This is a genomic window from Psychrobacter pygoscelis, from assembly GCF_004335015.1.
In the GTDB taxonomy this organism is placed as follows: Bacteria; Pseudomonadota; Gammaproteobacteria; order Pseudomonadales; family Moraxellaceae; genus Psychrobacter; species Psychrobacter pygoscelis.
The window spans coordinates 57,672-980,417 of record NZ_RQRU01000001.1 but is presented as its reverse complement, the minus strand read 5'-3'; the positions used below and the strand labels follow the sequence as shown (position 1 = coordinate 980,417).

The window sequence follows — 922,746 nt, the reverse complement described above, 5'->3', positions numbered from 1 at the left end:
TCACGCTGGCGTCTATGCCTTTTTACGCACCTTAGTGACCTTTTTGGTTTTATTGCCCTTTACCATTAGAGGTATCTTTAAAGCGGGCAATCGCAATCGAAACATCGTTACTGGATTTATATTCGGGTTACTTATTTGTTTGCAGATATTGGGGCATAGCCATGCACTCGTGACACTGCCTTCGGCCACAGCAGCATTTATCGTCTCACTTAATGTGGTGTTGGTCGTGGGGCTGTCCTTATTAATCCAAGGCAAACGACCAAACACACTCGATATCACAGCGATTGTCCTTGGGCTGGTCGGCGCTTATTTTATTTTAAACCCCAGTATGCAGCCATTGACCATAGGCTACGCGTGGGCGGGACTGGCGGCGCTAGCGATCGCGCTAATGATACTACTCATCGGTCATATTTCAGCCTTAGGACTAGAGCGCGATAGTCAACACCTGCATCAAGACCAACAGCAAAACCGCCGCCGCGATCAGCAGCAGTTCATATTTTTTCAGTCTTTGTTTTGCATGCTCTTGCTGTCTTATTATCCTCTGAACTTTTCCATCCCCGACTTTACGCAAGTGCAAGTGTGGTTGGCCATCTTGTACATGGGCGTTTTCGCTACGGCTCTAACGACACTGGCTCAGGTGAAATTCCAAAGCGTGGTGGGCAACACCCGAGCCGCACTTATCTTTAATTTAGATGTGGTATTTGCCTCATTATTTGCGCTGTTAAATGGAGAGCATTTCACCCTTTATCAGGCTATAGGCGGGGTGTTAATCTTTGCCGCCTCTATTGTGCACTCCTTATATCAGTTTATCCAAAAAACCAATGCCAAGCGCGCTTTATCTTAAGGTAGGTTTTTACCTAAGCGCTCCTCTTTCCTAAACAGATTATAAGATTATGGCCAATAACTCGAAGCAAAATAGTCCTAACCATCTTGATATCATTGAGGTTATTTCTACCCAACAAGCATTGGCTGAGCATATCGCTAGACTCATCAAAATCGAGCCGCGATTTGCCCCAGTATACGAGCAAATTGGCGTACCTGATCTGCGCCGCAAGCCTGAAGGTTTTGAGCAGTTGATGCGGGCGATGGTCGGTCAGCAGCTGTCTGTCGCCGCGGCGCGCAGTATTTGGAACAAGCTTGTAGCCGCTGATTTGACGACGCCTGAGCGTATTGCAAAAGCAGATGATGAGGCCCTAAAGTCAAACGGGCTATCGAGGCAAAAGATTCGCTACGTGCGCTCGCTCGTCGAGCACAATATCGACTTTAGCGCCCTCGCTACTATGAGTGATGAGGCGGTGATTAAAACGCTAACTGCCGTAACGGGCATTGGGCGCTGGACGGCAGAGATGTATTTATTGTTTTCACTTGGCCGCGCTGATGTGCTGGCCGTCGATGATTTGGCGATTAAAGAGGGGGCAAGGCAGCTTTTAGGACTAGAAGCTCGCCCTACGCCGAAACAGCTCAGAGACTTATCGCAGCCGTGGTCACCGCATCGTAGTGCCGCTAGTCTTTTGCTATGGGCGCACTATGGTTGGCTTAAGGATAAAGAGGCAATGCCCGTGTAGGTTTTGTCTTATAAGATACATCGTAAAAAAGATAAAAAGACTGGCCTTAGCATTGGAGTACTTGTAAAAGGGAATGAGAAACGTTAAAACAAAGCACTGCTTTGTTAGGTTTGCAAGAGTAAATCCTTTAAAGAGGATTTACTGATATGCGCATCAAGGGTAGGCGGTCTTTAATGATTCAGCTCGGTGCTCGTCCCTCGCACTCTTAACTTAATATTGCCCTCACTAGGTTCTTCTAGCCCGTCTGTCAGCATCAAGTATAGACCGTACCATGATTTATACCTCTCAGAATACTCGAAATAGGGAGGGGTTCTACTCATAGACGCCTTATGACTTAAGTCTCGTATAAGTCCTAACTCACTTTGACGGCAAGTCGTATAAAAAGCCCAAATACCCATATACATAGCCTACCCAAAGAACAACCGCTGCGCTGCCCGAAACGTATTGCAGTGCGCCTCAACCACCTGCTCGATATCCTCTGAATAGCCACCGCCCATGACGACAGTAATAGGAATGCCGTTATCGCGAGCTTGAGTCAGCACAAATTCATCACGCGCTTTACAGCCCTCTAAAGTCAGCGCCAACTTACCAAGCTTATCGGTTGCCAGTACATCCACAGCAGACTGATAAAAAATCATATCTGGCGCGACTTCTTTAATCAGCCGAGGCAAGTTTTCAGTGAGTATTGAAAGGTAATTCTCATCACCAGTGTCATTCGGTAGATCAATATCTAGATCTGAGGGCGGCTTGCGAAAGGGATAGTTCTTCTCGCCGTGCATGCTAAAGACAAACACCCTTGGTTCATCCGCCATGATGCTAGCATTGCCATTGCCTTGGTGCACGTCCAAGTCCACAATCAGGATTTTGCTGGCTTCACCTCGGTTAAGTAACAAATTACTCGCAATACAGACATCATTGAACACACAAAAACCTTCACCATGATCGGCAAAGGAGTGGTGCGTACCACCCGCCACATTCATCGCCACCCCAAACTGCTTGGCATATAACGCACACTCATAAGTGGCACTAGCGATATAGCGGCCACGCTCGACCAAGGCAGGGGTCATCTCAAAGCCAATGGCGCGCGCTTCTTTTCGATCCAAAGTTTGTGTGGATAATTTGTGCCAATATTCAGCGGTGTGAGTGGTTAGGATTTCTGCTTCGCTCAGCTTGGTTGGCGCAAAAAAGTTATCTTGACTCACCGTACCCTCACGCAGTAAACGCTCAGGTATTAGCGTGTATTTTTGCATGGGAAAGCGATGCTTTTCAGGCACTTGGTAGCGAAAGACGTCGGAGTAGGCGATTTTTAGCATATAGGTATTTTAGTGTACATATTAGATTTTATAGTAGGATGAAGTTATAGCTGACACATAAGCTTAGCGATAAAGACACTATTGAACTTGGTCTGAGGCCAAAAAGAAAGTTCGGGCATCGACTTGCTCACGGATTTGGTCTAATAATAGGTCAATGTTTTGCGCCGGTTCGGGGTTACCTAGCAAGTCATTAAACAGCTCATAGCTGACCGTGGTCATGGCAATGACACTTTGAATAAGAGAGCCAATAACCTTATCAGTTATACCAGTTGCTTCAATATCTAGCGACGCCTTATAACGGACTTCACCATCACTAAGATCCATCTCGATGTTTCCCAAAATCATGTCATAATTCAGCTGGGTCAGCAGTAGCATAGCGGCGCTACGATGACTTTCCGGAATCGAGAAGGGTAATATGCCGTAGACCGCGACTAGCTGTGTACGCTCCTGAATTCGAAATAAACAGACCCAATTGACATGATCATGCTTCATTCGTAAGGATAAGTGGTGCGTTTGCTGACTGTCCGCTGCTTTAGGTTTGTAGTGGTTAAAATGCCAGTGCTGCGCTTTTAGGTATTGGCTAAAGCGGCTGGTAATAGGGTTGCTGTGCGAGGTATGACTAACTGGAGAGTCATTGGTTAATTGCTTAAAAGACGGTAGCGGCTGAGCTATGCTAGCGCCATTATTCTTTGCTGGAGGCGTCTCAGACTGCAAAGCTGAGTCCTGATGGACGTTATGGACTGTGCTATTAACCTCCCCATGATTGCTCTGCGCGCTTAAATTCATACCAGCATCGTACTGCTTAGATTGCTTATCCAATTCAAGACTAGTGCTTGCCTCAGGCTGCTTTGAGCCGTTACTGCTAGCCTGACTCGTCTTACCCATTGATTGGCTCAAAAACTGCTTAATCTTTTGCCATAAGCTTAACTTGTTTGGATGGCTCATAGCGACTGGTATCCTGTGAGGTGCGTTTGGATATCGGGCTGAGCATAAAATTCTTGGAGCAGTTGACGAAGCTCGTCTTCAAGCCATGGGCTTTGGACAATATCATTAAATAACAAGCCAAGAGTAGGGAGCAGCGCTGTGATTGCGGCGTCATCAATATATAGGCTCGAAGCGACATCAGCGATAGAGTCACCCAAATGCTGCTCAAACCAAGTCTGAACCGCCGAATTGACTAACGTATGAATATAGGGCGACATTCTCAGACGGTTATAACTGGTCTGTAGTCCCGCTTCAAGTTGACTTAAAGTCGAGTTAGTGGAAGCAGGCTCTAAGGCGTTGCTTGTCTTATCGCACTCTAAATTAGCCCCTTCATTAGCTTGGTCACTATCATAAAGGAAGTGCTGAACCGTGCTTACTGGTAAATCCTTTATTCGTGACCAGCCCATCTCAATAAGCCTAGCCACCTCCTCATTACTCAAGTGTGCTTGGGCACTGCTCTCGGCTTTATGCGATAAGTCTCTAATATTGCGGCGTAGGTAGGCTTGAAGCTTGTCATCTAGATTGTTGTTCGTGGCTTTTTCAAAGGAGCTGCGACCGAATTTCATAAGCTTGCCCACGCCGCCCACCTTATCAAGGGTGCTATTCATAAAGTCGTCGATAGCGTGGTAGAGCGTCTGGGTCAGCATATCGGCAAAGGCATCATTGCCAATCAGCGAATGAATAAGAGTATTGCGCTGCGTCTCATGACTGGCAATATATTGCGCCAAGGCCATTACTTGTGCGGTATCTATAAGCTCCGATAGTGCGACATTATCGTTTGCCGGATGAAAGACGATGGTGCGTAAGATAGTCCGAATATCGCGGCGCAGCGTCTCGCTCATTTGCTGCTTTAATAGCCAATGATTGATGACACGGCTAATATCATCTGCGCTTAAATAACGCGTCAAAGGCTGGGTCCCTAGCCACTGCCAGAAGGTCAAGGTTAGCCGCTGCTGTTGCTGCGTATTGCTTAGCCACTGCTGGATAAAACTAATTTGCGCCTCAATAATTGGCACTATCATAGCCTCATATGAAGCATTGGCAGTCACTTGAGCTTTCGATGTTAGCGTATTAGGGGACGCGGTTGGCATAGGCATATCCTGTCTGACGTCCTGCTGAGGACGAGTCATTGGTATAGGGGTGGCATCGTTACGAGGATTAGGCGTCATGATTGAGCATAATTTGTTATACTTTGCGGGTTTACTGGCCGCAGCTTAGTAACAAAATTTAGGTCGAGTAGCAGTCAAAGTTATTGTCTGGTTAAGCGCCTGTTAACAGGGTTATCAATAACGACATATTTGACCCTGATCGCCAATCTTCTAGTCCACTCATTTTAGGTGATAGTGAGTTTTTTATACTACTGCACTATTATTGTACTATACCTATTGGCAGATTACTTTAGCCGCGCTGTAGGGTGGTGAGATGATGATTAAATGGTTTATAACGGTGCAAAGACCTTTGTTAACAGCTGGACAGTGATAGTCATAGCTTCGCCCATACTTTAGAATGATTAACCTTCAATTTCCTATTTTTATCAGCGGTATAGCCAATGAGTAAGCCCATAGTCGTATTGGAGGATGTTACGGTTCAGCGTGGTGACATGCCTTTATGTGAAGCGGTCAATCTAAGCCTACAGCCCGGTCAGATTTGTCACCTTATAGGGGCGAATGGGGCAGGTAAGACCACCTTGCTCATGCAGATAGCGGGGTTGTTGCCTGTTATCGAGGGCAGTATTCGCTATTATGATGATCCTGCAGTGACCTTACAGCCACTTTATGTATCGCATCAGCTTGGTATTCACCCCAGCCTGACTGTCAGGCAAAACTTAACTTTTTTGTTGAATCTATATGGGCTATCGCCTACTGCCAGTGAGATTGATGCTGCGCTTGACTGGGTAGGGCTGCAAGGGTTCGAGAGCCTTAGCTCAAGCCACCTGTCTGCAGGGCAGACTCGGCGAATTGCGCTAGCGCGATTGTACTTAATGCAGCCTGATATTACCCCGTTTTGGCTGCTAGATGAGCCATTTACCGCGCTTGATGTCGATATGGTGGCTTTATTGTCTGATCGTTTTTGCGAATTCACAAGCCAAGGCGGAGCTATATTAATGACCAGTCACCAACCTGTCGAAGTCGCCAATACCGTGTTAGATCTTAGTGAGCATCTTGTCTGAAGTACCGCTATTGATTAACTTAGGTGATTCTAAGGTTACTCGTCATTTGGGCGATGAAAATTCCGATACATTGATATTCGGTACATTGATAATAGTAAGCTCAGCGCATGATAAGAGGAAGTAATGTCCGATAAACCAGTATCAGTTCCTACTATATCTGATCGCGCTGCCCCAAACTCAGCGCCTAAGGAGGCGAGTGCGTGCACTAGTGTGACACCGACAGCTGTACAGCAGCCAGTAAGGCTAGGCATTAGTTTTGCTCAGCTATGGCGGCGCGAATGGTCGGTCAAGCAGCAAGGCGCGGTGCAGTGGCTTTATCCGCTAGTGTTGTTTTTGGTGATTATTACCCTATTTCCTCTGGCCGTAGGTAGTGAGCCGCAGCTGCTGGCACGTCTGGGCGTCTCAGCCGTATGGATTGCTGCGCTATTATCGCTAGTAATGGGGGTAGATACCTTGTTCAAGCCTACTCTGGATAATGGCACACTTGCACAGCTCATGGTATCTGGCGCGCCGCTACCCCTTTGGGTGCTAATACGCTTAGCCATTCATTGGCTATTTAGTAGTGGTATCGTTGCGGTGCTCAGTATCCTTGCGGTGCCGCTATTTGGTCTATCGTGGCTAGAGACTGGGGTATTGATGGCCTCTATTATTGCGGGTAGTCCTATGCTACTTATGCTCTCAGCTATCGCTAGCAGCTTAACGTTATCGCTAAAAAATGGCGCAGTCTTAGTGCCGCTCATAGCCTTGCCTATGCAGCTACCGGTACTGATATTTGCCACAGGCGCTGTTGACCTGTATGCGACTGGGCTTAATGGATTGCCTATTTTAGCGCTATTGTTGGCAGGCAGTATTGTCTCAGTGCTGGTCATGCCGTGGGTCATAGCGATGACATTGAAGATGGCTTGGCTCAATTAAAGAGTAGTTGATTATCAAGCTTATCGTTAAAATCAACCCTAGTCAGTACAGTCAAATATAGCGACGCCCAAATATGGAGCTGAACTAGATTTTTGTTATAATAGTCTTTTATAGACTTAAGCCCAACGCCAAGGTTTATGCCATGCCCAATTTAAAAAACGTCTCGAATCCCTCCCTTTGGCAGCGAATGTGGCAAGGATTTTTGACGACTGTGGGAACCAAGCAGTTCTTTGCGATCTTCTCCCCGTGGGTGAAGTGGCTCAGCATTTTAGCCATAATCTGCCTAACCATTGGCAGTATTTGGGGCTTAGCCTTTGCACCGCCAGACTATTTACAAGGCAATAGTTACCGAATTATCTTTATCCACGTTCCCTCTGCCAGTCTAGCACTCTCTATCTATATGGCCATGGCTGTGCTTGGAGTCATTTATCTGGTGTGGAAGATTAAGACTGCCAATCTAGTGGCTCAGGCACTAGCCCCTTTAGGATTTTTGTTATGTATTATTAGCTTGCTGACAGGATCAATTTGGGCCAAGCCTACGTGGGGCACTTATTGGGTCTGGGATGCTAGACTCACCTCGATGCTAATTCTAGCATTCTTATACGCTGGCGTAATGGCGCTATTTGCCGCCTTTGAGCACACATCCAATCGCGGTAAAGCAGCCGCTATTTTATCTATCGTCGGGGCGGTCAATCTACCGATTATCAAATACTCAGTGAACTGGTGGAATACCCTTCATCAAGGAGCAACTTTCACCCTTACCGAAGCGCCTAAAATGTCTGCAGATATGTGGATGCCTTTACTGCTAATGATGATTGGCAGTTATCTTTTGGCCGCCGCATTGGCCATATACCGTACCAACACGCTAATACTGCAGCGCGATCAGGCCAAAGCTTGGGTCAATGAGTATATTCGCCGTCATAAGGTAGGGTAGTGGCTAGCGCATACCATAAATCATTCTTGACATTAATCCCGTCTCAAAAGGGGAGCCAATAGTGCAGCCATATTTTTATAGCTTTTCTGAGTTTTTAGCCATGGGCAAGCACGGAGTTTTTGTTTGGTCGTGTTGGGCCATTACCGTGGGGATGATATTGGCTTTTATCTGGTATAGTCGCCAGCAACGCCGGTCATTATTAAAACAATTGACTGTGCAGCAAGCGCGTCAAGCCAAGCGGCCCAGTAAAGTCAAGGCCAAAAAACGCACCGCCCCTAACTCAGTCGCCAAGCTTTAACCTTTAGCAGTTAGAGGTCGGACTGAATGACCCACAAATTCCTTTATCAAGCGCCAAATCCCTTTATTAAGTGCATTGATGTTAGCGCATTCTTAATTTTATCCTTGTTATTATCCTAGTATTTAACCACGTCAATAAAGACGAGTGAGAGCCGCCAATGAATGCAGTCCGTCGCAAAAAACTAACATGGGTGCTTGCCACCTTAGCAGGGGCGATAGTCGCTGTCGTGTTAGTACTATATGCCATTGGTCAGCAGACCGATTATTATTTTGACCCTACCGCTATTGAGCAAGGCGAAGCACCGCAAGATAAGCGTATTCGCGCGGGTGGAATGGTAGTAGCAGGCAGTATTCACCGAGATCCTGCTGATCCTACCAATGTTAAGTTTCAAATTACTGACTTTAATGCCACTATTCCGGTACGCTATCAAGGGATACTGCCTGATTTATTTGCAGAGAACTCTGGGGTAGTAGCGACTGGTAAAATGCAAGGTGACACCTTTGTGGCAAGTGAAGTCTTGGCTAAGCACGATGAAAACTATATGCCACCCGAGGTTACCAAATCTCTGAAGAATGACCATGTGGCGCGCGGTGTCTCGCCAGAGTCTGAACAATTAGCGCCTTCAGCGGCATCGACACCAGTACATAAGTCTACTACGTTGGCAGAATAACGTCTCCTAGAGCGTAAAGAGTTATCGAGCGCTTATATTAATCAAAGAAAAAGGGACCGTTGTGACGACGATCCCTTTTTTAGTGGCTTGTTAGAATCAATAAATTATCTAGCGCTAGCGGTTATATCGGCGCATTACCACTCAGCGATTAATTATCCCAATCTGGAGTATAGTCAGGATGCTCAACCAAGCGACCGTCTGGTGATGCTAAGCTATTAAGCTGTGCGATATCTTCACTATCTAGCTGTACATTGATGGCATTGAGGTTGTCTTGTAGATGCTCAGGGGTCGCCGTTTTGGGGATGGCGATACGCTTCTTATCTGTCAATATCCAAGCAAGTGATACTTGGCTGGCAGAGATGCCATGTTTATCAGCGATATTTTTAATAATAGCATTATCAAAGACTTTACCACGCGCTAAGGGTGAGTAAGCTTCTAAAGGAATGTGATGATTGCTCATAAAGGCCTGCAAATTATCTTGCTTTATGAACGGGTGGAATTCGACCTGATTGACCGCGATAGGTAGGTCAGCATGAGCTTTGGCCTCAAGTAGATAGTCTATGGTAAAGTTTGAGACCCCAATATTACGGGTCAAGCCTTGCTTCTGTAGCTCGCATAATGCAGGCATGGTCTCGGACAAAGGAACACGGCTATCTGGCCAGTGTAGTAGTAATAAATCTACGTAGTCCACGCCTAAGTTTTCTAAAGAGCACTCGGCTGCTGCCAGTAGCTTTTCTGGCTTAAATTTTAAATCGTCTGGGAATATTTTGGTGGTTAAAAAGAACTTCTCACGTGCAACACCTGACTGTTTAATACCTTGGCCCACCTCAGCTTCATTGCTATAAGCTTGCGCCGTATCAATATGCTCATAACCCAACTGTAGCGCTTGACTAACGATTTGGCTACACTGTTTTCCCGTTAGCTGCCACGTACCTAGACCAATAACGGGAATGCCCGCTGGACCAACGCTGCGAATATTATAAGATTTATTTAAATTCATAATGATGCTCCTTATTCACTAACTATTATGAAGTATTTAGTAAATTCACAGGGTTATTGGTGTGTAAAGGTTTTTTACTGTCGGGTATCGTACTGAAAATAACATGCTAAAAGATAGTTTGCGAAACAGAATTGGTCTCAAATTTTAGTTTATAAAAGCCACATTGACAGGTGTAACAGCTCAGTCGATAAGGATTTAACTCATTGATAATATAAGTGAAATGGTTAAGGTTTAGTCAATCCATTTTAGATTTGCCACCAAGTCGTTGGGATGAGTTTACATCTGCCTTAGTCATCTTGTGACTTCTAGCCAGTAAATTTATACCAACAACTGTTTTGCGTAGTAGTTTTAAACAGGATTGACTGTGTTTAAATTGAGCAGTTACTGCGATCCGATATATGCTGACTTCTTGACAGACTGATTAAGCGGTATCGACGATAGCTGGTAAGCGATAAGCATCAGTTATAAAGTCTATTCACAAAAAAAGCACCTATAGCGATGGCTATAAGCGCTTTTGAATAGCGATTCGATTGCTAGTTGTTAGCCTTATACGTGACTATAACACAGTAGGCATACAGCTATTAATCAATGCTCGCTTAGCTGGCTATTAATAGACTAGCTATTACTTAGCTTCAGGCTGCTCACCCCAGATTTTAGGGTACTTATAACCTGGGAAAGTGTTATGAGCATATGCCTTAAAGTCATCAGAGTTGTAAGCGTTGGTCACGTCTTTGACCCAAGGCTGGTCTTTGTCAGCAGTCTTGACAGCTGACCAGTTGACATAGGCAAAGCTAGGCTCTTGGAATAGGGCTTCTGTTAGCTTGATACCTGAGTCAGTTGCATAGTTACCATTAATAACGGCAAAGTCAACTTCATCACGGGCGCGAGGAAGCTGAGCGGCTTCTAGCTCAACGATTTTGATATCGTATTTGCTGTTATCAGCGATATCTGATTTAGAAGCTTTAAGAGGATCGATACCTTCTTTTAAGGTAATCCAGCCAAGATCGTTCATCATGACCAACGCACGTGCGAAGTTACTTGGGTCGTTAGGGGCAGAGACGCTCATGCCTTTATAGGCTTCATCAAGGCTGGTCTTTTTGCCTGAATAGATGCCAAGCGGTGCCGTTGGTACTTGGAACACTTCGACTAAGTCTAGGTTGTTCTCTTCTTTAAAAGTATCAAGATATGGCTTATGCTGAAAAACATTGATATCTAGGTCACCATCCGCTAGCGCTAGGTTAGGACGGACATAGTCAGTAAAGGTGACCAGCTCAACTTCATAGCCTTGAGCCTCAAGAGATTGCTTAACTTGGTTACGTACCATATCGGCAAAGTCGCCTTCGGTAGTACCGATAACAATCTTCTCTTTGTTAGGGTCACGACCTTCAGAGTTGATGACTTCCTCAGTGCTGTTAGGGGTAGCTTCTGTTGAGGTTTCGCTGCTAGGTTCTTGAGTATTGGCTTCAGGGGCAGAGGTATTATTACAGCCCACCAATACAAATCCAGACACACCAACAGCAGCAAAAGCTGTGGCGACTTGACGGCTAACGGTTGATAATTTCATACAGTTTCCTTCGATTATTATGGCAGTTATCAGTTTGACAAATACTGCCCTCAATATAAATTAAGAATATTATAAGTGTTACGACTATCAGTATAAATTCAAAGACCAATAAGTATAGAGACTAAGCGGTATTAAGAGGGCCAGTATAATACAAAGTTATCTGGCAAGTTTATGCCAGATGCTTATAGCCTATTGAAATAAGTTATAAGGCCACTTTAAATAATCTAGCGCCAGTGACTGACTGTCTTAACTAACACTACTTAAACTTAATATCTGCTCTTTCACACCTGCAAACACTAATGATCTTAGTATTTAGCGTTTGTCAAGTCGCTGAGCGAGTAGGTTACCACCTGCTTGGATAAGGATAACCATAAGCGATAGTAAGACCACAATAAAGACCATGACCTCAGTCTGGTAGCGGTAATAGCCATAACGAATCGCTAAGTCGCCCAGACCGCCACCACCAATCATACCTGCAGCAGCGGAGAAGGATAGTAGACTAATACAAAGGATAGTCACCGATAAGACCAAGCCTGAGCGCGCCTCATTGACGAGCACTTTGATAATGGTCATCGGCGGCGCGCCCATAGATTCGGTTGCCTCAATGATACCACGTGGTACTTCACGTAGGTTTTGTTCGACCAAGCGAGCAAAATAAAATGAGCCGGCGATGGCTAGAACCAAGGAGGCGGCGATAGGGCCAATACCTGTACCAATAATAGTCTTGGTAAAAGGACTCATGGCAATCATCAGAATAACAAAGGGAAAAGCACGGATAAAGTTGGTGATACCGCCTAATAAAGCATAAAGCGGCTTATTCTGCAAAAACTGCCGATCACTGGTCAAAAATAAGAAAATACCAAAAACACCACCAATAACAATGGCGACCGTGGTAGAGATGCCAAGCATAATAAAGGTGTCAATTAAGGCTTGCCAGATCTCTTTTTTCATAGTCAATAGCTTGGTTATTGATTCTGATAACGCTAAGCTTAAGATCATAGTTAGTCCTCTTGAATCAAGCCTTGGCCGATGGTAGTCGCCGCCTCAATAACACCGTCTCGTATATTTGCCACCTCTAGCAGATCACCTTGGTGCAATAGCGCGACGCGGTGACACAACCTGCGAATGACGCTCATCTCATGAGTGACAATGACGATAGTAACGCCGAGCTTTTCGTTGATGTCGCGAAGGCAAGTCAACAAGCTTCTAGTGGTCGAAGGATCTAAGGCACTGGTTGGCTCATCCGCTAAGATAACCTTAGGGTTTGGCGCAATAGCGCGAGCGATACCGACACGCTGTTTTTGTCCACCAGATAGCTGGGCGGGATAATGCTGAGCGCGGTCAACCAGATCGACAATATCAAGGCAAGCCATAACTCGTGAATGAATCTCTTTGGCAGGATAGCCTGCTACCTTCAGGTTAAAAGCGACGTTGTCATAGACACTGCGATTGGACATCAAGTTGAACTGCTGAAAGATCATACCGATATTATGACGTGCCACGCGCAGCTCTGCTGCTGACAGGGCGGTCAGATCCTCACCATCAATAATAACTTGACCATTATCTGGTCGCTCAAGAAGGTTAATCAAGCGTAATAGAGTGGACTTACCTGCGCCCGAATAACCCATTAGGCCAAATATCTCGCCCTTTTTGATTTGTAATGAGGTCGGCTGAACGGCAGTAAACCAATGCGCTGCCCCATTTTTGCCTTTGACTGAGCGGTCGCTCATAAAGCGCTTGCTCACGTCATTTAGAACAATCATGTCACTCATAAAAGACTCGAAATTATGTGCCCATACTAGCGCACCCAAGGTAAGAATGAATACCAACACTTAGACAGTATTTTACCACTTGATGATACTATTGTTGATAATGCTAAGATTAACCTGGATATTATAAGTGATAGCCATTAATCCAAGGCATTGATCAAAGCCATATAAGCCAGCTGTCATAGTGAGATCACAATCAAAGTAAGGCTCATCACAATAAGTTAATCAATCGCAGCGAATGGCTGTAGTAAAGGCAGCAATGATAAATAAAGCGCAGTAATATAGCATATCTTGCTTATTCTAGATATGGTATTGCAAGATTAAGGCAAGCAAAATTATCATATTATAAGTTTGTGAAGACTGGGTAAAGGCTATCTAAAGTAGATTTATGGAGTCATTATAGTAGATAAGAGAGCTGTGTAATAGGCTAATAGCGCTTAACTCGAAAAAGCTTAATTTTTTATATATGAATAACTAACCAACAATATAATAACGCTACAAAATACCGATTAAGACGAGTGTTCTTCTTCAATATCGATGGCGCTATGAGTGGCATTGACGGGCAGTATGACTAAGAAGCGAGTGTGACCATTGACAGTGTCGGTGGTGATTCGACCTTGATGAGCGGTGACAATTTGAGAGACTAGTGACAATCCTAGCCCCGAACCTTTTTTCTTCTGCTGCAAGCGCACAAAAGGACTAAATATATCTTTACGCTTATCCTCTGGGATACCATGACCTTCGTCAATGACGGCTAATACAGCAAAGTTTGGTGGCGGCGGCGGCTCTTCAGGTTTTACCTTACGTGCGCGCTTTTTAAATAGGCTTTCTTTACGAGCAAGTAGCATCGCTGAGAAGTCCGTAGAGCTATCTTCTTTAGTGGCTTCTATAACTGGATCGTTCCCTACGGCTTTATCTTTGACTCCATTAGGGTTGTCTGAAGCAGTCTTAATGAGGCGCTCAGCAGATGGTGAGTCTTGATTAGCAGTGCTTTGTTGACCAGAGTCATTACGATCTGACGGCTCGGTAGTCTTAACTAAGTCAAGAGCATCCTCGCAGTGCTCTACAGGGGTATGTTGCGTCTGTGCCGTAGAGGCTTGATCGGACTGTTGTTGAGTGTCCTTAGCTGAGCTAGTACGTGAAGATTCAGCTTGAGAGGAGTTAGGTTGTAGAGTAATGGCTAGCGGAGACTCGCTAGTGTCTATTGAGCTTGAGTTATCATCCTCTACAGTGCTAAGCAATAGCGATAGAATAAGGTGCTCTGGAATCTCGCTTGCCTCGGCTACAGACTCGGCACCGTATAGCATTACAGTGACAGGTGGTACACCATGAAGCATAGCATTGTTTAGAAGGTTGCGGATTAGGTGCGTTAGTAACTGCGGCTGACCTTCAATGATAATATGCTCACCGATTAGGCTGGCTTCTGGATAGTGCTGACGCTCTTGATTGACCAGCTCATATAAGTCTAGACGTTCAACCTGCTGTAGCGCGTGACCAGCATCTAAACGGCTCACGAGTAAGATACTTTCGACCAAATCGTTCAAGCCCGTTAAATCACGATTAATGGCTGCCGCACGCTTATCGAATTTCGCTTTCGTCGGCGCTTGAAGCTCAGCGGCGAGCATATCCATCATCTCGATTTGCAGACGAATTCGCGTAATAGGAGTGCGAAGCTCGTGTGAGGCATGAGCAAGTAAGAGGTTGTTAGCATTGACCAGATGCTCAATCTTTTGCGCCGCTTGGTTAAAGCCTTTACCGAGTACCGCTATCTCATCATTACCACGGACGGTCACGCGAGCGCTAAAGTCTCCCTCACCCAATTGCACCATTTGATGACTGAGCTGATTGATACGCCATGTCATAGACCGGGCAATCCACCACAGTACCCCTGCCATAATACATAGCAGCAGCAACGTTCCAGAAAATAGGTTGAGCGCCGCTGAGACGATGGGCTTTTTCGGAGGCAGTCGTGATTCAAACAGCAGGATATAACCCGTGCTACTGTAGACTTGCACCTGCTGAGCAGGGGTCTCAGATAAAAAAGGAAAAACGCGAGTGGTCCAAGAGGGGCGTTTTGGTAGCTCGCTTGGCAGATCACTATTGTTGGTCTGCATAAGCAGATGACCTTCGTGGTCATACAGTCCCATCTTGGCCTGTAGTGACTCATCGAAGATATCGAAGCTTTTTTTGATGACAGCTAGCATAAACCGCGCTTGTAAGCGATTGTTATGGACGACCGCCTGATTTAAATCATCTAAAAATGGGTCAACTTGGCTTAGGATTTGTGTCGCCAATACTTGTGAGCGAATCGTGGCGTCTTTATCGTGCACCAGCTGGGTTAACAACACCATCGCCACGGCAAATAAAGTTAATGCCAGCATGACACTGGCAAATAATTTTACAAATACTGAGCGAAAGCCGCGCTGCTGCATCAATGACACTCTTATCGGACGGTCAACTATGATTATCTAAGCAACTATTATTGCTTATGGACGCTTTAAATAGCAACCTATAACCCTAGCAAATCTACTACTAAAGCCCTGCTACCACCAACTACAAGCGCTTTAGCCTCTTAAGGTCGTATGGTAGCAGTCGTTCTGATTATACTTGGTCAGTCGCGAACTGGTAGCCAACGCCGCGCACGGTAATGATGCGTTTGGGCTGACGTGGGTTATCTTCAATTAGGGCACGGAGCCGTGAGATATGGACGTCAATAGCCCGGTCGATATTATCGGAGCTGTCATCATTGGGCATCGCCTGCCAGAGCTGCTCGCGGTTGAGTACTTTGCCGGCGTGAGTAGCAAAATAGTGTAACAGCTGAAACTGATGGGTCGTGAGGCGCACGGGCTGGTCGTCAATAGTGACTTCATGGCTGTCAGGAAACACGCTTAAACGGCCAAAAGTCAGGCTATCTGAATGACTGTCTGCTTGGTTAGGCTGCTCATGACGGCGTAGGACAGCGCGAATGCGAGCGAGAAGCTCACGAGGCTCAAATGGCTTAGCAATATAGTCATCAGCGCCCATCTCAAGGCCTAATACCCGGTCGGTGGTATCACCTTTAGCAGTGAGCATGATAATAGGTACTTTATTGGTCTGATGGTTTTTACTACCACGTATTTTTTGGCAGACCTGCATACCGTCCATGTCAGGCAGCATCAGATCTAGCACGACCAAGTCAATATCACGCTCTTTGGTATCCAAAGTATTTAAGCCGTCTTGACCAAGCGCTGCATGATGAACTTCATAATAGTTCATCGATAAATAGTCACTAATAAGCTCAGCCAAATCCGGGTCATCTTCAATCAATAAAATTTGCTTACTCATAAAGTGTCCTTTAATTTAATTCACAATTTATTTCGAAAGTTGTTTCAAAAGCTATTTAAAAATTTCTACATCTTCCAATAGCCAAGTGCTAATTTGCGTAACTTAATAATACGCTTGTTAAACTATCGCTTGAGTAGCACTTTTGAAAATAGTCGCTGTTAAACATTATAGTTATTAAGATCAATAGTTATTAACATCAGTAGAATTCGGCTGCAACACTATCTATTCGGCTGCAACATTGTCTAAAACTAACAACGCCTAAGCTTGCAGACTCAGAGGCTATAGACTAAACAGCCTATCAGTAGATCTAATAGACGATCCGTGCTTTCTATACTGGCTTTACACTGACTTCGATAAAGCGTCGGTTATTGGGCCAATTTATAGCTATAGTGCCCAATTGCGCCTTGATCACTCAAGAGGGCATTTGTTACTAATTCTATGAAATGTAACGCTTATCGCATTATGTATTTAAGTTTGTCTAGTCTATGTCTTAAGTTTAAGCCAATAACAGCTGTATTGTTGAGCCACAATGTCTTTATTGAGGGTTAAAGACACAGACTCTAGCCTTAGATAGGCGCAGCTTTGTCTCTTTTTCTCTGCTAAGAGACGGTAATGGATATCCATATTAAGAGATGACATTAAGAGACGACGACTTTTTTGCCGATGGACGCTTTTGGTAATGGCGCTAAGCAAATCAGACTATCATTGCTTATGCCTGCGACTAAATACTGATCTGTAGTGGGATCATATTCAATCACTTCAACAGGTTGCCAGATTAAGCGTTGGTCTTGTCCGATAATCCACACGTGAGCTTTTATGGGCACCTGCGCGCGATAGGGCGGACTGGTTAAAGCCGAAACATCAGCCTCTTGGATACCAGCTTTGGGCACTATGGTTCCGACTTGGATTTGACCATAGTCGATGCGTCCCGCTACCGACATTCCAGGTTTTAGCAGACTTCGGCTGTCATTATTAGCTAGGACGTGAACGTACACCAATAGGTGGGCAGGATTTTGTGCAGGCTTTAATTGGCTGACTTGACCCGTTAGAGTTTTATTGCTGCCTGCTACCGTAAAGGTGACGCTTTGCCCTACTGACAGCTGAGACTTAGTGGTTATGGGTAAGGTGCCAATAAACTGAAGATCGGTAGGATCACTCAGCTTAAGTAGAGGCTGATTTGCATTGACACGTGTACCGGATTTCACATACAGCTGATCGACTTGACCTGCAAAGGGTGCTTTAAATGTCAGGATTTGTCCCACAGAATAAGGTGCGCCTGAGCGACCATTCACTGAATCATGGCTAGGTTGCGGCGGCGTACTAGAGGCAGCGTCTATATCTGTCCCGTCAATCTCAGCTTGAGTAGGCGCTAAGGATTCTTCAGTAGTGCCTTCAGCCTCTTGGGTCAATTTAGTGGTGGTATCTGAGACTGTTTCTGTCACTGAGTCTATGGCAGCGGTGATGGCATTTGTCTTGCTTAGCGCTTGATTTTGATTGGTCTTAGGTGCTGATGTCTCGGATGGTGAAGCAGAGCTATTAGAGATATTCGTGTCTTGAGTGGTTTGTGTATTATTAGTTGCCTTAGCACGGACATTTTCCGGATTATTCACTGCATTTATTTGCGTGGGTTGATTCTTTGCTTGAGCCGTGGTCTCGGTGTCTACGACCAATAAAGTTAGTAGCGGCGACCCTTTAGTGACTGGTTGATCTTGGGTAACAGAAGTACTGCGAATGATAGCGTTGGTAGGGCTGGTCAGCGTTGTTATATTAATGGGAATAATACTCCCAGTAAATCCTAAACTTGGCTGATAACGTTTGGGTTTGATATTGAAGATATGACTGGTCGATAAGTTGACCGTATCGCCATCGATAGTAATAGCAGAGTGTGCTTCGCTATTATCAGTATCAGAGTCTATCTGGTTACTGTCCGTTTGCGGCGTTGGCGGGCTGCAAGCTGACAATCCAGTTAGCATACCGGCGCTAATTATTGCGCTAAACCATAAGCTTTTCTTCAACATAGTATTACCAAGTTATTATTCATTAGAGAGCTATTCAATAAGGATACTATTTTAATAAGAGAGCTACCCATTATTGGTTACGCCTTATTTCCTAGTCTTTTTGGCTGGTTAGCCTTTGCTACTGACTTTGAGCGGACAAACATTTTACCGCTCCTGTATGAAGGTCTGTCTATTTTATGTCAAAATAACTCAGCGCAACATTATGATTATGTCAGCTAGCGAAGGTCGGCTTACAATCTTAAAAATGTTTGGTTTTTCAGTATCATAATTGTCATTTCATAAAGATTAGTGCATGATGATACAGCAATAGGATTAATGTTACGGAAAACAGTAGGGCCAAAGACTGCTCAAAAGCCTATGGCTATTGGTCAAATAATATGCTGGCTTGAACAATATTAAAAGTCATAGTGGGACTGTAAGTAATCAATGACTATATAGACTACTAATTTACTTACAATAATTGTGCTATAGCCATGCCTAATAACCAGTTTTTTGTTACTATATGACGATGATACGTTATTCTAGATTTAATATTGACATAGTGCTTGAGTTGACATAGCTCTCTTGTAAAACTTAAAAGTTATGATAACCACATAACGAACAACTTATATATAATGTCATAGCCATGAGCTGGGTCACTTGCGAGCGTCTCTTCTTATCGTGAAATATCTCATAACTTAATATAAGTATTTATAGGAAAATAGTAATGGAAAATAATTTTGAAGGTTTAAAAGTCATGGTTATTGATGACTCAAAAACCATTCGCCGAACAGCAGAAACTCTTCTACAAAAGGCTGGCTGTGAGGTAATAACCGCCGTTGACGGTTTTGATGCTTTGGCGAAAATTGTGGATAATAATCCTGATATTATTTTCGTTGACATTATGATGCCAAGATTAGATGGCTATCAAACTTGTGCTCTGATTAAAAACAACCCAGAGTATGCTAATAAGCCAGTCATTATGTTGTCTTCAAAAGATGGCCTCTTTGATAAGGCTCGTGGTCGAATAGTAGGCTCTGATGAATACTTGACCAAGCCTTTTAGTAAAGACGAATTATTTAGTGCCATCAATCATTATCGTTAATTGTCTAGATTATTAAAACATTTTGATTTAAACCGGCTAAATACACCAATAAGAATACTATATTGAGGGGACTTTCATGACGACTATTTTAGTCATTGATGACTCGCCATCAGAGATGGCCAGATTTCGCGATATTTTGACTAAAAATAACTTTACTGTGCTTGAAGCCAGTAATGGCGAAGAAGGCTGTGACATCGCTGCTAAACAGCTACCAGATATTATTCTTATGGATATTGTTATGCCAGAGATGAATGGTTTTCAAGCGACGCGGCGATTGACCCGTGACAAGGAAACAGCGCATATCCCTGTAGTAATGGTTAGTACCAAGAGTCAAGAGACAGACCGTGTATGGGCTAAGCGTCAAGGGGCAAAAGAATATCTAACCAAGCCTATCAATGAGCAGGATCTAATGCGGGTAATTCGCTCAGTAATGGAGTAAATCGTGGCGTCTAAAGGCTTTATAGAATTACTTCGGCTCGCTGATCTGGCAAAGGCTCGGCAAAGTGGTCGGCATAGCTTGCAACAAGCGCAATGGCTTGGGGTGGTGTTTGAAGTTGCTGGTCAGCGATTGGTGGCACCTATGGGGGAAGTCTCTGAAGTACTGAGCTTACCCAATCTAACCACCGTGCCGCTAACTCAGCCTTGGATGCTCGGCGTGGCTAATGTCCGTGGTCGGCTGCTGCCGCTCACCGATTTGGCTAAGTTTTTGTCCCTAGCCAGTCAGCAGCGTCGACAAAGTCTTAAAAAGGTGTTGGTGATTGATCAGCCGAGCTTTTTTTCAGGACTGTTGGTAGATTCTGTCTTAGGTATTCAGCAGTTTTCTCAATCCCAATATCAGGCTGAGCCAATGCCGAGCGATTCGCCCTTTGTTCGGTACAATCACGGCAAGTTCGTCAAAGATGGTGAAGACTGGTTTATCTTTATGCCCAGTCTATTGGCGCAAGATCAGCGCTATATTGATGCTGCTCTGTAGTATGCAAATCAACGGCAAAGTATAACCACTTTTATTAATTTTTAAACTTAACCAGTTAACCACATAAGCCATATATTCTTTGACCATAGCTTAGGTAACTGTTTTAGAGGAATTAAGTACAATGATCAGTGACGCGCCCCAAAATACCGACACGAGTGTAATAAAAAAGGCAACCTCAGCTGCGGATAGTGAACAAAACAGTTGGCGAGCGTGGCTTTGGTTGTTTTTCCTTTCAGCTTTAGCAAGCTTAGCTTGGTTGATCTATTCCTTTATTAACGTGAATAACTACCTAAGTAATGTCAACCAGCTAGAGGTCAGCTCGACCAATATCGTGCAAGACATCAATGATGCCACTTTTTCACAAGACTTTAATGTCAGCAATCAAGCTTATGAGAAGCTACAAACTGACGTACAAAACTACCAAGCAGCCCTCACTGCTGCTCAGTCAAAAGCCATAGCAGATAAAGATATCTTTAACGAGTTAGCAGCAGATTGGAGCGCTAATAAAGAGCAGATCGATTATGTGGTTGCTCATATCAATGACGTCAATGCACTGCAAGATGTGCAAGAGTCAGTGTCTGAGGCCAGCAAGAAGTTTCAAAGTCAATACCGTCAAGTCACTCAGCAAGCAGTAGCTGCCGGTTTACCTGCCGCTGCTATCAACGATATTCAAGCTCAAATACTACGGGCAGAACGTATCAATACTGAGATGCAAGCCTTAACGCGTAGTACCGATGGCTCATCAGAAGCGTTTAAAGCACAAGTCACAGCTTTTGCTAATACCTTAGCGGCGCAAAAACGCAATTATGCGAGCGAGCTACCCGCATTACGCAGTATCGAGCAGACCTATCAGCAGACAGTAGCCCCAGTCTCAGAGCAGCTGACCACCTTAAACAATCCTGCGGTAAAAACCAGAGAAAATGCTCGAGCGCTAAGTAACTTAGCTCAAAACACTCAAAATAAGCTCAGTGATATTGACCGCAATCTGCTCACTCGAGGCGGAATTATCCTCCCTATGTTGGCATTCCTGCTCAGCTTACTGGGCCTAATGTACGCTTTTTATCGATTGTTAAATAAACGTGGTAAGGCTCAGCGCCTATTGATCGAAAAAGAAACCATGCGTCAACGTCAAGAAGCGGATGTAGAATCTGAGCGCGCACGTAAAATTCAAGAAGAGAATGAGCGCAACCAGATGGCAATTTTGCGCTTACTTGATGAGCTTGGCGATTTGGCAGAAGGTGATCTAACAGTTAATGCTACGGTATCAGAAGATTTTACGGGTGCCATTGCCGATTCGGTAAACTTCGCTATTGACCAACTACGTCAGCTGGTTATGGCTATTAACACCACAGCAGATCGAGTGGCCAAGTCCTCTGAGCAGACACAGATGAATGCGGTTGAGCTTGCTGAGGCCTCTGAGCATCAAGCCCAAGAGATTGCTGGTGTGTCTGCCGCGATTAATGAGATGGCTATCTCAATCGATCAGGTTTCGGCCAACGCTAGCGAATCAGCGTCAGTTGCCAACCGTTCGGTAGCTATTGCCCATAATGGGGCAGAGGTGGTTCAGCGCTCTATCGAGGGTATGAACGTCATCCGTGATCAGATTCAAGAGACTTCAAAGCGTATTAAGCGTCTTGGTGAGTCATCGCAAGAGATTGGTGATATCGTAAGCTTGATTAATGATATTGCGGATCAGACGAATATTTTGGCCTTGAATGCGGCGATTCAGGCTTCGATGGCAGGTGAGGCCGGTCGCGGTTTTGCGGTTGTTGCCGACGAGGTTCAGCGTCTCGCAGAGCGTTCAGCTAATGCGACCAAACAGATTGAGACTTTGGTTAGAACCATTCAGGCTGATACCAATGAAGCAGTCATGTCTATGGAATCTACGACCTCAGAGGTAGTTCGCGGAGCGCGCTTAGCAAAAGATGCAGGTGAGGCGCTAGAAGAGGTACAAGGGGTATCACACACTCTAGCCGACCTTATTCAGAATATCTCCAACGCTGCTCAGCAGCAGGCCGATTCTGCTGGTCATATCTCAGATACCATGAATATTATCCAAGACATTACCTCTCAGACCTCTTCAGGAACGATGGCGACAGCGCGTTCAGTAGGGCAGCTAAGTGAGATGGCTATTGCCTTACAAGAGTCTGTATCTGGCTTTAAACTCTCAGACGACGACTTAAATGTTGAAGAAGATAGTGATGAGTTTCAGGTGGTTTAGTTAGACGGTTTAATGAGCATTAATGACTGAGATTATTGAGTTACCAAGATGGCAAAGCTATATTGAAGCAGAAATTGGCTTGGTAATGCCGAAACGACAAAATCGCTGGGTTTATAATGCTATCTTAGAGTTGGCAAAGAGCAATCACTTAAGTATTGATGAGCTTTGGCAAGCAGTCCAAACGGACCGCTTGCTACGCCAACAACTATTTGACTCAGTGTTGATTATTGAAAGTCGATTTTTTCGTCATTTACCGTCGCTCAATTATGTGGCAGCGCTAGCAAAAGATTATGCGCAAACGTCGTCCAAACCATCGCACTTAGCTCAATCTTCCCCTCATTTGCCTTTTCGAGTTTGGAGCGTCGGCTGTGCTTCAGGTCAAGAAGTGTGGTCTCTGGCGATGATGCTTGAGGATAGTAAAATAGATAACTACGTTATCCTTGGCTCAGACGTCAGCTTGACGGCCATTAAATGCGCTAAAAAGGCGCATTATAGTGGTAGAGAATTGTCCTTAATACCAGCGCAGTATCATAAGTACATCCAGAATATCGATACTGATGAAGCCAAGGTAGACTCATTCAAGCATTGGAAAATAGCGGATGAACTATACGCTAAAGTAAATTTTGCTCAGCACAATGCCATGACTCGATCTGTACCGACGCCGTTCAAGCAGCAAGTGATTATGTGCCAAAACATGCTGATCTATTTTCGCCGATTCGATCAGCGTGATATTTTGGCCAAACTGGTCGATCAGTGCGTGCTTGGAGGCTATCTTATTCTAGCACCAGGTGAAGCTTTATTTTGGCAACACCCTAAAATGCAGCGTCTTACCCATGATTCGGTAAATGTCTGGCAAAAGATAGCAGAATGAAGCTAAAGCCAGAGAGAATAGCGATTGAACGCTCCTAAACTTAAGCACTCTAATATTCAAGCATTTTAATATTTAAGTAGTTTAATAAGTGAGCAGACTGGTTAATGATTTTGCCAATATATTACCTATAGCCAATCAATCTGGCTAAGTAACGATAACCTAATAATAATATTAATTTGACGTAGTCAGCACCGATATACTGGGTTGATGATGGACAATTTAGGATGATTATATGACTGCCCAGCCTAGCAATTTTGCAACTCTCAACTGGTTAATGCCATTATGTCACTCGCAGTTATTACGCTTAAAGGCGTCGTGGCAAGCATTAGAGCAAGGCGAAGAGGTGAGTGGGGCTCAGATAGACTTTGCCGATATGGCATCGACTTATCATGAGCTTTATGGTGCTTTAGAAATCGCTGAGGTATCTGTACTCGCTAAGTTAGCGGAAGTCTTAAGTCAGGTGTCAGAGCAGATGGCAGCGGACGCGTTGACGCCGATGACAGTCCCTACCGCTGCTTTTGCTCACCAGACTCTGCAAGCAGAGCTAAGTCAATGGGTCACTACAGGAACCCTTCGTCAGCAGCTTGTCCAGCAGTGTCGCCTAGCGCTGACTCGCCTGTTACCGGTGCAGCTTCAAGAGAAGCTGGATACTGTAACCCCAACAGACGCTCAAGATAGCTTGATTGCTTATCAGTTACAAATCCCTGAGCTTAGCGCTAGAACCTCTTTGACTACTGATCAATTCGCCCGCTTATTGTTAGGCTGGCGTCAAGCTGTTAATCAGCTTTTACTCACCAATACAAACTCAAAGGGCACGATTGGCTCTCTTCAGAAGATCAGCAGCTATTTATGGCGTAGTAGCTTTGATGCCGACCTACAAGGGCTATGGTATGTCTGCTCAGTTTGGTTAGACAATCTTAGTAACAATGATCGACCACTACCTGAGCATTATGTGGCGATACTCTCTGCGCTAGATCAAGTCATTGATGCGATGGTTCAAGCAGGCCAAGAGGTAGATATCTCGCTCATCACTAGCAAAATGATCAATGAAAAATTGTGCAGTATTACGGTCAGTAGCGTGATGGCCGATGTCCTTATTGGTGTGGGTATTTTGGCGCATCAAGATACGGAGGCTGAAGCTATATTGGCTAGCCTTAATAAGCAGCCGATAGTTGATCAGGAGTTTTTACCGCGTATCTTAACCCAGCTTGAAGCGTTGATTTTAAACTTACAAAATCCTGCTGAAGCACAATCTTCATTATCGCAGATTAGAGCGCAACTGCTTCAACGAGGCTGGTCTCAGTACGATGCTGCTATTGAGCAGATAAACTGTGATCTTGAAGAGGGCTTGCAATCAGCAGACCTCTTCTCGCAGCTACACTGGCAGATTGAAAGACAGTTACAAGAGCTATATACCTCAATATTATTCGCCCATGAAACCATTACCGATAATATCGGGCAGGCGACTGCCTGGCTATCCGCTCAAGGTGAGGGGGTGACATCAGAATCAGAGTCGCCATCTGTACAGACAGCATCAATAGGGGAAGACTCAGAGCAGCAACCAAAGACTGATGACGTAAGGCAATTAAGAGTAGCTGTTGAAAGCATCAAATCAGACTTTAATAACTATCTAAAACAAAACCATCTTGAGACTCTACCCAGTCCAGATGATTTTAGCGTAGTGATAGAGACCTTTAGTCATCTTGGACTACAAAGTGCCAGTAAGGTTAGTGAAGAGTTAGCCGCACTATTTGCACGATTGAATACGCTAGAGAAAAAGGCGCTGAGCTGGAAGCTGGTCAATGATATTGCAGAAAGCTTAGCGGCATTAGAGCTATTCTTAGACTATCTGGCGCATGGTTCGGTTGATCAAAACATAGTAGAAAAAGTTCAAGAGCATATTGTAGCGGCCAATCGTCAGCTAGAAACCTACATTAATGACCCAGAGGCAACTATTGCTCAAGAGCAAGACTTATATCCAGACAGCTTTGCGTCAGATAATGGTGCTATAGAGGGTTTAAATACCACCGCTTATGGCAATGTCACCCGTTTTGATGACAGCGGTGAGATTGCGGCTATAGATAACGATCAGTCGATTGCTGATGAGCAGCAAAGCGCTGAAGACTCTCTAACCCTAACCCCTCTTGAGCAACATCAAGATGATTCTTCCATCGAGATTGTGCCAGTAACTAGTGAGCTAGCTGCTAACAATGATTCGGCAAGTTCAAGTCATCTAGCTGCAGAAGAGGACAACGATGAAGCAGTTAATCTACAAGCTGTCCACAGCGAAGCTTTAATCGCCGCTAGAGAAAAGCTTAAAGAAGATGACTTCGATGTCGATGAAGAGATTCGAGATATCTTTATTGAAGAGGCAGAAGAGGTATTAGAGCAGCTAGACAGTACGTTACCTGAATGGCAGTCCGCTCCCCAAGACTTAAGTGTACTTACGGATATACGTCGTAGTTATCACACACTTAAGGGTTCAGGACGAATGGTCGGGGCCTTTAGTATCGGCGAGACAGCCTGGGCGATAGAAAATTTACTAAACCGCGTGTTAGATAACAACGTAGCGGTGACTGATGAGCTAGTCAGTTTTGTCAGCGAGAGTACTGTCAAGATTGCAGTGATGGTGGAGGATTTCATTCATCAGCGTGCGCCTTCAGTAGATATTGCCGAGACGGTGTTAAGAGCGGATAACTTGATTAAAGGTCAGCCCATTGATCAAGGGTTAGCAACGCTGAGTCAGTCAGCAGCTAGCTTAGTAGATAATGAAAAAGTTGATGAGCAGTTAGCTACCGACAGCATGGCAGACTATGAAGAGGCCGCTAAGCACTTACAGCAGAGCACTTTGCTGGATGTAGATAGTGCTACCACTGAGCTTCCAGAAGTTCTAATGCCATTTATCGCTGACGCTGACACTATCCCACAAGATGCAGATGATACTGACCCTGAAATCAAAGAGATATTTATAGAAGAAGCACAAGAGGTGCTTGAGACCATTACGCCAATATTTGCCACCTATCAAGCTGACTTAAGTGATGACGCTCTTCTAACGGAAGTCCGCCGCGGCTTTCATACACTCAAAGGTTCAGGTCGAATGGTAGGTGCTCATTATTCTGCTGAGCTTGCTTGGGCGATAGAGAATATGCTGAATCGAGTACTGGAGCATTCAGTAGCACCAACAGCGGCGATGATGCAGTTAGTAGCAGATGTATTGGCATCCTATCCTAAGCTTGTCACTGTTTTCGAATCTGCTACTCAAGACTATCCCGATAACTTGCCTTTGTGGGTAGCTTGCGCCCATGCTTATAGTAAAGGTCTAGGCGATAGCTTTGATTATCGAGACTTAGACAGTCATAACAGCGGCTCAGATCAGGCAGAGTGGGCAGATACCTCAAGTGCTGAGCAACAAACAACGGCAACCGAGACTGTAGCAGAGTCAGCTAATGAAGCGCCTGATTTGGTAGATCAAGAGATAGAGACTCAGGATACAGAGGCGGATAGCGCAGTCTCAGATTTAACCTTACGCTCTATTCACTCAGTGAATGAAAAAATCAGTGAAGCCCCCGAGCTTGCCTTGCCAAAAAGTGAAGAAGAGCAAGAGCTGTTTGACATCTTTATTGAAGAGGCCAAAGAGCAGCTAGAGATTATTGGGCAGTTCGTAGTAACACATGAGCACGATACTGAGGTTGAGATAGAAGATGAAGTCGTTAGAGCTTTTCATACGTTGCGCGGCGCTGCTGGTGCGCAGTCATTAACTACTGTGAGCGAGATTAGTGCGACGATTGAGCATAATCTAGGACAGCTACAGCAGCATGATGGGGTCATAGGCTCGCAGCATCTTCAGGCTTTAGCAAAATCAGTAGAATTAATAGACAGTTATTTGACTACGCCAACTCAAAATGGCGAGGCACTGCTAGGCAGTGACTGTGAACGACAACAATGCTTAGAGTCAATTCACGAGCTTTTAGATGAGCCTGAAAATAAGGAATCCTTGCCGCCATCTCTATCAGTTGCGCAGCTGATAAGTGTGGGTATTGATGACTTATTAGATGCAGAGTGGGAGCTTGAGTCTAAGCTATCGAATCGAGATTTAGATCAAGTTCGCGGCTATGCGCAAACCCTTACCGAACAAATCAATCAACTTATGGCGGCGACAGTAGCATCTAAGCAGTTCCAAGCGCTGCTATGTGCTTTATTGTCTGTTTATGAGCGGTTAACGGCTGAGCCAGAATTAAGTGAGAATAATGAGGTAATCAATACTCTACTATTAGGCCATGCTGAGTTAACGGGATTGTTTGATGCCTTGGCAGGCAGTATGTCTCTAAAGGTCGATAAAGCGGTAATTGAGTCATTGCAGCTGCTCTTTGAGTCAGAACCTAACCCTAATACTGGCGCTGATTATAATCAGCCAACCGATAAGTCTGTTAATACAGACGCTAATGCGGATGTGGACGATGCAGGTGCTGATGAGAATACTGAAGCCAAATTCGAGGTTATCGAGACTGATGAAGAGCTGCTTGAGATTTTCTTAGAAGAAGCCCAAGAGCTTGATGCTGATATCAACAAAGCATTCACGTCTTGGCGCGCCGCGCCCTTAGATAAAGAAGCCCTAAAAGAGCTTCAGCGCCATCTACATACCATTAAAGGCGGCGCTAGAATGGCGGGTATTCAGAGTATCGGTGACCTTACCCATGAAGCTGAAACCGTGTATGAGTATTTTGTCGAAGACAAGCTTGAACCTACGCTTGGCTGGATCAATGTCATGCAAGGTGTTCAAGATACACTGTCTGCACAGATCGACTATGTGCTGACGAACCACCAATCATTTTATGCCGATAGTCTTGTTGAGTCACTGAAGGACTTTATTATCCAAGGTGAGCTTCCTGATGACGCCAAAATCAGTATGCCTATTATTCAGGCACCGGTTGAACATGAGGAAGAGTCGGCCGCAGAGGCGCAGCCAGAGGAAGAGCTATCTAACGAGAGTGACTCAGTGTATACCGCTCAGTATCGGCTAATGCGCTCAGAGTCATGGGATGGCAATAAGCCTGATGCTGATATTTTAAAAGTATTTTTAGAAGAGGCTGAAGCGATACAAGCCAGTAGCCGTCAATATCTACAAGCGTTTTATAGCAATAGTAGTAACATCGCCTCACTGCATGCGCTACAGCAAGCCATGCATACCATCAAAGGCGGTGCCCGGATGATACCGGTCAAGAGTATTGCTGATCTGGCGCACCAGATGGAGTCGGTCTACGAAGCTTTGGCAAGCCGTAAGCGTCCCGCGACCAAGATGGTATCTCAGCTACTTAAAGCTTGTCATGTTTGGCTTGATACTGCGGTAATGGTTCTCTCGCATCGTATTGCGCCGACAATGCCAAACCAGCTAATCACCGCTTTAGAACAGTTTAAGGCGAGTCCTGATAGCTTGCAAAAGGTAACACCTGATTCATTGCAGTCGCAATTGGAGGTTATTGAGGGTTATAAAGCTGAGCAGTTAGCCAATATCAGTCACGATATTAGTAAGATGCCCTCGATGACAGGTGGCTTTGGCGCTGATGAGACGGTCGCTGATGTCGGTAATGAGATGATTCGTATTTCAGCAGGGCTTATCGAGCAGCTGATTAACTTATCAGGTGAGGCAGCGATTAACCGTGCCCGAATTGATATGGGCATGAGTAGCCTGACCAATAGTATCGAAGAGATGGGCATGACGGTCCAGCGTTTAGCAGATCAGCTTAGACGAATGGATATTGAGCTAGAAGCCCAGATACTATCGCAAATTGATGATGACATTATTCTAGATAATGAAGACTTTGATCCCTTGGAGATGGATCAATACTCTGCTCTAAATCAGCTGTCCAAATCATTATCAGAGTCAGCTTCTGACTTATTAGATATTAAGACCACGCTACTTGATAAGACTCGAGACAGTGAAAGCTTATTGTTACAGCTATCTCGAACTCAAACGGAGCTTCAAGAAGGGCTAATGAAGTCGCGGATGGTACCTTTCTCGCAATTGGCACCAAGGCTACAGCGTATCGTTAGACAGACTGCCAATGAGCTTAATAAGTCAGTTGAGCTAAAGATAATTAATGCAGATGACGAGCTAGACAGAACCATTCTAGAGCGTATCACCTCCCCGCTGGAGCATATGCTTAGAAATGCTGTGGATCACGGGGTAGAGCTGCCTAGTCAGCGTCGTTCTGCTGGGAAAGCTGAGTCTGGTCTTATTCAGATTGAAGTCATTCGTGAGGGTAGTGAGGTCGTTATCCACCTGAGTGATGACGGAAGAGGTATTAACGTTGAAGCCGTACGTGAAAAGGCTATCAGTCAAGGTCTTATCGATGCCAATGATGACAGCTTGTCTGACGTTGATGTCATGCAATATATCTTTAATGCAGGATTAACCACGACGCAGAAGGTAACGCAGATCTCAGGTCGCGGCGTGGGTATGGATGTGGTATTAAGCGAGATTCGTCAGCTTGGTGGTGCGGTCTCGGTAGAGTCAGAGAAAGGCAAAGGCTCACGCTTCACTATCCGTCTACCGTTAACAGTAGCAGTCTCTGACGCGCTTATCGTAAGGGCAGCTGATCGTTACTACGCTATCCCTCTGGTGCAGATTGAGCGCGTGGTTAGGGTTAGTCCAGAAGTACTGCACTCTTATTATCAATCTAATGACGCCACCTTAAAGATTGGTGAGACAGATTACCGAGTCCGTTATCTTAATGAGATGCTGACGGGGCATTCGCTCAATGAGCTGGTGGTTCAAACCAATACCAGCTTACCTGTAATTATTATCAAAAGTCAGACAGGTCAGTCGTTGGCCATGCAGGTTGATGAGATATCTGGATCAAGGATTGAGGTGGTAGTTAAGCCATTGGGGCGGCAGCTATCGCATGTTCCGGGAATTTCTGCAGCAACCATTATGGGCGACGGTTCTGTGATGCTCATTTTGGATATGCTAGCCTTGATGCGCAGTATAGCTACGCCGCCTGCGCCTGCGGTAAAAGAGGTCCATATCGAGCAGGTCAAGAAGACCACCAACAGCCGAGCTACTGTATTGGTGGTTGATGACTCGGTCACGGTACGAAAAGTCACCTCGCGACTGCTTGAGCGTCAAGGCTTAGATGCAGTCGTTGCCAAAGACGGGGTAGATGCCATTGAGATTTTACAAGAGCTGACACCAGACCTAATTTTACTTGATATCGAGATGCCACGAATGGATGGCTTTGAAGTAGCCACGCAAGTACGTCATCATAGTCGACTTCGTACCATCCCTATTATTATGATTACGTCACGTACTGGTGAGAAACATCGTGAACGGGCGATGGAGATTGGTGTTAATGACTATATGGGTAAGCCTTTCCAAGAGAACGAGCTGCTTAGTAGAATTCAAGCCCTGCTAGGATCACATATAGGCAGTCAAGATGGCGAATAACCCTGCCGAAAGCTCGGCAGATATAGAAGTTATAGTAGTCTCGGAGTCGTCGCAGCAACGCCTAGCGCTTTGCGATACCGTAAGCAGCTGTGGTTTTACACTTATTGATTGTCTGACATATCAGCAAGTTAAGGATGGCGAGTACCGCTCGGGAGTCAATATTTGGCTGATTGCCAGCGAAGTTGATGAGAGAGTAGTATCGACCATTGAGGCTACCGAGCGAGGAACTGTACTATTAGGGCTTAGTCCTGCGCCTGCTATGAGTGAAACTCAGCGTTATAAAAAGTGGCAGCGGCAACTCAAAAGAAAACTGGCAGGTATGTTAGCTATGCCTGAGCTTATGAGTAGTAAGCGCTTTGAGCCTAGTGGTCGATCTTGGCAATTTATGGTGTTGTTAGGTGCCTCTTTAGGCGGCCCAAATGCCATTAAGGTATTTTTGGATAATATCTCAACTGAGCTACCCATCTGTATCTTATTGGCTCAGCACTTTAATGAGCAAATGATTCATGCTCTGCCTCATATTTTGACCAGACACAACGATTGGGATTGCCGAGTTATCTCGACGACACAGCTATGTCAACCTGGGCAATGTTTGGTAGTCCCAGTTGATAAAAAGATAGTCTGTGATTCTAATGGTCGTATTATATTATGCGAAGAAGGTTGGGAAGGAAAATACAAGCCCACTATTGGTGAGCTGTTAAGGAATACTAGCGAGGTATTCGGTGATGATCTTGTCAGTATCATATTCTCTGGTATGGGTAATGATGGCACGCAGTATTTACAGCAAATTCAAGGCAATAATAGCCAGCTGTGGGTACAGGATCCTGCTGTCAGTCCCTGCGCTAGTCAACCACAAGCCATCATTGATGCTGGATTTTGTCAGTTTACGGGAACACCTGAACAGCTAGCAAGTAAACTCACCGATTATGTCACCGAACGGCTGTCTCATGACTAGCTAGGAGCTATTGAGAATTATGAAGCGAATAACAAAACACTCTTTTGAAGCTGTCAGCTTACTTATAGCGGATAATGGTCAGTTAGACGTCACCATTATCCCTGCAATGAACCAACCTGACTGGATCATTCCTAGTAGAAATATTATAGAAATCGCTGAGCTGGATGAGCGTATTTGGACATACCTGTGGCGCGGTCAAGAGGTTGCTGTCTGTCACTTAATACCGTCTGACGTGACACCAAGTACGCTACTCGTACTAGAGGGTAATACTGATGTGCACCGCATAGGACTACAGACGGTTGGAGAGCTACGCTATAAAAAGGTGCAAATCTCTGATGTTAAAGATATCCCTTTGCCTGAGCAGTATCGCACGTCTCAACAGGCACATACTCCAGAAGAAGAGCAAGCTAATCTAGACTCTAATGAGCGCGTAAATAGCGGCAACGATGTCTCTCAATCGCAGAACGACACAACAAGCTTAGACAGTGACTTAGACCACCCAGAATCCCAAAATTTCAACTTTGAGGATAGATTTGATGAAACAGTTGTTCAATCTTATTTATTTCAATGTGTTGAGGTTGATGGAGAAGCTTTCCTTATTCCAGATTTAGACAAAATCGCCCACCATTTAGTAGATTTAGACAGTTAGATAGGCTGTCTGCTAATAGTAAGTGCTGGACTATGGGCTAACGCATAGCAGGCGCAATTGATTAACGATTCAATCGTGTATATAAGGCCAAAGAATAACCTTATATAGTTAATCCTATTGAAAGCTGGTATATAAAGAGTTGATATAAATTTACTAGCAAGGAGTCATGAGCTGACTGAGACGGGGGTAAATTCACCCCGACGGCTTTGTGGCAAATCTAAACTGGATTGACTCTGCATATTGGAGTGGTTGGCGATTAATGGTTTTGTCAACAAAGCCACTAACTATGCTAACAAAATTGCTCTTATTAGCCTCTTTATTGACATAAAGATTGCGTATTATGTAGCAGCAGGTTTGTTTGAATAGCTGTACAAATGGTGTGATAAACTACGCCAAAATCTTGCAAAATTTAATGTCGGTAATAGGTAAGTATCATAATGACGAACTCAAAATCCTACAGTACTACCAAGCTTATGAAGTGGCCGGTTACTAGTCGTATTTTTCACTGGGGTAGTGCACTACTACTGCTAGTCACTTGGCTGATGATTGTCCTTCACGAGAATGCAGATAATAATCAGTTTATAATATTACATAAAGCCTTTGGGGTTAGCTTATTCTGCTGGATGGTTGCACGAATTATTAATCGCTTTTTAACCCCAACACCGCCAGCCGTTCCAATGCCTAAGTGGCAAACGGCGCTTGCCCATCTTACGCATCTTGCCTTATATCTGTTGCTGTTGGCCATGCCTATTGTTGGGGTACTTATGTCCGTTTATGGTGGCCGTGCGGTGAGTATCTTTGGCTTATTTGAGATCCCCGTCTTTGTGACCCCAGATCGTAGCTTGGCAAGGTTTTTTAACGATGCGCATGTCGATATTATCTGGCCTTTGATTATTGTCTTTACATTAGTTCATATTGGTGCAGCGCTATATCATCAGCTCATCAAAAAAGACAAGCTCATTTCACGCATGAAGTAGCTAAACCAGATAACCCCCTTATATACTAGGCGAGTTGGGCAAACGACCCGCCCAGTGAAAAGCCCTAAGTTATTAAACTTAGGGCTTTTTTATGATTGAAACAGCGTTGATCGAACAAGCATTATCGTCAAGCTTACAAAGCTTGGCGCATTTGCTTACGGCCGGTGGTCTGGCAAGTTGATGTTCATCTCTAATACGTCAAGGCTGTCTTCATGGCGATGATGAATATTGACATCATCAATTTGCACACCATTCACATATTTATTCACGACTTCCAAGATTTCGCGCTTCATTTTTTCAATGCGATCACTGGTCAAGCGAGAGTTAAGACGATTTTCACTAGCGACAATAACTTTCAGACGTTCAGTAGCCGTATTCGCGCTGCCCGATTGCCGGTCATCACCGCCAAATAAACTACTCCAAAATCCTTTTTTCTTACTCATTATTGTCCTCCAAACCAGCGCTGTAGTAAGCTCTTTTTCTTCACATCAATATGACGAAGTGCGCGCTCTTCTCCTAAGAATCTTGCTACGATATCATCATAGCATTGACCTGCAGCCGAGTCGGTATAGTAGATTACTGGCTCACCTTGGTTAGAAGCTTCAAGTACAGTTCGGCTCTCGGGGATAACCCCCAGTAATGGTACTTTTAAGATATCATTAGAGATAGTATCAATGTCCATCATTTCATTGGCCGCAGCGCGCTCTGGATTGTAGCGGCTGATGACCAGATGTTCTCTGACCGACCCTAGATTCTCTTCCACTTTTTTGGTGCGGCTTTGTAAAATTCCAATGATACGATCAGAGTCACGGACTGATGAGATCTCAGGGTTAGTGACAATGATGGCTTCATCAGCATGATACATTGCTAACTGCGCACCGCGTTCGATACCGGCTGGGGAGTCACAGATAATGTAGTCAAACTGTTTAGATAGCTCCGCCATGACATCAGCCACGCCTTCATCAGTCAGGGCGTCTTTGTCACGAGTCTGACTGGCAGGAAGAATAAACAAATTATCCAAACGTTTGTCTTTTACCAATGCTTGAGACAAGCGAGCATTACCGCTAATAACATCCACAAAGTCGTAAACAATTCGATTTTCACAGCCCATAATCAGGTCGAGATTACGCAGGCCCACGTCAAAATCTATAACGACTGTCTTATATCCTCGTAAAGCTAATCCTGCTGCAAAAGATGCACTGGTAGTAGTTTTACCCACTCCGCCTTTACCGGAAGTGATGACGACGATCTTTGCCACAATGGCACACTCCTATAAAAAATAAAACCAAACCCAGATTGACAGGGCTCATTACTCAAATAAACATTTATAAAAATCGAAACAAAAACACAGTTAAAAATAGCTTTAATAAACCATTGCTCAGTTAAAAGTTTATTATCTTGTCAATCATTTAGCACTGGAGTATAGCTTGAAATGAGCTACTAACTATTGGCAAAATAATAAACCTTACTCCATATGACAATACAGTAGATATGAAACCATCAGAATAACTTAATAAGTAAAGTATTAAATAACACCTACCCCTAAGTACTCTTAATCTAAGTATTTAAGATTCAATATGGCTGGTAGCAATCGATTTATACGCTCGATTATACGCATTTACTACTACTGGTTTGAAGGTTTAATGGTCAAATTAAAAAAAGTCACGATCAGTTAATATTGAAGTAAGTTTAAGGCACTTTTAGTCGCTATTTAACCTAACGCTCATCCGCCATAAAAATAAACTAGCTTATGGTCGATGTTATTTCTTCCGTCTAAATATATTGTCTAGCCACGTGGTCTTAGCGTACTAAACTTAATCAGGCAGTAATAGGCAACTGACCCACAGCTACCTATGATGGCTGATGAATATATATCCTTGTAGGGTAACATAACGCTTTAAATTATTACAGTAGTCGAGCAATAATATTAAAACCAGTAGAGCAAATAAATTCCAATACAAGAGATAGTTTATTGATAGTTAATTAAGTTTAAACAATAACTTTAATTAAATCTATGTCTTAATTTAACCTTTAGATAATAACGACGCAATGGCTGGCCGATAGATAAAAGGGAAATAAGAAAAAAAATGAACATGGTTCAATAAAGTAATTATAACTACGTCTTCTACTATAATTACATAATACAAAAGGGTTAAACATTATTCATAAGGGTAAAGACTAAACCTTCACCTTCTTGATAACTGACCTGCACTGGTTTATCGATGATATGTTCAGGGATGTTATCGCGTAGACAATAAGTCCCGGCTACAGAAACTAAAGTGGGGTTGAATGACTGACAGAAAATCCGTGCTTCTGTATCGCCATTAGCGCCAGCTACCAGTCGCCCTTGCGCGCGGCCATAGATGTGTAGACTGTTATCAGTAATCGCCTCAGCACCATTATTGACACTATTGGTCAAAATAAGATCGCCACCCACATGGTTGATACTTTGACCCGAGCGTAGCATCTGGTCATAGATCATACTTGATATATGCTCTGATACGTTTGTCTTAGTAGTCGCTTCACTGACTGGCTCAGTACTGCCTTGGCTAGCTGCGACGCTATGATGAGTCTCTGTAGCGGAGGGGGCAGCAGCAGAGGCTTTGGCAGTCTGATTGGCAGCTGCCTTTCTGGGATGGATTCGCTCGATACGTTTGCCATCAGCAGGGAAGATTGCTAACTGACGCGCTTTGGCTTGCTCGCTTAATAGCCCTGAGACCACGCCAATAGGCTGTAACCCCCATGACCAAAGTAAATCAACCAAAGCATTCAAGTCTTGGTCAACCTCGCTATCAATGACGATAGGAATCTGGCTAGATTTATTACTTAATAAGTTATCTAACTTGGCTTCGATGATCGCTAAATCGGCTGTTTTAAGCTTTAGCTGAGTGAAGGTCAGCATTTTGCCATAAAATATGACACTGTGATCGTCAGTTTGAGCATCTTGGTCATTATTCGAGGTTGCCATTATTTAAGTCCTTAAAACGAATCAATAATTAAAAGAAGACGACTGTACATCTAACTTGATACAGCAATGGATTATATTTTTAGATACTGGTGATGTTTCCATTGTTGAACTTTTACTTGAGCTTCAAGACCACTCAGTGCATCTTCAATCAGAGTCGCGAGTAAGGCCTCGAGTGTAGGGTTGCTAATATCTATTGTAACAATACCATGTGCAACCTCTTGCAATACCTTATCCAACGATGCTGTCGCAAGCAAGCGTTTATTCAATGATAAGGTCACATTTTCACCAACGTGTTGCGCAATATGGGACAGCTGACTCTCAATCAAGTGCCCTGCAATAGGAATTAATTTTAAGTAGCGGTGCAGCTCTGGTGTCTGCGCGAGTCCGTCTTGGATAGCTGCGCCGACCTCAGTGGCTAATAATTGGTTAATGGCTGGGTCTTGCAACTTACCATTATTTGAATCGAGGTAAGGACTCAAAGACTGCTTTAATATCGCTACAATAGCTGCTTCAATCTCAGCTTGATTGCGGCTGATTGTATTACTAATCAAGGCTTTAGAAGCTTGCTTGTCGAGTAGCTGCTGACGAATATTACTGATAGCAGTTAGAATAACGCGATCAGATAACTCCTCTAGTAGCACATCAAAATAGAACCTCCCAGCTGCTAGCCATGATTGGGGCAGTACTTGATAGCCGAGCTGATGTAGACGACGACCGATGACTATCGCTCGCAACAGACGCAGCGCCCGCAGCTGCGGTAGACAGCCCAGCACCTCATACCAGTGAATAAAAGGGAAGAAAAACCAACGATAGTGATGGTTATCCTTGATAGCGATAGCCCAACGCACTAGCAGCTCAACCACTAAAAACACAGTAAAAAACTCTCCTACAGTACGCAGCGGCTGATGGATTGAGTCTCTGTAGGAAATAATCCAACTGCTAAGATTTAACTGTTGGCTAAGATGCATAATTGAGCTACTCATCAAAATAGCATCGAGAGTCATTAGTGCTAGATCGATAATAATGGCGACCAGCATGGCGATATCGTAAGTAAGCTTTAGCTTATTGGGTGCTCGATCAGGCGTCGGCTCGGCGGCCACCTTAGTCGCAGACATATCAAAGTACTCAGGTAGGGTGACTAAAAAATAAATCAGTAATTGGACAAATAAAGAAGGTAGAGAATAGACTGCTAAAAAGTAGTCGATTTAAGATAATGTCACCATCAGCTTATCCAGCCTAGACACTATCAAGCACAGACAGTAGATAGTTATTTAAATATCGTCGTTTAAATATCGTCTTTTAAATACAGTTACTTAAATCTGGACGTACAGATCGTAAGCAATATGGTGGTGCATACCAAATCGATTGCAGCAACTTATTGGCTACTATAGTGAATGGGCAAGCAAAAAAAATCAACCCTGTTAAGTGATTAATAGATAGTCATAATTTAGCGCCTGCGCATGGTTCTCAGGCTGTAGATATTGAGGTGTTATTTTGTGGCCTATATAGTCAATCCTGTTTAAAGCTCGTACGTTCTGAGTCACTAACATAAGCGCTCTAACCAGCAATCATAAGCGGCTTATGGCAAACATAAGCTCATAAGCCTATTTTAGCGACTCTGTACCAATTCCTGACTGGATTAACCATAGCGGCTTAGTCTTTTCGCGAGGTCTCAAAGTCGGCAAGCATAGTATCAATAAGTGCGTCTTTTTGTTGCCAGATGTCATCTAGCCAAGCAAACATTGCCGCCTTAGTTTGGGCATCCTTTTGATAGCCGCCTTCGATAATAGCTGCGAATAAATCATTGGGCATGTCGATATGCCGGACATCAACCCCGAGCCGAGTAATGTCACCTTTCCATAAATCTGTATATTCAGGCTTGCCATCTGGATAGACGATAGTCATGTCTAAAATACCATCAATCTGCGAGCCTAGCGCGCTAATAGCAAGGGACAGTCCACCCGCCTTAGGTCTTAACAGATGCTTGTAAGGAGAGTCTTGCTTGGCTTTTTTTTCAGGGGTGAAGCGCGTGCCTTCTAGGTAATTAAGCAAGGTAAAGGGCTTATCTTTTAATAGCTCACAGGCTCTCTTGGCTTCCAATATATCTTGGTCTTTAAGCGCTGGATTTTTGGCGATGGCTTCCTTTGAATGGCGCTTCATCATGGGGAAGTCTAAGAAATAAAATGCCTGACCGACGACAGGAATATAGATGAGCTCATGCTTGGTAAAAAAGCGAGTTAATGGTAGACGGTCTTGACTGATGTATTGCACGATGCTGGTATCGACCCAAGACTGGTGGTTGCATACTAGCAAATACTGTCCATCTGGGCGAACATCATCAGGAAGGTGAATTCGCCAGTCCTTTTTGGGCAGTAGGTGATCAATCACGGCGTTATTGCTTCGAATCCAGTGGTCTGCGATTCGGATAATGGTCTCATCTGCAATCTTAGCTCCCGTCAGTACCTTAGTCGCACCCATAAGCCATAAGGGTAGTCCACCGCCCAAACTATTGACCGCAATAACACCAGTAGCTGCCCCAAAAGAGACAGCTTTCCCAAGTTTTGGGGTTTGATCATGAAGACGTTGAATGACTGAGGCAGCTCGCATAATATTCCTTACTTAGTTGTCATTTATTAGTATGGGTTCAAGCATTATAAGACTTAGTTCGAGCCTAAGCTTAGAGAAAAAAACTGTAGATATTGGTCGGTTAGGATAACCTACCAAAGCAGAGCTTTGGGATACATTATTTACTAGTGGCTACAATAATAAATTCAATAATAAATGACTAGGGTGATAAATGAATAGAGTGATAAATAACAGCCCCATTCGCGAACTGCTATCATTATATCAGTGAGCGACTGTAATGATAACTGTCTGTCTTCACCTCATTAAATATCTAAACTCATTCAAGATAAACTTAGAGTGTCAAATTTAGGCCTAAGTGTCATGTAGATTCAAAGTAGCTTTAAAAGCTAGCGAAGCTGGTTTATTTGATTTAAATCGATATCTTGAAGCTCAATACTCAGATTGGTCATCAAATGCAGAAACAGTATGGTCAATCCATTTTAGGCAAAGGCGCTAGAATAACTTGCGCCCGTCTCAGTCATCTTATGGTTTCTAGCCAGTAAATTTATAGCAGTTACTCTTTTACGTAGTAGTTTTAAATAGGAGTAACTATACCCAAAACTGACATTGCAGAACCGGTATCCAAAGATAGTGTTTAACTAATTAATGTTCAGTATAGGCGTAATAACTTACTTATTCGCTAATCTCATTACCGAAAAAGTCAACTAGGTGACTATTCATGCACTACTTATACATAGGTGTGACAAAATATTACACACAGATAGGTTGGGGTTGCGATAATAAAAATTAGTTCAACACTGTCATTTACTCAAAAAAAACAAAGCTCAAAAGATAAGCCAAAATCGTCTATAGCGCTCGCTTGAACCGAGTGTGAATTAGATTACTCTTTAGTGAACTATACTGTAATACGAGGAATATAATTATGCGTAACCAACTTATGATCGCTACATTGGCATCGGGTATGATGCTTGCAGGCTGTGCAACTGATCCTGCTACTGGTCAGCAACATATTAATAAAGCAGCTCTTGGCGCACTAGCGGGCGCGGCAGGTGGCGCTGCTATCTCTAAAGCAACAGGTGGCGACAAGACTGGTCGTGATGCGGCAATTGGTGCAGCTGTTGGCGGTGGTATTGGCTATTATATGGACCGTCAAGCCAAGCAGCTTCAGCAGCAAATGTCTGGCACAGGTGTAACCGTTCAGCAAAACCAACAAACGGGTAATATTGATCTTGTTATGCCAGGTAACATTACCTTTGCTTTTGACGATGCACGACTAAACCCATCTTTCATGCCTACGCTGGATCGTCTAGCGTCTACCATGATTGAATATAACCAAACTACAGTTAGTGTAGCAGGTCACACTGACAGCAAAGGTTCTGATGCCTATAACAGACAGCTATCTGGTGACCGTGCCAATGCGGTAGCAAATTATCTAATCTCTCGTGGTGTAGATAGAAGCCGTATCCGTACTGTAGCTTATGGCGAGTCTCAACCTATTGCTAGCAACAACACTGAAGCAGGTCGTCAGCAAAACCGCCGTGTTGAGCTTACAATCAACAGACCACAGAACGTAAACTAATATTAGTTACTTATTTGAAAGCAAAATATAGTGAATTAATAGATTACAGTATCGATTTATTTACTTATTATGCTCCCTTAATAATAGTAAATTTTAATGATTTGTTATTAGTTAAGGATCAATTAAACCACTGTTTTTGATAGTAAATTAAGAGCCAGCTAACTGCTGGCTTTTTTTTATTCAAAATTTAATTTGATAATCATTATCAATAACACTATAATTCCTAATTAATTGTAGATTTAGTTATATTTATTATTACAGAAGTTTTATTGTATAACTTTGATTATAGACAATATTGCTGGTAAAGATAGTCTTATCAGACTTATTAAATTTTATTATAGGATTCTTACGCATATGAACTTTACTATTTCAAAGAAAATTGTAAATAAAAGTCGATCTTTAAATACCTTACCCACGGCCTTAGTAATGGCTTTGGCTGCTACATTGACACTGTCTGGCTGTACAAAAAAATTAGATGAGACACCAGAGGAGACTGATGCTCAAGTGGTTGAGACTGAAGGTTCAGCTGAGCAAGCTGCTGCTGGAGCGACAAACGACGCTCATATCGACCGCTTACTGGTCAGCTATGCGGATATGGCACAGGCAAGTTATGAAGATGCTCTCGAGGGCGCGATAAAACTTGAATCGGCCATTGATACCTTTGTTGAAACGCCGACTGAAGCTAATTTAGAAGCCGCCAAAGCTGCCTATAAAGCCGCGCGTCAACCCTATTCTCAAACAGAAGTCTTCCGCTTTGATGAAGGCTTTGTCACTGCCAATGATAAACGCAACATCGGTAGTGTCGATGGTTGGGAAGGTCAGGTCAATGCTTGGCCACTAGACGAAGCATTAATCGATTATGTCAGTGCTGACTATCAAGGCGAGTATAACGCTAAAGATAATATTATCAATAGTGATAGCATTACTGTCGGTAGCATTCAGCAAGATACTAAAGAGATCACACCTGAGCTATTAGCTGAGATGAATGAAATCGGTGGTAGTGAAGCCAATGTCACCACAGGTTATCATGCTATTGAGTTCTTGCTTTGGGGCCAAGATACTAATGGTACGGGACCTGGCGCTGGTAACCGCCCAGTAAGTGACTATGCTACTGAAGATGGCAAATGTACTAGTGGCGACACTGTCAATAGTGGTACGACTATCTGTGAGCGCCGCGGTGAATATCTAAAAGCGGCTGCTGAGCTTTTGGTTAGCGACCTAAAAGATATGGTAGCTCAGTGGCAGCCTGATAGCAGTGACACGCTTCGTAGTGACTTGATGGCTCGTAAAGACAACAATGCTCTTCGTCAGATTATGTATCAGATGGGCAGCCTGTCATTAGGCGAGCTGGCATCAGAGCGCATGCAGGTGGCCTTCGTAACTGGTTCTACCGAAGATGAGCATGAGTGCTTTAGTGATTTGACGCATTTAAGCTATGCTAACAATGCTCGTGGTATCGACAATATCTTTAATGGTAGCTATAAGACAGTCGCTGGTCAGAGTGTAGGTGGCTACGGTCTTAAGCAGTACCTAATGGATACAGGTCATAAAGAAGCTGCTGATAAATTAGCGGGTGACTTCAAAAAGGTCGATGACAGCTTTAAGGTGATCGTGGATAAAGGCGAGAATGACGGTATTAAAGTGGATCAGATGATCGCTACCGCCGCTCAAGCTAGCAAGCAAAATATCTCAGCAGAAGAACAAAATGTACGCCGTGGTTGGATTGAAGAGGCTATCAATAGCCTAAAAGAAGCGACAGCTGGTATTGAGAATGCAGCTAATGCTGTGGGTATCGACAATCTAGACGCGGACGCTGGCTCACAGTTCTAATACTTATAGTGGTCAGAAGCCATAGTCATAAGCTGTGACTTATGTGGCTGGATAAAGGAGCTTTTAGGGTTACTTGTAGCAGCAAGCAATCTTTAAAGTTGAGCTTACCACAGTGACACTGATAGCAGCGACAAAGATATCAGGGCATTGATGGCAGCGACATTACGCTATCACTGTCTTTGTACTAGCTTCTTGATCCTAAATTATTAATTGAGTTAAATAAGACACACTGTCAGAGGTTACTGGCAGTGTGTCTTATACGTTTAAGTCATGGATAAGTAGAGTATAGGGCTTATATCCATAACCTAAGTAAGCGTATAATATATGTAATGAGTATCATTAATACTTAATATACTTAATTGGCAGCTTGGCTTTTAATAAGTAGCTGAAATTATCAGCTCTAACGTAGTCAGTAAAGTCAAAGTACTAATAAGCCTTTAAAGGAAGTGGTTATGAAGTTTAGTGGTAGATTTATGAAAGAAACTCAAGTAGGGTCAGGTGGGCAACAGTTTTTTTCGCCACTTATCCTAGGGAGTGCCATATTGCTACTTTCTGCCTGTCAGCCAGTCAATGATGATAATGCACCAGCTGCAGGGGATCAGGCCACAACCACTACGGCTGACAAGGGTGCTAAGACAAGCGGTGAAAACGCTCTTAATGCTCGTCAGCAAACCATTGAAGAGCTTGCTGAGGTGCCGTATCAGACACTTATTACCTTTGATCCCCGAGAAGTAAAGCAGGGCGGTGATACTGGCATCAGTATTACCAGTGCGGAGAGCTACTCCAAGCCGTCATCCAATATCTCGGCTTCGCGAAAAGGTAACTTCTTTATTGGTAATGCCTTTTTTAAACAGCCTTGGGTCGTTGCGCCTGCCAGTACCGATAGTCGTGATGGATTAGGACCATTATTCAATGTGGCTGCTTGTCAGTCCTGTCATATTAAAGATGGCCGTGGTCATGCTCCATTAAATGCTGAGGACGATGCAGACAGTCTACTGATCCGTCTAGCGATGCCTGCAACCACCCCTGAACAGCAGCAAAAACTACAAGCCTCCATGATTGAAAAGATTCCGCATGCAGTCTATGGTGGTCAGCTACAAGACCGTGGTATTCAAGGCGTGCCTGCAGAAGCTAAGATCGCGGTAAAGTGGTCTGATGTGCCGGTTACCTTTGCTGATGGTCATGTCGAAACCCTGCGCCGACCTACTTTTAATCTCACCAATCCAGGCTACGGTGAGTTTGATAAGGCGCTTATGGTGTCCCCAAGGGTAGCGCTACCCATGATTGGTCTAGGACTGCTTGAGCAAATCCCAGAACAAGCCATCAAGCGACAAGCAGATGAGACAGATAAAGATAACAATGACGTCTCAGGGAAGTACAACTGGGTATTAGACCCGCAGACGGGAAAGACAGCCTTAGGACGATTTGGCTGGAAAGCAGGGCAGACCAAGCTTATCACTCAAAACCAAAGCGCCTTTAATGAGGATATGGGACTGACGTCACGCATTCGACCTGTGGAGTCATGTACCAAAGCACAATCAGCCTGTCTAGAGGCATCTACAGGCGCGGATGACCAAGGGGATGGAGAGTCACCAGTCGAGGTGAGTAACGACGTCGCTAAATTCGTGGAATTTTATACCCGTAACTTGGCCGTACCTAATCGCCGTAACGCGGATGATCCGCAGGTACTAGCAGGAAAACGGCAGTTTTATGATATGGGCTGTATTCAATGTCATACGCCGCGCTATAAGCTACCGACTACAGATGATGACCGCTTAGAGCAGCATGGTCAGATTATCTATCCTTATACTGATATGCTGCTACACGATATGGGCGATGACTTAGCGGACAGAACGATCGCGGGTGAGCTGCCTCCCAAAGACGCTCAAGTTGAGTTTTTGGCCACCTCTTATGAATGGCGAACCCCTGCACTTTGGGGGATTGGTCTGGCGCAAACTGTAGACCCACAAGCGACCTTCTTGCATGATGGTAGAGCGCGCACCCCTATGGAAGCCGTATTGTGGCATGGTGGTGAGGCTGAGGCGCAAAAGCAAAAGGTACTCAAGCTTGACAAAAAAGGCCGCGAAGCCTTGACGGCATTTTTACAATCTTTGTAACCGTCGCAACCTATAATGCATGAATGACAAGAAGGTAGCGACTGTTCCTGCGTGCGCTCGCTGCCAATTATTCTAATAAGATATAATGCTTTATCTTTTATATTAAATGAGTCATTGTTATCCCTATTATTAAATAATTTTAATTATGAGACACTTATGAAAAAACATCATGCTATTGCCATGGTACTGTCAGCCATTAGTGCAGGCGTACTGATTAGTTGTACTAAGCCTAGTGACGAGCCTAACAGTGCTGACACTGAGCCTACTCAGAGTGAAGCCAGTAGTACTGAGCCCACTACACCTGCTCAATCAGCGACCAATACCGCTGAATCGACCAATACCGCTGCTACGCCTAGTACAAGCGCCACAGGAACGGGCACTGCTGTGACAGTCTCAGCAGAGACACAACAGACTTATCTCACCCACGTAGCAAATGACCTCATCATTCCAGCTTATCATGATGCGATAGTGCAAAGTGATATGCTCAATACCTTGGCTAAGAAGCATTGTGCCGCTGGCTCTGTTCAAGGTACGCCGCTCAAGGAGCTACGAGGGCAGTGGATCAAGTTGGCTCAAGCTTGGGCCAGTGCTGAGATGATCAACTTCGGTCCTGCTACCCAAAGCATGAGTAACCTCTATATTAACTACTATCCTGATGAGCGTGGTCTGGTACATAATGGAGTAGCAGACTTAATTAGTGCCAATCCTAATCTTACATCCGATCAGCTGGCGCAAGAGAGTGCTATTGTCCAAGGGGTACCAGGATTAGAAGAAGCCCTCTTTGCCAATGATAGCTTAAGTGCTAGTCAGTGTGCCTATGTCATTAGTGCTAGCGAAGCTCTGAGTATAAGACTAAAAAATATTGAAACAACATGGAAAGAGAATTCGGTAAGCTTACTGGCTATCGATAAAACCGCCAGCTCAGATCAAGGACTTAATCAGTGGGTAAACTCGCTACTGTCCTTGATAGAGACACTAAAATCAAGCGCTGTGGACCAGCCTCTAGGATTAACTGGTAATCCCAAAGGTCATGTGCCCGCTGCTACTGCTGGTCAAAGTCGCGCTATTATCAATGCCAAGATTGCTACCCTTAATAAAGCGCTGACTGACCCGGTGTTGACGGCTATCTTACAAGGTAACGATACTGGCAATGCCGTCGGAGATAAGCTATCGTCAGCACTGTCTGAGACCTCGACACTGCTAGCACAGATGCCAGACGATATTACTAAAGCAGATAAAGATACTCAGCAAAAGCTATACAACCATCTCACCGAAGTCACTCAAGTTATCAAGCGTGAGCTTATCCCAGCGCTGGGTATTCGCGTTGGCTTCAATAGTACCGATGGTGATTGATCCATGATTGAGCCAATCCGGCAGACGGCAAAGACACTCGCTTGGTCCTTACTAGGAACTACGACCCTTGTCGCTGCCCATCATCAATACAGACGGCAATCACAAAAAGACGCTAAGCTTATGGATTATGCCATAGGGGTAAGAGGCGAGCTGGTAGCATTGACTCAAGCTTGTCAGGCTGGGCTTCAGGCTTTCAAGCAGTCTTATGCGGCGCCGGCAACTAATAGCAGTCCAGAGGCTATCAAAAGTTGCAGCGCTGCGGTATCTTGTCCCTTCGATGGACAAGCTAGCCTTACTTCAGCTGCTCAGACAGGCAATAGTTTGAGTAGCGTTAGCTGGGTCAGTGGGGTTGCTGCCTTAGTCGATGGTGGTTATGGGGTGGTGGGGTTAGATCATGAGCGTAATATCGTCTGGCAGGCCCCCATGTCTGAGCGGGTTCATGATATTGTCGTTCAGCCCAGTATCGCTCCTACCGTGACTATCAATGAAGGCACACCTCATAGAGAGGTGGTGGTTATGGGCCGTAGACCAAGTGAGCATTTTTGGGTCTTAGACACGGCTACTGGTCAGATTCGACATTCGATCAGCGCTCAAGCTGACCGGCACTTTTATGGTCATGCTTGCTACAGCTTAGATGGTAGGCAGTTGTTTGTAACCGAGAATGATACACTGACGCTCGCCGGTAAAATTGGGGTTTATGATGCTCAGCAAAACTACCAAAAGGTCGCGGAGTTTGACTCTCATGGTATTGGGCCACATGAGCTGGTCATGCATCCTGATGGCGAGACGCTAATCATTGCTAATGGTGGTATCAAGACAGAAAAAGCCTCTCGAGAAGAGCTGAATCTTGAAAGTATGCGGCCCTCGCTGGTCTATCTCAACTGTCATGATGGTACGCTATTAGAGCAAATTGAGCCTGAGCATAATCAGATGAGCGTGCGCCACTTGGCGATTCATGACAATGGTATGGTGATGATTGGTATTCAATATCAAGGGCCGAAGCACGATAATGTACCTTTAGTTTTAACCCATAGCCGCGGCGACTCAAGCTTTACTGCTCTACAGGTGCCAAAAGCTCAGTGGCATTGCTTTCACCAATATATCGCTAGTGTCGCCATCGATTCAGCGCATAACCTTTTATGTGCAACCAGTCCTATTGGCGGTTGTGCGGCTGTATTTGACCTGACGACGCGTACCTTGATAGACATTACTGATTTACCTGACTGCGCTGGTGCTGCGGTAATTAATACCGCAGTAAGCACCGATGCAGGATTTATCGTGAGCGATGGTCAAGGTAGCATTACCTCATTACTGGTTAAACCTGAGTCGGCTAACTCAGTCAAAGACACGGCAGCTTGTAGTAAAAATAGTCGCGAGGATCAATCAGCCAATAGCACTTGGCAAGTCTTTATCAAGTCGGTCTATCATAAGATGTCCTTTGATAATCATCTGCAAGCGCTTTAAGCCGCTATATGTCTTGTCCATACGCCTGTACCTATATGCCTAAGCCCATATACCTACAAAAAATATCCTGCCTATGCTAAAACCTCATCATCGTGAAGCGCACCACTCACTAATTTATCAGCCTCTTCACGAGCAATTAGCCGCTGCAGGGATCAGGCTACAAGTTAGACATAAGCGGGTTAAAAATATTAACTTCCGCCTAAAACCCAACCTTTTGGCTGTCTCAGCACCCTCTAAACTAAGCTCGCAAAAAGTAGCAGCCGCTATTACTCAGCGCTTAGAGTGGGTACTGACTCAGCATCCTAAAATAGTGGCGGCGCATCACTCTCGCGATCAATATCAAAGGTCTGAAACTGTCAGGCTTTGGGGCAAAGAGCAGTCCATTACTATGGAAGAGGCGCAGCGCCTTGAGTGGTATCGGCAAGAGCTATCACAAGTTATGCCTTCTTTATTTGCCAAATGGCAGCCTATTGTTGGACAGTGGGCGAGCGAGCAGCGTATTAAAAAGATGAGTACGCGTTGGGGCAGCTGTAATGTCAAGGCACGGCGCGTCTGGTTGTCCGTCTATCTTCCAGCATTCCCCATCGACTGTACCGAATATGTCATTGTCCATGAGCTGTGCCATCTACATCATGCCAACCATAGCCCTGACTTTTGGCAAGCGGTGGCAAAGGTGATGCCCGACTATCGATACTGGCATGATATGCTGGCGGGTAAAGCTACGGCTAGTCAGAGACCAGCCAACATTGATTAATAATTAATACTGAGCATTAAGAATAGAGAGGTCTCATGGATGAGCTAAGCGGTAAAAGTGAACACTTTCACGCAAATGGCGTGATTAAGCGTGACATTAAAATAGACGCTGACTTCTGGCAGCAGCGCTATGCAGCAGGCGAGCTAAAGTGGGATATGGGTCAAGTGTCGCCACCGATAAAAGCCTATATCGATCAGCTTCCAGCGTCTGCCAAGTCACTTGATATTATGGTGGCAGGGGCAGGGAACGCCTATGAGGTCGGCTATTTGCATGAGCTAGACTTTGATCGAGTAACGGTGTTTGATATTGCTGCAGCGCCGCTCAATAATTTTGCCAATAGTCACCCTGATTTTCCTAAAGATCATCTGGTCTGTGCAGATTTCTTTAAGTTATCCTCTGAGCAGTATCAGTTTGATCTGGCTATTGAGCAGACCTTTTTTTGTGCGATTGAGCCGCAATGGCGAGTAGAATACGTTCGGCAGATGCATGCGCTGCTAAAGGCCAATGGTAAGCTGGTCGGGGTATTGTTCGATAGGGAGTTTTCGAGTATGACACCGCCATTTGGCGGCAGTGAAGCAGAGTATCGGGCGTTATTTGCACCGTATTTTGAGATTGAGGTCATGCAGCGCTGTTATAACTCGCATCCTGCACGGCAAGGTAGTGAGCTTTTTGTTATTCTGCGTGCAAAGCTGCTAGCTCTTGATTGATATTACCTCTAGCTTGCTGCTCAAGGCGCTCATAAAAATAGGGCGTCAAATACAGTCTTGGCTTGGCGAGCAGTCCTGCCAATACCGCAGTTCGCCCTGATTGGTAGAGGGCATCAGTCACATGATGATACTCTTGGCGTACCGCTTTAGCGTAGGCGTTATACTTAGACCATGAGGCACCAAGGATGCTCAAGTCCAAATCCAATAAGTAGGCTGCGTCACGGGCACGGTTATCAACCTCATCTAATTGATGAGATTCAGTCATTAATATAAGCGAACTAATTTGTTTAATTTGGTCAGCCGCTAAATAACCCGCAAGCTGGCGCGCAGCATGCTCAGCGCTTCTTAGCTCATTACTGTCCTGCTTGGGTTGAGGCTTTGGCTCGTAGATAACATCGTGATAAAACAATGCCAAAGCCACAATACTGGGCTGCTTAAGATCGTGCGCTACACAATCAAAGTGAGCAAACAAATAGTCTAAGTGCTCCAGCGAATGATAATAACGCTGCGGCTCCGTATAGCGCTGAGCAATGTCATTCCAGAGCCTCTCACTATCCTCGGTATAAATATCGATTGCTAGCGTGGTAAGGTGCGAGATGAACCGTGATCTGAGCGAGATTGGAGACACAGTAAGCGCAGATTGCCACCTATTTTTGTGCCAGATGTCCTCTTGCGACTCTGTCATTTCATCCCCTAGTCGTCGTTGCTTTTACGTCTCGCTAAGACAGATACATCTCACAGCTATGCTAGCTCTCTGGCGTACCTCTATCGCGGTCTCTATCAGCAATTAGTGCGTTCTTAAACACAGATCCTAATAAATTAACGTCGTCTACCCGCGCATAGTTTAAGCGAGTGACAAAGGCAATGCGCCGATGCGGCCCTTCTTCTGCCAAGGGGATGGCCGTAGCATTTTGATTCTGAAGATGCAGCTGATCAAGAGCCATTTCGGGAACTAATGTGGTGCCCATGCCCGCCAGAGCCATTTGAATAAGCGTATTTAGACTGGCGTCTGAGAAGTTAGATTTCATGGCATCTTTGTCAAAGTGACATACTGATAGTGCTTGATCGGTCAAGCAGTGACCTTCGCCTAACAGCATTAAGTTGGCGGTAGTAAGCTCATCGGCATCGATGGTGTCTAGCTTGGCATGAAAGTCATCACTAGGGAAAACGGCAAAGAAGTCTTCAGTCCAAAACTCAAAAGTATGTAGCCCTTCAACAGCATAAGGTAGGGCGATAACGGCGGTATCAATGTGACCGTAGCGGACTTGCTCAAGCAGGCGCTCAGTTTGATTTTCAACGATGGTCAAACGAAAGTCTGGATATTGTTGTTTAACAGCGGGCAATACCTTAGGCAGTAGATACGGTGCAATAGTCGGGATAATTCCCACCGTCATAGGATAGGCGAGCGGTGTCTGATGACTGTGCGCACGCGTGGTCAAATCATTCACTTCGGAGAACACACGCTGTGCTCGGGTCAGAATCTCATCACCGATAGGGGTAATCAGGACTTGTTTATTATTACGCTCAAATATCTGAGTATCGAGCTGTTTTTCAAGCTCGGCAATACCCAGACTTAAGGCAGATTGAGAGATATTACATTCTTCAGCGGCGCGTTTGAAGTGGCGATGTTTAGCCACTGCTAGCGCGAATTCTAATTGACGCAGAGTGATCATATGGGGTCTCTTAAAGGTAGGGCTTTGATGGTAAAGTCATATTATTAGTAGAGTAAACAAATATATAGTCTACTAACAACAAAAGTCTATGGCAAAAATAAGTGACGTTTTGATAACAATTAAAACGCATAACTAACAAAAACATCGATACTTCCTTGTTATATTGATTATCGAAATAAATATTAATTAAAGTGCCTTAATTTAAACGATGAATTTACTGTAAACGGTGGATGGTCGAGCAAGGCATTTACTGTATTGTTAGCAGTGGTGCTAAACGATAAGCTTTAGTTAGAAGCTAAATTTAAAAGCTAGGGCTATCTAAAAATTCAGCTTCATTATAGTCCGTCATAGTTGGTTTACAGCCTGATGACTATCATGGTCTATTTTTATCCTTACAGCGTTTATCAGGCAGATATTTATCAGGCAGTTATCTGGATAAATACAGAAGTGTTCAGACCATCTCTCCAGTTAACAGGTTTTAGAGTTAACAAGATGATCGTAGCTGTCTAATTAGTGACAATTAACTACTGAATATATTGGATAAATGAAGCGCCTTCTTCGCCAAACATAATGTGAATGCTATTTTATCAAGTTTTATAAAATAAATCATCAGATTAAAAACTTTTAATTAGATTAATTATGAGATTAGCGTATAGTGAGTCTTGTAAACCTATTAAGGATAAAACATCGTCATATCGCTGACATAGATGATTGTTAGACTAAGCGCTACAGATGTGATAGTTGATAAGTATATCCTTAACTACAGTTAAAACCCACTAAAAAGGAGCCAATCATGGCAGCTATTATTAATCAAGAAATCCCAGAATTTTCAACTGAAGCCTTTGTTAACGGTGAGTTCAAAACTATCACCTCAGAAGACGTAAAAGGCAGCTGGGCTATCTTTATGTTTTACCCACATGACTTCACGTTTGTTTGCCCAACTGAACTTGAAGACATGGCCAACCATTACGAAGAGCTAAAAGGCCTTGGCGTTGAAGTGTATGCGGTATCTACAGATACGCATTTCGTTCACAAAGCATGGCATGACTCTTCAGAAGCAATCGGTAAAGTAACTTACCCAATGCTTGGTGATGGTACTGGTAAAATCACTCGTGGCTTCAATATCATGATCGAAGAAGACAATGCTGCCCTTCGTGGCACTTTCTTAGTAGATCCAGATGGTCTTATCAAAGTTGCTGAGATTCATGACCTAGGTATTGGCCGTAGCGCTAAAGACATGGTTCGTAAAGTAAAAGCAGCTCAGTACGTTCGTGACAACGACGGCGAAGTTTGCCCAGCAGCTTGGGAACAAGGTAGCGCCACTCTTAAGCCAAGCCTTGACCTAGTAGGTAAAATCTAAGGTCTGCTTAGATTGATGATGAGCTGGCTGTATAATTAGCTAATAAGTTTTACCACTTGTTTTCTTTGTTAACAATCGGCCAATCACCATCGCTTCAAAAAGCCCCTATCAAATTGATAGGGGCTTTTTTGTCTTTCAGGCGTTCTAACTTGAGTAAAGTTAACGAGAAATAGGCTACATCGTGCTACACAACATGAACACATTGAAACTCAGTAAGGGTAACTATTGACCTTTAATATAACTATAAAAATCGATAACAGTAACACGCCACGTTTCATCAAACGTTCTACCAAATCTATCATACAAAAAGCGGATATTGGCTATTAATTATGTCGTAATTAGTGGGCAGTAGATTATAAAAATTATTATCACTAATGAGTGGAGATACCATCATGAGTAACGATGCTAAAAATGACAATACTAATCAAGACCAAGCATTCCCAGAACAAAGCCAAGACTTACCCGGATCGCAGCAAGAGCAAAGCCCCAAGCCTGACTGTCTGCCTAAAGATTATCAAGGCGGCAAGCTTGCCGGAAAGGTCGCGATCGTCACTGGCGCGGACAGTGGTATTGGTCAAGCCGTGGCTATATTGTTTGCCAAAGAAGGCGCGGATGTGGCAGTGGCCTATCTGAGCGAAAATGAAGACGCTAAAGAGACGCAAAAGCATATCGAATCGTATGGTCAGCGCTGCTTGCTCGTACCGTCTGATTTGAGCATTGAGGACAACTGTAAAGCACTGGTACAAAAGACCATCGATGAGTTTGGCAAGCTTGATATTTTGGTGAACAATGCGGGTAGGCAGGTTGAGCAGACTCGAATCGAAGATATCAGCACTGAGCAGCTCGATAAGACCTTTCGTACCAACTTTTATGCTTACTTTTGGCTCGCCAAATATGCCACGCCGCATCTAAAGGCGGGCAGTAGTGTTATCAATACAACATCGATCACGGCTTACCGCGGTAGTGACCATCTGATCGATTACGCGTCTACCAAAGGGGCAATTTTGGCCTTTACCCGATCTTTGGCCAATAACTTTACCAGTGAAGAGCGCGGTGTTCGCGTCAATGCGGTAGCCCCTGGCCCAATTTGGACACCATTAATCGTCGCCTCATTTACAGAAGAAGAAGTGGCAGAGTTTGGTCAAAACAGTCCGATGGGTAGGGCGGGTCAGCCGAATGAAGTGGCGCCTGCGTATGTCTATCTGGCAAGCGAAGATGCCAGCTACGTAACTGGTCAAGTTATCCATGTTAATGGTGGCGAGATAGTGGGCGGCTAGCATTTGTCGAAGCTAAGGCTTTAAGAGAACAATAGAATTTGAGAGTAACAGAAAAACCCCATTTGCTCAGGCTGATGGGGTTTTTGATGAAGGAGGTAATAACTAATAAGGGATAGCCAGATTAGTAGTACTAGGAGGCCTTATGGCTTTCTAAGATTCGATAAATCTCATCTTTTAATTGCAGTTTTCGGCGTTTTTTAACCTCAATTTCTTCATCTCGGCTGGCATGCTTAACCACATCATTTTCTAACTTGTCAATTTCGTTATCGAGTTCATTATGTTCGTCAAATAGCTTGGCAAAGTGGGCGTCGGATTGTTTTAAGTCGCTGATCAGATCACGGTGTTCATGAAACATAGCATAGTCCTTGTGGTTAAAATTAACGAGGGCAGGGCGTAATAGCTTGGCTTCCCTTTTATGATTGTATCTAACTCAGCAGCTTTTCTCCAATAAAATTGATAGGTTAAACAAGATACATACCATTGAGTTATAATATAATCTATCAATAAGAAATCCTATATCTATTTGTTTTATAAATCGTAGTGTTTGACATTCTCAGATTGAAGTTAATCGGTCAAAAACAGATAATAGCGTTATCAAATTCAGACACTTGTAAAAATCAAATAAGGAAAATTCTATGTTGGACCAAGGTTTATTAGACGCGGTAAAGAGCTATAGTGAAAAGATGACTCGTCCTGTCACTTTTGTCATTGGCAGTGGTGAGCACAGCAAACGTGCTGAGCTAGTGGATTTCTTGACTAAGGTCTCAGGTACTAGCGATAAGATTAACTTTAATGACGCTGATGTCGATGCCAGCTTACCTAGCCCAATTAGCTTTAAAGTCATGACCGAAGGCCGTGATACGGGTATCGTCTTTAGTGGCATCCCAGGCGGCCACGAGTTTACCTCGTTTATCTTAGCGATACTGCAAGCAGGTGGTCATACTCTAAAGCTTGATGAAGGCATTCAAAAGCTTGTTAAACGTTTTAATCAGCCCATGCAGTTTCAGACTTATGTATCGCTGTCTTGCCACAGCTGCCCAGACGTCGTGCAAGCGCTTAACCAATTTGCACTATTGAATGACGGCATTAGCAACGAGATGATTGATGGCGCGCTGTTCCAAGAGCAAGTTGAAGCCAATAATATCCAAGGCGTCCCAGCGGTATTCTTAAACGGTAAGCCATTTATCAATGGTAAAGTCGATACTGCACGTATCTTAGACAAGCTACAAGAGCAGTTCCCAGACTTGATGTCGGCACCAAACGAAGACGACGCAGATCAGCTTGAGCGTCAAGATGTGACCATCGTCGGTGGTGGCCCAGCAGGCGTCGCTGCGGCGATTTATACCGCTCGTAAAGGTCTAAAAGTGACCATCGTCGCTGACCGTATCGGTGGTCAGGTCAAAGACACGCAAGACATCGAGAACTTAATCTCTGTACCGCTAACCAATGGTACTGAGTTGTCTGCGAACTTTTACAAACATCTAAAAGAGTATGACATCACGCTAAAAGAGCACGTGAACGTCAGAGAGCTAACAGAAACTGACGACGAAAACTACGCGATTCACTTAAATACTGGTGAGACCTTTGAGAGCCGCAGTATCATCTTGGCGACCGGCGCGCAGTGGCGTAAGCTGAACGTCCCAGGCGAAGAAGAGAACATCGGTAATGGCGTGGCGTACTGCCCACATTGCGACGGTCCATTCTTTAAAGGCAAAGATGTCGCCGTCATCGGTGGGGGTAACTCAGGTATCGAGGCAGCGCTAGACTTAGCTGGCATCGTGAGTCACGTCACCGTCTTTGAGTTCGCTGACACGCTAAAAGCTGACCAAGTCTTGGTCAACAAAGCCAAGTCTAAAGACAACATCGATATCATTACCTCTGCTGCGACCAAAGAGATCAAAGCGACTGATGGTAAAGTAAGCTCAATCGTCTATGAAGATCGCGAGTCAGGCGAGACCAAAGAGCTAGATCTAGCTGCTGTATTCGTGCAGATTGGCCTTGTACCGAACTCTGACTTCATCAAAGGCTTCGTCGATGTCAACCGCTTTGGCGAGATCGAAATTGATGAGCGTTGCCACACCGACCGCAAAGGCATCTTTGCTTGTGGTGATGTAACTACCGTACCGTTCAAGCAGATTAACATTGCTATGGGCGAAGGCTCTAAAGCAGCACTATCAGCTTTTGAATACTTGGTTATGCAGTAAGAATTAAGTTTTAAACTTTAAGTCAATAAAAAAGCCATCTCATTAATTGAGGTGGCTTTTTCTGCTATAGTATTTAGCTATAAAGGATTTTGCAGTGAGTATAAAGATATGGGTAGTTCGAGTCAGCAGTACAGTGTTGAAGATTTAGCTAGGTTTATGAAAGACGCTAAAGATGCTGAGAAGCCCTATGTCTTTTTCACAGGCGCTGGATGTTCCGTCTCAGCAGGTATTCCTTTAGCGAGTAAAATAGTTGAAGAGCTTAATGATAGGTTTAGGCTAGAGCTAAAAGTCTTGGCTGAGGAAGAACGTAAAGATTATGGCAAATGTATGGAGTGTATTGAAGTCTCTAAGCGTCGAGATTACTTAAAAGATTATATTGATAAAGCAAAAATAAACTGGGCGCATATCGCCTTAGCTTGCTTAATGAAAGAAGGTTACATTAGACGTACCTTAACATTTAACTTCGATAATTTATTAGCAAGAAGTTGTGGTTTGCTTGGCTTATACCCTGCTACTTATGATTTTACTGCTTCAAATTTAAACCTGTATAACTTAATAGATGATCCTGCTATTGTTCATTTACATGGTCAAGGACACGGCTTTGTACAGCTGAACTCAGAATCAGAAACGCATGGTCATGCACCTCTACTTGAAGAGTTCGTTCGCCATACTCTAAATGAGTCGCCAACATTATTCATCGGCTATAGCGGTCTTAACGATGCTTTTTTTCCTCAAATTGAAACAGAGTTCGCTGGACAACACCGACTATTTTGGGTCGATATGAATCAAAATGCACCTACCCATTTGCAAAACTCTATTTTAGAGTCAAGGTTAGCGCACTATATCAGCTGTCATGAGGGTGGTTCAGATATTTTTCTTATCGAACTAGCTCAGGCTCTAGACTGTTTTCCGCCTACTATTTTTGCAAATCCTTATGAGCATTTAATTAATGAGTTAGAAGGTATAGCAAATTATCCGTCACGAAATAATGATATGTCTGTGAATGAAAAACACGATATGACTGCTGGACTTGCGAATGATACCCAAGATATTTTGTTAGAGACCAAAAAGCGGTTAAAAGAAGCTCAAAAAAGAGAGCAAGAAAACGATTCGAATATATTGCCTATCTTCTTACGAGGTGACTATGCGAGGGTAGTAGAAGTACTAGAAGCGAAACAAGATTTAGACGATGAGCAAAAATCATGGCTCGCTCGTGCATATTTTAATTTAGCCTTGAGTCAATCTGATAAGCGAGAAAAAATTAAATATTATGATTTAATTATTAATAAATTTGGTAATAGCAATGAGTTGGCATTACAAGAGCTAGTAGCCAAGGTAATGGTTAATAAGGCCGTATCATTAGGTCAGCTTGAAAAGACACAGGAAGCTATAGCCATTTATGATGCCATCATTGATAAATTTGGTAAGAGTAGTGAGTTAGCATTACAAGAGCCAGTAGCCAAAGCAATGGTTAATAAGGCAGTAACATTAGATCAGCTTGAAAAGACACAGGAAGCTACAGCCATTTATGATGCCATCATTAATAAATTCGGTAAGAGTAGTGAATTGGTATTACAAGAGCAAGTAGCCAAAGCAATGGTTAATAAAGCCGTATCATTAGGTGAGCTTGAAAAGACAGAGGAAGCTATAGCTGCCTATGATGCCATCATTGATAAATTTGGTAAGAGTAGTGAGTTAGCATTACAAGAGCGAGTAGCCAAGGTAATGGTTAATAAGGCAGTAACATTAGATCAGCTTGAAAAGACACAGGAAGCTATAGCCATTTATGATGCCATCATTGATAAATTCGGTAAGAGTAGTGAATTGGTATTACAAGAGCCAGTAGCCAAAGCAATGGTTAATAAAGCCGTATCATTAGGTGAGCATGAAAAAATAGAGGAAGAAATAGCCGTTTATGATGCCATCATTGATAAATTCGGTAAGAGTAGTGAGTTAGCATTACAAGAGCAAGTAGCCAAAGCAATGGTTAATAAAGCCGTATCATTAGGTGAGCTTGAAAAGACAGAGGAAGAAATAGCCGTTTATGATGCCATCATTGATAAATTCGGTAAGAGTAGTGAATTGGTATTACAAGAGCCAGTAGCCAAAGCAATGGTTAATAAAGCCGTATCATTAGGTGAGCATGAAAAAATAGAGGAAGCTATAGCTGCCTATGATGCCATCATTGATAAATTCGGTAAGAGTAGTGAGTTAGCATTACAAGAGCGAGTAGCCAAAGCAATGGTTAATAAAGCCGTATCATTAGGTGAGCTTGAAAAGACAGAGGAAGCTATAGCCATTTATGATGCCATCATTGATAAATTCGGTAAGAGTAGTGAGTTAGCATTACAAGAGCAAGTAGCCAAAGCAATGGTTAATAAAGCCGTATCATTAGGTGAGCTTGAAAAGACAGAGGAAGCTATAGCCATTTATGATGCCATCATTGATAAATTTGGTAAGAGTAGTGAGTTAGCATTACAAGAGCGAGTAGCCAAGGTAATGGTTAATAAGGCAGTAACATTAGATCAGCTTGAAAAGACACAGGAAGCTATAGCCATTTATGATGCCATCATTGATAAATTCGGTAAGAGTAGTGAGTTAGCATTACAAGAGCAAGTAGCCAAGGTAATGGTTTATAAAGCCGTATCATTAGGTGAGCTTGAAAAGACAGAGGAAGCTATAGCTGCCTATGATGCCATCATTGATAAATTTGGTAAGAGTAGTGAGTTAGCATTACAAGAACAGGTAGGTTACGCCTTAAATGGTCAGGGATATTATTATTTGTTAGAAGCTAAAAAACATTGGTCAGACCAGAAGTTGGTACAAAACTATTTAAGCCAAGCATATGATGTTTTATCTAAAGGATTAGAGAATATAGCAGATGATAACAAAGCAGTACTCATAGGCAATCTTGCTTATACAGAATTTTTGCAAGGGAAAATTTTCCAATCCGAGGAGCATTTAACTACGGCATTGAAATTAGGAGGTCAGGAACTGTATGATGGAACAATCGAAGACATAGCCCAGTTCCCTGTCCCTAAAGATGCTGACTTTAAAATCTTATTAGACAAGGTTTGGAATTCAATTAATCGCTGATATGATTACTGATGTATGAATTAGCCATCGAAGTTTGATGAAATCAACCCAACGCCCCAACCAAACTCAAAATCTCACCCGCCTCATCTTGCTCAATTCTTCGTACCTCCTGTAACGCCGCCTCACGCCAAGCCTGAACATGCGGATGGTTTAATATCGTCTCGCAGTACTGTTCAGTAGCAGCGGTAGGCAAGCTGGATATCTGAGGCTATAGCTTAGGTTTGCAATAATAAAAACGCCCATTTAAAAAAAATGGGCGTTAGTTTTAATACATTAAGCAACTTCAATTAGTCGTCCAACAAATCCATCTGCTTAGCCGCTTCATAAAGGCCGTTTGAGCGATTGCCGGTGCGGCAGAACATAAGAATTGGCTGCTCGGCTTCGTTAAAGTAGTCGGCAAACTCTTCGACGATAGGTTGAGTTAACGCATTACCGGCAAAAGAGATCTCCTTGTACGCAAGACCCGCTTGCTTGGCAGCGGCTTCAATCTCGCTGCTGGTTGGCTGGTTGGCATCTTCGCCATCTGGACGGTTGTTAATCACTGTCTTAAAGCCGTCATCAGCGATGGTTTGTAGTTGTTCTGGGGTAATTTGACCGGTAAAGCTAACTTGATGGCTCATTTTTTATTCCTTGGTATTAATGTAGAGTTTTAAAGTATATAACGTTTGATGACTACAAGAGACTTTGCATTAAGGCGCTTTGATACAGCAGCTTAGCGCGAGCACCCGTACCACAAAATAGCATGATAGGCTTGGGAAGCGCATGGTAGTGCTGGGCGAAGCTCTCGATGGTTTGCAAACTTAGGCGTTCGCAATCAAAGGGCAGATAGATGTAGTCCAAATCAGCCGCAATCGCCGCACGTTGTAAGGCTTGGCTCTCTGGCTGATTTTCGGTTTCCGCCTCAGGACGAATGTTAATCAGCGAGCGGTAGCCCAACTCAGCAAGCTTAGCGCATTGTGCCGGATAGATTTGCTTATAGATAGTAATGTTGTCGTTCATATAGTGACAATTATTCAGAGTGATTAAAGATAAGTCCTATAATAACGACTATCGCCGCATTTCACCATTGTCGTTATGACTATTTACAATTATTCGATAAATTAAAAGTTTAAGGTATTAAATGGTAATACCAATTCGCCTAGCTGTCTTGCTCTGCGAGTGTCTCCACCGCCGCCATCGTGCTCATAAACACCCGTCCTGATAGCCTTTGAATAATGGCGGTATGCTCAATGATATCCATGACTGGCCCTTTGATAAAGCTAAAATGCAAGCGTTTGTCTTGCGCCATTAGCTCCTCGTTGAGGGTGATGAGCATCTCTTGCGCGGTCAAATCAATATGATTGACTGCTGCCATAATGAGCACTAGCTCAGTGGCATCTGGATAGCGTTCAATCGCCGTCTGAATCTGCCGATGTACCGACTCGCTATTACCAAAAAACAAACTCTCATCGACGCGCATAATCAGTAAATTGTGATAAGTGGTGACGTCATGGCGGTTGATATTGCGAAAGTGACCAGTGTTTGCGAGCTGACCGACCACAGCTATATGCGGCTGGCTCGACTGCCAGATTAGCCCTGCAAATGAAGTAATTAGTCCAATGACCAGCCCAGTATTTAGCCCAAAGGCCAATACACCAATGAAGGCCGCGGCGAAGCTAATGGCGTCTAAGCGGTCGGTGCGCCAAGCCGACTTAAAGGTAGCCACATCGACCAGACTGACGATAGAGGCCATAATCATCGCCCCAAGCAGCGCATAGGGTAGTGGTGCGATGACATCTCCTAGCACTAGCAGCGCAGCGATCATCACGCCGACTGTAACGAGACTAGCAAGCGGCGACTTGGCACCAGAATCGACATTAATAGCAGTGCGTGAAAAGCCACCTGCTACCGGAAAGCTCTGAAAAAAGCCACCGGCTAAGTTGGCCAATCCTAAGCCTCGAAGCTCATCATCAGCATTGAAGCGCTCACCGCGCTGGCGGGCGTAAGTACTGGCGACTGAGCTACTAGAGACAAAAGCAATAAGCGCCATTAAGGCGGCGGTAGGCAGTAATTGCAGCATGTCTTGGACAGAAGGCAGCGGCGAGGGTAGCGGTAATTGAAATGCGGGCAGGCCACTTGGTACATCACCAATAGTGTGAATACCAAGTGTGGTCCAGCTCCCTAGCGTACTGGCGATAATAGCGACTATAACCAGTACTAACGGAAACAAGCGTCCGGCCCAGACCGCAGCTGATTTTGGTAGCCAGCTCTCCCATAGCCAACGGCTGCCATAGCGATTTAACAAAAACAACAGTAGAGAGGCCACGCCCACTAATAAGGTTGGCAGGTTGACCGTTGCTAAATGCTGCTCTAGTGACTCTAGATACTGTAATAGCGTGTTGCCCGAGACCTTGGCTCCTGTCAAATATTTGAGTTGGCTGACAAATATTAATATTGCCGCTCCGCTGACAAAGCCTGCTGAAACGCCGCGACTGATAAACTGCACCACCCAGCCAAGCTTCAGGCGTCCAGCGAGCCACAGCATAGCGCCCACCATAAGTGCAAGCGAGCTAGCCATCAGGGCGTACTTTGCTACACCGTCATCGCTATAACCATGAAGACTACTGGCCGTCATTATGGCGGTGATCGCCACAGGCCCTACGGCTTGAACATTGCTTGAGCCTACCCACGCATATACCAGAACAGGCACTATCGCTGCATAAAGACCATATACTGGCGGTAGACCGGCAAGTACAGCATAGCCCAAGCTCTGTGGAATGACCAGTACGCCAACGACCAGTCCCGCTATAACATCGGCAGGAAGGTTAGAAGGGCTATAAGAGCATACCCATTCTGGGATTAGCTTATTGACTACTGGTTGTCTTGGTGTCGCTTGCTTGGCTGTCACCGTTGCCCCTTAGCGGTTCATGGTCGTCAGACCCAATATTATTTTTACTTCATAAGCTCTATTGGCCCTTTGCGCACGGGCAGAATAAAGACTATGATTCATAAGCGCCTAACAGTTATTAACGAGTGTTTAAAAGATATATCCCGACTGAGTTGAAATTTAACGTTTGGATACAATATACATAATTATATTATATAATTATGTATATTAAATTTTATTTCGAATGATGAGGCAATTATGGATGTTTATTCCTTTTTACACAATGACTCCGAGACTTATACCCACGTCTTAGTAGATGCTAATAGTCGGCAGTGTGCGGTCATTGATCCTGTCCTCGACTTCGATGAAAAAGCTGGTCACACCAGTACGAACAGTATTGATGAGGTTATTGACTTTGTACGTGAGCATGGCTGGCAGACGGTATATATTATAGAGACCCACGCGCATGCTGATCATCTTTCTGCTGCGCCGCATGTTAAAGAGGCGCTTGGCGGTAAGCTGGTTATCGGTAAATACATCACTAAAGTACAAAAGATATTTAAAGCGGTCTTTAACTTTGATACTACCTTTAAAGCTGATGCCAGTCAGTTCGATATCTTGACAGAAGAGGGGACAAACCTGATGCTAGGTGACATTATCATTACCGCAATGCATGTCCCAGGCCATACGCCAGCAGATATGGCTTATGTTGCTCAATCAAGCTCGACTGATTCAGGCGCAAAGACTGCTGTCTTCGTAGGTGACACGCTATTCGCTCCTGATGTGGGGACGGCGCGTTGTGACTTCCCAGGTGGCGATGCGGCGACACTCTATCAGTCTATTCACAAGCTATTGGCACTACCTGATGACACGATGATGTACCTGTGTCATGACTATCCATGCGAGGGACGCAAGCACTGTCCAACCACGACGGTGAAAGCGCAAAAGATGAGCAATATCCATGTCAAAGAAGGCATTACTGAGAGCGAGTTTGTACAGATGCGTGAGCGCCGAGATGCCACGCTCTCGATGCCCAAGCTAATTATCCCTGCGGTTCAGGTCAATATTGATGCAGGCAACTTACCTGCGCCAGAAGCCAATGGCGTGCGCTATCTAAAAGTACCGCTGAACCATTTAACGTAGGACACGCCCTAGGTTGATTTTGAATTTATCTTCTAAATTTATAGTCGGAGTTAATAATGAGCGATACCTCAGTAGAGTCCTTACATCTTGTCTGTTCGCAGTGCCAAGCTACCAATCGAATCCCAGCATCAAGACTGAGTGAGCAGCCCACTTGTGGCAAATGTCGGCAGTCGCTATTAACTGGCGCACCTATTGACCTTACTGCGCAAACTGCTAGCAAGGTTATCCAAAAAAACGAGGTACTGACCATCGTAGATTTTTGGGCCAGCTGGTGTCAGCCGTGCTTGATGATGGCGCCGCAATTTGCGACGGCAGCCAGTCAGCTGCCGCAAGTGGTCTTTGCCAAGCTACAAACGGATAAGTTTGAGCAAGCCGCTGCACCTTTTGACATTCGCAGCTTGCCAACGATGGTGGCCTTTAAAAATGGCAAAGAAATAGCGCGGCAGTCTGGTGCTCTTCGTAGCAGTCAGATAGTGCAGTGGATACAAAGTTTGCCGCGATAGCTTGTGAGTTAACAAGCGCTTATCTTTAGTGAGAACCACAAAAAAAGCTGATCACAATCGTGGGTCAGCTTTTTCGTTCAGCTATTGAATAAATCGTGCATCTATTCACCAAACACTTTTAGCCCATTGGCAAAGCTGCATTGCTTAAGACGTGCAGACTGGATTACCGCATCGCGCTCACCGTAGAGGCGAGACAGCTTAGCATCGCGGGCCTTAGTATTGTTGCTTTTGCCCACGCCAAAGGTAATGTTGGGCGAGATGCCCCAGCGACCCGCTGATACCCCAATGCCGACTCCCGTTGCTGCTAATGTAGATTGCTGCTTTTTGGTCTGCTCGATATAGGTATCAATGCGCTTATATTCCTGCGAAAGGCCTGAGCAGTCGTAGCCTTGGTAATGATTTGGTGGAATATACTGCGGACTTACATTACCCGTGCTAGCACATCCTGCAAATAGCAGGGAGCTTATAGCGAAGGTAAGTATAGTGAATGAGCGAGAGGGGATAGGGCGCATAATGACTCCAAGACAATCAGACAACTTTTATTGACTAACTAACTTTTATTGACTAACTAACTATAACACAGGCCCATAAGGACAGCACGAACGTATCAGCACTGATGCATAAAGAACTGACGTCCAAAGAGCAACTGACCTTTGAGGAGGGATAAATAATGGTCTAAATAAAATTGTCTGGCTTAATGACGGCTAAAGTAATAATGCCGACATAAGCGATAGCCGCGATAAACATACCGGCTTTAGACTGAGCAGGGGTGGCAGTCGCTCGAAAGGCCTTGATACTAGCACTAATGGCGGCAATCAACAGAACAATCTTCGCGAATGCCCACTGCACTGGTGCATTGACAGACATCAGCTGCATTAGCATCCAGCCACCTGTCAGGATGACCAACGCATAGCTAATATGGGTAATAATCTTAACAGGCTTCTTAATAGGCTGGCGTGGCGGCATTACCGTGTAGCACTGGTAGATAAATAAACTGATGATGACTAATACCATCAATAAATGTAAGTGTTTCATTAACAATCCTTAGCTGGCAATCGAAGTAAACACTAAGACGATGCGGGCTGAATGATATCTCACTTGCTCAAATAAATAACCGCAAAGTGATGAGGAAGGTCAGGGTATAGCTCGTCTACATCCTTAGCAACCATGAGTAAGTTATTAATGGCTATTGGTTTTTACCAGCGCATTGCGGGCTATCAGGAGCAGCATCTATAGAAGACCACTCACTTGGCGTATAGGCATGAATGGCTAAGGCGTGAATAGTGCCACCTTGACTGGTGAGTAACGGGGCTGCCGCTGCGTAAACGAGCTGATGGCGCATGACAGGACGCTTACCTGTAAAGGCTTCACTGACAATGGTCAGCTTAAAGTGGCTCTCTTTACCATCAAAGTAGCCAGCATGATTCATAGACTCATTCACTAAATCTAGGTGAGCCGGCTGCAATTCTTGCAAGTATTGGCTTAGCTGATCTGCCGTAGTCATAGTCTCTCCTTATCCCCTTAAATAGGGCTTCTCGAACCCCTTGATACCCAGAACAAAAAACAACCAGTAACCTAAACTAATGGCTTCTGGCTGCTTTTAATAGCAGCGTTCGACAACACTGCTAGCATAGTATAAGAACTATAAAGCCTAGCTTACTTAATGGCGATTTTGTTGATATAGCGGCATTACCCTTGGCATTAAGGCTTGCAGTTTAGCAATACGGTTGCTACTGCTAGGGTGAGTGCTCAGAAATTGCGGTGGCTCGCCTTTGCTGGCTTGTTGCATCTTGTGCCATAGACTAACAGCGGCTTGTGGATTGTAGCCTGCACGCGCCATCAGCTCCAGACCGATCTGATCGGCCTCACTCTCTTGGGTACGGCTGTGCGGACGGCTAAGCCCTAAATCACCGGCGACACCTGCAAGCTGCGCTTGACCTTGAGATAGTCCAAAGACACTAGCGGCAATGCCAATACCTGTCTGCGTAGCGACTTCGCGCGAGAGTCGCTCGCGTGAGTGCTCACGTAGTGCATGCGCCATCTCGTGGCCCATAATAGCGGCAATCTCATCATCGGTAAGATTTAGACGGTCAATAATACCGGTATAAAACATCACTTTACCGCCTGGCATAACAAAGGCGTTCAATGATTTTGATTTAATAGTATGTACTTCCCAGTTCCAGCGCGCAGCGTCAGGACGATACACGCTGACTTGATTAACTAGATTATTGGCGATACGCTTCAGCCTAGCCAACTGGGCGGGATTGGTGTCGAGTAACCTGCGCTGTTTTGCTTCAGCGATGCTTTTATTATAGCTTTGCGCTGACATCTGCTGCACTTGCTCACTGGAGATTAGCAACAGCTGCTGACGGTCCACCCCCACAGCGCCAGCGCTTGTAGTACTAGCACAGCCAGATAATCCAGTAGCGGTCATAGCAGTAATACTTACCGCTAAGACGGTTTTTGAAAGTAATTTATGCATTCAAGACCTCATAATGTGATAAATGTTTAATGACCTCTATATAGCAGATACTGTCGACTGGTTGAGTCCAAGTACTACTGTAAGTTAACTCGCATCATCCGCTCATTTTTAGCTGGTTTCAGTATAGTAATTTTATATCAATAAAACCACTTGAACGCCTGCATGGACACTAAAAATACACGATTACTTGAGGTCGATAGCCCCTTCAACAGCAAAAATATAGATAATTATTAAAAAAATAGAAAAAAAAGATTGACAGGCCGCAAAAAATTGCTAAAATAGCCCACCTAACGACGACAACCACTATTCAGTATTATGAAGTTTTAATAGGTTGTCTGACAACAATGCGGGATTAGCTCAGTGGTAGAGCACAACCTTGCCAAGGTTGGGGTCGAGAGTTCGAATCTCTTATCCCGCTCCAAATTCGCTTTGAAATATAAGCATTAAAAAAGCCTCACTTATTAGTGGGGCTTTTTTTTACTCTAAAATTAGGGGTTTGAAAGAACTTTCATTAATATAAAAAATATTGTGAACAGCAGTTTTGCCTAACATACCGAGCTTGAGCAAAACGTGACAAATTCCAAGCACCCCGACTATGAAAATGACACCAACCTAACTTTGAATAGAGTTTTGCTCTTTACTACTTAATAACCTAACAACTTAACATAGTATTTAGTCACAATTTTCTCCTTTATTAACACTTTCCAACTTTCAATTACTCATCTTAATTCTATACATATCCGAGAGAATTCCTTGCCTATTTTTAAGTTAGATCAGTGCTTTACTCTTTTGAATTCATAGTAATTAATCTACTTATTATCTACAGCTAATTCCTCTATCTCATCATTGAGGGAGGCTAAAGAAACCCTAGAGTAAAACTTGGTAAGCTAATAACTTGATAAGGAGTTTACTATGACAAAGAAACAATCACATTGCACAGCAGAGCTTAAAGCCTAGTAGCATAACTGCCGTCACTGACAGACAAAGTAGGGTAAAGATACCCATCGCCATAAACAGCTGCTTACAGAGGCCAAGGTAAAAGACACCGATAAGCGCGGTTATGACCAAGGTACAGCAGACAGACAGCGGCATCCCTATATCCCATATCGAGGACACTTATAAAGACAGTGGGCCGCAGAGCCAATGGCTTTTTTTATTCACAGGGTTTTGAGGGTTTAGCGCATATTCGGAGAGCCACTGCTCAAGAGAGCGTCTGGTTTTGATGCAGTGCGGATTAGACTAACCTCTTTGTCAGTATTGACTACTATATAGTCGGGCGAAAATAAAAGAGAGAGCACTAAGTTCAAGTGCGATACTGGTACAAATTTTTCTAGCTAATTGTGTCTACGTTGATAGAGGCTAAAAAAATTCATCCCAGTATTACTGTATTCTTTTTATAGTAAATTTACTATCGCTATAGTTAGCCGCTCACTAGAAGCTTGTAAAGCAAAACCAAAGTCACGGCTTTAGTATATGGCCTTAGCCCTGTTAATGTAGCTAAGGGACAGTAGGCGCTGGTTTAAGGTATACGCATTAAAACATTAAGGAGTTTTACCTCAAGCAAGCTTACCTTTGGCCAGTTGCTCACTGCGATGCCATTCATAAAGACCGATAAAAGCATTGATTTGATAGACCATGGTCTGAATGGCGAAGATATAGTTGCCGGTCATTAGATTGACAATTAGCCAGACGAAGTTTACAGCGATCCAAATCCACCAGTTAAACGAATAGCGTAAAATCATGGTGGCTTGTGCGGTAATTGACAACACAAAGGCCAAGACGTTGATCCAATAAAAATCAATCATACCTAGGAACTGACTGCCATCATCTTCGACGACATTATAGCCTTTTTGCGCCAGCCAATCGTTCACGATTGGAAATAGCGCTAAGCCTAAGGCAATAAAGGCTATTGTCAGTATCCAGATCCATTTGCTAGCGGACTTTGGCACCATGTCGCCATCGGGGTCGGTATTCTTCGACCAGTAGAATATACCGTAGACGTGGGTAAAAAAGTTAAATAACGGTGCTAACATAAGGCCCACAGCGCCAGAAGTCGCTTGAACAACGACTTCGCCTGCGGTAGCAGCCATGCCAAGGCCATTGCCCATGACATTCTTGCGAAAAGACAGCGATACTACGCAAATCAAGCCAACTAATGACACCCCTAAATAGAACCAATCTAGAGCCTGGTGCTCGGTAAACTTCCAAAATCCAAGCGATAACGCCAGTACTCCGCAAATAAACCAGCCGATGATCCACTGCATCGACCATTTACCCGTAATGTTATCTAATAATTGAATTCGCATCTGTGCCTCTAAGTTTCGCCAATAGAACTAAACCAACAAAATTAAGTCGATAATAGCAAATTAAAGGACCATTCACGCATATTAATATAGGTGAAGGGCTATTTTGAATAAATATGTTGGTCAATGTAGTGGATAGCCGCCTGATACCTTGCTTCATAGTTAGGGTCGGTAATGCGAAAAGACGTAATGTCATGCCGCGCGAATATCTCAGTGAGTCTGGCCTCAAAGCGATCACGCGAGGATGTACTGCCCAAAGAGCGCATACCATCGGCGACCCAAGGGGTGTTATTGGCCAAAAATAAGGTATGATCAAGGCGAAGCTCATCAATGCAGGCGGCCACAAACGGATGGGTACGGCCCTCATACTCTTCACAAAATGCTTGTGTTGTGACAAAGTCGGTATCGACCAAAGTAAGGGGAGCGGGTGCGCGGTATTTCGCCACACGGATAGCCTCGGCATGGTCGAGGGCGATGGGTGCGTAGTCGCTATATTGCAGGCCGACTTCTGAGCCGCCCAAATCTGTACCGACATATAAGCGGCCCATCTCTAAAGCAAAGCTAGCGCCATAGTAGTTGGCGAGCTTATGCACCAAAGTCGTCTTACCAGAGCTTTCGCCGCCGACGATAGCGACGGTCTTGGTATAACTGCCCCGCGCTTCTGGATGGATGGCTTGCCAGTGGGCGACGGGGTCAAGAGCGATATCCGTTGAGTGATAGTCTGGTTGCTCAGGGGTAGTGACGACGGATAAAGCCAACTGCTCACGCAGTGCTGGTCTCGCCAGTGGGTGGTTATCCGCGACGAATAATAGCGGTAGGTTAGATTTATTATCAGCATCCTCTAAGCTGTGAACCTCTTCAACGATAGCCAGCTGCTTGAGTAGCAGTCGCAATTTGGCATTGGTCTTGTGGATATCAATGGTTGCTGAATCGAAGTTATCATGGATGGGCAGCTTAATCTCATCAGTCGTATGAATGTGAATAAAGGGTAGGCTGGCACAAGCCATCTGTAACCAACGAGCTTTGTCCTGCAAAGTTACCTTATAATTGGGGTTAGGGCTAGGGTGTGTGGTGATAATCACATGTAAGGTACTCACTTGACCTGCCGCATGTAAAATACTGCGCATATGACCTAAGTGCAACGGCTCAAAATGGCCGATCATGACTCCTGAAGCGTTCATAAGATATCCTCAAATTAACTAGCGAAGGTATGGTAAAAGGTATAAGTAGCTGATATTAGACCGACAATTATCTGCTTTGTCTATAAGTCTCTAGCTAAATTTAAACGGCAGCTCAAAATAGCAATTTGCCCCTATCTAACTTTCTAAAAATAATCCAGTAACAATTATTTCTATGAAACATTTTGAAATATTTACGTTAAATCAAGAGCTTATACCTAGAGAGGATAGGTTGATGTAAGCTTCTTTAGCAAATATTCACAAACTAATTCTAAATACCCTACAGTCAAGCTAACTATTAATGTCTATAATACTTAGCTATAAAAGACATGTCATCAATGCTTAGTGATTGGTGCGTTAGGTACTATGGCTAGTGTTGTATCACTCGATTTGACAGTCATTTTTAGTTAGGTTGGTAATGACAACGACTTAATGTTGACCTATATATGCTTTAACTCTTATGAATAATCTTGGTAAAGTTTAGGTTAGTTAAACTTTATAATAGGTTGAGAGTCATGAGTCGAAATATGATGCTAGGTAAACGGCACTAAGATGACAATGAGACTAAGCGTCAATATTAATATTAACTGTGTCAGTAAATGTTAAATTTAATGCTGTTTAATTGAGCTATTTAGGCAATAAATTTAGCTATTTATTAGCTAGTAAATAGCTAGCCTATTCAACTTGTTGTTGAAGTTGGCAAGAAGATAATTTTAATAAGGAGCAGGTAGTGGCTAAGCTGGTTAAGTTACATCGATCTCGTCAGCATCGTATGATTGCTGGAGTGATGGGCGGTATTGCTGAGTATTTAGGCTGGTCTCCTATGCTGACTCGAATCTTATTCGTTATTATCTCCACAGCAAGCGTCGCAGTACCAGGAATACTGGTCTATATTATCCTATGGCTGGTGATGCCTAACGCGACGGCGGCCTCTTACCGCTAGGGGATTGACGCTAGTGTCAGTTGACTGATGACAGTCATACCCCATTCATGATAATACTTCTAAATGTTGTTTTCCTCCTGCCTAGATGGCCTTCCGTCTAGGTATTTTTTTGTCTATCGTGGGTCAAGCTATGGATAAAATCATGGTTTTTTAGTAAGGTGAGCACAGAAATGAGTGCTTACGACAGCACTCGACAATTTTTGCCGTTTTATTCTTAAGACAATTCTACAGTGACGACGTTATGACTTTTCAACAGCTTATTTTAACTTTGCAATCTTATTGGGCAGATAAAGGCTGCGTGGTACTGCAACCTTATGATATGGAGATGGGTGCGGGAACCTTTCACACGGCGACCTTTTTACGCTCATTAGGGCCTGAAATCTGGAATGCCGCCTATGTGCAGCCGTCACGCAGGCCAACTGATGGCCGCTATGGCGATAACCCCAATCGCCTGCAGCATTATTATCAGTTTCAGGTCGTCCTCAAGCCCAATCCGCCTAATATCCAAGAGCTGTACCTTGACTCGTTAAAGGCCATTGGTGTCGATCCACTGACCCATGATGTGCGCTTTGTTGAAGACAACTGGGAGTCGCCAACTCTTGGGGCTTGGGGGCTGGGCTGGGAAGTCTGGCTCAACGGTATGGAAGTCACTCAGTTTACCTATTTTCAGCAAGTCGGTGGTATAGAATGCTTCCCTGTCACTGGCGAGATCACTTATGGTCTAGAGCGCCTAGCCATGTATATCCAAGGCGTCGATAGCGTCTATGATCTGGTCTGGACTGACGGTCCGTTCGGTACGGTAACCTACGGCGATGTGTTCCATCAAAACGAAGTCGAGCAGTCGACTTATAACTTCGAACACGCCGATGTGCCTAAGATGTTTGAGCTGTTTGACTTTTATGAGCAGCAAGCGGACAAATTGGCCGAAGCCGGTCTACCACTGCCAGCCTACGAGATGGTACTCAAGGCCTCACATACTTTTAACTTGCTAGATGCTCGCGGTGCTATCTCGGTGACTGAACGTCAGCGCTTTATTCTGCGTGTGCGGACGCTAGCACGCAAAGTTGCTCAGAAGTATGTCGAAGCGCGCGCGAAGTTAGGCTTCCCACTCGCAGATGACGCCCATAAAGAAGCCGCGTTAAATAAATATTTGCCCAAAGAAGCAGCTGCGGATGAAGCTGATCCTCAGGACAAGTAAGTAATTGAATTGGCTTAAGTTAGTGCTCTGAGTAGTTATTAATAAGGGACGCTCATTGCTAATAATTCAGGGTGCTAATCATCAGGCCAGATCATGGCCAGCTAAAGATAGCCGTTAAGAGAAGCAATATGAATGAAAAAGAAACCATCGCCTTGGTTCATTTGAATGCCAAGCTTCGTCCAGAAGATCAAGGCGAGCTAGAAGACGCTTTTCTTGAAGTGGCCCAAGAGTTGAATATCAATGCTGAGATAATAGGTGGCGGCAGTCTTGTAGATGATAACGGCGAGAGTGTCGAGAGTGTGATTGAGATTGCTTTGGCCGAGTGTAATGATGGCAATATCGATTACCTTACCGACCATATTATTGCCTTCTTTGAAGCGACGCTAGCACCCAAAGGCTCTAGCTTATTTGTGTTTGATCAGGTTGGCAAAGCGGACGCAGCTGGTAAGGATGACGCCCATCAAGGTGACTTAGCTGATATTCAAAGTAATCCGCCTCAAGCTGATGAAAACCTAATAAGCGAAGTAGAAAAAGTAGGTCGTCAAATTCCTTTCGGTCACCAAGAAGGCTTGGCGCTTTACTTAAATGGTAGAGATTTACCGATGAAGACTTATAAAAAGTATAACATCAAACATGTCTTTGATAAGTGTAATAGCTTACTTAAAGGCATAGGTATGGTGAATAGCTATTGGGAAGGCAATTCGGAAACGGCCCTTTATATGTATGGCAATAGCTATGAGCAAATGGTCAAGCGCATTGAGCCATTTGTCAGTACTTATCCGCTGTGTGCTAAGTCGAGAATGGTGAAGATTGCTTAGTTTATTTCATGTCGAACCTCAGCCTAGACTAGAGCTTGTTGGTAATAGCCTGCTTAATGGCCAGTTGATTTTGCTATAATTTATCCTATTTACCTTATTCATTAGTGCCAAAACTTTTAAAACGAATTCATAATCAGAGACAATCATGACCACCATTTTATTTGAACTTGGCTGCGAAGAGCTGCCACCAAAAAGTCTAAAGCCACTCCGTGATTCACTCCAGTCAAGCGTAGAGAGTCAGCTTAAAGAGGCTGATATCGCTTATGACTCGCTAAAAGCCTTTGCTGCGCCGCGCCGCTTGGCAATTCAGATTGAAGGTATTGCGGACAAGCAGCCAGACCGAACTGAGCAAAAGCGTGGCCCTGCTATCAAGGCCGCTTTTGACGCTGACGGTAATCCTACTCGCGCTGCTGAAGGTTTCGCCAAGGGTCTTGGCATTGATGTCAGTGAGCTGACGACTATTAAGACAGATAAAGGCGATTACATCGGTTATGAGCAAACCATTATTGGTCAGCCAGTCACTGAGCTACTGCCTGAAATTTTTCAAAATGCTCTAGACAAGCTGCCGATTGCTAAACGTATGCGCTCAGGCGCTAGCCGCGAAGAGTTTGTTCGTCCTGTTCAGTGGGTCGTACTCATGCAAGATGACCACGTTATTGAGTCTACTATTCAAGGGTTATCAAGCAATAATCAATCACGCGGTCATCGCTTCCACGCTCCTGATTTTATGACGATTGCCCATGCAGCGGATTATGAAAAAACCTTAGAGGAAGCCAAAGTCGTCGCTGATTTTGATAAGCGTCAAGCACTAATTAGCGAGCGAGTAGCGGCGCTAGCTAGTGAGGTGAATGCGACGCCTATTATTCCACAGGACTTACTTGATGAAGTGACAGCTTTGGTTGATCTGCCAGTAGCGCTGCGCGCCAGCTTTGAAGAGCGATTCCTTCAAGTCCCGCAAGAAGCGCTCATCAAGACCATGCAAGCCGACCAGAAATATTTCTGTCTAACAGACGCTGATGGCAAGCTACAGCCGTACTTTATCTTTATCAGTAATATCGAGTCCAAAGATCCACAGCAAGTGATCTATGGTAATGAGAAAGTGGTGCGACCGCGCTTAGCCGATGCTGAGTTTTTCTTCTTACAAGACCAAAAGCAGCCGCTATTTACCTTAACTGAGAATCTCAAAACCCGCGTCTTCCAAGACCAGCTGGGAACAATTTGGGAGAAGTCAGAACGCGTCGCTAAGCTTGCCGCTTATATTGCGGCCTTGATGAAAGAGCAAGGCCAAGATATCGACGTTGCTGAAACCACGCGCGCGGCCATATTGTCCAAAGCTGATCTGGCCAGTACGTTAGTCGGTGAGTTCCCAGAGCTACAGGGTATCGCAGGCACCTATTATGCGCGTCTTAATGGTGAGCCTGAGGCAGTTGCTGCGGCTATCGAAGAGCAGTATCTGCCTAAGTTCAGCGGTGATAAATTACCGAGCACTCCGATTGGTATTTGCTTGGCCTTAGCCGATCGCCTTGATACATTGGTCGGTATCTTCGGTATTGATCAAGCGCCTACTGGCTCAAAAGACCCGTTTAGTTTACGCCGTTCGGCAATCGGGGTATTAAGAATCCTAATCGAAAAAGAGCTACCGATTAATCTTGTCAGCTTAGTTGAGCAAGCAATCCGAAACTACAATACTGACGGTGAGGGTAAGCTGGCTAAGCTTGGCGAGACCTTTACCAAGGTCATCGACTTTATCAACTCGCGCTACCGTGCCATGTATACTGAGCAAGGCGTCAGCGTCGATACCATTCAAGCAGTGCAAGCGATCAATCCGCACATGCCGCTCGACTTTGATCAGCGCATTCGTGCGGTGACAGACTTCCGCACCTTGCCGCAAGCTGCAACTTTGGCGGAGATTAACAAGCGCGTTGCTAATATCCTAGCCAAGTCTGAAGGTGATGTGGCTGAATCAGTAGATGCTGGCTTATTAACAGAAGATGCTGAAAAGGCGCTGCATGAGGCGGTGACTAAAGCTCAAAATACCGTCGCACCAATGCAGGAGCATGCCGATTATAAGGGCATTTTGCAAACGCTCACACAGCTTGAGACGCCATTGACTAACTTCTTTGATCACGTCATGGTCAATAGCGATGATGCCAGCCTCAAGGCCAACCGCTTGGCGCTACTTAAGCAAGTTCGTGAGTTATTCTTACTGGTTGCCGATGTGGGTGAGCTACAGGCCTAAGTTACCGCTTAGGGAGTAAATTAGATTGCTTAGGGCGAGTAGACTCAATGTCTTTTGCGCGTCCTTTAGACTCTTTTAGTCTTTAATTAATATTACTTCCCTTTATTTAGCCTTATCTCCTTCATATTATGAAAAGCGCTTATCTTTGATAGGCGCTTTTTTATTGATAGCTGCTTTTGAATTATTTTCAAGTCACGCTTATTACCTCCATCCATCCCGCCTTGTTAGGTGTCTGCTACTATTTAGCACTCTATTATTAATATCAATTTAACTTATCTAATTTTACTGATAATGGGTATATTCTAGGCTGATAATAGAGATTGGGTAAAAAATATTTATTGGCTTTGAGTAGTAAAGGGTTGACTGGGAAACGAATATTGCTGATTTATAACCTTAAAGTTACAAAGTATTAAAACGGTCATAAATTATTCACTTTAATTTAACAATGCCATGTTAAAACTAAGCTGTTGCCTGAAGTTTATAGATTTCATAATCATAATTAATTAGGATGAGCTTGTGAAAATATTAATCCCCAAAGCGCTATGTTTAGCGATGACATTATGCGCTATCAATGCCGTTGCCTCAGTACTTCCTTCTTATCAAACCTCCGATCAGTGGTTCGTCGATGCCAAAGATGTCGTCGAGCAGCGAAACAATCTAGTCGCAGATACTAACAAAGCTAAGAATGTCATCTTGTTTGTCGGTGATGGTATGGGCGTCTCAACCATGACCGCCGCGCGAATCTTGCAAGGCCAGATGAGAGGCGAGACGGGGGAGGAGAACTTTTTAAGCTTTGAGCGCTTCCCTTATACAGGCCTTGTTAAAACTTATAATACCAACCAGCAAACGCCAGATTCAGCCGGTACTATGACGGCGATGGCGACAGGCATCAAGACCAAAGCGGGCGTGCTAAACATTGCTCCGAATGGCCTACGCGGCGATTGCGATAGTAGCAAAGGTTTTGAGCTGACCACTATTTTTGAATATGCCGAAGCCCAAGGTCTATCCACAGGTGTGGTCTCAACGGCCCGTATTACCCATGCAACGCCAGCGGCGACTTTTGCCAAGACCCCTGAGCGCAACTGGGAGAGCGATGACAAGCTAACCGATGAAGCCAAAGCAGCAGGGTGTACCGATATTGCCACGCAGTTTGTAGAGTTTGGCAAAGGTGATGGTATCGATGTCGCTTTCGGTGGTGGTCGCCGTCATTTCCTTCCTAAAGATGTCACTGATATTGAAGGCAAAGCAGGTAAGCGTACTGACGGCGTGAACCTTACCGAAAAATGGCAAGAGAAGACGCAAGGCACTTACGTCGAAGATAAAGCAGGCTTTGACAGCATTCCTGCTGATGCCACCAAGGTACTGGGGCTGTTTAACGCCTCACACATGCGGTATGAGTCCGACCGCGCCAACGATGTCGCGGGCGAGCCGTCACTCACAGAGATGACTACCAAGGCTATCGATATTCTCAATAAACGCGGCGACAAAGGCTATGTCTTAGTCGTGGAGTCGGGGCGGATTGATCATGCGCACCATGCAGGCAATGCTTATAACGCGCTAAAAGATACACTTGAATATGCCAATGCGATTAATGCAGCCAAAGAGCTGGCAGGTGATGACACCTTAATCATGGTGACAGCGGATCATGGTCACGTGTTTACCATGGCAGGCTATGCAGTACGTGGCAATCCCATTTTAGGTAAAGTGGTGGGAACGGATAGGAGCGGCAACCCCAAATCAGAGCTTACTTTAGCCCGAGACGAGCTTCCCTACACGACATTAGGCTATACCAACGGCCTAGGGTTTAGAAACCTTGGTAGTGAAACCAATGCTGATGCCAGCTACGCTGATGAGCCAATCACAGGCCGTCATGATTTAACTGCTATTGATACGACCCTGCCAGGGTTTCACCAAGAAGCTCTCATCCCATTAGGCTCTGAGACGCACTCAGGAGAGGATATCTCGGTACATGCGGTAGGGCCGGGCGCCGCTTATGTCCAAGGAGTCATCGAGCAAAACTCAATCTTCCACATTATCAATAAAGCCCTCGGACTTAACGCTGAATAATCGGCTATTACGGAGTATATAAAGATGAAAAAGTCAATTTTAGCGTTAAGTATCCTGATCATCGGTTCAACGGCGCTTACTGCTTGTTGGGACGATGATGACAGTAGCGCAAATGATGATCAAGACAACACTGCCTTAGAGGCCAAAGCCAATTTAAAAGGCGAGAGTAAAGCTTGGTTTGAAGCGGGTCAAGTGGCGGTAGCGAATAATAGCGAAGAGCTGGAGAAGATTGTAAAGGAGACCGGCGCTGCTAAGAATATCATTTTGTTTGTTGGTGATGGTATGGGTGTATCGACCGTCACGGCTGCACGTATCTTAGATGGTCAGCAAAAAGGTATGATGGGGGAGGAGAATTTATTGTCTTTTGAAAAGATGCCTTATACTGGTCTGATCAAAACCTATAACACCAACCAACAAGTGCCTGACTCTGCTGGTACTATGACGGCGATGATGACAGGTGTCAAAACCAAAGCTGGGGTTATCAACATTAATGATAACAGCGATCGTGGGACTTGTGGCGGCGCAAAAGGTCAACGAGGCAAAGAGCTGGTGACGGCGCTGGAGCTGGCATCAATGGCAGGCAAGTCTACCGGCATTGTCTCTACTGCAAGACTTACCCATGCCACCCCGGCTGCCACTTATGCTAAGACGTCAGAGCGCGGTTGGGAGAGTAACGATAAACTCAATGACGAGGCACGTAAAAACGGCTGTAAAGATATCGCCACTCAGTTTGTAGAGTCTCCCTATATTGATGTCGCCTTTGCTGGTGGTCGTCGTCACTTTATTCCAAAAACGATGGAAGATTTAGAGGGTAAATCTGGCAAACGTACCGATGGCAAAAATCTGGTAGAGCAGTGGAAGGCAGCCACCAGCGGTGTGTATGTCGAAGATCAGGCTGGATTCAATGCCATTGCTGATGACGCGACCAAGGTTTTGGGATTGTTCAACTCCTCGCACATGGAGTATGAGGTCAATCGTCAAAAGGACAAAGCAGGTGAGCCGTCACTTACGGAGATGACGACCAAATCTATTGATCTGCTAAGCAACAATGATAAGGGTTATTTCCTAATGGTAGAGGCGGGCCGAATAGACCATGGCCATCATGGCGGTAGTGCCTATAAAGCGTTAAATGATACCATTGAGCTGTCCGAAGCCGTGGCCGCGGCAATGGAAAAGACATCAGCTGAAGATACCTTAATCATCGTCACCGCGGATCACAGCCATGTGTTTACCATCGCCGGTTATCCCACTCGAGGCAACCCAATCTTAGGTAAAGTCATCGGTAATAATGCTAATGGTGTAGCAGAATCTACGCCCACACTGGCCAAAGATGATATGCCTTACACGACATTGGGCTATGCCAATGGTCAAGGTGTTGGCATGGGGGATAAAGAGCTTGAGATAAATGATGGTGGCCGTGCAAATCTAGCAAATATCGATACTACTGACCCTGATTTTTATCAAGAAGCATTAGTGCCCACTAGTTCAGAGACGCATGCGGGTGAAGATGTCGGTGTGTATGCTCGTGGTCCTGGCGCACATCTGTTAAAAGGCACGAGCGAGCAAAACGTGATCTTCCATGTGATGAATCACGCGGCTAACTTGGTTGCTCAAGCAGAAGCGGCGAGTAAGTAGCAAAATTTAAATTACATTGGGAATCACCATACTAAAGGTCTGGTTTATCTCAGTTGTTTTATCTAAGACAGCCTTAAAGTAATGTCAACGCCCAAGATTCATGACTGAGTCTTGGGCATTTACTATCTGGCTTATGAAATTATAATAAATAAAGTGTGCTATGATTGACGGCTATCTACTTAACCGCTCTAGTCTGTCTGGGATGACGACAGCTTGTAGGGAAATACTGAACCCCAACAAGGGCACAACTCACCTTGAGGTAGCACCTTTAACTATAGACGTGTTGCCCTTGATACAGCGCTATAAGAATCTTCTACAGCTAGGAGTCTTATGATAGATAGGCCGAGTCACCTCACCTAATTTTTAATATAAAGCGTTAAGGAGTTCATGTTGTTTGCTCTTATCACCACCCTTATCATTATCTGGATAGTGATGTGGTTGTTCTACAAGTTTATGTACCCCAAGCCGCCTACACATTATTACCCTCAAGAAGGTGATGTGTTAACCCCGCGCCAATGTGATTTTTGCGGTCATGATTTGGAGGAGTATCGCGGTGTGTTAGAAAGCAAACCACAAGGTGACGGGGAGTGGTTTTTCTGTAATTATGAGCATCAAGCTGATTTTCATGCTGGCAAGACTTATCAGTCGCCACATTAAGGTCTGTTTATGCCTTTAAATAGGCAGCGGGCAGCGGCTATTTTTAGCCATCTTCTTTATTACTCATTTAGCCGGTTATACTAGACTGAACAAAAAGGCTGTGATTGAAGTACAGCCTTTTGCTATTAATGCGGCTTGCCTGTTACTCAATAAACCATAAGTAATAAATGACAAATACTCAGTATCAACGCTAGTTAGGGCTAGCTGACAATAGACTGTGCCTCTTTGATAATCTTATTCAATAGTGCATCTGCCTCTTGACTCAGCTGGCGCTGACTGTTGCTAGACTCTTGATGGGCATTGATTTGCTCGTATAGGTTCAAACAGCATAAGACCAGTAGGTTTTCTTGATTGAGGTGCGGCGCATCTTGCTTAATACCTAGTACGAAGTTGTTAATGTAGTAGACAGCGCGGCGCAGCTCCTCTTCTTCATTGGCTGGGCAATTGATAGGGTAGTTTTTGCCGGCAATGACAATATTGACCTTTTTCGTAGCTTCAGGTTTGGCTGTCTTAGTTAGCTCAGATGAGGTGGTTGTCTCGTTGAACGAAGATGAGCTAGTGGCTTGATTCTCACTTTCGCCGTGGGTTGTCTCTTTGGTGGCGGTGATATTTTCAGTGGACTGAGAGTCTGACATAAGAAATCCTACAAGTAACGAATATGATGGTTGTGAGTGCGCGTAGATATGGCGTGGTCGAGAAGAGGAGTTGCTGATTAGTGAAGCTTACTCTTCTATCTGGTCAATTTGCGTCAGCCGCTGCATGACGATCTCAGTACGCTCTGCGGCAATACAGTTTTTCTCATGCAGTTGGTCATTTTGATGAGCGAGCTTAGCATTTTGCTCTTTTAACGCTTTATTTTGCGCTTCTAAGGCGTCTAGCTGTTGTTGCAGCTTGTCTTGCTCTTCACCGATAAGATGATGGGCTTCGGCCAGTGACTGATAGCGGCGATCAAGCTCATTTAGGTTGCTTTTTAGCGAGTCACGCTCTTTAGTAGCGGCTGCAAGTTTAGACGTTAATGCATCGATTTGACTGGGGTCTACTTGAGGTTTGTTTTTTAGATTAGCTAGCTCTTCAGTCTTTTGCTGGTACTGCTTACGGATTTGTATAAGGGTACTCTCTAGCGTCTTTAGTTGGTCAATCATAATGAGTTATTTACCTTGTTTTTGATTTTATGCCCTGTCGTTATTATCAGGGCATATGCTTTAATAATGCCACAGGTGCCCGCATAATATCTATACTTATGATAGTAAGACATTAATTCCCTTTTTGCCAACCCCAGCTATCAGACTATAATGTAGGGTAGAACGCCATAATTAGGACAATACTATGAACGATAATATTTCAGGCTGGAATGATTGGAGCGCCGCTTTTGAAAACTGGAGTGACGTCAGTATTAGTGAGCTGCATGGTCTTATGAGCGGTCTTATGACGGCTTGCGAGCCACCTGATGAGGACGGCTGGGCTCAAGTATTGAGCGAGCTTAGCTTTGCACCTTTGGATGAGGCTGCGCTAAGCCTACTTACTGAAGAGGCAGAGGATACCGTATTTCAGCTCAAAGACAAAGATGATGCTTATGCCTATATGCCCTTGGTACCTGATGATGAACATGACTTGTACGAGCGGGTAATAGCGCTGAAACACTGGGCTAATGGCTTTATGACAGGCTTTGGTATTTCCGACTGCCGTTTGAATCCAGAAGAAAATGAGCTACTGAGTACCTTGTCGCAGATCGGCGGTATTCGCATTGAGCCTGACGATGAGTTTGAAGGTGGTGAGGAGTCTTATCTACATTTATATGAGTTCGCCCGTATGGTACCTGTGAGTCTAGCAGTGCGTAAGCGCAAACCCATTAGCGAGCTGGCGCTAATCTCAGGCCTACCTGTGGATGCCAAGACTGCTCAAGAGTTACAAGCAGAAGGTCATACGCCAAAGCCTATGCCACCGGTCATTGACGCAATGAATAAGAACAATCCATCTTAAATTTTGCAGATATTTTGATCATTGTAAAAAGGCTCTTTTAGACCATCTGAAAGGGCTTTTTTTGGACCACTGTAAAGGAATCACTATGATAACGGACCAAGACATGCCACATCTGCGCCGCTGTATTGAATTAGCGAAAGAGGCACTAGATGCGGGCGATGAGCCATTTGGTAGTGTGCTCGTCGATGCCGAAGCTCAAGTCTGCTACGAAGATAGAAATCGTATTAACTCCAAAGAGGCCACTTATCATCCTGAGATTGCTGTAGCGCGCTGGGCCGCGCAAAATATGTCTGCTCAAGCACGGCGCGACGCGACCGTCTATACGTCAGGAGAGCACTGTCCGATGTGCGCGGCCGCTCATGCCTGGGCGGGTCTGGGCCGTATTGTCTATGTCAGCTCATCTGCACAACTGGCACAGTGGCTGAAGGACTGGGGAATAGCAGACTCTCCCGTCACTATGTTACCAATTAATGCCATTGCCCCCGATGTCCCAGTGGAAGGTCTTGTAGCAAAGCTTGATGAGGAAGTTAGGCAGTTGCATGACGCCTTTCATCATGACCTGTAACTGTTTATTCGTAAGCATCTCGCAAGCTCAAACGATGATATGCCATAATGGTAATTAATAGCAGCTAATAGCATAGTCAACGATTATTAAACGCCATCTATTACACGTCAATTTATAACAGCCATTCAATAAGCGCCAAATAGGATCAATATGAGCCCTCAAATAGAGTATGACCCTCGTGAACTATCTTCGTCCTATTCTGTCACTGCCCAGTCTGACGCCATTGAGGATGTCGATTTAAGTCCGACCACTTCCCTAAAGGGTTATCCTACGACCAGTATCGATTGGCTTAAGCGTCTTATTGGCTATGATACGGTGAGCCGGCTCTCAAATTTGGCACTTATTAACGACATTCGGACTTATTGTGAGCAGTTAGGGTTGACACCGTACCTGACCTTTAATGAAGAGCAAAGCAAGGCCAACTTATTTGTGACCGTGCCTGCAGGAGAGGAGCAGGATATGCAATCTGGGGGTATTGTGCTCTCGGGTCATACCGATGTCGTGCCAGTGGATGGTCAAGAGTGGTCATCAGATCCATTTATAGCGCAGATTCGTGGTGACAATCTTTATGGCCGCGGCGCTTGTGATATGAAGGGCTTTATTGCTTGCGCCTTGAGTGCATTGCCTGAAGCCGCTCGTCTCGCAACGGCAGGTCAGCTGGCACAGCCACTACATTTGGCTTTGTCCTTTGACGAAGAGATTGGCTGCCTTGGCGCGCCGCTACTGCTCGCTGATTTAGCGGCGCGTGGCATTAAGCCAGACTACTGTATCGTGGGTGAGCCGACCTTAATGACGATGGTTAGCGCGCATAAGGGAATATCAGTATACCGCTGCCGCGTGCATGGTAAGTCGGTACATTCTTCGCTGACACCGCAGGGAGTCAATGCCATTAGTTATGCCAGTCGCCTGATTGGTTATGTCGATGAGCTAGCCCAGCAGCTAAGCGAACGTGCGGACAGTGATGAGCAGTTTGACGTACCGTATTCTACCTTGTCCGTCGGTACCATCTCAGGAGGTAGCGCGACCAATATCGTGCCCAATCTGTGTGAGTTCACCTTTGATTATCGTAATCTACCGCATATGAAGCATGCGGATATCTTAGCGCCGATTCAGGATTATATTGCTACGCTACAATTACAGATGCAAGCTATCGACCCGAATACAGGTATAGAGCTGATTCAAGAAGAGAATGTTCCAGCGATGACAGATAGTGATAGTGTAGCACTGCGAGAGCTGGTCGAAGGCTTGGTGGTACAAAAAGGCTGTCATAAGGTGGCTTATGCTACGGAAGGTGGACAATTTACCAATGCCGGAATTCCTACTGTGATTTGTGGCCCTGGTAGTATTGAGCAGGCGCATAAAGCCAATGAATACGTGGCGCTTGAGCAGTTGGCACAGTGTGATGCGTTTCTGAGGAAGTTGCTGCAAAGTCTGAGCAAGGGATAAAGCGCTAAAGAACAGGCTAGGAAGCAAAAAGAAGCTATCTATTTGAGGAGTTATCTATTCAGGGTCACCTACTCAAAATACTAAGCACTCAGTATAAATTCAGGTAAGATTAGTATTTAAAAGCCATTTTAAAGGCAATATAGATGAGCTTACCGCAATTTTTACTGTTCTTTTTTAGCACCTTTTTGATATCGGCGACACCTGGCCCTAATATGTTATTGGCTTTTCAGCAAGGTCTGAATTACGGTGTGCGCGCAGCGCTTTGGACACTAGCGGGCCTGAGCGCTGGGTTGTTTTTGCTACTGTTAACAGCGCTTTTAGGTATCGATATTATTAGTCGGCAACTACCTTGGCTACTGACAGCAGTCAAGGGTATCGGCGCGTTTTATCTTGCTTATCTGGGTATTCAATCATGGCGTCATGCCAAGGATAACGCTGAGCTTTTAGTCAAACCTATCACGACTTCCCATAACCGGAATCGTCCTAGCACCGCCCATGCTGCGGCAATTACTACCTTAAAATCGCCTTGGAGGCGCTTCTGCCAAGGTGTTTGGGTGTCGTTATCCAACCCCAAGGCGATCTTATTCTTCGCGGCATTTTTTCCTAAGTTTATCAATTTTAGTGCGCCACTGCTGCCGCAATACGTACTCTTGACGCTAGGCTTTTATATCAGTGAGACCACTTGGCAGATGGCTTATACCATTGGTGGTACCAAGCTGGCTAATTGGCTAGGTAGTGGCTCTCGGCTGTTATGGTTGAACCGCAGCTGTGGGGTTATATTTATCCTGATTGCACTAGCGCTAATGTGGGAAGTGGTGGCGATGGATTTAGCCTTGATCTTTTCCCACTAACATATCTAGCGCTTGGGCTTGATACCTTAATCTTATGGATTTAACAGCGTGCTTAACTTAATACCTCAAGCATCTCACCTTGCACCATATGCGGACTAATATATTCAGTAACGCGCACACTGACGATTTTGCCCATTAGCTCATCCATCTCTGACTCGGGATATGGGAAGATAACCGAGCGAGTATTGTCTGCCGTACCGATAAGATGATCAGGATAGCGATTGGCCACTTGCTCTACTAACACGCGCTGAATAGTACCAACCATATCGCGGGTCTTTTGATGAGTTGACTCTACGATGACTTTCTGAAATTCTGCTAGGCGCTCTTTTTTAGTCTCAAGGCGGACATCATCAGGCAGCTCGGCGGCAGGCGTTCCGGGACGCTTAGAGTAGATAAAGCTATAGGAGTGGTCAAAGTCGAGATCTTTTGCTAGGTTTAGCGTATCGGCAAAGTCCTCATCGCTCTCGCCTGGGAAGCCAATAATAAAATCACTTGATAGGTGAATATCTGGACGTACTGCTTTTAGTTTTTCGATCTGCTTGATGTAGACATCAATGGTGTGGTTGCGCTTCATCGCTGCAAGGATTCGGTTGGAGCCACTTTGTACAGGCAGATGTAGATGTGAGGCTAATTTGGGTAATTTTGCATAAGCATCAATGATGTCATCAGTGAACTCTAGCGGATGACTGGTAGTGAAGCGAATGCGCTCGATACCATCGATGTGGGAGACATAGTGCAGCAGCTCAGCGAAACGGCAGATGCTGCCGTCGTCTTTTTCACCGCGGTAACCATTGACGTTTTGACCCAGTAGATTGATCTCGCGCACACCTTGCTCAGCCAAGCTATCAATCTCCGCCAACACATCATCAAGGGGGCGAGACAGCTCTTCGCCGCGCGTATACGGCACTACGCAAAAAGAGCAGTATTTTGAGCAGCCTTCCATAATTGAGACAAAGGCGCGATAACCCTCTACTTTTGGCTCTGGTAGGAAGTCGAATTTTTCGATACTAGGGAAGGAGACATCGACAATACCGATACGATTTTTGGGAGAGACATGCTGCTGTGTCGTCGATTGGTCATATAGCTCAGGCAGCCGGTGGAGAGTCTGCGGACCAAACACCATATCCACATAAGGGGCACGCTTTTGGATATTATCCCCTTCTTGTGAAGCCACGCAGCCGCCCACGCCAATGACCAGCTCTGGCTTTTTCTCTTTTAGTTTGCGCCAACGACCAAGCTCAGAGAACACTTTTTCTTGTGCTTTTTCGCGGATAGAGCAGGTGTTCATTAGGAGCACATCGGCTTCATCAATATTGGTGGTTACTTCCATATCATGGGAGTCACCCAGCACATCGCCCATCTTTTCTGAATCATAGACATTCATCTGACAGCCTTGGGTGGCGATAAATACCTTTTTGCGCGGCTTCTGCTCAGAGTTCATGCCCATCTCAACATCCGTATTCACAGTCGGCCGAGTCTCATCCATTAATGACTTCTCAAAATGATGCTCGCTATGTGCGGTGTTATCAGCTTTTAAGGCGTCTTTTGGGTTAGGCGTAAATATGGTAACGGTCATGAGCTATCCATTCGTTGCAGCATGTCAAAATGATAAACATGCAATCTGGGGTAATAATATTGACGGCGCGACTTCAAATCGTAACAAGCCGCAAAAGAGTTATCTAACCCTCTATTTTACCATAGTAATGGTGTGCTATTCCATGCGTCTAATGAGTTAAAGAAGGTTGTAAATAAAGCTCACTGCGCGCAGCTCGGCTTAAATAGTGCACTCATTCTAAGTGTTATTTTAGGGATAAATATGGTCAATCCTAAGTAGAGTCACCGTACTACCAGCGCAGCTGGTATAAGTTTCCAAGCTTGCTGTAGGCACGCGGCTAGAGGTCGCCAGAACTTCAATTGAGTACCGCTGTATCGTTTTTATCATAAACTTACTATAGGAAAATAATAAACCTTAATGACAAACTGATACTAAAGTCCGTCATGTGTTTCTCACATCCTGCCAAATATAGACAAATAGTAAGAGAGCTAGTGACGAGTAGCAGGGATATAGTATGATGGGAAGACATACCCCAAAACTCCACACAATAGCGTATGAGCAGTTAATTTAAGGCACTTAATTATTTAAATTTAAGATACTTTATTAGTTAAGGCACTTAACGTGAGGTAAAGCATTTAAGATATTTTACTTAAACTACTTGAATCACGGTAGTTAGATGACTTAGATGACTTAGGTGCTCATAACTGATTATGCGCTGGTCATTATTGATAGTTTAGAATGTCACAGTTGCGGTTTGAGAGGTCTATTAATTAAGTTAGCGGGATATAACTCGCCGATAGAGAACGGCCAATAAAGGACTATTGGTTACGACATAGAGACTGTCACCGTAAAAATAAGTCAAAATGATGTAGAGAATATAGCTGGAATTCTCTTTACACCCTGTCAATTAACGTCATAATAAATTGCTTTATTTACCATTAATATCATATTTATTTTTTATTAAATATTAAACGTTAAACATTAAAAAAGGTTACCTAGTGAGATTAAATTTAAGTAAATTGTCTTTACAAGTGCTCAAAAGTAAGTTGCACCAACGCTATAAGCCGCCTATCTTTGGCAGAATAAAAGCGGTACCAGTGTCAAGCTTTTTTGCTACTGGTCACTGGGTCAATGCTCGCTCACTACGGCTGAGTAGTGTTGGCGTTATTAGTACTTTGGGATCACTAGGTATTGCTCAAGTGGCCTGTGCCGAGCCCGTTAGTTATCAAGCCAGCTCTTATCAAAACGATACCAGTATAAATTACTTTATGGCTGCCGCAGAAGCGGCAAATAGGCAGGATACTGGGGCATTGTATAACTATGAGCAAATGATGAATGGCGGACTATTTGCTATGTATCCGGCATATTGGCGGTTAAATAATGACTTAAGCAGTCAGAGCCCAGCGGCCATTGCTCAGTTTGCGCGCCAATACTCAGGATCAGTAATGGCAGAAAAATTAGCGGCAGACTATGCAGAAGTTAAGGCCGGATCCGGTGATTATGCCGCAGTGCGGCAGGTAGCCAATATGGTGACCAATCCTGATCGCAGTGAGCGTTGTGCATTAGCATTAGGCTTTAACCATGGTGGTGATACGATGCGCGCGCTCACTGAGAAGCCCAATGTATGGCTGACGACTTTAAAGCAGCCTGAGCTGTGTAATCAGCTGGCACTAGAATTAGGCAGTAACCCTCTAATTACTAATAGCGATCGGCAGGCGCGATTAAAGCGGATGCTGCGAGAAGGCAAGACAGGCGATATCATGGCACTGTCAAGTCAGCTTGGGGTACCTATTGATTATTCGGCCTTAAGTGAAATCCAGCTAAATCCTACTGCATTTTTGAATCGCTTTGCCAATCAGCCGTATAGTGACATTAATCAATCTTTGTATTTATACGCTATCGGTAGGCTGGCTAATAAGTCGTACCGAGAAGCGGCTATGCAACTTGACTTCGATATCAAGCAAGACGATTTGCGGCCAAGCCATCTTTTGAGTGATGAGACTCGCCGCTATGCCTATCGTATCCTTGGTGTTCAGCGAATGAATCACAATACTGATGATGGCTTTAATTCTGAAGCGGTGGACTGGTTCCGTAAAAGTCTAGGTGAGCCATTTAACTTTGAAGAGTCAGAAGACTATGCGCAAGCGGCTATTCGCTTTAGCCGTTGGGATGATGTGATTCAGGCAGTCTCTAGTATGGATGCTGAAGTCCAGACCGAAGATATCTGGCAGTATTGGCTGGCCCGTGCTTATGAGCAGGGCAGTGATGCGGGTAAACGTAATCTGGCCAAACAGATATACCAACGCCTAGCGAATAAAAACACTTATTATGGGCTGCTGGCCAAAGACAAAGTGGGTCAACGCTTTGACGCGCGTAGTCTAGGCGGCTCAGCTCTACCACAGGTTAGTAGCTATGATCGTGCTCGCGTGATGCAAGACCCACACTTTGCGCGCGCATTTGCGCTTTATAACTCTCCTGCCAGTAGTGGCTATGCCAACCGCGAGTGGAACTGGGCGGTGAAACAAGCTCGGGACAATCGCGATAATAACTTGATCATTGCTGCCGCGCGCCAAGCTTATGATATGGGCTGGCTGGACCGCGCTATCTATGCGATTGATAACTCGGATAATGCTGTAAGTCTAGGCCTATCACATCCCATGCCGCATCAAGACGCTGTGGTTAGGTACAGCCGTGAGGCTGGAATAGATCCAGCATGGGCCTATGGCATCATGCGTCAAGAGAGCCGCTTTGTCACCTCAGCGCGCTCTAATGTTGGGGCTAGCGGCTTGATGCAGATTATGCCAGATACAGCCAAGTATATTGCTCGTAACCTAGGGGAGTCATATAGCGCCAGTAGAGCCAATAGCGGTGATACTAACATTCGCTATGGCACGTGGTATATGGGTGATATCTTAGCTAAGCTAAACTACCAGCCCGTATTGGCGACAGCAGGCTACAATGCTGGTCCTAATAAAGCCAAACGCTGGCAACCTGTGTATGGTCAGCTTACTGCCGATCAGTATGTCGAGTCGATTGCTTATCCTGAGACTCGAAACTATGTCAAACATGTTATGGAAAATGCGACGATATACAGTAGTTTACTAGGTCAACCACAGCCAATTACTCAGCGCATGGGGACTATTCCAACATCGTTCTAAGTCATGAATATCGGCGTAATAAATACTATTAACTTATTGCCAGTAGGTATTGAGTAGTTAATGAATGGTCGATTGAAGTATCTTGTCTATGAGTAGGTTTTAATAGTGAATAAAAGCGATGCCTAAGGGTATCGCTTTTTTTATGGAAGGTTTATAGGGTCTTATTTTATAGCCTCTATAGGGTTCAAATTTGAGCGATCTTTATCCATCATCGATATCAAGTTTTGGTTGATAGTAAGCTTATTATAAGCCTGTACTATAAAAAGCTTAAACCTATTTATTTAATTTTTTAAATAAAATATTTTGAATTAGTTAACGATAAACTCAATACTCGCAGCTGCTGCGGATAAATTCTCTAAAAAAACAACTTACTTTTACGTGAAATGTACGTATTAACTATGGTATTTAAAATAGAATATCCTAGTATTAGATATTAATATTAGTTAGCGTCTTGTATAGCTTAGTTTCCGTCCTCAGATCATGAGTGCTGACTACTATAGTGCTACTTATAACGGCACAATAATTTACCGAAATAATAAGGTAGGTAATGAAGTCAGCTGTTAAGCGCAAACCCTAGTCCAGCTGCTCGTCTGAGGGTAGAGTTTGTGCTTACTGGACAGTTGAACTGTCTTATTGAACCAGTATATTTATAGGTTTTTGCACAGTTTAGTGCTGTAGCGCATTGAGCAGTTAGCTAATATTGCTAGCTAGTAGCATGTGAGCAGTCTGTTTTGTCAGTGCGGCTCTAAGACAGATTGTCTATTAGATTTTGAATTTATATCATGTTTTAAACAGTATTTTGCGCTTAATTATAATTGACAGCCAGTAAGGTATATCCTGTGTTTGTGAGTGAATTTAATAATAACTCTTTGGTTTCATGCCTTAAGCCTTATTTGACCGCTCCTAAGTCTTTTAAGACTTTATTACTGATGAGAGCTGAGCAATTTCGATTGCTGATTAGCAGCTTAATGTCTCAAACTGCATCTGGCCTACTTTTAATTGCTTCCTTTTTATTTTGTGTTCCCGCTCATTCAGCAGAAGGGGCCAAGGTGGGTCAGCGAATTTTGATGATTGAGATGACCCCAGCGATGTGTGCTATTTATCCCTCACGCGCTCGAATGCGGCAATGCTTAGAAGGGTACTCTCTTACCGTAGCAGGATTGGATTTGGGTTATGGTGATAGCTGTGGTCGCGGTGGAACGCCTAAGCTAACCCCGTTACAGCTACGAGTGGTCAATCGCGTTATGCCTGATGCCACTGTGCGCAATCAAGCTTGGCGTCGTTATGGCGCTTGTAGCCCATTACGATCTAGCTTTTATTTTCGCCAGATTGTGACGCATGCCAGTCAGCTGAAGCTGCCGCGCGAGCTTAATACAGGTAATAGTTATACCGTCTCTAAGTCGCGGTTCTTGCGGCAGCTAACTCGCCTGAATCCAGGTATGCAGGCTTCAGGAGTAGATCTCATCTGTCAGGACGCGAGTCGTAAGCAATCTGTTCTTACCGAGATTCATATCTGTTATGAAGGTAGCAGTTTTGGACGCTGCCCAGCCACTATCGATAATTGTGGTAGCAACTTTATTATTTCAGGTGACAGATAACGGTTTGACAGTGCTTTGGGTGATGTGTCTTTCTTATATCGATGACCATTTATTCTATTCACCCCAATATTTATTCATCTAATGACAGGGATAACCCGCCTAATTGTGCCTAGACGCTTGCGCAAGCGAGGTGGTACACTAGCTGACGAAAAATATACCATCAGCTGAGAGTGTGCAGTCCGCAAGTCTCTTTTTTGCCTCAATACCTGCTTCATAGACTCTCTTGCAAGTTGAGTTATTCAAAGTTTGTACTTCAGCTCAATCAGAGGGCTGCTAGTAGCAAAATTGTCCAATTATGGTATGGTATTTCTATTGCTTAAGGTCGCTACTGTATTTTTACGGCGGCTATAACTTGAATTTAGCATTAATTTAACACCAATTTTGTACCGGCTCATTGCTACCATACTTTGAGTTACCTTTGTTAATGACAGTATAAGTCATCATTATTTATTTCATTTCAACCGGAGAATTATATGAAACAGCCTATTCGTGTTGCCGTTACTGGTGCCGCTGGTAATATTAGTTATGCCATGTTATTTCGTATTGCTGCAGGCGAGATGCTGGGCAATGATCAGCCTGTAATCTTGCAATTACTTGAGATTACTCCAGCCCTAGACGCGCTAAAAGGCGTGGTTATGGAACTTGAAGACTGTGCATTTCCTCTGTTAGCTGGTATCGTTCAGACTGATGATGCAGAAGTTGCTTTTAAAGATGCAGATTATGCATTGCTCGTTGGTGCGCGCCCACGTGGACCAGGCATGGAGCGTAAAGATTTATTAGAAGCTAACGCTGCTATCTTCTCAGCACAAGGTAAAGCTTTGAATGCTGTCGCTAGCCGTGATGTCAAAGTATTGGTCGTCGGTAACCCTGCAAACACCAACGCCTTGATCGCTCAACGCAATGCACCAGATCTAGATCCACGTAACTTCACTGCCATGACGCGCCTTGACCACAACCGAGCTATGGCACAGTTGGCTGAAGAGACCAAAACGACTGTTAACGATGTGAAGAAAATGATCATCTGGGGCAACCACTCATCGACTCAATACCCTGACCTAACAGCTTGTACTGTTGAAGGTAAACCAGCGCTTGATTTGGTTGATCGTGATTGGTACGAAAACAGCTATATCCCAAGCGTACAAAAGCGCGGCGCAGCTATTATTCAAGCTCGCGGTGCATCATCAGCAGCCTCTGCTGCCAATGCAGCTATCGCACACATGCGTACTTGGGCGCTTGGCACTGATGAGAATGATTGGGTCTCTATGGGTGTCTACTCAAACGGTGAGTACGGTATCACTGAAGGCTTAATCTACTCGTACCCTTGCACTTGCAGCAATGGCGACTGGTCAATTGTAGAAGGCATAGATGTCTCATCAGATTTCTCGAAAGAAAAAATGAAGGCCACAGAGCAAGAGCTTACTGAAGAGCGTGATGGCGTGGCTCATCTACTACCATAAGCTTTGCTTAAGCTGGTAAAATTGATTGACTGTTAAAGCTATATAATCCTCTATGCTATGGTATAGAGGATTTTTATTATCATAAGGTTTTATTATAAGTCGTGATACGCATAGCCTACGACCCGTTACGATGAATAACAGCATGTTACGATAAAATGTTACGATAATTTGCTATATTTAATTAGTGATTAATAAGCGTCCCTAAGTCGCCAGTTAGATACGGGATTGGATGATTAAACTGATAACTGGATCAAATAATTAGGGCGATGTAAGCAATCTGTCTAGTTGGACTGGGTTGCTTCTAGTCCGACTATTTATAACCTAAGGTCACCCGTCAGGGGGCTACTTTAGTATCATGGATATTTACTTTTTAGGAGAGACTGCATGTTAGGTGAAAACGAATACACGATGAATAATCTTTTTGCTCAGTTGGGGCTAGACAGCTCAGATGAAGCGATTGAAGAATTTATTAACAACAATCAGTTGGCAAAAGAAGAGAAACTTACTGACGCTCATGTTTGGAATGACAAGCAACGTATGTTTTTACAAGAAGAGTGGAAGCAAGACGCAGCTTGGGTAGAGGTCATTGATGAGCTAAACGTACGCTTACACCCTACTGCTTAGAGCCTGTTAACCGCCTACAGCTTATTAACTAACTGTCTAGAGCGGTATTTAATAGCTTAGAGCTTGTTGAAACCAAAAAAACCTGCTTTTCAAAGCAGGTTTTTTTTGGCTTAAAGCAATAAACAGCAGTTGGTTTATACTAATAAATCAGCAAATGACAAACCAATGATGTCATAAAAACATTTAACTGTTTGCTAAGGACTGCGACTGTCGCCAAGCCAAAAGTTCTTTTACATCTTGATCGATACCGGACTTTAAGGCGTCAAGGTCAGCGTATTTTTTTTCGTCATGAAGATAGTGAATAAAGCGGACATTGAGAGTTTTACCATATAGATCCCCTTTAAACTCTGGGAAATAGATCTCAAGTCGCCAATCAGAGGGTCTGTCAATTGAAGGGCGGATGCCGATATTCGCGGTACCGAATAAGCTGTGCTTACGCAGACCTTTGACACCAGCTGAGGCAGTATCTGCCGCTGCTTGCCAACCATCCTTATCGATATTACCGTCTTTATCTAGTATCACCACATCGACACCATAGATCCCATGTAGAGCTGGCTTTAGTCGGTTTAGGGCAATATTGGCGGTAGGGAAGGCTAGGGTGCGCCCAATTTGGTCACCTCTGACCACCTCTCCTGTAATACTATAGTCACGGCCTAAAAGCTCGCTTGCCGCGCAAAGCTCACCTTTGGCTAGTAGATGTCGAATCCGAGTTGAGCTAATGCGCTCCGCCAATAAAGTATTATCGGTGATGGTATCTAGTGTGGTCACAGGTAAGCCAAATTTACGTAGAAACTCACTATCGCCTGTGCGGTCGTGACCAAAACGAAAGTCATCACCCAATACCAGTGCTTCTACATTGAGGTTCTGCGTGAGAATTTGGGCAAACTCCTTAGCAGATAAGGAGCGAAAAGCCTCATCAAAGCGTGCAATGATTAGAGTCTCGATACCGAAGTCTGCCAATAAAGCTTGCTTTTCACCAAGGCTCGTCAATCTAGCAGGCGCGCTATTTGGCTTTCCTGATAACTTAGCAAAATACTCTCGCGGCTGCGGCTCAAATAGCATCACTGCACTGCTAAGCTGCCGCTCTTGAGCCTGCGATAGCATTTCTTTTAGCATGGCCTGATGACCTCGATGAACCCCATCAAAGTTACCTATGGTTAAGGTACTAGCAGGTAAAGTGCTGGTTGGCAAAGTCCTGGCTGATGGTGAAGGGTCAGAGTGGGTGTGCAAAAGCTCGTCGAGAAAATAGATTTTCATAGGCAAATTAAGCGCATACAATAGTGAGAAAGTAGCCCGCCAGATGGGATGGACGACTGTGTATTAGGCTGCCATTATAAAGTAAATTGCGACTAAGCTTTGCATAAATAGCGTGAAGATTAGCAAACTTAGTATAAAGTCATAAATAAGCCTAAATAGCCAATCACTCACCCAGCCTTGATAGTCGAGTTAAGATAATAATAAAGACACGCTCCTATTAGTGCGCTACTGATTTAGCTGATTCTAGTTTGCTACGCGCACGCTGACAGAGTCTAAGCTATTTTTTGTGAAGCACAATCTGGTAGCCCTGTATTCTGGATCGAGTGAATCTACTATCATCAATCCATTTTAGATTTACTACAAAGTCGTTGGGATGAGTTTACGCTCGCCTCAGTCATCTTATGACGTCTAGCCAGTAGATTTATACCAACGACTATTTACGTACCAGTTTTAAATAGGATTGACTATATATCAGTATAAAACTAAGGAAGCAAAGATAATGGCAGCACTTGCTCAGTTGACTCACTCGCGGCATATCTGTCTTGCTGACAGCGCAGATCTTGAGGCTATCGTCGCCATCTACAATCAGAATATCGAGGCAAAAAAAGCGACTGCAGACTTAAGGCCTGTAGAGGTGCAAGCGCGTCAAGCATGGTTTGACAGTCATCTGACTGACCCCCATCGGCCCATTTATGTTATCAAGAATGCTTTGGGCGAGATGATGGCGTGGGGTAGCTTTAGTAATTTATATGAGCGTCCCGCCTATCATATCAGCAGTGAGATTAGTATCTATGTCAGTAGAGACTTTCAGCGTCAGGGGCTAGCGCGGCAGCTCATTGATTGGATGCTAGCTCAAGCCCCTAAGCTTGGTATCCATAACGTGGTGGCGCTAGTATTTGCTCATAATGAGGCTAGCTTAGCGCTATTTGAGCGCTTAGGGTTTGTACGGTGGGGCGTGATGCCACAAGTTTGCGATATGGATGGATTTACTGCCGATGTGGTAATGTTGGGAAGAGCGATCCTCCCATCACAGTAGCCTAATATTAGCAGGGTCTAACCAAGAATCTTCCACTGCCCATCGATCTTTTGTAGCTCATAGGTTAAGGGCGCTGGGTCTTGTTGATCTTTGAGCATCAGCTCGCCTTCGATGGTCGCTTTGGTTTTATCCGCATTATAGGTGGTGTTGGTTACGGTGACTCCCTCGACGGTTTGCTGAAAGGCAAACTGGGTCTTAGCAAGCTCCTCGCTGAAGTTTTCCATATCTACTTGGTAATAACGCGCGGCTTTTTTGGCATCTCCGTAGTATAGGGTATCAAGAGCCGCTTTTAGTGTGGCTTCAGGGCTGCCAGCTGCGACTGGGTTGGTCATTAGACTTTGCTGCGCTTTATTGTCCGTCGCTGTTGTTAGGCCAGTGTCTTTATTTTCATCGCTTGTACTGGTGTTAGTGGCCGCGTTTGGCTCATCTAGATCTGCTACTGTATCCGCTGCTACTTCTGCGCTAGTGGCTGTATCGCTAGGTTCAGTATTTAAGGGGTCGGTGTCAGTAGCTTCACTCGTAGTCGCTGTATTTTCATTGGTCGTCGCGGCGGTAGTTTGCGTCTCGGTGTCAGTAGGTTCTTGCTTATTGCAACCTGAGATGGCTATGGTCGCTGCTAGGGCGGCAGTTAGCGGTAAAATCTTCGCTGATAATGACATATTTCTTCTCTTGTAGATGAATAAAGTTTTTTTAATGACGGGTACTTTAATAGAAGTGATGACATGACCGGCAATTTTCAATGCTACAGTGTGCTCACGATATTATTTTAAGCGTCAGTCCAGATTGACTGTCGGTCACTGGTCTGATGCGCAGACGGCATGTAGTAAGTTTATTAGTGATACTGGGATGAGTTTTCTGCAGCCTCTGTCAGCGTGCCCGCCGCCAGCCAAAAAAGTATGTACCCGTTGCGCATCATATTACGATGACGCTACTTTATCTAGACTCGACTATAGCTGTAATTAATAGCTATGGGCAGTAGTGAAGACGACTCGTTAAATTATTTGTTTAATTAACCGTGTTTAAGCTGACGCGGTCGAAAGCCCGTTGCCAATAGTACGACACCATAGACCGCAGCGCCAATGGCACTGATGATCAACAGCGCCCCGATGCGCTGCCACTGGGCAGAATGGGTGGGGAAATAGGGTAGCATGGCATAAAGAGCCGCTACCATAACTGCGCACGAAAAACCAAATTGGGCAAACAGCTTCTTCCAATGTGGACCGAAGCGAAATAGGTCGCGCTTGTGTAAGAAATAATAGAGCAGACCCGCGTTTACAAATGAAGCACCAGTCGTCGCGAGTGCCAAGCCGCCATGTAGTGGCAATTTAAAGAAGTAAAACACACCGATAAAAATAACACTGAATACCATGTTGGCAATAACGGCCACGACACCAATCTTCACTGGTGTCTTGGTATCTTGACGTGCAAAAAATGCAGGGGCAAATATTTTAATTAACATAAAGCCTAAGATACCACCCGACATACTACGAAGCGCAAGACCACTCATTTGAGCATCACGAAGCACAAACTCACCGCGCATAAATAGCGACTGCATCAACACATCAGACAAGACGAAGAGCGCCGCAGCGGCAGGGATACCGATTAGGATAATCAGGCGCGAGGCCCAATCTAAAGTCTTCCTAAAAGTAACGTCATCTTTTTTGGCTTCACTAGCCGATAGGCTAGGCAGTATCACTGTACCAATCGCCACACCAATCAGGCCAAGCGGCAATTCGCTTAAGCGCTCAGCGGCATAAAGCCAAGATACAGAGCCGCCCATCATCAAAGAGGCAAATACGGTGTTGAGTAGTAAGTTAATTTGGGTGACCGAAACGCCAAAGATGGCCGGTAGCATTAGCTTGAGAATACGGCGGACCCCTTCATGTTGGAAGTTGACCTTAGGTGCAACCAACAGCTTTTGTTGCCACAGCTGTGGCAGCTGAATCATAAACTGCAATAGACCAGCGATGGCGACCGAGTAGCCAAGTGCCATGATAGGCTTAGAGAACATCGGAGCAAAGATGAGCGCCCCACTAATCATACAGAGGTTAAGCAGCACTGGCGCGAAAGCGGGCGCTGCAAAGCGGCCATAACTTTGCAATATACTACCGGCAAAGGCCGTCATGGAAATAAACAACAGGTAAGGGAAGGTGAGGCGTAGTAGCTCACTGGCAGTGGCGAATTTATCCGGACTGTCGGCAAAGCCAGGGGCAAATAAAGTAATTACCCATGGCGCTGCTAAGATTACCACCACTGTGAGTAGCGACAAAATCATCAGTAAGGCGCCTGAGGTGCGACTGATAAGAATCTGAACTTCTTGGAGGGTAAAGCGCTCTTTGTATTCAGAGAGGACAGGAACAAAGGCTTGGCTAAAAGCACCTTCGGCAAATAGCCTGCGTAAAAAGTTAGGGATCTTAAAGGCGACTAAAAAGGCATCCATCAATCCGCCTGCGCCAAAGACGCTCATTAGCACCATATCACGAACGAGACCTAAAACGCGTGACAGCATCGTCATAGAACTGACGACCATGGTCGAGCGAAACAGTTTACTTTTTGCCATGAACAATCAATGCCTTTAACCCAACGAAATGGAGTGGATTATAGCATTATCTCAAGTCGGTATGATGGATTTGAGATGGAATAAGGTGGTAACTAGATTGAAGCTTCTAAATAGATTAATTGCCCTGCTCACCTTAAAGGTATTTGGTTAGACAGTTAGGATGGAAGTAGTAAATCGCTTACCATTTTACGCAGTCTTGTCCATTCAAAAAATTCACCTGGGTCAGTCTTTCGCCCTGGCGCAATATCGCTATGTCCTGTTAAGTGCCGCCGCGTTTTGGGATAGGCCTGATAAACTGCAGCAATCACTTGCGCCAAGGTCGCGTACTGAGCATCGGCAAAAGACTGAAAGTCAGAGCCTTCAAGCTCAATGCCAATCGTATAGTCATTACACTCTGGCTGGGCCAAATAGCTTGAGCGCCCCGCATGCCATGCGCGATCTGCAAAGTTGACAAACTGAGTCACGTTACCATCGCGCTGAATGAACAAATGCGCTGAGACTTCCATACCTTCAATGGCTTTAAAGTAGGGATGAGCTTCCCAATCTAAGGTATTGGTAAATAGCGCCTCAACGTAATGGATACCACGAGCGTCCGTTTTTTCAAACTCATTAGGCGGCAAGCTAATGTTATGAATGACAATAGCGCTAATTTCAGTGTCATCGGGCCGCGCGTTAAAATTAGGCGAAGGCACCCAATTGGCCGAAGTCAGGCGACCATCAATGATATTAAAAGTGTCAGATATTGGCAGAGTAGGTGTGGGCATAGTTTAGTTTCAAAATAAGAATGGTAAATATTCATGATAGCCTAGGTTAGATATCTCTAGGATGCAAGCACTAGCCTAGTGTTGGACAATAATTTTGCTGCTATGATAGCGATTTATATCGCTAGGCAAATATTTGTCATGGTAATATCATCTTAACTCAACACAATAAAGCAGCGGACTCATCCGCGCCTTGTTTAGTACCACTATTTCGCTTTGAGGTCCTTATGTCACCTATACTAACCCCGACTAAGCATGATGATATCGATGCTCATCTAGTAGCAGTTAATTGCTACAGTGATTGTAGTCGAGTGACGTTACAGCGAGTGGCGACGTTGCTGGCAGGAGTCAGCTTTTTTGTAATGGCTAGTAGCAGTGCGGTAGCAGAGACGACGGCTGATGCCAATAACCTAGACAAGCCCGATGTAGTGACGCTGACGTCGATTACCAACGTTGCAGGACAAACGAATAATATTGATAGCGGCATTGATAGTGATAGCCACAACCAGCACAGCCTTTATCCACAGTTACGTCAACAAGCTTTGCAGAAAAAACTGGCAGAGCATCCGACTTGGCGACGTTTATTATATTACACCGAGCAGACTAACTCGCGTAGCAAAGGCGCAAGTCAAGTAGATAACCCTGAGTTTTTTATTAGCCCAGAGGGCAAGACTAATGCACAGGCTGAGCTAGAGGCCTTGCTTGAGCTGATGTTAGCTCCGACTTCTTCATTAAGTGCTACGGATAAGCGATCTCGCCATACCACCTTGTGCCGCTTCCCTGCGCGTAGATATTGGTTGCAGAGCCAACTTGAGATTCCTAACAAAGTGCTTGATGAGGTTCATTGCCCCGAGTTTGATGCGTGGATGGATAAGCTCGATGCACAGCGACTGTCTGTAGTATTCGCAGGTGAGTACTTGGACAATCCGCTATCGGCCTTCGCCCATACGCTGATGCTTATCGACTCTACTAAGAGCTTGGCTGATCCAGCCAATATTGATGCCGCTCATGCTCTCAACGATACCGTAGCAGGCAGTCCTGACGATAGCTTTGTGGTTTACGCGGGCAAATCCATCATCGGGGCTTATCCCAATGACATAACTATCGACCCTTATCCACAAAAGCTTGCTCATTATCTCAAAAAAGACAATCGTGATGTCTGGAGCTATCCCTTGGCACTTACCCAAGCCGAGGTTCAACAGATCATGCGTCATGTGTGGGAAACCAAGGACTTAGGACTGCCGTATTATTTTACCACGGACAATTGTGCCTCTGAGATACTGCGTTATATCGATATTGTGCGACCAGAGAGTAGCTTGCTGAGCCAGTTACCGTATGTGGTCGTACCATCAGATGTGGTGCGACTGTTGACTAAAGAAGGGCTAATTACCGAGCAAAGCTATCTGCCGGCTGACAATACTCTAAAGCAAGCAAAACGTAATGCCGCAGCGGTCACCGAAAGCGCTGTGGTTAGTACGGCGCGCGCCTTACCTGATAGTGCTATTAGCGAGGATAACAAGCTATTACCCACGGCTATCACGCCCGCTAGTAACAACCCTAACGACGCTCATCCTATTAACAGAGTCAAGGTTGGTATTGGCCAACGAAGCGGTGAGATTGATGGTAAAAATAACAACGATGCTTATCTTAGCTTTGGTTTGCGGGCTGGATTTAACGACTTACTAGACCGACCAGCAGGTTATCCGCAAAACTTTGATTTTGAAGGCTTGTCAGCGAATCTACGCGTTTACGCTAATGATGGTAATAATGACCACCCTTATCAGGACCGTATCCAACTACAAGACTTTACACTCATTCGCGGCCGCTCCTTTAACCCTATCAATAGTGCCAAGTCTGGCAAGACGTGGGGCGCTAATCTTGGGGCAACCCGAGTCAATGATGGTTCCGAAGCCAATGCTGGCGATCGTCTTGTGGCAAACGCCGCTTACGAGCACGGCATCTCCATGGCCTTTGGGACACCAACAGCTGGTTCAGGTGAATTGCCCCCACAGCTTTGTTATGCACTGGGAATGGGGGCTACCCAAGTAGGTAAAGGCATTAATAATGGTTGGCGTGTCGGTATTGGGGCCAATCTAGGCTGTCGTTATCAGCTCAACCCCAAGCTGCGTGCTCACGCTGAATTGCAATTGCCGTATTGGTATCATGGCGATATTAATAAAATCTCAGACAAGAGCGTTGATAGCAATGCCAGCGGCCATTATTGGCAGCCTATTGCTACCTTTGGTGTACAGTATGATATCGATCGTGCCCAAGCAGTAAGATTGCAAGGCAGTCATGATTTTCAACATCGTGTCCGCGATCAAGACGACGTGCAGCTGGCTTACGTGAAGTATTTTTGAAATCGATATTTCAGGTAAGCATTAGGTTTTGATATAGCGAAAACCTTATTTATCAATTAATACTATATTTCTAAAGATATGAAGAAAGAAATTAAGTATTCAATAATTATTATCTTACTATTAAGTATAGCCATTGTAGGCTGGCTGCTTTGGGAAGCTTATACGATTATACTTTGGAGCGTTTAGAATTAGTGCTATCAAATCTCTTGTCATTGTTGGCAGAGACTATTGATAAGGTGGCGTCCATGCCAAATTGGATACTAGAAACCGAGCGGCTTTATCTTAGGCAATGGGTAGAAGATGATTTTGCACGCTTTGCCGAGATGAGTGCCGACCCAAGAGTGATGAAATACTTCCCCAAGCTATTATCAGTAGAGCAGAGCAACCAAATTGCGGCAAAGTGCCAACAGCTTATTGCAGATAGAGGCTGGGGCTTTTGGGCCGTTGGCTTAAAGAAGAGTCACGAAGCTGGCAGATTTATTGGCTTTGTGGGTTTGCATGAGCCACAAGCAGACTTGCCCTTTGCGCCGTGTATTGAGGTCGGTTGGCGACTACATCCTAACTATTGGGGTCAAGGCTACGCGACAGAAGCTGGTCGTGCTGCATTAGAATTCGCCTTTGAAGTGCTCAATGCCAATGAAGTCGTCTCTTTTACTGCAGCGATCAATCAGCCCTCTCGGTTAGTCATGGAGCGTTTGGGCATGACCAATACGCAAAGCGACTTTGAGCATCCTGCTATACCTGAGTCAGATCCGACCCATCCCTTAGCGAGGCATGTTTTATATAAAATCACGCGACGAGAATGGACGGCAAGTAACGGCAGCTAATTATAAGAGGCTCTACCTTGGATACGAAAGACAATGGCTTTTTTAAATATTGTCCTTAGAATGAATGGTCAGCCATTGCTAATTTATATCAAGACAATATTTACGACAATAAGGATGCCATCATGACCCAGCTCTCCCAACCTAATATTCTCATTATCGGCCAGGGTGATATTGGTGCGCCGGTCACTAATAAGCTGACCGAGCAAGGCTACCAGGTGACTGGACTGGCTCGAGGTGAGCGTAGCAGCTACAAGCTGCACGAGTCGGCCAAATTTATTCAAGCTGATGCCTTGACTCTTACCTCTGAGCAGGTGCATGACTTTAGCCACATTGCGATTATTGTCACCCCTGACGAGTACAATGTGGACGCTTATAAAAATACCTATCTTGGCATCGCCCAGCATATAGCTCAGCTGTCAGACAACTTACCAAAACTTGAACGGGTCGTGTTTATCTCTTCAACAGGTGTCTATGGTCAGGATGATGGCGAGTGGATTGATGAGACAATAGCGCCTGCGACGCCCAAACGTGAGTCGTCCGTTTATATTCTCAAGGCAGAGCAAGCTTTGCAGCAAGCCTATGCTGATAAGACGGTTATTATTCGCCCTAGCGGTATTTACGGGGTAGAGCGCCTGATGCGCATTCGTAAAGCTCAGGAGCAAGATAAGACCGCAATGCCAGAGTACGCTTGGTCCAATCGTATCATGGATAGTGACCTAATTACCCTTATTGCTAAAGTGCTAACGTTAGAATCAGCGCCTAAGCCCGTTTATTTAGCGACTGACTATAGACCGGTGACATCGTATGAAATGCTAAAGTGGTTATGCGAGCAGTTGGGTACTACGCCGCCTACGATTGATGAGTCAAAGCCCGTCTCAGGCAAGAGACTACATAGCAATATTCCTAGAGATTGGCTGGAGTTTCCAGATTGGCAGGCAGGCTATCAGTATATATTAGCAAAGTTATAATGGATGATTTTACGTGCCTACCTTGTTAGGTAATTGGCTTTAGAAATCAAGAAAGCAGCCGCAATAATATACCAAGTCAATGACGTATCCATAGCAGGCGTATGCTATCATCTTAGCCGTATTTCTACCGATCGTAGCCATATCAACTTTACGTAGTGCTGCCTCACCACAGGTTTGTATTGATAAGTTGTTGATTCGCCGCCGCCAGATATTTATTGGGAGATGTCATGACTCAGCCCTCCGCCTCTGAATCCTCCGCACAAGACGCCATGATAGTCGCTAAAAGCTCACGAAAAATCGCTACTGCGTCAGATAATAATAAAGCTCAACAACTGTCCCAAGCGCCTGCCATTCGTCACCCAAATTTTGACCCGACTAAGACCCCGATTAATCCGGCTCGACCCTTAACTGATATCCCTGATCCGGCCCCAAATTATAATGGCCAGCTTCGGCGGCTTTATAAGGGCACCAAGTCGCAATATAAGAGCGCTAAGTTGCAACGTTCTCAGACTTTTATGAGAGCAGAAGCGACGCTATCAAAATGGGCGCTTATTGAGTCTGAGGCTCTAGCGGAGCACTTAGCGTTACTGACGGCGGCGGGTCTCATTGAGCTACCAGCGAGTTTTTATACCAATTATAGTGAGCAGCCCTTACTACCATCTTTGAGCCAATTGACGTTATTGGACATGGTAGACATTCATGCTGCGCTCAAGGCGTATCCAGATTTGACACGCTACGGGATCGCTTTGCGCACCAACTCGTACTCAGAGCTTACCCCTGCAGCACAGCACACTGAGCATCGTTACAATTATGATGCTGATGAGCTATTGAACAGTATCTACGCCGATGATTGGGAGGTACTGTTATATCCTGAGCGCTTTGATAGTGGCGAGGGTAGCTTGGTATCAGATATATTGCCTTGTAGTGTTGCTGTCCATGCTTTACGTACTTGTGAGACGCGTAAGACAATTAATTGCCGCTATAGTGCGAAGGATATCTGTCACTATCTGCGCAGCTACCTATTAAGTCAGCTGTCGTTGTTGCCGCAGCATCGGCAACAGTATCGCCAGATTCGTCTATTTGCAGGACATGTCATTGTCGCCGCCTATTATTTAGGCTGGGAGATTCAGCTAGATGCGGATGGCATGTGTTATTTTAACGTGTCTTCACGCTGCGGCTTACTGTCTCGCTATCCTAATGTCAGTGACTATTATGTTAATGGTTGGTTAGGATAAAGAAGAGATTGCTTAAAGCAGTTGTTTTAACTTTGGTTTTAAACAGAAGGTTTAAACAGCCAGTTTGATAGTAAGGTAGTACGACATAAAATGGTTATATTTCCTAGTAATTATTGGTCAATATCCATAAAGTTGCGTACAATATCGCTCAAATAATATCGCTCATTTCCCATTAATTATAGGATACTCCATGCAATCGGCGTCATTTTCATCGCATACCTTTATTAACCTTGCACTCGATAACCAAGTCTTAAAATTCGGTGAGTTTGTTCTTAAGTCTGGGCGCATTAGCCCATACTTTTTTAATGCCGGTTTACTAGCTACTGGAGAGATGCTTTCCGTATTGGCCAGTGGCTATGCTGAGCTTTTGGCTAAGCAAGTTCAATCAACGGCTAATGGTGATGAAGCGCCAGAATTGTTCATTTTCGGTGCGGCATATAAGGGCATTCCATTTGTCGCAGCTACTGCACAGGCATTGTGGCTTAACCATGGTATTAATGCCAAATGGGGCTATAACCGTAAGGAAGTCAAAGACCATGGTGAGGGTGGTCATCTGGTAGGCGCTGATGTGAGTGGCAAAGCCGTTTGGGTTTTGGATGATGTGATCACAGCAGGTACAGCCATGCGTGAAGTCGTAGAGTTATTAACGGCAGCTGGCGCGACTGTTGCTGGGATTATCGTAGCTTTAGATCGCAAAGAAAAAGGTCTAAAAGAGCTATCAGCTATTCAAGAATTAGCAGAACAACTACAAGTCCCTGTTAAAGCCTTGGTCGATATTGATGATATTATTGGCTATATTGAGCGCTGCGGTGAAGCGACCCAGCTGGCTAAGATGCGCCACTACCGCGAGCAATACGGGGTATAACGCTAGAGCCTAGTTAAAAATAAACCGTCAGCGTTTGTCCTCTTGCCGAACATTATTACTTGTTGGTCATAATAATTTTTTTGATTGAAAGGTCACCTCATGAGCTTAGAGCAAAATTCACCGTCTTCTACTAAGAAATCCTTGAATATCTTAGTCATTATGGACCCTATCGAGACGGTAAACTACAAAAAAGATACCACGCTGGCGATGATGTGGGCAGCGGCAGATCGAGGGCATGCGCTTGGCTACTGTCAGGCTCATGACTTATGGTTGGATCAAGGTCAGCTTAAGGTAGATGCTCAAGCAGTAACGGTACGTCGTGATCCTAATGACTTTTACACTTTAGCAGATAAGCTTACCCAGCCCATCACGGACTATGATGTCATCTTGATGCGTAAAGACCCACCATTTAATATGCGCTTTATCTATGCCACCTATATGCTTGACCATGCCAAAGCAGCTGGTGTATTGGTCGTCAATGACCCACAGAGTATTCGCGATTGTAACGAAAAGCTATTTGCCACTTGGTTCAGCGAGTATATGAGTCCCACTATTGTCACCAGTAAGCAGGCACATATTCGCCAGTTTATTGCTGAGCAGCAAGATGTCATCGTCAAGCCACTAGATGGTATGGGCGGTACTGGGATTTTTAGACTAACGGCTGATAGCCCTAATATTGGTGCGACGCTTGAGATGCTCACCGAGCTTGAGAGCTTGCCAATTATGGCGCAGCGTTATTTGCCTGAGATTAGTGAAGGCGACAAGCGCGTGCTTATTGTAGACGGTGAGGTGGTCGAGTACGCTTTAGCGCGCATTCCAAGCAAAGGTGAGACTCGAGGTAACTTAGCAGCTGGTGGCCGCGGAGTTGCTATGCCACTGACTGAGGCAGAGCGTGAAGTAGCGCGCAAAGTAGCGCCAATCGTTAAGGAAAAAGGGCTGCTATTCGTCGGGCTGGATCTTATAGGCGCGCGCATTACTGAGATTAATGTTACAAGTCCCACTTGTGTGCGTGAAATAGATGATCAGTGTGGTACTAGTATCGCAACAGATCTAATCATAGCGATAGAAAGTAAATTAAGCTGTTAATTGGAATAGTGTTAATTCATAATTCCAGCCACTAATAGCCTGAAAGTAGCTATAGTTAACCCTATCTACAACTGATACACAAAAGAGTCGCTAGAATAAATTTACTGGCTAGAAGTCATGAGATGACTCAGGCGGGCGTAAATTTGTTCTAGCGATTCTATATTAAATCTAAAGCGGATTGACTCTATAACTAAGCCAATTTTAATTTACAAGGTACTATTAAGTTTGACTAAGGGTTAATAACCTCGGACCGTGCTAGTTATAGATTATCTGTTAGCTATTTTATAAGTAATTAACTTAAATAGGACAAATACCATAATAAGCCGCTGACAGGTGCTACTGTTCTTTGAGGTTTAAAGGTAAATCCTAACAGTCCCAATAATGGCGGTAGCGGCATTGCACCTAAACGGGCACTATCTTCTCTGGTAAAGCTATGTTAACTGGCAATACCTTGAAGTTACGCGGCTATCAGAGTATTAGTTTATTGTTTCTAGATTGGTGGTACTATGTTCTTCAATCTATTTAGCTATTGAGTTTTAATAATGGATATTGTGGTTTAGTTATTTATTAAGATAAATAAAAAACCAAGTCGTAATATTACGGCTTGGTTTTTACTTATTTATAATTGCTTAGATATTGTTAGTGTTTTTTAGTGGGTTTAACTGGTTATGGAATCATATGGCTTCCTCTTTAATGAGTAGCTTCCTTAATAAAAAACCACTGTTTAAAATTTACTTACTTGCGCTAAAGCTAATTTATATTATTTTATTTTGAACTAACTATAGTTTATATAGTCAATCCGATTTAAAATTGGAAGGTAAAAAAGTAGCTGGTATAGATTTATTGGCTAGAAGTTATGAGATGGCTAAGGCAGGCGTAAATTTATCCTAGCGACTCTATATCAAACCTAAAACGGATTGACTGTAGACGTGGGTTAATTTTAACTGTTACTTGATTTTTAGTATTAATGTCAGTGTGTATAGACTAATCATACTGTTACTCTGTTAATTATTTTGTCTTTTCGACCAGTCTCTTTTATCGCTTTATTGACGCTAAACATACTATCTAGCGTCGCCTATCCACTTGAATTATGCTATGATTTTGCGAAGTTAAACCCCTCTGTTATTGCGTTAAATCTAGGAGATATTCCTTTGCCAGCTTCCTCAACCACCAGCCAAAATCATAACCGCGTGCAGCAAGTAAATGCACCGCGAATTCTCGTTATGGCAGCAGGTACTGGTGGTCACGTCTTTCCTGCATTGGCCGTTGCTGAGGAGTTGGTCAATCACGGCGCTGTTATCCATTGGCTGGGTACGCCAAGTGGTATGGAAAATGACTTGGTAAAGCCATCCGGCTATCCTATGCATGCCATTCATATGCAGGGGCTTCGTGGTAAAGGTATTGGAAGGCTATTAAAACTACCTGGCACCTTGTTGTCTGCGACCCTAGCTGCGGTAAAGATTATCCGTAGTAATCAGATTGACTTGGTGATTGGCTTTGGTGGTTATGTGACGGCGCCAGGCGGCTTAGCAGCTCGCATGACAGGAACGCCACTGGTGATTCATGAGCAAAATGCGATAGCGGGTATGAGTAATCGTTATTTAGCGAAGATGGCCAGTAAAGTACTTCAAGCTTTTGAGCATACCTTTAGTGACAGTAGCAAGTCGGCCAAGCTTGAGACAGTAGGTAACCCAATTCGTAACGCCATCTCAGGGGTCGCAGTACCTAATCAACGTTATGACTTGACCAGTCAGCAGCCATTAAAGCTACTGATCGTTGGTGGATCACTTGGCGCGCAGGTCCTAAATGAGACCGTGCCTCAGACCCTAGCATTGATGCAACAGCCGCTACAAGTCCGCCATCAGTGTGGGCGCAATAATGAAGCAGCGACTCAGACTGCATACGCGAGCGTAGATACCAGTCGTCATCAGGTAGAGGTGAGTCCTTTTATAGAAGACATGGCGGCTGCATACAACTGGGCAGACATTATCGTATGCCGCGCTGGGGCTTTGACAGTGACAGAAATTCAGAACGTCGGTATCGCCGCGATATTTGTGCCTTTGCCGCATGCGGTAGATGACCATCAGACAGCCAATGCGAAAACTCTGACAGATATTGATGCTGCCATACTACTGCCGCAAAGGGAGTTGACAGCGCCAAGGCTCGCAGAGCTATTATCATCTCTTGATCGTAGCCAATGTCTGGCGATGGCAGAGCGAGGTTATGCTCAGGCACAGCGCGGCGCTAGTCAACGTGTTGCTGATATTGTTTTGCAGATGCTAGCCACAGCGTAGCACTTCTGACAGTGAGCTGGTTTTAGTCTGTCTTAAGGTACTTTATATCGCGACTACGCCCAACGCTTTTCACGATTATATTTATATTGATTAACTTTGAGAGTCCATTATGCTCCTAGAAACTGGTAGCGATACGGGTACTAAATCAGTACCAACCACACCGAAAGCTTTACCAAAACGCCTGATAGAAATCCCTGAAATGCGCCGAATCCAACATATCCACTTTGTGGGCATTGGCGGTTCTGGTATGTGTGGTATTGCAGAAGTAATGCATAACCAAGGCTATGGGGTAAGCGGCTCGGATATTAAGGACAGTCCTGTTACTGAGCGTCTGCGTGACGCAGGAATTGAAGTCTATATCGGCCATGACTCCAAAAATATCGCTAATACTGATGTGCTGGTAGTGTCTACCGCCATTGATCGTAACAACCCTGAGATTCAAGCCGCCTTAAAAGCTCGTCTACCTGTAGTACGCCGTGCTGATATGCTAGGCGAGCTTATGCGCTATCGTCATAGCATCGCTGTGGCAGGCGCTCATGGCAAGACCACGACGACAAGCCTGCTGACCACTATGCTTGATGAAGCAGGGCTAGATCCTACTTATGTCATAGGTGGTAAATTAAATGCTTCGGGTAAGAATGCAGCGCTCGGTGGCAGTCGCTACCTAGTCGCCGAAGCGGATGAGTCAGATGCCTCATTTTTATCTTTGCATCCTATGGCGGCAATTGTCACCAATATCGATCAAGATCATATGGAGACGTATGAGAATAGCTTTGATAAGCTCAAAGCGGCTTATGTTCAGTTTTTACAAAACATGCCTTTCTATGGTCTAGCTGCTGTTTGCGGTGATGACAGCGAATTGTATGCCATGATTGATGATATTGGTCGTCCGGTATTGACTTTTGGCCTTGAGCCACACAATGATGTTCAGGCAGTAGATGTCAAAAGTGAGGGTACGAGGACACATTTTACGGTATTGCGAAAGGATCGAGAGCCTTTAGCACTGACCCTAAACATCCCAGGCGAGCATAATGTTTATAACGCCTTGGCCGCTATCACCATGGCGACAGATGAAGGTGTTGACGATGAGGCCATCAAGCGTGCCCTGCAGAAATTTGCGGGCGTAGGTCGTCGATTCGAGCAGCAAGCTTGCGTTGCTGTAACCAACGATGATGGCAGCTCAGAAGGCGATATACTATTAGTCGATGACTATGGTCACCATCCAAAAGAAGTTGAAGCCACTATCAAAGCCGCGCGCCAGAGCTATCCTGATCGCCGTTTAGTCATGCTGTTTCAGCCGCATCGCTATAGCCGGACCCGTGACTGCTACGATGATTTCGTAGAGGTGCTATCGAGTGTGGATGAGCTATTGATGTTAGATGTCTATTCAGCAGGAGAAGCACCTATCACTGGCGCTGATACCAAGTCATTGGCGCGTAGTATCCGGTTACGTGGTGAGGTAGAACCAAACTTGGTCGATAAAGACAATCTGGCGCCGGTGATGCAGCGTTTACTCAAAGCTGGGGATTTATTGATCACCCAAGGCGCGGGTAATGTGGGTCAGATTGCTCTTGATCTTGCCGCCAATGACCTGTATCTAACGGCTGATAAGTAGAGCATTATTCTCTATTAAAATTATCAAAATAGCTTAAAATTAACTGTATTTCTCGAGAAAATTATTATGGTTGCTGTCAACTCTAACCCTACGAATAATGTGCCTGATCAAGCCCAAGTTAACAATGTTAATGCCACTACTGCATCTCAAAGCCCATCTGTAATCAGCAAAAGTCACAATGATGCTGACCCAAGTGTCTTCGGTAAGGTTGCGGTAGTCTGCGGGGGACATAGCAATGAGCGCGAAGTCTCATTAAATAGTGGTATGGCCGTCTTGACAGCACTGCAGGCGCAAGGTGTGGATGCGGAGCAATTTGATCCGAAGCATCAAGATATTACTGAGCTTAGACAATACGATCGCGTGTTTAATGTATTGCATGGTCGCGGCGGCGAAGATGGTCAATTGCAAGGTCTACTGGAGTGGCTACAGATTCCGCAAACAGGTTCTGGCATCTTAGCATCGGCGCTAGGTATGGATAAAGTGCGAACCAAGCAGCTTTGGCAGGGCTGTGGTATTGCTACCGCACCTTTTGCCATATTGACCGAGCAGACGGATTGGCAGCAAATTGTAAATACTTTAGGATTGCCGCTGATTATTAAGCCGGTTCATGAAGGCTCTAGTATCGGTATGAGTAAAGTCAATCAATTAGATGAGCTACCCGATGCTTTTAAGCGAGCCGTCGAATGTGGTGATGTAGTCATGGCTGAGAAGTGGATTACTGGCCGCGAGTTTACCATTGTGATTATCGATGATGAAGCGTATCCTGTCATTCGTCTAGAGCCTGCTGATATTACCAATTTCTACGATTATGAAGCAAAATACAATCGTAATGATACGTCATATTTCATTCCTTGTGGGCTGTCGGCAGACGATGAAAAATACCTACAATCCTTAAGTCTGGCTGCCTTCCGCGCTGTAGATGCAAAAGGTTGGGGGCGTATCGATGCCATGCAGGATGAGGCGGGTAACTTCTGGCTACTAGAGATTAATACAGTACCTGGAATGACGGATCATAGCTTGGTTCCGATGGCGGCTAAGGCTAAGGGCTTGGATTTTGAATCCTTATGTTGGCACATTCTAGCCCAGACTTTATAGTCCCTTAATGCGCCGTGGTAATTAGGGCGTTGAAGCTTTTATGGCTACTAAAGTTGCTTGACTATAAGTTAACGCCATAGTTAGGGTGGTAATAGTTAATCAATACCACACTATAACCGCTATTGTTAATAGCTTACACAATCGTAAATTAACAAGTTATCTTGTGTAAAAGCTAGAGATTAGCAAAGGATTTGACTATTGTTTGACTTAATAATGCGTTACTATAGTACTATTTAGGTAAGCTTCTGCTTTTTAAAATAGGTTGAATTTTATCTTAAAACAATTTAATTATCTGACGTGCGAAGCAGAAGCTTAGTAACTAAATGAGGGTCGCAAGCTTTGGCTGGTTTCTAATTAGTGGTTCATAAAATGGTAGCATCTAAAGATTATCGCCCTTGAACTCTAAATCAAGCTTGACTATAGAGCATAGTTTTACCAAACCTAAGTCTATTATTTTGGTGCGTGCCTTGTTTGATTATTTTGTATTCTCCTATAAGTTAACAAATCGCTTGGATAAAAAACGAAGTGTAACTGCTTCGTTGTTATAGATGGCTTAAAGGTTGGTTATAGAGTCAGCCGAACAGATAGATTGGATTACTGGTCTCTTGTAGATACCAAGTCTGGCATTATACTTATTAACACTAGTCCACTAGTTGATAGGGTTAATATCTGGCTTTAATTTCTAGTTTGAACCGCTTTAGAGCAAAAGCATAATTACCACATAATTAACTGTAAAAATACTTGGTGTAATAACATTCAATGTTAGATGGCTCGACATTACAATCAGACGCTAATGAGTCCAGCTCAGAAGATCATGCTTCCCGAGCCTCTTTTGCTATGCCTAAGTGGTCTCGATATTTAGTCTATATTCTATTGGCTATTATCATTGCTGCTGTCGTCTCTTTTGCGATTCGTAGTTACCAAGATGCGCCACCAGCGGCTATATACATTAGTCCTACCGGCTTATCGTCCGCACAATACCACACCTTAAAAGCGACAATGGGCGAGCAGGCTGCAGGTAGCTACTTTAGTGCAGACTTACAGTCTATGCGCAATATTGCATTAGGATTGTCTTGGGTAGATGAGGTCAGCGTAGTCAGAGACTGGCAGCGCGGTATTGTGGTGACTGCTCTACCAAAGCAGGCCGTCGCAAAGTTCGGTACTGAGCGCTTGGTCGATGCAAAAGGTCAAGTATTTGTCCCAGCAGATGCGGCAGCGACAAAGATAAGTTCAGAGCAATTGGTCACCCTGCAGGGTAGCAAAAATCAAGCGCCTGTCATTATGCAGCAAATGCAGCAAATTAATGATTGGTACGACCCCCTTGGTATTAAAGTAGTCGACATTATCCTAACCCCGAGAATGACTTGGATTGTGCGCTTTGATGATGGGTTTCGCGTAATTGTTGATAACGAAAATACCGCGCAAAAGTTATTAAACCTTAGCCAGTTATTAGGCAATCAGCTAAAAAGTCGTCGATCTGATATTCAAGCCGTTGATCTACGCTATAAAAATGGTTTTGCCATTACTTGGAAATCTGACAATGGACTTTTAAAATCAGCACCAAAGCCTGTGGTGACTGAGGATCTAGCTCAAGATTCTGACGTACAATACGATTAAAAAGCGCTTAATCGTCCCTGCCTGTGTCAGCTTCAAATGGTATAAGCTGTAGTGATATCGGCTCTAGTGGTTTCGGCTTAGGCGGTTTAAATTAAGTATAAGTAGCAGTGTAAATTTGCATTTTAGTACCGCTACTAGCTACAGTAATCTTGTAGTAGTAACCTTTAGATTTAAGTGTTTAGACTGGCGTGATGGTTTTTAGATTGGCATCCGATGAGCGTTTTTACGCCTAGATGCTAAATATCAAAGGCTAAATGCGAGATACTAAAGTTTTATTGAAAAAGCCATGCTTTAAGCACAGCAGTAAAAAAGAAAAGATAAGGATTCGTGATTCTCTAGCCGTACATTTGTAGTGAGTGCGCGATAACGATTATGTTCTTATTATCTCAGGTGCTAGGGTAGTGCAGTGTTTAGTTCTAATGTCTTAAAGTTGTTTTTGAATATTAAAAACGTCTTTTGCTTCCTCTAATTGTAATAGTTTGCTTGCCAACATGAAAAAAACTGAAAATCTGGTCGTCATTCACTTAAGTGCCTCTGCTGTCTATGCAGTGATAGGTCAAGTTGTGTCTGCATCAGACATTCGAATCATGGGTGTGGGTCAGATAGCAAATAATGACTTCTTTCAAGGGCAAATAAAGCATTGGGAGCGCTTAAAAAGCGCCATTCGACAAGCCATTCAAGATGCTGAAGATATGGCTAATTGCCGAGTGCATAGTGTTTGGTTAACCTTATCCACCCCTGAGCTTGTGAGTAAAAACAGTGCTGGGAATGTGGTGATAGAAGAAGAGCGAGTGCAAACTAAAGACATCGTCCGCGCTCTGAGCTTGGCTAAGTCTAAAGACATGCCCAATAATTACTACCTTATGCATCATTGCCAGCAAGGTATCTATGTCGATGACCAAGAGAACATGGTTGACGATGTTATAGGTATGTATGCCAACAATATATCGGTTATGTATCATCTAATGATGATGCCAGTAGCCAGTCGACAAAATATTCAAAAGCTCCTCCAAGAGTGTGATGTCAGTATCGATCATATGCTCTTTGATGCCGTCTCCAGTGCTGAGTATAGCTTGATGAGAGAAGAGCGTGAGCAAGGCGTTTGCCTTATCGATATTGGCGCTAGTACTACTAGTGTCTGTGTCTATAAAGAAAACAAGCTGATCTTTACGGGCTGCGTGCCGCAAGGCAGCTTGATGGTTACTATGGACATCTCAGCAGATATGAATATCTCGATGATTGAGGCAGAGAAGCTCAAAAAACGCCACGGTACTGTCGATGTCAATAGCATTGATCCTAGCCAGTTCGTCCTAGTGAAGCCGCAGGGCAGTACGGATGAGATTACGGTTAATATGCATAACCTAGCTGAGATTATTGCGGCGCGTTATATTGAGATATTTAAAGCGGTATTCGGTCAAGTCGTTGACGCTGGTCTATTTGATTATCTAGATCGGGGTGTGGTGCTAAGTGGCGGCGGCAGTACTATTAAAGGTATTATTCCTTTTGCAAAAAAACTGCTAAATATGCCAGTATTTTTGACCAATCCGCATACTGCCATTACTGCTTATCATCACGGTGAAGATGATGAGGCTTTTAAGCGTTTGAGTAGTCAGGTGAACGCGCGGGTATTCCAGACTGCGTTTGGAGCACTGTTATATAGTCAAAGTGAGCAATTCCGTTATAGTGAAAAAAGCTCACCTGATGCGTTGGCACAGAATAAAGTAACAGGGCTTATGCAGCGCTTAAACCAAGTCTTAAAGCGTCTGCTGTAGCCATTGTGCTGGCACTGATTCAACGGTAGGATGCTAATAATTCTTATGGCAGGCTATTAATCATTACTGATGAGCTTAAGCGCCGCGCTTTAGTATTGTATGATACGCACTATTTTATTATGCTATTAGCATTTATAGACTTGTGGCGAGTTTATGTACTCATCCTATAGTGCAGCTATATTGCAATTTGGCATTGTCTAGCTATTGAGTACCAACAGATTTAGAATTGAGTATCAACGAACTTAAATAAGTTAGTGACTGCTTAATGTTAAATATTATTAGTCGCTATAGCGCTACATAGTAGATGATATGGTCACTTAAGTGGCATTGGGCTGAACGATAAAATGGATCAGCAGTTTGTCCTAGTAGCCGCCAATTTAAATGTTATTCGAGAGTTCGTATTATTTAAGTAGTACAGTTGATCGTAGTAGCCTTGCTTTATTATGAGCAGCTGCCGACAGCTTAGCTAATCTTGATGATCTTCGAAATGACGAATGATCAAACCCTTATATTATCCTTATCGATCAAATTGAATGTTGATGGTGCAATAATTCAGTGAAACAAGTCGGGAATGACTTAAGCTGTAATGACCATCACCAACTGGAGAATGAAACTTATGTCAAAGTACACCATGTCAGATGACAATCAACCTCATCATAACGGCCAAGCTCGTTTTACTGTATTCGGGGTCGGCGGCGGCGGCGGTAATGCTGTCGAGCACATGGTGCAACAAGGCATCAAAGGCGTGACATTCGTCTGTGCCAATACCGATAGACAAGCACTCGACCGATTGACCGCACCCAATAAGTTGCAGCTTGGGGCGAAGACCAACCGTGGACTGGGTGCCGGAGCTAATCCTGAAGTAGGTCGTGAGGCCGCTGAAAGTGAAGAAGAGGCAATCCGTCAATTATTAGAAAACTCTGACATGGTATTTATCACCGCAGGTATGGGCGGCGGTACAGGTACAGGCGCCGCGCCTGTAGTGGCTAGAATTGCCAAGGAGATGGAAGTATTGACGGTTGCCGTAGTCACCACGCCATTTAAGTTTGAAGGTGGTAAGCGTATTAAGGCAGCCAAAGCTGGTATCGAGCAGCTGACCAACTTCGTAGACTCTATCATTACTATCCCTAATGATAAGCTAATGAGTGTCTATGGTAATATTTCTATGAAAGACGCGTTCAAAAAAGCCGATGACGTCTTACTGCACGCGGTCCAAGGTATTGCTGAGACCATCGCGCGCTCAGGGTTGGTCAATATTGACTTTAACGATATTCGCACGGCGATGACCGCTAAAGGTCATGCCATGATGGGTATTGGCCGTGCCAGTGGTGATGACCGCGCTCGTCAGGCAACAGAAAAAGCGATTAAATCACCACTACTTGATGATTTACGCTTAGAAAATGCCAAAGGTCTACTGGTAAACGTTGTCTCTTCTGAGACGTTATCACTAGATGAATTTAGCAAAATTAGTGAGATTGTTGAAGGTATTACGGATACCGACGATGCCAATATCTTCTATGGCTCTGTGGTAGATGAAGAGATGGGCGATGATTTGCATGTCACCGTTATCGCTACAGGTCTGACTCTTGATGATCAAAAAGATGTGACACCGATTCCTTCTGTGAACAGCACCAAATCTGTTGACCCAAGCTTACACACTAGTGCTTTGAACAATCAAAAGAAATCGCAAACGCAAATGTTTCAGGACAGCATTACTGGCTCAGTAACTCAAGGGGGAGCGTCGACTCACTCTCCACAGACACCGCCGACCAAGACCAATAGTATTCAGGACTATCTAAAGCGTCAACAAAATAAGTAACTGATACACTTAGATTCTGTTTAGAAGACCAGCGCCATTCGCTGGTCTTTTTATATGCCTAATATTTGTACTCTTAATGCTAATAGTGCCTTGAACTGGCAAGTCAGAAGAGAAGATATAGGTGATAATTATTAGATAGATAACAACGCTTCAGAAAAATAAATCACAGTTATTGTTTTAATGAGTCTAATATAGAATGGCATTACCCTACCGGCAAATGGTACACTTACTGCAAATGTAACAAAAGATGTAGGCGGTCAGATAATGAGACAGCGAACGATCAGTAAGTCGATTAGCACTAAGGGCATTGGTCTACACAGTGGCAAAACGGTTGCGCTTTCTTTTCAGCCGCTACCGCCAGACCACGGTATTATATTTGAGCGCTCAGACTTACCGGGTACTCCTAGGATTCCCGCTCAGGCAACACTGGTAAGAGACACCATGATGTCGTCCAATCTTGTTAAAGACGAGGTGCGGATCGGTACTGTAGAGCATCTATTAAGCGCAGTTGCCGGCTTAGGTATCGATAACTTACTTATTCAAGTTTCTGCTGCTGAAGTGCCAATTATGGACGGTAGTGCCTTGCCATTTGTGAACTTACTACTAGAGGCAGGACTGGTTGAGCAGTCTGAGCTTAAGAAGTTTTTACAAATTGTTGAACCCGTTAAGGTTACTGCAGAAGATAAATGGGCGCAGCTAACGCCTTTTACAGGGTTTGAGTTAAACTTTGAAATTGACTTTAGTCATCCTGCCTTTAATAAAGATTATCAGCACGCTACTTTGGCGTTCTCAAGCGAGAATTTTATCTCTCAGCTAAGCCGAGCTAGAACGTTTGGATTTTTAAAAGACATCGAACAGCTGCGTCGGCACAATTTAGCGTTAGGGGGGAGTATGGATAATGCTATTGTACTCGACGACAAAAAGATTATTAATGCTGAGGGTCTCAGGTTTAGTGATGAGTTCGTTCGTCATAAGATATTAGATGCTATTGGTGATTTATACTTAATTGGTTACCCACTATTGGCAAAATTTAGTGCTTATAAGTCGGGTCACGCGCTAAATAACCAACTTATTAAGCAAGTATTGTCTTCACCAGATAGTTTTGAAATTGTAACTTTTGATGACAATGTAAAATGTCCGGTCGATTATTTTAAAATAAATAACAAGGTATCAATATAAAATTTCACTTTATGAGGGGCAGTGGCGTTACATTGTCGAAATATTTTAACTTGTAAATATAATCAGTTTAATGTCGCTGCTAATCACCTCGGTAAATCTCCCGCTTATCCCTGTTAAGCCCCAAAATCTATAATATCTATAATTCAGTAGTGGGTTAAGGTTATCGCTCTTCAAAGAGAGTAAGCCAAACTTAAGGAAATAATATTTTCTTAAAAATCGGTCAAAACCAGCAATTAAATTACATAAGTTTACATTGTAAATAGGTTGTTAGTCCTCTTTTGCCAGTCTGAGTAGTGATTTTTGCAGCGCCTCATCCTTAATGACATGTTTTGCCGCGTGTGCTATAGTCTGCCTAGTCGTTTCGCTGAGGCCTTTTACATTATGGCTCGAAGCAGAGTTAGGCTTGATCAATGGCTCTGTTTTAGTCGGTGTAACGATAATGCGAATTTCACGAATTTGTGAAAATTGAATAGACTGTTCTCTGAGTAGCCGAACGTAATCAGATTGTAAATATCTAATATGATTGGCGGCAGTTTGTGAGTGTACACTTAGGGTAAGTTGATCTTCAGTAAGCCCGACTACTTGACAAGTTTTGACGATTTCCTCTGGTAGACAATCTACCAGTATTTTTTTGATATCGTCGGTGGCCTGTGTGAGTCGCTTTAAAGTATTCGCTAATGTATTGGGTAGAGCACTTTTAGCGGCAGATTGATGATCTATAAGAGCAGCAAGGTGGTTGGGCTTCTTAGACATAAAGTAGACCTATTAGCTAACTACTGAGTGGTGATGATATGTCAGTTTATCATGATTCATTACCATTAGGCGTCTGCGACGACATTCGATAAATAGTCGGGCAGGCGCTAGTATTTTTTAGGAATTTTTTCTTACGTCATGGATGACGTAAATTATTGAATGATGCATAGGCAGGAATTTTATGAGAAAGGCATTACTAATCTTGGCCACATTGGGGCTAGGTATGGCGCAGACCAGCGGCGCTGTTGAGACCACTTTTCAACCAAATTATACCTTGAGTCAATCTACCGCCAATTTTGGTTCTTCTAATAACACTTATAATAGCTATTCTTATCGCGGCGCATCAGCCTCTCAAGTTGCCAGTGATGATGAAATTTCACAAGCCATTCAAAGTTTAAGTGCGCAAGCCAAGCAAAAAGAAGACCGCCTAGCAAATTTAGCCGAAAAGCTTACCCAGCAGCAAGCGCAAGCAAATGTCAGTGTTCTAAGTCGTAATTCTGCTCCAGCCATCGCGGCAGCAAGAGCTGCCCAAGCGGCTCATTCTAGTAGTACTGGTCGCTGTGCTCGTTATGTCAGAAAAGCCCTGCAAGCTGCAGGCTATGAATTCACACCAAACCCTTCTGCCTATCAATACGCTTCGCGCGGTACTTTAGCCAATGCAGGCTTCGTCAAGATTAGCAACAACACTACTCCTCAAGTTGGCGATGTGGTCGTCTTTAATCGCTCAGCTAAGCATCGACATGGTCATATCCAAATCTTTGATGGCTCCAATTGGGTTTCGGACTTTCGTCAAGATGACATCAATCCATATAGTGGCTCTTATTCTTATACCACATGGCGAGATGGCCGTTATTTAGACGATGCTTCTAATAAAGGCATTTACTTAGCAATGGCAGATGATTAAATAACTCAGCTTTGATAGCTGATATTCTTTATCGGTGAGTCAAGCTACTATTAGCTCAGCAATAAGTTGCCCTTTTTGCTGAGTTTTTTGTGGGCGGAGAATTCGTACATTTCTAATGACTCTAAAATGACCATTATTACAGCTCTTATTAGCATTTATTTAATATACCAGCCATATTCTTGGTTTGGGTAGAGTGATAGCTTACTACGATAAGTTTAAGCATAATTTATTGCTTTTTTTAGAGCAAGATTATCAATGGAGTAAGTATGCAAACGTGGTTAAAAATATCTTTATTGGGCATGATGACAGTGTCAGCGCTACCACTGGTAAATGCCAGTACTGAGACGCCTCAATATGCTGCCGATGATGTTCCTGCGTTGCCGCAAATACGTCCTGCTGATAAGGGACAATCGGCGCTGAGTTTTACTCAGGCGAATAATGATGAGATTAGTGAAGCGATAGATGCCTTGAGCCGTCAGGCACAGGTCAAAGAAGATGCTTTAGCGCAGCTAGCAGCTCAGCTTGAAGAGAAACATGATGAATACGAGCAGACTCAAGAAGCACTCGCTTTAAGTCGCCGTGGTATTTTGGCGGCGTTGCCCGTTGATGGTTACCGAGTCAGCTCTAATTATGGGCATCGAACGATCTTTGGTAAAAGTCAGTTCCATAAAGGTATAGACTTAGCAGCACCTGCAGGCTCTCCAGTCTATGCGACAGGTCCAGGTGTGGTCACGCGCGCAGGCTGGGTGAGGGGGTATGGTCAGTTTGTAGAGATTGATCATGGCGCAGGCTTAATATCACGCTATGGTCATAACTCTAAGCTGCATGTCCGTGTTGGTGATCGGGTGTCGATGCGCCAGCGAATTGCTGATGTTGGCTGTACTGGTCGTTGTACCGGCCCCCATGTACACTATGAGGTGTTAAAAAATGGTCAGCACTCAGACCCTAATATACATCTGGCAATGGCTTCAAGATAGCCTCTTACATTCTTGAGCTTTGTACTGTTCATTCCTATATTTATCAGGGTATCTTCTCAAGAACGCTTAAACGGTTAGAAAAATTACTGCCTGCCAATAGTATGCCAATAGTGCCGATTGTGGAAGTCGGGGGTAGGGGCATGTTGCGGAGCATAATAAAATGCGATACCGTCTAAGTTTAAGATAACACAGGGGTGTAGGTCGGTAAGAGGCAATAGAGACTTAGGCAGCTGCTTGAGATCAATAGTTAAGTGCCGTTGTAATAAAGTAGGATAGGCTGGGCAGAATTCGGAAGACTGGATAGCAGTAGGATTAATAGTGTAAGTGCTAGGACAAAAATCGCTTACTGGAGACACGCCATATTTTGTGAAGGCAGAGTTGCTATCGTTATTATCCTGCCAACTAATATAGGCGCGCTGACGACTTGCTGTTGTCGGCTTATCTTGGGAGAGGTATAAAGGCGGGGGCGGCATATCGTTCGGCTGCCGATAATCTTGAAAATGATAGAGCGCATATTGCCCTGTCGGACTGGCATTGACTTCGACATACTCAGTACCAAACCCACCAATAAAACATTCTAAGCAAGTCCCTTCCCATAGATAGTCGCTAAACATCACCTCCTGCGCGCACCGTGGTAGCCAACCTGAGGACTCAATAAAGGTATTGAGGCGCTCTTGGTCAGCCAGCTCCTTAGGTAGATGAATAAAATAACTCAACCATAGGCGTGGGGTGGAGTCTGTTAACTCAGCTCGCCTATAGGTTTGTGCAAAGGTATTGTGGTTTTGCTCAGTATCAGTACTCTTGTCAGCAGCAGGGTAAGAGATAGCCCTACTATTATTTATTAAGGTACTGTGGGGCAAGGTTTTAAAGGACAAGGCACTAGCGCGTGGATATTGAGCCACGACGGTGACCTCAATTTGAGTCAAGTTATGCTTATTTATTCCCAAGTGCTGTTCAAGATGCGCGAGCTGCGCTATCGTCAATTGAGGGTCTGCCAATACCAGCCTAAACTGGCGTGTCTGATAATCTTCAATCGTCATGGATTACGCAATCTTACATCTTGAATTAGGGGTTAGCTAAAGAGTTTATTCTGCATAGCGACTAAGATTAGATAGCTTAGGATTAGCATTTGGGTTGTGTCTTAGTAGTAGTGCCATGCGCCCAATAGAATGAATCATGGTAGAGTCGGTCTCTTGCGCCAGCTCAGCAGCTAGCTCCTCACGCTCGTCTTTACTACCAGCGGATAACCTGACTTTAATAAGCTCGTGATCGTTTAATGCACGATTAATCTCTTCAATAATTGCAGGTGTCACGCCGTTATTGCCTATCATAACGATAGGCTTTAACTCATGACCAATACCTTTTAGGCGTTTTAGTGTAGCATTATCAAGTTGCATAGATGTCCTAATAGATTAACAAAGCTGCATGAATCAGCTCGTAGAATTAAATCTCATAAAATGAATGGATTGCGATTGCTCAATGCATCAGTATAAAAATAGCCAATTGCTCAATCGATAAAGGGCATTATAAATAAACTTGGCTTGCTGTGCAGGGTTTTACTGTCAAATTCAGCGATTTCGGGTAATGAAAATGTTACACTAGAGGCGGCATAACTGTTTACAGGGTTAGATGGATGCTTGCCTTACCGCTATAATTCCCTTATTGCTACTGATTAAGCTTTGGTTTATATCGATATTCTTCTTAAATAGCTAGTACACCCAGCAATTTCACCTTATTTTACTCCTCTATAGAGCAGTCATTAACGGCTGATTTGCTGATTCAAAGTCGACGGAGAAGCCTTAAATTATTCTGTATTGATTTTGAACTAATTTTAGTCAGACGTTATTTAGTCTGAGAAGATTGAAGTTATATAGGCAGAAGCTTGAGCTATGTCGTAGCCACCAATACTGTTATTGATAATATTATTGAAGATATGGGGGTTTGTTGCAGATTAATTGTGACTGATTGTTCTCTATTCTTTCGTAAATAACTGATTTTTCGTAAATAATTGAGTTAACTAACGCTAGGAGATGGTGTGGCCACCCGAATAAAAAATAAAACGCTATCAAAGAGCAGCCGAGCTTGGATGAAGGAGCATCTTGATGATTATTACGTTAAGCAAGCTCAACAAGAGGGATATCGAGCTAGAGCCGCGTATAAACTACTCGAAATAAATGATAAAACCAAGCTTATTCGTTCTGGTATGACGGTAGTGGATTTAGGCAGTGCCCCAGGTAGCTGGTCGCAAGTAGCTGGTAAGCTTGTTGGTCACAATGGCACCTTGATAGCTTCTGACATATTGCCTATGGATACGCTCGAAAATGTTACCTTTATTCAAGGTGATTTTCGCGAGCAAGAGGTCTTTGATCAGATTATGAAAGAAGTGGGTGACCGAGAAGTTGATGTGGTGTTATCAGATATGGCACCTAATACTACCGGTGCGTCTGCTGTGGATCAGCCAAGAATGATATATTTGTGTGAGCTGGCCGTCGAATTTGCCTTAGAAGTACTGCCTAGCGGTGGTGCACTGATTATGAAAGTATTTCAAGGCGCGGGCACACAGGAGCTGCGCCAACAAATGCAGCAGCAGTTTAGTAAGGTTCGTAGTATCAAGCCAGCAGCATCTCGGCCACGCTCGAAAGAGATGTTTTGGGTGGCGATTAGATAATTAAGATAGCGCTAAAATGGTAGCTGGGTCGATAGGGCGGTCAGAAACTTAAGCTCAATGCGTATGAAAACTGTGTAACTTTAGCTGATTCGGTCAATATCGCTTGAATTTGGCAGGGCGAAACCGCATATCATGATATATTAGCTTATTAAACTTATTTAATGATCTGATAGCAAAGCTAAAGTTGACAGCGCTCATATTGGGTAAGGTTACAGTGGGGTGTTGTACCACAATGCCAAGATTAACCAAAGGTTAATTGCTCAATTTTAAATAGGTTTAGCGTTGCCTGCTTGAGTATCAGTGTGGTCATTGCCCGTATAGTAAGTGCCAAGATAGATAGCAGAGTAGTAAGCGTTACTATATTATTTAAGCATTACTATATTATTATAGCCAAGTAGGCAAGTAAGTTGTGAGTCCAAGTCAGCATGACGGTAGGCGTCATATGGGTGGTAAACTCTCCAATTAGTAAGGGATGGGAAAACTAGTGAGCGACATGGTAAAAAATACCTTATTGTGGCTGGTAGTCATCGGCGTATTAGTGCTGGTGTTTAGCGGCTTTGATCAAACTACAGAACCGGATAATCTAAATTATTCTGAGTTTGTGACAGCCGTATCTGAAAATCAGATAGCCAAAGTTGAGATTGACGGAGAGCAGATCAAAGGTGAGAAGAAAAATGGCTCGCCTTTTGAGACCATCCGTCCAGCTGTGACTGACAACGAACTGATGCCGATGCTGCGCGAGCATAATGTCAATGTTCAAGGTGCGGCTCCTGAGCGTCAAAGCATTCTGATGCAGTTATTGATTGCCAGTTTCCCAGTGTTACTAATTATTGGTCTGTTTTTGTTCTTCATGCGTAATATGCAAGGTGGTGCAGGTGGCCGCGGTGCAGGACCGATGAGCTTTGGTAAATCAAAAGCCAAGATGCTCACTGAAGATCAAATCAAAGTCAATTTTGATGACGTAGCAGGCTGTGAAGAGGCTAAGCACGAAGTTGTCGAAGTCGTCGAATTCTTAAGAGATCCAGATAAGTTTACAAAACTTGGTGCGACTATTCCGCGCGGTATCTTGATGGTAGGGCCGCCAGGAACAGGTAAGACCTTACTGGCAAAAGCAATCGCCGGTGAGGCCAAAGTACCTTTCTTCTCAATCTCTGGTTCTGATTTTGTTGAGATGTTTGTGGGTGTTGGTGCATCACGTGTTCGTGATATGTTCGAGCAGGCCAAAAAGAATGCCCCTTGTATTATCTTTATTGATGAGATTGATGCGGTTGGTCGCCATCGCGGTGCTGGTATGGGCGGTGGTAATGATGAGCGTGAACAGACCCTAAACCAACTGCTAGTAGAAATGGATGGTTTTGAAGGTAATGATGGGGTTATCGTCATTGCCGCGACTAACCGCGCTGATGTGCTTGATAAAGCACTACTGCGTCCAGGTCGTTTTGACCGTCAGGTACAAGTAGGCTTGCCTGATATTAAAGGCCGTGAGCAGATATTACATGTGCATCTGAAAAAGCTACCAAACACGGTAGGCGTAGATCCGCATTCATTAGCGCGTGGTACGCCAGGGTTTAGTGGCGCGCAGTTGGCCAACCTTGTGAATGAAGCTGCCTTATTTGCAGCGCGTCGTAATAAGAAAAGCGTCGATATGAATGACTTTGAAGACGCTAAAGATAAGCTATATATGGGCCCTGAGCGTAAGTCGATGGTACTGCGTGAAGAGGAGCGCCGCGCCACTGCCTACCATGAAGCCGGTCATGCTCTAGTAGCAGAGCTATTGCCTGGTACAGATCCAGTACACAAAGTGACCATCATGCCTCGTGGCTTTGCTCTTGGGGTCACATGGCAGCTGCCTGAGCATGATCAAACCAGTCAAAATAAATCAAAGCTGCTTAATGATATTGCGATTTTATTCGGTGGCCGTATTGCTGAAGAGGTATTTATCAATCAGCAGTCTACTGGCGCATCTAATGACTTTGAGCGAGCTACCAAAATGGCGCGGGCTATGGTTACCAAATATGGTATGTCAGATGCCTTAGGTATCATGGTTTATGAAGATGATGATAGCTCGCAAGGCTATTTTGGCGGCGGCAGTCGCACCATCTCTGAAGCAACTCAGCAAAAAGTCGATGAAGAAGTCCGCCGCATGTTAGAGGAGCAATATGATATTGCTCGTGAGCTGATCGAGGCCAATCAAGATAAGATGCATGCCATGGTCGATGCGTTAATGAAGTGGGAAACGATTGATCGTGATCAGCTTCAAGATATCCTAGCTGGGCTAGAGCCGCGTCCGCCTAAAGTCTATCAGCCAGTAGATGTTACGCCTTCTAAAACGGATCTAACTAAGCCTGCTACTACGCCGCCGCCACTGCCTGCGATGTAGAGGAATAGGTCGAAGTATCGATTAGGTTGAAGAAAGTATTGATGTTGAAATATCAAATCTTGCTCTGTAAAATGATAAAGCCCTTTTAATAAGGGCTTTTTTGTGTCGGTAGGTTTTTAAGTTTGTTATCATATTCATAATAGTCTATACATAATAAACAATACTAGAGTCACTATGTCTTTATATACGTCGCTACCTCAATTTGATATTCACCAAGGGGATAAGAGTCTTAACTTATCTAAGCCTCATGTCATGGGTATCCTTAACGTTACACCTGACTCATTTTCGGACGGTGGACGCTTTAACAGTGTCGATGCAGCTTTAGAGCGTTGCGAGCAGATGATTCATGAGGGTGCGGCGATTATCGATATTGGTGGCGAATCTACTCGGCCTAATGCGCCAGCAGTCAGTAGCGATGAAGAGCTGCACCGAGTGATTCCAGTCGTTGAAGCTATTCGCAGCCGGCTTGGTGACAGTATTTGGTTATCAATAGATACCAGTAGCCCGGAGGTAATACGGGAGGCTCATGCTGCTGGGGCTGATATCTGGAATGACGTGCGCGCGCTAAAGCGGGAGGGCGCAGTTGAGATGGCAGCGCAGCTTAAGCTACCGGTTATGCTCATGCATATGCGCGGTGAGCCTGATACGATGGGCAGTATGACGAGCTATCAAAATGTTATTACTGATGTCTTAGCTGAACTTAAGCAGAGTATTGAGATAGCTGTCGCAGGTGGTGTGGCGCGTGAGCAGCTTATCATCGATCCAGGCTTCGGCTTCGCCAAAGATTATGAGCATCACTGCCAGTTATTGACCCATTTGGCGGCGTTCCAAGCGCTCAATTTACCTTTGATGTTTGGCATCTCAAGAAAGCGCTTTTTGGGTGAGGTGTTGACCCGCAGTGCTATTCCAGCTTGGTTAGACCATAAAAAGGTAGATCGTGACGCTATTGGTAGCGCAGCCGCGCTCCTAGCTGTGCAGCAAGGGGCTAGTATTATACGTACCCACAATGTCGCAATGACGGGTCAAATGTTAGCCTTATGGTCGCAATTAACTGAGTATAATCAAGCTTAGCCTAGCCAAGCATCTTCTATATTTTAAAGTACAAAGACAATAAGTGAGACTGTATGAACAATCCTGAACCAACGAATGAGCAGCGCCGTGTTATCTATCAAGCTCGGCGCGGTCTAAAAGAGCTAGACTTCTATATCGACCCTTATGTCAAAACGCAATATCTGACGGCTGACGCAGATGAGCAAGCGACTTTTGCCAAGCTGCTAACCTATGAAGATCCTGATTTACTTAATTACTTTACCAACCAGGACCGTCCAGAAGATGACGCTGTTATGGGGCTGGTCAATAAAATAAAGTCTTGGCGTCATGCCCTCTAAAAGAACACACTTAATTGCTGCCCTTGGTGACTATTCGACTGGCCTAGGACTGATATGACACCCTTAGAACAAAGGCTTGCAGCAGATGGTAGGGTGAGTACAGCGAGTTTGCGTTTAGACGCTAAAATTGCTACTCGTAGCTCGTATCGTCTCTTCATTTATGCCATTATCGCTGTTTGGATTGCGCTAATGGCTTATCTTGCCGACCTCAACTATTGGCAATTAGCCCTTCTGCTTTTCAGTGCTATTGTTAGCATCGTCGGCGCTTGGCTGACCCAATTACCTGTCGTCCATATCTCCCAACCTGCACTCACGCAGTCTTTATTCAAAGACTGGCAATTGATGATGTCTACCAGCAGAGGCGAAGCCTTATGGCGCGCGGATTTATTGTCAATTCAAGACTATGGGCCAACGGTTGTATTGAAGTTTGCTGTTAGCCATCCACAACGGCGCTCAATCAGCCATGCTTTGTTTCGCGATCAAATGACAGCGCAGTCTTGGCATCAGCTAAAGGTAATAGCGCAGCTGATAAAATAAAGAGCCCTGACATATAGATACAAGAGTAAATAACAAAATTAATAACCTATCATCCTGTAAATCAATACCGTCTAACAAATCTACCATTAGCGCCATAGGTTGGCTTTGCTATAGTAGGCGCTATCATCTTGCAGTATGATTTTTATATAGTAGATTCACTATAAAAAGATTGCCAAGACGTTGATATTTGATGGATGCTACTCTTAATAAAGATTCTGCGTTCCTTGTCGGCGTTGGCAAAGTAAGTCAGAAGACACGCTGAAAGACAAGTTAGAAAAGAAGATTTGATACGCACCGCGCGCTAATGATGACGTGACACTTTTATTGTGAATTGACTATACCAACAACTATTTATAAAGGATAGCAATATGAGCTTATTAGGAAATTTGATTACCCAAGTTGCCAAGTCTGCTATGGACCCAGAAGACAGTCAACGAAACCCTATTAATCAGCGCTTAAATCCGCGCCGAACAGGGGGCTTAGGAGACGTGCTTGGTAGTGTGCTTGGCGGCTCTAATCAAGGCTATAACCCACAACAGTATAATCGTGTCGATCCAAACCAGCTCGGGCTTGATGACTTGCTCGGAGGTCTAATGGGCGGTGGTGGTCTTGGCAGTGTACTAGGCGGCGGGTCACAAGGCTCACGTGGCTTAGGCGGTATGGGTACTGGCGGCTTAGGATCTATCCTCGGTAGCGTGCTTGGTGGTCAACATCGCCGCTCTGGTTTTGGCGGTAAAGGTATGTTGGTCGCAGCTTTAATGCCCTTGGTGTTGTCTTGGATTCAGCGAAATGGTGGCCTATCAGGAGCACTGGGTAAGCTGAGCAGTTTGGGCTTTGGTAATCAGACTCAGTCTTGGATGAGCACCCAAGATGCAAATGATAATGTCGATCCCAATGAGATCGATAAAATCTTTGATCATCATGAAATTATGCAAATAGCTCAAAAGACTGGTGCTGATGAGACAGAAGTGCGTCAAGGTTTAGCCGAGCTATTGCCAGAGGTGGTCAATCAGTTGACGCCCAATGGTGACTTAGCTACTGAGCAAGAAGCCAATGAAGAGATTGAGCAAATTATGGGTCAATTATCAGGTACGCTTAAAGACTTTTAATCGTAGACCCTGATCAAGTGCTTGATAGAATAATTAGCGCTTTTTTAATAGCGGTATTTGATACTTGATCATCAAATACCGTTTTTTATTGGTATTTATAATTAAAAGTCTATGCTGTGCTACACAAGCGTTGAGAATAAACTATGCCGCCTTTATTCAGATAGCTAATCCGTACCTCTGTACCAACCTTCTGCACAATATTTTAGTTATATAGTGGGGCACTGTATATCGATATCGTCAAGCAATACCATGTATTACATTTAATAAACTATTCACTTAATTGATGATACCGTTAATTTAATCGTTTAAATAAATGACTATTTTAATACATCTGCCATAACTATAATTTATACTTATAATAAGAAAGAGTTAGCTTATAAAGGCTGATAAGTAATCTCAATGGTTTTTATCGCTCAACAAAAGCTCAGTATAATTAACAATTAAAACCATATTATGGTTATCATGTTGTTGAAGGAAAATCTCTATTAACTGATGAGTTATTTAAATCATAGATTATTGCTCGATATTTCTCAACTGTAGAGTAAGCTAGTAAACAGCAAGACCAGTAGCTTTAGTAAGCGATTCTAAATCCTTTAAGTAAAGCCATCACTGTCTATTTAGATTCACTAGTTTAAGTCGTTGCTGTCTAAGCAGTCCCAGACTAAAGCTCTTTATTAAGCTCGTCACTATAAGGCTGGTTATAGCCTTAAAAATCTCGTGAGGCCATTATGCCGTTCAAACCCATTCCTGCTGCCATCTCCGTAATCATCGGTCTTATCATTTGGTTTGTCATTCCTGTGCCGACCGGAGTCAGTCCGGAAGCTTGGCATTTACTTGCTCTATTCGTAGCGACGATAGCGGCAATTATCGGCAAAGTGCTGCCTATTGGCGCTATCGCTGTTATCGCCATCACCTTAGTGGCCGTAACAGGGGTCACTAATGACTCCCCAAAAGGAGCGATTCAGGATGCCTTGTCCAGCTTCTCTAGTCCTCTAATCTGGCTGATCGGTATTGCGGTGATGATATCTCGTGGTCTCATCAAGACAGGCTTAGGATCACGCATTGCTTATTATTTTATTTCTGTTTTCGGCAAAAAAACCTTAGGGATAGCCTATTCTTTGGCCGCTGCTGAGCTGATGATTGCGCCTATTACCCCGTCTAACACTGCTCGTGGTGGTGGGATTATTCATCCGATTATGAAGTCTATTGCCCACAGTTTTCATTCTACGCCAGAAGAGGGGACGCAAAATAAAATTGGCCGCTATTTGGCAATGGTTAATTTTCATGCCAACCCCATTACCTCAGGGATGTTTATCACTGCCACAGCGCCTAATCCATTGGTTGTAGATCTGGTCAATAAAGCTACAGGTAGTGAGCTGCAGTTGTCTTGGACCACTTGGGCCATCGCGATGTTTGTCCCAGGGTTACTATGCTTGCTGCTTATGCCGCTGGTTATTTATCTCATCTACCCTCCTGAGATCAAAGAGACCCCTGATGCCAAGGGCTTTGCTCAAGAAAACCTAAAGCAGCTAGGACGGGTAGCTACACATGAGAAAATTATGCTCGGGGTATTTGCCCTGATGTTGATATTGTGGGCCAATATTCCAGCGATGATATTTGGCGAAGGGTTGGCAGTGGATGCCACTACTACCGCATTTCTTGGCTTGTCACTGCTCATTTTGACTGGTGTACTTACTTGGCAAGATGTCTTAAAAGAAAAGTCGGCTTGGGATACTATCGTATGGTTCAGTGCGCTCATTATGATGGCCTCATTCTTAAATAAGCTCGGCCTAGTAGACTGGTTTTCTACTAATATTGAATCCGCTATTGGCTTGACCGGTTTTGGCTGGGTAGGTGCCGTAGTGATACTGTCGCTGGTCTATCTTTACATTCACTACTTCTTTGCCAGTACCACGGCTCATATTACAGCGATGTTTGCCGCCTTCTATGCTGTCGGTTTAAGCCTTGGTGCGCCGCCCATGCTTTATGCCCTTATTTTGGCCGCTGTTGGTAATATTATGATGGGCATCACTCATTATGCCACTGGTACGGCACCAGTTATCTTTAACTCAGGCTACACCACGCTGGGTGAATGGTGGAAGATCGGTGCCGTTATGAGTGTGGTCAATACCGTAGTTTGGATAGGGGCTGGCTTGGTCTGGTGGAAGCTTCTAGGTTATTACTAAGTCTAAGCTATTACAAAATAGCGGTACTTTACCGTTAAATAGCTAGAAATTGACCTAAAAGATGAGGAGCTGGTAGAAAGTTACTGGCTAGAAGGCAAAGAGTGACTGTGGCCGTTGGATTTATTGTCAGTCACTCTAGAGCAGGTTTAAAGCAAATGTTAACTAGGTTAGTGGTAGAAAAAGAGGGTAGAAGGGGTTATGTATCACGCTCTTCTAATGACTCTTCATCGTATTTGAGTGCTTCAAAACAAATATCAGATTTAAAGCCCCGATACTGCAAAAATCGCAGTTGACGGGCTTTTTCTTTAGGCGACTCTGGTAAATCTGCACCATATTTTTTTACTCGTGCCTCCACTGCCAGTTTTAGCCAATCGACACCCTGCTCAGGCGCGTCACTATCTATAAAGTCAGCGAATTCATCTGACTCAGTGCTCGCCATATCGATAAGCTCATCAATATTGCTGGGTATGTCTAGCTTACGCTTATAGAAGTCTTGCTTGATACGCTGACGACCGCGTCCTTTTCGGATACCTTCACGGATGAGCATTAACGCAGTTCGCCAGTCGCTTTGATAGCCTTTTTCGGCAAATTCATCGAGCAAGGCTTCAATCTTATCAGGGTCTTGATCTTTATCTAATAGCTTTTGCTTGAGTTCACCACGCGCATACTCTCGGCGTGACAAATAATAAAAGGCTAACCAGCGTAGGCGACTTTCAGCTTTAATCGCTTCTTTTTTGGCATGGCGCTGCTCAGGCGTTAACAGGTAGACCTTGAGCGCACTGGGAATATGCGATAAGTCATCGCTATCTGCGTCTGCAACAGTCTCGGTACTCGGCGCCGCTGATAAAGGCGCTGCATTTTGATCAGTACTTTGCTCCCGTAAAGCACTGGCAGGTTTTAAGTCTGCCAATATCGACTTAATCGACGGCTCTTTAGAGGTATTTGTGGCATCTGAGGTGGGGCTAGCATTGGAAGTGGTAGCAATCTCAATAACGGACTCAATAGGATTTCCAGCCAAATCTTTAGGGATATAGACCGAGGCTGGATGAAAGCCCTTTTTGCGTTGGCCTTTTTTGCGGGCAGTGTTTTTATGGAGCGCTGGTGAAGACGTTGTTAAGGCGGGTATGGTCTGATTGTTATTAACTGAGCACTCTGAAAAGGAAGGGCTAGCAGCGGATTGTACAGTGGCTAGTGAGTTCGCCATTTTAGAGATTTGACGAGCATTTTTTTTGTGTTTTTGCGTATAAGAGTTAGCCAATGCTTTATTATTTTTATTGGGTTTAGCCGAAGCATGACTTTGATATCTAGAGGAGGCAGGGTCTGTTGTGTTTTGGGTTTGGCTGGGTTTTTTCTTTGCTACCAGCGAGCTTGCCGAGTCATTGTCTGACTCGGCAAGGATTTGGGCTAATGTTTTGATTTCCATAATAATCTTATGAAACTAGTTTATTTAAAAGTGTTTATCTAAACCGCTAAGCTGCGAATCGCCTAGCAGTAGTAAGGCTTGATTAACACCCAGAGTAGTTTATTCACTAACTGCTTGGTCATCCGCTAGCGGCGCTTCTTCAGTATCTTTTGGGGTAGGTTCTCCTGTACTTAGCTTTTCTGCTCGAACCTTAGCTTCGATCTCTTCTGCAATAGCAGGATTCTCTTTTAAGTATTGCACTGAGTTGGCTTTACCTTGACCGATTTTGTCATTGCCATAGCTGTACCATGCGCCAGCTTTGCCTACCACACCGATATCAACGCCTAAGTCGATAACTTCGGCTAAGTGATTGGTACCTTCACCATAAGTAATCTCGAATTCTGCCTGACGAAACGGTGGCGCCATCTTATTTTTGATGACTTTGACACGGGTTTGGTTACCGACGATTTCATCACCATCTTTGACAGCACCAATGCGGCGGATATCCATACGTACAGAGGCATAGAACTTCAAGGCATTACCACCAGTAGTGGTCTCTGGGCTACCAAACATCACACCGATTTTCATACGGATCTGGTTAATGAAGATTACCATACAGTTAGAGCGCTTGGCGTTACCTGTGATTTTACGTAGTGCCTGACTCATTAGGCGCGCTTGTAAGCCCATATGTGAGTCGCCCATCTCGCCTTCAATCTCAGCACGAGGGGTTAAGGCGGCGACCGAATCTATGACGATCATATCGATAGCCCCTGAGCGGACTAACATATCGGTAATCTCAAGCGCTTGCTCACCATTATCAGGCTGCGAGACCAACAGATCATCGGTATTGACGCCAAGCTTACGTGCATAAATAGGGTCAAGCGCATGCTCTGCATCGATAAAGGCACAGGTTCCACCTTGCTTTTGACATTGAGCAATCGCTTGAAGGGTCAAGGTGGTTTTACCTGAGCTTTCAGGACCATAAATCTCAATGATTCGACCTTTGGGTAGACCACCGATGCCAAGAGCGATATCGAGGCCTAGAGAGCCTGTAGAGACCACATCAACATCTAAAGTAGCAGAGTCATCACCAAGATGCATGATGGTATTCTTACCAAACTGCTTTTCAATCTGACCGAGGGCCGCTTTGAGTGCTTTTGCTTTATTTTCGTCCATAGTGACGTCCTTATAGAGATTGAGTAACTAAATAAAATAGATAACTAACAAATAGAAGTAAATGAAGGTTAGGTAGATGGTGGATGAGCTAATATTAACGGATTAAGTTTTCAATACTGTCGTAAAAGGCTGCTATGAAAGTGATAAATGCCATTAGAGTTATTATTAATATTTAAAGTCAGTTGCCATTGGCCGAGTTAGCTAGATTACAGTAAGTTGTGTGCTTGATAGAAGCATTGAAAATCAAATTATTGATTGGTTGTTAATAGTTAGCTCTTATCGCTTAACTGGAGCATATTATAGCAAATTTAAGGGTGATGATGACCTGTTAGCGCAGACAATACGACATCAGATGTCGCGCAACTATCGAACGAGTGTTCAGCTATGCTGCTGGTAAGACATGATAGGAGGTTGTAAGAATAAATAACAACCGGCAATATATTAACAAGGTATCAAGAATGCATCAGCTCAGTCACCAGCACATTTAAATCGGGCTATAAGTAAATCATTACTAGCAAGATTAACAGATAGGGATTAATTAGAGGTTAAAAACAACCCAAAAATCTAGCTGATTGCCTTGTTCACAGCTATCTTAGTCTTACGCTAATGTTAGTTGTTAACACCGTTAATAAAAAATCGTAAAAAATGACATAAATTAGCATAAAAATTTTCAGTAAATTTTGGCGCGCTGATTTAAAGTAAATGTCAATAAAAAAATGAGTTATCCACAGTGCAGATTAAAAACTATATGTCAGTTTTGTGAAACATAAAAAATTCAAATAATGGGATAAAAAATATTAAATAAATCTGCGATAAACTATATTGCAAAATAAGTTATTGATTTTAAATAATAAAATAACTGTATAAAAATTAACCAATTTTACCAAAAGCCATATGTTTTAAAGGTCGTGCGCTGTCAAGAGTCAAGTTATCCACATAGTTATCCACAGATAATGGGGAAAACTTTTCTAGCCCTTATAAATCCTACGTTTGCGCCAAGGCCTTAATTGATTGGTCCAAAAAAAACACCGCTACAAGTAGCGGTGAATGACATTAAATATAACGGCTATAGGTGGTTTTTCTGTATTGTGACAAATATGTTTCACAATAATAGGGGCTGACTGAATCGTAAAATAGCAATAAGGGTAGTCATCATAACCTGCTTGGGTGCAGATAATTACCAACTTGTCGGTACTAATGATAACCACCCTATAAGATTAGCAGCAAAGTCCAACTGATGATGATTGGCTTAACGCTAATGGCGTGTATCATCAGTTTTTAGTATAGATTAGGTCCCAGACACCGTGACCACGATTAATACCGCGACGTTCAAACTTGGTCATGGGTCGGAAGTCAGGACGCGGGGTGAAATTACCCTTGCCTGAATAGTTACTCAAGCTGTCGATGTTATCCAACACTTCCAACATCCAGAATGCATAATGCTCCCAATCGGTAGCGGTATGGAACCAGCCCCCTGATTTCAGGCAGCGGGTAACTATCGCCATTCGTTCGGTACTGACGAAGCGGCGCTTATAGTGGCGCTTTTTTTGCCAAGGATCAGGGAAGTAAAGCTGCACACGGTCAAGATGGTCAGCAGGCAGCTGCTGCATGAGCTTAATGGCATCGCCATTAATAATCCTAATATTGGTTAATCCATGTTCACCTGCCATATACGCACACTTACCAATACCAGGCTCATGCACCTCGATACCCACAAAATTACGACCTTTATCAGCCGCAGCCATCTCAATGAGTGAGTCACCAAGACCAAAGCCAATCTCTAGCGTCAAAGGTGCATCAGCGCCATTTGGCGTAGCTTCGGTATCAGCAAATAATGCTCTTAAGTCGGTAATACCCGTTAAGTCGCCATCGCCGCTGGCATTATTGACAATAAAGTGGGCCAATTCAGGATCATTAAGCGCTTGTTCGGCATTTTTGTTCATGTGCGTCCGGCGCTTCATGAAGGTTTTTACGCCGCGTAGATGCTGCTGGGATTCGGGGAGCTGCTGTGATTTTTTGACATCACTTTTAGCGTCACTTTGGGCATTACTGATAGTAGCATTCGCAGCAGTATCAAGATTGTCTACCGCTTTATTGGTAGGGGTCTGTGAGGTTTCATCAATAGAGCCACTAACAGGGCTATTGGTTGGGGTAGTGTGCGGGGATTGTTGACTCATAAGATTACGATTATCAATTTAAATGGGTTAGAATTGCGCCTATTATAAGGCATCTACTATCACTACGTCGTCACTTTCTTAATGAGGATTATTTATGCCTCAGTAAGTCAATACTAGCTCTATAGCGAAGTAGCCAGTCAAAGGAATTAAGGTGTTAAGCGTATCACGATTTATTGATGACCTTACTGCTCAAGCAAAGTAGCAGATAGAGAGGTGGTAGCTTCTAAAGTCATCCAACTTCAATATAGCCCATCTAAAAAAGAGCGGCAAATAAGTTCAAGTGCGATACTGATATCAATTTTTCTAGCTTGCTGTGGCCACGCTGATAGCAGCTACAAAAAATTTATCCTAGTATCAAGGTATTGTTTTTAGATTGAAGTCACTCTAGATTGAAGTCAAGTCAACCTAATATCAATATATCAACCACTCTATCTACTCTCTTGGCGCGCTTCATCAAAGCAGCTGTAGCATTACTACCAGCTTATTAGAGCTAAGACAGCTTGCTGGAGTAATAGATAGAGTCGAGGTGGTATAGTGGTGAAAGTATTTACGCTGTTGTAATTGTCAAAAGAGCTTGCCGCTATGTTATTTATTGAGACGGATTCACCGCCGCCATTTTATCAGCCTGATCTTAGCTCATCTCGGCGTCAACAGCTGGATCAGTGGTATATCGGTCATCGCTCACAAACTTACTATTTGAAGCGTTTTGCTGAATTTGATCAGCAAGGCTATTTGTCGCCCAAATGGCACTGGGCTGCTTTTTTTATGACCTTCCCGTGGCTACTGTACCGCAAGCGCTATATGGATGCACTGGTTTATAGTGTGGCGGGGTGGTCCTTTATTCAGCTCAATATCACCATCATTTTGGTGGCATTTGAAACGCTGGCAATGCCCTTTATTAATGATGTGTATCAGATGCCTATTAGGATTGCGCTAGCCGCTCTGGTTTGGCTATTTTGGTCAGCAATGGTGGCGCGCTGGTCTGATGCCTATTACTACCGAATGGCGCGCCGCGAGATTGCGGATGCGCTAGAAAAGTACCCCAACAATGTTGATGCTCAGAAATCTTACCTAAGGCTTCATGGTGGGGTGAGCATGGTCGGTTTAGGACTGGGCTTTGGTTTTTATGCCTTTGCTCTATTGGTTATTCAGGTGCAATTTTTGCCACTTTATGCCAAGCAAAAAGAAAAAGAAGTGGTGTTTGAGGCCTATGAGATTACATATAATGCGCAAAGACGGGTCGATCTTATCTATCAGCAGCAAGGCAAGTGTCCCATTACCTTACCGTTAAGCACTGCGCAGCAACGGGTGACGCTTAAAGTGGCCACCAGTGCGGCAGGCGTGCCCAATAATAGCGACTGTGTGGTTATAGCTACGGTACAAGGGGTCGGTTATCCCAATCGTTATCTGAACAATCAGACTCTAGTGATGTACCGGCAGCCGACTGGTAATTGGGGCTGTATGAGCTCACTTAATAAGAAGCAAGCCCCTAAAGGCTGCCTATAAACCAGTACAAGGCTCAACCTGTCTAAGTAAGGACAGCTGGCTCTTAAGAACCCTCATTGACCAAAATTGATTTTAATATCGGGTTAGGTAAATGAGGGCACGCCCTAAATGATGGCTTATTTATTTACATCTATAGCGGCCTTTATCTCATCCAAATCGATCTTTTTGGCTTCGTTGTGATCAGAGTCGAATAAGCTTTCAAGCTCAGCGATAGCCGACTGGGCTGACTCAATCATGCTGGCTTCATCATCATAAATGGCTTGCTGCCGATCAATCAGCTCATCATCATAGTCACGGAAAGTGCGAATGGTTTCGCGCGCTTTTTCAGGACTGATACCCAATAGCTCAAGCGACTCGCGTGAGATATCAAGCGCAGTAAGATAAGTCTCGCGCCAAATATAGCGAACGCCAACCTCTCGCAGCCGGTAATAGTGCTGACGGTCACGGGCGCGGGCAAGAATAATCAAATCTGGATAATTATGGTGCAGATATTGCGCTGTGGTAATAGAGCGCTCTAAATCATCGACCGCTAGAATAAATACCCGCGCTTTACTGATACCAGCCGCACGCAAAATCTCAGGGTTTTTGGGATCGCCGTAATAGACTTGGTTACCAAACTTACGCACAAAGTCCACTCGATTGGCAGAGCGCTCAATGGCGGTAAACTCTATATTATGCATGCGCAGGACGCGGCCAATAATCTGACCAACACGGCCAAAGCCTGCGATAATTACCGGATGCTCGTGGTCAGGGATGGTATCGTACTCACGAGTCGGCTTGCGCTTGGCAAAGATAGGCTCGCCTACCTTTTCTAGTAGCAAGAATGCAAGCGGTGTCAAGGCCATCGAGATGGTGACCACTAGCGTCAACATATTGGCCAGCTCTGGGTTTAAAAGATGCTGAGCGCTGGCAGCACTGAATAGCACAAAGGCAAATTCACCACCTTGCGCCAAGGTTACACCCAGACGGATGCTGGTCGGCAAGCGGTTACCTGATAATCGAGCAATCAGCGTAATCACTGAAAACTTGATAAACATTAGCAGCATCGCGGCGCCAATAATTAACATAGGATTGGCTAAAATAAGCTTCACATTAGTCAGCATACCGACTGACATAAAGAATAAGCCTAGCAGCAGCCCTTTAAACGGCTCAATACTGGCCTCTAACTCGTGGCGGTATTCAGAGTCGGCTAATAGTACGCCTGTTAAGAATGCACCTAGCGCCATCGATAAGCCAATCTGACCCATCAATATAGACACACCCATAACAATAAACAAGGCGACGGCAGTCAGCAGCTCTGTGGCACCACTAGAGGCGACGAATTTAAAAAATGGCCGTACCACGTATCGGCTAGCAATAATCAGTCCGGCAAAAACCGCCACAACTTTGGCAAAGTACAATAAGTCGTAGGTCTGATCACGAACGCCAGATAAGAAGGGAATGACGGCTAATAAGGGGATAACCGCGATATCTTGAAACAGGAGGATGGTAAAGGCTTCACGGCCATGAGTACTAGATAACTGCTGCTTTTCAGTCAATATCTGTAATACAAAGGCGGTAGACGACAGCGCCAATCCAAAGCCAACGATAAAAGCCGTATCAAGCTTTATACCAACAAAATGATACAGCAGCCCCATGAGTAGTAGACCGGTCAAGCCAACCTGCAATCCTCCTAAGACAAAAATAGAACGGCGCAGCGCCCAAAGTCTTGATGGCTGCAGCTCCAAGCCAATAATAAATAATAGCAGCACCACCCCAAACTCAGAAAAATGCAGTAGGGTCTCAGCATCACCGGCCACATCTAAAAAACTAGGCCCAAGGATCAACCCAGTAATCAAATAGCCAAGAACAGTGGCAATGCCAAAGCGTTTGCCCAGCGGTACTAGCAATAAAGCGGCCCCCAAAAATATGGTGACCTGCAACATAAGGTTAGGAGAGCCGGCGGCGGCTGCAATCATGAATACTCCTTGATAAAGCTGACATGGTAGTCTTACTCATATTTGGTCAATCTAGCGCTCACCAATACAATATTGATAGAGGCAGAGTAACTGGGGCAGTCGAGGCAGTGATTAACGAGGCTGGAGTCATCTTATGACCTCCAGGGAATAATTTTACCAGCTATTCCTTAATCTTCTTTATCCCACTTCAATCCCTGTTAACTGACCATTAGTGACTCAGTTCTGTATAGGATTGATGCTGACTGAATTAAGCAATACCTCTTCACTAACGTCACCCAAATACTTGAGTAATCGACTAAGAATATAGTTTAAGTTTAATTGGTCGAGGTATGTAAATTATGTTGAATAGTAAAGGCTTTCATTGAACGCTACGTCATTTCTTTTTATAAACCTTCCAAATGCCGTTATCTGCAAGTGGATTTTGATAAGCGTCATTGCGGCGTTTGCGAGGTTTTTGACGACTGTCTACCACCTTAAAGCCAGGAAGAGCGTGCACAATAAGCCCCGTTCGATAGAAACGTAATCGCTCAGGATCTAGCATCTCACCTTTGCTATCGCGGCAAAATACATAAGCGCGCAGGTCAATAAACTCTCGATGGGCCACTAATCTAGCCTCATCGTCACGCTCAAGTACGCGCGTGAGCCTTGTTTCTTCCTCCAAGTTGAACTCGCCGCACTTATCTATTAACGCCCCAACCGAGCCAAAGCTCTTGGATTCTTTAGCTCGAGTCTTGGTGAGATGGAGCTTTTGAACATGATAGACAAACTGCGGAATCTCAAGACTCGCAGGTAGCGGGAGATAATCTGGTGGTAAGTAGGCGGCTGGATAAAATCCCATAGCGCGGTCGATCAGCGGCTTCCAGCGCTCATGGTAGGCTTGTACTTCATCAAGATTGCCATGATAGATAGGCATGTCACGAACTTGACTTAAGATATCGGGAGGGAATTGGTCATGACGGTATGCAGCGATATCTGTTTGTAATGCAGATAACAGTTCTTTCGCCTGCTTTTTACCTTCCTTTGAGGTAGGCGCATCGATATTATCAGGAGCAACAAAAGGGGCGGAGCGTCTAGGCATAGCAGATTATCATTAGTTAGTTGACAGGTGGTCAGTAAAGAAATAAAAAATAGTCCAAGAATTAAAGGCTTGAGGGATATATCCCCATAACGAACCATTTATTATCGGTAATTTTATATGCTATCATAACCGCACAAACCATCGTGGGTTTAATTTGTTTGTAATTCTTCTCTGATTCTTCTGCCTGCCTCAAAAGGAGTTAAAGAAGGCAAGGTATCAGAAGATATGGCTACTGTCTTCAACAGCTATAAAACACAAACATTGCAACTTCCAGCACGATGTAAAACAATTCTGGTAAAGCGCACAAGCCTGCCACTCCGACAAGGTCCCCTGTGCCTTATTTTGACTACGAGCTTCTAGTTTAATTGTCGTCGGAGTATCAGGAGTCTGATATGTCACTGTTTACCCAGCGTTTAACCCCTCGCCATGCCCTTGGCAAACTAGCTATTGCTCAAATCGAGCAATTGGCGCTAAGGCCGCAAGACATTATTACTGCAATGGGCTATCAGCCTAACAATGCTATTCAGGCCTGCGACCGACTGCGGCATGTGTTAAGTAGTCCTACCCTCGGTCTTGATAATAGTTACTACGACTTTCGCTTTAGCTCGGTTGAGTTCCTGCGGGTATTATTTGAGGTGCTCAAGATCGATCCTTTGGACCATCAACCTGACCTTGAACAGATACAGTATGAGCTACGAAACCAGAAAAAAGTAACGACTGATACGTTACAAGCCAATAGAGATCTTGAACTTTCATGACGCGCTGAAAAATGGCGAACTAGAAAGAGAAAGGCCAGTAGAATAAGGCAAGTAGAATAAGACAGGATGATTCAATTGCGAATCCAAGCGCATTACCAAAAGTATCATGTCAGCTTGCCATGTCTTGAGGTAATTACTGGTTATGAGTAGGTCGTTGGGCGCAGTAAGGAGCGCGAGGTATCAGAGTTTGAATTGCCTAAAACTCAATCCTCCCCATAAAACTCGCCACCATCAATCCAAATTATTGGGTCTTCGAATAAGTCATTGATGGCCTCCCAAATCTCAACCTCACGGGCGATTCACTGATGACCGCCCGCAAAAGACTGCACCTCCCAGCTGTTTGGCAAGTTGACCAATGTCTTTTGGGCAGTGGCAAGGTTTAAGCACTCATCAGCCACCTCTACCATGACCCGCGTCATCTCGGGATTACTCGTTGGAAATGGTAAGTCCATCTCACCTGCGATAGAGATTCGGTCTGTTAGCACTTCACTTGGATTGATACACGGCGCGATAAGCAGTGCCCGCAGACCGTACTTGTGCGCCAAGTGATTGGCAAACCAACTGCCCAGTGAATGTCCTGCCTACCACACGCGGGTATTCGCGCAGCGTCTCCTCAATCAAATCCTCGTATATACCAAAGATTGCTTTAAAATTCTCCCGATAATTCACTGTCTAGCAAAATTTCGGCTCACGCTCAATACAGGTATATTTACTGGTTTGATGACTTGAATCCAAACCATGAAAGAACAGTAAAAATGTCTTGTTATTTTCGGTAGGTAACATTGTTATTTTTATTCTTATTATGCATTTATTGTTTAATTAGGGGTAATATTGGCAGTGGGCGTAATAGCTAAAGTCTAGGAGACTGATAGTCTGCATTGCGCAACACTTACGAAACATTAAATCAGCTAAGCCAGTTAAACCAGCGACTATCATTTGTGGTCTCTTTCGAGCGCATCGCAACTGTTTGTCAGGTCATTTTTTTAAGTTGAAAGGGCTATTTAGTGTGATAAAAAGTTCGAGGTTAGTAGGGAGGGGATCATGCTAAACATTGACTGAGAATTTATACAGCCTCAGTCATATCGTGACTTTTAACAAGTCAGTTTTTTAGCAAGTCAATTTTTGTCAGGCACTCATTTAATGTGTTGGTATTACCGTAGCTTTACTATCACGGCAGTATGATGAGAATCTTGATTTCATAAGTGAGACAATCAATGAATACATCCAATCAAGGGTTAGCTCGTATTTTAAAGGGATTGCTTCATCTAACCCTTGTCGGTATAGGACTATCGGTAGGATTTTGGCTAGTTCTTAGCTCTAGCATGGGAGCCACTTACTTGCCAGAAGTCTGGACAGGCCAGTTAGATTTTTGGATTAGAATGGCAATGCTAGTTATCGGCGGGATGACTATAGTCGTATCGCTGGCTTATTTATTATCGCCATTAGGCAAAAGGTTATGGCGGTTAGATTGGCTAGAGAGAGAAGCTGATGACAGTAAAACTGATAGCGTAATAAAAATAATGGTTCGGGTAGTAATGGCCGGGGTTATTATTGTCTTAGGTTACGTTTTTGCATTCGCCGCAACGATGGGCCCGGCTATTACAGAAAGCATGGCTGGGGGCGTTGATTGGGGTATCAGAATTAGCCTCATCGGTATAGGGTTCAGTAGTATTATTTTTGCCCTTATTTGGCTGGTTTGGCCGCTGATTCGTTATAGCTGGCGGAAGCTGCGGGCGTTAAAACGCACCTAACTTACGCAGCCTCAGTCATATCTATCATAACTTTTAGTTAATTTATTGTACCAGTGAGCCGTCAACGTAGCCGTTTTAATTGGGATTGACGATAGCAAAGGGCATCATAGTTAAAATAAATTAAGGCGCGCTAGTGGTGTTCGTTTCGGCTAATGGCTTTAGTATCCGCTAATGGCTATGTCCAAGATGACCGACGTTATCCTGACCATGCTCGGACAAGTCACAAACCAGTCCATCGCCGTGCATGCTCGGGCAACTACGACTCTCAACTTGCATAGTGGCGTGGCTAATACCCAACCCTTGCAAGCGTAGCTCAAGCTCATGGATAAGGCTACTTGCGGCATGGATGCTCATATCGCCATCGACGACGACATGGCAGGATAAGGCGTGAAGGCCACTGGTAATGGTCCAAATGTGTAGGTCATGGACTTTAATCACTGCCGTGTGCGCCTCCAAAGTGGTCACTACCTTGTCTAATGACACCTCTTTTGGCGTGCCTTCCATCAAGATATGTACCGATTGCTTGACCACTCGATAACCACTAAATAGTATCAATATCGCGACAATAACCGAGGCTACAGGATCAGCCCACCACCAACCAAACCACATCATAGTGAGGGCAGCAATAATAGCGGCTACCGAGCCTAATAAATCCCCCAACACGTGCAGATAGGCGCTATGCATATTGAGGTTTTTTGAGGTTTTGCTGTCTTTGATTTGTTTTTTAGTAGCGTGATCGTGCTCATCATGGTCGTGGTGTACATGGTCGTGGTGTACATTGTCGTGAGAATAATCACTAGAGTGGCTGTGGCTATGATTGTGATTGTGGCCTAAATGGTCGTGACCAGCATGACTGTGAGCCGCGCCGCCGCGATGTAGCAGCCAAGCTACCAGAATATTTACCAGCATACCGACAGTGGCAATAATCAGCATACCTCTGGTGGCAATATCAGGAGGTGAGTTAATTCTGCCAATGGCTTCATAAATAATCATTAGAGAGATAATAACCAGCGTAGCACCATTAGCGCCAGCGACCAGAATCTCAAAGCGCTTATACCCAAAGGTCTTCTTCTCGGTAGCGGCTTTTTCACCTATTTTGAAGGCTAAAAGTGTAGCACCGAGCGCCGCTGCATCGCTAAGCATGTGACCTGCATCTGAGAGTAACGCTAGGCTATTGGTGAGCCAGCCGCCTAATGCTTCTACCAGCATAAAGCCTGTAATAATTGTAAAGCTAATGAGCAAGATTCTTTGTTGCTTCGCAGTCTCTGGTTTACTCGATTGACTGGCTGACTGGCGGTGCTTATCAGGGTGTGAATGATCGCCATGCTGATGACTGTGCTGCACGCTTGCTTGATTATTATTATGGTTAGGCGAAGAGGATGACATAAGAACCCCTAATTTATAATTATTATTTGTGATGTCGATGGTGTGGTTACCATCCGACTGGGTCAACATCTAAGGTCAGCTTTAGGTATTTCGCTGAAGGTAACTCTAACACTTGTGGCCACCAGTAATTGAGTACTTGATGTAAATGAGAGCGCTCTTTACTCAATAGTAGCAGCTGCGAATGAAAGCGGCTATTTTTCTTTTTCATCGGTGCATCAATAGGACCAAGGATTGCTAATTGATTGGGCTTGGGCAGGATTGCGGTAGCGTCTTTTAAGGCTTGGGTAGTGCGCTCTAGTGTCTTACCCTCACAGCGAATGAGTGCAGCGTAGGTAAACGGCGGCAGCCCCATTACTCTGCGCTCATTTAATAGCTCAAGCGCGAACTCATGATAGCCATCGCGAACCAGCTTAAGCAGTAGTGGATTATCTGGTTGTAGCGTCTGGATAAGGACTTTACCGGCTTTATCGCCGCGGCCAGCACGGCCAGCGACTTGGATCATAAGTTGGGCTGTGTGCTCAGGAGAGCGAAAGTCGGGCGATAAGAATCCGCGGTCTGCGTTAGGTAGGCAGACTAGCGTCACTTTTGGAAAATGATGGCCTTTGGCGACCATTTGCGTACCGACCAATATCGCTGGGTTGCCAGAATTTATGCGCTGATAGATGGTCTCCCAGCTGTCTTTACACCGCGTAGTATCACGGTCGATCTGAATAATGGGATAGGTAGTCTTACTGGTTTGTGGGTTAGAAAATAGCGCATGCAGGCTTTCGGTAAGCCGCGTTGTGCCCATGCCAACGGCATCGAGGTTGACGCTACCACAATCAGGGCAGGCGGTAGGAATAGCCGCTTGCCAATCACAGTGATGACATTTTAGATAACTGGGCTGCCGACTGTTCAGCTGACTGTGGTGAATGGTCAGGTGCGCCTCACAGCGTGGACAATCTGCCTGCCAACCACAAGCCGCGCACAATAAGACGGGCGCATAACCACGACGATTCAAAAATACTAAGACTTGCTCGCCTGCCTCTAACGTCTGGCGAATCGCGTCGATAGTATCATCAGTAAGCCCTGTATTCTGTGGGTTCTTAATATTTGCTATCAGTGGCTTTTGCTGGGGGCTGTCTACTGGCTGCTCACTAAATTGGGTGGGTTTATCTCTAGCATCAACCAGATATAGGGCAGCAGCAGTAGCGTGTCCGGCGCGCTCAGTTAATCTAAGCTCGGTCAGTTTGCCATCTGCTACCAGTTTAAATTGCTCAAGTGCAGGAGTGGCTGTACCGAGTACCACTGGGATATTGGCTTGGTAACCCCGATATAGAGCGACGTCGGCTGCATGATAGCGAAGGGTATCTTGCTGCTTATAAGATAAGTCATGAGCCTCGTCGACGATGATAAGGCCGAGATTAGCAAAAGGATAAAGAATAGAGGAGCGAGTACCGATAATGATTTGTGCATGACCTTGCCGACAGTCTTGCCACCCTTGCATCCGCTGAGTATTGTTCAGCCCTGAATGTAGTAACAAAATCTGTGCCGCAAAGCGCCGAGCGAATCGAGCTTTGGTCTGCGGAGTTAAGCCAATCTCAGGAACGAGGACGAGGACTTGTTTGCCAGCCTCCAATACAGGCTGCATCGCTTGCAGATAGACCTCAGTCTTGCCACTACCAGTGACGCCGTTAAGCAAAAATCCTTGATATTTTGCTTGCTCGAATGACTGCACAATAGCCTCGACGGCGACGCTTTGCTGCTCATTTAAGTCTAATGGCAGCTTGGCGAGTGTTGGTAGGGCAGGGGGCGACTTGGGCTCAAGGTAATGCTCCACCAGTCCCTTTTCCTCAAGCTTATTAAGAAAGGGTCGCTCCATACCCTCTAAAAGCAATACATCTTCACTAGCGCCATGACTGCCATGCAATTTGAGCATTTCAAACTGCTGTTTTTGTTTTTTGGCTTGGGCAGGTAGGTCAGCATCACTGGCATTAGGCAGGATACGCCAATGGGTAATAAGCAGGTCTAGTGGCTTGCCTTGGCGGATTAAGCTTGGCAGCATGACAGACAGCACATCACCAAAAGGATAATGATAATAGCTCGCTAACCAGCGAGCTAGACTGAGCATATCAGTATCAATGAGCGCTTCATCGTCTAAAACGCGCTTGATAGGCTTAAGCTTACTAGTCGGAATAGTACTATCAGCCTTATTAACATGTGCGACGACGATACCAATGAGAGTTTGCCGACCAAAGGAGACCTCTACGCGCGCGCCGATAACAGGCAGCTGCTGTACTTGTAGTAACTCGGGCTTACTATTGGCAAACAAGTCATTGCTAACGTGGTCATTCGCTAGGCTGGCATCTGGGATGGGCTTTTGGCTATTGCCACTGTTTTGGGATTTCAGCGTCGCTGCCTGCAGCTCAGGGACAAGATAGTCAAATACCCGGTAAAGCGGGACAGGCAAGGCGACACTTACAAGCATAATCATGAATCCAACAAAACAGTGTAATAGCCAAGATAATCTAGCCAGCTATCGTGTAGCTACATCACTATAGACTGACCAGCTGCACGATATGGCTAAAAAATAATAAGATTAGTCTTCAATGAATAAGATCGTCTCAATCTCTACCACAGCATCTTTAGGGAGAGCAGCAACTTGAACAGCAGAGCGGGCAGGGTATGGCTTGGGGAGTCGGGCGACAAACAGCTCATTTAGAGCGGCAAAGTCGTTTAAATCAGTCAGGAACACGTTGAATTTCACCACATCAGCCAGCGTACCACCTGCAGCTTTAACCACAGCTTCAATATTGTCCATGACCTGCACGGCCTGAGCGGCAAAGCCTTCTCTCATCACCATAGTTTTAGGGTCAAGACCAATCTGACCGGACATGTAGACCGTACTACCAGCGTCGGTAGAGACTTTTACAGCCTGTGAATAAGTGCCTACAGCGGCTGGAGCATTGTCGGTATGGATAATTTGGCGTGGCATACATGAGATCCTATATAAGTGTCAATAAAGTATATGAGCAAGGTTAAAAACTTAACTATGCCCATATGAGAAGAAAAAGTATAGTGTAGCAGAATCTTGTCTGATTCATAGTGGCTACAGTTGAGTTTAGCGTTGAGTTTGGATGCCGTTAAGGGAAGTTTAGGTTGTAGCAAGACTGGGGAGGGCTACAGTATCTAAAAGTTAGAGTATTTAAATAGGATGTCTAAAAGTTCTGATAGCTCAACCGCTTGGATAAAACAGCCATTCTTAGTCATAACAAGGTTCTTGAACCCTCATTGCAGTGGCTATCCTCATTGGTAAAGTGCGAATGAGACCATGCTACTTGAGTGCTGCTTAATAGCAATGTTTAGTAGCACTCATGGCCGCGCAACAGTCGAATTGGCGCTTGACGATAATAGCAAAAGGCCAGATTAGCTACCTAGCTTATAGTTGATATAGGCGTCTGATATTAGGAAAGTCAAGCAAGGCGCGTAGGGTGGTGATAGCCTGAGCCAGATGCTTACGGCTCAAGACCAGTAGATGAATATCAGTATCACTGGCGCGAACATCGATCTTTTCGATGCCGATATCCAGCTCACGTAAGTGGTAGATAACTTCGCTGACTTGCTCATCAGTGAGCACGGTGGAGAGCTTTAGGTAGGCAAGATAATAAGTTTTGTCGCCGGGAGCATTGTCTGAATCGTCTTGATCACGCCAGCTGAGCTGAATAATCTGATAAGGGTGGTCTTTCCGAATGGCGTCAAGGGAGAAGCACTTGTGGCGATGGACGACCAAACCATGGCGCGACTGATGCCCGAGGATGGGGTCGCCGTATATGGGGTGGCAGCAGTTGGCCAGCGCCAGCTCAACTCCTGCGGCAGTAGCGACTTCATGTTGTGATTGCCGCTTACCAATGGCTTCGTCTTCAGCTTGCTTGTCAGCGACTGCTTCGCTAAAGAGCCTTGAGACTACCAGCTGCGGCAGGAGCTTTCCTTGGCTAATTTGCTCAAAAAGCTCAGCTTTTGAGCTGATACCACGCCAAGCAAATAAATTGTCCCAATCAGCTTCGTTAAGGTCTTTAAGCCCTTTTTGATAGGTGCTTAGGGCGCGATCAAGCGCTTGTTCACCGTGGTGTTGCTTTTCTACTGCAGACAAATCCTTGAACCAGCGTAGCACCTGTTCGCGAGCTTTGTTGGTGACAATAAATCCTAGCCACTCTGCTTTAGGTGCTGACTCGCTATCGATTTCGATTTGAACTTTTTGACCATCTTGTAGGACCGTGCCTAGCTTGGCTGGCGCATCATCAATAAGTGCGCCCACGGCGATATTACCGACAAACGGACCTACCGCATAGGCAAAGTCTAGCGCTGTGGCACCGCGCGGCAGCTCGTAAGCTCGGCCTTGCGGACTGTAGCAGAGGATTTTGCTTGAGTGTAGGTAGTTCATCAAGGCATCAATAGTAGCTACTGCCGACTGAAAGTCGATGTCAGCCTCGTATTCTGAGCCGCTGATACTATCGCTGACCAAATCTTTTAAATTACGCAGTGAGGCTTGAATGACAGCCTGACTGGCTTCAGAAGCTGAATTAGCACCGATAGCACCGAGCTTGGCGGCTTTTTGCATCTGCTTGGTCATGATAGTGACTTTGATGGTGTCATTGACCCGCTCATAGGTAAGGGTCAGCGACTGATTACCGCCTGGTAAAGGTCTGCGAATATTGTCTTGAATGTTGGCATCACTGATTTTGTACTTGGTGATGAGATAGTAGGCAAGCTTGTCGCAAGCTTCGACACTGTTTAACACAATCTCGAACGCATAATGCCGCAGTAAATCGCTTAACTCACCACGGTTTCGGAAAAATCGTCGATACATGGCCACGCGGTTATCCAGTACCTTGACATGACCATGTAGCCCAAGATTATCAAGTACATAGGTCAAGTAATGATGGATTCCCTCTTTGGTAAAGTTGCGACCGAGACCATGCTGCAAGATCTTGTCAGACAGCTTGGTATACATGACGTGATCAAGATTACGATAACACAGCACTTCGATATAGTCGGCAATATCGTTGAGACCCATAAGCCGGGCAAACGGAATATAAAAGTCAAGCGTCTCCCGCGCCGTAGCGCGCTGCTTTTCTGGCCTAACCGCATCTAGCGTTGACATGTTGTGTAGTCGGTCAGCAAGCTTGATAATCAGGACGCGGGGGTCATCAAGGGTGGCGGTCAGTATCTTATGAAAGGTTGCGGCTTTATTTTGTAGCTTGTCATGTTTGGAGGACTTAAGCTTCGTTACCCCATCGACCAGTCGAGCGACCGTATCACCGTATCGCTCAGTAATCTGCTCGTGTGTCACTTCCGTATCTTCAACGGTGTCATGCAAGATAGCAGCGATAATAGTGTCGCGATCTAAGCGAAATCCAGCTAAGATCTCTGCGACCGCTATTGGGTGGGTGATATAAGGCTCGCCTGATTTTCTCTTGTCTTTGATATGAGCCACATCACCAAAGTGGCAGGCATCTAGGATATCAGCGCGCTCGTCTGCTGTGAGATAGCCCACAGCGCGCATCAGGTTGTATTGGGCATCATCTACCAAATGATGGCTGAGTTTGGGTAGGGTTTGGCTCATGGTAGAGGGTTCCTGATTTACGCTTGATGAATATCTAACAGTAGTGAGAGTCTAACGACAACCATCCCATTTTATATTTTTTACTTTACGCTATAAGCACTAACCCAAAAAGTGAGCTGAGCGCTGTGCTATTGACTGACGAATTAGATAAGTCGCCCCCAAAGGGATAGAATAATAACAATTGTCAAGTCTTAGAAGCGAAAAATTATACCGATAAAAAAAGCCGCTGTTACCAGTGACCAAGAGGGAGCGAGACGTAAGCGACTAAATTCAATCCTAAGTTCTAATTAAGCTTAATTAGGCTTAAATGTCAACATATAATGCGCAAAAACATATGAGATATCGTCACTTAATAAAAGTAATCTTAGTAAGAAAAATAGCACGTAAAAAAAACCACAGCAATAGACTGTGGTTGATATTTTTAAACATTCATCATTAGGATTATATATAAATGCGAATCTAATGCCTCAGATTTTGCTTATTTTGATTCATCCTAATCGTTGTATGGACTTTTTGTGGTCCATAGTTAGAGCTACAGTAGATATTAAAAGGCGCAGCTTGACGATTAAAAGCCGTGATTGCCAGATAGAGCAAGATCTAAAGAGCTGGTGGCAAAGTTATGCTCAGGCTGTGTCAGGATGTCGCGAGTGATTTTGCCAGCCGCTATTTCACGTAGCGCTAGTACCGTGGGCTTATCATTGTCGACAGTGACCATTGGCTCTGAGATACCTTTAGCGAGTTGGCGCGCACGCTTACTGGCCACCAAAATGAGTTCAAATCGGTTGTCAACGTTGTCTAAACAATCTTCAATAGTTACGCGTGCCATGTCTACCTCGGTGTCTGTATTCTGTGGGAAAAACTCTATGAGAAAAGGACTAATAAATACTTATTTGACAAAGTATTACTAGTGAATGAAGAATTGATAACCCAACATTATAACAAAAATTCATCAGCAGCACAGCAAAATCGCTTTAGACCGCTGTATATTAGTCTATACCAATAACTATAATGATGAGCTAGCAATGTCTCAGACAAGGTCACATGAAGCTCAATAATGCTAGCCAACCTTGCCGCTGCCGCTTCAAAGTCCGGGTGGCTATTTAGAGTAACTCTCATCAGCCATTAGTGCCTCAATGGTACTCTGATAGCGCTGCTGCTGCCGATCAAGGGTCTGACGTTTGGCGACAATAATCGCCTTGAGCTCATAAAGTGCTGATTCAAAATGATCATTAATAACGACGTAATCAAAATTGACATATTGACGCATCTCATCGACAGCACCCGCTAAACGCGTATTGATGACTTCAAGCGTATCTTGACCACGTCCCGCTAAGCGCTGACGCAACGTCGCCAGGCTTGGTGGTAAGATGAATATCATAGTGACATCGTCAAAAAGCTTTTTGACTTGCAGCGCACCTTGCCAGTCGATCTCTAAAATGACATCGACACCCGCTTCAAGCTGCGCGGTGACACTGGCGTGCGAGGTACCATAATAGTTGCCAAATACTTCGGCATGCTCTAAAAACTGCCCAGCTTTTATCCCCGCTACGAATGACTCAGTATCGGTAAAGTGATAATGGATACCATCGGTCTCACCCGGCCGTGGATCACGGGTTGTGTGCGAGATGCTAACCGCTAAATCATTGGTGGTCGCCAGCAGCTGCTTTACAAGGGAGGTTTTTCCAGTACCAGAAGCGGCGGTAATGATAAAAAGGGAGCCTGTCATAGGATGTGTCTCTTTGCTGAGTGATCGTCGTTTAAAAGTATGGTTAGCTGTCAAACTGCTATAGGGCAACAGGGTAGTGCCGATTTAATACTTATAATGTCAAAAAAGCTACAGTTTTGCGTAACTTTTAGGCCAGACATTATATTACAAGGGCGTTTTTATTATGAAGTTTTTGTCTAAAGCGCGAAGTCTAAAAGCTCGGCGATGGTCTTAGGAAGACGGGCCGCAGCTTGGTAGGGTACACTCTTTATAGCTTCTAATACGATGACCGTTTACTTCATTGATTAACCATAAATTGCTGCTGACAGATAGATGATGAATTGGTTATGAAATCATTATTTCATTCAAGAAATAGCCCTGAGATATGCTAAAGTATAGGCAAATTATCTTATAAAATTGGTATCAATGGAGGCCAAAGCCTATGCTAGGCCGCACTCATTGAGGGCATAGCCGAAACATTGAGCTATTAATCTATTAACAGCTTGTGCATCACTATGTTGACTTGCCGCTCAATTGTTTGTTGATGATGTACTGAAGCGCCCTCATACATTGACTATCAGAATTATCCATTGCTAAGGTCTATTATGCAAATTTATCTTGCCAACCCTCGTGGCTTTTGCGCTGGCGTTGATCGAGCCATTGCTATTGTCAATGAGGCTTTAGCCCGCTTTGAGCCACCCATTTATGTGCGTCATGAAGTCGTCCACAATAAATTTGTGGTGTCTGACTTGGCCAATCGTGGCGCGGTCTTCGTCGAAGAGCTTGATGAAGTGCCCGATGGTGCTATTGTTATTTTCTCCGCGCATGGGGTGTCAAAAGCGGTCGAAGAAGAGGCCGAGCGCCGTGACCTTACCGTATTTGACGCCACCTGCCCGCTAGTGACCAAGGTACATATTGAAGTATCGAAATTTGCTCGAGAAGGCATGGATGCAGTGCTCATCGGTCATGCAGGCCATCCGGAAGTTGAAGGAACTATGGGACGCTTCAATCGTCAGCATGGTGGGCGAATCCACTTAGTAGAAGATGAGGCAGATGTCGCCAAACTTGAAGTACGCAATCCCAGTAAGCTGGCCTTTGTGACACAAACGACCCTGTCTATGGACGATACAGCGGTGGTTATTGATGCTCTAAGGAGCAAATTTCCCGAGATTCAAGGACCGCGTAAAGATGATATTTGCTATGCCACGCAGAACCGGCAGGATGCGGTCAAAGACTTAGCCAGCCGCTGCGAGGTGGTGCTGGTCGTCGGCTCGCCTAATTCATCAAACTCTAATCGTCTGCGTGAACTGGCAGAGAGAATGGCCTGCCGGGCGTATCTAATCGATAATGCAGGCGAGATGGATCAAGCTTGGTTTGACGGTGTCAAAAGCGTCGGCGTCACGGCTGGTGCTTCTGCGCCTGAGGTACTTATTCAAGACGTGCTTAGTCAAATCCAAGCTTGGGGCGGTCAGCTACCCAATGAGCTTGATGGTATCGAGGAAAACGTAACTTTTAGCTTGCCTAAAGCTCTGAGAATCCCTGTCGAGCAAGTTAGCTCTTAATCGCTTAGTATTGCTCGTCTTAGCCATGTTTTTGAATATTTAGTCAATGGTGCCACTAGGCTAGTAGCGTTTTTTAATGATCAATCGCTTTATTTTTATAGTCGTCTAATAGTTCGTAGCGGCATATAAAAATTATTAAAGACAAAATGCAGCTTGAAAATTGAGTGCTTAGCCCCTATTAGTGGAACTAAGGCTGTAATGATTACAGTCCATTCAATCGAATATTAATAATGGTTAAGAGGATATTATGAGCGACAATAATCAAGCTAAGGCGCAATCTGATCAGCAACCGCAGCAGCACGTCTTTGAGGCTGAAGTGGCGCAGCTTTTGCACCTAGTGACCCATTCATTATATTCTAACGCTGATATCTTTGTTCGTGAGCTAGTGTCTAATGCTTCTGACGCTTGCGATAAGCTACGTTTTGAGGCGACTGGTGATGACAGCCTCTATGAAAACGACGGTGAGCTGCGTATTCGCATTGATGTGGATGAAGCCGCTAAGACCGTCAGCTTCATCGACAACGGTATTGGTATGAATGAAGCAGACGCCATTGAAAATCTAGGTACGATTGCTAAGTCAGGAACTAAGGCTTTCTTAGAAAAGCTCTCTGACTCACAAAAACAAGATGGCAATCTTATTGGTCAGTTCGGCGTGGGCTTTTATTCAGGTTTTATCGTGGCGGATAAGATCACGGTTGAATCGCGTAAAGCTGGTGATCCTGCTGATCAAGGCGTTCGCTGGGTGTCTGATGGTACGGGTAAGTTTACCACCGAGACCATTAGTAAGGCAGAGCGTGGTACGAGTATCACCCTTCATCTAAAAGAAGAGTACACTGAGGGCGAAGACAACTACCTTGATCGTAGTAAGATAAAACGCCTCGTGAATAAGTACTCTGACCATATCAGCTTGCCGATCCAGATGCGAAAAGAAGTCTGGCAAGAAGATGTCAAGGATGAAGACAGTGACGACAATAGCGCCCCTGCTGGTGAGATGGTGCTGACGGATGAGTGGGAGACGATCAACAAAGCTAGCGCTTTATGGACCCGCTCAAGCTCTGAGATTGATGATGATGAATACGTCGACTTCTATAAGAACATCACTTATGACTTCGATGAGCCACTAGCGTGGACCCATAACCGCGTTGAAGGCCGCGTTCAGTATACCCAGCTGTTGTACATTCCTAAAAAAGCCCCATTTGACCTCTATGCTCGTGAGCAGCAGCATGGCCTTAAGCTGTATGTGAAGCGTGTGTTTATCATGGATGACGCAGAGCAGCTGTTACCCATGTATCTGCGTTTTGTAAAAGGGGTAATTGACTCTGCTGATCTACCACTCAACGTCAGCCGTGAGCTATTACAAGAATCGCGCGATGTTAAATCTATCCGTGATGGTAACGCGCGTCGTGTCTTGACTTTGCTAGCTAGCCTAGCCAATAGCGAAGATAGCGACAAGCAAGAGAAGTTCAAGCAATTCTACACTGAGTTTGGCGATGTGATCAAAGAAGGCTTGGGCGAAGACATGGGTAATCAAGAGCGTATCGCTAAGCTGCTGCGCTATGCGACCAGCACGCATGATGGTCTTGAGACCAGCTTTGCCGATTATAAAGAGCGTATGAAAGATGGTCAGAAAGCCATCTATTATCTGACTGCTGATAGCCTTGCTGCTGCCAAAAACAGCCCACAACTTGAGCTGTTTAAGAAAAAAGGTATTGAGGTTATCCTCATGACCAGCCGCGTCGATGAGTGGGCAATGAACTTCTTAACGGAATTTGACGGTACACCATTACAGAACATCGCCAAAGGTGCGGTAGATCTAGGTGACCTGCAAGACGAAGAAGAAAAGGCAGAGGCTGAAAAAGCGCAAGAGAGCTTAAAGCCAGTAGTAGATAAGCTGAAGACGGTATTAGGTGATCGCGCTAAAGACGTTAAAGTCTCTAATCGTCTCGTCGATAGCCCAGCGTGTTTGGTCGTCGGCGATGGTGAATTAACGCCGCAAATGGTACAGATGCTCAAGCAGATGGGCCAAGAGGTCCCTGATATCAAGCCAACGCTTGAAGTTAACCCTAACCATCCGCTAATTCAGAAGCTAGAGGGTAGTGGGCAGTTTGATGATCTGGCGCAAGTGATCTTTGATCAAGCACTTCTGGCCGATGGTGGTCAGCTTGAGGACCCAGCAGCCTATCTAAAACGCGTCAACGAGCTGCTACTTAAATAAGCCCCCTAGCACTCACTCATATATGAGTTTATCGGCTAGCTATAATAAAAAAGGATACCCTTGGGTGTCCTTTTTTATGGCTTAGTATTTGATGGCTTAATTTGATGGCCGAAGGAGCGCTCGAAGGCGGTCTTATATTTATTTTAGACAGTTTTTATTTTAGACCATCTTCATTATAGCTGCCGTACCTTTTATAATACGACTTTAACCCTTGTGTTGGTCTCGTTACAATTCCGTGTTACTCAGTACGGGTGCAATCTATTACAATATCAGCTCTCATTTAGCAGATATATCATTTAGATATCAGTCATGGCATTATGCTTATTGATCTGTCTTATTGATGACCGATAGAGGCTCTATTCTTTGTCACTTGCGTCGTTAAAAACCATCTCACTCCAGCGATTTTCGCTCAATTTCGCCGCCAATATTTTCGCCGCTCTATGGATGTTAGCGGGGTCTACCCGTGCCTTTGGCTGGGTCAAGCCGACATTCTTGCAATTTTTATTATTTGCTATATTAGCGCTGGCTAGCAATGTCTTGTTTTCTTGGCTTGCTGCCGAAAGTGGCAGTGTGTTTAATAGTCAGGGGCTGATTAGCTATTTAATCTGGCCGACTATTATCGTCCTAGCGGGCATTATCTTGGCTCGTCGTTCTGGCAACTATGCGCTAGTTTTTGTTCCAGCTGTGCTATGGTTAAGTGCTGATACCATGCTAGCCCTGCTGCAAAGTATCGTGCAGTTTTTAGGTAGTCGAGGTTGGTTACCAGAGTGGAGCTATTCATTATTACCAGGATTATTTCTACTGCTGTTTTTATGGCAGACCGTATCGTTATTGTGGATTTTTTCTAGACGCTTACGCACGCCTTGGTGGGAGCGGGTATTGGTACTAATAGGGGCGGCGGCATTATTGACCATTTGGCAAAAAAACGTCGCTGATCAGCCTATATTTAAGCTCATTCCTGTGCAGCCAGTACTTGAAGAGACGGCGCTATACCGTCAGCCGCTATTGCTCAAAGACGCCTTAAAGGCGGTAGAACCTAATATCCCAGGCAAGACCGATTGGTACTTTTTGGGGGTAGCAGGCTATGCGGATCAAGATGTTTTTCGCTCTGAGATTAACCAAGTTCGCCAACTGTTTGACGTTCGTTTTGGTACCAGTGGCCGCTCGATGGTGCTGATCAATAATAAATATAGTTGGTCAGATGAGCCAATCGCTACTAAGACGAGTATCTATCAAGCGCTCAGGCGTATTGGTCAGCAGATGAATGCGGATGAAGACGTGCTGTTTTTGACGCTATCTTCGCATGGTGACCGTGATATTCTAGTGTTAGAGAACCAACCTATCGATATGGATAATTTAGATCCGACATGGCTTCGAGAGACGCTAGATAAGGTAGGGATTCGTTGGCGCGTTATCGTGGTGTCAGCGTGTTATTCAGGGTCGTTTATTGATGAGTTGGCCTCGCCGACCACCGTGATTATTACCGCCGCCAGTAGCGATAAGATGTCTTTTGGCTGTACCAATTCAGCAGAGATGACTTATTTTGGTGAAGCCTTCTTTGCTGAGAGCCTGCGCGATAATACTAGCTTTGCCGCTGCCTTCAAAGCGGCAAGCGCGCGAGTTCATGAGCGTGAGAGTATGATGGGCTTTGAGCCATCTGAGCCGCAGATGGTGGTGGGTAAGCTGATGCAGACTGCATTGCCGGCCTTCGAGCAGGCGTTATTTATTCAAGGTCAAGCTCCGAGCGAGCAAAACTTGCAGCCACTGTCACAAAGCCAGCCTTTAACGCTCTCAACCGACGACGCTCCGGTATTAGTGATTCAAAAGCCTTAACTGGGCTAATTAGCTTAGACACTGGTAGATTTGTGCTACTAATGCCGATGCCTTGTATGATATTTAAATCTATTCAATAGCTTTTATCTAATATTTATTGTCCAATACATTTAAATCTAACATCCAGTCACCTAATATTCACTAATCTCATTATCAGTAAAATATAAATTCACTTTAATAATAAGGATATCTTATGAAAACTACTGCTGCTATTGCTTGGGAAGCCAACAAGCCTTTTAGCCTTCATGAAGTAGATTTAGAAGGTCCAAAAGATAACGAAGTACTTATTGAGCTAAAAGCGACCGGAATTTGTCACACCGACTATTACACTTGGTCGGGCATGGACCCTGAAGGATTGTTTCCAGCTATATTGGGTCATGAAGGGGCTGGGGTCGTCGTTGAAGTCGGTAAAGATGTCAAAAGTCTCAAAGTTGGCGATCACGTCATTCCCCTCTACACGCCTGAGTGCCGTGAGTGTAAATTCTGTCTACATCCAGCGACCAACTTATGCCAAGCGATTCGTGAGACCCAAGGTAAAGGCGTCATGCCCGATGGTACTTCACGCTTTAGTCTAGATGGTGAGCCAATTTACCATTATATGGGGACTTCTACGTTTGCTCGTCATACGGTATTGCCAGAGATTGCAGTGGCCAAAATTCGCGAAGACGCGCCGTTTGATAAGGTGTGCTATATTGGCTGCGGCGTGACTACAGGCGTTGGGGCTGTCGTTTATACCGCACAAATGGAAGCTGGTGCTACAGTCGCGGTGTTCGGTTTAGGTGGTATTGGTCTAAACGTCATTCAAGGCGCTAAAATGGTCGGTGCTAGCCGAATTATTGGTGTTGATCTAGACCCTAGCCGCGAAGCTTGGGGTCGCCGCTTTGGTATGACTGACTTTGTTAATGCTAGCGAAGTGGAGAATGTGGTCGATCATATCGTTCAGATGACGGATGGCGGCGTGGATTATTCTTTTGAGTGTATCGGTAATGTCGAGGTTATGCGTCAAGCCTTAGAATGTGCTCATAAAGGCTGGGGCCGTAGTATCATCATAGGGGTCGCTGGTGCGGGCGAAGAGATTAGCACCCGTCCATTTCAGCTAGTGACGGGCCGCAACTGGGAAGGCTCAGCCTTTGGCGGTGCACGCGGTCGCACTGATGTACCTACCATCGTAGATTGGTATATGGAAGGTAAGATTGATGTAGACTCGCTTATCACCCATACACTACGTCATGATGAGATTAATAAAGGCTTTGAGCTACTTAAAGATCCTGACTGTATCCGTAGTGTGATCAAATACTAAGTGATATTAAGCTTAAGACGCGGGCTACTGCGAAAGACTTAGCCCGTGTTCCCTCATTCATAGTCATTAATAAACGTTAATAAAAGGACTACTATGACGACGCTAACTCTACAAAGTGACAATCGCTGTTTTGATGGTCAGCAGCGCTACTACTCACATGATTCTAAAATGACCAACACTGAGATGACCTTTAGCATTTATCTACCTGATAAGGCACTAGCGGGCGATTACTGTCCCGCTATCTTATATTTATCTGGACTGACCTGTAGTCCTGATAATGTTACGCAAAAAGCCCATTTTCAGCAGCTATGCAGTGAGCTTGGCATCATCTTTATTGCCCCCGATACCTCACCAAAAGGTGATGATGTGCCTGATGATGAGCGCATGTATGTGGGTCAAGCAGCCAGCTACTATGTCGATGCTAAGCTTGAGCCATGGGCCAAGCAATACAATATGCAGAGCTATATTGTTGATGAATTTTACGATCTGATCCGTAATCAATTTCCAGTCAGTAGTATCGGTATAATGGGGCACTCAATGGGCGGTCATGGAGCGCTTATGTTAGGCTTTACCTTCCCGAGTAAGTTTGTCAGTGTCTCGGCTATTGCTCCTGTTTGTACTGCTAGTGAATCTGAGTGGGGTAAGGCGGCTTATAAAGCCTACTTTGGCGAAGATCAAAGCCTTTGGGCGCAGTATGATGCTACTACGGCTATTAAAAAGGCCGGTAAAAAATATCCCCTAATTTTAGTTGATCAAGGCGGCGCCGATGAGCATTACGCTGCTGGTAACTTAAATCCAGAGCAGTTAAGAGAAGTTTGTGCTGATGTGGGTCAGCCGTTGACCTTACGCTATCATGCTGGCTTTGATCACAGTTACTACTTTATCCAGACGGTCATCTCAGAGCATATTTTGCATCATGATAAAGCCGCTTTGATCCACGGTTAATACAGTTGGTTGTTTATTACTTTTATTCTACTGTCATCTGTTTATACCCTATAATAGTTGGCAGTCCATTAATCTTCAAAAGAGAACAGAGTTATGCCGATAGCTGAGCACGCTACGAGTACGTCTAATGCGGCACTATCCGCCCAAAACAGCGGGTATCTGATCGCCCCTTCTATCTTATCTGCTGACTTTGCCCGATTGGGTGACGAGGTGGCTGCGGTGCTGAAGGCAGGTGCAGATGTGGTACATTTTGATGTCATGGACAATCATTATGTGCCTAACCTAACTTTTGGTAGTATGATCTGCAAGGCACTGCGTGATTTTGGTATTGATGCACCGATTGATGTCCACCTTATGGTGTCTCCAGTGGATGGTATGATTGAGCAGTTTTTGGAAGCTGGGGCGAGTATTATTACCTTTCATCCTGAGGCGACGCATCATATTGACCGCTCATTACAGCTTATCAAAGACGGCGGCGCTGAGTGCGGTTTAGTCCTTAACCCTGCCACACCGCTGCATTATTTAGATTGTGTAATGGATAAGGTCGATCAGATATTACTCATGAGCGTCAATCCAGGCTTCGGTGGTCAGTCCTTTATTGAGGGCACGCTGGACAAGATCCGTGAGGTTCGTCAGCGTATTGATGCCAGTGGTCGCAATATTCGCTTAGAGGTCGATGGGGGTATCAAGGCTAACAACATTCGCGCGGTGGCAGAAGCGGGCGCGGATATGTTTGTCGCGGGTTCTGCGATATTTAATCAGTCAGATTACCAGAGCGCTATTGATGCCATGCGTCGTGAGTTAGCACTGGTTGGTAGTCAGCAAGTATAGCTTTAGACAGTACTTCTGCCTTCTCATCCAGACCATATGAATTAACTTTATGCAAAAGTAGGAACTTTATGACCTCCAGGCCTAACCAGTCCAGACCAGAGTATCGTAGTGCGCAACAAAGCCCTGTCTCTGCTCAAGCGAATTCTGTGGTGTCAGAGCCAGTTTCTAGAGATAAGGGCAGTTTAGTGCCAATGGGGATTACCATTGGCTTAGCCTTGTTTGCGTTAGTACTTAGCCTAGCAGGGTATGGGGTTAGATTGGCGCTTGGTGAGGATAGCGCTGTAGTGCTTAAGCATGCGGCGGTATTGGTTCCTGCCTTCGTTATTGGCATACCGCTACTATTTTGGCTAGGCTCGTTACTAATGAATAAACTAACAGGGTCAAATGTCCAGCGCCGTAACGCATGGACGCTAGGCTGGTTAACCGCTTGTGTCGCCATGCTATGGCTGATGGGTACTAACAGTTAGCTGTGAAGATAATTAACGTGGCTATTTTATTAAGCTGGCTCTTTTAAACCTTTACTTAGCTGCTTTATACTGTATTCATGTATTTCTTATAAAAGTATCTCTGATACTGATTCAACTAATGGAGAACGTCTGTGTCACTATTTTCGTCCGACTCTCCTTATGACCCATTTCCTAAAGATATTCCGCGAGGTCTGGTCATCGCTTTAATCGTTGCCTGTCTACTTATGGGATTGGCATCTTTACGTCATGGTACAGACTTACAAGGGTGGCTTAATGTCATCGAAAATTGGTTATTGATGCTGGTGGTTTTTCCTACCGCTACCGCTGTCGTAGCGCTGCCCTTTAAATATCGCGACCCCACCTTTGAGCTAAAACTGGCTTATTATTTAGGAATGTTTGTCGCATTGTTATTTACCTTAGCCAAACTACGCTATTGGCGTTGAGATACTGGTTAATAAATACTTACCAAGTGGATGCAAATACTATCAAGCGGACAATCAGACTTGAAATTTATACCCAAAGCGTCCATTGTAAGAGGGTAATAAATTCACTTTTGCCGCAGCTGTGTAGCGCTTTTATAGCTTGCATTAGTATAAGCAAAAGCTACCGAGGATAAGATTATGCCTTTTAAGAGCGACGAGATTTATAGCGAGCATGATCTAGACAGTGAGTCTAGAGACAAGTTCAATAGTTTTGCTAAAGAAACCATGCTAGAGCTGGTTGAAGCGGATGATGGTCGTCTAATGCTGCGTGATATGGAAGGCGAACACGATGCGTTAGTAACCATCGCCTTCTCCGATAAGATTAAAGATATCTTAGGTAGTGACACGCAAGTGATTGGCCAACACATGATTCATGCGGCTATTCAAATTATTATGCAAAAGCAAATCAGCCAATGGCATGCTAATGTCTATGATGAAGAGCCTACGCATTACAGCTAATGATCAGTTTTATTTGATTATCGAGGCTATTGTGCTCAGTGCTGCCTCTTTAGATTAGCTAAGATAATTTTTGACATAAAAAAAGGTCTATCATTACGATAGACCTTTTTTATTTACCACGCTATTAATAATAAGATTACAAATAGCGCGTCAGTTAGAATAACTTATTTAATTTTAGCTTCTTTAAAAACAACGTGCTGACGGACTTTAGGATCAAACTTTTTGATTTCCATTTTGCCGGGCATAGTACGTTTGTTTTTAGTCGTGGTATAAAAATACCCAGTACCTGCAGTAGATACTAATTTAATTTTATCTCTCATGACGTCTGTCCTTCAAAAGATGGGGTGGGTGGGCAAAGTCTTAAGGATTAAACCTTTTGACCTTCTGCGCGCATATCAGCTAAGACTTTATCAATACCTAGCTTATCAATGATACGCATACCTTTAGTAGACACACGTAGGCGAATAAAGCGGTTTTCTGACTCTACCCAAAAACGATGGTGATGAAGGTTGGGTTGAAAGCGACGACGGGTTTTGTTGTTTGCGTGCGAAACATTATTACCCACCATAGGGCGCTTTCCAGTCACTTGGCATACTCGAGACATGGCGAACTCCTGATCTATGAGGCATGAGAGAATCTCATACCTGTCTGGGCAAGCTGTACTGACTACCTGTAGCTAGATAGTAGACCCTTTGCACCAAACAATACTATTATGGAAATGAGTTGATCGCTAAGGACGCTTTAAGTAAGACGACTTACGGCTTAATTAAAGGCTTAACCAATCAGAAAATTTTAAAGGCGACATTTATACCATAATGAAGGGCATATTTCAACCGAAAGGTTAACTATCTTATCAAAGCGCACGATAAAAGGATAGAGGGTAAATAATTAAAATTACATGACAAAGGCGCTGTTAATTAAGCAAAGATTGTGCATTTTTGGTTGTAAGTCGAGCAAAAAATAAGTAAAGTTACTGTTAGGTAATTCACAAAAAATTAAGAAAGCAGTGATAAAGATACATTTAATCACCAAAACTTTATATTGACCTTTTAATTCTAAGTAATTCGGCGCTTACTAGCGCTTATGCGGAGCATCAATCATGGCCTTTTCTTCATTTGTAGGCACTTCTAAGTATTTCAAATTCACCTCGCTGACGATGGCACTGGCTTTAGCAGGGTGTGGTGGCGGAGATGGTGGTACGGTTGACGCGATTGCTCCAGCGCCAGACCTAGGTGTAAAGGGTAATAGTGGTAACGGTAATAACGGTAATACAAACTCTAATAATGGTGGCAATACCGCTGGCGAAGGTGGAGAGACCACCGGCCAAACTGAACCTGACTTCTTTATCCAAAAAATCACAGCAGAGCCTGGCACGATTCAACTTGATAAGGAACCCAAGCAGTTTACTATTGTCGTTAAAGCCGTGCAAAAAGCTACAGGCGGCGCAGTTGCTAATAAAGAGGTGACCGTTTCTGTTGCTGACTCTGAGTCATCAGGGGTAACTATTAATGGATCAAGTACGCAGGTTACAGATGGTCAAGGTAATGCCACTTATCAATTGACGCTGAATCCAAATGCGGTAGCAGATCGACAACAGCTGCTAGCCAACGGTATCAAGATCAGTGCCACTGCAACAGCCGCTGATGGTAGTGAAAGGTCTCAACTGCTCAATGTAGGAGTGAGTGTCGCTGGTGATGAAGACTCTGTGATCAAAAGCGATATCGAACTAAATACCGCGCTTAACTCTACTAGCTTATCAAAGTCTGCGGTTAATCCCTTTGGTGATAGCGTTGCCATCAGGGTTCAGGCAAAAAGACCTAATGGTGCTACCGCCTCAGGTGTAGATATCAGCTTAGGTATCAATAATATTGATGGAGTGACCATAGTAGGTGGTAATAACAAGAAGACCGATGATAAAGGTCAAGCGACTTTCAATATAGTGGTGGCTGATAGCCTTACCGCAGAGCAGCGAAAGGTTCTAATCAGCTCGGGTATCGCTTATAACGTTAGAGTAACCGAAGCTAATGGCGCGACCATCTCAGAAGCAGGGACATGGTCAGTTGTTAATCCTACCTCAGATTACAACGTAGCGGTAACAGGTAATGCAGCACCCTTAAGTGCATTTGGTGCTAAGCAAACTCTTCAAATCATGGCTACTGCTAAGTCTAGCCGCGTACCCACCACTATTGGAGGCTCAGTTGTCAAGATAGCACTAAACAATGCCCCTAAAGGTGTACGATTAAGTCAAAACCAACTTAAGCTAGATGAAAATGGTCGCGGTAGTGTCGATGTAATCGTTGCTGAGAACCTAACCCAAGCTCAAAAAGATCAACTGGTCAAAACAGGCATCAGCTATACCGTGACGCTGATGGAACCTAATAAGGCAAATACCGTTAAGACGGCAAAAAGCAGTGTCTATATTCCAGAGGCGGCGCTACAACTAAGCTTTGATAACAGTGACAAAAAACAACTATCAAGCTCTGGTGGAACCGCGACGATTACCTTTAGGGTTAATGATAAAAATGGTGGTCCTGTAGCTGGTCAGACCGTAGTAGCAAGTCTGCCATCTGTCTTGAAGAGCTCAAGCCTCGTCACTTTAGATACAGAAGCCACTCAGCAAACAGATGCTAGAGGGATGGTGAGCTATACAGTCCGCGTTCCAGCAGGACTAACAGAGACACAAAAAGCCCAACTTGAGAAGGTCAAAAGCTTTAGTCTAGGCGTTAGTCTAAAAGAAGAGAGCGGCGTGGTCAGCACAAAGACAAGCCAACCTATCTCTATCAGCCCCGCCGTTGGTAAAAGTGATATTGAGCTGTCAGCGAAGTCTAGTGTAGATAGTGTTAATGTATCAGGTGATAGCTTTAAAGTTCTAGTCACTGCCGTTAATAAGAGTGGCGGAGCCGCACCTAACCAAGAAGTAAAACTTATCATCAGTGGTACAAGTGGCGTAAGCATAGCAGGTGGAAATACTCAGACTACTAATACAAATGGTGTGGCTGAGTTTACAGTTAATTTGAGTGATAGCTTAAGTGCAGGGCAGCGGCAAAAACTAATTAATGAAGGTATTAATTATCTGGCTATCTTGACAGCAGCTGATGGCACTCAATCTAAAGTCTCTAGCAGTGTTGCGGTAGCCCAGCCAACCCCAGCGATTAATATCAGCTCTATCAACTCGACTGCTGTAAATGAGCTGGGCGGTAGCTCTGAGGTCGTAGTACAGTTGGTGGACAGTAAAAATGCTAAGAAGCCAATCAAAAATAAAGCAGTTAGTATTGCACTGACCAATGCTGCCAAGCTAAAAGGCGTGACAGTAGCGCAGAATACAGCAACCACTGATATCGAGGGCAAAGCAATCTTTGTCATCAATTTACCTGCTAATTTGACCCCATCAGAGCGAGCCAGTCTCAAGGCAAGCGGTATCACCTATCAAGTGTCTTATGAGAGCAATGGTCAGACTTATCAGTCAGGTATAAAAAGTATAAACATCACAGCTGCCGATGTGAGCTTAACGGTACTAAATCCGGAGACAGTGTCTCAGGGTAAAGGACAGTATGAATTAAGCAATACCGGTGATATAGCCGTGGTCAAATCACAGCTTATCAATAGCGCTAGTGATAAACCATTGGCCAATCAAGCCGTAGAACTAGTACTGAATAACCCCCAAATTGCTAAACTGCTGACCGTGAATGGTCAAGTAGGCTCTTCAAAGGTTACCGCTACCACGGATGACAACGGAGTAGTTAGCTTTGATATCGTAGTACCAAACAACCTTACTGAAGCTCAGCGTAATACGTTAAAGCGTCAAGCCTTAACAGCAACAATGACCGAGTCTTTAACCGGTAAGAAGACTAGCGTTGGTGTCACTATTAAGTCTATAGAGACGGAAGTGAAGCTAATTGCTGCAACGCCTCAAGCGCTAAACCTAAATGGCGGTGAGACGATAGTAAGAGTGGTAGCGCAAGACCTAAAAGGCAATGTGGTGGCCAACCAAAGAGTTTCATTGGCGCTACCATCTGCTATTGCTCAGCAAGGGATTACTATTGCTTCAAGCCCTAATCAAGCGACCAATGCCTCAGGTGTGGCAACCTTTACGATAGCAGCGCCAAGTGGCCTAACCGCTCAGCAAAAAGCGGCCATTAGCGATGCCTTTGTCGTGGGTATAGGTGCGACTGATGCTAACGGCAATACTGAAGCAAAAACGGTAACTGTTCGAACAGAACAACCAGCAGCGACAAAAGAGCAGCTGACCTTAGGCGCGAATAAGGTTGTTAATACCGACGGTGATAACTTTAAAGTCTTTGCGCGAATCACCGATGAACAAGGCAATGGTATCTCAGGAACACCAGTGCAGTTAGCGGTGGCAGAGCCGGTGAAAACTGGGGTGTCAATAACAGGTAGCAACACAGTAACGACAAATGGCGATGGGGTAGCAGAGTTTAACCTAACCTTACAGCCTGGTGCCAATGTCAATAAGGCATTGCTAGAGGAAGGTATTAAATTAAGAGCGAGTGCCAAATCATCAGAAGGCGTTGCACTTAAGCAAGACTATATCGTTAATGTCGATACCAGTACTATAGACAGCTATGTCATTATGACAGCAGCGGACAAAACTACCTTAAATACTGGTGGAGATCAGACTGAGGTCACCTTCCGAATCGTCGATAATCAAGGCGGTGTCCTTGCTGGAGTGCCAGTTCAACTAAGTATCGACAATCCTAAGCAAAGTGGAGCAGCACTGACCACGACCAGTATCGTGACCAGCGATGAGCAAGGACTAATTACTGCTGGTGTAGTGCTGGGAGCTAGCTCTGTCAACGCTCGCCTGAATCATAATGTGACTGTCAAAGCAAAAGTTGTCACTGCAGAGTATGATGAGGATGGTAGTCCGCTACTAAACACTCGCGCTGAAGAACAAATCATCCTTCAGGCGGTAGGAACCTCCCTAAATATCGAAGCGACTAAGACCAACCTGCAAGCGGGTGAGCAAACAACCATCACTAGTACATTAGTCGATGCGGCAGGCATTGCGATCTCCAATGCAGATGTTGAACTGGTAGATATCGAAGGTAATAAGATTGTAGGAACGTCGACTGTCCGCACCAATGATGCAGGGGTTGCCACATTCTCGCTTGATGAGTCGAAATTGAACTTTGATGAGAATGGTAATCTACGCGTACGGGCTAAAGCTATTGGTGAGCAAGGTCTAGTAACTCAGACCAGTAGTCAGAGTGTCAGCTTAGTTCAGGTCTCACAAGCAGGAATTAGCTTTAGTGAAATTAAATCTGTCTATAATGTCAATGAGAGCAATAACCTTAAGATTCAGATCCGTAGTGATGACCCACAAGCCTTAGTAGGCGAACAGGTCGAAGTTCAGACCACGCTAGGTGAATTTGCTAATGGCGAAGTGATTACGAGTAAAGCCATCACTGATGATATGATCGATGGTAATAGTATCGTTGTACCGATTGAATTAACTTCAGAGCTAGCAGGTACGGCCGTATTGACAGCGAGAGTAGTGGGACAAACCAATGGTGCTGGTCAGGCACTAACGACGACTGTCGATACACGCTTTAGAGCGACAACCCCTGCTAAGATGCTGTTGCAATCTGTGAAGTCTGTCATTACTCCAGGCGGTAGTACAGAGGTTGTGGCATTAGTTAAAGATGCTAACGATGTTCCCGTAGAAGGAGTTACCGTAGTCTTTAGCCGCTCATCAGACTCCTCTGCCGGTCGATTGTCTGCGGCTACAGCGGTGACAAACGCTCAAGGTGAAGCTCGAGTAACTTATCAGGCTAATGCCGGCTCTCCGATTAATGGCGTGGTAATTAATGCTGAGCTGTTGGCAGACGACTTTGGTATCGGTCAGAAGCAGACATCAATCACTGTCTCGGATCAAGCGGTATATACCACCTTAGCCTTTAGTGATACGCTAGATGTCAGTTCTGATAATATTTATTATATTAAGAATGGCTCCATTGCTGTGATGGACGGCTCAGGAAGACCTATTGCCAATCAGCAAGTGTCACTCAAGTCGTATGCCACTCAATTCTCACAAGGTTTGGTATGTCTAGCAGAGCGCAATGTTAGCTATCAACCGGCCTCTAAGGAAGATGCAGAAGGTAACAAGGTTATCCCTGAAGTTCAAACGAGCTCTAAACAAGTTATTGAGTTTTCTGATTCTAATTCTAACTGGTTAACGACAGAAGATCCTGAGTTTAACTATATCTTAGATCAAGGTGATGACCTTAATAGCAATGGTCAATTAGACCCGATTAATCCAGTAACCATCCTTGGTGGTACGCTGGCAGATGATGAGTATACTTTCGTCACAGATAGTGAGGGTAAAGTTGACTTCCAGATTCGTTATCCGAAGATGTACTCACATTGGACAACAGTACGCTTTGATGCCACGACGTTAGTTAATGGCAGCGAAAATATGCAGAGCTTTAACGTTCAATTATCAAGGTTGGATGGAGATGTAGCAATAAGTAATAACTCCTTAATCACCCCTTATGTCAATAATGCGAGTCCGTTTGGTATAGGTGATGCCGTCTGTATTAATAGACTTTCCATAGCGGTTGATGATGAGAATGGTGAGAGTAAAGTCACAGGTAGTGTAAGAGGCCTCTCAAGCACACTAGGTTATTCTATATCTTTAGATAATAAGCCGCTAGGCGCTAATGGTAATATACAGCCTGCGAATCCGACGTTTGCTTATAGCTTCCAGCAAGCTTTTGAGAAAGGCTCGCTAGTCACAGTCAACGTAGGCAGTAGTAGTACAAGTTATGTCATCAGTACAGAAGATGAATAATGACTGCTGATTACTCCTAATAAGGATTATCTATAATAGATAACCAAAGACCCCAACCCAGTGTTGGGGTCTTCTATTTAATAACTCACAAATAATCGAACAAATTATTCGCCACAATTCCACTAAAACAATTAAAATACCCTCTCAATCTCTACAAATTAGCTCAAATAAGATGTCCCTAATGAATCAAAAACTATCCCCTATATCCGCCCAATCTGAGCAGCCTACTGCGACTCTCCTTATTCAATGCCAAGACCAAGCCGGTATCGTTCAGGCGGTCTCTGGTTTTATGTATGAGTTCGGTGCTAATATTATTACCCTTGATCAGTACTCTACCGCCCACGAGGGCGGCAAGTACTTTATGCGACTTGAGTTCGCTTTAGATGGTCTATCTGATGTGGTTAGTGAGCTTCGAAGTCGCTTTGAGCGTGAAGTGGCCCAGCGTTATTCGATGCAGTGGCAACTGCATGATAATTCGACTAAGTACAAGGTCGGTATTCTAGTATCAAAGTTTGACCATGCATTGTTAGATTTATTATGGCGGCAGCAACGCGGCTTGCTCGATTGTGAGATTACTTGTGTGGTCAGCAATCATAATGACTTACGTCAAGCAGTAGAGAACTTCGGTATCGACTTTCATCACGTTCCCGTTTCAAAAGATACTAAAGTCGAGGCAGAGGCCAAGATTCATGAGCTGGTGGCGCACAACGACTTGCTGGTATTGGCGCGTTATATGCAGATTCTGTCAGCAGACTTCGTGGCGCGCTGGCCGATGCAAATCATTAATATTCACCATTCGTTCTTACCCGCTTTCGTTGGTGCAGATCCCTACCGTCAAGCCTTTGAAAAAGGCGTGAAGCTCATTGGAGCGACGGCACATTATGTGACCGCAGATTTGGACCAAGGGCCGATTATTGAGCAAGATGTGCACCGCGTCACCCACCGTCTGAACGTCCCTGCACTACGGGCTATTGGCCGCGATGTCGAACGAAATGTCTTAGCACGGGCGGTAAACTGGCATGTGCAAAACCGCGTCATTGTTACCGGTAATAAGACCGTCGTGTTTAGTGAGCAGTAAACCACCGACATGCCATAGTGATACTGTTGCGACAGACACTACTGCCGTTCCTGACGCTAAAGCACCGGTTTAACATGTAATGTCTGCCAAAGGTCAGTCCAAACTCACCCACAATTCAACAAATAGCCAGCCGATGCCGTATCGGTTGCTGGCCGTGTTGCTGACCCTGTATTTCGCTCAAGGGTTGCCATCAGGGTTTATTACTCAAGCCCTTCCGGCAATTTTGCGCAGCTATGATGTGTCGCTAGAGATGATTGGTTGGTCAGGGTTACTGCTCGCCCCGTGGGCATTGAAGTTTCTGTGGGCGCCAGTTGTTGATAGATACTTTTCGCCCAAATTAGGGCGCGCCCGCAGTTGGATATTACCGCTTCAGCTAGTATCTGCCATGATTGTGATGGCGGTAGGCTTATTTGACCCAACATTGCTGGCTCAGCCTACGATGGTTTGGTCGCTATACGCATTGTTATTGCTATTGAGTCTAGTAGGCGCTACGCATGATGTGGCTGCAGATGGCTTAGCGACGCGCTCCTTAACCACCCAGCATTTGCCTCGAGCGACTACGGGTATTGATGACGATATTAGCGAGGCGATGCAAAACCCGCATCAAGGAATGGGCAATGCCGTTCAGGTCATTGGTTACCGTTTAGGGCTAATACTGGGTGGCGGCGTATTTTTGATGGTCATTGGCATCTGGTCATGGCAGTTGAGCTTTTTTGCGATGGCAGGATTAATTTTACTGAACACGCTACCCATCTGGCGCTACCCTGAGGCAGATGTGGCTACTGAGCACGAGCAAAACTATAGGCAGCGAAGCTCCAAAGTTATCGAAGATAGCAGCTCACAAGAGACCTTGACGGACCCTAGGACCAAATCCAGTCCTGCGGAATCTTTGTCTATTACTAAGCTGTTACGTTATCTGCGCCAGCAGTATGGTTACTTCTGGCGAGACAAGCAGATGCGTGCGTGGCTGGGCGTGCTACTGACGTTTAAAATTGTCGATGGCATCTCCAGCGGCATGGTCAAGCCGATGATGGTCGATATGGGCATCCCGACCGCCAGTATTGGGCTTTGGGCGAGCGTATTGGGATCGGCGGCGTCGCTAGTGGGGGCTGCTATCGCGGCGTGGGTGCTCAAACGCGCAGCACATCATAAAGCGCTACTGTGGTTCAATATACTGCAAGTAGCGGCAACAGGGTTATACGCACTGGTGGCGCTAGCCTTTGAGCTGGGTTGGTTCATTCGGGCAGGAGAGAAGACTCCTTTTTGGTGGGTGTTCGCTGCCAATGCCATTGAGCATATGGTAGCGGCTATGGCCTTGGTAGCGATGCTGACGATGGTGATGCACTATGCCCGGCACGACAAAGCGGGTAGCGACTTTACGACGCAGGTGTGCTTGCTGACAGTGTTTAGTGGCAGTACCCATTTGATTAGTGGCTATATCGCCGAATGGCTTGGCTATTCAGGGCATTTTGTATTGAGCGTCGGGGTAGGGATGCTGTGTGTACTGCCGCTGCTATATTGGCGCAAGGTGTTTACTGCCCAGTCAAAGAATGAGCCGATAAACCACTAACGAACAGACAAGCAAAAGACTGGCCTTAATATCGGGGGTCTTTAAACAGGGAGAAATATGCTTATCACAGGTAGGCTATCTTTCATGACTATGGCCGCGCCTCGTCCCTCGGCAAGCCCTTTATAGTGCAAGCAATATATTAATTTTACTATAAAAACGCTACAGCGGTACTGGGAGGAACTGTTCGCAGCCTCTATCGGTGCACCCACCCACCGCAAGCTATCAGAATGTATACCAGCTGCGCGTCACATTATAGTGACTCTATTTTATTTAGCGACTATAGTCTCAAGACAGCAGTCTCAAGACAGCCATGATTTACTGCCTTCGTCGTCACCACTTATAAGGAGGTAAAGGCCAAGCTATAAGGTGCCGTGCTTCATTAAGCAGCGGCAGCGAGGCGAGCAGCAAAGCATTTTTTAACACAGAAGCCTGTCGTTATAACACCAGCTCTAAGACAAACTTGCTACCGACAAAGCCAATAGCCAATAGGATAAACGCATAGATAGTAGTGTTTGCCGCGCGTTTGCCGCGCCATCCTGAGTGCCAATGGCCAAATAGTAACGCGCCAAATAATAGCCATGATAAGACGCTAAAGACGGTCTTATGCGCCAAATGCTGCGCCATTAAGTCGCGAACGTAGATAAAGCCTAGACCTAAAGCGACACTTAACAGCACAAAACCGACCAATATCATGTCGAACAGTAGTGACTCCATGCTTTGTAGCGGAGGTAGCTTGTCCACCCAAAGGCGGTGAATGGTGCGATGTTTAAGCTCGCGAATTTGCAGACGTAGAAATATCGCCTGAAGCGCTGCCATAAAGAGTACGCAATAGGCTGCGATAGAGAGTAGGATATGCAGCTCTAAGCCAAAGCTCAAGTCGCTGATGGGCTTATAGGGTGCGCGGCCAAAGTAGCCTGCACTAAGACCGATAAAGGCAGTAGGAGCAGCGAGGATGCCCAAGCTTAAAATAGGGCGGTAGAGGCAGAATAGACTATAAAATAGTAAAAAGAATAAGCTGGTAAGGCTCAGAATATTATAAAGATTGAAGTTAAGGCCGTATAGGGTGATGACTTGTGGGTATAATACGGCACTGTGGGCCAGCATACCGATAAATAGAGCAGATAAAGTCGTACCCTTAGCAATCGGCTTGTGTTTAAGCAGCGCCCAGCAAAGATGAATACTTATAATTAGATAAGCAATACTAGCAATTACATACGCAACTAGCACAAGCGACCTCATAAACGATAACAGCTCTATCAAGCAGGTTTTGGTGGGTGAGAATCCTCTGGACAGTTAATGCCCAGTTGAATGAGTGTGAGTTTTGTCACTAATGATTAGAATAATCTGTCAATTTATCATAAAATGAAGGGTAATTGAGCGTCAAATGCTCCCCAATTATGAAATTTGTGTGACTGTGCTAGTAGTTTTGGGCTGCCTTGCGATAATCGCAGGTCAGTCAAGATTGCACCACCAACCGAGAGAGTCCTATGTTTGATACGTTAACCGAACGCTTATCGTCAAGTCTGCGCAATATCGCAGGCTCTGGTCAATTGACCGAAGACAATATTAAAGACACGCTCCGTGAAGTACGCATGGCACTGCTTGAGGCTGATGTCGCATTGCCAGTGACTCGTGATTTCGTCAAGCGTGTCAAAGAAAAGGCACTTGGAGAAGAAGTGCTTAAAGAGCTGGCGCCTGGTCAGGCCTTCGTTAAGATTGTCCATGACGAGTTGACGGAGATGATGGGCAGTGCCAATCAGCAGCTAGAGATGACGGGCAAACCGCCGGTAGTGTACTTGTTAGCCGGTCTGCAAGGGGCGGGTAAGACCACTACCGCTGGTAAGCTTGCCAAGTATTTACAAGAGCGGCAAAAGAAAAAGGTCATGCTAGTCTCAGCCGATGTCTATCGCCCTGCCGCCATCAAGCAGCTTGAGCAAGTCGCCGGCCAAGTAAACGCAAAATTTGTACAGTCGCACAACGAAGAAAACCCCATTGATATTGCGCATCGTGCTATTGAAGAGGCCAAGCTGCAGTATCAAGATATTCTGATTATCGATACCGCTGGTCGATTGCATATCGATGAGACGATGATGGATGAGATTAAGGCGCTGACAGCAGCGGTAAATCCATCTGAGACCTTGTTTGTCGTTGATGCGATGACTGGTCAAGATGCTGCTAATACTGCTAAAGCATTCAATGATGCGCTACCACTAACGGGTGTGATCTTAACCAAGACCGATGGTGATGCGCGTGGCGGGGCAGCGTTGTCTGTCCGCGCGATCACCGGTAAGCCGATTAAATTCTTGGGCCGTGGTGAGAAGCTTGATGCCCTTGAGGCGTTCCATCCTGAGCGTATCGCCCAGCGTATCCTTGGTATGGGTGATGTCTTAAGTCTCGTCGAAGAAGTCGAGCAGAAGATTGACCGCGACAAAGCCGAGAAAATGGCGAAGAAGATGCAGAAGGGTGGCGAGTTTGACCTTGAAGACTTGCTCACGCAGTTTCAGCAAATGAAAAACATGGGCGGTATGGCTGGATTCTTGGACAAGATGCCGGGCATGGGTGGCTCTGATATCCAAAAAGCAGTCGAAGAGGCCAAGCCTGAAGAAAAGGTCAAGGAGATGGAAGCCCTTATTAACTCTATGACCCCTTTTGAGCGTCAGAACCCTGATAAAATTAACCCCAGCCGTAAACGCCGTATTGCTGCTGGGTCGGGCAAACAAATTCAAGACGTCAATCGCCTACTCAAGCAGCATAAGCAGATGGCAAAAATGATGAAAATGATGTCTAAGCCTGAAGGCCTATCAAAAATGATGAAAGCAGTCCAAGGCTTGGCAGGTGGTATGAGCGGCGGCGGTGGTCCGTTATTTGGCGGCGGTAAGTCGTCAGGGGCCAATGCTGGTAATAATTCTAGTGCTAATGCCGATCCGGCTCAGCTTGCTAAGCAGATGGGGCTTGATCCAAATAATATGCCGAGCAGTGAAGAGATACAAAAGAAAATGAAAGAGGTCGAAAGCAGCTTACCGCCGCAATTTAAAACACGCTTTTAAGCTATAAAATGACGCGGTTAAGCAATATAGCAGCTTAGCGAGAAGTTTGGCACAATAAAAACCAGCGATGGTGTCGCTGGTTTTTTATGGGCTGCAATTTAATTGAAGTCTTTTATAAGTCTTAGTACGTTAACTTTTTCAGTTGCCCATGAAGCGAAGCCGTCTGCTTTATAGTGCTGCCTAGTTGTCTGGAGCACTTTAGTTTAGGGTTAAATGCTCAAGCTAAGTTTTTGTCAGTATCCGGTAAGAGGTTATGCCACTGATAATGCCGAGCTTCCATAAGGTCGACACCGCAAGGCAAGTGACTTATCCAATCCAAAAACTCGTGGAATTTCTCTTTGCCATCGAGCCTGCGACCGTGCTGCGGCACCATCATAGACACATCAAGATCACGTACTGACTCCGCCCAAAGCCGAGATACCTTTTGGCTGTTCATATAGCGGCGATGGAAGCCTTCCATATTATTAATATGGGCGCTGAAGTTATCGACAGCTTCGCTAGAGTCGCCCACCAGTGAGGCGCCCATATCACCTGAGAACAGTATCTTACTGATCGGGTCATAAAACTGAAAATTACCTACGGAATGTAGAAAGTGGGCAGGAATAGCCATGATGCCGCTTTGCCCCAGCGGATAGTAGCCGCCACTGTCTGGGATCGTAATGAGTCGCTCTGATAGGCTTTGTTTTAACCGGCCTTTGGTAAAGGCTGAGTTATAATGCGGCAAGAAGCGCTCCCACAGTTTGGGAATCAGTAGATTAGCGTGTTCGACGTGGATAAGCCAACGCGGCATAGAGGCAATAATATCAGGGTCTTGATGTGAGCCAATGACATAACGGATATTATGCATATTGGTATGTTTTACAATACCCATTGTCAGCGGCGTGAAGGTTAGATCACCGCCTGGATCGATGACTGCAGCTTCTGAACCGTCAATAATTAAAAACTGATTGGATGGCACACTTTCATCTTCAAAGGGCATTGAGAAGGCCACACATTTGTGATGTCCGTCGTCATAGAGAGTATAGCTTTTCATTAATCTGCTTCCGAATATGAATGAAGAGTAAGTCGAAACCTAGTTCTATATTATTATCTGTTTTAAAAGATTTAGACTAGTAATTTAGAAGAATTAAAATTAAACCACTGTTATTAAAGTGGAATTGGCGACGAATATCAATATAAAAGGATAAACGATATAGTGTCCTTATTTTACAATTGCATAAAATTACTGAGGGAATTACGCACGAAAAGATATCAAGATACGCAAGTTGCCTGAATTATTGAGGGTGATTAGCAGTAAAAAAAGGATAGTTCCGGATGAGCGTACCTTTATCAATTTGTCAGTGCTATGATAAGCCCTGCAATTTAACAGTGATTGCGTTATAGCTTGCGGTGCTAAGTGTTAGCAAGCTATTAAATAATATCGACATTTTGGATTATCGATTTTTGAATAATAGTGAGACCGGTTATGTTTCTTGCGCTTGATACAGTGTTTGGTCAATGTTCGGTGGCGGTTGTTTCGTCATCAGGTGATATTTTATTTAATGACACGCAGCTTGGGAAACGCGAGCAAACCCAGCAAATCTTGCCGATGGTGCAGTCAGCGCTCAAGGACACTGATCTCACCTTAGATGAGCTTAGCGCTCTAGTATTCAATCGCGGTCCTGGGGCATTTAGTGGTATTCGAATTAATACCGCCGTTGTTCAAGCGCTATCAGTCGCCCATGACTTGCCTTGTGTCGGTATCTCCAGCCTGCAAGTTATGGCGCAAGCAGCAAATGAGCAGTATCAGCTAGACAGATGCTATGCGGCACATGATGCGCGTATGAAGCAGGTCTATCTGGGAGCTTTTGCCGTTAATAACGGTATTATACAGCCCCTACCATCGGCTATCGAGGCGCAGGGACATGAGTGTCTATTGGATTATGACGCTAAGACGCTGCTTAACCTTGCTCTGGTCGGTGATGGTGCACCGCTACTAACTTTACAAGGCGATCAGTCTATATTCGCGGATATTCAGACCGATGCTGCTATTTTAGGTCGTCTTGGTGCGGCTCACTTTGCTATTAATGGCGGCGTAGCTGCTGAGCAAGCACTGCCAGTTTACTTGCGCAATCATGCTTGGAAGACGCTTAAAGAGCAGGGCAAGGCATAATTCATAGCTAATTGAGCAAGTCTAGCTGGCTTTAGTGGCTTATTTTTTATATGTCTTTTTATAATTTTTCATAGTGAGTCGATTACTCTTCTCCATTTCTATATATTTAGGATGTCAGCTTTGGATCTTTTATTACTACTACAAGCCATTATCATGGGCATTGTTGAGGGTATCACTGAGTTTTTACCCATCTCTAGTACTGGCTATTTGATTTTATCAGCCGATTTAATGCATTTCTGGACCAAAGAAAAAGCGGATCTGTTTGTCGTTGTCATCCAGCTAGGTGCTATCTTGGCAGTAATTTATGACTATTGGGCTAGGCTGTGGCATGCTTTTATGGGGCTGGTTACCGGTAAAGCCGAAGGTCTGGCTAATCCGCGGCAGCTAGGATTGAGCCTTATTGTGGCAACCATTCCGGTCATGCTGGTGGGCTTCACCTTCGCCGATCAGATTAAGATGTATCTGTTCAATCCTTATACTGTCGCCATTATGCTTATTATTGGTGGCTTGCTTATCTTCTATGTTGAGAGTCGACCGAAAACAGTTATTGCTGCCGAGGCCGAAGACATTAGCCTTAAGACAGCGCTTCTTATTGGCTTATTCCAGTGTCTGGCGTTGATTCCGGGCACTTCGCGCTCTGGCTCTACTATTATTGGCGCACTTTGGCTTGGTGTCTCGCGCAAAGCAGCGGCAGAGTTTTCCTTCTTTTTGGGGATTCCGGTCATTGTAGGCGCAGGCTTGCTTGATCTACTCAAACACAAAGATGCCTTGAGCACGGGTGAGGATTGGGCAGTACTGGGGGTCGGCGTTGCGGTCTCTTTTATTATTGCATTGCTTTGTATTCGCTGGCTTGTCGCTTGGGTCAGTCGCCGCGACTTTACCATCTTCGCTTGGCTGCGTATTATCACTGGGGTGTTGGTCTTGGTAGCGGCTTGGGGTTTTGGTTATCAGATTGCTGGCTAAGTAATCTGCAAGCATTAATAGTGAACGTCAGTGCAGAGCACGATGGATAACGAGGTAGGCTCTATGAATCAACAGAAGCGAGATGACAGTCAGGCGTTGTCAGGGTCAGCGCCAGTGCCGTTAGTTTATGCGGCCACATTGTCTACTCCTTCTAATCATTCAGCACTGTCTAGTATTGACGCTATCTCAACACTGATAGAGCAGAATCAGTTACCGATACATCTAACTCCTAAAGCAAGTGACCAAAAGCTGACACAAAAGTACCGCCAACAGTTGAGTGAGGAGTACCAATCCCCTGTTCTCATTATCGATGATAAGGGCGAATTAAGCTTACTCATTGAGGGTATCAGTGTCGCGCCAAATTGGGCCAAGCTGCAGCGCCGCGTGGTCAGTGCTGGGCGTAAGTCTGAGCTATTGCTGCAGGCGGCTAAGTTGAGTGCTGGGCAAAGTGCATTAGATGCTACCGCAGGATTCGGTCATGACAGTCTGATCCTAGCCAGTACAGGCGCGCAGGTCACTATGCTCGAGCAGCAACCGCTACTTGCCTTGTTGCTACTGGTAGAGCAGCAAAAGATGGTGCAAGAACCGAATTGGCAAAAGCTCATGGCGCGGCTTGATATTGTTCATTGTACTGCCGAAAGTTATCTTGCCCACGCTTTGCCGCAACGTATGGCATTTGACGTGGTTTACCTCGATCCTATGTTTCCGGGTGATAGCTATGAAAATAGCAAGACAGGTAAAGGGGCTAAGGTCGGTAAGCATATGCAAGCGCTGCATGGTTTGGTTGCGCCGCCAAGTAAGGAGGCTGAGGTATCATTGTTTGATTTGGCGAAAAACGCTATAGCTGACTCTCAAGATGCTCAAGGTCAGAATCAAGACCGTTTAGAAGCTACGGGCAGACGCCTTATTATCAAACGGCCCATTAGTGCACCTCACTTAGCAGGGCAAACGCCTGATGAAGTCTGGCAAAATGATGTGGTTAGATTTGATGGGTATTTTGCGTAGGTAACTTGTTAACTCACTTCGATTGTGATTAAAGAAAGCTAATGGTTATTAACGTTGATTAGATTTACCCAATAGAGTGTGATTACTGTGTCGTCATTCATGGTATGGGTTATTGGCTTAAGTTTACTGACAGTCAGTATTGCGCAGTATATGAGAATCCGTCAACTTGAGGCATGGTTAAGACAGTTAAGCAGCTACGAGGACCAGTTGGCATATTTACGCGAACAGTTGCCAAATAAAGATAACATTGCTGCTATTAAAGCGCTATGGGCGCAATATCCTGAACTGCCCTTAATCGAAGCGCTACAACTGTGGGAACAAAAATAGAGACCGCTTTATGAAGATAGCTAACAGTCGACCCATCCGCCTAAAAGACAAGGTTACCGCCTACATGCAGCTGACCCGCTTTGATAAGCCGGTAGGTATTGAGCTACTCTTATGGCCCACGCTTTGGGGCGTGTTTCTAGGGAGTTTTGGTACGGGTAACGCTCAGAGTGGCGCATTACCAAGCCTAAAAATTGTAGTGATTTTTGCGTTAGGGGCGATTCTGATGCGCGCCGCTGGCTGCGCGATTAATGACTTTGCTGACCGTAAGGTTGATGGCCATGTTAGCCGCACCAAAGGACGGCCTTTGGCGGATGGTCGCCTTTCTAGCAAGGAGGCGGTTGGGACTTTTCTTATACTGTCACTCATCAGTGCCAGTCTATTGTTATTTCTTCCCCTGCGCGTATTTTACTGGTCGCTAGGTGCGGTGGCTCTAGCTTTTATTTACCCCTTTATGAAGCGCTACACTCATTTGCCGCAAGTATTTTTGGCCGCCGCTTTTGGCTGGGCGATTCCTATGGCTTATGTCGCAGTGCAAGGCGCGCCGGATATCTGGTGTTGGCTGTTGTTTATCGCCTATATGTGCTGGACGGTAGCTTATGATACCCAGTATGCGATGGCAGATAGAGAGGATGACCTTAAGATTGGGGTTAAGTCTACGGCGATATTATTCGGTCGTTACGATGTGCTCATAGTTTCAATATTACAGACCGCCTTTTTGGGGCTAATGGGTGTGATCTTGTGGCACTATTTTGTTGCCACTACCCTCGGTTTTATTCCGCTGTTTGCGTTAGGGCTAGTGGCGATGATGTTTGCCAAACAAAATGCCGCCTGTGCGACTCGTGACCCTTTGGCCTGCTTTCAAGCTTTTTTGGCCAATGTTTGGGTTGGGCGCTATGTGTTTGCCGTGATTGCTATCAGCTGTGCTTGGGTGAGTTTACAAGGGTAGTTTTTTATTATCATTTAGTAGGAGTAGCGAGTGGATAGTAAACGTAGACGCTTTAAAAAGTCCTCGCCAAACATTTTTGAGCATAGTAACGGCAACAATGTACGGACTGACTTTACCGCTAACCTCGCCGAGCAAGGTCTTACTCGTGAGCAGGTCATTGCCACCGAGCGCAAGCTGGCGAAATTTGCCAATACCATGGACTCAATGGTGCGCATTCCATTTACCAAGCAAGGCATCGGTGCAGATGCAGCGCTATCGACTGTCCCTATCGCCGGGGATGTGGCTGGGCTTATATTGACAGGCTATGCGTTTATCTTAGGTCGTCAGCTTGGTGTTCCTATTCATAAGATGATGCCAGCGGTGAAACTGGCATTAATTGACATGGTCGTGGGCGTTATTCCTGCACTTGGGACCGTGCTCGATATCTTTATTCGTCCTAGTCGCCGAACGCTAAATATTGTGCATCAGCATATTCAAGAAGAATACGGTATCGATGACACCATGCATTTGCAGCGGCCATTTTTACATGAATCCTTAGAATACAAGCAGCAGCGCTCTAAGCTGTGGCGCAATCCGCTATTGGCTTGGCTATACCTGCATATTCCCGATATTCTAGGGTTAATGGTTATCATTTTGCTAGGTTGGTTACTATGGACTGCCGGTAGCTGGCTGCTTAGCCTGTTTCAGCAAAGCACTGGGTTTTAAGCCCTTACTACCCAAGTTATTATCAAGCTGTTAACTCATCAATCCTTCATGTTCTATTAGATAGTGCCTATTTTTGATAGCTGCTCGCATCTATAATTTTGCGCCTACTGCCTTCGACATAATACTCATGCCTACCTTCACTTCGAAGCATAAAATCCCAACCGCCATTTGCTATTAATAATTGTTCAAACAGCTGCTGGCGAGAATTTGCTATTTTACTGTTGTGCTCATTCGTTAGTATTGGCGCGTCCAAGACGTTAAAAATGACAAAAGTATCTGCTGCTCGCTTTTCGAGTTTATATAATTTTAGGCCAAATTTTTCTAGTATCAATTTTGTTGGGTGCTGAAATTGGGCTAGATTGGAGATGACAGTAGGGGTTCCATTAAATTGAAACTGCAAGTCAAGTGTATTATCGATATCGCTTTGTTTAAATACTCGCCCATAGCGGTCGATTAAATAGCTTGCTCGTCGATGAAAGGTATCAGGGTCGCCGCCACATTGGGTATTGTGTTTTTCATAGATGGTGACTGCGAATGTCTTAGGAAGCGAAGGGTTAGCGTGATTTTCTAGCCTTGCAACAAAACAATGCTGATAGTTTTGCATTAACAGGCCAAGGCTACGCTGCTGAACTTGATTCATTGACGCTACAGAGTTGGTTTGGACAGGTTTTGTCGTTATAGCGGTTTTACTAGAGTCAGCCTTACCGGTAGTATTTATTGCTAAAGACATTGATGGCAGCGCAGTCAATAACAAAGCACTTGAAAGCCCGATTGCGATAGTTATAACTCGTTTTGAGTGCATAATTTCTCTCGGTCTTATAAATTGTTTTGTAGCCTTTTTTACCACTATAGCATTAAGTCCCAAAAAATAAGGCTGAGCCAAATTAGGTGACTCAGCCTTATTTCTTTTTATTTTTGCTCATTCTTACTTATTCATGGCAGCTAAATTTACTTGCTAGTCACGACCTCAGCATCGACGCTGGCGGCGTCATAACTGGTCAACTTACCATTTTGCAGTAAATCAATTGATCCGCCACCACCATGACTTACTAACTCTATAGTACCATCGGTAGAGCGATAGGTCGGGTTATTACCTTGACCTTCAGGCGCTGTTAGCATCACACGTTTACCAGATGGTAGCAGTACATTAGCTTGCAGCTCATTAATGGCTGAGGTCTGAAAAGTCACTTTCAGCTGCTCTCCTGCGGCACTTCGATAATCGACATCAGTGATCTGTGCTTCTTTAGCGTAGTCGTTGATCTCAGGCGTGGCCGTAGTGGCTAAGTCCTCGTTACTGATCACTTGAGTGTCTGAAGGCGCTGTCTGCACTTGCGTAGTGTCGCTCTCCACCTGATTAGCCGCCTCATCATTGCTGACTGACGCATCAGGCTCAGACTGATCTATCTGAGCCGTCTCATCTACAGGCGTTGTCTCTACTGATGTCGTTTCTACAGGAACTGTCTCCGTCTGGGCATCTACTTCGTTATCTTGAGGCTTCTGACAGGCTGATAGTGCCAAGACACTACATAGAGCAGCAGGTAAAATAGGGAATAATAGAGAATGAGCGGGCTTGATTGAAGGCTTCATAATTTATGGACAACCTTAATGAATATATGGCCTGAGAAGTAGGCATTATTTTAACTATAGTGAGTATTAAAAGGACTGTTATTTAAAAGAAACGCTATTTAAAAGACTGTTATTTAAAGCAGATATCTTAAAATCCTAGCTATTTAAGCATAAAACGGGCTGTGGAACAATTCTGAGTATTAACCGCTTACCGTAATGATTAGCTTGTGACTGCCAGCATGGCTGCGATGCTCACACAAGTAAATACCTTGCCTGAGACGGGATTAAAAAGTGTCTGGGAGACACTTTTCCCGTCGTAACTGGTGAACGACAAGACTCATCGTGGCAATGGTATTAACAGCTTACCGTAATGACTAGCTTTCGACTGCCAGCGTGGTTTCGATGCTCACACAAGTAAATACCTTGCCAAGTCCCCAATCCTAAACCTCCATTTACCAAAGGAGCGGTAAGACTCACGCCAAGCATCATACTTTTAAAATGCGCTGGCAGGTCGTCAGAGCCTTCTAAGGTATGACGGTATCCCGGCTGGTCCGCTGGCGCTACTTTATTCAGCCAGTCTTCTGTATCCAATCTCACATCAGGGTCAGCGTTCTCATTAATGGCGAGACTCGCTGAGGTGTGCTGCAAAAAAAGATGCACCAAACCTGTATGAGCTGAAGTAGGTAAGAGCCTATCGATAGCAGCATCAATTTGCGAGGTAATTATATGAATGCCGCGAGGGTAAGGTGGTAATGTCAAAGTGGTTTGATAATAGGGCATAGGAAACAATTACTCTTTTGAGAAATGTATAAGGCACGACCTAAGAAGGCTAGTTGCGCCTTTAGATATGGCTCGGCAAGCCATCGTCTTAATAGACTCAAGCTAGATTTATGGTAATGAACCCCCAGTTATCTCTTTAACGCCGACTGCAACCGCGCGCGACTTGGCGATAGTCGCTTAACAAGCGCCTGTGAAAAAGGTGCAAATGACCCCGTTATCATGTCTGCGAGCGCCTCGGCACAGATAGGGGCAAAGGCGTAACCTTTAGAGCCCATGCCGCTAAGTGTCCAGATTCTAACTGGTTTATTGCTCTGCATTACCGACTCCTTGTCCTCACAGGCTGTCACCTTGCCTACTAGTGGGTGATAGTCGGGTGTCTGCGCCCTAATACCAGCACGGGCCTGCCAGTTAACCACATCTTTTGGGATTACCTCATCTAATTCTGCAATAGCATTAACCAACTTATCACGATTGAGCTGATGCTCTGAGTCGCGAATATCCGTATCGGTGTCATTGCGCACAAAACTGGCGCCCAATAAAAAATGCGGCTGGCCCTCGGTGACTGGGTTTAGATTGCTATCGCCTGCTTGCGGGACAAAAGGGGCACAGTAGCCACCGAACTTTAGTGGCAGTTTGGGTAATTTGCTAAGTTGCTCGGGGGTAAACCAAGACAGCTGACCACGAATCTTACGAAAGTCAAAAATTCGCGGGTCTAAGAGACAGCTGGCATGGGCAGCGGCTATGATCACACTATCGGCTTCTAATTGTGATGCATCTGTGCCATATAGTCTCACCTTATTATTATCGGCTTCTATCTTTACAATATCGCGCTGCTCAAAGCGAATAAGGGGGTGCGCTAAGACAGTCGTAGCTAAGGCTTGCGGATTAACTAAGCCTGCCTGTGGTAGATATAAGTTATCATCAAGGTCTTGCTCAGCAAGATTTGAGCGCAGCTTGGCTTCAGAGGCACTGAGTGTCGTTGCCATCTCATCTGGATAATCTGCAATCTGCTCGGTATCAATATTGGCTTTGGTGAGTAAGTCTAGCGCGCCCGTCGCCTCAAAAATAGGAGCACGGCCATGAGTATTATTTGCCCTATCTAGCGCCTGATAAAGACGAGCGCTATACAGATAACCAATACTATGCAAGTGCTCAGCCACATGATGAATTGGCGTCATCTTTGGGGCCAGCAGTGCGCGCGGATTGCCTGATGCGCCTGATAGCGGTGCGGACTGGTCGAGTAGTAAGACGTCTGTGCCTCGCTGCGCTAATGACCAAGCGCTCATGAGTCCTGAGATACCTGCGCCAATGATAGTGATTCGGTTGACTGTAGCAGGAATCAGAGCGTTTTGCTCAGTCGTAGTTATTGCAGACAGAGAGTCTGTGTCTTTATCTAGGGTTGATGGCGGCGGCAGGGTAGCGGTTAGCATCTCACGCTTGCGGCCAAAGCCCTTAACCTTTTGGATATCAAAGCCGGCTGACTTTAGACCGCGCTTCACTACACCAGCACAGCTAAAGGTTGCTACAGTGGTTCCCGGCTTTGACAGGCGCTGAAGTTGCTCGAATATCTGCTGTGCCCAAAGCGCCTCATTGCATGACGGTGCAAAGCCATCTAAAAACCAAGCGTCTACACAAGCACCATAGCTGTTATCTAGCTGACTAAGGCTGTCTGCCGCATCGCCTAACCACAAGTCTAGGGTCACATCGTCGGCTAGATGCAGACGGTGACAACCGGGTACTAATACCGGATATAAAGCTATTAACTGCTTGATAAGTGGCGCTAGCGTTGGCTCAGCAGTTTGCCAACTTTTAAGACTGCGCGTGAGGTCAGCTTTAGTTAACGGAAACTTCTCCGTACTGATAAAATGCAGTCGAGGGATGTTTCGGTCTACTGTGTACGCGGCAGTATCGTTATTAGCATAGTGCGCCTTGACCTCTTGCCATAGCTGCCAAGTGGCCAGTAAATTTAGCCCAGTACCAAAGCCCAGCTCAGTAATTGTAAAAGTTTTTGTAGTACTCGTAGCCGGAGACTGCAAAGTTTCTGAAAATAGCCAATTGAAGCGCTCTGAAAGATAGTTTTGCTCGACAAAGACGTATCGCGATTCTGCTAAGCCATCTACCATAGAGTAATAGACGTCACCGAAAGCTTGAGAGATAGGTACAGTGTGGCCTTGATCGTCAGTTTGCCAGTCTAGCTGAGCAGGGACAATGTGTGGTATGGGCTGATTAGGCTGAAAAGAGTTAGGCATAGTGGGCTTAAAGCTAAGTGAGGGCAGTTTAAAATAAATTCTACACACCGGTAATCGCACCGCTAAGGAGCAATTTGGGAGCGCACAAAATCCTAAAGGCAATAAAGTAAAGTCAGCAAAATTGTCTCGGACTTGGCAATGACGCCGAGACTGACTTAAGCCGATATGTGATTGTGAGCGTGATTCCACTAGTAGTCATTAATCAGCAGGCAATTGCAAACTATCAACCAGCTGCCAATGTCAGCTACCAACGCTGACGGCGGACGAATACCAACCATGAGATAAAAATGCCCACCAATAGACTAATGAGCACTGTGAACGCCCCATACAAAAACAGCTGACCCTGACTCTCATAGAGCAACACGTTAACTTGAGTCTGCAAATCATTGACTTGCCGTTGCAGCTTAGCATTACGGCTAAGAAGCTCCTGATTGGCCGCTGACAGCTCACTATCGGTCGGTTGTAGCTGCGCTGCAAGACTATTTGGCTCTACCACACTGGTCGCCGCTGGGTCTGAGCTATTGGCGGTCAGTGATGGCGAGTCAGTGGCTGAATCTTGTACGATAGGCTGACCACTCTCAGGGTCTGTCACGGTGACCATGGGCGCTGCTAGAGCGCTACTGACACCTAAAGTGACACTCATCGTGATTAACAGGGCTAAGCTGAGTGAAGGTTTGGCTACAGAATGTCTCATGAAGCGACTACTTGCGGGAGGGCTTGAATAAATGGTTTGATCTCTACATGGCTATAGACGCCAGCGGTGAAATAGGGGTCATTATTTGCCCAGTCTTGGGCAGTTTGAAGCGAGTCAAAGGCAGCAATGATAATACTACCGCTCATCTCAGAAGCCTCATGGTTAACAGGATTTGGGCCAGCGATCACCAGCCGTCCCTCTGATTCGAGCTCTTTTAGTCTAGCAATATGAGCAGGGCGTGTGGCTTGACGTAACTCAGTACTTTCAGCGACGTCATGGCCAATTATAACAAATAATGACATTGAAGATCCTTAATTAGCAAAAGCAGTGCTGTTCGTTATAATAGGTATGACAGCACTTATTTATTCGTTGTCTTGTCGGTGAGCTCTGGGTTAATGTGGTTTTTTAATACAGCAAACTGGGCAATAATAAAGACCAGCATAATGGGAATCCAGCCATAGGTCTTAAAGTTAATCCAAGCGGCATCAGACATGGTAAAGGCAGTGATATAATGCAGAACTCCCATAAACGCAAAGAATAACCCCCAAGCGATGGTGAGCTTTTTCCAGCCGCTAAGTGACAAGCGAAACACATCTTTCATAGCCAGCTGCATGAGTGGCTTATTCATCAAGGCACTACCAATCAGTGTCAAGGCGAATACGCCGTTGATAATTGGCGATTTCCAGCGCAGATAGATATCGTCGCGTAATAGTAGCGTACCGCTGCAGAATAGTATGGTTAACAATAACACCACCCACTGCTGCTTTTCTAACTTACCTTTTTGTCTAATCAGATGAATCACATAGACGATGAGCGTGGCCACCAGTAAAGCGCCAGCAGCGGCCAATATACCACTATGTCTGGCGGCAATGAAAAAGGCAATTAAGGGAATGAAGTCTAATAAGGCTTTCATAGCGTGTGAGTTGGCTCAATTAAAACGTAGTGCGTAGTTTACACTGCGCGGTAGCGAAAAAAAAGCAATCAAACATCAGCTAGGTGGTCACGCTACAATGTCCTTATACGATTAAGATACAATCGAGTAGTAACAATCAACCAATTTAGAGGCGTTGTTACTTGTTTTTTGCTTAATGAGTTACCTCAAAGCCACATTTTATAGCCATAAATTACCTACAAATTAGGACTTTAGATGAAGATAGATTTACATTGTCATAGCACTCGCTCAGATGGTAGCGACTCACCGACTGAATTGGTCACGCGGGCCGCTAATGCAGGTATTGAGGTTCTCGCGCTTACCGATCATGACACTATACTCGGGATAGAAGAAGCAAGAGACTGTGCCACAAAGTGCGGTATCAAGCTTATCAATGGCGTCGAGATAAGCTGCGAGCATACCTTGACCGGTGGTTATGGTAAAAACAAGGCGAAAGATAAAATCATCCATGTCCTAGGGTTGGACTTTAGCGATATTCAGACCATGCAGTCAGCATTAGAAAAGCTACAAGATAGCCGCGCCAACAGAGGTCAGCGTATCGTAGAGAAACTCAGTGAGATATTAAAACTTGAAGATGAGCAGCGCCAAGCATTGTGGCAAGCAGTACTCGATAAAGCCGGTGGTAATCCACAAGCAGTAGGCCGCGCGCACATCGGTCAGGTACTCTATGACCGTGGTGACGTAAAGACCGTTCAGCAAGCTTTTGATAAATACTTAGCAGACAATAAGCCGGCATACGTTGCTATTGAAGCGCTCAGCATGGAAGAAGCAATTCAACTCATTCATGACTGCGGTGGTCAGGCGGTGCTTGCACACCCTACCCGTTACAGGCTATCCGCTACGCGGGTTCGAAAGTTAATCGGAGAGTTTGCACAGATGGGCGGTGATGCGACCGAGCTGCCCAGTACAGACGAGCCTGTTAGTACGCGAAAAATGGTCGATCGCAGCGTCTCTGAGCATGAGCTGAGTGTGTCAATAGGCAGCGACTATCATGGCACCAGTATGCCGTGGCGGCGACTCGGTGATACACCAAAACCAACACCAGAGCAGCAAGGTATCTGGCAGAAATTTAACCTATCTGGGTAATTTTAAACAATTTAATTTTTAGTATTTCAATGTAAAAAAACTATTTTTACTCAAAAATTATTTAATTGGCTCGGCTCTTGCAGTGAAATGCTAGAGGTTAGAAAATACCTTAGATGGTTTAAGATGGTGCAAGTAACTAAATTTATTTCATATAAAATAATCTTGATTAAACGCTAACTAAATGTTTTAAATCAAAAGTCTTAATTAACGAGCTGATATTTTGTAAATCATATAAATATCAGCAACTTGCTTTATTTTAATATTAAAAATTAGTAAAAATAGCATAAATTGTAAGAATTAGAATAACAATGTCAAGCCGCTATAAATAATTCATAGTCAATCTATTTTAGATTCGATACAAAGCAGCTAGAATGAATTTACACTCGCCTCAAGCATATCATGACTTCTAGCCAGTAAATTTATTCCAGCCACTCCTTTGTGTATCGTTTTGAATAGGATTAACTATATAAAAGTCGTTGCTATCTATTATTTAATACGATAACTAGTCAAGCTTACCTTTAATCAGGTTTATTCAGTAATAAGTTGCTTTATGATAGGGATATCCCTTAAATTAAAAGCAGCAAACATATCTATCTTATAATAGGCAACTTTAAATAGGCGTTGTCTGACTGTTCTTGCACCTGATATTTTGGTATTTATTATTAATTTTAGCCGCTTTATTTTAAAAATATCGTTGAACAACAATAAGTATTGGTCTAAGCCGAGCCACTAAATAAGAAATGGATCGCTTTGTGATGCTATTAAAAAATTATAGGACCTTTCTGTTAATAAGATTATCATTTTATCGGCGAGTCTATAAAAAGCTGTCTCAAATTGTTTTTGAGTGGCGCAGTGCTGATCGTGCTTCATTATTAGCATTTTTTATTTTAATAGAGGTCTTGCTACAGTGGGCTTGGTGTTTGATGGTCTGGCTTAACAGCCGTAATATTGAGGACTATATTGATATTGAGTTGACCAAAATACTTTGGTTGTGCTCTACCATAGTAGCAATCTTTTATTGTTGGTTAATTTTTTACTTAAACCAGCTTAGGGCCTCCAAAAAAACTCTAAAGTTCTGGCAGTGGTTGCTCACGCTGATTTATAGCTGCTATATCTCTATGATTACTTTGTTAATGGGGTATAGTAGTTTAATCGCTGGTGCCTCTTTAGTGGGCGGTACGATGCTTGCTATGTTACTAATGGATAGACGTATTGTTTGGTATGGTTTTATGTCTTATATCAGCTTTATCGTGATATTTGCGCTATTTCCATATTTTGGTATTAATTCTCCAAGCTTACGAAAACTACCTATTCGTATTGAACATAGCACCTTAACTACCTTTCCTAGCTTCTATAAGGCGTCTATAAATGTCAATGCTATCCATGAGCAGCTAGTACAAATGTCGCCAGATTTTGACAATGCTGGCGACATTAGAGTTATCGGTATTAAGAACCAATACAACCCAAGTGCAGAGCTTGATAGCTCTGTGGTCTTACAGCGTGATAATATTTTATTTTGGCGGCTAACTTATATCTATTTTGCATTACCAAAAGCTATTATCATTGTGTTTTTATTTCGAATATTGCTGTCTATTATTGAGCATAATAAGCGTGAAATTCAATACAATGCAGATCACGATGCGCTAACAGGTATCAAGAATCGCCGCGGTATTTTAAGTTGGATTCATCAGGCGCTGTTTAATAGCAGTTACCGACAAGAAGAGAGACAGGATTTTAGCGTTATATTGTTAGATTTAGATTATTTTAAAGCGGTAAATGATACCTATGGTCATTATGTTGGTGACCAAGTTCTTCAGCATATCGCGGAGTTATTAAGTAAAGCCCTAGTGCGTCGTCACGTGGTTAGCAGGTACGGGGGGGAAGAGTTCTTATTGGCCTTACCACAAACCACTCACACTGCCGCTTTGCTTATAGCAGAAGCGCTTAGAAAAGAGATAGAAGCGCATATGATCTATCTAGATGAGGTTGCCTCATTGCAAGTCACAGCAAGCTTTGGCGTCGCTACCTTGCCGCGGCGTGAAGTTGTAGCTTTGCAAGCGACTTATCGAGAAACACTAGTCGCGGACAAGATTAAAACTCTAAAAAGCGCCCAATTAACAGAAAAGCTTATCTATAGTTTAATCGATTTGGCGGATGCGGCTCTTTATAAGGCCAAGCATAAAGGGCGTAATTGTGTGGCAAGTGCAGATCAACTTATCACGACTAATCAAATTGAAAAGCCAGATTTTGAACTGGCTTAGTGTCGTAAGATTACTGAGAGGTCAGTCATCCAAGCAACCAAAAGCTTCATAGCTCTCAGAGGAAAGATTAGATTTAGCTTGAGTGGATGTCATTGACCACGCTGGCAAGGACGCTAGTGGCATAGCTGCCGGTGGTCAAGCTAAATTGCAGCTCAAGACTTTGAGGGGTTAGCCAGCGCCATGATAATGCTTGAGGCATGAGTCGCAATGCACGTCTTTGTGCCTTGATACCGTGAGTCTCTAACCCCTGTGCTAACTGCGACAAAATCAAGTCTTCCTTGACGATACTACGTTCTAGATGCAGGGCAGCGCCAGTCACTTGATCATTACCTGTACCCCAGAGTGGCGCTGTTGGATGAATGTCTTTGATGCGCAGTCGCTGGATAAGCTCGCCGCTTAGGGTATCGCTGGTAAATATTGACCCAGTCCCAGCAAGATTATAAACCTCTCCGAGCAAGCCACTGTTCCAAGTCTTATTTTTTACTCGCGCGTCTAATATCTTGTTAAATATCAGACTCCGTGCTGCTGATAATAACATGGACTGCTGCTCACGTTGACGCTTACTGATACGCCGCTTGTGATGGCTCTTTCGAGTAGATCGGGATTTACTATCACTGCCTTTTTGCTCTGCATTCGCGTTACCGCTACTGTCTTGAAGCGAGCTTAACCACTTTAACGCCTCGCTGATATTGTTACCATAGTGACCGAAACGCTGCGCGCCAAAGTAATTGGGTACGCCTTCTTCACTGATGTGCTGCAAGCCGTGGTCAACAGCTTTTATATCCTCATACTGAACGTCGGTTAAGGTAATAATAAATTGATTAGACTTGTGAGTACCGCGGTTGAGTTTCTTGTTGTGCCAGTGCTGGTCTAAGATTTCAACCTGCTCATGCTCAGGAAGATTATTTGGCGCAAATACAGTCTCTGGGAGGGTGCGATTGGGGATCCTTAGACTAAACCACTGCGTCGTCACCGCTTGCCTATCTTTGAGTCCTGAATAGCCAATATCGCGAACAGGAATACTGGCCCAATCTGCTAGCAGCTGTGCGGTATGCGCGGTGTTCATCCCAGTTTTTTTAATCAATAGCCATAAATGCTCACCTTCCTCGGTAAAGTCGATATTGAGCTGTTCATTAACGATGAAGTGCTCTGGGCAGGACTTAAAGGTGGCGCGCTCTATAGGCGGTGCGACTGGTTGAGCCAGTTGGTTTGGATCGCTAAACACTGCAAAATCTGTATCGCTTAGTAACTTACTCAAGGCATCAGAGCTTACTAAAGGTGCTACATGGTGTGAGGTTTCATCGGGAGAGTCGTCATTAAGGGTAGAGTCGTCATTAAGGGTAGAGCCATTGAGAGTGGGATCATTATAAGTAGAATGGTTAGCAGTCGAAGCGGGGTGATCAGACATAGTGGATAAGCCGTGTAGTTAAGAATAATAGATTGTGTCTATACTATCATCCAAGTGAGCAGATACAATATCCATTATGATAAAGCTCAGGGTACAGTAAACAAAGATAAGAGGCTAAGATGAAAAATGGTGCGCATAACTATAATGATATTAATGGTGAGGTATTTTTAAGGACAGCCACTGCAGATGATGCCCCAGCCATAGAGTCGCTATTGAATCGCTGCTACCGAAATGATGAGGGCTGGACCAACGAAGCGCACTTAGTCGGCGGTATTCGAACCACGCAACAAGAGCTGCAAAAGGTTATCAATGACCCGGCTCAATATCTGTTCGTCTATCCAAAGACCGATAATGGTCAGCGAGAGGGTAAGGATACAGGCGAGATTCTAGCCTGTATTTCGGTGCAAGGACAGTCAGACACGGCTGAAGAGACCGAAGGCCATAATAAAGCTTATATAGGCATGTTTGCTGTACATCCAGAGCTTCAAGGGCAGGGTATTGGCAATGTGATATTTAGCGCTGCGGAGTCGTTCGCTTGTAGACATTTTGGCAGTGAAGAGCAGCCGTGCCGCCTAACCATGAGTATCTTAAACCATCGCCCTGAACTACTGGCTTATTATCAACGCCGCGGCTATCAGCTTACGGGTAGGAGTATGCCATTTCCTACTGATGGTAATAATGGCGAGCCACTACGCGAGGACTTACGGCTGTTGGAGCTGGAGAAGGTGAGTGGCTAACTCACGGCGCAAAATTAGCCTTAAAATACTACTGGAGTAATAGTAATTCTACCTTTGTCTTTATTGACATCAGCATTAACCTCAGTATGCGATTTTACTGTTACTTTCCTTGCTGCAAAGCCTTGCGTTAACGTCTGCTGAATCTTCGCCAGCGTCTCCTTGCGATCATCGCGATAAAATAGATTGAAACTCTCAAACGGTATCATCGTACCATCGGGCTGAGCAAAGTGGATGCAAGACTTCTTGAGCGCGCGGATATCAAGATTTTGCGCATCCATAAATTGTACGATCATTACTCGGAATACATTGTCATAGCTCAGATGCGGTGCATCGATCTTAGGCAAGCAGCATAGTAGCTCAGACAAACAGTTGGCTTGCGACTCTGGGGAGTGGTTGGTGCTGAGTACTTTAAACAACTGCTCTTTTGCCTTGGTCTGAACCTCAGGGTTCTGCTCGAACAATATCGTATTGCCGCCGCCATTCATAATGACATCAGGGGTTAGATAGCGAGTAAGCGGCGCTACCTGTGTCATATTATTGATCGTATTATTCTGCGTATTAATTTCATCAGCGGTTGAGTGGGTTTTTAACGCATAGCCCATGGCTAAAGTATCAGGATTGCAGGGCACTGGCACGATATCGTCTAAGGTAAACACCTCTGACTGCTCAGCGATTTGGCGACGCATCTCAGATATAGTAAGACGCTGCTTGCTTGAATCGAGCAAAGCCTCATCGATGCCCACGCGGCCTGACTCAGACAGTGGTTGAAAGCTGACGCCGCGAACACAGCGATAGGTAAGCGCATGCTCAATAATTTTGCCCATCTCACCGTCATTAAGACCTTTTTTAATCGTCGCTACTAGCGTCGTTGATAAGTTGTGCGACTCTAAATGAGCCAAGGCTTTCTCATGGATACGAGCAAGTTTAGCACCACGCAGCACGGTTATGTGCTCATCATCAAGCGAGTCGAATTGCAGGTAAATCTCTAATCCTTGAACCTTCTTGGAGTTTTCAGCGGCGCTGTTTTGTTTTTTATTACTGAAGCGATAGGCATAGTCCGCTAATTTAGCGACAAATTCAGGCTCTTTTGCCAAGCGAATACCATTAGTGTTAATCATCACATGGCGAATGGGCAAGGTTTGGATATAGTCTAGAATTTCAAACAGCTGCGGGTGCATCGTCGGCTCGCCGCCAGAGAGCTGCACCACATCTGGCTCACCCTCAGAGGCAACCACCGTATCGAGCATGGCTTTCACGGTTTCCAAAGGTTTATGCTTATACGATAGATGCGGCAGATTGGTCTCACGGCTCATGCCAGAGTCGGCAAAACAGACAGGACAGTCAAGGTTGCAGACATCGGTAATCTCGACGATGGTAAGACAGGAGTGCTGCATGTGGTCAGGGCAGAGGCCACAATCATAGGGACAGCCGTATTGCATCGGCGTGGCAAAAGTCTCGGGCATCTCAGGACGCTTGACGTAGACTTCGCGGCAGCTACGATAATAGGCCACATCGTCCATCATTAGGACGCGCTCGACGCCATGGACTGGACACCATTTATCCATATAGACATGGTTGTTTTTAAAAATAATTTTGGCCTCGACAGGATACAGGCAGGTACTACAAACAGAGCTGGTAGTGTCGTAAAACTCGTAAGGGCGATTTTTATGAGACATGGGTGATGACCTAATCTAAGTTGAGAACAATAAGTAAGGTAAACGCATTTATTCACCGTCTAATTATCTGTGTTTACCTATTTGTAACTAGTAGTCTGGCTTTACCTGCTTAATGATTGTCTAAACTGACAGCGTCCATAGGGATCTGATTACCAAAGGTCGTTTTATAAGCGGTCAATAAGGAGTTGCGTTCTTTAATAAAATCATCCTGAGCATCTGCTGGCGCGCGGCGATTAATTAGATAGACAATATCAGGCTTATCCAGAAGCTCTGCTAATACTGATAAATAGACAAGCCGATGAGTTGGTGTGAATGTATCGTCATCCATTAAGAACTTAATTAACTGATGCTCGACATCCCATCTGTCCTCACAATAGATTTGCTGTCTTAACTCAGCAATATCCATGAGATTCTGCAATTTAGCATAGGGCTTAATCACTGATGGTGAAAAGTTATTAAAATCGAGTGGAATCGTTGTTTTATAGCTGTTAAGGACATACTCTAAATCGTCAGAATTATCCTCATTATCAAGAGAGTAATAAGTCGTACAATGCGATTTTAGTACATCGACAATTTGCTGGACACCGCGCTCGACGGACTCAGGATCTTTGAGCTGCACCGCGGCATCATCGCTATCTGTTGTCACACTATCGGCATTATTGATGGTTATTCCCGAATTGATGAGCGAGTATGCGTTTTTAACGAGCGCCGCAGGTAAGCCTGCTTTTAGTGCTTGCTGGTAGTAATTGTCAGACGTTATTTGCGCTTGCGCTTCACTTATCTCCAGCTTGAGCATTTCACGCGCTTCGGGATGCAGTATAGCCAAGCTTAATAGCCATGACGCTTTAGGATCAGGCTTGGATTGGTTAGCATCTTTATAGAGTTGTTGTAATTGGTTGGTTTGTTCTTCAGCAAGCTGAGATTTATAGTTGCTTGAGCTTGAACCTATAGGGCTAAGCATCAATAGACACGAACCAAAGCCCACCATCACGGTCAATAGTACCCCTATAAGTATGCCGCCAGCAGCGCCCATTCCCTCTGAGTCTTTTTTATGGTCTGTCATAGTAATTCATTACTTTGATTAATTTATAATGTTGACGCCTTTGACGTCTCCGCTGTCTTCTTAGTTTGGCTTGGTAAACGCTTAAAATCTCTCATCACGAATGGCGCATAAATAACCAGAGCTATCAGACAAGCCCATTGAATACCCGACAGTCCTAACCAGTACTCATAAGGTATCGGTTTAATACCATCTACCATCAGCCGCCAACCCATATAGCCCATAAACAGCAGCTTAAAGCTCAATCCGCTAACCGCCTTTAGCTTAGGGTAAGCAAAATAAAAGAAAGCTAACATCGCTACTGCCCAAAGCATGTCATAGATTTGCGTTGGATGCCGGGCAATACCATCACCGAAGTCCATGCCCCAAGGTAGAGTAGTTGCGACACCAAAAGTACCGTCATTTAGCCCGGCTAAATAGCAGCCAATACGCCCGACGATTAACCCCACACAGAACGGTACAATGAATAAATCACCTGTGGAGTAGCGAATGCCCGAGAGTTTCTTAGCGATCTCGATACCGATAAGCGCGCCAATCATACCACCGACGATGGTCTGACCCATTGCCAGTGACATCGCGCCGAACTGTCCCCAAGCTTGCGGCGTTTCAATGAGAAACAACAGCTTATTACCGATGCCTGCACCTAAGATACAACCGACGGCCACGGCAAAGCTGCCTTTCGACAGTAGTCCTGCTTGCTGGGGAGTAGTGGGGTTGTGCTGAACATAACGTTTCTTCAGGATTCGGTAAGTCTGAACGCCGACAAGTAGCGCCAACCATTCAAAAATAAAATGGACAATGTGGGCAGTTTGCGGGGAGAGGGGGTAATAAATCATTTAATAAATTGGCATGGTGGGGTATCAACCACTAAGTCCAACAACTCCTATAGTGAGGCTTATTAGCCGAATACGCTATGAGTGGCTGATTTACTTTACAGTCGTCCACGGACCCAATTATAAGGTGAATAGGACGAACGACTGGCCACACTAAAATAATAAAAATATTGACGGTCCAAAATAATGTGCTCAAGTCACTCATTAATTAATAACTGCTTTTATTAAAAGGTCACAAAAGACCCTTATTCTTTTAGCACTAGTTTGTAATTATTCATAAAGAATTATTAAAAATTTATTATAAATAATTTTAAGATTTCAGGTCACTAAAATATAACTACATATCCCAAAGCCAACACAAAAGCTAATGATACAGACCAATAAGGAGGCATTAAGCAATCTTTCAAGCGGCTGTCTTTTATCAGCATCTTTGATAAAAATTAGATAGATGAGTAATAGTATCGCCAATACTCCTGATAAACCGCAAAGCCCAAGTAAGGCCATAAACAGCGGTTCTATAATATCTGTCACACAATTCACTCCATGAGTCTATTTGCTTTACAGTATAAATATACTAGCCAGAACCACTACAAAAGACAGTTATAAAAGTCAGTAAGTTGGTTTTAATTTCATGCAGATACTTGGGTCATGCTAAAAGTACAGAGCCTAAAAACCATACAAAAGCAGGCAATACTAATTAAAGTCGCTACCTTTAGGATATGATTAAGAGGCTGCATCTTCTCTGGCTCTTTGGTAAATAGTAAAATAATAATTAGAGTAAATATAGACGTTAAAGCGAGTGCACTTGTTCCGAAGAGGGGCATAACATAACCCCCATTACCAATTAATCGATCATTATTTCACCCTAAAATAAATTATTTATTTTGTCTATTTTAAAAGTAGTTATTAGAGCAGGTGTCATTAGTAAGGTATTTATAGAAAATGTCGACTTGTAAAAAACAACCCCACGCTCAGTAACAAAAATGCAAGTAACAGCAGTCGTGTAAACCATGGCCATAGCTTGCGCTTGGTTGCGCTATCATCACTGGTCAGATAGCCAATCAAACATATTAGGCTACCTACTAGCGTCATCATGCCAAAGCCAACTGGCAGGATAGCGATGTATAGAGTCCACTGCATACGATCTCGTTATCCTTTTAACTTCCTGTTGAGACCAGTACAAGGCAGCTACCTAGACCCACGACAAACATCAGAGCGTAAATGAGCAGCAGTTTGGCCGCCTTAGTATAATAACGCTGCTTAGCTAATGCTTCCTTGCCAAAATAACCGAGTAGTGCAAATATTACCGCAACCAATAATATAATCTGGCTAATAACGGAAATACCGATAAAAAGCGGTATTAAAACGTCTTCCATCATAATTAAACTCAACAATAAATGGCTAAAGCCTATAAAGCTCACTATAGCAAAAAACGCCACTTTTGGGTGACGTTTGAAACACCACCTGAGGGATATCTAAGTATCAGAAAGCCTTACTTAATTTCTAGCGAGCACTAAAAATACGCAGAAACTAACAATACCTAGAAGGACTAAAACAAAAGCCATTACATCTGCTCTTTCTTTGAGTGAGGGCTTGAGAAAAAGCTTAGCAATGAGTAACACCGGTATCATAAGCCAAAATAAAAAGCTAAGACCGACAGGGATAAGAAGAGGGTTCATTAGGGGTGACCAAGGTGAGAGGGTGACTTTATCGAAGGATACCGCACTATCATTAAACGGGTAAATGCTGGCGCTTATAATAGGGTTGGTCGATTATTGGGCTATTATACGCTGACTGTGAAAGCTAATTCCGCTTTTTGCTCAAATCTGCTCAAGTAGACGAGGCGGTGAGTATAGGTTGAGTAGTCGTATTCAACGTACCGTCAAAAGAGAACTTTACTGTTAATAACCTACCCTTTACTGACTGGAAGAGTTGGCGAAGTTTCTTATCTCAAAAAAGCATATAATGAAATCAGATTTTATGACTAAGGTTTTACTTTAAAAGATAGACCATAAAGTAGCCCGTGTAGAAGGTAAGGCTTATAACAGCTGATTTTATTATTTTGTTTTATTCCTAAACTCCTAATAAGGAAGCTTCCAAATGTCTAATCGTATTAATGTATGTTTTAAACCAGTCTTATTGTCATTAATGATGACCATACCACCCGTTGTCCTAACGAGTTGTACGACTTTATTGCCATCTTCAAGTTATGAGAACCTTGTTAAATTGACTGAGTCGCAAAACATTTTTGCGGTCAATGCCAAATCTATGGATAGAAAAGGATTATTAGCAGAAGGCCCCGCAACTCAAAGGGTCACGCTGAATGTATCGAAAAAGAAGATTGATAAAAGTAAAGATATTACAAGTGATAATCTAAAATGGGGGCTTATTTTAATTGAACTTCCTAGTTATTATGGCGGCACACCGTTTGTTAGGATTGAAGATAAAAAAGAGCTTTCCCAGTTCCATCAAAGTATAGATAAATTCGTTTCTTGGTCCAAACTTCCTTATTCACAGCGCGAGAGCAGTAAAGACTCGATTAACAGCTATCTAAAGACATATGGTATGGGAGACAGTGAAAGGAAGTCATATTCGAAAGAAAACTTCTGGTACGTTATGAATGACACTGAGACCCAAGAGCCACTCCTAATTCTTCATAAGGACTATAAACGTTCGGTTCTACCGTCTAATACAATTGGCTTTAAAGCAGACGATCTCAAAGTTATCTTAAACAAAGTAGACACCTTATTTAATGAATTTGACGCTTTAAACGACCAACTTTAAATGGCTGAAAATGTGTGGAGTGTGGAGATATATTGAGAGGTTATAAGTCTGCAAAGCTGAATAGCATAAGGGTTTTATTTTCCTGTAGCGGTGTTTTAATGTTATTTCGATGTTAGGTGCGGTTTTACACACTATTTGTTTTAAAGTAAAACCCAAAACTCAACCAACAAAAAAGGCCACTCTCTAAAGAATGGCCTTTTTTCACTATTGAAAGATAACTAACCGACAATTAATGTATAGCTAAGCAGATTTCTTTTTCTCAAGCATCGGCTTCAAAAACTGACCGGTATAAGACGCTTTAGTGTCTGCAACCTCTTCCGGCGTACCCTCAGCGATAATCATACCACCGCCCTTACCGCCTTCAGGGCCTAAGTCAACAATCCAGTCTGCGGTCTTGATAACGTCTAAATTATGCTCGATGACGATGATGGTGTTGCCCTTATCGCGCAAGGTATGCAAGATATGGAGCAGCTTGGCGATATCATGGAAGTGTAGACCAGTAGTCGGCTCATCCAAAATATATAGCGTCTGACCAGTATCACGCTTGGCCAGCTCACGAGCCAGCTTGACGCGCTGAGCTTCCCCACCAGACAGCGTTGGCGCAGATTGACCCAGGCGAATATAGCTCAGCCCTACATCCATCAGAGCCTCAAGTCGACGATGAATGGGCGGAATAGCAGAGAAGAACTCCGTCGCATCTTCGACCGTCATATCTAATACTTCGGCGATATTTTTACCTTTATAGTGAATCTCAAGCGTTTCACGGTTATAGCGTTGACCATGACAGCTATCACAAGGCACATACATATCTGGTAAGAAATGCATCTCCACCTTGATTAGACCATCGCCTTGGCAAGTCTCACAGCGGCCACCTTTCACGTTGAAACTAAAGCGGCCTGCTTTATAACCTCGTGCTTTGGCTTCCTGCGTTTGTGAGAACAAATCACGAATCGGCGTAAAGACACCCGTATAGGTCGCCGGATTAGAGCGCGGTGTGCGGCCAATTGGGCTTTGGTCAATATCCACCATCTTATCCAGATATTCAAGACCTGTAATGCTCTCGTGCTTGTCCGCGATCAGCGTTGAGGCATTGTTTAGCTGAGTGGCGGCCAGTGGCATTAAGGTACGGTTAATGAGTGTTGATTTTCCTGAGCCAGATACCCCAGTAATACAAGTAAACACGCCAACCGGAATCGTCAAATCGACATCTTTAAGGTTGTTGCCCGAAGCGCCTTTTAGCTCAATCTGCATGGGCACGATATTCTTAGGTTTTTCTTTCTTGTTGGCAGCAGCCTTTTTGGCAGCGGCAGCTTTTGCCTTGCCCATTGGCATGATATTGACACGAGGCGGCGGATTATTTAGGTCGATCGTTTTGGCTTTATGGCGCACTTTTGGTATCGCAATCTCTTTTTCGCCTGATAGATACTGACCCGTGAGTGAGCCTTTGGTATTTTTGATATCCTCAGCAGTGCCCTGTGCGATAACGCGGCCACCATGCACCCCTGCACCGACGCCAATATCGATAATATGATCTGCTTGACGGATAGCATCTTCATCATGTTCGACCACCAGTACGGTATTACCAAGGTCGCGCAGGCGCACCAAGGTTTGCAGTAGGCGATCATTGTCACGCTGATGCAGACCGATAGATGGCTCATCCAGTACGTACATGACGCCCATGAGGCCCGCGCCAATCTGGCTGGCGAGTCGAATACGCTGTGCTTCACCGCCCGATAGGGTCTCAGCTGAGCGTGCCAGATTGAGATAGTCTAGACCGACACTTACCAAGAAATTAAGACGCTCATTGATTTCTTTAAAGATCTTCTCAGCCACTTCACCTTTAGCGCCGCTCATATTTAGGTTGGCATAGTATTCAGCAGCGTCACCTATAGACAGCTGCACAATCTCGGCGATATCACGACCGTCCACGCGCACATTGCGAGCGATTTCGTTAAGCCGTGCGCCATCACAGACATTACAAGTGGTATCTGCCAGATATTTAGCCAGCTCATCACGCACCAAGTTGCTCTGCGTTTTGGCATAGCGGCGCTCGAGGTAGGGTAGAACGCCCTCAAATGGGGTGGTCTTTTTGGTCTTGCGGCCACGCTCATCGGTGAAGTTAAAGAGGATTTTTTCCTTACCAGAGCCTTTTAAGATAATATCTCTTTGCGCTTTTGGTAAGCTGCTCCAAGGGGCATCCATATCGATATCAAAGTGCTTACAGACGGTGGTAAGTAAGCCAAAGTAGTAGGCATGACGCTTGTCCCAACCATTAACCGCGCCTTGATTGAGCGACTTATCTGGATGGGTAATTAACTTCTCTGCTGAAAAGTACTGGCGTTTGCCAAGGCCGTCACAAGCGGGGCACGCACCGTAAGGGTTGTTAAAACTAAATAGCTTTGGCTCAAGCTCAGAGACAGCGCGGTCGCACACCGGGCAGCTGTGCTTGGCTGATAATATCTGATCGTCGCTATCAGTATTCGACGCCTCTGGGTTAGGGTTGCCATCCATATAATGCAGCACGGCTACGTCGCCACCAAGTCTGAGGGCGGTCTCTAAGCTCTCTGCGACACGATTGCCAAGGTCATCACGCACTTTGAAGCGATCGACCACGACTTCAATCGTGTGTTTTTTATTCTTCTCAAGGGGCGGTAGCTCGTCCATATCATAGACATTGCCATCGACGCGCACACGCACAAAACCTTGGCCGACCAGCTGCTCAAGTAGTACCACATGCTCGCCTTTACGGTCACGGACCACGGGGGCAAGAATCATGAGTTTGGTATCTTCAGGTAGCGCCATGATGTCATCAACCATTTCGGTGATGGTTTGCGCGACCATTGGCTCATTGTGAACCGGACAAAATGGCGTGCCTACGCGGGCATAAAGCAGGCGCAAGTAGTCATAGATTTCAGTAATGGTGCCCACGGTCGAGCGCGGGTTGTGGTTGGTCGATTTCTGCTCGATAGCAATGGCGGGTGACAACCCTTCGATACTATCAACTTCAGGCTTGTCCATTTGTGACAAAAACTGACGGGCATACGCCGATAAGCTCTCGACGTAGCGGCGCTGACCTTCGGCATAAAGCGTATCAAAAGCCAATGAAGACTTTCCAGATCCTGATAAACCTGTGATAACCACAAACTTATCTCTAGGAATATCAAGATCAATGTCTTTTAGATTATGAGTCCGAGCGCCGCGAATTTTGATACTTTCATGTGCCATAGAATGCCTTTTATTCATTTATAAAGTAGTGAGCTATAAAGGATATAGTTACGTCATTGATTTGCTAGTTATTGGTTGTCTATACGGTTGATGAAGCGTGCTAGAGTAGCTAAATTGGTCAAAATATTAACTTGTGTCGATCAGCAAACTTGATCCAATTGATTTATTTGTGATTAATAGGGACGACTCTACCTATAGGTGGCGAATATTACGCTCATCTTACTTAACAGTTGACCAGACAATAGCCGTTTAGTTAAGGTTTTAACTTGACTAATATATCGCTTGCTAAGAGCTGGCATGTATCAATTCTTTTATCAATTAACTACATTGAAAGCTTAACGCTTTTTATTATAGCTTTGACTAGGGGATTGGCTACTGGGTTTATGATAAATAACCCTATAAAAACTATTAATATCAGTGTCAATAAGAACGATTCTTATTACCTATAACTGCCTGCAAATCTATGGTAGATTCATTATAAAAACAATACAGCAAAACGGTTATATAGATATTGGGATGAGTTTTTACAGTGTCTGTCGGTATGTGCGTAGCTTGTCAGAAAAATTTATATCAGTGCGATAGCATAATACAGCCACTCTATTTTACTTAGAATTGACTCTATAAAGCGACTCTGCAAAGTAGCTATCTTACTTATTAATACCGCTCGTAGATCAATACTGCATTCTAGATGTCGTTTATATTAATCATTAACTATTAATACAGACAATGATTGATAAGCATTATTTAATAAATGATGAAACGAAAACAAATATAATTAAAAGCGTGAAAAGCTATTAATAAGTGAATCGTATATTTACCCGTTACGGTCGATAAGTGTTAAGAATTTCTAACGAACAATAAATTAAAGACAAACTGAACATTAGAAAATCTATTGTATTGAACGATAGTCACTTTTTCTAAGGTGGTTTTTTATTACCAAAGTATACTGCTCTACACCAGATATCAAAACCAGTTACCAAAACCAGGTCTCAAATTGAGTCATCAAATAAATGTCAAGTTAAGGGGTACAAGAGTACTGCACTTTAGCGCGCCAATACTGACTTGAACTTGATATTAATGGTTACGATTGCTGCTAAATTCAAGTCTAGGAACGCAATCTGCTAAGACATATTTGTGAAATAAAACTCTTAAGTCAACGAGGCATACATAGCCTTTGATAATCACTTATAATGAGACATTTTTGAGTGATTAAGAGAGCGCTATCATGAATAGTATTGAAAAACGAGCCATTGCAGGCGTGGGCGGTATTTTTGCTCTACGAATGATTGGACTGTTTATGATCGTGCCAGTATTTTCTGTATACGGCAGTGATTATGCCCAAGCGACGCCATTTCTTATTGGTCTAGCAGTGGGGATTTATGGGTTAGGGCAAGCTATCTTTCAGATCCCTATGAGTCTGGCGGCAGACCGGTTTCCGCGAAAGCCAATGATCTTGTTCGGGCTTATACTATTTGCTTTAGGGGGTATTTTAGCAGCGACTGCAGACAATATTTATCAAGTGATTATTGGTCGCGCCTTAGCGGGCAGCGGCGCTGTATCGGCGGTCTTGATGGCGTTGTTAGCAGACCTTACCCGGGAGCAGGTTCGTACCAAAGCAATGGCGACTATGGGCCTGACTATTGCGACCTCAATCATGCTGGCCTTTGCGATTGGGCCGATGCTGGTGGCGAGTCTTGGTATTGCTGGATTATTTTGGCTAACTGCCGCCTTTGCGGTCTGTGCCATGCTACTACTGGCATTTATTCCTACGCCGCTTCGTGTTTTAACCCATAATTTGGCGGATAAATCCATCGTTCAACAGCTAAAAGAGGTATTGGCTATTGGCGATCTTAATCGGTTGCATTTGGGCATTTTTGCTTTGCACCTGACGATGACTGCCATATTCGTCATCGTGCCCAAGCAATTGTCAGACGTATTGGGGCTAAGCGTGCGTCAGCAAGGGTATGTGTACATGCCGCTGTTAATTGTTGGCTTTGCTATTGCGCTACCGTTTATTATCATCGCGGAAAAACGGCAAAAAATGCGTCAGGTCTTTTTAGCGGCGATAGCTCTCATGGCTGCTGCTCTTGGTCTTTTGGCCTTCGATAGCCAGCTTGGGGTAGGGTTAATTATTGGTCTTGGGCTATACTTTATTGGCTTTAATTTACTAGAAGCGACTATCCCGTCGTGGATATCTAAAAAAGCCCCTGTTGCCAATAAAGCCACTGCAATGGGTCTCAACTCTTCAAGTCAATTCTTTGGGGCTTTTGTGGGTGGCGCTATGGGCGGATTATTATTGACCCAAAGCACACTACTGGCATGGGGTGCTTTGGCGTTAGTAATGGCGATAGCACTGGCATTGATCTTCCCGATTCGTCAGCCACCTTATTTAAGCAGTACCACACTCAAAATTCCAAATAATACAGATATTCAGTCATGGTCAAAGCGAATCATGAATATCGATGGTGTCGATGACATTGTGGTCATGGCATCAGAGCAAGTTGCTTATTTAAAACTTGATAAACAAAGGCTGACGGACACTTCACGTCAACAGTTGTCGCAACTCACTGACACAGTGCTAGATATTTGATAATAAATTGGGTAAAGTAGAATTCAAATCTATTTTAATAAGGATTCAATATGCGCGGCGTAAATAAAGTTATTATTGTTGGTCACTTAGGTAATGATCCAGAGACGCGTCAATTCAGCAACGGGGGCAGCGTCACTAACATCTCAGTAGCAACCTCTGAGCAGTGGACGGATAAGCAGTCTGGTGAAAAGCGTGAAGCGACTGAATGGCACCGTGTAGCACTATTTAATCGTCTCGGTGAGATTGCCGCTCAATATCTACGCAAAGGTAGCCAAGTCTATATTGAGGGTAGTCTGCGCACACGTAAATGGCAAGATCAAAACGGCCAAGACCGTTATACTACCGAAATTCGCGCAGAAAACATGCAAATGTTAGGCAGCCCTAGTGGCGGTGGACAAGGAGGCTATCAAAGCCCTCAATCTGCGCCGCAGAATCACTTCGGTGGTAATGGTGGCAATCAAGGTCAAGTCGGCTTTCAGAATAACTCTCAATCTTATAATAATCAGGGCGGCCAAGGCAGCCAAAATAGCTTCAGTAGCAACACTGCACCGCAGCCAGGTCAAGGTAATGCAAGCAAGCCTAGTAATGCGATGCCAATGTCAGACGCTCCTGTAGATGATGATATTCCATTTTAAATCTGCGACTTCTACACCCCATAAGGGCTACTCGCTTGACTGAGCTTTTTTGGTTTGTTGTTATTTTAAAAACCCCCTTCGTTAAGGGGGTTTTGTTGTGTCAGGCCGTGATGTATAAAGAATAATAAACTATAGAAATCATTGACCACGCATGGCAAAGATTGCATCTTTAGCAGCTAAAGATGATGACTAGATTGTTGTGTATTGCGTAATGAGATGGGGTTGTAGCCGATCCTAAATACAATAGAGTCGCTATATTAGGATACAGCACTGGTCTAAATTTTTTGGTTGGTTGTTGGTGCACTGACAGAGGCTGCAAAAAATTCATGCCAGTATAGCGGTATTATTTTTATAATAAACTTACCATAGTGGAATAAAGCTCAGTAGTATTGAGACAGCACGAGCAACAAAGCTACAAATATATATGAGATATAGCCTAGCTAAAACGAGACTATCACCTTTAATACTGTATCAGCCTAACCACCTATAATGAATAGTTTTGCTTTAAGCAAGGAAATACAAAATCTACAAAATTTCTTCAACATTAGCTTAATATTGTTTGCAGAGTTTTGCTATCTAAACCAAAACAAAACTAAAGTAATGTAATACAAAGTTATTAACTATAGATTTTTATTGATAAATAAAATCTATCTTAATTTATAGTATAGATAAATACTAAAATTCCAAAGACGGATAACGATATTACACCTGCTATGATTAAAATTAAAGTAATACTGCCTTTTAAATGATATCGTTTAAAACTATTAAATTTCTTTTTATTAATATTATGTGTTACGATTCGCTATGTCTAAAAGTAATCGATGAAGCTGGTTGCGAATTCTCGTATCATTTTGTAGCATTCTGTAATCTTTATATCACCCAAACTATTCTTTTGGGTGATCTGTTGCTAGAGTGGCAAGCTTTTTATGCTAGCATTATAAAATGATTGGCTTATTCATTATCTTTTTCCCCATACTATAGTCAGTTTTTTATTAAATATCGCTCTTTTTATGAAGATTTTTCATAAAATAGCGGCTTGGTTATTTTTCTTATTAGTAAGACAATAGTCAGATTCTAGTAGAAGGTAGGTTATTCCTTTCCATTTATATATTTTATTACCGAGGTTATTATGTCTAAGAAGAGTCCAGTAGATTTAGAAGCGTTGGATGTTGATGAGTTAATGGCCATCACCAAAAATGCGCAGCAACTTATCGTTGAAAAGCAACATCAGCGTCTATATGATGCGTTTGAAAAGTTTGAAGAGATTGCAGAGTCTTGCAACACCAGTATTGATGAAATCTTGAAAGCCGGTGAGCAGCTTGAGAAAAAACGCAGCATTAAATACCGCAATCCAAAAAATAGTGAAGAGACTTGGACAGGCCGTGGCCGTAAACCAACTTGGCTAGTCAATGCGCTTGATCAAGGTCAATCGCTAGAAGATTTTGCCATTTAGCCAATATTTACGTAACGGTAAGGTTGCTCTTAACCAAACTTGCTCTTAATTAAGGTTGCCCCTCATCCCATGTCGCTATTTGGTTGTAGGATGCATACTGAGTCTACCTTAGTCAGTGCCATAATAGAGCAAGCTGGAAAATAACAAGCCATGCCTTATGCTACTGACAGTGGTTTGAGGTGGCGGTTTTAAAGCAATCTAACCATCAGTCTATTTGAGGCTTTATTGAGCTGACACCTTTTATTTAAAGGTGTCAGCTTTTTTTTGTCACCTTTGGCTCATTGTTTGTTATGATAATGGCGTTTTATTGATGTATTTAGAAGTAGCGACTGACATTCTTTTAGCGCTTTCTTTTTGGTGTTAATGCTTCCTTCATAAATTCACTATCGTGTCACATCTTATTGATAATCAGCGCATATCATTGATTCACTGCTGATTAAGATGCTATTGCTAAAAGTGAAGCGCGCAAAGATGAGGAGCATAATCGGATGATTGTCCTAGATTGTTGTAAAACTAAGAATGTTTCATGCTATATTTTCAAGCTATAGTCCATCCATTTTAGATTTGCCACAAAGTCGTTGGGATGAGTTTACACTTGCCTTAGTCATCTTATGACTTCTAGCCAGTAAATTTATACCAAATACTGTTTTACGTACCAGTTTTAAATAGGGCTGACGATAGTTACCTGAATAATGATAAAGAATGGTGTGTGACCTTGATAAGTAGAGTAATTATATTGTGATTGCGGCTTCCTCCCCGTCTCAAAAGCGTCCTCGAAAGCTATGGTGGCTTATCGGTGCTGTATTATTGGTCGGCTGCGTTTTGGTACAAATGCCTGCGGCGTGGATCGTGCAGAAATATGCGCCAGATTCACCTTATTTACAGCACGTGTCTGGCAATCTTTGGCAGGGTTCAGCGATCTGGCAAGTGCCTCAAGCACAGTCCGCTTTGAGTGGAGCTGTTGACTGGACTTGGCAGCCTTGGAAGCTATTGATAGGTCGTCTTGGTGCTGAGGTTACTGTGACCTCAGGCAAGAGTACTCGCTTAAACGGAGATGTTAATATCGGTCGCAGCGGCTGGTCGGTCGCAGATATGTCTGGCAAGATCAGTCCCGATACCTTAGCAGCGGTGGTTGACTGGCAGCTGCCTGATGCGCCTATTCAGGTAAATGCTCTGAGCTTAGATAGTGAACAGCAGCGCGGCTTCGTTCAGGCAGATGGTCAGCTAACATGGGTAGGTGGTGAGCTTGGTTACCCAAGTGGTAATAAGACCTATCAGATTACACTGCCGGCAATGCGAGCAGAGCTAAGCGCTGAACAAAAAGGTGAGAAGTCTCTATTGCATGCCAGTTTATTGAATAATCAAGACAAGCGTCTAGGTGACTTCTATTTAGATACGGATAATATGTTAGATGTTAATCTTACCCAGCGTTTATTAGAAAATATGCCAGAGTATAAAGGCGAAGCACCACAGGATACTCCTGTAGTTAGTGTACGTCAGCCATTATTATCTGGTCTATCTTCAGCGCAAGGGGTGAGCAAATGACTATTGCGATAGCGCCTCGATTAAAGCCGATAGTGGGCTGGTTAAACCGCCTATCAGGTTGGTTATTGCTACTGACAATAGGCTGGCTGTGCTGGGCAATAGCGCGGTTATTATGGCTGTTATTAGCACCGCCGCAAGCGCCAATACTGCCTATTGCGCCATTACAAGCAACCAGCAGTCCGGTCGACTATGCCAGTAGTTTTATGATATTTGAACAGCCTGCTCCTGTCGCCCCTGTCGCTAAACCGCCACCGAACGTTTCACTAAAAGGGGTGATGCTCGCTAGTCCAGAAAGCAACTCAGCGGCTATGCTAGACGTCAATGGTTCGGTAAAAAACTATCGGATAGGCAGCATGCTTGATGACAGCGACTATAAGCTTATTGCGGTATCGTGGAATGAGGTGATACTAGAAGATTCTTCAGCGCAGCAGGTAGTGATTACCTTAACAGAGCCATTGGCTTTGGACCAAGGACAAGTAGCTGCTAAAACGCCGGCAGGTCAGATTAGTAATCAGCGACTGAGTATTGATGACGAGCCTTTAATGTCTCAGCCATTAGAGGAGGCTCAACCATCAGAGACTCTCGAGTCCGCTCAACCAATAGCCGAAGGTAATTCAGAAAACGCTAATCCGCAATCTGCTATCACTGAGGCTGTAGAAGCGCTACAACAAAATCCAGCCAGCTATTTGAGCCGGATGGGCGTGATGGCAACGGGTGAGGGTTATCAAGTTACTGATGCTATGCCTGCTAACATAAAAAACAGACTGGGTCTTGAACCTGGCGATAAAGTCTTGTCAGTCAATGGTCAGAGCGTAGGTAGTAACCCTGGTCAAGATGCGGCACTTCTTAATCAAATCAAGCAATCTGGTGAGGCGCAAATTGCTGTGCAGCGCGGCGATCAAGTGATTACGATTCGTCAGCAGTTTTAGCGTCCTATCATCAATGATATTAAATATACTGTGATATTCGATTACGTCTCTCTCTACTTGGCAGTCATTAGCACAAGGTTAAGGCGGATAAACATAAATAATGGGTCATAATTACCATGCTAAGTTTGCATAAAATTTTACAGTGTTCTACTGATACGTCGGGGCATTATATGCGTCATCGGTTGTTACAAGGCAGTGTGTGGGCAGTTAGCCTAACGCTACGATGGTCGCGACCAGTGTTAATGGCGATACCAATTTGGCTGGTTTCGCAAAGCGCGGTACACGCTGAGAGCTGGAAAGTAAACTTGCAAGATGCTGATATCAAGGCTTTTATTAATGAAGTCGCCACCATTACGGATGAAAACTTTGTTTTAGACCCAAGGATTAATGGCAATGTCACTGTCATATCTAATCGCGCCTTGTCCAAAGCCGAAATCTATCAGCTTTTTTTGAGTGTCATGCAGGTCAATGGTATCGCTGCTATTGATACTGGCAGTACCATTAAGTTGGTGCCGGATAATGTCGCTAAGCAGTCGGGCGTTGCGGTAGATTTGACAGGCGAGAGTAGTGGTGAGGCACTGACCACGCGAGTGCTCTATCTGACCAATACGCAAGCTGCTGAAATACTAACGGTAATCCGGCCGCTGATGCCGCAATCGGCACATGCAGCCGCTGTTCCTAGCATCAATGCCCTCGTACTATCTGATCGCGCTGATAGTCTCAATGAGTTGACCACGCTAATTCGTGATCTAGACAGTAACAATAACGACACTATGAGCGTAATTCCGCTACGTCATGTCGATGCAGAGCGAATGATGGATCTGATTAGTGCCCTCACGGGCATGACCAATGCTGCTAATAATCAAGGCATCAATCAGCTCAAGATAATTGCTGACCCCTCAGGTGACAGGTTGCTGGTCAAAGGTAGCCCAGAGATGATTGCCAAAGTTGAGAGCATGGTCAATCAGCTAGACACAATGCCATCTAAGCGGCTCAGTGGTCTAAGGGTCTTCCGGCTTAAGTATGCTAGTGCAGGACATATTGCGGATATGCTCAGGGGACTACTGTCCAATCAGTCGTTAAATAGCACTGGCGCAGTCTCTACATTGGAGTCTGCATCGCTAACGGATGGCAGCGCCAACTCTGCTGCCTTGACCACTAACGTGGGCAATGAGGTGGTCAACTCAGGCTCGGCGGGTCCGGCCAGCTCACAAGGTGTTGGTACGACGGGTAGTGGACAGAAGCCATTTAGTATTATTGCTGATGAGACACAAAATGCTGTGATAGTTAATGCGCCACCAGAGCTGATGATTGAGATAGAAGAGGCCGTCAATCAGCTCGATACCCGCCGCGCACAAGTGCTGATTCAAGCTGCTATCGTAGAAGTCTCAGGCGACGATGCCAAGCAGCTTGGCGTTCAATGGGCGCTGGGTAATGCCAACAGCGGCTATGGCGTTGTCAACTTTAATAACGCCGGTGCCAGTGCCACAGCGTTAGCCGCCGCCGCACTTAGCGGTACGACATCAGGGATTAGTAGTGCTGCAGGGTCTATCGCAGGTGCATTGCTGGGTATAGGTGACAGCAGTCACGACAGTAATGGCAATACCCGGTTCTATGGGGCGATACTGCAAGCATTAGACTCTACTACCAGCGCTAACTTGCTATCGATGCCTTCTATCCTGACCCTTGATAACGAAAAAGCCAGTATCCTCGTGGGACAAAATGTACCATTTGTTACCGGCTCTTATACCACCAGTGGTAACTCATCGACCAATCCCTTTCAGACGATTGATCGCCAAGATGTCGGTATTAACCTTAATGTCATCCCGCATATCGGTGAAAATGGTACTGTGCGCTTAGAGGTCTCTCAAGAGGTATCGTCTGTGGTCAATGGCTCGACGGGCAATAGTACTGGCCTTGTCACCAATAAAAGCCTAATCAACACCACTATTTTGGCCGATGATCAGCAAACCATCGCCTTGGGCGGACTGATGCGTGACAACACCACCAATGGCAATCAAAAAGTCCCCGGACTAGGTGATATTCCTGTCGTGGGTCGATTGTTCCGCTCAGACAGTACTAAGACTGATAAAAGCAACTTAATTATATTTTTGCAGCCCACTATATTACGTGATGGCGGCGCGGTAGCTAGCGTGACAGAGCGCCGCTATAATCAGATGCGCACCATGCAGCTGATCATCGATAAAAACGGCACGATCAAGCAGCTGCCCCTGTCAGGGGTTCAAGGCTGGGGTGACCAAGTTAATCCTAATTACACACTCATGCCACTTAACCCACTGGTACCAAAGGCTGACCAAACCCCAAAAAATCTACCACAGGGCTTTACACAGGTTACGCAGTAGTGCGGTAAGCTTTGCAGCATCATTGTTAGTATAGTTGAGTCTGAATAAAACAGAGTCATCGTAATCTGATGCGCAACTGGTATAAATTTTTCTGGCTTGCTGCGGGCATGAAGATAGAGGCTGCGACAAATTCATCGCAGTACCGCTGTATTGTTTTTATAATGAAGCTGCAATATAAATAGTGAACAGATGAAGAGTGACCAGCCGTCAGTGGGGCTTATTTGCATGACGTCTTTTCTGATAGGCGCTAGCTTTCTAGTAAGGAGAATGGCATGGTTAAAAAGCGTTGGTTAAAGCTTGGATTAGTCGCTGCGGCTTTATTATTGATCCCAAGACGCAGCAGCAAGCAGTCGCAAGACATTGAGTCAGCAAAGTCTAAACAGCCAAAATCTGCTGAGGACAAATCAGCGTCCTAGTGCGCTAACAAGTAGAATAAGTCTAGTAAGCTTATTGCTACCTATATTGAACTTGCGCTTGCCTTATTAAACTTGCGCTTGCCTTATTAATAGGATAGCGGCGGCTATATGGGTTTGAAATTAAAGGTGATATTGGGGAGCATGTGGTTGGTTGACGTATTATCAAAACTCTTTTAAGGTAGTTATTTAACGGTTTTTTTAATAATATTTTGTGTATGATTCTCGCTTAGCGTTGAGGCTGATTAAATAGGCCTTAATCATCATACTTTGGTAGCATAATTGCTATTATTACTTTATTCTTCGCTCACTATCGATACTTAGCTTGCCAATCACTTTGAATATTTACATGATTTACGCATTTAAGATATCTTAGTCTTAAATTCTCACCTATCTGCTTATCCATAATCACTATGATTAATAATGACTGCTAACCGAATTGTCTCTCCACCTTATGAGGGGTGCTATCCGCTCATCGATACCCATACGCATTTTGATGACCCTGTATTTTTGCCTGATAGAATAGTGCAGATGGCGCAGGCACAGTCAGTCGGTGTGCGTCATCTATTATTGATTGGGTATGTTCGGCAGTATTTTTCACGGCTGTATGATGTGCAGGCAGAGATTAACTCAAAAGGCACGGCAAAGGTCGCAGTAGCTGATCTGCGCAACAATACTCAAGATAGTTGTTTACAATATACTCAATACGACTTTCAATACGATCCTCAACATGACCTTCAAAGCCAACCTCAAGACAGGCTACAAGCGCATATTGCTCTAGGGTTACATCCGTTTTATATCGAATCGCATGATGAAGACGATTTGCAGTATCTAGCGACTACGCTTAGCCAGCGTTCAGATATTATAGCGATTGGAGAGATTGGGTTGGATACCTATACCGCGCAGATGAAGCAGCCTAGTGTGTATGAGAAGCAAAAACGCTATTTTATATCACAGTTAGATATGGCGGTAGCACATGGTTTACCAGTGTTATTGCATATTCGAAAAGCGCATGCAGACTGTCTAAAAATTCTTAAAAATCATGCTTACGATGCCCATAAACTCGGTGGCATTGCTCATAGCTTTAGTGGTGGTGAGCAAGAAGCCAAGGCCTTTGTAAAGCTAGGATTCAAGTTGGGGGTCACCGGTCAAGTCACTAATCCAAATGCTAAAAAACTACGGCGGGCCATTAGCGCTGCTGTCGATAGCTATGGGTTGTCGTGTCTGGTCATCGAGACAGATTGCCCAGATATGCTTCCCCTTATCGATCAGAGTGATGAGCAGTCGCGAAGCACTAATGAGAACGTCTTGAGTAATGAGAGCGACGGGGCTAACAGCTTAAATACGGTAGCTCACCCTCAGCGTAATACTCCCGCGCACTTAACATATGTTTTAGCCACTTTGAGTGAGCTGCTTGCTGTCCCTTTAGATACTCTAGCACAGCAACTATGGCAAAATAGCTGTGAGGCTTTAAAAGTAGCGTGGCATTATCCACTGGATTAACCATAGCGATGACTTAAGCTGCTCTACGGACCAAAGCGTATATTAGCCTCGACTTTGATTGAATAGATTATAAATTAACCTATCTTTAGTGGTCAGTAAAAGGTAGCGATAACAGGATTAGAACTTCGCATGTCAGTAATTGCCGATAACACATCGACAGAAGATAACACTCAGTACCAGCGCCGCTTTCAAGGTACGCAAAGTCTATATGGCGCTGAGGGGCTAACGGCGTTTGAGCGCGCTCACGTAGTGGTAATAGGCGTCGGCGGCGTGGGCTCTTGGGCCGCAGAGGGTCTGGCTCGGACAGGCGTTGGTCATATTACCCTCATTGATTTAGATATCCTCGTCGCCTCTAATGTCAATCGGCAGCTGCCAGCATTGGACAGCACCTTTGGACAAAGTAAGATTGAAGCAATGGCGCAGAGAATTCGCGAGATTAACCCCCATGTCACACTAAATTTAGTGGATGACTTTTTGACCCCTGATAATGTCGCTACCTTATTGCCCAGTCGGCACAGTGCTAAACAAGCGCGTGACAATGGTCAGCAGCTCGTCATACTTGACTGCGTTGATGATATGGCTGCTAAGCTCGCTATTGCCCTCCATTGCCGCTTTCATAAGTTAAAGTTAATCTGCGCTGGTGGGGCGGGAGGAAAGACCGACCCGCTACAAGTCACGGTTAGCGACTTAAAAGATACTTTTCAAGACCCTCTGCTGGCACGGCTACGTAGTAAGCTGCGTCATGAAAAGGGTATCAATACTGAGCTAAAAGATAAGTTTGGTATTCGCTGTGTCTACTCGATCCAGCCACCGATTACTCTTAAGGCAAAGAGCGAATGTCCAGTCGGTGGCCTTCACTGTGGTGGCTATGGCTCAGCAGTGGCGGTCACCTCGGTAGTGGCTATGATTATGGTTAGTGAAGCACTGAAGATTATTAGTAAGTAAAGTCAGTAACTTAGTTCAGTAAGTTAGGTTGCTGGTTTCTGTATCGTTACTTTTGTATTGATGAGCCTTGTTAAATATCAGATGTGCGATGTATTGTTTGCGCCATTTATGAGGTTGTAAGATTAATTTAGGAGGTCCCTTTGGGCACACTCACTTATCCTGTCGCCAATAATGAAGCTGAGCGCATTGCCAAACTTCACGAGTATCAAGTCTTAAATAATAATGACGATCCAGCTTTTGAGCGTCTAACTGAGCTGGTGAAGTTATTCTTTGACATGCCCATGGTGACAATCACCTTTATGGATGAGAACACCCAGTATCTCAAATCACCGCATGGTCTAGGGGATACATGTACGACCACCCGTGAAGCCGCTATTTGCAACTACACCGTGCTATCAGACGATGTATTCATGGTTTATGATCTAAGTCAAGATGAGCGCTTTGCTAATAATCCGCTGGTGAAGGGCGCGCCTTTTTTGCGCTTTTATGCGGGCGCACCTATTTTATTGTTTGAAGATAACCAAACCTTTCGTCTAGGCTCCTTGTGTCTGCTCGATACCCAACCTCGCTATGACTTTGGTCATAAAAAAGCCGCGCAGTTGGCCAAATTCGCGGTTATTGCAAGTGATGCCCTGCGCCTACAAAAGAATCAACGTTTGGCTAAGCAAGCCAATATCATGAAGTCGAAATTCCTAGCCAATATGAGTCATGAGATTCGTACTCCTATGAATGGCATCATTGGGATGGTTGACATGCTTAATGAAACGCCATTGACGGCTGAGCAGCAAGACTATGTTTGTCACCTTCAGGAATCGACGACGCACCTATTGGCTATTATCAATGATATCTTGGATTTATCTAAGGTTGAGTCAGGAAAGATGACGGTAGACGCTGTGCCAATGAACTTAGCTGACTTATGTGAGGAAGTTATTAGGCTCTTTAAGAGTAAAGCACATAAGCGCAATCTACAGTTGAGCTACCGTTATTCAGAGACGCTAACACCCTTTGTAAAGGGCGATCCTGTACGGTTGAAGCAGATATTGGCCAATCTGGTCAATAATGCTATCAAATTTACAGATGATGGTGGTGAAGTTTATATCTCTGTCACTCCGATATCAGAGCAGCCCGAACAGCGGTTTTTTAAAGAAGGTGTGGTAGCCGATAGCATAAATCAGGATGAGATGACCTTATGCTTACAAGTGAATGATACTGGGGTGGGCATTGAAGCTGAGTCACTAGCCGCCATATTTGATGCGTATAATCAAGCGGATCAATCGACACATCGCTTATATGGCGGTACTGGATTAGGACTGTCAGTGTGTAAAGCGCTGGTTAGTCATATGGGCGGTCACATTTGGGTAGACAGTCAGGTTGGAGAAGGTTCAACATTCACTATCTTGCTGCCATTACCATTATTAACGGCTGCTGAGTTTCAGGCAGACGCACCAGACCCGCGTGCAAACGATAAGCCGATACTGAAAGATTTAGCTGATGATTCAAGCACTAGTAGTGGCGCGAATACAGGTACAACCGCTAATAATAGCTTGCCAGAGACAGCGAATGATGCTCCTAAGCATACTGGTCATGTCTTGTTGGTAGAAGACGATACCGTCAATGCCATGATTGCCAAAAAAGCCTTGGAGTTTGGTGGTCACCGTGTGACCCATGTCACAGATGGTAAGAAAGCCATTGAGACTTTTGCGGCTAATCCAGATAGCTATGATATTATCTTGATGGATCATCATATGCCAATATTAGATGGGGTAGAGGCGACTCAGCAGCTTTATACGCAATATAGTCAGGATAGGCTACCGCCAATTATTGCCCTGACGGCTAATGCGATGGATGGTGAGCGTGACAAATACTTGGCAGCGGGGATGCAGGACTACTGTACTAAACCCTTTAATAAAGAGCAGCTTAACGCATTGATTCAGTACTGGCTTACTGTCGGGCGAAAGCAAAAAGAAGCGCAAGATAGCAATGTCTCTTAAATTCAACGTCTGCTCAATTTAACGTCTTCTAAACTTCAGATTATAAAAGACAAGCCATAAAAGCTATCATAAAGCATAAAATGCGCATAAAAAAACTGGTAATGATTGTCATATCAACAATTATTACCAGTCAGAACTATCAATCAAAAAGTAAGACAGCCTAGGTTCAGTGGCTGCTTAGTTTACCCGAGTTTGATAATCACCAGTTCGCGTATCTACTCGTACCACTTCTCCTTGCTGTACAAAAAGAGGAACTCGTACTACAGCGCCGGTCTCTAGAGTAGCAGGTTTGCCGCCACCACCAGAGGTATCACCGCGCACGCCAGGATCAGTCTCAGTAATTTCTAATTCAACGAAGTTTGGTGCAGTGACAGATAATGGCACACCGTTAAATAGCGTAATCGTACATAATTCATTGCTATTTTCTTTTAACCATTGCGGTGTATCACCCATGGCGGTGGCATCAGCTTGCAACTGCTCAAAAGTTTCTGGGTGCATAAAGTGCCAAAACTCGCCATCGTTATAGAGATAATTCATCTCGGTGTCTAAGACATCGGCTGCCTCTAAGCTATCCCCTGATTTAAAAGTCTGCTCTAGTACTTTGCCTGTGCGAAGATTACGTAGCTTAACGCGGTTAAACGCTTGCCCTTTACCTGGCTTTACAAACTCGTTTTCGATGATAGAGCAGGGGTTGCCATCGAGCATTACTTTGAGGCCTGCTTTAAATTCATTGGTAGAAAAAGTTGCCACACTACACTCCTAATTTTCAATTTTGAGAGGCGCCGGTCATCCAATATAACCCTGCGCCATCGTCATCGTTACTGCGTGATAGCGACGCTTCACGCATCTTCCTAACCTTAGTATTGTCACGTCGATATTGAGGTCAACGGTAAACCTTTTATAAGCCGCTAGTCTCTACCTTAATTTATAGGTTGGTAACGATATTAAGCTTAAGTACCTCAAATGCCGCTAGATTAGCTCAGTATCTACAAGTCAGAGTAATGCTAGGTTCACTATCGCATGACTGGTCTATATAATGACGATTTTTAAACGCATTTAGGCTGCCATGATAAACCATTTAATCACACAAAAAAACTGGCAAACGCAATTATCCACTGCCATTACCTCAGTAGATGAATTATTAAGCCTACTTAAGTTAGAGCGCTCTGAGCTATCAGTCATCGTGCCAGATAACTTTGGTCTTAGAGTACCGCGAGCGTTCGTCAACAAGATGCAGGCTGGTGATGCCAATGATCCTTTACTACGCCAAGTACTGCCCACAGCGGAGGAGCAAATCAGTGTCAGTGGCTATACTCAAGACCCTTTGGCTGAGAATGCGCACAACCCAATCAAGGGACTACTGCACAAATACCAATCGCGGGTGCTCCTGACCATTACCGGGGCCTGTGCAATCCATTGTCGGTATTGCTTTCGCCAACATTTTGATTATGGTGCTAATCTACCAACGAGTAAAGAGCAAGAGGCTATCGTAGATTATATCAGCGATAACCCTGATATTAATGAGGTTATACTCAGTGGTGGCGACCCACTGAGCATCAGTAACCGGCGACTATTTGCTTGGCTAGATTGTCTTGAAGCTATACCTCAGCTGACGACCATCCGCTTACATACACGGCTACCTTTGGTGATACCAGAGCGTATTGATGCAGAGTTATTGCAGCGATTGGCCCAAAGCCGTTGCCAACTGGTGATGGTCATTCACTGTAACCATGCTAATGAGATTGACGATAATACGGCTCAGTATTTACAGCGACTCAAACAAATCGGCGTTACCTTATTAAATCAAACAGTCTTGCTGGCAGGTATCAATGATCAGGTGGAGACGCAAGTGGCATTAAGCCATCGCCTATTTGCTGCTGGGGTATTGCCGTATTATCTGCATGTTTTGGATAAAGTAGCGGGTGCTGCGCATTTTGACTGTGATGAGCAGCAAGCCATTACTCTTTATTGGCAGCTATTAAGTAAGTTACCGGGATATCTAGTGCCTAAGTTGGTCCGTGAGCTGCCAAACTTCGCCTTTAAAACCCCCATTGATATTTACCAAGCGGATTAATATTGTCGAATTATTGTCAATCATTGTCGCTATAGTCAATCCGATTTAACAGCCGCTAGCCAGTGATCGGTACATATTGACTGGCTAGGGGGTATTTTTAGTGGTCTTTAAGGCATGGCTACCCATAGCAGTGACTATGATAAGCCGTCGTATTAACAGATTTAAGGTATTGCTTATAAATCAGAGGCTCGGTAGGGTAGTAGTATTTAAAATGGCGATTCTACAGCCTCAATTAGCTATTCACCGATTGATTGGCTTTTAGGATAGCCACTACTCTAAAATGGATACCAAGAGTCCCTATGATAGCGCCGTCTACATTTACAAAATATCTGGCAGAACCTCCTAAGCTTCAAGCTCTTTCATTCCGTCATATTGGTCAAAATGGCAAGTATATTGATGAGTGGATCAATAACTTGAGTGCGTACGATGTATTAGAACAATGCGTGCAAATAAAGACAACTTTGGGCGAGTTGGTAGTGGCACAAATAAAAGATAGCCAACGCCTTAAGCTTATGACTAATTTATTCATAGTCATAGAGCGTGTGGCGGCGCAGTTACGCAATACATATCAATATGAAATAGGTCCATTAAATCCGGATCAGCTGCAAACATCAGAGCAAGTCAGGTCTTTATATTATTTGAGCGCTTTGGTATTTAATGGGGTGGTAGAGCGGCTTCAAGAGTCCACTGAGCCTGTAGAGACCAATCGTAAAGCCTCTTGGCGACAGCTGCTAGCTCGGCCTAAGGTACCATCGAATCATCTGGCAATTGCCATCTATGGAGAAATATTAAGCTACCAAAAGCTGTTGTTAGAATTCGCTTTTGCTTACCAAAAGCCGATAGCTATAGTGTGGCGGCAGCTTAATCAATTATATTTACTGGCAGTAAAAGGCGATATAGCCAATGTTGACTTGAGTCGTCACAGCTTATCCAAGCAGGCGTCTAGCATTCATAAGTTATATTGCCAAGTCTGTCTGGCGGCGCTATTAAACCTTGCGACTTACAGACGCCAAGATATTATTGCCATTAATCGCATCTTGCCAAAGTGGTCCAGCTATATTTCAGCCAGTCTCCTGCCACAATCAAAGACTCGGTTCTTTGTCAATCTCGGTAGTGATGCCGGTCCTGAATATTTGAATCCGACGACTGCTATCAACCCTTATGATGACCAATATCAATGTCTATTTATTGAATTGATACCGCTAATGGACTATTTAAAGCAGCAGAGTCAGATAGTGCCGAATGATCAAAGAGAGGTGCTACTTGAGCTGCGATTAAGTGAAAAGGCACTATTATCTTTACAGCACCAATATTTCAGTTCTCAGCGTCGAACGGAGCCAAGAAGCAAAATAAGTCACGCTACTACCTTGTTCACTGGTTTTCATCAAATTCACTACCATATCGCAGGTGGACGCTCGCTTGGCGATTTGATTCATCAAAAAGAGCTGCCGACTAACTGTCAGCCTAAAGGTTATGTCCAAACCGATCGAGCATCCTCGGAGATCATTGTCGAGGTGAGTCTGCTTGATCAAAGTGTCTCGGGCTATCGCTTTCGTACCAAGCAAGTTTCTAGCGTTGACATGGACCATCAAGCAAGAGGAAAAGAGACGGCTGATATTTTGCAGCTAAGAGATGGTTCAGAAGCCAATTGGCTGTTTTCAGACTCAGACTTTAGCAAAAAAGCACTGGATCTTAATCGCGAAGCAGTACCAATCTTACAAGTCATGAGCCTTTTTGCCATTCAAAGCCAGACGCCAAGTGAAACCCAGTCAAGTGATGGAGCGCCATCCCCTATCAGGTGGGAGCTTGGCATCGTTCGTTGGATTGATACCAGTCAAGGGCAGTTAGAAGCAGGGGGCAAGGTGCTGGGAGTGAACGTCACTGCTTGCGGTATTCGCTTAGAGAGCAACGATGGACGACGGCAAAATTTTGTGGCGGGGTTATTGCTCGCAGGCGATCTTGATCTCAACACCAAGCCCAGTCTCATTATGGCGCGATATTCTTTCAAGGAAGGTGATCAGGTTGTCTTGCGAATTGGTAGCCATCAGAACCGGCTCGTATTACAAAAGAATATTCTTCGAACCGATGATATAGATCAGTATGAAATTGCTAGGGCCGCTCACCCCTCAGTCTGACAATAGTGCTGCAGTCGTGCTTTATTGTAGTGACGGTATCTCATTAACAAGTGAACACACCTCTTGAGTGTGCATTTTACTAAAATAGCCTAGGGCTATGGCGACCGTCAATATTTAGATGATTGATCTAGATTAATAAAGTTGTTTCAGATAACCAGCCCTTAATTTGATATTAAAGGTATAATCGGCACTCATTTTTTAAATTTGTTTGGTAACATATCACTTTATCTTAGGATAATTTTGGTCAATACTTATTAAAATATATAACTCAGCAATATAGCTAATTAAGGCAAACTATGGCAACTAACACGACACTAAATCTCTTGGTTATCGATAGTGACCAGCTTTACGCTGAACATCTGGTCTCCTTACTGTCTACTTATTATAGTGATATTAACCTAGGGTTCTTAGATGCAAAGAGTGAACTGTTAAGAAGTTTGCGCCATCAATGGGATGTCTTATTGTTTGGTCGCGCTTACGATATGACATTTACGGACGTTGTGGGTATTGTCCAAGAGCAAAATATTGATCTACCGCTGATCTGTCTTGACATGGATGCATCAAGTTCAGCTGGGCAAAATAGCGAGGGACTACCTGTCGTCCTTGATAATAATATGATCAAAGCGTTACCTGCTGAGGATGAAGTAAAAGTCGTGATAGCGACTCGGATATTACACGAAAGCTTAAAGACTCGCAGGCAGATTGCCGGTCTACAAAATATATTGTCTGAGGCAGAGCAACGAGCAAATATATTAATTAAAAACTCCAAAAGTGCTGTGGCTTATCTTGATCAAGGTATTCACATATTTGCTAATGACCCTTATCTGGCGATGTTTGGTTTTGACTCTCCTGAAGAGATTATCGGTGTGCCCGTCATTGATTTGATCGCAGGTGGGGATAACGTCAAAGCCTTCAAAAAGTTTTTAAGTCGATTTGATAAGGGCAACCGCGATCAAGTAGAGTTTAACTTTGAGAGTCGGCGTAAAGATGACACGACGTTTGAGGCAAAATTACAGCTGGCGGCTGCCACTCTTGAGGGGGAGCCTGTTACCCAAATTATCATTCAGCAAAATAACGCTAATGCTGCCGAGCTTGCCAAGCAGTTAGCAGCAGCGCAGCGTAAAGACAACCTGACCGGACTGGCAAATAGGCAAGGCTTTGAAACTCATTTTGCTGCACTTTATGAGCAAATTAAGGCTGAAGATAAGCAGGCTGCGTTACTGTATGTGCGAATAGATAATATCGGCAAGATCAATTCAAGCTTAGGCCTTCAGGGGACGGATGAGGTCGTCAAACAAGTGGCTTATACACTAGATGAGTATTTTGAATTAGGCTTTGTCAGCCGCTTTAGTGATAGTAAGTTTACGGTATTATTAGAGGCGATAGGGGAGGCGGAGCTTAAGCAGCGCGCGGATACCATTCGCGAAAAAATCAGTGACTTAATCATTGAGGTAGGCAAGCGTACAACCAGTACCACGGTAAGTATCGGTATGGCAATGGTCGACAAACACAGCCCAAGCAAAGAGGCGGTGATTGAACGCGCGATGGATGCCCTAGATCAGGTGATGATAGAGACCAAAAATGTTGGTAATAGCATTCAATTGTATGATCCTAGCCAACATGTGAATAGTGATGATGAGGCGTTAGCAGAATATCTAGTGAATGCGATTAGTCATAATCGCTTTGAGCTACTGTACCAGCCTATCTATGATATTAATGCCGACCGCAGCGACTTCTTTGGAGTATATCTAAGATTGCCTTTGTCTGATGGTAGTCAAATGCTGCCAAAGGACTTTATGAGTGTGGCAAAGAGTCATCAACTACTTGAAAAGATAGACCGCTGGGTATTAATTAATGCTTGTAAGCAGCTGAGTGAAGTGCGTAAGCAGCATCCAGAGAGTAGGCTGCTAGTATCGCTTAGTAGTGCTTCATTAGCAGACAGTCGTCTTGCTAGCTTGGTCAGCCAGCTTATAAAAGCCGTAGGTGGACCAGCAGGTGCTTTGACCATTCAGTTCAATGAGCAAGACGTCGTTGACTATTTAGCGGTTGCCAAAAAGCAGTTTTCGGCGTTAAGTAATGTCGACTGTCAGCTTAGTATTCATAACTTTGGCGTGACCAGCAAATCTATTGAAACCGCTGAATATGTTAATCCTGATATGGTGTATTTGGCAAAAGGCTATGTGGACGAGATGAGTAACGATAGCGGTATCGAGACTGTCAAGTCTTTGGTTACTAAAGCGAATGAGCGTGGGCTAAATGTCCTGATTCCGTATATCGAAGATGCAGCGACCATGACCACTGCTTGGACCATGGGCGCTCGCTATCTGCAAGGGTACTATTTGCAAGAGCCGGCAAAGACAATGATACTAGCGCAAGAGTCATAAATTTATGAATGATGCATTACAAGAAGGTCGCAGCGCAGTGAAAGACGTCGTAAAGTGTAGTCTGACTAAAATCAGTGGTAGTGGCACTAAAAAACTCGCTAAATCAAATTATCAATGGTCAGACCATGGTCAAAGACATTTATCTAACTTCACTATTAACCGTACCGCAGTGAGCCGCAGCTTATGGCTGGGTTTGTTGTCATTGGCGATGAGCGCTTGTCAGCAGCCGCCTCCTGACTACAGACCAGAAGCGACCCTACCAGCTTACACTCAGGGTGATGCAGATAATGGCAAACTGTTATTTAAGGACTATTGCTCTCAGTGTCACCAGCTGACGCCTGGCTTGAATAAAAAAGGGCCACAGCTGATGAATATATATGGCGCACCGGCAGCACTATTAAAAGACTATCAATATAGTCAGGCATTGCAGTCAAAGGATTGGGTCTGGGATGTCAAAACCCTTGATGCTTATATTGCCGATCCAGCAAAGGTACTGCCAGAGACAAAAATGCTCTCAGACCCTATCCCGGACGCCGAAGAGCGCGCTGATATTATCGCCTATTTATCGACACTAAAAGCACCCGTACCAGCGCCCGTAGAAGAGAATAAGTAGAAGAGGCTGACCAAACCATCATAACCAGCCGTGCCTCAATGCTAGTGAATATCCCAGCTATATTTATATATCTAAAAACGGTGGTTAAGTTATACTCTTGTTTGTTATCATTGGCTTATATGGTAGCAGTAACTGTGACAAAGTTAGTATTACTGCTGCTTTTAATATGTCTTTTTGGCAGTTGTGAGTGCGCTATAAAGCATCAATTTATTGTGTATTTTAGTCGATCCCTGTCATTTATTTAGTCCCTCTTTAGCTTTAGCCCCTCCCTCAAAGTTGTCTAACATTACCATGAATCCAAACTCTATTCGCTCAAATTCATCTACCGTAAACTCTCATTCTACCGACTCTATAAGCTCAAATATGGGGTTTGTGAATAGGGCTAAGTTGTCGCAGTTATTAGAGCGCCTCAATCAAGTGATACTTGATAAGCCGCAAGTGATCAAATTGGCTGTGGTCTGTCTGTTGGCAGAAGGCCATCTGTTGCTGCAAGACTTGCCGGGTATGGGTAAGACCACATTGTCACATGCGCTTGCTAAACTTCTAGGCCTTGACTTTAACCGGGTACAATTTACCAATGATATGTTGCCCGCTGATATTTTGGGTATGAATATCTATAATCAGAGCAATATGCAGTTTGACTTTCGTAAAGGGCCAATCTTTACTCAGATTTTGCTAGCTGATGAGATTAATCGCTCTAGTCCTAAGACGCAAAGTGCCCTACTAGAGGCCATGGAAGAGCACCAAGTTACCCAAGACAGTCATAGTTATGCCTTGCCTGAGCCATTCTTTGTCATCGCGACACAAAATCCAGCTCAGCAAGTAGGGGTCTATCCACTCCCTGAGTCACAGCTTGATCGGTTTTTGATGTGTTTGTCGCTCGGTTATCCCTCTGCTGCTGCTGAACGCGCTTTATTAAAAGGCGAAGATAGACGACGCTATCTGGCAAGTCTTGACCATGTTATGAGCGCAGAGGAGCTAAGAGAGATTCAGGCAAGTGTTCGCCAGGTCTATGTGGCTGATGTGGTTATCGATTATCTTCAGCGGTTGGTCGCCAAAACTCGTAGCAGTCAAGATTATCATGGGTTATCACCACGTGGCGTATTGTCGCTTCAGCGGGCAGCTCAAGCACATGCCTTTATCAGTGACCATGATGAGGTGACACCAGAGGACATCCAAGCTGTATTTGCTGCGGTAGCCGATCACCGTTTAGGGCAGCGTTTTATACCCTTTCATCATCTCGGCGGCCAGAGCCAAAGTACGATTGCACAGCGAATCTTAGCTGATGTGCCGGTCATGGTATAGCTTAGAGACGTTTTTTACATTGTGTAGGCCACTTTTTTTAATCTTCTATCTTTTCATATCTTGATAAACTCGCTGATAGTGTTGCTAGCTAGCTTTGCCGCAAGCGCCACATTGATTTATGACTGTGGTCTTCATTTTTTATATCCAGTCAAAAATTGAAGAGATAAAAAGAAGTTTAAGCGTGATACTGGTATAAACTTTTCTAGCATGCTGTAAGTATGCTAAAAGAAGCTGCAAAAAATTCATTCCAGTATTGCTGTACTCTTTTTAGATTGAATTCACTATCTGCTTTATCACTCAACATAACGGAGACTTATAAAATCTGCTTTGGCGCTGACCAGCCAATATGATGATATGCTCATGAATATAGCTTCGCAACCTTCTCCCTCTCAATATCGCACTCGTATAGTGGATGATAAGAAGTCGTCTAGACTCGATCGTTGGTTTGCTAAGCGCGCGCCAAGGCAAGATTCAGCCACACTCAGTCTGCGCAATGTCTATATATTCTTTAGCCGTGAAGGGGCGCTGTTCGCTTTGCTGCTGATAATTACCTTTATTGCAGGTATTAATTATGCCAATAACTTGATATTGGGCTTATGTTTTTATCTCGCTAGCGTCTGGGTTATTAGCTTTCATCTAACCTTTGCTCATGTGATAGGACTAAAAATACAGCTGCTTGAAGTCTCAATGGCAGAAGCAGGCTCGCCTGCTTGGGTAACTTTAAAAGTGACCAGCACCAGTACTAAGCCCAGACGGCAGCTTAGCTTTACCTTTGAGCAGCAGTTAGCCAATAACAATCAGGCAAAAGAAAGTAGCCAAATACAAGAGAGTAGTCAGATGGCGGTACATGAAGGTGAAGCCTCCAGTAGTGTTCCTGCCTATACTTATAGTCATATCGTTCCAAGCATTTCTGGCGAACACATCATCAAGCTACCGGTAATGACTCATCAGCGCGGCCGAATGATACTGCCTCGGTTGAAGATTAGTAGTGTCTATCCCCTAGGCATTATGCGTGCTTGGTCTTATGTGTATTTTGCGACGCCGGCATGGGTTACGCCAAAACCACTAGCCTTTGATTGGCAGGCGCAGTATATAATTGCCAGTGACGAGGCAGCTGTGCAAAGTCATCATGTTATGCAAGGTCAACATGACTTTGATCGATTGGATGATTATACGCCCGGCCAGTCCCTTGCACGCGTCTCTTGGCCCCATGTCGCTCGAGGTCAGGGTATGTTGACCAAACACTTTGCCGATCCTGTGGGACAAGAGCTGCGTTTGGACTATGCTGATATGCCCGCAGCGCACCATGAACAGAAGCTGTCACAGCTTGCTTATGCCCTGCAGAAGATGCCGACAAGCGGTGCTGCCTTTCAGGTCATCTTACCTAACGATCTTGCTGAGGGGGTCGGTGGAGCAGGCATGATCGGTCAAGGGGATGCTTTTGTTCAGGCGTCCATGCTGCGTTTAGCTAAGGTAAGATAATCGTTATGGCTCTATTATTTCGCCGACAGTCCTCTACTGCTACGACAACCCGCATAGCTATAGCTAATCATCCTGATCTTGATGCCAGCTTTATCCAATTGGCTCAGGGGCGGCAACCTAAACAACGGGCCAGTAGTAAGTCTAAGTTAGGGTGGTTAAAAAGACTGATTGGCCTACCTGCTTATTATTGGGTATTAATCACCCAGTTGTTTGTTATTTTGCCTCATGTTTCTCATTTACCAATTTGGCTCATCATCTTTGGGATACTGAGTATCGCTGCGCAATTGCCTAGAATAAAGGCCCGCTTCAAAACCGTAAAGCAGCTTAAGCGCATTTATCAAGGCATTCAGATGGCTGGGTTTTTGACGGGTATAGCGGGGTTATGGCTGACTTATCAGTCGGCATTTGGCCTCGATATGGGCGTTGCTTTTTTGCTGCTGTGTTTGATTAGTAAGCTGTGGGAGCTGTATCAGCGCCGCGATGCCTATGTGGTGCTCAACTTATCGTTATTTGTATTGGCGTCGCTATTTTTGATGGATCAAGGCCTGTTTACGAGCCTTACCGTAGCATTTGGGGCAGTCATGGTACTACTGGCCTTTATTGCGTTAAATGATGTCGGCAATGATAGCGGTGAGGGGCGAGTTCGTACTCTGGGCTTGCTTGGTGTTTCGGCTTTGCCACTGTTGGTAGTGTTGTTTTTATTTTTTCCTCGTTTGCCGCCCTTATGGTCTGTCCAATTATCAGGTCAGCAGGCAGTGACAGGCGTATCGGATAGTATGTCAGCAGGTGACTTTGCCAATCTTAGCCAATCTACAGAGCTGGCTTTTCGAGTATCGTTCCCAGCTGAGCAACCAGCGCAAAGTGAGATGTACTGGCGTGGTTTGGTCTTTAGTAATTTTGATGGAGTAACATGGTCGCCTAGTGCCAGTGTTCAGAGATCATGGTGGGGCGGCGCTGTACCAGATTGGCTGGCTCAAGCCATCGATAGTGTGCCTGATGCGCAAAAGCAGCAGCCCTTGGCTTATCAAGTCATTTTGGAGCCTACGCAACAAAACTGGCTGTTTGGGCTGGATTACCCCTATAGCCAGTTAAGGGGTATTGGTATTACCCCGCAGTTTACCTTACGAAGGTCGCGGCCAGTGACCCAGCAGCTGCGTTATGATGTCACGCGTTTTGCTCAGATGCGTCTCGATTCGACATTAGGTGAACAAGAACGTCAGATCAATCTTGCGCTGCCCTCTGAAGGCAACCAAAAATCGCGTGCGCTAGCCAAGCAGTTGTTTAAGGAGGCAGATAATGATCCTGAACGCTACATTAACGCCATTCAGGCTTGGGTTAATCAAACTCAATTTCGCTATACGCTATCACCGCCGCCATTGACCGATGAGCGGATTGATAGTTTTTTGTTTGAGACCAAAGCAGGGTTTTGTGAGCATTACGCTTCAAGCTTTACCTTTATGATGCGCGCTGCTGGCATCCCTGCTCGTGTGGTGGCGGGTTATCAAGGTGGTGAGATGAGCCGTGGTGGCGATGTCTGGGAAGTACGGCAAATGGATGCTCATGCGTGGAGTGAGGTATGGCTTGACGGTCGAGGCTGGGTACGAGTTGATCCCACAGCTTTTGTTGCTCCTAGCCGTGTCGAGCGGGGGATGCAGTCACTAACGCAGGAGCAAGGTGCGGCTATGTTTGGCTCAGGAACGCGTGCGCAGCTGAGCTATCAGCAGTTTAGAATGCTGCAAACCCTTCGTCGTCTATCTGACCAAGCCAGCTACTATTGGCAAAAAGATGTCGTCGGCTATGATCAAGATAAGCAGTCAAATGCCCTGCTAAAGTGGCTGAATATAACCTCCATTATGCAGCAAATTATCTGGATGATGGCCCTAGCCGTGACGTTATTGGCTACGGTTGGGCTGCTGATTTGGTTACGGCGTCGGCGTCGCTGGCACCCTGTCGATATACCACTGGTACAGTTGTCACGGCGGATTGGTCGCTCGGATGCTACGCTGGCTTATGATGATAATGAAGGGTTGCTGATTTGGCTTGAGCGGCTACAGTCTCAGACGCAGGATGCTGATATTAAAAAAGATTTAGAGCGGATAAAGGACGACTATCGCCGCCTTCGTTATGGCCGCTTGAGCGAAGCGCCGCCTGATGATCCAGACTACCAGAGCACGTTAAAAGCGCTAAAAACGCTTGCGAGTAAAATAAAATAAATGAGTATACGAGCGAATAGATGGCGTAATATTCTTTTTAACTAATAATACCAAGCCCTAATCCACATCGTTGGACTAGGGCTTTTTGCTTTAAGACAACTTTATAAAGTTAGATTTTGCTTTGGTCGCCCCTATTTTTTAGGAGCTGGCTGAATATCCAGTTTATATACCCATTTAGTGGCAGCAAGCACATTAGGATTAGCGTAGACGATCTCATCTAAGCGAATCCGAGCATAGCTATTGCCTTCAGCCGAGCGTACAAGCGCGCCTTTCGCCGTATCGATAGGTTTGGCAGTTAATATATGGTTGTTACCATTATAGGTATACCAGCCATAATCAAGCATAGGGAAGTTACCCGAATAGCCAGGGTTTAGATTAGAGCTTTTTTGATCGACAATCCAAGGTACGCCATCGGCTGATACCTGATAATTCGCTGTATCAGTCAGATCACTTAAGGTTGACGCTGAATTATCAGTGATAAATTTGCTAGTAATTGGTGCGCCGCTCTCATCACAGAATCCCGCTGGGGTCTTAGCAACATAACCACCAACCTTACCACTGCCCGAGTCGCCGCTATTTAGGATCAGATTGTTGCGACGAAGTCCAACCTGCCAGTCGCCATCTTTGCTAGTCGTCTCGCCAGATGCAAGATTGATATACACCCAACTATCAGATGAAGAAGCGTCAAAGGTCTTAGTCTGGACCTGTGTTGGCAGTGCGGTATTTATCCACCGCAGCGTCGGGAAGCCTGAGGTAGCGACATCATTATAGTAGTTAATGACTTGTAGCGCATAGACAGGGCGATTGACGGTACTGACAGTGCTAGCATCACTGTTATCGGTGGTGACAAGATAAACGCGGTTATTGGGATAGAGAAGATGGCGGTCTTGAAGGTTGTACTCATACCATGGCTTATCCTTAAAGACACCAGCGCTTTTATCCATACGATAGTGCGAGCTGATATCACGACCAGAGTCTGGGTCTATGGTTGCATTGGTATATTTTTTGAGTGCTGACCAGTCCATTAGGCCGAATACGCCGCCTTTACCATCGCCACTGACACCGCTATTTGACCAAAGGTTTACCGAGCGAGCTTGGTTATCAAACTTTAAATCCCATACGGCGCTATCACAGCTAACTTCACTTTGAGCATCAAAATCATAGCAGCTAGTACCTGGTGTTGTACTGTCAATAGACCATGTGGCCGTCTCACTAAAGCTCATTTGTGCTGGCGTACCGCCATCTTTATTGGTGTCTGCATTACCGCCTGTAGCGCTACTGCCACCATCACCGCCACAACCAATAAGGCTTAAAGATAATAGGCTCGTAGATATGGCAAACGCTAATCGATGTGCGCTAAAGATGGTAGTGACCGGCTTAGTGGTTAAAGTTGAAGTTTGTGAGGTCATTGGGGTTTCCTTATAAGTGTTGACTTTGTGTTATGTTTTAAGAGAATGTAAGCGGTAAATCTCGAATTCTGTGCTTAATCTTGCGGGCTGCAAACCAGATATAGGGTACTAATAAGCTACCAGTGATAGCTGGCACCGAGTAGCCATTCACGGTTATCTATAGGACGGTAGTCACTGCTATCAGCGGGGTCGCGTTGTACATCAAATACATTATTAACCCCTGCATAGATATTGATATGCTTATCAACTTGATAATTAAGCTTACTATCGAGTGACCACCAAGCAGGCGAGTAGCTCTGGTTTGCACTATTGACGAGCTGCTTGCCCTCATAGTTCACTTGCTCAACCAGCTGAATTTTAGGAGTAAGCTGGTAGTCTAATGACACTTGCGCTTTGTGCTCGGGGCGTAAGGTCAGATCACTACCTGTAGCATCATTTTTAGTCTTGGTATAAGTATAGGCGGCCTTAAGTACTGCCTCAGGGGTTATGCGCCAATCTATGCCAATATCTACGCCATGGGTCTTAGCACTATCGACATTCATATAGTGATAGACGGCGATATTCCCTTCATAGGTTACTTGGTTTGCGTCTGTCTGAATTAAGTCGTCAATCTCGTTATAAAAGCCGTTGATATTGAGGTTCAGGGAGTCCGTTAGTTGTCCCGAGTAGCCGATTTGGTAGCTGGTTGATGTCTCAGGCTGCAAGTCTGGATTACCCATAACCTTATAGCCTAGGTTGCTGTGGTCAAAGACATAGTAGCGCTCTTTTAGATTGGGTACTCGGTAGCCATTACCCACGCTAGCGCGCAAAATATGATCATGACCTTGCTCATCCACATGATTATACTTTACCGACACTTTAGGAGCGGCATGACCACCAAAGTCAGTGTCGTCTTGATAGCGAACCCCAGCCAAGACCTCCCATGAATCGCCGATAAACCAGTCATCTTGCAGATAGACTTCACCGACATCACGACTGACTTCATCCTTGATAAGCTCACTAACTTCATTTTTAGTTTGACTTAGCGTATCTTGTTGATATTGAGCGCCAATTTGCACGAGATGAGTATGGTCTTTGAAAGGACTGCTTGAGGGACTCCACATTGGCAGATCAAGCTGAGCCTGAGCAAGGGCGGTAGTGATATCAGCATCTCGAGCGCTAGTGATAATTCCTTTAGAGCTAGTATCAGACTCGCTCTGATAGTTCTCGAAAAGCGCAGAAGCCGAGAGCTGATAAACCGTATCAGCATTACCAGTCGGTGTGATATTGGTGCGTCCACCTGCGCTATAACGCTGCTTGGTAATGTGCTCATCCTTTTGCTGCGGAAGATACCGTGGTGCAGCGTAATAGTTATAGCGCCGCGAGTCGTCCTCTGTGTATAGGCTTGCCTCAGCCCAAAGCTGAGTGTTGTTAAACAGTTGGCTGGAAGTGCCTTTATCGGTCTGAAGGCTACTACCTATCGAAGGGTCGGCGCTATAGGAGAGCCTAGTAGTGATTTGCGACTGCTCACTGGCGTCTTTTAATCGTGGCCAAGCACCTGTATCTAGTGTCAATCCGCCATCATCGAGGTAAGAGCCTGATAGCCGTGCGCGAATATGGCCAGCTGAATCTAATGCACCTTCCATACTGGCTTCAATATATTGACGATTGGCATCTAGTGACTTCTCAGATGGATTTTGTCGACCATTACTACCTATCTCGGCGCTAATATGAGCGCTACTATTGGCGATAGGCTTGGTGATGACATTGATAACCCCGCCCATGGCTGAGCTGCCATATTGTGCCGATGCTGCCCCTTGAATGACTTCAATCTGAGCAATATCAACATTTAAATACTGGTTGAGATTGACTGTCGAGCCAGTACTGGCAGTTACGGGCAAGCCATCGATAAGTACCAACACCTGATCTCCTGATAACCCTTGCATCAGTACCTCGTAGCCAGTCTTACCGTGAATCTCGCGCAGATAGACATTGGGCAGTAGGGCGATGGCTTGTTTTAAGGTATGGGCATGATGCTTTTGTAGATCATCTTGGCTTAGAACTTGAACAGGAACAGGCGCATCACTGAGCGCTCGATTGGAGCGAGTGGCAGTGACCACGATGGGGTCAAGATTAACTTGTGCTAGGTCACTACTAAAGGCACTCTGGTTGTCAGCGGCTAAAGTAGCGCTACTCCATGCTGCACTAAAGATGACAAGCGCTACACGAGTGGTGTTGAATAAGGAGGGGGCGACGGTAGGTATTGAAACTATGGGTAATGAGAACATAGGCTTGCACAACATAGGTGAATAGCTACTGTCTAATAAGCGCGGCCCTTTGCTAACAGGATTAAGTAAAGACAATAGAGTGAGACGCATAATAGTATTCGACCAAAATGAATAACAATAAGGGTTAATTAGTAACGGATTAATGGCTAGCAGTAAGTCAAAGTGCGGCACTAATGGGCTGATAGCGAGACACCTTGCCGTTAGTTAATTCAACACCGCTAACAAGCACTCTTAATACCGCAGCAGGAATACTACTGGAATACTATACTTATGTTATTACTATTGAGAATGGTTATCAATACGTAATTATAATTATTATCGTTTACAAGTTAATATTGTTTGGTCATAATAAGACCCTGAGGCTTATTCTTAAGAAGGACCGAGTTAAGAAGGACTGAGTTAAGAAGGACCGAGTTAAGAAGGACCGAGCGTGGACTCAGTTAGCCTTACTTCCCAAAGTCGGTCCGCTAAATCGGTTCCCTAAATCGCTTTTGTTATTTGGAATACTTTTGATGGTGTGACTAGGGTGTGTCCTCACTTGCCAAAACTAACGTTTAATGCACCTAAAATAGCTATATTTCCGTCAATCGTTGCAAACATTGCAGACAATATTTTCATATTCTCTATAAATATTTTTATATTATAAAAGTTACTTTGATTGACAAAAACCTATCTCATTTTAAGCCTTATGAGCTAATTGAGGACATGCCCTAGACCCTTGCGATCTAATTGTTAGTCCAATAAAAAGGGGTGTGCTAAGTGAAGCAAATGAATAATTAGCTTGGTCTAACGCCAGTAACTAGTACCCGACAGAGCAGTATAGACTTGAGGAGATTTTATGACGACGATTTCGCTGACCACCAAAAATAGTGACCTTTGGCAACACTATCAGGATAAAAAAGCACAAGATCGGATGTTATTCCCGACTGAGGGGGCGCGGGCTTTAGGCGTAAGTGAGCTTGAGCTGATGCTAGCAGCGCCTTTTAGTGACTATATGGGTAGCGATTGTAAGGTCGTCCTTAAGCAGTTCGAGTCATTTGGCCGACTTGAGAGTATTGTCAGAAATGATCTAGCGGTACATGAAAAGCTTGGAGAGTATAAGAACCTCAAGCTCGGTGACAAGGTGGGGATAGCGCTCAATGTCGGTGGTCTCGACCTGCGCTTTTTCATGAGCCAGTGGCATCATATGTTAGCAGTCAGTGACACGAGCAATCCAGACAAACCCAGCTATAGCATTCAGTTTTATGATGGTAGTGGCAATTCGATTAATAAGGTGTATCTAAGGGATATTACTGAGGAGCGTCTGGCGCGGTGGAACACTGTTATTGAACAACAAAAACAGGCATGGCAGAAGTCTCAAAATCGGCAGTCCTCTGAAGTGCAGTCTGTTGCCTCTACCGCAAATACGATTGAGTTAAAACCGTTAATTGAGAAAAAGTCTTGGCAATATAAAGCCCTAAACGATGAAGATCTGAACACTTTACAGAGTGAATGGCAGAATATTACCGATGTGCATCAATTCCATTTTTTATTAGAAAAGCTAGACATTGATCGGGCAAGTAGCTTTCGACAAGCCCCTGAGGGGATGGCTTGTGAATTAGAAGTGAGTGCGGTGGAGACTTTGTTAGAGCAAGTTCGAGATAATGGTTGCCCAATTATGATCTTTGTAGGTAATACGGGTGTCGTGCAGATTCAGACGGGTCAGGTCTTTAAATTAAAGCGCATGGGCGACTGGATTAATATTCTTGACAAAGAAGATACTGATTTTACCCTTCATCTAAAAGACCGCGAGCTTGCGCAAGTATGGTGTGTCAAGCGCCCCACTAAAGATGGCGTAGTGACCTGCATCGAAGGTTTTGATGCGTCTGGTACTAGTGTCTTGACCATATTTGGTCAGCGTCTAGAAGGTCAGCCTGAGCTTAGGGAATGGCAAGTCACGACCGATGAGCTGATGCAGACCTGTAAGTATGCTGCTTAACATTTATCGGTAATGCCTAATCAGTATTGAGCACGGTACCATTCTCATAGCAGCATTCTCACAGCACATGGTCATATCATCGTGGCCACTATAATCACTATTAACGCTAGGCTATAAGGATCCATCATGGCGCAGACCTTATTCATTGCAAAATCACTCTTTCGCTCGGTATCAGTAGCGGCCTTACTGGGTATGGCTAGCCTATCTGCACAAGCCTATGAGCGCATCGTCGTCATGAGTCCTGATGTCGCTGATATTGTCGTCGCATTAGGTGAGGCTGATAAGGTAGTGGGAAAAAATGCTCTAAATAGCAACCCTGCGCTTAAAAGAGCCAAAGCGGTGGGTATGCACCGCAATATTACCGCCGAGTCCGTATTATCGGTAAAGCCTGACTTGGTACTTGGTAGCTATATGGTGCAGCCCGCCAGTATTTATCAGCGTCTTAATGGTCTAAAAGTCAAGGCTGTGAACGTCGCCCCCAAAGAGGATGTTGCTACTTTTGCTAAGAGTATTAAGACTGTTGGCAGCTACGTCGGTGCCTCGCAAAAGGCCGATCAGTTAGCGCGTCGTTGGCAGCAGGGAATGAGCCCAATGGCAAAGACTGGTAAGCGCTATCTACTTAGCTATGATGGTCGTATCGTCGCAGGTAAAGGCACCGTTGGTGATGAGTTAATTCGCCGTGCAGGCGGTATCAATGCTGCCAACTTATCAGGGTTAAAACCGCTATCAAGAGAGGGCTGGCTCGCGGCCAAGCCTGACGTCATCATTATCGCTGACCATAACAAACCCATCATCGGTAGTTTGGCAAAATTCCGTCAGCGACCAGAGGTTGCTATTAGCCCGGCTGGTAAAAAAGGCCATGTCTATTTTTGGCCCGCCAATGATTTCTTGCGCTATGGTCTCGACTCGCCGCAGGTGGTCAAAAAACTCAATAGTCTAGCTAAGTAAAGCTCTTGAATAAGAGTCGCAAGATGTGGCGTTTATTTGGCTGCTTAAGTAGCCCATTAAATAAAATAAAAATATTAAATAGAGCGGATTAGTAGCCCATTGATAAACCTTTGAGATGACATGTTTTAATCAATATAAGTCACCATTATGTCCCTATCCCCAACGATTTCAGTAAAAGTAGCGCCGGCATCGAACGTTTATCGTCAGATGGGCAGATATCTATTAGCAGCTATCGCTTCGCTGATGCTCATTTGGCTAGCATTGGGCGTAGGCTTTGGTGAGTGGGCCAATCCCATGTCTTTGGATGAGACCATCTGGCAGTTGCGCTATCCAAGGATTGCCACGGCACTACTTGTCGGAATGGCCTTGTCGGTTAGCGGGGCTGCGCTGCAAGCACTGTTTGAAAATCCGCTTGCTGACCCAAGTCTGATAGGCACTTCAGGCGGCGCAGCGCTAGGTGTCGTTTTAGTATTAGCCCTCGGTATCTCTGGGGTAGGAGTACCGCTCGCTGCTTTTACTGGTAGCGTCGTTGTCTGCTTGTTTATTTTAGCCATTCACCGCTTTTTAGGGGGCGGGCAGATGGGGTTATTGATATTAGGCTTCGTCATTAGTGCCTTTTGTGCGGCTATAGTCAGTTTGGTGCTATTTATGTCTGATGATATGGTACTGCGCAGCGCGACCAATTGGCTATCTGGCAGTATGGCTGAAGCTGGCTTTGTGCCGCTACGTTACGCGGTGATATCGATGCTGGCAGGACTTGTTATCTTATTGCCTTTAGGGCGTCAGCTCGATGGGCTTATGCTGGGTGAGACGACAGCGATGTCGCTAGGTATTCGTGTGGGCATGGCTCGAGCCTTAGTGGTCATAGCTTCAGCGCTGCTTACCGGTGCGGCAGTGTCACTGGCAGGTGTTATTGGCTTTGTGGGGATGATGATTCCTAACCTACTAGCGATTATCTTTGGCGGCGGCCGCATGCGGCTGATGATTTGGTCAGGCTGGCTTGGGGCGATATTTTTACTGGTCGTCGATAGCTTAGCACGGCATGTGGCGTATCCGGTTGATGTTCCCGTCGGTATTGTGTTGGCCTTAATCGGCGGGCCATTTTTTATTTGGCTATTTATTCGCGGTAGTAAGTTTTAATGGCTAACCTAACTGGTCTGCTATGGGCTTATTTAATTCACCTGTTCTCTAGGAGTTCCACTACCCTCTATTATGTCCAAGTTAACCAATAGACCTGCGGATAGAGAAATGCCTGCGTGCAGTATTGTCGGTAAGAATACTGTAAGTGAGGATAAGACCTTATTTGCTCTCAATGATGTTCGCATTGCCACGACCAGTAAAATCTTGGTTCAGGTTGAGCAGCTGATGATACCAAGCCAGAGTCTGGTGGCTTTTATTGGTCCTAATGGGGCAGGTAAAAGTACGCTACTGCACGCCATTCTTAATCAACATATCGGTTCTGGGCTAACGGTAGCAGGAACAATAACAGCTGCGATGCCAGTGCAGATAGAGAACGGTGACCCCAACGCTCTACATAACTCTCAATGGGTCAGCTCAGAGCAGCTGATTCGCCGTGGTAAGATAGCTTGGGTCGGGCAGCACGAGCGCTTTGAGCTACCGCTTACAGCACTTGAGTATGCTCTGCTCGGGGTTTCGCCAGTACTGTCATGGTATCAGCGGCCAAACCAATACCACCTTGAAAAAGCGCAAAATTTACTTCATGATTTTGAGTTAACGGCTTTAAGTACTGCTCGAGTACAAACACTGTCAGGCGGTGAAAAGCAGCGCTTAGCTATCGTAAGAGCACTAATGCAAGATACGGAAATTCTGATGTTTGACGAGCCGACCAACCATCTAGATATCCGTCATCAGCGATTTTTACTGCGTTATTTAAAGCGACTGGTTGAAGAGTCTGGTAAAAGTATTGTCGTTGTGCTGCATGACTTAACCCACGCTTATCGCTATAGTGATGAGGTGGTTTTGATTGATCAAGGTCAAATTGTAGCGCAAGGCAGTCCTAGCATGGTGATGACCCATCAGCAATTAAGTAAGGTCTATCAGACAGATATTAATGCTTATGATACTGAAGGTGGCCGGGTGTTTATGTAGCTTTCAGATACTATTCCAGACAGCAACCTAGAAACCAGATTTTGCTAGAGCTAAGTGATTACGAGGCTATAGTGCGATTACAAATAGGTAGTATAGAAGTCAGCTAAGGTCGTTATCTGATTTTTTGCTTTGAATGTTGTTTATAGACTTTCTTGTTCATTTTCTTAGGCGTTTTTTAATAATTTAGGCAGTAGTTAGCACTTTTTAGGTCAATATTAAGCATTAATTCGCTGAATAGAACGAATAGTTTAATTATTTATTGATAATAATTCTCGTTTGTATTATTATTCGTTAATCTTATTGTAAATCCTTAACTGCTTTATTAAGGCTTTGTAACTTTAGCCAGCTAACACTAGAAAGCTCCTATGTCTGAGCGGGTAAAAATCACTCATAATTCATATAGCACAATAGCTATCGATTTTTATCTTTAACTTGTTTAGTTAGTAGCCTCAAGCTGAGTTAGTGGGCACTGAAAATATTTAAATACCAACCGTTTTAGGAAATACCATGGACTTTGCATCTTATTGGCAATATACCGACATCGTAACCAAATCTTTATTTTTTATCTTATTTGCGCTGTCTATTGCCTCTTGGATTACTGGCATTATTCGAATTATCCATAGTATTAAGCTCTCCAAAACTGTCTCAACCGATTTGACCCAAGTTATTAATGCTCAGGGCAGTCGGACACCTATCGGTATAGAGCAGCGAAAGATATTGACTGAGCAGACCTTGATGCAGCATATTGGCCGCTACCGCTATCAAGGTGAAAAAGGTCTACCTATCCTAGGAACAACTGCTGCTATCGCGCCATTTATCGGGCTATTTGGTACAGTTTGGGGTATCTTTCATGCACTGCATAACATTGGTCAGAGCGGTCAAGCGGGCCTTGGTCAAGTCGCCGGACCCGTTGGTGAAGCACTAATTATGACAGGGCTTGGTCTGGCCGTCGCTATTCCTGCAGTTATCTTTTATAACATTGCCATGCGTTTAAACCGTAAAACCCTCTATATCGCCCATGATACAGCTCATGGTCTACTTGGTAAGTCCATTCAAAGCGAGGTTGATACTGTTAAGTCAAGTTCGACTAACGCCCAGCCAGTACTTAATAATGCTAAGCAGTCAGATAATTTAAAAGTGAAATCGCCAAATACCGAAAGCCCTTTATCTGCTTCTACTCACTCGTAAAGAATTTAATCACGCAGGGTGTAGTCGAGTTAGGGTTTTTTATAATAGTAGATTTTGGAGAAGGTTATGGCGTTTCATTTAGGCAATGATGATATGCAAGACATGAGTGAGATGAATCTCATTCCCTTGATTGATATCATGCTGGTACTGATGATTATTTTTATGGTAACAGCGACAGTATTGAACCCTTCTGTACCGTTAGACTTACCACAGACTAGTGCTGAGGTTAATGAGTTACCACCCCAAACCATTCAGATTAGTATTGACGAAGATGCAGGCTTGTATTGGGATGATCAGCCAATCACTATACAAGAGCTAGAATCACGACTAATGGAGCAAGGTGGAAGTGCAGAGCAGCCAACAATTCAGCTTCGAGCGGATAAGGACAGTCGCTACGATACGGTAGCTCAAGTGTTGGCTCTGGCTAGTGCTGCACAGCTAAGCAAAATCGCTTTTGTGAATGAATGAGGAGGCAGTGGGACTTAAGGCGAAACTACAAAAATTATAATAGGAAAGAAGCCTAATTGCTGTTGCTACTAACCATAGAAGAAATAGCCGGATAATAAAAATAATTAACAACAATAATAAAGGTACTCTCCACCCCTGCTAAGTCTGGATGATTAGCAGGGTTTATTTTTGTCTAAAACCTTTAAATCGCTACCAAGTCTTGAATGTCTTTGTCCGCCATCTCATGGCCGGGCCCTTGCGCAATAACTTTACCCCGTGACATCACGGTATAGTTGTCTGCCAGCTCTTCAGCAAAGTCGTAAAATTGCTCAACGAGGACAATAGACATCTCACCCGCGCTGACCAACTGCTCAATGACCTTACCAATATCTTTGATAATAGACGGCTGAATGCCTTCGGTTGGTTCATCTAAAATAAGTACTCGTGGCTTTGATGCCAGTGCTCGGGCAATTGCAAGTTGCTGCTGCTGACCGCCGGACAGATCACCACCACGGCGCTGTTTCATCTCTTCTAGTACCGGAAATATCTCATACAGATGCGTCGGCACGTGACGGGCCTTACTGCCTGAGAACTTCGCCATGCCAATGAGAATATTTTCCTCTACCGTCAAGGTCGAAAAGATATCACGACCTTGCGGGACGTAGGCTAGGCCGCGGTGCACTCGTTGCTCGGGTGACAGCTTAGTGATGTCATCACCATCAAGTAGTATTTGGCCGGACTTGATGGGCAAGATGCCCATTAAGCATTTGAGAAGCGTGGTTTTGCCCACGCCATTGCGGCCAAGGACCACAGAGCACTCGCCAACTGGCGCTTGCAAGGTGACATCACGCAGAATATGACTGCCACCGTAAAATTGATTGATTTGTTTAACTTCTAGCATGTTGATTTCCTAATTATTCTTTTAGCGACCAAGATAAGTCTCAATGACGTCATCATTGGCCTGAACTTCGGCAAGCGTGCCTTCCGCCAAAATAGCGCCGTTTGCCAGTACCGTGACTTTCTCACTAATCTCATCAATAAACGTCATGTCATGCTCGACCACGACCAGCGTGTGGTTCTTTTTCAACTCTAGACACAGCTCGGCGGTGTGCTCAGTTTCAGCATCCGTCATTCCGGCGACTGGCTCATCAAGCAAGATTAGTTTGGGCTGTTGCATGAGTAACATGCCAATCTCAAGCCACTGCTTTTGCCCATGAGAGAGTAGTCCGGCAGGTTTATTCACCATATCGCGCAGTCGAATCTGCTCAATTGTAGACTCCAAAGTATTTTTGGCATCGGCAGACAAGCGGCTAAAGAGACTGTTTGACACGCGTTTATTGCTGGGCGCGGCCAGCAATAGATTGTCCATCACCGTAAAGTTTTCAAAGACGGTTGGCTTTTGAAACTTGCGGCCGATGCCTGCTTCTGCAATCTCTTCGGTGCTCATATTGGCTAAGTTGTGACTTTGCCCAAAGAAGACGCTGCCTTCAGTGGGTCGCGTCTTGCCGGTGATGACATCCATCAACGTAGTTTTACCTGCGCCGTTTGGGCCGATAATACAGCGTAACTCACCGGTCTCAATGTAGAGCGATAAGTCATTGAGTGCTTGAAAGGCATCAAACCAAACGCTGACGTTCTCTAAATAGAGCGCTATGCCATGAGTAAAATCAGCGCCGCGCGGCTTAGACCGTAAATAGCCACTAGCGGTTGGGTCATCCACTGAAAAAGAATCCGGGTCTAGCGTTGGGTTGGCTTTTTGACTATATTTAGGGTGCTGCTTTTGTCGCAGGTTGTGTTTGTGGTCAGAATCAAGCTTAGTCATGGTTGCTCTCCTTATTGGCCTGCGTGTCTGCGTCTTTTTTGAAGCGGTCAAAAATACCGATGATGCCGCTGGGAAGGAAAATCGTGACGACGACGAACAGGCCGCCTAAGATTAGCAGCCAAACTTCAGGATAAGCCACGGTGAAGTAAGTCTTTACAGCATTGATTACGCCAGCGCCCAAGATAGCGCCAATGAGCGTACCGCGGCCACCAGCAGCGACCCAAACGGCCATTTCAATAGAATTAACTGGGTTCATCTCGCTCGGATTGATGATGCCCACTTGCGGCACATAAAGCGCGCCCGCGATACCTGCGATGACCGCAGAGAGTGTCCAAGCCGATAGCTTGTACCAAAGGGTGCGGTAGCCGAGATACTGCAAGCGGTTTTCGCTGTCACGAATAGCCCCAAGCACGCGGCCATAAGGTTTGTTCATCAAATAGCGCAGTCCCACGTAGCTAAGCAGCAATGTCAAAGCAGTGACAAAACATAGCGCGGATCGAGTGGGCGCTGAGGTGATATCGAACCCTAGCAGCGTCTTAAAGCCCGTAAAGCCATTATTACCGCCAAAGCCGGTCTCGTTACGGAAAAAGAGCAATGCTGCGGCGTAAGTCATGGCTTGGGTAATGATAGAGAAGTACACGCCTTTAATCTTAGAGCGAAAAGCAAAGTAGCCAAAAATAAAGGCCACCAGCCCCGGCGCTAAGACGACCAATGCCATTGCCCAAGCAAAGTGGTCGGTGCCGACCCAGTACCAAGGCACTTCGGTCCAGCTTAAAAAGCGCATAAAGTCAGGCAGGCCATCGCCCGATGCTTGGCGCATCAAATACATGCCCATCGCATAACCACCAAGCGCAAAGTACAGTCCATGACCGAGGCTTAAGATGCCCGCATAGCCCCAGACCAAATCAAGCGCGAGAGCGACCAGCGCCAGACACATGATTTTACCGATTAGGGTAACCCAGTAGGCGGATAAGTGAAAAGGCGCATCCGCAGGCAGTAAGTGCAGCCAAGGTAGTAATAACATGACGGCAAAGCAGAGGCCGATAAGAATAGCGTTACGCGGTTTGTCGGATAATAAATTTAAAGATGCTGATAGAACTTTCATGATGTTTCTCACTCCACAAATCGGCCTTTAAGGGCAAATAAACCTTGTGGACGCTTCTGAATAAACAGAATCACAAGAACCAATAAGATAATCTTGGCAAGGACTGCGCCCATGCCAATCTCGAGCACCGTGCCGCTGATACCAAGACCTAAGGAGGCAAGGACCGCGCCCCAAACTTGACCAACACCGCCGACGACCACCACTAAGAAGGCATCGATGATATACGTCTGGCCCAAATCAGGACCGACGTTGCCCACTTGCGCAAGGGCACAACCGGCGAGACCCGCAAGACCAGAGCCGAGACCAAAGGCCATCATGTCGATTCGCGCTGAGCGAATACCAACGGCGCGGGCCATTTGCCGATTCTGTGTGACTGCGCGGATAAAGAGACCAAAGCGGGTTTTGTTTAACAGATATAGCAGCAGCATAAGGACTACAGCAGTAAAGCCGATAATAGCAATGCGGTTAAAGGGTAGAGATAGGCTAGGGGTCAGCTGGTAAGCGCCGCTTAACCAAACGATGTTGGTCACTTCGACGTTTTGCGCGCCGAATATCATGCGCACCAGCTGCATTAAGATAAGACTGACGCCAAAGGTGGCCAGTAGGGTTTCCAGCTCACGACCATAGAGGGGCCGAATGACGATACGCTCGATAATCATGCCGATGACAGCGCTGACCAAAAAGGCAGCGGGAATGGCAGCAATAAGATACCAGTCGAGCAAGCCGCTTAAGTGCGTCTTAAACAGGCTCTGCACCACATAGGTGGTATACGCCCCAATCATAATCAGCTCGCCATGCGCCATATTAATGACGCCGAGCAAGCCAAAGGTGATGGCAAGACCAAGGGCGGCCAGCAGTAAAATACTGGCGGTACTCATACCAGTAAAGATATGACCGCTCCATTCGCTCATTTTAAGGCGCCAAGCGATACTGTCCTGCGCTTCCAACAGCGCCGCCTCTAGGGCGGGATCAAGATCGGGTGCTTGCAGCGTGGTCTCAATATCGACCATGACGTCAGGGCTGCTGCTGTCTTTAAGGATCTCAAGCGCAGCAAGCTTAGCAGCTGTACTGCTAGCGTTATCTATGCCGTCAGCACTGCCACCATCATTGCCACTACCTAGAAACTCTAGTCGCGCGTTAAGCTGAATCAAGGCCGTCTTGACCTTGTCATTGCTCTCATTGGCAAGCGCAGTCGTGATAACTGAAGGGTCCACTTGATTGAGGTGGGAATTTAAGATTTGAACCGCTTCTAGTCGCTGAGAGGGTTTATCAGAGTCCAGCTTTACTTTGGCCTGACCAAAGATAAGGGCTGAGCGTAGCGCATTGGTCAGCGTCACTTGCTTTAAGTCATTGGGCCACTTTTCTAGTAGGGTTTTGTCCGGATAGGACAGTAAAGACTCGTCACCGTCAGCGCTGGTCTCAAGAATATAAGCCGTCCCTGAGTTGTCTTGATACAGCGCGTCTGACTCAATCAGCTCGACTAAACTATCTAGTGCTTCTACGCTGCCAGGCCACGCATTAAGCATGGCTTGCCGACCGGCAAAGTCCTTGGACACAAATTGCTGGATCGCGTCGCCGCTAGTGGCAATGGTGGTTTGATCAGTGTTTACTTCAGGGGTTATTAAAGAGGTCTCGCTGACGGCAGGCAGGCCAGTTTCAGTATTAGTTGCAGGATTTGCCTGAGGTTCCGCGCGAGGCTTTGCTGTGGTAGTTTCTTCTGAACTGGCTGATGCTTCTGAATTGGGGAATGCTGCTAAGGCTTCTTGTGCGCATGCAGTCGTTGCTGGAATAATCAGCAACTGCATGCACACAAAAAAACTGGCAAGCCATTGGTAGGTCAGTTTATTGGTTATGATTGAATCAAAATTGGAGCGTAATCGAGAGCGCGGCATGGGCGACTCCTTATCCGTTTATCAATACTGGCAAGAAATTAAGGACAGCCTTTACCAGCTGATTAAAGCCTTTATTAAAGGGTGTCCTTTCGGGGTTTATTTACACTGGTTTGAGATTGATATTAGACGCCCTTTATTTAGGGATATAGCTGCTCCAAGGTTCTGCCCGAATCACATCATCGGTCTTATAGACCACATCAAACTGACCGTCGCTACGAATTTGACCAATCATGACCGGCTTCCATAAGTGATGGTTCTCTTCATCCATCTTCAAGGTATAGCCAGACGGCGCATCAAAGGTCTGACCGCCCATTGCGATGCGAACCTTATCTACATCCGTCGTACCTGCTTTTTCGACTGCTTGCTTCCACATATTGATGCCCACATAGGTGGCTTCCATCGGGTCATTGGTGACGACTTTATCCGCGTTAGGTAGTTTTTGATCTACGGCGTATTTTTTGTAGGCCTTGGTAAAGTCACTGTTGGTAGGATTCTTCACCGACATGAAATAGTTCCATGCGGCCAGATGACCTTGAAGTAAGTTGGTGTCGATACCGCGCAGTTCTTCTTCACCGACTGAGAAGGCCATGACCGGAATGTCGGACGCTTCAATACCTTGGTTGGTCAGCTCGCGGTAAAACGGCACGTTAGAGTCGCCATTAATCGTTGAGATTACCGCGGTCTTTTTACCGGTTGAGAATTTCTTAATATTAGAGACGATGGTCTGGTAGTTGCTAAAACCAAAGGGCGTGTACTCTTCCATGATGTCTTCATCTGCTACGCCTTGATCTTTTAAGAAGGCGCGCAAAATCTGGTTGGTGGTGCGCGGGTAGACATAGTCAGTACCCAATAGGACAAAGCGCTCAGCACTGCCGCCCTCAGGGCTCATCAAGTACTCTACCGCAGGAATGGCCTGCTGGTTGGGCGCCGCGCCGGTATAGAAGATATTCTCAGATTGCTCTTGGCCTTCGTACTGAACCGGATAGAACATCAAACCGTTCAGCTCTTCGACTACAGGAAGCACCGACTTGCGCGAGACTGAGGTCCAACCACCAAAGATAACGTCGACTTTATCTTGGGTTAGTAGCTGACGGGCTTTTTCAGCGAATAGGGGCCAGTCAGAGGCGGGATCTACCACCACAGGCTCTAACTGCTTGCCCAGAACGCCGCCATTGGCATTAATCTCATCAATGGTCATCAGCGCCGTGTCTTTTAGCGAGGTTTCAGAGATAGCCATCGTGCCCGATAGCGAGTGCAAGATGCCGACTTTAATAGTGTCACCATCGGCAGCAGTAGTCGTGGTTTCAGTGGCCGCCTCTTCCTCTGAGCTTGCCGTCTCACTTGAATTTGAGCAACCGGCTAACAAGGCGCTGCCCATAATTGCTGCCGCTAATAGTGTTAGAGGTGTTGATAGCTTTTTGCTGTTTGGTAAGTTGTTCGAAGGTGATGTTTTGAGCGCCGAGTGCAAAATGGTCATGAAGGTCTCCAAAGTAGAAAAAGTCTAAACAGTTAAAGCAGATGGCTAATACCTGCCGACATAAATAATGTCTTATAGCTACCATAGAGAGTTCAAGTTCTGTGCCAAAAATAATATTTGTATAAAAATCAATAATTTATTCTTAGTTAAGAAAAAAGACAAACAGTATTAATAAAAATAGCTTAGCTATTAAGAAATTAATGTTGAGTTTTGGTGCATTTTTATAGGACGCACTAAATAAACGCACTAATTTGGGGATAAGCCCTGAAAAGGTTCGCAGTTAATGAGTTAAATACTGTCGGCATAGATTGTGCAAAAGCTGGTCAAGGGTTTTTGTTCTTATCATAAGCCAGCGATGTACTAGCGAGTAAAGCCCCATTTTAGGGCGCAGACACGCTGATGCAGGGCAGGGGGATAGACAAAGTCAGCTACCAATCAGCAGATGGCAAGCAATGACATTAATACAAATGACAATACAAAGGACGGTTATCTTATGAACGACATGCCCAACCCTCGCGGCAACACCGATGACTTAATTTATGAGTTAGATGACAAGCCAAGCTTTTGGCCCGCGAGCTTTGCTGCCTTGCAGCACGTCCTAGCCAGTCTCGTAGGCGTTATTACTCCCACGCTGATTGTCGCTGGCACTTTGGGGCTGGTGGACTATATTCCTTATTTAATTAGCTGCGCGCTGATTGCCTCAGGCATCGGCACCTTTATACAAAGTAAAAAAATAGGGCCAATTGGGGCGGGCATGCTTTGTGTTCAAGGTACTAGCTTTGGGTTTTTGACTGCCATTATTGCCGCAGGACTGATTGTAAAGACGCGTGGTGGCTCGCCTGAAGATATTCTTGCCACTATCTTTGGGGTGAGTTTTTGCGCCGCTTTTGTCGAAGTTGTCCTAAGCCGATTCGTTCATAAATTGCAAAGGATATTTACCCCCGTGGTGACCGGGACCATTATTATTCTAATCGGTATTCCGCTCATCAAGGTCTCAATGACCGATATAGGCGGCGGTTTTGGGGCGGAGAATTTTGGTAGTCTGCAGAATCTATTGTTAGGCTGCATTGTTTTAGTATCAGTTATCATCTTAAACCGAGCCAAAAACCCTATGTTAAGGCTATCGTCGGTCATTATTGCGCTCATCTTGGGAATGGTTGCGGCGTTCTTTATGGGACGCTTAGACTTCTCATCACTTAGCAATGTGGGGCTTATTGCCATTCCAATTCCGTTTAAATATGGCTTTAACTTTGATTTGGCTGCCTTTATTCCTTTAACAATCTTGTTTTGTGTGACGGCGCTTGAGACCACAGGTGATTTGACCGCCAACTCCGCGATTTCTAAACAGCCCGTTACTGGCCCTGTTTATCTTGAGCGCATTCGCGGTGGCGTATTGGCAGATGGGGTGAACTCCATTATTGCTGGGACCCTGAACAGCATGCCCTCGACGACCTTTAGCCAGAATAACGGGGTCATTGCTTTGACGGGCGTTGCCAGTCGTCATGTTGGAATATATATCGCTGCTATTTTAGTCATCATGGGTATGTTTCCCATCTTTGGGGCAGTGCTGCAAATGATGCCCAAGCCGGTGCTTGGCGGTGCAACTTTAGTGATGTTTGGTACAGTAGCGGTCGCGGGTATACGTGTTTTGTCCAGTGCTCGGTTAGATCGCCGCGATATGATGATCATTGCCATCTCTATCGGCATGGGTCTTGGGGTGTCGATGGTGCCCGATGTGCTGTCACAGCTGCCGGAGTTGGTTCGTAACGTGCTGATGTCACCAGTGGCAATGGGTGCTATCATGGCAATCTTGCTCAGTCTTTTCCTTCCCGAAGAAAAAGTGAGCGCAGTGAAACCTAACCCAAATAAAGCTGGAGAGTTAGTGAGTCACTGATAGCATCACTAGGTATGATATGACTGAAGCCGCTTAGATAAGCTTTAGTCTGATGAAAATAGTTTGAGACTAGTAGAACGATAGCGGCAAAATAGACCTTGGCTGGTATGTTAAGACACTAAATTCAAAGCCTATCTTGCAATTATCTTAACTTCATCGTATTCTCATGATTATTGACAGGGTCAGCTCACACTAAATCTGCCGCAGATAAGTCTTAAGCTAACCCTAGTTTAATAGCACAGTAATACCCTCTATTCGACGTCATACCCACGCACTTTCTGCCTTAGGGCAGCGTCTACAATAGAAGCACCATTAGCATAAATCTACCCATCGAGGTCAATGCTGACTGACGATCTAAGGGTGTGATAAGCCGAATATTTGCCTTATCCAATTATGCTAGCCGAGTGTTGCTATGATTCGATTTTATCTTAATGGTAAGCCGCATGAGCTGACCGACCTCAATCCCAATACTACGGTTCTTGAGTATTTGCGCAGTCATGTCCGCCAGATGGATACCAAAGAAGGTTGCGGCAGCGGTGATTGCGGCGCTTGTACGGTAATGGTGCAGAGATTGCCCAGTCATTCGCTAAATCAAACGACTGAGCCACTAGGCAAAAAAGCGCTTAGCGAAATACCGCCGTTCTATACCGTCAACTCCTGTATCACCTTGCTGTCCTTGATGGATGGTCATCACTTGATGACGGCCTCTTATCTTGCAGACAATCCTGAGCATCATCCCGACAAAGCGGTCCTGCATCCGGCGCAGCAAGCGATGGTTAATTGTCACGGCTCGCAGTGCGGTTTTTGTACGCCAGGCTTTGTGATGTCGCTCGCGTGCGTTTATGAAAATAAGCGCTTGTTGAAAAGCGCAGCGCAAAATCCTGATACTGCAGATTTAAGCTATGATGAAGTAGTGGCGTCTATTTCTGGCAATTTATGCCGCTGCACCGGTTATCGGCCTATTATAGAAGCTGGGCTATCGATGCAGAAAATTGGCGCTGAAGGTGAGGCTAAGTCCACAGCCAAAGACTTGTCTATTGATGTGATGGCAAAAGTCTCGCCGCACGCCGCACCTCCTGCGCAAACCGATGACTTGGCAAATTCACTAACGCCAGCTCTACATAACGATTCAAAGCGGCTGTTTATCCCGCAAAATATCGAGACGCTAAATCAATTATTAATGACCTATCCAAAGGCGACCCTGTGGGCGGGCGGCACTGATTTGGGACTTAGTATCACTCAGCATCTGGTCGATCATGAGATTATCATTCAGCTATCGGCAATCGATGCGCTAAAGGCTTGGTCGCTGCAACCTGTAGTAAAGAGTGATAGCACTGGTTCGACAGACTCTCAAGAGCTGGTACTTGGCGCAGGTATGAGCTATCAGCAAATGCTACCTATCTTGGAGCAGTATTTCCCCACGTTCGCAGCAGTGTTTGAGCGCATCGCCTCCCCGCAGATTCGTAATATGGGCACGATAGGCGGCAACATTGCCAATGCCTCACCGATTGGCGACTTGCCACCAATCCTACTGGCATTAGACGCTCGAATTCATCTGCGTCATTGCTGTTCTGATAAATCCGAAGCCATTGATGAGACTCAAGCCATAGATGAAATCATGCCTTTATCTCAATTCTTTATCGATTATAAAAAGACCCAATTGCGCGCAGGCAGTTATGTGGTGGCAGTTCATATTCCACTAATGACCGATGCCCAGCACTTATTCATCCATAAAATTAGCAAGCGTTATGAAGATGATATCTCTGCTTGCTTGCTCGCCATGCGCATTGATTTGTCTGAGGACGGTGAACGTATTGATAACGTCAAAATTGGTTTGGGCGGTATGGCGGCAGTGCCGATGTTGGCCGAGCAATGTCAGCAAGCGCTAATCGGTCAGGCCCGCGAGCTGACAAGCTTTGAGCAAGCGGCGAAAGTGTTGAGCCAAGATGTCTCGCCGCTTACGGACGTTAGAGCCAGCCGTGAATATCGCTTGCATGTGGTGCAGCGGCTCATTGTGAAATGTGGCAAGCAGCTGTTAGCCGCGCCGCAGCCGATAACTGCTTAGCCCGGTTAACTTATATTATTTGCTTAGGTTTGAATTATTAAATCCCTCCCCAATCCTTCTTTTGGAAAAGGGAGGGGTATTCTTCTTACTGTAAAAAGAAAAAGAGAGTCCACCATGAGCCATGAAACCTCGTTATTTGACAGCTATAAGGTGCGCCGAGTACGGCCACCTAAGAACAAAATAGGCACCTCAGCCAAGCACGATAGCGCGATTAGTCATGTCATGGGCACAGCGACTTATGTGGATGATATCTTAAAACCGCAAAGTACCTTACATCTGGCCGTGGGTAAAAGCAATCATGCGCATGCCAGAGTACTGAGCATGGATTTGAGTGCGGTGCAAGCAAGCGCGGGTGTGGTCGAAGTGCTGACCTTTGCAGACTTGCCTGCGCAGACGGATATCGGGGCGGTGTTCGATGGTGAGCCGCTCATGGTCGATACAGCTAATGCGGTCACGGAATATGTGGGCCAGACGTTATTTGTTGTCGCTGCGACCAGCCACCGCGCCGCCAAGCAAGCAGTGCTTAGGGCCATTGTAGAATATGAGCCGCTGCCTGCGGTGCTTAGTATTGATGCGGCGCTTGACCAGCAGTTGTTTGTGCGGCCTAGCCATTTTATGAAGTCTGGTAATGCCGCTGCCGCTATCGAGTCGGCCGCAATTCGGCTGCAAGGTCATATCCATATGCGCGGCCAAGAGCACTTCTATTTAGAGAGTCAGGTAGCGTATGTTGTGCCCTGTGATGATGGCGGTCTTGAGGTGTATACCTCCTCCCAGCACCCGAGCGAAGTGCAGCAGCTCGTCGCTGAAGTCACTGACCTGCCGTTTCATGCGGTCAATACTATCGTTCGCCGAATGGGTGGCGGCTTTGGCGGTAAAGAGACTCAAGCTGCGGCGTGGGCGTGTCTCTGCGGAATCGTCGCCAAGCGGCGCAATGTACCCGTTAGCATGCGCCTTGACCGTCAAGACGACATGGTAGTGACGGGCAAGCGCCACGAGTTTGCCAATCGTTATGAGGTCGGTATTGATGACACCGGCCGCGTGCTCGGCGTCGATATGCAGCTGGCCGGACTGTGCGGCTATGCGCCAGATTTATCCGATGCTATTGTCGATAGGGCAATGTTTCACTGTGACAATGGCTACTATTATCCGGCAGCGCACATTGCGGGGCACCGCTGCAAGACCCATACGGTATCGAACACCGCGTATCGCGGTTTTGGTGGTCCGCAGGGACTCATGACCGCCGAGTATATGATGGACCACATCGCCTATACCTTAGGTCAAGACCCGCTGCAAGTGCGCCTCAATAACCTGTATCAAAATGGGCAAAGTACCCATTACGGTCAGCCGATTGAGCATTTCGATTTAGCAACGATTATGACGACGCTAGCGGAGGACTGCGATTATGACCAGCGTCGCCAAGCTATCATCGAGGCCAATCAGCAAGCGGCAGCGACAGGTAATGATAAGCGTCGCGGCATTGCGCTAACCCCCGTCAAATTTGGTATCTCCTTTACGGTGCAAACCCTAAACCAAGCCGGGGCACTGGTGCATATTTATACCGATGGCAGTATCCATCTGAACCATGGTGGCACTGAAATGGGGCAGGGGCTGCATGTCAAAATCGCCCAAATCGTCGCCAATGAGTTTGATGTTGACCTAGAGACAGTGAAAATATCGGCCACGCGCACCGATAAAGTGCCCAATACCTCGCCAACGGCCGCCTCTTCAGGCACCGATATCAATGGTAAAGCGGCGCAAAATGCTTGTCTCACCATTAAAGCGCGCTTGCTTGAATTTGCTACTGATCATTTTGACGTAGCTGAAGAGGACATTCGCTTTGAGCGCAATCACGTCTACATCGGTGATAAAGAGGTCCTCACCTTTGCGGAATTCGTGCAATTGGCTTATCAGCACCGCATTAGCCTATCGTCTACGGGCTACTATAAAACCCCTAAGATATTCTATGATCGCTCTAAAGCTTGGGGACGACCGTTCTTTTACTTTGCCCTAGGGGCGGCATGTGCTGAGGTCGAGATTGATACGCTAACCGGTGAGTACCAAGTGCTGCGCTGCGATATCCTGCATGACGTCGGTCAGTCGATCAACCCGGCGATTGATATTGGTCAAATCGAGGGCGGCTTCGTTCAAGGGATGGGCTGGCTGACCGCCGAAGAGCTTATTTGGGACAATGCAGGCAAGCTTGCGTCCAATAGCCCTGCCAATTATAAAATTCCTACCGCGCACGACTTACCTAAGCAGTGGCAGGTCAAACTGTTCGAGCGCAAAAACAGCGAGCAGACCATTTATAACTCTAAAGCCGTTGGTGAGCCGCCCTTTATGCTGGCGGCCAGTGTCTGGTGCGCCATTAATAATGCGGTGGCAAGCTTAGGTAGCTATAAAAAGAACCCTGAACTGACTATGCCAGCTACCCCCGAAGCCGTCCTAAAAGCGGTAATGCGCATGCAAGGCGAGGCATGGGAGATAGATGAAAACAGTGACTACAAACCAGAGTCCACAGCTACTAACAAAATGCCAGAGCAAGTCCGTCATGCACAAGATATTGACCCGCCAGAGGTGGTCGGCAAGCTGACCGATGACCAGCCTGAAGCTGTTGATGAGCCTAACGTCGCGGGCGCGCGAGGCCCTGCTCATAGTGAATAACTCGTTAGTAGTCCCACAACCCACTGCCCCCAAGCGCCCAACACGTTGGTATGAGGGGCTAGCCCAGTATCAGCAGCGCGGCGTCGCTCACGTGCTCGCAACTATTGTTGCGGTCAATGGGTCGGCCCCGCGAGCGCTACAAGCAAAGATGGTTATTACAGAAAATGCTATTTGCGACACCTTAGGTGGCGGCGGGCTTGAGCATGATGTCATTGCAACCGCGAGGCAGTTGCTATCAGGTGAGTTGGTGGCAATAGCCGCTAAAAATACGCCAGTTAAAAGATCGCCAGTGCAAAAAGAGAGCGCCCAAGCTGAATCTGTGCGCCGCGAGACCGTATATAGCAAGCATTATCCACTAGGCGCAAAGCTTGGGCAGTGCTGTGGCGGTAGCGTCACCGTAATGTTTGAGTGCTTTAATATCACGCCGCCGATGTCCCTTTTGGTATTTGGCGCAGGCCATGTGGCAGGGGCGCTAATGACCATACTTAGCGAGCTACCTTGTCAGGTTGATTGGGTGGACTCACGGTCAGAGATGTTTGACCGCTATAGACTTTCTAAAAATAGCCTACTCCAACATGGATTGCCTGAAAATAGCCTAAGTAGCAATGACTCTGATAACCAAGAGTCTACTCTTAACCAAGAGCCATCTTTAATTGATGCGAAAACGGTTGCAGCAACGGCTTCGCAATTGAATTCGGAATCCGCTGACGAACAGGGCTATTGCCTACCTGCGCATATCCGCCCGCATGTCAGCGATGAACCGATAGATTTTGTTCACTCGCACAGTCAGGGCCGCTACGTCTTGATTATGACACACGACCACAGTCTCGACTTTGATTTGGTTCGCGCGGCTATCGATATTAATAGGGCCGACAAAAAGCAGGGTGACAACCTGTCAACGGCCATTCCTTATATTGGCTGTATCGGGTCAGCGACCAAGGCCAAACGTTTTCAAGAGCGTTTGCTCAAGCGCGGCTATAGTGGCAACGAGTTACAGCCGTTAGTTATGCCCGTTGGTCTCGAGATTGGCGGTAAAGAACCGATGGCAGTTGCTGTCTCCATCGCCGCACAGATTTTGCAGTATTATCACCAAAACTGATTTCCTTTTATAACTAATACCTAACAGCTACTCCCATCCTAGATAGCTATTGATAATAATAACGAGACTAAAGTATGACCCTGCACATTTACCAAGCCCAACTTTTGCATTATTTGACCCAAGCAGAATTTGATAGTCGCTCTAATTTAGAGACCCAGCAATCTCATGCCAAGACAGCAGTTATTGATACAAGCGTCACTTTATTGCCAATCACTGCTGGGCTACAGATTTATCCTGAATATATCGCCGATGGAGCCTTAGTCGTTGATGATACTAGCGGTAAAGTGGTGGCTTACGGTACTAGCGAGGTTATATTAACGCGCTATGCCAAAGCTAGAGACCCCGTTGAACCGGTGCAAGTTCATGATTATAAAGATAAGCTCATCATGCCAGGCTTTATTGATACCCACGTGCACTATCCGCAAATCGATATGATTGCCGCGTATGGCGAGCAGCTGCTTGATTGGCTCAATAACTATACCTTTGTCACCGAAGCCAATTTTGGCGACCCTGAAGTGGCACACGATACGGCGCGGTTCTTTTTAAATCAGCTGCTTGCCAATGGCACCACCAGTGCCATGGTCTTCTCAACCAGTCATCCACAGTCGGCTGAAGCGTTCTTTTCCGAGAGCGAGCGCTTAAATACCCGAATGATTACCGGTAACGTACTGATGGATAAAAATGCCCCTGAGCACCTGTGCGTCGCAGCTGAGCAAGGTATTCGTGATACCCAAGATTTAATTGACACTTGGCATGGGCGTGGTCGTCAGCATGTGGTCATCACCCCGCGCTTTGCGATTACCTCGACACCTGAGCAGCTGCGCCTCGCCGGTGAGCTGTATCAAAGTTATGATAGCGTCTATGTGCAAACGCATTTGGCAGAAAACCGCGATGAGGTCGCCTTCGTTCATAAGCTGTACCCCAACCATAAAGGCTATCTCGATGTCTATGATGACATGGGACTGCTCGGCCGCCGAACCACCTTGGCGCACGGTATCTATCTGGAAACTTCAGAGTACGAGCGACTGCGCGAGACGGGCACGCAAATTGCCCATTGCCCCACGTCTAATCTATTCTTAGGCAGTGGATTGTTTGATTTGCCCAAGACCTTAAGCTACACCGGCGTGAGTATCGCTACCGATGTCGGCGCGGGCACAAGCCTGTCGATGCTGACTACCTTGTCTGAGGCTTATAAAGTCCAGCATTTGCAGGGCAATACTTTGTCAGCACATCAAGGGCTATATCAAATTACTTTGGGTAACGCGCAATCGCTATTATTGGACGATAAACTGGGCAACTTTACGCCGGGTAAAGAGGCGGACTTCGTGATTATCGATACGGCAGCGACGCCGTTGTTAGAGCGGCGCATGAATCATACGAAGACATTAGAGGAGCGCTTGTTTGTGCTGATGATGCTCGGCGATGATAGAGTGATTGAACAGACGGTGATTGCGGGGGTGAGTCGGTATCAGAGGTAAGTATTTCATGTCACTTGCTCCTTCATATAGGAAGGGAAGTTATTAGCTCGAGAGAGGGTTAGCGCGATAGGGAAGCTCATTATATTTATAATATTTATATGATATAAAAAGAATTTATTTATCGTCGTTAAAAGTTATATCTTGGCTTTATTTACTTGATATAGTTAGTATATTAATCAAAAATAACATAAGACAGGTTATCAGATGAGTGCTAATGGATTGACTAAACTCTTAGATAATATTCATAATAATACACCAATTAATCTACCTCGTTTTATCAAGCTTATTGAACAACTTGACCTGAACCATCGTTTTAACGTTACGGATATTTCAGCGACTAAGGTAAAGGGTGACCGCTATTTAGTGACGCATATTCAAGCTGAGTTAGTCCGAGAGCTTAAGCGCTATACTAGCCAATCTGGTCATGACCGTATCAGTGCCGCTCGGCAAAATCTAAGCCATCAGCACAAGGTAATGGGCTCTTATCTATTAGTCATTCGCGCTATTGAGGGACCGTTACCTAACTCCGCTAGCTTCCAAAACACCTCGACCCAAAACACCTCGTCTAAAAAGACTTCATTGCAAAACACCTCAACGAAAAACCCCTCTCATCCTATCGTAGTGCTGATTGACGATGAGGGTGATTTTTATTATCCGCCAGCGTTGATAGCAGCGATTCAGACCGACTTTATTACAGGTGATAATTCTCTCAAGCAAAGCGTTTTGCCAGTAACTAAAAATACCCCAACAGCCGCAGCGCCTGAAGCTTTATTAATAGAAAATCGGCAACTATTTTTGCATGGGGAGCGTACTGTAAAGTTTCTGCATGACCGATGTGAATTTGATAGTGCAAACTATGACATTATCTTTGCGGCGGGTAATGAGATTAGCAACCGTTTGCACCAGAAGTTTCTATCTCAATATCGTAAGTTGTACTTTTGCTTTGATATCGATTTAGGCGGTGTGACGATCGCCAAAAATCTTATAGAACAATTGCCTGATACGCCCTATCAATTTTTAATGCCCACTGATATTCACGATAGAATAGCGCAAGTGTCGCGCCGCGTGGCGGCAGAGACAGTCGCAAAAGTACGCTCCCTTAGTATGGGTCATGACGGGTTAATGCCAGTGTGCCATGTTATCAGCCAAAATTTTAAAACTATAGAACAGGAAAGCTTTTTACATGAATGACATGCTTGCAGATGTTGCGCTCAACTTTACCTTAAAGCGAATAGTCTTCGTCAATTCTGCCAATCATGCGTACTCAGAGATTATGCTCGACGAGCATTTAGCCCTATTTGGGGCGAATAATGCGGGCAAGACGGCAAGCCTTGCCGCGACAAAGTTAATGCTGTATCCCGAAACAGACTTTACCTACTGTGATAAAAAATTTCAGTTTAAGGGCAAGGCGGGCGCTTATTCAAAAGAAGATTCCTATGAATTCTATTTTCCGTCTGATAGCTCATTTTTGGCGATGGAAATAGAAAATGATCTTGGTAGCTCTTGTGTGGTGCTGTATCGAGCGGGTAATTACCGTTATTATCGCGTATTTTTACCCCTCCCTTATGAGGCGGTCAGGCCATTGTTTTGGAATAGTGATACTCATAACTTTGCCGACGATATTAGTATCAATAAGCTACTGACGTTTAATAAGCAACATAATGGTATCCACGTCAACGATGACAAGCGCCTTGTAGAGCTTATGTATCACAACTTTGCGCGGGATGACAGTCGCTATTGCATCGTGCCGCTGTCGGACAATAATAAAAACGCGATCAATGCCTTTCGCAATATCTATCAGATGGCGTTTGATGCGGGAACGGGGGAGAGTGACTCGTTGGCCGATGCCATCGCTACCTTAGTTGAGATGAAGCGCAGTCGGCCGCAAGAGAAGATGAGCGCCGACCTTGTTAGCTTAGAAGAGAAGTACCACCAGCTCGTCAAAAAAGGCAAGGAGCTGCAGGTCTTAAGCAACAATAAAGAGCGCTACGAACATATCAAGAATAAATTTGAATCGCTAAATAAGCAAAGTACTCAGCTGGGCAAGTGCTACGCCATTTTGTCGCATCAGCTCACCCAGCAAAAAAACAGCTATAGCAGCCAGTATGAACAAGCCAGTAAGGCGTTTATAGAAGCTCAGCGTGAGCATCAGCAACTAAGTTCGCAATACGACGACTTACAAGCTCAGCAAAATAGACTTGAAGGTATCCTTACTCAGCTTGAAGCTACTATTAACGCCACTAATCAGCAGATAATGACGGCCGAACAGGTCTTGTCTGAGCACCAACAGACGGATGCTGATGTTTTACGTGGCTTGCTGACGGGCAAATTAGACCAGCTTATGGCTGAGCAAAAAGCATTAAGCAATGCCGAACAGACGTCACAGATGTTGGCAGCGCTTATCCGCCAGAATAATCAAAACCAAGAGCATTTGCTGAAGCAGCAAGCAAAAGCTGACAATATGCATAGTCTCTTATTAAACCAACTGCCTGCGCATACGGCAGATGTATTGGTTAGCTTAAATAGAGATTTTGCCACTATCGCAGTCACTATAACAGACGAGCAGCAGCGTACGATCCAGGCATTCGCCGATATGTTTTCTACGGACAGTCCGCAGCTAATATTTGCGCAAGCGGTACTGCCAAACACGCCCGTTAGTCCTTATAACGCCAGTCAGCAAGCAGAGCAACTGCGCCTAGAGATTAAAGGGCTTAAGGATAAAATAGCTGAAACAGATGAGCAGATTAAAGCGCTCAATGTCACTATCGCTGACGGCAGCGGCGAATCACGACGACAGCGTCTGGCTATCATTGATACACAAGTAGCGACCTTGGCTAGCCATATTGAGGCGCTAAAACGCTATGACGTTGCTCAAATAGATATTGGTGCGCACCGGGACAAGCTGGCTGAGCAAACTAAAGCGCAGCAAGACGTCGTAGATCAGCGTAGAGCTATTGAAGAGCAGAAGCAACAAGCCGGTCAGCGCTTGCAAATGGCGCGGGCGCAAAAAGTGCAGTTAGAGGAGCGCAGCAGTAAGTTTGAGTTTTATGAGACAGGTCTTAGCAGAATCGCCAAAGCCACGGGCAAGCCGTATTATAGTGAAGCGGATATTCGTAGGTTAACTACAGAGTATGAGGCCGAGCATGCAGGCGATGGCTTAACGCTAAGTGACGAGATCATGCATGAGTTAACTCGGCAAGCGGACAGCCTTATTACTGAACGTGCGGATATCAAAGTCATGATTGAAAGTTTTATCAAAGACGTACCAAATGAGCGCATTGATGCTTTTACGGTGATTCAAGACTTAGCCCAGCTGGGTGAGGTAGTAGAGGCTTACAATACCAGCTTTACTACACTCGACTACCAACAAAGTATGCAGAGCAAACAAATCTCTGAGCATAATAATATTATCAGTAACCAACTCAAAGAGATTGCCGATGCCCATCAGTTATTGACCGACAGCATCGCCACTATTAACAAAGAGATTAACTCGCATAAAATCTCTAATCTCGACCAAGTTCGCCTAAAGCTGCACCGACATGCCGACTTTAACCATGTGTATAAGCTCTATCAGAGCTATGATGTCACCCAAACCAAACTGATGGGCCCTGAGTTTTATCAGTCGCTCATCAGCTATGTCGATAAGCATGCCAATAAGCGCACTGGCCTGCTCAAGATGCGAGATATTATTAGTAAAATTAGCTTTGAGTATCAAAAGCCCGATGGCACCACGACGGATAAGTCACAGTCAGGGGGCACGACCAGCACGATTACCGCCTCTATCATTGCCATTTTGCTAGGGCGTATCTTTATGCCCAATAGCTCCTTTAAGATGCCCATTATCATTGATGAAATCGGTGACCTTGACGACAGCAATACCAAGACCATCATTGATTGTATTGGTCAGCATGGGTTTTCAGCATTTTGTGCCACGCCCACCCAACGCACCTCAGTATGCCAGTCGGTCAAGCGTTGGGTGCATGTCGACTACAATGTCCTAGAGCACGCACCGCAGGTTGCTGACTGTGTACTAAATATTATGCCTGAGGCCATTAACTATTGGGGCAAGCAGCCCGATATAGATAGTGAACTTCCCATGTCTAGTGAGACCGTTGTTAATAAGACACTTTCTAAAGATACTGATGCTAAAGACACTGATGCTAATGAGACCAGTAAGATGACGGAAGGTAATAAGGACGATGGTGACAAGCTTAGTAGTGACGGGCTTATGAGGCAAGCTAATGTTGATTAATCGTGATGTCTTAATCGGGGCAGTATTAAAATTTAAGAATGACTTTTTTAAATTCATCGATTATATCAACAGTCAAGGTGGCGCTCTAGAATTCCCCGAAGCCTATTATGTGCGCTTTTATAATCAGAAGGTCTTGAGCCAAGATGACGCGTCGCTTAAGACGATACTGAGCCTACAAAGCTTGCTGGATGGCGGGATATTTACCCATCGAGACAAGCTAAAAGGCTCACTAGTACTGTCAAAAGTCGTCTACGATTTGCTCATATTTTTAGACGTGTCACGTAATAAAGAATTAAGTTTGGCTAAGTTTGAGTCGCTGCGCACGCAGATGTTAGACATTACTACTAATATTGTCAGTAGCGAGATAGGGTCGGACACTTACCAAGAGCACTTACAATTATTTTGGGAGTTAATTAGTCAAATCCTGACCACCATCAAAGAGAATATCAGGGTCCTACACCACAAAGTAGATGAAGTCGCCGAGCAGTATCAGCTGTTAGACAGTGGCGAGCGCAAACATAACGTCAATGAGCTGTATCAACTCGCACAAAAGCTTCATGAGCGCTATGTTCAGCCTTGTTTAGAGTTTATTAATCCTGACCTGCAATTGGTAAATAGTTTAAATTTCGTGCAAGCGGTCGATTACTTAATCCATTATTATCGGGACGATGGCAATGAGGCCTTAGCTATCGCGATTCAATATAAGCTGACAGCGATCACTTCGTACTATAAAGACATTCGCGAGTTATCTGAGCGACTGCTGGCCTATCTATATAGTCTGTCTGAGGAGCGTCGCTACTTTATGGCAATTGAGCAGCGCTTTAATGAGCTGATGGAAACCTTTGTGGCTTTCCGTCATGGTGGTCGCAAGAATTTGTATTTGACCCCTGAGCTTGAGGATATTGCTGAGATGCGCTGTTTTGATGGTTTAAGTGCCCATAAGCAGAGCTTTTCTGTCCGCTTTAACCGGCATCCTGATAAGAGCATGTTACAGTTTAAAAACTACTATGAGCAAATATGGCGTCAACCGCTTAAGCCAAAAGTTGATATCTCTCAAGCGCCTGAAGCACCAGATAATAAGCAAAAGCAGCGTAAGAATAGAATTATGCAATTGACCACTTGCTTGCCTACTGGTGAGAGTATCGAGGATATTCATGAGTTAATCGACAGCCATCTACGCGCGACGTTACCGGACTTTACGCTACTAGATACTTTGTACGGGTTGGAGTTTTATTTGCCACTGTTAAATAAAAACAATATTACTCAGAGCAGACAGCGAGCGCGTTTAGAAGATGAGACATATTATTTAGAGTACCTCAGACTACAGTATCATCAGACGGCATCAGCAAAAGGTAAGCACCATGGTTAACATGCAAAAAAGTGTCAAGATATACGATCACTTGATGAATGGTCGCATTATTAATCGCCAGCGCCTCGGATCAAATGGCGAGTTTGAACCCGAGCCTCTTTTCGCGGAAATCATGGACAATTTAGGGGATTATAAAAATCAATATGCCATGAGCGGCTTTAGCCTAGTCGCTAATGCTGACTATGTCTATATTATCAAAGGTCAAGCGCACGACATTAGCAAAACAGACATTGCCATGAAAGCGTATTGTCTATTACTACTAATAGGCAAATACCTGACTACGCATAATTATCGATTGGAGAAGTTAAGCGCTAGTAGTGGCGGGCTAAGCCAAGCCGAATTTAATAAAATACAAAGTATGCCACAGACCAAAGAGATACTAGAGCGTGCCAATATGGGAGAGGACTTATTTAAAAGTGTAAAGTCGATTTTAATAGAGCGGCATATCATGTTTGAAAATCCCATTACGGGGCATTTTATTTTATCGGATGCTGGCCGAGCCTTTTATGATGAGCTTATGGCGGGGTTTTCTGCTGAGATTTGAGCGGGATAGGCTTATAATTATGGCCGGTAAATTAACACAATCAAGATATCAATGAGCCAACACCAGATACGGGGATGTCGGTATACATCTCGACGATTTTTTTGAGTTTTTCGCCGTAGGCTTTTAGGTCTTGCGTGGCGGCAGGATAGTCTGCTAGGTAAAGAAAAGCCTCATCGATAGAGTACACCTCGACCATGGAGCATAAAGTCTCTAAGGTTGACATCACCCGCTGCGACATATCGGCATAGAGGGCATAGTTGGAGCTAAATACCATGACGCCATTGGCCGCGCAAAAATTTTCGACTTGAAAGTAGGGCGCGCCCATCTTGATGCCCAACTCAGCCCGTTAGACAATTAAACCTCACTGTATTGGCGCTTGCTATATTAGGCTAACAGAGTGACTAAGATTAGCTAGAGGAACGAGGGTCTATGGCGATAATGAATGACGTGTGGGTTTTATACGGAGTAGTTCTTATCTTAGCCGCTTGATTGCGGTATGCTATTTCATAGTCATTATGAATTAAAGTTTGGCGCTTGATAATAAGGATAAAAATGAAACAGATATATCTTATCAGACATGGTCAAAGCACCTCTAATGCCGGTGGTGAAGCTCAGCCTAATCATCAAATTGAGCTGACAGATTTAGGCCACAGTCAGGCCCGCGAGGTCGCTGATTGGTTGACTGATACCCTTGGTGATGATATTAACTCTATCCATGTCTCTAAATTCGTCCGTACTCATCTGACAGCCCAGCCTATCGTCCAAAAGACAGGTATTGAGCCTAAGGTCATCGACGGGTTAGAAGAGTTTGATTATTTGAGCTTTGATAAGATAGCGGGCACCAGCCTTGAGACGCGGCTACAGATAGCTGAAGACTATTGGTTGAGCCATCAGCCTGAGAGCTTAACGGGTAACGATGCCGAGAGCTTTAAGAATTTTTATAATCGTGTCGGTAGCGTACTCGAGCATTTTAAGACCCTAGAAGAGGGCAGTCATGTGGTTTTTACCCACGGCCTATGGATGAGTATGTTGATTTGGCGGATTTTAGGTCAGCCAGGTGAGAGCAATAGCGATATGCGCAAATTTCGCCAGTTTGAGATGTCGATTCGAGCCCGAAATTGTGAGGTGTTTTTGCTGACCTTAACGGACAATCACCCACCGGCCATTAGCAAAGTGCGCTCCTGTGAGGCGGCGCCGTCAGACCTTCATTAACTAAAGCTACTTTATGAATTAGCAGCGTTTATCGAAGCTCGTCCGCTAGATTATCTAGGTAATTTAAGTAATTTAGTTTTAAGTTAACCGAATACTAAATGGTTAATCGGTAAGTTATATCAAGCATCTGCTTAAGTATCCGCGTATCGATGTGCTTTACTCGACCTTTATAACTGAGGGTTCCGGTCACGGCTACGCTGGCCGCGTTTGATTTCGCGAATGATATTTTGACCACGCCAAATACTTATAAGTCTGTTTCATCATTTAGTTCGATACCGGCAAAGTTTTTGTTATAAGCATCTATAGAGTACGCTTGGGGAGGAATTGAGGTTAAAAAAGCTAAGTGGTTTAAAAAATACTTACGTGAGAAGCATCAATTATCGGGGCAGGTGAATCACGTCAAAGGCTATTGGCGAGAGATGGATTGGCTATAGCTCACAAGTCGTTATTAATTTTCCTGAATAAGTAGTAGGGGCTGTTACGGGGTCTTATTCAGACCTTAAAACACCCGTTGCAGCTTTAACCCTAGCTTTGAGCTGTCATAATCATAGAGCCAATCAATATTGCTATCATTACGCTGATATTGATAACTAATACTAGGCTCAAAGCCATGCCATGCAAAGTTAGGTAGGCGCATATTAGCAGAGAGAATATATTGCTTATCTTCACGTCTAGCTTGCAATAGGGCATTATAGCTATCGTGCTTGCGCCAGCGCTGACGTGCGATAAGCGTGGTTTGGATACCGTTATCCCATCGGTGAGAGCTGGCAATACCGATACCTTTTTGATGATAAGCATTGGCAGAAAAGACGTTATCTCGGTCAATGTAATCGCCCAATAGTACCCATTGGGTCTGACTGGAGCTAGGGATGGCTAGACTAGCAAAAGCCGATAGCTGGTCGCCGTCGTTACTTTCATAGCCATTGTCATATTGATAACGGGTCTTCTCTAGGTCAAGTGACCAGCTTGGTGCGCCAGCTGTGGGTATGAGTTTTTGTACCCCGTGTTTTGACAATGTTTGTTGGATGCCTAAGCGCATACCTTTGGCGTCATAGAGTTTTTGCTGGTTTTCACGGTGATATTCGATGACAGGTGCTAGGGTGATCTCACTATTGTGATCGGCATAGCGATAGCCTAGGCTGGCATTGATGGTGGCAGTATTGTTATCGTCGTTTTTGTTATGCTGATAGGCGGTAGCATAGCTTAATACATTAGCTGCGATGCCATGATGCCCTTGTAGCTGCCAGTCACGGTTTAGACTGATCTGATAGCCTATGCTGCTGTCTTTGATAGGTTTTTCAGTAGAGCTAGCACTGGTAAGGCAGGTGCCATCTGGCGCATAGGCAAAGCAGTAGCTGGCATCAGAAGTGGAGGTGTCTTTGATGTTGTCATCATAACTGAGCGTCATGGCAAAGGTGCCATTAATACGCTGGCGATTATTAATGGCTGTCAGATAAGCATCGATGTTAGTGAGTACACTTGGGGGAATATTTGGGACTTGCTTAAGTTGTGCAAATTCAGCTTGGGCTTGGTTCAGCAGTCGGTCTTGATAATATAGCCGAGCCAGATCCAGCCTTGCACGTACAAAGTCGGGTTGATGTGCTAATAGCTGTTGATACTGGCTAATGGCGGTATGGATATTGTCATTTGCGGCATTTAGAGCCGCATTAGCGAATAGCAGTATATCTGGGTTGGCACTATCCAGCTGTTGATATTGCTGGACAATTTGTCTTAGTGCTGTCCAGTTTTGCTGGTTAATGGCAATAAATATGGCAGTCTCTGGAGCTATTTGTCGCGTTGCTATTTGCGGGTCTGTTGTTTCGGCAGTAACCGTATTTTTGGTTGTGGGATTTTGACTTTCAGTTTCGGCAATGATTTGTTGTTGCTGCTGCTGTACGAGTTGTTGGCTTTGGTTGCGTAGTTGTTGTTGTTCGATATGATCTATGCCATTTTCTATTGGACTAGTTTTTACTGGGACAGAGGCATTAATCTCAGCATTGGCAGGGCTAGCAATTGGTAATAGCAGCACTATGTTGGTCACTATATTTAAGTATGTGCGCTTGGTCTTGTTATTATTTTGGGGCAGCCACAGGATGGTCACGATATTGGTCCTATATTTGTCATCTAGTACGGTTTTATAGGCTATATAAGCGTAGACAACATAAGCCAAACGGGTGGTTTGGCTTATGTTTAAGTAGTGACTGCATTTCTTACTTAGCTTTATTATCTTGATATAACATTAGAGATGTCTTTTGCTTTATCTATCCGTGTACCACCAAAAGAGGTATTTAATAATCTATTATTAAAAGTAGCGATACCTGCTAGGCTTTTACCACGATTACCAAAGAAATGTCCTTCTGAATTGCCTCTGTTATCTAATGGTCTACCTACTACGTAGGCTTTAGCATTCCCTGAGAAACTAGCATCACTAGGGTTGATAGTATTGTTGTCTATAAATACTTGAAAGACTCCGTCGTGTAGCATACCATCAATTTTATTTGTTCTAAAATTAGCTTTTAGATTGCCAACCATAAGTCTACTAGTATGGTAGTTATTCATACCTTTGACTTTATATTTAGCCACTCCACGACTTGGTAAGTTAGTGGTTTTGTCTTTACCACCATAGTAAACAGTATATGTGCTACTAGGGTTGCTACGGTCAGCTGTCCATTCACCAAAATACACATCTTGGTTTGGCACTTGGGCAAAGTCAAAGTTCCCTAAAGAACTGTGGCTAGGTGGCATTTCAGAGGTGTTGAGAGTAGAGACTTTATAACCACTAACGACCTCATCTATTCCAGCGAGAGTTTGATAAGTTTCAAAACTAAGTAGTGCTTGGCCAAACGGACCCTCTGCAGCAGTCACTTGAATGCCTGGCTCGTTACCATTTGTATCATGTGGTCCTGTCACAGGGTCTGTATTTCGAATCAAGATATTATCATTATCACTTGACGCCCCTGCGAATCCTGCTGCATGGGCTGTCCCTATTGCCATGAGACTACCAAGGACAGCTAGGCTTAATGTTTTGGTTACCGTATTCATATTAACTCCTTACTATGACTATAGTTTGTGGTTAATTACAGAACGCTTTAATAGATAAATTTATAGATTAAATATTTTCGCTAGATTCTTTAATCTATAACTTATCTGAAGTCATGGTAACACGTAAATGATAATTATTATCATTTAATATAGTTTATCTTACAAAAGTTTACTATTAACTGATTGTCTTTAGTAACTGAAAAAGAAGTCACACGGCCCTCCCCTGGTGGGTTGGTGGTGTTACTTGTTAGAGGTAATTATTCAAAGCTTTAATAATAATAAAGGTTAATAAGAATCACTTATGGTAAAGGAATAAAAAAATTATTCCGCAGATTTAACTGCTAAACCACGAAACTCTGCTTGAGGCTCATTAATAGCTAAAGAACCGTCCCCTAAGTCTAGAGTAACAATATTATTTTTTTGAATAATATTAAATCGTGGCAGTACTACTTCAGATACAGATGGTGTAGCACTCCAGTAGCGAGCTTCGAACCTATCGTTAACAATTGGGAAGTGCTTAAAATTTAACATAGGATCAGTGCAACTTTGCTCCAAGATACTATTTAATTCTTTAATATTAGGTAGTCGCCAGCCTTCACCATAGGCTTTAGCTTCAGTGAGCGCTTGTTTCCAAGTAAGATCTCTTGCTTCACCATTACATTGCCCATTTAACAATGTTTGTCCGATACTACATTGTTGCCAAATAAGTCCTGTTTGTTTATCTTTAACAGTACCATTATTGATATTTTCAAAACGGCTATCAGGAACGGTTTTTCTCGTATTATCATTACATTCTTGAGCATAAGCAGAGTTTAAACTTACAAGTAGTGCCATAGTGGTTAATAAAATACTAATCTTTTTCATGACAGAAGTCCTTATTATTAGTTAACTTTGTATGTTAAATATATTCAGTCTGCACGAACAGCTCTAATATAATGGCTATCCCATGTTTTACTTTTTCCATAAGGAACTGTTCCATTACTAAAATCTATGGCTTGAGCCTCATCCTCTTTACTTCCAACAGTCGTATTTGTCCAGTAAGCAACAAAGTCAGCATCACCTACATATTTAAAAATTGGGTTAATAGCAGGTTTTTCACGTCCAAAATCAAGTAGGCTCACTAGTTCATACTGTTCCGGCAGCCGCCAATCATCATAGCCACAATATTGGTTTTCATTGAGTTTTTGTATATAAGCTTGGGTATTGCATTTACTTCCTAAGGTGTCGCCACAAGTATCTTCTCCTTCACTACCTGCATTACCACCATTTTCGGAAGATTTGGTGTTATACCAGTTATAAGTCCAGTCTTTATCACGCAGTCCATCATTGTCGGTTTTGGTTTCCCAAATTAGTCCAGTGACGTTATCTTGGATACAGGTCTCTTGCTCATTAGTTTTGGGGTTAGTGTATTGTTTTTTGCTATAGCTAAAGTCAGCTCCTGCTTGAACCTCGCCATCTTGTTTAAGTCTATACCACTTATCCCCAAGAGCTTCTAAAGTACAAGGAAGATTGTTTGTTTCTTCATTGGCACAACTAACGACTCCTGTTTTAGTAAGGGTTTTATTACCACCAATAACTGTAGGTAGTTCGATATTAATTGGTGTTTTTAGAAGTTGAGTTGTATCCTCACTGTTTATAATACTCAGCTCAAAAGTACCAGCAGTATCAGGCGTACAAGTAAGGGTAAAGGAGTCTTTATCGTTAGAACCAGTAAATACTTCCTCGGAGTGCTTAATATCACTACAAGCATCAGTTTCTATCTTAAAGTCTGATAGTTTGCCTTTGAGGTTATAACCTATGACGGTAAAATTTAACTCTTGGTTTACGTTGGTAACAGGGGCAGCAGATAAGGGCTCAATCATAGTAGCTGCAGGGATACACCGATGAGTTTTTTCACCATTTTTCTGACCGTTTTCACAGACGGGATAGATCTCAATCACATGAGCAGTTGAGATACCTTTAAATCTGGCATTACCGCCTTGATTGTCTACCCATAGATCGCATCGGTTGATTTTGTTTTCAGTATTGGGCTTTAGTTTGACGCTATAGCCATCAGATAGTAGAGTACAGACCTCTTCACTGTTATTGCGGTGTCTGTATTTGAGCGGCAAGCCGTTTTTACTTAGTTTTGGTAGCTCGATTGTTTCTCCAGCAAAGGCTTCGCCGCCTACGCTATCTTCTATAAAGCTGTCGTATTCTTTGACGATGGGCACGTTACTACCACCATCATCACCGCTACTGTCACCACCGCAGGCGGTCAAGATAGTGGCGCTCATGGCGAGGGTAATAGCAACTGATAGCTTTCGCAACTGAAAGTGAAGTTGCATGTTGTTCTCCTTAGAGTTTTGGTAGGTGTGCTCGTTAAAGATCATTATTTAAATAATTAATAATGATAAAATTAATGATAATTATTTATCTTTAATGGTTAAAAAAATTATTCGCTACGGACTATGATTCTCAAAACTTACTCTCAAAACTTAGGTGTAATGCTCGCCCTGGTGCTGGCATCAGCGTTCGGGTGAGTGGGTCTAAGTAATACTCATCAGTTATATTGGTAGCGGAAAGCTGAAGCTTGCTGTTTTTAAGAACTTTGTAGCTAAGAAAATAGTCAAAAGTCGTCACTGGTACCCAGCTATACGGAATATTGAAAAATGAGTTGCCCACGTCGCCATAGTTCAGTTTGTACACATCGTCGACTGAACCACTGTGGTGGTGGATGCGTGTGCCCATTTCTAGCTTCTCATCAAGTAGACGGGTACCAAGTGTCAAATCAAGCATGTATTTGGGCTGTGCCATATTAAATAAGAAGCCACCAAAGAACCCTTGCTCGACACAATTAGGTACTTGTGCGTAGTAGGGGTCTTGAGTCACAGCGTAGTCGGCGTCACAAACTTGGTTGTCTAAGGTATAGCCCACACTAAAGTCACCGAAATACTGTCCATTGTCATAGCGGCTTTGTAGCTCTAAACCAGAGATATGCTGTTTGTCAAAATTACGTAAGTTACTCTGTAGTCCAAACTCCCTGTCCACTACATCATGGATAGTATTGTCATAGTAGACTAGCTTGGCATCAGCAAAGCGCGCATTGTCAAACCAAGGGGTAAGATCTTGTACATAGCCCACCTCAATGTTAGTACCACGCTCTGGAGAGACCGGCTCATAGTGATTGAGGTTTTTGGCGAAGGTGGCGATAGACTCAAACATACTAGGCATGCGGTAAGACTGAGCATAACGACCATAGAGTCGGGCTTGCCAAGGCAGATTTATGGCAGCACTCATACTAGGTGCCCAGCCCCAACCTTCTTTAGCCGGTGTTGGCTCAAAGGGATTACCGCTGCCATCACTGACTAAGATGTATTGTGGGTATCCAGTTTTACCTTCACTTTTTGCAGGACGTAAAATCCCCAGCTTTTTTGCTTCTCCATTTAAGAAAATATTGTCCTTGCGGTGATAGACGCCATTTTCACCAGGATACCAAGTGATCTCTTCACGCATAGGTACGTAAGCGATGCCCTCTTGTCCGTTTTCGATAATATCCACACCCTTGCCACCATATGCAATGTCACCATAATTGCTTTTATTGGGGTAGTATTTTTCGTAGATGCGACGGTACTCATAAGACTGTATCTTACCGTCGTTATAGTCCTGTAAGGCTTGTTGCACGGTAGCGTTGGCTTTATAAAAACCATTTAATAGCTGATGTGTCTGTATCTTTCTTTCATTGATTAACTCATGTCTGGCACGAGCTTCGTTAACATAGTCGTCTATCGCCCAATAGCGATCATAGCGCGTACCAGCCGTTAGCTCTAACCAATTAAAGGGCTGGTAATTAAAGCTGATACTGGCATCGCCTGAGCGGCGTCGCCCTTTTCCTGGTGCGACACTAAACAATCCAGGGATGCCAGTTGCTTCATTATCTGCCTCTAGCTGCTCTTGTTGATAGTTACCTGCCAGTGTCATAGATAGTGTATCGGTCAGTCTGCTTTTGTTACTGATGCGCAGACCAGAGCGAGTATTATGGATACTGGCTTCTGAATTACTGACAAAGGTATTTTGATACAGTTTAGCGGCTTGCACACATTTATCTGCCGCTTTAACAGGGGTAGAGTAATCAGGGCTTTTGATGACACTACTTGGGCAATTTATAACCTCGGGAAACTCGGCCCGGAATTGTTTAATAAATCCTTGTTTATATTTACTAAACTTATCGCTATCACTACCATAAAATCCGCCAATCATACTCAGGGGTGTACCACCAGAGTTATGAGTGATGGTAGTGGTATCGGTATGCCACAAGGTACTATCGAGATCAATGAGATGATTGTCAGGTTGCCACTTATAACGAATATGATAAGCATCAAGATCAATGTTACTCAGAGGCCATTGTGGCAGTCGTCCTGTATTGGCAAATTCACTAGTTGGGCGATCATCAGCAACCCGAAAAGGCATGATGTCACCGGCGACGATTTCGGTATTGCGATAGCCCAGCTGTAAGGCTTGAGTATCTGTAGGTTTAAAGGTGATTTTTGTGAGATAAGAGGTGTTTTTATTTGAGCTATTTGGCACTTCTTGGTGCGGTTGATATACGTCTGCCATAAAGGAGGGAAACTGACTAAGATCACGCTCTCGATTGGGTACGTCGCTACGATAGTCATCACTGCCGTGCCCCCCTGCAAAATAATTGCCACGCTCACGCTGACTATAGGCTGCTATCGCCTCAACCCAATCGTTACGTCCTGCCACAGCGATACGATAAGCTTCGTCATCAAAGCTGGTTGCCATCTTGTTACGTTTTGGCGTTTTCCCCACCAAGCCTACATTAGTAAACTCATTAGTGCTTTTTCTGGGCAGTCGGCCAATTCCTTCTTCAAAAGCTTTGACAAGATCAGGGTCACGAGCAATATTGGGATCAACAGGATACAGATCAGTTGAGTAATTGCTAGCATTATCGCCAATATAATCTTTAGGGTTGATGGCATGGGCTTCAATAGCGTTGTTACCGATAATGCCCTTAACATCTATACCAAAGCTGGCATCATCTTTGAGCACATCATTAACGTTTAACGTGTTAATAGTAACCGCTCCACCAACAGACGAATGTATACCGCGCTCTAGTGTAGCTCCTTTAGTCACTTTAACATCGCTGATCAGCAGTGGGTCGATATAGTTACGATTGCTGGCGCCTTGATAGCCGCGATTGGCGGTAATGGCCTGCTCGGTACCGTCAATGGTAACCGGTACTCGGCCTTCACCTTGGATGCCTCGAATATTGGGATCAATGGCACCGCTATTGCGAGCATCTCCGCTATACACCCCTACCATACCTTTAAACACATCAGCAGGCGACTCGCCAATATAACGCTCTAACTCTTCTTTATCAGCGTAGGTACTTGACTCATCTTTATCGTAAACATCGTGTTCGGATATAGTAGGAGCAAGCAGGTCTCTTTCTGCATAGACCACGATAGCGTTAAGCTCGGTGGTCGGTAGTGACTCGTCAGCACCAAAAGATGGCATCGTTCGCATTAGCGCAATTACTGAGACACTGAGTAATAATGGGGTGGGTTTAGTCATAAATAATTCTCAATAAGTTTATAGAAAATTACTCTGTAGACGACAACCTTTAAGAGTATTAACTTAAGTTACTGATTTTATTATTGAAATCAAGTTACTATGAATTGACTGTAAAACAATTAATATTTAAAACCAATGAGCCGTTTATATAGTCGTAGACAGAGAAGAAGGTGAGCTGGAATATGTACTGTAAGTTAATTTCCGTAACTAAAGTGTCATAAAAATAAACTTATGTTTTTTTATTTTATAAATTAACATTAATGATAATCATTATCAATAAAAAATTAATAATTCTAACTTTTATGTAGTAATGCCAAAACTAGATGATTGGTGTATTTAGTAGGCAGAAAGAATAAGATTTAAAGTATTTTGTTGTTTTATCTACAGTATTTTTATACTTAGATTACTAATCTTTCTGTAACTCAAGAGAACTTATCCGACACGCGCAAGCACTATAGTTGGTAGATTTAGAACGTCTAACAAAGCTATATTCTGAGATTAGGTATAATAGGATTAGAGATCCAACCACCCTTGCTGGCAGGCATACGCGTATTGCTCTGGGGTATCGATATCGTCGGCCAACTCAGGAAGGTTAACAGCAGTAACTGCGTCTGAAGGTAAGGTGCGGATTAGCTTACGTAGGCCTTTATCACCGGACAGCTGCGACTGCCACGCTTGCAGCTGTTGCCCTTCAACGACTAGCGGTAGACCAATAATATTATCATAACGGCTCGCAGCCACTATAGTTTGCGGGTGAGCTCGTGCTGGTAATAACTGCTGCAAGTGATTGGCTGTTAATCGAACTTGATCGATGCCCATAATAAGAATTGAGATTGTTTGAGCGCTAGGGCTGGATACGTTAGACGACTCAGAGAGCTGCGCGTTTATACTATCAATAGCTAGGCTTAGACTAAGGGCCATACCTGTCGCTGGGTTGAGGTTTAGCACAAGTTCGATATCTAAATCGGCTATCGGTGAACTAATTTCCGGTTGCTCTTGCGGCACGACGACGATGACTTTGTGCGGATTGGTTGTAAGCGCAAGCTGCGTCATATGACGAATCAGTGGCTGACCTTGAATCGTTAGCAACTGCTTGGGCTGGCCTAAACGAGTACTCAGTCCAGCGGCCAAAATAATGACCCAATGCTGGGTGAGCAGTGGGTCAGAACGGGTTGTTCGATTGTCATTGATAGAAGTAGACATGACTGGCAGTCTCAACAAGCGAGAGAATAAAAAGATAACCTAAACGGTTACAAATAAGCTATCAGTTAGCGGTGCAGGGCTGTTTATCGGCTCTTGCTGATACATCACGGCGCTAATTTGTGCGATGATGCCAAGTGCTAATGCTTCAGGACCATCACCGCCGAGCTTATAGCCAATAGGAAAGTACAACTTGGCGATACCACCGCGCAAAACAGTAGGATCAGGTAGCGCCTGCGCGATCTCATTAATCAGGCGCTCGGTACGATATCTTGGTCCCAATTGCCCTAAATAGGCTAAGTGGTCAACAGGAAGCTGCAAGAGCGTTTTTAATCGGGCTCTATCTTGGGTCAAGCTGTGCGACATTAAGGCGACTGCTGAATTTTTGCTTAATTGCCGCAAAGCCTTAGTATCTTCTAAACCCACGACCTGAACCAAGTCTGCATCTATAAAACGTAATCGCGTTGCATAGTTTGCGCGGCTATCGATGATACTCACCCGCCAGTCTAGCATCTTAGCCATACGCACTAGTGGAATAGCGTCAGTTCCCGCACCGCAGATCAGTAAATGAATCGGCGGCATAAGATACTGAACTAACCATTCATAACTAGTGTTTCCGTCGTTATAGCAGACGTGCTGATAGCGACCCTTAGCGCCAGATTGCAGACTCAGTGCCTCTACCGCTGCCTGCAATTGAGGTATAACTTCAAGACAGCTCGCTTCTAAGCCAGTGCCTAAAAGTTTGATATCATCACTTAGCTCAGTCGTTGAAGCGCTGGTCGTTGAAGAATTGGTTGTTGAAGAATTGGTTGTTGAAGAATTGGTTGTTGAAGAATTGGGTGTTGCAGCAATGTTAAGGCGTAAGCCACAAGTTGATAAGCGTGACTTAGGGAAAGGGATATTAATTTGATGGGCATCAGCCTCTAATGGCGCGGCTTTAAGTAAGGTAGCAATGCCAATAGGTCGCTGCTTTGAGCGAACCTCTTTAATCGTCGTTAAAAAGGGCTGCGTTTGCGCCATGCGCTCAAACAAGACATGAACGCTACCATGACAGCCTAAACCGAAATTCATACTGTCATCAGCATCGTCATAAGGCTCATCAGCTGTCATCGACTCAGTATCATTTGCAGGCGAGTCTGGCGCTGGCTCATCAAGGAATAGCGCTTGCAGCGGGTCAGATAAAGCTTGAGCCGTTGACTGACGATCTTGAGCTGAGCCTGTCCGATAAACCTGAACACAAGCGCCATTTTGCGTAAGCCAAAAAGCACGCTGAATGAGATGGCGCTCAAGGCAGCCGCCACTGACCATGCCGACAGAGCGGCCATCTTCACAGATAAGCATCATCGCACCAGGACGGCGGTAAGCCGAGCCTTCAGTGCGGACGACAGTAGCCAATACCGCATCAATATTATCAGCTAACGCCGCCTCTGCCAGCGCTAAGATATCACTGACTTGATTCATGCGCTTTTCATGCCCATCAGACCTGATGAGCTTTCAGGTAAATCAGACAGCTCAGGAAGCTGGTCAATGAGCTTATCAAGCTTGACGGGGAAGTCATAAACGCGAATGCCTGTAGCGTTATAGACCGCATTAGCAATCGCTGCTGCTGCCCCTGAAATAGCGGTCTCCCCAATTCCTTTAATATGGATAGGGTTGGTATATTGGTCATCTTCTTCCAGTAAAACGACGTTCAATTGCGGGACGTCAGCATTAACCGGTAAGTGATATTCAGCCAAGTCATGATTACACATGCGACCTGAACGCTTATCATGGACAATCTCTTCCATCAAAGCTGAACCAATACCGAAGACCATACCGCCATAACATTGCGAAGTCGCAGTTTTATGATTGAGGATACGACCAGCAGTAAATACCCCAGTCATACGGCGAACGCGAATCTCACCAGTATAGGCATGGACACCGACTTCGACGAAGTTGGCACCATAGCAACCTTGGCGGTAGTTCTTTTCAGTTTTACCCGGCTTAATTTCGCCCAGTGCTTTTAAAGCGTTGTCTTGGCATTTGGCTAAAACCTGATGTAGCGGACGCTGCTCTTTGTCACCAAATTCTGGCTTTTCTTCATGCTCGACTGCCAATCCTGCTTTTTCGGCAACCTTTTCAGCGATACCAGTCACGACAGCTTTAGCTTTTTCTCGGGCTGCGCTCTTAATACTATCAAGCGTACTTTCATCCTCTTGGCCGTCTTCATTGTCGCTGTTGGCAGCCTTGCAAATTACGATACCGTTATCAAGCTGAACCGTATCAGCGTCTAAGCCAACCTGCTCAGCGATAAGCTCACGCAGTTTTTCACAGGCCAAATAGACACTACTGCCGGAGCTGGCAGCACCTACACTACCGCCAGACCCTGCGCCAGGCGGTAAGTCAGTATCTCCAAGTTGAACGCTGATATGATCAACGGGAAGTCCGAGCATGTCAGCAGCAATTTGCGCCAATACGGTATAGGTACCCGTACCGATATCGGTCATGTCTGTCTCAATGGTCGCTTCAACGCCCAAAGGTTTTTCATCATTTAAGGTTAAGGTGACGCGGGCTTGCGACTTTTGCAAATGATTCACGCGGCAAGCCACTGCCATGCCCATACCGACAAACCACTCACCATCACGAACGCTGGCTGGTCGGGTTCGGCGCTGATCCCAACCGAACTCGTCAGCGCCTTTTTTCATACAGGCGACGAGCTGACGGGTGGAGTAAGGAATATCTTTACTTGGGTCCTTTTCAGGCTCGTTGAGAATACGCAGCTCAATCGGATCGATGCCAACTTTTTCCGCCAGCTCATCCATCGCACATTCCATCGCAATCTGACCTACGGCTTCGCCCGGCGCGCGCATGGAGCCGGCTAACACTTGGTTCATACGTACCATTTTGTATTTTATCTGACGGTTTTTGCCAGCATATAAGAATGGCGTAGATAACGCAGTAGGTTCAAAGAAGACTTCTTTGGGCAGGTTGGTGATGGTACTGTCATGAATAATCGTATGAATCTTGCCATCTTTATCAGCGCCTAGGCCAATACGCTGCTCGGTATTTGAGCGGCGAACCGTGGTCTCCATGACTTGAGGCCGTGTCATAACGACCAAGACGGGTTTGCCCAGTTTTTTAGCAGCAACCGCAGCGGCGACAGACTCTGGCGCGATACCGAGCTTACTACCAAAACCGCCGCCAATAAAGCGAGAGATCAGGCGCACTTTATCCGCTTTAATACCGAGGGCATCTGCCATTTGTTGCTTACAAGGTGCCAGCATCTGATTGGAAGTGTAAAGCGTCAACTCATCGTCTTGCCAAGTCGCAAGCGTGGCATGCGGCTCAATGGGCGAGTTGCTTTGGCTAGGTGTGTAGTAGACCTTATCAACGCTAATTTCAGCCTCTGCAAGCGCCTCTTCAGGCTCGCCTTGTATTTTGACAGATACCCCATCCATCATAACGGAATTGGCTTTTTCAGCCTCAAAGTCAAATGCGCCATTGTCGCTGTCATCTTTATAGCGAACTTGGACGGCCTTAGCTGCCTCTGTTGCCGCCTCTAAAGTTTTGGCAACAGCAAGGGCAATCGGCTGGCCTAAGTAGGTGATTTTATCCGTTCCCTGAGCAGGGGCGCTTTTTTGACCGCCTTGTTGCGGGTTTCGGATGAAAGTCTCAAAATCAACGACGATATCGACCACATCTGGTGATTTTAAAGCAGCTTCTGTAATGAGCTCGGTGACCTCACCTTTACCAATAGTAGAGCAGACGAGCACCCCATAAAGCTGACCGTCTAGATGATATTCAGCAGCGAACGTCGCTTGACCGCAGACCTTAAGGTCGCCATGCAAGCGATTGATAGGTTTACCAACAATTTTGCTAGCCGTTTGGTCTAGCAAGGTTGGCATCGCCTTATCCATCTTAAGCTTGTTTTGCGGCTCAACTTTTAAATTAGCCAAATCAGTAATAGTAGATAATGAAGGCATGATTATTGTTCCTTTGAGTCGACAGAAGCAGGCGAGACATTGCCTAAGTCAGTAAGACTATCCGTAGAAGTAGCTGCTGAAGATTGCGCAGCCTTGATAGCGCGCTGGATCACCTGAGTGACTAAACGACGGGTTAAGGACAGTTTAAAGGCATTTTTAGGATAAGGATTGGCGCTTGCCAATAGCTTGTCCACGGCTTGGTTGATGGCGGTCAGCTCACCATGACTGCTCATTAGCAAGGCTTCAACGCCTTTGTCACGCCATGGCATAGCACCGATACCACCGAATGCGAGACGAACGGTATTTAACTTACCGGAAGTTTCAGCGTTGATAACCGCGGCAACAGAGACCAAAGCAAAGGCATAAGAGGCGCGGTCACGAACCTTGTCATAAGTATGCATGCCTTTAAGAGGCGGCGGCAAAATTACATGAGTGATAATCTCACCAGGTTCTAGTGTCGTCTCAATATGCGGGGTATCACCTGGTAAGCAATAAAACTCTTCAAGGGCGAGTTTACGGGTATTACCACTGGGTAATAGCGTCTCTATCTCGGCATCAAGTAAGCGCATGGCTACTGCCATATCGGAGGGATGCTGGGCAATGCAAGCATCGCTAGTGCCCAAGATAGCAAGCTCACGGTGCTCACCACCTTTAGCAGGGCAACCTGATCCGGGTTCACGCTTATTACAAGGGCTGTCTGGCTGATAAAAGTAGTAACAGCGGGTGCGCTGCAAAAAGTTGCCGCCAGTCGAAGCTTTATTACGCAGCTGGCCTGAAGCCCCTGCCAAAATCGCCCGCGATAACACCGGATAATGGGCACGAATTTGTGGATGCCCTGCTAAGTCACTGTTGGTTACCATAGCGCCGATACGCAGGCCACCGCCGCTAGTAGGTTCGATTTTATCTAAAGGTAATCGGCTGATATCTACTAGCTGAAGCGGCGTCTCAATCTCAAACTTCATGAGATCCAAAAGGTTGGTTCCGCCAGCGATAAACCTTGCGTTTTGAGCGCTGCCTAGATCAGTGGCTTGTTCGATAGTCTCGGCGCGGTTATAAGCAAATGGTTTCATAGCGCGGCTCCCGATAGGCTAGCGTGAGCTTGGGCGGCGTCATTAGGACTCTCCGCCGTTTGAGCAGAAGTTCGAGTAATATTGCTTGGCGGTGGAGACCAAATCTCAGGACTGGATAAGATTGATACGCCAGTTGTATTAGACGCACCCGTTAAGCCATCCGTCTTGTCACTGTTATGATTTGAGCCTTGAGCGGCAAGTTCGCGAGTTAAGCCGCGCTCTTTAATTACCTGTTGAATCGCGTTAATAATATTGGGATAGGCCGAGCAGCGGCAGATGTTACCACTCATACGCTCAGCAATCTCTTGCACGTCTATAAGCTCAGGCGCGGTCAAGTCCGAGCTGACATGACTTGGCCAGCGCTGCGCGATTTCATTAAATAGGGCGGTCGCTGAACAGATCTGCCCAGGGGTACAGTAGCCACATTGAAAAGCGTCGTTATCGATAAAGGCTTGCTGTAAGTCTGACAGAGAATTTGGCGTACCAATGCCTTCAATGGTCGTAATCTCATCACCTTCATGCATCACGGCAAGGGCAAGGCAGGAGTTGATACGCTGACCATTGACAAGCATAGTACAAGCACCGCATTGGCCGTGATCACAGCCTTTTTTGGATCCAGTAAGTTGCAGATGATGACGGCAGACGTCAAGTAAGGTAGTTCGGGGGTCAAGATCAGTCAGCATATAGGACTGCTGATTGATAGATAAGGTAATATTTGGCATGCTGGCGGCTCGCTGGCAAGTGAAAAGAAGGTCGATAAAGTTAAGTTGTTATGCCTATATATGACGAGAGCTTGTTTCGAGTTAGCAAAAGCTTTCTCATAGGGCGTTAATAAGTTAGAAAGTTCTAATTGGTATCGCCTCACTATATTAGGTGTGATTTTAATGAAGAGTATAAATGCATGGGGTTGGTTAATAGGAAGGTCAGAGCTGTTTAAAGCTGCTACGTATCAAATTACTGAGATAAAAATTTTGGCTAGAGGTCATGACAGACTTAAGGCGGGGTAGACTTATATACAGTGACTCTGTGCCAAAACTTGATTGGATTGCCTATAGCGGTAAACTTAAAATTTTTATAGAAGTTAATGATATTGTTGACAAAAAGTGTGCTGAAAATTGAACAAAAAGATGTCACAGAGCCTCAGCTAAGTTAAACAAAAATTATAGTTAGTCTTGAGTAGGAACACGACCCCCAAATGACAGTATAAACGTAACGATTAAGTTACCTTTATTGCCTCATGGTTAGCTTGTATTTTAAGTTTATGATTTATATTGATTTTATTATTAAAGTTCGCGTTAAATATCATTTTTATCAGAGGGTTAGTAGGTAGATTTTGTTTATCTTAAAATGTATCGTTATCTAACTTTAATGTCTAATTGCAATTGTTTCGCTATTAATCAACTCAGATTCAACTTAATCCTATGTATAATGCGTTAATAACCTCCCTTATTTTATAGTCACTATGAATACCACTGCTGAAAACAAGCTTTCTTTTAGAAAATACCCCTCTACTACCGCTTTACAATGCTTTGAGACAGCAGCGAGGCACTTGAGTTTTACGCTTGCCGCTCAGGAGTTACATATGACTCAAAGTGCCGTCAGTAAACAAGTTGCCCAACTTGAGGAGATGTTGAATATCTCTTTATTTTATCGAACATCGCAACGAATTTCACTGACGCCCGCAGGTAAAGCTTACTATGTGGAAGTACTCAGTATCCTTAAGCACATAGAGACTGCGACGACCAATCTCATGTCGCATAATAGTAATATAGAGACCTTAAATATTATTTCTCACCCAACTTTTTGTGCGCGTTGGCTCTTGCCTGCGATGAGTGGCTTCGGTCAGACATATCCTAATATTTATTTGAATATTAAAGAACAAGTTGGACCTTTTTTCTCTGAGGACTATAAAGTAGATATAGCCTTTTTATATGGCGATGGTATCTGGTCTGGAATGAAGTCCATCAAGCTTTTTGATGAAAACTGTGTGGCGGTTTGTCATCCCAATTACCTATCTCATCATTTGTCGATTACTGATTTACGAGTAGGTCCTGAATTATTAGATAGCTGTGTCTTACTGCACTTAAGCTCACGGCCCAGTGCTTGGTATGAGTATTTCAAGCAACAATCAATTCACGTAGATAGAACTTTTGTTGGACCAAGGTTTGATACTTTCTATGCATGTATCTCAGCAGCATTACTTGGTTACGGGATTGCCTTAGTACCATTACGATTGGTAGAGCCTGAGCTTCGTTCAGGTGAGTTAGTTAGTGCTTGGGATTATATGGCCAAAGGCAGAGGCGCATACTATATGTCGTATCCTTTATCGATGGAAAGCTCACATAAGGTTAAGGTAGTACAAGAGTGGATAGCAAAGTATTTAAGAGCTGCTTACCAGAGTGAAGCCCCACTAGGCTTAATCGCTGAGTCAAAGCTTGGAAAAGACGGTTAACCAAGCTGTAGCGTTGTAAATGCTAAGGTATTGAGAGCTAAGGCAAGTATGATATTGACTCATCTTATAAGAGTGTTTTTTAATAGATACTATGGTGCAACTTAGTCTGAGCTAGCAATGATATGATTTAAGCTGATGTGAAAATAATGAATCTATATAGTCAGTCCCTTTTAGATCTGTCATACAGTGGTTGGGATAAGTTTACGTCCACCTCAGCCCTCTTATGACTTTTAGACTATAAAGTTATACTAATGACTATTTTACGTAGTGATTTTAAATAGGACTGACTATTATAGCTAGCTAACGATAAAATAGACACGCTAATAGAGTGACTGCTAAAAAGCTACTTGTTAGAAATTATATTAGGGTTGAAGCTGTATAAATCATCCCTGCCGCTCTGCATTTAAGGTAGTTTAACGTGAATTAGTCTAATAAAAATATACGGTATCAAGATAAGAATAAAACATTAGTAATGACAAAAAGGAATGCCTGACCAACTATAATTCGTTTGCTCAACTCCAGCGATTTTGTTGAAATGAGCGTCTAACTCAAGGAAGATGAGAGACATTCATGGATTCGATGTATAACGTTACCGATGCATTTACGATGGTGCATCCAGTGACACTAAGTAAGGGCAAAAACGCACAGGTTTGGGATACCGACGGCAAGCGCTATATTGATTTCGTTGGCGGTATCGGCGTCTTAAACTTTGGCCATTGTCACCCCCATATCGTCGACGCTATCGTCGAGCAATCACAAAACCTCATTCATTACGCTTACAACGCGGCCGGTCACCTGCCTTATCAGACCCTAATGCCCAGACTTTGCGATCTGATACCTATCGAAGGCGAGCTGGCAGGCATGCTGACCAACTGCGGCGCAGAAGCTACCGAAAATGCGATTAAAATCGCCCGTATAAAGACTGGCCGAGTCGGTGTTATCGCATTTGATGGCGGCTTTCACGGCCGTACCCTTGCGGCTGTTAATCTTAACGGTAAAGTTGCCCCTTATAAGCGCGGCCTTGGTCCTCTCGCAGGCAGTGTCTATCATATCCCTTTTCCTAGCCCTGATAATGGTATTAGTGATCAGTACGCCATTGATGCTTTGTCGCGCCTGTGTGAAGTCGAAACTGATATTAATAACATAGGCGCTATCATCGCTGAACCTGTACAGGGTGAGGGCGGCTTTCAACTAATGTCGCCAAAGTTTGCTCAATATCTGCGTAAGTTCTGTGATGATAACGGCATTTTGCTGATTATGGATGAGATTCAGTCAGGTTTTGGTCGTACCGGTATCCCGTTTGCGTTCAAGCATTTGGGTATCGAGCCAGACATGATTCTGCTAGGTAAGAGCATTGCTGGTGGCCTACCACTGGGTGCAGTGATTGGTAAAAGCAGCGTAATGAACGATCTACCAAAAGGCAGTTTGGGTGGCACTTATTCGGGCAACCCAGTGGCTTGCGCTGCGGCTAATGCAACCCTCGATATCATGTCGGAAGACACCGTTTGGGTCTCCGCAAAACACTATCAACAGACGATTAAAACCACAATTGAGCAATGGCAGCAAGAGGGTCTGACGCCTTGGCTTCACGGCCTAACTGGTATCGGTGCTATGCGTGGTATCGAGCTACGCCACCCTTATCATGGGACACATCCGAGCGTGATGGCTTATATCTTAGCAGAGGGTCGTAAGCAGGGCTTGCTGTTAATGCCTAGTGGTAAATACCGCCATATTATCCGCTTATTACCGCCGGTAACGATTGAGCCTGAGACCCTGCAAGAGGGCCTCACTATCTTAAAGGGCATCTTAGCCTCTATTCCTGACGAGCTGCCTAGTTAGCGATCAATCCATTAACTATTTTTGTTTATTAGCTTTGTTATTTAAACCAATTTAAGGGGAATCACTGTGAGTTCAGAGCAATCAAACTCAAACCAAGGCTTTATGAGCAGCGATGCTATCCGTCATAGCTTTTCACTCGCCATGTCCAAAATGTACCAAACCGAAGTGCCGCTCTATACCGAGCTGATGGAACTCGTTGCTGAGGTCAATGAAAAGGTATTGGCCCAGCAACCTGAGATTGCAAAGCAACTAAAGCATACGGGTGAAATGGATAGACTGAATATGGAACGTCATGGCGCAATTCGCTTAGGAACTGCGGCAGAGCTTACGATGATGCGTCGACTATTCGCAGTCATGGGTATGCAACCGGTGGGCTACTATGACCTAGCGCCTGCAGGCGTACCAGTACATTCTACGGCATTTCGTGCCATTGACACCGAGTCATTAAATAATAGCCCGTTTCGTGTATTCACCTCATTACTGCGCTTAGACTTAATCGATGATGAGACGCTTAAGCAGCAAGCTCAATCCGCTTTGGATGCTCGTAATATCTTTACCGATGGCGTGGTCAGACTAATCGAAGCTTATGAAAATGAGGGCGGTCTAACTAAAGAGCAGGGCGAGCAATTTGTCCAAGAGGCGTTAGAGACTTTCCGTTGGCATGAGCAGTCGCCCATAGCCAAAGATATGTATCAGCAGCTGGCAAGTCAGCATCAATTAATTGCTGATGTGGTCGGGTTTAAAGGGCCGCATATTAATCACTTGACTCCGCGGACGCTAGATATTGATGCGGTACAGCAAGGCATGCAGAGTCGTGGTATTCCACCAAAGGCTATTATTGAAGGACCGCCACGGCGTAACTGTCCTATTCTGCTACGCCAGACCAGTTTTAAAGCGTTAGAAGAGCCGGTGAGTTTTAGAGGTGCTGATGGTCAATATCAATCAGGTCACCATACTGCGCGCTTCGGTGAGATTGAGCAGCGCGGGGTCGCGTTAACCCCGAAAGGCCGGGCCTTGTATGATCAATTGCTTAACGAAGCTCGTGAGAAGTTAGGCGGAACACCGAATGAAAGCAATGCCGAGCAGTATTACCAATTGTTAAGCGAGTCTTTTGCTGCTTTTCCAGACGACTATCAAACCTTGCATGATGAGCAGCTGGCTTATTTCCATTATCAACCGAATGAGACATGCTCTTCAAATTTAACAGAGATAGATATCTCCACCAGTAACTTACAGCAGCTCATTGAGCAAGATGTCATTCGTATCGAGCCGATTGTTTATGAAGACTTTCTGCCCGTAAGTGCTGCCGGTATTTTCCAATCCAATCTACACAGCGACACCGCAAGTAGCTATGATGGACAGTCTAATCAGCAAGAGTTTGAGCAGGCTTTAGGGGAGAGTGTGCAAGATGAGCTAGCACTTTATGCGCAAAGACAAGAGGAAAGCCTACAGGCCTGTCTGGCGGCGCTACAACAGGCAGCATAGCTAAAGGCTGCTTAAGACTGTAATTAATGAGCATTTAATCCCCTAGGTTTAATGTGCCATTCCAAAAACGAATGACAGCAAGAAATTTATTATTTTGCAACTTACGCGGCAGCAGAGTACTTTAGTAGATCTGCACGGACGTAATGAAATACTATACAAAGGAGTCAGTATGATTAAGCAATATATGTCAGCTATGGGCGTCGATGAGAGCCAGTACCAAGCAGGTGATTTCGCAGTCCACAGTCCTATCGATGGTGAAGTCATCGGTAAGGTCGCTTTGCATCAAGTAAGCGATGTTGACACACAAATACAAAATGCTAAACAAGCCTTCAAAGAATGGCGTACAGTGCCCGCTCCTAAGCGTGGTGAATTGGTCCGTATTTTGGGCGAAGTGCTCCGTGAGCATAAAGAAGATCTAGGTGCTCTAGTCTCTCTCGAGGCCGGTAAAATCAAAGAAGAAGGTCTGGGTGAAGTCCAAGAGATGATCGATATCTGTGACTTTGCCGTGGGTCTGTCTCGTCAGCTTTATGGCCTAACTATCGCCTCAGAGCGTCCTGGCCACCACATGCGCGAAACTTGGCAGCCACTAGGCGTTATCGCAGTAATCTCTGCCTTCAACTTCCCAGTCGCCGTTTGGTCATGGAATACTGCACTGGCTCTAGTTTGTGGTAACCCAGTGATCTGGAAACCTTCAGAAAAAACCCCGCTAACCGCTCTTGCTTGCCAAGCGCTGTTTGAAAAAGCCTTAGCTAAATTCGGCGTTGCCCCTGCTAATCTGTCTCAAGTCTTATTGGGTGAGGCTAATGTCGGTAACGCCTTGGTCGAGCACAAAGATGTGGCATTGGTCAGCGCTACAGGTAGCACCCGTATGGGCAGAATCGTAGGGCCTAAAGTTGCTGAGCGCTTTGGCAAGTCTCTACTAGAGCTAGGTGGTAACAATGCCATGATTCTAACGCCAAGTGCCGATTTAGACCTAGCCCTACGCGGCATTCTATTCTCTGCTGTGGGAACAGCCGGTCAGCGCTGCACCACACTACGCCGTCTATTCGTCCACGAATCTGTGAAAGACGACATCTTGCCCCGCGTAAAAGCCGCTTACTCAACTGTGAGCATTGGTCATCCGTTAGAAGGCAACTTAGTCGGCCCTCTAATTGACGAAGACAGCTTTAATAATATGCAAGATGCCTTGAGTAAAGCGCGTGCTGCTGGCGGTATAGTTACCGGAGGTGAGCGTGTCTTACAAGATAAGTATCCAAATGCTTATTACGTCACGCCTGCTATCGTTGAGATGGAAGAGCAAAACGATGTGGTTCGTAACGAGACTTTCGCACCTATCTTGTATGTTATGACTTACAAAGAGTTTGATGAAGCGTTAGAGCTGCAAAACGATGTGCCACAAGGCCTGTCTTCTTGCGTATTCACTAATGACTTGCGAGAAGCTGAGCTATTCTTAAGCGCTCGTGGTAGTGACTGCGGTATTGCCAACGTCAATATTGGTACCAGTGGTGCTGAGATTGGTGGTGCATTCGGCGGCGAAAAAGAAACAGGCGGCGGCCGTGAGTCAGGCTCGGATGCTTGGAAAAACTACATGCGTCGTCAGACCAATACGATCAACTACTCAACTGAGTTGCCATTGGCACAGGGTATTAACTTCGGTTAATGCTAGTCCTATTTATATAAGACAAAGTGTCTTTTTATCTCGTTAAGCGTACATCTTGTGCGCTTAACTGCCCTTAGCTTAACCTGAACTGCTGTAATATCCATTTTGAATTGACTGTTAACCCATAGGTTTTGGGCTATAAATAAGACTAAGTAATACTGTCAACTATCTTGATGGCTAGGGCTAGACGTACTTAGGGTATGTCATTTACTAAAACGAAGGTTTAATAGGCTTAAAACGGCTATAGATTTGCTTAACGGAGTCAATATTTGCAAATTGTCTAGACAATATATCTATATTCTCTACAAAATTTTCTTTGATTGACAAAAACCTATTTTATTTCAGATGAGCTAATTAAGAACACGTCCAAGTCTTTATTTTAACTTTTAGCTAATATTTATCGTTTTTTTATTACTGTTTTTATTAAGGATTTTAGACAGTCCATTTGGAGAGGTTATTTTGGTCACTAGGTCAGTTTTGGGCTGACCAATGAGTAACAGTGCACTACGACAATATACCAATGGATTTGGTTTTAACTACAAGGATAGGTAGATATATTATGATTGAAGATAAACCTCACAAGTCCAACGACCCTCATACCAACGGCTATGAGCCTTCTTCTAGCTTCCTGCTAGATATTGCCCCGCTGGTATTAACCGCCATTATTCTGATGGTGCAATTCTTTGTTTTTAATGACTTTACCCCGCACATTCCACTAGCATGTGGCATTTTGATCACCGGTCTGTTTATGAAACTACGCGGGCGCAGCTGGGACGGGATGGAGGAGCGTTTTTTAAAGGTCGTAAAAATAGGCCTACCCGCTATGATTATCTTAATGGGTGTGGGTATGTTAATTGGGGCTTGGATTATCGCTGGTACTGTGCCTACGATTCTTTATTACGGCTTTAGTGTTTTCTCTCCCTCTTCCTTCTTAGTTTCTGTTTGTATTATTTGCGCCATTATTTCTGTGGCAACAGGGACCTCGTGGGGCACGGTTGGGACAGTCGGGTTAGCCATGATGGGTATTGGTTTAGGACTGGGTATCCCGCCATCCCTAACAGGTGGAGCTATTGTCTCGGGCGCTTTTTTTGGCGACAAAATGTCACCGTTGTCTGATACCACGAACTTAACCCCAGCAGCAGCCGGAGTTGATCTTTGGGAGCACATTCGCGGTATGTTGCCAACCACTGTACCTGCCATGGTTACCGCGCTGATTATCTATGCTTGGATCGGCATGGGCTACGGCGCAGACAATGTTGACTTATCATCAATAAAACAAATCCAAGCCTCACTAGCAGCCAACTATAACCTAAGCATAATTACGCTATTACCCGCTGTGGTGGTGGTAATTGCGGCAGTTATGAGAATGCCTGCCATACCAACAGTACTTTCAGGTGTGGTAGTCGCAGGGTTAGTCGCCTTCTTCTTACAAGGTGTAGGGGTGCATGACATCTTTAATGTCCTACAAAATGGCTTCGTTAGTGAGACTGGTATTGCCGTTGTCGATCAGCTGCTATCCAAAGGCGGCGTGATGTCGATGACTTGGGTTGTGACCTTGACCATCTTTGCCTTAGCGTTCGTCGGCTCCATCGAGCACTACGGTACATTGAAAGCTATCATGGCCAAAATCAATAACATGGTGAAGTCAAGGTTTGGTCTCGTGTCAGCGACTTATGCTAGTACTATTGGCGTCGGTACACTCATCGGTGATGTTTATACCACGCTAGTGTTGCCTGGCCGACTACTCAAAGACAAATATCAAGAGATGGGCTACAAGCGCACCACGCTGACCCGCTCGATCGAAGATACTGGTACGCTACTATCGCCATTAATTCCATGGAATATGGGTGGCAGTTTCGTCGCCGCGACTCTAGGTATTGCGACGTTAACTTACGCACCATTTGCCTTTGCTTGCTGGTTGTCTCCCTTATTTGGCTTGCTATGGGTCATTTTAAATAAGTTCATTCCCCGTGAAGACACCACTGTTATTAACCACACGAGCACACACTCTACTGTAGACAACGTGTAATTTAGAAAGGAAGCTAAGATGTTGCAAGAGCAATGTTTGTGGAGCGTTACTGCGCCCAAAACTCATCATTACGATAAGCTAACGAGAGAAACGCAGACCCGAGTTTGCATTATTGGCGGTGGCTACACTGGACTGTCTGCTGCAATTCATCTGGCAGAACAAGGCATAGCCGTGGTGTTACTAGAGAGTAAGATCATTGGTAGTGGTGGTTCAGGACGTAATGTTGGTTTTGTCAATGCTGGTACCTGGGCGCGCCCTGATGATCTTAATTTAGCCATGGGTGAAGAGGCGGGTGAGCGTTTAGGTACTGCGCTGGGCAACGCTCCCAGTCTCGTATTCGATATAATTGATCGTCACAATATTGACGCGCAAGATACGCGTACCGGCAACATCCATATGGCACACAATGCCAAAGGTGAAGCCGATGTTGATATCCGCTATGAGCAATTGACCCGTCGTGGTGTTAATGTTGAGGTATTAACTGGTGCGCGCTGTCATGAATATTGTGGCACTACTAGCATTAACAAAGCCTTGCTCGACCACCGTGCAGGTACTATTAATCCTTCCGCCTATGTCAATGGTCTTGCAGCGGCGGCGGCAAAATTGAATGTACGTATCTATGAGAACTCTACTGTGACCTCGCTTGAGAAGTCCGGTAGCGATTGGTACGTAAAAACGACCGAAGGTGCGGTAAAAGCTGAAAAAGTGATTATTGCGACCAATGCTTATACGGAAGGAGAGTGGACGGAAATTAAAAAAACATTCTATTTGGTTGACTACTATCAGATTGCTTCAGAGCCATTAACTGGTGCTGAGGCGGATCGGATATTACCTTATAAAACAGGCGCTTGGGATACGAGATTGGCGTTATCGAGTATTCGCCGTGACAAAGATGGTCGCCTGCTACTAGGCACGGTCGGAGGTAAAGCTATGAAGTCTAAAAGCTTTTATCAGAATTGGGCAAACCTAGTGCAAAAAAGCTATTTTCCAGATTTACCTAAGTTTAATTGGCAGTATGAATGGTATGGTCACTTTGGTTTTACGCAAGATCATATCATGCGCGTCTTTGAGCCAGAAGAAGGTATCTTAGCCGCTACAGCCTATAATGGCCGTGGAATAACTACAGGTACTCTATTGGGTAAATGCTTTGCTGATTACATTGTCTCGGGGGACCGTTCAGTATTACCATTACCATTTAAAACTATCAAAGAAGCTAAAGTGGGCATGTCCACTCTGCGTTCAGGATACACGGAGCTTGGACTGACCTTATATCATATGGGGCAGTGTCTAAAAATTATTGCCTAGCTTTTAGGAGCGGCTTGTGGTCTACAGTCGCTGAATTAATATAGTATATTGACGCAGTGCGCGGTATTTATTTACTCAACCCATCGCTTTGAAGGTACAGTTAAGTAAACACCGCGCGCTGCTTTTATTTGACGACTCAAGGTTATATCGAGCTGTCTTTATTTGTTTGGAGTATATATCGTGACTGATATTTCAGTACTGCCTACTTTAGAATCTACCACTGTCTCAACCAATCAAGGCTTGACGGAGCAAGTATTGTCAGCTCTGCAAGCACAGCATGGTTATGATGAAACTCAGATTAAGACGGACGCCACTAGCCTTGAGTATTGGGGCAAAGACTGGACCAAACACTTTGCGCCAGCACCATCGGCTATTGTCTTTCCAAAGTCTACCGAGCAAGTACAGGCTTTGGTGAAATTGGCTAATAAGCATAACATCGTTATAACCCCAAGTGGTGGTCGCACAGGGCTATCTGCAGGTGCGGTCGCTAGCAACGGTGAAATCGTCGTTAGCTTAGATAAAATGAATAAGATTGGTCAGTTTTATCCGGCTGATCGTTTGGTTGAGGTCGAGGCTGGGGTTATCACCGAACAGTTGCAGCAGTTCGCCGAAGCACAAGGCTTGTATTATCCAGTCGATTTTGCCTCAGCAGGTTCTAGCCAGATTGGTGGTAATATTGGTACTAATGCTGGCGGTATCAAAGTGATTCGCTACGGTATGACTCGCCAATGGGTACTAGGGCTAACGGTAGTCACGGGCAAAGGTGATATTTTAAAATTAAACCGTGGCATGATTAAAAATGCTACCGGCTATGATTTGCGGCAATTGTTCATTGGGGCGGAAGGCACTTTAGGTATCGTCACCGAAGCGCAGATTAAACTGGATCGACCCCCGCATGATTTAACCGTAATGGTCCTCGGCATGGACGAGTTTGACCACATAATGCATGTCTTATCCGCGTTTCAAGCGCAGATTGACTTGACTGCGTTTGAATTCTTTGATGATGTGGCGATTGATAAATTAATGGCGACCGGTCATGTACAAGAGCCGTTTGAGACGCGCACAAAATACTACGCGCTATTAGAATTTGAAGCGCCGTATGAGCCGATTATGGACAAGGCGATGGTAATCTTTGAGGATTGCATGGAGCAGGGCTGGGTAGTCGATGGGGTGATGAGCCAAAGCATTGCGCAGGCGATGGAGCTTTGGAAATTGCGCGAGTACATCTCCGAGACTATCTCCGTCTTTACCCCCTATAAAAACGACGTGTCAGTATTAATTACCCACGTACCGAGCTTTATTCATGATATCGAAGCGGTAGTTAATGCCAGATACCCCGATTTTGAAATTTGCTGGTTTGGTCATATTGGTGATGGTAACTTGCATCTGAATATTCTAAAGCCAGAGGGCTTATCAAAAGAAGAGTTTTTTGGAAAGTGCCAGATCGTGAATGATGCTATTTTTGCGATAGTGCAGCAATATGGCGGTTCAGTCTCAGCAGAGCATGGCGTGGGGATGACTAAAAAACCATACCTGAATTATAGCCGAAGCGACACAGAAATTGACTATCTACGCGAGATAAAAAAGGTCTTCGACCCAAATGGTATTATGAACCGTGGCAAGATCTTTGATATTTAATTGAATATAATATTCCGACTTGTTATGGCCTAATATTAAGATGACTGTAATAAATATACAATATTAATTAAGCATTAAAATTAGGCTAAAACCCTATATATAGTAAGGAATTATTATGCAAATTCTAGATAATAAGTCAGTCAAAGATCAACTGACCATGACTATGGCTATTGAAGCCATCGAAAGTCTACTTAGCTTGCAGGCTGAGCATCCTGACTGGATCAAGTGCCCTGAGCGGTTAGTCATTCCGACCTTTTCGGCAACCGACCATCACTCAACAGGCTCACATCTGTCTATGCCGTCCGTGGTATTTGACGGGACTGATGAGTTTACAGTCGTCAAGCTTGTGACCATCTGCCCTGACAACCCAAGTCGTGATCTGCCCACAACTACGGCTGTGATTACCGTGTCTAACAATGCGACAGGGGAGGTAATTGCCTTTATGGATGGCGTCTATGTGACACAAGTGCGAACAGCTGCACTATCTGGTGTGGCTACCAAGCACATGGCTAACCCAGATAGCAAATGTGTCGCGGTAGTAGGCTGCGGTGGTATGGCGTATGAGCAGCTCAATGCCGTATTAACGGTGTGCCCCGACATTAAGCAGGTCAATCTTTGGAATCGAACTCTTGAGAATGCTGAGAAATTTAAGCAGAATTTTCAGACCAATTACTCGCAGTGGGATGTCGATATTCAGGTCGTCGATGAGATAGAAGCTGCCGTTAAGGAGGCGGACATTATCAATCTGGCGACTCGATCAACCGAAGGATTATTTGATTTAGAGCAAATCAAACCAGATGTTCATATCAATGCTGTGGGAGCTTATCAACCAAACATGAAAGAAGTGAGTAATCAGGTAATAGATGCCTGCTCACACGTCGTTATTGATGATAAGCCAGGAGGAAAGCATGAAGCTGGCGATTTAATCCAAGCGCATGACGATAGTGAGTGCTCGTGGCAATGGAAAGATCTGACTGGGGACCTAGCGGCATTGGTAACGAAAAAAATAGCAGTGTCACCGAGTAAAAAAGGTATTACCTTGTTCAAATCTGTCGGTGCGGCGAGCTTTGATGCGGCGGTCGCTTTAAAGCTGGCGAAGTTAGCTAATGATGACAACCTAGGCCAATCTATTAAATGGTAAAGGTAGACATCTGTATAATCTCTAAATACATTTAAAACTAAAGGGTAGACTTTTCTACCCTTTAGTTTTTGGTATTAACAGGTTAGTTATAGGCTGTTAAGGTTGCTAGTCTATTAGAGATGTCTAAAAGGCTGCTGGATGATTGCAGTACTTCTCACATTCGCCATACGAGGATATAGACTACATGAGACAGCCTTATACTCAGATTAATGTCAATTATAAATAACTTGTGAGCAGCGCTTGTCTTAACGCAGCGGTACTTCATAAGTGACGGGTAGGGTAACAATACCTACGACAGCAACGCCGTTTTCCATAAAGGGGTTGAAGCGACCTCGCTTAAAGGTCTTAACAGCGTCGTTATCGATAATAGAGTTGCCGGACGAAGAGGCAATAGATACATTCGTTATACTGCCTTGCTTGTCTACCTCCATTCTTAATGTCACCGTAAACTTATCGCCGGGTCTAGCGTTGCGAAGTGCGCGTTGCGGGAATTCAGGTTGAGGCTTATTGCGCCAACTTGCATTCGCACGTCCTGCTGAAATAGAGACGGGAGTGTTGCTTGCAGCCTTTTGTCTATCCAGCTCAGCCTGACGTTGTCTATCCAGCTCAGCCTGACGTTGTCTATCCAGTTCAGCCTGACGTTGTCTATCCAGTTCAGCCTGACGTTGTCTATCTAGCTCAGCTTGGCGTTGTCTATCTAGCTCAGCTTGGCGTTGTCTATCTAGCTCAGCTTGGCGTTGTCTATCTAGCTCAGCCTGACGTTGTCGATCTAACTCAGCCTGACGCTGTTTATCTAACTCAATTTGACGCTGTTTATCTAACTCAATTTGACGTTGTTTATCTAACTCAATTTGACGTTGTTGAATGATGGTAGTGCTCTCTTCAACCGTAATAGTCTCCGGTTTTGGTATTGGTTCAGGTTCAGGCTCTACAACAGGTTCCGGTTCAGGTTCTACAACAGGCTCAGGTTCAGGTTCTATAACAGGCTCCGGTTCAGGTTCTACAACAGGTTCCGGTTCAGGCTCTACAACAGGTTCCGGTTCAGGCTCTACAGCAGGCTCCGGTTCAGGTTCTACAACAGGCTCCGGTTCAGGTTCAGGTTCTACAACAGGCTCAGGCTCTGGTTCTACGACAGGTTCGGGTTCAGCATTTAACTCGACCACTTCGGGTGGCTGCTCTTCAGGAATCTCAGTTAGTATGATCTCAATCGGTTTTGGTTTTTCTTTCTCTATTTCTGGGATATTGGATACTTCCATATTCGCAAGCGACCAAGTAGCGGCCCCATGCAAGGCTAAGACGCTAACAACAGTTGCCACATTAGTAATAGAGAACTTTGATCGGTTAGTTTTATTTGCGTGCATAAGGACCAATACTTAAAAATGAAATTAAGACGTTGAATAAAGTAGCGTGGCAATAGTAGTTAACAAAGTTCTTAGAGCCTTCATAGCCACTATAGAGTCCATTTGAACGTGACATATTTTATCAATGTTCAAAAGTAGTCTTACTCAGACACAAAAGGTGATTAAGTATGAATACGTGGTATAAGGAGACTACATCATTCTAGAACTCGGGTGATACTAATGTAGTAAAACGTAGTTATGATAGGCTAAATCAGCCAAAAAGTAAATGATAACTATTATTGTTAAGATATTTGTTTGTAGATATTGCTATTGGATAGCGCTTTAAAGAAGGGGCTGACCTACGTAACTGGTGCAAACCTTGTTTAACCCATTATTTTAATTGTAGTAGTTGTGACTTTGGGTCACGGTGATTAAATCGCCACTCATATTCCTTTCAATACAAGTGGAAGTGTTCTTTTGGAGCACTATTAAACTTATGCAAATGACGCTTTGTTTGGTTCTAGAAGTTCTCAGTGCCATTGCTATGGCTGCTGTCTTGAACAAACCTTTTTGAGTGGTTAATACGGTAATGCGTAAATTCACTAACGTCTAAGGCGTTAGAGCTTTTAAATGCGTCTCTATAAACGATGCTGTCAGGCTTTACCTTTTCTCTTATAATCGCGATTAAGGTATTTGCACGAGCATCAGGTATGACACATAGCATGGAGCTTACCGCTACGCTTTTATAGCGCAAAAACAGGCCCTTTACTAACGACACCTCGACTACGTTTGCCTTCGCGAGCCACCGAGTAAGATTCATCCACTTCTATCTCGCCTTTGAGTAATTCAGGCTTTTGGCTGTTCTCAAAAATAAACCGTCGTAGCCGGTGGAAGTAGTAACTAGCAGTGCTCTTATTAATGTCAACTACACTGGCCGGCCGCTGGTGTTGCTGTAGAGCCTGCAATAAATAGTTCAATTAGGCTGCTTTGGTTGTACCAACTTAATTTACCCCTTCTCATGTCACTATCCTAAATAATTTTACGTATCTAGGACAGCCCCGCTGATAGAAGTTATTAAAAGCACATAAGTTAGATTTACGCTTATACTGAAATTTTGCAAACGCGTCCATAAAAAAGGCCAGAAACCTTATGCTTCTGGCTCGGTAGCGAATGAAACAATGTTCGAATGAAACAATGTTCGAATGAAACAAAGCTCGAATGAAACAAAGCTCGAATGAAACAAAGCTCGAATGAAACAATGTAAAAAGGCAACTTGACTTAAATAACTACCGCTTAGTTAGATAATATAACTATCAATTAACGCATTCACATCGCCTGAATAGCCGTTTAATACGATATTTAAATCAGTTTGTGTATCAGCATAGCCATTTGCGTAGCCGCCAGTTGAGCTGATATGTAAAGTGCTGGTATTAGCCTCCCAACTGACGTAATTCTCCATACTTTCGACATTACCGATAGTCTCGCCTTGCAACAAGTCATGCAGATGAAGCAGATTATTTCCTGAAGCGAAGTCGCTGATAGTATCGGTATCTGGTGAGCCAATCTCTCCTTTATCGTCTGCTGTCCAGATGAAAGTATCATTACCATCCCCGCCATTGAGTGAGTCGTTTCCAGATCTGCCTTGCAAGACATCATTACCTGACAGCCCTTCAAGAGTATCGTTTTCTCCAGCTCGGTCTATTAAGGTATCGGCCAAGATGGTTCCCGACAGTACATTACTGTCTTCGACAATAATATTAACATTTGTCGTTTCAGATCTAATACCATCAGATAAGGCATATTCAAACGACCCTTGCGACGGGCTATTGGCGTCAAACTCAAAGACAAAAGGGTCATTACCGCTGACTGTGCCGCCGTCAGCATTACTGCCTTCACTTACTGTAGTGGTCGTAGCTAGGTTATCGTTGGCAAGTAACACGGCCTGATCTATATCGATAGAAGGTGATGACTCATTGGTAATAATGTGATCGGCCATTGGGTTTAAGTGGTAGATATTGAAGGTCTGCTCAGCGGAGCTGGTGTCCCCATCATTATCAATTACTGTGAAGTTTATAGTCTCTTGATAGCCCTTGATAGTCGCAGTAGATTGGTAGTTGTACTGACCAGTCTCAAAATTTAGCATCATCGCGCCACCTGCGACAGTATCAATCGAGATGGTGGTTGTAGCCGCTTCAAAGCTTGAGCGGTCCTCACCTATGGTAGAGATGCTATTGTTAGTTTGGTGATATTTATAAACAGTATCGTCTACGGTAATGCTAGTGATATGACCACCATCAGCGCCATAGCCTGTTTGAGAGTTTAATACGTCACCACTGACTAGGTTGCCTGTCCCTGCATATTCAGGTAAAGCACTTAGTAATACGTCATTAAGTTGGTCAAACTCCGTGACTACCAAGGCCAGTTCATTGTCGTTATCCGCTGCTAGCTGACCATCATAAGAGATTGGCATAAGCTCATTAGTGGTCACCTCTGAACCCATAGCAAAGGCATAGGATTTAATTTTATTCTCGGTTAAGAAGTCTGTCCAGATCGCCTCTTCTGCTGCTTGAATACCTTCATCGCCGCTCTCAAGACCGCCAGTATTACCATCACCATTTAGCTCACCTGTTAGCGTACTGTCCTTACCTAATCCAAATGTAGGTACTCCATCAGACAGCATGTAAGCATAGTTTTGCGCATCAGTAAGTGCACCAGGCTTAGCAAAGGCATCTATGGCTGAGTTTAGTAATCCATCGTAGTTGGTGCCGTTAGTTAATGTTAATTTCTCAATATAAATCTTTGCTTCTTCTGGGGTTAGCCAAGTATCCTGACCTACACTATCGGCGACTGTCTCTAGAATTTGAATACGTAGGTTGCCCACCTCACTAAACCCATCAATCAGATTATTGATAGCGACTTTGGCAACGTCAAAGCGAGTCGTACCAAGATTATCAATACCAGCGTCATTATTCATACTGCCTGAGCTATCCAATAGCACCATAACATTGGTATTGACAGGACCAAGGGGTATTTCTACAGTTTTTTCAGCGACCACCGGACGGTCATCTTCTACAGTTACGGTAAAGCTAGTCGTCGATGTGTTATTGACTTCGTGGTCTTCATTAACTTCATTGACTGTAGCCTCAAATTGTAGTGCAAGATTGTTTTCAGCACTGTTTATTGGATGATCGATTGCGTGTAGTAAAGTCGTATCATAAGTGGCAGTATAGTCCGAGCCATCAGCAGTGACAGTATTCACCTTTATGGTCATGATCTCAGTAGGGGTGTCGCCCTCGATAATGGCTTGACCAGTTAGGATGTCGGTTGCATTATCCCAGCTCCAAGTTACCTCATTACCTTGAACTTTAATATCGCTTGGTCCCGTTAACTCAAAATCGATATCGTCAGCAGCACTTGACGTATCGATATCAGTAAAAGTAATCATTCCACTAGCAGTCGGACTGTCGGTTGTATCCGTATCACCGATATTGTCAGTAATACCGTCTGCCAGACCTTCTTCTGAGACGCGAACCGAGGTGGCTGCCAGATCTACTAAGGTATCGTTATTGCCATTAATAGTGATATTTAACAAAGCAGTATCACTTAAAGTGCCGTCACTCATAGTGTAGTGGAAACTCTCTGTGAGTGTGTCGCCCTCATTGAGTTGCTGGACAGCTGACTTCGTATCGTCTACCTCATAAGTAAAGCTGCCATCTGCATTTAGTATCAATGCTCCATACTTGCCGACGAGCTTTGAGCCGAGTGTACCTTCATTAACACCGTCGCTAATGCTTGTCACCGAAGCGTTAGCTGCGCTCGGAATATCATTACTAAGGACATTTCCCGAAGCTGTGTTTGAGCCTTCTGTATTGTCTGCGCCGCCACCTTCTACTGCGCTTGTGGTGTCATCTATTGCAGTTATGTCATCGTTAATAATAGTACCGATACCAGTATCGTCAGCAATGGTGGCGTTAATAGCGTTGCTTAGCGTCACTTTGAATGTCTCGGTAGGTTCCCAAACCTCATCATTTGTTATGGGTACTGTGACTGTAGTTGAGGTAGTACCCGTTGGTATCGTGAGGACGTCAGATTGAGCGGTATAGTCTACTGGTGAGACTGCTCTAACGCCGCTTGTGGCATAGCTGACGCTAATATCTTGCGAGGTCGTGCCTTCTACCGAAATAGTAAATGTCATAGTGCCATCTTGCTCATTCATCATCACGTTATCTATGGATAGCGTCGGTGGCGTCTCATCATCTTCGTCTCTAACCACACCGGTGGCACTATCAATTCCGACGCTAGCATTTTGCGCAGTATCGATCTCTAGCATTAAACTTTCTGAGCGCTCGTAAACATCATCATCTATGATGGTGACGGTAATGGGTGATGCCGCTTTACTACCTGCAGGAATGGTCAGGCTATCGCCATTATCAAGGAAGTTCTGAATATCTGCTGGTTCGGTTAGTCTTATGGCTTTGCCGGCCGCATTGGTATAGCTGATGGTTGCGATATCAGCTGCCAAGACCGTACTGGATTCACCCACCTGAACTTGAACGGTGGTATCAAAGGTGCTGAGGTTGTCTTGAGAGAGCATAAAAACCAACGTGTCATCGATACCTTCTACAGCTTCGTCGTCTGGGGCGCTGATGTCGACCACGGGTGGGGTGGTATCGATGAGCGCCGTATCACTACTGGTCGGTGACTGCTTGCCATCGGTGTTTTTAATCACAGCCTCTACTACAATAGTCTGACCATCGCTTGGGGCAGGGTACTCTCTGGTAACGCCATCAGCGATAATATCGTTAGTAATCGCAAGCTCTTCTATAGTTCCATCACTCCCCGTAATCACTAGCGTATCGCCGGGACGAGCGTTATCTGGTACTGTGATTGAGACGCCAACAGTACCGTCTAGCTCATCATTGGTGATAACACCATCATTATCCGTATCTTCGGTAATGACCACGGTCGGTGCGGTCAGCTCGATACTATTTGGCGCTGGACTATCGTCGTCGTCATCCTTTAGCAAAAGCGGCACGAGTCCGGTCAGTCCCACTAATGGTAGAGCTGCTAACCACCAAGGCGTTGCATAATCTTCACCACCTAAGGCTTGACCCTCTACTGCGCCATCCTCGAGCTGAGTAACAAAATCGTACACCTCTCCAGTATCAGGAATATAGTAATAATACTGCCCATCTTCTGCGATACCGACTAGGGCGCTGCTACTGACCGCCTTGCCATCCTCATCATAAAAATTTTCAATGATAAGGTCGCTATCTTCCCCTTCACGCTCAAATGAGATATGTAAGTCTGTATCGACACGTTTGCTAATAATATGGTTTGGTCCATGACCAATGGAGACATCGAGAAATTCATAATTGGCATCGTCCACGGCCTGAATGACAGTGGCAACACCATCTTGAGTGACCACACTTTGCTCATTAGTGATGTCGCTGGCCTTATGCGTTTTTACTATAATAGTTTTCATATCCACACCTTCTAATTTGGCTTAATATCTATCGTTATCGTATTAATAAGTCGCCGGCTAAATGGTCGTTAATAAATGACGACACCGTCGTAGGCTATTGATTTAAGGCGCTCAGCTGCTATGCCATAGGAATCCACAAGTAATCGCTCAACAGCTTGGGCACATTTTTGCGAGAGCGCCATATTGCCATCATCGCTTGCTCGGCTATCGCTATGGTCCTCGCTGAGGGCCGTGGTGTTACCCTACTTCTTCATAAAGTCGGCTCTCTCAGAGATTTCACTGAAGTATTGTGGTTTTACGAGGGCTTTGTCGGTATCGAATAAAGCCTTAAGCTGGGTCCTAACGTTCTCCTCCAGTATGGGGATAGATACAGGCTCAGCTACTGGCTCATCAACAGGAATAAGAGTCATCTCGATATAGGAGCGGGTGGACAGTTGTCCGTAACGACTCGGCTGATTTGATGGCTCTGATAGCGTTTATTACGTAGTGCGGGTAGGGCCGTAGCTGTCTCGATAAGCTGAACAGCGCTTTGATTATTCTCATCGACGTTCACATCAAAATAATAGGTCTGACCCCCTTGTAGCTCGAATGGCTTAAGCTTCATGAGTAAATCATTGGTCTTAAGACCTGTTCTTACTACACTAATATTGTTCATTCCCACACAAGAATACACTTGGGTATAGTTACCGGGATGAAGGCTGACTTGGAAGCGATCATTAATTGCTATATTGGCTCGTGATTGCTCATCATCAGCATCTAACTTACGCATAAAGACAAGTCTAGTCATATTGTCCGGAACTTTTTGTGCTAGCAGCTCGTCTGCACGCACATCGACCTGCTGCTGCCAAATGATATTGTTGACACGCCTCATATCGCCTTTTGCGGTTATCTTGGCGGCGGCGCAGCCCACTAACACCATGCAAGTGCATAATATTCCCAGCTTTATTCCAGTAATGAGTTTCATAACACACCTATGATGATAAGTTCACAACAATACCGTCGGTACAGCGGTATCTCTGCCAGAATGATTAAATCTATTTTCAATTAAATTGTTTAGCCATTCTTAAATTATCTTTAGCTACAAAGCTCTGTACGAGGAGTCAGTGTGACGAGCTAAGCAACTGAGTTAATAGCTTAGATTGATAAATATTTGTTTTTTAAAATAAAAAGCTCTTAGTTTAAATATAAACTTATGTCTATAATTAAACTATGAAGTTGTCTGTTAGAAATATCGATTAGAAGAAATGCCTGTGAATTGATGTTTATTAATCGCTAAAATTAATAAGTTTACAGTTAAACCAAACAAAAATTGGCTTTCAATGAGATAACTGTAGCATTTTCTAGTATTAGATTGCTAACATAACTTGATAAAAGACCGATTATAGTCGATAAAAATTATAATTTAACTAATAATAATGAAAAATTGTCGGTTAAAATATGATGGTAGTGTGCCGTGCTAGTATCAGAGAGGTCATTAGAGTGTTCAGTAACACCCATTAACTTTGAGCTATTAGCGTGCAGTTAAAGGGCAGGAAGTAAGAAAGGAAGGCAGGAGAACTGTTTGGTAGTATGGGTGGAAACTATCATTCAATCGATAAAGCAGTTGGCACTATTGATTCCAAGCCTAGTGATAAGTTGTTTAAAATCGAGATGGGCCGCGGTAGGGTGGGATATGGACAACTCTATGTAAAACAATTACATAAAACAGTAGTTGGGATAAATTTATTGGCTAGAAGCGAGGGTATGACTGAGACGGGCGTAAATTTATTTCAGCGACTTTGTATCAAATCAAAAATGGATTGACTATAGACATTAGGAAAGAATAAAAGGAGAAGCTGTGCTTAACCTAAATCGTCGAGGCTATCGTTTTAGTCGTTTTGACTTGCCCGATACAAGAAGTGCTAGAGGTTGGTGAATAGTCAACATAGTTTGCCCACAATAAAAGCGATACAGTTCACCCTCACTAGCCCTACTAACGTTTGGTTTGCGCTCAAACTCCTTGTATCCGCATTGTTTTAGCTTGATCATAGGAAGAGTCACAACAATAGCGCACCCGTGATGTGAGAAGCGATAAAAATAATGTCTGGGGGACATTATTCGCTTCGCAAGAATCAAGCTGTGCTTGATTGGCGACATTAACATTAGGGGGGGGGTAAATGTTTCTCACTCCACTATCGCTACGTCTTGCGCTGCCTAAAAAGGTCTCCCAGACCTTTTCTTAACGGCGCTCACCACGCACCCGTGATGGTGAGAAGCGATAAAAATAATGTCTGGGGGACATTATTCGCTTCGCAAGAATCAAGCTATGCTTGATTGGCGACATTAACATTAGGGGGAGTTTAAATGTTTCTCACTCCGCTATCGCTACGTCTTGCGCTGCCTAAAAAGGTCTCCCAGACCTTTTCTTAACGGCGCTCACCACGCACCCGTGATGGGTGCGACCATAGTTTTGCATTGATTGGTAATCAAGTGTGTAAGTTTCAATCCACGCACCCGTGATGGGTGCGACCATAACTTATTTACAATACACTGTGCGGAGTGTGTTTCAATCCACGCACCCGTGATGGGTGCGACTAGTTCTGAATTTGAATCACCTGAATTTGACCCGTTTCAATCCACGCACCCGTGATGGGTGCGACTTTTGGTTTTGATGATATGGCGCTGGCTGTTGAAGTTTCAATCCACGCACCCGTGATGGGTGCGACCTGTCCCTACTATGCGGAGTTGAGACAGAGCAAGTTTCAATCCACGCACCCGTGATGGGTGCGACAAAAGGAAACCTGACTATGTCAGCTAAAACTAAAGTTTCAATCCACGCACCCGTGATGGGTGCGACAGCCTATGGTCTAAGTCATTAATAAAGTTAAGATTAAACTTTGGATTATGCGAACGTCTAAACCATAAGCAAATCTAGCAAGCAAAGCGCTCACTAGATTTTTATTAAAAAACAAAAAATCGAATATAATCAATAAGTTAAATGGCATAGCAAACCTTTTGCGAATCCCCTAGGGATTTTATGTACGCTATAGGTTCTCATTGACCTTATAACAGTCGATTCAACGCTTAAACGAGTTCCTATCTACTTAGAATAGCAGAACATCGTTTAAGTCTAACACAGGTTTTGCCCCAATATGCTCGACTTTGTGCTGCCAATTCTTACCCAGATAATAGTAGCGTAAGCTATCGACATCTGGGTCAATAATATCTTCTAGCGTCGCTTTAAGCATTGTCCATTGTGCTGGATTGACTTCAATCTCGAACACTGAGTACTGTACCCGTTGTCCATAGTTTAAGCAGTTCTTAGCGACATGACGTAATCGTGCTGCACCTTTTGAGTCAGCAGTACTGATGTCATAGGTGACAAGTATCATCATAGAGTAAGTCCTTAACATTTATAATGAGAAGCTGGCTTTATTTATAGGATTTCTATTTCCACAAAAAAGGAATATAGGCATCTATATCCCCTCGAATATGACGTGCCATAATGGTCGCTTGTAGGTGTGGCAGTAGTCCAAAAGGGACGGTCTCTTCAAACCAGTCATGATAGATGGTCTGTTGCTTGCGATCGTGCCATGCCTTAAAAAAAGTCTGCCGTGCGTCGTCTTTGAGCCAAACGGCACCGTTTTCTTCTGTTTTGAAGTCAGACTTACTTAATTGCCTCTTATTGATTAAGGAGAGGACAAAGCGATCGACTATAGGTCGAAACTCTTCTACCAAATCTAGTGCTAGGGAAGGGCGACCGGGACGTAGCTGATGGAAGAAGCCACAGGCAGGATCAAGGCCAACTGTCTCAAGCGCGCTACGGTAGTCATGAGTCATCAGCGTATAGGAAAAAGAGAGTAGGGCATTGACAGCATCGGTAGGTGGGTTGCGAGTGCGTTTAGGAAAGCGATAGTCAGAATTACGGATAAAGTTGGGAAATACGCTAAAGTATGTGCTCGCCATTTCTCCTTCGCGGCCAAGCAAATTTGGAAGATTTTCTGCCGTTAATATTTTGTTTAGGCCATTCTCCAAGCGCTTTTGTGCCGCATGTAGACAGTCTACAGTACTCTCATCAAGTTGTTGCTTATAGTCACGCAGATAACGGCGAATGACTTGGCGTTGGTTATGGACCTTACCTAAGACAATACTGTGGCATATCATCTGCGTTCGCTCTAAGTCATCGGCTATTCGGTACTGCTCACGGCGCAACAGTACATTGCCACTGACGGCACCTTCAACGCGGGCTTGAAACTTCCCGTATTGATTGAGATGGGTGATGGTGATTCCATTATCCGTGCAATGCGCCATCAGCGCTGGAGATATAGAGACTTGACCAAAGCAGACAATAGCCTCTAGTTTGTGAATAGGCACGCGGCCTTTGACCTCGTAATCAATATTCATGACCACGTTTTCGCCTTGCTTATTCAACCACGCGCCTTGAGTTTGTACAAATAAGGTGTTTTTTAATGGACGCATTCATCTTCCTTGTTCATACATTATATTATTATGGTAGGGTTAACAGTCATTCAATAATAAAGGATTTGCACTATGAGTAAGCAAAGTAATAATGAAGCAAATGTAAAAAATGCTAATAAAGGCACGGACGGTACCAATGAGACTTATGATAAAGCGCAAGGCAATCGCGGCAAGCAGCTAAATCCTCAACAGCCAAAAAACGATGCTCAAAAATAATAAATTAAAGGCGTTTACTTTCAATTAATATTAGAGTCAGTCGTCGTTGTTATTGACTTGGCGCACTTCATTAAGGTTTGCAGTTATCTGATTAGATAACCAAGCTTTAGCGTTTTTATTAAAAATTTTAGGATGGCACACCTCTTTAAGCGAACAATTACGGCACTTACTGGTGCTATAAATGGGTTTGGGTGTAATACCAGACTCAATGATATATCGACAATCATTAATAGCTTCTAAAGTCAGTGCTCTAAGCTCTTCATCAAATGTCACTGCATGACGCCGCCGGGTCTTACCGTAGAACAAAGCCCCTTCAGTAACCTTGCAATTATGCATGTCCTCTAAACATAGCGCCTGTGCACACAGTTGCACTTCATCAGCGCGGTGCGATTTGGGCTTACCGCGTTTGTATTCTATAGGGTAGGGGATTTGGACGCCATGTTCGTCAGTGCGATATTCGACCACGTCAGCCACGCCTTCTAACGCTAAGGACTTGTGACCCAGTGGCAATGTGCGAACGCTTTTGATATTGCCACGGGTGTCATGACCGCCAGAGTTTACTTTACCGTGCATGACTTGCCCTTCAGCGGTATAGACGTTCTCTTCCCAAGCGCATTCAAGCTCGATAAGAGCGAATTGACGAGGGCAGAATAGGTAATGTTGTAGCCTTGATAGGTAGAGGGTTTGCATGGCGATGGCTCTGCAATTAAGGATTAAGTGCTGAACAAACCTTACGTTGACAAGGCTTGTTCAGTACTTATTGTGTTAAGCAATAATTATATCTTACTATCGAACCTAACTCCCTCTGGCAAATTATCTTCATCGACGCTAACGGTATAATCTGAAAACGCTCGAATAGGTTTGGTCTCATCATGTAGCTTAATGTTGACTAAGTCAAAAAGCTTATGCGCCGGCGCATTACCCAACTTACTGTCATGCTCAAACACAAAAAGCTTCCGAGCATTCATCTGACCACGGGCGGCAGAATGGTCATGGTCAAACATATTAATTAAGGATTGCCAGAATACCTCTAAATCCGCTTCGTTGAACCCTGTGTCCTTAGCAAAATGTGCCGAGATAAATCCATGACAGCGATATAATCCGTAAGGAACGGTAAATTTACGCCCCATGGTTCTATTTTCGGTATAGCTTTCCTCTCCAGTTTTATCATCCACCTTAATGTCTTTTTCATTAGCCACAGCCATGCGAGTGATGCTATGTTCAAGTGTCACTATCGGATCAACCGATCTTGAAAAAGTTAACTGGACAGGACCGCGAACTTGACCTGCATTTTTACCTGTACTCATAACTGCGCCAAAAGTACGCACGTCATAATATTTATCACACATAAACTGTCGGGCTTGTTCAATCTTGTCAGCGCCCTTTTTATCTTTGACGTTTTCTTGATCATGAGCTTCGTCAATCAAGTTATTCAGTACGCCTCGCTCTTTGATAAAAATATCGTAACCAGCTTGCTCTTGAGTCATCTGGACAAAGTTGCGTACCTTGCGTTTAAGGCACACATCGGTGACTAATCCCATGCCCGTCTCTGGGTCAACTCTCGGCAAGTTGCCTGCATCTGGGTCACCGTTGGGATTACCGTCTTGAACATCGAATAAGTAAACAAAGTCATAGCGTTTTTCAATAATATTATTAGTAGTCATCATAAAATCCTTCAGAAATTATATTTAATTAGGGTCACATAGTATTAGAAGCATAAAACGTTTAAATTAAGATTTTTCGTTAATACTATTTTCTACTGTCTCTTTTTCATCTTTAGATTCAAAAAAGGCTTGGCGACGTTGATAATAGCCGATGGCGAATAAGCCTTGTTGCTCCATATTTAAATGGCTGGGGAAAGTCTCTATCTTGTCTAGCAGTTCCCCTAAAAAACGATTCAAATTAATTGACCGTCCTGTACTACGCTTACTTATCTTACTTAGATGGTGTTGAGATAATTTTAGTAATGTACCAAATACAGTTACTGGTGTACTACTTGCCGATCCATAATAGCGGTCTCGAATAGTGGCATTTATCTTGCCAGACTCGGTAGTTTCTTCCTGAATTTTTTCTAATACTGCAAACAGTGCACCAAGCACGTAGCCGATGTCATGGCGGTCTTTGTCGTATCCCACGGTTATCTCCTTGTGAATAGATGAGGCATTAGTACGTATTTTTCGATTGAGGTAAGCTTTTATTAGGCTAGCCCTAGCATAAGTGACCGACTGCTCCGCACGGTTGCGCCGAATCGCCAGTTGTAATAAAGTAATTGGCAGACTTGATCCCGTTAAAATGCTTTTGGTGGTATCAGCAATAACATTGGGTGGCAGATTGTCGGCTTTGCCTTCAAAGACTAAGTTGCATAACAATCGCATCAGCGGCATATATTGCGGATAAGGTGAGTTGTTGCCTCGCACCATCTCAATATCATTAAACCATCGAACAATATGAGTGGCTAATGAAGCAATAGTATTCTGATGCCAAAAACGCACGACAATTCGTGCTGAGTTAGGCGATAGTCCAAGAACGTACATGATTTGCTTGCCATCAGGTTCTTTGTAGTTACTTTCATTAAAACTGCCATGATGAAAGCTACTGTATAACTTCTGGACTGAGCCAACAAAGGCATCAGGGTTGTCTTTACTACCACCATTCAATATAAAGGGTATTTCGCTCTCCTTTTTGCTGGCTTTATCACTCCAGCACACCACACTGACATCTCCGAGTCGAAAGCGATTATTACTTTTGAGCAATGTATTGAGTGCGGTGGTGTATTCAAACATCGCGGTTTCACTGACGGGGAAGCCATAACCTTGCGTTTTACCATAAGACTCAAACGCATCAAGATTGATTGAGGAAAATGGGGCAGGCTTGGCATTAACGCCGCCAATAGGCTGATGTAAACGAGCGATGGATGCTCTTTCACCTGTCACTAGGCAAATGGCTTGATCACTCTCGCCAGCTTTAGGTGGGGCATTTAATTGCTGTTTAAGGAAGTGTTGTATGGACTTTGATTGACAAATAAGGTCGGGCTGACCTTTTAGGCGAAAGGTAAGGTTGCACCCCTTTATCTTTTGGCATTCTAGCCAATTGGGATCAGCTTTAACCGCTTCAATGGCATCCTTATTTTCTAAAAACTGCTTAACTGCTTGAATGCCGATATCATCTGGCATAATGTGGTGTAGTTCGTCTACTTTATCCTTAAAAGTTTGATGTTGCAGGGTTGCCATCTCAATACTTTTTTGAGACTCATCAGCCAGCTTTTCAGCAGACATTTTGGCGCTACCAGCGATGTCTTTAGGATGAGCCAGTACATAACCGTAGTGGTCCCATAGTATGTTGGTGGTTTGATAAGAGTTTTTGCCAGAACGAGACTCGCCAAGTGGGACCAAAAAGTAGCGACCTTTTTTGGTGGTTTTATCACTACCCCGAGTGTCTTCTAGAGTGACAAATTGGCCGTCTTTATCAATCAGAATAATAAAGGGGATTTGTTTATTCTCAAAACCTTGCGGCGCAATATTGCTGGCATCTGCATCGGCTTTCCGATGATAATATTGAGTCAATGCGTGTAATATCATCGTTTGACCTCCGAGCTAGACTTGTCAGGGATGCTAATCACGCCATGATTCATCTTGGCATGAAAGAACATGGGCTGGGGGTTGTTGGTATTGGTGTAGTCAAGGTCATAGAGCATAAAGCCCAAGTCTTGATTGTCACTAATTGGCTCAAATGCGTCAGGTGGGTCTAAAAGAATGGGTTGGTTTTTTTTATCCAGTTCTATTAGTTGAAAAAAACAACTAAACTCGCGGCAGCCAAGATACGGCTGATAAAAGCATTGACCCTTGTTGGCTCTACGTTCAAACATTTGCGCAAACTTACTACGATTGTCTGCTTTGCCCGCTTTATTAGTCATAACGAAGTCAGCATAGATGCGATAGCGTACATCTTTAAGTAGGAGGCTGGCACGCTGTTGGCGATTGTCATCAATGACAATGTCATAGTCGCCTTTACCCTTGCCATTCATCATGCTCTGAGCGTTACGAGTAGACATTTTTACGCCTACTTCATTGCGCCTAACCGATATCCATTCGATAGGGTTAAGGACTTCAATACGTTTTATCTGCCACTCTATAGCAGGCTTCCAAAGTATCGCCTCAAAGATAGCTCGGCAAGCTGAAGGGGTAATGACTGGATAACTGACTCGTTCGACTTTCATCTCTGGGCGAGTGAATAGTGCATAATCGCCCCAAACCTCAATACAAAACATAGCACCTCCTTAATAGCATCTTTAAATTATCCTTTTTTGTGCAGTAATATTGACTTAAAAGTAGGGTAGAGACGGTTTTGTATTTACCAAACCACTTCATCACGAGTTAACGGCTGATAATCACAGACAATGCCCGTAAAAAAACTATAGTCTTTAGCCATATACAATCCTGCTCGCATAACAAACATATTTAAATTATTTTCAAATATATGTTTGGGAATAGTGACGCTATAACGTTGTAATTTTCGATAAATCCAGCGTTTGCAGTCATCACGCTTTAATAGTTCTAGTAGATCATCGACAGGTAATTTCTCATCTTTACACTGACTGCCCGCTAGTAAAGTGTCTAGCCATTCATCAGATAGGTGGTTGTCTAGTAAAGATTTAATCTGTGTAGGTAAATCTTTTTTGTAGTTACTATCAGCCATCAGTTGATGGTAAAAAGGACAAATAATGGTCACTCCTGAATTATTTATCAGCTTAAACTGCTCGGACGCTGTACGAAAGCTAATAGCAAGCTCGGTGCCAGTTTCTCGTTTAGCGGTCAACAAGTCACATATTCCTAGCTTATCAGGATTGCCTTTACTGTTAAATAATGCGAAATATTGATAAAACGCTTGCGGAGAAAGCGGGTTGCTTTTGATATTTTCCAAAATCTCATAAGTGGTTTGTTGGGCTTGTAGCAATTCGCCATTGGGGGCATCTTCTTCAGGCTGAAAGACAACGACTTTACCCAAGCCATCAAGTTTACCTTCACGGTTACAGCGCCCTGCTGATTGAGCGATAGAGTCAAGTCCTGTCATTGCTCGATATACCATAGGAAAGTCCACATCGACCCCAGCCTCAATGAGCTGAGTGCTGACCACATAAAAAGGCACATCCAATTGCCGATTATGATATTTTTTTAACACTTCGTTGATAAAGGTAATCATCAGCTCGCGATGCATAGGGCTCATGCTAGCTGATAAATGAATGACAATGGCATCAGGACTTAATGTTTGAATTTGCTCAAACAATGCGCTGGCATCATTACGAGTATTCACAATGGCTAGTACACATTGCTCATCCTCCTTAACGATATATTGAGCTGTCTGAGGCCATGTCCAACGTTCATATTCGCAAACAAACTTGATATCGACCCTTTTTAATTGATAAGCAAGCTGTTCCTCATCGTTAATGATACGGTACGGACTGGGCAGACCTTCAAATACGGTATTACCAAAAGCGTCGGTATGCTTATCTAGTTTTGGTTGAGTGGCAGTGCACAGTAACCAAGTTACGCCATAATGCTGGCTAAGTTCTCGCATCATATCGGTAATGGGCTTTTGAAAATCACGAGGTATCTTTTGTGCCTCATCTAATACGATAACACTATTGGCAATATTATGAATTTTGCGGCATTGACTGGTGCGACTGGCAAAGAGTGATTCAAATAACTGGATATTGGTAGTAACAATAATTGGCGCGTCCCAATTTTCAGTGGCTAGCCTACTTCTACTAGTCTCTTGTGATAAAGGTTGGTCAAGGTTACTGTGATGCTCAATAACGCAAGCGTTTTTATTTTGAGGGTCAAATACCTTTTTGAAGACTTTAGCATTTTGTTCAATAATTGTGGTAAAGGGAATGGCGTAGATAATGCGTTTTTTATTAAAGTTTTGTGCGTGCTCCAAGGCAAATGCCATGCTGGATAGGGTCTTACCACCGCCTGTGGGCACAGTTAACGTAAATATTGAGTCGTCCACCTTGCCAGCGTTGATACACTGTTGATAAACATCACAGCGTAAAGTATTGACCTTGGTGGATTTTGAGCTGGCTTGCAACGCTGACATATATTTGATGAAACTTTTTTTTAGTTCGCCTAGACTTGGATAATTTCCTCGTAAAACTTGTTTGTCAGGTGACATAAAAGCTTCAGTATCTAAAAAGTCAGCGTCTACTAAGCATGAAAATAGGAAGCGTACCCAAATATGGCAATTTGATAGATTTAAATTTTGATTATAGGAAGCTAATAATATATCGGATAACCCCTGAAGTTTCTCCCTGAAAAAAACCGGTAAATTCTCAAGAGTCTCATTTACTTCCAGTTCGGTTTCACTGCTATTTAAGCGAGAATAGAGGCAAGAGTCTTTTTCATTGACCCAGTCAGGTAGCCCAGTATGATGCCCAGCAATGGTATAAGCTAATAGTACACCCAGTGGATGGGTGTCATAAATTAGCTTGGCACCAGCAGTAGAGTGAGGTGCTTTACCTGCCTTCTGTTCTAAATGCGCTTCTTCATCAAAGCCGTAGCCCGACTTAACCCTAATGCGCTTTTGAAAGGGTCGACGGTATTTGCCCACATCATGGAATATACCTTGTAGTTCAGCATATTCTGACCCTTGTTCGTCTGCAAAATGTGAGGCTAACTTTCCAACTTCAATACAATGTTCGTAGAGGTCATGAGTAAGCCATTGCCCATCCTCCTGACGCACATGAGCAATAAATCGCTTTTTATTATCTTGGTGACAGCTATTATTTTTTATATCTGGCATCTTGCCAACCAACTCTATCTAGTTATCTTAACTAAAGATACATGACGTCTTTAAAAGTGACAACACAACTCTTTGATATACACGACATTTGTTGTCGCGAAGATTATTAAGAAAGTAAGCTCGTTAACTTCTGCAAAGCTCTTATCAACCCTCCATCGAATACTGCATGTTATCCATCCTAAATCAGTCAACTAACAAGCTATCACAGGTCACGCTTTTTTAAAGCCAAAAAAATCCTGACGATAAAGATATCGTCAGGACAGATGATGGAGTCAATAAGTCAGACTAAGGGTAGGTCAACCAATACAGAGTAACGCCTTAATAGACATGATATCTCTGTAATTGCATTTTACGATACCCTTAAGCTTGTTAATCATGAAGAAACAAGTCTCTATATCCTAGAACTCATAAGTCAGCGACGCTTTTACCTCGCGTTCATTGCCTGGCATATTAAAGGTACTGTTCGAGCCAACGCGGACATAATGCTCATCGTCTAGTAAGTTATAGACGTTTAGCTGACCCTTTAGCTTATCGTTAAAGGGATAGCTGACCATGGCATCCCAAGTCTGATAGCCGTCTGCTTTGATCCCTTGCGCTGAGGAGAACTCACCGACTACGTTCACGCCCAGACCGAAAGTCAAGGGATTGGGTAGCCAGCCTTCAGTCTTATAAGTCGTCCACAGGTTAGCTGAGTGTTTGGGCATTAATAAGAAGATACCATCGTCTCTGCTGTCAGAGGCTTGTTTGATATCACTATCAAGGTAGCTATAGCCACCTGAGACTTGCCAACCGGGCATAATTTCGCCATTGGCCTCAATCTCTACCCCTTGCATCTGCCGTTTGCCCAAGGCAACTTGGTCGCCATCTTCAGTGGGCGCAGCTGCATTGTCATCCTTCAAGCGGTAGCCACTAAGTCTTGCTGATAAGGTGTCGCCCCAATGACCTTTTAGGCCTGCTTCTAATTGCTCACCTTCACGAGGTTTTAAGATTTCACCAGCTTTATTAGCGACATATTGTGGCATAAATACTTGAGTATAACTGCCGTATGCATTGATGTTTGGCGTGACTTCATAGACCAAAGCGCCATAGCCTGTGACCTTGCTGTCATTGTCAGTGCTGGCATGGGTATTATTAACTTTGTTTTCACTTTCTACTTTATAGTGACTGACACGGCCGCCGGCAATCAGGCTAAGCTTATCGATGGGCTTATAATTAACCTTACCGTATAAGCCAGTCTCATTGAGGGTATTTTCAGTGTGGGTGAGACGGTAGCCTCTTTGACCACTACGAGCTTGCTCCATGATATCGACTCGGTCTAGACCATTAATCTGCGAGGCGGTTAGGTTTTTGGCAAGTGCGCGTGATCTAGCAGCTTCGCGATTATCTTTAAAGCGTTTATAGTCAGCACCGATGACATATTCACTCTGCCTAGCACCTAATTTAAAGGGTTGGCTCAAGTTGATATCAGCACTCAATGAGGTCTGATCAATATTGGCACTGGTACCAGCGACATTTGTTTTATTGTCTTTAAGCGCGCTGCCTGCAAACGCATAGTTATAATCGGCATCGCGATCTGAGTAGCGAATACCTGCACTCACCACCCCTTGGGTATCAAGACGATGCTCAAAATCTGCAAATATATCATGGCTGCGACTATTAAAGTCATTCCACTTGGCACCATAAAATTTATTATTAGGGAGCGGTAGTAAGCTGTTGTCTGCATAGGTAGGTAGGCCATTATCTGGCGTGATTTTACGCTGCTGCATGAGATAGCCCAGTCCTATTTTACTGGTATCAGTCAGCTTTTTATCAATACTGGCGTAGATTGAGCTGTTCTGATTGTCGTCGCCACCGACATCATCTACCACAGGGTTGGCTCGACGATTGTGCTCAATGACGCTTCTGGCCACCAAAGTATCATCGTCACTTAGGCTGCCTTGAAGGTCGGCTGTGATACCCAAGCCTTTTGGATGACTGATATCAGCCTGAATGGTCTGTTTGCCGTCTGCTTTACCACGTTTTCGTACTAGGTTGACTACCCCGCCCATCTCAGAGGCAGAGTTAAACAGTCCTGAAGGACCACGCATCACTTCAACACGGTCAAATGCTGACAAGTTGGGCAAAGTACCGTTAATACTGGCCATAGGTGCAGCAAGGCCATCAATGCTGAACTGATCGTACTCATAACCCCGAGAGTATATCGAAGAGCGACCATCATCATTTTGTAGGACGCGTAAGCCCGTGGTGCGACTGGCGACTTGGTCTAAAGTATCGACATTTAAGTCGTCCATCTTCGACTGAGTAACCACACTAATAGACTGCGGAATGTTCTCTAAATAGTCAGGGATTTTGGTTCCGACTGTAGCCACATTAGCATTGTATTGATTGTTATCTTCACTTGGATCAATCTGGTACAGAGGGTTTGCAGTGACCACGATGGTATCTAAAGTCGCGTTTGGCGTTGTGGTTAGTGGCTCTTCAGCATTGGCTGAGCTGACTGATAAATACAGAAGCGGCAGCAGAGCACAGCAAATCGAGCGACGTCGGAAGTGACGAGGGGTAGCTGATTGACTTGATAGATATTCAGTATTGGATGTGGGGGCATGAGGTGACATAAGTATCCTTTAATAGAGTTTTGACTCACTCTGGCAATAAGACTGTAAATGATCCGAATTTAGAACTCTTAAATAGATAGACAGTCTAAGACTAGGCTGACTAATGGTGGATTTAAACACTCATAACCACCTTAGGTTGGTTTATGAACAAAAAAGCCCCGTCTAATTATTGCAATTGTCAGAGCTATGGATATTTAAAAGTATAGTCAATCCATTTTAGAGGTGATACAAAGTCGCTGGTATAAATTTACGTCTGCTTCAGTCATTTTATGACGTCTAGCCAGTAAATTTATACCAGCTACTCTTTTGCGTATCAGTTTTCAATAGGACTAACTATAGTTGCAAATTTGAAGATCAGTACCAATGAGGCTTAAAAGCCGCGAGCGTTATCTGGTGTGGCAGTGTAAAAGATTTGGAATGCGCTATTAGCACCAGTTTTAACAGGTTGACCATTGACCAAAGCACTGGCCTCAAAAACAATACCACCACCTGCGTTTTCACCGCTCACAAAGTTTGGTAGGGTTAAGGACTGAACTTTTACCTGCTTGTTAGTAACAGGGACATCATTTTTGGTCAGTTTAGTACCACGTGGCTTAACCACAGCATCTTCTGCTACTGGCTGAGCAGGATCATCATAGATAATGTCAAAATCTAGTAGCTGAGCTTGTGCAACTTGAGCTTTGCCATTAACGACTGGAATACCAATCAAGGATTTGCTACCACGGTGAATCATACGGTTATCAATAATTTTGCCATCGTCAGTCTTGCGGGCTTCCGCAGCTACTGAGCTGGTACGATTAATCACCATGATTTTATAGCCTGGCACTGCTTTTTGACCTTTGCCATCAAAAATATCATTGACCAATTCAGGCGCATTTTTTTGTGAATTAACCAATAATCGAGCAGAGGTCTCAGATAGGGGGAAGTCTTTGCCCACAATATCAAGATAGCGCTGATTGGCGTACTGCGTCTGGGTCTGAACAAGGCCGCTTACTGCTGATTGTGCAGGTGCTGCGTTGGCAGGGGACGAGATACTTTGACAGCCGGTAAGTCCTACCGCGAGAGAGAGTACTGGTAAGGCTAATAATTTGAATGATGGAAACATAACTAAACCTTTATAGAAATAGAGTAAAAAAATAAGGTCAGATGACAATTATAACGAGCGTTTTTAATAACTTTTAATATTATTGATAACTATTATCATCTGTATTATTATTACGACATCGTGACTTTTTGTCAATAACTATTACCAATTAAACGCAATTATCGTAGTGGTTTAACTGTTGATTAACGCTGCTGTATTTCCGTTAAGTTATGCTGAATTATCTTAGGTATTGACTCTTACGTTTTGCCCTTAATTCAGTACTGTGAATCTACCTAAGGTCTTCGGATTTGTTGTTTAGATAGGTTTTATAAAATTAATATAGTATTAAGTATTTTTGATGAATAGAGTTCTGAAAGTTCAAAATTAGTGTCAGGTAATATGTCGATACGAAGTGCTAAATGTGAAGAATGAGAAGGAATAGATATGTCCCAACTATGGAGCAAAGGTTTATTGATAGCGACAACGGCTTTATTAGCCAGTCAACCATCCCAAGCCAAGCCAGATTTAACCACGCCAACAGATATGCGCATACTGCACCAAAGCGATAGTGGCTATCGATTCGTTACTCGAACCTTCAGTCAGCCTGCACCAGCGCTGAGCACCTCAGAGGAGGCGGCTAACTTACAGGCCTATGCCAAGCCTAGACAGTATCAAGTGTGGCTAGCCATTCCTAATCAGCCGCAGCAAAATTTAGAGCAACGTGTGCTCTATCTACTAGATGGTAATGCGGTGATTGATGAGTTGGATGAGGCGTCACTAGTGGCACTCAGTCGAGACGCTTCAACAGCACCAGCTTTGGTGTTCATCGGTTATCAGACGCCTTACCGCTTCGATGTAGATGCTAGAGCTTACGACTACACACCGCCGATTTTAGCCAATAATGGTAATAAGCCCTCTGCCTTTAAAGAAGCAGGACGGGAGCGCTTAAATGGCGGCGCTCAGCAATATTATGAGCTGATAGAAAATGAGATTAAGCCTTGGGTCTATCAGCAGTTAGGCAGTAAGCCTAGGGAAGAGGCGCTTTGGGGACATTCCTACGGCGGGCTATTTGTATTGTTCACCTTGTTTGAGCATCCCGAGTCTTATCAACAATACTTCAGCGCCGACCCTTCGCTGTGGTGGCAAAAAGGTGAAATCCTCAATTACTGGCAAGCTTATCAGCGTCAATCTACAGCGCCGCATGGTAGTGAGCAGGATAATGGACAGTATAGTGGTCAATATGCTCATAATTCGCAACAGGGTAAGGCACAGCCGAACCGACTGCGCTTGACCTTTAGTGAGATGGCAGCGAAGCAAAGCTCTTCGCCAGCGCGGTCACGTCCAGCACTGCCGATAGGAAAACAAGAGTTTGCAGAAGAAGTGTGTTCACACGTTGTAGACAACTGCAGCTATCAATTATTTGAGCAGTCGCATGGTGAGTTATTCGGTACTTCGTGGCGCGATGCTGTTAAGCAGTTCGCTAGCCGCAGTCAAAATATCGAGTAGTGACTCTAAGGGCAGAGGTAGAAAGTAAGGCTGACCGGTCCAAATTAATAGCCATGCTTTAAGTTAGGAGTGTCTATATCAGCACCCTTAATGGGCTAAGTTTGATATTGCATCACCAAACTGAGGTAAATGTTAGCAGCTTACTAAAGCTACTTACTGTACCGGTACAGATGTCGGACGGTATATAGTCAATCCATTTTAGATTTGACGCAACATCGCTAGCATGAATTTATGCCCGCTTCAGTCATCCCATAGCTTCTAGTCAGTAAATTTATACCAGCTACCCTTTTACCTAGCAGTTTTAGATAGGGCTAACTACAGCAGCCTTATGGGTCTTCTTGTTAAGAAGACGCCAATCTGAAAACATATAGCTCCTAAGTATTTACCGCTGATAACAGACCCTAAATATCTGCAGTCGATATGGTATCGACGATGACTGGACGACCATGATGTTCTAGTACGGTGACATCGACGCCAAATAGAGCATAGATATTGTCTCTAGTGAGTACCGCAGTAGGATGGTCAGTATGGATGATTTTACCTTGTTTCATCATCACCACTGTATCGGCGAACTGCGCCGCTTGATTGATATCGTGTAAGACAATGACCACTGTTTTGCTATCTTGATGGGCAAGTGAGCGTAATGCGCGCATTAGCTTACCAGCATGGTACATATCTAGATTATTTAGTGGTTCATCGAGCAAGATATAGGGCGTGTCTTGGCACACGATCATTGCAATCAGTACCCGCTGGCGCTGACCCCCTGATAAGGTAGACAGATAGCGATCAGCTAGGGGCGCTAATTCAAATCGACTTATCACAGACTGTACTTGCTGCTTATCTTCTTCGGTGGGACGACCTTGATGGTAGGGGTAACGACCAAACATCAGCAGCTCTTCGACCCGCAATCGACCTTGAATGTGGTTGTCTTGCGCCAGCATAGCCACGGTTTTGGCTAAGGTCTGACTGTCAGAATGACGGATATCATGCTCATCAAAACTTACAGAACCGCTCTGCAGGGGTACTAGCCTAGACATCAGACTAAATAGAGTGGATTTACCAGCGCCATTGGGGCCGATTAAAGCGATGACTTGGGAGGTCTGTAAGGATAAGTTGATATCCTCCAATATTGGCACGTTATCTATACGGTGGGTCAGGTTTGAGATGTTAATCATAAAGGGTTCTATTATTATTTAGAGTATAGTCGGGCTACTATTAAGGGTTGTATAGTTATTAATACAAGCTACAGTTAACACAAGCAGCAGTTATCAGTAATAACGAGGATAATGAATCAGTTAGTAATAACAATTAGACCTGCTTTACGCGGTATTGGTGAAAGATTAACGCCATAAATACCACACCGCCTAATAACTCAATGACGATTGATAGTACACCAGACATACCGAGCAGCTGCTCAAAGATAGTCTGACCCAGTACCAAGCACAGCATGGCTATCAAGCTTACCAATATTAGCCGCTCACTATGAGCCATGCTGTAAGTTATTCGATTGGTCAATGCACATACTAATAACCCTAAAAATATGACGGGGCCGACAAAAGCTGTGGCAGTTGCCACCAAAATAGCGATAGTCACCAATAAGCGCCGTGCCAAAGAGTGATAGTCAACACCCAGATTGATAGCAGGAGCTCGGCCTAGCATTAACACATCGATTTGATATCGCCAGCGCCAAATCATAACTGCGGTTACGGCGCAGATAATCAAACTCACCGCCATCATCGTTGAATCAATAGTATTAAACTGAGCAAAGCTTGCCGATTGAATAACGATAAATTCTTCGGGGTTGATTAGTCTGGCGATCAAAGTGGATAAGCTGCGAAACAATATGCCAAAGACAATGCCGACCAGTATTAGCCGTGACAAATCATGAGTCGCGCGGCGAAATAATAAGCCAAATAACAACAGCGACGCCCCGACCATCAAGGTCACCTCAAGCCCAAACTTAAGTAAGGGTTGGCTACTAAATAGATTAACAGCGCCCAGAAAGTACACCAGTACACTCTGAATTAACACATATAAGGCATCAAACCCTAGTAGAGCGGGGGTCAAAATAGGGTTATGAGTGAGGCTCTGAAACAATAGGGTAGAGACACCGATGGCGTAGCCGACGACCAATAGTGCTATTAGCTTTTGACCGCGAAAAGCCAGAATAAAATCCCAATTGCCATTGGCATTGAGGGTCATAAATAAGACGGCACTAATTATCAGCAATAGCAGCACTGAGCACACAGGCTTAGTAAAGACCTCAGAGGCCACAGAGCGAAAAGCCTTAGAGCGCTGCTTGTCTGAGGTGCTAATTGAATCAGTTGATAAGGCGGAGTCAGGCAATCTCATAGCTCTCTTATGGGGTTAATGAAGGATATGACAAAATACAATCGCTGGGTAAGCGCCATATATCGCCTACGCTTGATAAGGTTGAGGTATCAGCTCGCGGGGCTTCGTAGTAATAACCACAAAAATACCACGGCTCCGACCACACCAAAGATGGTCGCTACTGGAATCTCGTAAGGATAGCGAATACTACGACCAATAATGTCACAGAGGAGTACTAGATTGGCACCCATCAAGGCAACGGCAGGTAAGCAGCGCCGTAGTCGATCTCCCATGATTCGACTAATAATGTTAGGGACGACCAGCCCTACAAAGGGTATCGCGCCAACCGTCACTACCACGACAGCGCTAATCATAGCCACTGTCAAAATGACAAACCACGTCACTAGCTTTTGATTGACCCCAAGATTAATAGCAATCGCGTCGCCAAGGCCGACGATGGTTAGCTTGTCTGCTAGCAAATAGGCCATAACTGCCAACGCGCCTGTTAAGTATAACAACTCATAACGACCGGCTAAAATGGTCGAAAAGTCGCCGAATCGCCAGACAGATAGCATCTGAAGTGACTCTGTCTCATAAGCAATAAATAAGGTAATCGCCTCGATAATACCGCCAAAAACAATGCCAATCAGTGGCACCATAAGGTAGTCAGTCGGCGGTAAGCGCTTGATCAGCCGCATGAATAAAATCATGCCGACTACGGCGCAGCAAGTCGCAATCAGCATCTTGCTAAATAAGGCGCTGGCAGGCAAATACAAGCTGACCAGCAGCAGACCTAAGCCGGCACTTTGCGTTGCGCCCACCATAGAGGGGTCGACAAAGCGGTTTTTGAGGACCACCTGCAATATCATTCCTGCTACTGATAAAGAAGCGCCGGTCAGAATGATAGCCAGTGTTCGCGGCAAGCGGCTGAGCAGCATCAGCTCCATATCAGCGTTATTGGTTTGAGTGCTGACAGCCTGCCCGATATTAAGACTCTCTATTGCCCATTGCCAAAGACCTCGCCACGAAAAATCTGCTACCCCTACAGATAGGCTTAATAACACCAAGCCAAATAATAGGAAAAAGCTACTAAAGTTAAGAAAGCTAGGGGGTAGAGATAACAATCGAGACGAAGAAGAAGTGGCTTGCATGTTGGCCTGAGAAAGATAATGGAGATGAGCAAACTTAAAAGTTGATACCTCTCAATAGCTGTCAATCTAGCGCTATTAATCTAAAGATAGGCTTATAGAATAGACAGTATTGAGAAGCATCAACCGAGCGTAGGGCGAATAACGGCTCTCTTAATTATTGGCAGTACTACTGAAGCTATCCGTGACTAGCTTGGCATCTTTTAACCACTGATAATAGCCGCCGTATGCCAGATAAGAGTCTGGGCTTAAGTAGACAATATGGTCATTCTTCCAGGCATTAGTCTCATGCACTAATGGGTTGTCTAATACTGCTTTTGCACCGATGCCTTCTTCACCAATGGCCGAAGCGCGATCGAGGACGAATAGCCAGTCAGGATTGGTCTTTTGCAGGTATTCAAAGGACACTGGCTGACCATGGGTCGCATCTTGAATGTGAGGATCTGCCATAGGGATATCAAAGACGGTATGCAAGAAGCCAAAGCGCGATGCTTCGCCAAATGCTGATATCTTATTACCATTAATCAGTACGACTAAAGCATTACCCTTACCAGCGCTGGCAGATTTTGCTTCAGCGATAGCGTTGTCAATGTCTTGTTGTAATTGGGCTGCCTTATCCTCTTTATTGAATAGTCGTCCTAAATCCGCCAAACGCTGCTTACTAGAGTCATAGACATGCTCAGTATCGATACTCATATCTAGGGTGGGAGCCATTTGTTTTAGCGTATCGTACTTAGAAGCCATGCGTCCGCCAATAAGAATCGCCTTAGGCTGCATCGCATTTAAGGCCTCCATATCCGGCTCAAACAAAGTACCGATATCGATACTGTCAGGTGTATTCTCAGCTTTAAGATTGTCTAAGTGCAGGTTGGTAGGCAGTCCTTCTACAGGGACGCCAAGCGCGGATAAATCCTGCATCAAGGTCATGTCATAGACTGCGATAGGGTGCGGGTTAACAGGTAAATCAACGTCACCATTTACCGTATCGATAGCCACAGTACCGTTGTCATTATTGGCAGTGGCTACTGTAGAGTCGGTCGCTGCTTCGCTGGTAGATTGACTGGTGCTTTCCGTAGAGGCTGAGTCATCTGCCGAAGGCTGCGTAGGGGAGCAACCTGCCATCGCCACACTCACTAATAGAGCAGTTATTGTTAGTTTGGTTTTGGGAAGGGTGAGCTTTGCTGGAGTGGGGGATAGGCGCTTAAACATAAAACCTCATAAGTATTTTAAATGGTTTTCATTAAACAAATCTCTAAGGTGACTTAATACCATGTTATAAATGAGAATCGTTAGCATTATTATATCGAATTAAATGATTTTCTGTAAAGCTATTCTTTATCTAAGTGTTCATACTACCCATCGGTAAGGAATAGATTTAACTTAATACAGTTTAGCCAATTTAAAATAACGTGATTTATGGCTAATCACAGTTGATGGCATCTCCAGCGCGCCGCACAAAAAAGCCAGCCAAATATTATAGGTGTTTCTATAGTTAATCCTGTTTACAACTGGTACGTAAAAGAGTAGCTGGTATAAATTTACTGGTTAGAAGTCACGAGATGACTGAGGTGGGCGTAAATTCACTCCAGCGGCGTTACGTCAAATCTAAAATGGATTGACGATACAGGCTGTTCTGGATTACAAAGTGGCGGTATTTAAATGATTGTGCTATTACCTACTGATTCGAACTGAGTGTGTTCGATTAAACGCTTGCTTAATCTGTATGCTATATAAAGGTGTTTGACTTCTTGAACCTAATCAAAAGTAAAGAAAGTCAGAAGGGTGATGGAGATCTATTTAGCTTTACTTACATGAACGCTGTTGGTGACAACGCTTGACCCCTCCAAACTACAGATATATGATAATGATTATCAATTAATAATACTAAAAAATAATATGTTCATATCAATAAGGCCAAATTATTATGTCTATATATCAGCCAAGTACTAAAGAGCCTAATTCAATAGGTCATGATAGCGAGACTCCTGATATCTTGATGCCTAATATTCAAGATGCGATTGCCGATACTTTATTTATTCCGTTATTGATGCGCGCAAAATTGACCGAGCAGCAATCAGGCATTATTCAAGACAATAGCGCGATCAAGCTGGTCAGCCGAATTGATTATGACTTTGATAAATATCAGCAGGCTGACATGAGTCTTGTGGGCTGCGGGGTAAGGGCTGATTATTTTGACCGATTTTGTATTACTCATATCCATAAAGCCTGCCGGTACAAGCGTCATCTTGCTATTGTGTCCCTTGGTTGCGGCTTAGATGATCGCTATCAGCGCATTAGTGATCAAATAGGAGTGGCTAAAATACAGTCAGATTATCTGCATTTTTACGAGATGGATTTACCGGAAGTGATGACGCTGCGGTCAGCGCTGTTACCGAATGCTGATAATCAAACCTACATTTCAGGCTCTATCTTTGATAATCAATGGCTTAACAAGGTATTGACTGACTTGCAACAATCAGTGGCTCAACAATCTGCCGCTAAAGAGACCGCTTCGGTGGACGTTGTGTTTTTGCTTGAAGGTGTACTGATGTATTTTAATGAGGATAAGGTTGCTGATTTTTTCGTACAGTTGGCAAATAGCCTATCGTCCATTAACTCATCAGCGGATTCAAAGCAAGATTCAGAGCAGAATTTAGCACAGGGTCTAAAGGTGGGTGAGGTGGGCATTATGTTTGATGCGATGAGCAAATTTGTGGTAAGAATGTCACGTAAGCACGATACCATTCGCAATACCAGTGTCGATTTTCAATGGGCGATGGACAACGATCAAGTTTTAAGCGATTGGGATAGCCGGTATCAGCTAGATGACCTGACTTATATTATGCATTTGAAGCCTAAATATTGGCCTGCTAAGGCCCAGGTGATAAGACTGATCCCATTCATAGGCAAGTCTTCAAAGATATTGACCTATTCATTGACTACTTAAGGTAGGGGAGGTACAAAAATAAATAAGCGTCGGTATCACTTGCAACCTACATTAGACAGTCAATGTAAGATACTAAACAGCTGCGGCCTCATTAATAACCCAAAGCGCTTTAATGATGCCTGCCAAATAATGACGATTGATAACGACGTTGGAGAGGGACATGTTGAGCGTTATGTATTTGATGATATCAATTTACCTAGGGTCAACTGTCGCTTTGATAAAGCGCATTGTCTAAAAAACGCTGACTGTCATACCGCTTAGGTTCTATATATCATACCTCAAGGCTCCTATCTATTTAATATCGGCTCATCTAACTTTGTTAATTGTAATCCTGATAGCCCTGAGATTGACTGCATTACTAAAATAACAATTAGTCTCATGGTCCCTTCTATTTGGCTTTTAAAAGTGACCTTGGCGAGATTGCTGCCACTATTCCTGCTGACGAAACTATAAACGCGCTATATATCGAACTTCCACTACCAGTACGTGGTAACGTCAGTATCGAAGCCCATGCCGTCGATACTGACGACGCGCTGGACGCCTACAGTAACCAAAGCGAAGAGAAATTTAAAAAGAGTGGTCTGAGCGTTTCGGTGTCTAATAGCCTTGTAGATAGTGCCAAGAGCATTGACAATCTAGTCGATGCCGCCGGTAACACCAGCTCTACCCGAATGAAAGGCATGGCCGCGGTCAGTGGCGCACTTAAAGCCAGAGCATTGGCTCAAGAATCTAAAAAAGCATTAGGGGCACTTCAAAGTGGCAACCTAAAAGGCGTCGGCAACACCCGCATTCAAGCCACTGTGGGCAGTGACAAGCGTCAATCCAATAACGAGAGCTACAATGAGCGAAGCCAAGCCTCCACCATTCAAGCAGCAGGCAACCTATCATTAATCGCCACAGGCGGCGGCAAAGACAGCAACATTAACATCAACGGCAGCGACATAGACGTCGTAGGCAACGCGCTATTCAAAGCTGACAACGACTTCAACGTCAACGGCGTCGCTCAGAAATCCTACACCCGCAGCAACAATAAAAGCTCAAGTGTCGCTATTGGCGGCTATGCAGATACATCGGGAAGCGCTGGCATCACCGCCAATGCCAGCGGTGCTAAAGGTCATGGCAACAGCGATGCCACCAGCTATGCCAATAGCCACATCAATGTGGGCGGTACGACCACCTTTGACATCGGTAATGACGTCAACATCAAAGGCGGCGTCTTTAACACCGACAAAGCCCAAGGGAACATAGGCGGCGACGTCAACATCGAATCCCTACAAGACACAGCCACCTACGACGGCAAACAAAGAAATATAGGGTTCAGTGCTGATATCGACCTAAATGCAGGCAAAGGCACCAACTTCTCCCTCAATGGTGGCAAGACGGACATCAGTGCTGACCACGCCGCAGTCGGTGAGCAGTCAGGTATCTTCACAGGCGATGGTGGCTTTGACATCACTGTAGATGGCAAGACCACCCTTAAAGGCGGCGCCATCACCACCACCCAAGCTGCCTTAGACCAAGGCCTTAATAAGTACATCAGCAAAGGCGGCATAGAAACCAGTGACATTGACAACTATAGCCGCTATGAAGGTGATAGCATCTCAGCAGGCGTTAGTATCTCAGGCGTTAATAGGGACGAAGCGGGTAAATACGACAAAGACGGTGACACCTCGTGGAGCACCAACACCAATGGCATAGGCTATGGCAGTGATGGCGACAGTCAAACCAGTACCACCTTTGCAGGGGTTACCGGCATGGCTGGGAAGTCTGAGGTCACCACAGCGAGCAAAGACAGTCTCAATGAGCCACTTAAAAACAGCTTTGATGAACAAAAAGTCACTGAGGAGTTAGGCGCTCAGACGCAGATAACCAAAGAGTTTGGCAAGGAAGCACCTAAGGCGGTGGGGGACTTTGCCAGTAATAGACAAATGGAGCTTTTATTTGATGGCAACATAGAGGAAGCTAAGAAGTGGGGTGAGGGCGGACAATACCGCGTGGCACTTCATACCCTAACTTCTGCATTAGCCACCGGAAGTATTGAAGGGGCATTTGCTGGCGGTGCTACGGCAGTATCAGTACCAGCGTTAGACAACTATCTGAAGAAGAAAGGCTATGATGAGACGACGCGAAATGCGGTATTGTTAGGCTTCTCAGTAGCTGTTGGTTCGACAGTCGGCGGTAATACGGCAAGTACGGTCTCAAGCGTAAATCAAACGCAGAACAATTATCTGAATCATCTACAATTACAAAAATGGGCAGACCAACTTAAAGCTTGTGATGGAGAGAAATATTGTATTGAGGGAATTAATGATTACTACCTTAACCTTGAGAAAAAGCAACAAACAGAGTTTATTAATGATTGCGAAACCAATTATAACTACGAAAAATGTGATAAACACATCAGAAACTACTATGCTGGAGTAGAGCTTCATAAAGGAAATTCACTATTTGATCCTAAACTATATAGTAAGATTGATAAACTAGGAGGAAAACAGGTATATACGACCCTTAGAATGAATAACGGTCAATTTAGTATGCACACTTCACAACATGAGCTTGAAGTGGTGCGTAGAAAACATGGGACAGCCGGTGTTATTTTGACGGGTGCTGTTATGCCTGTGGCAGGTACTAGAGGTCCGAAGTTAGGTATTGGTAGAAATAATCCTAATTATAATAAGTCAAGGCATGAAGTGATTAATGATAAAGTCAATAGCTCAAAACCAATTATTCAAAAGGATGGCTACTACTATTCTGATGGTATGAAAATGACTGAATACTATTATAATAAGCTATGGAGTAATGGTAGGTCTGCACCATTTATACAGGCTCGTGAAATTATAAATGGCAATCCTAAAGTTTCTTTAGATTAAAAAGGTAAGCCAGGTTTTTATAAGTACGAAGCTCATGGTTTAGAAATGATTTATAATCCTCAAACGAAAGAAATTCATCACTTACAACCAGTAAAAAAAAGGTAGGTTTAATTATGGATAATATCAATGACGTTCTTATAGAGTTGCTAAATACTTACTCTAGAAGTAAAGTTGAAATTGAGTCTATTCTAAGAATTTATGAAGATAGGATTAAAAGTAAAATTTGTTCAATTGATATAAATGATAGAGAAAATTCAGAAAAAATCATCAAAGAGTTATTTGGTATTCAGAATGAAATTAGCATGATAGTTTATAAATATAACTTTCCCGTCAGTAATTTTTTAGAAGATTTTATTTATGATTTTGATAGACAAGATGTTGAGAGTATTAATTATATTCTTGCAAATAAATCTGTAAATTAAGTTCTTTAATTTTAAGGTTTAGCAAGTTGGGGTTTTAATTTAGTTTTAAGGTAAAGGAATTACTACACAGGTTGCTAGACAGCAGAAAATAATGGAAAATGATTTTGAAGTTATAGTGTACGGTCCAGACTTAGCAGGTACAGTTCAACGTCAATTAAGAAATAACGGCGTTAAAGTATTTACGTCTACTGATAGTTTGATAAATTATTTAAAATCTAAGGATTAAAAAATGCTTTCATTTATAATGATATCGGATGAGTCTTTAGAGAGCCTCATATACCATTGTTTCTCAACATTGGGGACAGTGCAACATCAAGGAGATGGCAGTTTCTATGTACAGTATTGTGATGATATATCAAAAGGCCAGTTATTTTATATTCCTTCTGAAGACCTATATCAAGATTATGAAGAAGAAATTGTAGAAATAAAAAAGTATATTAAAAAGCCTTTTTTCCATTTATTAGAATTTAGAAATGGAGATGTTAATATCGCTGATATATTTATATCTAAATTATCTGCCTTGTCAAATATTATTATTGATAATAATCATGGAGAAATAATGAGTTTAGAAGATTGCAAAGATAGAGTTTTAAGAGGGGAGGATTTTATGCTTAGTAAGCATTAATATGATAGGGAAGCTATTGACTCATAAAAAATACTAACCCGATCTTTATGCGTTTATATCCTATTATTTAGAATATCCTATCGTATACCGTCAAATTACTTCCTTTCCCCTTCATTAAATTCAGAAATAGGAGACAGTATGCAATCATTAAGCATAAAAGACGTGGCGCCCCTTTGCAAACAGATTGCCAGTGAGTACGAAGGCTGGAGTTATGTTGCGGAGCATTTTAAATATCCCATAGACAAGCATTCTACTTTGTTTATTGAGCCGTTATGGTCACATCATATATCGGCTCAACCCGTGGTGGTATTAACCAATAAAAAAACGGCGAAGCTTGAAAAACAGGCACTAAGTGACGCGCCAGGTTGGCAATCGGGGCTATGTTGGGTATCAATAAAAGACATCCTAGCTCCCGATGCAACTTCAGACACGCAAATATATCGAAAGCTGGTACATAACTTAACCGACGCCGAGGTATACATTAGAGACTTCTTTACCCGTGGTCTTGGGCTTATCGAACAATACTATTGTTATACAGATGAACAAGAGTTGCTCACAAAAATGCCTGCTGGTTTAGAAGGCAACAATGGAGTTGACTACTGTCTGTCTCGTGTCGTATTACATGATTTTGACTTTGCCTATCGCTATGTCAATGATGAGATAAAAACCAGATGCCCTAAGCATCCTTGGGTAGAAAGAATAAAACCCTTTATTCCCATTTGGGAGGAAAACTACAAAACCACAGGATCAGTATTTGGTAAATAATCACATCTCTTATAAGAAAAATGAATAAATATATAAGAAGCCATCATTTAAAGTGATGGTTTTTTTTAAAGACTAAACGCCCACATCAAAGCCGACAACGACTTCAACGTCAACGGCGTCGCGCAAAAGTCCTACACCCGCAGCAGCAACAAAAGCTCAAGCTTTGGCATAGGTGGCTATATGGACAGCTCAGGCAGTGGCGGCATCACTGCTAATGCCAGCGGTGCTAAGGACCATGGTAACAGTGATGCGACTACTTATGCCAACAGCCACATCAATGTAGGCGGTACAACCACCTTTGATATTGGTAATGATGTCACCTTTGACAGCAGCGTCCTTAATACCAATCATCTAACGGGTCAAGTCAGCGGCGATCTTAAAGTGACGAGTCGTCAAGACACGGCCACTTATGAGGGTAAGCAACAAAACATAGGCTTTAACGCTGACTTTGATCTCAAAGGTACTAATAGTAGCGTGTCCGTCAATGGTGGTAAAACGGATATCAGCTCAGACTACGTCGCAGTTAAAGAGCAAGCCATCATCGCCACTCAAAGCTCAGACCTTAAAGTCGGCGGTAAAGGACAATTCACTGGCGGTGCGCTCACGACAGCCACCCCAGAGGACAACCACACCGTCTTCAAACAAGGCATTGAAACCCAAGACATTACCAATCACAGCCATTATAAGGGCGATAGCATTTCAGCCGGTATCAGTATTGGCAATACCACAGGCAAACCGCAAGCCAACATGAATGGCATCGGCTATGGCAGTGATGGCGACAGTCAAACCAGTACCACCTTTGCAGGGGTTACCGGCATGGCTGGGAAGTCTGAGGTCACCACAGCGAGCAAAGACAGTCTCAATGAGCCACTTAAAAATAGCTTTGATGAACAGAAAGTCACTGAGGGCTTAAATGCTCAGGTTCAGATAACCAAAGCCTTTGACCAAGAGCGTCGCAAGTTTAAAACAGAGATTAATGAAAAAGAGAAAAAGCTCAGAGACAAAGCAAAAGAGCAAGAAGCATTAGGAAACACCGCCGCTAGAGACGACTACCTTGCTCAAGCGAACAAAGTTCAACAGCAAGGCCTACTCTTTGACAGTATCACAGGGGCACTATATGGCCCTAATAGCAATGGCGCCACAGGCTATGTGGCTAAAGCAGTCAGTCTGTATGTCGCCAATCAAATAGGTCAAGTGTTTAAAGGCAATGATTTTGAAAACAGCAAAAATGGAAACAACGAACTCGCTGGTGTCGGTAGTCCACAGCACCTATTAGCCCATGCCATATTAGGGGCAGCGGTCAGCTATGCTACTGGTAATGATGCGCTAACAGGTGGGTTAGGTGCCAGTGCAGGTGAAGGTACTGCACTAATACTATCCAAATACATCTACAAAGTTGACAACCCAAGTGAGTTAACAGCTGAACAAAAAGATACCATTAGTAGTATTGCAAGCCTAGCTGGCTTAGCACTGGGAGACTCAACAGGTAATGTCACTGATGCGGTGAATGCGGGTGAGACTGCTAAGGTGGCGGTTGAGAATAATAATCTAAAAGGTGTACAGGTTGAGAGTTTATTGCAACGGATTGCTATCGCTGAAAGAAGGTTAGACGGTGCAGCCCTTGATTCTGAAATGAGAAATATTAGAGCTATCGCAGCAAAAATGGCTTCAGATAACTTTAAAGAGATTCAAGCTTGTGAAAAGAATCCAACCCCATCCTGTCTAAATAAGATGAAAACTGACTATGGCAACGTTGATTTTAAAAAGCTAAAAGATAAGTATCGCCTATATCCTGGAACAGTCAATATTCTTAATGGCTATGAGCAACGCAATAATGATGTTGTTACCTGTAGCTCATCTAGACCTAGTGATTGTGTGTATATAAACGGCGGTATAAGAGTCATGAACGGAGCCGTTTATGAACTCATAGGGGCAGGGCCTAAAGCTGGGCAATGGAGTAAAGTACCTGTTAATAAAACTCCGTCTACGTCCAAGGCAAACAAGGTTGATCGAACTCCTAATGGTTATGAGCCTGATAATGATATTTTAAGTAATAAACCGAGTGGTAAACAGGAATATGATCCAAATGTAGCTAAAATACAGAAAGAAACAAGTACTAAGGTTGCACAATCACAGAGAAAACATATAAAAGGAGACTCTCAGCATAAACATGGTAGTTATTTTAATAATAGTGAAGATGCTCAAGATGTCTTAGATGCTTTTCATAGCAATAAAGCATCTGTAGTCGGTTATAATAGACAAAACCAACCTATTATTAAGTACCAAGATGGGAAAGGCGTTTATCATACTAAAAATAAAAATGGAGATGTGTTTACTTCCAGTACAGAGTATTACTTAATAAAAGGCACTAAAAAAGTTAGTGTAGTCCCTTATAGCCCTAAAGGTCCTAAAAATTAGATTTCTTATTTGTTTTAAAGGTTTTTAAAAATGAACGTATTTCACTTATATTATTTATTATCTCAAGCATGCTTGTTTGAAATCAGTGATAATTTCAGAAGTATAGCTTTTGAATTTAACGAAAGCGAAATTAAAATATACTTTATATTAAATAAAAAAATAGAAGATGATTTGGAGTCGATAAATCAAGAGATAATATCAGAGTTTGAAATTTTACTAGATGGCTTCTTAGATTCTAGCAACTTAAATCTTAATTACTCTTTTAATCATCATATTGTAATCAATGATAGTAAAGAGTTTAATATTAATGAGTTAAGTGGATCGGATAAAATTGAAGTGCTATTTATGAAGAGATGGTAATGAGTAAGTTACAAACCTGACATCTCAGTGATTTTTATATAATGACAAAATAAAATAGCATAGTGGTGATGCAACATAGGCTTATTAATTATGATCATAAGATGAGGGTAAGCGAACTTTAAGTTATATAGCCAGAGTCAAATAAATTCGGTACAAGGCAGGCGAGCGAAGATGTACAAATAGCACTTCGAGTGAGCCTAACACCGTAGTAGGTAGGTTGGGTGGAGCTTGCGACCCCCAACAATTAGATATCGAAGAGCTATTCAATCACTCCAATTTACGGGTAATAAACCCTCCGATACGAATTTATGGAATGATGAGTATTGCCAATCCTGAACCCGTTCAACATAGCCATGCTTCACAGGATTCATGTGGATATAATCGATATGAGTGCGATAATCCAATTCATCACGTATGCAATGCTCCCAAAATCGACGTTGCCAAATACCGCGCTCGCCTTTTTTCTGACGGCTCTTTGAGATACGTTCGGTTTTGGCAATACGATATGAGAAGTAGTATTTAATAAGCTTGATACGTTTAGAATAGTGAGCATCGTCGTTTGGCATTGTACATAACAGATGCAAATGATCAGGTAAAATAACGATAGCATCAATGTGAAAGGGATGTTTTTGTTTGACGGTTTTAAAGGCGTTGCGTAGGGTTTCAATCTCTTTAATAAGCAAGTCACTTGATCTATCGGCAAGGTTGATTGTGAAGAAATAACTTGCGCCCTGATGATAGTGCCTTCGATATTGCATGGTATTCTACAAATAGTAGGGTAGAATTAATTTTAATCTATCATGTTGGGTGTCGCAAGCTCCACCCAACCTACGTGCTGAGAGGGTTTCTTATTGATTTATTCCAACCCTCAAAGTATTTAGGTGTCCGTCTCTAAAAATCTTTTTCCTCTATGGTAGTATTGCTTACCATCATAAAAAAGATATGATGAGTAATCATTGTCTAACATAATTCTTGGAGATTTTTCTATTGAGACTTCAGGTATATCATCGACATCTTTATTTAAAATAATTTTTTTTAGCTGACCAATATTGATAATTTCTCTAATATTATCATTACTAATATCTATAGACTCAATAGATCTCCACCATTGGACTAAATCAACAATACTTTGAAATGGTGTATGCCAAATATACTCTTCCGCACCATAGTCTAAAAGAATTTTAACAATGATTTTATCCTTCAAAATTTTGTTCCTCCATTGTCGATAATAAACTGTCTAATATATTCGTTTGTTTTTGAGCTGGTTCTATCGTTTGGAAAAATAGTTCCTCCTAAAGGGTTGTTTGGATCAATTATTAGTATATCTTTCTTATCAGGGCTTAAATATAAGGTTTTGCCACTATTAACCGAAACCTTTTGACCCTCCATTGTTTGTTGAATTTTTAAGTAGAATTGTTGGTCTGTTAAGTAAGCATATCTTGTTGGACGAGTAGATCTAATTTTATCAATAATTTTAATTTCTGGCGATACTGCCCCAAGTGCTTTTGTTGCTTTACCCAATTTACCAACAGGCACAACATCAACAACATTAGTAGGTATAACAAGCTCACCTACAGCAAATACAGCTGCACCGACAGCTGCCTTCGGATTAACGCCAAGTATTTCATAGCTACCAGATGATGCCCAGTCAGATATTGCATCATCAAGCTGTGTTTTATATTTTTTGGCAAGCTCAATGTCTCCTTTTTTATAAGCATCAATAAACTTATCTAGTACTTGTTTAGATTTATCATCTAAATATTTTCTAGCATTTTCTAATTTTAGTAGAGCCTTATCCTTAACTCCATTATTAATAACGGTTGTATTGGCTGCTCCAATAGCTACATTGACATCATACCCAGCATAGGCTGCACTGACACCAGCAATAAACTTACTAAGCTCAATGATATTTTGCAGTTCTTTATCATCTACAAACGTTGGATTTCTACCATCAAGCATAATTTCAGCAGCTAACTCGCCTACACCCGAGCCTATTGCACCTGCTTCACACTCAGCACGTTTTAACTCTCCTGCAACACAGCCTGCTGCAGCTTGGCTAATAATTCTGAGAATGTCATTGTTAAGTGCTAATTTAATCTCACTTGCCGCAAAGCCATGAGCGGCATTGACAGAGCTATTTAATAGGGCTGCCTCTAGATTATCTGATAGACTACCACCATTAATAGCCGTATCCACCAATGCAGACGTTGTACCTTCAAACGTCCCATTGACCAGTCTACCCGAACATGGGAGTTGTATAGTAGATTTTATGCACCGTTAGATAAAGGTGCATGGAATGCACCCTACTAACATTGTGATGTTGCGTAAGTCCTATTAATAAAAACTAACATCACAATCCTTCAGATTAAAAGTGTCATCACCAGTGGCAAATAAGCTACCATTTTCGATATAACCAATCGAAAGCTTCATAGATTTTGATGCTGTTTTAATATCCTCCTCCCAACCCTTTATATCTTCTTTATCACCGTGGATGAGTATCGCATGGAATTTTTTCCTGTTTGGTAGGCTAATTACGCATCCCACTAAATTGGCTGCCCCGTTGTTGGCAGTCGGTGGATTAACAAAATTTGTGATAGTAAAAAATTGCTTATCTATAGGATTTTTACAGTTATCTTGAAAATATAAAACGGATCGATTCTCTATATACTCAGTTCCTGGAATTTTACGATTTTCGAATGCATCGACTTTACTAACTAACTCGTTAAAGGTTTCCATATTTTAACTCACTTGGTTGGAGAAATAATAAATTTGAAATTTGAAACTCCACTAGCTTTAAATACTTGACTATAATAACTGGCAAGCTCAGTACTATTAGTATGATATATAACTCCACCCTCAAAAGCATGACTATATTTTCGTGCTTGCTCTACCATTTTATTTTGCTCAGACACAGCCCAAGGTTTATCACCGATGGAGCTAAGAGGGTTTCTTATTGATTTATTCCAATCATCAACGTATTTAGCTTCTACTGCTGTCAACCTGCCTGAAATACTAGTTACGTCATCTGCTACCCCGTTTACCCTAACTCCATTAATAATCACAGAGTATTGTCTTTGAGAAAAGGTTGCGTTGTTATATAAAGATCTTACACCTTCTTCATATTTTGAGGACTTATCAATGGCTCGAGTTCCACTTACAATAATAGGGGAGCTTTTTTGAAAAGAACTGGCCGCATGTTCTGTCAGCTTTAAAGCCTTCCCAGCCTTAGTTAACTTACCAACAGGCACAACATCAACAACATTAGTAGGTATAACAAGCTCACCTACAGCAAATACAGCTGCACCGACAGCTGCCTTCGGATTAACGCCAAGTATTTCATAGCTACCAGATGATGCCCAGTCAGATATTGCATCATCAAGCTGTGTTTTATATTTTTTGGCAAGCTCAATGTCTCCTTTTTTATAAGCATCAATAAACTTATCTAGTACTTGTTTAGATTTATCATCTAAATATTTTCTAGCATTTTCTAATTTTAGTAGAGCCTTATCCTTAACTCCATTATTAATAACGGTTGTATTGGCTGCTCCAATAGCTACATTGACATCATACCCAGCATAGGCTGCACTGACACCAGCAATAAACTTACTAAGCTCAATGATATTTTGCAGTTCTTTATCATCTACAAACGTTGGATTTCTACCATCAAGCATAATTTCAGCAGCTAACTCGCCTACACCCGAGCCTATTGCACCTGCTTCACACTCAGCACGTTTTAACTCTCCTGCAACACAGCCTGCTGCAGCTTGGCTAATAATTCTGAGAATGTCATTGTTAAGTGCTAATTTAATCTCACTTGCCGCAAAGCCATGAGCGGCATTGACAGAGCTATTTAATAGGGCTGCCTCTAGATTATCTGATAGACTACCACCATTAATAGCCGTATCCACCAATGCAGACGTTGTACCTTCAAACGTCCCATTGACCAGTCTACCTTGTAAGCTTTTCGCATCTTCAATGGATAGATTTTTGAACACATCTGGCATGACGGTAGTATTGATGTATTCTAATGCACCAGCTGTGAGTGCTGCTGTTAAGGTTGCTCTGACTGTATCACTACTCGCCAAATCATCTAAGGTTTTAGCGATATCCCCCTTATTATTTGCTAATGCAATAGCTGCTTGGGTAGACAATGAGGTAAAGCCTGCACTGGCTGCCGCACCGCCAACGCCACCGACACTCTCTGCTATACCTGCTGCAGTCGGTCCTGCTGCCCATGCCACCGCCAATGTTAGCAATGCCGCCCCTGCTGGCGTTAATCCTTCTTGCTCATAGTCCCAGTCTTCTTGTGCCAAGCGTATGACACTAAAGTCAACATCGTCTCTTTTGGTGATGTCTTTTAGGTAGCCATAGCCGGGTTGGTTTGCCATGGTGTTGATGACGTTGACGAGGTTTTTATTGTCCTTTTGCTGCTCTTTAGTTAGCGGCACTTGGACAATCAGTAGGTAGGTTGGGTGGAGCTTGCGACCCCCAACAATTAGATATCGAAGAGCTATTCAATCACTCCAATTTACGGGTAATAAACCCTCCGATACGAATTTATGGAATGATGAGTATTGCCAATCCTGAACCCGTTCAACATAGCCATGCTTCACAGGATTCATGTGGATATAATCGATATGAGTGCGATAATCCAATTCATCACGTATGCAATGCTCCCAAAATCGACGTTGCCAAATACCGCGCTCGCCTTTTTTCTGACGGCTCTTTGAGATACGTTCGGTTTTGGCAATACGATATGAGAAGTAGTATTTAATAAGCTTGATACGTTTAGAATAGTGAGCATCGTCGTTTGGCATTGTACATAACAGATGCAAATGATCAGGTAAAATAACGATAGCATCAATGTGAAAGGGATGTTTTTGTTTGACGGTTTTAAAGGCGTTGCGTAGGGTTTCAATCTCTTTAATAAGCAAGTCACTTGATCTATCGGCAAGGTTGATTGTGAAGAAATAACTTGCGCCCTGATGATAGTGCCTTCGATATTGCATGGTATTCTACAAATAGTAGGGTAGAATTAATTTTAATCTATCATGTTGGGTGTCGCAAGCTCCACCCAACCTACGCGCTAGACCAAGACTTTGAGTATGGTATGCCGCTCAAGAACTAAGCATGACTCAACAACAGTTTAATGACTATGTGAATGCCCATCCTGAACACTTTAGTAAATATAGTTAAGATATCTGTACACGAAAAAAAATAAAAAAAACTGTTAAATCTTGGCCTAATAGTCAGTTCTCTGATGACTCACACTTTACCGAACCTTAACAAGTTCATAAACCTATTAGTGCAAGAAATGACAATGAACAAGGCAAGAATTGTCTGTTTGGCATTCATAATACTGGCAATCATGCAATCTCAAAGCAGTCAGTCCTTATGTCGCCAATCAAATAGGTCAAGTATTCAAAGGCAGTGACTATATAAATAAGAAGAATAACAATACAGAACTAGCAGGAGAAGGCAGTCCAAAGCATCTATTAGCGCATACCATCTTAGGCGCGGCAGTAAGCTGTGCCACAGGCAGTGATGCCTTGACAGGAAGATTGTCAGCGGCGGCTGGAGAAGCGGGCGCACCGTTACTTATGAACTATCTTTACGATACAAAGACCCAACCTACGGGCTACCTACTTTGTTAGCTGAAAGAAGGTTAAAGGTAGCGGATGCAGCACGAGCGACTGGAATTAATAAAACAACATTGCATAAGAGATATAACGATCAATCATCACGTATTGATTTTGATACGATTGATAGTCTGTGCAAATTTTTAGGTGTTGGCGTCGGCGAAATTTTTGAATATATCGAGGCAGATATTGACCCAAATAAGGCTAAAAATGAAGAATAAGTTTGATAAGCTTAAGTTAAGAGTAGAGGTCAAAAGCGCTATTTGGCTACTTGATTAAATTTAGCAAAAGGCACAGTTTGGGCACAAAATGGGCACACAACTTTTTAAGCCATCTTTAAGATTGATAGATATTGCTAAATAAACCAAATTGAAAGCTTCATCAATCTTTCTAAATCCTTGAAAAAAAAACAAAAAAAAGCCCCAATCATAAAGATTGGGGCTTTTCGAATCTTGGTAGGCGTAACTAGATTCGAACTAGCGACCTCTACCATGTCAAGGTAGCGCTCTAACCAACTGAGCTATACGCCTATTGAGGTGACGTATCTTAGCAAATTTTTAGGATTATGCAAGCGTTTTTTATAATTAATTCAAAAAAAGATGCAAAATATAGGGTCAGCTTTTAATTCACCACTTTTTAAGAGAGTACTAAATGGCTATAATTGACAAAACTAAATATTAACATCAAAATAATCATATTTAACTCAATGACCTATCTCTGATATAATTATTTTGTTATTTTAATTTTTAAAATTTTAGCGTGTCTTCGATAAACTTGATTAACTTAACCCTATGATGAGTTATACCACAGTTTATGATTTATACCCTAGATTGTCCTACCTACCTACTTGATCAGCGCAATAAATCTATCGACAAGTCCACTTGTTGGTGGGGCGTGATTGATCCATCCCAATAATAATATCCAAGCTTTATCCTAACGGTCACTTAATTTGACTGCTCCTTAATTTAGTTAAGCCAGACAGTGCATTTTTGTTCTGCCAAATTGGTGGCCTGACTCCTGTTGTCCCTAAAATCTAACAATCGCTAAACATTTATTAGCTAGGACGAGCTTAAATAATTAATTATCATATGATAATCATTCTTATTTACAGCCATTGATTTAATGATCGTCCTGCTACTTGTTTCAATAAAAAGCAGATAATCCATCGTTGTCTGGACTGACAAGAGTAGCTGAGTGTTAGCGGTTTGGAGAGGACTGTCCAGATAGCGACTAGAGATAGGGTAAAGCATCATATTTAACGGTTTAAAACTTATTGAGACTTACATCAATATCATTTTTATTAGGAAACTTTATGAGCACATCTACTTTTAATACTGAAGACTTTAGCCAAATTCAAACCGCCTATATCAATGGCAGTTATTTACCAGTCGATTCAGCATTGACGACTTTTGATACGATTAATCCTGCCACAGGTGAGGTGCTTGCGACTGTTCAGCAGACCACCGCCGGGCAGATTGATGCGGCAGTAAAAGCGGCGCAAAAAGGCCAAAAGGTTTGGGCGGCGCTGACCCCTGTAGAGCGTGGCCGTATCCTACTAAAAGCAGTCGAGATATTGCGCGGGCGTAATGATGAGCTGGCAATACTTGAGAGTAAAGATACAGGTAAAGGTATCTCAGAGACCAAATATGTGGACATCGTCACAGGGGCGGATGTCATCGAATATTATGCGGGACTGGCACCGACCATCGAAGGCCGTCAGATTCCTCTTCGTGAGACGAGCTTTGTCTACACCCGTGAAGAGCCACTTGGTGTGGTAGCTGGTATCGGCGCTTGGAATTATCCCATTCAGATCGCCATGTGGAAAGCCGCACCAGCCTTAGCAGCGGGTAATGCGATGATTTTTAAACCGTCTGAGGTCACGCCATTAACCGCATTGAAGCTTGCAGAAATCTTCACCGAAGCAGGGCTGCCTGATGGCGTCTTTAACGTGGTTCAAGGCAACTATGAAGTCGGCGAAGCCCTGACTCAGCATCCTGATATCGCCAAAGTATCGTTTACTGGCGGTGTTCCTACCGGTAAAAAGGTCATGTCAGGTGCGGCAATATCGTCGCTGAAAGACGTCACGATGGAGCTTGGTGGTAAGTCGCCGCTGATTATCTTTGATGATGCTGATATTGATACTGCTGCTGATATTGCCATGATGGCGAACTTCTATAGCACCGGTCAGGTTTGTACCAATGGCACGCGGGTGTTTGTTGCTAAATCGCTGCAAGAGCAGTTTGAGCAGGCCATCCTTGAGCGCGTCAAGCGTATCAAGCTTGGTGATCCGATGGATGAGAGCGTCACCATGGGACCATTGGTCAGCTTCCCGCATATGCAGCGCGTACTGGACTATATCGAGCAAGGCAAAGCGAGCGCCGCTCGGGTGTTATGTGGTGGCGAGCGTGTCACTTCAGGCGAGTTAGCTGAGGGGGCATATGTAGCGCCAACTGTCTTTACTGACTGTAGCGATGATATGAGTATCGTCCGTGAAGAAATCTTTGGCCCTGTCATGTCAATATTGACCTTTGAGAGTGAAGAAGAAGTTATCGAGCGCGCCAATGCGACCGAGTATGGCTTGGCCGCTGGTGTCGTAACAAAAGATTTGAATCGTGCTCACCGAGTCATCGCTCAGATTGAAGCGGGTATCTGCTGGCTTAATACTTGGGGCGAGTCGCCAGCGCAAATGCCAGTTGGCGGCTACAAACACTCAGGTGTTGGCCGTGAAAATGGCATCCAAACTCTTAAGCACTATACCCAAACCAAGTCTATCCAAGTTGAATTGGGCGCATTTGAATCTGTATTTTAAGTTTTAGTATTGAATAAATTTGTTCAGCAGTGACGTTTTATAAAGCGACGTTTTAACGAGTGACGATATTTATTATGACGTCATTATCCGAAGCTTTGCGTCACTGCCAGCTACTTTTTATCAGTATTTTGGAGATTTTATGTCAGCAACAACACCAGAGTTCGACTATATCATCGTCGGCGCAGGATCAGCGGGGAACGTACTGGCCACACGCCTAACTGAAGATGCCAACACTAAGGTACTGCTGCTTGAGGCCGGTCGCCCTGACTATCGCTTAGACTTTCGCACGCAGATGCCAGCAGCGCTAGCGATGCCCTTACAAGGTAAGACTTACAATTGGGGTTACAAGACTGATCCTGAGCCAAACATGAATAACCGCGTCATGGATTGTGGCCGCGGTAAAGGCCTTGGCGGCTCGTCACTGATTAATGGCATGTGTTATATCCGTGGTAATGCCTTGGACTTTGATAATTGGGCCAAGATCGACGGTCTTGAGGACTGGAGTTATCTAGACTGTCTGCCGTACTTTAAAAAAGCCGAAAACCGTGATGCGGGTGAGAATGACTACCACGGCGTGGGCGGTCCTGTTGAGATGACTACCTCCAAGCCAGGCGTTAATCCGTTATTTGAAGCGATGATTGAGGCTGGTGTGCAAGCGGGTTATCCACGCACCGAAGACTTAAACGGCTATCAGCAAGAAGGCTTTGGCCCGATGGACCGTTTCGTCACTCCAAATGGTCGCCGAGCGTCAACAGCCCGTGGCTACCTTGACCGTGCCAAACCGCGTAGCAATCTAACGATTTTGACCGGTGCCCTCACCGATGTGATTCTCTTTGACGGTAAGCGTGCCATCGGTGTCAAGGTATTGCATGAAGGCGCGACCAAGACCTTTCATGCGGCTCGTGAAGTGATTGTGTCATCAGGGGCGATTGCCTCGCCGCAATTATTGCAGCGCTCGGGCATCGGTCCTGGTCAATGGCTCAAAGATGTCGGCGTGACCGAAGTGCTTGATTTACCAGGGGTGGGAAATAATCTGCAAGACCACTTAGAGCTGTATATGCAGTACGAGTGCATCAAGCCGGTGTCGATAGCACCAGCGAACAAATGGTGGAACAAACCGCTTATTGGGGCTGAGTGGTTATTTAAAGGGACGGGCCTTGGCGCGACCAACCACTTTGAGGCAGGCGGCTTTATCCGCACTCATAAAGAGTTTACCCATCCCAATGTTCAGTATCACTTCTTACCGCTTGCCGTGCGTTATGATGGTCGCAATGCCAGTGACTCGCATAGTTTTCAGGCGCATGTCGGCTCGTTACGCTCGCCAAGTCGTGGCCGCGTGAAGCTGACCTCGCGTGATCCCAATGCACACCCGAGTATCTTATTTAACTATATGTCGCATGAGCAAGATTGGCAGGAGTTCCGTGCGGCGATGCGTATCACTCGCGAGATTATCCATCAGCCAGCGTTAGACCCCTTCCGCGGTAAGGCGTTATCACCAAGTGCAGACTTGGTCACTGATCAGCAGCTTGATGACTATGTTCGTGAGCACGGTGAGACCGCTTACCATCCGTCGTGTACTTGTCCGATGGGCGAGCACAATGAGTCGGTGGTTAATGGGGAAGGGTTAGTACACGGTATTGATGGTCTGCGCGTGGTTGATGCCTCAATCATGCCCAATATCATCAGCGGTAACTTAAATGCGACGACCATCATGCTAGCAGAGAAGATTGCCGATAAAATGAAAGGTGTGCAGCTACCGCGTTCTACGGCTGACTACTATGTGGCAAATGGTGCTCCGATTAGAGGCGAGCCCATGCGTCAATATCAGCCCGCTGAAGTCTAGCAGTGCAAGTCCGCTGGCTTTAGCCGATCTGCCTCAATGAGCTGACTAAATAAGTGAGTTATTGATTGGCGGTAGCCGCGATTATTATTTGTTTTTATTCAGCGTCCCACCGCTAGGGGCGCTGAATTTTCGTTAACGATACCTCACTCCCAACTTTAACTATCAGCTCGTGGCATATTTTGCTTAATTAATCCTCCTAAGAAGGCTTTTAGCGTGACTGGGGTGGCTTTAAGCGCCTTACAAAGCCATGAGAGTTGAACAGAAGTCTCTCCCATTAGTTGGTGCAGAAGACATTAGCAAGGTTGTGAGTGGCGTATGTTCCTGGCTCTTTATGGAGTCTTTTAATTTTGAGGACACACTATGCATAGCACCAGTTCTGGTGATGCTGGGCAAACCCTGTCATTAAATAAGACAGTGTTTTCTGGCGCCGCCATCATCTCTATATTATTGATCATTTGGACCATTGCTTTTCCTGACTATAGTGAAAGTCTGCTCGGTTCAGCGATGACTTGGGTCTCAGATAGTTTCGGCTGGTATTACATGCTGGTCGTCGCCGCTTATAGTATCTTCTCCCTATTTGTTGGCTGCTCTCGCTATGGCGATATCAAGCTTGGCCAAGACCACGAAAAAGCGCAGTTTCCGTTTCTAGCTTGGGCGGCGATGCTGTTCTCCGCCGGTATTGGTATTGACCTACTATTTTTTGGGGCTTCTGAGCCATTGATGCACTACCTGACTCCGCATACAGGATTAGACCCTGCCAGTGCTGAGGCCATGCGCCAAGCTGTGCCACAGGCATTCTTGCATTGGGGACTGCACGGCTGGGGTATTTATGCCTTGATTGGTATGGCACTGGCTTATTTTGCCTATCGTAAAAATATGCCTTTGGCGCTGCGCTCAGCACTGACTCCTATCTTTGGTGAAAGACTGGTCAAAGGCTGGCTTGGTGATAGCGTCGATACTTTCGGGGTCGTCTGTACGCTGATGGGTATCGCTACCAGCCTTGGTATCGGTGTACTTCAGGCCAATGCTGGACTTACCCACGTGTTTGGTATTGAATCTAGCAAGATGGTTCAGACCATTATCATTGTTGCGGTCGTTGCAGCAGCGGCTATCTCAGCCATGACGGGTGTCGAAAAAGGTGTCCGCCGCTTGTCAGAATTTAATATGCTGACGGCGACTTTATTGCTAATCGCCATCTTAGTGATGGGCAATACTGTGTACTTGCTCAATACTTTCACCCAAAATGTCGGCTATTACTTCCAGAATATCGTGGCGAAGACCTTTGATGTCTATGCTTACGATGGTGCTGGCGGGGCTGAATGGAAATCATGGTGGACCGTCTTTTTCTGGGCATGGTGGGTTGCTTGGGCGCCATTTGTCGGTCTGTTTATTGCCCGCATCAGCCGTGGTCGCACGCTGCGCGAGTTTGTGTTTGGGGTGATGTTTATCCCACTTGGCTTTATCTTTGCTTGGTTCTCCATCTTTGGTAACTCTGCGATTGAGCTGGTCGCAGGCGGCGCTACTGCACTTGGTGAAGTGGCTGTCAACGATGCGGCGATGGGTATGTTTGCGCTATTTGAATACTATCCTTATAGCGATATTTTATCGTTTGCCGGTGTCATGATCGGCTTGGTGTTCTTTATCACCTCAGCGGATTCTGGCGCTTTGGTCTTAGCCAATTTAAGCAGCAGAGGCCTTACTAATGATGCTGATGCGCCTGTTTGGCTGCGCTTGTTTTGGGCGGCAGCGACGGGTCTCATTACTCTTGGTTTATTATTTGCCGGTGGCTTTAGCTCGCTGCAATCTGTGTCGGTCATCGCTGGTCTGCCATTCTCCATCATCCTTGTGCTCTACATGGTCTCTATGTGGAAGTCACTTAAAGAAGAGGGACATAAGCGCAAAGCCAGCTCAGTCGGTACGGCCAATGTGCTTAATGGCGGCAAAGGCTGGAAAGCAAGACTGCAGCGCATTGTCAGCTTCCCAGACCGTGCGCAAGTGCGCCGCTTTATGCAGACTATCGTCTTACCTGCTATGCAAGAGGTTAGCGCCGAGCTAGAAGCGGGCGGCTTGGTGACCACTTTGGCAGAACACGACGGTACTCAAGGTGAGTTTGAAGGCTTAAGTTTGCGTGTCGGTCATGGTCAAGATGATGACTTTGTCTATGATGTTTATATGGTCAAAGCCGAGCGTCCAAACTTTACGCTAAAAACGACTGCAAAAGAGTCAGACTACTACTACCGAGCTGAAGTATTCTTAAGTGAAGGCTCGCAAGAGTATGACTTAGTCGGCTATACCAAAGAGCAAGTGCTGGTCGATATTCTTAATCAATACGAGCGTCATATGCAGTATTTGCATTTAACGAACTAAGGGTAAAAAAATAGTCTAAAACTAGAAACGGCGGGGTATATTTACTCCGCCGTTTTTTTACGTTTTTAGGGAGTGGTTAAAAGCTTTAGGACGTTATAGTAGCTGACTTCAAAACTTAATATTCAGACCAATACGATACTCGCAGCCTTTTTCAGCCTTGCACGGGCTAGAGTCTGTAAAGCTGTCCGCACGAAAGTTACTTTGATTACAGTCGTGGCTGTCCGCGATATCATTACTAGCCGCGTTAATCAATAAGTTATCCGTTATTAGCGGTTGCCAATGGGCGAATATAGCGGCGAGCGAGTGGCTAGGGAAGTCTCACGCTGCTGAAATGATTAGAGTATCAGCTAAAACTTAAGTGTTATAAATGTCTAGGCTACCCCATCATTTATATGGTCGAGAGTGGCTTTGAGACGGAAGTATTACGGGCTTTTGGCCACACCTCACAAGGTCAACCATGCAGCGACAAGTACAACTGGCGACAAAAGTGCTTTGCCCGAGTGCAAGCCGGAGAGCACTGCTCTAGTATAAAAGAGATGGGCAGAGGTAAAAAAGTTAAGGCAAGGCTGGTTGGAACATGATCTAAATCAGTTATTTAATAATAGCTGTTGTTACAGTTTGAAGGTGGGCTGACTGTAGCCAAGATTGATGATTATTTAAACCTCAGATTGGCGGACTTGGGATTTTTTTATTAAGGCTATTTGTAAGGTGACTGGATTAAGATCCCTTAATTAAAGTGACTAGATTAAGATAACTATATATTGTAAATCATTTTTTTAACGTTAAGTATTCAGAAAAAAATGACTAACAAAACTAAAAATAAGTTTGTGTAATCCTAAACATGTATTTAGAATGAATCTTAAGAAGCCTACTTCCATCATGGATATAAATTTCAATCTTATGTATAGGAAGTTCAGCCACTTACCGCAATTAATGGAGGCTAATATGCCCCTTTTTAGTTCTAAAGCAAATGTGCACAATCAATCTTTTACTTATTCAAAATTAGCAATCGCTTGTGTCTTAGCGCTGGGATCTTTGAGCATGGCCAGCTGCGATAAAGCCGCCAGCGAAAAGAGTGCGACAGATTCAGCAGCGACAGTGACTAGCGAGCAAAGCACTCAAAAAGCTGAGGCTACAACTAAAGGGGGGGAGCTACCGGTCATAGAGGCGGTCTTGACCCATGCGCCTGAGGTGCCACCACCTATAGATCGCGACTATCCTGCCAAGGTCGTCGTGAAAATGGAAACGATAGAGAAGACCATGAGACTGGCCGATGGTGTGGAATACAACTTTTGGACATTTGGCGGTCAAGTACCCGGGCAGTTTATCCGGGTCCGTGAAGGGGATGAGGTCGAGTTTCACTTATCCAATCATCCTGATTCCAAAATGCCACATAATATTGACTTGCATGCAGTTACAGGACCAGGCGGCGGCGCAGCATCATCGTTCACTTCGCCAGGTCATACCTCGCAGTTTAGCTTTAAAACTCTAAATCCTGGGCTATATGTTTATCACTGCGCTACAGCACCAGTGGGGATGCATATTGCTAATGGCATGTATGGTCTGATACTAGTAGAGCCTAAAGAGGGCATGCCAAAAGTCGATCATGAATACTATGTCATGCAAGGCGACTTCTATACCAAAGGCAATTATGGTGAGCAAGGCTTACAGCCCTTCGATATGGATAAAGCAGTAGATGAGCGTCCTGATTATGTCGTCTTTAATGGCGCAGTAGGGTCGCTGACTGGAGACAATGCCCTCAAAGCCAATGTCGGTGAGACGGTTCGTTTGTTCGTTGGTAATGGTGGTCCTAACTTAGTGTCATCCTTTCACGTCATTGGTGAAATATTCGATACTGTGCATCAAGAAGGTGGCAGTAATGAGACTCATAATCTGCAGACGACGCTCATTCCAGCTGGCGGCTCAGCCATTACTGAATTTAAAGTCGATGTGCCAGGCGATTACGTGTTAGTTGATCACTCTATTTTCCGAGCCTTTAACAAAGGGGCGCTTGGTATCTTAAAAGTTGATGGTCCTGAGGACAAAAAAATCTACTCAGGGAAAATAGGCGATAGCGTCTATCTACCTGAAGGCTCTGCCACCCAAAGTATCAATGATGACGCAAAAGCGCCGCAAAAAGCCGCGGCGAATAAACAAGAGCGTATTGAGCTGGGTAAAGCTGTGTATGAGAATAACTGCGCCGCCTGTCACCAAGTAAATGGTACAGGTGTTGCCAAAGCTTTCCCACCATTGGCGAAATCTGACTATCTCAATGAAGACCCAAGTCGCGCCATCAATGCTATCTTGCACGGGCTAACCGGCAAAATTACAGTGAATGGTGAGGTCTACGACAGTGTTATGCCAGCAGTCGCCTTAAACGATGAACAAGTCTCAAATGTCGTAACTTATGTGCTAAATAGCTGGGGAAATAAAGGTGGTGAAGTCACCCCTGAACAAGTCAAAGCTGCTCGCAAGTAAGGCGCTATCAGTAGACTATCACTGCTAGCGAACAGTAGTAATGATATATCAGGACCGACCATCATTCGGTGTTCGGTCTTGAGACTATTATCTTCTGGGAAGTTGCATAACTGCGCAGTTATATAGTTGCATAGTCAAGCTTTTCATATTTTATAAAAGCTGACCTGACTTTATAAATGGCTATCTAAGCGAATATACTGGGCTTGAGGAGAAATCATGTCAGCAACTTATCATCGATTATTGTACCTTATGGGATTGAGCTTGATTGTGGGTATGGTAACGTCAGTAGAGGCCAAGCTTTTACCGATTGATCAAGGTGTCTATCGACCTTTATACCTCAGTAACAATAGCCCCATGGTGTCGGTAAAACCCTTCTATATCGATGAGCTACCGGTGACTAACGCTCAGTTCTATCGATTTGTGCAAAAGTATCCCAAATGCCAAAAGCAGACTATAGCGCCTATTTTTGCTGACACAGGCTATCTAAAGCATTGGCAAAAAACGTCTAAAGGCTTTGTACCAAAGCGAGAGGATCTCCAAAAACCTGTAGTCAATGTATCCTGGTACGCGGCCAATCAGTATTGCCGAGGTCTAAAAAAGCATTTACCCACCGTTGAGCAGTGGGAGTACGTGGCGCAGGCCTCAGAAACGCACAAAAATGGCAGTAGGGAGGCAGGATATAACCAGCGTATTTTAGACTGGTATGCCCAAACAGGCGGCAGTCAATATGAGATGAATAAAGTCGGTCAGTCGCCTGCTAATTACTGGGGGATCAAAGACATGCATGGTCTTATTTGGGAGTGGACGGAGAATTTTAATAACAATCTCGTCACCGGAGAGTCGCGCTCAGATAGCAATCTAAATCAAAACTTGTTTTGTGGTTCGGCGGCAATAGGGGCGGTAGATCCAAGTGATTATGCAGCCTTTATGCGTTACGGATTTCGTTCAAGTTTAGAAGCTAAATATACCGTCAGCAGTCTGGGGTTCCGCTGTGCGGTTGGTTAAGTAAAGATTTTGTTTATTGAACAATAACCCTATATTTCTGGCTTCGATTCGCAGAGTTTTTGCACATGATTTAAGGATATTTTATGACCTTCATACCGCGCGCTTCATCACCACATTCTTACCAAGCCACCCATCATTCTACCTCGATTGCGACACCGATTAATCTTCTTAAAATGGCTGTCAGTAGCAGTCTGTGTCTGATGCTACTAGGCTGTAATCCATCAGCAAATGGTCCGCAAACAAACGATCAAGCGGCGGGTGAGCAGACTGAAGCCGTCACTCAAGACACCGCTAGCACGCAGATGCATCAAGATGGTATGGATCACCACCAGTCGGGGTCTGATCATGCTGCAATGGCTCATAATGATATGAATCCTACTGAGCCTGCTGAAGCATTGGGGCAAGACTATTCTATCTATCAGATAGGAGGCGACTGGCTAGACCAAAATGGTCAGGCGCTCTCTTTGGATGAGTTAAAAGGTAAGAATCAAGTCGTGGCAATGGCCTATACCAGCTGTCAGCATACTTGTCCTATCTTAGTACGCTCCATGAAGCAAATGTATGATGAGATGACCCCTGAGGCGCGCGCGCAAACGCAGTTTTTACTCGCGACGTTAGATACCAAGCGCGATACCCCCGAAGTGATGGCAAACTATGCTGCACATAATGATTTAGGTGATAACTGGCGTTTGATTCGTAGTGATGACGCTTCGACGCGGATGCTAGCCAATACTCTCAATATCAAATATAAGTTCGCTGATAATGGCGATATTAACCACTCGAACCTAATATCAGTGCTGGATAAAGAGGGACGTTTGGTTGCTCAAGGCGTGGGAGTTTCTGACTCTGGCATTAAGCCACTGATCGAGTATCTAAACTCGCATAGTGACTGATGTTATGCTGCCAAGGTTTATCTAAGGCTTTGCAAGCTAATTTATAATAAATAAAAACCAGAAATCATCAGGTTTCTGGTTTTTTTATACGTGTAAAAAGGTCAACTTTTGCTTTTATCCTGTCAGCTGCGCCGTAATCACTTTTTTCACTGGCGTTAAGATATTACTCACTCTAAGACCGATATGGCGAGCAACTTTGGCAGGCGGGCGATCATCTGTATAAAGCTTCACCAGAGCATTGGTGCCGTGGTACATAGGACGAGTTTTCAGGCTGTGCTTACGGTGATACTGCCGCAGTAGACTGGTCTTGCCAATATCTTGACCACGCATGGCAGCCTTGTGGATCAGTCGGCTGAGTATCTCAACACTCTCCATGCCAAGGTTGTAACCATGAGCGGTGACAGGATGCATGCCCACTGCGGCATCACCAATAAGCGCACTACGCTGAGCATAAAAAGTGTTGGCATGCACGCCGAGTAGTGGATAGCTAAATATCTCACTAGTTATCGTTATCTCACCCAAGCGGCCACCCAGCCATTGGCTCAGCTCAAGTGCTAAGGCTTGGTTGGATAGATTTTTAAGCGTCGTCACTTTGTTATTGGCAATAGTAATGACCATCGACGACTCAAACTCCCCTAGCGGCAATACGGCTAAGGTCTTGCCATAGTAGAATCCTTCATGAGCCGTGAGATGGTTAGTCATAGTATGGCGACAGCGAAATACCAGTACGGTACGGCCAAAGTCTTGCATATCCGCGCTAATGCCTAAGGCCTTTCGTACAAACGACACTCGAGAGTCTGCGGCTAATAGTAGCTTGCCTTGTATCGCTCGATCCTCTGCAAGTTGCACTTCAGCATAATCGGCATGACTGCTGATCTTCTGAATAGTTTGTCCAAATTCCGCAGTTAGGTAGCTTGGATGCTGTAATTCGGGCAGTAATGCATTGTACGCGGCCTGACGAATAGCGCTATTGGCCAAAAGATAGCCTAAAGTCTCAATAGGTCGGCCACGGACCCGATCAGGTTTGTCAAAGCCTAATGCAAATAGAGACTGACCGTTGTAGACTTCAGCACGCTTGAGGTGGTGAATACGGTCTTTATCCAGCTCGCGCCATTGCTCTAGTCGCTTCATGAAGCCTTTAGTACGATGGGTAATAGCAATCTCACGACCATCATATTGAGGATGAGCGATGGCCTCTTGCGACTGTTTTTCTAACAAATGTACACGTAGTCCAGTATTTTTTAAGGCTTGACACATACTTAGTCCAATAGGGCCTGCCCCTACGATAATGATATCGGTATATTGGGTATGGCTCGATTGAGCATGGTTGGCTTGGGTATTGCTAGAATGAGTATTGAGAGATTGAGTATCGATAGGATTGCTTGTTGGCGTAGGACTGGTAGTAGAAGTAGTTGGATTGGCTGTATTCATAGTTGACTCTTATTGTTCTGTCAGAAAATAAAAGAATAGGACTGGACTACCAAGAAGCGGTTAACGGGCTTGTGTTTCAGTAGTCACCATCTGCCAAGAATCGTTGTATCATCGACTTAATTAAAAGGTATTATCCGTCACCCGTTTGCTGTACTGGACTAATAGCGGATTGACTATACAGATTAACAATATCTGAGAATAAAAAACTTACTGGTAAGAGTCTACGCCAATATAGACCAGTTGTCATACCACTAAAGGATTACTCATATACCGCGGATAGCGTTTAGGTTAAATGCTATAAAGTTAACAGCTACCTCTCTACTCAGCTCCTTTTAATAAATATTATCTATCAACTGTCAGTATTTGTTATAGAATTGGCAAATTACAGAGTCTTATTAGAGCGTCAGCATTGATGTAGGTGGCTCTCTTTAATATTGATACCATGCGACGGAGAGAATTTTTGCAGTCCTGACATTCCTTTTGGGTATGCGTTAGCATAAAATCAGCAGTGAAAAATTTCCAGTGGCACAGATAAGCCTGTATCGAATTTATTGGTATCTAATTAGAGGCTTTTTAGAATTCACAAAAGTCTCTGTCAGAGGCGTGATCGAATTCTAATCATGTCCTATATTTTGGATAAGACGTTAACGTTATAGAGGTAGTAATGATAGTATTTTGGCTTGTATTAACCATTCTTTTTATTATTTTTGCCACAGCAAAACTAAAGTGGCATCCGTTTTTGGTGCTAATACTATCTGCCTTTTTGGTAGCGTTATTCTATCAAGTGCCGTTAGATACTGTAGCCAAGACCATATCAGATGGCTTTGGCGGAATTTTAGGTTATATCGGTCTGGTCATTGTATTCGGCACTATTATTGGACTTATTTTAGAAAAAACGGGCGCTGCGATTGTCATGGCAGAGACCGTTATCAAGGTATTAGGCAAACGCTTTCCTACCTTGACCATGTCAATCGTGGGGATGGTGGTCTCCGTACCTGTCTTTTGTGATTCTGGTTTTATCATCTTGAATTCGTTAAAAGAGTCTATGGCCAAGCGCATGCAGGTCTCTAGCGTGGCGATGAGTATCGCTCTTGCGACCGGACTCTATGCCACCCATACCTTTGTACCACCGACGCCAGGTCCTATTGCAGCAGCAGGTAATCTTGGCTTAGAGTCGAATTTAGGACTGGTTATTATGGTCGGTCTGGTCGTGACCATTGTGGCAGTCTTGGCTGGCTGGTTCTGGTCTAACCGCTTTTTGAGCATTGCTCCCGATAATGAAGATGAGGCAGAGAAGCTGGCCGCTGCTATGCCTGAAAATATAAAGGGCCGCGAAGATTATGCTAAGTTGCCGTCAGCGACTATGGCTTTTTTGCCTATCGTGGTGCCTATCTTATTAATTTGCCTCTCCTCTCTAGCTAATCTACCCAGTGCACCTTTTGGTGAGGGTAGGCTAGTCGACATAGTGGTATTTATAGGTAACCCGTTGACAGCGCTACTTATCGGTCTGTTTTTGGCATTCCTATTAATTGATAAAGGTAGCAAAGATAAAACCCAGCAGATTAGCGATGCTATCTCGCAAGGGTTAGTTGTGGCCGCGCCAATTCTATTGATTACAGGAGCAGGGGGTGCCTTCGGTGCAATGCTCAAAGCAACTCCTATAGGTGATTATTTAGGCACGACCTTATCAGCGTTAGGGCTAGGTATCTTTATGCCCTTTATTGTTTCTGCTGCGCTAAAAACGGCGCAAGGTTCTACCACTGTGGCTTTGGTGACGACCTCAGCGATGGTAGCGCCTTTATTGGGTCAAATTGGGCTAGATAGTGAGCTTGGTCGAGTATTTTGTGTGATGGCCATTGGTGCTGGCGCGATGACCATCTCGCATGCCAATGACAGCTTCTTTTGGATTGTCAGTCAGTTTAGCCGTATGAGCGTAGCGCAAGCTTATAAAGCGCACTCGGTAGCGACTGGGATTCAGGGTGTGACCAGTATTATCTTTATTTGGTTGCTTACGCTAGTATTTATCTAATCCTTTCATGACTTCAATAGCCTTAGATCAAAAGAGTATTTTATGAAGATATTAATAGCCCCTGACTCCTTCAAAGAGAGCCTAGAAGCCATCGAAGTTTGCCAAGCTATCCAGTCGGGGTTTCGTCAAGTGTTCGCCGATGCAGACTACACATTGCTACCGATGGCGGATGGTGGAGAAGGGACTTCTGATGTGCTGTCCTATGCTTTGGATGGGCGCTGGAAAGAAATTACCGTTCATGACCCGTTGATGCGTCTGATTAAAGCTAAATATTTGCTATTAGCTGAAGGTACGGCTGTGATTGAGATGGCGCGAGCTAGCGGTCTGCATTTATTAACTACTGAAGAGAGAAATCCTTTAGCGACTAGCAGCTATGGGGTAGGCGAGTTGGTTGCCGATGCTTTAGCGGAAGGGGCAAAGCGTATTATCATTGGTTTGGGTGGTAGCGCTACCAATGATGCTGGGCTAGGAATGCTAAGTGCTTTAGGCGTTAAGTTTTATGATGCACAAGGTAACTTACTAAGCCAAGGCGGTGCAGAGCTGGCTAAGCTAACGCGAATAGACACCTCGGACTTGAGCCCAGGCGTTACTAATGCGGTCTTTGAAGTTGCTTGTGATGTCACCAATCCGTTATGCGGTGAGCTGGGCGCTAGCGCTGTTTTTGGACCACAAAAAGGGGCAAGTCTTGAGCAGGTAGCGCAGCTTGATAAAGCATTAAATAACTTTGCGCAAGTGTGTCAGCAGCAAGGATTTGATGATTGCCAAAATATAGCAGGAGCTGGAGCAGCAGGTGGATTGGGCTTTGCTTTAATGCGTTTTTGCGCAGCGCAGCTACAATCTGGTTTTACTACCGTAGCCGAAACGCTTAAATTATCCGAGCATATTGCCAATGCTGATTTAGTGATAACGGGTGAGGGTAAGCTTGATACACAAACCGCTATGGGTAAGGTCGCGGGCGGGATTAGTCAAATAGCCCGTCAACATGGCGTCCCAGTCATGGCGATTTGCGGCAGTGTCGATGGGTTGAACCGGGCGCAAACCACCCAGTTTGAGGTAGTCATGCCCAGTATCCAAAAGATAGAACCTATCCAACAGGTATTAGAGAATGCCTATGACAATATCGAGACGACGGCAGCCAATCTCGCGGCAGCAATGCGCTTGGGGCAGATGATGAGTGTGATGTATTAGTGGTTCATTAGGTATCAACTTTGCAAAACACATAAAATTAATTCTACCAGTATTATAAAACCATGAATAATTGAGCTAACATTGTTAAGTAAGGTCCCTAAAATAAAACCATGACAATAAGACCCTTCAAAGAGCCCGACAGACAAGCCATCATTCAACTCTGGCAAGACTGCGACCTAACGCGACCTTGGAATGACCCTGACAAAGACATTTCAAGGAAAATGGCGTTTCAACCTGAGTTGTTTCTAGTGGCTGAAGATAAGGAACAGGTGATCGCCTCCGCGATGGCAGGGTACGATGGTCATCGCGGCTCTGTCTATTACTTAGCGGTGTCACCAGACTATCAAGCAAGGGGTATCGGTAAGCAGCTTATGAGTGAAATTGAAGACAGGCTTATTAAGTTAGGCTGCCCAAAGCTCAATATCGTGGTGCGCTCTAGCAATGATAAGGTTTTAGAGTTCTACCGAAAGCTGGATTATGCGTCTGATGACGTCGTAAGTCTGGGTAAAAGATTAATAGCTGATAAGGACTAAAGGGTATCAGCTTGCGGAGTTTAGTAGCTTTATTCACCGTATCTTATACAGAGATTAGCCATTTTCATTTAAAAAAGCCATCTAACGCTAAGTTAAATGGCCTTTGGCATAATGGTTGTGTAGAGAATAATATATCCAATAACGATTACGCTTCAGTAGTTTCTGCGGTCTTAATGGTCTCAGTAGGCTCAACCTCACTCTCGATCACACTGCCAACCATCACCGCATCTCCATCCAAACTTACCTCATAAGCCTCTAATTTAACGCTCTCATCATCCAAGCATTGGCCAGTGGCCAAGTTAAAACGCTGCTTGTAAATAGGGGATGCCACGTACAAGATGTCTGTTTCAACACCATCTTCGTTCGTCACAACCGTGCCACCGATTAACCCACGAGATAGGACGTTGGCATTGCTAAAAGGGTCGAAGTTATCTATGGCAAACAGTTCATCTTTTTTGGTGCGAAAGACAGCGACTTGCTTGTCACCAGCTTCCGTGCTGATTAAGGCGCAAACGCCTGCTTCGGGGATAATATCATCTAATTTACAAATGGTTTGCTGAGTCATAGGTTATCCTTTGGTTATCGTATTTATGATGACGTTTGTTAATCGCTTCCCAGCCTTAAAGGCGGTTTAAAGTCCCCCTTTTTAAAGGTGAGAAGCACTGCTTCGCAAGAGGAGGATTTTAAATTTGTGAGAAGCACTGCTTTCCAAAGGGAATTTCTGAAATGGTGAGAAGTCCTGTCCTTTAAAAAGTAATGGTTACTCGATTATCTGGCGTAGAAAAATTTCTTTCCAGCTACTACGATTGCAGCTCTCCGACTTGCACTTCGAGTAACCGTCCACTGGACACTTACTTATCCTCGTTCATCCTTTAGAAAAGGGAGGGCTGGGGAGGGATTTAGGCCAACTCAATCACTTGAATCGCAGCCTTTTCCTCAGGCTTGGCAGGGCGAATCTGCTCACGCTCCTCGACGAACACCACATTGTCATCGCCTTTTTCGCTATTGACGAAATGACGGAAGCGTTTGAGTTTCTCAGCGTCGTTGATGGTCTCTTTCCACTCGCAGACATAGTTATCAATGAGCAGCTGCATCTGATCTTCCAGCTCTTGAGCGAGGCCTAAGCTATCGTCGATGATGACGGATTGTAGGTACTCGAGACCGCCTTCTAAGCTTTCGCGCCATTTAGAGGTGCGCTGCAATCTATCTGCCGTTTTAATATAGAACATAATGATGCGGTCGATATATTTGATCAGCGTTTCGGTATCGAGATCGGTAGCAAACAGTTCGCCATGGCGCGGGGTGATGCCGCCGTTACCACAGACGAAGAGGTTCCAGCCGTTTTCGGTTGCGATGACACCGAAGTCTTTACTCTGCGCTTCGGCACACTCGCGAGTACAGCCTGACACGCCCATCTTGATTTTGTGCGGAGAGCGTACGCCTTTATAGCGATCTTCTAATCTTAGGGCGAGGCCGACGCTGTCATCGACGCCATAGCGACACCAGTTATTACCGACACAAGACTTGACGGTTCGCAGCGACTTACCATAAGCGTGCCCCGTCTCGAAGCCTGCTTGCACCAATATCTCCCAAATGTCCGGCAATTGTTCAAGCCTTGCACCAAATAGGTCGACGCGCTGACCGCCAGTAATCTTGGTATAAAGGTTATAGTCTTTGGCGACTTGACCGAGGACGATGAGCTTGTCAGCAGTAATCTCGCCACCGGGTACGCGGGGTACGACCGAATAAGTGCCATCTTTTTGGATGTTACCTAAGTAGTAATCGTTGGTTTCTTGTAGCGGGGCCAGCTCAGGTTTGAGGACATAATCGTTCCAGCACGACGATAAGATGGACGCGACAGCTGGCTTGCAAATCTCACAGCCTCGGCCGCTACCATGCTTGGTTAGTAGCTCATCGAAGGTTTTAATCTCATGCACCCGAACCAAGCTATACAAGTCTTGGCGCGAGTAGGCAAAGTGCTCACATAAGTCATTATTGACCTCAAAGCCTAGGGCCTCTAGCTGATAGCTCAAAGTGTCTTTGACCATTGGGGCGCAACCACCACAGCCCGTACCGGCACTGGTGCAAGCTTTAAGATCAGCCATGGAATACGCGCCGCCCTCGACCGCCGCGCAGATATCGCCTTTGGTGACGTTATAGCAAGAGCAAATCGTCGCCGAATCAGGTAGGTTCTCGATGCCCATCGTAGGCTTTTCGACGTTGGGCAAGATCAGGCTTTCAGGATGAGCGGGTAGCTCAATGTCATTGAGGAACAGTTGCAATAGGTTGTTATAGTCTTCGGTATCGCCAACCAGTACCGCACCGAGCAGTTTCTTATTGTCCTCGGTAGTGACGAGTCTTTTATACACGCCTTCTTTCGGGTTCTGATAGAGATAGGTCAAGCTGCCCGGGGTCTTGCCATGCGCGTCACCGATACTGCCGACCTCCACGCCCATCAGTTTGAGCTTGGTGCTCATGTCCGCACCTTCAAAGGTTTGCTCAGTATCGCCTGCGATTTGTGCGGCGCAGATACTCGCCATGTTGTAGCCGGGGGCAACCAAGCCAAATACTTTGTTGTCCCACACTGCACATTCGCCGATGGCATAGACATGCTCAGCATTGGTGCGGCACTTCTCATTGATCAAGATACCACCACGACCACCCAGCTCTATGCCGCACTCAGGGTTGTTTTTAATGATGCCATCTTGCGGCCGAATACCGGCACTAAACACGATCATATCGGTATCTAGCGAGGTGTCATCGGTGAACTCCATTGTCAGATAGTTATCTTCCTCGCTCTGCACACTGTTGTTATGGGTGATCTGCTTGGTATTTTTACCTGTTAATACCGTCACTCCAAGGGCTTCGATTTTCTGCTTTAGTATCTCGCCGCCAGCAGGGTCTAGCTGAACGCCCATCAGCTGCGGCGCAAACTCCACCACATAAGTCTCAAGCCCTAGCGTAACCAGTGCTTTCGCCGCTTCTAGGCCGAGCAATCCACCGCCCACGACCACGCCTTTCTTCACTTTAGGCAGCTCAGCGATCGCCAGTATCTCATCCAAATCAGCAATGGTGCGGTACACATGGCAATGCGGATGGTCTTTACCTTCAATGGGCGGCACAAAGGGATACGACCCCGTCGCCAGTACCAGCTCAGCGTAGTCGATCCGTTCGCCTGCTTTGGTCGTAATCGTCTTACTAGCCGAATCAATATCGACAATTTCCTGATTTAAGTGCAGATTAACATTGGCAGTTTCATAGGTAGCTAGATCGACCAAATTAAGCTTGCTTGCATCCTGATGCTCAAAGTAGCTCGACAGATACACGCGGTCATAAGCAGGGCGGTCTTCTTCGGCGAACACATGGATATCATATTGCTCATGCAGTCCTTGCTCGATGGCCTTTTCAATAAAGTGATGACCGACCATACCATTACCAATCACGACCAAATTGCCTTGCTTTACAGCACCTTTGTTAGCCGCACTCTGATTATTATCAGGGCTGCTATTCACACTGGCGCTGCTATCTACACTATTAACTGCGCTAGTGTTTGCCGTAGTTTCGGCGGTCTTTGGGTTATACATTGCGCTGGTATCGACGGAGCTGCTCATAATTGTATCCTTTGTTAGGGGGTGGCTGTCGTAGAGCTACTGACTCAATTCACCCTGATTCAAATCACCATAGACAGTTGCCTAACATAAGGCATTCAATAATCGTGCCAAGCACCTGCTATGGGTGACTGGTAGCTTATTCTTTATAGACAAACAAAGGGCAGAAGGTATGCAGAAACGACAGACAGCGAGGGTAAATGGCTATTAATAGAATGGAGTTTTGACATATTGAGATGTTGGAGCTAATCCTGCTGTCCGCTTGTATCTGCCATCAGGGCTAAACCGCTCCCCAAGGCAAACATACCGCTCAAAACGACCATCGCTTTAGACTTTAGTTTCGGACAATAAAAAGCTGGGCAAAATGCCCAGCTTATCTCTACAATTTAATCCTACTTCTATAATATATTTCTAGTTATCAGTCTCGAAAGTGAGAGAATCAGTCATAATCTGTATATAGTCAATCCTCTCTAAAACTGGTACGTAAATGGGTCACTAGTATAAATTTACTGGCCAGAAGTCATAATATGACTAAGGCAAGCGTAAATTCATCCTAGCGACTCTGCATCAAATCTAAAATGGATTGACTATATATGAATTTAATGAAAAAAATAAATCAGTAAGATTATGGGTTTTAATTAAATAATAAATAGAGTAGTGAGTTTTATGTTTAATTTACGTATAAATTATCTTAAAATTAAATACCGTTTTTAATGACTGTGATAAGAATAGTATTATGACAAGGTGGGCATACATTGATAGATACTGAGTTTTTCAAATTTATTCAGGATAATCTAGGTTATTCTGGGTTAGTGCTGATTGGAATTATATTATTTGTATTATATATTCCTAAGTTTATTGATTCCTTTGGTTACTTAAAAAATATAAAAATCCGTCATCTTAATGATGCTTTGAGTTCAGAGTATATTGATGACGATACTAGAGTTATTTTAAGTGAGAAGCTTTCAATAATTTATTTTGAGAAGTGTATAGGTTCAACAACTAGTTATGAAAAAAATAGGTATGTTCTTACTGCTTACGAAATATTTGATGGCAAATTTAATATGAGTAAAATCCATCAGTCGCTCAACTATTTACCTTGTGGTTTTCATATGCTACCTAGAAATAGACTTGAGCATATAAATAAGAGTATTCTTGAGCAAGAAAAATCATTAGAGAAGCATAGGAAACTAATGGTTTTACTTATTGTAGCTAGTATGGCGGGATTCGTATTCAGTACACTAGATGCATATCAGGGTAATAGCTTCTTTACTTATGAGTATTATAATACAGGAGTATTATATGTATTTGAGCTTATATTTTTAATTTACTTCTATATAGACGTGATAAAAAAAATTAACGAAATAGAGGAGACAACTAAAATTATTGATTATGTTGTTCTAGAGCCAGATGATATAGAGTGTTAACTATATTTAGCTACTACTTAATAACTTATAGCTGATCTTTCCAACTATCCATTCATTAGTTTTAATATAAGGTTAAAATTCTATAAGGTTTAATATGAGTATTAGTAATATATTTAGTCTTGTGGCTGTTAAGACCGACTATATGTTCGATAATTGCCATATATTGGGTCAGATTGAACACAATTTGGTGCAATTTTAACCTTAAGCCACTTTTTAACGCCCCAACTTAGTCAATCGATAAGTTATTGTTGTCAACATTAGTCACTCAATTCAATAATTAATAACCTTTATTTTTATTAACCTACATAAAGGCATACGGTAGGCCGCAAAAACCTCCGATTTAAGATTAGCCAATCATAGGTAATTTAAGTTAAGCTCCTAGTGCCTATGAATAGGGGAGGGATGCTATCAAAGGTAGGTTGGCTAAAGGTTTAACAACAATCCATCGACATCACAATATCCAATATTTAGACTCTAGAAGTTTAGCTAATAGCGCCTAAATGTATGTACTATACCCTATAAATTCAAAAAAATTGTTTCTACAATCTACTTTGAAGCCCCACGACAACGATGAATTAATTCCACACAAAAATTAGCAGATGGCATAGGCATTGCAAAGCTCTAGTTATCATAACTATTGCGTTCCTCACTTTAGAGAATGAGCAAATAGTTAACCATAGCTAAACTTAGCCAATCCAAGGAAGTCATCTATGTCATCATCAGTCCCCGAATCTTCAGGAGGTAAGCTCAACGTCTTATCCTTTGCAGGCAAAAATAAAATCCTCCATTTAGGCTGGATGGCTTTTTTCCTCACCTTCTTTGTCTGGTTCAACCACGCACCATTTCTCTCAGCGATTGGCGAGAGCATGAACTTGAGTAAAGATCAAGTCAAAACCTTACTAATCCTTAACGTCGCCTTGACGATTCCGGCTCGCGTCATCATTGGCATGCTGACGGATCGTTTCGGTCCGCGCATCGTCTACGCCGCCATTCTCGCTATCGGCGCGATTCCCTGTTTCACCTTCGCCTTTGCGCAAGACTACAATACTCTAGCGTTATCACGCTTTTTACTTGGCTTTGTCGGTGCAGGCTTTGTGGTCGGTATCCGCTTGATGAGTGACTGGTTCCCTGCCAGTGAGCTTGGTGCAGCCGAGGGCATTTACGGCGGCTGGGGTAATTTCGGTTCAGCTGCAGCCGCCATGCTCTTGCCGACGCTTGCTGTCGGCTTTGCCGCTTACTTTGGTGGAGACAATAGTTGGCGCTATGCCTGTGCCACCTCTGGCGTCGTGATGATGCTTTATAGTGTGCTGTTCTATAAGTTTGTTCGCAATACACCCAAAGGCGCGACTTACTTTAAACCTAAAAAGTCTGGCGCGATGACTGTCACTTCAAAAAGCGACTTTTGGCTCATGATGGTCTTTAAGTTGCCAATGTATTTGGCATTGGCACTATTAGCATGGAAGCTGTCTCCTGCGGGCGTAAGCTTGTTAACGCAGTCTGCGGTCAATATGGTCTATCTTGGTCTTGGTGTTTTATACATTTATGAATTTATTACCAGCTACCGCTTTAACCAAGACGTCTTTATTAATGAGGTGCCAGAAGCTCACCGATATGACTTTAAGCAGGTCGGTATTTTGAATATCTTGTATTTTGCGACCTTTGGTTCAGAGCTTGCCGTCGTATCCATGCTGCCGTTGTTCTTCCTTGAGACTTTTGAGGTGTCTGTGGTGATGGCTGGGCTACTGGCCTCGTCGTATGCTTTTATGAATCTCATGTCGCGTCCGGGCGGCGGCTGGCTCAGTGATAAGTTCGGTCGCAAGATTACCTTACTGATTCTCACGGCAGGATTAGCATTAGGCTACTTCTTAATGGGTATCGTAGATTCCACTTGGCCAATAGCCCTTGCGCTATTAATTACTATGTTCTGCTCATTCTTTGTACAAGCAGGCGAGGGTGCAGTATTCGCAGTGATTCCTCTTATCAAGCGCAGTATGACAGGTCAATTCGCTGGCATGACCGGCGCTTATGGTAATGTCGGCTCAGTAGTTTACTTAACGATTTTAAGTCTCGTGTCGTATAAAGTGTTCTTTATGGTGATAGCAGTGACAGCCGTTGTTGGTTTCATTGCCCTATTCTTCCTAAAAGAGCCTAAAGGCGTCATCTTAGAAGAGATGCCAGATGGTAGCTTTGCCGAAATCAAGGTCAGTTAATTGAGCTTTGGAGCATTACATAAGGACTTATTTTGAACGCAACTGTTAGTCAAAAACTTAGCCAAGAGCCTAACTTAACGTCTGATTTGGAGTCTAGGCGAGTCTCAAAAGTCCTAGACGAACTCCCAAACCACCACAGTGCTAGTGATGCACTGTGGTGGTTTGACTTATATTCTGTAGCAGGACGCAAGTCAGAAAATCAAGATAGTGTTCTGATTACCACCTGCCTACCAGAGCTTCATAGCAGCGGCAATAATAATACGCTACGCAGGCTAACACCTAGTCAGCATCCGATACTTGTCTTATTGGCTGATGGGGTAAGTGCGTGTCAGTTCCCCAAGCAAGCCAGTCGATTGGCAATCAATACCATCGCGCATAAGATAACGCAAGAATTAGCACAACTGGCCGAGTCGCAAAGTCAGACGTCGCCTGCAGACTCAGACTCAACATCATATCAACTGCAAAACGCCACTAATGGCTTAGCTTCAAAGCAAGCGCAAACAGTGAATAGGAAAGCTGTCAATAAAGGTCATGACTATACTGACTCTATGAGCTTTGATGATGAGCAAGTGGCGAGCTTGATACAATTGGCGGTAAACAAAGCCAACGATTCGCTTTACTTCTCGCAAGCCTATCAGCGCGTGCCACCCTTGTTATCTACCTTGTCTGGTGTGCTGTGTATTGGTGATCGCATTCACCTGTTTCATACTGGGGACTCGCGAATTTATCGCGTGACTGCAAATAGCTTAACGATACTAACGACGGATTACCGAATCCACCATGGTCAGGATAAAGGGGCCTTATCCGCAGCGCTTGGCGCTGATACCGATATCGATCTGCAGCAGACGGTGTTTACTTTACACCAAAATGAGTGCTTAGCGCTTATGACCGATGGGGTTTATGAGAGTATTGATCCTATCGAGATGCAGTTTGATTTATGCACGTATAGCACTGAGCTATTTGCCACGCCCAGTCGCCTAAACGCTGAGCTATTAAGTTGTCAGATTAGCAAAAAGCTGTGCAATCAAGCTTTTGAAGCTGGCAGTAACGACAATCTTAGTGTGGTGTTGCTGGGAATGACCGCCCAATCACGACTGGCAGATTCAACCAATGAAGTAGGTTTAGAAGGTTGCGTTGTGGTTAATACTAGCGAAAATCCAGCCAGTAACCTGACACAATATCGGCTGCCGACAGGGCTGCAAATAGGCGATAGTATAGATGGTTTTACTGTCGTTGATGTTATTGCTTGTACCGCTCGAAGCGAGGTATATCTTGTTCACGATGATGCGAAGCATGAGTTTGTACTAAAGGCTCCTAGCATGCATACGGTGGACGATGGTCACTATCTACGTGAGTTTTTAAAAGAGCGCAAAATTGGCCTTAGTCTGTCTAAATATCAGCGTGCCGGCCAAACAGCGTATAACCAAAATGATCCCAATCGCTTATCCGCTAACTCAGGCACTGCCTCGCTGTTCAATATGGAGCAAGATACTGGTCAATATAGTGCACCAGCCGCTCCAAGCTCGGGACTACTGCGCTACTATCCTGTGCCAGCAAGTTCACCTTATCTATATCACCTTACCGAATATATCGACGGCGAGAGTCTGCGTACCTTTATAGAGCGGCATGCGCCTTGTGATGTCTGGCAAACGCACGATCTACTCACTAAGATTGGCATGGCGGTGCGCGTGATGCACCGCAATTATCTCTTACATCAAGACATCAAGCCGGAAAATGTCCTACTGACCAAGTCTGGTGCGGTAAAACTGATTGATTTTGGTTCAGCCAGCTCGTCCATTTTGAAAGACAGTACTCGGCCGCCCAATGGCGACCTGCATTATGCTGCACCAGAATACTACACCGATGCACCAAAAGGAGTGCATTCTGACCTATTTTCAATAGCAGTGATCGGCTTTGAGCTTCTGACGGGGAAGCTACCTTTTAGCTCACAAGCGTTGATGAATCCCTCTCAATCCTTGATCGTACCTGCCCAATTACTGCGTCAGCATCGAGTACCAGCTTCCAGTCAGCAGGCGTTGATGCGCGCTTTGCATTCCAATACCAATGCTCGATATCAAGCAATCGGCGAATTTTTACAAGACTTTAATCCGGATAATTCAGCGACACTAAGTGATCCGGAGCCGTTGATTAAGCGGAACCCACTCCTGGTCTGGCACGGCATTTGCTTCATTCAAGGCATTATTATCATTATTTTATTGATAAGACTTTTGTCCTTTTCTTAATGCTGCTATGAGCGGCTAAGGTTCACCATGTCGCAAGCCGCCGCTACGTCCATGTCATCACCCTCTACTGTTGCACCCACTGATTCATCAATCGATGACGCTAAAAATCATGCCGCATCGACTGTTAATGCGACTGCCACGAACTCTTTATCCGATAGCTCTGAATTTCAATTGCCCAACACTGTGGTAGCCGATGCTGGCGTAGTAATCATCGGTGCAGGCATGGCAGGCAGCCGTCTGGCGATAGAGCTGGCACGCGCTTGGCAATCTGTAGATAGCAATGACGCTCTTTCAATAACGTTGATTAGTAAGGAGCCACAAGTTGGCTATAACCGAATTATGCTGTCTCCTGTATTGGCTGGAGAGAAGGAGTTTGACGCGACTTATTTGTATGATAAGTCTGACTACAAAGCGCTAGGCATCCATGTTATTGCAGGCGTGGCCGTGGCATCGATTGACACCCAGCATCAGCGGCTAACATTGGATGATGGTCAGGTGCTCAGTTATGCCAAGCTAGTACTGGCAACTGGCTCTACAGCTAAAGTCATTCCCTTTCCCAATCACGATGCCAAAGCCGTTCATGTTTTTCGTGACTTGGCAGACGTAACAGCCTTGACTGAATATGCAAAGCAGGGCAAGACAGGGCTGGTAATTGGTGGTGGTGTTCTAGGATTAGAGGCGGCCTGCGCCCTCGCCAAGCAAGGCGGAAAAATGACCGTAATTCATGTTGATGACTACGTTCTCAATCAACAGCTGGATCTGCCTGCTGCTGAGCTACTTCAAGCCGAATTAGCCAGACGTGACGTTGGTTTGGAGGTCTCAGCCATGTCTAAGAGTATAGAGGTCAATGATGCAGGTGACGTGACTGGGCTGATGATGAACGATGGTCGCCGAATTCCCGCAGACTTCATCGTGATGGCTGTCGGGGTGGTGCCCAATACGGTGGTGGCAAAAGATAGCGGTATTGAGGTTAATCGCGGCATCGTTGTCGATGACTGTATGCATACCAGCGCCCCTAACGTCTATGCCATAGGGGAGTGTGTTGAGCTTAATGAAGAGCTGTTTGGTATGGTTGCGCCAGTCAATCAGCAGGTTGATACTCTAGTCACCGTTTTAAGCTCCAGCAAAGAAAGCTGGCAGCCTTATGTCAGCAAGCCGCTATCGCTAAAGCTCAAAGTCTCAGGCGTCTCTGCATTTTCAGCTGGTCAGATAGCCTTTGATGAGGCGGAGCGCGATGAGGTGGAGACCATTGTCTACCGGCAACTTGATAGCGATCATTACCAATGCCTTTATATTAAAGATAATAGGCTTGTTGGCGCGGTGTTATACGGCGAGGTAACAGAAGGCGGCTTTTACAGTCAATTAATTACCGAGCAAACAGATATTACGACTGTTAAAGATGATCTTATTTACGGGGAAGCGTATTGCGATTTGCAGGCGTTGCAAGAGGATGATGTGGCTTTAGTCATGCCCAAACAAGCAGAGAGCGATTCAGTAGCAAAGAACAATAATACCTTGGCAGTGACAGACTCAGCAGATGAGGCGAGCTCTGAGCAACTAAAGGAGGTAGTATAACTATGAACTGTGTTATTGAACAAGAAACACCCGAGATCAAAGCTCAAAGTATCGCTACGGTAACCCTTTCTGATACTTTAGCGCTATCTGATAAAGAAGGTATGGCCCAAAAAACAAACGTCAAAACCATTCGTACCACCTGCCCTTATTGTGGTGTCGGCTGCGGCGTATTAGCTACTGTCGATCAAAATTCTGGTGGCGTGAGTGTGAAAGGTGACCCCGATCATCCGGCCAACTTTGGCAAGCTGTGCTCTAAGGGTAGCGCCCTAGCAGAGACATTAGGCGTTGAGCGCCGAATTACTCAACCTTATTACAATCAAAGCTACTATTATAAAAAAATACGTGGGCACACCCCGATTGATTCTAATTTACCAGCCACGCAATCCCAAATTAACCCTGTTAAATCGGCGACTACACCTGCGGATTGGGACGTGGTCCTCGATGACATTGCCACGCGCTTAAACGATACGATTATGGAGCATGGCCGTAATAGTGTGATGTTCTATGTGTCAGGTCAGCTGCTGACCGAAGACTATTATGTCGCCAATAAATTCATCAAAGGCTTCATCGGCAATAATAATATCGACTCAAACTCACGGCTATGTATGTCATCAGCGGTGGCAGGGCATAAGCGTGCTTTCGGTGCAGACCTAGTACCCGGCAATTACGAAGATTTAGAAGCTTGTGAGCTGTTGGTATTGGTTGGCTCCAATATGGCGTGGTGTCATCCTATATTGTTTGGGCGTTTTTTAAAGGCCAAGCAGACCAATCCAGATATTAAGCTGGTGGTGATCGACCCTAGGCGTACGGGCTCTTGCGAATTCGCCGACCTTCATTTGCCCATCGCGGCAGGTACCGATACTCATCTCTACAATGGTTTGCTGAATTATCTAGAGCAGCGAGGTTGCCGTGATACTGACTACGCCAAGCATTGTCAAGGTTTAGAGGCGGCGCTAACTGCTGCCAAGGATTGGTCAATCGAGGCAGTTGCTAAAGCTTGCCAAGTAGACGCGGAGATAATTCGTCAGTTTTACGAATTGGTAGCAGCGAACCCTAAGACCGTCACTGCCTTTAGTATGGGGGTTAACCAATCAAGCAGTGGTACTGATAAAGTCAACGCCATTACCAATACCCACCTGCTAACCGGACGAGTTGGAAAAGTAGGGGCCAGCCCGTTCTCCTTAACGGGTCAGCCCAATGCCATGGGAGGCAGAGAGGTCGGCGCTCTTGCCAATTTGCTCGCAGCTCATCTGGACTTAGATAATACGGAGCATCGGCAGGCAGTAGCTGACTTTTGGCAAGCACCGCAAGTGATTAACGCTGAACATGGGGTCAAAGCCTGTGATGCCGCTGATGCCATCTTGGATGGCCGGATCAAAGCCATCTGGATCATGGCAACCAACCCAGTAGTTAGCCTACCTGAAGCGGATAAGTTTCGCCGCGCACTAAGCGAGTGCGATTTAGTGATCGTCTCAGACTGCTCCAAAGACAGCGATACTGTGGACTGTGCTGATATAGTGCTCCCTGCCCAAGGTTGGGGCGAGAAGTCCGGAACAGTGACCAACTCAGAGCGGCGTATTTCAAGACAGCGAGCACTATTAGCACCTGCAGGCGAGGCCAAACCTGACTGGTGGATTCTCTCGCAAGTGGCTCAACGAATGGGGTTAGATGGCTTCGATTATAGTCACCCTAGTGAGATCTTTAATGAGCATGTGGCGCTAACAGCTTGGCAGAATCATAAGGAGTCAACTGACCAAGCAATTGGTAGTGAGCAAGGTATCCCACGCTATTTAAACCTAGCTAAAGATCTGGCTGATTTTACCGGCAATCGCACTGTAGATCGTGAGGAAAAGCTACTGTTAAACGCAGTCGACTACGATGCCCTGCCGCCATTTCAATGGGGTGGGTCACGCATTAATATAATTGATGAATCGTGTACGACCACGAAAGCACAGTTTATTTCAATAACCCCGCCCGACAATGCCAGTACGCCCAATTTTCATCAAGCTAAAACAAAAAACAGCTCTTTAAAGAGTCGCGAGAAGGTTGAAAGCTCGTCTACACAAGCGCAAAGTACTAAGGCTATTGTCAATCTGCGTCTTATTACGGGTAGGCTGCGGGATCAGTGGCATACCATGACACGGACGGGATTGGCGCCGCAGCTGAATCAACAACAGTCTATGCCGACGCTGACCTTGCATCCTACAGACGCGAAGCAATTGGGCGTCAGTGATCAAGACTTCGTGCAGATTGACCCTAGATATGACACTATAGAAGGTGAAGAGTTACTGCAAACTAACACTAGTGCCAGTCACATTATGGCGCAAGTGGACGTCAGTGACACCATGCGAGTTGGTGATGCGTTTATGCCAATGCACTGGAGTGACGCGTTTGCCAGTCTGGCCCGTGTTGGTTCTGTTATTCCTACCGTTGTCGATCCTCATTCTAGCCAACCTGAACTTAAGAACTCTGCCATTCGTGTTACGCCAGCTCGCATGCAGTCAGTAGGTAAAATTCTGGTGCATCCAGACTGGCAAGACGCCATGGTGGTGCATTTACGCACTTTATTAGTCAAGCTCAGTGACGAGAATGATACTCACAGCGGTTCGGATCAAGTTAGCCTGCCTGGGTTAACGTGGAGTCTAATTCGACAAAAGGACAGCGTCTTATTTAATATCGCCAGTCCATTAGCTGAGGTTAGTAGCGCTTGGCTTGAGCCTGAATTTTGGCAGCAGTGGTTGGAAGCCTTATCCTCAGAGCGCTCAGGCAGTATAAAGCATACTAAAATTAATTCTAAAACTGCTAATGCGGCTGCCATTATTAAATCGGAAGAAATAGACGCTCCGCCGTTATCTACAGCCTTTATGGTCAATGAGTCGCAAGGTCAGCTGCGCTTTATCGCTACGCAAGACTGTGGGCCAATAGAAACCGCGCCAATTGAGTCACCTCAAACGCTCCAAAACACCGTAGATATGGAAGCTAATAATAGTACTAGCAGTACCGATAATAAGACCCTAATGCTAGCCATCTTCATAGCGCCAACCCATCAGCAGCTGCCAAGCCCGTATTGGCTAGACAGCTGCTTTACTGACATGAGCCAAGTGCCATCAGTTAAGTGGCTATTGGCGGGACGACCTGTCAGTGGTTATATCGATCCGGGGCCACTGGTTTGCTCTTGTATGTCGGTCGGGGAGAATATTATTATCAAGGCCATTACCGAGCATAACTGCCATAGCGCAGAGGCGATAGGCAAGCAGTGCCAAGCAGGGACCAATTGCGGTTCGTGCGTCGGTCAAATTAACGAGTTAATTGCGGAATATGCTTAGTCAAAAAGGGGGATGATGAGTAGGTGGCATGTTGTTTGCACCTTGTAGTACATTAGCAAGCTGTTAAGTGTGCCTCGTAAGATGACTCTTCATCTTTGGCCGTACTTAGCAAGATTGCCCTACAAGCTCGGAGCTAACAGCCATGACCACACTATCAAATATTCTTCCTGACTCTACGACTTCAACTCGAACGGATACGCTGCATACTGGCGCTGTCGGTACTGTGCATTTGGTCGGTGCTGGATCAGGCGACCCAGAATTGCTGACTCTAAAGGCGCTTCGTGTCATGCAGCGAGCCGAGGTGGTGCTCTATGACAGTCTGGTGTCAGAAGATATCTTAGATATGTGTGCGATGAGCGCTGAAAAAATATTTGTCGGTAAGCGCCGAAACAATCATGCCGTACCACAAGAAGGCATCAATGAGCTATTGGTTAAACATGCTCTAGCCGGTAAATGCGTGGTGCGCTTAAAAGGTGGTGACCCCTTTATCTTTGGACGTGGTGGTGAGGAGCTACAAGAAGTGGTGCGTCATGGCATTCGCTTTGAGTCTATCCCCGGTATTACCGCCGCTAGTGCAGCTGCAAGTCGTACAGGTATTCCACTGACACATCGTGATCATGCACAGTCAGTCAAGTTTGTCACCGCTTGTAAAAAGGCAGGTGTACCAAACAATGACTACAGTGAGCTACTCGATCCAACACAGACGGTTGTCTTTTATATGGGACTGCACCGCTTAGAGGCGATGACTAAGGGCTTAATAGCGGCGGGACGTGATGCTGAAACTCCATTTGCCATTATCAGTCATGCCAGTCTACCCACGCAGCAAATTCTTATTGGTACGCTAAAAGATATCGCTGCCAAACAATCCAAGGCTCAGTTGCCCACTCCCGCCCTACTTATAATGGGCGATGTCGTCGCTTTGCATAGTGAGTTAGCGCCTTTTAACTTAGCTGAGACGGATAATGCCAGCCCTGTTTTGAACCTAGACCAAGTTTTGCAGCAGCGTGGTAATGATATTCACACCGCTGTATCATCTTTAAATTCAGCAACGCTTGCCTAACAAGCATAATATAGTCAGACTTTGTTGTCATATCAGGTCTTAGATATAAGCTCTTAAGCCACGAGTTAGAGTATTAATGCTATCTTATCTGCATTCAAAACCTCAAACCCCCTCTCGATGATAGCTGAGCGCCTCTTGCGCTAGTACTCAGCTATCGTACGGCTACCTCTAGCAACCTATAATCCGCCCTAAAGCTAACGTAAAACCATCAGCATAAATTAATGCGTTCTCAAGCGTATCCGTATTTTCATCTAATAATATATAGTCAATCCATTTTAGATTTGATACAAAGTCGCTGGAATAAATGTACGCCCGTCTCAGTCATCTCACGACTATAGCCAATAAATTTATATCAGCCACTCTTTTATGTAGTAGTTTTAAATAGGATTAACTATGGTGAATGCAATCTAAAAATAGCACAGTGATACTGGGGCAGGTTATTTATAGGTTCTATCGAGTATGCTTGCAGTAGGCTAAAAAAAGGAATGTCTGTGTTATGTTTAAAGTTATTCTTACTTCTTTTGCTGTCCTTCTGACTGTATAAGTATATAAGATTGTAAAGAAATTTATTTTGTAATTAAAAATATATAATAAGGTTAATATCTCATTTAATTTATTTGATTAAGCATACTGGAATATTATTTTAAAATTTGGGATGCAAAATTTACCAACGATAACATAATACAACCCATAGATACATTTTAATGATGTATTAAAATTAAGAATACAATTACTATAATGTATAAAGAAAATTTGTACGTTAGAAACCATAGAAATAATAATTAATATTAAATATTTGATTTAAGGGATTGAATAAGTTTGTTTTAATCCAAAGTCTAATTATACAGCTCTTCGTTTCACTCTATGCTTTGAATATTTCTAGATACCAGAGATCATGATTTTTCACGACATTATATATAAAATATTACAACTCTAATACCGCTTACTCTTTTTTATTTAGACACAACTATAATGAGCCAATAAAGAAGTTGCCAGTCTTAAAATCTCAGACGCTTGTTTTTCGGTATAGATTTTATTTGCTATTTATCTACATTCATATCACGACAAATATTCATATCACGACAAATCTAATGCGTAGCTACTATATTTTTTATTGACTATATCATTGACCAATGACTATACAGCTAATATAGACTCTTAGATTAATAATTATATTTTTTACCATGGGTTTTAAGGTTAAATAGATTGTTGATTTACTTAAATTTATAATGTTATTTAATGAGGTTTGGCATGACTGCTTTTATCTCGAACAACGATCTTCATTACTCCATGCCTACGAGTATCTTAATATTTGTTCCTTATCTTATTGATTTTATAAATAATAATAACCTGTTCTACGAAGCTATAGAGTATTATTACGATGGTGCAAATAATAGTAATCAAAATAGGATCTACAAAGTTGCCGCTTGGAATTTAGCGTCGTTTAGCGTGCCTTATGTATTAAAGCGTCTGCAAAAAAAGACTGAGCAGCAAGTGGGTATTAGCTTTCATATTATGACTCGGGCTGAGCCTACCGATATGGTGCTAGAGACGATAGCTGCGTTATTGATGATAAAAAGTGCTAGTGATGAGATCATTGTCGTCGATAATAATCATAATGACAAAGCACTTTATGAGCCACTACAAGCGTATTGTGAGGGACTTGATAAGTCGCTCCGAGTGCGTTTTATTCATCAGGATCGTATTCCAGGGTTTAAGGCTGGGGCTTTAAATCTTGCGCTAAAAATGACCGACACTACTTGTGAGTATATCGTGGTCGTTGATAGCGACTATCAAGCGCTACCTACAGCGCGGCGACGGATCATTGAGGCGATAAAGCAGAATCCTAATCATGCCTTATTGCAGTTTCCGCAGTATTATCGAGATACTGATAAGCCAGACATTCATAGCGAGTTAAACCACTATTTTACTTATCATATTAGTCGCGGGTTGAATCGTTACTATGCGTTATCAACGGGTACGTTTGCGGTCATTAAAAAGGATATGTTAGAGCAACTTGGAGGATGGTCAGGGGCCTCGATCACTGAAGATGCGCAAATGGGTATTCTGATGCATCGGCAAGGGGCGCGTAGCCAATTCATCCCTGAAGTAATTGCAACAGGGTTGTTGCCTCAGACCATGAGTGACCTTATCTGTCAGCGTCAGCGCTGGATCTACGGCAATATGCAAGTACTGGCTCTTTATCTGCGCCGCTCCTCTCATTCTCGTACGCATTTCTTCTCTCAATCTCAGTTAAAGACGTCAATCGTTGCTCAATATGATTGCAATCAGGGGGTCTCAGATGTGCAGGCTCCTTTAGCTCTAAGCTTCGCTACTAAAGTGGCGCATATTAGGGCGCATTTATCACAGTTGACCGCTTGGGTGAACTTCACTGGTCCATTTATAGGATTACATTCGGCCGCATTAATTACTCTGGCCATCGCCAAACTAAGCAACCAGCCCAAAGCTATTCCCCATGTATTGACAGTACTGACCGTCTGCTATCTTGCTTATGCTCTTTATTTAACTCGGCGATTGGTAGCGTATTTAAGAGATACTCGGCCATTAGTTGCTGAGCCATTGAGTCAGCAACCCGAACGTAACACTGGCGCTCAGTCAGCTGCGCCTCCTGCAACAAATAGAAGTATTCGTACAAGCCTAATAAAAACGCTAGCGAGTACAGCAGCAAAACTTGCGCCGAAACGGTTAGTAAACATTATTAATAAGTGCTTTAGTAGAAAGCAAGATGGTGATGGTGAAGTAGAAAGCAATAGAAAAAGCTCACCACCGGGCAGGTCAGCACATACTACTATTCGCTCCAAGTCCGCTATTAAGCCTTTAGATGCTAGGTTACGAATGTGGCTTGTGCATTTAAATTTTTGGGAGCATGGTGCATTGTCTTGGCTACCTGTACTTTGGGGACAGCAAAAACCCTTTATTTGTACACCGAAGCACGGGACATCACAATCACGGTTAAAGTCTATTATGACTAATATTTGGGTAACGCCTAAGCTATTAATTGTGCTGAATGTCTTGACGGCAATTTTAGTGAGACGGCACTCTTTAGCGTTACTGGTGTGCGCGCTTAGCTTATTGATGATTAAGCTGATGGCGGGTTGGGTTATCATCGCAAATTTTGTAGGGTCAAGCGCTAAGGTAGCAGTTAGCGACTCGGAGGTGATGCACCAACAGTCTACCAGCCAAGCTAATTCTGCTTTTTGTGCTCAAGCGATACCTGATAACGCTAACCCTCAGTATAACTCTAAAGGCTCTCGATTAGGCTCTGATCCAAAGGTTGCCTAAATACACTGCTTCAAACAAACAACAAGCGGCATTGAGCGACATTGATGCTGTTGGTTTTTATCCACTACTGGTGTTTTGTCTAGATGGCGTTTGTCTATACAGGCCTTCTAAACACTATCCGAGTGAAGCTAGAGGAGGTTGTGAAACCTCTGGCGTGATCTCTTAGGAGCTGCGCCGCAAGCTAGAATAATTCGGAACTAGGTCTAAGTCAGTATATGACGCTGCATAAACGCCTTCTACGAATCCCGCTAATCATAAGACCACAGAAACAGACAGAGAGTTATGAAGAAGAATCAAAATACCCAGTCCTCTATGCTTGATAGACCACTTCGCATTGCTATTATTGCACATTCGCTTTATCCCATCGCTGAGCCTTATGCTGGCGGTTTAGAGATGATCACTCAGCTGTTATGCGATGCGCTCACTGAGCGTGGTCATGAGGTGACATTATTCGCACACGAAGCCAGCCAAACCAACGCTCGCCTGCGCCCTTTGATGTCGCGAGAAAGCTTTGAGGCACAAATCTACCCAAACGAACACGTCTCCTTGGGCATGAGCCGTGATGAGCTATTTCAATATCATATCTATCAAGATGTCATGCGTGAGATTATCGAGGGGACTGGTATCGATAGCGGCGCTAAAGGGCAGGGGCAGCGCTTTGATATTGTTCATAACCATAGCTTACATCATGTCCCGATGCTGAGTGGTCAAGCGTTAGGTAAGCGGATGATAACGACCTTTCACACGCCTATCTTTGCCCATCTGCGAATTGCCTTGTTGACGCTACAATATGGGACTAACACGCAGTTTACGAGTATTAGCCGCTTTCAGCAGCGGTTATACCAAGAGTTTGTATCTTCTATCGTCGTGAATAATGGCGTAGATGTGGCTTCCTTTAGTGCCAATACTATGCCTATAGAGGACGAGTGTTATTTTTGGTTTGGTCGTATTTGCCCAGAGAAGGGGACGCACCTTGCGATGCAGTATTGTTTGGCCGCGAATAAGCGGCTGATCATTGCAGGGCCAAGAAGTAATCAAGAGTATTTTGATGCGGAAGTGGCGCCCTTACTAGCAGAAGATGCCACCGAGGCAGGTGGTCGCGGCCTACTGACGTATGTGGGACATTTAAGTAAGGTGCAAATCAATGAGCAGCTGACCAGATCGACCGCTATGTTGTTTACCAGTACCTGGGATGAGCCTTATGGTTTGACACTGGCCGAGAGCCTTGCTTGCGGAACGCCGGTGATCGCCTTTGATGTTGGAGCAGGGCGCGAGATACTCTCAGACGACGTCGGTATTATCGTCCCCAAGCTTGCTAGGGATGAGTTTATCGCTGCATTTGAGCAAGTTGGCCATCTATCAAGAGCGGCATGTCGCAGGCGCGCTGAGAGATTCTGCTCAGTAGAGGCTATGGTATCTGGATACCTTAGCTTGTATCAGCGTACTCTTAGTCAGGATGGTTCAGATTATCATGAGCTAGGAGCATCAACAGCCTTGGCAACAATGCCACTAGTTAGGGCTGAGAATAGCAGTCAAATGCAGGCTGTTTAGGCATCATTTATGCGAATCGGCTATTATGCACATCATCATGGTTCAGGACATTGTCGGCAAGCTGATAAGTTCGCTGCTTGGCTAGTGGCTCTAGACGGCAATGATAACAATGACAATAATGATGATGTTTTGACCGTCTTTACCAGTACGACGAAGGAGGATTATTCCTTTTCGCACCTCGCTGGCGATCAAGTGGTCCGGCTACCGCCAGAAGATGAGCGTTCTGATGAGGTATTACCGGGAAGGGTAGGCGAGTATTGGCAGCCAAGCAGTATGCATTACTCTCCTGTGGGTAATGTTGATATCCAGTCGCGAAGTCTGACGTTACTGGAGCAAATTGCAACGCGGCAGATTAAGTTAATGATTATTGATCTTTCTGTCGAAGTGGCACTGCTATGCCGTGCTGCCAGTATTCCCTATCTATACGTGCGCTTGCCAGGTGAGCGAGACGATATGCCACACCGTAATGCCTTTCAAGGTGCGCTTGGCTTGCTCGCTGCTTATCCAGAATGTCTAGAAGCACCTAGCACTCCCACTTGGATTAAGCAAAAGACCCTTTATCTTGGCTTTGTGGCGGACCCATTAGTGTCAAAGTCTAAGAGGACGAAAGAAGACCTTATTAAGCAAATTAGCCTGCATTTTCTGTCGTCATCTAGACATAAGTTAGCGCTTAATAATAGCGATCTGGTCGATAGTAGTGATGATAGAATCAGTCATGCTGCCGATTTCAGTAACGATAGCGAGGTTAATTCAACTTTAATCAAGAAGCTGAAGCACCGCGCTCCAATTGTCACGGTAATAAAGGGCTTTGGCGGTCATGCTCAGATTGATGCTCAGTTAGCTTTGTTAAGACAAATTATGCCCGGTGCCTTTATTATCTCCCTTGGTCCTATAGCGTCAGCGGTAAAAGGGTTTGTCGATATTGCTGTTCAAGTAGATGAGGTTATGCCTTACTTACAGCTCAGTGACTTGCTGGTGATGTCTTGTGGGTTAAACGCTATTAGCGAAGCGTGTCAAGTTACCACGCCATTAGTGGTTATTCCAGACACGCGCCCGCACCGTGAGCAAGAGATGATGGCAGAGGGGTTAATTGCTTGTGGCCGAGCAATAAGCTTTGAGGACTTATTAACTCATTTTAATAGTGACCGCTGTAGTACTGCACCAGCAACGACGATAGCGTCTGCTGACAAGACAGTGCTAACCACTAATACTGCTACTAATCCAACTACCAATACAGATACGTTGGCTTTGAAGAGACTAGCGATACCTAGTGCTAAGCTACAAGCTCAGCTTAACCAGAGCATCAGTGATGAATTTATCAGCAGTTTAGCCAAAGCAGACAATGTTAGAATTTGGTTTTATGCTTGGCTATTGCCTAGGCTTAGGCTCAGCCCAGAACGACCAGTTACTCAATAAGTCATATGCCAATGGCCATCATTCATACTTGCTTTAAGCCAGCTTTTTCAACTTCAAGCTACTTATACTTTCAAGCATCTTTTCATTAAAGCATCTTTAAGTTAACTGGAAACGATTAGGTTATGCCTACCTCCGTAAATGCGTCACCTTCTATATTAGCGCCTTCGTCTGTAGCTGCAGTTAGTGTTATTACCACGTGCTATGGGCGGAATCGGCACTTGTACAATTTGCTGGCAAGCCTTGCAGCAGGTAGCGTCCGACCCGCTGAGGTTATTATCGTAAACGATGATGCACAGCAGTCACGCTTGGATAGTTTTGGGCTAAATATTATTCAGGTGCCGACGACGATTGGTTACCAATCCGAGCAAGGAGCCAAAGATGCAGCAGACAGTTTAGCGCCAAAGATAGGGTTTGATATCGGCCGCAATCGCAATGTTGGGGCTAATAGCGCCAGCTTTGAGTCGCTGATATTTTTAGACGTTGACTGTATTGTCGCGTATGACTCTATAGAAGGGCTGCTGACCAAGCTGAATGACTATCCGCATGCCTTACTAATGGCGCAACCGCGCTATTTGACTCGGCCGCTAACTGAGGAGGAAGGCAGGCAACTGGCTGATGCGCAAGCGATGTCACCTAAGCTTGATGATTTGTCAGTATTAAACCCTTATCGTTACAACCTATCTGAGCAAGACCCTGTCATGAAGCGAACGCAAGATTATGGGGCATTTTGGAGTCTAAGCTTTGCTATCACCAAGACCCTATTTAAAAAGCTCGGTGGCTTTGATACCCATTATATCGGCTATGGGGCAGAAGATACAGACTTTGCTTTTATGGCCCGCGCGCTCAATGTCGACTTCTATCTGAGCGCTGATGTGGTCTATCATCAGCAGCACAGCGTCTATCGTCCGCCGCTCAACCACTTGTCCAGTATCGTGATTAATGCCAATCGCTTTTATGATAAATGGCAGCACTGGCCTATGAGTGGCTGGTTGGCACAGTTTGCTGATATGGGGCTGATCGACTGGGAGGCTACACAAGATACCCCGATCATTATTACCCGCTTGCCTTCAGCTAAAGAGGTGGCAGAGGCTTATTATCCTAATGCGCCTTTTGGGTAGCTTTGTCCCTCCCTAACGTTATCTAGCAGTAATGCCACACAGTACAGTACGTTATAGCAAAAAAGCCCGATTACTTTAGTGAGTAATGGGACTTTTGCCGTTTTAAAGTGACTTAAAATCTCTAAATTTTACTTCGGCTAATTTGGTAGTCATTTATTAGCTTCTATTGAACATCAAATAGACACTAATACTGACGAATAACCGTAACCCCGTCTGGCGGGCGAGCCAGCTCCTCACGCTCGAATATCCAGTTGTGCCCATGCCAAAAATAATCGGTCTTATGATCATGATTAAAGCCGACCATGATGATCTCTAAGTTATGTTGGTAGTGCGCTGCAAGATAATGACGAATACCCATCATCACTCGGTAAATAAAGAAGCCAGAGGAGGGGGCAGAAGAATGAATATCTTCAAAATGGGGATAATCGGCAACGACTTGATGCGCCTCGCGAATAGCCCGACTGTAAGCGCTATCATTTAACATTGCTTTTAAAGGCGCTGTAATAGTCAACTGGACACTGTCATCGATAGGGTCGTCATCGGGACTAGGATCGTCTTGTAAGTCGGGGAACTGATAGTCGGTATTGCTAAATAAAAACCCTATGGAAGCATTATCTACCATCGTTTCAATAGCTGGGAGGTTATTGTGCCGTGGCGGCATGCCAAAATGCAGTTTGCTATCGCCAATCTGACGAAAAAACAGGAGCTTAGGTAAGGCGCATGCCGTAGGACTGGTTGCAAAATAATTGGCATGAATAAAGTGATTAAACAATACTATCAAGTCTGTCGGGCGTAGTAATTCATCCAAAGTGGCGGTGGTAATAGAGGGGTTATTAGCGATCAGTACAACCCGCCCACATTGACGTAGCGCCATCTGAGTCACTGTGGGCATAGTGGTCATTGCTGCCTTACCATTGGCCATATTAGTTATGCTATCGGTACTGTTTATAGTGCCAGCTCCATTGTCATTGTTGTCGTTATTGTCATTGGCCATAGGGCACTGTACCCCAGTAAGAGACGTTGCCGTGCTAAGACTTTTGGAGTGGTCAGCATTTGCAGTGTTTTTTCCCAGATTGCTAGTAAGATGAGGCATGGCATTAAGTTCTAATTGAGTCCTAAGTCATAGGAATAACTACTTTGTCAAATGTGATGCGTTAAGTAAGGCAAGGCAATAAGCTGGTATAAATAAAAGCAGCTAATGTAAATTACGTAGTCGCTCGAAAATAAAAAAGATATAAATAAGGTTAAGCGCGATATTGCTGTAAGTCTTTCTGGCTTGCTGTACTTGCACTTGCCAAAGACTACAAAGTATTCATCCCAGTATCGCGGCGTTATTTTGTATTGAATGCACTATAGTATAACGCGGCTAGCTGACTGGCTGTGTTGGGTTGTATTAACGGCTACATAATAGAAGCTTTAAGTTTGTTAAGTATTATTCATCTTAAAATGAAAAAGATGATTTTTATTCATTATAAATTTAAGCTATTATTGCTTCATCAAAATTATTCATGATAAATAATTTAAATTGAATATAACTAATGGAGTTAATGATGACTACAGCAAATCAAACTTCCCAGATTCCTAGCCATATCCTAGGCTACCCTAGAATCGGTGATAAGCGCCAAACTAAGTTTGCCTTAGAGCGTTACTGGAAAGGCAAGCAAGATAAAGCCACTGCTCAAGCAGCTATTCAAGCGGTGTTTGACACCAATATCCAAGACCAGATTGATGCTAATCTAGATATTATCACCACTGGTGATTTCGCCCATTATGACTTAGTTCTTAGCCAAGCAGTCGCCTTTGGTGTTTGCCCACCGCGTTTTAAAGGTGCTGAGACACTTGAGATTTTCGATCGTCAGTTTTACTTTGCCCGTGGTCGCGACCATACAGGTCAGTTTGAAGATACCGCCGCTTGGCAAATGACCAAATGGTTCGATACCAACTATCACTATCTAGTACCTGAGCTAGCAGCGGATGAAGACTTCTCTAATACTGATTTTAGCCAAATCTTCAAGCAAGTTGATGACACCAAAGCCATCTTGGCAAAAAACGGTAAAGAAAATACCCCAATAAAAGTCGTCATCGTTGGCCCAGTAAGCTTCCTCTACCTAGCAAGTAGTGAAGCTGAGGACAAGCTTACACATCTAGTTAAGTTACTTCCTGTCTATGCCAAATTACTCAATGAGCTAGGTGAGCGAGGCGTAGATTGGGTACAAGTCGATGAGCCTATCTTAGCGCTAGACTTAGATAGCACTTGGCAGCAAGCATTTGAGCGCGCCTACAATGGTCTACAAAAGACACCGCCTGAGCTGATCGTTGCTAGCTATTTTGGCACACTAGGTAATAACTGCAATATCGCTTGTAACTTACCAGTCAGCGGTTTACACATCGATGTTACGCGCTCTGATAGACCAAAACAGTACGTCACTCAAGTGATTGATCATCTGCCAACACACAAGCTACTATCAGTCGGTATTGTCGATGGTCGTAGCGTCTGGACCACAGATCTAGCTCAAGCCCAGCAGATTTTGCAAGACGCCAATGAGCGTTTAAACAGCAAAAAAACGCTAGAAGGCTCAAGATTATGGGTAGGTACTGGCTCATCACTACTACATTTGCCAGTCGATATCGCATCAGAGACTGTGCCTGAAGAGCTACAAGGTAAGCTGGCCTTTGCCAAGCAAAAACTTAAAGAAGTCGCTACTTGTGCCAAGATTGCCAGTGGTGAGGCTAGTGCTGACTCAGCGGCGACGAAGATTGAGCTGACCCCGCTAAGTGGCGATGCAAAAGTTCGTGATGGCGAGTTCGCTGAGCGCTATGCCAAGCAGCAAGAAAAGCTTAATCTGCCACTACTGCCTACGACGACTATCGGCTCATTCCCACAAACGCCTGAAATCCGCCGCGCTCGTAAGCAGTGGAAAGATGGCTCGCTATCAGATGCCGATTATCAAGCCGTCATCGAGCAAGAGATTCGCCAATGCGTCACCGATCAAGAGGCATTAGGTCTTGATGTACTAGTTCACGGTGAAGCTGAGCGTACTGACATGGTCGAATACTTCGCTCAGTACCTTGATGGCTTCTGGCTAAGCAGCCAAGGTTGGGTGCAAAGTTATGGTACGCGCTGTGTGCGTCCACCGATCGTCGTTGGTGACATTAGCCGCCCTAATGCCATGACTGTAGAATGGATCAAATACGCGCAAAGCCTGACTGACAAGCCAATGAAAGGGATGCTAACAGGTCCAGTTACTATCTTGAACTGGTCATTTGCACCAAGTGATACGGCGACGCGTGATATCCTACGATTGCAGATTGCGGAAGCGATCAATCAAGAAGTGAGCGATTTACAGGACGCTGGTATCAGTATTATTCAGATTGATGAGCCAGCCTTTAGAGAGGGCTTACCGCTGAAAGCTGCTGAGCAGCCTCATTATTGGGAGCAAGCTGTGGCCTCGTTTAAGCACTCAGCCAACAGTGCTAAGCAAGACACGCAGATTCATACGCACATGTGTTATTCAAGCTTCCATGATTGCTTGCATCACATTCAAAACATGGACGCTGATGTGATTACTATCGAGACAGCGCGCTCTGGACTTCAGTTATTGGATGCCTTCAAAAAAGGTGATGATAATGATGGCGCAGATGGTTATAGAAACGCGATCGGACCAGGTGTCTATGACATCCACAGCCCACGAGCTCCAGATAGTGAAGCCATGCAGGTCGTCATCGATGAGGCGCAAAAGTACATTCCTGTCGAGCGTCTATGGATTAACCCTGACTGTGGTCTAAAGACTCGTAACTGGGAAGAGGTTCGCGAGCAGCTAAGCAACATGGTTGAGATGACCAAAGTGGTTCGTAATAAGTACGCCGCCTAGATGACTCATGGAGCTTAGGTATACGGTTAGAATTAGCTTAACCACTTAAATCTTTTAACAGCTTTTATCATTTAACAGAACCCTTTCAAATTATTTTGGAAGGGTTTTTTGTATGCTAGGCAGTAGCCATTGCTTAATTTATTGATAACAATGAATCGGCTGTAATATAAGAGTAGTAATAAGCCTGATAGGGAGTTGATATTTAAGCAGCATAGACTTGTCTAGCAGGAGACGCCATTAGAGCTTGAAAAACTGCGATTGCTAAAGGAGGTGTAGTGATAGATAAATTTAATAAACCAAAGTTTTCTAGTGAACGATCAACCTGCAATCTAATTTATGCTCAATACCTTAATTAATTAGGTCATGATGAAGTCCGTGTGGCAGGGTGGGGCAAGGACTGGGATGACTTCTAGATGCAGGACGACACCTTATTCTTTATCGATAAAGATGGTATTAGGCTGGTAGCAGCTGATAATGTAGAGTCGGTCAGCTTGTTAGGTGAATGATTGGGTCATGGTAATAATACTACTATCAGTGACCGTGGTCTTATTAATCATGACTCTATCATGAAGCAGCTGGGCAATGGCGATAAGGAATTTGGCGAGCATATAGAAGGAACCGCCGTTAATGACAGCTTGACGGGTCAGACTGTCTTTAGCGGCGAAGGGAATGCTTGGATGAACAGCAGCTCAAACTTAGTATTAAGCGCTATCTATCGTAAGTTACCTCAGCACTGCTGGGGTTTTTTTGTTAAGTCTGACAGTTGTTAGATGCGGTAGCCGTTAATAACGAGATGTAAAAAGGAGTTGATTAAGGGAACAATACGAACGTTCACTAAGGCTGTACGGTATTTATGAGCATTCTAGATTACTATAGGCGCAATCTTCATTTAACAGTTTCAAGTATAATCAATACACTAACGCCCCGCGTTTTTTTGAGAAATGATTATAATTTTGACCCACTTTGTCATACGTCAAAGAGATGTAGCGACATGTAATACAATAAATCAAGTAAGGACTGATTATGACCCGTCGAACCCTGTCAAGCTTAGCTGCCGTAGCTTCTAGTGCTGTATTATTGGTAGCTTGCAACCAATCGCCAACTACTGATAATGCTGAGACTGGAAGCAGTACAGAGACAAGCTCTGATCTACTTACGCGTATCAATAATGGTGGTACGATCAATGTTGGCACTGAAGGTACGTATCCTCCATTTACGTATCATAATGAGCAAGGCGAGCTAACTGGCTATGACGTCGAAGTCACAAGGGCAGTCGCTGACAAGCTTGGCGTCAGTGTTGATTTTAAGGAGACCCAGTGGGATGCGATGCTGGCAGGCCTAGACTCTAAGCGTTTTGACATGGTGGCCAATCAGGTGAGCTTGACCACGCCTGAGCGTAAAGCCAAATATGATAAGGCGGACGCTTATAGCTGGTCCGGTGCTGTGGTATTAGCGCCAGAGTCTGACAGTCGTTTTAACGCTTGGGAGTCGCTAAAAGGTCTAAAATCTGCTCAGTCGCTTAGCAGTAACTATGGCGAGCTTGCTGAAAAGTATCAGGCTACGGTTGTTCCTGTAGAGGGTATGGCACAAGCGATTGAGTTGGTTAAGCAGGGCCGTGCGGACTTTACGCTAAATGATCAATTGGCGGTACTCGATTATCTTAAAAAGTTCCCTGACAGCGGTCTTGAGATTAAGCTGGTCGCGCCTGCAGATGAGAAGACTGGGTCAGGTCTAGTGCTGCGTAAAGGTGACGACGAAGTAGTGGCTAAGCTCAACACAGCGATGCAAGAGCTTCATGATGATGGTACGCTAACTCGATTAAGTGAGGAGTTTTTTGGGGAGGACATCAGTCAACAATGATGGTATCGATGATGTCTTGGCTGTCTCAATTGCTCGCCATACTGCCATTTATGTCAGAAGCGCGAGCACAAATCGTCATCACCTCTTTTTGGCCGATGCTAAAAGGTGCCTTGCTTTATTCTATTCCATTAGCGCTGATTTCATTCGCTATTGGTTTAGGTATCGCTTTGACAGTTGCACTCATCCGCATTGTTCCGCGAGCCTCATGGTGGCATAAGATACTGTATCGATTAGCGCGGATTTATGTTTCAGCGATTCGCGGTACACCTATGCTGGTGCAGCTGTTCATTATATTCTATGGTCTGCCCAGTATTGGCGTCAGGCTAGAGCCTATTCCGTCCGCTATTATTGCATTTTCGCTCAATATTGGTGCCTATGCGTCAGAGACAGTGCGTGCCTCTATCCTGTCGATCCCCAAAGGACAGTGGGAGGCAGGTGCTACAGTTGGTCTTAGTTATCTTAAGACTTTTCGCCATATCATCTTGCCGCAAGCTCTTCGCGTCTCAGTACCGCCGCTATCTAATACTTTTATTAGTTTGGTTAAGGACACGTCACTGGCTTCTCTAATCTTAGTTACAGAGCTATTCAAGCAAGCGCAGATTATCACTGCGCGTAACTATGAGTTTATGCTGGTCTATACCGAGGCTGCCTTGATATATTGGGCGATATGCCTGATATTGAGTAGTTTGCAAGGGCGCTTAGAGGCGCGTCTTGATCGCTATGTGGCCCGATAGCTGACCCCGCCAGTTTTGAGCAGTTAGTCATTAATATTTAAGTCGTCAATAGCTTGAGTTTTACTTTGAACGAGAAGACAGTAAGCGTATAGATAATGATAGGAAAGCCATGATTCAAGTGACCAATATCCATAAAGCCTTTGGTGACAATGAGGTACTTAAAGGCATCGACTTATATATTCAAAAAGGTAGCGTCACCGTAATCCTAGGGCCTTCTGGGTCTGGTAAGACGACATTTTTACGCTGTCTTAATACTCTAGAGACTCCTGATCAAGGGGTTATTGAGTTTGATGATGGTAGCCTACGCGTCGATTTTGGCTCAGCGCCTACTAAGCGTGAGCTGACGGCCTTACAGCACAAGTCGGGTATGGTCTTTCAATCTTATAATCTATTTCCGCATAAGACTGCTCTTGAGAATCTAATGCTTGGGCCAGTGATCGGTCAAGGCAGAAACAAAGCAGAAGTGCGACAACAAGCCTTGTCATTACTAGAGAAAGTCGGCTTGTCGGATAAGGCTGACTTATATCCGTTTCAATTATCAGGGGGGCAGCAGCAGCGAGTAGGCATCGCGCGCGCACTAGCGATAGAGCCTGACTTGCTATTATTCGATGAGCCGACCTCTGCGCTTGATCCTGAGCTGGTACAAGATGTGCTCCTGACCATGCAGGAGTTGGCCGCGGAAGGCTGGACGATGGTCGTGGTGACCCACGAGATTAACTTTGCTCGTAATGTGGCCGATCAGATTGTGCTTATGGAGGGGGGGTATGTGGTCGAAGCAGGACCACCTGAGCAGCTATTTGAGACCTCCGAGCATCCGCGCACGCAGGCATTTTTGCAGCGTATTAAGCAGTAATAAATATCGCCTCAACATAATAGGGTAGGTAGCCCCTAATCAATCAATCCACAAATAATATTCAATGATTCGAGCATCGTTTTGCTGAATAAAGCACACTTTTTCAGCCTGAGAGCGTGGCCGGTAGTATCTATCTGCGCCGCAAATGGTAGAGCGCCTGATGAGCCACGCAATTTGATCTTGTTTTAAGTCTGTCGCCGATTCATATCCGTACAGTTGTGCCACTTCCTTTTTGGTCGCTTGATAGCTATTGTTAAGCTGCGCATCAGAGGTAGCGTACTGGCTATCGATGCGTGTACTTTGCCCGATAAGTGGTAGATAGTCCTCGACTGTTTTATACGACAGCTCGACCTTATTTCGAGTGACTTTATCCATAATTTTTATCGTATTATTGCTTGTATCGATAAAACCACTAATGTGCTTGTCTGCAAACTTATAACCTTTAAAATTGGTCATGGCAGGATAAGCTTTTACGTCAAGTGGAGGTTTTACTCTGTGATGGCTTTTTCCTATAGCAAAGGGCCAATAGGCCAAATCGCTGGCTACCAGTGACATGTCTGAGCAGGTGACACTTTGAGCATCATCATCTTTAGTGCAGCCGCTATATAAGTTTAGGCGTTGACCTTGAATGTTCATTCCTAAGATATAGTGTGACCTATCAGGGGTGACAGCCATACTGATACTGGGTAGTAACAACCATAAAATCGTCAATATTGTTTGCCTTGACTGTGAGTCACCAAATGGAACTATGCTAAAAGGAGTGCTCATAAGAGGCCTAGAATTTATTTTAATGCATTAAAATATAGCACAGTTAGTTAAGTTTTGTTTAATGCTGGATAAATATTATTAAATAGACTTTCTCTGTCTTGTCATTCCTCTCGCCGTAAGTAGTGTCATGCTAAGGCTTATAAGAGGTTATTTCACGCCATACCTACTGCAAAAGGCGGCATAAAATTTGTATTATCAACCCTAATATCAATACAGTCAGACGAAAATAAAAGAGACGACAATAAGATAGGTTTGATGCTATAAATGTATTACTGGCAGTGGCTATATTAACTTGAGGCGGCTATAAGCAACTTAACATTAAATAAACTATAATAAAAAAATACCTTAACGATTTAAATAAACCACTGAACACTTTATACTCTAAACAACACGACAAATTCCATTTCTAATAAGAGATACCCCATGGCCTTTTTGGTGAGTGATTTACCCTTACCCACCTCAAAAGACGATAAAGTCGCGGACTTTGCAGTCGCTGGCTGGCATTCAACGCTCAATCTTGGCTTCGATGTCTTAGCGTATAAGACGCGACTGGTCAAACGTCAGCACTGCGGCGCTCTGCAAGTGCAGCGGGCGCTCTATCCTGAACCTGCCATTAAAAATACTGCCCATCAAGCGGGTATCTGTCATGCCATTATTCTATATCCACCCGCAGGTATTGCGGCAGGCGACAGGCTCGATATTGACTGCTATCTCGCCCCTAACAGCCATGCAGTGCTGACGACGCCGGGTGCGGGGAAATGGTATGGCAAGGTACGGGATAGCAGCGAATCGCACGACTTAGATTTCATTGAAGCTAGGAAAAATGACAATACCGTTATAGATACTAACTTTGCTAGCCAGTATGTAAAAGCCGAAGTGGCAGAGGGCGCGCGCCTTGAATGGCTACCCCAAGAGAGCATTGTCTTTAACCATGCCAATATGCAAGCGAAGGCACAGTTTGACTTAGCGAATAGCAGCAGCTTGCTCACTTGGGATATTGTGGTCTTTGGTCGGCAAGCTTATGATGAAGTGTTTGCCTGCGGTCAGTACCGTAATGAGCTAACCATTCGCCGTAATGGCAAACTTATTGTGTACGAGAACAGCGATCACCCCGCAGGTTCGCGTTGGTTTACCTCGCCACTGGCGATGGCAGGTCAGCATGTGGTCGGGACGTTTTGGGCGTTTCCGGCGATAGCCACTTTAGCTTCTGACCATAAAAGCAAACTGAATCAAACTATTGCTACTTTACGGGAGCAGATTGCTACTCAATCACTGCCCGTAGTTTGTACCCAAATCGAGCAGGCGATTTGTATTCGTTACTTGGGCGATGACGTTCAGGCCTGTTTTTCAGCATTCTCTACACTACGTCACGTGCTGCGTAAAGAGTGGTGGCAGCTTGCTGAGCATAAACCGCGAATCTGGGATACTTAAGCGCTTGGAGTAATATTTTTTGGCGCAATTCATTCAAACTCATTCAAGAATAAATTTAAAGGATACCGCATGCAGCTGATACCCACTGAAAAAGACAAACTGCTTCTCTTTACCGCTGGCATGGTCGCAGAGCGCCGCAAAAATCGCGGCGTGAAATTGAACTATCCTGAGGCGGTTGCTTATATTAGCATGATGCTACTCGAGGGTGCACGTGATGGTAAGACTGTGGCCGAGCTTATGAATGAGGGCAATACTTACTTGAGCCGAGATGAGGTTATGGACGGTGTGCCGGAGATGATTCATGACGTTCAGGTCGAGGCAACGTTTCCAGATGGTACGAAGCTGGTGACGGTTCATGACCCTATTGTCTAGTGAATCCCACCCTAGCCCTCCCTTTAGAAAAGAGAAGGCGCTATTTTTTTGAGAGTCATGAAAGGATTAATCCAACTATTTTCAATAGGGAAACACTGCTTTTAAAAAGTAAGGTGAGCGATGCTTTAAATATATGCTCTTAAATGCTAGGCCAAGACTCTACTTAACTTGTTGAACATCAAAAAATAATTACCTAAAAAGGATGCCACCATGAGCCAAGAGCCTAATTCTAAAAGTTCTGATTCTAACAGTGCTAAGCAACCATTAGCCAGTAGTAACCAGCCCGAGCCACACTTTGAGTCACCAGCAGCCATCGGTGGCTACGATATTGCGGATGGCGATATTGTTATTAACCAAGGGCGACCGACAATTAGGCTTACCGTCACCAACACTGGTGACCGTCCGATTCAGATTGGCTCACACTATCACTTTGCTGAGGTCAATAGCGCGCTAGAATTCGACCGCGAATTGGCCACAGGCTTTAGACTTAATATCATCTCAGGAACGGCCATTCGTTTTGAACCGGGTCAATCACGAGATATTGAGCTGGTCGCATTGGCAGGCAAGCGCGAAGTTTATGGCTTCCGTGGTGACGTCATGGGCGCGTTAGATAGCGCAGAAGACAAGGCGGCTATAGATACTATCCAGCAATCAACGCAGCCGTCAACCAAGACAATATCTCGCCGCATTTACGCTGAGCATTTTGGCCCAACGACAGGCGATAAAGTTCGCTTGGCAGATACGGGCCTCTGGCTCAAGGTCGAAAAAGACCTTACCACTTACGGCGAGGAGGTCAAGTTCGGCGGTGGCAAGGTCATCCGTGACGGCATGGGGCAAGGTCAAGAGCCAGACGCTAGAGTCGCCGATACGGTGATCACCAACGCGCTAATTGTCGATTATACGGGCATCATCAAAGCCGACGTCGCTATCAAAGACGGCCGCATTAGCGCCATCGGTAAAGCAGGTAATGCGGACATCCAGCCGGATGTCAGCATCCATATCGGCGCAGGCACTGAAATTATCGCAGGCGAGGGCAAAATCTTGACCGCAGGCGGTATTGATGCCCACATTCACTTTATTGCCCCGCAGCAGTGCGAGACGGCGCTCATGTCTGGGGTCACCACCATGTTTGGCGGCGGTACGGGACCTGCCCAAGGTACGCTCGCCACCACCTGTACGCCCGGCGCGTACCACATCCAAATGATGCTCAAAGCCTTAGATGATGTGCCGATGAATATTGGCCTACTCGGCAAGGGCAACGTCAGCTTACCAGACCCTGTTGCCGCGCAAATTAAAGCGGGCGCGGTCGGTCTTAAGCTGCACGAAGACTGGGGCACCACACCGCAGGCCATTGATAACTGCTTGACTGTCGCTGACGAGTACGACGTGCAAGTCGCCATCCACACCGACACCTTAAATGAGAGTGGCTACCTTGAGAGTACGCTTGGCGCTTTTAAAGAGCGCTGTATCCACACCTTTCATACCGAAGGTGCGGGAGGTGGTCATGCCCCTGATATTCTCAAGGCCATCGGCGTACCGCATGTCTTGCCGTCATCGACCAACCCGACCCGACCATTCACCATCAACACCATCGACGAGCATCTCGACATGCTCATGGTCTGTCATCACCTAAGCCCTGCTATCGCCGAGGACGTCGCCTTTGCCGAAAGCCGTATCCGTCAGGAAACTATCGCCGCCGAAGATATCCTGCACGACCTCGGTGCTATCTCGATGATGAGCAGTGATTCGCAAGCCATGGGCCGCGTCGGTGAAGTCATCATTCGTACGTGGCAGACTGCCGATAAGATGAAAAGCCAACGCGGTCATCTTGCGCCAGACGTCGCCGCAGATAGTGAGGCCAATGCGGGGCATATTCAGTTTTCTGACGCGGATTACGAGACGGACAACGACAACTTTCGCATCAAGCGCTATATCGCCAAATACACCATCAACCCTGCCATCACTCACGGCATCAGTGACCTAGTCGGTTCGGTTGAGGTGGGTAAATGGGCCGATTTAGTGTTGTGGTCGCCGGCGTTTTTCGGTGTCAAACCCGACTGCATCATCAAAGGCGGCCTTATCGCTGCCGCGCCGATGGGCGATATTAACGCCTCTATCCCCACGCCGCAGCCCGTGTACTATCGCCCCATGTTTGGCAGCTTTGCGAGGCCCGTGCATGAGACTTGCATCACCTTTGTCTCGAAGGTCGCTCATGAAAACGACATCAAGGAAGAGCTAGGCCTGAACAAAATTGTCAAACCCGTGCACAGCATTCGCCAAATCCGCAAAAGTGACATGCGCCTAAATAGCTACTGCCCCGACATGGACATTAACCCTGAGACTTACGAGGTTCGCGCTGATGGTCAGCTGCTAACTTGTGAGCCTGCGAGTGTGTTGCCGATGGCCCAGCGCTACTTTTTATTTTAATACCGTTTACAATGCGCTCTATCATTGTCAGACTCGCTTAGTCTACGAATTGTAGTACTTGCACTCGTCTTTCGCGATAGAACGCATTCTAAAACAGTATGTTATCTATAAGCGTTCTAATATTAGTGAAACGCCAAGTACAAGCAAACGCATAAAATACTATTAGATATAGATATAGGGGAGCCAATCGCGCTATTCGCTTGTATCTACCAGTCTAGGCGAGGCGCTGACACGATTTGAGGCATTCCTGTTGCCTCGATATTACCTCAAAATCTAGTCAGCACAACTCGCCCAGGCTGATAGGATACCGCTTCTATCGCGGCTAAAAAGTACCACGTAAGTTAAGCCTTGACTGACTTTTAAATTAGGTTTTTAAATAAACTGTTTGAGGTAATAATTCTAGAATCGTAGCGTGGGTGAAACGAAGTGCAACCCACGGGCAAATGAACTTAATCCCAGTGATGTAGCACAGCCGCATTAAATAAATAGCAGCACAGCAAACAACGGAATATCCCAATGATCCAAGATGCCATTATGCCAGTCTTTACCCAGCGCCTAGACGCTGAGCAATTAAACGATGACCAACTTCAGCAACTCAAAGTTCAACAAGAAGCAGGCAACTACCTAAGCCTTGACTTTGACACTCGTCAGCGCTCGCGCTTTAAAGCTGATACCCAATCAGGCATTACCATCGGTGTCGATTTACCGCGTACCGAAACCTTAAAGAGTGGTTGCGTGCTTGCTGATACTAGTGGCAACCTTATGCAAATTCTTGCCGCTGACCAAGCCTTGACCCGTGTCAGCACGCAAGGCGATGATTTCGCGCTTATGAAAGCGGCGTATCATCTGGGCAATCGTCACGTACCGCTAATGATTACCCGCTCGGCACTGTTCTTTGAGCCGGACCATGTGCTTAGTGATATGTTAGTTCGACTCGGCGTGCATGTGAAAGACGTTAATGCACCTTTTGAGCCGGAGACGGGCGCTTATCAATCGGGTCATGCCCAAGGCGGTCATTCGCATGGTAGCCATAGTCACAGTCATTCACACAGCCATGACGACCATTCGCACAGTCATAGCCATTAGGTAGCCGTAGGTTATGCGTTCTGCCCAGCAGGGTCATAGGTATAACCTGAGCTGGGCTAAAGCCACCGCCTACGTAAAACAGAGTTTATTTAATCCATCTTACTTAAAGTAAAAAGACCTTATTAATGAGCCAAAACTCTAGCAGTCCAAAAGCGGCTGAACTTTCAAGCACTGGGAACAATAGCAATCAGCTTGGCGCGCTACTCATGTTTGCCTCAAGTAATCTGCCGATTGGCAGCTATACCTATTCGCAAGGGGTAGAGGCCGCGATTGAAGCAGGACTGATTTTTGATGAGGTCTCAATGCTGGCGTGGATGCAGGATTATCAAGCATTGGCCTTAATGGGGTTTGAATTGCCGCTCATCGTAGCGTTAGCGGAGCTATTAGCGCGGGATGAGACCGAGCTTGCCGACGAGCTTGCCGCGTATTATATGGCGAGCCGTGAGAGCCATGAATTCGTGTTAGAGGCCAGCCAATTGGCGCATGCACTGGGCGCTTGGGTCGAGGCGGTATTGGACTTAACCGTGCCGGAGTCTATCCGTCAGCAAGGGTTTTTACCCCTGTTCGCGCATATCTGCCAACACAATAAAATGAGCCACGACGCTATTGCAATGGCTTACGGCTTTGGTCAATTGGAGAATATGGTACTTGCGGCTGTCAAAACCGTTCCCCTTGGTCAGATGGCAGGTCAGCGCATCCTTTGGCAACTGCAAGCTGAGCTTCAACGCGAGCTACCTGCGCTTATTGATGAAGTAGTGCAGACGGTGGGGCTATGGCTGAACGAACCTCATGCTATGCGGAAGAATGAACTAGAGAACCCAGTCCAAAAGCCGCAAATCTCGATACTGATAGCGCGCCTGACCAACGCGGGTAATCTACCCAATCTTGCGATGCTGTCTTGCCAACACGAGCAGCAATATAGCCGATTGTTTCGGTCATAAAATTTTTTAAATCTAATAATCTAGCTAAAAATTAAACCGAATAAGGACCTTTTATGAGCCAATTTACAGCTAAACCAAATACTACCAATGAGTCAGCAACGCCAGCATTGTCACCACTACGCCTTGGTATTGGTGGTCCTGTCGGTTCAGGTAAGACGGCGCTTACGCTCAAGCTATGCCAGCGCCTGCGTGATACCTATAATATGGCCGTCGTCACCAACGACATTTATACCAAAGAGGACTCGGAGTTCTTAACGCGTAATGATGCCATGCCGCCTGAGCGTATCGTCGGTGTTGAGACCGGCGGCTGTCCGCATACCGCAATTCGCGAAGATGCCTCAATTAATCTGACCGCCATTGATGAATTAAACGCCAAGTTTTCAGGATTAGAGCTGATTATTATTGAGTCCGGCGGGGACAACCTAGCGGCAACTTTCAGTCCTGAGCTATCCGATTTAACCTTGTATGTCATTGACGTCTCAGCAGGGGATAAAATCCCGCGTAAAGGTGGCCCCGGCATCACCAAATCTGACCTACTCATTATCAATAAGACTGATCTTGCACCGCTTGTAGGCGCGTCGCTTGACGTTATGGCCCGCGATGCCAAGATGATGCGCGGCGACAAGCCATTTGTCTTTAGTAATATGAAATCGGGCGATGGCCTTGACGATATTATCGAGTTTATCGAAGACAAGGGTATGCTGCGTCGTTAGGCGTTAATCTAAGAGATGAGTAAAGTGTAATTAATGAAAGCTACCAACTAAATTTACAGCAAATTTAGTTGGTTTTTATTTAAAAGGCAGTTAAGACTTTCAGCTATTTTAGGCTGCTACTTTAAGGCAGCTTGAATGATAGTTTTGACCGCTTTATCTAGCGGTGCAAGCTTTTGAGAGTCTACATTATAGTCGTGGGCCAACTTGACAAAATCTTGTTGGCTGACATGGACCACTCCTTGGTCATCCTCCCAAACCAAAATCTTTATCGGTAATTCCATCGCCAGTTTCTGATTGGCTTGAAGTACAGGTGTGCCGACTTTAGGGTTGCCAAAGATAAACAAGGTAGTCGGGTTTAGCGTCATGCCGACTTTTTGTGCGCCCTTACTATGAGGTACGGTAGCAAAGAGATTGGCTGGTGATTGCTCTATTACTGCTTGAACGCGGCTGCTGGTAGTCGCAAAATCATAAGGGCTGAGGTGATCAGTCATGCTATTGTTGGCAGTAGAAGTAGCATCGGAAGTTGGCACTGAGTTCGTGTTATTAGGGGTTGTCAGCTGATTTTTCATAGAAGTATTGGATTGCTGCTGAGGTTGAGGCGTTGTCATTAGCGTATTACAGCCTGTTAAAGTTAATAATGCCGCCACTAAACATGCTGGCATGGCTAGCTTGATAAGGGTGGACGGGGCAACAAGGTTGGAGCGTGAAGCCCGCTTAAGGATTGATTTGCACAGCATAGTATTTTCCATAAATAGTGTTCTCCATAGTAAGTTCTAGTCAGGCAAATAAGAGACGGACAAAGGCAGATGACCGGCCCAGGTACGTATCAGTTTTATTAACCAGTCGCATAGTTATAATCTAAAGTCGTTTTACTGTCCCTTGACTATAGGGTCAAGCCTACTAGTGACTATAGCATCTACAATAGTCTGGTTGTCTTCTGCAACATATTATCTATCCCGTTATATGTTATCTGTCTTGTTATATATTACCTGTCTCGTTATATAAGATAGCTACGAGACATCACTACTTTATCAAAGGGTAGAGCAAGCCGGATAAATCGGTAGTATCCTAAATCTAGCCAAGTGTGAAGGTCTTAAGTAGCTAGAATACTAAACTTGCAAAAAACAAAATGTAACATCAATACCATACAATCAGGAGAGCTTTATTGCCGCTGTGGAAGACTTTATTTTCCAACTAGTAAGTATCACTTGCTGTACGGCGCTAGTATGGACTCAGTTAGATTTGTCTTACTTTCCTTTAACTAACTTTGCTTAAATGAAACAGCTAAGCTGAAAATCATGCCTTAAAGTCCTTTAAACCTGCAATAGGAAGTTACTTAGTAGACGTTTGGCCCCCTCAGTAGCAAACGACTCGGGGTGAAACTGAACCCCTTGGATCGGGTAGTCCGTGTGCCGAAGTCCCATAATTTCTTCGCCTTGTTTTACCAACTCTTCAAGGCTTGCATCATCATGCTTATCATTAGCGACGACCGAGGTTACGGTCAAGCAGTCTGGTAAGTTATCCGCCTGCACCATTAACGAGTGATAGCGCATAATTTCCACGCCTTGTGGCAGACCTTGATAGACACCTTTGCCATCATGACGAATGGGGGAGGTCTTGCCATGCATGGGTACGCCTGCGCGAATGACTTTGCCGCCAAATACATGCGCGATGCCCTGCATGCCTAAGCAGACACCCAGTAGTGGTGTGGTCTTGCCTAGCGTCTTAATGACCTCAGAACATACCCCAAAGTAGGCGGGGTCATCAGGAGAGCCGGGACCTGGAGAGATGATAATACGGTCAGGATTCATGGCTTGCACATCGGCTAAGCTGATCTCGTCATTGCGCTTGACGATGACATCAGCGCTTTCAGAGTCACTTAACGTCTGTAATATCTCGCCCACATATTGGTAGAGATTAAAGGTGAACGAGTCGTAATTGTCGATAATTAATACTTTCATTGGTTTGCCTTATAAACATTGGCGTATTTGTTATTAAAATATTGTCTATTGCTGGGCCGCGGTATCAGTCTTTGAGCATAAATTAGTCTAAGCATCAGTTATTCAGTCATAAAGCTGCTGAGCACCACCTTCATCGCTGACAGCTTACGCTGAATCTCTAAATACTCGTCGGCAGGATTGGAGTCGTAGACATTACCGCCGCAAGTCTGCGCGTAAGCATTGTCACCATTAATAAATAGGCTGCGAATGGGAATAGCAAAGATACAGTCGCCATTAAAGTTAAAAGACCCTAGCGCGCCGCCATAAGCGCCGCGACCATCCGGCTCTAGCTCATTGATAATCTTAATAGCTTCAATTTTGGGCGCGCCAGAGAGCGTTCCGGCTGGGAAGTTGCTGGCAAGTGCGCTAAACATATCGTGGTCAGGATGCAGGATACCGACGATTTCTGAAGAGATATGCTGGACGTGCGAGTAGCGCTTGATATCCATCAGACTGCGCACCTTTACTGTACCAAATCGTGCCACGCGGCCGATATCATTACGATGCAAATCCACGAGCATATTGTGTTCGGCGATTTCTTTAGCGTCATTGAGTAACGCCCGGGCAAGCTTGCGATCCTCAGTTTCATTTGCGCCGCGCTTGGCGGTTCCTGCGAGCGGGTAGGTCTCCATCTCCCCTTGGCGCAAGCGGAATAATAGCTCAGGAGAGGCGCCGATAATGCGCTGCTGACCGAACTTCATAAAGTACATATGCGGAGAGGGGTTGACCGAGCGCAGCTTCTCATAGATAGGCATGTGCGCGCCGCTGATACGATAGCGCGACTTAAAACCTACCTCACACTGAAAGATACGCCCGGCAATGATGTCTTCTTTGACCTGCATGACCGCCGCTTCATGGGCTTCTTGACTCATGCCATCACCTAGAAACTCTACATTAGGCGCTTCATAAGTCGGCACTGGCGTATCAAGCAGTGCTTTAATTTGCTCAACGCGGTTGTCTTGCTGCTCAGTCGGATAATAAAAGTAGAAAATCTCCCCCGTCATCTTATCTAGCGTCAAACCATCGAGATAGACACCAAACTTAAACGGCTCAAAGTCTTCGCTTGGCTTCGCGTCTAGACTCGGTTCAAAGAAGTTGACGCTGTCATAGCCAAGATAGCCGACCAGACCGCCGCTTTGATTGCGCGCGATAACATGCTGCGGGGTGATTTCGCGCAGCAGTTGATAGGGGTTGTCCGTTTGATATTGCGTCGTCTCCCCTGTCTTATTATCAGTGATGGCTAGCGTCGTCCGATCGGTTGCCGTAATGGTCATCACTGGCGCAAAGCCAATGGCATGATGGCGCGAGATATGGCTCTCTTCACCTAAGGACTCAAGCAGGTAGCAGGTATCAAACTGCGCTTCAATACGCTTAAACAATGCAAAAAAGTCGATATCTTGCGTCAGCTTAATCCGCTGCGGTTTACTTGAGATAGCAATAGGGATAGGTCTGGCAGAGGTCTTGGTAGAAGGTGAGGCAGTAGCAGTCATAAAGTATTCCAAAAAAGGCTAATTTAATAAGTTATAAGATAATGCGTTGACATAGCGTCATCTCATTATGTTTGCCGATGGGTGGCAAGTAGAGCGCTGACATCATGCTGCTGCATGGCCTTGGCACCGCGTGATACCGTGGCAATACCGACCCCCAGTTGCTCTGAGATGTCACGCTGGGTTACGCCTTGCTCGAGTAAATCAAAGATGCGAATACGATTGGCGATATCCTGCTGCTCTTTGCCTGTCAGTAGCGCGGTCAATAATGCTTCAATATCAGCGCTGTCTTGCGTGCTCGCCAGATGCGTAAGTAAGCTTTGGTACGGGTCAGTAGTCATACAGATTATTCTTGTCTTGAGTAAAGGGTAAGTTTGTTTCAGTATTCTAGTACAGTAGTACGAATTTTACAAGCCTAATGCCTTACTACAATAGCCATGACATTAGTTTAACTACTGATTACGGGGTTAACGCTTAACATCGAGAGATGTCAGTGAAGAGGAGGGCGTAGTGTATTGATACCACTGATTACTTTATAGTTGGTAACGAGTGGCGGAGATGGGTTGATAAAGCCTCCGCTACACGATGACTGCTCACCAGTAAATTTATACCCGTGGATTAACAGAGTGTCAGAATTTATTGGACTTGATGATAATCAATGCACCTATCTAATTCGTCCTACACTGACTATAAGCTTGGCAGCGTAAGGTCATACTTAATTTTATCAGTCCCTCTCGCAATCAATACTAGTCACTCCAGATTAATTCAAGCAGAAACTATGGCTTGACGGCGGCGTCTAATAGAGAGTATCAGCCAAGCAATAACTCCCAGTAGTACAAAACAAGTCAGTACGCTACCTTCTAGGCCAAAACTACCACCGGTTAGCCAATCAGGTTGGTTTGGATTAACCGCCGCTTGCAGAATACTTACAGGCATCGTAATACCACTGACTGCAAAGCCATAAAAGCTGGCTTGAGTCCAATTCCATAATCCATGGAAGCCGATACTCACCCACAGACTATTGAATCGCAGATAAAGTAGCGAAAATAAAACCCCAGCAAAAAAGATATTGAGTAAAGGAACCCAGCCAAGATCGGGATTGGATAAATGAAATAAGACAAATAATCCTGAATTCAGTAGTACCCCAGCGGTAACGCCCCAACGGCTAGCAATCTCAGGTAATAAAAAGCCTCGGTTAATGACCTCCTCTACGCCGCTTTGGAATAAAAACAGCGCCAGACTAAATACTAATAATAGCCACCATGATGCTGAGAGGGTGTTCACGCTCAAGGTTATCGCATCCGTGCCATATACAAAAAGTAGTAGCCACAGTGGAATACTTACGCTCACCACTCCCAGTGCCGCTCCAAGACAAAATAAGCGCCAACGCTGATGAGGCCGTCTAGCTAGTGGGCTGATACCAATCCGTTGAAAAAAGTGAATCCGAGGGATGTCGAGGTAAGTATTGGTTGAGGCGTGGTCACTCAAGCTTCGAGGTACGCCTTGATGATTCATTTTTTGCGCTGGTAGCGTGGTGTGCTGCTTTTTATAACGCAGCCATAGCCAGCCCCGCCACCAAAGCCATAATAATAGTAACTGAGCAAGAAATTGCAGCAAAGGCCCGGTATAAAAGAGCCAGCCATGACCAAGCTCAGTATTAGGGAACGGTATAAAAGAGACGAACCCATAAGCGAAGCCGCCAATAACCGACCAAATCATCGTCAGGATACACGCCAATACTGGATGGATGGTGGCTCGGCGATGATAATGAAGCCAGTTGATTAATGGGTAATACTGAAGGTTCGTTTTATTTTTATGACTAGTATTAGGCAAGGGCTTGGGCTTAAGAAACTTGGTATTCATATAGGTCACTATACTCTATGCTCAATCATAAATTGTGAAGGCGTTTGGCCAGTTTTTTCTATTAGATTGAGGAGCCTACTACAGATAAAGCAGCATTCGCTTTACGAAGGGTCAATTGATGTCGAATAGATTATATAGCTAAGTGACAACAAATTCGATATATCTTGAGCCATATAATGGTTAATACCGTCATTGCTGTTGGCGTGCTATCTAATTTTAGTAATTTTGGTTTTTCCTAGAGGTAGCGTAACTGATTTTATAAACCGACTATAGACTCTTGCTGCCTTCTTTAATGAACAGACTCTGATCTAAGATAGCTCAGTAAAAAAGCCCTGCCGAAGCAGAGCTTTTATTTCTTACCTGTGCTTATTCAGTGCTATATTTATCGTTTCATAGGCTTGTAGTTAGAGTGTGAAGGTTTCGCGAATACGAGCTTCACAGTTTGCCATGCCACGCAGAGCGCACCGATAATTAAGATAACGTCACCAAAGGTACGGACCCAACGCAGCGTCTGCAAGAAGTCTTGCTGCATGAAGCCTTCACTGCGCGCATACCATAGACCTTCAGTGAGTGAGGCATGAGCTTGGTAAATACCAATAGGTAGTAGACTGGTAACGATCATCAGTACTAGACCTAAATTTAATGCCCAAAAGCCAGTTTTCATGAGCTTATCATCAAACACATAGTCGGGGCGAATATAGCGTAGTACTAAGATTACGAAACCAATAGCTAAGAAGCCATAGACGCCAAACAGGGCAGCGTGAGCATGAACGGCAGTGGTATTTAGACCCTGTAGGTAGAATAGGGAGATTGGTGGGTTAACCATGAAGCCAAATACCCCAGCACCAAGCATGTTCCAAAATGCAACAGCGACGAAACACATGATAGGCCATTTAAGCTTTTCCATCCATGTGGCTTGACGCTGCAAGGACCAATGCTCATAACCTTCGTAACCTAAGACCACTAACGGCACAACTTCTAGAGCACTAAACGAGGCACCAATGGCCATGATAGGCGTGGTAGTACCTGAGAAGTACAAGTGGTGGAAGGTACCAGGGACACCGCCGAGTAAGAATAGCGCTGCAGATGCAATAGAAGAGGCTGTGGCGATACGCTTACTGACCAAGCCTAAATTATAGAAAATAAAGGCAAGAGACACAGTTGCGAATACTTCAAAGAAGCCTTCGACCCATAGGTGCACCACCCACCAGCGCCAGTATTCCATGATGGTTAGATGGGTGCGTTCACCATAAAATAGACCAGAGCCATAGAACAAGCCGACACAAATGACGGAGGCGACAAAGATGGTAAGAAGGTTCTTATCGCCATGTGCTTTAAAGCCATTGATCCAGCCGCGTGCCATCAATACAAGCCAGAAGAGAACGCCTGCCCATTTGAGGATCTGCCAGAAACGGCCTAAGTCGACAAACTCATAGCCTTGATGACCGAACCAGAAGTTGAGCTTGGCTGGCATGATGTGAGCGATAGCGAGATACTGACCAGCAAATGACCCTAAGACCACTAAAATCAGAGCTACCCAAAGAATATCTACCCCAAGTTTTTGATATTTTGGATCTTTCCCACCATTGATGATAGGTGTCAAATACAGTCCGGCCATTAAGAAGGCAACGGCAATCCAGAATAGAGCAGATTGAATATGCCAAGTACGGACGAGCGAGTAGGGGAAGTAATCAGCTATGGGGAGGCCATAGAAGTTCTGACCTTCGACAGTGTAATGAGCAACAAGGCCTCCTAAGAACACTTGTAATACAAATAAGGCCATGACTAAAAGACCATATTTGGCCAGTGCTTTTTGTGAAGGGGTTAGGGTGATGCGGGTTAATGGATCGACATCGGGAGTGACAAGCTTGACGTCATCTAGCTTATGTAAGAAAGACCAGCCCCAGACTAAGAAGCCCACACCAGCGATCAAGAAGACCACACTGGCAATAGACCACATGATGTTTTCAGCGGTAGGGATGTTGTCAATTAGTGGCTCATGAGGCCAGTTGTTAGTATAAGTAACTTCGGTACCAGGACGGTCAGTTGAGGCAATCCAAGTGGTCCAAAAAAAGAAGTTAGTTAACTTATGTCTGGCAGTTAAGTCGGGTAAAGTATTGTTTTTCATCGCGAAGCTTTCGCGAGATTTTTGTAGTGCCGGATCGTCACCATACAAGCTAACATAGTATGGTGCAATCTCATTCATCGCTGCAATGCGAGTGTCTGATAAGACCACTTGGCCTTTATCATTGACAGTACTAGTACGGTACTCTTTTTTGAGCTTGGCTTGTAAGGCCGCTTGCTGACTCTCATCAAGTGAGTCAATGTCAGTACCGTAGGTATTTTGGGAAGTGATATTGAGCCAAGCAACCAGCTCACGATGTAGCCAGTCTGCTGTCCAGTCAGGTGCCTGATAGGCGCCATGACCTAGTACAGAGCCTAACTGCTGCCCCCCGGTTGACTGCCAAGCAGATTGACCGTCTAAGATGTCATCTTTGGTCATGATCACTTGACCACTGCTGTCAACGTACTGATCAGGAACGGGCGGGGTGGTTCGATAAATCTCGACGCCGCCCCACCCTAAAAATGTAAAGGTTACGATTAGGATGGCGATTAAGCCGAACCAATGTTTTTTGTAGTCACCCATATCTTGCTCCTATGGCTAGAAAGGTGCGAGTATCTTAAAGATACATATAAAATGAATGTTTATTTACCCAATTAGTTCTTATTTTTCATTTACGATGATTGATAGGTATCGCAGGGCAGGAAAATAAGAATATAGGTTCCACTAAAATTAGGAACAGTTTTACAGTAGCTATAGATGTTAGCCAGAAGAGACCATCTTTATCTCTATCAAATTAAATAGATAAGCTCTTAAGAAGGCATAATATCATAACATTCATTTAAAATGAATGTTATATTTCGAGATAAAACATAATCGACGGTGCAAAAGATATAGTAGACAACGAAGTAAATTAGTGCCATTCACTAGAAGTTGTCTTCACTTAATGAAAATGACGTTTAATAGACTTAAATGACTTTAATCAATTCTGTCTAACACTGGTACGCTGCGAGATACTGACAGATATATTATTCTGGCTCGCAGTGATGATTCACTTAAGGTAGCTGTAGGCTCATCTGTGTGACACCTTAGGTAGATTGACTATATATAGTTGAGCCTATTTAAAACTGATCCGTAAAAGACTCGCTGGTATAAATTCACTGGCTAGAAGTCATGAGATGACTGAGGCGGGCGCAAATTTATGCCAGCGGCTTTATGGCAAATCTAAAATGGATTGACTATAGTAAAACTGGGGAAGGCTTTGTTAAATTTTCAGGAGTCTCAAAAAAGGCCTTAAGCGAGCTAGTAAAGTACCTCTAGACGCTATGTGGCAGACACTATGTTGCAGATATGTAGCGCCTTAACCATCTAAATATTAACGCCCATAAATACATTATGTGTAGTCTTTTATAGACTACTATAAGCTTGGGTGACGGCGTCTTGATAGCCATCTAGGCACCCGAGTCGTGGTAGCGTTCAGTCCTGCATTTAGCAATGCAGCCAGTAAAATTAGCACGATACCAAGATATTGCAAACCTACTAAATGCTGCTGTAGCAGGAGCATTGCCAAGACAATAGCCGTTAAGGGTTCGAATATGGTAAATACCGAGGCACGGCTGGCGGGAAGCCTTTCTAAAGCCTTCATATAAAGCCAAAATGGCGCAATAGTGCCGAGCACAGACAGTCCTAATACATAGCCTATACTAAGCGTAGGAAGCTCGATAAGCTGGGCATAAGTGCTATAAGTCGCTGGAATAAACAGTAAGAGTAGAGCGCTAAACAGAATAGAGGTAAAAAAGATCAGCGGCGCGGCGTGAGCGTGATGCATTGCCCGCTTTCCGAGTACCCCATAGAGCGAGTAACAAAGTCCAGACAGTAGCCCCAGCACAATACCCCAATTGGCCCAAGAGCCATTCCCCGCCATCGTTAATCCCACTCCCATCACCGCCATTAACGCTAGCAGTGCCGACTGCCGAGTTATTCGCTCGTTTAACAATAACTGTGAGAATACTAAGCTAAAGATGGGGGCGGTATAGAGTAGGGCCACGGCAGGACCAGCGCCGACATGAAGGACGGCAAAGAAATAGCATACTGTCATGCCGAGGACGCCAATGAGCGATTGCAGCCCCAACCCTAGCCATTGCCTAAAGGTTAGTTTAAGCAATTGGGGCCATAGTTTGGGCAGCATGACAAGGATTAACATGGCTGCTGTGACGATGCGTAAAGTCGCTATCTGCCAACCTGTAAAGCCAGAGTCGTGTAGATAAGTAGAAAAGACCCCGAGTGTTCCCCAGCAGATAGCTGCCGTAATAATCTGAATCGTGCCGACCCAAGTTCGTGCACCAGTTAGAGAGTGATTGGGGGTAATGGTTTGGGTCATTGATGGCCATCCTTGGTTTTGTTATTTGCATGTCACAGCAAGGGGAGTGCTGTTGAAAATGATAAAGATTAGTAGCGCATCTGATAGTGCAGTGATTGAGCCGCCACTTTACAAGCTAACTAAAAAGCTACTTAGGAAATTCAGAATAGCTTTTTAACCTTATAGGCTGTTGAATGTCTTGGGCTTAAGCATCCTAGGAGAATAACCTCTACTTCGATCCTCAAAAAAAGACAGCCCTCTAAGCTGCCTTTTTTCAAAACATATAAGCTTGAGTGGCTAAATCTCAACCATTACGCCCCAATCGGTAATATCAACCTCAGTGCAATTATTGCCTGTACCGTTAATGCGGTCAACGACTAAAAATGGACTTTCAGAATTTAATGCCAAGAGTGGATGATGCCAGACGCCTGCATCGTATTGAATGCCTTGGGTAGATTTGGCATAAAATACTGATAAGTCGTCAGCAGACTTTGGTGGCTCGCCTTTTGGTGCGACCACGACCACATAGTCTTCGCCATTCATAGAAAAGAAGGCCTGCGAGCCAAGCGGATGAAACTCCATCACCGACAAGGCAATAGGAATCTCACGCGGTTTGGCCATAAAGATACTAAAGCCAACCTCGCCACCATCGAGTGCGGCTTTGGCAATCGCATGGTGACGGGTAGCAAAGCCATTATTGATGATATAGCAATTATCTTCAGTCTGTTCGGCTGCATCATACGGCTCGATGACCGCGCCAAATGGTGCAAAGTTTGCTTTGGTTAATGGCTGGGCGGTGAGAGTAATGGTCATAGACTACCTTGCTGGTTTGGGGATTAAAAGGGTCAAATCTTCCTTTGGTTAAAGGAAGATTTAGACAAATAAAAGTCATATTGTTACTTGCTGACTTGTTACTGCGCCACTTTACCAAATAGTCGAACGCGGCTGATACCACCATCAGGGAAGATGTTGACTCGAATATGGGTAATTGGCTTGTCAATCTTCAAGTCGCTAAAGGTCACCACATTGTCGGCGCTAAGCGCTTGCGGCTCAAGCAGGGTATCCCAAAACATACTTTGCGTCACCAAGGTTGCATCTGGGGTATCCGGCGCATAGACCGCTTGAATCGACACTTTATCAGGGAAGTTGCCTTTAAAATAAGCGGTATCGATCTCGATTGCTTCGACCGTGCCAGCTTGACCTAGGGCAATAATACACCAGTCATTACCTGGCTCACGGCGACGACGGGTCTCCCAACCTTCACCCATATTCGGTGCTTTGGTCGGTAGCAATAAGTTCTCAACTGCGCCAAAGTGAGCGTCGTTACAGGCGATAGCGCGGCCACCATTTAAAGCGCCGATCAAGTCGATAGTCTCCTCTGTACTAGAGCTGCTATCAAGCTGGATGTCACCATAGACACGCAAGCGGGCCACGCCGCCATCAGGATAGATATTCAGACGGATATGGGTCACAACATCACTTGAGTCTGTACTGACAAACTCATGAGAATGGCCTTTTAGTGCCGTCATTCCGACCAATGATTGCCAGTCTTTTTTATCCCAATAGTCTTTATTCAAGGCGGCCAGTTCAGCGTCGCTTTGCTGCATAAGCTCTGGGGCATATAGTGCATCAATACTGGCAGAAGAGGGGTAATTGCCCGTAAAGTGACTGGTATCAATGTCGATACCGGCGATTTTGGTTGGGCGAGCCAGCTGAATAACGGTGTAGTCATAGCCTAAATGACGCTTACGCCGCGTCTCCCATCCATCCATCCACTTACCATTGTCATCGAACTCACCGACGATAAAGACAGGCAATTCAGGCTTAAGAAGACGGTCTTTTGGTGCAAAAAAGTCATCGGTTGAAAACAGCGCTTTGGCACCAAGACGGCTGTCAGCGACGTTGGTCTTTTTGACAAATTCTGGCAGGGTTTCGGGTAGATTGTCCGGTAGGATAACTTGACCTGGTTGGCCGATTGAATGACTCATATTATGTCCTTATTTAGTAATAGTTGTTGCTCGATAGCGGGTTAAAGTCTTTGACTGTATTTTAACTATCTATAAACAGCTCTATAGCCAATTAGCGGTATTGTCTGGGGTGGCGGGATGGTTCTCATACCAATGTTTGGCAATCTCATCACGGCGGCATACCCAAACGTCAGGCTTTTCACTGATATATTTCAAGAATTTTTTGAGTGCTACAATACGGCCAGCTCGGCCTATCATGCGGCAATGCAGACCGATAGTGAGCATCTTGGGCGTATGTTCGCCTTCTTCGTATAAAGTATCGAAGCTATCTTTTAGATACTGATAAAATGGCTCGGCATTAGTAAAGCCGGGGCTTGAAGCAAAGCGCATGTCATTGGTTTCAAGCGTGTAAGGGATAACCAGATGCGGCTTACGAATAATTTGCTCGCCCTCTTGGGTTTTGACATTAAGCCAATACGGTAGCTCATCGCCATACGAGTCAGAGTCATAAGTATAGCCACCTTGCTCAACGACCAGCTCGCGAGTATTGGGGCTATCGCGGCCGGTGTACCAGCCTAAGGGCTGACGACCGAGCATCTCTTCAAAGATTTCAGTGGCTCTACGAATGTGCTCGCGCTCGGTCTCGCGGTACATGTATTGATAAGTAATCCAGCGCAGACCGTGGCTGGCAATCTCATGACCGTCTTCTAACACGCGCTCGATAATATGCGGCGTCTTTTCGGCAGCTGCGGCGCAAGTAAAGGTGGTGATCGGATAGCCGTATTCTTTAAAGGTATCAAGTACTCGCCAAACCCCGACACGGCTGCCATATTCAAAGGCTGACTCGATGGATTGATGACGATTGTTAAACTCAGGCGTGCCCAAGATATCTGATAAAAATCGCTCAGATTGACCATCACCATGGATGACGCTGTTTTCTGCACCTTCTTCAATATTAAGGACAAACTGAACGGCGATTTTTGCACCGCCCGGCCACTTGGCCTTAGGTGGATTGGCACCGTAACCTTTTAGGTCGCGCGGATAGCTGTCGGTGTCAAAGGTACTGGTGACGTGTTTGAAGTTTTGTTCTGTCATAAAATATCCTTAATTAACTAAATTATAACGCTCAACCTTAACCATATTCTAATGGCATCAAGGCGAGTTACAGCATTTGATTCGCTAATTCTCATTTGAAATCTTTATCTCTCACTTTTCATAAGCAACCAATAAATCAGACCACCAATAGCCGCGCCTAATAAGAAACCGTAGCCTTCAAGCTTGGTCAACATAGGCACGAGTACCGTGGCTACCGAGAATACGGCGGCGATGGCAAAGGCAATTAGACCTTTAATATTCCAACCTTTTTGATAATAGTAAGCACCAGTAGGCTGGTCATCAAACAACGCCTGCATGTCTAAATCTTGATGCTTAATTAAATAATAATCTACCACGATAATACCGAAAAATGGCGCGATAATTGCCCCAACAGCATTAACAAAGCCCACGATACCAATTTGGCTAATGACTGAGACCCACAGAGCGCCAACGAAAAAGGCAATGACTGCGGTAATAAGACCGCCTTTTCTAAAGCTAATATGCTTTGGAAATAGGTTGGCCAAATCATAAGCGGGTGGTATGAAATTTGCCACCATATTGATGCCCACAGTCGCTGCAAAAAAGGTCAAGGCCGAGACAATCGTTAATGGTAAGGCGTCCACACGCTCAACAATGTCAGAAGGGTTGGTCAATGGCTCACCGAATAATACCAGCGTGCCTGCGGTGATAATCAGGGCAATAAATGAGAAGAAAGCCATATTCAATGGCAGTCCTAGCAAATTACCCAATTTCATGTCTTTTTCGCTACGTAAAAAGCGTGAAAAATCACCAAAATTAATCACAATTGCGGCGAAATAGGCCACCATAGTACCGACAATCGCCATAAAGGCTTGGACTTTAGAGCCTTCATAAGTGCTGCTTCCAGAGAAAATTGTACTAATCGCGGGGATGAGCTCAGAGCCTGACTGATACCAAACCACGCCCATCATGACAATCATGACGATATAGACTAAGGGTCCTGCCCAATTTAAAAAACGCTTGATGGGCTCAATACCTGCCCAAAATAGCACAATCTGAAATATCCAAACGATGATAAATGCCATCCAAGCAGTGACTGATAACTGCAAAAAGGTCGATGTTGACTCAGCAAATATCAGCGTCAACAAGATGGTTACTGCCGTCGAGGCAAAGTAGGTCTGAACGCCATACCAAAAGATACCAATAATAGCGCGTAATATGGCAGGCAGATTAGCGCCATTTACCCCCATACTGGCTCTAATAAGCACTGGGAAGGGGATGCCATACTTAACGCTAGGACGTCCCGTCAGGTTGACCATGAGCATAACGATTAGTCCAGCGAACATGATGGCCGCCATAACCCACCAGCCATTCAAGCCATAACTTAAAAACAGCGAGGCCGCTAGCGTATAACCAAATAGACTTTGAACGTCATTGGACCAAACGTTGAATATCTCAAACCAACCCCAAGTGCGCTTTGATGACGCTAGCGGGGCTAGGTCGTCATTATAAAGCCGAGAGTTGGTGTTGTTTATGTTGAGCTCATGGTCAGCTTGCATTTGTCTACTCCTAGTAGTCATTGGTATCAGGATATTATTGAGTAAACAGAATACAATAATTATTAAGTTTAATTAAAAATTAATTAAAACTCGATTGAATTTATAAGCTTACTGGGAGTTGTGAATACAGGTTCTAAGGGCTTACCTGCTAAATATTTACAATCCTGACACGTAAGCCACAAGCTGCGCTCGCTCCTCATCGGTCATTTTGGTCATATTAGCCAGTGGCATATATTGGCTTTGTACCACAGTCGCAATCTTAGCTTTATGGGTATTGAGATCTTCAGGAGTCTGCAAAATCACACCTAGTGGTGGTGCGTTAAATCCTGCCTGCGTTGGCTGCGCTGCGTGACAAGTTGAGCAGCGCGTGTGCACAATCGTCATGATGGCATCGTCTTGTGAGGCTGAAGCAGATACCGCTTGAGTACTTTCCGTTGCAGTAGCAGTCGTTACGGTAGCACCGTTAGCGGTATTGGCATCCGTGGTTGCGCCGTCACTCGTGCTGTCTACGACAGATGGAGGATTGACCGAGGTGGTCGGTGATGCCACTGATTGCGTAGACTCAGTAGTGGCTTCATCCGTTTGTGCTGATACCGGTGCCGCTGGTAATGACTTCACAGGTTCTGGGCGCATCCAAATGATGAGTAGCAAGGTAAGGATGGCAGGAATGACCAAATAACGAGGTCTTTTAAAGCCGCGATGTTTAAGGTTAAAGTAGTGACGCACGGTCGCGGTGATAATACCAATAAAGACTAACACTAACCAACCATGCTCATGCGAGTAGGTCATTGGATAGTGGTTACTGATCATGATGAAGATAAGCGGTAGGGTGAAGTAGTTGTTCATCAATGAGCGGTTTTTGGCCATTAGCGCCAGCTCAGCCACTTCTTTACCAGGCTTGACGCCATCGCGAACACATTGAACCAGTGCGCGCTGGGCGGGCATAATACCAAAGAACACATTACCCGCCATAATCGTACCTAAGATAGCACCGACATGGATGTATGCTGCCCGATCACTAAATAATTGATAGGCCAACCAAGTGTCTACGACCATCAAAATAAAGATCAATACACTGAAGATTAACGCATTTTTTCCCAAGCGGCTACGGACGATGGCCTCATAGATAAAGTAGTTGCCGAATAAGAACAGTAGACTGGTTGCTACAGCGACAGTCGTAGAGCTAAAGGCCACCTTGCTTGGGTCGATAAGATAGGCGGTGGCATTGAAATAATATACCACCGTTAGCATGGCTATCCCAGTTAGCCATGTGGTATAGGCTTCCCATTTGAACCAATGCAGTGTCGTCGGCATCGACTCAGGTTCAAGCTTGTATTTGGCAATCTCATAAAAGCCGCCGCCATGCACAGCCCATAAGTCACCAGAGATACCTTTGTCTTTTTTCCATTCTGGTGGCTTTTGCAGGCTTAAATCAAGCCAGACAAAGTAAAACGATGCGCCAATCCATGCGACGCCCGCAATGACGTGAAACCATCTAAAAAATAACTGTAACCAATCGAGTAAATATGCACCCATGCCGCCGCTGTCCTTTTAATATACTGAATCGAACTTTAAGATTAAATTGCTGTCGCTTTTAAGCAGCTACGAGCCGCGATACGTGCTATAGCCGTGCGCGCTAAGTAGTAACGGCACATGATAGTGGCTAGTATTACTTATCACGAAGTCGATAATGACTTGCGGATAAAAAGCCGTTAGCGACTGAGCATCGAAGTAAGCTTGGGTATCAAAGGTAAGGGTATAGCGGCCTGGTTGGAGATCATGCGATTGCTCGTCAGTAGCGTGGCTAAAATCCCAACTATCGGGCGTGACGCGGCCATCGGCATTGGTGGTGCCATGCGCGAGTAGCTGAGCTGAATCATTAGCATCAATACGGCGCAGAGTAACGGCAATATTGGCGGCAGGCTTGCCAAGGTGAGTATCTAAAATGTGTGAAGATAAAGTGGCTGACGAAGTGCTGGTCATAGCTGCTTCCTTTCGAGTCTGAGACAGAATAAATGGGCGAAGTAACTGTGCAGAATAAATAAAGGCGCTTGAGGTAAAACTTAACAGCAATAGATAGTATGCAAGCGCCTAAATAAATCTCTGGTTAAGCAATGCCTAGTAAGGTGTTAGGCTTCAATGAGCTTGCTAAGGCGCAGCTGAGTAATCTTATTTTGCTCAGCAGCGGCGTTCGCCAGCTCTTGCTCGCGGTCATTGGGCAGGCGAGCATTGAGTAAGTCAAGCATTTGCTGCGCTGACTTACCAGTGGCGAAGACAATAAAAATAAAGCCAAACTTCTCCAGATAGTCCTGATTGCCCTTTGCTAAGGCATGCAGGGTACTATCGTCTGCTTCATTGGCACCAGATTGCTCGTGTGCGGCGCTACCGGCAGTATGGCGATACTTTTCTTTTAGCGTTGAGACATCACCGATCTGCGGATGACCTTCGAAGGCTTGCAAGTAGTCAGCTTCACCCATCTTTGACCAGACAGCATCGCTCGCGGTGATTAGAGCCTCAAGCGAGGCAAAAGGACGTTTCTCCACTAGCATGGTGGCCCAACGCTCGCTAGTACAGCACATTAATAGCTCATTGGTCGCCGCGTCTTCGGGCAGCTGGTTGAATGACGTTAGACTAAGGGTCACAAGTAAATCCTTTTCAAAACGAGTTTCTGGGTCGAGTATACACAGTAAAGTTAATATTTCGTGCCGCTATTTTGCAAAAACCTGACCAAATGGTCAACTATTTTATGAATTAATTTTAGACCAGTCATTATTTGAGCCATAAAAAATCGCCATTACTTAGCATAATGGCGATGGTTACTTTCCTTGTGGGCTTCTTTGGTATTTCTGTTGAACTAAAGATAAAAACGCCTACTAAAATAAATATAACTAAGGTATCTAGTACTGTAGCCGCGTCATATTAAGCTCATAGTATCAATAATCTACCGTATAGCCGAGCGCGTAAGTGGTTCCTTCTGCATCAAGCCTATTCATAGCGCCATAAGTCGTTTGGTTATAGACAGTTTTATATTGAGTATTGGCAAGGTTATAGATGCCGTAATCAAGATGCCCCATTGGTAGGTCGACTTGCCCTACTAGATCAGCTATCAAAAACCCCTTAACGGGCTGAGCACTGAGCCGGTATTTAGCCACGGCAGCTGCTGGTCTAGTTTTATTCTCCTCGTAAGCTTTGTCCGTGCCGCCGATAGCCAATGCCTGCAGACGAATATTGCTACCGCCGTCGAAGTTATACTGGGCAAAGGCAGTCCCTTTAAGCGGTGTCAGACGAACGGCATTTAGCTCGCGCCACTCACCGTCCACGTCTTTGTATTGTCCGCGGGTATAAGCTAGCGTAGAGCCTAAAGTCCACTGATCGTTTAGATCGTGAGAGAGTGAAGCCTCAGCGCCATAAACCTTTTCGTCGGTATCAACTACCAAGACTTTATAGTCTGAGGTGAAGCGCACGGTCTTATCGGAGTCGTTATAGAAGCCAACCAGTTTGGCTTTGGTATTGTCAAAATTACCGGCCCAGCCTAGCTCATAGCTATTGACGGTAATAGGCTCAACATTGTCAGAGTTAATCTTAAAGTCAACAGGGACATCACGAAGGGCTCGCTGAATATCAGAGAGACTAAACCCTTGAGAGAAGTTAGCAAACACCTGATTTTGCGGTGATAGGTTATAACTGGTACCAAGGTTAAATAAGGTTTTGCTATGGTCAGTTTCGCCCGCTGCAATCTCATCAGGATCGTAGTCTACACCGACCTTTGCTAAAAAGTACTCAGGTAAAGCTTCTGTTCGTGGTTTAAAGGCCTGAGTTTCCGTTTGAATATTTTGATAGCGAGCGCCGCCGCTAACGTGCCATTGATCGCTAACATCAACATCAGCATTAATAAAGACGCCTAACTTGTCAATATCAGTATCTGGACCCCCACGAAATTTGCTGCCATCTGGCTGCCCTACTAGGCCATTACTGGTAAAGAATTTAGCTTGGTCATGACCATATTGAAATTGTTCATCATGCTCATGCTCGAAGTCCACCCCATAACTAAATAAAGTGGGCATAGCCCCAAGATTGGTCTCAGACTGCAGCGCAGCGCGCGCGCCAGTGACTTCGATATCAGCAGTAGACTGTAAGAAAGCATATGGGGTTTGGGCAAGTTGTGCTTGGGTAGCAGCTGGCAGCTCGGCAATTAGCGCTTTTGCCCGATCGTTATAGCCAATAGGAGTAGGGAAAGGATAAAAACGAGCTGACTCTTCACGGTAGTAACCGGTGACATTGAGGTTAGAATTTAGCACGTCGTCATTATGGTAGTTTAGATTGACAGTATTCTTAGTCGTATAAGGCTGGGTCTCAAGCTTTAAACCTTTAATAGCTTTTAAACTTGGCTCACCACCGAGCAAGCCTGAGAAGCTGTTACCATAATCGGCACCATACTCTGAGTCTTGTTTATTGTCATAGTGTGTTGCGGCAAGATTGATGCTTTGGCTGTCTGTTACATTCCAACCAATATTAGCATTGATGCTAATAGTATCGGTATCTTGCTGATCGGTTTGATAGACTTCAGGGCTGATGCGGTTACCCTTAGTATCAAACTTACCGCCTTTTTCTTCATAATCGACATCAAGACGCGCGTTAATGACGTTGTCTTCGCTAGTAAAGCCAAGTGTCTGACCGACATTAAAGCCAAAAGACTCATCATTAAAGTCGCGATTGCTATTGACGCCAATTCTAGACTGGCCATGAAGTCCAGTATTCGAGACAGACTTAGTCACGAAATTGATCAAGCCGCCAGAGGCGCCAGACCCGTAGATACTCGTAGCGCCTGAAAGTACTTCAATGCGCTCTAGCTGAGTCGGATCGATACTGTTAAGCTGGCGTGATAAGTCTCTAGAGCCACTTAATGGCACGCCATTGAGTAAGTACTGCACGGGTCTACCACGCATAGTAGTACCGTAATTACTCGTAGAGCCACTTGCTGTGCCGATACTGGGAACCAACTGACCAATGACCTCAGCGAGACTGCGATTGCCCACTGCTTGAGCGGCAATCTCATCTTCATAAATCATTTGTGTAACGGCAGGCATTTCGCTAATTTTCTGTGCTAGCGCTGTTCCTGATTTGACAGAGGCTGTGACGGTAATAGGGTCTAAGGTCGTCTGCGGTGCGTCGGAAACTTCTGCATAAAGCTGTTGAGAGATACAAAGAGATAATAGGGATAAGGTAGAGCGCTGTAAGATTGTGGACATATTCTTCCTTAGAAGAGGTTTATAGCTGATTAGCTAAGATTTGATAATTAAAGTTAAGTAACTGAAATTATTACCATTAGTATGATTAAATTAAGTATTAAGCAATATTTTTTATAAATAATAACGGTTATCATTAGTATTAGCAATTGATTGATTGTTGCTTATCGGCAGTTTAAGGCAAGGGACAAGGCTCTAATATCGGACTTTTTATATATTTTTAGTAGGGGGTTGAATGCGTAGATGTTAAGCTTGAAGCCTCAAATAAGTCTTATATTCAATAAGTTTGGTAGTATTAATTTATCTGCTACTTTTAAGGTCGTTGCAGGTTAGTAGACTTTAAGTATGCAGCGATGGCTTCATCAAAAGTTTTATAATGGCTATTTTTTCTAGTAACTATCTTTCTACTAACTATCTTTCTAAGTGACCACAGCTATGACAGAAAGCGCTTTATCCCATCACCGCTCTCAGCAAGAGATTCGTGAGCACAATGAGCAGCTAATATTGGCCGCAGCTGAGATGGAATTTGTACTGCAAGGCTACCGCGGTGCGACCATGCAAGCCATTGCTGATAGGGCAGGGTTGCCCAAAGCTAACGTCCACTATTATTTCAAAAGTAAAAAAAATCTCTATCAGGCCGTATTGACGACGATTATTGAAGAGTGGAATGAGGGACTCGTTAGCATGACCGAAGACAGCGATCCCAAAGTGGTCATTGAGCAGTTCGTCCGTACCAAGCTTGCTCAGGCTTTCGCTCATCCAACGCGGCACAAGCTATTTGCATTAGAGATTATTAATGGCGCACCGCATTTGCAAGAGTTTATGGCCACCACTATGAAGTCATGGGCGCAGGAGAAGACGCAAGTCATTCAGTCTTGGTATGCTCAGGGTAAGATTGCGATCAACGACCCCATTCATTTATTGATATTGATTTGGACGACGACGCAGCGCTATGCAGAGTTTGAGGTCGAAATAGTCGGGCTACTGGATAAAGAGCGATATGATGAGCACGATGAGAAAAGGACAGCCAATTTCTTGGTGCCCTTTATACTGAGAGGTTGCGGCTTATAATTGTGACTGACGCAAGTGAGCGATCGTAACAGTCTAGCCAAACTATCTATGTAAGGTTTGCTCTAATAGACCATCATCAAGATGCTGGTCTGGGGTGTCGAACTCGATACCGTAGTTTTTGGGCAGTACCGTATCGAGTAAGATAGCAACGATACCTGCCATCGTCACGGCTGAACCAAAGATATTCTGGATCAGCTTAGGCGTCTGCGCTAGTACGTCAGGGACAAAAGCAATACCCATTGACAGACCTAATGAGGTGGCAATAATTAAGATGTTGCGGTGGGTAAAATTCACCGTTGATAAGATGCGAATGCCTGCTGTCGCGACCGTTGCAAACATCAATAACGTCACACCACCGACCACAGGTTTGGGCAGTTGGGTGAATATAGCACCGATAATAGGGAACATACCCATAAGAAATAACAGTCCTGCGACATAAAAGCCAACGTAGCGACTGGCAATACCAGTCATTTGAATCACCCCATTATTTTGGCTATAAGTCGTAACGGGAAAGGTATTGAAGATACCGGCGATCATAGAGTTAACACCATCTCCCAATACGCCACCTTTAATCCGTTTTTCATACAGTGGGCCTTGAATCGGCTCGTGCGAGATCATCGAAGTCGCTGTCAAGTCACCTGAGGTCTCAATACTGGTAATAACATACATAAAGGCAATGGGGATAAAGGCCTGAAGATCAAAGCTAAAGCCATATTTAAATGGGATTGGCAAGGTAAATAGGCTGGCTTGGCTCACTTGGGAGAAGTCGATCTTACCCATGAATATCGAAGCGATTAAGCCGAGCATTAGCCCAATGAAGATAGCGCTAGAGCGAATCACTTTATTGTTTATAATGCTAATAGCCACCACGATGACTAACACACCGCCGCCGAGCATAAGGTTCTCAAGACTACCGAAGTCATCAGCTTTGACGCCGCCTGCCAGATCGGTTAAACCGACCTTGGTGAGTGAGAGACCGATAGTGACGATGACGCAGCCAGTGACAATGGGGTTCATTAGCGACTTGAGCTTGGTAATAAAGCGGCTCAAGAAAATCTCAATAAATGCCCCCAAGAAAGTCACGCCAAAGATGACCGACAAGATCTCTTCAGGGCCGCCGCCTTTGGCCTTGACCACCATCCCTGCTGCCAGTACCGCACTCAAAAAGCCAAAACTAGTCCCTTGTAGTGCCATGAGTCCCGAGCCAATCGGACCGACACGACGCGTCTGAATTAAGGTTGCTACCCCAGATACCATGAGCGACATACTGATAAGGTAAGGAATCTCTTCACCGAGGCCCAAAACGCCACCGATAATTAAGGAAGGGGTGATAACACCGACAAAACTGGCTAAGACGTGCTGAACGGCCCCTAACAGAGCTTTCATAAAGTTAGGTCGATCGTGCAAGCCATAAAGCAATTCACTTTGCATCTCGGCGGATGGCTCATTTTGCAGTTGCTTCTGCAAATTAGAGGGTTGGGTCATTCTGGCTATCTCCTAAAATAATATCCTGCTGACGATGATGGCGCTGTTAGGGTGACTAAGAGGTGCGATCATCCAATGGGCGGCATCAGTACAAAAGTCCATTTAACGCTGACAGCGATGGCAAAAGTGACAAAAACCGCTCAATTATTCACGATTTAAACGTTTACTTCAGATTAAAACCTGACTAATTGGTCAACTATATAAGGTTATAGGGAAACCGTAAGATAATGCAACGTTTTTTTACCTTACTTTATGAATTCGCCAGAATTCTCGCAAAATTAAAAGTCTTGATTGATTTTGGTTCGGCTGCGTGAGCATTTATAGCCGTTTAAATTTGTAGGGGGCAAATTTATAGTTTTTTAGGGGATTTATTCTAAAATAATCGCTTGAATATAAGCGCTCTAATATCGCCAAATAATTGCGCATAAACCAGTCGTCAGTGGTTCACTAGCACCTCTCAATTTTGTACCTTAAACCCAGACTAATCATAGTGATTAACGATATTTTAGAATGCAATTTTTTGGGTAATTCTATTATTGCTATTTGGTAATCAGTTGGTTATTATACGCCGCTATAAATTAATGATAACGATTAGCATTAATATTAGCGTTAAATTTTTATACTGGACTTGGCTAGATTTACTTAAGCGTTTGTCCAACTTTTCAACAATCTAATTGTGGCCGTAACGACCGCTTGAATGATGAGAGTGAGTAGATATGCATTCAAATAAGACTTTCCCTAGTAACACTGCTGCCCATGGCGCTCGTGGATTGAGCGCGCTAAGTGTGGCTATCACTGTAGCTATGTTTGCGCAGTCTGCCGCCGCTGCAGAACAGCCGCAGACTACTTTGCAGACCATTACAGTAACGGCAAATTCGTCGGTAAACCCATCGGTACAAGAGGGTGAGGTAACCACAGCAGAATATACGCCAGCTCAGCAAGCTGCACACCTGAACGACTTTTTAGAAGTAGTGCCTGGGGTATCTGTAGGCGGGACATCTAACATCAATCAGCGCGTTCGAGTTCGTGGACTTGACGATACTAACCTTAAAGTAACGATCGATGGTGCTCGTCAAGAAGGTCCTTTGTTCTATCATATGGGTGATGTGACCATCGACCCTGATTTACTAAAGCAGACTCAAGTAGCCGTCGGTAATAACTCAGTAACACTAGGTAATGATGCACTAGGCGGCGGCGTTGCTTTTGAGACTGTTGATGCTGTAGACATGCTCAAGCCTGGTCAGAAGCTTGGCGCTAAGCTAAAGACAAGTTATGGCAGTAACAATGATGAGCTATTAACTTCTGCCACTGTCTATGGAACGCCGACTGATAATGTGGATCTATTGGCCTATTATGGCAAGCGTAAAACAGAGTCTGGCGAAGATGGTAGCGGTCGTGAGCTTTTTGAAGACAGTGAAGGCGAAAACATCCTATTAAAAGCAGGCGCTCACCTAGCCAATGATCATCATATTGGCGCAAGCTTTAGTCGTACTGAAAAAGAAGGTACGTTCCCATTCCGTCCAGACTTCCCTGCACGAACTGATGAGCCAATTCCACAAAAGGTAAGCCGAGATACTTATACCGCTGATTACAACTTCAACCCAGCGAATGCACTAATTGATGTTGATACTACTATTTATCAAACGCAAACAGAGATCTCGCGCGATAACGATTCGAAAGTATCACCAGGTTATGAATGGCGAGCCAAAGTAAAAACCACAGGTGCTAAGGTTCAAAATACCAGTGTTATTGATAGTGCTGTCGGTAGCCACAGGCTGATTGCAGGGGCTGAGCACTATAAAAAAGAATCTGAAATGGTACGTGACAATCAGACCCAAGGGACCGATAGCGCACAAAATACGTCTGTCTATTTAGAAGATCAATGGCAGATAGATAAGTTGACCTTAACGCCAGGTGTTCGTTATGACCGTTATGAGTCACCAAAGTTCGTTGCTGACGGCAAAACTTATGATAATGTGGTTGGTGCCTTGGCTGCCAGCTACGAAATCGCACCGAGTACTCAGGTATTTGCTAGCTACACGCAATTGTTCAATGGTCCTGACTTAGGTCAAGCGATTTTTAATAGCAATGGCGATGGTATTTATGTGAATAAGAACCTAAAGCCAGAAGAAGGCTATAACTCGGAAGTTGGGGTGGTTACTACTCTTCATGGTGTGACATTGGCTGACGATGCGCTACAGTTAAGTGCAAAATATTTCGACTCGAATATCGAAAACTATCAGCTATTTATGCGCAAACCAAACAAAAGACGTCCAGAAAGAGTAGGTATTAATTGTAATGACGGTAGCTTTGGTGGTGAGTGCCAAGGTATGTATAATAGTGATGAAGACTTTGAGATCAAAGGGGTGGAGCTAGCAGCCAACTATACTACTAATAACTTTGGTATGGGTCTCAGCTATTCGCGCGCTCGTAGTGAAGGGGAAAAAACTGGTAATAGCATTCCTTCAGTGAGTGGTAGTGGCGCAGACTCAGGCGATCGTTACATGGTGAACTTAAACTATGCACCAAGTGATAGCATTGGCTTAGGCTGGCGTAGTACTTACGTGGCATCAATCACAGATAATAAACAAAACACTAAGCCAAGTTACGACGTACATGATGTGTATATGAACTTTACACCGCGTCAGCTTGCTGGAGTAAAAGCAACGGTTGGCGTTTATAACCTATTTGATGAAACTTATGCGAACCATGCCTCTCGCTTAAATAGTGGTGATGACACAGCTACTGACTTTGATATGGGTCGTAATATCAAAGCCTCTTTGAGCTATCAGTTCTAAGTACTGTTAAGTCCTATGTTACAAATAAAGTTGTCGGCCTTTGGGCTGACAACTTTTTTGGGCTTTAGCGTATTAAAATAAGTTACCAGCGATGACCCCAAGGCCCCCACGGCGTATAGCCAAAGCGGCCGTAGCCCCATGGATAGGGTGAGCTTAGATAATCTAAATCACGTTGACGCTGATAATAATAACGTCCTTCAGAATAAGCGTCTTCTAGCTTTTCAATCCCTTCAAGTGGGCACACCGGCTGCCAGTCATAGCCCTCGCGGCCAAGCTTATAAGCGTTTAGCTCTGTACAATAGCTTTCTAGCCCAGACTGTCGACCAGCCTCCCAAAGCTTGCGAACAGGACTGCTGGATGTAATATTCGGGCAGGTGGCAATATAGTGAGCAAAGTAAGCGCCAGAGCGCCCCTGCATACCATCTTTTTTACCAATGTCTTGCCAATTGGCTTGAGTGCATTGCTGCGGCGTTAGTTTAGGCGTGGTGGCGCAGCCCGCCAAGAGTAGGCTTCCAATCAGTAGTAAAGGAGCCGATAATATCGTTAAGTTTCTCATATCACACCTTTTTCTCATATCACACCTTTTTCTCATATTGCACTTAGAGACCGGCGTCTCGTGCGATAAACTATTAGCAGTTAATCCTATTTATTAATACGCTGCAAAGGTAGTCAAGTATCTTAAGTGATAAAGGCCGTATACTTGATCTATAATCATTAAGGTAGCGCTAATAGCGTCTATATTATGAGCCATTCGTTTTTGCGTGGTTTACAATGATTAACGGCTTTATAGTGACTGTATAAGTAAGTGACTATATAAGTAAGTGACTATATAAGTAATGGTTATATAAATAGTGACTACATAAACAGGAACTGAATAACTAGCGACTGAACAAATAGTGATTGAATAACTAGCGTCTGGGTAACCAGTATAACAACTTAGCAACCGCATCGGCTGTTTGCTTTCGTTAAAATCCTTTAATAGCTTATGGAGCGCTATCTTTTACAATCCTGTCCGGTGTAAGATGATATTAATAATTATGATCCAGTCAAAGTAGAATAAAATTTATCTTAACAGCCCTAAAGTCAATTTATTTAATTAAGATAACTACGTAATTTATCAAGATAAACTGATAGAATCATAGGATTAGTGGTAGATATCTAAGACATTGGAATAGTTTTTATGAAAACCGTACTAATAGCAAATCAAAAAGGTGGCTGCGGCAAGACCTCAGTTGCTATAACTCTAGCGTCAGCACTGGCAAACCAAGGTCAGACGGTAGCGCTGGCTGATGCCGACCCGCAGAAGTCTAGCCTTAGTTGGCTAAAGCGTCGTCCGGATACTGCTGCCCCAATCATTGCGGTCGATTGGCGAGAGGAAGACGATATTGGTGATTTGCCCAAGAAGGTCGCCAAAAAATTGGGCAAAAAGGATTGGCTGATTATCGATGCACCAGGCTCTATCTCAGCAGATCGCGCGCAGTCGCTTATTAGTGAGGCTGAGGCAATTCTAATCCCAGTATTGCCCTCAGTGTTTGATGCAGATAGCACCAAGCGCTTTTTAAAGTCTCTGCAAGATCTCAAGCGAATTCGTAAAGGTAAGGTAGACATTTACCTACTTGCAAACCGCGTTCGGGCGCAGAGTAATATGAGCCAGAGCCTAAAGAACTTTTTTGAAAATATAGGTCAGCAGCCTCTAGCATGGATTACTGAGCGCAGTCTCTATCCGCAATTGGCTGAGCAAGGTATGGCAGTCTTTGATAAGACGCAAAAGCGCTTTCGTGATGTCCAAGTGCAGTGGCAACCAGTGTTAGATACGCTTATGCCTAAGGTTGCAAGTCATTATGAGGACACGCTAAAAGACGCGACCATCTCGCCATCTTTAGCTCGGCTGTTGGGAGAGGAGCGTACCGCTACTAAAGACAGTACTCATGACGACTCTACCAGTAAAGTCCAAGCTACCTCGCAGTCCATTAAGACCGCAACTGCCCATTCAAAAACTTCCAAATCAAGGACAGTGGCAGCAAGGCACTCTAGTACCCAGTCAAATACGGATGTCCAGTCGGCACGAGCTACGCAAAAGACCAATCAAAAAAAATCATCGGTAAAAAAAGCCTCAACGTGGTATGAGTGACCCTCTACTTGATTAAAGCACATTAAGTAAGGCTATAGCAGTTCATTTACTGGCTTAACTTTGCTAGCTCATGCTATTATCAGCGTTTTTTTGAGATAAGCCAAATGGGACTGTGGATAGTCGTCGCTATCGTATTGTTTGTCTTAGGCAGTATGATGGCACTAAAGCCAAGTGGGGTGGATATGCGTTTAGATACACTACGCATGACCGCTCGCAGATTAGAGCTAAACCCTAAGCTGGTCGCTTGCCCTGATTGGGTAGCTGGTAAAGATGGTGAGTTTGGCCGTGGCATGATTGGTCAGTATGGTTTGGTGATAGATGGCATCAAGTTGCCACACAGTCGCTACCGAGTCATCGATGGTCAATGGCGCCCTGTCTCTCAGGTCAATACAGCTTCTAAAGACAACTCAGATGTCTCGTTAAGCTCAGTCGCTCCCCATTATGGACTGGATAAAGTCGAACTAGAGCTGCCCCCTGCAATTCAACCATTTGTCAAAGCTTTAACTACCCAGGCCAATAGTATTATCCTCTATTGGGAAGACATTGCCTATGTTCGTCCAGTGAGCAATCCTCATTATCGTACTGCCTCAGTCGAGCCGGATTTACAGCTATTAAAGACCAAGCTAAATCAATGGGCACAGCAGCTACAAAAATCTGGTCGCAGTTAAGACAGATAGTGAAAGGGTATATCAAGAAATTTTGAATACCTAATTTGGATAACTAAGAAAATAGTTTGCTAACCTAACAGGCGTCGATAGCCAACACCGAAGGTTTTTCTAGTCTGTTGTTATATATTTAACGATTGTCTTTGTACAGAATGACATAGGCAGTAGCCTAACGAGATAACGAGGGTTTTAAAAAGCAATCACACCCTTTATTATTGCAAGTCCTTCTAATATTTAACCTATTATTTTAAGAAATCTTGTTAAGATACGGCGTTGGCTGTTTAATTTATAGCCCTACCTTTAATCACTATTACGCGATAAATATTACCGCAATAGCGAGCCGCTCTTGATTTTTAGTGTTGACAGCCCAAGTGTTAGCAGTGTAACGTCTTTACCCATTCTACCTTTCATTTCAATAAATTGAACATCACGGTGTCGTCTTTTATGGCTAAAACCACAACAAAAAAAGCTGCAAAATCCTCGTCAAGCAGTGCCAAAGGAAAGGCGCTGGTCATCGTCGAGTCACCAGCTAAGGCAAAAACAATTAACAAATACTTAGGCGATGATTTTATTGTTCGCTCAAGTGTCGGTCACGTTCGTGATCTGCCGGTAAGCGGGTCTAATAAAGCAAAAGCGGCAGCCAAGTCAGACGAAAGTTTATCTAAAGAAGAAAAGGCGCAGCAAGCGCTAGTACGCCGTATGGGGGTGGACCCTGAGCATGGTTGGCAGGCAGTCTATGAGGTATTGCCCAATAAGACCAAGGTAATCAAAGAGCTCAAATCACTGGCCAAAGACGCTGACAAAATTTATCTGGCGACGGATATGGATAGGGAAGGGGAAGCTATCGCTTGGCATCTGCGTGAAGTCATCGGCGGTGACGACAGTAAGTATCAGCGTGTGGTGTTTAATGAGATTACCAAGTCTGCTATTCAAAATGCCTTTAAAGAGCCAGGCAAGCTAGACATTGATAGAGTCAATGCGCAGCAAGCCCGGCGCTTTTTAGATCGCGTGGTTGGCTTTATGGTGTCGCCGCTATTGTGGCAAAAGATTGCCCGTGGTCTGTCAGCAGGGCGAGTTCAATCTGTCGCTACACGGCTTGTGGTTGAGCGTGAGCGTGAGATTCGTGCCTTTATTCCCGAAGAGTACTGGCAGATCCATGCCGATACCCATGCGACTTCTGGCAAAGGAGAAGATGCACAGCGCAACATACGCTTAGAGGCCCTCAAGCAAGCGGGCAAGACCTTAAAGCTGGCCAATAAAGAGCAGACCGACAAAGTATTAGCAGTGCTTAAGTCTAATGATTATGTGGTCAAAACCCGTGAAGAAAAGCCGACTCAATCGCGGCCAAGTGCGCCATTTATTACCTCGACCTTGCAGCAAGCTGCTAGCACTCGTTTAGGCTTTTCGGTCAAAAAGACCATGATATTAGCGCAGCGTCTTTATGAGGCAGGTCACATTACTTATATGCGTACGGACTCGACATTCTTGTCCGGTGATGCATTGGCCAAAGTTAGAAGTCATATTGAAGATAATTTTGGCACAAAATACGTGCCCGAAAAGCCTAACTTTTATGGCAATAAGCAAAATGCGCAAGAAGCGCATGAAGCGATTAGGCCCTCTAATGTAGACCTAAGATCTACTCAGCTTAAGGGCGTGGAGCGCGATGCAATTCGCCTCTACGAGCTAATCTGGCGTCAGTTTGTCGCCTGTCAGATGCCACCAGCAAAATACCTCTCTGTAACGCTTATTGTGGAAGCGGGTGATGTAGAGCTCAAGGCTCGTGGCCGTACAATGACTTTTGATGGCTATACCAAAGTTATGCCGCCTGCTAAGAATGATGACAATTTATTACCAGACGTCAAGCAAGGTGAGACCTTAGTGCTCGATAAGCTTGATCCCAGTCAGCACTTCACTAAGCCACCTGCGCGCTATACCGAAGCCAGCTTGGTCAAAGAGCTTGAGAAGAAAGGCATTGGTCGTCCGTCAACTTATGCGGCGATTATCTCCACTATTCAGGATCGCGGTTACGTTAAGCTTGAGAACAAGCGACTGTTCGCTGAAAAGATGGGCGATATCGTCACTGATAGACTCACAGAAAGCTTCCCAGATTTGATGGATTATACCTTTACCGCAGGGTTAGAGGACAAGCTGGACCATGTGGCTGAGGGCGAGCAAGACTGGAAGGATGTGTTAGACAATTTCTATGGCGGTTTCAAAGTCAAGCTTGAGCATGCCAAAGATAAAGACGGCATGCGCCCCAATGATCCAACAGATGTGCCCGACATACATTGCGACTTATGCGAGCGCCCCATGCAGCTGCGCACTGGCTCAACTGGTGTGTTCTTGGGCTGTACCGGATATAACTTACCGCCAAAAGAGCGCTGTAAGGGTACTAAAAACTTAATGCCCGTTGAGGCCTTCGCTAATCTTGATGAAGGTGAGAGCGATGAGGTCGCAGAAGTTCGGGATTTAATGGAGAAGAAACGCTGCCCTAAATGCGATACAGCAATGGATGGCTATATCGTCGATGGTGGCCTAAAGCTGCATATCTGTGGTAATAACCCCGACTGTGATGGCTACTTGCTAGAAGAGGGTAAGTTCGAAGTACCAGGCTCAGATGCCCCAACCATCGACTGTAATAAGTGTGATGGTCAGATGGCGCTGAAGACAGGCCGTTTTGGCCCGTACTTTGCTTGTGAGAAGTGTGACAATACTCGAAAGGTACTCAAGAACGGTGAACCTGCGCCGCCGCGAATGGATCCTATCGACATGCCAGAGCTTAAATCGCAAAAGCATGACGATCATTTTATCTTGCGTGAAGGGGCGGCAGGGCTTTTCTTAGCGGCATCAAAATTCCCCAAAGTGCGTGAGACTCGAGCACCAAAGCTGGCCGAACTGCGCGCTATTAAAGATAAAATGGATGAGAAGTTCCAGTATCTGTTTAAAGGGCCGGATGAAGACCCCGATGGTAATGCTACGATTCTACGTTGGTCACGCAAGAAGAAAGAGCAGTACATTGGTTCTGAAAACTCCAAAACGGGTAAGGCCACTCGCTGGGGGGTTTACTGGCGCAATGGCGAATGGGTAGAGGAGTGATCCTTTTTTATCTCTAGCTAGTTAGTCTAATGGCTAGAGATTGTTCAGTTAAGCTGAGATGAATCATTAACTATAGAAGTGTTCTTAATAAAAAAGCCCCTAAATTAGGGGCTTTTTTTATAATGATGCTTTTAAAAGTAATCAACTGTAGCTTTTTACTATAGTCTAATACTAGTAATATCTACTTCACTATTAGTTCTTTTCGATAATACCACAAGCCACACGAGTGCCTGAACCACCTGATGGCTGAGTGGTGTAGTCATCGGCACCAGCATGAACGATAAAGGCACGACGGTATACGCTATCTGGACCGGTCATAGAGGCTGAAATATCTTTTTTAACGTAGTTAATAGTAGCAATACCTTGCTCGTTAGCGGTCATGTTAGGTAAGTCACCAGCGTGGCTATCTGCGCTATCTGGGTTGCCATGAGGCTTATTGGTAGGGTTAAAATGAGCGCCTGCTGCTTTGCCCATATCATTACAGCTGCCAGTCTCATGAATGTGCAGCGCTACCGTAGTTCCTGGCTTAAGACCCATCAGCTTACCGTAGACTTGGACGCCATTATCGACAGGGCGTAAGTACAGTTGACCCACTTCACGATTGTTGCCATCTACCGTGGTGACTACTGATTTAAGGGTAGGCTGGTTTAATGGGTTGCCAGTTTTTAATTGTCCCTGTGTGCTCTGACAGCCAGTTAGGGCAAGACCAGAAGCAAATAGAACCGATGAAGCTAATAATAATTTTTTCATTAAATTCTCCAAAAAGTAAATGAACTAAAACAGCCTTATGCTAAAGCTTTTAATAAGCCAAGCCAAAACTATCCTCTAGAACTAAGTTTATTAATTCAGTATAACGCCCAAGCTAGTAGGGTTATTCATCTAAAACGCAACAAAGCGTTAATATATGTAAATTTTAGAATTTAACGGTAAACAGTCATAAAAACGAGCAGCATAGGCCGTTAAGAGCTACTAAGCCTATAAAAAAAATTCTATAGATATTATTTATATATAACAATTGCTTAAGGTTAGGTTACTAAACTGAATTGTTAAATCAATGCTAAGTGGGCAAACTACTACAAAACTTTAAATATTAAGTTTGATTTATTTAGGAGTAATTATATGCGAAATGTATTCAAAGTATTAGCATCAACGGCGGCTCTTGCTGGCATGATAACGGTAGGCGCTACATCAGCTCAGGCTGAGTCGCAAACTGGCAATCTGCATTATACTGCTGACTGCGGTGTTAAAGAGCTACGAATGGCCAAAGGCAGCTATGACGTTAATCGCGCTGGTGTAGTCAAAGGTAGCAACTACTGCGAATATCAATTCTATGCCAAAAAAGGTCAAAAAGTGAGTGCCAAGCTAGTTGGCAGTAGCGATCTATATCCTATGCTGTACAGTGAAAACTCAGAAGACCTTAGCAATGGCACTGTGACCCTAGATAAAACGGGCGAGCACACTATCCGTGTCCTTCAACCTCGTAATCAAGCCCGCCAAGGTAATACACCGAAGCCATATTATTTGACAGTAACAATTAAATAATTCATATTGATTTTGACTGACGAAGTTTAATCTAATCTTTAATAGCGAAAAAGCCAAGCTGAAGCTTGGCTTTTTTGTGCTTCATGAATTTAACACCTCGATTTTATTCATTCGGCAGTTCTATATTAGTGGTAGGTTGCGTGGTCTCAAGATAATCTATTTCGGCCGCAGAGGGTGATTCTTCAGACTTTAATACTGGAGATTTACGTTCTGGCAGCGGTTCATTTTGCCAAACTAGCGTCTCCCCTGTCGACATGGTCTGTAGTAAGTTATAGCGTGGAAAATCTGTCGGCTTGGTAGTCGACAGTTGCAGGCTCAAGTTCAGCTTGCTTTCACTGTAATTCACTAGTTTAGCCAGGTGCTCATTTATCCTATTGCCATTTAAGCCACAACCCATTACCGTTTGGGGTGTCAACCCAACCAGCAGAGTGTAATCTTCCAATAAAGCATAGGGACCACCGACTTCGTTACAATTGGAGTTAAAGCTGGCTTCTTGCCAGTGGCGACTGTCTGGATAACCCTTAAAGCGAAGCGTAACAGGAAAATCAGGATGATAAAAATCACCAATGGGCTCTCTTGAAACCAGCTTACCGTCCTCGTCATAGTGATTACTAGCCGCGCTGACGAGTCGCCATTGATACTCCTCTAAGATGGCTTTAGTTATGGGTAACCCACTAGGCTCCGCAAGCACTTTAGGCTGTCCTTGAAAGATAAAAGTATTACCGTGTTCAATAGCCAGTGCCAGTTGTCTGGCAGCATGGCGATCGGTATTGGCTATTGAAGGGTTGCTGAAAGATGGCGGGATGGGAAGCAGCTGAAGATTGAAATTGAAATAAGGGTAATTAGGAAGTAAGGCTTTGAGACTATTGTCTTCACGGCTATCTGTGTTGTCTGCATTGTCTAAATCCGCTTTATTATCCATGCCTCTGTTGCCCACACACTCGGGCTGCTTTTTATTAATTACAGAAGTATGATAAGGAAATCGCGGCCCTCCTAGTAAAAAGTCTAATCTATAAATATCGCAATCCTGCTGAAAATCTAGAGTGCTGGGCTGTATTTCAAGCGCTATAGGGGGTTGTGAGCTTACGTCGATAGCCGTGCCACTGGCGTCAAGAACTCGCTGTAATTGCCAGTCATAGCCACTAGCCCATATTGGCAGATCGGTTTTTAAGTTTTCCGGTGCTGGCATAGCTAACTCTATGCTCGGTATAGTAGAAGTAGAAGATGGGTTAGAAGGCTGACTAGCATTATCCAGCGATATAGTCTTCACAGATTGGCAGCTCGTTAAAGTAATACCTAGCCCGATGATAGCGGTTGTTTTACTAAATAAGATTCTGAAGTGCTCAGCTCGGCCTAATAATAAGGTTAAGTTTAATTCAGCCATTTTATCAATCCCTTGTTATATCAATTTAAATATAGGTCCATTTGGACAATGAGCCAATTCGCCATAGCAGCAATTAACGACGGTTCAGTGCTTCATTCTTCCAAATTAACGTCTCACTAGTTTCGAGATTTTGTGTGAGTAGATAATAAGGCAGGTCGTTGTCTTGCTTATGCGCCTCACTCTGCTTAGGGTAGAGGGTAAGAGTTAGCTGACTTTGGCTTTGCTGCTCTAGCTCTCTAATCTTATCTTCTGCCGCTTCACGCTTAGGCCCGCAGCCAATCAAAGTGTGTACGGACATACTAATAAATAAAGTATGTTTCAGTGTCGATATGCTTTGATTCACTAATTTGTCACTTTCTCCTTCCATACTATTCAATTTGAAGAGCTATACCTTACTAATTTGAATAGAATTATTGTAAGTTAATAATAAAAAGCCAGTCGAATTAACTGTATGAGGAGCGGTCAATGGCCGTCGATTTAACCTATCCTAAGCATAAACGCTCCACTACTTTAGGGCAGCTATCCAGCTTAAGCGCTCAGCCACAAGTAAGGCTTATGTCACAGCGTGTTCGTAATCTAGAAGAGTTTACTGACTTAGGGAAGCTGTCTCTAGGCCGCATTATTCCCTATCTGTTAGGAGGCATTTATCTAGTGTTTATGTTTGCAGGAAATGTTTGGCTGATTGCTATATTGTTATTAGTGATAGTTACTGTAAGCACCTTAATAATAAAGCATAAAAAAAGCTATAAGCAAAAGCTCGACTTTATCTTATCGACCCCGTTTCCGCATAAGCTGTGGCAAAGTCAGAATCTGAAGAGGTTAAATTTATCCGTCTCTGAGCGGGCAATGGTCAATGAAGGTCTGCGAGATTTCTTTTTATTACACGCGTTAAAACCCAAAAAGCCCCTTTGTATGCCGTCAAAGTATGTTGATGAGCTTTGGCATGCGTTTATCCTAGATACCAGAAGCTACCAAGAATACTGCCAAGCCGCTTTTGGTAAACCGCTACACCATATTCCTGATTACGCTTTCTTGGATCGGCAACGAAACGTGCGAATGTATACTTATCAAGCCACCTGTCAGCTACACGGTATTAATCCAGCTTATCCTGGTGATCGCGTTCCGAGGCTGTTCGGTATAGATAGCGTGATTGGACGAAGCCTATCTGGTTTAGCGCCGCCATTGACACTATGGGCACTGCTACAAGAGCTAAGCCAAAGTTATCAAGCTTGGTATCAGACCATTATTGGTGAACGACCAGATGGTATGGATTTGGACTTTGAGGTTGACATTACTCAAGATGGCGCCGCCACATGTGGTAGTAGTGATAGCAGCGGTGGTGACGGTGGTAGCAGTTGTAGTAGCTGCGGCGGAGATTAACACTAGATATCGTTTTTTTATTTTTTGGTTAACTGTATGAATATGCCATTGTCATTGTATTTTATAACCCTAAAATAAAAAACCGCCCAATTTAATTGAGCGGTTTTTTATTTTAGAATGTTAAGTTAATCAGCTAAAGGTTACCCCAAGCTTAGCTTCTTAGCGCTTTTTTAGATTTAGTAGTGTCGATTGCAACCTTAGCGGGTTTTAGCGGCGTTGGCATCTCTACCAAGGCCACTTTTAATACCTCATCAATTGTCGCAACAGGCTGAATTTTTAAGCCTTCTTTGACATTATCTGGAATTTCCTCCAAATCACGCTCATTGGTTTCTGGGATTAACACATGTTTAATACCGCCGCGATGGGCTGCCAAGAGCTTCTCTTTAAGGCCACCGATGCGTAGCACTTTACCACGCAGGGTAACCTCACCTGTCATGGCGATATCAGGGCGAATCGCGATGCCCGTCATAGCCGATACTAGGGCTGTGGTTAAGGCAATACCCGCAGACGGACCGTCTTTAGGCGTAGCGCCCTCTGGCATATGCACGTGGACATCAGTGGTCTTAAAGGTCTCGTAATCAATGCCGAACTGCTCACCGCGAGCGCGAACCACACTCATGGCAGCGCGGATCGACTCTTTCATTACATCACCAAGAGAGCCTGTAAAGACAAGCTCGCCTTTACCTTGCATTTTGACCGTCTCGATGGTGAGTAGCTCACCGCCGACGCTTGTCCAAGCTAGACCAGTGACACGGCCAACCTCAGGCTCCTGCTCAGCTAGACCGAAGTCATATTGGTGCACGCCTAAGTAATCAACGATGTTCTTATCATCGACCGTCACCAGCTCACGCTCTGCCTTTTTCGGTGGGCGAACGCCATGCGTCTCTACCGACTCACGAACGACCTTTCGGCAGATTTTATTGACCTCACGCTCAAGGTTTCGAACGCCAGCTTCGCGAGTATAACGCTGGACGATACTATGCAATGCCTCTTCAACGATCTCAATCTCACCTTCTTTTAGGCCGTTTTGCTTGATGGCTTTAGGCACTAGGTATTTCTGGGCGATATTGACTTTTTCTTCTTCGGTGTAGCCCGGCAAGCGGATGACTTCCATACGGTCAAGCAGCGCTGGCGGGATGTCCATGCTATTGGCAGTACAGATAAACATCACTTGTGACAAGTCTAAGTCCATATCGAGATAATGGTCGTTAAAGGTGTCATTCTGTGATGGATCTAACACTTCAAGCAAGGCTGAGGCTGGGTCACCGCGGAAGTCTTGCGCCATCTTATCGATCTCATCGAGTAAGAATAGTGGGTTTTTGACTTCAACTTTAGCCAATGACTGAACGATTTTACCCGGCATCGCACCGATGTAGGTTCGACGGTGGCCACGAATCTCGGCTTCATCACGCACGCCGCCAAGGGCCATACGCACAAACTTGCGGCCAGTTGCGCGGGCGATAGACTCACCGAGCGAGGTTTTACCCACACCAGGAGGGCCTACGAGACACAAGATAGGACCGCGAAGTTTCTTAACACGGGATTGGACCGCTAAGTATTCCAAGATACGGTCTTTAACATCTTTTAGACCATAATGGTCTTCGTCAAGTACGGTCTTAGCTTTATCGAGGTTAATCGACACTTTAGTGGTAGTATTCCACGGCGTATCAAGAATCCACTCAATATAGTTGCGCACGACAGATGACTCGCTGGAGGCTGGCGGCATCATTTTAAGCTTTTTAAATTCTTGCTCTGCCTTTTTGCGCACATCTTCTGGTAGATCAGCTTCTTTTAGTCGATGCTCAAGCTCACTGATATCATCTTCGGCATCGAATGCCCCATCATGCATATCAGATAGCTCGTTTTTAATCGCTTTCATCTTCTCATTTAAGAAGTATTCGCGTTGGTTGCTCTCCATCTGACGACGCACGGCTTCTTGAATATCTTGCTCGATACTTTGCTCAGCGCTTTGCTTAATTAAGTAATCAGTTAAGGCATTGATATGCGCTTTTAGGTCATCATTCTCTAAGAAGGACTGCTTAATCTCAAGCTCCATAGAGACGCGGGTTGAGATAAAGTAAACCAGCTCTAATAAGTCTTCGATACGCTCAGCGACGCGAGTCAACTCACGGGCATTACGTAGGCGAGCTTCAGCATACGCCTCAAAAAGACCTATAAGGGCTTTGCGAGTATTGGCTTGCTGCTCCTCATCCATATCGACAGCAATATCTGCTCGGGTGAAGCTAGCAGTCAATAAGTCGCCTTGGTCTTGTAGCTCATCAACACGGGCGCGGTACTGACCTTCAATCAGAACCTTAATACAGTTGTCATCGCTGTCATGTGGCATGGTGCTGACGATACGGCAAATCGTACCATACTGATACAGATTGTCTTGATCGATATCTTCAGTTAGTGAGTCTTTTTGCGCTACGACCAGTACTTGGTTGTTATACTCTGCTTGCGCCAGCTCTACGGCTTTCACCGAAGGTGTCCGGCCGACAAAAAGCGCAATCTGCATATGGGGATAGACCACGACATCTCGCAGGGCAAGTAGAGGCAAGTAAGTGTGTTCAGGAGTGTTACCTTGGTTGCTTTGGTCTTCACTATCGGTATTGTCGATAGCATCTGCATCATCAACGGAGTCAGCAGCGTTTTGAGCGTCTAAAGTCAGGTCTTTATCAGTCATAAATCAAATCCTATCGCAGGGTGCGCATTATGCGCAGCGTAGCTTGTCGTCATAATTAATTATTATCGAAGAGTCGTTGTCTAAGACTCAGTAATTGGATGTCATAAATCGAGTACTTGTAGTAGTAAATGGTGGTTTAGAAAAAAATTGCAAGTTTAGAGATCAGTTTATAAACGGGAGGCTTGGTGATAGGGCTATCCTTGCCTTGCCGCTAATAGATGGGTAGGCCACTCTCTTAGCAAAGTAGTACAGAATATCAGCACAAAAATAAGCGCTATGCTTTTGAAGGTTGAAGTCCATCATTGCAGTTACTACGAGTTATTTACAGTGTTTTCTTTGTTTTTTCTTGATTCTACAGTAAGAGGCCAATTAATAACCCGTCCTAGAACAAAAGATTAACAGTGATAAGGGTAAGTAATAATGCGTATTTTTCATGATGTCGATAACAAAGTTTTTGCCAAGTTACAGCATCGTGTGCTTTTTTTTACTGAGATATTAGGTAGAATAGACGGCTGTTTTTTAGCTGTATTGGGCAAAGCGTCATATACACTAGTACACTAGCTCGATTTACGAGTAAGACTTACGAGCAATATATAAGATTAGGTAATAATTATGATAATAAATGCAGTACTGCTAGCTGTGGTGGTGATGCTGGGACTGTCGCTGGCTCGAGTGCATGTGGTCTTGAGTCTACTTATTGGCGCGATAGTCGGTGGACTGGTCGGCGGACTTGGCTTAGATGCTACGCTGAGCGCATTTCAAGAAGGGATCAAAAACGGCGCTGAGATTGCTCTGTCCTATGCGCTGCTAGGTGCTTTTGCTGTGGCTATCGCGCATTCAGGTATGCCACAAGCGTTGGCTAGCGGCGTGATTCAGCGTATGGACAGTCATAATAATTCAGGTCTTGGTGGCTCTATCAAGTGGCTGTTATTTGGCGGTTTGGTGCTTATGAGCTGCTTTAGTCAAAACCTTATCCCTATTCATATTGCCTTTATTCCCTTGGTTGTACCGCCGCTGTTATTGGCCTTTAACCGGATGCAAGTGGACAGACGCTTGCTAGCGTGTCTTATGACCTTTGGTCTGGTTAACACCTATATGTTTTTGCCATACGGCTTTGGTGAGATTTACCTCAATCAGATTATGCTCAAAAATGTTAGCGAAGCGGGTCTTGATACTGCCAATATCTCAGTGATGCAGGCAATGGCAATTCCGGCAGTGGGCATGGTCTGTGGTCTGCTTACCGCTATTTTTATTAGTTATCGTAGGCCTCGCCAATACCAAAGCGTAGCCATAGACCAACAAAATCATGACGCCGCTATCGCCCAAGATTCACTAAGCCAAACGGCCTCCAATGCTCAATCAGCGACCAAAGCCAAGACTATTATTGCCCTTGTTGCTATCGTTACTGCATTCGTCGTTCAGCTCTATACCGACTCATTAATCCTAGGCTCCTTGTTTGGCTTTGGGGTGTTCATGGCGACGGGCGTGGTCAAGTGGCGTGACGCTGATGGCGTGTTTAATGATGGCATTAAGCTGATGGCGATGATTGGCTTTATTATGATTACCGCTCAAGGCTTTGCTGAAGTTATGAAGGCGACAGAACAGATCGCGCCACTTGTCGATGGTGCAACGGCATTGTTCGGTGGTAATCAAGCGGTTGCGGCATTTATTATGCTGCTTATTGGCTTAATTGTGACCATGGGCATTGGCTCGTCGTTTTCTACCATTCCTATTATTGCCGCGATTTATGTGCCGCTTTGCGCCTCTTTAGGATTTTCTCCACTGGCCACTGTGGCTATCATTGGTACTGCAGGGGCATTAGGAGATGCAGGTTCTCCAGCCTCAGATTCGACCCTTGGACCAACCTCAGGTCTTGGCGTGGATGGTCAGCATGACCACATTAAAGACAGCGTGATTCCGACCTTCTTGCACTTTAACCTTCCGCTGCTCCTCTTTGGCTGGATTGCGGCGATGGTGTTGTAGAATCTTTTTGATGTTAATAATTAGGCTTATTCATATAGTCAATCCTGTTCAAAACTGACACGTTAACGAGCAACTGATATAAATTTATTTGCTAGAAGTCACGATATGACTGAGGCTATATAAATTTATCCCAGTTACTTTGTACCAGATGTGAAGTGGGTTGACTATATAGGGCATATTGAGAATTCAGTATGCCTTTTTATTTAGGGTAAGTGGCGGTAAATAAAGGTAATGGCTTTATGAAGATATTTATAAAGGAGAGGGATGATTCGGTAAAGAAAGAGAATAAGAATTATACCTATACATAATAGTTGCCAAATAATAAAGGCGCCAATAGGCGGCGGCGCTTGCATGGCAAATATACCGCCTATATAAAAACCACCAATGACAACCACAAGCATAGATATTAATTTGAATACACTGTTTGTAAAATAACCTATAAGCCAAGCAAATGCAGCCTGAACGCACATAATGATCAGCAAAAATGTCACAAAATCGCTCGGATAAGGGTGGGGTAATGGTACTGAGCGGTTGAGCAAATAAGGGTCTGGATTAAAACCTGACATAATGATGCTGTAAACAGCAGCTACCCACAAAACAGTAAAAACTACTCGTAATGGTTTTGCGCGAAAGTAAGTGGCGAGTGCCTTTATAATAGTCGGCGGCTTTGACGTCATAGTTTCCTTTAACCTTTAACCTTTTAATTTTGACCTTTTAATTATGGCTTTGGCTATTTTAGCTGCGCACCTATAAAGACTTAGGTTCAAAGGTTATTAATGATTTTATCCCCAAAAGCTTTTATGGTTTAAGCAAAGCTGACCTGAGGATAGTAACGCCAATAAGTCCTAACAAAGCGCCGGTGACTTTATCAATATAGTAAGCAGCTTTGGTAAAGCTTCGGCGCACCTTGGGCGTGGATAATAAGAATATGATGGCAGCATCCCAAGCGAAGACGATGACCGCCATCCAAATCCCGAGGCCGAGCTTGAATCCCATGCCCATGTCTGGTGTCAGTACCACGGTAAATAGACTGAGATAAAACAGCAAATTCTTAGGGTTGAATACCCCCGACATAAATCCTACCAAGAACTCCTTAATAAAGGTCGTCTCCACAGGCATAGATGTACCTTGAGTGTCATCAGTGTCCGCTAAATTCAGCTGGCTGTAGGAGTGTTTGCGGGCGAGTAATGCTTGAGCAGCAAGATAAATAAGAAATAATCCGCCGATAATTTTGAGGGTAATCATTACGGGCACTGACGCTGCCAGAATCGACCCCACACCAATCAAGCACAAAGCGATATATACGGCATTGGCACAGGCAATTCCTAAGGCCACCCCAATGCGTTTTTGCCATTGTTTTTGATATCGCTTTTGACCACCAGTACGAAGTCGGGGCCTGGGCTTAGTAAGGCTAGAAAGTGGGCTAGGGCTACGGTGATGAAAATCCCTAATAGATTGATGTCCATGTCATGCGCCTTTTTTTATTATTTTTAGATTGTGACTGCTGATAGGACAGATTGTTGTTAATGGTTAATCATCAAAATCATTCAATGCTCCAGTCAAGCCATTTATAAAGGCATCACTTTGCTCAAGTAGCGCCTCTAGACGGGCTGAATTGACCAGGCAGACCAGTTCTTCAGGACTAAATTCGTAGTCATCACGTTCTGATGCAGGCTCCAAAGTCTCCTTTTTATCGTCTTCCATCTTGAGAAGATGACGGTTGACACTATTAGCAACTGAGCCAGTATCCTGCTTTAGGGGTTGTGTATGGTGTTTGTTTTTATCTTTACTATCACTCATCAAAACCACCTCAATTTACTGGGCGTCATCAAGCCATCTAATGGCACATCCCACGGTTGACGCTTTAACTGCTGGGTCACCTGAAAGTCATAACACCAGCCAATTTTTAGCGGCTTTTTTAGCCCTAGCTGATTTGATTTTGCCAGCGTTGTGTCGTAATAACCGCCGCCCATGCCCATGCGATTGCCCTGTAAGTCGGCGGCGACTAAGGGACAGAAGAGGACATCCAGCTCATGCGCCCAGACGAGCTTACGCTGATACGTCTGTTGCATGCCTAAAGAGTGCGGGGCAGTGGGGACTAAGTTTAGATTATGGGCATTAACCTTGGCGAATCGCAGTCGTTTATCTTCATGGCCGAATGATCCGACCACAGGCAGATAACAAAAATAGCCTAAGCGATTGCACCAATTTAGAATAGGCTGCGTTGGCAACTCACCAAAATCATCATAATATATACCGACTTTAGCCTGATGGGGCAATCGACTGATAAGCTTATACAAATGACGGCTGGCGAGCGAGGCTGCAAGATTGCGCTGCTGAGCGGTGAGCTTACGGCGCTGACGGGTGAAGTGGCGGCGAGGTGGATTAGCAATAGCTTTAGATTGATGCTGGTTGGCTGAGTGGCTAGCCAAAGCATCGGTCTGGGATAAATTAGCTTGAATATTTGACACGAAAACAACCCGTCCCTGTAAGAAAATATTATAGAGTCATGCTATCATAATTGCGCCAAACAAATTCAATGTCGCCCTTTCAATAGCCGTGCTATATTCAGCATCTTTATTGATTGTTAATATGAACAATTTACAACAAGTCACTAATAATAGGAGAGAGCATGTCAACTCGTATAGAAAAAGACACTATGGGCAATGTAGAAGTGCCTGCAGATGCATATTGGGGTGCGCAAACGCAGCGTAGCCGTGAGAACTTCAAAATCGGTGGTGAGACTCTACCACGTCCAATGATTGAAGCCATGGCGCTGGTCAAAAAGGCGGCTGCAATTACCAACGCGGGTCTTGGTCGTATCGAAGAATCTCAGCGTGACCTTATCGTGCAAGCTGCTGATGAAGTCATCAATGGTGGTCTTACCGATCAGTTTCCATTGGTCGTTTGGCAGACTGGTTCTGGCACGCAGTCCAATATGAATATGAATGAAGTACTCGCCAACCGAGCTAATGAGATTGCTGGCAGTGAGCGTGGCAGCTATCAGCCTGTTCACCCAAATGACCATGTGAACCATGCTCAGTCTACCAATGATAGCTTCCCAACCGCTATCCGCGTTGCTGCTGCTCGTCAAATTAATAGCTTACTGATTCCTGCGGTAAAAGCCCTGCGCGATACCCTAGACAAAAAAGCCAAAGAGTTCGATAGCATCGTCAAGATTGGCCGCACGCATCTGCAAGACGCGACGCCATTGACCTTAGGTCAAGAGTTCAGCGGCTACGTCAGCCAGCTAGACCATGCCTTAGTCCGCATTGATAACGCTCTGCAAGGCCTGTACCAGTTGCCTCTGGGTGGTACTGCTGTTGGTACTGGTCTGAATTCGCACCCTGACTACGCGGTAAAAGCCGCTGAGCAGTTATCAGAGCTGACGGGTCTGCCGTTTGTAACGTCACCCAACAAATTCGAAGCGCTAGCCGCTCGTGATGCCGAAGTCTTTGCTTCTGGCGCGCTCAAGACGCTAGCTGCTAGCCTTAATAAAATCGCTAATGACGTACGCTGGTTGGCTTCTGGCCCTCGTTGCGGCCTTGGTGAGCTTGAGATTCCGGCCAATGAGCCAGGCTCATCTATCATGCCAGGTAAAGTGAACCCGACCCAGTCTGAAGCGATGACCATGGTCGTCGCGCAAGTCATGGGCAACGACGTCACCATCAGCATGGCAGGTGCATCGGGCAACTTTGAGCTAAACGTCTTCAAGCCAGTTATCGCCTTTAACCTATTGCAGTCTATCCAGCTATTGGGCGACGCTTGCAACAGCTTTAACGACAACTGCGCCGTTGGTATCGCGCCAGTAAAAGACAAGATTGACCATTTCTTGCACAACTCATTGATGCTAGTGACAGCATTAAACCGTCACGTCGGTTATGAGAACGCAGCGAAGATTGCCAAGACTGCGTATAAAGAAGACAAAACGCTCAAGCAAGTCGCCGTTGAACTTGAGTTACTGACTGAAGAGCAGTTTGACGAGTGGGTAACGCCAGCTGATATGGTTCATCCTAAATAAGCGATTGAATTGTTCTGATTGAATCGTTTTTAAAAGTATAAAAAAGACCTTGTCGCCTATTATTGCGGCAAGGTCTTTTTTTGGCTGGTGGTTTATTACTAATTTATGGAGCTAATCCTGCTTTTTGCTTGTATCTGCTTAGCTAGGCGGGGCGGGGTCACGGTTTGAGCTGTTCCTGTTGCCTCGAGACCCCCTCAAAACCTAGCCCCTGCAACCCGCCCAGCCAAGCAGGATACCGCTGCAATCAGGGCTAAAAAGCCTTGCTATGGCGAGGTTTATTGCAATTGTGACAGGTAGCGTGGGTGGCAAACCGCGCAATTTATACTAAAATAAATCTAAAGTAGTTTGAGTAGGGTGTGTTTTATGCACCAATAAATATAACAATTGAATTGGTGCAACGGACTGTAGCACAAATCTTTAATTGCGTTTGGCCAATGACTTATAAGCTTCTTGTAATTCAATTAACTTTTTGCAAGCTTCTATATGTTCATCTCCAGGGTCTAAGAAAGCGCTCTTGAAGCCGTAATAATCGATAAGAAAATCATAAGAGTCTGCATCTAGAGCCTTGGCTTTTTCCATGAGTTGTATTCTGTAATCGTATGGTATGCACCAACAGTCGTCTTTTATCAAGCATTCTACTAAAGTGTCTACATCAGAACAATTTTTTAAAGCATTTTTAAATCTCTTAAAAATATTCTTCCATGCTTCAGCATCCGGATTTTCATCCATGTTGTACATTGCTATAATTTGTCGGCTAGCTTGTAGGATATCCATTTATAAATTCTTGTTATAAAATTCTTGGTATTTAATTATTTATACGATCTTTGTAAGTCAATATAGAGTAATTAACATTCACTATTTGTAGAACTTTTTAACTTTATAAGAGCAGTCAAAAAACTCAATAGTGGTGAGCCACTATTTTATCATCTAACTACCCTCCAATAAAAAGCTGGGCAAAATGCCCAGCCTACGCTCATCACTTGATATTAGGCATCTAAACCCTAAAACTTATACAGCAACCCTAAAGTCGTCTTCGAGTCGAAGTGAGAGTCAGTTTTTACCATAGGGCTGTTATATTGCTTACTAGAGAGATGGTCGAAGCTTTGACTGGCAAAGCCTGCCCACTGATCATTAAAATCATACATGCCGCTGACGCTTATATAAGGGTTGATGCTAGCGCCAGGAGAGTAGCTTGGCAAGCCAGTTTTCGCCGCCTCGGTCTCGCTAATACCAAAGTAATAATCGTTGTATTTACTATCATTCCACTCAACGCCCACACTTGGATAGACAGTGAGTTTATCGTCGCTGAATTTGGCTAAGTAGCTTAGCCTCGCGATACTGCCATCGCTGCGGCCTGCGATATCGGTAGCGATTTGTGCGCGCAGTCCACCTATCGGCGTGCGCTGCAGATAGCTAAGGCCGGTCATCCCTGTCAATTTGCGCTCATCCAATCCTGCTAGTGCACCATTAGCATCTTCTGGGTCAAAGCTAGAACCTACGACTTGTACAAAAGCATCCAGCTGATGCGTGCCATCATTAAGGATATACGCGCCAAAGGTGTTGCCACGCGCATAGACTTTATTATTATCGTAGAACACACCAGGCAGTATTTTAAATTGACCACCATCGGTATCATAAGGGGTCTGCTCATAACGGATATTAGCGCCCACTCTTAGCTCGGCATCTGGAACAGCTGGTAGGTTGATAATCGGAGCGGCAGTAGCGGGTATAGTTAACGCTAGTAAGGCAATAGGACTGAACAAAGTAGTAAGTATTGAACGTCGGCGCGATAATATAGTCATTATTAGGTCTCAAAAAATTATGATAAGCGCGAGCAAGGCGACAGAAAGAAGTCATTAACAGGATGTTGCTAATTTAAGTGTATCGCTATCTGCTGATGGATGTCTAGCCAGCAAAAATAAAAAACTACTGCCACTGCCAAAATGGCAAACCAAGGTAAAAGCTGCCAAGTCACATTTGCTTTTGCTATTGGTTTTACTGAGGGGGACTGATTGACAACGAAAGGAGAAGTAGTGCTCGATTGAATAGCGGTAGCAGCCACTCGCTTGTGATGAGCGAGTACCATTGGCAATGCCAATATTGCCCCCGTGATAGCGCCACCAATGTGACCTGCGTTATCAATACCCGGAACTGCGAAGCCATAGACGAGGTTGATACCCATGATAAAGGCGAGACTGCGTAGATTGAGTACCATGCCCGCAGCGGACATTTTAAATAAAGCAGCAACCAATAGTGCAGCGCCCAGTCCCATAATTCCGCCAGAGGCGCCGGCAGACAAGCCCGGTCTGCCTGTATTGTCTAAGATGGCTTGCCACGTGACATAGTTATTTAATAGCGTACCGCCAACGGCAGACAGTAAGAATATCAGCAAAAACTTACCATGACCGAACATTGGCTCAGCGACTTGACCAAAGAAGTACATGGCAAAAGCGTTAAATAACAAATGCATCAGCCCAATATGCAAAAAGGCACTACTGATAAGACGCCATGGCTCATCGACCATAGTAAAGGGTAGCGCATTAGCGCCCCAAGTGATTAAGTCTTGCGAACTAGGGTTATTGGCATCTACGCCGGTCACGATTTGGATGATGTATAACCCAACGAAGCTAATCAACAATAAGCAGGTGATAGGCGCTGTTTTCCATAAAGTTTGAAACGTCATAACAGGGTCGCATGGTTAGGGATAACAGGAAGGGACTTAACGAGTAATAGTGTTAATTAATGATGCCTATTTAATGGCAGCTATAATACAAAATTAACTGGTAGAGACCTGCTAAGCTTTAACTACAGCAAGCAAATCTCTACCAGTTATTATAGTTACCATAATGTCATAATTGCATTTGATTATAACCCTTTATTAATAATTAATGGGGTTAAAGCAAATGGGCTTTGACTACCAGCGGATAGGCTCAATTCTAGGTAGTGAGGACTTAAGATGCTCATAAGTGCCTTTTACCAAGATGTCGTCAGTCACGGTATGGATATCCGTATGACCGCAGAATGCCATGGTAATATCACATTCTTTATAGATGATTTCAAGAGCTCGGCGTACTCCATCTTCACCATATGCGCCAAGACCATACAAGAACGCGCGGCCTATCATCGTACCCTTCGCACCAAGAGCAATGGCTTTTAGTACATCTTGACCTGAGCGAATACCACTATCGAGCCAGATTTCGATATTACTGTCTTCTGCTTGGATCGCTTGAACGATATCTGGTAGCGCAGCGATAGAGGAGGGAGCGCCATCTAGCTGACGACCACCGTGGTTAGAGACAATAAGTGCATCCGCACCACTACGAGCGGCCATTATGGCATCCTCAGGCTCCATGATACCTTTGATAATGAGCTTGCCGCCCCACATATCTTTGATACGAGCGACATCTTCCCAGCTAAGACCTGGGTCAAACTGTTCGGCAGTCCATGATGACAAAGAGGACAGGTCGCCAACGCCCTTGGCATGACCGACGATATTACCAAAGGTGCGACGCTTAGTGCCTAGCATGTTCAAGCACCACTCTGGCTTGGTCATTAGGTTTAGGATATTAGCTAGCGTTGGTTTTGGCGGCGCGGATAGGCCATTTTTAATATCTTTGTGACGCTGACCGAGCACTTGTAAGTCGGCAGTCAGTACTAGTGCTGAGCAATTCGCTGCTTTGGCCCGCTTGATAAGATTGACCATAAACTCTTTATCACGCATGACGTACAGCTGAAACCAAAATGGCCGAGTGGTATGTGTGGCGACGTCTTCAATTGAGCAAATACTCATCGTCGACAAAGAAAATGGCACACCGAATTTCTCGGCTGCCCGTGCCGCATGAATCTCACCGTCAGCCCACATCATGCCCGTAAAGCCCGTAGGCGCAATGGCGACAGGCATATGTACGTCTTCGCCAATCATAGTGGTCGCTAGACTACGCCCTTCCATATCAACAAGTACGCGCTGGCGCAGCTTAATGCGGTCAAAGTCGGTCTCATTATTACGATAAGTCGTCTGCGTCCATGAGCCTGAATCGACATAGTCATAAAACATTCTCGGTACTTTACGCTCGGCCACTCGGCGTAGGTCTTCAATTTCGGTGATTTTGGTTAAATCTTTCATAGGGTCTTCCTTTGAAAATATGACGCTATTGATGATAAGTAATAGCGTCACTGGGTATAAATGGTGCTATTTTAATTGATTATGCAGTACCTTGGCGTCGTGACGGAGCGCGATGTTAGGCAGGTGTCTTGTTACTGGTCAGCGACATAATACCAAAAAATACCAAAGGCCAGATAATCGCTAAGATCCACCACCAAAGTTGACCGAAGATAATGCCCATACCGATAAGACCCGCTTGGATAACATAGTAGATCATCGCCAGCAAGGTTTTACGGATCACGAAGCCTTCTTTATTAATCAATCCGACGACTGCGCATGCCGCTACCACATTATGCACCGAGACCATATTTCCTGCTGCCCCGCCCACTGCTTGAAGCGCTACCACTTGAGCAGCCAGGTTGTTGTCCAGACCAATCTGCGCCGCGGTTGACCACTGAAAGTACGAGAACATCATATTACTGATGGTATTGGAACCGGCAATAAAGGCACCAAGCGCACCAATCCAAGGCGCGACTAGAGGCCAAGCATTCTGGAAAGCGCCAGCAGCACTTTCAGCCAATAGAATGGGCATCGCTGGCAGAGCGTTCACCGCTTCGGATGCGGAGCCTGAATTAATAAATACCTGAACCATCGGTACAGAGAATAATAATGCTGGGGCGGCTGCAATCATAGTTTTGGCTGAATTACTCCAGCTACGCTTGACTGCCTGACCGTTCATTTTAAATAGCAAGATGCACAGTAAAGAGGTAATAATTAAGATGGTACCAGGAGAGTAAGCCAACTGAATCTTACTTGAGATAGTCGTACCAAATAAGTTGGGAAAGTTGATCGTCGTCGCATCACCGACTAAGAACGCTTTAAGCGGCGCGATAACACGAGTAAGAATCAGCAGACCGATCACAATAATATAAGGGGAGAACGCCCGAATCAATGAGAATCTCGGTGCGACCGAATCATCGTACTCCTCTTCGGCCAAAGTACCGAGCCAGTCCTTATCCCAATCAGCTCTTGGTGCAAAATCAAAGGTTTCTTTAGGAACCAAAAAACCGCGCTTGGTTAAAGGTAGGACGATTAATAGCCCAATAAAACCACCGACCAATGACGGAAACTCAGGCCCTAAATACTTAGCAACTAAAAAGTAAGGAATGGTAAAGCAAAGCCCAGCAAAGATGGCAAAGGGCCATGCCTTTAGCCCCTCTACAAAAGAGCGCTTCTCACCGAAGAATCGTGTTAAAAAAGCACTTAGAATCAGCGGAATTAAAAAGCCGACCATCGCATGAATAAGGCCGACGTTGCCCGTGATTTGTAATAAATAGTTTTCAGGAGAAGTAGGCGCGATAGATTGGGCAAGGTCTTGTTTATCACCAATACCAGACCAGACACCGAGTAGTAGCGGTGTTCCGACAGCACCAAAAGATACTGGCGTGGATTGGATGATAAGTATTGCCATGACGGACGCCATTGCAGGAAAGCCCAATGCCAAGAGTAGGGGTGCTCCAACGGCAGACGGTGTACCGAAACCTGACGAACCTTCAACCAACGAGCAAAATAGCCAAGCTACAATAATCGCCTGAACGCGCCTGTCTGGCGAGACATCCATAAAGCCCTTACGAATGGCAACGATAGCACCACTTTCTTTTAAGGTATTAAGAAGTAAAATCGCTGCGAAGACGATGAACAAAATGGTGAGGGCGACGATGATACCGTTAACGGTAGCAGCGGCCACTTGAGCACCACTAGCTTGCCACACAAAGTATGCCAACAGCGCCGTCACCACATAAGCGGCACTCATCGAAATCTTCGCTGGGAGGCGTAGAACGACAAGTAAGATAAAAACGACGATAATTGGTGCTAAAGCCAGAAAAGTATACATGATAACTTCCTTGTGATTGCTTCTATGTTTCTTGGTTTTTCATCGGTATTAAATCATAGCAATCAGTTTGTTATTGTTTGATTGTTCAATACAAATAAGTTGCCATATGAGAATAGAGTTAGAGACCTTTTAAAGGTGACGGTTCTTATTGTTGTCAACTACAGATTAAGAACTCATAAGTATACCAATAAAAAATATCGGCAGAGTATAACAGTCTCGACATAAAAAACTATATTGTAGAAGCGATTGATAACTATTATCGTGATAAAACTTCGAAAAATTATTTTGCTATAAAAAAAAGTTATGTGTTTAGTGGTTATTACTCAATTATCAGAGGGGCTGTTAGATAATTGTAGACCAGACGTTTAAAGTAGCAGTAAGGTCAGAGATTATCGCCAGTAACAAGCGCGAGGCAGCTAATAAGACCTCTAGGCTAAAACATTAAGTCAAAACATTGGTTTTAAAGTTAGTTTGTTAAAAGTCGGGTGACGACAGGAATACAGCTAAAGGAATACAGCTAAGCTTGTGGCTCTAAGAAGCCAGCTGCTGTAAGTCTAAGATAGAGAAAGGGTAGTCTAGCCGCGCATTCGAGGTCAATATGACGGGAATCTTAGTCGAAAATTCCATCATAGTTAGCTCGTCTAAATCAATAATATCGAGCTTCTGATAAGCAGTGGGCAGTACTGATTGTAATTGAACAATAAGATTTTCGGCAATATCGCAAAGGTGACAACCTTCCGTTCCAAGTAGCCACCATGCGCCACTGTCTAGCTCAGGGCACTGTGATTGCAGCTGCTGACGTAGTTGGTAGATGGCAGTTTTATTCGCCTCACTAGAAGGTAAGTCCGATTGGGTATTATTTATCATGGCGTTGATTATCATTTGGTTTGGTTTCATTGTTGTTGATAAAGTTAGTGGTTATTGAACTAACGCTTATTAAACTAAGAATATCAGCAATCATAACAATAGAGTGTATATCGGGAATAGGCTTGTGTGACTGTGGTAAAGGTATCATGCAAGATTATTTTTCAAGTCATCTTAGCTTATTTACTGATGCTTACTTAAGGCTTGCATTGCAGAGTTAATAACGTCTATCTATCGGTGTCTTCTGTACTCAATCGAAGTCTACTTTAATGCGGACACGCTCTAACATTCTTATACCAATGAGCACACAGTGGATAATATAATGACACTGCTATCAGCTTTGGGTAAGATAGCATATTTTTAGCGATAGCTTGGCTTATAGGTGAGCGCTCACTTCTCGTAGTTCATGATAGATTAGAGTGCTAAATCCGTATATGGATACTACTATAGCCGTATCAGCGTGTCAGAATAATGGTGATACGTTTAATGGCTGATTGTCATTGCACATAAATATTTTGCCCGACTTTTTAATTATTTAGGCTGGTTTTCATGGTTGGTTTGCTCAAGTTTTTTAAGCGGTTACTACTAGCTCTCATGCTGCTTGTGGTGGCCTTTCACATTCTAGTGATCGCGCTATTGGCAATGTGGAAGACGCAGCCCATTAGTAATAGTATGTTTATGTTGGCGCATCGACTTGGTGGCGGTTCGGTGACTCAGCAATGGGTAGAGTATGATCAGATCGCCAAGCCCGTCAAGCAAGCGGCGATAGCCAGTGAAGACGCCAAGTTTGTCAATCATGAAGGCTTCGATATGCAAGGTATAGAAGCGGCCATGCAAAAAAATGAAGCCACTGGTAAGATGAGCGCTGGCGGCTCAACCATTACTCAACAGTTGGCGAAAAATCTATTTTTGACCTCACATCGCTCTTATGTCCGCAAAGGAGAAGAGGCACTAATCACTATTTTGCTAGAAAATATGTGGGACAAGCAGCGCATATTAACCGCCTATTTAAATGTGGCCGAGTTTGGTGATGGTATTTATGGCATTGAAGCGGCGGCGCAGCACTATTTTGATAAACCTGCTGCCAAGCTTAATCGGGAAGAAGCAGCGCTATTGATCAGTATGCTGCCGAATCCTAAATACTATGAGCAGCATCAAAATGCCAAGCGGCTGCGCAATAAGCAGCGCATAGTTCTCAGACGCATGAAACATGCTGCACTACCAGCACCTTCAGCTGACTCCTAAATATATCAGTACTTTATATATTAGTACTCTGGCGACTGACATAAAACCATCATATGATTACGTTATAATAAATAGCGCAAGGTGTATCTAGGAGTATATCGACCACTGTCTTTGGGCCAAAACTAATGCTTTGCTGGCTTAGTGTTTGCGCTAAAGTGCTGCCAATAAACTGCAACGATTTGCAAATCCTGTGATACCCCTTCTGCCACAATAATTATTGTAATAATTATATTGTAACCCTCGTAATAGCTATGTTGTAAAAATAGCCGCTTAAGTCTCATCTGCCATCTAGGAAGCTGTCATGACCGCTAACCCAAACCACCATCAACCCAACACAAATAAAAAAACAGCTGCAGCTGAAGAAGCTAGCAATACCAAAGCAAACGAGCAATCTACTTTTAGCCTAGCAAGCCAAAAGCACAGCGCAAACGATGAGCAAGCACTTACTCAAATTGATTGGCAGCGTTTTGATGATGGTAGCTACTCCGCCAATAGCTATATTAATAGAGAGTTATCCTTGCTCCAGTTTCACCTTCGAGTATTGGCGCAAGCGACAGATGCTAGACACCCACTGCTAGAGCGTCTCTTCTTTTTGATTATATTTTCTTCCAATATGGATGAATTCTTTGAGATCCGTGTGGCGGGTATCATGAAAAAGCTTAATCATGGTGATGTAGCTAGCACCCCGCATGGTATGCGCCCAAGTGAAGTATTGCGGCAGATATCAGACATCGCTCATGAAGCCATTTCCGAGCAATATCGCATCTTAAATGAAGATATTTTGCCAGAGCTTGCCAAGCAAGACATCCGCTATCTTAAGCGTGATGAGTTGAATGCTGAGCAATCGGCATGGATGAAGCGCTACTTCATTGAGCAAGTCATGCCGGTGTTAACGCCGATTAGTATTGATCCGGCGCATCCATTTCCGCGATTGGTTAACAAAAGCCTGAACTTCATGGTGAGTTTAGAAGGCAAAGACGCCTTTGGCCGCGATATTAATTTGGCTGTCGTACCCGCGCCGCGTAGTCTGCCACGGGTTATTCGTCTGCCGGATGAGCTGACAGGTGGCAAAGAGCATCATGTTATGCTGTCTGCCGTTATCCACGAGCATGTTAATGAGCTATTCCCTGGAATGATGGTGACCGGCTGTCATCAGTTTAGACTCACGCGCAATGCGGACCTAAATCTGGCAGACGATGTCGAAGATATCGCCAAAGCATTAGAGGGTGAGCTTGAGAACCGCCGTTTTGGGGACAAAGTACGTCTTGAGGTGACGACCAATTGCCCAGATGAGATTAGCAATTTCCTTCTAGAGCAATTTGAGCTGCATAACAACCAGCTTTACCGAGTCAATGGCCCTGTCAACCTAACGCGCCTGCTTTTCGACTTTAATGTGCCCTCTTTGCGTTATGAGCCATTTAACCATGTGGTGCCTAAGGCATTCCGCCGTGAGTCGTATGACAAAGGTGAGAAGTCAAGAAGCATGTTTACCACCATGCGCCGAGGCGATGTGCTGGTCCATCATCCTTTTCATGCCTTTTCGCCGATTGTTAATCTATTGTGGCAAGCAGCCAACGATCCTAAAGTGCTGGCTATCAAGCAGACGCTCTATCGCTCAGGCACCAACTCTGAGATTGTACAAGCGCTCGCAGTGGCTGCACGCAATGGTAAAGAAGTTACTGCTGTTATCGAGCTGCGCGCACGCTTTGATGAGGCCTCCAATATTGCTGTGGCCAACTTCCTGCAAGAAGCTGGCGCGGTAGTCGTCTATGGTATAGTGGGATACAAAACTCACGCCAAGCTGATGCTGATTGTACGCCGTGAGGACGATAAAATTCGCCGCTATGTCCACCTTGGTACGGGTAACTATCATGCGGGCAATGCCAAGTCATATACCGACTATGGTCTATTTACAGCAGATACGGATATCTCAGAAGATGTGCATAAGATATTCCAAGAGCTGACAGGCATGGGTAAGCCCGCCAATCTTAAAAAGCTGCTTCATGCGCCATTTACGCTGCATGATAAGCTCATAGAGTTTATTGATGACGAGATTCAATATGCCAAGGCTGGCAAAAAAGCTCATATTATCGTCAAAGTTAATGCTTTAACCGAGCGTAAGCTTATTGATAAGCTCTACGATGCCTCGCAGGCTGGGGTCAAGATTGAGCTAATATTGCGCTCTATGTGTTGCCTGCGTCCGCAAGTAAAAGGACTGTCTGAGAATATTACGGTGCGCTCAGTTATCGGACGCTTTTTGGAGCACACACGTGTTTATTATTTTTATAATAATGGTGAGGAGCGTCTGTACTGTGGTAGCGCTGACTGGATGGACCGTAACTTATTCCACCGTGTTGAAGTGGCATTCCCGGTTGAGGATAAAAAGCTGTTCAAGCAGGTCTATAATCAAGGCTTAATTAACTATCTTCAGGATAATGTTGAAGCTTGGACGTTAGCTGGATCAGGTCAGTGGACGCGCTGTCATCCAGCAGTAGATGAAGCTGCACATATTGCGCAAGATCAGCTTCTTGCAGCAGTGAATGGGGTAAGCTTAAACTAACAATGACGTAGCACGATTCTATCGACTACTACTATGCTTTAAATAGTCCTAAGATAGTGCAATTAAGAGACAGTACCTGCTTAAGGTGCTGTCTTTTTTTAATGTTAGAACCCCAAATAGATTGCTAGTGATAAGGGCGGGGCTAGCAGATTAATAGAAACGCTGAGCTTGGTGAGCACAAAAACAGTATTGGCGGTTGTTTGTTTACAAAGCATCCTGCCTTCTCACATATATTCACATATGGATACGCTGAAACACTGGCAACGGCTTAAGATTTATTATAGTTTTAATAGACTGATTGACTTTGTTACGAAGTTTTATAGTGCATAACTTATTGGAGGCGCAAATGACTAATAACACTCATGATAGCTCTGAGCTTAATCAGGCAGTTGACAATATCGACGCATCAAAAATAGCAGAGAATCTTGATAAAGAATCGCCAGACGATTCGTCATCAGCTCAGCCTAAAGCCCTTAATGATGAGCAGCAGACGCCATTTATTGATGAGTCTGTGCGCACTGATAAATAGTTTTGCAGTAGCAGTACTAACGATTAATCTACATTTTGGAGTAATCAGCGATTTATAAAAATTCTAAATCGCTGATCGACAATTATTGAAAGGATATATTATGACGGACAAAGAAGTAATTATTGATAACAATACGGATCGTACTGAGATAGCCGCTACCAACTATACTAAAGCGTCCGCTACCTCTACTACGGCAGCCACGGCACAGAGTCCTAAAGATAGTTTTGAAGGTCGCAAGCATCAGCCCGACATTGATGGGCCAATGCAAGATTCTCAAGAGACTGATGAGATTTACGTTGACCCCAGAAAGCAAGAAGACTTGCCTGCTGGTGGTGTGAATGCTGGCGACTTAAATGCTGCTGACTTAAGCAAAGAGGCTAATAAATAATCTGCACTAGCATACTACTATTAGCAGTATGATTAGTATTAACGTTGAGCTGCTTTTATTAGTCAGTAAGTTTGTTAGCAGTCACTTATTTTAGCTGCGTTTATTGTTGTATGTATTTAGCGCAATCAATTTTTAACCTTATCCTTATATAGAAGGCGAATATTATGAATACCAACGATCCACATTTAACCAAAACGCCTATCAAAGATGCCGATGCTGGTATTGCGACAGAAACCACAACGGCACCACGAGACGCCGTAACGAGTGCCGCAATTGATGCCGAAACTACAGTCAATAAAGGTACTGAGACGTTCGATGACAATGTAGTGGGCAGCGAGCACGTTAAAGACGGTGATATTCCAGCGCGTCAGCCAGATCGCCGAGACCAAGAAGGTGGTACGGCTTTTGATGAAGGTATTAATGAAGAGTCGACCGCTCATTATGATAAGTCTGAACCAAAGAGTGACGAGATTAATGAGCACAATCGTTATGCAACTGTTGATAATGCTCAAAGCCGCGTATTGAATGTGGCGGATCAGCATGAAGATGGCTCGGTCATTGATAGCGAGTAGGTAGAGCAAATATCGTTAATAACGTCCCTATCTTATTTCAACTTAGGAGCAGTCTATGACCCTTTCAGATAAAAGTAATTCTGAGAACGTCAATGAAAAACGCGTCAACCAAGGCGTAGATGATGCGCAGTATTCATTGAGGGATGCGGACAATCACAGTGGTGTCGTACCAGATGATGCTCTGCAAAAAGTAAACCCCTCAGCAGCAGCGCGTGTCTCTCCTGATCAAGACCCGCATCATGTAGCTAAGTCGAAGCCTCAGTATGATACGGACGTGACCGAAAGTGATAACTAAGCTTAGTTACCCCTTATAGCCATTACTGACTGTGAGGGGTAGCCCTTATTTATCATTGATTCTTTATAACTTTTTATAACTAAAAATGAAGCATATCTAGGCTGGGACGCCACTATGAAATCTTAATTGAGAATCTGGACTGGTAATTAAGTCCGCTTCTACCTCCCTAAACAACGCTACTCTGGCATCAATATCAGCATCGTTGTTCTCTTTAGTCAGGTCACGGGCTAGCGTTAAATAATCTTCAAAGTGTCGGCTTTCTGACTTTAATAGGTAACGATAGTACTTAGCAAGCCGGGTATCGTCAATGACCTCCGCTAATGCGGCAAAGCGCTCACACGAGCGTGCTTCAATAAATGCCCCGATAATAAGGACATCTGCCATTGCCGCTGGCTCATAAGTACGTTTGTGCTTGAGCATACCTTTAGCGTAGCGACCAGCGGACAGATATTGCCACTCTTGACCTCGATCATGCATGAGCTTAATCACTTGCTCATAGTGTAGCATCTCTTCACGGATTAGCTGAGCCAGCTTACATTGCAACTCATAAGAAAACTCATAGCGAAAGATGATATTCATTGCTGTGCCTGCGGCCTTCTTTTCGCAGTTAGCGTGGTCTTGAATGATGGTCGGTAGATCATTTAGAGCGGCATCAACCCAAGCTTGAGGGGTTTTTGCGCCTAGGAAATCATAGATAGGGGTGAGATCGACAGAAGGCGTCTGGTTGGTAAAGTCAGTCGTGGTGTTTACAGTAGTGGCTATGGTTTCTACTTGGCTGTCATCATTCATATTTTTGGGTACTGTCAAATGGTTAGATGTGTTTAAAGCTTTTTGCCTATTGTAGCAAACCTCTTTAGATTTCTAATAACCTGTTACCAGTATTTAATTAAATAATCTACTAACTTGCTAGTCACTGCATTTTTGCAGCAGTAATATTCTGTACAGGCCTTTAGATATCAGAGTTATCATGGCAAGTGAAGTTTGTTATTTATTTTAGAAATACCTCTGGCTTGTTAATTTTATAATTTGATAGTACGATGACAAAAGTGCTATTAGTACGATTGGTTTTTAAATCCGATAAGCTCAGTTATCTTCAATACGCTTACTTTGATGAAATTAATATCTTTGATGTTAATCAACTACTTAAGTGGAGTATTCGATTGTCTTAAACCTTCTCATAGGTCCAGTAGATTTAAAAATCACATACTTAATAAGGTGTGTCTTTAGTTTTGGTTTTATGACTAAATTTAGTCTCACGACTTAACTTAAAATACCGCCTAAAATCATAGCCAACGATATAAATAGCTATTGAAATACAGGTCGTAATACACTTAAGCTTTAATAGCTATATTCGTAAGATTCTTGACAAGAAGTGAGCCGGATAATGACTGACTCATCTTGCAAGTGATATTACAGCAAGCAGGGATATCTCTGGTAGTATTGATTTAAGAATGACTATTTATTGTTGTGCTTAGAGTTTATCAAACCTACCAAGATCTAATAATTACTTTGATTCATTTCACCATAAGGATAGCAATATGACACAAGCTCAAAATCAATTACAACAGGATGTCAATCGAGTTCAAAAAGGGGCGCTTGCCATCGACAGTCAGCTTTATGACTTTATCGAAAATGAAGTACTGCCTCGCGTTGGACTAGCGTCAGATAGCTATTGGTCAGGATTCGAGAAGGTCGTCACAGAGTTTACACCACGTAATAAAGCTTTATTAGCAAAGCGTGATGAGCTGCAAAAACAAATTGATCAGTGGCATTTAGACAACCCTGCAAAAGATGGTGAGATTGATTATCCAAAGTATAAGCAGTTTCTAACGGATATCGGCTATCTACTACCAGAGGGTGATGACTTTTCGGTCAGTACAGACAATGTAGATGCTGAGATTGCTAGTATTCCAGGACCGCAGTTGGTCGTTCCTGTGCGAAATGCTCGATATGCCTTGAATGCAGCCAATGCGCGTTGGGGTAGCTTGTACGATGCTCTATACGGCACCGATATGATCGACGAGTCAGAGGGCAAGGATAAGGGTAGCAGCTACAATCCTAAGCGTGGTGCTGCTGTGGTTGCGTATGCTAAGGACTTCCTAGACCAGCACTTTACTTTAGCCAATGGCTCTTATAAAGAGGCTACTGGTTTTTCAGTGGTTGATGGAAAGTTAGTTATAGCTCAAGGTGAGAGTACTACTGAGCTTAAAGATGCAGGTAAGTTTGCCGGATACGTGGGCGAGGCAAGTGCTCCTACAGGTATTCTTCTTAAGAATAATAACCTTCATGCTGAGATTCAGATTGATGCTAACCATCCTGTAGGTCAAGATGACCCTGCAAATATTAAGGATGTTCTGCTTGAATCGGCTATTACCGCCATTCAAGACTGTGAAGACTCAGTCGCTGCTGTAGATGCTGAAGAAAAGGTAGAGGTTTATCGCAATTGGTTCGGTCTTATGAATAGCGACTTGACCGAGACCTTCATGAAAGGAGGTAAAGAGCTTACTCGTAAGCTAAATCCTGATCGTGAATATACTAAGCCAGATGGTGGAAAACTTATCTTACCGGGCCGCTCATTGTTGTTAATCCGTAATGTCGGTCACCTTATGCAAAATCCAGCTATCCTAGTCGATTTAGGAGACGGTCCTGAAGAGATCTTTGAAGGTATCATGGATGGGCTGATTACTGCGCTATTATCAATGAACGATATCAAGGGCAACAACAAGCTATCCAACTCACGTGAAGGCTCTATGTATATCGTGAAGCCAAAGATGCATGGTCCAGAAGAAGTGAAGTTCGCTGACGACCTCTTTGCGGCTATTGAGGATGTATTAAGTCTACCTCGCAATACTCTTAAGATGGGTATTATGGATGAAGAACGCCGTACGACAGTCAATCTAAAAGAAGCCATCCGTCAGGCCAAAGAACGCGTTATCTTCATTAATACCGGTTTCTTAGATCGTACTGGTGATGAGATGCATACCAGTATGAATGCTGGACCATTCGTGCGTAAAGGCGATATGAAATCACAAGCGTGGCTGCCTGCCTATGAGCAGTGGAACGTCGATATTGGCCTAGCCACAGGTTTGCAAGGGCGCGCACAGATTGGTAAAGGCATGTGGGCCAAGCCTGATGAGATGAAAGAGATGGTCGCGACCAAAGCCGGTCATCCGAAGGCAGGCGCAACTACCGCCTGGGTGCCATCGCCTACGGGCGCTACCTTGCACAGTATCCACTATCATGAAGTGAATGTTCCTGAGGTGCAAGAAGGCTTTAAATCGCGCACTCGTGCCAGCCTTGATGATATCTTGACCATTCCACTGGCCAAGGATAGCAACTGGTCTGAGGAAGAAAAGCGTCAAGAGCTTGAGAACAATGCTCAAGGTATCTTAGGTTACGTCGTGCGCTGGGTAAACCAAGGTGTTGGCTGCTCTAAAGTACCGGATATCAACAATGTGGGACTTATGGAAGATCGGGCGACCTTGCGTATCTCAAGTCAGCATATTGCCAATTGGCTGCATCATAATATCGTCTCAGAAGAGCAAGTTATGGATGCTATGAAGCACATGGCTAAAGTCGTCGATGAGCAAAATGCGGGTGATCCAGACTATAAGACTATGGCAGATGACTTTGATAACTCATTCGCCTTTAAGGCCGCTTGTGACTTAGTGTTTAAGGGTCGTGAGCAGCCTAGTGGCTATACAGAGCCACTCTTGCATCAAGCTCGCCTCGATTTAAAGGCAAACGCCTATTAACGCAAGATTCGCGGCGTTTTTAGCTTAAATTTAGTCCAAGATGAACGTCATCCATTATTGGATGACGTTCTTTTGTAAGGTGTGTAGCCTTGCTCAGCTATTGGTAGGTGATGCTTTAGAGATGAACGTGAATACTAAGGATAAAAAAAGTGTTGCAAATTATGTCAAAGTTGATATGCTTGTATCCGAAGTACGAGTTTGGTAACGGATGTTACACCATGGATAGGTTACTATCTTTTTTTACTCAAGGTTAACAATAAATGTTTAAGTTGAGCTAAAATTTGATTGTTTTCATGTAAATGTAACAAAACTTTGCCATACTATGTACCACGAATCTTGATAACGAATCTTTCAAACGTTTTGAGGATTTGATTGGTTATCATCTTGGGCGTTAGCTTGTTAGGGCAGCCCGTTAATAAAATTGTTAAGTGGAGAGATTTCCCATGAAAAAACTACTTTTAGCTTCAGCTATTGCTGCTCTATCTGTTTCTGCTGCGCAAGCAGCTCCTACCGTTTACGGTAAAGCGTTCTTGACGCTAGATTTAAATTCTGGCGATACAGATACTACGACTACTAATACCACTACTAATACTTCTGTTAAGACTAGTACTAGCGATGATGGTCGTAGCCAATTGAACTCTAATAGTTCACGTATTGGTCTTAAAGGTTCTGAAGCCTTAACTGCTAATACAGATTTAGTTTATCAATTAGAGTATGGTATTGATGTAGATGCAGGTGATGAGTACGTAGACCAACAAGGTAAACGTACTAAAAATAAATCTGATCAATTCTATGCTCGTGATACCTATGTAGGTCTAGCTAATGCTCAGTATGGTACAGTTTTAGCAGGTCGTTTGTCTGCTATTGATGGCGAAGTAGACTACGCTAACGTTGCTAGTGGTGGCGTTCTAGGTGGTGATGGCGTTTTAGCTAGTATTGATGCTCCTCGCGCCAATAACTCTTTTGCCTACATTTCACCGAAGTATAATGATTTACAGTTCATGGCGATGTATGTCATGGATGAAAATGATAAAGCAGATACATTTAACCGTGATGTTTTTGGTATCGGCGCTAAATATGAAATGGGCGCTATGAACGCTGGTGTTTCTTACCTTGGTGGTGGAGATGACTTCAAAGCTCTGCGTGTAAGTGGTAACTATGCCGTTAGTCCAGCTGTGACTGTTGGTGCGCTATATCAAATGTCTGACTTTGATACTGATGATAATGAAAATGCATTCACTATCAGCGGTGAGATGGCAACAGCAACTCCTTGGACTGCCTATGCACAAGGTGATATGGTAAGTAATGTTGAAGGTGCTTCAGACGCTGATGCTTTCCGTGTTTTAGTTGGTGGTAAGTATGCTTTCAATAAAGCAACGACTGGTCACTTATACGGTGCATATTTGAATAAAGAAAATACTACTGTAGAGAATACTATCAAAACTAAAACTGATTTTGACGGTTTCGGTATTGGCGGCGGTGTAGAATACAAATTCTAACCCACTGCTCAGCCTGATCTAAAGTAGAATAAGAATCCACCCTTTGGGGTGGATTTTTTATGGTTAATATTTTTCATTACTTAATAGGGCACTTGCCCTATTTTTTTTAGGTGAATTTTAGTAAAATCCTCTTTTACCAATAACGTATTTTGATGCCATGATGACTAGCAACGAAGCAAGCAACACTACAAGTAGCAATAGTAAAGACCATACTCCTGAGCCAATCGCTAAGCGGCCGACCAAGTTTATCTTTGTAACCGGCGGTGTCGTTTCCTCTTTGGGCAAGGGTATAACAGCAGCATCACTAGCAGCGGTTTTAGAAGCGCGTGGTCTTAAGGTCACCATGACCAAGATGGACCCTTATATCAATGTTGACCCAGGTACTATGAGTCCGTTTCAGCATGGTGAGGTGTTTGTCACCGAAGACGGCGCAGAGACTGACCTGGATCTAGGCTACTATGAGCGCTTTTTGCGACGCTCAAAAATGAGTAAGACCAATAACTTTACCAGTGGTCGCATTTATCAGACAGTACTCAATAAAGAGCGCCGTGGCGACTATCTAGGCGGTACGGTTCAGGTGATTCCGCATATTACCGACGAGATAAAGAGTAAAATCAGAGCCAGTGGTGCAGGTTACGATATCGCCATTATTGAGATTGGTGGTACGGTAGGGGATATTGAGTCGCTCCCTTTTATGGAAGCCGTTCGCCAGATGCAGGTGGAGCTAGGGCGCAATAATACGATGCTCATGCACCTGACGTTAGTACCGTATATCTCAAGTGCGGGGGAGACCAAGACCAAGCCGACACAACACTCTGTCAAGGAGCTGCGCTCAATTGGTCTACAGCCAGACATTCTTATCTGCCGCTCAGAGCACCCAATATCAGAAGATAACCGTCGTAAGATTGCGCTATTTACCAATGTCGAAGAGCGGGCAGTGGTCATGTGCCAAGATGCCGATAGCATCTATCAAATACCGCGGACTTTATATGAGCAGGACCTTGATGATATTGTCTGTGAGCGCTTTAATTTGCAAGTGCCTGAAGCAGACTTGTCTGATTGGGACAGTGTTGTCGATGCATTATTGAATGCGACTGGTAAAGTCACAGTAGCCTTGGTGGGTAAATATGTCGAATTGCCCGATGCGTATAAGTCTATCAATGAAGCCTTATTGCATGCTGGTATTACCTATAAGACGCACGTTAATATTGACTATATTGATGCAGAGGTATTTGGCGATTACGATGATGATGCCGTTGCTGAGCGTCTGAGTAATGCCGATGCTATCTTGGTCCCTGGTGGCTTTGGTGAGCGCGGTACGATTGGCAAGATGAAGGCCATTACCTACGCTCGAACTCAGCAAGTGCCTTATTTAGGGATTTGTTTAGGTATGCAATTGGCAGTCATTGAATATGCGCGCAATGTGCTCAATCTTGAGGCCAACTCATCTGAATTTGATCGTAAGACGGCAGAGCCAATTATTGGCTTAATCACTGAATGGCTAGATGAGAAGGGTGAGCTGCAGATCCGTAGTGATGACTCTGACTTAGGCGGCACCATGCGTCTCGGCGCGCAAAAGGCGGAACTGGTCGATAGCTCAAAACTGCGCCAAATTTATGGAGCGAGTACCATTACTGAGCGTCATCGTCATCGTTATGAGATGAACAATCGCTATATTGAGCCATTAGAGTCCGCAGGAATGAAGATTTCTGGCTATTCTACCAAGCAGCATCTGGTTGAGTCAGTAGAGATTCCTGAGCATCCGTGGTTTGTCGCTGTTCAGTTCCATCCAGAGTTTACTAGCTCGCCACGTGGTGGTCATCCACTATTTAATAGCTTTATCCAAGCAGCGATTGCTTATCATGGGCAAGCAGACAAATAAGACCAACTCTTGAATAGGCACAGCACAGCTCATGTTAAGACTTAAGGTTTTTTTAGGCGCTGAGTGTGCTAGTTAGTATATATTGTTGGTTCTGATTCTTTCAAATTATGGTTATTGAAATAATCTAGTAATGAAAAAAGACTATCCGTCAGGGTGGTCTTTTTTTTGGCGACTGATAATCAAGCTCCAATAATCCGTTACAATAATAAGGCAGGAATCAGAGTAAGATTATTTTATCCTATAGTTATTAAGACAAATATTAAGACAAGAATAAGGAGTACTATGAGCGAATTAGTAACGGCACAATCTCATTTACAGCTAGGGGACATCAGCATCGGTAATGATCAGCCGTTTGTGTTATTTGGTGGTATGAATGTTCTAGAGTCCAAAGAGTTAGCCTTTGAGATTGCTGAGGCCTATATTGACATCTGTCAGCGCTTAGATATTGGTTATGTGTTTAAAGCCAGCTTTGATAAAGCCAACCGCTCGAGCTTACACTCATTCCGTGGTCCTGGGTTGGATAAAGGAATCCAATGGCTAGGTGATATTAAAGATAAGTATGGTGTGCCTATCATTACGGATGTTCATGAGCCTTATCAAGCTGCACCAGTAGCTGAGGTTGCGGATATTATTCAGCTGCCGGCATTTTTGAGTCGTCAGACTGACTTGGTGCAAGCGATGGCTAAGACAGGGGCGATTATAAATATCAAAAAAGCACAGTTTTTGGCGCCGCACGAGATGCGTCATATTATGAATAAGTGCTTAGAGGCTGGCAACGATAAGATTATCTTATGTGAGCGTGGCACCGCTTTTGGTTATAACAATCTAGTCGTCGATATGTTAGGTTTTGACACCATGAAGCAGATGGATGTGCCTGTGTTCTTCGATGTCACTCATAGTCTACAGCAGCCGGGCGCGCGAAGTGATAGTGCAGGTGGTCGCCGAGAGCAGATTACTACGCTAGCTCGTGCAGGTATGGCAACTGGGCTTGCAGGATTGTTCTTAGAGGCGCACCCTGAGCCTGAGAAGGCAAAGTGTGATGGACCATGCGCTCTACGCTTAAGTCAGCTTGAGGCTTTTTTACAGCAGCTTAAGCAAATTGATACTTTAGTTAAAGGCTTCGAGGTACTCGATACCCATTAAGTATAATCGAGCACTCAAAATAGCTGGCTATAAAATTGCTAGCTAAAAATCGACAGATAAAGTAAGTGACTGGTAAATATAATTGCTTATAAGCTGTATAAGATTCAAAGCTGATAAGTAACTGCCAGTCTGTTTATCTGTATAATCTTTAAGTCAATCAGCTAAATATAAATAACGGCAACAGTACTGAGAATAGTTTGACGTGTCTCATATTCTCGGCAGATATTAAATATTAGGAGTTATACCGATGGCAATTCAAACTGCTCAAGTGAGTATTGAGAATATTGATGATAAAGCTGGTCTTGAAGATCTTATGAACGCCCTCAAAAATATTGACGGTGTAAAAGCAGTTGAGCTATTGCCCGATAGTGATATCGCTCATGTTCGCTATGAGGACACAGATACCTCCATCCATGCGTTAACAGCTGCTATCAGCATGGTGGACTATGTGACCCAGCCTTTTCCAATTGACGCCCCACAAAATCCTGATTATGAAGATCGTTATAAAAGATAGTTGGGCAGCTATTAGTAGATTTAATCACTACTCCTTTATTTTTTGACCATGATTTCTTGCTCTTGATTTCTTGCCAATAACCATCATAGAGATAGTATGAAGTGTTGGTATCGTTATAACTAGATAATCTAATATTGATCTGTTTTATCAAGGTTAATGTCGATGGGTGTTAGGGCTGCGTGACTTTATTAAAGCGTTTGAAATCTGACTATATCGTCTTAATATTGATATTATTCAATCTAAGCTTTGCTTATACTTTACCTAACTGCTTATTAAATTCTAAATAAAGATCAGGAGCTGATGATGACTGAACAAACTAGAGTTATCAAAATCGATGGAATGACTTGTAGTAACTGCGCTAAAAGTGTGCATAGTGTAGTAAGCCAGCTTGATGGCGTGCAAACCATCGCAGTAAGTCTTGAGCAGCAGCAGGCAACGGCTACCTTTGATGATAGCAAGGTCAGTGCCGAAAAAATTGCAGCTACCATTGAGGATGCTGGATTTGACGCCCAAGTCGCTAGTGCTTAAAGCTAAATATGTAGGATGGTGATATTTATTATAGTGATAACTATATGAGCTAAATATTCTTTTAGCTTAAAAATATTAACCCTGCCTGTCATTGATAGCTTATTTGGCATTCATGCACAGTATTTATTCACAATATCTATGCCTATTAAAAACAACCTGTCCTTAAGGCTGGTTGTTTTTTGCTTTATAATTAACTTTAAATTACGCAAGATTATCTGCTAACGAGCGTTGCTACTATGTCTCTTCCTTCTTCAACTACTCCTCGTGATTCTCATTCAGCTGCTGCTGATCAGCCGCATTCAAGTCAGCCTACCCATTTACAGTTGGCTATTGAAGGTATGTCTTGTCAAGCATGTGCTACACGTATCGAAAAGGTGCTTAATAAACAACCGGCTATTGAACAAGCGAGTGTCAATTTTGCCGCAGAGACTTTGAATGTAGACTATGACGCGACGCAAATGTCAGCGGATGAGGTTATGGAGTGGGTCGCTAAGACTGGATTTACTGCGAATGTCCAGGAGTCGCAAGCCTTTACCGAGGAAGCGGCAAAGGATAAAACCCCTCTGCCTTGGCGACTTATCTTGCTTTGGATATGTCTACTGCCATTTTTAGTGGGTATGGCAGGAATGATGCTAGGGCAAGGTATGGCATGGATGCCCCCCGTTTGGGTTCAGTTTGTGTTAGCGACAGTGGTACAGTTTGGTTTGGCGTGGCCTTTTTATAAAAGCGCTTGGGCTTCAATCAGAGGCGGCGTTGCCAATATGGATGTGTTGGTTGTTATCGGTACCGTGACGATTTGGGCTTATTCAACCTACTCTTGGCTGGTCGTAGGCGGTGGCCTTGATATGATTGGTGCAGGGTGGGGGGCGATGCAAATGTCCTTGACTCATGATTCCAGCATTTACTTTGAAGCTGGTGTGATGGTTATCGCCTTTGTTCGCTTAGGAAAATACTTAGAAGCGCGAACTAAAAAGCACAGTCTGAACAGTATAGATCTTTTGCTCACTTTGACCCCTAATGAGGTAGAGAAGCAGCAGCCTGACGGCAGCTTTGTCAGCGTATCACTATCCGAGGTGGTCGCAGGCGATCAGCTGCGAGCCAAGCAAGGCAGCCGTATTGCTACTGATGGCGTGGTGGTATCAGGCAGTGGCTGGTGCAATGAGAGCCATCTAACAGGTGAGTCCGTACCACTTGAGAAGCAAAGTGGCGATTCAGTGTTAGCTGGGGCACTAGTAGATAATGGCAGTCTTGTTTACCAAGTTACTGCTACGGGTCAAGACACCCAGCTGGGTGATATGGTTCAGGCGCTCAGTGACGCCCAAGGTTCCAAAGCCAATTTAGCACGACTGGCTGATAGGGTCACTGCTGTCTTCGTCCCTGTTGTTGTGACGATTGCTTTAGTAACTTTGGGACTGACGTGGTGGATTACCCATGATTTAGAGACCGCATTAATGCACGCGGTATCCGTACTGGTTATTGCTTGTCCTTGTGCGCTAGGTCTTGCCACCCCTGCTGCTATTATGGCAGGAATGGGTGTGGCAGCGCGGCATGGCGTTTGGTTTAAGGATGCGCAAAGCTTAGAGGCGGCAGGCAGTATTGATACGGTGGTAGTTGATAAGACAGGCACTCTTACTGTCGGTCATCCGGTATTGGTCGATCAGGTGGTGGTCGATAAGTCTATCAATGCTGATGAGGTGCTTAGCTTGGCCGCGAGTGTCGAAGTTCATGCCAGTCACCCATTAGCCACTGCACTGATTCAAGCAGCGGCTAATAAGGATTTAGAGTTATATGACGTCTCAGACATCAATGTCGTCCAAGGCCAAGGCGTCTCGGCGCAGATAGCAGGGCTGGGTGAGGTTAAAGTAGGGACTCCGCAGTTTGCCTCATTAAAACTGCCAAAACTGATGCCCAAGGTTTGGCAGGTATCGAGCAATGTCGCTGTCAGTGTCAATGATGAGCCATTAGGCGCTTTTGCCTTTGCTGATGATCTAAAGGGCGATGCTGAGCAGACAGTCAAAGCGTTATCGAATGACAATATCAATGTCGTCTTAATGAGTGGGGACAAGTCTTCAGTTGTAGAACATGTGGCAGCTCAGCTAGGTATTGAAGAAGCCTATGCTAAGCTGAGTCCGCGAGACAAAGCAGATAGAATCTCTGCCCTGCAAGTCGCGGGTCATCGTGTGGCGATGGTCGGTGATGGCGTCAATGATGCGCCTGCTATGGCCACCGCTGATGCGAGCTTTGCTATGTATGAAGGTACGGATGTGGCGCAGCACAGCGCCTCCGCACGGCTAATGGGCAATTCACTCATGCATGTGGATGCTGCCCAGAAGATTGCTAAAGCCACGCTAAAGAATATTAAACAAAATCTATTTTTTGCTTTTATTTATAACTGTATCGGTATCCCTCTAGCGGCCTTTGGCTTTTTGAATCCAATGATTGCAGCGGCAGCCATGGCGTTAAGCTCTATATCGGTATTGATGAATGCCATACGACTAACACGGTTTGAGACTACTGTTGGGGATAATGAGGTCACTGTCACGCCGATAGATTATGAGCAGCCAGCGCCAACCAATGCTACTGGCCCTTGAGTGTTTTCCCTAACTATCGCTACTAGAGTTGACCGCAAGTTGTGGTATTATGACGATTATTCGTTTCTCTCGCTTACTGACTCAATGTTTAAGGTTTTTAGGGTGTCGTACAATATTTCTTTAAGCTCATATTCTTATGTATAAGGTGATATTGATAATTCCTAATAGCCGTTGATGTAAAGCTAAAAATACTGCCAGAACGCAGAGCCGATTGCTCGTATGTCGTTATGGCCAAATAGAAGATGATTGAATAAAAACTTGTTATCGAATTAACTACCTTACCTCGTTTGGAGATATTATGTACGCTGAAGACACAAAAAACGGCACTGAAATCAAAGATATACGCGCTAGAGAAATTCTAGACTCACGTGGCAACCCAACGATTGAAGCAGATGTTATTTTGGCAGATGGTACCCTTGGCCGCGCCGCAGCACCGAGTGGCGCCTCGACAGGATCTAGAGAAGCGTTAGAGCTTCGCGATGGAGATAAAGATCGCTATCTTGGCCGTGGTGTCAAAAAAGCGGTAGCCAATGTCAATAGCCAGATTCGATCGGCTTTGGTAGATACTGATGTAGCCGATCAGCAGCGTATTGATGATGCTATGATTGCGCTAGATGGCACAGATAACAAAGAAAACTTGGGGGCAAATGCTATGCTGGCTGTCTCGCTAGCAGCTGCAAAGGCTGCGGCAAAAGCGCAAAGCTTGCCTTTACATCAGTACATAGCTAATCTGCGCAGTCAGACATCACTGACTATGCCAGTACCGATGATGAATATCCTAAATGGTGGCGAGCACGCAGATAATACTGTGGATATTCAAGAGTTTATGATTGAGCCTGTGGGCTTCACAAACTTCTCTGATGCCCTTCGCGCTGGTACCGAAGTATTTCATAGCTTAAAGTCAGTACTAAAGGCTCAAGGTCTAAATACTGCGGTGGGTGATGAAGGTGGCTTTGCGCCTAATCTACGTAGTAATGAAGAGGCCATTACTGTTATTATGTCTGCTATTGAGAAAGCCGGCTATACCCCAGGTAAAGATATCTATTTGGCCTTAGACTGTGCTGCTAGTGAGTTTTATAAGGATGGCCAGTATATCTTAGCGGGCGAGGGCAATAAGGCTTTTGACAGTCAAGGATTCTCAGATTACCTAGTAGGGTTGACCAATCAGTATCCCATTATCTCTATTGAAGATGGTCTTGATGAGGGAGACTGGGATGGTTGGGCGTATTTGACCCAGCAAATTGGTGATAAAGTTCAGTTGGTTGGAGATGATTTATTCGTGACCAATCCTGCTATCTTGCAAGAAGGTATCGATAAGAAGATTGCCAATGCTATCTTGATTAAATTCAATCAGATCGGTACGCTGTCAGAGACGCTAGATGCTATCTACATGGCTAAGAAAAATGGCTATGCGACGATAATCTCACACCGCTCAGGAGAGACAGAAGATAGTACTATTGCTGACTTAGCGGTTGGTACTGCGGCTGGACAAATCAAGACAGGTTCGCTATGCCGCTCAGATCGCGTCGCTAAATACAATCAACTGCTCCGCATCGAGCAGCAAGTCCGTGCAAGCTACCGCGGTGCCCAAGAGTTTATTGGGTTACGAGGCGAGTAAGCTCAATGAAGTATTTTAGCCAGTTTCTGTTATTGATTGTCGCCATTGCGGTTCTGCTAGGACTGCAGTATCAGTATTGGCTAGGAGAAAATGGACATTCACAGCACGAAGAGTTGATGGTTGAAATTGAAAAGCAGCAGCAGATCAATGACAATCAAGTCGCTGATAATAATATCTTGCGTGCTGATGTTCATGATTTAAAGACGGGCCTAGAGGCGGTAGAGGAGCATGCGCGACTAGATCTAGGTCTTATCAAGCCTAATGAGACCTTTGTTCAGCTATCCACAGCACCGACGACCACTACCTTACAAGCTCAATAATAGCTTAAGAGGATTATTCATCGATTACGACAGTTGGAATCCATTTCTGACTGTCGTTTTTTTTATCAAAGCTCATAATCATGTTAGTTAATCATCCCCTATTGATAACCACAGACTTTTGACGCCCTATGACCCATGACTTTAAATATATGCTTAATATAGACACTGATAGCGCCAATCTAGCCAACAAGGAACTACAAATTCATACGCTGATAGTCGCGGCTGGAAAAGGCAGCCGTTTTGGCGCAGATAAGCCTAAACAGTACGTGAAACTAAACGATAGAACATTACTTGAGCACAGTGTTGCCAGATTGGCAACAAGCCGCTATATCGATAATTGTCTAATAGTAATCGCCAGTGACGATCATTACTGCCGTGAGCTTAGCTTCGATATGGACGTACGCTTTGCTATTGGTGGAAGTGAGCGCTGGCAGTCGGTACAAGCAGGCGTGCAGCGTCTTATTGATGATGGCGGTTGTAGTCAGGATTTAGTCGTCATCCATGATGCAGCTAGGCCCGCTGTCCCGGTAAAGGATATAGAAGCTGTGATCGAAGCAGCTAAGCAAGAAAAGTTTGGCGCAATTTTGGCGACGCCTGTGGCCGATACACTAAAAGCGCAATCTGAGTCTAAAACTAATGAGAGTCGATATATCGCCCATACAGTGAATAGAAATGGATTATGGCAGGCGCAGACACCGCAGGTGTTCCGATTAGGCGCGTTACAAAAGGTACTGGCTCACGTTGCCCAGAATCATCTAGAGATTACAGACGAGGCCAGTGCTTTTGAAGCGCTGTCAATGGCAATCAGGCTAGTAAATGGCAGTCGACAGAATTTAAAACTAACTTACGCTGAAGATTTACCAATGTTGCAGGCTATTATTAGCCTACAATAATTGCTAATAGCGAAATTATCTAGAGCATAGTCGCTTCTAAATAAAATAGAGTCGTTGTATTATCCTGCGGAACTGGGATAGTTTTACTGGCTAGAGGTCATGAGATGACTGAAACGGGCGACAATTTATCCCAGCGACTTTGTGTCAAGTCTGAAATGGATTGACTCTATCTTAAAAGTTAAGAAATAATGACTGCAGCAGTCAAGGTAAAATATTAACTGTACCCTTATAAAATTAAATAGATTAGTGTCTTTAAACAAAAAAGTTTATGTGTTTAAAAATAATTAAATATTAATTTAATAAACAAGGATAGTTTTTTATAAGAGATGTTCTATCTAGTAAATTTAATTCTATAAATTGATTAAAGTAATTGCTTTAGTAAATAAGAATGTTTATGATGCAAAAATCTACTAAAAACTTTCAGTTTTGGTTCTCTAACGTGACTCCTATCTGTATAGATGAGTAGTAGTAACTATTCAATTATCAATCTATCTATTTCTTAGACATATTAAAATCCTATAATTCCTTTAATTAAACCCTTTCTAGAGGGTTTAATAGATAAGTTTCAATTAATTTTCTGCTAAAGATATCTTTTATTGAATGCTTATTACTGTGTCTAATCAATATTGTAATAATGGATTTTTAGTTCGAGGCAAATTCCATGCTCATAGTAGAGGTTATTCAATCGTTAGAAGTTAAGACTTTAGTGCTTTAACTAATAAAAATAGTTTACTAATGAAGTATCTATTGTAAATACCTATCAAAATTCTTCACTACTCTATTAACGGCAAACTGTCAGTCACCTTACTCACAACGTAGGGGTTTTATTTCAGTCAGCCAATAGATAGTTGGCTTATTTAGGAGAGATTATTTGCCATCACTCATTGCACCTACTAAAGAAGGCTCAGAGGAGCTTTTTGGCATGGCTTATATTAGTCGAATCACTTCTGGAGGATTAATAAGTGCAGGGACGCTGAATGATATCTCTAAAACCTCTATTCATAATAATCTTCTGAATCAGATTACTGGCATTCTTTGCTATGGTAACGGTTATTTCTTTCAGTATGTTGAGGGTAATGAGCAAGCTTTGACCAATCTAAAAAACGAGCTATTAGTAGATAGCCGTCATCAAGAAATGCAGATTTTGTACTATGATAGAATTATGCAGCGCTCATTTGAGAAGTGGGCGCTTCAGTCTTGGGTGCTACAAAAGGGTATGGTCAAAGAGGTTGCCCTAAAAAATCTATTACCTTTTCGACCAGATAACTGGCAAGGTGATGATTGGAAAGATTTTTTGGCGTTGTTAAAAGAATATGCTGTCGACCATGAGCATGAGTTTGCCAGACCTCTACGATATAATACCTTGGGTCTAACCTTGACTAGATTGGTCAGTATGCACCAAGCATTCTTATTTATTCAAGCTATGCTGATTTTGCTGCTTATAGTTAACTGGTGGCTACTGAATTCGACAAGTTTTTAACATATAAGTGTCAGTGGATTTGCAATGGTTGTAGCGCTGGTAATCTAGTTAATCATATGAAAACTAATACGGTAATGAGTCACGGGTAAAAAATGACTTGCTAGCAACCATAATTCCAATTTAGAGCCGATAAGCAAAATTTAGGCAATAAAAAAGCCAAATCTATTTAGACTTGGCTTTTTTAGTGTGGGCTATAGAACAGTGTAAATAGCTCACAGATATTTGGCGTCCCCACGGGGATTCGAACCCCGGTTACCGCCGTGAAAGGGCGATGTCCTAGGCCTCTAGACGATGGGGACTAGTATTAACCTCGACCGCTTTCACCGTTAATGTCGAAGTGGTGCGTATTCTAAAGTCAAAATAAAATGCTGTCAAGACCTTTTTTTAACTTTTTTAAGCGGTATCGGTGTCTGTTGCATTGGACATGAAGAGCTGATCTCAAACTGCTTTAAATAGTGGCGAATCCACAAGGATATCAACAAGCTGACAATGATGGCAAAGAGCATATAACCGGCGATGGTAGACCAGAGAATATCATGACAGCATAGTTAGTCATAATTTAGCAAGTAAAAGGTTAACGATTAACAGCTGCCTAAGTAGCGACATAAAGATGGATAAATGTATTAAACAGACGCTGCTTACTGAGTGTCACTATCCTGTAACTCGACTGGTCTTTGATCAGTATGTAAAGCATTAGGCAGCATAGGATAGTTGTTTAAAATGTGACAAAAAAGTTCAGCGGTCTTTTGCGTGTCATAAAGTGCGGAGTGAGCATCACTGCCGTTAAAATCGATACCAGCAGCCTTACAGGCTCGGGCTAGCACGGTCTGACCAAAAGCTAAGGCAGAGAGCGATACGGTATCTAGGACTGAAAAGGCGTGAAAAGGGCTATGATTTTTGCTATTGGTACGTTCTATAGCAGCGTTTAAAAAACCTAGATCAAAGTGGGCATTGTGACCGACTAAGACACATTGACGGCAATCATGATCGCGTCGCACTTCTTTTAAGCCTTTGAACAATCGTCTAAGCGCTACCTTCTCGTCTTCGGCAATGGCTTTTCTTAAGGGGTTACTAGGATCAATGCCGGTGAACTCTAGGGCGCGTGCCTCTAAATTGGCCCCTTCGAAAGGCTCAATATGGGCGTTTAACGGCTCGCCCTGATAGAAGCGGCCATTCTCATCCATCAAGATAGGAATGCAGGCGATCTCTAGTAAGGCATCAGTTTGCGCATTAAATCCAGCGGTCTCTACATCGACGACGACCGGCATAAACTTGCGAAAGCGTTCGCTGAGCTTGTTGATAGGTGCGCTGGATGAGGGCGTATTACTGTCAGGCACAACATCAGTAGAGCCAGACTCATCAAGATGATTATCTAGAGCGGTGTTAGGCGGTTGTACAGTTTTAAGCTCATCAGTTGACGAGGTAATGCTAGACTTATTCATACAAAGTATCAGTTAAATAAAGGATGAAAATCATCAAAAGATAAAGGAGCGAACTTAAATCTGACACTCCCTATATCGGAAAAAACTTCAGAAAAATACTGGGGAGTCGCTAAGGGGTAGCGCGATAGTAGCGATAAATGTCAGATAAATTCGATAGTCGTTCTACGACAGCTAGTGATTAATGAATAATAAAGGCTATCCTTTGATCGACCACGGTAAGACCTCACCTGCCATTAGCGGGATTAACGTATTATTGTCGGCGCTACTTTGAAGATAAGGATAGGCGCTGGGCACTGTCATAGGCTGTTTTATTAAGGTGATGGTGCCTTGATTGATCGGTAGGCCATAGAACTGAGCACCAAAGCGACTAGCGAAGCCTTCTAGTTTATCAATCTTACCCACACTATCAAAAGCAGTAGCGTAGAGCGGAAGCGCATTAGCCGCGCTATAACAACCTGCACAGCCACAAGCATTTTCTTTGGCGTGGGTGGCATGCGGCGCTGAGTCAGTTCCTAAAAAGAACTTAGGATTACCGCTAGTGGCTACATCAAGGAGTACACGTTGATGCTGCTCACGCTTTAAGATAGGCAAGCAATAAAAATGCGGTTTGATGCCGCCGACCAATAAATGATTGCGGTTAAAGAGTAAATGCTGCGGCGTGATGGTCGCGGCTACTTGATTGCCTTGCTCCAAGACAAAGTCAGCGGCATCACTGGTGGTGATATGCTCAACGACGATTTTAAGTGTCGGAAACTTAGCGATAATCTGACTAAGAACCTCATCTAAAAAACGCTTTTCTCGATCAAAGATATCCACATGAGCGCTTGTGACTTCACCGTGGATAAGCAGTGGTAGGTTATGAGCTTCCATCGCGTCAAAGACATCGACGCATTTATTAATATCGGTAACCCCGTCCGCGGAGTTGGTGGTAGCGCCAGCAGGGTAGAGCTTGACAGCTTGAACCAGTCCCGACTTTGCAGCCTCTTGAATATCTTTCGCTGTCGTATGATCGGTAAGATATAGCGTCATGCGTGGGTCAAAAGCATCCTTTCTAGCCTGCGCTATTGAAGAGGCATCAAGTGCAGCCAGAATACGCTCACGATAAGCGATAGCCTCAGCCGTTGTTTTGACTGGCGGTACTAGATTTGGCATACATATGACGCGGTTAAAGCTCTGCGCAGCATGCGCTACCGTAGTAGGCAGTGCCGCCCCATCACGAAGGTGAATATGCCAATCATCGGGTTGAGTTATGGTCACGGTCTTAGCGGGTGCTTCTGAGGAAGACAAGCGAATCTCGGTTTCTGTGCTGGCCGTAGACGAAGTGCTAGAATTTGAGTCTGAATTGGATTCGGGGGTCAAGGTCTGGACTGTCATAGATATGGTCGGTATACAAATAAGAATGCGGATATAATAACAGGTTTTATGCAGTGACTAAATGAGTGATAGAGCATGAATTGGTATATTTCCCCCTAGATTTAATCGATGACTTTTAGACTAATGATTGTGACTATTGGTGGTTATTGCTCTAAATATGTGCTGGACGAGTGCTTAGAGATAAGTCAATACTAGGACGTGGCCTCATTTACCAAAATTGACGTTTAACGGCTGAAAATGGCTAAGGCTATTTTGCAGTAGACATTTATTAACCAAGGGTTTACTAACATAGCTAGAGAGTCTATCCTATAATTGTTGGTTGTCTTGGTTAAATACTTCGATAAGTTAAGAAGCCTAGTAATTAGCATAGCAAGATAATACTGCTAACTTATCAGACTATTCAGTGAACCAAGCTGGCTTAAGCTGTCACATCATGCGATGTTAATCATACCTCAATATCCTAACTGAGTTACAAGTCATCCTTAGAGAGACTAGATTGGACTTGCCAGTAAGGTCCATTAACTGTGTTAGGAATGGCAGTATTTGAGCACCAGTATTATTTTTAATAACTTTAATCAATTACACTTACTTAGTTTCACTCTCGCTTCATTACATAAGGATGTTCTATGTCTAAACTTGATCCAAAGAATATTAATAAAATTGTCTTGGCCTATTCAGGTGGTCTAGATACTTCAATTATCGCCAAATGGCTACAAGAAACCTATGAGGCGGAAGTCATTACTTTCACTGCTGATATTGGTCAAGGCGAAGAAGTTGAGCCTGCACGTGCCAAGGCTGAAGCGATGGGTATCAAGAATATTTATATCGAAGATCTGCGCGAAGAGTTCGCCCGTGATTACGTATTTCCGATGTTTCGTGCCAATGCCATCTACGAGGGCGAGTACCTATTAGGGACCTCCATTGCCAGACCGCTTATTGCCAAGCGCTTAGTTGAGATTGCTAAAGAGCACAACGCTGACGCTATCAGCCATGGGGCTACTGGCAAAGGGAATGATCAAGTTCGTTTTGAGCTAGGTGCTATTGCCCTTGCGCCAGAGATCAAAACTATCGCGCCATGGCGGGAGTGGGATCTATCTAGCCGCGAAAGCCTAATGCAATATGCAGAAGAGCATAATATCCCAATCGACTTTGCGGCCAATAAGAAAAAGTCGCCTTATTCTATGGATGCCAACTTATTGCACATCTCTTATGAAGGTGGCATTTTAGAAGATCCTTATGCGGAAGCTGAAGAGGATATGTGGCGCTGGTCGGTAAGCCCAGAAAAAGCACCTGACGAAGCTCAATATCTAGAGCTTGAGTACGAAAAAGGTGATATCGTCGCTATCGATGGTGAGCGTCTAAAGCCATTTGAAGTGATGACCAAGCTCAATGAGATCGGTGGTAAGCATGGCATTGGTCGCTTAGATATTGTCGAAAACCGCTATGTCGGCATGAAGTCTCGCGGCTGCTATGAGACGCCAGCAGGGACTATCATGCTTAAAGCGCACCGTGGTATTGAGTCCTTAACGTTAGATCGTGAAGCTGCACATCTTAAAGACGAGCTAATGCCACGCTATGCGAAGATTATCTACAATGGCTATTGGTTCAGCCCTGAGCGTGAAATGCTTCAAGCGCTGATCGATAAGTCGCAGGAGTACGTCAACGGTACAGTTCGAGTGAAGCTGTATAAAGGCAATGTTAGCGTCGTCGGCCGTAAGTCAGAGGACTCACTATTTGATGAGAAGATAGCCACATTTGAAGACGATGCGGGTGCGTATGATCAAAAAGATGCTGAAGGCTTTATTCGCTTAAATGGTCTGCGTCTAGCCATTGAAGCTAGCCGTGGTCGTGACTTATCTAAATAAGTCTGCATCCGCAGTTTAACGTTACTTTTGATAAAAAGCAGAGGCTCTCGTGTCTCTGCTTTTTTTATGAGCTAGTCAATTTTATTTCAAATAGACGGTGCACACTGAGAGACGCTAATATAAGTTTCCGGCTAAATATTATGCTACGGCTGAGGCGAGGATAAGCTTATGCCAGTGACGTTATGATAAATTTTGAGTGGGTTGATTATATGGGCGGTCTATTTTGCCAGTGTTCTATTTTAGGGCTATAGATATTAATGAACATCAGCAGCTTGAGGGGTATCCGCCGGGAGCACTATGTCATTAGCAGCGCCTTGACCAAGATCAGTACTGGGGTCTGATTCTTGCGCTGCCGCAACTACCACCTTCTGACCTTGCTGCGATTGATACTTTAATAAGGCCAGTATGCTAAGACCACCAATAACTAGGATGATTAACAAAATTACTGGATTTCTCCATAGCGGCGTTGAAGGAGTATCTTTGCTGGTAGCACTGTTATGCGCTGTGGTAGGTGCTGGGGCGGGATTGCTAAGCAGTCCAAGGTTGACCAAAGGGCGGCTTGGCGGCGTCATAGGTTCAGAGGCAATGCGCAGACGATGACGACTTAGATATATATCACTAATTTTGGCCAATTGTAATAACCAGCGCTGATGGGGAAGAGAGATAGAAGTCATGGGCGCGAAGACTAGGAGCTCATCATGTAGACTTTGACTGGCATTCTCAGATGAGCGGCCAATCAGTTTGGCATAGTGGGGCACTTCATCTTCGTTGGCAGGGGTCGGCAGATTAGCGGGTGGTGAATAGCCCAAAAGACGGTGCCAAAAGGGATCAAACTTTGGTGGTTGAAACCCTGTATTCGTTGATGTTAAAGGGCTGCCGATAGTAGATTGTTCGGCCATTTCTACAGCTGATTCTAAAGCCTCGCTCTTGCTGGAGTCACTAGACTTTTGAGAGACGGCATCAAAGCGTGAGCAGTGCAAAAATTGAGGCTGAAGATTTAGCCAATTGTCGACATCATCACCGTCCAATTGAGCATAGTCGGTCAAGATTGCCAGCTCTCTTAAACAGATAACACAAAGTGTGGTTAATAGTATATAGACTCGTGAAAGCGGTGCATCGATATGCGAGGCAATATGCTCAGCGACTTTGGACATACTGCGTGAGTCGGCAAATAGCGCTTCAGTAACAGCTTGACGATGATAAAAAGCGGCGTCTATAGTCACAAAGTTCATAGAGTTATACTGGCGCAGCTCTTTGATGCCATTACGCGAAAAGAGCTTTTTAATTACCGCTGTGCCCCCGTGACGAGCTTGATAAGCCAACAAAGCGCTTACAATGGCTTGAATACTTGCTGACTGGGCGAGTTGGGCTTGAGGTAGGGATAGTTTGGCGATATCTGCCAGTAATACGGTCAGCGGCAAGGTGTCTTCGGTCAAGAAGTCATAAATCGACACCCGTGTCGGTGAGATATAATTCATAAGAATACAGCAGTTAGAAATGTGAGTTTATAATAAGGTGAGTATCGTCATGATACAATCCCTAAATACGCCTTATCGTCCAATCATAACCTTTGAGCTTCGCTAAGAGCTTAGTCTATAGCGTTAATTAATTTTCGCGCATAGTGTCATCAGAGGTTACTACTAAATTCTAACCTCCCTTTGTTAGTCAAAATAAATCAAGTGACAATCCTATAAAGCCACTGATGCAGCTTTGAAGCTAGATGAGAAAGATAATTGCAATTAACCTCCCTTTTTTGATGGACCAGTGTTGATACAAAGGGGGCATACTATAATAACTTAGTGCTAAAAGAGTATTTAATTATGAGTCAAGTTCGCCCAAGTAATCGTGCTTCTTCAGAGCCTGATGACCCTATCAATCGTAGTAATAACAAGGTTAACAATAGTGCTAACAGCTACCACGCCGAGAGTACTGATGGTAATACGGATAAATTACCATCATACTTGGTCATCAGTATTGCTGCACAAACCCTAAGTCACTACCGATTAGGCAAGCTGATTAAGCGGTATTCAGTATCAACGGCCAAAAATGGTGTGGGTAGTGTAGAGGGCAGTGGGCAGACGCCATTGGGCCGTCATACTATTGCTGCTAAGATTGGTGCTAAAGCCCCGATAAATTCAGTATTTATTGGCCGTATCGCTACTGGTGAAATTTATGATCAAAAACTTGGGGAGAAGTATCCGGATAGGGATTGGATATTAAGCCGAATCTTATGGTTGGATGGCTGCGAGGAAGGCCGTAATAAAGGCAGTAATGAGTGCGGGGTCTGTGATACTTATCAGCGTTATATCTATATTCATGGTACGCCTGATACCGAGCCTATGGGTGTGCCTTTGTCCCATGGCTGTATCCGAATGCGTAATGAAGACATCGCTGTATTGTTTGACCAAGTCGAAGAAGGGACAGTCGTTGATATCGTTAATTGATGGCAAAATATACTGAAGTCACATTGATGCTGTGCGGAGGAACAGTCAATTTATTACTGCTATTAGGTAGCGGTAATAGTTAGTTGGCTATGATGCAGACACAAGGTAATTAGTTAAAGATTATCTAAATACCTGATCTGCATGGTATTAAAAAAGCCGCTAAGATTTAGCGGCTTTTTAAGTCGTTTTGCTCTAAAATCGTTATGCGAACACTTTACCAGAAAGTCGGGGCGTCTTTGACTGTCATGAGACTTTGAGCGCATTCTTTGGCTGCATGTTTCTCTTGAGCACCGAAGTGGCCGACAGCAAACCAAGCGGCGGCATCTGACTGCGCTTTTTCTTGATAAAAGCGGTGACCGACCAAGTCATCGTTGTATTCACCTAAGATATCTTGGGCGGGCTCTAAGTATTTCAAAAAGCGCTTGGTCTTTTTCTTTTTATACATGGGCGCTGCAAACTCACTGATATAGCGTAGGCTTTTGAGACGCTTACGCACATCATGCTGGGCTTCGATATCAAGATCAGCAAAATGATCGCTGGCCTTAGTTATTTTGCCAAATAGCTTATCCAGTATCTTACTCAGTTTAGCTTTGGCAGGCTTGCTGCTATCATCTTCGTCCGCAGGCGACATACTGAATTCAATCAGCTCTAGTAAAGTGAGCTGGAAGTCATTAGCACGAACAGCATCGATCGGCATAACTTTAAGGCTTTCGCGCTCAGGGGACCAGTCGACAAAGGGTGCGCCGTGCTCCTCTAGCATAGGCTGAGTTTTAACTTGTAGAATCTCACGATCTCGATACTCTCCAAGTAGACTAAAAGTCTGCTTAAGTACTGGTGTCCAGTCATTGTTAATACTGTCTGAAAACCCTTCGAAGAATTTCAGCGCGGTCCGCAGTCGGCGAATACCGACACGAAGCTGATGTACATGGTTGCCATCTTCGCTTCCAGCCGCGATTGCACTGGCATTAGGGAGAATTTGTAACATGCAGTTGTGTACCACGGCACGCATGAAAGCCGCCTGACTCATACCGCTATCGATATTGAGTTGACTGAGGTCTGACTTCACGGCATCGACATGGTCTTTGTTTGCCAATAATAGACCACCACGCTCGGCCTTAGTCACTGTAGACACACACAGCTTATAGCGTTTGCACCAAGTCTTAGCGACTTCAAATAAGTAGTTGGTATCTCCTTGAACCAGTTCAAACTCTATCTCTTTGACATCGCTATGTTGACTGTCATCTTCGCCATGAGTGACCACACCCGTATCATAAGCAACCTCGATAACATTGCCATCTTTTTTAATAAATCGGGTGATGCGTTTAACATCAGTGACATATTGGCATAGTAGATTTTTGGCCAGTTTATTTAACTTAAAGTCCTTGAGTGCTGAAGCTGTCTCCACCTCTTCATAGACGCTCAAATCTGGTAGCAGCTCTCCGTCATTGATAGCCTGCTCAGTAGCCTCTTTGTCTAAGATATGGTTGTGCTCAAGACGTGCGACCATACCATCACCAGCGGCTTTGATGGTCTGTACCCAATCTTCACCTTCTTTACGTATTCTTAAAGCAACTCCCGCCTTAGCCAAACTCTGTTCTGGCGTGTCAAAATAGTGTGCTGCTAATTGGGAGGTTTCCGAAGATTTAATATTGGCCTGCCGCATTAAGGCCTCAACCTTATATTCGGGTACTAAAAACTTCAGTTCAATCTCTTGCATGGCCTTCCTCTGTAGTTACAAATAGTAATCTTCACTATATCGTATGGGAGTGATAGGTGAATGACAAGTAAAATTACATGACATATTAATGACAATCTATCTTGGTGCAGAATAAAATTACTAATTAAGTGAATAATTTAGAGAGATGGTTAAACTAACGCTATAAGTGACGATACTATTAAAGGTCTATCGAACAAAAGTAAAAATGGTATTAAGCTTGATTTGACGATGAGCAAAATAACGATTGCTCTTCTTAAGGCTAATATTGAAATAATGTTGGTAATATTGGACTGTTTGATGATAAAGACGAGAATACTGGTTAGAGATAGTCGGTTATGAGGGTTAACTTACTTGAGTAAGGCTGCTGAGTTACCTTTATTTCTAAATATGATATTATTGAGTCTGACACTGTTGCATTTAATTATTACTATAAGTTGTAGCTTATATCGGCTACTGTGCTTAAGTAAGCCACGTGATAGGTGTATAGAGTACTAATATAGAGTACTAATATAGAGTATTAATAAAGATAGCAAAAAATAAAACCGCCCTACAATTAAGTAGGGCGGTTTTGTTAAGACTAAGTAACTCTTATAGACGAGCAGTTAATTAAAACTGGTTCATCGTGTTCTTTTCGCCGCCAGCTTTTAGCGCGTTGTCACCAGAGAAGATCTCTTTGTGATCATCGCCTAAGTCAGAACCTGCCATGGCTTGGTGCTTAACGCAAGAGATGCCTTCGCGGATTTCTTTACGCTGGACACCAGCGGCATACGCAAGCATACCTTCTTCACCGAAGTAGCCTTTAGCAAGCTCATGCACGCTTAGGGCAGTGGTGTGGTAAGTCGGTAGGGTGATTAGATGATGGAAGACACCAGCTTCACGTGAGGCATCACGTTGGAAGTTGCGAGCAGCATCGTCAGCCGCTTTATCAAGATCAGTACCGTCGTATTCAGCACTCATTAAGTTGTCTTTATCATAGGCTGAGACGTCTTTACCTTCTTCTTCCCACTTAGCAATAACTTGCTTACGGAAGTTGAGCGTCCAGTTGAATGATGGGCTGTTGTTGTAAACCAGCTTCGCTTTTGGCTGCTGCTCTTTGATACGGTCGACCATTGATTTGATGTGAGCGACGTCTGGCGTAGGAGTCTCGATCCAAAGTAGATCCGCACCGTTTTCCAAAGCAGTAACACAGTCAAGGACAACGCGATCGACGTTTGTATCTTCACGGAAAGAGTATAGACCGTTTGGCAGACGAACTGGACGAACTAGCTTGCCATCACGCTTAAGCAATACGTCATTTTCACGAGCTTCAGAGATATCAATCTCTTCTACATCGATAAAGTCGATGTATTTAGAAGCCAAGTCACCTGGCTCTTGAGATACTGGGATTTTCTGGGTTAATGAAGCACCCTCAGAATCCGTACGAGCAACGATAATACCGTTGTCCACACCAAGCTCTAAGAAAGCATAGCGGATAGCGTTTAGCTTAGAGATAAAATCTTCGTGCGGTACAGTGACCTTACCGGCTTGGTGACCACACTGCTTAGCGTCAGACACTTGGTTTTCGATTTGGATAGCACAAGCACCCGCTTCGATCATTGCTTTAGTCAGTAAGTAAGTCGCTTCTTCGTTACCGAATCCAGCATCGATATCGGCGATAATTGGCACTACATGAGATTCAAAGTTATCAATCTTAGCTTGGATTTCGCTAGTGTCTTGACCAGCTTCTTTAGCAGCGTTTAGCTCACGGAAGTAGTCATTCAACACTTTGGCATCTGCTTGACGCAAGAAGGTGTAGATCTCTCTGATTAGGTCAGGAACTGTCGTTTTTTCGTGCATTGATTGGTCAGGTAATGGACCAAGCTCAGAGCGAAGAGCGGCAACCATCCAACCAGATAGGTAGATATAGCGCTTAGAGGTTGTACCAAAGTATTTTTTAGCAGCATACATAGACTGCTGAGCGACAAAGCCGTGCCACGCACCTAGAGACTGCGTATATTTAGAAGTATCAGCGTCGTACTCTTCCATATCCTTACGCATGATATCGGCTGTGTATTTAGCAATATCAACGCCAGTTTTAAAGCGGTTTTGCACGATCATTCGTGCGGCATCAGTCTCGCTAATGTTTTGCCAGTTGCCATGTTTTTGTTTTAATTCACGGATATGATCAATTGCTGATGTATAAGTCGACATCAATACTCTCCTTGGTGATGAAGTGGACGGGGTAAAATAAAACATTAAAAACGAGTTCAATAGAAAGCCACTATAAGTGCCAGTAGCTGATAAACTCAAATTATTAAAATTTATTACTAATGGTAAAGCAGAATTTAGAGAAAATAGGATTAAATCAGCTGTAGCTATGCACCTTGTATCGTCCAAGTGCTAAGATGCCTATTACCCTAAACAATGCCAGTCATAAATACAAGGTTAAATACTGGTAAGGTTATATTACCGCTACAAGCCCTTCGCTAAGACGTCTTCATAAAGCAAGGTCTATTAAGCAAGGCTTAAAAATCATCAGTTATTCAAATGACCTATAAGTGTCTTATAAAATAGGACAGGGCCAGTAAGTGCTTGTTAATCACTATAGCGAGCTTACCTTAATTTATCTAATTTATGATAGTTATCTTGGGTATTTTTGCTAATTATAGTATAGTAGTGACAAGGCTTTAAGACAGATAATCAGCTATTAAATATATGCTAAACAAACTTTTTTGTAACCATATTTATAACCCTTGTTTGCAGATCTAGGTATAGAATTTTCCTAGTCTGAGTACGACTTGATGGACTAAGAGGGGTGAATAACATGGCCTTAATAGATATTATAGTCGCCCATTTTGAAAGCCAATAGTAGATTTGGCAGGCTTGTCCATTGCCATACCCATTTAAACGTAAATTAAGATGACAATTGCCTAACTTGGCTAAGATATTGTCCCCTCGGTTTTTTGAGTTTTATGAATAATATACCGCGATAAATTATACAGATTGGTCAGTGAGTAGTTAGCATACTCCATTTTTAAAAAGCACTTTAATCATAAGCTTGCAGAGATTTTAAAGAGATTATTATATGAATTTGCAGCGTGTAGATCTAAATTTATTGGTACATTTAGATGTCTTGCTTAGAGAAAAAAACGTCACTAGAGCCGCAGAGCAGTTAGGTATTACTCAGCCCGCGATGAGTAATATATTAAGACGCCTGCGTAAGTTATTTAACGATCCATTATTGGTACGATCTTCAGAAGGTATGACACCGACTGAGCGCGCGTTAGAGCTACAGCCGCGTATCCGAGAGATACTGGCTGATCTTACGCAGGTGCTAGAGCCAAGAACAGAGTTCCGGCCTTATAGTACCTCAAGGGTATTTCGAATCATGACCTCAGACTATGCTGAGGCGACTTTGGTACCGAGGCTGGTTAAAGCACTACGCTCAGAGGCGCCAAATGTTATTTTAGATTTCTTGACTCCCTCTGATGTCTCTTATCGCGATATGGAGCAAGGCCGAGTGGATTTAGCCATTAACCGCTTCAATGAGATTCCCCAAAGCTTCCATCAAGTCTTGGTCTGGCGCGACACTTTTAGCTGTTTGCTCTCTGCCGAAAGCCCTTATGTCAACCGCTTTAACCTAAAAAACTATCTTAAGGCGCAGCATGTTTGGGTGTCTAAAACCGGAATGGGCGTAGGTTTTGGCGTCAATCCAGATAAATCTGGTGGGCTTGGCTCTATTGACCAAGCCTTGCAGCGACTCGGACAAAAACGGCAGATTAGCGTCTTTACCCGTCATTATCAGATGCCTGCTATGCTCGCCGCTAATAAAGACCTAATCGCAACTTTGCCCACGCGCGTGGCGAGAATGCAAGCCACCAATGACAGCATCGTGATGAAAGAGCCGCCGTTCTTTATCCCTGAGTTTGAGTTGACTATGGCGTGGTCGCCATTACTACAACATCACCCGGCACACCGCTGGCTACGACAACTTATCATGCATGTCGCACGGCAAGTGGTGTCAGATGAGAATAATGAAGAGCATGAGATGCCCATTATTAATCACCTCTTTTGACGGTATTAGAGTGATCAATAATTAATCTTAAGAAAGTGTTACTCTCAATATGGCAAGAGTCACGGTAAAAGATTCGCTCAGCCTTACTCGACTATGACAATTAACCACCGTTAAGGTGGTTTTTTTATAGGCATAAAGAACGACTTAGCAACTGTATCTTGAAATTTGCGACATTTTGCCGTTCAAGATAAAGGTCAGTGACCTGTCTTTATCATTTGCAACATCTTATTGACACAGTTACATAACTTGTAAAGCTTGAGTTAGCTTGCTTTGGTATTCTAAAAACATACCTTAAAAGTAAGGCGTTAGTATAAATGCCTATTATGGTATGGCTAGCATTAACCAAACATAAGGACAATATTTATGGCAGATATCACTACAATTAACCCCGCCACGGAAGAAGAAATTGCTAATTATGATTATATGAGTGAGAGCCAAGTTAATGACATTATTGACGCCTCACATCAGGCATTCTTGGAATGGCGTAAGACCTCACCCGAGCAGCGCGCTGAGGTAATCCGCTCTGTAGCGGACACTCTGATGGCATATAAAGAAGAGTTGGCTAAGCTGATGACCGAGGAGCGAGGCAAGCTATATAGTCACAGCTTGCAAGAGGTCGATCTATGTAAGCAAATTTGCGATTATACAGCTGAACATGGCATTAGCGCATTGGCGGAAGATGAACGAGAAGCCGAAGGTCTTAAAAAAGGCATCGTAACTTATCAGCCTATCGGTATTATCTATGGTATCCAGCCATGGAACTATCCTGCGTACCAAGTATTTCGCTATACCATTGCCAATCTAATGGCCGGAAATAGCGTCCTACTAAAGCACGCCTCAAACGTCACGGGCACAGCGTTACTTATCGAAAAAATCTTTCAGGACTCTGATCTGCCAAAAGACCTATTTCGCACTTTGATTATCAGTCACGATCAGTCAAATGAGGTGATTGATCATGATAAGGTCCGTGGTGTCACCCTCACTGGTAGTGATACAGCTGGCCGAGTCGTCGCTCAGCAGGCCGCTAAAGCAATTAAGAAAACGGTCCTAGAGTTAGGCTCCAACGATGCCTTTATTGTGTTAGAAGATGCCGACTTAGACTTAGCGGTTGAGACTTGCGCCCATGCGCGGCTTTATAATAATGGCGAAACGTGTATTGCTGCCAAGCGCTTTGTCGTCGTCGATAGTGTCTACGATGACTTTAAAGAGCGTATCATAGCGAAATTTAAGGAATATACCGTCGGCTCTCCACTTGATGAGGCGAGCAAGATAGGTCCGATGTCTAGTGTGAGTCAACGCGATAATCTGCATCAACAAGTTGAAGAGAGCGTGAAAAAGGGCGCAACAATAACGCTTGGTGGGCAAATCGCAGATGGCAAAGGGGCATACTATCCTGCTACTATCTTAGAAAATGTAGAACCTGGTCAACCCGCTTATGACGATGAGCTATTTGGTCCGGTGGCTTCATTGATTCGCGCAAAAGATGCAGATGATGCTCTACGAATCGCCAATGACAGCCGATATGGTCTAGGCGGCGCGATTTTCTCTAAAGATGAGGACAAAGCCGTTCAACTGGCCACAGAGTATTTTGATACCGGTATGGTCTATATTAATGGCTATGGTCTAGTGCATCCCGCACTGCCTTTCGGCGGTGTCAAAGACTCAGGCTACGGTCGTGAGCATGGTGGCTTTGGTGTTAAAGAATTTGTCAATATTAAAGCAATCCATGTGGTGGGTAAAAGCCCTGAAGCTTAATCTAACTAGCATCAATTAAATGTCACTACTAATAAACCCCCGATGGTTAAGCCATCGGGGGTTTTGTATGCGCTAACGATAGAGAGTGAGAGTCGCTGGCTTATTCATCAAGCCAAAGCTTCAGGGGTAACGTCGGCAAAAATGAAGTGACGGCAGTGTCGCTAATAGCACCTTGCTCAGAAGAAAGAGCGGTAAATACTGAAGCTGGAATGACTCCACTGGCAATTAGTAAAATCGTCCAAGGCAGCAGCTGATGCTCAAGCTTTTGTACTCGAGATTTAAGAGTATCTGCGGTATCGCCATCTGAGACAGGCAATAACGCTTGAGTAAGCACTTGGCCCGCATCAAGCTCGGCGGTCACCACATGCACACTACAGCCATGATGACGCTCGCCGGCTTGTAATACGCGGCTGTGAGTGTCTAGACCTTTGTAGTTCGGAAGTAGTGACGGGTGCAGATTAATCATCGGCGCAGGTGCACTATCAATGAATGCCGGGCTAAGGACGCGCATAAAGCCTGCTAGTACAATTAAGTCAGGTTGCCACTTTTGTAGTTGGGTAGTGGCGTGGCGCTCAAAGGTCTTAATGCCCATGCGTTTGCCGATATTATCACCCGAGGTGATATGTGACAGTACTGCCGTCTCAATACCGGCTTGCTCAGCACGCGTAATAGCAAAGGCATCTTTGACATTGCTGATGACACCGACGATTTGGATAGGCAGACTGCCTGAGCGCATCGCATCAATAAGTACTTGAAGGTTGCTACCATTACCAGATACCAATACCGCGACTTTTAAAGGTGATTTAGTACGGTCTAAATCATCATGAGTGGCTATACTTATTCCAGTCGAATCATAAGTTTGCAGGCTGACCATTAAACGTATTCCACGGCAGAAGCGTTATCTTGACGAGCAATCATTTTACCTAACTGCCAAGCCGTTTCACCTGCTTGGGTGAGCGTATCTATTGCTTTACTTGCTTGCTCAGCTGGCACGACAACTACGAAGCCTACGCCGCAGTTGAAGGTACGGTACATCTCTTGGGGCTTGATATTGCCATGGTGCTGTAGCCAGTTAAATAATTCTGGCAATTGCCAGCTTTGCGTATCTATCTGAGCGGCTAGGCCTTCAGGAAGGACGCGTGGCAGATTCTCTGTAAGGCCACCACCGGTGATATGCGACATCGCATGTAGGTTATCATTACCGATAGCATCTTGAAGCGCTTTAATCGCCTTGACATAGATCTTAGTCGGAGCCATAAGGGCATCGGCAATAGGTTGCCCATCTAATGATTCACCACTTTGGGTGATGTCAACACCGCTAACCTCAATGACCTTACGAATCAGTGAATAGCCATTTGAGTGTGCGCCACTAGAGGCGATACCGATTAACACATCACCTTCGGCGACATTATCACCAGTGATGACTTCTGACTCTTCAACCACACCAACGCAAAATCCGGCTAGATCATAGTCTTCGTCTTGATACATGCCAGGCATCTCAGCCGTCTCGCCGCCGATGAGCGCGCAGCCTGACTGCTGACAACCCTCACCAATACCGCTGACCACTGCAGTGGCTGTGTCCACATCGAGCTTACCTGTCGCATAATAGTCTAAAAAGAATAATGGCTCTGCGCCGCAGACCAACAAGTCATTGACACACATGGCTACTAGATCGATGCCGATAGTATCGTGACGACCCAACTGCAAGGCAAGTTTTAGCTTAGTACCGACGCCATCAGTACCAGAGACCAGTAGCGGTGAGCGGTAGCCTTGCGGGATCCGGCAGAGGGCACCGAAGCCGCCTAGACCACCAACGACTTCAGGTCGTGAAGTCGCTTTGGCCACCGACTTAATACGCTGCACCAATGCATCACCGGCATCAATGTCAACGCCAGCATCTTTATAGCTAAGAGAAGGGGAGTTGCTCATAAGAAGTAGACTACCTATTGTTAGATATTCAAGTTAGATATTTAGAAGAGGTTGTGAAATGAAGCTAGAATTTAAACATTTGCTAATGTCAGGCACACATTATAACCAATTATAGGCAACTGTCACAAAATGATTCGGGTAATCATGATAATCTGCCAATCTGACGGTTATTTTATAAACCAAGTACTTTATAAACCAAGGCAAATCTAAGTTGTAAGGATAGTGCAAAGCTTGCTAACTTACGGGGCTAAAAAAAATTTGTTGAATTTTTAATATTTGTGAGACAAAGAATTCTATTCAGAACCTAAGTCTGCGATAATATCGGCGCAACGCTTACTAAGAAGCGATTTGATTTTAGGGAATAACAACAATGCCAACCAAAGCTATCGATCCGTTTTTTCGTCGACTATTTATCGTAGTCGTTATCATTCTGGCGTTATTACTGCTGAACCTGATGATGCCAGTTATTATTCCCTTTGTCGTGGCTTTCTTTTTGGCCTATCTTTTTAACCCATTAGTAAAAAGTCTTAGCCGGTTTTTGCGACGTTGGATAGCTATATTGATCGTCTATGCTGCCATCACCGCCATCATGGTCATTTTACTTTGGTGGCTGATTCCGACCTTGTTAAGCCAACTGCAAGATGCTTGGGAATATATGCCTCAGGTTATGACTTGGTATAATGATGTTGTCCGTAGTTGGGTCAGCCAGTATAGCCCAGTAGCATTGCCAGAACTGCAAGTCAGGGGGCTGTCTGAGACGGTAATGATATATCTACAGAAGAACTATAGCGCCAGTGATGCAGGCTCTTTTATGAGCCATTTATTGGCTTCTAGCATGTCCTTTATCAATAATGCTGGTCTAATTGTATTAGTACCGATTCTGACCTTCTATTTCTTGTTTAATTGGGATGAGCGCCTGAGTAAATGGAAGGTAGCTATCCCTAAAGGCTATGCTAAAAAGACCATTCAAATTTGCCGAGAATGTGACCAAGCGCTAAAGGAATTTATTAAAGGCCAGCTGTTAGTCATGATCTTACTGGGTATCGTTTATGCTGTGCAGCTACAGCTTATTGGCCTTGAGCTGGGCCTTATTATCGGTATGGGAGCAGGAATCGCAAGCTTCGTGCCTTATTTAGGCTTTGGCCTCGGCTTTATTGCCGCTATTATCGCTGCCTTGTTTCAGTTCGGCGTGGACTGGCTGCATATCGGCTTGATTATCGGTGCATTCTTAGTGGGTCAGGCGATAGAAGGCTACGTGCTCCAGCCATTACTGCTAGGTGATAAAATTGGTTTGTCACCGCTCTGGGTTATTTTTGCTGTCTTAGCAGGGGCAAGCTTACTTGGTTTTGTCGGCATGCTGATCGCGCTACCAGTATCGGCGGTCCTTAATGTACTATTTAGACATCTTTACGCTGCCTACTTATCAAGTGAGTTCTATAAAGGGCGGCGTCAGCTCAAGCTTTTTGAGTAGTATCATTTTTTGTAATGATACAGTTAGGCTATCTACCCTCAAATAATAGGCTTTGGACAAGCGGGCGAGTAAAGAGAGTGTAGTCAGTTTGTTTTTATTATATTGCACTACTTTACCGCTCGGATCGTCTAAATGACTGAGTCTATTTAACAATTGCTTCGGTTCGATAGCTTAAGGTTTCTGATCGCCCCTTGTTATTGATTTTACAAATATGTTATATATAACTACAATTTAAGGGCGACAATACTTAAAATACAGACCCATAAGACTTAAAATACAGACCCATAAGTCCAACGTAGTACTGATCGAGTTGAAAGTTCATGGCAGACACCCAGCTTAGCCTCAATCTAGAGATCAAGCATGATGCTAGCCTCAGCGATTTCGCTGGGCCTGGTTGGATGGCGATTATTGATGCAGTTCGGCAGATGCATGTCGGTCTCATGCGTCAGCTGTACCTGTTTGGTAGCCCAGCCACAGGCAAGTCCCACTTGTTATCGGCTATTTGTGAGTCGTTCATCGAGATGGATAGATCTGCGATTTGCTTATCGCTAAATGAGCTGGTTTACACCGATGTCAATGTTCTATCCTCTCTTGAGACCTTCGATGTCATTGCTATTGATAATCTTGAAGTATTGCAGCTGAGTACCCAATGGCAAGAGGCGTTATTCCACCTTATTAATCGCAGCCGTGAAGGTGAGTGTCAGCTACTATTTGCTGCCAAGCAGCCCGCTAGTGAGCTGCCGTTTGCCCTACCTGACTTATTGACTAGACTGGCTCAGGCGCCGGCATTTAAAGTGCCAGACGGCACTGATATTAGAGACCGTCAGACCATGCTAGAGTCTATTCTCAAACGCCGAGGCTGGCAGTTTGATGAGCGGATTATCAGTCACTTATTGACTGAAGGCCCGCATCGCATTGGGGCAATGATGGATGTCCTTAATTATATCCAGCCTATGTTTTCTAATCTGAGCCGAGTTAATATTTCAAAGACAGTTATCAGTGAAGCTATCAAGACAATCGATGAGCAGACCTTGATAGCAGAGCTACTAGACCTTGGTGTTACAGATTTACCGGATGATAAGGACTCACCCATACCACCCGCTGACCCGAATATGTCACTAAACTTCTAATATTTTAAACCTTCTAACAGTTGCCTATTTAGATACTGATACCACGGGACAGTAGTATGATTGGTCAGTAGCTTATGCACAGGTAAGCTTTAGACTGAGCTATAAATTTGAACAACTTCTTAGATATTAGCTATCAAACAAATACTGTCATACCTCTTGGACAAATAAGCTATCATTAGCCTAAGCAATTTGAATAAAGCGTTGTGAATTGTAAGCCATTAGCCATTAATCTGTTAGTTATTAAAAGGTTAGTCATGTAGACAGTAGGCATGATTAAGCAATAAATATAAGTCTATAATTTTATTTCTACTTATCTGTTTTCCCTTATTTAGGATACCTCATGAAATTTGCCATCAGTATCAATAAACTACTAGTCACAGGTGCGTTATTAAGTGCTTCAGTTTTGCCGCTATATACTCAAGCTGCGGTAACCTTAAATGTCGAAGATCATATCAAAGTCACAGCAATCAACGGTCAAGAGATTAAGCAAAGCGCCTTTAAACCATTAACTAAGCAGTTTACCTTGCAACCAGGCAAGCATGTCATCACTGCTAAGTATGATCGCCTTTATGATCTGCGCCGCGATGAGCATGACTATCTACGCTCAGGTAATGTTAGCGTAGCAGCTGAACTACAAGACAATCAGACCTATACCTTGGTTATGCTAGGTCAGCCTGAAGACTACCGTGCTGCTAAAAAATACGCTGAGCAACCAACACTAGCTGTGCAACAAGGCACACAGCTAGTAGCCAGCCAACAGAGTATCGCCAATAATGAAGACGGTATTTTTTCTGGGTTGACTAAGGCTATCGGTGGGGTGTTTGGTGGCAATGATGCCCAGATGGCTAATCAGCGCGCTATAGCCTCTTTAGAGCAAACAGGCTCGGTAGATACAGCGGCTCAAGGTAGTGGTATAGCCGCTGTCCAACCATCAGCAGCGCAAGCTAGTAGCACCGCAGATACTGCTAGTACTCTTGATCAGTTCATGCAGCTTTGGCTTAAAGCTAGCCCAGAAGAGCGCGTTAAAATCCGCCAGTGGGTTCAGGAATAAATTAGTCCTCACTTATATAGCAAAAGCCCGTAATCATCAAGATTACGGGCTTTTTATTATCATCTATACTTTTTTACTTAGGTAATAGATTAACCTAAGAAAGCGTTGTACATCCAGATTAGCTTTTCTTGCTCTTGCACATACCCGTCTACTAGGTCAGCAGTACCTTGATCATCTGCTTCATCAGCGGCAGCTGACACATTGCGCTGCTCTTCAATCAATGACTGAAGTCCTGAAACCACGCCTTCAACACATTGCTTGCCATCGTGGACATTTTTGTCCTCAGAGATGCTAGCATTTTGTGAAAAGTCGCTATAGGCATGTAGTGGTGTGCCACCTAGCGTCAAGATACGCTCAGCGATTTCATCAATCTGTAGTTGCAGGTCGGTGTACAGTTCTTCAAATTTTTCATGAAGTGAGAAGAAATGCTCACCTTTGACGTTCCAGTGATAACCGCGAACGTTGATATAAAAGATATGGTAGCTTGATAATAAGCCATTAAGCTTTTGAATAATGGCTGACATGTCTGCTTTTTCTAGACCGATTTGATTGGTACTCATAGTATTTTCCTTATTATATGAATGATGGGTTTTTATTTAACGTTAAGAGACTCACTAAAAGACAATCCCTTAACCACATGAATAATAATAACAAATCACTAGTGATAAGTTAAATTAATCAAATGAAATAATTCTATTGGTTGAGCAAATTGCTTTATGGTATATCTGTATCTGCCGCTCAAATTACCCATTGCAATGAATCATTCGATTTTGGTATTTAAGCCACAGGTTTAAAGCATAATAGTAACTGTATTATTTATACTACGTTAGCTGATAATGATGGGTATGCTAATCTTTAGTAAAGGTATTATTTTTGTACCACAAAGATTTGAAATTTAATATTATTTTAATAAAGCCCATTATGATTTTGCTAACGTTTCTGGACGTAGACCACGAATAGGAACAACTTCTTGAAGGTGGTTGCGTACAGAGTCAATAGGGAATTTACTGTTAGCCAAACGCTTAGGGATAATTTGACTGCCTTGCTGACCCTTCATCTCAAATAGCATAAAGATGTAGTCATCGGTCTCATCCCAACTTTTGACCGCATTCCACGGAATGACCGCTTGTTGAGTAGTACCAGCGCGCATCTGCATACCACGAACCGCCTTGGGTTGCACGCCAGCATTCGGGGCGGGCATCGCCATAATCAAGCCGTGCTTCTGAACGCCTAATTTTAGGTCGCGCATCTCATCAGGCATCTCTTGCTCGGCCACTTGCTTTTCAAACTCTTTTTTTACATACCATTTAAAGCCAAGGGTTCTAATTAATAAATAGACAATCACACCGATAAGCATGATCCAAAAAAGGATGGTTGAGTATCCGGTGACAAATACCAATCCTGCGATAGCACTGGCAGTAATAATAGCGAGGACAACCCATTCTTTGGTCTTGAGACTAGATAAACCAAAAGTCTGAGAAGACTGAGAAAATAGCTCAAATTGTGCTTGGCGAAATTCCGCTTCAGTTAACTCTAACGGGACAGGTTGGAGAGTATAGGGATACAGTGCCATGGGATCGCTCGATGTTGTAATTAATGTGGGAAATAGCAAATAACAATATTAGTAGCGTATCTTACCGAAATCAGGCTTTAAATGAAACTGCTAAGGGGCAATCTAAGGGTGGTCTAGCCATATAGTCGAGTCTAAATAAAATTGAGTCATCGTAATATGATGCGCCGCTGGGATAAATCTTTCTGGCTTGCGGCGGGCGGGTGCACCGATAAAGGCTGCGAACAATTCATCCCAGTAGCGCTGTATCATTTTTACAATAAACTTGCTATAAGCTGCTGGTAAAGCTTCAGCTAGGCTCTATTTGCTCACTGCTAATCAACCATAGTTGACTCTTAGTAGTAGCCAATGACAGTTGAATTAAGCTAAACCTAAAATCAAGTTATTATTAAGCTCACTGCGAGAGCGATGACTAAGCGCATCATCGAAGCCGTTACTAAAGCCATCACTAAGGCATAGTCAAATTTGATAAGGCTTGGTATCATAGCTTACAAATTCAGTCCATTCACTTTATATCATTTTATCTTTTGCAATATTCTTGGTTTATATAGGCGACCTTTATGATTGACCCAAAACTACTTCGCAGCGACCTCACTACACTTCAGCAGCGTCTGGCGACACGCGGCTATGATCTAGATACTGCTTTTTGGCAGCAGGTAGAGTCCGAGCGCAAGTCGTTACAAGTCAAGACCGAGGCGCTACAAGCCGAAAAAAATGCTGGAGCAAAACAAGTCGGCATGCTCAAGAAAAATGGTGAAGATGCCAGCGAGCTATTGGCCAAGATGCAGACCATCAGTAGTGATATGAAGCAGGCAGAAGAAGACCTTAAAGTTCTGCAAGATAAAATCAATACGGCTGCTCTGCAAATCCCGAACATCCCTGCTGCAGATGTCCCCGTCGGCACATCAGAAGAGGACAATGTCGAAGTGCGCAAATGGGGTACGCCGCGTGACTTTGACTTTGTGATTAAAGACCATACTGACTTAGGTGAAAACCTCGGCGAGCTTGATTTTGAAGCTGCCGCTAAGCTTACTGGTAGCCGCTTTAATGTATTAAAAGGTCAGCTGGCGCAAATGCATCGCGCATTGATTCAATTTATGCTTAATACTCATACGGTAAAGTATGGCTATACTGAGACTTATGTGCCGTATATTGTTAATTCAGACAGTCTCGAGGGTACAGGTCAATTGCCTAAGTTTGAAGAAGACCTATTTAAGCTTACCAACCATACCAATAACGATGAGATGGGCTTTTACCTTATTCCGACAGCTGAAGTACCAATGACTAACTTGGTACGTGGTGAGCGTCTCGACGCTAGCGAGCTGCCGCTAAAATTTACCGCGCATACGCCATGCTTCCGTAGTGAGGCTGGCTCCCATGGCCGGGATACCCGTGGCCTGATTCGTCAGCATCAGTTTGAGAAAGTTGAGATGGTCAATATCGCTAAGGCCGACCAGTCTGATGAGCTATTAGAGCAGATGACTGGACAAGCTGAGTTTATCTTACAGCAGCTTGAGCTACCATACCGCGTCGTCAAGCTCTGTACAGGTGATATGGGCTTTGCTGCGCAAAAGACCTACGATATCGAAGTGTGGCTACCAAGCCAAGATACTTACCGCGAGATCTCTAGCTGCTCTAACTGTGGGGATTTCCAAGCACGGCGCATGGGTACGCGGGTTAAAGATGGCAAAAAAACCGAGCTTGCGCACACGCTAAATGGTTCTGGTCTTGCTGTGGGTCGTACTTTACTGGCGGTCATGGAAAACCATCAAAACGCTGATGGCTCAATTACCATTCCTGAAGTATTGCGTCCGTACATGGGTGGGGCTGAGACTATCAATGTCTAGGCGCCCAGTATCAGGATTTAACAGCAGTATTGAACATCAATACTTAATATTGATGTGATGCCTAACAATGACACCGTGTTCTAAATTGTCATTGATATGATAATAGTTATCTAACGATTCTGTCCGTGTCACTCTGATAGAGTTCGGACAGAATCTTCCAAATCCCTAGCATCATTTGCTAGCGTCTTATGTTAAGCCACCGTAGTGTTATCATTCACGACTTTGAAGGTTTAAATTAAACGCTAAAAGTAGCAAAAACAATCGCACCTACCACCAAGTCAACGCTACTTCATGTTAAAATAATCCGCGATTTCATCCTACTGAACCCCCTTACAATACACTCTCCAACAACTGTTAGGAACTTTTATGTCAACGCCAATTCATGAACGTAAGCTTGCCAACGCCATCCGAGTTCTCTCTTTTGATGCAGTGCAAAAAGCCAACTCAGGCCACCCCGGTGCGCCGATGGGAATGGCGGATATCGCTGAAGTACTATGGCGTAAGTTCCTAAAGCACAATCCTGCGGACCCCAATTGGTTTAACCGTGACCGCTTTGTCTTATCCAATGGTCATGGCTCAATGCTGATTTACTCACTACTGCACCTCTCGGGTTATGATGTCAGTATCGATGACCTAAAAGGCTTTCGTCAGTTGCATTCCAAGACCCCAGGCCACCCTGAATATGGCTATACGCCAGGCGTCGAGACGACAACCGGCCCACTAGGTCAAGGTATCGCGAATGCTATTGGCTTTGCTATCGCAGAGAAGACACTAGCGGCGCAGTTTAACCGTGAAGGTCATAACATCATTGATCACAATACCTATGCTTTTTTAGGTGACGGCTGCTTGATGGAAGGTATCAGCCATGAAGTCTGCTCGCTAGCAGGTACGCTAGGTTTGGGCAAATTAGTCTTCTTCTACGATGACAATGGTATCTCAATCGATGGTGAAGTCGAAGGTTGGTTCACCGATGATACGCAAAAACGCTTTGAGAGCTATGGCTGGCAAGTGATTAAAGTCGACGGTCATGACACTGACGCTATCACCAAGGCTACTGAAGAGGCTGTTAATGAGACCAGTAAGCCAAGCCTTATTATCTGTAAAACCATCATCGGTGTGGGCAGTCCGAACAAACAAGGCAAAGCGGCCAGTCATGGTGCGCCACTAGGCGATGATGAGATTGCCTTGACCCGTGATGAGTTGGCTTGGAAACATGGTCCGTTTGATCTAGATGATGAAATCTATCAGGCTTGGGATGGCAGAGCTAAAGGCGAGGCGCTGCAAAAGAACTGGGAAGCTGACTTTGAAGCTTACAAAAAGGCCTATCCAGAGCTGGCCTCAGAGCTACTACGTCGCCTAAACGGTGAGCTACCTGCTGACTTTGAGCAAAAAGCCAAAGACTACATCCAGCAGTGCCAAGATGAAGGCGTGGACGTTGCCAGTCGTAAAGCCAGCTTTAACGCAATCAATACCTTCCAGCCTATGCTACCAGAGCTACTTGGCGGCTCAGCTGACCTAGCAGGCTCTAACCTCACGCTATTTAAAGACGCTATAGGTATCCAAGACGATGCCTCAGGCAACTATATCTATTATGGCGTTCGCGAATTTGGTATGACCGCCATTGCCAATGGTATTGCCTTGCACGGCGGCTTTATTCCTTACGTTGCGACCTTCCTGATGTTTATGGAATACGCGCGCAACGCCGTACGCATGGGCGCTCTTATGAAGCAGCGCGTCATCCATGTCTATACCCATGACTCTATCGGCCTTGGTGAAGATGGCCCGACGCATCAGCCTGTCGAACAATTGACCAGCCTTCGCACTACACCAAACCTGCACACTTGGCGTCCCTGTGATACCACCGAGTCTGCTACTGCTTGGGTAGAGGCGCTAAAAGCTGACAGCACTCCAACCGCGCTTATCTTTAGCCGTCAAGGTCTGCCACATCAAGACCGCGATAGCGACCAAGTGGCCAACATCGCCAAAGGTGGTTATGTCCTTGCCAAGGAAAAAGGCGAGCTTCAAGCTATCATCATCGCTACTGGTTCAGAAGTCGGTCTTGCGGCCCAAGCGTATGAAACATTAAGCGAGCAGGGTATCGGCGCCCGTGTCGTGTCTATGCCATGTGCTGAAGTGTTCATGAAGCAAGACGCGGACTACCGCGAGTCAGTATTGCCAAGCAATGTCCGCGCCCGCGTCGCTGTTGAAGCCGCCCATGTCGACTACTGGTACAAGTTCGTCGGCCTTGATGGCAAAGTCATTGGCATGACCACTTATGGTGAGTCAGCGCCTGCCAGCGACTTGTACAAAGAGTTTGGTATTACGGCTGAAGCGGTTACCGATGCAGTTAAAAGCTTGGTTAAGTAACAGTCGTAGGCTGTGGCTTTAGCCCAGCAATTAGTCATATTATGATTAGTATTTGAGTTAATCATAGTGCACGAAAAAAGAGCTACTAGAGAAATCTGGTGGCTCTTTTTTTTGGTCTGGAAGTATGGGAGGGAGATATCAATTCCGTGGGTTACCTCCCACGCTACCTTTCAAAATATTGAGTCAATTTCAATGATTTTGTTGGATATTTCAAGCTTCTCCCAACCTACAAGGTTATTGATATTTGGAGTAGTTAAGGAAACATAATAGATTCTGTGAGCAGGCGAGTGTTAGCGCATTGGAATAGGCGCCATTCGATTGGCTTTTGTCATTACATTTAACAGTTTCTTGTTAGCGGAGTCATGATACTATTTCTTTTTAAATCTATTAATTTACTATTAGTTAGCCAGCCGCTAACTAAATATCCAATACCTATAAAATAAGAAAACTATGACAAATCACACTTCCGCTCTTAACTCCCAAAAACCATTCCTTACGCAGTATCAACCCAGCATTGGAACGGTGGTTGTACTAGAAACACTACATAACTTCTTTAACGAAGTATCTAGTCAGACGGTATCTACTGAGTTAGACGATCCGGAAATAGGTCATAGCTTTACTTATGAAAGTCAGATTAGAGAGTGTCATCTCGACTACTCACTAAATAGCATCAAGCGCATTGATAAGTTGTTGTTAAGTATTAAGCAAAGTCTACCTGACTTGACAGAAGATAAGATTCTCTCTTCAGAAGACCCCTTTTATAACGACTCAATGATTAAGTTATTGAGCTATTATTTAGGCGAGTTGATTGGACGAGCTCGCAGAGAAGTGCCGGTCTGGCATTACTGCTCCGAAGCACATTTTATAGGGAATAAGAAAGCACGTACTGACATTATGTCTGTTGAGTTTGACAGTGATTTTCAAGATTTATGCGACTGGTTTATTCCCATACAAATCATTTATCAGGCTTTATTAGCTTCAAATAATTTTGGCGTTTTACCAGCTCAAACAGTTTGGCAAAGTACACTAGATCTGATTCCGCCTCATGTATTGGATGGTGTTGATTTTGACCAACCCTTGCCCCCTGTTCCGACTATGTCATTGTACTTTGATAGGAAAAAAGCATTTGCTAATTTGGACAAAGCGGACTTAGCTTACTTACAAATGATGCCGCCTAGTTGGATGAAAGATGATGCCCTGTATGAACAGCTGAATCAACTAGCAACGCTATACAAAACAGGCAAAGTGGTCTGGGCGCATATTGTGCAAGCCAATGTTATGTTGTTTTCTACTGATGACGTTTATTCTTGTCCTGCTGAAGTTGTATATGACCCCACTGGCCGCACGCCTGTTGCTCATTTAGCAGAGATTGCGCATGAACTTTATGCGCTAAAGAATACTACTCCTGATGCCAATGAGCCTGAGATTTTAGAATACGCTAAGCATATAACAAACGAACGCACTCGAATGGTTGGTTTTGATATACCTAACAGCATTACCCCCTTACCGCTCAAATCCACGACGATGTTTATATGGCGACTGCACTTACCCAATGGCGTATTGACTCAAGCAGCCTTTCCAGTTTTGATTAGTGATACCACTGAAGCTGTTACTGTGCTCCCTGCCAAGTTTTGGGACGAAGCCTATTATAATAAATGGCTCGAAGAGAGTTATATTCGTGCCGATATGTATTATGGCGTTCGCAAGCTTTATGAAAGTGAAAATCCTTGGAAAAAGAACGAAAAATACCTCCGTCCAAAAGTGGCTGAGCTGATTGATACTATTCCTAGCTTAGCCAACGAAATCTCTTTTAGTAGTTATAATCCTATTTCAAACGACATAGACTTTGTTAAAGCATCAATTTATCAGAGTTTGGAAGACAGACAAGAAGAGGGCATAAGCCCTATAAAAATTATAATTGGCGTTCTTATTTTTGTAGCAATATTAAAAATAATTAAGGTTTTTATTTAGATACTTAGGTCATAAGTTATTTGTTGGATCTCCTTTTAATAGACTCTCTACAAGAGCTGATTAAAACTAAAGCTATCCTACGGCAACTGCTCAATTCAATTTTATGACATCTACTAAAGATCTAAGCAGCTACTTAATTTTTTTTAAATAATTTTCATGTACTTTAAATACTTATAGCGTAGTATCTATATAACCTTTCTAAATGAACCTCTGTAATGTCCCTAATGTCCTCCTTCAAAGGCATGCTTGGCGAAGCCGTCATTAATGTCGCCACGTGGCTCATGTTAGACAAAGATGTCTATCACCGAATTAACAGTGTCACCTTGCCACTGCCAGATGGAGGCAGTACCCAAATTGACCACATCATTGTCTCGGTCTACGGTATCTTTGTCATTGAGACCAAGAACTATAAAGGCTGGATATTTGGTAATGAAAAGCAAAGACAGTGGACACAGACGCTAGGCGGTAAGAAATACAAATTTCAAAACCCCTTACGGCAAAATTACCTACACATTAAGACGCTGTCAGATTTATTAGGTTTAGAATTATCGTACTTTCACTCTATGATTGCCTTCATCGGCGACTGTCAGCTTAAGACCCGTGACCAATTACCCGAGCATGTATTAACCAGTGGTATGGTGTCTTACATTAAAAACAAACAAGACGAAATTTTATCAGAAGCGCAAGTTCAGGCCATAGTAGGACAGATTGAAGCGGGGCGCTTTACTAAATCATGGCGTACCAATGCTCAGCATAAAGCCTATGTAAAAGACAAAGTCGCTGGCAAGACTTTAAAAGATAAGGTACCGACAGAGACTTCGAAAAATATAGTTCGAGCCTCCAGTAATTCAGCGGCAAAACCACCAGTATTTATAATCCCATTTGCTATCAATGATTCAGACAACAAGGTTACTCCTGATGAGGATGATAAAAAATTCGCATCACGACCAGAAGAGAATCAAGTAGCATCTCAGCCTGCTTGCCCCAAATGTGGTAGCGATATGATTAGACGTGTCGCCAAGTCAGGTCAGCGTCAAGGGCAGAGTTTTTGGGGTGTTCGCAATTTCCCAAGTGTCGCGGTGTGGTGAATATTGACTCCGAAAAGACGACCTAGTTTAGATTTTGTTAATTGGGCTTAAAAAAGCAAAAGCACCCGTACTAGATACGAGTGTTTTTTTATTATTGGATTAAATATTAACTAGGACCGTTAGTATTACCTAGAGCAGTCAAATACTAACTAAGCCATGACCGCCTGCTCAGTAGGTAGGCTGTTTTGAGAATGCTGCGCCTTAATCATATCAGCGAGCTTCTCACCAATCATAATGGCAGGGGCATTGGTATTGGCACTGATGAGTCTTGGCATAATCGAGCAGTCAGCAACCCGAAGTCCCGTAACGCCGCGAACCTTTAATTCAGGGTCAACGACGGACTGGTCATCAGCGCCCATTCGGCAGGTACCCACCGGATGATAAACGGTATCCGAATTTGTACGCAGGTAATCTTCAAGGCCGTGCTTTTTGATATGAGCGGCAGCGTAGTCTTTTTTGATGTATTTAGCCATTGGCGCTTCTTGCATAATCTCACGAGTGCGCTTTGCCCCATCCATAAATGGCTGAAGGTCGTTAGGGTTAGATAAGAAGTTAGGATCAATCAGTGGTGGATCACTGGCGTCTGTTGAGGCCAGTCGTACCGTACCGCGGCTTTCCGGACGTAGATAACAGCTGTGAATAGAGACTGCATTGCCCCATTTAATATCGCGGCCATGATTAATAACTCGTGAGATAATAAAATGCAGCTGCGTATCCGGCCAGTCCTCGGAGCCACCTTCTTTAGAGGTGAAGAACCCGCCTGATTCACAGAAGTTAGTGGTCAAAATACCAGTACTATCTTTTTTCCAGCGCGACAAGGCTTTAAGGAGCTTGGGAACGGTGCTAAGACCAATACCAAAAACATCCTTAGTATTGACTTCATAGTCGAAGACAATGTCCAAGTGATCTTGAAGGTTGCTACCGACATCCGGCGCATCTTTGATCACTTCAATACCATGCGATTGCAAGTGCTCAGCAGGACCGATACCTGACAGCATAAGCAGCTGCGGTGAGCCAAATGAGCCGCTACAGACGATCACTTCTGAGCGGGCATGAGCCGTGTGCAGTTGACCGTCTTTTTTGTACTCAACGCCCGTAGCGCGCTTGTTTTCAAAGACGATGCGTGAGGCTAGTGCGTGAGTAATGATCGTCAGGTTTTTGCGGTTCTCGACAGGATGGATATAGGCGGCAGCCGATGAGCAGCGCTCCCCGTGCTTACCCTCATGAAAGTGAGTCACTTGATAGAGACCAGCGCCTTTATGCTTTGCTCCATTGAAATCGGGATTGTGCTCCAGCCCATTAGCGATCGCAGCATCGACAAAGGCTTGAGATATAGGCCGTGGACTGAGCAGCTCAGTGACTTGTAAAGGCCCGCTATCACCATGGAACTCGTCTGCGCCGCGGCTGTTGTTTTCAGACTTTTTAAAGTAGGGCAGTACGTCATCATAGCCCCAACCCGTACAGCCAAGCTCTGCCCATTGGTCATAATCTTTAGGGTTGCCACGAGTGTAGACCATAGCATTAATAGCAGATGACCCGCCCAAGCACTGACCGCGAGGTTGAAAGCAGGTACGGTTATTAAGGTGGGCTTGGGGCATGGTGTCAAAGCACCAGTTATTTAATATCTTGGGTTTGCCTGGCACCATAAGAATCAGCCCAGCGGGTACACGAACAGCAAGGTCTTTGCCATCGCCGCCGTACTCTAATAGGCACACATTAATACTAGGATCTTCTGATAAGCGTCCTGCTAAGGCGCATCCTGTTGAACCACCACCCACGATGATATAATCAAATTCCATTTAGAACTCCTTTAGCTTCCATTCTGATTGAACCATATCAATGACTTATTACACCAGTCATTGCTACAAACTACTATCGAGTATAGCGATATCAGCAAAGGTCTACCAATACTAAGAAAATCTAGTCAGTTCAGTGTTTAATTTGCATTCAAGTTATAGGCGTTGATTCACTAAAGGTATAGCTCACCGCTGTATCAGTGAAAGGCAGAGTGATTGGGCTTATTAAATAACTAACACTTTCAAACCAAAACAAATGGTTATTACCATAGTCGACCAAGGTAAGCTTTGGGAGTTCAAGCGTCAAAAATTAAGTCAGTGTTTAGTATTGAAGCACGGAAAAATAAAGTCTAATATTGATAATAAGAATCATTTATTATTGGTTTAATAATCATTTGTTGATAACTTAATAAGACTTAAGGTTTTCGATTGTTTATTGAATCTGCTCTAGCTATTCACAATCAACTATCAGTATCAGATAGGCTGGCCCGTAACGGTCATATCATCGCTGACATGGAATCGTAAGATTATGGCAAAAGTCACTCCCGAGCTATTTCATGTGTTAAATGATCCTAAACTCGAAGCTGTACTGGCCCGTCTTTATAATGAGGCGGTCAAGCAGATTTGGCCGGTAATGTGGCGGTTATTGCCTCAGTTACCGAAGATGATAAGGGGCGGCGCAGATTGGGATAATAAAGATAACGCTTATTATGAGGATAAATATATCCCAATAGTGCCCGCCCAAGGGGCCTTTTTATACATGCAAGCTTGCGCATTAAAGGCTAAAAACATCGTTGAGTTCGGCACATCTTTCGGTATCTCCACCCTATATCTAGCCAAGGCAGCTAAAGACAACGGCGGTAAGGTTATCACCACCGAGTACGTGCCCAAAAAGGCGGCCACCGCGCAGCAGAACTTCGACCAAGCTGGGCTTGCGGACTATATCCAGATTTTAGAAGGTGATGCGCTTGAAACCTTGAAAGAGGTAGAGGGTGAGATTGACTTGGTGTTACTCGATGGCTGGCCGGATTTGGTATTTGAGGTATTTAAATTGCTAGAGCCTAAGCTCAAGACTGGGGCGGTGATCATGGTCGATGATGTAGAAGGCTTTACTCCGGCAATGCAGGACTATCTGGATTATGTGCGCAGCCCTGACAATGGCTATATTTCCAGCGTAGTAAAGCCAGATAAGGGTATGGAATTTACGATAAAAGTAAAATGAGTTAATTGAGCTTACATGTAATCCATTCATATCACTAGATGCTCACTGCCTATTTTTCAAAAATACTAAAAATAGTAAAAGGAATAAAGCGATGCTTGAGCCAGAGCTTCACGAAATAGAACAACAACTGCGCTGCCCAAGCGGCGAGCTGGGGGTCAAATTTGGCCATGAAATGCACGCATCCAATTTAGGTATGACTTTGAGGACCATAGCGCGACTGGATATTCAGGACGGTGAGAGAGTCTTAGAGTTGGGCCATGGGAATTGTGGCCATCTGGCCGAGATTACGGCAATAGCGCCGCACGTTCGTTATGTAGGCCTTGAGACATCAACGCTTATGAAGCAACAAGCAATCAAGCTTAATAAGTCATTAATAGCCAATCATGATATAGCATTTCAGCACTATGACGGGGTGCAAATCCCTTATCCTGATAACAGTTTCGATAAGATATTCTCGGTCAATACGCTGTATTTTTGGTCGCCGGCTCAGGCGCTTAGGGATGAGATAGCGCGAGTGTTAAAACCGAATGGTCTGGCGCTCCTTACTTATGCGCAAAAGCAGTTTATGAAAACTTTGCCATTCGTGGGAGAGATGTTCCAATTATATGACAGTAGCGATGTGGCGCAACTGGTTAAGCATAGCCCATTACAAGTCATTGAGTTCATCGACGAGAATGATAGAGCCAAAAGTAAATCAGGGCAGATGGTCGACAGGCAGTATTCGGTGGCCGTACTGCAAAAGACGAGTAATTGAGGAGCAAGGGCGCGAGATTGAATGGCTAGCCAAGATGCCTTATTCATAGTTTTTGTTGCTTTTTTAGTTTTAGGTAGGACAACTGACCTTCCCAATCACACAACTGCGCTTCAACCTGACTGCATTACTTATTAGTAGACTCAGAGAAAGGCAAAGAGTTATAAATAAAGCTATGGCTAACCTAAAAAGGGAAAATCCTGAGTATAGTTTTAATGCAATCTATGGAGTTAAAGAACTATGTCAGTATTGGGTATGATAGATATAGACAATCAAATAAATGCTAATGAAAAAAAATTTATGTTTCCTATTGCTTTCGAGAGAGTATATAAAAACTATTGGTATAAATTTGCTGAGGAAAACGATCTGTATTGGCTTAAATTTTTTCTATATGGTATTGAGGTGGAAAAATCTAGCTTTGATGCAGTAAGAAAAGAGTTAAATTTATTTCGAGATTTTTTATTAAAAGGAGAGGATCTCTATTATTTATCTGAAAGAAAGTATATTCTTTCCCGAATTGAGTTGTTTCTTGAGAAGCTTGATGACGCAGAACAACTCAGAGATGATATCGTTTTATATATTGGTTAGATTGTAAGTTAAATGAGTTTAAGTTAATTAAAAGCCACGACTCTCAATGAATCGTAGCTTTTTTTATTTCTCTATGCGAATAGTCACATTTACCGTAATTCATCAACGACCGCCAACATAGCCACCAAGGAAGCTTCCCCTAATTTAATAGAACGCTCTGGTGACCAACCTGTATCAGCGTCAGGGATATTATCATTATCTTTAAACGGCATCTCTAGGGTATTGGCAAGGCAGTCAAAACGCTCAGCCACCCAGTGAGTGGCGATGGTCATATTCGCCTCACCCGGCGCGTCAACAGCATAACCAAACTCAGTCTGAAAATCGGCACAGGCCAGCTTTAACACTTCTGAGAATCTATCTCGTAGTCGGGCGAGGCGGTCATTGTAGCTGGGCGTCCCTTGAGAGCCAGCGAGAAACACGTAGGGCAGGGCTTCATCACCGTGCACATCATAAAATAGATCGACCCCAGTCTCTTCCATCTTATTAATGACATGGAATACCTCAGGGCTTCTATCTAAGCTTGGGTTTAACCACTCGCGGTTTAAATTGGCCCCGACCGCATTGGTACGGAGATGACCGCGCACGCTACCATCGGGATTCATATTAGGGACAATATAGAAGTTCGCTTTCTCTAATAATGATCTACCGGTGGCATTATCACTGTCTAACAAACTATGTAGTAGGCCTTCGACCAGCCATTCAGCCATCGTCTCACCCGGATGCTGACGCGCAATGATCCAAATATTGCGTTTATTCGCAGCGCTATTGCTATCTTCATCAGCAACTTTGACTAACGTTAAGTCGCGTTTATCGAGAGTCGCCCCTAAATGCTCTAAGGTTACTAATGGGTGCGTTTGTACCGCCGCTAATAAATCTTGATGACGCTCGTAACTGTAAGGCGCAAAATAAGCGATTTGGATGGTGTCACATTGCATATCGACGGTTATGGTTAGCTTGCCATCTTGATAAGAGGTGGGCAATCGGAACCAATACTCACGGTCGTATGAAGCCACTGCTTGATAATCCTCCCAGCCATCAGGGTACGACGCTGCCCCTGCATTCATAATGTTAAGGACATATTGCTCGCCAATCTGACCTGATAGGCGAAAGTTAAACCACTGAAAAAACTCGCCACCAAAGTCTGGGCGAATGGCCAGCTGGATATCTTGCTTATCTTCTAAACTAATAACCTCAATATTACCCGCATCGAAATTAGCAGTGATGTGCATGAGCTTTCCTTAATGAGCTTGTATAAATATAAAATAGTTCTATAGCTAGGTAACCCAAGTGTAGACCAAGGGCAGTAGCTGAGAAATTACCTACCAAACCATTAGAGAACTACTTGGATGGGGGGAGGGACAGGTAATAAGTAGCCGCTATCTATATTTTAGAGTTGTTGGTTTGTTTTATCTATTATAGTCTGCCTACTATAATCCTCAATAGGTTTAGGTAAGCTGATATCGAGACCTACGGCTATCGCCTATCTAACTAACCACAGTGCATATTTATTCTAAAAATGGTTAGTGGTATATTGTCAGCCCGTAAAATACCAATCCTAAAAGATAGCCTTACTCCTCACTCAGTAGCCTCATGCCATTCAGTAGCCTCATCTCCTATTGATTGACTTCGATGACTCCTTTGTTACTGCACTTACATTCTCTCACTAGGAGGCTGACATGATTGTTCGGCATAGACCAAATGCTTTTAAGATGTTATTTACCTTGCATGGGTCAATTATTCCTAAGATTTTTCCACAGATTCTGCTCATCACTTTGCTTAGTACCCTAATATCGACTGTCCAGCACTGGTACCCAAGGTCTTTTGCGTCGTTTGGCTCAGCGCCTTTTACTTTATTGGGCATTGCACTATCGCTGTTTCTTGGCTTTCGCAATAATGCCAGCTATCAACGCTGGTGGGAGGGGCGGACACTGTGGGGGCAGCTGGTGGTAGATACTCGTAGCTTGGCGCGTCAAGCCATCTCGTTTATAGATGAGACCACTGACAGAGGGAAGATCAGTCAACGGCGTATTATAGAGCTGAGTATCGCTTTTACCCATGCTTTGCGTCACCGCCTTCGAGATACTGAGCCTTGGGAGGACATAGATCGATGGGTGGCATCAGAGCATCACCAAGCCCTGCATGAGGCAACCAATGTACCCGAGTATCTGCTTAGACTATTGGGTAAAGAGCTTGGATGTATTAGGCAGAAGCGCCTAGTATCAGAGCACATGCTGCAAAATATGGACGAGCGGGTCACCTCTATGACGTTGGTATTATCGGCATGTGAGCGTATTCACTATACGCCACTGCCCTTTGCATATACGCTATTGGTCCATCGTACGACTTATCTGTATTGCTTCATGTTGCCTTTTGGACTAGCGTCTTCTCTTGGCTGGGCCATGCCTTTGATTAGTGCGGTTATTGCCTATACCTTTTTTGGGCTGGATACTCTGAGTGAAGAGTTGGAAGATCCTTTTGGCTTGGCGGCCAATCAGCTGCCACTAACGACACTATCGCGAACTATTGAGATCAACCTGTTAGAGGCGTTAGGCGAGAGCGAGCTACCACCTGCTATAACTCCTAAGGATGGTTACCTACAATAAGTAGCAACGCACCTTTCCTTTACTGGGTAACGGTTCATCAAATGGGTATTTATGAAACGTTTTTTGCGTGTGATAATCTATAGTCATTAGCTTAAATAAGCAGAACCCCAAGCGCTTAGCGCAAGGCCACAAAGCGCCGCACCATAAATATCATCAATAGCAAAGCCACGCTAGCGACGCCTGCCCCCACAAACCCTACGCTCGATAAAGAAGCATGAGCGACGGTATAGCCACCAAGCAATGCTCCAGCGCCAATGCCAAGATTGATAATTCCTGAGAACATCGACATCACCATATCCTGCGCTTTTAAATCAATCATAATGACCTTGGCCTGAACGGCGAGCAACAGCATCATCAAGACAGCGCCCCAGATGAGCGCCAGTATGGTGAGCGACCATATCGAGGTCACCGCTAGCGTGAGCGTAAGCAACGATAGGAGCAGCAATATGCTAGCGATCACCATCAGCGCTTTATTATACCTATCCCCCCAATAGCTAAACAGCACACTACCAATAATCCCTGCGCCGCCGAATATCAATAGTACCAGCGTGGCTTCATTGGCACTGATTGAGCCGACTTCACGCATAAAGGGTTCGATATAAGAGTAAGCGGTATAGTGCGCAGTAAACACTACAAAGCAGAACAAATACAGACAGACTAATAGAGGGTTTTTGAGCAACTCAGGCACTTTTTTGATAGAGCCATCAAACATGCTAGGCAGGGTAGGTAGGAGCTTGGCTTGTAGTATACAAACGGCAAAGGCAATCGCTCCTATACCCGCAAATGTTGCACGCCAGCCAAACCATTGGCCTACCAGCCGACCTAGTGGCACTCCTAATACCATCGCCAATGAGGTTCCTGTCGCTAGGATACTCAGCGCCAAGGCTTTTTTGCCCTCTGGTGCGACCCGAAGCGTTATCGCAGCGGTAATCGACCAAAATATGGCGTGGGATAGGGCAATTCCCACTCTACTAATTAAGAGGATCTGAAAATTCCATGCCACGACGGACAGCACATGGCTGATAATAAAGACCGCAAATACCGTTAAAAGTAAGCGCTTACGCTCCATCTTGCCAGTCAGTAGCATGAGCGGTAATGACATGGCAGCCACAATCCACGCATAAAGCGTCAGCATCCAGCCGGTCTGCGCGGTAGTAATAGCAAAGTCTTTGGCGATGTCACTTAACAACGCGACTGGGACGAACTCTGTGGTATTGACCACAAAGGCGCTGATGCCCATTAAGATCATTTGGAAATATTGTAGCTGGCGAGTATTAGGGGCGGGCTGCGGGCTAGGGGTCATAATCTCAACTTTAAAAGAACGCTATTCTAGCAAGATACTTATGGAGAGTGGTATCTCAGATTAAGTATTAAGAAATTATAAGGATAGCGAAGTAAGATACAACGCATAAGGTGTCTTGCCTTCACCATGTCTGCGATAGCAAATGTTTGCTAGTAGGCGCTTCTATAAAGTAGCACCTCTTTCCACTGCGCTTAACATTTTCTTAACGGGCTTCTTGTTATCTTCTCCAGCTATTTTATTCCTAGTTGTTTAGAAGCTGTCTACGATGAGTCAAACCAAGCCCCTCTCTAAGCACACTAAATATGGTGTGTTACCTAAAGACATCAATCACAACCTACTGGTCGGCATCACCGCGCTCTATTTAGTCGCTACGGCTAACTTGGGTTTTTTTGCTCAAGTATTAGCGGTGTATCCTTTTGCCACTAATTTTGGCTTTATCATATCGATGATAGGGTTATTATTTGGTCTGTTCTGGCTGCTGTTACAGTTGCTATGTTACCGGCTTACGACAAAAGCAGTATTGATTGCGATGGTTATGATTGCCGCAATTTGTGGTTATTTTACGGACAGCTATGGCACGATATTTGATAGCAATATGCTCATCAATGGCCTGCAGACCGACCAAGCTGAAGCGATGGATTTAATTGCGCCCAGCTTTATCGTTCGCGTGTTACTGGTAGGTGTAGTGCCTGCCATAATCATAGCAAAGCTACGACTTAAGCGAGTGCCCGTCAAGCGAGCAACGCTTCAGAAAATCATTACTTTGCTAGCCGCTATTGCACTGGCTGCGGTATGTATACTGCCTTTTGGTGACCAATACGCAAGCTTCTTTCGTCAGCACAAGCAAGTACGCTATTACACCAATCCAGTCACCCCAATATACTCTGTGATAAAACTGGCAAAAGATAGCTTTGATGATTGGCGCCGTCCAGACACCATGACGCCACGTGCCACAGATGCCAAAAGGACGGTCTCCAGCTTAGCCAAGCCGAAGCTCATGGTATTTGTCGTGGGAGAGACGGTACGAGCTGATCATGTCGGTCTTAATGGCTATAGTCGCAATACTACGCCGCTATTGAGCAAGCAGCAAGATGTCTATAGCTATAAAGAGGCTACTTCTTGCGGGACTTCTACGGCTTATTCTGTCCCGTGTATGTTCAGTTATATGGACCGTAATAATTACAATATGGATGAGGCTAATTATCAGGAAAATGTGCTGGACACCCTAAGCCAACAAGGTATCCATGTCATCTGGCGAGATAATAATTCTAGCTCAAAAGGGGTGGCGGATAGAGTGGTGTATCAGGAGTTTAAGTCGCCAGATACTAATCCTGATTGTGATGAAGAGTGCCGAGATATGGGCATGTTGGCTGGTTTTGATAAGTTGATCGCTGACCCACCTAAGCCTGCAAGTACAGTCTCTGACAATAGTGTAGACTCTGTAAATAAAGACATGCTTATCATATTGCATCAAATGGGCAATCATGGTCCGGCTTATTACAAGCGCTATCCTAAAGCGTTCGAGCTATATACCCCAGTCTGTATGAGCAATGAGCTATCAAAGTGTGATACGCAGTCGGTAATCAATGCGTATGATAATGCTGTTGTCTATACTGATTATTTCTTAAATTCAGTTATCGAAGCGCTTAAGAAGTACCAAGACTCTTATGATGTTGTCATGGTATATATGAGTGATCACGGGGAGAGCTTGGGTGAAAATAATATCTATCTACATGGGCTGCCGTATAAAGTCGCACCCGAATCGCAAAAGCACGTACCGCTGATCATTTGGTCACCTGCTAATGGCCCTATTGACGCGGGTAGTATTGAAGCTCAGTTAAATCAGCCAGTATCCCACGACGGTATAACCCCTACCTTATTGAGCTTTTTTGGTATTACTACAGAAGAGACGGTGGACAAACCGGCCTTTTTTAAACTGAGGTCCTAAAGCCTATAATAGATATCTGGTTTTTATAAAATCACCCGCTTTTTACCATAGCTTGTATCAGAGTAGCACCATGCATAAGATTTTAATTATTGAAGACAATCCAGATATCGTGGCCAATATTTATGCTTTTTTTGAGGCAAAAGGCTTCGAGATCGATAATGCTCATAATGGTAAAAGTGGCTTGGCATTGGTCTCGACTAACCGCTATGACGTCATACTATTGGACGTCATGCTACCAGGAATGGACGGGATCAAAATATGCAGAACATTGAGAGAGGAGTTTTATAACAAGACGCCTATTTTGATGCTGACAGCCCGCGATACTATAGCAGATAAAGTGGTAGGCTTTGAAAGTGGCGCTGACGATTATCTGGTCAAGCCTTTCTCATTGGTAGAATTAGAGGCTCGAATAAAGGCGCTGATTCGCCGATATGATAATGACCATTTTTGCGCGCACATAGAGGTCGGTCCGTTATCATTAAACTTGGATGAGCACACCGCCAAGCGGGAACAAACGACCATCAAGCTTACCCCAACTGGGTTTAAAATATTGCAGGTGTTAATGACGGCATCGCCGCGGGTAGTGAGTAAAGCAGAGCTTGAAGAAAAGGTCTGGGGTCAAGACATTCCGAGTAGTGATGCCCTACGCACTCACTTGCATAGTATCCGTCAGCAAGTAGACAGACCCTTTGCCCAGCCGATGATAATCACCGTGACTGGTGTGGGGTATCAGATTATCGAGCCTCATTTGCAAGCTGAATGAATGTGCCAGACAGATAAGATATAGGACGGGCCTTAATGATTGCGACGATTACGGTATGGATTGAATTATAGAATGCTCAATCTTGATTCAATCGCTAATAAATTTCGCTTATCGTACTTTATATTCGCGGTACTACTGTGTGCGACGTTCGTCGGTATCTTTTACACAGCAGAAGGTCAAATTGAAAAAGCCTTGGTTAAAAGTCGGCTAATTCAGCAGCTACAACTGAGTCAAGAGGCTGATGGCAACCAAGCTATCTATACCACCAACTCTGGTATTACCATTTATCAATTTGGCAGTGCGCCTGCTGAATTGCAAGAGCTGGCCACCTCGATGGTTCAAGAGATGCCGGTTATCGTTAATCAGCAAGACAATGAGTTGCACTTTTTTACCTATGAGCAAGCTGGTCAACGCTATATCATGACCTATTTAGAAAACAGCGAAGTGGATAATTCGGACTATCCTGTCTTAGCTATCTTTGAGCACTTTGAAAGTATATTTTATACTGCACTGTGGGTTGCCGTTGCTATGAGCCTGCTCATCGCCTTTTTATTTTCCTACCTGTCCTCTAAAGCCATTATTAAACCTTTATTGGACTTAAAACAAGCTGTCGAGAGCGACCATCAAAACTTAACTGAGCTTACCCACCTGCCCTCAGAGGTAGGCGTGCTAGCTCGCACCATTGATGAAAAAAACAATAAATTAGCCGACTATCTGAAACGTGAACAGCTGTTTACCGGCGATGTGAGCCATGAGCTGCGGACCCCTTTGACAATCATCATGGGCGCAGCCGAGGTATTGTCCTCACAACTGCCTGAGGGCAGTAAGCTTAATGAATTTACCAATCGTATTAATACCACAGCAAAAGAGACGTCAGGGATTATCACAGCCCTATTATTATTATCTCGCGCTCCAGAAAAGCTAGACGCCCCCGTTACCTCTATTAATAATATTGCGACTAGTGAGGTTAATCGCCTTAGCTACTTGCTACGCTTTAAGCCCGTCAGTTGCAAGATAGTGGCCGAGCGAGAATATACGGCAAATGTAAGACCTGAGTTGCTCAAAATGGCGCTGGGCAATCTTATCAAGAATGCCTTTCAATATACGGATGAAGGTGAAGTCACCCTCACTATCGATAAACAAACCATAACAGTAGCAGACTCAGGGGTAGGTATCTCAAATGAGATGATGCCACTGCTGTACAAGCGCTTTGAGCGTGGCATGGAGAATATATCGGCGGTTATGCCTGATAGTAATGAACAGTGTAATAAGAGTGAGGCTCAGCTTAGTGCTATCATTGAAGGTAGCGGCCTAGGCCTTAGTATCGTGCAACGCATCATGACGCATCTAGGCTGGAGGCTGATCCATCAAACCAACGAGTCAGGTGGCAGTACGTTTACTATTCACTACCGGTCTGGATAAGCGGTGCTCATTGAGCTATCGGATTAATCGCACGTTTTTTTGGGTTTTTGGTGGGGAATATGAAAGCTGCAATACCACAAGCTATCCATCAAGACAGTAACACAGACACTAGCGCATGATTAAAAAAGTGATCTGCAACGCTCATGTTATAAAGTCCCCTCCATCCCAGCACACTGACTGCTAAGATTATTCTGTCCTTATCAAAGTAAAACCAGCCATTATTCAATGTAATGTCGAAACAGTGACGCCAAATAAGCGGCCAATTAATGAGGTGGCAAGCATCGCTAATATTCCCCAGATTACGACGCGTGAGGTAGCAGGCATGATAGGCGCACCACCTAGCTTTGCTGAGGCGATACCTAGGATAATTAGCCCTACCAAAGTTAGGATTGCCAATGACCAAATCATGCAGGGCATGGGTAATAATAATATACCGATAATGGGGATAATAGCGCCAATCATGAATGACAACGCGGAGGTTACGGTCGCTTGAAAAGGTCTGGCTTGGCTACCTTCAGTCAAGCCAATCTCGTCTCGAGCGCGTTATGCCGCGTCAGAGCGACAGCGACTTGATGAACAAGTGTAGGACCAAGACCACGTTGTTCATAGATTCGCGTTAGCTCAATAAGCTCACGGTCCGCATTATTACTTAGCTCATATTGTTCTTTTATCAAGTCAGCCTTTGCAATAAAAGCCATTTGCCAGAGCGCGCGTAGCTCACTGGAAATTTAGACAAGCCATTTATTGACTTTGTCGATTAATCATTATCAGTTTTGAGACTAACAGCTGGCAATGATAAAGACAGCACGGCGTGGGGTAGGTCATATAAACTTTATAGCGTATAAGGGCTTAACGCTTAGTTATTGAGACGGATGTTTTATGACGCTGATGGTTAGCTAGGTCAATCTTTATAATGTTGTAGACAATATAAGTATATTCTCTACAAGACTTGCTTTGACTGACAAAAATCGCGCTCATTTGAAGCCTTATAAGCTAATAGAGGTGGCGCGCTAACAGAAGGTATGTTCTAAGAGAATCACAGCATGACTAAACGAACGTCATTTGATCTGAGTGCAAATTACTTACTAGGCTTCTAGAGGCTAATGTATTATAATTTATACATAAACATTCATTTTAAATATACCTTTAAGCCAGAGGCGCTATGATGCTGCAAATTCAGTCTCCCAGTGATCGACCAACGTCACCGCATGCTATCTTAAATCTTGCCTTTCGTATCTTCTTTAGTGGTGGAGCAGTGTTTGCCATTGTGACAATGCTGTTGTGGGTATTTGTGTTCATGGGCAAGACTGAGATCGATGTCATGACCATTAACCCACTTTATTGGCATGCTCATGAGATGCTATATGGCTACACGATGGCGATTATTGCCGGCTTTTTGCTGACGGCGGTTAAGACTTGGACTGGGGTTATGATGCCTTATGGTTATCGTCTGCTGGGTATATTTAGCTGTTGGCTGTTGGCGCGGTTCGGTTGGATTGCTGTGGGCGTAGGCGTAGGAAGCCCCAAGCATTGGTTAGCCATAGCGGCAATATTTGATTTGCTCTTTATGCTGTGGAGTGCCGGCGTGATTACCCAAGCAGTTATGAGCGTCAAGCAATATAAACAGATGGGGATTATCTCTAAATTGACCTTGCTAACTATCGGCAATGGCCTGTGCTACTGGGGTATATATAGTGGCAATATGGAGTACGTCCGCATTGGGGTTTATCTCGGTCTTTATCTTATCCTTGGTATTGTACTGACGATCGGCCGCCGCGTAGTACCGTTCTTTATCGAGCGGGGCATTAGCTTTGACGGTGATAAAGAAGTGCAGGTTAAAAACAGCCGCGTACTTGATGTGCTGAGTTTGTTGACCTTCTTGGTATTTTTGATCGTTGATGTCTTCTATCCCAATAAATATCTGCTTAGTATGAGCGCCTTGGGCGTAGGCTTGGTCAATGTCATTCGCTTATTAGGCTGGTATCATCGCGGTATTTGGCAAAAGCCATTGCTTTGGTCACTGTACTTAGCATTTTTGGGCATGTGTTTGGCCTTTGCCTTATTTGCGATTCAGCCGTGGTTAGGCTTTAGCCATAGCCTTGCTGTTCATGCCTTAGCTATCTCAGGGGTGGGTATGATGACGGTTGCTATGATGTCGAGGGTATCCTTAGGCCATACGGGTCGTAGTATTCATCAGCCACCAAAAGCGGTCGTCGCGATGTTTGTATTAATGGGGTGTGCTTTTGTCTTTCGGGTTTTGCTACCGCTAGTTGCTATGGATTATTACACCATGTGGTTGATGATAGCGCAGTCGGCTTGGATACTCTGCTTTGTATTATTCTGCATTACCTATATCCCGATATTGTCAAAACCAAGACCAGATAAGCTATTTGGTTAATAGTGCTAAGAGGCATTAACGGTCTATAGAGTGGCTGGGAATAATTATTCGACCCTTATTCGATCTCAGTCACTTTATGAGTTTGTATCAAGGGAAGTATAAGGTTATTAGAGCGCAGTTATTGGTTTACGATAGTATTTTATAAGCTAATTTATGCTTGAGCTAACTGCTGTATTTGTTAACCAAGCCCAGTGCGAAATAGACTGCCCACAATGACGAAGCCTACGGACAAGGCAGTGACAGTAAAGATGTGGGCTGCGAACCAATTAAGTGAGCTGTCTTGAAGGGTGGGGATGACGCGAAAGCGAGCATGAAGCGCAACGATAATTGTCGTCAGGAGTATTGCCAGCTTCAGACTGATTAACATACTAATATCATTGTTTAAGGTGAACCAAGAGTGGACATCTGGCAGCATTCTGTGCGCCATCCACAAGCCGGTTACTACTTGGATAGCCAAGGCTGGCATGCCAACTTTTTCGAATTGACTTTCAAAAGCGATCAAAGTCTCGATGTGGCGGCTAATCAGCACCTTGGGAAGAACACCAATCGCTAATATTAAGTGGCCACCGGTCCAGATAGTTGCCGCTAATAAATGCGCGATTAAAAGGTAATTGAGCATAAAGCTTAAGTCTCGGAGTAGCTATTAATCAATGGTTTATTATAACATTCATTTGAAATATGGCATTATATACTCATCTTTTAATCCATTTTATTGGATATAAACTCCAGTCTATAGGATTCTTATGCGCTTAACCAACTATAGCGATTACGCGCTCCGCACTCTAATGTATTTGGCAGTGATGCCTGACGCGACTAAACTTGCCACCATCAGCGAGATAGCGGACAGTTATCAGATATCGAAGAGTCACTTAACGAAAGTTATTCATCAATTGGCCCAGTTAGGATTTATTGAAAGTGTCCGTGGGAAAAATGGCGGTATTCGCTTAGGTCGTCCTGCCGAACAGATTAATCTTGGCGATGTGGTTCGACAAACTGAACCGGACTTTGATGTTGTGCCTTGTTTTGAAGTCATGAATAAGACCGCAGATGCTGGCCAAAAAGAGCGTATAGGCGCGCCCTGTGCTATTCAGCCAGCTTGCCGGTTAAAGCGAATCTTCAGAGAAGCCACAATAGCTTTTATAGCCGTAATGGATGGCTATACATTGGCGGACATTGTCCAAAATGAACAGATGCTTTGGGAGTTATTGAAGTGAGTTACCGTTTTAGATCTAAAGTTTTAACAGGGGCGATTATAGCGAGTAGTGTGGCGCTGATATCTTGTAGTGATCAAAGTCAAGCTAAGCGCACGCTTGCAGATTCTGCTTCAGCGAATGAGGGTGCTGTATTGCACATTGCTGCTGCAGCTAACCTTGCCGATGTCTTACCCCTCATTATTGACGATTATAAAGCTGAGCATCATTCATCCGTGCAAGATATAGAGGTAACCTATGGCTCATCAGGGAAACTATTTGCCCAAATTCAGGCGGGTGCGCCCTATGATCTGTATCTGGCTGCCAATCAAGACTATCCTGCCAAGCTCATCCAAGAGCGGGGGCAAAATACTCCAGCGCGGCAGCCCTTTACTTATGCTCGAGGACAATTGGCACTATATAGTGTGACGCAATCTCAACCTATCGGCCCGTTAAGCCAGACTTCGTTGACTGCTATTATTAATTCGCAGCCGACGAGTAAGATCGCTATCGCTAATCCAGAGCTTGCACCGTATGGCGCATCCGCCAAAGCTTACCTTGAGTCGCAGCAGCTCTATCAAGATTTAACCGCCCAAAAGCGGATAATCCAAGCTGAAAATATCGGTCAGACCTTTCAGTATACGCACACGGGTAATGTCGATTATGGCTTTGTGGCACAGTCGCAGGTAGTGGCAGTTAAGGCGCCCGATTCGCAGTTTGCGACCTTACCTGCAGACGCCTATCCACCAATCTTGCAAGATGGCGTAGTCATCACTGAGTCGTCTAGTGCTGCCGACTTTGCAGAGTATTTACAATCTGAGGCAGGTCAACAGCAATTTGCACGAGCAGGGTATCTGCCTGTTCAGCAGTCCTCAGAATCGGTAGCGGTTCAGTAGGCAGTCAAGTAGACTATAGCGACCACCCACTGACATCGACGTTAAGATGCTGCAATCGTCTCTTTTATCACCGCTTTTGCTAGATATGCTCAGGCCAATCTGGCTGAGTATCAAGCTAGCTGGCGTCACGACTTTGTGTTTGTTGCTGGTCGCTACGCCGCTCGCTTATTGGTTGGCCAAGCCTAGCCCTCGACGTATCATTGAGCGCTTTAAGATAGTGCTGATGGGGGTGATTGCTATGCCATTAGTGCTGCCGCCGACTGTCATTGGCTTTTACTTACTACTGCTGATGAGTCCGAGCTTTGGCGTTGGTCACTGGCTCGCTCGGCATAATATTAGTGCCTTAGCCTTTACCTTTGAGGGCTTGGTCATCGGCTCTATCATTTACTCTCTGCCATTTTATATTCAACCGGTGTATGCGCAGTTTTTGCGAATTCCAAAAAGTGTGACGGAGATGGCGCAGCTATTAGAGTCTAGCCGCTTGCGCCGCTTTATGACCGTGGCACTGCCGCAGGCCAAAGTAGGTATCATTCTTGGTAGTTTGATTAGCTTTGCGCATACAATTGGTGAGTTTGGCGTGGTGCTGATGATTGGTGGCAGTATCGCTGGGGAGACCAAGGTGGTGTCTATTGCCATTTACGAGCAGGTGGAGTCACTAAACTATGAGGCGGCGCACACCATGTCCCTTGTGCTTATCATCCTAGGTATGGTCATGGTCAGTCTCATTGCTAGCGTCAATAAGTTTGGCCAGCGCTCATAACTAATAAACATGCTGATAATAAATACGTTAAGTATTAGCTTATTGAGATAAAAGGTGTTGGCTTTTTTAGTCAACACCTTATTTTTTAGTGGTTTTTAAACGCAATGATTTTACTTGTCTTCTGGTTTATCAAATAATTTTTCAATAGGTTTGCTATGAATTTTAGAGCTGTTAAACATCTTATTACTGCCAGCTTCTTTGCTATTGCTTAAGCTTGGGTCAGTCCAGAAGTTAATATTAAACTGGGCATCGTCACTTAACTCTACGCGGTGCCAATACTGCGGCGGGCTAGTGGCAAATTGTCCCGCATTAATCACTACCTTTTTTTCAGGCTCTGTCGCTTCTTCGTTAGCAAAGCCATAAAAGGTAACGACCCCTTGCATCACGCAAATCTGACCAAACACCCCTTCAGCAGTATTGTGATGCGTCAGTAAGGCTTGGGGAACATTGTCTTTGGTAAAAAAGGGCGTGGAGCGCTTTACTCGCCAATGGCTAGGTATCACTTGATGACTCATGGTAACTCCTTGTAAATTGGCTTATAGATAGGCATTTAACGAGCAAACTTAACTCGTAAATTTGTCTCACAAAACTTGTCTTATAAAAGGCTAACAGCTTATTTAAACCGCAGGCCGCTAAAATCATTCGAGCTACGGTTATCGATGCTCATCAATCTTTTTGACATTGTCAGCGCTAGCGGCGTAGATCTCGTCCAATTCTGCCTCGCTTAGAAACTGCTCAGCAGTAGGGAACAGCTGCCGCTCTTCAAAGCGCACATGAGCGTAGAGGGCGTTAGCAAGCTTATGTACTTGCTCGATGGTAGGCGTATCTTGACCGGCAGGTAATTGCGATAACTCGTCTAACTCATGATGTTGCGCTTCGAGAGTTTTCAGTACCGCTGCCACTTCCGGATCTTGTTCTTTAAAGGGCATTAACGCATTGACTAATAGATTATCCTCAATACTAAAGTGATGCGTCATGTCCTTATTAATATAGTTGGTCAGCGCGGTCCAGTGTTGGTTAATTTGTGCAGGGTTATCAGGGCACTCTCTGCCATGACGGCCAAGATGAAGGCCTAAATGATGCTCGCGGGATAAAGGCTGGAGTTGTTTGGCACGTTTCATAATAATCCTTTTAAGTAGGCGGTTGTGAAACCGAGTTACTGTTAATATCAATTCTATTAACATCAAATCTAATGATTAAAGTTGATTATTAAAATTGACCCCAGACTTCATCCATAGATTCTTTCGAGTTTATCCGTTGTTGCTCAGCCACTCAGAAGAGTTATCGCCGTAGTATTCTTGCTTCCAAATAGGAATATCAGCCTTAATGGTGTCTAGTATCCAGCGGCAGGCATCAAATGCCGGATAGCGATGGCTTGAGGCCACGCCAATCCAGACCGCCATATCGCCAATCTCTAATGCACCAATACGATGTATGGCAACCGCTTGAGTAATATCAAAGCGGCGTTTGGCCTCTGCAATAATAGCGCGGCCTTGATTGAGCGCTAAGTTTTCGTAGCCGTAGTAGGTGAGCTTGGATACTTGAGTAGCGTTGTTATGGTTGCGAACCCAGCCCTCAAAGGTAGCTAAAGCGCCGCAGCTGTCATCTTGTAGCATGTTTTTAAGTCTGACCTCGTCAATCGCGATATCTAATAGCGCAAAGCCGTCTTGCTGGGCAATGCTATAAGCTTCGTCGGCGCTACGATTGATACGCATAGAGCGCTCATGAACAGTATCTTCTGCTTTAGAGTTTGAATTATTCATAGTATCCACTTGCTCAATGTCATTATGAGTATCACTTGCTATCTAAGGAGATGTGCTTTAAACAATAAAAATAGCCTAAGCAGCATTAATAGCGAAGGTCATAAGCTTTAATAAGTTAACCACCAGCGACTGGCGGAATAAAGGCAACTTGGTCACCATCCTCAATCATATCTGACCACTCGGCAAAGCTATCATTAATAGCGACGCCAAGTTGCGACTGCTCACGGCCAAAATGATACTGGCCATTAAGTTGCTCAAACAGTTCAGGTAGCGTTACTGGCGGCTCAAGCGTCAATGTTTCTTGAGCAATGCCAGCTTTATCGGCTAAGCTGGCAAAATATAAGACCGTAATTTTCATATTGGGTTTTCCTGATAGTACTACTGATGGTAATAAATGGTACTAAATTATTAATCGATCATTCCCATTGATTTATAGAGGTCAGGTAGACGGCTGCTGATAATCCGACTTACCGCCCGTTTTGGTAACCAGCCGAATATTATCGATAATAATGTCATGCGATAATGCTTTGGTCATGTCGTATAGGGTCAAGCAGGCGACGCTGACTGCTGTTAGCGCCTCCATCTCAACGCCAGTTTTATGCGTTACCTTGACCGTCGCTGTCACTGCAATGGCGTGACCGGCGTCTTCATAACTAAAGGTAAGACCGATCTTATCTAGTGGTAGCGGGTGACAGAGCGGAATTAGGTCATGGGTGCGCTTGGCTGCCATAATGCCCGCGATATGTGCCGTTTGGGTAATGCTACCCTTCTTAGTCATGCCGTCGGCGTCTTTAATTTGAGCATAGATATCTGCTGGAAAACGCACGTAGCCTGAGGCGCAAGCTTGCCTAGTCGTCGCTGTTTTAGCACTGACGTCCACCATATGGATATCACCATCGCTGTCGAGATGCGATAAAGTAGCAGGTGGTGTTTGAGAATGTGATTCGCTCATAGCATTTTTCAGTCTAAAGATAATGGATATAGGATTTATTAACTAAGAATAAGGCAGCGGCGAGCTTAAAACGACAGCTGCGCACAGGCCGTTTTAAAGTCATCTGGGGTATTCAAATTAGCCAGCTGCTGCCACTCTAAAGGTAGAGGGAGCAGCTCGTATAATGGTTCAATGAACTTAATCACTCGGCGCTCACCACGATCCAGATAGTTAATTAATTCAGGATAAACAGCTAAGTGATAAACTCCCAAAAGGGGGTAAGGAATATCAGCATCTGCCAGACAGATCACAGACTGCTTTTGACTATCATCAGGCGAGAGATTTTGAGCCTTGGCCTTAGCAGTATTTCTGGTTAAGACTGGCTGTAGTACTTGCCACAGGTCAGTCGCCGTAATTAAGCTGTCACAGCTAAGCACCATCAGCCATTCTGGCGTGCTTGAAGCTTGGCTTTCATTAGCGGATAACGCTCGATTGCCACCTAACTCAGTCAGTACCTGCATCGCAGAGGCAATAGCGGCCAATGCCCCAGCAGGTTTACTGTCCGCTGTCTCAATGGTAGGGCGATAGTCTTTGATATGCAGTAGCGGGGCAGTGGATGGGTCAAGCAATAGCGCTTGATCCACTGTAAAACCGCGCTCATTATCTGCGATCATAATTGGCACGCCAAGCTGGCTGGCATGGCGCACATGATAATCCAAAAGCCGCTCATTAGAGGGCAGTGAGAGTTGAGCTTTGGCTGAGCCCATTCTCTTTGACTCGCCGCCTGCGACAATAACGACAGCAGCTAGGTTATCTAAGCCGTAAAAGTCGCTATTGTCTGTAGAACCAAGCTTATCAGTCGTGTCAGGGTCGATCGTACTGTTGGTTTGATTAGTCATGAGTTGGGTTACTGCGTAAAAAGTGGGGCACAAAGTTGCAGGGACGAGTGCGGCTATCGAATTGCTCTTTTAGAATCTGCTCCCAGCCAGTTCGACAGGCCCCTGAGGAGCCGGGCAAGCAAAAGATACCCGTACCATTCGCCATGCCAGCAATCGCGCGCGATTGCACGGTAGACATGCCAATCTCATCTTTAGATATCAGACGAAACATCTCGCCAAAGCCATCGATACTCTTGTCGAATAACACGCTGGCCGCCTCTGGCATACTGTCACGAATATAGAATCCTGTACCACCAGTGGTAATCACAGCATGAACGTTAGGGTCTGCTATCCAAGCACTTAACACGGCGCGAATCTGATAAATATCATCAGTAATAAGCTTGCGATCGGCAAGATTATGTCCGGCAGCGGTGAGGGAGTCTGCGAGATATTGCCCCGAGGTATCTTCTGCTAGCGTGCGGCTGTCAGAGACGGTTAAAACCGCAATATTAAGTGGAATAAATTTCGCTTCAGGCTTGGACATTGAGACTCCTTAATTAATAATTAAAATAAATTTGGCAGGTTAAATTCAGTAAGTTACTTGTTCTGTAGTTTGACTTTAACCGAAGACAGTGGCGCTGCCATCATGCGCCTTATACGCTTTAGGTTCTCTAACCGCCGATAATCGATAGGTTATGCATGATGCCACTATCGGACTCATGGAGATGGTGATGCTCAGGCTTGATCGGCATAAAGCTTTGTAGCGTTTGGATCAGTCCATCCACGTCTTGATTCTGTAAATAAGGCCTAATGTCATAATTGCCTTGGTCAAATAAGCACAGATGTACCTTGCCTTGACTGCTCACCCGTAGACGATTACAGCTGTCACAAAAATGCGCGGCGTAAGGTGCGATCATACCGATACGACCGACATAGTCAGGGTGGCTGTATTCTACCGCTGGACCATCGTTACTACCACGCTCATGCGCCCGCCAGCCATGATTAAGCAAATAATTGGTAATCAGGGCTGAGTGAGCATGCTGGGCGAAGAAAAGATCGCTATTGTCACTGGTCTGCATAAACTCAATAAAGCGGTAGGTCACAGGGCGATCTTTGATGTAGGCCATCGCATTAATGAGATTATCAAAGGCGGTCTCTGCCATCAAAATACTATTTATTTTCAGCTTAATGTCCGTGGTCTCAAGCAATTGATCCATATCAGTCAGCAGCTGCGGCAATATATTAAAGCCAGTCATACTATGAAAGGTAGCCGCATCGAAGCTGTCGATACTGATGTTGATTTGATTCAACCCTGCTGCTTGCCACGCGGCTAGGTGACGCCCAAGCTTATAACCATTACTGGTCATCGCTACCGTCTCGATACCAGGAGTCTGCTTAATCGTATCGATTATATCGACCACATCACGGCGGATTGAGGGTTCACCGCCAGTAATGCGTACTTTTTTGGTACCAACTTGAGCAAAGCCGCGCACTAAGGTCTCAATTTCTGCAACGGTAAGCTCATTCTTTGGCCGTTTGCCTTGATAGCCATTCGGCAAGCAATACTCACAGCTAAAATTACAAAAGTCAGTGATGGACAGTCGTAGATAGGCCAATTGCCGAGAGAAATTATCCGTCAATTTTTGCGTGGTTTGCGTGTTTGAGATATTAGCGGTTGAGGAGTTTATAGCAGGAGCCGATGTTGTAGGTACAGATGAAGACACAGACGTGGCTACAGACATAGGTAGATCACTGCTTCGAGGAGAAGGCGTGGGAATATATAGGTGGGCATCCCCTAAAGGACGGACTGCTTGGCTCATAGTTTGTTACCGTATATGTCGTGTGCTCTAAGCGTTGCCTCAGGTTGAGAGTTGAAAATTATTAGAGAAATTATTAGAGATTGTATTATGGCAGATTTATAGCGATTAACCATTAACCTTATGAATCCTCACTACTACTTTGGTAGTAGAGTAGCAAGCAGCCATAAGATCATTCCACCCACAACAAAGCGGCTGATTTAAGTTAACCACTTTTTAAGCTAATAGCCAAGGGAAAGGCTGTACTTGTACCTGACTACCAGCAGCAGCGCTACCACTATCTTTGGCTAGTACAACTAGGCAGTTGGCTTGGCTCAACTGCTTGATACGATGGGACTGTTGACTCTTAAAGACAGAAACTTGATACGCTCCTGACTCATCTTGAGACAAGATACCACGCTGAAAGTCTACGCGCCCTGGTGATTTTTTGACATCATCTAGTAAGGTGGCGGTCAGCTGCAATGTCTTAGGTGTTTCACTGGCTAGTGCGCCAGTCATCTGCCACAAAGCTGGAATGACCAAATTTAAAGCACCCACGACAGCAGATAGTGGATTGCCCGGTAGACCAAAATATAGAACTGGGGTATCAAGATTTTGTGTTAATTCGCCAAATACAAAGGGCTTGCCCGGCTTCATGGCGACTTTGTAATGGTTGATTTTTCCCAACTGTTCAATGACAGTGGTCAAGAAGTCATAGTCGCCTACCGAAACGCCAGCTGTCGAGATGAGCACGTCGCATTCACTCATGGCCTGTGCTACTGCCTGCGTGGTCGCTGACAAGTCGTCTGGAATGATACCATAGTCATTAATAGTAATCGGTAATGGTTTAAGTAAGCTTTTGAGAGTAGGGGTATTGGAGTTATAAATCTGCGCTTGATGGGTAAGCGGCTCACCGATAGCCACTAGCTCATCACCTGTGGAAAGCAAGCCTATGGTTAAGGGCTTATATACCGATACTTTAGCAATCCCTAGATTAGCTAGGAGACTGATATCCGTGGGGTTAAGACGCTTACCACGGCTTAGCACCGCTTCATCTTTGGCAATCTCTTCGCCTTGGTAGCGAATATTATTTTTGAGCTTAACGGCTTTATTCAGCGTTATACTATAAGGTTTAGACTTATCTAAAGTGTCTTTAATATCAGCAAAATTCGTATTCTCTTGCATCTCTACGGTATCGCAGGCGAGCGGTACGACGGCGCCGGTAAATATACGCACGCCTTGATCCGCATTTAGTGTCCCAACAAAAGGTGAGCCTGCCTGAGACTCACCGATGATCGTTATACTATTACCCGCCTCTAAGCTACTGCCTTTAGCAAAGGCAAAGCCATCCATTGCTGAGATATTCTGCCTTGGCACATCAAAGGGTGAGGCAATATCCTCTCCAAGTATTTGATTCTGACAGGCTAGTAGCTCGACTTGCTCAAGTGCTCTAGCACTGAGTGGATAGTCGGCCTGGTTGAAAGTTTCTACTCGCTTATGAATCGCAGCTTGGAGTTGTTCTACAGTTATCATGATAGTCGGACCCGTCATATATTCAAATCAAGAGTAACACAAGATAAGGCGTTACTTACCAATTATCCTATTGTTAAAGTATTAAAATATAGCTTTATTGGCTTAGCTATTAGCTTAGCCGCGAAAGATGTTTTCTTGGGTTAGCGCCATTTCGATACCGTCAATATCTGCCGAATCTGCTAGGGCATATAAATAGTCACATAACGCATGGTGGAAGGCCTGCTGACTAAGCTGATTGGCTATCGCAGGATAGGCCTGCTCATAGCTCATCTGAATACCAGCTTGTTTGTCAGTAACCTCAACAATATGAAAGCCGTAGCGTGATTCAATAGGGCTGGGCGCTAGACCTTTGTCTAAACTAAATAGCACACTCTCAAACTCAGGGACGGTCTGGCCTTTGGATATAACCCCAAGCTCACCGCCTTGCGATTTAGAGGGACAAGCAGAGTAGCGTTCAGCCAGCCCGATAAATTCAGCAGTAGGATTGCTACTTTGAGTAATTTGTTCAATCAGCTCATAAGCCTGCTTTTTAAGCGCCAAGCGCTCTTCACCATCTTCAGGCAAGCAGGCCAGTAGGATATGGCGCACTGACATCAGTGGCGGCGTGACGAAGCTTGACTGATTCTGCTGATAGTAGCGCTCGCAAGTGGCTTTATCTGGGGTAGCGGCTTGAACATGCTTGTCAATAAGCGCGGAGATGGCTTGCTCCTCGTCATGCTGCCAAGCGTTTTCTCCTAACTCAGGATCAGCCAGTACCGCCTGCTTTAATAGCTCACGCACCACCAGGGCTTGCGCCGCTAGAAATACCGCATCTTCTTTACTATCAGCAGGGTGGTATTGTAGTTCTTCTGCAATAGCTTTTTTATCTAGCATGACACCATTAATATGAATCGTCGGCAGCTCATCACGGCTTGAGGCAATAAGATTGCTATGATCGCGGCGCTCTTCTGCTAGCGCCTGCTCGATGAGCTCTTTGTCCGAGTGTGGCTTCTTGAGATCAGCGCTGGTAGGCATGATACGAATATTATCGTCATTGCTCAAAGCTTCGTTAGAAGGCGCCGCACTGGATTCACTATTGCTGTTGGTAGCAGGATTATAAGTACTGACCGTCATGGGAAGGCTCCGCAAAAAATGGTAATGATTAACAATAGGTGAAGGATGTAGGGTTTAGGAGATGATGCGGCTGGATTATCAAGGTTCGCTAAGCATCACTATTTAATAAAATTGATCTCAACTGTATTAACAGCTAATGAGTTAATGAGCCACTGGTGAAATTTACTTGCTAGTAGTCACGATAGACTTAAGTCTGTATAAATCTCGCCAATGGCTCTGTAGCAGATATAGCGTAGATTCGCCATAAAAGCTAATGTCTATAAACGCTATGGTCTATAAACTATGCTGTCTTTAGACTCATCTTAGGTCCAAATGGCTCATAGTGCACGCTATCGGCACTATGCTTAAGGGCGATAAGACCATCAATGATGCTATCCATAAATGCCATAGAGCCACAGGTATAGACATCAGCTGGAACCGGCAAGGTAGCCAGCCACTCCTCATTTAACAACTGCCCCTCTTCAGAATAGAAGATATGCTTCTCAACCTGCTCAGCTTGCTCTAATAATGCCTCTACGCGTGCTTTAAAAGCATGATGCTCGGCATTTTGACAAGCATAAGCCCAGATTATAGGGCGTTTTGGGTTGGCGCTGACTTGCGCCTCTAACATTGCCAATACAGGCGTGATACCGACGCCAGCACTGATAAGCGCTAACGGAATCTCATTTTGCATGATCAAGCTGCTATCGAGGGCAAAGTCGCCTGCAGGGGCGGAGAGTAAGAGGGTGTCGCCGACTTCGACATTATCGTGTAGGTGGTTGGATACGAGGCCACGATGCTCATCGCGGTTATCCCGGCGTACTGCAAACTGAATACCTTTGTCAGTGTGAGTCGAGCATAACGAATAGTGACGTAGTGCTAAATGATCGCTGTCTTCAGGGTCAGTCTTAACCGTGATGTATTGACCGGCGGTTAAGGTTAATTTATCAAGGTCAATATTTTGCGCCTCATCGCTATTTTGACTGGTCGCATCGGGGTTAGGTACAACAGTAAAAGCAGCAATATCTGTGCCGGTAAGCGTCTTGTCGACTACTTTAAAGCTCGCGAAGCCATCCCACATTGCTTGCTCATACATCGCTTGCTCGAGTTGGATAAATACTTCAGCGATATCGCCGTAGGCTTCTGCCCAAGCATTAATAATATCGTCATTAGCGGCGTCGCCAAGCACTTCTTTGATAGCGCCAAGGAGGTGCTTGCCGACGATAGGGTAGTGCTCAGGCTTAATCTGTAGGGCGCGGTGCTTGTGGCTAATCTGCGTGACTTGTGGTAATAGGACTTCAAGCTGATCGAGATGCTTGGCAGCGGCAAGAACGGTAGACGCTAAGGCGTTTTGCTGACGGCCAATCTTTTGGTTGGTCTCATTAAAGATATCGAGCAGCTCTGGGTGCTCGGCGAACATATTTTGATAGAAAACTTTGGTGATGGTAGTGCCATGCTCTTCTAGTACAGGAACGGTAGATTTAACGATTTCGATAGTCTTTGGGCTGGCCATAGGTGGCTCCTAATTGACAATAACGGTTATAAAAAGAATAAAAGCTAAAAGCGGTCATTGTCGTCAAGATCAAATTTAATTGAGGCCGACTCATGCTAATGCGCTTTGATGCCCTGTATGAGGTTTAAAGATATATTTTTAAAGAATGTTTATGTAAATATCTGTGTTAATAACCTCACAGGTTGGCAAAGACATAGCGCTAAGTCAGCGTTATAGAGATAAAACTATAATTTGCGCAGTTGAAGTTATAAAAGTTACAGGGATAGGGTAGGACAAATAATTTTTATCAGCGCCATACTCAGTTAGCCGTTAAAACGGTTTAACACACTCTAAGATATGGCGCTAACAATGACAGTACGGGATGTCAGTAGTCACTGACGCTTGCTCAAATCACTATTACTGGGCGCTTTTTTGTCTGACGATCTGGTAGCGTCGACCCAAATACCAGACAGGTGCACTGATAATGTGAATCAAACGAGTGAACGGGAAGATCATGACTAAGGTAATCCCCAATGCCATATGCAGCTGATAGATGAGATCGGTTTGCTCGATTCGCGCTGCCGCGTGCCAAGGTCTGAGGATAGTAATGTCCTGCGCCCAACCAGCAAGGTTCATCATAGTAAGGCCATCTAGATGCTGCATAGAGGTAAAGATTGAAGCAAGACCTAAATTTAACTGGATGAATAGCAGCACCAGTACCAGCTTGTCCGAGAATGATGAGGTATGTGAGACGCGATCATTGGTAAAGCGTCGCCACATAAGCATCACCATTCCTATCCAGCAGATCACGCCAGCTACCCCGCCTACGACGACTGCTAACACCTGCTTACGAGCTGCGCTGATGAAGGTTTCGTAGATAAAATGTGGGGTGAGCATCCCAAATAGGTGACCTAATAGGACAATAATAATACCAACGTGAAATAGATTACTGGCCCAGCGCATATTTTTATTACTCATCATCTGAGAAGAATTGGTCTTCCAAGAATACTGAGACAAGTCAAAACGCACCCAAGTACCGATGATAGCAATGGCCAAAGCAATATAGGGATAGATTCCAAAAGTGAAGATTTGTATCCAGTTTAGATTGGCTAACGACTGGATACCAGGATCGGCAACGTTCATATCTAATCTCCTTATTAATTTTTGGCCATTGAGGACTTGTTAAAGTCGACCCAGTGGACGGGTGCACTGGCTGGTTTCTTAATGGCTGATTTGGCGGCTAAATTTTGCGTACTGGTCTGGGATGGGCAGCGCTCTTCTTGCTGCGCCCCTAAAAAGTCGACCACCTCTTCTTCCCACTCTTTATCTAGCGCATCTTTGGTGTCATCGCGCTGCTCTTTGCTAATTTTTTCTTGATAATCATCAACGATTTCTAAAGGCTTTCCAGCGATCTGTAGCAGCGCATTGAAGCAACCTAAATATAGGCTGCCACGATCTTTTAAGCGCGCTGCCAGTAAAGCCAAGATATGGCTGACGTCAGCGATATCCATGCGAATCTGAATGTCGTCACCAGTCACTGCGGCTTGATACGCCAAAAACTCTAAATATAAAGGCAGATAGTCAGGCAGCTCTTTGATACCGATCTCAAAGCCAGCTGCTTCGTACTGACCCATCAGATCCACCATGGCTTGACCACGGTCGCGAGACTCTCCATGCACATGCTCAAACAGCCATAATGATAAAGAGCGACCACGCTCAAATAGACCGTCGTAACGCGCTTGCGCCTCTAAAGAGTCCGTGCTGAGCAAATCATCTATTAGAGCAACAATTTGCGCCCGAACCTCAGGGCTAATTAGCGTCGAGCTGGTTACAATCTGCTGACATTGCGCTAGGGTATCGTCGGCAAATAACTCGTTACTCGGATAGTCGATGAGCAGGCTCAATACCTTCAACAGCTTCATATCAGAGTCACCGATAGGGGGCATACCCTCTTGGCTCTCATCTTGCTGCACCTCATACATATTGGTCGTATTCAAGGGTTGTACAGTATCAATTGACATCTAAGCCTCCCACTTTTGAACAGTATCGATGAAGTCGCGGCGGTTGGCTTTACGTTGACCGAACATATTGGTGTCAGAGTGCCCTGAGCAGCCCTCACCAAAGGTAAAGCCGCAGCCGTTACGCTCAGCGAAGGCATCACTCATCGCTTCTTCACGATGCGCTGTGGGGATGACAAATCGGTCTTCATAATTGGCAATCGCAAGGTAGCGGTACATCTCTTCGACTTGTAGCTTGGTTAGACCTACCTCATCTAATATGCTCTGCACTTCTTGCTTATCGACCAGCTGCATACGCTTGTAGCTGCGCATAGCAAGCAGGCGTTTAAGAGCTAAGCGCACCGGCGCTTCATCACCAGCGGTTAGCATATTGGCAAGGTAGCGAAGAGGGATACGCAGACTGTCGACATCAGGGATGAGACCATCCATACCTACTTTGCCCGCTTCGGCTGCATTTTGAATAGGTGATAATGGTGGTACGTACCAGACCATCGGTAGCGTACGATATTCAGGATGCAGCGGTAGGGCAAGCTGCCAATCCATCGCCAGCTTATAGACAGGAGAGCGCTGGGCGGCATCTATGACAGACTGCGGTACACCGTCAGCTAGGGCTTGAGCAATGACAGCAGGATCATTAGGGTCTAGGAATACATCGAGCTGAGCCTGATATAAGTCTTGCTCATTTGGGGTGCTAGCCGCTTCAGAGATTTTATCGGCGTCATAAAGCAGGACGCCAAGATAGCGGATACGGCCGACACAAGTCTCTGAGCAGATGGTGGGCATACCGGACTCAATGCGAGGATAACAGAAGATACATTTTTCAGATTTGCCCGACTTCCAGTTGTAGTAGATTTTTTTGTATGGGCAGCCTGAGATACACATGCGCCAACCGCGGCATTTTTCTTGATCGATCAAGACGATGCCGTCTTCTTCACGCTTGTAGATAGCACCACTTGGGCAAGAGGCCACACACGTTGGGTTGAGGCAATGCTCGCACAGACGTGGTAGGTACATCATAAAGGTGTTTTCGTACTCACCGTAAATCTCGGCTTGGACATTATCAAAGTTTTTGTCGCGGCGACGTTTTTCAAACTCCGAACCGAGGATCTCTTCCCAGTTTGGACCCCATTCGATCTTTTGCATACGCTTGCCAGTGATGGCAGAGCGAGGTCGGGCGATCGGTTGATGATTGCTGATAGGGGCGGTGTGTAGATGCTGATAGTCAAAGTCGAATGGCTCATAATAGTCATCGATTTCTGGCAAATCAGGGTTGGCAAATATATTGGCGAGTACTCTAAATTTACCGCCGATACGTGGATTGATGGTGCCGTTGGCATTGCGAATCCAGCCACCGTTCCATTTGTTTTGGTTCTCCCATTCTTTGGGATAGCCAATACCGGGCTTGGATTCAACGTTGTTAAACCAGGCGTATTCCATACCTTCACGACTGGTCCAGACGTTTTTACAAGTCACTGAACAGGTATGGCAACCGATACATTTATCGAGATTAAGCACCATGCCTACTTGTGAACGAATTTTCATGGGTGTGTGCTCCGAGATTGAATAAGAATTTACCTGCTTTGGTAATCCCGTCACTAGCCCTAGCAGTTAAGCCGGAGCTAGTGAGAGAGTACCGAGTGGGTAGTGGTTGCCGTATCTAGCTGTGGACGGGGCGATCGTCGTCAAGATTAGTTGGCAAAGGACGAGGTAGCGAGTCATCTGGCTTATCCTCTAGCCAATCGACCTTAGACATCTTGCGCACGACGACGAACTCGTCACGGTTACAGCCGACAGTACCGTAATAGTTAAAGCCATAGGCTTGCTGGGCATAACCACCAATCATGTGCGTCGGTTTCAAGATGGCACGAGTCACTGAGTTGTGAATACCGCCGCGTGTTCCGGTCTGCTCAGAGCCTGGGATATTGACCAGTTTTTCTTGAGCGTGGTACATCATGCACATGCCTTCTTTGACGCGCTGGCTGACGATAGCGCGCGCCGTAATCGCGCCGTTCTTATTGAACACCTCGATCCAGTCGTTGTCTTCAATGCCTGCTTTTTTGGCATCAATCTCTGACATCCACACACAAGGACCGCCACGGCTTAGTGTCAGCATGAGTAGGTTTTCAGAGTAAGTACTGTGGATACCCCACTTCTGGTGTGGTGTTAAGAAGTTCAGGACCACTACGTCATTACCATTGGGTTTAGCGTTTTGTATGATTTCGGTGGTTTTGGTATCAATAGGTGGGCGATACTGCTGCATCTGCTCACCAAAGGCCTGCATCCAAGGATGATCTTGATAAAACTGCTGACGGCCAGTGATGGTGCGCCAAGGAATCAGCTCATGGACGTTGGTGTAGCCGGCGTTATAGCTGACTTCATCTGACTCGATACCTGACCAAGTGGGGCTTGAGATAATCTTGCGCGGTTGGGCCACGATATCTCTGAAGCGAATCTTCTCATGGGCGCTAGACTTAGCCAGATGAGTATGATCACGACCAGTGAATTCTGATAGGGCTGCCCAGCCTTTGACTGCCACATGCCCATTGGTCTCAGGGGCCAGCATTAAGATAGTCTCTGAGGCATCAATAGCGGTATTAATACGAGGACGACCTTCAGCTATGCCAGGTTCAGTGACACGGTGGTTAAGATCGCCTAAGTCTTTGACTTGGACTTTCATATCCCAGTTCAGACCCTTGGAGCCATTACCCAGCTTCTCCATTAAAGGCCCAAGCGAGGTGAATTTGGCATAAGTATTGGGGTAGTCGCGCTCGACGACTTTGATCATCGGGCAGTTGATGCCAGGTTTGGGCTTTTCACCCGCTGTTTTCCAGTCACTGCCACCAAAGGGCTGCGCCAGCTCGCCAGGGCTATCGTGCTGCATGGGTAGAGTTACAACGTCGGTCTCTACTCCTAAGTGACCTACCGATAGCGCTGAGAAGTATTTAGCGATACCTTTATAGATCTCCCAATCTGTTTTTGACTCCCAAGCAGGATCAGTGGCAGCAGTGAGAGGATGGATAAAGGGGTGCATGTCTGAGGTATTCATGTCATCTTTTTCATACCACGTGGCGGTAGGCAGTACGATGTCAGAATACAAGCAAGTAGATGACATGCGGAAATCAAGCGTCACCACTAGATCGAGCTTACCAGTAGGCGCATCTTCGACCCAGTCAACCTCTTTCGGTTGCAGATCCCCTGCGAGGTTTTCATCACTTAATAAGCCATTTTTGGTGCCCAAGAAATACTTGAGCATGTATTCATGACCTTTACCTGATGAGCCTAGTAGGTTTGAGCGCCAGATAAACATATTGCGGGGGAAGTTTTGCGGACTATCAGGCGACTCGCAGGCGAAGCTTAGGCTGCCTTGTTCAAGAGAGTCCACGACGTAGTCTTCAATCGACTTGCCCGCTGCTTTAGCGGTTGCAGCGATAGTCAGCGGGTTTCGGTTTAACTGCGGCGCTGAGGGCATCCAACCGGCCCGCTCGGCTTGAATATTGTAGTCAAGCATGTGCTCTGGGAAGATGTGCTTATTGGCGTGCGGCGATAATATCTCATGGGCAGAGACCGTCTCATGCCGCCACTGTGAGCTGTGCAGATAGAAGAAGCTCGTACCTGCCATGTGGCGTGGTGGTCGCTGCCAATCTAAGGCAAAAGCAAGCGGCAACCAGCCTGTCTGTGGCCGTAGCTTCTCTTGACCGACGTAATGCGCCCAGCCGCCACCAGATTTGCCAATACAGCCGCAGAGCATAAGCATGTTAATAGCGCCGCGATAGTTCATATCGAGGTGGTACCAGTGGTTCATACCAGCACCGATGATGATCATCGACTTACCATGCGTCTTATGGGCGTTCTCAGCGAATTCGCGAGCAACTTGAATAACGCGCTCACGGCTGAGGCCAGTGATGACTTCTTGCCATGCTGGCGTTCCTGGAACGGTAGCGTCATTGTAGTCATCGGTGACATGCTCGCCGCCGACGCCATTATCAACGCCAAGGTTAGCTACCGTTAAATCAAACACAGTAGCGACGACGGCTGTGCTGCCATCGGCCAATTGAACTGTCTTACAAGGTACGTTTTTTACTTGTAGCGCGTCCCCTTCGACCGAGGTGAAGTAGGGGTGAGAAGTATGACCGAAATAGTCAAAGGCAACTTGACTGACCTCGCCGCTATCTTTAAGCGTTAAAGTTAAGTCGATGTCCTCCCCAGTAGTGCCATTTTTTTGCTCAATGTTCCACTTGCCCTTTTCGCCCCAGCGGTAGCCAATAGAGCCTTGTGGCGAGACCAGATTGCCGTCTTTATTGAGACCGATGGTTTTCCATTCTGGATTATTTTCTTGACCGAGGTTATCCACCAGATCTGAGGCACGTAGGTAGCGCCCTGGTCGACGTTTGCCTTCTTCACCTTCTAGCATGACTAGGATGGGCAGGTCGGTATAGCGCTTGGCGTAATCCAAGAAATAGTCACTTGGCTGCTTGAGATAAAATTCTTTGATAATGACATGGCAGAAGGCTTGACCCACTGCCGCATCGGTACCTTGTTTTGGGTTTAGCCAAAGGTCAGTTAGTTTGGATATCTCAGCATAGTCAGGGGTGATAGAGACCGTTTTAGTCCCTTTGTAGCGAACTTCGGTAAAGAAGTGTGCGTCGGGAGTCCGAGTTTGCGGAACGTTAGAGCCCCAAGCGATGATATAGTCGGAGTTGTACCAGTCGGCAGACTCAGGAACGTCCGTTTGCTCGCCCCAAGTCATAGGAGATGACGGTGGTAAATCGCAGTACCAATCATAAAATGAAAGACAAGCGCCGCCAATAAGCGACAGATAGCGACTGCCTGCTGCATAGCTCACCATTGACATCGCTGGAATAGGGGAGAAGCCAATGATACGGTCTGGGCCGTAGGTTTTGGCAGTATAGATATTACTGGCAGCGATAATCTCATTGACCTCAGCCCATGTCGAGCGGATGAAGCCGCCAAGGCCACGCTTAGACTTGTATTGTTCGCTCTTAGCTGGGTCTTCTACGATACTGGCCCAAGCATCTACTGGGTCAGAAAATTCTGCTTTGGCCGCTCGCCACAGTTTAAGGAGCGGTTTGCGTACTTTGGGATATTTGACTCGGTTGGCCGAGTACATATACCAGCTATAGCTTGCACCGCGAGGACAGCCACGGGGTTCATGGTTGGGTAAATCAGGGCGGGTACGCGGATAGTCAGTTTGCTGAGTCTCCCAAGTGACCAGACCGTTTTTGACATAGATTTTCCAAGAGCACGATCCAGTACAGTTTACGCCGTGGGTTGAGCGTACGATCTTGTCGTATTGCCAACGGCTACGGTAGACATTTTCCCAATCACGAGACTCGTTTCGTAATTCGCCATGTCCATCGGCGAACTCTGACTTTTTGCGTTTAAAAAAACGAAATTGGTCGAGTAAATGGCTCATTTTGCTATCCTCTATAGTGGTGCTATTTATGCGCGTAGCGAAGTCTTAGACTCAGCGGCAGCATAAAAGCGATAAGTACAATTTCGATAAGCGTAGTTTAGAGAGATATTCTCACTGTACCAATTGACTAAGGTGGGCAGATGCCTACCCCTTTAGTAGTACAGAAGGTTTCAAAACTAAGAGAAACTAAGAGAAGTTAAGTAGTAAGAGCGTTTAAGGGCTATACCTAAAGATAAATTAAATCCTTTAGCACTTTTAGTAGGTGAAAAGACGTGACTTAATACTCAGCTGGATTAGCAGATAATTTGAAGCCGACTTTACTTGGCCGACTTCAAATTAACGTTGATAGTTGCGGTACGATAATGACAGTAATTACGATAGAGACAGCAGTAAGATTACTATCAAAATACTTAACTGGTGTTAACTGTTCGTACTTTGGGTAAGGTCTTAATGCTTGTTTTTCGCGTCTATACTGTGACTTTAATTTTTGGCCTTTCATCAGGAGCCATATCACGAATGGCTAGCAAGGATATTCCGCGTTACCACGACTGTAGTACCACCAAGTCAAGGCTATGCACACTAAGTAATAGATGATTAAGGCGATGAAAGTACCGTAGACGCCCAGTCCTGAACCAAACATTTTTGGAATAAAGAAGGCACCATAAGCCGCGACAGCAGAGGTAAAGCCGACCACAGCAGCAGACTCTTTATTAGATTGCACCACAATGTCTTTAGTACCAAGTCGTTCATGAAAGGTGCGGAAGATGACGGGAATCATGCGGAAAGTCGAGCCGTTACCGATACCTGTGGTAATGAATAGCACCATAAATGAGATAAAGTAACCGACAAAGCTGCCAGGACGAGTCTCACTAGGTAAGAAATACATGACGGCTACTACCGCCAAAATCATAATCACATAATTCCAAAAGGTTACTCTAGCGCCGCCAAGCTTGTCAGAGATCCAGCCACCCAGTGGACGAAATAGGGCACCCACTAACGGTCCCAAAAAGGCAAACTTTAAGGCATCTATATGCGGAAAAGAGTTTTTGATTAGCATAGGGAAGGCTGCTGAGAAGCCGATAAAAGACCCAAATGTCGCCATATATAGAATGCACATGATCCAGTTGTGTTTACGACTGAATATGACTGACTGCTCTTTAAAGGAGGCCTGAGCAGACGACAAGTCGTTCATACCGAACCAAGCCAAAATCGAGACAATAGCGATAAAAGGTACCCAAATAAAGCCTGCGTTTTGCAGATAGAGCTGCTGACCTGAGGCTGTCATCTGTGCTTGACCACCGAGTGCACCAAATACCGCAAAGCCAATGACGATCGGTACTAAAAACTGCATTACTGAAACGCCAAGGTTACCTAGGCCTGCATTTAGACCAAGAGCAGTACCTTGCTTTGCCTTAGGAAAGAAGAAGGAGATATTCGACATTGACGATGCAAAATTACCGCCACCGAATCCACACAGTAAGGCAATAATTACGAATACACTAAAGGGAGTATTTGGATTTTGCACCGCGAATCCCATCCATATGGAGGGAATAAGTAGTGAAGCGGTCGAGATAGCAGTCCAGCGGCGACCGCCAAATATCGGCACCATAAATGAATAAAAAATACGAAAAGTAGCTCCCGACAATCCTGGCAGTGCTGCCAACCAAAACAGCTGCTTTTGATCAAAGGCAAAGCCAATATCTGGCAGGCGTACAATGACGGCACTCCAGACCATCCAAACGGCGAAGGCGAGAAGCAGGGCTGGAATAGATATCCATAGATTACGATTGGCTACCTTTTTACCGCCGTTTTCCCAAAAGTCTTCGCTTTCAGGACGCCAGTCTGTAATGAGTTTACCACCTTTAAGACTGTCCTCATTCTTCATATAAACCTCTCTTAGTAGAGTATATATCGTTCACTGCCTATCAATATGAAGCGATGCGCTCATTCTGAAATGAGGAGCTTATATCCTATGCAGCGCTCAGTATTGGTTATTAAATTTTCCTTCACCGTGGTCAATCGGGTCAGTCCTGTTACTACTTTTTGATAGACAGTTGCTAAGCAGTTACCTTACTGGTTTATTCTATGTATGACTATTAGTACAAGGGCGTAGCTTAACGTCCATTAGTGGTAATTTAGCCTACTTATAGTTAAGTAATACTTTAGAGGTATAGAAGGGGCAAAAAGGTTAATGATAAAGTGCTATGCTTCGCCTAGAGCCAAGCTGCTAACAAAACACCTATAAGCCTAGGTTTCAGGCAGAAAGATTTAGATATCTAGATACATGCAATCTAGGCCCACACCTGTCTTATGTAGCGCACTATTATGAATACGTCGTTATACATCGTTATTTATGATGGCTAAAAGGTTTATCAACACTAAACAGCTTCTAAGCGCTGCACAGTTACCATAGGTTAACCCCCAATTATGCTGCAAAATGTCTTACCCGATTCTTTGCCTATTCGCGCGTGGCTTGCGATTTTTACCATTACCGGCCTGTGCCTGCTTTCGACATTTAGTAGTGGGATATTAGCTTGGGCCTCTGAGTCAGATGCCCAAGCGATTAATACGGCGGGTTCTATAAGAATGGCAACTTATCGTATCAATTACCGTCTAACGACTGAGCGACTTAATCGTAAGCAACGGGGAGCGTCTACGGCAGTTGGGACACAGGTTAATGATGAGACAGATCTGGTTGTGGATATGCAGGCGAGAATCGATAAACTGCGTGAATACCAGCAGGCGACTACTAATCAACATGAGGCAATAACGAAGCAGCTAAACAATATAGAGAACCAATGGGACAATATCCTAAAGCCTGCATTATTAGTGCAAGATGACCAGCGGTTTTATCAGGCATCGCTGCGCTACATCGCTGATGTTGATAACTTTGTAAGCCAGCTACAGTATCGTAACGAGAAGCGGCAGAACTGGCAGCAGATCATTCAGCTGACCTCGCTAGTATTGACCATTTTTATCATGCTTGTGGGTATGCACGAGCTTCGACAAAATGTCCTCATACCCGTGCGTAAGCTCATTAAAGCGAATAGTAGTTTCAAGCGGGGCAAGCTAGATACCGATGTTACTATTAATGGGTATGCTGAGTTTAGAGCGCTTGGAAACTCATTTAATGATATGGCTCGAACCATTGAGAGTTATCAAAGTTCTCTTAAATCAGAAGTACAGACTAAAACGCAGCATTTGGTTAAGGCCAACCAAGTACTCTCATTACTCTATGATTTCGCCAAACATCTGACGACCAGCCAAGTTAGTCTTCATAAGTTGGATAGCTTAATTGCGGATTTTGGTGAGATTTTGCCGTACTTAGAGTTTACTTTATGCATTCAAAACGAGGTGCTCAATAATCAAGACTCTATCGCCTTGCATGGCGATGAGATGAAAGAGCTGTGTAATAAACTTGCTTGTCATAACTGTCAGCTGAAACACCATATTCACACCAAGTCTTATCCCATCATTCATCAAAAGGTGCAGTTTGGCGAGCTTAGGGTGACGCCGAAGCCTATGGAGATGGTGAATGCCGCTGCTGGTGAGTTAGTAGCGTTTGATTCGGAGCAATCGCCGCAACGTATCAAAACGATTGAGAATACGGTAGCAGCAGTAATGGAAGAGAATAATGAGTTGATCATTGCACTGACGAACTTAATTAGTACCGCGCTATCGATGCGTAGACAAAGGCAGCAAGAACATCAATTGATCTTATTTGAAGAGCGCTCAACCATAGCAAGAGAGCTGCATGACTCCTTGGCACAGTCATTGTCCTATCTCAAAATCCAAGTCAGCGTACTAGAGAAGCATCTGGCTAAAGTTACTCAGCGAGAACAAGAAAAGAACGCTGATATCTGGCAGCACACTACCCAGATCAAGGCAGGGCTAAATTCAGCATATCAAGAGCTGCGTGAGCTATTGGTCACCTTTCGTCTGACGATTAACAATGACAGTTTTGATGAAGCTTTGCATGAGGCCGCCAATGAGTTTGCACTGAAAGGCAAATTTGACATTATCGTGACCAATCGGGTCATGTCTCTTAATCTTAGTGCTACTGAGCAAGTCGATTTAATCCAAATCGCCAGAGAAGCCTTATCCAATATCAGTCGGCATGCACAGGCTAAGAATGTCGAGGTGTTACTTGGCTATAATGAAGAAAAAACCCATATTATTATGAGTATCACTGATGATGGGATCGGCATATCTAACAGTAAAGATATAGACCTATCACAGCACCATGGCTTGATGATTATGAAAGAGCGGGCGCATAACCTAGGGGGAACGCTGACGATATCTGACTATGTGCCTTCGGGTACGGTGGTCACCACTGAATTCGTTCCTGAATTTTTTGATAAAAATATGAGTAAGGAATAACGAGTGCAAGAGTGAGGCAATAGGCTAGCGCCCACAGACCCCATAAGGATATAGGCTTATGAATAATGAATAACTTAACTTTTAAAAATATTTTTGATTTGAGAGCAATTTATGACTACTAATGTATATACCAGTGTCTCACCAGCTAAGCTGCTATTGGTTGACGATCATCCAATGCTCCGGCGAGGGCTGTTAGATTTACTAAGTTTGGAGTCTGATGTTGAGGTAGTCGCTGAGGCAGACAATGGCAGTGAGGCTTTAGAGTATTTGCAGGATCACAAGGTCGATCTGGTTATCTTAGATCATAGGATGCCGGTGTTAAGTGGTATCGAAACGCTAAAAGAGATTAAGGCGCGCGAGATTGAAGCTAAAATCCTTCTCTTTACGGTCTCTAACTCTGGTGATGATGTTCAAGAGGCACTCAAGCTAGGCGTTGATGGCTATCTACTCAAGGACATGGACCCTGATGAGATTATTGGTGATATCAGAAAGATTCTACGCGGAGAGCTGGTTATTAGTCCCGATTTAGCACCAATATTAGCGCGGGCTTTAAGAACGCCAAGTGTTGACGAGATTGCGAGTAATCTCACCAGTCGAGAGCTAGAAGTGATCCAGATGATTGCAGAAGGGGCGAGCAATAAAATGATTGGCAATCAGCTGGGCATCGCCGAATCGACGGTTAAAGTCCATGTGAAAAATATTCTGCATAAGACAGGCCTGCGCTCACGCGTAGAAGCGGCAGTTTGGGCGGTGAATCATTTATAGCCATGAGATTAATATAGTCCTTTAACTCAAATACTTTAAAGCTGCGCCAGTGAGCTGTTTTTGAGCTGTGAATAGCTTTGTAAGTCAGTGGGGGTGAAAAAATAGCGGCAGGGGCATGATTTAGGTGAGTATTGACTGGATTAAAATAATAGCTTCTATAAAAAGATAAGACAATCAAGAAAGATAAGATAATAAAAAACCGCCTGATCTAGTCTCAGGCGGTAAAGTGATAAAGCGGGTGCAAGTTTTTCACCTAGCCTTCTTCGGCAAGTCTTCGATCGACTGATGACATTTTATATTCATCACCAAAAGCAGCTTCAGGCTCTTTTAACCAGAAGAAACAAAGTATCCAAGCTAAAAATGCACCACCAGCGATAATGAAAAAGAACTGGTTGGGCTCCACCAAGGTAAATAGAAATAAATAGAAGACCGCACCGACGTTACCATAAGCACCTGCCATGCCTGATATCTGACCAGTAAGGCGACGCTTAATTGAAGGAATAATACCAAAGGTTGCGCCTTCTGCTCCCTGTACAAATACCGAGCACATGATGGTAAAGACAACAGCGATAAATAATGGCCACTGAGCATTTAACAATCCCATCAAGCCAAAGCCAATACCAATACCAAACATATATATCAACATAACCAGACGGCGGTTACCGATGCGATCGGAGATATACCCTCCAAGCGGACGTGCCCATAGATTGACAAAAGCAAAGGTTGATGCAACCAAGCCCGCTACTGTTGGGTCAAGCTCCCAAGTTGAGGCAAAGAACATAGGCAACATAGAGACCACCGCCAGCTCAGCACCGAAGTTGGCAAAATAGGTCACATTCAGGGCAGCAACTGAGGTAAACGGATATTTATCATCTTCAGGAATACCCGCTTTAATCATAGGGACATTAACGCTAATGGCTTTATAAATTTGATACAACACCATTAAGCCAATAACACCATAGCAAATCCAAGCGCTAGAAGAATCTAAAAAGCCCATATCTTGAGTACGATATACCAGCAGCGACAAAATACCGTATAAAGGGATGATAAATAGGCAATATAACAGTAGATCTGCCCAAGTAGATACCTCTAAAGCACCTGCTTTGCGTGATTTTTTAAGGGTATCTGGTGTTGGGCCATCAGTGAGCAAAAACCAGTACGCGACACCATACACAGCCATAATCAAACCAGATAAGGCAATAGCCCAGCGCCAGCCATCGTCGCCACCAAAGAACTGTAGAGCCACTGTAGGGATAGTGATGGCCGCTGCCGCAGAGCCAAAGTTCCCCCAACCAGCATAGAACCCTTCGGCAAAGCCAATGTCTTTTGGCTTAAACCATAGCGCCGTCATATGAATACCGACGACGAAACCTGCACCGACGATGGACATGAATAAACGGGATACAAAAAGCTGCATCGCCGAATTACCAAAGGCAAAGAACCAAGTCGGTATGGCCATCAGTATCATTAATAATGAAAACACGCGTCTGGGACCAAAACGGTCTAACGCCATGCCGACCACAACGCGGCCAGGAATAGTTAAAGCCACGTTAGCGATCAAAAATAGCTTGATGTGATCAGGGGTAAGGTAGTTTTCTGTGGCTAGCATAGAAGTAGCTAGCGGCGCCATATTAAACCAAACATAAAAGGTAAGAAAAAAAGCGATCCACGTATAGTGGAGCGCTCTTATATCGCGGCGTTCTATTTCGAGCAGCTCTTTGGCATGCATAGTCTGCAATCCTTACTAGCGGTAGGTGACGACTAAGGGAACCGATCCTTATAAGACATCGCAGACTAGAAAATAGGCGTATGAATGGACCAATTCCCTTAATCAGATTATGGAGATACAGTAGCAATAAAAAGCAGCGTAACCTATCGTACGAAAGCGGTAGATAATCTCGAAAAAATACTACTTCTTGGCAATAGGATAATAGATCGAAATAGTTGGTAATTAGCATTGATTAATGCCGTAGCAATGTAGAGCAAGAGAAGTTGGAGAGGCTGAGACAGACGATTAGCGTTGAGGTTACCTTACTCTCATCGCTCGCCGCGAAAGGATACAATGAGAGTAAGATAAAGCGTAAATGAGGGGCGTTAGCGTTCCTAGTAACTATGATGCAAATAAGCTAAGCCTCACACTAACAGGGATTCTGGGTCAACATAGTGCTTATCCGCAATACTATTGCCACTAATACTGAACGGTACATTCATATCTTATTTGCCTCGTTGAGATAGTGAATTCAATCTATAAAGAGTACAGTGATATTGGGCTGAGTTTTTTGCCGCTACTATCGGTTGCACATTTGATTAACAGCACCTCTAATTTACCTCTAATTATCACGCACAATATAAAGGAGTCTGACACCATGACCACTGAATCAGCAGTCAACCTCGTCTATCCAGATTATTATAAACAGATAACCCCTATCATTATGCAAGACAACCTTGCTAGGGTTTTAGGTGCGTCAGACGGCTATTTTGAATATCAGTTTATCGACGCGGTGAAGACAGCGGGTCATTCATGTCCTTCTATCGCTGGCGCTTGGATGCAGACAGTGGTAGGTTTAAAGGCTCTATTTGCGAACGAGATACCCACTCGAGGCCTTATACATGTGGCAATGAAAGGACGTGAAGATGACGGTCACACGGGGGCGATGGCGAATGTCATTAGTGTGATTACTGGTGCTACGCATAAGCAAGGTTTTGGCGGTCTTTTTCGACAACCCCAGACCAATAGACAGGCCTTGCTAACCTTTAATAATGACAGCGCTGAAGGTCCTTTATATACGATTTTCACTCGGCTCGATGAGCAGCAAGCCCCCGTTGCTAGCGTAAAGGTACTGTATAATCCCCACGTAGTACCTCCTAAGCCTGAGATGATAGAGGCGATGCAAAAGATTCGAGCAGGGGCGGCGACTGATGCGGATAAAGCGCAGTTTGCGAAGTATTGGCAAGAGCGAGTGCAGCGCATTATGATTGATAATTTTCAGAAGCAAGTCAATCCTGAGATGATCCGTACCGAGGAGTGCAGCGTTGATGCCGGTAAGCTATAAATTATAGATGGTAGTAGTTAATCTAGGCTGATACGACAGCTGCTTAGTAACGCATCGACGTTTGTCAGTGTTTATCAGTATTTATCAATGTTTCGCAGTGCTATCTGTCGATTCTTGCTATTTTTACTACTATAGCCTTCCTAAGCATGTCGATTGCTCATCGATAGTCGGCTGTGTTGTCATAGCTCTGTTAGGCTAGCAGGGCGTCATGACGAGCGAATCAAGATTCAACTTAGATTTCTATTGGTGATTTTTGCTATAATTGCTGCCACTTTAATACGTCTTTACCAGCCCCAGTAATTTCTCAGTCCTACTTATTTTCGTCTTACAAATTTTGAGCCATACTATGACCACCGCTACGATATTCAATCCGCAGCCAGATACCACTGATCAGAATGCTTCAACGCCTATTACACATGAAGATTATGAGTTGAACGAGGCCAAAACCGAAGAAGAGCAAGATGAGCTAGAGACAAGTGATCATACTACGGAGTCTGCCATAGAGCACAAGGGTACTAACTCAGTGCGCTTTCGTAAGCTACAGAAAAAGCTGCGTAAGCAGGTATCTTGGGCGATTCGCGACTTTAATATGATCGAAGATGGCGACGTGGTTATGGTCTGCGTCTCGGGTGGTAAAGACAGCTATACCTTGCTCGATATCTTACTGTTTTTAAAGCGAATCGCTCCGATTAACTTCGACGTGGTGGTGGTCAATCTGGATCAAAAGCAACCAGGCTATCCAGAAGATATCTTGCCCAACTATCTTAATGAGCAAGGCATTCCGCATTATATTCTAGAGAAAGATACTTATAGTATTGTCAAAAGCGTCGTACCAGAGGGTAAAACTTACTGTTCAGCTTGTTCACGCCTACGCCGTGGCTCTTTATATGGCTTTGCCAAGCAGATTGGCGCGACCAAGATTGCCTTGGGTCACCACCGAGATGATATCTTAGCGACCTTCTTTTTGAACCTATTTCACGGTGGGTCGCTAAAGGCTATGCCGCCTAAGCTACTCAGCGATGATAAGCAAAATATCTTGATCCGGCCGCTGGCCTATGTCGAAGAAAAAGACATTATTAAATATGCCAGATACAAAGACTTTCCGATTATTCCCTGCAACTTATGTGGTAGTCAAGCCAACCTTCAGCGTGCAATTATCAATGATATGCTGCGTGAATGGGATGATGCCCACCCACAACGACTGGCATCGATATTTAAAGCCATGCAAAATGTAGCGCCTTCGCAGCTGGCCGATCGGGAGTTATTCGATTTTGAGAGTTTGCAGCTCGATCGCGATGATGACGAGCGCTTATTTGAAGGTGATAATATTCAGTCTGGGCAGGCTGAAGGGTTGGCGGAGATTGGCCTGCCAGTGACCCCCGACGTCCAGACCTTTAACCCTAAATACAGCAAGTCTGTGACAGATAGTAAGGCTCGCCCTAAAGAGCAGACGGCCAAAAAGATACCAACGATTAATCCGCTGTTGTAGGTTAGCTGCTGTAGAGCGCTAGTTTCGTTATTCTAAGTCGACTCTATATAGCCAAGCTTGTCCAAGCGGACAAATCAATGGGGCTTCAGTTTAGCTTAAAATCACAGGTACTCTATAATAGCCGCCTAAGGGCAGTTGCTCACGCGTTAATATCGCATCGGGGGCCAATGCTATATTGCTGATGTTGTTTAATAAGGCGCGAGTGATAGTTCTAAGCTGCCAAGTCGCAAGCAGTCGGCCAGGGCATACATATTTGCCGATACCGTACACTAGACTGTCAGAGCGATGCTTTTGTGGGGCGAAGGTGTTACTGTCAAATACACTCTCATCACGGTTGGCCGAAGTCCAGTTTAATTGTACCCGTGTTTCACTGGGCAGTTGATGCTCGCCGATGCGGACAGGACAGGTGGTAATACGCCGGTTGGATACAAATGGGTCATCAATACGCAGTATTTCATCAATCATCGCTTCGAGCTTACTGTCCTCTGCCGAGGCTAAGACACGGACTTGCTCAGGATGTTGTAGCAGATGTACTGTAATAACGCCCACGCATAGGGCGATGGGTCCCAAATCCCCGCCAGTCCAGTTGCGTAATATCGACACCAACTCCGCTTCAGTAAGGTCACGCCCTTCTATACGCTCATGACATAATCTGCCAGTGACACTGTCCGTCTTGGTAGCAGTAGCGCTGGTCGCAGTAGTGAAAGTGGCAGGCGCTCGGTCAGGGCGAATAATGGAGTGGATAATGTCGTCGAAATCTTTGGCGACTTGCGCCATTTTAGCGGAGTCTTTGTTGCGAGCTGCTTGATGATTATCACGCATCCACTGGAGCAGTTTAGGCTCAAGCTCTGTGGGCCAGCTCAGCCAAGCACACTGCGCGCGAACAGCAAACACTGAGCCAATCTCACTCACAGCATCGATGATAGAGCCTTTAGACAACGAGGCTACAAGGTCCGCCGCTATTCTCTCAAAAACCGGTAGATAGGGTGTTAGTGCTTCTGGGCTAAGATAACGCTCGATAAGTGCCCGAAAACGCTGATGTTCAGCGCCATCTAGACCATTGGGAACTTGTAAAAAACGAGATACTTGACTAGAGAAGCGCTGGTCATCTAAGGCAGCTGCGCCGACATCGTCATGACGTAGCAGCACCCAATCTCCAGTTTCGCTAATGATGACATCGTGCTGCTGACGTAGCTTGTCAGTTTGGCTGCGGATATCGTTATTCATAGTTGATGGCTCGTAAATTGAGCCAGCAGTCATAGTCGAACTTATAAATCAATTAGTACCACTTATAGAGACGGCTTATTGTCATCCATCTCTCTCAAGTTTCGTTAAAAATAACACTGTTATTATGACTTATCTGTCTCTCTTAACCTATTAGCGTAGCCAATAGTCAAGTTAGCTTAAGCTTTTTTCTTGCAACTTCATATACCTCATACTATTCAGTATTCATTACTACGACGGTCTATCATCAAAGCGTTGTTAAGTATTTATGGGCAGTACTTGCCCTATTTTATAGCTATTCTAGGTCTAGCCTTATAAAAGCCTGTCCATATCTAGCTAGTGTTTTAGCTTGCCACCGACAAAGACGAAAAATCCCCCTTATATAAGGAGGATTTAGGAAAGTTTTCTGAGGCAAAAAGAAGTTGCCAAAAGGAGGCGTTGCATCAAGGAGATTAGATGTGAAGTTATGTCATGGTCTTTGATGATAGCTAAGCTATTGGGGCTCATCAAAGCTCTTAAGCGGATTAAACGTCAAATCCTCTCTTGGGAGCAATGCGACATCACGAAGCCGCCAATTAAGCGCGCCATCATTACTTACCTGTAGATAGTATTTAGCTTTAGTGTCATCAAGATCGACGTGAGTGGTATAGCGGTTTGCTTGTTGATGAACCAATGTTGCGTCACGGTCTCTATGGATATCGGTGGCATGGGATATTGATAATGCTAAGCTGTCTGGATAGGTGAGGGGTGCACCATTTAGGAGCTTGCCACTTTGGATACTCTGCTCAGGATAGTTCAGGTAGAAGGTCACCTGCCCATCTGGCGCAAAGTGTAGCTTGCCATGGAGGTCAAGATCATGGGCCAGTTTATCGCGGGAGACATCCTGATATAAGGTCTTGCCGTCCATATACCAGTCATCACGGACCACGGTATCTCTCACGATGAATGAGTAATACACTAAGCCAAGACAGGCCAGTACCACAAAGGTAGGCATACCAATGACAAAGATGACCACCATGTAGTTTTTGTACCAAGGCTGGGCGTCTTGATGTTTAAAATTAGAAGAGTTTAGCTTCGATGCCATAAAGGACCTATTAGGCTAAGAACAAGCGAATGAGAGTGGTGGTGAACGAGCGAAGATAAATCCCACCGAGTAACTTAAGTCACTTACATCAATCAAATAACTTAAGCCCTAAGGTATTATACGGATAACCAGGACAAAGTTAACCTACAGAAAGTAACTTAAGCCTCATGAACGATATCGATTAACTGTCTTGTTATACCTCATCAGCCGATCAATAGGCTTGATATTCCATTCACCACCGAAATTGCAGCACAGACAACTTAGCATAATACGCGATGCATACGAGCCATCGCGCATTATGTTAGCTTTATCATTGACCTTGAGTAGTAAAGATGTTTTCTTTACTGACCGAATAAGTGCCATCTTCGCTAGTAACGGTAAGAGTTACAGGTGTCTGACCTTTATTAATGACCGCAGGGTCGCCGTAGATACTTACTGGCATATCATAGCTTTCACCAGGGTCTAAGGGCAGCTCATTGAAGCGAAGCTGTAAGCTAAGCCCGTCTTGTGGCTCCATAGCAATCGTATAATTATGCTTGTCTTGCGTCTTATTGGTAATCTTGACGATATAGCTATTTTCGATTAACCCTTGAGCATTCATAGACGACAGCTGATTACGGTCACGGCGGATATCAATCTCAAGCGGTACGCGATCAGTAAGCGTGTATAACAGTATACCAATAAGGCCAGCAAGCAATATCGAATAGGCAAAGATACGCCAGCTTAAGATTTTTGTATCTTCATTTTCGACCAGCTGACGCTCTGTGGTATAACGAATAAGACCGCGCGGGTAGCCGACTTTATCCATAATCTCATTACAAGCATCGACACAGGCAGCACACTGAATACATTCGACTTGCAGACCATCACGAATGTCGATACCGGTAGGACAGACCTGAACACACATCGTACACTCAATACAGTCGCCCAGATGATCAGGATGTGTCCCTTTTTTTCGCGGACCACGAGGTTCACCGCGATTGTAGTCATAGGAGACAATCAAGGTGTCTTTATCAAACATGACACTCTGGAAGCGGCCATAGGGACAGATATGGGTACACATATGCTCACGCATATAACCTGCATTGACATAAGTGGCAAAGGTGAAGATGCCAATAAAGATGAGCGTCATCCCTGACCAATTGGGTAGGGGAATAGCACCGGCACTTTGCCAATTAAAATATAGGTCTTGCGTACCTACGACGTAGCTTACAAAGGTTAAGGCCGTGATTAAGGCAATAATGAACCAGATAAAATAAATCAGCGAACGTTTAGCGATTTTTTTAGCATCTGTTGGTGCTTTATCAAACTTGATACGCTTGTTTCTATCACCGATGACCCACTTTTCGACGTGTTGATATAGATGGGTCCAGATCGTTTGCGGACATGCATAGCCACACCAGACGCGACCAGCATAGACCGTGACCATGAATAAGGCAAAAGCTGAAATAATGAAGAAGAACGCAAAAAAGTAAAAATCTTGCGGTAAAAAGGTCAGACCAAAGACGTAGAATCGCTGATCAGCAAAGTCAAACAGTATTGCTTGACGGTTGTCATACTTAATCCACGGCAATATCAAAAATAGCGCCAGTAAAAAATACATACTGACTAAGCGAATATTTTGGTATTTACCTTTAACAAAGCGAGGATGGACCCGTTTTTTGGTAGCGTCTAGCTCATGCACGGGGATCTTATAGGGTTGTGCTGACATAAACTTGCCTCTTTATAAAAAGAACCAGTCTGCTGGCATGTCGTAATTCCGGCATAAAGCTGCGACACAGACTAGCTGGCAGTACTTAGTGTACGGCTTGCGATCGTCTTTCATAAAGTCTATGTGGCTATTCAACTTGGACGGCCATCATTGAATTATGAGTTGGTATTGATATAGAGTTATATATGGTGGTGCGTTAAGGGGTTATCAACGTCAATAAAGGAAGCAAAGTGATAGGCTTAAAAACAAGCTGATAGCCCTCTATAGCTCTAAAGTGGGGTAGTAAGCTCAACCTAGATATAACCTATAGTCATACATTGGGGCTACTTACATCCTACTAATGAGACGACTAAATTGGTAATGAGTATTTTACCATTTTTCCATAATTTAGTGGGGAGTTTTGCTTTAACTAACACCAGTTAGTCATCCAATGTTAGCTATTATGATAGTTCTTAATGCAATACTCAGTGACTGGTTGCGTATTAGCTCCAATCTAAAATTTAAAACCCAGAGTCTAAAACCCAGAAGCAAGCTTGGTCTTATTGTGAGTCTAGCCTATCAGTTGTTTGACCAGTAGCTTGATTGGATACTTGGCTTTAAGGTAGTGGCTTTAGGTATAGAATAGCTTAGCCCATAAAAAAAGGACTGAATATTACAGTCCTTTTTTATCTAAAAACAATCAAGTTTATTGCTCAAGCTAGCTTGTGGTGGTTTCTGTTGTGTTTTCCACAGCGCCAGGCTCAGGGATCAGCTCAAGATTGTCATTGTCACGAGGCTCAGCTGGTGCTGGCGCCGCCGCATTAGCGTTGTTTGACAATGAGTAGATATAAGCAGCAAGTAGCATAATACGCTCATTACCTAGCTTAGTCTCCCACTCAGGCATCACACCGGCACGGCCATGACGTAGAGTATTGCGAACCACTTCACGCTCACCGCCATATAGCCAGATATTATCAGTCAAGTTAGGCGCACCTACTGACTCCATACCCTTGCCATTTTCACCATGGCAGATAGTACAGTTTTGTTTAAAGATGGCTTCACCTTGAGCGACTAGTGTCTTATCTAGCTCGCCATTTGGTGTTCTACCAGGGACATCGCCATGGTTAGGAGATAGTGACAGTACATACTCAGCAGCAGCACGAACACCATCTTCACCAATCTGCTCACGCCAAGCTGGCATACCACCTACACGACCATTATGTAAGGTCGTTAGGATGTTTTCAGGCTGACCACCGTATAACCAATCGTTATCGGTTAGGTTAGGATAGCCTGTAGCACCTTTGGCGTTAGACCCGTGACATACCGAGCAGTTTTGTAAAAATAAGCGACTGCCTACTTTTAATGCGTCAGGGCTTTGTGACAGCTGAGCAACATAAGGTCCTAGGGCACTGATCTGAGCCTCAATTTGCTTTTGCAAGTCAGCAGGCGGTGTCTCACTATGACGGAGCGTATTTTGCAATTCGTCCAACTGAGCTAATGAAGACATAGCACCTGTAGCATTGGCTCTGGCTAAGATATCTTTTTCAAAACTGGCGATAAAGACGTCATTGTTACTCTCAAGCTCGCTATAAAGCTCATTACGAGAGGTCCAAGGTACGGTTTCGCCATCGACTTCTACTGTGGCTAAACCATCCCAGCTGTCTGGTTGGATAGCGGGGAAGAATAGCCAATAACCTAAGCCCCAAATGATAGTGCCAAAGAAGATGACCAACCACCATTTTGGCAGTGGCTTATCATATTCGGTGATACCATCATAGTTATGACCTGTGGTCCCATCTTCTTCGAGCTTTGGCTTGTATTTAAGTACGAATAACAATACGCCCAGGATAAGTGCCCAGCATAGAACACTTAAAATCGTTATCCAAGAACTCCAAAAAAAAGTCATCTTTCATCCTTATTGCGCGGCTTTGAGGATAGGGCAGCTTTATCTTTATCATCAAGCGCAAGTTGTGCGTCTTCTTCGAAGCGTTTTTTATTTTTTGGCGAATACGCCCACCAAGCAACGCTGACAAAAGCGATAAATGCCGCTACCGTAGCAAAAATCTGTAAGTCAACGATACTCATTAGCGCTGTCCTTCCATTGCCGTACCGAGTTGCTGAAGATAAGCCACTACGGCATCAAGTTCAGTAGCACCGAGTACTTCATCAGGCGCAGCTTCGATCTGCTCTTCGGTATAGGGTACGCCAAAACGATCACGGAAAAGACGCATTTTTTCTTGAACTTTAGTGCCATCTACTTCGTTAGTAGCAAGCCATGGGAAGCCTGGCATGACCGACTCAGGAACCAAAGAGCGAGGATTGATAAGATGCTGTGTTTGCCAGTCATCTGAGTAACGACCTCCCACACGGGCAAGGTCAGGTCCTGTACGCTTTGAGCCCCATAAGAAGGGGTGATCCCAACTTGATTCGGCAGCACGAGAGTAGGGTCCATAACGCTCGACCTCAGCACGAAGCGGACGAATCATCTGCGTGTGACAGACGTGACAGCCTTCACGAATATAGATGTCGCGACCTTCCAGCTCTAGCGCTTTCCAAGGTTTCATAGTTGGGAGGGGAGTGTTCACCCCGCCCTCAGTCGGTCCTTTTTGGTCAAAAATTAATGGCACAATTTCAACTAAAGTTGCAAAGCTGATGGCAATAACAATAAATATGACCAACAAACCTGTATTTTTTTCGATAATTTCATGCGGTGTACCAGCCATGACTGCTCCTTATACCTTAACAGTTTGTGGGTCGTTATCGACATCAGTGACATTTGGATCGTGATCGGTTGGATCAGCTGCATCAACAGGTTTGCCATCAGGCATTTTGATCGTTTTATAGCAGTTGTAAGCCATAACGAACATACCAGTGACATATAAAAGACCACCGAATGCACGACCAATATAAGGTAGATGCGAGAATTCAACTGTATCTACGAAGCTATAGACCAATGTACCGTCAGGGTTGGTTGCAAGCCACATCATGCCTTGGCCAATACCTGAGATCCACATAGACACGATATAGAAAATAGTACCCGCTGTAGCAAACCAGAAATGCGTCGTAATTAAGCTAATTGAGTACATTTTGGGCTTGTTAAAGATACGTGGTAATAAGACGTATAGAGAGCCAATGGTGATCAAGCCGACCCAACCAAGGGCGCCTGAATGTACGTGACCAACAGTCCAGTCAGTGTTGTGTGACAAGGCATTGACGGTCTTAATAGACATCATCGGACCTTCGAAAGTCGACATGGCATAGAATGACAGAGCGACAATCAAGAAACGAATGATTGGATCAGTACGGAGCTTATCCCAACTACCCGATAAGGTTAGAACACCGTTAATCATACCGCCCCATGAAGGTGCGAATAGAATAACTGAGAAGACCATCGCTAGCGACTGAGTCCAGTCAGGAAGCGCTGAGTAGTGAAGATGGTGACCACCTGCCCACATATAAGCAGCAATTAGCGCCCAAAAGTGAACGATAGATAGACGGTACGAGTAAATAGGACGGCCAATCTGCACTGGCACAAAGTAATACATCATACCTAAGAACGCTGCGGTTAGATAAAAACCAACGGCGTTATGGCCATACCACCACTGCACCATCGCATCTGTCGCGCCGCCAAATAGCGAGTACGACTTAAATGGACCCACAGGAACTGCCATACTATTGACGATATGTAGTAGAGCAATCGCAATAATAAAAGCAGCAAAGAACCAGTTGGCCACATAGATGTGTGAGGTCTTACGCTTAATAAGCGTACCAAAGAAGACAATGGCATAAGACACCCAAACCAGTGCGATCAAAATATCAATCGGCCACTCAAGCTCAGCATATTCTTTAGAAGTGGTGATACCAAGGGGTAACGTTATCACAGCTGACACAATGACAGCTTGCCAACCCCAAAAGGTAAACCAAGCCAAATAAGGCGCGAACAAGCGCGTCTTACAAGTACGTTGAACGATATAGTAAGAGGTTGCAAACAGTGCAGAACCACCGAATGCAAAAATCACGGCATTGGTATGAAGTGGTCTTAAACGGCTAAAAGTTAGCCACGGTATATCAAAGTTAAGTGCTGGCCAAGCCAACTGCGAGGCGATAAATACGCCAACACTCATGCCGACGATACCCCAAATAACCGCCATAACCGTGAAGAATCTCACGATTGTGATCTCGTATTCGCGATCTACGGAGGCGACTGCTGTGTTTTGTAAATTCATTGGATGATTCCTTTACAGCCTAAATAATCAACAGAATTAACCAAGATTACGATATCGCGTATTCCATCCTAATAAGCGTAAATCCTGACTGGTAATACTCACCTAAAATCAGGTGAGGGCGTAAGGCCATTAGAGCAGACAATTACGTAAACTAAGCACAATATAGTGGCGATTAGGATGGCACTGATTTTAAGGAGTTGCCGATGGCATGTGATGAGTAGTCTTAAGCATTCTGGTTATCATTCTATCTAAAATATATTGTACAGACGGATAAGCAGAAAACAAAATAACTTAAACAATGCTAGCGGCAGCTGACAAAAATCGTACGTTCGTAAAGTTAGGTTAAAACTCCCGACTCTGTTTAAGGTATTGTAACGCAAACTGTATGAAATATCATCAATGGAGTGCAGTAAAGCATAAACTCTTTGGTAATTATTTTGGCAAAGCGTTCAAGACACTAACTGCCAATATGTATTTTTAGGATTTTGTGACCCACTCTGTGAATTAGGCAGAATTGACAGTCTGAGTGCTCAAAAACAAGTCATTAGTACGGATAAACATAGCTATGGACTTGCTTGCTTGTTACCGTAAATCCTCTAAAATCCCCATTGTAAAAGGGGTTTTAGATTAGAGCTGCCAATATAGGGGGCAATAATAGCTTTGCAATACTGAAGCAATTAACAAGGGTAGTAAATGTCTAAAAGCATCCCCAAGCTGCTACTGTCACTACTGATCTGCCACTATTTAAAGGTGGCCTTAAGGCTTGAAAACTCAATGCCAGTCGTTGCAAAAATAAACTGTGTGGATCTTATTCTTATACAGTTTGTTAAAGATAAAAGAGACACCGATAAGGTCTAGCACAATATTGATATAATTTTTTTGCTTATTGTACGCTTACTGATAGAGGCTACAAAGCTCATCCTAGCCTTCTTGTATCCTTATTCAACTGAATTCATGTTATAAGACTAGCGGTTGATAGCTGATGGATTAAGTTAGGTATCAGCAGAATACAACAATATATGACTGAGTAGACAATACGGCACTAATATCTCCCTAGCCCTTATGATTTAAGTATTAAAGAAGATTTATGGGCCGCTAATTTAATAGATTTGCTACAAATCGTCGTGTTAATAGTTACGTTATATATGATATAAAGCTCATGATAAAATTTGTTTATCACCAACCTAGTAACTAAAAAAGGACAGAACAATGGCTATATTTTTAACAGAGGAATGGTTTGATCAGGTTGAAGCTTTGGGTCAAGAGGCAGGCGATCTAAATCTACCCCCAGCTCTTGAAAACATGATTATTAACCTAAAAGTCAATGATGGTGGCGAGGAAAAACAAGCAAACTTGACTAAAGGCTTGTTAACTCGTGGCCTTAACAGTGATGCGACCACGACACTATTATTAGACAAACAAACCTTACTTGAACTACTTAAAGATTTTGATATGAATAGTGCCATGGGCGCATTTATGAGTGGCAAAATCCGCGTGGAAGGCGATATGTCTCAATTGATGACGCTTCAGACGGCCAAGCCAAGTAGCGAGCAACAAGAGCTATTCCAAAAGATCAAATCTTCTACTGAATTTGTATAAGTTCAGGAGCAGTGGCAGCTTTCACTATTGTTGAGAGCTGACTTTAATTGGAAAAAGCACCTAGAATTAGGTGCTTTTTTATTGAAACGATAGCAAGGAATTACCAAAACATTATTTTTAGAGTCTGCTAACTGGGGAGTGAGGCTAACAAATACATGAAGGGTCAAATTTATTTGTTAGCCGTCACGATACAGGTAATATGAAATAACCAATTGAGAACGGCTAAGATGAGAAACGGGCACTGCATAACCTATTTTAAGCGTGCTCTAGCAGGTTTGAAACAAAAGGGTTTAACGATAGTATAAATTGGTACTGAGATACTATTAGGGACAGTTAGTAGCAAAATTTGGCGACAGTCAAGCGACGCTACTAGACGCTATTTTTATTATTTAACAACCAGTCGGCTGTTAGCTGCTATGCAGCAAAAACCAAGTCAGCATAACCCCAGAGACAAAGAAGGCAGCAGGTAATATCACACGAGTCAGTGAATTATCAATCGGCCAAAAGCGTTCCACTGGAGCTGTTGGTCGGTGCGTTACCTGTTTAAAAGGGGCTAGCCCTTTTATGGTCGTTGCTGGGTCAGAGGCCGATGCTGTAAGGTGAAGCGGTTTGCTCAACCTAGGCATGACAGCTTGGTTTGATGGCGAAGCAGAGGAGTAAGTCGCTTTCATATACGCTCTCTTTGAGCCAAATTAAAATGAAGTATGAGATAAATCTATGCGGCTAAGCGTTTATCAATACTTTCTATCTATTTAAGAGCTTCAATACTCGATCAATAGGCGCAAATCACAATATGTTAAGCATTAGCTTGTAGAATCAGATTGGTTTTGCTCGTAAATAGCGGCTTGTAACCAAATATTGGCTTGAATATAGTCATGAATCTCGATGGCTGCTGTGGCTGCATTAGTGACAGCTGCTATTCGTACTACAAAGGGATCAGCATCAGGCTCGCGTAGGATGACGACATCAAATAAGGTCAAATCTATCCCATTAAATTCAGTTTGCTGTTTGCCTAGGACCTGACCTTGACACCATGCTTCATCTTCTTGACCCAAGGTCTCACCGAATAGATAAGCACACATATTGCCAAGATTAATCTCAATAGGCGCAAGTGGTGCGTCACTTTCTGGCTGCCAATCAGCTATGCGCTGCTGGATATCTTCTGGCACGTCACCATTATTTGCGGCGACGATATCATTAAAAGCTCGGTGATAGCGAATCGCTTCTGGATCCTCAACCATAATCACTTCGGATTGCTCGCTTTTGCTGATCTCATATGCCCAAGCACTAAAATTGACAAAATACTGGCTACTCTGTCGATAGCTAAAGCGATTGGCTGCGTACAGCTGATCAAAAGCATAAATAATCGAGCCATCTTTACTACAAAGCCTGAGTACCGCATCTTGGCTTCGCTCATTGACGATAACACGTTCTATTTTGCAGTTCAAACCATAGGGGCTAACGACGCAAGGATAGGCGTTGACGAAGTTTTGGGGTTTGCCATCTTGCATGGCTAACACTTGAATAATATGACAAGGGTTATTATCTGCTAATAAAAGATAGCTATTAGAAGTATTGATATTACCGTTTGCCGTATTGTTTAGGCCTTTAGGGATGCCTGCATGCTCGATCATCTCTTGTAGCCACTGCGGCACATCAGTACTGATATCATCTGTCAATAGATGCCAATGGTCTGCGTGACCTGCAGTCTGATCATCAGTTAAGCTAACTTTGGTTGGCGGTTGAATGTTTTTATATTGGTAGTTAATGGTCATGAACGCACTCAAAATGAATCGGTTTTAAGTCAGTATAAAAATAGTTACGCCTATCTTGCTTGGTCTAAAGCTATATAGCTTGTGGTCTAAAGTTGTTTGTTGCTTATCTTTGACCTATATTTTGGCGGTTAACTCACTTTATGATGTTTGAATGGAACTTTTAATCTAAGCTATTGGCTCAAACTATCGCCTTAATCTATGGCGAAGTTACATTCAGACGCTAAAATCTATTTAATATCTGCTTAAAATTTATTAAAACGACAGTCAACAATGGCTGTTGAAAGGTTAGAAATTAAAAAATTTAATTAAAGATAGAGTTTCTTTAAATAGTCTCTAGCATACAATATTTGTGCGCTGACGCAAGTGGCAGTAAGGTTAAGCGGTAAAAATAGTACAAAAAAAGCTTTTTTTTATTAAATATCGGGCTATATTCGTAAATATTGGCAAAACTAAGCTATTTTATGTCAAACTAGCTTTCATTTTTTGTGAGTGACCTGTCGATGATAGTCGGACTCCCTATGATAACATTTATAATAATGGGGAAATCGTCACTAGAGACAGTTGAATAAAGAGTCTTACTATGTTTCGTCCCCTTGCCTTATTTATAGGTCTTCGTTATACGCGTGCTGAGCGCAGTAATCGCTTTATCTCCTTTATTTCATTAATCTCCATGATTGGGCTAACGCTAGGCGTCGCCGTATTGATTACGGTGCTGTCGGTGATGAATGGCTTTGATCATGAGCTTAAAAGTCGCATCTTAGGCATGGTGCCACAGGCGACAGTCTCCTCTACTGAAATTATGACAGACTGGCCCGATTTGGCTGATAAGATCAGTCAAGACCCCGAGGTCGCTGCTGTCGCACCATTTATCCAGCTACAAGGGATGCTAACGTCAAATGGTCAAGTGGCAGGTATCATGGTGACTGGCGTTGAGCCAGACTATGAAAAAGAAGTCTCGATTATCAATAAACATATGGTAGAGGGTAGTATCGATACCCTTAAAGATGGTGACTTTAGCATCGTCCTAGGTGAGGGTATGGTGCAGTCGCTAGGGCTGCAATTAGGAGACAAGGTTACGCTAGTACTGCCCGAGGCATCTCCCTCGCCAGCTGGGGTAATCCCCCGCTTTAAACGCTTTACTTTGACTGGGATATTCACCATCAGTCCCGAGGTTGACTCGCTCATGGCTTTCATTCCTATGAATGATGCGGCCAAGCTGCTTAGACTACCAGGCGGCGCTCAAGGTATTCGAATGCGCCTAAATAATATATTCAATGCCCCTATGGCCGCACAAAAAGCTGCTGCTATCTCACCTGAGACCCTTTATCCGACGGATTGGACCCAGACCCATGGTCAGCTATTTGGCGCCATCCAAATGGAAAAGGCGATGGTAGGACTACTATTATTCTTAATCATTTTGGTCGCAGCTTTCAATATTGTCTCCAGTCTGGTGATGCTGGTCACGGATAAAAAAGCTGATATTGCTATCCTAAAGACTTTTGGTGCTTCACCCAAGCTCATTACCCAAGTATTTATGGTTCAAGGGGTGGTCATCGGGGTTATCGGTACTGTAGCAGGCGCGATCCTTGGGGTGATTTTTGCTTTGACCATTAGCGATCTGATCGGCTGGATTAACCAAAGCTTTGGTCTGCATTTATTTGATGCTTATTTTGTCAATTATCTGCCTTCACAGCTACGCATTGTTGATGTCCTCATTATCACTAGTGCCTCATTTGTCCTGAGTTTCTTAGCCACTATCTATCCGGCGCGGCGAGCAGCAAAGATTCAGCCTGCCCAGACCCTGCGTTATGAATAAGCTGGTGTTTGTTGTTAGCGGTTTATTTTTATCAATAGAAAGTTAGGGTTTTTTCGCTGGAATAAAGATAGCAATATCGATGATGACAGCACTAATAATCAATAAGCGGTTGTCAAACTGCTGAATTAAAGTTATTGAAAGTAGTTGTTGCAAGTAACTGAAGTAATTAAAGGGTATCTTATGTCGCCAATATTGGTCGCCAATAATATTAATAAAACTTACGATGAGGGCAAGATTCGCACTCAGGTTTTGACCGGATTAGACTTAACAATCCATCCTGGTGAGCGCATTGCGATCGTCGGGACTAGTGGCTCAGGTAAAAGCACCTTACTACACATCTTAGGCGGTCTTGATACGCCTAGCAGTGGAGAGGTCTGGCTACACGATAAGTGTCTGAATAATATGAATGAGACTCAGCGCGGTGAGATGCGTAATAAGCATTTGGGTTTTATTTATCAGTTTCACCATCTGCTAGCTGAGTTTACCGCGGTTGAGAATGTTGCGATGCCGCTACTTATGCGTCCAAAAGTACCTACAGAGCAAGCTCGGCTGCAAGCTACTGAGCTGCTAGAAAAGGTAGGGCTTGGTCACAGGTTGGACCATAGACCGGGTGAGCTATCAGGCGGTGAGCGACAGCGGGTAGCTATCGCTCGGGCGCTAGTCACGAAGCCATCATTGGTACTCGCCGATGAGCCGACGGGTAATCTGGACTATGACAATGCGCAGAGTGTGTTTGGCTTATTGTCAGAGCTGCAAGAGACCTTGCAAACGGCGCTACTCATGGTGACCCATGATCGCAATCTTGCGGCGCTAGCAGATAGACAGTTATTGCTTCGCAGTGGTCAATGGGAGCAGTATTAGAACAAATTGTAATAGTGGCTCAGCGTTTGGGATGTTTTCGAGATTTTGCGGTGACATGAGGGCGATAGCCGTACCGATTTTTCCAGGTCGCGACCACTTTATAGCGCCAAAAAAACTTAAAAGTAAGGCCGCTGATCAGGCTACTAATAATGGCTAATATAATCAGTCCTAAGCAAAAAGCCGATAGAGAAAAGCTATGTTGGTAAGTCACAAAAGGATTGGCACCATCAGAGAATATCCATGAGCTAAAATCAGCCAACATCTGTGCGATCAGCCGCAGTCTAATCGGTGGCACCTCTAAAATCTGTGCACCGACATAATAGGCGGCATAGAATATGGGTAGTGTGGTGATGGGATTGGTAATCCAAGTCAGTGCTAGTGATAGTGGTACATTAGCGCGAAAGATTAGGGCGCCGATTAGGGCGAAAGCCATCTGACCAGGAAGTGGGAAAAACGCGCACAGTACGCCAATGTAGACGGCTTTATTTAAGTTATGGCGGTTAAAATGCCATAGCCGAACGTCAGCTAAATGCGGGGCAAATAACTTTAAGGTTCGACTTTGCAGGATTTGATCAGGAGTGGGTAGCCACGCTCTAAGTTTTTTTTGGGGCACAGAGTTGCCTTAATATAATCTCTTACTGTTACAAGTGAACCAGCTGTTTTACAGCGTCAGACATGCGGGCCCAACTACTTAAGCTATCTGCGCTCTGTGTCCTTATGCCCGTTTTATTAGGTTTACTACAATAATCTCTATGAATGATAGTTGCTAATAATGTCAAACAAATATATGGAAATTAAAAGCTTGCTAGCCACCTACTTGGTCAGTATGGCTGACTCAATATAGCTAGCACCGTAGCGCGTCAATAACCTTTGGCTATACTATAATGATTGCGCCGCAATCTCACAATATAGTTTCGGTAAAAGCTTATGTCTAGGATTACGTATAGGAAGATAGAATAAGCCAATTAACGCGTCTCAATCGCTCTAGTTGTATTAATACTTACAATTTATTCACAAGCTTAGTTGCTAGTAGCTCATCATAGCATGTACCCTGTATAAGGTCATGGTCAAAAATAATAATTATAGTGCTGATTTGATAAATTTATTGCCAGTCGGTTGTTACTGGATTTGCCTCATATTTGCTATATAGATAGCTTCCTATACTGTTAAACAATAACAAACGCGATACTAATATCCTGACTTCAAGCTCTGATATCAAGCCTTAGTTTTAAGATAAAAGTAGCGTTCGTCCGAAAATGACTATGAGAAAAAATAATAAATAGGAACGTCATCCATATAATCAATACTAGCAGTAGAGTTCGAATTCATTAATTAAGCCAAGGACTGTCTAAGGAAGGCAGGATGTTTTGGTGGTTAGGGGGATTGATCGTTGTTGTTATGGTGAGTGTATTGCATGCCATGACAGGTCAGCTTGAGTTCGGAGTGGGGCAGAGTGTACTGATAAGAGCGACAGCGGCGCAGTTTGCTCGTCCCGTGCTTTTCTTACTAGCGACTGTAACAACCCTTTTGGCACTGCGCTATAGGCAGTGGCTACTATTTAAGTGTCCTATGACACCTCAAGCCTCATCTACTGTAGGCTTATTGTCTCAGTATACCTTCCAAGGTATGCGGTTTCTCCATAGTGCTGTGGTTGCCGTTATCTTTATTATTGTATTATTTTTAAGTGCTTTACTGGCGATATCCGCACAATACAACGCCCATTTACGCAGCTTACCTCAGCCCATTCGAGTTCAAGCGTTAGTAACGATAGAGGGGCTAAGTGACAGTCTCTACGCCCCACAGTCAGCTCAAGGCTATCGCCAGCGCGCTACTCTGACTAATGTTGTGTTTTTAGGACAAGACGGTCCCCAAAGTTATCTTAATTATCGACAAATTGATAAAAATAAGCTAAGTAATAAAGCCAAGATAAGCCCACCTACAGATGTATCCAATCCTTGGTTTCCTGCCGACAGTCTCCCTACTGATGATAATAACCAGACAATTCGTCCATTCAAAGTTGACGGTTGGTCTTCATTACTGACTAGTCCTAATGCTCTAGGGGGCAGTCTAACCGAGTCGAGTCAACCGCTATCGGTACTGCTAAGCGCCTATCCAAAGTCCGGTAAGTCACATGAGAGCTTTGAGCTATTAAATAGTCTTGCCCCGCAGCAGCAAGTCGTCATGATATTGGCTTTAAACCCTATCGATAGTGAGGAAGACAGTGAGCAAGCGGCCGTTACTGGCTTCAATAGCGCTCATTGGCTACGAGCTAGGCATATTGACGCCACAGCACGATTGCTCGCTATTGACAGCAGCAGCATTGATAGTAGCAGCCCAGTAAGTACACAAACAGCCAGTGCACAGACCCTTAGCGGTGCGAGCGGCAGCGGGGATAAGGCGTTATTAGACTTTGAAAATACTAGTCAGCAGCCTTCATGGTCTGTTGGGCTACAGCGCTTACGCTGGGATTTACGCCAGCACTTTATGCAAGATTGGTCAGCGCTAACGCCATCTGAGCAACAAGCGCGTGCGGTGACGCTTAGTTTACTGACGGGAGATAGGGCGCTCATAACTCGCGCTACCAAAGACAGCTATCAGTTGGCAGGTATCTCGCATCTGCTAGCGATATCCGGATCTCACGTTTTATTTTTAGCCATCATATTGGCAAACTTAATAGTCGCTATCGTCGATAGAGTAGGGGCTAGACTCTATATGTGGCTACCGAAGTGGCAAGTACGTTGGTTGGTGATGGTCGTGACCGCATTTATTTATGCGGCTTTTACAGGGTTTGATGTCCCAGCAGCGCGGACGGCATGGATGCTAGTCGCTACCGGAGTGGTGCGGACAACTTTGCTGCCAATAAGCTCGCTAAAAGTGTTGCTAGGGTTGGCGATAATGATGGCTTGGTACGACCCCTTTGTTCTGTGGCAGGCGGGCTACTGGTTATCCTTTATCGCGGTGGCCCTATTGCTGGTCTATGAGCAGCTTTGGCGCGTGCATGACAGTAGTGCGGTCACCAGTCTTACTACAGAGCAGGTTTTGAGCCTACCATTTAAGGCAAAAGGCAGCAAGGTTAGAGGTTATGAAGATAATGCTGCCTTGATTACTCAATGCTGGCGCTGGCTAACCTCACAAAGTTGGCAACTTATCCGACTACAGTTGTGGCTATTTATGGCCTTATTGCCAGTTACCTTATTATTATTTGGTAAGGTATCGCTTTGGGGGCTAATTATCAACTTATTTGCCATTGGTCTATATGGCATGGTCATTGTACCGCTAAATCTTCTGGCAGGTATTTGCTATCTGCTAAACCCTGCCTTAGCGGATATAATCTGGTCACTTACGATCAGTATTGTCGCTATAACGCATACTCAGATTGACACTATCGTACAATTGCCATTGTTTGGGAATCAGCAGCGCGCTTGGCTCTATACGCCTGTCAACCTAGGGACGCTGATTATTATTGCCCTAATATTCTTACCTTGGCTCTTCGCTCAAGGCGTATTATCACGCTGGATAGCGCTTGCGCCTACGACCCTGTTATTGCTATCCATGACCGATAGCTCGCCGAACTCAGCCACCAGCTCACCTGAGATATACCTACTTCCTACTAGCGAAGCCTACTTGAGTGCCGTGCTACTCAAAGATGCCGAGCAGCAAGCGCACTGGCTCATGCTCGCGGACTATCGAACGCCTAGGGAAGCCGCTTTCATGCCCCTAAATGCGCAGAAACTGAGTGAAAAGTTGCAGCAGCATTTGGGCATGCTGGGTATCTATCGTCTACAAGGTATTATCGTACAAACTCCCAACCAGACTGCAGTAAATAACCCTAAAATAAGTCCGGATAATCGTCATGACAATCAATCTATAGCGTCATCCTTAGCGATGGTAGCGCGCCTTTTGAGTGCGCAGTTACCGACGGGTCAATGGTGGCAAGCAGGGAACTCACAACATATGGTCCATGCGCCGCAATTTGATCTAGAGGAGACTCAGTTAGCTACTGCGCCTAGACTATCAGCGACCCCTTGCCAAGTAGGGAAGCAGTGGCAAGCGAAGGACCGCGCGCTTGGTATCTATGCGCTGACAGGTTGGCCAAATCTCAATCCTCAGACGCTAGGTGGCTGCGTTATTATTATTGAAAGCCGTTATCCGATAAATATATATAAATTTAGCGTGGACAAGGCGATGGCTCCTGAATGGGTGGCGGTGACATCATCCGCTCACCAAAAAGTTGACCAAACAGATGACCTTACAGACAGATTAAACACGCAGCAGAGTATCAATATTAGGGCCTATAATAAAAAAAGTATTAACAATGACCCTAACAACAAAACTAGCAATGCAGCTCACGATAGACTTGGTAAGGTAGTTGCTAGTGACGATAGTAGTGATAAGCCAGTTGACCAACATATGCTTATTATTGATGCTGCGACGCATCAGCAGCTATGGTCATTGTGGCAAATGTTGTGTAATAAGCCATTAGAGCCAATGAGTGCTGATGCTCAGAGTCCTAGGGGTGGGCCAAGCTCTCTGCATAATCAGCTGCTTCACCAGCTACCCAAACAACAAATCGGGCAACAGGCAGTTCTTATTACCCATCGACAGTCGCGACTTGATGAGGAGCTGCGCCGCACTTTACCGTTAACGGTGATGTTAGACACTCAAGGTCAGCATTTAGAACCCTTAGAACTAGAGCCTAATTTTAGATAATCGAAGCTAGAAATCCACTAATGTTGACTAATCAGTACAGTTTAATCAGAGCTAGGTAGATATGTTGGTTCATCATTACTCAGTTAACTCGTGCGTGGTGCAATCAACGCTAAAAAATACAAAGTAGGGGAAGAATAATAGAGCCGTAACATACCGGAAATTTATAACCATTAAAATTGAGAAAATTCGTTATATGTCCTAATGAAATCGACAAATCACTATTGAACCTGCATTAAAATGCTACCATACTTAGCAAACATTTCAGTTATATCGTGTCTTAGGAAATTCTATGTCCAATTGGCCACCCGATCCAAATAAACAACCTGACAATCAGCGTCCTAATCCGCCTGAGCGTCCCTCAGAAACATTATCACTAGTACCCGCGCAGCCAAGTGGCCGCGAATGGCTACTACTGGAGAAGACCCTACTCGCCAGTGTCGAAGAGCAGCGCCGGGCTAGGCGTTGGAGTATCTTTTTTAAGCTACTGACCTTTGGTTATATTCTATTGCTATTTTTCACGCTAGGGCGTGGCTGCAGTGGTAGTGAATCAGGGTCTGGTCTAGAAGGGATTGATACCAGTAAGCCGCATCTGGCAGTGGTTGAGCTGCAAGGGGTCATTAGTAATGACGATAAGGCCAATGCTTATGATATCAACAAAGCATTAACCAAAGCTTTTGAGAATCCAAACTCCAAAGCCGTGGCGTTAAATATCAACTCACCAGGTGGATCACCGGTGCAGTCTGATCAAATTTGGCAGAAGATGATGGATCTGCGAAAAGAGCATCCTGATAAGAAGCTGTATGCGGTAATCGGTGATATCGGGGCCTCAGGTGCCTATTATATTGCCTCTGCTGCGGATGAAATCTATGTCAACCCATCTAGCTTGGTCGGCTCTATTGGCGTCATTATGCCCAGCTATAATGTCGAAGGCTTAATGGACAAAGTAGGGGTCAAAGACAGAACGATGACGGCGGGTGAGTACAAAGATATCTTAAGTCTTACCCGACCACTGACGGATTACGAGCAGCAGCACGTCAATAATGTCTTGGCCAATACCCATAAGCATTTTATTAATGCGGTAAAGCAAGGCCGCGGCAATCGATTGAAAAATCCAGAGCAAAACAAGCTGTTTAGTGGCTTATTTTGGACGGGTGAGCAATCTATCGCGCTAGGACTAGCAGATAAAGCAGGCAGTATCTATTCTTTAGAGGAGAAGCTAGAGCTGGACAATGTGGTGAACTACACACCTACTGATCCTTTTGAGCAGCTGTTTGATCGCTTTGCCCTAAAGATGGGTGCTGGCGTTGGCTCTAGCATTAAGCTAGATGTACTACCGACAGAGCAGAACCAAGCCAATATGTACTAATACTTATGAGTGAACGCTACCGCCTTCACAAAAGTTTTTAGTTATTCTCAAGTGACGCTATAATTAGCGTCACTTATTTTTTGAGGAATATAAAAAATAAGGATAACAAAGTTAATTATCGTCAAGCCAATAGATTGAACGAATGCTCGATAGCAACGATTAACCCGCAGTCATCAGTAGCTTAAGGCCACATACATTAGTCACCACCGCGCTAAAGCAGATTTAATGTGCTTCAACTGTATCATCTTTAAGCTAGAGCTGGTTTATAGTCTGAGCATGTTTAACCATGCGCTTGAGGCTGTTTTGTTAAGTCTTTGACTGCCTTACTGTTTATACTTTTATTTTTATTCATGGATGAAAAGATGCTTTTGAACTCTTTTAAACGCTCATCAAGCCCTGCTACTAAACCTAGTGTACCATTGGCACGCTCCAAAATTACGGGTAAGCCAGTGCTTCATTTTGCGCATGCGAATGGGGTGCCAAGTGCGGTCTATACGCCTATGTTTGAAGCATTAGCGGATACATTTACCATTGAGTATGTGCCTAAGCTGGGCGCTGATCCTAACTACCCAGTAGACAATCACTGGCATATGCTTACTGAGCACGTTATTCATAGTGTTCGGCAGGCGTGCCGCAAGCATGAGGTTCCTCAAGTGGTGGGACTTGGTCACTCATTAGGGGCGCTATGTACTTTGCAAGCCATGTATAGACGACCTGAGCTGTTTAATCAATCCTTGCTCATGGACCCACCTTGGATATATGGTTCAGCCAGCTTTGTTTGGCATCTTGCTAAGCAGGGCGATAGACTGCCGAAGATGAACCACCGGCTAATGGACAAGTTGTCACCAGCCGGTATGTCTAAACATCGCCGTGACGTTTGGGATAGCCGCGAGCAGGCATATGAGCAGCTACGCAATAAGGGTATATTTAAAAATTTTACTGAACGCTGCTTCCAAGGCTATATTGATCATGGACTGGTTGAGCGCGCTGATGGTAAAGTGACTTTAACCATCCCAAAAGCTAACGAAGTGGCTATTTTTCGCACCAATCCCTCGCTATATTGGCTAACCCCTAATGAGCCACCTAAGCCACCTGTTCGGCTCATCATTGCTGAGGATGGTATTTTTCTTAAGAGAAAGTTCCCTCAGAAAGTCAAAAAGCGACTGGGTATCGACTTTGAGACGCATTCAGGAGGTCATATGTTTCCTTTAGAGCAGCCTGAAGCGGTAGCCGCACGAATCAAAGCGTTGTTAGCGGCCTCCCTTTAGTTCGATGAGATGGCTTTAAACTTAGGTGATGCTAATAGGGTACTCAATATTATCACCTCGATAAATTGAGTACCCTAATATTATGACTACTAACATACTGTGCCTATAGTATGTTTTATTACGGCGCTACCAATCTAAGAATAATCTCCATCTGATTTAGACATCCTCTATTTTAGACAATCCTCCATCCATTAGCAGGTATTATGACGACAGTTTCCTCTAGCAGCTCCTCCCGACCACCATTATTTAGCCGATGGAGTGTGATTGGCTTAGTTATTTTTACTATTGTAGGGTTCTTTGCCAGCCAGCTACTAGGGCTTTATATCGCTGCCAAAATTGTATTACCTCCTGATGATGGTAGGGGCGTTGCTGGTTTAATAGAGCAGGGCGGTATGAATGGCTCAGTCGTTAGTCTATCGGTGATAATGAGCTTTATATTCTTGACGTTAATGACTTTTTTAATTATCGCGCGAAAAGTACCAAACTCGCGGCGATTGGCTGCGTATTTAGGATTGCGTGGATTCACGCCTACAATAGCTTTTCAGGGCGTGTTATTGTTGCTGGTATTTACCATAGGTAATGAGCTGCTAAGCCAATGGTTCAATAGGACACCGATGGACTTTATTGATCCATTATTTGCCAGTATGGAGTCTAAGTGGCTATTGGTCATCGTGGTGGTGCTAATCGCGCCGCTTTACGAAGAATTGCTATTTCGCGGTTTGCTGTGGGCAGCGATTGCTGAGCAATTTGCGCCTCGTCAAGGCACCGTGGTGGCCAGCGTGGTGACCAGTATCCTCTTCGCCATGATTCATCTTCAGTATCAGCTATTTGAGATGGTTTCTATCTTTATATTGGCGTTGATATTTTGCTACGTGCGGGTCAAGTCAAATTCAACGCTACTGACTATGCTGCTACATATTATAAATAACGGGGCGGCGATGATACTGTATTTAATGATGGGGTCAGGTGCGCTATAGATGGCTAGACACAAGATCTATAGCCGCTACTAAGTCGCGTCAACTAAAGTTATTTGGCTATACCCACTCGTTACAGGTGCAAAACTATACAGCCACTACTTATCTTACTATTGAGCTATGAGCTAAGTGATGACTTAGCCGCTTCATAGTCGTCTTGCCTGTCAATAATAGCGAGCGTCAACTCAGCCGCTTGCTCTATCTCAGCCACTGTCAACGCTTGCTTGCCACTTAGCGCCTGCCGCCACTTACGTGCGCCTGGTAGCCCTTGAAATAGCCCTAAAAAATGCCGCGCGATAGAGGGTAGCGGCTCACCTTTAGCCACTTGCTCATGCAAGTAGGGTATCAGCTTAGTGATAATGTCGCTTCGGCTCGGTGCAGGCTCTCCCCATAGACTCATGGCCTCAGCAAGGATATACGGGTTTTGGTATGCGGCGCGGCCAATCATTACCCCATCGACATGCTGGAGGTGAGCTTTGATATCCTCAACGCTGGTAATGCCACCATTGATTTCAATAGCTAGATTCGGGAAGTCTTGCTTGAGCCGGTATACATCCTCATAGCGTAGCGGTGGTATTTCACGGTTCTGCTTAGGGCTTAAGCCTTGCAGCCACGCTGTACGAGCATGGACGATAAATCGCTCACAACCTGCTGCGGCCACAGTATCGACAAACTTATGCATAAATTCATAACTGTCAAAATGATCGATGCCGATGCGATGCTTGACAGTGATAGGGAGTGCTACTGCTGCTTGCATATGCTGGACCAATGCGGCCACTGTCTCAGGCTCAGCCATCAGGCAGGCGCCTATCTTATTGTGCTGAACCCGATCAGAGGGGCAGCCGACATTAATATTAACCTCAGCAAAGCCATATTGTTCGGCAAGCTGCGCGCAGTGGGTCATCTCACTAATATCTGCACCACCAAGTTGCAGCACCAGTGGCTGCTCGCTGGCCTCATAGCGCAGGTGACGCTCGGTATTGCCATGAATCAGTGCGCCGGTACTGATCATCTCAGTATAGAGGTAGCTGTGCGGATTAAATAGGCGTGCAAAGTACCTATAGTCTGCTGTCGTCCAGTCGATCATGGGGGCTACCGATAAGCGTTTGTCTTGCATTAAATTTGGCATGGTGTCTGGTGTTCGTCTTGATGTGAGATAAAAGGGGTATTATAAGCGAAGTTTCGTTACTAGCAGTATCGAATCCTATAGTGATATAGCTTGGTCACTATATAGGTGTGGTCGGTTGAAAATAAAAGAGATAATTAAGTCCAAGTTCGATACTAGTATAAGCTTTTTCAGCTTGCTGCAAGTGCGCTGACTTCTAAAAGAATAGCATTTAGAAGACAGTGATAGAGCAGACCATGACCATTTGCTAACAATGCCGTCATAGGCAACAGTAGTGCTTTAACCGCTCCGATGTAGATTAAGTATAGGCATCTAATGCGCTAAAGCTAGGTAGTCGGTAGACATATAAACCAGTGATAAAGCCAATGATACCCATAAAGGTCAGATACAGCGCTGGTGAAAAGCTCACATACTCAGTCGCATAAATTAATGCCAAAGGCAGGACGCCGCCAACCACTGCATAGGTTGAGTTATAAGTGACGGATACTGAAGTTAGCCGGACTTTGGTCGGGAACAATTGGGTCATAATGACAGGGCCTAGACCGATGACTCCAGCGCTAAAGCCCAATAACGTGTACAGGATTAAAATATAATCGCCAGAGCTGTTTTGCAAATTATAATAAAAAGCAAATGCTAGAATCGAGACGGCCACGGAGCCTATCATTAGTGCTTTTCCAGTACTATTTCGATCCGCTAATAGGCCAAAAAATAACGTGCCTAAGGCAAGAAATAGCGTACCAATCACATTAGCCATAGCCAATAGACTGCCATCGATACTGAATTTCATCAAGATTAATTTGGGCAGTAATAAAGACACGACGATGACCAGACTTGAGACGTAAAAGCTCAACAGTACCGAAATAAATATCGCGTGAAAGCGTTTTAAGCTTAAATCCAAGTCTTTGTAATTGGGAATATAAGACTGCTCTGATTGTCGATTTAAAAAGACAGGAGTCTCACGAAGATAAAAGCCAAGTAACAAGGAGACTAGGCTTAGTCCTGATGAGGCCAAAAACGGTACACGCCACGCATATTCAACAAGATCCGCATGCGAGTAGGTGTCAAATATTAGCCTAAATACAAATAATGTGACGATGACGCCAATCATATGGCCGACTGAGGCGATATTGGTGAAAAAACCCATTTTAGGCTTGGGCACATGCTCAGAGATGAATACCCAGCCCAGTACAGAGTGAGCGCCAAAAGCCATCCCTTGGATGAGTCTGGCGATGATAAATAAGACAGGTGCTATCATGCCTGCTTGAGCGTACGTCGGTAGGCAGGCTGTCACTAATGCAGTGCACAGCAAAATAGATGAACTGATTAAATAAGTCTTTTTCCGGCCTTTGATGTCGCCGTAGCGACCCAATAAGAGAGCGCCAATTGGTCGCGCCAAATAGCCGGCTGCAAAGACACTCATCGCCTTTAATTGCAGAATGAGAGGATCATCACTGCCTGTGAAAAACGTCGAACTAATAATTTCAGCAAGGTACAGATAAATTAGAAAGTCAAAGAAGGAGGTGACATTACTAAAAAAGATAATTCCCGATTGCTTAAATGCAAAGGCATTGGATTTCGATGGCATAGAGATAAAAACCTATAAACTGATATATTTGATAAATAAGATAATTAACTCAGTTACCTAGATACGAATATATTTTTGTCGTGATATTATTTAGTTTGTCGAGTAATTTTATGTATAAGCTCTATTATAGTAAGTTTGCTTTCGTAGCTAAACCACTAATTTTTAAATAAAAAATAATAAAATATAAAATAACGTCCAATATGATTGGGTGGTCTATAACAGCCAGTCGATAGGCAGCCAAGACATGATGCTTAACCAGATATGATCAGACCATTCAAGTTTAGGCTCGCTGTCATAAACCACGACCTTACTATTTTCTATGGTTTTCCATTGTAGTTTGCCCTGATCGGTCAATAATACTTCATAAGCCTGAGTGAGTAAGCTGTCATCTAAGGCCTTATGTAACTGACTGGCAAGTTCGCTGTCGTTAATGACCACTCCCATCTCAGTGTTGATATTTGCAGAGCGGGGATCGACATTATATGAGCCGATGAAGACTTGATGGTCATCAACAGCGAAGGTCTTGGCGTGCAAGCTGGTCGAAGACTGGCTGCGGGCGCGCCAAAGCTTATTTTCTCTATCCTCTTCTGAGGCCGTCGCTTTTAGCTCATAGATTTTGATACCCGCTTTTAGCAGCACTGGTCGCCACTGGCTATAGCCTGAATGCACTGCCGTGACATCAGTAGCATGAAAGGAGTTGGTTAAGATACGGATTTTTACCCCTTTATTGGCAAGTTTTACCAGTGCCGCAACCCCATCTTTGGTGGGGACAAAATAAGAGGAGATGATAGTAAGCTTATCGTTCGGAGTGCCGAGTAGGGTACGTAGTTGGTGCACGAGATGGGTGCTAGGGGCAGCTGTATTACTAAGCTTGCCTACGTCATCACTCAAGAAGTGCATATCTGTCCAGCGAAACGGCACATGCTTATTAATTAGATCCGTATCGATACTTGAGTCTTCAATCGCCGCTTTATACAGGGATAAGCTGCTACGAGGCTCACTGTTTTCATCGCCATTGATCTTGTCTAACGAGGTAAGAAAGTCTTTATTTGTGCTTGGCGATACTAACGTCTCAATATCGTAAGCAAGATTGGATGACCAATAGCTGTTAAAACTATTACTAATGTCATCGACCACGCGGCCAATAAGTAGCACATCGAGGTCTGCAAATTGGCTATTTTGATCATTACTAAGGTATTCATTGCCAATGTTACGACCACCGATGATGGTGATTTGCCTATCGAAGGTCATGCTTTTGTTATGCATTCGCCGATTGATACGTGGTAGACCCGTGATGTAGTTCAGCGTTTGAAATTTGCGGTGCATTAGCGGATTAATAATGCGAACAGCAATATTAGGGTGGCTTGCAAAGCGAATGAGATGCTGATCAAACTTGGCGCTATTATTAAAATCATCGAGCAACAGGCGGACCATAACTCCGCGCTCCGCCGCTTCCCACAAGTCTTTTAATAATAGTTGACCTGCCTGATCGTTATGCCAGATATAGTATTGGACGTCGATATGCTTTTTCGCCATACCGGTCAGAATGCTTCTGGCAGCGAAGGCGTTGGCACCAGTGACTAGAGGGTGGTAGCCCGATAAGTCAGGATGAATCTCATTTTGCTCACTGATTGATGCGGCCAAATCATAATTTGCTAGCGCCTCAGACATCGCCGGCGCTGCTGTTGGTTTTGTCGCCAAGCCATTTTCCGTCTTTAGCTGACGCTCTATTTGCACCGCTAAACCGTTATCTGCGGTTTGATTGTTATCTAAAGGTGGCTTTGATTGATATATCGCTGCGATACGCTCGTTTAAAGCTTGACTGGCTGGCAAGTGCGCCACAGTAGGTAGGTGCTGACAGCCAGCAAGCGGCATAATAAATACCGCTGTCATGACTAAATAGCGGTAGTAGGTCGAGCGAAGACTTAGCTTGGTCATGGTACAACACCTTCAATAGCGATATCGTTTACCCAGTATAGTGCCAGTATTTTATTTGTAGGCGGCAGCTTATCGGCTCACGTCACAGTTGTGGTCAACTCTGCGCTTCATGTTACTGGTGGCTCAAGTTACTGGTTAATCTACGGCGCTGAATAAAATCCGGCAAGAAATATGAGGTAATTTACGGCCCAGTATGGGCATAAATAGCCAGCTGCTTATGCTGAAAAAGACTTATATTTTACACGCAATTTTTTAAAATACCGTTAAAAATTTCTCTACGGTTCATATAGGGCTATGAGTGGGTACTATCGAGTACTGTATGGAGTGCAAACTCCTAGTAGCTACAAAGCCGCCAGACGATTATCACAGGCATTGCAGAAAGTGTGGCCGCTTAATTTTGGCCAGGCTATAACGGCCATAAGCCAATTCCGATGACTGATATCAGATAATGTCCAGTCTGTTCAACTGTTTAAGATAGGTTTTAAATGGCTGATCTAAGCGGACTTTATAAGTTCAGCTTTCTAAAATAGAATGTCACAATGACGTTATAGAGTAAGCGGTTACCATAAAAAACTGCTAAAGTTCTTTTTCTTATTTAAGATACAACTTTATTTTTTAATTTGTTAAGGGGTGATAATGACCCAATCTTCTGATACTCAAAGTAATAATGATACTCAAAACAGCGCTGCGCAAGGCGTTGTAGATAGCAATTGGCAAAACGATGCTTTAGATTTAACCGCAGGTTATGCAATGCAGACGTTGTCAGTCAGAGCAGGGCAGCACCGGACTGATGAGGGCGAGCACTCTGAAGCTATCTTTACGACCAGCTCTTATGTCTATCAATCGGCAGCAGATGCCGCAGCGCACTTTAATGGTAGCAAACAAGGCAACGTTTATTCTCGGCATACCAATCCTAGCGTGCGAACTTTTGAGCGGCGCTTGGCTGTACTTGAAGGTGGCGAGCGAGCAGTCGCGACGGCATCAGGTATGGGAGCAATATTGACCATGTGCTTGGCTTATCTTAAAGCCGGTGACCATCTGCTGGCTGCCAAGCAGCTATTTGGCTCTTCTATTGGTCTATTTAATAATTATTTTGTTAAATATGGCGTCGAGGTCAGCTATGTGGACTGCTTCGATAATGACGCTTGGGCAGCAGCGGTTCAGGATAATACTCGAGTGATCTACTGCGAGAGTCCGAGTAATCCTCTAGGCCAGATAGCGGACATGACATTTTTGAGTGAGCTTGCCCATCAGCATGGGGCGTTATTTATCGTCGATAACTGCTTTGCCACGCCTGCCATCCAAAAGCCGTTAGACTTCGGTGCTGATATTGTGATTCACTCAGCGACTAAATATATCGATGGTCAAGGCCGTGTACTTGGTGGGGCGTTGGTTGGTAGTGATGAGCTAATGCAGCAAGCCTTTACGGTCGTGCGCTCAGGCGGTATCAGTATGAGTCCCTTCAACGCTTGGGTATTCACTAAGGGTCTAGAGACTTTGACCTTGAGAATGAAAGAACACTGTGCTAATGCCAATAAGGTCGCTAGATTTTTAGCAGATCATCCTAAGGTAAGCCGAGTGCATTTCTCAGGTCTTAGTGATCATCCTGCCCATGAGCTTGCCAAGCGTCAACACTACCGAGAAGATTGCTTTGGCGCTATTATGGGCTTTGAGGTTAAGGGCGACGGCAAGTCAGAAAAAGAAGCTGCTTGGCATGTCATTGATAGTACGCAGATGGTGTCTATTACCAATAATTTGGGTGATGCTAAGACCACAGTGACCCATCCCGCCACGACGACACACTTTAGATTAAAACCTGAAGATAGGATTGCAGCTGGCGTGGGTGACGGCCTTATTAGACTCTCGGTAGGTCTAGAGGATGTGGATGATATTATCGCTGATCTGGCGCGCGGTTTAGACACGCTCTAGAGATACAGGTATAATAGCGAGATATACTTTTATTTTATTTCGCTATTAAATCTTACGAATAAAGCCAATATTTCCAAGGATAAATATGAATATTCAAGCATTAATGCAACAAGCTCAAAACATGCAAAAGCAAGTTGAAGTCAATGTCGAAAAGGCAAAAAAAGAGCTTGCCAATAAAGAAGTTCATGCTGAAGCGGGTAGTGGCTTGGTCAAAGTGACCATGACTGGCCGTCATGTGGTCAAGCGTCTAAGTATTGATCCAAGCTTACTTGAAGATGAGCCTGATATGATTGAAGACTTGATTGCAGCGGCGATCAATGATGCGGTTCGTCAGGCAGACGAGCTATCTGAGACCACTATGGCTAATGCGACTAGCGGTATGGGACTACCACCTAGCATGCAAGGTCTGTTCGGTTAATAGCAAGTTTTCTAAATTGATACGACCAATACCATCTTATATGGCCTGAGCTGACTAATGGAACGTCACGAAGCTCACGGCTATTTTAAAAAGGGTCTTGTCAGTATTTCCTAGAGTTTTGACTTGAAATTATCTTGGTGCGCCAAGATATTAGCTATTAAGCGAAGATAAGGCCAAGTAAAGACGGCAACGTTTAAAAGAGTGGGTTGTTATTGATACAATACCACTCTTTTTTTGCCCGCTATTCTTCGCTAAAGTTTTAACAGGTCATGTCATGAGTGACGATACCGTTAGCTGTTACTATCATTGATTATAGTCGCTGCTAAATAAAATAGAGTCTCTGTATTATGATTCTGGACTGGTACAAGTTATTTTGGCTTGCTATGTCTGTGCGGATAGAGGCTATAAAAAATCATCCCAGTACTGCTGTATCGTTTTTATAATGAACTTACTAGACTAAATAAGCAATTGCTATATGCTGATTTAACCGCGCCGCTCAGTGCGGCTTTGGCTAAATAATCCAAATCATCCAAGTAGCTGTTTAGATTCGCTAGCCATCATAACGTTTAGATTGATAAATTGTAATTGGTAAGGATATCCATTGCTGACTCAAAAGTTTGATACATTAGTAAAGCAGCTTCGAGTATTGCCCGGTGTGGGTCAAAAGACCGCGCAGCGAATGGCGCTGCATCTACTCACGCAAAAGCGCCCGCAAGGTATTGCCTTAGCGCAAGCGCTAGATGTGGCCATGCACGACATTATAGAATGTCGCCGTTGTCACTCTTTTAGTGACGATGAAGTTTGCCCTATCTGCCAAGACCCACGCCGAGATGATGCCTTGCTGTGTGTGGTAGAGACCGCTGCCGATGTCATGGCGATAGAGCAGACTGCCGGCTTTCGCGGTCGCTATTTTGTATTAGGCGGGCACCTCTCACCGCTTGATGGTATCAACGCTGATGATCTCAATATTGACCAGCTCATTGGGCGCTTGAAACAAGAGCCTGTCGAGGAGCTAATACTAGCGACAGGGACGACTGTCGAAGGTCAGACTACTGCCCATTTTATCTCTGAAGCTGCCAAGAGCCATGTTAGTAAGATCACTCGTATTGCCCAAGGTATTCCTATGGGCGGTGAGCTAGAATATCTAGACAGTATGACCCTATCACAGGCGATGCAAAACCGCTCGTTTATTTAAAATGCGTCACTCATCTTAAACGCCCTGCTTATTCAGCGGTCGCTATTGATAACTTATAAATAAACGACTAGCGATTTGAGTCCATTAAGGGGCCATAAAAGTGCGCTGAGTGGTTATGTCATACCTAGGATGAATAACTGTAAAGGTCGTAATTTAAAGTGGCGCTCACAACCTAGCATAACTATCAACATCTAGAACCCTAACTATAAGAATCCACAATGACAGAAAAAACCACAAGTCTCTACGACCCTGACAAAGTAGATAATCCACAAGCTATTATCGATACTCTGCAGGCCTCCCAAAGTCTGCCGGTACACTGGGTGACTGACTTTGATAGTCTAGAAGCCTGCCTAGATGATCTCGAAAGCTGCGAACGTATCGCCCTTGATACTGAATTTATTAAGCGTGATACCTACTATCCTAAGCTGGCGCTGGTTCAAATTAATACTGGTGATAATATTTATTTGATTGATGCGCCAAAGCTGGACTTAACTGAGTTTTGGGTGGTGTTAGAAGAGATGCCATTGATGATTTGGCATGCTTGTGGTGAGGACTTGGGTATTTTTTATTTACTGTCCGAGTGCTCAGCTTTGGACAATGTGTTTGATACCCAGATTGCGCTATCTTATCTGACGGGGCAGCTACAGATGGGTTATCAACAGGCGCTTAGCGAGGAGCTGGCGATTGAAGTCGCAAAAGGTGAGAGTCAGTCAGATTGGCTAGCGCGCCCGCTGAGTCATGACCAAGAGCAATATGCTATTGATGATGTGCGCTATCTGCTCAGTCTATACGATATCTTGCAGCAGCAGCTAATTAAAAAAGGCCTCGTCGATAAAGTGACTGAGGACTGCCAGCTTTATGCCAAAGAGTTATATGAGGCGGCAAATATAGAAGACGATGCTACCTATTTAGCAATGGCAGACTTTCGTTATACGGGGCAGCAGCTCGCGGTATTGCAAGCGGTCTCAGCTTGGCGTGAGGCACTGGCGCGCGCCACCAACCAGCCCAAGACATTTATCCTAAAAAAGCAAGCCGTCCGTGATGTAGTGACTGAGCTGCCGACCACCATGAAGCAGCTTACTTATAAGACATCCATGCACCGCAGTATGCTCAGGTTATATGGCGAAGAGCTCTTGAGCGTCATTAATAATGCGCGCGCGCTCACTAGGGAAGAGCAGCCTCCCCAAATATTAGCCCCGTACCGATCCAAAGATAAAACCATCTCTAAAGCGGTACAAAAAGCAGTCGAGGATTATGAGCAAGAGACGGGCGTACCTGCTAATGTGCTAATGCGCAAAAAGTGGCTGTCGCAGCTGTATGAAGTGGTGGCCTATGACTTGCCTCTAGATGATTTGCCACAAGGCCTTAAGGGCTGGCGCAAGGCTTGGGTTATGGAGACATTAATTCCACTCATTGAGTCGCATAAAGAAGCGCTGCAAGCGGGAATGGGACTTGAGAATAGCAATGAATAAGGGGTACTTCATCAAGGTTGAGTGGCAGTATTAGCCATAAAGAGTGGCTAGCCTATCTTTATCGACTCCAGCTTTGGCTTATGCAACATATTGAGAAAACAGAAAGTGAAAACGGCCTTCTCACTATCCCTTGTTAAATTTACCATGCTGCAAAAAATGATGCGTCTGTACTGCCACCTCCTGATTGACCAACATACCCGTATGCGAGACAGGCAGGACAATATGGTCGGCGGCATTGGGTAGACGTGTCTCGAAGACGTAGACCGTACCATCATGCTCACAGCGACTTTTTGGCAGTTTCGCGCGGCGGTTATGATAGCTTAAGATAAGCTGGCCCAGACCATATGGCGAGTTCCCTGCGATTACCCCTAAGCAGATATTATCGGGCAGCGGGGCAGTATGGCCATCTAGTCCTTCACGGTAGGCATGACCGACAAGTGGCGAGATGAGTTTTTTGATGTAGTCTGCGCTAGTACTGCCAATGTGCGGCGTGCCTAAAGTGACGCAGTGGCTTATCTGCCACTGAGGATAGCGGTGTATGAAGTCGCGAATCACCAGACCGCCGAGGCTATGCCCGACCATGTGAATTGGCTGCTCAGGGCGGTGATGAAGAGTCAGCCATTCATTGAGTCGCTTGCTGTGCTCACAGATGGCATCTCTCAGGCTGCGATAGTCTAGCTCATAGGTTAGATAACCCCTAGCTTGTAGGTATCTGGCTAATGGCCGCATAATCCAAGCCCGTTGATGCAGCCCATGGATTAGTACTACTAAAGGCTTTTCGGTTAACTTATTGCTATTCAATACGATTTTCTCTAATTGCTTATGCTAGGGCGTGTGCTTATTTACTAAGCTGATTTTTAATGGACTTAAAATGGCTGTAGCGTTTAGTAACTGGGCCAGTCTTTACAAATTTTTAGACAATATATCTGTATTCTCTGCAAAATTTCCGATAATTGACAAAAATATCTCTCATCTTAAGCCTTATGAGCTAATTGAGAGTACGCTCTAGTTAAGCAAACAAAAACCCCCAAATCAAGCGCTGATTTGGGGGTTTATTCTTTAAGATAGTGACGCTACTGAAAAGTTAAGTAGCAAACTAACAGGCTTAGTATCTACACATCTACACATAGCCTACACATAGTTGTCGATACTAGGGCAGCTGCACATCAAATTCTTATCGCCATAGACATCATCGATACGGCCAACAGACGGCCAGAATTTATGGGCACGAATGTAGTCGAGTGGGAAGGCTGCGGTGTCACGGCTATACGGATGCGACCACTCACTATCAGTAATGACAAAGGCTGTATGCGGCGCATTGACCAATGGGTTGTCTTCCAGAGTCCAGCCATCGCTACCGTCTTTAACTTTAAGCGCTTCTTGTTTGATTGATTTGAGCGCAGAGATAAAGCGGTCTAGCTCTTCTTTAGACTCAGACTCAGTTGGCTCAATCATTAAGGTACCCGCCACAGGAAAGCTCATGGTCGGTGCGTGGAAGCCGTAATCCATTAAGCGCTTAGCGATATCGGCTTCGGTAATACCTGTCTCTTCTTTAAGGGGACGGATATCGATGATACACTCATGAGCGACGCGGCCATTATTGCCTGTATACAGGACAGGATAGTCATCTTTAAGCTGGCTTGCTACGTAGTTAGCGTTCAATAGTGCCAGCTTGGTGGCTTCTAGCAAGCCATCACGGCCCATCATGGTGATGTACATCCATGAGATAGGCAAGATACTAGCAGAGCCATATGGCGCAGCAGCGACTGCCGTCAAGTCTTTAGGTGCATTGTGAACCGCGCTGACGCTATGGTTGGCCTTAAATGGTGCTAAGTGCGACTTCATGCCGATAGGTCCCATGCCCGGGCCACCGCCGCCATGCGGAATACAGAAAGTCTTGTGAAGGTTCATATGTAGTACATCTGCCCCAACTTCCGCTGGCTGCATGATACCCACTTGAGCATTCATATTAGCACCGTCCATATAGACCTGACCACCATGCTTGTGGATAAGGTCACAGATATCACGGATACCCGCTTCAAAGACGCCGTGAGTAGAGGGGTAGGTAATCATTAATGCACCTAAGTGCTCACTGTTGGCTTCGCATTTGGCCTTTAAGTCCTCTACGTCCACATTGCCATTGTCATCGGTATCGACGACGATGACTTTCATGCCCATCATCTGCGCTGTCGCTGGGTTAGTACCGTGAGCGGAGCGCGGAATAAGGCAGACATTGCGCTGTGACTGACCGAGAGACTCGTGATAGCGGCGGATAGCGAGTAGACCCGCATACTCTCCAGAAGCGCCAGAGTTTGGCTGCATTGAGATATCGTCAAAGCCAGTGATGGCCTTGAGCTGCTGCTGTAGACTCTCGATCATTGCGATGTAGCCAGTGACTTGCTCACGCGGTGCAAAGGGATGCACATTGGCAAACTCATTCCAAGTGATGGGTAGCATCTCGCTAGTGGCATTGAGCTTCATCGTACAGCTGCCCAGTGAGATCATGCTACGGTTCATCGCCAAGTCCTTATCCTCAAGCGACTTTAAGTAGCGTAGCATCTCATGCTCGGTATGATGCGAGTTAAATACGGGATGGCTCAAGATGGCATCTGATCGTAGCTGGCTATCAACAAGCGATACCTTTGCCTCAGTAGGAAGGCTATGGGATTTATTAACAAATAACTGGGTCAAGATTTCAAAGTCAGCGTTGTCACTGGTCTCACTAAAGGCGATGGCCAGCTTGGTATCGCTGATACGCCACAGGTTATAACCAACATTTTCAGCATTTTCAAAGATTTGTGTGGTCAATTTTTTGCTGCCACAGTCGACTAGAACGGTATCAAAAAACTGCGAATGCACCACCGATAATTCACTATCAGCACTGCTAATCACCTCGGCAAAAGCTGTCGCCATGGCGTGAATACGCGTGGCGATACGTTTTAAGCCCTCTGGACCATGATAGACAGCGTACATACCTGCAAGATTGGCCAGCAGTACTTGCGAGGTGCAGATGTTTGAGTTGGCTTTTTCGCGGCGGATATGTTGCTCACGAGTTTGTAGCGCCATACGTAGGGCAGTATTGCCTTGAGCATCTTTTGAGACGCCAATGATACGACCAGGAGCAGAGCGTTTGGCCTTATCACTAAAGGCGAAGTACGCGGCATGTGGCCCACCAAAGCCCATTGGGATACCAAAGCGCTGGGTACTGCCTAGTGCCACATCTGCCCCCATATCTGCTGGCGACTTAAGCAGCACCAGACTCATAATGTCGCTGGCGACAATCGCATAAGCCTTGTTTTCTTTTACCGCATTAATCACCTCAGTTAGGTCGATGACATCGCCTTCACGCCCTACATACTGGAAAAGCGCACCGAAATAATCTCCAGACTTGGCCGTCTCAAAGTCGCCAACGACAACCTCCCAACCAAAATATTTAGCACGGGTTTGAATCACGTCCAAAGTCTGCGGATAAGTACGCTCATCGACGAAGAACTGGGTAGATTTACTCTTGCTGACGCGCTTAGCCATGGCCATGGCTTCGGCAGCAGCGGTTGCTTCATCAAGAAGAGAAGCACCGGCAAGCTCCAGACCTGTCAGATCAATACAGACTTGCTGGAAATTCAGTAGCGCCTCTAAGCGGCCTTGAGAGATCTCTGCTTGATAAGGCGTATACGCAGTGTACCAGCCGGGGTTCTCTAGGACATTGCGCTGAATGACAGCAGGCATACGTACGGGTGAGTAGCCTTGACCGATATAACATTTATTAACGGTAATATCGTCTGCCATCGCCCGAAGCTTGGCAAGGGCAGCATGCTCACTTATAGAATCAGGCAAATCCAGGGCCTTATTCATACGTACCGGCGCTGGGACGGTATCATTAATAAAGCTGTCCATATCATCATAACCGACCGCTTTTAGTAGCTCGGCCTGTTCAGTAGCATCTGAGCCAAGATGACGGTGGATAAATTCGGCCTCATTGAATAGATCGTTAAAGGTAGATGAAACAGGCTTAGCTTGATTGGTCATAACAGTCCTCTGGTTAACAATAAAGATGACAACTTTAAGATGGTAATAAATAAGAGTAACGAATAGCTGTTAAGAAAAGCTAAGGCGCTCTTGCCGTTAGCAGCATAAATAGACGTCAAGGTGTAACGGTTATGGATAAGGCGTCAGGGTATGAGACCATACACATAAATCACAATTGTAAAATTAATAACATCGGGCTTATCTAAGCCAATTAATTGATCAAGTCACAATTTAGGGGCTAACAAAAATGTTGATTCGACAGGCTCAGATGGTTTAAACGTGCTTGACATGTTGGTCATAATCAAAGCGGAACTGCTCATGATAGATACCATTGTCAGCGCGCTCGCCAGCGCCAATCATCATCACTACGTGATGATCATCCCCTAAATTCAACAGCTTCTTGAGTGCTGGCTCATCTAATCCGCCCATAGGACAGCTGTCAAAACCATGAGCTCTAAGGGCAAGCATTAAATTTTCGGCGGCAAGAGCCGTATTATTGGTGGCCCAGTTTTTGACATCATCAAAGGTGTAGTAGGGCGACTTAATCGGACCTTTTACTTGACGCAGCGTCTGGATCACGCCCCATTTAGCAGCGGAGAGGACATTAATAGGGCCACGAATGAAGTCTAATGGCACCACTTTAGTGTAATAGTCCTTGACCTTCTTGGGCACCGGCTTAATTGGGAACTCACGCAATAGCTGCTGGGAGTGAGCGAGCCAATTGTCCGTCCGAGCGACAACAGCTATCAGCCGAGCCGCTGTTTTCGCAGCGTTTTGATTCATACATATCTTATTGGCACGATGGCGCATTTTTTCTGAATCGATGACATAAAACTCCCACGGCTGAAGATTGCTCGAGTTTGGTGCCAACATAGCAAGCCTCAAGCAGTCGCGTAAGACATCATCTGGAATAGGCGTGTCGGTAAACTTACGTACCGAGCGGCGCGACTCAACGACCTGCTTAAATGCTTCAAGATGTGGGGTATGAGAAGGGGTGGCGATAGTAGGCTGACTATCAGTATGCAGCTTAGCTTGTGCTTTGGCTTGACTCATGAGGGACTCCAGAATAATTGGTAATGCTACGTAAAGAAGGGCGCTGTAAATGACAATTAAGCGAAAGTCAGATGCAGACTAGACGCAGCATAGGATGGAGAACCGAGCAGCAATGCTAACCGACCACCTGAATAATCATGGCAGGTTTAGATAGCTTAAGTAAGCGCATACCACGCTGTCAGTTCAGTCAGTTTCGATGCAGGATACGTTCCTGCATCGAAACCTTACTCTGTAGAACAAACGATTAAAGCTCGTTTTGATACTCTTCAGCACTCATAAGCGCTTCAAAGTCATCAATATTGTCAGGACGAATTCTAAAGAACCAACCATCACCATAAGGGTCAGAGTTGATGGTCTCAGGAGTATCTTCTAGCTCTTCATTAATAGCGATAATCTCACCAGTCAATGGCGCATAGACATCTGAGGCAGCTTTGACTGACTCAACAACGGCGATTTCGTCTTCCGCGACCACAGTGTCACCAACTTCAGGTAGCTCTACATAGACGATATCGCCCAGTAAGTCCTGAGCGTGCTCGGTAATACCGACAGTGACGCTACCATCATCTTCTAGACGTAGCCATTCGTGACTGGCCATGTACTTTAGTTCTGCGGGAATGTGGCTCATAAAACTCTCCTATAAAAGCAAAATAACGGGCAAAATACTGAAAAAAGCTACTGCCTATTGGCGCTAACTGGTCAGCATCTTATGGGTATGACTCAAGGTTGACAGGTCACCTCAATACAAACCTCTAGATAGTAGCAAAATAAAATGTAAAATCTTAGTGAATAAAACTTAAGTTCGTCTACTACTCAGTTCAGACTGGTCATTATTGTTCATTGTGCTACTAAGCAAATTGCTTTTGACCGTTTCGGACAAAAGGCAGCTTAATTACGCGAACTTCGACGAACTTCCCTTTACCGCGAAGGTCGACTTGAACGATTGCCTCGTCACTGACGTCTGCAGGAATTCGGGCAATAGCGATGGACTGCTTAAGGGTAGGGGAGAAAGTGCCACTGGTAATGATCCCAGATTGGCTCTCAGTATCCTGATTCTCAGCATTAATGATGACTTCCATCCCTTCACGCAGCACACCGCGAGACTCTAGCAGTAGTCCGACTTGCTTCATCGCTGTACCGGCTTCTTTGGCCTGTTGGCGCTTTTCAATCAGCGCCTCACGACCGATAAAGTCGCGATCGTCTTTTAGTGCCAATGTCCACGCCATACCGCATTCATAAGGGCTAATCGTCTCATCCATATCATGACCATAGAGGTTCATACCAGCTTCCATACGCAGAGTATCACGCGCACCTAGGCCGGCAGGCTTGATATCATGCTGCTGCAGTAGCGCAAAAAACTCGCAGGCATTGTCTTCATGCAAGATAACTTCGACACCATCCTCGCCTGTGTAACCTGTACGCGCGACGAACCAATCGCCTTTATCTGCATTAGCTTCGATCTGGCTAATGTCAGCACCGACGAATGGCTTTAGGCCGTCTAGCGTCTCAGCCCAGTTTGGCTTGGCTTCTTTTAATTTAGCGATGGCATTAGGTCCTTGAACGGCAATCATGGCCAGCTCCGGACGCTCAGTTAGGGTCACCTCAAAGTCGTCAGCGACTTTGCTAAACTGCGCCAAATCCTTATCGCGAGTGGCAGCATTAGAGACAATCCTATACTCAGTCTCAGCCTCATTCATGCGGTAGACGATCAAATCATCAATGACACCGCCATTGTCATTAAGCATCCCAGAGTACAGGGCTTTGCCTACTGATTTGAGTTTGGCGACATCATTAGCCAGTAGCTTTTGTAGCCATGCCTTAGCGTCAGCGCCCTGAATGTCGGTGACGACCATGTGCGAGACATCAAACATCCCAGCATCGCTGCGCACGGCTTCGTGCTCTTCGATTTGTGAGCCATAATTAATGGGCAGCTCCCAGCCAGAGAAGTCGACCATTTTGCCATTGGCTTCTAGGTGGGCTGAATAAAAGGGCGTACGCTTGGGCGTTGATGTGGTCATGGGCTATCCTTGTTGGTGAAAATATGTCTAGTATAAAGGGCAAAGTATAAACGAGTAAAAATACCAATTAGCACTGATTAAGGGCTGTAACAGCTTTTACGATGGTATAAATTTATGCTTGCACAAATAATCATGCAAAATTTGCCCACAAAAAAAGGCAAACAAAGTCGCAATCATAGCAAGGGCGTCATTATTAGTTTGCCCTTCACTATAGTTGCAATTTTATTTGCCCTTTCTGTCCTTAAACCTGAGATTTTCGATAACACTGCCATTACTGTAATCGATCCGTTGACTACGCAGCCTTATCTTTGCCCCTTCGGTGGATAAGCCAGTGACGACTTATCGCTCTCCAGAATTTTCATTACTATCAAGTCGCGGCTGACCACTGAGTAATACCTCAACAGTGACAGCTCACGTATAGATTAATGAGTCTTTCAGTCCATTTACCTGAGCGATTGACAGGGTGAATGCGCCTTCGGTGGTGACAATCATGGTGAAGATAACGCTCATTGCCGCTTAGGGACAATAATATCTTTACACGATGCACGCTCTCCTGAGAGACGCATTTATTATGAAAGGTAACGACGTGATTTACAAGTACAAATAACGACCGATTATCGGTATTTTCTTAATCTATATTTATCCTAAGTGTGTTCTATTGTAAAGTGCAAATAAATTCGCTACTGAGTGGCGCACAACTTTCTAACTAAGTCGCTATAGCAGCTGGTAGTAGATGAGATTGACTTTATTATTAATACTGACTAGATCAGTATCAAGCACTAAACGCGCTTAGCAAGCTGGTACAAGAGCTACAATAAGTGCTGCAAAAAAACATTTTGCCGACTGACGTAGCTCCCAATTATGCTAAGCTATGCGCCATTATTAATGCTTAATAACACTAAAGTTAACCGTACTGTGCCGGCCATACGAGCTTTAGGTTGAGTGAAAAATACTGGTACTATCAGTGTTGCTCATGTTGCAACTACAACGTCAGTATCGCACTTATAATACCAGTCTCCGGTCACAGTAAGCGTGTCATGATAGCCGCATCACGCTATAATTGAGCGTGCTGCTTACACTGTGAGTAGCACGCTGTCATATTCAATTGAACCAAATGACTCTATTAAGGTCTGCTATGCACTGCGATATTTATAAATTTCCTAAACACGAAGAGATGTATGTCTATATTGCCAGGCCCGGCTATCCTGATGATGCCGAAACCTTGACTGACTGGCTTGGCGTACTGCCAAAAGAGCTAAGGTCAAGCTTAGGGGTGGGTCAGTTCCTCATGCATCTAGATCTGGCGTCGACGCCAAAGCTTGCGCGAGTGGACAAGGAAGAAGTGATAGAGAAGCTGGCGTCTCAAGGCTATTTCGTACAAGCACCGCCGCAAGATATCTTGGTTCGACAGGCGAATAATCGTGTTAAAGCGGAACAAGATAAACGTTATGATTAGGGCGCATGTATAAAAGCGAATCTACCTTGCTCTTCTGTCAGTAGTGCTTTAATAGGCAGTTATTAGTGTAATTGTAAGTGTTGATTATTGGACTTTTAAGTTTGCTTTAGTCTGCTTCGATTATAGCGGCTAGCGTGGTAAACTAGCGCTATACTCCACTAGGTAGTTCAGTTCTAAGGGGAGGTTTAGTCAGCTACTGATTTAGCTTCACCCTATTGGCTAATGACTTTGATACATTTACCGAAGTTGTTTTACCCCTTTATAATTCTCATTTTTGGTTGTCTGAGCGCTCATGGATTGGTTCAAAAAACTGTTACAAAACCTACCGCTAGAAACGATCAGTGACTGGCTAGGCAATATCGTTGTTTGGTGGAGTCACATGGTCGAGGGTGTGCCATCCGCTGAGCTACCAATGTACGCTTATATCGGTGGTAGTATTATCGTATTGCTACTATGGTTATTAGTAGCGCGTTTAATGCCGCGGCCTTTGGGGGGTATTAGTTGGGTAGTACTATTTGCTATCTTATTTGCCCCTGGTACAGCCCTTGGCGACTCAAGTCTTTTAGCGCCTGCTAGTATCGGTGTCGTCTATGCGGTAATGATGAAAGACATCCCTGGTGCGATTGCCAATGCGCTACCAATATTGGTAGTAACGGTAGCTGGTTTGTTTATTGGCTTTATCTGGCAATTGCTGCGCGGCGCTATTGAGTCTAGTATGGAAAAAACGCGACAGCGCGCTGAGCAAGATACTCAGGCTCAGATTCAGCTGGCTTCTGGCAATTATTTAGCAGGGTCTTTAGATAGCTCTGGACCCGATATAGACGAGAGTAACTTAGTTAAGACTAAGAAAAAATAGCCACTCAATAACAGTCTATGCCGCTCAATGAACCCATAAATTTGCAAATTTATGGGTTTTATTTTTATATTATGCTTATTATTGTTGGCTTGATGCTGAATTCTCGATAATCTAACGATAACGAATTAACCCAATTAAGAGACTATCTATGACGACTCCGACTTCATTTACTGGTACGACGTCTTATATCGCCACTGAAGATTTACAGCTGGCGGTGAATGCTGCGATGACCCTGCAAAAGCCACTGCTCATCAAAGGTGAGCCGGGTACGGGCAAGACTTTGCTGGCAGAAGAGGTAGCCAGCAGCTTAGGTATGCCGCTGATTACTTGGCATATCAAGTCAACGACCAAGGCTGAGCAAGGCCTCTATGAGTATGATGCAGTCTCGCGGCTTCGCGACTCGCAGCTGGGTGATGACAAAGTGTATGATATTAATAATTACATCAAGCCTGGCAAGCTTTGGGAGGCCTTTACAAGCGAGCAGCGTAGCGTATTGCTTATCGATGAGATTGATAAGGCCGATATAGAGTTCCCCAATGACTTGCTACATGAGCTTGATAAGATGTCATTTTATGTCTATGAGACAGGCCAGACCATCGAAGCTGAGCAGCGTCCAGTAGTCATTATTACCTCCAATAATGAAAAAGAGTTGCCTGATGCCTTTTTGCGGCGCTGCTTCTTCCACTATATCGACTTTCCTAATGAGCAGACCATGCGTCAGATTATCGATGTGCATTTTCCTAATATTCAAGAAAAGCTGGTGAACGATGCCCTTGATATCTTTTATAAGCTGCGCGGGGTGCAAGGCCTGAAAAAGCCACCTTCGACCTCAGAGCTGGTCGACTGGCTGACCTTGCTACTGGCGGATGATATGGCGCAAGAAGAGCTGGAAGAAAACCTTCGCGGCGAGAAGTCTATCCCGCCACTTTATGGGGCATTGCTCAAAAATGAAGCCGATGTCAGTTTGCTTCAGCGCTTTGCTAACATGATGCGCCGTTAATGACTAAGCTTTAAAACTGTTAGGGCAAAGTTTATGAAGATAAATTTGCAACCTTTTAATATTGATGATACTGAGAAACTTAGTCAATGGATTGAAGATGAAAGATCTTTGATACAGTTTTCTGGCGGTATTTTTACCTTTCCAATCACTCGTTCGCAGATTCAAGAATATCTAGCAGACACTAAAAGACATGTTTATAAAGTACTCATTAGTAGAAAGGTTGTCGGACATGCAGAAATTTATCTCGATGAAGCGCAGTCAGCAAAGTTGTGTCGCATTTTGGTAGGTGATCCTGATATGCGTGGTAAAGGTATTGGTCAGCTTATAATCTTTCGCCTTTTGACGATAGCATTTACAGAGTTTAACGTGCAGCGGGTTCATCTGAATGTTTATGATTGGAATACTACGGCCATTAAATGCTATGAAAAGGTAGGTTTGCAAATTAACCCCGGTAAGAGTACCCATATACCGTTCAGAAACGATTCATGGACTGCCATTAATATGGTGATTGATAAAGCTGGCTGGCAGGAACGACGTCATAAAGAGAAAATTGGATAAACAATGTTTATTAAACTATTTTATACCTTGCGAGCCTATGGTGTACCGGTCACTACCCGCGAGCTTTTGGATCTTAATGCAGCGCTCGATAAGGGGCTGATGATGCAGCCGTTGCCCAATGCCACCGACGGGGAACTAGGGGACGGCTCAGCAAACCGTACTTTTGCCAGTCGGGAAGACCTGTACCGGCTCATTCGGCTGTGCATGGTCAAAGATGAGCGGCATTTTGATAAGTTTGATCGGGCTATGGCTGACTACTTTGAGGGTGTCGACAGTCTTGATGTCGATGAGCTAATGGATCGGCTTACCCACGTACCTCAAGAATGGCTAGACTTAAAGCTTGACCCCAAAAATCTTACTGAAGAACAGCGACGGCTATTGAAGAAATATGGCTCACTTGAGGAGCTGATGAAAGCCTTAGAAGAGCGACTCAAAGAGCAAAAAGAGCGTCATCAAGGGGGAAGTAAATGGCTCGGGACAGGGGGTACTTCGCCGTTTGGGGCTTATGGCGATCACCCTGAAGGGATTCGCGTGGGCGGTGAGTCGCGCAAACGCAGTGCGGTCAAAGTGTGGGAGCAGCGCAAATACCGCAATCTTGATGATGATAACCTACTTGGTACGCGCCAGATTCAGATGGCACTACGAAACTTGCGCCAGTTTGCCCGAACTGGTAGTGCTGATGAGCTGGATATCCATGAGACTATCAAGCGTACTGCTAAAAAGGGTGTGCTCGATATTCATATGCAGCCGGAGCGGCGCAATCGCGTCAAAGTGCTCATGCTCTTTGATATCGGTGGTAGTATGGATATGCATGTTGAGGCGCTGGAAAAGCTGTTTTCTGCCGCCAAAAACGAATTTAAGACTTTAGATTTTTTCTACTTTCATAACTGCCTTTACGATTATGTCTGGAAAGACAACAATCGGCGTCATAGTGAGCGTATGGCCACCTTTGATCTGCTCAATAAATACGGCCGTGAGTACCGAGTTATCTTTGTTGGGGATGCGTCTATGTCGCCGTATGAGTTATTCTCCATTGGCGGCAGTGTCGAATATATGAACTCAGAATCAGGTGTGGTCTGGCTTAAGCGAGTATTGGCTCATTTTGACAAAGTCGCTTGGCTCAATCCAGAGAATCCTGAGTATTGGCACTATACCCATACCATTGGTGAGATTAAGAAGCTGTTCGACGGGCATATGTATCCGATGACGCTGCATGGGATAGAGGATATGACTGGATATTTGGCCAGATAGCTATCGCAAGCGCTGTTTTGCCGACTTTATAGTTCAGTAGTACTGGTTCAGTAGGACGAGTAATCTAAAAAAAAATATAAATTATGCCTATCTTAAACGTCTAGATTGCAATCTTAGGTCAATTCACGCTACAGTTAAACCAGACATTTTAATCTAGTCTCGCGGTATAGCTACCGCGTCCAGGAGCGCCGCAATACTACGCTAGCCCAGACGCCTCGCCAACATCAATATTATGGACAATAGGATATCAGATGAGTTCACGTGACGACCTTTCAGCCCTCCATGACGATTCTTTAGTTTTAAAACCAAGCCACAGTTCTGAAGTAGAGCCACCTATTACCACCTTTGACCCCATCGCCCGCGATGCTCTATTGGACAACGAAAAGGATCTGCCACTACTTGCAGAGACTAAGCTGTTAAGCGATGCATTGATCCGAGTGATTAAGTCGCAGACTTCACCGGCCGTTACCCAGACCATCCATGAGTTACTCGATGGCGCCAATCCTAAGCAGACTATCGATCAAGTACTGCCCACTCTTGATGATCGGCAGACAGAAAACTTAATTCGCGCTTGTAGCTTATTTGCTCAGATGTTCAATATTGCCGAAGATCGTCATCATGAGCGCCGCCGTATTGTGCACGAAAAATATGAAGAGCCTGCACGATCTAGCTTTCAGACAGTGTTAAACCAAATTCAGGAGCAAGGCATTTCAGGGGAGCAGCTGGGTCAGCAGCTTGCATCGACTGAAGTTGCAGCGGTACTCACAGCTCATCCTACTGAGGTTCAGCGCCAGAGTATATTGAACTTTCACCGCCGAATTCGTGAGATTCTCTCCGACCATTCACACGCAATCGGCTATCGGCAGCAGCTGTTCGAAGAGGATATCGAGACGGTACTGCTAGCACTTTGGCAGACCAATGAGACACGCCACTTTAAAATTACCGTTGCAGATGAGATCGAAAATGGCGTCGGCTACTTTGACTTGAGCTTCTTCCAAGCACTGCCCGCGCTTTATCGAAAGCTCTCAAAGACGCTTGAAGGTTATTATCCTAAGACGCAGCTACCCAATATTATCCATATTGGCAATTGGATCGGTGGCGATCGAGATGGCAATCCTTTTGTCTCCGCCCAGACACTACGTGACGCCTTCAAGCGTCAGGCAGCGACAGTATTTTACTTTTATCGTGATGAGTTAGGTAAGCTGTACGACGCACTGCCATTGTCTATCCGCCGTGTGAAGGTCAATGCAGACGTGCTAGCGATGGCAGAGCAGTCACCCGATACTGAGATTTCACGCAGTGAAGAGCCGTATCGCCGCGCTATCGCCTTAATATCTGCCCGTGTGGTAGCGACTAGCCATTGCTTCGAGCTGGACTATGGCTGCCGCTTTGGCAGTGCTGAGGCTTATGGTGATGCCGATGAGCTACTGGCGGACCTTACTACCATTCAACGATCGTTAACCGATAATGGTAGCACTAAGCTTGCTGAGGGCAGGCTAGCTGATCTTATTCGTAGTGTCAGCCTTTTTGGCTTTTATCTCATGCCGATTGACTTGCGCCAACATGCGTCGCGTCATGGTGACTGTGTCCATGATCTATTTAAGCATGCTGATTTGGAAGATTATCTGTCCTTGTCAGAGTCGGCACGGCAGCGCGTCCTCTTACGTGAGCTTGCGACGCCGCGTCCTCTATTTAGTCCATATGTCGACTACGATGAGCAGACAAAGCATGAGTTAGCTATCTTTGCTGCCGCTGCTGATATTAAAGATCGCTTTGGTGAGCAGGCGATTCGTCAGAGCATTATCTCCAACTGTGAGACCATCAGCGATATGCTGGCCTTAGCACTACTTATGAAAGAGACGGGGCTATTGACCATCAAGTCGGGTCAACCCGTCAGCCGCTTAAATATTGTGCCATTATTTGAGACTATTGATGCCTTAGAGGGCTGTATTGAGGTCATGGATGGACTGTTTGCTAATCATTGGTATCGGCAGCTGTTAGATAGTCGAGACAATCTGCAAGAGATTATGCTCGGCTACTCTGACTCTAATAAGGACGGAGGCTATATTACCAGTCAGTGGTCACTGTACCAGTCGGAGCAAAGGCTGGTGGATGTATTCGCCAAGCATGATGTGCGCTTGCGGCTGTTCCACGGTCGCGGCGGTAGCGTTGGCCGTGGTGGTGGTCCCTCGTTTGAGGCCATCTTGGCACAGCCTGCCAAGTCAGTGGCGGGGCAGATTCGGATCACCGAGCAAGGCGAGGTCATTACTGCCAAATATGCCGATGCGGGCAATGCTGAGCGCAATCTAGAAGCGCTGGTCTCAGCGACTCTTAAGGCGACGCTGTTGCCTGATGCGACGATGACACCTGACCCTGAGCTGCTAGACAAGTTATCGACCACTGCTTTTAATCATTATCGTGAGCTGATTACCCATCCGTACTTTATCGATTATTTCATGCAGGCGAGTCCGATTACTGAGATTGCTAGCTTAAATATCGGCTCGCGACCTGCGAGTCGCAAGACATTGGCTAAGATTCAAGACCTGCGAGCGATACCTTGGGTTTTCTCTTGGATGCAGAACCGCTTAATGTTGCCTGCTTGGTACGGCTTTGGTACTGCGGTCGAGAGTCTATTGGCTGAAGATGAGAATATGCTGTCGGTACTACAAGACCATGCCAAAAATAGCGCCTTTGTCGAGTCTATGTTGTCAAATATGGAACAGGTCATGGCCAAGACCGATATCGATATCGCCAAGAGCTATGTCGAGCTGGCTGAGGATACAGAGAATGCTCAAGAGATATTTGAGCTGATTATTGAGGAGTATGAGCGTAGTCAGAAAGCGCTACTGCTGCTAACGGGGCAAGAGACTCTGCTTACGAGCAATCGCTCATTAGCACGCTCGTTGGCCCTACGTCTGCCATATCTTAATGCGCTTAACTGGCTACAGGTGGCACTACTTAAGCAGCGCCGTGGTGATGGTAAGTCGATCCTCAAAGAGGAGATTGATGAGGCGAGGCTGTTACAACTGACGCAGTTGACGATTAATGGCGTGGCGCAGGGGCTGCGTAATACCGGTTAGGGGTTGTGCTACTGATTTTGTCTTAAATAATAAAGTAGGCTGGGCATTTTGCTTGGCCTATTTTATTTTGAGCTATCTTTCTGCTTCCGCAAGCAATATTTAAGTATTTTTAAAGTCTGAATTGCAGGATTTTCCAATTGGCCTGTGCTAGGGAGTATAGCTTTTGAAAACTCTATTTAAAGTAGTTTTTGTAGATTGGCCTTGCGCAGCTAAAATTGACATGCAATTTTTAAACGCTGTTCATAAATCACCTATAAGTGTGTGAGTCAGGGGTATTCTGAGGGTTTGGGGAACCCTCAGCCTGACGCAAGGGGAAATCTATGATTTTCCTATCAGACTGTGCTAGGAAGCATAACTTCTGAAAATCCTATTTAAAGTAGCTTTTGTAGATTGGCCTTGCGCAGCTAAAATTGACATGCAATTTTTTAACGGCGCTCATAAGTCACCTATAAGTGTGTGAGTCAGGGGTATTCTGAGGGTTTGGGGAACCCTCAGCCTGACGCAAGGGGAAATCTATGATTTTCCAATCGGACTGTGCTAGGAAGTATAACTTCTGAAAATCCTATTTAAAGGATTTTCCTTGCGCAGCTAAAATTGACATGCAATTTTTAAACGCTGCTCATAAGTCACCTATGCGGTGTTGAAGCGTATGCGTCTTGGTTGATTCAGTCCGGTGTCTTTCTAAGTCACCTATGCGGTGTTGAAGAGGAATTATAAACCTCAAAAAAGAGTCATAACAAGGCTTGAAGGGCAAAAACACTATTTTTACCCTTCATTTTCTATCTTGATATAACTTATTGTTTTTTAAATAAATTTTTAAATAGTTTAAAAAAGGATTTTTTCCTCTTTTAATAGCGATCTGCGTGCTATTTAGCCTACTATATCATCATTTAGCTTCACGCTAGTCATAATAGATCGTACCTGACACGGGGTAATTTGCTTAGCGATAGCCTCAAGTTTAGGCTTATCTGACCAGCCCAGCCAATAGGCGAAGCCCACTTGGGTTAGGTCCACGCCGCTATGCTTGGTATAGCCGATACCACCAGACGGGCGGCTGTTAATTTCTAAGACGCGGTGTATGCCGTCTGCATCTTGCTTGGTCTGTACGCTGACGATACCATCACAGTCAAAGGCTTTAATGAGTGGAGTGACCACGTCCATCACTGAGGTGTCATAGCCAATGTGTTGGACTTTGCCCACTTTATGACGGGTGACGGCTGCTAATACTTCGCCGCGCTCGCAGACCACATCGATAGAGTACTCTTGGCCGGGTAGATATGGCATTAGTAGCATCGGAATAGGGCGCTGATGTACCAGCACGCTTTGCGAATAGGCAGCGATATACTGCTCGGTAGTTATCTTTTTATTATCGGTAAAGTACAGATGCTCAAAGCTGTCATAATGTTTATCATTGCCATCTGCTGTTGTTCCTGTGTCTAGTCGCCAAAACCCTTGGGCAAATATCCCAGTGACAGGCTTGACGCATAAGCGCTTATCGCTATGCTTAGCCAGTAGCCGGGTCAATTCATTTAAATTATCAAAACGCCAGCCCTCAGCGACAGGGATATGATGGGCGTTGCAGTGCTGGATAAATTGAAACTTGTCATCGATTTTGTTGAGCATCTCTACCGACGTAGCGCCTGTCAGTAGCCTGATACCTGCTTGGTCAAATTGTTCCCGCTCGGCCTCATAATCGATACTATTGCGACCAGTTAGCAGTACCTTGACGTTATGCTGCTTGGCTTGCTCAAGGACAAACTGCCAACGGGGCAGGGCAGCACCATCATGGTCGGCAGTGCTTGGTTCCAAAAAGTACTGGTCAGCGAATTCAAAGATTTCTAACCGCCGCGAGCGGTGTGAGGCAAGGACATTTAAGTCGTTGTTGGTATATTGCTGCTTTAAGCTTTGTAAGCTTTCGAGCATATCGCGCTGACTGGATTGGGCTTCAGCAAGCCAAACGCTAGGTACTGATGATTTCATACGTGTATTGTCTCTTAATTAAGCGGCTAAATGAGTTGGTGTATTAATATATTGATGCTTAGTTTACTACGCAGCGCACAAATGCGCGTAAGATTAATCACATTGTTGATACCCATCGACCAAGATGCCCAAGTAAACGACACACAACTTACGATGCCTTATACCGCAGCATTTTGCTAAACTAAAATAAATATGGCAATTAGCCACATAAGGCTGCCTATCGACAGGCTACCCCAAAATCATAGTGGCAGTTAGCATATTAATGCATCCAGATAATCCTTATAAATAGAAGCGAGAGAATCATGAGCCAAACTTTAATCGCCGGTGCCAATGCGCCATTAGCCGCTGAGCAGATTAGTATTCGTATTATCAGTGACCAGTCCATTGATTGCGCCGCTTACCGCTTAGCGAATACGGGCAAAGTTCGCGGCGACGGCGACATGGTGTTCTACGGTCAAAAGCAAAGCGATGATAGCAGCGTCGCCTTTCGCGATCATGACACCGATGGCTTCTTCGATATCAACCTATCGGCGCAGCCTGCGCAAATTGATAAAATCGCGCTAGCGTTCTCAAGTAGCAAGACGCTGGCGCAGATTGGCAATGTCGATATCCAAGTGATGCAGGGCAGCAATGTGTTACTGACATGTCAAGTCGAGGCGGGCAATCGTAGCGAAAAGGCCGTTATTCTTGGTGAATGCTACCGCCGTCAGGGCAGTTGGAAATTTCGCTTTATTGCCCAAGGCTTTAATGGTGGTCTAAGGCCGCTCTCAGAGCACTTCGGTGTGGAGATTGCCGATGATAGCCCTCAGTCCAATCCGGTGAATACCAATAATGGTGTCAATACCGCCAAGCCTGCGACCACCAGTGCCAATCATCAAGCCAGTCCGCCACCGATTCCAGCTGCCTCAACCTCAACTGTTAATTTATCCAAAATTACCCTAACCAAGAACCAATCAAGTATCAACCTAAAGAAAAAAGACGACTTCGGCAAAATCTCCATCAACCTAAATTGGAACCAACGACCAGACAAGTCGGAGATGCCGAAAAAGGGCCGCCTAAGCGATCTATTTAAGCAGCATTCAAAGGGTATCGACCTCGATGTGGGGGCGATGATTCGCCTCAAAAGTGGCGAGAAAACCCTCATTCAGGCCTTGGGCAAGCGCTTTGGCAGTTTAGACAGCGTGCCTTATGTGCTGCTTCGCGCGGACGATAGGACGGGGCAGAGTACAGACGGTGAGTGGCTCGATATTAATGGTCAGCAGTGGTCGCAGATTGAAGAGGTGTTTATTTTTGCCTTTATCTATGAGGGCGTACCCAATTGGGCGCAGACCGACGGCGTGGTGACCATTCACGTGCCCGGTCAGCCACCGATTGAGACGCGGCTCACCGAAGGTGCAAACTCAAAGCCCATGTGCGCCATCGCGCGATTGGTCAATCAGCAGGGCAGTATCAATGTTGAGCGTATTAACCAATACTTTAGTGGTCATAAAGACATGGATGAGGGCTTTGGTTGGGGCTTTAGCTGGCAAAAAGCGCGCAAGTAATCAGAGAATATAAGCCAATGAATAAAATAGCCTAAGTAGCTAAAAATGAAGCTTCCTGTGTTAGGGTTTAATCGTCGATAGCTAAAGCACAAAAAGCCAAAAAAATAAAAGAATGGCCTTAACATCGGAGTTCTTTAGACAGGAAGAAATATGCGGGGCGAGAGTAGTCGATTCTACGTGACTATGGCCGCGCCTCGTCCCTCGGCGAAGAGCAAAAAATGGGCAGGGGCTTTGATTTAATACGTTCATGGATTGCCCCTCACATCCTCCTCCTCATAAAGCGTATTTTGCAAAATTGCGCCCTCCTTTTTTAAGGCGGTCGGGAGAGGATTTATCGGCTGTAAAAACCAACTATTTATTTGGGCGTCCGTCCCACTCAATCTGGCGTTACGCTCTTAAGCTTGCTAAGGTAAAGCCGAAGCCTGCGCATGCTATCACTGTGCCTCTTTTTATTGGCTGAGTTATGTCTGAGGGTTTGTCCAAAGGCTTTTACGTTAATGAAGTGGTTTGGCGTTATTACCTTGCTCTTTTTTAGAGCGGTAAAATAGCCTTTCCCCGATAAATGTACCGGAACAAATAAGGACGAGATATAAAACCCAGCTTGCGGGTACAGAGATAGTTATGCTGTTAATGATTATAAAGTAGATAGCGATCCCAATTAGGAACCCCATTATTCTATAGACATAAATCATAGCCAAATCCTTATTACCTATTGATATCAACCATAATATCAAACTATTTTTAGCAGTACTCATCTGCTTTAACTGCTTGTCTATCAGCATAGCCATTATGGCTTTTAACTTTAAGGCGGATACTAAAAGGTCTTTATATCGCCTTTCTACCCAAAAGGGAGAAGGGTAGGATTAAGCTACTTAAATCTAATAATGGTTACTCAGCAAAACGCCACCCTTATGGGTAGCGCTGCTATCTTAAGCAATAACTTTGTCTCAACTACCTAAGCATGTGGCGTTACCGCTGGCATTAAGTCTTTGAATGTACGGCCAGAGGCGGTCTCGCCAATAGCGTGCATTTTCCACTCGCCATTGTGGCGATAGACTTTAGCCATAATCATCGCCGTATGACTGCCTTGTGAGGACAAGTTGTAGCGAGCCACTTCAGAGTTATTGCTGGCATTGACGATGCGGCAAAAGGCATTTTCTACCGTCTCAAAGGTCTGACCAGTGAAGCTATTGACGGTGAATACTAGAGATTGCACGCTGGCTGGGATACGCGATAAATCCACGTTGATTACTTCGTCATCACCGTCGCCTGCGCCAGTACGGTTGTCACCGGTGTGCACGATACTGCCGTCTTTTGAGTTGAGCTGACCGAACCAGATGGCGTCGATAGGCTGCTTGTTGCTGTCAAACATAATGCACGAGGCGTCAAGATCGATGCTGTCGCCACCACCGCCGCCGCCAAAGAGTTTACCCAAGAATCCGCCTTTATTAGCAGCGCTAGATTGTGCCACGTCCCAACCCAGGCCCATTTTAACTTGAGTGAGTGTACCGCCCGCTTCTTTACTCAGCGAGATTTTTTGTCCTTTTTGTAGATTAACTGCCATGAGAGTATCCTTTTAATGGTTTAAGTTAGCTTTATCAAAGGGTGAATAGGTGTCAGACACTATAAATAATAACGGGGTTATCAACCAGTCTGTCAGGCGACATTTATCGCTGTAATGCTAGTTAATGGGGGTAGAAGAGGCAAGATTAAAGCGCCAAAAAAGACAGCGACCCAATGATTAAGCCGCTGCCACCTTAAGACTACATGATCTGATCCAGCAGACCACCGCCGCCGCCACGGCCACCAGAGTTGCTACCAAGCACGCTTTGAAGCCAACCTTGATAGCTGTCACGGTTGCGTGAGCAGATGACGACTTTGCCCTTACCTGAAAACTTCAATACCATACCCTCGCCACTGGTGACGGAGTTGATGATATTGCTCATAAAGCCTTTTTTCTTACTGGTAGATACCGACAGATTGTACTGTAGTCTTGAGTCCCAGCAGACCACATGACCATTATCGATGACCACGTCTTTGCCCGGCTCAACATCAATCTCAAATAAGGAGCCAAAGCCTGAGACCACGACCTGACCTGTGCCCTCAGTCTGCATGACCACGAAGCCGCCAGTATCACCAAATACCGCACCGCCAAGATTGCGCTGGATATTAGCACGGATATCGACACTGCGAGAGGCGGCGACAAAGGCGCCATCGCTTAACGTATATTGGTTGGCTCCAATGTCTAAGATTTGCATATCACCATCAAGGGTAGGGGCGAGAAGACAGTCGCCCTCACCGTGAACGGCTTCAATCTCTTGCTGAAACAGCGACTCATCATTGGCAAAGCGGCGCATCAACGACTGCATAATGCCACCTTGGAGCTTACCTTTAAGCTCCAGATTGGTCTCCATCATGACCATCGCATTGGCTTCACAATAGATGGAATCTCCTTTTTTTAGATTACAATGTAAAAAAGGCTCGATAGTCCCGATTAGAGTGAACGTCGCTGCCATAAGCGCTCCTACAGTATTGGCTAGTACTAAAGATGACGGAATATAAATCAAGGGCAAGCGCTACGATGGCTTACCCCTAATTTTATAAAGGCTACTCAGTAATCTATAAAAGGCTACTTAGTTATACATTAACCCCATAAGAGGCCGCTAATGGACCTAGGCCACCATTAAAGCCTTGACCTACGGCGCGGAATTTCCAGTCACCATTATGGCGGTATAGCTCACCGAATATCATCGCAGTCTCAGTGCTGCTGTCTTCTGATAGATCGTAACGGGCGACCTCGGAGTTGCCATTGTCATTAATGACGCGGATGAAGGCATCACCGACTTGACCGAAGTTTTGATTGCGCGCTTGGCCTTCATAGATGATGGCACAGATTGCAATTTTGCTGATTTCACTAGGGACGTTAGTTAAGTTGACCTTGATTTGCTCATCATCACCTTCACCTTCACCCGTACGGTTATCACCGGTATGCTCGACAGAGCCATCACTAGATTTTAGGTTGTTAAAGAAAATAAAGTCTTGGTCGTTACGTACTTTGCCAGCATCATTAAGCAAAAAGGCAATGGCGTCTAGGTCAAAGTCTTGACCGTCAGTAGCGCGAGGGTCCCAGCCAAGACCGACGGTCATGTTGGTAAGTCCTGGGGCTTCTTTTGATAAGTTGACATTGCCACCTTTGGTTAAGCTAATAGCCATGTTATTGATCCTTTTTAGCGAGTGTATTGATAAGTAAGAAAAAGTCACGCAGTAGCGCGTGAATAGTACAGTCGGTCCACAATAAAACTATTACGGTGTCACCCTCACTAGCCATACTACTGTATAGTCTGCGCTCGGCTTCCTTGTACCAATATTATTGTAGATTGACAATAGCTCATATTCAGTACAAAAGTTATTGTAATAATAGGGGCGACTCAAGAGTATATCGTCTGATAAGTCGAAATCTGAACTAAAATCGCGACAATAAAAAACGTGAGCCGAAACTCACGTTAACTATACTAACCCCTATGCTCATGCGCAAGTTAGTGCTAGTAATTATCATAAGGATTATGTGAAAAGTCGTTAATTTAAGTTGAAGACGCTTTCCCTGAGGTTTCAGCTTCTTCAAGTTTACGGTGTTTCAGTGAAGCGATGACCGCCCAAACGATAAAGGTGACACCGATAAGGCCGGTCACAATCTCTGGCACATGGAACTTCATCGACAGTAGCATAATGATGGCAAGGGCACCAATGGCATAGTGCGCGCCGTGCTCAAGATAGATAAACTCATCTAGCGTGCCTTTATCGACTAGGTAAATGGTCATCGAGCGAACAAACATCGCACCGATGGCTAGACCAAGCATAATAATGATGACATCATTGGTAATGGCAAAAGCACCGATGACACCGTCAAAACTAAATGACGCATCAAGCACTTCAAGGTATAAGAAACCTGCGATACCGCCTTTCATAACCGCGCTACCGACATTGGTAGTATTGTTAGATAGCGTACCTTCTTCCAGCTCCTCTTCAGCCTCTTCAATGTCGCCCTCAAGCATGCCTGAGATGACCTGAACCCCAAGATAAACCAAGATACCCCAAACACCAGCGATAAGTACCGCTGATTTTTGCTCAGGGTGTACCCAAGTGAGCGAAATCATCAAAAAGATTAACGCAACAAAGACACTCATGGCATCGACTTGACCAAACTTAGCAAGTCTACTCTCAAGCCAGTCAAACCAGTGTACTTCTTGATCATCGAACAAGAAGTTTAGGAATACTAACATCAGGAACATACCGCCAAATGCCGAAATCTCTGCATGGTGTGCCATGAGTTTGGCTGAATACTCATTGGGGTTATACAAGGCAAGATTGATGACGTCCATCATACCCATATCAGCAGTGACGGCGACGATGACGATGGGGAACACCAAGCGCATACCGAAGACAGCGATTAAGATACCGACGGTTAAGAAGATCATCTTCCAAAAGTGGTTCCAGTGCTTGAGTACCGAAGCATTGACGACCGCATTGTCAAAGGACAACGAAATCTCCATCACTGCCAGTATCGCGGTGATAGACAGCGCTGAGATCAGTCCGCTCATACCACCGTGTGAATATCCCCACCACGATGCGATCAATAGCGCAATGGTGGTAAAGATCATATCAAAATAAAAATGTCTCATGACATATCCTGTTTAGAGTCACTATTTGCAGACATGTAAACTGCTTTAATACAAAAAAAGTGGTTAATAATAACCACTTTTTCGTTAATAGTCTTGTATTGAGCTGCAACAATTTATACCAAATCCTATCGAATATTTATTAGTTGCGTAGTGATAGGCAGCGTAGCGTAGCAGCGCACAAAACTTTTATCAGGCATCGCTAAAAACTAACTTTAGCAGTTAAATATTGACACCATATTGGTGGCACATAGCTTGCAGACCGCCTGAGTAGCCTTGACCAACCGCGCGGAATTTCCACTCGTTATTATGGCGATAGACTTCTCCAAACACCATGGCGGTCTCGATAGAATAATCTTCTGCTAAGTCAAATCGTACTACCTCAGTACCGGTGTCTTCATTGACGACACGAATAAAGGCGTTAGCGACTTGACCGAAGTTTTGATTTCGCGTTTGCGCATCATGAATGGTGACGGTGACAATCACTTTGTCAATATCAGCGGGGACCTGAGATAGGTTAACTTTAATGACCTCGTCATCGCCATCCCCTTCACCAGTACGGTTATCACCGGTGTGCTCAACTGCGCCATTATCTGACTTAAGCTGATTATAAAAGATAAAGTCATGATCGCCACGAACTTTGCCAGCGCTATTAACCAAAAATACGCTAGCGTCTAGATCAAATTCAGCGCCAGACGTGGCACGTTCGTCCCAACCGAGACCGATCAGTAGCTTATTTAGGTTTGGGTCAGTTTTGGTCAGTGATAAGTTACCACCCTTACTCAGTGATAAGGCCATAAATATCTCCTCAATTATTAAATGTGTCAATTAATAAGTGTCTAAATTAACTTGTGCTTAAGCCAATAAGTGCTTAAGTTATTTCAATGTCTGTATAACGATATGATTTAATATATAAATTATGACAAAAATATTAAATCAATAAAATGACTATGAATATGGAAAAATCCAATCGTCTAATCCAGTCGTTCAATAATGTTACCCATAATAACAAGCCCATAGCTTATGTCTAGGGCTAAAAATTAACGATAAGTTATTAATTTCGTAAGAGCAAAGGGCTTGAAGAAACATTTAAGACAAATGGCAACTTACTATAAAGCCAATTTAACCACCATATTAATTTTATATAATCTATCTGTCTTATAGTAGTCAGTAGCAGTCAGCTATTTATGACCCTATCAAATTGTATTACCACTGGCCAAGAGTGATCTTATTGTATGACACGTTAGTAAAAAGACCAGTTCGGCAGGTTTGATTGCCGCGTTCAGTATGACGACATTCGACTGCTCAGAGAGTCAGCAAGAGCAAGCGGCGCGAACTCTTGGACTGGATGAAAAAGATGTCTTCAGCCTTAAGACGAACACTTACTTTGGTGAGTGGTTGTCCGCTGATCTATCAAGCTCAGTCAGAGACTGACTTTATAAGCGAAGTAGCCGTTCGTAACTGTGATAAGCCTGATAGTTATGAAGTATGTTACGTTCATGACTTGCCAGAGACTTGAGCTACTAGCGATCGCGAGATAGCCTACTATTTGTATGATCCACAGGTAGAGCAGGTAAGCAGCATACAACGAGGGGCAGGTATTTAGCCCACCCCTATCTCAAAACGACCCTTAAAGTAGCGGCTTACATACTGGCTCAATTGTCTATGCTTGCTGTCTCAGTTTTCTAAGCCAGTTAGGAAAGACGGTGACGAATCTCAAAGCTACGATGGATTGGTTTTTTGATATTAAAGTCAAAGCCAATCGTCTGATGAGTAATGTCGGTTACCTCATAGCGCTGGGTGAGTGACTCGTCCAATTCAAACTTGGTAAAGTTGTTTGAGAAGTAGAGTACACCGTCCGTCCGTAAGCGGTTCATCGCCCGATTGATAAGCGCAGGGTGGTCACGCTGAACATCAAATGTCCCTTGGAATTTTTTAGAGTTTGAGAAAGTTGGCGGATCGATAAAGATAGTATCGAATTGCTCGGTATTGTCTTTAATCCACTCAAAGATATCTGCCGCGACAAAGCGATACTTGCTACTACTAAGGTCTAGACCATTAAGGGCAAAGTTTTGCTTACCCCAGTCGAGATAGTTCTGTGATAGATCCACACTCGTTACAGATTTCGCACCTGCGAGTGCAGCATGGACGCTAGCGCTGCAAGTGTAAGCAAACAGATTAAGAACGTCGCTATTCGCACTCTGTGATTTGACCAATTGGCGCATATTGCGATGATCAATAAACAGTCCGGTATCTAGGTAATCGGTAAAGTTGACATAAAAGTAGGCGTTGTCTTCACGTACGACGTAGAACTTACCGCGCTTTTCGCTTTTGCTTTGCTTGCTATATTGCTCATTACCTGACTGGCGCGCGCGTGTCTTAATAAAGACTTGCTCACGGTCAAGCTTTAGCACTTCACGGATACCGTGCAGTGCTAGATTGAAGCGACGCTTTGCAGTCTCGACAGGGATGTTCTTCGGCGGCGCATACTCTTGGACGTGAACATAGTCACCGTATACGTCAATAGCGACTTTGAAGTCAGGTAAGTCAGCATTGTAGACACGAAGATTGGTCACACCATCGACAGCGGCTTGCTTTTTGAGGTGCGCAAGGTTCTTTTGCAGGCGATTGACGAAGTCTTGACCATTATCGACGCTAATCTCAGCTTTCTCAAAAGCTTGGATTAAGCTCTTGTGCGGGTCTGTGATTAGTGTGCCGTAGCGGAAATAGACAGTAATAGCACCATTATGACAGCGCAGGGTCTGCGGCGTCTCAATGGGTAGGATATCGGCATGCTCCACTTGTGCGGCAAGTACGCCAAGCGTCACAGTATTAGCGGCATTACCAGACTTTTTCTTAGCGGCTTTTTTATTGGCTTTGCTGCTAGGCGCTGGGGTAAAGATATCTTGTAAGATAATCCCAAGACCTTGATACAGCGGCTTGGTGGTCTCCTCCAAACCTAGACGCTCACCATAGGGCGGGTTGGTAATGATAAGAGGACGGTTTAGCTTACCTTCGCCTATGAATTTTGTAAGGCCAGTGCGCAGCTCGTTTAGTGGGCGCTGCTCAAGGGTAATATGAGGGATTAAGTCTTGAAGCCCAGCAGCGACCATGTTTTTATGCACCGCCTTTATCGCACCGATATCTGCATCATAACCAATGATGGTCGGTAAGCAAGTTTGCGCTTGTGCTGTTATCGTCTCTAGCGCCGAATGGAAGCGCTCATGCGCCGCCTCTAACTTTTGCTGCCATAGGCTGCTGTCATGATGCGCCCAGCTATAGAAGCCAAATTGGCTTTCGCTTTTATCGATACCGACAGGATAGTCACAGCTCATTAGTAAGGCCTCTATCAAAAAGGTCCCTGAGCCGCACATTGGATCGATAAGCGCGTCGAATTTTACTGTGTGTTTTTTGCTATTGGTCTTTTTGGTGCTCTTCTCTTTGTTGGCAGTGTCTTCAGCGCTACTGCCCTCAGCGATATTCCCCTCTGAGTCAGTAGTGTCAATACTAGCCACCTCTGCAAGACAAGGCAGCTTGTTTTCATGCCAGCCGCTACTGTAGAGCAGCGCTGCCGCTAGGTTCTCTTTTAGTGGTGCATCGGTCATGGCCACGCGATAGCCACGGCGATGTAAGCTAGTACCAGACAGATCAAGGTATAGCTCAGCTTGCTTGTCATTGACGGTAGCAAAGATAGAGTAATCAGGCTGCTTGCTATCCACATTGGGACGCTCGCCTAACTTATCATTGAAGGTATCGACAATAGCGTCTTTGATGCGTAGCATCGCAAATTGCTGATTGACCGGTACGCGTTTATCGGTCGATAGTCGAATGGCAAAGGTTTGATCGACACTAAACTGCTCAGTCCAGTCAACAGATTTGGCCAAGCCGTTCAGCTGTTCAGCGACATCATATTCGCTATTAATGTTGCGGCGCTTAAGGAGCAATAGTACGCGCGAGGCCACACGCGACCATAAACAAATGGTGTATAAGTCGGCAAGGGTCCCTCGGATTGCCAGACGCCCTGTGCTTTTGATGTCGCTGGTGATACCAAAGCTAGATAGCTCAGTCTGAAGCGGCATCTCAAGCCCGTCGGCGCAGGTGATAATAAAGTCAAACTGCGAAGATTGTGAGTCGCTGGTGGTCATGTTGCTACCTATTTGTCAAAGATCAATGATAAAACAATGATAAATCATAAAAGAAGAGGGGTTTTGCGAAGGATTTTAACACAGTTGTCAATATTTAAAGTAAAAGTGACAGGCTATATTGCAGATGGCTTGTCATCACTACCCATGCACTTTATCTAAGAGCGTCGATTTTTATCTTAAACCGCTACAAACTTAAGCAATACAGTCGATCATTTATCTGATGCAAGATGCGTTTTGGTCTCAAAAGGTTTGGTAGGGATAGGGTAGTCGACATCTTTAGGCATTAATAGCCGCATGTGCGGATAAGGAATAGAGACGCCAGCCTCATCCAGACCTTTTTTGATGTTCTCATTGAGATTTTCTTTAATCTTGGGCATCTGCGCCACGGCAGAAGGGGTTACCCAAAAACGTACGATAAAGAATACGCCATACTCACCAATCTCAACAATGGTCGCTGAAGCTTCTGGACGATCGAGAATGACATCGGTATCTTTGAGTACTTGCATGATAATAGCACGTGCAGTATCAATATCCGCTTCAAAGGCAATGCGAACACGAATATCAAAGCGCACGAAGTTTTTGGAAGTCAGATTGACCACTTCTGAGGAAGCTACATTGGAGTTTGGGACGATGATGGTAATATTATCACGCGTCAAAATATGGGTGGTACGCAGGGAGATAAGGACGACGCGGCCTTCTTGCTCGCCAATCTTAATCCAGTCGCCCACTTGGAACGACTGCTCAAGTAAGATGGTGATACCGGCGATAAAGTTGGCTAAGGTTGATTGAGCGGCAAAACCCACTGCCAAACCGACGATACCTAGACCGGCCACGAGCGAGACAATATCGAAGCCAAACTGCGCCATAACGCTGGCCAGACCCAGCACTAAAATAAGAACGGACAGTAAGTTTTTGAGTAACTGCTCAATTGAGGCATTAAGGCCATAGTGGTCTAGTACTCTATGGATGATCTGACCTGAGGTCGTCCACAGCACATAGTATAGTCCTGCCCAAATACTGGCCTTAGCAGTGGCCTTAACGGTCCCAGGCTCGACATTGAGTTGACTCATCACCGCAATCAGGCTCAAGACAATCCAAATGTAGCGTAAGACAGAGCGCGCGACCTTAAGCCGTTTGTTACTAATACGCAGTCGTTCTTGATTGTGCTTGACGAAGTAGATTGCCAACCAGTAAAAAAAACCAACGACGGCTAACAAGATTAAGATCTTGATACAGGTGCTAGCAAGATCTGCCGCTCGAGACGACCAGTCACGAGTCTCCTCTTCTAATGTACCACCTATTGCCAGATAAAAGCTGGTGTGGAGGTCCTGAAGGATCTCATTAATAAAGTTAGTGATGCCAGCCATCGCCATGTTGTACTCAATGATGAAGTTATGTTGTTATATCACAAGGGCTAATGACAAACCAGTACGCCCCAAAGTGTTATCAAGGTTCAGTTTATCAAAGGTTAAGCAATAACTTCCAAGATTATTGATGCTATTAATACGTCTTAGATGTACTAAGACTGATGTGGAATCTGCATCTTATCTTGAATCTCGCGAAGCGCAGTGCGAAGCCCCTCTAATATAGTCGGATGATAAAATGGTGCGTCAAGAAGCTGTTTGATAGTTAAATCATTGGTCATGGCAGTAGCCAGAATATGGGCAATATATTCGGCATCTGGGCCTACCATGCTAGCGCCCAGTATTTTGTTTGTCTGTTTACAGCCATATATGCGCAGCAAGCCGCAATTAGCGCCCATGACTCGGCTACGGCCCTGACTGCCAAAGTCAACTTCACCGATAGCATAGGGCGTAGCACTGGCATCAAGCTCAGTCGATGATTGACCTACACTAGCAATTTGCGGCTCACAGAATACAATGGCAATAGGGGTGGCAGGCGGCTTTATATAAGCACCGATATCATCTTTACAGACTGCTGAGCCTGCACTAAAACCTTCATCACTAGCGACATGCAGTAGAGGCAGATGGGCATTGGCATCGCCCACAATATAGACGTTCAAATCGCCGATTTGCCCGGTATTTTTGTTTAAGTCCATAGGACGATTTGTATCGTCTAAGCGTACACCAAGGTTCTCAATACCTAGATTATCTAGGTTGTTGCGTCGACCAGTAGCGGCCAGAACATAGTCTCCAGACCAAGTCTGAGTATTGCCATCTTTATCTAAGTAATGGATAAAGGCTTGATCATTATCCACGCCCACATCTTTAATCTCGCTATCAAGCTCGAAGTTTAGCTCTTGGCTTAAGCATTGATAGGCGCGCTCATTGACTTTAGGGTCTTTTATTCCGCCCAGTCGTTGACTGCGATTAAATAATGTCACTTGCACCCCGAGTCTTTGAAAGCTTTGTGCCAATTCAAGACCAATAGCGCCAGCGCCGACCACCGCCATGGAGTTAGGTAGATCTTCAAGCTCAAAGATAGTATCAGATGTATAGAGTCTATCCCCAAGCTTGTCACTCCAAGTATCTGCCACAAAGGGGCTAGATCCTGTTGCGATAATGATCTGCTTGGCGGCTATTATTTCATCGTTGACCTCGATGAGACCGTCTTTGTTAATGGTCGCTCTGCCAGAGATTTTTGCCTCTTCATCCCAGCTATCTACTTGCGTCATAACATGTGAGGTAAAAAAGTCGCGTAAGTCTTGAACCCGCTTCATGACTTGCTTGCCGTTGATAACGGCACGACCTTCAATACCGAATTCATCTGAACAATTGGCAGCATGAGCGCGATCAGCAGCAGCGATCAGCAGCTTGCTGGGCATACAGCCTACAGTAGCGCAGGTAGTCGTCCAATAGCCATCATTAATGATAACGACATTATCCGTCTGCTTGCGTGCTTGTTTAAATGCCTGTTGACCCGCTGTGCCCGCTCCAATAATAGCGACATCAACCGAGCGAGTTGCAGTATGATTATCTGATGCAGTATGACTCATAATATTCCTTATTATTTTACAATAGCTAGTACATGGTTAGGTCATTAGTGGAGCGATAGCTTATAGTGCTATTAGCAACTCGTCAGCTATGGTTAGGTAGTTCATTGTTATCATTTTTTTATTCACTTTTAATCTTTTATAGCCCAGCTGAGAGACAATAAGGATTAAGCCGGCGGCAATAAGCTTAACAGTCGATCCGTATAGCCCTTAGCTCGAAGGTTGCGCTGAGCATGAGTCAGGTTGCCGTCTTTGTCAAAAACAAAGGTAGAACGCAGCAGACCTAGTACCTTTTTGCCATACATAGACTTTTCTTTGATTACCTCAAAGTACTGGCAAAGTCGTTCATCTTCATCGCTGATTAAGCTGATTTGCAAGTCGTGTTTATCGATGAACCTCTTATGTGACTCAATGCTATCTCGGGAGACACCAATAATCTCGTAACCTAACTCATCAAATTTATGCAGATTCGCTGTAAAGTCAGTAGCTTGAGTGGTACAGCCAGAGGTATTATCCTTTGGGTAGAAGTATAAGATTAAACCTTTATTATTATTGGCCATCAGCTCATTTAGCTTGATGTCATCTTCAACGAAGTGATCTTCTAACTTTCGAACCATGGGCACAGCGAAATCAGGAAGGTGAATGTTTTCTTCGGTTGGTTTTGCCATTTGGCTTCCTCTGAGGTGGTTTGGTTATTAAAGTCAATCAGTACTAAAGAGGGCAGTACTGATATAGGGTCTCGATGAGTAATTTAGTATAAGCTATGCTATAAAAAAAAGCTGGCAATTGCCAGCTTCCTATTATTAAGCACTAAAGTTATTAAGCACTAAAGTCTGTAACTAACAACTAAAGTATCAGCACATTAAATGCCAGCTTATTGATTAAGCAGGCTTTTGTGGTGGCTTAAGGTCAAGGCCAACCGTACATTGCTGTAAGTCTTTTTGCATTTTTTTCACATAAGACAATTGAGACGGGTCTTTTTTACTTTTTGCGTAACTCTCAATTTCCCACATTTGACCGATGGTCATCTTACTACGAACGTCTATAGTACAGTCGCACAGCTTCTTCGCGGTAGCTTTGTCAGCGACTTTGTATTTTACAGCGCCGCTAATACAAGTATTTACTTGATCTTGCTTAATGTCAGCAGCATTGGCTTGTGGCATCGTAGCAAAGCCGAGAAGAGCCAATGGTAATACTTTTAATAAATTCATTCGTATCCTCTTATTTTATCTCGATAGTTAAAATTAATAGGAACTTAATGCATAAGCTGAGTCAAAAAGCACCTAAATTGGTGCTTGGCTTATTCAAGTCAAATAGGCAATCAACATATTCAGGTAAGTTCGAAATTAGCTATAAGATATCAAGCTTAAGCACAAATAACCACTTCCGCAATGATGCGATGATGCAAGGAAATGTTACGCCATAGCAATATCGTACGAGTTTGTTAGCCCAACTAACGAGTTCAAGGTGCAATTTTGCACAGGCGCTTATCAATACCCTGCAAAGGTTCAATTTGAAGAAGTCAGAGAAAGCTAGCTTAGAATCAAGCTGTCATCTGCTACCTTTTCACCACGAGTCTGCTCAAACATGTCAAGCAGATCATGCACCGTCATACCTTGGCGAGCTTCACCAGCAACATCCAACACGACTTGACCTTGGTGCAGCATAACGGTTCGCGTACCATGCGCTAAGGCTTGCTGCATTGAGTGAGTCACCATCATCGTAGTCAGATGATTATCCGTGACAATCTTGTCAGTTAGATCAAGCACAAAGGCGGCAGTCTTGGGATCTAGGGCCGCTGTGTGCTCATCGAGCAGCAATATTTTAGACGGCTGTAAGGATGCCATCAGCAGGCTCACAGCTTGACGCTGACCACCTGAGAGTAGCCCCATTCGGTCACTTAAGCGGTTTTCAAGTCCGAGCTTTAAGACGGCAAGCTTGTCGCGAAATAGCTCGCGGTTTTGGCTGTTGAGTGCGAAGCTTAGCCCGCGCTTGCCCCCACGCTTGAAGGCTAGCGCCATATTCTCTTCGATAGTAAGCGCCTCGCAAGTACCGGCCATGGGATCTTGAAACACTCTAGCAACCCAGTGCGCGCGCTGATGAGCCGTCTTTTTGGTGACATCAATACCATTTAATAAAATTTTGCCACTATCTACCCGAGTGGTACCACTAATAGCATTTAAAAAAGTTGATTTACCGGCACCATTCGTACCGATGACGGTGACAAACTCGCCCTCGTCAATATTCAAGCTAATACCGCGCAGGGCAGGGTTCTCAATCGGTGTGCCTTTATTGAAAGTCAACCGTAGGTCGTGGGCTTGCATCATTGGGACAATTCCTTATTCGCAGTCGCTATAGATAGAGAAGATAACAATAAAAGATAAGTCATGTCGGTCACGCTTTACGCCGACTCGACAGAAGCTTAGATTTTATCTGTGGCAACTGAAGGGCGATGACGACCAATAGGGCAGTGATTAGGTTTAAGTCTTGAGAGCCAAAACCTATACTACGTAGGGTATCGCTCGACAAGGCGATCTGAATAAATAGCTTGTAAATAATCGCACCTAGGATAACGGCAAGGGTAATGAACCAAATGCGTTTTGCCGGAATAATGGTCTCACCAATAATAACCGCAGCCAGACCGATGACGATAGTACCGATACCGATGGAGATATCAGCACCGCCTTGCGTCTGCACAAATAGTGCGCCGCCAAGGGCGATGAGACCATTCGATATCGCCATTCCAATGATGGTCATCCACGAGGTGTTAATCCCTTGCGCCTGAGCCATACGTAGGTTAGAGCCTGTAGCGCGCATGGACAGTCCCGTCTCCGTACTAAAGAACCAATCCAAAAATAGCTTGGCAACGATGACCACCGCACCGATGATAAGGCAGCGCATCCAATAGCCATTTTCATTGGTCACTAAGTCACTAAAGACGGTTTGCTCACCGAGGAGCGGTAGATTGGGAGCACCCATAATTCGTAGATTGACTGAATAGAGCGCTACCATCACTAGGATACTGGCCAGTAGTTGCAAGATACCCAGCTTAACATGGAGCCAAGCAGTGACCACACCAGCTACAGCACCGGCTAGCATCCCGAATAGACAGGCTAGCCAAGGGTTCACCCCAGCGATGATTGCTATGCCTGCGATAGCACCGCCTAATGGAAAACTTCCATCGGCTGTTAAATCAGGGAAATCAAGGGTTCGAAAGGAGATAAGGACGCCAAGGGCCACTAAGGCATAGATTAGACCACTTTCAAGCGCACCAAAAAAGGCAATTAAAGACATAAGCGGTAATAATTCAGGATAAGGTCTTTATCACTACTAGCACTAAGGTAAATTCCAAGTGATAGAGGATAAAAACGATTGGATTAATTTAACAGATTAAGCAATCTGCAGATAAGGTAAACCACAACATTCCACGATGATAAGCATTCATAATCGGCTCGAAGGGTTGCTAATAAAAAGGATGACCATCAATCAGATAGCTAACTATGATTCAACCTTTAAAAAAAAGATTGAATCAATGATGGTAAATTAATCAGTGTGATCTATTCGATCACTTCTTTAGCATTATCAATAACGCTTTGCGGTAAAGTAATACCTGCTTCTGCCGCATGATTTGGACTGACGTATAAGTCAAGAGACTGCGGTATATAGACCGGAATAGTGCCGGCATCCTCACCATTTAAGATTCGGCCAACGATTTTACCAGTTTCACGACCTAGGTCATAGTAGTTTACGCCAAGGGCTGCGACCGCACCGCGAGCGACAGAATCCGTATCTGAGGCTATTAGAGGCACTTTGCTCTCTCTAGCGACTTGATACAGTGACTCATAGGCTGAGACGACATTATTGTCGGTCGAAGTATAAATCATGTCTACTTTGTCAGCGATACTACGAGCTGACATGGCGATATCATTACTACGCTGTGCCGGTGACGCGTGAACTTTAATACCAAGTGGTCCAAGTTTATCTTGTAGGTTCTTTAGCACGATGGTGGAATTTACTTCACCGGGGCTGTAAACATAGCCAACGTCTTTTAGATTAGGAATGATTTGCTTCATCAAATCAATCTGTGGCTCATAGGGTAGGGCATCTGAGGCGCCGGTCACATTAGAGCCAGAGCCATCTAGTTTGCTCACTAGTTTAGCCTCTACTGGATCAGTCACTGCTGAAAATACCAGCGGGATAGTGCTGGTCGCTGCAGCGACGGATTGAGCAGATGGGGTGGCAATTGCGACGATGACATCTGGGTTGTCCGCGACGAATTGCTTAGCAATCTGTCCTGCAGTTCCCGTATTACCCTGAGCACTTTGGAAGTTGATATTGAGGTTTTCGCCTTCTTTAAAGCCTTCTTCTGCCAGCTCTTCGATGACACCTTTACGTACGGCGTCTAAAGCAGGATGCTCGACAATGGCGGTAATGGCGACGGTTTTTGTGTCTGTATCGGTGACGGCTACAGTGTCATCTATTGTTGACGCTGTTGTTTCACTGTCTGAAGCAGGTTTGTTACAGCCGGTCAATATAGCAGTTGCTACGCCGCCCCACATCAGAGCTTTGACAAATCGATTTGGGTTAAACATATTATGTTCCTCCTGAGCCTATTAGATAATATGGTAGCGCTGCTGATCGGTACGACCTAGTGCAACACTATCACACTTAAATTGGCTGACTTATTGATGGTTACTTGGCTACCATTACTACTGAGTAATGAGGGGAGCTATCAACAAGTGCGCATTTCCCTACCTAAACTACATAAAGTGCGATTAAGCGTTGATTCAATCTTCACTTTAACGATTTTATTACTTATTATTTATTTTACAATTCACTGTGCATGACGCCCTGCAAATTGCTTTGCTAAGTAAGTTATTTAAAAGACTTTATTTAGCTGGTGACTGGTCATCGACAACGACAGCATCGGCCATGATATCGTCAGGTATGGTCACGCCTTGAGCAGCGGCATGCTCTGGACTGACGAATAAAGTAAGCTTATTCATCACTTCAGGCTTGATATCGGTAATGGCCTCGCCATTTAAGACGCGGTAGACCATCTTGCCGGTGGTACGACCAAAGTCATAGTCATTGACGCCTAGTGCTGCCGTAGCACCACGCTTGACGCTGAACTCGTCTGAGGCAATGATAGGAATATGTAGCTCATTGGCAGCTGCTGTCATCGCTTCAAAGGCTGAGGCCACGTTATTATCCATTGAAGTGTAGATAACATCAGCACGACCTTGCAAGCTGCGAGTTGCCATTGCTATATCAGTGGGACGATTGGCAGAGATATCCAAAAGCTTCAGACCACGTTTGGGCAGCTCTTCTTGCAAGCGTTTAAGTAGTACTACTGAGTTTGCCTCACCTGGACTATAGATGTAGCCCACGGTCTTAGCATCAGGTTTTATCTTTTGGATCAGGTCTAGTTGCGGCTCTAATGGCAGCTGACTGGATAGACCCGTTAGATTACTTTGGGTTGGTACGCCACTATCATCTGTTAGTTTGGCAGCAGCTGGGTCAGAGACTGCGGTATAGATGACAGGAATGCTAGTGGTTGAGGCAACGATAGATTGAGCAGAGGGAGTAGAGATTGCCACGATAGCATCTGGAGTGTCACCAACGAACTGCTTAGCAATTTGCCCTGCTGTTGCAGTATTGCCCTGAGCACTTTGAAAATTAACGTCAAGATTTTGCCCTTCTACATAGCCATTGTCCGCCAACTCATCGATAACACCGCGGCGGATATCATCTAAAGATGGGTGCTCAACAATTTGGGTAATCGCAACAGATTTAGCCGGCTCATCAGTGGTCTCAGACCCTGTAGTAGCAGACTGACTAGTAGCGTCAGGCTGAGAGCAGCCTAATAAACTTATAGCAGAAAGGCAAGATGCAATAAGACCAAGGCGAAATGTAGAAGCAATTGTCGTAGCTGGTGTCATCGGTGATAAGCTCGCTATTAATAGAAGAATAAGAATTTATAAAATAATTAGTAAAACCACTTTAAAGAGTGACAGCTAATAGACACCCTAGCCCAAATATACGGGTAACTGGCAGTAACTTTGGTAGATGATGCTATGGTACTTAGTAGGTAACCCTAATCAAGTATAGATAGCAGTCGGCACGCCATAGTTACAACGATAGTCGCGATAATAACTGTTACGATAATAATGGTCACGATAAAAATAGTTGCGATGTTTAGCATCATTCTATTATGACAGCTATGTAACATTGCGCAACAATAAAATTAAATCACCAAGTCAAACCATAAGATCTAACCACAGTTAGCTTAAGGCTATTAATCATAAAAGAATCATCAATTAGATGAACTTAAGCTTCTTAGTACGCTTTAGGCCTAGGGCCTTTTATAGACCCTGCCAAAACAAGCCTTCAATTAAGAAGGCTTGCTATGTCAAGTGAAACAGTGGATATGCTTGGGGTTTAGGACGTTAAGTTATCGCGGCACTAAGGTAGTGACAGACAGTGCACTCTAAGCTTGCCTACAGCTCTAACCGAGCTTATCACCTACGGTGCAATCGTCTGGTAGGGTAATGACAGTCAGGCCCGTTTTCGGATCGCCAGAGGATAAGATCATGCCTTCAGAGACACCAAATTTCATCTTGCGCGGGGCAAGGTTGGTCACGCAGATGACCTTTTTATCTTGCAGCTGCTCAGGCTCATAAAATTTGCGAATACCGCTAAAGACATTGCGCGGCTTATCTTCACCGACATCAAGGATGAATTGTAATAGCTTGTCTGCGCCCTCGACATAGCTGCACTCAAGCACATGAGCGACAGTCATCTCAACTTTAGCGAAGTCTTCAATACCGATATAGTTGCTGTCCTTACTGTCTTTATTATTGTTGCTCTCAGCTTTGTCATTCACGGCTTGATCCCCAGTAGAAGGTTGGTTAGTGCGTTCTAGTGATTCTTTTGATGCCTCAACCACGGCTTCAATTTGTGATTGTTCGATACGCTGCATGAGCGGTTTGAACTTATTAATCTTGTGGTCAAGCAAGGCCTGATGACGACTGGCAAAGCTTAAGTCGTCAATATTTAAGAATGCTTTAGCGTTGTCCGTTAGCTCTGGTAGCACGGGCGCTAAATACACCATCAACTGACGGAAGATATTAATCGCGACTGAGCAGACATCTTGAACGGCTTGCTCATTGCCTTCAACTTTGGCCATGGCCCATGGTTTTTTGTCATCGATATATTCGTTGGCTTTGTCTGCACACTGCATGATCAGACGCATTGCCCTTGAGAACTCGCGGTTTTCATAGGCGCTAGCTATCTCATCACCTGCGCGCATGATCTCAGCAAGTAGCTCTGGCTCAGTACAATCAGCAGATAGCAGACCATTGTATTTTTTGACGATAAAGCCAGCTGAGCGGCTAGCAATATTGACCACTTTGCCGACCATGTCTGAGTTGACCTTTTGCATAAAGTCTTCAAAGTCTAGATTAATATCTTCAACCTTATCAGATAGCTTACTGGCAAAATAATAGCGTAGATACTCAGGATGCAGATGCTCGGTGAAGGTCTCGGCTTTGATAAAAGTACCGCGAGATTTACTCATCTTCTCACCATTGACCATGAGGAAGCCATGAGCGAAGACGCCCGTGGGGGTGCGAAGCTCGCTACCGGATAGCATCGCAGGCCAAAATAGCGCATGGAAATAGACGATATCCTTACCAATGAAGTGATAGACCTCAGTTTTATGTTGGTTCTGCGCGAGCCAATAATCGTCGAAGTTTAGCGCTGGCGTTTGTGGGTCAGAGGACTCTTTACGCTGCTCGCATAAGTTTTTAAAGCTCGCCATATAGCCGACCGGCGCATCTAGCCACACATAAAAGTATTTATCTGGCTCGCCCTCAGGCGTATCTGGAATCTTAAAGCCAAAGTAGGGGGCATCGCGGGAGATATCCCAGCTGGCCAGCCCGGCATCGAACCACTCTTGCAGCTTATTGGCAATAGAGGGTTGTAAGCGGCCCTCATCGCGAGTCCATTGCTGAAGAAATTCAGTGAACTTAGGTAAATCGAAGAAATAGTGCTTAGAGGATTTTAATACTGGCGCTGCACCCGATAGGGTAGAGAATGGGTTTTTTAATTCAGTAGCATTGTAAGTCGTACCGCAGACTTCACAGTTATCGCCGTATTGGTCTTTTGCCGCGCACTTTGGGCACTCGCCTTTGACAAATCTATCCGCTAAAAATAAGCCTTTTTCAGGATCGAATAACTGCTCAACGTCTTTTGTACTAATGTGACCTTCCGCGTTTAAACGGCGATAGATAAGTTCAGAAAATTCGCGGTTTTCATCAGAATGTGTTGAATAATAATTATCAAATTCAATCAAAAACTTAGAAAAATCGGCTTCGTGAGAGGCTTTTACGTTGGCGATTTGCTGTTCTGGTGTGACACCATTGGCTTCGGCCTTAAGCATAATAGCGGTGCCGTGAGCATCGTCTGCACAGACATAAGTGACCTGGTGGCCCTGAGCTTTCATGGCACGAACCCAAATGTCGGTCTGGATGTATTCTACTAGATGACCAAGATGGATAGGACCATTGGCATAGGGAAGGGCACTGGTTACTAAAATTTGACGCACAACATCACCTTTAAAAATATAAGAGTTATCAGGGTTAAGCAATGCGCCTATGATACCGTAAAAACGTCAATTATGGGAATCGGCTTATGAGAGGGCGTCGTTAATAAGCTTGGATTGTAATAGCGCAAAATATAATGAGGTGCTAACTTGGCTTTGTAATGATGCCATTAGTAGAGAAGTAAGTCTCTGAGCCAGCGGCAGAGAAGGCATTAGCGAACAAGCGGTGACCAGCAACATTATGCTGGTTAATAGTGTGAATAAAGAGTTTACTACAGTCGATGACATTGCCCAGTTGGCGCTATTTTTAGCGGCCGTGCCAAGTAATGTATTCCCTGGCTGGTCTATCGTTGCCAGTTATGGTTGGCTGATGAGTCAGTACCATTGATAATAGTCTTTTTTCATTAATTTATAGCCCTAAAGAATTTATAGCCCTAAAGTAGTATCGAAGTCTCACCACAACGTCCCAATAAAGGCGTTGTGGTTTTTTTATCGTGCAAAGTCGGCTACACTGAATCGCATAAGTAACTGGCTACAGTCGCAATATCTTAATGGGCTAAGCCATTGCCCAATATGATGGCAATAGCAGCCGAGTTTGCATACGACATTTACAAGGTATCACCCGTTATGTTTAATTTCATTAAAAAATCTCTGACACCCTCGCAGCATAAGTCACAGTCCACAAATGAATCATCTGAGCAAAAGGCAGCACTAGATACAGCAGTGGACAAGGTACTGCTAGGCTATCACGTCGGCAATAAGAGTATCGCGCAGATGGTGACGGGTCTTGCCCGCGACGGCGATAGCGTCACATTAGACCTACGCTTGCCACATGACAGTGATCCTGAGCGTATTCATCAAGAGTTGGGTCAGCACCTGCAAAAGCATGGCATCAATGAGGTCAATCTCAATGTCTCGATGCAGCCGCCTAGTAAGATTGGATCTGCGGCAGATATGCCTGCTGCTGCTACCAAAGGCGGCGCTCATAAGCTACCAAAGACGACCGATGCTATGGGTCAGACGAGTAAAGCCAAGCCAACTGCGGCTTCTAGTGCTCATCAAACTGCGGAGCCACCAATAACCAAGCGTGCCCCAACGCAGGCGAGCCTTGCAGCGCATCCTCGCATTCATCATATTATCGTTGTGGCTTCAGGCAAAGGCGGCGTTGGTAAATCAACCACTACCGTCAATATTGCCTTAGCGCTGCAAAAGTTAGGCAATCGGGTCGGTGTCTTAGATGCCGATATCTATGGACCTAGTATCCCGACGATGCTCGGTGTCGCCGGTGTGAAACCACAACTTGAGAACGAGCAGTTTGTACCGATTGACGCGCATGGTATGGCGATGCTCTCTATCGGCAGCTTGCTTGATGGTGATAATACTCCTGTAGCGTGGCGCGGCCCCAAAGCGACAGGCGCACTGATGCAGCTGTTTAACCAGACCAATTGGCCACAGCTGGACTATCTAGTGATTGACATGCCGCCGGGTACGGGTGATATTCAGCTTACATTAGCCCAGCGCATTCCTGTGACTGGTGCCATCATTGTGACTACTCCGCAGCACATTGCCTTGCTGGATGCTCAAAAAGGCATTGAGATGTTTAACAAGACCAGTATCCCAGTCGTCGGAGTGGTTGAAAATATGGCGCTGCATACTTGCTCAAACTGCGGTACCACTGAAGCCATCTTTGGTGCTGGGGGTGGTGAGAATATCGCTAAACAATATCAAGTGCCACTATTGGGCCAGTTGCCATTGGCTAGCAGCATTCGTGCTCAGGCTGATAGAGGTGAGCCTAGCGTCATCGCTAATGATGGGGCAGGTGATGACTATGCTGAGTACTATCTCAGCATTGCCAAAAATATTGAGGCCAATATCGCTAAATTTGCCAAAGAGCGAGATGATGGGCGCATATTCTAATGCCCCATAATGGTAACTACGTTCCACATATAAAATGGCTGCTTTAGGCAGTCATTTTTTTAGTACTCCTGTTTTAGTGGCTGTATTTTAAATAGTCGCACTTTCAGCAAATGTCGGCATGCCACCGCAAGCTAGAAAATTTTATACCAGTTGCGCATCATGCTACGATGACTCTACTTTATTTAGTCTCGACTGTAGTATCTGAGAGGGTATCACTAAATCTTCATCAGCCTGCCATCTTGTAGTCGCTCCCTAAGTCGTAAGCTGCTAGTAGAAACTGCCCAAAAAGCTTAAGCTCTTTGACTAAGAGCCTTGTGGTTATCGCCACAACAACACAGGGTCATGATAAACCGCTAAGGACGTACTGGCTAAATCATGATTAATAAATGACTCAGGAGAGAGCAATAGCCATCTTATCTCGCCAAAGCCCGTCTCTAACTGGCGAAAAGCCCTCAAAAATAAGCTCATGGGCATTGCCGAAGATCATTTTGTGAAGTGGTAATATCGCTAGGTGATTGAGTTAAAATTACCCCTCCTCTATAAATCTGACGTTCAATTCCTTATAATCACTGCTATAAAAAATCATTGAGGAAGTTAAATGTCTATCAAATCTGACCGCTGGATTCGAAAAATGGCTGAAGAGCACGGTATGGTTGAGCCGTTTGAAGCGGGTCAAGTCCGTTTTAATGAGGCTGGTGATAAGCTCGTTAGCTACGGCACGTCGAGCTATGGCTATGATGTGCGCTGCTCACGAGAGTTCAAAGTCTTTACCAATGTACACTCTGCTATTGTTGATCCTAAAAACTTCGACGAAAAGAGCTTTATCGATATTGTGGGCGATGAGTGTATTATTCCTCCAAACTCCTTTGCCCTAGCGCGGACTATGGAGTACTTTCGCATTCCCCGTGATGTGTTGACTATCTGCCTAGGTAAGTCCACTTACGCGCGCTGCGGCATTATCGTTAATGTCACCCCGCTTGAGCCTGAGTGGGAAGGTCATGTCACCTTAGAGTTCAGTAATACCACCAACCTGCCGGCGCGAATTTATGCCGGTGAAGGCGTGGCGCAGATGCTATTTTTCCAAAGTGATGCCGATGATGTGTGTGAGACCAGCTATAAAGACCGTGGCGGCAAATACCAAGGTCAGACCGGTGTGACTCTGCCGCGTACTTAGTCTGAGATGTATAGAATATAGTAGCTTCATAATAGAGTAACTTGATAACATCGAGACCACGTAACTACTAAATAGCCACTCTAAAAATATCGTAAAATCCTCGGTATTATGCTGTGATTATAGTAAATATAGAGGATTTATGATGAATATTCATTTGGCTAAAACAGCGACTATCTCTTTAGCGGTTGCTCTATCAGGATGCCAGCTTACTCCTACTAGCTCAGAGCATATCAACTTAGGCGGTGCAGAGTCGGCTAGCGGAGCTATGCTAGAGACGAGCTATATGTGTACCGATGGGGACGAGTCAAAGCAGCAAATTATTAGTGTATTTGAGGACAGTCGTTCGCCAGCGCATAGTACAGCAGATACTACCAAGGTAGCCTCCAAAAAAGTGACATTGAGGCTTGGGAATAAAGATTACAGTATGACTGCCTTATCAGATAATCGTTACATCAGTCAGCAGCAAAGTAGTGCAGGGCAGTGGTTAATTTGGCAGTCTAACCCTGCTGCCTTGCTGACCAGTAAAACGGCGAATGCTGCTAATATTAGTCATATAGCGCTGTGTCAGCCCACCCGTTAAATTGATGCTATTTTACTAGCGCTTCACTACTTCAAAGAATACAGTTAAAACTTTTGAGCAATAAAATTGCTAATTGGTTCGGTCAACTTATGGGCGATGACAGGGGTTTGGGCGGCAAATACGCGAAAGTTTGCGAACAAACTCTTGTGTCCATAACCCCTCTCAAGATATGACTATCAGACAGTAGAGAACGTAAAGCGCTATATTGATGAGCCAAAAGATTTGCATATAAGCCTGCTGACAATGAAATCGATCTGCTATGACTCTTGATTGCCATACTCCTGTATGGCCTGTGCTCGGCTTCTTTGAATTAATATTATCCTACATTGACTATCGCTTAGAGCCTTCCATCCATGGCATTGCAAAAATGAAACGCTTGAACGTAATGCTTATCAAATTGACAGTTCTACTAAATGAGGTAAAGGTCATAAGTTAGCATCAGTTAGGGTTTAAAAATGGTGTGACATTACTCGCGTTCTAAATAGTGTTTAGGATAACAGTATTTATCACATAATTATTAAGGTTTTAACTTCTGAATGCAGTGGCTAAAGTTATGGACTGTCCGTCCTGAAAGTGATTATTTTTTGCTTGCGAGTCAAGGCGTTTATCATACAGATGCTCACCTTGTCGCAAATCATAGACTGGATGCCTATTATTGGATGGCTGAGCAATTACGCAAAAAGGTAGCTGCTCCCAAAGGTGTAAATTTACCAGTTTGGGCGTGGTATCGGGCATATGGCTTAAAACGAATTAAGCCTGATTTGCGTAAAAAGGGTCACCTAGAGCATGGTGAGCGTGGGGTAAGAATAGAGTTTGATGTCCCTGACGACTTAGTTTTATTGAGTAGCTTTGATAGCTGGTACGCTGTATTAAATAATCACTGTCTAGCGTTAAGTGATTCAGAGTATGATTATTATAAAAAATTAGAACAGACTTGCTCGAAGAATAGTTTTGAAAAAATCAAGCGTGACAGTTGGCTAAAAATATTTGATTTAAACTTGCTAGCAGACCCAGATAGCTACGAAGTACAAGCAGTTTTATGGAAATTAAAAAGCGAGTGGGTAAGAAAAGTAGATTTTTTTATTGCCCGCTAATGACAAACGCCTCTTGCTATCTTATTTGGGTTAATTTCCTTTTTCAATGTTCTTTGAGCTATTGAAAAGTAAAGGTTTGGCTGTGCGGTAAAGTTCGCCAAGGGATAGCTGACCAATCCTCAAATTGAATAAACTTAAGTATAAACCTTAGATAGTATGGGTTCAGTACTCAAGCGTCAAAAGTTTATTTATGATAGGAGCCAAGCAGACGCTCATAAAATAAAAGGATGGCATGTTACGTCATGACCATCCCTTAATTTTTTATAAAAATAAATAAATAGAAGCTTGCCTACTTCAATACTTTAAGACCAGCTGTATTTTCGCGCTTAGGCTTCGCTTTTTGCGCTTCTAGTTTTGTGCTGCTCGATGATTTCTCATCAGTAGGCGGCGTATAGTTATCATATTCACTAGGATCAAAGAACATCCCTTGCGAGTTCTCCTTGGCATAGATGCCCATTACTGCCTGCATAGGGACCCAGATATCACGTGAGACACCACCAAATCTAGCACTGAAATTGATGTAATCATTGTCCATTGTCATGTTGCCCGTTGCGCGGCTAGCGATATTGAGGACAATGCGGCCGTCTTGGATATATTCAGTGGGTACTTGAACATTGTCAGCAGTGGTATCGACCATTAGATATGGTGTCAAATAATTGTCTTCAATCCACTGATAAATCGCGCGAACCATGTAAGGACGAGTGGGGGTGACATTAAGGTCAGAATCAGTCATAAAGCTACTCCAATTTAAATAAAGCTGTTCTTATAAATGAGATCAAAACGATAAAACCCTAATGGTAATATTATTCAAACGGGATTTGGATGGCGTTTAGGTAAGTTTTGAAGGCCAGTCGCTGATGGTGGTCTATGGTTACGCCACCTTCGCTACTCCCCTTACTTAAGACCTGAATTAGGCTACTTTACACTGGCTTTAAAACTACCACGCTCAAAGAGGCGTTTTTGATATTCAAGCAAGGGGCGACTAATAGCGGCAGGCAAATGAACCCCCATCTCATCCAATCGCCATAATAGGGGAGCCAGCAGCGCATCGCACCACCCGAACTCATCGGCCATAAAGTAGGGCTTATGTGCGAATAGAGGTGAGATCGTAATCAAGGAGTCAGCAAGCTGTTTTTTTGCGCGTGCGCCTTCTGTTTTGTCGAAGCTATCGGGGTGGAGCAACAGCTTTCGCCCCAAAGCCAGCCAATCATTTTGAATGCGCCAAGCTAGCTGGCGAATAATAGCCCGCTCTTGTGGTGTCTCTGGGAGTAGCTTGTGCGCATGATAGCGCTCTTCAAGATATTCAAAGATAACGTTAATTTCATAGAGGGCAATATCACGCTGCTGTAAGACGGGGAGCGTATGATAAGGGTTAAGCTCGGTCAAATCCTCGGGCCGCTCAGAGTGCAGGCGTGAGTGATAATAGGCCAGCTGCTTCTCTTCGAGCAGCAAGCGCACCACATGACTGTCATAGCCATCATCAGCATATAAGATCAGCTGACTATTGGGAATATCATTTGCATCTATCATGTCGGACTATCATCTACTTATAAGACTGCCATCGTAAACAATGTACCCTTTTTTATCAAGATAAACGTTATCACGATAGGTAGTCAATCGTGAAGAGGGTTACCATTAAAATCACTATCAAGATAGCGTTGACATAAAAGTCTCACCCATAAAAAAGAGCAACACCAAAGTGCTGCTCCTTTATATATAGTAGCCTGCTGACAGTCAGACTTATTTAACGTCTTTCCAGAATTCCTTGTTAAGTAGATAGACTGGAATCAGTAATACAAGTAAGAACAGTAAGACAAAAGCGCCGATCACTTTACGGTCATGGCGAACAGGCTCGCCCATCCACGCCATAAAGTTCACAAGATCACCAACTTGGTTCTCAAACTCTTCTTTACTAAGCGTCTGCTGCATATTATGTAGTACATGCGGCATGGCAGCATTTGGTAATACTAGGTTGTTTGCACCCCAAGGTCGGCTAGGGTCTTCGTAGAAAGAGAGTAGGTAGGTATATACCCAATCATCGCCACGAAGACGGGTCTCTAGCGATAGATCTGGTGGCGCTGCACCGAACCAAGCCGCCTGAACGTCAGGATCAATCTCAGCGGTGATATGATCACCGATTTGATCTGAGGTCACAAGTAAATACTTCTCGACCAGCTCAGGTGGTATCTCTAAGTCTTTAGCAATCCGTGAGTGACGCACATACTTTGCAGTATGACAGCCGACACAGTAGTTCATAAAGATCTTAGCACCATTTTGTAGTGAGCCCTTGTTGGTAAAGTCTACCGGCGCTTCACTACAGGCTAAATGCTCTTCTACACCGTCTGCGTTAGTGAAAGTACCACAGCCATGACCACCTGCTGCTGAAGCACTCGTCGCTGCCAAGGTCAATGCTGCGCCTAAGCTAAGTCCAGCTAAGGATTTGGTTAGCATATTCATTAGTGACCTCCAGTAACACGATCAGGTGGCTGTTTACACTTCTCAATTGCAGTGTAAATTGGCATGAGTAAGAAGAACAAGAAATACAAGATGGTGCAGATTCGCGCCATGATAGTGGCTGTTGGCGTTGCTGGTGTCGCACCTAAGTAACCGAGTATTAAGAAGCTAATAGCAAAGATAGTGAGAGCAATCTTCGATAGCATACCTTTATAGCGGATAGAGCGAACCGGTGAGCGATCTAACCATGGAAGTAAGAATAGTACCGCAATAGCGCCGCCCATAGCGATAACACCACCAAGCTTATTAGGAACCGCACGCAAAATAGCGTAGAAAGGTGTGTAGTACCATACTGGCGCAATGTGTGCTGGTGTTTTCAGAGCATTCGCAGCTTCAAAGTTTGGTGGCTCCAAGAAGTAACCGCCGCCTTCAGGGAAGAAGAATACGACTGCAAAGAAGCAAATGAAGAAGACCACGATACCAATCATGTCATGCACGGTATAGTATGGGTGGAAAGCCACACCATCTAAAGGCACACCATTTTTGTCTTTAAGCTTCTTAATGTCGATACCATCAGGGTTATTTGACCCAACATGATGCAGTGCAACCATGTGCATGAACACCAGACCCACTAACACTAGGGGAATCGCAACGACGTGCAGAGCAAAGAAGCGGTTTAGGGTAATACCAGAGATTAGGTAATCACCACGGACCCATTCCGCTAGGCCATCACCAATCACAGGAATCGCTGCGGGTAGGTTCAAGATAACCTGAGCACCCCAGAACGACATGTTACCCCATGGTAGTAGATAACCAAAGAAGCCTTCGGCCATTAGACATAGGTAGATACCCATACCGATCAGCCAGATAAGCTCACGAGGTTTTTGATAAGAGCCATAAAGTAAAGCTCTAAACATATGAAGATAAACGACGACAAAGAACGCAGACGCGCCCGTTGAGTGCATATAGCGAATGAGCCAACCGCCTTTTACATCACGCATGATGTATTCGACAGAAGCAAAGGCCCCTTCAGCACTTGGGTTATACATCATGGTTAGCCAGATGCCGGTGACTAGCTGGTTAACCAATACCACCATCGACAACACACCAAAAAAATACCAAAAATTGAAGTTTTTTGGTGCATAGTATTTTGACATGTGGTATTCGTAGGTTTCAGTCGCGGGAAAGCGCGCATCCACCCAGTGCATCATTTTTTTGCCAATACTCATGATTAAGCCTCCCCGACCGTCAAGATAGTGCCATCCACGCTATACTCTGGGATGGGTAAATTTAGCGGTGCAGGCACCCCTTTGAAGACTCGACCTGACAGATCGTACTTAGAACCATGGCATGGGCAGAAAAATCCACCAAACCAATCATTACCGCCAAGGTCAGCAGCGCCGACTTCTGGACGATAATTTGGTGCACAACCAAGATGCGTACACACGCCTTCTACCACTAGGACAGTAGGCTCGAGTGAACGGGTTTGGTTGGTACAGTACTCAGGTTGAACTGAGGCGCTAGAATCTGGATCAGATAACAAAGGTGTGACTTTATCAAGATTCGCTAGCATCTCTTCGGTTCGTTTTACCACGTAGATAGGCTTACCACGGTACTTGACGACGATCATCTGGCCATCTTCGATAGAACCAATATCTTGCGTCACCGCTGCACCAGCCGCTTCGGCTTTGGCGCTGGGATACCATGAACGAACAAAAGGTGTAGCCACTGCAGCGACCCCTGCCGCACCAATCGCGGCTGTCGAGGCAATAAGAACTCTTCGGCGTTTTACATTAACGCCTTCGGCATGGCTCATTAAAACTTCCTCCAGGTGAATGAAATGGGATTATCCCACACTGGGTTTGTGGTTGTGGGGAGCATGAATGTTGCACCTGAACCACTTTAGCTGTGCCTAATTTTGCTAATTGTTACTATTCTAAGCTATTTTCGTCATAAAATAAATTCTTAGCAGCAAAATAACGCAAACCCTTGAGTAAAAAATTTGCTTGTGATTACCTGCTTTTACGGCAGATTTTGATTGACATCATAACAAATTTTCTATCAAATCCTTATACAACTTAAGGAATTTTTTTATTTTATGCGTAACAATGTGAGAAAAAAATAAAAATCACACAAATTAGCAGATGATTAGCGCGACTTTGAAGTCACAAATTTTAGTAAAGTAGTAGATGGCAATAACTTATACATCAATTGATACATCGGTAAATTAATACATGGGTCTCAGTCTAGATAGGCCTGACACATAAAGGGCAACTTATTATAAGCTGCCCTTTTATCAGGTCGGTTATTTATGACTACATAGCACTGATCTTAATCGGTCAGTAAAGTTCAGGTAGTTAACAAAGTAATAAGCCTGTTGATGGTGATCTAGTGTCGATGCAAAATCCGGCTTATAATCTTTAATTATTCTAACAGCTCCCAGCGCTCGAGCTTGGCCATCAGCTCATCGTCAATCTCAGCTAGCCGTTCGCTGGCTTTGGTAGCTGCCTCCAGATCTTCGGTAAACCACGAGCCATCAGCTAACTTGTCTTGTAGCTGGGCTTGCTCCTCTTCTAGCTTCTTAATCTCTTTGGGAAGGGCGTCAAGCTCACGCTGTTCATGATAGCTTAGCTTTTTTTTGCTCGTGGGGATAGTAGTACTATTCGTTGACGATGAGGATTTTTCGTTTTTATCCGATTTTTTGCTTTTAGGCGCGGCGGGAGTAGATTTTTCAGCACGCTGCTTTTGTATCAAGTAGTCTTGATACCCGCCAACAAACTCTTTGACCACGCCATTACCCTTTTCATCTTTATCAAAGACCCAAGTAGAAGTGACGACATTGTCCATAAAGGCGCGGTCATGACTAATAAGTAGGATAGTACCGTTAAAGCTAGCTACCGACTCTTCAAGTAGCTCAAGCGTCGCCATGTCTAAGTCATTGGTCGGCTCATCGAGTACTAGAATATTAGCAGGCTTTAGCAGTTGCTTAGCAAGTAACACACGGTTTCGCTCGCCACCAGATAGGGCTTTTACAGGCGTTCGCGCGCGCTCAGGAGCGAACAAGAAGTCTTGAAGATAGCTCATGATATGGGTCTTGCGGCCACCCACTTCGACATAGTCAGAACCTTCAGAGACATTTTGTGCCACGCTGGCTTCTAGATCGAGCTGATCACGCAGCTGATCAAAAAAGGCGATATTTAAGTTAGTACCTAAACTGACGCTACCTGACTGAATGACCTCATCGTCAGAACGATCCAAAATGGCTTTGATTAAAGTGGTCTTACCAACACCATTAGGTCCAATAATACCAATTTTATCACCGCGCACGATAGTGGTGCTAAAGCCATCCACTAAGACATGACCATCATACTCAAGATGTAGATTTTTGACCTTGCAGACCAGCTTACCGCTTTTGTCACTATCGGTCATGGTAATATTGACATTACCCACTTGTTCACGCCGCGCTTTACGCTCTTCGCGCAGCTGCTTTAGCTCACGGACGCGGCCTTCATTACGGGTTCGACGAGCTTTAATACCTTGACGAATCCACACCTCTTCTTGAGCAAGTTTTTTATCAAAGTTAGCGTTGTTTTTTTCTTCTGCAAGCAGTTGCTGCTCTTTTAGCTCTTGGTAGCGAGCATAGCCCTTGGCGCCTTGAGTTACGTCATAGCTTGAGAGCTTGCCACGGTCAAGCTCAATGATTCGAGTGGCGAGCTTATCGACAAAAGCACGGTCATGGGTGACAAATAATAAAGTAAGACCTTGCCAATCTTTTAAGAATTGCTCAAGCCATTCAATACTAGCGACATCTAAATGGTTAGTCGGCTCATCAAGTAGCAATAGATCTGGTTTAGTCACTAGCGCGCGAGCTAGCAGAACGCGGCGTTTTCGGCCACCAGAGAGGGCAGAGAGGTCATCCTCAGGATTGAGCCCCATATTGGTCAGTAGCGTCGTCGCTTCGCGCTCAAGGTCCCAGCCATGAACGGCATCAATATCGTGCTGCAAGTTGGCCATCATCTCGCAGGCGTCCATATCACCGTTAGCGCAAGCATCGACTTGCAGGTTGTAGTCCTTTAGCAATTGGGCCGTCCGCGGGCTGCCACCCATGACGATGTCTAAGATTCGACCTTCAGTCTCAGGCACATCCTGCTCTAGCATCGCGATGCGCGCGCTACTATTAATAATAACCTCACCACTGTCAGGCTGAATTGAGCCATTAATTAGCTTAAATAGGGTCGATTTACCCTCTCCATTACGGCCAATCAAGCACACACGCTCACCTTCATCAATGCTTAAATCAATGCCATCTAAGATAGGGGCGACGCCAAAGGCTAAATGAATATTTTTTAAATGTACTAGTGCCATAACTAATTTGTCTTACTTAAGGTTAAAATTGTTCAGATTATAGCATGCTATTAGGTTATATTAGCGAGTTAGCGCTATCACTAATCGATTAATTAAGGAAGGATACTATGGCCAAAGATTTGCAACAGCAGGTCACTGACTTACAGATTATGACCGCGTATTTAGAAGACACCATAGAGCGTCTAGATAAGGTTATTGCCAGTCAAGATAAGCAGTTACAGGATATGCAGCGTCAGTTGGAGTTGCTGTATGCCAATATTGAGGGTAAAAGTGAGCAGGGCGCTATTGCTCCGTTTGACTTATTAGCAGATAGACCTCCGCATTATTAAGGTGTTGTTAACTAAGCTGAGGGCCGATATGTGAAATATGGCTTTATTTTATAGTAATAAAGATGCTCTATAAATAACTGGTACGCCCTCTGCCATAATGCGTCCTTAGCCATGGTATTAAGAGGTATACCAAAGACTTACATAGATTAAACATAGTTTCACTTCTATTAAGTCTGTATTAATATGTTGTATTTAAGTGTAATATTCATTACTATATAGTACTACTATCTAGGGCAAGATTGCTTAACTGTATCATTCGATCAGTTGGCATTTGTATTTAACAATTTGGACGTTGGAGCCACACATGATTCGCACCTTTTCCCTTAAGTCTTTAGCTGTTGCTATTACCTCTCTTTCTGTTGCTAGTGTCGCTAATGCTGCCGCTCTCGACCGCTCTGGTCAAGACATCACTGCCTTTTTACAAGACGGTCTCTATGCTGAAGCCAGCTATACCTATATTGATGCTGATGTCACAGGTTATGACAATGCCGAGCTACGCATTAAAGATGAAAAAGGTAATAGTATTTTAGATAAATACAATCAAGGTAATCAAATCAGTGATATTGCTGAGTCTTATGACATGGCGCGCTATGGCGTAAAAGCTGATGTGAACGATGTCATCAGTGTCGGTATATTGTATGATGAGCCGTTTGGTGCTGCTGCTGAATATACAGGTAATAATAACTTTGTATCAGGAAATGGCGATGATTTAATTAATACATTGTCTGGTGGTCGATTGACCTCTATGGTTGAGGCCCAAGGTGCTATTCAGCAATATTTGCAAGGAGCTGAGAAGTTAGGTGCTGCTGCAAAAGATGCTGCGACAGCCGCAGCGGTTGCACAACAATCTGGGGATTTAGCACAAGCAAAAGCGCTAGGGGATCAAGCTAAAGCATTAAAAGCTCAGGCTGAAGGGCTAGTAGAGAAAGCTAAGCCAATAATCAGTGCTAATGCAATTGCTAGTGGTGTAGCTGCTTCTACTGGCGAAGCCACTAAAGTAGAAGTACGTACGGAAAACATCACAGGACTTGTGGGCGTTAAGTTGGGAGATAACTTCCAAGTTTATGGCGGTCCAGCTATTCAGCGTTTACGAGGTGATGTGGCACTGCGTGGCCCAGCTTACCTAACTTCTGCTGGCTATGACGCTCATATCTCACCAAGTGAAGGCTATGGTTGGGTTGCTGGTGCTGCGTTTTCAAAGCCTGAAATCGCGTTAAAAGCGGCGTTGACCTATCGCTCTGAGATCGACCATGAAAATAATATCGATGAAGTAATGCCTTCAGTGGGTTATCTACCAGAGAATTATCAAGCGGCTATTGCTGCCAATGCTCAAAAGAATGGTCAAGGTAGGATTGATATTACCACGCCTGAATCATTTAACTTCGATTTCCAAACAGGTATTAACCCAACAACATTGGCTACTGCCAAAGTACGTTATGTGCCTTGGAGTGATTTTTCGCTTATCCCACCTGTATATAATGCATCATCGAAAGTTAGTTACCCAGAAGGTCTGCCACTAGTTAGTTATGATAAAGATCAGTGGCAGGTAGAGTTAGGTCTGGCCAAGCGTTTAACCCCTGCATTAGCAGTATCAGGTGCTATAGGTTGGGACAGTGGCGCTGGTAACCCTGTAACCTCTCTAGGTCCAATCGAAGGTTATTACAGCGTAGGCGCTGGTGCGAAATTCAATATTGATAAAAACTGGGCTATCTCAGCCGGTGGTAAGTACCTAATGTTTGGCGATGCCAAAGGTATGATCCCTAATAAGAAAGTCGTCAGTAACTTTGAAGATAATGATGGCTACGCTTTAGGTGTGAAGTTATCTTATCAAGATAAATAAGCAGCTCTTAACTTAAGTAACTTTAAGTCAAAATAAATAAGTAACTTTATATCGAAAATAAAAAAGCAGCCGCAATGGCTGTTTTTTTATGCCCGTTAAAATGGTAATGAGATTCCATTGCTAAGTTAGAACAATTTAACTATTATAATAAAATGAGTTACGTTAAGTCATATTACGGTAAGACATGAGTTTGTTATTAGTAGAGTAATGGACATTACTACTTTAGTCTCTTTGTCTTGTAATTGATAAATTAACGTAGTTCAAATAGTAGCTATGGAAGGTGCTATTTATTTAATCATGGAGGATGTTTAATGTTAAAAGTCTTTACCCCATCTCGCCTTACCTGTGCGATCGCCACAATATCTTTAACCTCTTTAGCAAGCGCAGCTGGCCTCGACCGCTCTGGTCAACCTAGTGATGAGTTTAGTAATAGTGGGACGTTAGCCTACATTAGTGCCTATCATATCAGCCCAGATATTTCAGGGGTCGAAGAAAATGGTAAGGTCATTAAGTCTGTGGCAGACGACTATGAAGGCTACGGCTATGGTGCCAAAACAGACGTTAATGATAAATTTAGTGTCGGCGTTTTTTACGATCAGCCTTTTGGTGCTGATGTCTATTTTGAAGGCAATAACTCACTAGTTAGCACCACGTCTGATAGTGTCAAAGCCACTGAAGCGCGTGTATCCAGTGATAACTTTACCGGTCTGCTCGGTGTCAACTTAGGCGAGAATAATAATTTTAAAATCTATGGCGGCCCTGTCTTACAAAAGGTTGAAGGGAGATTGACTGTCCATGGTGATCGGGCAGTCATTAGCGCATTGGATAACTATGATTTAAGAATTGCCAAAAGTACTGACTATGGCTATATGGTAGGTGCTGCCTATTTAAAACCTGAAATTGGTCTTAAAGCTGCGGTTACTTATCGCTCTGCAATCGAGCACGATATTAACTATTCTGAAGCCATGCCTTTGGTAGCGAAATATGGTTTGCCTACTAACCAGGCCAAAGTAAAAACTCTTGAAATGCCACAATCGGTCAATATTGACTTTCAGACGGGACTTAATCCTACCACGCTACTAACGGCAAAAGCGCGCTGGGTGCCGTGGGGTGATTTTGCCATCATTCCCCCTTTATTAGATAGTAATGTTAAAAAGCTAGTCAAAGAAACTAAAAAGATCGATATTGATCGTGCGCCAGTTTTGGCTTATACAGATGATTCATACATGTTAGAGTTAGGATTAGGCAAGCGTCTGACACCAGCATTCGCAGTATCTGGCTCTATAGGATGGGATAGTGGTGCTGGTAATCCTGTCTCACCACTTGGACCTACTGAAGGCTTCTATAGTGTTGGACTTGGGGCAAAGTATAACGTTACGCCAAATTGGGCAGTGTCTGCCGGTGCAAAATACTTGATGTTAGGTGATGCTAAAGGCCAGCTTTCTGCTACTAAAAGAAATCTCGGAACGTTTGAAGATAATGACGCTTATTTAGTTGGCGTTAAGCTGTCTTACCAAGCTAAGTAACGCGTACACAGTGATCTTAGCTATCCTGAAGGTTGATTGACAACCAGTCATTAGCGACCAGAACAATAAAGCAGCCATTACGGCTGCTTTATTCGTTTAATAGTTAAGAAAATATCGATTCGGATGGGTATGGTGAGTTAAGCTTTGTTTGTCTGTTTTAAAAGCCGCTATCCGTTGTAAGGATGATAAAAAGAATAACGATAGAAAGACTGACGGACATTTTGTAGGATTAAATGCGCTTTGTACTAAGAAGGCAAAACAATACTTCTAGTGTAGGAGGCTATAGTAAGGAGGCGAGACTTGAGCTTGTATGGTTTGATGCCAAGATTGCTGCTGGGTTATGTTAGAACCGGCAGTAACTAGGGCTTCTACGACGATAGCAATGATAAGTCAGCTACAATATTATTGAGCAAAACGTTCTAAATTCATTATTGGTACAACTAAAAACCTTGCTATTCATAGTGAGGTTTTTTTATGAATAATGTACTGGCTAAACGGTATAGCCAGCCTTAAAGCAAAAAATAATATATCTAAAAACAGCCTTTTAACGCTCTTTCCTATAGTAAAATTTATGGAAGTCGCTTAGGATACTCGCACAAGCATTGATGCTTATGTTGTTTTGGTAATATTGACCATGAAAAAGTGTTTTAGTCTGAGTTTATTGTCACTAGCAGTGGGGTTGGCGCTATTAACGTCTTCCTATTCAGCTATTGCGGCCTCGTCGGAAACGCCCGCTAATCCGGATCAGGCTTCTGAAATACTACAACGTAGAGGACAATCCTTACTCACTGACAGTATTATTCCGGTAGCTACTGCGAGTAATCCAACAGTGGTCGAACAGCCAGATCCTAAGCAAAAAACAGCTACCGAACGCTTGCAAGCTGCGCCTACAGCAAACTATGACGTTGCAAAGCTGATAGCAAATCCAGATGCCTTTAGCGAATCTTTAAGTAAGGCGGTTAGCAAAAAAGATGTGGCAGCAATCAAAGCGTTATTGCCACAATATAAGCTACTTGAGACCAGAGACTTACTACTAATCAAAGTGGCTGAAGCTATAGTGCTGCGTGATGAAAAGCAATATAAGCCAGCAATCGCTGCCTATGGGGATATATTGCTCGAGGACCCGGACAACCATGCTATACGTTTGGATTTGGCACTAGCATTGCAGGCGGATAAACAGTATTTAGCAGCTGAAGATCAGCTGCGCTTATTATTAGCAGCGGATATACCTAAAGTGCTTAAATCAAGAGCTGAGAAAGCCTTAACACAAATTGCCAAAACTGAGGATTGGCGCTTTAATGTATCTATTCGAAACGATAATGATAGTAATATTAATGGCGCGCCGCCCGCCTATATCCAAAATCAGTTTGGTAGAAATATTGAGAAAAAATCGGGAAATGGTGTTCGGCTGACTGGCAGCGCTAATAAGCGTATTAACCTACCAAAAAACTACTATGCGGTGCTAGGGGCTAATGCTTCATTAAAAGCATATTGGGATGCCAGTGATTATAACGATTATCTTTTTACGGCTTTAGTAGGCGCGGGTTATGATGACGCTAAACACGACCTATCCATCTCCCCCTTTATGACTAAGCGTATATTTAATGAAGCAACTTACAGCTCACGAACTGGGGTCAATGTAAGAGGATCGAAGTGGATAACCTCAAAGGTTAAACTGACAGCTAGCAGTAGCTTCTCAAATGAGACTTTCGAAAATGATACTAATAATAGACGTGAGACTAACGGTCAGTCTATTGGTCTCAACGCCTATTATTCTAAAGATTCAAAACAATACTTCGTTGGTGGCCTGAGTACTTATCGCAATGAAGTGGCTAAATCGGTCACTAGCAGTTATGACCGTGACTTGTTCAATATTGGCTGGAATCGGCGCTGGGATAAAGGGATATCGACATTGGCAAGCGTCGGCTATAATATCAAGAATTATGATAAGAATATTGGCGCGTCCAAGCGTTATTTTGAGTCCTTGGGCGCAGAATATGGCGCACAAAGAACGGACAAGACCACCTCGTTGCGCCTTCAAGTATCAAAGCAGGGTCTGACTTGGTATGGGCTTGAGCCTCGGCTGCTCTTAGACTACAGTAAAACCTCCAGTAACTTTGCTTACTATGATGACCGAAAAGAGAGGTCAGCAACACTATTGTTATCCAAAAGATTTTAAACTGCACCTCACTATAAATAAAAAACCTCGCTAACTGTGTCAGTTAGCGAGGTTGTGCTTTGAAGAGCAAGTTAACAGCTAAAAAGTGAGTTATCTATTTTAGGTTAAGCTCCATCTCTTCAAATTTAGCTTTAACAGTATCGCGTGGACCACCAGTAGCGATACTAACCACAAAGATAGTGATGGTGCTTAGTACGAAGCCAGGAATGATAGCGTAGAGCCAATCATTGAGCGGCGTATCGCCAACACTCATACCACCGTATATCCAAACGATGACTGTCAGTGCGCCTACGATCATGCCTGCAAGAGCGCCGTTACGGTTCATGCCTCGCCACATTAGACTGATAATGACCAGTGGACCAAATGCAGCACCAAATCCTGCCCAAGCGTTAGACACTAAAGATAGTACAGAGCTGTTAGGATCTGAGGCTAAGAATATAGCAACCACTGCGACCAGAACTACTGAGATACGGCCGACTAATACTTGACGAGATTCAGAGGCTTCTTTATCAAAAAATAGCTTATACACATCGCGGGTCAGCGAGCTTGATACGACCAGTAGCTGAGAAGATATGGTACTCATAATGGCCGCTAAAATAGCTGCTAATAAGAAGCCTGACACTAATGGATGGAATAAAAACTGGGTAAAGACTAAGAAAATCGTCTCAGGATCATCCAGAGTCATCGCCGTTTTCTGAACATAGGCGCGGCCTGCAAAGCCCGTCATTAACGCCCCAATTAAGCTGACGATCATCCAGCTCATACCAATATTACGGGCAGTCGGTACATCTTTAACCGAGCGGATCGCCATAAAGCGGACGATAATGTGTGGTTGACCAAAGTAACCTAACCCCCACGCCATTAACGATAGAATACCCAAAAAGGACATACCACTAAAGACGTTTAGCATTTGTGGATCAATGTTACGAATGGCATTGGTAGTCGTATCGATACCACCAAGATCAGTAAACGCCACGACAGGTACAATGATCATAGCAAAAAGCATGATGATGCCTTGCACAAAGTCAGTCGTAGAGACCGCTAAGAAGCCGCCAAACAGAGTATAAGCGACGACAACGCCTGCCGTAACCCAAAGTCCAGTGCTATAAGACATACCAAGAGCGCTATCAAACAGTTTACCGCCACCTGCCAAACTGGCTGCCGTATAAACAGTAAAAAATATAATGATAACAATGGCTGAGATGACTCTTAGCAAATGTGACTTATCTTCAAAGCGATTGGCAAAGTAGTCTGGTAAGGTGATGGCATTGTCAGCAACTTCGGTATAGACGCGAAGGCGAGGGGCAACGATAAGATAGTTGGCAAAAGCACCTAATGTTAGACCAAGGGCGATCCAAATACTGACCACACCCGAGGCGTACATATAGCCTGGTAGCCCCAGCAATAGCCAACCTGACATATCAGAGGCCCCTGCGGATAAGGCTGCAACGCCAGGGCTGAGGTTACGACCACCTAGCATGTAACCTTCTGAATCGTTTGCTGATTTGAAATAGGCCCAAACGCCTATCGCTATCATTAATAAAAAATATAAGGCAAGTGAGATTAACACGCCCGTAGAAATTCCATTCATAAAATATCCTTAACCAACATATTGGTTTCTAAAGATTAAAAAACCATTATGTTCTAATAAGCATAATGGCTTGATTTAAATTCTCATATTGTCCAAACGAGCGGCTAGTCTATAAATGACTGAAGTTACTATCATTAACTAGTGATAAGCTTGGGACTGTCAATACTAGTGTTAGGGATGAATGACTTATGTTTTAGTTGGCATCAACCTCAGGTGTTAGTAACGTCAATTATTTATCCTAGATTGTTACGCGATTAATATGGTTCAACTTAAAATACCAGTCATGCACGTATGGCACTAGGTACTGCTGATTAAAATTCAGCTAAGCGATAACCACGCAACCGCACTCGTAGGAAAAGCAATAGATGTGTAAAAGACGATTTTAAGCGTCTAATTTATTAGCCTTACTCTATCGTCTTAAAAGACTATGACAGAATTATTAGACAAAATATCCTAAGCTAAAATAACAATCTATTACTAAAACAGCGTCGTATTATAACGTAAGGTTAATATGATTGCTAACGTATGTAAATGATTATCATTTACCAAGATAATTGCTGAGAATTCTGCTAAGAGTCCTTAACCATGATTTCTGACTTAACTATAGCGGTCAGCTAACTTGCAGTTAATCGGTTAATCAATAGGGGCGAGCATATCAAGTAAGGCATCTACACTGGCTGAGCGGGTTAAGCTTGGATTGATAACGACCCCCAGGTAGCGTTGCAGCTCGATATTATTGGCCATATCTATTTGAGTGAGCTCTTGATTTATCAATGTCTGCGGCAGCACAGACCAGCCAAGACCGACTGAGATGAGCATGCGAATAGACTCTAGAGGATTGGTGCTCATAGTGGCATAAGGTTTTAGATTGTGTTTGGCAAACTCTGCTAAGGTAATCTGACTGGTAAAGGTATTGGCTGAAGGCAAGATAGCGGGATAATGCGCTAACTGCTCAAGTGTTACATTTGATTTCTTTGCCAGCGGCGATAGTGTACCAGTCATAAAGTACAACGGATCTGACCATAAGGTATGGTAGGTCAAGCGTTTATCGTATACGGGAGGCAGGGTCAAAAAAGCTAAAGACACATCACCATCTAGCACCGCTTTATGAGCGGCTTCTGAGTCCACAAAGTGAACTTCTAGCTGTACGGCAGGATACGTCTGGATAAAGTGCTTAAGCACTGGGGGCAGATGATGTAAGCCGATATGGTGGCTGGTGCCAATGACCAGCTTGCCTGAGACCGTCTGATGAGAATTTTGTAGATTGATCTTGAAATTCTCGTAATCATCAAGCCATTTTTTGGCGTGTGGAAGCATGTCATTGGCTGCTTGGGTCGCGACAATACCACGGCCAACAGTATCAAATAACGTAATATTGAATTCTTCTTCAAGATTTTTAATACGTTTACTAACAGCGGGCTGCGTAATAAACAGCTTCTCGGCAGCACTTGAAATGCTACCTGTCTGCATAACCGTAACAAATGTCGTCAAATTGGTCGTATTCACATTTGATCCTTTTGCTGAAATGATAATTATATGCCGTTCAAAATTCACTAATTCAGAATTTTGAAGGGTATAAGAGAGATAGGCGTGTTAAGAATAACCAGCTATCTAATAACATAAAGCTATTAAATTAGTCTGTTAAATCAAGGCTATAGTAGGGAGCAGAGGTGGAGAGTTCTTAGAGCAGTGATTAACGCTAATCATCTCAATTGGTTTGTTTCGCTATTATAACCAATTGTTGAACAGTATATTCGTTAAAAGACAGAATTAAAAGTTGTTAAACTAATAAAAATCATCAATTATTATTATAGAATTAGACTGGTATAATCATAGAAATACTAAGGAAGTAGCGCTTAATGCGAATGTTATGAAGTCTAAGGCATCAGCAGTTGATGGACGACTTGATAGCTGACTGCCGTGGTTTACTGACCCTCGAAGTTTATAGTAATACACGTCAATTGACTTTATAATCTAGCGCTAACTTTCATTTGGTTTTTATTCACCGCTCACCTAAGTCTCGCCAATGCTTGTAGTGTCATCATAGAGCAGCGATAGTCTCAAGTTTATTCATAACGTATTGATATCTATCCTCACTCTTCACTTGAATATTCATCAAGTGGCGCGCTGCAATCATAGCTATTCGAAAGAAAAGGACAGTAATTATGGCAGGTCAAACCTTATACGACAAACTTTGGAACTCGCATGTGGTCAGTCAGCGTGACGATGGCTCATGCTTGATATATATTGACCGGCATCTATTACACGAAGTCACTAGCCCTCAAGCTTTTGCCGGATTGGAGCTTGCTAATAGAGCCCCTTGGCGACTGTCAGCCAATATTGCGACACCAGACCACAACGTTCCGACCGTCAAAAAAGAGCGTAGCAAAGGGGTGATAGGGATTAAAGACGAAATATCTCGCTTGCAAGTACTTACTTTGGACGAGAACTGCGCTAAATTCGATATCGCAGAGTTTACAATTAATGATGGTCGCCAAGGTATCGTCCACGTGGTGGGTCCTGAGCAAGGGCTGGTACTGCCAGGTATGACAGTAGTCTGCGGAGACTCACATACCGCCACACATGGCGCGCTCGGCTGTCTGGCTCATGGTATTGGCACATCAGAGGTAGAGCACGTATTAGCGACCCAGTGTTTGGTACAGCAAAAATCCAAAAATATGCAGATCCGTGTCAATGGTCAACTCGGTGAGGGCGTAACTGCCAAAGATGTGGTGATGGCTATCATTGCCAAGATTGGCACTGCAGGTGGTACAGGCTATGCGATTGAGTTTGCCGGTCAGGTCTTTGAAGAGATGAGTATGGAGGGTCGAATGACCGTCTGTAACATGGCGATTGAGGCTGGCGCGCGCGTCGGTATGATCGCTGTGGATCAAACGACCATCGACTATGTCAAAGACCGACCTTATGCCCCAAAAGGTGAGCAGTGGGAGCAGGCCGTCGCTTATTGGCGTACGCTATATTCTGATGATGATGCCGTCTTTGATGCGGTGATAGAGATTGATGGTAGTCAGATTGCCCCACAAGTCTCTTGGGGGACATCGCCTGAGATGGTAGTTGATGTGACGGATAGAGTGCCAACTCCGCAAATGGCTCAGGATGAGACGCAGCAAGAAGGTTGGTTGCGCGCTTATGAGTATATGGGACTACAAGCAGGTCAACCGGTCACAGATATTAAGCTTGATCGCGTGTTCATTGGCTCATGTACCAATTCACGAATTGAAGATTTACGCTCAGCGGCTGCTGTCATTAAAGGCCGAAAAGTCGCCGATACGGTCAAAGAGGCTATCGTCGTTGCAGGCTCAGGTCAAGTCAAACAGCAAGCTGAAGCAGAAGGCTTAGATAAGCTATTTATTGAGGCGGGTTTTGAGTGGCGTGAGCCTGGCTGCTCAATGTGTCTCGCGATGAATGCCGACAAGCTAGAACCCAAAGAGCACTGTGCTTCGACCTCTAACCGTAACTTTGAAGGTCGTCAGGGCAATGGCGGCCGGACGCATTTGGTAAGTCCTGCAATGGCAGCAGCAGCGGCATTGGCCGGTCACTTCGTCGACGTTCGCGAGTTTTAAGGACCTAGCAAGAAGTGATATTGCGCTTATTTGTCCAAGTCACTTCGATAAACACGTTACCTTGATAACCAAGGTAAATGAGTTTAATAAGTAACTAAGCTTAATTAAGTAGTCATTGCTAGTACTAATGGATATATTGATAGATAAGAAGTTAAGGAAGTTTTATGCAAGCTTATAACGTTCAAACTGGCATTGTATGCCCTCTTGATCGCTCAAATGTCGATACCGACCAGATTATTCCCAAGCAATTTTTGAAGTCGATTCAGCGAACAGGTTTTGGTGTCAATCTTTTTGATGAGTGGCGCTATCTAGATGAAGGTTTCCCTGGTCAGGATGCCAGCAAGCGTCCTGTTAATCCAGATTTTGTGCTCAATCAGCCGCGTTATCAAGGCGCCACGATATTGCTCACGCGCAAAAACTTTGGCTGTGGCTCGAGCCGCGAGCATGCCCCTTGGGCGCTGTCTGAATACGGCTTTCGTACCGTTATTGCGCCAAGTTTTGCAGATATTTTTTATAATAACTGCTCCAAAAATGGCATGTTGCCGATAGTTTTGGCAGAAGATATTATCGATAAGCTATTCGCTGAGGTTGAAGCTAATATCGGCTATGAGCTAACGGCAGATCTTGAGCGTCAAGTGGTTATTACCCCTGATGGTACTCAATATCCCTTTGAGGTCGATGAGTTTCGTAAGCATTGCCTATTAAATGGCTTGGATGATATCGGTCTAACGCTTCAGCAGAGCGATGCTATTAAAGCCTATGAGGCTAAAATGCAGCGTCAGACGCCTTGGATATTTAATGACGTAAAGGCTTAGCGGGCCATCATAATTTGACGGCCTAGACAAGGTAATTCGTGGTCGTCAATTACTTTAATATTCTAGATTGAGATGTCTAAGATAACTATATAGAATAAATAAAAGTTTCTAATAGCGATAAGATGTCTTATGAATAGAATAACAATGAGCATTATAAGTAAGTCAGCCTCAAGGATGATGGCTATTACAGTTACGGTCGGGGTATTGGCTGGCTGCCAACTTTTGACAGGCTATCAAACCATCGACAGACCTGACGCACCCAGGCCTCCTGTTAGAGCTATAAAGCAACTACCAGGAGAGTTTACAATTGCCTGCGAAGGGGCCTATCATTGCGAGATTACCAAGGTTGATAACAATCTACTAATCGATTCAGAAAGTCATAATCCAATTCCTGGCGCTAAAGTAGTCGCGGTAGATCAACGCTCTTCTGGGCCAGATGATGGAGATAAGGTGGCCTCTAGCGAGCAGGCGCTACTATTGCCCAATAAGTTAGACGGGCTAGTGAATTATTACGCGCGCGTGACACTCGGTAATCATGAAGTCCATGTCAACTTTTATCCTGAAAATAACGATGAATATAAAGAGCGTTTTGCGCTAATTCATGAGTTTAAGGAGACTGGTGACTACCGTCTGCGCGCTTATAGAGCGGTCAATAATGAGCAGTCAGACAGCTTATTAGACAGTGCTTCGCCAGATCCCTTGTGTGTAGAGCTGCTACGTAACAGTCAGTCCGTACGTAGGTTCTGCAAGCTACCTATAGGTTCTCGGCAGAATGAATTTGTCGAGGTTACTGGTATCGCCAAAGGGGCTGAGACCCAAGCTTTATTATACTCTGATGAGCTAATCAGTGACGAAGAAAGTGACTTTGACCTAGAGAGCGATATAGGCAAGGAACCAATCGAGAGGCCACAAATTAATAATGCAGTTGGGGCTGAGCGAGTTTAAAGACTGACTCTAAGCGCAAGTCAATACAAGACTGGTATGGTGATTTGTTGCACCATCGTGATCCTAAGTTCAATGACTTAGGTCAATAATATTAACTTTTACTACAAATAGAGACTCCTATGGCGACCATATTAACTTTGGCTGGTGACGGTATCGGCCCAGAAATTATGACTCAAGCAATTAATGTGCTTAAAGCAGTAGATCGAAAGTTTGAACTAAATCTTATATTAGATGAAGGCCTCATTGGCGGCGCGGCTATTGATAGTACTGGCGAGCCACTCCCTGAGGCGACATTAAAGCAAGCTCGTGCTGCTGATGCTGTGTTATTAGGGGCTGTGGGTGGTCCTAAGTGGGACAGTATTGAGCGTAGTATTCGTCCAGAGCGCGGTCTATTAAAGATCCGTAGTGAGCTTGGGTTATTCGCCAATCTACGAGTGGCTAAGCTCTACTCGCAGCTGGCCAATGCCTCCAGTATTAAGTCTGAGATTATCTCAGGACTTGACTTGTTGATCGTCCGTGAACTGACGGGGGGGATTTACTTTGGTGAACCGCGCGGCATTCGAGTGCTAGATAATGGTGAGCAACAAGGCTATAACACCATGGTCTATAGTACTAGTGAGATTGAGCGTATCGGTAAAGTGGCCTTTGAGCTGGCGCAAACGCGAGCCAATGCTTTAGGACGGCCTGCCAAGGTATGCTCAGTTGATAAAGCCAATGTACTAGAGGTCACTGAGCTTTGGAAGCAGACCATGACGCAGCTTCAGCAAGACAAATATAGCGATGTTGCGTTGTCCCACATGTATGCAGACAATGCTTGTATGCAACTGATCAAAAACCCTAAACAGTTTGATGTGATGGTCACCGGTAATATGTTTGGTGATATCTTGTCTGATGAGGCAGCCATGCTAACGGGTTCTATTGGTATGCTGCCCTCAGCCAGTCTTGATGAGTCTGGAAAAGGGATGTATGAGCCATGCCATGGGTCAGCGCCAGATATTGCCGGTCAAGATATTGCCAACCCACTAGCGACTATCTTGTCAGTGGCTATGATGCTTCGATATACCTTCAAGCAAGAAGCTGCCGCAGCGGCTATTGAGCAGGCCGTGAGCGAGGTGTTAGATGATGGTCTGCGCACAGTGGATATATTGGACCCAAGTGACAGCGCACTCAAAAAGGTTGGTTGTCAACAGATGGGGGAGGCAGTATTAGCAAAACTTGCCTGAGACACTAATTTATACATAAAAATGTACTAGTGTCGCCTTGAGGAGCAAAGTACCTCTGATGAGGTATCAGCTGGACACAATAAAATCACTGCGTGGCATTATTATGTGAAGTCGTTTTCGTGAGCGTGAGGGGAGTAAGCTAGATTTAAGCCAGAGTTAGCTGCAATTAACTTAGACGTTTGCTCCCCTACGAGCGACAGATCTAACCCTAGTTAGCTCTGTCCCGTCTTGCAAAGCTAGCCTAATTTTAGAGGGCTTTTTAGAGATTAGTATAACTATAAAACTTGCACCATCGACAACTGATTTACTTAACATTGAGGAATATCTTTGTGATAAATTTTCGAACGATAAAAGTAAGCGCGATAACTGTGGCTTTAGCCTTAGTACTAGCACCCTCGGTTAACGCAGCCACAACCGTCAGTCAAAAGTTCAGCGGCGATGATGAGATCAGCGAGACACTAAACAGAGTATTACCTAGAATCCCCTATTCAACAGATTCGCTAAGCGACACGGCTAAAAAAGTGAACAGTAGCCAATGGCAGTCGGGCGACAAAACCAATCAAAAACTAAATCAAATTATCGGTGCTAAGGTTCAAGCCTTGTTGAATTGGCACCATCACGGTGTCGGTCCTGTAGATGGCAAATGGGGCAAAAACACTCGAAAGGCCATGCAAGCGTTTCAAAAAGCGAATGGACTACCAATCACAGACCGCTTGAATCAAGAGACTTGGCAGGCACTAACCAAGGATAAAGCGCTAGCCAACCAGCCCGTATTGGTCAACTATGTGCTAAAGGATGATGACCTCAATATCCATACCACGACGATCCCTAGCAGTACTGAGGCCAAAGGTGAGCTTGAAGGTATGTACTACGAGAGTGTCATAGAGGCCTTGGGCGAAAAGTTCCACATGGATACGGGCTATTTAAAGTCGCTGAACCCCAAAGCATCGTTTAAGGCGGGAGAGACCATAACTGTTTACAACCCTGGCATGCCAAATACGACAGCTGTCAGTAGAGTGGTCGCTGATAAAAACACTCAGACGCTATATGCCTATGACGCTGATGATAATATGGTTGCCAGTTATCCCACCACGGTAGGCAGCACTTCAACCCCGTCGCCATCAGGCAGTCATAGTGTCAAAGTCAAGGTTCACGAGCCGAATTATACTTACTCTCATGATGATGGCAGTCAGACCATCATTCCGCCAGGGCCTAACAATCCTGTAGGATTGGTCTGGATTGGCCTGACTAAGCCAACCTATGGTATCCACGGCTCTCCAGATCCTGAGCGTATCAGTCGTCAGGCTTCATCTGGCTGCGTACGCTTGACCAATTGGGATGCTTTGGCACTTTATGGGACGATCAATAAAGATGCCACCGTTGAATTTAAATAAGGTCTGCGACTTACCTTAAATTTGCTACTAGGTGGCTGGGGAAAATTTATTTGGCTTCAGTATCTGCTTCAATGACGTTAGCCGCTTTGTGGCTTTACGGTTAGCCAATAATTTTTACCAGTCGCTATGTTCAGTTTCTTGTTTAATGTGTCGTCTCATAGCCGGTTTTGTGATTGGCTGACCGCTTAAGTCTCGTAAACGATAATAACTAGAAAGTATTAGACAATAAAAAACACCGCTATTTTGCGGTGTTTTTTCGTACTGACTAGCGCTTACACTCTGCGCTTAAGTATGGTCCAGAATCTAATATGAACTCTATAAATTCAGTACAATTAAAGCTTGCGTCAATAAATCGGAGTCAGCACAGTGCTAGATCTGGATTAAGCCTTACCACGATAGGTAATTCGGCCTTTGGTAAGGTCATAAGGCGTCATCTCAACCTTAACCTTATCGCCTGTCAAAATACGGATATAGTGCTTGCGCATTTTGCCTGAGATATGGGCAATGATTTCATGTCCGTTTTCTAAACGCACTTTAAATAAAGTATTTGGAAGGGTGTCGATGACTTCGCCTTCAAATTCAATAATGTCGTCTTTTTTTGCCATAATTGCTGTCAATTAATAAAAATAAGCCCATATTATACGTAAGTTGGCGAATAAACGCAATATCTCTACTAAGGTGAAAGCCAATAATGGTATAAGATTTGATTTTAGATACGTTATCTTGAGATTATTAGGCTAACAAGCTTAAGGGTTAATTCTTTAGGGTTAATTAGTCAGGCAAATTGAGCCATATCGGTGTCAGTGGTAAGTGCGGTAATAACTGCTGAAATTCAGGGCGATAGTAAGCGTTAATAAAATAAAGACCATCCCCAGACGCCGTAGGTGGGGCGATAGTCCGATCTTTCTTAGCCATAATGACGTTAAAATCATCAGGCGCAAGCTCACCCTTACCGATGGCAAATAAGGTCCCCATTAAATTACGCACCATATGGTGCAAAAAGCCATCAGCTTGAATATCAAAGACGATAAAGGCGCCATGGGCAAATAGCCGAGCATGGCTGACATGGCGAACTGGCTGATTAGACTGGCAGGCAGCGGCGCGAAAACTACTAAAATCGTGAGTGCCTTCGATGAACTGGGCAGCTTCCTGCATACTTGCTAAATCTAATGGCTCATAAATATGAGTGACTTGATGGTTTAAGATGGCGGGACGCAGCTCTTGATTGAGAGTGACGTAACGATAACGTCGAGCAATCGCGCCAAAGCGAGCGTGAAAGTCGCTGGGCATAGGGGTAAGCCAGCGTAGGGCAATATCATCAGGCAATAGGCTATTGATCCCGCGAAGCCAGTTGCGCACGGGGCGATAGGCCTGAGTGGTGAAATGGGCGATCATATTGCTAGCATGGACCCCCGCATCAGTGCGGCCAGCAGCGACCACTTCAACGGTCTCATTAGCGACCTTGCTAATAGCATCCTCTAGCACGGCTTGGACACCGACCACTTCTTTTTGCCGCTGCCAACCGCGGTAGTTGCTTCCCAAAAACTCGATGCCTATGGCTAGCGTATGCAGGGTTACAGGTTCAGAGGTAGTCGGCGTAGCAAGCGACTGGATTGCAGGGTTTGCACTACTATCTGTCATCAAGTCGGAAGGGGATAAACTGTGATCGAATAAAGTACTGGATGAGGTCATAAAATCAACTGTGCTAATAAAGATGGATTAAACTTTTACAGGCATGAACTATAGTGATGGTTGCGGAGAGCTTTTATTGACCATAGTGACCAATAATAAACCCAAGCGCTGTATCTGCAGCTTACTTCATGCTTGTTTATAGACAAAGCCTTTAGCTATCAGCTAGAGGCGAGACTGTGGTGGTAATAACTCAGCTTCTGACCGGATTGGTCTGCTTCACAGTATTACTCCATCGCTGGCGACGTCTAGCTGGCGTATCAAAGCGGAGATGCAGCCATAATAGCCGGGCATAAATAGCGGGAAGGGTGAGGCGACCACCACTAATGACATGGTGATTATATTGCCAGCTGCCTGCCGCATAGTCATCGCCGACACCGCCAAAAGCACACTGGCTAGCGCTTATCACCATATGGCCTTGCTGATAAGCGCTGTCCAGTAGCTGCGCTATTTTACTTGAATAAGGCACATTACCTGCGCCAAAACCCATCAATATGATGCCGCTAGCAGGACGATTGATAATATCGCTTAGCTGTAGTGCAAGGACCTCACTATTATTCGGCATGCAATATATGGGGTAGATACTAATGGACTCGCTGCGCCTGATAATATCTTGCTGCATGGCAAGCTGATCATCGACCCAGTGGCGACGACGAGCTTCAGGCAGGCGCTTATCATAGCTATTAGCAGGGTACGCTGCACGGCGATGCCCTGTAAAGGCCATAAAGTCGTGGCTATGAAGCTTTTGGACCGTTTGCGCGGGCCAAGACTCTCCAGCAAAACATACCCGAACACCTGGCTCGCCATGACTGGCTAAGCCGATAGCTTCTATTAGATTATTCCACGCGTCTGATTGCGGGTCTATAACATACTCATCAATATAGTCAGCATTAAAGAGGGGGCGCATACTGCCCGTGAGCACGACACTAATATCACTACCAGCAAAGGCTTCGGCCAAGAAGCTACCCAGATAGCTGAGAGTATCCGTCCCTGTAATCAGTATAAAGCGGCGCTCACCACCAGCGTATGCGCTAAGTATCAGCTGATAAAAATGAGCAAGATCTGCTGGTGTTAGTTGACTACTGTCTTTGATTAAGGGATTGGGTAGCCAAGCAATATTATCTAAATTCTGCTTGGCTAAATGCTGCTGGAGCACGGGCAAAAACGCTTCAGCTTTGATAGGGCTTAATGGCTTGCCGTGACAGCCAAATGTACCGCCGGCATAAATAAGTTGGGTGCTGTCCACTTGACTTGTCAATAGTGTGGTAGATTTGGAAGAGACTTGCGATGATTGCATCATATAAGGCAGCTTTACGATAGATTAGATAATAAGGGCTTAGCAAGAATCATAACATTAATATAAAGGGTTTCAGCGAAAAATCCGTCTCATTTAGCCAAAAAAAACCGCACAATATAATGACAAAGTGCGGCTTTATTACAAAGTACTAGGAGTTGTCCTAATCTGGCGACTACCCAATATTAGTCATCCTTATTGAGTAGCGCTGATAGAGTTGGCTATACCGTTTTGGCTAACAGTGACTGAGCCTCGGCTTGCTGCTCAGCGTTACCTTGTGCCACGACTTCATTCAATAGGCGTTTAGCACTTTCATATTCACCCAGCTCCAGATACTGAGAGGCGAGATCTAAAGTCACCTGCGAGGCATCTAGCTCATTAACAAACTCAAAGTCTTCCTCAAATTGACTGTCATCCAAGGCAGTGACGGGCATCGTCTCATCAGCCACATTCGATAAGTCTGAAGCTGGTGAATCTGGGGCTGTCGCGCTTGTTTCTACTGAGGCGCTGTCGTCGCTTAGTGAAAAGTCATCAGTAGAGAAACTCAAAGCATCTAATTGAGAGATGGTATCCTCTACGTTAGCACCTAGTACATTGCTACTGGATAACTCATCACTTGGGGTGCTTGTTTCTAAGTTATCAACTTGAAAACTATCAGTTTCTAAGTCATCAGCTTCTAAGTTATTAGTTTCTAAAGTGTCAGCTTCTAAAGAATGCTCAGCGAATACATTATCATCATGACTGTCATCAAGAGTATTGTCACTTGCTAACGCATCAGAAAGGCTAGCATCCGCTGACACCTCATTTTGAGCTGTGTCGACACTGCCGCTTGGTAAGTCTTGCTCGTATTCTTGAGAAGCAGTTACTAAGCTGTCATCAAAGCTTAGCTCATTGCTGGCTAATTCAAAGTCATCAAGCTCTATGGTATTGGCTTCAGTCGTTGGCGCTGAGTCAGTGAACGTATCCGTCTCTAGGTCGGCGCTTAAATCTGCCGCTGGCGACTCTTCTGCAAGCTCAACAAAGGCTAACTCTGCTGTCTCCGATGAAAACGCGGTATCTAATTCTAGATCACTAGTATGCTCAGTATTATCAGCCGTTACTGGCGCTACTGAACCCTCAAGATCTAAGGTGAAGGCTGACTCGTCAGAGGCTTGATAATCATTAGTCTCAATATCTAAGCTAGTATTAGCCTCAGTCGTGGTGTCAACACCAGTATCTGAATTAATGTCAGTTTCAAAGCCAGTAACCGGAGCACTGTCATCCGCTAAGTCATCAATCTGAAACTCGAAATCATCAGCGTCTGATAACTCTGCCGCAGTAGAGCTTGCTGTTGCCGGATCATCAGCCAATAGCTGATTTTCGATCTCTTCAAAAGACAAGGCATTAGTGTCAGTAGTAGCTTCTGAATCAATCGAGGTTTGTGAAGCTTCTAAAGTTTCCGTAGTTTGCAAGTCTTCAATACCGTCAACATCAAAGTCAGCGATATTAAATTCATTACTATCTGTTGAGAGGCTGTCAGTAGAAGAGCTAGGTGCTGCTGTATCCTCAGCAGTAATCTCTTCAAGCTCAAAGATTTCACTGTCATCTTGAGACTCGCTTGATGACACAGTAGGCTCATCAGAGAGCGTGAACTCTAAGGCATCTTCCTGATAGTCAGCATCGCCGACAGCGCTTTGTTGACTATGGCTAGAGTGAGCACTTGACTCAGTCGTTACCATTGAAGCCTGCTCAGCGTCAATCAACTCTTTGATCTTGTCGGCTTCTGCTAAAGTGTCTGCATTGCCTTGTTGCTGGATTGACTCATAAAGACTAGTGAACTCATCAAAGTTATTGCGAATAGCGTAGATGTTGAGAAGCTTAAGAGAAAGGTCTTTATTGTGCGGATTAGTGATTAAGCCTTGTTTTAAGACGCCGATCGCATCGTCGTAACGCTGCTGATCGATAAAGCTTTGAGCGATCATAAGGTTTTCTTGACGAGCAGGTACTGCTGCGGACTTACTCGTTTGCTGCTCTAAGCGTTCGGTACTACGTAAGTTAGAAGAGCGTCCTGCATCAGGCTTCTTTTTTTTGCTCAGGAAAATGAGGGCTATAACAAGGATAATAGCCAATCCAATGATAATATAGGTAAGGTCGTTCATAGTAGCTCCTGTACCAGTCATCTATAGCCCTATTGACTACACTATTTATGAGCTGATCAAAAAATTAATGAAAATAGTAATATTATAAATAAGTTAGTACTGTAGACTCAGCCGTTATTTTTGACGTAGTTTTTTCAGATGAGCCTCTAGCTCAGCGAGTTTTTGATTCTGTAGCTGCAGTTTTTTGTTGTAGCTTGAGACTTGCTGACTGATCTCACGGACACGCTTAGCTTGGTTTGCTGTCCGTTGCCGCGACGACTTGAGGGTCGCTAACAAATCAGTATCAATTCCTGAACCTGTAGCTGCCGAAGTTTTAGTTTGTACGCCATCTGCTTGACCACTCTGACCTGGTGCTAGCACCGTCATTCTGGCTTTGGGCAAGCTCTTGGTGACTGGACGAGACGCGCTTTTAGCCTTACTAGCTGCCTTAGTACTACGAGGCGATTTTGCCGTTACCGCTTTTTTGTCGCTCTTACTTTTAGCAGTTGCCTTAGCTTTTGAGTCGACTGGCTGTTTCTTTTGGGTCGTTTCACTCTCAGAACGAGCAGCCTTCCTCGCGTTAAAGCGGTCACGCCGAGCTTTAATCGCTGCTTGCAAGCTGGACTGCGAAGGAATCGTCTCATATTTAGGCAAATTCAGCTGAGCATCTGCTCTTAATTTGTCGATATCTCTATTAATAAAAGCGTCAGGATTGAGCTTGTAGAGCTGCTGCATCACAGTGTGAACATCAATATTATTCTGCGCCGCCAAAGCATTGGCGATAGACCATAAGCTATCATTACGCTGCACAGTATAGCTTACTTCAGATAGATTATCTGATGGTGCGGCCTCTGCGACCACGGTAGTCGCTGGGCTAGACTGATCCGGAGTAGGCTCAGCAGCACTTGCTGAAGGCGTTTGGGCAGTATCATTAGCCATAGTCTGATCATCAGTATCAGTACTGTTATCAATATTACTATTAGCGTCAGTAATGTCAGTGGTTGATGCACTGAGGGCATCTGAGCTATTGCTGCCTTGGCTAGGTCGTACGGTACGTGTAATCTCAATATTAATAATATCTAGCTGCTGGTTTGCCTGATCGTTCGCGATAGCGTTAGTAACAGAGGAGGGCTGTTGCTCTGGCGCGCTAGCCACTCCAGACGTATTAACATTAGAGCTCTGAGAAGACAGTGCGGTTCGAGTGTCATTGGACCGTATCTCGCTAGACACGTTAGCCATAGCATTGCTAGATAAAGAATTACTAGTCGCTATAGTGGTGCTATTTGAGTTGCTGCTAGGCAGCTCATTATTGGCTGATTGGTTATTGGGTAAATTAGTACTGGGCAACAAAGGTGGCGGCGCAGAACGACTCACGGCAAGCGGCTTTGCGATAGGCGTACTGGCCTCAGATCTACTGACGGTGGGCAGATTGGGAGTGGCCTTACCGGTTACCTGACGACTGGTGTCGACTGGCTTCGCTGATTTACCTAGTGGCATTAACAAGGTCTTAGGCACTACTTGACGCTCATCACCATCACGTATCGACAGCACCACATCAGTAAACGGTGCCGAGATAGGACGTGAGGTGCTAATAACGATCTGACCGGAGTTGCTACCATTTGGGACAAAGCGAACGGACATCGAGTCGTTAGGCTGTAGCCCCATCTGTTTATAAATATCGGAGCTAACCAGATCAGCTGAAAAGTTGTCTGCTTCGATACCCGAGACCGATATAGAAGCATTTAGAGGCTCATGCTGAGCTGAGTACACTGAAGTCTTGCCTAGGGTAACAGCATGACTAATATGCCCAATACCCATAGTACAAAAAGAGCCGAATAAGGCCAGTGATAGAGCTTGTCTTAACGTCGTCAAGTGAGGCCTTTTTTGCCAAGCCATGCCGATACCTTGTAGTAATCAATGAATTAAATAATTAGCGGTCTTCTGAGACTGTTACTATCTGCATTTGCAAATTCACTATAGCACCAGTCATTAATGAAAACAATGAAGTAGGGCGCTATTAATCAATGTCGACGAGTGTTAGATAGCGTGTGCTGACCATTATACAAATCTTTTTTGAGTTGGCTACTAGGGCGTATTGTTATTTAACAAAATTAGCGTTTAATGGGCTACAAAAAGTTATGGCTATGATTGACGGGGGATGGTCTTTATCAACCTGTGGTTAATATACGCCTGCTTTTACCAAATTCTTTTGGTTAATAAAATCTTATCATCCTATTTATAGTATCCAATATTCTAGATTAGTCCCATTGGCGCAGTCAATTTGTCCAACAGCATCGCATCGCCATAGCTAAAGAAGCGATAGCGCTCATCGATAGCATGCTGATAGGCGCGTTCAATATTCACTTTACCGGCAAAGGCAGCGACTAGCATCAGCAAGGTCGATTTAGGTAGGTGAAAGTTGGTAATTAGGCGATCGATAACACCAAACTCAAATCCAGGATAAATAAAGATATCAGTATCACCTGACCATGCTGATAGTGGTTTGCCCTCGATAGCAGTTTGCTTATAAGCAGTTTCTAACACCCGCGTCACCGTCGTACCGACTGCAATGACGGCATGGCCATTTTCATGAGTTTCATTAATTAGGTCGGCGGTTACTTGGGGTAGATGAGCGAATTCACTGTGCATGGTGTGATTGAGCAAGTTATCTGTCTTTACAGGGGCAAAGGTTCCTGCACCGACGTGTAAGGTGACAAAGGCATTACGAATCCCTTTGTCTTGTAGCTGTTGAAGGACGATATTATCAAAATGCAGACTGGCGGTAGGGGCCGCGACACTGGCAAGCTTAGCAGGATCATGAAATACCGTCTGATAGCGAGTATTGTCTGTCTCATCGGCATGACGCTCAAAGTAGGGTGGTATGGGCAGCTCACCGAACCTCTCAAGATCAGGCAGAATAGGCGCTGCAAAAGCCAGTACGAATAAGTTCTCTTGCCGACCGATCATCTCACATTGCATAGCATTATCAGCCAGATATAGGGTCTGGCCCAGCTTTGGCGCTTTGCTAGCGCGCACGTGACACAGTGCCACATGAGCACGACCTTGGGTTAATGCCGCATCTTCTGTCAGGCGTTCGACCAAGACTTCGACTTTACCGCCCGTGTCCTTCTGACCAAAAAGTCGTGCTTTCATTACCTTGGTATCATTAAAGACGATTAAGTCCCCAGCCTTTAGCAGATCAGGTAGCTCAGCGAACTGCTTGTCTTCTGGCGCACTAGCAGCCGGTAGATATAACAATCGAGATGCAGAGCGCTGCTCAAGAGGGTAGCGAGCGATTAAGGTATCAGGGAGGTCATAGTCGTAATCGTTAACGCTTAGATAGGTCTGCTTGGTCATAGAAACTCAATGGTAAGGCTAAAAAGATAAAGAAGCGGCGAGATTAATAATCGTGCTATTTTAGCAGAATGTGGCGATGGCGGAAATTGATGTTCTGGATTAGGATTAAAAAGTAATCTTCTAAACCCTAAGTCAGGCAATAACAAAGTACGTCTTTGTGCTAATGCAAGGCTAGAGCTATGCTCACGTAGCGGCAAAACGAGGCAGTATCCTGGTATGAATATGGCGTTAAAACCCTTAAGCATATTTTAGCTTATGACAGAATCAGTCATCAAAAAGGTCAAACAAATCCGGCTGCGGGGCAGGCTCGTCCGCATTGCTAAGTGTCGAGTAAGTCACGCCCACGAGGCGAATAGGTAGATGCCTTGGGGCATCTGCCAGCAGTTTTTCTAACCAATAATGGGCTGATTCGGCATCAGGGAATGGAGTATGCAGGGTATGAGATCGGGTAATTTGGCTAAAGTCGGCGTATTTAATCTTTAGGGTGATGGTCTGACCTTGCTGACCCTTTTGGCCCATCTGCCGAAACGCATCAGCATTTTGCGCAAAGATATGCTCGAGCAAAGTGGCGGTGTCACTGATATTATCACGAAATGTGGTCTCTGAGCCGACCGATTTATACTGGCGCTTGGGCTTCACAGGACGCATATCACGGCCATGCGCAATTTCAGAATAGAAGCGACCGCGTTTGCCAAAGGCATTGACTAAGGTATCGACAGAAGTCGCCTTTAGATCAGCGCCTGTGTGGATGCCCATATCATGAAGCTTGGCTGCCGTGGCTTTACCAATCCCATGAAAGCGTTCGATGGGTAGAGAGGTAATAAATGCATCGGCCTGCTCGGGGGTAATGACTGCAATGCCATTGGGCTTGTTGATATCCGAGGCAATCTTGGCAAGCATCTTGTTAAAAGAAACCCCTGCCGATGCGTGAAGCTGGGTCTTCTCATAAATCTGTGCTCGTAGCCAGTTGGCCATGAGGGTGGCTGATCCTTTATGATCTTTAATACCAGTGACATCAAGATAAGCTTCATCAAGTGACAATGGCTCAACCAAGTCGGTCAAAGAGCGCATGATCTGTCGAATCTGCTGACTGACGCTACGGTAGACATCGAAACGTGGTCGCACGAAGATGGCCTCTGGGCAGCGACGCTTGGCTTCGAAGCAGGACATGGCGGAGCGTACCCCAAACTGGCGAATCTCATAACTGGCTGCAGCAACGACGCCGCGACCATTGGGGTCACCACCGACGACTAAGGGCTTACCGCGTAGCTCGGGGAAGTCGCGCTGCTCTACGCTCGCAAAGAAAGCATCCATATCGAGATGGATGATTTTGCGTTGGGGTAGGGTAGAAGGGGCTGATTCGGATTCGGTCATTTATTCAGGATAGATTGCATAAGGTAAAGGTACAAATCTAAGGCAATAAAAAACCCCTTACAAGTGATGGTTTGTAAGGGGTCTTCTATTTTATTGGTACCAGTGGTCGGACTCGAAATTTACTCTGTGACCTTTGCTACATATAAGCTCATAAATTTTAATTATTAAAATTACTGTCATTTTTACTGTTAAAACTCAAAGTCATAGATTTTTTAGCAGATAAAAATAAAGCGGGATTAACCCGCTTCAGTCTCTAAATTATGTCTTTCTGCTAACCACTTGTCAAGCTCATGCTCAAACCAAAATGATGAGCTACCATCTTTCCGCTGAGCCGGAAACTCACCATTATCTATCATTCTGTAAACTGTCGCTCTTGACACACCGATTTTATCACACACCTGCGTCATTCTAAGTCGTTTTAGTCCCATCTTCGCCTCCAATTGCTTTATACAGTTTATTCAGCGCATCAAGCCCACGCTCAGCAGCCGCGCCCATTTCATCGACCTTATTTTGCAGCTCTACGTTTACTTCATTGACTGATTTGACCCATTTGCTCATCTTGCTTGGATAGTGAGTGTTTTCTACCCACTCTTGGGCTGCTTCGCATGAGTCAAATTCAGGCGGTTCATCTTTTCTGTCACTTTCATCAGTATCAAATTTTCGGTAGTCGACATAAAAAATACCGCCTGCTTCCACTCTGATGAGGTACTCATGGGTAGGAGACTTGGTTTTAACAATTACGTTTGAGTTTTCAGTAAAATACTCGCCCCATTCCCATTTTAACGGCTTTAGCGGCAAATCACTCATCGTTAATCTCCTTGGGCAGAGTAGGTAGCGGCATCCAATGTGTTACTTCAAACGGATGCCAACCATTTTTTACTGTCCACCCATGTAATAGCCAGTCATTAGGTCTAGAATGGTGGTTGTAGTGACCCGTCCATTGATAGCCAGCATCTGTAAACACTAAAACTTTTTCACAATCATCAGGCACTTGCTCATCAACACTAATCCATTGATCAACCAACAAAGCTTCTGCAAACTCATAAACATATGGGTTCAAGTCCATTGTGCCGTCCGGCTGCTCTTTTAGCTTAAACCCCTTGTCCAATGCCAGTTTTTTGATTTGTTCTTTAGTCATTGTTAGCTCCTTTTGGCGGCTCTGGTAGCGGCATCCAGTGTGAAACATCGCCAAACTTGTACTGAATCTTGGAGTTAATAGACCAAATGTAAATATGGTCGTTGTTAACTATTTTGTTTCCATCATCGTCCTGATTGGGCATTAATATGCCGCAACGCATGCGACCATCTTTTGCCAGAATCAAGACAGCATCAAATAAGTTGGGATGCTCATCTTTAACAGCAATCCACATCGGATAATCAGTAATCAAGCTGTCACGTAGCTTTTCGGCTTCGGAGTAGGGTAGCATCATGTTGATTGACTCTTGTACTATAGTTCTCTTTCCGTGTTGCGTCGTTATATCAGTTCCGATGTACAAAGCCCCATTATCTTCTGCTACTAGAATATCTGCCTTGGCAGGTTTATTGGCGTAGTTAATATCTATCTCATATTCGTAGCTCATGGCTTGCGCTCCAAAAGTTCAGGGTTCTGATGAATGTTGCCGATAACAACGTAGCCATCGCAGCCAGATCCATTAATAAATGAAACAAGGTCGCAATCATAATTAATCCCAAGATCGCCCTTGATTTCTGTATCAAATCCAAATTTGCAATCGCAAAATGAGACCGTGCAAATGTGGTAATCCCAGTTGCTTGAAAACTCAACAATATCGCCCTCGTAAATCTCAACGCCGTTTTTGTCTTTGAGGCCTGTGTACTGCATAACCTTGACATACTCAAGATTCAGCAATCTATGCAATCTCTCAAGCTCGCTGATATTGTTCCAACTAATCATAACTTTTTGATATTCGTCCCAAGCTCTAAACTTAATATCTCGCATAATCCAATCCTCATCAGTTAACTTTAATTAAACCAACTTAAAAATTGGCTTAAGTAAAGCGACTCATTACGTGAGTCAATCGGTCTAGTCTCAGTCACGCTATTGCTAGCGCAGAAAAACGACACGGGTCGATTGTGTAACATTTGTCGATACACGCTCAGTTGTTGCCGGCGACCTCACTAGACTGCTGCGGTTATTGCATGTCGCATCACTCACAGCCTGACGCGTCCGCATATTGCCCCTGCGGATGGGTTATTTGTTAAAACGGAATTGAGTCGTCCGCAGGCGGTATATTGTTTTGAGGTTGATACTGCTGCTGTGGCTGATAATTTTGATTACCGTTTGGCGCTTGTCGATTGCTCTGACTGCTAGCTTCGCCGAGCATCTGCATCTTGTGCGCTTTGATACTCGTTGAATAGCGCTCAATGCCGTTTTTATCAGTGTATTTGTTGGTGCGCTGTGTGCCCTCAATATAGACTTGACTTCCCTTGCGTAGGTACTTGGCTGCTACACCGCCCAAACCGCCAAACAAGCTGACTCGCCACCATTCTGTGTGTTCTTGTGGATTGCCTTGTTTGTCCTTCCATTTCTCAGATGTCGCTACTGAGATATTTGTTACGCTCTCGCCATTGCTTAACTGTCGTACCTCAGGGTCATTGCCCAAGTTGCCGACCAAAATTACCAATTGATGACTCATGTATTACTCCTACTCCTGCTCATTGACTTCACAATAAAATTCTTTATGACACTTTAAGCACGTTCTTTTCTCGACCTCCACAAAGATGCTGTCTATAGGTTCAAGACTGTGCGCTTCACCACAATGTGGGCAAATGACCGCTCTTTGTGACTTGGCAAAACCAAATTTATCCAGCTCTTGCATTTGTTGTAACAGACTAGCTGTTTCAGCTTCGACATATTTTTTGCTGCAATTGTTGATATCGTCACCATGATGACAGATGTCAAATCCGATAATCCATGCATCACCATCAACACAGTCGGGATCATTGACAAACTCACTGCCAAGACTACTCCAAGTCAGACCACCATGCACATCTACCGGAATAGACGTATATTCAACACCATGCCACGAGCTGCTTTTCGGTATCACAACATAACCATTGCCCCAACCGAGAGGAGTAGTGCGATATGTGTTCTCTCTAATAAAAGACTTCATGCTTTTCTCCATAATTAAAAAGGTAAATCGTTTATGTATTCTTCGACTTCTTCGTCAGTGCGAGGTTCGTCGGGTTTTGGGTCTGTCATGCTACCTCTCCTGTAGCTATTTGCTCATAAAGCTCTTGGTAATAGTCCTGCACCAAATCCGACTCAATCTTTTCTTTCGCTGAATCTAGTAAGTTGCTGTCAAAAGGCACAAACACAGATCGGATGCGCTTTTGCAGTGGTATTTGATTGACTAGCTCAATATGGTCATAAGGGTCATCGTTATAACCAAGTATGCCTGATGGGGTGGGTAGCAAGACAAAATCAACGTAATGCTGTTCAAGCTGCCATAAGTCCATGTAAACTAAGCCTTGCCAATCGTAACCTGCCGCCTTGACTTTTTTGTCAGCGTCGCTTTGCGTCCACGGGAAGCTATCAATTGACCAGCTGCACTTAGTATCCCTGATGCTATCCTTGGTTAGTAAGTCGCACTCACCAGTAAACCACTCGTTTTCTCGACGCGCTTTGTTTTTAGTAAGGACAACTGCTTTAAGTAAGCTAACCGCCTTGATAGCATCGTCTTCAAGCATCAAGCCTTTTTGAATTTGCTTAGCATCAAGCTCTTTCCGATAGCCCAAGGCGTCTAGCAGCACTGCATCTAAAATCACTTTTTTACAAGTTTCGCCAAGCTCACCTTTTTTCTTTGAGCCGGTCATAAAGTCACCTAGTCGGCTTGCCCTGCATTTGAATTTCATAGCGCTGATATCTCCGATCTTTGTTGCTCGCTAAGTATGTAACCTGCTTTACCTCTTAGCACATCAACCTTGTCCAAGTCACCACCTTTGATTGAGTTGATGACGTTGTTATATATCTGTGGGTCATTAGATATATCCATCTGTATAAGCGCAGGTTCGGGCTGATTGTCTGCATATTCAAACGATGTTTGACCATCGACATCACGTATAACCGCTTGGTCTGCCTGCACTGCTTGGGCTAATGGCGCATCAATTGACAAAGGTGCTTGCTTGCTCAATAGTAGTTTGATAACTGTCTTTTGAGCCATTGCTTCAAAGTTGTCAGCCCATACTCCGCTTCCGTATTTATAAGACTTGCTGTATTTCTTGGCATGTTGCTTTATTTCATCAAGTGACATTGCCAAATGAGCTTCAAAGCCGTTAAGCAATTGAAAGTAAGCTATATAACCAGTTATTTCTCCCTGCGGCGGCTTGGGCAAAAAAGAGGTTAGGCGTTCATATACACTTTGCTCGGTGTCTTCTGAGTAAGTAGCGCAAGCGTTAATACGCTTAAACTGTCCTGACCGCTGAGCCAGTTGAATAAAGCCCTTATAGCCAAGTTGAAATTGAGCCTCAACAATTTTAGGCTTCCAAGACCCGTCAGGATTTTTACCTTGACTTTTCTCATAAGGAATAATGTACGCAAATCCCAAATTCTGATTGACTGGCAGATTTAGGGTTGCTGCCATCATTGCAGCGCTTAGCAAGGTATGTGGGTCAGCATTTGATAATTTGTTATTGCTGTTCACAATCTGTAAAACGCTTGTCGTAAAACTTGCAGCGTTTTTTCCAAGTAGCTCATTAAATCTGTTCTGAACTCCACTGCTTTTAAAAAAGTCTCTTATAGTTACGTTGCTCATAGTTTTATTCCTTATTATTCGGGCAGCTCTGTAATCTCATTGCCGTTGCAGTCGTAAGGGACGCAATACGTAAAGCTCAAAGTTTTTGCGACATAGCCTCCCATCTTAAAAGGATAAGACGCGCGCCCCGATCGAGATACAACTTTCAAAAGGCTACACTCGCGCGCTTCATCCTCCGAATCATCACTCACCTTACCTAATATGTACCTCTGCTTTCCGAGCCAAGCCAAAGCAATCTCACTAGCAGTCAGCGGCTTTTCTTCAAGCTTTTCAAAGACTGCGTAGTCTTTTTTGGTGAATATGCAACGAATCTCATCATCTACAAAATCAAACCACAGCTCACGACCATTGCTTTCAGCTGTAAAGTCAGGGTTAGGCAACCTAGTAACTGTATAAACATCACCTTGTTTTATTTCTCTATAAGTAAGATTAAGTCCTTTCGTGCAAACAATCTTGTCGCCGACTTTGATGTCAAGCTTGGGTTTAGCAGTCTCACGTTTAATAAGTGAGTTTTGCCAGTTGCTAGTATCGTAGCCACCACTACTCACTCTTATGACCTCTTTATTCTCAAAACGTTTTTGAGCTTCGTCGCTTATATTTAAAGCTGTCCTAGTAGGTTGATAAGTATATAAATACACAGCTCCATCAGCGCCAACAGCAGCCCACTGATATTTCTCGTCTTGACCATCAAACACCGACTGGTCTAGCTTCTTAAGCTCAGTCTTAGCTAACCCTAGTCGCACAGCATGTCTATCGAGCGATTCGCAATCAGCTTTAAATTGTTCTTCGCACTTAGCATCAAAATCAGGGTCCGGCAGAGCATGATTAAGCTCGGTTATCATTCTGTCTTGGTCGTTCAAGCGCTGATTTATTTTGTTAATTTCTTCTAACAAAAGCTTTTTAGTAATCTTATTCATAATCTCCATCCCTCCGATTTGCTGCCAAAAACTCATTAGCGTGTTTATTAGCCGCTCTAAAGTTCTCTAGCGGCTCGATAGTTGATGTTGCTATATCTCTGTCTAGTTGAGTCAGTACGGGCTTGTGACAGCCTGTAATAGCGCAAACAATAAGTATTACGCCAACACACATAAGACCGACTATGATTTGCTCTACAGCGCCCAGTAGCTCTTGTATTAGCTCATCCTTGCTCATGCTCTGTCTCCAATTTTGAAGCCGCGGTTTTTAACCGCCCACTGCTCTAAATATTCGAGTTTTGCGAGCACTTTTTTTGCATCCTCTTCCGTCTTAATATCAGCGGTGTGATACTTAAACCCCATGTGTTGAGTTAATGCCTCATATAAAGACTTTCGGCTTATTGCTCCCTGTTGCCAAATCGGATCTAGCTTCCTATGTATCTGCATTCTCAGCTGTTTGATTTCGGGCGTAGCAATCACGCCAAGTGGCTTAGCCTTCTTGCCATTTCGGTGACAGCCAACATGGTTGCCGCAGGTGTCACATTTCCAAAATTTCAAACTGTATAAATCACCTCGATGAGGGTAAATCTCTTTGCCGTCTGTCAGTCTTGCATTAACCTCACCATCACAGCCGCAGCAATGTATTTTTCTAGTATTCATGCCGCTACCTCCCTCCATTCTGATTCATGTACTAGAGCGTCTAGCTCTGTTCCGTAGATATCTAAGCCGACGGTCTCCCTGAGTAGATTTTGATAAAACTCAATGTCCATCCAGTCCGTAAGCGGCAGCTCTACACAGTTGCTATGACCAAGCTCGACCTTATGTAATATCGCGAACTCACTACCGTGAGGCGTCTCGTGTAACGTATAAGACAAAAACGCCATGCCTGATTTACTGTTAATTGATACTGTTTCCATGACGTTCTCCTCATGCGTAGTCACTGTGATAAGCTGCAATCATTGCGCGCTCGACTTGCTCATACGTGTCGTACTTGCTAAAAATGTCATCAACTAATGATTCTAAGTCGATATCCTCAGTAGCAAGCTCGTTGTCATCACCATCAAAGCAAGTAGCAGTAATGTCTTTAATTTCTACTTCTGCACGGTAGTTATCCCAGCCGCATTCGACGTTGATACCTAAGTGTTCGCTATCATTAATGTCGATTTTCAGCTCAACATCTCGTCCGCCGCAGCTAACCCAAGGTTTAGAGCAGCTATAATTTTCAACCTTTACTTTTCCGATAACTTGCGTCATAATTTAATCCTCGCTTATGTGAGTAAAGCCCCTTTGCCGTCCAAAGTTCAGGGGCTTTTTTTATGTTTAAAATTTAATGTCCTTGTCACAGCTACAATATTCATAATTTTCATCTCCAGCTTGCTCATGTTCGAGCTGCTCTTTTAGTAGCTCAATTTCCAAATCAGTCATAAGACCTCCTTAATTAAATTCAGTTATCACGGCATAGACGACTCATTGAATCGCCTATAACTTAATAACTCTCGTTCAATTCACGACGTTAAATAATTAATCGGTAGCTCGTCGCTTGCCGTTTGTTTATTTGATGAGTTAATAATAGCAATGCTATTAATGCAAGTCAATAGCTGAGCTATTATTTTTGTAAAATAAATATTATTGGTATTAAAAAGGCTTAATTCAGGCACAAAAAAACCGCCACGAGGGCGGTTGTGCTGATAATTAGGTAAGTTGCTAGACTAATGATTTAGAGTGATTTACAGCCACTCCACATACACTGAAGGGAGTAAATCTACTATCTATAATAGGGTAGTTTTCATTGGAGGGTACAAGCTGAAAGTATTCCGTTCCGGTTTTTTCGTCAAATCCGCGCGGTCTCCATCTCTTAAAAGTTGTCTCTTTACAACCATCTTTAAGAGCAATCACACAGTTGCCAGCAACCGGTTGCCGGTCAGTGTTTATTAACACCATGTCTCCGCTCTTGAAATCCGGCTCCATACTGTCTCCCTCAATTCTAACCCAGAAACAATATTCTCCGTGCTCTCCAGCATCGTAAGGATATCCTTCTTCCACGATTGCGTCATCAAAGTATTCTCGAAAGTTACCTGCTTGTACGTAGTTCAATATTGGCGCCTTTTTAAAGTTAGATACACCAACCACATCAAAATTATCGCCGCCAAGCTGCCTTGCTAAGCTTGGCGAAAAGTCTGCGACTGGCACATCGAAAAATTCAGCAAATTTAATAGCCGCATCTAAATTCAATGCGATCTTTCCGTTTAAATAGTGTCCGACTGCGCCCTGCGTCCAGTTGAAATGATGAGCAATGATTTCTTGACTCAATGGCTTGCCTTGAGCCTTGTACTCATTCTTTGTGCTTTCATAGATAGCTTTTAACCTAGCGGCATCTTGTTTTTGCTCTGGCGTTATATTGCGCTTTGTCATAAATACCTCAAATAGTTTTGCGCTATTTTGTAATAGTAATGCTATTAATACAAATACCACTGCTATTGCTTTTAATAAATAGCAATGCTATTATTAATTAACAATGATATTAAAGAGACTCAAATATGGACATAATCCCTTTACACGTCGCTGTCAAACAGCGCAATCAAGATGAAATGGCAGGGCTATTAGGAGTAACTCAGGGCGCTGTATGGCAAGCAAATGTAAATAAAAGAAATATTTTCATTGTTAAAGACGGAGAAGACTACACAGCGTTCGAAGTCAAGGCGGTTTTTCGCACTAAACCAGATTTAGAAGCAGTTACTCGACTAATCAGCCAACCAAGATTAGAGGAAACCTAAACCATGAAATCATTATCACCCGAACAAATTGCATGGTCACGCAATATGCAAACGCAAATATTGCAGGCAGTTGACAAAGGTTGCCAAAAAGAGATAGCGGAAGCCATTGGAGTTGACAGCAGCACCGTGTCACGCCTTAAAGAACATCACCTTGCAACCGTTTGCAACCTGATGGCAGCTATTGGTCTTAAGGTCGTACCGGCAAACATGAAATGCTACAACGAACAAAAAATAGATATTTTATTCCGCTTGGCTAAAGACAATTTTCAGCGGCTAGAGCAAGTCGATGACTTTTTCCACGATGACGCTGCAATGCAAATAGCCGAGGGCACTTATCAACCAAGGAGCAAATTATGAGCTGTAGTGACTGTCCAAACTTAACAGATAACAGATGTTGCCACGAACGACCTTGCGAAGTGACAGGCGACGATGCGGCAATCAAGAGAGAATTTGAGCGGATAGAAAATCAAGGAGGGAGTGGTGATTGAAACAGTTAAGTCTAAAGAGGGCAGGAAGGGGTATTACATACTCAAGAAATAGAAAAACCCCGATCAGTGGCGACTGATTGGGGCTTAGTAATTCTTTCGAATACAAACTTACAAGAGATATCAAATCATGAATCAATCTATTGAAAACAAATTAACTCACGAACGAGATATTACTATGAATTTACCAATATTACAAGACCAGACTACTCAAATGACGAGTCGAGAGATTGCAGGTCTTACGGGCAAGAAGCTTTATCACGTTAACCGAGATGTTTTAGCGATGTTTAAAGAGCTTAATTTAGATAAATCCAGATTTGGTTCTATCTATTTTGATAATAAAAATCGCAAGCAAGTCGAATACATACTAGATAAAGAACTGACCTTCACGCTAATAACTGGCTATAGCATCAAGTTAAGAAACGCAGTTGTCAAGCGATGGTTAGAGTTAGAAAGTCACACTGAGTCACTGCAAGACGAATTAAATAAATGGTGCGCTAAAGAAGATTACGACAAGGCCGTTGGCTCACTGCATGGCAAGGGCTTAGCTGAGCGCAAGAAAACCAAGAACCTAAACACTACTGTGATTAACGGACTTGTGCAGCAAATGCAATTCAAGATCGTTTTTGATAACGACTCCAAAAATATGGTGACCGAGAGCAGGAATGGAGCTGAATGGCAAAACACTATGTACCAAGCAATGGAGATGAATCAATGAGCTTTAAATTAGTAGCTGCTGTATTTGATATGAAGGTAGGTAATCCACTGCGAAAAATGGTGCTTATAAAGTTGGCAGACCAAGCTAATGATGATGGTATTTGTTGGCCAAGCTATGAGTCTATAGCTAAGTCGTGTGAAATCAGTAGGCGCTCTGTGGTCACTCACATCCAATGGTTAGAGGATAATAATTTTTTGTGGGTTGAAAAAAGATACAACTCTGATGAAGGTAAAAACTATAGCAATAGATATCACCTAACTTTGAGCAAAGCCAAACAATACATAAAGCCTAAGAAGTCTAAAAAGTCTAAAAAGTCAAAATCAAAGGGTGGTGAAAATGCTGCACTAGGTAAAACGGATGATAGTGGTGAAAATGCTGCACTAGGTAGTGAATCAGATGCACTAGGTAGTGCAGGAGCTGCACCACCTAGTAGTGCAGGAGCTGCACCCAAACCTATCACTAAACCTACCAATGAATCTATCAATGAATCTGGAGAAGAAGAAACTCCTAGTGAGCCTAACCCTAAATCTGAAAGAGAGCTGATGGTCGATATTTTGTTTAAAAAATGGTTAGAGCTATCAGGTCAGAGAATTAAGCCAACAAAAAATCGACTTAGTCATATCAACGCAAGACTTGATGATGGATTTACACCAGATGAAATTACCGAAGCAATGACATATGTAGCCACAGACGCTTGGCATATTTCAGAGGGGCATAACACGATTGAGATCGCTATACGCTCAACAGAGCAGATTGAGAAAAAACTCATCAAGGCTCGAGCAGTGAAGAATAAAAAGCCTAGTGGAATCGACCGCAAGACAGACAAGCTCGCAGTAAACAACCAATGGCGTGGGGAAGGACATTCAAACATTGTCACAGCTAACACCAGTATCGACGAAATGCTAGGGGGTGTGTAATGACTCAGATAATCAAAGTTTTAGAAGATAACCACAGCGACACTTTACGTCTGCGTAAGTTGATAGCTGTCTGTGACAAGCATGGCGAAACAGAGCATGGTCAACTTAGAGATTTGCCGCCGAACTGCTTTAAGTGCGCCGAGGAAGCTCGAATCAAATCAGAAGCTGAGCAGAAAGCCAAGGCTAAACAAGAAGCGCTAGAGCGGTTTACATGGCATCAAAAAAATAACGGCATCAATCCATTGGGCAAAAAGTTTGATGACTGGAAGTACGACGACAAGCAAAGAGAGCGTCAAGAAAAAATCATAGCTGCGCTTAATCGTTACGCTGAAAACTTTAACAGCGACCTGCCAAATATTTTGATGATTGGCGGCACAGGCTCAGGAAAAACCATGTTAGCTAACGCTATTGCACAGACTGTATTTGTTAAAAACCACAAGGGCAATAGCCAATTTATTGACGGTAAGTTTGTAACTACGACATTTGCTGAGGTAAATCCATCTCACTTAATTACCTCCAGTCAAATCACGACTAAAGCAAAAGCGACATGGGGCGATAAGTTTGCTAGCGAAGATAAGTTTTTAGAGGAACTGGGCAGTTACCCCCTGCTAATTATTGATGACCTAGGCGATGGTGACACCTCACACAACCCCGAGATGGCAGCAGCAGATCGTAATCGTTTAAGCCAAGTTATCAGCAAGCGATACCAAAAACACCCAACCATTATCACCACGAACATGGGCCAAGAAGAAGTAACAACGTTTTTAGGTGATAGGGCATGGGACAGACTGCAAGAGAAGCTTGTCGTTATCAAGTGTGATTGGGATAGCTACCGCCAAGCCACTGCCAAAGTTAGCTACCTGTAGGAGTCAGCATGAGTAAGTCAATTAAATTTGTTATGGGTTATGACTGCGAGTTAGCTGAGGCAATGGTTAGATTTACAGAGCTTTTGCCAACGTTAGTTTTTGAGCAGCCCGAAATTAACATCCACTGGAGCGGCCGCAAATGGATATTTACCGCGCAGGAAGGCAAGGAGAAACAAGCATGAGCAATTTTAAGCCCAATTTTGACGGCTACATGAAAATCTATCTACACGACGACATACCCGAGCGACTGGCAGACAGAGCAGAGTTTACAGGCAAATGGCTAGCAGCAACTCGCAAGAAAATCATCAATAAGCCGCGCAGATTTCAAGTGACGCTGCACATTATGGACAAAGACGGCAACAAACGCGGACTACAGACGATGGTTTTTAAGAACAAAGGCGGTCACTCAGAGCTGTCAAAAGTGATATTTGGATTTGGTAATGACTTTGTTGATGAGCTGAGGGCACAGTTTGCTGATATGCAAGTTGATTTAATTAACTCTTATGCGGTGGTTAGAGCATGACCCCAATCAGACAACACAAAGAGACTAAAAAGCGGGTAATACATTGCCCGCATCTCTCGATGACCAAGGTCGAGGTCACATACGAGGATTTTAGTAAAGAGATGATGAGCGTCGAGTAGTTTAACAAGATGATTGAGATTATCGACGCTAACCCATCTGATCGCTCCAAGGAGCGTGATTAGAGCAAAAAATAGGCTAGGGTAGCTCAAGAGCGATAGATTGGCTTAGAGACGATGTGAGGAGGTTTTATGGATAATAAGATTTTGATAGTGACAGGTGAGGCTGAGGAGTTGATGTAGTGACCAGCTTTTACAAGTACAAAGACATGCCGGGCACTAAGCAGATTAATCACGACATTGATGCAAAAGCTAGGAGTAAAAGATTGGCTAAGCGTAAACCCAAGACACCTGCCAAGTTGGCCAATGAGTGCGCTGTGGACTTGCAGCTACTTGTCAGACTCAAAGCAGCGGATAGCGACGGTAATTGTCAGTGTGTTAGCTGCGGTGCAATCAAGCACTGGTCAGAGATGCAAGGCGGTCACTATGTAGGTCGCGGAGTTAGCGCTACAAAACTACTCGAGGAGAATATTAATCCACAGTGCCGGCGGTGCAATATCAGAGCTACAGAGTCACACGTAGGCTACACACTACACATGATTGAGACTTATGGAGTTGATTTTATTAAGCACTTGCGACAGATGATGACCGAGGTCAAAAAGTGGCGCAAAACTGAGATTTTAGAGCTGCACGAAGATATCAAGCGTCAGATTGCTGAGCAAAAAACTAGATTAGGGGTTGGGTTATGAGAGCAATTGAAGCCAGTGGATTGGTAAGGGATTTGGCAGGTATTTACAAAGAGTTCAGGCGACTTTTAGCGCTAATAATCTTAAGCGCAATAGTAATGCTGCTACCTGATTTTTTGAGCAATTGGTATTACTGGATTGCTGTGCCTGTAGCAATACTTCTAGCGCTTCAGACAGTTGGTTTTATGCTGAGCTTAAGTGCTATGACTAGCAGTATTGTTGGAGATTGAATGATGGTTAAAGCAGATGGATTAGTAGTTGATTTTAGCGAGTTGTATTGCGAATGGGATTTTGTACAGCGCTCAAATAGAGCTAGTGTGACAGATGTAGGCGAGGATGATTTGCATGACTTGTCAATAACTACAAACGGTAGCGGACTGCAACTAAGACTAAATCTTGATCATTTGCTAGCTGTGATGGATGCAATAGCTGAGCATACAGGGCACACAGTTACTCTTGATGAGGGGATTGAGTGATGAACATAGAAAGCTTAGCAGACTTAGAACAGCTCAAAAAAGACGTAGCTGTAATGATTAAAGCAGTTAAAGACTTGGATAAAAAATCAACTCGTTACCAATCGCTAGATTTTAATAGCAGTACTGCTCAAAGATCAAGAGCATTAGAAGCGCTAAATCTGGCAGCATCAGAGCGCAATAGAGCAAAAGATAATTTGCACGCTACGTTAGTTGATTTAGGACTTACGCCTCTTTTGGGCGCTGAGCATTACGAGCCACGTGAGATTCAGCAAGCCAAGGGCGTTAGTGGGTTTAGCAGTAATCTTAAGTATCAGCCGAAGCGACCGAAGCGATTAGGGGCTGAGTGATGATTTTAAACATAGCACTAGGATTGGCTGCAACATCATTTTTAGCTCACAGCATTTTACTGGTGCTTAATATCAGACACATGGATGAGTGTAAAAGCTCAGAGTTGCAGCATCTAAAGGGTGTTAATGAGCAACACCGCAAAGTACTTACTTGTGCATCAATAGCTATTTTAATGTTGATGGTTGTAGCGTGTGTCAGTGAGATAGATTTGCTTTTTTTACAAATAATCTTGCTAGGCGTAGCGGTCTATTATTGGTCCAACGTAATTATGGGGCGTAGCAACCTAGAGTTTGAATTGTTAACTCGAAAAGTTGAGCGTGTCGGAAAAGAGCGAGCAGTAAAACGTTTAAAAGATAAGGATTGTGAGTGATGAGTAATATTGAGGTTGGTAGTGAATGGGTTCGCGTTACAGACGGACAAGAGACGGTAGTGACGCATGTTGAAAAGTTTAACAACGGACTTGTGGATATAAGTTTTGTTGAAGATGGTCGTGAGTCAGGTGACGAGCAGGAGTTTTTCTTAGAGCGATATAAGCCAAAAAACAATATCGAATTAGGCGATATTTGGGTGACAAAAGACCAAGGCATCGAGTGTGAGATTACAAAGATTGCAAAAGACGGAGATTTGAGCTGGATAACGTCTTACTCAGCTATTGATGATTTTACAGATACATGTCCACTTAGCGAGTTTTTAGACGAGTATGAGTTTGTGCGAAAAGGAGTGAATAAGGCATCAGCGGTGAATTTAGTTGATGATGCAGTGAATCATCCGCCGCATTACACAAGTGATCCTAGCGGTATTGAGTGCATACAAATTACTAGACATCGAAATTTCAACATAGGCAATGCAATCAAGTACTTATGGCGGAATGGCTTGAAAGATGGCAATGACAGTACGCAAGACTTAAAAAAAGCAGTCTGGTATATACAAGATGAGATAGCTCGACTGGAGGCGCTAAACGATGTTTAGACAACAAATCAGCGGCTTAGATTCGCTAATTTTAACTGTGGGTTTATACATATTTTTTAGTTTGATGGGGTGGTTGTGAATGATTAGTTTTAATGCAGGAGCTATTGATACCGTGGCGTTTTTAGTTGCGATGTGCTTTATCGCATGGTTGGTGCTTAGATGAGCAATCGTGACCCAAAACGCCTTGCATCGATTAGACAACTACCATGCTGCGAATGTGGCAAAGCCCCAAGGTCACAAGCAGCACATAGTAACTTTGGCGAACATGGAAAAGGGATGGGTATCAAAGCTGACGACAAGTACACCATCCCCCTCTGTGCTGAATGCCACCAAAGGTTTGACATGTACTGTATGAGTATGATGCGAGATAGAGCTAAAAAGTGGTTTGCTGAGAAATTACAACGAACAAACGAGGTGCTAGAGCGTGGCGAAACCGATCAGACGGTGTTTTAAGCTAACAGGAAACGTTGATGTGTTGTCTAACTGCTACGCAACGATTGCAGAGCTATATCAGACATACCATAGCGACACCAATCTACATGTAGGAGTGACAGTAGAGGTGATGGACAAGGATAAGGCTCGTACAGTTGCTCAGAATGCCCTCTATTGGCAGTGGGTGACGATTGTAGGCAATGACAGCGGATTGAGCAAAGATGAGCAACACGCGCAATTTAAGCGCAATCATCTAGCTAAGATTTATCACAGAGACAATCCCGAGTTTGGCGAGATGGTCGCAGCGATGAACGCTTACAAGCAACATGCTACACAAGCTGAGTATGAGCAGATGGCGCAGGGCGTGGCGCGGCTTATGAGCACGACTAAGGCGACGACTAAGCAGATGAGCGAGTATTTAGATGACATTGATAAGTTTTACACGGCTAAAGGCTTGTCATTACCAAAACCTGACGATTATCAATGGATATTAGGACGTGCTAATGTATAACAATTTAGAATGGGTGCAATCGCTGCTATCAACTAAATCGACAAGTTTATTTAGCTTTAGTCGCTCGACCAGCGCACATAGAGTTAATGCACAAGATGCGTGTGGAGCGCTAGCAGATGTTAAGCGTCAATGTAGTGCTGAGACAGTGCTAATTGTTGACTGCTACTGTTTGGAGGATAAAGAGGTACAAGTGCAAGACTTAATAAGAGCTAAGCTTAGATTGGCTCTGAGAGCTGATAAGCGAGACGATACTAATCTTAATAAGCTTGCCGATATTGTGTTTGGGAGGGTGTATAAGGGGCAGTTTGTGACTAAGGTGGCATGTGGCAAGTATTTAAACGGCATGTCACATGTTGGTTATGCCAAGACTTGGCATCAATATGTTGATGCAGTCGAGAGCGAGATTGAGCAGATGCTGCTTAATGCAGATATGATTGTCTGTGAGTATCGGTATAGACATAATCGAGAGTAGTAAAAAGCCCTCAGTTAAGAGGGCTTTATGTCAATCCGCCAAGTCATCTACGCCATAATCACCATTAAGCCAAGACCATGCCTTGAAGTCGTTGGGAACAGATACATTATCATCTAAATCATTAAGCTTGCCAATTAAAAACAAGTGACTGATTGCTGACTGCCAAAGCCGCCAATGTATAACATGACTGTTCCCCGTAGCCTCTACAAAGTCAACAAAACTAGTGTAAAAAGGCAATACTAATTTTTTAACCTGTTTTATCTGCTCAAAATATTCGTTGGCATCATCAGTATCGGGCAGTGGATTTTGTTCTTTGAATCTGGCGATATCCTCATTTAGCACTTTAACAATCGCGTGATACTGACAAGCAATCGCGTAAAAAGTTTGACTTACATCATCAGGTATTGGTCTGTCTCCCGCTTCCCAGTACTGAAAAGCTCGTTTTGAAACATTGATCGCTTTTAGCTCAGCTGCTTCAGCGACAGTAAGACCTAGTCCTTGGCGCATAGCCTTAAGTTCAGGAGGTGTTAGTTTTAATATGCTCATGGTTTAATCCTTATGATAAAACCTATCGATGTTCTGGTAGAGTTTATAATAGTTAGGCAAAGTACTTATCCATTGCTTCATGAAATTTGTCTTGAGCGTAGCTTGAATTTAGAACGTTGATATTATATTTTTTATCAAGATGTATACATACGCTACGGGCAAATCCTTCTGTGCGCTCTGGACAGCCTTCATATTCATCCGCTACCTCACTAATAGCTTTTAATATTCGCACAACCATTGGGTTGATGCAGCTGTTATCATTTGCCACTTTGTCAAAATAACCATTTAGGCGATCTTCGTAAGCACACCAAAGTGTAAAATTATTTTCTAATACGCGGCCAGATTGGCGGTCAATTAACATCCAAGCTTGTTTGCCATTAATGGTTGCATTTTGTTTAGTAAATGTCATGCCTAGATTGCGAGCATAACTACGAATTTCTTTAAGTGCTTCATTGTAAGTGATAGTGTTCACAATTTATCCTCTCTTTAGAGTTAAATCGCTCAATAGCGATTTGGGTTAATGTTGTATAAGCTAACTATTAACTTATGTGCCTATTATAGTTCTTAGTCGCGAACAAGTCAACACTTAAACGCAAAATAATTTAGACAATAAAAAACCCTGCTAAAAGCAGGGTCTTTATCTTACAAGTTGATATATATGTGTTTCCGTTTACATTTCAATCCACGCACTAGTGCGATAACTAAAACTAATCATAGTTGCCATCAGGCGGCGTGTCAAGCATAGCTTGAGCAATATTTGGTATAGCAGCGTAAGACTTAATGCCAATGTCTTTTAGAGCATCTAGCGCCAAATCTATCTCATGCATATCATTACGACCTACCGCGTCCTCCAGTTGTTTATACGCATCAAAAAACTTGTCTTGCTGCTGATGCGCCCACTCATTAACTATTTGCTGCTTAACATCGGATGCTAGCTTATAGCGCAGTCTTTGAGTGATTGATTTATGCTTTGACATCGATACTACCTCCATATTTTTTAACCAGCGCTTGCCAGTCCTGCCATGTTATTGATACCTCGCCATTTTTGTAGCGATAAAACATTTTTTCGCTCATATTATTGTCTCTGATAAATTGGGCGTTTGACTTAACGCCCGAGGATTTAACCAGAGCCTCAAAGTTAGCAGGGGAGTAGCCGTATTGAGTAAAATCAATCATTAGCAGCCTCTGCGCAAGATAGTGATGGTCATCTTATTATTCTTATCGTGGTAAAAAGTTTTTACGATGATGATAATTGCAACTACGAGGTTGACATTTGCCTTTTATAAATTTAGTGATGCCACTCGATCTAAAATCTGCTAAGCGCTCGCTTGCGGACACTGATAGTGGGTCAACTAAGTCTCTTATGTGCAGTGAGTTAGCCGCATTTTGCACACCCTCGCTATATGTATCTAGAGCCACAGCACTAACTGTCATTTTTTTAGCACGTAACAGTCGTCGCGCATTTTTATAATCTTCAATAGCACTCATATTAAGCTCCTTTTATGATTTTATTTAAAACTAAGTCGTATAGATAGCTAATTACTAATGATTTATCACTGAATTTAGCGCCATCGTCAAGACGTATCCACTCTTGTGCTGTCAAGCTGTCAATAGTTTGATTAATCTCGTTGCACAGATTGTCTAATTGCTCTTGATTAGTAACTGGGCGCACTTTGCCAATGTTTGTTATGATGATTGACTCTTGCAGTGCATTTCGCGCATCAGTTTCTTTAAGCGCCTGCAAGTCGTCAACGCCTTGTTTTGCTTTAGCAGCATAGCGATTGTATGCGTCTTGCGCCCATTTAACCTGTTTTTTAGTTCCTTTAAAAGTTAGCCCCTTAGAGTTTTTGCAAACAACTTTTAAGCAGATAGCAAAAGTAGCCGAATAACTATCACCTGATTTGATTGTAGCTTTGGTCAAAGCGTGGGCTTTTTTGAAAAGTTCTGATTTGTTCATTTTGATTTCCTCCCACCCGTTCGGGTGTGCTTGTTTATTTGATGAGTCTATTATACTGTCATAATATGACAGAGTCAACACTCAAGCCAAAATAATTTAAAATAAAAAGAGTTGACTTGGTTACATGAAAATGATAAGATTTAGTAAGTGAGGTTAAGTGTAAATAGCCTAGCTTATTAATCGCTTGTGCTGACAGGAGTTCCTATCGGCAGTGCACAACAAGTGAGGCATGTAGCTCAGTTGGAAGTAGCAGCCAGTTTCTGGACGACCGTCGGTTCGAGTCCGACCATGCCAAATTTAAATAGCTCTGCATCCTCTACTCATCGGGATGACTCGATAAGATGTGGTGCAGACATCTAATACGACTCACCCTTAGCATCTAAAATTAAGTTTTTAGCTTGCCTAGGGCTAAAAGACCCACTTCACGGTGGGTTTTTTAATATTTGTGTTATAATATAGACACTCGCCAAGGTAACTAAAACTTCATAGATTTGCTAACAACGGAGTCTCGCTCCATGGCTATCTTATGTTGAAGTTTTGAAGCTCAGTAATTAAGTTTACTGGGCTTTTTTATTGTCTAAATTTTGCTACCCTCGTGAGTGAGGGTGCGAAACATTTTATTACTTCAGCTCGATGTTAACGCATCGGGCTTTTTTATTGCCTGAGATTTAACAATGACTGACTCACCAAAGCGTCTAGATCGACAAGTCTTTGATGACTACGGTACGTGCTACTGCGTCGATGACTACGATAATGGTGATGAGATAATCGGTATCGGTGGCGATGAGTATCAAGCTATTGCAGATGCTGAGAGTCAGTTTAAACAGAGATATAAGCATGATGATTGATGAGGATTGGGAGCTGTGAGCAATAAGCATATAGCCCTAACATTAATGTCAGCAACTTAATCTAAGGACTTAACTATGGATAACCAACATACAAGAATAAGCGGCTATCGAGACTTAACACAAGAAGAATTCGACTTGATGAATCGCTCAAAAGCATTAGCTAGTGAAGTGGGCGACTTTATCGAGCACTTAAGTAAAACAGGCTATGAAGATAAGCGATGGCTAGCTATTGCTAAGACTGACTTACAAAAAGGCTTTATGTCGTTGACTCGTAGTATTGCTAAGCCTAGTACATTCTAAATTAATTAAACGTCGGAGGGCGTATGACAGACAAAACGCCTGAGGGCGAATTAGAAATTAAATATCGCAAGACAAGCGAGCTGATACCGTATGTAAATAACTCTCGCACACATAACGATGAGCAGGTTAATCAGATTGCAGCGAGCATCAAAGAATTTGGATTTACAAATCCCGTTTTGATTGATGAGACAGGCGGCATTATTGCGGGTCATGGTCGATTGATGGCTGCTAACAAGTTAAACATGGACGCAGTGCCTACGATTACTCTAGCAGGGCTGACAGAAGCGCAGCGTAAGGCTTATGTGATTGCTGACAACAAGATAGCGCTTAACGCTGATTGGGATATTGAGTTATTAAAAATCGAGATAGACAACTTAAGAGATTTAGATTTTGATATTGAGCTTATCGGTTTTGATGAAGACGATTTGTTAGATTTATTTGACAAAAATGAAATTGATGAAGACTCTGTGTTAATCGAACATGACGAAGTTTCAGATAGTGAGAAGTTTTTATTGTTAGTTGAATATGACAACGAAAGTCAGTTAGAAAAGGCATTCAACGAGGCGCAACAAAAGGGATTTAAATGCAAAATTATAGAGTAAGGCTAGAGAGTCCTGTATCAACAAGTTTCAGATGTCAAAAAGCAGCAGACAGCCTTGATATAGATGTTGCAAAAAAATCAGTACATGAGTTGTCTGTAGATGCAGATATTACAACACCTTTCAATGTAGGTCTGATTGTCGGAGCAAGTGGATCAGGAAAAACTACTTTAGCTAAGCAAATATTTGGCGATGAGGTATTTGATTTTAAGTATGACCCTACAAAGCCTGTAATCGAGCAGTTTCCTGATGATATGAGCTACGATGAGTGCGCAAAGCTATTATCAGGCATTGGACTAACATCAGTGCCATGTTGGATTAGACCAATATACACACTATCTAATGGACAAACAGCACGAGCAATAGCAGCCTTGCAGATGGCTAGTAGCGATGTGTTTGTTGTAGACGAATGGACGTCTGTTGTAGATAGGACAGTTGCCAAGGCTATGTCTAATTGTTTGCAAAAGTTTGCACGCAAGAATAATAAAACAGTAATAGCATTATCATGTCATTACGATGTGTTTGAGTGGTTAAATCCTGATTGGATGATTGACTGTAATAAGCAAGAGTATGTTGAACGGAGGTTGCTTTGGCAAGACTACAAGCGACAAGAGCGGCTTGAGTTTACAATCAGGGAGTGCGACAGCAAATCTTGGAAGTATTTTAGCAAGTATCACTATCTAAGTCAGACACTGCCCTTTGGTCATGTTAGGTTTTATGGAATGTATCACAATAATGAGCAGATAGGATTCATCTGTTATGCAAACTATGTGCCTTACCAAAAAAACAAAGGCAAAAAAATGCAGATGCACTTCAATCGAGTAGTCATCCATCCTGATTATGTAGGCTTAGGCTTGGGTGAATACTTAATCAATGAAACAGCGAGAGAGATGAGCAAGCAAGGCTTTGATGTACGAAGTAAGTTTTCAAGCGTTCCGACGCACAAAATATTACAACGCACACCTAAGCTATGGAAGCTGATCAATGTGCAGAGGTTTGCCAAAATAAACACCAAGGGAACAAACCGAAAGCCTAATCAAGGCTTTAGAGATAAGGTTAAGACATATTCTTATCAGTATCTAGGCTAACTCCAATACAAGCTATTTGATTTGTTTTATGTTTGTATATATCAATAGCGGCTTGAGGTGCTTGATTTATATTAATGACTGTAAAGTTAGTGATGACTGCTAGTATGCGCTCACCGTTATAACCTAGAGATAAATTCATAAGCCTGCCTATTGTGCAGGTTTTTTCATTCCATTGCTTGCCATAAGCACGATATTCAACAGTTTTTTCATTGTTCTTAAACTGCAAAAAATATTCTTTTTTAAGTGGACAAAATAATGGCTTCATACCTAATTCCTTAGTTGGTTGTAGTGAGGCACAAACATACCACAGCTGAACAAATAAGGGAGGAGGTCGATGACTAGTAAAAACAAAGGCGGCAGACCTGCTATTGAGCTAACTGATGAGCAAATTGTACAAGTTGAGAGTTTAGCTGCTGTCTTGAGCAAAGAGCAGATGTGCGATTATTTTGGTATTGCCAACAATACTTTTGACGCTATTTGCGAGAGACAACCAGAGGTTTTTGAAAGATATAAAAGAGGTAAGTCCAAAGCTATTGCATCAGTTGCCGGCAACTTGATAGGTCAGGCTCAAGCAGGCAACACAACAGCCGCTATTTTTTATCTTAAGACTCAAGCAGGTTGGAAAGAGACTCAAGTCGTCGACAACTTATCTAGCGATGGGTCGATGAGTCCACCTAAAGTCGAGCGAATCATAGTAGACCCAAAAAATGACACTACAGATACCTACAGCTAGAGTTTTTGTGCCCTTGCTTAATAAAGCTAGGTTTAAGGGCGCAAAAGGCGGCAGGGGTAGTGGTAAGTCACACTTTTTTGCCGAGCGACTGGTTGAGCGCATGGCAACCGAGCCTGATTTAAAATGGGTGTGTATCCGAGAGGTGCAAAAGTCACTGCGCTTTAGCTCAAAATCTCTAATCGAGAGTAAGCTGCGCATACATGGCGTTAGCCACCTATTTGATATACAACGTGACTTGATAAAGCACAAGACTGGCAGCGGTGTTATTACGTTTAATGGTATGCAAGACCATACCGCTGATAGTATCAAATCACTAGAGGGGTTTGATGGCGCATGGATTGAGGAAGGTCAGTCTTTAAGCGCTAGATCGTGGGAATTGCTAGAACCTACAATTAGGACTGAGGATAGCGAGATATGGGCAACGTGGAATCCTGACCAGCCGACCGACCCAGTAGATGCTTTTTTTAATGAGCACGCTGATGACAGCGATGTCATCTTGGTGCACGCTGATTTACACGACAACCCGTTTGCATCAGCAACGCTTTGGCAATCTTACAAGCGTGATAGAGATAGAGCGCTAAAACATCAAGCATTAGGCGATAAGGGCGCATGGGCGAGATTTCTGCACGTCTGGCATGGCGCTCATGATACAAACAGCGAGGCAATAATACTCGCAGGTCATTACACAGTGGAGGAGTTTGAGCCACAACCACAATGGCATCCTAATTTTGGCGTGGACTGGGGCTTTGCTGCTGACCCTACGACCATGATTGAGACTTACCTGCACGACCGTATTTTATATATTTACAATGAAGCATATGGTGAGCATATTGAGACGGTCGATTTGCCCAAGTTATTTAGCAAGATTGAGCGAGCGAATAAGCACAAGATATATGCTGACAACGCAAGACCTGAGCAAATAAGCCATTGTAAGCGCCACGGATACCCTCAGATGACCTCGTGCAAAAAATGGTCGGGCAGTGTTGAGGATGGCATCAGTTGGCTTAGAGGATTAGATAACATCGTCATACACCCTCAGTGCAAAAATACGATAGCTGAGGCCGGTAAATGGCAATTTAAGGTCGATAAATATACTGGCGATGTTTTGTCTGAGGTGGTCGATGAACATAACCATTGTTGGGATGCTATTAGATATGGCAATCAATCAGCAATTATGGGTAAAAACACCAAGCAATCATACGCATTCGCAGGACGGAGAACGTTTTAATGGCTAGACTGATAAGCAGGCTCACAAGTGCACTAGCACGCACTGCACAGCCCGTATCAACGGCTGTTAAGCGTGTTGTAGCTACAACTGGCGGCGATCTAATTAGTGAGCAAGCGACATCTCAATACAATGATTTTTTTGACAACATTGTAAGAGTCGATACTGACGAGGTATTAAAAAAAGTTGGCATCTCAAGACATCATCTAGAGACGCTGCTTTTTGATGACGAGATTGACTATCATGTTGAGCGCCGATTCGAGAATCTGACTCAAGCAGGGTACATACTATCTCCCAGCGAGGGCGAGGCAGCTGACTTTATCTACAGTCAACTAGACATGCATTTAGAGCCGCTGCTTACTGCTGCTCTTAATGCTAAGTTGTATGGCTATAGTGTCTGCGAGCTTGTATGGACATCAACTGAGCGCGCTAAAGTCATCAAAACGTATATCGGTAAGGATGAGTACGGTAAAGACCAGTATAGCTATGATTACAACGGTCGTAGCATTACTAAAGAGCAATATGACGGATTGTTTAACGTCGGCTTCGTCTATCCTGAGATAATTGTCGAAAAACCGATGGAGTGGTTCGAGCCTAAGCATGGCGGTCGTTTGCTATGGTTTCCCGAAACCTACGGACAGCCTGTCGAGGTTGATACTAAGTACAGGTTTTTATTACAGCAACACAGACCGACGTACAAAAATCCTAAGGGCAAAGCGATCTTGAGTCGTGTCTACTGGCTCTGGTATTTTAAAAAGAGCGGTTGGCAATTTTGGTCTAAGTTTTTAGAGCGTTTTGGCGCGCCTCTGCTTATTGGTACAACCCAAGGAGACACTAATGCATTAGTTGACGCACTAGCAACAGCTCACAATCAGTCTATTGTTGCAATGCCTGACGGTGACGACGTTAAGGCGATAGCAGCGTCAGGCAACGGCGAGGCATTTAAAGCGTATGACGAGGCTATCAACAAGCGTATTGCTAAGTACATATCGGGTCAGACGCTAACAAGCGGCACTGATGGCGGTGGCACATACGGTCAAGGTAAAGTACACCAAGACCAGCAAGAGATTGTATTTGGTAGCGACAAAAAGTTTGCAACTAAGTACGTACAGCGCATCATCGATGTTATCTGTGAGGTCAACGGGTTTGAGTCAGTCGAGTTTGAGTTTAAGATTGAAAAAGGTCTGCAGACCGACCGCGCTGAGCGTGACGAGAAGCTGACAAGGCAAGGCGTTAACTTTAGTAAAGACTACTACGTTGATACTTATGATATCCGTGAGGAGTATATCCAAGGCGTCAGCGAATCAAGCCCTGTGGTCCCTGCTATTGATATGAGCGCTAAAAAGATGGGCTTTAGGGCTGATACGACAGCGCCTATTAATCCTGTTACTCAATACACCCCTGAGCAGCAAGAGCTTGAGAAACTAGCAGATTATGCGCTAGATAACGCTCAGTCGCCCTTACCGATGGACAGGCTACTATCCGCTATGCGAGACGCTAACGACGAATCTGAGCTAGCTGAGAAGCTTACAGCTATCGTCGGAAGTGATATTGTCGGTAGTGACTTTGCATTGCTGACCGAAGCTTATTTGAAAGCGTCGAGTCTACATGGCGTGGTCGATGAACATAGCGAGCCTGATGATGATTAATTATAAGACTGCTAAGCTTGATAATTGCAATAACCCCTATCCAATTTTATTTATAGATGATGAGGGTAGCAGGATATCAGTGGATTTAATAGCGCCTAACTCAGATCATGTGCCGTACAGTGTTAATTTGTCAGTAGATGATGCTAGAGGACTCGCTAAAGTGCTAATGGACGCTGCTGACAGGATTGATAATGATTAAGCGAATACTTAAAGCAGTGCTTAGAGAGTTTGTGTGTGATGGTGAGCAGGTAAAGGTGGTTGTTATGCCTGTTTACACTGAGCATGGTACTTGCAATATACCCAAGCGAAATTATCTTGAACCCTGACATTGGTGTGGTGCACCTGCGGTCAAACCGAGGGTTGATAGGCCTCGAAAGCCTACTTGCTGCCGATGCGCTCAGTTAAGTATATCTGAAAGATACGAGGTAGCAAAAGAAAGACGTAGGTCAAAAGTCTGTTCCTCACTCATGCCGAAAAGTTCTATCAAACCTGTCTTAAGAGAGTGGTAGCCATGATATAGTAAGCTATCGTTTATGGGAGGGTTTATGAGCAATACTGATACAAAATTAACTGATGAGCAACTAACTAAGTTAGATGAGTATTTAGCGGTTATGGTTAGACGTCAAATGGAGTCTGTGACAGTTGACTCAATGATGCGGCTACAAAGGCTGTCTGATAAAGAGCGGCCAATATTGTTTGGGGAACTAATAGAGTGGAGATTCGCTAAATACAATCCCGCACTGCCTTTAGTTAATTTGTAGACCAATCTTAATTAGCAACAAGCCCCACGTTAGTGGGGTTTTTTATTGCCGACAATAAAATAAGAGGCGGTGCATGTTCGACGTTAAATTTATCGAAGCCATAGCCTATGCGCTGAGCCGAGATTATCTCTTGAGTAATGAATATTACAACGAGATAACGGCTATACAGCGTAAGCGGACCGTGTCTATAGCAGGTTTGGCACAGATTGAGCAAGTCAAGCATGTCATGGAGCAAGTCAACAAGACGCTAGACAGCGGTGAGACGTTTGAGCAGTTTTTAAAGCACGTTGAAAGCGGTAAGATTGATGTTAATTTGCCACGTCACCGACTAGACAATATTTTTAGAACTAATATCCAGTCGGCTTACAATCACGGCAAATGGCAGCAGCAGCAAAAGACAAAAGACTATCGACCGTACTTGATGTATGACGCGATTAATGACAATCGCACTCGACCAGAGCATCATGCGTTAGACGAGACAGTGAGGCACATTGATGATCCGTGGTGGCAGACTCACTACACGCCCAATGGCTATCGCTGTAGATGCACAACTCGCTCGCTGACTCGCAAACAAGCCGAGAAATACGGCATTACGTCAGATGAGGACTTGCCAAAAGGTGGTCCGGATAGCGAAGAATGGAGGCAATCGCCGAGTCAGTATAACGATATCATGGATGCCAAGGTCAATCAAAAGCTTGCCGAGGTCACATTGCAGTATTTTAAAAATAAGACGGTTGGCGACAATCTAGTGCAAGCCGCGGTTAAGATTAAAAGCGCTGTCACTGAGCTGCTAGAGTCTCCTGTGGTTGATTTGAGCGTGTACATAGCGGAGGCTGAGAAGCTGCTTAGCGAGGGTGAGTGATTAGCATTGATGCAGTGAGCGACAAGGCAAAAAATCTATAAACAGTCCTCAAACATGGTAAAATAGGCTGTGTTTTGGAGGGTTTGAGATGGGTAAAATCAGAGTAGAACAAGATAACAATTTTAACCTAAGCCTATGCTTAGAAAATCTTAACGGTCGATGTGCTGATATAATTGTTGGCGATGGTTATGACCATATAAATATTGAGGTCGACAAATGGCCTGAGGTCAAAGCCGCTATTGATAAGTTGATTGCTGAGCGAGGCAAGCCGCCTGAGATGACACATTTTGAGCGAACAGGCGTTCTAATTGACCCACTTTAAGCCCACATGGAAATCAGAGCCGATAACATTTGATGTGTATGTCAAGGTCATGCCAAAAGTGTACAAGTTTGCAGACAAGCACAAGATAGACGTTGGCAAAGTCAAATGCACAATCAAAGATGGTAATTACGTCTGTATCGCAGTGACTGATATAGCTAAGATTAACTGGATAGTTATTGAGCTATAACCCGTATTAACACATACAACCGCCCAAAAGGGCGGTTTTTTATTGCCAGTTTTTAACAAATACCCTTAATTGGGTTCGTTTTAAGCCCTGATGACAACTCCACTCCAGTTATCGGAGTTTTTTATATGCAACGCTTTGGGGTTGGTAGTGTTTTCTACCTTCGGCTATCAGCCCCTCTTTTTTAAAGGTAGAACGTCATGAGAGTAGAAACTTATGTCTGATTTAGTTGTAATAGAAAACCAAGTTGCTTTTACAAATAGCCTTGCGATTGCTGATGGAACGGGAAATCAGCATAAAAACGTATTGGCAATGATTCGTAAGCATAAAGATTACTTAGATAAATTCAGCCCTTTGGCGTTTAAAACGCTGATGGGCAAACCCTTGCCACAAGGGGGCTTTGCTAGACCTACAGAGGTGGCTTTATTAACAGAGGAGCAAGCAACCTTTTTGATGACCCTATTAAGAAACTCGCCAAAAGTGGTTAAGTTTAAATTTGACTTAGTGCAAGCCTTTTTTAAAGCACGTGATTTGCTAATGACAGGACAAATGGGTTTAATGCAAAAACACGCTATTTTGTCCCTTGCATTACAAGATGAAAAAGATTTAGCCAGTGAGTGCGGTAAGGGGTTGGCTGACTGGAAACGCAAGCGAGATAGTCTACAATCTGCAATCTTAGCCGTTGAACGGCAAATGCAACCCGAACTAACTAACTTTGAGACCGCCTACGAGGCGGTTTTTTAATGGGTGGAATTTATGAAAGTAAAATTTGAACACACAGCATGGCTTGGCATTTGCCCTGTCTATGTGAGATTTAGCGATGAGGGTTACGACTTTATCATGCCGAGAACAAACCCTTTTGGATTTAAGCACATTGTTTTATCTGTGTTAATGGATATTAGCGAATTTATCTATGATTTATTGCGTAGTGATGGTGTGCCGTTAACTCGCATTAAAGAGCTAGAACAGCCAATTTACTTTGATTTACCTGATTTTGACCAGCCCACCTAGTGTGGGTTTTTTAATTGGTGAAATATGAATTACTGCGTAGAGATTAGCGAGCCTGTCATTCGTTGCGTCATATTTCTAATAGCTACATGGCTTGGCGTTCGGATGGACAAGTTTATTTATTCGCCACCTGCCCCTAACGCACGACGACACAACTGCATGGGCGTTCCTATTCCCAAGAAAGGCGAATGCAAGCCTATGCCACCACTTAAAAAACCTATGAAATAAGTAAGGTTAATTATGAACTTAAAAGCGCAGATACAGCATGACATTGAGCGTCATGAGCTGATGGCATGTTATGACCTGCAAGGCTCATTAAACATCATCAACTTTGCTCGCATTGGCAAAGGTGAGCCTAGCGAGGTTGCAGGATATCGTGTTGCTGACGGCGTCGCTACTGTCTATGTCCGAGGTCTGCTAGTGCCCAAGATGGATGTGGATTTTAGCGACTGGGGCATTACTGGTTATAACCATATTGCTGAGTATATCGAGCAAGCCAATGCCGACCCTATGGTCAACTCTATCGTCTTAGATATCGACTCAGGCGGTGGTTATGTCGCAGGGATTGAGGGTCCGACGGAAGCCATCTACCAGTCAACAAAACCCATTGAGACTTTTGTTAGCGGCGATATGTACTCAGCGGCTTATTGGTTGGGAGCATCGGCTAAAAAAATTACAGCGACTAAGACAAGTGGTATTGGTTCTATTGGCGTCTACGTTGTACACGCTGAGGAATCTCAAGCTCTAGCTAATCATGGTATCACTTACTCAATGTTTAGATCGGGCAAGTGGAAAGGGTCGTTTAACTCATTTACTCCCTTGTCAGATGACGAAAAAGAGCGACTGCAGCAAGGTGTTAATGAGTCAGCAAGCAACTTTTTTAATCATGTGGCAGCCAATCGTGATTTAGACGCTAAGACTATTAAGGGTTGGGAGGGCGACACATTTAACGCTCAACAAGCAAAAGACTACGGACTAATTGACTCAATAGCGAGCCAAGCAGCCACCTATACCGCATTAAATACTTATCAAATGTCTGAGGAGGACAGTATGACAGAGTTAGAGCAGGCGCAAGCCAAGATTGCTGAGCTACAGAGCGCCCAAGCGCTCGCTGAGCAAGCAAAACAAGCCGCTGAAGCAAAAGCCAAGGCTGCTGAAGATGCGCTGAAAGACATCAAAGCCAAGGCGCGTGAAGCTCAGATTAATGAGCTTGCCGAACTGACAGGCAAAGAGTTTACAGCAGAAGAAAAATCAGATTTTGCAGACATGACTGACCGTCAATTTGCAAGCGCTTTTAACACAGCCAAGGCTATCAAAGAGTCAGCGCCAAAAATGCCCATCTCGTTTACCGACGAGCAAGCAAATCAAGGTCAGACGCTAATTCCAGGTTCTGGCATCGACGCACGATTTGAAGCTGCAAAGCAAGCAGCACAAGCAAAATTAGGAGCTTAATATGCCTGAATTAACTTATCAAACTACCGAGCCGTTGGTGCTAAGTCCTGTTGGCGTACAAACCAACTCATTTATGCCAACTGCCGATACCGATTATAAGCGTGGTGACCTATTGGTGCTTAGCGCCGAGGGTGCACTGACACACACAGCGGACCATGCAGACTGGACTGTCGTTTGTCTAGACGACTGTACAGCCGCACAAGCCAACAAGCAAATTGAGGCTAAGGTGGGTATTTCTGTTTACACGCACGGCGAGATTAATCTTAACGCTGTGACAGCTAACGGTACTTTGTTAAACGATACGCAAAAAACGACTGCACGAGCGCACTCAGCACTTAGTACGTCAATTACATTACGCAAGCCGCAAAACGGCAAGGGGGTATAACATGGCTGTAACAGTTAAATTTAAGGGTAAAGACGTTGAACTGCTCGACCAGTCGCAAATCTTGTTTATATACGACAAAAGCCTTAAGCAAGACGACTGGGTTATTAATACTTTTTACCCAAACAAAAAACGCTTTGCTGACAAAGACACTGTAGACTTCGGTAAGCTTGAGACTACTGACTTACTAGCGCCTTTCGTTACCGCTGAAGCAAAAGCGGTGCAGATTGGCAAAAGCGGCTCATACAGCACGCATGAAGTCGAAGCAGCTTATTTAAAGCCTGCCCGAGCAATCACTCCGACATCTGTACCGGATGCTTACATTGAGTCTGTCTTGATTCAATGGGGCTTCTTGAATGAGAACAATGTCAATCTTGGCAATATGAGCAATGCTGAAAAGCTACGGTTATGTCAGATGACAAACGCTATGCTCAATCGCACAGCTATTGATAATCGTAAAAAGTTGATGGCGCTAGACGTGTTGTTTAAGGGTTATACTGAGTATCAATCTGAAAACTACAACTACTACAAAGCTGATTTCCGTCGTGACTCTAACATGACTTACCGTGTTACTACCGATTGGGATGATAAAAGCGCTAAGGTTGTGACCGATCTAGACACAGCATTAGGTCGCATGTTTGATGTAGCAGGTGTTCAGCCTGAGATTATCTTATCAACAAGCAAGGCTTTAAATTTAGCGCTTAAAAACGAGGAATTTCAGGAGCGTTTTACTAAAGCTGACGGCTCTAATACTCCTGATAATACACTAATGCCGTCATTTATGCGTACCAAGCAAGCTAAGCTCAAAGGCACACTTGACGGTGTCGAATGGTGGGTATTTGATGCTAAGCACACGCTAAATGGTGACGCTGAGCACTACGTCAATCCTAAAAACGTCTATCTAATTGCTGACCTAAACGGTACTCAGTGCCAGTGTCAGATTAAGCATTTGGATGTGATGGGCGCACCACTTGACTACTATGAGTATGTCGATGTTAGTAAAAACCCAAGTGTCATTCAGCAAATTGCCGACTCAGCGCCGCTGATGGCCCCGAGTATGTCAAACGGTGTTATGACATTGCAAGTTTTAGCTTAAATTAACAAGCAATAATCAGCCCCTTAATTGGGGCTTTTTGTTGCCCGAATGGAGACGATTATGGCGACTTATATTGCCACACAGGGCGTCGGTGAGTTTATGGCAGGAGACGAGGTGTCAGGCTTTAATGCTGCTCAGATTAAGACGTTTTTAGCTGAGGGTGTCATCAAAGAGATTGACGAGCCTAAGCCTGCGCCCAAGCGCACTACTAAAGCGGACGATAAGGAGGGCTAATCACAATGACTAAATACATTGCAACACAATCCGTCGGTCACTTTAAGACTGGCGATGAGGTCAAAGGTCTGACTGATAAGCGAGCTAAAGAGCTGCTAGAGGGCGGAGCTATCAAGATTGATGAGACTGCTGATAAAGGACCAGTCAAGACCACTAAGACGGCGACTAAGACCAAATCTGAGGATAAGTAAATGGCAGACATGCTTGAAGTAAACACTCAAGCGCCATTTGATGCTTATGCGACGCGCAACGACCTCATTAATCGCTACAGCATGACCGAGGTGTTAGAGCTTGAATCAATGCACGGCAACGGCTCTGAGACGATCTCAGCGGCTCTCTCAGATGCCACGACCGTCATGAATGGTTATCTAGCTAAGCGCTATCGATTGCCGCTTAATCCAGCTGCTGATTTAAAAATCTACTGCTGCGACATTGCTAGATATCATCTCTACAAAAACCAAGCTACAGATGAGGTCAGAAATCGCTACAAAGACGCTATCAAGTGGCTTGAGTCAGTGGTCGCTGACAAAGTTGATGTTAGCTACAACACACCGCTGACAGACGACGAGCATCAAGCGACGCGTGTTGCACCGGCAGTACCGATAGGTGACAGCTATAAAGGCTCTGTTTTTGGCGATGATGTTTTTGCAGCAATGCCGACAGTGGGTGACGCATGGACGTATCGGTAAGTTTTGGCGGTGAGCTGAGTAACGTTAATCTTGGCTCATTGCTAGGTATGACACCCGAGCGTATGAGTCAGTTTGGCGACTTGGCGGGCGCTCAGATGGTCGAGAACACAATCACGCGGTTTGAAAACCAAGCAAGCCCTGATGGTGTGCCTTGGAAACCGTCCAGACGAGCAATTGCTCAAGGCGGCGAGACGCTTAGAGACACTGGGCGACTGATGAACTCGATAACCTTTGTGTCGCTGCCTGATGGTGTGGAGTGGGGCACTAACGTGATTTATGCTCCTATCCACCAGTTTGGCGGTGTTATCAGGGCTAAAAATGGTCGCTATCTGCGCTTTACTAATGCGCTTGGCGTCTCTGTGTTTACAGAGTCGGTGATGATGCCTGCACGACCATATCTAGGTGTCTCATTGAGTGACATTGACGAGCTGTCAGAGGTCTTACATTACGTTTTAGGGAGTAGTAATGACAGATAACTACTTTGCTACAGGGCTTGGTCTTATCGAGCATCTGAGGGCAATGCAGAGCGAATGGGGCGTTAAAACCGTCGAGACAGTCGCAGCAGTCAATCAGATTAACAAAAACATCACTCCTGCGCTCTATGTCGTCAACACGAGCAACAATCCAACCGACACAGTCGAGGGTATGGATTCAATGGACACGCAGCAATGGACAGTCGTAGTCGCTGTATCACACGCAGCAGCACAGACTAACACAACTGAGCTGATGAAAATTGGCGGCGAGCTAATTACCAAGGTTATTAACCACGTACAAGGTTATGCCGTTGATGATTACCATTTACCGCTTAAACGAGTCCGCACTGCTGGACGCCCCGAGTACTTTAGCACTTTTGGCTTATACCCTTTTACTTTTGAGACTCAATTTACGCCTTAGGAGGCACATATGGCTAAGCAATCACACGCGTTTATTGGACGCGGCAAAATCTATCTAACACCCGTTGTTAATGGTGTTGAGCAGCAGGAATTTTGGGTGGGTGTTGCGTCAAAACAGACGTTTGCCCACTCGGTCACAGACGAGAAAACCCTCTACGAGTACCACACTCCCAACAAAAACGAGTGGGACTCAACTGACGGCACAAAAGAAGTTAACGTCAGTATCACGCTGAGCGAGCGCCGCAAAGAAGCGATGGCAGCAGCACTACAAGCGACTGTAACGACTGTTAATACTGGCAACGTGGAGAACGAGCTGCACGCTGTTAGCGCAGTGGGCGACACGTTTGCACTCAAGTATGCAAAAGTTAGCAGCGTTGCTATCACTGATAGTGCGAGTCCGGACCAGCCTCTTGCTGAAAATACCGACTACAAGCTCGATAAAGACTTTGGGCGTATTGAGATGCTAAAAGACGGCTTTACAGGTCCGCTTAAAGTGTCCTACTCATACGGCGAAGCAACTAAGCTCAAGCCGATGACTAACAGTGTCGATCATTACATTGTACGTACTGAGGGTCTAAATATCGCAGGTCAAAAAGAGCGTCAAATTGTCACTGCTTACCGTGTCAAAATCAAACCTGCTAACGCTTACGAGCTTATCAGTGATGACTTTTCAGGGATGGAGTTAGAGGGCAGCTGCTTGTATGACGACGACAAAGAGGGTACTTACGAGATTGTGACTCTTTAACCTTTGTCCTAGCTGTGATAGGCAGCTAGGGCTTTTTTATTTAATCAAGGAGCTGCTAGATGGCGGCTTTTTGCTTAAATGAGAGATGACTTTATGAGACAAAAATCAAGCACTAAAACCAAGCTGACTAATACACAAACTAATGATGTCATCGTGCTATCAGACGGTCTATATCCAGTTGATGAGCACAATTGGTCAGTCGTAGCATCTAATCAACAAAGGGCGCTAGACGGCTCACTCATCATACAGCAAAGCCTTAAAAAATATGGACGACCACTAACTTTGCAATCACCGCCAGATATGGGGTGGCTATCTCGTGCAACAGTCAATAAACTAAAAGCTGAGCGCGATAAGCTAGCTGCTACATTTTGGCTTGAGTATCTCGCTGATGATACTGTCAGACGAGTTAAGGTCGCATTTGATACGTCTCAAGCTAATGCTATCGATGCTAAAGATGTCAAGGGCTATAACAGCCCTCAGTTATCTGACCCGTTTTTAGTGACACTGCGGTTTATCGAGGTCGGGGATGATTGATGTAGCTATCACAGCTAACACCAAAAAACACTTAGTTTATGTGACATCTTAAAAGATCATAAAGATACTATGGGATATTGCTCTTGCTCTAATGCATAAAGGCTTGATTGCGCCAACTCTGCCAATAAACTATAGTTAAAACTCCTAAAACAAACAGAGAGCGAGTCATGAGTCTATCTAAAAACAAGGTCAAAGTAGTCAGAGTGCATAAATACGATGGTTTTGATGCGTCAAGAGTCATTACAGCTCAAGCTAAGATAATAGATGATATTGATGTTGACTGGGCTGCTTTTAGCTTGGACGAATTAGAGTTTATCGTCACTACTGCACTTGAGGAGCTAGGGCATTCTTTTACATTAACAAAAGGTGACAATCACATTATGGCAAAAGGCAAGCTTTCAGTGTTGCTAAGTGTGAGCGACCATTTAATTATGCTTGAAAATGGTTAACGAACACTAAATTGGGGGGTGTTAACACATCGATTGATATATAACGATAAACTAAACGCAAACAAAGCTCACCATCTGGTGGGCTTTTTTAATGCCTAAATTTTAACAATCCCTGCCCTCATTGCTAGGGCTTTTTTATGTCTGATTTTTGGATGACGCATGACAATTACTCAAAATGATTTAGAGATTTTAAAGACTGGGGTCATGGCTGATACGCCGGATGGGGGTGGTTTGCCGACTGCTGAGCCGATTGCTGACGGTGTCTCTAACAACCTGTTTCCCGACGTGTCAGATATTGACGCGCTGACTGGTCGTGTGCGTCTGCGGAAAGTCGCGCTGGCAGTTAAGACGGCTAACGCTGAGCTATTGCAAGCAGCGCGATTTTTAATTACTGAGCTGCCCGATAACGAGAATATGAGCGTCTTTGCGTTTAAAGCGACATCATTTGCTGACCGTCGTGATGATGCTAAGAACAAGATTGAGTCATATCTAGCGTTTGGTAGTCGCTGGGCAGGACACGTCTTAGAGACTCAATTAGAAGGACAGCGCGTTATCCAAATCTCACTAGATTTGTCTGACCCTGTGCCGTCTGTGGGCCAAGCCATGGCGCTAGTGCAGAATGAAGGCTTGGCAGATGAGTTTTATCAGTATGTGCGAGTGCTTAAAGTTGACACTATTGAGCGTCGTTTCCAGCGCAATGCTGACACTACGGTTAATAGACGAGTTGCGACTATTGAGATTAGCGAGCCGTTAAAACGAGCGTTTACTGGCCTCACAGTACAAGAGTTTTATCAAAACACGTCAACGTCACGTCGTGCTGTCATGAGAGAGGCTCGCATTGCTGATGCTGCCAAATACTACAGTGCATCGCATCTAGCTGAGCCAATTACCGCTCTTGCATCAAGACAAGTCAAGCTTGAGTCTATATACACTCAGATCGTGCCCTCTACGCAAGTAGAGTCGCCATTATTGCAGCGCGACCCAGTTAATCAGCAAGTGACGTTAATTAAAAGCGGTCAAAATGACATACGGATTAATCAGACAGATAATATCGCACCAAACACCACTTTAAATCTACCAAGCGGCGTTTATGCAGGTAGCTTGCGCCTTAGTGTCAATAACAAAGCTCTACGAGATAGCAGTGGTGAGTTGTTTGACTCAAACAAAGTAGCATATGGCTCAATCAAGCATGACACAGGTCAGATTACGTGGTATGACAATGCGAATTGGGGCAGTCAAAGACTCACAGGGTCTTACAGGCCTGCTATCGGGCTTGTCAGAGTGTCGCAGACTGACTATCAAATAGTTGATGAAAACGCAGGATATAGTTATGTGCGCGAGCTTGGCGCTGAGCCATCATCAGGCAGCCTCATAGTAACTTATCAGGTCAACGGACGCGTCTATACAGTACATGACGATGGTCAAGGCAACCTAGTAGATGATAACGGCAGTGGTCGCGGTACTGTGCGAGGTAAAACTGTGCTATTAGCAACAGAAGCCATCCCTGACGCAGGCAGTAACATTATCTACACATTTGGCACTGAGCTAAGCACGACTAAATATGACGAGCAAAGCATCACTGCCGCTTACCACATATTGCCGCTAGAAGGTAAGCCTGTGGGCGATATCGATATCACATGGGGCACTAGCAACAAAGCGACAGTCTCAAATGGTGCGATCACAGGTGATGCGACGGGAAAATTGATTGATAAAGAGTTGCAATTTACACCAAATTTTTCGTTAGCAGCTGATACTGCAATCTCTTTAAGTTACAAAGTTGCAGTTAGTGGTGCGGTAGAGCCGGTGTCGGGACAGGCTGTCAAAAATGGCAGCAACAATATTCAATTATCAGCAACGACTGCAAGCGCGTTTATAAATGGCGACATGTGGATTGAGACAGAATCTCATATGTTGCAACTTGCTTTTGATAGTAGCAGCATCACCTCCGCTGAATTGTACATTAAAAACAATCGAGTGAATCAAAATGATGGTGCGCTTGGTAATTATGCACTATCGCCAGATGACAGTTTTACCGTCAATATTGTTAGTCAAGCAGTCAACGCAAGCGAAAAGTCCATCTCTGCTGAGATATCAATTACCAAAACTGTGACGGGTGTTGATGTTTTAACAAGACCGGGCGTATCACCAGTATTCAAACCTTGGTCAAAAGAGCAAAAGCTGCGGTTTGAGAGCGCGCCCATCAAAGGTTCGGCTGTTGTCAGCAGCTCTACAGAGCCTAAAACAACATCGCTAACACCTACTGTGTTTTATATAGATCTACCTCGTACTGTTGATGCGCCAGTACTAGCAGGGTCGTTAATACTTGATATGAACGGTGAGGTTTTGACAGACAAGTCGGGAGTGGTGTTTAAAGACAAAACTCAAGTCGGCACTATCGACTATCAAAGCGGTGTTATTGCTCTGACGACATGGACAGCTAGCGGTTATGGCTACAGATTGCGTCTAAAGTCTCTAACTCGCGAAAATGACCCTGTGCCACTTGCTAGTATGATTTTTAGAACTCCTGTATCACCAATCAAAAAAGCAAGCTTGCAGATTAATTGTGAGCTTGCTAACGGTACTAATTTGAACTTATCGACTGACTCGCAGGGCAATATCACAGGTCACAAATATGCTCATGGCACAGTTGATTTTAAAGCAGGTGTTGTGGCGCTGTACTTTTACGAAAAGCTTAAAGTATCTGAGCATCCAAACGTCAATAAAGAGCAATGGTACGACGTTGATAATATCTACACCGAGACAGCTACAGGAGCTACTCAATTTATCAACAAGCCCGTGTATGTTAAGCCGGATAGCATCAGATACAACGCTATCGCTTACACATACTTGCCGCTCAATAGTGAGATTATCGGTCTTGACCCTGTGCGTCTACCGACTGATGGGCGTGTGCAGTTTGTCAAAGCAGGTGACTCAATCGCTATTACCGAGCTTAAGACAAAGCAGTTACCAACTCACGAGCCTAATGATTCTTTTAACTTAGGGTTTGAGCGCTTGTCTGATGTGACAGTTGTAGATAGTGAGGGAGTTAAAGTTAGCTACGATGTGCTCAATATCGACTTAGACGCAGGCACTGTAGCGTTTGACAGCTCATTTAGCGCATCGAGCTATACACCGCCATTTACAGCTAAATACCGCATTATGGACCTAGCGCAGGTCGTTGATACTGACATATCTGGACGTGTGACGCTATCCACGGCTATTACTCATGACTACAGCACAAAAGCAGTGTTTAGCACAATGTTGTTAGCCGGCGATATGCAGTCACGAGTAACTAATGTCATGAGTCAAAAATCATGGAATGGCCAATGGTCTAATCAGTTAATTGGTGAGCGCTCAGAGTCGCAAATAAAGACCACTAACAACCCGATTGTAGTAACTAATCGTGACGCAATCACTGAACGCTGGGCGCTTATCTTTACAAGCTCAACGTCGTTCAGAATATTAGGCGAGACGGTCGGTGAGATTGGCTCGGGTGCGATTAATAGTGCTACAGCTCCAATCAATCGCATGACATCCAATCCTTATTTTACCATCCCCCCCGAAGCATGGGGGTCAGGATGGGATGCAGGAAATGTGGTGCGCTTTAACACCATTGCAGCGGCTTATCCCTTGTGGATTGGCAACGCAATACAGCAGCATCAATTGTCGAGACTAGATACTTACGATTTTACTATTGGTTATCATGCCAACATAGACCGCATTAGAGGACAACAATGATTAAATGGTTTGATAGTAAATTAATGGGCAATAAAATCCCCGTTATTACAAACACGCAGGGTGATTTAGTTAAAATGCTAAATGCTATTTTGGTAGACGGTTGCAATAGTCAGCCAGTAACATCTATTAGTTATAGCGATGGCATTTGTACGTTAACACTGCAAAATGGGCATGGGTTTTTAATTGACAGCGTGGTTGATGTTGTTGGCTCTACACAAGCAGGCCTGCAAGACAAAGAGTTTAGAGTAACAAGCGTGAGCACGACAACAATTAGCTTTAAGTCCGACTCTGTGGTTGATGAGCAAGGTCTATCAGTGCGCTATGCTCCGCTTGGCTGGACGCAGCACTTTGCCAGTGAGGGCCGCACATGCTATCAGTCATCAGACCCACGTTATCCTGCATTTTTACGAGTTGATGACACAAAGCTAGAGGGCACAAGTGCAAGTGCTGCTAAATTTGCGACTGTTGAGATATGTGCAAACATGACAAGCTTTGATAATGCCGATTGGCAATCTCCATACAACTCTTCATACCCTGAGCAAAATCGGGAAACAATATCGGGTCGTAGTAATGGCTGGTTCAAATGGTATTATGCAAGTCCGTACTCCACAAGTCCCGATAGAGGCTCTACCACAAATCCTGATGGAGTTAGGGACTATATAATTGTGGGTAATAAAAGTAGCTTTTGGCTCATTAGCTATCCCTATGCAGATGTCACCAATAACAACTTGGGTGCTGTTTTGGGTGTGCCTTTAGTTGATTTTGGGGTGCAAAAATTCCAAACTCTCGTTGCAAGAAGTGGGTTTGGCATAGGCTCGCAAATCGGCTATCCGCATTTCACATTCGCGGAAAGCGATAATAATTCATCAGCTCCTTATTTAAAAAATTACGGTCGGGTTTTTGCTACACATTTAGTGAGCTACACAGAGCATTATCTAACAGATATTCTTTTGCAGTCACCAATATATCAAGGCGACAGTAGCGGACCAGTCTCAGGTGTTTTCGAGGGTGTTGGCATAGTGCCATTTGCTGACAACATGAAACTATCATCTCATATTGTCAAGCATCAGAGCGCAAGATACAAGATAGTCAACATTGGGCAACCTTATCAATTGGCATTTAGCTTGGGGGATGTCTAATGCAGTCATTATTGTTAGTGCAAGCAGGAGAGTATGGGTTGAGAGACTTGTCCAGTCATGCTCGTTTACTGCCATCAAACTTAAATCGCGTCAACATTATTGATGGTCATTACTATTACAATCTGGACGGAGATACCGCAGCTAAATGGCGAATTGATCGCCGGATTCCAGTAGATAGTAAAAAAATGACAATAGAGGGTTGGGTTTATCAACCAAGCGCCCGTACAAACGGGGGGCAGTATTTAATTGGAGGACTGGCTAAAAACACTTGGGAAAAAGGATTTTATTTAGGACTTCATTACGATAGAGGTGGGTTTGTTTTTCCGACCGGCGATGGCGAGCGAGACTACCCAGTCTATGACGCCGTCCCTCATGATACGCCTGTGCATTTTGCATGGGTGATGGATGGGGCCAACAAAGCACTTTATGTTAACGGTGTTTTGTTTAAGTCTGAAAAACTAGAACATGGGATTACCATGCCCGAAGCCTTGACTTTTGGATATGCTAATTTTAATAACCAGCCAAACAACTTTGCATATACTTATCTACATCAGTTAATAATCTGGGACGATGTTAAGTACACAGACAATTTTACGCCAAAGTATATTAACTATGAACAACAAGACTTAGCAGTAGCTAGCACTCTCTCCACAGGTAAAATAGTGCCATCTAACTACAATGGCGTTATTACAGACAAAGTGCTTGAGCTTGGAGTGCCAGTGTCTCGTAAAGTATGCGCCTATCATCGGAGTACTAATGAGCTGATAGCAGTAACATGGTCAGATGATGAGGGTAATTATCGACTAGACAACTTGCGACCAAATACTGAGTACTACATTGTATCTATTGATCATGAGCGCGATTTTAATGCTGTTATACAGGATATGGTGAGAACGAAAACATGATGCTTACTGATGACGCTAAAAACGCGATGCTGCAAGGCTTGGCTGATAAATTAAACGAGGGTGCTAATGCATCCTTAGTTATTTATGCCGATGATGATGCAGTCGCTACTTTTGAGATGCCAAATCCGATTGATGACAGTATAACAAGTGGTAAATTAACTTTTAACTTGCCTAAACAGGTATTAGCAACAGCATCTGCAACGCCTACTACAGCTAAGTTATTTAATGGCAATAGTATTGAGGTGGCATTACTGACAATTGGCACAGATATGATTTTAGACAACTCGGCAGTCTACAAGGGCGGCTATGTCAGCATTACGAGTTTAACTATACAAATTTGACGGGGGTAAATGATGACGGACTACACCCCTAGCACCACCTTAAATTTTACAGAGCCTTATGAGCCGTCATCATTACTTGAGTTTGGTAAAGATGCGACAGGTAGCGCTCCCACAGTTAATGCTATTGTTGCTGCGACAATCGTTGTTATTGCAAGCGTCTCAGGCACAGCTAAAAGACCAGTCGTTAGCGCCACAGCAAATATCATCTACGACTTAAACGCTCAGTTGTCTAGCACAGTGTCTTATGATGCTAACGTGTTTAGAGGTGCTACTTGTGACAAGCAAGGTGGTATTGAGTCTAGCAGATTAATGAGTAGTGCAGTTAGTAGCGATTATGACGCCGCAACAGCATTGTTTATTGATGACAGAGTGTGTTTTAAGTCATCTCAGATAGTTACTAATAATATCGTTATAGATTTTGAGGCCACTAGATATCTATCGATAAAATCTGTGGTACGCGCTGAGCAATCAAGACTCATTGGCAATATCAAGCGCAGCATCAATGAGACAGTTAGGTTTATTAGTCACAAGCGATTAATTACTACTGAGACTGGACGGCTAATTGGCAGAGTTAAGTCTGCAAGTGCTGAGACTATGCATTTATTAGCACAGCGTCAGCGATATGCTATCGAGACAGCAGCGGCAATAGGCAGAAGCGACTCACATCGCGTATTACCAGCTAGATTTGATGCTATTGTTAAGCGGTCCGGTCTTGAGACAGCTAAGATTCCGCCTTGGGCTGCGTCTCATGTGGTTGTTATTGACAGTGATAACTCCTATCAAGGCTCAACCTTGCTTAACTTTGAGTGTCCATGGGTTGACTCAAGCGCACTACTAAACTTTGGTATTGGTTGTCAATATCAAGATACAGGTAACACGTCGCCATTTGGCTCAGGAGTTATATTTGTGATTAACGATTTATTGCTCACTCGCACAGATACCGGCGATGAGATTAAGATGTTGAGCTTTAATGTCGGCATTGATAACAATAGTTACTGTTGGTCGTTTAGTGCAAATGTACCAATCAATGAACTATCAAAAGTCGATATTACCAATGAGTCTGAGATCGAGGTAGAGTTATCAGTCAACAATCAGACATGGCGCTTTATATTAGATGCTTGCGATGACAACGCACAGTTTAATGATGCGAGTCTAACTATCAAAGGCAAGAGCCGAGCGTCAAGGCTTGCCTATCCGTTTGCTCAGCATCGGGGTTACAAATACACGATGTCCATGACGGCGCGTCAGATAGCTAACGATGAGCTTAATCGCGATAGTATACCGTCGGGTTTTACGCTCGATTGGCAGCTTGTTAGCGAGCTTGGATGGAACGTTCCGGCTAATACTTACAGCTACTCGCACAGGACGCCTATTAATAGTTTGCAATGGATTGCAGAAGCGGCAGGTGGTTTTATTAACTCGCATCCCTCGCAAGACGTTATCCGAGTGCTGAGCAACTACCCAATACCGTCGTGGGAGTGGGCGGCACAAGACCCGAGCATCACCATCCCCGAGCAGTTAATAACAAGCCGCAGCCGCAATCGTGTACAAAAGCCGCGCTACAATGGCGTCATGGTGTCAGGTGAGCGTGAGGGGAGTGTAGCAGCGCTTGTAAGGCGCACAGGTACATCGGGCGGTTATACGTCTAATCAAGTAGTTAGCGACCTCATCACAGATGCAGCAGTGGCACGTCATCGTGGTCAGTGTGTGCTTAGTGACACTGGCGATATCGGCAACATTGGGCTAACCCTGCCAATGCATAGCAGCATTGGACTACTGACCCCATCAACGCTAGTTAGAGTCAATGATGGTGAGTCATGGGTAGGCATGGTCCGAGGCACAAGCATATCGGGCAAATTAAGCAGCAATGAGTCACTATTGATTGAGCAATCCATTGATGTTGAGCGTCATTTTGACAAGGAGGTGGTCTAATGGCAATGGGTAATTTGTGGAAGCTGTTTACTGATGCAACCCGTGGCGACGCTCAGCAAATAGCAACAGTCAGAGACCGCACAGAGACTAAATATACGGTTGAGATGTCAAGCGGTAATTATACTGATGTGCAAGGTCAAGGTAGTTACGAGACAGGCAGCAAGGTGTTTATTAAAGGCTCTCAAATTATCGGACAAGCTCCAAATTTGGATTACACAGAGATTGAAGTATGACGGATATCAAAGACAAAACATCGACAAGCATCACTGTTAACAGTCAAGATATTGAGATTAAGCGCGTCAAAATGGGCAATCTGCCCGAGGTTACACGCGCATTTCAGCCGTTTGTCAAAGAATTTGAGAATATCGTAAACGCTCATAACACAGTGTCTAACGGTGACTTGCTAGGACTGATTAGCAGCTTTTCAGATAATGCGGTGATGCTTGCTGCTATCTTGACAGACAAACCGCCCAGCTTTTACCGAGAGCTTGAGCCGTTAGAGTTTTTACATGTCATGCAAACATTGATCTCCCATTCGGGGGATTTTTTTTTGACACAGATTTTCACGCCCCTGATCCAAATCGGCAAGCAACTCAATACACTTGGTACGACAGCTTACTTAAATTCGCAAAATTAGGGTTTAGCGCGGCTGACGTGGACGATATGTTATTTGGAGATTGGCGCGGTTATCAGCAGGCAATTGCCCGCGCTCGCACTGATAATATCAAAGACATGGCGATAGCATTTAGAATATCAAAGGTAGAAAAAAAGGATTGGGAGCAGTTTATTAACAGCTAACTGTTGCTGATTTGTCGTATATAAGCTAAAGTTTAGTAAATTGTATCAGTGGCTAAAACTATGAAAAAGCAACTATTTGGCATGCCTTTACACTACTCATTGATTGCATTTGCAGTAGTATTTTTTGGGCTTATGATTTATTTAAACAACTCTACTATGTCGCCCGAGGGGTTGGCAGAAATGGAAGCTAGACAAGCACAAAGGGTGCAAGATGAGTTAGACGCAGCAAAAGCAAACAGACTCAAACCAGAAGTTATGTCGGCTGACTGTCAAACAAGACTACAAAAAACGCTTAAGAACCCAAAATCTTTAGACATGACATACAGTCCGGACAATGTGAGAAACAACGGAGATGAGATAGTCGTCAGCTTTGATTATCGTGCTGAAAACGGTTTTGGTGGTATGACTGGCGGACATGCGACTTGTGCTTATACGCTAAACGGCTACCACAAGAGTAGTAATTTTATCTAACCAATATCATAAGGCAATAAGGCAATAATTATGGCAATCAATCAACAAGACCTAGCGCTAATCGCTGCTCCTATTACAAAAGAGCATTACCCAAAAACCTTTGATTTATGGGGCAGTGAGTGGATTGATAGAATTAACAAACTGTCAGTACAAGCAGCATTGCTAGTTGATAGGCGTGTAGACGGTGATAACGTTGCCTATGTTGGATTGTCTGAAGATAAGAGCAAAGCAAAAGCCAAGCCTGTGGTGTTTGTCGATACTGAGGGTTTTAAGAGGTATTACATTAGTGAGCGTCACGTCAAGCAAAGCAAGCTACCAAAACCTGTGCAAGTCTAGACAAAATAGAAGAACCCAGCCCTGCCACCGAGCAGGGTTTTTTATTGCCCAAAATTTGAGGTAGCAAATGGCAAATCAATTAGATTTTAGCGTCAGATTGCAGATGCTAACAGACTCGTTTAATCAAAACGTCCGCGAAGCAGGTGACCGATTTAGTCAAATGACGCGAACTATCAGTCAGCGTGTCGAGTCAATGAATGCCGATACGTCAAGAGCTGCCGACTTATTGGGTCGCCTTGGCAATGTAGACACTAACACTCTGACATCAGAGATTGAGCAAGCGGCGCAACAGCTGCGTAGCATGGGTTCAGGCGCTCAATTGACACAAGAGCAAATAGACGCCGCTATGCGTCAATCAGCGTTACACACAGAGCGATTAGCACAGCAGTTGAGAGTTGCCAAGCAAGAAGTAGAGCGGCTTGGTAGCACCTCTGCTACTCCTGCACAGTTAGCCGAGGCAGCTGCTAAAGTTGATAATCTAACTGCTAGAGTAGCCGAAGCTCGACTTAAAGTTGAACAACTAAGCAGTACTAACGGCACACCTGCACAAATCGAAGAAGCAAAAGCTAAAGTTGATAGACTGGGTGCTAGCATTACAGAAGCGCGTCAAGAGATTGTGCAGATGTCGCAGACACGCGGCACTCCTGAGGATATCGACTCTGCAAAAGGCAAAGTGGATAATCTTAGTAGCAGCTTGGCAGAAGCTCGCGCAAGGGTTAAGCAGCTATCTCAAACTCGCGGAACTCCCGAACAAATTGATGCAGCCAAAGCCAAAGTCGACAGTCTATCAAACGCAGTCGACGAAGCAAGGTTAAATGTTGAAAGGTTGTCTCGTACTAATGGTACGCCTGCTGACATTATCGAAGCCAAGGGACGCATTGATAGTGTCAGCTTGAGTCTCGACGAAGCGCGCTTGAAAGTCGAGCGGCTATCAAGAACCAACGGCACTCCCGATCAGATTGTCGAAGCTAAAAACAAAGTCGATAATCTCGCAGCGTCAATCACCGAAGCTAAATCCAAAGTCGAGCAATTATCGCGCACAGTCGGCACACCTCAAGACATCGCGGAAGCTAAAAATAGAGTCAATGATTTTGGTCTGAGCATTGATGCAGCTAAAGCCAAAGTTAAAGAGCTATCGCAAACTAAGGGCACACCAGAAGACATTGAAAACGCTAAAGCTAAGATTGCAAGCTTAAAAGATGAATTGTCTGCTGCTAAATTGGCAGTTAAATCTCTACGAGATAGTGACGCAAGCCCACAAGATATCGAAGCTGCTCAAAACAAGGTCAGGGCGCTAACATCGTATATTGAGGGCACAAGAGACGAAGTTAAAAGGCTACGTGAGACTAAAGGCACACCCGAAGATATCGCCAATGCTAAAAACGAGGTCAACAACCTATCGTTAAGTCTCGCTGAAGCTAGAGACCACGTTAAGTTATTGTCTCAGACTCGCGGAACGCCAGAAGATATTGCTGAAGCCAAAAATCAGGTTAACGCACTATCTCGAAGCTTAGCTGATGCTAAAAACGAAGTACGCCAATTGAGCGACACTAGCGCAAGTCCTGCTGATATTGCGACTGCTAAAGCAAAAGTTGAAGAACTTAAGGCGACGCTAGACGCAACTCGCGAAGAAGTTAGGCATCTTAGTCAAACTAGTGCCACTCCCGAAGATATCGCTGAGGCTAGAGCTAAGGTTACAGCGCTTAGTCAAGACTTGAATGAAGCTCGTACTGAAGCGCGTGAGCTTAATCAAACTAGCGGCTCACCTGCTGAGCTACTAGAAGCGAAAGCCAAAGTTAATCAGCTAAAAGAAAGTCTTAACAGTGCTCGTGAAGAAGTCCGTCAGCTAAGTCAAACTAATGCTAGTCCTGCCGATATTGCCGAAGCTAAGGCGCGTGTTGCTGCTCTGAAAGCTGAATTGGGAGAAGCGCGAACAGAAGCGCGAACACTAAGTCAGACAAGTGCTACACCTGCCGATATTGCCGAAGCCCGAGCTGCTGCCAATGCGCTAGAGCAAGAGCTTGAGCAAGCAAAGCAGGCAGCTTTAGACTTAAGTCGTACTGGCGCAAGTCCGGCGGAATTGGCAGAAGCTGCTGAGCGTGTGCAGCGTCTAGAGCAAGAGTTGGGCAGGGCATCACGCGCTAGCACTGACTTGGCTAATGAGATGTCACGCGCTATGAATCGTGCGTCAGACACTGCTGAAGCTGCGCGCAATGCTATTTATCGCATGACAAACACACGTCTACCGGACACTGTCACTAATCAAATTAACGAGATGCGACGTGCATTGACTGAGTTTCAAAACGACAGTACACGACCTGCGGAGGAAATCCGCAGAATAACGCGCATCACAGAGGAGCAGATACAGCGGCTAGAGCAAGAGCTGCGCGGACTTGATGACCAGATAGACCGCACAACTCAAGAGACACATAGTTTTACGGGTGGTATCAGTGGCGTTAGAAACGCTATTGGTAGCTTGCAAGGTATGTTAGCAGCGGCAGGTCTTGGCATTGGCGTCGCTGAAATTATCGAAACCTCTGATGCATTTAAGACGCTAGAAGCTCGCATCAAGCTTGCTACCGGAGAAGGTGCGGCATTTGTCACGGCCTTTGAAGGCGTTAAACGTATTGCTAATGAGACATTTAGCAGCATTGAAAACACGGGTGAGTTGTTTGCCCGTGTTACTCAGTCAGCAGAAGCCCTAGGATTAGCCCAGTCTGAGGTCTTGGGCATTACTCAGTCTATCAACCAAGCCATTAAGCTGTCGGGCGGTAGCGCTGCGTCTGCTGATGCTGCGATTACTCAGTTGATACAGGGTTTGCAATCAGGTGTTGTGCGTGGCGAGGAGTTTAACTCGATCATGGAGCAAGCCCCACGCTTAGCTCAAGCGATGGCGGCAGGCTTAGGAGTTACTCGTGGTGAGCTGCGAGCGATGGCAGCAGATGGCAAGTTAACATCTGAAGTCGTCTTAAGAGCCGTCCAGTCTCAAGCCGATGTCATTACTAAAGAGTTTGACTCACTACCAATTACGGTCGGTAATGCAGTGGCAGTCATGAAGAATAAACTCTTTGACTTTATCGGCAATATGGATAAGACAGTTGATCAGTCATCCAAACTTGCTGAAGCCATTAACTCTATCAGTAGCGCCATGGAGAACATGGACCCGACTACTATAGATGCTATCAATCAAACGTTTAATCAGTTGATGACGACTGTGGGAAGCTTATGGCGCACCATTGCAGATACATACAACGGTATAAATGAATGGATTGGCATACTGACTAATAGCGCTGACGTGGCGAGCGAGAAAGTAGGAATTATTACTCGCACTATGCAAGGTGTCAGCATTGTATTGGGCACTATCAATGATGGCTTGGCAGCGATAAGTATTGCATCTAATGTTGTTGAGGGGTCAATATCTGCATGGCTATCGACACTGACACTAGGCTTGTCAAAAGTCACATTTGGTGAGCTATCAGCAGACTTAGAAGCATTTGCACAGCGTCTCGCTAAAAACTCATCAGAGTCGTACAAAAAAGCCGAAGATGCTGCAATGAGCTTTAAGTCGGCAGCAAAAGCAGCTTTAGATGATGCGGCTAAAAGCAATCAGGACAGACTCAATGAAGTAGCCGAATCTGCAACAGCAGCTTATCAGCAAATGTCTCAAGATGGTCAGGCGTCAGCTGAAGCTCTAGAGGGTGCGTTTGCTGAAATGGCTAAGGCTCAGGTTAAAGCACATGGCGAAGGCGCACTGGCATCTTTGCAAGCACTTGGTGCTGAGCAAAACTTAAAAGTCGCTATCGATGAGACAGGCAAAGCTATTGTCGAGAAGATGAGCGATAACGAGATAGCTGCGGCATCAGCAGAAACTACAGCTAAAAATATTGACGCTGCTTATAGCAAGCTCGCTGATACTGTTGGCGTTGGTCTCAGCGAAGGATATCGAGAGGCAAAAGCGGCTGTACTAGAGCTGTCTAAAAACTTTGATATCTTAAGCGAATCCGGCTACCAAGCAGGTGAGGTCATGGTTGCGGCGCTTGGTGATATGGTTAAAAAGGCTAAGAACACTGACGAACTGCAAGATGTTATCTCAATTTGGGAGGACTTGGGAGAACAGGGCAGGCTGACAGGTGAGGATTTGGCAGCAGGTCTTGACTTAGCTAACGAGCGACTGGACGCACTGACTGAGGGCGTCAATAGTGTCAACGAAGCTTACAAGCTGCTAGGTCTTACGACGCGCAAAGAAGCAGCTAAGCAAGCCGAAGTTTACAACCAAGCTTATAGCATGATTGTAAAAGACGGTGAGGCTACAGCAGGTCAGCTTATTGAAGCGTTTAAAAAGACTGCTAAAGCTCAAATCGCGGCGAATGGAGATGTCATCGACGCTACAACACGAGCGCAAGCTGCACAGCGCGGCTTGACAGTCTCTGTCGATGAAACGGGTCGTGTGTCGTTTGAGTCTATGAGTAAAGCAGCTCGGGCGACTAATGACGCCAAGCCTCCAGTTGACAGAGTTAAAAACAGCATGTTTGAATTGAGCAGCGCGGCAGGTAAAGCTGGCAACTCGATGAAAAACGCAGCTGATAAAGCTTATCGGTCTTACGACAAACTCAAAAGTAAGATTGATGAGTTAAAAACAGCTCAAGCTCAATTAGATGCTGAGCGCAAAGCACGAAACTCTGCGCCAGAGTCTAATCAATTTGGCACAAAGCAAGGCGTCGAGGGGTTTTTAAAATCAGCAGGATTGTCGTCAGACGAAGCAGCTGAGCAAGCGCGTAAGTTGTACGCCAAGTCGGGTAAGAGAGACGGAGCGCTCAACTTTGGTCAACTGCAAGGCTTTCGAGATGGACAGCGCTTGTCGATATCTGACTTACAAAACTTTAAGACAGCGAGTCAATACTTATCTGACATCGCACAGCGCGAAAAAGTGCGTCAAAAAAGTCGCTTAAATGGTGGTAAGCGCGATACAGACGACGATGACTCAAATAAAGAGTCGTCTAGACGCGAATCAAATCCAGCGCCTTATGACTCAGAGGAACAGAAGCAACAAGCCCTGCGCCTCTATAACAAAAAGCTTGAGAACTTAATAGAGGCAAAGCAAAAAGGAGCATCTGCTGATGATTTAAGAGACTACAAAGAGGTCCTAGATAATGCCGCCAATATGCTTAAGGAGCTAGGCGTAGCAGTGCCTCAGCAACAAGTCTTGTTTGACAAAATCGCTCAGAGAACCATGTCGTTAAGCACTCCCACGTTGCCTGAACAAACGCCGCAAAAAACAGTACAAATTGAGATCAAGCAAGGCAGCAAGCGCATTAATGCAACTGTGCCAGAAAATCAAGAGAATGACTGGATAGATTTTGCCAAGAAACTTGGTGAATCTAGAGCATTAGCAGGATATTAACCACCGCCTACGGGCGGTTTTTTATTGACTAAATTTAGGAGGGCGTATGCCCCATAACATCAACCAATACGATTTTTTGTTACTCAAAGCACTGATGTATCTACCCAAAGTTTTTGCGGCAATCATAGGCGCTATCTTTGGATTAGTGCTGTCGGGTGATATTGGCAGAGATGGCAAAATCAGCATCAATATGTCAGTTATCATCAAGTTTACTATAGCTGTCACAATCAGCTTGTACGGCGGCGAAGCGTCTATCGAGTATTACGGATGGCAGAGCTACAGTGTGATGACACACGGCTTTATCATGCTCGGGTGGGCTATATTTGGCATGTTAGTAATCGGCGTTGTTTATCAGTCAATAGCGCTGATGCAAGGCAAGCCGCTTGCCGAGATTATCAAAGAGATTAAAGACGCATTTTTTGCGATATTTAATCGCTAACCCTAATTTTAATAATCAATAGCCGCTTTTAGCGGTTTTTTTACGTCTGGGGGATGCAGTGGATAAAAAATTAACAGAGCGACAGATTAAGCAAGCAGCGCAGGAAAATGGTATCGAGTATGCAGCGCTTCGATCAGCAATCGAAGTTGAGTGCAAAGGTAGCGGATTTGATAGCAATGACAATCCAGTGATTTTATTTGAGCCGCATATCTTATGGCGTGAGCTTGGCAAAGTTAGATACTTTACCAAGCGCGAGCAGTTACATGACTTGTTCCCTGATATTTGCTGTGAAACTTGGGATCGCTCACTGTACAACGTGCGGCCACAACATCAAAAGCTGTATGTAGCATCAGTATTGCATTGGAATGCTGCTCACAGCTCTTGCAGTTGGGGTATAGGCCAAGTTATGGGCTTTAACTGGCAGTCATTAGGTTATAAATCACTACGAGAATTTATCGATGCAATGCACGAAAGCGAAGCTAAGCAGTTAGATGCTATGATTCGCTTTATTAAAGTGAATGGCTTGCTTGATGAGTTACAGCGTAAAGATTGGGCAGGGTTTGCGAAAAAGTACAATGGATCCAGTTATAAAGTGAATAAGTACGATGAGAAGCTGGCCGCTGCTTATAAAAAGTTCAAACGAACTTAAAATTCTTGCTACTATAAGCAAATGGCAACCAAACTAATCAAACTCAAAGAATCAGCGCAGCGCATTGATGAATCACTCGATGCGCTATTTAAGTTAATATCACGTTGCTTTATGACAGTTATGACTGTATATACAAGCGTCTTATTGATCTCTCTTATGTTGATGCTTTTGAGTATTGCAGTCTATGCGATTTATTTATTAGTAGTTTGATAATCAGCAACTAATACCAAATCCCTTTAGCAGCTGCCACAATAATAGTAGTAATGCTTTAATCTTTGGCCGCAATCAGGACAGCGATTGTGATTAATAAACATCTATATTTCCTTTTTTAATTTGTCTAAATAATCAGCCCAAGCTTGCATCATTACTCTACGATCATCAAGCCACTTGACACGATTGTAAGCCCTGCCGTTGCTGTCAAAAACTTTATGAGCTAGCTGCATCTCAATCATGCGATAGTCGTATTTCAGCGTTTCTTCAAGCAGTGTTCGAGCAATAGCTCTAAACCCTTGGCTGGTCTGCTCACTGCCATCAAACCCCATTCTTTTTAATGCTTGGTTAAGTGTATTTTCCGACAAAACACCACTTGCTGAGGTCTTAGACGGAAAGACATACTCGTCTTGTGCATATTCTCGCATCTCATTCAAGACTTGTAGAGACTGCTTAGATAAAGGCGACACCATGTCTATTCCGGTTGATTTTTTAGTTTTAGATGGCGTATAAGTCCATAGTCCTTTTTCTAAATCAATATCACGCCATCTCAAGTGTCTAACTTCGCCCGGCCGCGCGAATGTCAGTATTGCAAACCTTAAGGCCCTACGTGTTGCAAAGTATCCGCTGTAACCATCTATAGCTATCAATAGTTCTGACAGTCTTTTCTCGTCTAAAATGGCAGGAGCGTGCTTGACTTCGCCGGTTCCAAAAACACCTCGCAAGTGCAAAGCAGGATTTTCTGTAGCTCGACCAGTCGCAATAGCATGAGTCATAACCTGACTTATTTTAGTTCGCATCTTTTGCAGCTTAGTATAATGTCCTGCGGCTTCAACTGGCTTTAGTGCCTTCATACAATCCATGACAGTAATTTCTGAAACGGGCTTATTTCCAATTACTGCTATTATTTCGTCTATAGCAGTTGTAGTTTTTTTTAGCGTCGTATCTGCATAATTCATAGTTTTCACCCACTCCAAATACACAGATTTAAAATCATTAGCTATTTTAAGCCTTTGTTCTTTCTCTGCCTGCTCTTTAGCTGACTTTGGATCAACATTATTCTCTAGCAATTTTTTAAACTCGTCTTTTTTGCTGCGAGCTTCTGCAAGCGAGATAGACGGATAACGCCCTATTTTTATGCTATCGGGAATACCCGTAAATGGTCTCTTGTATGCAAAAAACCATGTCTTGTTGCCCGTGCTGTAGACATTAAGCTGCAATCCGTCGCCATCATATAGACGATAGAGTTTGTCACGTGGCTTTGCTTTTGATACTTCTGTGTTAGTAAGGGGTTTAGTTTGTCGTGCCATAACAGTAATCTTAAACAGTAAAAAGGTTGAGGTTGACAGTAAAATACATCTTTACTGTCAAGTTTACTGTTAAAAACTTGAGATTGCTATAGACACTATGAGACAGCATGAGACATAAAAAAGCCCCAAAGTTAGTAACAATGGGGCTTAGAATACAACATGAGACTGATTGAAACAATATATTGGTACCAGTGGTCGGACTCGAACCGACACGCTTTTAAGGGCAACGGATTTTGAATCCGTCGTGTCTACCAATTCCACCACACTGGCATGTAGGGTTAGCAATACTAAATATTGAAAGTGCTGCTATGTAGGGTGCGTATTATAGCAACTTATCACATCTCGTCAAGCGTTTTTAGCTGAATTTTCGCAAGACACTGCAATATTATTAGACCTTGAATAATCATTAGACTTTCAATAAAAGGATAACAACCCTACTGAGTCAGAGGTAGCAAGTATCGCATCAGTCAACTATGCGATTTTATTTTCGCCCACTTTGACGCACAGCGTCTTGCCAACTCGTGAAGAGTAGGTCGGCTTAAGGATATCACTGACGAACACCCACTCAGACGTGCAATCGCTCGGCGTAGCAGTGACCACCATATAGCCGCGCTCACTACTGTTGGTATATTTAAGCGTGCCGCCCTGCACTAGGGTAGGCAGTACTGCTGCAAACTGCTCAGGTGGGATGTCAGCCAGATACTCCTCAAATCCTGGAGAGGTCACCGAACTGGTGGCAAACTCCACACCGACGGCATCACCACTTTGGTCCTGAAGGTCATTGGCCCAAGCATTGTGCGTATCGCCAGCCAATACCACAAGATTGGCATTCGCCGCTTTGGCGAGACCAAATACATTCTCACGCGCTACCGCGTAGCCATCCCACGCGTCAAGATTATAGGGAATAGAAGGCTGCGCTAGGATTGATTTCTCTGTGTCAGTGAGCATATCTGGCGCTTGCTGCTGCTTAGCCATCAGCGTCATATAAGTAGCGACATCGACTCCAGTCGCAGGGTTACTAAAGTTAAGTAGGATAGGCGAGGGGATCCACATCTTACCCATCAATATCTGCTGACCTAAGACTTGCCATGTCGCGGTAGAGTTTTGTAATTGCATCGCCAGCCAGTTCTGCTGGTTTAAGCCCAGTAGTTGACGGTCACGGTTGCTTAAGTCCACAAAAAAATCTATTCCATTAAAGCCGTCGGTAGTCACGTAGTTGGCATAGTCGAGCTGCTTTTCGCGCCCGATAATACGGGTATCAAGCATATGCAGGCTTAGTAGATTGCCAAAGTCAAAGCTACGCGTGACATTATTAAGGAGGGTATTTCGAGTGGGCAGCCACTCGTGATAGGCAGTCATGGCAGCGAGTTTACGCGCTTCCCAGTCGCCCTCATCTTGTTGATGGTTTTCCGCCCCTTTCATATAGGCATCATTGGTAAACTCGTGATCGTCCCAGACAGCGATCATAGGGTGATTGGCATGTAAGTCTTGCAGGTCAGTATCACTGCGGTATTGTGCGTAGCGGCGGCGATAGTCACCAATCTTAGTAATCTCTTCAGCAGGGTCAACCTCACGCCCTAATGCAGCGGCATTGGCTGAGGCGTAGGCGACCTTCTCTTCAGACAAGCCCTTATCAGCAGTGACCAATACGCTGCGACCATACTCATATATATAGTCACCAAGATGGATGCAGACATCGATATCACTGCGTTTTGCTGCATCGGCGTAAGCATGAAAATAGCCTGCCGGATAGTTGGCGCAGCTAAAGACCGCAAGCTTGACCTGCTCAACATTATCGGCTGGTAAGGTCTTGGTCTTACCAATGCGGCTTTTAACGCCATTGGACTCGAATTGATAATAATATTGGCGATTGGGCGAGAGTTGGTCGGCATCTACTTTGAGCGTAAAGTCGTTTGCCGCCTTAGCAGTGGCCTCGCCTTGATTGACAATATCAGTCATGGCTTCGTCATTGGCTATAACCCATTGAACTTTGGGATTAGGTTGATTGGCTGTAGGCAGCACTCTAGTCCAAAGAATGATGCGATCCTGTAGTGGGTCACCACTGGCCACACCATGAGTAAAAGTGACGGTATCTTGGTGATTAGCGTTATCAAGCTGCCACTTGGTGTTGTCATCACCGCAGGCTGCTAGACCGAGAGCGGCAGCACTTGCACCAAGGCCATGAATAAATCTACGGCGAGTAAATGCAGGCTGGGTGTGATTCTGCTCAGAAGTATTTTTTATAAGGTTGTGTAAAGGGGGGCTGGTTTGATCATTATGATCTACTGGCTGAGTCATAGTAGCGGTCCTAAAAAGAGAGGCTTATGTCACTAAAACCACAAAAGCTAGTGGCGATGCACTAGCAATTGAAGTGGTAAGGATGATGATCATCGAGTCGTTAGATACGCATAGTCTCAAATTAGCATGACAGCTTTATTAAAGAGGCTCTCTTAGAGTAGTAAAGGGCTGATAGGGCTGCTTACTGATGAAGATTGTTGCCAATTTATTAATGAGCTTCTTTCTCAGTTAGACAGCTTTATGGATTTTCTGGCTTTGCCATAGCGCGCCACAGCATATCGAACAGCACATCAAAGTCTTTATTGATGGGCTTTTGGGTCTGACGAATGATATGCATGAGTCCGAGCCTGCTAATGAACCCCATAAAGATATCAAACAAAATATACAGCGGCACTTGATCATTCAATACCCCACGCCGTTGACCATCCACTAATACATTCAAAAATGCATTTAGCAACTCCTTATTCTCATAGATAGCAATATTGCGATAGCGCGAGACCGGCACTGCCGTTGATAGCACCATGACCGCGTGAGGATGAGAGTCCACAAAATCGAAGCAAACCCACAAGGTTTTGCGTAAACGCTCTTTGACGCTGTCTATCCCTTGTAGATGATCCATCATCCGTGCGGCCAGCCGCCCAAGCACACGATCCAAAATCGTATAGATTAGTGTTTGTTTGTCTCTGAAGTATTTGTACAAGGTTTGTAGTGACACATTCGCCGTCCCTGCAATTTGTTTCATCGTTACCTCATTGGCGTCACGACCGGCAAACAGCTGGATAACGGCCTTCTCAATTTTATCTAAAGTAGACGTCCGCATACTCGATAGCGGCGGCAAGACTGGCAAGTCATCTTGGGAGCGGGTGCTATTAAGCTCATAATTTTTGTCGTCTTGTAGATGGTTTTTTGCGTCATGATTGTGCACGTGTTTTGTACTCCTAATAAGGGCTGACTGGGAATTACTGGCTATAAATCAATCATTATTCACCGGTTAACACCTAAAATAATTAGTGAAATATTTAACGGTAATATAGATTACCATTACGGAATGAGTATTGCGAATGAGTATTTAATTTCCTATTATAAGTTCGTTGAAATCAAACATTATTAGGATATATTGCACTTTGTCGATTCGGTAACTGCCGTTACCATTTAAAGAAATGTATATTATCTTAATTAACATTACCAGTATTTTTCTCTAAATGGACTGTTAACCTGCTAAGGATAGATAACATGAGTATTGAACACTTCACCCCTAAATGGATGACCGAAGAGCACCAGATGGTGCATGATAGCGCTCTTAAAATGTTCCAATCTTGGGAAGTAAACGATGAAAAATGGCGCGACAATGGCGTGCTTGATCGTGCTGCTTGGGAAGAAGCAGGCGAAAACGGTTTTCTATGTGCGTCAATGCCAGAAGAGTACGGCGGCGGCGGTGGTGATTTTGGTCATGAAGCGGCGTTAATTTATGCGCAAGCAGAAGCCAATCAAGCCGGATTTGGTGGTTTGATTCACTCAGGTATTGTCGCCCCATATATCCTAAATCATGGTACTGAAGAGCAGAAAAAAGAATGGCTACCGAAAATGGCCTCTGGTGAATACATTGGTGCTATTGCCATGACAGAGCCAGGTACTGGATCAGATCTGCAAAATATCCAAACGTATGCGGTTAAAGATGGCGATGACTACATCATTAATGGCTCAAAAACCTTTATTACCAATGGTCAGTTAGGCAATCTGGTGATCGTCGCTTGTAAGACTGACCGTGAAAAAGGCGCGCAAGGCGTCTCACTTATCGTCGTAGAAACTGATAAGACAGAAGGTTTTGGCCGTGGTCGTAATCTGAAAAAGATTGGCCTTGCGGCTCAGGATACCTCAGAGCTGCACTTTACCAATATGCGTGTACCACAAAAGAACTTGTTGGGTAGTGTTGAGGGCATGGGTTTTATGCAATTGATGCAAGAGCTACCACGTGAGCGCTTAATTATTGCGCTAACTGGTGTTGGTGCGATGCAGCTGGGCATTAATCTGACCCTTGACTATGTCAAAGAGCGTGAAGCCTTTGGTAAGCCAATCTGGAAGTTCCAAAACACGCGCTTTAAGATGGCTGAATGTTATGCTGACTATCTAGCTTGCCGTAGTATGTGTGATGCTGCGGTTGAAGCAATGCTAGAAAACAAGCTTTCGGTACCACATGCCTCGCTTATCAAATACTATGTCACGCAAAAACAATGTGATGTGATGGATGAGTGTGTCCAGCTGTTTGGTGGCTACGGTTATATGCTCGAATACCCAATTGCCCGCTTGTACGCTGATGCTAGAGTTCAGAAGATCTATGGCGGTACCAATGAGATTATGAAAGAGCTTGCTTCGCGCTTTATGTAATCAACAGCTACTGTGCCAGTAACCGATATTCTGTACCTATACAGCCGCAAGTAATGTCTTACCCTATATTAGTTAAGGAGATAGTGCGCTCCTTAACCCCTCATTATTAATCAAATACAAAAAGGGATTTTTTATGACTGAAACAGCTTATATCTATGACGCCGTCCGCACCCCACGTGGTAAAGGAAAGAAAGACGGCTCCCTGCATCAAGTGACGCCGATTTGGCTCGTCCGTGGTCTATTAAAAGAGATACAACAACGCCATAACCTCGATACCAGTATTGTCGATGATTTGGTACTAGGCTGCGTAACGCCAGTGGGCGAGCAAGGCTCTGATATCGCCCGCGTTGCAGTTCTTGATGCCGGCTGGGATGAGAGCGTCGCTGGTGTTACTTTATCGCGCTTTTGTGCTTCTGGTCTGGAATCAATTAACCTTGCAGCCAGTAAAGTGATGTCTGGTATGGAAGATATGGTTGCTGCTGGAGGTGTTGAGTCAATGAGCCGTGTGCCTATGGGTTCTGATGGTGGGGCTTGGTACATGGACCCTCGTGTCAATAGTGTGACTGACTTCGTGCCTCAAGGCGTGGGCGCAGACACCTTAGCCACCCTAGAAGGCTTTACCCGTCAAGATGTCGATGAATTCGCTACTGAATCGCATCGCCGCGCTGCTGCTGCTTGGGAAAAAGGCTATTACGGTGATTCAGTTGTACCTGTAACAGATATCAATGGCATGATGATATTGGACAAAGACGAAACCATCCGTCCTGATACCACTGCCGAGACGTTAGCTGGCCTTAATCCCTCGTTTGTCATGCCAGGAAAGATGGGCTTTGACAGCGTTATTCTAGACAAGTACACCACTATCGAAAACGTCAATCACATTCACCATGCCGGTAACTCTTCAGGTATCGTAGATGGCGCTGCGCTTTGTTTGGTCGGTAGTGCTGCTGCGGGTAAAAAAGCCAACCTGAAGCCTCGCGCTAAGATTACTATGGCAGCGGTTACTGGTTCTGAGCCAACGATTATGTTGACCGGTCCTACGCCAGCAGTACAAAAAGCACTCGATAAAGCAGGGATGAAGGCATCTGACATCGATCTTTGGGAGATTAACGAAGCCTTTGCCGCTGTCCCTTTGAAAACTGCCAAGGATTTTGGCGTTTCATTGGATATTGTCAATGTCAATGGCGGTGCTATTGCTATGGGTCACCCCCTTGGTGCTACTGGCGCTATGTTGATGGCGACATTACTTGACGAATTAGAGCGCCGTGACCTAAAAACGGGCCTAATCACACTTTGTGTTGGTGCCGGTATGGGAATTGCGACCATCATCGAACGCGTTTAAGCAAACGGCATAAAACAGTTATCAGTTTAGCGTGGAACTAACAGAATATAAAAGGGATATAGGATGACTACAGATAGCGTAAACACCATTAATGCATTGGCAAATTTTTCAGCCGAACGCGACGATGCCGGTATCATCACCGTAACTATCGATCAAGCGGACCGTAAGATGAACGTCATTGGTGATGGCTTCACGGAGTCTTTTGCGGCTTTGACCGACAGTTTTGTCGCTGATGAGTCTGCAAAAGGTCTTATCTTGACCTCAGGCAAAGAGACTTTCATCGTCGGCGCTGATATCGACCAATTGGGTCAAATAGAAACAGCGCAACAAGTTTATGACTTGGCCGAAGACCTAAAGCGCAGCCTGCGTAAACTAGAAACCTCTGGTAAACCAGTCGTGGCAGCCATTACAGGTACTACACTTGGTGGCGGCCTAGAAGTTGCTCTAGCCTGTCATTACCGTATTGCGATTGACTCACCTAAGACCAAAATAGGACTTCCAGAGGTTAAGTTAGGGCTATTACCAGGCGGCGGTGGTACTCAGCGTCTGCCACGTTTGGTCGGTATTCAGAAAGCTTTAGAACTTATGACACAAGGTAAAGAGCTGCGCCCTAGCCCCGCCAAAGACATCGGTCTAATCAATGAGATCGCTAGCGATAAAGCCGACATGTTGGCTAAAGCGAAAGCTTGGATTGCAGCCAATCCAAAAGTCCAGCAGCCTTGGGATGTGAAAGGCTTCAAAGTTCCAGGTGGCGATCCGAAACACCCGAAAGTTGCGCAAGTATTTTCTATCGCTCCAGCGATGGCGAACCAGAAGTCGCATGGCAACTATCCGGCTATCGAGCACATCATGTCCTGTGTGTTTGAAGGCTGTATGGTCGATATCGATACGGGTCTTGAGGTTGAATCTCGCTACTTTGTCGCTTGTGTGTTATCGCCAGAATCACGCAATATGATTAACACCTTGTGGACACAACTTAATAGCATTAAAAAAGGCCAGTCGCGCCCTGAAGGCTTTGATAAGTATCAGACCAAAAAGGTGGCGGTCCTTGGCGCTGGCATGATGGGAGCAGGCATTGCCTATGTCACTGCTAAAGCCGGTATGGATGTGGTACTGCTAGACCGTGATATCGAGTCTGCAGAGAAAGGCAAAGACTACTCAGCTAAAATTCTAGACAAAGCTATTGGTCGTGGCCGCTCGACCAAAGAGAAAAAAGAAGCCCTACTTGGCAAAATCAAAACGACGGTGTCGTATGATGATTTAGAAGGCTGTGACTTGGTTATTGAAGCGGTATTTGAGAATCGTGAAATTAAAGCCAAATGTACCGAGCAGTCGGAAGCTGTTATTCCAGAAAGCGCCGTATATGCCTCTAACACTTCGACCTTGCCAATCACAAGCTTAGCTACTGCCAGTAAGCGTCCAAACCAATTCATCGGTCTGCATTTCTTCTCGCCAGTAGACAAGATGCCATTGGTAGAGATCATCATGGGTGAAGAGACCGATGACGAGACCCTAGCCAAAGCCTTTGACTACGTACTACAGATTAACAAGACACCAATAGTCGTCAATGACAGCCGTGGTTTCTACACGTCTCGGGTCTTCGCCACTTATGTGACTGAAGGTATTGCGATGTTAGGCGAAGGGGTGCACCCACGCTCAATCGAAGTAGCCGGTATGAAGGCGGGCATGCCAATGCCACCATTAGCGCTACAAGATGAAGTCTCTCTAGATTTGGTCATGCATATCACGGAACAAACCAAAAAAGATCTAGCGGCTGAAGGCATCGATATGTCAGACCATCCCTCCATGAGTGTGCTCAATGTCGTGGGCCGTGAGCATGAGCGCCTAGGCAAAAAAGTCGGTAAAGGCTTTTATGACTACCCAGAAAATGGCGAAAAGCACTTATGGCCTGAATTGATCAATCTGTTCCCACCTAAAGACGAGCAGCCGTCGCAACAAGACCTTATCGATCGCATGATGTTCATCCAAGCGAACGAATCAGCTAAGTGCTATCAAGAAAACGTCGTTCGTTCGGTAGCAGATACTAACGTCGGCTCTATCTTTGGTTGGGGTTTTGCGCCGCAACACGGTGGTACTTTGCAGTTCATCAACGAGATGGGTGCTAAGAAGTTCGTTGAGCGTAGCCGCGAGCTGGCTGAGCAGTATGGTGAGCGGTTCGCCCCTGCCCAAATCGTAGTAGACATGGCCGAAAAAGGCGAGGAGTTTGTCGATGCCTAATTCAGCCAACGCCACACTAGATCAGATGGCTGATTGTCTAGAAGGGTTACAAGTCGTTGATTTGTCTCGTAACCTGCCAGGGCCTTTTGCGACGCGTTTGCTGGCCGACTTAGGCGCAGATATCGTCAAGATTGAACCTGAGAATGGTGATCCTGCCCGGGCTTTGGGCGGCCTTTTTGACGCTTTGAACCATGGCAAAACGACTGTGAAAGTGAACTTTCGTGACGCTGCCGGTATTCAGACGATTAAAGACCATCTAAAAGATGCCGACGTGATGCTAGACAGCTTCCGTCCCAGTGTCTTGAAAGGCATGGGCCTTGATGCTAAGACGCTTCACGCTCTTAATCCTAAGTTGGTTATCGTATCTATCTTAGGTTATGGCGCAGCAGCTAGTACGGATGCTGGTGTGGATATAAACCACGACTGGGCAGACAAAGCTGGCCACGACATCAACTTTATGGCGATGAGTGGCGTGCTCGATCAGCTGAAGACGGCTAAGGGCGAGCAAGCCATGCCCAATATTCAATTTGCTGACTTGGCAGGCGGTAGTGATACCGCAGTGATAGCGCTACTAGCAGCCGTGATTGCCGCGCAGCGAACGGGCAAAGGTCGTCATATCGCTATCAGTATGACGCACAGTTTGTACAATCATATGGTGATGCCAAAGGCAACTGGAACGCTGGTTAAAAGCTTTTCAGGGTCTAACCCGCCGCCGCAGTATGACTTCTTAGGTGGATTGCTGCCTTGCTACCGTCTGTATAAAACCTCAGACGATCGCTATATGGCAGTGGGTTCGCTTGAGCTAAAGTTTTGGCAAGGGCTTTGCGACGTACTCGAATTGCCTGAGCTGAAAAATAAGCACTGGCAATTGGGCGTGATGCCGAATATGCCAGATAGCAAAGAGGCGGCGAAACAGGTGAAAGACACCTTTGCGAGTAAGCCACTTGAGTTTTGGCAACAGGCTTTTGCCAGTGCTGACGTTTGTGTGACCCCGGTGCTGACTTTAGAGGAGGCCAAAGCGCATCCACTATTTGCCCATCAGGACAGTCATTTAGCCACATCAGGTTGGCAGGTGGTCTCCACTGTTGATTAACCATTAATGTTAAAAGTAGCCTACTTATCAATCGAGTAGGCTATTTCGTTAAGACAGTCAGACAATTGGCTTATATATTGGCATGATAAGTTACTGTCATAAAGCGGCTTAAAGCAGGTTTGGTGACACTCTAAAATGTTAAGAGAGTGTTTTATTCAAGCCACTTGATTGAGAATAAGTTGTAGAGTGGCTGTCTTAAGCCTATCAACTGTGCAAATTTTAGAGATTATCATGAACCACAATCAGGTGGCTATGATCAAGCGCTGTGGGAATGACTAAAGATAAGTATTATAAAGTAGGATGATAATAGAGTTTTCTGACTAGCAGGCGCGAAAATTTTGTAAGCGGTATATCGTGGAAACAATATTGGCTATGGTGTTAAAGGTATTCCCTTTGCCAAGTTAGCCGACTTAGTAAGGATGATAGGGAAGTAGTCACCAGTATTATCGGGTATTTGTTAGGGCAAAGGATGATTAACTAACGAATATAGCCTGATAATCTTAATTAATTATTAAACATGGATTGTAAAGTTATGGAAGCTAGGTTCTGGACTAAGAGTTATCCCAAAGGTATCAATAGTGATGTCGATAATAATCAGTATAACTCGCTAACGCACTTTTTCGACGAGACGTTTGCTACTTTTGCCAAAAATGAATTTAGTACCAATATGGGGGTGACTTACTCCTATAGTCAGATGGACGACATGGCGCGCAATATCAGCGCTTGGCTTCAAAGTCTAGATTTACCCCCACGATCTAAAGTTGCTTTAATGATGCCCAACGTCAATCAATATTTACCGATCTTGATTGGGGTGCTTCGAGCAGGTCATGTATTGACTTCAGTAAATCCTTTATACACTGCCCGGGAGCTTAAGTTCCAATTGGCAGATTCTGATGCCAAAGTGATTTTCATTCTAGAGCCATTTTGTGAGACGCTAGAGAAGGTCGTGGATGACTCCAGCGTTGAACATGTCGTCATCAGTAAAATTGGTGACATGCTAGGCAGTACCAAAGGCAAGATAGTCAACTTCGCGGCAAAATACGTCAAAAAAGCAGTGCCAAGCTATACCCTAAAGTCGACCTCGCACCATACCGTTCAGAATCTCAAAACCGTCGCAGCAAAGGGTAAAAAACTGCCTTATTCTCGCCCTGTGCAAGACCTTGATGATGTTGTATTTTTACAATATACCGGTGGGACGACTGGCGTAGCCAAAGGTATCTTAATCACCCATCGAAATATTATCAGTGCGGCAATGCAGTTCGATGCTTGGTTTGCCCCAATGTATGACGAGCTGGCTGAAGACACTGTTATTAATGCCATTGTTGCCTTACCGCTGTATCATATTTTTGCTTTTATCGTTACTATCCTAGGCATGCGCCGAGGGTATCACTTTACCTTGGTTACCAATCCCCGTGATATCGATGGTTTTGTCAAAACCCTCGCTGAGCGCTCATTCCACATCTTCCCAGGGGTAAACACCCTATTTCAAGCCCTGCTAAATCATCCTGACTTCAAGTCGGTGGATTTCTCTCAATTGAAGATTTCTATGGCAGGTGGGATGGCGGCCACGCCAGCAACTGCTGCTAAATGGCGTGAGGTAACAGGCTGCACGATGCTTGAGGGTTGGGGCATGTCGGAGACTCTTGGCTGCGGAACGGCCAGCCCGCTCACCAGTACCGAGTTCAGTGGCAATATCGGTCTGCCGCTACCCGGCGTTGATATCAGTATTCGTGACGATGACGGTAAGCCTCTCGGGATTAATGAAGAAGGTGAGCTGTGTATCAAAGGGTCTAACGTCATCAGTGGCTATCACAACCTAGATAACTCTAAGTTCTTTACCGAAGATGGCTTCCTAAAAACAGGCGACGTGGCAGCAATTGATGAGCAAGGTTTTGTCAAGCTCTTTGACCGCAAAAAAGACATGCTAATTATCAGCGGCTTTAACGTCTACCCTAATGAGGTAGAAGGGGTGTTAAGTATGCATCCTAAAGTGAATGAATGCGCGGTGGTCGGTCTTGAGGATGTGGAAAAAGGTCAATCGATTAAGGCTTTTGTCGTTAAGTCTGATGACAGCTTGACAGAAAAAGAGCTGATGCAGCACTGTAAAGAAAACCTCACGGGGTATAAACGCCCTAGAGTTATCGAGTTTATCGGGGAGCTGCCAAAGTCAACAGTTGGCAAAATACTGCGAAATGAGTTGCGTGAAAAAAAGCCCGTTAATGCGTAAGCTATTTTCAATATTAAGTAAATGACTAAGTTAACGATCAGTAAAGTAGTTAATTAATATTGGATGAGATTTGTGTCTTCGAGGTGGGTATTTATGGAAGTGCCGCCTTATACAAGTTTTGAATTAACTTTAGCAAAGGAAGGCTAAATATGAAGAAATTTTGGACAGACAGCTATCCAGAAGGTGTGCGTGCCGATGTGACTTGTGATCGTAAAACACTCCCAGAGTTCTTTGATAATACATTTGCCAAATATGCGCAGCAAGAATTCAGCACCAATATGGGGGTGACCTATACCTATGATCAAATCGATAATATCTCACGTAATATTGCCGCTTGGATTCAGAGTTTAGGGCTACCCCAAGGCGCCACTATCGGTCTTATGATGCCTAATGTTAATCAATACATGCCTATCGTCATCGGTATCATGCGGGCAGGGATGGTGCTTACTTCTATCAATCCTCTATATACGCCCCGTGAGCTTAAGCATCAACTGACAGACTCAGAAGCCAAGGCAATTTTCATCTTAGAGCCATTTTGCGAAACTCTCGAAAAATTAATCGATGAGACGGACATTAAGCATGTCGTCATCAGTAAGATTGGCGATATGCTAGGAACAGCAAAAGGCACTATCGTAAACTTGGCGGCCAAGCATATTAAAAAAGCTGTCCCAAGTCATGGTCTAAAGTCTAATGCAGACTACAAGGTAATTGGCTTTAAAGCGGTGATTAAGCAAGGTAAGTCACGGTCTTATTCGCGGCCCGTCGTCAAGCCTGATGATCTGGCTATTTTGCAATATACTGGTGGAACTACGGGGGTTGCCAAAGGCATCTTGGTCACGCAGTACAATGTGGTCATCGCTACCGCACAGTTTGAAGAGTGGTTTAAACCAATTTATAAGAAAATCCCTAAAGACACTCAAGTCAATAGTATTATTGCGCTACCTCTATATCATATCTACGCTTTTATCATTCTATTACTCGGTGTTCGCATGGGTCAGCATCTGACGTTAGTGACCAACCCGCGTGATACCGATGATTTTGTGAAAACCCTAGCCTCAAGACCTTTTCATATTTTTCCAGCAGTTAATACCTTGTATCAAGCACTGCTTGCTAACCCTAAGTTTAAAGAGTTGGATTTCTCCCATCTTAAGTTATCGCTTGCCGGTGGTATGGCAGCAACGCCTGCTACTGCGCAGAACTGGATAGAGACGACGGGCCTTCCGATTATTGAAGGTTGGGGTATGTCAGAAGGGTTAGGTGTGGGCACAGCTAATCCACTGGATAATACCGAATATAACGGCAATATTGGCTTGCCGCTGCCCGGTGTCGATATCGATATTCGTGATGACGATGAAAATATTCTAGGTATTGGCGAAGTTGGTGAGATGTGTATTAAAGGTGAGAACGTTATTCAGGGCTACCATAAGCTCGATAACGAACGTTTCTTTACCAAAGACGGCTATCTCAAGACTGGAGATGTGGCTTCAATGAATGAGGCAGGTTATATCCAGATATATGACCGCAAAAAAGACATGATTATTGTCAGTGGCTTTAACGTATTTCCTAATGAAGTCGAAAACGTCATTGAGATGCATCCTAAGGTCGCTGAGTGCTCTGTCGTCGGTGTCGATGATGAAATGCAGGGTCAATCGGTCAAAGCTTACGTCGTCAAGTCGGACAATAGTGTCACTGAGCAAGATATTATTGACTTCTGCAAAGAGAATTTGACAGGCTATAAACGTCCACGTCAGATTGAATTTATTGATGAACTACCTAAATCTACTGTTGGTAAGATTCTACGTCACGAGCTAAGAAAAGCGGCAGCGGGTGAGTCGGCTTAGTAAAGGTATAATAGAGCTAAGTTAATAGCGCTGAATGACTCAGCGATGGCTCATCAGAATTTGATGAGCTATTGCTTGTTTAACGGGCTTTACTTATACAGGCGTTATTTATAAACATACAGCTGATATGGCAAAGGCCTATATTAATGACTGGCAAATATCTTGCACCATGTATGATAGCGCGATGCCAGTGACGAGATTATTGTACACGGGTTGGCCTCGTAGGTAGCTAACCTGACGGATACAAAATCCGTCACCCTTGGATCTTTGCAGCTATGGCTGTCAATGTTTTCTAATTAGTAATAGCAGTGGCTTTCGTAAACGGGTAGGGCAGTGACTGACGGCTAACGTATGCGGCATTTAGTATATAAAGTAAAAAGCTCACAACCGATTGGTTATGAGCTTTTTTATGATTGATTTTAGTAAGATAGTGTCTATATCGGGGCTGCTTAATTAACCAACAAACGCACGCTCTACTAAATAATCTGCAGGCACGCCCATTCGCGGCGACACAGTCAGACCGTAACTGTCCAGTATCTCAGAGATATCGGCATTAAATGGCATACTGCCACAGATCATTACTCGATCATCGTCTTTGTTCATCGGTGGAAGACCAATATCTTCATACAGCTTGCCAGACTTCATAAGGTCGGTAATGCGTCCGGTATTGCGGAACGCTTCACGTGTCACCGTAGGGTAGTAGATAAACTTCTCACGGAACCACTCACCGAATAGCTCATCGTTAGGCAGAGTCTCTTCAAACATCTCGCGGTAAGCTAAGTCTTCAACGCGGCGCACACCATGACACAAGATAATCTTGTCAAACTTCTCATAGACTTCAGGGTCACGCGATAGAGATAAAAACGGCGCAAGCCCAGTGCCAGTCGATAGCATATACAAGTGCTTACCAGGTAATAAGTCATCAAGGACCAGCGTACCTGTGGGTTTTTTACTGACCAACAGCTCTTCGCCCACCTTAATATGCTGTAAGCGCGAGGTCAATGGGCCGTCTTGAACCTTAATAGAAAAGAACTCTAGATGGTCTTCGTAATTAGGGCTAGCGATAGAATAGGCGCGCATTAGCGGCTTACCATCGACCATAATCCCAATCATTGCAAACTCACCATTACGAAAACGCAGCCCAGCGTCGCGAGTCGTCTTAATTGTAAATAGCGAATCATTCCAGTGGTGAACATGTGTCACCGTCTCAGTGTGAAATTTTGACATACAACCCTCAGTCTAAATGACAGCGTAAACCAGGCTTCGCTGCCTTAATATGATACTAATGAAAATGCTTCTCAACGCTTAATGCGTCATATCATAGCAAATTTATGGTCATCATAACGTCAAACCACGTAAAAATGACTCAAATGTCCATGATAAAACGGAATAACTCTCCTTACAAATGCTATAACGCGATAGTCATAAGCGTTCACATTGGGTGAAAATGATAGAGTCATTAGCATTGATGCTGATAAGTTTGGCAGCTTAACTCAAAAATAGTAGCTAGGCTCGTCAAACTTAAAGTCCAGCCGAGTAGAGGTTTGCCTTAAGTCTGTGGCTTCAATAGTGGTTACAGCGATAGGCAGCGTCTTAAATGAGCACGCTTTCAGCGCCGCAATATAATGGTGCTTATACCATCTTCACCGCTAACAATAGCCGTCGTCCGATGTATCACCCCTTGAATGGAGGAGCTAGCCACACTCGCTTTAGAAATGGGGGAGATGTGATATCCATAAGCGTAATGGGCAAAATTGATATAAGTACGGATAATCATAACGCCCTCTTACTTACCTGATGCGTTGAAACTCCGATCAGTATAGTAGGGGTAGGTGGCAGCTATTCGCCGCCGTTGCAGTATTGACATAATATTAATGAATTAGTCTAAAAGCGTTAAAACATGACAGAAACATAGAGGGTTAAAAAGTAGGTCATTTGGCTGATACAGCGATAAAGAATACTTTTTAAAGCTTCTTATTATCTATAACTCCTTATCTATGGCTTCGTTCTCTCCCAATCTTTCATTCAGCTTTAATATGAGTTGATGCATCGCTTTAATCTCAGCGACTTCAAGACCTTCGGCAAGCTTATTAAACCAAGGGATTTGCCGAGCGATAGCCGCATCATAAGCTTGTTCTCCCTTCGAGGTTAGCACGACCAGCCGCGCACGGGCATGGTGCGGATTGGGCTGGAAGGTAACCAGATCCTCTTTTACTAAGTCATTAACGATTCTCTGAATATTTTGTCTATTCGCACCCATATTTCTGGCAAGTCTTGCGACTGGCTGAGGGCTATCTGATGCCACAATATGACCTAGTACCTGCCAGCGCGAGCTAGTCAAACCAAGATCAGATACCAGTCTATCTCCAGCTGTCAGGATACTGCTATTGAGTTTAAATAGGTCCAACATGACATTCGTCAATGCTAATCCTGTTGGCGTTGGTTTGCTTGTCATTGATTACCACCATACCTCTTATTTTTCATTATCAGGCCTCAATCAGTATTGATTGGCCGTTTCCATTGCTACCTTAGCTACCTTAGTCGCTAAGCAGTATTTGTTCAAGCCGCTTTCCAGATACTGGTTACTATTGACAGTCTTAGCCTACTTTCAGCAAAAGAGTGGAACAAACTACGAAATACGCTTTAGGCAGGGTTTATCATTGTATTTATTTTACACCAATGTTTGACATCATGATGACAATTTGTAATGATGAAAACAAATAAATTAATGTTTACATAATGCCTCAATCAACTAATCGCCCACTATTCAACTGCTATCATCTAAGGAAAATTCTATGAAAATCAGTACACTTCACGCGCTAGCAGGGACATTGGCGATGCTTTTAATCGCTACATTTTGGCTAGCAACCATAACCTCAGAGTTATTTATGACGACCGCCGCCGTTGTCGACGTTAAGCATTATATTGCGATATATGGTTTGGTAACCTTAGTGATACTTATGGGATTGACCGGAGGATCTGGTTTTATTGCTAGTAAGAATAGACAAGGGCGCTTGATTAACCATAAAAAAAGTCGGATGCGCATCATTGCTGTGAATGGCCTAATTATTATGGTGCCATCAGCGATATTTCTGAATGTTAAAGCAGCAGCGGGCGAGTTCGATATTTGGTTCTATGGGGTGCAACTATTAGAATTGGCGGTGGGGCTGGTGCAGTTAATACTAATGAGTAGCAACTTCCGCGCTGGTCTCCAGCTCTCAAGCAGGCGTCGAACGAATACTGTGTCTAGTAAAATATAGCGATAGTAGTAAGAGAAGGGTTAGCGTTGGCTTGGTTTTGACACCTGTGTTTGCTGCAGTTTCAGTATCTAAATTTTATAAAGATTCTAGATTATGTAAAATTTGTTTGATGAGCGCGTACTAATTCATCTAATACTAAGCAAAGAAGAACCGCCCAATATGATTGAACGGTCAATTAACTATCGGTGAATAAGTTTAGAAAAAATCGCTCTAGAATCGATAATGATTGCCCTGAATTTTTTCAAGCTCTGATGAGTCCACTCGAGTCAGATGATTGTTCTGTGGTAAGCAGACCCACAGGTCATCATCGGTTTTTGCAGGATCGAATGCCACCTTTTTTAGGTTGGTTTTTTGATACTTAAAAGTACCGGTGGTCTCGATGCTTTTGAGCAAGCGGATAAATATGGGCACAGCATAGTTGGGCAAGTGACTGTTTAACTCTGCCAAAAAGGACTTGCGAAAAGCCTCGTCAAATTCTACGCCCTCACCTAAAGTAATCGCTGCCATACCTGCTCGGCCGTTAGTGCCTGCAATCTCCACCCCGTAGACAATCGCCTCACTTATTCCCTCGCAATCAGCGATGATGCTCTCTACTTCAGTGGTGGAGACATTTTCGCCTTTCCAGCGAAAGGTATCACCCACCCGGTCGACAAACTGAGAGTGCTTAAAGCCGATATTGCGCATGATATCACCGGTATTAAAATAAGAGTCGCCTTTGACAAACACATCATGAAAGATTTTATCTTCCGTTTTATCCGGGTCAGTGTAGCCATCAAAAGGGGCTTTTTCGGTGATTTTGCCCAATAGCAACCCTTCTTCACCAAGACTGACCTCTTTCATGAAGCCATCTTTACCGCGAATAGGGGACTCAGCCTCTTGATCATAGGCGACAATCTTATAGGGTAGCGGGCAGAGTCCGACGGTATTATCAAAGTTTAAAATATTAGAGAAGCCGATGTTACCTTCACTCGAGCCATAAATCTCCAATACTTCCTCAATGCCGAAACGATCTTTGAATGACTTCCAGATGCTGGGCCGAAGACCATTACCAATGACTTTGGTTACTTGATTGTCTTTTTCGTGATCTCCATACGGTGTCTCTATCAGGTAGCGGCATAGCTCACCGACATAGCCAAAGCTGGTAGCATTAAACTTTTTGATATCGTGCCAAAAGTTCCTGGCAGAGAACTTGCGCTGAAGAGCCATAGCACTGCCACCTGCTACCACACAGCTCCAACAGACTACCATCGCCGTCGCATGATAAAGAGGCAAGGTAATGTATAGGGTATCTTTTTGATTGAGGTTAAAGGAGTGGCCAAACAGACCATAGGATTTCATCCAGCGACCATGGTTGAAGATGACAGCTTTTGGAAGCCCTGTCGTCCCTGAGGTGTAGACGTAAAAAAGTCCGTCTTTTAGATAGATATCTTTGCTGGTGGCCGGACATACTTTGGACTGCTCATGGATAAGCGGTGCAAGAGAATACATACCCTCCGGCACTTGGTTCTTATCGATCTTATTATTATAGGTATCAGTATCGTCCCACCAAGCGTATTTATCGGCAGGAACATCAAGCTTGTCTCTTACCTTTTGAAATGCCTCAGCCAATTCAGCGCCGATAATGAGTAGCTTTGGCTGCACTAGATTGACGCTATGAATCAAAACTTTGCCTACTTGGGAGGTATTGAGCAGAGCGACAATCGTTCCTGTTTTCGCTGCTGCTAGGGCAGCACATAACAACTCCGGACGATTTTCTAATGCGACGGCAAACACATCACCTTTGCTAAGATTTTGACTTAAGAGGTAATTGGCCAGCTGATTTGACCAGTCATCGAGCTGTTTATAGGTGAGTTGCTTATCTTGGTACTTGACGGCCACTGCATTGGGATGTGCTTTTACCGCTTTAGCAAAAGTAAATCCCAGTCCGGTATGCACATCATTACTTTTATCAATAGCGTAGCGAAGTCCTTTGACAAGCTTGGGCAGCTTTCTTATGAATTTGGGTAATCTGCCTAGCATTTGTGGCATGGTGATGAGGTCAGGGTGACGCATGGGCATAAGATATCCTTATCTTAGTGAGGTTAAGTCGTGTAGTCAGTTAAAAGGACTAGGATCTGATTAGCACTCAAAAATAGGTGTTATCAGTACCTTAGCCGATGCTAAACCTAAACAGCGCCTTTCAACGTTTGTGAGACCATCCATGATCTACAGCGGGGGTAAGTGAATATAACATTAAAACCTTAGCGTATGACTATAACTGGGCAAAATCAAACCGGTTTAAGCTGCAATCATAGCACGGGTAACACTATCCTAGTCCGAGAGAGGTTAAAGCTCGTCAATATAAAAAAGTGCTATTGTTAGCTGACTACAATAGGCTTAAATGAGCTTTGAGCACATATTGGCAAACAGGTACTTCTTAACGGCATGGGTATTGCATTTCAATTATTTTGCTATATATTTTGCCTATAATTGCTGCGCCAACTTTAATAGACCGCTGCCAAATTACAGCAAAGTACCACATTATCAGCGTATTGTTTCTTACAGACCTTTTTATAGTTGACTCAATTATTACTAGCTGCTTCATATCATGCAGGATAAAACTAGGGTTATTTTATTTAAGTGTACACTTGTTAGTCATAATAATGAGTTAACAATAGCACAGTAATAACATAATAATGGCTCAATGTAGTCAAAGATGTTATGAACCTCTATTTATTAAAGGTACTAACATAGTGGACTATGGTTGGGTTTTAAAATGAAGTTTTAAAGTAAGGTATTGGGCCAGTAGAAAACTAAAGTTCGCCAGCAATCGCTGTCCTTTATCATAGAGCTTATGCTAATCGCGCTTTTAAGCAAACACGCTTCGACCAATAAAATTTTATAGGGTCAGGAGCGCTTGAAGATATGGCATGGCTTTTAACCGAAGTTAAAATATGGATTTTTCTTCGGACGGTATACCTCAATGACTAACAATGGAGAAAGTCTAATATGGATATTATTAAGAAACCTAAACGCGCTATTCACGATCGTCTTGCTGACATTTTGCTTGAAGCTGAGCCTACTCGTCAGATCAACCGTGCCAAGAGACTGCTTAAAGGTCACTCATTTGAAGATGAGTTACGCCATAAGGTCCAAGGCAAACGGATTTTAGTAACGGGCGCATCGTCTGGTGTGGGCCGCGGGGCGGCTTTAGAGTTGTTAAAAGCTGGCGCTACTGTATTACTGGTAGCACGGCGAAGTGAATTGCTCGAAGAAGTTGCCACTGAAGCCGCTGATTATGAAGGCAAAGCCTATATCTATACTTGTGATCTTAGTAAAGAAGAAGATTCTGCACGACTCACGAAGCAAATTATCAAAGAGCATGGCGGCGTCGATGTTATTATCAACAATGCCGGACGCTCGATACGCCGGACTATCTACGAGGCAGCCCACCGTCTACATGACTATGATCGTGTCATGAGTATTAACTACTTCGGTGCCATCAACCTAACCATTCCTTTGGTAGAGCAGATGCGTATCGCGGGTACTGGCGGTCATGTCATCAATATGTCGACCATGGGTACTCAGCTTACTGGGACTCCACGATTTGGCGCTTATATTGCCTCGAAGATGGCGCTTGATGGTTTCGCAGAAAGTGTGGCTGCTGAGACCTATCATGACGGTATCAAGTGGACTACTGTGCATCTGCCATTGACGCAGACCGATATGATTGCCCCAGCGCAAAATGCATGGAGTGGCTATCCCAAACTGTCACTAGAGGCAGGTGTCGATATGCTGCTATACGCAGTAGCCTATATGCCAGTACGTGTTTGGCATCCGGGCATTCAAGCTTTAGGTATCGTCGATCGTCTGTTTACCAAAAAGATGCTGAAGTGGAAGGCGCGCGAGTTTCCAAGATATGAGCCAGAAAAGCCGCTACCCCGTGTCGCTGTCATTGGTGCTGGCATGTCAGGTATCGCGATGGGTAAAGCCCTTCAAGACCAAGGGTCTAGTGATTTTGTCATCTATGAAAAAGCCGACTCGGTTGGTGGCACTTGGCGTGATAATACCTATCCTGGCTTGACCTGTGACGTCCCTGCCCACTTTTATTGTTACGAAGATGAGCTGTCGCCAAAGTGGAGCCGAGTGTTTGCCCCAGGTAGCGAACTTCGTCAATACTTTGAAGACGTTACTAAAAAACGCGGCTTAGATGAGCACATCAAGTTCAACAGTGAGATTGATGAGGCTAAATTTGAAAACGGTCGCTGGAAGATTAAGACCAAATCTGGTGAAACTGATGAGGCCGATGTACTGGTCTGTGCTACTGGGGTATTGCATCACCCTAATATGCCAGACATCGAAGGTATTGATACCTTTGAGGGTCCAAGCTTCCATAGTGCTCGCTGGGATCATAGTGTACCTTTAGAGGGCAAGCGAGTCGGTATTATCGGTAATGGCTCAACTGGCGTGCAGATCGTGACAGCCTTATCTGAGCAGTGCGAGCAAGTGACGTTATTTCAGCGAACGCCGCAGTGGGTCGTCAGTGCGCCAAATCCAGAAATACCACCAGCCCTCCGTACCTTAGCGAAAAAGATTCCTGCACTTCAACGCTTGGCCTACGATGCATCTGGTAAGCTATTTACTAGTCTATTCCAAGCGCCACTAACCCCAGGCTGGCAGCGTAGTGTCTTTAGTAAAAGCGCAAAAACAAGTCTTTCTAAAGTGGGTAATGATAAGCTGCGTGCTCGCCTAACCCCTGACTATGCACCGATGTGCAAGCGTATGATTAGTTCGCCAAAATTTTATGATGCTGTTCAGCAGCCTAATGTAGATGTTTGTACCACTGGCATTGATCGTATCGTGCCTCAGGGCGTGCTGACTACCGATGGTGAACTACATGAGTTTGATATTTTAGTATTCGCGACAGGCTTCCATGCCCAGTCTTATATGCGTCCGATGAAAGTGACGGGCCGCGATGGTATGTCACTTGATGCAGCATGGAACGAGGGTCCTATAGCGCATAACACCACGATGATTCCAGGTTTTCCGAATCTATTTACCTTAATGGGGCCAAACAGCCCTATTGGTAACTCGTCTCTAGTGCCAATTGCTGAGGCACAGGCTAGATATGCAGTGAAGTGGATAGACCGCATGCGCCGCGAAAATATTCAAGAGATTGAGCCGACTCAAGAGGCCACCGATGCCTTCTATGAAGAAGTTAATGAGGCCTTAGGCACGACAGTTTGGACTAGTGGCTGTAACAGCTGGTATCTGAACGAAGATGGTCGTCCAATCCTATGGCCATGGCCACTTGATGAGTTAACCCGTCGTCTGACCAATGTCGTTGAAGCTGACTTTCATATTAGACGTGCTGATGAAGTCACTGTGGAAGATGACGATTCAATAGAGGAGTTCAACAGCCAATTGCTAAAAGCAGACGGAGGTATTGTTCTTACTCCGAAAGATAATAGCAAAGACAAAGTAGCTGATGACAAATCTATGAAAGCTGGTGACAAGTCTATGAAAGCTGATGACAAGTCTATAAAAACTGATGACAAGTCTATGACGGCAGAAAAGTCATAAGCTTAGATTATGCGCTAATTTAGCAGTTACTATAAAATAGCCACTACGAGTGTAGTGGCTATTTGTATTCTGGGTTAGGAAATAGTGTTTCGGGTTAAGGCCATGAAGTACTGATTCTAATTTAAGTCACTCGGCGAGCCGGTGCGCCCCATTGATTGGTATGTGGGTAGGTATCGGTACAGGTCCAAAATAAGACAATTAAGCCACCAATGATTGGAACTATTGAGACGAGATACCACCAGCCAGAGCGATTGATATCATGCAAGCGTCTGACTGAAACAGCCAACATAGGAAGAAATATCGCCACACCTACTATGCTGATAAGAATACCATCTGTGTCTAAAATAAAATCAATAATCGCAGCTACAATATAAATCATTGTCACCACTAAATAAAAATACCAATATTCTTTTCGGCGCGCTCGGCCACCAAAATTCACATAGTTTCTCAAGCATTTTTTGAACCAGTCAAACATATTGTAGTTTTCTTCTAGCTGCCACTCAGTAGTTACATTACCTTCAACTAAAGGTTGGCTTTTTGGGACTGTCGAAGCATAATTCTTACGTAGCAACCCATAAGAGACCTCTGTTACGGTATTACCGATACCGACATTAAATTCGACATCATCACCTACCGTAGGCGGCGCTTGCTCAGTCCAATTCGCGGTTGAAAACGTGTAACTATTGTTATCTTCTCCGGAGATTACCCCTTTATTCTCTTCAGGAGAATAATTTAAAATAATACCTTTCATATTGGCCTCTTGTTATTAATGTCTAAAAAGAACGATTGAATGTACGACTAAATTATAATTAATATTTTTAAACATCAATAGTTTAGATAAGTTAATTATTAACGTTAAATAGTAGTAAACTGTAGATGATATTTGAATTGAAGATTAGCAAAATCTTAGTTTCAGTTCTAATTAAAGCCAGTTGCTTTTATAGCATTCTCTTTAATCATAGTAGCTTATGAGGTAAGCGTCTTAATAATCAAAAGGCGGTGTGACCAGCCGCTAACTAGGGTCTGTTGAGAGACGTGAGCAAGTTACCGAGGATAGTCAATGAGTAAATTAGCACTCCCCATTTTATTTGTGTTGAGCCTAGGCAGCTTATTATTAGGCTGTCAAAGTACAGAGTCTGCTCCTGAAGAGTCGCATTCGGGCATCACTGATTCTCTAACGCAGCAAGAGTCACAAGTTGAGCTTATTAAGGAGATTGATCAGTCACGACTGCTGGCATGGCTCGATAGTCCTGCGACGCCATTGACTCTAATAGACGTTCGCTCGCCAGAAGAGTATGCGACTGGCCACATCGATAGGGCCATTAATATTCCTCATTATAAGATCATCGCTAACCCGAGCTTGGTGAGTCAATTCAGTGATCATCCTGTGGTCATCTATTGTCGATCGGGCGCGCGGGCCAGCAAGGTGACTGACGCATTAAAGCAGAGCGGATTAACGCAGAATATCTATCACTTGCAGGGCGACATCATTGCTTGGAATGAAGCAAAACTGCCTTTGGTTGTCGAATAGAGAATGGCTATAGCGAGTCTAAATAAAATACAGTCATCGTAATGTGATGCAAACTGGTATAAATTTACCCAGTTTGCTGTGAGCACGATGACTAGGACTACAAAAAATTCATCCTGTTATCACTGTATTTATTTTAGATTGAAGGCGCTATAACGAGGTTGTAAGCAGATAAAAGAGGTGGCGGTTCATGATGGTTGACTGGTTGTATATCCTAACTATAAGCTTTTAAGGTAACATAGCGGCTTCCTAATCTGTCATACCACTAATTATGTCAAGTTCTCTCAACGTCCCAATAATTGGCTATCATCGCTCGCCACTATCGCAAAAGTTCGGTATCCCGCGCCAGCCAAACCTAGTCGCTGTCCCCAGTGTTATACAGATGGTAAACCCATTCAATACTGCTGCTGCCTTTGTAGGATTAGAGGACTTTAGCCACTTATGGATTAGCTGGCAAACCCATCATAATAAAGCTCAAGCTAATTTTAGACCCCAAGTACGACCGCCGAGACTGGGTGGTAATAGCAAAGTTGGGGTATTTGCTACGCGCAGTACTTATCGTCCTTCGCAGTTGGGGCTATCCGTAGTCAAGCTAATCGGTGTTGAAGCCACCAGTCATGGTGTCATTGTTCATATTAGCGGTGCTGATATGGTTGATGGTACACCGATTATCGATATTAAGCCGTATGTCGCTTACAGTGACGCACTGCCAAATGCCGTCAGTGGATTCGCGCCTGATAAGCCTAATAGTAAACCTGTCATCATGAGTAGTAGCGCTCGACAACAATTTGCTCGACTAATAAGTCAAGATAGGGATAAAAATAGCCTAAGCAAAACTAAGTCTTTAACGCCTCTTTATCCAGAAGATATCGATATAATAAGCCGACTAATCGCGCAAGACCCAAGACCGGCGTATCGACAGTCTGAGATAGACAGTATTTTTGTGATGCGCTATAAGTACTTAGATATTAGCTTTAAGATGAATGCTGAAGGCTGTTTAGAGGTAATAAAGCTGTGTGAGATTGTTTAAGCGTTTAGTCTATGGTGGTGATAGTCAATAGCTTACATAGCTAGTTCCTACGGCAATTAACCAATAAGATCCTAATTAACTGTTAAAAGTAGTCCATATGTCCATTCCTGATTTTTCGATGAGTGTTGATTTACGTTGGTGCTTAGATGAGCTTCTATCCGATGCCGCGATTGATCAGCGTGACTATAATCTGGTGATGACCAGTCGCCGAGATAAAAATAAGCATCCTCTTGAGATTATTGCTGAGTTTCAGCTGATCAGTAAGTTCGATCAGCATCAAAAGCTTGATCTGGCTTGGTTTAATCGCTGGCTGGCAAGCAAAGCCGACATGCCTGTTATGCGCATTGACCCGCTTAAGGTTGACGTCCCTGCAGTCACTCGTATTATGTCATTTGAGTATGCGCGAACTCACTATATTTTGCCCATAGAGGTGACTACTGATGAAGTCGTCATTGGTACGGACCAGCCCTTTTATCGTGACTGGCAAGTCAATATTGAGCAGATAATCAAGCCTAAGCACTACCGTACCGTCTATATTAGCCCTGCCCAAATCAACCGCTATCGTCAAGAGTTTTATCAAGTGACTCAGGCGATAGAAGGCGCGAATAGCGCACACAAACGTGCGGCAGCAGATGTGACCAATGTAGAAGCTTTGCTACAGCTAGGCGATGGCAGCAATCCTGATGCTAATGATCAGCATATTGTCAGAGTGGTGGACTGGCTACTGCAATATGCCTTTGAGCAGCGTGCTAGTGATATCCATTTAGAGCCGCGCCGTGAGATGGGTAAGGTTCGTTTTCGTATAGACGGAGTTTTGCATACTGTCTATGAGATGCCGGCGGCTATTCTAACAGCGGTTACGGCACGGATTAAAATTCTTGGTCGGCTTAATGTCGCAGAAAAACGCAAGCCTCAAGATGGTCGTCTAAAGACGCGTACCCCTTCTGGCGTCGAGACTGAACTGCGACTATCAACGCTACCTACGGCATTTGGTGAGAAGTTGGTCATGCGTGTATTTGACCCAGAGGTGTTGGTACGCTCATTTGCCCAGCTAGGATTATCGGGCAAGCAGCTTGAAGCGTGGCAGTCGATGACGGCCAGCCCTGACGGTATTATTCTAGTTACAGGACCGACAGGATCGGGGAAAACCACCACGTTATACAGCACTCTTAAACAGCTGGCAACCGATCAGGTCAATGTCTGTACCATTGAAGACCCCATTGAGATGGTTGAACCCGCCTTCAATCAAATGCAGATTAATGCAGGCGTGGATTTGTACTTTGCAGAGGGTATTCGCTCACTTATGCGTCAAGATCCCGACATTATTATGGTGGGAGAGATTCGCGACAATGAAACGGCCAGTATGGCAGTACAGGCATCGCTTACAGGTCACTTGGTACTCTCTACCCTGCATACCAATGATGCGCCTAGTGCTTTGACTCGGCTACATGATTTGGGTATTCAGCCATTTTTGACTTCGGCGACTATCTTGGGTGTGGTGGCGCAGCGCTTGGTGCGGACGCTTTGCCCGCATTGCAAAAGTAGTACTGAAGTTAGCGCAGACAGTGAAATTGCGAGTCAGTGGCGCGAACTGGTGAGTCCTTGGTCTGCATCAATGCCCAATCAAATCTATCATGCGACGGGCTGTGAGCATTGTCGAAATACGGGTTATCAAGGCCGAATAGGGCTATATGAGATTATGCCCATGACTCATGACCTAAAAAAACTGGTCGCTGATGACGCTAAACTTGACGAGTTAAGGCGGCAGGCTTATCGTGAGGGTGTGAAGCCTTTACGATTAGCAGGGGCCAAGCGAGTAATCGAAGGGCTGACTACCATAGAAGAGGTGATGCGGGTGGTGCCATTATCATAATGCCAATAAATAGCTAGGCGTTGGTTGTTATAAGCGGTATTTGCTGAACCATTAAAAGTAGGGAGTAAGATAGGGGGCCAAGCAGCAACAAAAAGCAGACAGCTACTATCAGATTAGCGCTCCCAACGCACGCCTTCACGAATAACTTTGGCCGGTGTGCCGGCGAGCATGGTATTAGGACTAGGAACGGACTTATTTACAAAAGACCCAGCTGCAATGATACAACCTTCTGCAATTTGCACATTTTTAGAGACCGTAACATTGGCGGCGATCCATATATGATCGCCAATAATTACATCTTGCGTCGCCACATTTAAGCGTTTATTTGTGTCGATGTCATAGACCTTATGGACGTCGGACGCTCGAATCTCAATACCTCGAGATATCATACACTCCGCACCGATGCTCACGCTTTTATCCCGTGCCAGCACATAACAGTCAATCGCCGTAGTGCGCTCGCCGATATCGATATGAAGGTTGTTGCCGACGATTAATAAGTGACCAGAAAATTTAACCTGATCGGCAATTTTTATAGTGTTGTTATTGCCATTGATATCGATCTTTAATTGGTTAAACTTCCCATGGCTGCCGATATTAACCCGATTATTATTGCCTTTTCTGATGGTAATTACTGACTGGCCGATGATTTTATTATCAGGCTTAACCTCGATTTGGTTGTATTGTCCTTTATCTAGCACCATAAAACAGTTTCGGTTAAAAAGTTTTTTGGTGCGCTGCTGAAGCTTTTTTAACATATCTACTCAAGTACCTGTCACTCAATCATCGAAAATGAGAGTTGAAGAATAAACCAGTAGCAATAATACTATTTTTTTAATGCGATTAGAAAGGATGTAAACTTTTATGTTCACCGATACTCATTGTCACTTAAACCGCCTTAATCTAGAAAAATATAATGGTGAGCTTACGGGAGCGATTGACGCCATGAAGGAGGCCAACGTCACTAGAGCGATGGCTATTATGTGCGACTTCGCCGAGTACGATACTATCTACGATATCGTACAAAGCTATAGTAGTGACTCGTTAACTCTAGGCATGAGTGTCGGTATTCACCCTTGTGAGGACTTAGACGTCCTAAAGTCGGCGACAGTAGAGCGCTTGGTAGATATGGCGGCTGCTGATCATGTATGGGCGATAGGGGAGACGGGGCTAGATTATTACTGGAGTGAGGAGAATAAAAAAGAGCAGCAAGCCAGTCTGGCGCGGCACATTCATGCCAGTCAGACCTTAAAGAAACCTTTGGTCATTCATACACGAGAGGCTAAGTACGACACTATCGATATTCTTAAAGCAGAGAAGGCAGAGCATGGAATTATCCACTGCTTCACTGAAGATTGGGAGACGGCAAAGCAAGCACTGGATTTAGGGTTTTATATCTCGTTTTCTGGTATTGTGAGCTTTAAGAGTGCGCAAAGTCTTCGTGAGGCAGCGCTTCAGGTACCGCTGGATCGCTTACTTATTGAGACAGACAGCCCCTACCTTGCACCTGTACCAAAACGCGGAAAACCTAATGAGCCTGCCTATGTGCCCTACGTTGCCAGCTGTCTTGCCGAGCTATTGAATAAGAGTCAAGAAGAGATTGGGCAGCTGACTGCAAAAAACTTTGAGAATCTGCTGGCACAATATGTGTAAAATAGTTATCCTATGACCACTCAGTCATTTAGTCGATATGTTAACTCTATGTAGGTGTAATGTGCCTTATGTTAGGTTAGTCATCTACTAAAGATACTGAGCTATTTATCTAAAGTTAAAAACGTCAGATTTAGGAGCGGTCATGAGTCGTCAGCATCAGTTTAAAATGCGAGAGGAGAGTATCCTTGCCATGGCAGAGCAGCTGCTGCTTGAGTCAGGTGATGGAGACATCACCCTAGATAGCTTGGCTGATCAACTGGACTTGGCAAAGGGCACGCTCTACAAGCATTTCTCGAGTAAAGATGAGCTATATCTACGGATTATTATCCGTTATGAGGAGCAGCTTTTTGAGATCAATCGCATTGATGATTGTCCTTCAGCTGGGGTATCTAGAATGATATTGCAGCAGTTATTAAACCCACAAAAAGCCATGCTCCTCAACCAGATTGAAGAGCGGCTAGCCGCTTCAGTGACAGGTCTCAATCGTCTCTTTGCCGAGCTATATGACATCCGTCGTCAGCGCATGAAGCGTCTCATTGACATTACCAGTGCCTATCTACAAGAGACGCATAGTAGTATGTCTACTCGAGATTATTTGTCCTCTATTTGGGCAATGGGTCAAGGCGGAGCAGGACTGCTTAATTCAAGCTTCTATCAGCGCTATCTAGGCCGCCGCGATACCCTGCGTTATGCCTTGATTATGCAAATGCTCGATCTACCAGGGCGATATCCTAGTCAAGAGCCTGAGCTTGCTGATGAAGATATGCAGGAATTGGTTGAGCAGATTGACTCAGAGTCTCAGGCTCACCGCAGAACGAAGTATTAACCTATGAGAGCCTTACTGGGATTGCCGCGCAGCACTGGTAGCCTAGTTGTCATACCTAGACTGTGTCAACGGCTAACGTCACCGCTAGCCAAGACAGTCACTGCGAAGACCACTACAGAGTCTGGATTTACCTTAGTGGAAATCTTGGTGGTGGTGGTCATTCTTTCCATTTTTGCGGGCATGATGAGCCTATCTGTCGGTAGTAGTGAGTCACGAAAAAACCGAGCATTTTACGAGCATCTCATTGATAGCATGCAGTATGTCCGCTTACTTTCAGCAGAGCGAATGCAGCCGATGGGACTGAGCTTAAAAGCCAATAGCCAAGGCCAGCTTGCCCCTGTTATCGTCACTTTATCAGATCCCTATAATGCCTATCGCCAGCAGCAACTAACTACCAAAGATGCTGCCGCTAAAAATGCGATGGAGCTATCTGCACTGTCACAAGATGAGCAAGATAGCCCCTCTTGGCAGACAGAGGCAGCCGTCACTCTGCCAGAGCTGCCAGATCGGGTTAGTATCACTATTCATCCTTTAGACGAGGGGCAGACCGTTAATAGCCGTGGTCAGTCGCGAGTAGTGCAACCTTGGTTCGTAGGCGAAGCAGTGCCGCAAGTTATCTGGTTCGGTACAGGAGAGGCGACGCCAGTAACTATCGAAATCACACATGATGCTAGACCAGTTGGTGAGGTGATTATCGTGGAGCCAAACGGCAACGTCAAAATTGGGCAGGCGTCATGAATAGACTGCCCGTATTATCAGCGATTAGCAATCAGCTCCCTCGTAATAGTGGTCTAGACTCATCTGTAGCGAGGAGGATAGCGTGTCTAAAGACTTCTGCTGTCTGGCAATCGGCGCAAACATCAAAAGTTACCCCCGCTAATTTTACCCCGTATTTTATACGTCAGGCTTCTGTGACGCCTACTTCTGAGAGAGTAGCTCCACGCTCAAATCTGAAATATCCTCAGCATCGTCAGAGTGGCTTTACTTTAATTGAAGTCATGGTGGCACTGGCTATATTGGCCGTCGTTGCTGTGGCTGCAAGTCGAGCCAGCTCCGCCTACCTTCACTCAGTCGATGTGCTCAAAACGCGAACACTGGCACATTTTGTCGCCCAAAATACCGCTGCTGATTTAAAAATGAATCAGACTTGGCTGAGTGCAGATCAAAGCAAACAGGTACAGTCCCAAGGGCGAGACTGGCAGGTACAATTGAGTGTCAGCGATACCATGACCCCGGCTATCAAGTCTGTCACCATCACCGTCGCTCCTATTATCGATGGTACTGCCAAAAATAGCGTGACTGATATCACGGTTATGATTAGTAATCCTAATGAGGCAAGTGGTTTAAACGGGATGGGACAAAGGCAATGAAGCTTATGATCCCAATGAACTCACCGAGCAATCTTGATAAAAAAGATGAGTCAAAAGCACTGAGCTATCATAAAAGAAGAGCAAGCGAACGCGGCTTTACCTTATTAGAGCTACTTATCGCTATGACGATCTTTGCCATGTTAGCGGTGGTAGGTTGGCAGGTATTTGATGGCTTAAATCGGGCCAAGGAGCGAGCCGAATATCATGCGGATCAGCTGTCTGAGTTGCAATATGCTTATCTACAGATGCAGCAAGATTTCGGTCAAGTCGTAGCGTACCAGCAAGTTTCAGCGGCTGCGCCATCTCCTACCAGCTCAAGTCAAGACCTTGACTCACTGGCCGATGCCGCTCAAGATAGTCCTCAAGCTGGGACTTCAGTGCCTCAAGCACCTAAGGCACCGCCCTTATTTAACCTACAGCCGAATCAAGTTAGCTTTGTGCGTTTTGCCGATCCAGATCCGAGATATCAGACTAGCGCTGTATTGGTACGGGTCGAATACCAGTTTGCAGATAATAAGCTAATTCGTAGGCAGTTTGCTGATCTCAACAATAGCGCTCAGGCTGTGAGTCTTGATAGCGTACTTATTGATGAGATTGAGAGCGGCCAATGGCAGGCCTATAATCCTGAGAGCAGCCCAAGCTTCCCTAGTGGTGGTGAGGACCAAAACAGCTTATTGATGACCTCTGCAAATTCGCAAAACAGTACAGCTGAGGAGTCAGCAGCTTTATTACCCAAAGGTGTGGGGCTTAGCTTTAGTTATCATGATATGCCGCTTGACTGGCGCTTTGCCTTGACAGCACCGCCACCCAATACTGCGGCTAGCAAGGCCAAACCAACCCCCGCCCCTTAGGATAGGATGTCATTACTGTGAACCGTTCTACCTACAAAGCCTTACCTAAAGCCGCGCAGCGTCAACAAGGCGTCGCTCTATTAACGATATTGCTGTTGGTGGTCTCTATTACTGTGGTCGCAGGAGCTATGCTGGCGAGCCAAAAGATTGCTATCCGGCAAAGTGGGCTATTATTCGAGCAAAATCAGCTGTTGCAAGATATCGCAGCAGCTCAGCAGCTGGCCGTAGCCCTGATCCGCGCTGACAATAAGCTAAACGATACGGACAGCTTACATGATGTTTGGGCGCAGCCCATTCCCCCTTATCCAATGGGCACGCATGTGCTAACTATTGAAATAAATGATGAAGCCAGCCGCTTTAATATCAACAATCTATATCACGACGGGCAAGTAGATGCCGCCGCATTAGCAACGTTTAAGCGATTGTTAGCACAAGTGGGGATAGAGGAGAGTGTGGCAGTAGCGGTGTTAGATTGGCAAGATCCGGACACAATGGTGTTTGAAGATAGTGCGGAAGAGGCAGCGATTTATGGCGCAGATACTTTGCATAACGGCCTCGCGGCGTCGGCAACAACACTGCCGAATCAGCCTTTTTATAGTGTGGATCAGCTCAGTGAGATCAATGGGGTTAGTACAGAGGCTTTAGCGCTTCTTAGACCCTACGTGACCGCAGTTCCCTATTACTTGCCAGTAAATGTGAATACAGCGCTACCTGAGGTGCTCGCAGCAATGATGGACAATGCCTCACCTGAGCAGATGCAGGCTATCGTCAGTGCTAGAGAGTCCACAGCGATAGATAGTCTAGACAGCCTCTGGCAGATAGCGCCCTTTGCCTCTTTGCCAGAAGAGGCGCGTAATAAGCTGGCACCGTTATTGACCGTAGATAGCCAAGCATTTTTAGCCATTATAACGGCTACTGATTCGGCTGAACTGAGTGGCGCTCAAGCACCTAAGCAGCGCTACGCTACGGTTATGATCAGTAAAGTGGCAAAGAATGCGGACGCAGGGGCGGCTAATAATAGAGACACTGGCACTATGGGTCCGCAGCCTGAAAGCGGGGACACAAGCAACAATTCTAATAACAGCTCTAATAGCAGCGTCAGTAGTACTCAACAAGAGAAAGTCGTCCAAGCATTCTCACAGCGACTATGGCCATATCGACCCATTAATGTTACCACTAGCGGGTCAGGGAGCAGATTATAATCTATAGCGTGTTTCAAGCACTATAAATCTTGAGTTACCGTATTCCAGACTATCAGCTGTCTTCTACAACTTATTAGCGCCTGCCTTAATCATCAAGTAAGGTTTCTTCGCTCGACTTCCAGTTGTACGCTCCATAAAACAGCATCTGTGCTTGGCGGGTGCAATGATGAAGCATACGCTTTTTATGGTACTCAATATCTCGGCGGTTAGCCTCATCATCGTGATGTTCATTATAGTTAAGATCTAGCCAGTCAATAATCCACGAAAAGAATAAATTCACCCCAGCTTCGGCTAGCAGACGTCTGTCATAAGCGTTGATATGTGAGAATGCAGGCTGAAGCGCAAGGTCTTCACCGATAATATTTGATAGCAACTTGATTTGCTCATTCACCGCGCGGCGTACAGCTTCAGAGCCGCCGAAGCGCTCACTAACGATAAATTGCCAATAGCGCGGATGCTCATTGATTGCTTTGAAGAATATTTGAATACTTTTGGCAATCTGCCGATCAAAGCTACGCTGTCGGCCTATCTGCAGGCTCTCTCTTAATACCGCAAGGGCTTGACCAAGCTCTTCTTCGACCAAGGATTTGCCGAGATCTTCCATATCGTCAAAATGGCGATAAAAAGCAGTAGGCACAACTCCTACCTCACGAGTGACCTGACGAAGGCTGATTGAGCTAAAGGACTGACCAGTCATACATAGGTCTAATACGGCGTTAAAAAATGCGCGGCGGGTTTGTTGTTTTTTCTTTTCTCGAGTATTCATAGGATAGTTGAACTCTCTTTACTGAAACTATTAACAGTAGCATGATACTGGGTTCAATGACAAAAAACGAGCTTGACTGCACATTTCGGCAATAAGTTACGCAATTGGCTAGGGCCTGCTGATTAGGCATAAAATATGCGTTAATTATAACAGTGTATTAGTGAGCTACCATATGCCAGAGCGACTGCCATTTAAGTCTTGTGCCAGACTGTAGGCTTCATGATCATTCATACCGGTTAAGTAATCTAAGATATTGAGAATATTGTCGTAAGTATTAGACGTTAATGAGCGGTGATGATGGTTAAAGTGGCTCTGAACCAGTCGCAGCAATCGTTGCTGCTCGAATGACATTGCTGAATCAGGTAGAGTCGTAGCCAGAGGAATTAGCGCATCGAGCAGGCGGTGTAAGCACTGGTTGGCCATCAGCTCCATACGCACCTTACTAGGATGACCAAATATCTGCTCACGCGCTAAAGTTTTAGCACTGTCAATGCCATTCATTACCGATGGGTCACAGTGATCAAAGAGACTACCCTCAAGAGTGCCGGCTAACAGCTCATCAGCTTTATCGACAAAGGCATCGGTCACTTTGTCCACCAAGCGCATCATTGCACGGCCGCGCAGCGCCGCAAGCTTATGGCGCACAGGCGCGTCACTTAGCACCTCAGGGGGCGCTCCCAATCGTTCACCGACCAGCTCTAATAGTAGTGGCTCTACCTCTTGGTAACTGAGCATGTCCAAATGAATACCGTCTTCTAAATCAATCAAGGCGTAGCAGATGTCGTCAGCCGCCTCTAACAGATAAGCCAGAGGGTGACGGGCGAAGCCATCGTGATGAGCGCACATAGGTAAGCGTAACCGATTGGCTAAGCGCTCTAGTATCTGAGCTTCACTAGCAAAGCAGCCATATTTTCGAATAGTAGTGGCATTATTGAGTGCAGTAGAGCTGGTATCTGTTAGGTGGGGGTTACTGTGACTAGAGAGCCAAGGGTATTTCATAAAGGCTCCGAGGGTGGCGCAGGTAAGCCTCATGCCGCCTTTATCTGGGTGGTGCTCATTACGTACCAGTAGCCGAAAGCCTTGGGCATTGCCCTCAAAGCCGATGAGATCAAGTCGCTGGGTGGGCGTAAGCTGGCTGAGTAACGTGGCGCGATCAGGGTGATTGAACCAGTCGCGGATGGCATATTCGCCAGCATGGCCAAAGGGTGGGTTGCCGATATCATGGGCCAGACAAGCGGCTTGAATGATGACCCCAATGTCAGCTGGTGTTACCCCACGTGGCAGCCCACCTGAGAGAGAGTCATGTAGCTTTTCAGCGGCCATCATCCCTAGGGAGCGGCCAATACAGGAGACCTCTAACGAGTGAGTAAGCCGTGTATGAATGCCCAGCTGATTGGTCAGCGGGTGCACTTGAGTCTTTTGATTGAGCTGACGAAAGGAGTGTGAAAAGACCAGTCTGTCATAGTCTTTATGAAAAGGGGAGCGTGCTGTCTCCCCAGATTTGGCTTTTTTTGAGGAACCTAATCGCTGCGCATTGAGTAAATATGACCATTGGGTCGTGGCGGCAGCAGTAATAGAAGAGGTCGCGGAGGTCGCTGTAGTGCCATGCATCGTTATTATTATCCAATCGTATTATTGAACATTAGCATAGCAAAATTGTGTCTTTAGTACCTCATTTACTTCTGTCTATCGCTTAAAGCCCCTTATTATCGATAGTCCTATCAGCCTAACTTACGGTCTTGTCACACTGAAACAATACCGGAGCATCTTCAGCTGGCGCTTGAGCCGTTGACACCAAGTCCACCAGCTGAGCACTGTCACCTGTGACTATCCACCGCATACCATTGTCATTAATCCCAAACTCAGACTCATACGTAACGGCCTCATCAGCAGCCGTCTTGGCTTGGACTAAATCAAAGTCATATTCGATATCTTCAATTAATAGATGAGCGCTACTGGCCTTATCGTCGCCGAGTGACTGATCATAGTGGGCATAGATTGTCATATCTGGCACACACGAGTATTGAGTCATATTCATCGTACTGTGGTCGTGGTGATGGCCGTGGTCATGATGGTCGTGCTCGTGCTCGTGATGGTCGTGCTCGTGATGGTCATGGTCATGAGAGTCATCATGATGAGTGCCGTGTTCATCGCCATGCTCGATGTGAGAGTGATCGTCTAGGTGAGGTATAGCCTGCTGCTCAGAGTATTCGGCATCAGTAGCTGAGTGTTCATGATGAGGGTGCTCGTTCTTTTGACAAGCCCCAAGGGTAAAAGCCAAGGTAAGTAAACAAGGTAGATAAAAAGCTTTGTTATTGCTGCGCATATTCAATCTCTTAAATATATAAAATTAAAGTAGGGGTAACTTATGGATTTAACCGTTATGTTATAATATAACATAAATTAAGTATTAAAAAACCAACAAAGATTAACCTTGTTGGTCAGTCGCTAAAATTTTACTAAAAATAAATAATTAAACTTAAACTTAAACTATGGCTTAACTTTATACATTAAATCTAAAGTGCATGACGTCGCCATCTTGCACAACATAGGTTTTACCTTCTAGTCGCTGTTTACCTGCTGCCGCTGCACCTTTTTCGCCACCATACTCAATAAAGTCTTCATAGGCGATGACTTCAGCGCGAATAAAGCCACGTTCAAAGTCGGTATGAATCACTCCCGCGGCTTGCGGAGCAGTCGCGCCAACTTTAACGGTCCAAGCGCGAACTTCTTTGACACCAGCAGTAAAATAGGTCTGCATATCGAGCATCTCGTAGCCAGCACGAATAACTTGGTCGAGACCTGCTTCTTCCATTCCAAGGTCGCTCAAGAACTCCGCTTTGTCTTCTTCGTCTAGCTGAGCAATCTCGGCTTCGATTTGGTTGCACAGCGGCAATACCATAGCGCCTTCTTTTTCGGCGTAAGCACGAACGGCGTCCAAGTGTGGGTTATTCTCAAAGCCATCTTCGCTAACGTTGGCAATATATAGGGTTGGCTTAAGCGTGATAAGGCCATAGCTGCGGATTAGTTTCTTTTCATCAGCATCAAGATTGGCACCACGCGCGGCCAGACCCTCAGACACTAAAGGCTCAATCTTTTTGAACACATCGAGGGTAGCGGCGGCATCTTTGTCACCACCTTTGGCTTTTTTGCCAAGGTTATGGATAGCGCGCTCGACTGCTTCGAGGTCAGACAATGCAAGCTCGGTATTGATGGTTTCGATATCGTCAATAGGACTGATTCGACCGTCAACGTGGACGACATTGTCATCCTCAAAGCAGCGCACCACATGAGCGATAGCATCGGTCTCACGAATGTTGGCAAGGAACTGATTGCCCATACCTTCACCTTGGGACGCACCAGCGACGAGACCGGCAATATCGACGAACTCCATAGTGGTCGGTAGCACACGCTCTGGGTTGACAATATCAGCCAACTTCTTAAGGCGTGGATCTGGTACTGGAACAATACCCACATTGGGATCTTTGGTACAAAAGGGGAAGTTTTCCGCGGCGATACCCGCTTTGGTCAGTGCATTGAATAAAGTGGATTTGCCCACGTTTGGTAAGCCTACGATGCCGCAATTAAAACCCATGGTACTGTCTCTCTTAACAAAGTGTAATCTGGTAAACGATATTCAGATAAAAATATTTGGATAAAATCGGGCGTATTGTAGCAAAATTCGCTACTCTACGGGTGTTTAGATACGCTAATTTGTGATAAGCCCTATCATAAATAGACACTACTAGAGCTTTAGTATGACAATGCTCACGCAGCAAAAAGAAGTCTGGCTGGCGTTGTCAGATTTATTGATAGATAACCAAGCCAGTTATGAGTACACCGCGCGGCGTAAACAGCCAATTCGAATAAAGGCTAATTGATAAATATTTGCTTCATTAACTAGCGCAAAGTAGCGCGCTTCACTGTTGAATTGCTTTAGTCTTTTGTTTCAACTACCCCGATTATCACGCCCATACTCTTATCGTCTTTTTGCTGAATGTCTGGCGCATATAAGGCAGAGGCAATGCCACCATCCAAAAATAAAGCGTTCGGACAGTCAAGATCATTTTTAAACAGCGCAGCAAAGTTATAAAAACTCACTATCTCATCGCTATTAACAAACTTAATCTGTCCATCATTGCAAACACCAACACCGTTTCGGAACTTAAGCGAGGTACTATTGGGGTCAAACTTTGGATGGATATCACCATTAATAACCAGCATTGGTCCCGACTGCGTGGCAAACCAAGGTTCGGCTTCGCCATTTTCTAGCATAGCGCTTAGGGCATGGCTTTCGCTAATTTGGACCTTGCCAGCCTTATCCCACCACAGCACGCCATTGGGCAGTAGATGAAAGTTGCCACCGCCTTGTTTTAGGTTAAGCGAGCGAATCTCTTCACCTTGAATAACGGTATAGCCAATCGGGGCAAATTCCGAGTTATACATGCCTGCATTGGCCGCAAACTTTAGACTGTCGTTAGTAGGCAGATTGGCCAACAGCGCATCAAATTTATAGAGTGGTCCAGAGTCTGGTGGGGTGGTCTGTGTGGCGGACTTCTCAGCTGCATCTTTCGCTTTCCAAAATAGTCTTAGGGCTAGATTATGATTATTGGTTAATAAATCGTCTTGAGCCACAGAGCATAATGAATGTTTAAATGGCTTATTTGATTTAATACAAACGGCATCTTTATTATCCCGCTGAGCAGTATGGATAAAGTCGTCCAATGAGCTGTCGTTACACCCCGCCACATTTAATGCCGTGGCGAGAATAGAGACTCGAATGACACGATTCATTCTCAAGCTGCCAGTCCTTAAGCTAACAGTGCTTAGAGGGCAGCTTTTCAGGAGAATATTTTTTAGTTTTCTACGCATGCTTTTTGGCTGTAGGCATTGTGGTCGCTTCAAAGTACCCTCGAAACTTATTTAATTTATTATCCTCAATAAGTATAGCAGGTGTGGCTGAAAAACAGCGCCAGTTGCTAAGACATTAACAAAAATGATTGCGGCGCTTAACAAAAAATGAGGGCCTGATATAAGTGCGTCAGACCCTAACATTAAGTTACTTTGTAGTAGTGATATAGTACCGATATTCGTTAAATAAGCAATACGTCTAAGTGCCAAATCATTTTTGCTAAACGGCTCACTTAAAAGTGGTTACGCCAGCTCGCTGGTCGCGGCAGTATTTTTGCCTTTATCCCTAGAGTCCTGATTATAGGCAATCAGCGCATCATTATTGGCATTAAAGCTGTCAGGGTCGGCCATCACCCACATCTGATTAAAGACATCAGCACGCGCAGCAACGTCTAATAGTGCGCCCTCATCAGTAAAGTAATAGTACTTGGACAGCAGCTTGATCTGACCATCATCCATGCGCCGCGCGATATGGTAGGGCTTAAGCTCGCTCGGATGCGTTAGGCCTACCGCGCCAACGATACTGCCCAATGATTTAAGGGTGTTTTTATGAAAGCTTGCCACGCGCTCAGATTTGCTTGGTACATCGAGGGCTTGCTGACGATAAGGGTCTTGGGTCGCAACGCCAGTAGGGCAGGTGTTGGTATGACAAGAGCGTGACTGGATACAGCCAACAGCGAACATAAAGCCGCGAGCCGAATTGCACCAATCAGCACCAAGTGCCAACATTCGGGCAATATCAAAGCCGCTAATGATTTTGCCACTGACACCGACCTTAATCTTGTCACGGATACCAGCACCGACCAAGGTGTTATGTACGAATAAAAAGCCATCGGTCAATGGCATACCGACACTATCCATAAACTCAACGGGCGCCGCACCAGTACCACCTTCGGCGCCATCAACCACAATAAAATCTGGATAATTATCCAGCTCTATCATGGCTTTGACAATCGCCATAAACTGCCAAGGCTGACCAATACATAGCTTAAAGCCAACAGGCTTACCGCCAGACAGCTCGCGCAGCTGCTGCCAAAAGGCTACTAGCTCTCTTGGGGTACTAAACGCTGTATGACTCGACGGCGAGATACAATCCTCTCCCATCGGAATTCGGCGAGTATCGGCAATCTCTTGGGTGATCTTCTCAGCAGGCAAGACGCCACCTTTGCCAGGCTTAGCGCCTTGGGACAGCTTGATCTCTATCATCTTCACTTGCGGCTCACGGGCATGCTCAGTGAATAGCTCGGCATCAAAGTTGCCTTGCGCATTGCGGCAGCCAAAATAGCCTGTACCTAGCTCCCAGATAAGGTCACCACCGAATTTACGATGGTAAGGACTGATGGCACCCTCACCAGTATCATGAGTAAAGCCGCCGATTTTGGCCCCGTGGTTGAGGGCCATAATGGCATGACCAGACAAGCTACCAAAGCTCATCGCGGAGATATTAAAGACCGATAGGCTATAAGGTTGGCTGCATTGCTCGCCGCCTACGGTAATGCGAAAGTCAGTATCTTTAAGTGGATGACTGACCGCCGACTGCAAGAACCACTCTTTACCTTCCGCGTATAAATTATCTAGCGTACCAAAGGCATTGGTGTCGCTGACATTCTTTGCCCGCTGATAGACCAGCGCCCGCTGCTGGCGTGAAAAAGGCACTTGTTCCTTCTCATCTTCTAGCAAATACTGACGAATCTCAGGGCGAAAGTCCTCGAGCAAATAGCGAATGTGACCGGCGATAGGGTAGTTGGAGAGTACTGAATGCTTGTTTTGAATGATGTCATAGATACCTAGGAGCACCAGTAGGCCTGCGATGACGATAAGCCACCAATTTAGGATAAAAAGACCAATGACAAACAACATAGTCGCCACCCCCATAACGCTATAGCGTAGTAGGACGCTAATGATATAAGGCAGCTGTTGTCTAGATTCTGGATGGAGGTCGGTACGAGATTGCGGCATAGTGGCTCTTATCTTCTGGTCTATCTGATCGTCTATTCGCGATCATTAGATAATGGCTATTAATAAATTTTGCGCCTACTGGCTTGCGCTCTAGGCACGAGCTTTGGCAGGCGTTACAACGAGTAAATATAATGCGGTAATAATGACGAAGCTAAAGTCAAACTTAGCAGCAGGGCTGTATTTAGCAGCAGTACTATATCATGTATAGTACAAAGTTAACGCTCAACTGTTTACTCGCTTATTAGTATAATAAGGTCAGGGTAAATTGCTGATACGATAGCAGTAAAGTATTTTAATTGGCTTAATATCGCCAATATTAGCTTAGAAGTAATTAGCTTGCATATTGTGTTGGATCAGGGACGCCTGCTTCTTTAAAGCCTTGCTTTCTCAGGGTACAGCTGTCACAACTACCGCAAGCCTCGCCCTCAAAGTTGGCTTTGTAGCAGGAGATGGTCTGTGAGTAATCGACACCTAATGACATACCAAGCTCAATGGTTTGCGCTTTGGACAGCTGCTGCAGCGGGGTCTGGATGTGTAGCTTATGACCGGTTACCCCAGCCTTAGTCGCAAGGTTGGCCATGGTCTCAAAGGCATCGATATATTCTGGTCGGCAGTCAGGATAGCCTGAGTAATCAACTGAGCTGACACCAATGACAATATGATTGGACTCGGTGACTTCGGCGACCGCGAGCGCGTAGGATAAGAATATGGTATTGCGGGCAGGCACATAGGTGTTTGGAATAGCATCATTATCGATACTATCAGTATGACTGGGGAACTTGTCCGCGTCGCCATCAGGCACGCTCATGGTGTGATCGGTTAAGGATGAGCCGCCCAGCTGCGCAATGTCGATATTAATAATGCGGTGAGAGACACCGGCTTGCTCAGCGATACTCTTCGCCGCGACCAGTTCACTATTGTGGCGTTGACCATAGTCAAAGCTGACTGCGGTCACGCTAGCATAGTGGGCTTTGGCCCAGTACAGGCAAGTGACCGAGTCGAGGCCACCGGATAACAGGACGACGGCATTTTGGTCTTTGCTATCTTGGTTGTTAGTATTTGCAGAAGAAAAAGCGCTGCTAGTGATAGTGCCAGATAAATCGGTCATAGAAAAAGTAATCAAGTTAGTAATAAAGACGCCATTTTAGCAAATAACGCCTTGATAAAGCACCCTTAGCAGACGACTTTAACCAACGTTTTATTTTCGCCAATACGCTCAAAGCTAATCTCAACAGGCAAGAACTGCTCAATCAGCCAAGCTTGTGTCTCGGTATGCTGACTTATCATGCGTGTGCTAAATTCGCCACCACCAGATAGCGCCAGTGGCAATAATAGCTGGTCGGTTAGATATTCATCGACCAGCGCATCGCTTTGCAGTAAGTAACGCTTTACCAGGCCTGCTAAACGGTTGCCCATCTTTTCAGCCGAAGTGTGTTTTTCCCCCAGTAAAGTGAAGACCTCAACATGTAAGTGGCTTGAGCGAGTTTCTGAATCAACGTCCGAGTCTACATCGCCTGCTAGCTTATGCTCTATGACGGCGTAGCAAGTATTGCCCTCGCCAATACCGTGCAGCTTTGAGCTTTTGCTAGTGATTAACGACGTATCAACGCCAGCTTCTACCAAGCTCGCTGTAGCGCTGGCAAGTTCGCGCTGACAGATATCATGGTCGAGGTTAAGGTTACTCGCCACTAAGGTGACGCCTTGCAATGCGCCACGCTCGGTCAACTTAAAGGGTGGCGCGTCCGCACGGCGCAAAAATGGCTGCACGGTAACGGCAATCTCGCCGCCACCAATGGGCGCAAATCCCGCTTGCTTTAGCTCAATCGCAACCTGCATACCAAGCTTAGCAACAGCAGGAATGAACGCCTGCTGCAAAAAATCTGTCGTCGGCGAAAAAGGATTATGCGTGCCGCCTTTAATCGTCACTGTCGATACGCCATGACTAGCGATATTGGCAGACTCTTTAGTATTGACAGCCCCTTCAGTATTCGCAAAGAGTAGGGCAGGCAAAATGGTTTGCAGCACTAAACTGGTACTACCAGCCGAACCGATATCAAAAGTATAGTCCCCTGAGACAATCTCTTTTGGGGCGAATTTAAATGCCAGACTGCCCAAATGCGCTCCTGACACTTCAGCATTCGCAATCTCTTGTGAGGCGCGAACACACATCAAATGCTGACGCATAAGGCCGGGCTTGGCACGGCCCGCGCGAATATTAGTAATCTCAATCGGCGTCCCTGTCAGCATCGACAAGGCCAACGCCGTTCGGATAATCTGACCGCCACCCTCACCGGTACTGCCGTCAATTTTTAGGATTTTATCTTTTATTAATGCTGACATGCTTACTGCCTTTTCTTATTATTGTTTTTGGTTTAGCTCCTCCCTGTCAAAGGGGGCGATTAGGAGGAGGTAAGGCTTGGGCTAAATAAACCCAATCTTCATCTCTTTAACGACTTCTTTATAGCTTATCTCGTCGATATTAGTCAGCTCCGCCAGCGACATCGGCAGATCCACGCGCAGCTCGCTATCAATGGACTCAAGATAAGCGTTCGCTCTATCGGTCTCCAGCAAGCCAAACTTATACTCCGCAATCAAGCGGCCCTTTCGCAGTAGCGCCTCATCGACCTTTGAGATATCCGAGTTAAACGTACAGATAAACTGGCACTCCAAGATATCCGACAGCATGCCATCCGCAATGTTCAAAATCGATGACACCACATCTGTATTGACATCATCCGCCGTGCGCTCAGCGATATAGTTCTCGCAGTCTTCTAGCACCAATATCGAATTTTTATGGTCAATCAACATCGACATAAACTCAGGGTCGGTCAGATAGCTAATCATATTAGTCGGTACAAAGATAAACTGCTTGCTTGGCACCTGACTGGTCAACCACTTGATATAATTGGTCTTGCCCGAACCTGCGATACCATGCAGCAGCACCACGCCTTTATTGTCATCAGCCAGCTTAGACTTAATATGCTCATGAATCGGCGTAAAATCCTCGTTGTACATCAGTTCTAAATCGACCGGATACGGCTTGATTCGATGGGTCTTAAACACTAGCCCGTGCGTCTCTTTGAGCAATATCGACACCTTCGCCTCATCCGACTCATACTTATGCAAATAACGCTCAAACAGCGCATGCATATTCGCCGGCGCTTGCGGATTAATCGACTCGTAATACACATTACTAATCTTCAGCAAGCCATCCTTCTTGATACGCTCATCGTACTCGTTTGATAAGTCCATATTCGCGAGGATAAACACCTCAAGCTCGGGGTGAAAATAGCAAAGCTCACCGTCATAGCACTGGTTGGTCTTCGCGTCATAATCCACCGTATAAAAGTCAGTGCAACGCTCAAAGTCAGCCAGCAAACCCTCCTCAATCACCAAGCTAGCATTACCCACATACACCCCGGGCAAGATATCATCGAGTAGCGACTCAAACGGATTATACTTACTCAAATACTGGCGCTCATCCTCCAGCGCCGTCACCAAACAAGGCGTCTCGCTAGTAATACTTAGCAGCTTGCGCGCCTTAAAAAACCGTGATTGCATTATCTTCATAACTAAAGTCCATCAATACCCAAAAATTATCTATCATACCCCGAAATTATGACACTGTCTGACATAAATCTTACCATCACTGTCAGTTTTAACTCTTATCTTATGCTTATGACCAGCATTTAGCTTATTCGATGTTTTTATTCACTAATTTACTTATGCATTCATAAGGAGGAGCTAATCCTGCCAACCGCTATTATCTGCCCAGCTGGGCGAGGCAGGGACACGAGCTGAGGCATTCCTGTTGCCTCGAGACTACCTCAGGCTCTAGTCCCTGCAACTCGCCCAACCGAGCAGGATAACCGCTACTGTCAGGGCTAAAAAGCCTTGCTATGGCTTAGTTATCATTCTTATCGACCTTGAACTCATGCTTAAACCTTCAGATAATCCCCTTTAAGGGATTTTCTCTTACGCGCCTTGAGAAGGGATAAGCGAAACACGGTTTCGCCCGGCGCAAGACAAGGGCCATGCTCACAGTAGCATGCAAATTTTTAACGGCGCTCAGGGTAGGAGAGGATTATTTAATCGTAACACCATCAAAAAAGAGCCTAAGAGCTACCGTATTAACGATAGCTCTTAAGCCCTCTGAATCGTACTTAAAGCGACTGAAGCGATTAGCTACTTTTTATCAATAAGGCCTTTGATAAAGTTAATTACCGTTTCAGTATGTTCAGAGTTCTTTAGTTCTTGAATAAGCTCTTCTTTAGACATATCTTTATACTTGGCTAATTCGTCCATATTCAAGTCTTTGGCTTTGTCCATAAGGCTTGATAAGCCGTTACCTGAAGTTTCACCAGAATCACTAACTTTATCTTTGGCATCATCGACTAAGCTTTTCGCGCTATTCATCATGTCATTCATGTTCATCGTCATTCTTCCTTATCAAAAATAGTCTTAAATTAGTGCCTTGATTGACTATCAAACACGTTGCAATCTCGCTGTAGTCTAACGTATCTATATCCTGATGGGAAATTTAGCGCTGAACGCCTTAAAAGGCTGGGCCTCACGCCCAGTTTAAGAAGGTGCCCGGTGATTCAAGAATCATACTTTGCACTTTGCTGGGCAAAAGCTGCAGCCTACGGAACATTATAAGATTAGCCCAGTGTTCAATGAGTGATAGCTAAGACTACGTATCCGTACGGCATAACGGTTACAGACATAACTTAGCTACAACACTCCCTCCTTTTATAAAGGAGGGCAGGGGAGGATTTAAATTGAAACCTGAAAGGCGTTAAAAAATTGCATATCAATTTTCGCCTTGCAAGGGAAATCCTTTAAATAGGTTTTCCTGAGGTTTCCTAACTTAATAAATTGAAACCGACTGTCAGTGTCTGGTAGTAAGGTCTAACTTGTCATGGATAACAAGTGACAGGTTCGGAGCATTAAGGGTAAAAAATACGCCTGCCCGCGACGTGTAGCAAAGCCTAGCAGTACATTTTCAACCCCCTGCTTGGCTTGGTGAGGGGTCTGACACTCGCCCAGTCGGTTCCAAACTGGTATTCCCTCGGCTGAGTCTGTCATGTTAGCTTAGCCGATGGGAAAATTCTTAAAATTCGGTGTTAAAGGTCTAGTCTACTAACTCAATCTGCCAGTTATTGGACTGGATGACAAGGTTAATCTGACGAAGTTTCATCGCGATATCATCCGCTTGCTTTTGCAGGCCAGAGATTGACACCATCACATCCCACTTTATCTCACGCGGGCTATAACGGTCTACCTCACCATGCGCGGCTTCAATCGTCTCAATCAGCAGCTTATGACGCAGCTCTAAGGTATCACGCTCGACCAATAGCGTGAGCATCGACTGGCCTTTATCCGTTTTGGCAATCGCATTAGTGCGGTGAATCCGTTCAATCAACGTGTTTAGCTCAGTGATAATTTGGCTGGCTTGCAATAATAGCTCATTGGGATCTTCGCTTGGCGTATCGCCTTCTTGAACTTTGACATTATTTTTAATGCGCGCTTTTAGCTGAGCGAGTTTCTTTTGCATATCACTGCGGATGAGTAGGGCTTCGGCTAGTTTCATTTTATTCTCCATAACACTTATAATATGTTTAATTTTCGCTAAGTTTAACCACTAAACATTAGATTAATAATCCAGTTTTATGCCAATTATGGTAGAAGTATAATCAACACATCTCGAGTAGTTATACTTTTTGTAAGGCAGTTAAATTAAAAAAATTTTTCAGTGTATTAGTCGTCTGTTCTGCGTTATTCCTATCTGCTTGCGATGGTGAGAGTGATAGCTCATCAGAGGCTAATAGTAGCGGCTTTACTGGCAATAAAACATTAGCTAATGGTAATATACTTGTTCCTCTAAACCCACTTATAGCTTATGTAAAGACGATAAAACCTGTACGGCTAACTGTAAACTTATAGCTATCGATGCACTTCCAGTAAATCCTATTGATCCCTTAGTTACGACGACTTGTGAGAAAGATGGCGTCAATGTGTATGGTACTAAAGGCAGTTCCTGCATTATCACCATCAATACTTTTAATGATAGTAATGGTAAGAGGTTGACTTTGTATTGTTCAGCTAGTGGTGGCGCAAGTATTGGTGCGAACATAAAAGCTGGTGCTAGTATCAATCTCAATGGCTATAAATTTAGTTGTCGTTAAGTTACAAATTGAATTGTGAATCGTTAATGAAAGTACTGCTAAGCGCATGCTACCGAAAATAGCTAATTGCTTAATTAGCCAGTACCTTCTTTAATTAGCCAGTATCTGAGTCACTATTACGCCGCGCTGCATCAGCAGCGGCTGCCAACTGACAAACTCATCGAGTGGTAGCCAAAACTGCGCCACAGGCAAGCCTAGCTGCTCAGGGATAAGGTAGTCGGGCAGCACCTTAAACATTGGCGCGAACTGGCGCACTTTAATCGCCGTGTGCAAGTCGGTGTTGGTCGATACCTCGACCACTTGCATCATGGTAAATTCGTGTGCCTCATCTGCATTTACGGCATAGTAAAATCCTGCTAGTACTGGCACTGTCGTAATAGTACTAGTCGCAGCGTTAGTAAGACGGGCAAGATTAGTAGCGCTGCCAAGACGGCTTGCACCAGTCGTTTTTTGGCTCACGGTAGGGCCTTTGGTTTTGCGCGTTGAGCGACTACTTGTCGCTTGGTCTTTAGTTTGTTTTTTAATTAGCGTTTTCATAAATCACCTGTTCAATAGTCCTTTAATGAACCATTATTAAAATTATAATTCTCTAAAAATAGCCGCCTTCGGCTTCCTGCCACATTCTGTAGCCCTCAAGCTGATCTTCGCTGACTGGCTCAAATTGATTTAATGGCACAGCCTGCCATGTCATAAAGCTATCAAAGCTAATAGGTAAATGTCCCATACCCAAATCTATCTGCTCAGATTGTTCATCTAACCCTGCTAAATAGAGGGTCGTTATATCAAGGTCCGTTGGTAGGTTAGGGTAGACATTACTATATAGTCGAATATGCACGCCTTCATTGTCAGTTTTTAAAACTTTTAGGACGTTATAACCGCCTTTTTCTCTAGGCGTGGCATAAAAATAGCCTTGTTTAATATCTGCTATCGAGCGGATAGGCTGGCTAATCTGAGCCTGTTCAATAGCTTCCTTGGCTTGAAATAGTTGTACGATAGATTCAAACATTTTATTTTCCTTATTTTTTATAAATGGTGGACATGACTGGGTGAGAAGCACTGCTTCGTAAAACCCTCATCAATACAGTAACTGCCGTTTTTAGTCGAACAGCCGAGATTAATATTGGCGAAAAACTAATGCAATGGGTGACCCGTTTTCAGAGCTAGCAAAGCATTTTTAACCTGACTATTAATCCCACTCAGCTACCATGTTAGTGATACTTTCCTACTACACCTGGTTTTACCCAGCCTACTGATAACATCAAGTTTTAAGTAGTAGCATCCTCGCTACCGCTACGCCTTGCGCTCGGGCAACTGTCTCTCAGACACTCTCTAATCCTCGCTCACCTGTTTGCCAACATGCCCAAGTTTTGAACTTTTGATTAGTTACCTCTTTAATTCCAGCAAACTATCGTTATCGTTGATTGAGTCCGTGGGTTTCGCTGTGCTGCACCCACGCTACCCTTGGGTAAGGCATTTGCTTTTGCCGAGGGTGAGAACGGGAATAGCAAAACATTGCTTTGCCGGTTCGCAAGACAAAGGCTGTGCCTGCGTAGGCGGCCCTAGTGTTTAACGAGCGCCTAACCATGATCCGCATATTTCTCACCCTCAATGGGACTGCGATATTAAGGCTAATCTTGTCTTGAGTCCTTTGTTTTTAGGCTAGGACAAGCAGTTAACCTTTTACACAAACTACCTGACGAAGCGTATGCACCACTTCTACCAAGTCGCGCTGCGCATGCATCACCGCATCAATGTCTTTATACGCGGCTGGGATTTCATCAATCACGGCGGCATCTTTACGACATTCGACCCCTTCAGTCTGAGCGATTTGGTCATCAATAGTGAAGGTCTTTTTTGCTTCAGTACGTGACATCACGCGGCCCGCACCATGTGAGCAAGAGCAGAACGATTCCTCGTTACCCTTACCGCGCACGATAAAGGACTTGGCACCCATCGAGCCTGGGATGATGCCGTATTCCCCAACGCGGGCGCGTACCGCACCTTTACGCGTTACAAACACCTCTTCGCCGTAATGCTCTTCTTTGTCCACGTAGTTGTGGTGACAGTTCACTGCTTTGACGCGTGCATCAAAGGGTTTAGGGATGATGTCATGCAAGGCTTTAATGGCCTTTTCCATCATGATTTCGCGGTTTTTGAAGGCGAAGCGCTGCGCCCAGCCTACGGCAAACCAATAGTCATCAAAGTGCTCTGTGCCCTCTGAGAAATAAGCCAAGTCTTGGTCCGGCAAGTTGATAAACCACTTGCGCATATCCTCACGCGCCAGCTCGATAAAGTAGCGGCCGATGGCATTACCGACGCCGCGAGAGCCTGAGTGCAGCATAATCCAAACTTGATTGGTCTCATCTAGGCAGACCTCGACGAAGTGGTTGCCCGTTCCTAGCGTTCCTAGATGGTTTAGGTTGTTGGTTTTTTTCAATCTCGGGTGCTTTTGACACAGATAGTTAAAGTCATCGACCAAGGTGCCCCAGCCAGCTTTTACGCTGTTATCAGGATTGGACCATGCGCCGATATCACGGTTCGAGCCGCGACCACGCGATTTGCTACGGCCATGCGGAATGGCTTTTTCCAGCTCGGTACGCAGGCCCAGCAAGTTATCCGGCAAATCATTGGCGGTAAGCGTCGTCTGAACGGCCATCATGCCGCAGCCGATATCGACGCCGACCGCCGCAGGGATAATCGCCTCTTTGGTCGGAATCACGCTACCAATAGTCGCACCGATGCCCACATGCACGTCTGGCATGACCGCGAGCCATTTATAGATAAAGGGCATTTGCGAGGCTTTAATCAGTTGCTCGTGTGCTTTGCTATCGACAGGAACGCCCTCGGTCCAAAGTCTGATTGGCTTCCCACCGTCCTGAATCACGTTATGAGTGGCTGGTTGCATCGTCTTTTCCTTCATTTTCTTAGTTCTTTACCATTGGTGTTTTTAAACTTAGCTTTTCTAAGCTCAATTTTAGGCTCAGTGTCTAGATTCAATTACTGATTCGATTCGCCTTAAGATCTTTCTCAACCTATATACAGCGAAAGCTATGCCAACTTATTAAAATAATTATATATTTTAACTAAGTATTTGATTTATATATAAAAATTAGAAAAAATTTAGGCTTGTGTATTTTTGACAAACTTATCATAATAATAATTATGTATAAAATATTATATAGAGTTATAATTTTTTATATAAATCGCTATTTAAAAGTTTTGGAAACCAACCACTAAGGAGAACGTTATGGGAATGGAAAGTTATCGCAGTGTTACAGCGTATCAAGAGGACGTGATTGAAGCCCTTGGTACTTTACAAAAATAAGTATTTGAGACAGGTGACTATCGATTTAGTGAAAGTGCTAATGCCAGTAGTATTGATGAGGCACATAAGTTCGCTGCTGAAGAGGGCAGGTATTTTTTCATACCGAGTAATCTTACTTAGGATGGGTCTGTGATTGCCTCAAGGGTTTGATAGCTTTGTCGTGGTTGGTATTGCTATGGAGGTTTAAATGTCTTGAGACGATAGTAAACTTTGAGAACATGGTACATTGAGACCATAGGATATTAAGTGCTAGGATAAACCTTTACTCATGACATTTTTATAATATAAGGGAAGATTATGGGAAGTTTTTATGTCAATGCCACGGTAGAGTCATCGGCTGAACAAGCTGGTGAGTTCCTTAAGGCAAAAAATCTTAATGCCTTTGTCATGCCGACAGCGGCCAAGCAATGCGTGATTTATGAGGCCATCTGTGACATGCAAGATATTGAGCACTTGCATAATTTATTGGTTGAGTTAACTGCTAAGCTTGACTGCGTCGCTCTTGGGGTGCTCAATCATGATAGCGATATGCTGCTATTGACTTTATTCAAGTCTGGGGAGTATTTGGCCGATTATACCTGTGGTTGGGGTTTTGATGAGATGTATGAGGGCTGTGAAGTCGATGAAGAAGGCGAGCTGATAGAACCTGAGCCAAAATCGGCTGAAGAGATAGCGGCAAAGGAGCAGCAAAAGAAGCAAGCTGCTCATACTATGAGCCAGATGCTAGCATCTGCGTTTAATTGCCCAGATAAGCAAGAGGCCATATTGGCAGCTTTGCATAAAGAGTTTGTATTCGCCAGCGAAGTGCAAGAGGCGCTGGCAGACATTATTGGCTTACCTGATTGTAGTATCGGGTTGGGCTATAACTATATTAGTGAGCTAATGAACGATGGTCATAGCGAAGATGAGCTAGATATGAGTAAGCTTATCAAGGTAGGCAATTAGCTATAAGTGGAAATTATTAAATGAATAAAACCGCCGTCATCGGCTTCCTAGGCACTACACTAGACAATGGCTTTAATGACAAGCGTTGGCAGCGCTGGCGACCGACGCTGAGCTTGTGTCTGCATGACGACTTGGTAGTCGATGAGCTGCATATCCTATATAGCACGCGAGACAAGCGGCTGTTCAATATACTGAAGTCCGATATTGCGCAGGTCAGTCCGGACACCCAAGTCATCGGTCATCATGTGCGATTGACGAGTCCGTGGGACTTTGCAGAAGTCTATGCTGAGCTGTACGACTTCGTGAGTGGTTTTATCTTTAATGACGACACGGATTATCTGCTGCATCTCACCACGGGGACGCATGTGGCGCAGATTTGCTGGTTCTTACTGGTAGAGGCGGGCTTTATCCCAGCCGACCTAATTCAGACCTCGCCGTGCCGTAAACCTGACCAAACCAACCCGCAAGGTCGTTATCAAGTGATTGATCTTGATGTCTCAAGGTACGACAGCCTGCGCGCACGCTTCGAAGCTGAAAAAGCGCAGCACTGGCAGACGTTGCAGGCCAACCTTGTCACCCAAAACGCCGCCTATAAAAAGCTAATAGCAGATATCGAAAAGGTCGCCACCCGCTCGACCGCGCCGATTCTACTGATGGGCGCGACAGGCGCGGGCAAGTCGCAACTGGCGCGGCAAATCTATGAGTTAAAAAAAGACAAGCCCGGCAGCTCAGGGCAAGGCAAAAAGACCTTGGGTAAGTTCATTGAGGTCAACTGTGCCACGCTGCGTGGCGATACGGCCATGAGTGTGTTATTCGGTCATGTTAAAGGGGCGTTTACTGGGGCGGCATCCAGTCGCGATGGTCTGCTCAAGTCAGCCGATGGTGGTCTACTATTTCTAGATGAAATTGGCGAGCTGGGACTCGATGAGCAGGCTATGCTGCTGACGGCGCTTGAGGACCAACGCTTTTATCCGGTCGGCAGTGACACCCCAGTAAGCGTCTCTTTTCAGCTGATGGCAGGGACCAATAAAGACTTGCGTCAAGCGGTGGTCAATGGCGAGTTCCGCGCGGATTTATTTGCTCGGCTGAATACTTGGACGTTCTTTTTGCCCTCGCTCAAGGACCGTTTAGAGGACCTGCCTGCCAATATTGATTATGAGCTGGCGCGCCTAGGTAGTGAGCAGCAGCAGCAATACCGTTTTGATCCTGCCGCGCGGCAGCGTTATGAGGCCTTCGCTACCAGCGCGAGCGCCACTTGGCAAGGCAACTTTCGCGACTTGACCGCCAGTATGACGCGGCTGACCACACTAGCGGACAGTAAGGTCATTCGCTTAAGTGATGTTGAGGCTGAGATTGAGCGATTATTAGAGATTTGGGCGTTTCCTGAAAGCCTGCCTTCTCAAGCTAAAAATAGCCTAAGCAGTAGCTCTCAGTCCCACTTTCAAGCGCAGTCCCAATCCTTATACCAAGCACAATCCCAATCTAAGCCAACATGCAATTATTCAAATACTGAGATAGAAAGTAGCGAGGTTTTGGAGCAGTATTTAGAGGAAACAACTTTGGCAGAATTAGATCCCTTTGATAGGGTGCAATTGGCTTACGTGATAGAAGTTTGCCGCGCTCATAAGTCGCAAGCGGCGGCAGGGCGTTATCTATACGCCAACTCACGAGATAAGCTGAAAAATCCCAATGACAGTGACCGACTTCGTAAATATTTGATGAAGTTTGGGCTTAAGTTTGATGAGCTAGCGGCGTAGGGTATTAGCTCTATCACCTATCCACCCTTGTTCAGTACTGAGTTACAACCTTTAACCCCTCAAAGATCCTCAATCTGCGTTGCCAACTGCTTTATCTTAGGCACAATGTAGTCAACATATTCTTCCGTTACCCAGTTGGCTTTAGGCACGCTGGCATTAAGAGCGTGGGTGAACTTGCCGGTTGCTCTATCATAGAGTGGGATACCGACTGCCAGTATGTCTGGTGAAAACTCACCATCTGATAAGCAATACCCATGCTGCTCATAAAATTGAGCGTTCTCATCTAATATCTGCGCCGCCTTCAAGCGCTCCGTAGTCGCCTCTGAGAAGGGGAGCGAATCTAACAGCTGCTGCTGAAAGTTGGTAGGTAGCGCTGCATAATAGGCTCGGCCAATAGCGGTTTGTTCAACCGGTACGGACGAGCCGACCGCTAGATTAACGGCAAGGCGTGCAGGACTGCGGCAGCAGGCTACGTAGCGGATATCCCCTTCTATTTCAGTGCCAATATTTACTGAGACTTGGTGCGCGCGTGCAAAGTCTTTTAAGAGCGGTAAGGCATCGTCCACTAAGCTGTATCTGCGCCAAACACTGCTACTAAGTTTAAGCAAACTCTTGCCCAGTCGGTAGCGATCGTCGTCGGTGCGTTTTAACAAGTCTAACAATTCTAAAGTATGAATCAGTCTACTCACTGTGGCCTTGGCAAGTCCTGTCGCTGAGCAAATTTGCTGATGGCTTAGTGATTGCTCGTGTTCAAAGACGCTTAATACTAAGACGCCGCGACCAAGTGCTGTGACAAAGGCACGGTCATTATCGGATTTTGCTTTAACCAGTACCGCATCGATAGTCTCGTTCAAGTTTGTTTTATCGGCAGGCACAAATTTGCTGTCATTATTAAGCATTAACTTTACTTATCCTCAATCTTTTGATTTAATAGTTTTAATAAATGAAACAGTGTTTCGCATAGTGGAACAAAGCTATTCTAACGCTATTTTACTAATTCAGCAACTCAATATAGTTTTAGTCCTAAATTAATAGGGATGTTTGGAAGCCATTAATCCAAAGATATTAACAGGGAGATAGTCATGTCAGTACAGTCTAAGCCTACGTTTGAATGGAACGACCCATTTTTATTACGCGAGCAACTCACCGAAGAAGAGCGTATGGTACAGGCATCCACACACAGCTTCTGCCAAAGCGAGCTAATGCCTGGTATAAAAGAAGCCAACCGTAATGAGACCTTTGATCGCGATATCATACGGCAGATGGGCGAGCTTGGTTTGCTTGGCGTGACTATTGAAGGCTATGGCTGTGCAGGAATGTCTAGTGTGGCTTATGGCCTTATTGCCAAAGAAGTCGAAGCCATAGACTCAGGCTATCGCTCGGCGATGAGTGTGCAGTCAAGCTTGGTAATGCACCCCATCTGGGCCTATGGTAGCGAGGCACAAAAGCAGAAATACCTACCGAAGCTGGCGACCGGTGAGCTTGTCGGCTGTTTTGGTCTGACCGAACCTGACTCAGGCTCAGATCCGGCGTCAATGTCGACTCGAGCCAAAGCAGTCGAGGGTGGCTATCAGCTTAAAGGCGCAAAAATGTGGATTACTAACAGTCCTATTGCCGATGTCTTGGTCGTCTGGGCAAAAGATGACGAGGGGCAGATTCGCGGTTTTATCTTAGAGCGCGGTATGAAAGGGTTAACAACGCCAAAGATTGAAGGTAAGTTCTCCCTACGAGCGTCTATCACTGGCGAAATCGTAATGGACAATGTCTTCGTCCCTGAAGAAAATGCTTTTCCAGACATCCGCGGTCTTAAAGGCCCATTTGGTTGCTTGAATAAAGCCCGTTATGGCATTGCTTGGGGTTCAATGGGAGCCGCTCAGTTTTGCTGGGAAGCCGCGCGTCAATATACCTTAGATCGTAAGCAATTCAATCGCCCATTGGCTGCCAATCAGCTGATACAGCTTAAGCTTGCGGATATGCAAACTGAAATTGCTTTAGGGCTGCAAGCGGCGCTACGCGTGGGTCGTTTGATGGACGAGCATAATGCTGCACCTGAGATGATCTCTTTAATTAAGCGCAATAACTGCGGTAAGGCATTGAACATCGCTAGAGTTGCCCGCGACATGCATGGCGGTAATGGTATCTCTGATGAGTATCATGTCATCCGTCATGTGATGAATCTGGAGGCGGTCAATACTTATGAAGGTACCCATGATATTCATGCTCTGATTTTGGGCCGTGCTCAGACTGGCATTGCCGCCTTTATGTAAAGCAATCAGCTTTTAAGTGCTTACATGGACAATGATTTAGACAGTAAAAGGAAGGGTTGGGTGATAGTAGAATGGACGCTAATAATAACGATCAGGCTAAAGACAATGCTTGTAAACAAGCGCTAGCGGGTATCAAGGTACTAGATCTATCAAGGGTATTGGCAGGACCGTCATGTACGCAGGTGTTGGCCGACTTAGGGGCTGAAGTCATTAAAGTCGAACGGCCCAAAGTGGGCGATGAGACTCGGCACTGGACGCCGCCTACCTTTAATGATGGTGACAATGACAATAACGGTACTTCTGCTTACTTTGCTACGGTCAACCGCAATAAACAGTCTATTACAGTCGATATTACCTGTCCAGAAGGCCAAGCACTCATCAAAAAGCTGGCAGCTAATAGCGATGTGTTGGTAGAAAACTTCAAAGTAGGTGGGCTTAAAAAGTATGGTCTAGATTATGAGTCGTTAAAATCACTTAATCCGCGACTGATATATGCGTCATTGACTGGCTTTGGTCAAACTGGCCCCGATGCGCATAAGCCTGGATATGACTATATTATCCAAGGTCTCTCGGGGCTTATGAGTATTACCGGCCCTAGCGATGGCGAGCCGCACAAGGTTGGCGTAGCTGTGGTAGATTTATTCGCTGGATTGCAATTGACCATCGGTATTCAAGCAGCGTTACTAGCACGGCAACAGTCGGGGCAAGGACAGCAAGTCGATGTGGCACTGCTCGATAGTGCCATTGCGATGCTTGCGAATATCGGTATGAATCAACTGGCTAGCAATACTACGCCGCCACGTCTGGGTAACGCTCATCCCAATATTACCCCTTATCAAGTCTTTCAAACGAGCGATGACCATCATTTCATCCTAGCCTGTGGCAATGATGCTCAGTTTAGTAGAATTTGTGAAGCATTGGGCTTAGATTTACATGTAGACAGTCGTTATGCGACCAACCCTAGTCGAGTAGCCAATCGTGAAGCTTTAACCAATCTATTAGCTACTGTCTTTGTGACGAATACCCGAGCGTATTGGCTTAAGGTACTACAATCAGTAAATGTGCCATGTGGGCCTATCCATAACGTCACTGAAGCGTTGGCCATGCCACAAGTTCGGGCGCGCCACATGGTAGTAGACTTCGCTGACAGTCCCATTCGTGTGCTAGGCAACCCTATTAAGCTTTCAGCGACGCCGGTGCAGTATCGTTCGCCGCCGCCGCCACTTGGGGCGCAGACGCAGCAGACTTTAGCTAATCTGGGCATGCAGGCTGAAGAGATTGCGCGATTACAAGAACAACAGGTTATTTGACTTAATAACTGACGCATTACCCATGAGAGATGAGCAGTTATGGCTTCTATATAGCCGTCAAAATAACGCTGACAGAAAACTTACTAGGGCTGCGAATCTATAATAAATCGCACAAAGGTACCGCAGAGAGATTCGCTATAGTTATTTATTACCCCTAAATGTGCTGCTGATTAAAATTAGAAAGTAGGCATAGAAATGTAATTAAATAAAGGACTTATCCAATGTTAAAACTAAATAACCCCTCACTACTGAAATCGCAATGCTTAGTGGGCCAAGCAGGCAATGGCTGGCTAGACGCTACTGACGGCAAGACTATTGAAGTGAGCAACCCCTTTAATGGTGAAAAAGTCGGCCAAGTCCCTAGCCTTAGCAAAGCACAAGTTAAAGAAGCGGTAACTACTGCAGATGCGGTACAAGCAGAGTGGGCAGCAAAAACAGCCGCTGAGCGCAGTGCTCTACTGAATAAATGGGCAGATTTAATCGATGAGAACCTAGAAGATTTAGCAGTGATTATGACGGCTGAGCAAGGCAAACCGTTAAAAGAGTCGCGTGGTGAGATTGGTTATGCCAATAGCTTTATCCGGTGGTTTAGTGAGGAAGGCAAGCGTATCTACGGGGACACCATCGCTGCTAGTAAACCTGAGCAACGCATCACGGTATTAAAGCAGCCAGTTGGTGTTTGCGCCGCCATTACCCCATGGAACTTTCCCTCTGCGATGATTACCCGAAAAGCTGCGCCCGCGTTAGCAGCAGGTTGTACAATGATCGTCAGACCAGCCTCTGAAACGCCATTATCTGCACTGGCACTCGGTGAGTTAGCTATTCAGGCAGGTATTCCTAAAGGCGTCTTACAAGTCGTGACCGGGAAGTCTTCTGTCGTTGGTGAGGTCTTGACTAAAGACTCTCGCATTCACAAGTTATCATTTACGGGATCTACTGCGGTCGGGCGCACACTCATGGCTCAGTGTGCTGATACTATCAAAAAGCTATCTTTAGAGTTAGGCGGTAATGCCCCCTTTATCGTCTTTGATGATGCAGATTTAGAAAAAGCCGCTGATGGTCTTATCGCTGCAAAGTATCGAAATGCCGGTCAGACCTGCGTCTGTGCTAACCGTATTTATCTGCAAGACAGTATCAAAGAGCAATTTCTAGATATCTTTGTCAAGAAAGTCGAAGCCCTTAAAGTGGGTGACGGTATGAATGACGATACTGATATTGGACCATTAATCAACCAAGATGCGCTAACTAAAGTGAAAGATTTATTGCAAGATGCTTTAGATAAAGGCGCTAAGCTCATCACCGGTGGTCAGGAAAATAACGCTTCTAAATTAACCTTTGCAGCGACGGTCATCAGCGACATCACTGATGATATGGACATTGCCTCTGAAGAAATCTTTGGTCCCATTACTTCTATTTTTACTTTTAGCGATGAAGCTGAAGTTATCAAAGCTGCCAATGATACGATCTATGGCCTGGCAGCGTACTTCTATAGTAAAGATTTGGGCCGCTCATGGCGGGTTTGTGAAGGCCTAGAGTATGGCATGGTCGGACAAAATACGGGCATCATCTCTACAGAAGTCGCTCCCTTTGGCGGGGTAAAGCAGTCTGGCTTTGGTCGAGAGGGTTCGAAGTATGGTATCGAAGAATATGTCGTTACCAAATACTGGTGTCAAGATATTGGCTAAGGGCTATTGAGACTCTATAGCTATGTGCTTAAGGCAGCTGTGAGGTCAAAAATAGGGATAACCTCTAGTAAGACGCACTGATGAAACAATCATCTCTCAACTATCTAAGTTTAAAAGGATTTAACTATGAGCAAAGTAGCTACTAACTCACTAACGAATGACTCTCTACTGGAGCGTCGCCAAGCGATTCTACCCAGAGGCCTTGGTGTCGCTTTCCCAATCTTCGCTGAGCGCGCTGAAAATGCTGAGATATGGGATGTAGAAGGGAATCGCTATATCGATTTTGTCGGTGGTATCTCAGTCTTAAATACCGGACATAGTCATCCCAAAATCACTCAACGTGTGCAGGAGCAGCTACATAAGTTTTCGCATACCGCCGCGCAGATCGTCAGCTACGACAGTTATGTCACCTTGGCCGAAAGACTTTGCGAAAAAGCGCCTATTAGCGGCGATAAAAAAGCAGTATTTTTTACTACTGGTGCTGAGGCGGTTGAGAACACTATTAAGATTTCGCGAGCCAGTACCGGACGTTCTGGAATTATCTCTTTCGTTGGCGGTTGGCATGGTCGTACGTTGATGTGCATGGGACTTACAGGCAAAGTTATCCCCTATAAAAATAACTTTGGACCGATGCCAGCGTCCGTTTATCACGCTTTATTTCCTGCTCCCGAGCTTGGCGTCTCTGAAGCAGAAGCATTACGTAGTCTTGAGATGATATTTCAAGCTGATATCCATCCAAGCGATGTCGCTGCGATGATTATTGAACCCGTTCAAGGGGAAGGGGGCTTTCATCAAGTCACGCCGTCCTTTGCCAAAGCACTACGCGAGATTTGTGATGAGCATGGCATCGTATTGATTTTTGATGAAGTGCAATCAGGCTTTGGCCGTACTGGTACTTTATTTGCCACTGAGCAATTAGGTGTTGAGCCGGATTTGATGACCAGTGCTAAGAGTCTGGCAGGAGGCTTCCCAATATCAGCAGTTATCGGCCGAGCTAAGATGATGGATGCACCGCAGCCAGGTGGGCTTGGTGGGACCTATTCAGGCAATCCACTGGCGTGTGTCGCTGCACTTGCTGTTATGGAGGTGATAGAAGAAGAGGACCTGCTCGAGCGAAGTCGTATCATTGGGGATAAGATCGCCAGCGCTTTGGCAGCGCTGCACAGTCCTAAGATTGGTAATATTCGTCATAAAGGCGCCATGCTAGCCTTTGATTTAGTGGATAGTGAAGGTAATCCTGACCCTATCGCGGCAGCCGCGTTAAAAGAGCAGGCATTCGCTAAGGGCTTATTGCTAGCCTCCTGCGGTCGCTATGGTAATACCATGCGTATTATGGTGCCATTAACGGTGTCCGATGAGGTCCTTGAAGAAGGTTTAGCAGTCATCAAAACCTCCTTAGAGAATTAGCTTATAAGCATAAGTGGTGACACCTATTGCCTGTCACATCGCAATGTTCTTCCTAAAATAAGGACCATTTGAATGCTATAAATAATGTGTAGTAGAAAGTTAGCGCATTGGGTTAACCTCTCTAATGTTGGCAATCGATGCCGTAATGGATAAATGGCATATTGATTGAAACAAAGCTATTGACAGCTGGTTTGGCGGGGGATACACCTAACTAATTATCAAAACATAAACAAAGGAATGATTATGTCTGGATTAAAAAAATCGCTTGGTACACTTGATATTATTGCCCTAGCATTTGGGGCTATGGTAGGTTGGGGCTGGGTTGTTCTTGCAGGTGACTGGGTTATCTCTGCCGGTATTTGGGGCGCAGTACTCGCGTTCTTATTAGGCGGTATTGCTGTCATTCTCATTGGTGTCACTTATGCTGAGCTAGCAGCGTCCATGCCACTGACAGGTGGTGAACACACGTATACCCATAGAGCCTTGGGCATACATATCTCATTTATATGCTCATGGAGTATCTTATTCGGTTATCTCTCCGTTGTCGCATTTGAGGCGGTTGCCCTACCGACTGTCGTTGAATACTTTATTCCAAATTACAATCAAGGGCTGCTATGGAATGTCGCAGGTTGGGACGTCTATGCCACTTGGGTGGCAGTGGGTATGCTTGGATCGATTTTAGTGACTTGGTTGAATATCCGCGGTGTTGCTGTTAGTGCGTGGTTCCAAAAATTAGCAGTAATGGGTATTTTATTCGTCGGATTGCTACTCTTCTTAGGGGCTATATTATATAGCCCTAGTGACTCGGCAGCGGTACAAGCGCCTGCTTTTATTGGTGGTGTCGGGGGCATGATGGCGGTCATAATTATGGTGCCATTTATGTTTGTCGGTTTTGATGTTATACCACAAGCCGCTGAAGAGATTGATTTAACTCGGCCCAATATTGGTAAGTTTCTGATTGTCTCTTTAGTAATAGCTGTGCTTTGGTACATCGGTGTGGCATGGAGCGTGGGGCACACGTTGCCGCTAATACAAGCCCAAGACTCGACCCTGTCTACTGCCGATGCTATGACCAATGCTTGGGGCGGTAAATGGGCAGGTATATTACTGGTAGTAGGCGGCGTATTGGGTATCTTATCCAGTTGGAATGCGTTTTTGATTGGGGGTAGCCGACTGCTTTATGCCATGGCAAACTCGCACATGCTGCCAAGCTTTTTGTCCAAGGTTCATCCCAAATATAATACGCCTGTTAATGCCATTTTGTTAATAGGAGGGCTGGCCACGTTAGCCCCATTATTCGGTCGCCAAATGTTGGTGTGGATTGTGGATGCGGGTGGCTTTGGTATTGTTATTGCTTATACGTGCGTCGCTATTTCCTTTCTTGTATTACGCTACCGTGAGCCTGAGATGGTTCGACCATTTAAAGTACCTTATGGCAAGGCGGTTGGGCTTATTACGATTGTCCTAAGTTTTGGTTTATTGGTACTTTATTTACCAGGAATGCCTTCTGCTTTGGCAGGTGTAGAGTGGTGGATATTCTTGGGTTGGACCGTCTTAGGTTTGGCGCTTTATATGTACGCCACCGCCCTATACCCAGGTAAGAGCAAAGCCTTTATGGATGATGAAATCGAAGCGCTCAAGCAGCATAATATGGAGTGGCTAAAAGACAATAAGTTGATGTAGCGACTTAGATAACGCTATTTAACTTAATCACACAAGGCTGTCTATAACAGTGTACGAAAAGGCTTACAAGCTTTTGGGTCATTAGCGGCTAGTGAACATCCATAGACTGACCTATAATACAATCTCAACACAAGGAGATGCACGGATGCAGTGTTGAAGTGGCAAGGCATTATGATTGCTACTACGGACCTAGGATAGGTCATCAAGGAAGGAAAACAAAAATAACATCATGAAACGCCCAAAGCCCGAACCCATCGCCCTAGGTTCGGGTTTTTCTTTTTTACAAACCAATACATAAAGCCTAGATGATGAAGTTATATGACTTTTTTTGCTGCTTTTAACGTTTTAGTTTGAATTTGCCGTTCATCATACAACTGTTGATAGACTGCTAAAGTCGCCTCAATCATTTGCCGGATAGTGAATTGATCCGCCATAGCGGGCCGAGTGACACTCTCAAGCTGGTTTTTGACTGCTTTACATAGGGCGTTGGCATTGTGATGTTTGACTAGACCTAGCGGGTATAGCGGCTGCAAGATTTCAGAAAATGCAGCCTTATCCCAGCCAATTACTGGTGTGCCCAAGTGTAGCGCCTGTAGGGCATTAATACCGATAGACTCCGGTTGATTGGCTAACGCCAATACAATATTAGCTGCCGACAGCCATTCGCGCACATCATTACGCCGATTGCCGACGAAGGTAATCCGCCCATCTAGTCCAAGCGCGTAAGCACGTTGGCGGAATTCTTCATAAATAATATCCGCATCTTCTTTATCATCATCTAAAATGACGGCGTGAATATTAGGGAACTGATCTTGCAAGTTACCCAATATATCGATAAGCCACTCTTGACCATATTCATGACCAACGATGGTCGGAAATACTAGCCATTTTTTGTGCTCAAGCTCAGGGAACTCGGCAAAGGTGCGACGAAGCCAATACACCGATGGATTATGGCGATAAGGATAGCGGCGAGTATCAACACCGCGGTAAATGCGAACCACATTTTTGACCTGTAGGCCTGTTTGTTTTATCTTTTTAAGAAGATAGTCAGTCACACTGTCTGATACAGTAATAATAGTATCGGCCTCAAGCATGGGCTGCGAATATTTATTGATTGGATAAAACCCATACATGGTAGAGACAATTTTAGGGAAGGACTTGACGCGAGCACCTTTGAGGGCAAAGTGCAGTATCCAAGCTGGCGTACGCGAGTGGACATGGATGATGTCTGGATTATACTTTTCGATCAAGCGGCGCAGTGGTAATACTTGTAGCAGTGAGCCCCAAGATTTTTTGAGCATAAAAAGTTGATGGTAGATAGTACCATCACGCTCTAGTCGAGTCACAAGCTCGTGATCAGTATCGGCACTGGCGACAATAATAGAGGTATGGCCATTCTTGACCAAAGCGCGGCCCAGATGAAAGATTCCACGCTCGGATTCGTCGTGTTTTAGAGAGGAGAGCAGGCGCATGACTTTCATAATCGGTCTTTCTGGTTCTATGATGGCTTCATTGTCAGATAAATAAGCACAAAACTCAACCTTCTAGATAAAGGTTGTTGCGCTTTTTCATAGGCGTTACCAGTATTAAGAGCTTGAGGAGCAGGTGCGAAGCAAAAATAGTCATTTAGACAAATGCTAACGGCGTTTTTGAAGATGTTCAGCGTTGGGTAGGACTTGCTTTTCGCTTAGGTATTTCCAATAGCGCTGCGGTAGGTATTGTTTATGCAAGCGCGGGTTTTTGCGCTCGGAGATATTTACATTGGCAAAGTATCCTTGCCAAAACTTCTGATAGCGCTGCTCATTTGGGCTATGTACGCTGGTTGGGTCATGTAATACGGACTCATCGACATCGGTAATCATCTGCAGTGCAGCCGGACGTGAAGGGCTGCTGAGACGCTTGTCATAGTAAATACCATAACCTCGGCATAGATCATAAATCGCCCAGTGTTGGTCTTGATAGCGCTGGCGAAAGTGCTCGCCAATGAGAGGCAAGACATTAAAGTCTGGCTCAACGCGGGCAAAATAGATATCGTCAGTAGTATGCTCAAAGCGAACAAAGGCCTCCATCCGGTGTTTCTCTCTGCCAACCGACTTTACCGTTTGTGCTAACTCAAGGACGTCTAGATTGCCTAAATCTTGCATAATTTGCCGTTTAGGATAGTCAATGGCGTATTTAACCACGCGAAAAAGTGTGCTGCCAATGTCCTGTTTTTCGGATAAAAACCCCCATAGAATTTGCCGAATGCCTGACCTACCAATTAGTTCATTAAGTTTGGTTAATACACGCTTGGCATGGTCATCCGCACAAGGGACGGTCACGCAGTGATCAATAAGTGACGGAATGTAGCAATCTTGAGCCACAAGTTTAAGCGCGTCATTATGCTGAAGCTTAGCCGCGTATACGTAAAATACCGCAGATAGCCAACCTTCAAAGCTCGGCTCATACAGCACGATGCTAGGCGTGAGCTGAGCGATATGATGATTGTCAGTTTGTAACGGTATGGCATGGTTGGTCATAACAACTCCTGACGTGTACCAAAATCAACTTATTAAAATAATGCCAATTGACCGCTGCGTTGGTCTTTAAACTTCGTCTGGGTCTGCACGAGTACATATTGCCGGAAGTTATCACGAGTCAAATGTGCGAGGTGCTCATTTTTACCCGTCGTCGCTATAAAATATTTGGCACGATTGACTGCTGCCCCCATCTTTTTGAGGTGTTCAAGGGAGATTTGATTGAACTTGCGGGCGTTGACAATCTTTTTGGCAGTCTTAGTACCGATACCCGGAATGCGTACGATCATCTCGTAAGAAGCGGTCTGAATATTTACAGGAAAGTGCTCGCGATGGCGAATCGCCCAAGCCAGCTTAGGATCGCAGTCTAAGTCTAGAAAAGGCGAGTCTGGCTCAAGGATTTCATGCGCGCCAAAGCCATAAAAGCGCATTAGCCAATCGGCTTGATACAGGCGGTTTTCTCGCACCATTGGTACAGGAGTGCCAAGCGCAGGTAAGCGGCTATCGGATAGTATGGGGACGTAGCCTGAGTAATAGACGCGCTTGAGACTATATTCTTTATAGAAGTGGCTCGACAGCTGAATAACTTGCAGGTCGGTCTCATTACTCGCACCCACAATCATCTGACTGGTCTGACCGGCTGGGGCAAATTTGGGCGCATTTTTGTGGATTTTACGGCTTTCTTTGAGGGTGATGATTTCGGTCTTGACGGTTTCCATGGGCGCTTTTAGCTGCTCATGGGTCTTTTCTGGCGCAAGTAGGGCGAGGCCTGATTTAGTAGGTATTTCAATATTGACGCTCAAACGATCGGCGTATAAGCCTGCTTCTTTTAATAGCTCTTCTGACGCTCCAGGGATGGTCTTGAGATGGATATAGCCATTAAAGCGCTCACGAGTACGCAGTAGCTTGGCGACCTCTACCAAACGCTCCATCGTATAGTCGCCACTTTTAAAGATACCAGAGCTGAGAAATAGCCCCTCGATATAGTTGCGGCGATAGAACTGCATGGTGAGGTCGACCACTTCTTCGACCGTAAAAGCCGCACGCGCAGTATCGTTGCTCTTTCGCGAGGTGCAGTAGGCACAGTCATAGATACAGTGATTGGTTAGCAGGATTTTGAGAAGACTGACGCAGCGGCCGTCTTCGGTATAACTGTGGCAAATACCTGTTTTCGATGCATCACCGAGACCAGCGCCTTGATTTTTACGGTTGCCACCAGAGGAGGAGCATGACACATCATATTTAGCTGCATCGGCTAGAATATTGAGCTTTCCTTGCAGTCTTTCATAATTGATAGTAGCCATAAATAGGAACTTACTAATAATTAATAAGGGCCTATTTTATCAAATTGGCAGCTTACTCTACGTAAGTTTAGTCCAAATCCCTCAAATAGACGACAGCTGCTGTCGCCTTTAGGATAGGTTTGTCTTCTAAAAATTACCCTATATTTATCTTAGTCAAAGGCTTGCTAGAGGCTGATTAATTAGCGGCTATGCAAGGGTTAGGGAGGATAAATTTGGGCTGACGCGCCATGAATTCACTGATAGCAAGCTGACCATTTTTAGTAAATTCTGCCGTATATTTTAGCTCGGTAGCCGTATGCAGCGTCCCAACCGTTTTTGGTAAATTTATTATTTTATTAGAGAAGAAAGGCCGCGCTACCCATAGCATTTTTTCACTATCAAATTCAGCGCTACAGCGACTTGCCACGTCATAGGTAAACCACCAACCAAAGTTTTGCTGCTGCTCGCCGCGACCAATCAAGGTATTGCTGCCACAGTAATTTCCACAGCTTAGGTGCATCAGATACGTATCATTATCCAGCTGTTTGAGCGTCGTGCGGTACCAAAGCGTGGCTGGGATATTATCCATTACAATAGTCTCACGCACTTTGCCATTGGCTAGGCGCTCACTCTTTAGCACGTAGCCATCTTCACAACTTATGCCATCTTCGTCTTGCAGGTTAACCTTGCGGCAGATTTTGGTCATATAAAAGCTATCGTCTACAGCAGACTGCGCCGCCACAGTTTGCGCATGGGCTTGGCTAGCGCACAAAATGAGATGGAGTAAGACAATCGGATGTGCTATTAAAATTAAGTAGGAGATTGTTCGCGATATCGCAGGCAGTGCACGCATAATAAGGGAGGTTTAATTAAAGGCAGTACGGCTAATCATACAATAGTGCTGGCAGTAATAGCTATGCTAACTATAATTAAGCTGTACTGGTGAGACGATTCGTCTCTAATGATGAGTAAGACGCTAGGATAAGGTGTGATGAAAATATTACCATATGTACTAATCAGTCTACTCGGCGGCGCTATCGTGCCCCTTCAGTTAGCGATGGTCAATGCCTTTCGCGAGGCGACCGGTGCAGAGCAGATTCAAGCGACGTTTTACTTATATTTGGGCGGAGCAGTCGCTTCATTGGTACTAGCATATGGCATAAGTGGAGGAATTAAGCCGCCTAATATATCAGCAGCCAGCTGGTGGATGTGGCTGCCAGGCTTACTCGGCAGCTTCTATATTCTTTTTATGTTTATCGCGGCTCCCAAGATTGGCTCAGCCAGTACTTTGCTCTGGGTGTTTTTGGGTCAGATGTTTTTTGCGGTATTACTCAGTCAGATGGGTTGGTTTGCTTTAGAGGCGCGAAAGCTTGATATCTATAAGCTGGGCGGCTTAAGCCTAGTAGTAGTCGGGGGCTTACTAATGATCTATGGTGAGTCTAGACCATAACGAAATTAAAAAGTTATAAAAAAATACCCCAGATAAGTATGTGTAAACTTAACTGAGGCATCATCAACTAGTAACCCAAGTTACTCGTAGATCACTTCCATAATCTCATATTCAACCACACCGCTTGGGGTTTCAATACGGGCTTCATCACCTTCAGACTTACCGATAAGGCCACGAGCGATAGGAGAGTTCACTGAAATTTTTCCAGCTTTAAAGTCGGCTTCATCATCACCGACGATCTTGTAGCGCTTCTCTTCTTCAGTATCCATGTTTTCGATGACGACCGTCACGCCAAATACCACGCGACCTTCTTGTGGCAAAGTAGCAGGGTCAATGACCTGAGCGCCTGAAAGCTTGGCTTCGATATCACGAATTCGCGCTTCACAAAAGCCTTGTTGTTCACGTGCGGCATGGTATTCAGCGTTTTCTTTTAGGTCACCATGCTCACGGGCTTCAGCAATAGCGGCTGTGATACGAGGACGATCTACAGATTTTAATGTCTTTAACTCAGCTTCGAGAGCAGCGTGCCCTTGTGGGGTCATTGGATAACGTTGCATAACAGAGTTCCTTAACCAATTAATAATAACAATCCGGCAAAGCGGTAGCGCTTTGACAGTTATAGTGATAATGAATAACTCAGCATCAAACCTAGTACCAGCGGTAGCTTAGGAGTGCGGAGTCAGTTTGAATTAAAATTTTTTAATGTCCAAACTAGAGCAGCATATTGGGCTTTTGATAATTATATTGATCGATTTTTGTCAAATACATAACAGAACACCCCAATACTATGGGGTGCGGCTGTACTTCTTCAGATACTGGTAAAATAATTAGGGGTTTTAGCTATTATACGCAATTGAGCTTCGATGCGCTATATCGTAAAACTCATATTATAGTAGCAGCTTTTGGATACAGAAGGTAGCCCTCAAACTGTAGCATAATATTTGGTCAGGCTAGCATCACCGCGTCTATGAAGTAGCGCTTCATAAAGTGGGCTTGAACAGCTCAGTGCTAAACCTAGCAAGATTATAGCGCCATGACATATAGCGCTATATCATTTTTATTGCAATAAGCAACTATTGCCAAGTTAATATAAGAATAAAGCTAACTTCTTACAAAGTATTGGCTTGCTCATGTAAGTCTTGTAACTTATAGACCGCAAAAGGCAAGTCAATTGCATAAGACTTACAAACGGCATCAGCAGCCCCTAAGGTCGTCACATAGAAGACTTTACCCTGCAAGGCATTGCGGCGGATAGAGAAAGAGTCTTCTTGCGCCTGCTTACCTTCTGTAGTGTTGATAATGAGGTCAATCTCGCCGTTTTTCAAGGCATCAACAATATGTGGGCGACCTTCAGTGACTTTATTAATCTGCTGGCAGTCCACGCCATGCTCTGCCAATACCTTTTGCGTTCCTGAGGTAGAGATCAGCTTAAAGCCATAGTCTGCGAGCTGCTTAGCGATTGGTACGACGTTCGCCTTGTCGCTATCTCGGACAGAGATAAAGGCTGTCTTGGTCTCGCCCTCCTGCGGCAGTCCAGGCAGACGCTCGCCACTACCGATAATAGCTTTGTAATACGCTTCACCAAAGGTTTTACCCACACCCATGACTTCACCGGTAGACTTCATCTCAGGACTCAAGATAGGGTCTACGCCAGGGAACTTAGCGAAGGGGAAGACCGCTTCTTTGACCGCAAAGAATGATGGCTTAATCTCTTGCGTAAAGCCTTGCTCAGCCAAGCTTTTACCCGCCATACAACGTGCAGCGATCTGAGCAAGAGACGTGCCGATACATTTGGACACATAAGGAATGGTACGTGAGGCACGAGGATTGACCTCAAGGATATAGACCGTACCATCTTTGACCGCAAACTGCACGTTCATTAGGCCGATAACGCCAAGCTCTTTAGCCATGGCGATGGTTTGCTCGCGCATCACATCACAGATCTCATTAGATAGTGAGTATGGCGGTATAGAGCAGGCGGAGTCACCGGAGTGAACGCCAGCTTGCTCGATATGCTGCATGATACCGCCGATGACCACTTCATTGCCATCGCTCACGCAGTCGACATCGACTTCGATAGCATCATCTAAGAAGCGATCAAGCAGGACAGGGGCTTCATTAGAAGCTTGTACCGCGGTACGTAGATAATGCTTCAGCTCGTCTTCATTGTAGACGATCTCCATAGCGCGACCACCGAGCACATAAGAAGGGCGCACGACTAATGGATAGCCGACATTGCTGGCTTTTAATAAGCCGTCTTCCATACTGGTGGCCAGCTCATTTGGCGGCTGAATTAGATCTAGCTGATTGATCATATGCTGGAAGCGCTCACGGTCTTCGGCGCGATCGATCGCATCTGGCGACGTACCGATGATATTTACCCCTGCGGATTCAAGGGCGCGGGCGAGCTTCAATGGGGTCTGACCACCGTACTGAACGATAACGCCATCTGGCTGTTCGATCCGGACGATCTCCAGCACATCTTCTAAAGTGATCGGCTCAAAATAGAGGCGGTCAGAGGTGTCATAATCAGTAGAGACGGTCTCAGGGTTACAGTTGACCATGATAGTCTCGTAGCCATCAGCACGCATAGCAAGCGCAGCATGGACGCAGCAATAGTCAAACTCGATACCTTGACCGATGCGGTTAGGCCCACCACCGATGACCATGATTTTCTTGTTGTCGGTAGGTGCTGCTTCGCACTCTTCGTCATAGGTCGAGTACATGTACGCTGTAGAAGTGGCAAACTCAGCGGCACAGGTATCGACGCGTTTGTAGACAGGATAGATGCCTAAGTCCCAGCGCTTTTTACGCAGCTGCTTTTGCGAGATGCCAAGGAGGGTAGCGAGACGCAAGTCAGACAGACCTTTTCGCTTAAATCGGCGTAGATTATCCGCAGTTAGCCCCCCCAAGCCAAGCGCCTTGACCCGCTCTTCGGTCGCAACGATATCAGCAATCTGCACTAAGAACCAGCGATCAATCTTGGTTAATTTAAAGACATCTTCGATACTCATGCCTAAGCGTAAAGCATCGGCGAGATAGAAGATGCGCTCTGGCGTTGGCACGGTCAGGCGATTTTTGACCTCACTCAAAGCTTTATCTTTGCTGAGCTTGCCTTCTTTAATAGCAGCAAAGTCAATCTGCTCATCAAAGCCATCTGCACCAGTCTCCATACCACGAAGGGCCTTTTGCATGGACTCTTGGAAGTTACGGCCTATCGCCATCACTTCACCGACCGACTTCATCTGCGTCGACAGGATATTTTCAGCTTGTGGGAACTTCTCAAAGTTGAATCTTGGAATCTTAGTGACGACATAATCGATGGACGGCTCGAAGCTCGCTGGCGTTTTACCACCGGTGATGTCGTTTTGTAGCTCGTCTAGGGTATAGCCTACAGCAAGCTTGGCCGCAATCTTAGCAATCGGGAAGCCAGTAGCTTTGGATGCCAGTGCTGAAGAGCGTGATACGCGAGGGTTCATCTCGATGACGACCATTCGCCCTGTATCAGGGTTGACACCGAACTGAACGTTCGAGCCGCCAGTCTCAACACCAATCTCACGCAGCACTGCTAATGAGGCATTACGCATGATCTGGTATTCTTTATCGGTCAAGGTTTGTGCTGGCGCGACGGTGATTGAGTCGCCGGTATGAACGCCCATTGGATCAAAGTTTTCGATAGCACAGACGATGATGCAGTTGTCGTTTTTGTCACGCACCACTTCCATCTCATACTCTTTCCAACCGATTAGCGACTCATCGATAAGCAGCTGATGGGTGGGGGACAGATCAAAACCACGCTCACAAATCTCGATAAATTCGTCACGGTTATAAGCAATACCGCCGCCTGAACCGCCCATGGTATAAGACGGACGAATGATGGTTGGAAAACCCATTTCGGCTTGAATCTCAAAGGCCTGTTCCATGGTCTCAGCGATGGCAGCTCGCGGACATTCAAGGCCAATGCGCTTCATGGCTTGGTCAAATAGATCGCGATCCTCTGCCATTTCAATGGCGTCTTTACTGGCACCGATAAGCTCACAGCCGTACTTTTCTAGCACACCGTTTTTGTCTAAATCTAGCGCGCAGTTTAGTGCAGTCTGACCGCCCATCGTGGGTAAGATGGCATCAGGACGTTCTTTGTCAATAATTTGCTCAACGGTCTGCCAAGTGATCGGCTCGATATAAGTGGCGTCTGCCATTACCGGATCGGTCATGATGGTCGCTGGGTTAGAGTTGACCAAGATGACTCGGTAGCCTTCTTCTTTAAGCGCTTTACACGCTTGCGCGCCAGAGTAATCAAACTCACATGCTTGCCCGATGACGATGGGGCCTGCGCCGATGATAAGGATACTTTGAATGTCGGTACGTTTTGGCATTGAATCACCTTTTATTAAAATTTTGCAGAGTTGGATAGCTGATGAGCTGAAATTAGTTGATGTTGTGTAACGGTCTGATCTCCCCTAGCTTTTTTCTAAACTCTCTTTGGAACACCTCAGCACACTGGGAGGTTGTCCCCTCAATAAATTTATCAACCAAACTAGATTGAGTCGCGCTTCCTGTGAAAATCGAAGAGTCGAGGTTTATCATCATGGGGGTATTTAAAAGTAAAGCTAGACCTTGTGATTGCTCTAAAGTTTGAAAATATTCTGTATTCTCAGGTGCTCTTAGCAAGCTGAGAAGTTCTTGATGCTGTTGTTGCAACTTTTTAGTCAGTGCCTGCTTATCATCACTCGGCCTAATGGCTGATTCCCAAAAATTAGAAGAAAGTCTATAGAGTTGCTTTATTTTAGGGTTTTTAAGTAATATTAAGTCAGCTTGTAACTGTTTATCGTTTATAGAGTTTACATATATAATGCTATAGCTTTGCAAATGTTTTGCATACTGCTGCGAGGTTAGGTTGCGTTGTAAACACTGTAAATAAGCGACTTGAAAAGAAGCGGTGTCTTTAGTTACTGGCTCTGTTACCTTTAGACCATCACGGAAAGCTGAAAAAAAACCATCATAATCATATAAGTTTAGAATGGTATCAGTCAGCAGACTAGCTGCCTCTCGCTTCGTATATGTATTTGAGCGATCAGTGACTGTGTCTGCCAGTGTGATTGAAGTATCTATAAAGCTATCGTTAATTCGATCGGCAAGCTGTTTGTCGCTACCATTTGGAAGTAAAAGGGGATCGCTACTACTATTAGCGGTAAGAGACAAACTAAGGAGTAAAGCTGTCAATCCCCAATTCTTCATGTTATTAAGCTTTTGCCTTTGCCATCATCTCAGCAAACTTATCAAATAGCGGCGCGCAGTCATGCGGACCAGGGCTGGCTTCTGGGTGACCTTGGAAGCTAAATACTGGCTTGTTGGTCAGCTCAATCCCTTGGTTAGAGCCATCGAATAATGAGCGATGGGTAACACGGACATTGTCAGGCAGCGTACTTTCATCGACAGCAAAGCCGTGGTTCTGGCTGGTAATCATTACTGTGCTAGTATCCAAATCTTGAACAGGATGGTTAGCACCGTGGTGACCAAACTTCATCTTAACAGTGCTTGCGCCGCTGGCCAGCCCGACCAACTGGTGACCTAGGCAAATACCAAAGGTGGGGATATCCGTCTCTTCAATAATATGACGCACGCTGTCGATAGCATAACTACAGGCTGCTGGATCGCCAGGGCCGTTAGACAGGAAGATACCATCAGGATTCATCGCTAGTACGTCTGCAATTGGGGTCTCGGCAGGTACGACAGTGACTTTACAGCCACGGTCAACGAGCATTCGTAGGATATTGGTCTTAGTACCAAAGTCATAAGCGACGACGTCATATTTATGCTCAATATGCTCACCGAGCTGTTTGTAGAAGCCGCCAGTTTGGCTATTGATGCTACTATCAAGGCCACGGTTGTGCAGGGTATCGGCTAGCTCCCAAGTACCTGAGGTCCAAGCAAAGCCGTCTGCATGGCAGCACTCTTTAGCCAGATCCATACCCTCTAGGCCAGCAAAGCCCTGTGCAAGCTCAACAGCCTTTTGCTCATCGGCAGCGCTCAGCTCACCGTTAGCATCAGCAGTCATGATACAGCCGTTCTGAGCGCCCTTTTCACGCAGGATTCGAGTGAGCTTACGGGTGTCAATCTCGGCAATAGCGACGGTGTCATGGTGCTTAAGGTAGTCGGATAGTGACTCGCTATGGCGGAAGTTGGAGGTAACCATGGTCGCATCACGAATGATAAGACCTTCGGCCCATACTTGGTGGCGCTCGACGACGTTACCTGACTCTGAATCTTCTGAGTTGGTGCCAGTATTGCCAATATGGGGATAAGTAAGGGTGACGAGCTGCTTGGCATAGCTTGGGTCAGTTAGGATTTCTTGATAGCCGGTCATCGCTGTATTAAAGACGACTTCACCGACACGATGTCCGGAAGCACCAATACTGATACCCCGAAAGATAGTGCCATCTGCCAATGCTAAAATTGCCGCTGTCTCGGTCGTTGCTGCTGCTGATGTCACTGAATTCAAGGTTGCCTCCGCTCATTGATAAGATACTTGTTACACTCTGTGATGCCAAAAATCGCCCACAAAAAAGCGAGAAGACATTATTGAAATCAATTACGATATTGACTAAGTAGGGAAAGTCATCGTTCGTAATCGTATCATGTCCGCTCGCTTTGGCACAGATTTTGCGCATTATACAAGGTTTTTTCAGGTAGAGCTAGGGCAGTAGCGTGTCATTTGAATGATTTAAAATAAAAATTAGGAAATAGCTTTAATCTTCATTCCCTGCATCATGGCTTATGACTAGCAAAGCACAGTCAAATCAATGTCAAAGCACGTGCTTTTACACCATATGTATTATCTGGACAAATTCTAAATATATCCATTTCTAAACATATCCATTATAGTTAGATAGCTATAATCAAGCTAAGATAACGTCGAGTGCGCTCGACCCTAATCTGCAAAATCTTCACTTAAATCTCCATCTAATCCCTATGGACTGCACTTGCTCCTAAGCTATTAATAATCAACATGCCAAGGATAACCTATGATTTACCAATATCTAGATAAGACACCTGAATTTGCCACGCCTTTTAATGGTTGGGTTGCCGATACTGCCCGAGTCATTGGTGATGTCTATCTGGGTCAGCAAGCCAGCGTCTGGTTTGGCGCAGTTATTCGTGGGGATAATGAGCGAATACACATCGGCGACTATAGTAATGTGCAAGAGAATGCCGTAATCCATACCGATGCTGGTATTGAAGTCAACATTGGCGACTACGTGACTATCGGCCACTTAGCGATGTTGCATGGCTGCACCGTTGGGGACAATAGCCTGATCGGTATCGGTGCGGTGATACTTAATAATGCCAAAATCGGTAAAAACTGTATTATCGGTGCCAAAGCCTTAGTGACCGAAGGTAAAGAGATACCCGACAACTCATTAGTGATGGGAGCGCCTGCCAAGGTGGTCAAAACCTTGAGTGATGAGCAAGTGGCCATGTTAAAGTTGTCTGCTGTGCATTATGCAGAGCGCTGTCAGAGGTTCCGCGAAGGTTTAACGCCTGTATCAATGCCTGAGTAAAGAGCAGAGATAGACATTACTAACTTATAACGTAAGTATGAGGGCTACACTGGAAGGCTATTGTAGAGTCTAAACGGTGCTAGTGGGGCTAGGGTAGCAATAGCGCGGTTAACCCAATTAGCACTAGCAACAACAGGCTCACTGCTAAAACATAAATGACGTTATACATGAAAAGGAGCGATATCTTGTCGTGAACTGGTTTTATCAAAAAACTCTATCGCTCCCAAGGTAACTAAGAATGCGCCAATTATTGCACCTATTACTAACAAAAAAGGACTAACGAGCCAAAAAACACTGCATGGCGGGTCGCTGATGGAAGAGCGTCCTACAGCAATTAGTAGAGCAAAAAGCACCCCAGTTAGACAACAATAATACTGGTAAATAGGCTATAAATACCACGTGCAAAAAGGTAATGTGGCGCTCTTGGTATGAAGTAGCTTGGGGCTAATAATGACGATGGTGCTAATGATTTTTCTGCGCATGGCGCGCAGTATGCGCGAGTTTATCGTCATTGGAAGTAGACAAAGTATGCAACTTTTCCATGATAAAGTAGCAATCCGTACCCGAGGGTAAACGAAAAAAGTAGCCATCAACTGAATATTATTAGTAAGTTATACTATATAAACTTTCACATAATGAAACAAAGTAATAAAGCAGATTAGGAAAAGTTAACATGAAAGATTCATTAAGATCATCAAATGTAGTCAGAAATACTACAGATGATAAGAATAAAATGCCTGCAGATGTAGCCAACAGCTTGGCATTGTTTGATTTAGATCATACGCTGCTCGATGTCGATAGTGACTATCTTTGGGGTGAGTATATCGTCAAGCATGGGTTGGTTGACGAAGCTGAGTACCGCACTGCCAATCAAAAGTTTTATGAACAATATATTGAAGGCACGCTTGATGCTAGAGAATATAACGAATTCGTTGCTCAGTTTTTAACGACCCTACCTCTTGAGCGTCTACACGATCTACGAGAAGACTATATCAAATATGAGATTGAGCCGCACATGCGTCCCAAAGCATTAAGTGCGCTGCGTCATCATCTAGATGCTGGTCATGACGTGGTCATCATCTCAGCGACTAATAATTTTGTGGTATCGGCTATCGCTGAACGCTTTGGCATCGATGCCGCCTATGTGTTAGCAACACCGCTTGAGATCAAGGAAAATCGCTATACAGGTAAGCTAACTGATAGACCCAATTTTCAAGATGGTAAGCTGTACCACTTGGAAAAATGGCTGGCAGCGCAGCAGGATAAAGGCGTTACTTATGACAAGACTTATGCTTATTCGGACTCAAAAAATGACTTGCCACTGCTAGAGTGGGCAGATGTGCCAGTGTGTGTGACGCCTGATGAAACCTTGCATGCACATGCGTTAGCACATCGCTGGGCGGTAGAGGACTGGGCTATTTAGCCAATACTTAACGCCAGTTATGCGTTAAGTTTGATAGAATAGCTCATTTTAGTGAATTGGTCAGCAGTGTTATCGAATTGATAGCAATCAAGGCTATTACAAATCATAGGAATATCAATGGAAATTAATCAGTACCAAGAGCAAATCAAAGATCTGACTGAGCGAGCCAACGACCTTCGGGGGTATCTTTGACTTTGACGGTAAGACAGAGCGTCTAGAAGAAGTCAACCTTGAGATGGAAAGTCCTGAGCTGTGGAATGATCCTGAGCGCGCGACCAAGATCAGTAAAGAGAAAAGCCAACTTGACGGCGTTATCGATACCATTACGGGACTTGAAGCGACCTTAGAAGACGCCGCTGCTATGCTAGAGCTGGCTGTAGAAGCAGAAGATGAAAGCCTGCTGAAAGAGGTACAAAGTGAGCTTGACGGTGCGCAAACTCAAGTCGATGAGCTTGAGTTTAAGCGGATGTTTAATGGCGAGATGGACCCTAATAACTGCTATCTCGATATTCAGTCGGGCAGTGGCGGCACTGAGGCGCAAGACTGGGCCGAGATGTTGCTACGCATGTATACGCGCTGGTGCGATGCGCATGGCTTTAATGCTGAGGCCATCGAAGTATCTTCGGGTAGCGTCGCGGGCATTAAGTCGGCTACCTTATATATTAAAGGCGATTATGCCTTTGGTTGGCTACGGACTGAGACGGGCGTGCATCGCCTTGTGCGTAAGTCACCTTTCGATAGTAATAACGGTCGTCATACCTCGTTTGCTGCGGTATTTGTCTCGCCTGAGATTGACGATGATATCGAGATTGAGATAGACCCCTCTGATCTACGCATCGATACTTACCGCTCAAGTGGAGCCGGTGGTCAGCACGTCAACACTACTGACTCTGCGGTGCGTATTACCCATGAACCTTCTGGCACGGTCGTGACTTGTCAGAATGAGCGCAGTCAACATGGCAACAAGGCTACCGCAATGAAGATGTTACGTGCCAAGCTCTATGAGCTTGAGATGCAAAAGCGCATGGAGAAGCAGCAAGCGGTCGAAGACAATAAGTCCGACGTCGGTTGGGGCAGCCAGATTCGCTCGTATGTGCTTGATGACTCACGGATTAAAGACTTGCGCACTGGGGTAGAGACCTTTAATACTGGCGCGGTACTCGATGGCGATCTGGATCAGTTTATTGAGGCGAGTCTTAAAGCGGGGTTGTGATTTAGCCGTCAATTTAATTGAGTCTGTATTCAAAAAAGCCATTCCTTATGATAATCACTCGGGAATGGCTTTTTGCTATAGCCAGTCCATTTTAAATAAGTTACAGAGTCACTGGTAAAAATTTACGCAGCCTCAGACGTAACACGACTTCTAGCAAGTGAATTTTTATTAGAGATTGGTCAACATATCCGTTCTAAATAGGATTGACTATATTGAAGAGAGTAATTATTTCTAGCTTTTTTAAAGAGATAGATATAGACAAACTTGCACACTGATCCTAGACTAGCGCTTAGCGGATCAGTATTTAATAAAATATGACTAAAAAACAGATGGGCAGTAGTAATCTTCTACTATTTTTTGAGAGATAATAATAAATTAAGGCGAAGTAATGAGTGTCGTTGCGAAGGTCTGTACCGTAGACCAGTTATTTCAACCCAAGTTAAATATCTCAGAGAATATTAAAGGCAAATTGGTAATTCCCGAATATCAACGGCCTTATTGCTGGCAACCAAAACAAATCAAAAAACTGTTAGATGATATCAAGCAGCATGCGTCTGAAACACCAGACATTCCCTATTATTTAGGCAGCATCATAGTACATCGCAAGGAAGATAATAGTCTAAACATTATTGATGGTCAGCAGCGTATTACTACTTTGTCGATACTTCAGCACTTCACTAATCAGCCCACCTCAAATCTAACTTTTGTCTCTCCTATTAGTCATAATAATATAAAAAATAACCTTCAATGGCTTAGAGAAACTTATCCGAATAATCAGGCGCTTGAAATTGATGCTAAAGCGTTAGAGCTTACCTTGGTGGTGACGCAATCAGAAGATGATGCTTATCGTTTTTTTGAGACCCAAAATACCGGTGGGATACGCTTAGGTGGGCCTGATATCATTAAGGCGCATCATCTGCGTGAAATAGCTAAAGATAAGCAAAGCTTTTATGCCAAAAAATGGGAACAACTGGGTCAGTTAGATAGAATCGTCATTGCGTTACTTCGAGGTCGCTATTGGCAAACCCTTGCTATGAAGAAGCTGCCATCACATCGTCAGCCTACCCTTATTCGTGAGTGTATTGTGGACGAGCTGGCTGAAAAGACCAATAAGGGTAGTGACATACGCTTTAATCGTATTAAGACAATGACTGATGTCCAAGGCTGCGTATCTCAAGAGTATGTTAATGGGTATGAGGTACATCAACCACTAAATGCAGGCATCAACAGTATCGAATGGTTGGCTTATTTCAAACAGCTGCATCATAAATACTGGAGCCACCCTGACTTTCCACCTGTATCAGGCTATGATGAATTTATTAATTGGCTTAAGAAACTTCAAGGTTGTGGTTACTTACAAAACCTATTTGAAACCTGCCTATTAATTTATATCAGTCGCTTTGGGGAGTACCAGTTGGCTATCGCGGCCAAAAAGATATTTAGAGTGGTTTATTCAAGACGAGTTAGTAATCAAAAGGCGGTCCGAGAGAATTCAATTTATGCCTTTGTTAAGGAAACGCCGGTACTGGATTGGATCGCTTTGAGCTATACGCCAGAGCAATGTTTTGACTATCTAGATAGTTTTGAGCTTAAGCTTGAAGGATCAAATCTGGATAATAAAGATAATAAAAATAGTGTGAAGAGACGATTTGTTATTTCGGCTATTGATCAGTTTGGTCTAACGACGAGTGAAGATAACCCAAAAGCAGACTTTGCAAATGATTTAACGGTCCATATTACTGGATTGGGGAGAGAGCAGTAATGAAGTCGGTCGAGTCAGAGGTTATGAATTTAGCAAAGATTAGTCAGGGAGATATTGGCTTTATTATTCCGTGTTACCAGCGCCCCTACGTTTGGCGAGATGAGGATGTCCTGAAACTATTTAATGATATCAAGGATACTTTTCAACCTGAAACTAAAGATGAAGCTGAGAAGACAGTGGGAACTGATTATTATATCGGTAGCACTTTATCAGCTAAACATATAGAAGGTTTGGATAATGACAAGAAAACCCTCGCTTACGAACTGATAGACGGTCAACAACGCACCACTACTTTGATGCTTATTTCCATCGCTTTTATGACTAACAATATAAATTGTAGGCTTGCTGATGTGGCTATTAAAAATAATAACCCTCGGTTAAAGTTTGATATCCGTGATGAAGTCACGCAGCTAATGGGCAGTTATTCAAATCTAACCAATTATATCTCACCCAGCCCAGAAGCAATTCAGAATAATCCATATCTGTCTCAAATAGATAATGGATTAAGGGTATTAAAGCAAGCCGTAGCCAGTCTTAAAGATAGCGATCAAAAATTTGATATTGAGGGCTTTTCTGAATTTATTTTTACTAAAGTTCAGTGGGTTAATACGATTGTCCCCGATGAATTAGACTTAAATCGACTGTTCTCTAACCTGAATACTGCAGGGCTACAGTTACAACCTGTTGATTTATTAAAAGCCAAACTGTTTAGAGCTATCATAAGTGAAAAGGTTATTTATAGCGCTATCTGGCAAGTATGCGAGCATACAGAGAACTACTTTGAGCGCAATATACGTGAATTATTCGAATTTTCTGATCAGCAGGACTTAAATCCCCACAGACTATCGATCTACTCAGGTAACGGTTTTAAATTGAAAGGTTTAAAGGATAATGAGGAGATCTCAACTGGTCAATCGAGTGGTAAAACGATTGCAGAATTAGATAAGGAGTTAGATGATGACACCTTACATCTAAAGTCAAATACAAAAGAAACTGAAAAAGATAAAAATAGTGATGATGCAATAGATGATCCCACTGTTTACTGTCGGTCAATTATTAGCTTTGAGCTGTTATTAATTCATACCTTGCGCTTGTTTAACGCCAAAAATAATCTAGCGGATATCCCTGAGCGCATTACTGCAAGTAATCTACTTAAAATATTTGAGCCGTTGGTGAAATCAAACGAATCTGATATTAAGCAATTCTTACAATTGTTATGGCAAGTGCGCTATCAATTTGATTTATGGGTGGTTAAATGGGTTGAGCATGATGATCGAAACGACCCAAAATTACGTCTAACGGATATAACCGAGTCAACTTCAAATGGGAAGCGATACTTCAATCGAACTGCCAAACCTTTAAATAACTTAGTTCAATTGCAAGCGGTAAGAAACTTCAGTGGTGAGCGCTCAGCTCAGTATTGGTTGACGCCATTGTTAAATTATTTAGTGGCTGAGCCTACTAATGATGAATACTATGTAGATGCAGTTAAAAACGAAGATAAAAAAGAGGATGACGTTTTAAAAGAATTAGAACGTATTGATAATATTTTGTCATTAGCGACTACGACGCAAAAAGAAGCCAGCTTCATGCTAGTCAAAGGACATGTACCAGAATGTCAGCCATGGTCAGCGATCGAAGCCTATTTACAAGAGTCTAACGGTACGGCCTTTAACCATTACTGGTTTCAAAAACTAGAATATATTTTGTGGAAAAACGCCGATAATCAAACCGATGATAAGTTTAAGGCTTATCGTATTTCTTCCAAAAACTCAGTGGAGCACGTGCACCCTCAAAACGAAGAATATAAAAACCAGTTAGAAAAAGACGTGCTTGATTCCTTTGGTAATCTTGTCTTGCTCAGTCCCAGTGAAAACTCTGCTTATAGCAATCAAGCCGTTGCTAAGAAAAAAGCTGATTTTGAAGCTAAAAAACATTGTGACTCTTTAAAGCTTAAAGCTATTTTTGATTTACTTGATGGTAGTAAAGACTGGGATAAAATCACTATCGAACAACATAGGGATGATATGATTAAAAAATTATCAGATCACTACAAAACTACGTTAGTATATTTAGCGACAGATTAAGTCGTAAGCCTTTCTAACCAAGACCATCACGGGATTTCCCGACTTTTGATGGCTGGTTCTGAGCTTCGTCATTGATTGTCTTCCTAAATCGATTTTAAGACTGCTAACCTAACCTGCCGTATATTTGATTTCCACGTCATCACGGTCATTAATAGCATCCGATATGTGTATGCCAGTGATGATCATATGCAGCCAGTTACTGCCACAAGTATTAGCGCCGGAATTGATGCCAGTCTGTATTGCTTGGCAAAGCTTACGAGTAAAGATATTGCCAATCAGACGGCAAGGCGGATGGAGTATGACTTTCAAATTTAAGAGTAACGATTAAATCGTTAAGTCTTATTGAGCGATTAACCGTATAAGCGCTCTATAGCGCCAATCAGCCTTATTAGGAAAACAAGTAAATCATGACAGACAAAACGCAAGACGCTAACCCCTTAAAGCACCGACTGCTATTGTTTTTTGCAAACTTCATGGTGGGCTTGTATGTGGGGTATCTATGGAACTACCGTTGGAGTGGGATCGGCTTGAGCGACGCCTATGTTCCCAGCTTTTTTACTCAGACCAATCTACTGTTTAGCCTCTGGTTCGTCACCTTTTTGGTGATAAACTTTGTGATTATTCAGAGGTTGATTAAGAGCTTCGGTTGGTTTAAGCCGACTGCGAAAGAGGAATGATGCGCTAGTAGGATTGCCTGTTATCGGCTACTTAAAGAAAATTAGAAATGGAGATATGGGTAAGGACGGCACTAGCCGACGACGCTAGACCATTGGCTGAAAGATAATCATAGTCTCAAATTTAATTTAGCTTGGCGTTTGGATATAAACCGAGATGAAGAGTACCAAAACTTTTTCTTCTTTTTGATTGATCAGTTCGCCAGCATAAGTGACTAGGGTACGATGGCGCTCAGAATCATGATGAACATCGGTCACCGTTAGAGATCCGGTCAAGGTATCGCCGGGATACACTGGATGGCGAAACTGTAAGTCTTTAATCCCCGCACCGCCAATCACCTTTACGTTCTGCGAAAAACTCTGCACCGATAAGCGCTGAAAGACCGCCATAGTCTGGATACCACTGGCGATAATGCCGCCGAAGAAGCCTTCGGTCACCGCGCGTTCAGGATCGGTATGAAAAAACTGCGGGTCCCATTGCTCCGCAAAGCTGATGATATCCTCCAAAGTGAGCGTATAGCTGCCGAGTTGGTTGCGGTCGTCTACGTTAAAGCCTTCAAGTTTTACGTCTTCCATGGCTGCATTATTAGTGGTCACAGTGTCTTTCTCTTATCTAAAGTATGGCGATACTGATGAATAATTTGCGGGGACATCCTATCTTCGCAAGGGGGGCCAGTATTAGACAGTCTAGTAGAAAACCAATTTATAAAGTACTAATTAGTTGAAGTGGTAATGGAGCTCTAGGAAGAGCTAACGAGACGAGAAATTAGACTAAAAAGCCCCACACTAGCAGGGCTTTTTTATGTCTTAAAAGTAGCGTCTCTCTTATCACCCGAGTGGCTTTACTAGCATGACTAAACAGCATTGCCGGTGTTAAGCCCGTATTATCAGCTACATAATCTTAAGACTGCGCGATTTAAAGATAGCTTTGGGCATATAAAAGGAGACGACCCAGTTGGGCTGGTCAACGATTTCGCTGATCTTTAACTGTCCTGCTACGCTGCACAGCGCATAGGCCATCTCTTCGTCCATCTCCGCTTTTTTATGCAGTCGATCTATCATAAAGCGTAGGGCATCTTTGGCTCCCGTCATTAGGTCTGGCCCCACACCGGTGGTGACAATATAGCCTTCATTCTGCTGATCGCTCGCAACCGCTGGCATATCAAACATGGGCATAGGAATACTGTCGCCCTTATGCAGTCTTAGGGTCGCTGTCGCCGCCATCCGCGTCTCAACTGCTGTGCCGCAGACTTCACCATCGCCTTGACATGCGTGGGTATCGCCAATACTAAAGAGACCGCCTGGTACCTGGACAGGTAAGTAAAGTTTAGAGCCTTGAACCAGATCGCGAATATCTAAGTTACCGCCACAATGGCGCGGCGGCACAATAGAGTGTGCGCCAGGCTCGGCAGGGGCTAAACCTATAGTACCGGCAAAGGGTCGAAACGGGATAACGATGTCATTATCAAAGTAGACTGACTCGCTATCGTACTCAGTAATCTTCAGCCAAGGCGAGCTAAACTCGTCAGCCAGTAAGCCAAATCCGGGTATGATTCCGGTCCAACCCCAGCTGCCTGTCTCAAAGTCTAACAGCTCAACCTCAATGACGTCGCCGGGCTCGGCATCGGCCATATACAGAGGGCCACAGACCGGGTTTAGCTTATCAAAAGGCAGTCGGGTCAGCAGCTCAGCTTGGCTGTCAGGGGTCACCAAGCCGCCACTAGCATCGAGGATATCAAAGCGCCGCGTATCGCCCGAGCTGATGGTCTCAACGGGCGCGATATCATGGTCAAAGCAATGATGAATGTCGTGAATCGTTTTGATTTTCATATTAAATCTCCATATTGACTTGCTGGCCACGCCGGCGGGCGAGGTAATAGATGCCCACTCCTATTAAGGCCCAAACAGCACCAATCAAAATTGTGTAGCCCTCAAAGCCACTCCAAATGTAGCCTACAACTCCCACACCGAGTAGAGGACTTAGGATATGTAAAAAGACGTTGTAGGACTTTTTCTTAATGACAAAATAATAAAGCGTACTGATATTAAGGATCATAAACGCGGTCAGCGCGCCTATGGTGACAATGGAGGTCAACAGCGCCAGATGCGCCATAAAAGCAAGCCCAACCGCAATAGAGACTAGACTGACTAATAGCGTACTGACATAGGGCGTTTTATAACGCGGGTGCACCCGCGAGAGCGCTGATGGCAATAGACGATCACGGCCCATACTGTAGAGAATACGAGCAGTAGCGACCTGCGCGACCAGTGAATCTGCTATGCCCCAGGCAAGCGCAGTCGTAGCAGCTGTCAATACGGCAAGCCAGCCCCCGCCAGCAATACGAGCCGTCTCATAAAATGCAGTATCTAAATTGCTAAATTGCTGCGGATCAGGTTGGATCAAGGCCGCAATCCATGTTTGCGCAATGAACAAGCTGCCGATAACAAACAACACGATAAAGATCGCTTTACTCACTGCCTTACCGCCCCCTTTTGCTTCTTCCGCTAGGGTGGAAATACCATCAAAACCAAGGAAGCTCAGTACGGCTATAGGGACGGCAGAGATGATCAGTCCTAGCGAAAAGTTATCAGCGTCATAAACGGGTGCTATAGAGAAGACTGCGCCATTAACATTATTGCTAATGGCAATCACGCCTACGATTAGGAATAAGGCCAGTACAATCAGCTCTGCCGCCAACATCCAACGGTTGAAAACGGCAGTAAAGCTAATGCCGCGAATATTGATATAGGTATTAAAGATGACGAAAGCGATGAGCAAGAATACGGGGGAGAGCGAGGGAAAGATATCGTGAATAGCAAAGGCACCTACAACATATAGTAGAGCGGGGACGAGAATATAATCCAATAGCATAATCCAGCCCGCGACAAAACCGACAAAGCTGTTAGTGCCTCTAGACACATAAGAATATACGGAACCTGCTATAGGGAACTCTTTGGCCATCTGTGAGTAACTAATAGCGGTGAACAGCATCCCAATCAGCCCAATGATATAGGCCGTCACAATCATGCCGCCGCTTGCGTTCATGACATGGCCGAAGATACCGAAGGGGGCAATGGGAACGATAAAGATAAAGCCATAGATGACCAGATCTCGCAGCTCCAGCGTTCTTGAAAGCTCCTGTTTGTACCCAAAACGCTCTAGGCTATGGTCACTCATTATTAATCTCCATATATTTTATGGTTATTTATAAAATTCCTTTTAAGACACAGGTGACCTAGCAAAGTATAAACTTAAAGGATTGCAAGAATAGTCAACATCTGATTGGTCTTAAGTAGATAATAGTAGACAGAGCAAATAATGAAAAGTGATTTTATTTTATATGGTTATATCAACTAGGCTTATAGGCTAGCGCTATACTGCTCACGTGTAATACTAGACGATAGTTGAACTAACCATTATAAGGTCAGCCTTACTAATATCACGCTATGTTCATCATCTATTCTAACTGTACTTGAGAGGCTCACAGTACTATTTAATTTTCTATCTAAAAGAAAAATAATTGCAGGTCTTTAAGGATATTAAGTTAGATAAAGCGACAAGTAAATATATAATTATTTTTAATAGATTTACCACTGTTTTGAGGGCATTAGTTGTATTTGACGCCTTAACAAATCGTCAGTGTAGGCAACCTAATTAAAAAACAATCTAGTTTGACTGGGTAAGGTATTGATGCTTTCGTAAAGAGTTTAGGAGCAATAAATTAATCGACCGGCACTCGATATCAGTCTTCAGAAGCAATGTAAGACCGCTTATAAGGATACTGCTTAAATATTTTGAACAGGGGGTAATAGTTATGGAAGTGATGGAGGTGCCTTTTAAATTACGCTTACGAAGGTAGCCAAACTGGTACAGTTATAGTTTAAGAACTCACCTTAATTACTAAGGGTATTAATTACGTATTAGTCTAGATTTCCTCGTTTCCTCGTTGGAATGCGGATTTTACAGTCGTGCAGATTAATTATGCCTACACTTTCGGGCAGTCAATCTTAGCAGCTAATATTATCGGTAGCCTCCAAAGCAGAAATCTTACAATCTCCTTATTTAAAATGGATGTTTAAGAAGTCTTTTGCGTAATCGCCATAGTAGCTTTAGCTTCTTTATATCGTCATCGGACCTTATTGAAAGAGAGTTACTGGCAGTATAAGGGTACGGGTCAAACGGACATAATTAGTATTCGATATTGACCACTTTATCAAGGAGGATATTTATAAATATTATTTAAGTAGGGTCAGTAGTAGAGTCTATCTAACTTTGTAGCTAGAGGCGTCGCCAGTATCCGTTAAATCAATTTAGAGTAGTATTGATTAATATTATACAAAAATATATAATGTTTTTTTATATATTGATATATAATAGCCGCGCTACGTAGATAAAAAGGACAATCAATATGAGTTCAAGTCTTCATGGCTTACACCCAGACAATATAAAAGCGGACATTGCTAAGTCAGATGCCATCAACTTCGACCAGCTCAAAGCCTCAGCGACCGAGGCTGCCAATTTGCTTAAGTCGTTATCCCATCCTGACCGTTTATTATTATTATGCCAGCTGGTGCAAGGGGAGGCTTGCGTCCAAGACCTTGAGCAACTGACAGGTATTCGCCAGCCGAGCCTATCACAGCAGCTAGGTATATTGCGCGGGCAGGAGCTGGTAGCAACGCGGCGTGAAGGTCGGCAAATCTACTACAGTATCGCAAGTGATGATGCTATGGCAGTCTTGGAGGTGTTGTATCAGCGCTTTTGTGGGGCAGCCAAAGACGTCTAGTCTTCTACCTCTCTCCTAACTTGTTACCTGCATCTTCATAACTTTGCCCATTGTTTCGTATCTATTATTTTTTACCTCTAGTAGCTTACCTATATTGCTTATATTAACTATAGTTATTTTACCCACTATTGCCTGACACATAGTTATTTGACTAATTATTTGACTAGTTATTTGACGTCTTACAAGGAATGCGTATGAGTACTTGGATAGACTGGGCCAATTTTACGCCGATTAGTGCTTTACTTGGCGGCGCATTAATTGGTCTCGCAGCCGCTATTTTAATCACCGGTATCGGTCGTATCCTCGGTATGAGCGGCATTATTAACAGTGCGCTCGCCGAGCTGCCTAAACTGAGCTGGCAGCTCGCCTTTGTCATCGGTATGGCGGTGACTACTTGGTTGTATAGTTTGGTGATTGGTTTTCCTGAATTTGAGATTGATCAGCCCGCTTGGCGTATTATTTTGGCCGGATTATTGGTCGGTTTTGGCACACGTCTTGGCTCAGGCTGTACAAGTGGTCATGGGGTTTGCGGCATCTCGCGACTGTCTACGCGCTCAATAACCGCGACAGTGACCTTTATGGTCGGTGGCATCGTAACCGCATCATTATTTGCGTTGATATAAGGTTGAGGATAAAGTCATGAGTCGAGGATTAACATCACTACCAATATCCCTACTAACATTGGTACTAAGCCTACTGTCTGGCGCACTATTTACCATTGGTCTGATCGTCGCTCAAATGGTCAACCCCAATAAGGTCGTAGCTTTTTTACGAATATTCGACCACTGGGATCCGTCCCTCGCTCTGGTCATGGGTGCGGCTATTATGGTAGCTATGCCAACATTCTTTTATGTGAAGCGCCGAGTGAACAATCATCAGGCAGCGCTCAACGGTGAGGAGATAGCCTTGCCTACTGCTACGCAAATTACCCCAAAATTGCTGATAGGCAGCATGCTATTTGGTATCGGTTGGGGCATGCTAGGTTTTTGCCCTGCACCTGCTTTGGTCACAGCGTTGGCAGGCTATAGCGAGGCCCTACTATTTTTAGTAGCGATGTTGGTAGGTATGTGGGTACAGGCGATGACAGCGAAAGGGTAACGAGTGGCTGGCCAGCGTCACATTAATAGCGCTGTTATCAACCTATTCGTAGTGACCTTTTAATGCGTATATGTAGCATGAGTAGAACCCACGCAATGAGGAGCTATTTTGGGCTAAAGCGCTAGGCTAAGCGAGACCTATATTGGGATGCTGATGTAGCGTGTGATTAGCGAAGCGTAACTCACGGCTCTATTCATAGTTTCAGTTAATCGCAACTTTAAAAGATTAATAGAGATTGGTATCAGTAAGACTTGCTTAAAGATGTGCTCTATAGCTTAAACACTATTTTGTAGTACAGCTGTCCCTCCTTTTTCCAAACAAAGGGCTAGGGGAGGATTTTTAAAAGAGGAGTTTGCAGTAGACTCGAAAGAAAAACTAGTTTTAATATTTCAGATAGCTATAAGAAAATATTATAAATTATAAGAAAAAACGAAGAAAATAGCTTTTAAAATAAATAAGAATGTAATAAAGATATGAATTATTAAATAAACTATAAAAATAATATTGACTTTTATTTTTAACCGTTTATTATAATCAGCATATTCAATTAACTGCTTTGATAGTGACGGCAAGATTTCTACTTGTTCGCATCATTCTTAGCCACAACCAACGGAGGAATCACCATGTCCCATTTAAGCACTAAGACGTTTTTAAAGATTGAGCAAGACACGACGATGACTTCGGTTAGGTTTGGCTAAGCAGCGGCTATAATATCGGTATTCTGTACCAATTAATCTCATAGCCCATCTGTCATACCGCTTTATTCCTTCCCAAGTCATATCTTGAGACACTAACCCCAGCGTGCTGTGCTAATTTACTTTAGCTCGCAGATACTGTTATGCCTATAGGCTAACTGACCGTTGGTCTCACTATATCTTATCGATGTCTGCAATCCTGCTGATCTCTGTCCTTACAGCTTTTGTTATAGCTGTCACGACTTATGGGCGGTGATTTGCATTGCTATCTCTTAAAAACATCTTCTCCTATAAAATTAGCTAAGTTTTATTAAATCCTGTAATTGGGATAAATAAAACCACGGTATTTTTACGCCTAAAATTTATTAAATTCTATTTAATTTTTTAATTAAATGGTAAGGATGACTATTGCCTAAATTTAATAAATAGCAGGTTTGAATGAATACTGTATAAAATTAAAATAATATTGAGAAACAACTAATGAGCATTCAACTCACTTTAAATAAAAGTGGCAAGCACGGCGTACCCGTTAAGATTTATACCAGTGATGTGGAGCAGGGCGTTATTCAGCAACTGCGAAACATGGCCCAGCTAGAGTTTGTCCACTCACACATTGCGGTGATGCCCGATGTGCATGTTGGTAAGGGCGCAACGGTGGGCAGCGTGATTCCTACTAAGTCTGCCATTATCCCAGCAGCTGTTGGCGTCGATATTGGCTGCGGTATGAATGCTGTGCGTCTATCCCTGACCGCCAGCGACTTACCTGACAGTCTTAAGGCACTCAGGCTAGCCGTCGAGCAGCAAGTGCCGGTCGGCTTTAATATGCATAAGCAGATCCAAGCCAAGATGTCGACACTAGACCCCTTAGCCAAGCGTCTCAAGCCCATTACCGACAAGCACAAAGGCCTAACCAAGATGCTCAAAGGCTTTGAGCGCACGTGGGCCAAGCAGTTAGGTACGCTCGGCGGCGGCAACCACTTTATCGAGCTGTGTCTCGATGAGAACAACGACGTCTGGGTCATGCTGCACTCTGGCAGTCGCGGCCTTGGCAACTGTATCGGCCAGTACTTTATCAACCTCGCCAAAAAGGAGCGTCAGTCACGCTTTGGCCATGTGCCAGACCGCGACTTAGCCTACTTTGCCGAAGGCTCGGATAGCTTTGCCGATTACGTTGAGGCCGTCGAATGGGCGCAAGACTACGCAATGGAGAACCGCAAAGAGATGATGCGCTTGGTCATCAAGGCACTGCAATCGCCGCAAGCCGGACTGCCGCGCTTTCAGTTGAACAAAGAAGCCATCAACTGCCACCACAACTACGTCAACGAAGAGGTGCACTTCGGCGAGCAAGTCTTCGTCACCCGCAAAGGCGCGATTAGCGCGTATGCTGGCGAGCTTGGCATCATTCCCGGCTCCATGGGCGCGAAGTCCTTTATCGTTCGCGGCCTTGGTAACAGCGAATCGTTCTGCTCGTGCTCTCACGGGGCAGGGCGTAAGATGAGCCGAGGTCGTGCCATGCGCGCCTTCACCATTGATGAGCTAAAGGCACAAACCGAGGGCGTTGAGTGCCGCAAAGACAAAGGCGTCATGGATGAGATCCCCGGGGCCTACAAAGACATCGACGAGGTGATGGCCAACCAGTCCGACTTGGTGGAAGTGGTGCATACCTTAAAGCAGGTGATGTGCATCAAAGGCTAATGACTCGCGCTACTTTAGCCCTGCTGCGGTGTCAATCTCGCTTGAAGTACTGATGCTACATCTGCGCTCGATTTCCTTGCATCAGGACTAAATTGCAGCGACTAAAGTTTTTCTTTTGTCTCTTATCTTATGTACAGCTAGGGCTAGGGATAGATTTTAGATTTTTAGCCTTAACATCCCAGCCCTTTAGACAGGGAGAAATATGCGGGTCAAAGGTAGGCGTTCTTTAATGACTATGGCCGCGCCTCGTCCCTCGGCAACAGCAAAAACGGCCATTTTGTGAACGGGTAAAGCATTGCTTTGCTATTTCCATTCTTACCCGAGGCACCCGCAAAGCTCACCACACTTTAAGCACGTTCTGTCGTTTGTCGTAAGTGTCAGGGTACAAAATTTTGGGGAGGAACTCATGAAAGACTATCCGTTTATTAATAAAAACGGTAAACAAAGGCCTCAATCCAAAGAGTGGTCTGATATACGGGCAGAAATAATGCAATTAAAGACTGAACTGAATCTTAATGATGCAGAGTTTCGAGCATTGTCAGCTTATGAAGACCATCAAGGAATTGAAGAGACTATCTACCAAACTTTTTGTCAATTTGAGGATAGAAGAAGTCGTCCCACATGGTTATGGCTTAGTTTTAAACAGGAGGTATATTCCACCGATTTTTTACCAGAGGTACCCGAGTCCTACTTGCATACCTTAATAGACCCAACAGAGACTATTTGGCTAGGTGCTCTTGATAGTATGCAAGAAAGGTCAAAGATTTGGTTTTACGAAGGTCAAATACTACCCATACAAAAAATACTTTTTGAAACTCAATTTTTTGATGAGTTTTACCTCGTTTCAAAAAAGTATGAGTGGCTAATTTGTATTAATCATCACGATACGCTTATTGCCACGGGAGGAGAGATGCCAAAAAGACTCAAAACGCTTTGTGGGTCTCTTAGGGGTTAGAGCAACGCACCGCAACAATAGTAGATTGAGCGTTTAGGTCAATAAACTCAAAGTGCTAATACGTGCTGGGCTAAAGCCACAGCCTACACAAAGCAATCTGAGCATAAATGTTAACAGACCAAACTAGGAGAATAAAAATGTTAGCAATTCAATCAAATAATAAGCCTAATCCAACCAAATAATGATTCAGCAGCGAGGCCACAAGCCAGCAGCTGACAGATGAATAAACAGGAAAACCAAATGAGTTTAAAAGACACCCTAAAGCAAGCCAAGAATCTAGAGCGCAAGCTTGAAGCGGGCACGCTATCTCAATCAATAGCGACAGTTAAACCTCGCAACTATCTGGCGCTCAATCCGCTACTCAAAAAGGGCGGCATTCACGAAAAAGAAGATGTCGAGATTGTCCGAAAAAAGCGCCGACGTGAGACCAAGCAAAAGCTACGTCAGACCGATTGGCTGTCTGAGCTATAGGTCGCTTTAGTCTACGGTAAATAGAATCAGCTTTAAAGCCCTCTTCTCGTAGCAGAGGGTTTGGGCGAGGTTGGCTCTCACTTTATATTGGACTATGTAGAATCCGTAGGGAGCACCTCACGCACCAAAAAACGCAGCAAATTTATGATACCAACAGAGTTTAAAAAAGGAGTGATCGTAGCGTGTGGGGTTAGCAAAGCGTAACCTATGGCTCTATCTAAATTTATAATTTTAGTGTACCCATGCTCGTCTCTATATTAAACTTTGTACTACACTGTAGTAAGCTAGGTGCAACCTGCCGTTTGTACAAAACGCAGCTGCCAACTATTTATTATTAGCACCCTGTTGCTATAAGTATCGACCGTGCTAGTATTTCAACACCAATTTTTTGATAGTGTATTGACTATCCCTTCTAGGAGCAAAGTATGCCCAGTATCAATCAGTATTTTGATAATAAAGTTACCTCCATCGCTTTTCAAACCGCGACCAAACCTGCCACCGTTGGCGTTATGCAAATTGGTGAGTACGAGTTTGGTACTAGCCAATTTGAAACCATGACCGTGATCAGCGGCGCATTAACGGTTAAACTGCCCGATTCAAGCGATTGGCAGACGTTTGAGGCAGGGCAAAGCTTCACAGTTGAAGCCAATCAAAAGTTTCAGGTCAAGGTGGAAGTTGAGAGCGCTTATCTTTGTACTTACGGCGAATAACGCTAGTGGATTCACTTAAGTCAGCAGTGGCTTTCAAAACCGTTCATTATTGAGCGGTTTTTTTATGCAAGTTACAGGCATTAACAGTTTTGCTGTCGCAAGCGTCTGTTATTAATAAGTAGGATTGCCTAAAATTGGCAACAGATTTTATAGACCATCTTTAACTTTAATCCTCCATTCGTGCAACAAAGCTTTTGCGACGATATGATCATGATAATAATTGGAAGTTGCTATGGTTGCCTCTACTCAGTTAGACACACTATCCCCTGCTACTATGCTTGAGCCATCTTTGCGTCACGACTATGAGACCTTAGCTCGGCAAGCCAAGCTACGTTATGTCAGCGATGAGGAGCCGGGCTTTAGTCGTCAGCGTTGGGGCAGGGGCTTTACTTATAAAGACGCACTGGGCAATACCGTCAAGGACAAAAAACTGCGCCGCCGCTTTGAAGCTTTGGTCATCCCGCCAATGTGGTCTGAGGTATGGATTTGTGAGTTTGAAAATGGCCACCTGCAGTGTACAGGCCGCGATGATAAGGGGCGCAAACAGTATATATATCATGAGCTGTGGGACAGCGTTCGCGACCGAGCGAAGTTTGATGCCGTGATTGGCTTTGGCGAAGCCTTGCCGACTCTGCGAGCACAAATAGAGCAGGATTTGGACAGCGAGCAGTTAAGCCGCAGGAATGTCTTAGCGGCTGTGGTTAAGTTGTTAGAGACGACGCTTATCCGCGTGGGCAATGATCGCTACGCTAAAGAGAATAGCAGCTACGGGCTAAGTACCTTACGCAGCAAGCATGTGAGCGAGACCGAAGAGGGGTTGGCCTTTGACTTTGTAGGTAAAAGCGCTAAGACGCATCACATCGAGCTGCAAGATGAGCGCTTGATTGACATTGTTCAAGCCTGCTCGGAGCTGCCGGGCTACCGAATTTTTAAATATATTGACGAGCAGGGCGTCAAGCAGGTGGTCGATAGCAGTGACGTCAATGACTACCTTCGTCAGCATACGGGACATGAGTATAGCGCCAAAGACTTTCGCACTTGGATGGCTTCGGTACTCGCTGCTAGCTACCTATACCAGCAAAGCGATGAGGATACACGGACTAGCGAGCCGGGTAGTAAGCAGCGTGAGCAGTGCGTGGTCGATATGGTCAAAGCCGTCGCCGATAAGCTTGGCAATACGCCAAGCGTCTGCCGAGCCTCCTATATTCACCCTAAAGTGATTGAATCCTTTCTCGCTGCAAGCTTTATTGACGGCTATAAACGCGCAAGAAGTGGTCGAACTCGCTCGCATCAGCATGTCGATGAAAAGGCGCTGTTGGCCTTTTTAAAAAGTCATTAGCTGATTGCCAGTAAATATTAGTCAATATCAGTGTATACAATCGATTAGCCAACGAAAAGGAGACAATAAATTCTAAGTATTTGTTAATAACGATACATTATGTATTGAAATACTAAGATAAATAGGGTAATAATATCAGGACATCAATTATCAGCTAAAGGAATAGCGATTATGACCATGATATCAGGCAGTATGCCGACTGCGAATTCATCTCCCACATCTTCTGACCCTCACGTTCAAGACTACCAAGACTATTATCAAAACTATAGTCAAGATGCTTTGCTCAAAGAAATATTTGGTGAGCACACAGACGATAGTTCTAATGCCTACCAAGCTTGCTGTGGCCGTCATGTCCGTGATGGCTTAGGCGATAAGGTTGCACTGGTACACGAAGATACTCACGGTAATGTCACCAAGCTCACCTTTAATGAGTTGGCTGAGCAAAGTGGTAAGGTCGCTAACCTACTAAAGTCCTATGGCGTAGTAGCAGGTGATAGAGTAGCGACGATGCTACCACGGACTCCAGAGCTGCTGACGATTGTCTTAGCGACTTGGCGGCTAGGGGCAGTCTATCAGCCGCTATTTACTGCCTTTGGCGTCGAGTCCATTGACTATCGATTGAATAAAGCGCAGACCAAAGTGGTCTTCACCAATGCTGCCAATCGGCACAAATTTGCAGATACGCAAACGCCCGTTAAGATCGTGCTAGTCTCGACGGCAGCGGAGCGCAGCGCATCCAAAGATAACGCTCAAGAGAAGTGTAGCGATGACGACTACCACGAGTTATCCCAGCAACAATCTAGTAGCTGTGAGATCGTACTTTTATCACCAAATGACCCCTTTTTGCAGATGTTTACCTCGGGTACGGTCGGCAAGTCCAAAGGCGTTAGTATCCCTCTAGCTGCCTTACCAGCATTTTACCTCTATATGCGCTATGCCATCGACCTTCGAGAAGAAGACCATTATTGGAATATGGCAGATCCTGGCTGGGCGTATGGCTTATATTATGCGATAACAGGGCCACTGCTCATGGGCATGACTACCTACTTTAATGAAGCCGGATTTGACGCGCAGAATGTCTTTGATTTTATGGTTCGTCATGGCATCACCAACCTCGCTTCATCACCCACCGCTTTTCGCATGATGAAGTCCAGCGGCGTCTTCGATGGCAATACCGATAAGCTATCACTACGCGTGGCCAACTCGGCAGGCGAGACGCTCAATACCGAAGTGGTCAGCTGGGTGATCAGTCATCTAGGCTGCCGAGTCTGCGACCAATATGGTCAGACCGAGACGGGGATGACGTGCTGCGTGCACCATGCGTTGACGCACGAAGCGCCCACAGGGTCTATGGGTGTGCCGCTGCCAGGTCATACCCTCGTAGTATTGGATGATGATATGAATGAGGTGGCAGATGGGGAGCAAGGGCAATTGGCGGTTGTTATTAGCCAGTCGCCTGCGTTTTATTTTACCGGCTATAGCTGGAATGAGAAAAACCCGTTCTATGATGACTATTATCTCACCGGTGATGTCGTAGAGCGCCATAGCGATGGCAGTTATTGGTTCGCGGGCCGTGATGATGACATTATTATTACCGCAGGATATCGCGTCGGTCCTACCGACGTGGAGAATTGCGTGATGGAGCATGACGCCGTCGCAGAGTCTGCAGCGGTCGGGGTGCCAGATGAGGTGCGTGGTCAGGTGATAAAATCGTTTGTGGTCCTAAAGCCGGGCGTGAAGGGCAATGACCAAATTGCGCAAGAGATTAAATCCTTGGTGCATGAGCGCTTATCAGCACATGCCTATCCGCGTCATATTGAATTTGTCGATGCGCTGCCTAAGACACCGAGCGGCAAGACCCAACGGTTTTTATTGCGTCAAGGCTGATAAGGCAGTGGTAGGCAGGATAATATGGTTAAAGTTAATGATGAGATAAATCTTGGGTGTAATGAGGTTACGGTTTTACTGTGACTTACCTATATTGTTTCACTAATTAGGATAGGTCATAATGGCTTTGAAAGTTAGATTGATATTCAGCAAATAGCCCTCTTTTAACCAATAAGGTTAATCCGTTGGTATTTGAGAGCTATAAGCTAAACCGATATTGGCACTATAAAAGCATTTAAAATTTATAAATCTAATGAAAAGGACTGTTTATGCAGATTCAAGGAAAGACATTTATCGTTACGGGTGGCGCTTCTGGGTTGGGTGAAGCCTCAACTCGTGAGCTAATAGCGGCAGGCGGCAATGTAATTATTGCTGATCTTAATTCAGATAAAGGTGAAGCACTAGCAGATGAGCTGGGCGGACAAGCGCGCTTTGTGCGCTGTGATGTCACCAGTGAAGAGGACGTTCAAGCAGCCGTAAGCTTAGCCGAGCAAGACTTTGGCGGCTTACATGGTTCGGTAAACTGCGCGGGTATTGCCATCGTACAAAAGCTGCTAGACCGCGATAATAATCCTGCAGATTTAGGCCAATTTAACAAAGGCATTCAGGTCAACCTAGTCGGTACTTTTAACGTCGCTAGATTGGTCGCAGCCAGTATCGCCAAGCGTGTCGCTGCAGATGGCGGTCCTGCCAATCAAGACCAAGGGGTGATTATCAATACCGCCTCAGTAGCTGCTTACGATGGGCAAGTGGGTCAGGGCAGCTATGCCTCTTCTAAATCAGGCGTCGTTGGCTTGAATTTGCCCCTTGCTCGTGAGCTTACCCGTCATGGTATCCGCGTCATGACAGTCGCGCCTGGTATCTTTAACACCCCTATGATGGAGAGCTTACCCGAGAAGGCAAAAGAGCAGCTTGAGGCTAGCGTCCCTTACCCCAAACGTTTAGGCGCGCCGCAAGAGTTCGGCCAGCTCATCACCCATATCGTTAGTAATGGCTATCTAAACGGTGAAGTAATTCGCTTAGATGGTGCCATTCGTATGACCTAAGGCGCGGCTTGAGCAGACATTTAACAAACTTACGGTCTACCTAAGCTGTGAAAATACTGTCTTAGCGGTTTAAATATAAGTAGTGAGCACTTGGCATCCGTCAGGTGCTTTTTTGGGTTATGAGTGTCTAGAATTCATCTGACACGATTGGCGCGCTGGTATTGGTATAAAAGCATTTAGTTCATAGAATTTTCATCTAATTTGCGCCTTATTTGCACGCTTTTTTGACAAGATTGGTCTTAATAATAAGGTAAAGTAGAAGTGAGATACCGTTGAATAAGACACCTAGCAAAAATCCAGTTAAGCCCTTTATTAATAAGTGCTATTGGTGCTTTGTCATCATGATGCTATTGGTAGCGGTGTTTATAGCTTGGCGCTATTATCAACCGCTTACCATCTCTAATCACTCTGGTCTTTTTAATCCTATTGGGCCTGTTGAGCTAAATGATGGAATAGACAATAGCATCGCGCTCGATACAGTACAGATAGATAGAGTGTTTGTGGATAAGTCTTCACGCACCATGCAGCTATTGAGCGACGATAAAGTTATCCGTAGCTATCATATCGCTCTCGGTGATAACCCCAAAGGGCACAAGCAGTTTGAAGGCGATGAGCGTACCCCTGAAGGCATCTACACCTTAGATTACAAAAATGAGAACTCTATTGCCTATCGCTCCATTCATATCAGCTACCCCAATGAGCAGGATATTGCTCACGCTAAGGCATTAGGTAAACCTCCAGGTGGGGCGATTATGATTCATGGTCAGATGAATGGTTTTGAGGGGCTAACTGACTATTACCAGCAGCATGATTGGACGGATGGTTGTATTGCCGTTACCAATGAGGAGATGGATGAGATTATGGCCGCGGTGAAGATAGGCACACCTATTGAGATTGAATGGTAGGACAGGCAGCAAGATGGGCAAAAGGCTGATGGGCTAGTTAGGCTCTGTCCTAGAGTCTGTTTTAACACTTAGTGCCTTGGTAACTTGAAATGTTGCCAAGGCGTTCTTATTATCAGTTCAAGTAGCAAGCCAATAAGTTATCGTATTTTTATGCATAATAAGGCATAAAATAGACACTGCTATAATTGCCAGATTCTCTAAATATAGGCTGTGACTAGTAAGTAATATTTAATAATTGACAATAAATAATATTTTTGAAATTTACTTGAATTAATAACATAGTAACCACATATAAAGAACAAGACAAGGCGGTAGCGATAATGACAATCACGTTATTATCAATTGGGAATTGACGTAAATTGTTTTATCAAAGCTGCCTAATACCAATTATAAAAGGACATAAATATGAGATTTGAAAAGTTTACTCAGAAGTTGCAAGCGGCGGTTCAGCAAGCACAAAGCTTGGCTATCGGACGCGATCATACTGGTATTGATCCAGTACATTTAATGGCTGTATTGCTCGAAGATGAAGCCAATATCTCAATTTGCCAGCAAGCGGGCGGCAGTATCCCGGCGCTGAAAAATGGCGTGGCAAAGGCTTTAGACTCGCAAGCCACTATTGCCAATCCTACAGGCGATGTCAGCTTAAACCCAAGCTCAGTCAAAATTTTAAACCTTGCTGATCGCCAAGCGCAAAAAGCAGGTGATGACTTTATCGCTACCGAATGGGTGTTACTGGCCTTGGCTGAGCAAGGAGATACCAAAAAGATATTTAGCGAGGCTGGGGTGACTGCGGATAAGCTAAAAGCAGTTATAGAACAGCTAAGAGGTAATCAGAAAGTGAACAGTCAAAATGCTGAAGATCAGCGTGATGCGCTCAACAAATACACCATCAACCTAACGGAACGAGCTGAGATGGGTAAGCTTGATCCGGTTATTGGCCGTGATGAAGAGATCCGCCGTACCATTCAAGTGCTATCTCGCCGTACCAAAAACAACCCTGTACTTATTGGTGAGCCAGGTGTCGGTAAGACGGCTATCGTTGAGGGCTTAGCGCAAAAGATTATCAACGGTGATGTGCCAGAAGGACTGCGTCATAAAGAAGTACTGTCATTAGATTTGGGCGCACTGATTGCTGGTGCTAAGTTCCGTGGTGAGTTTGAAGAGCGACTCAAAGGCGTCTTAAATGACCTAGCCAAGCAAGAGGGCAATGTTATCTTATTCATCGATGAGCTGCATACGATGGTCGGTGCAGGTAAATCTGATGGGGCGATGGACGCGGGTAATATGCTCAAGCCTGCCTTGGCTCGCGGTGAGCTACATTGCGTCGGCGCAACGACTCTAGATGAGTATCGCCAATATATCGAAAAGGATGCCGCTCTTGAACGCCGCTTCCAAAAAGTATTGGTCGATGAGCCTAGCGTAGAAGATACCATTGCTATCCTTCGCGGTCTAAAAGAGCGCTATGAGCTGCATCACGGTGTCGATATTCAAGACAGCGCCATTATTGCGGCAGCGCGAATGAGTCATCGCTATATTACGGATCGTAAGCTTCCAGATAAGGCGATTGACTTAGTCGATGAGGCGGCTAGCCGACTGCGAATGGAGATGGACAGCAAGCCTGAAGCACTAGGTAAGCTCGACAGCAGGCTCATTCAGCTTAAAATGCAGCGTGAAGTATTGAAGAATGAGGAAGATGCGGGCGCGAAAGCCGAGCTAAAAGTGCTCGATGAGCAGATTGCCGAGATTGAAAAAGAGTATGCGGATCTGAACGAGATCTGGCAGGCTGAGAAAGCATTGGTCAAAGGCAGCCAGCAGCTCAAAGATGAGCTGGATAAAGCACGTATTGCTTACGATAAGGCCAGCCGCGAAGGCGATTATGAGACGATGTCTAAGCTGCAATACGAGACGATTCCGCAGTTAGAAAAACGCATCACGGAGTCTGATCTTGCCGAGCAAAAAGAGCAGTCCGGTGAAGGCTCAGGCATCAAGCTCTTGCGTAATAAAGTCACTGACAATGAGATCGCAGAAGTGGTTAGTGCAGCAACAGGTATCCCAGTGGCTAAGATGCTGCAAGGCGAGCGCGACAAGATGCTTGCTATGGAAGAGAAGCTGCATGAGCGCGTTATCGGTCAAGATGAAGCGGTCGAGTCAGTCGCTAATGCGGTGCGTCGTAGCCGAGCCGGCTTATCAGACCCTAACCGACCCTCTGGATCGTTCTTATTCTTAGGACCTACAGGTGTTGGTAAGACTGAGCTGACCAAGTCACTAGCGAACTTCTTATTTGATAGCGAAGATGCCATGATTCGCATCGATATGAGTGAGTACATGGAGAAGCACAGTGTCAGTCGTCTGGTAGGTGCGCCTCCAGGGTATGTCGGCTATGAAGAAGGTGGGGCGCTAACTGAAGCGGTGCGCCGTAAGCCTTATAGCGTTATCCTCTTTGATGAGGTCGAAAAGGCTCACGCTGATGTATTTAACATTCTACTGCAAGTGCTCGACGATGGCCGCTTGACGGATTCGCAAGGCCGAGTAGTAGACTTTAAAAATACAGTCATTATCATGACCAGTAATTTGGGCTCGCACAAAATCCAAGAGATGGCGGGCGATGAGTATGATGAGATTAAAGCGGCGGTAATGGAGTCGGTCGGTCAACACTTCCGTCCAGAATTCGTCAACCGCATTGATGAGATTGTCGTTTTCCATCCCCTTGGTATGGCACAGATGGCCGGTATTGCCGATATCCAGCTGGATCGTCTGCGTCAACGCCTGCAAGAGCGGGAGATGGATATCAAGCTATCTCCTGATGCGATGAATAAGCTGGTGGCTGTGGGTTATGATCCGGTGTATGGGGCAAGGCCTTTAAAACGAGCTATCCAGCAACAGATTGAGAACCCGTTGTCATTGAAGCTTCTCGCAGGAGACTTTATCGCAGGAGATACTATTAAGGTCGATGTCACGGACAATGATGAGTTAAGCTTTAGTAAAAGCGTCGATACTAGCAAAGCTTAAATCATCTGTAGTAAATCTTGTCATGATGACGAGGTAGTTATCCATTGGTTCTTTCTTTTAGCCCCTCATTTGCTCAAGCAAGTGAGGGGCTTTTTGGGTGTGGAGTTTGATAAGGCTTCATCTTTGGTACAAAGTCAATAACAGTAGTAACCCCTAGCTTTGAGTAAGGCTACTCCTGAGTTGGTATTAACTACAGTTGTATAAGTAATGTTATCGGTAGGGTTATAGACAGGTAGGGCAGTAGTCAGTAATCGAAGATAGAGCAGTATAGTAGGGAGTACATAGATAATGACGAACATTAACAGCAGCTACCAAGCGATAGCGTTAAACCGCAGTCAAGGTCGAGCTTTGCTCAGTAGTCTGATGCTAGCGGGTGTAATTATAGTCGAGTCTAAATAAAATAGAGTTATCGTAATGTGCTGTGCAATTATATTGAGGCAGGCTCAGGTGGCGGTAGTGATAGGTTTGGCGTCAAGGTTATCAAGGATCTGGGAGCAGTCACCTAAAATGACAGGACCGAGTCACTACAGTCACCGGTTGCTATTTCTCCTGCTGGCAATCATTTATTTATTAGCTCTGGCGAGCGGCAGAAAAAAGACCCTATCCAAGACATGACGGTAAACTTAGGCAAGATTATTCGTCTTAACACTATAGCACTCTAGATCCATTCAGATTAAGAGTATCAAGCCTGTGTTTGCTATTTTATCTTAGAGGGTTATCTTTTGCTGCGTTGGCGCGGCAGTATGATCGCTAACTTGCCATATCTGCGCGGAAGTTTTACTTAGAAGCTCTAAAGCAGTGAGATTGCCACCACCATAAGCAAAAGTATCGATACAAACCAGTCCTTCTTGCTGATAGACCTTGCCACTGTGCTGGGCAGAGTGTCCACAAATGATGGTCTTTCCTGAGAGGTGACGACCATCATGTTTGTCTAAAACTCGCCATCTTAAGTCATCTTGCTGGGCGGCGATGGGTGTGCCGCGATTGGGAGAAGCGTGACAGAATATAAAATCGTCAGTCTCAAAATAAGCCAATAAGCTGCCTAGCCACTGTCTATATTTGACTGGAATCTGGCTTACGCTACTGGCCTCAGCTACAAGCCCAAAAGACGCCAAAGCAGCATCACCACCATAGCGAAGCCAGTATTTTATATACTCAGGTTGGTTTAGGCTGCCAAGCATCATCTCTTCATGATTGCCACAGATGGCTATGACATTGCAGTATTTCTCTAACGCTATAATACGATCAATCACCCCCTTACTATCAGGCCCACGGTCTATCATATCGCCTAAAAAGATGAAGGTGTCATCAAGCATAGGCTTAAGCGTAGCAAGAAGCGTATTCAATAGCGAAAGGCAGCCATGAATATCGCCGATAGCAAAGGTGCGAGGCATTATAATCTCAGTCTTTTTATGAGTTTTATCCGCGGATAAGTTAGCTCTTCATTGGATTGATCGCTTAGTGCTAATTTTATAGTATTTCACTACCGTAATAAAGTTGACGGTTTTATTATGGGTTTTAATAAATTATATTAAAAAATACTTTTAGCTATAATTTGATAATTGTTTGACATCTTGTTAAGGTAGTTATCCTTTACAATCAGTAACAATAGGATAACTATGGATCACGTAAAAGTAGGTCGATTGGGACCTTTTCCACGGGTGAGTAAGCCCGTTTTTATTGTGTCTACCATTTTAATTGTAGGCTTTATCATCTTCGGCACGTTTTTTACTGAAGCTGCCGGTGAGGTATTTAGTTTTTTACAAGGCTTTATTACTGATAAGTTCGGCTGGTTTTTCATTATTCTGGTCAATTTAGCACTGGTTATGTGTCTATATCTAGCCATGAGTCGTTATGGCGATATTCGCTTGGGCCACCAGACAGAGAAGCCGCAATATAGCCTCCTGTCATGGATTGGTATGCTCTTCTCAGCGGGTATCGGTATTGGTTTGGTCTATTGGGGTACAGCAGAGCCGCTGTACCATTATATGGCCCCGCCACTGGGCGAGGCTGAGACGGTAGAGTCAGCTAAGCAAGCGATGAATATCTCCTTTATGCATTGGGGGCTTCATGCTTGGGCGCTTTATACTGTCGTAGCGTTATCTTTGGCATATTTCCATTTTCGTCGTGGCCTACCATTATCTATCCGTTCTACGCTATATCCGATCCTAGGCAAAAAGATCTATGGTCCATGGGGTCATACGGTTGATATTCTTGCGGTATTTGGCACGATGTTTGGTGTTGTAACCTCGTTGGGTCTTGGTGTCATGCAGATTAATTCAGGCCTTGAGAGCTTATTTGCTATTCCTAATAGTTTAGAGGTTCAATTTGCCTTGATCGCCTTTATTACGGCACTGGCTGCAATGTCAGTCATGATGGGACTGGATAAAGGCATCAAGCGTCTCAGTGATATCAATATTGGCCTTACTGGTATCTTGCTTGGGTTTATGGTTATCTTAGGGCCGACCCTCTTTATCTTCGATAGCTTTGTAGAGAATATTGGTAATTATCTATCAGTGATCGTGCCGTTAGGGTTTTGGAGCGAGTCGTATAGTGGTACTGACTGGCAGAGTAGCTGGACTATATTTTATTGGGCATGGTGGGTAAGCTGGTCGCCATTCGTTGGTGTATTTATTGCGCGTATCAGTCGTGGCCGTACTATCAGAGAGTTTGTGCTTGGTGTGCTTTTAATCCCCATGACTATTTTATTCTTCTGGTTTACTACCTTTGGCGGTGTTGCCGTACATATGGAGTTGGCAGCTCTGATAGACCCTCTTATCGCAAGTCCTGGTCTGGTTGAAGCCGTCCAAGCCGATAGTGGCAGTGCTATCTTTAAGCTAATTGAATACTATCCGTTAGCCAAGCCGATTACCTTATTGATCGTGGTAATGATCATGCTATGGTTCGTGACTTCCTCAGACTCTGCAAGTTTCGTTATTGATATGCTGACTGCCGGTGGTGACACTAATCCGCCGAAGATTCAGCGATTGTTTTGGGCGACGACTGAAGGTCTTATTGCAGCTATTTTACTTGCTGCAGGTGGGTTAGCTGCCTTGCAAGCCGCAGCCATTGTCGCAGGTTTTCCGTTTGCAATTGTGATTTTAGTGATGATGTATGCGCTATTAAGAGGCCTCGGGCGCGATAGGCTCATTCTCTATCGCAATCAGCAGCGTTATATCACTGACGCGTCGGCTGAACATAACTCTGCCAATGAGTTTGTGGATGAGCATCTGCTCAAAGGGCCGCCAAAGATTGTTAGCGGCGATTAAGCTTGAGTAGTGACTCTTTAGACAGTAAAAGTAGCCTTGATGTATTCAGAGCTACTTTTTTATCTTTACTAACAAAACTCTACAGATTTGAAAGTTTCGCTTTATCTTGTTAAGGTAGCCGTCCCTAAAATTTGAGAGCTATTATGGATCAACTTAAAGTTGGCCGATTAGGGCCATTTCCACGGGTGAACAAACCCGTTTTTATTATTTCAGCATTATTAATTGTTGGATTTATTATTTTTGGTGCGTTTTTCAATGACCAAGCAAGTGCTGTGTTTAGTGCGGCGCAGTCCTTTATTACGCATCGTTTCGGTTGGTTCTTCATTATCTTGATGAATCTGGCTGTTTTTTCATGTTTATATCTTATTCTGAGTAAGTATGGTGATATTCGCTTGGGTCACCAGACTGAAACGCCGCAATATAATTTACCGTCATGGATTGGCATGCTGTTTTCAGCGGGTATCGGTATTGGGTTGTTGTACTGGGGTACTGCGGAGCCGCTATATCACTTCATGGCACCACCGATGGGTGAGGCTGAGACCGTAGCGGCTGCTAAACAAGCGATGAATATTTCATTCTTGCATTATGGACTGCATGCTTGGGGCATCTATGCCATCGTAGCGTTATCATTAGCATACTTCCATTATCGCCGTGGGTTGCCGCTTACCATTCGCTCAACACTATATCCTATATTGGGCAAAAAGATATACGGCAATTGGGGCCATACAGTCGATATCTTAGCTGTCTTTGGCACCATGTTCGGAGTCGTGACGACGCTAGGGCTTGGCGTGTTGCAGATTAATTCAGGACTTGAAGGGTTGTTTGGTGTTCCAAACAGTATCGCCGTTCAGATTATCCTAATTGCGGTAATCACCCTACTGGCGTGTGGCTCGCTCATGATGGGACTGGATAAAGGTATCAAGCGGTTAAGCGATATCAATATCTTTTTGACTATTGTGCTATTGTCGTTTGCGCTAATATTCGGACCAACGCAGTTTATCTTTGACAGCTTTGTGGAGAATGTGGGCAACTATATCTATGACTTTATTCCATTAGGATTCTGGAATGAAGCTTATAGTGGCACTGATTGGCAGTCATCTTGGACGATATTCTACTGGGCATGGTGGATCAGCTGGTCACCATTCGTTGGTGTTTTCATTGCCCGTATTTCACGTGGTCGAACCATTCGTGAGTTTCTGTTAGGGGTATTGTTTATCCCGATGACGATTCTATTCTTATGGTTCACTACCTTTGGTGGTGTCGCTGTACATATGGAGCTGGCGGCAGCCTTAGACCCCGCGGTAGTCAGTCCTGGTCTGGTAGAAGCGGTGCAAGCAGATACAGGTAGCGCTATCTTTAAGCTTATGGAGTTTTATCCGCTAACTGATGCGGTAAACTTTTTAATCATGATGATGATTGTCTTATGGTTTGTGACCTCATCAGATTCAGCGAGCTTCGTCATCGATATGTTGACGGCGGGTGGTGATACCAACCCTCCGAAGATTCAGCGACTATTTTGGGCGACGACCGAAGGCCTTATTGCTGCTATATTGTTGGCAGCGGGCGGACTAGAAGCCTTACAAGCCGCTGCTATTGTGGCCGGTTTCCCGTTTGCTATTGTCGTACTGGTCATGCTGTATGCGCTTATGCGGGCACTAAGCCGCGATCATTTGATTTTATATCGTAATCAGCAGCGCTATATCACCGACGCGTCAGCAGAGCATAACTCAGCCAATGAGTTCGTCGATGAGCATCTGCTCAAAGGCCCGCCTAAGATTGTCCAAGGCGAGTAGCTTTTAGAACGTAACTATTACGACAAAACCACATGACTTTTGAATAATAAAACCCTCGGTATCTTATGATGCCGAGGGTTTTTAGTAGAAGCTGGGTATTTAAGCGCGATAGCGTTTGATAATCCAGTCAATAAAAGGTCGTGGTTATAGCTTAATAGAACGCTCAACCTTAGTAGCGGCTTGCTCCATAATAAGGCCATTTTGTTTAAGCGTTTGCCAGAACTCGTCAGGAATTTCAGCAGTTAACGAGTCTATATTTTGTTGAACTTGTTTGGGTGAGCTTGCACCAACGACGACTGAAGATACTGCAGAGGGCGCAATAGCAAATTGTAGAGCAGCGGTCCGTAAGTCGACATTATATTCTTCTGCGATAGCATTAAGCTTAGCTCTTTTCTCCCGTAGCTGGGCTGTGACATTGTCCGGCTGATAAGCATAACGATCTTTTCCAGCTAAGAAACCAGATTCAAATATCCCGCCGAGCACTATCTGCATCTCGCATTTCTGTGCTTTGGGAAACAGTCGCTCTAGCGCGTCTTCATGCTTAATCAATGAGTACTGCTGCGCCAATAAGCTGATATCAGGACTGGATGCTTCCAGCGCTCGCATAATAGGCTCTACTTCGTTGACGCCTAACCCCCAACCTTTAATGATACCTTCTTCTCGCATACGAGTTAGTTCAGGGAATGCGCCTTTTTCGCACTCTTTAAACTTTTCCTCCCAGTCGATATCGCTATTTCTAGCGTCGATATCATGAACAAATACATAGTCTAGATAAGGGAGGCCCATACGATTTAAGCTATCTTCGATAGAGCGGCGCACTCCGGAAGCTGAATAGTCATAGTGGTAATTCTCATAAGTCTTACCTTTCCAAAAGGTATCTTTAGGATAGCTGTAACCCGGATCGCCCCAGAATAGCCGCCCGACCTTACTGCTTAATACGTAATCTTCTCTATTTTGATTAAATAAAAACTGTCCTAGGCGGCGCTCGCTTAAACCATTGCCGTAACGAGGTGAGGTATCATAGTATCTCACGCCTAGATCCCAAGCAGTCTGCAAAGTTTGCGCGACCTCTGCATCAGAATGCAGGTTCATGCCATTGCCTGCTGCTACGCAGCCTAAGCCAAATAAGTGCTCTAGTTTATTATTAGCATCAGCAGCAAAGGCAGGCTTCGGATTGCGTATAGTATGATTGGCAGAAGCGTCAGTAGCAGAATGCTCACTGCTAGCGGTATTGTCGCTTAAAGTGCTATCGTTATTCATAATAAGATCCTTTTGAAAGACAGATTTGCAATAGTTATTTTCTTACCTATATATCACTGACTTATATATTGTGGATTTCGTATACAAACCCCATGAGGGATAAAAAAATGACCAAGAGCAGCTTGTACTAGTGAGCTAACTTAAGGGCTGCTAAAGGTTAATAAATACTCTTTGTGCGCATTATAGGATAAGGTCCTAGGCGTATAACTGAACTGTAAACCGTCATAATTGGTTGGTTTACTATTATTGATATTGCGTCCAACTGAGCTACGGTATCTAAAGATCATCAAGGCTATGGTCCGCACTCTCCAGCGACATAGCTGACGACATTGGGCAGCAAGCAGGCTGAACAAGAGTTGCCAGCAGTCTGATAGCTCACGCCAGTAGGCGTCTCGACTTTGACACAGATAGGATCATATTGCGCTGTACACATCATTGGTGTGCGATCCATGCCTTTACATTAAGGGGCGTCCTGATTGTCATTACTAGTTTTGCTATTGGGCTGGTTAACTTCTGAGGCACTATTATGAAGAACACTACTATTTGGGCTATGGATAGGCTGCGTATCTGGCGCTGGAATCGTTATCATATTATTGCAGGCACAAAGCGTAATCCCTAATGACAAGCAAAGTAACACAGTGCGTGCCTGACCCAGCTTGCTGTCTATATTGACTGGATTGACTAGCTTGTTGCCTACATTGAAAAGCATAAAGTATCCTTATAATGGCGTCAGTTACTTTCTTATTATCATACTGTGTTTATAAGTGACTAAAAGTGGTCAGAATGTATTCAATAAAAAAGCCCGTCATCAAGACAGGCTTTAATAAAACGAACGGTAAATAATAAGCTTAAAAATAGCTCAGCATATTATTAGTATAAAAAATTAGTACGCAAAAAATAGGGCTACGAAGACTTGCTGATATTGACGTATTTATCGAAGTTTTGCGCATAATCATCAATATTATCACTAAGCATTTGGCGGTATTGCTTGGTATAAAAGTCGATAATTTCATCTTTTTCTTTACGTAAGTCATCACCTTTGACGAAGCCAATAGAGGCAACAGAAGCACTGTAGCGTGCTGCCGCGTAAAGTAATGAAGCGCCAACTTGGCCAGAATGTGAAGTAGGGCTTAGCTGAGAGTTTGCAAGCTCAATAACGGCATCTGCACGCTTGTAGAAAGCTTGCATCTCTGCGGTAACTTCAGCGGCTTCTGCTGCCTTATTTGAGGTGTTATCAAGCGCAGTATCAATATTTTGCACGTTATCTGCTGTGCTGTTTTGCGTCGAATCTTGCGGGGTTATTGCATCGTTGCTCATGGAGATTCTGCCGTATTATCAATAAGGATAGTTAAAAATAAGAACAGTGAAAAAATGGCGAACTATAAATGGTCTAATAGAGCGCTACACCGTCAAATTCCTGCATCTGCTTTGAGTAATTCTGCCTTATCGGTTTTTTCCCAAGTAAATGCCGTCTCAGAGCCTTCGCGGCCAAAGTGACCATAAGTCGCTGTCTGTTGATACATCGGCTGTAATAGGTTCAGCATATGGGTGATGCCATAAGGTCGCAGGTCAAAATGGGTGCGAATCAGCTCAATAATAGTGTCATGATCGACTTTAGCCGTACCAAAAGTATTCACCGAGATAGAGGTCGGCTCAGCGACCCCAATCGCATAGCTTATTTGAACTTCACAGCGCTCAGCAAGACCTGCAGCTACGATATTCTTCGCCACATAGCGACCCGCATAGGCAGCACTGCGGTCTACTTTGGAGGGGTCTTTACCACTAAATGCACCGCCGCCATGACGGGCCATGCCGCCGTACGTGTCGACGATAATCTTACGACCAGTCAGACCAGCGTCACCAACGGGGCCACCGATGACGAACTTACCTGTAGGGTTGATATGATATCGTGTACCGGCGTGAAGCAAATCGGCAGGAAGGACATGCTTGATGATGTTTTCCATAATGGCTTCTTGCAAGTCAGACTGGGTGATGCTTGGGTCGTGCTGCGTTGATAGCACCACAGCATCAATCGCTGATGGTAGGCTGCCATCGTACTGAACGGTGACTTGAGCTTTGGCATCCGGACGTAGCCATGGTAGTTCACCAGAGCGGCGTAGCTCTGATTGACGCTCCATTAAGCGATGCGCAAACTCAATAGGTGCTGGCATTAGTACGTCAGTCTCATTACTGGCATAGCCAAACATCAAGCCTTGATCGCCAGCGCCTTGGTCTTCAGGTCTGCTCCGATCCACACCTTGAGCGATCTCTGGTGACTGCTTACCGATCATATTGATTACCGCACAGGTCTCACCATCAAAGCCTAAATCTGAATGGTGATAACCGATGCCATTGACCGTATCCCGGACGATTCGCTCAATATCTATATTGGCCGTGGTCGATATCTCGCCCGCTAACACCACCGCTCCTGTCTTGACCAAGGTCTCGCAGGCTACTCGTGCATGTAAGTCTTCACGCAAAATGGCATCAAGAAGGGCGTCAGATATTTGGTCAGCCATTTTATCAGGATGGCCTTCACTAACAGATTCGGAGGTAAACAGTTGGTAATCACGCATAATCAGGAAGTCGCTTATTTGCAGGCACTGGCCGCTAATTACCTATCCTATAACAGTAAGAATACTAGAGACCAGGCGAAGAAAAAATCAGTAAAAGTAGCGTATTTTAACGTGAAATGAGGTAAAACTCTAGTGAAAGCCTTTTAAACTACCGCGGACAAAATTCATCATTGTGGCGATCTTCGTGCCAACGGTACTCAACATCATAGGCTATCTGTCGAGCAGTACCTACACCATGTCTATCAGCGATAAAGCCGAGCGTCATATCCATACCTGCACTGACCCCCGAGGAGGTATAAAACTTATCATCAACTACCCATCGGGCTTGAGGCTGCCAGACGACACTGTCTGATTGCGAGATTACCCATTGCCAAGCGCGTTTATTCGAGGTCGCTCTTAACCCGTCTAACACTCCCGCTTTGGCTAATAAGGCACTGCCTGTACAGACGCTAAGTACCCAGTTAGCCGTATGACTAAAACAAGAAAGCTCGTACAAAAATTCGCTATCATGAACAAGATCGCGAGTCCCAGGACCACCGACTATCAGCAGGACATCAGTGGGGTACTCTAGCGATGCTATCGCAGTAGTGGGTAGAGTCACACCATGGTGGTTGTGAATAAGACTACCCGAGATAGAGGCAAATTGGAGTCGATACTGCTTGGGCAATCGACCAAACATCTCGACCACACCATAAAGATCTAGGGTCTCAAAGTTATTAAATACTAAAGCGGTAATGGTTTGCATTAGCTATCCCAAAGGTTAGGTACAGCAGTTCAATGGTTTTATGCTAGTACAAGACATACTAGGGCGTATCGATTGTCACTATTGGCTGACTTAAAATAGGGTTAGCAAAAAATGGTGGTCGAAAAATAGTTAGTAAACAACAGTTAGACAGTTAGATCTCCGCAAACTTCATTTTATCCTTAAACATACACTCTTCAAAGACAGGACAAGCTCCGCATTTGGGGGTTCGGGCCTGACAAGTATAGCGGCCATGTAAGATTAAATAGTGATGGGCATCGACGATGAAGTCATCCGGAATGCGCTCAACCAGCTTTTTCTCAACCGCTAGTACCGTCTTTCCAGTCGCTAAGCCAGTACGATTACTGACTCTAAATATATGGGTATCGACTGCCATAGTAGGCTGACCAAAGGCGGTATTTAGTACCACATTAGCCGTTTTACGACCGACACCGGCGAGTGCTTCAAGCTCTTTTCGCGTATCTGGTACTTCGCTATTGTGTTTTTCGATCAAGTCGCGGCACGTCTTAATGACGTTTTTGGCCTTTGAGTTATAGAGGCCTATGGTCTTGATATATGTCTTTAAACCGTCCTCTCCTAGAGCCAAAATCGCCTCGGGGGTGTTGGCTACTGGAAAGAGTTTTTTGGTAGCGATATTGACGCTGACATCGGTGGCTTGCGCCGATAGCATGACAGCTATTAATAGCTCAAAGTTGCTACTGAATTCAAGCTCAGTTACAGGCTCGTCTATGGTAGCGGCCAACTTTTCAAAAAATGGCCGCACATTGCGGTTGGGCAAACGGCGAGATGGCGGTGTTTGAGCAGTCTTAGGGATGACAGGTTTTGGCATACGGTGATCTTATTATAAGAGTTAAGCGGGCAATGTGAGTGTTACTCTTACAAGCAAACTGTTGGTAAGAGTGACAGTACATCAGCTGGCTGTGGTCAATAAAAGTATTTTAATGAGGCTTATCTCAATAAGCTATCGTTAATCAGGGACGTCATGAATGTGTGTCTGAGCATTTAAAGGTCTAGCTGGCTATGCCTCATCTAGCAGGGTCTCAAGCTCAGCTTGCAGGCGCTCGCGTTCAGCTTGCTTGGCAGGGTTAGGGCGGACGCTTAGCTGCTTATCTAGTTTTTTGATCTTGGTTCGCAGCTTAGCAGCGGCAATCGTTGATTTGGCTTCAGCTGCATCAATATCGATGGCTTGATTCGCAACATTACCAAGCTTGGCCTCCACCATACTGACGACAGGTTTGGCGCGAGATCGGTTGGTCATTTGCTCCGCCACACGGTCTAAATGCGTATGATAGCGCTGGCGTAAATGAGCTTGCTCTTGAGCTCGCTCTAGCTCAGTCGGTGAATGCTCGACTTCAATCAAGTCTATGCAGTCAACAGGACAAGGCGGCAGGCATAGCTCGCAGCCGGTACACAAGTCAGTAAAGATAGTATGCATGTGTTTACCCGTACCGACAATAGCATCGACAGGGCAGGCTGGGATACATTTGGTGCAGCCGATACAATCGGCTTCTCTAATGACAGCCCGCACCTCGACAGGTCGGCCAGATATCTCGTCAGTCTTCCATTTGGATGGTGCAGCAGGCAGCGTCTCTTGACCCAGTAGTTGAGCTAGAGCATCGGTCACTGGTTGGCCACCTGGCACACACTTATTGAACGGCTCATGCTGAGTAACTATGGCAGTCGCGTAGGGCAGACAACCATCTGGATGGTCACAAAGACCACACTGCGTCTGCGGCAAGCAGGCGTCAATCTGCGCGATGAGCTTCTGAGCTTGGGTCGATAATGACTCAAGCTGTAGGCTATCGAATAAGAGAGGCAAGCCTGTGAGTCGCTCCTCAATAATAGGAATACGAGCTGGGGTTTGGGCTGAATGGGCCGAATGGAGAGTATCCGTCATTAAATAAGTATATCACCTGTGAAGTCGTCGGAATAAAATGAGTTACTAGAGCGCATTGAGTGTGTTGAACTATTTAGTCATCTTGCTAGCGTAACGTGACCAATAAGATGACTATGGTAGTAAAGAGGTAGGCATTATAAAGAATAACACAGTGACATAGAAGTCAGAGTAAAAGGATAGAGGCCACTAGGCTCAATCAAACTGAATGCCGATCTTGCTCAATAACTTGCTGGATTATCTCAAAAGCAATAGAGCCTTTAGAGGGTATCTTTGGTAAGTCAGTAATATCAAAAAAGTCAGCGTGTGACAGCTCTGCCAGCTCTACGCAAATATCACCGGAGTCAAATTCGGCTTGGAACGCCGCCATTAGGTTGGACGGATAAGGCCACTGCTGACTGCCTAAGTAGCGAATATTGCTGACAGCCAGTCCCACCTCTTCGTTAATCTCGCGCTGAACGGCCTGCTCAAGACTTTCACCGACTTCTACAAAACCAGCAATAAGACCGTATTGTGGATCGGTATCAGGCTTGCCATAGCGATGATGATGCGCCAGTAGAATCTGAGTGACACCAGTCTGTGGATTAGCGCGGGTAACTACAGTAATGACACAAGGCTGAATCCTAGGATAGTGAGTAAGCTTACAGTTGGCGCAAAGTAAAGCGCGCTCAGAGGGATGAGGAGTCAGCGCTGCGGCGCAGCGACTACAAAAGCGAGTGTGTGCCTGCCAGCGTAGTAGCTGCATCGCCGCACTTAAGTCTTGATAGTAGGCGGTGGGTAAGCTCATGATTAGCTTACGAAAAGGTATAAAGCTTGCGGACTTGGGTACAGTAAGATGGCGCGCTCTAAGGTAATCCAAACTTACAGCAGCACTGATGCGATCGCTACTTTGAGCCTTTAGATTTTTTGCTTGATTTTGCCCATGATCGGTAGGATGGAGCGAAATAAACCCTTCTGAATTAACGGCCTCTTCTGACTCCATTACTGAAAGTTTATGATCGTCACTGGATGCAGGTATGTTTAAACCAAACGGCAACCAATCGGTTGCCGTTTTTTCACATAAGATTTGATCACCATCTATGACTAAGGCGGATATCATTATTGCTCTCTTACTTTGCTCTCTTATTGTGCCCTGATGTTTTTAGGGTGGGCATAGCTTAAGCAGCCAGTAGCTTGCTTAAGCTATGCTGACCGATCACCATGGCTTGTTTGCCGGCAGGATGATTATTCTCAAAGCCTTCGAGATGGTAGTCTACTGCCATTACCACGTTGGCTATCTGCGCAAAAGTCTCTTCATCGACAGCTGAGGTCGCGGCCACAACATGGTCTTCAGTAAAGCTGGCAAGCCGACAGAGCATGCTAGCGGCGTCTGGCAGCTGTAAAAAGCGAATCGCTCCGGCGACTTGCTGCATCATCAGAGGTAGATTTGAGATAATCTGTTTATCATGGCTAGGGTCAGCTAGATATTCGCTGATAGCTTGCTCAATTTGTACAATACTAGCGCGGCTCTCAAGAATGAGGGTGTCATAAGCAGTATCAAGCTGGTGTAAAGAGATATTGTGATTGTGCAGTGGCAGGTTAACAGCACCCGGTGTGTGCGACTTAGTCATAAATATCGAAGCATTTTCTGCCACCATCATTGACGCAAGTAATTGGTCAAAGTCTTCTGGTGTCGGGGTCTGCCAAGCTTTGAGCGCTGAAGCAGCTTGGGTTAAGGCGTCAGTGGCATCATGAAGCCCTAACAGCTTCATAGCTTTGCCAAGAGCTAGAATATCATCGGCTATCTGCGCTGCATTAGGTGCGTCAGCTTGAAGGCCCTCATTGCGCACTAAATTATCGACCTTTTCTTTGATAGTGCTAATCTCATTTTGGATCAAGTCATTTAAGGTATCTATGACCTTACGATCAGGACCAAATAAGAAGCGCTTCATTTGTGTACGCTGATTGTCATCAAGACGTCTATCAGCGTATTTTTGTTGAATACTTTGTGCCAATTTATGGTCACGCTGACAGGCTAAGCTGACCAAATCTGCAAAGCGATTGTCGCTGACAGGTAGATAGTCATGGAACTGTTGCTCTAAGAATATCAATGTGCGCTTGTAAGTATTGCTAAGGGGTAGGCTGTCGGCAATATCACTGACTACAGCAGTTGCCGCTTGCCAAAACAGTGAGTCTGACTTGGCGGCTATAAGTGCACAAGCAGAGGTCATGGCAGTCAGCTTCTTTTGTTCAGCAGCGGTGACTTGACCATCTTGATTGGTCAGGACCACACCCAAACCAGCACGGTAAGCTGTACTTAACAACTTAGTATCAATATCGAGGCTTGATAGAGACTGATAATTCTGTGCAGGATTGACAATAGAGACGCGAGTATTATTTATCTTATTAAAATACCCATCTTCTAGAGGCGTTTTGTTGAGGTGCGAGTATAGCTTATTGATAATAGGTAGCAGTAATGATGGCTCAAAGGTCTCTTTTAATAGTACAAACTCTATATAACGATCAAGGGTCATGATCGCCTCTGAAAGATCTAAGATAAGCTCGTCGTCGTTATTATCACCATTGTCGTATAACTGCTGCAGACCAACAGCAATGGCTTGGGACAGATGACTGGCACCACGTAAGTAAATAAGGTCTAAAATGGCAGACAATTGATTTAACACTTCAATAGAGTCGAGCAATAAAGGTGCCTGATCGCTATCATCGTTAAACTCACTTAAATGAATTTCAGCATCTTTTAACGCCACATCAATTTCACTACGCAGCAAGTGCAAAGAGGGTAGGTCAAAGTTAGTTGCAGAAAGCACTAGCTCGTCGGTATGGTGGTTGGTTGCGGATGGCTGCAGCATAGTAAAAGATTCCAATTAAGTTTAGTGGAGCAATAGAGTTGAGGATATTATAAAAATTGTTCTGGCACTTTAGGTTTTGACTTTGTAATGACATCTTACCTTGATGAGTCGGCCACTAGATGTTCTGGTGGTTATTTATCTGCATATTATCCCAGATTAAAATAATTATCTAATAAGCACTATATGAGGTGTTTCATCGCAGACTTATAGAGTTAATCCACTGCAAAGCCACTGAACAGTAGCTAGGATAACTATGGTTATCTGCCCTGACGGATTTTTAGGTTAGTCATCAATTAGATACTAAGCTTGTGGCGGCCTGCTGTTAACATTTTATCAGTTACCTACTCTAAAGTAATGTCTATGAGGTATTAAGCTAATGTTTAATTAACCTTCTGGTCAATGATTTATGGCTTAAATCGACGGTAATTACAATAGATAATGGGTTGCTTGGCATCATCATTCAACCCTCATTACAGCATTTTGCTCATTAGTATTCAACAGCTCTAGATACAATCTATCTACCTATCTACAATCAGCTTATGACCCCTAAGGCTATAAAATTTAGCTCAGTCAAACTTGCCATTGTTAATTGATAGCGATCATTGCTAATCCTAGCCTTAATAATATCACTACAAGCTAAGAGTATGATATTGATCGCCATAAATTAGTAGTGACTGGCAAAGATAAATCTAGACAGCCCTAATAAGCATTAAACCCTAAGCATCCCAAACCTCGTTGAGCGCTGGGTACTGTTGATTTAGCTCATTGAGCCAAGCTTGATGTGCCGCTACGTCGGTAGAGGAGGTCACTAGCTTGCTAGCAAGATGCTCAAAGCGAGCATGAGCGCCGCCACCTTCACTATAGTTTTCTTCATCGATAGCAAGGGCAACCTGACCACCGGTCATGGCCAAATATACTTCAGCTAAAATCTCAGCATCGAGTAATGCACCGTGAAAGGTTCGATCTTGTTTACCGACATTAAGGCGTTTGACCAGTGCATCTAGAGTGTTTCTTTGACCTGGATATTGATGCTTGGCCATCACTAGTGAGTCAGTGACTTGGACCGCGTCAGCGAAGCCTGTTAAGCCGACTTTATCAAACTCCATAGTCAAAAAGCCAATATCAAATGGGGCGTTGTGCGCAATGACCTCTGCACCTGCCATGAAGTCAAATAGCTGCTGTGCGACGTCGGCGAATTTAGGCTTATCTTGCAAGAACGCCTCAGAGATCCCATGAATGCGGATAGCATCCTCATCCATACCACGTTCTGGGTTGATGTAGACGTGTAGCTTCTCACCGGTAAATTTGCGACCGACCATCTCCACAATACCGACTTCAATAATACGGTCACCTTTACTCGCATCTAACCCCGTGGTCTCTGTATCCATAATCAGCTGCCGGGCATCTTTGCCCTGATTGATAGGGTCGGGCAGTAGCGGTACAAAGTGCGGATTGGCGCGGCTAGTATCACCATCGAAAGCAACTGGCGTGTCACTTATGTCATGCCTGTCATTAGCTTGAGTGACTTCTTGGCGCTGCGGCTCAGCAAAAGCAGCATTAGGAAGACTAGAGATATCTTGGGTCATAGGCGTATTATCATTTAATGGGGCGCTGGGTAAAAGAGTTTGCGGTAGCGTATCTGTCATTTCTGTTGGAGAATAGCTTAGCGTGGCAGTCTCATTGGGTGTGGTCGTTTCATCCACTACAGTAGTTTTATTAACCACTGCATCTTGGTCGCTATTGGCTTGTTCTGCTAAGTCATTATCTAATCGCTCGTCTGCTTCTTCTTCAAGCAGCTCATCTGCCATGTCTAAGCCTAATGGATCAAAAGTTAACCAATCGTCCTTTTCAGGGGCTTCAGGGTTTTTTTTTTACCTCTTTTGTAGACTGAGTATTTGTAGCAGCTATAGTATTATAGGGATCAGGATTGCCCGCTAATACTCTCTCGACACCGAGATTGGCGAGCGCATCGGCTTTTTCGTTGCCTTCATGACCAGCATGGCCTTTAACCCAGTGCCAACTCACATCGCGCGCTTGACGTAATTCATCCAACTGCTGCCATAAGTCTTGATTGGCGACTGGCTTTTTGTTAGCGGTCTTCCAGCCTTTTTTCTTCCAGCCATCAATCCACTGAGTGATACCATTTTTGACATAGCTAGAATCTGTCCAGATCTCTAACGTGCTGTCTGTTGGGCTATTAATGAGGGCGTAAATTGCACCCATCAGCTCCATGCGGTTATTGGTGGTGGCGCTATCTCCGCCGCACCAGGCCTCGGTCTGGCCATCGGCAAATACCAGATAAGCTCCCCAACCCCCAGCCCCAGGGTTGCCCTTACAGGCGCCATCTGTAAAGGCGATGGTGGTATTGGCTTTGGCATCTAGTACGGACGCATCGGGCATAGACATAGTTACTCTTTAGGTTTGGTTTTGGATAATTTACTGTAGTTTGGCACAGTTCTAGACAGCGGCTAGATAGGGATTATAAAACCTAATGGCTGTTTTATGAAGCTATAGTGACAAATAAAGCACCAATTGGCTTTTTAATGCAAGCCGTTAATGTGGCAGCTTTTGCTTGAGTAGCCGTTAACTTAGAGCAGTTAATAATAAGAGAGCAGTGTGACATGTAGTTGATGCTCTTTAGTAAAAGGACAATATCTATATAGATATTTTGGGATATTTGTTAATATAGTACCTTTCTATCATCGATTTTAGCGTGAGTTTATGCCCGCCTTTAGCCAGCTGTTCCAATCTACCCTTTCTTCTTGTTGCTCATTTCGCATGACTCGAGCGGTCTTAACCGGCTGCCTGATTTCAAGTAGTCTACTCCTTGCTGCTTGCAATCAAAGCCCGAGCAGTGCAAGTGATGAATCAGAAGCCCGAAGTCCAGAGAGTCAGTCAAATCTTGAGAGCTTTATTGGTTGCTATACCGTCAGCTATGGAGAGCCGGCGCAGATTAAGGTTAGCCAGCAATCTGGTGCTTATGTCATGCAAATGAAAGAGCCTGAGCGCGCCCATCGTATCTGGGATGACCCTGAGCCTCTAGAAGCAGTACCGCTGACTATGGTGCAGAAGTTTTTCTCAATTGATCCTAACAATATTGACGCTATGCTGGCACGGCCAGATCGCGTCTTAGTATTGGCGCACGTCAAGAGTGCTTATGCCAATATTGACCCACTGCTTGATAGTGAGTATCTGTCTTACATCTACCAAGGGGCTAATACGATATATAAAGTTGACTGTGATGAGGTAAATACCGATATTTTGGCTGATCCGCATGCCGATATCGTCATCAAGCCAGTGGATGAGCAGCAAGCGCAATAGCCTTAAGCTGCTAATTCCTTAATTACCTTCTTTTTATCAATTCATATGAGAGGTTTGTCGTGGGATTTGTTAGTTATGTCATATTGGGTGCCATTGCCTACGCCATAGGTTGGGCGATTCATATGCATATTTTAGATAAAAAGTATGACCCTAAGGTACCCTATAGTTTCACTCATCCACTTATCTTAAGCTATATGGCAGCATTTTTTGTCATTATGCTTATCGTATCTTGGCTACTTGGAAAGCTAGTGTTGGCTCATCAGACCGCGGATATCGCATTTATAGTGGTCAATTCCTTGGTGGCGACTTTTGTCTTCTCCTTTGGCATTAATCCTGACAAATCTCGATTTGATGTGCCTGATTGATGGCGCAATGACGCTTAATACCTAAAAAACAACCAAAAAATAACCAAAAACTTGATGGTGGTTTATGCCTACTTCTATTCAGCCTGCAGATGAGCCAAGACACACTACAATGACAGGCACTGACCAACATTCAGACAACCGTGCTTTATCATTGGCTGCTAGCAAAGGTACGCTAAGCCGTCGTCAGTTTCTCAGTAAAGCTGCGTTAAGTATTGGGGCTGCTGCCGTCGCTAGTAGAGCCGCTGCTACGCCCCTTGCTTCTACTACAAGGCAAGAAATTGCTGCTGCCAACGCCTCTGCCTTAGCTACAGATGCACCGTTAGCATCTTGTGCGGCGGCCACTATTGCCACTCGATTGTTTGCCAGCTCCAATAAAGGAGAGAATGAAGGTCGTAATCAGCTTAGTATTGAGCGGCTGCGCTGTGCGGGGTTTGATATTCAGAACCCTACGGTAACCCAGCGACAGTTTTTGCGCTTTGCTGGCACGGATAGTCAGCGTGCTAGTGACTTACAGAATATCGCAACTGGCGCTGTCGCAGCACCAAAATTACTGCTTGGTGTGCGTGGTGGTTATGGGGCGATGCGACTATTGCCTATGGTGGACTGGCCGGCTCTTGGTCGCGTGATGAAAGAGCAGGGCACTATTATGGCAGGCTTTAGTGATGTCACTGCTGTGCAGTGTGCACTACTGGCTCAAGGGACGATGAGTAGCCTAGCAGCGCCAATGCTCTATAGTGAGTTTGGCAAATCACAGCCAGATCCTATTAGCTGTCAAGGCTTTGTAGAGGCCCTCACTAATCCTGCCTTAACGCTAACAATGTCAGATACTGCACTACATTTGCGCAGTCCGTCTGAGACTCGCGTCACCGGCACGCTTTGGGGCGGTAATTTAAGTGTGGTGTCAGCGCTGGCAGGGAGTGCCTATCTACCCAAGCCTGAGGGCGGTATTGTATTTTTAGAAGATGTGGGTGAGCAGACTTACCGCATTGAGCGCATGCTGTATAGCTTGTATCTGGCAGGAGCCTTTAAGGGGCAACAAGCGATCGTGCTAGGGGCGTTTAGCAATATTGGTACCGACAGCTATGATGATAGGTATGATATGACGGAGGTAATAATGCAGCTGCGTCAAGTGACGGGTCTGCCTGTCTTGACCGGTGTGCCGTTTGGTCATGTCGCGCGCAAGCATAGCTTCCCGCTAGGATCAACCTGTACTTTGACGACTGAAGATGATGGCTTTACTTTAACGTTTAGTGATTATCCTGTTATTGATCGAAGTCTGATTAAGGCTGAGGCGCTTTGGCGGTAGTTAACCTATGATTGCTATAGTCAATCCACAATAGTATTGGTGCAAGGAAGCCGAGCGCAGCCTATACAGTAGTATGACTGGTGAGGATGACACCATGATGGTTTTATTGTCGGCCGACTATAAGTTCGTAGTAGTGAGCGAGAAGATGTGAGTGTAACTAGAGTCTAGATATCTTTAGTGGTCTCATTATGACTCAACTGATATTAGATGAGTATTTATTAAATTAGTCTTGATAAGACTTTTGCGAAGAAAGGCATACCACTATCCAAAAAAAGAGCTGAGTTAATCAGCTCTTTTTTAGTCTAAAAACAATGAATGATTTTCGTATTCATCTTAAGGGTTAAAGCATAAATTGTGCGATTGCAGCGGACCCTAAAAAAGTACCCGTAAAGGTAAGTATGGCGACAATTGCAATTTTGAATCCAGATTTTTTGAATAGATCTACTTCTGTTTGTGAGATAGCAAAACCTGCATAAGCAAGCACAGGCGTTAATAGCTGTAGTGTACCGAGCTTATCCGTCTGAGCCAAAACGTACTCACTGAATGGGAACTGTGGTAATGAGATTAAAATAGCTGCAACGGATATCCAAGCAATAGCAGGAATGTTAACTGGGATAAATCGTTTTAATAAAATCCCAATAATACAACAAGCAAACAAAATCAACATAGCGGGTAGGGCGTCAATTGGATTGACACCTTGTCCTACCCAGTTGCTCAATAGTAGCACCCCACATATAACAATGAGCAGAATAAAAGATTGCAAGGTTGTCAGACTTGCTGGCTCTTCTATAGCTTTGCTGAGATCTGTTTCGCTAATAGCTGCTGAATCCTGATTCTTCTTAAATTTACTGATAACTTTATAGAAAAATTCTGTAAAAGGCAGAGCAATAAATAAACTAACAAACAGCCCTGTGGCGTAAGTCAGCAAGTTAGAAGTAGCTGCAAATGCAGTAATAGTTTCTTCTTGTGAGGGTATAGTCTCAGCTAGAGCCGCAGAGCACGCCCCCATCATGCTGCCACTACCTATACCGCAGGCCATTGCTAGAGCACGAATATCCATAATTTCCATTGAGGCAATGACGCCTGCCATTAACGAAAAATATATCGCACCAAATAATGTGCCCATTACATAGACCCCCATTACACCGATACCTTCGGCGCTTTGAAGTCCATACTTATCAGCAATTAGTGCTACGTTAGGCTCACGAGCAACTGAGTGAGTGGCACCGATAGCTTCACGCCCCATGCCAAAGACCAATACAGCAACAGGTAAAGCAATAAGAACCGTGGCAACATTCCCCAGTTCTTGTAAAAGTAAAGCTGGCCCTGCAGCTATTATCTCTTCGATATTTGGCCCAACGCCAACGCCAAATTTAGCAATAAATGGCATGATACTTAGCAGAATGGCATAACTTGCAAACATTGCACGTTTTTTGGTGATTACAGCCTTCATTGAAGGTATAACATTAGGATTTAATAAGATTGCAAAGATAAATGCGTATAGTAGAGGTAGTAACACTAATATACCTATACCAATAGGAATCTTTATAATGCCTATCCACTCAGCCAGCAGTGATACGGTAATAGCAAGTAAATGTAGCTTCCAATCGAGTAGGTGCTTAGTCATTGTAGGTGGTAGTACACCATTATTATTCATATAAATGCCCTTTTAGGTTGGTATAGTTAATCCTGTTTAAAACTGATACATAAAAGATTGGCTGGTATAAATTTACTGGCTAGAGGCCATAAGGTGGCTGAGGTGGCCGTAAATTCATTCCAGCGCCTTTGTGTCAAATCTAAAATGGATTGACTATACTAGGTACCTTTAATAGTCTCTTATCTATGATGATGTCTTTGGTAATAAAGTCTCAATTAAAGACACCCATACCTTGATACCTGTCTCAATTGCTTCGTCGTTAAAGTCATAAGATGCATTATGTAATGGCTTAGAGGGCGTGCTACCATCTACACCTAACCAAAAATATGCGCCTTTAACTTTTTGACTCATAAATGAAAAGTCCTCAGACGCCATTGATGGCTCTACATTGGTTTTTACTTTGTCAGCGCCCAAAACTTTGCTAGCAGCATCTTTAATATCAAGATACGCTTGGCTGTTGTTGGTAGTTACTGGATAGCGAACGTGATAGTCAATCTCCCCCTTTACGCCGTATAGAGAAGGTAACGTGGCCACCATTTCTACGAGCATATCCTGCATGGATTGACGTACATCCATATCAAAGCTACGAACTGTCCCCTTTAAGAACGCATATTCAGGAATAACATTAGTTGTATCACCGCTATTCATCTGTGTCACACTAATCACGCCGGCTTGGAGTGGTGATACTCTACGAGAGATAATAGATTGGATATTGGTGATCAAAGCTGCTCCTGCTGCAATTGGATCAGCGCCTAGATGTGGCATTGCTGCATGAGTACCTTTACCAGTCAGAGTAATTTCAAAAGTATCAAAAGATGCCATCATAGGCCCATTATTGACTGCAATCTCTCCCACAGGCAGCCCTGGCCAGTTATGTAATCCATAGACAGCGTCCATAGGAAACTTATCAAATAGCCCGTCATCAATCATGGCCTTTGCACCACCTAAAACCTCTTCAGCAGGTTGAAATATAAAATGTATCGTTCCGCTAAAGTTCTTGTTATCGCTAAGATGCTTTGCTGTACCTAGCAAGATAGAGGTATGTCCATCATGACCACAGGCATGCATACAGTTTTCATGAGTAGACTTATGAGCGACATCACTTAGCTCTTTTATGGGTAAAGCATCGATATCTGCTCGGATTCCAATAGTCGGACCTGTACCGTTCTTTAATGTACCGACTACTCCGGTACCACCTAGTCCCTGATGAACTTCAATCCCAAATGATTGTAGCTTTTCTATGATAAACGATGAGGTTTTAAACTCTTTAAAACCAAGCTCAGGTTGACTATGAATTTGTTTGCGCCACTCTTTGACTTCGCCTAATAGTGCTTCGTTGACTAACATTTGTTTCCCTTGTAAAACATAGATGGTTAAAACGCAAAAAAAGAGGTGCTATTAGCTTTTTAGAACTTAAACTAAACCTCTATTTACTTACGACGCAACAATATAATTGTTTTTAATGAATGATGCTATCTTAAGTACTTTCCTAAAAAGAATAACGATTTATCCGCTCATTTCTTCATAAGAGAGCCACATATTGTGAGAGAGTTTTACGTTGAGCACTAATTTAAGCTAACTGTCGTTGTGTACATATAGGTAATCTCCCTTATCGTAGTTGAAACCGACAAGACGGAAGGCTTTGGTCGTGGCCGCAATCTAAAAAAGATTGGTCTTATGGCTCAGGATACCTCAAAGCTGCATTTCACGAACATGCGCGCACCACAAAAAACTTATTGGGCAGTATTGAAGGCATAGGATTTATCCAGCTGATGCAAGAGTTGCCCCGTGAGCGTTTAAGCATCGGTCTGACTGGTATTGCTGCCATGCGTCTGACCATTGAATTGACATTTGACTATAACAAAGAGCGTGAAGGCTTCGGAAAACCCATCTAGGAATTGCAAAATACGCGCTTTAAGTTGGCTGAATGCTGTGCCGATTACTTCGCCTGCCAAGTGATGACCAGTGCTGTGGTCGAGGCGCTGCTAGAAGAAAAGCTGTCTGTCCCTCATGCTGCGCTTATTAAATACGCCGTCACCAAAAAGCCGTACCGAGCTATGGACGAGTGTATAAAGCCATTCGGTGGTCACTGATACATGATGGAAGAGCCAATCGCCCGTCTGTACGCGGACGCACGCGCTCAGAAGCCAATGGCGGAAGCAACGAGATTATGAAAGAGACGGTATGGGCTAGAAAATTAGTTAAAAATCACGGAGATTGACGCAGCTAATAAAAGCTATGGCACCTAAGGCTGCAACAACCTTGTCTAAAATTAGGTTATGACCCTGTTAATCAGCCAGTTTGCAGCCTAGATATTTGCTGGTTTGGGTGGGGTTGTTTGACTAAAAAACTTGTGGGCAAGTGTCATGATGTGTCAGCGTAGCAACAGCCAGCTTGTGGTAACAATAAAATTGATGCTCATAACGACGTCATCCCATGTGACAGTATTTGCAAATGAGACTAAACAAAAAACATTCATGAATAAATTTAGAGATATTAATGTAGTAAAAACAAACCCTTGCGGTCTAGCGTGACCGTCAAATAATAGAAACTTCTCTTTTTAGCAAGGGAAGAAAGACAATAAATGATAAACCCTAGAAAAGTATAAGGAGAACTTATGCCAAATACTTCTAGTAATGCAGCAAATTGCACTGAAACTCATAAAAAAAGAGTACTCATTGCCGGTGGTGGTATATCTGGGCTTAGCGCCGCTTTTGAATTATCTGAAGACCCCAATCTTGATATCACAGTAGTCGAGTCAAAAGAGCAGTGCGGTGGCAAGATGATTGGCTACTTTAATGCTAAAGAACAGCGTTTTGAAGAGCATTCCATTCGAGCATTAGGCGCTACTTATTTCTCATTATTTAATATTTTTAGTCGCGCCAACTTATTGCATACCTTAACACCTGTTGACGACTATCAGTTTTATCAAAGCGAACCTAAAAAGGATAACCGCGGTAAAAGTGATAATGTAGAGAGCCATAGTGGCCGCCGTATCTCAGTAGATAGACGTAAAGCCATCGATTTGCAAACTATTGAAAATATGATTGAGGCATTCGATCTCAATAAAAAGAATATGCTGCAATTGGTTCAACGTATCGTACACCACGTCAACGCCAGTGAAGAGCAACGCCAAAAAATGGAATATGAAAAGGCGGGCGACTTTCTTGGGATAGATGACTTTGATGAGCATACCCGGCAGTTTATTACCAACTGGTTTGGTATTCTCACTGGCGCTAGAATGCATAGTAAAGCCGTCGATATTATGGATAGCTTTGTACTTATGTTTTTGCCTATGACTGAAGCCCCTACATTGCCCGCTGGTGAACCATCAAAATCTTACTGCTTCAATCGGCCTACGTCTGAAGTAATAGACGCATTGGTTGAAACACTAAAACAACGTGGGGTAAAGTTTTATAATAATACCCACATACTCAACTTACATCGTCATACTGAGGCTCCAAGTGATGAGCAACTCAATAACTCAGAGCACACATCTCAAGATAGAATTAGCATTGACGTGTCAGTTAATCCACTATTAACTGATAAGACCTCCGTAGAAGACCTTGAAGCCTTAGAGAAGCAATACTTTGATGCCGCCGTGATTGCCCTACCGCATGAGGTAATATGGAAGCTTGGATTATTGCCAGAAGTCAAAAAACCATTTAACGATGAATGGTCATTTGGCACTCAATATCCTTTGCAAGAGATACCAGAAGTATTCAAGCCATTTATGGGCAAATCTTATAGCTTATGTTTTGATGCACCATGGAATATTGTGTTTCAAATACAGCACAAAGGCGGCTTCTGGCAAGATGTAGAGTTTCCTGAGGGTCATGATTATAATCTATCCGCTACCTGTAGCTCGCCATTTAATAAAGGCTCACTTTATGGTAAGCGTTTTATGGAATGTACTCCAGAAGAGGCTAAAGAAGAAATTCTATATCAGCTTGGCATTACTGATAAACAGCAGTATCAACAAATTGCTGCTACAGGCGTTATCGACCCCATCAACTTAATTTATACTGATAATTGGCAACCATATGCCGAGCTTGAAACAGCGGAAATGGGCATCGAGCAAGATAATGGTAAGCGCTGGGTAAATCTAACCCAGATTTATATTCGTAATGCGGACGATGCAAAAATTGAAACCAAAACACAGTGGAATAATATTGTTTTAGCGGGTGAGATTATCTCAGTAAAAGGGCGTTGGAAAATTCCAACCATGGAGCAAGCAGCCACTTCTGGTAAACAAGCAGCACAGGCGGTATTCGATTATTTTGATTGTAAACGCCATGTAGATTTAGCAACAGCCGAACTGGTGAATGAGTCATATTACAAATACCTTGATCCCCTCATTACCGCTCTAAGCACAGCGGCCAATAAAGTCTCTAAAATAGAGAGAAAAATAACTAATTAAACAGTGAAATAATTGTGTTTTTCTGATTGTGAGCGCTTTAAGTCTCACCCAGCGTAATCCTCTTACACTGAACGCATTAACATTATGCCTGCTGTGTAAGGGGATTTTCGTATCTATAAGCCTTGACTAAGCTAATGGCAATTACCCCTGTGACGACTTAGCAAAACAGGTGGATAGTCAGCTGCCATATGTAGTTGAGCTTATTTAAAACTACTACGTAAAAAAAGTCGCTGGCATAAATCTAAAATAGACTGACTATAGTACTAAAGCGCGGGCTTACATAGTTTTAGCCCTATCTTGATTTGCTCGTTTGTCATGACTCTCAGTCTCTCATGGTAGGGCTTTTTTATGTATATAGGAGTGCTTATCCTGATTTTAGGGACAAATAACAAAAACCAGTGCGAACACTGGTTTTTATTATAAAAAGCAATTAATGAGACAACAAAATTTGTTATCGCGATTTACTTATTTTTTATTACCCCTTCTTTATTACCCCAAACCATGTCAATTCAGAGGGGGTGAATGCTAAGTCAATGGTTGGTTTTAAAGTGGCAGCTTTGGGGTCGATGACGGCAATTTGTTTTTTAGCCGTATTTAACACATAGACATCATCACTGTTGGGGTTAACCACTAAGGTAGGACCACCGTGTCCACCATCGGCAACGCCATCGGTGATGACATCAAGCGTTTTGATGGGTTTAAAGTTTTGGGCCACGTCTAAAATGGTCACCTTGCCTAAGTCATCAAGCAATAGTAGATAGTTACCAGAGCGATCAAACTCATAGCTTAATACTTTACGGTTTTTGTCTGTCGTCCAAGTAATGGAGGTAAAAGCTTTTGTAGTGGGGTTGATCAGATGCGGCTGACCACATGCTGTACCGACCAAAAACTCATGGTGTGGGCTGGTAGCAAAGGAGCCGATACGAGAAGGGCTGGCAGGTCGGTTGGGACGCTGACATAGAGTATTAGCAATACTCATTGGGTTTGGTAGTTTTTCTGAGCTAAACTCATCGCCAACTTTATGTACGCTGACCACACCATCGCTACAAGCAAATACGCTGTAATCACCTGCACTACCGCTACCATGAAGGCTAGGGCAAGCGGTAGTTAAATCTTGATGCTTGTGGTAATGGTCATGGTGCTGATGATAGACCACAAGGCTGTCTGCCAGTGGGCTGCCTACCGTATTTAGGCGGGCAGTGGTAATGACATATTCTCCTTGAGCCTCAGCAGTACCATGCATGTTGCTGTTGAGTTTTTGATAAGGCAGTTTGCCGGCATCAATATCTTCATCAGTGACCAGTACAAAGCCTGCTTGCTGTTTAAACTGATCAACTGGATTACCTTGTTCGCCTTTACCATCAAAAAATAATCCAGCTTGTGTGCCATGAGTTTGGTAGTGATTAGGCGTTGCGTAGTTGAGTTGTAGTAATACTTTTCGGACATCCCCTGCATAGGCGTGATCATGATCACCATGGTCTTCGACGCGCAAGCCACTGTGATAAAAGTTCACTTGGTTATTTTTACGATCAAGGCTCAAGGCATATTTACCTTGAGGGCTGGTTTGTAGGGCGTCAATGTGTCCAGCATTTGCAAAGGTTTGGATAATTTTGTTTTGAGCAAGGCTGTAGACGTAGGCTGTATCACTGTCTTGGTCAGCAATAAGTAGTCGTCCCTGAGCAATTTCTGCCGCCACTTCTGGGTCATGATGATGGTGATGATGATCATGCCCAGAGGTGGCATTAGCTCGGTCTTCCGATGAGCCACAACCACTTAGGGGACTGACAGTCAAACCTGCCAATAGTGCCAAAGTGACAGCGTTGGTTAATGGGTTTTTGCGTGACATAACATTATCCTATTTATTAATCGGTAAATAAATTTTGAAAAATAGATGGGGTCTATTGCTTGCCCTTAACCACATCTTTTCCGTAGCTTTTGGCAACAGGATTGGCATAGATGCTCAGCGTTGTACCTGCATTGGCTAAGCGGTCAATGTCAGCTTTGGCGGTATTGTCCAATTTGTTAGAGTTCAGCTCTAAGGTCTTAAGCATAGGTACTTGCACCAAATTTGCTAAGCTGTTGATTTGGTTATAGTCTGCTTTTAGTAAATCAAGCTTTGGCAAGTTAGCAAAGGCAGATAAGTTGGTTAATTGATTGCCAGTCAAATAGACGGTTTTTAGCTCATGGTTTTGGCTCAATACCGGCAGTGTGGTCAGCTGATTTTCCATTAACCCTAGTTCAGTTAGTGCTGTTAGGCTCGATAACGCACTGGCATCACTGATGGCGTTGTAGTTGAGGTTTAGCACTTGTAGCTTTGGCATATTTTTGACAAAGTCAATTTTCTGCACATTGTTACTATCCGCCGATACTTTGGTTAAATGGGGATAACGGCTTAAAAAGCTTAAATCAGTGGCAGGTTTATCGACATTGCTTTCGCTGTGGTCAACAAAATTATCAGATAAGTTAATGCTGGTTAGTTTGGGGAGCTGTGCCAAAAAGTCATAATTACGAATACCTGTGCCAGCCACACTTAAGACTTCTACGTTAGAGAATTGGCTAACGATCAATGAGGTATCAGGCACAGGAGCATAATCCAAATACAACTCTTTAACCCCAGTAAAATACTGCAAGCCGTTAACCTGCAAAGGGTTGGTGTCGTCATATAGGGTTAATGTACTGACCCCTGCTAGATATTTTTGTACGTTTTCTTGGCTGGGGTTGTCATAGTCAAACTCAACCGCTGAGGGAGCAGTTTGTAAGCTATCAAGCAATGATTGGTTATCAATGCCCGCATCTTTAAATGCCAAGGTTTTTAATTGAGCTTTGTTATAGCCCAGCTGTACATCGTATAAGCCATCGTCACAGCTAAGTAGCGTGCCATTGGGATGTGACAATAAGGCTTGAGGCGTGGTACAAGTCAGTGAGGTTTGTTTTAGTGGTTGATAGTGCCCGTCTTTTTTCTCATAGCCCAAAATCTGCCCTGCAATCGCCACCAGAACTTGTGAACCTGTTGGTTCAACGACAATATGCGTCTGAGCAGGGTTACCAGCGGTTTTGACATCAGTTAGTTGATGGTAATCAAGGGCCTTTGCGTCGGCCAATTCATATTCATCAAAGACCACAAATCCTGCGGCGGTGCTGTTATCACCTGCAAAGGCAATCGCTGAGCTGGTGCTGTATTTTTCTAGGCTATTGCGATAGCTGGTCGCTATTGGATTAGGCTTTTTGATGGTTTTTGGTGACCAGTTTGGCGGTGCAATCACAGGGTCGCTATGATCACCGTGCGACTGTAGATAAAGCCCACCATCTAGGAAAGTTAACTGATCTTTGCTGTCATCATCATTATCACTAATTAGTACAGCATAGCGATGATTGGCAGTGCTTGCTAAACCAGTAATGGGAAAATTGATACTGGTGCTACTGATGATGTCATTTTTGCTGAGTTCGGCATTGCCTGCCAAATTGGCCTTAATAACCGCTAGCTTTTGCTCACCTGTATTGGTTTTGCCTGCCACAATCCAGCGACCTTGTTCTAAGCTGTCAAACTGTGTGCCGGACTCAGGGTGGTGAGCAAGGGTTTCTTTTTTGCTAGCCTCGTTAACCACTGCTCCAACCCAAGTAATATGCTCAGGGGTAAAGTCCAAAATAGACTGTTGACCACCAATGTTGGTCGCCATAGCTTGGCTGTTAAAGTCCTTATCTTGCACAATCTGTAGTAGCTGTCCTTTGGTGCTATCAAAGACATAAGGCAGTTTTTGATTGGGGTTGCTGACAAAGTTTAAGGTGCTATTGATAGCAATGGTATTTAACGTGCTTGGGTCGCCGTGGCCATGAAAGTGGTCGCCATGACTGCCAAAAACTGACAAACGGTTTTTATCATCAAGCACATAGACATTTAGTCCCAAACTCGTTATGTCCACCACATTAGCGTCCGCAATCCAGTCTTCTAATGGTTTAATAGGATTGGCAATGCTTTCATCGGTGATGTTAACAGCATAGTAAGGTTGACCATTGGCAATACCCACGATCACGGGTAGGGTAGGGTTGCTGGTCAATTTTGAAAATTGTAGAGAGTTTGCAACTAATGTCCTAGCTGATAATGGATAATCGCCTTTATAAGGATAGCGTTTATTAGTATTCACTGAGCCTGCGTCATCATCATAGTTATGATTGTGGCCGTCATGATCGTGGTGATGACCGTCGTGGTCATGTCCATCGTGCTCGTGATGATCATGACCAGAGGTGTATAAACTTTCTTTGCGCTCATCGGCACTGCCACCACAACCAGTCAAGGTTATGCTGGCAAGGACTGCTGTCAAGGCAAAGGTGATTGAACGATGTAAAATAGAATGGTGAAATTGCATAATAAATACCTATAAGTTTCTAATAGACCTAATATTAATGGGCAGCTATATTGTTAGGTCGTTTCTAAAAAGTATATTTCTCCCCGCAACTCTCTCAGTGGTAGAAAGCTCTTTACCCTCATAATAGAAGAGGGCTAGGGGGAGGGGAGGGCGGAATCATAGTGATTCTCTAGCGTTGCGTTAAAAAGCGGTATGGCATAAAGACGACAATCTATTAAAACCGATAAGTAATCCCTGCATTGATCGAACGCTCAGGCATGGGCACATGCTCTACCAAATATGAGGAATGGTTGTACGCCAGCTCATTTAAGATATTCGATACTTTCACAAAGGCGGTGTAATCGTGCACATTGGGGCTGTGATATACCACTTTGGCATCCAGCATGTTGTAGCTTGGCGTATTGGTTTCAAAGTCAGCAATCTTATCTTGCTCAAAGCGGTGATAGCCCGATAACACCATATCAAACTGCCCAACTTGAGCAGTGATGTCACCGCCTACTCTGGGCGCCGCGAGGCGAGGCGCGTATTTACGCCCTAGACTGTTGTCTTCAAGCTCAATCAATGCCAAGTCGGCAAAGCCGCCGAAGCTGAGCATGTCATTTAAGTAATAACGGGCTTTGACCTCACCGCCATAGTGCTTGGCATCGGTTTGACTATAATCCACCAATTTAAACCCCGCTGATTCCCCTGTAGTAACCACATCTTGGGTTTTGGCATAAATATAATCTTGGGTTTGGTTATAAAACCCTGTAACGCTGGCATCAAAGCCTGACTGGTTTGAGGCATTGCTAGTGTTTGCGCGGTTGGCATCACGATTGTTAAAGCGGTAGGTCAACTCCACGCCGTTGGTCTTTTCAGGATTTAAATTCAGATTGCCTCGCTCCCACGTATTGGTTGCCAAGTGTGCACCATCAGCAAACAGTTCTTGCGGCGCAGGCAGGCGCTGCGTATGGCTAATACGGGCAGATACTTGGCTGGTAGGGCTAAGGTATTTGCCCCCCTCTAAGCTCACAGAAGTGCCAGTATAGGACTTACTGATATTGTGCTGAGTATCCTCAATATTTTTAAATTCTTGGCGTCCACCAAATTCTACATACCAAGGGGCTTTATTGGCAGGCAACTGATTGGCTGAAGAAGAAGGGTTTTGGATGTGATTGCTTGTGTCACCATGACTGTGGTCATGACCTGCATGAGCGTTGGTTTGTGACGCAAATTTATCCTGATTGTTGATACCGCTGGCATAGTAAGTAGGCGCTAAACGCTCAACAAAATAAATACCAACTTGATTGCTGTCAGTTTTGGGCAGATAACCCTCTAAGCCCACTGCCGAAAACTCACTGCGATTGATATCAGCCCCGACCATGCCTTTCATAAAGCCCCAATTACCTGTTTTATAGGTGGCATGGGTAGCATCAACGCGACCGCTTAATGCTTTATTGGCAAAGGTCGTGCCTGCCACGCCTTCATCAATCTCATCGTGTTTATAGTCGGTATAACTGGCTTTGACGCTAACCTTATCTACCCCAATCATTGGGGTTTGCTTTTCACCATAAAGCTGGTAAACGTTGGATTTTAAATCGACATAAGGCGGCTCACCATGATGATGATGGTGATGCCCACCACAGTTTAATTTGTTCGGGGTATTTGCATCTGGCTTACACTGATTATGTACATGGAAGGGCAGACCGTATTCAGAGGCTTGGCGTTGATACGATGCGCCAAAATAACTGCCATCATCTAATACATAAGACGCCCCAACACTGGCATTATCTTGCGTGTACCAACTGTTATTAATCTCATCGGTGTCCCAATGAGGTACTTGGATATTGCCTTGGTCGGTCTTTTGTACGCTACTGGTCAGCACCACATTGTCACCAATATTGCCCACCAGCTCACCATAAGCCAGATAGCCATCAGTTGCTTGTTGCCCGGCGACGGTGACTTTACCGTTAATGCTGGCAGGGGGTAGGGTGCTGCGAATACTATCATCGACCACATTCACCACCCCACCAATAGCGCCGCCACCGTACATCAGTGCCGACGTACCTTTAATAATCTCAACTTGCTTGGCGCCAACTACAGGTACAGACACCTGATGGTCTGGTGAAATCTGTGACGCATCCTGCACCGTTAAGCCGTTTTGCACCACCGCCACTCGTGGCGCAGTTTGTCCACGTATAATTGGCCGGCTTGCCCCTTGCCCAAAGGTGTCTGAGGACACGCCTGCTTCTCCGGATATCATGTCGCCCAAGGTGCTGGCGGTTTGTTGCTCAAGGTCGCTTGCCATCAACACACTGGTTGCCGATGCCATGTCTCCAGCCTGCGCTTGTAGCGGACTTGCAGTGACTACGATGGTGTCAACGGTAGTAGATGGCAACTGCTGCTGTAAATTATTACTGGTTTGTGCCAACGCTATCGAAGGGATCATGCCCATAGCAATAGTGGCTGTGGTGATTGCCAAAGCTAATGGGGTTGGTCGGTGTAAATAGCCAAAAGGTAGCACAGCACATCTCCTAAACAGTTGTATATATAGATTCATAAAATGATATAACATTACATAACAGTGAGGTAAGATGATAAATGTAATAATATAACATTACAATAGGTTAGAAAAATAAATGCTGCAATAATAAGGGGGGAGGGCAAGTGTCAGACAAAAAAAACACCGCTATTGAACAAATACAGACAGCAGAAGAGATGAGAAATTCAGAAGATAAAAGTTCAAAATCCTTATTGGCTAGAGTTAACCTTCTTTAAAACTGATACCTAAAAGAGTCGCTGGAACAAACTGCCAGTCAGAGGTCATGAGGTGACGGAGATAGGCATAAATTTATTCCAGCGACTTTGTGTCAAGTCTGAATTAGATGTGATTCATCATAGTGATAGAGATGCTCAGTAGCTATCCATTCGCTATACTGATATGACGGCTGACTTTGACGCCTATTGCTATAACAGCTGATAACTCAAGTATAGCTCTTGCTTTGTACTTCGGGGCAATGTCTCCTAGACATTCGCTTGTCCTTGTACATAAGATGGTGCAATCGCTGAGTCGGTTAATGGATTTTATAAGGCGGAGGTGATTGATGGTCTAAAAGAGCAGTAACGAGGTATTCATGATGTTGAACAGGATGCTTTAGAGTGATTAGGAGGCACGACGATAGACCTAAGGCTTTGTATTGTTTGGTCTGATCATGAGATAAAATTTGGGGTGGTTTTTGACAGAGGCTAAGTATTCTTTATCATCTGCTTTATGACGACTAGTATTTCTGTCGGAGGTAATAGGCTTGCATGCGTCGCCACACCTTATCTTAATGTGTATTCATTTTTACTGTACATAAGATGCAGGGATTGGACTAGATTCTACAGGACAGTATAAGACATTAGATACAAAAAAAGCCCCTGATATCAGGGGCTTTGGCTATTCTATGAGATAGCATAGAACTATGTAATGGTACCCGGAGCCGGACTTGAACCGGCACGCTATTGCTAGCGAGGGATTTTAAATCCCTTGTGTCTACCAATTTCACCACCCGGGCAAAACTTTTTAATTAATCTGTTAGTAATAATCTACATCCAGAACAGATTAATAATTGTGCGCTATTATAAGTCGTTATGATAATAAATCAAGAACTTTATAAAAAAGTTTTACCACTTGAAAACTAACGCAAAATATGGAGGCTGGGGTCGGAATCGAACCGGCGTACACGGAGTTGCAGTCCGCTGCATGACCACTCTGCCACCCAGCCAATCAAGGTGAACTATAATAGCAAAGTTATTTTAAATTACAAGTAATTTTTGCCAGTTTTTTTAGGTATTATCCTGACGGTTTTAAATTTTGTTTTTATGAAGCAGTCATAAATCGAAAACGTCTATGCTAACAAAGCTACTATATGCCTGAAAAGCAAAGAAAGCATAGACGCGTAACGAATTGCTTAAACAAATGGGCTTCAAATTAGCTAGCCAACGTTATTATTTGGCTAGGCCAAATGAGCATCTAAACGATGTGTTCATTATTGTTTTTAGCCCGTTTGATATCACGGTAAGTGGCTGTGCAGATTAGTACCAGTACTGCAAGGGTAATGACGGGCCAAATCAATATATATAAGCCGTAAGCAAATGTGCTAGTCATAGTGTTCTCCTTTTATCGTTTATCAATGATCAGGATTTATAATCTACAGTTGTCAAAAGCCCAATCTTCATCATTGCCGAGTAGCAATGATAGTAACTGTTTTAGTAGGTTAAAACATAGCAGGTTAAAATAGTCGGTTAGGATTGGAATACTGCTATCAGGTCGAGGCAAATAGCAGTGTCCACATAACAAGTTATCATAACGTTACTATTCTAAGTGTGGGCCTGCATTATGATTTGCTATCGACTGCTGGTGCATCATAATCACCGACACGCTGCTTGATCAAACTAAAGTCAAAGCGCTCATTATTCATTAAGCTAATAGCCACGCAGACGATGGTACTGACACCATAAGCGGTTAGTGAGGCCATCAGCACCGTATACTGACGTAAGAAGCCAGTGGCGTATATCAGCATTAATATTAGTGTGATGGCAGCCGATGCTATACCAATCTTGCGACCAAAAAAGCCGAATACCATTAAGCCAATGACTACCGCGCCGCCGACACTTGCCAATACCTCAAATAGTAGGGCAGTACCGCCTGTGATGGGAATCAGCTCGAAGCGGGCAATGCAGAAGAATATAAGGGCGACGATAACCGCAGTGGTAAAGGCTAAATTAGTAACGCGGTCCCAAAACACACTTGCAATAACCGGAAAGACTACCGCGCCCCATAGCGCCCCAACGAAGACTAGCATCACTAGGATATCTAGCTTAAAGCTGGCGAAGATAAGCCCAGCTGCTGTGGCAATAATCATCGTAGCACGGCCTACCATCATCATAGTCTTCGGGTTTGCACGGCCTTTGGCGATGTTTTTTGCATAGACATCGGCCATCATAATAGTCGATAGCGCTGAGAGATCGGAGTCGGCAGTAGAAGATAACGAACCAATTACCAAGATGAAGAATAGGGCGATAAATACTGGGTGTAAGTAGGCACTGACCATTTGCGGAATAAGGTTGTTCATATCACCGTTTAGAGGCTCTATACCTACTGTTAATGCCATTAGGCCAATCATGCCAAGACCGATGACGATACCTGCATAGCCGACTGTCGCCGTAACGAACGTCGCTTTAATTTTAGATTTATCGATAGCAAATAACCGTTGGGTAATGGTTTGGTTGCCAATCGCATAAGCGAGTACCGCAACAAAGTAAGGGGCGCCTTGGTTAAAAAAAGCTTCTGATGAGAAGAAGTCTTGCTGCTGAACAGTCAGATTAGGTAGTCCATCGACCATAGTTTGCGGGCCGCCCATAGCGAATAGTACCGCTGGAATGATAACCACACCGATAGCCATTAATGCGACAAGCTGAGCAAAGTCAGTAAAGACTGAAGCGCGGAAGCCAGAAGTTAAGGTGTAGCTAAGTACGCCAATACCAGCAATCATGACGCCAGTTTGAAAAGATAACGGCGATAACACTGAAACCAGCGCACCTGCCGCTGTAAAATTGACCATCAAGCTAATTAAGCTACCCATCAAATTGGAGACGGCCAAAATTAATTGGCTTGAGGATCCATGACGGGCGTTGATAAGCTCGCCTAGTGTGTGACCGTCAGGGGCTAACTCACGAAAGCGCCTACCGAATGGGTAGATGAACAAAATCATCAATGCTCCCCAAAAGCCGTAGTGAATAGGCCCTGAGATGCCGTACTTGTAGCCTGAGGTAGCCGCTGCATAAAATGAAGCTGCCCAGATCCAAGTGGCAGTCATACTGGCCGCCCCCATGCCAAAGCCGACACCGTGACCTGCGACCATAAATCCGGTGGTATCTTCTTTGTCTTTTTTAATCAGTAGTGACAACAGATAAGTGCCACCGTAAAACGCTATCATCATCAATATAATGGTTAGCGTCGAAAATTGAAACAATGCTTCAGTTTGCAAATCGTTCTCCTTGTTATTATTTAGAGGATAGGATTAGCAGTATTAAGTACTAAAAGGAGCACATCCAACTTGGTGGTTTAAATTTTTAGCGCACAAAATGCCGCCTACCCAGTAAGTAATAGTGGGCATGTCAAGACAGTAAGAAGCCATTAGCTTAATCGTAAAATTACGTCGCCAAGCGTCTAAGCAGTCACGTAGCCGCGCAGCCGCGCAGCCATGCGCCTTAGGTTAGCTAAAAATTAATTAACCATTTTGCAGTGCTAGAGCTATCAATACTAAATACAACTAAAAGATAAGCGTAAAGGCTGAAGTTAAATACTAAATTTAAATAAAAGCCACGCAAAAAAAACGCCTACCTGTGCCGTGTTAACGCAGCTTGCCTTGCTAATCACGCGTTAGGCAGACATAGACAGCGATAATCAAGCAAAATGCGCATTAAGCTGTCTTTTGAGTGTCGCAGGTCTGTTTTAGATATAACGATAGGGCTAAAACGTTGTGCCTGCACATGAGCACCGTAGTGGGTGCTGATATTATGTCTTTATCACTTAAGTCTAAGCGCGACTCGATAGGTCATAACCACATGTATGGCGCCTTGCGACTTAAGTTGGACATATGTTTTGAAATGAGTCTGCGACTTGGCATCTAATATCATTAAATGCATGCCACTGAACTCACGATTTGAATAATGCCATCTAAGCCAACATTGGGTTTGTAGACAGTTTTGACACTATCTAACCCCCTGTGACTTAGGATTGAGCTGGTTAAGGTTAACGGATTTAGACAATAATCTCAAACGCTTGCCTACTATCATGACTATAAAGGTATGCATGACTATAAAGGCATGAGTAAAGTAGTAATTAACACGCTACGAGGCTAACTGGCAGTCATAAGTTAATTTATCTAGATTTCTGTATATTTTTGGCCGCTACCGTTACAATACTCGGGCCTAACTTATTATCTTCTCTTTGAAAGAGGATAATGAACAGGATCAAGTGAGTTTGAAGGGGCTTAGCCTAATAGGTTATACCTTCAGACCAAGATAACTAATCTGTAAGTAGAGTAAGCATTAGTTTTACTATTTAGCACGTTGTAGATGGCGCTCTTACTAGTAGTCAATGCTTATTTCTCAACAATTTATTCGATCAATTTATGCCGGAGCTACCATGACCCAAGCCACTGATGCTGCTACCACCCAAACTGCCTTACGCCTTGATGGCAAAGCGCTCGCCAAACAGATTGAGCAAGAGCTCAGCGATCGAGTAGAGGCGATAAAGCAAAAAACCGGACGTACGCCAATATTAGCGACCATATTGGTCGGAGAAGACCCCGCTTCAGCGACTTATGTGCGGATGAAAGGCAACGCTTGCAAGCGTGTCGGTATGGACTCTATGCGCGTTGAGATGCCGACTGAGACGACGACGGATGAATTATTGACAAAGATAAAAGAGTTGAATGCCAATCCTGATGTCCACGGTATATTGCTTCAGCATCCAGTACCAGAACAGATTGATGAGCGTGCCTGTTTTGATGCCATTGATCTGAGCAAAGACGTCGATGGAGTGACTTGTCTTGGTTTTGGTCGTATGAGTATGGGCGAGTCAGCATATGGCTCGTGTACCCCGCAAGGTATTATGCACCTTCTTAACCACCATGGCATCAATCTTGCTGGAAAACATGCAGTGGTCGTCGGTCGTAGTGCTATCTTAGGCAAGCCTATGGCGCAGATGCTGCTAAACGCCAACTGTACGGTAACAATATGCCACTCTAAAACTCAGAATCTCGCTGAGCATGTGGGCCGCGCAGATATTATTGTTGGTGCAGTCGGTGTTCCTGAGCTGATTAAGCAAGACTGGATTAAGCAAGGCGCAGTGGTTGTTGATGCTGGATTTCATCCAACAGATAATGGTGGAGTAGGGGATATTGAGCTTGCAGGTATAGAGTCAATTGCCAGTAGCTACACCCCTGTACCAGGTGGTGTCGGGCCGATGACCATCAATACGCTAATTCGTCAAACGGTTGAAGCAGCAGAAAAATCTGCAAACATAGCATAGACATGCTAGCTTATAGCTATAGGATGACTTTTAACCCCCAGAGGGTGTGATGACTATCCTCATGCTCTTAACATGAGGATATCTCGATGGTAGGTAGCAATTGGCAAAGAAAAATTCAATTTTTAGGCGTGCTACTAATAGATATCGGGCATTACGCGGCACTGTTCCTCATTGGCTTAGTGGTTATGTGGGGAGCAGGCAGCGAGTTTTTTGCTATTTTAGCGAAAGGGGAGACGGCCTTAAAAGATATTCTTATGCTATTCATCTATCTTGAGCTGTTGGCGATGATTGGTATTTATTTCAAGACCCATCGCCTTCCCGTTCAGTTTTTAATCTATATTGCGATCACTGCGTTGTCACGGCATTTAGTGATCGATGTTCAGGCGGTGTCTGATACCTTTCATTTATGGCTGCTTTTGACTATCACCGTCTCCATATTTATTTTAAGCATCGCCATAGTACTACTTACTTGGACGGCAAAGGAATATGGCCGCCCAGAAGACAACGTCCATAAAGGACTGCCGAGCACTCGGCGAGAGTAAATAGCCGATTATAGCCAGCCCGACTTCTTGAACTGTCTAAAAAGAATACTACATACCACTAGGATTGCGGCGAGTACGATAAAGTAGGCGTACTTGTAGTGCAGCTCAGGCATAAAGTCAAAGTTCATACCATAGATGCCTGCTACAGCCGTTGGTACAGCAAGGATACCAGCCCAAGCCGCTAGCTTTCGCACCACTTCGTTCTGTCCCATATTGACCATCGCCATATAGGTGTCCATCGCCACACTGAGCATCTCATTTAGACCATTGACGGCGTCGATAGCCCGCAGTAGATGATCATTCACATCGCGAAAGTAGGGTTTAGAAGCGCTGGGAAATGAGGAAACCAGCTCGTTTTTCTTATGATTGATAAAGAAGTTACAGATGTCCTGAACGGGCAGCATCACAGCACGCATATGTACCAGCTGGGATTTAAGCTCGTATAAGCTTTTGAGTGTGCTTTTGCTAAATTCATAAGAAAAGATGTTACGCTCTTGCTCGCGCAGGTAGCTTCCCAAGCGATCGGTAATCGGTAGATAATTATCCACAATAAAATCCAATATCGCATGCAGGACGAATATCGGCCCCAAGCGCAGCTTCTCAGGGTGCTGGTGGCAGTGGTCACGCACAGGTTTATAAGAGTTTGAAGCTCCTGTACGGATGGTAATAATATAGTTTTTACCCATAAACATCGCCGTCGTGCCATAGCAGATTAGATTACCATCTAGCTTGGCAGTGCGTACCACCACGAAGATGGTATCTGTACCATAGCTCTCAACTTTGGCGCGCTGGTGGTCGGTGAAAGCATCCTCAAGTGCCAGCTCATGTAGATCAAAGGCTTCTTGCACCTCAGAGATCGTTGCTAGGCTCGGATTGTACAGGCCCAGCCAGATAAACTGATTGTTATTGGTCAGCGTTTTACTCACCTCATCAATGGTGATTTGTTCAAGCGGTGCGCCGGTCTTTCGTGAGTATGAGTAGCAATTGACGACTTCATTGACACCCGAAAACTTAATATCCTCAAAGCGGTCCGCCTCAGGGTCATAGACGGTCATCATCTCATAGGTGTCTTCTTCGCTGACATCGACATCACCATAGATGAAGCTGGTATCGGCCATCAGATCTGTATGCTCAGATAAAGGATGGTTGCTGCTGCCATGGGTGCTAGTCGGTACGGGGTTATTCATGCCAGCAATTTCAGAGTCAGACTTAGCGCCATGTTCAGAGTCAGTATTTGGCTCTCGCTGATTGTCTTGTTTTTTATGATTATTAGTAGGGGTGGTCTCGGCCATAAAAAGGTCTCAAATTCGATCAAAAGGGCTAATTATAAAGCTAAAATAGAGAGGATTAGTAGCTAACCTTGTTCTTTGCCACTGTCTTACTCGCTTAAGAAGCCACCACCGCATGTTCAAGTAAGCATAGCCGCTGCGACTAGGGCTACAGAGCAAGACATAGACACGGCCATACTCATTGAACCAAGATGAGAGTAGGGCACTGCTCAGAGCAGGGGCTGTGGTATGACGTATAGTGTAATATATAGCTAACTTTTTATTGCAAGTTAGCTTGATCTTAACGGTAAGTTAACTGATAACTTACTATGATTTATTTGTCTTTATATCTTCACATCTGTATTTAAATATGAGTATTTTTGAGATAAGGCTAGATACAGTCGCTGTCATACTTTGATGTCTAGATAGTGCTTCACACATTGGCAAAAACAGTTGGCTTGAGATGAGTTATTAGGGGCTGCGGAGCATTCAAATATTAGGGCTACTTATAAAGCGTATTTCATCAAAGTGTCGATATCGACAAGCGTCAGTAAGCTTTCGTGACAAGCCTCGAGCTTTAAAGGTGGGGCGACACCATCATGAAGAGCTTCTACCCAGCGCATGGCACAAATACACCAGTAGTCGCCAGGCTGCAGCCCCTTAAAGCTATATTCTGGCATGGGTGTGATTAAGTCGTTGCCGCGTTCAGCTGAAAAGCTCAGAAATTCGCTGGTCATTTTAGCGCAAACAGTATGTTGCCCAGTATCATTCATCCCCGTGTGACAAAAGCCATTTCGATAATAGCCAGTAATAGGGTCAAAGCAGCAGCTGGCAAGCTCAGTACCTAGGACGTTACGTAGGTTAACCTCAGGGTTAGGATGTAGCTCAGTCATAAGAGGATACCTTATTCAGATAAAATGTAGTGATAATGAAGCAAAACAATAGCGCCGGTCTTTGATGTTGCAAATATGATGTTAGTGTAAATGATGAGTATGATTGATGGCTAAGTCAAAGGGGCTACTATGCTGTCTGATACTAAAAAAATAGTATCACATTCCGTCGCTAATAACCGTAATTTGTCAGAAAGCGTCTAAGGTCCGCAGCAAATGCTATAGCAATCAATGGCTCAACTGACTGTATAAATACAGACTTGTTCAATAAGCTCGTCCAGTCGATTATCTTCTAAGATTGCAGCGACTTATCTGTCATTGCCCTAGTCGAAGTCGGTACGCTATGCTAGACTAAGCACTAATTAAACGAGGCAAGTTATCAAACTGCTAAGACAGTCTATCTGCTATAGGTAATCTAGTATTATTTCGTCTAAAGCCACTTCTGTGTAGATCATCTATGGCTTAGCTAGTGTAGATAGGCTATCTAGTGCGAGCAATGTCGCCATGGATTTACTATAGAAGTATAGTATAGTAGCTTTATTAGTGGTTGAAGCCTTATACTTAGTAGTATTGGCAGTAACAGTATAGCTGATTGTCTAGCTGTGCTTATACTTAGGATAGTATATGGTGCATCGAAGGTAGCGATTGCTGTATGTTTGGTCTTCCTCACACCCCCATACTTAAATAACTATAACCAACGCTTTGGCCGCTTTAATTGCGCCAAACAAGGATTGATTGTGTCTGCAAGTTCTGATTCTATAAATAACTCAGCCTTAACAAAATCGGTTTCGACTTCAGCGCAGCTGGCCAATGTGTCAGACATTGCTAATATTTGGCTATTGCCCGATGGCGTGACAGATTTATTGTCAGAGGAGGCCAAAAAGCAGGAAATATTACGCTTCCAGCTGACGCGTAGACTGGTACGTTGTGGCTATGAGCTAATCTGCCCACCGATGATAGAGTATACTGAGTCGCTTTTGAACAATGCCTCAGAAGATCTGAAGCGTCAGACCTTTAAGATCATTGATCAATTGACAGGCCGGTTAATGGGGGTTAGAGCCGATATTACCCCGCAGATTTTACGTATTGACGCGCACCTAAATCAGCACCAAGGTCGCCAGCATATTGCTCGCTATTGCTATGCTGGGCATGTGATTCATACATTACCAACAGGACTTTTTGGCTCTAGAACGCCGTTGCAGCTTGGTGCTGAAATCTTTGGTTGTGCTGATATTGTGGCTGATATTGAGCTTTTGGATGTCCTGTACGCGTTGTTAGACAGTATAGATATTCAAGCGACCTTGCATGTCGATATCGGTCAAGTTGGCATCTTTAAACGTCTTTGTGAGTTGGCGCAGATTAGTGAGGCAGAAGCACAGCAGCTTATGACTCTCTACGCTAATAAAGCCTTGCCAGAGCTTGAGCGCTTTAGTCATGAGCTGTCGATGGGAGCGGATTTCTACGCATTAGCCGCGCAAGGACATGATATGACAGCGCTTAATAACGCACTGTCTGATACGGCGCGTCAAGATGAGCTTATCAATCAAGCCATGAGCCAGATAGCTAATATCAAGCAGCATTTAGAGCAGTCTTGGCAGTGTCAAGTCAGCATAGACATTACTGAGTTATCAGGTTATCACTATCATACTGGTCTAGTATTTAATGTTTATCTAAATAATGAGACGCAGCCGGTTGCTCGTGGTGGTCGATTCGATGGGATGGTGATTGGCAAGTCTTCTTTCACTAGCGGTAATGCAGAGCCATCAGCTAAGGAAGAGAAGCGCTCAGCGACGGGCTTTAGTTTGGATCTAACCAGATTGCAAAGTTATATTGCCTTACCAGCTCAATCATTAGTCGTTGTTGATTATGACTCTTGTCAGAATCTAGATACAGCTGCTCAGCAGCAGTTAGAGGCTAAGATTAATGAGCTACGTGGTCAAGATTATAAGCTGCGCGTCATTAAGCCCTTATCGGCAGACGATAGCCTAGAAGCTATGAGCCACCGTTTGATCTTTAAAGACGGAGACTGGCAGTTAGAGAGCAAGTAGTCTCAAGTTACAGTCTTCGGCCGTAATAAAGCTCACAAGTACTTAGACTTACTATTAGTATTATGAAATTAAAATTATTAGCGATATCAGGGTATTACTACCAGATATTGCTGATGTTATTCGCTTACAAACACCCACTATTTAGCAGTTATAAGGAACCACTATGGGAAAGAATGTTGTCGTTTTAGGCAGTCAATGGGGGGATGAAGGTAAAGGCAAGATTGTCGACTTGCTTACCGAAAAGGCCTCTGCAGTTGCTCGATTTCAAGGCGGTCATAATGCCGGTCATACCTTGGTCGTAGACGGTAAAAAGACAGTATTGCACTTGATCCCATCAGGTATCTTGCGTGATGATGTGACTTGTTTTATTGGTAATGGCGTCGTATTGTCACCTGAGGCGCTACTCATCGAGATGAAAGAGCTTGAAGACAATAATGTACCAGTGCGTGAGCGTCTACGTATCTCGCCAAACTGTCCGTTAATCATGCCCTATCATGTCGCCTTAGATCAGGCCCGTGAAGCCAAGCGCGGTAGTGGCAAGATAGGTACGACAGGTCGCGGTATCGGCCCAGCTTACGAGGACAAAGTAGCGCGCCGTGCTATCAAGCTTGCTGATCTATTCCGTAATGATCTTGAAGAGAAGCTTCGCAACCTTATCGAGTATCACAACTTTCAGTTGACTAAATACTACAAAGTTGACGCTATCGACTTTGATCAGACTTACGCCCTATGCCAAGAGTGGCGCTCGGCACTGTCAGGCTTGGTTTGTGATGTGACCGAAGAGCTAAATCAGCTACGCCGTGCGGGCAAGAACCTAATGTTTGAGGGCGCTCAAGGTACCTTACTAGATATCGACCATGGTACTTATCCGTTTGTCACCAGCTCTAGTGTTACCGCTGGCGGTGTGTCTACAGGTACTGGTATTGGTCCATTATATTTAGACTATGTATTGGGTATTACCAAAGCCTATACCACCCGTGTTGGTAGTGGCCCATTCCCAACTGAGCTGTTTAACGATGTTGGTGCTCACTTGGCCAAAGTCGGTCATGAGTTCGGAGCAACCACTGGCCGCGCGCGCCGCTGTGGCTGGTTTGATGCTGAAGCATTACGCCGCGCTGTGGTACTTAACTCACTCTCGGGTATCTGCTTAACTAAGCTTGATGTTTTAGATGGCCTTGAAGAGATTCGCATTGGTGTCGGTTATGAGCTTCCTGAGACCGAATGTGAAGGTGCGAACGATGCTGAGTTTTATGAGTCGGTGACACCGAAATACGAGACGCTACCAGGTTGGAGCGAGTCTACCGTTGGGGTGACCAAGTATGAGGATCTACCAGAAAACGCTAAGGCCTATATCCAGCGTATCGAGCAGCTCATTGATTGCCCAGTTGATATTATCTCCACCGGTCCTGATCGTGATGAGACTATCGTCCTTCGTGACCCGTATGATGCGTAGATAATAGTTGTAAAATAGTAGTGATTTAAATTCATTTAGAGCCTCATAATATTATGAGGCTTTTTTGTAGGCGGCTGTTGATGATACAAGCTAGGAGCAGTTCGACTTGAATTAGCCCCATCAGCATAGGCAACCAGCGATGCAGACAGTCAGTAATATAGAGTGTCAACGATATAATGGCCTCATAAAATAAGCCACTGGTAAAGGCTCACTCAGTATCGTCACGTATTTTAAATCTAATCCCTATTAGAACGTACCTTTAATGTTAAATAAAATAGGGTGATAATTCTCATAAGACGAAATAATTGAACCAACATACCGTATAAATTTACCAAATTGTCTAAACTTCCTAAATTTTAATTAATTTTGCTGTCTTCTGTGATCGGGGTGCTACCTATAATTAAGCCTCGATAAAATCGATACAGCCCATGTCTTCTCAATAGGGCTCAAATCAGAGCTATATGGCGGTAAAAATAACAGGCGATGGCCATGTCTGTTAAGGAGTGGTTGTACTTGTTTGTGGAAGCTGAGGACTGATAACGATGGTACAGAGGGTATATATTCATCCGTAGGGTGTAGATGACAGATTTGATAGATGTCCAAATACTCAGAAAGTTGCTCTTGTAGAAAGTAATGGATATTTATCAAATGATTTTTCCGTAGATTCAAAGATAGAGCTATACTTCTGACTCGATCAGAACGACTCCAAGATTAAGGATCAATATTATTTTGACATCATTAATGTTGGTAGAAAAATGTTAGAAAACCCTAATTGACTATTAAAAGATGTACTTACTACAACAGAGTAACTATTTTAGACAGAGTAATTATTAGATGGAAAAGCAATATCTTGAAGACCTACAAGTCGGTGACAAGTGGACAAGCCGCGAATATCCCCTGACCTCTGATGATATTAAAGCGTTCGCTAGCGATTACGATCCGCAGCCCTTTCACCTAGATGAAAAGGCTGCTAAAGATACATTCTTTCAAGGACTTGCAGCGAGCGGTTGGCAGACAGCAAGTATCACGATGCGATTGATGGTGGAGACTATTCCTATAGCTACGGGCTTGATTGGCGCTGGAGGGGAGATAGACTGGCCACGGCCGACACGCCCCGATGATAGCTTACACATCGTCGCCGAGGTAATTGAGATTAAGCCATCACGCTCCAAGCCGGATCGTGGTATCGTCACGGTACAAATAGATACCTTGAATCAGAATAACGAGCCAGTGCAGCGGTTTACCTGCAAAATGGTTGCTTTTCGCTCAGCTTAGCTTATAAGAATAGCCTAAGTAATAAATATTAGACCAATTGACCCTATCATTTATTCAGTGAATCATTATAATAGGCGTCAATCAGATAACGATACCGAAGGCTGCCTCATAACGAATCAATAGATTCATGAGCTAATAGCCAGTCAGTATCATTATTATTAATCCATATTTACCTTTATTGTGTTTTTTATCCACTATTTATTAGGAGTCTTTTATGGCGATCGAACGTACTTTATCTATCATTAAGCCTGACGCTGTTGGCGGCAACCATATCGGTGATATCTATAGCCGCTTTGAGAAAAACGGTCTAAAAATCGTTGGGGCAAAAATGCTTCATCTTGATGACGAAAAGGCTGGTGGATTTTACGCTGAGCATAAAGAGCGTCCATTCTACAATGACCTTAAGTCGTTTATGACCTCAGGTCCTGTTCTTGTTTCTGTACTTGAAGGCGAAAATGCTATCGCTAAGCACCGTGAAATTATGGGCGCGACCAACCCAGCCGAAGCTGCTGATGGTACTATCCGTAAAGACTTTGCTTCTAGCATTGATGAAAACGCTGTTCACGGCTCTGACTCTGCTGAGTCTGCCAAACGTGAAATCGCTTATTTCTTTAATGATGACGAAGTACTAGAGCGTACGCGCTAATCTTGCAAGATTGCTTGCTCAGTGCTGCTTTAAAGCATGCATAATTGGGCAAGATGTTTTGGAACGGCTGAGCGATTGCTTGGCCGTTTTTATATTGCGCCATAACAGGCTTTGACATAGTAAGGCGTGGCCTCATTTACCGAAACTAACGTTTAAGTGACTTAAAACGACGATAGCCGTTATTCGCTGGGTCAATCTTTGCAAATTGTCTAGACAAGATGTCTGTATTCTTTGTAAGGATTACTTTGCTTGACAAAAGTCACTCTCATTGTAAGCCTCAAGCGCTAATTGAGAACACAGCCTAGCTTCAAGAGTTATTAGCGTCCGAGCCGCTGTTGTCATAAGTCGCACGAAACTGATATGACGGCTAGAGGCCAATTACGTTATAATACCTCGTAAAATTACGATTACTCATCTTCGAACACAAATAGTGCTTCGCGATTTAGCCACAGCCAATTGATACCACGCCATGACTAAAATACCCCTCATCTATACCCCTGAGCCATTAGAGACGCCTGATCATAAGACCAATCTACTTGGTATGAGCCAGACTGAGCTTGCTGATTACTTTAAATCGATTGGCGAGAAGCCGTTTCGTGCCACACAAGTTATGAAATGGATCTATCAGCACGGCGTGACAGACTTTGAAGAGATGACCAATCTGTCTAAAAAGCTGCGTGATAAACTGAGTGCTCAGGCTTGCGTAACCGCACCAAAAGTAATGCATAAAGAATTTAGCGATGATGGGACGCGTAAGTGGGTCTTTGAAGTAGCTGGTGGCTCTCTTGTTGAGACGGTTTTGATTCCAGCAGATGACAGTAAGGCGCAGGGCCGTAAGACACTATGTATCTCGTCACAAGTAGGTTGCGCACTGGATTGTAGCTTCTGTAGTACCGGCAAGCAAGGCTTTGAGCGCGATCTGAGTGCCAGTGAGATTATCGGTCAGCTCTGGGTGGCAAACGCCTCTTATATGGAAGGGGTCGACAGTCAAGATTGGCAAAATCATGTGACTAATGTCGTTATGATGGGTATGGGCGAGCCACTACTCAACTATAAGCCAGTAGTAGCGTCTATGAGTATCATGCTATCAGACCATGCTTATGGCTTGTCCAAGCGCCGAGTCACATTATCGACCTCAGGCGTTGTGCCTAAGATGTACGAGTTGTATAAGGACATCGATGTCGCATTGGCTATCTCCTTACATGCGCCCAATGATGAGCTTCGCAATGAGCTAGTACCTATTAATAAAAAGTATCCACTTGAGCAACTAATGGCCGCTGCTAATGCCTATGTGCATGACAATAACCCGCGTCACAAAAAGCATGTTACGATTGAATACGTCATGCTAGCAGGGGTTAATGATAGTGATGAGCATGCCTATGAGCTGGTAGCACTGCTTGATGACTTGCCTAGCAAGATCAATCTAATTCCCTTTAACCCTTTTCCCCATGCTCCTTATGGTCGTTCTAGTAATAACCGCATTCATGCCTTTAGTAATATCTTAAATAATGCAGGCTTTGTTTGTACTATCCGTCAGACAAGAGGCGACGATATCGATGCGGCTTGTGGTCAGTTGGTCGGTCAGGTGGCTGATCGGACGCGGCGCTCGGCAAAATGGCAGCAGAGCATCAAAGATCGGCTCCAGCATGAGCAGAATGACGCTTAAACCGACTTGACCCAATTTAGGGCAGTCATTTATAGTCATCTGCTAAGTCAGATTAAGCAGTGCTTTAATCCCAAGCAAACATAGCGCTAATAAGCGGTATAGAGGAAAGGTGGTTCTGATATTAAGGTTAAATTCACTTTAATTTCACAACACAGCCAATTATGGTCGGTATTATTATAAGTTGGAATATGCTATAAAGTTGGCTCAGTATATTTCTATCAATATTAACGAGATACAAATTTATAGTATCAAGCAAACCTTCAGTATCAAGGGCTTGGCAAAATCAGTATTTTGCTTTGATGTGATAACCTTTAGGGTTGCTGATACAGTGACTGAGACCCCTATTACCACTGAGTTAGCAGTGAGAGCCTTATAGGCGTAAATGGTATGATAGATACCGCTAGCTATCTTGAAATAGTGACCGTTGTAAACTTATGAAAAGACTGCTGAGAAAAAGTATGCAAAAGCACATCTCGCTCAATAAGCCATTGCTACCTGCCGCTTTAATGGGCATGGCGGTGACTTTGCTATTAAATGGCTGTCAAAGTACGGCGGTCAATGGAGTAGAAGAGGCGCAGTATCAGACCAGTACGCAGCCCACAAATACCTACCGTCGTAATAAAGGTGAGATTGCTCAGGTACGCACGTCATTGGCGGCTCAGTATATCCGGCAAAAAAATCTAGACGCTGCTAAGCGCCAGCTTGAAAAAGCGCTAGACGCCAATAGCAGATATGCGCCTGCCTATGATATGATGGGCGTTTTGTTACAACAAGAAGGCAGCCGGATAAATCTGCAAAAAGCAGAGGGCTACTTTCAAAAGGCAATTGCTCTTGATCCTGAGTTTACCCAAGCGCGTAATAATTATGGGGTATATCTGTCCCAAATACAGCGCTATGCTGAGGCCGTGGAGCAATTTGAAATCGCTGGTGCGGCGCTAGGTTATGAAGGGCGTATTAGCGCACTTGAAAACTTAGGTCGAACGCAATTGTTGCTCGGAGATAAATCCGCTGCGACTCAGTCGTTTTTGCGTGCGTTAGAGGGCAGTCGCAATAGTCTGATAGCTCATATCGAGTTGGTAGACTTATTGATCGACGCTGGGCGTATCTCACAGGCGCAGAGCTTATATGAAGAGACGCTGCTTATTACTCAAGGGACGCCATTAAGCCCGCGGCTACTGCTGCAAGGTATTAAACTTGCTGCAGCGCAAAATAATATTAGTGATCGTCAACAATTGGCGCAGCAGCTTTTATCCAGTTATCCACTTAGTAGTGAAGCTAAACAACTTAAGACTTGGCTTAACAATCCAGAGGCATCATGGAAATAACCAACCAACCCAACACATCCACAACCAATTCGCCTTCGTCGTTTGGTGCCATGCTATTAAAGGCTCGCGAAAAACAACAAATAACGCTTGATGAGGCTGCCGCTGAGCTGTTTATCTTAAAGCGTCATTTGCAAGCCCTTGAGCAGGAGAATTTTGAATCACTGCCTCAAGTGACTTTTGCCCGCGGCTTTGCAATTAATTATGCTAAGTATTTAGGGTTAGATCCGCATCAAGTGGCAGCAAGCTTTGATGCTGCATATCCTAATGAGCTGCGAACTACGGCGGTGGGGGATATTGAGTCGCCATTACGACCGATGGGTACATTGCAGCGTGATGGGCGTACGAAAATTCGCTTTAACCCTTTATTACTTATCGCGATTGTTGCCCTCATTGCATTAGCGGTGTTTTTATTAAGAATGGTAACTAATGCCAGTGAAGACACGCCTGAGCCGGTTCAAAGTATCGAGACCATTACTGCGGCTGAGCAGACTGAAGGTGCGGCGATTGACAATGCTGGGATAGCTATCGGTACAACAGATACGGCTTCATCAGCTATTGGCGCGTCTGGAGCAGCTATCAATCTTGATACCGATAGTGCAGCGGCAAATACAGACAATGAAGCTGGTGCTAGTACTACTGCTGAAAATGCTACTTTGGACTTCTGGGTAAAAGCAAATACCAATATCAGCGTAACCGATGCCAATGGTCAATCGCTAATGAGTGGTCAACAAGGCCGTGGTGGCTACAAGGTCTCAGGAACACCGCCATTTCGTATTCAAATCGATAAGGTGACGAATGTTTCTTTAAATCTTAATCAAGAGGCAGTAGCGCTCAGACAGTATGCTACGAACAACCAAGCGAGCTTCACATTAGCGCCATAAAGTTGTGATAGCTTTTAAAGCGTGTTGGCTCATATTAATATTGGCAACGAATTAATGTTGGTAACGAAAGTCAGCGACTGGGCTGATAGGTGCTATTTGCCAATTTATAGTTTTTGCTAATGACTATTTTATGAGTTAGCGCTAGTTAACTATCACTCAGTGAGTTCATTTTAAGTCTTTGGGTTTGTTTGCGCCATTACCCTCAATAATAAGTCATTATTAAGCGATCGAGGACAGTATTATGTCAACGCCTTCTCCCATTAAACGGCGACTGACCAAGCAGATATTCGTAGGAGACGTCGCAGTTGGCGGAGATGCGCCGATTAGCGTTCAGAGTATGACCAATACGGATACCTGTGATGTCGCAGCGACCGTAGCGCAGATTAAGCGCTGCGTCGATGCTGGCGCTGATTTTATGCGTGTTTCTACGCCGACGATGGATACAGTAGAGGCATTTGCCGAGATTCGTCGGCAAGTCAGCGTACCTTTAGTAGCCGATGTGCATTTTGATCATAAGATAGCTTTAGCAGTAGCTGAGGCTGGCGCTGATTGCTTGCGTATTAACCCAGGTAATATCGGCAATGACCAAAAGGTTCGTGAGGTCGTTGCCTGTGCTCGGCATCATAATATTCCAATTCGTATCGGCGTTAATGCAGGATCACTTGAAAAGGATCTACAGCGCAAATATGGTGAGCCGACAGGTGAGGCTATGCTTGAGTCGGCGCTGCGTCATATCGATATTTTAGAGCGACTGAACTTTGATCAGTATAAGGTCTCTGTAAAGGCGAGTAATGTATTCTTGACCCTTGATGCTTATCGTCTAATCTCGGCGCAGATTGACAACCCATTACACCTTGGGGTGACGGAAGCAGGGGTCTATCGAACAGGAACGGTTAAGTCAGCTATTGCTCTGGGCGGATTATTGCTCGATGGTATTGGTGATACTATCCGAATTTCGCTAGCAGCTGAGCCAGAAGAAGAGATTAAAATTGGCTTTGACATCTTAAAGTCATTGAATATCCGCGCCAATGGGGTGAACTTCATCGCCTGTCCGAGTTGCTCTCGTCAAGAATTTGATGTGATCAGAGTGATGAATGATTTAGAGGCTCGTCTAGAAGACATTCGTGAGCCTATGAATCTATCGGTCATTGGCTGCAAAGTGAATGGGCCGGGGGAGGCCAAAGAAGCTGATATTGGCATTGTCGGCGCAGCGCCTAACTCCTTAGTCTACCGAATGGGTAAAAAAAGCCATCTGATCGATACTAATCAGTTGGCAGATGAGATTGAGAAGATGGTTCGTGCTCATGCGGCGGACTTAGAAAAGCAAAGAGAAAATGAAATAATCCGCGTCAAATAATGGGGCTTATTGAAATACATATTAGCTACTTCAACAGTAGTTATTTGCATAATTGCTACTATAGATAGTAGTTACTGTATTGATAGCGCATTATTTAGTCAGCTTTAGCAATTTGCAAAAGTTTTTAGTATTAGCATAATTTTGGCAAATTTAAGATAATAAATAGAGTTAAGTAGTAGGACGTTCATGATCAAAGCAATTAAAGGCTTTAACGATATATTACCGCCGCAAAGTGCCCATTGGCAGCGTCTAGAATCAATTTTGGCAGACGTGATGGCGCGGTATGGCTATCAGCAAATGCGCCTGCCTATCGTTGAACAAACGGATTTATTCGCGCGCGCTATTGGCGGGGCTACCGATATTGTCGAAAAAGAGATGTATAGCTTTACCGATAAGTCTGATCCGCCAACGCCGCTGACCTTACGGCCAGAGGGTACGGCAGGCGCTGTTCGCGCTGTTATTGAGCACAACATGCTTCGTGGTGACAATCCCAAGCTTTGGTATATTGGACCGATGTTTCGCTATGAGCGGCCACAAAAAGGGCGCTATCGTCAGTTTCACCAACTAGGCGTTGAGAGCTTTGGTAGTGAGCTGCCTGATGCCGATGCTGAGCTAATTGCCATGACTTATTCAATGTGGCAGCAATTGGGCATTGATCATGAGTTAACTTTACAGATTAATAGTCTTGGCGAGATTGATGAGCGCCGAGCCTATCGTGAGGCCTTAGTAAGCTATCTTACTGACAAAAAATCACAGCTGGATGAAGACAGTCAACGCCGCCTTTCAAGCAATCCACTACGGATTTTGGACAGTAAAGATGCGCAGACTCAAGCGTTATTGAATGACGCTCCTGCTCTAAGTGACTTTTTGGGTGAACAAAGCCTTGCGCATTTTACCAAACTTCAAGGTTATCTTACCGCGTTAGGTATTCGCTATGAGATTAACCCACGCTTGGTTCGCGGCTTAGATTATTATAATAAAACTGTCTTTGAATGGGTCACGGATAAGCTTGGTAGTCAAGCAACGGTGTGTGCTGGTGGCCGTTATGACGGCTTGATTGGTCAGTTAAAATCAATGGGACAAGACAAGGGCAAACCTGTCAAATCTGAGCCAGCAGTTGGCTTTGCAATGGGACTTGAGCGCTTGCTGCTTTTAATAGAAGCCATTAATCCTTTTGAAGAAGTTACTGCCTGTGAAGTATTTATTGCAGCGCACCCCGATGTCTATGAGCAAGGCCTAATATTCGCAGAACAACTGCGCCGTAGCCGTACCGACCTTCGAGTTAAGATGGCTTCTGCTACCAGTCTTAAGTCACAAATGAAGAAGGCAGATAAGTCGGGCGCTAAGGTGACCGTTATTATTGCTCAGCAAGAAGTTGAGTCTGGCACTATTAGCGTTAAGAATATGCAGACAGGTGAGCAAACAACTCAAGCTCAAGACTGGTTTGCAGATATTAATAATAGTGTACTCCCTAAAGTAGCTAGAGATGAGTAGCGGATACGAATAGCTGCTCTTATTCACATCATCCTTAGAGAAGAGTAGGCAAGCCTGCTGCCCGATACTTACTTGGTTGTTGTAAATAAGTGTCAGTAAGTAGATAGGCGTAATTTATGAGTCACTGCGTAGGTACAATAGCTAAGTAGTTATTTAAAGCAGCTATTGCTACGATGCTGTTGAGCACTATTATTTGACTCCTGTGGTAATTAAACAATGCTAGCAAAGCATTTGTCATTTTTATTTATTAGATATTAATGGGCTAGGTAAGCACTATGGCGAAACTTCAGACTACTCCCAGAGCTGATGACAATCAGATGGAAGCTTTAAAGACTTATGGTGGTTATATAGTCACGGCTATTTTAGTAGCATTAGCGGGGTATTTTGGTTGGACTTATTGGCAGATGCATCATGCTCGAGTAGATACTGTTGCTGCAGATCAATATGCAGATATTCAACAGCTCAATAATGAAGTGACTTTAGCGGCGCAGAATCCAGATTTAGAGGCTGAGGCGCAGCAACAATTGGCCAGTAACCAAGAGCAGTTAAACACCGATATAGATACTTTAGTATCGGCCCACGGTGATACGATCTATGCATGGCAGGCCTTATTGGTCAAAGCCAGACATCAAGCGGATGCTGAGGATTTTGCTGGAGCCAGTGCCACCCTTAAGCAGGCATCCGCCATAGATCTTCAAGATGCTGGATTACAAGCCATCACTCAGCTTCGTTACGCCCAAGCGCAGTTAGCAGATGGTAAGGCTGATGCAGCGTTAGAAACATTATCTCAAAAACTGCCTAGTACCTTTGAGGCCAGTAAACAAGAGTTATTAGGTGATGTTCATCTGGCAAAGGGAGATAAGTCAGCGGCCAGTCAAGCTTATAATAATGCTTGGGAGCTATTGCGAGATCGCCAAGAGAACCGTGCGGTGTTAGCTGTGAAGCTTGAGAGTCTTGGGATTGCCGCAGAGCCAATCGAAGGGCCTGAGAGCCTAGTCAATACTTCACCAGCTGCGATATCGTCGTTAGCTGCACCTAATGAAGCGGCAGCGACAGATATTGATGCTGCTGCTACGGCAGAAGCAACTGGAGGAGCGCCGGTAGAGCCTATTAGTTGATCCATGAGGGCCAGTGTTTCAAGAGAATAGAAGATAATGCTGGAGCATAGCTTATGCTAGATAGCGACTATCTTAACTGTTCTTTTTAACCACCCTTTTTAACCTACGTCTATTTGTCGTGAGATTATAAGATGACCGAATTAAACGCTAGAATACGCCAGACTGTCTTTGGTACCAATTCCATTAAAACCACTCTATTATATTCGGCATTGATTGGCGTATTGGCCACCCAAGTCGTCGGTTGTAATCGAGGTATTAAGCCTGAAGTTCATGAACCGGCGAAGTTGATTAAGTTGGCACAGCCAGAGACGGTTTTGCAGCCTACATTCAGTGTTGATGTCGGTAATAGTAAAGCCAACAAAAAAGACCCGCTGGACATGCAGGTTGGGTTTGGTCGTTCGCGTCTAGTTGCTGCCTCGCGTGGTGGTACTTTATCCGCTTTTGATTTGGCTGGTAAGCGGTTATGGTCTATCGATGTAGGTGAGCCGGTGACCGGCGGAGTAGCTTATGACGAGGCGAGTCAGACCGCGGTAATCAGTACTCGCTCAGGCAAAGTTATGGCTTTTGATGCGCAAACTGGACAGCGCCGCTGGCAGCAACAGCTATCCGGTAGCGTATTGACACCAGCTTTGATTAAGAATAACCGTGTGGTGCTGTCGGCTAATGATGGGTTTCTACACGGTTTATCCTTACAAAGTGGTCAGTCAATCTGGCAGTTTGCCACTCAAGTGCCGGCGATTAGTGTCCGTGGTAGTGCTCAGCCTACTTTGTTAGATAATGATACAGCATTACTTGCCACAGCTGATGGCCGAATTCATGCCATAAGTATTGAGTCAGGTATTCCCCTATGGTCGCGCCGCATTGGTCTTGGGGTGGGCAGTAGTGAGATTGAGCGGATGAGCGACGTGGATGCTAAGCCTGTCGTGGATAATAATCAGCTATTTGCGATTAGCTATAGTGGTCAGCTTATTGGTGTGGATTTATCAAGTCGACAGATTATGTTTGTCAACGAAGCGGCTAGTATCCGTAGCTTGGCGCTAACGTCTAATTTGGTGATAGCCACGACCCTCGAAGGTGACATCCGAGCTTATAATCGTAATTCCGGTGAGTTGGTATGGCAAAGCGATGCACTGGCTTATCGACAGCTTACCAATCCTGTGATGCTAGGTAACTATCTGGCCGTTGGTGATCTTGAAGGCATCGTGCATATATTTGATATGAATAGCGGTGAGATTGTCAGCCGAGTTCAGACCAAAGGCGCATTAACCAGCCTGCAAGTAGCAGGTAATCTGCTGATGACCCAAAGTACCAGTGGTCAAGTGACCGTCTGGCAATTGGCTCGCTAGTTACGCGTAATATAGCCAGATTAGGCTTATATTAATGTGCCCTTTATTATGGGCGTCCAATTAGTTTATTAATTTATTAAAGCAGTCGGTTTGTACGCCACTGCTTTTTCTGCCTTAGCAAAGAGAGTCTCGCATGAGTATTAAGCCTGTGGTCGCCTTAATCGGCCGTCCTAATGTTGGCAAATCAACCTTATTTAATCAGATTACCCGGACTCGACAAGCCTTGGTGGCGGATCTTGCAGGATTGACTCGTGATCGTCAATATGGTGACGCCAGTTATGAAGGCAAGTCTTTTATTGTTGTGGATACCGGTGGTATTGGTGAAGCCGACGATGGTAGTGGCAATATCGATGACTATATGTCTGAGCAGTCGCATACCGCAATTCACGAAGCCGATATCATCGTATTTGTTGTCGATGCTCGCGCTGGTATTATCGGCTCTGATGAAGAGATTGCAAAATTTTTGCATACCCTTGGTAAGCCCGTCTATATCGTTGCCAATAAGGTTGATGGCGTTCACGACGCAGCGCCAGTAGAGTTCTACTCCTTAGGCTTTGGTGAGCCGTACCCTATGTCTGCCAGTCATGGTCGTGGCCTTGCCAATCTATTAGATGACTTAACGGTAGAGATGCCTGAGCAAGAGGTAGAAGAGACCCCGGATGGTCTTAAGCTTGCCGTTATTGGCCGTCCTAATGTGGGTAAGTCAACCTTAGTCAATCGCTTGCTGGGAGAGGAGCGAGTCGTCGTATATGATATGCCTGGAACGACGCGAGATAGCATCTATATCCCCTATGAGCGCGAAGGCAAAAATTATGTATTGATTGATACCGCAGGGGTACGCCGCCGTGGTCGAATCGATGAAAAGGTCGAAAAATTCTCAGTCATCAAAACATTACAAGCAATCAAAGACTCGAATGTGACGATCATAGTTATTGATGCGCAAGAAGGCATTGTCGATCAAGACTTGCACATGCTAGGTTTTGCTCTAGATGCTGGCCGAGCCATAGTTATCGCCATTAATAAATGGGACGGCTTGAGTGATGATCAAAAAGATTTGGTCAAAAAAGAGATGGATCGCCGCTTTCATTTTATTCCCTATGTTAAGGTGCATCTAATTTCTGCCTTGCACGGTACTGGGGTAGGTAATCTCTATCCGTCTATCCATAAAGCTTATCAATCCGCTATGTTTAAAGTATCGACGAACAGGCTGACTCAGATTCTTCAAGATGCAGTCACTGCGCATCCACCACCGATGGTAGGAGGTCGCCGGATTAAGCTGCGCTATGCGCATATTGGCGGCCATAATCCACCGGTTATTGTTATTCACGGCAACCAGACCGCCTCATTGCCCAAAAGCTATCAACGCTATTTGGAAAATCAGTTTCGAGAAGTGTTTAAGCTTGAGGGAACACCGCTGCATGTCGAATTTAAGATGAACGCTAACCCTTATGCTGGCCGCAAAAAAGTAGTGACAAAAGAGAAGGCACAGCAGCTTCGTCAGCGCAAAAAGGCACAAAGCTACAAAAAAACTGACAAAAAAGGCAATCGAAAGAGTGACAACAAGGGCGGCAGTAAGCATCGCTAATACTGGTGTATTGCTGTTGATATCCCTGTTGCTGCAGTCTTAGCCTACAGTTAGCTTTATCCTAGAGCGCATTAACTTTATGTCACAGAGTTAATGCGCTTTGATATTTTGCTGAACAGTATCAGCGCTACATGAACACTCTGAATGACTGATAAAATCAATCTGAGAAGCACATTATCCATGCGTAAGACAGATTAAACTATTGATTGACTATGCCTAGTTTAAAGTTATTAACTATAGTTAATCCTATTGAAAACTGATACGTAAAACAGTAGCCGGTATAAATTTACTGGCTAGAAGTTATGAGATGATTGAGGCGGGTGTAAATTTATGCCAGCGATTTTGTATCCAATCTAAAATGGCTTGACTATACATAAAGATAGGGTTAACCCTCTTACTCGGATGCAGGTCACATTGGACTGCGGTCTGACTTAGTTGATTCATTTCGCCAGTACAGCTGTTTTTTTTCTTTTTATTATTTCTAAAATATATCGTGCTAGGATAAGGAGATTGAATAGTTTACATATAAATGCTATTGAAATTGGTTAAACTATGGTTGCCTACACAATAATTACATGGTAAATATCTAAGTGCCAAACTAACTGTCTATTTAAATGGGCTATTTAAGATGGGCAATAGCTAGATAATGTAGGCTTAGCTTATCATATGGTCTTTAGTTGAGAGCGCGTCCTCGTGCATAGACACTGACGTTTAATCGACTTAAAATGCCTATAGCTTAAATAGGCTAGGTTAGTCTTAGTAAATTTTGCAGTGTCCATATGTGTGTATTCTCGACATAGCGGCCTCTGACTGACACAATTTATCTTATTTTAAGTCTTATGGCCTAATTGAGGTCACGTCATAATTAAATTATGCTTAAGCATCCGTCATAGTGGTGGCATTATGACAGCAAATTGCCACTAAAATCATTATAAATAAATATAATCTTGGTCATTAGTCTATCATGAGCCCACGTCCTCCTAGAGCCATTACTTCTCTTCTACGCGCCACTATTATTACCGTCATTAGTCTAGTAGCTTTATTAGCAAGTACGGTCTCAATGACCTGTAGCTTGGTGCAAGATTACAAAGTCAAAATTAGCCATGTCAAACAATTAAGCCAGCTTTTAGCCAGTAGTGCCTCTTCTCCTGAGGGGGTAGATTTGGTCGCAGAGCAGGTGAGTGATATTTTAAATAGCGACCCTATCCTAGATAGCATTATTTTTTATTCTATTGATCACCCTATTGATCGTACCGATTCGAATGAATCCGCGTGGCGCTATGCGTTATTTGCAGATACCACGAATATCAATCATGCAGTGACCAGCCGGTACTTTGCCCAGGCGGGGCGTCCCGATATTGCCGATAATAACCCAGGCTTAACTGCGGACACAGTAGAAGACAATACGCTGCTAGGGTATATTAGTATTGCGATTGATATAAAGGCTTTTAGAAAAGCATGGTTTTCGGAATTTAAGTATATTTTATTGTTAGTCATATTCTTGACGCTATTTAGCATCTATTTGATTCTTAAATTACTGACCAAGCCTGTTAAACAATTCGAAAAACTGGCCAAAGTCAGCGAAGAGGTTATCAATAATCCTAAGCTTAAACAGCTCCCTGTGCTGCAGCAAAGTCGAGAGCTGCAAGAGGTGAATCGTATCAAAAAAGCGATGGTCACGCAGTTTGATCGCCTAGTAGAGATGCAAAAGGAGCATGACTCACTCAAAGCCTATGAGCAGCAGTTACAGAGTAAAGATCTGTCTTTAGATGTTCAGCGCAGCAGCTTTCAAAGCATGATTACGCATGAGTTAAAGACCTCGCTCAATGCTATATTTGGTGGCTTACAGCTACTGAGCAATCATTACCTTAGTAATGAGCAACAAGATGCGTTAACGATTATTCGTAAAGGCAGTCAACAACTCGACTTCACGCTTGAGCAGATTATTCAGTTAAATAGAATTGAGAAAGGGCAGGTTGGGCTGAATCTTGTGGAGTTCAATCCATTGCAGCTCATTTCAGATTTGATGGCTGAGTTTGAGCCAATAGCCAAACAAAAAGGGCTGTTATTGACCAGTCAGATAACCCATATCGACTATAAACTTGAGGGTGACGTCAATAAGATTCGACTGATTCTTTCAGCGTTATTGGACAATGCGATTAAGTTCACCAAGACTGGTAAAGTCACCATCGAGTCGCATCTTAATCACTTTGATAAGAATACCCGCTGGAAGGTCAGTGTCATTGATTCGGGCATTGGCATAGAGGCCCATTATCTAGAGGATATATTTACCCCGTTCTTTCAGATAGATCCCTCTATTAATCGTGAGTTTGAAGGCGTTGGAGTGGGGTTGGCACTAGCTAAACAAATGGCGCAGCTACTTGGCGCTGTACTGACAGTAGAGAGCAAACCGAATGAAGGCAGTACTTTTAGTGTCACAGTGCAGTTGGATGACTGGCAAAGGCAGCATGATAAGTATCTTCTTAGCGGGGTTAGGGCGCTGTACTATCATCAAGAAACAGTACAGGTTCCGTTGTTGCCTAATAGGTTAGGCTTATATGGTCTAGACATAAAAGTATTGCAACATGTGCAATCTGTGATTGAAATAATCACCGATAATACGATCGACCTGCTCCTCATCTCAGAAGATGTGCTGCCTACAAAAGCTATGTACTTAGCGCAAAAAGTTCGGAGTTCTGAGTCCGCCAGTCGGACGTTGATAGTCTATCTTTTTGATAGCAATGAACGTATGGATATTTTAGAGTCTGATCTAAAAGCCGCTGGCGTTGACTACTGCCAAGAGGCTGCAATAAGAACCCATGATTTAGCCACTAAGCTTAAACAGTGGTTAATTATATAATAAGTATGCGCTACAGTTAATCCTAGCAAACCTTAGTGCCCTGACGAGCTTCGCTACTGGTGATTTTACTTGCTAGTGAATAGATAGCAAAATAAAAACCCTAAAGTGTTGTGGCACTTTAGGGTTTTGCGAGCTAATAGTCTTTCTTAGAATAAGTCTTTGATCCAGTGCACCACGTGTTGCCACATGCGGCTCATAAAGCCTGCTTGCTCGATATCCTGAGTAGCAATAACTGGAACCGTGGCCACTGCCTTTCCATCAAGTATCGCTGACATCTCACCAATTTTCTGACCTTTGGTGATGGGGGCTGCTACATTATCTGGAATATTGACAACGGTAGTGATCTTATTCTTTTGAGTCTTAGTCGTTAGTACTTGCAGGGTATCTGCAGTCACCACCTCGACAGTATCCTCCATACCAAAGCGCACTGGTAGCTTGGCGACAAATTGATTGGCCGGTGCTTTGACGACAGTCTCAAAATGGCCAAAGCCCCAGTTTAATAGTTCACGAGACTGATCTGCTCGCTCCTGCATACTACCAGCGCCCATAATCACAGAGATGAGGCGCATATCATTGCGCTTACTGGAGGCCACTAAGCAGTAACCAGCCGCATCAGTGTGACCAGTTTTTAAGCCGTCAACGGTAGGGTCAGTGATCAATAAGGCATTTCGGTTGCCTTGGGTAATACCATTGTAGGTAAACTCTTTTTCAGAATAAATACTGTAGTAATTATCGCTATCTTTAATAATAGCGCGCGCAAGCTTCGCCAGATCCATGGCTGAGGCCTCATGCCCCTCAGCTGGCATACCAGTGGCATTCACAAAATGCGAATTGGTCATGCCGATTTTAGCGGCTTGCTCATTCATCAAGGTAGCAAAGGCTGACTCACTACCGGCAATGTGTTCAGCCATCGCTTTTGAGGCATCATTACCAGATTGAATAATAATACCGCGAAGCATATCGATAACACTGGCAGACTTATTGACCGGCACGTACATACAGGACTGCGAGCTACTGCCTCGGCACCAAGCATTCTTACTCATCAATACCTGGTCATCTTCTTTTAAGTCGCCGGACTTAAGGCGCTGCTCAATAATGTAACTGGTCATCATCTTGGTTAAAGATGCCGGTGGCAGAGGTTCATCAGCATTCTTCTGCGCTAAAATAGCACCAGTATTGTAGTCCATCAACACATAGGCACTATTGTCCATTTCAGGCTGCTCAATATCGGCAAGCGCTGGAAGTGTCACTAACGACATACCTGCTAAAGTGGCTACTGAAATAAGTCTATGTTTTAAGCGAAGGTCTGTCATAACTGTCTACACCACATCATCAAAGCGATTAAAAAAAATGAGTCTTATACTGCTAAACCAATCTTGAATTGGCGGTAGTAGAATAAGAAAATAAGGGGACTATAGTAGCAAAATGGCTATCAGGTATAAATAGCAAAAATCTAGATTCAAGCAATAGTTAGCAAAATACTAAAGCCTTAGGATAATCGAAGGCTAGCAAAATAAAATCTACAAAATACAGTCGATTATCGAGACTATAAATGAGACATAAAAAAAGCACGAGCGCATCGTGCATGGGTCAATTATCTTAATGAGTATTTAGAACAATAAGAATGACATAAGATATTGATAACATTAAATAAAGAACGTTAAGCCAGCATCGAATAACTGACTAATGAATTCAGTAGTTATTCGATGGATAATCCTGGTTTAAAAGAATTGCTTTAAAATAAGCTGACAACAGCTTCCTTAAGCCATTGCTGCTTTAGCTAAAATGAGGCATTGGCTAAGTCTTCACAAAGCGCTTTATTGTCTTTTTTCGAAAATCCTAGCGTCCAACTACGAATACCTTGTAATATCTGCCGGTAGTCTTGCTGCGTAGATAGATACTGAATAGCCGCTTTGGGGTCTTCTAGAGTCGGCATTAAGACATGCAACTGAGAGTTATAGGACTTATAAAAGCGCTGCTTTTGTGAGTCACTTAACATCGGTGGACAAATCTCTGACAATACGTGCATAACGGCAATTTCATGCTTAGTAATGTTCATACCTGTCATATCGACTGGAATGGTAGTATTAGAATTGCTTGCTGCAGCAGTAATCTGAGACATTAAAGACAAACCAACAAACGTTCCAATAACGCTAAGTTTGTTTAACGCTTTGGTACCGAGAGCTTTAGGAGTAGTCATAAGCAGATCTTTTGTAGATAAGTTTGATATCTTAGGAAGCATTGACAGAGGGTTCATTCGGTAGCACACTCGCTTACAATTGTTATAAATCTATGGTAATGGGAAAAAATTTAAAAGTCACACAAAATATTTTGATAAGTGTAGACGTATTGTGTCCTAAGCTCAAGATTCAGCAACATTCATACGCCTTCAATTCTACAACTCCATTAAAATTAAGCCAGTCTGAATACTCTGTAATGTTAAGTTATTAAGCTGCTAGAATAATTGACATCACAACTACCCGTATTAGGATAGATAGGTTAGTTATAATCGGTGCTATATCATGCTCTTAATAACGGCATTTTTTGCAGGTTGCAGGTATGACAGGTGCTTAAATTCAATACAATAGGTACTTGATAAGTTTTGTCTTACGTTTGTAGGTCCATCACTATTATTATAGAGGCTTATTTAAAGGGTTGTGGTGTTGTCTCTAGCAACAAGGACAGGGCGTAAAAGCCACTTAATAAGGCTGAAAGGCTAGCTTGACTATAGCACATCATTGTACACTACACGGCTTGAACTTTATGCAGGGTGTAGCAATACCTCAGCAGCATTTGGGTGTCCATTAAGAGTGGATGTATCATTTGCTAATTCGGATAGGAATAATTATGATCACCAAGAACACTTGGCCAAAATGGCAACTGGCTATCGGTACGGCTTTAATCATTGGCGCGTCTGGTTGTGCCACTAGACCCACTTACCAGTCGGGCGTGCAAAGCTCACCTAAGATTACCACTAATGCTCAAGGTGTCCCTAACTATTACCGTGTACAGCGCGGCGACACTGTCAGCCAAATTGCAGCGCGATATGGCTTAAATTATCGTCATATTGGTGCGATTAATGGCTTGGACAGTCAATACACGATCTACTCAGGACAATGGCTGAAACTGTGGCAAGGGGACAATTCAGCACGGTCCAATACTCGCAACACGTCTAGAACTTCGCCTTCTAGAACTTCACTACCACCTATGCAGTCAACGCCGACATCGCCATCTTATGGTTCAACAGCGGCAGACACTAAAGGCTACATCTACCCAACAAGCAATCAAATTATTCGTAACTTTGATGAAAGGTCTGGGGTGATGGGAATGTGGTTCGCGGGCCGAGAGGGCGATCCAGTAGTCGCTAGTCAGTCTGGGGTGGTGCTATATGCCGGTGATGGTCTTCCAGAATATGGCAATCTTATTATGATTCGTCATGGACAGGACTATATTACCGCATATGCTCATAATAGTCAGCTATTGGTCCAAGAAGGGGATCAAGTTCAGCGCGGTCAGCAGATCGCCACTATGGGCAGAACTGGTCAGACGGATCAAGTCGCCTTAGAGTTCCAAGTGCGCCACAAAGGCAACCCTATTGATCCACGTTCGACCCTAGGTAGATAGGCAGATAGGCAAGAGAGAGTCATCTTTTGCTAGCACATTCGCTATCTGATGAATAATAAAAAGCCTCTATAGTGATAGAGGCTTTTTTACGGCTATTGTCAGAGGAATAAGCTATAGTTAATCCTATCTAAAACTGACACGTAAAAGAGTTGCTGGTTTAAATTTATTGGCTACAAGTCATGATATGACTGAGGCGGATATAAATTTATTCCAGCGTCTTTGTGTCAACTCTAAAATGGATTGACTATAGTAATAGCAATTAGCTCAAGCTTGTATTAATTATTGGCTGGGTTACCCAGTATCTGAACGTACGCACCCGCTCGTAGCTCTTGTAGCCAGTCTTCTTGGGCTTGCGGTGCCATACGCTGATACAAAGCGTCTTGAGCGAGCTTACGACGATACTGCTCGCTGACATCTTGCTCACGCTTATCTAATACTTGAAGAATATGCCAGCCAAACTGGGTCTTAAATGGGGTAGAGAAGTCGCCTACTGGAGTTTTTGCCATCATCTGCTCAAATGGTGCGACCATAGTATTTTCTTCTACCCAGTCTAGATCACCGCCACGACCTGCTGAACCGAGATCGTCAGAGTAGGTTGATGCTAGATCGGCAAAGTCGGCGCCGCGGCGTAGCTGCTCATATAAGTCATTGATTTTTTGCTGAGCCAGCTCTTCAGATTGTAGCTCATCGACTTTGACTAAGATATGGCGGGTGTGCCACTGCGGGACAACCAGTTTGTCACTGCTTTTCTTATCCGCAAGCTTGACAATGTCAATGCCTTCAGGAGTGATAATCGGCTCACTAACCTCACCAACTTTGAGATCAGTAATGACACTGGCCAATTGCGTAGGAAGCGATGCCGCCTTATGAAAGCCCATATCACCACCTTGTAGGGCAATAGGGTAATCGGCTTGTACCTGAGCCATCGCAGTACTCACATCAATATTAGAGCGGCTTAGTACCTGATGTAACTCCTGCGCCACTTTAAGAGCGCTCGCGCGTTGCTCATCAGACAGACGGCTGTAATCATCTAAGTATGGTACACGAACGTGAACAGTCTGATATTCACTTTGGTTGAGTCGACTGGCTTCAGGAGAGGCCAAAAATGCATCAATATCTTGATCTGTAATCCGCACGCGACTCGCAATTTGGCGCTGCTGTAGAGCTTGGATGGCCGCATCTTCAATAATTCTTTGGCGCATGGCAGCATAACTTCCAGGCTGCGCTGAGTCTAAGCGCTGCTGTAGCTCCGCTAAGCTGCTAGCCCCTTCGGCCTGAGCGATTTGTCCAAGACGGGCATTGACTACTTTTTCGTCAGGCTTGATACCCACCCGATTGATTAATGATAATTGTAACTCACGTAGTATTAAGGCATTTAGCACATCAGATCGTAGCTGGCTTGCAGCTGGTAGAGTCTCACCAGTCGCAGCAGCTCGACGCCGTGTTTGTACTATGGCGTTTTCTAGCTCACTCTTTAAGATGGTATTGTCATTCACAAGAGCAATGATGCCGTCAGTGCTTGCCGAGCTATTAGTCGCTCGGCTATCGGTACCATTAGCTTGGGCAATGGCTATCTTACGCTGAGCATCGACTGTATTTGGTCTATTAGTAGGCTGCGCCGCTTTATCAGTTTGAGTGTCGGCCGCATGGGCTGAGGACATCATGCTCATACCAGCGCCAATACTTATAGCCAGCATTGCAGCTCCACTGAAACGTTGAAAAGATAAAACTGTCATGAAATTCCTCATAAAATTTACTACCACAAATAGTTGGGTCTCACGTCTTAAATGAATGTTTAGGTTCATCAAGTAGCGTTACGATTAGAATCAGCTGGGTACAGAGTCGAGTCTAAATAAAATAGCGTCACCGTAATATGATACGTAACTGGTATACACTCTTCTGGCTTGCAACGGGCGCACCGACAGAGACTGCGAAAAATTCACCCCAGTGCCGCTGTATCATTTTTATAGTGAATTTACTATATCACGGCTGCTTGAGTTAACAAATACAGCTGCTTAATCAAGTCTCACTAAGCCTCTTAAACTACTGGTCAATAGTGACACTTAAGCTGTCTTGTTATTGTTTCCAAGCTGCTTGAACCGGCTCAAAACCTAATATCTTATCTGCCAATAAGCGTGTTAAGCGGCTGCTGCTATTACCTAGGCCATTTAACCGAATTTCAGCCATAATGGCTTGATTGGGATCATCTGCTAAGTTTAAGTCATTGTAGTAGCGCCTGCCATAGAGCGCAAATCCAAAACAACAATCTTCATAATCTACGCCGACCAGAGCATCAAGCATTTTATTGCGATTTAAGTCATACTGGCCTTGGGTCAATAGCCGCCAATTATTGTTAATTGGGAAGAGGCTAGAGGCCGTAACAGCCGATAAAGGCAGCTGGTTGGTATTTTGATCTTGTTGCCGCTTAACATAGCCGATGTTAAAAAGGCTATTATCAGTAGGCTGATAGCGAAGCTCAGTGGTAATATAGTTTAAGTGGTAATCGCTAGTAAATGCCCCGCTGACATCTACCCAAAAATGATGATAAGGCTGAGTACTGGCTTCCCAAACGAGCCCTGAGGAGGTATCTGTAAATATCTCAGCTTGATTATTTAAGGTCACTTGGCCATCATCAAAATAAAACTGCTCCGCTATACTACCATCAAAACGTGTCACCCCCATTGCATCGATGTAACGATAATTAAGACCAGGGGTAATGGCATGTAGATCTTGCAAGCGATCGTGACCCAAAAACCAACTATCGGCATAAAGCTGTGAATAGTTAATCGATGCGATGCTGGTGTTAAAATTGGGTAAGTCATTTTGATACTTGTAAGGCGCGTAGGTATATTTTACTCTAGGACTAAGGAGCTGATAGCCACCTAACGAGTCATCATACCAGCCAAATGGTGAGCCGGTGCGATACAGATGCAAGCCCGCATCGACACTTACTTGGGGAACAAAAACGGACTGACTGGCATCTTCTTTGGTCAGCTCATTATCAGCAAGACTGTCTTGATCATAAGAAGTGTACAGATGTTGAAGGCTCAATTTAGGCGTAGCATAACCCCATGAGCGCTCTATGGGATAGCTGGCACTGAGCTTATTATAAAGTCGTAGGCCACTTTTTTCGGCTTCTGAACCATCATTAATAGATTTCTTAAAGTATGCTGAATCATGAACTCCAGTGATGTCGATAGTGTCTGACCACGGTAGTCTATAATTTAAGTTAAGCTGCGGCAGCCGTGAGTAGGGCTTGTCTTTATCTTTAATAATATCGTCAGAATTATTCAGGGCATTGAGGCTTTGAAAGGTTTCGATCTTCAGCTCACCGCTGACGTAGTCATTAAAATAGTTTAGGCGTGCGCGTCTAGGCAGATTCAGGGTGTTGTTGGCTAGACCCAAGGTGTCAAAGTCATTGAGATAGTCAGCATCTGAGACATAGCGGTATGTGATATCACCGTTAAGTCGTGGGATTGTCTCAGAGGACCAGCTATGATCGTAAAATAGACTGCTCCGATCTTTATCGTCGTACTTTCTATCTTTAGCAAGATAAGAGCCGGTAATCTGCCCCTCACCATAATTGGCGGTTAAATAGCGAAACTCACCAGTAAGCATAGGGTTACGGTTCGTGTAGAGATGAGTATTAATCGTCGCATCGTAATCAGGGGCTAGATTAAGATAATAGGGGACATCAATCTCTAGACCATTTTGACTACCGATACTGGCAGTTGGTAATAAGAAACCACTGCTACGGCGGCCATCGATAGGAAAGTTGAAATAAGGTAGGTAGAGTACTGGCACATCTGCGATTCTAAAAGTAGTGTCATAGGCGATACCGCGGCCAGTCTCCGTGTCTAGATCGATGTTTTTTGCATCAATTTGCCATTTGCGGTCCGTAGGGGGGCAAGTGGTAAACATAACTTGATCTAACTCATAACGGTTGTCTGTAGGCCGGTTTAGACGTTTTGCGTAACCGTGAGCTTGCAAAGGGACACTGGCAAAAGCCACGTCTTCTGCTGTAGATTGCCCCGTGGCAGTATTGTAGGCTAGGCTGTCTGCTACACCGATAAGCCCCCCCTCTTGGGTCTTATCCCGAAACCCAGTCTTGTCTTTAGTTAGGACAGAAGACGAATCAGCAGTCGTAGAGTCAGCAGTACGGGCGGCGTCAGTAAACATTACTTGGCCTTGGGCAGCGGCGACATTTTGCGCTAGATCCATGACGATTTTGTCGGCTTCAATGTGCTGTGTGCCTTGATCGATGATGACGTTACCAGAGAGCTCAGCATAGTTGGCGTTGTCATAATAGCCATAATCTGCTTGTGCATAAAGTGGCTTACCATCATTGCCAACGGCTAAACTATTCGTCTCGCTAGTAAGGCGTTGATAATTCGCATCAGATTTTGGATAGACCCAGCGGCCATCACAGCGTGCATTACTGTCTACAGTTGGCTCGGTTGTCTCAGCATCGGCTGCGCTATTATTAATGTAATGAGCATTTAGGTTATCATTGATAGGGGCGGCTTGACCGGACTTAGTATGTGCTAAGTCATCATCGGTAGTAGGGGTCAGCAGTTCTTGCTTGTTAACATCCAATACCTTTTCAAGAGTTAGGCCTTTTTGCTCGCTGGCTGCTTTTGGGGTAAGCTCATAATGCTCAGCAAGGCGCTGAAGGCTACGCTGAATACTCTCATCTTTGAATCGGTTAGTATCAGCTGTCTCTTTAGGAGTGGGTTGATTATTGACAGCGTCAGCACTAGGAGCGTCGCCCAGAGTAGAGGTTGTCGTATCAGTAACAAAATTTTGCGCCGGCTCAGACCGAGAGTCGCTTATCGGCGTAATATTGTTCGGAGCTTCAACATTTGAGATGTTAGATAACTCCAGAGCGTCCTGATAAGCCGTATTACTCTCAGTATTAATACTATTACTAGCTATAGGTGTAATATCACCTTCTTGAGCAGCGGCAACTGACAGAGTGCTAACTGATAGACTGACTGCGCCAAATAGGACAATATGAATGCTGCGATAAAGCGGTGAATATAGCAAGTGAACACCTATAATATTTAGCGGTTATTTAACGGTAAGTCGATGACTTATTCTAAAGCCAGATTGGCTATACTTCTAGTAACCTTTTTGTGGCTATCCTTAGTGGTAAAAGTAATCTTTATTGAAGTAGATATGCTATCCACTCCGAGCATAGATTGCAGTAAATTTTACCCTGTTAATCGGTGCAATCATAGCATTATTAATAGGCAGTTATTTTAGTAAGCTTCTGTAGTGACAGCTGATAAGCGCTACGTATTATAGCTAGTAATGCTAAACTAAGCACTTTTATGAGCGATATTATATACAGGCTTGCTTCTTCAGCTTAATGGTCAAATAGGGTCAAATCAGCTACACTATGCGCTTTTATGCACCATATAACCTACGATATCCGCTATAGGTTGACTTCATCTCTTTAAGCGTTATTGCTTGCAGTTGTGAAAGGTAAGTGTCTTCAGAGCATATCATAGTCAATGAAGAGCAATACTGCTGAGCAAATTTCGACTGGACAGAATCAAGATATGACAAATAATTTAACCGCCGATAAGCAGCAGCGTTACCAATTGCTGCAAAGCTGGCTATACCAATGCTTTCCAGAATTTGATATTCAAATTAAGAGCTTACCAGGAGACGCTAGTTTCCGTCGTTATCACCGACTTTGTCTACAGCCAAATTCCCATGTGTCAGACACAGCGGTACAAAATGGCGAGCAACCAGTAAACAATAGTCTAAATTATATCGTCATGGATGCGCCGCCTGAGCTTGAATCTATTAGCGAGTTTGTCGCTGTTGGTGAGTTGCTAGGCACTTGTATTAATGTGCCAGATATCATTGCCAAAGATATGGAGCATGGCTTTTTAGTGCTGCAAGATTTCGGCACTACAGAGTTTGCTCATATCGTTGCTGATACCTCTCAAGAGCAGGTAGATAGCTACTATAAGCGCGCTATAGATACCTTACTTGAGTTGCAGACAATTTCTCTATCACAGGCAAGGCAGCAAGCCAATCTACCAGATTACGATGCTGCTATGCTAACCCGTGAGATGGATTTGTTTAGCGAGTGGTTTATCCCCTACATCGGTGTACGCTTTGAGTCAGAGCAGCAGCAGTGCTGGCAGGCATTAAAGGAGGCGATTGTCGAGCAAGTATTAACTCAGCCGCAAGTCGTTGTTCATCGTGATTACCACAGTCGAAACTTGATGAAAGATTGCGCGAGTAGCGATCAGCTAGGGGTTATTGACTTTCAAGATGCGGTCATTGGTGCTTATTCTTATGATTTAGTGTCATTATTACGCGATGCCTACGTTGATTGGTCAGAGGCGCAGATTGCCGATTGGCTTGATTATTACTGCCAGCAGTTATCGTCGAAGACCATAGCAGCGGACACTGCAGGCGTAACGTTGCAGCAGTTGACGTACGACATTAATATCATCGGCATTCAACGACATCTTAAGATTTTAGGTATTTTTGTGCGGCTGAGTGAACGTGATGGCAAGTCTCGTTATTTGGCAGACATCCCCAAAGTCATGAGTGATCTTACCATAGAGCTTAATTGGTTGAGTCAGCAGTCAGAGTTGCCAATTCATAAAGTCGCTCTAGCGTTTAAGCAGTGGCTAGACCAAGATATCTTGCCAGCTTTTGAGCGAAAATTTAATCAGCGTACTAGCGATAATAACTAACAATATTAGACAATCTAGGATAAGTAATGGCTAAGATTACACAAGCAATGATTCTGGCAGCGGGTAAAGGTACAAGGTTAAGACCGCTTACGCTTAAGACACCTAAGCCTTTAGTTGAAGTTGGTGGTCAGCCACTTATCGTCTGGCATATTAAGGCATTGAAGGCTGCAGGTGTCACAGACATAACTATAAATGTCTCTTGGCTTGCCAAGACGCTGATGGATAGGTTAGGCGATGGCTCTGATTTTGGAGTTAAGCTTCATTGGTCGATAGAAGAGGGTGAGCCGCTCGAAACCGCTGGCGGAATATTTACAGCACTACATAACAATAAGCTTGCCGATGCGCCATTTATCTTGGTCAACTCTGACATTTGGACGACCTACGACTTTAGTCAATTGACTGACTATGACATGGGCACAGACCAAATTGCCCATCTAATAATGATTGACAATCCGCAGCACAATAATGGCGGAGATTTTGCCATAAATAATGGTTTGGCAAGTGAGCAAGCTATTGCCGGTGGTGATAAGTATACCTTCTCTGGGATTAGTGTCATGTCCCCTAAAGTAGTCGATGGCTTAGTCGTAGGGCAGAGCGCGCCATTAGCGCCGCTACTCAAAAAAGCCATGATTAAGTTTCAGGTAACAGCCAGTGTCATGACTGATAATTGGATAGATGTGGGCACACCTGAGCGTCTGGATCAAGTCAATGATTTTATTGAAAATAAAGGCGTGAATGCACATTTAGGAGCACCATAAGTTACTAGAATCAGCCGATTAAGTGCTTTGGTTAGCTGACTTAACAGTCAGTCGAACAACACTTGATAGTTATTCAGCGGCTACTGCATCAGGGGTCAGCTCATTTGCTGGCCCTTTGTTTTGCGTCAGTCTAGTCTCATTACTGGTTTTGCTACTAGCCATCTTGTTAATGGGTTTAACATTATCAATAGCATGTGCGTAGGATTGCTGATGGCGTGATTGGTCGATTTTTTGTTGATTGCGATTTTTAACTTCGTTAATCGCTGAGCTAAGCTGAGTATTTAGCGCTTCAGTCTCAGACTTCACCTCGTTATAGCGCTTATTGAGCTTCGGGCTTACCCCTTGTCTGGGCGTATCCATATCCAAAAGAGCAGGGTTGGTCGCAGGCACTGTCAATGGATTTGCAGACTTATTGGCGTCTGTCTCCTTAGTATCTATATCCCTATTCCTCTCATTTTCTGATGGTAGCGTGCTACTGGGCTGCTTGGAAGTGCCCTTTATCTTTTTGTCATTATCACTAGTCAATGCCGATGCTGCGCTAGCCGTTAACGCGTTTGCTGCCAACGTATTCATCTCACCGTTTTCCCTATTGACTGCCCCTTCATTCAAAGCCTTGCTCGCATTATCTAAGTTCGGCTGCGGCATTTGCTCATCAGCTATTACGGGCGATAGGGTTGACTGACTTCTTTTATGGTTTGAACTATTAACCGCGGCAGTTTTAGAAATTGTCGTTTTATGCTCTGAGCTATCGTTCTCTTTGTTGTCTACAGTAAGCACCGTATCAATTGTCTGCTGTTTCGCTGTGTCTATTTTTAGGTCTGAATTTAAGGCTGGGCTTGGGTGAGGGTACTCAATGGCGCTTGAGTCACCAACCGTATTGTTATCAGTATAATTAATAAAGATAAGTACGAATATTATGATATGCACAAGGATTGCCAGAAGTAGGGCAGGAATCCATGTATCTTTAGTCTTCGTAGCCATAATATATATTTATCATAGTGATTAAGGGTTAGTCGGTCATATAAAGAGTATCAGTCGTCATGACTTGTTATCTTAAATTTGCATACCATTCTTATTTATTTTATCTCTTTAAGATTCAGCATAGTATCAATTTTAAAAAAAACTTATGTTTATATTTAAAATACTATCTATCCAACTGTTATCTAATCTGCACGATAAGGCCGCACAACGGTAAGGCTGTGATTGGATTATTGATATCTCATTTTTTCGGAAAATAAACTGTATAAACACTTTGTTTAATGCTGTCACTATCCCCTAAAATAACACAGCTCTGCCATAGAGTTTTTTATAAAATTACCATACGGCGTTTTACTATGAGCAAACGCATGACCGAAGCTCAATTAGTAGCTGTTTTAAAAGAAGCTGAAACAAGGATAAGAATACCTGCTCAAGAGCTATGCTGTAAGTACGGCATATATTGAAAGACTGAATCGCAGTTATCGCACTGAGGTTTTAGACTGCTAACTTTTCAATAATTTAAACGAGATTAATCAGCTGACCGAAGGTTGGATCAAGTTATATAACACTGACAGACCGTACGATTTACTCAATAATATAACACCTGCTGATTAGACAGAAGTTCGCCCTCTTCATGAGGGTTTTTTTATACCTGTGTTAATAATTAAATAGCTATTAAGGGCATTGATAAGGCATCTACCCATCTATTTATTAACATCTATTTATTAAGGAGTGTGGAGGGGTATTACAAGAGTTTATCGTTGTAACCCATGAGGACTTGCCATCATAGTTGTCTAGCGTTTCTACGGTTTATCATTAGTTTGAATTTATCATGCAGCCGCCTATATTATTAACCAATATTTGTTCATTTATATTATGGTAAATAACTTATGATAACGTTCGCTATTTTTTATAGTGCAAGGCTATAGGTTAAGTTAAACTGCTAATAGGCGTGTGACTAGAGTCAATGAAATAAAGGGCTGTGAGGAAAATACGCTTGATCCAAATAGATGTCAACTGCATGGAAGCTTGAGGTCGATATAAAAATTACACAAAGATGACCTTACTTCAATCTTAGGTATTTATAAACTACCAGTTATTAACTAGAAAAATGTCTACTAATTATGCTATTAAATAGATATAATTGGTTAAATGTTGCTAAATAACGATTAAATCATACTAATTTATCCATAGATATGGATTTAAAATAAATTTTTATCTTAAGCATGAATCTTATGCCACCTTAATTAAAAAAAATTACAAATGAAAGTGAAATTATTATAGGAAAGTCAATAGGTTATGCCATGTCTTCAAGAGCGAACGAGCTATCTTCTCAGCCGTCTATTGTCAGCATGTCTGCTGACTTGGCTGAGTGCCTCTTCCTATGCTAGTGCCGCAGTCACAGATGTTCAGATAAATTCACTCATAACCCAAGCAATTCAGACGCACCCTTTGGTAGGTTCAGCTCGCGCTGAGCAGCAAGCTACTGTTGAAGGTATCACGGCCGCCAAGTTAAACCTGCTACCCACACCCAGTATTACTTCCGGCTACGACAGAGACGATGATCTGGTATCTCAGGTCACAATTCGGCAGCCACTTTGGACTGGCGGTAAGCTAACAGCCAATGTTAATCAAGCCATATTTGATGACAAAGCTGCGATAGAGCGTATCTATGAGCAGCAAAATCAAGTGGCAAAAACGACTATTAATGCTTGGCAGAGTTACATTACCGCAGTGGCTCAGCAGCGAGTCTATCTCGCCAATTTAGAACAGCTAAACGACTTTGAGGCGATGATGCAGCGCCGAGTAGGGCAAGGTGTTTCTGCTCGAATTGAGCTTGATCTGGTAACCAACCGTATTTTGCAGGAGCAAAATGCTTACCAAGCAGCAGCTGAGCAGCAACGTATTGCTGCTGCTCGATTAGAGCAAATTATTGGTCAACCATTGTCGCAAGGTAGTGCGCTTAGCGTTCCCCAGCTAGAAGTATTGGTAGATATGGCAAAAAGACAATCTATAGGCTTTGAGCAAATGGCATTTAACCGAGCCAGTTTTTATAATCCGACCGTGGTCAAAGAGCACTTTCAGATTGAGTCTGCTAAGCAAGAGGTAGAAGCACAGCGTGCGTCACGCTACCCCATGCTTTATGCTCAGTACGAGCACGCTTATTATCATCAGAATAAAGAAGATGATGGCAAGCTATCCTTAGGGCTGAGCTATGATCCCGGTGCTGGATTTTCAAACTTTGCTCTTGCTCGCGCCTCTCAAGCTCGAGTGAACAGTCTGGTGCAAAACCAAGAAGCCGAACGGCGTAATGTGATGGAAGACATCCAAGTGCAATATCAGCAGTTTGCCAGTGCCAAGGATCGTGAAGCGTCTTTGATTGCGGCCGTAGCAGGTGCTCAGATTGTAGTTAACTCCTACCGGAGACAGTTTATCGCTGGTCGAAAGTCATGGCTCGAGGTGCTAAATGCTGTTCGTGAGCACAGTGACTACCAGATTCAGCTGGTACAGACTCGCGCTGACATATTGGGCGCATTTTATAAGCTGCAAGTGGATTTTGGCTTAATGCTATGGCAGCAGTTTGCGCATAATCGTCAGCCTGTAAGGCTGTTTAAACCTATAGATCCAGTAAAAGATTGGTTGAAAAAACAAGACGTCAGTAACCAAAGTCGTGCGCTTGGCTATAGTGTGCCAGATTCTCAGTCTTTTGTTGAAGTAAGACTGCCTGCTACCGCCGCTCAAGGTTTGGATAGAGGGGAGATGATTCGAGTGACCCACAACGGTGAAGGGATTACTATTGCTGATAGTCCAGATACCAATCAGGCACCCATAACCAATGATTCGATAGATAACGAAGTATTGAATATCAAGCCATCAGACAATGGTGCAATAGATACCACCCTTACAGATAGCTCCATAATAATTAATACACCTTCAGATATCACGCCAATTGCTGACTCAGCAAGTAAGGAGCTGACGCTTGATGCTGGGTCAGCAGAAGATCCTTTACCAGAGGACTAACTGTTGGGTAACTTACTAAGTAGGAAGCAGCATGATACCGAAGCAATATGATACCAATGTAGGGCCGCAGCTAGTGCGCTGACATGTAATAGTGCTACCTCTTAGGTAGCATGAGTACGACAATAAAGATTGCCATAATAATTGTGGTACTTTTGATTTTATGCTGATTTTAACCTTTAGCCATTAAATAAGTGACTGGTATGCGTGCAAATTGTCAATCTACAACGTCTAACTTCGATGAATCAGACAAGCCTGAGTCGCTATGTGAGCAGCCCCTAGTGGGACAGACACTAGTGGATGCTATTAGACACTTGCTTAGTCAGCAGGGTTATCCGGTAGATAATGTTCGACTACAAGAGATTGTAACTCGCCACGCAAAAAAGGCCGCTGATAATAAGGCAGAAGGTATCAATACCCTAGGCGGTGTAATCTCCGTACTTCAAGGGGTAGGGGTTGAAGACTTACCGGAGATACTAGAGCGTCCAGATCCGGCATTTTTACCGTTGTTAGCTTACCGTAAAGATATGGGTTGGGGGGTGCTAGATGGCCAGACGCCACAAGGCAACTGGAACTTTAAGCAGTCTGATCGCCAGACCCATTCTCGGACCGATGAGCTGTCTATCATCTTACGTGTTCGCTTAAAAGAAGACCATATTCGAAAACGTACAGCTTCTTTTTCTGACTTATTAAAGACCGACCTTCGCAATTATAAGCATATTGTCCTTGAAGCAGTCATTGCATCATTTCTGATTAATATGCTGGCATTGGCAGTATCGCTATTTTCGATGCAAGTATACGACCGAGTTATTCCGACGCGTAGCGAATATACGCTGATTATCTTAGCGAGTGGGGTCGGATTAATCATATTATTCGAAGCCTTTATGAAGTTCGCCCGATCGCGCATTATGGATAAAGTCGTCGTCGGCTTGGATCAGTGTTTGTCACGGGAAGTCTTTCAGCGCCTATTAAAGGTAAGAATTGATCAGATGCCAGGTTCGGTGGGTACTATGGCTGCACAGCTTCGCGGCTATGAGCAAGTCCGTAGCTTTTTTACCGCCAGTACCTTGTTTGGGCTGGTCGACTTACCCATGACCATTATTTTTATTACTTTGATTGCCTTTATTGCTTCACCACTGGTCGCTATTGTTCCTATTATCGCTGCAGCTATCGCCATTACTATGGGTCTTACTGCGCGAAAGCGTATTGACAGTATTGCCGCTGAGGGAGCAAGTGCTTCTTATTATAAGACGGGGCTTCTTGTTGAAGCTGTCGAAGGGGTTGAAACCATTAAAGCAGGGGCGGGCAGTTGGAAGTTTCTATCCCGCTGGCTTGATGTGATGGATATCACTATCAAGAACGACCTAGATATGAAGCATGCGAATGATAATCTAAGTTATTTTACCCAGATGCTTCAGCAGATCAGCTATGTCGGTATTGTGATTGTTGGCTCATTTGTGGTCATGCGAGGAGATATGACCATTGGCGGACTTATAGCCAGCTCTATATTGGGTGGTAGAGTATTAGCGCCCGTTATGAGTATTCCTAATCTGTTGGTGCAATATGCCCATGCCAAAGCGGCCAAACGCAATATCGATTCATTGTTTAATCTAGAACAAGACAATCACGGGGTAAATTATCCCTTATCTCCTACCCACATTCGAGGCTCGTATGAGTGTGATGGTTTGATCTTTAACTATCAAGGTAATGACCGTGCTGCTGTCAATGTTCCTAAACTGGTCATTCGCCCTGGTGAGCGTATTGCGATACTCGGGCCAATAGGATCAGGAAAGTCTACTTTATTAAAGCTGTTATCAGGGTTGTATGCACCGACGCAAGGTCGATTGCTATTGGATGGTTTGGACATTCAGCAGATTAGTCGAGAGACTCTAAGTGAGCGTATTGGCTATCTTCAGCAAGATCACCGACTGTTCCAAGGGACTTTAAGAGAGAATTTGCTGATCGGTATGGCAGCGCCGGATGATGATGTCCTGCACGAAGCGTTAATCAAAACAGGACTGATCAATCTGGTGTCGAGCCACTCAAGTGGATTGGATTTGCCGATTAGTGAAGGTGGGCGCGGTCTGTCAGGTGGTCAGAAGCAGCTAGTGGCGTTTACGCGGCTATTATTGACCAAGCCCAATGTATTTTTGTTAGACGAGCCGACGGCTTCAATGGATAATCGCCAAGAGCAGCGCTGCCTACAAGTGCTACGTCACGAGCTTCAAGACGGTCAGACATTTATTGTCTCAACTCATAAAACGGCGCTGTTAGATTTAGTGGATAGACTGATTATTATGGATAATCAGCGCATCATTATGGATGGACCTAAGCAGGCTGTACTTAATGAATTGACAAAGAATGAAAAAAATAAAGCACAATTGACTGCTAAACAAAAAGCGGTTGAGGATAAGCGAGATTCAGCCCCTCAGAGCGGAACACCTAAGTCGCCTAATTCTGATGGGCTAAATTCGCAACAGCCATCAACAGCGACGATACGCCAAATTAAAATAAAACCGCAAGCTGCTGAGCAAAAACCGGCTGATAATGACTCAGTAGCAGCGACCATAGATTCGGCCAAGCCTCAAGTCACTAGTCAAATCAAAATAAAGCCGCAAGGTGCCAAGCAAGACTCAGCAACCAATCAAAAAGGTAGTGGTAGTGAAAATTCGCCACCAAAGCCCTCGCCTCGTCTATTTTCAGGGTCAATAACAGAGGTAAAAATTAAACCACAGTCAGACGATACACTGTTAGAAGACTAAAATAATTAGATAGGTGAATAGGTATGTCAGACTATAAGTATACGCCCACAAAACCGAAGATAGGCCGGGCAAGATTGAGTATCTGGATCGCCTTAATTGGTATTATTATCTTGGTCGTTTGGGCCTATTTTGCTGAGATTGATCAAGTGACTCGTGCAAAAGCCACCGTTATTGCCAGCGCCCGTACTCAAGAAATCCAAGCCTCTGAAGGTGGCGTGTTAACGCAGCTTGCTGTATCAGAAGGTGAGGATGTCAAAAAAGGTCAGCTTTTAGTGGTGCTTGAGGAAGAGCGGGCACAGGCTGCAGTTGCTAACTCTGCCTCTAAGACAGCCGCACTAAAAGCGCAGCTGGCGAGATTAAATGCTGAAATATTTGAGCAGCCTCTTAGGTTTTCAGATGATGTGCAGAAGTATCCTGAATACGTACAAAACCAAACCGCGCTATATAATCGCCGCCGGCAAGCGATTAATGAAGATGTATCATCATTAGAGAAAATGCTGGTCCTTGCGCAAAAGGAGCTAAGTATGAATGAACCTTTATTAGAATATGGCGATGTGAGTCAAGCAGATGTCATTAAGCTGCGTCGACAGGTGGCTGATATCGAAGCACAGATCAATAATAAGCGCAATAAGTACTTTGAAGATGCGCAAGCGGAGATGACTAAAGCTCAAGAAGATCTTGATACCGAGATTGAGCAGCTTCGTGACCGAGCTCAAGTTCTTGAAGAAAAGCGACTGATGGCCCCAACTGACGGTAAGGTTAATAATATCAATGTCACTACTATTGGCGGTGTGGTGAAACCAGGTGAAGTTATCATGGAGATATTGCCGACCAGTAGTGAGCTTATTGTCGAGGCCAAAGTAAGTCCGGCAGATATTGCCTATGTTAAAGAAGGACAAGATGCGAATGTGAAACTTGATGCCTATGACTACTCGATATTTGGCGCTATGAATGGCAAAGTCAACTATATCAGTCCAGATACTTTAATGGAGCAAACCCCTAAGGGGGAAGAGCCTTATTATCGTGTTCAAATTGTGATTACTGGGGTTGAGTTTAAAGGGCGTGGTGATGAAATCGTTATCAAGCCGGGTATGACAGCATCTGTGGATATCAAAGCCATGGAAAGAACGGTATTGTCCTATCTCACCAAACCTATTACTAAAACACTTTCAGAGGGTTTGGGGGAGCGATAACAACGACCTCACCTATCGCAATAAGAAACTTTAACAGTGATTCTTTGAGGGGCTGTCCTAGATAAGTAAAATTATTTAGGACAGCCCCTTATTTTTAACTTGTTCAGTCAAATCCCCATTGCCCACTTTATAAGTTGGGCAATGGTAAATATAGTTAAAAACCCGGCTAAATACAGACCGATGAACCATGCCCATTGAGACTGTTTTTTACTGAGTTTTTTCACGGTAATCCCCTGTATTGAGTTTGGCAGTTCAAGAGGCATAAGTGGCTAGATTAATACATATGCTCATGATCAGTTTTACCCTTAAAGGTGTAATAGGCATAACCAGTATAGCTGAGAATAATAGGTAACATAATTCCCGCGCCGATAAGCATAAAGGACAGAGAGGTATCGGCAGCTGCTGCCTCATAAATGGTCATGCTATAGGGGACAATATTAGGGAATACGGCAATACAAACCCCAATATAGCCCATTAAGAACATTGCGACTGTCAGTAGAAATGGTCGATATTCGCGATCAGTTTTCAGATCTTTACGCATAAAATAGAATAAAGCTGCGACGATGAGCGGCATGGGCAGCATAAACAGCATGTCAGGCAGGGTGAACCAGTGCTCAACGGCCTCAATAGATGAGAAATACATAAATACAGTCACGACAGCCATAGCCACTATGAGCGCAACTAACAACCATTCTGAGATTTTTCGCGCCCAGATTTGAAGTTTGTGTTCAGTTTTGATAATAAGCCAAGTAGAGCCTAAAAGGGCATAGCCTATAATCAAAGCGAAGCCGCAGACAATCGTAAAAGGGGATAGCCAGTCATATTGGCCACCACTAAACAGTCTATTACTCGACTCAATACCTTGTACTAGCGCGCCGAGCATGATGCCTTGACAAAAGGTAGCAACGACTGAGCCAATAAAGAAACAGGCGTCCCAAATAAAACGCCGAGCGTTGGACTTAAAGCGAAACTCAAAAGCCACGCCGCGCATAATAAGACCAAAGAGCATTAAGATGACAGGCAAGTATAGCCCTGTCATGATAACCCCGTAAGCTACTGGGAAAGCAGCAAATAGCCCGCCACCACCCAGTACCAGCCAAGTCTCATTGCCATCCCAAAATGGGGCAATAGAGTTCATAATTCGACTGCGGTTTTTGTCAGACCCAGCAAATGGGAATAAGATGCCGCAGCCCAAATCAAAGCCGTCGAGTAAGACATAAATAAATACCGCTAGAGCAATAAGGCCGCCCCAAATCAGTGGCAAATCCAGTACATCACCGAAGTTAAACATTAGCGCATTCCTCCGTCTTGCTTATCATCTGCAGGCTTGTCCAAATCTTCATTACCATGCTCTGGTGTCTTAGTATGTTCTGCTGGTTTGTCATCACCACTGAGCTTACGGCCCTGACCCTCAGTGAGGGTATGGTCATAGAAATGATCGTCAGAGGGGTCTTCAAAAGGCTTAGGACCTTGACCGATTAGTCTCAAAATATAGAAAGTACCTGCACCGAAGACTAGAGTATACATAATAATAAAGCCAAGCAGGGTAGTGGCAACTTGCTCAGCCGCGAGAGGTGAGACACTATCTACCGTTCGAATCACCCCATATACTGTATAAGGCTGGCGGCCGGTTTCGGTGACGAACCAGCCAGCTAACAAGGCAATAAAGCCTAGTGGCATCATCATCATCCACGACCTATGGAACCAAACACTAGTACGATCAAAGTGCTCTTTTTTGAAGTATTTATAAGCACTAAATAGACCGACAGCTATCATCAGTAGGCCAATACCTACCATAAAGCGAAATGCCCAAAAGGTAATAATGACAGGAGGCTGGTCTTCAGGTGCCCAGTTTTTAAGACCTTTCACTTCTCCATCAAGGGAGTGAGTAAGAATAAGCCCTGAGAGATAAGGGATCTTCACTTCATATTTGTTCGTTTGATTGTCTTGATCCGGAATAGCAAATAGCCTAAGCGCAGCACCACGTTCATCTTCCCAAATCCCCTCCATTGCAGCCACTTTAGCAGGCTGATGCTCAAGGGTGTTCAAGCCATGTTCATCACCAATGAAGGCTTGTAGCGGCGCGATGAATATTGCCATTAGCATGGCCATTCCTAGCATTACCTTACCATGTTCACGATGGGGAATATGACGCTTGGACTGCAAGTAATAAGCACCAATACCACCTACCACGAACGCCGTGGTCAAGAACGCGGCGGTAATCATATGCGCGTAGCGATAGGGGAATGAGGGGTTAAATATAATCTCAAGCCAATTTACAGGATAGAGTAGCCCATCAGCACCGATAGAAAATCCTTGCGGCGTCTGCATAAAGCTATTGGCTGATAAAATCCAGAAGCCAGAGATTAATGTACCAATGGCGACAATTGCGGTCGCGGCAAAGTGCATCCGCTTACTGACTCGGCCCCAACCAAATAGCATAATGCCCAAAAATGAAGCTTCAAGGAAGAAAGCAGTAAGGACTTCATAGGCCAGTAGGGGGCCTAGTACGTTACCGGCCCTATCGGAAAATACCGCCCAGTTGGTGCCGAATTGGTAGGACATCACGACGCCCGATACGACACCCATACCAAAGACTACTGCAAAAATCTTAATCCAATGTTTATAGACTTCAGCGTAGATAGGCTTGCCGGTCTTAAGCCAACGAAATTCAAGTACCGTAAGCCAACTGGCAAGGCCGATAGAAAAGGCGGGAAAGACAATGTGAAAAGAGACGACAAATGCGAATTGAATACGGGCTAAAAGCACCGCATCTAGCTGATAAAGTGAAAATAAGGCTAGCATAGATATACCTTTTGGGTAGCTGACTGGCAACAGGCTATATTATACGCTTAAGTGGTGGCATTGATAGTCATCTCACCTAGCATCGTCTTAAAATACAACCTATAGCAAACCTATTTAAAACTGACATGATATTAGCAATGGTTAGAAACACAATCGCTAGAAGCTATAGTATGTCTGAGACTGTGTAAATCTCTCTTTGTTACTCTGTAGCAAATTTGCAGTAAAATGGTTATATAACTTACTTGTACAAATAGACCACTTATTACGTAAATTTATTACATGATTACGCTTCTTTAGTGCCTAGCTTTTTTAACGATTAGTCTTAACTGAATCTTGTCACTGTTAATCTTGTCACTGCTAATTTTGTTACTGCAATCACAGATTGACTGAGTAGTTAATTCAAAGCGATTAGCTGGCGATTAAACCATAACCGTTCAAGCCAGTTATTGTTTAAGCTGCTGATGCAAGATTCGCCGCAGAGTTAGAATAGTCTGGGGATTCTCTTGGATACTATGACCCCCACTGATTATGGTTTCAGAAGCAGCGCCTTCAAGATGCGCGCTTTTGTACGGAACGATACCGTCTGATAATTTATCAGTAAGCGCCTCTCCTAGATCTTCTTCGACCGTTACTGCGGCAATATGAGGGGTGTTAGCGGATGAGGTAGAGGCATTCTCCTCGCCATCAGCCAACGACTTCGACGCCTGTAAAGTCTCTAGACTTTTCGATTTTTCTAAGTTTTCTAAGTTTTCTAAGTTTTCTAAGTTTTCTAAGTTTTCTAAGTTTTCTAAGTTTTCTAAGTTTTCTAAGTTATCCAGACTTCCAGTAGCTACTGACTCATCGTCAGAGATGGTGGTGGTATCTTCTAAGAGATTTTCTTGTACCGTCCTTGACTTAGTATCGCTAATGCTGACCCTATCGACATTGAAACTGGATTTACTTGGTTGATTGGCCTGAGCTGGTGCTAAGTCCAGCTTGGTCATACTAGACTCAAGCTGCGCTAGTCCTACAGCAATATCAGAGTCCGCATTGGCAATGATGGAGTGATAAGTAACATCAGGAACGATATCGATATCTTTGGTCAACTGGATAAAAGAAGAGCGATCACTAAGCTGACTAGCGCCATTTTGTAGATACAGAGCACCCAATGGGTTTTGTGCCAGCTCACCTTGAGTGGCAATAGTTGTCAAATTACTGGTCACCGTCTGAACGAGGCCGATAGGTAAGTGAATAATGCGCCGAAGTGCTCTAGTAAACCAACGATCGGCGTAGTCAGTGCCACGAAATGGCGCACTCAAAAACACCACTGTATCGACCTGATCTAGTGGCTGTAATTTAAATCGCTCAGAGAGTGCTTCATTGCCATAGGTAGATTTGAGCATCGCACTTAGCTGACGATCAGCCTTTATCTGCTTGGCATCATTGATGGTGTTATTTATAGCTTGGGCAGACTGTTGGTTGGTTGGTTCACTATTGCCTTCAGGAGCTGACATGTTATAAGGGTCTTTATCATTACGGCTATTGATAGTGCTACTAGCATTCAAGGTATCGAGGCGATTCGATAGGTCATCATTTGATACCAGCATTCTGGCAATAACGGCCCCCATACTATGGCTGATAATGACACTATTATGACTGGCAGGATGGCTGCCAGAGGGGTCAGTTTGCTGATAAGCGCTCTCAAGCAGCTGCTGAATCTGATAACGATTCTCTAAAATAGGTAAATTGGTGGGATAGAAAATCTGCCATACTTGATAGTTATCTCTTAGCGCTGCATCGTTAAAGATATCGTTGGTTAGATTGACCCAAGTCGCTGGACTAGAAGCTAAACCATGAAGCATGATAATCACTCGTTTATCAGGGTCGTAAGGCTCCAGCATAAATAGTCTAGGTAGGCTAGGAGCAGATTGAGGCGCTAATAAATTCAAGTAGCCGACACCGCTTAGCTCATTTTCTGCAAGCCATAGACCATAGCTGGCTGAGAAGTTAGCCGCTAGTGGATACTCATCGCCAAGCAAGTTGACCTGCTCTGTTCGATATGGATTGTACAGGTGAATGTCTAAATTATTTTGTGACAGTACCTCTAAGATGGTGTCACCCTTAGGCTGGATTAGCCCAGACAGCAATAACTGACCGGTTGGGTAGATTCTGCTACTTGGATCGCTATCATCTTCCACGCGATCAGCTTTGCTTATCGCAGTGGGCAAGGAGGCGCTTAATAGCTGGCGAATAGAGGTGGTATAACGATCATCTAATGAGGCGACAAAACTAATGCCGAAGCCATCGCGCTTGCTGATAGAGTTCAGCCCTGACAGTCGTAGCTCATAAGTAGAGACCAGATCAGTAATAGCAAGGTTTTTACTGCTAGTATTCATTAGATAGTTGTCTTCGTTAGGCAGATAAACATTGAGTCGATATTTATCAACATCTGCACCAACGTGAACGCGCATTGCCTCAACTTGATCGGTTTTGTTGTGCATCGCGCTCGAAGGGTTTTGGTCGCCGCTTGCTGTACTCGCTGCTATGGGTAAATGCTCTACTTCGATGACACCATTAAATATTGGTTTATTGGTCTCTGAAAACTTATAGAGCTGGGTGATAATGTCATTGCTAGCGACGTTATAGATATCTTGAGTTTGGATATCCATCTCACTTGGAAGTCGGCGACTCAGAGAAGCGGTAGCATTATTGGACTTGGCAAAATCATGCTCTAATACATCATAGAATAGATAAGCATAGCTATATTTGACGGACTCTAAAAGTTCAGCATAGTACTGATTGAGACAAGACTGGGTCAGCTGCCTTTGTCTTATCGCTTCATTAGCAGGTAACGGTGCATTGGCATAATATGGATCTAAAGGCGGCCGCTTAAGGGAATGTCTACAAGCTTCAGAATTACTTAACCGTAGGGCTTTGCTGTAGTGCAGCTCAGCAAATATGGCTAGCGCTTGACGGTGCTGCTCGTCAAATAGACTGTCTGAGAGCTGATTCAGGCACTGCGCAAAGCTAAGCATACAGGCTTCTTCATTTAGACCAGCAGATAATAAAGCTGAGGAGGTAGCGGTACTCAATTCATCATTAGTGACGACATTGCCACGTTGAGCGACCAGCGTGTCAGCAGCGCTCTGCTTATTGACTTGGACAGTGGTACAAGCACTCAAGGTCATTATCATTAACGCAGCGATAAGGGGTTTGCGTCGTTGCCAAATGAGATTGTTGGGCCTCGGTGTCAACCTTGAGCAAGACCTAAAAGACTGAGATAAAGCCGAAAATAATAAGGTTGAACAGCGGAGTGGCAATAGGTGGAAGCAGGCTTGACGCGAGTACCTTGACAACTTCGCAAGGTTTTTTGAGCAAAAAGCTGACATTAAGCGCCCCAAGTGGATAAAGAGTTAACTACAAAATATACCATTAATAATTATCAATCTCTGCTTATTTTACTGAATTAACTAATAAAGTTAAGGTTGGTCCAATGTCAATGGCGCTTAGTGGGATTGTTACTGCCTATGTCAAAGCGCCACCATCAAAAAAGCCCCCCTAATTTAGGAGGACTTTGATTAGGATTTATTGATAACTTTAATAGCTAATGATACTCAACCAGTCATGTCATTATGATACTGGCTTCACATTAATGTCTGGGGCAGGGATGTCCCAGATGTAGAATTTACCATCTTCGACCAGTTTGATTTGTTGATCAAGGATTGGGTCGTTTGGTAGGCGCAGTTTAAGCTGGCGTAAGCGTTCTAATGCACCGCTGCGGTTATCACTTAATAAGTCAGATTGGGCAAGGCTTTGCTCCGCTTCGGTATAGCCTTGAGCGACTGCTCTATCAAGATATTTTTTACCTTCTTTAAAGCCGCCACCTTCAGTCAACATCATGCCATATAGGAAGTTGGCTTCACCGCTATTTGGTTGCAGGGTGATAGCATTGGCCACATAAGTACTAGCACGGACTGCATAGTCTGATCCTAGGTCAAGGTTACGCCCCATACCATTTAGCTTAGCAGCGCGAAGAAGTACCTCATAAGAGGCATTTGGGGCGCTAGCATAAGGCTCAATCCACTCACTCAATACTTTGATTTTTTCACGAGTATTATAGCGCTGAGAGCGGTTAGGGAAGTTTGGTGGGTAGTGACGAGCATTAGGAGAGACGTCTTTGATGAAATCATCCAGTAGGCTAACGTCTAGCTGATTGCCTCTATTATCTGTGGTCTGCGGGATTAGCACCGTTTCTACAAAGCTAATATCAGATACTGAGGTAGTCGGCGCTGGGATATTACCAAGCTGCCCTTGGCTTAAATCTAAGCCTGTATCCGCTAACGGATTGACTTGAGGCGGCTGATAGCGGCGTACTGTCGTTTCTGGATCAGCAGATGCTGCGGCTACTGAAGCACTAGGGGCAGGTTGTTGAGCAATTCGTTGGACATCTTGCTGCTGCTCAGGCTGAGCCGTGTTGGTAGATTGAGCCGCTGCGCCAGCAGGACGAATAATACGTCTACTTGAGTCAATAGCACTAGGGACAGTTAGCTGAGAGTCCGCCTGAGGAGCTGCTTGCGCCGCAGAGGTCATAACTGATAAGCAGGCAGTGGCTAGCAGCGCGCAGGAAAAAGCAGGAATTGGTCGTTTCATACGTTATTTTACCTATGTGAATGTCTACAATAAAAACTCTAAATATATAAAAGGTGTTGCTAAAACTCAAAAGTCGAAGATGATAAATAGTGAGGCAGCTATATACCTGAACTTAGATATATTCTACCCGCATCTCAAAAGCATGTCTCTACATACTCTAAGATACTCCAAGCTTTCTAGGGCTACCTAAGATGGAGGCAGGTCTATAATTGAGCCACTTGAGTCAAAGCATGAATGCTAATTACCCTAGCAAATAGTAAGCCAGTCACTCAGTAGTAGGATTGTTAAAAAATAAGTCAGAAGCATAGCGAAAAAGGTTTGATTCGCATTCACCAAGCTGCCTATTAAAATAGCCTAAGCAAATTAAACCAATCTGTAATAAATCACATTTACCATATCAAACGTTAAACGCAGGTAAGTAGGCGAACGCCTCAATGTAGCCTCTAACTACGCGTTCTATCAGCTCTAACTTAGATCTGTAATTTAGCTTTCTAATTTGGTGTCATACTTAAAGATGGTAGGCCACGTCTTTCATCCGATTGGCCATCCAGCGCATACCATGCTTAATTGGCTTAGGCAGCGCATGACCGCCATTGTCCAATGCCATTTCACGATGATGCAGCTCTTCGACATCCATCTGCGCTAAAATATCCCGTGTACGCAGATCTTGTGGGGGCAGCTGCTTGATATGATCTTGCAGATGCTCACTTACCTGAGCTTCAGTCTCAGCGACAAAGCCTAAGCTAAATTCGTTGGAGACTGCCCCTGCTACAGCGCCTAACCCAAAAGAGAGTCCATACCACAATGGTGTAAACACACTAGGATGGCTGCCCAGCTCTTCTAGTCGGGTCTCACACCAGACCAAGTGATCGACCTCCTCAAGAGCTGAGTGATGCATCGCAGCTTTGACCTGCTCATCTTTGGCTGTAAAGGCCTGACCATGATATAGGCCTTGGGCGCAGACCTCTCCAGTATGGTTGATGCGCATGAGTCCTGCGACATGTCGAGACTCGGTGATGGTCAGCTCAGGAAGGCTTGTATCTCTAACCGGAAGCGGGCGAGTGGAAGGGTTCGAGTGAGGAACAACAGCACGCAGAGCTTGATCTAAGCTTAGCAGCATATTATCTACTTTTGTAAGAGCGCGCAGTGCCATGATCATCTCCTTGGTATTAGTCAGATATAAAAAATTATATAACGTTACAGCCCAAAATTAATGGTGCCGAAGAGGTTGCTTTACTATTATATAAAAAGCAGTCATTCTGATTCAGAATCACGATATGACATTATCTAGAGTAAGTTCATGATAACAATGATACAGCGATACTGGGATGAATTTTTCGCAGCCTCTGTCGGCATGCCCGCCGCATACCAGAGAAATTTGTACCAGTTGCGCATCATATTATGATGACTCTTTTATCTAGACTCGACTAGATGTTGTCTGTATCAACAGCACCCTGCTCAGCAGTACCCAGAGTACTCTTAGTTTGGTCATTCTCACTATCTTGATAAATGGTATCTTGGTTTTGAATGACGGCATTTTTAGCGTGTTTATTTAGTTTAATATATAAAAAGGTCCCAAAGAGCAAATTTAATATACCACTCACCAAAAATAACTGCGGTAGGCTAAGCTTGAAGGCATTAAGTATCACTATCGCAAAGATAGCAGAGCTGACCATGAATAGGGCGTTAAAAATATTATTAGCGCCGACCACTCGTGCGCGGTGGCTTGGCGGTGCATAAGCCTGCATTGAGGCATATAACGGTACGATGTAGATACCACCACTAAATCCTAGCATAAATAAATCAAAAAATACGCGCCAGCTACCCGCTATCTGGGTCAGCTCTGTGACCCCGAGTAAAGCTGTGGCGGCAATAGATAGACCAGATAGCGATAGATATAAGTCAATGGCAAAGATACTTAGCCCTGCGCTACCAAAAGGCAGTAGTCTTAAACTAACTTGGTTTTTGGTCAAGGTTTTACAAAGTAGCGAGCCAATGGCCACGCCGACAGAGAATAACGTCAGCAATAAGATAACCACGGCCTCATTGCCATGCAAGATAACTTTGCTAAATTCGGGGGTCTGTGTCAAAAATGTCGCACCATAGAACCAAAACCAGCTATTCCCTATAATGACAAAGAATAGATAGGGCAGTGCATATAAATATTTAATAGTCGCCACACTGGTGGTGATGATATTCCAGTTGACCTTTAAAGAGGGCTGCATAGCAGGAGTAAGTGGTATAAACCGCGAGGCGATATAGCCCAAGATAGCGATTACAATCACGCAGGCACTCACCCAGTATAATGGTGTAGCTGTCTGCGATAGCAATCCAGCCACAATCATACCCAATAAGATAGCCAACGAAGTACCCATCTGAAATAAGCCATTGGCACCAACCAGCTCATCACTGTGCATTGCTTGAGGCAAGTAAGCATACTTGATTGGTCCAAATAAAGTAGAGTGCGTGCCCATCAAAAATAAAGCCACAAATAGCAGAGGATACCACTCCATGACAAAGCCAATAGCAGCGATTAGCATAATGGATAGTTCAAGCAATTTTAGCGCTTGGGTAAGCTTAGACTTTTCATACTTATCTGCTAGCTGACCGGCTAGTGCCGAGAATAAAAAATAAGGCAGGATAAATAACATCGCGGCCAGATTGTTTAATATGCTAATCTCCATACCTATTTTACTTGCTGCACTAAAAGTTAGCACCAAGATTAAGGCCTGTTTGAAGACATTGTCATTAAACGCCCCCAAAAACTGGGTAAAAAACATCGACGTAAATCGACGATGTTCAAAAAGTTGAAATTGTGACGCCATGCCCGCTCCTAAATATAGTAATGGCCTTCAGATAAGCCCCTAAGCTAGTTGATTTGGGTTATTTTTATTATTATCTACGTTGCTGTCTGTATTGCTATGTCCCTTGCTGTCCTTACATTGCAATATCCAAGCTTGGGGTTTCGTTACTCAATATACGTCGTATAATAGCAAGGCTGAAATATAAATACATGCACACTAAGCTATTATTACACTGACAACTGGGTTATGATTTGTAAGTTTTATTATGTCGACCCTTGTCCCAAAGGCAATAGCAAAGTACGGCAGTTTAGTATATTTGGTCGTTATGGATAGTGCAGCAGCTATATTATCAGGGTACAGCAGTGTATGAACTAGGCATCCAATATGACAAAAATTGAACCGAAGGGTATGAGTTGATATGCGACTTAAGATATCATTACCATTGACACAAAGTTTAACTATTCCTAGTGATACGCTAAAGACGCAAAAAGCAAAGGTATGGATGACAGTGACGCACAGCACTACAAAGAAAGTAAATAATACTAGATTGCCTCGCCACAAGCGCCGATTTTATAAGACGGCATTAGTAACGGCCATGAGTAGCGTTATGCTACTGCCTCTTGGTAGTGCCTATGCCGAGACCAACACTGATACAGATGTAAATAGCGCTGACCCAGCGCTCGACTCTACCAATGCAGCGGCCGCTCAAAAGGACGAAGACTTACATCAAGTCTTAGACGCCTTACATCTAAAAAAGGCCGTAGAAAATGGTCTGGTCGATGCGTCAGTGCTAGAAGCTTATCAGCAAGAAACGATAGATAAGGCGTCCAATCCTAAACCTAGATCGAAAAAAGCCACGTCAACTAAGACCTCATCTACTAATTCTAGTAGCAATCAGCCCAAAACTGCAGCAATAAACAGCGCCTCTAACCGTGAGGAACAAGCCGCGGTGGCGTCTCAATCAGATTCCTCGCAGCCGAATAACCCTCGAGTGACTGCGTCCCAAGCGAGTGCTAGTCGTCAAAGCAGACCAGCGGTTGCTGATATTTCAGAGGATTCGGCTGATAGTAGCCCCCCAGATAGCGCTATGCAGCTTATCTCTGAAGATACCTTAAATCAGCAAGCTGAGGAAGTGCAGCGCTCTGGATATCAGATGATGAGCCCAGCTGAGATTGACAGTCAGCTAGGAGTTGTTGATTCGCTGGTTCAACGAGCAGCGCAGTTCGATGCGCCAGTAGCGACATTAGACAGTAATGAAGCGCCGCTTGGGCTGGATTCTGAGCTTGATGCAGCCAAGTTACCTACGCCTAGTAACCTTGAGACCCTAGGGGTTAATGATACTGTCGCCGAGGATGCTACTGACCGAAATACTGGCAGCACAAGCGTTAATGAGGATAATGTCACTAACGCCGAAGCCGATGTATTAAATCGGCCCATTCAAGTTTCTGATGCGGTTAGTAGTGGTCAGTCAGAGGGCTTAAATGGCGTCAATGATATTACGGAGCGACAAGATCCCGAGCTTGAGCTGGCAAAGCAGTCAAGCAATCAAGTCAAAGGCAGTGATCAAGCACAAATTGTAGACAGTCATATAGAGGCAGCGCGGCAAGCGGATGGCGAAAATAGTGACTCGCAGGCGAGCGCAGATATCAATCCTGAAGATTTCTTACCAGATTATCAAGCGACCTCAGAGTCTGATGCCCTAGCAGAGAGTATTGAAAAGGCTAGCGATGATACGACGAGCGCACGTAGTGATGGCAATATATTTAAGCGTCTCTATAATCGCTACTTTAATGACGGTTATTCCGCGTTACCACGTATCAATGCGACGGTCTATCTTGAGCAAGGAGAGAGTAACTCATCTTCAGCTAAATTGATCAAAGCGGATAAAAATATTCAGCCTATTAATAATATTAAAGCAGCACTAGAGGACATCACGGTACAGTCTGTTGCTGACTTTACTGGGGCGCTGCCAAGGCTGCGTCAAACGGCTTTAAATGCGGCCAAAGCAGTCGGCTACTATGATGTGGCGTTACGACTACGTCGTCAGAGTGACGATGATATTGACGTCATTATAGAGAGGCTTGGCGAGCCTGTAATTGTTGATAATAGGGTTATTGATATTCGAGGTGAGGGCGGGGATACACCAGAGTTTCAGGCTCTTGAAGAATCCTTGCCACCACATTCAGGAGAAGTATTCAATCACGGTGTCTATAAGACCAGTAAAGCTGCGATTGAGACCCTTAGTAGTAATCAAGGCTATTTCGATAAGTACTGGCTGAATAAATCTGTCGATATCATCTTGCCAGACAACACCGCTGACGTCGATCTTATCTACAACACTGGCGAGCGCTATAAGTTTGATGACGTGGTATTCTTCACCTATGATGAGGCCAGTAATGAGCTGACGCGTGATCCCAATAAGCTACCCATTAAACCAGAGCTGCTGCGTCAACTGTTGAGCTTCAAGTCAGGCGATCCTTATTACCTACCTAATATTACCAAGCTTAGCAATGACTTATCAGCCACACGCTATTTTAACACGGTCAATGTAGAGGTCATCTTACCCACTGATGCAATAGATACTAATGCCACTTTGGGCTTTGACAGTTCGGTAAGCAATGACAATAGTTTGGATGATAATGAAGATATAAGTATCCTCAATGCTGAGAATCCTGCCGATACTATTGCCAATAGTACGGTAGAAAATGATGCTAACTTGACTGCTAAGAGTGATGTTCCAGCAGATGAAAATCCATCTAAGGATACGGTCGATGAGCAGGATATCGCGCCTATTGACTTTCAGGTGGATGAGCAGACCCACGAGAAGCTCATTGCTATCCAACAAAAAGCTGAGCGCTTGGTGTCGCTACCCGATGATCGAGTACTGGATGAACAAGGTCTAGAATCCAAGAGTTTATTGGGCCGGATTAGTGATTCTATTAGCAGTATTGCTAAGAAGATTCTCCCTGATGGTGATGATGAAGTCCAAGCGCTTAAGCCTGAAAAACTCTCCGGGCGTATAACTCCTGAAGAGGTGAAGCGTACCAAGCAGGTTCCCCTTTATGTCTATGTCTCATCAGAAAAGCCTCGAGATGCTCAAGTTGGTATCGGCTATGGTACTGACACCGGCGTTCGTGCCACAGCCAAAGTTGACTACAATTTGATCAACCGAGATGGTTATCAAGCTGGGTTCGAAGTAGCAGCATCACGTATGGATAAGAATGCGACCATCTATGCAAGTCGACCTTGGAAGCATCCGCTCAATGATACGCTGAATGCAAGCTTGAGTTATCGAGAGGAGACATTAGATAAAGGTGAAGGTAGCTTTGATTTATCTACCAATACGGTAGAAGCGTCATTAACCCGTAATATTCGCCGTGAAGAGGGGTGGAACCGTACGTACTCTATTCGCTATCATCACGATGAGTTAGAGACTAGCGTCGATGAGGCAAGACGTAGCGACTTACCAGTCAGATTTACCTCATCAAAGCCGACTCAAGAAGCTCTGTTGTTAGGCTATGGCATGAGTAAGCTTGATGTGGATAATGTGAATAATCCGACTAAAGGTATCCGCCAATATTATGGTATTGAAGCGGGGGCAGATGGGGTATTGACAGATACCAATATGGCCATAGCTCGTGCGGGTGTCCGCGGTATTTATAGCTTTGGTGAAAGTAATGAGCATCAGGTTATTGGCCGCTTTGAGGGGGGGTATCTATGGGCAGATGACTTCTATGATGTGCCGTATAATTTGCGCTTCCTAGCAGGGGGCGATCAGAGTATCCGTGGCTACGATTATAAGAGCTTATCGCCCATTGAAAAGGGCTATCTGACTGGTGGGCAAGTGTTAGCCGTCGGTAGTGCAGAATACAACTATGAGTTCCGGCCTGGCTTTAGAGCGGCCGTCTTTACAGATGTGGGCAATGCCTATGATACTGACTTTGAGACCGATACTAAGATAGGTGTCGGCACCGGGATACGCTGGGCCTCGCCTATAGGTGTGGTTCGACTGGATGTGGCGGCCGGTGTAACTGAAGAAAGTATCCCTGTTAGATTGTATTTCTTTATTGGCTCGCCCTTGTAGGCACAAATGCTGGTAGTCGCAAGTGCTAGCAATCTAAGGAAATATAGTATAATCAGAAACTTTTGCGAAGATTAACTTAACAATTATAGTTCACCATCTGAGTTTAACTCTCTATATTTAAGGGTTTGGCGGTCATATGTTAAAGATCATTATTTTTTAAATCGGTTATTCAAATTTATACGAATAACGACAATCCAGCTGAACCCTAATTAATTTACCTATTTGAGTGTCATGATAAGCAATCCACCCCCGTCTCCGAAGGATTCTTCAGAAGATCCTGCTCAGCGTGATGCTAGAGCAGTTCGTCGTTGGTATCCCTTGTCTTTTTTATTAAAACTCATGTTGATAATGATATTGTTGGTTGTCATCATGTTTGCTGCTTTTTATTATGTAGCAGGGACAGAGTCGGGCACTAGATTTTTGCTAGAAAAAGCGAGCTCTGAGACGGGTATTAAGTTTGCGTATGGTAAAGGCAACCTAAGAGAAGGCATTTGGATCAAGGATATCCACATCCCTGCTACTGAGGATATCGACGTTGATGTCGATCAAGCGTACGTCAAGATAGGCTGGCGGGCAATTTTCTCTAAAGAGGTGCATCTAAGAGACGCCAATATTCATCGAATCGATATTATCAATCGCAAACCGCCAACTGGCGACCCTTACGACTATAACACCCTAAAGCTCCCAGTCAATCTACGCTTTGATCAAGCACAAATAGATTCTATTCACTATAAACAAGTCACCAAAGAGCCAATTATTATTAAAGGGGTTCTTGCCAAAGATTTGACTTGGGTAGGCAGTGATGTAGAGGTGGGCCAAGCCCACTTGCAGTATGCCGATATCGTTAAGGTGGATAATCTCTCAGGTGGGATTACCCTCAGTGGCGACTATCCACTTGATGCCAAGGCCATCGTTACTGTCAGCGCTCTAGAAAAAGTCTATGTAGACCCCCTCAACGTCAGTGTTACAGGCAGCCTTAAACGCACAGTCGGTAAGGTTAGTAGTCGCTATAACGACTCAAAGGTAGAGGGTGAGTTTGTTGCTCAAGGTCTTGATGATGAGGCTCCGTTTCAAGCCAAGCTACGTTGGGATGAGGTGCAGATTCCGTATTTGGAGTCCCAAGACATTCATCTTAAGTCAGGCCTTTTGACCGCCAGTGGCGTCACCTCTAATATTCGTTTGCGAATAAACTCTGAGCTAACTGCCAAAGATATCCCATCTGGGCATTATCAAGGCCGTGGTGTAATCGCTAACAGTCAATTGCAGATTGAGCAGCTACTTGCTGATGTTCCAGAGGGCCGCCTAGCACTCGACGGTGTCCTAGATTGGTCGCAAGCATTCACTGCTGATATTACTGCTCATGGTCGCGGCTTTGATCTGCGCCGTGCTATCCCTAAAGAGTATGAAGACTATAAGGCTTATGCCCCAAAGACCTTAGATGGTAAGCTTGACTTCGCCTTTAAAAATAAAAATGCCAACAGCAATATGCAGATCAATATTGATCTTGATCAGCGTGATGGTGAGCAGCTTAACATTGATATGGTTCGCGGTAGACGCTCTGCTAAGTCTACTCAGACACCGCCTTGGTACATCGATGCCAATTGGCTATCATTGACGCGTCGTGACGTGCCTAAGATTGGCAATATCATTAGCCCAGAAGGTAAGGCACATGTCATTGTTCAAGACGGTAGACTTTCTGTCGATGCCAATGCCAATATTACAGAATTAAGTGTCGCACCAGCTGGTGTCTATGATGTTAAGATGCGTAAGAATGGCGACACCATCAATTTACCTAAGGTGGTCTATAACGGTATCGTCGGTGACTTAAGTGGAACGGGTGAGATTCAACTGGCTGGAAGCAATCGTCCATTAACTTGGCAGATCAATGCCATAACCAATGAGCTATTACCCAAGAACTATCGCGAGGATCTACCTATCGAGCGGCTGGAAGGCAATATTATCGCCAGTGGTCGTCTGATAGATATCAATCAAGTCGTCACTAGCCAAAATAGAAATGGCCACAAAGTTAGCAAGCGAGTCCAAGGCCAGCGTCATGATGTTACCATAGGCGCGGCAGACTTACAGGTTCGACTAGACGCCAGTCAAGACAGTCGTGACCTTCGCGTGACCGGTAAAGGTGACGGTAGAATCGACTTGATAGCAGGAGAGGTTACTGATTTTGATGCCAGATTTGATGGGCGAGTAAATACCCGTGATGTGCCGACAGGCGATTTGTCGGTGGATGCGTATGGCTCGGCAAAGCATGTCTTTTTACGTCATCTACGTTATGGCGGCGAGGCTGGGCAGATGGATGTCTCGGGTGATATTGATCTACGTCAGGATATTGCTTGGAATGTCACTGGTAACTTTGATAAGTTTGATGTCGGATATTTTGTTCCTGAGAATCCAGCTATTTTGACTGGAGACTTAACGACGTCAGGACGCTGGATTACTGATAAGCGCGCAGGCGCTACTCAGGCCAAGGGCAATCATAAGTCAACCAAAGCACCTAGCGGCAAACTTGGCAACTTCAGTCTAAAGTTTGATGGTATTCTCGATACCGATAAGCTGCCAGCGGGTAAACTTAACATCGATGCAAGTGGCGACGCGCAAGTTATTACCGTCAAGCGCTTTCGTCATGTTGGGGATGCAGGCAGTATTGATGCCAGTGGTACTGTTGATGTGCGCCAAGGTCTTGCTTGGGATATCAAGGCGCAAATGCAGCAGTTCAATCTAGGCTACTTCGCTGCTGACATGCCCAGCAACATCACAGGTGTGGTTCTGACTAATGGTCAGTGGAGCGACACGCAGCAAAATATCAATCTAAATCAAGTAAACCTCACTGGTACCCTAAAAGGTCAGCAGCTTAGTGCTGCTGGTAGCCTAAAAGCTAAGCTGAAGCTACCGAAAGACTTGACTGCCTATTTTGAGCGGCTAAAAGGACAAGATAGCGAGGCTAAATATCAGCAGGTCAACGCCTTAATTGAACGCTTGGATGCTGATAATTTGGTACTAAGATGGGGTGATAATTACCTTACAGCCAATGGTAATGCCAAGCAGCTTGAAGCCAAAGTCAATATAACCAGTCTAGATCAGCTTTCCGATAATCTTGCGGGTAAAGTCTCAGGTGGAGCGACAGTCACGCAGCCTGAAGGTCAAGCACTACCCACTCTTTATATAGATTTAGTAGGTGAGCGAATGGCCTTTCCTAATCTGTTGTTAAGAGAAGGGCGTATCCGTGGCAAGATAGTTGATATGGCCAATAGTCCAAGTCAGCTGGTCGTCAGTGCGCAAAATCTAGAGATGGCAGGACGCAGCTTTGATGAGCTAAATGCTGTATTTAATGGTACAGAGCAAGATCATGTACTGAGCGTATCTTTTGGTACAGATCAAGGGCGTGTGTCAGCCCTAGTGAAAGGTGGCTTCAATAGAGAAGATATGCGCTGGTCTGGGGTAGTAGGTAAGGGTAAGATTACCTCAAAGTATGCCACCTTAAATCAGCTCCAGCCGGCTCAGCTGATCGCAGCCTTGCCTGTTAATACTAAGGGTAAGTCGCGGCCTGCCCAGATTCAGCTGGCAGCTCATTGTTGGGGTGCGTCCGATCAGTCGGGCAAGCTATGCTTACGTAATAATTTGATCGCCTCGCCTGACAAGGGTCAAGTGGATTTGACGCTACAAAATATCGACACTACTTTGCTGTCGCCATTTATGCCAAAAGATCTAGATTGGCAAGCTAAAATTAACGGTAAGGCGGTGGTAGGCTGGAAAAAAGGGGCAGCACCTGATATCAATGCTACCTTGTACTCTGACAATGGTAAGTTAGGCTTGATTCAAGAGGGCGACAGTCGTCCAGTGACTGTTACCTATAAGCGGATATCCTTAATTGCCATGTCAGTAGCAGATGGCCTGAAGCTTCGTACTGATATCAATACAGGACAAGGTGGTAAAGGCTATGCTGAAGTGATTGTCGATCCTTATAAGTCACCGAAGCCGATCTCAGGTGCCTTGGTGATCAATGAGCTTAATCTAGCGGTCTTTAAGCCCTTCTTCCCAGGTATACGTGTTTTAGAGGGTAACATTACCATGGCTGGGGGTATAGGCGGCACACTGAACAAGCCTGATTTTTATGGCAATGTAGAGTTGAGTGATGGTCGAGTAGCCCTATTGGATGTGCCGATTAATTTTACCAATCTAAATGCGACTGCTAAGATTCGGGGTAATGAAGCGCTGGTTGATGGTAGCTTTAATAGCGGCTCAGGCACCGGTCAAATCGACGGTACGATTAACTGGCAACAAAAGTTACAAGCCAAGCTCAGTATCGAAGGTAATCGTTTGGTGCTAACGCAGCCGCCACTACTTGTCGCTGAGGTGAGTCCAGATATCGATATCATCGTGCGTCCTACAGAGCGTTATGTCAAAGTTGAAGGGGCTATCAGCGTACCTAGTGCGACCATCCGGCCACCTGAGGCAAGTGAAGATATTATCACTCAATCTGAAGATGTCGTGGTCTTGGATCGCCGCTTGATTGGCAATCTTGATGAAGTCTTGGCAGTTACCAAGCCTTGGTCGATCAATGCCAACATCGGTGTGGATCTGGGTGATGATGTCAACTTTAGAGGGTTTGGTGCGGTGCTACCTTTAGCAGGGGCGATAGAAGTACAGCAAAGTGGTCAAGGTGCTATGCAAGCAAAAGGTGTCGTTCAGGTATCACGCCGAACCAACATCGATGCCTTCGGTCAAAACCTAGAGCTTAACTACGCCCAGATTCGCTTTAATGGCGATGTTAGGAAACCCAATCTAAGTATTGAGGCGGTCAAAGAGATAGAAGGCAAAAATGTAGGTGTCCGTGTTAAAGGTGATACCGCCAATCCGAATATTATCGTCTTTAATAATGCAGGGTTGACTCAGCAGCAAGCCATGAATGCACTGGTCACTGGCCGTATTCGCAATCCAAGCGGCGCGCAAGTCAGTGAGCAAGGGTTTAAGTCTGAGGTCACCAATAATCTGGCTGCTGCAGGTCTAAGCTTTGGCTTAAGTGGTACTCGTAGCTTGACCAATGAGATCGGCCGGGCCTTTGGTCTACAAAGCCTAACCGTGGACGCCTCAGGCAATAGCGATGATACCAATGTCAATGTAACAGGATACATTACTCCAGACTTATATATCCGCTATGGGGTTGGCGTGTTTAATGCTCAAAATAGCTTGTCTGTACGCTACCAGCTAACGCGGCGAGTGTATGTCGAGGCAACCTCAGCGGCTGAAAATGTAGTCGATGTGGTATACAGTTGGCAGTTCTAGCAGGGCAATAGGAAAATATCGGGTGTCCAACTTTATTTATCAGTAGCAACTAAAAACGCCTCACAATGAGGCGTTTTGAGGTTTTAGATCATAAGGGTGGTTGGGGAATAAAAAGACAACCGTCTATTTATCCTACCTTTGGTTCTACTTTCCCTTATATTCTCTTTACTTAGTTAGAATTAAGCGATTATTGCGCGTTAAGCGAAGGCGGTATTCTTCACCTTCATGCTCAATCCGTACTTCTTTGGTCAAAGCAAAGAGGTGCTGAGACTGAAGGGTAGGAAGGCGGTTTTCACGGCAGTTTAAGTATCTAGAAATGACCATGCTCATAGTGTACTCCTTGTGGTGTGGCTGCGATTGGTGTGGCTAACAAAACAATGATTTAAAGAGCGTAGGACAGTAAGTATTACTTACTCAATATCTATCCCATTCTCATCAATACGAATGAATCTTAAGTAATCACTAGTAGTTAATAATCTTCGATGGGTGAGGACTCATTAGGCGTTTTTTACCAAAGCTCTCATATCGTTCCATAATAATTATTAACTGTGGCTCTAAGTTGCTTACTTAACGATAATCATTATCATTTAGAAAAAATATTAATGCAAGGTATTAGTAAAATAAATCGCTATATTTATGTAACATTGTGTAATCAAACTGATTGCTATTATGATAAAGAGTGGTCGGAAATGTTGGCTATCAAGAAAATAAGTTATTGTTTTACATATACATGTTAAGAATAAGTACGGTAAGTACTTTTTGTAGAGTACGATAAAAATGACTGAAGCTGAATCATCGCTATACTGCGACGATATATTATTACCAGCTAATGATGAGGGCGTGAGTAAATGACAGCGACAAATAAAAAACAGCGATTGGTTGAGGTGGCTGTGGCAGTGATCCACTATCAGCAGCGTTTTTTGATTGCCTATCGTAACAGCCAACAGCATCAAGGGGATCGTTATGAGTTTGTAGGCGGTAAGGTAGAAGCAGGCGAGTCCGCGCCAACAGCATTGTGCCGCGAAGTTAAAGAAGAGATTGGCTTGCGTCTACAAGAGAGTCAGCTGACTAAGCTGGGTCGAATCAGTCATGATTACGGTGATAAGCAAGTCCGACTGCATGTTTTTCAGGTAACTTTGAGCCAGTCACAATTTGAGCAGCTGGCAAATGATGACTTAGGTCTTGAAGGTCAACCTTTGCAGTGGGTAGATAAGGCAGAGCTTATCGCCGGAAGCTATCTGCTGCCAGCAGCGAATAGCCCTATCTTGGCATGGCTTTTACTCCCCAGTACGCTAACCATTACTTATCCGCTCAGTCACTTTCAGGAGGCAGAGGCGCCTATAAAGGCTTGGGTAGACTATCATGTCCGCTTTCTAGCATCAGCGGCCACAGTATATTGTCGTCCTAAAGCCGATGAGTTGATAGTCAGCTCTGAAGATAATAGTCTCGAACAGCGAGTTTCGATTATCAATACGACCATTCAATGCGTTGCAGAACTGCTGCAAAAAAGACCTGATATCAACGTTATCTTACCTGACTGGATATCGCTTATGGCGTATGACTTCAACCAGTCACAGACTCAGCAAGACAGTCAGTACCCAAGTGAATACATGCGACTCGATCAGTACCAAGCTATCCAAAGTAAAATGACCCTCCTTAAACCCTTTTATAGTAACAAACAAGTCATTGCTCAGCATTTGACCCATAAGACGCTGCTGCAACTTTCGTCAATTGCTGATGAGCCTTTGGACATTAGTGGCTCACAGAGTCTGGACGCTATGGCCGATAGTCTGTCCTGTCATTTACCGTTAGTCGTCAGTTGTCATGATACCGATAGCATTCAGGCTGCCAATCGTCTGGCTAATCAACGAATTAAACAACAACAGCCGCCATTAATTGCTGCCTTTATTTCCCCAGTTCGACAGACGAAGACTCATCCCGAGGCAAAGGTGTTGGGTTGGACTGGGTTTGCTGAATTAAGTTCAATGATGGACATGCCGGCCATCGCCTTGGGTGGTTTGTCGATAGATGATATACAAAAGGCGCGTCAACATGGGGGATACGGTGTCGCTGGTATTCGAGAGTTTCTGCAATAGACTAGTATTTTGGTAGATATAACGGAAGGTATCTCTACAAACTATTAGAATATGTGCTTAGCGGTTATTACCAAGACAAGTATGGACTAAGAGATTGTCAGCTTAACTGTCCGTAATCCATACAAGGGAAATTTATGTCAGTAAGGGAGGCCAGCAGGCTGCTAAACTTGCTAAATTTGATTGGGATTTAATTACATTTCTTTATGCAGTTTACAAACAGTATCTTTTTCACACAATGCCCCACTATTGCTAAGGTTTAATAGTTATTATTATAAGCCCTGTTAGATGGTGCATCGAAATATTTAGCACCATTTTATGTTTAATATCAGAAGCTTAGAGTCAAAATCTTGAAGAAATCTTGAAAGATATTACTTAGACTAACGTTGTTTTGATAGTGACAGAATCGAAGTGGATTCGATATCAAAATCTGATTAACAGATATGGGATTCAGCGTGTTTGTAAGCTTCTACTCTAATTAATAAACTTTTAATTTGTTGACTAATGACCAGTCCTAATACCATCTGATACGATTATGAACCGTGATAAAGACAAGCCAGTAAGTCTAGCCTATTATTCTATCCATATGCTAACTGATCAAAATGCAGCACGTGAGCGTTACTGCAACGAAGCTAAGCGGCACAATACCCAGCAGCGTACTACTACGCACCCTTTTGATCAGAAGTTATCCCGAATTAGTGAGCGTAGGAGCGTTAAGCTAGGTCAAAATCGTGACTTGTCTACTTTTTCTATTTCTATGAATGACAGTCCTTCTAGCAGTAAGTCAAAAGCACCAGAAAAAAAAGATAGTTTTGATGATTTTAGTATTCATCGCAACAATCGAAACAGTCAAGGTGATGCTCAAAGTAACGAGAACGAGCGTTTTGCTTACAAAAAATTAGCATCTAAAACCAGCCCCATTCCTACCGGTCGATCTAAAAATCAATCTAAAAATATAGAAGAGGTGGAAAAGGACAGTCACTTTAGCCAATCAACTTTAAAGCCCTCCACTCATAGTGCCAAAGACAAGCCGACTATGCCGTTTTATCCCTCAAGTGATGTTAATGCGAAATCAGATTATGATAATTCGATAGAGTCATTTGAGCTATCAGAGCGGGTGTTTATGAATAGTTTACTGAAGCACACGGCTATTGCTCTAACGATTATTGTCCCTCTAGCTGCAATGACGGCTTATGCGGCTACTCCTGCTGCCCCTGACGCGCTTAATGATGGTCACAGTAGTAGCAATCACGTGCTATCGGCCGTAGATAATAATATCTCCTCTTCCAAGATGAGTGCACAAGCTACCCAAAATTCTGGCGTACCGACTGCCGTCGACAGTGTTGATTTATCTCGTTATGCTGGCGTGTGGTATGAGATTGGACGATTGCCAATGTATTTTCAACGTCATTGCGTTGGTAACGTCACTGCGACTTATACCCCCCAAGTAGACAGTCAAGCGTCAGGCAATCAAAAAATTGCTGTACTGAATCAGTGTGTCGATAAAGACGGCCAGATAATTACTGCTGAAGGCGAAGCGACGCCAGTTGATAGTGCAGGCAGTAAACTGAAAGTTACCTTTTTGCCTAAATGGTTACGCTGGGCACCTATCGGTCGCGCCAATTATTGGGTATTGGCCCTTGATGACAGTTATCAATCGGCATTGGTCGGTACGCCGGATAATAAGTATCTTTGGATATTATCGCGATCGCCAGATCTGAATGATGAGACCTATCAAAAATATCGTACTATTGCACAGAATCAAGGCTACGATTTGTCAAATTTTAAATTGACTCCGCAAGATGTTAGCGCCCAAGATGCCAAAGAGGGTGCAGAATAGTTCAATTATTTACTGTCTTGATGCTTACTGTTTCATTAATATCTTATTATCCTGTAGCTGGGCTTAAGTTATTCGCCAAATTAGGCTGTTAAATTGCAGTATGATAAACCTTACTACTAGCGTGGAGAGTGACTGGGTTGTTATCTATTAGTGCGTTAGTAAAGAAAACAACAATGAATCCAGACTTTTCTAGTCTACTTTACTGGTATCCAATATAGAATTGGGATAGAATCTAGGCAGTTTTTAATCACTCAATCGTGCGAATCTCAGGGTCTCGACCTTTGATAAGTGTTTAAAGTGACTGCCTTGGGTAAAAGTGTTGGATTTAATGAGCTGGGTTATTCTAATGACGAGAATAACTGATGATCAACCAACTCATTAGTTCCTAATTTGCTTCTAATTTGCACGTCATTGATTAATCAGATAATGTTTGACTGTCTTTCCCATTTTACAACCTATAAGGATCGTTCTTGTGAGCAACGCTGATACGCTACGTCAACTTCACCGTGATCATTTTTCTAACTATAACCAACAAGAGCAAGCTGCGGTAGAGCTTATTGGTCTATTAAACCAATTGAATAATAATCAAGATGTTCAAGTCTCTTTATTTGGTGAAGCGCTTGCTACTAACTCGACTAGTCGAATCTTAGCTGTCCATCAAAATACTGCTAGCCGAACCCAAGATGGTCAGCCGTTAACAGTAGCTGATACCCTAAATGCAGTAAAAGAAATCGCCCAAAATAGCGATTTAACAGCGGCTAGAATCGATGTAGGTCAGCTTATTAATGCAGATAAAGACGTCAGTGCGGCAATTAGTGACGCTCTACAGTCGGATAATAGCGACTCAGCAAATGCGCCAAGCGACGTTGTATTGTATGGCTTTGGCCGTATTGGCCGCATTTTGACCCGTCTGTTACTCAGCCAAGCTGCCTCTGAGAAAGGCCTGCAACTTAAGGCAATCGTTGTGCGTCCCGGTAAAGATGGCGACATCGCTAAGCGAGCTTCATTATTAGAGCGCGACTCAATTCATGGTACCTTTGCAGGCTCAGTGAGCATTGACGATGACAATAATGGCATGGTTATTAACGGTCGTTTTGTTCAGATTATCTACGCCAATGACCCTAGTGAAATCGATTATACTGCCTATGGTATTGATGATGCCTTAATTATTGATAATACGGGCATTTGGAAAGACGAAGCAGGCCTAGGAAAGCATCTACAAGCAAAAGGTGTCAAAAAGGTATTGCTGACCGCACCAGCTCAAGGGAATATCAAAAACGTCGTATTTGGTGTGAATAGTGACACTATTGGGGAAGATACTATCGTTAGTGCTGCTAGCTGTACCACCAACGCCATTACCCCAACTCTAAAAGTCTTAAATGATAAGTACGGTATTGAGAACGGTCATGTAGAGACTATCCACTCATTTACCAATGATCAGAACTTAATTGATAACTATCATAAGTCAGATCGCCGTGGTCGTAGTGCAGTACTCAATATGGTGATTACTAGTACTGGCGCTGCCAAGGCTGTAGGTAAAGCCTTACCTGAGCTAAATGGTAAGCTTACTGGTAATGCGATTCGCGTTCCGACACCGAATGTCAGCTTGGCTATTTTAAATCTTAATTTAAAGAGTGCTCCAGAGAGCGTCGATGCGTTGAATAGCTATCTTCGTGATATCGCTAACAGTAGCCAGTGGCAGTCGCAGATTGCTTACTCTGACTCCACTGAGGCTGTATCTACTGACTTCGTTGGTACTGAGCAAGTAGGGATAATCGATGCTCAAGCGACCATCGTTACGGACAATCATGCTACCGTCTATATCTGGTACGATAATGAAGTGGGTTATAGTACCCAAGTATTGCGTATCGCCACCCAGATGGCAGGTATTCGCTATCTCAATATTGCTTAATAGCTAGTCATAAGTCGATATTAGTTCTTTAGTATTCGATTTTATGGTGGTTTAATTATTTATAAAGGGCACCCGATAGTCTTTTGGTTATCGGGTGTTGCTTTATGAAAGGAAGCATATTATCGTTAGCTTGTTGCTACTATATTAAAATCACAAAACAGCCTATAGCAAGTCTTTGTACGTTTTAGCTAAATTACAGCTGCTATCGCTATAGGCTGTATAATCCCACATTGGGGTCAGAGCGCTAAGCACGTCTCATATTATTATTCGCTTATTAAAATTTTACAGGAAATAGCATGCGGTTTATTGATGAAGCCATCGTAACAGTTAAAGCCGGAGATGGTGGTAACGGTATTGTCAGCTTTCGACGAGAGAAGTATGTACCGCGCGGTGGCCCAGATGGTGGTGACGGCGGCAAAGGCGGAGATGTATTTGTCATTGCCGATGACAACACCAATACCCTAGTGGATTATCGGTACACTCGCCGTTATGACGCCAAGCGCGGTGAGAACGGCCATAGCAAAAATTGCTCAGGTAAAGGATCAGATGATATTTATCTACCAGTCCCTATCGGTACCACGATTATTGATACTGAGACCGATGAAGTACTAGGCGATCTGACGGAGATTGGTCAAGTGTTGCTGGTTGCCAAAGGCGGTGATGGTGGCCTTGGCAATACTCACTTTAAAAGCTCGACCAATCAAGCGCCAAGAAAAGCCACCTCTGGCTTTGAAGGGGAGCTAAAATGCTTGAAGTTTGAGTTAAAAGTTGTGGCAGATGTGGGTCTTATTGGTCTTCCAAATGCAGGTAAATCGACCTTTATTCGTCAAGTTTCAGCGGCCAAACCTAAAGTTGCTAATTATCCATTTACGACGCTAGTACCTAATCTAGGTGTTGTCGATATTGGTAAGCATCGCTCATTTGTGATGGCAGATATTCCTGGGCTTATTGAGGGGGCGTCTGAAGGGGCAGGACTAGGTATTCGCTTTTTAAAGCACGTTGCGCGTACCCGCCGATTATTGCATTTAGTAGATGTTAAGCCAATTGATGGCAGTGATCCGGTGAGCAATGCACAGATTATATTAAACGAGCTTGAGCGCTTCTCTCCCGAGCTTGCGCAGTTGCCCCAAATTTTGGTGTTGAATAAGATTGATCAAGTCCCAGAAGAGGAGCTGAACGATCTTTGTACTCATATTGTGGCTGAGCTTGGCTGGACGGGCATTGTCTTTCGTACCTCAACGCTAAATGGGGAAGGTGTCGATGCGGTCAAGTATCATCTAATGAATGAGATTGAGCGTGAGCGCGAGCGTGAGGAAGAGGACCCTATCTTTGCTGAAGCACAAAAAGAGCGATTCGAGCGTCTCGAAGCGGAAGTTCGTCACAATATTGAAGTACAAAAAGAAGCTTACCGAGCTGCAAAGCGGGCGGCACGTGAGCAAGGCGTGGATAACGATGATGATGACGACTATGATGTCGAAGTCGAATACGCCCCATAGCGCTATAAAGTAGAATTATTTATAGCGTAATACCCCCTATTGTTTATTAAAATTTAGTCAACGATATATAAGGAAGCTATGACAGAGACTACTGCAACACCAGTCAATGAGATCGAACCAATAAACCCTATCAATAGTGATAATATTGCTAGCATGAGTGATGAGACACGGTACGCTGCCTTGCCACGCGACTTTAATATTCGCCGTGTGGTGGTAAAGATCGGTTCATCACTGCTTACCAATAATGGTCGCGGGCTTGACCGTACCGCTATTTATGGTTGGGCGAAGCAAATTGCTCATCTGCACAATCAAGGTATGGAGGTGTTATTGGTCTCCTCAGGTGCTGTCGCAGAAGGGGTGGTACGCATGAATCTTGATCAGCGTCCCAAGAAGCTTGCCGCCTTGCAAGCCTGCGCCTCTATTGGGCAGATGGGTTTGATTGAGACATGGTGGTCCGCTTTGATTCAACATGGTGTGCAAAGTGCGCAGTTGTTACTGACCCATGATGATTTATCGCATCGTCGGCGCTACCTTAATACTTCGGGCGCTCTAAATAAGTTAATTGAGTGGCGAGTGCTGCCAGTCATTAACGAGAATGACACTATCACAGTTGATGAGATTAAATTTGGCGACAATGATACCTTGGGTGCTATGGCTGCTGCTATGGTCCAAGCTGATTTATATATCATATTGACTGACCAAGACGGGGTATTTACCGATAATCCTCGAGAAAATCCAGAGGCAAAACTAATCCGTCAAGAGCGAGCCATGGCGGATTATCTATTTGACATTGCTGGTGATGGGGGCAAGTTGGGTAGAGGCGGGATGCTGACCAAGATTCGTGCAGCGCGTCTTGCCGCCATGAGTGGTTGTCCAACGGTCATTGTCAGCGGCGCCACCGACGATGTGATTACCCGTATTGTCTCGGGTGAGCCTTTGGGCACGCTGTTAACAATTAACAATACGGATAAGATGATCGCTAAAAAGCAATGGCTAGCAGCGCACTTAAGAATGGCTGGTAGTTTAGTGGTTGATGCCGGTGCGGCCAAAGCTCTAGTCGAAAATAACAAGAGCTTACTGCCCGTCGGTGTTGTTGAGGTTCGTGGCGATTTTGATGAGCGTGATGTGGTAGAGATCATTCACCAAGACTCTGGCGAGCGACTAGCCGTCGGTCAAGTGAACTTCTCCTCTACAGAAGCCAAGCGAGTGGCTCGTGAGCGTACTGAGCACTTTGATAAGATACTAGGTAGCAGTGAAGAGCGCGTAGTGATGGTTCATCGAGACGACATGGCAATCTTAGCATAGTCATCAATTGACGCCTTGTCACCAGTTTATGATTGGTTATCAAGTAGCGGCATCTTAGAGTAACCCCTTGAACCCTAGTTCAATCGTCAGTTATTTGACAGGGGCTTATTTATTGATAGCTGATGTCTGTTGAATCGTTAAAAGTTGTGATATTAGACAGACAGCTAGTAATGCGCTGCGCTCGAGAAGAGCAGCTATTAAAGTGATAAAAATTGATTAGCCGAACCACATTGATGTCGATGATCATGCGTTGTGGTTCGGTTAATAGCACATATCTTAATAAGTTGGCTTTACAAGTATTATCTATGAAAGCAAATTTGATAAAGATAATCAGAAATTTAAAATTTAGTTGGAGAGTTTAATGAGTGGGTCTGAGCCAATGTCGCCAGTAAATAAATCAAAGCCAAAGTTTGCTCCGTTAGTGAATGATCGCTTATTGCGGGCACTGCGCTTTGAGCCTGTAGACACCACGCCTGTATGGATGATGCGCCAAGCTGGTCGCTATCTTCCTGAGTATAAAGCAACTCGTGCAGAGGCAGGTGACTTTTTAAGTCTCTGCAAAGACACGGCTCGGGCTACTGAGGTAACACTGCAGCCCTTGCGCCGCTTTGACTTGGATGCTGCTATTTTATTCAGTGATATCCTCACTATCCCTGATGCCATGGGTTTGGGCCTGTATTTTGAGCCAGGTGAAGGCCCTAAATTTAAATACACGGTCAGAAAGCAGTCAGATCTTGAACAGCTACCTGTACTGGATGTCAATGACTCTTTAGACTATGTCATGCGCGCTGTGACCAGTATCCGTAAAGAGCTCAATGGTAAGGTGCCTTTATTCGGCTTTTCAGGCAGTCCTTGGACGCTAGCCACGTATATGATTGAAGGAGGTAGCTCTAAAGACTACCGTCATACTAAAGGCTTGCTCTATAGTAAGCCTGATTTCCTGCATCAACTTTTGGACAAGCTTGCCGTGGCCGTCACTGATTATTTAGATGCCCAAATCGTTGCAGGGGCACAGGTGGTTCAGATATTCGACAGCTGGGGTGGGGCGCTGGGGCATCGTCAGTTTGTAGAGTTTTCTCATGCGTATAATAAGCGAATAGTCGCTGAGCTTAAGCAGCGACATCCAGAAGTGCCCGTGGTGCTCTTTACCAAAGGGGGGGGACTATGGCTCGACGTGCAAGCGGATAGTGCAGCAGATGGCCTTGGTTTAGATTGGACCATGCCTTTAGATAGGGCGCGGCAAGTATTGACTGAGCAGCAGCGTAACTTGACCAAAAAATACAAAAAGCTGCAAGGCAGTAAAGCGGTTCAAGGTAATCTAGATCCGGCGACGCTTTATGGCTCACCTGAGTCTATCCGTCAAGCTGTCAAGCTGATGCTTGATGATGCCTATGCTACTGGCGACAAAACTGGCTATGTGGCTAATTTAGGGCATGGGATTACTCAATGGGTCAATCCTGATAATGCAAAAGTATTTGTCGATGCCGTTCACGAATACCGGCTCTAGTGGTTATTATTGACTGTTCGATAGTGGCTTTTATCGATAACTTCTATCGATATACATTATGGACTTTTAGAGATAATTGATATTGGTAACTTATATTGATATTTTTTATTGATGGTTTTTCGCTCTAAATACTAGGGCGTAGATTAATGCCTTTTATAAAGGATGAATTATGATTTCAGCAGCGATTGTAGGTGGTACTGGCTATACCGGGGTCGAGCTTATTCGATTATTAGCTGGGCATCCGAAAGTATCTATTGACTTATTGACCTCCCGAAGCGAGGCTGGGACCCGTGTGGATGAGGTTTTTACCAGTTTGCGCGGCGTGTCGGACTTAGTATTTAGCGATATGGATGAGTCAACCTTTGATGCATTGACGAAGTGTGATGTGGTATTTTTTGCCACGCCACATGGGGTAGCGATGCAGCATGCAGCAAGACTTACTGAGGCGGGCGTTAAAGTGATCGATTTAGCAGCTGATTTTCGCTTACAGTCCCTTGAGGATTTTGAAGCTTGGTATAAGCATAGTCATGCTTGTCCGGAGCTGCTAAAACAAGCTATTTATGGTTTACCAGAAGTTACTCGCGATCAGCTGAAGTCTGCCAGTATCGTTGGCAATCCTGGCTGCTATCCCACCACTGCTATCTTAGGTCTAAAGCCTGTGATTGAACAGCAGAATCAGCAAGGTGAGCGTTTAATTGATAAACGTATTATCGTTGATGCCAAGTCGGGGGTATCGGGAGCAGGACGCAAGGCTGATATCGGCTTAAACTTTGCCGAAGCTGGTGATAACTTTAAAGCTTATGGGGTGACGGGGCATCGTCATTTGCCGGAGATGGAGCAGGGGGTAATGCAGCTACTCTCTAGCCAGTTTGCTCAGCGTATTCGCTTTGTTCCGCATTTGGTTCCTATGATTCGTGGGATGTTCTCGACCATTCATTTGTCGCTAACCGAGGCTGGTTGTCAGGTAAATTGGCAGCAGCAGTTTGAGGCGTGCTATGCCGATGAGCAGTTTGTCGATGTCTTGCCAGCAGGGTTATACCCAGATTCTAGAAGCGTGCGTGCGAGCAATCGATTACGGATCGCTGTAGTGCAAGATAATACGCATCAAGAGCTGACCGTACTGGTCGTGCAAGATAACTTGGTTAAAGGTGCGGCTGGTCAAGCTGTTCAGAGCATGAATGTGGTGTTTGGTCTGGAAGAGAGTTTGGGTCTCTCGCATGTGCCGGTAGTGCCATGATTTATCACAACAACGTTAAGCGGTTAATCTTTGAGCGCACAGTGTTATACAGTCAATCCATTTTATAGTTGACACAACGTCGCTGGAATAAATTTACCCCCGCCTCAGTCAGCTCATGACCTCTTGCTAGTAAATTTATACCAGCTACTGTTTTGCGTATCAGTTTTAGTGCTGCGGATATTACTACTGTGTGATTGATGGCTTGCGACTTGTCATTTACTTTATATGAGTGGCTATCTACGTTATGGTCAGACCATGACAAACATTAAAAGTTAAGCGAAACCAGCAGATAAGTTCAGCTGAAATATAATTAGACATTATTTAAGTAAGCTAGGTATTAAGGGGTTTTTCCGTTATAATACGGCGTTCTTAACTCAAAAGGTAAGACTCCCTTTACAAGATTGCGTAGTCAGTTATTTTGTACTTAGTTTGCAAGATTAGGGACAGTTGCCAGCCAGCGCATTCGCTAATATTAACGGTAATGATGAAGATAATGAGTGATTTGACAACGTCTAACACGGGCAGGACACCGCAGGTTTGTAATCAAAGTGGCCAATCAGGCTTCACTACTTGGGTTTTGGTCTTGTTTGTATTGGCTATGGTAACGACAGCAATAGTAGCTCTAATATTCGGTCAGAAGATTGGCTATCAGCGCGGATTTCATGCCTCGCAAGAGGCCATAACCAAAAGCGTAGATGGTGAATCATTGACGGTCGAGCAGGTCAAATCGCTCAAACAACAAAATGAGATCTTAACTAATGACGTCGCGACGGCCAAGCAAGAGTTAGCGATTAGCTTAACTAACTTAGACGAGCTACGGCAGGCAGATGAGTCGCTTAAGGTTACCAGTCGACAGCTACAGCAGGTCAATCAGGTATTTGCAGATTATATTGTCAAAAAAGGCGGTATGCCCCTTCAGGTGATTGGCGCAAAAATCGAACCTCTCCCTGAAAATGCCTTTGAATACCGATTCGATGTCGCGATGCTGAGTAAAGATGGTAGTGTTAAGACACTTCGACCGACATTGACATTACTCAATGATGACAGCCTGGTTGAAGTTCCACTAGATCCTAGCCGTTACGATATTAATGGTATCGCAAGGATTCGTGGTCGATTTATGATGCCTGAAGGTTTTGAGCCTTTACAAGTAAAGTTAGATCTTAGCGCAGGTGGCCAAAATAGCGAAAATCTATACAACTGGCAGTTGGGTGGTAGTGTAGAAGATATGCCGCTATCTTTAGAAGATTTACCTGAGGTGGATAAAAACCCTGTAGACTCTGAATAATGCTTATAAACCTGTGTGTGTTGCGTAATGCCTAATTATGCTCAATGAGAATAGGGAAGTTGCCAAGCCCTATGTGTTGCTTAAAGGACTACTATTACTCAGGCCCATCTTTATAATCAGTTATTTTTATTTCTTTGGCCTTATTTACCTATTTCAAAGACAACTTTGATAATTTAAGTTTATGAATTTAATTAAACCCTCCCTGCTAACACCAGTGCTAGATTGGCATTATCCTAATGTGCCAGTGAGTCCCTTTGCGCAGGACGATGATACCGAGAGTAATCCACAAGCGGACGTACTGGTTGCCGAACCAGAATTGGCTAAACCGCCTATGTATGCGGTAGTAATGTACAATGACAACTACACGCCGATGGAGTTTGTTGTTCATATACTGCAATCAGAGTTCCGTCACAATATTGATACCGCGGTAGAGATCATGCTGAGTATCCATAATACGGGTAAGGGCATAGCTGGCATTTATCCAAAGGATATCGCTGAGACAAAGGCACAGAAGGTAAATAGTTTAGCCAACCGCGAAGGTTACCCTCTATTAACGCAAATTGAACCTCATCAAGGTGAATAACTCAGCGATATAATTGCGAGATTGAGGCTATTATTCTTCCATATTAGCCAATCAATCAGCGCATAAATCTAAACAATCACTATAATCTTCCTGTACACAAGCTTCCTCTCTGCTTTTTATGTTGTTCTGTGTTGCTATTCATGGTTCGATTTATTCGCTTCTCTTGGCATAGTTTCTCAGAATCAACCCTTATCAAATAGCAACACTCTAGCCCTTCTGGCTGCTTTCAATAGCGACTCTACTATACGATTGCTGTTCTCAGCTAACGTGATATTCAAGCGTTAGCATTCCTTCTTATACCGGTGATATCTTAATGGCAGCATTCATGGAAATGATTTAGCGGCTGCTCTTGATTTTATACTTAGCAAACCTTATTTAAAGGGTATAGCTTGTAGAATTATAAAATTACTTGGTCAAGGCCTCTGAGAGTTAAGGAAGATATTGAGTAGGCTTATCTGTGTATAGTCTAAGGGCTGCAAAGGTATCATTTAGGACACCTAATACACCCTAATAATCTCTTATCATCTGATAACGCTCATCAAAGGAAAAGACAGGAGCATCAAGTTCGTGGTACAGTCCTATCATCGTGTCTTTAATTCACGTGTATATGAGACAGGATGAATATGGTGGGATCAAGCAGCTTAGTGGTATGGTGTTTTTGTTGATATTATTCTAAGCTTTGCTCAATAGGCATTTGTCTTATGTAGATTTAAGTTTTTACAAAGCTGATACCGATACCAATGCGCTATTACACTACTATTGTTTGCCAAGCTCACTACGCACATTTTAATGACAAAGCAGCCACTCGCCTTTAGCCACTGATACCCTTGATTGTACCCTTCACTTAATTGTCATGGTACAAAAAACCGATTAAGCTATAGTAAAGATAGCTAAGACCTGTTCAACCGTAGGATATATTTATGTTAAGTCGTCATTTAGAAGTGTCTTTGCGCCTGGCAATGACTCTTGCCCGGCAAAAATCTCATGAATATCTCACTGTAGAGCATTTACTGTTAGCTCTACTTGAGAACAATCATGCCGCTACGACGCTAAAGGCCTGTGGCGGAGATATATCGACGCTTCGTGCAGAGCTGGAAGCCTATATTAACAAGCATACTCCAACTCTTGATGAAGACGTCGAGCAGTCTCCGCAGCCCACGCAAAGCTTTGATAGAATCTTACAACGCGCGATTTTTCATGTGCAGTCTATCGGTGGTGGGCGCTTGGTTGAAGGCTCTGATATATTAGTGTCAATGTTCTCTGAGCATGATACTTATGCGGTATATTTACTTAAAAAACAAGGTGTTAGTCGACTTGAATTGACCCAGTATCTATCTCATGGTCAAGATAAAGCTGATGATGGCGAAGCGAAATCTGGCATCAGCTCTGATAGTCGTTCGGAAAAGACCAGTAAAGATCCTCTGGTAGAGTTTGCTACCAATCTAAATAAGCGTGCCGCTGAGGGTAAGACCGATCCATTAATTGGACGCGCTAGTGAAATCGAACGTACTGCACAAGTATTATGTCGTCGCCGCAAAAATAACCCTCTATTGGTAGGTGACCCCGGTGTGGGTAAGACCTCTATAGCGGAAGGTCTTGCGTGGCTTATTATCAATGAAAAAGCGCCCAAGCCTCTTAATGGCTGCGTCATCTATAGCTTGGATATAGGTTCTTTAATCGCTGGCACCAAATACCGCGGTGACTTTGAAAAGCGCATGAAAAGCCTACTGGATGCCCTAAGAAAAAAAACCAATGCCATCTTATTTATTGATGAGATTCACATGATTATTGGTGCTGGCTCTTCTATGAGCAGCAATATGGACGTGTCTAACCTTATTAAGCCTGCTTTAGCCAACGGTGAACTGCGCTGCATTGGTTCGACGACCTTTAGTGAGTATCGTCAAGTCTTTGAAAAGGATCATGCGTTGTCTAGACGCTTCCAAAAAATTGATGTCAAAGAGCCGAGTATCGAAGACAGTATCGATATTCTTCGGGGATTAAAACCCCGCTATGAAGAGTTTCATAATGTCTCATATACAGATGCCGCATTGGTTAGTGCGGTAAAGCTATCTGCTAAACATGTTCATGAGCGGTTTTTACCAGATAAAGCGATCGATGTGATTGATGAGGCGGGTGCGTATAAGCGCTTGGGCATCACTCCTGAGGTTGCGGACACTGAAGCTGAAGATGCGCTACTGACTACTCTCGAAGAAGAGACGAGCAGCAGTAAGGCTAAGTCATTTGAGTTTGCTGAGTTATCTCAAGATTCAGACTCTGCTGAATCTGGGCCGAAATCAATGCATCAGGCTGCTGATGATGTAGATGATTCTACAAATGATGATACTTCGACGAGTGATAAAGTCGATGTCTCCAAATCTGATACCAGCCATAATAGTGCTGAAGCTCATAAAAGTGTGACAGTAATCGATGTAGAGGATATCGAAGCTATCGTTGCTAAGCTGGCGCGGATTCCACCCAAGTCAGTATCCAATGATGATAAGTCATTACTTGAGCATTTAGATCGCGATCTCAAGCGCTTGGTCTTCGGTCAAGACGAAGCTATTGACACATTGTCTGATGCGATTAAGCTGTCACGAGCTGGACTGAAGTCTCCTGATAAACCGATTGGCTCCTTTATGTTTGCGGGTCCTACTGGTGTGGGTAAGACTGAAGTATCGCGTCAATTAGCCAACTTACTGGGAGTAGAGTTGGTACGCTTCGATATGTCGGAATATATGGAAGCTCATACTGCTTCGCGACTTATTGGTGCGCCCCCAGGGTATGTCGGTTTTGACCAAGGCGGATTATTAACAGAGAAAATCAATCAATTCCCGCACTGCGTATTACTGCTTGATGAAATTGAAAAAGCACATCCGGACGTTTTTAATTTATTGCTTCAAGTCATGGATCACGGAACTTTGACAGACAATAATGGCCGGGTGTCAAGCTTCAAGCAGGTCATTCTTATTATGACCACTAACGTAGGCGCAGACAGCATGAGCCGTGCCTCTATGGGCTTTACCCATCAAGATCATAGCAAGGACAACTCAGAGGCGTTAAAGCGGGTATTCACCCCTGAGTTCCGAAATCGCTTAGATGCGATCATTCAGTTCAATCCTCTTGATCCATCGATTGTGGTTTCTGTCGTTGACAAGTTCTTAGTTGAGCTACAAGCGCAGCTGGATGATAAGCAGGTCATGCTAGAGATTGATGATGAGGTCCGTGATTATCTAGCGGCCAAAGGCTATGATCGTCTTATGGGTGCACGGCCTATGCAGCGCCTTATCCAAGATGAGATCAAAAAGCCATTGGCAAGTATGATCCTGTTTGGTGACTTGGCAGATGGGGGTACTGTTCATGTGACGCTTCAGCCAACAGAAGATGAATCTGAGCAGGGTAGTAGTACTATCTCTACGGATAAGGCAGATGATAATCAGCCCAAAGCGATGGATAAAGCTACGGTGAATAACCGTGAGATTTTGCTTACCGTGGTAGAGACCCATGGCTCTCGTAATGGCGACCATTCACAATCTATGCCCAGCTAAGCTTTGACTACTAAGCGTGTTTCTATTTATCATAAACGGTTACTTCGGTAGCCGTTTTTTAGGCATACTAATTTTTATATAGAGAAGACTTATGGAACTGTTTGACGATCCGGCAACCACAAAAAAGACTAACGCCGAAAAAGAAGCCATTTTGGCCAATGTGCGTATGCCTGAAGATTGGAAATCTGCATTGGCAGACGAGCTGACCTCTGACAATATGGATAATTTACGTACCTTTTTGAGGCAAGAGTATCAAGCAGGCAAGACCATCTACCCACCTGCACCGCTAATGTTTAACGCCTTTGATTTGACGCCATTATCGAAAGTCAAAGTCGTCATTTTAGGTCAAGATCCTTATCACAACCCTGGTCAAGCAATGGGGTTGTCGTTTTCTGTGCCCAAGACCATTCCTAAGCCGCCATCTTTAAACAATGTCTTAAAGGAGATGGCTGATGACATAGGAACCAAATATTCAGCGCATGGTGATCTGACTTATTGGGCGCAGCAAGGGGTATTGCTGCTTAATGCTTCCTTATCTGTTGAAGCCGGTCAGGCGGGTAGTCATCAAGGTCAAGGTTGGGAGCAGTTCACTGATGCGGTCATCGATGTGGTTAATGAGCAGACCGAGCATACGGTATTTATCTTATGGGGTAGCAAGGCTAAGAGCAAAGGGAAGTTTATCGATACCAGCCGTCATCTGATATTGACGTCAGTACATCCTTCACCATTGGCCGCGAACCGAGGTGGGTTCTTTGGTACCAAGCCATTTTCTAAGACTAATGAATATCTGATGCAATATGGCAAGTCACCGATCGATTGGCAGTTACCACAGTAATCAGTCGATACTAAAGTTAGGAGAGTAAATCAATAACATGCTTACCAGCAGTGTCCCACAGTTATCTCAGAACTATCTAAAGCCAAAAAACAGTTTATATAAAACTAGTGATGAGCAGCTATCGTCGTTTACAAAGTTAGATAGCACTGAAACAGCAGTATTCTGGCAACCACAAGCCGTCAGCTGGATGCAGCAAGCATTAGCGATGGCGCAAAATGGTGCTAGTCTTGGCGAAGTTCCTGTTGGGGCAGTCTTGGTTCATGAAGATAAAATCATAGGTCAGGGGTTCAATCAGCCCATTAGCCAGCATGATCCGACTTGTCATGCCGAGATAGTCGCACTTAGAGCTGCATGTACAGCCATACAAAACTATCGCTTGCCGGCAGATACGACGCTGTATGTGACGTTAGAGCCTTGTACAATGTGTCTTGGTGCGCTGATTCATGCTCGTCTTAGCCGTATTATTTATGCAACTCGTGAGCCGCGAGCAGGTATGTTAGGCAGTCAACTAGACTTAACCAGCTTTGATTTTTACAATCATCATATTCAGGTAGCGGGCGGACTGTGTGCTGAGCAAAGCAGTCAGTTGTTAAAGAGATTCTTTAAACTACGTCGGCAACGAAAAACTGTTAGCGCTCTATAGACGTGCTGCCTTAATGATAAATTAATAAGCGGAAAAGTAAGCTACCCGTCAATCAAACTAAGAGTGAGTCAAAAAGGTTTAGAAATATCTTACGTAGCATCCAAGAAGCTTAATAAATTGTAATCATTGCTAGTGATTAGGATTATGGTTTGCTATAATATTGCCCTATTTAGCTTTGGTATTTGAGTAGCTGAACGAAAGTCTAGGAGATTGGTTATTTTTATAGTAAATCTAAACAAATCGAAGATTCAATCAGCTAACGCGTGAGTGTAGTTACAAATATCAGTTAAAATACTTATACAATGTACGATTGATGGACAGCAAGCCATATTTATGATGGTCTAACCAATGATAGAGTTAAGGGATATATGACGCTAGAATGTGATACTGCCGATGATAGAGCGTCCAAAATGCGCTACCCAGTAATTACTATCGATGGGCCTAGCGGAGCAGGTAAAGGTACAGCTGCATGGCGGCTGGCCAAAGCGTTAAATTATCAGCTACTGGATTCTGGTGCTTTATATAGAATCGTCGGATTAAAGGCCTTTGAAGCAGGGCTACTTAATAATAGCAGTTCTATCCCACTTGATGAAGAGGCTATTACTGGTTTAACACAAAAGTTAACCATTAGTTTTATGCCAAATCAGGCAACGGGTAACGTTGATATCTTAGTCGATGATGCTTTGATTGGTAATGATATCCGTAATGAGACAGTGGGGGGCTATGCTTCAAAAGTTGCAGTATTCCCTAAAGTACGTCAGGCACTATTGAGTCTACAGCAGCGAATGGCTGAGCAATCAGGAGTGATTGCCGATGGCCGCGATATGGGAACCGTGGTATTTCCTAACGCTGATGTCAAAATATTCTTAACTGCCAGTAGTGAGTCGCGTGCCCAAAGGCGTGTAGCTCAGTTACAAAAAGCGGGTCAAGAAGCTGACTATGAGGCGATTTTGGCCACTATTCAAGATCGAGATAGTCGTGATGAGTCTCGTGCAGCTTCGCCCTCAAAACCTGCCAAAGATGCGTTAGTTATCGACAGCTCTACATTAGATGCTGATCAGGTATATGAAGCAATTAAGCAGCATTGCCAGACCAAAGGTATTTGTGTTAATGACTAATTCATTAGTAAAATGACTGGTTGGTAATCAGTACTAAGTCTGGGTAATGAGAGTAAATGTAGGACATTCTATTAAAGTTTTTGTGCAGTAATAATCAAAGACTTATATTTATAAAGAATTTGTAGTAATAGATTTAAAAGCTTTTAAACATGTTATTAGTAGAGTGAAAACCAGCGTATTTCTACTGATGGCATTAATTTGATCCGTACTGTGCTGGACAGGATACGGCTATACAAAGGTAGACATAATGGAATCATTTGCTGAACTATTTGAAGCGAGCCTAGAAGAACAGGGTCTTGATATTGAGCGTGGCTCAGTCATCACAGGTGCTGTTGTCGCCATCGACAATGACTGGATCACTGTAGATACCGGTCTTAAATCTGAAGGTATCGTCGCTCGCGAAGAATTCCTAAGCGACGAAGGCGAGCTTGAAGTAGAAGTTGGCGATAACGTCGACGTGGTAGTTGAAGCCGTCGATAATGGCATGGGTCAAACCTTGCTATCTCGTGAAAAAGCGAAACGTGTTGAAACGTGGAACGCGCTTGAAAAAATCTTTGAAGATGACGAAGTTGTAACTGGTCTTATCTCTAATAAAGTTAAAGGCGGTTTCACTGTAGATATCGGTTCTGTACGTGCCTTCCTACCAGGATCTTTGGTAGATGTACGTCCTATTCGTGATACTACACATCTAGAAGGCAAAGAGCTTGAATTCAAAGTTATTAAGCTTGATCAAAAGCGTAATAACGTTGTGGTTAGCCGCCGCGCAGTTATGGAAGCTGAAAATTCAGCTGAGCGTGAAGAGCTACTTAATAAGCTTGAAGAAGGTATCGAGATCGAAGGTATCGTTAAGAACCTTACTGATTACGGTGCATTCGTTGACCTAGGTGGTATTGATGGTCTATTGCACATTACTGATATGGCATGGCGTCGCATCAAGCATCCATCTGAAGTTGTTGAAGTTGGTCAAGACCTAAAAGTTAAAGTCCTGAAGTTTGACCGTGAGCGTAACCGTGTCAGCCTAGGTCTAAAACAACTAGGTACTGATCCTTGGGACAATGTTGGTGCGACTTACCCAGTCGGCAGCATCGTTCAAGCTCGTGTAACCAACTTAACTGACTATGGTTGCTTCGCTGAAATCGCTGAAGGCATCGAAGGTCTAGTTCACGTATCAGAGATGGATCACACCAACAAAAACATCCATCCTTCTAAAGTCGTGCAAGTGGGTGACGAAGTTGATGTCATGATTCTTGATATTGATGAAGAGCGTCGTCGTATTAGCTTGGGTATCAAGCAAACGCTTCCTAACCCATGGGATGAGTTCGATAAAAATCATCAACGTGGTGACAAGATCACTGGTACTATCAAGTCTATCACTGACTTTGGTATCTTCATTGGTCTTGATGGCGGTATCGATGGTCTGGTTCACTTATCAGATATCTCGTGGAACGAGAGTGGTGAAGACGCTATCCGTAACTACAACAAAGGTGATACTGTTGAAGCTATGGTTCTCTCTGTGGATGCAGAAGCAAATCGCATTAGCCTAGGTATTAAACAGCTAAGCTCTGATCCATTCAATGAGTTCTTAGTTGCTAATGACCGTGGTAGCATCGTTAATGGTAAAGTGAAAGAAGTTGACGCTAAAGGCGCTACCGTAGAGTTAGCTGATGAAGTTGAAGGTTACTTACGTGCTTCAGAGATTCAGCGTGATAAAGTTGAAGACGCGACTAAGCACCTAAATGTCGGTGATGATGTTGAAGCGAAAATCATCAGTGTTGATCGTAAATCACGCAATATCAGCTTGTCTATCAAAGCAAAAGATGAAGCTGAAGAGCGTCAAGCGATTAAAGACTTGGGCAGCAATACTCCAGCAGCATCTGGCTCTGAAGCTCAGCCAAAAACTATTGGTGATCTGATCAAAGAACAAATGCAATAATACTATTTAAACAGTCTTGTTGAAAAAAGGAGCGGCTTAAGTCGCTCCTTTTTTTGTCTTAATTTTAAGTGCCTTGTTTTTAGCAAACTTGAGTTTAATTATGAGTGGATTGTTACCTTGCTATTATGGTACGGTATAATATAGACATTAGTTGAGTATTGTCATATGCTAAGTTTTTAGCTTTTTATGACTTTAGAGTAAATGCTAATGCAGAGCGCAATTAATCACTTCTAGTACGAAGGCGCTAGAGAGTTCAATAACCTCTGCAATTAAGAAAAAATACATAACTATTAATATTTAGGCAGAATTAATACTGAAAAATTATTAAATATATCTTAATATTTTTACCATTATTACTTTAATTTAAGTTATAGTTTTGAATAACTTATGGTTATTCAGAGATCTAGTATGGATAAGACTAACATTACAGGCTATTTAAAAGGTAGATCGACTATGCAACAGGTAATCAATAAATCAGACTTTATAAGTAACTTAGGGGCATCGTGCGATAATATGACGGATGCTACCGTTGATGAAGCGGTTCGCCACATTTTATCATTGATGGTCGAAACTCTAGTAGATGATGGCCGAGTGGAAATAAGAGGTTTTGGTAGCTTTTGCTTGCATCACAGACAAGCAAGAATAGGGCGCAATCCAAAAACTGGGGAAAGTGTAGAAGTGCCCGCTAAAGCAATACCTCATTTTAAACCTGGAAAAGCATTGCGTGAAGCGGTGAATGATAATGCCGACATAAAGGACTTAGATTAATCTCAGTATCATATTTTATCACTACTGATTTATGTTGACTAACAATGGTCATTAATTTCATAATTTATTGCTGTGAGTAATGAAGAGCCATCAATAATAGCTTTATTACAGACTGTATATATCAGCAATTATCTATGAAATTGTAAAGAGAATTGAAATAAGCTTGATTAATAGGTGGTAGTAAATTTACCAATGGGACCATGGCGACTAGCAGGTTGGCTACAGCTGGTGGATGAAGTGAATTAATAGTCAAAAATTATTAGAGGCTACACTTAAGGGAGAAAGACAACACCTTGAATCTTAAAAGAATGAGCTCTCATTCTTGATTATCGACCAAATCATCCCTTCCAAGCCATTAGTAATGAAAATACTATCTGCGTCGCCCTATTTGTATTAAGATATGGGTTGCTGATTGACAGCTGAAATGATAATTAAAGTTTATTATTATCAACGCTACTGACTATCTGAACCCCGCAGTATCCAGTAGAGTTGTACAAATCTTGATAATGAGGAAGTTTGGATATGCGATTTATTTTATTAGTATTATTGTTCTTAGTATTTGCTTATTCTTTAGGGTTGGTGTTGGCCAATAATACAGAAGTAGCGGTCAATCTAATCTTCTCGCAAGCCCCAGCCATGAACTTAGGGCTATTATTGATTATTTGCTTGGCACTTGGTGTGCTTATTGGTCTCTTATTATCGTTACTCTTGTTTAAGGTCTTTCAAAATAAGTGGGAGATTAGTCGACTTCAAAAAGAGAATAGAAGCCTTCAAGAGCAGCTTAAGCAAGCGACTGTCGCTATTGACCGTCAAGCAAACGCGCCAAGGATTGATGACGTCGCCGGCTTAAATATCGCTAAAGACAACGTTGCGACTGACACTGTCGCTACAACACCTAATACCACTAAAAAATACTTTTAAATCTTATTACCCATCCATATTTTATTTACTATAGACGGTTTTTATGATTCATCAACAAGCGGCCAAGGGCTTAGTATCGCCTGTTATTGTGGCCATCGATAAACAAGATTTAAACTCGGCGCTAACTTTGGCTGATTCCTTAGACCCAAAGCTGTGCCGAGTCAAAGTAGGTAAAGAGCTATTTACACGTTGTGGTCCGAGCATTATCGAAGCGCTTCATCAGCGTGATTTTGAGGTTTTTTTAGACTTAAAGTTCCACGATATCCCTAATACTACGGCTCAAGCTGTCCTCGCTGCTGCGGATATGGGGGTTTGGATGGTGAACCTACATGCCAGTGTGGGGCTTGATGCTATGGCGTTGGCGAAACAGCGATTGGTAGACAATGGGCATAATACGCTACTTATTGCCGTAACTGTCTTGACCTCTATGACCGAAAAGACGCTGAGTCAAATTGGGGTAGAGTCAGATGTCGAAAGCCAAGTTAAGCGCTTAGCATTGTTGACGCAAGAAGCAGGTCTTGAAGGGGTAGTATGCTCAGCCAATGAGGCGGCTTCATTAAAGGCGCTTTGTGGTCCAGACTTTAAGCTAGTAACTCCAGGGATTCGTCTGCTAGATGATAGCAAAGATGATCAAAAGCGGATTTGTACGCCAGAGGAGGCTATAGCGAACGGCTCTGATTATTTAGTGATTGGACGATCTATCACTACGGCTAGTAACCCTAGGCAAAAGCTTCAATATATTGTGAATGACTGTCTAAACTGATTTATAATCGAAGCTCGAATGAGCGGATAAGATTGTAAATTTATAATGAAAAAGACAACTTTAACGTTGTCTTTTTTTTATGACTTATAATTCGATAATAATCAATGATACACTGAGTTATTTGATTGATAAGACGATAGGCAGTATGCAGATTCAAATATTAAGTGACTTACACATTGATAGCTACGTTCGCCGTGGAGAGTTTGTTGGAGAGATTCCTAAAACCTCTGCTGACATTATCGTTGTCGCTGGCGATACTGCTAATAGTGATCAAGGTATGCGCTGGTTGCAAGTTCAAGCTAAGCGTCTGGCATTGCCGATTATTACCATTGCTGGTAATCACGAGTACTTTGGTGAGGATGTGTTAAGCTTTGATAGCGAGCTTGCGACTTGGGATAACTTTGATGCCAGTACCGCTCAAGGACTCAAAGTATTACAATGCCAGCACTTTGACTTTAGAGATGTTCGCATTTTAGGTTGTACTCTTTGGACGGATTATCAGTATCAGGCGACTGATGACACTATAGACGTCGCGGTCAGCTTTATGCGTGATTATCAACAGATTAAAGCGGGTGAGGCTTTATTTACACCTGAGCTGTCTGTACAAATTCACAGTCAGCACCGTCATTGGTTAAAGCAAGCTTTAAAAGATGCCGCTGCACTTAATAAAAAAGTCGTGGTCATGACGCATCATAGTATCAGTCCTCAGTCTGTATCTGAAAAATACGCCCAACTACCAAGCAATGCTGCATTTGTTAGTGATTTGTCGGCATGGATGTATGAAGATTGGGCCCCTAGGCTTTGGGTGCATGGTCATACTCATGAAGCGTTTGATTACCAAATTGGTCGCACTCGAGTGGTCGTTAATCCTCGCGCCTATCCCGGGGAGATTAGTAGTACTGCATTAGAATTTGCTTGGGATAAAGTGGTTGAGGTGGTCTAGACGGATTACCAGCTTTTACCCTTAAGCTTGCCCAGTTTTTAAACGGTTAACTATAAATAGCGCTGTCATGAAATTATTGAAAACATCAGATTATGAGATTATTACGCCGCCTACTGCACCGGCGCCCTCACACCTTCCCCCCAGTATGATAAGTTCCGTCAATCTATTGCCCACGGACAAGCGTTTGATGCTGTTTACTCGGCATTCTCTAAGAGAGCGTTCAGATGGCAATGGATTTGCCAGTTATCAGCTGCCACTCACACCAAAGGGGAGAGTGCTTGCCAAGTCTTGGGGCCGTTGGTTGGCGACACATCTGCCTTACTGTATGGATGTAGAGAGTATCTCTAGTCCGATAGGGCGCTGTTTGGACACCGCAGAGCTAATGCAGCAAGGAGCAGGCCTTCGCCGCGAAATCTTGCACCAGTCGCTATTGGTTGAGCCAGGTAGTTTAGTGACTGAGCCTGAGGTTGCCAGCCAAGTCTTTAAGCAAATTGGTGCTTTAAACTTCATTAATAAATTCTTGAACGGAGATATCGCGGGTACTAAGAATGCATATCAAGGCGGCTTAGATATTTTGTCACTGTTTTATCACCATCAGCCGGAGTTTGGTCAGCTTAAATTGGCAGTAAGCCATGACACCTTATTATCAGCATTCTTGGCAGTAATGTTTGACGTACCAAGTATTGACTGGAACGATTGGCCAAAGATGATGGAAGGCGTGTTTTTGTGGTTTGATGATAAGCCTTTTGCTCAGGCCTCAGCGCACTTTTTGTGGCGGGGTAAGCTTTATGTTCGTCCAGTAGCTACACTGCTCCAAGCCTATGAGCAGGCTGGTTTTGATCCTAAGACATACTCATAACTCTATTGCTGTTAACCTCTATGTCTTTGGATTGGTCACGATATTTACTGATAAGTTACTTGAACCATAAATACAAGTCATAAAAAAACCTTGTTGACTCCTATTACTAATCAGGAGAAAACAAGGTTTTATACCGTCAACCAATGTTAACGATTTCCCTTAAGGGAGTTTAGCTCACTTAAGCCAAAATTAGGCTTGTAAAGCTTTGATAGCTTTGTTCAAGCGGCTCTTATGACGAGCAGCTTTATTTTTATGAATAATGCCTTTGTCCGCTAGGCGGTCAATAACTGGTACCGCTTTATTGTAAGCTTCGGTAGCAGCAGTATAGTCATTAGTTTCAATAGCCGCATCTACACGCTTAAGATAAGTACGGAACATAGAGCGTTGTGATGCAGAATGTTGACGACGTTGGGTGTTTTGACGAGCGCGTTTACGAGCTTGTGCAGAGTTTGCCACGCGAATCTCCTTGGTAAAAGACAGATAAATAACAGTAAATTTAAAAAGTAACCTTCAGTAAATAACTATCAAAGATGAGCAGCCGTCTCACCTATTATATTGGTCAATTAATTACTGGCGGTTAAATAGGGTGTCTATGCTTTTACAGCTCTTAGGAATATTAAAGTAGCAGTAAACAGCGAGACATGTAAAGCGCCATATAGTAGCAAATATATTGGCGTAGGACAATATATTTACGTGTTTTTAGCATCGTGAAGGACTTCTCTAGCTATAATAGGGCTAACTACTGCTAGATTTGGCATCAATTAGGCCGTATAACGGATAAAACGCGTCACTATCGACTGTATGTCAGTATTCTAGAAACACCGCAAGTATCTTACTAACTGCCGCATACGGGTGTTAAGTAATAGTGTCCTAGCTATTTTTTATGGCGGCTGTGTTTAGCTAACCTGTGAGTCGAACTATATATTATAATGGGCTAGGGATATCATAATAATACAGGCAGATACCTTGGAAAAATACTAAAAGCAACCTTGGAAGCAACTTTAAAACTTATAAAATCAAGCTCAGTGTGAATGTAATTACTGTACTATTGGCACTTAAAAAAGCTTGCTATATTTAGCTTAGCTTATGATATCTAAATTTGCTTTATTAATAAGCGATACCTTATCTATCCCACTGCTTTAAACTCACGGATTCGTAGTGTGGTGGTAAAATAGGCTTGACTATCAGATAAGATGAGCTAAGACTATCATTTGCAATACGCTATCGTTATGGATTATTTATGCAACGAAAAGCCATTATTATTGGAGCCACAGGATTGGTAGGTCAGCAGCTGGTTAAACAGCTGAGTGCCTTGTATGACAAGATAATCGTGATTGCGCGTCGGCCGCCAAGATATATGAATGCTAGTATGCATTATTATCAATTGAATGATTTTGCTAATCTTGCGGATACTTTTGCCAATCTGGACCTTGATTATCATACAGATGCTTTTAGCTGTCTAGGTACGACACAAAAGCAGGCGGGGAGTGAAGAGGCGTTTAGACAAGTTGATTATAACTATAATGTCGACTTTGCGACTTTATGCTTTAATAAAGGAGTGCGTCAGTTCTTTTTATTATCTGCACTTGGTGCACAAGTAGACAGTCGAATTTTCTATAACCGCGTCAAGGCAGAAACTGAACTAGCAATTGAGGCAATCGGCTTCACTAATTTGACTGTTTTTCGGCCGTCTTTACTGCTAGGTAAGCATAAAGGTCGACCACTTGAGCGTCTTAGTCAAGGGGTGTTTAGGCTGATATCGCCCATAGTTCCTGAATCGGTATCCGTACATCCAATCTCCGCCAAACGTGTGGCTATTGCCATGGCGATGACTGCCCATCAGCTCTACGAGCAGGCTAAGTTTCGCTCACCACGTCATACCCCAAAGACTACAATTATCGAAAATAAGCAGATGCTAGCAATGACTCGGGTTAAAAGTTGAGTGAATAAAACACCTATAATTTTAGCGTCTGTATAGCATACGACATAACCATGACAGTGCTTAAGCCAAGACCTTACTAGGAGAAAATAATGTCACAGATGACCAAAGAGAACTTTGTTACTTGCGATCTATTAGATGCCAATCCGGAGAGTCAGGTTTGCCTTCCTAATATAGAGGGTAAGTCGTTTTATAGCTTTGGCGGTAAAGATAAGTTCTGCGGTGAGATCGTTACCGTGAAGTGCTTTGAGGATAATAGCCGAGTGAAAGCCTTGCTAAATAGTGATGGTACAGACGCTCAAGGATCTGGTAAGGTCTTGGTAGTCGATGGTGGTGGTTCCATGCGCTGTGCGCTGTTGGGAGATATGATAGCGCAAGCGGCCATAGATAATGGCTGGGCAGGGGTCATCGTCTATGGCTGTGTTCGTGATGTCGATGATATGGCGCAGATGGATATTGGCGTTATGGCCTTGGGTGCGATTCCGAGGAAGTCTACACGCCGTGATGAAGGTCAGACTGATATTGAAATTAGCTTTGGTGATTTAACCCTGCGCTCAGGAATGCATGTTTATGCAGACAATAACGGCATCATCGCTAGTGATAAACCATTGCTTTAGTCTGAAGTATTTTTCTAGGTGTTTTATGACCAGTTAATTTAGGTTAGATAAGTGCCAATGAGCCAAGGTGTTTTTTTTTATTTGAGCATAATGTTGAGTTAATAGGGCTAAGGTTAGCACTTTAGCTGAGTGGTTATGTTATCTCGTAAATGTGCATTTTGCCTAAGTGACAAATCGTAGCGCCGCTACTAGATAGGGATAAACCAGATAACTGTAGGTAATTATATTGTAGGCAGTCTTGTACAGTTAATCATTAATAGACAGTATTAATTATTGTTTATACAGATAGTCTATTATAGTCTCTCACTTCGCCATGGCTATGCTATGGCGTTGAGGGACCTACATAATGTTATTTATATCGATACTTCGATACATTACTACGTTGATACCTCTTAAGCTCTGTAACTTGCGGCGCAAGAGATACTTTAGAGTAACGATTGTACCGATTTGCTCATCACCTTCTTTAAGTTTTTTAAGTCCATTCTGTTTAAGCTATCATTTATGACGAACTCGCCGTTGACCTTTGCTTTTTTACCCATCAATGAACAGCTATTTCCTATTAAAGCCGCGCAAAAGCGCTGGTTGACTCCTTGCTACGGAGCGGTAGGTAGTCTATGGCTGGCAAGCCTCCTGCAGACCCCAGTCGCCGACGTAGCGGATCAGCTTAAAGTGGTGGTTACTGCCGATCAAAATCAGCTAAATCAAATAGAGACTGAGCTGGCATTTTGTGGTGTAGATGCTTATGTATTCCCAGATTGGGAAACTTTAACTTACGATGAGCTATCGCCGCATCAAGATATTGTCAGTGAGCGTATCAATTTACTAACTGATATGCCAACGAGCGGCATACTGCTTATCTCCATTCAGACTTTGATGCAGCGAGTGGCGCCGCCCAGTTGGTTAATCGGTCAGCACTTTGACTTGAGCGTGGGTGATCGCTTCGATATTGCAGCGCAGCGAGACTTGTTAGCACGTGCCGGTTACCGGGCGGTAGATAATGTCTTTGAACCAGGGGAATTTGCTGTTCGCGGTAGTATCGTTGATATATTTGCTATGGGTCAGCCATTTCCGCTACGTCTTGACTTGTTTGACGATGAGATAGAGAGTATTCGCTTCTTTCATCCGCAAACCCAGCGGACACTGACTCAAGAGGCGCTAACTGAGATTTTATCGGGCAATGACAGTAGTATTGGTCAAGAGTCAATATCGTTACTGCATAAGCTGCCTGATGTCTCTCAGCCCATTACTCAGTTTCAGATATTGCCGGCTAAAGAGTTTCCGTTAGAAGAGGGTAAAGAGACCTTCCGGACCAACTTTGCGACCATGTTTCCCAATACCAGTAGCCGCAAATTTGAGCTGCATAAAGATGTTATGGCAGGTATAGCCAGTAGTGGTCTTGAGTATTATCAACCGCTATTTTTTGACTTAGAGACGTGGAAAAGTGAGGCCACGTTATTTGACTATTTTCCTAAGTCGGTATTGTTCATCGTCGATGAAGGCGTGCCCGCTAAGCAAGCTGATTATTGGGCTCAGATTCAGCGCCGATATGAAGAGCGGCGTCATGACATCGATAAACCCATCTTAGAGCCATCACTACTATATCTACCTGCTAACACCCTCAATGAATACCTAAACAGCTATCCTAGAGTCATTACCAGTGTTACCGAACCTGTCAAGGGGCAAGCCCTTTCAGAGGGCTGGGTAACTCTTGCTGCTAAACAGCCACCAACGCTACCTGTTAGCCATCAGAAAGCTGAGCCTTTAGCGGATTTTTTGGCTTTTATTACTAATGTAGATCAGCACCAAGACGCCCCAATACTCATCGTCGCCGAAACCCCAGGCCGGCGTGAGATTTTACTGGAGTTATTTAAAGGCAAGGTAGAGGTTCAGACTTATGATACCTTTGCTAGCTTTCTTGATAGTGTAGGTCAGCACAGAAGCGACAAAGCTAAAAGGCTACCAACTGTAGGGCTGACTGTCGCGCCGCTTGAGCGAGGTGTCTTTGTACCTGGCCGACTGATTATAATTAGTGAGACGCAGCTGTTTGGTAGGCAAGTACTGCAAACGCGTCGCCGTCGCCAAAGTGATGTGTCTGAAGAGTTTTTGATTAAGAGTGTGACTGAGCTGACCGAAGGCAGTCCGGTGGTGCATATCGAACATGGCATTGGCCGCTATCACGGGCTTATTACCCTTGATGTCGGTGAGGGTGAGCAAGAGTTCATCCACTTAAAATATGCAGAAGACGCCAGTATTTATGTTCCTGTTGCCAATCTACAATTTATTAGCCGCTATAGTGGCGGCGACCCAGCCTTAGCGCCATTACACAAAATTGGTAGCGGCAAGTGGGACAAAGCCAAGCAAAAAGCACTACAGCAGATTCATGATGTCGCCGCAGAGCTACTTAATATTCAAGCTCGCCGAGATGCCAAGACCGGTATTCACTTTAATGTGGATATGTCACAGTATGAGCTGTTTACCAGTCAGTTTGCTTTTGAAGAGACGCCAGATCAAGCCAATGCCATCGACGCTGTCATGTACGACATGAAGCAAAATAAACCGATGGATAGGCTTATCTGCGGTGATGTAGGTTTTGGTAAAACCGAAGTCGCTATGCGCGCTGCCTTTATCGCAGTCAGTGCGGGTTATCAAGTTGCGGTTTTAGTACCCACTACTTTGTTAGCTGGACAACATGAAGATAACTTTTTGGACCGGTTTGCTGACTGGCCTATTCGTATCGAGTCACTATCACGTTTTGGTGGCAAAAAACATCAAGAAACGGTATTAATGGATTTAGCAGCTGGTAAGATTGATATCATTATAGGTACGCATAAGTTACTGCAAAAAGATGTTAAGTTTGCCAATCTTGGTCTAATGATCGTCGACGAAGAGCATCGCTTTGGCGTGCGTCATAAGGAGCGAATAAAAGCAATTCAAAGTGACGTTGACAGTCTTTCTATGACCGCGACACCAATTCCTAGAACGCTTAATATGGCCTTGTCTGGTATGCGTGACATGTCTATCATTGCCACGCCGCCTGCTCGCCGCCTAGCGATCAAGACCTTCGTTATGCAAAAGACTCAGGCGCTGATGAAGGAGGCAATACTGCGTGAGCTGCTGCGCGGTGGTCAGGTGTATATACTCCACAATGATGTCGCAAGCATAGAGCGATTGGCTGAGTCTGTCCGTGAGCTAGTGCCAGAAGCTCGAGTAGGTGTTGCCCATGGTCAGATGAATGAGCGCGGCCTTGAGCAAGTGATGCAGCAGTTTTATCATAAAAAATTCAATGTACTCGTTTGTACTACTATTATTGAGACTGGTATTGATGTGCCCAATGCCAATACTATTATTATTGAACGCGCAGATAAGTTTGGCTTAGCGCAGCTGCATCAGCTTCGTGGCCGCGTCGGGCGTAGTCATCACCAAGCCTATTGTTATCTATTAGTGCCTTCTCTTAAAGGCTTAAAAGGCGATGCTAAGAAGCGTCTGACAGCTATTGAGCGCGCCAATACCCTTGGCGCAGGATTTATGCTGGCAAGCGAAGATCTCGAGATTAGAGGGGCAGGGGAGATACTAGGTAAGCAGCAAAGCGGTAATATGCAGGCGATTGGTTTTAGTCTATACATGGATATGCTTGAGCGAGCGACTAAGGCTATAAAGGCTGGCCGTGAGCCAGATTTAAATACCCCCTTGTCATTGACCAGTGATATTAATCTGCATTGTTCTGCACTTATCCCAGAAGCATATCTGCATGACGTACATCAGCGATTATTATTCTATAAGCGCATTAGTAATGCTGATGATAAAGAGGCTTTGACAGACATTCGTACAGAGATGATTGATCGCTTCGGCACTTTACCCGAGCAGACCAAGCATCTATTCGCTATCCATCAGCTGCGCTTAAAAGCTGATGGCTTGAAGATCAATAAGATTGATGCTAGCAGTAGCAGCGTGACGCTCGAATTTGCCCCCGATACCCCAGTCGATGCGTTGGCTATTATTAAGCTCATTCAGTCAGATAGTCAAAAGTATCGGATGAATGGAGCTTCAGGAATACGCTATCAGAATCCTGATAAGCTTGAGACGCCCGAGCAGCGAGTTACCGCCATTAATGAGCTACTGGCGCATTTTGCTCAACACACGGTAGAAGAGCCAGCTGCAGGGTGAGGTAGATAGATAGCTGCAGCCATCGTTTATCTAATCTTTTTGGCTTTCTAACCTGCTTCACGTCATAAAAATGTCATGACTTCGTCATATCATTGTCATGACATTTTTTTATTATTAAATTGTCAGCAAGATTAGTAATGAGAATTTTGACAGTTTTAACAATCATGACAAAAGACTTAAGGGCCTTGGCAAATTATAGTAACTGCTTATAGCAAATACTTGTAGTAACTATAGCATGTCGTTAGAAGTATTTGAGCCAGTAGTTATACTTCAGCAAGGTTGATTGGATAGGGAAAAGTACAGGACGACCGATGAAAAAAATTATGCTCGCAGTAGAGTTGGAAGATATCGATTTACCTACTTGGTATGATGATGTAGAAGATTTAATTGAGTACCATGTGGAAGATGGCGTTGAGATATGAGCTACTAATAAAGGGGTTAGTCAAAACAAATAAAGCTCATAAAAGTTATAAATTATAATCTTATAAGCGGCTAAATGATAAAGCTCTATGTGTGGATAATAAGAAGTAAAATAAAGCGAGTGGCGTAAACAATAAGCAGGGTAATAGGCATAACAAGCTTAAGCTTTATAAAGCTCGAATAAAACTTAGTATAAAGCTAAATTGATAATTTGAATGACTTTTCTAATGACAATGACAAGTAAGGATACTAATAACGATAATTACCAATAACAAAGTATAATAATAGCTATAATACTCTGTAACGCTTACATAATAACAAGGCAGCCCTCGAGGCTGTCTTTTTTATACTCAATAAATACAGCAGCTCCTTGACAGTGAATACTGGGATTATCAAAGTTAAGCTTGGGTAGGACTCTAGAATAAATGGGCTAGGAGCACAGCCATAAATTAACTCTAAGTAACGCTACTCTATAAACCGGAGGAGATTCCTGATAAAATAGCCTAATTACAAAATCTTCGTAGTGACTTTTATCGCCAAACTTTAATTATCTTACTTTTATTTAAGTACGTTTATCAGAGCTATTTCCTTGAGAAGACTTTGGTC

At 44.5% G+C, this 922,746-nt stretch carries 733 protein-coding genes, 7 tRNA genes, 5 pseudogenes, 1 CRISPR repeat array and 2 riboswitches (1 of these 748 cut by a window edge); of the genes and pseudogenes, 415 read left to right on the top strand and 330 right to left on the bottom strand.

Annotated elements, in window-relative coordinates:
• Together EGV92_RS03855 and EGV92_RS03850 are read left to right on the top strand one after the other, a co-directional pair.
• A protein-coding gene (locus EGV92_RS03855) for a DMT family transporter (RefSeq protein ID WP_131667865.1) crosses the window boundary here: on the top strand, window positions 1-844 show its 3' portion. The gene continues 101 nt to the left of window position 1, outside the view; the window shows 844 of its 945 coding nt (coding positions 102-945); its start codon lies off the left edge, out of view; the stop codon is at window positions 842-844.
• A gap of 49 nt (window positions 845-893) precedes the next feature.
• The gene (locus EGV92_RS03850) at window positions 894-1,565 is read left to right on the top strand and encodes a DNA-3-methyladenine glycosylase family protein (RefSeq protein ID WP_131667864.1); all 672 of its coding nucleotides are present in this window, start codon (window positions 894-896) and stop codon (window positions 1,563-1,565) included.
• 407 nt (window positions 1,566-1,972) lie between these two features.
• On the opposite strand, the gene EGV92_RS03845 is transcribed toward EGV92_RS03850, so the two are convergent.
• The 3 genes from EGV92_RS03845 to EGV92_RS03835 form a co-directional block, all read right to left on the bottom strand.
• Window positions 1,973-2,878 (bottom strand): histone deacetylase family protein, encoded by a 906-nt coding sequence (locus EGV92_RS03845; RefSeq protein ID WP_131667863.1) that lies wholly within the window; start codon window positions 2,876-2,878, stop codon window positions 1,973-1,975.
• A gap of 78 nt (window positions 2,879-2,956) precedes the next feature.
• The gene (locus tag EGV92_RS03840) at window positions 2,957-3,823 is read right to left on the bottom strand and encodes a YbjN domain-containing protein (protein WP_131667862.1); all 867 of its coding nucleotides are present in this window, start codon (window positions 3,821-3,823) and stop codon (window positions 2,957-2,959) included.
• Window positions 3,820-5,031, bottom strand: coding sequence for a DUF445 domain-containing protein (locus tag EGV92_RS03835; RefSeq protein ID WP_242678586.1), 1,212 nt, complete (start codon window positions 5,029-5,031; stop codon window positions 3,820-3,822). Before EGV92_RS03835 ends, EGV92_RS03840 begins: the two co-directional genes overlap by 4 nt.
• A gap of 380 nt (window positions 5,032-5,411) precedes the next feature.
• Between EGV92_RS03835 and ccmA the strand changes: the two genes are divergently transcribed.
• The 5 genes from ccmA to ccmE all read left to right on the top strand — a co-directional run bounded on the left by ccmA (window position 5,412) and on the right by ccmE (window position 8,849).
• The gene (gene ccmA, locus EGV92_RS03830) at window positions 5,412-6,032 is read left to right on the top strand and encodes a heme ABC exporter ATP-binding protein CcmA (protein ID WP_131667861.1); all 621 of its coding nucleotides are present in this window, start codon (window positions 5,412-5,414) and stop codon (window positions 6,030-6,032) included.
• Window positions 6,033-6,155: 123 nt separating this feature from the next.
• Window positions 6,156-6,947: a heme exporter protein CcmB gene (locus EGV92_RS03825; protein ID WP_131667860.1), complete on the top strand. Its 792-nt coding sequence runs from the start codon at window positions 6,156-6,158 to the stop codon at window positions 6,945-6,947.
• 142 nt (window positions 6,948-7,089) lie between these two features.
• Window positions 7,090-7,881 (top strand): heme ABC transporter permease, encoded by a 792-nt coding sequence (locus tag EGV92_RS03820; protein ID WP_131667859.1) that lies wholly within the window; start codon window positions 7,090-7,092, stop codon window positions 7,879-7,881.
• Between the two features lie 61 nt (window positions 7,882-7,942).
• Window positions 7,943-8,179, top strand: a complete 237-nt coding sequence (gene ccmD / locus EGV92_RS03815) for a heme exporter protein CcmD (protein WP_131667858.1) — start codon at window positions 7,943-7,945, stop codon at window positions 8,177-8,179.
• A gap of 157 nt (window positions 8,180-8,336) precedes the next feature.
• Complete coding sequence (ccmE, locus tag EGV92_RS03810) at window positions 8,337-8,849, top strand: cytochrome c maturation protein CcmE (RefSeq protein WP_131667857.1); 513 nt, start codon at window positions 8,337-8,339, stop codon at window positions 8,847-8,849.
• A 148-nt stretch (window positions 8,850-8,997) separates the two neighbouring features.
• Here ccmE and EGV92_RS03805 read toward each other — a convergent pair whose 3' ends face one another.
• The 7 genes from EGV92_RS03805 to EGV92_RS03775 all read right to left on the bottom strand — a co-directional run bounded on the left by EGV92_RS03805 (window position 8,998) and on the right by EGV92_RS03775 (window position 18,524).
• On the bottom strand, window positions 8,998-9,849 hold the full coding sequence (locus tag EGV92_RS03805) for an aldo/keto reductase (protein ID WP_131667856.1): 852 nt from the start codon (window positions 9,847-9,849) through the stop codon (window positions 8,998-9,000).
• A 622-nt stretch (window positions 9,850-10,471) separates the two neighbouring features.
• Window positions 10,472-11,413 (bottom strand): MetQ/NlpA family ABC transporter substrate-binding protein, encoded by a 942-nt coding sequence (locus EGV92_RS03800; RefSeq protein ID WP_131667855.1) that lies wholly within the window; start codon window positions 11,411-11,413, stop codon window positions 10,472-10,474.
• Between the two features lie 312 nt (window positions 11,414-11,725).
• Entirely contained in the window at window positions 11,726-12,412 is a 687-nt protein-coding gene (locus EGV92_RS03795) for a methionine ABC transporter permease (protein ID WP_479725185.1), read from the bottom strand.
• Window positions 12,413-12,414: 2 nt separating this feature from the next.
• Window positions 12,415-13,185: a methionine ABC transporter ATP-binding protein gene (locus EGV92_RS03790; RefSeq protein WP_207401730.1), complete on the bottom strand. Its 771-nt coding sequence runs from the start codon at window positions 13,183-13,185 to the stop codon at window positions 12,415-12,417.
• Window positions 13,186-13,691: 506 nt separating this feature from the next.
• Window positions 13,692-15,614, bottom strand: coding sequence for an ATP-binding protein (locus tag EGV92_RS03785; RefSeq protein ID WP_131668099.1), 1,923 nt, complete (start codon window positions 15,612-15,614; stop codon window positions 13,692-13,694).
• Between the two features lie 169 nt (window positions 15,615-15,783).
• A complete protein-coding gene (locus tag EGV92_RS03780) occupies window positions 15,784-16,506 on the bottom strand; it encodes a response regulator transcription factor (protein WP_131667854.1) in 723 nt (240 codons plus the stop codon).
• 638 nt (window positions 16,507-17,144) lie between these two features.
• Entirely contained in the window at window positions 17,145-18,524 is a 1,380-nt protein-coding gene (locus tag EGV92_RS03775; protein ID WP_131667853.1) for an efflux RND transporter periplasmic adaptor subunit, read from the bottom strand.
• A 706-nt stretch (window positions 18,525-19,230) separates the two neighbouring features.
• On the opposite strand from EGV92_RS03775, the gene pilG reads away from it, so the two are divergent.
• The 9 genes from pilG to EGV92_RS03730 all read left to right on the top strand — a co-directional run bounded on the left by pilG (window position 19,231) and on the right by EGV92_RS03730 (window position 33,698).
• Window positions 19,231-19,608 (top strand): twitching motility response regulator PilG, encoded by a 378-nt coding sequence (gene pilG, locus EGV92_RS03770; protein WP_131667852.1) that lies wholly within the window; start codon window positions 19,231-19,233, stop codon window positions 19,606-19,608.
• A 76-nt stretch (window positions 19,609-19,684) separates the two neighbouring features.
• Window positions 19,685-20,047 (top strand): response regulator, encoded by a 363-nt coding sequence (locus EGV92_RS03765; RefSeq protein ID WP_131667851.1) that lies wholly within the window; start codon window positions 19,685-19,687, stop codon window positions 20,045-20,047.
• A gap of 3 nt (window positions 20,048-20,050) precedes the next feature.
• Window positions 20,051-20,581 (top strand): chemotaxis protein CheW, encoded by a 531-nt coding sequence (locus EGV92_RS03760; protein WP_131667850.1) that lies wholly within the window; start codon window positions 20,051-20,053, stop codon window positions 20,579-20,581.
• A gap of 121 nt (window positions 20,582-20,702) precedes the next feature.
• Window positions 20,703-22,802, top strand: coding sequence for a methyl-accepting chemotaxis protein (locus tag EGV92_RS14260; RefSeq protein WP_278248244.1), 2,100 nt, complete (start codon window positions 20,703-20,705; stop codon window positions 22,800-22,802).
• A gap of 22 nt (window positions 22,803-22,824) precedes the next feature.
• Window positions 22,825-23,673, top strand: coding sequence for a CheR family methyltransferase (locus EGV92_RS03750; RefSeq protein ID WP_131667849.1), 849 nt, complete (start codon window positions 22,825-22,827; stop codon window positions 23,671-23,673).
• Window positions 23,674-23,905: 232 nt separating this feature from the next.
• Window positions 23,906-31,117 (top strand): Hpt domain-containing protein, encoded by a 7,212-nt coding sequence (locus tag EGV92_RS03745; protein ID WP_131667848.1) that lies wholly within the window; start codon window positions 23,906-23,908, stop codon window positions 31,115-31,117.
• Window positions 31,107-32,072, top strand: coding sequence for a chemotaxis protein CheB (locus tag EGV92_RS03740; RefSeq protein WP_131667847.1), 966 nt, complete (start codon window positions 31,107-31,109; stop codon window positions 32,070-32,072). Before EGV92_RS03745 ends, EGV92_RS03740 begins: the two co-directional genes overlap by 11 nt.
• A gap of 19 nt (window positions 32,073-32,091) precedes the next feature.
• Window positions 32,092-32,721 carry a hypothetical protein gene (locus EGV92_RS03735; RefSeq protein ID WP_131667846.1) on the top strand — a complete coding sequence of 210 codons (630 nt, stop codon included), beginning with the start codon at window positions 32,092-32,094 and terminating at the stop codon, window positions 32,719-32,721.
• A 437-nt stretch (window positions 32,722-33,158) separates the two neighbouring features.
• Window positions 33,159-33,698, top strand: coding sequence for a cytochrome b (locus tag EGV92_RS03730; protein ID WP_131667845.1), 540 nt, complete (start codon window positions 33,159-33,161; stop codon window positions 33,696-33,698).
• A 155-nt stretch (window positions 33,699-33,853) separates the two neighbouring features.
• On the opposite strand, the gene minE is transcribed toward EGV92_RS03730, so the two are convergent.
• From minE to EGV92_RS03705, 5 genes are all read right to left on the bottom strand, one after another.
• Window positions 33,854-34,141, bottom strand: a complete 288-nt coding sequence (gene minE, locus EGV92_RS03725; protein WP_131667844.1) for a cell division topological specificity factor MinE — start codon at window positions 34,139-34,141, stop codon at window positions 33,854-33,856.
• Window positions 34,141-34,956 carry a septum site-determining protein MinD gene (gene minD / locus EGV92_RS03720; RefSeq protein WP_131667843.1) on the bottom strand — a complete coding sequence of 272 codons (816 nt, stop codon included), beginning with the start codon at window positions 34,954-34,956 and terminating at the stop codon, window positions 34,141-34,143. The genes minE and minD overlap by 1 nt, the downstream gene beginning before the upstream one ends.
• A gap of 894 nt (window positions 34,957-35,850) precedes the next feature.
• Window positions 35,851-36,666, bottom strand: a complete 816-nt coding sequence (minC, locus tag EGV92_RS03715) for a septum site-determining protein MinC (protein ID WP_131667842.1) — start codon at window positions 36,664-36,666, stop codon at window positions 35,851-35,853.
• A 71-nt stretch (window positions 36,667-36,737) separates the two neighbouring features.
• Window positions 36,738-37,781, bottom strand: coding sequence for a hypothetical protein (locus EGV92_RS03710; protein WP_207401729.1), 1,044 nt, complete (start codon window positions 37,779-37,781; stop codon window positions 36,738-36,740).
• Between the two features lie 538 nt (window positions 37,782-38,319).
• Window positions 38,320-39,273 (bottom strand): acyltransferase, encoded by a 954-nt coding sequence (locus EGV92_RS03705; protein WP_131667841.1) that lies wholly within the window; start codon window positions 39,271-39,273, stop codon window positions 38,320-38,322.
• 901 nt (window positions 39,274-40,174) lie between these two features.
• Between EGV92_RS03705 and EGV92_RS03700 the strand changes: the two genes are divergently transcribed.
• The 7 genes from EGV92_RS03700 to EGV92_RS03670 all read left to right on the top strand — a co-directional run bounded on the left by EGV92_RS03700 (window position 40,175) and on the right by EGV92_RS03670 (window position 49,056).
• Window positions 40,175-40,831 carry a YiaD family glycine zipper/OmpA-like lipoprotein gene (locus EGV92_RS03700; RefSeq protein ID WP_131667840.1) on the top strand — a complete coding sequence of 219 codons (657 nt, stop codon included), beginning with the start codon at window positions 40,175-40,177 and terminating at the stop codon, window positions 40,829-40,831.
• Between the two features lie 354 nt (window positions 40,832-41,185).
• The gene (locus EGV92_RS03695; RefSeq protein ID WP_131667839.1) at window positions 41,186-42,661 is read left to right on the top strand and encodes an imelysin family protein; all 1,476 of its coding nucleotides are present in this window, start codon (window positions 41,186-41,188) and stop codon (window positions 42,659-42,661) included.
• Window positions 42,662-43,113: 452 nt separating this feature from the next.
• Window positions 43,114-44,778 carry a di-heme oxidoreductase family protein gene (locus tag EGV92_RS03690; RefSeq protein WP_131667838.1) on the top strand — a complete coding sequence of 555 codons (1,665 nt, stop codon included), beginning with the start codon at window positions 43,114-43,116 and terminating at the stop codon, window positions 44,776-44,778.
• Between the two features lie 156 nt (window positions 44,779-44,934).
• Window positions 44,935-46,131, top strand: a complete 1,197-nt coding sequence (locus EGV92_RS03685) for an imelysin family protein (RefSeq protein ID WP_131667837.1) — start codon at window positions 44,935-44,937, stop codon at window positions 46,129-46,131.
• A gap of 3 nt (window positions 46,132-46,134) precedes the next feature.
• Window positions 46,135-47,595 (top strand): DUF1513 domain-containing protein, encoded by a 1,461-nt coding sequence (locus tag EGV92_RS03680; protein WP_131667836.1) that lies wholly within the window; start codon window positions 46,135-46,137, stop codon window positions 47,593-47,595.
• Window positions 47,596-47,668: 73 nt separating this feature from the next.
• Window positions 47,669-48,349, top strand: coding sequence for a M48 family metallopeptidase (locus EGV92_RS03675; RefSeq protein ID WP_131667835.1), 681 nt, complete (start codon window positions 47,669-47,671; stop codon window positions 48,347-48,349).
• 35 nt (window positions 48,350-48,384) lie between these two features.
• Window positions 48,385-49,056, top strand: coding sequence for a methyltransferase domain-containing protein (locus tag EGV92_RS03670; protein WP_131667834.1), 672 nt, complete (start codon window positions 48,385-48,387; stop codon window positions 49,054-49,056).
• On the opposite strand, the gene EGV92_RS03665 is transcribed toward EGV92_RS03670, so the two are convergent.
• Together EGV92_RS03665 and EGV92_RS03660 are read right to left on the bottom strand one after the other, a co-directional pair.
• Window positions 49,022-49,741 carry an HD domain-containing protein gene (locus tag EGV92_RS03665; protein WP_131667833.1) on the bottom strand — a complete coding sequence of 240 codons (720 nt, stop codon included), beginning with the start codon at window positions 49,739-49,741 and terminating at the stop codon, window positions 49,022-49,024. The genes EGV92_RS03670 and EGV92_RS03665 overlap by 35 nt on opposite strands.
• A gap of 61 nt (window positions 49,742-49,802) precedes the next feature.
• Window positions 49,803-50,729 (bottom strand): hydrogen peroxide-inducible genes activator, encoded by a 927-nt coding sequence (locus EGV92_RS03660; RefSeq protein ID WP_131667832.1) that lies wholly within the window; start codon window positions 50,727-50,729, stop codon window positions 49,803-49,805.
• Window positions 50,730-51,522: 793 nt separating this feature from the next.
• Here EGV92_RS03660 and ahpC point away from each other — a divergent pair.
• On the top strand, window positions 51,523-52,089 hold the full coding sequence (gene ahpC / locus EGV92_RS03655; RefSeq protein ID WP_131667831.1) for an alkyl hydroperoxide reductase subunit C: 567 nt from the start codon (window positions 51,523-51,525) through the stop codon (window positions 52,087-52,089).
• Between the two features lie 392 nt (window positions 52,090-52,481).
• Window positions 52,482-53,366: an SDR family oxidoreductase gene (locus EGV92_RS03650; protein WP_131667830.1), complete on the top strand. Its 885-nt coding sequence runs from the start codon at window positions 52,482-52,484 to the stop codon at window positions 53,364-53,366.
• Window positions 53,367-53,496: 130 nt separating this feature from the next.
• Here the strand turns inward: EGV92_RS03650 and EGV92_RS03645 are convergent, their stop codons facing one another.
• The gene (locus EGV92_RS03645) at window positions 53,497-53,721 is read right to left on the bottom strand and encodes an HP1242/YdcH family protein (protein WP_131667829.1); all 225 of its coding nucleotides are present in this window, start codon (window positions 53,719-53,721) and stop codon (window positions 53,497-53,499) included.
• Between the two features lie 280 nt (window positions 53,722-54,001).
• On the opposite strand from EGV92_RS03645, the gene ahpF reads away from it, so the two are divergent.
• Together ahpF and EGV92_RS03635 are read left to right on the top strand one after the other, a co-directional pair.
• Window positions 54,002-55,570, top strand: a complete 1,569-nt coding sequence (ahpF, locus tag EGV92_RS03640) for an alkyl hydroperoxide reductase subunit F (RefSeq protein ID WP_131667828.1) — start codon at window positions 54,002-54,004, stop codon at window positions 55,568-55,570.
• Between the two features lie 108 nt (window positions 55,571-55,678).
• Window positions 55,679-58,666, top strand: a complete 2,988-nt coding sequence (locus EGV92_RS03635) for a tetratricopeptide repeat protein (protein WP_165525556.1) — start codon at window positions 55,679-55,681, stop codon at window positions 58,664-58,666.
• Between the two features lie 43 nt (window positions 58,667-58,709).
• Here the strand turns inward: EGV92_RS03635 and EGV92_RS13885 are convergent, their stop codons facing one another.
• From EGV92_RS13885 to EGV92_RS03620, 4 genes are all read right to left on the bottom strand, one after another.
• Window positions 58,710-58,859 (bottom strand): hypothetical protein, encoded by a 150-nt coding sequence (locus tag EGV92_RS13885; RefSeq protein ID WP_165525555.1) that lies wholly within the window; start codon window positions 58,857-58,859, stop codon window positions 58,710-58,712.
• A 94-nt stretch (window positions 58,860-58,953) separates the two neighbouring features.
• Window positions 58,954-59,286: a protein tyrosine phosphatase family protein gene (locus tag EGV92_RS03630; RefSeq protein ID WP_131667826.1), complete on the bottom strand. Its 333-nt coding sequence runs from the start codon at window positions 59,284-59,286 to the stop codon at window positions 58,954-58,956.
• A 52-nt stretch (window positions 59,287-59,338) separates the two neighbouring features.
• Window positions 59,339-59,665: a protein tyrosine phosphatase family protein gene (locus EGV92_RS03625; RefSeq protein ID WP_131667825.1), complete on the bottom strand. Its 327-nt coding sequence runs from the start codon at window positions 59,663-59,665 to the stop codon at window positions 59,339-59,341.
• Window positions 59,666-59,804: 139 nt separating this feature from the next.
• Entirely contained in the window at window positions 59,805-61,553 is a 1,749-nt protein-coding gene (locus EGV92_RS03620) for a SulP family inorganic anion transporter (protein WP_131667824.1), read from the bottom strand.
• Window positions 61,554-61,790: 237 nt separating this feature from the next.
• Between EGV92_RS03620 and EGV92_RS03615 the strand changes: the two genes are divergently transcribed.
• Window positions 61,791-62,675, top strand: coding sequence for an MBL fold metallo-hydrolase (locus tag EGV92_RS03615; RefSeq protein ID WP_131667823.1), 885 nt, complete (start codon window positions 61,791-61,793; stop codon window positions 62,673-62,675).
• Between the two features lie 56 nt (window positions 62,676-62,731).
• Window positions 62,732-63,178 carry a thioredoxin TrxC gene (gene trxC, locus EGV92_RS03610; protein WP_131667822.1) on the top strand — a complete coding sequence of 149 codons (447 nt, stop codon included), beginning with the start codon at window positions 62,732-62,734 and terminating at the stop codon, window positions 63,176-63,178.
• Window positions 63,179-63,279: 101 nt separating this feature from the next.
• Here trxC and EGV92_RS03605 read toward each other — a convergent pair whose 3' ends face one another.
• From EGV92_RS03605 to EGV92_RS03590, 4 genes are all read right to left on the bottom strand, one after another.
• On the bottom strand, window positions 63,280-63,690 hold the full coding sequence (locus EGV92_RS03605; protein WP_131667821.1) for a hypothetical protein: 411 nt from the start codon (window positions 63,688-63,690) through the stop codon (window positions 63,280-63,282).
• A gap of 163 nt (window positions 63,691-63,853) precedes the next feature.
• On the bottom strand, window positions 63,854-64,213 hold the full coding sequence (locus EGV92_RS03600) for a SirB2 family protein (RefSeq protein WP_131667820.1): 360 nt from the start codon (window positions 64,211-64,213) through the stop codon (window positions 63,854-63,856).
• A gap of 151 nt (window positions 64,214-64,364) precedes the next feature.
• Entirely contained in the window at window positions 64,365-64,682 is a 318-nt protein-coding gene (locus tag EGV92_RS03595; protein WP_131667819.1) for a BolA family protein, read from the bottom strand.
• Between the two features lie 156 nt (window positions 64,683-64,838).
• Window positions 64,839-65,660 (bottom strand): M48 family metallopeptidase, encoded by an 822-nt coding sequence (locus tag EGV92_RS03590; RefSeq protein WP_131667818.1) that lies wholly within the window; start codon window positions 65,658-65,660, stop codon window positions 64,839-64,841.
• Window positions 65,661-66,006: 346 nt separating this feature from the next.
• Between EGV92_RS03590 and EGV92_RS03585 the strand changes: the two genes are divergently transcribed.
• Window positions 66,007-66,081: transfer RNA gene (locus EGV92_RS03585), tRNA-Gly, on the top strand.
• Between the two features lie 506 nt (window positions 66,082-66,587).
• On the opposite strand, the gene EGV92_RS13880 is transcribed toward EGV92_RS03585, so the two are convergent.
• The 3 genes from EGV92_RS13880 to nadR all read right to left on the bottom strand — a co-directional run bounded on the left by EGV92_RS13880 (window position 66,588) and on the right by nadR (window position 69,144).
• Window positions 66,588-66,752 carry a hypothetical protein gene (locus EGV92_RS13880; RefSeq protein ID WP_165525554.1) on the bottom strand — a complete coding sequence of 55 codons (165 nt, stop codon included), beginning with the start codon at window positions 66,750-66,752 and terminating at the stop codon, window positions 66,588-66,590.
• Between the two features lie 464 nt (window positions 66,753-67,216).
• On the bottom strand, window positions 67,217-67,966 hold the full coding sequence (gene pnuC / locus EGV92_RS03580) for a nicotinamide riboside transporter PnuC (protein ID WP_131667817.1): 750 nt from the start codon (window positions 67,964-67,966) through the stop codon (window positions 67,217-67,219).
• Window positions 67,967-68,064: 98 nt separating this feature from the next.
• On the bottom strand, window positions 68,065-69,144 hold the full coding sequence (gene nadR / locus EGV92_RS03575; RefSeq protein ID WP_131667816.1) for a multifunctional transcriptional regulator/nicotinamide-nucleotide adenylyltransferase/ribosylnicotinamide kinase NadR: 1,080 nt from the start codon (window positions 69,142-69,144) through the stop codon (window positions 68,065-68,067).
• A 727-nt stretch (window positions 69,145-69,871) separates the two neighbouring features.
• On the opposite strand from nadR, the gene EGV92_RS03570 reads away from it, so the two are divergent.
• The 7 genes from EGV92_RS03570 (at window position 69,872) to EGV92_RS03540 (ending at window position 78,698) form a co-directional block, all read left to right on the top strand.
• On the top strand, window positions 69,872-70,084 hold the full coding sequence (locus EGV92_RS03570) for a PspC domain-containing protein (protein ID WP_131667815.1): 213 nt from the start codon (window positions 69,872-69,874) through the stop codon (window positions 70,082-70,084).
• 241 nt (window positions 70,085-70,325) lie between these two features.
• Window positions 70,326-71,282, top strand: coding sequence for a glycine--tRNA ligase subunit alpha (glyQ, locus tag EGV92_RS03565; RefSeq protein WP_131667814.1), 957 nt, complete (start codon window positions 70,326-70,328; stop codon window positions 71,280-71,282).
• Window positions 71,283-71,410: 128 nt separating this feature from the next.
• Window positions 71,411-72,100, top strand: a complete 690-nt coding sequence (locus EGV92_RS03560; RefSeq protein ID WP_131667813.1) for a hypothetical protein — start codon at window positions 71,411-71,413, stop codon at window positions 72,098-72,100.
• A 145-nt stretch (window positions 72,101-72,245) separates the two neighbouring features.
• Entirely contained in the window at window positions 72,246-74,339 is a 2,094-nt protein-coding gene (gene glyS / locus EGV92_RS03555) for a glycine--tRNA ligase subunit beta (protein ID WP_131667812.1), read from the top strand.
• Window positions 74,340-74,855: 516 nt separating this feature from the next.
• Window positions 74,856-76,406 carry an alkaline phosphatase gene (locus tag EGV92_RS03550; protein WP_242678585.1) on the top strand — a complete coding sequence of 517 codons (1,551 nt, stop codon included), beginning with the start codon at window positions 74,856-74,858 and terminating at the stop codon, window positions 76,404-76,406.
• 24 nt (window positions 76,407-76,430) lie between these two features.
• Window positions 76,431-78,041, top strand: a complete 1,611-nt coding sequence (locus tag EGV92_RS03545; RefSeq protein ID WP_131667811.1) for an alkaline phosphatase family protein — start codon at window positions 76,431-76,433, stop codon at window positions 78,039-78,041.
• 390 nt (window positions 78,042-78,431) lie between these two features.
• On the top strand, window positions 78,432-78,698 hold the full coding sequence (locus EGV92_RS03540; protein WP_131668095.1) for a hypothetical protein: 267 nt from the start codon (window positions 78,432-78,434) through the stop codon (window positions 78,696-78,698).
• A gap of 200 nt (window positions 78,699-78,898) precedes the next feature.
• On the opposite strand, the gene EGV92_RS03535 is transcribed toward EGV92_RS03540, so the two are convergent.
• Together EGV92_RS03535 and EGV92_RS03530 are read right to left on the bottom strand one after the other, a co-directional pair.
• Window positions 78,899-79,333 (bottom strand): cell division protein ZapA, encoded by a 435-nt coding sequence (locus tag EGV92_RS03535; RefSeq protein ID WP_131667810.1) that lies wholly within the window; start codon window positions 79,331-79,333, stop codon window positions 78,899-78,901.
• An 87-nt stretch (window positions 79,334-79,420) separates the two neighbouring features.
• Window positions 79,421-79,840, bottom strand: a complete 420-nt coding sequence (locus EGV92_RS03530; RefSeq protein WP_131667809.1) for a hypothetical protein — start codon at window positions 79,838-79,840, stop codon at window positions 79,421-79,423.
• Window positions 79,841-80,024: 184 nt separating this feature from the next.
• On the opposite strand from EGV92_RS03530, the gene EGV92_RS03525 reads away from it, so the two are divergent.
• The 4 genes from EGV92_RS03525 to EGV92_RS03510 all read left to right on the top strand — a co-directional run bounded on the left by EGV92_RS03525 (window position 80,025) and on the right by EGV92_RS03510 (window position 83,540).
• Window positions 80,025-80,678, top strand: a complete 654-nt coding sequence (locus EGV92_RS03525) for a UPF0149 family protein (RefSeq protein ID WP_131667808.1) — start codon at window positions 80,025-80,027, stop codon at window positions 80,676-80,678.
• A gap of 85 nt (window positions 80,679-80,763) precedes the next feature.
• Window positions 80,764-81,243, top strand: coding sequence for a nucleoside deaminase (locus tag EGV92_RS03520; protein WP_131667807.1), 480 nt, complete (start codon window positions 80,764-80,766; stop codon window positions 81,241-81,243).
• A 150-nt stretch (window positions 81,244-81,393) separates the two neighbouring features.
• Window positions 81,394-82,689: an acetylornithine deacetylase gene (argE, locus tag EGV92_RS03515; RefSeq protein ID WP_131667806.1), complete on the top strand. Its 1,296-nt coding sequence runs from the start codon at window positions 81,394-81,396 to the stop codon at window positions 82,687-82,689.
• Between the two features lie 143 nt (window positions 82,690-82,832).
• A complete protein-coding gene (locus tag EGV92_RS03510; RefSeq protein ID WP_131667805.1) occupies window positions 82,833-83,540 on the top strand; it encodes a LysE family translocator in 708 nt (235 codons plus the stop codon).
• Between the two features lie 52 nt (window positions 83,541-83,592).
• Here EGV92_RS03510 and miaB read toward each other — a convergent pair whose 3' ends face one another.
• Window positions 83,593-85,116, bottom strand: coding sequence for a tRNA (N6-isopentenyl adenosine(37)-C2)-methylthiotransferase MiaB (miaB, locus tag EGV92_RS03505; RefSeq protein WP_131667804.1), 1,524 nt, complete (start codon window positions 85,114-85,116; stop codon window positions 83,593-83,595).
• Window positions 85,117-86,447: 1,331 nt separating this feature from the next.
• Between miaB and EGV92_RS03500 the strand changes: the two genes are divergently transcribed.
• From EGV92_RS03500 to EGV92_RS03485, 4 genes are all read left to right on the top strand, one after another.
• A complete protein-coding gene (locus EGV92_RS03500; protein ID WP_242678619.1) occupies window positions 86,448-88,253 on the top strand; it encodes a lytic transglycosylase domain-containing protein in 1,806 nt (601 codons plus the stop codon).
• A 968-nt stretch (window positions 88,254-89,221) separates the two neighbouring features.
• Window positions 89,222-89,851: a T2 family ribonuclease gene (locus EGV92_RS03495; protein WP_242678584.1), complete on the top strand. Its 630-nt coding sequence runs from the start codon at window positions 89,222-89,224 to the stop codon at window positions 89,849-89,851.
• Window positions 89,852-90,324: 473 nt separating this feature from the next.
• The gene (locus tag EGV92_RS03490; protein ID WP_131667802.1) at window positions 90,325-91,308 is read left to right on the top strand and encodes a malate dehydrogenase; all 984 of its coding nucleotides are present in this window, start codon (window positions 90,325-90,327) and stop codon (window positions 91,306-91,308) included.
• 384 nt (window positions 91,309-91,692) lie between these two features.
• Window positions 91,693-91,932: a DUF2789 domain-containing protein gene (locus EGV92_RS03485; protein WP_131667801.1), complete on the top strand. Its 240-nt coding sequence runs from the start codon at window positions 91,693-91,695 to the stop codon at window positions 91,930-91,932.
• Between the two features lie 183 nt (window positions 91,933-92,115).
• Here the strand turns inward: EGV92_RS03485 and ribF are convergent, their stop codons facing one another.
• Window positions 92,116-93,189 carry a riboflavin biosynthesis protein RibF gene (ribF, locus tag EGV92_RS03480; protein WP_131667800.1) on the bottom strand — a complete coding sequence of 358 codons (1,074 nt, stop codon included), beginning with the start codon at window positions 93,187-93,189 and terminating at the stop codon, window positions 92,116-92,118.
• A 499-nt stretch (window positions 93,190-93,688) separates the two neighbouring features.
• Here ribF and EGV92_RS03475 point away from each other — a divergent pair, with 499 nt between their 5' ends.
• Entirely contained in the window at window positions 93,689-94,225 is a 537-nt protein-coding gene (locus EGV92_RS03475) for a GNAT family N-acetyltransferase (RefSeq protein WP_131667799.1), read from the top strand.
• Between the two features lie 17 nt (window positions 94,226-94,242).
• On the opposite strand, the gene EGV92_RS03470 is transcribed toward EGV92_RS03475, so the two are convergent.
• The 3 genes from EGV92_RS03470 to ampD form a co-directional block, all read right to left on the bottom strand.
• A complete protein-coding gene (locus tag EGV92_RS03470; RefSeq protein WP_131667798.1) occupies window positions 94,243-94,884 on the bottom strand; it encodes a hypothetical protein in 642 nt (213 codons plus the stop codon).
• Between the two features lie 350 nt (window positions 94,885-95,234).
• Window positions 95,235-96,785 carry a murein biosynthesis integral membrane protein MurJ gene (murJ, locus tag EGV92_RS03465; protein WP_131667797.1) on the bottom strand — a complete coding sequence of 517 codons (1,551 nt, stop codon included), beginning with the start codon at window positions 96,783-96,785 and terminating at the stop codon, window positions 95,235-95,237.
• 155 nt (window positions 96,786-96,940) lie between these two features.
• Window positions 96,941-97,549: a 1,6-anhydro-N-acetylmuramyl-L-alanine amidase AmpD gene (ampD, locus tag EGV92_RS03460; RefSeq protein WP_242678583.1), complete on the bottom strand. Its 609-nt coding sequence runs from the start codon at window positions 97,547-97,549 to the stop codon at window positions 96,941-96,943.
• Window positions 97,550-97,773: 224 nt separating this feature from the next.
• Between ampD and EGV92_RS03455 the strand changes: the two genes are divergently transcribed.
• From EGV92_RS03455 to lpxC, 13 genes are all read left to right on the top strand, one after another.
• Entirely contained in the window at window positions 97,774-99,906 is a 2,133-nt protein-coding gene (locus tag EGV92_RS03455) for an Lnb N-terminal periplasmic domain-containing protein (RefSeq protein WP_242678582.1), read from the top strand.
• Window positions 99,907-100,151: 245 nt separating this feature from the next.
• Window positions 100,152-100,733 carry a GNAT family N-acetyltransferase gene (locus EGV92_RS03450; protein WP_131667796.1) on the top strand — a complete coding sequence of 194 codons (582 nt, stop codon included), beginning with the start codon at window positions 100,152-100,154 and terminating at the stop codon, window positions 100,731-100,733.
• A gap of 122 nt (window positions 100,734-100,855) precedes the next feature.
• On the top strand, window positions 100,856-101,701 hold the full coding sequence (locus EGV92_RS03445; RefSeq protein ID WP_131667795.1) for an SDR family oxidoreductase: 846 nt from the start codon (window positions 100,856-100,858) through the stop codon (window positions 101,699-101,701).
• 227 nt (window positions 101,702-101,928) lie between these two features.
• Window positions 101,929-102,936, top strand: a complete 1,008-nt coding sequence (locus tag EGV92_RS03440; protein WP_131667794.1) for a hypothetical protein — start codon at window positions 101,929-101,931, stop codon at window positions 102,934-102,936.
• Window positions 102,937-103,126: 190 nt separating this feature from the next.
• Window positions 103,127-103,801 (top strand): orotate phosphoribosyltransferase, encoded by a 675-nt coding sequence (pyrE, locus tag EGV92_RS03435; RefSeq protein ID WP_131667793.1) that lies wholly within the window; start codon window positions 103,127-103,129, stop codon window positions 103,799-103,801.
• Window positions 103,802-103,900: 99 nt separating this feature from the next.
• Complete coding sequence (gene gshB, locus EGV92_RS03430) at window positions 103,901-104,887, top strand: glutathione synthase (protein WP_131667792.1); 987 nt, start codon at window positions 103,901-103,903, stop codon at window positions 104,885-104,887.
• Between the two features lie 1,190 nt (window positions 104,888-106,077).
• Complete coding sequence (gene murG / locus EGV92_RS03425; RefSeq protein ID WP_423227889.1) at window positions 106,078-107,181, top strand: undecaprenyldiphospho-muramoylpentapeptide beta-N-acetylglucosaminyltransferase; 1,104 nt, start codon at window positions 106,078-106,080, stop codon at window positions 107,179-107,181.
• Window positions 107,182-107,290: 109 nt separating this feature from the next.
• A complete protein-coding gene (murC, locus tag EGV92_RS03420) occupies window positions 107,291-108,796 on the top strand; it encodes a UDP-N-acetylmuramate--L-alanine ligase (protein ID WP_131667791.1) in 1,506 nt (501 codons plus the stop codon).
• A gap of 66 nt (window positions 108,797-108,862) precedes the next feature.
• On the top strand, window positions 108,863-109,891 hold the full coding sequence (locus EGV92_RS03415; RefSeq protein ID WP_131667790.1) for a D-alanine--D-alanine ligase: 1,029 nt from the start codon (window positions 108,863-108,865) through the stop codon (window positions 109,889-109,891).
• A gap of 759 nt (window positions 109,892-110,650) precedes the next feature.
• A complete protein-coding gene (locus EGV92_RS03410) occupies window positions 110,651-111,508 on the top strand; it encodes a cell division protein FtsQ/DivIB (RefSeq protein WP_131667789.1) in 858 nt (285 codons plus the stop codon).
• A gap of 491 nt (window positions 111,509-111,999) precedes the next feature.
• A complete protein-coding gene (gene ftsA / locus EGV92_RS03405) occupies window positions 112,000-113,280 on the top strand; it encodes a cell division protein FtsA (protein ID WP_131667788.1) in 1,281 nt (426 codons plus the stop codon).
• Window positions 113,281-113,896: 616 nt separating this feature from the next.
• A complete protein-coding gene (gene ftsZ, locus EGV92_RS03400) occupies window positions 113,897-115,099 on the top strand; it encodes a cell division protein FtsZ (protein WP_131667787.1) in 1,203 nt (400 codons plus the stop codon).
• Window positions 115,100-115,360: 261 nt separating this feature from the next.
• On the top strand, window positions 115,361-116,278 hold the full coding sequence (lpxC, locus tag EGV92_RS03395) for a UDP-3-O-acyl-N-acetylglucosamine deacetylase (protein ID WP_131667786.1): 918 nt from the start codon (window positions 115,361-115,363) through the stop codon (window positions 116,276-116,278).
• Between the two features lie 267 nt (window positions 116,279-116,545).
• On the opposite strand, the gene EGV92_RS03390 is transcribed toward lpxC, so the two are convergent.
• Window positions 116,546-117,031 carry a DciA family protein gene (locus tag EGV92_RS03390; RefSeq protein ID WP_131667785.1) on the bottom strand — a complete coding sequence of 162 codons (486 nt, stop codon included), beginning with the start codon at window positions 117,029-117,031 and terminating at the stop codon, window positions 116,546-116,548.
• A gap of 181 nt (window positions 117,032-117,212) precedes the next feature.
• Here EGV92_RS03390 and EGV92_RS03385 point away from each other — a divergent pair, with 181 nt between their 5' ends.
• Window positions 117,213-117,935 (top strand): CHAP domain-containing protein, encoded by a 723-nt coding sequence (locus EGV92_RS03385; RefSeq protein ID WP_131667784.1) that lies wholly within the window; start codon window positions 117,213-117,215, stop codon window positions 117,933-117,935.
• Window positions 117,936-118,201: 266 nt separating this feature from the next.
• Window positions 118,202-118,912 (top strand): M23 family metallopeptidase, encoded by a 711-nt coding sequence (locus EGV92_RS03380; protein ID WP_242678581.1) that lies wholly within the window; start codon window positions 118,202-118,204, stop codon window positions 118,910-118,912.
• Window positions 118,913-118,995: 83 nt separating this feature from the next.
• On the opposite strand, the gene EGV92_RS03375 is transcribed toward EGV92_RS03380, so the two are convergent.
• Together EGV92_RS03375 and EGV92_RS03370 are read right to left on the bottom strand one after the other, a co-directional pair.
• Window positions 118,996-119,952, bottom strand: coding sequence for a DOMON domain-containing protein (locus EGV92_RS03375; protein ID WP_131667783.1), 957 nt, complete (start codon window positions 119,950-119,952; stop codon window positions 118,996-118,998).
• 45 nt (window positions 119,953-119,997) lie between these two features.
• Window positions 119,998-120,309, bottom strand: coding sequence for a YhbY family RNA-binding protein (locus tag EGV92_RS03370; RefSeq protein ID WP_131667782.1), 312 nt, complete (start codon window positions 120,307-120,309; stop codon window positions 119,998-120,000).
• 638 nt (window positions 120,310-120,947) lie between these two features.
• On the opposite strand from EGV92_RS03370, the gene EGV92_RS03365 reads away from it, so the two are divergent.
• The 7 genes from EGV92_RS03365 to EGV92_RS03335 all read left to right on the top strand — a co-directional run bounded on the left by EGV92_RS03365 (window position 120,948) and on the right by EGV92_RS03335 (window position 129,180).
• Window positions 120,948-121,580, top strand: a complete 633-nt coding sequence (locus EGV92_RS03365; protein WP_131667781.1) for an RlmE family RNA methyltransferase — start codon at window positions 120,948-120,950, stop codon at window positions 121,578-121,580.
• Between the two features lie 484 nt (window positions 121,581-122,064).
• On the top strand, window positions 122,065-123,960 hold the full coding sequence (ftsH, locus tag EGV92_RS03360) for an ATP-dependent zinc metalloprotease FtsH (RefSeq protein ID WP_131667780.1): 1,896 nt from the start codon (window positions 122,065-122,067) through the stop codon (window positions 123,958-123,960).
• A gap of 174 nt (window positions 123,961-124,134) precedes the next feature.
• Window positions 124,135-125,031 (top strand): dihydropteroate synthase, encoded by an 897-nt coding sequence (folP, locus tag EGV92_RS03355; protein WP_131667779.1) that lies wholly within the window; start codon window positions 124,135-124,137, stop codon window positions 125,029-125,031.
• Window positions 125,032-125,084: 53 nt separating this feature from the next.
• The gene (locus EGV92_RS03350; RefSeq protein WP_131667778.1) at window positions 125,085-125,348 is read left to right on the top strand and encodes an FAD assembly factor SdhE; all 264 of its coding nucleotides are present in this window, start codon (window positions 125,085-125,087) and stop codon (window positions 125,346-125,348) included.
• Between the two features lie 54 nt (window positions 125,349-125,402).
• Window positions 125,403-125,885 carry a hypothetical protein gene (locus EGV92_RS03345; RefSeq protein ID WP_131667777.1) on the top strand — a complete coding sequence of 161 codons (483 nt, stop codon included), beginning with the start codon at window positions 125,403-125,405 and terminating at the stop codon, window positions 125,883-125,885.
• Between the two features lie 368 nt (window positions 125,886-126,253).
• Entirely contained in the window at window positions 126,254-126,994 is a 741-nt protein-coding gene (locus tag EGV92_RS03340; RefSeq protein WP_131667776.1) for a YidB family protein, read from the top strand.
• Window positions 126,995-127,722: 728 nt separating this feature from the next.
• Window positions 127,723-129,180, top strand: coding sequence for a DASS family sodium-coupled anion symporter (locus EGV92_RS03335; RefSeq protein ID WP_131667775.1), 1,458 nt, complete (start codon window positions 127,723-127,725; stop codon window positions 129,178-129,180).
• Window positions 129,181-129,376: 196 nt separating this feature from the next.
• On the opposite strand, the gene EGV92_RS03330 is transcribed toward EGV92_RS03335, so the two are convergent.
• The 3 genes from EGV92_RS03330 to trmB form a co-directional block, all read right to left on the bottom strand.
• A complete protein-coding gene (locus tag EGV92_RS03330) occupies window positions 129,377-130,603 on the bottom strand; it encodes a regulatory protein RecX (protein ID WP_131667774.1) in 1,227 nt (408 codons plus the stop codon).
• A gap of 99 nt (window positions 130,604-130,702) precedes the next feature.
• Window positions 130,703-131,758: a recombinase RecA gene (gene recA, locus EGV92_RS03325; protein ID WP_131667773.1), complete on the bottom strand. Its 1,056-nt coding sequence runs from the start codon at window positions 131,756-131,758 to the stop codon at window positions 130,703-130,705.
• A 1,271-nt stretch (window positions 131,759-133,029) separates the two neighbouring features.
• The gene (trmB, locus tag EGV92_RS03320) at window positions 133,030-133,935 is read right to left on the bottom strand and encodes a tRNA (guanosine(46)-N7)-methyltransferase TrmB (protein ID WP_131667772.1); all 906 of its coding nucleotides are present in this window, start codon (window positions 133,933-133,935) and stop codon (window positions 133,030-133,032) included.
• A 582-nt stretch (window positions 133,936-134,517) separates the two neighbouring features.
• Between trmB and EGV92_RS03315 the strand changes: the two genes are divergently transcribed.
• The gene (locus EGV92_RS03315; protein WP_131667771.1) at window positions 134,518-135,441 is read left to right on the top strand and encodes a DUF2628 domain-containing protein; all 924 of its coding nucleotides are present in this window, start codon (window positions 134,518-134,520) and stop codon (window positions 135,439-135,441) included.
• A 116-nt stretch (window positions 135,442-135,557) separates the two neighbouring features.
• Here EGV92_RS03315 and EGV92_RS03310 read toward each other — a convergent pair whose 3' ends face one another.
• Together EGV92_RS03310 and EGV92_RS03305 are read right to left on the bottom strand one after the other, a co-directional pair.
• Window positions 135,558-137,399 (bottom strand): monovalent cation:proton antiporter-2 (CPA2) family protein, encoded by a 1,842-nt coding sequence (locus EGV92_RS03310; RefSeq protein WP_131667770.1) that lies wholly within the window; start codon window positions 137,397-137,399, stop codon window positions 135,558-135,560.
• A 373-nt stretch (window positions 137,400-137,772) separates the two neighbouring features.
• Window positions 137,773-138,477 carry a hypothetical protein gene (locus EGV92_RS03305; RefSeq protein WP_131667769.1) on the bottom strand — a complete coding sequence of 235 codons (705 nt, stop codon included), beginning with the start codon at window positions 138,475-138,477 and terminating at the stop codon, window positions 137,773-137,775.
• Window positions 138,478-138,869: 392 nt separating this feature from the next.
• On the opposite strand from EGV92_RS03305, the gene EGV92_RS14075 reads away from it, so the two are divergent.
• Window positions 138,870-139,235, top strand: a complete 366-nt coding sequence (locus EGV92_RS14075; protein ID WP_207401727.1) for a hypothetical protein — start codon at window positions 138,870-138,872, stop codon at window positions 139,233-139,235.
• A gap of 299 nt (window positions 139,236-139,534) precedes the next feature.
• Here EGV92_RS14075 and EGV92_RS03295 read toward each other — a convergent pair whose 3' ends face one another.
• Window positions 139,535-139,804, bottom strand: coding sequence for a hypothetical protein (locus EGV92_RS03295; protein ID WP_131667768.1), 270 nt, complete (start codon window positions 139,802-139,804; stop codon window positions 139,535-139,537).
• 645 nt (window positions 139,805-140,449) lie between these two features.
• Between EGV92_RS03295 and EGV92_RS03290 the strand changes: the two genes are divergently transcribed.
• Window positions 140,450-140,986: a hypothetical protein gene (locus EGV92_RS03290; protein WP_131667767.1), complete on the top strand. Its 537-nt coding sequence runs from the start codon at window positions 140,450-140,452 to the stop codon at window positions 140,984-140,986.
• 168 nt (window positions 140,987-141,154) lie between these two features.
• Here the strand turns inward: EGV92_RS03290 and EGV92_RS03285 are convergent, their stop codons facing one another.
• From EGV92_RS03285 to gmk, 6 genes are all read right to left on the bottom strand, one after another.
• The gene (locus EGV92_RS03285; protein WP_131667766.1) at window positions 141,155-142,372 is read right to left on the bottom strand and encodes a cation diffusion facilitator family transporter; all 1,218 of its coding nucleotides are present in this window, start codon (window positions 142,370-142,372) and stop codon (window positions 141,155-141,157) included.
• A 46-nt stretch (window positions 142,373-142,418) separates the two neighbouring features.
• Window positions 142,419-144,839 carry a primosomal protein N' gene (locus EGV92_RS03280; protein ID WP_131667765.1) on the bottom strand — a complete coding sequence of 807 codons (2,421 nt, stop codon included), beginning with the start codon at window positions 144,837-144,839 and terminating at the stop codon, window positions 142,419-142,421.
• 111 nt (window positions 144,840-144,950) lie between these two features.
• Window positions 144,951-145,346, bottom strand: coding sequence for a Rid family detoxifying hydrolase (locus tag EGV92_RS03275; RefSeq protein WP_131667764.1), 396 nt, complete (start codon window positions 145,344-145,346; stop codon window positions 144,951-144,953).
• A 444-nt stretch (window positions 145,347-145,790) separates the two neighbouring features.
• Window positions 145,791-147,974, bottom strand: a complete 2,184-nt coding sequence (locus EGV92_RS03270; RefSeq protein WP_131667763.1) for a RelA/SpoT family protein — start codon at window positions 147,972-147,974, stop codon at window positions 145,791-145,793.
• A gap of 565 nt (window positions 147,975-148,539) precedes the next feature.
• The gene (rpoZ, locus tag EGV92_RS03265; protein ID WP_131667762.1) at window positions 148,540-148,800 is read right to left on the bottom strand and encodes a DNA-directed RNA polymerase subunit omega; all 261 of its coding nucleotides are present in this window, start codon (window positions 148,798-148,800) and stop codon (window positions 148,540-148,542) included.
• Window positions 148,801-149,070: 270 nt separating this feature from the next.
• Window positions 149,071-149,700, bottom strand: a complete 630-nt coding sequence (gene gmk, locus EGV92_RS03260) for a guanylate kinase (protein ID WP_131667761.1) — start codon at window positions 149,698-149,700, stop codon at window positions 149,071-149,073.
• Window positions 149,701-150,284: 584 nt separating this feature from the next.
• Between gmk and ispH the strand changes: the two genes are divergently transcribed.
• From ispH to EGV92_RS03215, 9 genes are all read left to right on the top strand, one after another.
• Window positions 150,285-151,241, top strand: coding sequence for a 4-hydroxy-3-methylbut-2-enyl diphosphate reductase (gene ispH, locus EGV92_RS03255; protein WP_131667760.1), 957 nt, complete (start codon window positions 150,285-150,287; stop codon window positions 151,239-151,241).
• A gap of 247 nt (window positions 151,242-151,488) precedes the next feature.
• The gene (gene htpG / locus EGV92_RS03250) at window positions 151,489-153,456 is read left to right on the top strand and encodes a molecular chaperone HtpG (RefSeq protein WP_131667759.1); all 1,968 of its coding nucleotides are present in this window, start codon (window positions 151,489-151,491) and stop codon (window positions 153,454-153,456) included.
• A 363-nt stretch (window positions 153,457-153,819) separates the two neighbouring features.
• A complete protein-coding gene (locus EGV92_RS03245; RefSeq protein ID WP_131667758.1) occupies window positions 153,820-155,289 on the top strand; it encodes a C13 family peptidase in 1,470 nt (489 codons plus the stop codon).
• A 193-nt stretch (window positions 155,290-155,482) separates the two neighbouring features.
• A complete protein-coding gene (locus EGV92_RS03240; protein WP_131667757.1) occupies window positions 155,483-156,589 on the top strand; it encodes an S-(hydroxymethyl)glutathione dehydrogenase/class III alcohol dehydrogenase in 1,107 nt (368 codons plus the stop codon).
• A 93-nt stretch (window positions 156,590-156,682) separates the two neighbouring features.
• A complete protein-coding gene (fghA, locus tag EGV92_RS03235; protein WP_131667756.1) occupies window positions 156,683-157,534 on the top strand; it encodes an S-formylglutathione hydrolase in 852 nt (283 codons plus the stop codon).
• Between the two features lie 93 nt (window positions 157,535-157,627).
• A complete protein-coding gene (gene rpe / locus EGV92_RS03230; RefSeq protein WP_131667755.1) occupies window positions 157,628-158,365 on the top strand; it encodes a ribulose-phosphate 3-epimerase in 738 nt (245 codons plus the stop codon).
• Window positions 158,366-158,433: 68 nt separating this feature from the next.
• On the top strand, window positions 158,434-158,832 hold the full coding sequence (locus EGV92_RS03225) for a hypothetical protein (RefSeq protein WP_423227882.1): 399 nt from the start codon (window positions 158,434-158,436) through the stop codon (window positions 158,830-158,832).
• A 131-nt stretch (window positions 158,833-158,963) separates the two neighbouring features.
• A complete protein-coding gene (locus EGV92_RS03220; RefSeq protein ID WP_131667754.1) occupies window positions 158,964-159,275 on the top strand; it encodes a hypothetical protein in 312 nt (103 codons plus the stop codon).
• Window positions 159,276-159,452: 177 nt separating this feature from the next.
• On the top strand, window positions 159,453-159,773 hold the full coding sequence (locus tag EGV92_RS03215; RefSeq protein ID WP_131667753.1) for a hypothetical protein: 321 nt from the start codon (window positions 159,453-159,455) through the stop codon (window positions 159,771-159,773).
• A gap of 164 nt (window positions 159,774-159,937) precedes the next feature.
• Here the strand turns inward: EGV92_RS03215 and rpmG are convergent, their stop codons facing one another.
• Together rpmG and rpmB are read right to left on the bottom strand one after the other, a co-directional pair.
• Window positions 159,938-160,093: a 50S ribosomal protein L33 gene (gene rpmG / locus EGV92_RS03210; RefSeq protein WP_131667752.1), complete on the bottom strand. Its 156-nt coding sequence runs from the start codon at window positions 160,091-160,093 to the stop codon at window positions 159,938-159,940.
• A gap of 47 nt (window positions 160,094-160,140) precedes the next feature.
• Window positions 160,141-160,377: a 50S ribosomal protein L28 gene (gene rpmB / locus EGV92_RS03205; RefSeq protein WP_131667751.1), complete on the bottom strand. Its 237-nt coding sequence runs from the start codon at window positions 160,375-160,377 to the stop codon at window positions 160,141-160,143.
• 495 nt (window positions 160,378-160,872) lie between these two features.
• Here rpmB and EGV92_RS03200 point away from each other — a divergent pair, with 495 nt between their 5' ends.
• The 3 genes from EGV92_RS03200 (at window position 160,873) to EGV92_RS03190 (ending at window position 169,232) form a co-directional block, all read left to right on the top strand.
• Complete coding sequence (locus tag EGV92_RS03200; RefSeq protein WP_131667750.1) at window positions 160,873-166,584, top strand: Ig-like domain-containing protein; 5,712 nt, start codon at window positions 160,873-160,875, stop codon at window positions 166,582-166,584.
• Window positions 166,585-166,765: 181 nt separating this feature from the next.
• Entirely contained in the window at window positions 166,766-167,662 is an 897-nt protein-coding gene (gene purU / locus EGV92_RS03195; protein ID WP_242678580.1) for a formyltetrahydrofolate deformylase, read from the top strand.
• A gap of 79 nt (window positions 167,663-167,741) precedes the next feature.
• Window positions 167,742-169,232, top strand: a complete 1,491-nt coding sequence (locus EGV92_RS03190; RefSeq protein ID WP_242678579.1) for an MFS transporter — start codon at window positions 167,742-167,744, stop codon at window positions 169,230-169,232.
• A 435-nt stretch (window positions 169,233-169,667) separates the two neighbouring features.
• Here the strand turns inward: EGV92_RS03190 and EGV92_RS03185 are convergent, their stop codons facing one another.
• Window positions 169,668-170,471 carry a cytochrome C assembly family protein gene (locus EGV92_RS03185; protein WP_131667748.1) on the bottom strand — a complete coding sequence of 268 codons (804 nt, stop codon included), beginning with the start codon at window positions 170,469-170,471 and terminating at the stop codon, window positions 169,668-169,670.
• A gap of 248 nt (window positions 170,472-170,719) precedes the next feature.
• On the opposite strand from EGV92_RS03185, the gene ffh reads away from it, so the two are divergent.
• The gene (ffh, locus tag EGV92_RS03180) at window positions 170,720-172,279 is read left to right on the top strand and encodes a signal recognition particle protein (RefSeq protein WP_131667747.1); all 1,560 of its coding nucleotides are present in this window, start codon (window positions 170,720-170,722) and stop codon (window positions 172,277-172,279) included.
• A gap of 217 nt (window positions 172,280-172,496) precedes the next feature.
• Here the strand turns inward: ffh and EGV92_RS03175 are convergent, their stop codons facing one another.
• Entirely contained in the window at window positions 172,497-173,312 is an 816-nt protein-coding gene (locus EGV92_RS03175) for an oxygen-binding di-iron domain-containing protein (RefSeq protein WP_131667746.1), read from the bottom strand.
• Window positions 173,313-173,744: 432 nt separating this feature from the next.
• Here EGV92_RS03175 and tsaB point away from each other — a divergent pair, with 432 nt between their 5' ends.
• From tsaB to EGV92_RS03145, 6 genes are all read left to right on the top strand, one after another.
• Window positions 173,745-174,431 carry a tRNA (adenosine(37)-N6)-threonylcarbamoyltransferase complex dimerization subunit type 1 TsaB gene (gene tsaB, locus EGV92_RS03170; protein ID WP_131667745.1) on the top strand — a complete coding sequence of 229 codons (687 nt, stop codon included), beginning with the start codon at window positions 173,745-173,747 and terminating at the stop codon, window positions 174,429-174,431.
• A gap of 120 nt (window positions 174,432-174,551) precedes the next feature.
• Complete coding sequence (locus EGV92_RS03165) at window positions 174,552-175,394, top strand: undecaprenyl-diphosphate phosphatase (protein WP_131667744.1); 843 nt, start codon at window positions 174,552-174,554, stop codon at window positions 175,392-175,394.
• Between the two features lie 63 nt (window positions 175,395-175,457).
• A complete protein-coding gene (locus tag EGV92_RS03160; RefSeq protein WP_131667743.1) occupies window positions 175,458-176,399 on the top strand; it encodes a class I SAM-dependent methyltransferase in 942 nt (313 codons plus the stop codon).
• A 150-nt stretch (window positions 176,400-176,549) separates the two neighbouring features.
• Complete coding sequence (locus tag EGV92_RS03155) at window positions 176,550-176,726, top strand: hypothetical protein (protein ID WP_242678577.1); 177 nt, start codon at window positions 176,550-176,552, stop codon at window positions 176,724-176,726.
• 10 nt (window positions 176,727-176,736) lie between these two features.
• Complete coding sequence (gene ubiA, locus EGV92_RS03150) at window positions 176,737-177,672, top strand: 4-hydroxybenzoate octaprenyltransferase (RefSeq protein WP_165525551.1); 936 nt, start codon at window positions 176,737-176,739, stop codon at window positions 177,670-177,672.
• 72 nt (window positions 177,673-177,744) lie between these two features.
• Window positions 177,745-178,377 carry a DUF4112 domain-containing protein gene (locus EGV92_RS03145; protein WP_131668086.1) on the top strand — a complete coding sequence of 211 codons (633 nt, stop codon included), beginning with the start codon at window positions 177,745-177,747 and terminating at the stop codon, window positions 178,375-178,377.
• Window positions 178,378-178,444: 67 nt separating this feature from the next.
• On the opposite strand, the gene EGV92_RS03140 is transcribed toward EGV92_RS03145, so the two are convergent.
• The 7 genes from EGV92_RS03140 to ispZ form a co-directional block, all read right to left on the bottom strand.
• Window positions 178,445-179,242, bottom strand: coding sequence for a hypothetical protein (locus EGV92_RS03140; protein ID WP_165525550.1), 798 nt, complete (start codon window positions 179,240-179,242; stop codon window positions 178,445-178,447).
• Between the two features lie 83 nt (window positions 179,243-179,325).
• On the bottom strand, window positions 179,326-179,964 hold the full coding sequence (locus tag EGV92_RS03135; protein WP_131667740.1) for a hypothetical protein: 639 nt from the start codon (window positions 179,962-179,964) through the stop codon (window positions 179,326-179,328).
• A gap of 333 nt (window positions 179,965-180,297) precedes the next feature.
• Window positions 180,298-180,723 (bottom strand): secondary thiamine-phosphate synthase enzyme YjbQ, encoded by a 426-nt coding sequence (locus EGV92_RS03130; protein WP_131667739.1) that lies wholly within the window; start codon window positions 180,721-180,723, stop codon window positions 180,298-180,300.
• 128 nt (window positions 180,724-180,851) lie between these two features.
• On the bottom strand, window positions 180,852-182,972 hold the full coding sequence (gene mnmC1 / locus EGV92_RS03125) for an FAD-dependent 5-carboxymethylaminomethyl-2-thiouridine(34) oxidoreductase MnmC1 (RefSeq protein ID WP_131667738.1): 2,121 nt from the start codon (window positions 182,970-182,972) through the stop codon (window positions 180,852-180,854).
• A gap of 244 nt (window positions 182,973-183,216) precedes the next feature.
• Window positions 183,217-183,666 (bottom strand): hypothetical protein, encoded by a 450-nt coding sequence (locus EGV92_RS03120; RefSeq protein WP_131667737.1) that lies wholly within the window; start codon window positions 183,664-183,666, stop codon window positions 183,217-183,219.
• A complete protein-coding gene (locus EGV92_RS03115) occupies window positions 183,663-183,968 on the bottom strand; it encodes a YciI family protein (RefSeq protein WP_131667736.1) in 306 nt (101 codons plus the stop codon). Before EGV92_RS03115 ends, EGV92_RS03120 begins: the two co-directional genes overlap by 4 nt.
• A 56-nt stretch (window positions 183,969-184,024) precedes the next feature.
• Complete coding sequence (ispZ, locus tag EGV92_RS03110) at window positions 184,025-184,579, bottom strand: septation protein IspZ (protein ID WP_131667735.1); 555 nt, start codon at window positions 184,577-184,579, stop codon at window positions 184,025-184,027.
• A gap of 234 nt (window positions 184,580-184,813) precedes the next feature.
• Between ispZ and EGV92_RS03105 the strand changes: the two genes are divergently transcribed.
• Together EGV92_RS03105 and EGV92_RS03100 are read left to right on the top strand one after the other, a co-directional pair.
• Window positions 184,814-185,704 (top strand): PHP domain-containing protein, encoded by an 891-nt coding sequence (locus EGV92_RS03105; protein WP_131667734.1) that lies wholly within the window; start codon window positions 184,814-184,816, stop codon window positions 185,702-185,704.
• 1,118 nt (window positions 185,705-186,822) lie between these two features.
• Window positions 186,823-187,965, top strand: a complete 1,143-nt coding sequence (locus EGV92_RS03100; protein ID WP_165525549.1) for a GGDEF domain-containing protein — start codon at window positions 186,823-186,825, stop codon at window positions 187,963-187,965.
• A 73-nt stretch (window positions 187,966-188,038) separates the two neighbouring features.
• Here EGV92_RS03100 and truD read toward each other — a convergent pair whose 3' ends face one another.
• On the bottom strand, window positions 188,039-189,373 hold the full coding sequence (gene truD / locus EGV92_RS03095) for a tRNA pseudouridine(13) synthase TruD (protein ID WP_131667732.1): 1,335 nt from the start codon (window positions 189,371-189,373) through the stop codon (window positions 188,039-188,041).
• A 119-nt stretch (window positions 189,374-189,492) separates the two neighbouring features.
• Here truD and EGV92_RS03090 point away from each other — a divergent pair, with 119 nt between their 5' ends.
• Entirely contained in the window at window positions 189,493-190,110 is a 618-nt protein-coding gene (locus tag EGV92_RS03090) for a GNAT family N-acetyltransferase (RefSeq protein WP_131667731.1), read from the top strand.
• 20 nt (window positions 190,111-190,130) lie between these two features.
• On the opposite strand, the gene EGV92_RS03085 is transcribed toward EGV92_RS03090, so the two are convergent.
• The 6 genes from EGV92_RS03085 to EGV92_RS03060 all read right to left on the bottom strand — a co-directional run bounded on the left by EGV92_RS03085 (window position 190,131) and on the right by EGV92_RS03060 (window position 195,118).
• Complete coding sequence (locus EGV92_RS03085) at window positions 190,131-191,786, bottom strand: radical SAM protein (RefSeq protein ID WP_131667730.1); 1,656 nt, start codon at window positions 191,784-191,786, stop codon at window positions 190,131-190,133.
• Window positions 191,787-191,895: 109 nt separating this feature from the next.
• Complete coding sequence (locus EGV92_RS03080; protein ID WP_131667729.1) at window positions 191,896-192,849, bottom strand: hypothetical protein; 954 nt, start codon at window positions 192,847-192,849, stop codon at window positions 191,896-191,898.
• A 23-nt stretch (window positions 192,850-192,872) separates the two neighbouring features.
• Complete coding sequence (locus EGV92_RS03075; protein WP_131667728.1) at window positions 192,873-193,682, bottom strand: prolipoprotein diacylglyceryl transferase; 810 nt, start codon at window positions 193,680-193,682, stop codon at window positions 192,873-192,875.
• A gap of 315 nt (window positions 193,683-193,997) precedes the next feature.
• A complete protein-coding gene (locus tag EGV92_RS03070; protein ID WP_131667727.1) occupies window positions 193,998-194,210 on the bottom strand; it encodes a hypothetical protein in 213 nt (70 codons plus the stop codon).
• 402 nt (window positions 194,211-194,612) lie between these two features.
• The gene (locus tag EGV92_RS03065; RefSeq protein ID WP_131667726.1) at window positions 194,613-194,819 is read right to left on the bottom strand and encodes a hypothetical protein; all 207 of its coding nucleotides are present in this window, start codon (window positions 194,817-194,819) and stop codon (window positions 194,613-194,615) included.
• Window positions 194,820-194,836: 17 nt separating this feature from the next.
• Window positions 194,837-195,118: a hypothetical protein gene (locus EGV92_RS03060; protein WP_131667725.1), complete on the bottom strand. Its 282-nt coding sequence runs from the start codon at window positions 195,116-195,118 to the stop codon at window positions 194,837-194,839.
• Window positions 195,119-195,779: 661 nt separating this feature from the next.
• Here EGV92_RS03060 and EGV92_RS03055 point away from each other — a divergent pair.
• Window positions 195,780-196,463 carry a hypothetical protein gene (locus tag EGV92_RS03055; protein ID WP_131667724.1) on the top strand — a complete coding sequence of 228 codons (684 nt, stop codon included), beginning with the start codon at window positions 195,780-195,782 and terminating at the stop codon, window positions 196,461-196,463.
• Between the two features lie 240 nt (window positions 196,464-196,703).
• Here EGV92_RS03055 and uvrA read toward each other — a convergent pair whose 3' ends face one another.
• Entirely contained in the window at window positions 196,704-199,688 is a 2,985-nt protein-coding gene (uvrA, locus tag EGV92_RS03050) for an excinuclease ABC subunit UvrA (RefSeq protein WP_131667723.1), read from the bottom strand.
• A 1,225-nt stretch (window positions 199,689-200,913) separates the two neighbouring features.
• On the opposite strand from uvrA, the gene EGV92_RS03045 reads away from it, so the two are divergent.
• The 10 genes from EGV92_RS03045 (at window position 200,914) to EGV92_RS03005 (ending at window position 214,055) form a co-directional block, all read left to right on the top strand.
• The gene (locus EGV92_RS03045; protein ID WP_131667722.1) at window positions 200,914-202,278 is read left to right on the top strand and encodes an MFS transporter; all 1,365 of its coding nucleotides are present in this window, start codon (window positions 200,914-200,916) and stop codon (window positions 202,276-202,278) included.
• A gap of 50 nt (window positions 202,279-202,328) precedes the next feature.
• Window positions 202,329-202,913 (top strand): single-stranded DNA-binding protein, encoded by a 585-nt coding sequence (gene ssb / locus EGV92_RS03040; RefSeq protein ID WP_131667721.1) that lies wholly within the window; start codon window positions 202,329-202,331, stop codon window positions 202,911-202,913.
• 1,129 nt (window positions 202,914-204,042) lie between these two features.
• On the top strand, window positions 204,043-204,366 hold the full coding sequence (locus tag EGV92_RS03035) for an H-NS histone family protein (protein WP_131667720.1): 324 nt from the start codon (window positions 204,043-204,045) through the stop codon (window positions 204,364-204,366).
• A 738-nt stretch (window positions 204,367-205,104) separates the two neighbouring features.
• Complete coding sequence (gene gspN / locus EGV92_RS03030; RefSeq protein ID WP_131667719.1) at window positions 205,105-205,911, top strand: type II secretion system protein N; 807 nt, start codon at window positions 205,105-205,107, stop codon at window positions 205,909-205,911.
• Window positions 205,908-206,840, top strand: a complete 933-nt coding sequence (locus EGV92_RS03025; protein WP_131667718.1) for a type II secretion system protein N — start codon at window positions 205,908-205,910, stop codon at window positions 206,838-206,840. Before gspN ends, EGV92_RS03025 begins: the two co-directional genes overlap by 4 nt.
• Before the next feature lie 170 nt (window positions 206,841-207,010).
• Complete coding sequence (gene gspD, locus EGV92_RS03020; protein ID WP_131667717.1) at window positions 207,011-209,203, top strand: type II secretion system secretin GspD; 2,193 nt, start codon at window positions 207,011-207,013, stop codon at window positions 209,201-209,203.
• Between the two features lie 272 nt (window positions 209,204-209,475).
• A complete protein-coding gene (locus EGV92_RS13875; RefSeq protein ID WP_165525548.1) occupies window positions 209,476-209,619 on the top strand; it encodes a hypothetical protein in 144 nt (47 codons plus the stop codon).
• Window positions 209,620-210,039: 420 nt separating this feature from the next.
• Complete coding sequence (locus EGV92_RS03015) at window positions 210,040-211,119, top strand: TatD family hydrolase (RefSeq protein ID WP_131667716.1); 1,080 nt, start codon at window positions 210,040-210,042, stop codon at window positions 211,117-211,119.
• Between the two features lie 129 nt (window positions 211,120-211,248).
• A complete protein-coding gene (locus EGV92_RS03010) occupies window positions 211,249-212,064 on the top strand; it encodes a tRNA threonylcarbamoyladenosine dehydratase (protein ID WP_131667715.1) in 816 nt (271 codons plus the stop codon).
• A 140-nt stretch (window positions 212,065-212,204) separates the two neighbouring features.
• Complete coding sequence (locus tag EGV92_RS03005) at window positions 212,205-214,055, top strand: GAF domain-containing hybrid sensor histidine kinase/response regulator (protein ID WP_242678576.1); 1,851 nt, start codon at window positions 212,205-212,207, stop codon at window positions 214,053-214,055.
• 177 nt (window positions 214,056-214,232) lie between these two features.
• Here EGV92_RS03005 and efp read toward each other — a convergent pair whose 3' ends face one another.
• On the bottom strand, window positions 214,233-214,805 hold the full coding sequence (gene efp / locus EGV92_RS03000; protein ID WP_131667714.1) for an elongation factor P: 573 nt from the start codon (window positions 214,803-214,805) through the stop codon (window positions 214,233-214,235).
• A gap of 316 nt (window positions 214,806-215,121) precedes the next feature.
• On the opposite strand from efp, the gene epmB reads away from it, so the two are divergent.
• The 7 genes from epmB to EGV92_RS02965 all read left to right on the top strand — a co-directional run bounded on the left by epmB (window position 215,122) and on the right by EGV92_RS02965 (window position 226,261).
• Window positions 215,122-216,129, top strand: a complete 1,008-nt coding sequence (epmB, locus tag EGV92_RS02995) for an EF-P beta-lysylation protein EpmB (RefSeq protein WP_131667713.1) — start codon at window positions 215,122-215,124, stop codon at window positions 216,127-216,129.
• A gap of 299 nt (window positions 216,130-216,428) precedes the next feature.
• Window positions 216,429-218,264, top strand: coding sequence for a hypothetical protein (locus EGV92_RS02990; protein ID WP_131667712.1), 1,836 nt, complete (start codon window positions 216,429-216,431; stop codon window positions 218,262-218,264).
• 296 nt (window positions 218,265-218,560) lie between these two features.
• A complete protein-coding gene (locus tag EGV92_RS02985; protein ID WP_131667711.1) occupies window positions 218,561-220,648 on the top strand; it encodes an EAL domain-containing protein in 2,088 nt (695 codons plus the stop codon).
• A gap of 4 nt (window positions 220,649-220,652) precedes the next feature.
• Window positions 220,653-221,261 carry a c-type cytochrome gene (locus EGV92_RS02980; RefSeq protein WP_341352796.1) on the top strand — a complete coding sequence of 203 codons (609 nt, stop codon included), beginning with the start codon at window positions 220,653-220,655 and terminating at the stop codon, window positions 221,259-221,261.
• A gap of 363 nt (window positions 221,262-221,624) precedes the next feature.
• Window positions 221,625-222,566, top strand: coding sequence for an AAA family ATPase (locus EGV92_RS02975; protein ID WP_131668083.1), 942 nt, complete (start codon window positions 221,625-221,627; stop codon window positions 222,564-222,566).
• A 360-nt stretch (window positions 222,567-222,926) separates the two neighbouring features.
• A complete protein-coding gene (locus EGV92_RS02970) occupies window positions 222,927-224,048 on the top strand; it encodes a DUF58 domain-containing protein (protein WP_131667710.1) in 1,122 nt (373 codons plus the stop codon).
• Window positions 224,049-224,053: 5 nt separating this feature from the next.
• The gene (locus EGV92_RS02965; protein ID WP_131667709.1) at window positions 224,054-226,261 is read left to right on the top strand and encodes a transglutaminase TgpA family protein; all 2,208 of its coding nucleotides are present in this window, start codon (window positions 224,054-224,056) and stop codon (window positions 226,259-226,261) included.
• 131 nt (window positions 226,262-226,392) lie between these two features.
• Here EGV92_RS02965 and EGV92_RS02960 read toward each other — a convergent pair whose 3' ends face one another.
• Entirely contained in the window at window positions 226,393-227,670 is a 1,278-nt protein-coding gene (locus EGV92_RS02960; RefSeq protein WP_131667708.1) for an HmuY family protein, read from the bottom strand.
• A gap of 116 nt (window positions 227,671-227,786) precedes the next feature.
• Window positions 227,787-230,027, bottom strand: a complete 2,241-nt coding sequence (locus EGV92_RS02955; protein WP_242678575.1) for a TonB-dependent receptor plug domain-containing protein — start codon at window positions 230,025-230,027, stop codon at window positions 227,787-227,789.
• Between the two features lie 748 nt (window positions 230,028-230,775).
• On the opposite strand from EGV92_RS02955, the gene EGV92_RS02950 reads away from it, so the two are divergent.
• The 6 genes from EGV92_RS02950 (at window position 230,776) to EGV92_RS02925 (ending at window position 236,628) form a co-directional block, all read left to right on the top strand.
• Window positions 230,776-231,915, top strand: a complete 1,140-nt coding sequence (locus EGV92_RS02950) for a ChuX/HutX family heme-like substrate-binding protein (RefSeq protein ID WP_131667707.1) — start codon at window positions 230,776-230,778, stop codon at window positions 231,913-231,915.
• Window positions 231,916-232,041: 126 nt separating this feature from the next.
• On the top strand, window positions 232,042-232,863 hold the full coding sequence (locus EGV92_RS02945) for a heme/hemin ABC transporter substrate-binding protein (protein ID WP_131667706.1): 822 nt from the start codon (window positions 232,042-232,044) through the stop codon (window positions 232,861-232,863).
• Between the two features lie 147 nt (window positions 232,864-233,010).
• Window positions 233,011-234,003 (top strand): FecCD family ABC transporter permease, encoded by a 993-nt coding sequence (locus tag EGV92_RS02940; protein WP_131667705.1) that lies wholly within the window; start codon window positions 233,011-233,013, stop codon window positions 234,001-234,003.
• 108 nt (window positions 234,004-234,111) lie between these two features.
• Window positions 234,112-234,972 (top strand): ABC transporter ATP-binding protein, encoded by an 861-nt coding sequence (locus tag EGV92_RS02935; RefSeq protein WP_165525547.1) that lies wholly within the window; start codon window positions 234,112-234,114, stop codon window positions 234,970-234,972.
• A 507-nt stretch (window positions 234,973-235,479) separates the two neighbouring features.
• Window positions 235,480-236,160, top strand: a complete 681-nt coding sequence (locus EGV92_RS02930) for a MotA/TolQ/ExbB proton channel family protein (protein ID WP_131667703.1) — start codon at window positions 235,480-235,482, stop codon at window positions 236,158-236,160.
• Between the two features lie 66 nt (window positions 236,161-236,226).
• Window positions 236,227-236,628: an ExbD/TolR family protein gene (locus EGV92_RS02925; RefSeq protein ID WP_131667702.1), complete on the top strand. Its 402-nt coding sequence runs from the start codon at window positions 236,227-236,229 to the stop codon at window positions 236,626-236,628.
• A gap of 181 nt (window positions 236,629-236,809) precedes the next feature.
• On the opposite strand, the gene urtE is transcribed toward EGV92_RS02925, so the two are convergent.
• The 5 genes from urtE to urtA form a co-directional block, all read right to left on the bottom strand.
• On the bottom strand, window positions 236,810-237,508 hold the full coding sequence (gene urtE / locus EGV92_RS02920; RefSeq protein WP_131667701.1) for an urea ABC transporter ATP-binding subunit UrtE: 699 nt from the start codon (window positions 237,506-237,508) through the stop codon (window positions 236,810-236,812).
• 21 nt (window positions 237,509-237,529) lie between these two features.
• Window positions 237,530-238,429 (bottom strand): urea ABC transporter ATP-binding protein UrtD, encoded by a 900-nt coding sequence (urtD, locus tag EGV92_RS02915; protein WP_131667700.1) that lies wholly within the window; start codon window positions 238,427-238,429, stop codon window positions 237,530-237,532.
• On the bottom strand, window positions 238,422-239,534 hold the full coding sequence (gene urtC / locus EGV92_RS02910; protein ID WP_131667699.1) for an urea ABC transporter permease subunit UrtC: 1,113 nt from the start codon (window positions 239,532-239,534) through the stop codon (window positions 238,422-238,424). The genes urtD and urtC overlap by 8 nt, the downstream gene beginning before the upstream one ends.
• Before the next feature lie 8 nt (window positions 239,535-239,542).
• On the bottom strand, window positions 239,543-241,339 hold the full coding sequence (gene urtB / locus EGV92_RS02905) for an urea ABC transporter permease subunit UrtB (RefSeq protein WP_131668081.1): 1,797 nt from the start codon (window positions 241,337-241,339) through the stop codon (window positions 239,543-239,545).
• A 220-nt stretch (window positions 241,340-241,559) separates the two neighbouring features.
• On the bottom strand, window positions 241,560-242,804 hold the full coding sequence (gene urtA, locus EGV92_RS02900; RefSeq protein ID WP_423227888.1) for an urea ABC transporter substrate-binding protein: 1,245 nt from the start codon (window positions 242,802-242,804) through the stop codon (window positions 241,560-241,562).
• A 592-nt stretch (window positions 242,805-243,396) separates the two neighbouring features.
• Here urtA and EGV92_RS02895 point away from each other — a divergent pair.
• The 9 genes from EGV92_RS02895 (at window position 243,397) to EGV92_RS02855 (ending at window position 258,265) form a co-directional block, all read left to right on the top strand.
• A complete protein-coding gene (locus EGV92_RS02895) occupies window positions 243,397-244,797 on the top strand; it encodes a nucleobase:cation symporter-2 family protein (protein WP_242678573.1) in 1,401 nt (466 codons plus the stop codon).
• Between the two features lie 412 nt (window positions 244,798-245,209).
• Complete coding sequence (locus EGV92_RS02890) at window positions 245,210-246,862, top strand: xanthine dehydrogenase small subunit (protein WP_131667696.1); 1,653 nt, start codon at window positions 245,210-245,212, stop codon at window positions 246,860-246,862.
• A gap of 114 nt (window positions 246,863-246,976) precedes the next feature.
• Complete coding sequence (gene xdhB, locus EGV92_RS02885) at window positions 246,977-249,523, top strand: xanthine dehydrogenase molybdopterin binding subunit (protein ID WP_131667695.1); 2,547 nt, start codon at window positions 246,977-246,979, stop codon at window positions 249,521-249,523.
• Window positions 249,516-250,622: an XdhC family protein gene (locus tag EGV92_RS02880; RefSeq protein ID WP_242678572.1), complete on the top strand. Its 1,107-nt coding sequence runs from the start codon at window positions 249,516-249,518 to the stop codon at window positions 250,620-250,622. Before xdhB ends, EGV92_RS02880 begins: the two co-directional genes overlap by 8 nt.
• Before the next feature lie 74 nt (window positions 250,623-250,696).
• Entirely contained in the window at window positions 250,697-252,100 is a 1,404-nt protein-coding gene (gene guaD, locus EGV92_RS02875) for a guanine deaminase (RefSeq protein ID WP_131667693.1), read from the top strand.
• 204 nt (window positions 252,101-252,304) lie between these two features.
• Window positions 252,305-253,291 carry a hypothetical protein gene (locus tag EGV92_RS02870; RefSeq protein WP_131667692.1) on the top strand — a complete coding sequence of 329 codons (987 nt, stop codon included), beginning with the start codon at window positions 252,305-252,307 and terminating at the stop codon, window positions 253,289-253,291.
• Window positions 253,284-256,352, top strand: coding sequence for a coiled-coil domain-containing protein (locus tag EGV92_RS02865; RefSeq protein ID WP_131667691.1), 3,069 nt, complete (start codon window positions 253,284-253,286; stop codon window positions 256,350-256,352). Before EGV92_RS02870 ends, EGV92_RS02865 begins: the two co-directional genes overlap by 8 nt.
• Window positions 256,342-257,721 carry a hypothetical protein gene (locus EGV92_RS02860; RefSeq protein WP_131667690.1) on the top strand — a complete coding sequence of 460 codons (1,380 nt, stop codon included), beginning with the start codon at window positions 256,342-256,344 and terminating at the stop codon, window positions 257,719-257,721. Before EGV92_RS02865 ends, EGV92_RS02860 begins: the two co-directional genes overlap by 11 nt.
• Window positions 257,714-258,265 (top strand): condensin complex protein MksE, encoded by a 552-nt coding sequence (locus EGV92_RS02855; protein ID WP_131667689.1) that lies wholly within the window; start codon window positions 257,714-257,716, stop codon window positions 258,263-258,265. Before EGV92_RS02860 ends, EGV92_RS02855 begins: the two co-directional genes overlap by 8 nt.
• Before the next feature lie 40 nt (window positions 258,266-258,305).
• Here the strand turns inward: EGV92_RS02855 and EGV92_RS02850 are convergent, their stop codons facing one another.
• A complete protein-coding gene (locus EGV92_RS02850) occupies window positions 258,306-258,602 on the bottom strand; it encodes a Y-family DNA polymerase (protein WP_278248242.1) in 297 nt (98 codons plus the stop codon).
• Window positions 258,603-258,817: 215 nt separating this feature from the next.
• On the opposite strand from EGV92_RS02850, the gene EGV92_RS02845 reads away from it, so the two are divergent.
• Window positions 258,818-259,477, top strand: coding sequence for a histidine phosphatase family protein (locus tag EGV92_RS02845; protein ID WP_131667687.1), 660 nt, complete (start codon window positions 258,818-258,820; stop codon window positions 259,475-259,477).
• A 499-nt stretch (window positions 259,478-259,976) separates the two neighbouring features.
• Here the strand turns inward: EGV92_RS02845 and EGV92_RS02840 are convergent, their stop codons facing one another.
• From EGV92_RS02840 to EGV92_RS02795, 10 genes are all read right to left on the bottom strand, one after another.
• Window positions 259,977-261,578 carry a porin family protein gene (locus EGV92_RS02840; RefSeq protein WP_131667686.1) on the bottom strand — a complete coding sequence of 534 codons (1,602 nt, stop codon included), beginning with the start codon at window positions 261,576-261,578 and terminating at the stop codon, window positions 259,977-259,979.
• Between the two features lie 122 nt (window positions 261,579-261,700).
• Window positions 261,701-262,519 carry a Slam-dependent surface lipoprotein gene (locus tag EGV92_RS02835; protein WP_131667685.1) on the bottom strand — a complete coding sequence of 273 codons (819 nt, stop codon included), beginning with the start codon at window positions 262,517-262,519 and terminating at the stop codon, window positions 261,701-261,703.
• A 321-nt stretch (window positions 262,520-262,840) separates the two neighbouring features.
• A complete protein-coding gene (locus EGV92_RS02830) occupies window positions 262,841-263,383 on the bottom strand; it encodes an Lcl C-terminal domain-containing protein (RefSeq protein WP_131667684.1) in 543 nt (180 codons plus the stop codon).
• 44 nt (window positions 263,384-263,427) lie between these two features.
• Window positions 263,428-264,846 (bottom strand): Lcl C-terminal domain-containing protein, encoded by a 1,419-nt coding sequence (locus EGV92_RS02825; RefSeq protein ID WP_165525546.1) that lies wholly within the window; start codon window positions 264,844-264,846, stop codon window positions 263,428-263,430.
• Window positions 264,847-264,976: 130 nt separating this feature from the next.
• Window positions 264,977-268,093, bottom strand: a complete 3,117-nt coding sequence (locus tag EGV92_RS02820) for a TonB-dependent receptor domain-containing protein (RefSeq protein WP_131667682.1) — start codon at window positions 268,091-268,093, stop codon at window positions 264,977-264,979.
• Between the two features lie 513 nt (window positions 268,094-268,606).
• On the bottom strand, window positions 268,607-269,296 hold the full coding sequence (locus EGV92_RS02815) for a nucleotidyltransferase family protein (protein ID WP_131667681.1): 690 nt from the start codon (window positions 269,294-269,296) through the stop codon (window positions 268,607-268,609).
• A 39-nt stretch (window positions 269,297-269,335) separates the two neighbouring features.
• Window positions 269,336-270,754: an XdhC family protein gene (locus tag EGV92_RS13870; protein WP_165525545.1), complete on the bottom strand. Its 1,419-nt coding sequence runs from the start codon at window positions 270,752-270,754 to the stop codon at window positions 269,336-269,338.
• Window positions 270,751-273,255 (bottom strand): xanthine dehydrogenase family protein molybdopterin-binding subunit, encoded by a 2,505-nt coding sequence (locus EGV92_RS02805; RefSeq protein ID WP_131667680.1) that lies wholly within the window; start codon window positions 273,253-273,255, stop codon window positions 270,751-270,753. The genes EGV92_RS13870 and EGV92_RS02805 overlap by 4 nt, the downstream gene beginning before the upstream one ends.
• Before the next feature lie 2 nt (window positions 273,256-273,257).
• The gene (locus EGV92_RS02800) at window positions 273,258-274,325 is read right to left on the bottom strand and encodes an FAD binding domain-containing protein (protein ID WP_131667679.1); all 1,068 of its coding nucleotides are present in this window, start codon (window positions 274,323-274,325) and stop codon (window positions 273,258-273,260) included.
• On the bottom strand, window positions 274,322-275,047 hold the full coding sequence (locus EGV92_RS02795; RefSeq protein WP_131667678.1) for a 2Fe-2S iron-sulfur cluster-binding protein: 726 nt from the start codon (window positions 275,045-275,047) through the stop codon (window positions 274,322-274,324). Before EGV92_RS02795 ends, EGV92_RS02800 begins: the two co-directional genes overlap by 4 nt.
• A gap of 740 nt (window positions 275,048-275,787) precedes the next feature.
• On the opposite strand from EGV92_RS02795, the gene EGV92_RS02790 reads away from it, so the two are divergent.
• From EGV92_RS02790 to EGV92_RS02755, 8 genes are all read left to right on the top strand, one after another.
• Window positions 275,788-276,777, top strand: a complete 990-nt coding sequence (locus tag EGV92_RS02790) for a LysR substrate-binding domain-containing protein (protein ID WP_131667677.1) — start codon at window positions 275,788-275,790, stop codon at window positions 276,775-276,777.
• A gap of 570 nt (window positions 276,778-277,347) precedes the next feature.
• Window positions 277,348-278,616 (top strand): 2-aminoadipate transaminase, encoded by a 1,269-nt coding sequence (locus EGV92_RS02785; protein WP_131667676.1) that lies wholly within the window; start codon window positions 277,348-277,350, stop codon window positions 278,614-278,616.
• A gap of 102 nt (window positions 278,617-278,718) precedes the next feature.
• Window positions 278,719-280,101, top strand: coding sequence for a 2-oxoadipate dioxygenase/decarboxylase HglS (gene hglS, locus EGV92_RS02780; protein WP_131668080.1), 1,383 nt, complete (start codon window positions 278,719-278,721; stop codon window positions 280,099-280,101).
• A 169-nt stretch (window positions 280,102-280,270) separates the two neighbouring features.
• On the top strand, window positions 280,271-281,761 hold the full coding sequence (gene amaB / locus EGV92_RS02775) for an L-piperidine-6-carboxylate dehydrogenase (RefSeq protein WP_131667675.1): 1,491 nt from the start codon (window positions 280,271-280,273) through the stop codon (window positions 281,759-281,761).
• Between the two features lie 559 nt (window positions 281,762-282,320).
• On the top strand, window positions 282,321-283,790 hold the full coding sequence (gene nhaC, locus EGV92_RS02770) for a Na+/H+ antiporter NhaC (RefSeq protein WP_131667674.1): 1,470 nt from the start codon (window positions 282,321-282,323) through the stop codon (window positions 283,788-283,790).
• Window positions 283,791-283,808: 18 nt separating this feature from the next.
• Window positions 283,809-285,095: an L-pipecolate oxidase gene (gene amaA, locus EGV92_RS02765; RefSeq protein WP_131667673.1), complete on the top strand. Its 1,287-nt coding sequence runs from the start codon at window positions 283,809-283,811 to the stop codon at window positions 285,093-285,095.
• Between the two features lie 240 nt (window positions 285,096-285,335).
• Complete coding sequence (locus EGV92_RS02760; protein ID WP_242678616.1) at window positions 285,336-286,733, top strand: FAD-binding oxidoreductase; 1,398 nt, start codon at window positions 285,336-285,338, stop codon at window positions 286,731-286,733.
• A 115-nt stretch (window positions 286,734-286,848) separates the two neighbouring features.
• Window positions 286,849-287,874, top strand: coding sequence for an ornithine cyclodeaminase family protein (locus EGV92_RS02755; protein WP_131667672.1), 1,026 nt, complete (start codon window positions 286,849-286,851; stop codon window positions 287,872-287,874).
• Window positions 287,875-288,119: 245 nt separating this feature from the next.
• Here the strand turns inward: EGV92_RS02755 and EGV92_RS13865 are convergent, their stop codons facing one another.
• The 3 genes and pseudogenes from EGV92_RS13865 to EGV92_RS02740 form a co-directional block, all read right to left on the bottom strand.
• Window positions 288,120-289,235, bottom strand: coding sequence for a TonB family protein (locus tag EGV92_RS13865; RefSeq protein WP_165525544.1), 1,116 nt, complete (start codon window positions 289,233-289,235; stop codon window positions 288,120-288,122).
• 370 nt (window positions 289,236-289,605) lie between these two features.
• Window positions 289,606-290,234: pseudogene (locus EGV92_RS02745) on the bottom strand (IS1595 family transposase).
• A 277-nt stretch (window positions 290,235-290,511) separates the two neighbouring features.
• Window positions 290,512-294,699 carry a Calx-beta domain-containing protein gene (locus EGV92_RS02740; protein ID WP_131667671.1) on the bottom strand — a complete coding sequence of 1,396 codons (4,188 nt, stop codon included), beginning with the start codon at window positions 294,697-294,699 and terminating at the stop codon, window positions 290,512-290,514.
• A 167-nt stretch (window positions 294,700-294,866) separates the two neighbouring features.
• On the opposite strand from EGV92_RS02740, the gene EGV92_RS13860 reads away from it, so the two are divergent.
• Window positions 294,867-295,022, top strand: coding sequence for a hypothetical protein (locus EGV92_RS13860; RefSeq protein ID WP_165525543.1), 156 nt, complete (start codon window positions 294,867-294,869; stop codon window positions 295,020-295,022).
• An 83-nt stretch (window positions 295,023-295,105) separates the two neighbouring features.
• Here EGV92_RS13860 and EGV92_RS02730 read toward each other — a convergent pair whose 3' ends face one another.
• The 3 genes from EGV92_RS02730 to cas1c form a co-directional block, all read right to left on the bottom strand.
• On the bottom strand, window positions 295,106-295,663 hold the full coding sequence (locus EGV92_RS02730) for a hypothetical protein (protein WP_131667669.1): 558 nt from the start codon (window positions 295,661-295,663) through the stop codon (window positions 295,106-295,108).
• A 1,446-nt stretch (window positions 295,664-297,109) separates the two neighbouring features.
• Window positions 297,110-297,535: a CRISPR direct-repeat array (repeat unit 32 nt; unit sequence GTTTCAATCCACGCACCCGTGATGGGTGCGAC).
• A 247-nt stretch (window positions 297,536-297,782) separates the two neighbouring features.
• Window positions 297,783-298,073, bottom strand: coding sequence for a CRISPR-associated endonuclease Cas2 (cas2, locus tag EGV92_RS02725; protein ID WP_131667668.1), 291 nt, complete (start codon window positions 298,071-298,073; stop codon window positions 297,783-297,785).
• 52 nt (window positions 298,074-298,125) lie between these two features.
• On the bottom strand, window positions 298,126-299,157 hold the full coding sequence (cas1c, locus tag EGV92_RS02720; protein WP_131667667.1) for a type I-C CRISPR-associated endonuclease Cas1c: 1,032 nt from the start codon (window positions 299,155-299,157) through the stop codon (window positions 298,126-298,128).
• Between the two features lie 72 nt (window positions 299,158-299,229).
• Here cas1c and EGV92_RS13855 point away from each other — a divergent pair, with 72 nt between their 5' ends.
• On the top strand, window positions 299,230-299,373 hold the full coding sequence (locus EGV92_RS13855) for a hypothetical protein (protein ID WP_165525542.1): 144 nt from the start codon (window positions 299,230-299,232) through the stop codon (window positions 299,371-299,373).
• A gap of 36 nt (window positions 299,374-299,409) precedes the next feature.
• Here EGV92_RS13855 and cas4 read toward each other — a convergent pair whose 3' ends face one another.
• From cas4 to EGV92_RS02685, 7 genes are all read right to left on the bottom strand, one after another.
• Window positions 299,410-300,063: a CRISPR-associated protein Cas4 gene (gene cas4, locus EGV92_RS02715; RefSeq protein ID WP_131667666.1), complete on the bottom strand. Its 654-nt coding sequence runs from the start codon at window positions 300,061-300,063 to the stop codon at window positions 299,410-299,412.
• Between the two features lie 86 nt (window positions 300,064-300,149).
• On the bottom strand, window positions 300,150-301,037 hold the full coding sequence (cas7c, locus tag EGV92_RS02710; RefSeq protein ID WP_131667665.1) for a type I-C CRISPR-associated protein Cas7/Csd2: 888 nt from the start codon (window positions 301,035-301,037) through the stop codon (window positions 300,150-300,152).
• Between the two features lie 66 nt (window positions 301,038-301,103).
• Complete coding sequence (cas8c, locus tag EGV92_RS02705) at window positions 301,104-302,951, bottom strand: type I-C CRISPR-associated protein Cas8c/Csd1 (RefSeq protein WP_131667664.1); 1,848 nt, start codon at window positions 302,949-302,951, stop codon at window positions 301,104-301,106.
• Entirely contained in the window at window positions 302,948-303,640 is a 693-nt protein-coding gene (cas5c, locus tag EGV92_RS02700; RefSeq protein ID WP_131667663.1) for a type I-C CRISPR-associated protein Cas5c, read from the bottom strand. Before cas5c ends, cas8c begins: the two co-directional genes overlap by 4 nt.
• Before the next feature lie 83 nt (window positions 303,641-303,723).
• On the bottom strand, window positions 303,724-306,171 hold the full coding sequence (cas3, locus tag EGV92_RS02695) for a CRISPR-associated helicase Cas3' (RefSeq protein ID WP_131667662.1): 2,448 nt from the start codon (window positions 306,169-306,171) through the stop codon (window positions 303,724-303,726).
• Window positions 306,172-306,569: 398 nt separating this feature from the next.
• On the bottom strand, window positions 306,570-308,786 hold the full coding sequence (locus EGV92_RS02690; protein ID WP_131667661.1) for a TonB-dependent siderophore receptor: 2,217 nt from the start codon (window positions 308,784-308,786) through the stop codon (window positions 306,570-306,572).
• Between the two features lie 370 nt (window positions 308,787-309,156).
• Window positions 309,157-309,891: a hypothetical protein gene (locus tag EGV92_RS02685; protein ID WP_131667660.1), complete on the bottom strand. Its 735-nt coding sequence runs from the start codon at window positions 309,889-309,891 to the stop codon at window positions 309,157-309,159.
• A gap of 423 nt (window positions 309,892-310,314) precedes the next feature.
• Here EGV92_RS02685 and EGV92_RS02680 point away from each other — a divergent pair, with 423 nt between their 5' ends.
• A complete protein-coding gene (locus EGV92_RS02680; RefSeq protein ID WP_131667659.1) occupies window positions 310,315-311,376 on the top strand; it encodes an alpha/beta hydrolase in 1,062 nt (353 codons plus the stop codon).
• A 401-nt stretch (window positions 311,377-311,777) separates the two neighbouring features.
• On the opposite strand, the gene EGV92_RS02675 is transcribed toward EGV92_RS02680, so the two are convergent.
• The 4 genes from EGV92_RS02675 to EGV92_RS02660 form a co-directional block, all read right to left on the bottom strand.
• Complete coding sequence (locus tag EGV92_RS02675; protein ID WP_131667658.1) at window positions 311,778-312,551, bottom strand: iron ABC transporter ATP-binding protein; 774 nt, start codon at window positions 312,549-312,551, stop codon at window positions 311,778-311,780.
• 133 nt (window positions 312,552-312,684) lie between these two features.
• Window positions 312,685-313,728 carry an iron chelate uptake ABC transporter family permease subunit gene (locus EGV92_RS02670; RefSeq protein WP_131667657.1) on the bottom strand — a complete coding sequence of 348 codons (1,044 nt, stop codon included), beginning with the start codon at window positions 313,726-313,728 and terminating at the stop codon, window positions 312,685-312,687.
• Window positions 313,729-313,817: 89 nt separating this feature from the next.
• Window positions 313,818-314,858: an ABC transporter permease gene (locus EGV92_RS02665; protein WP_131667656.1), complete on the bottom strand. Its 1,041-nt coding sequence runs from the start codon at window positions 314,856-314,858 to the stop codon at window positions 313,818-313,820.
• 150 nt (window positions 314,859-315,008) lie between these two features.
• The gene (locus tag EGV92_RS02660; protein ID WP_131667655.1) at window positions 315,009-316,064 is read right to left on the bottom strand and encodes a siderophore ABC transporter substrate-binding protein; all 1,056 of its coding nucleotides are present in this window, start codon (window positions 316,062-316,064) and stop codon (window positions 315,009-315,011) included.
• A 715-nt stretch (window positions 316,065-316,779) separates the two neighbouring features.
• On the opposite strand from EGV92_RS02660, the gene EGV92_RS02655 reads away from it, so the two are divergent.
• From EGV92_RS02655 to EGV92_RS02625, 7 genes are all read left to right on the top strand, one after another.
• Window positions 316,780-317,802: a class I SAM-dependent methyltransferase gene (locus EGV92_RS02655; RefSeq protein WP_131667654.1), complete on the top strand. Its 1,023-nt coding sequence runs from the start codon at window positions 316,780-316,782 to the stop codon at window positions 317,800-317,802.
• Window positions 317,803-318,194: 392 nt separating this feature from the next.
• The gene (locus tag EGV92_RS02650) at window positions 318,195-320,672 is read left to right on the top strand and encodes a hemagglutinin repeat-containing protein (RefSeq protein ID WP_131667653.1); all 2,478 of its coding nucleotides are present in this window, start codon (window positions 318,195-318,197) and stop codon (window positions 320,670-320,672) included.
• Window positions 320,673-320,785: 113 nt separating this feature from the next.
• Entirely contained in the window at window positions 320,786-321,094 is a 309-nt protein-coding gene (locus EGV92_RS02645; RefSeq protein ID WP_131667652.1) for a hypothetical protein, read from the top strand.
• 229 nt (window positions 321,095-321,323) lie between these two features.
• A complete protein-coding gene (locus tag EGV92_RS02640; RefSeq protein WP_131667651.1) occupies window positions 321,324-321,719 on the top strand; it encodes a hypothetical protein in 396 nt (131 codons plus the stop codon).
• 138 nt (window positions 321,720-321,857) lie between these two features.
• The gene (locus EGV92_RS02635) at window positions 321,858-322,484 is read left to right on the top strand and encodes a hypothetical protein (protein ID WP_131667650.1); all 627 of its coding nucleotides are present in this window, start codon (window positions 321,858-321,860) and stop codon (window positions 322,482-322,484) included.
• Between the two features lie 84 nt (window positions 322,485-322,568).
• Entirely contained in the window at window positions 322,569-324,902 is a 2,334-nt protein-coding gene (locus tag EGV92_RS02630; protein WP_242678615.1) for a hemagglutinin repeat-containing protein, read from the top strand.
• 30 nt (window positions 324,903-324,932) lie between these two features.
• On the top strand, window positions 324,933-325,262 hold the full coding sequence (locus tag EGV92_RS02625) for a MafI2 family immunity protein (RefSeq protein ID WP_131667648.1): 330 nt from the start codon (window positions 324,933-324,935) through the stop codon (window positions 325,260-325,262).
• Window positions 325,263-325,525: 263 nt separating this feature from the next.
• Here the strand turns inward: EGV92_RS02625 and EGV92_RS02620 are convergent, their stop codons facing one another.
• From EGV92_RS02620 to EGV92_RS02595, 6 genes are all read right to left on the bottom strand, one after another.
• Window positions 325,526-326,020 (bottom strand): REP-associated tyrosine transposase, encoded by a 495-nt coding sequence (locus EGV92_RS02620; protein ID WP_131667643.1) that lies wholly within the window; start codon window positions 326,018-326,020, stop codon window positions 325,526-325,528.
• A gap of 119 nt (window positions 326,021-326,139) precedes the next feature.
• Window positions 326,140-326,466, bottom strand: coding sequence for a hypothetical protein (locus EGV92_RS02615; protein ID WP_131667647.1), 327 nt, complete (start codon window positions 326,464-326,466; stop codon window positions 326,140-326,142).
• On the bottom strand, window positions 326,463-327,497 hold the full coding sequence (locus EGV92_RS02610) for a DUF637 domain-containing protein (protein ID WP_278248247.1): 1,035 nt from the start codon (window positions 327,495-327,497) through the stop codon (window positions 326,463-326,465). The genes EGV92_RS02615 and EGV92_RS02610 overlap by 4 nt, the downstream gene beginning before the upstream one ends.
• A gap of 99 nt (window positions 327,498-327,596) precedes the next feature.
• Window positions 327,597-327,998: a hypothetical protein gene (locus EGV92_RS02605; RefSeq protein WP_131667645.1), complete on the bottom strand. Its 402-nt coding sequence runs from the start codon at window positions 327,996-327,998 to the stop codon at window positions 327,597-327,599.
• 8 nt (window positions 327,999-328,006) lie between these two features.
• Entirely contained in the window at window positions 328,007-329,575 is a 1,569-nt protein-coding gene (locus tag EGV92_RS02600) for a DUF637 domain-containing protein (protein ID WP_165525540.1), read from the bottom strand.
• Between the two features lie 201 nt (window positions 329,576-329,776).
• Window positions 329,777-330,271, bottom strand: a complete 495-nt coding sequence (locus tag EGV92_RS02595; protein ID WP_131667643.1) for an REP-associated tyrosine transposase — start codon at window positions 330,269-330,271, stop codon at window positions 329,777-329,779.
• 638 nt (window positions 330,272-330,909) lie between these two features.
• On the opposite strand from EGV92_RS02595, the gene EGV92_RS02590 reads away from it, so the two are divergent.
• The gene (locus EGV92_RS02590; RefSeq protein WP_131667642.1) at window positions 330,910-331,122 is read left to right on the top strand and encodes a helix-turn-helix domain-containing protein; all 213 of its coding nucleotides are present in this window, start codon (window positions 330,910-330,912) and stop codon (window positions 331,120-331,122) included.
• 232 nt (window positions 331,123-331,354) lie between these two features.
• On the opposite strand, the gene EGV92_RS02585 is transcribed toward EGV92_RS02590, so the two are convergent.
• Window positions 331,355-331,431, bottom strand: a tRNA-Val gene (locus EGV92_RS02585).
• A 782-nt stretch (window positions 331,432-332,213) separates the two neighbouring features.
• Between EGV92_RS02585 and betB the strand changes: the two genes are divergently transcribed.
• The 6 genes from betB to EGV92_RS02550 all read left to right on the top strand — a co-directional run bounded on the left by betB (window position 332,214) and on the right by EGV92_RS02550 (window position 342,296).
• On the top strand, window positions 332,214-333,710 hold the full coding sequence (gene betB, locus EGV92_RS02580; RefSeq protein WP_131667641.1) for a betaine-aldehyde dehydrogenase: 1,497 nt from the start codon (window positions 332,214-332,216) through the stop codon (window positions 333,708-333,710).
• Between the two features lie 139 nt (window positions 333,711-333,849).
• A complete protein-coding gene (gene betA, locus EGV92_RS02575; protein WP_131667640.1) occupies window positions 333,850-335,553 on the top strand; it encodes a choline dehydrogenase in 1,704 nt (567 codons plus the stop codon).
• A 360-nt stretch (window positions 335,554-335,913) separates the two neighbouring features.
• Window positions 335,914-337,920 (top strand): choline BCCT transporter BetT, encoded by a 2,007-nt coding sequence (gene betT, locus EGV92_RS02570; protein WP_131667639.1) that lies wholly within the window; start codon window positions 335,914-335,916, stop codon window positions 337,918-337,920.
• A 945-nt stretch (window positions 337,921-338,865) separates the two neighbouring features.
• Window positions 338,866-340,398: a copper-containing nitrite reductase gene (gene nirK, locus EGV92_RS02560; RefSeq protein ID WP_131667637.1), complete on the top strand. Its 1,533-nt coding sequence runs from the start codon at window positions 338,866-338,868 to the stop codon at window positions 340,396-340,398.
• A gap of 216 nt (window positions 340,399-340,614) precedes the next feature.
• Entirely contained in the window at window positions 340,615-341,403 is a 789-nt protein-coding gene (locus tag EGV92_RS02555; protein ID WP_207401725.1) for a formylglycine-generating enzyme family protein, read from the top strand.
• An 83-nt stretch (window positions 341,404-341,486) separates the two neighbouring features.
• Window positions 341,487-342,296 carry an SCO family protein gene (locus EGV92_RS02550; RefSeq protein ID WP_131667636.1) on the top strand — a complete coding sequence of 270 codons (810 nt, stop codon included), beginning with the start codon at window positions 341,487-341,489 and terminating at the stop codon, window positions 342,294-342,296.
• Window positions 342,297-342,410: 114 nt separating this feature from the next.
• Here the strand turns inward: EGV92_RS02550 and ubiM are convergent, their stop codons facing one another.
• Window positions 342,411-343,727 carry a 5-demethoxyubiquinol-8 5-hydroxylase UbiM gene (gene ubiM, locus EGV92_RS02545; RefSeq protein WP_131667635.1) on the bottom strand — a complete coding sequence of 439 codons (1,317 nt, stop codon included), beginning with the start codon at window positions 343,725-343,727 and terminating at the stop codon, window positions 342,411-342,413.
• Window positions 343,728-344,391: 664 nt separating this feature from the next.
• On the opposite strand from ubiM, the gene EGV92_RS02540 reads away from it, so the two are divergent.
• From EGV92_RS02540 to EGV92_RS02530, 3 genes are all read left to right on the top strand, one after another.
• Window positions 344,392-345,756, top strand: a complete 1,365-nt coding sequence (locus EGV92_RS02540) for a GntP family permease (protein ID WP_131667634.1) — start codon at window positions 344,392-344,394, stop codon at window positions 345,754-345,756.
• Between the two features lie 42 nt (window positions 345,757-345,798).
• Entirely contained in the window at window positions 345,799-346,944 is a 1,146-nt protein-coding gene (locus tag EGV92_RS02535; protein WP_131667633.1) for a glycerate kinase, read from the top strand.
• Between the two features lie 110 nt (window positions 346,945-347,054).
• Window positions 347,055-347,477 (top strand): GNAT family acetyltransferase, encoded by a 423-nt coding sequence (locus EGV92_RS02530; protein ID WP_131667632.1) that lies wholly within the window; start codon window positions 347,055-347,057, stop codon window positions 347,475-347,477.
• A gap of 145 nt (window positions 347,478-347,622) precedes the next feature.
• Here the strand turns inward: EGV92_RS02530 and nirD are convergent, their stop codons facing one another.
• The gene (nirD, locus tag EGV92_RS02525; RefSeq protein WP_131667631.1) at window positions 347,623-348,042 is read right to left on the bottom strand and encodes a nitrite reductase small subunit NirD; all 420 of its coding nucleotides are present in this window, start codon (window positions 348,040-348,042) and stop codon (window positions 347,623-347,625) included.
• A 334-nt stretch (window positions 348,043-348,376) separates the two neighbouring features.
• Window positions 348,377-351,088: a nitrite reductase large subunit NirB gene (nirB, locus tag EGV92_RS02520; RefSeq protein ID WP_278248241.1), complete on the bottom strand. Its 2,712-nt coding sequence runs from the start codon at window positions 351,086-351,088 to the stop codon at window positions 348,377-348,379.
• 752 nt (window positions 351,089-351,840) lie between these two features.
• Between nirB and EGV92_RS02515 the strand changes: the two genes are divergently transcribed.
• From EGV92_RS02515 to EGV92_RS02470, 10 genes are all read left to right on the top strand, one after another.
• A complete protein-coding gene (locus EGV92_RS02515) occupies window positions 351,841-352,512 on the top strand; it encodes a hypothetical protein (protein ID WP_131667630.1) in 672 nt (223 codons plus the stop codon).
• Between the two features lie 710 nt (window positions 352,513-353,222).
• On the top strand, window positions 353,223-354,722 hold the full coding sequence (locus EGV92_RS02510) for a NarK family nitrate/nitrite MFS transporter (protein ID WP_131667629.1): 1,500 nt from the start codon (window positions 353,223-353,225) through the stop codon (window positions 354,720-354,722).
• Window positions 354,723-354,754: 32 nt separating this feature from the next.
• Window positions 354,755-356,965 carry a bifunctional protein-serine/threonine kinase/phosphatase gene (locus EGV92_RS02505; protein WP_242678570.1) on the top strand — a complete coding sequence of 737 codons (2,211 nt, stop codon included), beginning with the start codon at window positions 354,755-354,757 and terminating at the stop codon, window positions 356,963-356,965.
• A gap of 27 nt (window positions 356,966-356,992) precedes the next feature.
• The gene (locus tag EGV92_RS02500; RefSeq protein ID WP_242678569.1) at window positions 356,993-358,540 is read left to right on the top strand and encodes an NAD(P)/FAD-dependent oxidoreductase; all 1,548 of its coding nucleotides are present in this window, start codon (window positions 356,993-356,995) and stop codon (window positions 358,538-358,540) included.
• Between the two features lie 2 nt (window positions 358,541-358,542).
• Window positions 358,543-361,866: a nitrate reductase gene (locus EGV92_RS02495; protein WP_131667628.1), complete on the top strand. Its 3,324-nt coding sequence runs from the start codon at window positions 358,543-358,545 to the stop codon at window positions 361,864-361,866.
• A 142-nt stretch (window positions 361,867-362,008) separates the two neighbouring features.
• Window positions 362,009-362,926: a uroporphyrinogen-III C-methyltransferase gene (cobA, locus tag EGV92_RS02490; protein ID WP_131667627.1), complete on the top strand. Its 918-nt coding sequence runs from the start codon at window positions 362,009-362,011 to the stop codon at window positions 362,924-362,926.
• Between the two features lie 1,251 nt (window positions 362,927-364,177).
• Complete coding sequence (locus EGV92_RS02485) at window positions 364,178-366,229, top strand: glycosyltransferase family 2 protein (RefSeq protein WP_165525539.1); 2,052 nt, start codon at window positions 364,178-364,180, stop codon at window positions 366,227-366,229.
• A gap of 282 nt (window positions 366,230-366,511) precedes the next feature.
• Complete coding sequence (locus EGV92_RS02480) at window positions 366,512-367,780, top strand: glycosyltransferase (RefSeq protein ID WP_131667625.1); 1,269 nt, start codon at window positions 366,512-366,514, stop codon at window positions 367,778-367,780.
• A gap of 9 nt (window positions 367,781-367,789) precedes the next feature.
• Window positions 367,790-369,196 carry a hypothetical protein gene (locus tag EGV92_RS02475; RefSeq protein WP_131667624.1) on the top strand — a complete coding sequence of 469 codons (1,407 nt, stop codon included), beginning with the start codon at window positions 367,790-367,792 and terminating at the stop codon, window positions 369,194-369,196.
• A 122-nt stretch (window positions 369,197-369,318) separates the two neighbouring features.
• Window positions 369,319-370,314 (top strand): glycosyltransferase family 2 protein, encoded by a 996-nt coding sequence (locus EGV92_RS02470; RefSeq protein ID WP_131667623.1) that lies wholly within the window; start codon window positions 369,319-369,321, stop codon window positions 370,312-370,314.
• A gap of 184 nt (window positions 370,315-370,498) precedes the next feature.
• Here the strand turns inward: EGV92_RS02470 and EGV92_RS02465 are convergent, their stop codons facing one another.
• The gene (locus EGV92_RS02465; RefSeq protein ID WP_131667622.1) at window positions 370,499-371,407 is read right to left on the bottom strand and encodes a hypothetical protein; all 909 of its coding nucleotides are present in this window, start codon (window positions 371,405-371,407) and stop codon (window positions 370,499-370,501) included.
• Between the two features lie 457 nt (window positions 371,408-371,864).
• On the opposite strand from EGV92_RS02465, the gene metE reads away from it, so the two are divergent.
• The 5 genes from metE to EGV92_RS02440 all read left to right on the top strand — a co-directional run bounded on the left by metE (window position 371,865) and on the right by EGV92_RS02440 (window position 377,633).
• On the top strand, window positions 371,865-374,186 hold the full coding sequence (gene metE / locus EGV92_RS02460) for a 5-methyltetrahydropteroyltriglutamate--homocysteine S-methyltransferase (RefSeq protein ID WP_131667621.1): 2,322 nt from the start codon (window positions 371,865-371,867) through the stop codon (window positions 374,184-374,186).
• Window positions 374,187-374,692: 506 nt separating this feature from the next.
• Window positions 374,693-374,956 (top strand): hypothetical protein, encoded by a 264-nt coding sequence (locus tag EGV92_RS02455; protein ID WP_131667620.1) that lies wholly within the window; start codon window positions 374,693-374,695, stop codon window positions 374,954-374,956.
• A gap of 253 nt (window positions 374,957-375,209) precedes the next feature.
• The gene (locus tag EGV92_RS02450; RefSeq protein ID WP_131667619.1) at window positions 375,210-376,046 is read left to right on the top strand and encodes an amino acid ABC transporter substrate-binding protein; all 837 of its coding nucleotides are present in this window, start codon (window positions 375,210-375,212) and stop codon (window positions 376,044-376,046) included.
• Window positions 376,043-376,780 (top strand): amino acid ABC transporter permease, encoded by a 738-nt coding sequence (locus EGV92_RS02445; protein WP_131667618.1) that lies wholly within the window; start codon window positions 376,043-376,045, stop codon window positions 376,778-376,780. The genes EGV92_RS02450 and EGV92_RS02445 overlap by 4 nt, the downstream gene beginning before the upstream one ends.
• Before the next feature lie 109 nt (window positions 376,781-376,889).
• Complete coding sequence (locus tag EGV92_RS02440) at window positions 376,890-377,633, top strand: amino acid ABC transporter ATP-binding protein (protein ID WP_131667617.1); 744 nt, start codon at window positions 376,890-376,892, stop codon at window positions 377,631-377,633.
• Between the two features lie 39 nt (window positions 377,634-377,672).
• Here the strand turns inward: EGV92_RS02440 and EGV92_RS02435 are convergent, their stop codons facing one another.
• On the bottom strand, window positions 377,673-378,401 hold the full coding sequence (locus EGV92_RS02435; RefSeq protein WP_131667616.1) for a lysozyme inhibitor LprI family protein: 729 nt from the start codon (window positions 378,399-378,401) through the stop codon (window positions 377,673-377,675).
• A gap of 423 nt (window positions 378,402-378,824) precedes the next feature.
• On the opposite strand from EGV92_RS02435, the gene EGV92_RS02430 reads away from it, so the two are divergent.
• The 6 genes from EGV92_RS02430 (at window position 378,825) to ureG (ending at window position 385,371) form a co-directional block, all read left to right on the top strand.
• Entirely contained in the window at window positions 378,825-379,832 is a 1,008-nt protein-coding gene (locus EGV92_RS02430) for an urease accessory protein UreD (RefSeq protein WP_131667615.1), read from the top strand.
• Between the two features lie 69 nt (window positions 379,833-379,901).
• Window positions 379,902-380,204 carry an urease subunit gamma gene (ureA, locus tag EGV92_RS02425; protein WP_131667614.1) on the top strand — a complete coding sequence of 101 codons (303 nt, stop codon included), beginning with the start codon at window positions 379,902-379,904 and terminating at the stop codon, window positions 380,202-380,204.
• Between the two features lie 312 nt (window positions 380,205-380,516).
• Window positions 380,517-382,631, top strand: a complete 2,115-nt coding sequence (ureC, locus tag EGV92_RS02420) for an urease subunit alpha (RefSeq protein ID WP_242678613.1) — start codon at window positions 380,517-380,519, stop codon at window positions 382,629-382,631.
• Window positions 382,632-383,165: 534 nt separating this feature from the next.
• Complete coding sequence (gene ureE, locus EGV92_RS02415) at window positions 383,166-383,717, top strand: urease accessory protein UreE (RefSeq protein ID WP_131668074.1); 552 nt, start codon at window positions 383,166-383,168, stop codon at window positions 383,715-383,717.
• A gap of 125 nt (window positions 383,718-383,842) precedes the next feature.
• Window positions 383,843-384,658 (top strand): urease accessory protein UreF, encoded by an 816-nt coding sequence (locus EGV92_RS02410; protein ID WP_131667612.1) that lies wholly within the window; start codon window positions 383,843-383,845, stop codon window positions 384,656-384,658.
• A 53-nt stretch (window positions 384,659-384,711) separates the two neighbouring features.
• Window positions 384,712-385,371, top strand: coding sequence for an urease accessory protein UreG (gene ureG / locus EGV92_RS02405; RefSeq protein WP_131667611.1), 660 nt, complete (start codon window positions 384,712-384,714; stop codon window positions 385,369-385,371).
• A gap of 116 nt (window positions 385,372-385,487) precedes the next feature.
• Here ureG and EGV92_RS02400 read toward each other — a convergent pair whose 3' ends face one another.
• From EGV92_RS02400 to EGV92_RS02330, 15 genes are all read right to left on the bottom strand, one after another.
• Window positions 385,488-386,120: a DUF302 domain-containing protein gene (locus EGV92_RS02400; protein WP_131667610.1), complete on the bottom strand. Its 633-nt coding sequence runs from the start codon at window positions 386,118-386,120 to the stop codon at window positions 385,488-385,490.
• Window positions 386,121-386,684: 564 nt separating this feature from the next.
• Entirely contained in the window at window positions 386,685-387,332 is a 648-nt protein-coding gene (locus EGV92_RS02395; protein ID WP_131667609.1) for an anthranilate synthase component II, read from the bottom strand.
• A gap of 98 nt (window positions 387,333-387,430) precedes the next feature.
• Window positions 387,431-388,861: an anthranilate synthase component I family protein gene (locus EGV92_RS02390; RefSeq protein ID WP_131667608.1), complete on the bottom strand. Its 1,431-nt coding sequence runs from the start codon at window positions 388,859-388,861 to the stop codon at window positions 387,431-387,433.
• A gap of 65 nt (window positions 388,862-388,926) precedes the next feature.
• Window positions 388,927-389,199, bottom strand: a complete 273-nt coding sequence (locus EGV92_RS02385) for a Trp family transcriptional regulator (protein WP_131667607.1) — start codon at window positions 389,197-389,199, stop codon at window positions 388,927-388,929.
• A 424-nt stretch (window positions 389,200-389,623) separates the two neighbouring features.
• On the bottom strand, window positions 389,624-390,721 hold the full coding sequence (locus EGV92_RS02380) for a CPBP family intramembrane glutamic endopeptidase (RefSeq protein WP_131667606.1): 1,098 nt from the start codon (window positions 390,719-390,721) through the stop codon (window positions 389,624-389,626).
• A 382-nt stretch (window positions 390,722-391,103) separates the two neighbouring features.
• The gene (locus EGV92_RS02375) at window positions 391,104-393,368 is read right to left on the bottom strand and encodes a nitric-oxide reductase large subunit (protein ID WP_131667605.1); all 2,265 of its coding nucleotides are present in this window, start codon (window positions 393,366-393,368) and stop codon (window positions 391,104-391,106) included.
• An 832-nt stretch (window positions 393,369-394,200) separates the two neighbouring features.
• Window positions 394,201-395,163 (bottom strand): DMT family transporter, encoded by a 963-nt coding sequence (locus EGV92_RS02370; protein WP_131667604.1) that lies wholly within the window; start codon window positions 395,161-395,163, stop codon window positions 394,201-394,203.
• A 276-nt stretch (window positions 395,164-395,439) separates the two neighbouring features.
• Window positions 395,440-395,955, bottom strand: coding sequence for an ureidoglycolate lyase (locus EGV92_RS02365; RefSeq protein WP_131667603.1), 516 nt, complete (start codon window positions 395,953-395,955; stop codon window positions 395,440-395,442).
• Between the two features lie 98 nt (window positions 395,956-396,053).
• A complete protein-coding gene (alc, locus tag EGV92_RS02360; protein ID WP_131667602.1) occupies window positions 396,054-397,130 on the bottom strand; it encodes an allantoicase in 1,077 nt (358 codons plus the stop codon).
• Between the two features lie 81 nt (window positions 397,131-397,211).
• The gene (gene puuE, locus EGV92_RS02355; RefSeq protein ID WP_131667601.1) at window positions 397,212-398,204 is read right to left on the bottom strand and encodes an allantoinase PuuE; all 993 of its coding nucleotides are present in this window, start codon (window positions 398,202-398,204) and stop codon (window positions 397,212-397,214) included.
• A gap of 104 nt (window positions 398,205-398,308) precedes the next feature.
• Window positions 398,309-399,742, bottom strand: coding sequence for an NCS1 family nucleobase:cation symporter-1 (locus EGV92_RS02350; protein ID WP_131667600.1), 1,434 nt, complete (start codon window positions 399,740-399,742; stop codon window positions 398,309-398,311).
• A gap of 156 nt (window positions 399,743-399,898) precedes the next feature.
• Complete coding sequence (locus EGV92_RS02345; protein ID WP_131667599.1) at window positions 399,899-401,278, bottom strand: urate hydroxylase PuuD; 1,380 nt, start codon at window positions 401,276-401,278, stop codon at window positions 399,899-399,901.
• Between the two features lie 66 nt (window positions 401,279-401,344).
• Entirely contained in the window at window positions 401,345-401,725 is a 381-nt protein-coding gene (gene uraH / locus EGV92_RS02340) for a hydroxyisourate hydrolase (protein WP_131667598.1), read from the bottom strand.
• Window positions 401,726-401,871: 146 nt separating this feature from the next.
• The gene (gene uraD, locus EGV92_RS02335) at window positions 401,872-402,384 is read right to left on the bottom strand and encodes a 2-oxo-4-hydroxy-4-carboxy-5-ureidoimidazoline decarboxylase (RefSeq protein WP_131667597.1); all 513 of its coding nucleotides are present in this window, start codon (window positions 402,382-402,384) and stop codon (window positions 401,872-401,874) included.
• A 291-nt stretch (window positions 402,385-402,675) separates the two neighbouring features.
• On the bottom strand, window positions 402,676-404,991 hold the full coding sequence (locus tag EGV92_RS02330; RefSeq protein WP_131667596.1) for a TonB-dependent receptor: 2,316 nt from the start codon (window positions 404,989-404,991) through the stop codon (window positions 402,676-402,678).
• 432 nt (window positions 404,992-405,423) lie between these two features.
• On the opposite strand from EGV92_RS02330, the gene EGV92_RS02325 reads away from it, so the two are divergent.
• Window positions 405,424-406,059, top strand: coding sequence for a TetR/AcrR family transcriptional regulator (locus EGV92_RS02325; RefSeq protein WP_131667595.1), 636 nt, complete (start codon window positions 405,424-405,426; stop codon window positions 406,057-406,059).
• A 42-nt stretch (window positions 406,060-406,101) separates the two neighbouring features.
• Here EGV92_RS02325 and EGV92_RS02320 read toward each other — a convergent pair whose 3' ends face one another.
• Entirely contained in the window at window positions 406,102-407,544 is a 1,443-nt protein-coding gene (locus tag EGV92_RS02320) for a nucleobase:cation symporter-2 family protein (protein ID WP_242678567.1), read from the bottom strand.
• Between the two features lie 716 nt (window positions 407,545-408,260).
• On the opposite strand from EGV92_RS02320, the gene EGV92_RS02315 reads away from it, so the two are divergent.
• Window positions 408,261-410,342 (top strand): TonB-dependent receptor domain-containing protein, encoded by a 2,082-nt coding sequence (locus EGV92_RS02315; RefSeq protein WP_131667594.1) that lies wholly within the window; start codon window positions 408,261-408,263, stop codon window positions 410,340-410,342.
• Window positions 410,343-410,424: 82 nt separating this feature from the next.
• Here the strand turns inward: EGV92_RS02315 and EGV92_RS02310 are convergent, their stop codons facing one another.
• Window positions 410,425-410,898: a DUF2799 domain-containing protein gene (locus EGV92_RS02310; protein ID WP_131667593.1), complete on the bottom strand. Its 474-nt coding sequence runs from the start codon at window positions 410,896-410,898 to the stop codon at window positions 410,425-410,427.
• 624 nt (window positions 410,899-411,522) lie between these two features.
• Between EGV92_RS02310 and EGV92_RS02305 the strand changes: the two are divergent.
• From EGV92_RS02305 to topA, 3 genes and pseudogenes are all read left to right on the top strand, one after another.
• Window positions 411,523-412,164, top strand: a pseudogene (locus EGV92_RS02305) (nucleotide-binding protein); the annotation flags it as partial.
• Window positions 412,165-412,577: 413 nt separating this feature from the next.
• A complete protein-coding gene (locus EGV92_RS02300) occupies window positions 412,578-413,141 on the top strand; it encodes a hypothetical protein (RefSeq protein ID WP_131667591.1) in 564 nt (187 codons plus the stop codon).
• A gap of 441 nt (window positions 413,142-413,582) precedes the next feature.
• Window positions 413,583-416,234, top strand: coding sequence for a type I DNA topoisomerase (gene topA / locus EGV92_RS02295; protein WP_131667590.1), 2,652 nt, complete (start codon window positions 413,583-413,585; stop codon window positions 416,232-416,234).
• A gap of 192 nt (window positions 416,235-416,426) precedes the next feature.
• On the opposite strand, the gene EGV92_RS02290 is transcribed toward topA, so the two are convergent.
• Window positions 416,427-416,984 (bottom strand): superoxide dismutase family protein, encoded by a 558-nt coding sequence (locus EGV92_RS02290; protein WP_131667589.1) that lies wholly within the window; start codon window positions 416,982-416,984, stop codon window positions 416,427-416,429.
• A 369-nt stretch (window positions 416,985-417,353) separates the two neighbouring features.
• Here EGV92_RS02290 and EGV92_RS02285 point away from each other — a divergent pair, with 369 nt between their 5' ends.
• Complete coding sequence (locus tag EGV92_RS02285) at window positions 417,354-417,776, top strand: hypothetical protein (RefSeq protein ID WP_131667588.1); 423 nt, start codon at window positions 417,354-417,356, stop codon at window positions 417,774-417,776.
• Window positions 417,777-417,879: 103 nt separating this feature from the next.
• Here the strand turns inward: EGV92_RS02285 and EGV92_RS02280 are convergent, their stop codons facing one another.
• Window positions 417,880-419,160 carry a hypothetical protein gene (locus EGV92_RS02280; protein WP_131667587.1) on the bottom strand — a complete coding sequence of 427 codons (1,281 nt, stop codon included), beginning with the start codon at window positions 419,158-419,160 and terminating at the stop codon, window positions 417,880-417,882.
• Between the two features lie 73 nt (window positions 419,161-419,233).
• A complete protein-coding gene (locus EGV92_RS02275) occupies window positions 419,234-419,458 on the bottom strand; it encodes a hypothetical protein (RefSeq protein WP_131667586.1) in 225 nt (74 codons plus the stop codon).
• A 167-nt stretch (window positions 419,459-419,625) separates the two neighbouring features.
• On the opposite strand from EGV92_RS02275, the gene EGV92_RS02270 reads away from it, so the two are divergent.
• Window positions 419,626-420,540: a glycine-rich domain-containing protein gene (locus EGV92_RS02270; protein WP_131667585.1), complete on the top strand. Its 915-nt coding sequence runs from the start codon at window positions 419,626-419,628 to the stop codon at window positions 420,538-420,540.
• Between the two features lie 151 nt (window positions 420,541-420,691).
• On the opposite strand, the gene lon is transcribed toward EGV92_RS02270, so the two are convergent.
• The gene (gene lon, locus EGV92_RS02265; RefSeq protein ID WP_131667584.1) at window positions 420,692-423,226 is read right to left on the bottom strand and encodes an endopeptidase La; all 2,535 of its coding nucleotides are present in this window, start codon (window positions 423,224-423,226) and stop codon (window positions 420,692-420,694) included.
• Between the two features lie 612 nt (window positions 423,227-423,838).
• Between lon and EGV92_RS02260 the strand changes: the two genes are divergently transcribed.
• Window positions 423,839-425,209, top strand: coding sequence for a Na+/H+ antiporter family protein (locus tag EGV92_RS02260; RefSeq protein WP_131667583.1), 1,371 nt, complete (start codon window positions 423,839-423,841; stop codon window positions 425,207-425,209).
• A 203-nt stretch (window positions 425,210-425,412) separates the two neighbouring features.
• Here the strand turns inward: EGV92_RS02260 and EGV92_RS02255 are convergent, their stop codons facing one another.
• The 5 genes from EGV92_RS02255 to EGV92_RS02240 form a co-directional block, all read right to left on the bottom strand.
• Window positions 425,413-425,886 (bottom strand): hypothetical protein, encoded by a 474-nt coding sequence (locus EGV92_RS02255; RefSeq protein ID WP_131667582.1) that lies wholly within the window; start codon window positions 425,884-425,886, stop codon window positions 425,413-425,415.
• A gap of 121 nt (window positions 425,887-426,007) precedes the next feature.
• The gene (locus EGV92_RS02250; protein ID WP_207401724.1) at window positions 426,008-426,544 is read right to left on the bottom strand and encodes a LysE family transporter; all 537 of its coding nucleotides are present in this window, start codon (window positions 426,542-426,544) and stop codon (window positions 426,008-426,010) included.
• Window positions 426,535-426,675: a hypothetical protein gene (locus EGV92_RS14070; protein ID WP_207401723.1), complete on the bottom strand. Its 141-nt coding sequence runs from the start codon at window positions 426,673-426,675 to the stop codon at window positions 426,535-426,537. The genes EGV92_RS02250 and EGV92_RS14070 overlap by 10 nt, the downstream gene beginning before the upstream one ends.
• A 64-nt stretch (window positions 426,676-426,739) precedes the next feature.
• Window positions 426,740-427,009 (bottom strand): hypothetical protein, encoded by a 270-nt coding sequence (locus tag EGV92_RS02245; RefSeq protein WP_131667581.1) that lies wholly within the window; start codon window positions 427,007-427,009, stop codon window positions 426,740-426,742.
• The gene (locus EGV92_RS02240; protein WP_131667580.1) at window positions 427,009-427,680 is read right to left on the bottom strand and encodes a 5-formyltetrahydrofolate cyclo-ligase; all 672 of its coding nucleotides are present in this window, start codon (window positions 427,678-427,680) and stop codon (window positions 427,009-427,011) included. The genes EGV92_RS02245 and EGV92_RS02240 overlap by 1 nt, the downstream gene beginning before the upstream one ends.
• A gap of 161 nt (window positions 427,681-427,841) precedes the next feature.
• Here EGV92_RS02240 and fumC point away from each other — a divergent pair, with 161 nt between their 5' ends.
• On the top strand, window positions 427,842-429,230 hold the full coding sequence (fumC, locus tag EGV92_RS02235) for a class II fumarate hydratase (protein WP_131667579.1): 1,389 nt from the start codon (window positions 427,842-427,844) through the stop codon (window positions 429,228-429,230).
• Between the two features lie 417 nt (window positions 429,231-429,647).
• On the opposite strand, the gene EGV92_RS02230 is transcribed toward fumC, so the two are convergent.
• The 6 genes from EGV92_RS02230 to EGV92_RS02205 all read right to left on the bottom strand — a co-directional run bounded on the left by EGV92_RS02230 (window position 429,648) and on the right by EGV92_RS02205 (window position 436,093).
• Entirely contained in the window at window positions 429,648-430,004 is a 357-nt protein-coding gene (locus EGV92_RS02230) for a hypothetical protein (protein WP_131667578.1), read from the bottom strand.
• 227 nt (window positions 430,005-430,231) lie between these two features.
• The gene (locus tag EGV92_RS02225) at window positions 430,232-431,032 is read right to left on the bottom strand and encodes a MipA/OmpV family protein (protein WP_131667577.1); all 801 of its coding nucleotides are present in this window, start codon (window positions 431,030-431,032) and stop codon (window positions 430,232-430,234) included.
• Between the two features lie 68 nt (window positions 431,033-431,100).
• Window positions 431,101-431,913: a rhomboid family intramembrane serine protease gene (locus EGV92_RS02220; protein WP_131667576.1), complete on the bottom strand. Its 813-nt coding sequence runs from the start codon at window positions 431,911-431,913 to the stop codon at window positions 431,101-431,103.
• A gap of 231 nt (window positions 431,914-432,144) precedes the next feature.
• Window positions 432,145-433,353 (bottom strand): alpha-hydroxy acid oxidase, encoded by a 1,209-nt coding sequence (locus tag EGV92_RS02215; RefSeq protein WP_131667575.1) that lies wholly within the window; start codon window positions 433,351-433,353, stop codon window positions 432,145-432,147.
• A gap of 115 nt (window positions 433,354-433,468) precedes the next feature.
• On the bottom strand, window positions 433,469-435,226 hold the full coding sequence (locus tag EGV92_RS02210) for an L-lactate permease (protein WP_131667574.1): 1,758 nt from the start codon (window positions 435,224-435,226) through the stop codon (window positions 433,469-433,471).
• Window positions 435,227-435,757: 531 nt separating this feature from the next.
• Window positions 435,758-436,093 (bottom strand): glutaredoxin family protein, encoded by a 336-nt coding sequence (locus EGV92_RS02205; RefSeq protein ID WP_131667573.1) that lies wholly within the window; start codon window positions 436,091-436,093, stop codon window positions 435,758-435,760.
• Window positions 436,094-436,639: 546 nt separating this feature from the next.
• Between EGV92_RS02205 and mtgA the strand changes: the two genes are divergently transcribed.
• The 6 genes from mtgA (at window position 436,640) to EGV92_RS02175 (ending at window position 441,679) form a co-directional block, all read left to right on the top strand.
• Complete coding sequence (mtgA, locus tag EGV92_RS02200; RefSeq protein WP_131667572.1) at window positions 436,640-437,335, top strand: monofunctional biosynthetic peptidoglycan transglycosylase; 696 nt, start codon at window positions 436,640-436,642, stop codon at window positions 437,333-437,335.
• Window positions 437,336-437,636: 301 nt separating this feature from the next.
• The gene (ppk1, locus tag EGV92_RS02195) at window positions 437,637-439,895 is read left to right on the top strand and encodes a polyphosphate kinase 1 (RefSeq protein WP_131667571.1); all 2,259 of its coding nucleotides are present in this window, start codon (window positions 437,637-437,639) and stop codon (window positions 439,893-439,895) included.
• Between the two features lie 346 nt (window positions 439,896-440,241).
• Entirely contained in the window at window positions 440,242-440,424 is a 183-nt protein-coding gene (locus EGV92_RS02190; protein ID WP_131667570.1) for a hypothetical protein, read from the top strand.
• Window positions 440,425-440,524: 100 nt separating this feature from the next.
• Complete coding sequence (locus EGV92_RS02185) at window positions 440,525-440,812, top strand: hypothetical protein (RefSeq protein ID WP_207401722.1); 288 nt, start codon at window positions 440,525-440,527, stop codon at window positions 440,810-440,812.
• A 164-nt stretch (window positions 440,813-440,976) separates the two neighbouring features.
• Window positions 440,977-441,384, top strand: coding sequence for a hypothetical protein (locus EGV92_RS02180; RefSeq protein WP_131667569.1), 408 nt, complete (start codon window positions 440,977-440,979; stop codon window positions 441,382-441,384).
• A gap of 55 nt (window positions 441,385-441,439) precedes the next feature.
• The gene (locus tag EGV92_RS02175) at window positions 441,440-441,679 is read left to right on the top strand and encodes a hypothetical protein (protein ID WP_131667568.1); all 240 of its coding nucleotides are present in this window, start codon (window positions 441,440-441,442) and stop codon (window positions 441,677-441,679) included.
• 96 nt (window positions 441,680-441,775) lie between these two features.
• On the opposite strand, the gene EGV92_RS02170 is transcribed toward EGV92_RS02175, so the two are convergent.
• The gene (locus tag EGV92_RS02170; RefSeq protein WP_131667567.1) at window positions 441,776-442,468 is read right to left on the bottom strand and encodes a MiaE family protein; all 693 of its coding nucleotides are present in this window, start codon (window positions 442,466-442,468) and stop codon (window positions 441,776-441,778) included.
• Between the two features lie 749 nt (window positions 442,469-443,217).
• On the opposite strand from EGV92_RS02170, the gene EGV92_RS02165 reads away from it, so the two are divergent.
• From EGV92_RS02165 to EGV92_RS02115, 11 genes are all read left to right on the top strand, one after another.
• On the top strand, window positions 443,218-445,434 hold the full coding sequence (locus EGV92_RS02165) for a malate synthase G (protein ID WP_131667566.1): 2,217 nt from the start codon (window positions 443,218-443,220) through the stop codon (window positions 445,432-445,434).
• A gap of 443 nt (window positions 445,435-445,877) precedes the next feature.
• Window positions 445,878-446,933 carry a porin gene (locus EGV92_RS02160; protein WP_131667565.1) on the top strand — a complete coding sequence of 352 codons (1,056 nt, stop codon included), beginning with the start codon at window positions 445,878-445,880 and terminating at the stop codon, window positions 446,931-446,933.
• Window positions 446,934-447,090: 157 nt separating this feature from the next.
• Window positions 447,091-448,815 (top strand): CTP synthase, encoded by a 1,725-nt coding sequence (locus EGV92_RS02155; RefSeq protein WP_242678566.1) that lies wholly within the window; start codon window positions 447,091-447,093, stop codon window positions 448,813-448,815.
• Between the two features lie 282 nt (window positions 448,816-449,097).
• Window positions 449,098-449,958 carry a 3-deoxy-8-phosphooctulonate synthase gene (kdsA, locus tag EGV92_RS02150; protein WP_131667564.1) on the top strand — a complete coding sequence of 287 codons (861 nt, stop codon included), beginning with the start codon at window positions 449,098-449,100 and terminating at the stop codon, window positions 449,956-449,958.
• Window positions 449,959-450,205: 247 nt separating this feature from the next.
• Window positions 450,206-450,472 carry a hypothetical protein gene (locus tag EGV92_RS02145; RefSeq protein ID WP_131667563.1) on the top strand — a complete coding sequence of 89 codons (267 nt, stop codon included), beginning with the start codon at window positions 450,206-450,208 and terminating at the stop codon, window positions 450,470-450,472.
• A gap of 303 nt (window positions 450,473-450,775) precedes the next feature.
• Entirely contained in the window at window positions 450,776-451,000 is a 225-nt protein-coding gene (locus EGV92_RS02140) for a heavy-metal-associated domain-containing protein (protein WP_131667562.1), read from the top strand.
• A 236-nt stretch (window positions 451,001-451,236) separates the two neighbouring features.
• Entirely contained in the window at window positions 451,237-453,591 is a 2,355-nt protein-coding gene (locus EGV92_RS02135) for a heavy metal translocating P-type ATPase (protein ID WP_131667561.1), read from the top strand.
• A 298-nt stretch (window positions 453,592-453,889) separates the two neighbouring features.
• Window positions 453,890-455,209 carry a phosphopyruvate hydratase gene (eno, locus tag EGV92_RS02130; RefSeq protein ID WP_131667560.1) on the top strand — a complete coding sequence of 440 codons (1,320 nt, stop codon included), beginning with the start codon at window positions 453,890-453,892 and terminating at the stop codon, window positions 455,207-455,209.
• Window positions 455,210-455,214: 5 nt separating this feature from the next.
• Window positions 455,215-455,529, top strand: coding sequence for an FtsB family cell division protein (locus EGV92_RS02125; protein ID WP_131667559.1), 315 nt, complete (start codon window positions 455,215-455,217; stop codon window positions 455,527-455,529).
• 128 nt (window positions 455,530-455,657) lie between these two features.
• Window positions 455,658-456,422, top strand: coding sequence for a 2-C-methyl-D-erythritol 4-phosphate cytidylyltransferase (ispD, locus tag EGV92_RS02120; protein WP_341352795.1), 765 nt, complete (start codon window positions 455,658-455,660; stop codon window positions 456,420-456,422).
• An 871-nt stretch (window positions 456,423-457,293) separates the two neighbouring features.
• The gene (locus EGV92_RS02115; protein ID WP_131667558.1) at window positions 457,294-457,902 is read left to right on the top strand and encodes a BLUF domain-containing protein; all 609 of its coding nucleotides are present in this window, start codon (window positions 457,294-457,296) and stop codon (window positions 457,900-457,902) included.
• A gap of 223 nt (window positions 457,903-458,125) precedes the next feature.
• Here EGV92_RS02115 and EGV92_RS02110 read toward each other — a convergent pair.
• The 3 genes from EGV92_RS02110 to pyrC form a co-directional block, all read right to left on the bottom strand.
• A tRNA-Glu gene (locus EGV92_RS02110) sits at window positions 458,126-458,201 on the bottom strand.
• A 339-nt stretch (window positions 458,202-458,540) separates the two neighbouring features.
• Window positions 458,541-459,344: a ribonuclease T gene (gene rnt / locus EGV92_RS02105; RefSeq protein WP_131667557.1), complete on the bottom strand. Its 804-nt coding sequence runs from the start codon at window positions 459,342-459,344 to the stop codon at window positions 458,541-458,543.
• A gap of 195 nt (window positions 459,345-459,539) precedes the next feature.
• Complete coding sequence (pyrC, locus tag EGV92_RS02100) at window positions 459,540-460,718, bottom strand: dihydroorotase (protein ID WP_131667556.1); 1,179 nt, start codon at window positions 460,716-460,718, stop codon at window positions 459,540-459,542.
• A gap of 626 nt (window positions 460,719-461,344) precedes the next feature.
• On the opposite strand from pyrC, the gene EGV92_RS02095 reads away from it, so the two are divergent.
• A complete protein-coding gene (locus EGV92_RS02095; protein ID WP_131667555.1) occupies window positions 461,345-462,583 on the top strand; it encodes an argininosuccinate synthase in 1,239 nt (412 codons plus the stop codon).
• Between the two features lie 254 nt (window positions 462,584-462,837).
• Here EGV92_RS02095 and EGV92_RS02090 read toward each other — a convergent pair whose 3' ends face one another.
• Entirely contained in the window at window positions 462,838-464,061 is a 1,224-nt protein-coding gene (locus EGV92_RS02090; RefSeq protein WP_131667554.1) for a hypothetical protein, read from the bottom strand.
• 342 nt (window positions 464,062-464,403) lie between these two features.
• Between EGV92_RS02090 and EGV92_RS02085 the strand changes: the two genes are divergently transcribed.
• Window positions 464,404-465,027 carry a L,D-transpeptidase gene (locus tag EGV92_RS02085; RefSeq protein ID WP_131667553.1) on the top strand — a complete coding sequence of 208 codons (624 nt, stop codon included), beginning with the start codon at window positions 464,404-464,406 and terminating at the stop codon, window positions 465,025-465,027.
• Window positions 465,028-465,241: 214 nt separating this feature from the next.
• Here the strand turns inward: EGV92_RS02085 and EGV92_RS02080 are convergent, their stop codons facing one another.
• Together EGV92_RS02080 and EGV92_RS02075 are read right to left on the bottom strand one after the other, a co-directional pair.
• Window positions 465,242-466,744, bottom strand: a complete 1,503-nt coding sequence (locus EGV92_RS02080) for a CYTH and CHAD domain-containing protein (RefSeq protein ID WP_131667552.1) — start codon at window positions 466,742-466,744, stop codon at window positions 465,242-465,244.
• 606 nt (window positions 466,745-467,350) lie between these two features.
• The gene (locus tag EGV92_RS02075; protein WP_131667551.1) at window positions 467,351-468,934 is read right to left on the bottom strand and encodes an isocitrate lyase; all 1,584 of its coding nucleotides are present in this window, start codon (window positions 468,932-468,934) and stop codon (window positions 467,351-467,353) included.
• Window positions 468,935-469,808: 874 nt separating this feature from the next.
• Here EGV92_RS02075 and EGV92_RS02070 point away from each other — a divergent pair.
• The gene (locus EGV92_RS02070) at window positions 469,809-470,798 is read left to right on the top strand and encodes a LysR family transcriptional regulator (RefSeq protein ID WP_131667550.1); all 990 of its coding nucleotides are present in this window, start codon (window positions 469,809-469,811) and stop codon (window positions 470,796-470,798) included.
• A 363-nt stretch (window positions 470,799-471,161) separates the two neighbouring features.
• Window positions 471,162-472,553: an NAD-dependent succinate-semialdehyde dehydrogenase gene (locus EGV92_RS02065; RefSeq protein WP_131667549.1), complete on the top strand. Its 1,392-nt coding sequence runs from the start codon at window positions 471,162-471,164 to the stop codon at window positions 472,551-472,553.
• 100 nt (window positions 472,554-472,653) lie between these two features.
• Here the strand turns inward: EGV92_RS02065 and purN are convergent, their stop codons facing one another.
• Together purN and purM are read right to left on the bottom strand one after the other, a co-directional pair.
• Window positions 472,654-473,427 (bottom strand): phosphoribosylglycinamide formyltransferase, encoded by a 774-nt coding sequence (purN, locus tag EGV92_RS02060; RefSeq protein WP_131667548.1) that lies wholly within the window; start codon window positions 473,425-473,427, stop codon window positions 472,654-472,656.
• Window positions 473,427-474,482 carry a phosphoribosylformylglycinamidine cyclo-ligase gene (gene purM, locus EGV92_RS02055; protein WP_131667547.1) on the bottom strand — a complete coding sequence of 352 codons (1,056 nt, stop codon included), beginning with the start codon at window positions 474,480-474,482 and terminating at the stop codon, window positions 473,427-473,429. The genes purN and purM overlap by 1 nt, the downstream gene beginning before the upstream one ends.
• A 370-nt stretch (window positions 474,483-474,852) precedes the next feature.
• Here purM and EGV92_RS02050 point away from each other — a divergent pair, with 370 nt between their 5' ends.
• From EGV92_RS02050 to EGV92_RS02040, 3 genes are all read left to right on the top strand, one after another.
• On the top strand, window positions 474,853-475,953 hold the full coding sequence (locus EGV92_RS02050; protein WP_131667546.1) for an AI-2E family transporter: 1,101 nt from the start codon (window positions 474,853-474,855) through the stop codon (window positions 475,951-475,953).
• A gap of 320 nt (window positions 475,954-476,273) precedes the next feature.
• Window positions 476,274-477,083 (top strand): DnaA regulatory inactivator Hda, encoded by an 810-nt coding sequence (hda, locus tag EGV92_RS02045; protein WP_131667545.1) that lies wholly within the window; start codon window positions 476,274-476,276, stop codon window positions 477,081-477,083.
• 340 nt (window positions 477,084-477,423) lie between these two features.
• The gene (locus tag EGV92_RS02040) at window positions 477,424-478,134 is read left to right on the top strand and encodes a DUF2057 family protein (RefSeq protein WP_131667544.1); all 711 of its coding nucleotides are present in this window, start codon (window positions 477,424-477,426) and stop codon (window positions 478,132-478,134) included.
• Between the two features lie 89 nt (window positions 478,135-478,223).
• On the opposite strand, the gene EGV92_RS02035 is transcribed toward EGV92_RS02040, so the two are convergent.
• Complete coding sequence (locus EGV92_RS02035) at window positions 478,224-478,694, bottom strand: Dps family protein (RefSeq protein ID WP_131667543.1); 471 nt, start codon at window positions 478,692-478,694, stop codon at window positions 478,224-478,226.
• 359 nt (window positions 478,695-479,053) lie between these two features.
• Window positions 479,054-479,707, bottom strand: coding sequence for a YcxB family protein (locus tag EGV92_RS02030; RefSeq protein ID WP_131667542.1), 654 nt, complete (start codon window positions 479,705-479,707; stop codon window positions 479,054-479,056).
• A gap of 557 nt (window positions 479,708-480,264) precedes the next feature.
• Between EGV92_RS02030 and serS the strand changes: the two genes are divergently transcribed.
• The 4 genes from serS to EGV92_RS02010 all read left to right on the top strand — a co-directional run bounded on the left by serS (window position 480,265) and on the right by EGV92_RS02010 (window position 486,977).
• Complete coding sequence (gene serS / locus EGV92_RS02025; RefSeq protein ID WP_131667541.1) at window positions 480,265-481,551, top strand: serine--tRNA ligase; 1,287 nt, start codon at window positions 480,265-480,267, stop codon at window positions 481,549-481,551.
• A gap of 366 nt (window positions 481,552-481,917) precedes the next feature.
• Window positions 481,918-483,918, top strand: coding sequence for a transketolase (gene tkt / locus EGV92_RS02020; RefSeq protein ID WP_131667540.1), 2,001 nt, complete (start codon window positions 481,918-481,920; stop codon window positions 483,916-483,918).
• Between the two features lie 450 nt (window positions 483,919-484,368).
• Entirely contained in the window at window positions 484,369-485,889 is a 1,521-nt protein-coding gene (locus EGV92_RS02015; RefSeq protein ID WP_131667539.1) for a hypothetical protein, read from the top strand.
• A gap of 215 nt (window positions 485,890-486,104) precedes the next feature.
• The gene (locus EGV92_RS02010; protein WP_131667538.1) at window positions 486,105-486,977 is read left to right on the top strand and encodes a nuclease-related domain-containing protein; all 873 of its coding nucleotides are present in this window, start codon (window positions 486,105-486,107) and stop codon (window positions 486,975-486,977) included.
• A 149-nt stretch (window positions 486,978-487,126) separates the two neighbouring features.
• Here the strand turns inward: EGV92_RS02010 and EGV92_RS02005 are convergent, their stop codons facing one another.
• Window positions 487,127-488,776 (bottom strand): GMC family oxidoreductase, encoded by a 1,650-nt coding sequence (locus tag EGV92_RS02005; RefSeq protein WP_131667537.1) that lies wholly within the window; start codon window positions 488,774-488,776, stop codon window positions 487,127-487,129.
• A 526-nt stretch (window positions 488,777-489,302) separates the two neighbouring features.
• On the opposite strand from EGV92_RS02005, the gene EGV92_RS02000 reads away from it, so the two are divergent.
• The 3 genes from EGV92_RS02000 (at window position 489,303) to EGV92_RS01990 (ending at window position 491,334) form a co-directional block, all read left to right on the top strand.
• Window positions 489,303-489,995, top strand: coding sequence for an O-methyltransferase (locus tag EGV92_RS02000; RefSeq protein ID WP_131667536.1), 693 nt, complete (start codon window positions 489,303-489,305; stop codon window positions 489,993-489,995).
• Window positions 489,996-490,086: 91 nt separating this feature from the next.
• Window positions 490,087-490,749, top strand: a complete 663-nt coding sequence (locus EGV92_RS01995; RefSeq protein ID WP_131667535.1) for a class I SAM-dependent methyltransferase — start codon at window positions 490,087-490,089, stop codon at window positions 490,747-490,749.
• 237 nt (window positions 490,750-490,986) lie between these two features.
• On the top strand, window positions 490,987-491,334 hold the full coding sequence (locus EGV92_RS01990; RefSeq protein ID WP_131667534.1) for a hypothetical protein: 348 nt from the start codon (window positions 490,987-490,989) through the stop codon (window positions 491,332-491,334).
• 89 nt (window positions 491,335-491,423) lie between these two features.
• Here EGV92_RS01990 and EGV92_RS01985 read toward each other — a convergent pair whose 3' ends face one another.
• Complete coding sequence (locus EGV92_RS01985) at window positions 491,424-492,563, bottom strand: M14 family metallopeptidase (protein ID WP_131667533.1); 1,140 nt, start codon at window positions 492,561-492,563, stop codon at window positions 491,424-491,426.
• 447 nt (window positions 492,564-493,010) lie between these two features.
• Between EGV92_RS01985 and EGV92_RS01980 the strand changes: the two genes are divergently transcribed.
• Window positions 493,011-493,937 (top strand): bestrophin family protein, encoded by a 927-nt coding sequence (locus EGV92_RS01980; protein WP_131667532.1) that lies wholly within the window; start codon window positions 493,011-493,013, stop codon window positions 493,935-493,937.
• A gap of 115 nt (window positions 493,938-494,052) precedes the next feature.
• Here EGV92_RS01980 and EGV92_RS01975 read toward each other — a convergent pair whose 3' ends face one another.
• Window positions 494,053-495,240, bottom strand: coding sequence for a sugar transporter (locus EGV92_RS01975; RefSeq protein WP_131667531.1), 1,188 nt, complete (start codon window positions 495,238-495,240; stop codon window positions 494,053-494,055).
• A 265-nt stretch (window positions 495,241-495,505) separates the two neighbouring features.
• Between EGV92_RS01975 and EGV92_RS01970 the strand changes: the two genes are divergently transcribed.
• The 3 genes from EGV92_RS01970 to EGV92_RS01960 all read left to right on the top strand — a co-directional run bounded on the left by EGV92_RS01970 (window position 495,506) and on the right by EGV92_RS01960 (window position 499,373).
• Entirely contained in the window at window positions 495,506-497,188 is a 1,683-nt protein-coding gene (locus EGV92_RS01970; RefSeq protein WP_131667530.1) for a phosphoethanolamine transferase, read from the top strand.
• A gap of 70 nt (window positions 497,189-497,258) precedes the next feature.
• The gene (locus tag EGV92_RS01965; protein WP_131667529.1) at window positions 497,259-497,951 is read left to right on the top strand and encodes a response regulator transcription factor; all 693 of its coding nucleotides are present in this window, start codon (window positions 497,259-497,261) and stop codon (window positions 497,949-497,951) included.
• 72 nt (window positions 497,952-498,023) lie between these two features.
• The gene (locus EGV92_RS01960; protein WP_131667528.1) at window positions 498,024-499,373 is read left to right on the top strand and encodes a sensor histidine kinase; all 1,350 of its coding nucleotides are present in this window, start codon (window positions 498,024-498,026) and stop codon (window positions 499,371-499,373) included.
• A 222-nt stretch (window positions 499,374-499,595) separates the two neighbouring features.
• Here the strand turns inward: EGV92_RS01960 and EGV92_RS14170 are convergent, their stop codons facing one another.
• Window positions 499,596-499,895 carry a VIT1/CCC1 transporter family protein gene (locus EGV92_RS14170; protein ID WP_242678565.1) on the bottom strand — a complete coding sequence of 100 codons (300 nt, stop codon included), beginning with the start codon at window positions 499,893-499,895 and terminating at the stop codon, window positions 499,596-499,598.
• Window positions 499,892-500,071: a VIT1/CCC1 transporter family protein gene (locus tag EGV92_RS14165; protein WP_242678564.1), complete on the bottom strand. Its 180-nt coding sequence runs from the start codon at window positions 500,069-500,071 to the stop codon at window positions 499,892-499,894. The genes EGV92_RS14170 and EGV92_RS14165 overlap by 4 nt, the downstream gene beginning before the upstream one ends.
• A gap of 464 nt (window positions 500,072-500,535) precedes the next feature.
• Between EGV92_RS14165 and EGV92_RS01950 the strand changes: the two genes are divergently transcribed.
• The gene (locus EGV92_RS01950) at window positions 500,536-501,771 is read left to right on the top strand and encodes an NnrS family protein (protein ID WP_341352794.1); all 1,236 of its coding nucleotides are present in this window, start codon (window positions 500,536-500,538) and stop codon (window positions 501,769-501,771) included.
• 178 nt (window positions 501,772-501,949) lie between these two features.
• Here EGV92_RS01950 and EGV92_RS01945 read toward each other — a convergent pair whose 3' ends face one another.
• Window positions 501,950-502,390 (bottom strand): CopD family protein, encoded by a 441-nt coding sequence (locus EGV92_RS01945; protein WP_131667527.1) that lies wholly within the window; start codon window positions 502,388-502,390, stop codon window positions 501,950-501,952.
• Window positions 502,391-502,514: 124 nt separating this feature from the next.
• On the opposite strand from EGV92_RS01945, the gene EGV92_RS01940 reads away from it, so the two are divergent.
• Genes EGV92_RS01940 through modB form a run of 3 tightly spaced genes read left to right on the top strand, consistent with a single transcriptional unit; the run spans window position 502,515 to window position 504,617 of the window.
• Window positions 502,515-502,985, top strand: coding sequence for an Rrf2 family transcriptional regulator (locus EGV92_RS01940; RefSeq protein ID WP_131667526.1), 471 nt, complete (start codon window positions 502,515-502,517; stop codon window positions 502,983-502,985).
• Window positions 502,982-503,857: a molybdate ABC transporter substrate-binding protein gene (gene modA / locus EGV92_RS01935; RefSeq protein WP_242678563.1), complete on the top strand. Its 876-nt coding sequence runs from the start codon at window positions 502,982-502,984 to the stop codon at window positions 503,855-503,857. The genes EGV92_RS01940 and modA overlap by 4 nt, the downstream gene beginning before the upstream one ends.
• Before the next feature lie 46 nt (window positions 503,858-503,903).
• A complete protein-coding gene (modB, locus tag EGV92_RS01930; RefSeq protein WP_131667525.1) occupies window positions 503,904-504,617 on the top strand; it encodes a molybdate ABC transporter permease subunit in 714 nt (237 codons plus the stop codon).
• 110 nt (window positions 504,618-504,727) lie between these two features.
• On the opposite strand, the gene EGV92_RS01925 is transcribed toward modB, so the two are convergent.
• The 16 genes from EGV92_RS01925 to EGV92_RS01850 all read right to left on the bottom strand — a co-directional run bounded on the left by EGV92_RS01925 (window position 504,728) and on the right by EGV92_RS01850 (window position 523,439).
• Window positions 504,728-505,132: a TehB family protein gene (locus EGV92_RS01925; RefSeq protein WP_131667524.1), complete on the bottom strand. Its 405-nt coding sequence runs from the start codon at window positions 505,130-505,132 to the stop codon at window positions 504,728-504,730.
• Between the two features lie 138 nt (window positions 505,133-505,270).
• Window positions 505,271-505,738 carry a hemerythrin domain-containing protein gene (locus EGV92_RS01920; protein WP_131667523.1) on the bottom strand — a complete coding sequence of 156 codons (468 nt, stop codon included), beginning with the start codon at window positions 505,736-505,738 and terminating at the stop codon, window positions 505,271-505,273.
• Between the two features lie 129 nt (window positions 505,739-505,867).
• Entirely contained in the window at window positions 505,868-506,332 is a 465-nt protein-coding gene (locus tag EGV92_RS01915) for a molybdenum cofactor biosynthesis protein MoaE (RefSeq protein WP_423227887.1), read from the bottom strand.
• Between the two features lie 163 nt (window positions 506,333-506,495).
• A complete protein-coding gene (gene moaD, locus EGV92_RS01910; RefSeq protein ID WP_131667521.1) occupies window positions 506,496-506,738 on the bottom strand; it encodes a molybdopterin converting factor subunit 1 in 243 nt (80 codons plus the stop codon).
• 81 nt (window positions 506,739-506,819) lie between these two features.
• Window positions 506,820-507,332, bottom strand: a complete 513-nt coding sequence (moaC, locus tag EGV92_RS01905; RefSeq protein WP_131667520.1) for a cyclic pyranopterin monophosphate synthase MoaC — start codon at window positions 507,330-507,332, stop codon at window positions 506,820-506,822.
• 65 nt (window positions 507,333-507,397) lie between these two features.
• Window positions 507,398-508,210: a molybdenum cofactor guanylyltransferase gene (gene mobA, locus EGV92_RS01900; RefSeq protein ID WP_131667519.1), complete on the bottom strand. Its 813-nt coding sequence runs from the start codon at window positions 508,208-508,210 to the stop codon at window positions 507,398-507,400.
• On the bottom strand, window positions 508,203-508,733 hold the full coding sequence (gene moaB / locus EGV92_RS01895; protein WP_131667518.1) for a molybdenum cofactor biosynthesis protein B: 531 nt from the start codon (window positions 508,731-508,733) through the stop codon (window positions 508,203-508,205). The genes mobA and moaB overlap by 8 nt, the downstream gene beginning before the upstream one ends.
• 127 nt (window positions 508,734-508,860) lie before the next feature.
• On the bottom strand, window positions 508,861-510,009 hold the full coding sequence (gene moaA / locus EGV92_RS01890; RefSeq protein ID WP_242678562.1) for a GTP 3',8-cyclase MoaA: 1,149 nt from the start codon (window positions 510,007-510,009) through the stop codon (window positions 508,861-508,863).
• 213 nt (window positions 510,010-510,222) lie between these two features.
• Window positions 510,223-511,518 carry a molybdopterin molybdotransferase MoeA gene (locus EGV92_RS01885; protein ID WP_131667517.1) on the bottom strand — a complete coding sequence of 432 codons (1,296 nt, stop codon included), beginning with the start codon at window positions 511,516-511,518 and terminating at the stop codon, window positions 510,223-510,225.
• A 114-nt stretch (window positions 511,519-511,632) separates the two neighbouring features.
• Window positions 511,633-512,631, bottom strand: coding sequence for a peptidylprolyl isomerase (locus tag EGV92_RS01880; protein ID WP_131667516.1), 999 nt, complete (start codon window positions 512,629-512,631; stop codon window positions 511,633-511,635).
• Between the two features lie 280 nt (window positions 512,632-512,911).
• Window positions 512,912-514,123 (bottom strand): globin domain-containing protein, encoded by a 1,212-nt coding sequence (locus EGV92_RS01875; protein WP_131667515.1) that lies wholly within the window; start codon window positions 514,121-514,123, stop codon window positions 512,912-512,914.
• 396 nt (window positions 514,124-514,519) lie between these two features.
• Window positions 514,520-515,245 (bottom strand): respiratory nitrate reductase subunit gamma, encoded by a 726-nt coding sequence (gene narI / locus EGV92_RS01870; RefSeq protein WP_131667514.1) that lies wholly within the window; start codon window positions 515,243-515,245, stop codon window positions 514,520-514,522.
• Window positions 515,246-515,259: 14 nt separating this feature from the next.
• A complete protein-coding gene (gene narJ / locus EGV92_RS01865; RefSeq protein WP_131668067.1) occupies window positions 515,260-516,048 on the bottom strand; it encodes a nitrate reductase molybdenum cofactor assembly chaperone in 789 nt (262 codons plus the stop codon).
• A gap of 75 nt (window positions 516,049-516,123) precedes the next feature.
• Window positions 516,124-517,662, bottom strand: a complete 1,539-nt coding sequence (gene narH / locus EGV92_RS01860) for a nitrate reductase subunit beta (protein WP_131667513.1) — start codon at window positions 517,660-517,662, stop codon at window positions 516,124-516,126.
• A gap of 115 nt (window positions 517,663-517,777) precedes the next feature.
• Window positions 517,778-521,554, bottom strand: coding sequence for a nitrate reductase subunit alpha (locus tag EGV92_RS01855; RefSeq protein ID WP_131667512.1), 3,777 nt, complete (start codon window positions 521,552-521,554; stop codon window positions 517,778-517,780).
• Window positions 521,555-522,074: 520 nt separating this feature from the next.
• Window positions 522,075-523,439, bottom strand: a complete 1,365-nt coding sequence (locus EGV92_RS01850) for a NarK family nitrate/nitrite MFS transporter (RefSeq protein ID WP_131667511.1) — start codon at window positions 523,437-523,439, stop codon at window positions 522,075-522,077.
• Between the two features lie 542 nt (window positions 523,440-523,981).
• Between EGV92_RS01850 and EGV92_RS01845 the strand changes: the two genes are divergently transcribed.
• Together EGV92_RS01845 and narL are read left to right on the top strand one after the other, a co-directional pair.
• Window positions 523,982-525,934: a histidine kinase gene (locus tag EGV92_RS01845; RefSeq protein ID WP_131667510.1), complete on the top strand. Its 1,953-nt coding sequence runs from the start codon at window positions 523,982-523,984 to the stop codon at window positions 525,932-525,934.
• Window positions 525,935-526,045: 111 nt separating this feature from the next.
• Window positions 526,046-526,699, top strand: coding sequence for a two-component system response regulator NarL (gene narL, locus EGV92_RS01840; protein ID WP_131667509.1), 654 nt, complete (start codon window positions 526,046-526,048; stop codon window positions 526,697-526,699).
• 253 nt (window positions 526,700-526,952) lie between these two features.
• On the opposite strand, the gene EGV92_RS01835 is transcribed toward narL, so the two are convergent.
• Window positions 526,953-528,428: an MFS transporter gene (locus EGV92_RS01835; RefSeq protein ID WP_131667508.1), complete on the bottom strand. Its 1,476-nt coding sequence runs from the start codon at window positions 528,426-528,428 to the stop codon at window positions 526,953-526,955.
• Between the two features lie 637 nt (window positions 528,429-529,065).
• On the opposite strand from EGV92_RS01835, the gene EGV92_RS01830 reads away from it, so the two are divergent.
• Both EGV92_RS01830 and ttcA read left to right on the top strand, forming a co-directional pair.
• Window positions 529,066-529,752 carry a hypothetical protein gene (locus EGV92_RS01830; RefSeq protein WP_131667507.1) on the top strand — a complete coding sequence of 229 codons (687 nt, stop codon included), beginning with the start codon at window positions 529,066-529,068 and terminating at the stop codon, window positions 529,750-529,752.
• Window positions 529,753-530,161: 409 nt separating this feature from the next.
• On the top strand, window positions 530,162-531,241 hold the full coding sequence (gene ttcA, locus EGV92_RS01825) for a tRNA 2-thiocytidine(32) synthetase TtcA (protein ID WP_423227886.1): 1,080 nt from the start codon (window positions 530,162-530,164) through the stop codon (window positions 531,239-531,241).
• A 90-nt stretch (window positions 531,242-531,331) separates the two neighbouring features.
• Here the strand turns inward: ttcA and EGV92_RS01820 are convergent, their stop codons facing one another.
• The 7 genes from EGV92_RS01820 to ccoN form a co-directional block, all read right to left on the bottom strand.
• Window positions 531,332-532,468 carry a cytochrome P450 gene (locus EGV92_RS01820; RefSeq protein WP_242678561.1) on the bottom strand — a complete coding sequence of 379 codons (1,137 nt, stop codon included), beginning with the start codon at window positions 532,466-532,468 and terminating at the stop codon, window positions 531,332-531,334.
• Between the two features lie 490 nt (window positions 532,469-532,958).
• Window positions 532,959-533,549, bottom strand: coding sequence for a FixH family protein (locus EGV92_RS01815; protein WP_131667504.1), 591 nt, complete (start codon window positions 533,547-533,549; stop codon window positions 532,959-532,961).
• 310 nt (window positions 533,550-533,859) lie between these two features.
• Window positions 533,860-535,260 carry a cytochrome c oxidase accessory protein CcoG gene (ccoG, locus tag EGV92_RS01810; protein WP_131667503.1) on the bottom strand — a complete coding sequence of 467 codons (1,401 nt, stop codon included), beginning with the start codon at window positions 535,258-535,260 and terminating at the stop codon, window positions 533,860-533,862.
• Window positions 535,261-535,957: 697 nt separating this feature from the next.
• Window positions 535,958-537,145, bottom strand: coding sequence for a cytochrome-c oxidase, cbb3-type subunit III (gene ccoP / locus EGV92_RS01805; protein ID WP_131667502.1), 1,188 nt, complete (start codon window positions 537,143-537,145; stop codon window positions 535,958-535,960).
• A complete protein-coding gene (locus tag EGV92_RS01800; protein WP_131667501.1) occupies window positions 537,142-537,324 on the bottom strand; it encodes a cbb3-type cytochrome oxidase subunit 3 in 183 nt (60 codons plus the stop codon). Before EGV92_RS01800 ends, ccoP begins: the two co-directional genes overlap by 4 nt.
• Window positions 537,324-537,962: a cytochrome-c oxidase, cbb3-type subunit II gene (gene ccoO / locus EGV92_RS01795; protein WP_131667500.1), complete on the bottom strand. Its 639-nt coding sequence runs from the start codon at window positions 537,960-537,962 to the stop codon at window positions 537,324-537,326. Before ccoO ends, EGV92_RS01800 begins: the two co-directional genes overlap by 1 nt.
• Before the next feature lie 9 nt (window positions 537,963-537,971).
• Entirely contained in the window at window positions 537,972-539,465 is a 1,494-nt protein-coding gene (gene ccoN, locus EGV92_RS01790; RefSeq protein WP_131667499.1) for a cytochrome-c oxidase, cbb3-type subunit I, read from the bottom strand.
• Between the two features lie 693 nt (window positions 539,466-540,158).
• On the opposite strand from ccoN, the gene EGV92_RS13850 reads away from it, so the two are divergent.
• The gene (locus tag EGV92_RS13850; RefSeq protein WP_165525538.1) at window positions 540,159-540,323 is read left to right on the top strand and encodes a hypothetical protein; all 165 of its coding nucleotides are present in this window, start codon (window positions 540,159-540,161) and stop codon (window positions 540,321-540,323) included.
• 351 nt (window positions 540,324-540,674) lie between these two features.
• On the top strand, window positions 540,675-541,064 hold the full coding sequence (locus EGV92_RS01785; RefSeq protein ID WP_131667498.1) for an SCP2 sterol-binding domain-containing protein: 390 nt from the start codon (window positions 540,675-540,677) through the stop codon (window positions 541,062-541,064).
• 407 nt (window positions 541,065-541,471) lie between these two features.
• Here EGV92_RS01785 and EGV92_RS01780 read toward each other — a convergent pair whose 3' ends face one another.
• Together EGV92_RS01780 and EGV92_RS01775 are read right to left on the bottom strand one after the other, a co-directional pair.
• Complete coding sequence (locus EGV92_RS01780; RefSeq protein ID WP_131667497.1) at window positions 541,472-541,735, bottom strand: hypothetical protein; 264 nt, start codon at window positions 541,733-541,735, stop codon at window positions 541,472-541,474.
• A gap of 132 nt (window positions 541,736-541,867) precedes the next feature.
• Window positions 541,868-542,839: a hypothetical protein gene (locus EGV92_RS01775; protein WP_131667496.1), complete on the bottom strand. Its 972-nt coding sequence runs from the start codon at window positions 542,837-542,839 to the stop codon at window positions 541,868-541,870.
• A gap of 580 nt (window positions 542,840-543,419) precedes the next feature.
• Here EGV92_RS01775 and EGV92_RS01770 point away from each other — a divergent pair.
• Window positions 543,420-544,655, top strand: coding sequence for a lipoprotein-releasing ABC transporter permease subunit (locus EGV92_RS01770; RefSeq protein WP_131667495.1), 1,236 nt, complete (start codon window positions 543,420-543,422; stop codon window positions 544,653-544,655).
• Between the two features lie 180 nt (window positions 544,656-544,835).
• On the top strand, window positions 544,836-545,516 hold the full coding sequence (gene lolD, locus EGV92_RS01765; protein WP_131667494.1) for a lipoprotein-releasing ABC transporter ATP-binding protein LolD: 681 nt from the start codon (window positions 544,836-544,838) through the stop codon (window positions 545,514-545,516).
• 19 nt (window positions 545,517-545,535) lie between these two features.
• Here the strand turns inward: lolD and EGV92_RS01760 are convergent, their stop codons facing one another.
• Window positions 545,536-546,129: a DUF2062 domain-containing protein gene (locus EGV92_RS01760; protein WP_131667493.1), complete on the bottom strand. Its 594-nt coding sequence runs from the start codon at window positions 546,127-546,129 to the stop codon at window positions 545,536-545,538.
• Between the two features lie 749 nt (window positions 546,130-546,878).
• On the opposite strand from EGV92_RS01760, the gene EGV92_RS01755 reads away from it, so the two are divergent.
• From EGV92_RS01755 to EGV92_RS01740, 4 genes are all read left to right on the top strand, one after another.
• Entirely contained in the window at window positions 546,879-550,226 is a 3,348-nt protein-coding gene (locus EGV92_RS01755) for a ComEC/Rec2 family competence protein (protein ID WP_131667492.1), read from the top strand.
• Window positions 550,227-550,515: 289 nt separating this feature from the next.
• Window positions 550,516-551,592, top strand: a complete 1,077-nt coding sequence (gene sppA / locus EGV92_RS01750; RefSeq protein ID WP_131667491.1) for a signal peptide peptidase SppA — start codon at window positions 550,516-550,518, stop codon at window positions 551,590-551,592.
• A gap of 362 nt (window positions 551,593-551,954) precedes the next feature.
• Window positions 551,955-552,860 (top strand): alpha/beta fold hydrolase, encoded by a 906-nt coding sequence (locus EGV92_RS01745; RefSeq protein ID WP_131667490.1) that lies wholly within the window; start codon window positions 551,955-551,957, stop codon window positions 552,858-552,860.
• Between the two features lie 203 nt (window positions 552,861-553,063).
• Window positions 553,064-553,837 (top strand): CPBP family intramembrane glutamic endopeptidase, encoded by a 774-nt coding sequence (locus tag EGV92_RS01740; protein ID WP_131667489.1) that lies wholly within the window; start codon window positions 553,064-553,066, stop codon window positions 553,835-553,837.
• 115 nt (window positions 553,838-553,952) lie between these two features.
• Here EGV92_RS01740 and dusA read toward each other — a convergent pair whose 3' ends face one another.
• From dusA to EGV92_RS01725, 3 genes are all read right to left on the bottom strand, one after another.
• Window positions 553,953-554,963, bottom strand: coding sequence for a tRNA dihydrouridine(20/20a) synthase DusA (gene dusA / locus EGV92_RS01735; protein WP_131667488.1), 1,011 nt, complete (start codon window positions 554,961-554,963; stop codon window positions 553,953-553,955).
• A 295-nt stretch (window positions 554,964-555,258) separates the two neighbouring features.
• Window positions 555,259-556,545, bottom strand: coding sequence for an MFS transporter (locus tag EGV92_RS01730; protein WP_131667487.1), 1,287 nt, complete (start codon window positions 556,543-556,545; stop codon window positions 555,259-555,261).
• A 213-nt stretch (window positions 556,546-556,758) separates the two neighbouring features.
• Window positions 556,759-558,483, bottom strand: coding sequence for a phospholipase D family protein (locus tag EGV92_RS01725; protein ID WP_131667486.1), 1,725 nt, complete (start codon window positions 558,481-558,483; stop codon window positions 556,759-556,761).
• 750 nt (window positions 558,484-559,233) lie between these two features.
• On the opposite strand from EGV92_RS01725, the gene EGV92_RS01720 reads away from it, so the two are divergent.
• The 4 genes from EGV92_RS01720 to EGV92_RS01705 all read left to right on the top strand — a co-directional run bounded on the left by EGV92_RS01720 (window position 559,234) and on the right by EGV92_RS01705 (window position 563,497).
• Complete coding sequence (locus tag EGV92_RS01720) at window positions 559,234-560,412, top strand: O-succinylhomoserine sulfhydrylase (protein WP_242678609.1); 1,179 nt, start codon at window positions 559,234-559,236, stop codon at window positions 560,410-560,412.
• An 85-nt stretch (window positions 560,413-560,497) separates the two neighbouring features.
• Complete coding sequence (locus EGV92_RS01715) at window positions 560,498-560,830, top strand: YbaB/EbfC family nucleoid-associated protein (protein ID WP_131667484.1); 333 nt, start codon at window positions 560,498-560,500, stop codon at window positions 560,828-560,830.
• 601 nt (window positions 560,831-561,431) lie between these two features.
• On the top strand, window positions 561,432-562,025 hold the full coding sequence (gene recR / locus EGV92_RS01710) for a recombination mediator RecR (RefSeq protein WP_131667483.1): 594 nt from the start codon (window positions 561,432-561,434) through the stop codon (window positions 562,023-562,025).
• 218 nt (window positions 562,026-562,243) lie between these two features.
• A complete protein-coding gene (locus EGV92_RS01705; protein WP_131667482.1) occupies window positions 562,244-563,497 on the top strand; it encodes a ribonuclease D in 1,254 nt (417 codons plus the stop codon).
• A gap of 123 nt (window positions 563,498-563,620) precedes the next feature.
• Here the strand turns inward: EGV92_RS01705 and EGV92_RS01700 are convergent, their stop codons facing one another.
• The 5 genes from EGV92_RS01700 to gcvT all read right to left on the bottom strand — a co-directional run bounded on the left by EGV92_RS01700 (window position 563,621) and on the right by gcvT (window position 570,591).
• The gene (locus tag EGV92_RS01700) at window positions 563,621-564,298 is read right to left on the bottom strand and encodes an esterase/lipase family protein (protein ID WP_278248240.1); all 678 of its coding nucleotides are present in this window, start codon (window positions 564,296-564,298) and stop codon (window positions 563,621-563,623) included.
• 330 nt (window positions 564,299-564,628) lie between these two features.
• Window positions 564,629-567,523: an aminomethyl-transferring glycine dehydrogenase gene (gene gcvP / locus EGV92_RS01695; RefSeq protein WP_131667481.1), complete on the bottom strand. Its 2,895-nt coding sequence runs from the start codon at window positions 567,521-567,523 to the stop codon at window positions 564,629-564,631.
• A gap of 273 nt (window positions 567,524-567,796) precedes the next feature.
• On the bottom strand, window positions 567,797-568,576 hold the full coding sequence (locus tag EGV92_RS01690) for a nitroreductase family protein (RefSeq protein WP_131667480.1): 780 nt from the start codon (window positions 568,574-568,576) through the stop codon (window positions 567,797-567,799).
• Window positions 568,577-568,820: 244 nt separating this feature from the next.
• Window positions 568,821-569,201, bottom strand: coding sequence for a glycine cleavage system protein GcvH (gene gcvH / locus EGV92_RS01685; protein WP_131667479.1), 381 nt, complete (start codon window positions 569,199-569,201; stop codon window positions 568,821-568,823).
• Between the two features lie 220 nt (window positions 569,202-569,421).
• Entirely contained in the window at window positions 569,422-570,591 is a 1,170-nt protein-coding gene (gene gcvT, locus EGV92_RS01680; RefSeq protein WP_131667478.1) for a glycine cleavage system aminomethyltransferase GcvT, read from the bottom strand.
• 225 nt (window positions 570,592-570,816) lie between these two features.
• A riboswitch (glycine riboswitch) is annotated at window positions 570,817-570,954 on the bottom strand.
• A gap of 62 nt (window positions 570,955-571,016) precedes the next feature.
• A riboswitch (glycine riboswitch) is annotated at window positions 571,017-571,157 on the bottom strand.
• A 569-nt stretch (window positions 571,158-571,726) separates the two neighbouring features.
• Here gcvT and EGV92_RS01675 point away from each other — a divergent pair.
• The 6 genes from EGV92_RS01675 to ppc all read left to right on the top strand — a co-directional run bounded on the left by EGV92_RS01675 (window position 571,727) and on the right by ppc (window position 578,792).
• Window positions 571,727-572,047, top strand: a complete 321-nt coding sequence (locus tag EGV92_RS01675) for a YcgL domain-containing protein (RefSeq protein ID WP_131667477.1) — start codon at window positions 571,727-571,729, stop codon at window positions 572,045-572,047.
• A 292-nt stretch (window positions 572,048-572,339) separates the two neighbouring features.
• Window positions 572,340-572,903, top strand: a complete 564-nt coding sequence (locus EGV92_RS01670; protein ID WP_207401721.1) for a hypothetical protein — start codon at window positions 572,340-572,342, stop codon at window positions 572,901-572,903.
• A gap of 148 nt (window positions 572,904-573,051) precedes the next feature.
• Window positions 573,052-573,903: an AAA family ATPase gene (locus tag EGV92_RS01665; RefSeq protein WP_131667476.1), complete on the top strand. Its 852-nt coding sequence runs from the start codon at window positions 573,052-573,054 to the stop codon at window positions 573,901-573,903.
• Between the two features lie 33 nt (window positions 573,904-573,936).
• The gene (locus tag EGV92_RS01660) at window positions 573,937-574,461 is read left to right on the top strand and encodes a GNAT family N-acetyltransferase (protein WP_131667475.1); all 525 of its coding nucleotides are present in this window, start codon (window positions 573,937-573,939) and stop codon (window positions 574,459-574,461) included.
• 3 nt (window positions 574,462-574,464) lie between these two features.
• A complete protein-coding gene (locus EGV92_RS01655; RefSeq protein ID WP_131667474.1) occupies window positions 574,465-575,712 on the top strand; it encodes a vWA domain-containing protein in 1,248 nt (415 codons plus the stop codon).
• 251 nt (window positions 575,713-575,963) lie between these two features.
• Window positions 575,964-578,792: a phosphoenolpyruvate carboxylase gene (ppc, locus tag EGV92_RS01650; protein ID WP_131667473.1), complete on the top strand. Its 2,829-nt coding sequence runs from the start codon at window positions 575,964-575,966 to the stop codon at window positions 578,790-578,792.
• An 870-nt stretch (window positions 578,793-579,662) separates the two neighbouring features.
• Here ppc and EGV92_RS01645 read toward each other — a convergent pair.
• Window positions 579,663-580,772, bottom strand: coding sequence for an ATP-grasp domain-containing protein (locus EGV92_RS01645; RefSeq protein ID WP_131667472.1), 1,110 nt, complete (start codon window positions 580,770-580,772; stop codon window positions 579,663-579,665).
• A 302-nt stretch (window positions 580,773-581,074) separates the two neighbouring features.
• Here EGV92_RS01645 and EGV92_RS01640 point away from each other — a divergent pair, with 302 nt between their 5' ends.
• A complete protein-coding gene (locus EGV92_RS01640; protein WP_131667471.1) occupies window positions 581,075-582,316 on the top strand; it encodes a TerD family protein in 1,242 nt (413 codons plus the stop codon).
• A 955-nt stretch (window positions 582,317-583,271) separates the two neighbouring features.
• Here EGV92_RS01640 and EGV92_RS01635 read toward each other — a convergent pair.
• The 5 genes from EGV92_RS01635 to EGV92_RS01615 all read right to left on the bottom strand — a co-directional run bounded on the left by EGV92_RS01635 (window position 583,272) and on the right by EGV92_RS01615 (window position 587,790).
• Window positions 583,272-583,880, bottom strand: coding sequence for a TerD family protein (locus EGV92_RS01635; protein ID WP_131667470.1), 609 nt, complete (start codon window positions 583,878-583,880; stop codon window positions 583,272-583,274).
• 199 nt (window positions 583,881-584,079) lie between these two features.
• On the bottom strand, window positions 584,080-584,832 hold the full coding sequence (locus tag EGV92_RS01630) for a TIGR00266 family protein (protein WP_131667469.1): 753 nt from the start codon (window positions 584,830-584,832) through the stop codon (window positions 584,080-584,082).
• 121 nt (window positions 584,833-584,953) lie between these two features.
• Window positions 584,954-585,529 carry a TerD family protein gene (locus EGV92_RS01625; protein ID WP_131667468.1) on the bottom strand — a complete coding sequence of 192 codons (576 nt, stop codon included), beginning with the start codon at window positions 585,527-585,529 and terminating at the stop codon, window positions 584,954-584,956.
• A 368-nt stretch (window positions 585,530-585,897) separates the two neighbouring features.
• Window positions 585,898-586,995: a DUF475 domain-containing protein gene (locus tag EGV92_RS01620; protein ID WP_131667467.1), complete on the bottom strand. Its 1,098-nt coding sequence runs from the start codon at window positions 586,993-586,995 to the stop codon at window positions 585,898-585,900.
• 219 nt (window positions 586,996-587,214) lie between these two features.
• Window positions 587,215-587,790: a TerD family protein gene (locus EGV92_RS01615; RefSeq protein ID WP_131667466.1), complete on the bottom strand. Its 576-nt coding sequence runs from the start codon at window positions 587,788-587,790 to the stop codon at window positions 587,215-587,217.
• Between the two features lie 489 nt (window positions 587,791-588,279).
• Between EGV92_RS01615 and EGV92_RS13845 the strand changes: the two genes are divergently transcribed.
• Window positions 588,280-588,426, top strand: a complete 147-nt coding sequence (locus EGV92_RS13845) for a hypothetical protein (RefSeq protein WP_165525537.1) — start codon at window positions 588,280-588,282, stop codon at window positions 588,424-588,426.
• 260 nt (window positions 588,427-588,686) lie between these two features.
• Here EGV92_RS13845 and rlmKL read toward each other — a convergent pair whose 3' ends face one another.
• From rlmKL to metG, 10 genes are all read right to left on the bottom strand, one after another.
• Entirely contained in the window at window positions 588,687-591,137 is a 2,451-nt protein-coding gene (gene rlmKL / locus EGV92_RS01610; RefSeq protein ID WP_242678560.1) for a bifunctional 23S rRNA (guanine(2069)-N(7))-methyltransferase RlmK/23S rRNA (guanine(2445)-N(2))-methyltransferase RlmL, read from the bottom strand.
• A 209-nt stretch (window positions 591,138-591,346) separates the two neighbouring features.
• The gene (locus EGV92_RS01605) at window positions 591,347-592,510 is read right to left on the bottom strand and encodes a mechanosensitive ion channel family protein (RefSeq protein ID WP_207401720.1); all 1,164 of its coding nucleotides are present in this window, start codon (window positions 592,508-592,510) and stop codon (window positions 591,347-591,349) included.
• Between the two features lie 146 nt (window positions 592,511-592,656).
• Complete coding sequence (locus EGV92_RS01600; RefSeq protein WP_131667464.1) at window positions 592,657-594,093, bottom strand: dihydrolipoyl dehydrogenase; 1,437 nt, start codon at window positions 594,091-594,093, stop codon at window positions 592,657-592,659.
• 164 nt (window positions 594,094-594,257) lie between these two features.
• Entirely contained in the window at window positions 594,258-594,758 is a 501-nt protein-coding gene (locus EGV92_RS01595; protein WP_131667463.1) for a peroxiredoxin, read from the bottom strand.
• A 213-nt stretch (window positions 594,759-594,971) separates the two neighbouring features.
• Window positions 594,972-595,301, bottom strand: a complete 330-nt coding sequence (locus EGV92_RS01590; RefSeq protein ID WP_131667462.1) for a hypothetical protein — start codon at window positions 595,299-595,301, stop codon at window positions 594,972-594,974.
• Window positions 595,302-595,622: 321 nt separating this feature from the next.
• Entirely contained in the window at window positions 595,623-596,417 is a 795-nt protein-coding gene (locus EGV92_RS01585; protein ID WP_131667461.1) for an ABC transporter ATP-binding protein, read from the bottom strand.
• Between the two features lie 67 nt (window positions 596,418-596,484).
• On the bottom strand, window positions 596,485-597,384 hold the full coding sequence (locus EGV92_RS01580) for an ABC transporter permease (protein ID WP_131667460.1): 900 nt from the start codon (window positions 597,382-597,384) through the stop codon (window positions 596,485-596,487).
• A gap of 263 nt (window positions 597,385-597,647) precedes the next feature.
• Window positions 597,648-598,682: an ABC transporter substrate-binding protein gene (locus tag EGV92_RS01575; RefSeq protein WP_131667459.1), complete on the bottom strand. Its 1,035-nt coding sequence runs from the start codon at window positions 598,680-598,682 to the stop codon at window positions 597,648-597,650.
• A gap of 297 nt (window positions 598,683-598,979) precedes the next feature.
• Entirely contained in the window at window positions 598,980-600,032 is a 1,053-nt protein-coding gene (locus tag EGV92_RS01570; protein WP_131667458.1) for an ABC transporter substrate-binding protein, read from the bottom strand.
• A 566-nt stretch (window positions 600,033-600,598) separates the two neighbouring features.
• On the bottom strand, window positions 600,599-602,698 hold the full coding sequence (metG, locus tag EGV92_RS01565) for a methionine--tRNA ligase (protein WP_131667457.1): 2,100 nt from the start codon (window positions 602,696-602,698) through the stop codon (window positions 600,599-600,601).
• 223 nt (window positions 602,699-602,921) lie between these two features.
• On the opposite strand from metG, the gene EGV92_RS01560 reads away from it, so the two are divergent.
• Both EGV92_RS01560 and apbC read left to right on the top strand, forming a co-directional pair.
• Window positions 602,922-603,083 (top strand): hypothetical protein, encoded by a 162-nt coding sequence (locus tag EGV92_RS01560; RefSeq protein WP_207401719.1) that lies wholly within the window; start codon window positions 602,922-602,924, stop codon window positions 603,081-603,083.
• 239 nt (window positions 603,084-603,322) lie between these two features.
• Window positions 603,323-604,612: an iron-sulfur cluster carrier protein ApbC gene (gene apbC / locus EGV92_RS01555; protein WP_131667456.1), complete on the top strand. Its 1,290-nt coding sequence runs from the start codon at window positions 603,323-603,325 to the stop codon at window positions 604,610-604,612.
• A 318-nt stretch (window positions 604,613-604,930) separates the two neighbouring features.
• Here apbC and EGV92_RS13840 read toward each other — a convergent pair whose 3' ends face one another.
• Window positions 604,931-605,080 carry a hypothetical protein gene (locus tag EGV92_RS13840; protein ID WP_165525536.1) on the bottom strand — a complete coding sequence of 50 codons (150 nt, stop codon included), beginning with the start codon at window positions 605,078-605,080 and terminating at the stop codon, window positions 604,931-604,933.
• Between the two features lie 130 nt (window positions 605,081-605,210).
• On the opposite strand from EGV92_RS13840, the gene dcd reads away from it, so the two are divergent.
• From dcd to EGV92_RS01540, 3 genes are all read left to right on the top strand, one after another.
• Window positions 605,211-605,786, top strand: coding sequence for a dCTP deaminase (gene dcd / locus EGV92_RS01550; RefSeq protein ID WP_131667455.1), 576 nt, complete (start codon window positions 605,211-605,213; stop codon window positions 605,784-605,786).
• 139 nt (window positions 605,787-605,925) lie between these two features.
• Window positions 605,926-606,366, top strand: coding sequence for a hypothetical protein (locus EGV92_RS01545; RefSeq protein WP_131667454.1), 441 nt, complete (start codon window positions 605,926-605,928; stop codon window positions 606,364-606,366).
• Window positions 606,367-606,902: 536 nt separating this feature from the next.
• Window positions 606,903-607,460 carry a DUF3841 domain-containing protein gene (locus tag EGV92_RS01540; protein ID WP_131667453.1) on the top strand — a complete coding sequence of 186 codons (558 nt, stop codon included), beginning with the start codon at window positions 606,903-606,905 and terminating at the stop codon, window positions 607,458-607,460.
• A gap of 289 nt (window positions 607,461-607,749) precedes the next feature.
• Here EGV92_RS01540 and EGV92_RS01535 read toward each other — a convergent pair whose 3' ends face one another.
• From EGV92_RS01535 to EGV92_RS01510, 6 genes are all read right to left on the bottom strand, one after another.
• Window positions 607,750-608,193, bottom strand: a complete 444-nt coding sequence (locus tag EGV92_RS01535; protein ID WP_131667452.1) for a ClpXP protease specificity-enhancing factor — start codon at window positions 608,191-608,193, stop codon at window positions 607,750-607,752.
• Between the two features lie 182 nt (window positions 608,194-608,375).
• Complete coding sequence (locus tag EGV92_RS01530) at window positions 608,376-608,990, bottom strand: glutathione S-transferase N-terminal domain-containing protein (RefSeq protein WP_131667451.1); 615 nt, start codon at window positions 608,988-608,990, stop codon at window positions 608,376-608,378.
• 210 nt (window positions 608,991-609,200) lie between these two features.
• Window positions 609,201-609,917, bottom strand: a complete 717-nt coding sequence (locus EGV92_RS01525; protein WP_131667450.1) for a cytochrome c1 — start codon at window positions 609,915-609,917, stop codon at window positions 609,201-609,203.
• On the bottom strand, window positions 609,917-611,122 hold the full coding sequence (locus tag EGV92_RS01520; RefSeq protein ID WP_207401737.1) for a cytochrome b: 1,206 nt from the start codon (window positions 611,120-611,122) through the stop codon (window positions 609,917-609,919). The genes EGV92_RS01525 and EGV92_RS01520 overlap by 1 nt, the downstream gene beginning before the upstream one ends.
• Window positions 611,123-611,145: 23 nt before the next feature.
• Entirely contained in the window at window positions 611,146-611,730 is a 585-nt protein-coding gene (gene petA / locus EGV92_RS01515; protein WP_131667448.1) for a ubiquinol-cytochrome c reductase iron-sulfur subunit, read from the bottom strand.
• 608 nt (window positions 611,731-612,338) lie between these two features.
• On the bottom strand, window positions 612,339-614,279 hold the full coding sequence (locus tag EGV92_RS01510; RefSeq protein ID WP_131667447.1) for an ATP-binding cassette domain-containing protein: 1,941 nt from the start codon (window positions 614,277-614,279) through the stop codon (window positions 612,339-612,341).
• A gap of 107 nt (window positions 614,280-614,386) precedes the next feature.
• On the opposite strand from EGV92_RS01510, the gene EGV92_RS01505 reads away from it, so the two are divergent.
• The 4 genes from EGV92_RS01505 to EGV92_RS01490 all read left to right on the top strand — a co-directional run bounded on the left by EGV92_RS01505 (window position 614,387) and on the right by EGV92_RS01490 (window position 620,153).
• Window positions 614,387-614,608 (top strand): SlyX family protein, encoded by a 222-nt coding sequence (locus EGV92_RS01505; RefSeq protein ID WP_131667446.1) that lies wholly within the window; start codon window positions 614,387-614,389, stop codon window positions 614,606-614,608.
• Window positions 614,609-614,912: 304 nt separating this feature from the next.
• Window positions 614,913-616,448 (top strand): OmpP1/FadL family transporter, encoded by a 1,536-nt coding sequence (locus EGV92_RS01500; RefSeq protein ID WP_131667445.1) that lies wholly within the window; start codon window positions 614,913-614,915, stop codon window positions 616,446-616,448.
• 311 nt (window positions 616,449-616,759) lie between these two features.
• Window positions 616,760-617,974, top strand: a complete 1,215-nt coding sequence (locus EGV92_RS01495) for an outer membrane beta-barrel protein (protein ID WP_131667444.1) — start codon at window positions 616,760-616,762, stop codon at window positions 617,972-617,974.
• A gap of 634 nt (window positions 617,975-618,608) precedes the next feature.
• A complete protein-coding gene (locus tag EGV92_RS01490) occupies window positions 618,609-620,153 on the top strand; it encodes a surface lipoprotein assembly modifier (RefSeq protein ID WP_131667443.1) in 1,545 nt (514 codons plus the stop codon).
• Window positions 620,154-620,247: 94 nt separating this feature from the next.
• On the opposite strand, the gene putP is transcribed toward EGV92_RS01490, so the two are convergent.
• Together putP and EGV92_RS01480 are read right to left on the bottom strand one after the other, a co-directional pair.
• A complete protein-coding gene (gene putP, locus EGV92_RS01485; RefSeq protein WP_131667442.1) occupies window positions 620,248-621,744 on the bottom strand; it encodes a sodium/proline symporter PutP in 1,497 nt (498 codons plus the stop codon).
• A gap of 633 nt (window positions 621,745-622,377) precedes the next feature.
• Window positions 622,378-623,250, bottom strand: a complete 873-nt coding sequence (locus EGV92_RS01480; protein ID WP_131667441.1) for a LysR family transcriptional regulator — start codon at window positions 623,248-623,250, stop codon at window positions 622,378-622,380.
• Between the two features lie 659 nt (window positions 623,251-623,909).
• On the opposite strand from EGV92_RS01480, the gene leuC reads away from it, so the two are divergent.
• From leuC to EGV92_RS01455, 5 genes are all read left to right on the top strand, one after another.
• Window positions 623,910-625,328 carry a 3-isopropylmalate dehydratase large subunit gene (leuC, locus tag EGV92_RS01475; RefSeq protein WP_131667440.1) on the top strand — a complete coding sequence of 473 codons (1,419 nt, stop codon included), beginning with the start codon at window positions 623,910-623,912 and terminating at the stop codon, window positions 625,326-625,328.
• A gap of 164 nt (window positions 625,329-625,492) precedes the next feature.
• Complete coding sequence (gene leuD, locus EGV92_RS01470; protein ID WP_131667439.1) at window positions 625,493-626,143, top strand: 3-isopropylmalate dehydratase small subunit; 651 nt, start codon at window positions 625,493-625,495, stop codon at window positions 626,141-626,143.
• A 144-nt stretch (window positions 626,144-626,287) separates the two neighbouring features.
• Window positions 626,288-627,088 carry a hypothetical protein gene (locus EGV92_RS01465; RefSeq protein WP_131667438.1) on the top strand — a complete coding sequence of 267 codons (801 nt, stop codon included), beginning with the start codon at window positions 626,288-626,290 and terminating at the stop codon, window positions 627,086-627,088.
• 119 nt (window positions 627,089-627,207) lie between these two features.
• Window positions 627,208-628,311, top strand: a complete 1,104-nt coding sequence (gene leuB / locus EGV92_RS01460) for a 3-isopropylmalate dehydrogenase (RefSeq protein WP_131667437.1) — start codon at window positions 627,208-627,210, stop codon at window positions 628,309-628,311.
• Between the two features lie 329 nt (window positions 628,312-628,640).
• The gene (locus tag EGV92_RS01455) at window positions 628,641-629,705 is read left to right on the top strand and encodes a L,D-transpeptidase family protein (RefSeq protein WP_242678559.1); all 1,065 of its coding nucleotides are present in this window, start codon (window positions 628,641-628,643) and stop codon (window positions 629,703-629,705) included.
• A 380-nt stretch (window positions 629,706-630,085) separates the two neighbouring features.
• On the opposite strand, the gene infA is transcribed toward EGV92_RS01455, so the two are convergent.
• The 22 genes from infA to EGV92_RS01345 form a co-directional block, all read right to left on the bottom strand.
• Entirely contained in the window at window positions 630,086-630,310 is a 225-nt protein-coding gene (gene infA, locus EGV92_RS01450; RefSeq protein WP_131667435.1) for a translation initiation factor IF-1, read from the bottom strand.
• A gap of 166 nt (window positions 630,311-630,476) precedes the next feature.
• Window positions 630,477-631,397: a tRNA pseudouridine(38-40) synthase TruA gene (gene truA / locus EGV92_RS01445; RefSeq protein WP_207401718.1), complete on the bottom strand. Its 921-nt coding sequence runs from the start codon at window positions 631,395-631,397 to the stop codon at window positions 630,477-630,479.
• Window positions 631,398-631,587: 190 nt separating this feature from the next.
• Window positions 631,588-632,694 carry an asparaginase gene (locus tag EGV92_RS01440; RefSeq protein WP_242678558.1) on the bottom strand — a complete coding sequence of 369 codons (1,107 nt, stop codon included), beginning with the start codon at window positions 632,692-632,694 and terminating at the stop codon, window positions 631,588-631,590.
• Window positions 632,695-632,909: 215 nt separating this feature from the next.
• The gene (locus EGV92_RS01435; RefSeq protein ID WP_165525535.1) at window positions 632,910-634,826 is read right to left on the bottom strand and encodes a FimV/HubP family polar landmark protein; all 1,917 of its coding nucleotides are present in this window, start codon (window positions 634,824-634,826) and stop codon (window positions 632,910-632,912) included.
• A 114-nt stretch (window positions 634,827-634,940) separates the two neighbouring features.
• Complete coding sequence (locus EGV92_RS01430; RefSeq protein WP_131667433.1) at window positions 634,941-636,701, bottom strand: type IV pilus assembly protein FimV; 1,761 nt, start codon at window positions 636,699-636,701, stop codon at window positions 634,941-634,943.
• Window positions 636,702-637,058: 357 nt separating this feature from the next.
• Entirely contained in the window at window positions 637,059-638,162 is a 1,104-nt protein-coding gene (gene queA / locus EGV92_RS01425; RefSeq protein WP_131667432.1) for a tRNA preQ1(34) S-adenosylmethionine ribosyltransferase-isomerase QueA, read from the bottom strand.
• A gap of 264 nt (window positions 638,163-638,426) precedes the next feature.
• Window positions 638,427-639,536 carry a DNA polymerase IV gene (gene dinB / locus EGV92_RS01420; protein WP_131667431.1) on the bottom strand — a complete coding sequence of 370 codons (1,110 nt, stop codon included), beginning with the start codon at window positions 639,534-639,536 and terminating at the stop codon, window positions 638,427-638,429.
• 236 nt (window positions 639,537-639,772) lie between these two features.
• Window positions 639,773-639,943 carry a helix-turn-helix transcriptional regulator gene (locus EGV92_RS01415; RefSeq protein WP_242678557.1) on the bottom strand — a complete coding sequence of 57 codons (171 nt, stop codon included), beginning with the start codon at window positions 639,941-639,943 and terminating at the stop codon, window positions 639,773-639,775.
• A gap of 1 nt (window position 639,944) precedes the next feature.
• Complete coding sequence (locus tag EGV92_RS01410) at window positions 639,945-640,343, bottom strand: hypothetical protein (protein WP_131667429.1); 399 nt, start codon at window positions 640,341-640,343, stop codon at window positions 639,945-639,947.
• A complete protein-coding gene (locus tag EGV92_RS01405; protein WP_165525534.1) occupies window positions 640,336-640,674 on the bottom strand; it encodes a DUF551 domain-containing protein in 339 nt (112 codons plus the stop codon). The genes EGV92_RS01410 and EGV92_RS01405 overlap by 8 nt, the downstream gene beginning before the upstream one ends.
• Window positions 640,667-641,116: a DUF551 domain-containing protein gene (locus EGV92_RS01400; RefSeq protein ID WP_131667427.1), complete on the bottom strand. Its 450-nt coding sequence runs from the start codon at window positions 641,114-641,116 to the stop codon at window positions 640,667-640,669. The genes EGV92_RS01405 and EGV92_RS01400 overlap by 8 nt, the downstream gene beginning before the upstream one ends.
• On the bottom strand, window positions 641,113-641,493 hold the full coding sequence (locus EGV92_RS01395) for a YopX family protein (protein ID WP_207401717.1): 381 nt from the start codon (window positions 641,491-641,493) through the stop codon (window positions 641,113-641,115). The genes EGV92_RS01400 and EGV92_RS01395 overlap by 4 nt, the downstream gene beginning before the upstream one ends.
• Window positions 641,494-641,752: 259 nt before the next feature.
• Complete coding sequence (locus tag EGV92_RS01390) at window positions 641,753-642,190, bottom strand: single-stranded DNA-binding protein (RefSeq protein WP_131667425.1); 438 nt, start codon at window positions 642,188-642,190, stop codon at window positions 641,753-641,755.
• A gap of 9 nt (window positions 642,191-642,199) precedes the next feature.
• The gene (locus tag EGV92_RS01385; protein ID WP_131667424.1) at window positions 642,200-642,667 is read right to left on the bottom strand and encodes a hypothetical protein; all 468 of its coding nucleotides are present in this window, start codon (window positions 642,665-642,667) and stop codon (window positions 642,200-642,202) included.
• An 85-nt stretch (window positions 642,668-642,752) separates the two neighbouring features.
• Window positions 642,753-643,370: a hypothetical protein gene (locus EGV92_RS01380; RefSeq protein WP_207401716.1), complete on the bottom strand. Its 618-nt coding sequence runs from the start codon at window positions 643,368-643,370 to the stop codon at window positions 642,753-642,755.
• Window positions 643,371-643,405: 35 nt separating this feature from the next.
• The gene (locus tag EGV92_RS01375) at window positions 643,406-644,308 is read right to left on the bottom strand and encodes a recombinase RecT (RefSeq protein WP_131667422.1); all 903 of its coding nucleotides are present in this window, start codon (window positions 644,306-644,308) and stop codon (window positions 643,406-643,408) included.
• 14 nt (window positions 644,309-644,322) lie between these two features.
• Window positions 644,323-645,225 (bottom strand): hypothetical protein, encoded by a 903-nt coding sequence (locus EGV92_RS01370; protein ID WP_131667421.1) that lies wholly within the window; start codon window positions 645,223-645,225, stop codon window positions 644,323-644,325.
• Window positions 645,218-645,460 (bottom strand): hypothetical protein, encoded by a 243-nt coding sequence (locus tag EGV92_RS01365; RefSeq protein ID WP_131667420.1) that lies wholly within the window; start codon window positions 645,458-645,460, stop codon window positions 645,218-645,220. Before EGV92_RS01365 ends, EGV92_RS01370 begins: the two co-directional genes overlap by 8 nt.
• Window positions 645,457-645,882 carry a zinc-finger-containing protein gene (locus tag EGV92_RS01360; RefSeq protein ID WP_131667419.1) on the bottom strand — a complete coding sequence of 142 codons (426 nt, stop codon included), beginning with the start codon at window positions 645,880-645,882 and terminating at the stop codon, window positions 645,457-645,459. Before EGV92_RS01360 ends, EGV92_RS01365 begins: the two co-directional genes overlap by 4 nt.
• Window positions 645,879-646,139, bottom strand: a complete 261-nt coding sequence (locus tag EGV92_RS01355; RefSeq protein ID WP_131667418.1) for a hypothetical protein — start codon at window positions 646,137-646,139, stop codon at window positions 645,879-645,881. Before EGV92_RS01355 ends, EGV92_RS01360 begins: the two co-directional genes overlap by 4 nt.
• 10 nt (window positions 646,140-646,149) lie before the next feature.
• Window positions 646,150-646,476: a hypothetical protein gene (locus EGV92_RS01350; protein WP_131667417.1), complete on the bottom strand. Its 327-nt coding sequence runs from the start codon at window positions 646,474-646,476 to the stop codon at window positions 646,150-646,152.
• A gap of 450 nt (window positions 646,477-646,926) precedes the next feature.
• Entirely contained in the window at window positions 646,927-647,634 is a 708-nt protein-coding gene (locus tag EGV92_RS01345) for a LexA family protein (RefSeq protein WP_131667416.1), read from the bottom strand.
• Between the two features lie 125 nt (window positions 647,635-647,759).
• On the opposite strand from EGV92_RS01345, the gene EGV92_RS01340 reads away from it, so the two are divergent.
• The 16 genes from EGV92_RS01340 (at window position 647,760) to EGV92_RS01275 (ending at window position 655,515) form a co-directional block, all read left to right on the top strand.
• Entirely contained in the window at window positions 647,760-647,996 is a 237-nt protein-coding gene (locus tag EGV92_RS01340) for a hypothetical protein (RefSeq protein WP_131667415.1), read from the top strand.
• Between the two features lie 3 nt (window positions 647,997-647,999).
• A complete protein-coding gene (locus tag EGV92_RS01335) occupies window positions 648,000-648,353 on the top strand; it encodes a CII family transcriptional regulator (RefSeq protein WP_131667414.1) in 354 nt (117 codons plus the stop codon).
• Between the two features lie 258 nt (window positions 648,354-648,611).
• On the top strand, window positions 648,612-649,199 hold the full coding sequence (locus tag EGV92_RS01330; protein WP_131667413.1) for a Rha family transcriptional regulator: 588 nt from the start codon (window positions 648,612-648,614) through the stop codon (window positions 649,197-649,199).
• Window positions 649,157-650,116 carry a helix-turn-helix domain-containing protein gene (locus EGV92_RS01325; RefSeq protein WP_131667412.1) on the top strand — a complete coding sequence of 320 codons (960 nt, stop codon included), beginning with the start codon at window positions 649,157-649,159 and terminating at the stop codon, window positions 650,114-650,116. The genes EGV92_RS01330 and EGV92_RS01325 overlap by 43 nt, the downstream gene beginning before the upstream one ends.
• Window positions 650,116-650,982 (top strand): ATP-binding protein, encoded by an 867-nt coding sequence (locus EGV92_RS01320; protein ID WP_131667411.1) that lies wholly within the window; start codon window positions 650,116-650,118, stop codon window positions 650,980-650,982. Before EGV92_RS01325 ends, EGV92_RS01320 begins: the two co-directional genes overlap by 1 nt.
• 8 nt (window positions 650,983-650,990) lie before the next feature.
• A complete protein-coding gene (locus tag EGV92_RS13835) occupies window positions 650,991-651,164 on the top strand; it encodes a hypothetical protein (protein WP_165525533.1) in 174 nt (57 codons plus the stop codon).
• Window positions 651,161-651,505 carry a hypothetical protein gene (locus tag EGV92_RS01315; protein WP_131667410.1) on the top strand — a complete coding sequence of 115 codons (345 nt, stop codon included), beginning with the start codon at window positions 651,161-651,163 and terminating at the stop codon, window positions 651,503-651,505. The genes EGV92_RS13835 and EGV92_RS01315 overlap by 4 nt, the downstream gene beginning before the upstream one ends.
• Window positions 651,502-651,624, top strand: a complete 123-nt coding sequence (locus EGV92_RS14255) for a hypothetical protein (RefSeq protein WP_278248239.1) — start codon at window positions 651,502-651,504, stop codon at window positions 651,622-651,624. Before EGV92_RS01315 ends, EGV92_RS14255 begins: the two co-directional genes overlap by 4 nt.
• 179 nt (window positions 651,625-651,803) lie before the next feature.
• Window positions 651,804-652,310 (top strand): recombination protein NinG, encoded by a 507-nt coding sequence (locus tag EGV92_RS01310; RefSeq protein ID WP_131667409.1) that lies wholly within the window; start codon window positions 651,804-651,806, stop codon window positions 652,308-652,310.
• Between the two features lie 227 nt (window positions 652,311-652,537).
• Entirely contained in the window at window positions 652,538-652,783 is a 246-nt protein-coding gene (locus EGV92_RS01305) for a hypothetical protein (protein ID WP_131667408.1), read from the top strand.
• Window positions 652,783-653,130 carry a hypothetical protein gene (locus EGV92_RS01300; protein ID WP_131667407.1) on the top strand — a complete coding sequence of 116 codons (348 nt, stop codon included), beginning with the start codon at window positions 652,783-652,785 and terminating at the stop codon, window positions 653,128-653,130. The genes EGV92_RS01305 and EGV92_RS01300 overlap by 1 nt, the downstream gene beginning before the upstream one ends.
• Window positions 653,130-653,501, top strand: coding sequence for a hypothetical protein (locus EGV92_RS01295; protein WP_131667406.1), 372 nt, complete (start codon window positions 653,130-653,132; stop codon window positions 653,499-653,501). Before EGV92_RS01300 ends, EGV92_RS01295 begins: the two co-directional genes overlap by 1 nt.
• Entirely contained in the window at window positions 653,501-654,100 is a 600-nt protein-coding gene (locus EGV92_RS14160) for a DUF3310 domain-containing protein (RefSeq protein WP_242678556.1), read from the top strand. Before EGV92_RS01295 ends, EGV92_RS14160 begins: the two co-directional genes overlap by 1 nt.
• A 159-nt stretch (window positions 654,101-654,259) precedes the next feature.
• Window positions 654,260-654,553 carry a DUF968 domain-containing protein gene (locus EGV92_RS01285; RefSeq protein WP_131667405.1) on the top strand — a complete coding sequence of 98 codons (294 nt, stop codon included), beginning with the start codon at window positions 654,260-654,262 and terminating at the stop codon, window positions 654,551-654,553.
• Window positions 654,525-655,043 carry a hypothetical protein gene (locus tag EGV92_RS01280; protein ID WP_131667404.1) on the top strand — a complete coding sequence of 173 codons (519 nt, stop codon included), beginning with the start codon at window positions 654,525-654,527 and terminating at the stop codon, window positions 655,041-655,043. Before EGV92_RS01285 ends, EGV92_RS01280 begins: the two co-directional genes overlap by 29 nt.
• Complete coding sequence (locus EGV92_RS01275; protein WP_131667403.1) at window positions 655,036-655,515, top strand: hypothetical protein; 480 nt, start codon at window positions 655,036-655,038, stop codon at window positions 655,513-655,515. Before EGV92_RS01280 ends, EGV92_RS01275 begins: the two co-directional genes overlap by 8 nt.
• Window positions 655,516-655,545: 30 nt before the next feature.
• Here EGV92_RS01275 and EGV92_RS01270 read toward each other — a convergent pair whose 3' ends face one another.
• The 6 genes from EGV92_RS01270 to EGV92_RS01245 form a co-directional block, all read right to left on the bottom strand.
• Window positions 655,546-656,061: an Aca2/YdiL-like domain-containing protein gene (locus EGV92_RS01270; protein WP_131667402.1), complete on the bottom strand. Its 516-nt coding sequence runs from the start codon at window positions 656,059-656,061 to the stop codon at window positions 655,546-655,548.
• 52 nt (window positions 656,062-656,113) lie between these two features.
• Window positions 656,114-656,533 (bottom strand): hypothetical protein, encoded by a 420-nt coding sequence (locus EGV92_RS01265; protein WP_131667401.1) that lies wholly within the window; start codon window positions 656,531-656,533, stop codon window positions 656,114-656,116.
• 235 nt (window positions 656,534-656,768) lie between these two features.
• A complete protein-coding gene (locus EGV92_RS01260) occupies window positions 656,769-657,038 on the bottom strand; it encodes a hypothetical protein (RefSeq protein WP_131667400.1) in 270 nt (89 codons plus the stop codon).
• Entirely contained in the window at window positions 657,025-657,237 is a 213-nt protein-coding gene (locus EGV92_RS01255; RefSeq protein WP_131667399.1) for a hypothetical protein, read from the bottom strand. Before EGV92_RS01255 ends, EGV92_RS01260 begins: the two co-directional genes overlap by 14 nt.
• Before the next feature lie 42 nt (window positions 657,238-657,279).
• Window positions 657,280-657,549, bottom strand: a complete 270-nt coding sequence (locus tag EGV92_RS01250) for a hypothetical protein (protein WP_131667398.1) — start codon at window positions 657,547-657,549, stop codon at window positions 657,280-657,282.
• Between the two features lies 1 nt (window position 657,550).
• The gene (locus tag EGV92_RS01245; protein WP_131667397.1) at window positions 657,551-658,018 is read right to left on the bottom strand and encodes a hypothetical protein; all 468 of its coding nucleotides are present in this window, start codon (window positions 658,016-658,018) and stop codon (window positions 657,551-657,553) included.
• Between the two features lie 225 nt (window positions 658,019-658,243).
• Between EGV92_RS01245 and EGV92_RS01240 the strand changes: the two genes are divergently transcribed.
• From EGV92_RS01240 to EGV92_RS01225, 5 genes are all read left to right on the top strand, one after another.
• Window positions 658,244-658,313 (top strand) — tRNA-OTHER (locus EGV92_RS01240).
• Between the two features lie 379 nt (window positions 658,314-658,692).
• The gene (locus EGV92_RS13830; RefSeq protein WP_165525532.1) at window positions 658,693-658,866 is read left to right on the top strand and encodes a hypothetical protein; all 174 of its coding nucleotides are present in this window, start codon (window positions 658,693-658,695) and stop codon (window positions 658,864-658,866) included.
• A gap of 75 nt (window positions 658,867-658,941) precedes the next feature.
• A complete protein-coding gene (locus EGV92_RS01235; RefSeq protein WP_131667396.1) occupies window positions 658,942-659,166 on the top strand; it encodes an Acb2/Tad1 domain-containing protein in 225 nt (74 codons plus the stop codon).
• 23 nt (window positions 659,167-659,189) lie between these two features.
• Window positions 659,190-659,768 carry a ParB/Srx family N-terminal domain-containing protein gene (locus EGV92_RS01230; protein ID WP_131667395.1) on the top strand — a complete coding sequence of 193 codons (579 nt, stop codon included), beginning with the start codon at window positions 659,190-659,192 and terminating at the stop codon, window positions 659,766-659,768.
• Window positions 659,750-660,853, top strand: coding sequence for a GNAT family N-acetyltransferase (locus tag EGV92_RS01225; protein ID WP_131667394.1), 1,104 nt, complete (start codon window positions 659,750-659,752; stop codon window positions 660,851-660,853). Before EGV92_RS01230 ends, EGV92_RS01225 begins: the two co-directional genes overlap by 19 nt.
• Here the strand turns inward: EGV92_RS01225 and EGV92_RS01220 are convergent.
• Window positions 660,822-661,118, bottom strand: a complete 297-nt coding sequence (locus tag EGV92_RS01220) for a hypothetical protein (RefSeq protein WP_131667393.1) — start codon at window positions 661,116-661,118, stop codon at window positions 660,822-660,824. The genes EGV92_RS01225 and EGV92_RS01220 overlap by 32 nt on opposite strands.
• Before the next feature lie 69 nt (window positions 661,119-661,187).
• On the opposite strand from EGV92_RS01220, the gene EGV92_RS01215 reads away from it, so the two are divergent.
• From EGV92_RS01215 to EGV92_RS01055, 33 genes are all read left to right on the top strand, one after another.
• Window positions 661,188-661,586, top strand: coding sequence for a hypothetical protein (locus EGV92_RS01215; RefSeq protein ID WP_131667392.1), 399 nt, complete (start codon window positions 661,188-661,190; stop codon window positions 661,584-661,586).
• A complete protein-coding gene (locus EGV92_RS01210) occupies window positions 661,561-662,814 on the top strand; it encodes a PBSX family phage terminase large subunit (RefSeq protein WP_131667391.1) in 1,254 nt (417 codons plus the stop codon). Before EGV92_RS01215 ends, EGV92_RS01210 begins: the two co-directional genes overlap by 26 nt.
• Window positions 662,814-664,460, top strand: coding sequence for a phage portal protein family protein (locus tag EGV92_RS01205; protein WP_131667390.1), 1,647 nt, complete (start codon window positions 662,814-662,816; stop codon window positions 664,458-664,460). The genes EGV92_RS01210 and EGV92_RS01205 overlap by 1 nt, the downstream gene beginning before the upstream one ends.
• A gap of 545 nt (window positions 664,461-665,005) precedes the next feature.
• The gene (locus EGV92_RS01200; RefSeq protein ID WP_131667389.1) at window positions 665,006-665,221 is read left to right on the top strand and encodes a hypothetical protein; all 216 of its coding nucleotides are present in this window, start codon (window positions 665,006-665,008) and stop codon (window positions 665,219-665,221) included.
• Window positions 665,222-665,294: 73 nt separating this feature from the next.
• On the top strand, window positions 665,295-666,083 hold the full coding sequence (locus tag EGV92_RS01195) for a phage head morphogenesis protein (RefSeq protein ID WP_131667388.1): 789 nt from the start codon (window positions 665,295-665,297) through the stop codon (window positions 666,081-666,083).
• A gap of 88 nt (window positions 666,084-666,171) precedes the next feature.
• Complete coding sequence (locus EGV92_RS01190; RefSeq protein ID WP_131667387.1) at window positions 666,172-666,405, top strand: hypothetical protein; 234 nt, start codon at window positions 666,172-666,174, stop codon at window positions 666,403-666,405.
• A 400-nt stretch (window positions 666,406-666,805) separates the two neighbouring features.
• Complete coding sequence (locus EGV92_RS01180; protein ID WP_131667385.1) at window positions 666,806-667,333, top strand: Rha family transcriptional regulator; 528 nt, start codon at window positions 666,806-666,808, stop codon at window positions 667,331-667,333.
• Window positions 667,334-667,345: 12 nt separating this feature from the next.
• Entirely contained in the window at window positions 667,346-667,600 is a 255-nt protein-coding gene (locus tag EGV92_RS01175) for a hypothetical protein (protein ID WP_131667384.1), read from the top strand.
• A 24-nt stretch (window positions 667,601-667,624) separates the two neighbouring features.
• Window positions 667,625-667,825 carry a hypothetical protein gene (locus EGV92_RS01170; protein ID WP_131667383.1) on the top strand — a complete coding sequence of 67 codons (201 nt, stop codon included), beginning with the start codon at window positions 667,625-667,627 and terminating at the stop codon, window positions 667,823-667,825.
• Window positions 667,826-667,837: 12 nt separating this feature from the next.
• The gene (locus EGV92_RS01165) at window positions 667,838-669,049 is read left to right on the top strand and encodes a S49 family peptidase (protein ID WP_131667382.1); all 1,212 of its coding nucleotides are present in this window, start codon (window positions 667,838-667,840) and stop codon (window positions 669,047-669,049) included.
• 1 nt (window position 669,050) lies between these two features.
• Window positions 669,051-669,434: a hypothetical protein gene (locus EGV92_RS01160; RefSeq protein WP_131667381.1), complete on the top strand. Its 384-nt coding sequence runs from the start codon at window positions 669,051-669,053 to the stop codon at window positions 669,432-669,434.
• Window position 669,435: 1 nt separating this feature from the next.
• A complete protein-coding gene (locus EGV92_RS01155; protein ID WP_131667380.1) occupies window positions 669,436-670,527 on the top strand; it encodes a major capsid protein in 1,092 nt (363 codons plus the stop codon).
• A 60-nt stretch (window positions 670,528-670,587) separates the two neighbouring features.
• Entirely contained in the window at window positions 670,588-670,761 is a 174-nt protein-coding gene (locus tag EGV92_RS01150; RefSeq protein WP_165525524.1) for a hypothetical protein, read from the top strand.
• A 5-nt stretch (window positions 670,762-670,766) separates the two neighbouring features.
• Complete coding sequence (locus tag EGV92_RS01145; RefSeq protein ID WP_131667378.1) at window positions 670,767-670,952, top strand: hypothetical protein; 186 nt, start codon at window positions 670,767-670,769, stop codon at window positions 670,950-670,952.
• The gene (locus EGV92_RS01140; protein ID WP_131667377.1) at window positions 670,953-671,450 is read left to right on the top strand and encodes a gp436 family protein; all 498 of its coding nucleotides are present in this window, start codon (window positions 670,953-670,955) and stop codon (window positions 671,448-671,450) included. It abuts the gene before it with no gap.
• Window positions 671,435-671,926: a phage virion morphogenesis protein gene (locus EGV92_RS01135; RefSeq protein WP_131667376.1), complete on the top strand. Its 492-nt coding sequence runs from the start codon at window positions 671,435-671,437 to the stop codon at window positions 671,924-671,926. Before EGV92_RS01140 ends, EGV92_RS01135 begins: the two co-directional genes overlap by 16 nt.
• A complete protein-coding gene (locus EGV92_RS01130; protein WP_131667375.1) occupies window positions 671,916-672,344 on the top strand; it encodes a phage tail terminator protein in 429 nt (142 codons plus the stop codon). Before EGV92_RS01135 ends, EGV92_RS01130 begins: the two co-directional genes overlap by 11 nt.
• Window positions 672,345-672,353: 9 nt before the next feature.
• On the top strand, window positions 672,354-673,088 hold the full coding sequence (locus EGV92_RS01125; protein WP_131667374.1) for a phage tail tube protein: 735 nt from the start codon (window positions 672,354-672,356) through the stop codon (window positions 673,086-673,088).
• A 93-nt stretch (window positions 673,089-673,181) separates the two neighbouring features.
• Window positions 673,182-673,622: a hypothetical protein gene (locus EGV92_RS01120; RefSeq protein WP_131667373.1), complete on the top strand. Its 441-nt coding sequence runs from the start codon at window positions 673,182-673,184 to the stop codon at window positions 673,620-673,622.
• A gap of 167 nt (window positions 673,623-673,789) precedes the next feature.
• The gene (locus EGV92_RS01115) at window positions 673,790-674,071 is read left to right on the top strand and encodes a hypothetical protein (RefSeq protein WP_131667372.1); all 282 of its coding nucleotides are present in this window, start codon (window positions 673,790-673,792) and stop codon (window positions 674,069-674,071) included.
• Between the two features lie 159 nt (window positions 674,072-674,230).
• Window positions 674,231-677,809 carry a hypothetical protein gene (locus EGV92_RS01110; protein ID WP_131667371.1) on the top strand — a complete coding sequence of 1,193 codons (3,579 nt, stop codon included), beginning with the start codon at window positions 674,231-674,233 and terminating at the stop codon, window positions 677,807-677,809.
• Window positions 677,806-678,948 (top strand): hypothetical protein, encoded by a 1,143-nt coding sequence (locus EGV92_RS01105; protein ID WP_131667370.1) that lies wholly within the window; start codon window positions 677,806-677,808, stop codon window positions 678,946-678,948. Before EGV92_RS01110 ends, EGV92_RS01105 begins: the two co-directional genes overlap by 4 nt.
• The gene (locus EGV92_RS01100; RefSeq protein ID WP_131667369.1) at window positions 678,948-679,853 is read left to right on the top strand and encodes a LamG-like jellyroll fold domain-containing protein; all 906 of its coding nucleotides are present in this window, start codon (window positions 678,948-678,950) and stop codon (window positions 679,851-679,853) included. Before EGV92_RS01105 ends, EGV92_RS01100 begins: the two co-directional genes overlap by 1 nt.
• Complete coding sequence (locus EGV92_RS01095; protein ID WP_131667368.1) at window positions 679,850-680,194, top strand: hypothetical protein; 345 nt, start codon at window positions 679,850-679,852, stop codon at window positions 680,192-680,194. Before EGV92_RS01100 ends, EGV92_RS01095 begins: the two co-directional genes overlap by 4 nt.
• A 9-nt stretch (window positions 680,195-680,203) precedes the next feature.
• Window positions 680,204-682,126, top strand: coding sequence for a hypothetical protein (locus EGV92_RS01090; protein WP_131667367.1), 1,923 nt, complete (start codon window positions 680,204-680,206; stop codon window positions 682,124-682,126).
• The gene (locus EGV92_RS01085; RefSeq protein ID WP_131667366.1) at window positions 682,126-682,359 is read left to right on the top strand and encodes a hypothetical protein; all 234 of its coding nucleotides are present in this window, start codon (window positions 682,126-682,128) and stop codon (window positions 682,357-682,359) included. The genes EGV92_RS01090 and EGV92_RS01085 overlap by 1 nt, the downstream gene beginning before the upstream one ends.
• Window positions 682,356-682,763, top strand: coding sequence for a hypothetical protein (locus EGV92_RS01080; RefSeq protein ID WP_131667365.1), 408 nt, complete (start codon window positions 682,356-682,358; stop codon window positions 682,761-682,763). The genes EGV92_RS01085 and EGV92_RS01080 overlap by 4 nt, the downstream gene beginning before the upstream one ends.
• Window positions 682,764-682,780: 17 nt before the next feature.
• Window positions 682,781-682,924, top strand: a complete 144-nt coding sequence (locus EGV92_RS13825) for a hypothetical protein (protein WP_165525531.1) — start codon at window positions 682,781-682,783, stop codon at window positions 682,922-682,924.
• Window positions 682,925-682,984: 60 nt separating this feature from the next.
• The gene (locus EGV92_RS01075) at window positions 682,985-683,395 is read left to right on the top strand and encodes an ATP synthase subunit B family protein (RefSeq protein ID WP_131667364.1); all 411 of its coding nucleotides are present in this window, start codon (window positions 682,985-682,987) and stop codon (window positions 683,393-683,395) included.
• A gap of 30 nt (window positions 683,396-683,425) precedes the next feature.
• On the top strand, window positions 683,426-683,731 hold the full coding sequence (locus EGV92_RS01070; protein ID WP_131667363.1) for a hypothetical protein: 306 nt from the start codon (window positions 683,426-683,428) through the stop codon (window positions 683,729-683,731).
• Window positions 683,732-683,798: 67 nt separating this feature from the next.
• Window positions 683,799-689,132: a tape measure protein gene (locus EGV92_RS01065; RefSeq protein WP_131667362.1), complete on the top strand. Its 5,334-nt coding sequence runs from the start codon at window positions 683,799-683,801 to the stop codon at window positions 689,130-689,132.
• Window positions 689,133-689,178: 46 nt separating this feature from the next.
• Complete coding sequence (locus tag EGV92_RS01060) at window positions 689,179-689,571, top strand: hypothetical protein (protein ID WP_131667361.1); 393 nt, start codon at window positions 689,179-689,181, stop codon at window positions 689,569-689,571.
• A 58-nt stretch (window positions 689,572-689,629) separates the two neighbouring features.
• Entirely contained in the window at window positions 689,630-690,220 is a 591-nt protein-coding gene (locus tag EGV92_RS01055; RefSeq protein WP_131667360.1) for an N-acetylmuramidase family protein, read from the top strand.
• 314 nt (window positions 690,221-690,534) lie between these two features.
• Here the strand turns inward: EGV92_RS01055 and EGV92_RS01050 are convergent, their stop codons facing one another.
• The 4 genes from EGV92_RS01050 to EGV92_RS01035 form a co-directional block, all read right to left on the bottom strand.
• The gene (locus tag EGV92_RS01050; protein WP_131667359.1) at window positions 690,535-691,740 is read right to left on the bottom strand and encodes a tyrosine-type recombinase/integrase; all 1,206 of its coding nucleotides are present in this window, start codon (window positions 691,738-691,740) and stop codon (window positions 690,535-690,537) included.
• A gap of 183 nt (window positions 691,741-691,923) precedes the next feature.
• Window positions 691,924-692,010 (bottom strand) — tRNA-Leu (locus tag EGV92_RS01045).
• Window positions 692,011-692,211: 201 nt separating this feature from the next.
• Window positions 692,212-694,038 (bottom strand): alkaline phosphatase D family protein, encoded by a 1,827-nt coding sequence (locus EGV92_RS01040; RefSeq protein ID WP_131667358.1) that lies wholly within the window; start codon window positions 694,036-694,038, stop codon window positions 692,212-692,214.
• 238 nt (window positions 694,039-694,276) lie between these two features.
• Window positions 694,277-694,885, bottom strand: coding sequence for a TetR/AcrR family transcriptional regulator (locus tag EGV92_RS01035; protein WP_278248246.1), 609 nt, complete (start codon window positions 694,883-694,885; stop codon window positions 694,277-694,279).
• A 386-nt stretch (window positions 694,886-695,271) separates the two neighbouring features.
• Here EGV92_RS01035 and EGV92_RS01030 point away from each other — a divergent pair, with 386 nt between their 5' ends.
• From EGV92_RS01030 to EGV92_RS01005, 6 genes are all read left to right on the top strand, one after another.
• Entirely contained in the window at window positions 695,272-696,423 is a 1,152-nt protein-coding gene (locus EGV92_RS01030; RefSeq protein ID WP_131667357.1) for an acyl-CoA dehydrogenase family protein, read from the top strand.
• A 133-nt stretch (window positions 696,424-696,556) separates the two neighbouring features.
• On the top strand, window positions 696,557-697,765 hold the full coding sequence (locus tag EGV92_RS01025) for an acetyl-CoA C-acetyltransferase (RefSeq protein ID WP_131667356.1): 1,209 nt from the start codon (window positions 696,557-696,559) through the stop codon (window positions 697,763-697,765).
• A 63-nt stretch (window positions 697,766-697,828) separates the two neighbouring features.
• Entirely contained in the window at window positions 697,829-700,003 is a 2,175-nt protein-coding gene (locus tag EGV92_RS01020; RefSeq protein WP_131667355.1) for a 3-hydroxyacyl-CoA dehydrogenase NAD-binding domain-containing protein, read from the top strand.
• A complete protein-coding gene (locus EGV92_RS01015; RefSeq protein WP_207401715.1) occupies window positions 699,996-701,096 on the top strand; it encodes a CaiB/BaiF CoA transferase family protein in 1,101 nt (366 codons plus the stop codon). Before EGV92_RS01020 ends, EGV92_RS01015 begins: the two co-directional genes overlap by 8 nt.
• Window positions 701,097-701,628: 532 nt before the next feature.
• The gene (locus tag EGV92_RS01010) at window positions 701,629-703,323 is read left to right on the top strand and encodes an AMP-binding protein (RefSeq protein WP_131667354.1); all 1,695 of its coding nucleotides are present in this window, start codon (window positions 701,629-701,631) and stop codon (window positions 703,321-703,323) included.
• A gap of 149 nt (window positions 703,324-703,472) precedes the next feature.
• Window positions 703,473-705,164, top strand: a complete 1,692-nt coding sequence (locus EGV92_RS01005) for an AMP-binding protein (protein WP_131667353.1) — start codon at window positions 703,473-703,475, stop codon at window positions 705,162-705,164.
• Window positions 705,165-705,617: 453 nt separating this feature from the next.
• Here EGV92_RS01005 and EGV92_RS01000 read toward each other — a convergent pair whose 3' ends face one another.
• The 3 genes from EGV92_RS01000 to EGV92_RS00995 form a co-directional block, all read right to left on the bottom strand.
• Window positions 705,618-706,391, bottom strand: a complete 774-nt coding sequence (locus EGV92_RS01000) for a ferredoxin--NADP reductase (protein ID WP_131667352.1) — start codon at window positions 706,389-706,391, stop codon at window positions 705,618-705,620.
• A 382-nt stretch (window positions 706,392-706,773) separates the two neighbouring features.
• Window positions 706,774-706,941 carry a hypothetical protein gene (locus EGV92_RS13820; protein ID WP_165525530.1) on the bottom strand — a complete coding sequence of 56 codons (168 nt, stop codon included), beginning with the start codon at window positions 706,939-706,941 and terminating at the stop codon, window positions 706,774-706,776.
• 204 nt (window positions 706,942-707,145) lie between these two features.
• Entirely contained in the window at window positions 707,146-707,619 is a 474-nt protein-coding gene (locus tag EGV92_RS00995) for a MarR family winged helix-turn-helix transcriptional regulator (RefSeq protein ID WP_131667351.1), read from the bottom strand.
• A 340-nt stretch (window positions 707,620-707,959) separates the two neighbouring features.
• Here EGV92_RS00995 and EGV92_RS00990 point away from each other — a divergent pair, with 340 nt between their 5' ends.
• Entirely contained in the window at window positions 707,960-708,424 is a 465-nt protein-coding gene (locus EGV92_RS00990; protein WP_131667350.1) for a hypothetical protein, read from the top strand.
• Between the two features lie 210 nt (window positions 708,425-708,634).
• Here EGV92_RS00990 and EGV92_RS00985 read toward each other — a convergent pair whose 3' ends face one another.
• Entirely contained in the window at window positions 708,635-710,482 is a 1,848-nt protein-coding gene (locus EGV92_RS00985; RefSeq protein WP_131667349.1) for a long-chain-acyl-CoA synthetase, read from the bottom strand.
• A gap of 930 nt (window positions 710,483-711,412) precedes the next feature.
• Between EGV92_RS00985 and EGV92_RS00980 the strand changes: the two genes are divergently transcribed.
• On the top strand, window positions 711,413-713,986 hold the full coding sequence (locus tag EGV92_RS00980) for an SDR family NAD(P)-dependent oxidoreductase (RefSeq protein ID WP_131667348.1): 2,574 nt from the start codon (window positions 711,413-711,415) through the stop codon (window positions 713,984-713,986).
• 121 nt (window positions 713,987-714,107) lie between these two features.
• On the opposite strand, the gene EGV92_RS14155 is transcribed toward EGV92_RS00980, so the two are convergent.
• Window positions 714,108-714,737 (bottom strand): DUF805 domain-containing protein, encoded by a 630-nt coding sequence (locus EGV92_RS14155; protein WP_242678554.1) that lies wholly within the window; start codon window positions 714,735-714,737, stop codon window positions 714,108-714,110.
• Between the two features lie 309 nt (window positions 714,738-715,046).
• Between EGV92_RS14155 and EGV92_RS00970 the strand changes: the two genes are divergently transcribed.
• From EGV92_RS00970 to tfpB, 3 genes are all read left to right on the top strand, one after another.
• A complete protein-coding gene (locus EGV92_RS00970) occupies window positions 715,047-715,517 on the top strand; it encodes a rhodanese-like domain-containing protein (protein ID WP_131667347.1) in 471 nt (156 codons plus the stop codon).
• Between the two features lie 268 nt (window positions 715,518-715,785).
• A complete protein-coding gene (tsaA, locus tag EGV92_RS00965; RefSeq protein ID WP_131667346.1) occupies window positions 715,786-716,544 on the top strand; it encodes a tRNA (N6-threonylcarbamoyladenosine(37)-N6)-methyltransferase TrmO in 759 nt (252 codons plus the stop codon).
• Between the two features lie 97 nt (window positions 716,545-716,641).
• Complete coding sequence (tfpB, locus tag EGV92_RS00960) at window positions 716,642-718,417, top strand: type IV pilus assembly ATPase TfpB (protein ID WP_131667345.1); 1,776 nt, start codon at window positions 716,642-716,644, stop codon at window positions 718,415-718,417.
• Window positions 718,418-718,530: 113 nt separating this feature from the next.
• Here tfpB and EGV92_RS00955 read toward each other — a convergent pair whose 3' ends face one another.
• Window positions 718,531-719,172 (bottom strand): acyltransferase, encoded by a 642-nt coding sequence (locus EGV92_RS00955; RefSeq protein ID WP_131667344.1) that lies wholly within the window; start codon window positions 719,170-719,172, stop codon window positions 718,531-718,533.
• Between the two features lie 106 nt (window positions 719,173-719,278).
• On the opposite strand from EGV92_RS00955, the gene EGV92_RS00950 reads away from it, so the two are divergent.
• From EGV92_RS00950 to gspK, 6 genes are all read left to right on the top strand, one after another.
• On the top strand, window positions 719,279-720,067 hold the full coding sequence (locus EGV92_RS00950; protein ID WP_131667343.1) for a TatD family hydrolase: 789 nt from the start codon (window positions 719,279-719,281) through the stop codon (window positions 720,065-720,067).
• Window positions 720,068-720,209: 142 nt separating this feature from the next.
• Entirely contained in the window at window positions 720,210-720,893 is a 684-nt protein-coding gene (locus EGV92_RS00945; RefSeq protein ID WP_131667342.1) for a TetR/AcrR family transcriptional regulator, read from the top strand.
• Window positions 720,894-720,896: 3 nt separating this feature from the next.
• Window positions 720,897-721,631, top strand: a complete 735-nt coding sequence (locus EGV92_RS00940; RefSeq protein WP_131667341.1) for a prepilin-type N-terminal cleavage/methylation domain-containing protein — start codon at window positions 720,897-720,899, stop codon at window positions 721,629-721,631.
• Window positions 721,628-722,263 (top strand): type II secretion system minor pseudopilin GspI, encoded by a 636-nt coding sequence (gene gspI, locus EGV92_RS00935; protein ID WP_131667340.1) that lies wholly within the window; start codon window positions 721,628-721,630, stop codon window positions 722,261-722,263. The genes EGV92_RS00940 and gspI overlap by 4 nt, the downstream gene beginning before the upstream one ends.
• Window positions 722,260-723,114 carry a type II secretion system protein GspJ gene (locus EGV92_RS00930; RefSeq protein WP_131667339.1) on the top strand — a complete coding sequence of 285 codons (855 nt, stop codon included), beginning with the start codon at window positions 722,260-722,262 and terminating at the stop codon, window positions 723,112-723,114. Before gspI ends, EGV92_RS00930 begins: the two co-directional genes overlap by 4 nt.
• A gap of 17 nt (window positions 723,115-723,131) precedes the next feature.
• Window positions 723,132-724,316 carry a type II secretion system minor pseudopilin GspK gene (gspK, locus tag EGV92_RS00925; protein ID WP_165525529.1) on the top strand — a complete coding sequence of 395 codons (1,185 nt, stop codon included), beginning with the start codon at window positions 723,132-723,134 and terminating at the stop codon, window positions 724,314-724,316.
• Window positions 724,317-724,401: 85 nt separating this feature from the next.
• Here the strand turns inward: gspK and EGV92_RS00920 are convergent, their stop codons facing one another.
• The 4 genes from EGV92_RS00920 to ychF all read right to left on the bottom strand — a co-directional run bounded on the left by EGV92_RS00920 (window position 724,402) and on the right by ychF (window position 728,677).
• Window positions 724,402-725,082: a TetR family transcriptional regulator gene (locus tag EGV92_RS00920; RefSeq protein WP_131667338.1), complete on the bottom strand. Its 681-nt coding sequence runs from the start codon at window positions 725,080-725,082 to the stop codon at window positions 724,402-724,404.
• Window positions 725,083-725,247: 165 nt separating this feature from the next.
• Complete coding sequence (locus EGV92_RS00915; RefSeq protein ID WP_131667337.1) at window positions 725,248-726,693, bottom strand: deoxyguanosinetriphosphate triphosphohydrolase; 1,446 nt, start codon at window positions 726,691-726,693, stop codon at window positions 725,248-725,250.
• Between the two features lie 115 nt (window positions 726,694-726,808).
• The gene (locus EGV92_RS14065) at window positions 726,809-727,408 is read right to left on the bottom strand and encodes a hypothetical protein (RefSeq protein WP_131667336.1); all 600 of its coding nucleotides are present in this window, start codon (window positions 727,406-727,408) and stop codon (window positions 726,809-726,811) included.
• A 177-nt stretch (window positions 727,409-727,585) separates the two neighbouring features.
• Window positions 727,586-728,677: a redox-regulated ATPase YchF gene (gene ychF, locus EGV92_RS00905; RefSeq protein WP_131667335.1), complete on the bottom strand. Its 1,092-nt coding sequence runs from the start codon at window positions 728,675-728,677 to the stop codon at window positions 727,586-727,588.
• Between the two features lie 163 nt (window positions 728,678-728,840).
• On the opposite strand from ychF, the gene EGV92_RS14250 reads away from it, so the two are divergent.
• Window positions 728,841-728,963: a hypothetical protein gene (locus EGV92_RS14250; protein ID WP_278248238.1), complete on the top strand. Its 123-nt coding sequence runs from the start codon at window positions 728,841-728,843 to the stop codon at window positions 728,961-728,963.
• Between the two features lie 55 nt (window positions 728,964-729,018).
• On the opposite strand, the gene EGV92_RS00900 is transcribed toward EGV92_RS14250, so the two are convergent.
• The 11 genes from EGV92_RS00900 to EGV92_RS00855 all read right to left on the bottom strand — a co-directional run bounded on the left by EGV92_RS00900 (window position 729,019) and on the right by EGV92_RS00855 (window position 741,045).
• On the bottom strand, window positions 729,019-729,876 hold the full coding sequence (locus EGV92_RS00900; protein ID WP_131668057.1) for a phosphodiester glycosidase family protein: 858 nt from the start codon (window positions 729,874-729,876) through the stop codon (window positions 729,019-729,021).
• 360 nt (window positions 729,877-730,236) lie between these two features.
• Complete coding sequence (locus EGV92_RS00895; RefSeq protein ID WP_131667334.1) at window positions 730,237-731,952, bottom strand: FMN-binding glutamate synthase family protein; 1,716 nt, start codon at window positions 731,950-731,952, stop codon at window positions 730,237-730,239.
• 331 nt (window positions 731,953-732,283) lie between these two features.
• Window positions 732,284-733,060, bottom strand: a complete 777-nt coding sequence (queC, locus tag EGV92_RS00890; protein ID WP_131667333.1) for a 7-cyano-7-deazaguanine synthase QueC — start codon at window positions 733,058-733,060, stop codon at window positions 732,284-732,286.
• 65 nt (window positions 733,061-733,125) lie between these two features.
• A complete protein-coding gene (gene rtcA, locus EGV92_RS00885) occupies window positions 733,126-734,292 on the bottom strand; it encodes an RNA 3'-terminal phosphate cyclase (protein WP_131667332.1) in 1,167 nt (388 codons plus the stop codon).
• Window positions 734,293-734,373: 81 nt separating this feature from the next.
• A complete protein-coding gene (locus EGV92_RS00880; RefSeq protein ID WP_131667331.1) occupies window positions 734,374-735,522 on the bottom strand; it encodes an AAA family ATPase in 1,149 nt (382 codons plus the stop codon).
• 615 nt (window positions 735,523-736,137) lie between these two features.
• A complete protein-coding gene (locus EGV92_RS00875; protein ID WP_131667330.1) occupies window positions 736,138-736,386 on the bottom strand; it encodes a hypothetical protein in 249 nt (82 codons plus the stop codon).
• A 477-nt stretch (window positions 736,387-736,863) separates the two neighbouring features.
• Complete coding sequence (locus EGV92_RS13810; protein ID WP_165525528.1) at window positions 736,864-737,040, bottom strand: hypothetical protein; 177 nt, start codon at window positions 737,038-737,040, stop codon at window positions 736,864-736,866.
• 46 nt (window positions 737,041-737,086) lie between these two features.
• The gene (locus EGV92_RS00870; RefSeq protein WP_131667329.1) at window positions 737,087-737,545 is read right to left on the bottom strand and encodes a DIP1984 family protein; all 459 of its coding nucleotides are present in this window, start codon (window positions 737,543-737,545) and stop codon (window positions 737,087-737,089) included.
• 685 nt (window positions 737,546-738,230) lie between these two features.
• A complete protein-coding gene (locus EGV92_RS00865) occupies window positions 738,231-738,677 on the bottom strand; it encodes a hypothetical protein (RefSeq protein WP_131667328.1) in 447 nt (148 codons plus the stop codon).
• A 52-nt stretch (window positions 738,678-738,729) separates the two neighbouring features.
• Window positions 738,730-739,146, bottom strand: a complete 417-nt coding sequence (locus tag EGV92_RS00860; protein ID WP_131667327.1) for a hypothetical protein — start codon at window positions 739,144-739,146, stop codon at window positions 738,730-738,732.
• Between the two features lie 666 nt (window positions 739,147-739,812).
• Entirely contained in the window at window positions 739,813-741,045 is a 1,233-nt protein-coding gene (locus EGV92_RS00855; RefSeq protein WP_207401714.1) for an RtcB family protein, read from the bottom strand.
• A gap of 717 nt (window positions 741,046-741,762) precedes the next feature.
• Between EGV92_RS00855 and EGV92_RS00850 the strand changes: the two genes are divergently transcribed.
• Together EGV92_RS00850 and rtcR are read left to right on the top strand one after the other, a co-directional pair.
• Window positions 741,763-742,410, top strand: coding sequence for a hypothetical protein (locus EGV92_RS00850; protein ID WP_131667325.1), 648 nt, complete (start codon window positions 741,763-741,765; stop codon window positions 742,408-742,410).
• 20 nt (window positions 742,411-742,430) lie between these two features.
• Window positions 742,431-744,167, top strand: coding sequence for an RNA repair transcriptional activator RtcR (rtcR, locus tag EGV92_RS00845; protein WP_131667324.1), 1,737 nt, complete (start codon window positions 742,431-742,433; stop codon window positions 744,165-744,167).
• 59 nt (window positions 744,168-744,226) lie between these two features.
• Here the strand turns inward: rtcR and EGV92_RS00840 are convergent, their stop codons facing one another.
• Window positions 744,227-745,066: an IclR family transcriptional regulator gene (locus EGV92_RS00840; protein WP_131667323.1), complete on the bottom strand. Its 840-nt coding sequence runs from the start codon at window positions 745,064-745,066 to the stop codon at window positions 744,227-744,229.
• A 183-nt stretch (window positions 745,067-745,249) separates the two neighbouring features.
• Between EGV92_RS00840 and EGV92_RS00835 the strand changes: the two genes are divergently transcribed.
• The 5 genes from EGV92_RS00835 (at window position 745,250) to EGV92_RS00815 (ending at window position 752,519) form a co-directional block, all read left to right on the top strand.
• Window positions 745,250-746,434, top strand: coding sequence for an acyl-CoA dehydrogenase (locus EGV92_RS00835; RefSeq protein WP_131667322.1), 1,185 nt, complete (start codon window positions 745,250-745,252; stop codon window positions 746,432-746,434).
• A gap of 71 nt (window positions 746,435-746,505) precedes the next feature.
• Window positions 746,506-747,744, top strand: a complete 1,239-nt coding sequence (locus EGV92_RS00830) for a CaiB/BaiF CoA transferase family protein (RefSeq protein ID WP_131667321.1) — start codon at window positions 746,506-746,508, stop codon at window positions 747,742-747,744.
• Between the two features lie 221 nt (window positions 747,745-747,965).
• The gene (locus EGV92_RS00825) at window positions 747,966-749,429 is read left to right on the top strand and encodes an NAD-dependent succinate-semialdehyde dehydrogenase (protein ID WP_131667320.1); all 1,464 of its coding nucleotides are present in this window, start codon (window positions 747,966-747,968) and stop codon (window positions 749,427-749,429) included.
• A gap of 126 nt (window positions 749,430-749,555) precedes the next feature.
• The gene (gene gabT / locus EGV92_RS00820) at window positions 749,556-750,836 is read left to right on the top strand and encodes a 4-aminobutyrate--2-oxoglutarate transaminase (RefSeq protein WP_131667319.1); all 1,281 of its coding nucleotides are present in this window, start codon (window positions 749,556-749,558) and stop codon (window positions 750,834-750,836) included.
• Between the two features lie 243 nt (window positions 750,837-751,079).
• Window positions 751,080-752,519: an APC family permease gene (locus EGV92_RS00815; RefSeq protein ID WP_131667318.1), complete on the top strand. Its 1,440-nt coding sequence runs from the start codon at window positions 751,080-751,082 to the stop codon at window positions 752,517-752,519.
• 314 nt (window positions 752,520-752,833) lie between these two features.
• Here EGV92_RS00815 and EGV92_RS00810 read toward each other — a convergent pair whose 3' ends face one another.
• The 4 genes from EGV92_RS00810 to EGV92_RS00795 all read right to left on the bottom strand — a co-directional run bounded on the left by EGV92_RS00810 (window position 752,834) and on the right by EGV92_RS00795 (window position 757,171).
• On the bottom strand, window positions 752,834-754,000 hold the full coding sequence (locus EGV92_RS00810) for a glycosyltransferase (RefSeq protein ID WP_131667317.1): 1,167 nt from the start codon (window positions 753,998-754,000) through the stop codon (window positions 752,834-752,836).
• A 156-nt stretch (window positions 754,001-754,156) separates the two neighbouring features.
• On the bottom strand, window positions 754,157-755,038 hold the full coding sequence (locus tag EGV92_RS00805; RefSeq protein ID WP_131667316.1) for a TIGR03915 family putative DNA repair protein: 882 nt from the start codon (window positions 755,036-755,038) through the stop codon (window positions 754,157-754,159).
• A 32-nt stretch (window positions 755,039-755,070) separates the two neighbouring features.
• Window positions 755,071-756,339 carry a putative DNA modification/repair radical SAM protein gene (locus EGV92_RS00800; protein ID WP_131667315.1) on the bottom strand — a complete coding sequence of 423 codons (1,269 nt, stop codon included), beginning with the start codon at window positions 756,337-756,339 and terminating at the stop codon, window positions 755,071-755,073.
• A 175-nt stretch (window positions 756,340-756,514) separates the two neighbouring features.
• Window positions 756,515-757,171 (bottom strand): hypothetical protein, encoded by a 657-nt coding sequence (locus EGV92_RS00795; RefSeq protein WP_131667314.1) that lies wholly within the window; start codon window positions 757,169-757,171, stop codon window positions 756,515-756,517.
• Window positions 757,172-757,309: 138 nt separating this feature from the next.
• Here EGV92_RS00795 and EGV92_RS00790 point away from each other — a divergent pair, with 138 nt between their 5' ends.
• The gene (locus tag EGV92_RS00790) at window positions 757,310-757,768 is read left to right on the top strand and encodes a DMT family transporter (protein WP_131667313.1); all 459 of its coding nucleotides are present in this window, start codon (window positions 757,310-757,312) and stop codon (window positions 757,766-757,768) included.
• Window positions 757,769-757,848: 80 nt separating this feature from the next.
• Here EGV92_RS00790 and greA read toward each other — a convergent pair whose 3' ends face one another.
• From greA to carA, 4 genes are all read right to left on the bottom strand, one after another.
• On the bottom strand, window positions 757,849-758,325 hold the full coding sequence (gene greA, locus EGV92_RS00785; RefSeq protein WP_131667312.1) for a transcription elongation factor GreA: 477 nt from the start codon (window positions 758,323-758,325) through the stop codon (window positions 757,849-757,851).
• A 552-nt stretch (window positions 758,326-758,877) separates the two neighbouring features.
• On the bottom strand, window positions 758,878-762,144 hold the full coding sequence (gene carB, locus EGV92_RS00780; RefSeq protein WP_131667311.1) for a carbamoyl-phosphate synthase large subunit: 3,267 nt from the start codon (window positions 762,142-762,144) through the stop codon (window positions 758,878-758,880).
• Between the two features lie 52 nt (window positions 762,145-762,196).
• Complete coding sequence (locus EGV92_RS00775; RefSeq protein ID WP_131667310.1) at window positions 762,197-763,006, bottom strand: hypothetical protein; 810 nt, start codon at window positions 763,004-763,006, stop codon at window positions 762,197-762,199.
• 4 nt (window positions 763,007-763,010) lie between these two features.
• The gene (carA, locus tag EGV92_RS00770; protein WP_131668056.1) at window positions 763,011-764,261 is read right to left on the bottom strand and encodes a glutamine-hydrolyzing carbamoyl-phosphate synthase small subunit; all 1,251 of its coding nucleotides are present in this window, start codon (window positions 764,259-764,261) and stop codon (window positions 763,011-763,013) included.
• Window positions 764,262-764,793: 532 nt separating this feature from the next.
• On the opposite strand from carA, the gene EGV92_RS00765 reads away from it, so the two are divergent.
• From EGV92_RS00765 to EGV92_RS00740, 7 genes are all read left to right on the top strand, one after another.
• Window positions 764,794-765,330, top strand: coding sequence for a gamma carbonic anhydrase family protein (locus EGV92_RS00765; protein ID WP_131667309.1), 537 nt, complete (start codon window positions 764,794-764,796; stop codon window positions 765,328-765,330).
• 733 nt (window positions 765,331-766,063) lie between these two features.
• The gene (locus EGV92_RS00760; RefSeq protein ID WP_131668055.1) at window positions 766,064-766,753 is read left to right on the top strand and encodes an HAD family hydrolase; all 690 of its coding nucleotides are present in this window, start codon (window positions 766,064-766,066) and stop codon (window positions 766,751-766,753) included.
• A gap of 117 nt (window positions 766,754-766,870) precedes the next feature.
• Window positions 766,871-767,966, top strand: a protein-coding gene (gene prfB / locus EGV92_RS00755) for a peptide chain release factor 2 (RefSeq protein WP_131667308.1) whose coding sequence is annotated in 2 segments (ribosomal slippage) — window positions 766,871-766,942 and window positions 766,944-767,966 — 1,095 coding nt in all. Because the reading frame shifts where the segments join, the coding sequence is not laid out codon by codon here.
• A gap of 388 nt (window positions 767,967-768,354) precedes the next feature.
• Window positions 768,355-769,728, top strand: coding sequence for a DUF262 domain-containing protein (locus EGV92_RS00750; RefSeq protein ID WP_131667307.1), 1,374 nt, complete (start codon window positions 768,355-768,357; stop codon window positions 769,726-769,728).
• Complete coding sequence (locus tag EGV92_RS00745) at window positions 769,728-771,815, top strand: DUF262 domain-containing protein (RefSeq protein WP_131667306.1); 2,088 nt, start codon at window positions 769,728-769,730, stop codon at window positions 771,813-771,815. Before EGV92_RS00750 ends, EGV92_RS00745 begins: the two co-directional genes overlap by 1 nt.
• 186 nt (window positions 771,816-772,001) lie before the next feature.
• On the top strand, window positions 772,002-772,130 hold the full coding sequence (locus tag EGV92_RS14245; protein WP_278248237.1) for a hypothetical protein: 129 nt from the start codon (window positions 772,002-772,004) through the stop codon (window positions 772,128-772,130).
• 92 nt (window positions 772,131-772,222) lie between these two features.
• Complete coding sequence (locus tag EGV92_RS00740) at window positions 772,223-772,492, top strand: hypothetical protein (protein WP_131667305.1); 270 nt, start codon at window positions 772,223-772,225, stop codon at window positions 772,490-772,492.
• Between the two features lie 126 nt (window positions 772,493-772,618).
• On the opposite strand, the gene EGV92_RS00735 is transcribed toward EGV92_RS00740, so the two are convergent.
• The 3 genes from EGV92_RS00735 to EGV92_RS00725 form a co-directional block, all read right to left on the bottom strand.
• The gene (locus EGV92_RS00735; protein WP_207401713.1) at window positions 772,619-773,086 is read right to left on the bottom strand and encodes a MaoC/PaaZ C-terminal domain-containing protein; all 468 of its coding nucleotides are present in this window, start codon (window positions 773,084-773,086) and stop codon (window positions 772,619-772,621) included.
• Between the two features lie 294 nt (window positions 773,087-773,380).
• Complete coding sequence (locus EGV92_RS00730; RefSeq protein WP_131667304.1) at window positions 773,381-774,319, bottom strand: acetamidase/formamidase family protein; 939 nt, start codon at window positions 774,317-774,319, stop codon at window positions 773,381-773,383.
• 1 nt (window position 774,320) lies between these two features.
• Entirely contained in the window at window positions 774,321-775,667 is a 1,347-nt protein-coding gene (locus tag EGV92_RS00725; RefSeq protein WP_131667303.1) for an APC family permease, read from the bottom strand.
• Window positions 775,668-776,898: 1,231 nt separating this feature from the next.
• Between EGV92_RS00725 and EGV92_RS00720 the strand changes: the two genes are divergently transcribed.
• The 13 genes from EGV92_RS00720 (at window position 776,899) to EGV92_RS14330 (ending at window position 791,748) form a co-directional block, all read left to right on the top strand.
• The gene (locus tag EGV92_RS00720) at window positions 776,899-777,273 is read left to right on the top strand and encodes an ArsR/SmtB family transcription factor (protein ID WP_131667302.1); all 375 of its coding nucleotides are present in this window, start codon (window positions 776,899-776,901) and stop codon (window positions 777,271-777,273) included.
• Window positions 777,274-777,467: 194 nt separating this feature from the next.
• Complete coding sequence (locus tag EGV92_RS00715; protein ID WP_131667301.1) at window positions 777,468-777,896, top strand: YeeE/YedE family protein; 429 nt, start codon at window positions 777,468-777,470, stop codon at window positions 777,894-777,896.
• Between the two features lie 16 nt (window positions 777,897-777,912).
• Window positions 777,913-778,371 carry a DUF6691 family protein gene (locus EGV92_RS00710; RefSeq protein WP_131667300.1) on the top strand — a complete coding sequence of 153 codons (459 nt, stop codon included), beginning with the start codon at window positions 777,913-777,915 and terminating at the stop codon, window positions 778,369-778,371.
• Window positions 778,372-779,546: 1,175 nt separating this feature from the next.
• Window positions 779,547-780,761 carry an RtcB family protein gene (locus EGV92_RS00705; protein WP_131667299.1) on the top strand — a complete coding sequence of 405 codons (1,215 nt, stop codon included), beginning with the start codon at window positions 779,547-779,549 and terminating at the stop codon, window positions 780,759-780,761.
• Between the two features lie 406 nt (window positions 780,762-781,167).
• The gene (locus EGV92_RS00700) at window positions 781,168-781,716 is read left to right on the top strand and encodes a DUF6756 family protein (protein WP_131667298.1); all 549 of its coding nucleotides are present in this window, start codon (window positions 781,168-781,170) and stop codon (window positions 781,714-781,716) included.
• A 240-nt stretch (window positions 781,717-781,956) separates the two neighbouring features.
• The gene (locus EGV92_RS00695) at window positions 781,957-782,187 is read left to right on the top strand and encodes a hypothetical protein (RefSeq protein WP_131667297.1); all 231 of its coding nucleotides are present in this window, start codon (window positions 781,957-781,959) and stop codon (window positions 782,185-782,187) included.
• A 425-nt stretch (window positions 782,188-782,612) separates the two neighbouring features.
• Window positions 782,613-782,897 (top strand): pyrimidine/purine nucleoside phosphorylase, encoded by a 285-nt coding sequence (gene ppnP / locus EGV92_RS00690; protein ID WP_131667296.1) that lies wholly within the window; start codon window positions 782,613-782,615, stop codon window positions 782,895-782,897.
• Window positions 782,898-783,129: 232 nt separating this feature from the next.
• A complete protein-coding gene (locus EGV92_RS00685) occupies window positions 783,130-784,236 on the top strand; it encodes a DNA topoisomerase IB (RefSeq protein WP_207401712.1) in 1,107 nt (368 codons plus the stop codon).
• Window positions 784,237-784,413: 177 nt separating this feature from the next.
• Complete coding sequence (locus EGV92_RS00680) at window positions 784,414-786,123, top strand: AMP-binding protein (RefSeq protein ID WP_423227885.1); 1,710 nt, start codon at window positions 784,414-784,416, stop codon at window positions 786,121-786,123.
• 269 nt (window positions 786,124-786,392) lie between these two features.
• Window positions 786,393-787,169, top strand: coding sequence for an SDR family NAD(P)-dependent oxidoreductase (locus EGV92_RS00675; protein WP_131667295.1), 777 nt, complete (start codon window positions 786,393-786,395; stop codon window positions 787,167-787,169).
• Window positions 787,170-787,510: 341 nt separating this feature from the next.
• Window positions 787,511-788,074 (top strand): L,D-transpeptidase family protein, encoded by a 564-nt coding sequence (locus tag EGV92_RS00670; RefSeq protein WP_207401711.1) that lies wholly within the window; start codon window positions 787,511-787,513, stop codon window positions 788,072-788,074.
• Between the two features lie 405 nt (window positions 788,075-788,479).
• Window positions 788,480-791,086 carry an ATP-dependent chaperone ClpB gene (gene clpB / locus EGV92_RS00665; protein ID WP_131667294.1) on the top strand — a complete coding sequence of 869 codons (2,607 nt, stop codon included), beginning with the start codon at window positions 788,480-788,482 and terminating at the stop codon, window positions 791,084-791,086.
• A 542-nt stretch (window positions 791,087-791,628) separates the two neighbouring features.
• Window positions 791,629-791,748: a PQQ-dependent sugar dehydrogenase gene (locus tag EGV92_RS14330; protein ID WP_423227884.1), complete on the top strand. Its 120-nt coding sequence runs from the start codon at window positions 791,629-791,631 to the stop codon at window positions 791,746-791,748.
• 45 nt (window positions 791,749-791,793) lie between these two features.
• Here EGV92_RS14330 and EGV92_RS00655 read toward each other — a convergent pair whose 3' ends face one another.
• Complete coding sequence (locus tag EGV92_RS00655; protein ID WP_131667293.1) at window positions 791,794-792,480, bottom strand: metallophosphoesterase family protein; 687 nt, start codon at window positions 792,478-792,480, stop codon at window positions 791,794-791,796.
• 225 nt (window positions 792,481-792,705) lie between these two features.
• On the opposite strand from EGV92_RS00655, the gene EGV92_RS00650 reads away from it, so the two are divergent.
• Entirely contained in the window at window positions 792,706-794,355 is a 1,650-nt protein-coding gene (locus tag EGV92_RS00650; protein ID WP_131667292.1) for a BCCT family transporter, read from the top strand.
• 143 nt (window positions 794,356-794,498) lie between these two features.
• A complete protein-coding gene (locus EGV92_RS00645; protein ID WP_131667291.1) occupies window positions 794,499-796,148 on the top strand; it encodes a BCCT family transporter in 1,650 nt (549 codons plus the stop codon).
• Between the two features lie 144 nt (window positions 796,149-796,292).
• On the opposite strand, the gene EGV92_RS00640 is transcribed toward EGV92_RS00645, so the two are convergent.
• The 11 genes and pseudogenes from EGV92_RS00640 to dnaQ all read right to left on the bottom strand — a co-directional run bounded on the left by EGV92_RS00640 (window position 796,293) and on the right by dnaQ (window position 807,890).
• The gene (locus EGV92_RS00640) at window positions 796,293-797,408 is read right to left on the bottom strand and encodes an aldo/keto reductase (protein ID WP_131667290.1); all 1,116 of its coding nucleotides are present in this window, start codon (window positions 797,406-797,408) and stop codon (window positions 796,293-796,295) included.
• Between the two features lie 292 nt (window positions 797,409-797,700).
• Window positions 797,701-797,859, bottom strand: coding sequence for a hypothetical protein (locus tag EGV92_RS13805; protein WP_165525527.1), 159 nt, complete (start codon window positions 797,857-797,859; stop codon window positions 797,701-797,703).
• Window positions 797,860-797,868: 9 nt separating this feature from the next.
• Window positions 797,869-798,117, bottom strand: coding sequence for a hypothetical protein (locus tag EGV92_RS00635; protein WP_131667289.1), 249 nt, complete (start codon window positions 798,115-798,117; stop codon window positions 797,869-797,871).
• Window positions 798,118-798,311: 194 nt separating this feature from the next.
• Window positions 798,312-798,596: a DUF3144 domain-containing protein gene (locus tag EGV92_RS00630; protein ID WP_242678608.1), complete on the bottom strand. Its 285-nt coding sequence runs from the start codon at window positions 798,594-798,596 to the stop codon at window positions 798,312-798,314.
• Window positions 798,597-798,817: 221 nt separating this feature from the next.
• Entirely contained in the window at window positions 798,818-799,984 is a 1,167-nt protein-coding gene (metK, locus tag EGV92_RS00625) for a methionine adenosyltransferase (protein WP_131667287.1), read from the bottom strand.
• 148 nt (window positions 799,985-800,132) lie between these two features.
• A complete protein-coding gene (locus tag EGV92_RS00620; RefSeq protein WP_131667286.1) occupies window positions 800,133-800,729 on the bottom strand; it encodes a DJ-1/PfpI family protein in 597 nt (198 codons plus the stop codon).
• Between the two features lie 151 nt (window positions 800,730-800,880).
• Complete coding sequence (gene nth, locus EGV92_RS00615; RefSeq protein WP_131667285.1) at window positions 800,881-801,576, bottom strand: endonuclease III; 696 nt, start codon at window positions 801,574-801,576, stop codon at window positions 800,881-800,883.
• A 189-nt stretch (window positions 801,577-801,765) separates the two neighbouring features.
• Entirely contained in the window at window positions 801,766-802,644 is an 879-nt protein-coding gene (locus EGV92_RS00610) for an RnfABCDGE type electron transport complex subunit B (protein WP_131667284.1), read from the bottom strand.
• A 196-nt stretch (window positions 802,645-802,840) separates the two neighbouring features.
• Window positions 802,841-803,740, bottom strand: coding sequence for an NAD(+) diphosphatase (nudC, locus tag EGV92_RS00605; protein ID WP_131667283.1), 900 nt, complete (start codon window positions 803,738-803,740; stop codon window positions 802,841-802,843).
• Window positions 803,741-803,798: 58 nt separating this feature from the next.
• Window positions 803,799-805,490 (bottom strand): hypothetical protein, encoded by a 1,692-nt coding sequence (locus EGV92_RS00600; protein ID WP_131667282.1) that lies wholly within the window; start codon window positions 805,488-805,490, stop codon window positions 803,799-803,801.
• Between the two features lie 716 nt (window positions 805,491-806,206).
• A pseudogene (gene dnaQ, locus EGV92_RS14325) lies at window positions 806,207-807,890 on the bottom strand (DNA polymerase III subunit epsilon).
• A gap of 321 nt (window positions 807,891-808,211) precedes the next feature.
• On the opposite strand from dnaQ, the gene EGV92_RS00585 reads away from it, so the two are divergent.
• The 3 genes from EGV92_RS00585 (at window position 808,212) to EGV92_RS00575 (ending at window position 810,482) form a co-directional block, all read left to right on the top strand.
• Window positions 808,212-808,811, top strand: coding sequence for a hypothetical protein (locus EGV92_RS00585; protein WP_242678552.1), 600 nt, complete (start codon window positions 808,212-808,214; stop codon window positions 808,809-808,811).
• A gap of 59 nt (window positions 808,812-808,870) precedes the next feature.
• A complete protein-coding gene (locus EGV92_RS00580) occupies window positions 808,871-809,176 on the top strand; it encodes a hypothetical protein (RefSeq protein WP_131667279.1) in 306 nt (101 codons plus the stop codon).
• A 64-nt stretch (window positions 809,177-809,240) separates the two neighbouring features.
• Window positions 809,241-810,482, top strand: a complete 1,242-nt coding sequence (locus tag EGV92_RS00575) for an LD-carboxypeptidase (RefSeq protein WP_242678551.1) — start codon at window positions 809,241-809,243, stop codon at window positions 810,480-810,482.
• A gap of 340 nt (window positions 810,483-810,822) precedes the next feature.
• Here the strand turns inward: EGV92_RS00575 and EGV92_RS00570 are convergent, their stop codons facing one another.
• Both EGV92_RS00570 and EGV92_RS00565 read right to left on the bottom strand, forming a co-directional pair.
• Complete coding sequence (locus EGV92_RS00570; protein ID WP_131667278.1) at window positions 810,823-812,139, bottom strand: DUF3100 domain-containing protein; 1,317 nt, start codon at window positions 812,137-812,139, stop codon at window positions 810,823-810,825.
• Between the two features lie 183 nt (window positions 812,140-812,322).
• Window positions 812,323-813,486, bottom strand: a complete 1,164-nt coding sequence (locus EGV92_RS00565; RefSeq protein WP_131667277.1) for a M20 aminoacylase family protein — start codon at window positions 813,484-813,486, stop codon at window positions 812,323-812,325.
• 425 nt (window positions 813,487-813,911) lie between these two features.
• Here EGV92_RS00565 and EGV92_RS14145 point away from each other — a divergent pair.
• Both EGV92_RS14145 and EGV92_RS00555 read left to right on the top strand, forming a co-directional pair.
• Window positions 813,912-814,232, top strand: a pseudogene (locus EGV92_RS14145) (acyl-CoA dehydrogenase family protein).
• Between the two features lie 524 nt (window positions 814,233-814,756).
• The gene (locus EGV92_RS00555; protein WP_131667276.1) at window positions 814,757-816,559 is read left to right on the top strand and encodes an FAD-dependent oxidoreductase; all 1,803 of its coding nucleotides are present in this window, start codon (window positions 814,757-814,759) and stop codon (window positions 816,557-816,559) included.
• Between the two features lie 475 nt (window positions 816,560-817,034).
• Here EGV92_RS00555 and EGV92_RS00550 read toward each other — a convergent pair whose 3' ends face one another.
• From EGV92_RS00550 to EGV92_RS00525, 7 genes are all read right to left on the bottom strand, one after another.
• Window positions 817,035-818,405 (bottom strand): hypothetical protein, encoded by a 1,371-nt coding sequence (locus EGV92_RS00550; RefSeq protein WP_131667275.1) that lies wholly within the window; start codon window positions 818,403-818,405, stop codon window positions 817,035-817,037.
• A gap of 52 nt (window positions 818,406-818,457) precedes the next feature.
• Complete coding sequence (locus EGV92_RS00545) at window positions 818,458-820,923, bottom strand: leucine-rich repeat domain-containing protein (RefSeq protein ID WP_131667274.1); 2,466 nt, start codon at window positions 820,921-820,923, stop codon at window positions 818,458-818,460.
• 214 nt (window positions 820,924-821,137) lie between these two features.
• The gene (locus EGV92_RS00540; RefSeq protein ID WP_242678550.1) at window positions 821,138-823,426 is read right to left on the bottom strand and encodes a TonB-dependent receptor; all 2,289 of its coding nucleotides are present in this window, start codon (window positions 823,424-823,426) and stop codon (window positions 821,138-821,140) included.
• A 946-nt stretch (window positions 823,427-824,372) separates the two neighbouring features.
• A tRNA-Leu gene (locus EGV92_RS00535) sits at window positions 824,373-824,459 on the bottom strand.
• A 136-nt stretch (window positions 824,460-824,595) separates the two neighbouring features.
• A tRNA-Cys gene (locus tag EGV92_RS00530) sits at window positions 824,596-824,669 on the bottom strand.
• A gap of 248 nt (window positions 824,670-824,917) precedes the next feature.
• The gene (locus EGV92_RS14140) at window positions 824,918-825,052 is read right to left on the bottom strand and encodes a putative transporter small subunit (protein WP_242678549.1); all 135 of its coding nucleotides are present in this window, start codon (window positions 825,050-825,052) and stop codon (window positions 824,918-824,920) included.
• Window positions 825,053-825,281: 229 nt separating this feature from the next.
• Window positions 825,282-826,919: a sodium:solute symporter family protein gene (locus tag EGV92_RS00525; protein WP_207401734.1), complete on the bottom strand. Its 1,638-nt coding sequence runs from the start codon at window positions 826,917-826,919 to the stop codon at window positions 825,282-825,284.
• Window positions 826,920-828,097: 1,178 nt separating this feature from the next.
• Between EGV92_RS00525 and folD the strand changes: the two genes are divergently transcribed.
• Both folD and EGV92_RS00515 read left to right on the top strand, forming a co-directional pair.
• Window positions 828,098-828,985, top strand: coding sequence for a bifunctional methylenetetrahydrofolate dehydrogenase/methenyltetrahydrofolate cyclohydrolase FolD (gene folD, locus EGV92_RS00520; RefSeq protein WP_131667272.1), 888 nt, complete (start codon window positions 828,098-828,100; stop codon window positions 828,983-828,985).
• Between the two features lie 86 nt (window positions 828,986-829,071).
• Window positions 829,072-829,527, top strand: coding sequence for a phosphate-starvation-inducible protein PsiE (locus EGV92_RS00515; protein ID WP_131667271.1), 456 nt, complete (start codon window positions 829,072-829,074; stop codon window positions 829,525-829,527).
• An 8-nt stretch (window positions 829,528-829,535) separates the two neighbouring features.
• Here the strand turns inward: EGV92_RS00515 and EGV92_RS00510 are convergent, their stop codons facing one another.
• Complete coding sequence (locus EGV92_RS00510; RefSeq protein ID WP_207401710.1) at window positions 829,536-830,819, bottom strand: magnesium and cobalt transport protein CorA; 1,284 nt, start codon at window positions 830,817-830,819, stop codon at window positions 829,536-829,538.
• Window positions 830,820-831,301: 482 nt separating this feature from the next.
• Window positions 831,302-831,688: a DUF2237 family protein gene (locus EGV92_RS00505; RefSeq protein ID WP_131667270.1), complete on the bottom strand. Its 387-nt coding sequence runs from the start codon at window positions 831,686-831,688 to the stop codon at window positions 831,302-831,304.
• Between the two features lie 734 nt (window positions 831,689-832,422).
• Between EGV92_RS00505 and EGV92_RS00500 the strand changes: the two genes are divergently transcribed.
• Window positions 832,423-833,733 (top strand): ATP phosphoribosyltransferase regulatory subunit, encoded by a 1,311-nt coding sequence (locus EGV92_RS00500; protein WP_242678547.1) that lies wholly within the window; start codon window positions 832,423-832,425, stop codon window positions 833,731-833,733.
• Window positions 833,734-833,896: 163 nt separating this feature from the next.
• Window positions 833,897-835,186: an adenylosuccinate synthase gene (locus tag EGV92_RS00495; RefSeq protein ID WP_131667269.1), complete on the top strand. Its 1,290-nt coding sequence runs from the start codon at window positions 833,897-833,899 to the stop codon at window positions 835,184-835,186.
• A 390-nt stretch (window positions 835,187-835,576) separates the two neighbouring features.
• Here the strand turns inward: EGV92_RS00495 and EGV92_RS14295 are convergent, their stop codons facing one another.
• Complete coding sequence (locus tag EGV92_RS14295; RefSeq protein WP_341352797.1) at window positions 835,577-835,789, bottom strand: transposase; 213 nt, start codon at window positions 835,787-835,789, stop codon at window positions 835,577-835,579.
• A gap of 231 nt (window positions 835,790-836,020) precedes the next feature.
• Between EGV92_RS14295 and EGV92_RS00485 the strand changes: the two genes are divergently transcribed.
• From EGV92_RS00485 to EGV92_RS00435, 11 genes are all read left to right on the top strand, one after another.
• Window positions 836,021-836,461, top strand: a complete 441-nt coding sequence (locus EGV92_RS00485) for a MaoC family dehydratase (protein WP_131667268.1) — start codon at window positions 836,021-836,023, stop codon at window positions 836,459-836,461.
• Window positions 836,462-836,675: 214 nt separating this feature from the next.
• A complete protein-coding gene (ndk, locus tag EGV92_RS00480; RefSeq protein WP_131667267.1) occupies window positions 836,676-837,107 on the top strand; it encodes a nucleoside-diphosphate kinase in 432 nt (143 codons plus the stop codon).
• 469 nt (window positions 837,108-837,576) lie between these two features.
• Window positions 837,577-838,773 carry a dual-specificity RNA methyltransferase RlmN gene (gene rlmN, locus EGV92_RS00475; RefSeq protein WP_131667266.1) on the top strand — a complete coding sequence of 399 codons (1,197 nt, stop codon included), beginning with the start codon at window positions 837,577-837,579 and terminating at the stop codon, window positions 838,771-838,773.
• A 458-nt stretch (window positions 838,774-839,231) separates the two neighbouring features.
• A complete protein-coding gene (pilW, locus tag EGV92_RS00470) occupies window positions 839,232-840,098 on the top strand; it encodes a type IV pilus biogenesis/stability protein PilW (RefSeq protein ID WP_242678546.1) in 867 nt (288 codons plus the stop codon).
• Window positions 840,089-840,979, top strand: a complete 891-nt coding sequence (locus EGV92_RS00465; protein WP_131667264.1) for a helix-turn-helix domain-containing protein — start codon at window positions 840,089-840,091, stop codon at window positions 840,977-840,979. The genes pilW and EGV92_RS00465 overlap by 10 nt, the downstream gene beginning before the upstream one ends.
• Window positions 840,980-841,220: 241 nt before the next feature.
• Window positions 841,221-842,336, top strand: coding sequence for a flavodoxin-dependent (E)-4-hydroxy-3-methylbut-2-enyl-diphosphate synthase (gene ispG / locus EGV92_RS00460; protein ID WP_131667263.1), 1,116 nt, complete (start codon window positions 841,221-841,223; stop codon window positions 842,334-842,336).
• A 186-nt stretch (window positions 842,337-842,522) separates the two neighbouring features.
• The gene (hisS, locus tag EGV92_RS00455) at window positions 842,523-843,830 is read left to right on the top strand and encodes a histidine--tRNA ligase (RefSeq protein ID WP_131667262.1); all 1,308 of its coding nucleotides are present in this window, start codon (window positions 842,523-842,525) and stop codon (window positions 843,828-843,830) included.
• A 275-nt stretch (window positions 843,831-844,105) separates the two neighbouring features.
• Window positions 844,106-844,948 (top strand): YfgM family protein, encoded by an 843-nt coding sequence (locus EGV92_RS00450; protein ID WP_131667261.1) that lies wholly within the window; start codon window positions 844,106-844,108, stop codon window positions 844,946-844,948.
• 131 nt (window positions 844,949-845,079) lie between these two features.
• A complete protein-coding gene (bamB, locus tag EGV92_RS00445; RefSeq protein ID WP_131667260.1) occupies window positions 845,080-846,294 on the top strand; it encodes an outer membrane protein assembly factor BamB in 1,215 nt (404 codons plus the stop codon).
• A gap of 133 nt (window positions 846,295-846,427) precedes the next feature.
• Window positions 846,428-847,879 (top strand): ribosome biogenesis GTPase Der, encoded by a 1,452-nt coding sequence (gene der / locus EGV92_RS00440; protein ID WP_131667259.1) that lies wholly within the window; start codon window positions 846,428-846,430, stop codon window positions 847,877-847,879.
• Window positions 847,880-848,843: 964 nt separating this feature from the next.
• On the top strand, window positions 848,844-850,739 hold the full coding sequence (locus EGV92_RS00435) for a sensor histidine kinase (RefSeq protein WP_131667258.1): 1,896 nt from the start codon (window positions 848,844-848,846) through the stop codon (window positions 850,737-850,739).
• Between the two features lie 146 nt (window positions 850,740-850,885).
• Here the strand turns inward: EGV92_RS00435 and EGV92_RS00430 are convergent, their stop codons facing one another.
• Both EGV92_RS00430 and EGV92_RS00425 read right to left on the bottom strand, forming a co-directional pair.
• On the bottom strand, window positions 850,886-852,052 hold the full coding sequence (locus EGV92_RS00430; RefSeq protein ID WP_131667257.1) for a D-alanyl-D-alanine carboxypeptidase family protein: 1,167 nt from the start codon (window positions 852,050-852,052) through the stop codon (window positions 850,886-850,888).
• A 467-nt stretch (window positions 852,053-852,519) separates the two neighbouring features.
• Window positions 852,520-852,939, bottom strand: a complete 420-nt coding sequence (locus EGV92_RS00425) for an MCR_0457 family protein (RefSeq protein WP_131667256.1) — start codon at window positions 852,937-852,939, stop codon at window positions 852,520-852,522.
• A gap of 647 nt (window positions 852,940-853,586) precedes the next feature.
• Here EGV92_RS00425 and EGV92_RS00420 point away from each other — a divergent pair.
• Entirely contained in the window at window positions 853,587-854,363 is a 777-nt protein-coding gene (locus tag EGV92_RS00420) for a M23 family metallopeptidase (protein ID WP_131667255.1), read from the top strand.
• Between the two features lie 275 nt (window positions 854,364-854,638).
• On the opposite strand, the gene EGV92_RS00415 is transcribed toward EGV92_RS00420, so the two are convergent.
• Window positions 854,639-856,099: a peptidylprolyl isomerase gene (locus EGV92_RS00415; protein ID WP_131667254.1), complete on the bottom strand. Its 1,461-nt coding sequence runs from the start codon at window positions 856,097-856,099 to the stop codon at window positions 854,639-854,641.
• 340 nt (window positions 856,100-856,439) lie between these two features.
• On the bottom strand, window positions 856,440-859,409 hold the full coding sequence (locus EGV92_RS00410; RefSeq protein WP_131667253.1) for an LPS-assembly protein LptD: 2,970 nt from the start codon (window positions 859,407-859,409) through the stop codon (window positions 856,440-856,442).
• A 518-nt stretch (window positions 859,410-859,927) separates the two neighbouring features.
• On the opposite strand from EGV92_RS00410, the gene EGV92_RS00405 reads away from it, so the two are divergent.
• Together EGV92_RS00405 and murU are read left to right on the top strand one after the other, a co-directional pair.
• Window positions 859,928-861,085 (top strand): aminoglycoside phosphotransferase family protein, encoded by a 1,158-nt coding sequence (locus tag EGV92_RS00405; protein WP_131667252.1) that lies wholly within the window; start codon window positions 859,928-859,930, stop codon window positions 861,083-861,085.
• 26 nt (window positions 861,086-861,111) lie between these two features.
• A complete protein-coding gene (gene murU, locus EGV92_RS00400) occupies window positions 861,112-861,843 on the top strand; it encodes an N-acetylmuramate alpha-1-phosphate uridylyltransferase MurU (RefSeq protein WP_131667251.1) in 732 nt (243 codons plus the stop codon).
• 69 nt (window positions 861,844-861,912) lie between these two features.
• On the opposite strand, the gene EGV92_RS00395 is transcribed toward murU, so the two are convergent.
• Window positions 861,913-862,824 (bottom strand): hypothetical protein, encoded by a 912-nt coding sequence (locus tag EGV92_RS00395; RefSeq protein ID WP_131667250.1) that lies wholly within the window; start codon window positions 862,822-862,824, stop codon window positions 861,913-861,915.
• A 519-nt stretch (window positions 862,825-863,343) separates the two neighbouring features.
• Here EGV92_RS00395 and EGV92_RS14320 point away from each other — a divergent pair.
• The 4 genes and pseudogenes from EGV92_RS14320 to EGV92_RS00375 form a co-directional block, all read left to right on the top strand.
• Window positions 863,344-863,436 (top strand): annotated as a pseudogene (locus EGV92_RS14320) (integrase core domain-containing protein); the annotation flags it as partial.
• Window positions 863,437-864,120: 684 nt separating this feature from the next.
• Window positions 864,121-865,842 (top strand): TolC family protein, encoded by a 1,722-nt coding sequence (locus EGV92_RS00385; protein ID WP_131667249.1) that lies wholly within the window; start codon window positions 864,121-864,123, stop codon window positions 865,840-865,842.
• A 200-nt stretch (window positions 865,843-866,042) separates the two neighbouring features.
• Complete coding sequence (locus tag EGV92_RS00380; protein ID WP_131667248.1) at window positions 866,043-868,601, top strand: type I secretion system permease/ATPase; 2,559 nt, start codon at window positions 866,043-866,045, stop codon at window positions 868,599-868,601.
• A 23-nt stretch (window positions 868,602-868,624) separates the two neighbouring features.
• Window positions 868,625-869,794, top strand: a complete 1,170-nt coding sequence (locus tag EGV92_RS00375; RefSeq protein ID WP_131667247.1) for an HlyD family type I secretion periplasmic adaptor subunit — start codon at window positions 868,625-868,627, stop codon at window positions 869,792-869,794.
• A 274-nt stretch (window positions 869,795-870,068) separates the two neighbouring features.
• Here the strand turns inward: EGV92_RS00375 and cydB are convergent, their stop codons facing one another.
• The 6 genes from cydB to EGV92_RS00345 form a co-directional block, all read right to left on the bottom strand.
• Window positions 870,069-871,085: a cytochrome d ubiquinol oxidase subunit II gene (cydB, locus tag EGV92_RS00370; protein ID WP_131667246.1), complete on the bottom strand. Its 1,017-nt coding sequence runs from the start codon at window positions 871,083-871,085 to the stop codon at window positions 870,069-870,071.
• A complete protein-coding gene (locus EGV92_RS00365; protein ID WP_131667245.1) occupies window positions 871,085-872,599 on the bottom strand; it encodes a cytochrome ubiquinol oxidase subunit I in 1,515 nt (504 codons plus the stop codon). Before EGV92_RS00365 ends, cydB begins: the two co-directional genes overlap by 1 nt.
• A gap of 443 nt (window positions 872,600-873,042) precedes the next feature.
• Window positions 873,043-875,766 (bottom strand): esterase/lipase family protein, encoded by a 2,724-nt coding sequence (locus EGV92_RS14130; RefSeq protein WP_242678605.1) that lies wholly within the window; start codon window positions 875,764-875,766, stop codon window positions 873,043-873,045.
• 442 nt (window positions 875,767-876,208) lie between these two features.
• Window positions 876,209-877,228 carry a tetratricopeptide repeat protein gene (locus tag EGV92_RS00355; RefSeq protein ID WP_131667244.1) on the bottom strand — a complete coding sequence of 340 codons (1,020 nt, stop codon included), beginning with the start codon at window positions 877,226-877,228 and terminating at the stop codon, window positions 876,209-876,211.
• A gap of 508 nt (window positions 877,229-877,736) precedes the next feature.
• A complete protein-coding gene (coq7, locus tag EGV92_RS00350; protein WP_242678604.1) occupies window positions 877,737-878,375 on the bottom strand; it encodes a 2-polyprenyl-3-methyl-6-methoxy-1,4-benzoquinone monooxygenase in 639 nt (212 codons plus the stop codon).
• Between the two features lie 280 nt (window positions 878,376-878,655).
• Entirely contained in the window at window positions 878,656-880,053 is a 1,398-nt protein-coding gene (locus EGV92_RS00345; protein WP_131667242.1) for an MFS transporter, read from the bottom strand.
• A gap of 397 nt (window positions 880,054-880,450) precedes the next feature.
• Here EGV92_RS00345 and EGV92_RS00340 point away from each other — a divergent pair, with 397 nt between their 5' ends.
• Together EGV92_RS00340 and EGV92_RS00335 are read left to right on the top strand one after the other, a co-directional pair.
• Window positions 880,451-884,116, top strand: a complete 3,666-nt coding sequence (locus EGV92_RS00340; RefSeq protein ID WP_242678544.1) for an autotransporter assembly complex protein TamA — start codon at window positions 880,451-880,453, stop codon at window positions 884,114-884,116.
• A gap of 231 nt (window positions 884,117-884,347) precedes the next feature.
• Complete coding sequence (locus EGV92_RS00335) at window positions 884,348-889,414, top strand: translocation/assembly module TamB domain-containing protein (RefSeq protein ID WP_131667241.1); 5,067 nt, start codon at window positions 884,348-884,350, stop codon at window positions 889,412-889,414.
• Window positions 889,415-889,579: 165 nt separating this feature from the next.
• On the opposite strand, the gene hemP is transcribed toward EGV92_RS00335, so the two are convergent.
• A complete protein-coding gene (hemP, locus tag EGV92_RS00330; RefSeq protein WP_227672156.1) occupies window positions 889,580-889,738 on the bottom strand; it encodes a hemin uptake protein HemP in 159 nt (52 codons plus the stop codon).
• Window positions 889,739-890,262: 524 nt separating this feature from the next.
• On the opposite strand from hemP, the gene EGV92_RS00325 reads away from it, so the two are divergent.
• The 19 genes from EGV92_RS00325 (at window position 890,263) to EGV92_RS00235 (ending at window position 915,000) form a co-directional block, all read left to right on the top strand.
• On the top strand, window positions 890,263-891,510 hold the full coding sequence (locus EGV92_RS00325; RefSeq protein ID WP_131667240.1) for an NUDIX domain-containing protein: 1,248 nt from the start codon (window positions 890,263-890,265) through the stop codon (window positions 891,508-891,510).
• 532 nt (window positions 891,511-892,042) lie between these two features.
• The gene (locus EGV92_RS00320; protein WP_242678543.1) at window positions 892,043-893,347 is read left to right on the top strand and encodes a lipocalin family protein; all 1,305 of its coding nucleotides are present in this window, start codon (window positions 892,043-892,045) and stop codon (window positions 893,345-893,347) included.
• Window positions 893,348-893,810: 463 nt separating this feature from the next.
• Entirely contained in the window at window positions 893,811-895,259 is a 1,449-nt protein-coding gene (locus tag EGV92_RS00315) for a glyceraldehyde-3-phosphate dehydrogenase (RefSeq protein ID WP_131668042.1), read from the top strand.
• Window positions 895,260-895,555: 296 nt separating this feature from the next.
• Window positions 895,556-896,755 (top strand): Obg family GTPase CgtA, encoded by a 1,200-nt coding sequence (gene cgtA / locus EGV92_RS00310; RefSeq protein WP_131667239.1) that lies wholly within the window; start codon window positions 895,556-895,558, stop codon window positions 896,753-896,755.
• 153 nt (window positions 896,756-896,908) lie between these two features.
• Window positions 896,909-898,060, top strand: coding sequence for a glutamate 5-kinase (gene proB, locus EGV92_RS00305; protein ID WP_131668041.1), 1,152 nt, complete (start codon window positions 896,909-896,911; stop codon window positions 898,058-898,060).
• Window positions 898,061-898,421: 361 nt separating this feature from the next.
• Window positions 898,422-899,567, top strand: a complete 1,146-nt coding sequence (gene hemE, locus EGV92_RS00300; RefSeq protein WP_242678541.1) for a uroporphyrinogen decarboxylase — start codon at window positions 898,422-898,424, stop codon at window positions 899,565-899,567.
• A gap of 169 nt (window positions 899,568-899,736) precedes the next feature.
• Entirely contained in the window at window positions 899,737-900,804 is a 1,068-nt protein-coding gene (gene argC, locus EGV92_RS00295) for an N-acetyl-gamma-glutamyl-phosphate reductase (protein ID WP_131667238.1), read from the top strand.
• A 493-nt stretch (window positions 900,805-901,297) separates the two neighbouring features.
• Entirely contained in the window at window positions 901,298-902,089 is a 792-nt protein-coding gene (locus EGV92_RS00290) for a hypothetical protein (protein ID WP_242678540.1), read from the top strand.
• 181 nt (window positions 902,090-902,270) lie between these two features.
• The gene (locus tag EGV92_RS00285) at window positions 902,271-902,672 is read left to right on the top strand and encodes an ATP-dependent Clp protease adaptor ClpS (protein ID WP_131667237.1); all 402 of its coding nucleotides are present in this window, start codon (window positions 902,271-902,273) and stop codon (window positions 902,670-902,672) included.
• A 920-nt stretch (window positions 902,673-903,592) separates the two neighbouring features.
• Window positions 903,593-906,217, top strand: coding sequence for an AAA family ATPase (locus EGV92_RS00280; RefSeq protein WP_131667235.1), 2,625 nt, complete (start codon window positions 903,593-903,595; stop codon window positions 906,215-906,217).
• A gap of 91 nt (window positions 906,218-906,308) precedes the next feature.
• Window positions 906,309-907,052: a uracil-DNA glycosylase gene (locus EGV92_RS00275; protein WP_131667233.1), complete on the top strand. Its 744-nt coding sequence runs from the start codon at window positions 906,309-906,311 to the stop codon at window positions 907,050-907,052.
• A gap of 187 nt (window positions 907,053-907,239) precedes the next feature.
• Window positions 907,240-907,695 carry a tRNA adenosine(34) deaminase TadA gene (gene tadA, locus EGV92_RS00270; protein WP_131668038.1) on the top strand — a complete coding sequence of 152 codons (456 nt, stop codon included), beginning with the start codon at window positions 907,240-907,242 and terminating at the stop codon, window positions 907,693-907,695.
• A 368-nt stretch (window positions 907,696-908,063) separates the two neighbouring features.
• Window positions 908,064-908,813 carry a (d)CMP kinase gene (cmk, locus tag EGV92_RS00265; protein ID WP_242678539.1) on the top strand — a complete coding sequence of 250 codons (750 nt, stop codon included), beginning with the start codon at window positions 908,064-908,066 and terminating at the stop codon, window positions 908,811-908,813.
• A 247-nt stretch (window positions 908,814-909,060) separates the two neighbouring features.
• Window positions 909,061-910,746: a 30S ribosomal protein S1 gene (rpsA, locus tag EGV92_RS00260; RefSeq protein ID WP_131667231.1), complete on the top strand. Its 1,686-nt coding sequence runs from the start codon at window positions 909,061-909,063 to the stop codon at window positions 910,744-910,746.
• Between the two features lie 453 nt (window positions 910,747-911,199).
• Window positions 911,200-911,514 (top strand): integration host factor subunit beta, encoded by a 315-nt coding sequence (locus tag EGV92_RS00255; RefSeq protein ID WP_131668036.1) that lies wholly within the window; start codon window positions 911,200-911,202, stop codon window positions 911,512-911,514.
• 522 nt (window positions 911,515-912,036) lie between these two features.
• Window positions 912,037-912,435, top strand: a complete 399-nt coding sequence (locus tag EGV92_RS00250; RefSeq protein WP_131667230.1) for a lipopolysaccharide assembly protein LapA domain-containing protein — start codon at window positions 912,037-912,039, stop codon at window positions 912,433-912,435.
• Window positions 912,436-912,478: 43 nt separating this feature from the next.
• A complete protein-coding gene (pyrF, locus tag EGV92_RS00245; RefSeq protein ID WP_131667228.1) occupies window positions 912,479-913,198 on the top strand; it encodes an orotidine-5'-phosphate decarboxylase in 720 nt (239 codons plus the stop codon).
• A gap of 145 nt (window positions 913,199-913,343) precedes the next feature.
• Entirely contained in the window at window positions 913,344-914,141 is a 798-nt protein-coding gene (locus EGV92_RS00240; protein WP_131667226.1) for a metallophosphoesterase, read from the top strand.
• A 67-nt stretch (window positions 914,142-914,208) separates the two neighbouring features.
• Entirely contained in the window at window positions 914,209-915,000 is a 792-nt protein-coding gene (locus tag EGV92_RS00235; protein ID WP_131667225.1) for a histidine phosphatase family protein, read from the top strand.
• A 189-nt stretch (window positions 915,001-915,189) separates the two neighbouring features.
• Here EGV92_RS00235 and rpsT read toward each other — a convergent pair whose 3' ends face one another.
• Window positions 915,190-915,456, bottom strand: coding sequence for a 30S ribosomal protein S20 (gene rpsT / locus EGV92_RS00230; RefSeq protein WP_131667223.1), 267 nt, complete (start codon window positions 915,454-915,456; stop codon window positions 915,190-915,192).
• Window positions 915,457-916,240: 784 nt separating this feature from the next.
• Here rpsT and EGV92_RS00225 point away from each other — a divergent pair.
• The 3 genes from EGV92_RS00225 to mfd all read left to right on the top strand — a co-directional run bounded on the left by EGV92_RS00225 (window position 916,241) and on the right by mfd (window position 921,720).
• Window positions 916,241-916,942, top strand: a complete 702-nt coding sequence (locus tag EGV92_RS00225) for an NAD-dependent epimerase/dehydratase family protein (RefSeq protein ID WP_131667221.1) — start codon at window positions 916,241-916,243, stop codon at window positions 916,940-916,942.
• Window positions 916,943-917,040: 98 nt separating this feature from the next.
• Window positions 917,041-917,556: a ribonuclease E activity regulator RraA gene (rraA, locus tag EGV92_RS00220; RefSeq protein WP_131668035.1), complete on the top strand. Its 516-nt coding sequence runs from the start codon at window positions 917,041-917,043 to the stop codon at window positions 917,554-917,556.
• A gap of 501 nt (window positions 917,557-918,057) precedes the next feature.
• On the top strand, window positions 918,058-921,720 hold the full coding sequence (gene mfd, locus EGV92_RS00215; RefSeq protein ID WP_131667220.1) for a transcription-repair coupling factor: 3,663 nt from the start codon (window positions 918,058-918,060) through the stop codon (window positions 921,718-921,720).
• Window positions 921,721-922,746: the final 1,026 nt, after the last annotated feature.

Excerpts from the sequence above, each read along its gene's own strand:
- clpB (WP_131667294.1), top strand. The coding sequence starts at position 788,480 with ATGAGATTTGAAAAGTTTACTCAGAAGTTGCAAGCGGCGGTTCAGCAA.
- pyrF (WP_131667228.1), top strand. The coding sequence starts at position 912,479 with ATGATTCATCAACAAGCGGCCAAGGGCTTAGTATCGCCTGTTATTGTG.
- EGV92_RS03475 (WP_131667799.1), top strand. The coding sequence starts at position 93,689 with ATGGCAGCACTTGCTCAGTTGACTCACTCGCGGCATATCTGTCTTGCT.
- EGV92_RS02645 (WP_131667652.1), top strand. The coding sequence starts at position 320,786 with ATGGATAATATCAATGACGTTCTTATAGAGTTGCTAAATACTTACTCT.
- EGV92_RS03685 (WP_131667837.1), top strand. The coding sequence starts at position 44,935 with ATGAAAAAACATCATGCTATTGCCATGGTACTGTCAGCCATTAGTGCA.
- argC (WP_131667238.1), top strand. The coding sequence starts at position 899,737 with ATGATTTCAGCAGCGATTGTAGGTGGTACTGGCTATACCGGGGTCGAG.
- EGV92_RS00365 (WP_131667245.1), bottom strand. The coding sequence starts at position 872,599 with ATGCTAGCCTTATTTTCACTTTATCAGCTAGATGCGGTGCTTTTAGCC.
- EGV92_RS01490 (WP_131667443.1), top strand. The coding sequence starts at position 618,609 with ATGAAAAAGTGTTTTAGTCTGAGTTTATTGTCACTAGCAGTGGGGTTG.
- pyrE (WP_131667793.1), top strand. The coding sequence starts at position 103,127 with ATGCAATCGGCGTCATTTTCATCGCATACCTTTATTAACCTTGCACTC.
- EGV92_RS03470 (WP_131667798.1), bottom strand. The coding sequence starts at position 94,884 with ATGTCATTATCAGCGAAGATTTTACCGCTAACTGCCGCCCTAGCAGCG.
- EGV92_RS02170 (WP_131667567.1), bottom strand. The coding sequence starts at position 442,468 with ATGAATGATGACAGCCAAGTAGAAACCATAGCCACTACTGTAAACACC.
- rpmG (WP_131667752.1), bottom strand. The coding sequence starts at position 160,093 with ATGAGAGATAAAATTAAATTAGTATCTACTGCAGGTACTGGGTATTTT.
- cobA (WP_131667627.1), top strand. The coding sequence starts at position 362,009 with ATGACCACACTATCAAATATTCTTCCTGACTCTACGACTTCAACTCGA.
- EGV92_RS00600 (WP_131667282.1), bottom strand. The coding sequence starts at position 805,490 with ATGCTGCAGCCATCCGCAACCAACCACCATACCGACGAGCTAGTGCTT.
- EGV92_RS00285 (WP_131667237.1), top strand. The coding sequence starts at position 902,271 with ATGAATTTAATTAAACCCTCCCTGCTAACACCAGTGCTAGATTGGCAT.
- EGV92_RS02990 (WP_131667712.1), top strand. The coding sequence starts at position 216,429 with ATGATAGCGCCGTCTACATTTACAAAATATCTGGCAGAACCTCCTAAG.
- EGV92_RS01495 (WP_131667444.1), top strand. The coding sequence starts at position 616,760 with ATGTTAAAAGTCTTTACCCCATCTCGCCTTACCTGTGCGATCGCCACA.
- nadR (WP_131667816.1), bottom strand. The coding sequence starts at position 69,144 with ATGAACGCTTCAGGAGTCATGATCGGCCATTTTGAGCCGTTGCACTTA.
- purU (WP_242678580.1), top strand. The coding sequence starts at position 166,766 with ATGAATCAAAAACTATCCCCTATATCCGCCCAATCTGAGCAGCCTACT.
- EGV92_RS01200 (WP_131667389.1), top strand. The coding sequence starts at position 665,006 with ATGAGCAATACTGATACAAAATTAACTGATGAGCAACTAACTAAGTTA.
- EGV92_RS01645 (WP_131667472.1), bottom strand. The coding sequence starts at position 580,772 with ATGAAATCATCAGTACCTAGCGTTTGGCTTGCTGAAGCCCAATCCAGT.
- EGV92_RS01535 (WP_131667452.1), bottom strand. The coding sequence starts at position 608,193 with ATGACTGATTCTGACCTTAATGTCACCCCCACTCGTCCTTACATGGTT.
- EGV92_RS00985 (WP_131667349.1), bottom strand. The coding sequence starts at position 710,482 with ATGCCCATGCGTCACCCTGACCTCATCACCATGCCACAAATGCTAGGC.
- EGV92_RS03190 (WP_242678579.1), top strand. The coding sequence starts at position 167,742 with ATGTCTGCCAAAGGTCAGTCCAAACTCACCCACAATTCAACAAATAGC.
- EGV92_RS00840 (WP_131667323.1), bottom strand. The coding sequence starts at position 745,066 with ATGCTTAATAATGACAGCAAATTTGTGCCTGCCGATAAAACAAACTTG.
- EGV92_RS02430 (WP_131667615.1), top strand. The coding sequence starts at position 378,825 with ATGGCCTTTTTGGTGAGTGATTTACCCTTACCCACCTCAAAAGACGAT.
- EGV92_RS02620 (WP_131667643.1), bottom strand. The coding sequence starts at position 326,020 with ATGCAATATCGAAGGCACTATCATCAGGGCGCAAGTTATTTCTTCACA.
- purN (WP_131667548.1), bottom strand. The coding sequence starts at position 473,427 with ATGGTCAGCCTGCAAACTTATGATTCGACTGGAATAAGTATAGCCACT.
- EGV92_RS02400 (WP_131667610.1), bottom strand. The coding sequence starts at position 386,120 with ATGGAAAATACTATGCTGTGCAAATCAATCCTTAAGCGGGCTTCACGC.
- EGV92_RS02475 (WP_131667624.1), top strand. The coding sequence starts at position 367,790 with ATGCGAATCGGCTATTATGCACATCATCATGGTTCAGGACATTGTCGG.
- EGV92_RS01005 (WP_131667353.1), top strand. The coding sequence starts at position 703,473 with ATGAAGAAATTTTGGACAGACAGCTATCCAGAAGGTGTGCGTGCCGAT.
- EGV92_RS02800 (WP_131667679.1), bottom strand. The coding sequence starts at position 274,325 with ATGAAACCATTTGCTTATAACCGCGCCGAGACTATCGAACAAGCCACT.
- EGV92_RS02230 (WP_131667578.1), bottom strand. The coding sequence starts at position 430,004 with ATGGATATCCTACAAGCTAGCCGACAAATTATAGCAATGTACAACATG.
- EGV92_RS01360 (WP_131667419.1), bottom strand. The coding sequence starts at position 645,882 with ATGAATACTAGAAAAATACATTGCTGCGGCTGTGATGGTGAGGTTAAT.
- EGV92_RS00825 (WP_131667320.1), top strand. The coding sequence starts at position 747,966 with ATGTTAAAACTAAATAACCCCTCACTACTGAAATCGCAATGCTTAGTG.
- EGV92_RS03090 (WP_131667731.1), top strand. The coding sequence starts at position 189,493 with ATGAAAAATGGTGCGCATAACTATAATGATATTAATGGTGAGGTATTT.
- EGV92_RS03080 (WP_131667729.1), bottom strand. The coding sequence starts at position 192,849 with ATGACAGACCATAAAAAAGACTCAGAGGGAATGGGCGCTGCTGGCGGC.
- EGV92_RS02285 (WP_131667588.1), top strand. The coding sequence starts at position 417,354 with ATGCGAAATGTATTCAAAGTATTAGCATCAACGGCGGCTCTTGCTGGC.
- EGV92_RS02225 (WP_131667577.1), bottom strand. The coding sequence starts at position 431,032 with ATGACTATATTATCGCGCCGACGTTCAATACTTACTACTTTGTTCAGT.
- EGV92_RS13835 (WP_165525533.1), top strand. The coding sequence starts at position 650,991 with ATGAGTAAGTCAATTAAATTTGTTATGGGTTATGACTGCGAGTTAGCT.
- EGV92_RS01975 (WP_131667531.1), bottom strand. The coding sequence starts at position 495,240 with ATGACCCCTAGCCCGCAGCCCGCCCCTAATACTCGCCAGCTACAATAT.
- EGV92_RS02210 (WP_131667574.1), bottom strand. The coding sequence starts at position 435,226 with ATGTATACTTTTCTGGCTTTAGCACCAATTATCGTCGTTTTTATCTTA.
- EGV92_RS03075 (WP_131667728.1), bottom strand. The coding sequence starts at position 193,682 with ATGATTTATTACCCCCTCTCCCCGCAAACTGCCCACATTGTCCATTTT.
- rnt (WP_131667557.1), bottom strand. The coding sequence starts at position 459,344 with ATGAATAAGTCTAGCATTACCTCGTCAACTGATGAGCTTAAAACTGTA.
- EGV92_RS02010 (WP_131667538.1), top strand. The coding sequence starts at position 486,105 with ATGTCCCTAATGTCCTCCTTCAAAGGCATGCTTGGCGAAGCCGTCATT.
- ccoN (WP_131667499.1), bottom strand. The coding sequence starts at position 539,465 with ATGAATTTACAAAACACAGCAGTCGCCTCCGTAGATCGCGAATACGAG.
- EGV92_RS02660 (WP_131667655.1), bottom strand. The coding sequence starts at position 316,064 with ATGTTTAAGCGCCTATCCCCCACTCCAGCAAAGCTCACCCTTCCCAAA.
- EGV92_RS02245 (WP_131667581.1), bottom strand. The coding sequence starts at position 427,009 with ATGAGTGATAGTAAAGATAAAAACAAACACCATACACAACCCCTAAAG.
- EGV92_RS00585 (WP_242678552.1), top strand. The coding sequence starts at position 808,212 with ATGCCCGCCTTTAGCCAGCTGTTCCAATCTACCCTTTCTTCTTGTTGC.
- EGV92_RS01835 (WP_131667508.1), bottom strand. The coding sequence starts at position 528,428 with ATGCATGCCAAAGAGCTGCTCGAAATAGAACGCCGCGATATAAGAGCG.
- EGV92_RS02175 (WP_131667568.1), top strand. The coding sequence starts at position 441,440 with ATGACCCTTTCAGATAAAAGTAATTCTGAGAACGTCAATGAAAAACGC.
- EGV92_RS03450 (WP_131667796.1), top strand. The coding sequence starts at position 100,152 with ATGCCAAATTGGATACTAGAAACCGAGCGGCTTTATCTTAGGCAATGG.
- EGV92_RS01335 (WP_131667414.1), top strand. The coding sequence starts at position 648,000 with ATGAAATCATTATCACCCGAACAAATTGCATGGTCACGCAATATGCAA.
- EGV92_RS00680 (WP_423227885.1), top strand. The coding sequence starts at position 784,414 with ATGATATCAGGCAGTATGCCGACTGCGAATTCATCTCCCACATCTTCT.
- gcvT (WP_131667478.1), bottom strand. The coding sequence starts at position 570,591 with ATGACCACATCAACGCCCAAGCGTACGCCCTTTTATTCAGCCCACCTA.
- EGV92_RS02000 (WP_131667536.1), top strand. The coding sequence starts at position 489,303 with ATGGCAAAAGTCACTCCCGAGCTATTTCATGTGTTAAATGATCCTAAA.
- EGV92_RS00280 (WP_131667235.1), top strand. The coding sequence starts at position 903,593 with ATGTTAAGTCGTCATTTAGAAGTGTCTTTGCGCCTGGCAATGACTCTT.
- EGV92_RS14165 (WP_242678564.1), bottom strand. The coding sequence starts at position 500,071 with ATGGCTTTTATTGCAAAGGCTGACTTGATAAAAGAACAATATGAGCTA.
- leuC (WP_131667440.1), top strand. The coding sequence starts at position 623,910 with ATGGCAGGTCAAACCTTATACGACAAACTTTGGAACTCGCATGTGGTC.
- EGV92_RS01260 (WP_131667400.1), bottom strand. The coding sequence starts at position 657,038 with ATGTCAAAGCATAAATCAATCACTCAAAGACTGCGCTATAAGCTAGCA.
- EGV92_RS03530 (WP_131667809.1), bottom strand. The coding sequence starts at position 79,840 with ATGATTGACCAACTAAAGACGCTAGAGAGTACCCTTATACAAATCCGT.
- EGV92_RS00805 (WP_131667316.1), bottom strand. The coding sequence starts at position 755,038 with ATGACCAACCATGCCATACCGTTACAAACTGACAATCATCATATCGCT.
- EGV92_RS02290 (WP_131667589.1), bottom strand. The coding sequence starts at position 416,984 with ATGAAAAAATTATTATTAGCTTCATCGGTTCTATTTGCTTCTGGTCTT.
- folP (WP_131667779.1), top strand. The coding sequence starts at position 124,135 with ATGTCTTTATATACGTCGCTACCTCAATTTGATATTCACCAAGGGGAT.
- EGV92_RS00875 (WP_131667330.1), bottom strand. The coding sequence starts at position 736,386 with ATGAACATGAATGACATGATGAATAGCGCGAAAAGCTTAGTCGATGAT.
- EGV92_RS02815 (WP_131667681.1), bottom strand. The coding sequence starts at position 269,296 with ATGTCTACTTCTATCAATGACAATCGAACAACCCGTTCTGACCCACTG.
- EGV92_RS02950 (WP_131667707.1), top strand. The coding sequence starts at position 230,776 with ATGACGACGATTTCGCTGACCACCAAAAATAGTGACCTTTGGCAACAC.
- kdsA (WP_131667564.1), top strand. The coding sequence starts at position 449,098 with ATGAGCGAATTAGTAACGGCACAATCTCATTTACAGCTAGGGGACATC.
- amaA (WP_131667673.1), top strand. The coding sequence starts at position 283,809 with ATGTTGCAAGAGCAATGTTTGTGGAGCGTTACTGCGCCCAAAACTCAT.
- EGV92_RS03055 (WP_131667724.1), top strand. The coding sequence starts at position 195,780 with ATGTCTAATCGTATTAATGTATGTTTTAAACCAGTCTTATTGTCATTA.
- EGV92_RS01140 (WP_131667377.1), top strand. The coding sequence starts at position 670,953 with ATGGCAGACATGCTTGAAGTAAACACTCAAGCGCCATTTGATGCTTAT.
- EGV92_RS03630 (WP_131667826.1), bottom strand. The coding sequence starts at position 59,286 with ATGAGCCATCAAGTTAGCTTTACCGGTCAAATTACCCCAGAACAACTA.
- EGV92_RS13810 (WP_165525528.1), bottom strand. The coding sequence starts at position 737,040 with ATGACAGACTCAGCCGAGGGAATACCAGTTTGGAACCGACTGGGCGAG.
- EGV92_RS03735 (WP_131667846.1), top strand. The coding sequence starts at position 32,092 with ATGAAGCGAATAACAAAACACTCTTTTGAAGCTGTCAGCTTACTTATA.
- EGV92_RS02530 (WP_131667632.1), top strand. The coding sequence starts at position 347,055 with ATGACAATAAGACCCTTCAAAGAGCCCGACAGACAAGCCATCATTCAA.
- EGV92_RS00995 (WP_131667351.1), bottom strand. The coding sequence starts at position 707,619 with ATGACAAGCAAACCAACGCCAACAGGATTAGCATTGACGAATGTCATG.
- betT (WP_131667639.1), top strand. The coding sequence starts at position 335,914 with ATGCATAGCACCAGTTCTGGTGATGCTGGGCAAACCCTGTCATTAAAT.
- EGV92_RS02945 (WP_131667706.1), top strand. The coding sequence starts at position 232,042 with ATGGCGCAGACCTTATTCATTGCAAAATCACTCTTTCGCTCGGTATCA.
- EGV92_RS02350 (WP_131667600.1), bottom strand. The coding sequence starts at position 399,742 with ATGCAAGCTGACCATGAGCTCAACATAAACAACACCAACTCTCGGCTT.
- minE (WP_131667844.1), bottom strand. The coding sequence starts at position 34,141 with ATGAGTAAGAAAAAAGGATTTTGGAGTAGTTTATTTGGCGGTGATGAC.
- EGV92_RS02035 (WP_131667543.1), bottom strand. The coding sequence starts at position 478,694 with ATGAGTACCAATCAAATCGGTCTAGAAAAAGCAGACATGTCAGCCATT.
- EGV92_RS03285 (WP_131667766.1), bottom strand. The coding sequence starts at position 142,372 with ATGTCATCCTCTTCGCCTAACCATAATAATAATCAAGCAAGCGTGCAG.
- EGV92_RS13850 (WP_165525538.1), top strand. The coding sequence starts at position 540,159 with ATGTCTAAAAGCATCCCCAAGCTGCTACTGTCACTACTGATCTGCCAC.
- EGV92_RS03335 (WP_131667775.1), top strand. The coding sequence starts at position 127,723 with ATGCCGTTCAAACCCATTCCTGCTGCCATCTCCGTAATCATCGGTCTT.
- betA (WP_131667640.1), top strand. The coding sequence starts at position 333,850 with ATGTCAGCAACAACACCAGAGTTCGACTATATCATCGTCGGCGCAGGA.
- EGV92_RS01300 (WP_131667407.1), top strand. The coding sequence starts at position 652,783 with ATGAACATAGAAAGCTTAGCAGACTTAGAACAGCTCAAAAAAGACGTA.
- EGV92_RS02795 (WP_131667678.1), bottom strand. The coding sequence starts at position 275,047 with ATGCCAAATATTACCTTATCTATCAATCAGCAGTCCTATATGCTGACT.
- EGV92_RS02470 (WP_131667623.1), top strand. The coding sequence starts at position 369,319 with ATGCCTACCTCCGTAAATGCGTCACCTTCTATATTAGCGCCTTCGTCT.
- mfd (WP_131667220.1), top strand. The coding sequence starts at position 918,058 with ATGACGAACTCGCCGTTGACCTTTGCTTTTTTACCCATCAATGAACAG.
- cas5c (WP_131667663.1), bottom strand. The coding sequence starts at position 303,640 with ATGTTTTGTATTGAGGTTTGGGGCGATTATGCACTATTCACTCGCCCA.
- EGV92_RS00980 (WP_131667348.1), top strand. The coding sequence starts at position 711,413 with ATGGATATTATTAAGAAACCTAAACGCGCTATTCACGATCGTCTTGCT.
- EGV92_RS02965 (WP_131667709.1), top strand. The coding sequence starts at position 224,054 with ATGGCTCTATTATTTCGCCGACAGTCCTCTACTGCTACGACAACCCGC.
- EGV92_RS13875 (WP_165525548.1), top strand. The coding sequence starts at position 209,476 with ATGGTTAAAAAGCGTTGGTTAAAGCTTGGATTAGTCGCTGCGGCTTTA.
- EGV92_RS02975 (WP_131668083.1), top strand. The coding sequence starts at position 221,625 with ATGGGGTTTGTGAATAGGGCTAAGTTGTCGCAGTTATTAGAGCGCCTC.
- EGV92_RS02320 (WP_242678567.1), bottom strand. The coding sequence starts at position 407,544 with ATGACCCAACCCTCTAATTTGCAGAAGCAACTGCAAAATGAGCCATCC.
- dcd (WP_131667455.1), top strand. The coding sequence starts at position 605,211 with ATGTCTATCAAATCTGACCGCTGGATTCGAAAAATGGCTGAAGAGCAC.
- EGV92_RS01040 (WP_131667358.1), bottom strand. The coding sequence starts at position 694,038 with ATGACTCAGCCAGTAGATCATAATGATCAAACCAGCCCCCCTTTACAC.
- ccoG (WP_131667503.1), bottom strand. The coding sequence starts at position 535,260 with ATGTCAGCACAACCCTATAAGATCCCCGTGCATGAGCTAGACGCTACC.
- EGV92_RS03375 (WP_131667783.1), bottom strand. The coding sequence starts at position 119,952 with ATGACGATTGAAGATTATCAGACACGCCAGTTTAGGCTGGTATTGGCA.
- EGV92_RS02450 (WP_131667619.1), top strand. The coding sequence starts at position 375,210 with ATGACCCGTCGAACCCTGTCAAGCTTAGCTGCCGTAGCTTCTAGTGCT.
- EGV92_RS02665 (WP_131667656.1), bottom strand. The coding sequence starts at position 314,858 with ATGCAAGCCACTTCTTCTTCGTCTCGATTGTTATCTCTACCCCCTAGC.
- ccoP (WP_131667502.1), bottom strand. The coding sequence starts at position 537,145 with ATGACTTTTTTTTGGAGTTCTTGGATAACGATTTTAAGTGTTCTATGC.
- EGV92_RS01115 (WP_131667372.1), top strand. The coding sequence starts at position 673,790 with ATGAGTCTATCTAAAAACAAGGTCAAAGTAGTCAGAGTGCATAAATAC.
- EGV92_RS01415 (WP_242678557.1), bottom strand. The coding sequence starts at position 639,943 with ATGACGCAGGTGTGTGATAAAATCGGTGTGTCAAGAGCGACAGTTTAC.
- EGV92_RS03645 (WP_131667829.1), bottom strand. The coding sequence starts at position 53,721 with ATGTTTCATGAACACCGTGATCTGATCAGCGACTTAAAACAATCCGAC.
- EGV92_RS01405 (WP_165525534.1), bottom strand. The coding sequence starts at position 640,674 with ATGACTAAAGAACAAATCAAAAAACTGGCATTGGACAAGGGGTTTAAG.
- EGV92_RS01585 (WP_131667461.1), bottom strand. The coding sequence starts at position 596,417 with ATGATGCAAGCCCACGACCTACGGTTGACTTTCAATAAAGGCACACCG.
- EGV92_RS00970 (WP_131667347.1), top strand. The coding sequence starts at position 715,047 with ATGAGTAAATTAGCACTCCCCATTTTATTTGTGTTGAGCCTAGGCAGC.
- EGV92_RS00250 (WP_131667230.1), top strand. The coding sequence starts at position 912,037 with ATGCGATTTATTTTATTAGTATTATTGTTCTTAGTATTTGCTTATTCT.
- EGV92_RS00860 (WP_131667327.1), bottom strand. The coding sequence starts at position 739,146 with ATGTTTGAATCTATCGTACAACTATTTCAAGCCAAGGAAGCTATTGAA.
- EGV92_RS00645 (WP_131667291.1), top strand. The coding sequence starts at position 794,499 with ATGGATCAACTTAAAGTTGGCCGATTAGGGCCATTTCCACGGGTGAAC.
- EGV92_RS03520 (WP_131667807.1), top strand. The coding sequence starts at position 80,764 with ATGATAACGGACCAAGACATGCCACATCTGCGCCGCTGTATTGAATTA.
- EGV92_RS02940 (WP_131667705.1), top strand. The coding sequence starts at position 233,011 with ATGTCCCTATCCCCAACGATTTCAGTAAAAGTAGCGCCGGCATCGAAC.
- EGV92_RS02500 (WP_242678569.1), top strand. The coding sequence starts at position 356,993 with ATGTCGCAAGCCGCCGCTACGTCCATGTCATCACCCTCTACTGTTGCA.
- EGV92_RS02145 (WP_131667563.1), top strand. The coding sequence starts at position 450,206 with ATGGCAATTCAAACTGCTCAAGTGAGTATTGAGAATATTGATGATAAA.
- EGV92_RS02640 (WP_131667651.1), top strand. The coding sequence starts at position 321,324 with ATGCTTTCATTTATAATGATATCGGATGAGTCTTTAGAGAGCCTCATA.
- EGV92_RS03135 (WP_131667740.1), bottom strand. The coding sequence starts at position 179,964 with ATGAAGCCTTCAATCAAGCCCGCTCATTCTCTATTATTCCCTATTTTA.
- EGV92_RS01720 (WP_242678609.1), top strand. The coding sequence starts at position 559,234 with ATGCAGACGTTGTCAGTCAGAGCAGGGCAGCACCGGACTGATGAGGGC.
- EGV92_RS01755 (WP_131667492.1), top strand. The coding sequence starts at position 546,879 with ATGTTTTGGTGGTTAGGGGGATTGATCGTTGTTGTTATGGTGAGTGTA.
- EGV92_RS01965 (WP_131667529.1), top strand. The coding sequence starts at position 497,259 with ATGCATAAGATTTTAATTATTGAAGACAATCCAGATATCGTGGCCAAT.
- EGV92_RS02090 (WP_131667554.1), bottom strand. The coding sequence starts at position 464,061 with ATGAATTATATCTCACCGACACGGGTGTCGATTTATGACTTCTTGACC.
- EGV92_RS03740 (WP_131667847.1), top strand. The coding sequence starts at position 31,107 with ATGGCGAATAACCCTGCCGAAAGCTCGGCAGATATAGAAGTTATAGTA.
- EGV92_RS00255 (WP_131668036.1), top strand. The coding sequence starts at position 911,200 with ATGCAACAGGTAATCAATAAATCAGACTTTATAAGTAACTTAGGGGCA.
- EGV92_RS01370 (WP_131667421.1), bottom strand. The coding sequence starts at position 645,225 with ATGAATAAGATTACTAAAAAGCTTTTGTTAGAAGAAATTAACAAAATA.
- EGV92_RS03410 (WP_131667789.1), top strand. The coding sequence starts at position 110,651 with ATGTTAGATGGCTCGACATTACAATCAGACGCTAATGAGTCCAGCTCA.
- EGV92_RS01165 (WP_131667382.1), top strand. The coding sequence starts at position 667,838 with ATGAACTTAAAAGCGCAGATACAGCATGACATTGAGCGTCATGAGCTG.
- lolD (WP_131667494.1), top strand. The coding sequence starts at position 544,836 with ATGTCGCCAATATTGGTCGCCAATAATATTAATAAAACTTACGATGAG.
- amaB (WP_131667675.1), top strand. The coding sequence starts at position 280,271 with ATGATTAAGCAATATATGTCAGCTATGGGCGTCGATGAGAGCCAGTAC.
- EGV92_RS02820 (WP_131667682.1), bottom strand. The coding sequence starts at position 268,093 with ATGACTAAACCCACCCCATTATTACTCAGTGTCTCAGTAATTGCGCTA.
- EGV92_RS02550 (WP_131667636.1), top strand. The coding sequence starts at position 341,487 with ATGACCTTCATACCGCGCGCTTCATCACCACATTCTTACCAAGCCACC.
- EGV92_RS02805 (WP_131667680.1), bottom strand. The coding sequence starts at position 273,255 with ATGCCTTCATTATCTACTATTACTGATTTGGCTAATTTAAAAGTTGAG.
- queA (WP_131667432.1), bottom strand. The coding sequence starts at position 638,162 with ATGACCAAGCAGACCTATCTAAGCGTTAACGATTACGACTATGACCTC.
- rlmKL (WP_242678560.1), bottom strand. The coding sequence starts at position 591,137 with ATGACCACCAGCGACTCACAATCTTCGCAGTTTGACTTTATTATCACC.
- EGV92_RS01660 (WP_131667475.1), top strand. The coding sequence starts at position 573,937 with ATGAAGATAAATTTGCAACCTTTTAATATTGATGATACTGAGAAACTT.
- gcvH (WP_131667479.1), bottom strand. The coding sequence starts at position 569,201 with ATGAGCCACATTCCCGCAGAACTAAAGTACATGGCCAGTCACGAATGG.
- EGV92_RS03415 (WP_131667790.1), top strand. The coding sequence starts at position 108,863 with ATGGTTGCTGTCAACTCTAACCCTACGAATAATGTGCCTGATCAAGCC.
- EGV92_RS00865 (WP_131667328.1), bottom strand. The coding sequence starts at position 738,677 with ATGAAAACGCTAATTAAAAAACAAACTAAAGACCAAGCGACAAGTAGT.
- moaB (WP_131667518.1), bottom strand. The coding sequence starts at position 508,733 with ATGTCCAAGCCTGAAGCGAAATTTATTCCACTTAATATTGCGGTTTTA.
- guaD (WP_131667693.1), top strand. The coding sequence starts at position 250,697 with ATGACCCTGCACATTTACCAAGCCCAACTTTTGCATTATTTGACCCAA.
- EGV92_RS00415 (WP_131667254.1), bottom strand. The coding sequence starts at position 856,099 with ATGACAGTTTTATCTTTTCAACGTTTCAGTGGAGCTGCAATGCTGGCT.
- EGV92_RS03120 (WP_131667737.1), bottom strand. The coding sequence starts at position 183,666 with ATGAGACATTCTGTAGCCAAACCTTCACTCAGCTTAGCCCTGTTAATC.
- EGV92_RS03010 (WP_131667715.1), top strand. The coding sequence starts at position 211,249 with ATGTCAGTAATTGCCGATAACACATCGACAGAAGATAACACTCAGTAC.
- EGV92_RS02435 (WP_131667616.1), bottom strand. The coding sequence starts at position 378,401 with ATGAGCACTCCTTTTAGCATAGTTCCATTTGGTGACTCACAGTCAAGG.
- EGV92_RS00870 (WP_131667329.1), bottom strand. The coding sequence starts at position 737,545 with ATGAAACTAGCCGAAGCCCTACTCATCCGCAGTGATATGCAAAAGAAA.
- EGV92_RS02670 (WP_131667657.1), bottom strand. The coding sequence starts at position 313,728 with ATGAGATTGCCTGACTCCGCCTTATCAACTGATTCAATTAGCACCTCA.
- EGV92_RS00570 (WP_131667278.1), bottom strand. The coding sequence starts at position 812,139 with ATGAATAATAATGGTGTACTACCACCTACAATGACTAAGCACCTACTC.
- EGV92_RS02935 (WP_165525547.1), top strand. The coding sequence starts at position 234,112 with ATGCCTGCGTGCAGTATTGTCGGTAAGAATACTGTAAGTGAGGATAAG.
- folD (WP_131667272.1), top strand. The coding sequence starts at position 828,098 with ATGACCCAAGCCACTGATGCTGCTACCACCCAAACTGCCTTACGCCTT.
- EGV92_RS01435 (WP_165525535.1), bottom strand. The coding sequence starts at position 634,826 with ATGAACGACCTTACCTATATTATCATTGGATTGGCTATTATCCTTGTT.
- EGV92_RS01925 (WP_131667524.1), bottom strand. The coding sequence starts at position 505,132 with ATGAGTCATCAAGTGATACCTAGCCATTGGCGAGTAAAGCGCTCCACG.
- ftsA (WP_131667788.1), top strand. The coding sequence starts at position 112,000 with ATGAAAAAAACTGAAAATCTGGTCGTCATTCACTTAAGTGCCTCTGCT.
- EGV92_RS01885 (WP_131667517.1), bottom strand. The coding sequence starts at position 511,518 with ATGATAACTGTAGAACAACTCCAAGCTGCGATTCATAAGCGAGTAGAA.
- EGV92_RS02535 (WP_131667633.1), top strand. The coding sequence starts at position 345,799 with ATGAAGATATTAATAGCCCCTGACTCCTTCAAAGAGAGCCTAGAAGCC.
- lon (WP_131667584.1), bottom strand. The coding sequence starts at position 423,226 with ATGACTGATAAAGACCTGACTTTAGACGCTCAAAACGCTGCTGACTCC.
- nirB (WP_278248241.1), bottom strand. The coding sequence starts at position 351,088 with ATGAGCAGCTCCGTCGATACCAGCGCAATGTATAACCCAAAGACCGCC.
- EGV92_RS02275 (WP_131667586.1), bottom strand. The coding sequence starts at position 419,458 with ATGTCCGTACACACTTTGATTGGCTGCGGGCCTAAGCGTGAAGCGGCA.
- EGV92_RS02485 (WP_165525539.1), top strand. The coding sequence starts at position 364,178 with ATGACTGCTTTTATCTCGAACAACGATCTTCATTACTCCATGCCTACG.
- EGV92_RS03085 (WP_131667730.1), bottom strand. The coding sequence starts at position 191,786 with ATGTCTCATAAAAATCGCCCTTACGAGTTTTACGACACTACCAGCTCT.
- EGV92_RS01605 (WP_207401720.1), bottom strand. The coding sequence starts at position 592,510 with ATGGCGATGGCTGGCATCACTAACTTTATTAATGAGATCCTTCAGGAC.
- EGV92_RS01135 (WP_131667376.1), top strand. The coding sequence starts at position 671,435 with ATGGACGTATCGGTAAGTTTTGGCGGTGAGCTGAGTAACGTTAATCTT.
- EGV92_RS01665 (WP_131667476.1), top strand. The coding sequence starts at position 573,052 with ATGACGACTCCGACTTCATTTACTGGTACGACGTCTTATATCGCCACT.
- EGV92_RS01630 (WP_131667469.1), bottom strand. The coding sequence starts at position 584,832 with ATGGCAGCGACGTTCACTCTAATCGGGACTATCGAGCCTTTTTTACAT.
- EGV92_RS01675 (WP_131667477.1), top strand. The coding sequence starts at position 571,727 with ATGCACTGCGATATTTATAAATTTCCTAAACACGAAGAGATGTATGTC.
- EGV92_RS02185 (WP_207401722.1), top strand. The coding sequence starts at position 440,525 with ATGACGGACAAAGAAGTAATTATTGATAACAATACGGATCGTACTGAG.
- EGV92_RS01105 (WP_131667370.1), top strand. The coding sequence starts at position 677,806 with ATGATTAAATGGTTTGATAGTAAATTAATGGGCAATAAAATCCCCGTT.
- EGV92_RS03805 (WP_131667856.1), bottom strand. The coding sequence starts at position 9,849 with ATGAATTTAAATAAATCTTATAATATTCGCAGCGTTGGTCCAGCGGGC.
- EGV92_RS00775 (WP_131667310.1), bottom strand. The coding sequence starts at position 763,006 with ATGAAGAATTGGGGATTGACAGCTTTACTCCTTAGTTTGTCTCTTACC.
- EGV92_RS01575 (WP_131667459.1), bottom strand. The coding sequence starts at position 598,682 with ATGTTTAACCCAAATCGATTTGTCAAAGCTCTGATGTGGGGCGGCGTA.
- cmk (WP_242678539.1), top strand. The coding sequence starts at position 908,064 with ATGACGCTAGAATGTGATACTGCCGATGATAGAGCGTCCAAAATGCGC.
- EGV92_RS00640 (WP_131667290.1), bottom strand. The coding sequence starts at position 797,408 with ATGAATAACGATAGCACTTTAAGCGACAATACCGCTAGCAGTGAGCAT.
- EGV92_RS03045 (WP_131667722.1), top strand. The coding sequence starts at position 200,914 with ATGAATAGTATTGAAAAACGAGCCATTGCAGGCGTGGGCGGTATTTTT.
- EGV92_RS03105 (WP_131667734.1), top strand. The coding sequence starts at position 184,814 with ATGAAGATAGATTTACATTGTCATAGCACTCGCTCAGATGGTAGCGAC.
- EGV92_RS02065 (WP_131667549.1), top strand. The coding sequence starts at position 471,162 with ATGGCAGATATCACTACAATTAACCCCGCCACGGAAGAAGAAATTGCT.
- EGV92_RS00700 (WP_131667298.1), top strand. The coding sequence starts at position 781,168 with ATGAAAGACTATCCGTTTATTAATAAAAACGGTAAACAAAGGCCTCAA.
- EGV92_RS02845 (WP_131667687.1), top strand. The coding sequence starts at position 258,818 with ATGAAACAGATATATCTTATCAGACATGGTCAAAGCACCTCTAATGCC.
- glyS (WP_131667812.1), top strand. The coding sequence starts at position 72,246 with ATGACCACCATTTTATTTGAACTTGGCTGCGAAGAGCTGCCACCAAAA.
- ccmE (WP_131667857.1), top strand. The coding sequence starts at position 8,337 with ATGAATGCAGTCCGTCGCAAAAAACTAACATGGGTGCTTGCCACCTTA.
- ssb (WP_131667721.1), top strand. The coding sequence starts at position 202,329 with ATGCGCGGCGTAAATAAAGTTATTATTGTTGGTCACTTAGGTAATGAT.
- EGV92_RS13830 (WP_165525532.1), top strand. The coding sequence starts at position 658,693 with ATGACTGACTCACCAAAGCGTCTAGATCGACAAGTCTTTGATGACTAC.
- EGV92_RS00240 (WP_131667226.1), top strand. The coding sequence starts at position 913,344 with ATGCAGATTCAAATATTAAGTGACTTACACATTGATAGCTACGTTCGC.
- ndk (WP_131667267.1), top strand. The coding sequence starts at position 836,676 with ATGGCGATCGAACGTACTTTATCTATCATTAAGCCTGACGCTGTTGGC.
- EGV92_RS02790 (WP_131667677.1), top strand. The coding sequence starts at position 275,788 with ATGAATACCACTGCTGAAAACAAGCTTTCTTTTAGAAAATACCCCTCT.
- EGV92_RS14140 (WP_242678549.1), bottom strand. The coding sequence starts at position 825,052 with ATGACTAGCACATTTGCTTACGGCTTATATATATTGATTTGGCCCGTC.
- EGV92_RS02855 (WP_131667689.1), top strand. The coding sequence starts at position 257,714 with ATGGTTAACATGCAAAAAAGTGTCAAGATATACGATCACTTGATGAAT.
- EGV92_RS02385 (WP_131667607.1), bottom strand. The coding sequence starts at position 389,199 with ATGACTACTGACCCGTACCAAAGCTTACTTACGCATCTGGCGAGCACG.
- gcvP (WP_131667481.1), bottom strand. The coding sequence starts at position 567,523 with ATGACCAATCAAGCTAAGCCTGTTTCATCTACCTTTAACGATCTATTC.
- EGV92_RS02985 (WP_131667711.1), top strand. The coding sequence starts at position 218,561 with ATGGCAACTAACACGACACTAAATCTCTTGGTTATCGATAGTGACCAG.
- EGV92_RS03525 (WP_131667808.1), top strand. The coding sequence starts at position 80,025 with ATGAACGATAATATTTCAGGCTGGAATGATTGGAGCGCCGCTTTTGAA.
- recA (WP_131667773.1), bottom strand. The coding sequence starts at position 131,758 with ATGGACGAAAATAAAGCAAAAGCACTCAAAGCGGCCCTCGGTCAGATT.
- EGV92_RS03485 (WP_131667801.1), top strand. The coding sequence starts at position 91,693 with ATGTTAGGTGAAAACGAATACACGATGAATAATCTTTTTGCTCAGTTG.
- EGV92_RS01210 (WP_131667391.1), top strand. The coding sequence starts at position 661,561 with ATGACACTACAGATACCTACAGCTAGAGTTTTTGTGCCCTTGCTTAAT.
- EGV92_RS02480 (WP_131667625.1), top strand. The coding sequence starts at position 366,512 with ATGAAGAAGAATCAAAATACCCAGTCCTCTATGCTTGATAGACCACTT.
- EGV92_RS03790 (WP_207401730.1), bottom strand. The coding sequence starts at position 13,185 with ATGAGTGACATGATTGTTCTAAATGACGTGAGCAAGCGCTTTATGAGC.
- cas8c (WP_131667664.1), bottom strand. The coding sequence starts at position 302,951 with ATGATATTACACGCATTGACTCAATATTATCATCGGAAAGCCGATGCA.
- EGV92_RS01065 (WP_131667362.1), top strand. The coding sequence starts at position 683,799 with ATGGCAAATCAATTAGATTTTAGCGTCAGATTGCAGATGCTAACAGAC.
- apbC (WP_131667456.1), top strand. The coding sequence starts at position 603,323 with ATGTTTAATTTCATTAAAAAATCTCTGACACCCTCGCAGCATAAGTCA.
- EGV92_RS01025 (WP_131667356.1), top strand. The coding sequence starts at position 696,557 with ATGACTGAAACAGCTTATATCTATGACGCCGTCCGCACCCCACGTGGT.
- EGV92_RS14160 (WP_242678556.1), top strand. The coding sequence starts at position 653,501 with ATGAGTAATATTGAGGTTGGTAGTGAATGGGTTCGCGTTACAGACGGA.
- EGV92_RS01325 (WP_131667412.1), top strand. The coding sequence starts at position 649,157 with ATGGCAAAACACTATGTACCAAGCAATGGAGATGAATCAATGAGCTTT.
- EGV92_RS02755 (WP_131667672.1), top strand. The coding sequence starts at position 286,849 with ATGCAAATTCTAGATAATAAGTCAGTCAAAGATCAACTGACCATGACT.
- EGV92_RS02890 (WP_131667696.1), top strand. The coding sequence starts at position 245,210 with ATGATTCGATTTTATCTTAATGGTAAGCCGCATGAGCTGACCGACCTC.
- EGV92_RS02970 (WP_131667710.1), top strand. The coding sequence starts at position 222,927 with ATGAATATAGCTTCGCAACCTTCTCCCTCTCAATATCGCACTCGTATA.
- EGV92_RS03825 (WP_131667860.1), top strand. The coding sequence starts at position 6,156 with ATGTCCGATAAACCAGTATCAGTTCCTACTATATCTGATCGCGCTGCC.
- EGV92_RS03310 (WP_131667770.1), bottom strand. The coding sequence starts at position 137,399 with ATGATTGCAGCCGCCGCCGGCTCTCCTAACCTTATGTTGCAGGTCACC.
- cas3 (WP_131667662.1), bottom strand. The coding sequence starts at position 306,171 with ATGCCAGATATAAAAAATAATAGCTGTCACCAAGATAATAAAAAGCGA.
- EGV92_RS00565 (WP_131667277.1), bottom strand. The coding sequence starts at position 813,486 with ATGTTAGTCAACGAAGCACTATTAGGCGAAGTCAAAGAGTGGCGCAAA.
- ccmA (WP_131667861.1), top strand. The coding sequence starts at position 5,412 with ATGAGTAAGCCCATAGTCGTATTGGAGGATGTTACGGTTCAGCGTGGT.
- EGV92_RS01960 (WP_131667528.1), top strand. The coding sequence starts at position 498,024 with ATGCTCAATCTTGATTCAATCGCTAATAAATTTCGCTTATCGTACTTT.
- EGV92_RS02730 (WP_131667669.1), bottom strand. The coding sequence starts at position 295,663 with ATGAAACTCATTACTGGAATAAAGCTGGGAATATTATGCACTTGCATG.
- carB (WP_131667311.1), bottom strand. The coding sequence starts at position 762,144 with ATGCCAAAACGTACCGACATTCAAAGTATCCTTATCATCGGCGCAGGC.
- EGV92_RS14250 (WP_278248238.1), top strand. The coding sequence starts at position 728,841 with ATGACAATGCTCACGCAGCAAAAAGAAGTCTGGCTGGCGTTGTCAGAT.
- EGV92_RS03315 (WP_131667771.1), top strand. The coding sequence starts at position 134,518 with ATGTTATTTATTGAGACGGATTCACCGCCGCCATTTTATCAGCCTGAT.
- EGV92_RS02315 (WP_131667594.1), top strand. The coding sequence starts at position 408,261 with ATGCATTCAAATAAGACTTTCCCTAGTAACACTGCTGCCCATGGCGCT.
- trmB (WP_131667772.1), bottom strand. The coding sequence starts at position 133,935 with ATGAGTCAACAATCCCCGCACACTACCCCAACCAATAGCCCTGTTAGT.
- EGV92_RS00815 (WP_131667318.1), top strand. The coding sequence starts at position 751,080 with ATGTCTGGATTAAAAAAATCGCTTGGTACACTTGATATTATTGCCCTA.
- ccoO (WP_131667500.1), bottom strand. The coding sequence starts at position 537,962 with ATGGCTGGTACACCGCATGAAATTATCGAAAAAAATACAGGTTTGTTG.
- xdhB (WP_131667695.1), top strand. The coding sequence starts at position 246,977 with ATGAGCCATGAAACCTCGTTATTTGACAGCTATAAGGTGCGCCGAGTA.
- EGV92_RS01285 (WP_131667405.1), top strand. The coding sequence starts at position 654,260 with ATGAGCAATCGTGACCCAAAACGCCTTGCATCGATTAGACAACTACCA.
- EGV92_RS01255 (WP_131667399.1), bottom strand. The coding sequence starts at position 657,237 with ATGATTGATTTTACTCAATACGGCTACTCCCCTGCTAACTTTGAGGCT.
- dinB (WP_131667431.1), bottom strand. The coding sequence starts at position 639,536 with ATGACCGAATCCGAATCAGCCCCTTCTACCCTACCCCAACGCAAAATC.
- htpG (WP_131667759.1), top strand. The coding sequence starts at position 151,489 with ATGAGCGACAATAATCAAGCTAAGGCGCAATCTGATCAGCAACCGCAG.
- EGV92_RS01655 (WP_131667474.1), top strand. The coding sequence starts at position 574,465 with ATGTTTATTAAACTATTTTATACCTTGCGAGCCTATGGTGTACCGGTC.
- EGV92_RS01540 (WP_131667453.1), top strand. The coding sequence starts at position 606,903 with ATGCAGTGGCTAAAGTTATGGACTGTCCGTCCTGAAAGTGATTATTTT.
- EGV92_RS00900 (WP_131668057.1), bottom strand. The coding sequence starts at position 729,876 with ATGAATCGTGTCATTCGAGTCTCTATTCTCGCCACGGCATTAAATGTG.
- EGV92_RS01340 (WP_131667415.1), top strand. The coding sequence starts at position 647,760 with ATGGACATAATCCCTTTACACGTCGCTGTCAAACAGCGCAATCAAGAT.
- gshB (WP_131667792.1), top strand. The coding sequence starts at position 103,901 with ATGAGCTTAGAGCAAAATTCACCGTCTTCTACTAAGAAATCCTTGAAT.
- rpmB (WP_131667751.1), bottom strand. The coding sequence starts at position 160,377 with ATGTCTCGAGTATGCCAAGTGACTGGAAAGCGCCCTATGGTGGGTAAT.
- murJ (WP_131667797.1), bottom strand. The coding sequence starts at position 96,785 with ATGGCAAAAAGTAAACTGTTTCGCTCGACCATGGTCGTCAGTTCTATG.
- EGV92_RS03535 (WP_131667810.1), bottom strand. The coding sequence starts at position 79,333 with ATGTCAGACTCTCAGTCCACTGAAAATATCACCGCCACCAAAGAGACA.
- EGV92_RS02980 (WP_341352796.1), top strand. The coding sequence starts at position 220,653 with ATGAATGATGCATTACAAGAAGGTCGCAGCGCAGTGAAAGACGTCGTA.
- EGV92_RS03100 (WP_165525549.1), top strand. The coding sequence starts at position 186,823 with ATGATTACTTTGTTAATGGGGTATAGTAGTTTAATCGCTGGTGCCTCT.
- EGV92_RS03215 (WP_131667753.1), top strand. The coding sequence starts at position 159,453 with ATGCCTTTTAAGAGCGACGAGATTTATAGCGAGCATGATCTAGACAGT.
- EGV92_RS03775 (WP_131667853.1), bottom strand. The coding sequence starts at position 18,524 with ATGTTGAAGAAAAGCTTATGGTTTAGCGCAATAATTAGCGCCGGTATG.
- EGV92_RS01410 (WP_131667429.1), bottom strand. The coding sequence starts at position 640,343 with ATGAGTGATTTGCCGCTAAAGCCGTTAAAATGGGAATGGGGCGAGTAT.
- EGV92_RS00335 (WP_131667241.1), top strand. The coding sequence starts at position 884,348 with ATGATAAGCAATCCACCCCCGTCTCCGAAGGATTCTTCAGAAGATCCT.
- EGV92_RS03270 (WP_131667763.1), bottom strand. The coding sequence starts at position 147,974 with ATGAGCCAAACCCTACCCAAACTCAGCCATCATTTGGTAGATGATGCC.
- EGV92_RS01235 (WP_131667396.1), top strand. The coding sequence starts at position 658,942 with ATGGATAACCAACATACAAGAATAAGCGGCTATCGAGACTTAACACAA.
- rpoZ (WP_131667762.1), bottom strand. The coding sequence starts at position 148,800 with ATGGCACGCGTAACTATTGAAGATTGTTTAGACAACGTTGACAACCGA.
- EGV92_RS00720 (WP_131667302.1), top strand. The coding sequence starts at position 776,899 with ATGAGTTCAAGTCTTCATGGCTTACACCCAGACAATATAAAAGCGGAC.
- eno (WP_131667560.1), top strand. The coding sequence starts at position 453,890 with ATGTACGCTGAAGACACAAAAAACGGCACTGAAATCAAAGATATACGC.
- urtA (WP_423227888.1), bottom strand. The coding sequence starts at position 242,804 with ATGGGCAGCGCCTTGTTAGCCGGTTGCTCAAATTCAAGTGAGACGGCA.
- ffh (WP_131667747.1), top strand. The coding sequence starts at position 170,720 with ATGTTTGATACGTTAACCGAACGCTTATCGTCAAGTCTGCGCAATATC.
- EGV92_RS13805 (WP_165525527.1), bottom strand. The coding sequence starts at position 797,859 with ATGGATCGCACACCAATGATGTGTACAGCGCAATATGATCCTATCTGT.
- EGV92_RS03340 (WP_131667776.1), top strand. The coding sequence starts at position 126,254 with ATGAGCTTATTAGGAAATTTGATTACCCAAGTTGCCAAGTCTGCTATG.
- urtC (WP_131667699.1), bottom strand. The coding sequence starts at position 239,534 with ATGAAAGTTCTATCAGCATCTTTAAATTTATTATCCGACAAACCGCGT.
- EGV92_RS00610 (WP_131667284.1), bottom strand. The coding sequence starts at position 802,644 with ATGACGGATACTCTCCATTCGGCCCATTCAGCCCAAACCCCAGCTCGT.
- EGV92_RS03510 (WP_131667805.1), top strand. The coding sequence starts at position 82,833 with ATGAGCTTACCGCAATTTTTACTGTTCTTTTTTAGCACCTTTTTGATA.
- EGV92_RS00550 (WP_131667275.1), bottom strand. The coding sequence starts at position 818,405 with ATGTCACGCAAAAACCCATTAACCAACGCTGTCACTTTGGCACTATTG.
- EGV92_RS02015 (WP_131667539.1), top strand. The coding sequence starts at position 484,369 with ATGACAAATCACACTTCCGCTCTTAACTCCCAAAAACCATTCCTTACG.
- EGV92_RS00380 (WP_131667248.1), top strand. The coding sequence starts at position 866,043 with ATGCGTGCAAATTGTCAATCTACAACGTCTAACTTCGATGAATCAGAC.
- EGV92_RS01220 (WP_131667393.1), bottom strand. The coding sequence starts at position 661,118 with ATGAAGCCATTATTTTGTCCACTTAAAAAAGAATATTTTTTGCAGTTT.
- EGV92_RS00555 (WP_131667276.1), top strand. The coding sequence starts at position 814,757 with ATGCCAAATACTTCTAGTAATGCAGCAAATTGCACTGAAACTCATAAA.
- rpsA (WP_131667231.1), top strand. The coding sequence starts at position 909,061 with ATGGAATCATTTGCTGAACTATTTGAAGCGAGCCTAGAAGAACAGGGT.
- EGV92_RS02865 (WP_131667691.1), top strand. The coding sequence starts at position 253,284 with ATGAATGACATGCTTGCAGATGTTGCGCTCAACTTTACCTTAAAGCGA.
- EGV92_RS01640 (WP_131667471.1), top strand. The coding sequence starts at position 581,075 with ATGAGCCAAACTTTAATCGCCGGTGCCAATGCGCCATTAGCCGCTGAG.
- mobA (WP_131667519.1), bottom strand. The coding sequence starts at position 508,210 with ATGACTAATCAAACCAACAGTACGATCGACCCTGACACGACTGATAAG.
- EGV92_RS01205 (WP_131667390.1), top strand. The coding sequence starts at position 662,814 with ATGGCTAGACTGATAAGCAGGCTCACAAGTGCACTAGCACGCACTGCA.
- pyrC (WP_131667556.1), bottom strand. The coding sequence starts at position 460,718 with ATGACAGTCCAGACCTTGACCCCCGAATCCAATTCAGACTCAAATTCT.
- EGV92_RS01430 (WP_131667433.1), bottom strand. The coding sequence starts at position 636,701 with ATGGCTTGGCAAAAAAGGCCTCACTTGACGACGTTAAGACAAGCTCTA.
- EGV92_RS14130 (WP_242678605.1), bottom strand. The coding sequence starts at position 875,766 with ATGACCTTGAGTGCTTGTACCACTGTCCAAGTCAATAAGCAGAGCGCT.
- der (WP_131667259.1), top strand. The coding sequence starts at position 846,428 with ATGAGTATTAAGCCTGTGGTCGCCTTAATCGGCCGTCCTAATGTTGGC.
- EGV92_RS01940 (WP_131667526.1), top strand. The coding sequence starts at position 502,515 with ATGCGCTTAACCAACTATAGCGATTACGCGCTCCGCACTCTAATGTAT.
- EGV92_RS03200 (WP_131667750.1), top strand. The coding sequence starts at position 160,873 with ATGGCCTTTTCTTCATTTGTAGGCACTTCTAAGTATTTCAAATTCACC.
- proB (WP_131668041.1), top strand. The coding sequence starts at position 896,909 with ATGAGTGATGAGACACGGTACGCTGCCTTGCCACGCGACTTTAATATT.
- EGV92_RS01080 (WP_131667365.1), top strand. The coding sequence starts at position 682,356 with ATGACGGATATCAAAGACAAAACATCGACAAGCATCACTGTTAACAGT.
- EGV92_RS02215 (WP_131667575.1), bottom strand. The coding sequence starts at position 433,353 with ATGAAAGATTTAACCAAAATCACCGAAATTGAAGACCTACGCCGAGTG.
- leuD (WP_131667439.1), top strand. The coding sequence starts at position 625,493 with ATGCAAGCTTATAACGTTCAAACTGGCATTGTATGCCCTCTTGATCGC.
- EGV92_RS01120 (WP_131667373.1), top strand. The coding sequence starts at position 673,182 with ATGAGACAAAAATCAAGCACTAAAACCAAGCTGACTAATACACAAACT.
- EGV92_RS00515 (WP_131667271.1), top strand. The coding sequence starts at position 829,072 with ATGGTAGGTAGCAATTGGCAAAGAAAAATTCAATTTTTAGGCGTGCTA.
- ubiA (WP_165525551.1), top strand. The coding sequence starts at position 176,737 with ATGAAGATAGCTAACAGTCGACCCATCCGCCTAAAAGACAAGGTTACC.
- EGV92_RS02440 (WP_131667617.1), top strand. The coding sequence starts at position 376,890 with ATGATTCAAGTGACCAATATCCATAAAGCCTTTGGTGACAATGAGGTA.
- EGV92_RS03675 (WP_131667835.1), top strand. The coding sequence starts at position 47,669 with ATGCTAAAACCTCATCATCGTGAAGCGCACCACTCACTAATTTATCAG.
- EGV92_RS03390 (WP_131667785.1), bottom strand. The coding sequence starts at position 117,031 with ATGTCTAAGAAGCCCAACCACCTTGCTGCTCTTATAGATCATCAATCT.
- EGV92_RS02260 (WP_131667583.1), top strand. The coding sequence starts at position 423,839 with ATGATAATAAATGCAGTACTGCTAGCTGTGGTGGTGATGCTGGGACTG.
- EGV92_RS02445 (WP_131667618.1), top strand. The coding sequence starts at position 376,043 with ATGATGGTATCGATGATGTCTTGGCTGTCTCAATTGCTCGCCATACTG.
- EGV92_RS03115 (WP_131667736.1), bottom strand. The coding sequence starts at position 183,968 with ATGTCATTATTTGTTATAATTGGCCATGACGTCGCTGAAAGTACTGAG.
- EGV92_RS01155 (WP_131667380.1), top strand. The coding sequence starts at position 669,436 with ATGGCTGTAACAGTTAAATTTAAGGGTAAAGACGTTGAACTGCTCGAC.
- EGV92_RS02895 (WP_242678573.1), top strand. The coding sequence starts at position 243,397 with ATGAACGACATGCCCAACCCTCGCGGCAACACCGATGACTTAATTTAT.
- EGV92_RS00355 (WP_131667244.1), bottom strand. The coding sequence starts at position 877,228 with ATGAAACGACCAATTCCTGCTTTTTCCTGCGCGCTGCTAGCCACTGCC.
- EGV92_RS00635 (WP_131667289.1), bottom strand. The coding sequence starts at position 798,117 with ATGCTTTTCAATGTAGGCAACAAGCTAGTCAATCCAGTCAATATAGAC.
- EGV92_RS03350 (WP_131667778.1), top strand. The coding sequence starts at position 125,085 with ATGAACAATCCTGAACCAACGAATGAGCAGCGCCGTGTTATCTATCAA.
- tkt (WP_131667540.1), top strand. The coding sequence starts at position 481,918 with ATGTCAACGCCAATTCATGAACGTAAGCTTGCCAACGCCATCCGAGTT.
- EGV92_RS01980 (WP_131667532.1), top strand. The coding sequence starts at position 493,011 with ATGATTGTTCGGCATAGACCAAATGCTTTTAAGATGTTATTTACCTTG.
- queC (WP_131667333.1), bottom strand. The coding sequence starts at position 733,060 with ATGACCGATTTATCTGGCACTATCACTAGCAGCGCTTTTTCTTCTGCA.
- EGV92_RS03780 (WP_131667854.1), bottom strand. The coding sequence starts at position 16,506 with ATGAGTAAGCAAATTTTATTGATTGAAGATGACCCGGATTTGGCTGAG.
- argE (WP_131667806.1), top strand. The coding sequence starts at position 81,394 with ATGAGCCCTCAAATAGAGTATGACCCTCGTGAACTATCTTCGTCCTAT.
- EGV92_RS01085 (WP_131667366.1), top strand. The coding sequence starts at position 682,126 with ATGGCAATGGGTAATTTGTGGAAGCTGTTTACTGATGCAACCCGTGGC.
- EGV92_RS03275 (WP_131667764.1), bottom strand. The coding sequence starts at position 145,346 with ATGCCACGCCAAATTATCCATACCGACAATGCTCCAGCCGCTGTAGGC.
- EGV92_RS03015 (WP_131667716.1), top strand. The coding sequence starts at position 210,040 with ATGACTGCTAACCGAATTGTCTCTCCACCTTATGAGGGGTGCTATCCG.
- EGV92_RS02125 (WP_131667559.1), top strand. The coding sequence starts at position 455,215 with ATGAAGTATTTTAGCCAGTTTCTGTTATTGATTGTCGCCATTGCGGTT.
- EGV92_RS03795 (WP_479725185.1), bottom strand. The coding sequence starts at position 12,412 with ATGATCTTAAGCTTAGCGTTATCAGAATCAATAACCAAGCTATTGACT.
- EGV92_RS02070 (WP_131667550.1), top strand. The coding sequence starts at position 469,809 with ATGAATTTGCAGCGTGTAGATCTAAATTTATTGGTACATTTAGATGTC.
- infA (WP_131667435.1), bottom strand. The coding sequence starts at position 630,310 with ATGGCAAAAAAAGACGACATTATTGAATTTGAAGGCGAAGTCATCGAC.
- EGV92_RS03600 (WP_131667820.1), bottom strand. The coding sequence starts at position 64,213 with ATGAAACACTTACATTTATTGATGGTATTAGTCATCATCAGTTTATTT.
- EGV92_RS00915 (WP_131667337.1), bottom strand. The coding sequence starts at position 726,693 with ATGCATGGCACTACAGCGACCTCCGCGACCTCTTCTATTACTGCTGCC.
- EGV92_RS01400 (WP_131667427.1), bottom strand. The coding sequence starts at position 641,116 with ATGAGCTACGAATATGAGATAGATATTAACTACGCCAATAAACCTGCC.
- EGV92_RS00835 (WP_131667322.1), top strand. The coding sequence starts at position 745,250 with ATGTCAGTACAGTCTAAGCCTACGTTTGAATGGAACGACCCATTTTTA.
- EGV92_RS01170 (WP_131667383.1), top strand. The coding sequence starts at position 667,625 with ATGAATTACTGCGTAGAGATTAGCGAGCCTGTCATTCGTTGCGTCATA.
- ribF (WP_131667800.1), bottom strand. The coding sequence starts at position 93,189 with ATGAAAATCTATTTTCTCGACGAGCTTTTGCACACCCACTCTGACCCT.
- EGV92_RS01250 (WP_131667398.1), bottom strand. The coding sequence starts at position 657,549 with ATGAGTGCTATTGAAGATTATAAAAATGCGCGACGACTGTTACGTGCT.
- EGV92_RS01245 (WP_131667397.1), bottom strand. The coding sequence starts at position 658,018 with ATGAACAAATCAGAACTTTTCAAAAAAGCCCACGCTTTGACCAAAGCT.
- truA (WP_207401718.1), bottom strand. The coding sequence starts at position 631,397 with ATGACCTCATCCAGTACTTTATTCGATCACAGTTTATCCCCTTCCGAC.
- nhaC (WP_131667674.1), top strand. The coding sequence starts at position 282,321 with ATGATTGAAGATAAACCTCACAAGTCCAACGACCCTCATACCAACGGC.
- EGV92_RS01780 (WP_131667497.1), bottom strand. The coding sequence starts at position 541,735 with ATGAAAGCGACTTACTCCTCTGCTTCGCCATCAAACCAAGCTGTCATG.
- EGV92_RS02685 (WP_131667660.1), bottom strand. The coding sequence starts at position 309,891 with ATGTTTCCATCATTCAAATTATTAGCCTTACCAGTACTCTCTCTCGCG.
- tsaB (WP_131667745.1), top strand. The coding sequence starts at position 173,745 with ATGTTTCTTGCGCTTGATACAGTGTTTGGTCAATGTTCGGTGGCGGTT.
- EGV92_RS02190 (WP_131667570.1), top strand. The coding sequence starts at position 440,242 with ATGACTAATAACACTCATGATAGCTCTGAGCTTAATCAGGCAGTTGAC.
- EGV92_RS02635 (WP_131667650.1), top strand. The coding sequence starts at position 321,858 with ATGCAATCATTAAGCATAAAAGACGTGGCGCCCCTTTGCAAACAGATT.
- EGV92_RS01595 (WP_131667463.1), bottom strand. The coding sequence starts at position 594,758 with ATGGCAAAACCAACCGAAGAAAACATTCACCTTCCTGATTTCGCTGTG.
- EGV92_RS00670 (WP_207401711.1), top strand. The coding sequence starts at position 787,511 with ATGATGCTATTGGTAGCGGTGTTTATAGCTTGGCGCTATTATCAACCG.
- serS (WP_131667541.1), top strand. The coding sequence starts at position 480,265 with ATGATTGACCCAAAACTACTTCGCAGCGACCTCACTACACTTCAGCAG.
- EGV92_RS01770 (WP_131667495.1), top strand. The coding sequence starts at position 543,420 with ATGTTTCGTCCCCTTGCCTTATTTATAGGTCTTCGTTATACGCGTGCT.
- EGV92_RS01295 (WP_131667406.1), top strand. The coding sequence starts at position 653,130 with ATGATTTTAAACATAGCACTAGGATTGGCTGCAACATCATTTTTAGCT.
- hda (WP_131667545.1), top strand. The coding sequence starts at position 476,274 with ATGGCAGACACCCAGCTTAGCCTCAATCTAGAGATCAAGCATGATGCT.
- EGV92_RS01180 (WP_131667385.1), top strand. The coding sequence starts at position 666,806 with ATGTCTGATTTAGTTGTAATAGAAAACCAAGTTGCTTTTACAAATAGC.
- EGV92_RS03175 (WP_131667746.1), bottom strand. The coding sequence starts at position 173,312 with ATGAAAAGCTATACTCTCTATGACGACGGACATCACAAATGTGTGGCC.
- ahpC (WP_131667831.1), top strand. The coding sequence starts at position 51,523 with ATGGCAGCTATTATTAATCAAGAAATCCCAGAATTTTCAACTGAAGCC.
- EGV92_RS03680 (WP_131667836.1), top strand. The coding sequence starts at position 46,135 with ATGATTGAGCCAATCCGGCAGACGGCAAAGACACTCGCTTGGTCCTTA.
- EGV92_RS13870 (WP_165525545.1), bottom strand. The coding sequence starts at position 270,754 with ATGAATCAAGTCAGTGATATCTTAGCGCTGGCAGAGGCGGCGTTAGCT.
- EGV92_RS00510 (WP_207401710.1), bottom strand. The coding sequence starts at position 830,819 with ATGGCCGAGACCACCCCTACTAATAATCATAAAAAACAAGACAATCAG.
- EGV92_RS00790 (WP_131667313.1), top strand. The coding sequence starts at position 757,310 with ATGAAAATATTACCATATGTACTAATCAGTCTACTCGGCGGCGCTATC.
- EGV92_RS02085 (WP_131667553.1), top strand. The coding sequence starts at position 464,404 with ATGAGTCAAGTTCGCCCAAGTAATCGTGCTTCTTCAGAGCCTGATGAC.
- EGV92_RS00745 (WP_131667306.1), top strand. The coding sequence starts at position 769,728 with ATGAAGTCGGTCGAGTCAGAGGTTATGAATTTAGCAAAGATTAGTCAG.
- gspI (WP_131667340.1), top strand. The coding sequence starts at position 721,628 with ATGAATAGACTGCCCGTATTATCAGCGATTAGCAATCAGCTCCCTCGT.
- EGV92_RS01395 (WP_207401717.1), bottom strand. The coding sequence starts at position 641,493 with ATGCGAGATATTAAGTTTAGAGCTTGGGACGAATATCAAAAAGTTATG.
- petA (WP_131667448.1), bottom strand. The coding sequence starts at position 611,730 with ATGAGCCATGCCGAAGGCGTTAATGTAAAACGCCGAAGAGTTCTTATT.
- EGV92_RS01525 (WP_131667450.1), bottom strand. The coding sequence starts at position 609,917 with ATGAATATGCTAACCAAATCCTTAGCTGGACTTAGCTTAGGCGCAGCA.
- EGV92_RS03730 (WP_131667845.1), top strand. The coding sequence starts at position 33,159 with ATGACGAACTCAAAATCCTACAGTACTACCAAGCTTATGAAGTGGCCG.
- EGV92_RS02655 (WP_131667654.1), top strand. The coding sequence starts at position 316,780 with ATGTCTATATATCAGCCAAGTACTAAAGAGCCTAATTCAATAGGTCAT.
- hemP (WP_227672156.1), bottom strand. The coding sequence starts at position 889,738 with ATGGTCATTTCTAGATACTTAAACTGCCGTGAAAACCGCCTTCCTACC.
- EGV92_RS01100 (WP_131667369.1), top strand. The coding sequence starts at position 678,948 with ATGCAGTCATTATTGTTAGTGCAAGCAGGAGAGTATGGGTTGAGAGAC.
- EGV92_RS01950 (WP_341352794.1), top strand. The coding sequence starts at position 500,536 with ATGATGCTGCAAATTCAGTCTCCCAGTGATCGACCAACGTCACCGCAT.
- EGV92_RS00655 (WP_131667293.1), bottom strand. The coding sequence starts at position 792,480 with ATGCCTCGCACCTTTGCTATCGGCGATATTCATGGCTGCCTTTCGCTA.
- narJ (WP_131668067.1), bottom strand. The coding sequence starts at position 516,048 with ATGCCCCCTATCGGTGACTCTGATATGAAGCTGTTGAAGGTATTGAGC.
- moaD (WP_131667521.1), bottom strand. The coding sequence starts at position 506,738 with ATGAAAATTACGGTCTTATATTTTGCCAGCTTAGCCGATAAAGCTGGC.
- EGV92_RS02310 (WP_131667593.1), bottom strand. The coding sequence starts at position 410,898 with ATGAGAAACTTAACGATATTATCGGCTCCTTTACTACTGATTGGAAGC.
- EGV92_RS00855 (WP_207401714.1), bottom strand. The coding sequence starts at position 741,045 with ATGCAACCAGCCACTCATAACGTGATTCAGGACGGTGGGAAGCCAATC.
- EGV92_RS00830 (WP_131667321.1), top strand. The coding sequence starts at position 746,506 with ATGGACGCTAATAATAACGATCAGGCTAAAGACAATGCTTGTAAACAA.
- EGV92_RS00930 (WP_131667339.1), top strand. The coding sequence starts at position 722,260 with ATGAAGCTTATGATCCCAATGAACTCACCGAGCAATCTTGATAAAAAA.
- EGV92_RS00485 (WP_131667268.1), top strand. The coding sequence starts at position 836,021 with ATGGAAAAGCAATATCTTGAAGACCTACAAGTCGGTGACAAGTGGACA.
- EGV92_RS00495 (WP_131667269.1), top strand. The coding sequence starts at position 833,897 with ATGGGAAAGAATGTTGTCGTTTTAGGCAGTCAATGGGGGGATGAAGGT.
- EGV92_RS14070 (WP_207401723.1), bottom strand. The coding sequence starts at position 426,675 with ATGGACATCAATCTATTAGGGATTTTCATCACCGTAGCCCTAGCCCAC.
- sppA (WP_131667491.1), top strand. The coding sequence starts at position 550,516 with ATGTCCAATTGGCCACCCGATCCAAATAAACAACCTGACAATCAGCGT.
- narL (WP_131667509.1), top strand. The coding sequence starts at position 526,046 with ATGACTACTAATGTATATACCAGTGTCTCACCAGCTAAGCTGCTATTG.
- EGV92_RS01785 (WP_131667498.1), top strand. The coding sequence starts at position 540,675 with ATGGCTATATTTTTAACAGAGGAATGGTTTGATCAGGTTGAAGCTTTG.
- EGV92_RS00465 (WP_131667264.1), top strand. The coding sequence starts at position 840,089 with ATGGAAATAACCAACCAACCCAACACATCCACAACCAATTCGCCTTCG.
- ureA (WP_131667614.1), top strand. The coding sequence starts at position 379,902 with ATGCAGCTGATACCCACTGAAAAAGACAAACTGCTTCTCTTTACCGCT.
- EGV92_RS03850 (WP_131667864.1), top strand. The coding sequence starts at position 894 with ATGGCCAATAACTCGAAGCAAAATAGTCCTAACCATCTTGATATCATT.
- EGV92_RS00650 (WP_131667292.1), top strand. The coding sequence starts at position 792,706 with ATGGATCACGTAAAAGTAGGTCGATTGGGACCTTTTCCACGGGTGAGT.
- fghA (WP_131667756.1), top strand. The coding sequence starts at position 156,683 with ATGACGACGCTAACTCTACAAAGTGACAATCGCTGTTTTGATGGTCAG.
- EGV92_RS00800 (WP_131667315.1), bottom strand. The coding sequence starts at position 756,339 with ATGGCTACTATCAATTATGAAAGACTGCAAGGAAAGCTCAATATTCTA.
- EGV92_RS02785 (WP_131667676.1), top strand. The coding sequence starts at position 277,348 with ATGGATTCGATGTATAACGTTACCGATGCATTTACGATGGTGCATCCA.
- EGV92_RS01440 (WP_242678558.1), bottom strand. The coding sequence starts at position 632,694 with ATGATGCAATCATCGCAAGTCTCTTCCAAATCTACCACACTATTGACA.
- EGV92_RS14255 (WP_278248239.1), top strand. The coding sequence starts at position 651,502 with ATGACCCCAATCAGACAACACAAAGAGACTAAAAAGCGGGTAATACAT.
- pnuC (WP_131667817.1), bottom strand. The coding sequence starts at position 67,966 with ATGCGAATTCAATTATTAGATAACATTACGGGTAAATGGTCGATGCAG.
- cgtA (WP_131667239.1), top strand. The coding sequence starts at position 895,556 with ATGCGGTTTATTGATGAAGCCATCGTAACAGTTAAAGCCGGAGATGGT.
- EGV92_RS00895 (WP_131667334.1), bottom strand. The coding sequence starts at position 731,952 with ATGCCGCAATCTCGTACCGACCTCCATCCAGAATCTAGACAACAGCTG.
- EGV92_RS03710 (WP_207401729.1), bottom strand. The coding sequence starts at position 37,781 with ATGTCTGCGACTAAGGTGGCCGCCGAGCCGACGCCTGATCGAGCACCC.
- EGV92_RS00575 (WP_242678551.1), top strand. The coding sequence starts at position 809,241 with ATGCCTACTTCTATTCAGCCTGCAGATGAGCCAAGACACACTACAATG.
- EGV92_RS01345 (WP_131667416.1), bottom strand. The coding sequence starts at position 647,634 with ATGACAAAGCGCAATATAACGCCAGAGCAAAAACAAGATGCCGCTAGG.
- EGV92_RS01175 (WP_131667384.1), top strand. The coding sequence starts at position 667,346 with ATGAAAGTAAAATTTGAACACACAGCATGGCTTGGCATTTGCCCTGTC.
- gabT (WP_131667319.1), top strand. The coding sequence starts at position 749,556 with ATGAGCAAAGTAGCTACTAACTCACTAACGAATGACTCTCTACTGGAG.
- EGV92_RS01915 (WP_423227887.1), bottom strand. The coding sequence starts at position 506,332 with ATGCGTATCAATCGTAGCGCCGACGAAGCTTATAGCATTGCCCAGCAA.
- EGV92_RS01215 (WP_131667392.1), top strand. The coding sequence starts at position 661,188 with ATGACTAGTAAAAACAAAGGCGGCAGACCTGCTATTGAGCTAACTGAT.
- EGV92_RS00795 (WP_131667314.1), bottom strand. The coding sequence starts at position 757,171 with ATGCGTGCACTGCCTGCGATATCGCGAACAATCTCCTACTTAATTTTA.
- EGV92_RS02205 (WP_131667573.1), bottom strand. The coding sequence starts at position 436,093 with ATGATAAATAATACCCAATCGGACTTACCTTCTAGTGAGGCGAATAAA.
- dusA (WP_131667488.1), bottom strand. The coding sequence starts at position 554,963 with ATGCCAAATTTAATGCAAGACAAACGCTTATCGGTAGCCCCCATGATC.
- EGV92_RS01690 (WP_131667480.1), bottom strand. The coding sequence starts at position 568,576 with ATGAGTCAAGCCAAAGCACAAGCTAAGCTGCATACTGATAGTCAGCCT.
- EGV92_RS03800 (WP_131667855.1), bottom strand. The coding sequence starts at position 11,413 with ATGAAATTATCAACCGTTAGCCGTCAAGTCGCCACAGCTTTTGCTGCT.
- EGV92_RS00320 (WP_242678543.1), top strand. The coding sequence starts at position 892,043 with ATGAACCGTGATAAAGACAAGCCAGTAAGTCTAGCCTATTATTCTATC.
- EGV92_RS00950 (WP_131667343.1), top strand. The coding sequence starts at position 719,279 with ATGTTCACCGATACTCATTGTCACTTAAACCGCCTTAATCTAGAAAAA.
- ppc (WP_131667473.1), top strand. The coding sequence starts at position 575,964 with ATGAGTTCACGTGACGACCTTTCAGCCCTCCATGACGATTCTTTAGTT.
- EGV92_RS01050 (WP_131667359.1), bottom strand. The coding sequence starts at position 691,740 with ATGGCACGACAAACTAAACCCCTTACTAACACAGAAGTATCAAAAGCA.
- EGV92_RS01365 (WP_131667420.1), bottom strand. The coding sequence starts at position 645,460 with ATGAGCAAGGATGAGCTAATACAAGAGCTACTGGGCGCTGTAGAGCAA.
- EGV92_RS03660 (WP_131667832.1), bottom strand. The coding sequence starts at position 50,729 with ATGATCACTCTGCGTCAATTAGAATTCGCGCTAGCAGTGGCTAAACAT.
- EGV92_RS01725 (WP_131667486.1), bottom strand. The coding sequence starts at position 558,483 with ATGACCAAGCTAAGTCTTCGCTCGACCTACTACCGCTATTTAGTCATG.
- bamB (WP_131667260.1), top strand. The coding sequence starts at position 845,080 with ATGACCGAATTAAACGCTAGAATACGCCAGACTGTCTTTGGTACCAAT.
- EGV92_RS01530 (WP_131667451.1), bottom strand. The coding sequence starts at position 608,990 with ATGATAGATGCAAATGATATTCCCAATAGTCAGCTGATCTTATATGCT.
- EGV92_RS03185 (WP_131667748.1), bottom strand. The coding sequence starts at position 170,471 with ATGAGGTCGCTTGTGCTAGTTGCGTATGTAATTGCTAGTATTGCTTAT.
- ispD (WP_341352795.1), top strand. The coding sequence starts at position 455,658 with ATGACCCATGACTTTAAATATATGCTTAATATAGACACTGATAGCGCC.
- EGV92_RS01125 (WP_131667374.1), top strand. The coding sequence starts at position 672,354 with ATGGCTAAGCAATCACACGCGTTTATTGGACGCGGCAAAATCTATCTA.
- nirD (WP_131667631.1), bottom strand. The coding sequence starts at position 348,042 with ATGACTCAGCAAACCATTTGTAAATTAGATGATATTATCCCCGAAGCA.
- EGV92_RS01775 (WP_131667496.1), bottom strand. The coding sequence starts at position 542,839 with ATGACCATTAACTACCAATATAAAAACATTCAACCGCCAACCAAAGTT.
- EGV92_RS03695 (WP_131667839.1), top strand. The coding sequence starts at position 41,186 with ATGAACTTTACTATTTCAAAGAAAATTGTAAATAAAAGTCGATCTTTA.
- EGV92_RS03305 (WP_131667769.1), bottom strand. The coding sequence starts at position 138,477 with ATGCCTAGACGCTCCGCCCCTTTTGTTGCTCCTGATAATATCGATGCG.
- EGV92_RS01590 (WP_131667462.1), bottom strand. The coding sequence starts at position 595,301 with ATGAATTTATTAAAAGTATTACCATTGGCTCTTCTCGGCTTTGCTACG.
- EGV92_RS03590 (WP_131667818.1), bottom strand. The coding sequence starts at position 65,660 with ATGCATAAATTACTTTCAAAAACCGTCTTAGCGGTAAGTATTACTGCT.
- EGV92_RS02160 (WP_131667565.1), top strand. The coding sequence starts at position 445,878 with ATGAAAAAACTACTTTTAGCTTCAGCTATTGCTGCTCTATCTGTTTCT.
- EGV92_RS00945 (WP_131667342.1), top strand. The coding sequence starts at position 720,210 with ATGAGTCGTCAGCATCAGTTTAAAATGCGAGAGGAGAGTATCCTTGCC.
- EGV92_RS03345 (WP_131667777.1), top strand. The coding sequence starts at position 125,403 with ATGACACCCTTAGAACAAAGGCTTGCAGCAGATGGTAGGGTGAGTACA.
- EGV92_RS00765 (WP_131667309.1), top strand. The coding sequence starts at position 764,794 with ATGATTTACCAATATCTAGATAAGACACCTGAATTTGCCACGCCTTTT.
- ppnP (WP_131667296.1), top strand. The coding sequence starts at position 782,613 with ATGCCCAGTATCAATCAGTATTTTGATAATAAAGTTACCTCCATCGCT.
- cas4 (WP_131667666.1), bottom strand. The coding sequence starts at position 300,063 with ATGCAAACCCTCTACCTATCAAGGCTACAACATTACCTATTCTGCCCT.
- EGV92_RS14075 (WP_207401727.1), top strand. The coding sequence starts at position 138,870 with ATGTCACTGTTTACCCAGCGTTTAACCCCTCGCCATGCCCTTGGCAAA.
- EGV92_RS01740 (WP_131667489.1), top strand. The coding sequence starts at position 553,064 with ATGACGACAGTTTCCTCTAGCAGCTCCTCCCGACCACCATTATTTAGC.
- EGV92_RS02255 (WP_131667582.1), bottom strand. The coding sequence starts at position 425,886 with ATGACGTCAAAGCCGCCGACTATTATAAAGGCACTCGCCACTTACTTT.
- EGV92_RS01670 (WP_207401721.1), top strand. The coding sequence starts at position 572,340 with ATGGATTGGTTCAAAAAACTGTTACAAAACCTACCGCTAGAAACGATC.
- nth (WP_131667285.1), bottom strand. The coding sequence starts at position 801,576 with ATGCCAAAACCTGTCATCCCTAAGACTGCTCAAACACCGCCATCTCGC.
- EGV92_RS01545 (WP_131667454.1), top strand. The coding sequence starts at position 605,926 with ATGATGAATATTCATTTGGCTAAAACAGCGACTATCTCTTTAGCGGTT.
- ampD (WP_242678583.1), bottom strand. The coding sequence starts at position 97,549 with ATGCCCACACCTACTCTGCCAATATCTGACACTTTTAATATCATTGAT.
- EGV92_RS03225 (WP_423227882.1), top strand. The coding sequence starts at position 158,434 with ATGACCTCCAGGCCTAACCAGTCCAGACCAGAGTATCGTAGTGCGCAA.
- epmB (WP_131667713.1), top strand. The coding sequence starts at position 215,122 with ATGATAAACCATTTAATCACACAAAAAAACTGGCAAACGCAATTATCC.
- EGV92_RS13845 (WP_165525537.1), top strand. The coding sequence starts at position 588,280 with ATGACGACATTCGACTGCTCAGAGAGTCAGCAAGAGCAAGCGGCGCGA.
- rlmN (WP_131667266.1), top strand. The coding sequence starts at position 837,577 with ATGACTAAAATACCCCTCATCTATACCCCTGAGCCATTAGAGACGCCT.
- EGV92_RS01505 (WP_131667446.1), top strand. The coding sequence starts at position 614,387 with ATGGCCAAAGATTTGCAACAGCAGGTCACTGACTTACAGATTATGACC.
- cas7c (WP_131667665.1), bottom strand. The coding sequence starts at position 301,037 with ATGACTACTAATAATATTATTGAAAAACGCTATGACTTTGTTTACTTA.
- EGV92_RS03385 (WP_131667784.1), top strand. The coding sequence starts at position 117,213 with ATGAGAAAGGCATTACTAATCTTGGCCACATTGGGGCTAGGTATGGCG.
- EGV92_RS02540 (WP_131667634.1), top strand. The coding sequence starts at position 344,392 with ATGATAGTATTTTGGCTTGTATTAACCATTCTTTTTATTATTTTTGCC.
- EGV92_RS00730 (WP_131667304.1), bottom strand. The coding sequence starts at position 774,319 with ATGAAAATCAAAACGATTCACGACATTCATCATTGCTTTGACCATGAT.
- EGV92_RS02870 (WP_131667692.1), top strand. The coding sequence starts at position 252,305 with ATGAGTGCTAATGGATTGACTAAACTCTTAGATAATATTCATAATAAT.
- EGV92_RS01270 (WP_131667402.1), bottom strand. The coding sequence starts at position 656,061 with ATGAGCATATTAAAACTAACACCTCCTGAACTTAAGGCTATGCGCCAA.
- EGV92_RS00740 (WP_131667305.1), top strand. The coding sequence starts at position 772,223 with ATGACAGACAAAACGCAAGACGCTAACCCCTTAAAGCACCGACTGCTA.
- EGV92_RS03130 (WP_131667739.1), bottom strand. The coding sequence starts at position 180,723 with ATGCCCTATTATCAAACCACTTTGACATTACCACCTTACCCTCGCGGC.
- EGV92_RS00325 (WP_131667240.1), top strand. The coding sequence starts at position 890,263 with ATGACAGCGACAAATAAAAAACAGCGATTGGTTGAGGTGGCTGTGGCA.
- EGV92_RS01390 (WP_131667425.1), bottom strand. The coding sequence starts at position 642,190 with ATGAGTCATCAATTGGTAATTTTGGTCGGCAACTTGGGCAATGACCCT.
- uraH (WP_131667598.1), bottom strand. The coding sequence starts at position 401,725 with ATGACCAGCACTTCGTCAGCCACTTTATCTTCACACATTTTAGATACT.
- EGV92_RS00275 (WP_131667233.1), top strand. The coding sequence starts at position 906,309 with ATGGAACTGTTTGACGATCCGGCAACCACAAAAAAGACTAACGCCGAA.
- hisS (WP_131667262.1), top strand. The coding sequence starts at position 842,523 with ATGATCAAAGCAATTAAAGGCTTTAACGATATATTACCGCCGCAAAGT.
- EGV92_RS01615 (WP_131667466.1), bottom strand. The coding sequence starts at position 587,790 with ATGGCCTTATCACTGAGTAAGGGTGGTAACTTATCACTGACCAAAACT.
- EGV92_RS01570 (WP_131667458.1), bottom strand. The coding sequence starts at position 600,032 with ATGACACCAGCTACGACAATTGCTTCTACATTTCGCCTTGGTCTTATT.
- EGV92_RS00685 (WP_207401712.1), top strand. The coding sequence starts at position 783,130 with ATGGTTGCCTCTACTCAGTTAGACACACTATCCCCTGCTACTATGCTT.
- EGV92_RS02030 (WP_131667542.1), bottom strand. The coding sequence starts at position 479,707 with ATGGCACTGTATCCCTATACTCTCCAACCTGTCCCGTTAGAGTTAACT.
- ahpF (WP_131667828.1), top strand. The coding sequence starts at position 54,002 with ATGTTGGACCAAGGTTTATTAGACGCGGTAAAGAGCTATAGTGAAAAG.
- ubiM (WP_131667635.1), bottom strand. The coding sequence starts at position 343,727 with ATGAATACAGCCAATCCAACTACTTCTACTACCAGTCCTACGCCAACA.
- moaC (WP_131667520.1), bottom strand. The coding sequence starts at position 507,332 with ATGAGCGAATCACATTCTCAAACACCACCTGCTACTTTATCGCATCTC.
- EGV92_RS01225 (WP_131667394.1), top strand. The coding sequence starts at position 659,750 with ATGCAAAATTATAGAGTAAGGCTAGAGAGTCCTGTATCAACAAGTTTC.
- EGV92_RS03455 (WP_242678582.1), top strand. The coding sequence starts at position 97,774 with ATGTCACCTATACTAACCCCGACTAAGCATGATGATATCGATGCTCAT.
- EGV92_RS03820 (WP_131667859.1), top strand. The coding sequence starts at position 7,090 with ATGCCCAATTTAAAAAACGTCTCGAATCCCTCCCTTTGGCAGCGAATG.
- EGV92_RS02135 (WP_131667561.1), top strand. The coding sequence starts at position 451,237 with ATGTCTCTTCCTTCTTCAACTACTCCTCGTGATTCTCATTCAGCTGCT.
- EGV92_RS00850 (WP_131667325.1), top strand. The coding sequence starts at position 741,763 with ATGGGAAGTTTTTATGTCAATGCCACGGTAGAGTCATCGGCTGAACAA.
- EGV92_RS03595 (WP_131667819.1), bottom strand. The coding sequence starts at position 64,682 with ATGACTACGGCAGATCAGCTAAGCCAATACTTGCAAGAATTGCAGCCG.
- EGV92_RS01845 (WP_131667510.1), top strand. The coding sequence starts at position 523,982 with ATGCTGCAAAATGTCTTACCCGATTCTTTGCCTATTCGCGCGTGGCTT.
- EGV92_RS03765 (WP_131667851.1), top strand. The coding sequence starts at position 19,685 with ATGACGACTATTTTAGTCATTGATGACTCGCCATCAGAGATGGCCAGA.
- EGV92_RS03700 (WP_131667840.1), top strand. The coding sequence starts at position 40,175 with ATGCGTAACCAACTTATGATCGCTACATTGGCATCGGGTATGATGCTT.
- EGV92_RS02690 (WP_131667661.1), bottom strand. The coding sequence starts at position 308,786 with ATGTCACCTCATGCCCCCACATCCAATACTGAATATCTATCAAGTCAA.
- leuB (WP_131667437.1), top strand. The coding sequence starts at position 627,208 with ATGGCGACCATATTAACTTTGGCTGGTGACGGTATCGGCCCAGAAATT.
- EGV92_RS01315 (WP_131667410.1), top strand. The coding sequence starts at position 651,161 with ATGAGCAATTTTAAGCCCAATTTTGACGGCTACATGAAAATCTATCTA.
- EGV92_RS01745 (WP_131667490.1), top strand. The coding sequence starts at position 551,955 with ATGCTTTTGAACTCTTTTAAACGCTCATCAAGCCCTGCTACTAAACCT.
- EGV92_RS00235 (WP_131667225.1), top strand. The coding sequence starts at position 914,209 with ATGAAATTATTGAAAACATCAGATTATGAGATTATTACGCCGCCTACT.
- EGV92_RS02830 (WP_131667684.1), bottom strand. The coding sequence starts at position 263,383 with ATGAAAAAGATTAGTATTTTATTAACCACTATGGCACTACTTGTAAGT.
- EGV92_RS01150 (WP_165525524.1), top strand. The coding sequence starts at position 670,588 with ATGGCGACTTATATTGCCACACAGGGCGTCGGTGAGTTTATGGCAGGA.
- EGV92_RS03025 (WP_131667718.1), top strand. The coding sequence starts at position 205,908 with ATGACTATTGCGATAGCGCCTCGATTAAAGCCGATAGTGGGCTGGTTA.
- EGV92_RS02510 (WP_131667629.1), top strand. The coding sequence starts at position 353,223 with ATGTCATCATCAGTCCCCGAATCTTCAGGAGGTAAGCTCAACGTCTTA.
- EGV92_RS00450 (WP_131667261.1), top strand. The coding sequence starts at position 844,106 with ATGGCGAAACTTCAGACTACTCCCAGAGCTGATGACAATCAGATGGAA.
- EGV92_RS02925 (WP_131667702.1), top strand. The coding sequence starts at position 236,227 with ATGGCGTTTCATTTAGGCAATGATGATATGCAAGACATGAGTGAGATG.
- EGV92_RS13820 (WP_165525530.1), bottom strand. The coding sequence starts at position 706,941 with ATGATTATCCGTACTTATATCAATTTTGCCCATTACGCTTATGGATAT.
- alc (WP_131667602.1), bottom strand. The coding sequence starts at position 397,130 with ATGAGTCATTCAATCGGCCAACCAGGTCAAGTTATCCTACCGGACAAT.
- nudC (WP_131667283.1), bottom strand. The coding sequence starts at position 803,740 with ATGATATCCGCCTTAGTCATAGATGGTGATCAAATCTTATGTGAAAAA.
- EGV92_RS03155 (WP_242678577.1), top strand. The coding sequence starts at position 176,550 with ATGAGAATCCGTCAACTTGAGGCATGGTTAAGACAGTTAAGCAGCTAC.
- EGV92_RS00705 (WP_131667299.1), top strand. The coding sequence starts at position 779,547 with ATGAGCATTCAACTCACTTTAAATAAAAGTGGCAAGCACGGCGTACCC.
- ureG (WP_131667611.1), top strand. The coding sequence starts at position 384,712 with ATGAGCCAATTTACAGCTAAACCAAATACTACCAATGAGTCAGCAACG.
- EGV92_RS01020 (WP_131667355.1), top strand. The coding sequence starts at position 697,829 with ATGACTACAGATAGCGTAAACACCATTAATGCATTGGCAAATTTTTCA.
- EGV92_RS02280 (WP_131667587.1), bottom strand. The coding sequence starts at position 419,160 with ATGGCTGAATTAAACTTAACCTTATTATTAGGCCGAGCTGAGCACTTC.
- nirK (WP_131667637.1), top strand. The coding sequence starts at position 338,866 with ATGCCCCTTTTTAGTTCTAAAGCAAATGTGCACAATCAATCTTTTACT.
- EGV92_RS00955 (WP_131667344.1), bottom strand. The coding sequence starts at position 719,172 with ATGTTAAAAAAGCTTCAGCAGCGCACCAAAAAACTTTTTAACCGAAAC.
- betB (WP_131667641.1), top strand. The coding sequence starts at position 332,214 with ATGAGCACATCTACTTTTAATACTGAAGACTTTAGCCAAATTCAAACC.
- EGV92_RS01945 (WP_131667527.1), bottom strand. The coding sequence starts at position 502,390 with ATGCTCAATTACCTTTTAATCGCGCATTTATTAGCGGCAACTATCTGG.
- EGV92_RS02465 (WP_131667622.1), bottom strand. The coding sequence starts at position 371,407 with ATGCCTCATCTTACTAGCAATCTGGGAAAAAACACTGCAAATGCTGAC.
- EGV92_RS03035 (WP_131667720.1), top strand. The coding sequence starts at position 204,043 with ATGTCTAAGAAGAGTCCAGTAGATTTAGAAGCGTTGGATGTTGATGAG.
- greA (WP_131667312.1), bottom strand. The coding sequence starts at position 758,325 with ATGCAACGTTATCCAATGACCCCACAAGGGCACGCTGCTCTCGAAGCT.
- narI (WP_131667514.1), bottom strand. The coding sequence starts at position 515,245 with ATGAACGTTGCCGATCCTGGTATCCAGTCGTTAGCCAATCTAAACTGG.
- mnmC1 (WP_131667738.1), bottom strand. The coding sequence starts at position 182,972 with ATGCCTAACTCTTTTCAGCCTAATCAGCCCATACCACACATTGTCCCT.
- EGV92_RS02825 (WP_165525546.1), bottom strand. The coding sequence starts at position 264,846 with ATGCAACTTCACTTTCAGTTGCGAAAGCTATCAGTTGCTATTACCCTC.
- EGV92_RS01970 (WP_131667530.1), top strand. The coding sequence starts at position 495,506 with ATGAGTCAAACCAAGCCCCTCTCTAAGCACACTAAATATGGTGTGTTA.
- EGV92_RS01195 (WP_131667388.1), top strand. The coding sequence starts at position 665,295 with ATGTTCGACGTTAAATTTATCGAAGCCATAGCCTATGCGCTGAGCCGA.
- EGV92_RS01705 (WP_131667482.1), top strand. The coding sequence starts at position 562,244 with ATGACAGAAAAAACCACAAGTCTCTACGACCCTGACAAAGTAGATAAT.
- EGV92_RS03650 (WP_131667830.1), top strand. The coding sequence starts at position 52,482 with ATGAGTAACGATGCTAAAAATGACAATACTAATCAAGACCAAGCATTC.
- EGV92_RS02075 (WP_131667551.1), bottom strand. The coding sequence starts at position 468,934 with ATGTCGACTTATACATCAGCAATTGATCATATCCGTGAATTAAAACAA.
- EGV92_RS01995 (WP_131667535.1), top strand. The coding sequence starts at position 490,087 with ATGCTTGAGCCAGAGCTTCACGAAATAGAACAACAACTGCGCTGCCCA.
- EGV92_RS03835 (WP_242678586.1), bottom strand. The coding sequence starts at position 5,031 with ATGACGCCTAATCCTCGTAACGATGCCACCCCTATACCAATGACTCGT.
- metE (WP_131667621.1), top strand. The coding sequence starts at position 371,865 with ATGACTACAGCAAATCAAACTTCCCAGATTCCTAGCCATATCCTAGGC.
- EGV92_RS00375 (WP_131667247.1), top strand. The coding sequence starts at position 868,625 with ATGTCAGACTATAAGTATACGCCCACAAAACCGAAGATAGGCCGGGCA.
- EGV92_RS02625 (WP_131667648.1), top strand. The coding sequence starts at position 324,933 with ATGAACGTATTTCACTTATATTATTTATTATCTCAAGCATGCTTGTTT.
- EGV92_RS02740 (WP_131667671.1), bottom strand. The coding sequence starts at position 294,699 with ATGAAAACTATTATAGTAAAAACGCATAAGGCCAGCGACATCACTAAT.
- EGV92_RS13840 (WP_165525536.1), bottom strand. The coding sequence starts at position 605,080 with ATGAGCTTATTTTTGAGGGCTTTTCGCCAGTTAGAGACGGGCTTTGGC.
- EGV92_RS01815 (WP_131667504.1), bottom strand. The coding sequence starts at position 533,549 with ATGGCATCGAAGCTAAACTCTTCTAATTTTAAACATCAAGACGCCCAG.
- EGV92_RS01875 (WP_131667515.1), bottom strand. The coding sequence starts at position 514,123 with ATGGCCAGCCCAAAGACTATCGAAATCGTTAAATCTACCGTTCCTGTA.
- purM (WP_131667547.1), bottom strand. The coding sequence starts at position 474,482 with ATGAGCAACTCCCCTTCTCTTAGCTATAAAGATGCTGGCGTTGACATT.
- EGV92_RS02375 (WP_131667605.1), bottom strand. The coding sequence starts at position 393,368 with ATGGGTGACTACAAAAAACATTGGTTCGGCTTAATCGCCATCCTAATC.
- EGV92_RS01880 (WP_131667516.1), bottom strand. The coding sequence starts at position 512,631 with ATGACGGTCAGTACTTATAATCCTGCTACCAACAGCAATAGTGAATCC.
- EGV92_RS03840 (WP_131667862.1), bottom strand. The coding sequence starts at position 3,823 with ATGAGCCATCCAAACAAGTTAAGCTTATGGCAAAAGATTAAGCAGTTT.
- tfpB (WP_131667345.1), top strand. The coding sequence starts at position 716,642 with ATGTCCATTCCTGATTTTTCGATGAGTGTTGATTTACGTTGGTGCTTA.
- EGV92_RS03545 (WP_131667811.1), top strand. The coding sequence starts at position 76,431 with ATGAAAAAGTCAATTTTAGCGTTAAGTATCCTGATCATCGGTTCAACG.
- ychF (WP_131667335.1), bottom strand. The coding sequence starts at position 728,677 with ATGGGTTTTAATTGCGGCATCGTAGGCTTACCAAACGTGGGCAAATCC.
- EGV92_RS01355 (WP_131667418.1), bottom strand. The coding sequence starts at position 646,139 with ATGGAAACAGTATCAATTAACAGTAAATCAGGCATGGCGTTTTTGTCT.
- EGV92_RS00810 (WP_131667317.1), bottom strand. The coding sequence starts at position 754,000 with ATGAAAGTCATGCGCCTGCTCTCCTCTCTAAAACACGACGAATCCGAG.
- EGV92_RS02095 (WP_131667555.1), top strand. The coding sequence starts at position 461,345 with ATGTCTAAACTTGATCCAAAGAATATTAATAAAATTGTCTTGGCCTAT.
- EGV92_RS00420 (WP_131667255.1), top strand. The coding sequence starts at position 853,587 with ATGATCACCAAGAACACTTGGCCAAAATGGCAACTGGCTATCGGTACG.
- EGV92_RS03240 (WP_131667757.1), top strand. The coding sequence starts at position 155,483 with ATGAAAACTACTGCTGCTATTGCTTGGGAAGCCAACAAGCCTTTTAGC.
- EGV92_RS03290 (WP_131667767.1), top strand. The coding sequence starts at position 140,450 with ATGAATACATCCAATCAAGGGTTAGCTCGTATTTTAAAGGGATTGCTT.
- EGV92_RS01730 (WP_131667487.1), bottom strand. The coding sequence starts at position 556,545 with ATGCCATCGAAATCCAATGCCTTTGCATTTAAGCAATCGGGAATTATC.
- EGV92_RS01060 (WP_131667361.1), top strand. The coding sequence starts at position 689,179 with ATGCCCCATAACATCAACCAATACGATTTTTTGTTACTCAAAGCACTG.
- EGV92_RS01090 (WP_131667367.1), top strand. The coding sequence starts at position 680,204 with ATGATGACGGACTACACCCCTAGCACCACCTTAAATTTTACAGAGCCT.
- EGV92_RS00395 (WP_131667250.1), bottom strand. The coding sequence starts at position 862,824 with ATGGCTACGAAGACTAAAGATACATGGATTCCTGCCCTACTTCTGGCA.
- EGV92_RS03635 (WP_165525556.1), top strand. The coding sequence starts at position 55,679 with ATGGGTAGTTCGAGTCAGCAGTACAGTGTTGAAGATTTAGCTAGGTTT.
- EGV92_RS00725 (WP_131667303.1), bottom strand. The coding sequence starts at position 775,667 with ATGAGTGACCATAGCCTAGAGCGTTTTGGGTACAAACAGGAGCTTTCA.
- ispH (WP_131667760.1), top strand. The coding sequence starts at position 150,285 with ATGCAAATTTATCTTGCCAACCCTCGTGGCTTTTGCGCTGGCGTTGAT.
- ispG (WP_131667263.1), top strand. The coding sequence starts at position 841,221 with ATGTCAACGCCTTCTCCCATTAAACGGCGACTGACCAAGCAGATATTC.
- EGV92_RS13865 (WP_165525544.1), bottom strand. The coding sequence starts at position 289,235 with ATGCACGCAAATAAAACTAACCGATCAAAGTTCTCTATTACTAATGTG.
- EGV92_RS00620 (WP_131667286.1), bottom strand. The coding sequence starts at position 800,729 with ATGCAAACCATTACCGCTTTAGTATTTAATAACTTTGAGACCCTAGAT.
- EGV92_RS02370 (WP_131667604.1), bottom strand. The coding sequence starts at position 395,163 with ATGACCCAAACCATTACCCCCAATCACTCTCTAACTGGTGCACGAACT.
- EGV92_RS03280 (WP_131667765.1), bottom strand. The coding sequence starts at position 144,839 with ATGCTTGTAAGTGTCGCCTTGCCTGTCCCGCTTTACCGGGTATTTGAC.
- fumC (WP_131667579.1), top strand. The coding sequence starts at position 427,842 with ATGTCAACTCGTATAGAAAAAGACACTATGGGCAATGTAGAAGTGCCT.
- EGV92_RS02555 (WP_207401725.1), top strand. The coding sequence starts at position 340,615 with ATGTCAGCAACTTATCATCGATTATTGTACCTTATGGGATTGAGCTTG.
- hglS (WP_131668080.1), top strand. The coding sequence starts at position 278,719 with ATGAGCAGCGATGCTATCCGTCATAGCTTTTCACTCGCCATGTCCAAA.
- EGV92_RS00425 (WP_131667256.1), bottom strand. The coding sequence starts at position 852,939 with ATGACTACTCCTAAAGCTCTCGGTACCAAAGCGTTAAACAAACTTAGC.
- EGV92_RS00695 (WP_131667297.1), top strand. The coding sequence starts at position 781,957 with ATGAGTTTAAAAGACACCCTAAAGCAAGCCAAGAATCTAGAGCGCAAG.
- glyQ (WP_131667814.1), top strand. The coding sequence starts at position 70,326 with ATGACTTTTCAACAGCTTATTTTAACTTTGCAATCTTATTGGGCAGAT.
- EGV92_RS02390 (WP_131667608.1), bottom strand. The coding sequence starts at position 388,861 with ATGACTGCTACTGCCTCACCTTCTACCAAGACCTCTGCCAGACCTATC.
- EGV92_RS01985 (WP_131667533.1), bottom strand. The coding sequence starts at position 492,563 with ATGCACATCACTGCTAATTTCGATGCGGGTAATATTGAGGTTATTAGT.
- EGV92_RS02930 (WP_131667703.1), top strand. The coding sequence starts at position 235,480 with ATGGACTTTGCATCTTATTGGCAATATACCGACATCGTAACCAAATCT.
- ftsZ (WP_131667787.1), top strand. The coding sequence starts at position 113,897 with ATGTCAAAGTACACCATGTCAGATGACAATCAACCTCATCATAACGGC.
- metK (WP_131667287.1), bottom strand. The coding sequence starts at position 799,984 with ATGCGTGATTACCAACTGTTTACCTCCGAATCTGTTAGTGAAGGCCAT.
- EGV92_RS00750 (WP_131667307.1), top strand. The coding sequence starts at position 768,355 with ATGAGTGTCGTTGCGAAGGTCTGTACCGTAGACCAGTTATTTCAACCC.
- EGV92_RS01330 (WP_131667413.1), top strand. The coding sequence starts at position 648,612 with ATGAATCAATCTATTGAAAACAAATTAACTCACGAACGAGATATTACT.
- EGV92_RS01015 (WP_207401715.1), top strand. The coding sequence starts at position 699,996 with ATGCCTAATTCAGCCAACGCCACACTAGATCAGATGGCTGATTGTCTA.
- EGV92_RS01305 (WP_131667408.1), top strand. The coding sequence starts at position 652,538 with ATGATGGTTAAAGCAGATGGATTAGTAGTTGATTTTAGCGAGTTGTAT.
- EGV92_RS01620 (WP_131667467.1), bottom strand. The coding sequence starts at position 586,995 with ATGAGACATTTTTATTTTGATATGATCTTTACCACCATTGCGCTATTG.
- murC (WP_131667791.1), top strand. The coding sequence starts at position 107,291 with ATGCTCCTAGAAACTGGTAGCGATACGGGTACTAAATCAGTACCAACC.
- EGV92_RS03745 (WP_131667848.1), top strand. The coding sequence starts at position 23,906 with ATGACTGCCCAGCCTAGCAATTTTGCAACTCTCAACTGGTTAATGCCA.
- rraA (WP_131668035.1), top strand. The coding sequence starts at position 917,041 with ATGACCAAAGAGAACTTTGTTACTTGCGATCTATTAGATGCCAATCCG.
- pilG (WP_131667852.1), top strand. The coding sequence starts at position 19,231 with ATGGAAAATAATTTTGAAGGTTTAAAAGTCATGGTTATTGATGACTCA.
- gmk (WP_131667761.1), bottom strand. The coding sequence starts at position 149,700 with ATGACAGGCTCCCTTTTTATCATTACCGCCGCTTCTGGTACTGGAAAA.
- EGV92_RS02605 (WP_131667645.1), bottom strand. The coding sequence starts at position 327,998 with ATGGAAACCTTTAACGAGTTAGTTAGTAAAGTCGATGCATTCGAAAAT.
- EGV92_RS00760 (WP_131668055.1), top strand. The coding sequence starts at position 766,064 with ATGCCTGCAGATGTAGCCAACAGCTTGGCATTGTTTGATTTAGATCAT.
- EGV92_RS02380 (WP_131667606.1), bottom strand. The coding sequence starts at position 390,721 with ATGAATACCAAGTTTCTTAAGCCCAAGCCCTTGCCTAATACTAGTCAT.
- EGV92_RS03665 (WP_131667833.1), bottom strand. The coding sequence starts at position 49,741 with ATGACAGAGTCGCAAGAGGACATCTGGCACAAAAATAGGTGGCAATCT.
- urtD (WP_131667700.1), bottom strand. The coding sequence starts at position 238,429 with ATGACTAAGCTTGATTCTGACCACAAACACAACCTGCGACAAAAGCAG.
- EGV92_RS03845 (WP_131667863.1), bottom strand. The coding sequence starts at position 2,878 with ATGCTAAAAATCGCCTACTCCGACGTCTTTCGCTACCAAGTGCCTGAA.
- EGV92_RS01350 (WP_131667417.1), bottom strand. The coding sequence starts at position 646,476 with ATGACGCAAGTTATCGGAAAAGTAAAGGTTGAAAATTATAGCTGCTCT.
- EGV92_RS02835 (WP_131667685.1), bottom strand. The coding sequence starts at position 262,519 with ATGAATACGGTAACCAAAACATTAAGCCTAGCTGTCCTTGGTAGTCTC.
- EGV92_RS03380 (WP_242678581.1), top strand. The coding sequence starts at position 118,202 with ATGCAAACGTGGTTAAAAATATCTTTATTGGGCATGATGACAGTGTCA.
- EGV92_RS01130 (WP_131667375.1), top strand. The coding sequence starts at position 671,916 with ATGACAGATAACTACTTTGCTACAGGGCTTGGTCTTATCGAGCATCTG.
- murU (WP_131667251.1), top strand. The coding sequence starts at position 861,112 with ATGGCTAAGATTACACAAGCAATGATTCTGGCAGCGGGTAAAGGTACA.
- EGV92_RS01190 (WP_131667387.1), top strand. The coding sequence starts at position 666,172 with ATGGGTAAAATCAGAGTAGAACAAGATAACAATTTTAACCTAAGCCTA.
- EGV92_RS13855 (WP_165525542.1), top strand. The coding sequence starts at position 299,230 with ATGAGTAAGCAAAGTAATAATGAAGCAAATGTAAAAAATGCTAATAAA.
- EGV92_RS03785 (WP_131668099.1), bottom strand. The coding sequence starts at position 15,614 with ATGCAGCAGCGCGGCTTTCGCTCAGTATTTGTAAAATTATTTGCCAGT.
- EGV92_RS03690 (WP_131667838.1), top strand. The coding sequence starts at position 43,114 with ATGAAGTTTAGTGGTAGATTTATGAAAGAAACTCAAGTAGGGTCAGGT.
- EGV92_RS00430 (WP_131667257.1), bottom strand. The coding sequence starts at position 852,052 with ATGACAGACCTTCGCTTAAAACATAGACTTATTTCAGTAGCCACTTTA.
- mtgA (WP_131667572.1), top strand. The coding sequence starts at position 436,640 with ATGGTTGGTTTGCTCAAGTTTTTTAAGCGGTTACTACTAGCTCTCATG.
- tsaA (WP_131667346.1), top strand. The coding sequence starts at position 715,786 with ATGTCAAGTTCTCTCAACGTCCCAATAATTGGCTATCATCGCTCGCCA.
- EGV92_RS14260 (WP_278248244.1), top strand. The coding sequence starts at position 20,703 with ATGATCAGTGACGCGCCCCAAAATACCGACACGAGTGTAATAAAAAAG.
- EGV92_RS03705 (WP_131667841.1), bottom strand. The coding sequence starts at position 39,273 with ATGCGAGCTGCCTCAGTCATTCAACGTCTTCATGATCAAACCCCAAAA.
- EGV92_RS01600 (WP_131667464.1), bottom strand. The coding sequence starts at position 594,093 with ATGAGTCATACTGCATCAGATAATCATACTGCAACTCGCTCGGTTGAT.
- EGV92_RS03670 (WP_131667834.1), top strand. The coding sequence starts at position 48,385 with ATGGATGAGCTAAGCGGTAAAAGTGAACACTTTCACGCAAATGGCGTG.
- EGV92_RS01855 (WP_131667512.1), bottom strand. The coding sequence starts at position 521,554 with ATGAGCCATTTACTCGACCAATTTCGTTTTTTTAAACGCAAAAAGTCA.
- EGV92_RS01830 (WP_131667507.1), top strand. The coding sequence starts at position 529,066 with ATGACCACTGAATCAGCAGTCAACCTCGTCTATCCAGATTATTATAAA.
- ureE (WP_131668074.1), top strand. The coding sequence starts at position 383,166 with ATGCCAGTCTTTACCCAGCGCCTAGACGCTGAGCAATTAAACGATGAC.
- EGV92_RS02365 (WP_131667603.1), bottom strand. The coding sequence starts at position 395,955 with ATGACCATTACTCTCACCGCCCAGCCATTAACCAAAGCAAACTTTGCA.
- EGV92_RS03370 (WP_131667782.1), bottom strand. The coding sequence starts at position 120,309 with ATGCAACTTGATAATGCTACACTAAAACGCCTAAAAGGTATTGGTCAT.
- EGV92_RS01385 (WP_131667424.1), bottom strand. The coding sequence starts at position 642,667 with ATGAAGTCTTTTATTAGAGAGAACACATATCGCACTACTCCTCTCGGT.
- EGV92_RS00345 (WP_131667242.1), bottom strand. The coding sequence starts at position 880,053 with ATGGCGTCACAATTTCAACTTTTTGAACATCGTCGATTTACGTCGATG.
- EGV92_RS01625 (WP_131667468.1), bottom strand. The coding sequence starts at position 585,529 with ATGGCTATTAGCTTAACCAAAGGTGGCAATGTCAACTTATCAAAAGAA.
- EGV92_RS01520 (WP_207401737.1), bottom strand. The coding sequence starts at position 611,122 with ATGCACTGGGTGGATGCGCGCTTTCCCGCGACTGAAACCTACGAATAC.
- EGV92_RS03605 (WP_131667821.1), bottom strand. The coding sequence starts at position 63,690 with ATGCGCCCTATCCCCTCTCGCTCATTCACTATACTTACCTTCGCTATA.
- EGV92_RS02410 (WP_131667612.1), top strand. The coding sequence starts at position 383,843 with ATGAGCCAAAACTCTAGCAGTCCAAAAGCGGCTGAACTTTCAAGCACT.
- EGV92_RS00715 (WP_131667301.1), top strand. The coding sequence starts at position 777,468 with ATGAGTACTTGGATAGACTGGGCCAATTTTACGCCGATTAGTGCTTTA.
- EGV92_RS02955 (WP_242678575.1), bottom strand. The coding sequence starts at position 230,027 with ATGCGTCTCACTCTATTGTCTTTACTTAATCCTGTTAGCAAAGGGCCG.
- modB (WP_131667525.1), top strand. The coding sequence starts at position 503,904 with ATGCTGCAATCGTCTCTTTTATCACCGCTTTTGCTAGATATGCTCAGG.
- EGV92_RS01000 (WP_131667352.1), bottom strand. The coding sequence starts at position 706,391 with ATGTCAAAATTTCACACTGAGACGGTGACACATGTTCACCACTGGAAT.
- EGV92_RS03495 (WP_242678584.1), top strand. The coding sequence starts at position 89,222 with ATGTCTCAAACTGCATCTGGCCTACTTTTAATTGCTTCCTTTTTATTT.
- EGV92_RS00710 (WP_131667300.1), top strand. The coding sequence starts at position 777,913 with ATGAGTCGAGGATTAACATCACTACCAATATCCCTACTAACATTGGTA.
- EGV92_RS01275 (WP_131667403.1), top strand. The coding sequence starts at position 655,036 with ATGTATAACAATTTAGAATGGGTGCAATCGCTGCTATCAACTAAATCG.
- EGV92_RS00225 (WP_131667221.1), top strand. The coding sequence starts at position 916,241 with ATGCAACGAAAAGCCATTATTATTGGAGCCACAGGATTGGTAGGTCAG.
- miaB (WP_131667804.1), bottom strand. The coding sequence starts at position 85,116 with ATGACCGTTACCATATTTACGCCTAACCCAAAAGACGCCTTAAAAGCT.
- EGV92_RS00505 (WP_131667270.1), bottom strand. The coding sequence starts at position 831,688 with ATGACTGAGCTACATCCTAACCCTGAGGTTAACCTACGTAACGTCCTA.
- EGV92_RS00405 (WP_131667252.1), top strand. The coding sequence starts at position 859,928 with ATGACAAATAATTTAACCGCCGATAAGCAGCAGCGTTACCAATTGCTG.
- EGV92_RS13880 (WP_165525554.1), bottom strand. The coding sequence starts at position 66,752 with ATGCCGCTGTCTGTCTGCTGTACCTTGGTCATAACCGCGCTTATCGGT.
- EGV92_RS03560 (WP_131667813.1), top strand. The coding sequence starts at position 71,411 with ATGAATGAAAAAGAAACCATCGCCTTGGTTCATTTGAATGCCAAGCTT.
- EGV92_RS02155 (WP_242678566.1), top strand. The coding sequence starts at position 447,091 with ATGATGACTAGCAACGAAGCAAGCAACACTACAAGTAGCAATAGTAAA.
- rtcR (WP_131667324.1), top strand. The coding sequence starts at position 742,431 with ATGAATAAAACCGCCGTCATCGGCTTCCTAGGCACTACACTAGACAAT.
- EGV92_RS00290 (WP_242678540.1), top strand. The coding sequence starts at position 901,298 with ATGAGTGATTTGACAACGTCTAACACGGGCAGGACACCGCAGGTTTGT.
- cydB (WP_131667246.1), bottom strand. The coding sequence starts at position 871,085 with ATGTTTAACTTCGGTGATGTACTGGATTTGCCACTGATTTGGGGCGGC.
- EGV92_RS01920 (WP_131667523.1), bottom strand. The coding sequence starts at position 505,738 with ATGAAACGTGCCAAACAACTCCAGCCTTTATCCCGCGAGCATCATTTA.
- EGV92_RS02675 (WP_131667658.1), bottom strand. The coding sequence starts at position 312,551 with ATGATTAACATCTCAAACCTGACCCACCGTATAGATAACGTGCCAATA.
- ppk1 (WP_131667571.1), top strand. The coding sequence starts at position 437,637 with ATGACCGCTAACCCAAACCACCATCAACCCAACACAAATAAAAAAACA.
- EGV92_RS02860 (WP_131667690.1), top strand. The coding sequence starts at position 256,342 with ATGTTGATTAATCGTGATGTCTTAATCGGGGCAGTATTAAAATTTAAG.
- EGV92_RS01380 (WP_207401716.1), bottom strand. The coding sequence starts at position 643,370 with ATGACCGGCTCAAAGAAAAAAGGTGAGCTTGGCGAAACTTGTAAAAAA.
- EGV92_RS03440 (WP_131667794.1), top strand. The coding sequence starts at position 101,929 with ATGACTCAGCCCTCCGCCTCTGAATCCTCCGCACAAGACGCCATGATA.
- EGV92_RS01990 (WP_131667534.1), top strand. The coding sequence starts at position 490,987 with ATGTCAGTATTGGGTATGATAGATATAGACAATCAAATAAATGCTAAT.
- EGV92_RS03490 (WP_131667802.1), top strand. The coding sequence starts at position 90,325 with ATGAAACAGCCTATTCGTGTTGCCGTTACTGGTGCCGCTGGTAATATT.
- EGV92_RS02165 (WP_131667566.1), top strand. The coding sequence starts at position 443,218 with ATGACACAAGCTCAAAATCAATTACAACAGGATGTCAATCGAGTTCAA.
- narH (WP_131667513.1), bottom strand. The coding sequence starts at position 517,662 with ATGAAAATTCGTTCACAAGTAGGCATGGTGCTTAATCTCGATAAATGT.
- EGV92_RS00435 (WP_131667258.1), top strand. The coding sequence starts at position 848,844 with ATGAGCCCACGTCCTCCTAGAGCCATTACTTCTCTTCTACGCGCCACT.
- EGV92_RS01635 (WP_131667470.1), bottom strand. The coding sequence starts at position 583,880 with ATGGCAGTTAATCTACAAAAAGGACAAAAAATCTCGCTGAGTAAAGAA.
- EGV92_RS02395 (WP_131667609.1), bottom strand. The coding sequence starts at position 387,332 with ATGAAAGTATTAATTATCGACAATTACGACTCGTTCACCTTTAATCTC.
- EGV92_RS01850 (WP_131667511.1), bottom strand. The coding sequence starts at position 523,439 with ATGAAGAATGAGGACAGTCTTAAAGGTGGTAAACTCATTACAGACTGG.
- EGV92_RS00630 (WP_242678608.1), bottom strand. The coding sequence starts at position 798,596 with ATGCAAGCTTTCTACAAGCGTGCAGATGCCGTTATTGAGCTTGCAAAC.
- rtcA (WP_131667332.1), bottom strand. The coding sequence starts at position 734,292 with ATGTCAGCATTAATAAAAGATAAAATCCTAAAAATTGACGGCAGTACC.
- moaA (WP_242678562.1), bottom strand. The coding sequence starts at position 510,009 with ATGAGCCAAGCAGTCCGTCCTTTAGGGGATGCCCACCTATATATTCCC.
- EGV92_RS00940 (WP_131667341.1), top strand. The coding sequence starts at position 720,897 with ATGAGAGCCTTACTGGGATTGCCGCGCAGCACTGGTAGCCTAGTTGTC.
- EGV92_RS03500 (WP_242678619.1), top strand. The coding sequence starts at position 86,448 with ATGTATCCGGCATATTGGCGGTTAAATAATGACTTAAGCAGTCAGAGC.
- EGV92_RS14245 (WP_278248237.1), top strand. The coding sequence starts at position 772,002 with ATGCAGCCAGTTACTGCCACAAGTATTAGCGCCGGAATTGATGCCAGT.
- urtE (WP_131667701.1), bottom strand. The coding sequence starts at position 237,508 with ATGCTAGAAGTTAAACAAATCAATCAATTTTACGGTGGCAGTCATATT.
- rpe (WP_131667755.1), top strand. The coding sequence starts at position 157,628 with ATGCCGATAGCTGAGCACGCTACGAGTACGTCTAATGCGGCACTATCC.
- gspD (WP_131667717.1), top strand. The coding sequence starts at position 207,011 with ATGCGTCATCGGTTGTTACAAGGCAGTGTGTGGGCAGTTAGCCTAACG.
- EGV92_RS00340 (WP_242678544.1), top strand. The coding sequence starts at position 880,451 with ATGCGACTTAAGATATCATTACCATTGACACAAAGTTTAACTATTCCT.
- EGV92_RS03445 (WP_131667795.1), top strand. The coding sequence starts at position 100,856 with ATGACCCAGCTCTCCCAACCTAATATTCTCATTATCGGCCAGGGTGAT.
- EGV92_RS01075 (WP_131667364.1), top strand. The coding sequence starts at position 682,985 with ATGAAAAAGCAACTATTTGGCATGCCTTTACACTACTCATTGATTGCA.
- EGV92_RS02040 (WP_131667544.1), top strand. The coding sequence starts at position 477,424 with ATGAAATTTGCCATCAGTATCAATAAACTACTAGTCACAGGTGCGTTA.
- tadA (WP_131668038.1), top strand. The coding sequence starts at position 907,240 with ATGCAGCAAGCATTAGCGATGGCGCAAAATGGTGCTAGTCTTGGCGAA.
- EGV92_RS14065 (WP_131667336.1), bottom strand. The coding sequence starts at position 727,408 with ATGCGCAGCAATAACAAAGCTTTTTATCTACCTTGTTTACTTACCTTG.
- EGV92_RS02330 (WP_131667596.1), bottom strand. The coding sequence starts at position 404,991 with ATGTCCACAATCTTACAGCGCTCTACCTTATCCCTATTATCTCTTTGT.
- puuE (WP_131667601.1), bottom strand. The coding sequence starts at position 398,204 with ATGACAGAACAAAACTTCAAACACGTCACCAGTACCTTTGACACCGAC.
- EGV92_RS01320 (WP_131667411.1), top strand. The coding sequence starts at position 650,116 with ATGACTCAGATAATCAAAGTTTTAGAAGATAACCACAGCGACACTTTA.
- EGV92_RS00545 (WP_131667274.1), bottom strand. The coding sequence starts at position 820,923 with ATGCAATTTCACCATTCTATTTTACATCGTTCAATCACCTTTGCCTTG.
- EGV92_RS01820 (WP_242678561.1), bottom strand. The coding sequence starts at position 532,468 with ATGAATAACGATATCCGCAGCCAAACTGACAAGCTACGTCAGCAGCAC.
- putP (WP_131667442.1), bottom strand. The coding sequence starts at position 621,744 with ATGAATGGAATTTCTACGGGCGTGTTAATCTCACTTGCCTTATATTTT.
- EGV92_RS01375 (WP_131667422.1), bottom strand. The coding sequence starts at position 644,308 with ATGAGCAACGTAACTATAAGAGACTTTTTTAAAAGCAGTGGAGTTCAG.
- EGV92_RS03750 (WP_131667849.1), top strand. The coding sequence starts at position 22,825 with ATGACTGAGATTATTGAGTTACCAAGATGGCAAAGCTATATTGAAGCA.
- truD (WP_131667732.1), bottom strand. The coding sequence starts at position 189,373 with ATGTCTGATCACCCCGCTTCGACTGCTAACCATTCTACTTATAATGAT.
- EGV92_RS02220 (WP_131667576.1), bottom strand. The coding sequence starts at position 431,913 with ATGACGTTTCAAACTTTATGGAAAACAGCGCCTATCACCTGCTTATTG.
- EGV92_RS03625 (WP_131667825.1), bottom strand. The coding sequence starts at position 59,665 with ATGAACGACAACATTACTATCTATAAGCAAATCTATCCGGCACAATGC.
- EGV92_RS02140 (WP_131667562.1), top strand. The coding sequence starts at position 450,776 with ATGACTGAACAAACTAGAGTTATCAAAATCGATGGAATGACTTGTAGT.
- EGV92_RS00990 (WP_131667350.1), top strand. The coding sequence starts at position 707,960 with ATGAAAATCAGTACACTTCACGCGCTAGCAGGGACATTGGCGATGCTT.
- EGV92_RS01800 (WP_131667501.1), bottom strand. The coding sequence starts at position 537,324 with ATGAGTATCGTTGACTTACAGATTTTTGCTACGGTAGCGGCATTTATC.
- EGV92_RS01145 (WP_131667378.1), top strand. The coding sequence starts at position 670,767 with ATGACTAAATACATTGCAACACAATCCGTCGGTCACTTTAAGACTGGC.
- EGV92_RS02050 (WP_131667546.1), top strand. The coding sequence starts at position 474,853 with ATGCCAACCAAAGCTATCGATCCGTTTTTTCGTCGACTATTTATCGTA.
- EGV92_RS00675 (WP_131667295.1), top strand. The coding sequence starts at position 786,393 with ATGCAGATTCAAGGAAAGACATTTATCGTTACGGGTGGCGCTTCTGGG.
- EGV92_RS02595 (WP_131667643.1), bottom strand. The coding sequence starts at position 330,271 with ATGCAATATCGAAGGCACTATCATCAGGGCGCAAGTTATTTCTTCACA.
- EGV92_RS01510 (WP_131667447.1), bottom strand. The coding sequence starts at position 614,279 with ATGGCACTAGTACATTTAAAAAATATTCATTTAGCCTTTGGCGTCGCC.
- EGV92_RS02325 (WP_131667595.1), top strand. The coding sequence starts at position 405,424 with ATGACAGAAAGCGCTTTATCCCATCACCGCTCTCAGCAAGAGATTCGT.
- EGV92_RS01465 (WP_131667438.1), top strand. The coding sequence starts at position 626,288 with ATGAGCATTATAAGTAAGTCAGCCTCAAGGATGATGGCTATTACAGTT.
- EGV92_RS02495 (WP_131667628.1), top strand. The coding sequence starts at position 358,543 with ATGAACTGTGTTATTGAACAAGAAACACCCGAGATCAAAGCTCAAAGT.
- EGV92_RS02270 (WP_131667585.1), top strand. The coding sequence starts at position 419,626 with ATGGCCGTCGATTTAACCTATCCTAAGCATAAACGCTCCACTACTTTA.
- minC (WP_131667842.1), bottom strand. The coding sequence starts at position 36,666 with ATGGCAACCTCGAATAATGACCAAGATGCTCAAACTGACGATCACAGT.
- EGV92_RS03160 (WP_131667743.1), top strand. The coding sequence starts at position 175,458 with ATGAATCAACAGAAGCGAGATGACAGTCAGGCGTTGTCAGGGTCAGCG.
- EGV92_RS02300 (WP_131667591.1), top strand. The coding sequence starts at position 412,578 with ATGGGACTGTGGATAGTCGTCGCTATCGTATTGTTTGTCTTAGGCAGT.
- EGV92_RS01715 (WP_131667484.1), top strand. The coding sequence starts at position 560,498 with ATGAATATTCAAGCATTAATGCAACAAGCTCAAAACATGCAAAAGCAA.
- EGV92_RS01070 (WP_131667363.1), top strand. The coding sequence starts at position 683,426 with ATGGCAATCAATCAACAAGACCTAGCGCTAATCGCTGCTCCTATTACA.
- EGV92_RS00920 (WP_131667338.1), bottom strand. The coding sequence starts at position 725,082 with ATGAATACTCGAGAAAAGAAAAAACAACAAACCCGCCGCGCATTTTTT.
- EGV92_RS01230 (WP_131667395.1), top strand. The coding sequence starts at position 659,190 with ATGACAGACAAAACGCCTGAGGGCGAATTAGAAATTAAATATCGCAAG.
- topA (WP_131667590.1), top strand. The coding sequence starts at position 413,583 with ATGGCTAAAACCACAACAAAAAAAGCTGCAAAATCCTCGTCAAGCAGT.
- EGV92_RS00385 (WP_131667249.1), top strand. The coding sequence starts at position 864,121 with ATGCCATGTCTTCAAGAGCGAACGAGCTATCTTCTCAGCCGTCTATTG.
- EGV92_RS01160 (WP_131667381.1), top strand. The coding sequence starts at position 669,051 with ATGCCTGAATTAACTTATCAAACTACCGAGCCGTTGGTGCTAAGTCCT.
- pilW (WP_242678546.1), top strand. The coding sequence starts at position 839,232 with ATGCAAAAGCACATCTCGCTCAATAAGCCATTGCTACCTGCCGCTTTA.
- trxC (WP_131667822.1), top strand. The coding sequence starts at position 62,732 with ATGAGCGATACCTCAGTAGAGTCCTTACATCTTGTCTGTTCGCAGTGC.
- hemE (WP_242678541.1), top strand. The coding sequence starts at position 898,422 with ATGAGTGGGTCTGAGCCAATGTCGCCAGTAAATAAATCAAAGCCAAAG.
- EGV92_RS02960 (WP_131667708.1), bottom strand. The coding sequence starts at position 227,670 with ATGACCTCACAAACTTCAACTTTAACCACTAAGCCGGTCACTACCATC.
- EGV92_RS01010 (WP_131667354.1), top strand. The coding sequence starts at position 701,629 with ATGGAAGCTAGGTTCTGGACTAAGAGTTATCCCAAAGGTATCAATAGT.
- urtB (WP_131668081.1), bottom strand. The coding sequence starts at position 241,339 with ATGCAGTTGCTGATTATTCCAGCAACGACTGCATGCGCACAAGAAGCC.
- EGV92_RS01500 (WP_131667445.1), top strand. The coding sequence starts at position 614,913 with ATGATTCGCACCTTTTCCCTTAAGTCTTTAGCTGTTGCTATTACCTCT.
- cas1c (WP_131667667.1), bottom strand. The coding sequence starts at position 299,157 with ATGCGTCCATTAAAAAACACCTTATTTGTACAAACTCAAGGCGCGTGG.
- EGV92_RS00880 (WP_131667331.1), bottom strand. The coding sequence starts at position 735,522 with ATGAAGATAATGCAATCACGGTTTTTTAAGGCGCGCAAGCTGCTAAGT.
- EGV92_RS03065 (WP_131667726.1), bottom strand. The coding sequence starts at position 194,819 with ATGCAGTGGACTCTATACATCGCTATCCTGCCAGTTGGCTTTGGCATG.
- EGV92_RS01095 (WP_131667368.1), top strand. The coding sequence starts at position 679,850 with ATGATGCTTACTGATGACGCTAAAAACGCGATGCTGCAAGGCTTGGCT.
- EGV92_RS01030 (WP_131667357.1), top strand. The coding sequence starts at position 695,272 with ATGAGTATTGAACACTTCACCCCTAAATGGATGACCGAAGAGCACCAG.
- EGV92_RS01110 (WP_131667371.1), top strand. The coding sequence starts at position 674,231 with ATGACAATTACTCAAAATGATTTAGAGATTTTAAAGACTGGGGTCATG.
- uvrA (WP_131667723.1), bottom strand. The coding sequence starts at position 199,688 with ATGGCACATGAAAGTATCAAAATTCGCGGCGCTCGGACTCATAATCTA.
- ispZ (WP_131667735.1), bottom strand. The coding sequence starts at position 184,579 with ATGAAAGCCTTATTAGACTTCATTCCCTTAATTGCCTTTTTCATTGCC.
- EGV92_RS02180 (WP_131667569.1), top strand. The coding sequence starts at position 440,977 with ATGAATACCAACGATCCACATTTAACCAAAACGCCTATCAAAGATGCC.
- EGV92_RS02005 (WP_131667537.1), bottom strand. The coding sequence starts at position 488,776 with ATGGAATTTGATTATATCATCGTGGGTGGTGGTTCAACAGGATGCGCC.
- EGV92_RS03615 (WP_131667823.1), top strand. The coding sequence starts at position 61,791 with ATGGATGTTTATTCCTTTTTACACAATGACTCCGAGACTTATACCCAC.
- EGV92_RS02680 (WP_131667659.1), top strand. The coding sequence starts at position 310,315 with ATGTCCCAACTATGGAGCAAAGGTTTATTGATAGCGACAACGGCTTTA.
- EGV92_RS01580 (WP_131667460.1), bottom strand. The coding sequence starts at position 597,384 with ATGTCTTTAATTGCCTTTTTTGGTGCGCTTGAAAGTGGTCTAATCTAT.
- EGV92_RS03330 (WP_131667774.1), bottom strand. The coding sequence starts at position 130,603 with ATGGAAATCAAAACATTAGCCCAAATCCTTGCCGAGTCAGACAATGAC.
- cas2 (WP_131667668.1), bottom strand. The coding sequence starts at position 298,073 with ATGATGATACTTGTCACCTATGACATCAGTACTGCTGACTCAAAAGGT.
- EGV92_RS14155 (WP_242678554.1), bottom strand. The coding sequence starts at position 714,737 with ATGAAAGGTATTATTTTAAATTATTCTCCTGAAGAGAATAAAGGGGTA.
- EGV92_RS02345 (WP_131667599.1), bottom strand. The coding sequence starts at position 401,278 with ATGGGTGCATATTTACTCGATTGGTTACAGTTATTTTTTAGATGGTTT.
- EGV92_RS02080 (WP_131667552.1), bottom strand. The coding sequence starts at position 466,744 with ATGCAAGAGATTGAACTGAAGTTTTTAGTACCCGAATATAAGGTTGAG.